The sequence below is a fragment of the Microbacterium sp. NPDC064942 genome, from assembly GCF_049545525.1.
Lineage (GTDB): Bacteria > Actinomycetota > Actinomycetes > Actinomycetales > Microbacteriaceae > Microbacterium > Microbacterium gawkjiense.
Genome location: NZ_JBMWDR010000001.1, coordinates 1 through 893,661, shown reverse-complemented (window position 1 = coordinate 893,661; position 893,661 = coordinate 1). Strand labels below are relative to the sequence as shown.

The window sequence follows — 893,661 nt, the reverse complement described above, 5'->3', positions numbered from 1 at the left end:
ACGAGAAGCCTCCGTGTGTTCGAGCTGCAGAACTAGACAGCTCCAACTCGACACCGGAGGCTTCTCCTACGTCAACAACGATCCGGGTCAGTACAGCTAGAGCGCAGGCTTCAGCCGCCCCCTCGTGCTGCCTCGCCGATTGCTAGTCGTCGAGGACGTGTCGTGGGCCGTCGGTTCCGATGACGAGGGCTCCGGCGCAGTGCGCCGAGACGCACTCGCGCCAACGCCGCGGCGAGCTCGCGTGCAGATCGGCCCGCCAGCGCGGCCGAGCAGGATCAGTTCATCGGCCACGATCCGATGCCGTCACCGCATCCGCTCCGGCTGGCGGTGCGGATGCTGCGCGGTGTCCGCGGCGCGCCAGCGCGATCGTCCAGGCGACGCCGGCGAGGAGCAGTAGCCCGCCGGCGGCATTCCACGCGACGTCATACGGCAGCAGCTCCCCCGCCTCGGCTCGCGCGGCGCGCGGCATGCAATGGGGGACGGCATCGACATGCGCCCAGGGTTGCACGGGTACGGATCCTGGCTATCGGCGGACGCTCAGATCCCCATGGCGCCCGAGGCATTCTGCGCTCGTCCGGACGTCCTTAACACTCCCGGCTCCGACACCACGTCCAAGACGCTCCACCGCGAATCGGAGAGCGATGGCGCGGCATGCGCCGGTACGACGCGGTCTCTTTGAAGCGACTCGATCGCCGGTCCGGGCCGCGGCGTCCTGCCGCTCCGGTGACGGCTCCCTCCGCCGGGGAGCTCAGCGCACTTGGCTTACCGCCACGCCGCCGGGCCGCCGGCGGGACGCATGACGTCCGGCTTCTCGGTACCAGCGCGCGCAGAAGAGCGCCACGATCGCGGCCTCGATCAGCTGCCCGCGTAGTACGTGAGCTGCGCGCCGGCTGCACGTCACCGACGGCATACAGGTCGGGAGGAGTGGCGAAGAGCGTCTTGGCGAGGATGCTGTGCGACGCCATCGTGGCGAGGGGTGCGACTGCGGTGATGAGGTGAGGCGCTCGATGCGGTGTCGAGTCGAGGCCGATGGCCGCGGTCGTCAGGAGGTAGCCCGCGAGGAGCAGGTGGGCGTGGACCGCCACGTGCACCAGCGAACCGGACTGCATCCAGCCGACCAGGGGTGTCGAATAGATCTGCCACAGTCCGCCGGCATTGAGACACGCTGCGGTGACGGCTCGCGTGTCGCCTCTCGCCTGGATGGACAGACGCGGGTCGGCGGGCGCCGCCCTCGCTCATCCACTCTTGTTCTCGAATACTCCTGGGGGTATAGTTGGATGCATCAGCGGGGACCGCGGATCGTGCCGGCACAAGCCTTCGGCCGACTCCCGCCCGCCCCGAGTCGCTTGGAGCAAGTCATGAGCTACGGCATCACCACGACAGTCGCCCTCCCCTTCGACGAAACGGTCACCGCGATCCGCGCGGCGCTCGCCACGCAGGGATTCGGCGTGCTGACCGAGATCGACATGGCGGCGACGCTCAAGGCGAAGCTCGATGTCGACATGCCCCCGCAGGTGATCCTGGGCGCATGCAATCCTCCGCTCGCGCTCCGCGCGCTCCAGGCGGAGGAGTCCATCGGACTGCTACTCCCCTGCAACGTCACGGTGCGCGACGCCGGCGACGGTACGTCGGTCGTCGAGGCGCTCGACCCGAAGGTCATGGTCGGCGTCACCGGGACGGAGGCGCTGCGAGCGGTCGCAGACGAAGCGGCGGACCGCCTGGGCGCAGCGCTGGCCGAAGTCGGCAGCGGCAACGAGTGACGGCGCGACTGCGCCTTAAGCACGAGAACGGGGAGGTCGAAGCATGTTGATGGGCAACTGGAGCGGCATGGGCAACTGGGGCGGCATGGGCCCCGGAATGGGGTGGGTGTTCCTGCTCTTGATGATCGCGGGCATCGCGGCGCTCGTCGTCCTGACGGTGCGGCTCGCGACCGGCGGTCTGAACCGCGGAGGCCACCGGCCACCGGAGCCGCGAGGCGGATCGGCGCGCGCCATTCTCGACGAGCGCTACGCGCGTGGCGAGATCGACCACGCTGAGTACGACGAGCGAGTCGCACGCCTGCGCGACGCTCCTTGATGGAGCCGATCACCCGCCGCCAGGCTCTGCTGCTGGGCGCCTGCGGCGCCGCGGGCGTGGTAGTCGGTGGGCTCGGGCTCAGCAGCACGGGTCTGCCCTGGACCTCGCCCGATGCAACGCCCTCCGGGCCGCTGGCCGAGCCGAGCTCGCTGCGAAGCCGCGGGGGCGTGCTCCGCACCGAGCTGGTCGCCGCGGAGCACGAGAACGAGATAGCCGGCCGCAGGGCGCTCGTGCTCGGCTACAACGGCAGCGTCCCGGCCTCGACGTGGCGCGTGCGCCCGGGCGACCGCATCGAGGTCCGCCTCGAGAACCGTCTTCGCGAGCCGACCAATCTCCACACGCATGGGCTCCACGTCTCCCCGACAGGGAACGGAGACAATCCCCTCATCAGCCTCGCACCCGGCGAGGTGTTCGATTACCGCTTCGACCTTCCTCCCGACCACCCCAGCGGCGTGTTCTGGTATCACCCCCACCACCACGGCAACGTCGCCGATCAGATCTTCGGCGGCCTCTTCGGTGCCATCGTGGTCGAAGGCGACGCGCTCCCGGTCGCCCGCGAGCGGGTGCTCGTGATCTCGGACATCTCGTTCGCCGGCGGAGCCGTCGCTGCCGCTTCGGAGGCAGATCGCATGATGGGCCGGGAGGGCGACTTCCTGATGGTCAACGGTCAACTGCTGCCCGAGATCGTCGCGCGGCCGCGGGAGCGGGAGCGCTGGCGGATCGTCAATGCCTGCACGGCGCGCTACCTCCGACTCGCGCTGCCTGGTCAGCGGCTGGAGCTCCTGGGCATCGACTCCGGGCACGAACCGCGGCCCCGCGCCGTCGATGAGGTCCTGCTGGCTCCCGGCAACAGGGCGGATCTCCTGGTGACGATGCAGGCCGGAAGTGCCCAGCTGCGCACACTCGGCTACGACCGGGGCGCCGCCATGATGGGCGGGATGATGGCCGGCGGGGGCAGCTCCTCCGGCCCGGCGCTGCTCGCCTTCGTCGAAGTTCGCGGGCCCGACGCCGCGGTGCTGCCCGCCGTGCCCCCGCGCGCGCCCGACGCCGACCTGCGCTCCCGCACTCCCGACGCGCTGCGCGAGATCTCCTTCACCATGACCATGGGGATGGGCATGCCGCAGCAGGGCGGGATGATGGCCCTGGGTTTCGACGGGCGCGCATTCGACGCGGGGCGCATCGATCTGCGCGTCGGCGCGGAGACCGTGGAGGAGTGGACGATCCGCAACCCCACGCCGATGGATCATCCGTTCCACCTGCACGTCTGGCCGATGCAGCTGATCCAGGTGAACGGATCGGCGATCGACGGCACCCAGTGGCGGGACGTCGTGAACGTCCCGGCTCAGGGCTCGGTCGTGGTGCGCATCGACTTCGCACGGTTCACGGGCCTCACGGTCTACCACTGCCACATCCTCGATCACGAGGACCTAGGGATGATGGGAACGGTCAAGGCTGCATGAGCGGCGGCCAGCTGCTGGACACCGAGGTTCGCTACCTCACCGAAGACGACGAGTCGATCGATAGCCGGAGCGTTCGACCAGTTCAAGTCCGGTGGGCGACGGACCTATTTCCGTCCCCACTCTCCAATCAGTCACTTGCGTGGGCTCCCTCATCAGCGCCTGCCCAGCACGCTTACAGGGCACCGAGGCCAGCTCTCGAGCGTGCAGCCCTTCGCGGGGTACCCTCAGCGCATGCCATGCCCATGACCCCCCGCCGAACTGGCTGCACAACTCGGCCACGATGACGACGGGCGCGCAATCCGCGCCTTCTTCGTTACCCGACGACGGACGCGGGCACTTCAGCATACATCCCCTGCAAGCTGACGCCCGAGCAGGCCGAACGGGTGCGCGAGCGCTACGTCGCAAGGGCTGTCTGCTGTCGATGCCGCGCGGTGAGATAGAGCCGGTGCGCGGTGATGACGACCGCGAGCCAGCCCACTCCCAACATCCATGCGACGAGCACGTCGGTGAACCAGTGGTGGCCGAGGTAGATGCGGCTGATGCCGATGCTGACGGCGAACACCACGGCCACGGCGATGGTCGCGACCTGGACGACACGGCTCGACTGCCGCAGGAGCAGCATGTAGGCGATCGCGCCCGCAATCGCTGTGGCGTTGAGCGTGTGCCCACTTGGGAACGAGGGCGAATGCTCGAACGGTGGCACGGCGTCGTTGAACCCCGGCCGCACCCGCGCGACGAGTCCCTTGCCGACGACCGTCATCAGCAGCGATCCCACGCCCGCGGCCCCGATGATCAGAACCGGCGCCCAGTTGCGGCGACGCAGCGTCAGCACGACGATGGCGAGCACGGCGATGATCGGCATCACGATCACGCCGCCGATGTTCGTGTACCACGTCACCGCCGTATCGAGCCACGGCGACCTAACCGTCACGAACGCCGGACGGTCCAAGCCTGCGACGCCGTCGGATTCTGTCACCGCGTCGTAGACCCAGGCCGCCGCGAGCGTCGCGAGCGCTGCGACCACCGCGCCGACCGCCAGGATGAGGACGAGAGCCGCGTGAGGCCCGAGCAGCTCGCTCAGGCGGTGGACCATCAAAGCGCCGACCCGGCCGGCGCGCGACGGCCAACGGGTCAGATCCTTCGTGCCCAGGTGGCGCTCGACCTCGACTTCCGCGTCGGGACCCGTCTGCTTCGGGTCCTCGCGATCCCGCTGCATCGATGCTCCTGTCCGCCGGCCTGGAGCGATCCTGGCACGGCGTTCCCGATCGAGCACGCCTGCGGCGCTCGCACCTGAGAGCGCTCTCAGGTGGTCTCAGAGTCGCCACAGTGCCGGACCGGGAGTCTCATCACATCGACTCGATCACCGGGTCGGCCCGGACCGGCAAGGGTTCGGAAACCGAACAGGAGCACACCATGAAGAACCTCAAGAAGAAGGCAGCCGTGACCGGCATCATCGCCACGACGCTCGCCTTCGGTGGAGCCGGCCTCGCCATGGCGGCGAACCCCGACAGCACGCAGCCGTCGTCCTCGGCGACCGACGAGCAGGAACCGTCGTACACGGGCACCGTGCAGGCGCCGCAGGACGCGACCTCCCCCGACGGCACCGACACGGAGCTGTCCGAGGCCGACGAGGCCGCGAGCCTGCAGAGCCTCGCCACGGTCACGCCCGAGGAGGCGACGGCAGCAGCGCTCGCAGCGGTGCCCGGCACCGCCGGCGACGCGACGCTCGAGGACGAGAACGGCTACGTCGTCTACGAGGTCCAGGTGACCGCGGCCGACGGCTCCGTGATCGAGGTCAAGGTCGACGCCGGCGACGCGAGCGTGCTCGCGCAGGAGGCTGACGAGCCCGAGTGCACCGACGAGGCCACCGAGAACGGCACCGAGCAGCAGGACGAGACGGGCGAGAACGGCGCCGAAGACCCCAACACCTGACCCCCGACCACCGCCGGCGGAGCAACGCGCTCCGCCGGCGCTGTCGCACGCTCAGCGTCAGTCCGATGAATCAGGAGAATCACACGTGCCCGACGTCTTCCTCGCAGGCCTGCTCGACCCGGTCTCGCTCCTCACCGGAGCAGGGCCGTGGGTGCTGCTCGCCCTCGCCGCCATCATCTTCGTCGAGACGGGACTGCTGTTCCCCTTCCTGCCGGGCGACAGCCTGCTGTTCGCCGCCGGACTGCTGAGCCCGCAGCTCGGCCTTCCCATCCCGCTCGTGCTGGTCGTCGCGGCGGCCGCAGCCATTGCCGGCGATCAGATCGGCTACCTGCTGGGTCGGCGCTACGGTCGGCGGCTGTTCTCGCCTGACGCGAGGATCCTCAAGTCCTCATATCTCGAGCAGGCGGACGCGTTCTTCCTCAAGCACGGCGCGAGAGCGCTCGTGCTGGCTCGCTTCGTGCCGATCGCGCGCACCTTCGTTCCACCGGTCGTGGGAATGTCCCGCCTGCCGTACCGCACCTTCGTCCTCTGGAACGTGCTCGGGGCGGTCGCGTGGGTCGCGATCGCCGTGCTCGCCGGGCGGTGGCTCGGCGGCGTGGCGCGGGTCGCGCACAACGTCGACGCCATCGCCCTTGCGGTCGTCGCGATCTCTGTCGTCCCGCTGGTGATCGAGGTGGTGCGCGCTCGCCGAGCGGCACGCCTGCGCGACGCGGACTGAACGACCACGGGAGTGGAGCGCGGCAGTCACAATGGAACGCATGCGGGTGCTGCTTGTGGAGGACGAACGACGGCTGGCCGAGGCGGTCCGACACGGGCTGATCGCCGAGGCGTTCAGCGTCGACTGGGCCGACAACGGCATCGACGGACTGTGGAAGGCCAAGGAGCAGCAGTACGACGTCGTGGTGCTGGACATCATGCTGCCGGGCCTCAACGGCTACAAGGTGTGCGAGGGCATGCGCGCAGCCGGCATCTGGACGCCCGTGCTGATGCTGACGGCGAAGGACGGAGAATACGACCAGGCGGATGCCTTCGACCTGGGTGCCGACGACTACCTGATCAAGCCGTGCTCGTTCATCGTGCTCGTCGCGAGGCTGCGAGCGCTCGTGCGCCGCGGCGCGCCGGAGCGGCCGGTCGCGCTCAGCGTGGGCGACCTTTCGCTGGATCCGGTGCGCCACCGCGTCGAGCGCGGCGGGACGGAGATCGCGCTCACGCCGCGGGAGTTCGGGCTGCTCGAGTTCTTGATGCGGCACCCCGGCGAGGTCGCCACGAAGACGCAGATCGTGGAGGCGGTCTGGGACGCGGCCTACGAGGGCGACCACAACGTGGTGGAGGTCTACATCGGCTACCTGAGGAAGAAGATTGACCAGCCGTTCGGACGCACATCGATCAGGACGGTGCGCGGTGTCGGCTATCGACTCATAGCTCGGGACTGACCTCTCGAGTCCGGGTCCGTCCGCGTCGTCACGCCCGGCGTCACGCCTCGCGCTGCCGCGGCAGCGTGACGCGCAGCGCAGCTCCGGTGCCGCTGTCGACGACCTCGACCTTGTCGCCGTGAGCGAGCACGATCTCCTTGACGATCGCGAGGCCGAGTCCGGTGCCGCCCTCGTCGCGGGCCCTGCTCTCGTCCAGCCGCACGAAGCGGTCGAACACGCGCTCCCGGTCGGCGGCGGGGATGCCCGGCCCGTCGTCGCGCACTTCGATGACGGCAATGCCGGCCTCGGCTCGCACACTCAGCGCCACCACCTCGCGCGCGTGCCGCACGGCATTGTCGACGAGGTTCCGGACGGCCTGGGCCAGCTGAGGCGACGACCCAGAGACGCGCACCGCCTCGATCCTCGCCTCGACCGTCAAGGCGGTGGTGGAGCGGATGCGGTCGCGCTCGGCCGCGAGCAGATCGTCGAGGTCGACGTCATGCTGCTCTCGGGCGAGCCCCCGCTCGTCAGCTCGGGCGAGCAGCAGCAGCCCGTTCACGAGCCGCTCCATCCGTGTCGCCTCCTCGACGAAAGCCTCCGCGGCGGTCCCAGAGAGCGCCCCGTCGGGATGGGCGACGACCGTCTCCCCCATCGCCTTGATCGTGGCGATCGGGCTGCGCAGCTCGTGGCTGGCGTCGGCGACGAACCGCCGCTGCGAGAGCTGAGCCGCCTCCAGCCGCCCCAGCATCCCATTCATCGTCACGGCCAGCCGGCCGATCTCGTCCTGCGCCGCGGGGACGGGCACGCGCTCGGTCAACTGCCGTCCGCCGATCGCGGCCACCTTCGCACGGATGGCCTCCACCGGCTGCAGCGAGCGACCAACGAGCCAGTACGTCGAGACAGCGACGACGAGCACAAGGATGGGGTAGCCGATCGCCAGCAGCGGCAGCACTGCGGCCGTGCTCTCGTCCACCGACTCGAGCGACTGCGCGACGAGGACGGTGTACGTCCCGGTCGGCGTCCCGATGGCGGCGCGCGCGACTCGGTACGCCTCTTCCTCCTCCACCGGCAGCGTCGCATCGTCCCAGACGATCCCGTCGGCGGGGTCGAGGGGCTGGCCGAGCGCAGGCTCACCTTCCAGGTCGGCCGACTGGCTCGCCACGTCGCCGTCGGCGGTGAGGATCTGCACGACCGTGCCCTGGCGCGACGCGCTCTGCGCGGTCGACCCTAGCGACCGCGCCAGCGCGTCGGCGCTCGTTCCAGCCGGGATCGCCTCGAGCTCGACGAAGACCTCCTCGACGCGGTCCTGCACCGACGCCTCGACACTCGCGCTCAACGAGCGCCGCAGCAGCAGTACGAGCGCCGCCGAACCCAGCGCGAGCGCGACGGCGACGATGATGGTGGCGGCCAGCGCTGCTCGGGCTCGAACCCCGATGACGCCGCGCAGCGGCTCCGGCGCGCGAGACGAGCTCGTGCTGGTGCCGTGATTCATCGCTCCGCCCTTGCCATGGCCGAACGATATCCCAGCCGATTCAGCGGTGTGCTCGCGCCTGAGAGCGCTCTCAGGTGGCCAGGTCGGCCCGGATCGGCAGCGGTCCGCCGTGCCGCTCAGCCAATGGACGCGGGCACCTCGTAGTCGGTTGCGGCTAGGTCCAGCTCATCCGGTCCCGAATCGGCGTCGACGATCGAGACGGCGCTCGGACGTCAGACTGCTGAACCTGGGCGATGCTCATAGCCACGTCCTTCGCCTCCGGTGCGCTGAAACGGGCGCGCCAGACCTGCGCATCCACGGCGAGGCGCACCACCGCTCCATCGCGTTCGGCGAGCGGCTCAACAGCTCCGAGGCGAGCCAGGATGCGGCCCATCACCGGATCGTTGGGTTCGACGAGCATAGACCGCGCCATTCGCGCCGTTCGTTCGTCGGTCGCCAGTTCACTCAAGCTCGGCATCGTCGGTTCCTCTCGGCGTTCGTCACCGACGACGTGCGCCGACAGCCCTGGGGGATCAGCGGCGCGGAGGTGCGTTATGAACCGTCGCTGGCGTCGTCCATGATGAGCCCAGCCTCGACCAGCGCCGCTCGCACGGCCGTGCGGTGGACACCCATCCGGCGACCGATCGCCCGCATCGAGACTCCCGCTCGCGCAAGGCGCACGGCCTCCGCTTTCTCATCAATGCCGAGCCCGGGCCGACGGCTCGGTACGTTGCGACGACGGAGGTGGGAGAACACCGTGGCACGATGGATTCCGTACCGCTCCGCGAGGTGCTTGACGCCCATCCCGGCCAGGTAGTCGCCCACGAGAGCGTCCACCTCAGCAGCGGTCAGAAAAGTTTGAGCCGTCTCGACAGTCCTTACGACTGGCCCCCGATCGTCCCTCGGAGCGCTACTCAGGGGACGCCGCGAGACCTCGTACACACCACGATTCATGCGGTTGACTAGGGTCTTCGTCTTCGGGGAGGAGTTGCCGAACGTGCTACCCAGGCACCCCATGCTTTCCCCTCATGAGGCGCGATCGTGATCGAGATGGATGCCGAGGCCTTCGAGGACCTCGTGGCGTCCGAACTCGACGCCCTGCCCGATGAGATGGTCGCCGGTCTCGACAACGTCGTCTTCGTCGTCGAGGACCGCCCCGAGGACGGATCCCTCGATCTGCTCGGACTGTACGACGGCCTCGCCCTGACCGAGCGCGACCGGTACGGAATGGGAGATCTCCCCGACCGCATCATCGTCTACCGCGAGCCGCACCTGGATGCGTGCGACGACCTCGATCAACTCCGCGACGAGGTGCACACGACGCTCGTGCACGAGATCGCCCACTTCTACGGGATCGACGACACACGACTGCACGAACTGGGATGGGCGTGACATGAGCATCGCGAGTCCCGACCTCGACGAACAGGTCGACCTGCAGGCATCCACCTCGGGTCCCTGGCAGACGGTCGTCTGGAACGACCCGGTGAACCTCATGAGCTACGTCGTCCACGTCTTCCGCGAGTACTTCGGGTACTCCCGTGAGAAGGCGCACAGGTTGATGCTGGCGGTCCACCACGACGGGCACGCCGTCGTGGCCGAAGGGTCGCGGGAGCAGATGGAACTCCACGCGCAGGCGATGCACGACTACGGACTCTGGGCGACCGTGCGCGAGGCGGGATCGTGACCGGCCGGCGGGTGAGCCTCGAGCTCACGCTGCTCGAGGCGGCGCACCTGTCGGACCTCCTCGCGCAGTTCGAAGAGGTCGTGGCCGAGCGGGACGCTCGCGATCCCGCCGTCCGCCGGCTCGTCCCCGATGCCTACCGCGACGACGCCGACGCGGCCGCGGAGTTCCGCCGCCTCACGCAGGACGACATCCTGGAGCGACGGCTGACGGATGCCGGGGTGGTGCGCGCGTCGCTGCGCCGGGACGGACGCGACCTGGCCCCTGCGGAGCTCGACCGCACCCAGGCCGAGGACGCGCTGGTCGTCGAGCTGACGCCGGAGGTCGCCGGCGCCTGGCTGCGGACCCTCGCCGCGCTGCGGCTCGTGCTCGCGGAGCGGCTCGGCGTCACCGGCGAAGACCACGACGGCGACGGGGATCCCCGCTTCGGGGTGTACGAGTGGGTCGGGTACCGACTCGACGTGCTCGTCCGCGCCCTCGACGATTGACGGAGGATCAGGGCAGGGCGACGACGATCCGCGCGAGCTCCGCCGGTCGGTTCTCGCGCAGGTGCGCATCCTCCTGCGTCGCCCACCGCTCCCAGTGCGGGCGATAGGCATCGCCGTCGCGGGCGAGGGCGCGCGCCTTGCGCGCGGCATCCGGTGCCTCCAGCCAGACCGTGACGTCCGCGAGAACGGCGGATGCCGCGGTGAGGACGCCGGCTCCTTCGACGATGACCACCGGGGCGGGCTCGACCGTCGCGTGACGTCCCGACGGTCTGTCGCGGGACCAGTCCCAGAGCGGCCACCGGGCGGGCTCACCGCGCCGGAGCGGCGTCAGGACCCGCTCGTGCACGATGTCGGTCGCCGCCCGCAGTCCGTCCCACCCCGGGTAGACGTCGTCGAGCCGCACGACGGCCGCATCCGGGAACCGCCCGGCCAGCGTGTCGGCGAAGGTCGATTTGCCGGCACCCGAGCGTCCGTCGATCAGGACGACGACCGGGACGCCGGACGCCGCGGTCACCGCGTCGGCGACCCGCTCGATCCCCGCCGCTGCCGCAGTGGTGAGGGAGGGATCAGCGGGTGAGGGCACGGATGACGCGGCTGAGCGCCCGTCCGGCGACCCACACGAAAGGGATCCCGACCGCGAGGAGCGAGACGAGGTTCGGCTCGAACCGCAGGTCGTCGCCCTTGCGGATGTAGGCGCCGACCGGGATCGCGGCACCTCCGCCACCGCCGCCGCCGCCGTTGGGGTCCTCCCCCGCGCCGAAGCCCGACCAGGTGAGGGCGACGGGGATGAGCCGGATGCCGTCGACGTCCTGCTGCTCGCCGTAGACGCTCGTGACACCGAGGGACGCGAATTGCTTGCCGAGTTCGAGAGGGAGGTTGGCCATGACGACCACGCTAGCCGGTCGCATCACCACGCACAGGGGCTTGCGCGTGACGCGTCCTCACTCCTGCACCGGTCGCGGGTTGGTCGGCAGCGCATTGACGTCGCGTCTGGGGCCGAGTGTGCTCGCCCTCGTCACGGCGCCGCGCCCGAAGCGCGAGCGCGCGTCGTCGAGTGCGGCGTCGACGCGGCGCCACTCGGCATCGTCGTCCCACAGTGCGAGGCCGCCCACGCCGTCGGCGGTCAGCTTCTCGCCGCGCACGCCGATGAGGCGCACGGGTTGCACGAGATCGATCTTCGAGAAGAGGTCGAGGGCGACGTCGCCGATCCGTTGGCCGACGTTGGTGGGCTCGGGGACGCTCACCGACCGCGACAGCGTCGTGAAGTCGGAGAACCGCACCTTCACCGCGATCGTGCGGGCCTCCCACCCGCCCGCGCGGAGGCGGCTCGCGACCCGGTCCGACAACCGCCGGAACTCGCTCCGCAGCGTCGCGACGTCGGACACGTCCTCGAGGAAGGTCTCCTCGTGACCCACGCTCTTCTCGGTGTGCTCGGTCTGGACGGACCGCGGATCGATCCCGCGGGCCAGCTGCGACACCCGGGCCCCCATCGCCGGTCCCAGCGCCCGGTCGAGGACGCCCCGGGGCGTGTTCAGGATGTCCGACACCATCCGGATGCCGCGGGCCTCGAGCGCCTCGGCAGCTTTCGGTCCCACGCCCCACAGCGCGCCCACAGGGCGCGCCGCGAGGAACGCCTGAGTCTCCGGCTCACTGACGATGAGGAGCCCGTCGGGTTTCGAGACGGTCGAGGCGATCTTGGCGACGTGCTTCGTGGCGGCGACGCCGATGCTGCACGTCAGTCCCGTCTCGTCGAGCACGCGACGTCGGACCATGCGGGCGATCTCGCCGGGACTCCCCCACAGCCGGCGCGCGCCGCTCACATCGAGGAACGCCTCGTCGATCGAGAGCGGCTCCACGAGCGGGGTGACGTCGCGGAAGATCGCCATGACCTTCTTCGACAGCTCCGAGTAGCGCTCGAACCGCGGCACGACGACGATCGCCTGCGGGCACAGCTGCAGGGCGCGCCCGACCGACATGGCGGAGCGCACGCCGAAGCGCCGGGCCTCGTACGAGGCGCTCGAGACGACGCCGCGCCCCTCCATGCCGCCGACGATGAGCGGCTTGCCTGCCAGGGACGGGTCGTAGAGGACCTCGACCGACGCGTAGAACGCGTCCATGTCGACGTGGAGGATGCGGGTGCCGGTGTCGTCGGCGCCGTCGGGCGAGACGATCCGCCCCGTCCCGTCACCGCGTCCCATACGTCCATTGTCGACGATGCCGCCGACACCGGTACGGATCCGGGGCCGACGGCATCGTCACGGCGTCACTGGCCGGCGCGCTCCAGGATGAGCTCGCGGACACGGGCGGCATCCGCCTGGCCCTTCATCGCCTTCATGACCGCACCGATGACGGCGCCGGCCGCCTGGACCTTGCCGTCCTGGATCTTCGCCAGCACGTCGGGCTGGGCGGCGAGGGCCTCGTCGATCGCGGCGATGAGCGCCCCGTCGTCCGAGACCACGGCGAGACCGCGGGCGTCGACGACCTCCTGGGGCGTGCCCTCCCCCGCGATGACGCCTTCCAGGACCTGGCGGGCCAGCTTGTCGGTGAGGGTGCCGGCATCCACCAGCTTCTGCAGCTGCGCCACCGACTCCGGCGACATGAGGGCGGCGGGCTCGGTGCCCTGCGCGTTCGCGATGCGGGTGATCTCGCCCGTCCACCACTTGCGGGCGGATGCCGGTGACGCGCCGGCGGCGATCGTCGCCTCGACCTCGGCGAGCAGCCCGCCGTTCGCGACGTCCTGGAACTCGAGGTCAGTGAACCCCCACTCCGCCTTCAGCCGGCGCCGGTACACCGCCGGAGCCTCGGGGAGCGCCGCGCGGAGCTCTTCGATCAGCTCTGCGGACGGCTCGACGGGGAGAAGGTCGGGCTCGGGGAAGTAGCGGTAGTCGTCGGCATCCGACTTGGGACGACCCGGCGAGGTGCGCCCGGTGTCCTCGTGCCAGTGCCGCGTCTCCTGCGTGATGGTGCCGCCGGCGGCGAGGATCGCGGCCTGCCGCTGGATCTCGTAGCGCACGGCGCGCTCGACCGAGCGCATCGAGTTGACGTTCTTCGTCTCGGTGCGGGTGCCGAGCTTCTCCTGTCCGCGCGGGCGCAGCGAGACGTTCGCGTCGCAGCGGAGGTTGCCGCGCTCCATGCGGGCCTCGGAGATGCCGAGCGAGCGCACGATGTCGCGAATCGCGGCGACGTAGGCCTTGGCGACCTCGGGTGCGCGGTGCTCCGTGCCGAAGATCGGCTTGGTGACGATCTCGACGAGGGGCACGCCGGCGCGGTTGTAGTCGACGAGCGAGTACTCGGCGCCCTGGATGCGACCGGTCGCGCCGCCCATGTGGGTGAGCTTGCCGGCATCCTCCTCCATGTGCGCGCGCTCGATCGGCACGACGACCACATCGCCGCCCTCGAGCTCGATCTCGACGCTGCCCTCGAAGGCGATGGGCTCGTCGTACTGCGAGATCTGGTAGTTCTTGCCGAGGTCCGGGTAGAAGTAGTTCTTCCGCGCGAACCGGGACGACGGCGCGATCGAGCAGCCGAGGGCGAGGCCCAGGCTGATCGAGTACCGCACGCCGGTCTCGTTCACGACCGGCAGCGACCCCGGCAGACCCATGTCGACGGGCGCGACGAGCGTGTTGGGTGCCGCATCGTGGTTCGCCTCGTTCGCGGGGTTGCCGGCGGGCGAGAACATCTTGGTCTCGGTGTTGAGCTCGACGTGGACCTCGAATCCGAGGACGGGCTCGAACAGCTCGAGCGCGGTGTCGAAGTCCATCAGCGCGTCCTTGGCCATCAGCGGGCTCCTCCGAGGATCGGGGCGCGGTCCAGGATCGGACCGCCCCAGCTGTCGACGAGCAGCGCCTCGAGCGCCGCCCCCACGCGGTACAGTCGCGCGTCCTCGCGGGCGGGAGCGACGAACTGGATGCCGACGGGCAACCCGTCCTCTTCCGCGAGGCCCGAGGGGATCGAGATGCCGGGGACGCCGGCGAGGTTGACCGGGATGGTCGTGACGTCGTTGAGGTACATCTGCAGCGGGTCGTGAAGCTGCTCGCCCAGGCGGAACGCGGTCGTCGGCGCGGACGGCGTCGCGATGACGTCGACCTGCGCGAACGCCTCGTCGAAGTCGCGCTGGATGAGGGTGCGGACCTTCTGCGCGCTGCCGTAGTAGGCGTCGTAGTAGCCCGCCGAGAGCGCGTAGGTGCCGAGGATGACGCGGCGCTTGACCTCGTCGCCGAAGCCGGCGTCGCGCGTGGCGGCCATGACGTCCTCGACGGTGCCGCCGGGCACGTTCACCCGCATCCCGAAACGGACCGAGTCGAACTTCGCCAGGTTGCTGGACGCCTCCGCCGGGAGGATCAGGTAGTACGCGGCGACGCCGTACTCGAAGTGCGGTGCGCTGATCTCGACGATCTCGGCGCCGGCGGCCTCCATCGCGGCGAGGGACGCGCGGAAGGATGCCGACACGCCGGACTGGAAGCCGGAGTCGTCGAGCTCGCGGATGATGCCGACCTTCAGACCCTTGAGGACCTCGCCGGTCGCGCCCTCGCGGGCGGCGGCGGCGAACGACGGCCAGGCGTCGGTCAGCGACGTCGCGTCGTGCCGGTCGTGCCCGCCGATGACGTCGTGCAGGAGCGCCGAGTCGAGGACGGTGCGCGAGACGGGACCGACCTGGTCGAGGCTCGAGGCGAGGGCGATCGCGCCGTAGCGGCTCACACCGCCGTATGTGGGCTTCATACCGACGGTGCCGGTGACGTGCGCGGGCTGGCGGATCGAGCCGCCCGTGTCGGAACCGAGCGCGAGCGGTGCTTCGAAGGCGGCGACCGCAGCGGCCGAACCGCCGCCGGAGCCGCCGGGGATCCGATCGAGGTCCCACGGGTTGCGGGTCGGGCCGTACGCCGAGTGCTCGGTCGACGAGCCCATCGCGAACTCGTCCATGTTGGTCTTGCCGAGCGGGACGAGGCCCGCCGCCCGGGACCGTGCGACGACGGTCGCGTCGTAGGGCGACATGTAGCCCTCGAGGATCTTCGAACCGCTCGTGGAGGGCATGTCGGTCGTCACGAGGACGTCCTTGATCGCCAGGGGCACGCCGGCCAGTTCGCCGAGCTCCTCGCCGGCAGCGCGGCGGCGGTCGATGTCGGCCGCGACCTCGACCGCGTGGTCGGAGACGTGGAGGAAGGCGTGCACGTCGCCGTCGACGGCGGCGATGCGGTCGAGGTGGGCCTGGATGGCCTCGACGCTCGAGAGCTCGCCGGAACGCAGCTTCGCGGAGAGGTCGGCGGCGGTCAGCTTCAGGATGTCGCTCACTGCTCCTCCCCCAGGATCGCGGTCACGCGGAACCGGCCGTCGGCGGCATCCGGTGCGTTCTGGAGCACTTCGTCGACGGTCAGCATGTCGCCGGGGACATCGGGACGGAAGACGTTGCGCAGCGGGATCGGGTGGCTCGTCGCGGCGACCTCGGGGGTGGCGACTTCGGACACCTTGGCGATGTTGTCGACGATCGCGTCGAGCTGGCCGGTGAGCCGCTCCACCTCCTCGTCGCTCAGCTGGATCCGGGCGAGCACGCCGAGATGGCGCACGAGATCGGGGGTGATTTCAGACACCCCGACAGTCTAGTTCGGCCCGGTCGCCCTCCCGAGCCCGCGCCGACCCGCGCCCTAGGCTGGGGGCGTGACCGATTCGCCCTCCGCCGATCGCCCGTGGCTCTCCTCGTACGGTGACGGCGTCCCCCTCGACCTGCCGCCCATCGACGGGTCGTTGATGGATCTGCTCGATGAGTCCGCCCGCGACTACCCGGACGCGCCCGCCCTCCAGTTCTTCGGCCGCGAGACGACCTACGCGGCCCTGCACGACGCCGTGGACCGGGCGGCCGCGGGGCTGCGCGATCTCGGGGTGAACAAGGGCGACCGGGTCGCGATCGTCCTCCCCAACTGCCCGCAGCACATCATCGCGTTCTATGCCGTCCTGCGACTGGGTGCGGTCGTCGTCGAGCACAACCCGCTCTACACCCTGCGGGAGCTGCGGGCGCAGTTCCAGGACCACGGCGCGCGGCACGCCATCGTGTGGGACAAGGTCGCGCCGACCGTGCAGGATTTCCCCGCGGACCTCCGCGTCGAGGCGCTCATCGCCGTCGACGTCACGCGGGCGCTGCCCCTGCACACGCGCCTCGCGCTGCGGCTGCCCGTGAAGAAGGCGCGGGAATCGCGTGCCGCGTTGACCTCGCCGGCGCGCGGTGCGCTGTCGTGGGACGACCTCGTGAGGACGCCCGCCCTGGCGGCATCCCACCCCGGTCCGCAGACCGACGACCTCGCGGTCCTGCAGTACACCTCGGGGACGACGGGGACGCCGAAGGGGGCGATGCTGACGCACCGCAACCTGCTCGCCAACGCCCGGCAAAGCCAAGCGTTCATCCCGGCCGTGCAGCGCGGGGACGGATGCGTCTTCTACGCCGTCCTGCCGATGTTCCACGCCTACGGGCTCACCCTCTGCCTCACCTTCGCCATGTCGATGGGGGCGCGTCTCGTGCTCTTCCCCAAGTTCGACGCCGACATGGTGATCGATGCGATCAAGAAGCACCCGCCCACCGTCCTCCCGCTCGTCCCTCCCATCGCCGAGCGGCTGCTCGCGCGGGCACGCGAACGCGGCGCGTCGATCCGCGGCATCCGGATCGGTGTCTCGGGGGCGATGGCCCTTTCCCCTGCCCTCGTCGAGCCGTTCGAGGAGGCCACCGGCGGTTACCTCATCGAGGGTTACGGCCTGAGCGAGTGCTCCCCCGTCCTCATGGTCAACCCGCCCGCCGACAACCGGAAGGCGGGCACCATCGGCATCCCGATCCCAGGAACGGACGCGCGGGTCGTCGACCCCGACAACCCGTCGCGTGTCCTCGGCGACGGCGAGCCGGGCGAACTCGTGGTGCGGGGACCGCAGGTGTTCTCGGGGTACTACGGTAAGCCGGAGGAGACCGAGAAGGTGCTCGTCGACGGCTGGTTCCGCACCGGCGATATCGTCGAGCGCGACGCCGACGGCTTCTTCCGCGTGGTCGACCGCCTCAAGGAGCTGATCGTCACCGGCGGCTTCAACGTGTCGCCCTCCGAGGTCGAGGCCACGCTCCGACAGCACCCGCAGGTGGCGGATGCCGCCGTCGTCGGTCTCCCCGACGCGCACAGCGGCGAGCAGGTCGTCGCCGTCGTGATCCCCGCCCCGGGGATGAGCGAAGTCGACGTCGAGGACGTCCGCGCGTTCGCCCGCACCCGGCTGACGCCCTACAAGGTGCCGAAGCGGATCGAGACGGTCGACGAGCTGCCGCGCTCGCTCATCGGCAAGGTCCTGCGCCGACAGGTGCGCGACGCGCTCCTCGCGAAGGACGCCTGAGCGTCACTCCGCGGCGGGAGCGTCGCCGAGCGCGGCCGGACCCTCGGTGACGAGGACGTGGAACTGCGCGGCGTCGATGATCCGGATGCCGAGGGCCTCGGCCTTCGCGAGCTTCGATCCCGCACCGGGCCCGGCGGCGACGAAGTCCGTCTTCTTCGAGACGCTCGACGCCGCTTTGCCGCCCGCCTGCATGATGGCCTCCTGCGCGCCCTCGCGGGTGTACCCCTCGAGCGAGCCCGTCGCGACGACGGTGATGCCCTCGAGCACTCCTCCGGCCGCGGCCGCAGCGCCGGGTCCCGGGTGCCCGGGCGTGGCCAGCCGCGCGCCCGCGGCGGTCCAGCGGTCGACGATCTCGACGTGCCAGTCGACGGCGAACCAGTCGATGAGCGCGTCGGCGATGATCCCGCCGACACCGTCGACCGCAGCGAGCTCGTCGCGCGAGGCGGCCCGGATCGCGTCGAGCGACCCGAAGTACTGCGCCAGGGCGCGGGCGGCGACGGGTCCGACGTGGCGGATGTTCAACGCGACGAGGAAGCGCCACAGATCCTTCGTCTTGGCCTTCTCGAGCTCGTCGATGAGGGTGAGGGCCTGCGCCGACGGCTGCGGACCCGTGAGGCCCTCCTTCTTCTCCGCCGCGGTGGGGTTGCGGCGGAACGGCGCGCGGCGGACGATCTCGCCGGTGCTCTCGTCGACCCGGGGTTCGCCGGTCTCGGCGTCGCGAACGATGACCTCGATGGGCACGAGCCGCTCCAGGGTCAGCTCGAACAGCCCCGCCTCGGTCTCGAGCGCCGGCTGCTGCGGATCGATCGGCTGGGTCAGCGCGGCTGCAGTGACCTCGCCGAGCGCCTCGATGTCGAGCGCGCCGCGCGAGCCGATGTGCTCGACGCGCCCGCGGACCTGCGCGGGGCAGCCGCGCGTGTTGGGGCAGCGGAGGTCGATGTCGCCCTCTTTGGCCGGCGCGAGGGTCGACCCGCACTCCGGGCATGCCGTCGGCATGACGAAGGCGCGCTCCGTCCCGTCGCGGAGTTCGGCGACCGGGCCCAGCACCTCGGGGATGACGTCCCCGGCCTTGCGGAGCACCACCATGTCGCCGATCAGGACGCCCTTCGCCTTGACGACGTCCTGATTGTGCAGGGTCGCCTGGCGCACGACGCTGCCCGCGACGAGCGCCGGTGCCATCTGCGCGTACGGGGTGGCGCGGCCGGTGCGCCCGACCGACACGATGATGTCGAGGAGCCGCGTCTGCACCTCTTCGGGCGGGTACTTGTACGCGATCGCCCAGCGCGGGGCACGGCTGGTCGCGCCGAGCTCGTCGTGCAGGGACAGCTCGTCGACTTTCACGACGATGCCGTCGAGTTCGTGCGCGACCGAGTGGCGCTTCTCGCCGTACTCGGCCACGAAGGCGAGGACGCCGTCGACGTCGTCGAACGTCTGCGGATACGGGCTGACCGGCAGGCCCCATTCAGCGAGCAGACCGTACACCTCGCTCTGAGCGGACACGGGCGGGTCGGGCCACGCGCCGATGCCGTGGACGTACATGCGGAGGGACGAGAGACGGGCCTCGCCGGCTTCGAGTTCGAGCCCCGACTTCTTGTCGAGCTGCTGGCGCAGACCTCCGCTCGCGGCGTTGCGCGGATTGGCGAACGCCGGAAAGCGTCGCGCCGCGCTCTTCTGCGCCTTCTCCTCGTCGTAGCGGGGACGGGAGGCGGCGTCGGCGACGACGCGGTCGCGCAGACGCGCCTGCAGCGCGTTGAGGTCCTCGAACGCCGCCACCGGGATGAAGACCTCCCCCCGCACCTCGACGAGCGCGGGTTGCCCCTCCCCCGACAGCCGCTCCGGGATGCCGGCCACGCGCACCGCGTTCACCGTGACGTCCTCCCCGACGCGGCCGTCGCCGCGGGTCGCCGCCGAGGTCAGCACGCCGTTCTCGTAGCGCAGCGAGATGGCGAGCCCGTCGATCTTGAGCTCCGTCAGCCATCGCACCTTGCGCCCCGCTGCGGCCTCGGCCTTCGTGCACCACTCCCGCAGTTCGTCCGGCGAGAAGACGTTGTCGAGGCTCAGCATCCGCTCGGCGTGCTCGACGGGAGCGAACATCGACGACTCCGCCGCGCCGACGGTCTGCGTCGGCGAATCCTGCCCCTGCAGCTCGGGGTGCGCGCGCTCGATGGCTTCGAGCCGCTGCATCCACCCGTCGTAGGTGGCGTCGTCGACCAGACCGACGTCGCCCCCGTAGTAGGCCTCGCGCGCGCCGAGGATCTTCTCCGTGAGCCGCGCGGCCTCTGCGCGGGCCTCATCGAGGGTCAGTTCGGGGAGTTCTGCGTCAGCCACATCGACAGTGTAGGGAGGGCCGGCGACACCACCGGGACCGTTCCGCGGTCCGGCACGATGCGGTAGACGAAGGTCCCGGAGTAGCGGAACACCTCGCCGAGCAGCGGCATCCGCAGTCGGACGTCGACGCGCTGCCGGCCGTTCCCGTCCTCCGTCTCCCGCACCTCCACCCCCGCGATGCGCGTCGCAGCACCGGAGGCAGCGAGCGGATGCCGGGTCCCACGGCGCGTTCGTACACGGATGCCGCGTGTTCCCGGCCCTCGGAGGTCATGGTCGGAATCTACCGGCGACGTGACCGGGTAGCGTCGAGGCATGTCCCGTCCTCGTGCCGTCGTCGCCGGTGCCGGCGGATTCATCGGCGAGGCTCTCGTCGCAGCCCTCACGGACGACGGATATGACGTCGTCACCGTCGGACGCACCGCCGCCGTCCGCTGGGACGACCCCGCCGCGCTCGCGGCCGCCATCGACGGCTCCGACCTCCTCGTGAACCTCGCCGGGAAGTCCGTCGACTGTCGCTACACCGATCGCAACCGCGACGAGATCCTGCGGTCGCGGGTGGAGACGACGCGCGCCCTGCACGCTGCGGTGGCCGCGGCATCCGCTCCGCCCCGGCTCTGGCTCAATGCGTCCACCGCGACGATCTACCGCCACGCGATGGACCGCCCGAACACCGAACCGGGCGGCGAGCTCGGACAGGGCTTCTCGGTCGACGTCGCGCGGTCGTGGGAGCGTGCGTTCTTCGCGGGAGAACTGCCGCGCACGCGCCGCGTCGCCCTGCGTCTGGCGATCGTCGTCGGCGACGGTCCCGCCTCCCGGATGCTGCTCACCCTCGCACATACCGGACTCGGCGGGCCGCAGCACGACGGCCGGGTCCCGCCGCACCGTCGCTACCGGGGCATCGGCGACGAGCCGACGGGCGACCGGCCGCCCTGGCACCGCACCCGGGGGCGCCAGCGCTTCAGCTGGGTGCACATCGAGGACGCGCTCCGCGCCGTCCGCTTCCTCATTGAGCAGGACGACATCTCCGGCCCCGTCAACATCGCGGTGCCCGAGGCATCCGACAACCGCACCCTCATGCGCACCCTCCGCGGCGTCGTCGGGATGCCGGTGGGCCTGCCGTCGCGGCGCTGGATGCTCGAGATCGCCATGTGGGTGCTGCGGACCGAGCCCGAGCTGATCCTCAAGAGCAGATGGGTCTTCCCCGAGCGGCTCGTCGACGCCGGATTCCGGTTCGCGCACACCGACCTCCGCGCGGCGTTCGCCGAGGTCGAACGGGGCCGCCGGGTCAGGCGTTCTGGGGAACGGCGGAGACGGTCCGCGCAATCGTGAACTGCCCGATCACCCGGGTCCCGTCGTACAGCACCGCCGTCTGACCGGGCGCGACGCCGTCGAAAGGGGTCTCGGGGACGACCGTGATCGACCCGTCTCGCACGCTCGCCCGAGCGGGGACCGGATCGGCGTGCGCGCGGATCTGCACGTCGCAGGCGAACACGCCGTCGGCAGGAGCACGTCCGGCCCAGCTGTGCCGCTCCCCGGAGATCTCCGCCGTCGCGAGAGCCTCCTTCGGCCCGACGACGACCGTGTTCGAGACGGGACGCACTTCGAGGACGAACCGCGGTTTGCCGTCCGCGGCGGGGACGCCGAGCTGCAGCCCCCGGCGCTGACCGACCGTGAACGCGTGCGCTCCCTCGTGCCGCCCGACGACCGATCCCTCGCGGTCCACGACGTCACCCTGCTCGGCGCCCACCTTCTCGGCGAGCCACCCGCGGGTGTCGCCGTCGGGGATGAAGCAGATGTCGTGGCTGTCCGGCTTCTGCGCGACCGTCAGACCGCGCTCGGCGGCCTCGGCGCGGACGACGGCCTTCGACGGCGTCGTCCCGAGCGGGAAGTAGGTGTGGGCGAGCTGGTCCGCGCTGAGCACCCCGAGGACATAGGACTGGTCCTTCGCCTCATCCGACGCGCGATGCAGCTCGCGCCCCTCCGGACCGTCGACGAGGGTCGCGTAGTGGCCGGTGCAGACGGCGTCGAAACCGAGTTCGAGGGCCCGTTCGAGCAGGGCCGCGAACTTGATCTTCTCGTTGCACCGCATGCACGGGTTCGGTGTGCGCCCCGCCCGGTACTCGCTGATGAAGTCGTCGATGACGTCGTCGCGGAAGCGCTCGGAGAAGTCCCACACGTAGAACGGGATGCCGAGCAGGTCGGCCGCGCGCCGGGCGTCGAGTGCATCCTCGATCGTGCAGCAGCCCCGGCTGCCGGTGCGGAGGGTGCCTCCGGCGCGCGAGAGCGCGAGGTGGACGCCGACGACGTCGTGACCCGCGTCCACCGCGCGCGCCGCGGCGACGGCCGAATCGACCCCACCGCTCATGGCTGCCAGCACGCGCATCGTCCCAGTCTACGAGCGCGACCCCGCACGGGCGCTGGACGCCGCCGCGCGGCGGTGCGCCTCGGGGAGGGCGGCGAGGAACGCGTCGACGTCGGCCGCCGTGGTCGTGCGCCCGAGCGTGACCCGAAGGACCGAACGGGCCTCGCGATCGTTGCGACCGAGGGCGAGGACGACGTGGCTCGGCTCGGCGACACCCGCTTGGCATGCCGATCCGGTCGACACGCGCACGCCCGCGGAGTCGAGGAGGAAGAGGAGGGTCTCCCCCAGTGCGTCGGGGAAGAGGAGGTGCAGGTGACCGGGCAGTCGCCGATCCGGTGCGCCGAGCAGTACGACCTCCGGGGCGATGTCGTGCACACCGATCAGGAGCCGGTCGGACAGCGCGCGCAGGCGTTCCGCCTCGGCGGCGCGCTCCGCCGCCGTCAGCTCGAGGGCCACGGCCAGGGCGGCGGCACCGGCGACATCCGGTGTGCCCGAGCGGAGGCCACGCTGCTGCCCGCCGCCGTGAAGGACCGCGCCCATGCGGGCGTGACGCGACACGACGAGCGCCCCCGTCCCGACCGGCGCCCCCACCTTGTGGCCTGCGACGCTCAGCGCGACGAGTCCGCCGCGACCGGCTCCCGGTCCCCGCAGCGCGGCGAAGTCGAGCGACAGATGGGCGATGGCCCCGACGGCGTCGAGGTGGAGGGGCACGTCTGCCGCCGCCGCCGATGCGGCCAGGGCGGCGACATCCGACATGCTCCCGACCTCGTTGTTGGCCACGAGCGCCGTCGCCAGGGCGGCGCCCGGGAGTGCCGCATCGAAGGCCGCGACATCGATCGCCGCGCTCTCGTCGAGCGGCACGGGTCGTACCTCCGCCCCCTGGGCGGAAGCGAGCCACGACACCGTGTCGAGGGTCGCGTGGTGCTCGCCGTCGGGCAGGACGACCGCCGACCGGTCCGGGTCGCGCGCCCACCACGTCCCCTGGAGGGCGAGGTTCACCGACTCCGTGCCCCCAGAGGTCAGCACCACTTCGATGGGGTCGCACCCCAGCACCGCTGCGATCCGCTCACGGGCGTCCTCGAGCAGCCTCCGCGCCGCCTGGCCGGCGCCGTGCACGGACGACGCGTTCCCGGTGACCTCCGACGCGGCGAGCCACGCATCACGCGCCTCCGGCCGCAGCGGAGTGGATGCCGCGTGGTCGAGATAGACCGCCATGACCCTCCGCCCGCCGCTGACCTTCATCGCCTGCTCACTACTGTAGGACGCATGACCTTCGCTCCGGCCGGCCCGACGACCGCGGCGCCCGACACCCCCGTCCCGGGGATGCTGTCGGACGTCTACGACCGGCTCGGGGTACGCCTGCACGACGGGGGCGGGACGCTGCGGGTGTGGTCGGAGCACGCCACCGACGTCGAGCTCGTGGTCTTCGACGACGACGACCCGGACTGGATCGTCGACACCGTCCCGCTGGCCCCCGTGGGCGGCGGCGTGTGGGAGGCGACGACGCCCGCGCTGCGGGTCGGCGTCACCTACAGCGTGCGGGTCGACGGACCGCACGGCCCCGGGATGACCTTCAACCCGGCGACGCTGCTGATCGATCCCTACGCGCGGGGGTTGTCGGCCCCCGGCATCCACTCCTGGCGCTCCGTCGTCGTCGACGACTGCTTCGACTGGGGCGGCATCGCGAGGCCGGCGACGCCGCTCGACCGCACCGTCGTCTACGAAGCGCACGTCAAAGGCCTCACCAAGCGGCATCCCGGTGTGCCGGCGGCGTTGCACGGCACCTACGCCGGGATGGCGCATCCGGCCATGATCGAGCACTACCGGAGCCTCGGGGTGACCGCGATCGAGCTGCTCCCGGTCCACGCCTTCGCGAGTGAGCCCCGTCTCCTGCAGCTGGGGTTGACCAACTACTGGGGCTACAACTCCGTCGGCTTCTTCGCGCCGCACGCCCCGTATGCGACCGCCGCCGCCCAGGCCGAAGGCGCCACCGCGGTGCTCCGCGAGGTGAAGGGGATGGTGAAGCTGCTGCACGCGGCCGGCATCGAGGTGATCCTCGACGTCGTCTTCAACCACACCTCCGAGCAGGGACTCGGCGAGCCCCGGTCGAGCTTCCGCGGGATCGACAACCGGTCGTACTACCGGCAGGCCGACGACGGCACCTACATCGACGTGACGGGATGCGGGAACTCCCTGAACACGTCGACGGATGCCGCGTCCCGCCTCGTCCTCGATTCGCTGCGCTACTGGGCGAACGAGGTGCAGATCGACGGGTTCCGCTTCGACCTCGCCCCCGTCCTGGGACGCGATGCCTCCCACGCCTTCACCCCGGAGCACCCGCTCCTGCAGGCGATCGTCGAGGACCCCGCGCTGGCGGGCGTCAAGATGATCGCCGAACCCTGGGACGTCGGCATCGGCGGCTGGCAGACGGGGGCGTTCGGCGCCGGCTGGAGCGAATGGAACGACCGCTACCGCGATCGGGTCCGCAACTTCTGGCTGAGCGACATCGACTACTCCCGCCGCGCCGATGTCACGCCGGTGGGGATCGGCGGATTCGCGACCCGGCTCGCCGGATCGGCCAACACCTTCAGCGCCGAGCGCGGACCGCTCGCGAGCGTCAACTTCGTCACCGCGCACGACGGGTTCACCCTCCACGACCTCGTCTCCTACGACTCCAAGCGCAACGAGGCCAACGGCGAGCACGGGCGGGACGGGGCGGACACGAACCGCTCCTTCAACCACGGATTCGAGGGGCCGACCGACGATCCGGCCGTTCTCGCCGCCCGCCGGCGCGCGATGCGCAACCTGCTGGGCACGCTCCTGCTCTCGGCGGGCGTTCCGATGATCACCGCGGGCGACGAGATCGGGCGCACGCAGCACGGCAACAACAACGCGTACTGCCACGACTCCGCGCTGACCTGGTACGACTGGGGCCGCGAACCCTGGCAGGACGACCTGCGCGCCCACGTCGAGCTGCTCACCCGCATCCGCCGGGAGAACCCGGCCCTGCGACCCATCCGGTTCGCCCATGCCGACAAGGCCGTTCCGGGCGCGTCCGTCATCGACTGGTACGACGAGCAGGGGAACACGATGTCGGTCGAGCAGTGGACGGATCCCTCGCACCGCACGCTGCAGTACGACGCCTGCTCCACACCCGAGAGCGAAGCGCCCAACCGCACGCTCCTGGTGGTCCACGGCCGCGAGAGCGACGTCGAGATCACCCTTCCGGCGCTGGAGGGTGTGACGCGCTTCGCCCCCCTGTGGTCGAGCGTCGACGAGCGTCCGCGATCGGATGCCGCCCCGCTCTCCCCCGGCGATGCGTTCACCGCGACCGGTCCGTCAATGTACCTGTTCCGGGCCGAGTGATCCAGGCCGTTTCGAGCCTTCCTCGGCACCGGTAGGTTCGGAACGTGGCCACACAGATCTCCCCCGTTTCCGTCCGCAGCTCCGCTGAGATCCCGGTCCGGCCGGTGAAGGCGACCAGAAAGGATGCCGGCATCCGCAACGGCCGCATCCCGATCGCCTCCCATCGTCCCAGCGTCCCGGGCGGCCGGTTCGCGCCGACCGCGTTCGTCGGCGAGGCGGTGCCGTTCACGGTCGCCGCCTTCCGCGAGGGACACGACCGCATCGGCGTGCACCTGCGGCTGACGGCGCCCTCGGGCGCGGTCACGCTCCACCGGCTCCGGCCCCTCGACGACGGCTTCGACAATTGGCGCGTCGTCGTGGCACCGCTCGAGCAGGGCACCTGGAAGTTCCGTTTCGAGACGTTCGCCGACGACTACGCGACCTGGCGTCATGCAGCCGAGCTGAAGATCGCCGCGGGTGTCGACCCGATCCTCATGCGGGAGATGGGCGCGCGGCTGTTCGAGCGCGCCGCCGCGGAGAAGACCCGTCCCGTCGAGGAGCGCACCGCCCTCACCTCCGCGGCGCGCGCCCTCCGCGATGACGCCGTGGACGACGAGGCGGCCCTCATCGTGGTGCGCGACCCGGGGCTCGCCCGGGCGTTCGCCGACCGCCCCGCCCTCTCGCTCCACACCCTCCACGAGGAGAACACGCTCCACGTCGAGCGCGAGCGAGCCGGCGTGGGCGCCTGGTACGAGTTCTTCCCGCGCTCCGAGGGGGCGGTCCGCCTGCCCGACGGCACCGTCCGCAGCGGCACCTTCCGGACGGCGGCCGAACGCCTCCCCGCCGTCGCCGCGATGGGCTTCGACGTGGTCTACCTCCCGCCCATCCACCCGATCGGCGCGGTGAACCGCAAGGGCCCCAACAACACCCTGGACGCCGGTCCCGGGGACCCGGGATCGCCGTGGGCCATCGGCTCGGCGGACGGCGGACACGATGCGGTCCACCCCGACCTCGGGACGCTCGAGGACTTCCGCGCGTTCGTGGACACCGCGAACGCCCACGGCCTGGAGATCGCCCTCGACCTCGCCCTCCAGGCCGCTCCCGACCACCCTTGGGTGACCGAGCACCCGGAGTGGTTCACGACGCTGCCGGACGGTTCGATCGCGTTCGCCGAGAACCCGCCGAAGAAGTACCAGGACATCTACCCGGTCAACTTCGACAACGACCCGGTCGGCATCCGCGCCGAGGTGCTGCGCATCGTCCAGCACTGGATCCGACAGGGGGTGAAGATCTTCCGCGTCGACAACCCCCACACCAAGCCGCTGCAGTTCTGGGAGTGGCTGATCCGCACCGTCAACGCCGAGCACCCCGACGTCGTCTTCCTGGCCGAGGCGTTCACCCGTCCCATGCCGATGCGGGCGCTCGCACAGAGCGGTTTCCAGCAGAGCTACTCGTACTTCACGTGGCGCAACACCAAGACCGAGCTGGAGGAGTTCTTCGCCTCGATCTCGGACGAGACGGCGGATTTCATGCGCCCGAACCTCTTCGTCAACACCCCCGACATCCTCACCGAGTACCTGCAGTTCGGCGGTCGCCCCGCCTATCGGATCCGCGCCGCTCTCGCGGCCACCGCGGGGGCCAGCTACGGCGTCTACGCGGGATACGAGCTCTACGAGAACGTCGCCCGCCCGGGGTCCGAGGAGAACATCGACAACGAGAAGTACGAGTACAAGTTCCGCGACTGGGCGGGCGCCGAGGCCGCGGGCGACTCCCTCGCCCCGTACCTGCGGCGGCTGAACGAGATCCGCCGGGCGCATCCCGCGCTCCGGCAGCTGCGCGGTCTGCACCTGCAGGGGACGGACGACGACGCGATCCTCGCCTACGTGAAGCACCTGCCCGCGGCGGTGGCCGAGCGCGGCGAATCCGACACGATCATCGTCGTCGTGAACGTCGACCCGCACTCGGCGCGCGAGACGACGGTGCACGTCGATTCGCAGATCTGGGGACTCCCCCGCGGCCACGACTACGAGGTCGAGGACCTCCTCACTGGCGCGCGCTGGACGTGGAACGAGCACAACTACGTCCGACTCGACGCTTTCGCCGAACCCGTCCACATCCTCCACGTGAAGGCACACTCATGACCCGTCCCGATGATTCGATCCTGGATGCCGTCGGTGCCGGCGCCTACCACGCCCCCCACGACGTGCTGGGCCCGCACCCCGAGGGCGACGAATGGGTGATCCGGGCGCGGCGCCCCTTCGCGCAGACCGTGACCGCCGTGTTGGCCGACGGCTCCCGCGTCGAACTCGAGCACATCCGTCAAGGGGTCTGGGAGGGCGTCGCGGAGACGCAGCCGACCGCCTACGATCTCGTCGCGACGTACGAGGGCGCTCCCGACTACCGCGTGGACGACCCGTACCGGCATCTGCCGTCGCTCGGCGAGATGGACCTGCACCTCATCCGCGAGGGGCGCCACGAGCAGCTGTGGACCGTCCTCGGGGCCCACGTCCGCCACTACGGCCCCGTCAGCGGCGTCTCCTTCGCGGTGTGGGCGCCCAACGCCCGGGCCGTCCGCGTCGTCGGCGATCTGAACGGGTGGGACGGCACCCAGCATGCCATGCGCTCGCTCGGATCGAGTGGCGTCTGGGAACTGTTCGTCCCGGGTATCGGCGCGGGCTCGGCCTACAAGTTCGAGATCCTCACCGCCGCGGGCCACTGGGTGATGAAGGCCGACCCGATGGCCCGGGCCGCCGAGGTCCCGCCCGCGACGGCATCCGTCGTCACGGAGAGCGAGCACACCTGGTCGGACGACGAGTGGATCGCCGCACGGTCGTCCGGCTCCGTGCACGACAAGCCGATGTCCACCTACGAACTCCATCTCGGCTCGTGGCGGCCCGGTCTCAGCTACCGCGACGCCGCCGACGAGCTCGTGGACTACGTGGGGGCGCAGGGCTTCACCCACGTCGAGTTCCTCCCGCTCGCCGAGCACCCCTTCGGGGGCTCCTGGGGCTATCAGGTGACGGGCTACTACGCCCCGACGAGCCGCTTCGGCAGCCCCGACAACCTCCGCTATCTCATCGACCGGCTGCACCAGGCGGGCATCGGCGTCATCATGGACTGGGTGCCCGGGCACTTCCCGAAGGACGAGTTCGCGCTCGCGCGCTTCGACGGAGCCCCGCTCTACGAGCACCCGGATCCCCGGCGCGGCGAGCACCGCGACTGGGGCACGTACATCTTCGACTACGGGCGCAACGAGGTGCGTAACTTCCTCGTCGCGAACGCGCTTTACTGGTTCGAGGAGTTCCACGTCGACGGCCTGCGTGTCGACGCCGTCGCCTCGATGCTCTACCTGGACTACTCCCGCGAGGAAGGGCAGTGGGAGCCGAACATCCACGGCGGCCGCGAGAACCTCGAGGCGATCCGCTTCCTGCAGGAGGTCAACGCCACCGCCTACAAGCGCTACCCGGGCATCGCGATGATCGCGGAGGAGTCGACGAGCTTCCCCGGTGTGACGGCTCCGACCAGCCAGGGCGGTCTCGGCTTCGGCTTCAAGTGGAACATGGGCTGGATGAACGACTCGCTCGTGTACATCGGCCGCGATCCGCTCTACCGCTCGCACCACGAGGGCGAGCTCTCGTTCTCGTTCGTCTACGCGTTCAGCGAGAACTTCGTGCTCCCCATCAGCCACGACGAGGTCGTGCACGGCAAGGGGTCGCTGTTCACCCGGATGCCGGGCGACCACTGGCAGCAGCTCGCCAACATGCGAGCCTTCCTGGCGTACATGTGGGGGCACCCGGGCAAGCAGCTCCTGTTCATGGGGCAGGAGTTCGGGCAGATGTCCGAATGGTCCGAGGGGCGCGGCCTGGACTGGTGGATGCTGGATCAGCCGGCGCACCAGCAGTTGCAGCACTTCGTCGGCGCCCTCAACCGCACCTACCGGGACGAAGCGCCGCTGTGGTCGCGCGACACCGACGGGTCCGCTTTCTCCCGCGTCTGGCCGCACACCCCCGACGGCAACATCCTCGGGTTCGCCCGCCGCGACCACGACGGCGGCACGGTGGTCGTGCTGTGCAATTTCGCCGGCTCCCCCCGCCACGACGTGCGGATCACCCTGCCCGAGGCCGGGGCGTGGGCCGAGATCCTCAACAGCGACGCGCAGGAGTTCGGCGGGTCCGGGGTCGGCAACTTCGGCGGCGTGACGACGGATGCCGACGGCACCGCGACCGTCGTCCTGCCGCCGCTCGGCGTCCTCTGGCTCCGTCACAAGGCGTGAGAGAAAGGGGGTCCGGGCTGATGCCCGGACCCCCTTTCCTCTGTCAGAAGAGCAGACTCGCGAGTCGTCCCCGCGCTCGGATGACCCGAGGGTCTGCGTCGCCCACGACGCCGAAGAGTTCGAGCAGACGTGCCCGCACGGGCGCGCGCTCGTCCGTCGGCACAGCGGCGAACAGATCCAGCAATCGCGCGAACGCGTCGTCGACGTGCCCGCCGGCGAGATCGAGATCGGCGACGGCGAACTGCGCCTCGACGTCGTGCGGAGCGGCAGCGGCCGCGGCGCGCGCGGCGGCGAGGTCCAGGTTCTGCACACGGCCGAGCAGATGCACCTGCGCGAGGCCGGCTTTCGCGTCCTCGTCGCGGGGGTTCTCGGCGAGAGCCTGCTCGTACGCTGCCGCGGCGGCCTGGTAGTCACCGGACTCGATGGCGTCGAACGCCTCCTGATGGAGCGGCGGCAAGGCGGCCGGGCGGTCCTCGGCATCCGTCTCAGCGCCTTCGACGGGCACCGTCCCGGTCACCCCGTGCTGCGCGGCGAGCTGCAGCAGTTGCGTGAAGACCTCGCGCACCTGCGCCTCGGGCACGGCCCCCGTGAAGAGCTGGACGGGCTGACCGGCGACGAGGGCGACCACGAGCGGGATCGACTGCGCACGGAAGCTCTGCGCGAGCTGCGGGTTCGCGTCGACGTCCACCTTCGCGAGCACGAGCCTGCCGCCGAGCTCGGTCACAAGCTTCTCGAGCACGGGGCTCAGCTGCTTGCAGGGGCCGCACCAGTCGGCCCAGAGGTCGACGACGACGGGGACGGTCCGCGACAGCTCGAGGACCTGACCGAAGTCGGCATCCGTCACGTCGAAGACGAGGCGGGATGCCGGGGCTCCGCCGCCGGAGGGCGCGGCGGCCTCGGGCTGTCCCGCGGGCCGGTTGCGAAGGGACGAGAGATCGACGGCGCCGCGGAGGACGGCGCCGGGTGCGGGGGTGCTCACTCTTTTTCAACCACCTTGGCGTCGAGGACGTTGGAACGGGAGGCCAGCAGCTGGATCTTGTCGTTCGAACCCTGCGCGGGCACGAAGAAGTACAGCTGATCGGTGTAACGGGTCTGGAAGCCGGTGCTCGACTGCGAGACGCCCGAGAGCGCCTTCACCACGACGTTCTCGCCGAGTTTGATCACGGCGTCGTCATCGGTCGGGACGGCGGTCTCGTTCTCCGTGACGGTCACGGCCACGATCGCACCGCTGTCGAGTGTGACGAGGGAGAGCGGCTCGGAATCGCCGGGCTCGGCCAGGAACGAGACCCGGCCGGTCTCCTCACCGGTCTCGTTGAACTTCTTGAGGACGGCAGCGCGGTTCTCGGCGACGAGTGAGCGGAACGTGTCGGTCTTCTCGTCGAACAGGGCGGCGAACTCGCTCTTGTCGCCCTTGTCGAGGACGTCCGCGTACGCGGCGGCCAGGTTCTCGGGCGGCATGAGGAGGAACGGTGAGTTGGGCTCGACGGCCACCGCGCCGACGTACTCCGCGGCGAGGTTCATCGTGGCATCGGCGCGGAGACTCGAGATGTAGGCGACCTTGTACTCGGCCCACGGGTCGCTCTGCGTCGCCGTCATGACGGTGGCGACGCCGTCCGCGTCCTCGACCACCGCCATGAACATCCGCGGCCAGTCGTTCTTCGCCTGCGGCAGCAGGGCGGTCATCGTGCCGGCCGGGATGGCGGGCAGCGGGTCGGCATCGGGGAGCTCGGTGCGGAGTCGGTAGTTCGTCTCACGCTCGGTGAGGGCGGGCCCCGTGAGCCGCAGTGCCGCGGCCTTCGGGTCCTTCGCCTCATCGGCTGCGGTGACCTGCTCGGAGATCCGGCCGAGGATGCGCTCGGCCTGCGTCTTCGTCACGGCGGGCGCTCCCTGACCCTCGGGCACGATGACGGATGCCGAGGGCGATGGCGTCGCCTCGGGCTGCAGGTCGGGCCAGGCGTCGGGCGAGCAGCCGGTGAGCGCGATCCCGCCGACGAGGAGGGCGGAGAGCGCGACGAACGGGCGCCGTCCGCGGCCGAGTCGCTTCCGCGCGGGAGCCGCCGTGATGACGCCCTTCTCCGCCTGCTCGACCGAGAGGTCGATGGGTTGCGTCGCAGTGGTCGGCAGACCCTTGCGACGCGGGCCCCGGGACCGCCGGACGTGACGCAGAGCGAGGATGTACAGGACGAGGCCCACGACGGCCATCAGGATGCCGCCGGCCAGCAGCGGTCCCGCCCACGGCGTGGTCGCGCCGGTCGGCCAGGTGACGCTCAGCTCGGAGGGGGCCGCCGCGGTGCCGTCCGAGGCGACCAGGACGCTCATGTCCGCGGGGAGGCGGAGGGTGGTGGCGAGAGATCCGTCCTGCTCGAACTCGTCCAGCCAGAGGTCGGACCCGGCGGGCGCCGCGGTCGGCGCATCGCCCTCGACGGGGGCCGACGCGGCGACGGTCTCGGAGACGGGCAGGTCCTCGGCGCCGAGGGTCACGTGGACGTACTCGGTGGGAGCCAGCCACGCCGCGATGTCCTGCGTCCGACCGTAGGCGGCGAAGACCGGGCCGTCGCCGGCGATGCGGAGGGTCTGCGCGCCCGGGTGGCTGGCGAGGACCGCACCGTCGATGAGGACGTAGGGGGCGTCGGCATCCGTCGTGAGGGTCGCCGTCTCGGTCGCCGGTGCCTCGAGGATCGTGCGCTGGGCCACTCCGGCGCCGATCATCAGCGTGGCAAGGACGAAGGCGATGATCGCCCACACGAATCTCACGAACTGCCGCCCTCCTCCAGCCGGCATCCGGGGTGCACGGCCGATCATTCGACATTCCAGCCTAGCGAACGGTGCTGGCAAACGCGTGGGAGGGCGTCGCTCCCGCGTCCGGGCGCATCGGCGAACTAGGGTGAGGGAAGACCTGGGAGAGGGCACCGTGAAGATCCAGCATCCGTTCCGCACCGCGCTGATCGCCACCCTCGGCGTGGGCGTCGGCATCCTCATCCTCACCGGGGTGCAGACCCTGTCGACCGTCCTGCTCTACATCGGGACGGCCCTCTTCCTCGCCCTGGGACTCGACCCCGTCGTGTCGTTCTTCGAACGCCGCGGACTCCCCCGCTGGGGCGCGCTGCTGGCGACCTTCGCGGGCCTCCTCGCCATCGCGACGGCGCTCGTGCTCATCGTGGTCCCGGTCCTCGTCGACCAGATCGCCAAGCTCGTCCAGCAGATCCAGACACTGGTGGAGAGCGCGGTCGATCAGGAGTGGAACCCGGTCACGGTCGCGCGGGACTGGCTCTCGCACACGTTCCCCCTGCTGCAGGTCGACATGGTGTTGGGCTACGTCAACGATTGGTGGAACGGGCTCGACTTCGCCGACATCGGAGCGGCCCTCGGCACCGGCCTGCTCTCCTTCGGTGCGGGGATCGTCGCGACGACGACGGGGACCATCATCGTCCTCATCCTGACGATCTACTTCACCGCCTCGATGCGCTCCCTCAAGCGCTCCGTCTACCAACTGGCACCGGCGTCGAAGCGCGAGCGCTTCGTCGGCCTCTCCGAGCAGATCACGGCATCCGTCGGCTACTACGTCATGGGGCAGGTCGTCCTCGGCGCGATCAACGGCATCCTGAGCGCCATCTTCCTCACCATCATCAATGCGCCGTTCCCCGCAGTCCTGGCCGTGATCGCCTTCTTCTTCTCGTTGATCCCGCTGGTGGGGACCCTGACCGGATCCGCCATCATCGTGCTCGCCTGCCTGGGGCTCGCGTCGCCGTTGACCGCGCTGGTCGCCCTCGTCTGGTATCTCGTCTACATGCAGGTCGAGGCGTACTTCCTCTCCCCCAGGATCATGAGTCGGGCCGTCTCGGTACCCGGTGCCGTCGTCGTGATCGCCGCCCTCGCGGGTGGATCGCTCCTCGGCCTGCTGGGTGCGCTCATCGCCATCCCCGTGGCGGCGAGCGTTCTGATCATCTACCGCCAGGTGCTGATCCCCCGCCAGAACGAACTCTGATCAGGCGATCCGCCAGCACGCCGTGTGCCAGTGCCGCCTCGCGGCCAGGTCCGCGGCATCCCCGAGCACACCGTCGGCACGCCAGACGACGACGTGCGCCGTCCCGGCCGCCACGGTCCGTCCGCATCCCGGGCACACGTAGTCCTTCTGCGCCTGGACGGCGGACACCGGCTGCACCGTCCACTCGACACCGCGGCGCTGCTCCGTGCGCTTCCAGCCCGCAAGCAGACGGTCGAACGACGCGTCCGGACCGCTGGGCTTGCGCCGATTCGACCGGGGCACGGCTCAGTACCAGCCCGAGCGCTGCGACTTCCCCCAGGCGCCGCACGGGGTGCCGTAGCGACCCTGGATGTATTTCAAGCCCCACGTGATCTGGGTCGCAGGGTTCGTCTCCCAGTCGGATCCGACCGAGGACATCTTGCGGCCCGGCAGGGCCTGCGGGATGCCGTAGGCACCGCTCGAGGCGTTGTAGGCGTTCACCCGCCAGCCGGATTCCTTCTTCCAGAGCGCGACGAGGCAGGCGAACTCCGAGTCCCCCCAGCCGCGCGCGGTCACCATGTCGTACGCGATGGCCTGCGCACTGCCGGGATTCGGCGAGACGAACGGCGGCTGCCAGGAGGAGGACGACCGCGTCGACGAGGACGACCCGGCCGGGGGCGGCGGAGGCGGCGTCGGGGTGGGCTTCACGTAGACGGTGTACTCACTCGCCCGCTCGAGCTCGACGGTCGGAGCGTCACCGGCCTGGTAGCGCTGCGCGTCCTCGACCGCCGACGCGTAGAGCGAGAGCGGGTCGAGTTGCGTCGCTTCGGCCGGATCGGGGAACGAGACGAGCGGAACGAGCGTCGCGGCGACGAATCCCGCGGTGGCGACCACAGAGAAGACAGCCAGCACACCCCGGCGACGTGACCAGCGCGACGGGGGAGCCGCACGCCCGGACCGCCGGACGGTCTGCGTCGCGACGCCGGCGCGCGATGGGAGGATCTCGTTGCCGGAAGTCACAGTCTCCCGATCATATCGGCGACGCACGGCACCCGCCACGCATCAACCGACGGACTGCATGACGTCGACGACGGCGTCGAGGACGGCGTCGACCTGCGCCTCGTCGTAACCGCGGAGCTGCATGCGGAAGGCGACCGAACGGACCTGTTCGATCGTCAGCCCCTCCCCGGATTCGAGGTAGCGCGCGATCCGACCCGCGACGAGATCCACCTCGTCGACCCGGTACCCGAAACGGAGCGGGGAAACCCGACGGAAGCGGTGTCGCGGCTTCCGAGAGAGGCGGTCGAGGATCTCCTGCGCCAGCGCACGGGACGCCCCCACCCAGGCGCGGGCGCCCCGCTGATTCATCGCCGTCACGCGCTCCCGCTGCGCGAAGGCATCCTCGATGCGGGCGAGGGCCGCGTCGACCGCGTCGATCGCATACCCCTCGCTCACCAGCGGGAACGCGGCGGCGCGGACGTCGGCGGAGGTGAGGTCGGTGTCGTCGGCCTCGAAAGCGACGCGCGCGGAGGCGAGGAACTCGTCGACCGCGCGGGGGGAGTAGCCCTTGCGACGCCCCGAGGTCTTCGGGAAGGCGGCGGGAGAGGTGAGCTCGGTCATGACAGTCCGCTCAGGGGGCTCAGGAGGATGTACAGGGCGAGACCCGGGACGAGCGACGGCAGGATCGAGTCGAGGCGATCGAGCACTCCGCCGTGACCGGGCAGGAAGGAGCTCATGTCCTTGATGCCGAGGTCCCGCTTGATGAGCGATTCGCCGAGATCGCCGACCGTCGCCGACACGAGGATCGCGACCCCGAGGACCGCACCCGCCCACAGCGGCAGCTGCAGCATCAGCACGGCGAGCAGTCCGCCGGCGACCAGACTCGCGACGACGGCACCCGCGAAGCCCTCCCACGTCTTGTTGGGGCTGATCCGCGGGGCCATGGGATGCCGCCCGAAAGCGACCCCGCTCGCATAGGCCCCCGTGTCGACCGAGACCGCGATGACGAGGACGGCCAGTAACCACAGCTCACCGTGCTCCTGGCGCAGGATCACGAGCGCCAGGCTCCCGTGGAAGACGACGTACAGCTGGACGAGGGCGCCCGCGAGGACGTCGGTGACGACGTCACCGTAGCGACGACCGTCGCCGGCTGCCATCTGCGCGATGAGGCGCCACACGATCACGAGGACGACGGCGGCGAACAGGACGAACCACTGCGTGAGGTAGCCGACGAAGGCGGCCCCCAGCACCAGCGCACCGGCGGTCAGCTGCGCGGGGACGTCGATCCGCCGGCCCGATGCCTGCAAGGCCCGCGAGAACTCGAACGCCCCGAGGAAGCACAGCGGCACCGCGAACGCGATGAACGCCCACTTCCAGAAGAGGAGCGATCCCAGCACGATCGCGCCGATGCCGAGGCCGATGAGGGTCGCCATGATCAGGTTGCGACCCGATCGCGCGTTGATGCGCTCGTTGGCCTCTTCGAACTCGACCCGGGCGCGCTCGATCTGACTCTCGAACTCGCTGCGCGCCGCGCGGACGTGCGACTGGAACGAGGACGGGTCGCCCGTCGCCTGACCGGCCCGCTTCAGCTCGGATCTGCTCGGCGGCGTCTCCGGTCCGACCGCGCTCCCCGGTGCGTCTTCGGACATGGCGCTCTCAGACCTCGAGGAGTTCTGCCTCTTTGCGCTTCAACGCCTCGTCGATGAGCTCGACGTGCGTCTTGGTCACCGCGTCGAGCTCCTTCTCGGCCCGAGCGAGGTCGTCGTCGCTCACCTCGCCCTTCAGGGCGTCGAGCTCGTCCTTGGACTTGCGGCGGATGCCGCGCACGTGGACCTTCGCGTCCTCCGCCTTGCTCTTGACGAGCTTGACGTACTCCTTGCGGCGGTCCGCGGTGAGCTCGGGCATCGTCACGCGGACGATGTTGCCGTCGTTCGTCGGGTTCGCCCCGAGGTTCGGCATGTCGCGGATCGCCTGCTCGATCGCCTTCAGCGCGGACTTGTCGTACGGCGTGATCACGAGGGTGCGCGCCTCGGGGGCGTTGAGCGACGCGAGCTGCGCGAGCGGCGTCGGCGTGCCGTAGTACTCGACCTGGACTTTCTGGAAGAGCTGGGGGTTCGCCCGTCCGGTGCGGACGGTCGCGAAGTCCTCCTTGGCGGCCTCCACGGCGCGGTCCATGCGGGTCTTCGTGTCGGCCAGGATGTCGGCGATCACGGTCTCTCCATTCGTCGGTACGTCCGGTTAAGTCTAGTCGGCAGCGTCCCCTGCCTCAGACGCTGACGAGGGTGCCGATCGATTCGCCGAGGAGGGCGCGGGTCACGTTGCCGCCGGGCTCCATGCCGAACACGCGCATGTCCATGCCGTTGTCCATGCAAAGGCTGAACGCGGTCGAGTCGACGACCTTCAGCCCGCGCTGCAGTGCGTCACGGTAGGTGATCGTGTCGAGCTTCTCGGCCGAGGCATCCGTTCTCGGGTCAGCCGTGTAGACGCCGTCCACGCCGTTCTTCGCCACGAGCACCTCGACGGCACCGATCTCGAGCGCACGCTGCGCCGCAACGGTGTCGGTGGAGAAGTACGGCAGGCCGGCACCGGCGCCGAAGATGACGACGCGCCCCTTCTCGAGGTGACGCTCCGCCCGCCGCGGGATGTAGGGCTCCGCGACCTGGGTCATCGAGATGGCGGACTGGACACGGGTCGCCGCACCCGCCTGTTCGAGGAAGTCCTGAAGGGCGAGCGCGTTCATGACCGTGCCGAGCATGCCCATATAGTCGGCACGCCCTCGGTCCATCCCGCGCTGGCTGAGTTCGGCGCCGCGGAAGAAGTTGCCGCCGCCGACGACGACGGCGACCTCGACCCGGTCGACCGCTGCGGCGATCTCCTGTGCGATCTGGCTGACGACATCGGGGTTGACCCCCAGCTGTCCTGCGCCGAACGCTTCGCCGGACAGTTTCAGAAGGACGCGACGGCGTCCGGTGTTCTCGTCGATCACGCGGGGATCCTCTCGTCTAGGGGGAGACTATCGAACGGCATGGAAAAGGGGTTCGCATCATCCGATGCGAACCCCTTTCTCATGTGCCTACGCGCCGACCTTGAAGCGGGCGAAGCCGGTGACCGTGATCCCGGCGTCGGCCGCGACCTTCGCGACGGACAGCTTGTTGTCCTTGGCGTAGTCCTGGTCGAGCAGGGCGACCTGCTTGAAGAACGCGTTGACGCGGCCCTCGACGATCTTCGGGAGCGCAGCCTCGGGCTTGCCCTCGTTGCGGGAGATCTCGGTGACGATCTCGCGCTCCTTCTCGACATCCGCCTCGGGCACCTCGTCGCGCGACAGGTACGTCGGGTTCGCGAACGAGATGTGCTGCGCGATCGAGCGAGCCGTCTCGGCGTCATCACCCGAGTAGGCGACGACGACGCCGACCTGCGGGGGCAGGTCCTTGCTGGTCTTGTGCAGGTACACCTGGAAGGCGTCCCCGGACAGCGTGCGCACGCGACGCAGCTCGACCTTCTCGCCGATGATGGCGGCCTCGTCCGAGATGAGGTCGGCGACGGTCTTGCCGCCGGCGTCGGCCGCGAGGGCTTCCTCGGCGGAGTCGGCACCGGCCGCGGCAGCGGCGTCGAGGACCTTCTCCGACAGCGCGATGAAGCGCTCGTTCTTCGCGACGAAGTCGGTCTCGGTGTTCAGCTCGATGAGCGTGACCTTGCCGTCCTGCTCCTTCGCGGCGACGAGTCCCTCGCTCGTGGAGCGGTCGGCACGCTTCGCGTTGCCCTTCGCGCCCTTGAGACGCAGGATCTCGACAGCCTTCTCGAGGTCGCCGTCGGCCTCCTCGAGCGCCTTCTTCGTGTCGACCATTCCCGTGCCGAGCTGCTCGCGCAGCGCCTTGATGTCGGCGATGGTGAAGTTTGCCATGGGTGGCGGCTCCTCAGTAGTTGGGTGGGTGTTTCCAGGCGCCTGTGCCCCGCGGATGGCTGGGCACAGGCGGGATGATCACTCGGCGGACTTCGCCTCGGCGGTCTCGTCGGCGGCGGGAGCCTCAGCGGCCTCCTCCGCGGCGGGGGCCTCGGCGGCGGGCGCCTCGGCGGCGGGGGCCTCGGTCTGCTCGGTCGGAGCGGACTCGAGCAGCTCGCGCTCCCAGTCGGCCAGCGGCTCGGCCTCGGCCGACTCGTCGGTCGGGTTGTGGCGCTGGATGAGACCCTCGGCAGCGGCGTCGGCGATGATGCGCGTCAGCAGGCTGACCGAGCGGATCGCGTCGTCGTTGCCCGGGATCGGGAACTGGAACTCGTCGGGGTCGGCGTTCGTGTCGAGGATGCCGATCACGGGGATGCCGAGCTTCTTGGCCTCGTCGATGGCGAGGTGCTCGCGCTTGGCGTCGACGACCCAGATCGCCGACGGGGTCTTCTGCAGGTTGCGGATACCACCGAGCGACTTGTGGAGCTTGTCGAGCTCGCGCTTCTTGAGGAGGAGCTCCTTCTTGGTGAAGCCGCTCTCGGCCGGGTTCTCGAAGTCGAGCTCCTCGAGCTCCTTCATGCGCGCGAGGCGCTTGGAGACCGTCGAAAAGTTGGTGAGGAGGCCACCGAGCCACCGCTGGTTGACGAAGGGCTGGCCGACACGCGTGGCCTGCTCGGCGATGATCTCCTGCGCCTGCTTCTTGGTGCCGACGAAGAGGATCGTGCCGCCGTGGGCGACCGTCTCGCGCACGTACTCGTACGCCTTGTCGATGTACCCGAGCGACTGCTGCAGGTCGATGATGTGGATGCCGCTGCGCTCCGTGAGGATGAAGCGCTTGACCTTCGGGTTCCACCGACGGGTCTGGTGTCCGAAGTGAACGCCGCTGTCGAGCAGCTGGCGGATGGTGACGACGGCCATGGCCGTTCTCCTGTTCGTTGTGGTTGATCGCGCCGGACGATGGTCGCGGCGAGCCTGGTGCCCGGCACGCACCCGCTCCCGGAGGAGACCGTTGGGTGGGATGCCGCGATGTCGATCGACGGTGTCGGATCGAGCCGCTGTGGGCACGCGTAGTCACCCCGACGGACGGGGTGCCCCACCAGCATAGCAAGAACGAGACCTCCTCCCCCGCCGCCGCCCGCCGCGATCCATCCCCCGTCGCCGAGCGGGACGCCCGTGCCGGCCACGTCGCGGAGCACCATCGGGTCATGCCCTCGATCCGCCGCGTGACCCTGGCTCTGGTGGCTGCCGCCACCCTCGTCCTGCTGACACCTCTGCGCGTCGACGCGGTCCCCGACGGCGCGCCGGACTGGCGACTGCCGGCGGAGGGTGCGAGCGTGGTCGCCCCGTTCGAAGCCCCCGCCCACGACTACGGCGCGGGCCATCGGGGAATCGACATCGGACCCGTGGCGGGTCCCGTCGTCGCACCGGCGGCGGGGGTGGTCGCCTTCGCGGGAACGGTCGTCGACCGCGGTGTCGTCACGATCGACCACGGCGGCGGGTGGGTCACGAGCGTCGAGCCGATCGCGCCCTCCGTCGCCGTGGGCGTCATGGTGGAGGCCGGTGCTCCGATCGGCACCGCCTCCACGGGAGGCCACGCGCCCGCGGGGACGCTCCACGTCGGCGTCCGGCTGGACGGGGAGTACGTCAACCCGCTTCTCCTGCTCGGGCGGGTGCCGAGAGCGATCCTGTTGCCGTGTTGCTGACCTGGACGTCCGGGTGTCTCAGGCCCGGGGGTGGGCCAGTCGATACGCGGCGGTGAGCCGTTCGGTCGAGACGTGCGTGTAGATCTGGGTCGTGCCGAGACTCGCGTGTCCGAGCATCTCCTGCACGGCTCGGAGGTCCGCGCCCCCGTCGAGCAGGTGCGTCGCCGCCGAATGCCGCAGGGCGTGGGGACCGACGGCATCCGCGCCGATCACGGGGCCGAGCGTGCGACGGACGACCTCGTAGGCCGTGCGGACACCGAGACGGCCGCCGCGGGCTCCGAGGAACAAGGCGGTGACCCCGGGGTCGGTCAGAAGAGCGGGTCGCCCGCGGACCAACCACGCATCGACGGCTCGGGCGGCTGGAGCGCCGTAGGGGACCACTCGCTCCCTTCCGCCTTTGCCGAGGACGCGGACGGTCGCCGCTGCGCGGTCGAGCGACCCGAGGTCGAGCCAGCAGGCCTCCGACACGCGGAGGGCGGCGCCGTAGAGGAGCTCCAGCAGTGCCGCATCCCGCAGCGCGACGGGGTCTCCTGTCCCGTCGGCGCCGACGCGCTGCGCTTCCAGCACGGTGTCGAGCTCCGCCGCGGCGGCGACGGTCGGTAGCGTGCGACCGCGCTTGGGCGTCACGAGGCGCAGCGTTGGGTCGTCTTCCCGCATCCGCTCGGCGGACAGCCACCCGAAGAACCCGCGCAACGAGGCGGTGCGCCGCGCGAGGCTCGCGCGGGAGATGCCGCGCTGCGTGGCGGACCAGAGCCACTCGCGCAGGTCCTCGACGTCGAGGCCGGCGACCGACGGATCGTCCGCGAAGGCCGCGAGGTCGGCGAGGTCGGCCCGGTAGGCGCGGACCGTGGCCGGCGACAGCCGTCGAACCCTGGTCAGGTGCTCCGTGTAGAGCTCGACCGCCTCCGACATCCGCATGCTCCCAGGATGCCTCGCCTTCCGCCCTTCCGGCGCGAGGCGTGCGGGGAAAGCCCCTGCCCGACGGATGGTCACCGCGCCGCCGGGGCGCGGCGCCACCCCTCCGGTCCGCGCTGCGCGCGGCCGTCGAGCTCGAGCAGCGCCAGCAGGCCCCTGGCCTCGCCGGCGGCGAATCCGGCGCGACGGGCGACGTCGTCCGGGGTCCGCGGGCTGCGGGCGCTCAGGGCGTCCAGGATCCTCGTCGCATCATCGACCCGTTCGGAGGACGCGTCGACCGTGGGGCTGTCGAGTCCCAGGAGCTCGCGGGCCTCGTCGGCGGAGGTCACGCACCGCGCGTCGTACTCGCGGAGCAGTCGATGGCACCCCGCCGATGCGGCGCTCGTCACGGGTCCCGGGACGGCGCCCAGGGGTCTCCCGAGCGCGGCGGCATGCCCCGCGGTGTTGAGCGAGCCGCTGCGCCATCCCGCTTCGACGACGACCGTCGCTCCCGCCAACGCCGCGATCAGCCTGTTCCGCTGGAGGAAGCGCCATTTCGTCGGCGCGGTCCCACAGGGCACCTCGGCGACCACGACACCCGGACCCGCCGCGATCCGCGCGAGGAGGTCCGCATGGCCCGACGGATAGGCGCGGTCGACACCGCCGGCGAGGACGGCCACCGTCACGCCGCCGGCTGCGAGCGAGGCACGGTGGGCCATGCCGTCGATGCCGTAGGCCCCGCCGGAGACGACGCAGACGCCCGCGCGCACCAGATGCGTGGCGAACTCCCCCGTCACGTGCTCGCCGTACCCGGTGGCGGCCCGCGCACCGACGAGGGCCAGAGCCGGACGCGCACCGCTCAACGCGGTGGTGTCACCGCGTGCCCACAGGGCGCGCGGTGCGTGGACGCCGAGATCGTCGACCGCCCGCGGCCACCCGTGACCGCCGGGGACCAGGAGCTGGGCGCCCACCCGGCGTGCGCGATCGAACGCATCCTCGGCGGAGTCCCGCCGCGCATGCCACCGCCGTCTTCCCGCCTCGAGCTCCGCCGAGGTCGGCCCGCCGCTCCCCCACGCGACGTGGAGCGCAGCGACCGCGCCGAGTTCCGCGATGAGGGATCCCGCGACGCCGTCACCGGGTTCCGTCAGGCACGACCAGACGGCGCAGGCGTGATGGTGGGCGACGGCATCCTCGTCGGCGAGGACGTCTTCCGCCACGAGACCGGCCAATCGCTCGCGCTGCCGAGCGGGGCTCACGGTCAGCACGACGACGCCCCGCGCTTCAGGAACAGGGCTCCGCCGATGTCGGCCGCGTCCGGGCGCTCTCTGCCGGCGAGGTCCGCCAGGGTCCACGCGACGCGCAGCACGCGGTCGTACCCGCGCAGCGTCAGCGATCCCCGGTGCAGGGCGTCGTCGAGCGGCCTGGTGGTCTCGGGCGCGGGGCGCAGAGGTCCCGATCTCAGCCACGTGCCGTCGACCTCGCCGTTGGTCGTCCACGGTGTGCCGGTGAGCCGTCGTCGTGCGCGGTCGCGCGCCGCCCGGACGCGCTCGCGGGCGGCGGCGCTCGTGACACCGGCGCCCACCGCCTGCGTCGCCGACACCCGCTGGAGACCGAGCTCGATGTCGATGCGGTCGATCAACGGACCGGAGAGCCTGCCGAGGTAGCGGCGGATGGCCAGCGACGGGCACGAGCAGACGCCCCCGGGGATCCCGTAGTTGCCGCACGGGCAGGGGTTCGTCGCGACCACCAGCTGGAAGCGAGCCGGGAGCACGGCGCGGAACCCCACTCGGTGTATCTCGATGCGACCGGACTCGAGCGGCTGCCGGAGGGCGTCGAGCGCGAGGCCGCTGAACTCCCCGGCCTCGTCGAGGAAGAGCACTCCGCCGCTCGCCCTCGCGATCGCCCCCGGCTGGAGGATGCGGCTGCCGCCCCCGACGAGCGCGACGGCGGATGCGGTGTGGTGCGGCGCCTCGAAGGGCGGTCGCCGTCGGAGGGTGGTGACGGGCAGACCTGCGAGCGATCGGATCGATGCGACCTGCAACGCCGTCTCGTCATCCAGGTCCGGGAGGAGCCCGGGCAGCCTGCGGGCGAGCATCGTCTTGCCCGCCCCGGGCGGACCGCTCATGAGGACGTGGTGTCCGCCCGCCGCGGCGACGATGAGCGACTCGACCGCATCGCTCTGCCCGATGACGTCCGCGAGATCTGGGACCGACTCCTCCTCCGCCGGCGCGCTCTCGGGGGCCGACACGGGTTCGGCGACGACATCGGGGACGTCGAGGCCGTGAGCGCGGGCGACATCACGCAGGCTGACCGCGCCGCGGACCTCGATCCCGTCGACCAACTCCGCCTCGGAGAGGTTCGCGTGCGGCACGATGACGCGACGGAACCCTGCGCGAGCGGCCGCCAGGACCGCGGGCAGCACACCGGAGACCGGGCGCAGACGACCGTCGAGCCCGAGCTCCCCCAGGTGGACGGTCTCGGCCAGCGACTGCCGGTCGAGTGGGGCCTCCGTCGCCACCGCGGCGATCGCGACGGCGACGTCCAGCGCGGATCCGCGCTTCGGGAGGTTCGCGGGCGACAGATTGACCGTCACGTGTCGCCGCGGGAGCGGGAGGTCGCTGTTCGCGCACGCGTTGTGCACGCGCTGCTGCGCCTCCCCGATCGCCTTGTCTGCCAATCCGATGATGGAGAAGCCCGGCACCTGGTTCGACAGATCGGCCTCCACCTCGACGATGTCGCCGACCAGCCCGGTGAGGACGACCGACCATGTGCGCCCCAGGCTCATCGCAGGTCCTCGAGGTGCTCCACCACGGCCGACTCCGGGTCGGGTCCCGTGATGCCGATGACATCGAGTCGCAGTCGGCGTCCCCGAGCCGCCTCGGGGTGTGCCACGATCCACGCGGCGGCCAGCCGCCACAGGCGATCCCGCTTGCGGACGTCGACGGCGGCGAACGGATGCCCGAACCACTCCCCCCGGCGGGTCTTCACCTCGACGACCACGAGATCGGCCCCGTGCGCCGCGACGATGTCGATCTCCCCGCCGTGGGTACGCCAGTTCCGGTCGAGGATCCGATAGCCGCCGGCACGCAGATGCCGCTCGGCGCGCTCCTCACCGGCCCGTCCGAGGTCGTCTTTCGCTGCCATGCGACCAGCGTGGTCCGCGCGTCCCGACGAACGGGGTCGTCGACCAACCCCGGTGGACGAACGCGGAGGGACGACTCCTGGGGAGGAGGCTCAGCCGTCGAGCGAGAGCTCCTCCGGCAGCTGGAAGTCGCGCCGCTGGAGTTCCTCGACGTTCACGTCCTTGAAGGTGAGCACCCGCACGGACTTCACGAACCGGTCGGCGCGGTAGATGTCCCACACCCACACGTCGTTCATCGAGATCTCGAAGTAGAAGTCGTGCTCGGTGTCGCGGCGGACGACGTTGACCTCGTTGGCGAGGTAGAACCGGCGCTCGGTCTCGATCACGTACTGGAACTGACCGACGACGTCGCGGTACTCCTTGTACAGGGCCAGCTCGAGTTCGCGGTCGTAGTCCTCGAAGACTTCGTCATCCATGGTGACTCCATCCTAGGCGGGCGGCGAACGGCCCCGGACCTAGAACAGGGTCGGGGCGGCCGCGATCGACCACGACGCACGGTGGTGTCCGGAAAGACCGTGCTCCTCGATGGCCGCGCGGTGTTCCGCGCTCGCGTACCCCTTGTTGCGGGTCCATCCGTAGACCGGCGCCTCGGCGTCCAGCTCGCTCATGTGCTCGTCCCGCGCCACCTTCGCGATGACGGATGCCGCCGACGCCGACGCGCAGTCACGGTCGGCCTTGATGATGGGCAGGACGCCGCGACCCACCGGCGCGACCGGGGTGATGTAGTCGTGGTTCCCGTCGAGGACCACCAGGGCATCGCCGATGTCGACACCCTGCACGCGGAGCTCCTCGATGGCGCGCGCGGCGGCAAGGCCCAGGGCCCGGATGATCCCGACCTCGTCCACTTCCGCCGCCGACGCCCACCCCACTGCGTGGGCGGGCACCCAGGCCCGGACGCGTTCCGCCATCCCCGCTCGGCGCGGTTCGACGATGAGCTTCGAGTCCCGCAGTCCCTCCGGCACGCGACGCCGGCTGAACGCGGCATCCGCGGCGACCGCGCCGACCGCGACGGGCCCCGCCAGCGCGCCCCGGCCGACCTCGTCGCACGCGATCACGAGGGGATGCTCCCGGAGAAGTCGACGCTCGAGCGACAGCGTCGGCGCGACCACGGCCATCACGGCGCCGGCACCCCGCGGAACACGTCGTGGTGCGAATCGATGAGACCGAACCGGTCGAACGGCCACGTGATGAGGAACGCCCGCCCGACGATGTTGTCCATCGGAACGAACCCCTGCCCCGGCTGCTCCTGCTGGTACCGCGAGTCCTGCGAGTTGTCGCGGTTGTCGCCGAGCACCCAGATCGAGCCCTCCGGCACCGTGACGTCGTAGTCGAACTCGTCGGGAGCCGACTGGGACGGACCGAGGTCCAGGTAGGGCGTCTCGTCGATGGGCACGTCGTTGACGGTGACCTGCCCGAGCGCGTTGCAGCACACCACGTGATCGCCGGGCAGACCGATGATGCGTTTGATGAGGTGGTCGTCGCTGTCGGACGCCGTGAGCCCGACGAGGGATCCCAGCCAGTCCAGCGCCGCCGTCAACGGAGGCTGCGCCGGCTCGTACGTCGTCGGGAGCCACCCGCCGGGGTCCCGGAAGACGACGACGTCGCCGCGTTCGTACCCGGTGAACCGCGGCGTCAACTCGTCGACGAGGATGCGGTCGCCCTTCAGCAGCGTGCGCTCCATCGAGCCGGACGGGATGTAGAACGACCGCACCAGGAAGGTCTTGACGAGGAAGGACACGAGGACGGCCACCAGGAGGATCACCAGGACGTCCCGGATGAACGGCCACGGTCCGCGTCGGGGACGGGAATCGGAGTCGCTGCCGAGCGTCGGGGACGGGGAATCGGTGGTCATGCTGTCCTTCACCGGTGCCGGGGTTCGGCGACCATCCACCAGCGTCGCACATCATGTGCACGCCGAGCACCGAAACACCCGGGAACGACGGATGCCCCGGGACTCGGTCCCGGGGCATCCAGTGGAGAACGCGATCAGTTGTCGCGCTTCTCCTTGATCTTGGCCTTCTTGCCACGCAGCTCGCGCAGGTAGTAGAGCTTCGCGCGACGCACGTCACCGCGGGTGACGACCTCGATGTGGTCGATCACCGGGCTGTGCACCGGGAAGGTGCGCTCGACGCCCACCTGGAAGCTGATCTTGCGGACCGTGAAGGTCTCACGGACGCCGTCACCGGAGCGGCCGATGACGACACCCTGGAACACCTGGATGCGCGAACGGTTGCCTTCGGTGATGTTGACGTGCACCTTCACGGTGTCGCCGGCGTTGAAGACGGGGATGTCGGAGCGCAGCGAGGCTGCGTCGACGGAGTCGAGGATCTGCATGATCGTCACTTCCTGCGACCGCCTCAGGTCGACCGCGAGAGTAAGAGAGAAAAGGATGTGGCGCCCGTCGGAGCCGACTCGGCTCCGAACTCCCCCGAGGCAGAGAACTGTCAGGGCACAAAGGGTCATTCTGCCATGGATGCCGACGGCCGCCAAACCGCGGCGCGCGGCCTCACACGAGCGGGTCGCGCTTCTCCTCGACGACGACCACGCTCTCGGGCGTCCGAGCGGGCGCGGTGTACCTGCGCAGGATGACGGAGGGCCGTGTCTCCTGGAACAGCTGTCGCAGCGACAGCCAGAACACGGCGAGGAAGACGACGGTCGCCGCGATGAGGAGAGGCCAGAACCACGCCTCCGAGAAGAAGCCCACGGCGATGGTCAGGACGTGCCAGAGACCGACGCCGCCGACGTCCCACCAGGAGACCGCGCGCGTGTGCCGGACCGTGCCGCGGGAACGGATCAGGAGCGTCAGGACGAGCTGGCCGATGAGGACGGAGGGGATCGCGACGACCAGCACCCAGGCGAGCGCCCAGCCACCGGCATCCGACACGATCCATCCGATGATCAGCCACAGGGGCAGGATGACCGCGCTCGGCAGGAGCCAGAAGAAGAATCCACGACGCAGGGGCATCCTCCGATGCTACGCCGCCGGGCAGCCGCAGCGACCGCCGTCAGCTGATCACTCGCTGAGCAGGTCCGGGCGCCGAAGGCGGGTCCGCTCCACCCGCTGATCGCGCCGCCACTGCGCGACCCGCTCGTGGTGTCCGCTGAGCAGCACGTCGGGAACGTCGTATCCGCGCCACGATGCCGGCTTCGTGTAGGAGGGGTACTCGAGGAGGCCGTCCTCGTGCGACTCCTCGACGAGGCTCGCCGGGTTGCCGACGACGCCCGGGACGAGGCGTCCGACGGCCTCGATCATGGCCATCGCCGCGACCTCCCCGCCGTTCAGGACGTAGTCCCCCAGGCTCACGAGCCGCACGCGGCCGATGGTCGCGGCGTAGGCGAAGACGCGCTCGTCGATGCCTTCGTACCGCCCGCACCCGAAGACGATGTGCGATTCGGTGCTCCACTCGCGCGCCACGGACTGGGTGAAGCGCTCCCCCGCCGGCGACGGGAAGACGAAGAGCGGTCCGGATGCGGCATCCGTCACCGTCTCGTGGGAGCGGGCGACGATCGCGTCGAGGGCCTGCGCCCACGGCTCGGGCTTCATGACCATCCCGGCGCCGCCGCCGTAGGGCGTGTCGTCGACGGTGCGATGCCGGTCGGTCGTGTGGTCGCGGAGGTCGTGGACGCGGATGTCGAGCAGTCCCGCGCCCCGAGCGCGCCCCAGCAGCGACACTTCGAGGACGTCGAAGAAGGCGGGGAAGATCGTGACGACGTCGATGCGCACGTCAGGACCCGGCGTCGGCCTCGTCGCCGGCCTCCGGACGAGGCTCGTCGTCACCGGGGAGGTCTTCGAACAACCCGGCGGGCGGAGTGACGACGAGACGACCGGCGCTCATGTCGACTTCGGGAACGATGGCCTTGACGAAGGGGACGAGCACCTCGCGGTCGTCCGCGGCCAGCTGGACACCCAGCAGATCCTGCGCCGGGAAGTGGTCGACCCGCGTCACGCGTCCGACGACCTCACCGTCGCGCACGACGTCGAGCCCCACCAGCTGGTGGTCGTACCAGGCGTCGTCCTCGACGACCGGCGCAGCGGCATCCTGGTCGATCCACAGGATGGCGCGGACGATGGATTCCGCGGCGGTGCGGTCGTCGATCCCGTCCAGGAAGACGACCGGATGCGAGTTCATCCACTTGAACTCGCGGACCGTCACCGTCTTTCCGTGCCAGGGCGAGGACTCCGGCACTTGCAAGGTGAACTCCGCACCCGGGACGAACCGTCCGTCGGGGTCGTCGGTGTAGAGCTCGAGTTTGAGGGCGCCCTTCAGACCGTGCGCCTTGACGAGGCGCCCGACGCGGAGCTGCGTGCGAGCCGACTTCGCCGACACGTCAGTCGTCCGCGACGTCGACGCGGACGCGCGTACCGTCGGCCAGAGCGGAGATGAGGGTACGCAGGGCTTTCGCCGTGCGTCCGCCGCGCCCGATCACACGACCCCGGTCGTCGGGGTGCACACGCACCTCCAGCACCTCGCCGCGGGGCGACGAGCTGGAGGCGATGGTGACGTCGTCCGGGTGATCGACGATCCCCTTGACGATGTGTTCGAGCGCGGCGGCCAGCAAGGTCTTACTCGGACTCGGTCGCGTCGTCGGCGGCCTCGGCGTCGGCGGCGGGCGCCTCGGCCTTCTTCTCCGCCTTCGGCTTGATGACCGACTTCTTGGACGAGTCGAGCTCGAACGGCGCCTTGGGCTCCGCCGTCTTCACGGTGGAGACGGCGTCCTTGTCGCCCTTGAACTTGCCCCAGTCGCCCGTGAGCTTGAGGATGGCGGCGACCTGCTCGGTCGGCTGCGCACCGACGGAGAGCCAGTACTGCGCGCGCTCCGAGTCGACCTCGATGAACGAGGGCTGCTCGGTCGGGTGGTACTTGCCGATCTCCTCGATCACGCGGCCGTCGCGCTTGGTGCGCGAGTCGGCGACGACGATGCGGTAGTACGGCGCACGGATCTTGCCCATGCGCTTCAGACGGATCTTGACAGCCACAATTCTCCTGAATGGTGTTGCGAGTGATGATGAACGTCGCCTGGAGCGTGGGGTGCACACCCGGCGGGAGCTCTGCGGTGGACCTCCGAGCCGGATAGAGGGTCGGGCAAGGCGGTCCAACCGTCCATTCTGCCAGATGCGGAGGGATGCCGCGAACCGCCGGACGCGCGTGACACACTGGCCCCATGACGGTGACCTTCGCCACATCCGCTCGTTCGACCGTCGGGATCGAGTGGGAGATCATGCTGGCCGACCGGACCACGGGCGATCTGGTCCCGGAGGCGCCCGCGATCCTCGACCAGATCGAGGAGCAGACCCGTCACGAGCGTCACACCGTCACCGGTGAACTGCTCACCAACACGATCGAGGTCACCAGCGGCGTAGGCGACACGGTGGCCGCAGCCGTCGACGACATCGCCGATGCGATCGCCCTGGTCCGCACCGTCACCGATCCCCGCGACATCGAGCTCCTGTGCGCGGGCAGCCACCCCTTCGCCCGGTGGTACGACCAGCAGGTGACCGACAAGACCCGGTACCACAAGCTCATCGAGCGCACCCAGTGGTGGGGGCGCAACATGATGATCTGGGGCATCCACGTGCACATCGGGGTCGAAGACGTCGCGAAGGTCTTCCCGATGATCAACGCGCTCTCCGCCTACCTCCCCCACCTGCAGGCCCTGTCCGCTTCCAGCCCGTTCTGGGCAGGCGACCGCACGGGCTACGCATCCAACCGCGCCCTCGTCTTCCAGCAGCTCCCGACCGCGGGGCTGCCCTGGCCTCTCGAGTCCTGGGCGGAGTATGAGGCCTACCTCGCGGACATGGAGCGGACCGGCGTCATGGCGGATTCCACCGAGGTCCGTTGGGACATCCGACCGGCGCCGCGATGGGGCACGATCGAGATCCGCGCCTGCGACGGGATGTCGACGCTCCCCGAGCTCGCCGCCGTCGCCGCCCTCGTCCAGGTGCTGGCCGAGCACTTCTCGCGCATGCTCGACGAGGGTCGCCCGCTCCCCACCATCCAGCCGTGGTTCGTCCGCGAGAACAAGTGGCGTGCGGCGCGCTACGGGCTGGATGCCGACGTCATCGTCGACCGCGCCGGCCGGCAGCGTCCCGTCGCCGACCACCTGCGCGAGGTGACCGAGGCCCTCGCCCCCCTCGCCGCGGAGCTCCACTGCGCGAAGGAGTTCGCCGGGGTCACGCAGATCCTCGATCAGGGAGCCAGCTACGCGCGTCAGACCCGCGTGGCCGATGCCGCCGACGGGGATCTGCGCGAGGTGGTCCACCACCTCATCCGCGAGTTCCGGGGCGGCCCCACGCTGCGCGAGGTCGTCTCGGTCGGCTGAGCTCTCAGCCCTTGCCGAAGAGCTTCTGGATCTCGGCCAGGTCCGCCTCGCTCGGCTGCGGCGCGCCGCCGAGGCCGAAGCCCGAGCCCGACGGGGCGGTGTTCGCCGCCGCGAGGCCCGCGTTCTCGGCCGCGCGCTTGGCCGGGTTACCCGACCGCGACCCGCCGCTGCTCTTCTGCTTCTTGCCACGCTTGCTCGAGGCGCCCGGCTTGCCGCCGATCGCACCCATCCCGGGCATGGAGGGCACGCCGCCCCGAGCCACGGTCTTCATCATCTTCGCGGCCTGATCGAAGCGCTGCACGAGTTGATTCACGTCCGTGACGGTCATCCCCGAGCCGCGCGCGATCCGGAGCCGCCGGGATCCGTTCAAGACCTTGGGGTTCCGGCGCTCGGCGGGGGTCATGGACCGGATGATCGCCTCGGTGCGATCGATCTCGCGCTCGTCGAAGCTCTCGATCTGCTGCTTCATCTGGCCCATGCCGGGCAGCATCCCCAGCATCTTCTTCATCGAGCCCATCTTGCGGACCTGCTGCAGCTGCTCGAGGAAGTCCTCGAGGGTGAACTGCTCGGTCGCGAGCTTCTGCGCGACGCGCTGCGCTTCCTCCTCGTCGAACGCCTGCTGCGCCTGCTCGATGAGGGTGAGGATGTCACCGAGGTCGAGGATGCGGCTCGCCATCCGGTCGGGGTGGAAAGCCTCCAGGTCGTCGAGGCCTTCACCGGTCGACGCGAAGATGATGGGGCGGCCGGTGACCGACGCCACCGACAGCGCCGCACCGCCGCGGGCGTCGCCGTCGAGCTTCGACAGCACGACGCCGGTGAAGTCGACGCCGTCCTGGAACGCCTTCGCCGTGTTCACGGCGTCTTGTCCGATCATCGCGTCGATGACGAAGAGCACCTCGTCGGGATCGGTCGCCTTGCGGATGTTCGCGGCCTGCTTCATCAGCTCCGCGTCCACGCCCAGGCGTCCCGCGGTGTCGATGATGACGGTGTCGTACTGCTGGCGGCGCGCGTACTCGACGCCGTCACGGGCGACCTTCACCGGGTCGCCGACCCCGTTGCCGGGCTCGGGCGCGTAGATGGCGGCACCTGCGCGCTCGGCCACCACGGTGAGCTGGTTGACGGCGTTCGGACGCTGCAGGTCGCAGGCGACGAGGAGCGGAGTGTGACCGTCCTTCTCGAGCTGCTTCGCCAGCTTCCCGGCGAACGTCGTCTTACCGGAGCCCTGCAGGCCGGCGAGCATGATGACGGTGGGGGGCTGCTTCGCGAACTGCAGTCGCCGCTGCTGGCCGCCCAGGATGGCGACGAGCTCCTCGTTCACGATCTGGACGACCTGCTGCGCCGGATTGAGGGCGCGGTTCACCTCGTCACCGAGGGCGCGCTCGCGCACCTTGCCGGTGAAGTCCTTGACGACCTGGAGCGCCACGTCGGCGTCGAGGAGCGCGCGACGGATCTCGCGCACGGTCCCGTCGATGTCGGCGGGCGAGAGCTTGCCCTTCGTGCGGAGGTTGCGGAAGGTCTCGGTGAGACGATCGGAGAGCGTGCCGAAGGTAGCCATGATGGCTCGAGTTTAGTCGAGACCCGCCGACGCGCCGGCGAGGGACGCAAGCGTGGCCGCGGCCACCGCCAGAGCGCGGGCGAGCTCGTCAGGCAGGGACGATCTGCCGGCGCCCGAGCGGGCCCATCCGTCGATGGCGATCATGACGGCTGCAGCGTGGGCGGCCCCCGCGATCTCGGCGGCGACGGGTGGTGCCCCGAGCGCGGACCAGGATGCCGAAAGAGCCCGGGCGATCCGCGCCTGACGGACGGCGGCTCCCCGCTCGATCTCGTCCTGGACACCCATCGCCTCGGCGTGGACGAGCGCGAGGGCGAGGCTATCCGGCGCGAAGCCGTCGCAGAGCTCGATGAGCCCGGCGACGGGTTCGGACAGCGGCACCCGTGCGTGCAACCGGTCGATCCGACGATCGAGCGAGGACCACAGGATCGCTTCCTTCGACTCGAAGTAGTTGAAGAAGCTGGATCTGCTCACGCCCGCGCGGACGGAGATGTCGGTGACGGATGTCGCGTCGTACCCGCGCTCGAGGAAGAGCTCGCACGCCGCCTCGGAGAGCACCTCCCGAGAGGATGCGCGTGGTCGGCCGGTCGTCATGCGAGGAGCCTATCGTCGCGTATTGTTGCACGCAGTCCAAAAACAGGAGATGGCCTCGTGATCGAGATCCGCACCGTCGGGATGGCCCCCGACCTCGTCCCGTATCGGCAGGGCTGGGACCTCCAGCGCACCCTGCACGCCGACATCGTCGCGGGCACCCGCCCCGACACGCTGCTCCTCCTCGAACACGAAGCCGTCTACACGGCGGGCGCGCGTACGGCACGGCACGAGCGGCCGGTCGACGGAACGCCCGTCGTAGACGTCGACCGCGGCGGCAAGATCACCTGGCACGGTCCCGGACAACTCGTGGGCTACCCGCTCGTCCGACTTCCGGAACCCGTCGACGTCGTCGCGCACGTCCGCCGGCTGGAGGACCTGCTCATCGAGGTCATCCGGACCGTCGGTGTCACGGGTGAGCGCGTCGACGGACGCAGTGGCGTCTGGGTCGAACGAGCGGGGTCGCTCGAGAAGGTGGCGGCGATCGGGGTCCGGGTGCAGCGCGGAGTCACGATGCACGGCTTCGCGCTGAACTGCGACAACTCCCTCGAACCGTTCCGCAGCATCATCCCCTGCGGGATCGCGGATGCCGGGGTGACGACCCTCAGCCAGGTCACCGGTCGCGACATCTCCCCCGTCGACGTCCTCCCCGTCGTCGTCGCGGCGTTCACGCGTGAGCACGGAGCGGAGGTCGCCGCATGAGCGCGAACACCGCACCCGAAGGCCGCCGGATGCTCCGGCTGGAGGTCCGCAACGCCGAGACCCCGATCGAGCGCAAGCCGGAATGGATCCGCACGAAGGCGAAGATGGGTCCCGAGTACCGGGAGCTCCAGGGACTCGTGAAGGACGAGGGACTCCACACCGTCTGTCAGGAGGCCGGCTGTCCCAACATCTTCGAGTGCTGGGAGGACCGGGAGGCCACGTTCCTCATCGGCGGCTCGCAGTGCACGAGGCGATGCGACTTCTGCCAGATCGACACGGGCAAACCGGCCGACTACGACACCGACGAGCCACGCCGTGTCGCCGAGAGCGTCACCCGCATGCGCCTGCGGTATGCGACCGTGACATGCGTTGCGCGCGACGACCTGCCCGACGGGGGCGCGTGGCTCAATGCGGAGACCGTCCGCCGCATCCACGCCGACAACCCCGGTACGGGTGTGGAGCTCCTCGCCACGGACTTCAACGGTGACCCTGAGCTCCTGGACGTCGTGTTCGCGTCGCGCCCCGAGGTCTTCGCGCACAACGTCGAGACCGTGCCCCGCATCTTCAAGCGGATCCGACCGGCGTTCCGGTACGAGAGGTCGCTGGGCGTCCTCACCCGCGCGCGGGACGCAGGACTCATCACGAAGTCGAATCTGATCCTCGGGATGGGCGAGGAACGCGACGAGGTGGAGGACGCACTGCGCGACCTGCATGCCGCCGGTACCGACATCATCACCCTCACGCAGTACCTCCGCCCCACGCCGCGTCACCTTCCCGTGGCGCGGTGGGTCACGCCGCAGGAGTTCGTCGAACTGCGCGAGCTCGCCGAGTCCATCGGGTTCCTCGGGGTCCTGGCCGGACCGCTCGTGCGCTCGTCGTACCGCGCCGGGCGGCTCTGGGCGCGCTCGATGCGGTCGAAGGGTCGCGAGATCCCGGCGGCGCTGGCGCACCTCGCCGACGAGGCCGACGCCGAGGGATTCGCCCAGGCGGTCTGACGCCTCCTCCCCAGGTCGGGGGAGGCCGCATCCCTCCCCCACCTGGCACGGACGGGATCGCGCGCGGCGCGACGCTTCCTACCTTCGGGACGCCGGATGCACCGGCCTCATCGAAGGAGACACATGCGTACTTCACTTCCGCTCGCGACCGCTCTCGGCGCGGCCATGGCGCTCGCCGCCCTGCTCCCCCACACGGCCTCCGCGCCGACCACGCACGATGTACCCGAGCCCGCGCCTGACACCGTGGTGTCCGTGACCGGTGACGCCGCGAACGGGTTCGAGATCGGGTACGACGACGGATCCGCCGAGTACCCCCCGACCGACTCCGAAGCACTCGCCGAGTGCAGTGAATACGACACCCGCGTCGAGCGGGTGCGATGCCGCACCGAGGTGAAGACCTGGTACCGGGACCTCGCTACCCTGCGAGACGCGATCGACTGGGCGCACGCGTCGCGCGGCTGACCGCCCGGTGACGCAGACCGTCAGTCGGCGCTGGTCACCGACTGGACGGCGCCCGAGACGTCGAGGTTGACCAGGAGGACGTCGTCGGTCGAGTCAGGGTCGAGCGCGTACTCCAGCACCGCGAAAGGGTCCTTGCCCCCGTGTTCGTCGGCGAGGATCGTCATGCTCATCAGCTGCAGGGAGCGGATGACATCCATGTGGGTGTCACCCGAGACGTCGACGAGCAGGTCCTCGATGTCCTCGCCGAGCATCTCCTGCTGCTGGAGGATGAACTCCGTGACCTCGCTCGTGCGATCGTCCAGCTCGGAGACCATCGCGTTCCGGGCACGCAGATCGATGGTCTCCAACGCCGCGATCATGGCAGCCGCGACGTCGAGGGCGTCGATCGAGACGTCGTCCTGGTCGGGCGCGGTGAGGTCGACGGTCACCCGCTGATCACCGAAGTCCACGACCTCCGACCAGAAGATCGACCCGTCGGGTCCGGACTCGAGAAGTCCGAAGTAGTCGTGCTCGATCGCCATGCATCAATGAAACCAGCCTTGACGGTCGCGCGCGACCGCCTGGGTCAATCGACGAGGGCGGATGCGAAGACGTGGGGCGTGAAACCGGTCAGATCGCCGATCCCCTCACCCTGACCGAGGAGCTTGACCGGGATGCCGGTGCGCTCCTGGACCGCGAGCACGAACCCGCCGCGGGCCGAGCCGTCGAGCTTCGTCAGGACGAGCCCCGTCACTCCGGCGTGCTCGAGGAACGCCTCGGCCTGCATGACCCCGTTCTGGCCGGTGGTGGCATCGAGCACGAGGAGGACCTCACTGATGGGCGCCTGCTTCTCGATGACCCGGCGGATCTTGGTCAACTCGTCCATGAGGCCGCCCTTGGTGTGCAGGCGGCCGGCCGTGTCCACGAGGACGATCTCGGTCCCGGTGCGGATCGCGTGCTCGATCGTCTGGAAGGCGACGGATGCCGGGTCCTGCCCCTCGTGCTTCGGGCGGACGATCGCTGCTCCCCCGCGCTCGGCCCACGTCGCGAGCTGATCCACCGCGGCCGCGCGGAAAGTATCGGCCGCGCCCACCACCACCGTCCGTCCGAAGCGCTTGAGGTAGCTCGCGAACTTCCCGATCGTCGTCGTCTTGCCGACCCCGTTGACCCCGACCACGAGCACCACCGCGGGGCGCTCCGTCAGCCGGAGGGTCGTGTCGAACTTCGCGAAGTGCTCCTCGAGCGTCTCGCGCAGCATCCGTTGCAGGTCCTTGGGATCCGTCGTGCGATACCGCTCGACCTTCTCGCGAAGCTCGTCGACGATGCGTTCGGTGATATCGGGCCCGAAGTCGGCGGTGAGCAGCGCGGTCTCGAGGTCCTCCCACGTGTTCTCATCGATCGTCGGCTTGACGAACATGCCGCGCAGCGCGCGACCGAGGGACCAGGAGCTCTCCGCCATGCACCCAGGCTAGTTGACCGCGTCAGCCCTTCTCGCAGGCGATGCCGTCCTTGTCGCGGTCCATCTTCTTGTTGGCGTTGTAGAGCGCCGTCGAGACGTAGGGCTTGACGGTGAACGGCTTCTTCTTGCCGCTGACCGTGTTGTGGGTCACCCCCGCCCGGGCGACACCGCCCTTGTAGGTCTTGTTGAGCGCCGTGCAGTTCTTGAAGGTCTTGATCGGCGGCTTGGCGGCCGGCACGATCACCCGCACCTGTGACGCCGCGGCCGTCGGCGCGGCCGCGGCCGCAGTCACCGTCACCGGCGCTGCGACGAGCGCCGCCGCCAGCATCGTCGCCACCGCACTCCGCCGCAGCGTTCCCGCGCGCACCGACATCCTCATCCCCACCCCTTGTCTCGTGTCGGCGACGACGACACCGTCCCCGCTGCGCACACGCTAGCGCACACCCGCTGCGCTCAGACGCCCGCCCGCTCGCGCACGCGCTGTCCCACGACGGCGGACACGCCGTCCTGACGCATCGACACGCCGTACAGGGCGTCCGCGATCTCCATCGTCCGCTTCTGATGCGTGATGACGATCAGCTGACTCGATTCGCGCAGCTGCTCGAACACGCCGAGCAGACGACCGAGATTCGCATCGTCGAGGGCGGCCTCGACCTCGTCGAGGATGTAGAAGGGACTCGGCCGCGCCTTGAAGATCGCCGTCAGGAGCGCGACCGCCGCGAGGGACCTCTCCCCACCCGAAAGGAGCGACAGCCGCTCGATCTTCTTGCCCACGGGTCGGACGGCGACGTCGATCCCGGTCGTGAGCGGGTCGTCGGGGTCGGTGAGCGAGATGGAGCCCGTGCCCCCGGGGAAGAGGATCGGGAACACCTCCCCGAAGGCGACCTTGGTGTCCTCGAAGGCCGCGAGGAAGATCGTCTGCATCCGCTCGTCGAGCTCCTCGATGATCGTCAGCAGATCCGTCCGGGTGCGGACGAGGTCGTCCAGCTGCTCGGTCAGGAATGCGTGACGCTGCTCGAGCGCGGCGAACTCCTCCAGGGCAAGAGGATTCACGCGACCCAACTGCGCCAGCTTGCGCTCCGCATCCTGCAATCTGCGCATCTGCGCCGAGCGGTCGAACGGCGACGCCTCGCCCTCCTCCGCTCCCGGGACGGGGGCGTCGGGACCATATTCCGCGAGGAGAATATCCTCGGAGAGGCCGAGCTCGGACTGCACCCGGTCGAGGAGGCTCTGCACATGCAGCCGCTTCTCGTGCATCTGCAGCTCGAGGCCGTGCACCGACTCGGTGAGGCGATTCAGCCTCTCGCGAGCCGCCGCATCCTCCTTCCGGAGCTCGGCCAACTCGGCCGTCAGCGCCGTCCGCGTCTGCTCCGCGCGTTCCAGCTCGACCCGCGCCTGCGCCGTCGACCGGTCGATCGAGTCGAGGACGGGCGGCAGCGCACCGACGACCTCGGATGCGATCGCCCGCTGCGCGCGTCGGATCACGGCTCGACGGGCGGCCGCTTCGGCGGCTGCGCGCTCCTTCTCGCGTTGACGTTCGAGTTGCATCACGCGGCTCTCGGCGGCACGCACCCGTTCCCGGAGCGTTTCGACGTCGAGGCGTGTGTCCATCTCGCGCGCCCGAGCCGACTCGAGCGCATCGAGCAGACCGTCCCGGGCGGACGCATCCAGGATCGGACGCGGCATCTCCTCGGCGGCGCTGAAGGCCTCCGTCGCGGCCCGTGCCGCGTTCTCGGCATCCCGGGCCGCCGACTCGGCCTGAGCGAGGCCGGCGCGTAGCCGGTCGCACTCGGCCACCGCGGATTCCAGACGCACGGTCGCACGGTTGAGCTGTTCCGCGTGGGCCGCGAGAGCGGAGTCGTGCTCGCGCAGCGCGGCGAGGGCGTCACGGGTACGCTGGCGCGCCGCATCCCAGGCAGCCTGCGCGTCGGTCAGCGCTTCACGCAGGGTATCCGCGACCACCGTCACCTCGTCGAGACGGACACGGGCCGCGTCGCGCTCGGCGGCGAGCTCGAGACGCGAGCGCGACTGCCCGGAACCGGCACGGACCGTGCTCGGCGTCACGGTCTCGCCCGCGCGCGTCACCACCACGACCCTGTCCCCCGCGTCGGCGGCCGACATCGCGGCGGCGTGGGCTGCATCCAGATCCTCCGCGATCGCGACACCCGCGAGGACGGCGCGGAGGCCCGCCGGCGCCTCGACGACATCGACCGCCCACGTCGCCCCCGCTCCGAGGGGCGTCCTGCGAGGAGCCGCAGGACCGTCGGCCAAGGCGACGTCGATCGAACCCAGATCGTGCTCGCGCACCGTCGCGATGACCGCGCGTGCGGCCTCGAAGTCGTCGACGAGGACCCCCTCGGCGAGGGCGCCGAGTGCCGCGGCGATCGCCGCTTCATAGCCGGCCGAGACGCGGATCGCATCGCTGACGATGCCACGGATGCCGTCGCCACCCCGATCGACGACCGCCGCCGCAGCGTTGCGGATGTCGAGGGCGCGGCCGAGAGCCGCCGTCTCCGCCAGCAGCGACTCGCGCTCCCGCTCCGCCGCGTGCAACCGGTCGCGTATCGACCCCACCTCGGATTCGGCATCGGATGCCTCGCGCTGCGCGCGCTCGTACGCGGCCGAGTACTCCCCCGCGGCGTCCGCAGGACCCTCGGTCGCCGGCTCGATCGCCGCCAGCGCGCCTTCCGCGTCGGCGCGACGCTCCTCGGCTGCATCGAGGGCGCGCTGCTGCCTCTCCACCGCCAGCCGAAGCGCCTCCGCCTTCGACCCGGCTGCCTCGGCTCGTCCTCTCAGTGAGGCGAGCCGCATGTCGTGCTCGGAGACCAGCGCACTCTGCGCGGCGATGTCGGTGTCGAGCGCATCGAGCTCGGCGCGCGCCCGGATGACGTCGCGCGCGGCGGCGGCGGCGGCATCCTGCGCGGCACCGAGACCCGACGCGATCCCATCGATCTCCTGACGTGCGTCGTCGATGACGGCCTGGGTGACGGTGGTCCCGGTGTCCGGCTGGTCACCGTCGTCGTCGAGCAGCGACAGTCGCTGGCCGGCGAGCGAGTACAGCCCGCGCAGTCGCTCCTGGACACGGCCGAGTTCGAACGTGACGGCGCGCGCCCGATCGACCGCCTCGGCGCGCTGATCGTTCTCGAGCTCGTCGATGCGGCGACGCAAGCCGTCAGCGCGGTCCTGCAGGACCAGCCGCTCGGCGTGACGCTCGTGCTCGGCTCGGGCGTGATCCGCCAGCTCCGCTCGGAGGCGCGACATCTCATCGGCGTAGAGGCGCGCCTTCGCGTCGCGCACGACCGCAGCGATCGTGGCCGCCTCGCGCGCGACCTCGGCCTGCTTGCCGAGCGGCTTCAACTGACGCCGCAGCTCGCCGGCCAGGTCGCTCAGCCGCGTAAGGTTCGCCTCCATCGCCTCGAGCTTGCGGAGCGTCTTCTCCTTGCGGCGACGGTGCTTGAGGATGCCGGCGGCCTCCTCGATGAAGCCGCGCCGATCCTCGGGACTCGCCTGCAGGACGGTGTCGAGTCGCCCCTGACCCACGATGACGTGCATCTCGCGCCCGAGCCCCGAATCGCTCAGCAACTCCTGGACGTCGAGGAGCCGACAGGTCTCGCCGTTGATGGCGTACTCGCTCGACCCGTTGCGGAACAGGGTCCGGCTGATCGTGACCTCGCTGTACTCGATCGGCAGCGCGCCGTCGGCGTTGTCGATCGTCAGCTGCACCTCCGCGCGGCCGAGGGGACCCCGCGTCGCGGTGCCGGCGAAGATGACGTCCTCCATCTTGCCGCCGCGGAGGGTCTTCGCCCCCTGCTCGCCCATCACCCAGGCGAGGGCGTCGACAACGTTCGACTTGCCTGATCCGTTGGGACCGACGATGCACGTGACGCCGGGCTCGAGCGCGAAGGTCGTCGGCTGCGCGAAGGATTTGAACCCCTTGAGCGTCACGCTCTTCAGGTGCATGCGGGTCCTCCGGGGTCGTCGTCCCGTCCACGCTAGCGGACGAATCCCGTTTCCCCCTTGACGCCGCGCGCGGGCCGGGTCTAGTGTCAGTGCTCGCGTCAGAAGTCTGAGAAAGGAGGTCCCCTGACATGATCATCGAAATGACACCCACCGGAATCGCGTCCACCGCGTTCCCGTGCGCGCTGGGGACCGTCTCCTTCGGCGCCGCGGTGGCAGACCGCATCCGTTCCGGCCACTGACAGCCGTCACGGATCCCGTCCTCGGACGGTGAACTCTCCCACGCCCTGAGGGCGGACTCCGTCCGTCCCCTCCCGGATGCCGGGCCTCTGTGCCCGTGCGTCCCCGTGTCCTCTCGTGCTGCGGCACGATCCTCCGCCGCGCTCCGCGGCATCCATCCCTTCCGAAATGAGATCACTCATGTCCACCCTCACCGCGCCGCAGCGCACCTCGGCGGTCCTCGCCGCGCTGCAGCATCCCACCTCGACGGGCACCTCCGCCCGTCAGACGTTCCTCGACCGGATCGCCCTGCGACTGGCCGTCGCGCTGCTCCTGTGGAGCACGCGCCCCGGCCCGGATCGCGCGGCCGTCCATGCCCGCCGTGCCCAGCGTCTCGCTCGCGAGGCGCGGGAAGCCGAGTGGGAACGCCGTCGTGCGCTCCTCGCTCCGCGTCGATGACACCCCGGGGGCCGCGACCCGCTCGCGGCCCCCGCACCTCTCAGAGAAGAGTCCCTCATGACAACGTCAGTCCCCTTCGAACTGCGCCCCCTCGTCGTACCGGCCAGCGTCGATGCCTCGGATGCCGCCGATTTCGTCGCCATGGTCGACGTCCGGAACGAGATCTACCGCGAGATCAGCGACAACGACGATGAAGCCGTGACACCGGCCCAACTGCTCCCCCACTTCCAACCCGACCCGGACAACGACAAGCGCAGCTGGATCGTTCTGGTCGAGGACCAGGTGGTGGGGCGCGTCATCGTCGACCTCCCCGCTGAGGAGGGGTCGCAGGTCGCCTACTGGACCGTCGAACGCCTCGAGCGGGTCCAGGGCAGGGGCATCGGCGGTGCGCTTCACGCCGTCGTCGAGGGCACCGCCCGTGACGCGGGACGCACCGTCCTGCAGGCATGGGCCGAGCATCCCGAGCCCGACGCCGGTGCGACCTCGGAACGGCTCGCCGCGCCGACGGGCTCCGGGGAGATCCCGCTGGACCGTCCTGCGCGCTACTTCCGACGCCACGGGTACACGCTCGAACAGGTCGACCGGAAGAGCGTGCTCGAGATCGAACCCGCACTGCCGAGCGTGCGAGACCTCCTCGCCGATGCCCGATCGCATGCCGACGGTTACCGCGTGGAGCAGTGGATGCTTCCGACTCCCGAGGCCTACCGCGAGAGCTTCGCCTGGGCGAAGTCGCGGATGTCGACGGACGCCCCGGCGGCGGGGCTCGAGATCGACGAGGAGACCTGGGACGTCGAGCGCCTCGCGCGCCACGACGCCCGCTTCCTCGACGGCGGACAGACGGTGCTCGTCACGGTGGCCGTCCATGAGGCGACCGGCACGGTCGTCGCGTTCAACGAGCTCTGCTCCGGCGTCGACCCGACCGCGGCGACGCAGCAGATGGACACCCTTGTGCTCCGTGAGCATCGGGGGCATCGCCTCGGGCAGCTGGTGAAGTGCGCGGGCATCCTCCGGTGGCGGGAGGTCATGCCCCGGTCCTCCCGCATCGTCACCTGGAACGCCGAGGAGAACCGTCCGATGCTCAGCATCAACGAGACGATCGGCTTCGAGCCGGCGGCGTACATCGGCGCCTGGAAGAAGGTCCTCGACTGATCAGCGTCGCTGACACCGCGGGCAGTAGTGACTCGATCGGTTAGTGAAGCTCACCCGCACGATCGGCGTGCCGCAGCGCGGGCAGGGCTGACCCGTCCGCCCGTAGGCGTTCAGGGAATGGGCGAAGTACCCCGCCTGTCCGTTGACGTTCACGTACTGCGCGTCGAAGCTCGTCCCGCCCTCGGCGAGGGCCCGGTCCAGCACGGCCCGGACCTCGCCGAGCAGGCGGGTGACGGCGCGCGTCGGGAGCTCGTTCGCGGGGCGTTCCGGATGCAGCCGCGCGGCCCACAGCGCCTCGTCGGCGTAGATGTTCCCGATTCCGCTGGCGACGGTCTGATCGAGCAGTGCACGCTTCACTGCGGAGCGCGTCCGCCCGAGCGCGGTCCGGAACGCGCGATCGTCGAACGTGGGGTCCAGCGGATCCCGTGCGATGTGCGCCACCTGCGTAGGGACGAGCGGGATGTCGCTCCCCCGTCCTGCCGCGGCCCCGTCGAGGGTGCGCTCGAGCCGATCGATCGCCAGGGAGCCGAAGGTCCGCTGGTCCACGAAGACCATCGCGATCTCACCGTGGGTCGGATGCCGCACATCGAAGCGGATCCGCTCGTGGCGGAGTGTCGGTGTGCCGGGCTCGCGCAGCAGCATCTGCCCGCTCATCCCGAGGTGACCGACGATCGCCTCGGCCGGTTCCGCACCGGCATCCGCCAGCGGCATCCAGAGGAACTTGCCGCGGCGGACCACGGCGTCCACGCGCCGACCCGTCAGCCGCGCTTCGAAGTCGGGTGCGTCGCCCGGGTGACGGGTGAGGGACCGGGCGTCCAGAACGGTGACGGCGTCGAGGCGAGCGCCGGACAGAGCGGGGACGAGACCGGCGCGCACGACCTCGACTTCGGGCAGTTCGGGCACGGGGACTCAGGCCCGCGCGGAGAGTTCGCGCCAGACCGAGAGCGCTGCCGCCATCTCGGCCTGCTTCTTACTCGAACCGCCGCCGGTCCGCGCGACCTCGCCCACGGCCACCGTCGCCGTGAACACCCGGTGGTGATCGGGCCCCGCCGCCTCGACGCTGTACGTCGGTGCCGCGTAGCCCAGGCGCGCGGCGAGTTCCTGCAGGCTGGTCTTCGGGTCCATCGCGGCGCCGTACCGCTCGGGGTCAGCCATCAACGGGGACACCAGGCGCAGGACGAGGGCGGTCGCCGCTTCGATACCGGCGGACAGGTAGGCGGCCCCGATGAGCGCCTCGGTGGTGTCGGCGAGGATCGAATCCTTGTCGCGCCCGCCGGTCTGGTCCTCGCCCCGGCCGAGCCGCAGGTGGGCACCGAGGCCCATGCCGCGGGCGACCTCCGCGAGAGCGACGGTCGAGACGACGCTCGCCCGCCGCTTGGCGAGGGATCCCTCATCCAGGTCGGGGTGCGTCCGATAGAGGTGGACGGTGACGGCCATGCCGAGGATCGAGTCGCCGAGGAACTCGAGACGCTCGTTGTGCGCGATACCGCCGTGCTCGTACGCGTACGAACGATGGGTCAACGCAAGCGACACAAGCTCGGGGTCGATCTCGACCCCGAGCTTGTGTGTGAGCACCGAGTGATCGGTGGCGGCGTCCGTCACGACGCGACGATCAGATGTCGGCGACCTTGCGGCCCTTGTACTCGAGGAACAGCTCCGTGCCCTGCGAGTCGGTGACGACCTTCGCCTGGTGGGGACGGCTGTAGACGACCTTGCCGTTCTCGATGGTCTTGACGAGCGTGGGGGCCTCGGCCTTCCACTGCGCGCGGCGCGAACGGGTGTTGGAGCGGGAGACCTTCCGCTTCGGGGGGTTACCTGCCATGGTCAGCTCTTCTCTGTGTCGTCGGCGTCGGGGCGCGTGGCCTCGTCGTCGTGGTCTGGGGTTCGGGCCGACAAGGCGGCCAGCGCATTCCAGCGCGGGTCGATCTGAGTCTCCGGGACCGGTGCTCCGGTCAGCCTCTCGCCCGTGGACGGATCTAGTCCGGGGCAATCCGGCTGACACACCGGCTGGAACGGAAGCGACAGGACGATCGCATCCCTGACAGGAGTTTCAAGATCCACGTGGTCGTCTTGAACCTCGAAGTCAGTCGCTTCATCGCCAGAATACCCGAAGAGCTCCTGAAACTCGACTTCGAGGGGGTGTGTCAGGTCCACGAGGCAACGGCTGCACTGGCCGTCGTAGGTCGTGGCGATCTCGGCGGTGACCAAGATGCCCTCGTGCACCGACTCGAGACGGACGTCGACCTCGACCTCTTCCCCGGCGCGGACGAAGGCGAGGCCCTCTCCCCATTTCTCCGGAGCGGGGACCCGCAGTTCGAACTCGCGCATCTCACCGGGAGCCCGGACGATGTCGCGGACGGGGAGGACGAACGGACCGCTCACACGCTTTCTGACCACGGTCGTCCATCGTACGCGTGCGCGGACGCCGGCGGGCCGGATCAGGCGGGGTGGGCTCCCGTGTCGAGGAATCGCGCGACCGGAGCCGGGACGAACGGGGACACGTCACCGCCGAGCGAGGCCACCTGGCGCACGAGCGAGCTCGAGACGAGCGCGTGCGCGGGATCGGGCAGCAGGAACACGGTCTCCACGTGGGCGAGGTGGCGGTTCACGATCGCCATGGGCGTCTCGTAGGCGACATCCACCTGCGAACGGATCCCCTTCACGAGCACCCCCGCGTCCACGTCCGTCGCGTAATCGACGAGCAGCCCGACGCTCCATGCCGCCACGACGACATCACCCTCGATGTCGCTCTCGGCGATGGACTGCTCGAGCAGCGTCAGTCGCTGCGCGATCGGGAGCATCGCCTCTTTCCCCGGGTTGTGGACCACGAGGACGTGCAGCTGGTCGTAGAGGGCGGCCGCGCGTCGGATCACATCGAGGTGGCCGAGCGTCGGCGGGTCGAAGGAGCCGGGCACGACGGCGATCCGGTTGTTCATACCGACGAGCCTAACGATGCGACACGACGTGGAGCGGGTCAGTTCTTCGCGAGGGCGGCGCGCTCGCGGTGACTCACGCGCCCGGAGATGGCCGCAGCGAGGCCCGGGTGGCGATCCAAGGCCGGGTCCTCCGCGAGAAGACGCTCGGCCTCGGCGCGGGCGGTGGCGATCAGATCGGCATCCGCCACGACGCGCAGCAGTCGCAGCGACGAGCGGACGCCCGACTGCGCATCGCCCAGCACGTCCCCCTCGCCCCGCAGGTCGAGGTCGACCTCGGCGAGTTCGAAGCCGTCCGTCGTCGCCGCGACCGCCTCCACACGCGCGCGAGCCGGAGTGTAGGGATCGGCCTCGGTGACGAGGATGCAGAGCCCGGGGACCGCACCGCGGCCGACGCGACCGCGGAGCTGGTGCAGCTGGGACACCCCGAAGCGGTCGGCTTCGAGGATGACCATGGTGGACGCGTTGGGGACGTCGACGCCGACCTCGACCACGGTGGTCGCGACGAGCACGTCGATGTCGCCGCGGGCGAACGCCTGCATCACGGCATCCTTCTCATCGGCGGGCATCTTGCCGTGCAGGATCTGGACGCGGATGTCGCGGTAGTCCGGGTGGCTCTCGAGGAGCGCCGCCGCCTGCAGGACGCCCCAGCGGGTGCGGCCGGGCTCGGCCTCCTCGACGGGTTCGTCCTCGTCGGTCTCGGTCGACGCGTCGATCGCCGGACACACGACGAAGGCCTGCCGTCCGAGCCGCACCTCCTCGGCCACGCGCTCCCAGACGCGCGCGAACCAGCCCGGCTTCTCCCCCACTGGCGCGACGAAGGTCGAGATGCCCGCCCGGCCGCCCGGCATCGTCCGGATCGTCGAGACGTCGAGGTCGCCGAACACCGTCATCGCGACGGTGCGAGGGATGGGCGTCGCCGTGAGCACGAGGACATGCGGGGAACTCCCCTTCGCGCGGAGGGTCTCGCGCTGATCGACGCCGAACCGGTGCTGCTCGTCGACGACGACGAGACCCAGGTCGGCGAACGTCGTCGACTCGCTGAGGAGCGCGTGCGTCCCGACGACGATGCGCGCCTGGCCCGACGCGACCCGCAGGGCGGCGCGACGGCGTTCCGCGGCGGGTTGCTGACCCGTGAGGAGGGTCGGCATCAGTTCCGGCGCGAGAGCGGGTCCGAGCATGCGGGCCATCGAGCGGACGTGCTGCGCCGCGAGCACCTCGGTGGGGGCGATGAGCGCGGACTGGCCGCCCGACTGGGCGACCTGGAGCATGGCGCGGAGCGCGACGAGCGTCTTGCCGGAGCCGACCTCCCCCTGCACGAGCCGGTTCATCGGCCACTCGCCGACGAGGTCCGCCGCGATGCGGTCGCCCACTGTGTGCTGATCGGGGGTGCGCTCGAAGGGCAGCGCGGCGTCGAAACGCTCGAGGAGGTCGCCCGCGGGGCGCGCGGTCGCCGACATCATGCGCACGAACTGCCGCTGCTGCAGGAGCGCCGCCTGCAGGACGAACGCCTCGTGCATCCGCAGGGTCTCGCGCGCCGGACCGATCTGGTCGAAGGACTCCGGTGCGTGCATGCGCACGAGCGCCGTCCGCGCATCGAGCAGGCCCTGCGCGGCGCGGAAGGCATCGGGGAGCGGTTCGGGCACCTCGCCGAGCCCGGTCAGCACCTGGTCGACGCAGCGTTTGACCTGCCAGCTGGAGAACGTGCTCGTGGCCGGGTAGATCGGGATGGGGACGTTGTGCCACGCCTCGGCGCTCAGCCGGGCCGTGCCCTCGTCGTCGAAGAGCTCGTAGTCGGGATGCGTCAGCTGCTTCTGCCCCCGGTACTCCCCCACCTTGCCCGAGAAGATCCCCTGGCGCCCGGCACGCAGGTCCTTCACCCGCCACGACTGCCCGAAGAACGTCAGGGACATCGTGCCGTTGCCGTCGCCGATCAGGACCTCGACGATCTCGCCGCGACGACCGCGCATCTGCCGTGTCGTCGCCGAGAGCACCTCGGCGACGATCGTCACCAGCTCGCCGACCGGGAGTTGGGCGATCGGTGTCAACTGGCCGCGGCTCGCGAAGCGTCGCGGGTAGTGCGCCATCAGGTCGCCCACCGTGGTCATCTGGAACGCTCGACGCAGCCCCTTCGCCAGCGTGTCGCCGACCGCCTCGGCGAGCGGTGTGGCGAGCGAGTACGACGGCATGCCTCGAGTCTAGGAGCGGGCGCGGACGCCGCTATCGTGGCGGGGTGACGAGGATCATCGCGGGAGACGCCGGCTCACTACCCTTGGTCGTGCCGAGCGCCGGTACGCGGCCGACGAGCGAGCGCGTGCGCGAGTCGCTCTTCGGCGCCCTCGACGCCGGCGACCTGCTCGCGGGGGCAGCCGTGCTCGACCTCTACGCGGGGTCGGGAGCGCTGGGTCTCGAGGCGGTGAGCCGCGGGGCCGCGTCGGCCGACCTCGTCGAGCGCGCGCCGCGCGCGGCATCCGTCATCGACCGCAACGTCCGCGCCGTGGGTCCCAGCCTCCCGGGGCGCCGGCTGACCGTGCACCGGTCCGCCGCCGACGCGTTCCTGCGGGCCGGCGGACCCGCGTTCGACCTCGTGTTCGTCGACCCGCCCTACGACATGACGGATGCCGAGGTCTCGGCGACGCTCGGGCTGCTCGTGCCGCGGCTCACCCCCGCCGCGACGGTCGTCGTCGAACGCGCGACGCGCTCCGGCGAACCGCTCCTGCCCGACGGTCTCGTCGTCGACCGCAGCAAGAAGTACGGCGACACGTCGCTGTGGTGGCTCGCTCGCTCGGGTCAGCCGAGCGCCGCATCCCAGTCCGAATAGGGATCCCACCCGCCGCGGCCGTCCGGCGCGACGCCCCCGATCAGGACGGGCACCTCCCGCCGCTGCGCGACACGACCGATCACGGTGAAGCCGGCAGGCGCGGTGCCGGCCGGGAAGCACGCGAGCAGCGCGTGGTCCTCGCCGCCGGAGAGCGCGTCGTCATCGAGGTCCGCCTCGATGAGGAGCGTCACCTCGGAGGCGTCCGCCAGTCGGGTCGCGTCGAGGACGAGGCCGTCCGAGACGTCCATGAGTGCGGTCGCGCCGGCTCGCGCGGCAGCGAGCCCCAGCCGCACCGGCGGCTGCGGCCGGAGCTGAGCCGAGAGGTCCCGCCGCTCCTGCTCGGTGAGGACAGCGAGGTCGACGGCGACCGGGCGTCCCTCGTCGTCGCGGAAGCGGGTGAACAGCAGGCGGAGGCCGCGGGCCGCCGCGCCGAGGCCGCCCGCGACGGCGACGTCGTCACCCGGCCGCGCTCCGGAGCGGAGCACGGGCGAGACGCCGTCCAGGACGCCCAGGGCGGTGACGGCGACGGTGAGGGTGTCGGACACGGTCAGGTCCCCGCCCTCGACGGCGCACCCGGGTGCCAGCTCGTCGAGCGCGTCGCGGAACCCTGTCGCGAGGTCGTCGACGAAGGCGGCGGGGAGGGAGTCCGGCAGGGCCAGGGCGACGAGCAGAGCCGTGGGACGCGCGCCCATCGCGGCGACGTCGGCCAGGTTGACGGCGGCGGCCTTGTACCCGAGGTCCCGCGGCGACGTCCACGCCAATCGGAAGTCGGGACCGTGGACGAGGGTGTCGGTCGTCGCCACGACGCGGCCGCCCGGGACGGCCAGGACCGCGGCGTCGTCACCGGGGCCCACCTCGGCGCGCGAAAGCGGTCCGAGGACGCGCAGGATGCGGCGCAGCAGCTCCGCCTCGGAGACGTCGCGCACACGGAGCTCACCCATGGCTCCACGGTAGTCTGGAGCGATGCCCCGGACCCGCTCGACCGTCGCGCTCGCCCTCCTCGTCGCCGGTGTCGCGGCACTGTCGGGGTGCTCGTCGACTGTGGCGCTCGAGGCCGCCCCCGGAGCCGACGACCCGCGCTGCGCGGAGGTCATGGTGCGGCTGCCCGACGACCTGGGCGACCAGCCGCGGCGCTGGACCGACGCGCAGTCGACCGCCGCCTGGGGCGACCCCACGACCGTGCAGCTCGCGTGCGGGGTCCCGCCCCTCGGTCCGTCGGAGCTTCCCTGCGTGACGGTCGACGGTGTCGACTGGGTCGTCGACGACTCGCGGGCACCGCTGTACCGCATCACGACCTACGGCCGCGAACCGGCGATCCAGCTCATCATCGACTACGACGAGGTCAGCTCGAGCGGTCCGGTGAGCGCCGTCAGCCGCCTCATCACGAAGCGGTTCGAGACCACGGGACAGTGCGTCGCGGCATCCGACGTCGTCCCGTGAGCTGGATCAGCGCGCCAGTTCGATCAGCTCGGTGATGAGCTCGGGATAGCTCAGCCCGCTCTCGATCCAGCACGTCGGGAACATCGAAATCGGCGTGAACCCCGGCATCGTGTTCACCTCGTTCACGAAGAACTCGGTGCCGGTGTAGAAGAAGTCGACCCGCGACAGCCCCTGCCCTCCGACCGCCTCGAACGCACGGGCGGCGATCCGCTGCATCTCGCGGAGTTCGCCGTCGTGGAGCTCCGCGGGGCAGACGAGGTCGATGCCGGGGGCGCCGAGGTACTTCGCCTCGAAGTCGTAGAAGTCCCGACCGCTGACGACGATCTCGCCGGCGACGCTGACTCGCGGGTCGCCGCCGTCGCGCCCCTGCAGCACGCCGCACTCGATCTCGCGGCCGGTGACGGCCTGCTCGACGAGCACGCTCGAGTCCTCCGCGAAGGCGGTCTCGAGCGCGGCATCCAGTTCGTCCCAGTCGGAGACCTTGGACACCCCGACACTCGATCCCGCACGCGCGGGCTTGACGAACACCGGCAGTCCGAGGCCGCGGATGCGGCGACGCCAGAGGTCGCCGTCGCGCTCGAGGCCCGCCCGCGTCACCGTGACCCACGGGACGACGGGCACCCCGGCCGCCTGAAGGATGCTCTTGGTGGTGTGCTTGTCCATGCCGATGGCGGACATCAGCAGGCCCGCACCGACGTACGGCAGGTCGAGGAGCTCGAGGAACCCCTGCACCGTGCCGTCCTCGCCGAAGCGGCCGTGCAGGATCGGGAAGACGACGTCGATATCCCCCAGGGACTCGACGGTCCCGTCGGGGCGACGGACCGAGAGCTCCCGCTCGACGGTCGACTCCGGCCACACGATGCGGGTGCCGTTGTCGACGACCTCCGGCAGCCGATCGGCGTTCAGCGCGAATTTGTCGGGATCGTCGTCCTCGAGGACGTACGCGCCCTCGCGGGTGACCCCGACCGGGATGACCCGGTAGCGCTCGCGATCAATCGCGCGGAGGACGCCCCCCGCTGTGGCGGAACTGATCGAGTGCTCGCTGGAACGCCCGCCGAAGAGCAGAACCACTGCCGCCTGAACCATTCTGAGTCCTCTCCTCGGTGGGCTCGTCGTCATCCGTCGTGAGATGCGGTGCGATGTCGCGCGGATTCATCGTGCCGTCGAGGACCATCTTGACCTGCTCGACGATCGGCATGTGGACGCCGGCCTCGCGGGCCAACTGCAGCACCGGTGCCACCGACGCGAGCCCCTCGGCCGTCTGGTCCATCTGCTTGACGACCTCGGTGAAGCTGTACCCCTGGCCGAGCAGCCGGCCCGCCGTGTTGTTGCGGCTCAGCGGGGACTGGCACGTCGCGATGAGGTCACCGAGACCGGCGAGGCCCTGCAGGGTCTCGGGCTGCGCGCCCTGCGCGACGGCGAAATCGGTCATCTCGACGAGACCGCGCGTGATGATCGACGCCTTGGTGTTCTCGCCGTAGCCGACCCCGTCGACGATGCCGATGGCGACGGCGATGAGGTTCTTCAGCACCCCGCCGAACTCGGTCCCGATGACGTCGGTGTTCACGAAGGTGCGGAAGTAGCGGTTGCGCGAGATGCGGGCGACGGCTTCGGCGGTCTCCTGGCTCGACGACGAGATGACTGCTGCCGTCGGCTGTTCGCGTGCGATCTCGAGGGCGAGGTTGGGTCCGGATGCCACGGCGATACGCGCCGGGTCGCAGTGGAGCTCCTGCTCGAGGACCTGACTCATCCGGAGCCCGGTCTTCTTCTCCACGCCTTTCATCAGCGACACGATCGGTGCGTCGTTCGTCGCGAGCAGAGGGCGGACGCCCTTCAGGTTCTGCCGGAGCGCCTGGCTCGAGATCGCGATGTAGACCTGCGTCGCACCGTCGAGCGCCTCGGCGAGGTGGTGGGTGGCCGACAGCCCGCGCGGCAGGTTGATTCCGGGCAGGTACTGCGAGTTGCGCTTGCCCTCGCGGATCTCGTGGGCGAGTTCGGCGCGGCGGGCCCACATGACGACGTCCGCGCCGCCGTCGGCGAGCACCTTGCCGAAGGTCGTCCCCCAGCTTCCGGAACCGAGCACGGCGACGCGGGGCGCCGCTGCCTCGCGGCGCGACGCTTCCCTAGGAGTCAAGGCGACCCGTCTCCTTCTGACCGTGCTGGGCCGGGTTCCACCGCTCGGCGGGAGGCTGGACGCCGCGCAGGCGTCCCAGCAGGATCGAGATGTCGCGCATGACGGCATCCGTCGCCGCGGTGAGCGTCGCCAGCGTGGTGTCGGTGAAGGCGGACAGGTCGACGGGCGGGCCCAGCAGGACGCGGACGCGGCGACGCGGCGGCCACAGGCGCAGACGGCCGTACCGCGGCAGGATCTCCTGCACGCCCCACGTCGCCACGGGGATGACCGGCAGCGGTTCGGGCGCGGACAGCGCGAGCCGGACGGCGCCGGTCTTGCCGCGCATCGGCCACATGTCGGGGTCGCGCGTGAGCGACCCCTCCGGGTAGACGATGACGCCGCGCTGCGCCGCCACCAGGGCGTTCGACTGCGCGAGGGTCTGCTTCGCCGCGGCGGAGGTGGATGCCCGGGCCACCGGCACCATCCCCATCGCCCGCAGCAGCCAGCCGAGAACGGGAACGTGGAACAGGCTCTCCTTGGCCATGAAGCGCGGGGCACGGCCGAGCCGCCATGTCGCGACGGCGAGGATCACCGGATCGAACTCGCTGTAGTGGTTGGGCGCGAGGATGTAGGAGCCCTCGCGGGGAAGGTGTTCGCCGCCCTCGATCTCGATCTTCGCGAACCAGCCGGTCGCGGGTACGACGATCATCGCCGCCGGCCAGAAGACGCTCGGGCGGGTCTTCTCCGGGGAGGCGCGGCGACGAGGAGCCACCGCGCTCACTCCGTGACGTCGAAGTCGGCGCCGAGATCGGTCAGCTTCTCGAGGAACTTCTCGTAGCCGCGACGGATGATCCCGATGTTGCGCACGGTCGACTCGCCCTCGGCCGCCAGGGCGGCGATGACGTAGGAGTACCCGCCGCGGAGGTCGGGCACGACGACGTCGGCGCCGTGCAGCGGGGTCGGGCCGTTGATGACGGCCGCCTGCTCGAGCGCCCGACGCGGCACGCGGCGGTCGGAGCTCGCGATGCCGTCGGGGTGCACCACGATGTCGGCGCCCATCTGGACGAGGGCACGCGTGAAGCCGAGACGGTTCTCGTACACCGTCTCGTGGACGACGGACTCGCCCTCGGCCTGCGTGAGCGCCACGATCAGGGGCTGCTGCCAGTCGGTCATGAAGCCGGGGTGCACGTCGGTCTCGACCATGACGGGCTTCAGCGGGCCGCCGCGACGGAAGCGGATGCCGTCCTCGGCGATGTCGAAGTCGCCGCCCACCTTGCGGAAGACGTTGAGGAACGTCAGCATCTCCTGCTGCTTGGCTCCGCCGACGAAGATGTCGCCGTCGGTCGCGAGGGCGGCCGCCGCCCAGGACGCCGCCTCGTTCCGGTCGAAGATGCTGCGGTGGTCGTACCCGCGCAGCGACTCGACGCCCTCGATGAAGATGACCCGGTTGGGCTCGTAGGAGATGATCGCGCCCATCTTCTGGAGGACTGCGATCAGGTCCATGATCTCGGGCTCGATGGCGGCGTTGCGCAGCTCCGTCGTGCCCTTGGCGCGAACCGCGGTCAGGAGCACCTGCTCGGTCGCGCCGACGCTCGGGTAGGGCAGCTCGATGTTCGCGCCGTGCAGGCCGTCGGGAGCCGACAGGCGGATGCCGCTGGGCAGCTTGTCGACGATGGCACCGAACGAGCGGAGGGCGTCGAGGTGGAAGTCGATCGGACGGTCGCCGATGCGGCATCCGCCCAGGTCGGGGATGAAGGCCTGGCCGAGGAGGTGCAGCAGCGGACCGCAGAACAGGATCGGGATGCGGGAGGCCCCCGCGTGCGCGTCGATCTCCTCCATGTGCGCCGAGACGGCACCGCTCGGGTCGAGTCGGAGGACGCCGTCCTCCAGGTCCTCGACGCGGACGCCGTGGACCTCGAGGAGTGAGCGGACGACGTGGACGTCGCTGATGTCCGGCACGTCACGGAGGATGCTCGCCGTCTCCCCCAGGAGGGCGGCGACCATCGCCTTCGTGGCGAGGTTCTTCGCCCCCTTCACCTCGACGCGGCCGCGCAGCGGGCGACCACCGCGGATCCGGAGCGTCTGACCGGTGCTGCCGCCGCTGGCGGGAGTCGACGCGGAGTCGCTGAGAAGTGTGTTCATCGGTGGGACCTCATTACTGGTGTCGAGGAAGCGTGGTCGGCCCCGTTGTGCGGGGCGCGGGCCGATCAGCGGACGGGGAGCGTCCGCGGCCGCCACGCCTCGCGGCGCGCCTCGAACTGCGCGATCTTGTCTTCGCTGCGCAGGGTGAGCCCGATGTCGTCGAGCCCTTCGAGAAGCCGCCACCTAGTGTAATCGTCGATGTCGAACGGGGCCTGGACGTCGCCGACCTGTACCGTGCGTGTCTCGAGGTCGACGGTCACCTCGCGCCCCGGCTCCGCCTCGAGGGCCGCCCAGATCGCCTCGAGCACGTCCTCGGTGACCACACCCGTGACGAGTCCCTGCTTCCCGGCGTTGCCGCGGAAGATGTCGGCGAACTTGGTGCTCAACACCACACGGAAGCCGTAGTCGCGGAGGGCCCACACAGCGTGCTCACGGCTCGACCCGGTGCCGAAGTCGGGTCCGGCGACGAGGACGGAGCCGTTCCGGTACGCGTCCTGATTGAGGACGAATGAGGGGTCCTGCCGCCAGTTGGCGAACAGCGCGTCGTCGAAGCCGGTCTTGGTGACGCGCTTCAGGTAGACGGCCGGGATGATCTGATCGGTGTCGACCGCGGATCGCTTCAGCGGGACGCCGACACCGGTGTGGCGGGTGAACTTCTCCATGTCAGGCCTCCGTCAGTGCGAGTGCGTCGAGATCGCTCGGGCTCGCGAGGCGGCCGAGCACGGCGGTCGCAGCGGCGACCTGGGGCGAGACGAGGTGCGTGCGACCGCCCTTGCCCTGGCGTCCCTCGAAGTTGCGGTTGCTCGTCGAGGCGCACCGCTCCCCCGGGGCGAGCTGGTCGGGGTTCATCCCGAGGCACATCGAACATCCGGCGAAACGCCACTCGGCACCGAAGTCGGTGAAGACCTTGTCGAGCCCCTCCGCCTCGGCCTCCAGCCGGACGCGCGCCGAGCCGGGCACGACCATGACGCGGACCCCGTCCGCCTTGGTCCGGCCTCGGACGATCGACGCGAACTGGCGGAGATCCTCGATGCGGCTGTTCGTGCACGAGCCCATGAAGACGGCATCCACCGGCACGTCCTTCAGCGGGGTCCCGGGGGTCAGGTCCATGTACTCGAGGGCGCGCTCCGCGGCGGCGCGCTCGTTCGGATCGGTCATCTCGGCCGGATCGGGGACCACACCGCTCAGGGTCACGCCCTGACCCGGGTTGGTGCCCCAGGTGACGAACGGCTCGAGCTCGTCGGCGTCGAGGAAGACCTCCGCGTCGTACACGGCTCCCTCGTCGGACGGCAGGGTCCGCCAGTAGGCGACCGCCTCGTCCCAGTCCGCGCCCTGCGGTGCGTGCGGCTTGTCCTTGACGTAGGCGAACGTCGTCTCGTCGGGCGCGATCATCCCCGCGCGGGCGCCGGCCTCGATGGACATATTGCACATCGTCATCCGGCCCTCCATCGAGAGCGAACGGATGGCGGAGCCGCGGAACTCGAGGACATACCCCTGCCCGCCGTTGGCCCCGATCTTGGCGATGATCGCCAGGATGATGTCCTTCGCGCTGACCCCCGGCTTGAGGGTGCCCTCGACGGTGATGGCCATCGTCTTGAAGGGCTTCAGCGGCAGGGTCTGGGTCGCCAGGACGTGCTCGACCTCGCTCGTCCCGATGCCGAACGCCATGGCGCCGAACGCACCGTGCGTCGAGGTGTGCGAGTCGCCGCACACGACGGTGATGCCCGGCATCGTCAGTCCCAGCTGCGGGCCGACGACGTGGACGATCCCCTGCTCCTTGTCGCCCAAGGAGTGCAGCCGCACCCCGAACTCCTCGGCGTTGCGGCGCAGGGTCTCGATCTGGGTGCGGCTCGTGAGATCGGCGATCGGCTTGTCGATCTCGAGCGTCGGGGTGTTGTGGTCCTCGGTCGCGATCGTGAGGTCGAGGCGGCGCACCGGGCGACCTTCGGCGCGGAGACCGTCGAAGGCCTGCGGGCTGGTCACCTCGTGGACGAGGTGGAGGTCGATGTAGATGAGGTCGGGACTGCCGTCCTCACCCTTCACGACGAGGTGGTCGTCCCACACCTTCTCGGCGAGGGTCCGCGGACGGTCGGGAATCGTGCTCATGGTGTCTCCTGATGTCGGATGGCGCCCGCGACAGCCTCCGCGACGAGAGAGGGCTCAGAGCGAGGTCTCGTCGCGGCCGATAAGGAGTCGAGCGGTCCGCACCGCGCCAGACTACCACCGGCCCGGACGGGGCGAGACGAGCCGGCGGCGTAACACCGCGTCTCACGATCGGGGGCTCCGCGGCGCCCCGTGGCACGCTGTGTGCCCTGAGGGACAGGAGACGACGATGACGGAGCGGACCACCGGAGGGTTCACGACGCGACAGGTCCACGTGGGGACGGATGCCGCGACGGCGACCCCGCGCGCCCTGCCGATCCACCTCACGGCAGGCTTCACCTTCGACTCGTTCGACGACGCCGCCGCCCACTTCGGTGCCGGCGACGGGTACGGGTACACCCGCACCGGCAACCCCACCGTCGACGCCGTCGAGCGCAAGCTCGCGTCGCTCGAGGGCGGTGCCGAGGCGGTCCTCCTCGCGTCGGGACAGGCCGCCCTCGCCGTCGCGTTGCTCGGGCTCGTCAGCGCCGGCTCGCACATCGTCAGCTCGACGCACATCTACGAGGGCACCCGCGGCCTGCTCGTCGACAACCTGGCCCGACTCGGGATCGAGACGACCTTCGTCGACGACATCCACGACCCGGATGCCTGGCGCCGCGCGATCCGCCCGGAGACGCGCGTGCTCCTCGGCGAGTCGATCGCCAACGCCCGCAACGACGTCCTGGACATCGCGGCGGTCGCCGCGATCGGCGACGCCGCCGGCATCCCCCTCATCGTCGACAACACGTTCGCGACGCCGTATCTGCTGCGTCCCCTCGAACACGGCGCCGCGATCGTCGTCCACTCGGCGAGCAAGTTCCTCGCCGGGCAGGGCGCCGTGCTCGGGGGCGTGATCGTCGACGACGGACGGTTCGACGCATCCCGTTCCGGCCGCCTCTTCCCGCACCTCGTCGAGAGCGGCGCGGGCACGCCGAGCGTCTGGGAGCGCTACGGCGGGCGCGCGCGCATCGCCCACCTGCGGGAGAGCGTCGCACCGCGGTACGGGCCGACGCCCTCCCCCTTGACCGCATTCCTCATCGGTCAGGGCATCGAGACGCTCAGCCTCCGCGTGCAGCGCCAATCGGAGAACGCGCTCGCCGTCGCCGGGTGGCTGGCCGACCGCCCCGAGGTGGCGTCGGTCGACTACGCCGGGCTCGCCTCGCACCCCACCCACGACCTCGCGCGGACCTCCCTCCGCGGCGGGTACGGCTCGGTCTTCACCGTCACGCTCCGCGGCGGGCTACCGGCTGCGCGGGCGTTCGTCGAAGCGGTCTCGGTGATCACCCACATGACGCACCTCGGCGACGTCCGCTCGCTCGTGCTGCATCCGGCGACGACCAGCCACGCCCGGCGCTCCCCCGCCGAGCGCGCGGCCCTGGGCGTCCACCCCGGCACGCTGCGGCTGTCCATCGGCATCGAGGACCTCGACGACCTGCTGGCCGATCTGGACCAGGCGCTCGCGGCGGCGGCATCCGCCGTCCGGGACGATGCGGCGGTGCTCGCATGAGCCGCCCGCAGCACTTCGGGTGGTTCCTCGCGCGCGGCTTCGGCCCGCACGGATGGGGCCACCCGTACCTCGATTGGGGGTACGACTGGACCTCCCCCGCGCTGTACCAGGACGCCGTCCGGACCCTCGAGCAGGCGGGGTTCGATCTGCTCATCATCGAGGACGCGCCGTCGCTGGGTTCGGCCGAGACGATCGACCTGCGGGTGCGCCAGGCCTTCGGCGGTCCGAAGCTCGACCCCCTGCTGCTGGCGCCGTACCTCTTCGCCGCCACCGAGCGCATCGGCATCGTCCCGACGGTGAACCCCGCCGCGACCCTGCCCTACACCGCCGCCCGGCAGTTCGCGACGCTGCAGCACCTCAGTGGGCACCGCCTCGGACTCAACGTCGTCACCGACACCGGCAGCGCCCGCCACTTCTCGACCTCTCCGCAGCTCGGTCACGACGCCGCGTACGACCGCGCCGAGGAGTGGATGTCGGCGATACGGGCGCTCTGGCGGAGCTGGCCCGACGGAGCGCTCATCGCCGATCCCGCCGCCGGTCGGTACGCGGACGGGACTCGGCTCGAACCCACGATCCACCGCGGTGAGTACTACGCGTTCGACGGCCCCCTCAACGCGATCCCCTTCACCGACGGGGAACCCGTCATCGCCTCTCCGGGCGGCTCACCGCGGGGCCTCGGCTTCGCCGGGGCGAACTCCGACGTGCAGCTCGCTCTCGCGCCGATGACCGAGGACTCCGTCCGCAGCTATCGCAGCCGCATCCACGACGCCGCGGTGGCGGCGGGTCGGCTGGCCGAGGACATCACGATCCTCTTCGCCATCCAGCCGGTCGTGGTCTCCTCCGCCGAGGAGGCGGACCGGATCGTCGCCGCCTCGCTCGAACCGGACGATGCGACGCTCCGACGGATCGCGGAACGGCAGTCGAGCGACCTCGAGACGGACCTGACGGCCCTGGACCTCGACCGGCCGCTAGATCGGGGGATCTTCGGGGATCACGTCTCGCACGGCAGCATCCGCCGACTCGTGGGCGACCACGACGACGACGCACCCCTGCGACGGATCCTCGCGGCGCACGCACGCCTCGGCCGTCTGAGCGACGGCTCCGGCTGGGTCGGGACCGCCGACGAGCTCGCCGACCGCATCGAGGAGTACGGCGCGTGGGGCAACGACGGCGTGCTGCTCTGGGGCGACCTGCACCCTGTGACCGTGCACCGCACGCTCGACGAGCTCGTCCCGATACTGCGACGCCGCGGCATCCTGCGCCGGGAGTACGAACCGACCCTCCGGGCGAACCTGCGACCGTTCTGAGGCGCCCCTCAGTCCTCCCGCGACGGGCGGGGGTCGACGGTCGAAGGCGTGCCCTGCTCGGCGGCGACGTCCTCGGCGTGGCCGACGGGCGTCGGTCCCGTCGCCGGAAGGGGCTCGCGCAACCCCTCCCGACGCGCGGCGACGAGACTGGCGACGGTCGCGACGACCATCGAGGCCACGATCACCCCGAGCGACACCCAGGTGGAGATCTCCGGCGCCCACTCGATGTGCTCGCCGCCGTTGATGAACGGCAGCTCGTTCTCGTGCATCGCGTGCAGGACGAGCTTGACGCCGATGAAGGCGAGGATGAACGCGATGCCGAAGTGCAGGTACTTCAGCCGGTCGAGCAGACCGCCGAGCAGGAAGTAGAGCTGCCGCAGGCCCATCAGGGCGAAGATGTTCGCGGTGAAGACGATGAAGGCGCTCTGCGTGATGCCGAAGATCGCGGGGATCGAGTCGATCGCGAAGAGCAGGTCGGTCATGCCGAGGGCGGCGAACACGATGATCATCGGCGTGAAGACCTTCTTGCCGTCGATGACGGTACGCACCTTCGCGCCGTCGTACTCCTCGCTGATCGACATGCGACGGCGGAGCAGGCGGACGACGAAGCTCTCCTTCTTCTCCTCGTCCTCGTCGTCCTCACTCGAGAAGGCCTGCTTCCAGGCCGTGTAGATGAGGAAGAGCCCGAAGAGGTAGAAGACCCAGCTGAACTGCTCGATGATCGCGGCACCGAGGAGGATGAAGATGCCGCGCAGGATCAGCGCGATGATGATGCCCACCATCAGCACCTTCTGCTGCGCCGCTCGCGGCACGGAGAACTGGCTCATGATGAGGACGAACACGAACAGGTTGTCGATCGACAGGCTGTACTCCGTCAGCCAGCCGGCGACGAACTGACCGGCGTAGTCGACGTCCGTCACGACCAGCATGATCAGCGCGAACACGAGCGCGAGGGCCACGTAGAAGACGACCCAGAGCGTCGACTCCTTCGTCGAGGGGACGTGCGGACGCTTGATGATCAGCAGCAGGTCGGCGACGAGGATGAGAGTCAGCACGACCAGCGAGCCGACCTCGAACCAGAGGGGGAGCTCCATGAGGGCCTTTCATGCGGGGGCGTCCCCCAGAGTACCTTTTGAGGTGCCTGAGACGATCCCCCGCGACGCGACACTCCCCCATCGACAGAACGAACGAGGATGCCATGGCCGACCCGCTCGCGAGGCGTGACGCGGACCTGGTGGCCGCCGCCGCGGGTGGCGATCAGCAGGCCTTCCGCGAGCTGTACCGCGCCTACGCGAGGCCGGTGTACTGGCTCGCCCATGGCCTCCTCGGGAACACGGCCGATGCGGAGGATGTCATGCAGGAGACCTTCCTGGTCGCGTGGCGGCGACTGCCGACGCTCGATCTCGTCAGCGAATCGCTGCTGCCGTGGCTCGTCACGATCTGCCGGTTCCAGAGCGCGAACCGGATGCGGCGGCAGCGCCGCGACCGGCTGCACACCGCCGGGGCGGTCGAGGAGACGCTCCCGGCCACGGTCGACGTCGAGGATCAGGTGATCGGCGGGGACCTGGCCGAGCGTGTGATGGCGGAGCTCGGGACCCTCTCCCCCCTCGACCAGCAGATCTTCCGGTTGTGCGCGACGGAAGGCTACGCGTACGCCGCCGCCGCCGCGGAGCTCGGGATCTCGCACGCGGTCGTCCGCAACCGCCTCTCGCGGGTGCGCACGAAGCTGCGCGCCGTCGTCGGAGCGGAGGGATCATGACCGGGCCCGACCTCGAGCTCCCCGAACTCACATCCGAGCGGCAGGACGACATCGAGGCCGCGCTGTTCGCCGACATCCGCGCCGAGGTCTCGCGCTCGACGGAGCAGTCGCAGCGCCGGCGGCGACGTGCCTGGGGGTACACGGGCGCCGCGGCCGCGGTCATCGTGGTCGCCGGGTTCGTCGGACCCGCTCTGAGCGGCACGGGGGCGAGCAGCAGCGCGGGCGGATCCGTGGGGCTGTACGACGAGGGTGCCGGCGGCGCCGTCGCACCCGAAGCGAACGGGGACCTCGGGGGCGACGGGGCGGTGGCGCGGAGGAGAACGGGTCGACCGCCGCCACCGGGCGCGAGGTCGTCGCGACCAGTTCGACCGTCCTCGAAGCAGGAGACCCGGCCGCCGCCGCCAGGGAGATCGGTGACCGCGCCGACGCGGCCGGCGGGTACGTCGAGTCGATGAACGTCTCGGCTGCGCCGTCCGCGGAGTCGTCGGGCGACGTCGCGACCTCCTCTGCGGACGGCACCTGGATCACCGTGCGCGTGCCGGCGGACACGCTGGGCGACTTCCTCGCCGATCTCGACGACGTGGGCGAGGTCCGGTCCTCGGAGATCTCGCGAGAGGACGTCACCGCCCAGTCGACCGACCTCCGCGCACGGATCTCGGCGCTGCAGACCTCCGTCGACCGCCTGGAGTCGCTGATCTCGGATGCCGCCACCACGGCCGACCTGCTGACCGCCGAAGAGGCGCTCTCGCAGCGACAGGCGGAGCTCGACTCGCTCCGGGCGCAGTCCGACGCGCTGGCCGACGACGTCGCCCTCTCGAGCGCCACGATCACCGTCACCGAGCCGGGTGAGGTCGTCGCCGCCGACCCGCAGGGTTTCGGCGATGGTTTCACGACCGGATGGAACGCGCTCGTCGCGACCGTGAACGGGATCGTCCTCGGTCTGGGATTCCTGCTCCCCTGGCTCGTCGTCGCCGGCATCGTCCTCGCCGTCGTCCAGGTGGTGCGCCGGGCACGACGCCGAGCACGGGTGCGGAGCGGATCGCCGGAGGCCTGAAACCCCGCGACGCGCCGAAACGACGACACCCCCGACCTGGTGGTCGGGGGTGTCGTCTGTCTGGTGACCCCAGCGGGATTCGAACCCGCGTTACCGCCGTGAGAGGGCCTTTTCAGCGTTTTTCGTGGGTGTCGCGAGGCTTGAAAACCGTGAATTTATGCGGTTTATGGATGGTACCTACCGGTACATGCTGTTTTCGAGTGTGGGCAAATTGTGGGCAAATGGGCAAATTAGCGCCCGCTGCCGGAAGCTTTTATGCCGCCTTTGTGGCGGCTGTGACGACGGTCCAAAAGTGGCGCCAGCCGAGACGCTCCCGGTGACAGTGTTGGGTAGGTTTTGGACCTATCGACCAATGGATGGAGTAGTCGGCGCGCCGTGCCCTGTGAACGGTCCAATGCCTTCGAACGGATCGACCGCCGGCGCGCGTCGGGGCTCTTGAAGCCGGACTTCTGGCGCGACTCCATCGGTTCGCGCACGGTCCATCAACCGTGTAGCGGTGCTTTGGCTTGTGTGGAGTGTATCGGCGACGAGTTTGAGCGGCGGGAAACTGATCGCGCCTGCGACACGATAGATTGCGACGGCGTCAATGAGCGCTGCTTCGGGAGTCCGGCCGGTGCGTCCGCGTTGGTGGGCGAGAAATTGGTGAACGGGTATCGGCGTATCCGTTCCCTCGTCGACGGTGACGACTTCCATCGCGGATCTCGTAAGGATCCAGTGCGTACGGATCTCCCGGAGGTTCTGACTGGTGATATCGATGCCACCACTCCCCCGCTCCAGCGACACGAAGACGACTGCGCTGCGCCCGAGCGCTGAATCCCATTCCGCGCGGACGGTGATAGCTCCGGGTACGTCGTCTTCGTCCGTGACGCGGGCGCACCACGAACTGGGGAGGCTCACCCCGCTGCCCAGGTCGATCCTCTTTTTGCTGACGTCAAAGGTCTCGATGTCTGTCACAGGCTCCACTATTCCATGGCTTGACGGAAAGGCGAAGAGGAGCGTCGCTCTTGGTTCACATTTGTGGTACCTTGCGTCGGAGGAGAGTGTCGATCTTCACTCAGAAAGGAATGCTGCCATGCAGAAGTCGCCAGATTGTCTGGCTCTCACGATGAAGGATGCCGCTGATCTTGTTGGCGTCGACTACCGCACGATCAGGCTCGGCGTCGAGCGGGGAACGATTCCCAGTGTGCAACTTGGGCCGCGGCGGATGATTCCCCGTGCCGCTCTCCTGCGCCTCTTTGGCGTGGAGGTCTGACGCTCCACGTTCGTTGTGTTGCTGGTCATATTTACCTTGAATTCACCTCGCTCTTCACCTTCGCTCCGATAATGGCCGATCTAGCGGTCGACGAGGGCGTAGTGCCCGAAGGGAGCGGTTGGTAAGCGCAGCACGACGCGCAGCGGCGAGCGGAGTCTGCAAATAGCGACCGCAGGGAATGGAGCACTCCTCGACCGCTACCCTCTCGGCGCCGGAGGGCGGGCACGCGTAGAGCAATCACGCACCCATCTCCGAGGTCACAGCCACGACATCCCGTGTCCGCCAGACACCGGCGCCCCGTAGCCCTGCGGCGCCATCGCGCGCACTCTTGCGGCCCGGCGCAGCTCGGAATCTGCGGCGCGCATCGAGTCGTCGATCGTGAGTTCGGTCGTTCCTCGGAGCATCGTCGCGGCCACACCGACGCGCGCGGCGGCATCAGTTTTGGCCACACAGATGGCCTCATTGTGGTGGCGTCCTCGAGTAAGCCCGACATAGAGTCCCGCTGCATCAACGTTTGGGCCGACGATGGCGGCGTCCATGGTGTCCCCCTGCACACCGTGGACAGTGGTCGCGTAAGCGAGCTGCACGTACTCGAGCGCATAGTCGCGGCTTACGCGGCTCCGCACGCCGCTATCGGTCGGTGACAACAGGCCAATGGAATCGGGACCGATGCGGTCGACGATCCACTGCGCGCGATTGTGGACGCCGGTGTTTCGGTCGTTGCGGCGTGTTTGCACGAGGTCGCCGAGGAGGATGCGCTGTTCACCTATTCCCATCGCGAGCGATGTCGCGTCCAGTTCACCGATGTCGATGCGGCGTTGCTGGATCTCAGTATTGACGGCATCGACTTCGCTGTTGGTTCCGCACACCAGCGCGACGCGCCGTCCGTGTCCACGCCAGTGGAAGTAGCCGTCGACGAGCGCCGCTCGAGCCTGCTCGAGGTTATCGACGCGGCGCACGTGGCCGGTGGTGATGAGTTCGTCGGCGATCTTCAACGCGTGATCGCGGTCGCGAGGGTTGCGAAGTTGAAGGGTGAGCGCGGCGTATTCGGGATCGTGGAAGCGACGTACGGTGTCCAGTTCCACCGCGGCGGTCGCGTGCCGGATCGCCGATGCCATCGCGCCGGCATGGCCGACGGGCAGAGCCTGGTTCGTGTCGCCGACCATCGCCAAACTGGCGCCCTTTTCCAGGACAAGTTCGGTGAGAGAATCCGCGGTCTGCAGATCAACCATTCCCGCTTCATCGACGACGATGCGGTCTCTCGCCGACAGCGGGAACCTTGCGGGACCGGCGTACGTGACCCCGGTTACGGAATCGACCTCACCTACACCGAGCCGGCACCATTGGGTCGAGCCTGCGGCGCCGCGATACCAGCGGTAACCGTGATCTGCCAGGAGCGCATGCACGCTGGAAGCTTCAGCGCCGGTCTCGCGTGCTGCCACCGACGCGGCCTTGCTGGTGGGCGCGACCACCAGCATCCGCCGCCGTTGCGCAGTCAGCGAGACGAAGGCCGCCCGCAGCATCGTCGTCTTCCCCGCGCCGGCCGGGCCCGTCACCGCGACCAGACCGTGCGTACCAGCGATCGCGCATGCCGCAGCGAGCTGTGACTGGTCGAGACGATCGAATTCGTCGACCGATGCTGCGGCTCGACGCATCTCATTGGGGAGCTGTGATCGACCAGGCGCAGACAACGCGTCAAAGCGTCCCGCGAGGCGGATCTTGAGTCGCATCGTGTCGGTCGCCATGAAAGCCTTCACGTGGCCGGGCACGCCTTCTGCATCTGTGAGCTTCACCGCATGACCGCGAGCCAAGAGCGCGATTTCTTCGATGAGTTCCTCGAGGACCGCACGATCCGCGACGATCCCAGTCCTGGACACTGCACGAATGGCACCGGCGCGCAGATCGAACAGACTGAAACGGCCACCCGATGAGGTCGAGCGTTCGTCGGCGTCTGCCAGCGCGCGAGCAGCGAGCAGATCGATGTCGAGCTCAGCAATCGCGACGTCGGGGACATTGTGCGCCACTCGCGGGGTAGTGATGTTGACGTCAACTGCGGCGAGTTCGTCACGGACGGAGGCTTCCCATGTCTGTTCGTCCAAGTGTGCCGGCTTGTTCGGGCGCGACACAGCCCACGCGCGTCGATCGATCTGCGCGAGCACCGCCACCGATGGCTGGGACCCGAGGTGTGCGGCACTCCATTGCGCGATCAGCCTCACGCGGTTGGCTTCGATCTGCGCCGATCTGCGTGAGAGCGGCTGCACGGCGGACGCGAGTTCCGCGATCTCGCCCTCGGCGCCGATCGTGTATCCATGGCGTGCGAGCGCGGCGATCCAGTCTGGGTCAGTGCGAGCTGCGAGCTCACCTTCCGCGTTGACGACGGTGTGAAATCTCATGGCGACGCGTGAGTCCACGTTGGTCCACTTGCCGTCTTCGCCTTGAACCTTCACGTTCAACCAGAGATGACGGTGGGCGTGCGGGTCGAGCGCCCGGGAGCGCCGGTGCTGCAACTCGACGACCTCGAGCCGCGCGATTGACTCGCGAACGAGCCCGCCGTGTCCCCGACGAGCATTCAGTTCGCGTTGCCAAAGGATAAGGATGCGGTCGCGAAGCCGGTCTTGGAGCGCTTCGAATGCGATCGCGAGCTCGGGGTGCAGTAGTGCCGCGATGCTGTACGACTTGGGATGGTTGAGCGTGCCGTCAAGCAGGAGATCGGCGTCTGGTCGGAGTAGGGACGTGCCCCTTTCCTCCCCTGTCGCTGGATCGTGCCCGGTGAGCCATACCCTCAGGCCGCCAGCAGACAGGCCGTCCGATCGGACGGCGCCGTCTTGGACGACGTACCTTGTCACCGTCGAATCGGCGGACTCGCTATAGATCGCCAGCGCATCCGAGCCAGTCGAATGCTGCAGGTGCGCGTCGCAAGTTCCCTCGAGTGCGTAAGCGATCGCATGTCGAACCCCACGGGAATCGACACCCCGCTTCCAACGCTCCAAACCGCCGCGCATGGCGCTCAGGCTACGCCCGTTTATGTCTAAATGGAAGGCGCTTACACATTGGTGCCTGCGTGCATTACCACTGGTGTTCTTACTGTGCGTAGTCGTCCTGCATTTGGGACTGTTTCAGTAACGGTGTTTCCGGCGGTTTTCATTTAGTAGGTCTCTGCGGCCGGCCAGCGGTCGGCGAAGGTGATGGCGAATGCGTTGAGAGCGGGCTTCCAGCGCATTGTCCATCGGGTGCGGCCACGCCCTGTGGGGTCGAGGCTACGGGTGACAAGATACAGGCCCCGTTCAGGCGGCGTTGCCGCTTGCGCACGATCTGCGGCTCGAACGACCCGTCCCGGTCCCGAGGAACATCGATGGTGACCTGCCCGGTCGCTTCGGTCAGCACCGTCTTGGGCCTCGTGCCATTGCGCACGTTTCCGCCGTCGCGGTCGGGCCGGCACGGTTCTTCTCGTGCCCGAGGTGTTCGGTGAGCTCCTCGTTCAGCGCGGTCTCGAGCACGTTCTTCGTGAACAGCTTCAACAGCCCATCCGGCCCGGTCAGGGCCAGGCACTGCTCCTTGGCAAGCCGGACCAGCTCCGCCGCCGCAGCAGCCTCCGCGGATCGGTCATCGTTCTGGTGCTTCTTCGGACTCACAACGTCCAGTGTCGTGCTCATCACGGCACCTTTCCCGCCACGCATCACGCGCGGCGCGTCAGGCCGGAAACACCGCTAAATCCACAGTCCCAGCGAGGCACCGCGCGAGCTTCGCCTGCGCCAGAACGTGTCGCGAAACCCTACGGATAGGGGGTGTCTCTCCCGCAGATCACGGCCGCGCTGACAACTCGAGCGAGAAAGCCCTAGGTCAGCGACTTCGCGATCTGACGACTGTCGTGAGATTCGACAGGCAGCTACTTCCTGCAGGCGAAGAATCCGGCCTCGCTCTAGGAGTGGTCTCGAACGGTACTAGGGCTCGACCCCGATGAGCACGGTGTCAGTGGGAGCAGCAGGGCGGGCCCACGGTGTTTGTCCCATTCGAAGGGGCCACAGACTACTTCGATCGGGGCCGACCAACAGGTCGTGTTGAACCTCCGCATGCGCACTCTCGTCGCGATGCTCGAGCAAGTAGGGCGCCGAGGAGTAGATGTCGAAGGCGATTCGCATCAGGTGGATGGGGTCGGGGTCTTCGGGTGGGTTTCGGACCCGGAGGGAGATCGGATCGAACTTTTGGGAGAGTTCTAGCGAGCTCACCCCTGTGGTCGAGTGCTCGGGTGTCCGCCGTCGGGAGTCATGGCTGACCAGGTCGAGAGCTACCTCAGGGCCGTGCGGATTCTTGGAACACAGCTACACATCTATCCCTGCACGAGGCGAATCCTGCGGGGTTCCATCAGTGCATCCTTCGGTTGTCGTTCTTGTCGTTCTTATCGCGCCGAGTGACGACGATCGCCTGTCCAGCGAAGATCACTGTGGCAACTGCCGCCGCCACAACAACGGTCATCAAGTCGGCCTGGGCCTTGAGCACCGTGAACGGCACGAGCACGGCGAAATCAAGCACGATCGTCAGGGCAGGGAGCCACCAGTTCGCCTCGATCTTCTCACGGAGATGCCGGATGACGCCCCATTGCACAGCGATATCCATCGTGAGGTAGAGGAAGACACCCATCGACGCGATCTGGCTGAGATCGAGCAGCGCGGTGGCGGTGATCGCGAGGCCCGCGGTGATCAGCATGGGCTGGTGGGGCACCTTCTTCGGCAGCGACGGAGCTTGTTTCATCTCCTGGAGCATCCCGTACAGACGCGACACGGAGAATAGGCTCGCGAGGAGCCCGGACAACGTCGCGACGACCGCGATGGCGACGGTCAGCCCTATTCCCCATGCCCCGAACAGTGGCTTGGCTGCTTCGGCGAGGGCGTAGTTTCGGGCGTCGACGGCGCCTTTCGCGCCGATGCTCGCTTCGACCGACAGGGTGATCAGCAGATAGAGCACCGCGCAGATGGCGATGGAGATGACGATGGAGCGGGCGATGTTCTTCTTCGCGTTCTGGATGTCATCGCCCTGATTGGTGATCGTCGTGAATCCCTTGTAAGCGAGGACGCAGAGCGCGACGCCGGCGAGTATCCCGAACGGCTGCACCGGATCGCCGGAGGCCTTGGAAAGGAGCCCGTCACCGGACGCGGCGGCGGCGATCAGGCCACCGATAGCGAGGACGGCGATTCCGACGATCTTTATGATCGCGGTTGTCATCGCCGACTTTTCGACCAAGGAGTTGCCGACGAGGTTGACGATCGCGGCGGCGGCGATGGCCACTACTCCGAGGACCGGAACGAGAATGGCCGAGTCTTGCAGGCCGAACGGGCGCAGAATGTAGGTCCCGAAGGTGCGGGCAAGCAGGCTCTCTGCGACCACCATCGAGACGTACATGAAGAGGGTGAAGGAACCTGCGACGATGCCAGGACTGTAGGCATCCTTGAGCAGCATGGCGATGCCGCCCGCCGAAGGGTTGACGCTCGAGTATCGCGTGTAGGAGTACGAGCTGACTCCCGCCACGACGGCGCCCGCGAGGAAGGCCAGTGGGAACCAGTCCCCCGCGAACCCTGCGACCTGTCCGACGAGCGCGAAGATGCCAGCGCCGATCATGACGCCGGTGCCCAGCGATATCGACCCGACGAGGGATATCTTCTGATCTGCGTCTGTCACAACCACCGACTCCGTTCGACAGAGCTTCTCAAGAAGAGCTCTCACTTATACCTTAGGGGGGTATTGAGTGGGACGGGGCGCCGGGAGTGTATTCGGTACTTTTTGGGCCGGCGCAATACCCGGGGGAAGTATGCTCGCGAGTGAGGTTCCGATGCCCTATTCCATGACACGAATGAACCGACGCGCGACGGCGTCGTCTCTTCTGGTGCCCACTGTGCTCTTGGCGTTGCTGGTTATTGTCGGGATCCTCGGAATGCACACCGTGTCGACCGCTCCCATGGCCTCCGCTACCGCGTCCACTGTGGAGATCGCGTCGATGGACGCGCATGCGTTGGCGACCACCTCTCATCCCGCTCCGGATTCAGGCTGCGCTGATTGTGGCGCTGGCGGCGGCCACAGCGCCATGATGCTGGCATGCGTGCTGGGCTTGCTTGTGGTCGTGTTGCTGGCCGCGAAGTCGACTCCGGGACTCCTCCGTGCACGCGGACCGAGCCTCGCTCCCGCCTTCGTCTTGCCGCGAGTGTTCGTCTCGCTGCGTCCGCCCTCTTTGATTGAGTTGTCGATCAGTCGTACGTGAGTGCTCTTTCCCGGCCGCCCGGTCGGAAAGACTCTGCCCCCTGGTGGGCACCACGTACTGCTTCAACGACACATATAAGAGGACTTTCCACAATGAACAGAATTCGAATGACTGCGCTGACGGCCGCTCCACTGGCTCTCGCGCTTGTGCTGGCCGGCTGCGCCGGCGGTGCCGACAACTCGATGCCGGGGATGGATGGTGGCACCATGCCGCCATCGTCGTCTGCCACGGCACAGGATGGCTTCAACGCTGCGGACTCGATGTTCGCGATGATGATGATCCCGCATCACGAGCAAGCCGTGGAGATGAGCGACATGATTCTCGCGAAAGACGGCATCGACGACAGCGTTCAGGATCTGGCGCGGCAGATCAAAGCAGCGCAGGGCCCAGAGATCGAGTTGATGCAGTCTTGGCTGGACGGCTCGGGAATGTCCGCGTCGGACGGCATGGACGGTATGGGCGACGGGATGATGTCCGGCGACGACATGGCGACGCTCGAGGCCGCAAGCGGCGCGGAAGCGTCGCGCCTTTACCTTGAGCAGATGATCGTCCATCACGAGGGCGCTCTTGAGATGGCACAGGCCGAGTTGCAGAACGGCAGCAGCCCGGATGCACTCGAACTCGCACAAACGATCGTCGACGCGCAGACGAGCGAGATCGCTCTCATGCAAGAACTGCTCACCTCTCTTTGATGTCGCATGCGGGGGCGCTGTGGATCTACGGCGCCCCCGCCCCGCCGACCTCGCTACTTCTTGAAAGGGCTTTACATGCGTTTCTCACTACGTGTGACGACCGGAGTCATCGCGCTCGCACTTCTCACCCTCACCGGATGCTCGGCCGCCAAAACAGCTTCCGCTCCCACCGACTCTGCCGAGGCTGCCACCGCGATATCTCACGTGCATGCGATCGTCGCCGATCCGGCCGGTGAAGGATTCCTTCTTGGAACCCATGAGGGCATCTACGCCGTTGACGCGACCGGTGCCCTCGGCGGGCGTGTCGGGAGCGCTGATTTCGACGCAATGGGCCTCACCGCCACCGACGGCACCCTGCTCGCCTCAGGCCACCCTGGCGCGAACACACCCGCCGAGTGGGGAGCCCCGCACCTGGGGATCATCCGCAGCAAGGATGGTGCCGCCTCGTGGGAGCCTGTCACGTTCACGGGACAGAAGGACTTCCACGCCATGACCTCTGGTCCAGGCGGCACGGTCTTCGCGCTCGCCACCGACAGTCCGGAGTTGCTCTCCAGCACCGATAACGGCGACTCGTGGTCGTCGACGGGAGCGACCACTGACGCCGTCGCGTTCGCCGTGGATTGGGAGGGGCGCGTGATCGCCGCGACACCCGAAGGCACCCAGCTCAGCACCGACGGCGGGGCCTCGTTCAGCCCATGGGCAGACGCTCCTGCCGTGTACCGCGTCGCGGCGTCCCCCGATCACGAACTGGTCGTGGGAGTCGACACCGACAACACGATCTGGGTGACCTCGGCGGCGGGTGCGTGGACCGAAGCGGGCGCCGTCCAGGGCTCCGCGCAGGCCGTCGCGATCACGAACACCGGCGATATCGTCCTCGTTGACGAGCGCGGCCTCAGCTACCTGCCCGCATCGAACTGACCTCGAACTGGTGCTCGGGAATGCCCCGCGCACCAGTTCGGTTGTATGGTGGGAGTACCCCCTAGGGGTACCCCCGTCAAATGAAAGGTGCGAACAATGGAAACGACAGAGTTTCAGGTAACCGGCATGACGTGCGGGCATTGCGAGAAGTCGGTGCGCGACGAAGTATCGAAGGTGGCCGGTGTCACAGACATCGACGTCAACGTAGGAACCGGCAAGCTCGTCGTGTCCTCTTCGCAGCCCGTCGAGGTCTCCGCCGTGATCGCTGCTGTCGATGAGGCAGGGTACGAAGCGGTCGCAGCCTAATGGCCACGGGGGCGGACGAGCGCAATTCGTCCACGAGGAGCGTCCGGTGAGCACCGATGCCGCAGACGACACCCGCATCGAGCTGGAGATCGGCGGGATGACCTGTGCATCCTGCGCGATGCGCATCGAGAAGAAGCTCAACAAGCTCGACGGCGTCACCGCGACGGTGAACTATGCCACCGAGAAGGCGCAGCTCACTGCCCCCGCGACCCTTGACCCCGCGGTCCTGATCGCCGAGGTCGAGAACACCGGCTACACCGCCGTCCTCCCCACGCCGGCAACTCCCGAGGAGGATCGCAGCGACGACGCGGAGCTTCGCAGCCTCCGTCGCCGGCTGATCGTCTCGGCGACGCTTTCGGTTCCCGTCATCCTGATGGCGATGATCCCGGCCCTGCAGTTTCCGTACTGGCAATGGGTCTCGCTCGTCCTGGCTGCACCCGTTGTGATCTGGGGTGCGTGGCCCTTCCACCGTGCCGCGTGGCTGAATCTGCGTCACGGCGCCGCGACGATGGACACCCTGATCAGCATCGGCACGTCCGCCGCGTTCTTGTGGTCGCTGTATGCGCTGTTCTTCGGGACCGCCGGTCACATCGGCATGACCCACGAATTCACGTTCACTGTCACCCCCAGTGACGGGGCGGGGAACATCTACTTCGAGGTCGCCGCGGGAGTCACCACGTTCGTGCTCGCGGGCCGCTACTTCGAAAAACGGGCCAAGAAGCAGGCCGGCGCCGCCCTCCGCGCTCTCCTGGAAATGGGCGCCAAGGACGTTGCCGTCCTCCATGCCGGCGTCGAAACCCGCATCCCCGTCGCGGAACTGCGGGTCGGCGACGAGTTCGTCGTGCGCCCCGGCGAGAAGATCGCCACCGACGGGATCATCACCACCGGCGCATCGGCGGTTGATCAGTCCATGCTCACCGGCGAATCAATACCGGTGGAAGTCGCCGAAGGTGACTCGGTTACCGGCGCGACCGTCAACGCCGGCGGACGCCTCGTCGTCCGCGCCACCCGGATCGGGTCCGACACGCAGCTCGCGCAGATGGCGCAACTCGTCGAAGACGCCCAGTCCGGGAAAGCCGACGTGCAGCGTCTCGCCGACCGCATCTCCGGGATCTTCGTCCCCATCGTCCTTGTCATCGCGGTCCCCACCCTCGCGACCTGGTTGGCCCTCGGATTCGGTGCCAACGCCGCGTTCACCGCCGCTGTTGCGGTGCTCATCATCGCGTGCCCCTGCGCACTCGGCCTCGCCACACCGACCGCCCTTTTGGTGGGGACCGGGCGGGGCGCTCAGTTGGGCATCATCATCAAGGGCCCCGAGATCCTCGAATCCACCCGCCGCGTCGACACGATTGTCCTGGACAAGACCGGCACGGTCACCACGGGACGGATGGCACTGCTCGACGTCATCACCGCTCCCGGCGAGTCCCGCGATGAGGTCCTGCGTCTTGCCGGCGCGGTGGAGGATGCCTCCGAACACCCCATCGCCCAGGCCATCGCGAAAGCCGCCACCCAGAACACCGGTGTACTGCCCGACGTCGAGTCGTTCCAGAACGTCCCCGGCAAGGGCGTCACCGGCGTCACCGACGGACGCGCCCTGCTCGTGGGACGCACCGCCCTGCTCGAAGAATGGTCCGTTCACCCGGACGCCGACCTCGTCGCCGCGAAAGACGCGGCCGAAGCTCACGGGCAGACCGCGGTACTCGTCGCGTGGGACGGTAAAGCTCGCGGAGTCCTGGTCGTCGCCGACCAGATCAAACCCACCAGCGTCGAGGCAATCACACAGTTCAAGGCCCTGGGCCTCACCCCGATCCTCCTCACCGGCGACAACCCGACAGCCGCCGCGCACATCGCGGGCCAGGTCGGCATCGATCAGGTCATCGCCGAAGTCCTCCCCTCCGAAAAGGTCGACGTGATCACACGCCTGCAGGGCGAAGGCAAAGTCGTCGCGATGGTCGGCGACGGCGTCAACGATGCCGCGGCCCTCGCGCAGGCCGACCTCGGCATGGCCATGGGCACCGGCAGCGACGTCGCAATCGAAGCATCCGACATCACCCTCGTCCGCGGCGACCTCCGTTCCGCCGCCGACGCCATCCGCCTCTCCCGCCGCACCCTGGGCACCATCAGAGGCAACCTGTTCTGGGCCTTCGCGTACAACGCTGCCGCGATCCCCCTCGCCGCATTCGGGCTCCTCAACCCCATGATCGCCGGCGCCGCAATGGCCTTCTCCAGCGTCTTCGTCGTCGGCAACAGCCTTCGCCTGCGCCGCTTCCGCTCCCACGCGACCGCGTCCCCCGCGTCGCAACCCGCCCCCACTCCCGCGCTGCAAAACGCGTAACGAAAGAAGCCGACCATGCCGCACAGCACCACGGAAGACGCGAGCGCAGAAGAACCACACGCGCACCACGGCTACATCACCGACAAGGCCAAGTACCTCAGTCGGATGAAGCGCATCGAAGGGCAAGCTCGCGGAATCTCCCGCATGGTCGAAGAAGAGAAGTACTGCATCGACATCCTCACGCAGGTCAGCGCACTCACCAACGCTCTGCAAGCGGTCGCGCTCGGACTCGTGGACGACCACCTCAAACACTGCGTGCTCGACGCCGCTCGGGCCGGCGGCGACGAAGCCGACGCGAAGATCAAAGAAGCCACCGACGCCATCGCCCGGCTCGTCCGCTCGTGATGGCGCCCAACCGGACGCAACTAATCGTCCGCTTGATGCGACGCTTCGCTACTGCTTAGGCGATGAGGCTATTGATCGCGATCGCCATCCATGCGACGGCGCCCGTGGTCGGCGGCGTAGGCCGCGAGAAGGTCAGCCGTTACGGGGGAAGTATGCGGGAATCGATCTCTGAGGACTGTCGCGCGCGTCGAGGTCATTCGGGCGGTGAAGAACCGTGAATGGGCCGCGGCCATCACTAACACCGGCAGCAACACTCTCGGGCCATCCTCGAGCGTGATCCTAAATGGCGGGAAGATCACTGAGCCTGACGGCCGACCCCGTCACCAAAATAGGGCTACTACAAACTGTGTAGTTCAGCCCGCTGTAGACGTGCAAACCCTTGAAGAACATGTTCACGATCGTGAAGTTGAACATGACGGCTGAGAAGCCGATGATCGACAGCCATGCCGACCGGGTGCCGCGCCATCCGCGTGTCGCGCGGGCGTGGATGTATCCGGCGTAGAGGACCCAGATCACGAAGGTCCAGACTTCCTTCGTGTCGAAGCCCCAGTAGCGGCACCCACGATCGGCTCATCTCTCGCGGAAATCGACTTCGCGGGCAACCCACGGTCCTGCCACGAGCATCTTCGGCGGCGACCATAGCGTCGTCGCACACCCGCGGGTCAGTGGCGGTCGATCCTTCCGCTAACTAGAGGGACGGCGCAGAGCACGGGACGGCGAACTATACGGTGTTTCAGGCCTGACGCGCCGCGCGTGAGCGTGGCGGGGAAGGTGCCGTGATGACTACGACACTGGAAGTTGTGGGTTCGAAGAAACACCATGATGATGACCGATCCGCGGAGGCTGCTGCGGCTGCCGAGCTGGTCCGTCTAGCCAAAGAGCAGTGCCTTGCTCTGACGGGCCCGGACGGCCTGTTGAAGCAGTTCACGAAGAACGTGCTCGAGACCGCGCTGAGCGAGGAGCTCACCGAGCACCTCGGGCACGAGAAGAACCGTCACGGTCCTGACCGTGAGAGCGGGAACGTGCGCCACCGGACGAGACCGAAGACGGCGCTCACCGAAGCGACCGGCCAGGTCACGATTGGGCGGCCCGCAGCTGCCGCGACGAGCACCTCCGGCTCGGTTCAACTTTTGTCACGAATATGTCGTTTTCGATATGGTCCAGCGTGCTCGGTAATTCGTCGGGCCCATCGAGTTGGCGAGAGAAGGCCGGCCGGGCCCGTGCAGGGAATGTCCGGCTCTTGCTGACTCGGCCGGCCCGGTAGTGGCGTGCACGTACCGGGTAGTGCTCAGATCAGCTTGGCAACGGTGAGCAGTACGGCAGAATCTTCCACCGCCTTGAGAGTGTGATTGGCCGCGGGGACGATGAGAAGGTCACCGATCCAGCCCGACCAGGACATGTTCTCGCTTTCGAGCAAGACCCGTCCGGACAGGACATAGATGGTTGCCTCGCCCGGGCTGGAGTGCTCGCTGAGTTCCCTGCCTGACTGTAGAGCGATCACGGTCTGTCGGAGGACGTGTTCGTGGCCGCCGTACACGGTTGTCGCGCTCCGGCCGCTGGACGCGACGTGAGCAAGCTCGAACTGCTGTCGCACGAGCGCTGTGAGCGACGTTTTTTGCACGATTTGCTCCCTCAATTGTGGTGCGTGTTACCGCACTGCGAGTGGACGCACGACATATCGTCCGATCGGCCTTGGCACGACAGCCGCTGACTAGCTCTCGGGCCTTGACCCTTGATCGTGGACACGGTGTCGCTTCGGTTATGCTGCTTCCGCGAGGGTAGCGGATGTGGTCGCTTCGTAGGCGTTGGGTGAGATGTTGCCGATCGCGGAGTGGCGTCGGCGAGTGTTGTAGCGGTTGGCCCACCGGAACACGGCCCGGTAGGCGGTGGCCTGATCTGGGAACGCAGGGCGCCCGGCGAGGAGCTCGCGTTTCAGCGCGGCGTTGAAGCTCTCCGCCAATGAGTTGTCGGCACTGGTCCCGATAGCCCCCATGGACTGGGTGACCTTCAGGTCGTTGCAGAGCTTCACGTAGGCCTTCGAGGTGTAGACCGAGCCGTGGATGCTCTCCTAAGAGTCAAGCGGCAATTTTGCGTGGTTTGGTGTTCGGGGTGATGTGCTGGATGCCGGGGTTGAGGAGGAAGTAGACCTCGCGGGCGAGGTAGCGCTTCAAGCAGCGGATGATCTCCATTTTGGAATGTCCTTCGGCGGTCTTCTTCGCGACGTAAGCCTTCGTTCTGGGGTCGAGCCTGAGGCGGCTGATCACGGCGAGATGGAGGGCGCGGTTGGCTTGCCTGTCACCGCCGCGGTTGAGACGGTGGCGCTGGGTCATCCCTGATGAGGCGGGCAGGGGTGAGACGCCGCAGAGCATCGCGAACGCGGCTTCTGAGCGCAGCCGGTCCGGGTTGTCGCCAGCGGTGACCAGCAGCTGGCCGGCGACCTCGATGCCGATCCCGACCCGTTCCAGCAGTTGCGGTGCGAGTGCTTGCACGATCGGGTTGATGAGGTCGTCGAGGTCGGAGATCTCGTCCGTGAGTTCGAGATAGCGGCGACCGAACGATTTGAGCGCGACCCGGTAGGCGATGACCGGGTCGGTCGCGTTGGAGACATCGGGTCGCCAGGCGGCGAGATGACGAATCAGCTGCATGCGGGTCAGATTGCGAACCTGGTCACGGACTTCGTCCGGAGCCGCGACGATCGACATCCTCTGCAACTGCAACGTGTTCCGTCGTTCGCGGACGGCTTGGGCGCGTGCGACCCGCAGGATTCTGAGGGCCTCGACCGCGCCGTCCTTGGACTTCGGGATCGTCGTGCGTCGCTCGTGTAGCGCGGCGCGGGCAGCGTTGATCGCGTCGAGATCGTCGTCCTTGCCCTTCCGGCGACGATCCGAACGATCAGGTCGATCGACTTCGAGGACCACGACATCGTGCTTGGCGAGGTGCCGTGTGAGACCGGCGCCGTAGGACCCGGTGCCCTCGATCCCGATCCGAATCAGATCGCCGTGGCTGCGCACCCATGCCAGCAACGCCCGGTAGCCCGCGCGTGTTGTGGAGAAACTATGCGTTCCAAGGACCGTGCCAGCTGGATCGATGACCGCAGCGACGTGGATCTCCTTGTGGGTGTCGACGCCGGCGAACACTGGTGTTCGTGGTTGAGGTCGCCGGGTGGTGTCGGGGATGATGGTCATGTCGTGCTCCGATCTGTTCGCATGGGCGGGGAACGGCATCGCGCACCACCAGACCGGCGGACAAGACAGTGATGAGCACCTGTTGGCGCAGGCTCTCCTTAGGTCACTCCGGCGGCGAGGCGTGACGCCTCACCGGGTGTTCTCAGGAGACCGACAGATCCGAGGAAAGACAGCAAATGTCGATCGGAGTGAGAGTCAGGAACCCCTGAGAACACCCGGCACCAACATCCTCGCGCGTCCATCGCTGTGAGGGTCAGGACCCCCGAGAACACCAGCACGAACAGTCTCACTGTCCGAGTGCAGCGTTGTTCCGGTAGGGGTTCGCAGGGCGACGGCGTTGCGCAGCGCGGCGACGGCGAGCTCGGCGGTCATCCTGGAGTCGATGGAGTAGCCGACGATCCGGTTGGAGTGCACGTCTTTGATCGCGCACAGATACAGCTTGCCTTCCTCGGTCCAGTGCTCGGTGATATCCGTGAGCCACAGCTCGTTCAGCTTCGATGCGGTGAAGTCGCGCCGCACGAGATCGTCATGCACGGGCGGACCTGCTTTCCGGTTCAGGCCACGTTTCTTGGAGAACACGCTCCACAACCGCTGCTGCGAACACAGCCGCCACACGCGCCGCTCCGACGCCGACAACCCGGACTGACCTTCGATCTCGTCCGAGATGAACCGATAGCCGAACGCTGGATCGTCCCGGTGAAGGTCGACCGCAGCGTTCGTCAGATGCGCGTTATCCCAGTCGCGTTGCGACACGGGGCTTGCCCGCCACGCGAAGAACGCCTGCTTCGAGAAGCCCAACACCCGGCAGGTCACCGCGATCGGAATCCGATCAGCAGCCAGTTCACGGACCAGCGGGAACATCATTTTGGGAGCGACGCCTGCGACAGATACGCGGCGGCACGACGCAGAATCTCAACTTCCTGTTCGAGTAACCGGATCCGCTTCTTCGCCTCACGCAACTCGGCCGTCTCGGCCTGAGTGACACCGGGCTTCACACCGTCTTCGACATCAGCGAGTTTCAGCCACCGCTGCAGGCAGGACTCTGAGATCCCGAAGTCTTTCGCTATCCGCGCGATCGGGGTTTCGCCCCGCCGCGCGACCGCGACCACATCGCGGCGGAACTCAAGGGGGAATGCTTTCGGCACGTTGACCATCTTTCCGCGAGAACCGAAATCCTCACAGATCAGGAGTCAACCAAACCGACAGCAGTCCCCATGAAGTCAACGGCATGATGGGAGTCATCTCCGTCGGCTGAATCGATCGATCCACACTGCCAACGCATCCGGCGGCACATCTGACCGCAACGACTATCGCCGTTTGCATCGTTCAGGCGGAGCCAAATAGTCGCTCCAAGTCGGTCCGTGCGTGCATCCCCTACTGCAAGTACAACGTCACCTGCGGCGGGTCGATACCGAAGTCGATTGAACACGGTGGGTGGGTGTGGTAGGCGGACCCTATGGTGAGCTGTTGTATTTGACGGGGTCATGACCATGGTCGATCGCATATGCCGCAAGCAAGTCGGACATCGTGGGAGTAGTGCGTGGGAACCGACCCTGGAGGACCCCGGCGAACTCCTCCAGCGCCCCGGTCAATAGGCGTGCCGCGATGCGCATGTCAGGCTGCGATGACTCCTTCGCAACTCCGGCGAGGTCCGCGGCGTAGGGCAGCATCGCCGCCAGCGACGAGTTGGGGTCGGTGTCGCGAAAATAGTAGGTTTCGGAGTATTCGCTGAGGTCGACCCTGGCCTGGATGATGGCGGTCGCCAGCTGCTCCAACAGAACTGGCAGAATCACGGAATCAGCATCCTGGTTTCCCCCGACAACCTCTGCGCGCCGCATTGTTGACAGCGTGATCGCCAGCACTCTGCGCCTAGCCAACGCTGGATAGATCTGCAGTACCCATGACACAGCGACCGTCAGGAGTCCAAATCCGAAAAGGGCCTCAAGAGGGACGGCCATGCGCAGCCATCCCGGCGCAGGCACGACGTCCCCGAAACCGAGTGTCGAGATCGTGATCATCGAGATGTACAAAGCGTCCAGCGGAGCGTTCGCGCTATCCGTGGCGGAGCCAGGACCATAGATGAAGCCTTCGGGAACCGAAGGCAGGTAGAGCAGCGCCCAACCGACTACCGCGAGCGTGCCCCACGTGACAATGACGGTCGACAACCCCAGGGGTCCGCTGAGCTGGCCCAGCCGTCCGCGTCCCTGGCGGTACTGTGACATTCGCCAGATAGTGCGCAGCACCAGTCGACTGAGACTACCCTGCCCTTCCGGGTGGCCCAGAGTGTGGAACATGTCGCGGAGTACCAGTAAGACGATCACTGCTCCCGCGGCGCGCACCAGCCATTCCATTCGTCCTCCGATTTCACCGCCAACTACCGATCTGCGTTTCACTACGACATCAAACCGGCGGAACCCGGGAGATTCCTACGACTACAGCCTAAGCTCGGGCATGACCGCGCTACCTTCGCCGATCCGGAAGTGAGATGCGAAGCATGTCCCCCTACATCAGCGTCTTCATGGTGATCGGCCTCGGTCTCGCCGCGGTCGGATTGGTGTACATGGTGGGTCGGTTTGCGGCGGTTTCCCGGGAGGTCGTGGAGGTCCTCCCGTTCCAGTCCGGCTGGGAACCACGCGAACATGCGCTGTCCCGGTATCACGCACGCTGGTACCCGATTGCGCTGGTGTTCCTCGCTTTTGATGTCGAGATGCTGTTCATGTATCCGTGGGCGGTTATCGTGGCCGAACGCGGTGCCGAAGCCATCATCGAGATGTTCGTGTTTCTCGCGCTGTTGGTCGCGGGCGTTGTGTGGGCGTGGCGTGAAGGGGCCTTCCGATGGGTCTGACCGGGTGGGTGGCCAATGCCGCGGTGAAGCGCGTTCACGTCATGATCGTCGAGGCCCCCGGCTCGGGTCTTTTGCGGATGAGGGTTGAGGCTGCGGTCACGGCTCGCGGCTGGGCACTGGCGTGTGCGCCCGCAGACAGTGACGCGCTGCTGGTCTGCGGACGACCGGAGGCGGCGCTGAGCGCGTTGATTGATTCGGTGTGGCAGCAGGTTCCCGCCCCTCGTGCGCGCGCCATTGTGACTAATGTTGCAGACCTGTCGTCGACGTTGGATGCCGTTGTTGAGGACCTCCGCGACACCACAACCCAGCGCATGCGGGCTCGAAGTGAGCAGGCGAGCAAGCCGCCCGTCGTCGCCGAGATGTCAATGGACCACTCCGGACACGACATGGACATGCCCCACGACACAGACCACTCCGGACACGAAATGGGCCAGTCCGGACACGACATGGACATGCCCGGTCACGACACGGACCACTCCGGACACGAAATGGGCCACTCCGGACACGACATGGAAATGCCCCACGACACGGGCCACTCCGGACACGAAATGGGCCAGTCCGGGCACGACATGGACATGTCCGGTCACGACATGGACCACTCCGGACACGAAATGGGCCAGTCCGGACACGACATGGACCACTCGGGTCACGGAATGGATATGTCTGGCCCCGGCGGTATCCCCCTTGCTGGCGGATCGGAGGACCGTGATGGGTTGGAGATGGATGCCACCCACCTCACCCTGGGTCCGATTCTGTCGGATTGGCCCGCCGCGCTCGTTGTGCACTGCACGTTGCATGGTGATCTGGTCACCGATGTGGAGATCGAGTGGGGTGACGCCAACGAATTGCCTGCGGGATCTGTTCGGGAGGATGCCGCCCGCTTGTGCGATGCAGCATCGCGAGTTCTGGCCGTGGTCGGCTGGGATCCGATGGCCGCGCAGGCGCGGCGTGTCCGCAACGACCTCATTGGTGATGTACCGCTCGAGAAAGTGCGACCCCGATTGGTCCGTCTTACCCGCCGCGCAGAGCGGTCACGGACGCTGGCGTGGAGCGCGAAGGGTATCGCGGCGGACGAATCCATCGATCCGCGTGGCACACTCGTTGGTTGGCTGCGCACCTGCTCCGCGTTGCTTGACCCTGAAGCGGCTCCCCCAAGCCGTCTGGCGCTCGGGTCCGCCGCGGACAGTGCGACCAGCGAGGTGATCCGCAGCGCGGTCGTCGGGCACGAACTCTCGGCCGTCCGCCTGATTGTGGCATCCCTCGGGCTGGAACATGCGTTCTCACGGGAGCGGGTGCCGCGTGGGTGAGGTGGCGACGGGTTTCGTCGCCGTGCTACTCGTCGCGGGCGGTCTCGTCGTGGTCGCCTGGGCAGCGGCGGCCGCGAACGCGATGCTTGATGCTCGATCTGTCGGCTCACCGGTCGCAACCGCAGCCGCCGCACCCCTTCGAGAGGTGAGCCGCCTGCTCCGCCAGCAACGCCGCACTCTTGCGGGGGCAGATTCGTTGCTGTGGCGTATCGCCGGCGCAGGTCTGGTCATCGCGGGCATGCTGAAGATGCTGGTGATCCCTTTCGGATCCTTCGTCCTGGCCGACCTGCCCGTGGGTCTGGTGTGGTTCAATGCCGTCGACGTGTTGTTGTGGGCGCTGTGGTGGTTGCTCGGGTGGGGAGCCAACAGTTCCTGGTCGCTGGTGGGTGGATACCGTTTCCTTGCACTTGCCCTCTCGTACGAGCTTCCGCTGATGTTCGCGCTGACCGCGCCGGCCATCGCGGCGGGGAGCCTTCGCATGCTCGATGTGCAGGACGCGCAGGGCAACCTGTGGTTTGTCGTCTGGATGCCGGTGGCATTCCTGATTTTCGTCGCATCCGTGGTGGCGTTCTCGTCGTGGGGTCCTTTCCATACCGCGATGAGCGGCGATATCGCCTCTGGCGTGATTGCCGAGCTGAGCGGCGTCGACCGGCTGCTCGTTCTCGTGGGTCGGTACGCCGTCCTCGTCGCGGGTGCCGCGTTCGCGGTGCCGCTGTTCCTCGGTGGCGGAAGCGGTCCGTGGCTGCCACCGTCGATGTGGGTGCTCATCAAGACGCTGGTCGTGCTGGCGGGGATGTTGACGGTGCGACGACTCTTCCCGATGATTCGACCTGACCGTCTCGCGGGGCTCGCGTGGGTCATCATTTTGCCGTTGACGATCGTTCAGGTCGCCGTCGTCGCCGTGATCGTGGGCGTCAACGGGGGTGCCCTGTGATCGCGGCTGCGCTGTTCTGGTTGTTCGCTGTGGTTGCTGTCGCGAGCGGCATCGCCGTCTTCGTGGTCAACTCGATGGCGCGGGCTACCTACGCCCTTGCGGTGTCGTTCGTGTGTGTCGGCGCGATCCTCGTTGTCTTGAACTTGGACTATATCGGGGTGATCACCATCTTGATGATGTTGATGGAGATGGCGATCATGGCCGTTTTCATGGTGATGTTCATGGGAATGAACCCGGCGTTGATGCCGATGGATATGACTCACAGCAAACGCCGTTCGATGATCATCGCGGCGGTCGTGTTCGTGCTGCTGGCGGTGGCAGCGTTTGTCATCCCTTGGCCCGCACGTGCCGGTGAACCTGCCGCGGACCTCGTCAGGTCACTGGGTGATGCGATCATGGGCTCGAAAATGCTGGTGATGCTCGTCATCAGCCCCGTTCTGTTCGCCACGATTGTCGCGGCACTGGTGCTGGCCAATCCGCACGGCCGTTCCGACCCAGCTGGTGAGGATCGTGACGACGAAGAGGGCGACGGTACGCCGATGCCGCCCGACTCGTCGATGGCAGGGGGGCACCACAATTGACCCTCCCGCTCGTGCTCGTCGTCGCGGCGGCACTTTTTGCCGTCGGGCTGTATGGCGCCCTCTCGCAGCAGGTTGTCGTCATGGTGATGATGGGCATCGAACTGATGATCAACGGTGTACTCCTCGCGGCAGGTGCGCTGTGGTGGTTCCTCGCGCCCACGCCCGACGGCCAGACCCTGATGATCGTTATCCTCGCGGCGATGACGGTGGAGATGGCGATGGGATTCGCGGCGGCCACGATCGTGCACCGCTCCCGAGGGTCCGACATGATCGATTCGGCAACGGACCTGAACGGATGAGTCTCCTGCTGATCATCCTGATCGCCTTGCCGGCGGTTGCCGGCACCGCCCTCCTCCTCGGCGGGCGCCGCTTCGACAGGGTCGCTCCGGTCACATCGATAGCGGTCGCCACGGTGACCCTGGGGGCCGCGATCGCTGCGGCCCTTACCCGGCCGCGGTGGGAGGCGGCCTTTATCGGGCCAGGCGGTGCAACCCTGGTCGTCGACGGGCTTTCCGCCGTCCTCCTGCCGATGATCACCGCCGTCGCGCTCCTCGTCTTGGTCTTCGCTGTTGCCGAGCGGACCCAGCCCGAGGCCCGTTTCCATGGTCTGATGTTGGTGTTCATCGCTGCCGTGCTCATCACGGTGACGTCGACGTCGCTGGTGTCGTTGCTGGCCGCGTGGGAGATCATGGGCGCCACCTCGTACGCTCTCATCGGCTTTTACTGGCAGAACGCCCGCACCATTCCCGCGGGTTTCGTCGCATTCACCGTGACACGGACGGCCGACCTCGGCCTGTATCTGGCTGCGGGTGTGGCCATCGTCGCGGGCGTGGACTGGCAACTCGACGATCTGAGTAGCGCCTCGGCGCCCTGGCTGTCGATCATCGCGGCGGGAGTTCTGATCGCCGGCCTGGGAAAGGCCGCGCAACTCCCCTTCAGCTTCTGGTTGTCCCGCGCCATGGAAGGGCCCAGCCCCGTGAGCGCCTTGCTGCACTCCGCCGCGATGGTTGCCATGGGCGGATACCTGCTGCTTCGACTGAGTCCACTCTTGCTCGCGTCCGGCTGGGCGGGATGGGCGGCCGCATGGATCGGTGCGGCCACGACCATCGTTTTGGGTGTAATCGCCATCGGCCAGTCCGACCTCAAACAGCTCCTCGCCGCATCCACCGCCGCGCAACTGGGATTTGTGACCCTCGCCGCCGGCATCGGGGCGACAGCGGGGGGAACTGCGCAGCTGATCGCACACGCGGCCACCAAGGCGCTGCTGTTCCTCATCGCGGGCGCGTGGCTGGCAGCAACGGGCACCAAACAGTTGCACGCGTTGCGTGGCGTCGGCCGGCGGTGGCCTCTCGTCGGAGTGACGTTCCTGATCGGAGCACTCTCGCTCGCCGGCATCCCACCGCTCTCGCTCTGGCTCACCAAAGACTCTGTTCTCGCGGCCGCGCTCGAAGCGAGCCCCGCTCTGTACGCGGCTGGCCTGGTGGGGGCGGTACTGGCGGCGGCATATTCGGCGAAAATCATCGGAGTGGCGTGGGCGGCCCCTGCGCAGGACGCGGCGCGTGAGGCGGAGTGGGATGCCGAGCAGCAGGGAACACGGCACATTCCTGCCGGCGCGAACGGCCCGCTCGCTGTCCTGGCGGTCGGGGCGGCTGTTCTGGGAATCCTCGCTGCTCCCGGTGTGGATGCTCCGTTCCGCGAAACCATCGGCGCAGCAGGGCAGCCTCAGAGCAGCATCGCCGAGCTGGCGGCATCAGCGATCCTTGCCCTCATCGTCGTTCTTGTCGTGCTGCGGTATCGGCTTCCGCCGGTTCCTGGCTCGGCGACGTGGTTCGGTCTGGAGCGCGCCGCCATCACCATCGTCGGCCGCCCGCTGGAGGTCTTCGCCGCCGCTCTGGCTCGTTTCGATGTCCTCCTCGACGCGCTGATTGATCGGTCACCTGGCGCCCTGCAGGCCGTGGCCGGTCGTGTCGGTCACAGTGATGACAGACTCGACGACGCAATCGATGCCGCGCCGCGTACCCTCGATCGGACGGCGACCGCCACGCGGTCGCTCGACGGCGAGGTCGACGGTGCGGTGGGTCGCGTCGTGACGTTCACCCGCTCTGCCGGTAGGTTTGCCCGACGTTCCCAGTCGGGTCGCATCGCCGACTACTACGCCGCCGGCGCCGTCGTCGCCGTCGCCCTCGTCGTGCTCCTGATTGTTGTGAGGTAGCCCCGTGCTCAGCATTGTCATCTTCTTGCCGGTCGCCGTCGGCATTCTCCTCGCGGTGCTCAGAAGAATCACCCCGGCCGCAGCGCGCTGGGTGTGGCTGACCACGACACTCGTCGATCTGGCCCTGATCGTCGTCATCACGGTGGCCGGGCCCACGAGCGGCAATGGCCTTGTCGCGGAGGAGCAGCTGGCATGGATGCCGGGCGTCGGCACGAGCTATCACATCGGCGTCGACGGGTTCTCGCTCCCGCTGCTCCTGCTGACCGGGGTGATTTTCGTCGCGAGCGCCGTGTGGTCCCTCCGGACTGAGGATCGACCGCGCGCACAGGCCGCGCTGTTTTTGTTCCTGCAGACCACGTGCCTCGGGCTCTTCGCCGCCCAAGACCTCATCTTGTTCTTCCTCTGGTTCGATCTGTCGATCGTGGGGATGTACTTCGTCATCGCCGGATGGGGTCATGGCAACGCCCGCCGATCCGCACTGAAGTTCTTCCTGTACACGTTCCTGGGATCGCTGGCCTTGCTGCTGGGGTTCATCGGGCTCTACCTGAACTCCTCCCCTCACACGTTCGACATGATCGAGCTGTCCCAGGCGGGAGCTTTCACGGGCAACGCGGTGACCGGTGGCCTCATTCTCACCGCGATCGTGGTCGGCTTGGCGATCAAGACCCCGACGTTCCCGTTCCACTCCTGGCTACCCCCTGCCCACACCGATGCCCCGAGCATCGGGTCCGTCGTGCTCGCCGCCGTGATGTTGAAGATGGGCACGTACGGTTTCGTGCGCATCGCGATGCCGATGCTTCCGGATGCCTGGAGAGCTGGCGCGTGGGTGATCGTCGCGGTGGGAATCGTGTCGGTGCTCTACGGCGCGCTCGTCGCACTGGCGCAGACGGACGTAAAGCGGATGATCGCGTTCACCTCGATCAACCACATGGGCTACGTGATCCTCGCCGTCGGTGCCGCCGGTATCGTGTCCCAGGACAGCGAGCAGGCGCAGCACCTTGCAATCACCGGCGCCGTGATTCAGATGGTGTCGCACGGTCTGATCACCGGCGCACTGTTTCTGCTCGCGGGAGTGTTCTGGGATCGCACCGGCAGCTACGATCTCCGCCGTTACGGGGGACTCGCCTCGCCCGCCCCGCGGTTCGCGGGCTTCTTCGCCATCGCCGCGTTCGCCTCCCTCGGCCTTCCCGGCTTCAGCGGATTCATCGCAGAGTTCCAGATCTTCACGGGCAGTATCGGCACGACGCTGTGGGCGGCGCTGGCACTACCGGGCATTCTGGTCGTGGCCGTGCTGTTCTTGCGCGCCTTCCAGCGAGTCTTCACCGGCCCCACCACCGGCCTATCGCCCGGATTCGATGACCTCCGGCGCCATGAGATCGTCCCACTCGTTGTGCTTCTGGGGTTGTCCGTGATCATCGGCATCTTCCCCGGCCCACTGATCGAACTCATCGCCCCCGCGGCCGACCAGTTGATCGGCGTGCTCGGCCCGTGACATCGATGTCTATGAACTATTCCGCGCTGATCCCCGAAGCGGTGCTCCTCGCCGCCGCGGTGATCGCGTTGCTCGGCGGCAGCTTCCTGCCACGCCGAGGCCAGGTCATCATCCGTTGGTTCACGCTCGGGGCGCTCGTCGTCAGTGCGGGCGTCGCCGCGGGAGCTGCCGGGCAGGCGGGGGGTGCGATCTTCGAGGGGACCTACGCCATCGACGCCCCGACAATGCTCGTGCGCGTTCTCGCTCCCCTGTGCACGGTGGTCGTGGTCCTGATTGGACGGCGCGACTTCCGCGGCTCCCCCAGGGAAAGCGAAACGTACACGCTCCTCCTCCTGGCCACCCTCGGCACCGTCGTGATGGGCGGAGCGACAGACCTGCTCGTGCTGATTGCGGCGTTCCTTCTCACGAGTATCCCGCTGTACGCGCTCATCGGGATCAGACGTACTGCCCATGCCGCCGAAGCGACTCTGAAGACGTATCTGATGGGGGCGCTGTTCGGTGTCCTTCTGCTCGCGGGAGTGGCACTTTTGACCAGCCTCGCCGGCACGAGTAGCTACGCGACCATGAACACCGCCCTCGCGGCAGCCCCGACCGCTGCGGTCGTCTTGGGTGTCGTTGCGACCATCATCGGACTCCTCTTCAAGGCAGGAGGGGTGCCGGGGCATTTCTGGGTGCCCGACGCCACCGAAGCCGCAGGCACCGCTGTCGGCGCGTTCTTGACAACAGTCCCCAAGATCGGCGCGCTCGTTGCCATCGCCCGTGTGGTGACCGTGATGCCGTCGAGCATCGACGTTCCGCTCCTCATCGGAGTGCTCGCGGCACTGAGCATGACCGTGGGGAATCTTGCCGCGCTGGCACAGCGCAACGTGCGCCGCCTGATGGGCTGGTCCACCGTGAGTCAGGTCGGATATCTGCTGATGCCGATCGCGGTCATCGGCGCCGCCCCCACTGCTCCGGCGAGTCTGCTCGCCTACCTGGTGCTGTACAGCATCTCGAACCTGACCGTCTTCGCCGCCTTCTCTACGCTGCCCGAACGCGAGCGTATCGACGACTTCGCCGGTGCCGCACGCCGGCATCCGTGGCTGACCGCAACGCTCGTGATCGGCGCGCTCAGCCTGGTGGGAACACCGCCCACCGCCGTCTTCTTCGGCAAACTCGCCGTGTTCACATCCACGTGGGATGGCGGACTCGTCTGGCTCGTCGTCGTCGCGGCGATCAACACGGTGGTCAGCCTCTTCTACTACCTTCGCCTGTTCACCAGCCCATTCCGCGCCGCGCCCGAGGAGATGCCAGGATCGGCCGTACCGGCGGCCCCCAGCAGCGTGCAAGCGACCGCGCTGGTACTCGCGGTCGCCGTGCTCGTGTCAGGTTTCGTCGCGGTGGCGATCGCTCCGAGCTTGATCTGAACTCCGGCGCGGGGAGGGAACGCACCCTTTGCCGGCCGACTGGGCTGTGTGGTCCGCCCAGCTGGTGGAGAAGAAAGTCCATTCGAACTGGACTCGGTCTCGCACATCGAACTGCGCATGGCCCAGCTCGCCAAACGCAGCCGCACGCCTTGGAGCCGGTGGGAAAGGTCGCGGATCCGGTCTACACTCCCCCATCATGGGCAGTGTCACGCCGTACGAATCAGCGCACGGGCGCCGCTACCGCGTGCGTTACCGGAAGCCCGACCACTCGCAGACAGACAAGCGCGGATTTCGCACCAAGCGCGAAGCCGAACTCTTCTTGGCGTCCGTCGAGATAGACAAAGCGCGGGGCGGGTACATTGATCCGGGTCGCGCGCGCGTCACGATCGCACAGTGGATGGACATCTGGCTGGCATCGCGCTCCGATATTCGTGCGACTACGCATGCGCGCATTGAGTCGATCATCAGCAAGCACGTCAAGCCGCAGCTCGGGCACGTCGCACTCGGAGATCTGACCCGCCTCGGAGTTCAACAGTGGGCGTCCAAGCTCCCCGGCGAGCCCGCCACCGTGCGGAAGATCGTTCTCGTCCTCTCAGGCGCCCTCACGCTCGCCGTGGAAGACGGACGAATTTCGTACAACCCCGCCGCATCGCTCAGGCTCGCCCGAACGGTTCAAAAACGCAAACGATACCTGAGCCACACGCAGGTGGGACAGCTCGCCCACGCGGTTGGTGAGCAGCCTCATGGTGCGGACCTGGGATACGACATCCTCGTGCTCGTCCTCGCCTATTGCGGCCTTCGCTGGGGTGAGCTGTCCGGGCTCCGCGTGAAGGATGTCGATCTCGAGCGTGGACGTCTCAATGTCGCGGTGACCGTCGTCATGGTCAAGGGCTACCAGCGGGAGGAAGCGCCGAAAGACTACGAGCACCGCTCCATTCCGGTGCCCGCGTTCCTCGTCCCCCACCTCGCGCGGCAAATCGCGGGCCGCAAACCATCGGACCCAGTCTTCTACGGCCAGCGCACGGGCACCTGGCTGCGCAACGCGGTCTTCCGCATCGGTTGGTTCGACGACGCCGCCACAAGTATCGACCTCGACCGCCTTACGCCTCACGAACTGCGCCACACCGCGGCGTCCCTCGCCATCTCCGCGGGTGCAAACGTCAAAGCGGTCCAGCGGATGCTCGGACACGCGAAAGCGAGCGTGACGCTCGACGTGTATGCCGACCTGTTCGAAGAAGACCTCGACGCGGTCGCGGTCTCGCTCAACAGCGCCGCGCTTCACACCGCAGTTGGCGAGTTGTACGGCGCAACAGCGAGCGAAAAGTAGGCGTCGACGCCACCAACGGCGCAGGGCGATCCGCGCGTGAAAGAACCTCTCTCCGACACCTCATCGCGCGTCGGACCGCAGTCAAAAATGTGCTCGAATCAGCGATCGGGGACAGCTTTCGACGATCTCCGTCAAAGATCGACTCTGGGAACCGTGGGCAAATTGTGGGCAAACCCGAAAAAAGCTCTAAAACCCCTGAGTGTGAAATGACGAAAACCCCCGGTCTGACCGGGGGTTTTCTGTTGGTGACCCCAGCGGGATTCGAACCCGCGTTACCGCCGTGAGAGGGCGGCGTACTAGGCCGCTATACGATGGGGCCGTACTTTTCCGTTCCCTCCCTGCGGAGGCAACCGTTCAATTATGCATGACGTTCACAGCGGTGCAAAATCGGGCCGCCCTTGCCACAGCCCGCCCTGCTGAGTTGACTGGGACGATGCGCGTCACGAAGCACGAACATGCCTGCCTCCGCCTCGACAGCGAGGGCAAGACCCTCCTCATCGACCCCGGTTCCTTCACCCTGCCCCTCGACGATCTGAACGGTCTGGTCGGCGTGATCCTCACGCACGAGCACCCGGACCACTGGACCCCCGCCCAGCTCGACGCCGTCCTCTCCCAGGCGCCGGGTGTGCCGATCTTCGGGCCTGCGGGTGTCGTGGCCGCGGCATCCGACTACGACGTCACCGCGGTGGAAGTCGGCGACGAACTCGAGCTGGGTCCCTTCCGACTCCGCTTCTTCGGCGGCACCCACAGCGTGATCCACGAGTCGATCCCCGTCATCGACAACCTCGGCGTCCTCGTGAACGACGACTTCTACTACCCGGGCGACTCCTACGCCGTCCCCGAGGGCGTCGAAGTCGGTCTGCTCGCGGCGCCCATCGGCGCACCGTGGCTCAAGATCGGCGAGGCGATGGACTACGTGCTCGCCGTGAAGCCGCGCCGCGCCTTCGGCACGCACGACATGACGCTTTCCCGCGCGGGTCTCGCGATGCACCGTGACCGGCTGAAGTGGGCGACCGAGCAGAACGGCGGCGAGTTCGTCACCCTCGATCCGGGAGAATCGACCGACCTCTGACATCGCACGCACGAACGACGGATGCCGCGGGGCTTGCGCTCCGCGGCATCCGTCGTTCGTGGGGGTCGAGCCTCACTCGGCGTCGTGATCCGTCTCGATGAAGGCGACGAGCTTGTCGAGAGCCTCCTCGGCGCCCTCGCCCTCGGCCTTGAGCGTGACGACCGTGCCCTGCGTCGCACCGAGACCCATGAGGGTCAGGATGCTGCCGGCGTTCTGGTCGGGGCCACCGGGAACGGCGATCGTGACGGGCACGCCCGTCTCCTTGACCGCCTGCACGAAGAGCTTTGCGGGGCGGGCGTGCAGTCCGGAGCTGCTCGCGACGGTTGCGGTCCGTTCGGCCATGGTGGATCTTCCTCCTTGAGTCGGTGTATCGAGACTATGCCGTGGCGGCGACGGCGGGCACATCCGCCTCGATCGGGCGGCGGCGGACGAAGCGCTTCAGGACCACGACGGCGACGGCGCTGACGACGGTGCCCGCCGCGATCGCGACCAGCCACAGCCAGAAGTTGTCGATCGCGAAGAAGACGAACACGCCGCCGTGCGGAGCGCGGGAGGTGACCGCAAAGGCCATCGACAGCGCGCCGGTCACGGCACCGCCGAGCATCATGGCCGGGATGACACGGAACACGTCGGCGGCCGCGAAGGGGATCGCCCCCTCGGAGATGAAGGCGGCGCCGAGCAGCCAGGCGGCCTTGCCGTTCTCACGCTCGGGCGCCGTGAACAGCTTGCGGCCGAGGACGGTCGAGGCGAGCGCCATCGCGAGCGGCGGGACCATCCCCGCCGCCATGACGGCGGCCATGATCTGCAGGTAGCGCTCGTCGCCGGCGATGCCCTGTGCCAGGTTCGCGGTGGCGAAGCCGTAGGCGACCTTGTTGACGGGACCACCGAGGTCGAAGCACATCATGAGACCGAGGATGACGCCCAGCAGGATCACGCCGGCGCCGGTGAGGCTTCCCAGCCAGCCGTTCAGCGCCACGCTGAGCGCGGCGATCGGGCCGCCGAACACCATCAGCAGAAGACCCGACGCGAAGATCGAAGCGAGCAGCGGGATGATGACGACGGGCATCAGACCGCGCAGCCAGCGCGGCACGTCGAGACGGTTCAGCCACCACGCCGCGAGACCGGCGAGCAGACCGCCGACGATCGCGCCGATGAAGCCGGCACCCATGAAGGTGGCGACGGCACCGGCGACGAAGCCGGGCGCGATGCCGGGGCGATCGGCGATGCCGTAGGCGATGTAACCGGCCAGGGCAGGGACGAGGAACCCGAACGAGAGGCCACCGATCTGGAAGGCGACCGCACCGAGGTAGTACCCGAGCCCCTCGGGCGGGAGGTTCCACAGCGTGAAGTTCTGGAGGGCGTAGACGGCGTTGTTGACGTCGGCTCCCTCGTGCGGCGAGGCGATCTGGTAGCCCGCGAGAGCGAAGCCGAGCGCGATCAGCAGACCGCCGCCGGCGACGAACGGGATCATGTAGCTGACACCCGTCAGCAGCGCCCGGCGGATCGCGCCGCCGAGCGAGGTGGGTGCGGCTTCGCGGGTCGCGTTCGCGCCGGACGCGGCCGGAACGCGCGCGGCGTTCGGGTTCTTCGCGGCGGCGACGGCCTCGCGAATCATCTGGGCGGGCTGCTCGATCCCGCGCTTGACCCCGGCCCGGACGACCGGCTTGCCGGCGAAGCGCGCCTGCTCGCGGACGTCGACGTCGACGGCGAAGATGACGGCGTCGGCCTCGTCGATGATGCGCTGGTCGATGGCCTTGTAGCCACTCGATCCCTGCGGCTCGACGGTGAGGTCGACGCCGTCCATCTGCCCCGTCGCCGTCAGCGCGTCGGCGGCCATGAAGGTATGGGCGATGCCGGTGGCGCACGCCGTGACCGCGACGATGCGCGCGGGGCGGCCGTCGATCAGGAGCGCGTCGTCGGCGGGGGCCGCGGCGGCCGGTGCCGCGGCGCGCGCCTCGGCGCGCGAGGCGGGGGCCTCGGCGGCGGGCGCGTCCGAGATGGCGTCGCGGACGATGGCGACGACCTCGTCGGCCGTCGATGCGGCGCGCAGGCCCGCCGTGAAGTCGTCGCGCATGAGGCTGCGGGCGAGCTTGGAGAGCACGGCGAGGTGCTCCTCGGCGGCGGTGTCGGGAGCGGCGATGAGGAAGACGAGGTCGGCGCCGCCGTCCTCGGCACCGAAGTCGACGCCGGGGTTCAGCCGCGCGAAGGCCAGCGAGGCCTGCATGACGGCGGCGCTCTTCGCGTGCGGGATGGCGATGCCGCCGGGCAGGCCGGTCTCGTCCTTCTCCTCGCGCGCCCAGGCGTCGTCGGCCAGGCGGGCGCCGTCGGTGGCCCTCCCCTGCGCCGCGACGCGCTGGGCGAGGGCGTCGATGACGGCGCGCTTGTCGGCGCCGAGCGGCTCGTCGATACTGACGAGTTCCGCGGTGATGATCTCAGTCACGGTGACCTCCAGTGGTCGGGTTGTCCTGCGAGAGGAGTCGCACCGGCACCGCGCCGGTCGACAGGTCGTGGGGGGTGGGAGGTTGGGTGCCCGGAAGCGACGCAGCCGCGGATCCGTAGCGGATGCCGGAGCGCAGGCGCTCCTCCGGTGCGGCACCGGTCGTCTCGGCGAGCAGGTAGCCGGCGAGCGAGCTGTCGCCGGCCCCCACCGTGCTGCGCACGCGCGTCGGGGGCGGTGTGCCGTGCCACGCGCCGTCGGCGGTGACGAGGACGGCTCCGTCGCCCCCGAGCGTCACGAGGGCGGCGGCGACGGATGCCGGGACCAGCCCGCGCGCGATCTGCGCGACGGCGTCGGGGAGCTCGAGCTCCGCGTCGAGGCCGCGACCAGTGAGTTCGGCGAGTTCCTCGTCGTTGGGCTTGATCAGGTCGGGGCGCCCGGCGGCGACGACGGCGGCCAGGGCCGGCCCCGAGGTGTCGACCGCGATGCGCGGAGCGGAGGGTCCCCAGGCCGCACGGACCGCCTCGATCACGCTCACGTAGTAGTCCACAGGCAGGCCCGGCGCGAGCGATCCGGCGAGCACCAGCCACGACGCGCCCCCCGACGCGGCGACGACCGCGGCGGTCAGGGCCGCGGCATCCTCTTCCGTGAACGCGGCCCCCGGCAGGTTCAGCTTCGTCGTGGTCCCGGAGTGGTCGGCGATCGTGATGTTCGCGCGGGTGGCGCCGTCGTGGGCGACGGTCCGCGTCGGGATGCCGGTCGCCGCCAGGGCGCCCGCGAACGGATCGCGGGGATCGAGCGGCAGGACGGCGAGAGTGGGACGGGATGCCGCGGCGACCACCCGCGCGACGTTGATCCCCTTGCCGCCCGCATCCTCGCGAACGCCGAGCGCGCTCTGCACCTCGCCCACCTGCAGGGGCGCGGCGAGGGAGATCGTGCGATCGAGGGACGGGTTGGTGGTGAGGGTGACGATCATCCGACCTGCACCTCCACATCGGCGTCGCGGAGTGCGGCGGCGAGGGCTCCCGCCGGCGCCGTGTCGGTCAGGAGGACGTCGACGTCCGTCAGCGACGCGAACGAGACGAGGAGCTCCGCGTCGAATTTGTCGCCGTCGGCGACGACCACGATGCGGCGGGCCGACGCGACGATGGCGCGCTTGACGGCCGCCTCGTCGGGATCCGGCGTGCTGAGGCCGAATGCCGCGGAGACGCCGTTCGTGCCGATGAAGGCGATGTCGGGCCGGAGTCGGCCGATCGCCTCCACCGTCTGCGCTCCGACGGCGGCTGCGGTGAGCCCGCGCACCCGCCCGCCGATGGCCGTCAGTCCCACGGCGGGGGCGCCGGCGAGGATGTGGGCGACCGACATGGAGTGCGTGACGACCTCGAGGTCGCCGGCGGGGTGCGGTCCGGTTGCGAGAAGCTGGGCGATGGCCCCGGTCGTCGTGCCGGCGTCGAGGTAGAGGGCGCCGTCGAGCTCGGCGCCGAGCAGGTCGACGGCGGCACGGGCGATGGTCTGCTTCGCGCCGCTGCGCTGTCCCGCCCGCTCGGCGACCGAGACCTCGGCGGTGCTCGCGCGAGCCCGGTGGACGGCGCCGCCGTGGACGCGGCGGACGAGGCCGACACGCTCGAGGGCGGCGAGATCGCGACGGACCGTCTCGGTGGTGACCCCGAAGCGATCCGCGAGGTCGAGAACGGCGACGCGCCCGTCCGTGGCGATCAGCTGCTCGATCTGCCGCTGGCGCTCCGTTGCGTACATGTGGTCCTCCTCGAACAAGACCACACGGTACAACACAAAACCACACGAAACAAGAACCGCTCATGCGACGACGCCCCCGGGCCGAGGACCGGGGGCGTCGTCAGGGAGAGGCGGGTCAGGCCTCGCTCATCGCGAGGACCTCGCGCTGACCGCGAGCCGCGAGAGCAGCGGCACGGGCGGCGATGCGCCGCTCCTGCTCGGCCTGCGCGGCGTCGATGGTCTCCTGGTCGAGCGGAACGCTCTCGACCTTGTTCACGCCGTTGTACTTCTCCATGTAGGCGTCGAGCTCGGGGCCGGACTCCCACGACGTGATGAGGCAGTACCGCGGGGCGTCGCCGGGGTGGTAGGCGGCGTGCCACAGACGCTGCGTGTCGATGACGAGCTGCGCGCCGGCGGGCAGGGCGATGCGGGTTTCGCCGCTCGGGTCGGTGCGGTTGTCACGCAGGACGAAGAAGCTGTCCTTGTCGTCGGTGAGGTTGAAGAAGCTGCGGACGACCCAGCCGGTGCCGTCGGGGTTCAGCCGGTTGTTGTCGTCCTGGTGCAGGTTGTAGAGCGCGTCGGCGTAGGTGTTCGGCTGCAGCTCGATGATGCGGCAGCGTCCGACGTTCGAGCCCGGCTCGAGCGCGCGCTCGGTGAGCGTGGGCGCCTTCTCGGTCTGCGAGGGGATCCAGACACCGTCCTTGTCGGTGCGCGGCGGCTGGTGGTTCCAGAAGCCGTTGCACTCGATCTCACCCTTGGCCGAGGCGAGCGGTGCGAAGCGAGTGTCCCCCGACGACTTCCAGTCGACGTACTCGACGTCGAGCCATTCCTTCGGATCGATGTGCTTGCCGTACATGTCGAGGACGGCGTAGCCGGTCTCCTCGAGCAGAGCACTCTTGATGTAACCCATGCGGATCAACCTTTCTGTCGGGCGAGCGAAGTTTTTACAGGCCCGACTTAGGCCAGCCTACCTAGGCGTTCTGGGAGCGTCAGTAGACTCGACCGGGAAATTCGAGGAGCGATTCGAGGAACATGAGCAGCGCCACGAACGTCGATGCGACCGCCGTCAACACGATCGATTGGCTCTCCGCCTCGGACACCACGATCGTCGTGCCGGTCTATCAGCGGCAGTATCGCTGGGACATCGGCGGGTGCGAGCAGCTTCTCGGCGACATCCGCGCCGCAGCCGCAGGTGAAGACGGTCACACGCACTTCATCGGCTCCATCCTCTCGACCGCCAGCACGTCGGCGGAGGACGACGCCCACCTCGTCCTCATCGACGGGCAGCAGCGCGTCACGACGCTGATGCTGCTGGTCGCGGCGCTCCACCACACCCTCCGCGACGACGATCCGGGCCTCGCCGCCGAACTCGAGGCGGTGCTGGTGCGTCACGGCGAGCCGGCGCGGACGAAGCTGCGTCCCCACCGCGCCTGGGCGGACGTCTTCGAGAGCGTCGTGCTCGACCGCCGCTCCCCCGCCGACACCGACCGCGTGTCGCGCTTCGATGACAACTACGCGTTCTTCCGGAGCCAGATCCGGCCGGACGAGGCCGCCGACATCTGGCGTGGCCTGCGCAAGCTGGAGCACGTGTCGATCACCCTCGGCGGGCAGGCGAACGCGCAGCAGATCTTCGAGAGCCTCAACTCGACGGGCGAACCGCTGCGCGACCACGAGCTGATCCACAACTACGTGCTGATGGGCCTCTCGCACGCCGAGCAGAGCGAGATCGAGAACGAGTACTGGCTCGCGATCGAGGCGAACACGGGCGAGCAGATCGGTGCCTTCTGGCGGGACTACCTCGTCATGTTGACGGGGCGCGAGGTGCTCGTCGAGGGCGAGCGCGGTGTCTACGACGCGTTCCGCCACGAGTTCCCGCGCTTGGATAGGACGGCGCTGCGTGCCCGCGCGCAAGAGTGGCGTGAGCTGTCGGAGATCTACCGGCTCCTGCTCGAACCGGGCTCGGCGACGGATGCGGGCATCGCACGCCATTTCGCCGCGATCAACACGCTGGGCCGCGGCATGTATCCCCTCGCGATGCGGCTGTACCGGGACCACCTGCACGGTGAGCTCTCGGCATCCGATCTGTCGCTCGCCCTGACGCATGTGGAGTCCCTGCTGCTGCGCCGGACCGTCGTCGGCCTGTCCGTCGACCGGCTCGTCGCGCGCTTCTGCCGCGCGGCGGATGAGGGGATGGAGGCGCTCGTGCTCGCCATCGCCCGCATCACGCCGTCGGACGAGCGGACCCGGGTGGGTCTGCGCTACGGCGAACTCCCCCACGCGGGTTTCGTCCTCGCGCGCCTGGCGGGGGTGGACGACGACGCCGACGTCGTCCTCGAGCACGTCCTCCCCGCGGCGCCCTCCGACGAGTGGACCGGCGACGGCGTCCGGCGCTGGGCCGACCTCAGCGACGACGAGCAGAACGCGCACCGCGCCCTGGTGAACACGCTCGGCAACCTGACGCTCCTCGAGGAGGACGCCGCCGATCGGGTGTTCGACGCCTCCTTCCCCGCGAAGCGGAGTGCCTACGCGTCGAGCGGCCTCGAGTTCACGCGTCGGATCGCGGATGCCGAGACCTGGACGACGGCTCGGATCGCCGAACGCACCGAGCAGCTGACCGCGCGCTTCATGGACGCGTGGCGCCGCCCCGCCGTGGTGGGGATCGACGACGACAACCTCACGCCGATCCTCGACGCCAAGAAGCGGCGCGGCTGGCCCCGCGGCTGGCAGCGCGAGTTCGACTACGTCGAGTACCGCGGCGAGCACTGGGACGTGCGGGACGTCCGCTACCTGTTCAACCGCGTGTTCGCGAGGCTCTGGGCCGACTCGCGGCACAGTGTCGTCGAGTACAGCGCCCGCCAGGGCGGACCCGTCTACCCGGCGATGGCGTGGAACGGCCAGTGGGACACCCTCGACGAGGGGCGGTACCTCTACCTCGGTTGGGATTCGAAGTACATGCTGACCGCCGTGCAGGGCGTGCTCGAAGAGGCCGGGTGGGCCTCGGAGGTCTTCGTCAAATACTCCTACATCGGCGACGCGATGCGCTGAGCAGGGTCAGTCCCCGTCGGCGCCGTCCGGCTCGGGTGCGGGATCGACGGGGATCTCGATCCACGTCGCCGTGGCGGGCGACACGGAGAGCAGGTCCGGAGACCAGTCCGAGACCGCGGGCCCGTCTCCCAGCCGCTCCACGGGGTTTCGTGGCTCCATCGGTTCGGCGGGGAGCCCTGCCCATTCCGACGGTTCTTCGGGTCGCTGCGTGAAGAGTCCCATGCGACCATTGTGCGCCTGTTGCGCTGATCCGCGCACCGGTTCCAGCAAAGCAAAACCCCCGCCGGAGCGGGGGTTTTCTCCTTGCTGGGGTACCTGGACTCGAACCAAGAACAACTGAACCAGAATCAGCCGTGTTGCCAATTACACCATACCCCACCGGGTTTCAACCGGAGTCGTACCGAGGATCAAGCTTAGCCCACGGTACGGCCCCGGCCAAACCGGACGCGCATCCCGAGCGCGTCGCGTCTCAGCTGCGCTCGGCGCGCAGGCGCTCGAGGCGGTCGAGCGTGACGGACTTGCCCAGCAGCTCCATCGACTCGAACAGCGGCGGCGAGACGCGCCGGCCGCTCAGCGCGATGCGCGCGGGTCCGTAGGCGACGCGGGGCTTCAGGCCCAACCCGTCGATGAGGGATGCCGCCAGTGCCGCCTGGATCGCCTCGGCGGTGAAGGCGTCCTCCGGCACCGCCTGCAGCGCGTCGATCGACGCGGCGAGCACCTCGGCGGTGTTCGCGGGCAGTCCCTTCACCGCGTCCTCGTCGTACGCGTCCACGTCGCGGAAGAGGAATCCGAGCAGCCCCGGAGCGTCGCCGAGCATCTGCATCCGCTCCTGGACGAGCGGGGCAGCCTTCGCGAGCAGCTCGCGCTGCGCGTCGGTGGGAGGCGTGCTGACGACGCCGGCGCCGACCAGGTACGGGACCAGGCGCGACGCGAAGTCGGCGGGCTCCAGCATCCGGATGTGGTCACCGTTGATCGACTCGGCCTTCTTCTGGTCGAAGCGGGCGGGGTTGGGGTTCACGTTCACGATGTCGAACGCCTCGATGAGCTCCTGGCGCGAGAAGACGTCGCGGTCCGGCGCGATCGACCAGCCGAGGAGGGCGAGGTAGTTCAGGAGCCCCTCGTGGATGAAACCCTTCTCGCGCTGCAAGAAGAGGTCGGCCTTCGGGTCGCGCTTGGAGAGCTTCTTCGTGCCCTCCTCGCCCAGCACGAGCGGCATGTGCGCGAAGCGGGGCACGAAGGTCGTCACCCCCGCGTCGATGAGCGCGCTGTAGAGGGCGAGCTGACGGGCGGTGGAGGGCATGAGGTCCTCGCCGCGGAGCACATGGGTGATCCCCATCAGGGCGTCGTCGACGGGGTTGGTGAACGTGTACAGCGGCACGCCGCCGGCGCGCACGACGACGAAGTCGGGGAACGATCCGGCCGGAAAGGTGACCTCGCCGCGGATGAGGTCGACGTAAGTGACGTCCTCGTCCGGCACGCGCAGTCGCCAGGCGGGCTCGCGGCCCTCCGCGCGGAACGCGGCCTTCTGCTCGTCCGTCAGCGTGCGGTCGAAGTTGTCGTAGCCGAGCTGCTTCGCGCGGCCGTTCGCCTCGTTGCGGGCGTCGATCTCCTCGGCCGTCGAGTACGACTCGTACACGGCGCCGGTCGCGATCAGCTCGTCGAGTACCTCGCGGTAGACGTCGTGGCGCTGCGACTGCCGGTACGGCTCGTGTGGGCCGCCCTTCTCGACGCCCTCGTCCCAGTCGATCTCGAGCCAGGTCAGGGCGTCGACGAGCTGGCGATAGCTCTCCTCGCTGTCGCGAGCGGCATCCGTGTCCTCGACGCGGAAGATCATCCTGCCGCCGGTGTGCCGCGCGTACGCCCAGTTGAACAGCGCGGTGCGGACCATCCCGACGTGCGGGAGCCCCGTCGGCGAGGGGCAGAACCGGACGCGGACGTCGGAGCCGGAGGCGGTCGTGGTGAGGGGGTGCGGTGCAGTGGACATCGCCGTCAAGTCTACGACCGGCGACGCTCCCGCCCCGCGCCCTCAGCGCCGGGCGTAAGGCGAGAGGACGGTGATCGCGACGACCACCGCGAGGGCGACGAGGGCGAGCCCGCCGTAGCCGATGAGGCTCAGGATGCCGCCCGCGAGCACCGATCCGATCGCCGCCGACAGCGTCATCGCCGTGTCGCTGCGCCCCTGCCTGCGGGGACGCAGTTCGGTCGGCGTCGCCTCGGTCAGCAGCGCCGCGCCGCCCACGGTCGCCGCGCTCCACCCGAGACCGAGCAGCAGCAGGGCGATCAGGACTGCGGTGGGCGAGTTCGGGGCGACCGCCGCCGTCACGAGGGACGCGGCGAGGATGCCCTGCCCCAGGAGGATCGTCTGCAGACGCCCCCACCGGTCGGCCAGGATGCCGAAGACCGGCGACAGCCCGTACATCCCGAACACATGGAGCGCGATCGTGACGCCGACGATCGTCGTCACGTTGCGGGGGTCGAGGTGGGAGAGGTGCACCGGGGTCATCGCCATGACGGAGGCCATCGTCACGTGCGAGCCCGCCACCGCGAACACGGCGTAGCGGGCGACGACGGGACGGTCCGGCTCGTCGATCTGCGGGTCCCGGGGATCGCGCGACCGCGCGACCTGCTGCGCGACCTTCAGCGGGTCGGGGCGCAGCGCCACCAGGTAGAGCGCCAGGGCGAGGGTCTGCGCGACGATCGAGAACGCGTACGAACCCGTGAGGGGCGGCATCCCGAGCCATCCGCCGACGGCCTCCCCCGGCGTGAGCATGAGCGGACCGACCACGCCCCCGACCGTCGTCGCCCACACGACCGTGCCGAGGTCGCGCCCCCGCCGCCCCTGCCCCGAGAGGTCGGTCGCCGCGAACCGGGACTGCAGATTGCCGGCGTTGCCGGCGCCGATGAGGATCACGCCGACCAGGAGCAGGGGGAAGGCGCGGAGCGCCGCGGCCGTGATGACGACCGCGATCCCCACGAGGGCGAGCAGGTTGCCGAGGGTCAGCGCCCGGCGCCGCCCCTGCGCCGCCGCGAGCCGGGCGAGCGGGATCGCGCAGAGCGCGGCGCCGAGGGTGACGGATGCCGTCGCGAACCCCGACAGCGACTCCTGGCCCGACAGGTCGGCAGCCAGGAGCGCCCCCAGCGACACCGTCGCGCCGAACGCGACACCGCCGAGGACCTGGCCCGCCGCGAGGACGGTGACGGTGCGCCGCTGGATGCGCGCGACATCCGTCGTTGTGAGGGAGAGCAGTCCTTCGTCAGGCATTCCGCGCCGTGTTGCGCAGGATGCCGAGGCCCGAGATCTCCACTTCGAGGACGTCGCCGGCGTGGAACTCGCCGATCCCGGCCGGCGTACCGGTCAGGATGACGTCGCCGGGCAGCAGCGTGAACGCCGCCGAGGCGTAGGCGATGATCTCCGGTACCGAGTGGACCATGTCGGAGATCGGACCGTCCTGACGGACCTCGCCGTTCACGCGCGACACGATGCGCGCTCCACCGTCGAGGTCGAACTCGGTCTCGATGATCGGTCCGAGCGGGCAGAACGTGTCGAATCCCTTGGCGCGGGACCACTGGCCGTCCGAGCGCTGCAGGTCGCGCGCCGTGATGTCGTTGCCGATCGTGTACCCGAACACGTAGTCGAGCGCCTTGTCGGCGGGGACGTTCTTCGCGACCCGCCCGATGACGACGGCGAGCTCGCCCTCGTAATCGGTGCGCTGCGACTGCGGCGGCCGCACGATCGCGTCGTCGGGGCCGATCACAGACGTGTTGGGCTTGAGGAACAGCAGCGGTTCGGTGGGCGCTTCCCCACCCATCTCGGCGGCGTGATCACGGTAGTTCTTGCCGACGCAGACGATCTTCGAGCGCGGAATCGAGGGCGCGAGGAGCGTGATCTCGGCGAGCGGGATCCGCTCACCCGTCGTCTCGAACCCGGTGAACATCGGGTCGCCGGCGAGCTCGACGACCTCCTTCTCGTCGATGATCCCGTAGCGGATGGCCTCGTTGCGGCTGTAACGGACGATGCGCACGGATCAGCCGTCCAGCCGGGTGAGCCAGCCGTGGACGTCCTCGACACGCCCGTACTGGATGTCGGTGAGGTGCTGGCGCAGCTCGAGGGCGAGCGTGCCTGTGGGCTGCGCGTCCTCGAAGCCGGAGGCCTTGAGCGCGCCGATGGGGGTCACCACGGCGGCGGTGCCGCACGCGAACACCTCGACGATCTCTCCCGAGGCGACACCCTCGCGCCACTCGGCGAGGGAGACGGCACGTCGCTCGACGCGGTGCCCGCGGTCCTCGGCGAGTCGGAGGATCGAGTCGCGCGTGATGCCGGCGAGGATCGATTCCGACTCGGGGGTCACGAGGGTGCCGTCCTTCATGACGAAGACGACGTTCATGCCGCCGAGCTCCTCGACGTTGCCGTCCTCGTCGAGGAAGACCACCTGGTCGCAGCCCTTCTCGTACGCCTCGGCCTGCGGCAGGAGGCTCGCGGCGTAGTTGCCGCCCGTCTTGGCCGCGCCGGTGCCGCCCTTGCCTGCGCGGGCATAGTCCTCGCTCAGCCAGATCTTCACGGGGGTCACGCCGCCCTTGAAGTAGGCACCCGCGGGGCTCGCGATCAGGTAGTAGGCGACCTTCTCGGCCGGGCGCACACCGAGGAACGCCTCCTTCGCGAACATGAACGGCCGCAGGTAGAGGCTCTGGTCGGCGCCCGAGGGCACCCAGTCGCCGTCGACGGCGATGAGTTCGCGCAGCGACTGCAGGAAGTACTCGACGGGGAGCTCGGGGAGCGCCATGCGGCGCGCGGAGCGCTGCAGGCGCCGCGCGTTCTCCTCGGGCCGGAACGTGTGGATCGAGCCGTCCGCGTGACGGTACGCCTTGATGCCCTCGAAGATCTCCTGGCCGTAGTGCAGCACGGCGGCGGCGGGCGAGAGGGAGATCGGGCCGTACGGCGAGACGCGGGGACGGTGCCAGCCGCCCTTGGACGACCAGCAGATGTCGACCATGTGGTCGGTGAAGTTCGTGCCGAAGCCGGGGTTCGCGAGGATTTCCTCGCGGGCGGACGGCGAAGCGGCAGCCAGGTTCTTCGTCACCGAGAAGGTGAGGGGGGCTGCGGTCGAGTCGGTGAGGGTCATGTCAGTCCTGTTCCTCGCGCGGCGTCTGCGCGGCGCGCATCAACTCAGATTACGCCCGGAGGCGTGCGGTGATGGCGTCGCCGACCTGCGCGGTCGTGCGGGCGGAGCCGTCCCTGCTCTCGATGTCCTCGCGGGCCGCGCGGGTGACGCGCTCGGCCTCGCCCTGCAGTCCGAGGTGGTCGAGCAGCAGGGCGACGGAGAGGATCGCAGCGGTGGGATCGGCGATCTGCTGTCCGGCGATGTCGGGCGCGGAACCGTGCACGGGCTCGAACATCGACGGGAACGCGCCGTCGGGGTTGATGTTCCCCGAAGCGGCGAGGCCGATGCCTCCGGTGACGGCGCCGGCCAAGTCGGTCAGGATGTCGCCGAAGAGGTTGTCGGTGACGATCACGTCGAAGCGGCCCGGGTTCGTGACCAGGAAGATCGTCGCCGCGTCGACGTGCAGGTAGTCTACGGCCACGTCCGGGTGCTCCGCGGCCACCTCGTCGACGATCCGCTTCCACATGCCGCCGGCGTGGACGAGCACGTTGGTCTTGTGCACGAGGGTCAGCTTCCGACGGCGCTTCTGCGCCTGCGCGAAGGCGAACCGGACGACCCGCTCGACCCCGAACGCCGTGTTCACGGAGGTCTCGTTCGCGATCTCGTGCGGCGTGCCGGTGCGGATCGAGCCGCCGTTGCCCACGTAGGGGCCTTCGGTGCCCTCGCGCACCACGACGAAGTCGATCTCCCCCGGCTCCGCGAGTGGACCCGAGGCGCCCGGGTACAGGACCGACGGGCGGAGGTTGACGTAGTGGTCCAGCGCGAAACGCAGCTTGAGCAGCAGGCCCCGCTCGATGTTCGCGTCCTTCAGACGGGGGTCCCCCGGCATCCCGCCCACGGCACCGAGGAGGATGGCGTCGTGCGCGGCGATCGCGGCGAGGTCCTCGTCGGTCAGGGTGTCACCCGTCTCGAGGTAGCGGGCGGCGCCCAGGGAGAACCGGGTCTTCTCGAACGTCACCTCGGCTCCCTCGGTCACGGCGTCGAGCACCTTCTCGGCCTCTGCGACGACCTCCGGACCGATGCCGTCTCCGGGGATGACGGCCAGCTTCACGACGCGCGACATCGCTCTCCTCGTTCTCGGGGGACCCGCGCGGTCAGTCCTCGACGCGCGGGGTGCGGGTTCCCTTCAGCGTAGTGGCCGCGATGACGGCCGCGCAGACGACCAGAACGGCTCCGATGATCGAGGTGACGCCCACGCCCGCATCGAAGGCGGATGCCGCGGCCTCGACGACGCGGTCGCCCAGCGCGCCCGGGAGTCCGTCCGCGACGGTGACCGCCCCGCCGAGGGTCTCGCGCGCCGCCGCGGCCGCGCCCGCCGGCACACCGTCCGGGAGGACGAGTCCGGCACGGTAGAGGGCGGTGAGGATGCCGCCGAGCACCGCGGTCCCGAGCACGGCACCGAGCTCGTACGCAGTCTCGGACACGGCGCTCGCCGCTCCGGCCTTCGCGGGCGGCGCGGTGGCGAGGATGAGTTCGTTGGACACCGTCTCGGCCGCACCGATGCCGATGCCGAGCAGCGCGAAGGCGCCGATGAGGATGCCGAGGGCCGCGGCATCCGTCGACACCGCGATCACGACGTACGCCGCGACCGACAGGGCGAGGGCGACGGGGACGACCACCCGGGGCGACACCCGGCGGGAGACCGGCACGACGGCGAGACCCGACACGATCATGAGCGCGAGCCCGGGCACGAGGGCGAGGCCCGCCTGCAGCGGGCTCAACCCGACGATCAGCTGCAGATGCTGGGTCACGAAGTAGAGGAAGCCGACGAGGGCGACGACGCTCAGCAGGTTCACGAGGAGCGCGCCGGTGAACGCGCCGCGACGGAACAGGCGCATGTCGAGCATCGGGCTCGCGGAGCGCAGCTGACGGCGCACGAAGACCCACCCGAAGGCCAGCCCGACGAGCACGAGCACCAGCGGGAGCGGCCCCGGACCGTGGACGGCGACCTCCTTGATCGCGTAGACGACCGGCACCATCGTCGCCATGCTGAGGACGATGCTGACGGGGTCGATGCGACCGGGGTGCGGGTCGCGACTCTCGGGCACGAGGAGGGGCGCGAGCACCAGCAGCGGGATGAGGACCGGCACGGCGAGCAGGAACACCGAACCCCACGCGAAGTGCTCGAGGAGCACACCGCCCACGATCGGCCCCAGCGCGGATCCGGCCGAGAACATCGACGCCCACACGGCGATCGCGAGGCGCCGCTGGTCGCGGTCGGTGAAGATGCTCCGCAGCAGCGACATCGTCGACGGCATGAGCATCGCGCCGAACAGGCCCATCGTCGCGCGCGCCGCGATGAGGAGCTCGGACGAGGGGGCGAAAGCGGCCAGCGCCGAGACGGCGGCGAATCCGGTCGCACCGACCATCAGCATGCGGCGGCGGCCGAACCTGTCGCCCAGCGATCCCATCGTCACGAGGAGGCCGGCGAGCACGAGCGGGTAGACGTCGATGATCCACAGCTGCTGCGCGCTCGTCGGGGTCAGGTCGCGCGCGATCTCGGGCAGCGCGAAGCTCAGCACCGTGTTGTCGACCGACACCAGGAGCACGGGCAGCATGAGCACGGCCAGCGCCGCCCACCCGCGCCAGCCCTGCCGCGCGCCCGCCGCGTCGGCCGTTCGGATCTCTTCCGTCAACGTCATCATTAGTACACCGTCCAGCCGGTATAGTAACAGAGTCAGGCGCTCACCCGCGAGAGGATCGGAGCATGGGCAGACCACCGAAAGCCAAGGAGAGCGTCCTCGACGCGTTCGAGGCGGCGCTCATCGACGGCGGCGCCCGGGGGGCGACGATGGATGCCGTCGCCGCCGCCGCCGGGGTCTCCAAGGGCGGCCTGCTCTACCACTACGCGTCGAAGGACGCGCTCGAAGCCGCGCTGCTGGAACGGATGCGGCGCCTCGTCGAGATCGACGTGGAGGACATGCTCCGGGCTCCCGAAGGCGTCGTCGCGGCCTTCGTGCGGACGTCGGTGCACACCGGGTCACCGTTGGATCGAGCCATCATCGCCGCTTCCCGCCTGGCGCAGACGGGCCACGCCGAGGCCTCCGACGCCCTGCGTCGGGTGCGGGAGCTCTGGGAGGAGGCGCTCCGCCCCCACACCCGAGACGAGACCGCGCTGCAGCTCGTGCTGCTCGTCAGCGACGGCCTGTACTTCAACAGCGCGCTCGCGACGGGCGCGCTCCCCGGCCCTCTCCCCCGCGGCGCCGAGCTCGACGCGCTGATCGCCCTCGTCGAGCGCGCCGCGCGCTAGCCGCATCCGCTCCCCCGTCGCAAACCGCCGCCGCGCACGGCGCGTCGTGACAGGGGAAGAGCGGATGCCGAGACGGGTCAGACCTCGCTGAGCTCGATCTGCCGGAACAGGTCGGCGGCGACGGCGTCGCGCAGCTCGTCGAGCATCGCCTCGGGGATCGGCGAGTCGACCGTCAGCACGGACAGCGCTCGGCCGCTGGCGTCCGGTCGCGCGACCTGCAGGCCGGCGATGTTGATGCCCGCCTCGCCCAGCTTCTGGCCGTAGATCGCGACGATGCCCGGGCGGTCGGCGTAGCGCATGACGACGTGGTACCGGCTGATCGGCACCTCGACCTCGTAGCCGTTGATGCCGACGACCTTGGGCACCATCCGCGTGCCGGCGAGGGTGCCTTCGACCGTGAGGACGGTGCCGTCGGACAGTGTGCCGCGCAGGATCGTGATGTTGCGGTACAGCGGGCTCTCGGATTCCACGATGAGGCGGGTCTCGAGGCCGCGCTGCTCCGCGAAGAGCGGCGCGTTCACGTACGAGACGTTCTCGCTCACGATGTTGGTGAAGATGCCCTTGAGCGCGGCCAGGCGGTAGACGCTCACGTCGTAGTCGGCCAGTTCGCCGCGCACCTCGATGTCGAGGCTCGTCAGTGCGCTCGGTGCGAGCCCGGTGAAGATCTGGCCGAGCTGCTCGACGAGCGCGATGCCGGGGCGCACGAAGGGGTCGATGACGCCACCGGCGACGTTCACGGCGTCGGGCACCAGGTCGCCCTCGAGGGCGAGCTTGACGGACTTGGCGACCGAGACGCCGGCCTTCTCCTGAGCCTCCTCCGTCGAGGCCCCGAGGTGCGGTGTCACGACGACGTTCGGGAGCGACAGCAGCGGGAAGGCCGTGCCGTCCTGGGCGGGCGGCTCGCTCGTGAAGACGTCGAGTCCGGCGCCGGCGATCTGGCCCGTCGTCAGCGCGGTGTACAGGGCCTCCTCGTCGATGAGGCCGCCGCGGGCGACGTTCACGACATAGGCCGAGTCCTTCATGATCTCGAACTGCGCGGCCCCGATCATGCCCGTCGTCTCAGGGGTCTTGGGCATGTGAATCGTGACGAAGTCGCTCGTCCGCAGCAGCTCGTCGAGGCTGACGAGCTGCACACCCAGCTGCTGGGCACGCGTCGGCGTGACGTAGGGGTCGTAAGCGACCACGGAGACCCCGAAGGCCTGCACGCGGGCCGCGATGAGTGCGCCGATCCGCCCGAGGCCGATGATGCCGACCGTCTTCTCGTACAGCTCGGTGCCCGTGAACGACGAGCGCTTCCAGGCGCCGGCGGCGAGGGAGGAGTGCGCCGCCGGGATGTGACGCGCGAGGCTCAGGATGTGGCCGACGGTGAGCTCGGCGGCGGAGATGATGTTCGACGTCGGGGCGTTGACGACCATCACGCCGGCGCTGGTGGCCGCCTTGATGTCGACGTTGTCGAGGCCGACACCGGCGCGCGCGATGACCTTCAGCGACGGCGCGGCGGCGATCGCCTCGGCATCCATCTTCGTGGCCGAGCGGATGAGGACCGCGTCGGCGTCCGCGAGCGCCGGGAGGAGCGCCGCACGGTCGGCTCCGTCGACGGATCGGACCTCGAAGTCGGGGCCGAGGGCCTCGATCGTGGCGGGAGAGAGTTCTTCGGCGATGAGGACGACAGGCTTGGGCACGGCAGACCTTCGGGTACGCGGGGGTGGATCGCCACGGAGCCGACCGAGAGGTGACCGACGACGGTACGCGGCACGCCCAGCCTAGCGAAGACCCACCACCGCCCCCGACCGTGTGACACCCGTCACGATCCGACGAGCGAGTTCCCGTTCGTGATCGCGTAGGTGAGGATGTTCAGCCAGAACACGGCGACGAGACCGAGCCCCACGAGGAGGACGACCGCGAGGTGGAGCACCGGGCGTCGCCGCGCGAGGACGACTCCGGCGACGAACACGATGATCGGGAAGACGACGGAGAACAGCAGGATCGCCCATCCGCCGCCGTTCAGGCCCTCGACGCCCGTGGCCTGCGCGAGCAGGAAGGCGACGGCCGTCCAGACCGCGTACGCGTAGAACAGGCCGAAGACACCAGCGATGGCGGCGGGCAGCCAGGACGGACCGCGGCGCACCGCCTGGTTCGAGGTCGTCACGATCAGACTCCGATCACGAAGGGCCACGGCAGGAGCAGGAACACGCCGACGACCAGCCACGCGAACCTCACCCACGCGGCCGACGCGCGGGTGAGCAGCATGACGCCGCCGAACCAGAGGGCAGGGGCCGCGACCGCGACCCACAGCGCCGGCACGACGGCCGCCGGCTCCAGCCAGAACGACGTCGCCGCCGCCAGCCGCGAGCTCCCGAGCAGCCACCCCACGGTGTAGAGCAGGTAGATGCCGCCGAGGAGCCCCAGGGACACGAGGGCGACGTTGCCGAGGGGTGCCAGCTCCGCATCCTCGTCGGCCGTCGTCACCGCCTCCGGCGCAGGGGCGACGTCGTCGTCGGGGGTGGTCTCACTCCCCTTCCCGACGGCACGCCACCCGTCGGGGAGCGCAGCGCCGGTGCGCTCGGGACGCGCCGGACGCGTCGGACGCGTCGGCGAATCGTCGCCCTCCCAGCGGAAGGCGTCCTCTTCGTCGTGAGGGTCGGAAGCCACGCTCCGAGTCTACCGACGCCGAAGGCCCGACCCCTTGTAAGGGTCGGGCCTCCGTGGCTCACGAAAAGCCGGTCCCGGCGGATGCGCCGAGGGCGGGATGCCGAAGGTCAGCGCGCGGCGGAGCCTTCGGTGTAGTCGGCGTCCTGCTGCTTCCACGCGAACAGGGCGCGCAGGTCCTTGCCGACCGCCTCGATCGGGTGGGCCGCGGCCTTGGCGCGGAGCTCCTGGAACTCGACGGCGCCGTTGTCCTGGTCGTCGATGAAACGCTTCGCGAACGCGCCGGACTGGATGTCGGCGAGGACGGCGGCCATGTTCTCCTTGACGCGCGGGTCGATGACGCGCGGACCCGAGACGTAGTCGCCGTACTCGGCCGTGTCGGAGACCGACCAGCGCTGCTTGGCGATGCCGCCCTCCCACATGAGGTCGACGATGAGCTTCAGCTCGTGGAGCACCTCGAAGTAGGCGATCTCGGGCTGGTAGCCCGCCTCGGACAGCGTCTCGAAGCCGTACTGCACGAGCTGCGACACACCGCCGCAGAGGACGGCCTGCTCACCGAACAGGTCGGTTTCGGTCTCCTCGGTGAAGGTGGTCTTGATGACCCCGGCGCGGGTGCCGCCGATCGCCTTCGCGTACGACAGGGCGACGTCCCAGGCCTGGCCGGAGGCGTCCTTCTCGACGGCGATGATGTCGGGGATGCCGCGCCCCGCGACGAACTCGCGGCGCACCGTGTGGCCGGGGGCCTTCGGGGCGACGAGGATGACGTCGACGTCGTCGGGGACCTCGATGTAGCCGAAGCGCACGTTGAAGCCGTGGGCGAAGGCGAGGGTCTTGCCGGCGGCGAGGTGCGGCTTGATCTCGTCATTGAAGATCCCGCGCTGGTGCTGGTCGGGCGCGAGGATCATGATGAGGTCGGCCCACTCGGCGGCGTCCGCCACGGACTTGACCTCGAAGCCGTCCTCCGACGCCTTCGGCGCGGACTTCGAGCCCTCCTTGAGGGCGATGACGACCTCGACGCCGGAGTCGCGGAGGTTCTGGGCGTGGGCGTGGCCCTGCGAGCCGTACCCGACGATGGCGACCTTCTTGCCCTGGATGAGCGAGATGTCGGCGTCGGCGTCGTAGAGGATCTCAGCCATGTTCGTGTGTGTCTCCTTGTAGATGTCGGTAGAGAAGTTGTGGGGTCAGCCGCGCAGGACGCGCTCGGTGATGCTCTTACCGCCGCGGCCGATGGCGACCATGCCGGACTGGGCGAGCTCCTTGATGCCGAACGGCTCGAGGGCCTTGAGGAAGGCGTCGACCTTGCCGCGGTCGCCCGTCACCTCGACGACGAGCGCGTCGGTGGCGTAGTCGACGACCGAGGCGCGGAACAGGTTGACGACCTCGATCACGTTCGAGCGCGTCTGGTTGTCGGCGCGGACCTTCACGAGCATGTGCTCGCGCTGGACGGAGGTCGCGTAGTCGAGCTCGACGATCTTGATGACGTTGACGAGCTTGTTCAGCTGCTTCGTCACCTGCTCGAGCGGCAGCTCCTCGACGTCGACGACGACCGTGATGCGCGAGAGTCCCGGCACCTCGGTCACCCCCACGGCGAGGGAGTCGATGTTGAAGCCGCGGCGCGCGAAGAGGCCGGCGACGCGGGTGAGGAGACCGGGCTTGTCCTCGACGAGGAGGCTCAGGACGTGCTTGCTCATCGTCACTCCCCCTGCTCGAAGGCCGGCGCGTGCTCGCGTGCGTACTGGATGTAGCTGTTGCTGACGCCCTGGGGCACCATCGGCCACACCATCGCGTCGGCGCTCACGACGAAGTCGATCACGACCGGGCGGTCGTTGGTGTCGAGGGCGGTGCGAATCGCGGCATCCACGTCCTCCTCCTTCTCGACACGGATTGCGAGGCAGCCGTACGCCTCGGCGAGCTTGACGAAGTCCGGGATGCGGATGGTGTCGTGACCCGTGTTGAGGTCGGTGTTCGAGTGACGGCCGTCGTAGAAGAGCGTCTGCCACTGCCGCACCATGCCGAGCGAGGAGTTGTTGATGATCGCGACCTTGATCGGGATGTCGTTGATCGCGCAGGTGGCGAGTTCCTGATTGGTCATCTGGAAGCAGCCATCGCCGTCGATCGCCCACACCGTGCGGTCGGGCTGGGCGACCTTCGCGCCCATGGCCGCGGGCACGGCGTAGCCCATCGTGCCGGCACCGCCGGAGTTGAGCCACGCGTTCGGGCGCTCGTAACCGATGTACTGCGCGGCCCACATCTGGTGCTGGCCGACGCCGGCGGCGAACACGCCTTCGGGGCCGGTGAGCTCGCCGATGCGCTGGATGACGTGCTGCGGCGAGAGCAGGCCGTCGCTCGTCGGTGCGGCGCCCAGGGGGAACTCGGTGCGGAGGCCGTCGAGGTAGGACCACCACTCCGAGACGTCGGGCTTCGCGACACCGGCGAAGGCCGCGTCGAGATCGACGAGCACGTCCTTCAGGTCACCCACGATGGGGACGTCGGCGGAGCGGATCTTCGAGATCTCGGCAGGGTCGATGTCGACGTGGACAACCTTCGCGTGCGGGGCGAACAGGGCCGCCTTGCCGGTCACGCGGTCGTCGAATCGGGCACCGAGGGCGACGATCAGGTCGGACTCCTGCAGCGCGAGCACAGCGGGCACCGTGCCGTGCATGCCGGGCATGCCCAACTGCTGCGGGTGCGAGTCGGGGAACGCGCCGCGGGCCATGAGCGTCGTGACCACGGGGGCGCCGGTCGCCTCGGCGAAACGACGGAGCTCGCCGGCGGCTCCCGCGCGGACGACGCCGCCGCCCACGTAGAGGACGGGCTTCTTGGCCTCGGAGATCAGCTGCGCCGCGGCCTGGATCTGCTTGCCGTGCGCCTTGGTGACGGGCCGGTAGCCGGGCAGGTCGATCTTCGGGGGCCACACGAACGGCGCCTTGGCCTGCTGCGCATCCTTCGTGATGTCCACGAGCACGGGGCCCGGGCGACCCGTCGAGGCGATCTCGAAGGCCGCGGCGATGGCGCCCGGGATCTCGGCGGGGTCCTTCACGAGGAACGAGTGCTTGGTGATCGGCATCGTGATGCCCACGATGTCCGCCTCCTGGAAGGCATCCGTTCCCATCAGGGTCGAGTACACCTGGCCCGTGATGCAGACGATGGGCATCGAGTCCATGTACGCGTCGGCGATAGCCGTCACGAGGTTGGTGGCGCCGGGGCCGGAGGTCGCGATGGCGACGCCGACGCGACCGGATGCCGCGGCGTACCCCTCGGCGGCGTGACCGGCGCCCTGCTCGTGGCGCACGAGGATGTGGCGCAGGTCGGTCGAGTCCATCAGCGGGTCGTAGACCTCGATGATGGCGCCGCCCGGGAGCCCGAAGACGTCGGTGACGCCCAGGAGCTCGAGCGAGCGGACGACGGCCTGCGCTCCGGTGAGCACGGGCGTGGACGGGCCTCCGGCCGGGGGCCGAGGCACAGCGGCGACGGTGTCAGAAGACATGAGTGATACCTCTGCGGTGATGGATGACGGAGTGTGTGGGGCCTAGCCCGTCGTCGCGCCCTCCGCGGCGGAGCGCACGAGCTTCGAATACTTGGCCAGCACGCCACGGGTATAGCGCGGGGGAAGGGGCTCCCAGCCGTCGCGGCGGGAGTTCAGCTCAGCCTCATCGACGAGTAGGTCGAGAGAGCGAGCCGCGATATCGACCCGTATCAGATCACCATCGCGCACGAAGGCGATGGGACCTGCGTCCACCGCTTCGGGTGCTATGTGGCCGATGCACAGGCCGGTTGTGCCGCCTGAGAATCGTCCGTCCGTCAAGAGTAGTACATCTTTTCCGAGGCCTGCGCCCTTGATGGCGGCCGTCACGGCGAGCATCTCGCGCATGCCGGGGCCGCCCTTCGGGCCCTCGTAACGGATGACGACGACGTCGCCGGCGGCGATGCGACCCTCCTCGAGCGCGTCCATCGCGGCGCGCTCGCGCTCGAAGACGCGTGCGGGGCCTTCGAACACGGCGGCGTCGAAGCCGGCCGTCTTCACGACGGCGCCCTCGGGCGCCATGGAGCCGTGCAGGATCGTGATGCCGCCGGTCGCGTGGATCGGGTCGTCGAAGGTGTGGATGACGGTGCCGTCGATCGGGTCCGGGTCGAGCTCGCGGAGGTTCTCGGCGAGCGTCTTGCCGGTCACGGTGAGCGCGTCGCCGTGGAGGAGCCCCTCGTCGAGCATCGCCTTCATGATGACGGGGATGCCGCCGTGCCGATCGACGTCGTTCATGACGTACTTCCCGAACGGCTTCATGTCGGCCACGTGCGGCACCTTGTCGCCGATGCGGTTGAAGTCGTGCAGCGTGAGGTCGACGTCGGCCTCGCGGGCGATGGCCAGCAGGTGGAGGACGACGTTCGTCGAGCCGCCGAGCGCCATCGCGAGGGCGATCGCGTTCTCGAAGGACTCCTTGGTGAGGATGTCGCGGGTCGTGATCCCCTGGCGCAGGAGGTTGACGACGGCCTCACCGGAGCGGTGCGCGAAGTAGTCGCGGCGACGGTCCGCGGAGGGAGGAGCGGCCGAACCGGGCAGGCTGAGGCCCAGCGCCTCGGCGACGGAGGCCATCGTGTTGGCGGTGTACATGCCGCCGCACGCACCCTCGCCCGGGGCGATCGCGCACTCGATGCGCTTGAGGTCGGCCTCGCTCATCTTGCCGGCCAGGCACGCGCCGACCGCCTCGAAGGAGTCGATGATCGTGACGTCCTTCTCGGTGCCGTCGCTGAGCTTCACCCAGCCGGGGGCGATCGACCCGGCGTAGAGGAAGACGCTCGAGAGGTCGAGCCGGGCGGACGCCATGAGCATGCCGGGGATCGACTTGTCGCAGCCGGCGAGCAGGACCGACCCGTCGAGACGCTCGGCCATCATGACCGTCTCGACGGAGTCGGCGATGACCTCGCGGCTCACGAGGGAGAAGTGCATCCCTTCGTGACCCATCGAGATGCCGTCCGAGACCGAGATCGTGCCGAACTGAAGCGGGTAGCCGCCGCCGGCGTGCACACCCTCCTTGGCCCCCTGCGCCAGCCGATCGAGGCTGAGGTTGCAGGGCGTGATCTCGTTCCAGCTGGATGCGATGCCGATCTGGGGCTTGTCCCAGTCCTCGTCGCCCATGCCCACGGCGCGGAGCATGCCGCGTGACGTGGTGGCTTCGATGCCGTCGGTCACCGCGCGGCTGCGGGGCTTGATGTCGATCGTCTCGTCGGGTGAAGGCATTCTCGAAGTCTATTGCCGAGCGGCGACCCGCTCGCGTGCGAGAGTCGACAGCAAACCGGCCAGTTCTTCGATGTCGCGCACACGCACGGATGCCGCAGTCTCCCCCGCGCCGACGCGGATCCCGAGGTCCTGCGGCTCGAGCGACCGGAGGGCGTCCTCATCCGTCACGTCGTCTCCGGCGAACACGACCGCCGTGGCCCCGACGACCTCGCGCAGGTGGGCGACGGCCGCATCCTTCCCCGCATCGGTGAAGGCGTACTCGACGATGTCGTGGCCCTGGCGCCGGCGCCAGTGCGGCGCGGCGTCCGCCATCATCGCGTCGACGCCCGAGCGCAGCGCGGCGGCCTCGTCGGCGTCGGCGACGGTGCGCAGGTGCACCCCGAACCCGAACGCCTTCGGCTCGATCCAGGCGCCGGAGACGCCGCTTGCGAGACGCTCCGCGTCAGCGCGCAGGCGATCGCGCAGCGCGATGTCCGCGGCGTCGACGTCGCCCTCGGACGGCGAACCGGGAATCCAGTACTCGGCCCCGTGCGAGCCGGCGAGCAGGATCGGCGAGTCGTCCTCGTGCTCGGAGATCACCCGGAGGTCGGCGAGCGTCCGGCCCGAGACGAACGCGACGAACGTGTCGGGCGTCGTCAGGAGGGCGTCGACGGCCCCGCGCGCGGCAGGGGTCATCCGCGCCGTCATCGGTTCGTCGACCAGCGGGGACACGGTGCCGTCGAAGTCGAGCGCGACGAGTAGGCGCTCGGCCGCGGCGACCGCGGTGACACCGGTCACGCCCGCTCCTCGCGCGACTGGCCGAGGTCCGCCAGGAAGCGCTGCGACCACTTCGCGACGTCGTTCTCCCGCACCCGACGCCGCAGCGCCCGCATCCGCCGCTCGCGCTCGCGCTCGGGCATCTCGATCGCCTGCATGATCGCGTCCTTCAAGCCGGAGATGTCGTGCGGGTTGACCTTGATGGCCTGGGTCAGCTCGTCGGCGGCCCCGGTGAACTCGCTCAGCACGAGGGCTCCGCCGCCGTCGACGCGGCTGGCGACGTACTCCTTCGCGACGAGGTTCATGCCGTCGCGCAGGGCCGTCACGAGCATGACGTCCGCCGCGAGGAAGAGGGCGACCATCTCCTCGCGCGGATAGGAGTTGTGGAGGTACTGGATGGCGGTATAGCCGAGTTCGTCGGCGTCGCCGTTGATGCGACCGACGGTGAGCTCGATCTCGTCGCGCAGCTCCATGTAGGTCTGCACGCGTTCGCGGCTGGGGCTCGCGACCTGCACGAGGGTCACGTCGTGCACGGAGAGCCGGCCGTCGGCGAGCAGTTCGCCGTAGGCCTTCAGGCGGTGGCGGATGCCCTTCGTGTAGTCGAGCCGGTCGACCCCGAGGAGGATGGCCTTCGGATTGCCCAGGCTCGAGCGGATCTCGGCGGCGCGCGCCTGGATGTCCGGCCGATTCGCGAGCTCCTCGTACTCGGCGGCGTCGATCGAGATGGGATAGGCCCGGGCCACGGCCTTGCGCACTCCCCCGTCGGCGGTGGGCACCGAGATCGCACCGGCCTTGGTGTCGAACCCCAGCTGCCGACGCACGGCACGGGCGAAGTTGCCGGCATCCGCCACCCGCTGGAACCCGATGACGTCGGCGCCGAGGAGGCCCTCGAGGACCTGCCGGCGCCACGGCAGCTGGGCGTACAGGCCGTATGCGGGGAACGGAATGTGGTGGAAGTACCCGATCGTGAGATCGGGTCGGAGTTCACGGAGCATCTTCGGGACGAGCTGCAACTGATAGTCGTGGACCCATACCGTCGCGCCGTCGGCGGCATGCGCGGAAGCGGCCTCCGCGAACCTGCGGTTCACCTTGACGTAGGCGTCCCACCATGCGCGGTGGTAGGTCGGGGCTGCGATCACGTCGTGGTACAGCGGCCAGATGGTGTCGTTCGAGAAGCCCTCGTAGTACAACTGCACATCGTCCGCGGTGAGGGTGACGGGCACGAGCTGGAGCCCGTCGAACTCGAACGGATCGAGCTCCACGCCGGGCTGTCCCGGCCACCCGATCCAGGCACCGTTGTTGCGGCGCATCACCGGATCGACCGCGGTGACCAGTCCGCCCGGGGACCGCCGCCACGGCTCGTTCTCGTCATCCGTCCGATCGACCGGAAGGCGGTTGGACACGACGACGAAGTCTGAAGCCACGGTCACGGAGTTCCTCTCGACGGATGACCTCAGGCTAACAACCGCCGCGACGGGGACTCACCCCACTACCGTGGGTGGTATGCGCAAATACCTCTTCGGCACCGGACTCCTGTCGGCCCTCACCGGAGGCGTCACCCTGCTGCGCTCCGCGCGCAGCGAGGAGAAGTTCACCTGGCGCACCGCTCTGGCGTGGCTCAGCTGGGGTATCACGATGGCCCTCGCGGTCGGCTCGGTCGTCGACACGCGACGCGCTTCGCGCGGCAAGCTCATTCCGCTCGACTCGCCGCGCGCCGACGACAAGAAGAAGCTCTTGAAGAAGCGCGTGTCGCGTCGGCGCTGACGCCGAGGACGCTCACGGCGCGAGCCTCTACCGCGTGAGGATCAGCGCCTCGCCCTGACCGCCGCCGCCGCACAGCGCCACACCGGCCGCCCCGCTCCCGCGGCGGGCCAGCTCGTGCACGGCGTGCACGACCAACCGCGCGCCGGACGCGCCGATCGGGTGTCCGATCGCGATCCCGCCGCCGTGGACGTTGACGACCGCATCATCGACGCCGAGCTCGCGTCGGGCCTGGGCGACGACGGCGCCGAAGGCCTCGTTGATCTCGATGAGGTCGAGGTCGGCGGCGGCCATGCCCTGCCGCCCCAGCGCCTGCGCCAGTGCCCGCGCGGGTTGCGAGTGGAGCGAGTTGTCGGGGCCGGCGACCTGACCGGCCGAGCCGATCACCGCGAGGACGGTCCACCCCTCGGCATCGGCCCGGGAGCGGGTCGTCACCACGACCGCCGCGGCACCGTCGGAGATCGGCGACGCGTTGCCGGCCGTGATGTCGCCGTCGGGCGAGAACGCGGGGCGCAGGCGCGCGAGGGTCTCGACGGTCGTCTCGGGGCGGATGCCCTCGTCCCGCGTGAGCCGGAGCGGATCGCCCTTGCGCTGCGGCACCTCGATCTCGACGATCTCCGCGTCGAAGACACCCGCCTCCGCCGCAGCGGCCGCCCGCTGATGCGACAGCGCGGCGACGTGGTCCTGGTCCGCGCGGGAGAGTCCGAGCCCGGGGTTGCGGCGCTCCGTCGACAACCCCATCGACACGCCGTCGTAAGCGTCGGTGAGCCCGTCGACGGCCATGTGGTCGAGGACCTCGACGGAGCCGTACGTCCAGCCGTCGCGAGACCCCATCAGCAGGTGAGGGGCGCGCGTCATCGATTCCATCCCGCCGGCGACGACCACCGCGGCATCGCCCACGGCGATCATCCGCTTCGCGTCGATGATCGCCGTCAGGCCCGACAGACACACCTTGTTGACCGACGTGGCGGGGACGTCCCAGCCGAGCCCGGCGCCGACCGCGGCCTGACGTGCGGGATTCTGCCCCGAACCGGCGGCGAGCACCTGCCCCAGGATGACCGCGTCGACGGATGCCGGGGCGACGCCGCCGCGCTCGAGGGCGCCGCGGATCGCGAGGGCGCCCAGTTGCGGTGCGGTGAACGGGGCGAGCTGCCCCTTCAACCGGCCCTGCGGGGTCCGCGCCGCCGCCACGATCACGATGTCTTCGGTCATGCTCCCACCTTCACATCCTGCGCGACCACGAGCTCGGGCTCGGTCGCATCCTTCACGTCCTGCACGGTGACCCCCGGAGCGGTCTCGACCAGCACCAGCCCCTCGGACGTCACGTCGATGACGGCGAGATCGGTGATGATCCGGTCGACGACCCCGCGACCGGTGAGCGGCAGCGAGCAATCCGTCACGATCTTCGGCGACCCGTCACGGGCCGTGTGCTCCATGAGCACGATCACCTTCGCGGCGCCGTGGACGAGGTCCATCGCACCGCCCGGGCCCTTCACCATCTTCCCCGGGATCATCCAGTTCGCGAGGTCGCCCCGGGCCGACACCTGCATCGCGCCGAGGATCGCGGCGTCGATCTTGCCGCCGCGGATCATCCCGAAGCTGAGCGCGGAGTCGAAGAACGCCGCCCCCGGAAGGGTGGTCACCGTCTCCTTACCGGCATTGATGAGGTCGGGGTCCACCTGGTGCTCCCTCGGGTACGGGCCGACGCCGAGGATGCCGTTCTCCGACTGGAGCACGACGGTCACGCCGTCCGGGATGTGGTTGGGGACCAGCGTCGGGAGCCCGATGCCCAGATTCACGTAGGCGCCGTCCGGCAGCTCGGCCGCCGCTCGCGCCGCCATCTGCGTCCGTGTCAACGCCATCTCACTCCCCCTCCGTCGCGACGGTGCGTCGCTCGATGCGCTTCTCGATCCCCGTGCCCACCTCGACGATGCGGTGCACATAGACGCCGGGCAGGTGCACCGCATCCGGGTCCAGTTCGCCGGGTTCGACGAGCTCCTCGACCTGCGCGATGCAGATGCGGCCGGCCATGGCGGCGAGCGGGTTGAAGTTGCGGGCCGCCTTGTTGAAGACGAGGTTGCCGTGCCGGTCGCCGCGCAGCGCGTGGACGAGGGAGAAGTCCGTCGCGATGGCCTCCTCGAGGACGAACTCCCGGGCTTCACCGCGGACGTCGAAGCGGCGGACGTCCTTCGGCGGGGATGCCACGGCCACGCCGCCGGCGCCGTCGTACCGACGCGGCAGACCACCCTCCGCGACCTGCGTGCCGACACCCGTCTGCGTGTAGAAGGCGGCGATGCCGGCCCCGCCGGCGCGCAGCTTCTCGGCGAGGGTGCCCTGCGGCGTGAGCTCGAGCTCCAACTCGCCGGAGAGGAACTGGCGCTCGAACTCCTTGTTCTCGCCCACGTACGACGAGGTCATCTTGCGGATGCGGCGCGCTCGCAGCAGAACACCGAGACCCCAGTCGTCCACCCCGCAGTTGTTGGAGACGACGGAGAGGTCCGTCGTCCCCTGTGCGAGCAGGGCGTCGATGAGGGCGATCGGGTTTCCGGAGAGGCCGAAGCCGCCGACGGCGATGCTCGCGCCGTCGGGGATGTCGGCGACGGCGTCGGCCGCCGAGGGGACCGTCTTGTCGATCACGGTGCACTCCTTCGTGTCGTTGCTCCCAGCATCGACGTCGGAGGCCCCGGACCGCGAGCGGTCGGTTGCGATGTGGGACGCTCAGCGCCTAGGGTCCACGATGTGGAACACCCCTCGTCGACCGTCCCGGGAGCGCAGGCCATCGCGCGGGCGGCGCGCCTGCTCCGGCTCGTCAGCGCCGCCGGCGCGGAGGGCCGCGGTGTGCGCGAACTCGCCCACGAGGCATCCCTCTCCCGGTCGACGGCGCACCGCCTGTTGACCGCCCTGCGCGCCGAGGGCATGGTCGATCAGGACGAGCGCACGGCACGATGGCTGGCCGGACCGGAACTCTTCCTCATGGGCGCGGCCGCCGCGCCCCGCTACGACATCACGCACGTCGCCGGCGACATCGTCCGATCGCTCGCGGTGAAGACCGAGGAGAGTGCGTTCCTGTCCGTCCGGCGCGGTGATGAGACCGTCTGCCTCATGCGCGAGGAGGGGTCGTTCCCGATCCGGTCGTTCGTGCTCAGCGAAGGAGTCCGCTTCCCGTTGGGCGTCGCGTCCGCGGGGCTCGCGATCCTCTCGTTCCTGCCGCAGCCCGAGGTCGACGCCTACCTCGGCCGCCATACCGACCTCGCCGCGCGGTGGGGTGATGTCCACGATGCGGATCCCCTGCGCGCACGCATCGGGGAGACTCGGGACCGCGGTTACGCGGTGAATCCGGGGCTCATCGTCCCGGGATCATGGGGGCTCGGGGCAGCCGTGTTCGATCAGGAGGGGCGGCCCGCCTGGGCCCTCAGCCTCACCGGCGTCGAGTTCCGCTTCGGCCCGGACCGCCTCCCCGAGTTGGGGCGTCTGCTGCTCGCGCACGCGCACCAATTGACGACCCGCATCCAGTCCGTCCGCCGTCGATGACGACGGCGGCGGTCACAACCCCGCGGTCTCGAGCCAGCGCAGCCACACCTCGCTGACGGTCGGGTACGCGGGGACGGCGTGCCAGAGGCGGTGCAGCGGGACCTCGCCGACGATGGCGATCGTCGCGGCATGGAGCAGCTCGGCGACATCGGGTCCCACGAACGTCGCCCCGACCAGCACGCCGCGCTCCGCGTCGATGACGGCCCGCGAGCGCCCCTCGTACCGGTCGGAGTGGGTGCTCGCCCCCGCCACCCAGGACAGGTCGTAGTCGACGACCTTCACGTCGATGCCGGCGTCACGAGCGGATGCCTCGGTGTGTCCGACGGCGGCGACTTCGGGCTCGGTGAACACGACCTGAGGAACGGCGCTGTGGTCGGCGGTGGCCGCCAGCGCGCTCCAGGCCGACGTGTCCACGTCGTTCGACGCGGCGCGACGCGCGATGACGTCGCCGGCGACACGGGCCTGGTACTTGCCCTGGTGGGTCAGCAGGGCCCGGTGATTGACATCGCCCACGGCGTACAGCCAGTCGTTGCCGGGGACGCGCATAGTGTCGTCTACCCGGATCCACGATCCCGCCTCGAGTCCGACGTGTTCGAGGCCGAGGTCTTCGGTGCGGGGCACACGACCCGTCGCCACCAGGATCTCCTCCGCCCGGACGACGGAGCCGTCATCCAGAGTGACACTCACCCCGTCGGAGGAACGGGCGACGTGCTCGACACCGTGCCCGGTGAGGACGGTCGCGCCCGCGCCCTTCAGGGCGGCGCCCACGGCCTCGCCCGCGAAGTCCTCGAGTCCGCCGAGGAGGGTGGACCGGGCGATCACGGTCACGTCCGAGCCGAGCGCGGTGAAGGCCGTCGCCATCTCGAGCCCGACGACGCCGCCGCCCAGGATGATCAGCGAGGACGGCACGGTGCGGACCCCCGTCGCCTCGCGACTGGTCCAGGGTGCGGCATCCTGCAATCCGGGGATGTCCGGGATCAGCGCGGCGGAGCCGGTGCAGACGGCGACCGCGTGGCGCGCGCGCAGGGTGGTGACCGCGCCGTCCGCCGCGGTGACGGTCACTTCCTTCTCACCGGCGAGGCGCCCGTGGCCGCGCACCAGGTCGATCCCCGCTCCCTGCAGCCACTCGACCTGCGACGTGTCCTGGTAGTCGTGCACGATGCGGTCCCGGCGCGCAAGCACGGCGGCGACGTCGACCCCGCCGGTCACCGCCTCCGCAGCGCCCGCGACGTCGCGGGCCGCGCGCAGCGCAGCCGGGGCCCGCAGCAGCGCCTTCGAGGGCATACAGGCCCAGTAGGAGCACTCGCCTCCGACGAGTTCGCTCTCGACGATCGCGGCGGTGAGACCACCTCGTATCGCGCGGTCGGCGACGTTCTCGCCGACGGGTCCTGCTCCGATGACGATGAGGTCGTATTCGCGTGGGCTCATGCCCTCACGCTAGTGACACCAGGCCCGCCCGGGGCCGGAACGGGCGCTCCGTCTGCCATACCCGCCATGTGACGTCAATGGTCGCGGAGGACTGCCGGGATGTCGGGGGTGTGTGGTTGGCTGAAACACCGGCCGAAAGGACCCCTCCATGGCGATCGAGTTCCGATCCGTCACCAAACGCTTCGGCGACGGACCCGCCGCGGTCGACGACGTCACCCTCGAGATGCCGGCCCGCAAGACGACGGTCCTGGTGGGGTCGTCGGGGTGCGGCAAGACGACGCTCCTGCGCATGATCAACCGCCTCATCGAACCGACGTCGGGCGACATCACGATCGACGGCGAGTCGATCCACGCCAAGGACGCCGTCCAGCTGCGGCGGAGCATCGGGTACGTCCTCCAGAACGCCGGCCTGCTCCCCCACTACACGGTGGCGGACAACATCGCGACGGTGCCCGTCCTCACCGGACAGACGAAGGCGGCCGCACGGCGTCGCGCGCTCGAGCTGATGGAGGTCGTCGGCCTCGACGCCGCCTTCGCCGACAGGTATCCCGCGCAGCTCTCCGGTGGTCAGCAGCAGCGCGTCGGCGTCGCGCGCGCCCTTGCAGCGGACCCCAACATCCTCCTCATGGACGAGCCCTTCGGCGCCGTCGACCCCATCGTCCGCAAAGAACTACAGGCCGAGGTCATCCGGCTGCAGCGAGAACTCGACAAGACCATCGTCTTCGTCACGCACGACATCGACGAGGCCTTCCTCCTGGGCGACCAGGTCGTGATCCTGCAGAAGGGCGCACACATCGCCCAGCGCGGCACGCCCTCGGAGATCATCGAATCCCCGGCCGACGACTTCGTCGCGACCTTCATCGGCACCGACCGCGGAGCGCGCGCGTTCCGCGCCAAGGAGACCCCTCGCGGCACCGTCCTCGTGGATGGGGCGGGACGCACGCAGGGAGTGCTCGTGTCGGATGCGGCAGAGGATCCGAGGTGACCTCCCCATGAACTGGGTCCTCGACAACCTGGACCTGATCGGTCGCCTGACCGTCGCCCACCTCCGACAGAGCACGATCGCGATCCTCGTCGGGTTCGCCGTCGCGGTGCCGATCGGTTGGGCGGCGTTCCGCTACACGCGGCTGCGCGGCACGGTGCTGGGTGCGGTCGGCATCCTCTACACGATCCCGTCGTTCGGCCTGTTCGCGCTCATCAGCGCGATCAGCGGCATCCCTCTGCTGTCCGAGACCAACCTCGTCGTCGCGCTGACCATCTACGCGGTCGCAATCATGACCCGGTCGGTCACGGACGGACTCGCGTCGGTCGAATCCAGCGTCCGCAACGCCGCGATCGCAGTCGGCTTCGGTCCGTGGCGGCGCTTTTGGACGGTCGACTTCCCGCTGGCGGGCCCCGTCATGCTGGCGGGCCTGAGGGTGACGGCCGTCTCGACGATCTCGCTCGCCACCGTCGGCGCTCTGATCGGCGTGCAGAACCTCGGGTACCTGTTCACGAACGGATCGCAGCGGAGGATCCTCCCCGAGGTCTTCGCGGGCGTGCTCGCCGTGGTGATCATCGCCCTCGTCATCGACGCGCTCCTCCTGCTGGCCGGACGCGCGCTGATGCCGTGGACCCGGCGAACCTCGCCCCCGCGGTCGCGGGCACGGATGCGGGAGGTCGCCGCATGAACGTCTTCCTCGACGCCTTCGCCTGGATCTTCTCGCCGGATCGCACGACGGGATACCTCCCCCTCGGCGAGGCGATCCTCCAGCACCTCGGCTTCACCTTCGGCTCGGTCGCCCTCGCTGCGCTCGTCGCCGTACCCGCCGGATGGGCCATCGGGCACACCGGTCGCGGACGCGAGATCGCCGTCTTCCTCTCCGGCGCCGCCCGGTCGCTGCCCTCCCTCGGCCTCGTCGTCCTGCTCTACCTCCTCATCGGCGTGAACTTCAAGGAGCAGGCCGCCGTCGTCTCCTTCGTCCTCCTCGCCATCCCCTCGATCCTCGCGGGGGCCTACGCGGGGATCGAGGCGATCGAGCGCACGACGATCGAGGCGGGGCGCGCCGTCGGGATGACGCCGATGCAGGTCCTGTGGAAGATCGAGATCCCCCTCGGACTGCCGCTGCTGATCGGCGGCATCCGCTCCGCTGTGCTGCAGGTCGTCGCGACGGTCACCATCGCGGCCTACGTCGGCCTCGGCGGACTCGGCTTCGCCCTGATCCAGGGCATCCAGACCCGGAATCCGGCGCAGATCCTCGGGGCGTCGATCGTCGTCGTGGTCCTCGCCCTCGTGCTGGACGGCGTGTTCGCGCTGGTCCAGCGCGTCCTCGTCCCCCGCGGCGTCGCCGTCCAGCGATCCGCGCCGCGCCGCCTGCGGCCTCGCCCGTCCCCCCAACCCGCCTGACTCACAGCAGCACGACCCCTATCCCACCCGGAGGCACCCATGTCCATCACCCGCACACGCATCCTGCCCGCCCTCGGCCTCGCCGCCGTCGCCGCCCTCGCACTCTCGGCCTGCGGGTCGAGCGAGTCCCTGCAAGGCGGCGGATCGGGCGGCAACGGCGGCAACGGCGGAGGCGAGGAGTCGTCGACGATCGTGATCGGTTCGCAGCAGTACTACTCGAACGAGATCATCGCCGAGATCTACGCCCAGGCTCTCGAAGCCGCCGACTTCACCGTCGAGCGCAACTTCTCCATCGGCCAGCGCGACGCCTACATGCCCTCGCTCGAGGACGGATCGATCAACCTCTTCCCGGAGTACACCGGCAACCTGCTGCAGTACTTCGACAAGGACGCCACGGCTACGACGCCCGACGATGTCTACGCCGCGCTGCAGGACGCCCTCCCGGACGGTCTGACCGCGCTCGACTACTCGCCGGCGACCGACCAGGACTCGTACAACGTGACCGCGGCCTTCGCCTCCGAGAACGACCTCACCGAGATCGGCGACCTCGCCGGCATCGACGGGCTGAAGCTCGGCGGCGCGCCTGAGCTGGAACAGCGTCCCTACGGCCCCACCGGGCTCAAGGACGTCTACGGCGTGGATGTCGCTTTCGAGGCGACCGCCGACACCACCGTCGACGAGCTCGTCGCCGGCAACATCCAGGTCGCCAACGTGTTCAGCGCCGACCCGCGCATCAAGACCGATGACCTCGTGACCCTCGAAGACCCGAAAGGCCTCTTCCTCGCGTCCAACGTCGTGCCGATCGCGAGCTCGGACATCTCGGACGAGATCGCCGACGTGATCAACGAGGTCAGCGCCGCGATGTCGCCCGAGGAGCTCGTCGCGATGAACGTCGAGTCCTCCGTCGACCAGCGGAACACCGAGGACATCGCGAAGGACTGGATCGCCGACAACCTGAGCTGATCCGTGCGCACCGAGGGCCCGCGGGCCGCCGCATCCGTCTCCGTCGTCATCCCTGTGAAGGACGACGCGGACGAGCTGCGACGCTGTCTGCGGGCCCTCGCTCTGCAGACGAAGCGGCCCGATCAGATCATCGTCGTGGACAACATGTCCTCCGATGAGTCCGCAGAGGTCGCCCGCTCGGCGGGCGCCGACGTGATCCACTGCGACCGGCCCGGCATACCGGCTGCGGCAGCCGCCGGCTACGACGCGGCGTCGGCCGACCTCATCCTCCGACTGGACGCGGACTGCGTTCCGGCGGGGTCGTGGGTCGCTGCCATGAGCAGCGCGGCCGACGCGCACCCCGAGGCCTCCGTGTTCGCCGGGGGCGCGCGGTTCGTGGACGGACCCCGCCCGCTGCGGACGCCGCTGGCGAGCGTCTACCTCGGCGCGTACGCGATCGTCCTGCTCCCCGTCCTCGGCCACGTCCCGCTGTTCGGCTCCAACCTCGGTCTGCGGCGCGACGCCTGGCGGCGCGTCAGCAGCAGCGTCCACCGGGACGATCCCGAGGTGCACGACGACCTCGACCTGTCGTTCCACCTCGGCGAGCACCACCGCATCCGCCTCGTCCCCGGCGCCGCGATGGGGATCTCGATGCGGCCCTTCACCTCCGCATCCGCGTTCCGTCGGCGGGTGCGCCGCGGCGTCCGCACCGTCGTGATCCACTGGCCCGCGAGCTTCCCGCCGGTCCGCTGGGCGCGTCTCGCGATGCGACGCGCGGGCTCCGCGGTCGCTCGGCGGGTGACCCGGTGAACCGCCTCCTCGGCGCCGTGGAGGCTCCGCTCCTCCACATGATGACGCTGAACGTGCGTCGTCCGATGCCCTCTCTGCTCTCTTCGCCGTCGGATCGCTGGGCACGCCGCCGCCCCGCCCTCGTGTCGATGCTCCGGCGGGAGAGCCCCAGCATCATGTGCACCCAGGAGGTCCTCCCCGGTCCCGCGGCGGAGATCGCCGCCGCCCTCGGACCGTCGTTCGCGCGGATCGGCGTGGGGCGTCGACGAGGCGGGCGCGGGGAGGGCTGTCCCGTGTTCTTCGATCGAGACCGGCTCGAACCGCTCCACCACCGCCAACGCGCCCTGTCGGACACACCCGACGTCCTCGGCACCCGGTCCTGGGGCAACCTCGTGCCCCGCATCGTCACGGTCGGCGTCTTCCGCGACCGCACCACCGGTGCACGCTTCGCCGTCGTCAACACGCACCTCGACCCCTTCTCCGCGCGGTCCCGGATGCGCGGGGTGGAGGCCATCCGCACCGAGGTGCGCGGCACCGGGCTCCCGACCCTCGTCTTCGGCGACATGAACAGCGGCGCCGAGTCCGATGCACTCCGCGCCCTGCGCGCCGGCGATCTGCTGACGGACACGTGGACGGTCGCCGCGGCGAGGGTGACCCCCGCCTGGGGCACGTACGCGGGCTACCGCGCACCCGTCCGCGACGGCAAGCGGATCGACGTGATCCTCGCAACGTCGGACATCGAGGTCGAACGGGTCGGGATAGACGCGCGAACCGAGGACGGGATCGCGCCGAGCGACCACCTGGCCGTCCATGCCGCTGTCGAGGTGCCGCGATGAGGGAGGACTTCCTGCGCCCGCCGGCGTCGCCGGCGGAATGGGCGGCTGACGGCATCCGTCTCCTCGGCCTGATCAGCGTCCTGGCCGCCTTCGTCTGGTGGACTCCGACGGATGCCGGGATCCTCGCACTCGCACTGCCCGCCCTCCTCGTCCCGCGCCTGCTCGGTGTGCTTCCGTGGTTCGACGTCCTCTACGGAGTGACCGTCAGCGTCGCCGCGTGGAGCAACGTCCTCGACCTGTACCGGTCGATCGCGTGGTGGGATCTCGTCGTGCACTTCGTGGCGACGGGCATCATCGCGTCGATCGGGTACGTCGCCCTGCAGCGATCCGGCGTCCTCCCAGACCGGCCCCGGCGGCGCACCGCGATCGTCCTCCTGCCGACTGTCGGGCTCGCCATCAGTGCGATCTGGGAGATGGTCGAGTGGCTCGGGAAGACGTTCGTGGACTCCGAGATCTTCGTCACCTACCCGGACACCATCGGGGACATGGCCGTGGGAGGGGCGGGCGCCCTCCTGATGGGGCTCGTCCTCGCACGGATCCGCATCGACCGAGCCGCGAGTCACGCGGCGGACAGGAAGGACGCATCATGGCAGCGTTGAAGAAGGGCGACCGGGTCAGCTGGAACACCTCCCAGGGTCGCACCCACGGCACGATCGTCGAGCGGAAGACGAAGGACTTCACCTTCGACGGGCAGGACTTCACCGCGTCCAGCGACGAGCCCGCCTACATCGTGGAGTCCGAGAAGACCGGGGCGAAGGCCGCGCACAAGGGCTCCGCGCTGTCGAAGCTCTCCTCCTGAGGCGGAGCCGGCGGGGAATTCTCCCCATGGACCGGCCCTCGGGCGATTCCTATCCTCGGACCAGGAGGTGGCGCGATGGGCATGATGTTGCCGAACGACCTCGTGTGGGTCATGGAGAAGCTCGGCTTCGAATGGCCGGACATCGACGAAGACGAGGTGCGCAGGGTCACCCCTCCTTCTACAACCAACCCGGTCAGGTCTTCACCCGCGTCCCCAGCGCGGAGATGCCCCCGATCTCGTGAGCCGAAGGAGAGTCATGTCCACTGATCCGACGACGGAACTCATCCGTGCGATCGTCACGAACATGCAGGGCGCGCGCGACGACTGGAAGTCGCTGGCGATGGTGATCAGCCTCGGCGGGGGGCGACTGAGCGAGACGTCGGGCTACGCCTACTCCCCGGACGGAACCGTCTCGGCGGTAGCCTCACGCCCCTCGCAGATCAAGCCCGCCGTCGACGCCTACCTCGCCGACCGCTACCCCGAGGGCGCTGAGCTGCCCGCGAAGTTCCTGGTGCAGTTCGACCGCGACGCCAAGGCGTACGAGATCACCTTCGAGGACGCCGACCCGATGCGATGGAAGGTGACGCCCGACAACGTCGAGGCGATACGGCAGGAGCTCAAGCCGAACCTCGGCTGACTCCCGGCCCGTCCGCGCACCGCGGCGCGGCGCGGCATCCTCCCTCCTCGACCGCGGAGAATCGACCCATGCCCATCGTCGACAACGCCGTGTACGTGGACGGCCGCCGGATCCAGGATCCGGTGAACCTCAGCGAGACCTTCGAGCACATGCGCGACCACCACGGCATGGCGTGGATCGGTCTCTACCGCCCGACCGAGGAGGAAGTCGCCGCCGTCGCCACGGAGTTCTCCCTGCACCCGCTCGCCGTCGAGGACGCCCTCGCCGGGCATCAGCGCGCCAAGCTCGAGCGGTACGGCGACGTGCTGTTCACGGTGCTGCGACCGGCGCGGTACGACGACACGACGGATTCGGTGGACTTCGGGGAGCTGCATGTCTTCGTCGGTCCCGAGTTCGTGGTGACGATCCGGCACGCGGACTCGCCGGACCTCACGCAGGTACGGACGAGGATGGAGCACCAGCCGGAACTGCTGCGCATGGGTCCGGAGGCGGTCCTGTACGCCATCCTCGATCAGGTGGTGGACGAGTACTCCCCGGTGCTCGCCGGGGTCGAGAACGACATCGACGAGATCGAGGAGACGCTGTTCAGCGGATCGGATGCCGGGCTGTCGCAGCGCATCTACACGCTGGCGCGCGAGGTGATCGCCCTGCACAAGTCGACGCTCCCGCTCGACGACATGCTGCAGCGGCTGCTGCAGGGGTCCGAGAAGTACAAGGTCGACATCGAGTTGCAGCGCTCGCTGCGGGACGTCCTGGACCACGTCATCCGCCTCAACGAGCGCATCGTGGCGTTCCGTTCGATCCTCGACAACGCCCTGACCGTCCATTCCACGCTCGTCACCCAGCGGCAGACCGACACCTCGCTCGAACAGAACGAGCAGGTCAAGAAGATCTCGGGGTGGGCGGCGATCCTGTTCGGGCCGACTCTGGTCGGCACGGTCTACGGGATGAACTTCGATCACATGCCCGAGTTGCACTGGACCTTCGGGTACCCGATGGCCCTCGGCTTGATGGTCGCGAGCTCGGTCGTGCTCTATGCGGTCTTCAAGCGCAAGAAGTGGCTCTGACCGGGACATCCGACACTGCAGAAGCAGAAGGCCCCGGTCACTGGCGAGAGTGACCGGGGCCGTCCGTGCACCCCCTGGGACTCGAACCCAGAACCCACTGATTAAGAGTCAGTTGCTCTGCCGATTGAGCTAGAGGTGCGTGATTCGAAGAACTCGAACCGAGGGTCAACACTAGCATCACGATCGGCTGCTCCGCCAATCGAGACGCCCTCGGCACTCATGAGGGCGCCAGGCGCAGCACGTATCCTGGAGCCGTGACGCCTCTGCCCTCCGCGACGGACTGGACCGCCCCCTTCGAGGGCGACCTGACGGATGATCTCGCTCTCGCCCTGCGCCTCGCGGATGCCGCGGACCGCGTCGCGATGGAGCGTTTCGACGCGCCGGACCTCGACGTCCGCACGAAGGCCGACGCGACGCACGTCACCGAGGCGGACCTCGCGACCGAGCGTGCCATCCGCGACCTGCTCGCGGCGGAGCGACCCGCCGACGGTGTCTTCGGGGAGGAGTTCGGCACGAGCGGCCACGGATCGCGGCAGTGGATCATCGACCCGATCGACGGCACGGCGAACTACCTGAAGGGCATCCCGATGTGGGCAACCCTGATCTCGCTCGTCGTAGACGGCGTGCCGCGGGTCGGCGTGGTCAGCCAGCCGGCCATTTCGCGTCGCTGGTGGGGCGCCACGGGCGCCGGTGCGTGGACCCGCACCGCCGACGGCGCGACCCGCCGCATCCGCACCTCCGACGTCGCGTCGCTCTCCGACGCGAGCATCAGCTTCCAGAGCATCGCGCAGTGGGATGCCGAGGGTCGCGCGGACGACCTGCTGCGCCTCTCGCGCGCCGTGTGGCGCGACCGCGGCTACGGCGACGCCTGGCCCTACATGCTGCTCGCCGAGGGCCGTCTGGAGTTCGTCGCCGAGTTCGGGGTCCGCGAGTACGACATCGCCGCGCACGTGCCGATCATCCTCGAGGCCGGCGGCCGCTTCACCGACATCCACGGGGCCGAACGGCTCGATGCACTGTCGTCGCTCGCGACCAACGGCATCCTCCACGACGAGTTCCTCGGGATGCTCGGCGCGTGAGGTCCGCGCGACACGGGACGCGCCTCGCCGCCGCGGTGGCGGCGAGCGGCCTCACGGTGCTCCTCGCCACGGCGTGCAGTCCCACGCCGGGACAGGTCGCAGGGACGGCGGCGGCTCCCGCCCCGGGCGCCTCCGCACCCGCGGCATCCGCCCCACCGACCATCGATCCGGCAGACGTGACGTGCGAGAACATGCTCTCGCCCGAGACCGTGGACGCGTTCACGGCGACGGGATGGACGGTCCGCGAGGATCCGTTCGTGATCCTGGACCTCGAGCTCCCCGAGGGCACTGCGTGCACCTGGGGCGACTTCAGCTCCCCCACCAACGACGACCTCGTCCTCTTCGGGTGGTCCCCGATCTCCCAGGCCGATGCCGACGCGACCGAGGCGGCGCTCGAGGCGGAGGGATGGCTGCGCGAGGACGACGACGCCGGCGTGATCATCACCGAGGACCCGGATGCGGCGCTCCGCGTGGACGAGCAGGGGTACGGCGTCACCTACCTCTTCGGCGACGGCTGGGTGAAGGTCTCGGACACCCGGCAGGGCCTGGATCTCATCGAGCTCGGCTGACGCACGACGAAGCCCCCGGCATCCGTACGGACACCGGGGGCTTCACTCCGTGACAACGGTTCGTGGAGATGGGGGGAATCGAACCCCCGTCCATCGCTGAGAGACGGCGTCTTCTCCGGGCGCAGTCTGTAAAAGGCGTTCTGCTCGGCTCCGACCTTCAGTACAGACACATAAGTCGACGAGCCCAGCCTGAAGAAAGTCCCGCGTGACGCTCAGGCGACGTCACGCAGCGAGATCCCTTAGATGACGCCAGGGACCGCGAGGGGATCACTCACGGACTGACGGACTCGGGCTCGCTGCTTACGCAGCGAGGGCGAAGTCGGACTGCTTCTTTTCGGCAGTTATTGGTTCGCAGAGATCGTTAACGAGATAACCCTGCATCCTCGGCCCGCTTCCCGCAGAGTCACAGGCGATGTCGAAACCGATCATCCCCGGGACGCCTGACGGCGTGTGGACCGTTGTCACACTGTGGAGTTCTTCTGTCTCGGATGCCGGAGCGTCCGAGCATCCCAGACTACCACCCGGACGGCCGGCTCAGTCCAAGAGGAAGTAGTCGCGCGCGAGCGGCGCGACCTCCAGCGCCTGCGCCTCCGCCTCGCCGACCCATCGGAGTTCGGCGATCTCCGCCGCGGCGCGCGGCTCCTGGCGACCGAGCGGAACGTCGAACACGTCCGCGACCACCGTGTGCCCGGCCTCATTCGCTGCCGCCGCCCGGAAGACACCCCGGGATCGGAGGTCGTCGACGGCGACGTCGACGCCGAGTTCCTCGCGCAGCTCCCGGACGAGCGTCTCGGCCGGGCCCTCCCCCGTCTCGGGCTTGCCGCCGGGCTGCATGAAGGCCGTCGTGCCCGTCTTGCGGACCAGCAGGAGCCGTCCGGAGGCGTCGCGGATGACGGCGGCCGAGACCCGGATCGAGCGGTCGGAGGCGTCGTCGGAGGCGGTCACGCCTGAACGCTAACAGGCTCGGCATCCGACTCGACGTACAATCTCGTGTGCTTCCCGACACTCTCTCGTCCGACACGGCGATCGATCCCGCCGATCTCGCCACCACTCTCCGGGTGCTCGCGGCCCTCCCCTCTCTCCCCCGGACGCACCCCGACTTCATTGCTGTCCGGCAAGCGAGCGCAGCGATGTTCAAGGCGGCGAAGAAGGAACGGCGCCGCGAGATCCGTGAGGCCGTCGCGACCGCCGACCGCGAGGTCGTCCACGCGACGGCGACGGGAGCGCCGGACCGCATCGACGACGAGACGCGCGGCATCCCCATCGCCACCCGCACCGCCGCCCCCATCGCGGGCGCCCTCAAGAAGGCGCGCGGCTGCTACATCTGCAAGCAGCCGTACACGATCGTCGACGCCTTCTATCACCAGCTCTGCCCCGACTGCGCGGCCCTCAGCCACGAGAAGCGGGATGCCCGGACCGACCTCACCGGCCGACGGGCGCTCCTCACGGGTGGGCGCGCGAAGATCGGCATGTACATCGCGCTGCGCCTGCTGCGCGACGGCGCCCACACCACCATCACGACGCGGTTCCCGCGGGATGCCGTGCGTCGGTTCCGCGCGCTGCCGGACTCGGCCGAGTGGATCGACCGGTTGAAGATCGTCGGCATCGATCTGCGCGACCCGGCGCAGGTGATCGCCCTCGCCGACGACGTCGCCGCTGCGGGCCCGCTCGACGTGCTCATCAACAACGCGACGCAGACGGTTCGCCGCTCCCCCGGCGCCTACCAACCGCTCGTCGACGCCGAACTCGCACCGCTCCCCGACGGCCCGCTGCCCGAACTCGTCACCTTCGGGCACACCAACGACCGGCACCCCGAGGCCCTCGAGCGGTCGGTGAGCGCGCACCCGATCCTCGCCGCGGCGGCCGATCGCGCCGACGTGCTCACGCGGGAGGCGATGGCCGCCGGGTCGACGTCGCTCGACCGTCTCGCCGCAGGGACGGCGATCGACGCCGGCGGTCTGATCCCCGACCTCGATCACACGAACTCCTGGGTGCAGCGCGTCGAGGAGGTGGATCCGCTCGAGATGCTCGAGGTACAGCTCGCGAACACGACGGCACCGTTCCTCCTCGTGTCCAAGCTCCGGCCCTCGCTCGCCGCGAGCCCCGCCCGGCGGACCTACATCGTCAACGTCAGCGCGATGGAGGGTGTCTTCGAACGCGGGTACAAGGGCCCCGGGCATCCGCACACGAACATGGCGAAAGCCGCGGTCAACATGCTGACCCGGACGAGCGCCCGCGAGATGTTCGAGAGCGACGGCATCCTCATGACGAGCGTCGACACCGGATGGATCACGGACGAGCGGCCGCACCCCACGAAGGTGCGCCTCGCGGAGGAGGGGTTCCACGCCCCGCTGGACCTCGTCGACGGCGCCGCTCGCGTCTACGACCCCATCGTGCGTGGCGAAGCCGGCGAGGACCTCTTCGGCGTCTTCCTCAAGGATTACGCGCCGGGCCGCTGGTGATCGCGTTCCCCGCTCCCGGGACCCGCGTGGTGGTGCGCTATCTCCTGCCCGACGGGCGGGCGACGGACGCCCTCGGCGAGCTCGTGTCGGTCGAACCCGACGTGATCGTCGTCGACGGCAAGCGCGGGCTCGAACGCATCGGCCGCACGGCGGTCATCGCCGCGAAGGCGGTTCCGCCGCCCCCGGAACCGCGGCCACGGCGGCCAACGGCCTGAGGGTCACTCCCCCAGACGGTTGCGGCTGCGCATGGCGCGCTCGGCCTCGCGCTTGTCTTCGCGTTCGCGGATCGTCTGACGCTTCTCGTACTCGCGCTTACCCTTCGCGACGGCGATCTCGACCTTCGCCCGCCCGTCCGAGAAGTACAGCTTGAGCGGGATGAGCGTGTAGCCGCCGGCGGCGACCGCGTGGGAGAGCTTGACGATCTCGTCCTTGTGCAGGAGCAGCTTGCGCGTGCGCTTGGCGGCGTGGTTCGTCCAGTGACCCTGTGAGTACTCCGGGATGTGCACGGCGTCGAGCCAGGCCTGGCCGCCGTCGATGAACGCGTAGCCGTCGCTCAGGTTCGCGCGCCCCTGGCGCAGCGACTTCACCTCGGTGCCGGTCAGCACGAGACCGGCCTCGTAGGTCTTCTCGATGGCGTACTCGTGGCGCGCGCGACGGTTGGTCGCGATGACCTGTTCCCCGCGTTCCCTGGGCATGATGACTCCTCGACGCGGCCGCGCTCCGCGCGCGACCGGCCTGCCAGTCTAACGGAGGCGTACGCTCAGGTGCGCAGCCATCGGCGGATGGCGAAGCTGGCCGACAGCGCCGCCAGCACGAGACCGAGAACCACGATCAGCGGGATGACCAGCAGCGCATCCCGTCCGTCGATCCACGTCGTCACGAAGTCGATCTCGTCGACGAGGAACCCGTGCACGCCGTACTGCACGCCGAGCCAGACGGCGACGCTGGCGAGTGCCGAGCCGATGAAGGCGGCGAAGACGCCCTCGAGGACGAACGGCGTCTGGATGAACCGGTTGGATGCCCCGACGAGACGCATGATGCCGAGTTCCTTGCGCCGCGCGTAGGCCGAGAGCCGGATGGTGGTGGCGATAAGGAGCACGGCCGCCACGAGCATGAGCCCGGCGATCCCCACCGCGAAGTAGGTCGCGATCGTGAGCGCCGAGAACAGCGGCTGCAGATACTCCATCTGGTCGGTCACCCCCTCGACGCCCTGCGTTCCCGAGAACGCCTCGTCGATGACATCCGTCTGCGTGGGATCCACGAGGTTGACCCAGTACGTCTCGTTCAACTGGGCCGGGGTGATGAAGTCCTTGTAGTCCTCGCCCATGAGGTCGAGGACGTTCTGGTAGGCCTCCTCGCGTGTCTCGAACCGGACGCTGCGGACGATGCCCTCGAGAGCCGGGCTCTCGAGCTTCTCCTTGACCGCGGCGAGCTGTTCGTCCGTCGCCTCGCCGTCGCTGCAGGTGGTCTCCGTCGACCCGTCGCGGCACATGAAGATCGCGACCTGGGCGCGCTCGGCCCAGTACCCCTGCATCTTGGCGATCTGCATCTGCATGAGCAGGGCGGCGCCCACGAACGTGAGCGACACGAAGGTGACGAGGATGACGGAGATCACCATCGACGCGTTGCGACGAAGACCCGTGAGGGCCTCGCCGAGGACCAGACGAACTCTCATGCGGTGGGCCCCACTTCGTCGTCGTCGCGGTGCCCGAGACCCAGACGGTCCGCTGCCCCGAGCCCGTCGATGTCGCCGAGGTCGATGTCGGCGGGGGCGATCGGGATGCCTCTGGTGCCCGTGTCCGGCTCGGACGCCGCTGCCCGGGCCGCGGCATCCGTCTGCACCTCGGTCACCGGGGGCGGGTCCTGCACGACGGGGACGGCGGGCAGCACCGTCTCGGGCTGCGGGGCGGGAGGCTCGATCGGGTCCGGGAGGGGCTCGACCGCCCCCGTGTCGCCGGTCGCGATCTGCTTCTGCAGTTCGAGGACGGCCGTGAGCGCCGCCGTGGCCGCCGCGCCCTTGACCGTCTCGGGCGTGAGGACGGGCAAGCCCGATGTGTCGCCGTAGCCGCCGTGGCGCTCGTCGCGCACGACCACGCCACCGCGCAGCTCGATGACGCGGCGCTGCATCTGGTCGACGAAGCCCGCCTCGTGGGTCGCCATCACGACGGTCGTACCGCCGGCGTTGATGCGGGCCAGCAACTGCATGATGTCGATGGAGGTTCCCGGGTCGAGGTTTCCGGTCGGCTCGTCGGCGAGCAGGATCTGCGGCCGATTGACGATGGCGCGCGCGATCGCGACACGCTGCTGCTCACCGCCTGAGAGCTCGTGCGGCAGGCGCTTCTCCTTGCCCGCCAGGCCCACCAGCGCGAGGGCTTCGGGGACGGACTGCTGGATGAACGCGCGGCTCGACCCGATGACCTGCAGCGAGAACGCGACGTTCTGGAAGACGGTCTTGTTCGGCAGCAGACGGAAGTCCTGGAAGACCGACCCGATGTGACGACGGAAGTAGGGGACCTTCCGCGTGCTCAGACCGCGCACATCGCGTCCGAGGACGACGACGCGACCGTCGGAGGCGGTGTCCTCGCGGAGGATGAGGCGTAGGCACGACGACTTCCCCGAGCCCGACGCGCCGACGAGGAACACGAACTCCCCGCGCTGGACGTCGAACTCGACGTCGCTGAGGGCGGGTTTGTTGGTGCCGCGGTACTTCTTGGAGACCTTTTCGAAGCGGATCATGGCCAGACGAGCCTAAGCGGCGGGGCCGCCGCTTCCGTCAGCGACACTCCCGCGCGCTCAGGGGGCTGACAGGGTTCCCCGGACGATCGAGTCGCCCGAGTGACCCGGATCCCCGTCGACGTCCTCCTGCGAGATGTCGACCACGGTGAACCGCGACAGGTCGACGTCGTCGGGGATGTCGAAGGAGCCCGAGCTGCCGTCGAGCACGCCGAGGCTGATCAGGTCGCTGGCGTCCGACGTGAGCAGCCACACCTCGCGGTAGCCGTCGTCGGGGACGGATGCCGTCAGGTCGACCACGACGCGGTCGTGACCGTCGACGCGCTCGAGCATCGCCTCGCCCTGGGCGCCCGCCCAGGTCGGGAAGCCGTCGAGCCGGGCCTCGGAGATGATCTCGGGACGCGGGGCGATGCCCCCGGCCATCCAGACGCCTGCCACGATCGCCACGACGGCGACGGCCGCTCCCGCCATCACGAAGAACACCGGGCGACGACTGACCCGCCGGCGACGTGCCACGTGCCGGGCCCCGGTCGACGGCGCCTCGGAGGGACGGGATGCCGGTTCGTCGGGCGTCGACTCCGGTGCGGTCGACGGCTCCGACGGCAGAGCGAGTTCGCTGCGGATGGACTCCCAGACGCGGTCGGGGGGCCTCAGGAGCTCCTCGCCGGTGCGGGTCGCCCGGCCTGCGGCGACCGCGCGCGCGAACGAGGCGACTTCGGCCGTGCAGTCCGCGCAGGAATCGAGGTGGTGCTGCTCGTCGGCGGACGGCTGCTCCCCCATCGCCAGGAGGGCGGCGACCTCGGGGTCAAGATGTGACATGGTGCGCCTCCGATCGGGTTCGCAGTCGGGTGAGACTTCGTCGGATGTGGCTTTTGACGGTGCCGAGCGGCATCCCCAGTCTGTCGGAGATCTGCTGGTGGGTCAGATCCTCGTAGAACGCCAGCGCCAGGACGGCACGGGCGTCGGGCTCGAGCTGGGCGACCTCGTCGGCCACGAGCATCGCGTCGGAGACGTCGTGTTCGGCGACCTGATCGGGGACGACCGCCTTCAACGCCTCCTCGAGACGTGCCGCGCGGGCACGGGCCTCGTGGGCGTCGGCGATGCGGCGACGCGCGATCGTGATGAGCCACGCGCCGAGAGGCGCCCCGTCCACGCGGTACGACGATCGGGAGGTCCATGCCGAGACGAACGTGCGCTGTGTGACGTCCTCCGCCTCGGTCGTGTCGCCGAGCGAGCGGACGGCGAGGGTGTACACGATGCGCGACCACCGGTCGTACATCGCCTTCACCGCGGTCTCGTCACCCGCCGCGAAACGCTCACCGAGGTGGGTGTCGTCGTCGACGGCCTGCTCCTTCCGTGCGGCGAGCCGAGGCGGGGCCGAGATGGTCACGACTGCGCCTTCGCAATGAGCACCACGTTATCGCTGTAGGTGCGGGTCTGCTGATCGAAATCACCACCGCAGGTGATGACCGCGAGGGTCCGCGGACCCTCACGGGTGAACAGGTCGTCCACGGGGAGCTCCGCGCGGGGGATGTACGTGACCGACTCGGTGACGTAGGTGGTGACCGTGCCGTCGGCATCCGTCACCGTCACCTCGTCGCCCTGCTTCGCTTCACGCAGTCTGGCGAGCGGTCCCACACCGTACTCCCGGTCGTCCACGTGGGCGGCGATCACGGTCGTGCCTTCGGCGTCGGCGGGGGCCTTGCCGAAGCGGTACCACCCCGCGATCGACGGACGTTCCGGGATCTCCATCTCGCCGGTGTCCTGCACCCCGACCGCCTCCACCGGCATGTCGACGTCCAACGACGAGATGGCGAGCCGCTCCGGTGCCGGAGCGCGCACGACGGCCTGCGGAGTGGCCGGAGCGACCGGGACGGAGACCTGCGGCGTGGGAGCCGCCGGTCGAGGGGAGACCGTCCCGGTCGCGCCCGAACCCTCAGCGGCGCGCAGCCGAGGTACGGGCGACGAGCACACCACCGGCGACGAGACCGGCGATGAGAGCGGCACCACCGGCGATCAGCCAGCCGTTCGGGCCGTTCTCGGCGACGAGGCCCGCCGAACCCGTGTTCACACCGTCGGGGCCGGAGTGCAGACCGTCGATGGTCTGCGTGGCCAGGGCGAGGTTGCCGTCCTCGGCCGAGCCCCAGGCGTAGGCGATCGTCAGGACGCCCTCCTGGACCTCGACGTCGGCCGGGCCGATGACCGGGTCGGTCGTGCCCTCGAGCGCGACGGCCGCGCTCACCGTGCCGGCGGGCAGGTCGAGCGACTCCTCGTTGGGGTTGGTGAGGCCGGTGATGACCGCTTCGCCGCCGGCGAGCACGTCGACCGCCGGAGCGGCGGCCACGTGGCGCACCGTCAGACGACCCTCACCGGCAGCGGTCTCGGAGGTGTCGTTCGTGAACAGGTTCGCAGTGGGGGTGCCCTCGGCGTCGAGGTGCGCGACCGCGGTGTAGTTCATGCCGGCCTCGAGGGTGAGGTCGATGGGGCCGAGGACCGGATCGGAGTCGTCGGTGGCGTCCGCGGCGGTCAGCGCGACCGAGTAGGTTCCGCCGGGAAGCTCGAGCGGACCGCCGAGGTCACCCGGCTGGAAGTCGTCGATCGTCAGGTCGCCGTTGACGTACACGTCGACGGGGGTGTCCGGGATCGCGTGGAGCACCGCGAGGTCGGCCGTGTCCGACGTGGCAGCGGATGCGGGGGCGAATGCAGCGAATGCCACGGCGCCACCGAGGGCGACGCCCGCAGAGAGTGTCTTGCGCATGGGAACTCCTTCTGATTCGGCGCGAGGTGTTCGCGCTTTGACAGGGGTATTCCCGCGGTCCACCGACTGTGGATGCAGGTGGATGAAGAAATCTCGAAGAGATTCCTCCGCGTCGACTCAGTCGTCGTCGTCCTTGCGCTTGCGCCAGCGGATGCCGGCCGCGATGAAGCCGTCGAGGTCGCCGTCGAACACGACCGCGGGGTTGCCCACCTCGTGTCCCGTGCGCAGGTCCTTCACGAGTTGCTGACCGTAGAGGAAGTACGAGCGCATCTGGTCGCCCCAGCTCGCGGTGATGGTGCCGGCGAGCTCCTTCTTCTTCGCCGCCTCCTCCTCCTTCTGCAGCAGCATGAGTCGGGTCTGCAGGACGCGCATCGCGGCCGCGCGGTTCTGGATCTGGCTCTTCTCGTTCTGCATCGAGACGACGATGCCCGTCGGGATGTGGGTCAGTCGCACGGCCGAGTCGGTTGTGTTGACCGACTGTCCGCCGGGCCCCGACGAGCGGAACACGTCGACGCGGATGTCGCCCTCGGGGATGTCGACCTCCTGGGCCTCCTCCATGACGGGGATCACCTCGACGGCGGCGAAGCTCGTCTGGCGCTTGTCGGCCGAGCCGAAGGGGCTGATCCGCGCGAGGCGGTGGGTGCCCGCCTCGACCGAGAGCGTGCCATACGCGTACGGCGCATCCACTTCGAAGGTGGCGGACTTGATCCCGGCGCCCTCGGCGTAGGAGGTGTCCATCACCTTGACGGGGTACTTGTGGCGTTCGGCCCAGCGCAGGTACATGCGCATGAGCATCTCGGCGAAGTCGGTGGCATCGTCGCCGCCGGCGCCGGAGCGGATCGTGACGACCGCCCCGCGGTCGTCGTACTCGCCGTCGAGGAGCGTCTGCACCTCGAGCTGGCTGATGACCTTCTCGAGGTCGGCGATCTCCCGGCGGGCCTCCTCGGCGGAGTCCTCGTCGTCCATCTCCTGCGCGAGCTCGACGAGCACCTCGAGGTCGTCGAGCCGCTGCTCCACCTCGGTGACGCGCTTGAGCTCGGACTGGCGGTGGCTGAGGGCGCTGGTGACCTTCTGTGCTTTCTCGACGTCGTCCCAGAGGTCGGGGGCGCCCGCCTCTTCGGACAGACGGGCGATCTCGGCGGAGAGAGCGTCGACGTCGACGACCGCCTTGATCTCACCGAAGGTGGAACGGAGGGCCTGGATGTCCGCAGACGGATCGAATTCAAGCATGACACTCCAGAGTAACGTGGATGGGGATGACCGACCGCCCCGACTCCCCCGCTGCTCGAGATGTGCTCTGGCGATTCGGCCCCATGGTCTATGCACCGACCGTCCTGTTCGCCATCGGCGAGGGTGCGGTCCTCCCCCTCATCCCGAGTCTCGCCGGCTCCCTCGGCGCCGACGTCGCCCTCTCGGCGCTGATCGCGTCGATGCTCGTCGTGGGCCAGCTCATCGGGAACCTCCCCGCCGGCTGGGCCGTCGCGCGCGTCGGCGAACGGGCCACGATGATCGCCGCGGGAGCCCTCGCCCTCGTGGTCTCCCTGACGGCAGCGCTCCTGCCGTCGCTGCCCGTGTTCGCCGGCGCCGTCTTCCTCATCGGGTTCTGCGCCGCGGCGTTCGGTTTGGCGCGGCACTCCTTCATGACGACGCGTGTGCCGGTGCTGTTCCGCGCCCGCGCCCTCTCGCTGCTCGGCGGCACGTTCCGGCTCGGCATGTTCACCGGCCCGTTCATCGCCGCCGCGCTCATCGGATTGTTCGGCGACGAGCGGGCGACCATCTGGTTCTTCGCCGTCTGCCTCGCGGCCCTCATCGTCCTCGTCACGGTCGGTCCCGATCCGGAGAAGCAGTTCGTCGCGCAGCCCGTGCACAGCCACGACGCCGAGGACTCGGGCGAGCCGGTGACGGGATCGATCCCGGTAGCCGAGCGCATCGGCGTGTTCCGGACGATGTGGCTGCACCGGCGGGTGCTCTCGCGCGTGGGACTCGCAGCGGCGTGCCTGTCGGCCGTGCGGTCGGCCCGTCAGGTGGTGCTGCCGCTGTGGGGTGTGTCGATCGGCCTCGACGCGCAGACGATCGCCCTCGTCGTCGGCATCTCCGGGGCGCTCGACTTCGCCCTCTTCTATGCGAGCGGCCAGGTCATGGACCGCTTCGGACGCCTCTGGGCCGCGCTGCCGGCGATGATCCTGATGGGCAGCGGCTTCCTCGCCCTCTCCGTGACCCACGACGGAGCGTCCGCCGAGATGTGGTTCGCGATGTTCGCCGCCGTCCTCGGCGTCGGGAACGGGTTGTCCAGCGGCATCCTCCTCACCATCGGTGCGGACCTCGCTCCCAAGGACGATCCCGCTACCTTCCTCGGGTCCTGGCGGACGCTGACGGATGCCGGTGGTGCCACGACCCCGCTGATCGTGACGGGCATCACCGCGATCTCGTCCCTGTCGTTCGCCGCCGGGGCGGTCGGTCTGATCGGCTTGCTGGGTGCCGTCGCCTTCGTGCGCTGGTTGCCCCGTTTCCTGCCGCACGTGGACCGCCGCCCATGACCAGCGACACGACGGCGATCGCGATGCGTCGGGGCGACCTCACGGTCCGCGCGAGCCTCACCTGGCGCCGGGAGGGGTGGCGCTACGCCGTCTCACTGTCGTCCGACGCCGTCGAGACGATCGAAGAGGTCGCCGATGACGCCTTCGAGGCGCTGTGCCGGGTTCGCGATCACCTCGAGCCGCGGGGCTGGCGCATCGGCGTCGTCGGTGCGCAGGCCGACGTGTGGCCGAGCGGGATGGCGCGAGACCAGGGCGGCGGGCTGCGCGCCTACCGGGTGGGTGAGGACCGCGTCGGCGACCTCGTCGACGTGTTCGCACCCGCCGATCCCGACACGGTCACGACCGTTGCGGCCCAGCGCGCCGAGACGGATCGGCGATTCGAGCTCATCCGCAGGGCTGCAGAAGGCTGATCGCCGCGCCGGCTCCCTCGGGCGATCACGGCTCCGGCTCCGCGACGAGGTTCCCCTCGTCGTCGATCCGCTGCACGACCCGCAGATCGCCGGGTGCGTGGTCGCCGCGTTCCTCGATCGCGTAGCTGCGATCACGAGGGGTGTACCGCACCGCGAATCGCGGGTCGGCCACCACCGTGCTCATCATCCGGCACGAGTGCGGGTCGGTGGCATCGGTCCCCGGAACCATGACGTCATCCTCGTCCATCGGTTCAGTCCAGCGAGGTGCGGCTCGTCGCGGTCGCATCGAGCACCACCCCCGCGGGGACGAAGATCGACGAGATCGGTGGATGCCACGTCGTCGACACCGTCACGCGCGCCGACACCCCGTCAGGGGTGGATGCCGAGACGAGCGCGACCTCGCCGTCCGCCGCGACCAGCGCCTCCGCCTGCTCCCGCACGCCGGCATCCGTCAGCTCCGCCCGCGGCTGATCCCCGTGCACCTCGAGCGTGAACCCGTCGGCGCCTGCGAGAGCCGCGGCATCCGCCGCCGCCTGCGTCCGCTTCTGCGCGAGGTACAGACTCGTCGCGTCGACGCAGACGAAGACGAGCACCAGCGCCAGGAGCGCGTAGCCGATCGTCAGGATCAGGATGCTGCCGTCCTCGTCGCGGGCTCTCATCCGTCCCTCCAGTAGCGCGAGACCTTCTGCACGGACGACGACTCGACGCCCACGCGGGTCGCCTCGTCGAGCCCGAGGACCGGCGGCACGAGCGGCAGCGGCACGGAGGCCGCGACCGTCACCCGGACGGTCTCGCCTGCGCCCGGGCACTCCGCCGGCCGGCCGACGCAGGAAACGTCCACGGCGAGCGTGTCCGCATCGATCTCGTACTCACGCACGAGAGAGTCGAGGACCGCCGCTGCCCGGGCGTCGGCATCCTGCACGCTCTCCGCTGACGCGACGGCGCGTGCGACATGCCGAGAGGCCGCCTCGACGCCCAGCGCGTGCGACTGGATGATCCCGAGGGTGACGATGAGGTAGACGATCGGGACGAGGAGGATGACACCGCCCACGATGAACTCGAGTGCGGCCGACCCGCGCTCGTCGCCGAGGAGGCGATCAGTCGAAGGTCTCCGCCGGGGCATGAACGGTCACCTCCCACCCGTGCGGCACGCCGAGGAGGCCGATGAGGGGCAGCCGTGTCGTCACGGTCACCGCGACGGTGTCGTACCCGAGCGCGGTCGATTCCGAAGCGGTGACACTCTCGACGAAACCGTCGCCCACGGCGCGCTCCACGACATCCCGGGCGCGCTGCGCCCCCGCCGCGGTCTCCACATCGGCGAGGGCCGCGTGGTACGCCCCCTCGACCGCCGCGTCGTGGACGACGTTGCGGACGTACACGGCGAGCCCCAGTTGCAGGACACCGAGGGTGAGCACGGTCAGCAGCACGCCGACGAGCACGAACTCGACCGGAGTCGAGCCGCGTTCATCGGAGAGCAGCCGGCGCACGTCGACGTCCTCAGAAGCTCGAGACCTGGTCGATCGCCTGCTCGAAGAGCTGGGCGAGCGCGGGACCTGCCAGGGCCCAGATGACGACGACGAGTCCGGCGGTCATGAGGGTGATCAACACCCAGCCGGGCACGTCGCCCCGCTCGTCGTCGCGGACGTCCCCGAGCACGGCACCCCAGGCGGTGCGCAAACGGGACAGAGTGGAACGGATCATGATGTTCTCCTTTCGGTCAGGTATCAGCCGACCCCGAGCCGCAGCATGACGATGCCGGGGAAGACGGCGAAGAGGACGCTCATGGGCAGCAGCAGGAAGACGATCGGGAAGAGCATCGCGATCTCCTTCTTGCCGGCGCGTTCGATGAGCGAGCGTTTGGCGTCCTCGCGGGCGTCGCCGGCCTGCGCCTGCAGGACCCCCGCCAACGGCGCACCGCGGTCGATGGCCGCGACGAGGTGCTCGAGCGCGCGCGACAGTGCCGGCACGTCGAGCCGCCGGCCGAGGTCCACGAGGGCGTCCGACAGGTTCGACCCGGTTCCGCTGTCGAGGACGGCGCGGCGGATCTCCGCCGTCAACTCCCCCGAGCCGATCTCCCCGACGCGGCGGAGGGCGTCGCGCAGGCCCTCGCCCGCGGCGAGGCAGAGCGAGAGGAACTCGAGGAGCGTCGGCAGCTCCTCCTCGACGCGCGCCCGCCGTCGGCGCCCCGCCGACGTCAGCCGCAGATCCAGCACGGCCGCCGCGGCCGCCCCGGCCACCGGAGGAAGCAGCACGGCTCCCGGACTCATCCGGCCGACGAGGGCCAGGAGGACCAGGACGGCCCCTCCCGCCAGTGCACCCACCACGATCCAGGTGAGTTGCCGCGCACGGAACCCCGCCGCATCCTGCGTCCAGCCGGCCTGCCGCAGCCGCTGCTCGAGACGGGCGGCTCCTCCGAACGCGGCCATGAACCGATCGCGCCGCGTGCGCCAGTCCGTCCCGGCGGACTCGAGGGGGGTGAGACCGCGCGGGTCGGCGATGTCCCGAAGATAGGGCGCGATGCGCCGCGACAGCGTGGGCGCCGCCAGCCGTGGGACCCGGGTCGCGACGAGCACGACGCCGGCCGCGAAGGCGCCGCCGAGCACGATCGCGAGCGCGAGCTCCGTCAGGGCGTTCATGCGAACCACCGCCGAGGCTCGGGGAGACGTCCGATGCCGACCATGAGACGGAACGCGACCACCGAGACGGCGGCGCCGAGCAGGATCACCGCGACGCCCTCGGGGCTGCTGTAGGCCGTCGCTCCTTCGGGGCGCAGGGCGAGCAGGCCGAGGATGATCCACGGCGCGACGACGCCGAGTACCGCGGCCCCGCGGATCCAGGACTGACGCGCTTCGATCTCGGCACGCAGCGCCGCGTCCGCCCGCACCGAGCCGGACAGCGCGCGGAGGACGCTCGTGAGCTCCGTCCCGCCGACCTGACGGGCCATTCGGAGCGCCTCGATGATGCGGTCGGCGACCGGATCGGCCAGCCGGGCCTTGAGGCGCAGCGCGCTCGAATCGAAGTGCCCGGACGCCGACACGTCCGACGCGAAGGCCGCGAACGCGGGACGCAGCGGCGGCGGTCCGACCTCGCCGAGCGCGGAGACCGCGTCGGGAAGCGACATCCCGGACCGTACCGAGGCGACCAGGAGGTCGCACACGTCCGGCCACAGCTGACGGCGGCTCTTCTGACGCCGGCGGGCGCGACCCCGCAGCCACCCGGCGGGCGCGAAGAATCCCGCCACAGCTGCGACGGCCGCGAACGCGGGCAGGGCGGTGACGAGCCAGACGATCGCCCCCGAGAGCGCCGCCGCGGCACAGGAGACCGCCGCGAGGTGCCCGGGCGTCGCATGGCCGAATCCGGCGCTCTGCAGGAGACGAGCGGATGCCGCATCGCGCCGCACGGGCGCCGGCTCCCCCGCGCGCGGCGGCCAGAGCCACGGCGACAGGGCGAGCAGAATGCCCGCCGCGAGGGTGATGCCGAGGAGGACGGTCATGCCGGAGCACCCCCGAAGAGCGTGCGGGTCTCGACCACGCCGTCGACGACACGGCCGGTCGGCGCGACGATCTGCACGACGGCGCGGCGACCGTCGGCATCCCGCCGGCAGTGGACGACCAGACCGACCGAGGCGGCGATCGCGGGCAGGAGGAAGTCACGGTCGATGTTCCGCCCGGCCAGCAACGGGAGCGAGCCGAGCTTGCGGAGCGCGTCGGGCGCCGAGTTGGCGTGGATCGTGGCGGCGCCCGGGACGCCCGTGTTCAGGGCGAGCAGCAGGTCGAGGGCCTCCGCATCGCGGACCTCGCCGACGACGAGGCGGTCCGGTCGCATGCGGAGCGCTTCCTTCACGAGCCGGCGCAGCGACACCTCGCCGGTCCCTTCGAGGCTGGGCTGACGGCCCTGCAGCGCGACGAGGTCAGGGGCCTGCGCGTTCAACTCGAACGTCTCCTCCACCGTCACGATGCGGTGGTGCGCCGGTGCGGCGGCGATGAGGGCGCCGAGCAGCGTGGTCTTGCCGGCGTGCGTCGCGCCCGAGACGACGACGCTCGTACCCTCGCGCATCGCGGTGCGGAGGATCGCCGTCGCCTCGGGGGCGACGGACCCGGCGGTGACGAGGTCGTCCAGGGTACGGAAGCGGGTGAGGAACTTCCGGATGTTCACCGCCCAGTGCCGGCGCGTGATGTCGGGGATGACGACGTGCAGGCGCGACCCGTCCGGCAGCGACGCGTCGACGAACGGTTGGCTGAGGTCGACGCGGCGGCCGGTGGCGTGCAGCATCCGCTCGACCAGGTCGCGCACGGCCGCGTCGGTCAGGACGATCGGTGCGCGTTCGCTGCGCCCCTCGCGGGCGACGTAGACGCGGTCGGGCGCGTTGATCCAGATCTCCTCGACTTCCGGGTCGTCGAGGAGCGCCTGCAGGGGGCCGTACCCCGCCACGGTCGACAGGATGTCGCGGACGGACCCCGCTTCGTCCTCGATGACCTCCACGCCTCGCGCGAGGGCGAAGTCGTTGTGGCGACGCACCTCGGCGCGAGCGATGAACGCTGCGCGGTCGGGGTCTCGCGACGGGTCGACCTGCTCGCTGCGCAGCCGCTCGCGCACCCGCTCGGCGACCGCGGCGAGCCCGCGGGTCGACGTCGGGGCGGACGCGATGCTCATGGCCAGGGATCCTCGCAACCCGACCCCGCCCGGCGCGGGAGTTATCCACACGCCACCGGCTCCAGGTGGACTGCGGACGTCCTGTCGGCGGAAGGCGAGAATCGAAGGATGGACGAAACGCGACGTGTCGAACTGCCCGTGCTGTACTTCGGGACCCCGGTCGCGTTGATCACCACGGTGAATCCCGACGGGTCCTCGAACATCAGCCCGATCTCCTCCGCCTGGGCGCTGGGCGACCGCTACATGCTGGGGCTCGGCGCCGACGGCCAGGCGGTCGCCAACCTCCGACGCGTCGGCGAACTCGTGATCAACCTGCCGTCATCCGACCTCGTCGGCGCGGTCGAGGCGATCGCGCCGACGACGGGGCGGAACCCGGTGCCCGAGGCCAAGAGACCCGCCTACCGCCACGAGCCCGACAAGTGGACCCTCGGGGGTCTCACCCCCCTCCCGTCGGACGCGGTGACGGCGGCACGTGTGGCCGAGTGCCCGGTGCAGATCGAGGCTCGTGTGGCGCAGATCGTCGGCGTCGACGGTGGCGACGCCGTCGCCGTGGAGGCGCAGGTCCTGCAGGTCCACGCGCACGAAGGGATCCTGCGGGCGGGGCAGGACCGCGTGGACACCGACGCGTGGCGACCGCTGTACTACGGGTTCCGCCACTACTTCGCGCAGGGGCCGCACGTCGGCGCCAACTTCCGGGCGCCGCTCCTGGACGATCCCGCGCATACCTGACCAGGTCGGCATCGCCGCGCGATCCTCGGGATATCCCTCTCAGTCGTCTCCCACCGCGCGCCCTAGACTGAACGCACCAGCGGGAGTGGTGAAATCGGCAGACACGCAGGATTTAGGTTCCTGTGCCTTCGGGCGTGGGGGTTCAAGTCCCCCCTTCCGCACGAGGCACCCGCGTGCCTCACACCTTGCGCCCGTCCGTCGGCGGGCCCACCGCCGCGAATCGAAGGACCTCCGTGCACCCCTTCGCACTGCTTCCCTGGCTCGATCCCGAGACCATCATCAACGCGGCCGGCCCGTGGGCCCTCGTCGTGGTCTGCTTCATCGTCTTCGCCGAGACCGGCCTGCTCGTCGGCTTCCTGCTGCCGGGTGACACCCTGCTGATCATGGCGGGCCTGCTGTCGAACCCGGTCACCCACGCCCCGAACGGCGTCTTCGGGATCAACGTCTGGGTGGTCGGCCTGCTGATCGGTCTCGCGGCGTTCCTCGGCGGTGAGGTCGGATACCTGATCGGTCGCAAGGGCGGACCCGCCGTGTTCGAACGCAAGGAGTCCGGCCTCTTCAGTCGCAGCAACGTCGAGCGGACGAATGCGTTCTTCGAGCGCTACGGCGGCGTGACGGTCATCCTCGCCCGTTTCGTGCCGATCGTGCGCACCTTCGCCCCGGTCGCCGCCGGCGTCGGCAAGATGGCATGGCACAAGTACTCGCTCTACAACCTGATCGGCGCCGTGATCTGGGGCTTCGGTCTGACGGTCGTCGGTTACCTCGTGAGCCTCATCCCGGGCGTCGGCGAGTTCGTCGCCGAGTACATCGACGTCATCCTGCTGGTGGCGGTGGCCGGCACCATCATCTTCATTGTGTGGCACTACTTCGCCGAGAAGCGCAAGGTCAAGCGCGAGATGGCCGCCGGACCCGACGGCGTCACCGACCAGGCCGAGGCGCAGCAGCTCGTCCTCGAGCCCGAGGCGTTCGACGAGCGCCCCGACGGGGAGAGCCGCCGCTCCTGATCAGGAGGCCTTCTTCTTCGCGGGCTTCTTCTTCGCCGCCGCCGGCTTCGTGTCGGCGGCGGCGTCTTTCTTCCCAGCGTCCGTCTTCCCGCTGCCAGCGCGCGCGGCGCGGCTCTTCTCGACGCTCGCCCGCAGCGCCTCCATCAGGTCGATGACCTCTCCGCCGGAGGCATCCGTCTTCTCGCCGAAGGTCTCGGCGGTGTCGAACGCGTCGCCCTTCTCGAGCTTCGCCTCGATGAGGGTCCGCAGCTCCTGCTGGTACTCGTCGGTGAACTCGGTCGGGTCGAAGTCGCTCGAGAAGCTGTCGACGAGGGATGCCGAGAGCTCCAGCTCCTTGCTCGAGATCTTCACCGACTCGTCGAGCACTGGGAACGACGCCTCACGCACCTCGTCCGCCCACAGGAGCGTCTGCAGCACGAGCACGTCGCCGCGCACGCGGAGCGCCGCCAGCCGCGTCTTCTGCCGCAGCGCGAACCGGACGATGGCGGTGCGGTCGGTCTGCTCCAGCGTCTGCCGCAGCAGGACGTAGGCCTTGGGGCTCTTCGAGTCGGGCTCGAGGTAGTACGCCTTGTCGAGCGTCAGCAGGTCGATCTGCTCGGTCGGCACGAACTCGACGACTTCGATCTCGCGGCTGCGCTCGCTCGGCAGGGCCGCGAAATCGTCGGAGGTCAGGACGACGGTGCGCTCGCCGTCGTCGTACGCCTTGTCGATCTCGGCATACGGGACGACCTCGCCGTCGATCTCGCAGATGCGCTGATACCGGATGCGGCCGCCGTCCGCCGCGTGCACCTGATGCAGGGACACGTCGTGGTCCTCGGTCGCGGAGTACACCTTGACGGGCACGTTCACCAGGCCGAAGGTGAGGGCGCCTTTCCAGATCGCTCGCATCACACCAGTAGACACCCGTCACAGCACGTTGCGACAGGGCTTGCGCACTACTCTGGGCCCATGCCAGCCCCACCCCAGGAGGTCGTCGTCGACGGGCGCCGCCTGCGGCTGACGAATCTCGACAAGGTCATGTACCCGGAGACGGGGACGACCAAGGGCGAGGTCATCGACTACCTCACCCGCATCGCGCCGGCGATGCTGCCGCACCTCGCCGATCGGCCGGTCACCCGCATCCGCTGGCCCGACGGCACCGGCGAGGGCTCGTTCTTCGCGAAGCACCTCGAAGCGGGGGCGCCGCCCTGGGTCGCGCGGCGGCCCATCGAGCATTCGACCGGCGCGAAGGACTACCCGCTCGTCGACGGGATCCCGACTCTCGTCTACCTCGCGCAGGTCGCCTCGATCGAACTGCACGTCCCGCAATGGCGCTTCGACGCCACCGGGGGACGACGGAACCCCGACCGACTTGTCCTCGACCTCGATCCGGGCCCGGGAGCGGGGCTCGCCGAGTGCGCGGAGGTCGCGCGCTGGGCGCGCGCGATCCTGATCGACCTCGGGATGGACCCGGTGCCCGTCACGAGCGGCAGCAAGGGCATCCACCTGTACGCCCCCCTCGACGGATCCCGCACGAGCGACGAGATCAGCGCCTTCGCGAAAGAACTCGCCCGCCTGCTCGAAGCCGACCACCCCGACCTCGTCGTCAGTCAGATGTCAAAGGCCGCCCGTCCCGGCAAGGTGTTCCTCGACTGGAGCCAGAACAACGGCAAGAAGACGACGATCGCACCGTACTCGCTGCGGGGCCGCGACCGGCCGACCGTCGCCGCGCCGCGCAGCTGGGACGAGCTCGACGACCCCGATCTGCGCCACCTGCTCTTCGACGAGGTCCTCGAGCGGCTGGGCGAGGTCGGCGACCTGTTCGCCGCGCTGGCGCCGACGGATGCCGGGCCGCTCACCTCGTACATCGCGAAGCGCTCCGCGGCGAAGACGCCCGAGCCCGTGCCGGACTCCCCCGCCGGCGCACCGTCCGCCGGCTCCGCGCGCTTCGTCATCCAGGAGCACCACGCCCGGCGCCTGCACTACGATCTGCGTCTCGAACGCGACGGCGTGCTCGTCAGCTGGGCGGTGCCGCGCGGCATCCCGGACTCCCCCTCGACGAACCACCTCGCGGTCATGACCGAGCCGCACCCGATGGAGTACCTGGGCTTCGCGGGCGAGATCCCGGCGGGCGAGTACGGTGCCGGGTCGATGTCGATCTGGGACAGCGGCACCTTCGCGCTGGAGAAGTGGCGCGACGACGAGGTGATCTTCACCGCGACCGGTCGCGAGGGCGGTCCGCTCGGTTCGGTGCGGCTCGCCCTCATCCGCACGAGCGGCGACGGCGAGAAGTCGCAGTGGCTGCTGCACCGGATGAAGACGGATGCCGCGCCCCCCGCATCCGCTCCTCCGACATCCGCGTCGCCGCCCTCCGCCGGCACGCCCCTCCCGACGCCGTCGCCGATGCTCGCGACGACCTCCACCCCTCCCCTGGCGCGCCGCGCGGCGGAGCGATGGGGAGCCTGGGTCGAGTTCAAGTGGGACGGCGTACGTGCCCTCGGAATCTGGAACGGACAGACGTTGCGGCTGCGGGCCCGTAGCGGCACCGACATCACGGCGCGCTACCCCGAGGTGACCGCGGCGGCGGCGTTCGGTCCCGCCTCCTGCGTGGTGGACGGCGAGATCGTCGCTTCCGACGAACGCGGTCGACCGAGCTTCTCCCTGCTGCAGCACCGGATGCACCTGACGAAGACGCCCGAGATCGAACGCGAGGCGCGGCGGATCCCGGTGCAGTACCTGCTATTCGACGTCCTCGAAATCGACGGGAGGGATGCCGGGCCGCTGCCCCTCGCGCAGCGGAGGGAGCTCCTCGAACGGCTCGCCGCCGATGCGCACGAGCCGATCGTCCTCCCCCCGATCGCGGACGACGTCGCCGACGCCCTCGCCACGGCGCGCGCGATGGATCTGGAGGGTGTCGTCGTCAAGGACCCGTCGTCGGTCTACCGACGCGGCCAGCGCAGCGACCAGTGGCTCAAGGTCAAGCTCACCCTGATGCAGGAGGTGGTGATCGGCGGCATCCGTCCGGGCAAGGGCGGTCGCTCAGGGGGGATCGGGTCGCTCCTGATGGGGATCCCGACGCCCGACGGGCTGCACTACGTCGGTCGGGTCGGCTCCGGCTTCGGCGACGCGACCCTCGCACGATTGGATGCCGCGCTCACCCCGCTGCGCACCGACGAGAATCCGTTCGTCGACGTCGGCCGGGAAGAGGCATCCGATGCGCTCTGGGTGCGCCCTGAGCTCGTCGGCGAGGTCGAGTACGCCGAGGCGACGCCGAACGGGACCCTCCGCCACGCCCGCTGGCGCGGTCTGCGACCCGACAAGACCCCGGACCAGGTCCGGATGGAGGACTGACCGGCGTCAGGCGTGGGCGTCGTGTTCGACGTGACCGGCGGGTTCGAGCTGGAACGTGGAGTGAGCCACGTCGAAATGTCGGGACAGGCAGGACTGCAGCTGCGACAGGAGTGCGCCGGCGCGATCGTCGGCGAAGTGATCGGGTGCGACGACGACGTGGGCCGTGAACACCGGCGCGCCCCGGGTGAGCTGCCACACATGGACGTCGTGGACGTCGACGACGCCCTCGGTGCCGAGGATGTGATCCCGGATGTCGGCGACCTTCGTCCCCGCCGGCGCGCGCTCCCCGAGCACGGCGAACACCTCGCGCAGCAGGGCGACGGCGCGGGGCACGATGAGGGCGGCGATGAGGAGGGAGGCCACGGCGTCCGCCGGCATCCATCCCGTCAGCCAGATGACCCCGGCGGCGAGGATGACGACGACGGAACCGATGAGGTCGCCCAGCACCTCGAGGTAGGCACCGCGCACGTTGATGCTCGTGCGTTGAGCGGCGCTCAGGACGTAGAGCGAGACGCCGTTCGCGACGAGGCCGATGACCGCGACCACGAGCATCGGCAGCCCCTGCACCTCGGCGTCGGCGGGGTCGACGAGTCGGGAGATCGCCTCGACGGCGATCCATCCGCCCAGCACGACCAGGATGACGGCGTTGAGCAGCGCGCCGAACACCTCGGCCCGCTGGTAGCCGTAGGTCTGGCGTTCGTCGGCGGGACGCGCCGCCACCGACGCCGCGATGAGGGCGATCACGAGACCCGAGCTGTCGGTGAACATGTGCCCGGCGTCCGCGAGGAGCGCGAGCGATCCCGTGAGGATCGCGCCGACGAGCTGGATGACGAGCACGGTCGCGGTGATGCCCAGCGAGACAGCGAGCAAGCGGCGGGGATGTCCGCCGCGGATGCCGGTGGGCGCGTGATCGTGCATACCTCGCGGGTAGGGCGGGGCGGCCGCCCTCCCGCCCGGTTCGGCCTACTCGGGAATGAGTCCGATTCTCAGGCTCAGCCGTGTGCGCGGGCGTGGGTCAGAGCGCGGCGAGGAGCGGCGCCAGCGCCTCGAATGCACGGGCACGATGCGACGTCGCGTTCTTCTCCGCGGCCGACAGCTGCGCGGCCGTCCGCCCCTCCGCGTCGTCGGGCAGGAACACCGGGTCGTACCCGAACCCGTTCCCACCCGCGGGAGCCGTCGCCAGCCGGCCCGGCCAGATCCCCGTCACCACGTGCTCCTCGCCGCCCGGGACGACGAGCGCGACCGTCGACACGAACTGCGCCGTCCGATGCGGGTCGGTGATGTCGGAGAGTTGATCGAGCAGCAGCTCGTAGTTCGCGACGCCGTCCTTGCGGTGCCCGGCCCAGTAGGCGGAGAACACACCGGGCGAGCCGCCGAGCACGTCGACGCTGATCCCGGAGTCGTCGGCCATCGCGGGGAGCCCCGTGTGGACGGCCGCCGCGCGCGCCTTGATCAGCGCGTTCTCGGCGAACGTCACGCCGTCCTCGACGGGCTCGGGTCCGTCGTAGCCGACGACCTCGAGGTCGGGCCGCGTCGCGGCGACGATCGCACCGAACTCCTCGACCTTGTGCGCGTTGTGCGTCGCCAGGACGATACGGCTCACGCGCGCTCCTGCGCGAGGGCGGCGAGCTGGATGTCGCGGAGGTCGCCGCATCCGTTCACACCGAGGTCGAGCAGCGCGTCGAGCTCCCGCTTGTCGAAGGGCGCCCCCTCGGCGGTACCCTGCACCTCGACGAACAACCCGCGACCGGTGACGACGACGTTCATGTCGGTCTCGGCGCGCACGTCCTCGACGTAGGCGAGGTCGAGCATGGGCTCACCGTCGATGATCCCGACCGAGACCGCCGCCACCGAGTCCAGGAGCGCCTTCGCGTTCTTCCCGACGAACCCCTTGGCCCGGCCCCACTCGATCGCGTCCGCGAGTGCGACGTAGGCGCCCGTGATCGCCGCCGTGCGGGTGCCGCCGTCAGCCTGGAGCACGTCGCAGTCGATGACGATCGTGTTCTCGCCGAGCGCCTTCGTGTCGACGACCGCGCGGAGCGCGCGACCGATCAGCCGGGAGATCTCGTGGGTGCGGCCGCCGACCTTGCCCTTGATGGACTCGCGGTCGTTGCGGGAGTTGGTCGCGCGCGGCAGCATCGCGTACTCGGCGGTGACCCACCCCTTGCCCTTGCCGGTCAGCCAGCGCGGGACGCCGTTGGTGAAGGATGCGGTGCACAGCACCTTCGTTCCCCCGAAGGAGATGAGGGCCGACCCCTCGGCGTGGGCGCTCCAGCCGCGTTCGATGGTGACGGGGCGCAGCTGGTCGACGGCGCGGCCGTCGGCACGGGTGGTCTCGGTCATGAGGTCTCCTTCGGTAGGTCGATGGCACCGGTCTGGACGAGGCGGACACTGCTCACACCGCGTCCCATCAGCCGGTCGGCGAGGCGGAGGAAGTCCTCGGCGGAATCCCCCGTCGCCTCGTAGACATGCGTTGGTTCCGCGTCCGGTCCAGCCAGCAGATCGCGCGACACGAGCTGACGATAGACGTCCTTCGCGGTCTCGGTGTCGCTCGAGACGAGCGACACGTCCGGGCCCATCACGTAGCTGATGGCGCCCTCGAGGAACGGGTAGTGGGTGCAGCCGAGCACGAGGGTGTCGATCCCCGCGTGACGCAACGGCGCGAGGTACTCCTCGGCGACGCGCAGGACGTCGGGCGTGTCCGTGACCCCCGCCTCCACGAAGTCGACGAAGCGCGGACAAGCCTGGGCGAAGACGCTCAGGCGCTCGTTGACGCCGAGCATGTCCTGGTACACGCCCGAGCCGATGGTGCCCGCGGTGCCGATGACGCCGATCCGCCCGTTGCGCGTGGTCGAGATGGCGGTGCGCACGGCGGGGCCGATGACCTCGACGACGGGCACGTCGTACCGCTCCCGAGCGTCGCGCAGGAGTGCCGCCGACGCGGTGTTGCACGCGATCACGAGCATCTTCACGCCCTCGTCGACGAGGGCGTCGAGCACCTCGAGGCCGTAGCGCCGCACGTCGGCGATCGGTTTCGGTCCGTACGGGGAGTGCGCCGTGTCGCCGATGTAGAGCACCGACTCCCGCGGCAGCAGCTGCGAGACAGCGCGGGCGACGGTGAGGCCGCCCACTCCGGAGTCGAAGATCCCGATCGGTGCGTCCGTCACGATCGTCCAGCCTAGTCTCGCGCGGGGGTCCACTCGCGCGTGGCTAGAGTGACGGCATGGGCATGTCCACGGCGCTGCTGACCGACCGCTACGAGCTCACGATGCTGGATGCCGCGCTGCGCGATGGCACCGCCGACCGCCGCTGCGTGTTCGAGCTCTTCGGCCGCCGCCTCCCGGGCGGACGCCGCTTCGGCGTGGTCGCGGGAACCGGGCGACTGCTCGCCGAACTCGCCGACTTCCGGTTCGAGGAGGCGGAGCTCGCCTTCCTCCGCGACAACCGCATCGTGAGCGCCGAGACCGTCCGCTTCCTCGAGGACTACCGCTTCCGCGGGACGATCAGCGGGTACCGCGAGGGAGAGCTCTACTTCCCCGGCTCGCCGATCCTCACGGTCGAGGGCTCGTTCGCCGAGGCCGTGATCCTCGAGACCCTCGCGCTCAGCATCCTCAACCACGATTCGGCCGTCGCCACCGCTGCGGCGCGTATGAGCATCGCTGCCGGCGACCGCCCGCTCGCCGAGATGGGGTCACGCCGTGCGGCGGAGCGCTCCGCCGTCGCCGCGGCGCGAGCCGCCTACATCGCAGGCTTCTCAGCGACGAGCAACCTCGAGGCCGGTCGCACCTGGGGCATCCCGACCATGGGGACGGCCGCACATGCGTGGACACTGCTCCACGACACCGAGGAGGACGCCTTCCGCAGCCAGATCGACGCGCTCGGCACCGATACGACGCTCCTCGTCGACACCTATGACATCCGCCAGGGCGTCGAGACGGCGATCCGCGTGGCGGGCACGGGCCTCGGAGGCGTGCGCCTCGACTCGGGAGACCTCCCGACCGTCGCCGCGTCGGTGCGCGCGCAGCTCGACGAACTCGGCGCCACGGGTACCCGCATCACCGTGACGAGCGACCTCGACGAGTTCGCGATCGCGGCACTGGCGGCATCCCCCGTCGACGCCTACGGGGTCGGGACCTCGGTCGTGACGGGATCGGGTACCCCGACCGCGGGCATGGTCTACAAGCTCGTCGCACGGCAGGGCACCGACGGCGGATGGGTCTCCGTCGCGAAGGCCTCGACGTCGAAGGCGTCCGTCGGCGGACGCAAGGCCGCGTTCCGCACCCGCGTCGACGGGGTCGCGACGGGCGAGGTGGTCGCCGTGGCCGCCGGGTTCGACGAGCTCGACACGCCCGCCGCCCACCCCGACGCCCGTCCGCTGCAGGTCGCTCTGGTCCAGCACGGCGAAGCGGATGCCGCGCACCTCGGACCCGAGGGGGTCGCCGCCGCACGGGAGCATCACCTGCGCGTGCGGGAGGAGCTGCCCGTCACCGCCCTCGCTCTCAGCCGCGCCGATCCGGCGCTACCGACGGTCTACGAGGTCAGCGAGGCGTAGATCTCCTTGCAGGTGGGGCACACCGGGAACTTCTCGGGGTCGCGCCCCGGCGTCCACTTCTTGCCGCAGAGCGCGCGGACGGGCTTGCCGGTGATCGCCGATTCGAGGATCTTGTCCTTCTTGACGTAGTGCGAGAACCGCTCATGGTCACCCGGCTCGATGGACTCCTCGCGGATGAGCTCCTCGAGCTCACGGTCGAGTGTGGCGAGGCCGCCCTGATCCGGGCTGTCGATCGGCGTGCTCATTCCCCCGAGTGTACTGCCGGCGGGACCCTCGTGGACGGGGGTCAGTGCGTTTCGGCGAACTCCATGAGGCGGCTCGTGCGGCGCTCGAAGACCGCCCCGCCGACGGCGATCCCGACCCCCATCACGGTCACCCCCACACCCATGCCGGCCCAGAAGGACGTCCATGCGGCGCCCTCGTCGCCGCCGAGCGCGAGCCAGCCCGCCCACAGCGCGGGGACGGAGAGGATGATCGCCCCGAACAGGACCGCCGCCTGAGCGACCGACCCGCCCGTGCGCTGCGGCTGCTCGAACGGTCCTTCTCCGGGACGCGAGACCGCGTAGGGCGCGGCCGCAGACGCCACAGAGCTGAGGCCGAGACCCGTCGCGAAGAGCGAGACGCAGACTCCGACGAGGGCCGGGAGCACCACCCACCGCCCGTGGACCCAGATCGAGAGGGTGATGGCGAGCGCCAGGAGCGGCACCCCGAGGAGCAGGACGGGGACGAGGCGCCCCACCCGGTCGGCGACGCCGCGGACACCGGCGGAGATGTGCAGCCAGATCCCGGTCGAGTCGTACGCGAGGTCGTTGTGCACGAGCCAGCCGAGGAACAGCGCGAGGATCGGCGGCGGGATCAGCGCGACGGTCGACAACGGCACGCCCACCACCAGGAGCGGCAGAACGATGAGGACGGAGGCGATGGGGACGACCACGATGTTGGCGAGGTGCCGAGGGTCGCCCGACCAGTACACGATGCTGCGCGCGGCGATCGCGCCGCCGGGGGTGCCGGGCATGACGGCGAACCAGCCGAGTCCGCGACGCTCGCGCACCGGTACCTCGCGCTCCGTCGCGCTCATCATGATCTGGACGAGCAGCCGCCACGCACCCGCCAGCGCGAGCACGGTCACGAAGGCCACGAGGACCGAGACGACGAGGTCGCCGCCGGTGCGCAGCGGGATGGCGACGGCTGCCCCGAGAGGCGTCGCGCCCAGCACCTGCGCCGCCTCAGCGAGCTGCGAGGGCAGACCCCCGGACCACTCGAGCGAGAAGGCGAACACGGCCACGGGGATGACGACGATCGCGGCCGCTGTGACCATCAGGCCCGTGAGCTGCGGCGACCTGCGCTCGCGGAGGGCGAGGACGGAGACGGCCATCGCGCACCGCGCGGCGAGGACGTTGGTGGCGACGAACAGCACCGCGGCGAGGACGGCGAGGGCGGGTGACGCCCCGTGACCGATCCACGCCACGGACATCGCGACCGCAACCGCGATCGTGACCAGTCCCGGCAGTCCGAAGGGGGATGCCGCCACCACCGACCACGCGACGATCCGAGGCTCGACGCCCGTCACGACGAACCGCCGGGGGTCGAGAGGATCGTCGGCGCCCGTGAAGAGCGGTACGAGGAGGAAGCCGCCGACGATGAGCGATCCGCCCACGACGACGAGCGTCGCCGCATCCGCATCCGGAACGCGGTCGAGCCGGACGAGCGCGACGCACACCGCCGCCACGGCGACCGCGAGGATCCCGAAGGCGGCCAGGCGGCGGACGAGCACGCCGGGGCGGGCGTTCAGCGAACCCGCGAGCAGCGCGAGCCTCAGTCGGAGTACGTGTGCAACCACTCGAGGCCTTCCACGTCGCTGAGTCCGCCGGACAGCTGGACGAAGCGCTCCGCGAGGGTGTGATCGCCGCGGACCTCGTCGACGGATCCATGGGCCAGCACCTGGCCGGCGACGATCACGGCGACGCCGTCGCAGACGCGCTCGACGAGCTCCATGCCATGGCTCGAGAGGATGACGGTGCCACCGCGCGCCACGTATGCCGTGAGGATCTCGAGAATCACCTCGCTCGAGACGGGGTCGACCGCCTCGAAGGGTTCGTCCAGCACGAGCAGGCGGGGAGCATGGATCATCGCGCCCGCGAGCATGATCTTCTTCGTCATGCCCGCCGAGTAGTCCGACACCGGCCGCACGAGCGCCGCGGTCAGGTCGAAGGCGCGGGCAAGGTCTTCCGTCCGCTCGGCGACGACGGCCGGGCGGAGCCCGCGCAGGACGCCGTAGTAGTGCAGCAACTGCCGCCCGGTGAGGCGGTCGAACGTGCGCAGCCGGTCGGGCAGGACCCCCATCAGCGCCTTCGCCGCGCGGGGATCCCGCTGCAGGTCGACCCCGCCGACGACGATCGTCCCGGCATCGGGCCGCAGCAAACCGGCGATCATCGACAGCGTCGTCGTCTTTCCCGCACCGTTGGGCCCGACCAGCCCGTAGAAGGTGCCGGCGGGGATCTCGAGGTCGACGGCGTCGACGGCCCGCGTCCGACCGAACGACTTCGAGACCTTCTCCAGTCGCAGTGCCGGGGCGGGATCGGATGCGTCGAGGCCCGCCTCGGCGCCGTCGAGGTCGAGGACGGCCGTCGCCGTCTCGAGCGCGCCGGCGTCGGTCGCCGTGTCGTCGTCCGTCGCGGTCTCGTCAGCCGGGACCGGCTCGGTCTCCGGCGCGGGCTCGACTTCGGGTTCAACCTCGGGCTCCATCACGGGCTCGGTTTCGAGCTCGAGGACGGTCTCGGGCTCGGCTTCCACGTCGGGCTCGGATTCGATCTCGGGTTCGGTCTCGGGCTCGGTTTCGACGCCGGCCGCGAGTTCGGTCTCGGGCTCGGTTTCGACGCCGGCCTCGGGTTCGACTTCGGGTTCAGGCTCGGATGCGGCGACGGGCTCGGTCTCGGCTGGAGACTCGTATTCGACCTCGGGCTGAGCCTCGAGCTCGGGTTCGGCCGCGGGCAGCACCTCCTGCTCCGACACCGGCTCCGACGTCGTGTCGTCCTGCTCGGCGGGTGCCTCACCCGGGTCGCGAGAGGCCTCCTCGAACCGCGCAGCGGCGACGGCGGCCGGCACCTCGGGCTTGGGCGGCAGGGCCTGCGCGACCTCGTCGACGGGCACGGGCGGAGGCGGCGGAACCGGGTTGTCGGCGCCGGACACGGGAGCCTTCTTGCGGGGCGGTCGTGTCTTGGGAGGCGTCACCCCTCAAACCTAGCAAGCCCGACCGGTGCGACTTCCGGCGCACGCCACAGGGGGTCGCACTATCACGAATGCACAACGTCGGGCCAGGATACGGGCCCTTTTCAGGTGACACCGATAGCATCGAGGGCGGCACGAAGATGTGTCTTTCCGATGTACGGACAGTGACCACATCGTCAGGAGCACCCCGTGACCAAGATCGTCATCCTCGCAGCCGGCATGGGCTCGCGCCTCGGCCGCAGCCTGCCCAAGCCGCTGACCGCGCTGAGCGACGGCCGCAGCATCATGGGGCAGCAGCACGACAACATCCGCGCGGCATTCGGGCCCAAGGCCCACATCACCACGGTGGTCGGCTACCGTGCCGAGACCATCGTCGAGGCCTTCCCCGACGTCGACTACGTCTACAACGACCGCTACGACCAGACCAACACGTCCAAGAGCCTGCTGCGTGCCCTCAAGGCGACGGGCAAGTCGGGTGTCCTCTGGATGAACGGCGACGTCGTGTTCGATCCGCGTGTGCTCGGCCGGGCCCTGGCGCTCATCGAGGCGGACCAGTCCTTCGTGACGGTGAACACCTCGAAGGTCAGCGACGAAGAGGTCAAGTACACCGTCGACGCGGACGGCAACATCGCCGAGCTGTCGAAGACCGTCGTCGGCGGCCTCGGCGAAGCGGTCGGGATCAACTACATCTCGCGCGCCGACAAGCCGGCGCTCATCGCTCAGCTGGGCCACGTCGACAACCAGGACTACTTCGAGCGGGGTCTCGAGCTCGCGATCGCCGAGAACGGCCTGAAGCTGCGGCCCCTCGACATCTCCGACCTGTACGCCGTCGAGGTCGACTTCGCGGAAGACCTCGATCGGGCGAACCTCTACGTCTGAGGCAGCGGACGATGCGTCCCGGCGCATCGTGAGATCCACCATGAGTGACGTCCCCCGCATCCACTCCCTTCCGGACGGGGCGCCCTGGGCGGGCGGGCTCCCCCCGGAGGGTTCTCCCGAGCACCCGTGGATGATCCGACTGCTCGACCGCGTGCTCGCGGTGCAGCGGCCAGCCGTCCTCGCGCACCTGCGGACGATCCGCGCGCGGCATCCCGAAGCGACCCCGGCCGAGATGGGCCGGATCCTCGAGCGTCGTTACCTCGCCACCGTCACGACCGGCGGTGCCGCCGTCGGCGCCACCGCCGTCGTGCCCGGCATCGGCACGGGCGTGACGCTCGCGCTCAGCGGTGCCGAGACCGTCGGATTCCTCGAGGCGACAGCCCTGTTCGCACAGTCCCTGGCGGAGGTGCACGGCATCCGCGTCAACGATCCCGACCGAGCCCGTGCACTCGTGCTGACCCTCATGGTGGGTCGCGAGGGTGTCGACTTGGTGAGCCAATTCGCCCGCCAGGTGAGCGGCACCGGCCCGGCCCGCGATGCGTACTGGGGCCAGATGATCACGACGTCGCTGCCGCGAGCGATGGTCGGTCCCCTCATCGACCGCCTCAAGGGCGCCTTCCTCCGTCGATTCGCCGCCCAGGGCAGCGCGTCCCTCCTCGGGCGGGCACTCCCCTTCGGCATCGGTGCGGTCATCGGCGGCGGCGGCAACCACATCCTCGGCCGACGGGTCATCGTCGGAGCCCGGCGCGCCTTCGGTCCGCCGCCGCTCGAGTTCCCGGCGGAGCTCACGGCCGTCGCTCCGCGTCGGCTGCCGCGATCCCGCAGGGAGCGACACGGCGACGACCCCGCCCTCAGCGGGTAGCGTGGCCGCGTGCTCCCCACCCTCGTGGCCCTTCTTATCGCCAACGCCCTGTTCAACGTGCTCGTGTGGCCGACGTTCTTCCGTCGCGTCTCTCGCGACACACGGGCGCGGGACGCGCAGGGCCGACCGACCCGGTTCCTCGTCGTGCACGCCGTCCTCATCGGCGTCGCCCTGCTGCTCGCGGCGGCATCCCTCGTCGTCGGCGTCCTGGCCGCCACCGGCGTCGGCAGCTGACCGTCGCGGGGCTGCACACCCGGCCCGGCGCGCGCAAGTGGTGTGGAGGTGGCGCGCGGACTGACTAGCGTTGTCGAGTGGTCACGACTCCCTCGCAGCAGCCGTCCGGCCGGATCCAGAGCCTGGACGGACTTCGCGGAGTGGCCGCCCTCGTCGTGCTCCTGCACCACTGGCTGCTGATCGCGGAGCCGCTGCTGGAGGGAACCGTCAGCTGGGCGGTCATCTCCCAGTCCCCCGTCAAACTCCTCACGGCCGGCAACGAAGCGGTCCTCGTCTTCTTCGTGCTCTCGGGACTCGTGGTGGTCCTGCCGGTCTTCAAGGAGAACTTCTCCTGGATGGGTTTCCTCTCGGCCCGCGTCGTCCGCCTCTACGGACCCGTCATCGCCTCGCTGGCCCTGAGCGCGATCCTGATCCTCCTAGTCCCCCGTGACCCGTCGCGTATGCCGCCGGGGTCCTGGATGGCGGAGACGCACGCGGACAGCGTGTCGGCGGGATCGTTCCTGGCGCAGGCATCGCTCGTTCCGCGTCAGTATCCCCTCAACAACCCGTTGTGGTCGCTCCACTGGGAACTGCTCTACTCGATCGTCCTGCCGCTGGCGACGGCTCTGGCTCTGCTCGTGCGGCGGCACGCGCTCGCGGCGGTCATCGTCTGCTGCGCCCTGAGCGTCGTCGGGCGCCTCTTCGAGCAGAGCGAACTGCTCTACTTCCCCATCTTCGTGATCGGGACGATCATGGCTGCGCGGATGCCGGACCTGCTCGCCTGGGTGGAACGCCCCCGCCCGCGCTGGTTCATGCCGCTGTTCACCCTGGTGAGCGCCCTCATGCTCATCGGCAGCTGGCTGGCGCGCCCGATCTTCCCCAGCGGCACCGACCTCAATCACCTGCTGTGGGCGTTCGCCGCACCGGGTGCTGCCGGCACCGTGCTGGTCGCGCTCGCGTGGCGGCCGGCGATCCGGCTCTTCGAGACACGCCCGATCCAGTGGCTCGGCAAGATCTCCTTCAGCCTCTACCTCGTCCACGTGCCGGTGCTCGCCACCCTCGCCTTCGCGTTCGGATCCGAGGCCTGGGGGCTCGTCGGTCTTCTCGGCATCCCCCTCAGCCTCCTGGTCGCCTGGGGGTTCTACGAAGCGGTCGAAGCTAGAATGCACAAGGCGGCGCGACGCGTTCACCGAGCAGTTGCGGCGCGAGCGCGTCGCCGGGCCGGAGAAGTCGCGCCCTGACCTGCCGTCGACGAGAGCACAGCACCCCTCATGCGTTCGCCCCTTCCGCCCGCCGTCACCCGTGCCATCCGCTCCGCCCTCACCCGCGCCAAGCGCGTGCCGACCTCCGAACTCATCGCCTGGTCCCGGTCGCGGCCGATCCGGCATCGGACGGTCCTCTACGAGTCCTTCGCGGGCAACGGTGCGCTCTGCAATCCCGAGGCGATCTTCCGGGCACTCCTCGCCGATCCCGAGTTCGCCGACCTGACGCACATCTGGGCGATCAGTGACGCGGATGCCGCAGCCGCCCTCCGCGCGGAGTTCGCCGGCGACCGGCGAGTCGAGATCGTTTCCCGGGGCAGCGGCGCCTATTGGCGTGCGGTGTCGACCGCGGGGTACCTCATCAACAACGCGACCTTCCCGACGGCATTCAGCAAGCGGGTGGGACAGGTCTACCTGAACACCTGGCACGGCACTCCGCTGAAGATGATGGGCTTCGACATGCCGGGCGGCGCACGGGAGTCCGCCAACACCCTGCGGAACCTGCTGAACGCCGACTACATCCTCGCGGCGAACCCCTTCATGGCCGAGACCATGTACGAGGACGCCTATCAGCTGCGCAACGTCTACCGGGGCGCGATCATCGAAGAGGGCTACCCCCGCATCGACCGTCAGCGGATGCCCGAGGCGGAACGCGTCGCCCGGATCGCCGACCTGGGGAGCCGTCTGGGCATCGAGCTCACAGGCCGGCGCATCGTCCTGTTCGCACCGACGTGGCGAGGCAGTTCGTTCCAGGCGCCGGACGCCGACCTCGCCCATCTCGCCGACCAGGCGGCGGGCCTGCAGCGACACCTCGGCGACGACGTCGTCGTCCTCCTCAAGACCCACCAGGTGGTCCACCGCGCGGCCAGCGGCATCCCGGCACTGCGCCGCCTGCTCGTTCCCAACACGACGCCGACCAACGTGCTCCTCGGTCTCGCGGACGCCCTCGTGACCGATTACTCGTCGATCTTCTTCGACTACCTCGCGACCGATCGGCCGATCGGCTTCCTCGTGCCCGACGGCGACGCCTACGGCGCCGAGCGCGGCACCTACATGCCGCTCGACGAGCTGCCCGGTCCGGTGCACACCGACCCCGAGGCGCTCGGGCGCGACCTGGCCGCGCTCCTGGCCCCCGGTGCTCCAGCGCACCCGCGGTACGCGGACTGGGCCCGCCGCTTCGTACCCCACGAGGACGGCGGAGCCACGTCCAGGGTCATCGACGTCGTGTTCCGGGGCCGCACCGCCGAGCGCCGGGTCCGCCCCGTGCGCCGCGACGAGCGTCCGCGCCTGCTGTTCTACCTCGGCGGCATGCGTCTGAACGGCATCACGACCGCAGCCGTCAACCTGCTGAACTCGCTCGACACCGAGAAGTACGACGTGACGGCGCTCATGGCGTTCCCGCGCGGCGCGACGACCACGCACAACCAGTCGCGGCTCGACCCGGGCATCCGGCAGGTCTTCCGCGTCGGCGGCATGAACGGGCTGAAGGCCCGTCAGATCATGCGGCGCGTCGCCGACGTCAGCACCGACCCGCTGCGAGCCCACCGGCGACTCGGCCACCGCACGCTCTGGCGCGACGAGTGGACGCGCATCTTCGGGTCCGCCACGTTCGACTGGGTCGCCGACTTCAGCGGATACAGTCCGTTCTGGGCCCACCTGATGCTCCACTCGCCGCGCGCCGTCCGCGCCATCTGGCTGCACAACGAGATGGCCGCCGATCGCGACCGCACGGTCAACGGCAAGCAGCCGTTCCGCCGCTCCCTCGGCCGCGTGTTCGCCATGTACCGGGCCTACGACCAGCTCGTCTCGGTGTCGCCCGCCCTCACCGACCTCAACCGGGCCGAGCTGGCGGAGTACGCCCCCGGCGACCGGTTCGTCACCCTGCGGAACCTGCCCGACATCGTGCCCGCGGCCGCGCTCGACGAGCGCGACGAGGAAGGCGAGGAGCCGGAGGAGGATGCCGCGCTCGGCGAGACGCTCGACGCCGCCCTCGCCGTGCCGGGGAACCGCAGGTTCGTCACGGTCGGACGGCTCTCGACCGAGAAGAACCACGCGCGCCTGATCCGCGCCTTCGCCCTCCTGTCCGCGACCGAACCCGACACCCAGCTGCTCATCGTCGGCGGAGGGCCCCTCCGTCGCGACCTGGAGCAGCAGGTCCGCGACGCGGGACTCACCGGACGCGTCATCCTGACGGGGCCGCTGCGGGACCCGGCATCCGTCATGCGGCGGTGCGACTGCTTCGTCCTCTCGAGCGACTACGAGGGCCAGCCCATGGTCCTCATCGAGGCAGCGCAGCTGGGCCTCCCGATCGTCTCGACCGCCTTCGGATCCGCCCGCGGTGCGCTCCCCGGCGACGACATGCACATCGTCGACCGCGAGGACACCGCCCTCGCCGCGGGGATGGCGGACTTCCTCGCCGGGCGCGTGGCACCGGCATCCCTCGACGTCGCGGCCTACACCGCCGAGGTGCTCGCCCAGTTCGACGCTCTCATCCCCCGTACCCCCGGCCCGTCGTGACCGTCGACGCCCCTGTGCCGGCGCCCGGATCGGGAGTCACGTTCGTCATGCCCGTGCTGAACGAACGGGACTACCTCGAGCGCGCGGTGCAGACGGTTCTCCAGCAGGACGTCGACGGACCCGCGGAGCTGATCCTGGCGCTCGGCCCCTCGAGCGACGGCACGACGGAGCTCGCCGGGCGACTGGCCGCGGCGGATCCCCGCATCCGTCTCGTGGAGAACCCGCAGGCCGACATCCCGGTGGCCCTCAACCTCGCGATCCGCGCCGCGCGGCATCCCACGATCGTACGGGTCGACGCGCACTCCGAACTCGCCCCGGGGTACACGCGGCGCGCGCTCGCCACCCTCGAGCGCGCTCGCGCCGCGAACGTCGGTGGCGTGATGCGCGCCGACGGGCGCACCCCGTTCCAACGCGCGGTGGCGATCGCCTACAACTCCCCCGCCGGCCTCGGCGGCGGGGCGTATCACGTCGGGGCGCCGGAGGGCCCGGCCGAATCGGCCTACCTCGGCGTCATGCGACGTGAGGTGCTCGAGGAAGTCGGACTGTTCGACGAGTCGATTCGCCGCGGCGAGGACTGGGAACTCAACCTCCGCATCCGTCGGGCCGGCTACCGCGTCTGGTTCGACCCCCAGCTGGCCGTGACGTATTGGCCGCGCGAGAGCTGGGCGCGCCTGGCGCGGCAGTTCGTCGCAACGGGGACCTGGCGCGGTGAGCTCGTCCGCCGGTTCGGGCGGCTCAACTCGCTCCGTTTCTTCGCACCGCCCGCGTTGGTCGCCGCCGTCGTGGCGAGCATCGTGATCGCGGTGCTGCAGGTCACCGGCCTGGTGAGCGGTGTCGCCTCGGCGGTCCTGTCGCTCGTCCACCTGCCGATCGCGCTCTACATCCTCGGCGTCCTCGGCTTCAGCGTCGTCGCCGGGCGGTCGTTGCGGGAACGCGCCTGGCTGGCCGCGGTCCTGCCCACCATGCACCTCTCCTGGGGAGCGGGCTTCCTCGCCGGCCTCGTGCGGGGGGCGAAGGACACGATCGACACGTCGCGGTTGGATCGCAACACTCCCCTGCCGTGACGACAGCCGCCACGGCAGCGGCGAGGCGTCAGTCGCGCGAGATCATGCCCTGGTCGAGGAGGCGCGCGACGACACGCTCGGCGGCGCGGCCGTCGTCGCGCGCGTTGAACCGTGCGCTCCAGGAGGCGTAGCGCTCCGCGAACCGCTGGGGAACGTCCGGATCGTTCAGTCCCGCCGTCAGCTCGTCCTGGGTGGCCGCGAGCGGCCCCGGTGCCCGTTCGGCCAGGTCGAAGTAGAACCCGCGGAGCCTGCCGCGGTAGTGCTCCAGGTCGGGCACGAAGAAGTGGACCGGTTTGCCGGTGGCGGTGAAGTCGAACATGACGGAGGAGTAGTCCGTGACGAGCGCATCGGCCGCCAGGAGGAGCGCCGAGATGTCGGGGTACCCGGTGACGTCGACGACGCGCGGCCCCGTCGCATCCGCGCCGGGGAGGAGGGTCCGCGAGTGGCCTCGCACGAGGACCGTGGCCCCGGCATCCTGCGCGAGCTTCTGCAGGTCGAGGAAGTCGACCATCTGCTCGCGGTCGTCACGCCACGTCGGCGCGTAGAGGAGGACGCGCTCGTCCGGCCCGACGCCCAATCCGCGGCGGACGGCGTCGCGATCCCCGGTGAGCAGCACGTCGTTGCGGGGATAGCCCTCCACCCACACGGGCCGCCGACCGAAGGCGTAGGCGGTGCGGAGGATGCGGGCCGCGTACGGGTTCTGCGCGAGCAGCACGTCCCACCGCCGGCTCTCGCGGACGACGGCGAGAGCACGACGCGGGTCGAACCCGGGCCGGTCGAGGGCGAGCCGTTTCAGCGGTGTGCCGTGCCAGGTCTGCAGGACGCGTTGGCCGGGACGCCGGACGAACCGACGGCGCAGCCAGTCGTTGACGACGAGCAGGCGCGCCGCACCGCGCGCGCGCCACCACTCCGGGGACCCCTCGACCACGGCGACGGCGCCGGGCGGCGCCTCGACCGACCGGTCGACGACGCTCCAGTAGCGGACGACGGTCGGGGCGATCCGCGCGATCTCGGCGTCGATCGCCCGCGGGTTGCAGCTGGCGTTGCGGCCGTAGAAGCTCTCGAAGAAGACCGCGTTCTCGAGGTCGTCCGATCGGTCGGCGTAGGCCCGCTCGAGCGCAGCCTGCCCGGCGGGCGCGGCGTCGGCCTCGGTCAGCGGCGGGCCGACGATCACCTGCCCGTCCCGGACCTCGACGGCGAGAGTCTCCGCCACCGTGCGCGCCAGCGGAGCGATCTCCGCCGAGCCCGGCGCGGGACCGTCGAGCTCGAGGCGGTAGGTGCCGCTGGGCAGCGCGAGCTCGGGCCTTCCCCACCGCGACACCCGCAGCGGGAGGACGGCGCGCCAGCCGGCGTCCGTCGCCGAGATCGACGCCGCGGAGACGGCTCGAGGCCCCGCGGCACGGAGCCCGGCAGGAGCGGGGCCGCGACCCTCGAACTGCAGCGCGTCCCCGGCCACCAGCGACACCCGGATCATCCTCGACCCCTTCCCCGGCGCGTGGTCGACAGTCCGCGGCGGATGGCGGCGTGGACGCGCTCGGCGTTGCGGCCGTCGCGGTAGGCGTGGACCTGGGCGCTCAGCGCCTCGGCACGCGCGACACGGCGCTCGCGCTCGCAGTCGTCGCCCAGCACCGCCGTGACCTGCGCCATGACACCCGTCCAGTCGACGGCGACGTCCTCGCCCGCGACGTCCCGGTAGCGACCGTAGAACCCGCGCTCGGCGGCGTAGCGGGCCTCGTCCGGTGCGAAGAACACCACCGGTACCGGCACGAGCGCCGTGTCGTAGACAAGCGACGAGTAATCCGTGATGAGGACGTCGAGGGCCGGGAGGGCCGGGGTCACGTCCGGCAGCAGGTCGGAGCCGAGCAGACGGATGCGGTCGCCCGCCGCCCCGGCGCGGTACTCCCCCGCCCCCAGCGGATGCGATCGCACGAGCAGCACGGCGTCGACGCGCTCGAGCGCGGTCGAGATCGTCTGCCACTCGCTCGAGGTCGGCACGGCCGGATCCGGCTCGCCGTCGCGCCACGTCGGCGCGTAGAGCACGACTCGGGCGCCGCCGAGCGGCCCCACGAGCGCCTCGACGTCCGTCCGGGCCTCGGCGGCGGAGCGCCCGCTCGAGAGCACGTCGACACGGGGCTCGCCCGTGACGAGCACCCGGTCGTGACCGAGCCCGAACGCCGACTCCAGCCGACCGCGGACGAGGTGCGAGGCCGCGGGGAGCAGACGGATGCGTCGCTGGGTCCGCCGATAGGCGATCCGCAGAATGCGGGCGAGCCCCGGAATCGGCAGGGGGGCGCGCGCCGTGACCTTGGAGTCGAGACCGAGTCGCTTCAACGGGATGCCGTGCCAGAGCTGCACGAGGTAGGACCCGGACGTGGCGTAACGGTTCACGTCGCCGGCGCCGTGCGTGACGACCACGACACGAGCGCGCGCCGTGAGCCAGAAGCCCCGCAGCCCGCGTTTGGGGGCCGACGGGATGCCCGCTCGGCGCGCGGCATCCGCGTCGGCATCCGACCCGGTGAGCCACACCGCACGTTCGCCCGCAGCGGCCGCGACGTGCCACAGCGCGAGGGCGCCCTCGCCGATCCCGACGGCGGAGCCGAAGACCCACAGGTCCCGGGAGCGCGGGATGACACGGGTGAGGACGAGCCCGAGGACGTGGAGCGGAAGCCTCATCACCTGGGCGGCATTGCCCGACGCGAACGAGAAAGACCCCACCCCGCGAGCCTATCGCGGGGTGGGGTCGTGACTCGGACGGGCTACTCGGTCAGCTCGCCGAGGGTGACATCGGCGCTCTGCGTCTTGCCGTCGCGGACGTAGACGAGACTGGCCTTCGCGCCCGCCGCCAGCGCGCGGACCTGGGCGGTCAGATCGGTCGCGTCGCGGACCGGGACGCCGTTGAACTCGGTGACGACGTCGCCCGCCTTCAGACCTGCCTGTGCCGCGGCACCACCCGAGGTGACGTCGCTGATGAGGGCCCCCGCGACGGTGCTGTTCTCGGCGTCCGCGGCGTTGCCGACCATCGCGCCGAGCAGACCGTGGCTGGCGGAGCCGTCCGCGATGATCTCGTCCGTGACCCGCTTGACGATGTTCGACGGGATGGAGAACCCGACGCCGATCGATCCCGCCTCGCTCGAGGAGGACGAGCCGCCGCCCGCCGTCGCGATCGCGACGTTGATGCCGATCAGGTCGCCGGTGTCGTCGACGAGCGCACCGCCGGAGTTGCCGGGATTGATGGCCGCGTCGGTCTGGATGACGGCGATCGAGATCGTGCCCGAGGATCCGGAGCCGCGCTCCTGACCCTGGCCGAAGTCGAACTGGAACGGCGACTCGCCGTTCTGGCCCTGGTCCTGCTGCTGCTCACCGGAGTCGGGGACGGCCGAGGACGCGATCTGGATCGAGCGGTTCAGCGCGCTGACGATACCGGTGGTGACGGTGTTCGACAGACCCAGCGGAGCGCCCACGGCGACGGTCGTGTCACCGACGTTGAGCTTGCTCGAGTCGGCGAAGGTGATCGGGGTCAGCCCGCTCGCCCCCGTCAGCTTGATCACGGCGAGGTCGTAGATCGGGTCGGTCCCGACGATCTTCGCGTCGTACACACGGCCGTCCGACGTGGTGACCCGGAGGGCGGCGTCGGAGCTCGCCCCGTCGAGGGTGACCACGTGCGTGTTGGTGACGATGTAGCCGTCGGAGCTGAGGATCACGCCCGATCCGGTGCCGCCACCGTCCGACGACGTCGCACTGATCGTCACGACGCTCGGCAGGGTCTTGGCCGCGATCCCCGTCGTCTGGTTCACGTTGTCGGGATCGTTGACCGTGACGGTCGTCGATCCGCGCGAGACCGAGGTGCTGCTGTTCGCAGCGAACATGTCGTTGCCGATCGCGGCACCGCCGAGACCCGACACCGCGCCGACGATGGCGGCGGCGACGAGGACGGCGACGATCTTGCCGGAGCCGACCTTGGCCTCTGCCGCACGGGGCGCGTGAGCGTCGGACTGGGGTGCGGTCGGCTGACCGGAGAAGCTCGTTCCCGGTGCGTGCTGTCCGCTCGCCTGCGAGCCGTGCGAGAACCAACCGCCGCCCGCCTGCGGGGCGCCGGATGCCTGCGGGCCGGCGGCCGACGGACCGGCGGCGCCCGAGTCGGGCAGCGGCGGACGCGGCGGCACGGGGGCGCCGGCCGTGTTCGGGTCGGGGATGTTCGAATCGCTCATGGGACTGCTCCTTCTTCGAGGCGACTTCAGAGTGCTCCCGGAGTCTGTGGACCAGCTATGCCGACCCTCCGATCAGCCTATGGGAGTGGATGACGCCCCGGGTCGCGCCCGCGGACGCCGCCCGGCGCCGGGCGATACGCTGGGCCGGTGCTGCACATCCCCGGTGCCTGGCAACGCGCAGCCCGCGGCGCCGGCCTCCTCGCCCCCGACGGGACGCTCGCGGCGACGATCTTCGCGGAGATCACCGCCGCCGCCGTCCGCCACGACGCGATCAACCTCGGCCAGGGCTTCCCCGACGAGGACGGTCCCGCCGAGGTGCTCGCCGCCGCCGTCGACGCGATCCGTTCCGGCGTCAACCAGTACCCGCCGGGACGGGGGATGCCGGTGCTCCGAGAGGCCGTCGCGGATCACCAGCACCGCTTCTACGGCATCGACCTCGACCCCGACCGGCAGATCCTCGTCACGGCGGGAGCGACCGAGGCGCTGACGGCGACCCTCCTGGCCCTGCTGGAGGGACCGGACGATGAAGTGGTCGTCTTCGAGCCGTACTACGACTCCTACGCCGCTGCGATCGCCCTCGCGGGCGCCCGGCTCGTCCCCGTGCCGCTGCGCTGGCCCGACCTCGAACCCGACCTCGCCGATCTGCGCGCGGCGGTCGGCGACCGGACCCGGATCATCCTCGTCAACGACCCGCACAACCCGACCGGAACGGTGTTCTCCGCCGATGTGCGCGCCGAGATCGTGCGCCTGGCCGCACACCACGACGCCCTGATCGTCACCGACGAGGTCTACGAGCACCTCGTGATCCACGGGACGCACACGCCGATCGCGACGCTTCCCGGCGCCGCCGAACGGACCCTCACGATCTCCTCGGGCGGCAAGAGCTTCCGCACGACCGGATGGAAGGTGGGGTGGGTGAGCGGCCCGGCCGACCTCGTCGACGCCGTCCTCGCAGTCAAGCAGTATCTGACCTATGTGAACGGCGCCCCGTTCCAACCCGCGATCGCCGTCGGCCTCGGGCTGCCGGACGCCTACTTCGACGACCTCGCCGCGACGCAGCGGGAGCGGCGGGACCTGCTCGGCGAGGGCCTGATCGCCGCCGGCTTCGACGTGTCGACACCGGCCGGGTCGTACTTCACCGTCGCCGACGTCGGTCCGCTGCTGGATGCCGGAGAGGATGCGGCCGGGTTCTGCCGCACGCTGCCCGAACGGGTGGGGGTTGCCGCCATCCCCCTCACCGCCTTCGTGTCCGAGGACCACCGGGCGGACTACGCGAGTCTCGTGAGATTCGCGGCGTGCAAGCGGACGGACGTCATCGCCGAGGCGGCGCGGCGCCTCGCGGCATCCGCTCGGTGAGACCCGTCCGGGACCTCACTCCCGCGGCACGACGCGGTAGCGGCGCAGCGCCAGCGCCGGATTGACTCGCCGGACCCGGTCGACCACCGCGGCGTCGACGGCGGCCACCGCGACATCGGTGGCGGTGCCGATCGAGGCCACCGGGACGCCCAGCGGATCGATCACGACGGAGTGCCCGACGCCCAGCGGCGGCGGGTGATCGGCGCCGGCCACGTAGAGCGTGTTCTCGATCGCTCGCGCCTGCAGGAGCGTCCGCCAGTGATCCTCCTTGAGCGGGCCCCGCACCCACTCGGCGGCCACGAGCACGACGTGTGCGCCGGTGTCGGCCAGGATCCGGGCGACTTCGGGGAAGCGGAGGTCGTAGCAGGTCATGAGGGCGAAGCGGAGGCCGTTCACCTCGAACGTCTCGGGCGTCTCGATCCCGCCCGGCTCCACCCAGTCCGATTCGCGCTGCCCGAACGCGTCATACAGGTGGAGCTTCCGGTAGCGCGCGACGACACCGCCGGCGTCGACGGCGACGACGGTGTTGCGCACGCGATCGCTGCTCGCGGCCCGTTCGACGAGGCCCGCGACGATGTGGACGCCGTGGCGGGCGGCGAGATCCGTGAGCGCCGTCACGAAGGGGCCGTCGAGGTCCTGCGCGTGCGCGGCGAGCGAGGCGTCGAACGGGTCGACGAAGTAGCTCGAGTACTCGGGGAAGAGGACGATCCGCGCCCCGCGCGAGGCGGCGCGCGCGACGAGGTCGGAGATCGTGTCGAGGTTGGCCGCGTCATCGGCGGCCGGCGCGAACTGCGCGACCGCGAGGCCGAGCGGGGTGACGGTCATGGAGTGCCTTCCGAGCGACGGCGCGTAACGAGCGGGACGATGAGCCAGAGGGCCGCGATCACGACGGCCAGGCCGACTCCCGCCACCCAGGATGCCGCACCGCCCACGACGACGTCGAACACGAACGCGACGACGCCGACCAGCAGGGCCGACACCAACACGAGCGCGCCGATCATGCAGAGATGACCGAACCGGACGATGGCGGGCTTGGCGCGACGGGCGAACAGGATGCGGTGCACCGAGACCGGGGCGAGGGCCACGACGGCGCTCAGCGCCGAGAGGACCACGAGCACGAGGTACCCGAGCCGCTGCGAGGACTCCAGGTCGCCGAAGGAGGGTTGGAACGCGAGGGCGAGGAGGAAGCCGGTGAGGATCTGCGTGCCCGTCTGCAGCACACGCAACTCCTGCAGCACCTCGTTCCAGTTGCGGTCGGCCCGTTCGTCGCGGGTCTCGTCCCGCCCGTCGGGCTGTGCGTCGGCGGAGGCATCGGTGTCACGGCGGACCATGCGTCCCATCCTGCCGACAACCGGCCGCATCCTCGGACCGATTCGCGTGTCCGCGAAACCCGTGCTAGTGTTTTCTCTTGTGCCGCGGGGTGGAGCAGCTCGGTAGCTCGCTGGGCTCATAACCCAGAGGTCGCAGGTTCAAATCCTGTCCCCGCAACAAGAAGAAGAAGGCGTTCCCTCTCCGGAGGGGGCGCCTTCTTCGCGTTCGGCCCACGGATCGAGCCGTCAGTCGGGCAGCATCGCCCGCTCCATGTCGGCGAGGAACCGCACGATCGTGCGCAGTTCGTCGTCGGAGTACGGTTCGGTCGCCTCCCGCATCCGCCGCAGCCGTTCCCCGAAGTGCTTCCGGAAGGTCGCACGCGCCTCGTCGGTGAGCGCGACGATCCGCGACCGTCGGTCGTGCGGGTGGGGCTTGCGGACCAGGTAGCCGTCGGCCGTCAGTCGGTCGAGCAGTTTCGTCGTCGATGCGGTCGAGATCGCGAGGTGCGTCGCGAGATCGTGGGGCTTCACGACCTCGCCGTGCTGCTCGCGGATGATGAGCATGCGGAGGGCCGCGAGGTCGGTCGTGTTCATGTCCATGTCACCGCGCATCGAGGCGTACATTCGGTCCAAGGCGTCCGAGAAGGCCCGCACCGCCTCGAGGGCGCCGAGCACAACGACGTCGCGCTCGTTGGCCGGAATCCATGGTTCCGCCACCATTGGACACCTTTCCGGTCGGTCTGTACCATGTCGATTGATCGCTAGATAATCTAGCAAACTACGGAGGAATCGTGTCGGACATCGAATACGTCGTTCTGCTGGACGACGACGGACGCGACATCGGCACGGCTCCGAAAGCTAGCGTGCACGGGACCGACACCGCACTCCACCTCGCCTTCTCGTGCCACGTCTACAACGATCGCGGGCAGCTGCTCGTCACTCGACGCGCGCTCAGCAAGGCCGCCTGGCCGGGCGTCTGGACGAACTCCTTCTGCGGGCACCCCGCCCCCGCCGAACCCGTGCTCGACGCCGTCCACCGTCGGGCGGCGTTCGAGGTCGGCCTCACCCTCCGCGACGTCTCCCTCGCCCTCCCGCTCTTCCGGTACCGGGCCACGGACGCCTCGGGCATCGTCGAGCACGAGATCTGCCCCGTCTACGTCGCCTACACGGACGACGAGCCGCGACTGAACCCCGATGAGGTCGCCGAGGCCCGCTGGGTCGACCCCGCCGACCTGGATGCCTCGCTCACGACGACGCCGTGGGCCTTCAGCCCGTGGCTCGTGCTGCAGGCGCAGCAGCTCGAGCTGTTCGCCCCGCACGAGCAACGGAGGGCCTCGTGATCGGCCTGCCCCCCGCCGCCTGGCGGGAGATCGACGATGCGCTCGAGGTGGCGCTCGAGCGGCTCCGGGTGCGCTCGGCGGCGCTCGGCGAGGCATCGGCGGCTCTCGGGGACGCCACCGCGGCCTCTGCGACGGGGGGCAAGCGCCTCCGGCCCGCGCTCGTCGTCGCCGCCTTCGAGGCGTTCGGCGGTGATGCCGGCCGCTCCCCCGGCCTGTGGCGCGTCGCGGCCGCCTTCGAACTGCTCCACGCCGCCTTCGTCGTCCACGACGACCTGATCGACGGCGACGTCGAGCGGCGCGGCATCCCGAACGTCGTCGGCCGCTTCCGCGAACGCGCGCGCGTGCGGGGCGGGGACGAGGACGAATCGCGACTGCTCGGGTCGGCGGCGGCGGTGCTCGCGGGAGACCTGCTCCTGTTCGAAGCGACCCGGCTGATCGCGACGGCACCGGTCACGTCGCCCCAGCGTGCGGCCCTCTTCGTCCTGCTCGACGACGCGGTCCTCGTCTCTGCGGCCGGGGAGCTCGCCGACGTCGAACAGTCCATCGGCGCGGACCTGCCGCCGACGGACACGCTCCTGCGCACCGCGCGCGACAAGACGGCCTTCTACTCGTTCCAGGCGCCGCTGGCCGCCGGCGCCCTGCTCGCCGGCGCGAACGACGACCAGCGCGCGGCGCTCGAGGCTGCCGGGTCCGCCATCGGCGTGGCGTTCCAGTTGGCCGACGACCTGATCGGCACCTTCGGCACCCGTGCCGAGGCCGGGCGCGAACCCGGGGCGGACCTGCGCGCCTCGAAACGGACCCCCCTCATCGCGATGGCGGCCGAGACCGAGGCCTGGCCCCAGATCGCCTCGGCCCTGGCGATGGCCCCCACGGGCCCGATCGCGATCGAACACGCCCAGCGCGAGCTGACGGCGAGCGGCGCCCGTGAGCGCACCGTCGAGATGATCGCGCAGACGCTGCGCTCCGCGCGGACCCTCGCCGCCGACGCCGCGCTCCCCCGCGACGCCGTCGTCCTCCTCGCCGCACTCGCTGCCGCCGTGGAGGACCGCATCCCCCGATGACCGACACGCTCTACGACGAGACTGCGGTCGCCGCCGCGGCATCCGTCATCCGCGCCTACTCCACGTCGTTCGGCCTCGCGACGAGCCTGCTCGGGCCGCGCGTCCGGCCGCATGTGCGGAACGTCTACGCCCTTGTCCGCGTCGCCGACGAGATCGTCGACGGCGCAGCCTCCGCCGCGGGAGTCCCGCTCGGCGAGCAGCGCGACGTGCTCGACGCACTCGAAACCGAGACCTACGCCGCGATCGAGCGCGGCTTCAGTGCGAACCTCATCGTCCACGCGTTCGCGCGGACGGCGCGGCAGTGCGGCATCGCGCGGCACCACATCGAACCCTTCTTCGCGTCGATGCGCACCGACCTCGAGCGCGCCGAGCACGACGAGGCGTCGCACGACGACTACGTCTACGGCTCGGCGGAGGTCGTCGGGCTCATGTGCCTGCAGGTGTTCGTGAACGCCGGCGAAGGAGTCCCCCGCGACCCCGATGCCGTCCTGGTCACGGGGGCGCGTCGGCTCGGCGTGGCGTTCCAGGACATCAACTTCCTCCGCGACCACGCCGACGACGCCGGGCGGCTGGGACGGGACTACCTCGGTGTCGGCGACGGCGCGACGCGCCGCCGCGAGGTGCTCGCCCGCATCGACGGGGACCTGGATGCCGCGGCCGCGACCATCCCGCTCCTCCCCGCCGACTGCCGGGTCGCCGTCGCCACCGCGCACGGCCTCTTCGCCGAACTCACCGAACGGCTGCGCCGCACCGAGGACCTCAGCGTCCGGGTCCGCGTGCCCACGCCGGTCAAGGCGGCGATCGCCGCCCGCGCGGCCGTCGCGCACCGTCGACCCCTCACGCCTCGCACGACACGACAGAACCGGAGAACCCCCGAATGAGCCGGCGTATCGCGATCATCGGTGGCGGCATCACAGGCCTGGCGACCGCGGCGCTGCTCGCCGACCGCGGTGACCGGGTGACCGTCTTCGAGGCGTTGGACGACGTCGGCGGGCGTGCCGGGAGCTGGGAGAAAGACGGTTTCCGGTTCGACACCGGCCCGAGCTGGTACCTCATGCCCGAGGTGTTCGACCACTTCTTCGCCCTCCTGGGCACGAGCGCCCGGGAACAACTGGACCTGGTGCGCCTCGAACCGGCCTACCGCGTCTACCACGAGGGCGAGCGGGAGCCCTTCGACGTCGTGTCGGGGCGGGATGCCGCCGTCGCGGCCTTCGAGGCGCGCGAACCCGGCGCCGGCGCCGAACTGGCGACGTACCTGGACTCGGCGGGCGAGATCTACGACCTCGCCGTCTCACGGTTCCTGTACGACCCGTACGTGTCCCTCAAGGGCCTCGCCCACCCCGACGTCCTCCGCAAGCTCGGCACCCTTCTGCCGCTGCTCCTGCGCCCCCTCTCGACCCACGTCGAGAAGAAGTTCTCCGACCCCGTGCTGCAGCAGGTGCTGGGTTACCCGGCCGTCTTCCTCGGCGGATCGCCCTACGACGCGCCGAGCCTGTACCACCTCATGAGCCACCTCGATCTCGACGACGGCGTGCTCTATCCGCGCGGGGGCCTCGTGCAGGTGATCCGGGCGATCGCGCGCCTGGCCGAAGGCCGAGGCGCCGAGATCCGCACCGGCACCCCGGTCGAACGGATCCTCACCGAGGGGGGCCGGGCCACCGGCATCCGCCTGGCCGACGGCACCGTCGTCGCGGCCGACCACGTCATCTCGACGGCGGACATGCACCACACCGAGACGGTCCTCCTCGAGCCGGAGCTGCGCTCGCGCAGCGACGCATGGTGGGACAAGCGCACGCCGTCGTTCGGCGCGCTGCTCATCCTCCTCGGCGTCGAGGGCGAACTCCCCCAGCTCGAGCACCACACCCTCCTGTTCACGAAGGACTGGAAGGCGAACTTCGACGCGATCTTCGGCGAGGGAGCCGCAGACGGCATCCCGGACCCCGCGTCGCTCTACGTCTGCCGCCCCAGCGCGACGGACGACGACGTCGCGCCGGCCGGGCACGAGAACCTCTTCGTCCTCGTCCCCATGCCCGCCGCTCCCGAGCTCGGCCGCGGCGGCGTGGACGGCGCCGGCGACCCCCGGATCGAGGCGGCCGCCGACGCCGTCATCGCGCAGATCGCCGACTGGACGGGCGTCCCCGACCTCGCCGACCGCGTCCGGGTGCGTCGCACGATCACGCCCGGCGACTTCGCCGCGGACTTCGGCTCGTTCCGGGGCGGGGCGCTCGGACTCGCGCACACGCTCCGACAGTCGGCGATGTTCCGACCGGGCCTGCGCTCGAAGGTCGACGGACTGCTCTACGCCGGCCAGACCGTGCTCCCCGGCGTCGGCCTGCCCATGTGCCTCATCTCGGCGGAGCTCGTCGTCAAACTGCTCGACGGCGACACCTCCACCGGGCAGCTGCCCACCCCGGCGCACGCGAAGGGCTGAGCGCGGTGGCGGGACTGTACCTCCTCGCCCTGATCGTCTCGGCGCTCGGGGTGCTCGCCGTCGACCTCCGGCATCGCCTCGCCCTCGGTGCCGCCCCCCGGCGGACGCTTCTGCTCATCGCGTGCGGCACGGTCTTCCTGCTCGTCTGGGACATCGCCGGCATTGCGAGCGGCGTCTTCGTCCGCGGCGACAGCCCGCTGCTGCTCGGCGTGGACCTCGCCCCGCACCTCCCCCTCGAGGAACCGGTCTTCCTCGCCTTCCTGTGCCACCTGACGCTCGTCGTGCACGCGATCGCCCTGCGTGTCGCCGCGCGGCGACGTGCCGGGCGGGAGGCGGCGTGACGTATCCGCTCCTCGTCGTCCCGTTCGCGCTCGTCACCGTCGTCGTGACCCTCGTCTCCGCGCGGCGTCCGGGTGCTGCGGCGCGCCTGAAGGCCTCCCTCTGGACCGCGCTCGTCCTCATCGCCTTCACCGCGGTATTCGACAACCTGATGATCGCGGCCGACCTGTTCACCTATCCCGAGCAGCACATCAGCGGCATCCGCATCGGCCTCGCACCGATCGAAGACTTCGCCTACCCGATCTGCGCGGCGTTCCTGCTGCCCGCGATCGGTGCACTCCTTCCCGCGCCCCGCCGTCGTTCCCAGAGGGATGCCGCATGAGCCCGGCGCTGTTCGTCCGTCAGCTGTTCGTCTCCTCACGACCGGTGAGCTGGATCAACACGGCGTACCCGTTCGCCGCGGCGTACCTGCTCAGCGCACGCGAGATCGACCTCGTGCTGGTGATCGGGACGATCTTCTTCCTGATCCCGTACAACGTCGCGATGTACGGCATCAACGACGTGTTCGACTACGAGTCCGACCTCCGCAACCCCCGCAAGGGCGGCGCGCACGGAGCCATCCTCGACAAGCGGCTGCACCCCGCCGTCCTCTGGGCGTCCGTGCTGCTCTGCGCCCCGTTCGTCATCGCCCTCGTGATCGCGGGGACCCCGGCATCCTGGCTCGTCCTCGGCCTGAGCCTGCTCGCGGTCGTCTTCTACAGCGCGCCGCCGCTCCGGCTGAAGGAGCGGCCGTTCGCCGACTCGATCACCAGCAGCATCCACTTCTTCTCGCCCGCGGTGTACGCGCTCGTCCTCACCGGCGCGATGTGGACGCCGCAGCTCGTCCTCGTGATCGTCGCGTTCGCCCTCTGGGGCGTGGCGTCGCACGCGTTCGGCGCCGTGCAGGACGTCGTCGCCGACCGCGAGGCGGCGATCTCCTCGATCGCGACTGCGCGCGGCGCCGCGTGGACCGTGCGGTTCTCGCTCGTCGCCTACGCGGCCGCCGGCGCGCTCATGCTCGCCACGGAATGGCCGGGACCGCTGGCCGCGATCGTCGCCATCCCGTATCTCGTCACGGTCTGGCCGTACCGCTCGATCCGCGACGCGGATGCCGCAGCCGCCACCCGCGGCTGGGACCGCTTCCTGTGGCTGAACCAGATCGCCGGGTTCCTCGTCACGCTGCTGCTGATCTGGTGGTGGCTGCTCGTCCGCTGAGCCGCCACCACCCGATCGGTCGGGGTCACTCCCCGTCGAGCTGGATGAGCCGGTCGATGATGTTGGTGAGCCGCTCATCCTGCTCGCCGTAGGCGGCCCAGTCGCCCTTCTGCATCGCATCATCGCGGGCGAGCATGACCTCGCGCGCCTCCTGCAGCAGGCGAGCGGTCTCGTCGCCGACACCGACCGGCGGCGTGGAGGTGCCGTCCGTCGGCTCCGGCGACGGGGTTGCGCCGGGTGTCGCCGACGGCGTCGGGGTCGTCCCGTCGTCGCCCGCGGTCGCGCCGGAGTCGCCGCCGAAGAGCCTGTCGAGTGCCTGCTGGAGGGTGTCCTCGAACGCGACCTGCTTGCCGAAGGAGACGAGGATCTTCCGCAGCTGCGGCAACTGCGTTCCGCTGGAGGCCTGCACGAAGACCGGCTGCACGTACAGCAGGCCGCCGCCGACGGGCAGGGTCAGCAGGTTGCCGTTCAGGACGTCCGACTGGCCCTGCTGCAGCAGGTTGACCTCACGAGCGACGCTCGCGTTCGAGCGGAACTCGTTCTGCACCTGTCCGGGACCGGGAACGGACACGTCCGCCCCGATCTCGAGCATGCGGAGCGTGCCGTAGTCCTCGCCCTTCTTGCCGGCCTCGGAGCCCGCGTTGGAGTCCACCGCGAGGTAACCGAGCAGCACGTTCCGCTCGTCCTCACCGACCGAGGCGGGGATGAACGAGGTGAACATCGAGAACGAGGGCTTGTCCTGCCCCGGCATCTGCATCGTCAGGTAGTACGGCGGCTGCAGGTTCGCCGGCGTCACCGGGTCCTGCGGCGTGCGCCACGCGTTGTCGCGACGGATGAAGGACTGCGCGTCGTCGACGTGGTATGTCCCGAGCATGGCGCGCTGCACCTTGAACAGGTCCGTCGGGTAGCGCACGTGGCTCATGAGGTCGCCGGACATCTCGCTCACCGGCTTCAGCGTCGACGGGTAGATGTTCTGCCACGCCTTCAGCAGCGGGTCCTGGTCGTCCCACGCGTACAGCGTCACCGAACCGTCGTAGGCGTCGACGGTCGCCTTCACCGAGTTGCGGATGTAGTTGACGTCGTCGAGCGCGACGCGCGGCTGCGTGTTGGTCGTGTCCGAGATCGCATCCCGCAGGCTCACGATCGAGGAGTACGGGTAGTTGTTGCTGAGGGTGTAGCCGTCGATGATCCACACGACACGACCGTCGACGACGCTCGGGTAGGGGTCGCTGTCGAGCTCGAGGTACGGCGCCACCTTCTGCACGCGATCGCGCGGGTTGCGGTCGTAGAGGATCTGCGACTTCTCGTTGATGCCGTCGGAGAAGAGGATGTCGGTCGACTGGAACTTCAGCGCGTACAGCAACCGGTTGAAGGGGTTGCCGATGTTCGGGCCGCCGTCGCCCGCGAACGTCGTACGGGTCTGGTCGGCGCCGTCCTCACCGCGGGGGTAGTCCAGCTCGACGGGGTCGCTGCCCTCGGGGGCTCCGACGATCGAGTACGGCGGCGACGACTCGCCGAAGTAGATGCGCGGTTCGTACTCCTCGTTCTGCGTGAGGTCGCCCGCGGTCGGGATGCCGCGCTCGAGGAAGACGGGGTTGCCGTCGTCCGTGCGCTCGTTGCCCTTGGCCGCGACGACACCGTAACCGTGCGTGTAGACGAGGGTGTTGTTGTACCAGGACTGCGCGGTGCCCAGCTGGTCGAGGTTGAGCTCGCGCACCGAGACGACGGCATCCTGCGTCTTGCCGTCGATCTCGTACCGGTCGACGTCGAGCGGGTTCTGGAACTGGTAGTACGAGCGGTACTGCTCGAGCTGGCGCACCGTCGGACCGATGATGGCGGGGTCCATGATACGGATCGACGCCGTGGTGTCGGCGTCCGCGCGGAGCTGCCCCTGTTCGGCGGTCGTGACCGCCTCGTACGGGGTCTTCTCGAGCCCATTGATGCCGTAGGCGAACTTCGTCGCCTCGAGGTTCCGCTCCACGTAGGGCGCTTCGTAGGTCTCGAGGTTCGGCGCCACCTGGAACTGGCTCACCGCCCACGGGTAGGCGACGCCCACCACGAGCGAGGAGACGATCAGGAGCGCGGTGCCGATGAGCGGGAAGCGCCAGCGGCCGATGATCGCGGTGACGATGAACAGCGCCGCGACAATGGCGGCGGCGACGGAGAGGATCGCAAGTCCCGGGATGACCGCGTTGACGTCGACGTAGCTCGCGCCGGTGAAGCGCTCGCCCTGCGTCGTGAGGGTCTTGTACTGGTCGAGCCACAGGCTCACGGCCTGCACGGCGAGGTAGAGCGCCGCGACGATGGCCAGCTGGATGCGGGCGGCCTTCGAGATGCGCAGCTCGCGCTGGCCGACGCGCACCGATCCGTAGAGGTAGGAGACGACGACGGTGACGAGCAGGCAGATGAGCAGGACGGCCGAGGCGAACCCGAGGACGACGCTGTAGAACGGCATCTGGAACAGGTAGAACCCGGTGTCCAGACCGAACTGCGGGTCCTTCTGGCCGGTGGAGACGCCGTTCGCCCAGAGCCAGACCGTCTCCCACTGCGCGGAGGCCGCGAACCCGGCGAAGAAGCCGAAGAAGACCGGGATGCCCCACATCGCCAGGCGTCGCAGCGGTTCGACGACCTCCTGGTAGTGGTCGAGCTGCGAGCTGAGTCGCGCGTAGACCGGACGGAGCCGGTAGGCGAGCTGGATGGCCGCGAACACCGGCAGCGCCATCGCGGCGAAGCCGACGAGGAACATGACCACGCGGGCGGTCCACTGCGTCACCAGGACGCCGTCGAAACCGAGTTGCCGGTACCACTGCCAGTCGGTGTACAGGCCCGCGAACGCGAAGAACGCGATCACCAGGACGACGAGCACGCCGACGGTGATGGCGATCGTGCGACGAACAGGATTCGGAGGGGTGGACGTGGCAGGCCCGGCAGGTGTCGAGGTCACCCTTTCATCCTAGGCGGGGGTCATCGGGCGCACGGCCGGGGCGCGGTGCGCTCTGGGCGGAATCGCAGGGGCGGGATGCCGCGCTCAGCCGACCGTGCACACGGGCAGGTCGTCGACGCCCTCCCCCGTGCGGATGGCGTCGAGGGCGGCGAGCGAGTCGTCCAGGGTCGCGACCGGGATGACGCGCAGGTCACCCGGGATCTGCCCGACGACCTCGTCGCAGTTGCGCTGCGGGGCGAGGAAGTAGTCCGCACCGGCATCCAGCGCTCCGTAGAGCTTCTGACGGATGCCGCCGATCGGACCGATCGTGCCGGCCGAGTCGATCGTGCCGGTGCCGGCGACCTGCTCGCCGCCGTTGAGCTCGCCGGGGGTCAGGGTGTCGATGATGCCGAGGGCGAACATCTGACCGGCGCTCGGACCGCCGATGCGGTCGAGCTGGATCGTCACGTCGATCGGGAAGTCGAAGTCGCGAGCCGTCGTGATCCCGATGATCCAGACCGGGCCGTCCGCCGTCTCGCTGCGCACCGGGGTGACCGAGACCGTGCGCTCGGCGTCCCCTCGTCGGATGACGAGCTCGACCGGGTCGCCGCCGCCGTCGTTGATGACGGAGCGGAGCTGCGCCGTGTCGCCGATCGGAGTCCCGTCGGCGCTCACGATCTCGTCGCCGACCTCGAGGATCCCGCTCGAGGGTGAGTCCTCCGTGAGGGCGCCGACGCCGACGTGCGAGCGGACCTCATAGCCGAGCTGCGTGAGCGCCGCCGCCGTCGCCTCCTTCTGCGAGTCGACCATCAGGGCGGCGTTCTCCTCGTTGCGCTGCTCGGTGGTCGTCCCGGCGGGGAACACCTGGTCGATCGGCAGGACCGCCTGGGACGGGTCGAACCACACCATCGCCAGCTCGAACCACGACGGGGTGCGTTCGCGGTTCCCGGCGATCTGCACGGTGGTGAGGTCGAGGGCACCGGCCGTCGGATAGGTCTCCGCGCCGCGGACGGAGATGAGCGGGACCTCCTCACCGTCGGTGTTCTCGGCCGAACCGAGGGTGTTGACGACGGGTCCCTGGCGCTGGATGACGAACCCGGTCGGGAGGAAGCTCAGCACCAGGAGCGCCACCAACGCGATCACGAGCGCCCAGACGCCCACGGAGAAGCGACGTGACCCGCTGGAGCGCCGCGGGTCGGTGGAGCGCGACGGGGTGGCGGTGGCGTCCTCGAAAAGCGACACGCGGGTCCTTCCTCCGGCGCTCGTTCGCGGCCGGCGTACACGGGATGTCTCCCGCTCGGACCGGGCGGAGAAAACCTGCCATTAGCGTAGAACGAGACGTCTCCCCCCTGCTGAAAGGCGCCTGACATGACCGATGACGCGGACCGGACCGGCGACGATCTGCCCGGCGACGACGACCTCGCCGAGATGCTCCGCCGGATGCTGGGCGGTCAGGGCGGGATCGACCCCGACCAGCTGCGGCAGCTGTCGGGGATGGGGATCGACCCGGCCATGATGCAGAGCATCATGCGCCAGTTGCAGGCGGCGATGGCGGGAGCCGACGGCGACGACGGCGTGGACTGGTCGGCGGCGAAGACGCAGGCACTCCACATCGCCAACCGCGACGGACTCGGGATCACGGCGGGGGCGCGCACCGAATTCGACCAGGCCTTCGCGCTGGCCTCGCTCTGGCTCAGCGAGGCGACGACGATCGGCGAGCTGGCCCAGACGCCCCGCCCGATCACCCGCGGGCAGTGGGTCGAGGCGACGCTCCCCGTGTGGCAGGAACTCGCCGAGCCGGTGGCGACCTCGATCAGCGACGCCCTCATGGCGGCGCTCGAGTCGCAGACCCCGGAGGAGATGCGTCCGGCCATCGAGGGCGCCGGCCGCCTGATGCGCCGCGTCGGCGGGGCGCTGTTCGCCGGCCAGCTGGGCGCGGTGATCGGCAAGCTCTCGCTTGAGGTGGTCAGCGGCGGCGATGTCGGCATCCCGCTCATGCCCACCGGCGAGGCCGCGATCCTGCCACAGAACTTCGCCGACTTCGGACGCGACCTCGAGATCGAGGAGGACCAGCTCGCCCTCGTCCTCGCCACCCGCGAGCTCGCCCACGCACGCCTGTTCCGTCACGCGAAGTGGCTGCGCCTGCACGTCATCTCGCAGGTGACCGACTTCGCGCGCGGCGTCCACGTCGACACCGACGCGCTCGAGGACCTCGCGTCACGGTTCGACCCGTCCTCCCCCGACGAGCTGAAGGCCGCGATCGAGAGCGGCGCCCTGCTGCCGCAGCGCTCCGAGGCGCAGGTCGCGGCCCTGACCCGGCTCGAGAACCTGCTCGCGACCATCGAAGGCTGGGTCGACGTCGTCACGGCGGACGCGACCACCCGCGTGCCCTCCGCCGACCGCATCGCCGAGGCGGTCCGCCGTCGCCGGGCCGTCGGAGGTCCTGCCGAGCAGGCGATGGCGTCGCTCGTCGGCCTCGAGCTCCGTCCGCGACGACTCCGGGAGGCCGCGGCCATGTGGCGCGCCGTGACGGATGCCGTCGGCTCCGCTGCTCGCGACGGTCTCTGGGACTACCCCGACCTGATGCCCACGGCCGAGGACATCGACGAACCGGCGGGACTCATCGCGCGACTGCAGGCGCGTCAGCGGGGCGAGGAGCCCGAGCGCGACGCGTTCGACGACGCGCTCGAGGCGCTGCTCGACGAAGAGGCCGGCGGACAGGACGACCCGACCACGGGCGACGCCGCGGGCGGGGACGACGGTCCCACCGGGCCGCGCCCCGTCTGACCCGCGCCTCCTCCACAGCCCCCGCCCGCGCCCTCGGCACGACGGGTCTGTGGAGGGCACACCCGACGGTGACGGCATCCCGGCCAGAATCGCGGCATGCTGCGTCTCGCCCCCTCCCACCCGCCGCTGTGGCGCACCCCCACCAGCGTGCAACTCGGCATCGACGACGAGCGCCCGCTCACGGGCCTGCAGCCCTGGCAGGAACGTCTGCTCGACGCGCTGGTCGACGGCATCCCGGACGGTCGCCTCGTGCCGCTCGCGCGGGAACTGGGCGCGGGTCCGGATGAGGCGAACGCCTTCCTCAGCCGCATCCAGGACGCTCTGGTCGCCGACGCCGCGCCGGTCCCGCCGATCCGCATCGAGCTGCCCGCCGACCTCGGCCACGACGACGAGACGACCCTCGTGGCGGGCCTCGCGGCCGCGGGTCTGGAGATCGACGCGTGCGAGCGGTGGGCCCTGCCGCCCGGGCCGGGCCCGGTCGTGGTCGTCGCCGCTCAGCTGATGGATCCGCACCGCGCGGCGCGCCTCACGGCGGAGGACACCCCGCATCTGCCGATCGAACTCGCCGGCGACCGCGTTGTCGTCGGCCCGCTCGTCGTGCCGGGCCGGACGGCCTGTATCGCGTGCCTCCACGCCGACCGGTGCGACCGCGACGCGGGCTGGCCGCTCGTCGCGGCTCAGCTGCTCGCGCGCCCGTCCGTCGCGACCGAGCCGCTCCTGCTCGTCGAGGCGGCGGCGCTGGCCGCCCGATTGCTGCGCACGGGCGACGCGGGACGGTCGGTCGTCCTCACCGCGGCGGACGGACAGCGCGAGACCCGCGCGCACCGCCCTCACGCAGCGTGCCTCTGCCGATCTCCTGAAGGAATCTGGAGCGCTGACGCTCCCGGTTCCCCGACCGTCGAGCCCACGAGAGCGACAGCGTACGCGCGGCCCGCGTGACACCCACGTAGGTCAGACGACGCTCCTCGTCGATCTGCTCGAAACTCGTCGCGTACGAGATCGGGAGCAACCCCTCGCTGAGGCCCATGAGGTGCACGTGCGGCCACTCGAGACCCTTCGCGGCGTGCAGCGTCGCGAGGGTCACCGTCCGCATCGTCGGCTCGTGCTGCGCCTTGGCGCGTGCCGTCAGCTCGTCGGTGAACGCGCGGAGCGTCGTGCCCTCGGGCGCCTCCTCGGCGAGGCGGAGCACGGCGGCGCGCGCCTCCCAGGCGTCGCGCAACGCCCCGCCCGCCGGCGGCGCCTCGTCGGTCAGCCCCAGCGACCGGAGGACGTCGCGGACGGTCGCGAGGAACGATCCCGACAGCGGCGCCACGGAGGCGCCGCGCAGGGCGAGGAGGGCCTGGCGCACCTCGGGCAGGTCCCAGAACCGCTTGCCGCCGAGGACGGTGGCGGGGATGCCGCGGGCCGAGAGCGCGGCCAGCAGCGGCGCCGATTGCGCGTTCAGCCGGTACAGGACGGCCACGTCGTGCGGGTCGACTCCGGAGGCGAGCTGCGCGGCGATCCGCGCGGCGATACCCTCCGCCTCCGCGGCGTCGTCGTCGTACGCGGTGACCTCGGGGGCGGGCCCGGCGGGCGCGGGGGTCGAGAGCTGCAGTGCCCCGGGGCGCCCGCGCATCAGCTCGTTGGCGACCGCGAGGACCGCGGCATCCGATCGGTAGTTGCGCTCCAGGCGCACGACCGTCACGTCGTCGTCCCGGGTGGCGAAGTCCAGGAGGTAGCGGGGGTCGGCGCCGGCGAAGGAGTAGATCGTCTGGCTCGCGTCGCCGACGACGCAGAGGTCGCGGCGATCGCCGAGCCACAGCTCCAGCAGCCGGTTCTGCACCGGGGACACGTCCTGGAACTCGTCGACCGTGAAGTGCCGGTACTGCTCGTGGACGGCGGCGGCGACCCGCGGCTCCGACTCGATCATGCCCGCGCACGCGAGCAGCACGTCCTCGAAGTCGAGCTGACGCCGCTCGTCCTTCAGCTTCTCGTAGGCGCGCTGCAGGGCGATGAGGGGGTCCAGGGCCAGACCCGGGATGCCGCCGGGGCGGTCGACCGCGTACTGCTCGATCGAGCGCATTGTGACCTTGCGCCATTCGATCTGCGACGCGACGTCGCGGAGGGTGGAGGCATCCAGCCGCAGACCGATCCCGTCGGCGGCATGCGAGAGCAGTCGCACCTTGCTGTCGACGATCGCGGGAGCGGTGTCGCGCGCCACCTGCGGCCAGAAGAAGTTGAGCTGCGCGAGCGCGGCGGCGTGGAAGGTGCGCGCGGCCACACCCTCGACGCCGAGGGCGCGCAGCCGGCCACGGAGTTCACCGGCGGCCTTCGTCGTGAAGGTCACGGCCATGACGCGTTGCGGCGAGTACGCGCCGGTGTCGACGCCGTGGGCGATCCGGTGGGTGATGACCCGCGTCTTGCCGGTCCCCGCGCCGGCGAGCACGCAGACGTGCCCGCGCAGCGTCGACGCCGCTTCGCGTTGCCGCTCGTCCAGGTCCGCGAGGGGGTCGACGCTCACTCCCCCACCCACCGCAGGATGAGGCTGCGCGCGATGGACGCACGGCCGGGCAGGCGGATCTCCCCTCGACCGGCGAGGGCGTCACGGATCTCATCGCGGGTGAACCAGCGGACGTCGAGGATCTCCTCGCCGTCGGCGCGGGCCTCCGCATCCGCGACGGCGTGGGCGGTGAAGCCGAGCATGAGCGAGCGCGGGTAGGGCCACGCCTGCGACCCGCGGTACACGATCCGATCGAGACGGACGCCGGCCTCCTCCGCGACCTCACGCTCGACGGTCGTCTCCAGCGATTCGCCGGCCTCGACGAACCCGGCGAACGTCGAATAGGTGGGGATGTCGCCCCAGGCCGCGTTCCGGCCGAGCAGCAGACGCTCGCCGTCGGCGCTCGCGACGGCCACGATCACGGCGGGATCCGTCCGCGGGAAGTGCTGCCGGCCGCACTGCAGGCAGCGTCGGGACCAGCCGGCCTGCTCGACGCGCGTCTCTCCGCCGCACGCGGGGCAGAACGGCGCGTCGATCAACCACCGGCCGATGCTCAGTCCCTGCACGAAGCGTCCGGCCTCGTCGGCGTCGAGGTCGCCGCCCACCGCGCGGAGCCCCGCCCACTCGACGCCCGGGATCACGGGCTCGTCCGCGGATGCCGGGAGCGCTGCGACGACGGCGGGGCGGCGCGCGTCGTCGCGGCCGAGGAAGGCCCATGCGGCTCCGTCCGGGACGGCGTCGGGGGCGACCCACTGCAGCGTCACCGGGCTCCCGACGGGGGCGCGGTCCCCGTGCAGCAGCAAAACGCGGGTGTCGGCATCGGTACGGATGCGGTCGAGCAGACCGTCGTCGAGTCGCTCCTGCGCCGCACGGTCGATGACCGCGCGCGCCAGGGGCGGCGGGACGTCCTTCGTCGTCATCGAGGACCTCTCTTGCGGGCGTGGCGCCGGTGCGCGGGGGCGTGCCCCGCCTACCCTGGGGGGCATGGCACGCTCTCCTCTCACTCTAGCCGCGGCTGCCACGGCGGCTCTCTCGCAGGCGACGGGTGTGCGCACGGCCATCACGGGCGCCGCGGCCCTCACCGAGGGAGCGGGCCGGCGTTTCGACAGCGCCGTCGTCCACCTCGACGACGGCTCTCGCCTCGTGGTGCGTGTCCCCGAGAGCGACGAGGCCGAAGCCGAGGCCGTCCGAGAGACGACGGCGCTGGCCGCCCTCACGGCGGGGGTCCGCGCCATGCTGCCCTTCCGGGCTCCCGAGCACGTCGGACAGGCGCGCCTCGGCACCCGCACGGCCCGCGTACAGACCTACCTGCCGGGCTACCGGGTCGATGCCGCGCACGTTCCGCCGGGTCGCGGGGTGGCGACCGCCCTCGCGGCGGCGATCGCCGGCATCCACGACCTGCCGACCTCGATCGTGCAGGGCGCGGGGCTCCCCGCCCGCACCGCGGCGCAGGTCCGCACCGACACCGAGCGCCTGCTCGACCGCGCCGAGGCGACGGGCCGTCTGCCGTTCGGCCTGCTCCGCCGCTGGAGCCGCGCCGTCGCCCTCGACGCGCTCTGGAACGTCGAGCCCACCGTCACCCTGGGCGGCGTCGACCCGTCCGCCTTCACCCTGACCGACGTCGACGGGGTGCCGACGGTCTCGGGGCTGCTGACGTGGGGCGGCCTGAGCATCGGGGACCCGGCCGAGGACCTGCGCTGGATCGCGAGCGCTCCCGACGCGGCATCCGACGTCGTCGTCGCCTACAGCGCCGCCGCCGGCCGCTCCCCCGACACCATGCTCGCCGAGCGGGCCCGCCTGCACGCCGAGCTCGAGTTCGCGAAGTGGCTCGTCCACGGACACGATTCCGCCTCCGAGACGGTGACCGCGGATGCCGTGGCGCTGCTCGAGTCGCTGGACGAGAGCGTCCGCGACGAACCGCCGATCGGCAGCGGGACGATCAGCGTCGACGACGCCATCGCCGCGCTCGGGCGCGTCCCCGCCGGCGCGGCCGAGGCCGTCGACACCTCGATGCATACCGACGCCTACGACCCCGGTCTCATCGACGGCCTCCTCGACGAGGACGCCGAGGCCGCGCCGGCAGCGTCGGACACCGTCGACCAGGAGACCGAGCCGATCGAGTTCAGCGACTGGCCGGGAACCGACGACGCACCCGCCGCCGAGGAGAGCGATCCCGACGACGCCGCGAAGAACGCGCTGCGCCGGTGGACGGGCACGGCCTGACCCCTCCCCGGACCGCCCACCGGTTCAGCCGCGCAGGATGAGTCCGTCGGCGACGTAGAACAGCGCGACGTCGATCCGCTCCATCGGAACGCCGTGTTTCGCGTGGTACGCCCGCCGGTAGAGCTCGAGCTGCAGCATCCGCTCCGTGCGCTCCGCCGCGGTGCGGGGCGGGCGCCCGGTCTTCCAGTCCACGATCTCGATCCGGTCGCCCCGGCGGTAGACGGCGTCGAGCTTGCAGATGACGACGTGCGGCCGGCCGTCGCCGAGCGGATCCGGTTCGACGAAGTCGATCTCGGTCTCGACCTCGATCGGCTGCAGGTCCCCCCACTCCGAGGCGAGGAACGCCTCGCGCAGCCGGTCGAGCGCCTCGGCGTCCGCCGGCGACGCCGAGGTCGCGTCCTCGTCGTCGTCCCAGAGGACGTCGTCGGCCGACCGCGCGCGGCCCACCAGTCCGGAACGCTGCTCGACCCACGCGTGGAAGAGCGTGCCCAGCCGCGTCTGACGGTAGGGTCGCTCGGGCAGCGGCCGAGCCGCCGCGATCGCGGCCGCGCCGTAGTCCGCCACGAAGTCCTTGAACCGGGATGCCGGGATGCGCGTCGGTGCGTGCGGCGACCGCCCCGCGGCCCGCGCGGCCCGCTCGGCCAGCAGGAGCTCGAGGTCGCGCGTGGGCCTCGCCGGGGCGGTCGCCATCGCGTGCCGCACCCGCGCCGCCGCATCCCGCACCCGCGCCGACCGCGCCCCGAGCGGGTCGATCGGCCACTCGAGGGTCGCCCGCGCCCCCTCGTACGGATTCTCCGTCGTCTCCGACTCGGGCAGGGGCACCTCGAGTTCGTCCGCGATCTCACGGACGAACCGGCTCACGACGCGCGGCTTCTTCGTCCCCGCCCAGGGGGACGCCGAGATGAGCAGGTGCTCGCGCGCCCGGGTCACCGCGACGTACGCGAGCCGCCGTTCCTCGGAGAGGTGTCGCTCGCGGATGCCGTCCTTGAACGCCGCGTGCTCCCGCTTGAGATCTTGCTGCGTCGGCGCGTCGTGCGCCGACCACAGGAACGCGGGCAGCCACTCGCGGTCGCCGCGGAAGGAGTACGGCAGGACGCCGAAGCCGAGCCATCCCTGCGCATCCCGGAGTGCGGCGGGCAGCTCGTCCTCGACGGCACGGACGACGGCGACGGCATCCCATTCCAAGCCCTTGGATCCGTGGATCGTCAAGAGCTGAACGACATCGTCCTCGGGCGGCTCCGTCCGGGGCGCGAACTCGTCGATGCGCTCGGCCCGGTCGAGCCAGGCGAGCAGGCTGGGCAGCGAGCCGCGCTCGTCGGTCTGCAAGAACCCGTGCAGCTCGTCGACGAACGCGCGGAGCTGATCGGAGGCCGTACGCGCGGGTCCGCGCGACTCGTTCGCCGCGAGCTCGATGTCCAGGCGGAGCTCGTTCTCGATGAGTCGCACGAGCTCGGGGATCGGAAGCCCCGCGGCCCGGCGCAGACCCGCGAAGACGGCTCCGGCGTCGCGCAGCCGCTCCCGGGCGGCGGGGGTGAACCCGGCCAGCCACCCGTGGTCGGGCTTCTGCCGCGCGACGAAATCGAGCGCCGCGACGAGCGAACCGCCCTCGTCGCCGGCAGAGGCGCGGATGATCTCGGCGAGCTCGGTCGGCAGCGGCTGCAGGGCGGTGTCATGCCGCACCAGCCGCGCCGCGACCTGCGCGAGTTCGCGGAGGTCCGCGAGCCCCACGGACCACCGCGGGCCGGCGAGCAGCCGGATGAGCGCGGAGCCGGACCGCGGATCGCTGATGACCCGCAGCGCGGAGACGACGTCGACGACCTCCGGGGTCGAGAGCAGTCCGCCGAGCCCCAGGATGCGGTGAGGGATGCCGCGACGCCCGAGCGCGTCCGCGAAGCGCAGCATGTGCTTCTTGCTGCGCAGCAGGACCGCGCCCGTCGTCGCCCGTCCGGCGCGGTGACGCTCGCTCCGGACGTCCGCGAACCACGCCGCGACGGCATCCGCCTCGGCGTCGAGGTCGTCCTCCACCACGATGTCGACCCGCCCCGCCGGCGCCCCCGGACGGGGCCGGAGGGAACCCACCTCGACGGGCGCGTCCAGCGGAGCGAGCACCGCACCCGCGGCGCGCAGGACGTCGACGCCGTTGCGCCAACTGGTGAGGAGCGCGTAGCTGCGACCGGCGGCATCCGGGTCGAAAGAACGGGCGAAGTCGCCCAGGTTCCCCGCACTCGCCCCGCGCCAGCCGTAGATCGACTGGTGCGGGTCGCCGACGGCCATGACGGCGGTGCCCCGGAAGAGGGTCGCGAGCAGGTCGGTCTGCACGACCGACGTGTCCTGATACTCGTCCAGCAGGACGACCCGGTACCGCTCGCGCAGCTCCGCGGCCACCGCCGGATGCGACCGGACCACCTGGAGCGCCCCGGCGACCTGATCGGAGAAGTCGATGAGCCCGCGGCGGCGCTTCTCGGCCTCGTACGTCCGCGCGAGGGCGACGAGCACGGACAGGCCCGACACCTTCTCGGCCACCGTCCGCACCTCGGCGTAGACGGAGGTCCCGGCGCGCTGGCTGGGACGCTCGAGGACGTCCTGGAAGGCCGTCGAGAACGCGTCGAGGTCGTCCAGCTCGACGAGGTTGTCGACGCTGTCGCGGGCGATCCGCAGCGCCGCGTCGATGATGGTCGACGGACGCTCGGCGCGATCGGGCAGACGGGGGTCGTCGGAGGAGAGCACGACCTGCCGCATGAGCAGCCACGCCGCCGACTCGCTCATCACGACCGCCTCGGCATCACGACCGATGCGGACGGCGTTCTCGCGGACGATGGCGTCGGCGAAGCTGTTGTACGTCGACACCGCCGGCCGCTCGAGCAGGGCGTCCGCGCCGTCACCGCCGGGCGACTCGGGTGCGAGGGCGTCGAGCGCCGCACGCCGAGCGGACTCGGGAGCACCGGACCGCTCGAGCTCGCCGAACACCGCGAGCCGCCCCTCGGCGTGGAGCCGACCGAGGTGCGGGAGCAGGCCGCGCCGCTCGAACTCCCCGAGGCGACGCAGCCGCGAACCGATCCGTTCCGCGAGTTCGCCGGCGGCCTTGCGCGTGAAGGTGAGCCCCAGCACCTCGTCCCGGCGCACGAGACCGTTCGCGACGAGCCAGACGACACGACCGGCCATCGTCTCGGTCTTGCCGCTGCCGGCGCCCGCGACCACGAGCGCCGGGGCCAGCGGCGCGGAGATGACGGCCGACTGCTCCGCCGTCGGCGGGAACTGCCCGAGGGCCGCCGCAACGGCCTCGGGACTCAGGAGTGCGGGGGTCACGCCGAGCTCACCGGTCCGATCGTGTGGATGCGGCAGAGTCCGCGGGTGTGGTCGTCACGGCAGTGCTCCTCGAACGGGGCGACGAACGATGTGCCGCGCATGATACGCACCGCCTCGTCGACGCGTCCCAGGAACGCGGCCCGCGTCTCGTCGTCGAAAGGCTCCTGCCTCGGCTCGGCGTACGGGCCGTGACGGGTGCCCTTCAGGACGAGGAGTTTCGCACCCCCGGGCTCCGCTCCCGCCGCCGCGGGGATCGCACCGCGCTCGAACGCCAGCTGGTAGGCCGCGAGCTGCGGGTTCTCGAGGGCGGCGCGCTCACCCGTCGCCTCGCTGCGCCCCGTCTTCAGGTCGACGATCACGACGCGTCCGTCCCGGGTGCGTTCGACGCGGTCGATGTACCCCGAGAGGATCGCCGGGTGCGCGGCATCCGGCACCGGGAGCTCGACCTCGAAGTGCGGTTCGGCGCCGACGAGCGTCGTGCCCGCCCGCTCGGTGTCGCGCAGGTACGCGGCGAGCCGGGTCACGAGGTCCCGCGCGCGACGGCGCTCCGCCTCATCGATCCAGGGCGCCTCGAACTCCAGCTGAGACCAGCCGTCCTCGACGTACGACCACAGCGCCTCCTCGTCCGCCGTCGCGACGTGCTCGAGCGCGCCGTGCAGCAGCGTCCCGAGCCCGGCGACGGCCGTGCCGGGATCCCCGCCGAGGTCGCCGATCGCCCAGTCGAGCTGGCACTGCTCGAGGGCATGGATGCGGGAGGGCGACACGCGCAGCGGCGCGACGTCGAGATCCCGCAGCGGCGCGGTGCTGGTGGGTTCCGCGAGGCCGTACCACTGCGCCGGATGCGCGCCCGGCACACCCGCCGCGGCGAGGAGCGCGAGCTGGCCCGCGGCATCCTCCCGGTCGGACTCCGACGACCGCGGGTCGGTGAGCCGGCGGCGGTGCGCGGCGACGAGTCCCCGCAGCGTGAGGGGGTGCTCCGCCGAGCGCGGCGCCGGAGAGGCGGGCGGGAGGAGGTCGAACAGGACGCTCGGACCGGTGTCGTCGTCGTCGACGGCGGTGACGATCAACCGGGAGCGGGCGCGCGATACGGCGCGGGCGAAGAGCCGCAGCTCGTCGTGCAGCACCGCGCGACGTCGGTCGGCGGTGTCGAGGTCGGTGTCCTCCTCGGCCAACCGCGCCGTCTCGAGGAGGCTCCCTCGCAGCCGTAGGTTCGGCCAGACGCCGTCCTGCACGCCGGCGACGACGACGGTGTCGAACTCGAGGCCGAGCGCCGCGGCAGGCGTCGAGATCTGCACGCCGCTGGCGACGGTGCCGGTGCGGAGGCGATCCTCCGCGACCTCGGAGTGCAGCAGCGCGCGCAGGTGGTCGATCGGCGCGGTCCCGTCCTCCCGCTCGCCGTGCCGCTTGGCCGCTTCGAAGAGCGCCACGACGGCGTCGAGGTCGCGACGGGCCTGGTCGGCCAGCGGTCCCTGGCCGTCGGCCAGCGTGCGCAGCTGCCGCTCCAGCCCGCGCTGCTCCCACACGGTCCACAGCAGCTCGTGCGCCGTCGCGCCGGCCCGGATCTGCTCGGCGACCTCGGCCAGCGTGCGCGACAGTCGTGCGGCGCGCCGGGCCTCCGGGGTGTCCACCACGTCGAATTCCACGGGATGACGCACCCCCGACGCGAGCAGCTCGCGCGCGGACCGCTCGCCGCCGCGGCGCAGCTCCGCGTGCCGCAGCGCCGCCCGGAGCCGGCGGAGTTCGACGGGGTCGAGACCGCCGCCGACGAGCACGTCGAGCACCTCGTCGTCGCTGCGTGACTCCGCGGAGACGGCCGCGAGGTCGACCGCCCGAAGGAGATCCCGGACGATGGGCGTCTCGGCGAGGGCGCGCGCAGGCCCCACCGCCGCGGTCGGGACGTCGCGCGCCGACAGCTCCGCCTCGAGCGCCGTCACCTGTCGGGAGTCGTGCGCGATGACCGCCAGCTGCTCCCAGGGGACGCCGTCGTGGACATGCCTTTCGCGCAGCAGGCGTGCGATGAGGTCGACCTCCTCCGCTTCGGAGCGGAGTGCGAAGGCGCGCAGGCTCTCGTCGGGTTCGACCCCGACGGGCGGATGCCGGTGGGCGACCAGTCCCGCGGCGCCGATGCGCGAGGTGACCTGGGCGACGAGGTCCCGCTGGGCGGGCGTGCCGCGGTGGATGCGGTCCAGGACGTGCGTCCGCGTCGCGAGACGGGCGAAGTTCTCGGGGCGCGCGCCGCGGAAGGATCCCGAACCCACGTCGGGGTCTCCGAAGGCGAGCACGGCGATCCCCCGCCGTCGGCACGCCTCGAGCAGTTCCACGCCGCCGAGGGTCAGCTCCTGCGCGTCGTCCACGAGGATCGCCCGCAGTCCCGCCACCGCGCCGAGCGCCGGCGAGCCGGCGGGGGCGTTGCGGAGGAGACCCACCGCCTCGCGCACGAGCCCCGCCGCGTCGCGGTGGGCGCCGCGCATGCGCGCGCGGACCGAGCGGTACTCCCGCGCGAACGAGGCGAGCGACGCCCAGACCGGACGGTCCGTCGCCGCCGCGCGCGCGGCGAGTTCCTCGGGCTCGATGCCGAGCGTCGTCATCTCGGCGAGGAAGGCACGGATCTCGGCCCGGAGCCCCGGAGTGCCGCGGATGTCGGCGGGCAGCCATTCCGGCCAGCGCGACGGGCCGTCGGCCTCGTCCTCGGCGTCGCCCGCCAGCAGATCGCCGATGATCCGGTCCTCGTCGGGCCCGGTGAGCAGCTGCGGCGGTTCGTCGCCCGCGTGGACGGCGTGCGACCGGACCACCTGGTAGGCGAAGGCGGGGACGGATCGCGCGAGCGGACCGCTCGTGGCGACGCGCACGCCGACCGCGAGCCGGTCGCGCAACGCGGTCGCGGCCGTCCGTGTCGGGGTGAGCACGACGACCTCGTCGGGACGCATCCCGTCGTCGATGAGTGCGACGACGCGGGAGACGAGCGTCGCCGTCTTGCCCGATCCCGGCGCACCGATCACGACACCGGATGCCGCCGGTTCGAGACCCACGACGGCCTGCTGCGCCGTGTCGAGGGCGAACGGCAGGTCGGGCATGGGCTCCACGCTAACCGGAGCGACGGACACCCGCCCCGCAGCGCCCCGCGTGGCGCCGACGGGCCGTTCGCCGACAGCGAGCGGCCCGCGCGTCCGGGCCGGGAGCCGGTGTCGTAGGCTCGAGACGCGCCCGGAGACCCGGGCCGGGAAAGGCAGGCATCACCGTGGAGATCCGCATCGGCATCGCGAACTCGCGCGAGCTCGGCTTCGACTCGAACGAGACGGCCGACGCCGTGAAGCAGACCGTCACCGCCGCTCTCGACAGCGGCGCGACCTACGTGACCCTCACCGATTCCAAGGGCGCCACCTACGTCATCCCCACGGCCGGCATCGCGTTCGTCGAGGTCGGGACCGACCAGTCGCGTCGCGTGGGCTTCGTCGCCTGACATGCTCGTCGTCCTGGCGCTGGTCTTCGGGGCGATCGCGGGGACGGCCGTCCACTTCGCCCTGCCGCAGCGCGCGCTCCGCGGCGTCGCGATCGGGCCGCTGCTCGGCGCCGCCCTCGGCACCGCGACGTGGACCGCACTCACGTGGGCGGGTCTCGGGCCGGATGCGGCGTGGATCTGGCTCGCCAGCATCCTCGTGCCGATCCTGCTCACCGCGGCGGTCCTCGTGCTCCTCACCCGCACGCGGGCGGCGCGGGACGCCCGGACCCGTCACGAGCTCGGCATCGCCTGATCCCGGCGCACACCCGCCGCCCTCCGCGGCTCGCCGCCGGTCTCAGGCGTCGAGGCCGATGCTCGTCATCCGGCGCGAGTGGGCCCCCAGCAGCTGGGTGAACACCGGCTCAACCTGCTTCTCGTCGTCGACGTCGAGCGCTCCCGGGCGCTCGGTCGTGCTCGACCGCAGCGCGCCGCGCGCGACCAGGAGGGTGTCGCCGACGAGGCGCCTCCCCCACAGGCTCAGCAGGGAGCGCAGTTCGTCGTCGTCCGAGATCGCGTCGGTGATGATGCCCACGAGCGGGGCGCGGTCGGCATCCGCTCGGAGGATCGCGGCCGCACGGCGTCCGGTCTCGCCGTAGCTGCCGGACAGGGACAGATAGAAGTCGTCGAGCAGGCCCGCCGTCAGGTGGACCGACAGCATCGTCTCGAGGGGCCGCGCGCCGTGGGTGGCCCGGCGGAAGGCGTCGAGGGGCTCGCGGAACGGCAGCATCAGCTCGAGCGGGTCGTCGCCGCGGTCCCGGATGAGGGCGACGAGTGCCTGGTGCTTGAACAGCGCGGCGCCGGCCCCGCGGGAGAGCGACTCCTTGTGCCCGAGCTCGGGGCTGCGCTCGATGAGCGAGCTGAGGGTCTCGACGTAGCCGAGCTGCAGGTAGGCCGCCTGACCGAGATAGGTGGCGAGGTCGGGAGCGAGCTGCTCGAAATCGACGCGCCGGACGTCGCTCGCCTCGTCGCGCGAACGCAGCCGCAGGGTGCGCCCGGGGGGCCGCCGTCGCTGCCAGAACCACCTCACCACGGCACCAGCCTACGGGGCGCGGCGGCCCCCTCCGGTAGGGTGGTGGGGTCCCGGCGTCGGATCGGGACCCCGCGCCTGGGGCTGAGTGAAGGGCGTGGACCCCTCATCACGGCGGCATCTCACCGCCAGACAGGCACGGAAAGCATGACCACGTTCGCAGAGCTCGGCGTCGACCAGGACATCGTCGACACCCTCGCCGCCAAGGGCATCGTCGACACGTTCCCCATCCAGGAGCAGACGATCCCGCTCGGCCTCCCCGGCCAGGACATCATCGGCCAGGCCAAGACCGGCACCGGCAAGACCTTCGGCTTCGGCATCCCCGTCGTCCAGCGACTCGGCCTGAACCCCGAGCCCGGCGTCAAGGCTCTCATCGTCGTCCCGACGCGCGAGCTGGCCGTCCAGGTCTACGAGGACATGGACATGCTGACCTCCGGCCGCGCCACCAGCGTCGTCGCCATTTACGGCGGCAAGGCCTACGAGGGTCAGATCGATCAGCTCAAGGCCGGCGCGCAGATCGTCGTCGGCACCCCCGGTCGCCTCATCGACCTCAACAACCAGCGACTCCTCGACCTCTCGAACGCGACCGAGGTCGTCCTCGACGAGGCCGACAAGATGCTCGACCTCGGCTTCCTCCCCGACATCGAGAAGATCTTCCAGAAGGTCGCGCCCGTCCGCCACACCATGCTCTACTCGGCGACGATGCCCGGGCCGATCGTCGCCCTCGCGCGCCGGTTCATGTCGAACCCGATCCACATCCGCGCGAGCGACCCCGACGAGGGCCTCACGCAGGCCAACATCAAGCACCTCGTGTACCGCGCGCACTCGCTCGACAAGGACGAGGTCATCGCCCGCATCCTGCAGGCCGAGGGCCGCGGCAAGACCGTCATCTTCACGCGCACCAAGCGCGCTGCGCAGCGCCTCGTCGACGAACTGAACGACCGCGGCTTCAGCGCCGGGGCGGTCCACGGCGACATGAGCCAGGAGGCGCGCGAGCGCTCGATGGCCGCGTTCAAGGCCGGCAAGCGGGACGTCCTCATCGCCACCGACGTCGCCGCCCGCGGCATCGACGTCGACGACGTCACCCACGTCATCAACCACACGATCCCCGACGACGAGCAGACCTACCTGCACCGCGCCGGCCGCACCGGCCGCGCCGGCAAGACCGGCATCGCGGTGACCTTCGTCGACTGGGACGACCTGCACAAGTGGGCCCTCATCAACCGCGCGCTCGACTTCGGCCAGCCCGAGCCGCTCGAGACGTACTCGTCGAGCCCGCACCTGTTCGAGGACCTCGACATCCCGGCCGGCACGAAGGGCCGCATCACCGCGGCGCCCAAGGCGGCCCCCGCACGGTCGAGCGCCGCTCCCACCCGCGCGGCGGACGCCGCCGCCGACGCGTCCGGCGAAGCGGGCACCCGTCGTCGCCGCCGCCGGCGTTCCGGCAGCGGCGAGGCGAAGGTCGGCTCCACCTTCACCGAAGGGGCGGATGCCGCGGCATCCGACTCGTCCTCGGCGTCCGCCGACAGCGCGGACCGCGCAGTCGACGGTGCCGGCACGCACGACGGCGCCGGCAAGGAGCACCACGACGGCAAGCCCGCACCGGCGCGCCGGCGGCGCCGCCGTCGGGGCGGATCGGGCGCAGGCGCGCCCGTCGCGGGGGCCTGATTCCGCTCGTCGCGCTACGGCGTGACGAGCGAGCTGCCCGACCCGAGGGCGACGATCCTCGCGATCGCGTCCTCGGACGTCGTGTTCTCCCCCGGCACGTTCGGCTTCCCCCGGCCGTGGTAGTCGCTCGAGCCGGTCGCGATGAGGTCGTGCGCGGCGACGAGGCGCCGGAGTTCCCCGAGCGCGGGTTCGACGTTCTCGCGATGGCCGAGCTCGAAGCCCGCGAGGCCCGCGTCGAGCATGTCCCGAACGAGCCGGTCGGGCAGGAGGCCGGCGCGGCCCGCCGGGTGCGCGATCACCGGCACTCCCCCGGCGCCGGCGACGGCCGCCACCGCCGCAACCGGGTCGGGCGCGTACAGGGCGACGTAGTAGTCGCTCCGAGGGGACAGGATGCCGCTGAACGCCTCGCCGCGGTCGCGGACGTGGCCGCGGGCCACCAGGGCGTCGGCGATGTGGGGCCTGCCCACCGTCGCCCCCTCGGCGGTCTGCGCCTCGATGTCCTCCCACGTGAGGTCGTAGTCGCGGCCGATCCGTTCGGCCATCGTGCGCGCACGGGAGAGCCGGGAACGCCGGATGCGGTCGGTCAGGGCGCGCAGGCCCGCGTCGTCCGGGTCGATGAGGTAGGCCAGGACGTGCACGCTCCGCCATTCGTGCCGCGCCGAGAGCTCCATGCCCGGCAGGAACGACATGCCGAGCGACACGGCCGCGTCGGCGGCCTCCGCCCATCCCGATGTCGTGTCGTGGTCCGTCAGCGCGGCGGTGCGGATCCCGTGGCGGTGCGCCGCGGCCATGACCGCCGCGGGCGGCTCGGTGCCGTCGGAGTGATCCGAGTGCAGGTGCAGGTCGCCGGGTCCGAACGGGCCGGACGGAGCGGAGGACCCTGCGGACATGGACACGAGCGTACCGCGCGCAGAAACTCCCCAGCCTCCCCGCCTAATCTCGTGGTGTGCTGCGACTGACGGGGATCCTCTTCACGATCGCCACCGCCATCGTCGCCGCCGTCCTGACCTGGCCGCAGTTCTTCCGCCTCGAGCAGACCTTCCCGATCGCACAGCTCGTGTCGCTGCGCCCGGTGCTCGCCGTCGGCTTCGCGGTTCTCGCGCTCGTCGGCCTGCTGATCTGCCTCGGGCGCCGCACCCGCGGATTCGGCGCCGGACTCGCGATGATCGGCCTCCTCGCGAGCGGGGCGAACGTCGGCATCCTCGTCGTCCGCGGCGTCGGGACGACGGGCCTGCCCGAGAAGACGGCGGACAGCATCCGCGTCATGACGTGGAACACCGCGGGTCCCGCCACCGACGTCGATGCGATCGTCACGACCGCCATCGCGATGGACGTCGACATCGTCGCACTCCCCGAGACGAACGACGACACCGGCGAGGCGATCGCGATCGCGATGCGCGAGCGCGGCAACCCCATGTGGGTGCACGAGGAGAACTACCAGGGGTGGGACGCGACCTACACGACCCTGCTCATCTCCCCCGACCTCGGCGACTACGCCGTCGTCGAGTCCGACGCATCCGGCACCACCAACACCTCGGTCGTCCCCAGCGTCGTCGCGATGCCCGTCGACGGCGACGGTCCGATCGTCGTCGCCGTCCACGCCGTCGCCCCTCGCCAGGGCGACATGGACCACTGGCGCAGCGACCTGCGCTGGCTCGCCGACCAGTGCGCCAGCGACGACGTCATCATGGCCGGCGACTTCAACGCGACGGTCGACCACATGAGCCGGCTCGGGACCGACGGCGGCACGATGGGCCGCTGCCGCGACGCGGCGACGGCGACGGGCAACGGCGCCGTGGGGACGTGGGACACCGCGTGGCCGGCGCTGGTCGGCGCGCCGATCGACCACGTGATGACGACGGATGCCTGGCGGCCGACCGGGTCGGTGGTCGTCACCTCGCTCGACGGTTCGGGCGGCGATCACCGTCCGGTCATCGTGCAGGTGGAGCGGGCGGGCTGACGTCCCGCGCGGTCGGTGGGAGACTGGGAGGATGACCACCGACGATCGCGACACCATCGCACCGGAGACCACCGAGACCGCGGCCGCAGCGACCACCAATCGCAAGCAGCCCTTTCCCGCCGGCTTCCTCGACTCCATCTCGACGGGCTGGGCCGAGCGTCCCGCGTCGCTGCCCGAGCAGCGCGCCGAGGCACCGTACGCCGCAGCGCGCCGCGCCGCGGTCTCCGCCGCGTTCCCGGGCTCGCGCCTGGTCGTCCCCGCAGGCTCGTACAAGCAGCGCTCGAACGACACCGACTACCCCTTCCGCGCGCACTCCGCGTTCTCGCACCTGACGGGGTGGGGCGCCGACGCCGTCCCCGACTCGGTGCTCGTGTTCGAACCGACCGGGGACGGCCACGACGTCACGCTGTACCTGCGCGAGCGCGCCGATCGGACGACGACCGAGTTCTACTCCGACGCCGCGATCGGCGAGTTCTGGATCGGCCCGCGCCCCGCGCTCGACGCGGTCGCGGCGGACCTCGGCATCCCCACAGCGCACATCGATGCCTTCCAGAGCACGGCGGAGGACCGCACGGTCGAGGTCGACGACGAGCTCACCCGGTTCGTGTCCGAGCTGCGCCTCGTGAAGGACCCCTACGAGATCGCCCAGATGCGCCTCGCGGTCGAGGCGACCGGCCGGGGGTTCGACGACATCGTCGCCGAGCTCCCCCGCATCATCGACACGCCCCGCGGCGAGCGTGCCATCGAGGGCGTCTTCCACCTCCGCGCGCGCACCGACGGCAACGGCGAGGGGTACGACACGATCGCCGCTTCGGGTCCGCACGCCTGCTACCTGCACTGGACCCGCAACGACGGCGCGGTCGTCCCCGGCGACCTCGTGCTGATCGACGCGGGCGTCGAGGTCGACAGCCTCTACACGGCCGATATCACCCGCACCCTCCCGGTCTCGGGGACGTTCTCCGCCGTGCAGCGGCGGATCTACGACGCGGTCCTCGAGGCGGCGGATGCGGCCTTCGCCGCGGCACGCCCCGGGGTGAAGTTCCGCGCCGTCCACGAGGCGGCGATGGCCGTCATCGCCGCTCGCACGGCCGAGTGGGGCCTGCTCCCCGTGACCGCCGAGGAGGCGCTCCACGCCGACAAGGGCGGGCAGCACCGCCGGTACATGGTGCATGGCACGAGCCACCACCTGGGCATCGATGTGCACGACTGCGCGCAGGCGCGGCGGGAGATGTACTACGACGGCGAACTCGAGCCCGGCATGGTCTTCACGATCGAGCCCGGGCTCTACTTCCAGATCGACGACCTCACGGTCCCCGAGGAGTACCGGGGCATCGGGGTGCGGATCGAGGACGACATCCTCATGACCGAGAACGGCCCGGTGAACCTGTCAGCGGACATCCCGCGCACCGCGGACGAGATCGAAGCGTGGATCGCCCGCGCCCGCTCCTGAGGACGCCTCGATGTCCGCCGTCGGGTACACCCCGCCGCCCTCGTTCACGACCCGTCCGCAGCTGACGGGGACGTTCGGCATGGCCGCGTCGACGCACGCCACGGCGACGGCGACGACCATGGCGGTGCTCGAGCGGGGCGGGAACGCGTTCGACGCCGCGTGCGCGGGCGGGTTCGTGCTGCACATCGTGGAGCCGCACCTGAACGGTCCCGGCGGCGACCTCGTCGGTCTCTTCCAACCGGCGGATGCCGCGACCCCCACGGTCCTCATGGGCCAGGGCGCGGCGCCCGCCGGCGCGACGATCGCGCACTTCCGCGCCGAGGGCCTCGACCTCGTGCCGGGCGCGGGCGGACTCGCCGCGGCCGTGCCCGCCGCCGTCGACGCGTGGCTGCTGCTGCTCCGGGACCACGGCACGTGGCCGCTGGCCGACGTCCTGTCGTTCGCGATCGGGTACGCCGAGGACGGCCATCCGCTTCTCCCCGCGGTATCGGCGACCATCGGTCGGGTCGCCGACCTGTTCCGGGAGCACTGGCCGGCCTCCGCCGACCTGTGGATGCCCGGCGGCGCCCCCGCCGCCGCCGGCGCCCTGCATCGCAACCCGGCGTACGCCGCGGTCCTCCGACGCCTCGTCGAGGCGGGCTCGGGCGACGACCGGATTGCGGCGATCGACGCGGCACGCACCGAATGGCGCCGGATCCTCGGCGACGCGTGCGACGAGCTCGCCCGCCCGCACCGGCACTCCAGCGGCACCGACCACGCCGCGGTGCTCACCCGCGCGGACCTCGTCGACCCGCCGGCGGGGTGCGAGGAGCCCCTCTCCATCCCGTTCCGCGGTCGCACGGTGTTCAAGGCGGGGGCGTGGACGCAGGGCCCCGCACTCCTCGAGGCGCTCCGGATCCTCGACCCGCTCCCCGACGACCGCCTCGATCCCGCGACCACGGCGGGCGCGCACACCGTCGTCGAGACGCTCAAGCTCGTCCTCGCCGACCGCGACGCCCACCTCGGCGACGGAGCGGATGCCGCGGCCCTCCTCGCGGACGACGTCGTCGCCGCGCGGCGGGCCGACCTCGGTGATCGGGCCTCGTCGCAGTGGCGCCCCGCGCGCCTGGCGGCTCGGGACCCGTGGTGCCCGCCGCTCCGACGCGACGGCGCCGCCGCCGCGGGCACGGGCGAACCGACCGTCGCCCGTTCGGGAGCGACCCGCGGGGACACCTGCCACATCGACGTCGCGGACCGCTGGGGCAACGTCGTCGCCGTCACGCCGTCGGGCGGGTGGCTGCAGTCGTCCCCCGTCATCCCCTCGCTCGGCTTCTGCCTCGGGACACGCCTGCAGATGACGTGGCTCGACGAGGACTCGCCCGCGGCGCTCCGGCCCGGCACGCGGCCGCGCACGACGCTGTCGCCGACCCTCGTGCACGACGGCGACACCCGCATCGCGATGGGGACGCCCGGCGGTGACCAGCAGGACCAGTGGCAGCTGCCGATGCTCCTGCGCATGTTCGTCGGCGGGTACACCGCGCAGCAGGCGATCGACGCCCCCACCCTCCACTCGACGGGCATGGTCGACTCGTTCTGGCCGCGCACGTGGGATCCGACGGGAGTCGTCGCGGAGGACCGTCTCGGCGACGAGGTCCTCGGCGGCCTCGCCGACCGGGGCCATCGGGTCACGCGCGCGGGCGACTGGTCGCTCGGACGGCTCTCGGCCGTCGGGGTCGACCGGGCCACCGGCATCCTGTGGGCGGCGGCGAACCCCCGCGGTGTGCAGGGTTACGCCGCGGGGCGCTGAACCCGCTCGCGCAGCCACGGGAGCGCGGCAGACGCGGTCGCCGCACCCACCTCGTCCGCCGGCAGAGCGCGGCCGGCGACCTCGAACGAGTGCCGGGCACCCTCGAACCAGAGGATGTCCGCCTCCCGGCATGAGGCGACCGCAGCCTCCAGGTCGGCGAGCGGCTGCAGGAACGGGTCCTTCGTCCCCGACAGGAACAGCTGGGGCGCGGCGACGGCCGGCAGGTGCGCCGTGCGGGCGTTCTCGGGCTTCCCCGGCGGGTGCAGCGGATAGCCGAGGTACACGAGCGCGTCGGGGGCGATCCGACCCTCCGCCGCGGCCATCGACGCCATCCGCCCACCGTAGGACTTGCCCGCCGCCACGAACGGGATGCCGGGGGTCAGGCGACGGCAGAACTCCTCGACGGCGGCCCACGTCTCGATCGCGTGCGCGGCGGGCCCCGGCATCCGTCGTCCCGCCTGACGGTACGGGAAGTCGAACCGCATCGTCGTGAACCCGGCGGCGGACCACGCGCCTGCCGCGCCGGCGAGGAAAGGGTGATCGTGCCCCGCGCCCGCGCCGTGGGCGAGCGCGACGATCGCCGTAGGCTCGGGGGCGGCGTCGATCACCACGGCCACTTCGACCCCGCCCGCGGGCAGGGTGACCGGGATCATCGCGGCGCGTCGGGAGCGGGAGGCTGCGCCGGTGCGCCGCCCTGCTGCGGCGTCGTCTGCGGCGGCGTCACGGGCGGGACGGGCGCCGGGTCGACGCGCTCGCCGTACCGGGGCGGCTCGGCCGGGTCCACGTGTTCGCCCGGCGCGGGTGCCGGGTCGGGGTCGACGCGCTCCCCCGCCCCGGGGACGGGAGCGGCCGGGTCGACACGCTCGCCGTAGCGCGGGGGCGCCGTCATGTCGGTCGGCGGTACCGGCGGGGCGGTCGGGGCCGCCGCGGCGCCGAGCAGTTCTTTGGCGCGGCCGAAGCTGCGAGGCAGCACCGTCACGTCGTAGTGGTCGGCGATGACCTGGGTCACCGAGGTGAAGTCGCGACGACGGCGCAGGATCGAGTAGCTGATGATGCTCATGAGCATGCCGAGCGCGATGCCGACGAGCATCACACCGACGAACAGCTGCAGCGCGACGCCGGGGCTGCCGAGCACGAAGATCGCGGCGAACAGCAGGCCGAGCAGGACGCCGTTGATCGCGCCGGACCGCGCCGCGGTCGCGTATCCCAACCGACCGGTGACGCGCTCGACCGAGCGCAGCCCGCGTCCGACGATGGCGATGTCCTGCGCCGGGACGTCCGCGCCGATGAGGGTCGACACCGACTTCTGCGCCGCCTCGTACGACGAGTACTCCGCGACCGTCGCACCGTGTTCCTTCGGGGCCCCACCCATCATGCTCATGGCCTCAGTCTCCCACGCGAGCCTTTGCGTGGGCGCAGGGAGCGCGAGGGATCCGCCGACTACGCTGGTCGGGTGAGTACGCAACGGGTCTTCGTCGCGCGCCTGACCGGGTGCGCCGTCTTCGACCCCGCGGGCGACCGGCTGGGGAAGGTCCGCGATGTGGTCGTGATCTACCGCAAGGACGACCCCCCGAGAGTGGTCGGGCTCGTGGTCGAGATCCCCGGCCGACGCAACGTGTTCCTGTCCATCGGACGGGTCACCTCGATCGCCAGCGGCCAGGTCATCACGACCGGCCTCATCAACGTCCGCCGCTTCGAGCAGCGCGGCGGCGAGGTGCGTGTCATGACGGAGCTCATCGGCCGCAACGTGCACCTCACCGACGGGTCGGGCTCCGCCGTGATCGAGGATGTCGCCATCGAGCGCGACCGCCTGGGCGACTGGCAGGTGGGGCAGTTGTTCCTGCGCCGCCCCAAGACCAGCGCGTCGCCGTTCGCCAAGGGGCCGACGACCTTCGCGCAGTGGAACGACGTGCGCGACGAGCAGGTCGCGGGACAGACGCAGTCCGCCGAGCTCCTGGTCGCCTCGTACTCCGAGCTCAAGCCCGCCGACCTCGCCAACACGCTCCTCGACCTCCCCGAGGAGCGCCTGCTCGAGGTGGCGGAGGAGCTCCCCGACGACCGTCTCGCCGACGCCCTCGAGGAGATGCCCGAGGACGAGCAGGTGCACATCCTCGAAGCCCTCGGCGACGAGCGCGCCGCCGACATCCTCGACGCGATGGAACCGGACGATGCGGCCGACGTGCTGGGTCAGCTGTCGGATGCCCGCGCCGGACAACTGCTGGACCTCATGGAGCCCGAGGAGGCCGAGGACGTCCGCGCCCTCCTCGAGCACGGCCCCGACACCGCGGGCGGTCTCATGACCAGCGAGCCGATCGTGCTGTCCGCCGACGCGACCGTCGCCGAGGCGCTCGCCCTCATCCGCCGGCACGAGCTGCACCCCGCCCTCGCGGCCGCCGTCTTCGTGACCCTGCCGCCTTACGAGACCCCGACGGGGCGTCTGCTGGGTGTCGTGCACTTCCAGCGGATGCTGCGCTACCCGCCGCACGAGCGGCTGGGCGCCATCATCGACGACACCGTCGAGCCCGTCACCGTCTCGGCCAGCGCCGCCGAGGTCGCCCGTCTCCTCGCGAGCTACAACCTCGTCTCGCTGCCCGTCGTCGATCAGGCCCGCCACCTCGTCGGCACGGTCACGGTCGACGACGTGATCGACTACCTGCTGCCCGACGACTGGCGATCGCAGGACGCGCCGCGACAGGGTCCGGAGGTGCGGCGATGATGGCACGCGCGCCGAAGTCCGGGTTCGAGGCGCCCCGCGGGCGGCGCACGAGCGTGCTCAGCCGCACCCCGCAGCCCTCCCGCGACCGCTTCGGTCGGTTCACGGAGTGGATCGCCCGGGCGATGGGGACCCCCGCGTTCCTGCTCATCCTGACGCTCTTCTGCGTCGCCTGGATCGTTTGGAACACCGCCGCGCCCGAGGGCCTGCGCTTCGACGATGCGGCGCTCGGGTTCACCGCCCTGACGCTCATGCTGTCGCTCCAGGCCTCGTACGCCGCTCCCCTCATCCTCCTCGCGCAGAACCGCCAGGACGACCGGGACCGCGTGCAGATCGAGCAGGACCGACAGCGGGCCGAGCGGAACCTCGCCGACACCGAGTACCTCGCCCGCGAGGTCGTGGCCCTCCGGATGGCGCTCACCGACATGCAGGACGAGATGATCAGCCGCGATGTGCTCCGCCAGGAGCTCAAGGCGCTCATCGAGCGTCTCGACGAGCGCGACCGGCCGGGCGACGACGCCCGCTCCTCGTGAGCACTCCCGCGACGGCCGACGACGTCCGCCGGGCCGTGTCCGCCGTCGTCGACCCGGAGCTGCGGCGCCCGATCGGCGAGCTCGACATGGTCCGGGAGATCGCCCTCGACGAGGGGACCGCGCACGTCGGCATCGCCCTGACGATCGTCGGATGCCCCGCCGCGGACCGCATCGAGCGGGACGTGCGGGATGCCGCGGCATCCGTCCCGGGCGTCGTCGACGTCCGCGTCGACGTGGGCGTCATGACGGCGGCGGAGCGCTCGGCCCTCGTCGAGCGGATCCGCGGCGCGCGTCGCATGCCGTTCACCGCCGACGCGCTGACCCGTGTCATCGCTGTCACGAGCGGCAAGGGCGGTGTGGGCAAGTCCACCCTCACGGCGAACCTCGCCGTCGCCCTGGCGACGCGAGGGTTGGCCGTCGGGCTGATCGACGCGGACGTGCACGGCTTCTCGATCCCGGGGCTCCTCGGCCTCGTCGGCGAGGACGGCCGCCCGCCGCAGCCGACCCGCCTCGACGACCTCATGCTGCCGCCGGTCGCCCACGGCGTGAAGACGATCTCGATCGGGATGTTCCTCCCGGAGGGCTCCTCCCCCGCCGTCGCCTGGCGCGGGCCGATGTTGCACCGCACGGTGCAGCAGTTCCTCACCGACGTGCACTTCGGCGACCTCGACGTGCTCCTCATCGACATGCCCCCGGGGACCGGGGACGTCGCGATCTCGGTGGGTCAGCTCCTTCCGCACGCCGAGGTCCTCGTGGTGACGACGCCGCAGGCGGCCGCGGCCGACGTCGCCGTCCGCAGCGGCGTCGTGGCCCGTCAGACGGGCCAGCGCATCGTCGGCGTCATCGAGAACATGGCGGCGTTCGCCCTACCCGACGGCACCCTCGTCGACGTGTTCGGCGCCGGCGGCGGGGCGGCGGTCGCCGCCGAACTCTCGACCGACGACGCCGCGGTGCCGCTCCTCGGCTCGATCCCGCTGAGCCCTGCCCTCCGCCGCGGCGGCGATGAGGGCGAACCGGTCGTCCTCGCCGATCCCGGTGATCCCGCGGCGCGTGCGATCTCGGCGGTCGCCGACGCCCTCGTCTCGACGCGCTCCTCGCTCGCCGGTCGCGCCCTCCCCGTCTCCCCCGCCTGAGGAGAGACGGATGCCGCCGGTCAGGTGGCTTCGGAGTCGAACGGGACGACGCCCGCATCGACCGCATCGACCGCCGTCGTGACCTCGGGTGCCGGAGGCGCCGCGACCGCGGTCATCGCCGCCGCCCCGGCGGCGACGGGCTTCACGGGCGCGTCGTCGATGAGCGCCTCGCGGATGATGCGCCGGGGGTCGTACTGCCGCGGATCGAGCTTGCGCCACTCGATCTCGTCGAAGTCGTCCCCCATCTCCTCCTTGACGCGTGTCCGCGCGCCGTCCAGCCAGTCGCGGACGCGGCGCGTCAGACGTGCGAGGGAGGCCGCGTAACCGGGCAGGCGCTCGGGCCCCAGCAGGAGTGCGGCGATGAGCGCGATGAGGAGGATCTTCTCCAGATCGAGCCCGTTCGACATGCTTCCCAGGTTACCCGTGCGCCTGAGGGTTGCGGCATGCGGGCCCGCCTAGGCTGGGCGGAGGAGGTTCACCACATGGGAGATCACGAGGCGGTCCGCAGGTTCGCTGCCGAGGCGACGGTCGAACCCGATGCCATCGCCCGGGCGCGAGCGCACGCCCTCGAGATCGGCGCGAATCCGATCAGTCCCGAGGTGGGCGCGCAGTGCGCGGTGATCGCCGCGGCGAGCCGCGCGCTGAACATCGTCGAGATCGGCACCGGCGGCGGCGTCTCGGGGCTGTGGCTGCTGCACGGGTCCCCCCGCGCGACACTCACGACGATCGACAAGGAGCCCGAGCACCTCGCCGTGGCGCGGAAGGCGTTCACCGACGCCCGCGTCCCCGCCGCCCGCGCGCGCTTCATCACGGGCCGCGCCGCCGAGGTCCTGCCGCGGATGAACGAGGCCTCCTACGACATCGTCCTCATCGACGCGGACCCGGACGGCGTCATCGAGTACGTCGAGCACGGCCTCCGGCTCGCCCGGGCGGGCGGAACGGTGCTCGTCCCGCGGGTCCTGGCCGGCGGCGCCGTCGCCGACCCGGTCCGTCGCGGCCCCCTCGAGACGGCGTATCGCTCGCTGATCCAGGAGACCCAGGCCTCCCCGGCGGTCCTCGGGGCCCTCTCGATCGCCGGCGAGGGACTCCTGCAGCTGACGACCGTCGCCGACGCGGGCTGACCCCGGCGCACGCCGGATACGCCGAAAGGCCGGTCCCCACGGGGACCGGCCTTTCGCATCGAGTCGGGGTCAGGCGGCACCGACGACCCCGCTGAGAACACTGTGGAGTTCCTTCGCCTCGTCGTCGTTCACCGAGACGACCAGTCGACCGCCCCCCTCGAGTGGAACACGCACGATGATGAGGCGGCCTTCCTTGACGGCCTCCATAGGTCCGTCTCCGGTGCGCGGCTTCATGGCTGCCATTGTGGGGCTCCCTTTCGTCTTCGGCCTTCCCCATTAGTCTACCCAATGGGCTGATCGCCTTCGGCGCGCGCGCCTCTCAGCGGACGCTTATCGTCACGGAATCCGGTAGAACGTGTCGCCGAGCGCGAGCATCTCGTGGATCCACAGCCACTGCCCGCCGAGGCACAGCACCAGCATCCCGATCCGCCACCATCGTGAGGGCGGGACCGCCACGGCGGCGGCCACGGGCGTGAGGGGCAGCAGCAGCCGGAACACGCTCGACTGCGGGAAGAACACCGCGAGCAGGTAGACGAGGTAACTCGCGCCCCACAGCCGGATCTCGGGCCCGAGACGGCGCACCTGGGGTGCCCGCACGAGGAGCGCGGCGGCCCCCACGACCAGGACGGCGAGGGCGATCGGTCCGAGCATCGGCGGCAGCCCCCAGATGCCGAACCAGAGCGAGGATGCCTGCACGAAACCGGCGAAGGGGACGAACTGCTCCTCGGAGCCGACCCAGCTGCGCCGCCAGGCGAGCTCGGTCTCGAGGTACGCGGAGGGATCCCCCGTCGCGACACCGGCGATGACCTGCCAGGCGAATCCCACGATCGTCGCGAGGGCGCCCAGGGCGATGATGTGGACGATGTGCGGGGTCGGCAGCGGATCGACGCGCCGCCGGATCCACCGATGGATCCCATAGAGGCCCAGCAGCAGGGCGAACGCGAGCACCCCCGGCCGGGTGAAGCCCATCAGGACGACGAGCGGATAGATCCAGCCGAACCGCCGGCGCTGGAGCGCCCACAGCGCGAGGAACAACCAGACCAGCAGGAGCGACTCGGCGTACCCCATCTGGAACAGGGCGGCGAGCGGACCGTTGGCGAAGAGCACCACCGCCCAGAGCGACGCCGTCTCGCCGAGGCGTCCGCGCAGCAGCACGAAGAGCACCACGGATGCCGCGTACCCCGCCACGAGCGCCAGCACCACCGCTCCCGCCGGGTAGCCGCCGAGGACGGCGCCCAGCGTCCGGGCGAGCACGGGGAACAGCGGCATGAACGCCCACGCGTTCTCGGTCACCTGCCCGGTGCCGTTCACCGGGAGCTCGGACGGGTAGCCGCGATCGGCGATCACCCAGTACCACTGGGCGTCCCATCCCATCGCGAGCGACGGGATGGTGGCGTCCGCGCCGAAGCGCGAGGTGGGTCCGGAGAGGCTCGCCGCGGCCCAGAAGAACAGGGTCGTGACGAGGCGTGCCGAGAGGTAGACGGCGGCGACGGTGCCGGCGACGGAGGCTGCGGACCTCAGTCGCCGCTCAGCCATGCCCGCAGGCCCCGCTCGACGTCCTCGATCTGCGCGATCGGCACGCGCTCGTCGTCGTGATGGGCCAGGTGCGGATCGCCCGGGCCGTAGTTGACCGCGGGAACGCCCATCGCCGAGAACCGCGCGACGTCGGTCCAGCCGTACTTCGGCTTCGGCACCGCGCCGACGGCCGCGACGAACTCCCGCGCGAGCGGCGCGTCGAGCCCTGGCCGGGCCCCCTCGGACAGGTCCACGATCTCGACCTCGAATCCCGCCAGGACGTCGCGCACGTGCGCCTCGGCGGCGGCGGCATCCCGGCTCGGAGCGAAGCGGAAGTTGACGTCGACCTCGCAGGCGTCGGGGATGACGTTGCCGGCGATGCCGCCGCGGATCGCGACGGCGTTGAGGCCCTCACGGTAGAGCAGTCCGTCGACCTCGATCTCGCGTGGCCGGTACTCCGCGAGCCGGGCGAGGATCGGAGCGGCCTTGTGGATCGCGTTCTCGCCGACCCACGCACGGGCGCTGTGCGCGCGCACGCCGGAGGTGCGCACGACCGCGCGGAGGGTGCCGTTGCAGCCGCCCTCCACCTGCCCGTCGGAGGGTTCGCCGAGGATCGCGAAGTCGGCCGCGAAGAGGTCAGGACGGGATGCCGCGAGCCGGTTCAACCCGTTGAGGTCGGCGGCGACCTCCTCGTGGTCGTACCACATCCAGGTGATGTCGACACGGGGATCGGTGAGCTCGGCGGCCAGTTTCAGCTGGACGGCGACACCGGCCTTCATGTCGACGGTGCCGCGGCCCCAGAGGTACGGCTCGCCGTCGACCTCGATGTCGCGGGTCGGGACGTTACCGTTGATGGGGACCGTGTCGATGTGCCCGGCGATCGCGACACGCTGCGCGCGCCCGAGGCGGGTCCGCGCGACGATCGTGTCGCCGGCGCGGTGGACCTCGAGGTGCGGCAGCTCCGAGACGGCCTCGAAGATCGCGTCCGCGAGGACGGTCTCGTCGTCCGACACGCTCGGGATGTCGCAGATGGTCCGTGTCAGGTCGACAGCGGTGGAGCGGAGGTCGAGCCGGGGCATGACGTCGAGTCTAACGACGGCCCGATAGCCTGGAATCATGAGTGACGCACGGTGGGTCTGGGGCATCGGTCTGGCGACGACGAGCGAGGACGGTACCGTCCTCGACACCTGGTACCCCGCACCGGCTGTCGGCCGGGCACCCGCCGAGGTGGACACGACCGACCTCGCCGCCCACGCCGGCGACGACGAGCGGCGCGCCGTCACCGTCGGTGTCGTCGTCGTCGAGATCGACCTCGACGCGCCTCCCGCGGGCACCTCCGACGCCTACCTCCGCCTGCACGCGCTCTCGCACCGCCTCGTCGCCCCGAACGAGCTCGACCTCACCGGCATCTTCGGGCACCTGCCGAACGTCGCGTGGACGAACGCCGGACCGATGCACCCGCAGGATCTCACCCGTCTGCGCCCGACGCTGCAGCGCGCCGGCATCCAGGTCGCCGGGATCGACAAGTTCCCGCGGCTCACCGACTACGTCGTCCCCTCGGGCGTGCGCATCGCCGACGCCTCGCGCGTCCGGCTCGGGGCGCACCTCGCGCCGGGGACCACGGTGATGCACGAGGGGTTCGTCAACTTCAACGCCGGGACGCTCGGTGCCTCGATGGTCGAGGGACGCATCTCGCAGGGTGTCGTGGTCGGCGACGGCAGCGACATCGGCGGCGGCGCGTCGATCATGGGCACGCTCTCGGGCGGCGGCAGCCACCGGGTCTCGATCGGTCGCCGCACCCTGCTGGGCGCGAACGCCGGCATCGGAATCTCCCTCGGCGACGACTGCATCGTCGAAGCGGGTCTCTACCTGACCGGCGGGACCAAGGTCGTCCTCGTGGGCGAGACGCCGCGGGCCGACGGCACTGTCCCGACGGCGAAGGCCGCCGAACTGTCGGGGCGGAGCGGCATCCTCTTCCGGCGCAACTCGCTCACGGGCGCCGTCGAGGCCGTGCGCCGCGAGGGCGTCGGGGTCACCCTCAACGCCGACCTGCACGCCTGAGGGGTCAGCCCTTCAGGACGGCGGCCCGCGCCTCGCGGTGCTCCTCCTCGCTGATGATGCCGCGCGCCCGGAGACCGTCGAGTTCGATCAGGCGCTGCTCGATGGTCGGCACGGCAGGGGTCGGCGCGGCAGGCGGTGTCGCGACCGCCGGCTCGGATGCCGCGGGCGCGAGCGCGTCGCTGCGCAGCACCTTGGCGGCGATCTGCGCATCCACGGTCAGCGGGTCGATCCCCGCGTCGCTCAGGATGCGGTACTTCCGCGCGCGGATGACGAGCCCGAAGACCGCCCCGACGATGCCGAGCACCAGGACCAGGCCGAAGACGGCCGAGAACCCCGACGCCATCCCGTCCATGCCGGTGGGATCCATGAACCCGCCGTCGTCCATGCCCGGCGGCACGCCGATCACCCCGTCATCGATGTACCCGCTGTCGTCGACGAAACCCGAATCGTCGAAGGTCAGTCCTACCCCCGGCATCCACCCCATGGGCACACCCTAGCGGGGTGCGGGGTGTGCGTCAGCGGGAAACCGGGTAGTCCCGCTCCGTCGCTCCCGTGTAGAGCTGCTGCGGGCGACCGATCTTGGTCTGCGGGTCGTTCTGCATCTCGCGCCAGTGCGCGAGCCAGCCGGGAAGCCGACCGATCGCGAACAGGGGCGTGAACATCCGTGTCGGGAAGCCCATCGCCTTGTAGATGACGCCGGTGTAGAAGTCGACGTTCGGGTAGAGGCGACGCTCCTTGAAGTAGTCGTCGTTGAGCGCGATCTCCTCGAGCTCGTTGGCGAGGGCGAGGAGCGGGTCCTCGACGCCGAGTTCGCGGAGGACCTCGTCGGCGGATTCCTTGACGAGCTTCGCGCGCGGGTCGTAATTCTTGTAGACGCGGTGCCCGAAGCCCATGAGCTTGACGCCGTCTTCCTTGTTCTTCACCCGCTCGACGAAGCGCTGCACGCTCTCGCCCGAGTCACGGATGCGCGCGAGCATGTCGAGGACGGCCTCGTTCGCGCCGCCGTGGAGCGGCCCGTAGAGCGCGTTGATGCCGGCCGAGATCGACGAGAACTGGTTGGCCCCGGTCGACCCGACGAGCCGCACGGTCGAGGTCGACGCGTTCTGCTCGTGGTCCTCGTGCAGGATGAGCAGCCGCTCGAGCGCCCGCGACATGACCGGGTTGATCTCGTAGGGCTCGGCGTTGTTGCCGAAGTTCAGCTTGAGGAAGTTGTCGACGAAGCTCAGCGAGTTGTCGGGGTAGAGGAACGCGTGCCCGATGCTCTTCTTGTGCGCGTACGCCGCGATCACGGGGAGCTTCGCGAGCATGCGGATCGTGTTGAGCTCGACGTGCTCCGGGTTGTGCGGGTCGCTCTGGCCCTCGTAGTAGGTCGAGAGCGCGGCCGTTGCGGCCGAGAGGACCGACATCGGGTGCGCGGTATGCGGCAGAGCTGAGAAGAAGTGCTTGAGGTCCTCGTGCAGGAGCGTGTGGCGCCGGATCTTCTCGTCCCAGCCGGCCAGCTCGTCCGCCGTGGGAAGCTCGCCGTAGATGAGGAGCCAGGCGACCTCGAGGTAGGTGCTGTGCTGTGCGAGCTGCTCGATCGGGTATCCGCGGTACCGCAGGATGCCCTGGTCACCGTCGATGTACGTGATCGCGGACTTCGTCGAGGCGGTGTTCACGAAGCCGTAGTCGAGCGAGGTGTGCCCGGTCTGCTTCGTGAACGTCGAGAAGTCGACGCTCGGTACCCCTTCGCTTCCGGCGACGAGCGGGAGCTCCGCGGTTGTGTCACCGATGGTCACGGTGGCCTTCTGAGGGGTGTCCGCGTTGGTCACGAAGCCTCCTTGCGGTCGTCGGGAGCGGTCTCTACAGCCTAACGGGGAGATGGCACCTCTCCTGACGCGCCCAACGGATCGCGGCATCCGTGAGAGGAAACCTACGAAACGCTACGATCCCGCGGATGCCGTCAGTCGCCGCGCCGCGGCGGCGATGCGCTCGTCGGTCGCGGTGAGCGAGAAGCGCACGTGCTGCGGGTGATGCGCGCCGTAGAAGTGGCCGGGACCGGCCAGGATGCCGAGCTCGGCGAGCCGGCCGAGCGACGTCCAGGCGTCTTCCCCCGCCGTCGCCCAGAGGTACAGGCCGCCCTCGCTGTGGTCGATCCGGAACCCGGCCGCCTCGACGGCGGGCTTCAGCACGTCGCGCCGCGCACGGTACAGCGCGCGCTGGTGCTCGACGTGCGCGTCGTCCTCGAGGGCGGCGACCATCGCGTCCTGCACGGGACCCGGGACCATGAGCCCGAGGTGCTTGCGCGCCGTCACGAGCCCCGCCACCAGATCCGTGTCGCCCGCCAGGAACGCGGCGCGGTACCCGGCGAGGTTGGACTGCTTGCTGAGCGAGTAGACCGACAGGAGCGCGGTGAGGTCGCCCTCGGTGACGCGCGGATCGAGGACGCTCGGCACCGCGGCATCCGCCCACGGTCCGTCCCAGCCCAGCTCGGCGTAGCACTCGTCCGAGGCCAGGACGGCACCCAGCTCGCGCGCGCGACGCACGGCGCGGCGGAGCTCGTCGACGCCCAGCACGCGGCCGTCGGGGTTGCCGGGAGAGTTGAGCCACACCAGGCGGGTCGTCTCGGGCCATTCGCCCGGATCGTCCGAGGCGAGCGCGGTCGCGCCGACGAGGCGGGCACCGACCTCGTACGACGGGTAGGCGGCGCGGGGGTGCACGACGGTGTCGCCGGGGCCGAGCCCGAGGAGCAGCGGCAGGAGCGCGACGAGCTCCTTCGAGCCGACCGTGGGGATCACGTGCGCGGGAGTCAGGCCGGGGACGCCGCGGCGCCGCGCGTACCAGGCGGCGATCGCTTCGCGCAGCGCCGGGGTGCCGACGGTCTGCGGGTAGGCGTGCGCATCGGTCGCACGCCGCAGGGCGTCCGCCACGACGCCGGGCGTCGGGTCGACCGGAGAGCCGATGGAGAGGTCGACGATGCCGTCAGGATGCTGCCGTGCGCGCGCGGCGTACGGTGCGACGGCGTCCCACGGGTAGTCGGCGAGATCGCGGACGCTCATGGACGGTCAGTGCGCCTGCGGCGGAAGACCCGCGATGACGGGGTGGTCCTTCGCGATCACACCGACCTTCGCGGCACCTCCGGGCGAGCCGATGTCCTGGAAGAACTCGACGTTGGCGGTGTAGTAGTCCTGCCACTCGGCGGGGAGGTCGTCCTCGTAGTAGATCGCCTCGACCGGGCAGACCGGCTCGCACGCACCGCAGTCGACGCACTCGTCGGGGTGGATGTAGAGCGACCGTTCGCCCTCGTAGATGCAGTCGACGGGGCACTCGTCGATGCAGGCACGGTCTTTGACATCCACGCACGGGAGAGCGATCACATACGTCACACGACGAGTCTAGTTCGTGGAACGGAGCCGGGATGCCGACGGCCACGCCACGACCAGCGCGGCCACGAGCGGCACCAGGAAAGTCCAGATCAGGCCGGGTGTGATCGCCGCGTCCTCGGGCGGGGCGGGCACGACGACCGAGCCGCCGGGTCCCTCGTTGGCGAACAGCAGGGTCGCGACCATCGCACCGAGGCCGCAGGCCAGAGCCGACGCGCGCTCCCCCGTGAGGATGCGGACGGCGACCAGCAGGGCGATGAAACCGAGCGAGGCGACCAGCAGGCCGACGGGGACCACACCCCACACCGCCGCCTGACCGATGGTGCCGGCCACGCCGTAGACGACGCCGATGACGGCGGCGAGGATCCACGTGGCGACGCGGGCGAGCAGGGCGTTCACCACCACAGTCTAGGCGCGCACCCTGGGACGATCACGCCGCCCAGCCCCACAGGCGCAGGAGCGCCGCCGTGGCGGCGGCCGCGACCACGACCACGAGGAACGGCACACGGATCACGAGCAGGCCCGCGGCCACGAGGACGGCGGGCAGCCGCGCATCGACGACCACCGCCTGGCCTGCACCGAGGGTCTGCACGACGACGAGAGCGGCGAGCAGGGCGACGGTGAGCAGATCGATCGTCCGCGACGGACGCGGCGCGTCGAACCACGCCGGCGGCACGAGATACCCCACGGTCTTCAGCGCGACGCAGACGATCGAGGCGAGCAGGATGGCGTGCCACAGGGTCAAGACGCGGCCTCCGTGGTGGTCTCGCGGGCGCCGAGCCAGTTCGTCCAGCCGACGACGAGTGCGACGACCGCGGCGACGAGGACGGGAAGCCCCGGCATGAGCAGCGGGGTCGACATCGCCGCGACGACGGCCGCCGCCGCCCCCACCGCGATCGCCTGACGCCGGCGCAGACGCGGCCAGAGCAGTGCGAGGAACGCAGCCGCGGCCGCGGCATCCAATCCGTAGGTCCGGACGTCGCCGAGGACGTCTCCCAGCACCGCTCCCGCGAGTGTCGTGAGGTTCCAGCCGAGGTAGATGCCGATGCCGGTCACCCAGAAGCCGATGCGGCGGGCACCGGCATCCGTCTGCGCCAGCGCGACCGCCGTCGATTCGTCGATGCTGAAATGGGATGCCGCGGCACGCCGCCAGAAGCCCGTACCCACGACCGGCGACATGCGCAGTCCGTAGGCGACGTTGCGCATGCCGAGCAGCCCCGCCGACGCGATCGCCGCGCCCGGGAGGCCTCCCCCGCCGATCACACCGACGAAGGCGAACTGCGATCCACCGGTGAACATGAACAGGCTGAGGACGCAGGTCTGCCACACGTCCAGACCCGAGGCGACCGCGAGGGCGCCGAAAGACACCCCATAGGCGCTGGTCGCGAGGACCACCCCGAGGGAGTCGCGCCACGCCCGTCGGGTGGGCTGCTCCTCCCCCGTCACCGCGTCAGGAACCGGCGTCCTGGCGCTTCAGGCGCGAGGCGGCGCGGCCGCGCTCGGTCGCGTCGAGCACGACCTTGCGGATGCGCACCTTCTCGGGCGTGACCTCGACGCATTCGTCATCGCGGGCGAACTCGAGGCTCTCCTCGAGGGTGAGCACGCGCGGCGGCGTCATCGACTCGAAGGAGTCCGAGGTCGACGAACGCATGTTCGTGAGCTTCTTCTCCTTCGTGATGTTGACGTCCATGTCGTCGGCGCGCGAGTTCTCGCCGATGACCATGCCCTCGTAGACCTCCTCGGTGGGCTGCACGAAGAACGACATGCGCTCCTGGAGAGCGATCATCGCGAACGGCGTGACGACGCCGGCGCGGTCGGCGACGATCGAGCCGTTCTGACGGGTCGAGATCGCGCCCGCCCACTCGTCGTAGCCGTGCGAGATCGCGTTCGCGATACCCGTGCCGCGCGTGATGGTCAGGAACTCGCTGCGGAAGCCGATGAGACCGCGCGAGGGGACGATGAACTCCATGCGCACCCAGCCGGTGCCGTGGTTGGTCATCGTCTCCATACGGCCCTTGCGGCCGGCCATCAGCTGGGTGATGGCACCGAGGTGCTCCTCGGGCGCGTCGATCGTGAGGTGCTCGAACGGTTCGGTGAGCTTGCCGTTCTCGTCGCGCCGGGTGACCACCTGCGGCTTGCCGACGGTGAGCTCGAAGCCCTCGCGGCGCATGTTCTCGACGAGGATCGCCAGCGCGAGCTCACCACGGCCCTGGACCTCCCACGCGTCGGGCTGGCCGATGTCGACGACCTTCAGCGACACGTTGCCGATGAGCTCGCGGTCGAGGCGGTCCTTCACCATGCGGGCGGTGAGCTTGTGCCCCTTGACCTTGCCCATGAGCGGCGAGGTGTTGGTGCCGATCGTCATCGAGATGGCGGGGTCGTCGACCGTGATGGCCGGGAGGGGACGGATGTCCTCGGGGTCGGCGATGGTCTCACCGATCGTGATGTTCTCGAAGCCCGCGATCGCGACGATGTCGCCGGGGCCGGCGGACTCGGCGGGGTAGCGCTCGAGCGCACGGGTCATGAGCAGCTCGGTGATGCGGGCGTTGCTCGTCGTGCCGTCCGCGCGCACCCAGGCGACGGTCTGCCCCTTCTTGAGCGTGCCGTTGAAGACGCGCAGGAGGGCGAGACGGCCGAGGAACGGCGAGGAGTCGAGGTTCGTGACCCACGCCTGCAGCGGAGCCTCGTCGTCGTACGACGGAGCGGGGACGTGCTCGAGGATCGCCTCGAACAGCGGCTCGAGGTCGTCGTTGTCGGGCAGCGAGCCGTTGTCGGGGCGCGTGCGCGAGGCGGCGCCGGCGCGGCCCGAGGCGTAGACGACGGGGACGTCGAGCAGCGCGTCGACGTCGAGGTCGGGCACGTCGTCCTGCAGGTCGGAGGCGAGACCCAGCAGCAGGTCGTGCGCCTCCTCCTCCACCTCCGCGATGCGGGCGTCGGGGCGGTCGGTCTTGTTGACCAGGAGGATGACGGGGAGCTTGGCCTCGAGCGCCTTGCGCAGGACGAACCGGGTCTGCGGGAGCGGGCCCTCGGAGGCATCCACCAGCAGGACGACGCCGTCCACCATCGACAGGCCGCGCTCGACCTCGCCGCCGAAGTCGGCGTGACCGGGGGTGTCGATGACGTTGATCGTGATCGGCTGCTCGGTGTGGATGCCGTTGTACGTGATCGCCGTGTTCTTGGCGAGGATCGTGATCCCCTTCTCGCGCTCGAGGTCGTTCGAGTCCATCGCGCGTTCTTCGACGTGCGCGTGCTCGCCGAACGAGCCGGTCTGGCGGAGCATGGCGTCGACGAGGGTCGTCTTGCCGTGGTCGACGTGCGCGACGATCGCGACGTTACGGAGGTCAGGACGGAGGGCGTGCGCCATGAAGGGAGTTCCTTGCAGAGAGGGATGATGCCGGGATGCCGGCAGTCCACTTTACCGCAGCCCGCGACACGCCGACGGGGCGAGGACCTTTCGGTCCCCGCCCCGCCGGTGATCAGGTGATGCAGGTGAGTGATGCTCAGATCACTCGGTGTAGCCGACCATCGTCCAGTCGGTGCTCTTGAACGTGGCGGTGCCGTAGTTCGCGAGACCCTGGTCGGTGGCTTCCACCTCGGGGTACGGGTAGATCGGAACGCTCGGCAGGAAGTCGGCGATCACTTCGTTGATCTGCTTGGCGATCTCGAGACGCTTGGTCTCGTCGAGCTCCGCGTTGGCCTGCTCCCACAGGTCGGCGAGACGGTCGTCCGTCACACGGGCATAGTTCTGCGGCGAGTCGGCCGGCGTGTAGATGGTTTCCGCCGACGAGATCGGGAACAGCGTGCCCTGCCAACCGAACGTCACGGCCTGGAAGTCCCCGGCCTCGATGTTCGTGAAGTAGTTCTCGCTGGGGACCTCGTTGAGGGTGACCTTGACGCCGATCTTGGCCAGGGCGTCCTGGACGCCCAGCGCGCGGTTGATGTTCGACTGCGTGCCCGCGGGGACCGTGATGGCGAACTCGAGCGGCTTGCCGTCCTTCGTCCAGGAGTCGCCCTCCTTGGTCCAACCGGCGTCCTCGAGGGTCTGCTCGGCCTTAGCGGGGTCGCTGCCGATCTTCTCGCCGAAGACGTCGCTGTAGCCGGCCTGGCCGGGCATGAAGATCCAGTCGCCGAGCGTGGTCGCCGGGGCGCCCAGGGGCTCGTTGGCGACGCGGGCGATCAGCTCGCGGTCCATCGCCATACCGATGGCCTTGCGGACGTTGACGTCGTCGAACGGCGCCGCGGTCGCGTTGAAGGTCAGGTGCGACCAGGTGACACCGCCGGAGCGGCCGACGACGGATCCTGCCTTGGCACTGGCGGTCTCCAGGGCGTCGGGCGTCTGGATCTCGATCGCGTCGATCTCGTCGTTGGAGTAGGCCTGCGGCAGGGTCTCCTGCGCGATGACCTTGAAGGTGATGCTGTCGAGCTTCGGCTTGTTGGCACCCCACCAGTTCGGGTTGGGAACCAGCTTGAAGATCTTGGCGCTGTTGTCGATCGAGTCGACGACGTACGGGCCCGCGGAGGGGACGGCCTCGGACGCGAAGCCGCTGTTGAAGGCCTCCTTGTCCTTGGCGATGTCCGCCGGGAGCACCGGGGTCAGGAACAGGCTCGGCCAGTCGGCGTAGGCACCCTTGAAGGTGACCGTGTACTCGAAGTCGCTGACGACCTCGGCCTTATCGATCGCGTCGAACACCGACGACGGGACCGTCTCGTAGCCGTCGGCGGCGCCGCCGGCGGCGGCGTACGTGGCGACGTAGTCCTCGGCGGTGATCGGCTTCCCGTCGGGCCACACGGCGTTCTCGTTGAGCTTGACGGTGACGACCTGCGGGTCCTCGCTCGTCAGCTCGATGGAGGTGGCGTAGTCAGGGTTCGCCGTCCAGCTGCCGTCGTCCGCGATGGTCCACATCGCCGACAGGGTGGGCTCGAGCAGCTTCTGGACGTCGACGTTGGCCGCGAGTGCGTGGTTCGGGTTCCAGCTGCCCTCGTCCGTCGGGCTGCTCGTGACGGAGAGGTTGAGCGTGCCACCGTCGGTGAGGTCGCCGTAGTCCACCGTCTCGTAGCCGACCAGGGGGAGCGATTCGGGCGACGCCGAGGAGGACGGCGACGGCGACGACGTGGTCCCGCCAGCACAGGCGGTGAGCATGAGAGCTCCCGCGCTGAGCACAGCAAGACCCGCAAGTGCTGTCTTACGGATCATGTGCATCTACTTTCTTCTTGGGTCCGCCGGAAAAGACGGAGTTCAGGGGTCAGGTGACGACGAGGACGTTCTTCTCGACGTGGTGGCAGGCCACCTCGACGCGGCCGCGCCGCGCCAGATCGGGGTACTCGCCGAGGCAGAGCCGCTGGTCCTCCTCGGGCAGAAGACGGAACAGCGGGCAGCGGGTGCGGAAGCGGCATCCCTGGATCTCCACGGCCGGGCTCGGCAGGTCGCCGTCGAGCAGCACGCGTTCCCGGGTGCGCTCGATGTGCGGGTCCGGGATCGGCGCCGCCGACATGAGGGCCTGGGTGTACGGATGCCGCGGGTTGCTGAAGACCTCGGCGATCGGTCCGGACTCGACGATCCGGCCGAGGTACATGACCGAGACGTCGTCGGCCAGCTGGCGGACGACCGCGAGGTCGTGGGCGACGAACACCATCGACAGGCCCAACCGGTCGCGAAGGTCCTGCAGGAGGTTGATCACACCGGCCTGGATCGACACGTCGAGGGCCGAGACCGGTTCGTCGAGGACGAGCACCTTCGGGTTCGTCGCCAGGGCGCGGGCGATGCCGATGCGCTGACGCTGACCGCCGGAGAACTCGTGCGGGTAGCGGTCCGCCATCGCGGGGTCGAGGCCTACGAGCTCGAGGAGTTCGACGACGCGCTCGTCGCGCTGGGCCTTGGGGACGTCGTGCACGAGCAGCGGCTCGGCGATGACCTCTCCGATCGGCAGGCGCGGGTCGACGGCGGCCGCCGGGTCCTGGAACACGATCTGGATGTCGCGGCGCAGCTCCCGACGTCCCTTGCGGGTCAGCGAGGCGACGTCCTTGCCGTCGAAGGTGATCCGCCCGCCCTGCGGGGCGGTGAGCTCCATCATCTCGAGGATGGTGGTGGTCTTGCCGCACCCCGACTCGCCCACGAGGGCGAGCACGCGCCCCTCGCGGAGGTCGAAGGAGACACCGTCCACGGCCTTGACGTCACCCACGCGACGGCGGAACACGCCGCCGCGGTAGAGCGGGAAGTGCCGCTTGAGGTCGCGCACCTCGACGATGGGAGCCTCCGTCGTCTCGGCGACGACCTCGGCCGGCAGCGGCTCGGGCCGCGGGAAGATGTCGGAGCGCCGGAGGACACCCTCGGCGAGTTCGTCCGAGCGATGGCACGCGGCGAGCTGCCCGACGGCCTTCCCGGCGGGGACGAGCTCGGGCTCGACCTCGTGGCACACCGCGATCGCGGCGGGGCAGCGTGCGGCGAAGGGGCAGCCCTTCGGGAGCGAGGCGAGAGATGGCGGGCGACCCTCGAGCGGGACGAGGCGTTCGGTGCCTGCGGTGCGGATGTTGGGCACCGATCGGAGCAGACCCACCGTGTACGGCATGACGGGCTCGCGGAAGATCGTCTCGACGCTGCCGTACTCGACCATCTTCCCGGCGTACATGACGCCGACGTTGTCGGCGTGACCGGCCACGACACCGAGGTCGTGAGTGATGAGCGAGACGGCGGCACCCGTGATCCGCTTCGCCTCCTCGAGCACTTCGAGGATCTGCGCCTGGATCGTCACGTCGAGCGCGGTCGTCGGCTCGTCGGCGATGATGAGGCGCGGGTTGTTGGCGATCGCGATGGCGATCATCGCGCGCTGCCGCATCCCACCCGAGTACTCGTGCGGGAACGCCTTGGCGCGGCGCGGGGCGTCGGGGATGCCGACGATCTTGAGGAGCTCGACGGCGCGCGCGGCGGCGGCCTGCTTGCTGAGCGCCGATTCGTGCAGTCGCAGCGCTTCGGCGATCTGATCGCCGACGGTGTAGACGGGGGTCAGCGCCGACAGCGGGTCCTGGAAGATGATCGCCAGTTCGCGGCCGCGGATGCGGGAGAGCCGCCGGTCGTCGAGCGACAGCAGGTTCTGCCCCTGGAAGAGGATCTCGCCCTCGATCTGAGCCGTGTCGGGCAGGAGGCCCATCACCGCGAGCGAGGAGACCGACTTGCCCGAGCCGGACTCGCCCACGATCCCGAGGAACTCGCCCTCGTGGATCGAGTAGCTGACGTCGCGGACGGCGCGCACGGGTGACCCGTCGCGCTGCGGGAACGTGACGGAGAGGTTCTTGACCTCGAGGATCGGGCGGCCGCGTTCGCGGGCGCTCGTGTCGATCGAGTGCAGCAGTTCGTCAACCACGGTTGGCTCCGGAAGTGGGGTCGATGGCGTCGCGCAGAGCGTCGCCGACGAGGCTCAGGCTCAGGAGCAGGACGACGAGGGTCGCCGCGGGGAAGACGAACAGCCAGGGTCGGGTGGCCGCAGCGGTGTTTCCGGCGGCGATGAGGGTTCCGAGCGAGACTTCGGGCGCCTGCACGCCGAAGCCGAAGAAGCTGAGGCTCGTCTCGGCCAGGATCATGGCGCCGACACCCAGCGTGGCGTCGATGATGAGGAGGGAGGCGACGTTCGGGACGACGTGGCGGGTGACGACCGACCACGTGCCGAAGCCCATGTATCGCGCGGCCTTCACGAACTCGCGCTCACGCAGCGAGCGCGTCTGCGAACGGATCACCTGCGCCATGATCATCCAGCCGAACAGGGCCAGGAAGAAGGTCATGACGATCCAGCCGGACTCCCGGAAGAACGGGAAGAGCAGCACGAGGATGAAGAAGGCGGGCAGCACGAGCAACAGGTCGATGAACCACGCGATGACCTTGTCGCTCCATCCGCCGACGTACCCGGCGATCGCTCCCACGAAGCCCGCGATGAGCGTGGCCAGCGGACCCGCGACGAAACCGACGATCAGGGAGATGCGCAGGCCGGCCATCGTCTGGGCGAACAGATCGTAGCCGAGCGTATCCGTACCGAACGGGTGCGCGGCGCTCGGCGCCTGGTTGAGGGAGAAGTAATCGCGCGTGGTGTGCGAGATCGGCCAGACGAGCGGACCGACGACCGCCCACAGGACGATCGCGACGAGGACGATCGTGCCGATCCAGAACTGCTTCGACGAGCGCAGGCGCTGCCAGATCAAGCGCGAACGCGTGAGCGGCTTGCGGGTCTTCTGATCCGCGGAGACCGAGAGCTCGGCGACCTCGGCGGACTGTTCGAGAGGGATGACCATGATTACCTCCGCACGCGCGGGTCGAGGGCGGCGTACAAGACTTCTGAGAGGGTCGACGAGCAGAGGATCAGGACCGCGACGAACATCGTCGATCCCGCCACCGCGTTGATGTCGTCCTGCTGCACGGCTTGGATCGTGAGTTCGCCCATCCCGTGCCAGCCGAACATGATCTCGAGCATCGTCGCCCCGGCGACCAGGGTGCCGAAGCTGTAGGCGAAGAACGTGGACATGGGGATGAGCGCGACGCGCACACCGTGACGCACGAGCGCGGACCCGCGGGTGCGACCCTTCGAACGTGCGGTGCGGATGTAGTCCGCGCCGAGGACGTCGAGCATCGCGCTGCGCTGGTACCGGCTGTACGAGGCTGCGGCGCCCAGGATCAGCACGAGGGTCGGCAGCAGCAGGTGCGAGAGGCGGTCCCCCAGCTGAGGCCAGAACTCGTTCGGGATGCCCGGCGAGTACTGACCGGTGAACCGGATGATCTGGGACCCCGCCGCCTGGTTGAAGTAGGTGGCGAGGATCATGAGGAGGATCGCCATGACGACGGTGGGGGTCGCGAACAGCAGGTAGGACGCCGCCGTGACGATGCGGTCGCTCGTGCGGTACTGGCGCACGGCGCCCCAGACGCCGAGGATCACGCCCAGGATGGCGCCGATGATCGAGCCCACCAGCAGCAGCTGCAGGCTCACCCCGGCGCGGACGAAGATCTCCTCGACGACCGGCTGATTGCCCGTCGTGAGGCCGAGCGAACCCTGGGTGAAGAGATTGCCGAGCCACCGGAAGAGGCGGAGCAGGAGCGGGTCCTCGGGGTTCACACCCCAGCGGTCCAGGATGCCGTCGATCGTCGACTGCGGAACCGGAGGGTTCCGCTGCAGGAACCGTCGCTCAGGGACGAGTCCGATGCTCGCGAGCACGTACGCCAGCGACGTGGCGACGAGGGTGAGGATCGCGTAGTTCAGGATTCTCCTGATCAAGTACAGCGTCACGCGTCTCGGGTGTCCTCTCCGGCCGTTCCGGCGTCGAGGACGCCTTGCCTAACGGGGCTTCGCTGCCCCGCCCGCACAACGCTAACAAACATGCCCACAGATCCATCGAAACGGTGAACAGTTCGTTTCACGATCTTTACTTCACGGATGCACAAGTGTCACAGAGGCGATCGTGAGGGCCGCGAGGGCGACTCCCACGAGGAGCGCGGGGACGTCCCAGCGCGAGGTCGCGACACGCTCGGAGGGCGTCGCCGCCTCACGCAGCGCTTCCATGACCAGCGCCGCATCCGCCGACGGCTCGGGCGTCCGCGTCATCCGTCGACGCGGGGGGAACGGTCCGCCCCAGCAGTCGATGCGCCGGCCGCCGACGAGGACGACACGCAGCTGTGCGGACTGCACGACCTCCTCGACCGAGGACCACGGCAGATCGTGGATCCGGAGCGCGTTGATCACCACGGCACCCTCGCGATCGGCCCTCACCTGCGACCGCCAGAAGAGCAGCCACGCCCCCCAGCCGATCAGCAGGAGCGGGGCGGTCCACTTCGCCAGGAAGAGCCAGCTCCCCCGCACCGCCGCATCCCCCAGGAAGAAGGCGAGCATCGCGACGACCACCCAGAAGGACAAGAGGGTCGAGGAGGCACGGAACACCCGAGGGCGGAGGAAGCGAGCATCGCGCCCGCCTCCCCCGCCCTCGGTGTGGTTCGTCACGCACGCCCCCCGAGCGGGATATCCGCACCGGGGATCGCGTCGAGAAGACGACGGGTGTACTCCTGCGTCGGCGAGGCGAAGATCTCGTCCACCGTGCCCTGCTCGACGACACGGCCCTGCTCCATGACGCACACGAGGTCCGCCGCGACCCGGACGACGGCGAGGTCGTGGGTGATGAACAGGTAGGTCAGGTCAAGCTCGGACTGCAGCTCCGCCAGCAGGCGCAGGATCTGGTCCTGCACGAGCACGTCGAGCGCCGACACCGCCTCGTCGAGGACGACGATCGACGGCTTGAGGGCGAGGGCTCGCGCGATCGCGATGCGCTGACGCTGACCGCCCGAGAGCTCGTTCGGGTAGCGCCACGCGACCTCGCGCGGAAGCGACACCTGCTCGAGCAGCTCGAACACGCGGTCGCGTCGGGACTTCTCGTCACCCACGCCGTGTACGCGAAGCGGCTCGGCGATCAGCGCACCGATGCTGCGGAGCGGGTCGAGCGACCCGTACGGGTCCTGGAAGACCGGCTGCATGCGACTGCGGAGGGCGAAGACCTCCTTGCGGTTCATGCCCGAGGTGTCCGCACCGTCGACGATCACGGCGCCGCTCGTCGGCTGCTCGAGCTGGAGCACCATCTTCGCCACGGTCGACTTGCCCGACCCCGACTCCCCCACGAGGGCGAGCGTCTTACCCCGCGGGATCTGGAAGGAGACACCGTCCACCGCACGGAACGGCTCGCTGCGGAAGCCCCCCGAGCGGATCTTGTACTCCTTGACGAGATCGCGCACCTCCACGACGGGCTTCGCGTCGACGACCTCGCCGAGGTGCTCCACGCCGCGCCGCTCGGCCACGGCCTGGATGCGCTGCGACGCGAGGCTCGGGGCAGCGGCCACCAACCGCTGGGTGTAGGGGTGCTGGGGGTTCTCGAGGATGACCCGGCTCGGGCCCGCCTCGACGATCTCACCCTGGTTCATCACGACGATCCGGTCGGCGCGCTCCGCCGCGAGTCCGAGGTCGTGCGTGATGAAGAGGACGGAGGTGCCCTTCTCACGGGTGAGCGAGGCGAGGTGATCGAGGATGACCCGCTGCACCGTCACGTCGAGCGCGCTGGTGGGCTCGTCGGCGATCAGGAGCTTCGGGTCGGCGGCGAGACCGATGCCGATGAGGGCGCGCTGCCGCATCCCACCCGAGAACTGATGCGGGAACTGGTGCATGCGCCGTTCCGCATCGGCGAGCCCGGCCTGCTTGAGCACCTCGATCGCGCGCTGACGCGCCTGCCTGCGGCTGGAGGCGAGACCGTTGGCGCGCACGGCCTCCTCGACCTGGAAGCCGATCGACCAGACCGGGTTGAGGTTCGACATCGGGTCCTGCGGGACGTAGCCGATGTCGCGACCACGGATCGCCTCCATGTCGCGACGGCTCGCCTTCGTCAGGTCGACCCCGTCGAGCAGGATCGATCCGCTCGTCACCTTGCCGGTGCCCGGAAGCAGGTCGATGACGGCAGCGGCCGTCGTCGACTTACCCGAACCGGACTCGCCCACGATGGCGACGGTCTCTCCCGGGAAGACGTCGAGGTCGACCCCGTGGAGGACCTCGCGCTCCTTCTTGCCGTTCGAGAAGGCGACCTTCAGGTCGCGGATCTGGAGAAGGGGTTGCGACACGGCGCTCTCCTTGTGGCTGCCGCGCAGCGAAGCGCGGCTGGACGGGTTCTCGGTGGCGCTCATCGCTGGGCCCTGGACTTCGGGTCGACCGCATCGCGCAGGAGCTCGCCGAGCGTGATGAACGCCAGGACCGAGACCGTCAGCGCGAGCGACGGCCAGAACAGCGCCAGCGGCGCGGTGCGGATCGAGGACTGCGCCTGGCTGATGTCGGCGCCCCACGACACACCGCCGAGACCGACACCCAGGAACGACAGCGTCGCCTCGGCGACGATCGCGGTGCCGAGGCCCAGGGTCGTCACGACGATGACGGGCGCCATCGAGTTCGGGATGACGTGCGTGAGCAGGGTGCGGAAACGCGAAAGCCCGATCGAAAGGGAGGCCATCACGTAATCGGACTGCTTCACCCGCAGCACCTCGGCACGCGCGATACGCGCCGTGCTCGCCCACGAGAACCCGCCGATCGCGAGTGCGAGGACGAAGACGTTCTTGTGCTCGGCGAGCACCGACATCACCACGACCGCCGCGACGATGTAGGGGATCGTGAAGAAGATGTCGCCGACGCGCGAGAGGAGTGAGTCGAGGAATCCGCCGTAGAAGCCCGCGAGGGCGCCCATGATGAGGCCGATGACAGTGGAGATGACCGTCGCCAGGATACCGACCGACATCGAGATACTCGTGCCGTGCACGACGCGCGACCAGATGTCGCAGCCCAGGAGGTTGAAGCCGAGCGGATGCCCCGGCTCGGGGCCGGCGTTGCTCTTGCCCAGCACGCATGCACCGCCGGACGGGCCGACGGACGTGAACAGGGTCGGGGCGACCGCCATGACGACGATGATGAGGCAGAACACCACCGAGATCCAGAACGTCGGACGGCGACGGAGGTCACGCCAGGCATCCAGCCAGAGGTTGCTCTTCTTCTCGCTCAGGCGGAGCTGGTCGACCACGACCGTCTCGGTGCGGGCGGGCGCCACGTAGTGGGTGGTGTTACTTGACATAGCGGATCCTCGGGTCGAGCAGGCCGTACAGGAGATCGACGACCAGGTTCACCAGCACGTAGATGACGACGAAGATCGTGACGAAGGACACGACCGTTGGGGTCTCGTGGCGGATGATCGCGTTGAACAGGGTGTTCCCGACGCCGGGCACGTTGAAGATGCCCTCGGTCACGGTGGCTCCCACCATGAGGACGCCGAACTGCGTTGCCGTGTCGGTCACCATCGGGATCATCGAGTTGCGCAGGACGTGCACCGGGATGACACGGCGACGCGACAGGCCCTTCGAGTAGGCGGTCCGCACCCAGTCCTGGCCGAGCGACTCGATCATCGAGGCGCGCGTGAGGCGCATGCTCGAGGCGTAGATGCTGAGGCCGAGGACGATCGCCGGCAACCAGAGGTCGCCCCAGTCGTTCTGTCCGCCGACGGTCGGCTTGAACCAGCCGAGCTGCACGCCGAGGAAGTACTGGGCGAGGAAGCAGAGCACGAAGATCGGGATGGCGATGAAGATCAGCGCCGTCACGAGGGCGCCGTTGTCGAAGATCGAGCCCTTCCACACCGCCGACAGGGCGCCGATGATGAGCGCGAGCACGAACGCGATCGCGACGGACATGATCGCCAGGCGCATCGTGATCGGGACGGTGCGGGCGAGGACGTCGTTCACGCTCTGCCCGGAGAACGTCGTCCCGAAGTCGAAGCGCAGGATACCGCCGAGATAGTTCGCGTACTGGACGATGAACGGCTCATTGAGCTTGTACTGGTCGCGGATCGCCTCGATGACGGCCTGCGGCGGCTGCTTGTCGCCGAAGAGTGCGGCGACGGGGTCGCCGGGGAGTCCGAAGACCATGTAATAGATCAACAGGGTCGCGCCGATGAAGACCGGAATGACCTGAAGGATCCGTCGGAGGATGTAATAGGCCACCCTCGGCCCCCTTCCAGGGAAAAGACGTATCAGTGCTGACGCACGAAGAAGGGCCCCGCTGCGCGGTGCCCCTGTTCACCCAATCCTCAGCCCGTCGGCTGTGAGAACGGTGAGATGGTCGGGTCACGCCGCGAGGCGGTGACGGGTGACCGTCACCGCCTCGCGTGAGGTGATGCTGTGTGCGGGTTACTTGGTGATCTCGTAGTAGAGCGGCACCGAGTTCCAGCCGAACTCGACGTTCTCGACGCCGTCGGCCCAGCCGCCGTTCACGTTCGAGTACCAGAGCGGGATGGCCGGAAGGTCCTCGAACAGGACCGACTGCGCCTCGAGGAGCGTGGCGTTGCGCGCCGCCTCATCCGTCTCGCTGATGCCCTTGGCGATCAGGTCGTCGAACTTCGCGTCCGAGTACTTGCCGTCGTTCGAGCCGGCACCGGTCGCGTAGAGCGGGCCGAGGAAGTTGTACAGACCGGGGTAGTCGGCCTGCCAGCCGGAGCGGAACGCGTCGACCTTCTCGTTGTCGCGGGCGTCGAGGTAGGTGGCGAAGTCCGGGAAGGGCTGGCCCACGGCGGTGATGCCGAGCGTGCCCGAGATCGAGTTCGCGACCGCGTCGACCCACGTCTGGTGGCCGCCGTCGGCGTTGTACGAGATCGTGAAGTCCTCGCCGTTGTAGGGCTTGATCGCGTTCGCCTGGTCCCACAGCTCCTTGGCGAGCTCGGGGTCGTACTCGAGGACCTCGTTACCGGGGACCGAGTCGCTCCAGCCGTCGATGACGGGCGAGGTGAAGTCCTTCGCAGGCGTGCGGGTGTCCTTGAAGATGACCTTCGTGATCTCTTCGCGGTTGATCGCGTGCGAGATCGCGGCGCGGCGGAGCTTGCCCTCTTCGTCCGTCTGGAAGCCGTCGAGCCACTCCGGGATCGTCAGCGACTGGAAGATGGCGGCGGGCTGGTTGACCGCGCGACCGTCGAGGTCGGACTCGTAGGTCTCGAGCGCGCTCTCGGGGATCGCGTCGAGCACATCGAGGTTGCCGGCCTGCAGGTCCTGGTAGGCACCCTCCTGGTTCGCGTAGAAGACGATGTCGAGGCCACCGTTCTTCGCCTTGCGGGGACCGTCGTAGTCCTCGTTCGGGACCAGGTCGATGCGGACGTCGTGCTGCCACGCGCCCTCCTTGGCCAGCTTGTAGGGGCCGTTGCCGATCGGGTTCTCACCGAAGGCCTTCATGTCGTCGAACGCGACGGACGGGAGCGGCGCGAAGGCCGAGTAGCCCAGGCGCTGCGCGAAGTCGGCGGCCGGCTTGTTCAGCGTGATGGTGAAGGTGTGGTCGTCGACCTTCTTGAGACCCGACAGCTCCGAGTCCTCGTCGTAGCTGAAGCCCTCGATGTCCTCGAAGAAGTACGACGAGTTCTGCTTGTTGGAAGCCAGCGCACCGTAGTTCCACGCCTTGATGAAGCTGTCGGCAGTGACCTCTTCACCGTTCGTGAACGTCAGGCCCTTGCGGATCTTGACGGTGAGCTGCGTGGGCGAGTCCGTGGTGATCGACTCGGCGGCGTCATTGACGACCGAACCATCAGCCGCGTAGGAGATGAGGCCCGCGAAGATCGAGTCGATGACCTTGCCACCACCGGTCTCATTGGTGTTGGTGGGGATGAGCGGGTTCTGGGGCTCGGAGCCGTTGGTCGTGATGACCGCATCCGTCGAACCGCCGGTGCCCTCGTTCCCGTTGCCGCTGCCGCCGGTGTTGCTGGCGCAGCCGGCGAGAACCAGGCTGGTGGCGCCGAGCAGGGCGAGGCCCGCGACGCCGATCTTGTTGCGCTTCAAAGTGTCCTCCATGAGACCTAATGAAAGCCCGGGTCGAGGCTTCGCGACCCAGGCGTGATGAGAAGCACACTAAGCAGCTTGAGCGCAATGCGACAAATCTCTCACAGGACCGTTACACAGCCTTTACTTGAGGAGCCGTCGATGAAGCAGTCTGATCGGTGGGCCCATCGGCATCCCACTCATACGAAGTCGTGCCATTCTGACCGGATGGCAGCGTTCACGGACCTCCCCACGGATTCCTCCCCGCGGCGGCGGGCACGCCTGTGGTGGGAGATCGCCATCGTCCTCTCGCTCTCGCTGGGGCGCTCCGCGGTGTACTCCGTGCTCTCGCTGATCGAGGCGCTGACCCGTGCACCCCTGAGTGACCAGCAGACCTCGCTCAACCCGGGCGCCGCGCCGTCGGAGGTGTGGGATGTCATCTCGCAGTTCCTGTCGGCGCTGTTCGGTTTCGCCCCGGTCGCGCTCGCGATCTATCTGCTCTGGGAGCCCGCCCGGTCGGGCTTCGCGAAGATCGGCCTGACGTTCGAGAGGTTCGGCCGGGGCCTTGGCGGCGGCGTGCTGCTCGTGCTCGTGATCGGCGTCCCGGGCCTCGTGCTCTACGCCGTCGGGCGCGAACTCGGGATCACCGTGCAGGTGGATGCCTCGCCGCTGGACTCGTCCTGGTGGACCGTGCCGCTGCTGCTGCTCGCCGCCCTGCGGGCTGGGCTGCTCGAGGAGGTCATCATGGTCGGCTACCTGTTCGACCGCCTGCGCCTGCTCGGCTGGAACACCTGGACGATCATCCTGTCCACCGCGGTGCTGCGCGGCTCGTACCACGCATATCAGGGGTTTGGTCCCCTGATCGGCAACATGGCCATGGGCGTCGTGTTCGGCTGGGTGTACTCCCGCTGGGGCCGCGTCATGCCGCTCGTCGTCGCGCACGTGCTCATCGACATCATCGCCTTCGTCGGGTACCCGCTCGCCGCCGCGTGGTGGCCCGGGGTGTTCGGCCCGCCCGGCGGCTGACGCGCGGCATCGCGGGCCTGGGTCTTCTTCCCGCGAGACTGCACGGGCGGGCCGAGACGGCGGAGTGGCGCCGCTGTCTCGCGCGTCGGGTGCAGTCTCGGGGGGGATCGGTGAGGCGGGGCGGTTCCTCCACCGCGGGCGCGGCGGGCGGGGTGTCCACGGGGTGGAGCGCAAGCGGGGCGGTGCCGGGGGCGGGTCTGGAGCATCGGGGGTATGCCCGCGATCGCCCGCCCCCTGCCCTTCGTCCGTCCCGCGCCCGTCGCCTGCCCCGTGCCGCTCCTGCGGGCGCGGGACGTTCCGCACGCCGCGCGCGTCGCGGCTCGCGGTGAGCTCGTGTCCGTCGTGCGCGGGGTGTACGCGCCGACGGGGTTGTGGCGGAGGCTCGCTCCGTGGGACAGGTACCTCGCGCGCATCCACGCGACACTCCTCACGCACCCGGGGCTGGTGCTGAGCCACGAGTCGGCCGCGGCGATCTGGGGGATGCCGGTGCTCGGCGACCCCGGCGTGGTCCACGCTCTCGGCGACCCGACCCGCACCTCGCGCCTGCACGCCGGCCTCCGGATGCACACGACGACGGGAGCGCGGGACGTCGTCGACCTGGGCGGGTTCGCCGCGGTCGCACCCGCGGACTGCGCCGTCGACCTCGCGCGGGCTCGGCACGTGGTGGTGGGGCTCATCGCGGCGGACGCCGCGCTGCGGCTGGACCCGGCGGCATCCGTCGAGTCGCTCGTCGAACAGAACGAGCATCGACCGAGTTCGCGGGGGCGCCGCATCGCCCGGTGGCCCCTGCATCGTGCCCGGGCGGAGGCGGAGTCGACGCTCGAGTCCGCGAGCCGGGCGATCGTCGAGCTGCTCGGCTACGAGGAACCCGAGCTGCAGACCGAGTGGAGCGGGCAGGGCGCGACCGACCGCACCGACTTCTGGTGGCCGGGAGCGGGAGTCGCCGGCGAGGCGGACGGCGACCTCACGTACGACGGCCGATTCGGCGACCCCGGATCGTTGTTGCGCGCGCGCCGCGAGCGGGACCACCGCCTTCGGTCAAGAGGCATCCGATCGGTCGTGCACTGGGGATGGTCCGATGTCGCCGACCCCGATGCGCTGGACGGCATCCTGCGCGGCGCGGGCGTCCCGCGCGTCGCGCTTCCCGACCCGTACCGCCTCGCGACCGCCCGGACCGCCCTCGGCTCTCGCTACCCCGCCGCGAGACTGCACTCGCGCGCCGAGACCGGGGTCTGAACCCGCTGTCTCGACGGCCGTGTGCAGTCTCGCGGAAATGGGGCGCGGGGGTCAGGCGAAGGCCTCGATCGGCGGGCACGCGCAGACGAGGTTGCGGTCGCCGTAGGCGTTGTCGATGCGGCGGACGGGCGGCCAATACTTCGTGCGCACGACGCCGGGCACGGGGTACACGGCGGTCTCGCGCGGGTACGGGTGCGCCCACTCGCTGGTGATGACGGATGCCGCGGAGTGCGGCGCGTTCACCAGCGGGTTGTCGTTCGCCGGCCACTCCCCCGCGGCCACCGCATCCGCTTCGGCCCGGATCGCGATCATGGCCTCGACGAACCGGTCGAGCTCGGCGAGGTCCTCGGACTCGGTCGGCTCGACCATGAGCGTCCCCGCCACCGGGAACGACATCGTCGGCGCGTGGAAGCCGTAGTCGATGAGCCGCTTCGCGACGTCGTCGACCGTGATGCCGGTGGCCTCCTTGAGCGGGCGCAGGTCGAGGATGCACTCGTGCGCGACGAGTCCGCCCTCCCCCGCGTACAGCACCGGGTAGTGCCCCTCCAGCCGCCGCGCGACGTAGTTCGCCGCCAGCACCGCCGCGGCGGTCGCCTGCCGGAGCCCCTCGGCGCCCATCATGCGGACGTACGCCCACGAGATCGGCAGGATGGATGCCGAGCCGTAGGGCGCGGCCGACACGGGACCGCCGTCGAAGACGTGCCCGCCGGCGTGCTCGGCGCGCTGCGCCATCGGGTGCGAGGGCAGGAAGGGCGCGAGGTGCGCCTTCGCCGCCACCGGACCGACGCCGGGCCCGCCGCCGCCGTGCGGGATGGCGAACGTCTTGTGCAGGTTCAGGTGCGAGACGTCGCCGCCGAGGTCGCCGAACCGGGCGAACCCGAGCAGCGCGTTGAGGTTCGCGCCGTCGACATACACCTGACCGCCGGCGTCGTGCACCGCGCCGGTGATGTCCATGACGTCGTGCTCGTACACGCCGTGCGTCGACGGATACGTGATCATGAGCGCCGCGAGGCTGTCTGCGTGCGCCTCGACCTTGGCACGAAGATCCGACAAGTCGACGTTGCCGGCCTCGTCGCACGCGATGACGACGACCCGCATCCCGGCCAGGACGGCGGATGCCGCATTGGTGCCATGCGCGGACGACGGGATGAGGCAGACGTCGCGGTGCACGTCGCCGCGGGAGTGGTGGTAGCCGCGGATCGCGAGCAGGCCCGCGAGTTCGCCCTGCGAGCCGGCGTTCGGCTGCAGCGAGACCGCGTCGTACCCGGTGACCTCCGCCAGCCACGCCTCGAGCTGCTCGATCATGACGAGGTAGCCGGCGACGTCGTCCGCCGGGGCGAACGGGTGCACCCGCGCGAACTCGGGCCATGACACGGCCGCCATCTCGGTCGCCGCGTTGAGCTTCATCGTGCACGAGCCGAGCGGGATCATGCCCCGGTCGAGCGCGTAGTCGCGGTCGGCGAGCTGCTTGAGGTAGCGCATCATGGCGGTCTCGGAGCGGTGCGTCGTGAACACCGGATGCGTCAGGTAGTCGTCCGTGCGGCGGAGCGCCTCGGGCAGGTGGGCGTTCCGGTCGCGCAGCGGCACGAACACCTTCGACGAGTCGACGCCGAAGACGGATGCCACGGCCTGCAGGTCGGCGACGGTCGTCGTCTCGTCGACGGAGACCCCGACCGAATCGCTGTCGCGGAACCAGAGCTGGTAGCCCCGGCGCCGCGCGTCGGCGATGACGTCTTCGGCGCGCCCGGGCGTGCGGACCACGAGGGTGTCGAAGAAAGCGTCGTGGAGCACGTCGGCGCCGGCCTGGACGAGCCAGTCGCGCAGCAACGACGCCTTGGCGGTCGTCTCCTCGGCGATCCGCTTCAGGCCGTCGGGGCCGTGGTACACGGCGTACATCGACGCCATGACGGCCAGCAGCACCTGCGCGGTGCAGATGTTGGAGGTCGCCTTCTCGCGGCGGATGTGCTGCTCGCGGGTCTGCAGCGAGAGTCGGTACGCCGGCGCGCCCGACGCATCCATCGACACGCCGACGAGACGGCCGGGCAACTGACGCTCGAGCCCCGCGCGCACCGCCATGTAGCCGGCGTGCGGGCCGCCGAAGCCCATCGGCACGCCGAAGCGCTGCGTCGTGCCGACGGCGACGTCGGCGCCCATCGAGCCGGGCGAACGCAGCAGCGTCAGGGCGAGCAGGTCGGCCGCGACGACGACGAGCCCCTTGTGCGCCTGCACGGCGGCGATGACCTCGGACGGGTCCCAGACTCGCCCGGTCGCGCCCGGGTACTGGACGAACGCACCGAAGGCCTCGGGGACCTCCGCGAAATCGGTCTCGACGATCTCGACGCCGACGGCGGCCGCGCGGTGGTGCAGCAGCGCCTTGGTCTGCGGCAGGGCGTCCGCGTCGACGAGGAACACGTTCGATGCGGACTTCGAGGCCCGGCGGGCCACCAGCATCCCCTCGACGACCGCGGTCGACTCGTCGAGCATCGACGCGTTCGCCGTCGCGAGCCCGGTGAGGTCGGTCACCATCGTCTGGAAGTTGATGAGCGCCTCGAGCCGGCCCTGCGAGATCTCGGGCTGGTAGGGGGTGTACGCCGTGTACCAGGACGGGTTCTCCAGGACGTTCCGCTGGATGACGGACGGCGTCAGCGTGTCGTAGTAGCCGAGGCCGATCATCGCTCGCGCCGAGCGGTTCTGCGACGCGAGGTCGCGGAGCTCGGCGAGGGCCTCGGCCTCGGTCGCGGCGGGCGGGATGATGCTCTCGCGCTCGGCGACCTGGATCGCGTCGGGGACGGCGGTGCCCATGAGATCGTCGACGGACGGACGCCCGAGGACGCGGAGCATCTCGGCCTGCGCGGCCGAGTCGGTGCCGATGTGGCGATCGCGGAAGACCGAGCTCACGCCTCGCCGCCCGTCAGCGCGACGTAGGCGTCGCGGTCGAGGAGGTCGCCCGTGGGCGCGCCGTCCACGCGGATCTTGACGAGCCACGCGTCGAACGCGCCGGCGTTGACCGAGGACGGGTCGTCCACGACGGCGTCGTTGATCTCGACGACCTCGCCGGTCAGCGGGGCGTAGAGCTCGCCGACCGACTTCGTCGACTCGATCTCGCCGCAGGTCTCGCCCGCGGTGACGGTCGTGCCGACGGCGGGCAGCTCGACGAAGACGACGTCACCGAGCTTCTCGGCGGCGTAGTCGGTGATTCCGACGGTCGCGACGTCGCCGTCGAAGGCGATCCACTCGTGCTCGGCGGTGTAGGACAGGGCGGTCAGGTCGGTCATTTCTGTCTCCGGTAGAAGGGCAGGGCGGTGACGGTCGCGGGGATGCGGGTCCCCCGGACGTCGATGGTCAGGGCGGTGCCCTCAGCGGATGCCGAGGGGTGGACGAGCGCCATCGCGACGGGATGGCCGAGGGTCGGGCTGAGCGCTCCCGAGGTGATCTCGCCGACGGTGTCGTCGCCCGCGAGCACGGCGTAGCCGGCGCGGCCGGCGCGGCGGCCGTCGGCGACGAGCCCGACGAGGACGGGCGCCTCGCCGAGGTCGCGGGCGGCGAGGCCGTCCCTGCCGACGAAGTCCTCCTTGTCGGCGGCGACGACGCGGCCGAGCCCCGCCTGTGCCGGCACGATGTCGCGCGAGAGCTCGTGGCCGTAGAGCGGCATCCCCGCTTCGAGGCGCAGCGTGTCGCGCGCGGCGAGCCCGGCGGGGACGAGCCCCGCGTCGCGGCCTGCGTCGGTGACGGCCTGCCACAGGCCCTCGGCGACCTCGTTCGGCACCATGAGCTCGAAGCCGTCCTCACCGGTGTACCCGGTGCGCGCGACGAAGAGGCTGCGGCCCTGGAACGAGCCCCGCGCCCACGAGTAGTAGGTCATGTCCGCGAGCGCCGGTTCGACGCCCTCGACGCCCGCGGTCGACTCGAGGATGCCGCGGGCCGCCGGGCCCTGCACGGCGATGAGCGACATCCGGTCGGTGATGTCGTCGATGCGCGTGTCGCCCGCCGCGACGGCGGCGAACGCGGCCGCGACCTCGGCGCGGTTGCCGGCGTTGGAGATGACGAGGAACTCGTCGTCGGCGATGCGGTACACGATGACGTCGTCGACGATGCCGCCGTCGACCGCGAGGACGAGGGAGTACTTCGCCTTGCCGACCTTCATCGTCGACAGGCGGCCGGCCAGCGCGCGGTCGAGGAACGCCGCGGCATCCGGTCCATCGATGCGGAACTCGGCCATGTGCGAGATGTCGAAGATCCCCGCTGCACGGCGCACCGCGTGGTGCTCGGCGAGGTCCGACGTGTAGCGGACGGGCATGAGCCAGCCGCCGAAGTCGGTGAAGGACGCGCCGAGCCGCTCGTGCAGCTCGTGCAGCGGCGAACGCCGCGGCTCGGTCGTGGTGTCGGTCATGCCGTCTCCGCTCAACATTCCACGACGCTGACCGCGAGGCCGCCGAGCGCCGTCTCCTTGTACTTGCTGCTCATGTCGCGCCCCGTCTCGCGCATGGTCACGATGACCTCGTCGAGGGACACGCGATGGGTGCCGTCGCCCCACAGCGCCATCTTGGCCGCGTTGATCGCCTTGGCCGCCGCGATCGCGTTGCGTTCGATGCACGGGATCTGGACGAGACCGCCGATCGGGTCGCACGTGAGGCCGAGGTTGTGCTCCATCGCGATCTCGGCGGCGTTCTCGACCTGGCGCGGCGAGCCGCCGAGAACCTCGGCGAGACCCGCCGCCGCCATCGACGACGCCGAGCCGACCTCGCCCTGGCAGCCGACCTCGGCGCCCGAGATGGACGCGCGCGCCTTGTAGAGGACGCCGATCGCGGCGGCCGTCAACAGGAACGGCACGACCACCTCTTCGCGGGGGCGCGCCGGCGCGGCGTAGTGGGTCGCGTAGTGGAGCACGGCGGGGATGATGCCGGCCGCGCCGTTCGTGGGAGCCGTGACGATCCGTCCGCCGGACGCGTTCTCCTCGTTGACGGCGAGGGCCACGAAGTTCACCCACTCCTGCCAGAGCGCGGGATCGTCGCCGGTCGGGTCGTCGCGCCGCAGGCGCGCGTGCCAGGCCGGAGCCCGTCGCGGCACGCGCAGGCCGCCCGGCAGCATCCCCTCGCGCGCCGCCCCGGAGGCGACGCTGTCGACCATCACGTCGGCGAGGTGGAGGATGCCGGAGACGATGTCGTCGTCGGTGCGGGAGACCCGCTCGTTGCGCCGCTGGACCTCGGCCATCGAGAGGCCCTCGCGCTCGCAGTGGGCCAGGAGCTCCGCGGCAGTCTCGAACGGTAGGGGCACGGGCGCCGCATCCGCCGTGCCGGCAACCTCACCCTCGCGGACGATGAACCCGCCGCCGGTCGAGTAGTAGACGGCCTCGTCGAGGAGGACGTCGTCCGCGTCCCACGCCTGCAGCCGCAGTCCGTTCGTGTGCGCGGGCAGGATCGTCAGCGGGTGCAGGACGATGTCGTCCTCGCACAGCGGCACGTCGCCCGTGCCGCCCAGCCGGACGCGACGCGCCTCGGCGATCGCGGCGGTGCGCTCCTCGACCTCGGCCGGGAGGACCTCCTCCGGCTGCAGCCCCTCGAGTCCCAGCAGCACGGCGGTCAGCGTGCCGTGGCCACGACCCGTCGCCGCGAGGGAGCCGTACAGGTCGACCCGCACCCGCGCGGCACGGTCCGCGTCGATGCGCGAGACGAAATCGGCGGCCGCGCGCATCGGACCCACCGTGTGCGAGCTCGACGGCCCGATGCCCACGGTGAACAGGTCGAAGACGCCGATGCTCAGGGACATCGTGTCGACCCGGCGGAGGGGTGAGGTGAGGGGAACAACGGAACTCCTGACGGCGCAGCGGGATGCGGGTGAGTTCCTCCCCCTCTGTCATCGGCCTGAGAGATTTCGCGGGCGATGCCCGCTTGCCCCGTCGGCGGGCACCGGAAGGGTGCCGCTTTTCAGAGTGACCATGTCGGCTCGGTACGGGGGCCTGAGAGATTCCGGGGAGGGATTGCTCCTTCGGCAGCCACGAGGGCTTCTCCCGAGCAGACGCGATGGTCCGGTGTGCGGTTGTGAGCGCGAGCCTATCACCGGGGCCCGCGGCGCCGATACGGCCCGGTCAGTCCGTCGTGCAGGCGCCGGAGGAGACCGTCGCGTCGCCCGGCGAGACCTGGAGCGCGGGGCGCAGTTCGGCGGTCGTCATGGCGTACCCGCGGCTCGCGTCGTCCTGGCCGCGGGCGAAGACCACACCCGCCACTTCGCCGTCCTCGGTGAGGAGGGGACCCCCCGAGTTGCCCGGACGCACGTTCGCCTCGAGGGCGTAGATCTCGCGCGGCTGCGAGCTGTCCTCGTAGATGTCGGAGACGACGGCGCTGCCGACCGAGAGGACGTAGGCGGCACTGCTCGTGAAGGGACCGCCCAGCGGGTAGCCCTGGACCGCGACGGGGGTCCCCGCCGCGACCGGGTCGACGATCCCGAGCGGTGCCGCGTCGAGGCCGTCGACGCTGATGACGGCGAGGTCGTCGATGGGGTCGAAGTAGACGATGCGGCCCTCCTCGGCATCCCGTCCCGGCAGTTCGACCAGCGGCTCGTCGACACCGGCGACGACGTGGGCGTTCGTGACGACGAGATCGGGCGCGGCGACGAACCCCGACCCGGTGAGCGACGCACCGCACGCGTAGGCGTTGCCGCTGATGCGGGCGACGGATGCCGCGGCCCGCTCGAGCGCGGGATCGTCGAGCGAGACGGGGGGCGCCGTCGGCTCCACCTCGGGCGCCAGGAGCTCCCCGACGCGCGGGATGCCCTCGTCGACGATGAAGCCGCGGAACTCGGCGAGCGCGGAATCCACCGCCGGCGGGGTGAGGGCGTCGAGGGCGCCCAGGACGCGGGACGAAGCGACGGCGGGGGCGACCACCGGCATCCCGGAGCCGACGATCGCGCCGCTCGTGAGCAGCAGCACGACGGCGGCCGCGGCGGTGTTCACGACGCCGCCGAGGATGCGGTCGAGCGGGGCGAGCCGCGCGCGGTCGACGCCGCGGCGGAGGCGTCTGCCGACGGCCGTCCCGAGCGCGGCGAGGAGGGCCACGATGCCGAGGGCGATGATCGCCAGCACGAGGCTGCGGTACTCCCAGCCCGTGAAGGCGGGCGCGATGACGGGGGTGAGCCACACGGCGACGACGGCGCCGAGAACGATGCCGACGAGCGTGCCGGCGGTAGCCACGAGACCGCGCAGGAGTCCGCCGAACAGCGCGGCGATGAGCACGAGCACGACGATGATGTCGACGACGAGCACGGCGGGCCTCCCTTGACGAGTCCGCCCGGGAGAGCCGGCGGTTCCTCCCGATCAGCGTAGGCCGCCGCTGCTGGGAAATCGGTTCGTGTTGCGGTTCTGGTCATACCGACTCTAAGATCGACCTCGGCAGTTAAGGTCACCATGACAAGAACAACCTCCCCTCCCTCGATCGGCGTCGCCGTCTCGACCGTCATCTTCCGGTTGCGGCGCGAGGCCGACGACGCGCGCATCGAGCTCCCCCTCGTACGCCGCACCCGCGATCCCCACGAGGGTCAGTGGGCGCTCCCGGGCGGCTGGGTCGATCCCACGGAGAACCTCGAGGCCACCGCGTCGCGCACCCTCGCCGAGACGACGGGTCTCGCGCCCAGCTACCTCGAGCAGCTCTACGCGTTCGGCGACGTCGGCCGCTCCCCCGGGCGCGTCGTGTCGATCGTCTACTGGGCGCTCGTGCGCGAGGACATCGCCCGGGCGACCGAGCAGCACAACGTGGCGTGGTTCGACGCGACCGCCCTTCCGGCGCTCGCGTTCGACCACAACCACATCGTCGACTACGCCCTCTGGCGCCTGCGCAACAAGGTGGGCTACAGCCGCATCGCGCACGGCTTCCTGCCCGACCGGTTCACCCTCGCCGAACTCCGCGAGGTGTACGAGGCGATCCTCGGTCGCCGGCTCGACCCCGCCAACTTCCGGCGGCAGGTCGAGGGGTCGGGCACCCTCATCCCCACCGACGACTTCCGCACGGGCAGCCACCGGCCCGCGCGGCTGTACCGCTACAACCAGGACGTCGAGCTGGCCGATCGCGGCCCGCTCCCGCAGTGAAGGACCCGAACCGACATGAGCGCCACCCCCGTCACCCTCCAGCCCCGCCCCGTGGACCCCAGCCCCGTGGACCCCAGCGTCGACCACGAGATCCAGGCGATCGTCGCCGGTGAGCTGACGACCGAGACCTGCACCACCGACCTCGCCGCAGGCCCCTGGACCTTCGACACCCGCCCCGGGTACGGGCCGGGCTCGTCCATGGGCGACGTCATCCCGACCGGGGCTCCTCGCCAGGGCGAGCTCCCCGCCGAGTACCGCGAGGCCGGTGAGGAGGAGCTCGCCGCACGGATCGTCGCCGCCAAGGCGACGCTCGGCGACCGCGTCGTGGTGCTCGGGCACTTCTACCAGCGCGAAGAGGTCGTCACCCACGCGGACTACGTCGGCGACTCCTTCCAGCTGGCCAACGCGGCGCTCGAGCACCCCGAGGCGGAGGCGATCGTCTTCTGCGGCGTCCACTTCATGGCCGAGACCGCCGACCTCCTCTCCCGTCCCGAGCAGTCCGTCATCCTCCCGAACCTGGCCGCGGGCTGCTCGATGGCCGACATGGCCGACATCGACCAGGTCGAGGAGTGCTGGGAGCAGCTCGCCGACGTCTACGGCGACATGGACACCCCGGATGCCGAGGGGCTGCTCCCCGTCATCCCGGTGACCTACATGAACTCCTCCGCGGCGATCAAGGGCTTCGTCGGTCGTCACGGCGGCATCGTCTGCACGTCCTCGAACGCCCGCACGGTGCTGGAGTGGGCGTTCGGCCGCGGCCGGCGGGTCCTCTTCTTCCCCGACCAGCATCTGGGGCGCAACACCGCGAAGGCGATGGGGGTCCCGCTCGAGCGGATGCCGATGTGGAATCCGCGCAAGCCCCTCGGCGGCTCGACCGAGGCCGATCTCGAGGATGCCCGGGTCATCCTCTGGCACGGGTTCTGCTCGGTGCACCGCCGTTTCACCGTCGACCAGATCGCCCAGGCGCGCGCGGAGCACCCCGGCGTCCGCGTGATCGTCCACCCCGAGTGCCCGATGGACGTCGTCGACGCCGCCGACGAGGCGGGGTCCACGGACTACATCCGCAAGGCCATCGCCGCCGCGACCGAACCGACGACGTTCGCGATCGGCACGGAGATCAACCTCGTCCAGCGCCTCGCGGCCCAGTTCCCGCAGCACGAGATCTTCTGCCTCGACCCCGTCGTCTGCCCGTGCTCGACGATGTACCGCATCCACCCGGGATACCTCGCGTGGGTGCTCGAGGGCCTCGTGGCCGGCGAGGTGCGCAACCGCATCCAGGTCCCGTCGGACGTCGCGGTTCCTGCGCGGGTCGCGCTCGAGCGGATGCTGGCGGCCAAGCCGTGACCACGGTCGTCGTCGTCGGATCGGGGATCGCGGGCCTCACCGCGGCCCTGCACGCCGAGGCCGCCGGCTCCCGGGTCACCCTCGTGACGAAGGCGGCACTGACCGAGGCGAACACCCGGTACGCGCAGGGCGGCATCGCCGGTGCGCTCTCCCCCGCCGACCGCACCGCCGACCACGCGCGGGACACCCTCGTCGCGGGAGCCGGCCTCGCCGACCCGAGCGCGGTCGCCGTCCTGGTCGAGGAGGGTCCCGACCGCATCCGCGAACTGATCGCCGCCGGTGTCGACTTCGATCGCGACGAGTCGGGAACCCTGCGGGGCGGGCTCGAGGGCGCGCACTCCTTCCCCCGCATCCTGCACGCGGGCGGCGACGCGACCGGCGCCGAGATCGAGCGCGTTCTGGTCGCCCGGGTGCGTGCGAGCCGGGTGAGCGTCCGCGAGCACGCGTTCGTGACGGAGCTCGTGCGCAAGGACGGTCGGGTGGCAGGGGTGGAGCTCCACGGCGGCGAGCGGATCGAGGCGGATGCCGTGATCCTCGCCACGGGCGGAGCGGGCGAGCTCTTCGCACATTCCACGAACCCGACCGTCGCGACGGGGGACGGCATCGCGCTGGCGGCGCGCGCCGGCGCCGCGGTGCGCGACCTGGAGTTCGTGCAGTTCCACCCGACCGTGCTCGCCGTCGGCGAGGCGTTCCTCGTCTCGGAGGCCGTCCGCGGCGAGGGCGCCGTCCTCCGCGACGAGGCCGGCCGGCGCTTCGCCCTCGAGGCGCACCCCGACGGCGAACTCGGTCCGCGCGACGTCGTCACGCGGGCGATCGCCGCCGCGATGGCGCGTCAGGGCGGCCGGCCCGTCCTCCTCGACGCGACCGGCCTCCACAGCAGCGACCCCGACCGCCGCGCGGTGTTCCTCGCGGCGCGCTTCCCGACGATCGACGCCGCGGTCCGCGCGCGCGGCCTCGATTGGGCCCGCGAGCCGATCCCCGTCACCCCGGCGGCGCACTACCTCATGGGCGGGGTCGTGACCGATCTCGACGGCCGCACCGACGTCCCGGGTCTCTACGCGGTCGGCGAGGTCGCCCGCACCGGCGTGCACGGCGCCAACCGGCTCGCCTCGAACTCGCTGCTCGAGGGCGCCGTGTTCGGCGCTCGCGCCGGGGCTGCGGCGGCGACCGACGCGGGGCGCCCCTGGCCCGTGCCCACGGGAGCGCCGGCATCGCCCGTCGTCGAGCCGGCGACCGCCGGCATCCCGCATCCGCCGTTCTCGCGGCGTGCGCTGCAGGAACTGATGTGGGCGGATGCCGGGGTGTCCCGCGACGGCACGGGGCTGACGCGCGCGGCCCGCACGCTCGCCGCGTGGCGGGCGGCGGCGCCGGCACCGGCCACGGTCCGCGCTCACGAGGACGCGAACCTTCTGCAGGTCGCGCAGCTCGTCGTCGCCGCGGCGACCGCACGCACCGGATCCGTCGGGTCCCACCTGCGCACCGACGATCCCGCCGCCCTCGCCGCACCGACCGCCCGCACCGACCTGGAAGGCGCTGCCTGATGCTCTCCCCCGCCGTCATCGAGACGACCGTCCGCGCCGCCCTCGCCGAGGATGCGCCGTGGGGCGACCTCACGAGCGAGGCGCTCATCCCGGCCTCCGCCACCGCGACGGCGGAGCTCGTCGCGCGGGAGTCCGGCGTGTTCAGCGGCGGCGAGGTCTTCGCAGCGGCCTTCGCCCTGACCGATGCGCGCGTGGCCGTCGACGTGCGCGCCGCCGACGGGACCCGGTTCGCCCTCGGCGACGTCCTCGCGGTCGTCACCGGGCCCGCCCGCGCGGTGCTCACCGCGGAGCGCATCGGCCTGAACTTCGCCCAGCGGATGTCGGGGGTCGCCACCCTCACGGCGCGTTACGTCGACGCGGTCGCCGGCACCGGTGTGCGCATCGCCGACACGCGCAAGACGACCCCGGGCCTGCGGGCGTTCGAACGCCACGCGGTCCGCAGCGGCGGCGGCGCGAACCACCGGTACTCGCTGTCGGATGCCGTCATGGCCAAGGACAACCACCTCGCCGTCCTGGTGCGCTCCGGGATGTCGGTGACCGACGCCCTCCGCGACGCGAAGACGCGACTCCCCCACACGACGCACCTCGAGGTGGAGGTCGACCGCCTCGCCCAGATCGAGGCCGTGCTCGCCGCCGGGATCGGCACGATCATGCTCGACAACTTCTCGCTCGCCGACCTGCGGACCGGTGTCGCCCAGGTCGCCGGACGCGCGACGGTCGAGGCGTCGGGCGGCGTGTCGCTCGACACGGTCCGCGCGATCGCGGAGACCGGCGTGGACGTCATCTCCGTCGGCGCCCTCACCCATTCGGCGCGCGCGCTCGACCTGGGGCTCGACGTCCGCATCGACGAGGCCTGACGTGCTCTACCTCGACCACGCCGCCTCCGGCCCGGTGCGCGCCGAGGTGCGCGAGGCGATGCTGCCCTTCCTGGGCGACCGGTTCGGCAACCCGTCGAGCCACCACACCGTCGGGGAGGATGCCGCGGGTGCGCTGGAGGACGCGCGGCGGCGGGTGGCCGCGGTGCTCGGCATGCGTCCGGGGGACGTGGTCTTCACGTCCGGGGCGACGGAGGCGAACAACCTCGCGATCAAGGGGGTCGCCGTCGCCGCCCTCCTGCGACACGGACGGCCCGGCCACGTCGTCACCACCGCGATCGAGCACGAGTCCGTCCTCGCCTCGGTCGACCACCTCGAACGCGTCCACGGGGTGCGGGTGACCCGCCTGCCGGTGGACCAGCACGGCGTGCTGGACCCCGCGGTCCTCGCCGGCGCGCTGCAGGACGACACGGTCCTCGTGTCGGTCGGGTACGCCAACAACGAGATCGGCACGGTGCAGGATGCCGCAGCCCTCGCCGCCGTCGCGGCGGGCAGCCGCATCCCCCTCCACCTCGACGCGGTGCAGGCGGCGGGATGGCTCCCGCTGTCGGGGACCGGCGCCGACGCCCTGTCGCTCGCGGGACACAAGATCGGTGCGCCGCAGGGGATCGGCGTCCTCGCCATCCGGGGCCGCGTCCCCCTGGAGCCCGTCCTCCACGGCGGCGGTCAGGAACGCGATCGGCGCAGCGGCACGCAGAACGTCGCCGGCGCGGTCGGGTTCGCCCTCGCGCTCGAACTCGCCGAACGGGAGCGCGGCGCCGCGTCCGCCCGGGTCGGCGCCCTCCGGGACGCCTTCGTCACCCGCGTGCAAGCGCTCGTCCCCGAAGCGGTCCCCACGGGGCATCCGACCCGTCGCCTTCCCGGCACCGCGAGCTTCACGTTCGCGGGGGTGAGCGGCGAAGCCGTGCTCCTCGAACTCGAACGCCGCGGGGTGGTCTCCTCGAGCGGCTCGGCCTGCGCGGCGGGCAGCGACGAACCGTCGCACGTCCTCGTCGCCCTCGGGATCGCCCCCGAGGTCGCGCAGACGTCCGTGCGGTTCAGTTTCGGCCACCACGCCGCGGGCGACCCGACCCGGATCGCCGACGCGGTCGCGGCCTCCGTCGCGGCGGTACGATCGCGGTGATGAGCTCCCCGACCGTCACCGTCATCGTGCCCGGCCGCGATGTCGGCGCTTTCGTGGACGAAGCCCTCGCCTCCCTCCGCGCCCAGACCCGCAGCGACTTCCGCGCGATCCTCGTCGACGACGCCTCGCGGGACCGGACAGCCGAGGCCTTCGCCGCCACCGCGGCGGCGGACCCTCGCTTCCGCCTGGTGCGCCACGAGGTGGCCCGCGGCCTCGGCGCATCGCGCAACGAGGCGCTCGAGCTCGTCGACACCCCGCTCGTCGGCTTCTTCGACGCCGACGACGTGATGACCCCTCGCGCGCTCGAGATCCTCGTGGGGAGCCTCGAGGCCTCCGGCAGCGAGGTCGCCGTCGGCGCGTACGTCCGACTGCGAGCGGATGCCGCGGGTCACTACGCCCCCGGGGTCGTGCAGCCGTGGGTCGCCGCCTCGACCTCCCCCGCCCGGCGCGGCACGAGCCTGGCGGAACACCCCGACGTCTCGGGCAACATCGTCGCGTGGTCGAAGGTGAGCCGCCTGGACCTGTGGCGCCGCGAGGGCCTGCGGTTCACGGAGGACAAGGCCTACGAGGACCAGGTCGTCGCCCAGCAGCTCTACACCGCGGCCCGCGGCATCGACGTGATCCCCGACGTCGTCGTCCACTGGCGCGAGCGCGCCGACGGCACCTCGATCACGCAGCGCCGTCACGCGGTCCCCGTCCTGCAGGACTACCTCGACGGCATGAGCGGCGGCCTCGCGGTCCTCGATGCCGCCGGGCGCACCGCCGCCGCGCGTTCGCGGGTGCGCCTCATCCTCGGAATGGACGTCCCCGCCCTCGTGCGGGTCGCCGAACACCACCCCGATGACGCCTACCGGAAGCTCCTCGGCGCGTTCACCCGTGGACTCACCGAGCGCGCCGAGCGCGACGGCATCCCTCTCGACGAGGACTCCGCCGCGCTCCGGGCCGCCGCCCTCGCCTGGTGACGCGCGGGCGCGGTGCGGATCAGACCGCGCCCTCGATGCGCCCCGCCGCGATCTGCTGGGCGGCGAGCTCCGCGTAGAGACCGCCCAGAGCGAGGAGCTCGGCGTGCGTGCCGGACTCGACGATGCGCCCGCCGCTCACGACGTGGATGACGTCCGCGGCGACGACCGTCGAGAGCCGGTGCGCGATCGACAGGGTGGTGCGCCCCCGCGCCGCCTCGTCGATCGCCTCCTGCACGACGCGTTCCGAGACCGTGTCGAGCGCCGAGGTCGCCTCGTCGAGGAGCAGCACGGGCGGGTCTTTGAGCAGCACGCGCGCGATGGCGATCCGCTGCTTCTCCCCGCCCGAGAGCCGGTACCCGCGCTCGCCCACGATCGTGTCGTACCCGTCTTCGAAACCCGCGATGACGTGATGGATGTTGGCGGCGACGCACGCGGCCTCGATCTCGGCATCCGTCGCCTCCGGCCGGGCGTAGCGCAGGTTGTCGCGGATCGAGGCGTGGAAGAGGTATGTCTCCTGCGACACGATCCCGATCCGGTCGATGATCGAGGCGTGCGCGAGGGTGCGGACGTCGGCACCGGCGAACAGCACCGTGCCCGCCGCCGGTTCGTACAGGCGCGGGGCGAGGTAGAGGATCGTCGTCTTGCCGGCCCCCGACGGTCCGACGAACGCGACGTGCTGGCCCGGCTCGGCGACGAAGGACACGCCGTCGAGCGTCGCGGGGCTCTGCGGACCGGCATCCGGGTACCGGAAGGACACGTCGCGGAACTCGATCCGTCCGAGCGGACCCGGCGCCGCCGTCACGTCGATCGCGTCGGGGCGGTCGGTGATCGCGGGGCGCAGATCGAGGTACTCGAAGATGCGGGCGAACAGGGCGCGCGAGGTCTGGACGTCCAGCGCCACGCGCATGAGGCCCATGAGCGGCATCAGCAGGCGCGCCTGCACCGTCGTGAAGGCCACGACCGCACCGGCCGTGATCGCGGGGCCGTCGCCCGAGATGAACAGGCCCGCGACGAGGTAGATGACGGCGGGCACGGAGGACATGATGATCTGCACGACGGCGAAGAAGCCCTGACCGCTCATCGCCTGCCGCACCTGCAGGCCGATCTGCGTGCGGTTCTCGGCGGCGTACCGCTCGGACTCGGCGCGCTGGCGGTTGAACGACTTCGACAGCAGGATGCCGGAGACGCTCAGGGTCTCCTGCGTGATCGCGCTGAGCTCGGAGAGGGACTCCTGCGTCTGCCCCGCGATGCGCGCCCGCACCTGGCCCACCCGGCGCTGGACGAACACGAGGATCGGCATCATCACGACGGCGATGAGGGTCAACCGCCAGTCGATCAGCACCATCGCGACGAGCGCCGAGATCACCGTGACGGTGTTGCCGAGGATGCTCGTCACCGTGTTGGTGAGCACGCCCGAGACGCCGCCGACGTCGTTCTGCAGACGGGACTGGATGACGCCCGTCTTCGTGCGGGTGAAGAAGCCGAGGTCCATGGCCTGCAGGTGCTCGAACATCCGCACCCGCAGGTCCCCCGTGACGCGGTTGCCGACCGTCGAGGTGAGCCAGGTCTGCGCGATGCCGAGGCCCGCACCGAGCACGAACAGGGCGATCATCGAGAGGACGAGGACACCGAGCAAGCCGAGCCGCGGCGACGAACCGTCGACGGGGAAGAGCGCGTCGTCGAAGATCCGCTGCACGAGAAGGGGCGGGATGACGCCCACCGCCGCACCCGCGACGACGAGGACGGCCGTCACCGCGAGCCGGCGGCGGTACGGCCGGAACAGCGCGGCGACGCGGCGTCCGAGGTCGGGGACCTCGGGGGCCGACGCGTTGCGGCGGCGCTGGGCCTCCTCGTCGACCGCGCGGAACCCGCCCCGCCCGCCTCCGGGTCCGCCCATGCTCATGCCGTCACCATAACCCCGGGTCGGGGTCGCGGCGCCGGCGCGGGAATGCCCGACTCACAGCATCCGTTAAGCTGAACGGCTCGCCCGGGCCCGGCACCTCCGCCGCATCCCGCCCACTCGAAGGATCCCCGTGCCCCTTTCGGACACCGCTTCCACTCCCGTCGTCCCGACCGATTCGCGACCCGCCAGAACGGGTCCGGTCATCGCGCTGCTCGTCGTCGCCGCATTCGTCGTGATTCTGAACGAGACGACCATGTCGGTCGCACTGACCGACATCGTCGCGGACCTGGGCATCACCGTCGCCTCGGGTCAGTGGCTGACCACTGGCTTCCTGCTGACGATGGCTGTCGTCATCCCGTTGACCGGCTTCCTGCTCGAGCGCTTCCCGCTGCGCTCCGTCTTCTTCGCCGCGATGAGCCTGTTCGCCGCCGGCACGCTCATCGCCGCCCTCGCCCCCGGCTTCGGCTTCCTCCTCGTGGGCCGCATCGTGCAGGCCAGCGGCACCGCGATCATGCTGCCGCTCCTGTTCACGACGGTCCTCAACATCGTTCCCCCGTCGCACCGCGGACGGATGATGGGCCTCATCTCCGTCGTCATCGCGGTCGCGCCGGCGATCGGCCCGACCGTCTCCGGCGTGATCCTGTCGACGCTGACCTGGCACGCGATCTTCTGGGTCATGCTGCCGATCGCCCTCATCGCCCTGGCGCTCGGAGCGGTGTGGGTCAAGAACGTCACCACGACGCGACCCGATGCGCGCTTCGATCTGCTCTCGGTCCCCCTGTCGGCCTTCGGCTTCGGCGGGCTGATCTACGGCTTCAGCGCGATCGGCGAATCGGCATCCGGTCACACCCCTGTGCCCGTCTGGATCCCGCTCGCCGTCGGCGCCGCATCCCTCGTCCTCTTCGTCCTGCTCCAGCTGCACCTGCAGAAGACCGACAGCGCCCTCCTCGATCTCCGGACGTTCCGGACGCCGGCCTTCTCGCTCGCGATCGTGCTCGTCGTCATCGTCTTCATGGCGCTGTTCGGGTCGATCATCCTGCTCCCCATCTACCTCCAGCAGGTCCTCGGCCTGGACGTGCTCGGGGTGGGGCTCGTGCTGCTCCCCGGCGGCATCCTCATGGGCGCGATGGCGCCGTTCGTCGGCAACGCGTTCGACCGCTTCGGACCGACCCCCCTCGTGATCCCGGGGATGCTGCTGGCCGCCGCGGCCCTGTGGGGCATGACGTTCTTCGGTCCGGACACCGGCGTCGCCTTCGTCATCGCGGTGCACCTCACGCTGAGCCTGGGGCTGGGACTCACGTTCACCCCGCTCATGACGTCCGCGCTCGGCTCGCTCCCCCGCCGGTTCTACCCGTACGGTTCGGCGACGGTCGGCACGCTGCAGCAGGTCGCCGGCGCCGCCGGCACCGCCGTGTTCGTCGCGATCATGACCGTGGTCACGGCCGGCGCCATCGCCGACGGCAGCGACGAGGTCATCGCCAAGGCCGACGGCATCCACGCGGCGTTCCTCGTGGGTGCGATCGTCGCCACGGCGGCGGTCGCCCTCGCCCTGTTCGTCCGGAAGCCCGCGGAGGGCGACGTCGATCTCCCGGCCGCGGCGCACTGATCCCCGCCGCGCCTTGACGCCGCCGGGGCGGGAGCCGTCAGTCGATGCTGCAGCTGCCGCCGCCGCAGCACGCGGCGCCCTGATCGAGGATCTGGAGCGACGGCTTCTCGTCGGCGGCATCGGTCGTCGTGGGGACGGGCTGCAGGTTCGGGGTCGGCAGGTTCGACATCGCCATGTCGATCAGCCTACGCCGCATAAACGCGGGCGGGGCCGCGGTCAAGGGCCCGCCACCGGCGCGGGCCGCGGCGTAACGTGCGGGCCATGAGCAGCACCGACGGAACCCTCAGCGGAAAGCGTGTCGCGTTCGTCGCGACCGACGGATTCGAAGACAGCGAACTGACCTCGCCCTGGCAGGCGGTGACGGATGCCGGCGCCACCGCCGTGCTCGTCTCCCCCGACGCCGGGAGCATCACCGGTAAGAACGGGCACGAGCAGCGGGTCGATGTGACGACCGAGGAGGCGGAGGCCGCGGACTTCGACGCCCTCGTCCTCCCGGGCGGTGTCGTGAACGCGGACGACCTGCGCCTGGACGCGGCCGCCGTCCGCCTCGCGCGCGACTTCTTCGCGCAGCACAAGCCGGTCGGCGCGATCTGCCACGCCGCCTGGCTGCTGGTGGAGGCCGACGTCCTGGGCGGGCGCACCCTGACGAGCTACCCGAGCCTGCGCACCGACCTCGTCAACGCCGGGGCGACGTGGCAGGACGAGGAGGTGGTCGTCGACGCCGGCCTCGTGTCGAGCCGCACCCCCGACGACCTGCCGGCGTTCGACGCCAAGCTCGTCGAGGAGATCGCCGAAGGACGTCACGCGGCGCAGACCGTCTGACCCACCGGATGCCGCACCCCCGCAGGCGCGCGGGGTGCGGCATCCGTCGTCTCAGCTCTCGTCCGACCGGGTCCGGCGACGGGAGAGGACGATGCCGACGACGACGGCGATCACGGCGACCGCGATCACCGAGCCCACGACGACGGGAAGCAGCGCACCGTCGTCGCCCGGGAGGGCCTCACCGGCGACGTCGTCGGAGGTGATGGGGGCGCCGCCGCCGACCATGAACGGGATGGTCCCGCTGATGGGGTGCCCGTCGCTGGAGACGACACGCCACTCGACGACGTAGCCGGCGGCCGGCAGCTCCCCGTCGAGCGCCATCGTGAGGGTGTTGGTGTCGATGGTCGGATCGCCCTCCGCCCAGTCGCGCCCCGCCGCGTCGAAGACCGCGACCGTCGCCCCCTCGGTCATGATGGCGGCCGAGTACGTGAGGGTGATCTCCGCGGGCGCCTCGGCCAGATCGGCGCCGGCGGCCGGGGAGCTCCCGACGAGCTCGTCGTGCGCTGCGGCGGGGTTCGCGACGGTCAGGACCGCCGCCAGAGCGCCCACGATGCCGGCGAGAGCGGCGCGGACGGAGGCGGGGAGGGACGAGAGGACGCGCATGCCTCGATTCTCCCGCGTCCGGCCGTGCGGGAGGTCTGTGCGACCGGCGCTAGCGACCGGCCCCGTCCGGCGCAAGGCGGGCACGACGCGACGGGCTGCGGGGTAGCGTTCACGGACGACACGACGAGAGGACCGGCGATGACCGACGACACCGCAGGAGTCGACAAGCCCGAGGACCGTGGCGCGCCGAGTGCCGAGTACGGCGTCCGGGTGAGCGAGCACGACGGGGTGACGCGCATCGACATCGCCGACGACGCGGTCGCCCGCCCCGGGCCCGGACCGGGTCAACCCGAGGCCGACGAGGACTGACCCGCGCGCGTCAGAGCCCGAGGAGCTCGTGGGGCGTCGTCCCATAGCTCCGCAGGTGGTCACGGGTGAGCCCCGTCTCGGTGAACCCCCAGCGTGAGGCGACCTCGGCGACGGTCACCGTCCCGTCGAGGGGGGCGCGCAGAATGTCGGCGTGCGCGGCATCCAGCCGGACCGCCGCCAGGTGCTCTGCGGGGGTGCGTCCCGGAACGGAGTGGGTGCGGAACGCGCGGTCCAGCGCCGCCGAGCCGACACCCGCCGCAGCGGCGGCGTCGTCGATCGTGATCGGCAGCGAGGCGTGGTCCTCGAGGAAGGCCACCGCCATCCGGTAGGCGGCCTGCTGCTGCGCGATCGTCTCGCGCCGGACGCGGGCATCCTCGACGGCGGCGAACGTTTCGAGGGTGGTGACCGCGAGCGAGCGGAAGACGGACGCGCGGACGAGGTCGTTGCCGAGGAGGGACTCGGTGTCGAACGCCAGCGCTGCGGCGGAGCGCCACGCCCGGGAGAGAGCCGGAGTGGACGGGGCGGTACCGCCGAATCGCAGCGTCAGGGTGTCGTCGTTGTACACGGTCCGCGCAACGTCCGTCAGGACCTCGACGGGGAGCGCGACGACACGGACCCGGGCGTCCTGGAGCCGGCAATCCAGTGTCCCCGGCTGGAACAGCACGGGAGCCTCAGCGGTGCCCCGGACGCCGTCGACCTCCCATTCGTAGCGGTCGTCGCTCTGCACGACGATGACGGCCTCGAGCTCGCAGGACGCGCTGTAGCCGCCCTCCACGTGCAGCCGGCGGAGACCGAACCGCTCGTCGCCGGTGCTCGATTCCTCGAAGACGAGGTCGTCGGCGTCGAGCTGGACCTTGCCGTAGCTACGCCGGATGTAGGCCTCGGCCTCGCCGAGATCCGCGGAGCGGAAGTGCTCCTCGAGCACGGTCATGGGGTCTCCTCACACCGGTGCACGGGTCTCATCCTATGATCCCCTCGCATTCTCCGGGCCGGCGGGATCGATGTGCGCAAAACGGATATCCGTGCGCATAATGGATACACCGCCGCAGAAGGAGCACCGTGGGAAAGTTCATCTACAACGAACGCATCCGTGTCGATTTCGAGGACCGGGTGCTCGCCCACCTGCAGGTGGTCATCACAACCAAACTGCGCCGAGGCGAGTCGTTCACGTTCATGTGGCGCAACGACCAGAGCCTCGGCGACGGCCGACAGGTCGTCTGGCTCCACCCGGGCGCCGACCTGACCTTCCAATACTTCGGAAGCCGGCAGCCGAGCCTCAACCCCGCCTGGCTCGACGCGCTCAGCTACGTTGCGAATTCCCCCTCCGGCCTCTACCTCGTGCCCGAGCCGCAGGGAAGCGCCGCGGCCGGGGTAGGGTCATCGGAGCGGATCGGGTGATCCGGCGCCAGCTCGTCAGGAGAATCCGGCATGGGCGTTGAGGTCGATCCGAAGGTCCGCGACGAGACCATCGTCGCGAGCGACGCCGCAGGAGTGCAGAGCGCCGTCGCGCAGCTGAGTACCCGGATCGCCGTCCGCGACATCGGCTCCCCCCTCGCCCTCCGGCAGCGGATCGTCGGTGACGACCGCCTCCTGCTGACCTCGTTCGGCATCGACACCCACCTGCACGTCGAGTCCGCGATCACCGGCGCGGTCGCGATCGCCCGGCGCCGGGAGGGCGACCTCCGCACCGTCACCAACGGCGAGGAGGTCGACGCGGGCCGGCCGTTCCTGCTGCGGCCCGGGCGAGCCGAGTCGTGGTCGCGCGAGGTGACGGCCGACATCCTCAGCGTGGATCTGCCCGCCCTCGGCGCCTTCACCGGTCGCGACGAGTCCGCACTGCACTTCGGTGCGACCCACGCCCTCTCCCCCGAACTGCAACGGCACTGGGACCTCACGATCGACCACGTCACCCGTGTCTTCGACGATCCCGAGCTGCTGCACAACCCCCTCATCCGTCAGGCCGCCGTCGATGCGGTCTTCGCCGCGACGCAGCACGCGTTCGACATCCGATCGGTCGCGGACCGGCCCGACACCCGCGCCGGAACGGATGCCGTGGGTCGGGCGACCGCGTTCATCGACGCGCACCTGGCCGACCCCCTCAGCGTCGGCGACATCGCGCGGGCCGCGCGCCTCAGCGTGCGAGGGCTGCAGAACGCCTTCGCGCGCGTGCTCGACACCACACCGGCCGCGTACGTGCGCGGCGCACGCCTCGCCGCCGTCCGGGCGGAACTGGTCGCCGCCGAACCGCCGCAGACGACGGTCGCCGACGTCGCCCGGCGCTGGGGCTTCGCCCACCTGCCGCGCTTCGCGCAGCACTACCGCGCGGAGTTCGGCGAGCAGCCCAGCGAGACGCTGCGGCGCTCCCGCTGATCAGTCCCAGCCGAGGTAATCCTCGATCTGGAAGGCCGTCTCCCCCGGGTGGGTCATGGGGAAGAGATGGCCGGCACCGGGCAGCCGCACGACGCTCGTGCGGTCGGCCGCGGTCGCCTGCAGATCGTCGCCGTTCGCCGGCGGTGTGATCGCGTCGTCGGCGCCCTGGATGATGAGGATCGGAAGAGATGCCGCGAGGGTCGCCCAGTCCGCGACCGGGGTGGAGGCGAGGGCTCCGCTCTGCAGGTCCTCGACCTCGAGGTCGCGCGAGCGGGCGAACACGTCCCAGGCCAGCGCGGTGTCGATCCCGGGGCCGACGAGGGTGCGGACGGCATCCGCGTCGGGGGCCTCGACCGACGTGGCGAAGGCGGTCTGGAGGGCGCGGGCGGCGTCGTCCTCGAGCGGACGCGTCGACTCGACACCGAGGAGCAGGACTCCGCTGACCCGGCCGGGGTGGTCGAGGGCGACCGTCCGCGCGACCGCGCCGCCGAACGCGTGACCGCCGATCCACGCCGCGGCGATCCCGAGGTGGTCGAGGACGTCGATGACGTCCTGCGCCAGGTCGTGCATCGACACCGCAGCGGGGCCGGGGCGCCGCGAACCGATACGGACGATCCGGAACCCCTCCTCCTCGAGGATGCTCGCGAGCCCGCCGAGGTAGGCCACGTCGAGGCCCTGAGCGGGGATCAGGACGAGGGCGGGACCCTCCCCCTCGTCGATGAACGGGATGGCACGAGCCTCGGCGTCGAACACCTGGCGCTGGATCTGTGACATGGGAGAGGTCCTTCAGTTGTTGAAGCGGAACTCGACGACGTCGCCGTCCTGCATGACGTAGTCCTTGCCCTCGAGGCGCGCCTTGCCCTTGGCCCGCGCCTCCTGGACCGAGCCGGTCGCGACGAGATCCTCGAACGAGATGACTTCGGCCTTGATGAAGCCCTTCTCGAAGTCGGTGTGGATGACGCCGGCGGCCTGCGGCGCCTTCCATCCCTTGCCGATCGTCCAGGCGCGGGCCTCCTTGGGGCCGGCCGTCAGGTAGGTCTGCAGCCCGAGGGTGTCGAACCCGACCCGGGCGAGCTGGTCCAGGCCCGACTCGTCCTGCCCGGTCGAGGCGAGCAGTTCCGCAGCATCCTCCGGGTCGAGCTCGGCGAGCTCGGACTCGATCTTCGCGTCGAGGAAGACGGCCTGGGCGGGCGCGACCAGCGCGGCGAGTTCCGCCTTGCGGGCGGCATCCGTGAGGACGGCCTCGTCGACGTTGAAGACGAAGATGAACGGCTTGGCGCTGAGCAGGCCGAGTTCGCGGATGGGCGAGAGATCGATCCCGGATGCCGAGAGGAGCTCGCCGCGCTGCAGCGCCTCCTGCGCGGCCTTCGCCGTCTCGAGGACCGAGGGGTCGAGCTTCTTGCCGCGCACCTCCTTCTCGTAGCGCACGATCGCCTTCTCGAGGGTCTCGAGGTCGGCGAGCTGGAGCTCGGCGTTGATCGTCTCCATGTCGTTCTTCGGGTTCACGGCCCCGTCGACGTGGACGACGTCGTCGTCGGCGAACCCGCGGACGACCTGGGCGATCGCGTCGGCCTCGCGGATGTTGGCGAGGAACTTGTTGCCGAGGCCCTCGCCCTCGCTCGCACCGCGCACGATGCCGGCGATGTCGACGAACGACACCGTCGCGGGCAGGATGCGCTCGGACGAGAAGATCTCCGCGAGGGTGTCGAGCCGGGGGTCCGGCAGGTTCACCACGCCGACGTTCGGCTCGATCGTCGCGAACGGGTAGTTCGCCGCGAGCACGTCGTTCTTGGTGAGGGCGTTGAAGAGGGTGGACTTGCCGACGTTGGGCAGTCCGACGATTCCGATGGTGAGAGCCACGGGCATCCACTCTACGCGGCGGGCGCGCGGCGCCGCGCCCGCCGGTCCCGGTTCCCGGCGGCGCGCCTCCGCCGGGGCGGGCCTCCCGGCGGCGAAGGTGAGGGCATGCCCTTGGACTTCACCGCGATCGACTTCGAGACGGCGAATCCCTCCAACGCCTCGGCGTGCGCCGTGGGAGTGGCCCGGGTCCGGGGCGGTCGCGTTGTCGCCTCGGAGGGCTGGCTGATCCGCCCCCGGCCGGCCACGACCGCTTCTTCGAGGTCAACGTCGGCATCCACGGGATCCGCGAGTCCGATGTCGTGACGGCCCCCACCTGGACGGAGCAGCTGCCGCGCCTGCTCGATTTCGTGGGCGACGACATCCTCGTCGCCCACAACGCCGGCTTCGACATGCGGGTCCTCCGCACCGCATGCGAGGTCACCGGTCAGGTCGCACCGGAGGCCCGCTACCTCTGCAGCCTGCACGTCGCGCGCAAGACGTACGACCTCCCGTCGTACCGGCTCCCCTTCGTCGCCGCGGCCGCCGGCCACCTCGACTTCGCCCACCACGACACCACCGCCGACGCGCTCGCGTGCGCGCAGATCGTCATCGATGCGGCCGCCCGCGCCGGGGCGGGCGACCTCGTCGAGCTCGCGATGCTCCTGGGCGTCCGCATCCCGCAGATCCCCTCCGCCGTGCCCGCCACCGCCGCCTGAGACCCCTCGCCCGCGCGGCGCCGACGGATGTCGGGGGCGTGGGGCACCATGACGGACATGGATGCCGTCTTCTCCGTCGTACTCGCCGTGCTCTGCCTCCTCGCCGGGGCCGTCGCCGCGGGCGCGGTCGTCTCGGCCCGTGAGGCCGGGCGGCGGGGCGCACTCCAGGCGCAGGCCTCGGCGGCCGAGGCGGCTCGCGATGCCCTGCAGGTCCAGCTCGACCAGCAGCGTTCGCTCCACCGCGACGTGACGGCCCGCATTCACGCCGAGCAGGCCGCGCGCGACGAGCGGGAACGCCGCGAGCAGACGGTGCTGCGCGCGCTCGCCCCCGTGCAGGAGACCCTCGCCGCGATGCAGCAGAAGGTCGATCACCTCGAGCGCGACCGGCAGGAGCAGTTCGGGTCGCTGGCCGAGCAGCTGCGCCGCGCCCAGGAGTCCGACGAGGCGCTGCGGGCCACGACCGAGTCGCTCGCCGGCGCTCTGCGCTCCAACGGCGCGCGCGGTGTGTGGGGCGAGACGCACCTGCGCCGGATCGTCGAGTCCGCGGGTCTCACGCGCTACGTCGACTTCGACACGCAGACTTCGATCTCCACGGATGCCGGGGCCGGACGCCCCGACATGATCGTCCGGCTCCCCGGCGACAAGGCGTTGGCGGTCGACGCCAAGGCGCCGTTCGACGCCTACCTCGAGGCCAGCGCCATCCCCGTGACCGCCGTCGGCGAGGAGGCCGCACGGCGCAGCAGACTGCTCGCCCGGCACGTCGCCGCCGTGCGCGGCCACATCGACGCGCTGGCCAAGAAGAAGTACTGGGCCGGGATGCCGTCGAGCCCCGAGTTCGTCGTCTGCTTCATCCCGAGCGAGTCCCTGCTCGCCGCCGCCCTGGAGGAGGATCCGGCCCTCCTCGAGTACGCGTTCGGTCGGCGGGTCGCCCTCGCCTCCCCCGTGAACCTGTGGACGGTCCTCAAGACCGTCGCCTACACGTGGACGCAGCAGGACGTGTCCACCGAGGCGCGCCGGCTGTTCGATCTCGGCAACGAGCTGTACCACCGGCTCGGCTCGCTCGCCGGTCACGCCGACGACCTCCGGCGCGCGATCGAGCGCACCGTCGACAGCTACAACCGGTTCGCCGGGTCCCTCGAGACCCGCGTCCTGGTGAGCGCCCGACGGTTCCCGGGGATCGACGACACGCAGCTCGAGGAGCTGCCGTCGCCGACCACGATCGAGTCGACGACCCGCCGACTCACGGCTCCCGAACTGCTCGAGGATCGAGAGCAGGCGGCCGATCTCGGCGAGCTGCGCGGACGCCTCGCGAGCGACTGAGCGCTCAGGAGGGGAAGAAGGTCATGAGACCTACGACGCCGATGGACACGGCGAGGAACGCGCCGATGAGCCACCACGCGTTCACTTCGTGCCCGGGAGGCATGCGACGGCGCAGGAGGACGTCGGGACGGCGCGCCGGGTCGTCGGCCACGGCGATCGGTGCTGTCACGGGACGCACACCACCGGTCGCCTGACCCACGATCGGGATCTGGCCCGTCGGCGTGACGGGAAGGTGACCCGTGAGCGAGAGCTGGCCCGTGCGCGGGTCACTGGATGCGGTCGACATGTGAACTCCTGGGGGCGGTGGCGAGTGCCGGGGACAGCTGACACCATCGACCATTGTGCCAGAGGGGTCGTGCCGGGTCCTGGGTTGACGCTCAGCGCGCGTGTCCGCTACGAGGTCTCGGCGACCGACCGGATCACAGCCACTTCGAGGTGAGGTGCTCCGAGGAGATCCGCCGAAGCGTGCCCGAGGCCCCCCGCAGGACCACGCTCTCGGTGTAGACGAAGTCGCCCACCCGACGCACCCCCGCGACCAGTTCGCCGTTGGTGACACCGGTCGCGACGAAGAGGGTGTTGTTCCCGCGGACGAGGTCGTCCGCTTCGTACACGTGGTCGTCGAGCCGGAGACCCGCATCGATGCCCCGCTGCTTCTCGTCGTCGTCGCGCGCCCACAGCCGTCCCTGGATGTGACCCCCGAGCGCCTTGATCGCGCACGCCGTCACGATGCCTTCCGGGCTGCCGCCGATGCCGACGCACATGTCGGTGCGGGCGTTGTGCCGCGCGGCGTTGATGCCGCCGGCGACGTCGCCGTCGCTCATCAGTCGCGTGCCGGCGCCGGCCTCGCGGATCTCCTCGATGAGCTTCGCGTGGCGCGGCCGGTTCAAGACCGAGACGACGAGTTCGTCGACGGGCTTGTCGAGCGCCTTCGCGAGGCGGCGGATGTTCTCGGCGATCGGCAGACGGATGTCGACCACCCCGACGCCGGCGGGGCCGGTCACGATCTTGTCCATGTAGAAGACCGTCGAGGCGTCGAGCATCGCTCCGCGATCGGCCACGGCGATGACCGACAGGGCGTTGTTGCGCCCCTCTGCGGTGAGCGTTGTGCCGTCGATGGGGTCGACGGCGATGTCGCACTGCGGTCCGCGCCCGGTGCCGACACGCTCGCCGTTGAAGAGCATGGGGGCGTTGTCCTTCTCGCCCTCGCCGATGACGATGACGCCGTCGAAGTTCACCGTCGTGAGGAAGGCGCGCATGGCGTCGACGGCCGCGCCGTCCGCGAGCTCCTTCTTGCCGCGCCCGATGAACGGGACGGAGCGGATCGCGGCAGCCTCGGTCGCGCGGACCAGCTCCAGCGCGAGGTTGCGGTCGGGATGCAGCGGACTCATGTCGGCAGTCAGGCTCACCATGGGCTCAGCCTAGGCCCGGCCTCCCCCGTGCCCCGCGGATTCCGTAGTGACGGCCACGAAGGAATGCCGAATCTTTCCACCGGTGAAGAGAGCGGCCCCGCGCGATGCGCAGGCCGATCCCGAACCGGAGCGGATGCCGACCCTTCGATAGAGTTGGCCTGAATCCACACCCCTTCCCGAGGAGCTCACATGCCCGTCGCCACCCCTGACCAGTACGCCGACATGCTGGATCGCGCGAAGGCAGGCGGATTCGCCTACCCCGCGATCAACGTCTCGAGCTCGCAGACCATCAACGCGGTCCTCCAGGGCCTGACCGAGGCCGGCTCCGACGGCATCCTCCAGGTCACCACCGGCGGCGCCGACTACTTCGCCGGCCACACGGTCAAGGGCCGCGCCACCGGCGCCCTGGCCTTCGCCAAGTACGTCACCGAGGTCGCGAAGAACTACCCGATCACCGTCGCCCTCCACACCGACCACTGCCCGAAGGACGCCCTCCCCGGCTTCGTCCTCCCCCTCATCGAGGCCTCCGAGGCCGAGGTCAAGGCCGGTCGCAACCCGATCTTCCAGTCGCACATGTGGGACGGATCGGCCGTGCCGCTGGACGAGAACATCCAGATCGCGCAGGACCTTCTCCCGCGCATGAAGAACATCAACGCCATCCTCGAGATCGAGGTCGGTGTCGTCGGGGGCGAGGAGGACGGTGTCGCGCACGAGGGCTCGAACGACGCCCTGTACACGACCGTCGCCGACGTGACGAAGGCCGTCGAGGCGCTCGGCCTCGGCGAGAACGGCCGCTACATCTCGGCGCTGACCTTCGGCAACGTCCACGGCGTGTACAAGCCGGGCGGCGTGAAGCTCCGCCCCGAACTCCTGGGCGAGATCCAGGAGGGCATCGCCGCGCACTTCGGCACCGGCCCGAAGCCGCTCGACCTCGTCTTCCACGGCGGCAGCGGCTCGTCCGACGAGGAGATCGCCCTCGCGGTGAGCAACGGCGTCGTGAAGATGAACATCGACACCGACACCCAGTACGCCTTCACGCGCTCGGTCGCCGGTTACATGCTGTCGAACTACGAGGGCGTCCTGAAGCTCGACGGCGAGGTCGGCAACAAGAAGCTGTACGACCCGCGCGCCTGGGGCAAGGTCGCCGAGTCCGCGATGGCCGAGCGTGTCGTCGCCGCGACGCAGCAGCTCGGCTCGGCCGGCAAGTCGCTCGGCGTCTGAGCAGAGCGGCCCCCACGACGAAACCCCGGTCCGCACGGACCGGGGTTTCGTGTCGCCGGGCTCAGTACCGGGCGGTGCCCAGGACGTCACGCGGGTACAGGGCGTAGCGCACCCCGTCGACGGTGAAGGCGGTGTGCAGGTGGGGACCGGTCGAACACCCCGTGGAACCGACGGACCCGATCCGCTGTCCGGCGGCGACGGTCTGACCCGTCTTCACCGAGAAGGCGCTGAGGTGGGCGTACACCTGCTCGAGCCGCATCCCGTCGACCGTCGAGGTCACGACGACCTCTTTCTGCTTCGTGGTGTTGGGCGCCCAGGAGGGGCAGCCGGTCCGGATCCACACCTCGCGCACCGAGACGGTCCCGCCCCGCATCGCGTAGACGGGCGTCCCGGTGGGCGCGGCGATGTCGTCGCCGCTGTGGCCCGAGTAGGTCGTGAAGGTGCCCGAGGGGCGCAGCGGGTATGCCCACCCGTAGCGGCCGGGCACCGACGGCCCGGCTGCTGTCGCGTCGAGCTGGGCGGACATCGCCGCGCTCGTCCAGAGGTCGTCGCCGTCGCCGTCGACGAGCCGGAGCACCCCGTCGTTGCCGAGGATCGCGGCCCTCGCCTCGAGCCCGGCGGTCTGGGAGGACCACACCGAGACGCCGCGCTCGTCGAGCAGGAGCAGCTCCCCGTCGCCCGAGAAGAGGAGGCTGGCGTCGAAGGTGCCGGTCGTCCGCGCAGTCCTCACGAGGGCGTAGTCGCGCGTGAGCGCCACATTGCCGTCGCCGCGCAGCCCGAACGTGTAGCGACCGTCGGGTGAGGTGAGCATCACGCCTGGACGGAGGGTCGTCCCGGGGGTCATCACGGACCCGAGCGAGAGGGCCACGGTTTTGCCCGCCGAGGTCGTCGTGACGCTCCGATGATTCTTCTTGACGGCGGTCACGGAGACGCTGACCGAGCGGCCGGCGGCCCACGTCGGGACCTCCCAGCTCGTCCCGGTAGCGCCCTCGATCGCTCCGCCGTCGACCCGCCACTGCACCTTCAGCTGCTCGGGCGCCGGTCGCCACGAACCCGGGCTCACGGTGAGCGTCTTACCCGCCGCGGCCGTCCCGGTGATGGTCGGCTTCGGTGTCGACGTGAAGGGGGCGAGCACGCCGATCCCGGCGGAGGTGCGAACGGCCGGGGTGTAGCCCGCCTTCGTGCCGGTGACGCGCACCGCGACGGTGGTACCGGCATCCGCTCCGACCAGACGGTACGTGCGCGCCGTCGCTCCCGCGATCGGGGCGCCGCCGCGGAGCCACTGGTACGCGAGTGCGGTCCCCGCGGGAGCCCAGGTGCCGGGGGCCGCCGTCAGCGTGGCGCCGACGGTGCCCGCGCCCGAGATCGTGACGGCGGACGGCGGCGTCAGAAGGCGCGCCACGACCACCCCCGCGCTCGTGCGCACGAGGGACGTATACCCGGTCTTGGCGACGGTCACGCGGACCGACAGGGTCGCGCCGGCATCGGCGGTCGCGGGGGTGTACGTCGCCCCCGTGGCGCCGGGAAGCACGGCTCCCCCGCGCATCCACTGGTAGGCGACGGTGACGGGAGCGGGGCCGAACCCGACGACGGTCGCCGTGAGCTTCGCCCCGACGGCGGGGGTTCCGGTGACGGCCACCGTGCCCGCGGTCAGGGCCGCGGCGGTCGGCGCGGGGGTCGCGGCGACGGGGGTCGCTGCGGGAGTGGATGCCGCCGTGGCGGGCCCGCCGGCCAGAAGCAGACCGATCGTCGCGGCCAGAGCGACGGCGGTGGAGGCGATCCTCCGGGGTGTGCCGGTCACGATTCCCCTCCCGAGATGACGCACGCGAGGGAACACCCGCAGCAGCCGTAAAAGTACCAGGTACTAGGAACCGAGCGCGAGGCCCCGCACGAGGCCCGGGTCGCCGAAGATCGGGATCACGAGGCAGACGCTCACGATCACGAACGTGACGATGGCGCCGACGAGCGGGATCCACCAGCTCACGCGGCCCTTCGCGAGCGACCACCACGACAACCCCGCGGTGAGCACCCAGCCCACCGCGAAGACGGTCGCGCCGACCCCGCCCCACAGGGCACCCTGCGCCGTGTTGGTGAACTCGCCGTCGACGCCGGCGACCTCCATCCAGGTCTTCGCGAACGACGTGAAGTCGACGAGTTGGGGGATCGCACCGATGACGGTCACGAGGCCGTAGGCCAGGAGGGCCACGGTGATGATGCGGTCCGCCATCCGCGTCGGACGGGCCGCCACGGTCGTCGCCGGCGCGGTGGGCGGATGCGGCGGGTCGACGGGTGCCGCCGGTTCCGGCTCCGGCTGCCGGATCGCGGCGCGCTGCTGCTCGGGCGTCGCGTACTCCCCGTACTGCGGTCGCGGTCGGGGGTCGTCGCTCACGGGCGGGTCCGTCCCCCGAGGGCACGGTCATCGGTGCGGCCGGAGCGGTCCTGACGGAGTTCCTTCGGCAGCGAGAACATGAGGTCCTCCTCCGCCGTCTTCACCTCGGCGACATCCCGGTACCCCGCGCCGGCGAGGTCCTCGAGGACCTCGGTCACGAGCACCTCCGGGACCGACGCGCCCGAGGTGACACCGACGGTCTCGACGCCGTCGAGCCACTCCTGCTTGATCTCGTGGGCGTAGTCGACGCGGTACGCCGCCTTCGCCCCGTACTCGAGGGCGACCTCGACGAGCCGGACGCTGTTGGACGAGTTGGCCGAGCCCACGACGATGACGAGGTCGGCATCCTTCGCGACCTTCTTGATCGCGACCTGACGGTTCTGCGTCGCGTAGCAGATGTCGTCGGAGGGCGGGTCCTGGAGGTTGGGGAACCGCTCGCGGAGGCGGCGGACGGTGTCCATCGTCTCGTCGACCGACAGCGTCGTCTGCGAGAGCCACACGACCTTGTCGGGGTCCTTGACCTCGACGGTGTCGGCCTCCTCGGGCGAGTTCACGACGGTGACGTGATCGGGCGCCTCACCGGCGGTCCCCTCGACCTCTTCGTGACCGTCGTGCCCGATGAGGAGGATCTCGAAGTCGTCGCGTGCGAACCGCACGGCCTCGCGGTGCACCTTGGTGACGAGCGGGCAGGTCGCGTCGATGGCCTGCAGTCCGCGGTCGGCGGCGGCGTTCACGACCGCGGGCGAGACGCCGTGCGCGCTGAAGACGACGTGCGCGCCCTCGGGCACCTCGTCGACCTCGTCGACGAAGATCGCGCCCATCGACTCGAGCTCGGTCACGACGTGGATGTTGTGGACGATCTGCTTGCGCACGTAGACGGGCGCGCCGTAGCGCTCGAGCGCCTTCTCCACCGCGATGACGGCGCGGTCCACGCCCGCGCAGTAGCCGCGCGGAGCGGCGAGGAGGACGCGCTTGGAGCCCTGGACGGGGATGTCGACGAGCCGCCCGCGGGCTCCCGGGATTCGGGGCATCGGCAGCGAAACGGCAGGTGAGGTCACCCCTCGATTGTACGAAGCCCCGGCTGGGTGGGGGACGTGTGCAGCAAGATGGGTGTCCGTGACGACTTTCCAGACCGAGCCGGGCGCCGTCCCGCCGCCGGACGCCGTGCACCCGCGGGACTCCTCCCCCGACACGCCGACCTCGGTCTCCCGACTGAACGAGACCATCCGCGACTTCGTCCAGAAGTGGGGGTCGGTCTGGGTCGAGGGCGAGATCACGGCCTGGAACCTGCGGGGCGGTCACGTCTTCGGACGCCTGAAGGATGCCGCCGGCGACGGCATGCTCTCGTTCCGGATGTGGTCCTCGACGCTGCAGCGCACCCCCGACGACCTGAAGATCGGCGACCGCGTGATCGCCTGCGTCAAGGCGGACTACTTCACGAAGACCGGAGATTTCACCTTCACGGTCTCGTCGATGCGCCACACGGGTCTCGGCGACCAGCTCGAGCGGCTCGAACGCCTCCGCGCCACGCTCCGGGCCGAGGGACTGTTCGATCCCGCACGCAAGAAGCCCCTCCCCTTCCTCCCCCACGTGATCGGACTGATCACGGGCGAGCGCAGCGACGCCGAGAAGGACGTGCACCGCAACGCCGAGCTGCGCTGGCCGCACGTCGTCTTCCGCACCGTGTACGCCGCCGTCCAGGGCGACCGCTGCGTCCCCGAGACCCTCGCCGCCCTCCGCACCCTCGACGCCGATCCCGAGGTCGACGTCATCATCATCGCCCGCGGCGGCGGCGACCCGCAGTCGCTGCTGGGGTTCAGCGATGAGCGCCTGGTCCGCGCGGTGGCCGCAGCATCCACCCCCGTCGTCTCGGCGATCGGACATGAGAACGACCATCCGCTCCTCGACGAGGTCGCCGACCTGCGTGCGTCGACCCCGACCGACGCGGCCAAGCGCGTCGTGCCCGACGTGTCCGAGCAGCGCGCGCTCGTCCAGCAGCTCCGCAGCCGCGCCCGCACGCGGCTGACCCAGCGCGTCTCGCACGACATCGCGGCGCTCGCTCAGCTGCGCTCGCGTCCCGTGCTGCGCGACCCGGAGTCGATGCTCACCGGTCGAGCCCAGGAGGTCGTGGCGCTGTCGTCGCGCGGGCGTGACGTCATGCGACGGCGATGGGATGCCGCGGCCCGCACGACGGCGGAGCTGCGGGCGTCGCTGCGCGCCCTCTCCCCCGGTGCGACCCTCGACCGCGGGTACGCGATCGCGCACCTGCCGGGCGGCGCCATCGTCCGCGACGCCGCGCAGGCCCCCGTCGGCACGGACGTCGTCGTCACCGTCGGTCGCGGCTCCTTCGCGGCGCGCTCGTCCGGCGAGGTGCCGGAGGCCGGGGCGGAAGGCCCGTCACCCGCGAACTAGGATGGAGGCCATGACGACCGACGCCGGGGATGTGTCGACCCTCTCCTTCGAGCAGGCCCGCGACGAACTCGTGCAGGTGGTCGCACAGCTGGAGCAAGGCTCCCCCACCCTCGAGGAGTCGCTCGCCCTCTGGACCCGCGGCGAGGCCCTCGCCGCGCGCTGCGAGGAATGGCTGCTCGGCGCGAAGCGACGCCTCGACGAGGCGCGTCCCGACGGCGGAACGGCGCCCTGATGGCCCGGCCCCGCATCGTCGCCGAGCTCGGCCGACCCGAGACGCCGGAGGAGACCGCCGCGCGCAAAGCCGCGGCCTCCGAGCGCTACCGCTCGAGCAAGACCTTCCGCAACCTCATCGCCGCGCTCATCGTGTGCGTCGGCATCATGGCCGTCGTCTACCTCGGGGTCCCCCGCGGCACCCCCGCCGACATCCCCGAGGCCGACGTCCCCGTCGCCGCCGCAGAGGCGGAGCGGACCGCCGGGCACGGTGTGATCGTCCCCAGCGCGCCCGACGAGTGGCGCGTGAACTCCGCGAAGGTCGAGGGCGGCGAATGGCGCGTCGTCTACGCGCCGTCGACCGGCTACGTCGAGGTGACGCAGGCCTTCGCCCCGCCGGAGGGCTGGGTCTCGCGGGAGCTGGGCGGCTACGCCCCGACCGGGACGACCACGATCGACGGCATCGAGTGGGACGTCTACGACCTCCCCAGCGCCGTCGACACCATCGACTACGCCCTCGCCACCACGGCGGGCACCGACACCGTCGTCATCGGCCTGGCCGCCTCCACGGACCGCGGCGCCGCCGAGACCGTCGCCGCGAGCCTGGGCGACCAGATCCGCACCCTGAGAGAGGAGCTCCGTTGAGCACGACGACCCCCGCAGACGTCTGGACGGCCATGCTGGAGGGCAACCGGAGATTCGTCGCCGGTGAGCCGCGGCATCCCCGGCAGGACGCCGAACGCCGTCACGAACTCGCACACGCGCAGCGTCCGACCGCTGCCCTGTTCGGCTGCTCCGACTCGCGACTGGCCGCCGAGATCATCTTCGACGAGGGCCTCGGCGACCTGTTCGTCATCCGCAACGCCGGCCAGGTCGTCTCCGACTCGGTCGTCGGCAGCCTCGAGTACGCCGTCGCCGTGCTGAACGTCCCGCTCATCGTCGTCCTCGGCCACGACGAGTGCGGCGCCGTGCGCGCGGCCATCGACTCGACCGCGGTGGATGCGCCCGCCCTGCCCGCGAACATCTGGCGACAGGTGGCCCCCATCGTCCCGGCCGTCCGACGCGTGCTCACCGCCCACGAGGGCGCCACGGCGCAGACGATGGATGCCGAAGAGGTCGGCCGCGAGCACCTCCGCGACACCGTCGCCGGCATCCTGCGCTCGTCCGAGCTCATCAGCGAGGCCGTCGCGGAGGGTCGCGTCGCGATCGTCGGCGCCAACTACCGCCTCGCCGACGGCACGGCGATCCCCGACGTCGTCGTGGGCGACGTCGCCTGAGCTCCCCACCCTGCACGACAGTCACTGAAACGAGGACGTGAACGACCATGACTGAGCCGACCGAGTACCGCATCGAGCACGACACGATGGGCGAGGTGCGTGTTCCGAAGGACGCGCTCTACGCGGCGCAGACCCAGCGCGCGGTGGAGAACTTCCCGATCTCGGGCTCCGGCCTCGAGTCGACGCAGATCGCGGCCCTGGCGCGCATCAAGAAGGCGGCCGCGCTTGCCAACAAGGAGCTCGGCACCCTCGATGGCGCCATCGCCGACGCGATCGCCTGGGCGGCGGACGAGGTCGTCACCGGCGCGTACGACGAGCACTTCCCGGTGGACACCTACCAGACCGGCTCGGGCACCTCCTCGAACATGAACATGAACGAGGTGCTCGCGACCCTCGCGACCCGCAAGCTCGGCGCGCCCGTTCACCCCAACGACCACGTCAACGCCTCGCAGTCGTCGAACGACGTGTTCCCCACGTCGGTCCACATCGCCGTCACGCAGGCGCTGATCGACGACCTCATCCCCGCCCTCGACCACCTGGCCGTGGCGCTCGAGGAGAAGGCCGAGACGTGGAAGAGCGTCGTCAAGAGCGGCCGCACCCACCTGATGGACGCCACCCCGGTCACGCTCGGCCAGGAGTTCGGCGGGTACGCGCGTCAGATGCGTCTCGGCATCGAGCGCGTGCAGTCGGTCCTCCCCCGCGTCGGCGAGGTCCCGCTCGGCGGCACCGCCGTCGGCACCGGCATCAACACGCCCCTCGGGTTCCCGCAGAAGGTCATCGCGTTACTCGCGGCCGAGACCGAACTGCCGATCACCGAGGCGAAGGACCACTTCGAGGCGCAGGCCAACCGCGACGGGCTCGTCGAGGCCTCGGGTGCCCTGCGCACCATCGCCGTCTCGCTGACGAAGATCAACAACGACATCCGCTGGATGGGATCGGGGCCGAACACCGGTCTCGGCGAGCTCCACATCCCCGACCTGCAGCCGGGCTCGTCGATCATGCCGGGCAAGGTCAACCCGGTCGTCCCGGAGGCGACCCTCATGGTCGCCGCCCGCGTCATCGGCAACGATGCGACGGTCGCCTGGGCCGGGGCATCCGGGTCCTTCGAACTGAACGTCGCGATCCCCGTCATGGGCACGGCCCTGCTCGAGTCGATCCGACTGCTCTCCAACGCGATGCGGGTCCTCGCCGACAAGACCGTGTCGGGTCTCGTGGCGAACGAGGAGCGCGCAGCGGTCTACGCCGGCATGTCGCCGTCGATCGTGACCCCGCTCAACAAGCTCATCGGCTACGAGGCCGCCGCGAAGATCGCGAAGCACTCGGTCGCCAAGGGGATCACGGTGCGCGACGCGGTGATCGAGCTCGGGTACGTCGAACGGGGCGAGCTCACCGAGCAGCAGCTCGACGAGAAGCTCGACCTCCTCTCGATGACCCACCCTGGTTGATAATCGGAGCGTGAACAGCGCCGCCGCACCACCGCGACGGGGCACGCCGGGACTCGGGATCCTTCTCGCGGTCGCCGCGGCGGGCCTCGTCGGCGCGGGTGCGGCGGCGTTCGTCGTCGTCCTGCTCACCGCCCCGCAGGCAGCCGGCTGGACCGCGCTCGTGTGGGGCGCGACCGCCGTCCCCGCCCTCGCGGGCGTGGGCGTTGTGGGCTGGGCCGTGCTCGAACGTCGGGGCGCGGCATCCCTTGCCTCGGGTGACACGGTCGAGGGTGCGTTCGAGAATCAGCGACGCCTGCTGGACGACGTGCGTCACGAGCTGAAGACGCCCATCACTATCGTGCGCGGTCACCTCGAGATGATGGATGCCGCCGACCCCGACGACGTCGAGGCGATCCGCTCCCTCGGGATGGCGGAGCTGGACCGCATGACACGCCTCATCGGCGACATCGACGTGCTGGCCGCGGTCGAGGGCGGGCAGGTGTCGACGGGGGACGTGGACCTGGCCGCCCTCACGCAGCGGGTCTTCGAGATGGTCGGGGTCATCGGCGATCACGCGTGGCGCGTCGAGCAGAGCGCGGACGGGGTCATCCGCGCCGACGGCGACCGCCTGCTGCAGGCATGGCTGCAGCTGGCCGACAACGCGACCAAGTACTCCCCCGCCGGCACCGCGATCGAGATCGGCAGCGCCGTTCACGCCGGCGGCGCGCAGCTCTGGGTGCGCGATCACGGCCCCGGCATCCCCCCGGCCGTCCGTCACCGCATCTTCCGCCGCTTCGACCGCGGCACCGGCAAGCGCCACGTCGGCGGTTCCGGACTGGGACTCGCGATCGTCGATGCGATCGCGAAGGCGCACGGCGGGCACTGCGCCGTGGCGGACACCCCCGGCGGCGGTGCTACGTTCACCCTGGAGATCCCGACCGGCACCCGGGGCGCCCTGCCGTCCCCGATCCGCGCCGGCGACGTCCTCCTGCAGCGAGAGGCCACTGAATGACCCGCATCCTGATCGTCGACGACGAACCGCACATCGTCTCGCTCGTCTCGCGCGCCGTGCACGCCGAGGGCTACGAGGCCGTGGGAGCCGACGACGGCCCCGAAGCCCTCGAGATCGCGCTGGCGGGCGAGGTCGACCTCATCGTCCTCGACGTCGGGCTGCCGACGATGGACGGTTTCGACGTCCTCCGCGAGCTGCGCGGCTCGGGCGACACGACACCGGTGATCATGCTGACGGCCCGCAGCGGCACGAGCGACACGATCGAGGGGTTGGATGCCGGGGCCAGCGACTACGTCCCCAAGCCGTTCGCGGTCGCCGAGCTCATGGCGCGGGTCCGCTCGCGCCTGCGCGACAGCGCCGCGAGCGCGCCGACCACCCTCACGCGCGGCGGGGTGACGCTCGACATCCTCGGCCGTCGCGCCACCGTCGACGGACGCGACGTCGAGCTGTCGTCCCGCGAGTTCGCCCTCGCCGAGCAGTTCCTGCGCAACCCCGGCGACGTCCTCACGCGCGAGGTGCTGCTGAGCCGTGTCTGGGGTCTCGACTTCGACCCGGGTTCGAACGTCGTCGACGTCTACGTGCGCTACCTCCGTGCGAAGCTCGGCGCCGACCACATCGTGACGGTCCGCGGCGAGGGCTACCGCTGGGAGTGAGCGACGGATACGGCGACGCCCCCGGCCGATCGGTCGGGGGCGTCGGCGGTACGGACGGGGTCAACTCAGCTCGCCGGCCTCCAACAGGTCGGTGACGAGTGCGGCGATCGCCGAGCGCTCCGACCGCACAAGGGTCACGTGGCCGAACAGGTCGTGGCCCTTCAGCGTCTCGATGACCGACGCGATGCCGTCGTGGCGGCCGACCCGCAGGTTGTCGCGCTGCCCCACGTCGTGGGTGAGGACGACGCGCGAGTTCTGGCCGATGCGGCTGAGGACCGTCAGCAGGACGTTGCGCTCGAGCGACTGGGCCTCGTCGACGATGACGAACGCATCGTGGAGCGACCGACCGCGGATGTGCGTGAGCGGCATGACCTCGAGCATCCCCCGCGCCACGACCTCCTCGAGGACGTTGCCGGTGACGACGGACCCGAGGGTGTCGAAGACCGCCTGCCCCCACGGGTTCATCTTCTCCTGCTGGTCGCCGGGCAGGTAACCGAGCTCCTGACCGCCCACCGCGAACAGCGGTCGGAAGACGATGATCTTCTTCTGCTGCTGCTTCTCGAGCACCGACTCCAGTCCCGCGCACAGGGCGAGCGCCGACTTGCCGGTGCCGGCTCGGCCGCCCAGCGAGACGATGCCGACCTCCGGGTCGAGCAGGAGGTCGATGGCGATGCGCTGCTCGGCGGAACGCCCGTGCAGGCCGAAGACGTCGCGATCCCCCCGGACGAGGCGGTAGGAGCCGTCGCCGGTGACCCGGCCGAGGGCGGAGCCGCGCTCGGAATGGATGACGAGACCGGTGTTGACGGGGAGCCCGCGCACGTCCTCGCTGACACCCACCTCGCTGTCGTAGAGGTCGCTGACCTCGTCGCCCGACAGGTCGATCGAGGCGATACCGGTCCATCCCGAGTCGACGGCCTGTTCGGCCAGGTACTCCTCGGCGTGCAGGCCGAGCGAGGCGGCCTTCACCCGCATCGGGAGGTCCTTCGAGACGACCGTGACCGCCTGACCCTCCTGGCTCAGGTGCATCGCGACGGAGAGGATGCGGGTGTCGTTGTCGCCCAGCCGCATCCCCGCGGGGAGGACGGTGGGGTCGGTGTTCGTGAGCTCCACGCGGAGCGTCCCGCCGGCGCCGACCGGCACGGGGAAGTCGAGTCGGCCGTGTTCGACCCGCAACTCGTCGAGGTGGCGGAGAGCCTGGCGGGCGAAGTAGCCGATCTCGGGATCGTGACGCTTGCGCTCGAGCTCCGTGACGACGACGACCGGCAGCACGACGGAATGCTCGGCGAAGCGGAACAGCGCGCGCGGATCGCTCAGCAGGACGGAGGTGTCCAGCACGTACGTGCGGAGATCCTGGTCCTGGGCCGCGTCCGCGGTCCCGTCCTGGTGCTGCTGCTTCTCAGGTGCTCGTGTGGCCACAACCCACTCCCGCCCCGGGTGGAACCCACCCGGCAGTCACGAGTCGACCTGGGGTCACGAGTCGTGAGAGGCCGACTCGAACAGGCGCTTTGCCCGTTGGGATGAACGTAGGCGCCCCGAGCGACACGGCGGCGCCGCGACACGCCGCCGGATGTGTCGGATGCGTGAACTCTCCGTGTCAGCCGAGCAGCGGCAGCACGGCGGCGGGCGGGGAGACGATCGGACCCGACTGGGAGGCGGCGAGAGCGCCCTCGAGGAGGTCGAAGGCGGCGTCGGAGGTGCCGGCGTGCGGGGAGACCCGGATGAGCCCGTCCCGCACGGTCGCGATGACACCCGCGTTGGCGAGTTCGGCGGCGATGACCCCCGCGCGCCCCGGCTCGGGGGCCCACGCCACGATCCCGGCGTGCCGGTCGCGATCGGTGAGGACCGGGATGCCGTGCGCGTCCGCGATCGCCATGACCCGTCGCGCGTTCTCGGCGACGAGCCCCGCGACGGCCGGGATGCCGGCATCCGTCATCTCGCGCAGGGCGGCGCTCAGGCGACCCGCCGCCTGCGGGTCCGGACGCGAGACGGCGTAGGCGGCGGCGCCCGCCCTGGGCGGACCCACCTCGAGGTCGCCGAATTCCGCGTCGGTTCCGGCGACACCCGCGAGCACCGGGGCGATGCGTTCCCGGGCGCGGTCCGAGAAGCGCGCGAAGCCCGTCCCGCGGCCGGCGCGGACCCACTTGTACCCGTGCGCTGCGACGACGTCGGCGGCCGCCCAGTCGACGTCGACGACGCCGAACCCCTGGATCGCGTCGACGATGAGCAGTCGGTCGCCCACGACCTCCCTGAGAGCGGGCAGGTCGGCGAGGTACCCGGTCCGGTAGTCGACGAGGCTGACGGCCACCGCCGTGACCTCGTCGGTGAGCGCCTCGCGCACGGCGTCGGGGGTCACGCACGCGATCGCGGGATCGAGCTCGCGGACCGTGAGGGCGCCCCGGATGTCGGCGGCGCGGCGGGCCGCGACGGGGATCGACGGGTACTCGTTCGGCGAGAGGACGACCGTCCCCGACAGGCCGAACAGCGCATGGAACAGGGCGTCCGTCGTGGACGGCGCGAGGGTGACCTCATCGACGTCCGCCGCGAGCACCTCGGCCACGAGCGCGCGGGCCTCATCGACGTGGCCGGCGACGAGGTCGATGCCGGAGGGACGGCCGGTGGCCGAAGCCTCCTCGTCGGCACGCGCGTCCTGCCGGACCGCGGTCGACAGGGGCCCGAAGGAGGCCCAGTTGAGGTAGCCGGGTTCGACGTCGAAACCGGACAGGTAGGACTCGAGATCGCTCACCGACCGATTTTCCCACGGATGCCGGGGGGGGCGCCTCAGCTGCCGAAGCGCCGATCGCGGTCGCCGAAGTCGCGGATCGCGCGCAGGAAGTCGACCTCGCGGAGGTCGGGCCCCAGGGCTTCGACGAAGTAGAACTCGCTGTGCGCCGACTGCCAGAGCAGGAAGTCGCTGAGCCGCTGCTCGCCGGAGGTCCGGATGACGAGATCGGGATCGGGCTGCCCGCCGGTGTAGAGGTGCTCGCCGATCTGTTCGGGTGTCAGGCTCTCGGCGAGCTCCTCGAGGGAGCCGCCCTTCTCCTGATGCTTCGAGATGATGCTGCGGACGGCATCCACGATCTCGCCGCGCCCGCCGTACCCGACGGCGAGGTTGACGTGCAGGCCGGTGTTCTCGCGGGTGCGATCCTCCGCCGTCCGGAGACCGTCCGCCAGTACGGGCGGCAGCACCTCGGCGCGTCCGACGTGCTTGACCCGCCAGCCCGGCTCGTGCGAGAGCGTCTCGGCGAGGTCCGCGATGATCTCGATCAGATCGGTGAGCTCCTGCGAATCCCGTTTGACGAGGTTGTCGGTGGAGAGCAGGTACAGCGACACGACCTGGATGCCGAGCTCGTCGCACCAGCGGAGGAACTCGTGCATCTTGGCGGCGCCCGCGCGATGGCCGTGCGAGACGGTGGTGTACCCGAGCTGACGCGCCCACCGACGGTTGCCGTCGATCATCATCGCGACGTGATGCGGCACGGTGCCCGCGTCGATCTCCCGACGCAGCCTCGAGCTGTACAGGCGGTACAGCAGACCCCGTCCTTGAGTCGAGGAGGCGCGGGTCACACGGCTACGCTACTCCGGCCCGCCGATCGCGGTGAGCAGGGGCGCGTATTCAGCCTCGCGCATGGCGGCGAGCGTAGGCTCGTCGCGTGACCCGACACGATGCCGACGGCGGCGCCGAGATGCCTCAGCTCCCCCTCCTCGAAGCCGGTGCGGTCGATGCCCGGGTGGAGGTCCGACCGACCTGGCGCGGCTGGATCCACGCCGGAACCTTCCCCGTCGCGATCGCCGCGGGCGTGGTCCTGATCGCGCTCGCACAGGGGGCTCCGGCGAAGTGGGCGGCGGCCGTGTTCATGGTCACGTCGCTTCTGCTGTTCGGCAATTCGGCGCTGTACCACCGGTTCGACTGGGGGCCGCGGACCAAAGTCGTCCTCAAGCGCATCGACCACGCGAACATCCTGCTGCTGATCGCGGGCACGTACACGCCGATCGCGACGCTCGCCCTCGCCCCCGGGCAGGGCACGCTGCTGCTCGTCCTGGTGTGGTCGGGTGCCCTTCTCGGCATCCTCTTCCGGGTGTTCTGGATCCACGCGCCCCGCTGGCTCTACGTCGCCCTCTACCTGCTGCTCGGCTGGGCCGCCGTCATGTACCTCGGCGACCTGCTGCGGGCGAGCGTGGCGATGATGGTGCTCGTGATCGTCGGTGGCCTGCTCTACACCGGCGGCGCGGTCGTGTACGCGATGAAGCGCCCGAACCCGTGGCCGGGGCACTTCGGGTTCCACGAGATCTTCCACGTCTGCACGGTGCTCGCGTTCCTGTGCCACTGGAGCGCGTGCCTGTTGATCTCGCTGGAGCCCCTCAGCCCTTCGCTGGGTCTTCCGGGCTGACGTCGCCCGGCGCGGCGCCGGGGGCGTCCCCGGGGCCCTCGCCGCGTGCGGCCGCTTCCTCCGCGTCGAGCATCTCGTTGACGTCGGAGCGGTACTGCGCGCGACGGATGCGGCGGAGCATGTCGATCGCGAGGAGCACGATGACCACGGCCACGATCGCGATCGCGATGAACCCGGCGACACCGGGGGTCACCGCCTCCGGCGGGGGCGTCGTCGGGGTGGGACTCGGCGAGACGGCGAGCCATCGCAGATCCGGCATGTGACCTCATTCCTCAGCCAGAGCGAATAGCCTGGAATCCCAGCCTAGAACGGATGCCGCATGACCCTGACCGACGTCGACCGAAAGCTGGCCGATCGGTACGGCCGCACGCGTTCCGCGGCGTCGCGTCGGTGGACCTGGGTGGTCATCGGGGTCATCGCTGTCGCCGCGACGGGGCTGCTGGGGTGGACGACCGTCTCGAACGCCGTCAACTCCGTCGACGCCGACACGACGGGCTTCACCCTCGTCGACGACCGCACCGTCGAGGTCCGTGTGCAGGTGACCGTGAATCCCGGCACGGCGGTCGCCTGCTCGCTGGAGGCGCAGGACGCCGAGCACGGGATCGTCGGCTTCTCAGTCGTGGAGGTCCCGGCATCCGAGGATCACTCCCGTATCATCACGGAGCGGATCCCGACCACCGCGCGCCCCACCACGGGTTTTGTCCGCTCCTGCTGGATCATCTAAGCTGAAGGTTCTCGCGCCCCGGTGACTTGCCGGGGCGTTTGGCTTACCCATCGACCGCACCGGGAGATCACGTGTCCGAGACGTTCCTGACCCAGGAGGCCTACGACCGCCTCGCCGCCGAGCTCGAGGAGCTCTCGACGACGGGCCGCGAGGAGATCGCCAAGCGCATCGAGGCCGCCCGCGAAGAGGGCGACCTCAAGGAGAACGGCGGCTACCACGCGGCCAAGGACGAGCAGGGCAAGCAGGAGGCCCGCATCCGGACCCTCCAGCAGCTGCTGAAGGACGCCAAGGTCGGCGTCGCCCCCGAGTCCGACGGCACCGTGCAGTCGGGCACCGTCGTCACCGCGATCGTCGCTGGCGGCGAAGAGGTGTTCCTGCTCGGCAACCGCGAGATCGGCGCGAACAGCGAGCTCGACGTCTACAGCGAGGCCTCCCCCCTGGGCGAGGCCATCATGGGCCTGCGCGAAGGCGAGAAGACGAGCTACACCGCTCCCAACGGGCGCGAGATCACGGTCGAGGTCGTCAAGGTCGAGACCTACTCGGGTCAGTGACGCGGGCAGGTCGATGACCCGGGTGCGCCGGCACGCTCAGTTGGGGACGACCGTCGGGGCGTAGCCGGCGTCCTGCAGGATCGCGAGGACCTGCGCGCGGTGCTCCTCGCCGCGCGTCTCGACGCTCAGCTGCAGGATGACCTCGCTGATCTGCAGTCCCTGTCCGTGGCGGGTGTGCAGGACCTCGATGACGTTCGCCCCGACCACCGACAGCAGCTCCGACACCCGCGCCAGCTGACCGGGACGGTCGGGCAGCGGGATCTGCAGCGTCATGTAGCGTCCGGATGCCGCGAGCCCGTGCGCGACGACGCGCTGCAGCAGCAGCGGGTCGATGTTGCCGCCCGAGAGGATCGCCGCGGTGGGACCCGACGCGGTCACCTTGCCGGTGAGGATCGCGGCGACGCCCACGGCGCCGGCGGGCTCGACGACCTGCTTCGCGCGTTCGATGAGCACGAGGATCGCCCGCGCGATGTCGTCGTCGCTGACGGTGACGACCTCGTCGATGAGGTCGCGGATGATGTCGAACGGGATCGCGCCGGGCCGCTTGACCGCGATGCCGTCGGCGATGGTCGGCGAGGTGCGCTCCGCGTCGATCGGGTGACCGGCGATGAGCGAGCCGGGGTAGCCCGCGGAGTTCTCGGCCTGCACGCCGATGATGCGGATCGTGCGGCCCTCCGCCGCGGCGCGGGCCTTCGCGGCGGCGGCGACTCCCGCCGCCAGTCCCCCGCCGCCGATGCCGACGACGATGGTCTCCAGGCCCGGGATCTCGTCCATGAGCTCGAGCCCGAGGGTGCCCTGGCCGATGATGATGTCGTGGTTGTCGTAGGGCGGGATGAAGACCGCACCGGTACGCTCGGCGAACTCCTGCGCGAGGCGCAGCGGGGTCTCGACCGTCGCGCCCTCGAGGATGACGTCGGCGCCGTACCCCCGCGTGGCGAGGAGCTTCGGGACGGGCACGCCGAGCGGCATGAAGATCGTCGCGGGGATGCCGAGGGTCTGCGCACCGAGTGCGACACCCTGCGCGTGGTTCCCCGCTGAGGCCGCGACGACGCCGCGCGAGCGCTCCTCCGCCGTCAGGCGCGACAGCCGGTAGGTCGCCCCGCGGATCTTGAACGACCCGGTGCGCTGCAGGTTCTCGAGCTTGAGGTGCACGGGCGCGCCCAGCACGCCCGAGAGGAACTCCGAGTCCTCGACGGGCGTCCGCGAGACGACGCCGGCGAGTTCGGTCGCGGCGGTCTCGAACTCGGCCAGGGTCGGGGCGGCGATCTTCGCCTGATCGGTCACGCGGTCATCCTCCTGCGTCGCGGCACGGTACTCCAGATGAGGTCGTCGGGACCGGGGTCCACCGGTTGCTCCCACCCGCGCCGCGAGAGGTAGAGCCAGACGACGTTGACGAAGGCGGCCAGCGGCACGGCGAACACCGCGCCGGCGATCCCCGCGACCATCGCCCCGCCGGCGACGGCGAGCACGACCGCGAGCGGGTGCACCTTGACCGCCGAGCCCATGAGCAGCGGCTGCAGGACGTGGCCTTCCAGCTGCTGCACGCCGAGGACGATGACGAGCATCCACAGGGCGATCCAGGGTCCGTTGTACACGAGCGCGAGGAACACGGCGAGTGCCCCGGTCAGGACGGCGCCGACGAACGGCACGAAGGCGCCCAGGAAGACGAGTACGCCGATGGGGGCCGCGAGCGGCACGCCGAGCAGCGCCGCACCGAGCCCGATGCCGATGGCGTCGATCGTCGCGACCAGAAGCTGGGTCCGCGCGTAGGTGATGACCGTGCGCCATCCCGCCCGGCCGGCCCCGTCGACCGCGGCGCGGGCGCGCGTCGGGAACAGCCGTACCGTCCACCGCCAGATCCCGCCGCCGTCCGCGAGGGTGCAGATGAGGATGAAGAGCGTCAGCAGGATGCCGGTGGCGACGTGGCCGAGGGTAGAGCCGATGGCGAGGGCCCCCGACCACAGCAGCTGGGCCTGCTCCTGAAGGATGCCGAAGGCCTGCCGCACGGCGTCGTCGATCTGCCCGCCCGTCAGATGCAGCGGGCCCTCGATGAGGTAGTCGCGGAACTGCGCGATGCCCTGGATGGTGCGGTCGCGGACGGATGCGGCATCCCGCGTGATCTGCCAGATGGCGACCCAGAGGAGCCCGACCACGACGGCGATCGTCACCAGCAGGGTCAGGATGAGGGCCAGCCAGCGCGGCAACCGCCGCTGCAGCAGCCACGAGAACAACGGCCACACGAGGGCTGTGATGAGGATCGCCGCCAGCAGCGGGATGATGAGCAGGCGCAGCTGGATGACGATCCACACGAGCACCGCGATCGCCGCGGCGAGGACGAGGAAACGCCAGGCGTAGGCGGTCGCGATCTTGAGACCCCGCGGAACCGTCTGGGACACCTCGGTGGAGACGGTGCGCGCGCGGAGCGCGTCGAAGAACCCGTTCCGGTGCTTGTCGTCGGTGCCGCTCACTGGGCCATCCTAGGACGTGCGCCCCGGGCGACGCGGCGCGTCAGAACTGGATCCGCGGCGGCTCGGCGATCGCCGCACCGTCGACAACTTCGAAGAACTCCCGCTCGCCGAATCCGAGCCGTCGGGCGAAGAGGTTGTTCGGGAAGACCTTGATCTTCGTGTTCAGCTCGCGGACGCCGCCGTTGTAGAACCGTCGGGACGCCTGGATCTTGTCCTCGGTGTCGACCACGGCCTGCTGCAGCTGCAGGAAGTTCTGGCTCGCTTGGAGCTGCGGGTAGGCCTCGGCGACGGCGAACAGCGACTTCAGCGCCTGCTGCATGTGGCCTTCGGCGACGCCCGCATCGGCGGGGGTGGTCGCGGTCAGGGTCTCGGCACGTGCCTGAGTGACGTTCTCGAAGACCGCCTTCTCGTGCGCCGCGTAGCCCTTGACGGTCTCGATCAGGTTGGGCAGGAGGTCCGCGCGGCGCTTGAGCTGCACCGTGATGTCGCTCCACGCCTCATCGACCCGCACGTTCAGGGCGACGAGCGAGTTGTAGGTGGCCCAGAGGTAGACGCCGACGATGACGAGGAGGGCGACGACGACGAGGACCGGGATGAGGATTTCCATGAGTCTCCGATCGATAGCCTGATCATCCTAACGAGGCCGACCCGGTGGATGCGGGCGCCCGGCCGTACTTCCCAGGCGTTGCACACGGGGTGCGACTTGTAGTGTCGGTGGGGTGACGGGTCTGCGCACGCATCGGTACCTCCGACTCGCCCTCGTCGGCATCGTCGTGGCCCTGGCGGCATCCGTCCTCATCGAACTGGCGCAGAGCGGCTGGCGGCCCCTCCCGTCCATCAGCGACTACTACTACTCCCCCGCGGGCGGCGTCTTCGTCGGCGCGCTGACCGCCGCCGGCGTCGCCCTGCTGGTCCTCTCTGGCCGCGACACGGAGTCCATGCTCCTCGACATCGCCGCCGTGTTCGCTCCGCTGATCGCCATCGTCCCCACCGGCTACCGCGGTGAGCCGTCCGTCCCGTCGGAGGTCCTGCCCACCGTCCGGAACGGGGTCGGCGTGTACCTGACGATGGTGACGATCCTCGTCGCCCTGGGCATCGTCCTGGCGGCACGCGGGGACCTGGCCTGGCGACGGGTGGCGATCGTCGGGGGCACCGCGTCCGCGGTCGTCATCGCTCTCGCGACCCTCGCATTCGCCCCGGGCCCTGCGGCTGTGTTCCCGTTTCCCGGTGGGATCAACCTTCACCTGGTCGCGACGGTCTGCTTCTTCGCGATGTTCGCGGCGATCCCCTGGGTGACGTCCTTCGGCGAGGATCCCCCTGCGGCGGGGTATCGCCGCGTCTACCTCGCGGTGTCCGTCGTCATCGCGGCGGCCCTCGTCACGACGGTCGGCGCGGCGATCGCGAACCCGGACACGATGGGCGTGCTGATCGGCGAAGCGGTCGCCCTGGGCGCGTTCGCCGTGTACTGGACGGCGCAGACCATCGAACGATGGCGGGATGCGGACCCGCCCAGCATCCTGCCGCGCTGACCGGATGGCCGTGCCCCCGCTGGGACTCGAACCCAGACTGAAGCGATTTTGAGTCTTCACGTTCCTCGACCGCGCCGTTTCGCAGAATTGACATTTGACGGGTTGTTTTTGCCCCGTAATGATCCCCGAAATGACCATTTGCCCCGCTGTCAAATCGCTGTCAGAAGCCGCTTTCGTAGCCTTTTGAGGCCACACCGCTGTCACACCACTGTCACGCTGGGTCCGGTCCACGGGCCGATCGTAGCTTGAGGCCGACGCACTCGCGGGCTAGGGAGGTAGGCAGGCGGGCGCTCCCATCGTCCACCACATGCGCGGCGCGACGAAGAGACTCGCGGTCTGGCTCAGCCGGCACGCCGGGCTGAGCGGCTCGCTCGCCGGGCAGGCGTTAGCTTGCGGAGACAGCCGGGGTTCGGCGGGCGGCAGACGCGAACGCTATCGCGCCGCTGACTGCGATCGCCAATCCGGTGGCGATGCCGTAGCCAGTTGCATCGTCGAAGTTCCCGGCGGCGATCGACGAGCTGGTTGCATCGAGAATCGGCGCGGCGATCGCAACGACCGTGACGAGCAGGCCAGTAAGCACCGCACCAGTAGACATCGCCCCGACGAACGCCGCAGCAAGTGTTAGCAGCGGCATGATGAGAAGGCTTCCGAAAGCGAACGTGGTCGGCAGCACCCCGACGTCAGCCAGCAGGGCCACGCTGGCGCCAGCCAGCCCGATAGCCATGACCGAAATCGTCCAGGTCGTTCGTTTCATGGCGTCAGACTAGCCAGCTACCACGAGCGGGGATAGAGGGAGCGAAGGATCGCCCTCGGCCGAAAGAATCTTTATCTCGACCCGCGATTCCGCCGCTGATACGTTTGCCCCAAAATCGAGGGGATTGAGATGGGGAATCGCAGAATGGGCGGGCGGCTGCTGCTCTCGGGAACATCGATTGCGGTCGTACTTCTGATGTTCGGAGCGGGAGGCGCCGCGGTGGCGGCGGAGAGTGCCGCGCCGGCGTCGGCGCTGGCGGAGGTCTCACCGCCGCCCCGGGATGAGCCTCTGAGCCCACGCGCCATTGCGTACCTTGACGGTGACATCGTGGCGCGTGGCGCACCCTGCGACGCGGGGATCATCTGCGGCACCATCAAGAACAGCGGCGTGACCTCGTTCTACGCCTACACAAACTACATCTCCTCCGTCGAGGTCTCGACGACGGCGAAGAAGCAGCTCGTGACCCCAGGAAACAGGGCACAGGGCGCTGGCCCGTCGCAGGACTGGGATGCGTACTGGGTCCCCGCTGGATACTGCGGCACGCTCTGGGGCGGGGTGTATTGGGATGCGAAGTCGACAATGAATCGAGTGGGTCAAACCAGCGGCCGCTACGACAAGGTCGACGATTGGGGCGGCCAAGTCAAGCTGGCGAAGGGGTACTGCCCGAGCTGATGTGACCTCACCAGCGCGGGTGCGACACCCTCACGGCATCTTCAACCGGTCCGGGGAGTGCGCTGTCCAGGCGAAGGTTCGCCTGGACAGCGTCGTGAAGACCGGTGACACGTCCGTGCTCCCCCTCGATGTCGTGAGTCTCCCCGACCTCGATCGATTCTTCGCCTCCAGCGTTGAGCCGTCCAAGCACCTCCTGTCGGTGGTTCCGCTCATGCGTGCCGCGATCGCTGGAAAGGCGCTGAGGCATAGCTTCAGCGCTCTCCCGGGACCGCGACAACGTCGGGACCATCCACCTCCACGACGGTGTTGAAGACGCCCCAACGGCGCAACCCGGTGTGCCGCTCGATCCCGGTGTACGCCAGTGAGGCTTCCTCGGCGCGTCGGAAGCTCAGAATTACATCGTTCATATGTGTCTCGTTGAAAACACCAGCGGATCGCAGCATCGCGAAGTCCGCGACCGACAGCCCCGTGACGGTACTGAATAGGTCCGGTTCGATCTTCGTGATGACGTCCTCGAGGGTGTGCTCACGAGCGTCCGTCAAGTACATGAAGGCTGGAATGCGAGTGGCGAACTTGAGCAGCTTCTCCTTCACCTGAACCCGCAAGGACTTGCGTTCCTTTTCGGCCTGGTCGAGCTCCCGCCGCTCGTCATCGGGGAGAGACCCGCCGTTCTCCTTCGCTTTGCCTTTGAGCTCTTTGACCTTTTCGGCCTGATTGATGATCGTCTCGATCACGTTCGACGGCAGACTCCGGAAGCCCTCGATCCGCATGATCGCGGCGAGAAGATCCTCCGATGCTTGGATTCGCTTCAACGTTGAGAGGTCCAGATTTACGAGCATGGCGCTCTGGAACATCTGTGCGAGCAGGCTAGCCGAAGTGCCGATCATGGCAATGTCGATCACAGCGCCGGCGTCCAACTGCTTCATATGCCCGTTCTTGTAGGCGAGCACGGGCAGGTAGTTGAGCAGCTCAGTCACTGCGTGGTCCTGGTTGGGCACGTCTGGGCTGAGTCGGGTTCCGTATGTCGTCACCTGACGAAGCGCGCGTGTGGGCGCAAAGTCGAAGACGTAACACATCGGCTTGAGGATCGCCTGCGCTGCCGGGTCATCGCCGTCGGGGTTGTTGAGGACCCACCCCGACTGCACTCGAAACGCCGCCTGGAAATATGTTTCGGGCGACCGCAGGTTGCGGAGCATCAAGATAGATGACCACTGCGGTACCGTCACGCCCGTGGTGAGCTTGCCGCACGTCAACGTGATGGTCTGCGTGTCCTGGCCGCCACCGATCGCCTCTTGAACTGGACGAAGCGCCTCAAGGCCGATACCTGCTTCCTCGCCGGCAACGCGCAAGATCTTGTACTTGTTCCAGGCTGAGGTGTTGGCCTCGTTCTCGAGCATGTTCGCCATCGCGTGCACAGACGCGACGTCCGGCATGAACCACACCGAGTGGCGCAGGTACTTCAGCAGTCTCGCGTCCGAGTATGGGAAGGGCGGGCGTGTACCGATCTTCAGGAGGTCTACATTCAACGGAAGGTAGTCGCCTCGGATGATGTCTAGCCACTTCTGTACATCGGCCGGGTGCCTGAACACCGCATCCGCTCCCCGACCGTCCGCCGCGAAGAAGCTGTTGAGATCGAGGCGAGAAGCGTCCGTGTGCGTTCCTCACGGGTGGCCGCCACGAACGGGTTCGTGCCGCACGCCTTGGGCGTCGCGCCAATCCTGCGCGCGGCGGCCTTCCAATAAGGCCCGTGCTTCGCTGCCGGCCCGGCGAGGACGTGCGCGATTTCGTGCAACAACGTGTCGCGGACGTGGACCTCGTCGGCGTGCTCAACGTAGTGGCGCGAGACGCTGATGCGAAGGTTCTTCCAGGAGCAGAGGCCCATGCGGGTCGTCGCCCGGTCGAACGCGAACGTCCAGTCCGAGATGCCGTGCTCGTCCATCAGGGTGCGGGCAAGGGTCTCGACTTCGTGCAGTTCCATGGAGTGGCTATGCGCAGCGTGGTCATGTCCATTGCCCGTCCGATCGGTACGCCGCCAGCTTCAGTCGCACCGCAGAGTGCATTTGGGCAACCGGGCGGCGCGACCGCTACCATCCCAAATGTGCGCAAATCGACCATCATCGTGACGTCGGTGACGGTTGCGTTGATGACGGCGATGATCGCCCCCATCTTCATTGAGCGCGCTATCTCCGACGCTGAGTACAAGGCTTCGGTTAGTGACGACGACGGAGACACGAGCGTGGAGGCGTTCTCGGAGCCGCACCGTATCGGCACGGCTCCCGGCACCATGACGACGACCTGCTCGACACCAAGCGAGGGGTACAGCGGGCCCTTCGAGCGCGCTCGCTTGTCCGCGACCGAGGATGAGGTCCAGGTACGGTTCGAGTTCGGTGACGGGTCGCTATTCGCGACAGGTGTGCCCAACTCGGTCAGCTACCCCGGCCCGGAACGCATGCTCGTTGTCATCGGCGATGTATACACCTACGTGATCATCAGCCTCAGTGACGACGGTTCGACTATTGAGTACTCCATACAAGACAGGCCAACGGGCGGAGAACGCCTCCCCGGCACCCTCCGGTTTGACGACGGCGATCTTGTTGTGACGTTGCCGCGCCCAGCGGACCTCGAAGGTCCCGCGGTCCGCTGGCATGTCGAGGCGCAAGGGCTCGAGTGTCCGCAGGCCGAGGACCTCGACGAGCGATACCTCGTCACGGACGTCTTCGCCCGCGACTGACCCGGCGGCCAAGTTCGCGGGTCAGATGCGTCTTCTCAGTCTTCGATCATCATCTGATCGATCAGAGTATCCGCGCGGGTTCCGACATCCCGGCGGCGCACCGATGAGTCCGCGCAGTGGTCGGACCGTAAGCGCTGGCGCGTCAGCAGAGGAGGTCGCTGAGGAGCTCTGTCGCGTCCTCATTCACCATTGCGGGCGCGTCAGCGTAGTGCTTGAGGTTCCCGGTCCCGGTGTGCCCGAGCATGGAGCCCGCTGCCTCCGCTCCCATTCGCTCACGGATGTATGTCGCCGCGGTCCGGCGCAGCACGTGAAAGGTGAATTCTTCAGCGGGGAATCCGATGCTCTCGAACAGGTCAGGGTGCGCGGCGGCGAACGTGCGCAATGTCCGTCCGACGTTCACAACCGGCACCGGGCTGCCTGAGCGAGACGCGACCAGAAGGCCAGCGGGGTTCGGCTTCATGGTGGCCCGACGCGCATCGAGAAGGGCCTTGAGGGCAGCTGTCATCCGCACCTCGCGTCGGCGCTTCGTCTTCGTCCAGTCCTGCCGGAAGGCCGGTCCCTTCGGCGGCTGCACGATGGTCCCGGAGAGGATGACGCGGTCCTCGCGCACGTCGCTTTCCCGGACCGCGAGCGCCTCGCCGCAGCGGCTTGCAGTCAGCAGTCCGAGGCGCAGCAGGAAGAGCAGGCGCTCCTTGTCGACTCGGAAGCTTGGCTGTCCCTGTCCCCACGCCTCAAGAGCGCTCCAGACCTCTGCGAACTGAGAGGTGCTCAGCGCATGCACGTCGCGCTTCGTGGGGAGGTCGCGGGTCGAGATGGCACCTGCCGCGGGGTTTGTCGGCACCGCTTCGTGAACCGCTGCGGTGTGCATGACTGCATGCAGCGCTCCGTAACTCTCCCACGCGGCCGCATTGCCGTGCTCGACCTTCACGCGGAAAACCTCGCGGCGGACCCATCCCAGGGTGACCTTGCGCAGCTGCATCTCACCGACGCCGCCGCTCCGCCGGGTGACCTTGCCGTCGCTCCCGCGTTCGCCGCGACCGAGCGTCAAGTTCAGGGCGCGGTTGCGATAGACCTGCATCGACTGCTCACTGACCGACGCCTCGCGCTCTGAGAGCCAGACTGCCGTCGCGTCGGCGATGGTCGAGCGCTTCGAGAGGGTGCGACCTGAACCCTGCGTGGTCGCGTCCCACACCCGCTTGACGGCTTTGCGTGCCTCCTTCTCGGTGAAACCCGTACCGTAAACCGTCTGCTTGAGGCCACCCAGGTCGCGCCCGTTGGCCTGAGCGGTCCAGCTCCCGCCGCGCTGACGGGTCGTAATCGTGCCGAGCTCGCCGGCCGGGATTCGGTTGCTCATCGGACGTCCTCGCGCGTGCGCATCCAGGCGACGATGTCCTGTTCGCGATACCGCACGCCCTTGGTGGAGCTCAGGCGGATGAACCTCGGGCCGGTGCCTCGAGCTCGCCACCCTTCGAGTGTTCGCTCGCTGACATCGAGGTGGGCGGCAGTAGTCCGGGCGTCCATCAGGACGCTCATGTTTGACGTGGTCATGAGCGCCCTATGCGCGAGCTCGCGAAAGGCGACGATCGAGGGCGATTTCGGACTCATCTGAGGCCCGTTCGCGATCGTGAAGTGGCTGTCACGGCTGGCCCCGAAACACCACACTGCTGTCACACCGCTGTCAAAGGGTGGATTCGGCGGCTCTCCGTGTGCCGGTCGAGAGTCCGAGATCCGCGGAAATACGCGGCTGGAGCGGGTGTCGAACGTGCCCCCGCTGGGACTCGAACCCAGACTGAAGCGATTTTAAGTCGCCTGCCTCTGCCATTGGGCTACGGGGGCCTCCCGTCAGCGTATCCCCGACACGACGCGACCCCCGCCGGCCGAGGCCGGAACGGGGGTCGCGGGAACGCTGTCGGTCAGCTCGCGGCGACCTTGCCGGTCTTCTCCGCGGCGACCGTCTTCGGGTCGATCGCGGGGGTCTCGGGGGCGGCCGGACGCGGACGCGCAGCGAACTCCTCGAAGACGTACCGGGGGTTCTGCAGCGTTTCCATCGAGACGTTGTCGCGGCCGAGCCAGAAGTTCTGCCACCAGTCGCCGACGACACGGAACTTGCGCTCGAAGGTCGGCATGGCGAGACCGTGGTACCCGCGGTGCGCGATCCAGGCGAAGAAGCCCTTGATGGCGATCTTGCCGGACTGGAAGACACCGTTGTAGAGACCCAGGCCCGCGACGGCGCCGAGGTTCTTGTGGAAGTACTCCTTCGGCTCCTCGCCGCGCAGGACGGCCACGATGTTCTTGGCGAGCAGCTTGCCCTGACGGACCGCGTGCTGGGCGTTGGGGACGCAGAACCCGCCGACACCGCCGCCGGAGAGGTCCGGGACGGCGGAGACATCACCGGCGGCCCAGGCGCCCTCGACGACCTCCTCGGGCGTGCCCACCCGCAGGTCGGCGCGCGTGCGCAGACGGCCCCGCTCCTCGACGGGCAGGTCGCTGCCGCGGACGACGGTGGGGTTCGCCATGACACCGGCGGTCCAGATGATCACATCGGTCGGGATGACCTGGCCCGTCGAGAGCTCGACGTTGCCGTCGACGGCGCCCTTGACCTGGGTGTCGAGGTGGACGTTGGCACCGCGCTTGGCGAGGTCCTTGAGGACCCACTCGCTCGTCTTGAGCGACACCTCGGGCATGATGCGCCCCATCGCCTCGATGAGGTGGAAGTGCGTCTCCTCGAACGAGATGGTCGGGTAGTCCTTCAGCAGCGCGCTCGCGAAGGCGCGCGTCTCGGCGCACACCTCGATGCCCGCGAAGCCGCCACCGACGACGACCACGGTGAGCAGACGGTCGCGCTCGGGCCCGGGAGGCAGGTTCGCGGCCCGGTCGAAGTTCGTGAGGATGCGGTCGCGGATCGCGACGGCCTCTTCGATCGTCTTCAGGCCGATCGCGTTCTCGGCGATGCCGGGGATCGGGAAGGTGCGCGAGACGGCGCCCGCGGTCACGACGATCTGGTCGTACTGCTCCTGCCACGGCTCGCCGACCTCGGGCGTGATCGTCGCCGTCTTGCTGGCGTGGTCGATGCCGGTGACCTTGGCGATGACGATGCGCGTGCGCTTCAGGTGGCGACGCAGACCGACCACGACGTGACGGGCCTCGATGCCGCCCGCCGCGACCTCGGGGAGGAACGGCTGGTACGTCATGTACGGAAGCGGGTCGACGATCGTGACCTCGGCCTCGCCCTTGCGGAGGTGCTTCTCGAGCTTCCACGCGGTGTAGAAACCGGCGTAGCCGCCTCCGACGACCAGGATCTTGGGCACAGTGGTAGTCACAGTCGGAAGAACTCCTTGATTCAACGGCTCGGCGGTCGCGGGGTGCGCGCCGATCGGATGCGCCGGGCAGCAGCGGTGACCCCGAGCACGATCAGTATAGTCCCCAGGCTGACCACGATCAGCGGCACCGTCCCGTAGCGCAGCGAATCGCTGCTGGGCAGGAGCGGCGATGCGGCCGAACTCGGCGGCTCGGCCTCGGGCAGCGGTGCCACCGTGTAGGGGGTCGGGGTCGGGCTCGTCTGCGGGGTCGATTCGGCCCGGCGGTAGAGCCGGATCCACTCGCGGAGGTCGCCCATCGGGTTCGCCGAGACCTTCGCGACCGGAGCGGAGACCGCCTTGGCGGCGTTGATGAGGCCGTACCCGTACAGCGGGTCGGGCACCTTCTTCGCGCGCTCGCTCGGCGTCGCGGTGGCGATGATCCGCTTGATCACGTTCGCGGCATCCAGGTCGGGGTGCGCGGACCGCACCAGGGCGGCGACTCCGGCGACGATGGGGGCCGCGCCGCTCGTGCCGTCCCAGATGACGAGGTCGCCGTTCGCGGAGACACCCAGCAGCTCCTCGCTCGGCGCGGAGATGCCGATGACGATGCCCTGCGTGGAGGCCGTCCGACTCGCGCGTCCCTCCCGGTCCACCCCGCCCACCGTCAGGACGCCCGGGATCGTCGCGGGGGCGCCGACCTCCTCGGTGCCGCTCTCGCGGTTGCCGGCGGCGACGACGACCACGACGTCGTGGTCGAATGCGTAGAGGAAGGCGTCGTCCCACGACCGGTCCCAATCGAGGGTGTTCGTCGTGAACGAGAGGTTGATGACGTCCGCGCCGTGATCGACCGCCCACCGGATCGCCTCGGCGACCTGATCGACGAACGGGACGCTCGCTGAGCTGCCGAAGCCGATCGAGAGCGACAGCAGGTCGGCCTCCGGGGCCACCCCGATCATGCCCTTGTCGGCCGCCGTCCCCCGGCCTGCGGCGAGGGAGGCGACCCAACTGCCGTGGTTGCGGTCGCTGTCTCCCACGGGCGTGCGGCCGTCGGCCTTCCCCACCCCCGAGAAGTCGGCTCCTCCGACGACGGCGCCGTCGAGTTCCTTCGGCCCTTTGCCGATGCCCGTGTCGATGACGGCGATCGTCGTCCCGGCGCCCTTGGTCGTCTTCCAGGCGTCGGAGATCCCGTACTCCTTCAGCCAGTACTCCATGTTCCGCACCGGATCGACCGGCGGGGGCGTCGGCGACGGGGCGGGCGCGGCCGCCGTGAGCACCGCCGTGACGGCGACGACGGCGGCGGCGAGAAGGGCGCGGACTCCCCTCATCCGGTCACCCTCGGCGTCGCGCAGGTGCACCGCTGCGGCGACCACGACCCGCGCGCGAGGGCGATGTCGCCGATGGGGTTCACTCCGGGACCGGCGGCGAGGGAGTGCGCGGCGAGGGCGTGCAGGCACTTCACGCGGGTCGGCATCCCGCCCGCGGACACGCCGGCGATCTCGGGGACGGCACCGTGCACCTCGCGGTCGGCGAGATAGGCGTCGTGGGCGCGGGCGTAGGACGCCGCGAGGTCCTCGTCGGCGGCGAGGTCGTCGTTCAGTTCCCGCATCACCTGGGTCGCCTCGAGGGCCGACATGGCGGCCGTCGCCCCCGGATGGGTCAGGTAGTAGAACGTCGGGAACGGGGTACCGTCGGGCAGCCGCGGTTCGGTGGCCACCACCGTCGGATTGCCGCAGACGCACCGCGCCGCGATGCCGATCACGCCGCGCATGGGGCGCCCCAGCTGCTCACGCATGGTGTCGTGATCGGCGGCAGACGCGGGCGAGAGTGTCGGATAAGGCACCGGTCAAGGGTACCGGGCGACGCGCGTGAGAGCTGGGCGTCAGCCCGGGGCGACGGTCCCTGCGAGTCCCGCCTCGGTCACGGAGCGCAGGAACTGCGTCATCCAGTCGCGCTGCGTCTCCTGGACGTCGTCGCTGACGGGGCGCTGCGCGGGCTCGATCAGGTCGGTGGGGAGGTCGTCCGCGACGAGGTACACGACCTCGCCGGGCCGCCGGTAGTACAGCCGCTCGCGGGCCTGGGCGACGATGTAGGCCTCGTCGCGCCAGCGTTCGCGCTCGCTCGTCAGCTGGGTGATCTCGTCCTTCGTCGCCTGGACGTCGTGGGTGAGCGCCGCGATCTGCTGCCGCTGGTCGACGTAGGTGCCGATCGTCGGAACGAGGACGAACGCCGCGAGCACGACGAGCCCGAGCATGATCCCCATGAACCCCGACATCCGGATGCCGCCGACCCAGTCGCGGACGTCGACGCGTCGACCCGATCGGGGCGTGCGATCCTGGCCGCGCGGGGTCCGGGACGCACGGGAAGGGGGAGCCGATGGTCGGTCCACGGCTCCCCCTTCTCGTCGGTGTCTGTGCGGTGCGCGTCAGGCGGTGAAACGCGGGAACGCGGCGGCGCCGATGAACTCCGCAGCCTCGCCCAGGTCTTCCTCGATGCGCAGAAGCTGATTGTACTTCGCGACGCGCTCGCTCCGAGCGGGCGCGCCCGACTTGATCTGACCCGAGTTGACGGCGACGGCGAGGTCGGCGATCGTCGTGTCCTCGGTCTCACCCGAGCGGTGCGAGAGCATCGTGGTGTAGCCGGCGCGGTGCGCGACGTCGATCGCGTCGAGCGTCTCGCTGAGCGTGCCGATCTGGTTCACCTTGACCAGGAGCGAGTTCGCCGCTCCGCGCTTGATGCCGTCGGCCAGGCGCTGCGGGTTGGTGACGAAGAGGTCGTCGCCGACGAGCTGCACCTTCTTGCCCAGGCGCTCGGTGAGGGCGGTCCAGTTCTCCCAGTCGTCCTCGGCGAGGGCGTCCTCGATCGTCACGATGGGGAACGAGTCGACCAGGTCGGCGTAGTAGTCGGTGAGCTGCTCGGCGGTCCAGTCCTTGTTCTCGAGGCGGTAGACGCCGTCGTTGAAGAACTCGGTCGCGGCCACGTCGAGGCCCAGGGCGATCTGCGAACCGGGGGTGAAGCCGGCCTTCTCGATCGCCTTGACGAGGAAGTCGAGGCCCTCGCGGTTGCTGGGGAGGTCGGGGGCGAACCCGCCCTCGTCACCCAGGCCCGTCGCGTAGCCGGCGGCCTGCAGCTCCTTCTTCAGGACCTGGTAGACCTCGGCGCCCCAGCGCAGCGACTCGGAGAAGCTCTCGGCGCCGATCGGGGCGAGGAAGAACTCCTGCATGTCGATGCCGTTGTCGGCGTGCTCGCCGCCGTTGATGACGTTGAACAGCGGAACGGGCAGGACGCGCGCGTTCGGTCCGCCGAGGTAGCGGTACAGCGGGAGGTCGGCGCTGTCGGCGGCGGCCTTCGCGACGGCCAGCGAGACGCCGAGGATGGCGTTCGCACCGGTGCGCGACTTGTTCTCGGTGCCGTCGGTCTGGATCAGGACCTCGTCGATGAGGCGCTGCTCGCTGGCCTCGAGGCCCTCGATGGCGGGGCCGAGCTCGTCGATGACGGCGTTCACGGCCTTGAGGACGCCCTTGCCGCCGTACCGGCTCTTGTCGCCGTCACGGAGCTCGTACGCCTCGAAGGCGCCGGTGGATGCGCCGGAGGGGACGGCTGCGCGCTGGACGATGCCGTCGTCGAGCAGGACCTCCACCTCGACGGTCGGGTTGCCGCGCGAGTCCAGGATCTCGCGTGCGCCTACTGCCTCGATCAATGCCACGGGGGTTTCTCCTTGCTTGTGGAGGATGGAACGGGAGCGTCGTCGGTCCGCCCCCGAGTCTAGTGAGGCGCGGGATGCCGCACAGGACCCGCCGTCACACGACGAGCGCGATCGCGATGCCGTCCCACCCCTTGCGGTCGAGGGTCTGCAGCGCGGTGGCCTCGAACCGGGGGTCGTCGCGGAGCATCGCGAGACCGGCGCGGACGCCGTCGACCTGGGCCCCGGCATCCGTTTCCACCACATGCCCGGAGCGGACGACGTTGTCGACGACGACCACCGTGCCGGGGCGGCCGAGGCGCGCTGCCCAGTCGAGGTAGACGGTGTTCGACTCCTTGTCGGCGTCGATGAAGACGAGGTCGAACGGCTCGCCGCCCTCCAGGGCCGGCAGGACGTCCGCCCCGCGCCCCTCGCGCACCTCCACCCGCTCGGCGACCCCGGCGCGCTCGAGGTTGCGTCTGGCCACCGCGGCGTTGTGAGGCTCGGCCTCGATCGAGACGACGCGCCCCTCGGCGGGGAGCGCGCGGGCGAGCCAGATGGTCGAGTAGGCGCCGAGGGTCCCGATCTCGAGCACGCGCCGCGCCCCCGTCATGCGCGCGAGGAGGTGCAGCAGCTTTCCCGACAGCGGCGCGACCTCGATCTCGGGGAGCCCCTCCTCGGCGAGCGAGGCGATCGAGGCGGTGAGCGCGTCGTCGTGGGCGACGAGGGTCGAGGTCAGGTAGTCGTCGACATCGTTCCAGCGAGCGGGGACCGGATCGTACGGGTGTGGATGCGCCATGCCGCCACTCAATCGCCCCGGCGCGCCGGCGTCAACGCGGCGTAGGCGCTCAGCAGGCCCGCCGCGGTCGCGGCGTCGTCGACGGTGACCGTGAGGGTGCGGCCGTCGCGGCGGCGCACCAGGAGCCCCTCGCCCGCGCGCAGCACGACGCCTTGACGCCCGCCGCCGGGCCAGCGGATGCCCCACCCGCCGAACTCCCCGAACGGCGAGACCTGGACGACCTCCGCCGAGACGATGTCCTGCGTCGGGACGTGCACACGCGGCCATCCCGCCGCGGAGACGGCGGTCAGGCCGTCCGGGTCGACGCGCACGTGGAAGCGCAGGGTCGTGGCGACGACGACGAACAGCACGACGACGACCAGACCGGAGATGATCGCCGTGACGAGGTCGCCGAAGAAGACGACGGGCAGGACGGCGAGGCATCCGATCGCGAACGCGATCCACAGGGCCACGGCTCCCCCGCGCGCGAGGGTGATCCCCTGCATCCAGACGACCCGCTCCCCCGCGCGGACCGGCACCTCGACGGCCGGCATCGTCGGGGTCGGATGCCACGGGACGCGGGGTTGCACGGCCCACCCGATCGAGCCCGCCGCAGCGGCGGCGAGGAGCACGCCCGGCAGGAGCAGCACGGGAAGGGCGGCGTCCGCATCCGTCCGTCCGACCTGGATGCCGAGGGTCGCGACGCCGAGGCCACCGATCAGCACGGCGAGTCCGAACGCGACGGCTCCCAGGAGGCGGTAGGCGAAGCCGTGGTCGCCGCGGCGCAGCCCGCCCACGCTGGCTCCGAAGAGGGTCGCGGGGAGCCCGAGGCCGAGGATCGCGGTGACGAGCGGGACGGTCCAGGCGGGCGCGAAGCCGTCGGGCTGCCCCGTCCACCCCCAGTGGGTCGCGACGACCGCGGGCGCCGCCGGGAGGAGCAGCACCTGCGCGACGACCGCGACGAGGATCACGACGGCGGGGAGCACCAGGGCGACGAGGGTGAATCGGCGGCGGACGACGGTCAGGGTGTCAGTGGTCACGAGCAGCCTCCTTGACGAGAGCGGACAGGGTGTCGGGCGAGACGCCCAGGGCACGGGATTTGTCGACCAGGGCCGCGATCTCGGCTCGCAGGCCCGCGAGGGCGGCCCCGGCCGGGGTGACCACGGCGCCGCGGCCGCGGCGGAGGTCGATGAGGCCTTCGTCGCGGAGGTCCTGATAGGCGTGCAGCACCGTGTGGAGGTTCACCCGCAGAGCCTCGGCGACTTCGCGTGCGGCGGGGAGTCGCTCCCCTGCCCCGAGACGGCCGCCGGTGATCTCGGCGCGGAGCCCGGCCGCGATCTGCGCGAACAGCGGAACGGTGCTCTGTGGGTCGACCCGGATCAACATACGGTAATTATAGCGCAACTATAACTAGTTGAGTGTTCGACCCACTCCGGTACGCTCGCGCCGTGTCCTCCCCTGTTCTGGCGCGCCGCCTCGGTCTGGGCGACGCCGTCGTCATCGGTCTCGGCTCGATGATCGGCGCCGGCGTCTTCGCCGCCTTCCCGCCCGCGGCGGCCGTCGCCGGCCCCGGGCTGCTCGTCGGACTGGCGCTGGCCGCCGTCATCGCGTTCGGCAACGCGACCTCGACCGCGCAGCTCGCGGCCGTCCATCCGACCTCCGGCGGCGTGTACGCCTACGGGCGCGCGGAACTGGGGCCGTGGTGGGGCTTCCTCGCCGGCTGGGGCTTCGTCATCGGGAAGACGGCCAGTTGCGCCGCGATGGCGCTGACCTTCGCGGCCTACGTCGCGCCCGCGGGGTGGGAACGACCCGTCGCCGCCGGCGCCGCCCTCGCGCTCGGCACCGTGAACCTCTTCGGGATCACGCGGACGGCGCAGCTGACACGCGTGCTCGTCACGGTCGTCCTGATCGTGCTGACCGTCGTCGCCGTGGCGGGCTTCACGGCACCGAGCGCGCCCGGTCCCCTCTGGGGTGACGGGATCGCCGGGTCCGGCCCCCTCGGCATCCTGCAGGCGGCGGGCCTGCTGTTCTTCGCGTTCGCCGGCTACGCCCGCATCGCCACCCTCGGCGAGGAGGTGCGCGACCCCGCCCGCACGATCCCCCGGGCGGTCGTGCTCGCTTTCTGCGGCGCCCTCGTCGTGTACGCGGTCATCGGTGTCGTCGCCCTCCGCACCCTCGGACCCGACGGGCTCGCCGCGTCCACCGCGCCGCTCGTGGCCACCGTCGAGGCCGCAGGGTGGGATGCCGCGGCTCCGGTCGTCCGGATCGGTGCCGCCGCGGCATCCCTCGGCGCCCTGCTCGCCCTCATCGCCGGCGTCGGACGGACCACCTTCGCGATGGCGCGGGAGGGAGACCTTCCTCGGATCCTCGCCGCCGTGGACGCGCGTCACCGGGTGCCGCGGACCGCCGAGGTCGCGGTCGTCCTGATCGTCGTCGCCGTCATCGCGCTCGGCGACATCCGGGGCGCGATCGGCTTCTCGTCGTTCGGCGTGCTGCTCTACTACGCGGTCGCCAACCTCGCTGCGTTCCGCCAGCGGGGCACCGCCCGCCGGTACCCGCGATTCCTGCAGCTCGTCGGCGGCGTCGGGTGCGTCGTCCTCGTCGTCACCCTGCCGTGGCCGTCGGTGCCGATCGGGGTCGGGGTGCTGCTGGCGGGATGCGTCTACCGGTTGCTGCGTCTGCGCCGCCGCGCGTGATCGCGTCGCGCACGACGGGCAGGAGCGCCTCGGCCGTTCGCCGGTAGCCCAGCGCGCTCGGGTGGAACCGATCGAGGCTGAACATGCCGTCGGGGTCGATCCGGAAGAACGGACCGACCGCGCGACGCAGCGACACCACGCCGGCGCCCTCGGCGCGCGCCCGGTCGGCCTGGGCCGTGGCGAGCTGCTGCGACGCACGGGAGCCGATGCTGCGCAGCGGCTGCGGCACGGCGCGGAGGGCGCCCAGGTCGGGGCACGTGCCGACCACGACGGCGGTACCGACGGCGCGCAGTCGGCGGATCGCCTCCGCGAGGTGGGCCGCCGCCACGGCGACCGGCACCCGGTGCGTCACGTCGTTGCCGCCGACGATGATGACGGCGGCATCCGCACGGTAGTCCGCCGGGAGCGCGTCGATCTGGCCGGCGAGGTCGGCCGATTCCGCACCGACGACCGCCCCCGTCCGCAGCCGCACGGGCCGGTCGAGCTCCCCCGCGAGACCCTTCGCGAGGCGTCCCCCGAGCGTCTCCTTGCGGTGCTGAGCCCCGAGACCCGCCGCGATCGAGTCGCCGAGCAGCAGCAGCTCGAGCGGCGTGCCCCCGAGTCCGGCCCGCCAGACCCGGTCGGCGGTCGGGGCGGCGTCACCGAGCGGCTTGCCGATCCGCCGCCGCGCGATCGCCGCCTGTCGCGCGAGCGCGACCCGGGTGCCGAGGACGACGGCGCCGACGACCACGAGCGCGGCGGCAACGGCGACGGGGAACGGAGTCCGAGCTGAACGTGGCACCACCGCATCCCACACCGCCCCGGTGAACGACGGGCGACGTCGCGGTGACGTGCGCGATCAGGTGCTGGCGGGCGAACGGAGGGAGTCCACCGCGGCGGCGATCCGCTTCTCGCGCGTCTCCGACTTCTTCGCGTCGACGACGGAACGAGCGACCTCCTTGCGGCGCGACGGCGCGAGCGCATCGAACGCGGCGCGCACCTGCGGTTCCGCGTCGAGGGCGGCCGCGAGGTCGTCCGGAACGTCGACTTCCCGCTCGTCGGTGTCGAGATCGATGGTCGCCTCGACCGCGTCCCCGATCTCGACCCCCAGCTCGGCGCGCGCCGCCTTCGACATACCGATCAGGTTGCGCCCGCCCATCACACCGAGACGCAGGCGCGCGGTGCGCCCCGCGATCGTCACCCGGACCGCGGCCCGCTTGCCGCCGCCGAGGGCCTCGACCTGTTCGTCTGTCAACTCGATCGCGGTGGCGGGGCCGTTCTTCGGCAGCACGGTGCGGACGGTGAGCGTCATGCGCGGAACGCTAGCAGCGCCGCGCAGCGCTGTCAGCCGAGCGGACGCAGCTCGATCGACGCGGACGGGGCGCCTGCGGACACGGTGCCGAAGGACGTGTACCCGTCGGCGGCGGACCGCTCCAACAGCCCCTTGAGGTTCTTCGTCCGCTGCTCGAGGCGCACACGCGCGCCCTGCGCGATGAAGAACGCCTTGTGGCCGGCGAGCTCGGCGAGGGGGACGTCGCGGTCGGCGATGAGGACGACGGCAGCGGCTGCGGCATCCTCCCCCGCTCCGACGAGGTCCACGATCCGCTCGAACCCGATGGAGAAGCCCACCGCCGGCACGTCCTGGCCGAGGAAGCGGCCGATCATGCCGTCGTACCGGCCACCGCCGCCGAGCGAGTAGGAGACCGAGGGATGCGCGAGCTCGTAGATCGTGCCGGTGTAGTAGCCCATGCCGCGCACGAGGAACGGGTCGAAGTGCAGGGGCACGTCGGTGGTCCCCCGCGCGGCGGCGACCGCGTCGCCGATGCCGACCAGGTGGCCCACGATCTCGTCCGAGACATCCTCGGGGAGCGCCTTGCGGATCTGCGCCTCGCCGAAGGGCAGGTACTCGCGCGTCTGCGGACGGTTCAGGAACGCCTCGAACGCGGTGACGGCGTCTTCGTCGGCGCCGCGGTCCCGCAGCTCGGCGACCACCCCGGCCGGCCCCACCTTGTCGAGCTTGTCGATCGTGATGAGGACGCCGGCGCGGTCCGCCTCGGCGAACCCGAAGGCGGCGAGCATCGCGTCGAGGGCGCGGCGGTCGTTGATGCGGATCGTGCCGCCCTCGAGACCGAGCGCCTCGAGGACGTCGAGGCTCGCCGTCAGCAGCTCGACCTCGGCCCGGGCCGTCGCGTCGCCGATGATGTCGATGTCGCACTGCACGAACTGGCGGTACCGCCCCTTCTGGGGCCGCTCCGCGCGCCACACCGGCGCGATCTGGATCGCGCGGAATACGGAGGGCAGCTGTGCACGGTTGGTCGCGTAGAACCGCGCCAGCGGCACGGTGAGGTCGTAGCGCAGACCCAGGTCGGACAGGGCCGACGGGTCGTCGGCGGCCGCGCGGATGGCCTCGGCGTCGAGCCCGCGACGCAGGACGTTGAAGGCGAGCTTCTCGTTGTCGCCGCCGATCCCCGCATGGAGCCGCTCGTAGTCCTCGACGACGGGGGTCTCGATCTCGTCGAACCCGTGCGCCCGGTAGCGGTCGCGGATGACGGCGAGCACCCGCTCACGGCGGGCTTTGTCGGCGGGGAGGAAGTCGCGCATGCCGCGCGGCGGATTCACGGAGGGCACGGTCCTAGTCTCTCAGACCGCGCTCCCGCGGCCGCGCCCGCGAGCCCCGGGGCGACTCAGCGGGACTCGGCCGCGCGGACGTCCTCGGCGAGCGCGCGCAGACGCTGCCGCAGGGCGCGCTCGGCATCCCAGCCGGCCTCCATCGCCTGCGCGACCAGCGCCAGCAGCGCCTCGCCCAGCTCCGCCTCGTCGGCGGGCGACGGCGTCGGTGGCGGCGGTGGCGGTGTCACCCCGACCTGGGTGGCCTTCCCGAGCATCTTCTGCGCGAGGGCGAGCGAGGGCATGTGCATCGACACCCCGTCGAGGACGCTCGTGCGCGTGCGCTTCTCGGCCGCCTTCGCCGCGTTCCAGTGGATCAGCACCTCGTCGGGTGTCGTCGCGACGGCGTCGCCGAACACGTGCGGGTGGCGACGGATCATCTTCTCGGCGAGTGCCGCGGCGACGTCGTCGATGTCGAACGGATCCGTCTCGTCGCGCGAGGCGATCTCGGCGTGGAAGAGCACCTGCCACAGCAGGTCGCCGAGCTCCTCCTTGAGATCGGCGCGGGTGCCCGCTTCGACCGCGTCGACGAGCTCGGCGGCCTCCTCCTGCAGGTAGGGCACGAGGTCGGCGTGATCGATCCGCTGGGTCCAGACGCACCGGTCCCGCACGGCGCGCATCGTCTCCGCTGCCTCCCGCAGGTGGTCGCGGCGGGGTTCGCGGGGCTCGTCCGTCATGACGGACACGATACGAGGGATGCCGCGGGCCGGGGTGATCGCCAGCGGCGATGGCCCGGCGGACCGCCGCGCGTAGGGTGGGACGGTGACCCCCGCTCCCACCGCCTCGGGTCCCACCGCACCCGCGCAGGCGACCCACGTCTCCCTCCTGACACTCAGCACCTTCGTCGTCGGCTCCATGATCGGCGCGGGGGTGTTCTCCCTCCCGGCGACCTTCGCCGAGTCGACCGGAGTCGCGGGCACGCTGATCGCCTGGGCGATCGCCGGCGGCGGCATGTTCATGCTCGCGCTCGTCTTCCAACGGCTCGCGGTCCGCAGGCCCGACCTCGACGCGGGCATCTTCAGCTACGCGAAGGAGGGGTTCGGCAACTACGTCGGCTACTTCGCCGCGTTCGGCTACTGGGCGAGCGCCTGCGTGGGCAACGTCTTCTACTGGGTCTTCATCACCGGCACCCTGGGCGCCGTCTTCCCCGCGCTCGGCGAGGGCAACACGCCGCTCGCGGTGGCGATCTCCTCCGCCGGCATCTGGCTCTTCTACGTCCTCATCCGTCGGGGCGTCCGCGAGGCTGCGGCGCTCAACCGGATCGTCACGATCGCGAAGACGGTACCCATCGTCGTGTTCGTCGTGCTCTGCCTCACGGTCTTCGATCCCGCCGTGTTCGCCGCGAACTGGTCGGGCGACCCGGGCACCGGTCTCGGCGAGCAGATCCGGACGACGATGCTCGTGACGGTGTTCGTCTTCATCGGGATCGAGGGGGCGACCGTCAACTCGCGCCACGCGCGACGCCGATCGGATGTCGGACGCGCCACCGTGCTCGGCTTCCTGAGCGTGCTCGCCGTCTTCGCCTCGGTCACGGTGGTCTCGTACGGTGTCATCCCGCGTGCGGAGATCGCGGGGCTCCGCCAGCCGTCGATGGGCGGCGTGCTCGAGGCCGCCGTGGGCGGCTGGGGCGCCGCGTTCGTCGGGGTCGCGCTCGTCGTCGCGGTGCTCGGCGCCTACCTCGCCTGGACCCTCATGGCCGCCGAGGTGCTGCTGTCGGCGGCGCGCGCCGGCGACCTGCCCCGGTTCCTGCAGCGCACCAACGCCAAGGACACCCCCACCGGCGCCCTCACCCTCTCGTCCCTGCTCGCGCAGGCGATGCTCGTGGTCGTCCTGTTCGCGCAGAACGCCTTCGACGCGGCGCTCGAGCTCACGAGCGCGCTGGCTCTCATCCCGTTCTTCCTCTCCGCCGCGTTCGCGCTCAAGCTCGCCGTGCAGGACGGTCGCCGGGGTCGTCTCGGCGATGGGATTGTCGCGGTGCTCGCGACGCTCTACACGCTGTACCTGCTGTGGGCGGCGGGGGCGACCTATCTGCTGCTGTGCCTGGTCATCATCGTCCCCGGCACGATCCTGTTCGTCATCGGTCGTCGCCAGCAGCGGGCGCGGGTGTTCACACCCCTTGAGGCGGTCTTGTTCGCCCTGGCGACGATCGGCGCCGTGGTCGCCGTCGTGCTCATCGCGCAGGGCGTCATCGCCGTGTGAGGGTAGCGGGCACCGGCATCCACCGTCACGCGGAAAATGTCGCTCGCAATCCTCGCTAACGTGAAACGGTGCACGAACCGACCCCCACCGAAGCCATCGACCTCGTCGGACGTTACGAAGCCGAGCAGGAGATCCCCGAGCGGATGCGCGCCGATGTGCGCACGCTCGGCGCGCTGCTCGGGCGCGTGCTGCGCGAGAGCGGTTCGCCCGGCCTGTTCGAGGACGTCGAGCGACTGCGCGTCGCGACGATCCAGGCATACACCGACCCGACCCCCGAGGCGTTCGCGCGCGCGGCATCCATCGCGGACGCGTTCACTCTGGAGCGCGCCGAGGAGGTCGCCCGCGCCTTCACCTGCTACTTCCACCTCGTGAACCTCGCCGAGGAGCACCAGCGCGTGCGAGTCCTCCGCGAGCGGAGCGGTCGCGGCGACACCCGGGACGCAGGCGACTCGATCGTCTCGGCGTACCGGCGGCTGTCCGAGGAGATCGGGCAGGAGGGCGCCCTCGAACGACTGCAGGGCCTGCGTTTCCACCCCGTCTTCACGGCGCACCCGACCGAGGCGCGGCGCCGTGCGGTGTCGAACAGCATCCGTCGCCTCGCCGATCTGCTGCGCGAACGGGATGCCGCCGAGGCCGACAGCCCCGACCGCCGCCGTGCCGAGCGTCGCATGCTCGAAGAGGTCGACACCCTCTGGCGCACCGCGCCGCTGCGCGCCGAGAAGCCGTCGCCGACCGACGAGGTGCGCGCCGTCATGGCGATCTTCGACGAGACGCTGTACACGTCGATCCCGCACGTCTACCGCCGCATCGACGACGTCCTGCAGGGGGAGGATGCCGGGGCCCGCCCGCCCCTCGTGCGCCCCTTCATGCGCATCGGCTCCTGGGTCGGCGGCGACCGCGACGGCAACCCGTTCGTGACCGCCAAGACGACCCGCAAGGCCGCCGCGATCGCGAGCGAGCACGTCCTGCTGGGACTCGAGCACACCGCGAACCGGGTGGGCCGCACGCTGACTCTCGACGCCGGGTCCACCCCGCCCACGCCGGAGCTGCTCGCACTGTGGCAGCGGCTGAAGGATGCCGACGAGGAGGCGGCGGCCGAGATCGCGAAGCGCTCCCCCAACGAGCCCTACCGCCGCATCATGCTGCTGCTCGCCCGCAAGATCGCCGCGACGCGCACCCGCAACGCGGACCTCGCCTACCGCGATCCCGAACACCTGCTCGCCGACCTGCGGGTCCTGCAGGATTCCCTCGTCGCGGCGCGCGCTCCCCGTCAGGCCTACGGACACCTGCAGCACCTCCTCTGGCAGGTCGAGACCTTCGGGTTCCACCTCACCGAGCTCGAGGTGCGCCAGCACTCGGCCGTGCACGCCAAGGTGCTCGCCGAGCTCGAAGCGGGCGGTGCGCGCTCGGAGCTGACCGAGGAGGTGCTCGAGGTCTTCCGCACCATCGCGTTCCTGCAGGACCGGTACGGGCCGCGGGCCGCGGGCCGCTACATCGTCTCGTTCACGCAGTCCGCCGACGACCTCGCCGCCGTCCACACCCTCGCCCGGCACGCCGTGGGTCCCGACGGCACTCCCCCGGTGCTCGACGTCATCCCGCTGTTCGAGACGTTCGCGGACCTGCAGGCCGCCCCCGGGATCCTCGCCGAGATCGTCGACCACCCGGCGTTCGCGTCCCGGCTCGAGGCGACCGGTCGCAGGCTCGAGGTCATGCTCGGCTACTCCGATTCGTCGAAGGACGTCGGCCCCGTCGCCGCCAACCTCGCCCTGTACGAGGCGCAGGCGGAGATCTCGGCGTGGGCGGTCGAGCAGCGCATCGAATTGACCCTGTTCCACGGCCGCGGCGGCGCCCTCGGGCGCGGCGGCGGACCGGCGAACTCCGCGATCCTCGCGCAGCCGCCCCACTCCGTCGACGGCCGCTTCAAGCTCACCGAGCAGGGCGAGGTCATCTTCGCCCGCTACGGCGACCCCGCGATCGCGATGCGCCACATCGACCAGGTCGCCGCCGCGACCCTCCTCGCCTCGGCCCCCTCGATCGAGGACCGCAACCGGTCCGCGGCCGAGCGCTACGCCTCGGTCGCGGCGACGATGGACGCGGCCTCGCGCGAGCGGTTCTTCTCCCTCGTGAAGGCGCCCGGCTTCGCGCCGTGGTTCGCCCAGGTGACCCCCATGGAGGAGATCGGGCTGCTCGCGCTCGGCTCGCGTCCGGCGCGCCGCGGCCTGTCGGTGGAGTCCCTCGCCGACCTGCGGGCGATCCCGTGGGTGTTCGCGTGGACGCAGGCCCGCATCAACCTCGCCGGCTGGTTCGGTCTCGGGACGGCGCTGGACGCCGTCGGCGACGAGGCCACGCTGCGGGGCGCGTACGAGGAGTGGCCGCTGTTCCGGACCCTCATCGACAACGTCGCCATGAGCCTCGCCAAGACCGACGACCGCATCGCCCGTCACTATCTCGAGCTCGGCGACCGCGACGACCTCGCCGCCCTCGTCCGCGACGAGATGACCCTCACCCGCGACTGGGTCGTGCGCCTCACCGGCGGCACCGAGCTGCTGTCCAACCGTCCCGTGCTGGGGCGCGCGGTGAAGATGCGCAGCCCGTACGTCGACGCGCTCTCGCTCCTGCAGCTGCGCGCGCTGCGCGGACTCCGCGAGACGCAGGCGGGCGGCCAGGTCGACCCCGACCTGCAGCGGCTGCTGCTGCTGTCGGTCTCGGGCGTCGCCGCGGGACTGCAGAACACGGGGTGAGCCCCGGCATCCCTCGACACGGCGCGTCCCGCCCCTGACGGTCCACTGTCGCGGGCGGGACGCGCCGTCTCAGGCGTCCGCGGTCTCGGCGACCGGGAGCGGGAAGATCTGATCGAGCAGCTGCGCCGTCCAGGCGATGAGGTCGGCGTCGGCGAGCGGCTCACCCCCGGCGGTCGGCAACGGGACGACCATCGCCTCGCCGCCCGAGACGACCTTGGCCTTGGGGTGCAGGCGCTGCAGGCGCACGCGGATGGAGTCCGGGATGTGCGCCGGCGCGATGCGGAGGTTCGGTCCCATCGCGACGACGTCCGACAGGCCCGACTGCGCGGCGCGGCGACGCAGCCGCGCGATCGAGATGAGGCCCTCGACCTCGGCGGGCGGGGCGCCGTAGCGGTCGGTGAGCTCCTCGAGCACGAGGTCGATGGCGTCCTTCGCCGCGGTGACGGATGCCGCGGCCGACAGCTTCTGGTACGCCTCGAGGCGCAGCCGCTCGCTGTCGATGTACGACTCGGGGATGCGCGCCTGCACGGGGAGCTCGAGCCGGAGCTCGGTCGGCCCCTCGGTGTCCTCGCCGCGGAAGGTCGCGACCGCCTCGCCGATCATCCGCAGGTACAGGTCGAAGCCGACGCCGGCGATGTGACCCGCCTGCTCGGCGCCGAGGAGGTTGCCCGCGCCGCGGATCTCGAGGTCCTTGAGGGCGACCTGCATGCCCGAGCCGAGGTCGTTGTTGACGGCGATCGTCTCGAGGCGGTCGGCGGCGGTCTCGCTCAGCGGCTTGTTCTCGTCGTACAGGAAATAGGCGTACGCGCGCTCCCGGCCACGACCGACGCGGCCGCGCAACTGGTGCAGCTGTGACAGGCCGTACTTGTCGGCGCGGTCGATGATCATCGTGTTCGCGTTCGCGATGTCGAGACCGGTCTCGATGATCGTCGTCGAGACGAGCACGTCGGCGCGACGCTCCCAGAAGTCGTCGACGACCTGCTCGAGGGCGTGCTCGCCCATTTGACCGTGCGCGACGGCGATGCGCGCCTCGGGAACCAGCTCGGCGAGTTGCGCGGCGACCCGCTGGATCGAGGACACGCGGTTGTGGACGAAGAACACCTGTCCCTCGCGCAGCAGCTCGCGTCGGATGGCGGCGGCGATCTGCTTGTCGCTGCGGGGTCCCACGTAGGTGAGGATCGGATGCCGCTCCTCGGGCGGCGTCGCCAGCGTCGACATCTCGCGGATGCCGGTGACCGCCATCTCGAGCGTGCGCGGGATGGGCGTCGCGCTCATGGCGAGGATGTCGACGTTGGTCTTGAGCTTCTTCAGGGCGTCCTTGTGCTCGACGCCGAACCGCTGCTCCTCGTCGATGATCATGAGGCCGAGGTCCTTGAAGACGACCTTCTCGGTGAGGATGCGGTGGGTGCCGATGACCATGTCGATCGTGCCGTCGGCGAGCCCGGCGAGGGTGTCCTTCGCCTCCTTCGCCGTCTGGAAGCGCGAGAGCGGACGGACCTTGACGGGGAAGCCGGCGAAGCGCTCGGTGAACGTCTCGAGGTGCTGCTTGGCGAGGAGGGTCGTCGGCACGAGCATCGCGACCTGCTTGCCCTCCTGGATGGCCTTGAAGGCGGCACGGACGGCGACCTCGGTCTTGCCGAAGCCGACGTCGCCCGAGAGCAGGCGGTCCATCGGGATCGGCTTCTCCATGTCGGCTTTGATCTCGTCGATCGTCTGCAGCTGGTCCGGCGTCTCGGCGAACGGGAAGGCCTCTTCGAGCTCGCGCTGCCACGGGGTGTCGGGACCGAACGCGTACCCCTTCGACGCCATCCGGGCCGAGTACAGCTTCACGAGCTCGACGGCGATGTCGCGGACGGCACGGCGCGCCTTGCCCTTGGCGGCGGCCCAATCCGACCCGCCCATCTTCGAGAGCTGCGGCGCCTCGCCGCCGACGTACCGCGACAGCAGGTCGAGCTGGTCGGTCGGGACGAAGAGCTTGTCGCCCGGGTGTCCGCGCTTGGACGGCGCGTACTCGAGCACGAGGTACTCGCGCTTGCTCTTGACCGCGTTGCGACCGCCCGAGGACACCTCCCGCTGCACGAGCTCGACGAACCGGCCGATGCCGTGGGTCGAGTGGACGACGTGATCGCCGGGCTTCAGCTGAAGCGGGTCGACGACGTTGCGTCGACGAGACGCGAGCTTCTTGACGACGCGCGAGTCGGCGCCGATCGTGCGTCCGTAGAAGTCGCTCTCGGTGAAGACGGCGAGCTTGGCGTCGGCGAAGAGGAATCCTGCTTCGAGGGTCGCGACGGTCGCGACCGCGATCCCCGCATCGGGGACGTCGGTCACCGCGTCGACGGCGCGCGCGGCGAGTCCGCGTTCGGCGAGGACGTCGCGCGAGCGGTCGACGAGGCCGGTTCCGGATGCCGCGACCACGACGCGCCAGCCCGCGCTCAGCAGGTTGCCGATGTGCTCCGTCGCGCCGTCGATGTTGCCCTGGAACGAGGGGACGGCAGAGGCGGGGATCCGAACCGCCGCATCCGCACGCTCGACGAGGCCCTCGGCGGCAGCATCCGACGCCCCCGAATCGAAGGTGCTGAGCGTCCACCACACGCCCTGACGGGAGGCGGAGGCCTCGCGCAACTCGGGGAGGGTGAGGAAGTCGCCCGCGCCGAGGTCGACGGGGCTCTCGGCGCCGGCGGTCGCCGCGCTCCACGCGGCTTCGAGGAACTCGCGGTTCGTCTCGGCGAGCGTCATGGCGCGGGTGACGGCGCGCTCGGGGTCGACGACGGCCACCGCCGCGCCTTCGGGCAGGTAGTCCACGAGCGGAAGGACGGCGTCGGCGACGGCGGGCAGCAGCGACTCCATGCCCTCGACCGGGATGCCCTGGCTCATCTTCTCGAGCATGGTGCCGAGTCCCGGCATCCGATCCCGCAGTGCGGCGGCCCGCTCGCGGACGGCGTCGGTGAGGAGGAGCTCCCGGCTCGGGAGCAGGGTCACCTCGCGCACCTCGCCGGGCAGGGAGCGCTGATCGGCGACGGAGAAGGCGCGGATCTGATCGATCTCGTCGCCGAAGAAGTCCGCCCGGTAGGGGTGGTCGGCGACGGGCGGGAACACATCGAGGATGCCGCCGCGGACGGCGAACTCGCCTCGTCGCGAGACCATGTCGACCCGGTGGTAGGCGAGGTCGACGAGTCGGTGGACGATGTCGTCGAGCTCCTGCCCGCGGGATCCGAGCTCGAGCCGGACGACACCGGCATCCGTCAATCCCGCCGCGATCGGCTGCAGCGCGCCACGGACGGACGCAGTGACCACGAGGGGGGTGCGACCGCCCCAGTCGGCCGCATCGCGGAGGACGCTCAGCCGCCGGCCGACGGTCTCGGCGCTGGGGCTGAGACGCTCGTGCGGCAGGGTCTCCCATGCCGGGAGGTGCCGGACGACGGCGTCGGGCAGGAGGCACTGCAGGGCCGCGCCGATGCTCTCGGCGCGGCGCCCGGTAGGGGCGACGAGCAGCAGGACGGGAGGCCGTCCCGACGCGGCGCGTCGCTCGAGGAGTCCGGCGAGCAGCGGAGCGTCGAGGCCCGTCACGGCCGAGAAGTCGACGTCCGATCCGGCGCCGTCGAGGGCCTCCCGGAAGCTGTCAGCCTGTTCGAGGGCGCGCACGATCCCGGGAATTGTCACCGGGGAAGTCTACGCGGCGCGTCGGACACCGGGGTCGGCGAGGCGGGCGAGGTGCGTCATGGGATCGAACATGGGTTCCCCTTCGGTCGGGGCGAGAGGATTTTTAGTTCGAAAATACTACTTGCTTACCATCTGAACCAACCCTAGAATAGAACAAATGTTCCCCTTCGAAGACGACTTCGCAGCCACGCTGATGGCGATCGTCGATGACGTCGCGAGTGTGGCACGCGAGGTGGCGTCCGCGCAGATCGCGGAGTTGCGGATACTGGCCGCCGCGGGCCGGTTGGCCGAAGCGCAGACCGCGCAACGCAACGCTCGTGTGCAGGTGCACGACATGGCGTTGCGGTCGATCGCGGCGGAGGTCGGCGGAGTAATGCGAGTCACCGACCGGACCGTGCAGCGGCGGATCGGCGAGGCGCGGACGTTGATCGAAGGCTTCCCGGCGACTGTCGAGGCATGGGAGCAGGGACGGATCGTCCGCGGGCATGCGATCGCGATCGTCGAAACCGGAACGAGCCTGCCGGCGGAAATGTGGACCGAGTTCGAACAGGTCGCGATCAGCCGATGCGAGCGAGACACCCCGAACCGGGTGCGAGGCGAGCTCGAGATCCTCGCCCACCGGATGCACCCCCGCTCGTTCGCGGAACGGCACGAGCAGGCCGCCGCCGGGCGGTGCGTGCGGATCGTGCCGGGGCGAGACGGGATGAGCGACGTCGTCGCAACCGTCCCGACGGTGATCGCCGAAGGGATCCACGACCGGCTCACGCAGCAGGCGCGAGCGATCGTCGACACCCGCGACGAACGCGTCGCTGCGCGCGGGTGTGCGGGTGTCGCGTTCGGGGAAGCCGCCAGCGACGGCGACACTGACGGCGATCGCGACGATGACGCCGCCGCGATCATCGCCACCGACCAGCGGTCCACCGACCAGGTCCGCGCTGACGTGTTCGCGGACTTGCTCCTGGCGGGAGCACCCGCCCTCGATGACACCCGCGACACCACCGCCGGGCCGCTGGGCGCGATCCGCGCACGTGTGCAGGTACTCGTGCCCGCCGCCACCCTTACCGGAGAAGACGATGGGCCATGCGACCTCGCCGGGCGCTCCCCCATCGACCCCGCGACGGCGCGCACATTCGCCGGCGGCACCGGGATGTGGGAGCGCCTGTTCCACGACCCGACCACCGGGGTCACCGTGTCGACCGATTCGTACCGAGTCCCGTCGGGGATGCGCAGGTTCCTGCAAGCCCGGGATCAGCACTGCCGGTTCCCCGGATGCCGCGTCGCAGCCATCCGCTGCGAAGTCGATCACACCCACGACCACGCGCTCGGCGGACGAACCGAACTGTCGAACCTCGCCCACCTGTGCCAGAGGCATCACTCCATGAAGCAGTTCACCGCCTGGAGGGTCCGACAACTCAAGGGTGGCGTCCTCGAATGGACCTCACCCCTCGGCAGGACCTACCGCGAAGACGCCCCCACCCCGGCCGTCGCCTTCACCCCTGCCGCGCCACCACCCCACCCGCCCGCGGGACCCGCACCCTTTTGAGGTTCGCGCCGCGGCGAGCCGCCATCAGCGACGTCCCCGGGATTGCATCGCCGGTCGCGCTCACGGAACCTCAACGTCGATCGCGCGAGCTTCGCTCGCACGCTTGAGCCGCGCCAGGTGATACCGCCACCCCGCCTCGTGTTCCGACGGCAGCGAGTGCGGGGTCCCCACGCGCGAGAATCCCGATTCGGTCAGTCTCACCGACGTCGAATCACCATGACCGACGAGTTCGATCACGACGTCGAGAGAGCCTTCCCACCCACTTTCGGTCCAGCAGAAGCCGAGAAGGTGCGGTTGCGCACACTGCGTGATAGTTCCCTCCGCAGTGGCCTGACGCCCGTCCTCGACCCACGTTTCCACGAGCGGCGAACCGACAACCGCGTCGCAGCGCATTTCAGGCCACCATGCGCTCCGACCGACGGTGAGGCATCGCCAGACATCCTCCACAGACGCACGGATGTCCGTCGCCGCCGTCACCGAATCGCGAACCACGTGAACACACGTGACCGTCAGGCGCGCGGAGCGTGGTGACGCTGCTGCGCGGCGAGCAGCCCCTCCTCGACGAGCTGCTCCACGGCATCCGCCGCATCCGCGATCGCGATCGGGAGGTTCGGGCGTTCCGCGGCCCCGAACGGATCGAGCACCCAATCGGCGGGGTCCTGACGCCCCGGCGGACGCCCGATGCCGACCCGCACCCGCGGGAACTCCGGCGTGCCGAGCGCCTTCGCGACGTCACGGACGCCGTTGTGCCCGCCGTGACCGCCGCCGACCTTCAGTTTGAGGGAGTCGAAGGGGATGTCCAGCTCGTCGTGCACGATCACGACCCGCTCCGCCGGCACGCCGTAGAAAGCCGCGAGCGCCGACACCGGACCACCCGATACGTTCATGAACGAGTTGGGCTTGGCGAGCACCAGCTTCGGCCCCCCGGGCCGCAGCCACGTCTCGGCGACCCGCGCGTTCGCCTTGTGCGAGCGCAGCGTCTCGGAACGCCGCCGCGCGAGCTCGTCGATCACCATCTGCCCGACGTTGTGTCGCGTCGCCTCATAGCGCGGTCCCGGGTTCCCGAGCCCCACGATCAACCAGGTGTCGGCCATGACCGTCCCTTCCGACGACGAAGCCCGTCGCAGCAACAGCGGCGACGGGCTTCGAACGTGTTCGTCTTACTCGGCGGATTCCTCGGCGGCAGGCGCCTCGTCGCCCTCGACCTCGGCGCCCTCCGCCTCGTCCTCGACGGGAGCCGGCGGCAGCGCGACACCGACGACGAGCGTGTCGGCCTCGGTCACCAGCGTGGCACCGCGGGGCAGCGTCAGCTCACCGGCGGTGATGTGGGTGCCGTCCTCGAGGCCCTCGACCGAGACCTCGATGTTCTGCGGGATGTGGGTGGCCTCGACCTCGAGCGTGACGGTCGTGTTCTCGAGCGTCGCGATCGTGCCGGGGAACGGCTCGCCGACGACGGAGACGGGAACGTCGACCTGAATCTTCTCGCCCTTCTTCACGACGAGGAGGTCGATGTGCTCGATGATCTGGTGCACGGGGTCCTTCTGGACATCCTTGACCAGCGTGAGCTGCTGCTTGCCGGCGATCTCGAGCTCGAGCAGCGCGTTGGCGCGACGGATGAGCAGCGAGACCTGGTGGCCCGGAAGCGCGACGTGCACGGGGTCCGTGCCGTGGCCGTAGATGACAGCGGGGATCTTGCCGGACGCGCGCAGACGGCGGGCGAAGCCCTTACCGAACTGCTCGCGCAGCTCGGCGACGACCTTGGTGTCGGTCTCAGTCGACATGAGTGTTCTCCTTGCGGGCCATCACGGCCCAGTCAATCGGGGCCGGTACGGCCTCGTCTGTACCCGGGCCGATGCGGCCCAGACGTGGTCTGTGGTTCGACTCGAACGCATGCGCGTGAGGAAAGCCGCGAAGCCTGCTTCACCGCGTCGATCACGGATGCGCCGCATCCCTCGCCGAAGTTCGAGTCGAGTCTATCAGCGCGCCGGATACGATGGAATCCAGCCCCTCACCCCCGAGACACGGAGGACCCATGGACTACGGATGGATGTCGCACGCACTGCTCTGGTTCGTCGGAGCTCTGAGCGCGGCCACCGCCGTCTGCGTCGTCGGCGCCTTCTTCTCGATGGGTCGCAGCTACAAGGACTGACCGCGTCACATGCGATCGCCCCTCTCGGTCCAGCGGATACAGTGACCGGAGGGGACCGCCGGTCACCGGCACCCACCCCATTCCGCTCACACCTCACGTAGACCTGGAGCCCCGTATGTCGTCGACCCCCTCTCCCACCGGCCCCTCGACGGATCAGGATCAGGCTCCGCACGAGGCGACGCAGCAGCACGAGGGGGCTCCGCAGCCCGAAGAGGTCGACCGTCCCACCCACCCCGAGTCGGCGTCGACCGGCTCTGCGCAGGGTCCGGCGAACATCGGTGTCGTCGGTCTCGCGGTGATGGGCTCGAACCTGGCCCGCAACCTCGCGTCGCGTGAGGGCAACACGGTCGCGGTGTTCAACCGGTCGCGGTCGAAGACCGACGAGCTGCTCGAGGCGCACCCCGAGGCCGAGTTCGTGCCCGCGTTCACCTACGAGGAGTTCGCCGCGTCGCTGCAGAAGCCGCGCACCGCGATCATCATGGTCAAGGCTGGCAAGCCGACGGATGCCGTCATCGACGAGCTCATGCGCGTGTTCGAGCCCGGTGACATCATCATCGACGGCGGCAACAGCCTGTTCACCGACACGATCCGCCGCGAGAAGGCCGTCTCCGAGGCGGGCTACAACTTCGTCGGCATGGGTGTCTCCGGCGGCGAGGAGGGCGCCCTCAACGGTCCGTCCCTCATGCCCGGCGGCCCCGACGAGGCGTGGGTCACCCTCGGCCCCATCCTGAAGTCCATCGCCGCGGTCGCCGAGGGCGAGCCGTGCGTCACCCACATTGGCCACGACGGCGCCGGACACTTCGTCAAGATGGTGCACAACGGCATCGAGTACGCCGACATGCAGCTCATCGCCGAGGCGTACGACCTCATCCGCCGCGGCACCGGCAAGACACCCGCCGAGATCGCCGACATCTTCGCCGAGTGGAACACCGGCGAGCTCGAGTCCTACCTGATCGAGATCACCGCCGAGGTGCTCCGCCAGACGGATGCCGCCACCGGCAAGCCCCTCGTCGACGTCATCCTCGACCAGGCCGGCGCCAAGGGCACCGGAGCCTGGACCGTGCAGACCGCCCTCGACCTCGGCGTCCCCGTCTCCGGCATCGCCGAAGCCACCTTCGCCCGCTCGCTCTCCAGCCACCGCGAGCAGCGCGACGTGGCCGGCGGCCTGCCCGGCCCCTCCCCCGAGGACTTCACCGTCACCGACGCCGACGCGTTCATCGAGCAGGTGCGCCTGGCCCTCTACGCCTCGAAGATCGTCGCGTACAGCCAGGGCTTCGACGAGATCCGCGCCGGTGCCGCCCAGTACGGCTGGAACATCGACCTCGGCGCCGTCAGCAAGATCTGGCGCGGCGGCTGCATCATCCGCGCCCAGTTCCTCAACCGCATCGCCGACGCCTACGACGCCGAAGCGGACCTCCCCGTCCTCCTCACCGCCCCGTACTTCGTCGAAGCCCTCGGCCGCACGCAGGACGCCTGGCGCGAGGTCGTCCGCATCTCGGCATCCGCCGGCATCCCCGCCCCCGCCTTCAGCTCCTCCCTCGCCTACTACGACGGCCTGCGCGCCGACCGCCTGCCCGCCGCACTCATCCAGGGACAGCGCGACTTCTTCGGCGCCCACACCTACAAGCGCATCGACAAGGACGGCACCTTCCACACCCTCTGGTCCGGCGACCGCAGCGAAGTCGAAGCCGAGGACACCCACTGAGCCGCAGCGACACCGCGCTGCGTGTCCACCGGGCCGCCGCGCGCATCGTCCTCGCCGTCCTGACCGCCCTCTACGCATGGCTGGTCGGCTGGATGACGCTGCGTGCGGCGCCGTACGGTTCCGACATCGCGTCGGGACTGAACCGGCTGCTGGAGTGGTTCGCCGAGCGTCCCTCGACGGCCTGGATCACGTTCGACCGCGTCGAGTTCGGCGCGAACGTCGCGATGTTCGTCCCCCTCGGGGTGATCGCGGTGCTGTGGTTCGGCGTGCGCGGCTGGTGGCTGGCGCCCATCCTGGGGGCGCTCGCCAGTGCGGCGATCGAGACCCTGCAGGCGCTCCTGCTCGACTCCCGCGTCGCCGACGTCCGTGACGTGATCGCCAACACGCTGGGCGCCGTCATCGGGATGTGCCTCATGCTGCTGCTCGCCTTCCTGCTGTCGCCGCCGCATCCCCGGCGGCAGCAGGAATACCGAGCATGACCGAAGCCGGGGCATAGCGCGGTCATAGGAAGGTCATGAGAATGGAGTCATGACCATGCCTGCCCCTGTACTCCAGCGCCCCGACGGCTCCCCCCTGCGCGTCCTCGTCGTCGACGACGAGCAGATGCTGACCGACCTGCTCTCGATGGCCCTACGGATGGAGGGCTGGGAAGTGCGCACCGCGGGTTCCGGCTTCGACGCCCTCACCGCCGCGCGGGAGTTCGCCCCCGACGCGATGGTGCTCGACATCATGATGCCCGACCTCGACGGGATGTCGGTTCTGCAGCGTCTGCGCCAGGGCGGCGACGACGTGCCGGTGCTCTTCCTCACCGCGAAGGACTCCGTCAGCGACCGTGTCGCCGGGCTCACCGCCGGTGGTGACGACTATGTCACGAAGCCGTTCAGCCTCGAGGAGGTCGTCGCGCGGCTGCGGGGGCTGATGCGCCGTGCTGGGGCATCCGCCGGCGCCGCCGACCCGATCCTGCGCGTCGGCGACCTCACCCTCAACGAGGACTCGCACGAGGTCTTCCGCGGCGACGACGAGATCGAGCTCACCGCGACCGAGTTCGAGCTGCTGCGCTACCTCATGCGCAACCAGCGCCGCGTGCTCTCGAAGGCGCAGATCCTCGACCGCGTCTGGAACTACGACTTCGGCGGCCGCTCGAGCGTCGTCGAGCTCTACATCTCCTACCTGCGCAAGAAGATCGACGCCGGCAAGGGTCCGCTCATCCACACGGTCCGCGGCGTCGGCTACATGATCAAAGCGAGCCAGTGAGCACGACGTCCCGTCGTCGCCGTCGGCACCGCTGGAGCCTGCAGGCGCGGCTGATCACGGCGGTCGTGTCGTTCGTCTCGGTCATCCTCATCACCGTCGGACTCGGCACCGGTACGGTGCTCGAGTCGATCCTGCGTGAGAACCTCGACGCGAAGGTCACCGGGGTGCAGGACTCGATCGCACTCGACTACACCCACCGCGCCGACCAGATCCTCGAAGCGAGCCCCCGCCCGGAGCGGGGCACCCTGCTCGTCGTGAACAACCTCGCAGGCCCCACCGCCGCGTACGTCGATGCGGAGGGCGGCGTCCGGACCCTCGACACCCGCGACATCCAGATCAGCGCCCCGGACGGCAACGACTGGGCCGACGCCACGGTCGCGGGTCTCGGGGACTACCGGCTGCGGATCGGCCCGTACTCCAGCATCTTCGGGCTGCCGACCTCGGAGGTCACGAGCGTCAGCGCCCGCATCGTCACCACCGTCGCCCTCCTCACCACCGGCGGCCTGCTCGTGCTCGCCGCGGTCATCGCGCTCCTGATCCGCAGCGCCCTCACACCCCTGCGCTCCGTCGCATCGACCGCCTCTCGGGTCGCGGCGCAGCCCCTGGCGGAGGGTGCCGTCACGATCACCGAGCGCGTTCCCGACGAGGACACCGATACCCACACCGAAGTCGGTCAGGTGGGGCACGCCCTGAACACCCTGCTCGACCACGTGGAGACCTCCCTCGCCGCGCGCCAGCGCAACGAGGAGCGCATGCGCGCGTTCGTCGCGGACGCGAGCCACGAACTGCGCACTCCCCTCGCCTCGATCCGGGGGTATTCCGAGCTCTCGCTGCGCGGCATCCGTCACGCCGAAGCGAGCGGGAACACGGCCGCCGGTGTCGTCGCCGACACCACCCGGGAGTCGCTGGAACGCATCCAGGCGCAGTCGCTGCGCATGACGGCCCTCGTCGAGGATCTGCTGCTGCTCGCTCGCCTCGACGAGGGCACCGAGCTCGTCTACAGCGCCGTCGATCTCACCCGCCTCGCTGTGGAAGCCGTCTCGGACGCGCGGGTGGCCGGTACCGACCACGAGTGGGTGCTGGAGGTGCCCGACGAGCCCGTCATCGTCGCTGGCGACGCCGGACGGCTGCACCAGGTGGCGGCGAACCTGCTCGCCAACGCGCGGGTCCACACCCCCGCCGGCACCCGCGTGACGACGACCGTGGCGTCGGAGGACGGCGACGCGGTCCTGCGCATCCACGACGACGGGCCCGGCATCGACCCCACCGTCGTCGGCGACCTGTTCGAGCGGTTCTCGCGCGCCGACTCGTCCCGCGCGCGCCAGACCGGCGGCACGGGGCTCGGGCTCTCGATCGTCAAGGCGATCGTCGAGGGCCACGGCGGCCGTATCGCCGTGGCCTCCGATCCCGGCTCGACGACCTTCGAGGTGCGGATGCCCGCCCGCCCCGACTCCCCCGCTCAGTAACCGCTGAACGCGTCCGTCGTGATCGACTTGGCCCGCTCGAGGGCCGGGGTGAGGGTCGCGATCAGCGCCGGCGGGCCCGACACGTAGGCGTGACGGCGGTCGATGTCGGGAACCAGGCGCAACAGCCCGTCGGCGTCGAGACGCGAACCGCCCGCCCACGTCCAGCCCGCCGGGAGGTCCGCGGGTTCGTCGCGCGTGACGACGATGACCGGGATGCCGGCGGCCTCGAGGTCGTCCCGGAACGCGAGTTCGTCGCTGGCCGAGGCGACGTAGACGAACACGACATCGCGTCGCTCCTGCGTGAGGCGCAGGTGACGCAGCTGGGACACGAACGGCGTCACGCCGATGCCCGCCGCCACCATCAGCACGGGCGCGTCGGCGCGGCGCGGCAGGACGAAGTCGCCCCAGATCCCCGTGATCGCGAGCTCGTCGCCGGGTTCGACCGTGGCGAGCGCCTTCTTGTAGCTGGACTGCGATCCTTCGCGCATCGCGATCTTCACGAGCGGCAGCTCGGCCGGGGACGAGAGGATGCTGAACTCGCGCCGGGTCCCTCGGGAGTCGGGGTGCGCGTGGGGAACCTCGAGCTCGAGGTACTGCCCCGGGGCGAAGCGGACCGGGCGCTCGGCGCGGAAGCTGTACTCGCGCACGCTCGGTGTGAGCGGGGTGCGTTCGACGATCGTCAGCCGCACGGCCGTACGCATCGCGAAGACGAAGGCGACGAGGTTCCCGACGAGGAGAGCGCGCTCCTGGCCGAGGGTGATCTCGCCGAGGGAGATCGGCCACCCGGCGAGCACACCGACGACGGCCGTCACGACGAACTGCTGCCAGCGGCGCGGCGGCAAGGTGAGCGGCTCCGAGAGCATGAACGCGCCGAGGAACAGGAACGGCGATGACAGGACGATCGCCGAGAACGTCATCCCCGGGTCGAGGGCGAACCCCGCCGACTGGGCCTGCACGATCGTGCGCACCAGCGCGACCGCGACCGCGACGACGAGGAACAGGCCGATGACCCGCACCTTCTCGGTGCGCACGAGCACGACCAGCCCGAGGAGCAGCACCGGCAGGGCGAGCAGCGGGTTGCCCACCCACCACGCCGCCGACCCGAGATCGGGCGCCCAGATGCTGATGATCGTGAGGGCCATCGCGCCGACCGCGGCCGGGTTGAAGATGTGCCGGCCCTGCCAGGCGAGCACGTACTTGGATGCCGAGGCGAGAGCGCCTGCGACGGCGACGCCGACGAGCGGCAGCGGCTCGAGGGTGGGGCGCAGGACGAACACGAGGATCAGCGCCGTGATGAGGGCGGATTCGATCCGCCACGGTCGGCGGACGATGCGCTGGGCGACGGCGTCGACGAGGGCGATCGAGACGGCCAGCACGGCGAGCGTGACGACGAACTCCAGCGGGGCCACCGACACCCCGCCCGCGAGGGACACCGCCAGGGTGATCACGGCCAGCGCCGAGAGCGCGAAGAGCACGAGGCGGTACATGGACAACCTGCCGAGGACGCCGAACACGCGACTCCAGGCGGCACTGAGGGATGAGATCACGAGAACAACTCCGCTTCGCATCGGGGGGACCATTCGACGGAGCCGTCGGTGCGCATGCGCACCCATTCTGCGCCCCAGTCAGCCGCCAGGGCCGGACCGCCGTCGAAGAACAGCGCGGTGGCGACGGCGTCGGCTGTCATCGCGTCGGCGGCGACCGCCCACGTCGCCGCATACCGCCGCACCGGTGCGCCGGTGCGGGCGTCGAGCACGTGGTGGAGGCCGGCGCCCCAGGCACGTCGATTGACTGCGGACGCGCACAGCGCGGCATCCGTCACCGACCACACCCCGATGGCTCGGGTGGTGTCGTAGGGGTGCTCGAGGGCGACCCGCTGCGTGAGACCGGAGACGGCGAGGTCGCCGCCGGCGTCGATGACGATGCCCCCGCTCACCCGCGTGAGGAGTGCGCCGTGCACCAGATCGACGAGGCGCCCCTTGCCGAGCGCGCCGACGTCGAGCATCGCCGGCGGGGTGATGCGGAGGGTGCCGGCCTCGTGCCGGACGATCCCCCGCCAGTCTGTGGGAGCCGGGGCCGCGCCAGAGTCGACGAGGGAGATCGTGGCGTCATAGCCGCGCCGGGCGAGAGCGTCACCGACGAGCGGGTTCACCGCGCCGCCGGTGGCCGCATCGAGCTCCGCGTACGCGTCGAGCATCATGGCGGTGTCGGCAGGCGCCGTCGTCGTCTCGCCGCAGGCGAGCGCGGTCACCGTCGAATCCGACCGGAACCGCGACCACTCCCGGTCGAACGTCTCGATGATCCCGGTCACGGCCGCCCGGGTGTCGACGGCGAGCGGGTCATCGGTGTCGATCGTCCACCGGGTCCCGATGGCGTCGAACCGCCAGCGGGCGCCGCTCATCCCGCGGCTTCGGTGCGGATCTCCTGAACGGCGGCGTTGAAGCCGCCGCTGGTGAGAGAGGAGCCGGCGACACGGTCGACCTCGATGTCGTCGAGGCTCCTGCCGACGACCTCGTCCGCGATGCCGCCGATGAACAGCCCCTGATACTGCTGGCTCTCCCGCGCCTGCGGGTCTCCGGTGACCTCGACCTCGGTCACGACACCGTCCGCGAGGGTCAGGGTGACGCTGATCGTCTCCACCGACTCGGGGGTCTGGTACGAGCCGTCGGCGGTGTAGGTGCCGTCGGCGTAGTCGGCTCCGGGGGCGACGGGCTCGGCGGCCGCGTCCGGGCTCGCCGTCTCAGCGCCGCACCCGGCGAGGAGGACGAGACCGGCGACGGATGCCGCGGCGGCACCGACGCGGACGGGACGGGAGAGGGCGGGGCGGCTCATCGAAGGCTCCTCGGAGGTGGGGGCGAACGCACTCACGCTAACGGTCACGGCCGAGCGCAGGCTCTGCGCCGTCTATGCGGCAGCCGCGACGGGGCGGCGGACACCGAGCTTCAGCAGCTCGACGACCAGGAACACGACGACACCCGCCGCCAATGCGACACCCACCTGCAGCAGGCTGAGCGGGCGCGAGTCGAACAGTCCGTTCAGCAGCGGCAGGTAGGTGTAGGCGAGCTGGAGCACGAGCAGCGCCGCCGCCGACCAACCGACCACCGGGTTGCCGCGGAGAACGGCCGGCGTGAGGCTCGACCGGGAGAGGAACCGGCAGTTCAGGAGGAACCCGAGCTGCCCGAACGCGAGCACCGTGACCGCCATCGTGCGCGCGACCGGCAGCTCGGCCCCGGCAGCCAGCGCCCAGCCGAACACGGCGAGGGTCACCCCGCCGATGACGAGCGAGACGGCGAGGACGAACCCGAGTTCGCGTCGGGAGATGATCGACCCGCCCGAGGGGCGCGGCGGGCGCGTCATGATGCCGCGCTCGGCCGGCTCGTAGGCGAGGGCGAGCGAGAGGGTGACGCCGGTGACCATGTTCACCCAGAGCACCTGGACCGGCGACAGCGGCAGCGTGAAGCCGAACAGCACGGCCGCGAGCACGACGAGCGACTGAGCGCCGTTGGTGGGCAGCAGGAAGACGACCGACTTGCGGAGGTTGTCGTAGATCCGGCGACCCTCGCGCACGGCGCTGCGGATCGTGGCGAAGTTGTCGTCGGCGAGGACGATCTCCGCGGCTTCCTTCGTCGCCTCGGTGCCCTTGATGCCCATCGCGATCCCGACGTCGGCGCGGGTGAGCGCGGGCGCGTCGTTGACACCGTCGCCGGTCATCGCGACGACCTCGCCGTGCGACTGGAGGGCGCGGACGATGCGGATCTTGTGCTCGGGGCTCGTTCGGGCGTACACGTCGACGTCGCGGACGACCTCGGCGAGCTGCGCCTGGCTGAGCTCCTCCAGCTCGGGACCGGTGAGCACGCGGGAGCGCTCGTCGCTGACGAGCCCCATCTCGCGGCCGATCGCGACGGCGGTGCCGGCGTGATCGCCGGTGATCATCTTCACCCGGATGCCGGCGGCGTGACAGTCCGCGATGGCGTCGATCGCCTCGGGGCGGGGCGGATCGACGATGCCCCACAGCCCGAGGAACTCGAGGTCGACGAGGTCGCCGGCCTCGACGTGCGCGGCACGCGTGGCCTTGCGGGCCGCGGCGAGCACGCGGAGACCCTGCGCGCTGAGCGCGTCGACCTCACTCTCCCAGCGGACGCGGTCGAGCGGCTCGGAGCCGTCGGCGCCACGCTGCGTGAGCGCGCGTGCGAGGAGACGGTCGGGGGCACCCTTCACGAGGATCGCGCGGGCACCGTCATCGGACTCGTTGAGCGTCGCCATGAACTTGTGCGCGGAGTCGAACGGCACGACATCGCGGCGGGTGGTGCCGGCACTCGACGCGCCGCCCTTCATCGCGACGACCTTCAGGGCGCCCTCCGTCGGCTCGCCGACAAGGCTCCAGCGGTCGCCGTCCTTGACGAGGTGCGCGTCGTTGCAGAGCGTCGCCACGGCGAGCAGGGCGGCGAGGTCGCTGCTGGAGGCCTCGTCGCCGTCGGCGTCGACGATGCGCCCGTCGGGGTCGTAGCCGAGCCCGGTCGCCTCGTAATGCCCGATCGGGGTGACGAGCGTGCGCACGGTCATCTCGTTCTTCGTCAAGGTGCCGGTCTTGTCGGAGCAGATCGTGGACACCGAGCCCAGCGTCTCGACGGCGGGGAGCTTCCGGGTGATCGCGTGGCGACGCGCCATCTGCTGCACGCCGATGGCGAGAGTGATCGTGACGAGGGCCGGGAGCCCCTCGGGAATGGCCGCGACGGCGAACCCGATGGCCGCGGAGATGAGGTCGTCGAACGGCAGATCGTGCACGTAGCGGCCGATCAGCAGCATGACCGCGGCCATCCCGAGGATGACCAGGGTCAGCACCTTGCCGAATTTGCCGAGCTGCATCGACAGTGGGGTCTGCAGCGACCCGGCATCTTGCACCAACTCCTGGATGCGGCCGATTTCGGTCGCACCTCCCGTGTCGGTGACGATGCCGCGCCCTTGGCCGGCCGAGACGATGGTGCCCGAATAGGCCATCGACCGGCGATCGCCGATGCCGACGTGCGCCTCGACGGGTTCGGTCTGCTTCGACGAGGGCACCGACTCCCCCGTGAGGGCGGCCTCGTCGATGCGCAGCTGCACCGCCTGAGTCAAGCGCAGGTCGGCCGGCACCCGGTCGCCGGGCGCGAGGCGGACACTGTCGCCGGGGACCAGCTCGGCGGCGGGGATCGTGATCCAGGCGCCGTCGCGGCGGACCGTCGCCTCGCGCGACAGCATCCCGCGGATACCGGCGAGGGCCTTCTCTGCACGTCCCTCCTGCACGAAGCCGATCACCGCGTTGATGACGGCGACGGCGACGATCACCCAGAACTCAAGCCAATCCCCCATGACCGCCTTGATGGCGGCCGAGGCCAGCAGGATGTAGATCAGGATGTCGTTGAAGTGCGACAGGAAACGGCGCCAGGCGGGCGTCCGCGCAGCTTCGGGAAGCTCGTTGCGCCCGTGCTCGCCGAGCCGGGCGGCGGCGTCGTCGGAGGTCAGTCCGCCGGCGTCCGTGCGCAGCAGCGCTTCGACGTCGTCGATCGGGAGGGAGAACGGGGCGCCGATGCCCGCGCCGGAGTCGGAGTGCGACAAGGCCATCGAATGTCCGATCAGGAGGCGCCGTCGAACATGCTGGTCACCGAGCCGTCCTCGAAGACCTCCTTGATCGCCCGCGCGAGGAGCGGGGCGATGGGGAGGATCGTGAGCCCGGGGAAGCGCTTCTCGGGAGGCAGCGGCACCGTGTCGGTGACGACGACCTCGTCGATGGACGCGTCCTGCAGCCGCTCGGCGGCCGGGTCACTGAAAATCGCGTGCGTGGCGGCGACGATCACGCGCTCGGCCCCGCTGGCCTTCAGCGCCTGGGCGGCCTTCACGATCGTGCCGCCGGTGTCGATCATGTCGTCGACGAGGAGGCACACGCGCCCCTCAACCTGGCCGACGATCTCGTTGACGGTCACCTGGTTCGCCACGTTCGGGTCGCGCCGCTTGTGGATGATCGCGAGCGGGGCGCCAAGGCTGTCCGACCAGGTGTCGGCAACGCGGACGCGGCCGGTATCGGGGGACACGACCGTGAGCTTCGCGCGGTCCTCGGGCGACAGGGTGTTCTCGAAGTGCTCGAGCAGGACCGGCTTGGCGAACAGGTGGTCGACGGGGCCGTCGAAGAAGCCCTGGATCTGCGCCGCGTGCAGGTCGACGCTCATCACGCGGTCTGCGCCGGCGGTCTTGAACAGGTCGGCGACGAGGCGGGCGCTGATCGGCTCGCGGCCGCGGCCCTTCTTGTCCTGCCGCGAGTACGGGAAGTACGGCGCGACCACGGTGATCCGCTTCGCGGATGCGCGCTTGGCGGCATCCAGCATGATGAGGGTCTCCATGAGCCACTCGTTCACCGGCGGGCCGAACGACTGCACGAGGAAGAAGTCGCATCCGCGGATCGAGACCTCGAAGCGGGTCAGGATCTCGCCGGAGGCGAAGGTGCGGTGCTCGGTGGGGACGAGCTGCGTGCCGAGCGCCCCGGCCACCTCGGCAGAGAGATCCTCGTGCGAACGACCCGACGCGACGACGAGACGCTTCTTGGTCTTCGCGACCAGGCCGGGCGCGATGCCGCGCTCGGCGTCCAGGTCAACCGTCTGCTGCTTCTTGCGACCCATCGTCCGCCTTCTGTGCGGACCGGGCCCGGGCGGCGGCTTCCGCAGCTCCGGTTCCCGGTCGGTTGGTCTCGACCCAGCCCTCGATGTTGCGCTGGGGGGTGACGTTCAGGGCGAGAGCGCCGGCGGGCACATCCTTGCGGATCACCGCTCCGGCACCTGTCTTGGCGCCATCTCCGATCCTAACTGGCGCGACGAAGACGTTGTGCGAGCCGGAGTGCACCTCGTCGCCGATCTCGGTGCGGTGCTTGGTGATGTCGTCGTAGTTCGCGGTGATCGCGCCGGCACCGAGGTTCACGTTCCGGCCGATCGTGGTGTCGCCGATGTACGAGAGGTGAGGCACCTTGCTGCCCGCGCCGATCGTCGAGTTCTTCGTCTCGACGAACGTGCCGATCTTGCCGCGCTCCCCCAGCTCGGTGCCGGGCCGGACGTAGGCGAAGGGTCCCACGGTCGCGTCTGCGCCGATGACGGCGAGGGTCGCGTCGGTGCGGGTGACGGTCGCGCCGCGCCCGACCTCGCAGTCGACGAGGCTCGTGTCGGGGCCGACGGTCGCGCCCTCGGCGATGCTCGTCGCGCGCAGGATGTGGGTGTTGGGGAGGACGGTCACGTCGGGCGCGAGGGTCGCCGTGACGTCGATCCACGTCGTGGCGGGATCGAGGACGGTGACCCCCGCGAGCTGCCAGCGACGGACGGTCCGCGCGTTCAGCAGTCGGCCCACCTCGGACAGCTGCACGCGGTCGTTGACGCCGTACGTGACGGTCGGGTCCTTCGCGACGGATGCCGCGACCCGCCGCCCCGCGCGGCGCAGCAGCGCGACGGTGTCGGTGAGGTACTTCTCGTTCTGCGCGTTCACCGTCCCCACCTGCGGCAGGTGCTCGCGGAGCGCGGCGGCGGCGAAGACGTACATCCCCGCGTTGACCTCGCTGACGGCCGCTTCATCGGGCGAGGCATCCTTCTGCTCGACGATGCGCGCCACGCTGCCGTCGCTCTCGCGGATGATGCGGCCGTACCCGGTGGGGTCGTCGACGACGGCGGTCATGAGGGTCGCGTCGGCCTGCGCGGTGCGGTGCTCGGACACGAAGGCGCCGAGGGTGTCGGCGTCGGCGAGGGGGCAGTCTCCGCTCAGCACCAGGACGTCGCCCTCGAAGCCGACGAGGGCGTCGAGGGCGATCTCGACGGCGCGGCCGGTGCCGGGGATCTCGTCCTGGTCGACCACGACGACCTCGGGAGCGACACCGAGGACGGCCGCCGCGACCTGGTCGCGCTCGTGACGGACGACCACGACGACGTGCGCCGGGGCGAGGTCGCGCGCGGTGTCGAGCACGTGCCCGACGAGCGGACGGCCGCTGATGCGGTGCAGCACCTTCGGGAGTGAGGACTTCATCCGCGTCCCCTGCCCGGCGGCGAGGATGACGACGGCGAGGCGGGGGTCGAGCGCGTTCTCGGTCATGCTCCGCCGCCAGGACTCGAACCTAGACCTCACAGCTCCAAAGGCTGTCGTGCTGCCATTACACCACGGCGGACCGCGGCGCTCCGGGGTCCGGTGGCCGCCCGACAAGTCTGCCATGCGCGCGCGGGCGGCCGCCTCGGACACGGGCGCCGCAGGCGCTCTGCGATGATGGGGGGATGGCTCCCGAACACGACGAGGTCGACCGGATCGTGAGCGCCTGGATCGCGCAGCGACCCGATCTGGACTTCTCGCCGCTCGAGGTGCTCTCGCGGGTAGATCGGTTGTCGCGACACCTCGACCGCGCGCGTCGCGAGGCCTTCCAGCGCAGCGACCTGGAACCGTGGGAGTGGGACGTGCTCTCGGCCCTCCGCCGCGCGGGCGAGCCGTACACCCTCAGCCCCAAGCAGCTGCTGCAGCAGACGCTCGTCTCGAGCGGCACGATGACCAACCGCATCGACCGGCTCGTCGACCGTCGCCTCGTCGTGCGCGCGGCCGACCCCGGCGACGGCCGCGGTGTCTTAGTGACCCTCACCGAGGAAGGGCGGAATCGGGTGGATGCCGCGATCACCCGCCTCGTCGACGCCGAGGCCGAGCTCCTCGGCCAGCTCTCGCGCGCCGACCGGGACCGGCTCGCCGCGCTCCTGCGCAAGCTGAGCCTCGGATTCGACGTCTGATCCGCGATGGCGATGCGCGCGCCCCTTCCCGTCCGTGACGGGGTCGGTCCCACGCGTCTGCGCGTGCCGCGGACCGGGCCCTGGGCGACCATCGCGGACTACGTGACGGGCCGGTTCGCGCACATCGACCCCGAGATCCTCCTCAGCCGCTTCGACAGGGGCGACGTGGTCGCCTTCGACGGCACGCGGCTCACGCGGGAGACCCCGCTCGGGACCGAGGACTTCATCTGGTACTACCGGGAGCCGCCCGACGAGCCCGACATCCCGTACGAGGTGACGGTGCGCCACCTCGACGACGATCTGCTCGTCGTGGACAAGCCGCACTTCCTCCCGACGACGCCCGGCGGCGGCTTCCTGCGCAATTCGGCGCTCGTCCGACTGCGACAGCAGTTCGACAACCCGGATCTCACGCCCATCCACCGCCTCGACCGTGCCACCGCCGGTCTCGTCATGTTCTCCGTGCGCCCCGCGACCCGCGGCGCCTACCAGACCCTGTTCGCCGACCGGGCCGTCGACAAGGTCTACGAGGCCGTCACCGCCGTCCCCGCCAGCGGAATGCCGGAGCTCCCCCTCGTCATCCGTTCGCACCTCACGAGCTCCCGCGGGAGCCTGCGGGCGATCGTGCACGAGGACCGTGAGCCGAACGCCGAGACGCGCGTCGAGGCGATTCGGGTCATCGCCGACCGGGCGCACCTGCGGCTGCATCCCCGGACCGGGCGCATGCATCAGCTCCGGTCGCACCTCGCCGGGATCGGTCTCGGCATCCTCGGCGACCGGTTCTACCCCGACCTGCTCGCCGAGGCGCCCGACGACCCCGACCGCCCGCTGCAGCTGCTGGCACGCGAACTGCGCTTCGTCGACCCACTGTCGGGCCGTCCGCGCGAGTTCACGACCGGGCTCCGCCTGCGCGAGGCGCCGCCCGCCTGATCAGCCGAGCTGCTCGCTCAGCTCGAACCAGCGCTCCTCGGCCTCGGCGACCTCGGCCTCCATCGCGGTGATGCGCTGCATCTTCTCGCCGAGCCCGACGTAGTCGGCCTGGTCGTGATCGGCCAGAGCCGTGCGCGCCGACGCGATCTGATCGCTCAGTTTCGCGATGCGGCGCTCGAGGCTCGTGGCCTCCTTCTCGGCCATGCGTCGCTCGGCTCCGCTGAGAGCGGATGCCGGTGGTGCCGCGGCATCCGCCTGTCGTCCCGCGGTGGGCGCCGCGCCCGTCGCCTGCGGCTGAGCGGCCCGCAGGCGCAGGTACTCGTCGATCCCGCCGGGCAGGTGCCGGAGCGTGCCACCCATGACGGCGTACTGCTGATCGGTGACGCGCTCCGTGAAGTAGCGGTCGTGCGAGACGACGATGAGGGTGCCGGCCCACGAGTCGAGGAGGTCTTCGATGGCGGCGAGCATGTCGGTGTCGAGGTCGTTCGTCGGCTCGTCGAGGATGAGGACGTTCGGCTGGTCGAGGAGAATCAGGAGGAGCTGGAGTCGGCGCTTCTGACCACCCGACAGGTCTTTGACCGGCGTGGAGAGCTGAGCCGACGAGAAGCCCATGCGCTCGAGCAGCTGACCCGGCGTGAGCTCCTGCGCCTTCGACCCGGCCCCGAACGTGTACGTCGTCCGCAGGCGAGAGACGACGACGCGGACGGGCTCGTCGAGGTGCGGGTCGAGCTCGTCCATCCGCTGCGTGAGGGTGGCGACCTTGACCGTCTTGCCGTGCGTGACGCGTCCGGCGGTCGGCTGGACGGCACCGGAGACGAGGCCCAGGAGCGTCGACTTGCCGGCCCCGTTGACGCCCAGGATGCCGGTGCGCTCCCCCGGCGCGATGCGCCACTCGACGTCGCGCAGGATCTCGCGGCCGTCGTAGCTGACCCCCGCGTCGAGCAGGTCCACGACGTCCTTGCCGAGCCGTGCGACGGCCAGCGATTGCAGCGAGACACGATCGCGGATCTCGGGGACGTCGGCGATGAGCTCGTTGGCGGCGTCGATGCGGAACTTCGGTTTGCTCGTGCGCGCGGGGGCACCCCGGCGCAGCCAGGCGAGCTCCTTGCGGGCGAGGTTCTGCCGGCGCGCCTCGATCGAGGCGGCCTGCCGGTCGCGCTCGACGCGCTGCAGGATGTAGGCCGCGTAGCCGCCGTCGAAGGGCTCGACGATGCGGTCGTGCACCTCCCACGTCTTCGTGCAGACCTCGTCGAGGAACCACCGGTCGTGGGTGACGACCATGAGCGCCCCCGAGGCCGCCGACCACCGTCGCTTCAGGTGCTCGGCGAGCCAGGCGATGCCCTCGACGTCGAGATGGTTCGTGGGTTCGTCGAGCGCCAGGACGTCCCAGTCACCGGTGAGCAACTGCGCGAGGGCGACACGACGGCGCTGACCGCCCGAGAGCGTGCCGATGGCGGCATCCCAGTCGAGGTCCGAGAGGAGACCCGCGATGACGTCGCGCACGCGCGGGTCGCCGGCCCACTCGTGCTCGGGTCCGTCGCCGACCACCGCACGACCCACGGTGAGGTCGTCGGGCAGCACGTCGGTCTGCTCGAGCACACCGATCGTCACCCCGCCGCGCACCGTCACGCGGCCGGAGTCCGGCTCGCGCCGCCCCGCCAGCATCGCCATGAGACTCGATTTGCCGTCGCCGTTGCGGCCGACGATGCCGATGCGGTCGCCCTCGTCGACACCGAGCGAGACGCCGTCGAAGACGACCTTGGTCGGGTACTCCAGGTGCAGGGCCTCGGCCCCGAGAAGATGTGCCATCGCCTCCAGGCTACGCGGCGCGCGGTGGGTGCTTGCTCAGTACCAGAAGCTCAGTCGCGGCGTGGTGGTCGAGGCGAACACGCGGGCGAGGCGGTGCGGATCGTCGGTCTCGATGCGTCCCGCGCGCGCGAGCGTCACGGGCGAGACGCCGCCGAGCAGGATCGCCGACAGCTCTGCGACCCCCAGCGTCGCCCGCGGGATGCCGAGGGGCGCCTCGTCGACCACGTCGACGCCCGGCTCCGCCCCCGCCGACAGGACGAACGTGCCGTCGGCGATTCCGAGCGGATCGGTGACCTCGAGCGCCACCACGTCGTCGACGTCGTACCCGCGGGCCGCGAGCACCGTCGGGACGTCGAGGATGCGCAGGTAGTGGTGGTCCGCGATCGTGATGCGGGCGGCGCGCTGGTCGGCGATCATCCACCAGAGCGGCTCGTCGAGCGAGAGCTCGCTCGCCCGGACGGTGCCGATGAGATCGAGCGAGAGGAGGAAGCGCCAGAGCCCGGCGTAGGCGGCATCGGTCACCGCCAGGAGCTGGTGCACCGTGGCGTTCGAGGCGGACCAGTCGTCGTCGTTCTCGCTGACCGAGTACAGCGCGACACCCTCGACCTCGCCCTCCGGCGAGCGGTACTGCACGGCGCGGAGTCGCTCCGCCTTCTCGGCGTCGGGCCGCGTGCCGTACGTGCGGTCCCAGTGCCCGCCCGGCATCGCGATCTCGCCGGGCGAGGCGAACCGCGTGCGCTCGTGCAGCGCGGCGGCGGCATCCCTCGCCTGCTCGCGCGTGACGTAGTCGAACCGGCCCGGTGCGACGGGACCGATCCACCCGGCGCGGCGCGTCCGGATCTCCCACGAGGTCGCCGCCGCGGCGGGGGCGAACCCGAACCGGCCGTAGATGCCGGACTCGCTCACCGTCAGGCCCGCGATCGGCGCGCCCTGCGCCACGGCGGTGCGCAGCTCCCCCGCCATGACCCGCGAGAGCAGACGCCGGCGGCGGTGCGTGGGCGCGACGGTGACGGCGCTGATCGCGCACATCGGGATGGCGGCACCGCCTGGCAGGGTGAGCTCGGCGATCCACGACGCGAACGTCGTGACCGGCTCGTCGGGCTGGACGGCGCCGGGGTCGTACACACCGATCTTGCGACGGTAGCGGCTGCGCGCGAACGCCTCGCCGCGCTGCAGGTCGTTGCGTTCGCCGTCGAGGAAGCCGCGGGCCACGGCATCCGTCCACCTGTCCGACGCGGCACGGTCGTCGTCGCCGACGCGGTCGATGCGGAGGCCGTCGGCCTCGATCGCCGCGCGGAGGGTCTCGTCGAGCGGAGCGGAGTGGAAGGCGTCGCCGAGGGAGGTCATGCGTCCCAGGCTACGGGGAGCCGCCGACGCGCGTCAGAGGATCCGCGTGCCGGCGACGGGTCCCGTGACCGCGTGGGAGGTGTGCCCCTGCTCGGCCAGACGGGCCGCGATCCCGTCCGCGTGCGCCTCGTCGGCCGCGAGGAACGCGACCGTCGGGCCCGATCCCGACACGAGTCCGCCCAGGGCCCCGGCGGCCAGGCCCGCGTCGAGCACGTCGGCGAGAGCCGGACGCAGGTGGACGGCGGCCCACTGGAGGTCGTTGCGGATCGCGGCGGCCAGGGCCGCGGCATCCCCCGACCGCAGGGCGCGCAGCACCGCGGGATCGACCTCCGGCATGAGGCGTCCCGGGCGGATGTCAGCCGTCTCACGCAGCCGGTCGAGGGTGCCGTAGACCTCGGGTGTCGAGAGCCCGTCGCCGTCGGTGACGAGCACCCATGCGAAGCGGCCGCGGCCGAGCGCCGGGGCGAGCTCGTCGCCGCGCCCGGTGCCGACGGCGGTGCCGCCCAGCAGCGCGAAAGGCACGTCCGCGCCGAGTCGCGCGCCGAGCGCGTGGAGCTCAGCGGTCGACAGGCCGGCGTCGATCAGCTCGTTGACGGCGACGAGGGCGGCGGCGGCATCCGCCGACCCTCCGCCCATGCCGCCCGCCACCGGGACGCCCTTGTGGATCTGCAGACGGATGCCGCCCTCCCAGCCGACCGCCTCGGTCACGGCGCGCGCCGCGCGGAGCGCGAGGTTGCGCTCGTCGAGCGGGACACCCGACACGTCGACGTCGCCGGTCACGGTGAGGTGGAAGCCCTCGTCATGCGAGGCCCAGAGGTCCTCGAACAGCGACACCGCCTGGTAGACCGATGCGACCTCGTGGTAGCCGTCGTCACCGACGGCCCCCACGTCGAAGAAGAGGTTGAGCTTGCCCGGCGCGCGCACGTGCACGCGCCGGGCCGGGTCGATGCTCAGGCTCACGCGTTCGCCGAGTCGGCCCACAGGTCGACGTCGATCGCACCCGAGAGCGCGTCGATACGAGCGAGCTCGTCGTCGTCGAACGGGGCGCCCTCGGTCGCGGCGAGGTTCTGATCCAGCTGCTCGGGCCGCGAGGCTCCGATGAGCGCCGACGTCACGACATCGTCGCGGAGGATCCACTGGATCGCCATCTGTGCGAGCGTCTGGCCGCGCTGCTGAGCGATGTCGTTGAGCCCGCGCAGGGTGTCGAGCGCCTTCTGGTTGAGCTGCCCGTCGGGCAGCGAGAATCGGCTCTGCGCCCGGTCGGCCGTGCCGTCGCCGAGGTACTTGTCGGTCAGCAGGCCCTGCGCGAGCGGCGTGAACGCGATCGCGCCCATACCGGCGGCGCGCAGCGAGTCGGTCAGACCGTCCTCGACCCAACGGTTCAGGATCGAGTAGGAGGGCTGGTGGATGACCAGCGGCGTCCCGAGGTCCTTCGCGACGGCCACCGCCTCCTCGGTGCGCTCGGCGCTGTACGACGAGATCCCGACGTAGAGCGCCTTGCCCTGCCGGACGAGGGTGTCGAGGGCACCGATCGTCTCCTCGAGGGGAGTCACCGGGTCGGCGCGGTGCGAGTAGAAGATGTCGACGTAGTCGACGCCCATCCGCTTCAGCGACTGCTCGGCGCTCGCGATGAGGTACTTCCGCGAGCCGTTGTTGCCGTAGGGGCCCGGCCACATGTCGTATCCCGCCTTCGACGAGATGAGGATCTCGTCACGGTAGGGCGCGAAGTCCTCGCGCATCATGCGCCCGAAATTCGTCTCGGCGGACCCGAACGGCGGGCCGTAGTTGTTCGCCAGGTCGAAGTGGGTGACGCCCCGATCGAAGGCGTGGCGAAGCAGAGTACGCTGGTTGTCGAAGGGGATGTTGTCCCCGAAGTTCCACCACAGTCCCAGCGAGATCGCCGGCAGATACAGGCCGCTCGAGCCGACCTGGCGGAACGCCCCCGCATCGTAGCGGGAGGATGCCGCCTGATAGGGGCGGTGGGTGTCGCCGTTGCGCGACGAAGGGAAGCGGTCCGCGTAGTCGGTCATCCCCCCAGGCTATCGACGATGGGCACCCGAAACGTCGGTGAAACGACGGAGACTTAGTCTTGCCCGACCGGAGACGCACACAAAGGGAGAACATATGGCGCGACTGACTGCACTGCCGACCGAGGGTGGTTCCTGGACCGCTCTCCTCGAGCGCGAGGACATCGTCCTCATCGGAGGCATGCTGCACCTGCGCCATGACGACACCACCCCCGAGCAGGCCCGCATCGACGACCTGCTGCTGATCGCCGACACGCTGGCGGATGCCGGCATCCCGCACCTCCTCATCCGTCACTCGGGCTCCGTGCCGGGCCTCGTCGTCGACCTCGCCCACCGGGCTCGCGCCCTCGCCGCGCTCTCGGACCGTGCCGTCACCGAGCCGCTCTACGCGAAGGCGAAGGGCGGCACGCCGGTGCCGTTCGGCGAGCTCCGACTGCGCGCCTCGGGTCCCGCCTCGGTGCGGGTGTTCCGACCGCGCGTCGCCGGCGAGTTGCGCTACGGCGCCGGCTACGGCGTGCGCGTCGAGTTCTGGCGCTTCGGCGAGGAGCTCGTCGAAGCGCCCCACGCGAACGACCTCACGCGTCGCGTGTTCGCCGCCGAGGACGTCGAACCGGCCACGGTGGAGCGCTACGGGCGCACGTGGCAGACCCTGGACGGGATGTTCGACCCGCACCCGGGCGATGTCACGCATGAGATCGACATGGTGTTCTCCTGGGTCGACGGGTCGTCGTCGGAGTTCCAGCGTCAGCGCGCCGCGCAGCTCTCGGAGTACGTCGTCGGCGACGGCGACGACGGTCCCGCCCGCTACCGCCACGTCGACGAGCTGCGTTACGCACTGCGGAGCGTCCACATGTACGCGCCGTGGGTGCGTCGCATCTTCATCGCGACCGACTCCCCCGCCCCGGCGTGGCTGCTCGACCACCCCAAGGTGACGATCGTCCGCAGCGAGGAGTTCTTCGAGGACCCCGCCGTGCTCCCGACGCACAACTCGCACGCCGTCGAGGCGCAGCTGCATCGCATCGAGGGCCTGTCGGAGCACTTCCTCTACTCCAACGACGACATGTTCTTCGGGCGGCCGCTCTCCCCGGAGCTCTTCTTCTCCCCCGCCGGCGTCTCGTCGTTCGTCGAGTGCGACGTCCGCATCGGCACGGGCCCGCGCCGCGTCGCCCGCAGCGGGCACGACAACGCGCTGCGCCTGAACCGCGAACTGCTGCAGGAGCGCTTCGGCCGCACGATCGTCCGCGACCTCGAGCACTGCGCAGCGCCCCTGCGCCGCTCTGTGATGTTCGAGCTCGAGCGGGAGTTCCCCGAGGAGATCCGGCGGACGGCGGCATCCCGCTTCCGTTCCGCGACCGACGTCTCGGTGACCAACTGCCTGTACCACTACTACGCGCAGTTCACCGGCCGGGCGATCGCCTCGACGGCACCGCGGGTGCGGTACTTCCAAACCACGCAGGCGGCGTCGCTGCGGCGCATGGAGAAGCTCGCCGAGCGCGGCGACGTCGACATGTTCTGCCTCAACGACGGCGGCGACCACGAGGTGCCCGAGCCCGTCCGGGTGCGGGCCGTGACGGGGCTTCTCGAGCGCCTCTTCCCGATCCGTGCGCCGTGGGAGGACCCGGCCGTCAGTGCAGCGCCGGCACGCCCGGTCGAGCTGCACGCGTGACCGACCCGCTGACACCGGCTTCCCGCAGACGACGCTGAGCCTCGTCCGGGTCGATGTACTCGAGCGGCGCGGAGGCGTCGATCGGGACCACCGAGTGGACGACGGTGTCGTCGTAGACGTGCACCATGTTGTACGCCTGGGCGCCGTCCTGCGGCCGCGTGCCGCCGACCGGGACCGTGAGGTCCTGCGCGTAGCACGTCGATGAGGCGACCGAGACGGGGATGCCGGCGAAGGTCGCAAACGTCGAGTAGTGCAGGTGGCCGGCGATGATCGCGCGCACGTCCGTGCCGCGCACGACCTCGGCGAGCCGGCGCTGGTCGCGCAGCTCGACGCTCGCCGCGAGCGGCAGCACGCTCGGGACGGGCGGGTGGTGCATCGCCAGGACGGTGCCGAGCGGCGCCGGGGTGGCGAGGACGTTCCGCAGCCAGCGCAGCTGGGCGGCGGAGAGCTCGCCGTGGTGGTGGCCGGGCACGCTCGTGTCGAGCGTCACGATGCGGAGGCCGTCGAGCTCGTCGACGCGGTCGTAGGGCGCCGTCGGGTCGGTGGGGGTGTCGTCGAGCAGTCGGGAACGGAACGCGCCCCGGTCGTCGTGGTTGCCCATGACCCAGAGCAGGCGGGCGCCCAAGCGCTCGGCGAAGGGCTCGACGAGGGCGCGGATCGCGTCGTACGCGGCGGCCTCGCCGAGGTCGACGAGGTCGCCGGTGAAGACGACGGCGTCGGGGGCGATGCCGCTGGACTCGATGGCCCGGAGGGCGGCGGTGAGCGAGGCCTCGCCGTCGACGCTGTCGAAAAGGCGGGGGCCGGGACCGCGCAGGTGCGTGTCACTGAGGTGGAGCAGGATCCGTTCGGCGGCCGGATGCTCGGCGCGGCGCATGGTCACTTCTTCCGTCGGTGCGGAGGCTCGGGTACCCCCGCCTTGCTCCGAAATGTTACCGGCATGTTTCGGGAACGCGCGGTGAACGACGCGCGAAGACCTCGCGACCGGATGCCGCCGGCTCAGGCGCGGGCGATGCGGACGAAGTCCTCGATCGTGAGTTCCTCGCCGCGCGCGGTGGGTGCCACGCCGGCGCGCTCGAGCACGTCGCTGGCCGCCGCGGAGGAACCGCCGAGGACGCCGGAGAGGGCCTGGCGGAGCATCTTGCGACGCTGCTGGAACGCGGCGTCGACGATGGCGAAGGTGCGGAGTCGCTCCTCCTCGGTGCCGCGGGCATCGGAGTCGCGCTCGAATCCGACGAGGACGCTGTCGACGTTGGGGACGGGCCAGAACACCTGACGCGAGACGGTGCCGGCGAGACGCCAGGTGCCGTACCAGGCGGCCTTGACGCTCGGGGCGCCGTAGACCTTCGAGCCCGACGGCGCCGCGAGGCGTTCGCCGACCTCGGCCTGCACCATGACGACGCCGCGCTGAATGGTCGGGAAGTGCTCCATGAAGTGCAGGAGCACGGGAACGCTCACGTTGTACGGCAGGTTCGCGACCAGGACGTCGGGGTCGCCGGGGAGCTCGCTCACGCGCAGGGCGTCCTCGGCGACGACGGTGAGCGCACCGTCGGGCACGCCGTGCGCCGCCGCGGTGGCGGGCAGACGCTCGGCGAGGCGGTGGTCGATCTCGACGGCGGTCACCGGCGCGCCGGTCTCGAGGATCGCGAGGGTCAGCGACCCGAGGCCCGGCCCGACCTCGACGACGCGGTCGGCGGAGGTGACCCGCGCGGCGGTGACGATCTTGCGCACCGTGTTCGCATCGACGACGAAGTTCTGCCCGAGCTTCTTCGTCGGGGTGACGTCGAGGTCGGCGGCGAGGGCGCGGATCTCGGCGGCTCCGAGGAGGGTGACGGGCATGGGTTCCAGCCTACCGGCGCCCCGTCCCGCCCCTCAGCCGGCCGCGGCCCGAGCGGCGGCCGGCAGCGCCTCGACGATCCGGCCGATCGCGGCGTCGTCGTGCGCGGCCGTGACGAACCACGCCTCGAACGCCGACGGCGGCAGCGAGACACCGCCCTCGAGCATCGCGTGGAAGAAGCGACCGTAGGCGTCGGCATCCTGCGACGTCGCCGTCGCGTAGTCGGGCACGCCGTTCACGACGGACTCGCCGAAGAAGATGCTGAAGAGGGTGCCCGCCCACTGCACGACGTGGGGCACCCCGGCATCCGTCAGAGCAGCGGATGCCGCGTCCGCGACGGTGTGCGCGACGGCGTCGAGCGTGCGGTACACGGCGTCGTCGGCGTGCGAGAGGGTCGCGAGTCCCGCGGCGACGGCGACCGGGTTCCCCGACAGCGTGCCGGCCTGGTAGACGGGACCGGTCGGCGCGAGGAGGTCCATGATGTCGGCCCGCCCGGCGACGGCGGCGACGGGGAGCCCGCCGCCGATGACCTTGCCGAACGCGATGAGGTCGGGGACGACGTGCTCCCCCGCCGCATCCAGTACACCGGCGTAGCCCGAGCGCGATGACCGGAACCCGGTGAGCACCTCGTCGCTAATGAGGAGCGCACCGTTCCGGTGGGCGATCTCGGAGAGGAACGCCGTGAACCCGGATGCCGGGGGCACGACGCCCATGTTGGCGCCGGCGGCCTCGGTGATGATCGCGGCGATCCGGCCCTCGTGGGCGCGGAACACCTCCTCGACGGCGGCGCGGTCGTTGTAGCCGATGACGAGGGTCTGCGCCGCGATCGGAGCGGGAACACCCGCCGACCCTGGCAGCGCGAGGGTCGCGAGTCCGGATCCCGCCTGCGCGAGCAGGCCGTCGGAGTGCCCGTGGTAGTGGCCGGCGAACTTGATCAGCAGGTCGCGGCCGGTCGCGGCTCGTGCGAGACGGATCGCCGTCATGGTCGCCTCGGTGCCGGTCGAGACGAGGCGGATCCGCTCGGCGGCGGGGACGCGCGAGCGGATCTCCTCGGCGAGCTCTGTCTCGGCGGCCGTCGGCGCTCCGAACGAGAGCCCGCGCCGGGCGGCCTGCACCACCGCGTCGATCACGGCGGGGTGCGAGTGACCCAGGAGGGCGGGCCCCCAGCTGGCGACGAGGTCGACGTAGTCGCGGCCGTCGGCATCCGTCACGTAGGCGCCCTGCGCCGACACCATGAACCGCGGCGTCCCGCCGACCGACCCGTAGGCGCGGACCGGTGAGTCGACACCGCCGGGGATCACTCCGCGCGCGCGGTCGAACAGCTCCTGGTTGCGGCTCATGCGAGTTCCTTCCCGGCGCGCAGCCAGTGCGCGACCTCGACGGCCCAGTAGGTGAGGATGACGTCGGCGCCGGCGCGGCGGATGCCGACGAGGCTCTCACCGATGGCGCGCTCGCGGTCGATGAGACCGGCAGCGGACGCGTGCTCGATCATCGCGTACTCCCCCGACACCTGGTACGCCCAGACCGGGACGTTCGAGCGGTCGGAGACCCGGGCGAGCACGTCGAGGTACGGCATGGCGGGCTTGACCATGACGACGTCGGCACCCTCGGCGATGTCGACGAGCGCCTCCTCGACACCTTCGCGCGCGTTCGCGGGGTCCATCTGGTAGGTCCGGCGGTCGCCCTGGAGGGTCGACTCGACGGCGTCGCGGAAGGGACCGTAGAACGCCGAGGCGTACTTCGCGGAGTAGGCGAGGATCGCGACGTGCGCGAAGCCCGCGGCATCCAATCCCGCGCGGACCGCGGCGACCTGGCCGTCCATCATCCCCGACAGTCCCAGCACGTCGGCGCCGGCGCGGGCCTGCGCGACACCCATCTCGGCGTAGACCTCGAGGGTCGCGTCGTTGTCGACCGAGCCGTCCGCGGCCAGCAACCCGCAGTGCCCGTGATCGGTGAACTCGTCGAGGCAGAGGTCGGCCTGCACCGTGAGGCGTCCGGCGGCCGCGCGCGCGGCGACCGCGATCGCGCGGTTGAGGATCCCGTCCTGATCGGTGGCGCCGCTGCCGACCGCGTCGCGGACGGCGGGGACACCGAAGAGCATGATCCCGCCGAGGCCTGCGGCCGCCGCCTCGTCGACGACGTCGGCGATCGCGTCGAGCGGATGCTGCGACACCCCCGGCATGCTCGCGATCGGCTGCGCCTCGGTGATGCCCTCCTTGACGAAGACCGGCAGCACGAGCTGCGAGGGCACGAGGTGGTGCTCGGCGGCGATACGGCGCAGCGCCGGCGTGCCGCGCAGACGGCGCAGGCGACGGGTGGGGAACGAGGTCATGAGGACTCCTTGACGGGGAGGTGGGCATCGAGCTCGGCGATCAGCGCGTCGATGCTCTGGGTCTGTGCGGTGTGCCCGACCGTGAATCCGAGGACCGCCGCGTCGCGCGACGTCCCCGGTCCGATCGAGGCGACGAGGGTGGATGCCGGGAGCCGCCCGACCTGGCGGCGCAGCTCCCTGCCGACGCTCAGCGAGGTGAGCAGCACGACGTCGATGCCGCCGGAGCGGAGCGCGTCCGCGACCTGCGGTTCGAGGTCGACGCCGACGGTCCGGTAGGCGATGCAGACGTCGACGGCGAAGCCGCGCACCTCGAGCTCGTCGCTGACGACGGCCTGAGCGAGGTCGCTGCGCACGACGAGCGAACGCCCGGTCGCGGCGGGATCCCGGTCGGCGCACCACTGGGCGGCGAGGGCCGCGGCCGAGGACGCCCCGGCGGGGACGAAGTCCACCTCCCACCCGGCCTCGGTCAGGGCGCGCGCGGTGGCCCTGCCGACGGCGGCGATCCGGGTGGTGTCGGGGATCCGCACCCCGTGCTGCCGCAGCTGCTCGACGCTCGCCGCGCTGGTGACGAACAGCCAGGCGTACGCCCCGGCCGACAGCGCGGCGAAGGCGCGGTCGCGTGCGGCGGTGTCGCGTGGGGCGGCGGAGGAGATGAGCGGTGCGACGACGGCGTCCGCGCCACGGGCGTGCAGGTCGGCCGCGACGCGGTCACCCCAGGCCCCGCCCCGGGGGACGAGGACCCGGGTACCGCGGAGTCCTCCCGCGGTCATCGGGAGGTCCCCGCGAGGTCGGCGAGGTCGGCGGCACCGCCCTCGAGGAGCTCGGCGACGACGTCCGCCGCGGCCGCGTCGACGTCGACGTGCGGATCGAGGCGGCGCGAGGCGGCGACCGACCGCGAACCGTCCTCGGCGTAGACGTGCGCGACGAGCGTCACGACGTCGCCGTGATGCTCCGCGTCGATCGCGACGGGGGCGGCGCACCCCGCCTCGAGGCGGCGCAGAACGGCGCGCTCGAGGTGGGCGGCCAGGGCGGTGTCGGCGTGCTCGATGCGGCCGACGGCGTCCGCCACGACGGTGTCGCCGTCGCGGATCTCGACGGCGAGCGCCCCCTGGGCGGCCGAGGTCGGCCAGTCGAGCACCTCGGTGATGGCGCTGTCGCGGCCGATGCGACGGAGCCCCGCCTCGGCGAGGACGATCGCGTCGTACTGCCCGTCGGCGACCTTGCGGAGCCGGCTGTCGACGTTGCCGCGGATGCCCTCGACCACGAGGTCGGGGCGGCGCGCCCGCACCTGGGCGACACGACGCGGCGACCCGGTGCCGACGCGCGCGCCGGCCGGGAGCTCATCGAGGGCGAGGCCGTCGCGCGAGTGGAGGATGTCGCGCTGGGATGCCCGCACGGGGACGGCGCCCACGACGATGCCGGGGTACGGCGTGGTCGGCAGGTCCTTCATCGAGTGCACGAGGAAGTCGCACTCGTCCCGCAGGAGCGCGTCCCGCAGCGCCGTCGCGAACACGCCGGTGCCGCCCATCTGGGCGAGCGGCCCGGTGAGGACGTCGCCCTCACTGGTGATGGGCACGAGTTCGACGTCCCGCCCGGATGCCGCGGCCACCGCATCCGCCACATGCTGCGACTGGGTCGTCGCCAGCAGGCTCGCGCGGGTGCCGAGGCGCAGGGGGGCGCTCACGGTGCCACACCCGACAGCGCGGGCTGGAAGCCGAGTCGCTTGTTCTCGCAGCATCCCGGACGGCACACGTCGTACCAGGGACCGAGGTCGGTGACGGCGGGGCGCTCCGCGGCGGGGGTGCCCTTCAGGCGCTCCTCGACGAGGTCGACGAGACCCGCGACGTAGTCGGGGTGGGTGCTGGGGGTCGCGGTGCGGACCGCGACGAGTCCGAGCTCTTCCGCCGTCTCCATCGCCTCGGTGTCGAGGTCCCACATGACCTCCATGTGGTCGCTCACGAACCCGAGCGGCACGATGAGCACGGCCTTGCGGCCACGGCCCGGCAGCTCCTGCATCGCGTCGTTGATGTCGGGCTCGAGCCACGGCACCTGCGGCGGACCGGACCGGCTCTGGAAGACGAGCTGCCACGCGCCCGGGAACCCGAGCCGCGAGATGATCTCCTCGCCGACCGCGAGGTGCTGCGCGACGTACGCGCCGCCGGGGCCGAAGCCGCGCTCGGGCGGGCCGGAGCGGTCGGCGTCGGAGGTGGGGATGGAGTGCGTCGAGAACAGGATCTCCACCTCGTTCTCGAGGTCGGTGATCCCGCGCTCGGCGAGTTCGGCGATGCCCGCACGGATGCCGTCGACGAAGGGCGCGACGAACCCGGGATGATCGAAGAACTGGCGCACCTTGTCGATCTGGATGTCGGTCTGGTGTCCGGTGGCCTCGACGGCGTCCGCGAGGTCCTCGCGGTACTGCCGGCACGACGAGTACGAGCTGTACGCGCTCGTCGCGATCGCCAGGAGCTTCCGCCGGCCGTCCGCGACGGCCGCGTCGATCGCGTCGGTGACGTACGGCATCCAGTTGCGGTTGCCCCAGTAGACCGGCAGGTCGAGTCCCCGTGCGGAGAGCTCGGCGTCGAGGGCGGCCTTCAGCTCGCGGTTGTGCTCGTTGATGGGCGACACCCCGCCGAAGTGGCGGTAGTGGTGCGCGACCTCCTCGAGGCGTTCGTCGGGGATGCCGCGACCCGCCGTGACGTTCCGCAGGAACGGGATCACGTCGTCCTGGCCTTCGGGACCGCCGAAACCGAGGAGGAGGATGCCGTCGTAGGCGACGGGGACGGTGGCGTGGGGCTCACCGGCGCACGTGCCCTCGGTCGCGTTCGGGATGACGCAGCCGTCGGCGACGACCACTCCCGATGCGCGGGGCGGCTTGGGACGGAACTCCGCGCCCGGGGACCCGATGTTCTGCGCGCTCATGAGAGCACCTCCGCCAGTTCGTCGATCTCCACGCGCCGCCCGGTGTAGAACGGCACCTCCTCGCGTACGTGACGCCGTGCGTCGGTCGCCCGCAGCTCGCGCATCATGTCGACGAGGCTGATCGGGTCGTCGCTCTCGAGCGGCAGCAGCCATTCGTAGTCGCTCAGGCCGAACGTCGACACGGTGTTCGCCACGACGTCGCGGAAGGCGGCGCCCTTGCGGCCGTGCTCGGCGAGCATGCGCGAGCGCTCGTCCTCGGGCAGCAGGTACCACTCGTAGCTGCGGACGAACGGGTACACGCAGAGCCAGCCGCGGGGGTGCTCGCCGCGCAGGTAGCCGGGGACGTGCCGCTTGTTGAACTCCGCCTCGCGGTGCACGCCCATCGCGCTCCACACGTTCGTGAAGGCCGCGAGCACGGGGGTGCGGCGGAGCTCGCGGAGGGCTTTCTGGACGGCGGCCGGGTCCTCGCCGTGCAGCCACACCATGAGGTCGGCCTCGGCCCGCATCCCGGTGACGTCGTAGAACCCGCGGAGGGTCACCTCGGCGGCGGGCAACGCGTCGACGACCGCTCGCAGCGTGTCGATGTCCGCCGTGGAGGCGGCGGCGCGCGGACGGGGGCCGGCGAGGATCGCGAAGAGCGTGTAGCCGAGGCCGGGGGCTGACACATCGTCAGCGGACATGACGTACTCCTTCGGAGGGGGTGGGGTGGGACAGCAGTTCCGCCGCGAGGGCGCGAGCGTGAGGGATGACCGAGGCGAGGCCGGTGCCGGCGGCGACCGCCCCGATCAGACGGATGCCGCGCGAATCGGCGGCGGTGCGGACGGCGGCCTGCACCTCCGGCGTCACGACCGCATCCGACCAGGAGACCGGCACGACCTCCCGCACGTCAGCGGGGTTGACAGCGACGCCCGTGAGGGTGCGGACGGCCGCCGCGACCTCGGCGGGGGTGTCGAGCCCGCCGGCGCCGGCATCCCGAGCGGACAGCCGGACGACGTGGACGCCCGCGGGTACGGCGGCCGCGGCCCACTCCCACTTCGCGTCGACGTGGGTGAGGGCCTTCGCGGCCGAGGGCACGTCGGGCGCGGCGATGACACCGGACCCGACCGGGTGACGATCGAGCGCAGCCGCCGCGACGGCGGCGACGACCAGGCGGACGGGAGCGGCCTCGGGCGCCGTGACGCCGAGCAGGCCCGCGGCGGACACGGGGCCGGTCGCGAGGACCACCTCGCCCGCCGTCAGCGTCTCGCCGTCGAGGACGACCTCGGCGCCCTCCGACGTCGGCCGGATCCCGTGGACGGGCGCACCGGTGCGGATGACGGCGCCCGCGCGGAGGGCCGCGATCTCGAGCTCGGCGGCGAGGCGCCAGAGGCCGCCTTCGACGCCGCGCACAGCGGAGCCCGTCCGGGCCTGCGGCGCGAGGGTGTCGACGGCGGCGGTCAGCGACCCGAGCTCGCGGAATCGCTGCCAGAGGGCCGGGTTCAGCGCCGAGAGGGTGACCGCTCCCGCGCTCTGCGAGTAGACGCTCGCGCAGAGGGGTTCGACCAGACGGGCGGTGACGGCCGGTCCGAACCGGGCCGTCGCGAGCTCGGCCAGCGTCGGCTCGGTCCCCTCGAACATCCGCGGGTCGAGCGGGTGGTCGCGCTCCTGCGCCGCACGACGGGCACCGGCGCGACCGAGGACGCGGGTGACATCTGCCGCCGTGGCGTCCGCCGGCATCCCGATCACCGCCCGTCGGGGCAACGGTGCGCGTCCGACGCGCCCCATCCCCCGGCGGAACGCGACGTGCGCCCCGGCGGGCCGGGGCGGGGCGAACTGCACGGCCAGTCGGGCGTCGGCCGCAAGGTCGGCGACGCCGGTCGTGCGGGTCGCGAAGGACTCCGCGCCGAGGTCGAGCTCGACTCCCGCGACGACCCCGCGGCGCAGCATCCCGCCGACGGCGTCGCCGGCTTCGAGCACGACGACGTCGCGGCCGGCGCGGGCGAGCTCCCACGCCGTGGTCAGCGCGGCGACACCGCCGCCGACGATGACGACGTCGTGACGGCGGGGGGCTTCGGTCACGGCGCCCGCCAGTCGTGGACCGTCCGGACCACCGCCGAGATGGCGGCGGGGTCGGCCTCCATCGGCACGCCGTGCCCGAGGTTGAACACGTGTGCGCGCGCGGCGAGACCGGCCTCGAGCACGCGGTGCACACCCGCCGTCCGCACCGGCTCGGGCGCGAACAGCAGTGCGGGGTCGAGGTTGCCCTGGATCGTCAGGTCGCGGCCGATGCGGCGCCGCGCCTCGTCGAGCGGGACCCGGTAGTCGACGCCGAGCGCATCGATGTCGGGGGTCGCCATGTCGGCGAGGATCTCGCCCGTACCGACCCCGAAGTGCACGAGCGGCAGCCGGTCGACGCCCTCGGGCAGCGGCAGCGCCCGGGCGTGCGAGAGCGCGGCGACGGATGCCGGGAGCACCGACGCGCGGTAGTCGTCGGGGTTCAGCCCGCCCGCCCACGAGTCGAACAACTGCCCCGCGCTCGCGCCCGCCTCGATCTGGAGGGCGAGGAAGCGGCCGGTGACCTCGGCGAGCCACATCGTCAGGTCGTGCCACGCGGCCGGGTCCTCGTGGATGAGGCGTCGGGCGGCGAGGTGGTCCTTCGACGGGCCGCCCTCGACGAGGTAGGCCGCCAGGGTGAACGGCGCGCCGGCGAACCCGATGAGCGGCAGCGGCTCGCCGCGCTCCTCGGACAGGTCGGCGAGCATCGCGGTCGTGCGGCCCACGGCATCGGCGATGACCTCCCCGCGCTCGGTGACGAGGGCGGGGTCGATCGCGACGGTGCGCGCGATGTCGGCGGGCGTCCGCAGCGGCTGGGAGAAGACCGGACCGCGACCGGCGACGATCTCGACGTCGACGCCGATGAGGGCGAGCGGCACGATGATGTCGCTGAAGAAGATCGCCGCGTCCACGCCGTGACGGCGCACCGGCTGCATCGTGATCTCGCTCGCGAGCGCCGGGTCGAGGCACGCGTCGATCATCGATCCCTGCGACCGGAGCGCGCGGTACTCGGGGAGGGATCGCCCCGCCTGCCGCATGAACCAGACGGGGGTCGTCTGCGGACGATCGCCCAGCAGCGCCCGGACGAGACGGGACTCGCGGGTGCGCGCGGCGATGAGGGGGTGGCTGAGGCCGGGAATGATGGACTCCTCGAATCGGTTAATCGATATACTAATCCTGATCCAAGGGGGTTCTCCGCACCGTGCTCGTCTGCCTGACCGCGCATCAGCGCTCCACGCCGTTCGATTCCCTCGAGCGGCTCTCGACGGTCGGAGACGACCTCGCCGAGCGCCTGTCCGCGGTCCACGAGTCGGTCCGCGGGGCGGTCGTGCTCGCGACCTGCAACCGGTTCGAGGCGTACTTCGACCTCGCCGAGGAACCCGACCTCGCCTCGCCCGTCCCCGCGATGGATGCCGCGATGGAGGCGATCGCCGGCGCCGCCGACATGGACTACCGGTCCCTCCGCGAGAACGTCGACTTCGCCCACGGCAACCAGGTCGCCCACCACCTCTTCACGGTCGCGTCGGGACTCGACTCCGTCGCCGTCGGCGAGGACGAGATCGCCGGGCAGGTGCGACGCGCCCTCGAGGCCGCGCGCGGCCGCGGCCTGACGACCGCGCCGCTCGAGCACCTCTTCCAGCGCGCCACCGAGACCTCCCGCGCCGTCAAGAACACGACGCGGCTCGGTGAGTCCGGGCGTTCGCTCGTCCGTCTCGCTGTCGACCTCGTGAGCCCCCGCGTCGACTGGGCGACCGCCCGCGTCCTCCTCGTGGGCACGGGACGCTACGCCGCGGCGGCCCTCGCCGCCCTGCGAGCGGTCGGGGCCACCGACATCCGCGTGCACTCGCGGTCGGGGCGCCAGAAGTTCGCCAATCGCGAGCACCTCGTCCACGTCGGCGTCGACGATTACGCCGCCGAGGCCGCAGCCGCCGACATCGTCGTCACCTGCACGGCGACGACCGACACCTTCGCCCTCGACGCCTTCTCTCACGCGACCGCCCGCGCCGGGAGCACCCGCGCGCAGGTGATCATCGACCTGGGCCTGCCCCGCAACGTCGACCCCGAGGTGGCGCTGCTGCCCAGCGTCGAACTCCTCGACCTCGAGACCATCCGACTGCACGCCCCCGTCGACGAGGCCGAGACCGTCGGCCAGGCGCGCGAGATCGTCCAGGCCGCCGCCAAGCGGCACGCCGCCGCCCGGCGCGTGCACGAGGTGTCCCCCTCGGTCGTCGACCTCCGCCGGTTCGTGCACGGCGTGCTGGACGAGGAACTCACCCGCGCACGACGGCGCGGCGACTCGGCCGAGGTCGAGACGGCGCTCCGCCACTTCTCGGGCGTGCTGCTGCACCAGCTCATCGCACGCGGCCACACGCTCGCCTCCTCGGGCGCCGGTCCCGAGTGGGCCGAGGCGGTCCGCACCGTGCTGCCCGGGTCGCGCGAGGGCGCCTCACCGGACGAGGGCGAGCAGCCGTGAGCGCGAGCGTCACGCTGAAGGACATCGCGCGCGCCGCAGGCGTGTCGACGGCGGCCATCAGCCAGGCGCTCAACGATCGCGGCAGCATGCGACCCGAGACGCGGGAACGCATCAAGGCCATCGCCGCCGAACTCGGTTACGTCCCCAACCGCCACGCCGCGGCGCTGCGCAGCGGCCGGACGATGACGGTCGGGTTCGTCATGGGCGACGACCCCGACGACGACCGGCGCGGCGAGCTCCAGCGCGCGCGCAAGCTGACCTCGCTCGTCCGGGCCTCCGCGGCCCACGGTTTCACCGTGACCGTCCTCCCCGACTCGACCCCCGACCTCATCGCCGGCACGACGCTCGACGCGCTCTATGTGCCCGATGCGCGCGGCAACCGGGAACTCCTGCTCGCGGCCATCGCACGCGGCATCCCGATCGTCGCGGACGACCAGTTCGTCGACGGATCGCGCGGACTCAGCATCCGCACGGGGTACGACGCGGCCGTCCGGGCGGGACTCGACGACCTCGAACGCGCCGGCGCCCGCCGCATCGCCTTCCTCACCGAGGACGGCGGCGCCCCCCGCGACGAGATCGGACGCGCCGCGTACGAGATCTGGAGTTCGGTCCGCGGCCGCGAGCCGCTGGTGCGCGCCGTCGACGCCTCGCGGCGCACGCTGCCGCGCCTCATCACCGACGTCCTCGCCGACGGTGCGGACGCGATCTTCGCCGGAGCCGAGGACGGGCCCGACGTCTACCTGCAGCTCGAGGAGATGCGCCTCGTCATCCCCCGCGACGTCCAACTCGTCGCGCTCTGCACCACCGACTGCGCCGTCAACCGCCGCCTCGGCGTGACGCACGTCTGCATCCGTCCCGACCTCGCCGCCCAGGCGATGTTCGACACGCTCCCCGGCGCTCTGCTCGACGACGGCCCCCGGGTGGTCGATCTGCCGTGGGAACTCGTGCCGGGATCGACGACCCGTCCGCCGATGGCCGTCGCGCTGCCTCAGTCGGTGAAGGCGCCGTAGACCTCGAGCGTGTTCTGCGCGAGCTGTGCGCACAGTTCCTCGAGGGGCATACCGAGCTCGGCGGCCAGGAACCGCACCGTCACCGGCACGAGGTACGGGGCGTTGGGGCGACCGCGGTGCGGTGTCGGGGTGAGGAAGGGCGCATCCGTCTCGACGAGGATCCGCTCGCGCGGGGTCACGGCGAGGGCGTCCCGCAGGTTCTGCGCGTTCTTGAACGTGACGTTCCCGGCGAAGCTCAGCCAGTAGCCGCGGTCGGCGCAGTACCGGGCCATGTCGGCATCGCCCGAGAAGCAGTGGAAGACGGTGCGCTCCGGCGCGCCGACCCGCTCGAGGGTCTCGAGGACGGCCTCGTGCGCGTCGCGATCGTGGATCTGCATCGCGATCCCGTGCCGCTTCGCGATGTCGATGTGCGCCTCGAAGCTCGCGACCTGGGCGGGGATCCCGTCCTCGTCGGTCCGGAAGAAGTCCAGACCCGTCTCGCCGACCGCCCGCACGCGCGGCTGCGCGGCGAGCTCGTCGATGACGGCGATCGCCTCGTCCAGCCGCCCGGCGGCCGCGTACGCCGGCGCCTCGTTCGGGTGGATCGCGACGGCGGCCAGCACCGCGGGGTGGGATGCCGCGGCCCACGCCGACCAGCGCGAGGACTCGATGTCGCCCCCCGCCTGCACGACGCCCACGACGCCGACCTCCGCAGCGCGGGCGAGCTGCTCGTCCAGGCCGCGCGGCTCGTCGCCGTCCTCGATCTCGAGGTGCGCGTGGTTGTCGTAGACGGCGACCGGGAGGGGCTCCGGCGCATCCGGCCATCGAACGTCGCGCGCGGACTGCTCGCGCTGGCGGACGTAGGTGCTCGGGTCGTCCGTCATGCGCTCTGCTCGACGCGCGGGAACAGCGGCGCGAGCGAGCCGACGCGGGTACCCGCCGGCAGCTGCCCCCACGTGCCCGCCTCGCGCAGCGGCTGCGCCGTCAGCTCGCCCGGAGCGCCGAGCGCGCCCCAGAGGGTCGCCGTCGACTGCGGCATGACCGGCGAGAGCAGCACGGCGAGCGCGCGCAGTCCCTCGGCGGCCGTGTAGAGCACCGTCGAGAGCCGCTCCCGGTTCGCGTCGTCCTTCGCGAGCGCCCAGGGCTCGTTCTCGGTGATGTAGCCGTTGAGCTCGTCGACGATCGTCCAGATGGCCGAGATCGCCTCGTCGGGGCGGAACGCGGTCATCGCGGCATCGGCGGCGGTCGCGGCATCCGCCACCGTCCGCTGCACCCGGAGGTCCAGCTCGGTCGGCTCACCCGGAGTGGGCACGACACCGTCGAAGTAGCGCCCGATCATCGCGATCGTGCGCGAGGCGAGGTTGCCGAAACCGTTGGCGAGCTCGGCCTGGTAGCGCGCCGACAGGTCCTCCCACGAGAACGAGCCGTCCTGTCCGAACGCGATCGCGGAGAGGAAGTAGAACCGGTAGGCATCGGAACCGAAGACATCGGTGATCTCGGTCGGCGCGATGCCGGTGAGCTTCGACTTCGACATCTTCTCGCCGCCGACGAGAAGCCAGCCGTGGGCGAAGATCCCCTTCGGCACCTCGAGACCGGCGGCCATCAGCATGGCGGGCCAGATGACGGCGTGGAAACGGAGGATGTCCTTGCCGACCACGTGGTAGGCCGGCCACCGCCGCTCGAATTCCGTCGGGTCGTCGCCGTAGCCGACGGCCGTCGCGTAGTTCAAGAGCGCGTCGACCCATACGTAGATGACGTGCGACTCGTCCCACGGCACCCGGATGCCCCAGTCGAACGCGGACCGCGAGATGGAGAGGTCCTTCAGCCCCGACCGCACGAACGAGACGACCTCGTTGCGGGCGGAATCGGGACGCACGAAGTCGGGCTGGCTCCGGTACAGCTCGAGCAGCCGGTCCTGGAACTCGCTGAGCTTGAAGAAGTAGTTCTTCTCCTGCAGCAGCTCCAACGGCTTCGAGTGGATGGCGCACACCTTGAGGCCCTCGAAGGGACCCGTGCCGTCGACGATCTCGGCCTCGGGCTTGAACTCCTCGCAGCCGACGCAGTACAGCGCCTCGTACTCCCCCGCGTAGATGTAGCCGCGGTCGTACAGGGCCTGCACGAACTGCTGGACCCGCTCCTCGTGGCGCGGCTGCGTCGTGCGGATGAAGTCGTCGTTGGCGACGTCGAGGGTCCGCAGCAGCGGGAACCAGCTCTCGGTGACGAGCTTGTCCACCCACTCCTGCGGCGTCACGCCGTTGGCCGCGGCGGCGCGGAGCATCTTCTGACCGTGCTCGTCGGTGCCGGTGAGCATCCAGGTGTCGTCTCCCGCCTGGCGGTGCCAGCGCGCGAGCGCGTCGACGGCGACCGTCGTGTACCCGTGGCCGATGTGCGGCAGATCGCTCGGGTAGTAGATCGGCGTCGTGATGTAGAAGGACTGACCGGTGCTCACTCGACGATTCTAGGCGGCACCCCCGGGGCGCTCCTGCTCTGTGACGAGCACCGGCGCCCTCGCGCAGCCGCGCCGTCAGGCGCTCTCGCGCACGACGAGGGTCGTCGGCAGGACGGGGGGCTCCCGCGGCACCCCGGCGACGATGTCGAGCACCATGTCCACCATCGTCGAGCTGATCTGCGCCCAGGGCTGACGGATCGTCGTCAGCGGCGGCTGGTGCGTGGCGGCGAGGCCGGAGTCATCGAAGCCGGCGACGGCGACGTCCTCGGGCACCCGCCGGCCGGCACGCCGCAGCGCGGCGATCGCACCGACGGCCATGATGTCACTGGCCGCGAACACCGCGTCGACGTCGGGGGCCCGCTCCAGCAGCCGGGTCATGGCGGCATCCCCGCTCGCGCTTTCGTAGCTGCCGTGCTCGACGAGCTGCGGATCGAACCGCGGGCCGAGCTCCGCCTGGAACCCCTCGAGACGGAACTTGCCGCCCGGGGTGTCGGCGGGTCCGGCGATGAGCGCGATGCGGCGGTGCCCCTGGTCCATGAGATACCGGGTCATCATGCGCGCCGATCCCACCTCGTCGACGGCGACGTTCGGCACCGACGCCGCAGCACCGGTGGGGATGCCGGTGCACACCGTCGCGACGCCCGCCGACACCAGCGACGCGAGGAGGGCGTCGGAGGCGTGGGAGGAGACGAGCAGCACGCCGTCGACGTGGCCGGCCCGGACGTAGCGCTCCACGCCGGCCTGCTTGTCGGCACTGTCGGCGATGAGGAGCACCAGCGTCATAGACCGCTCGGCCAGCGCCTCGGTGGCACCGCGCAGCAGCAGCGAGAAGATCGGGTCGGAGAACAGCAGGTGCTGCGGTTCGGTGAGGAGGAACGCGATCGAGCCGGAGCGGCCGGTCGCAAGGCTCCGGGCGGCATGGTTGGCCGTGTACCCCGTCGTACGGATGGCCTCCTCCACCGCGGCGCGCGCTTCCGGCGACACCCAGTGGCCGCCGTTGATCACGCGCGAGACCGTGCCGTGGGACACGCCGGCGACCGCCGCGACGTCGCGGATCGTCGGTTTTCGGGAGCTCTCGGTGGATGCCACGAGAGCAGACTCTACATCGTTCCGGCGCTGTGATAACGTGATCGAACCGCGTACCCTGTGACCGGTCACAGTTGCATAACGAAACGCCTTGCGAGACGGCGTCGGAAGTAAGAATGGCCCCGCCGGCGACTCGCGCGGCCACAGCGCGTGGGCGCAGCGGGACACCTGTTCCCCTGGCCCCGTCACAAGAGAGAGGCACACCAATGAAGGTGAAGAAGAAGGGCGCCGTCGCCGTCGGAATGCTCGTCGCGACGAGCATCCTCGCGCTTGCCGGCTGCGCCGGCGGCACGACCGCAGAGCCGACCAGCAGCGACGACGCGGCCAGCGCCGGCGCGCTGACCGTCTGGGTCGACGCCGACCGCGCCCGCGCGCTCGAAGACGTCGCGAAGACGTTCGAGCAGGAGAAGGGCGTCAAGGTCAACCTGGTCGTCAAGGACTACGGCAAGATCCGCGACGAGTTCACGGCGCAGGTCCCCACCGGCAAGGGCCCCGACATCACGATCGGCGGCCACGACTGGATCGGCGCGTTCGTCAAGGACGGCATCGTCGCCCCGGTCGAGCTCGGCGACAAGACCGCCGACTTCGAGAAGGTCGCCATCCAGGCCGTGACCTACGACGGCAAGACCTACGGGCTGCCCTACGCGATCGAGAACATCGCGATCCTGCGCAACACCGCCCTCGCCGACTCCACGCCCGGCACCTACGACGAGATGATCGCCAAGGGCCAGGCGGCCGGCACCGAGTACCCGTTCGTCGTGGGCCTCGACCCGCAGGCCTCGGACCCGTACCACCTGTACCCGTTCCAGACGTCGTTCGGCAACTCGGTCTTCGCGCAGAACGCCGACGGCTCGTACGACGCGAGCCAGCTGACCATCGGCGACGAGGCGGGCCAGGCGTTCGCCGCGTGGCTGACCGCGCAGGGCGACACCGGCACGAAGGTGCTGAACCTCAACCTGTCCGGCGACCTCGCCAAGGAGGCGTTCAACGCCGGCAAGTCGCCCTACTTCCTGTCCGGCCCGTGGAACGTCGCGGACGCGCAGAAGGCGGGCATCGACGTGGCCGTTGACGCCATCCCCACCACCGGTGACTCCGCGGCGCAGCCGTTCGCCGGTGTGCAGACGTTCTTCCTGAGCGCGAAGAGCAACAACGCCCTCATCGCGAACGAGTTCCTCGTGAACTACATCGCGACCGCCGATGTGCAGACCGCGCTGTTCGAGGCCGGTGGACGCCCGCCGGCACTGACGGAGTCGTTCGAGGCCGCGCAGTCCGACCCGCTCATCGCGGGCTTCGCGCAGGTCGGCGCCAACGCCGTCCCGATGCCGAGCGTCCCGCAGATGGGCTCGGTATGGGACGACTGGGGCAAGACCGAGGCCGCCCTCCTCAAGGGCTCCTCCGACCCGGCCGGTGACTGGGTCAAGATGGCCGACTCCATCAAGAGCAAGCTCGGCTGAGCCTCACCATTCCGGGGCGGCGTCTGGACCAGGCGCCGCCCCGACTCTACGCTCCCCTTAAGGCCACGACTGGAGTCGACGATGACGGGATCCACACTCACCGATCCACCCCCCACCCGCGCACCCGAAGACCGCGCCGCCGCCCGCCGCCGCAAGCGCGCCGAGGCCTGGGCCGAAGCTGCCGGGGCCGGCTGGAAGGTCTGGCTCGTCAAGATCGTCTGCCTCGGCATCATCGACGCGATGGCCCTCTACGCCATCTTCGTGCTGCTGGGCGAGGGCAACCTCCTCGTCGCCGCGATCATCGCCCTCGGCGTCATCGCGATCAACGTGGTCTATCTCGTGCCGGGCATGCTGCCGGCCAAGTACCTGACGCCGGGGCTCGTGTTCCTGTTCGTCTTCCAGATCTTCGTGGTGCTCTACTGCATCTACATCGCCTTCACCAACTACGGCTCGGGGCACATCTCCACGAAGGACGACGCCGTCAACGCGCTGCTGATCCAGAACCAGCAGCGCGTCGAGGACTCCGCGGCCTACCCCGTGTCGATCCTCGAGCAGAACGGCCAGTTCTTCCTGCTCGCGACGACCCCCGACGGCGACGCCGAGATCGGCGGCACAGAGCGTCCGCTCGAGCCGGCGCCCGACGCAGAGTTCTCCGGCGACCGCGCGGTGTCCGTGCCCGGATACACGACTCTCGACTTCAGCCAGATCGTCGCGAACCAGGCCGTGATCACCGCGATCGCCGTCCCCTTCTCCGACGACCCCAACGACGGCACCCTGCAGACCCGCGACGGCTCGACGGCATACCAGTTCGTCTCGACGCTGGAGTGGGACCCGGATGCCGACACGATGACGAACACCGACACCGGCGTCGTCTACCACGACAACGGCAACGGCTCGTTCGAATCCGACGACGGTCAGACCCTCGCCACGGGCTGGCAGGTGTGGGTCGGCATGGACAACTTCGTCCGCGCCTTCACGACCGACTCGATCCGCGGGCCGTTCTTCGCCGTGCTGGTGTGGACGTTCGTGTTCGCGATTCTGTCGGTCGCCACGACCTTCGCGCTCGGCCTGTTCCTCGCGATCGTCTTCAACGATCCGCGGATGAAGAGCAAGAAGTACTACCGCGTGATCATGATCCTCCCCTACGCGTTCCCGGCGTTCCTGTCGGCGCTCGTGTGGCAGGGCATGTTCAATCAGGACTTCGGCTTCATCAACCAGACGCTGCTGGGCGGAGCATCCATCCCCTGGCTGCAGGATCCGTTCCTGGCGAAGGTCTCGATCCTCATCGTCAACCTGTGGCTGGGCTTCCCGTACATGTTCCTCGTCACGACGGGCGCCATCCAGGCGATCCCCGAGGACATCCAGGAGGCCGGCCGCGTTGACGGCGCGGGCGTGTGGCAGATCTTCCGCCACATCAAGTTCCCGCTGCTGCTGGTGTCGGTGGCGCCGCTGCTGATCTCGTCGTTCGCGTTCAACTTCAACAACTTCAACCTGATCTACATGCTCACCGGCGGGGGCCCGCGGTTCGCGGATGCCTCCATCAACGTCGGCGCGAGCGACATCCTCATCTCGATGGTCTACAAGGTGGCCTTCGTCGGCGCGGATCGCGACTACGGCCTGGCGAGCGCCTTCTCGATCATCATCTTCGTGCTGGTGGCGGCGATCTCGTACCTCAGCTTCCGTCAGACCAAGGTTCTCGAGGAGCTGAACTGACATGACCACCATTCCTGAGACCCTGACCGTCCCCGGCGCTGTTCCCGGCGTCGGCAGCAGCGGCGGCGCCGGCAGCGCCGGCGACCCCGGGGCGAAGGAGCCGCGGCGCCCCTTCGGCCGCTGGTTCCGCGAGACCGGCTGGCGCCACATCATCGGCATCGTCATGCTCGTGTTCGCGGGGTTCCCCCTCGTCTACGTGCTGTCGGCCTCTCTCAACCCCGGCGGCACGCTGCTGACGGCCAACAACCTGTTCGCGAACGTCGATCTGGGCGCCTACATCGCCCTGTTCCAGGACCCGCTGCGCCCGTACGGCAACTGGTTCGTGAACACGATCTTCATCGGCCTCACGACCTCGTTCTTCACCGTCGTGCTGTGCGCCCTGGCGGCGTACGCGTTCTCACGCCTGCGCTTCACGGGGCGCCGGTTCGGCCTGCTGACGCTGCTGCTGGTGCAGATGTTCCCGCAGCTGCTCGCCGTCGTCGCGATCTTCCTGCTGATGAGCGCGATCGGCGACATCTTCCCGGCGCTCGGCCTGAACTCGCAGCTCGGCCTGATCATGGTGTATCTGGGCGGTGCGCTGGGCGTGAACACGTTCCTCATGTACGGGTTCTTCAACACCGTCCCGGCATCCATCGACGAGGCGGCCAAGATCGACGGCGCCGGCCACGCGCGTATCTTCTTCACGATCATCCTGCGGCTGGTCGCGCCGGTGCTCGCCGTCATCGGTCTGCTGAGCTTCATCGGCACGACCAACGACTTCCTGATCGCGTCGATCATCCTCGTCGACCCGGACAAGCAGACCCTCGCGGTCGGCCTGTACCAGTTCGTCTCGCAGGAGACGGCGCGCAACTGGAGCGTCTTCGCGGCCGGTGCCGTGCTCGCGGCGATCCTGCCGATGGCGCTGTTCCTGTCGCTGCAGCGGTTCATCGTGGGCGGCCTGACGGCCGGTTCGGTGAAGTAGTCGGATGCCGGGGCGCCGCGCCGCCGCGGCGGCGATGATCGCCGTGCTCGCGGCATCCGCCCTCGCCGCGTGCACGGCGCCCGTCGCCGTCGACCGCGAGAAGCCCGCGGATGCCGGCGTGCAGCTCTTCCAGCGGCCGTGGACGTCGATCGCCGAGGAGTGCGAGTCGACGATCGGACCGGCCGGGTTCGCGTGGGTGCTGACCTCTCCCCCGCAGGAGCACATCGAGGGCGCGCAGTGGTGGACGAGCTACCAGCCGGTCTCGTACCGGGTGGACTCGAAGCTCGGCACCGAGGCGGAATTCGCCGACATGGTGTCGCGGTGCGCCGCCGTGGGTGTCGCAGTGATCGCGGATGCCGTCGTCAACCACATGGCGGGCATCGACGCCGGCACGGGCGTCGCCGGGACGGCGTTCACCCACTATGACTACCCGGGCCTGTACGACGAGGGCGACTTCCACCACTGCGGCCTGACCGCGGATGACGACATCGCCGACTACAGCTCGCGCGAGCAGGTGCAGACGTGCGAGCTGTCGAACCTCGCCGACCTCGACACCGGGTCGGCTACCGTGCGCGAGACGATCGCCCGCTCCCTCCGGCATCTGCGGGACCTCGGTGTGGCCGGTTTCCGCATCGACGCCGCCAAGCACATGGCCGCCGGCGACGTGCAGGCGATCGTCGACCTGCTGCCGGAGGACACCGTCATCATGAGCGAGGTCATCCGCGGTTCGGGGTCGGAGCCCGTGCAGCCCGAGGAGTACACCGGCGCCGGGAAGGTGTTCGAGTTCCAGTACGCGCGGGACCTCGGGCCCGGGCTGAAGGCGGGCGTCATCACCGACCCCGCGCTCGGTGTCGGGCCGGCCTCCGCGCGGCCGCTGCACGTGCCCAGCGCGGATGCCGTCGTGTTCGTCGACAACCACGACACCGAGCGTGGCGAGGCCTCCGTCACCTACCGTGACGGCGGCCTCTATCTCATCGCGAACGCGCTCATGCTCGCCGACGATTACGGCACGCCGGTGGTCTACTCGGGCTACGCCTTCAGCGACCGTGACGCGGGCGCCCCGCAGGACGCCGACGGCCGGGTCATCGGCTGGGACTGCGCCGGCGTCACCGGCCCGAAGGTGCAGTACGCCGATGGCGAGGGCGTCTGCACCGAAGCGTGGACCGCGATCGCGGGGCTGCTGGAGCTGCGCCGGGTCGCGGCCGACGCGCCCCGGCTGCCCGGTGTCGGCGACGGCGACGTCTACGGCTTCGAACGCGACGGGCGCGCGCTGCTGCTGGTGAACCCCTCCGAGGCGGATGCCGCGGCCACCGTCCCGGTCGGACTGCCCGACGGCCGGTACTGCGACGTGATCTCCGGCGGCGCGGGCGGTGGGATCTCGGCCGGCGCGTGCGGCGGCACGACCGTCGCGGTGAGCGGCGGAACGGTCACCGCAGACGTCCCCGCGGAGGGCGCGATCGCTCTCCACATCGGTGCGCGTCTGTAATAGGATCGAGGCACAACTCAAGGGCTCTGTCATGGCTCCCGCTGTGCAACCACGTCGCATCCGTGCCGACGTCGGTGTCGGCGTCTCCTGGAGGTCATCATGACAACCCCTGCCCTGCGTCCCCACCACGACGGCTCCCCGCTGTACGTGTCGCATCCCGCGCCGGTCCTCGGCGACGAGGTCGATGTCCGCATCCGCATTCCCGACGGGTACGGTCCGGTCATCCGCGTGCTCGTGCGCTCCAATCCCGATCACGAGCCGGCGTGGGTCGACGCGGTCCGTGACGGCGCCGCCGACGGCTGGGAATGGTGGACCGCCCGCATCACCGTCGCCAACCCCCGGCACGGCTACCGATTCCACCTGGTCCACGCCGACGGCCGCGTCGAAGTGCTGAACCAGGGCGGCCTCAGCGACATCGATGCCCTCGACGGGCAGGACTTCGCCCTCGTCGCGGGCAACCCGCCGCCGTCGTGGCTCGCCGACGCCATCATGTACCAGATCTTCCCCGACCGCTTCGCCCGGTCGGCGGCGGCCGACGAGCGCCCCGCGCCGGCGTGGGCGCTCCCCGCCGCATGGGACGAACCGCTCGACCCGGTGCACCCCGGGCGCGGGCGGCAGTTCTATGGCGGCGACCTCGACGGCGTCGTCGAGAAGCTCGACCATCTCGTCGACCTGGGTGTCACCGTGCTGTACCACACGCCGGTCTTCCCGGCGGAGTCCAACCACCGCTACGACGCGTCGAGCTTCGACCGGATCGATCCCGTCCTCGGCGGCGACGACGCGTACCGCCGGATGATCGAGGCGGCGCACGCCCGCGGCATCCGCGTCATCGGCGATCTCACGACGAATCACTCGGGCATCGCCCACGAGTGGTTCCGCACCGCCCACGGCAATCCGGATGCGCCGGAGAGCGCGTTCTACTACTTCTCCGACGACGACAACACGACGTACGAGACGTGGCTCGATGCGCCGACACTGCCGAAGTTCAACTGGAACTCCGACGAACTGCGCCGCCGTTTCATCGACGGGCCCGACTCGGTCGTCGCACGGTGGCTGAAGCCGCCGTACTCGATCGACGGCTGGCGCATCGACGTCGCGAACATGACCGGGAGGCTCGGCGCGGAGGACCTCAACGCCGAGGTGCGTCAGGCGCTGCGGCGGACGATGATCGATGTCGCTCCCGACACGCTGCTCGTGGCGGAGTCGACCAACGACGCCGCGACCGACCTGCAGGGCGACGCCTGGCACGGCGGCATGACCTACCCGGCGTTCACGCGCGGGGTGTGGGCGTGGCTGGGCGAGGCGCGCCGCATTCCGCACTACGGCTGGGACGGCGAGGAGACGGACGACATGTGGTTCTTCGGCATCCCCACCGGGATGCCGCGGTACACCGCCCGGCAGTTCGTCGCACAGCTGCAGCGGTTCACGAGCCAGATCCCGTGGCGCGTGCAGCTGGGAACGATGTCGGCACTCGACACGCACGACACGGCGCGGTTCGCGACGTACGCCGCGGACGGCGCCGTGCCGGTCGCTCTGGGTCTGTCGGTGAGCCTGCCGGGACTGCCCGTCGTCTACGCCGGGGACGAGTTCGGCCTGGACGCCGTGGACGGCGAGATGAGTCGCGCGCCGATGCCGTGGGACCGTGCCGCCGAGCCCGCGCACGCCGCGCGCATCGCGCTATACCGCGACATGCTGCGGCTGCGCCGTGAGCATCCGGTGCTGGCGACGGGGGGCCTGCGGTGGCTGTACGTCGACGACGCGGCGGCGGTGTTCGTCCGCGAGAGCGCCGAGGAGAGCGTGCTGGTGCTCGCCTCGCGCGGCGCGGCCGACGCCACGATCCCGGCGGTGCTGCTGCCGGGCGCCGAGGCGGCGACGGCGCTGTACGGCGATGCGACGGTGACCGTGACGGATGCCGGCGACGTGCGCGTCCGGGCCGCGGACACCGCGTTCGCGGCCTGGGCGCTGCCTGGTGTGACGGCGCCGCCGTCGCGCGCGGCGGAGGCGGAGGCGACCCCGGAGGCCTTCGCCCAGCTCGGCGGGCCCGCCCGGTAACCGCTCAGCGCGCGGCGAGCACCGCCTGGTACAGGTCGCGCGCGCTCAGCCCCGTCGCTGCGGCGACCTCGGCGGCGGCATCCTTCAAGCGGATGCCGTCGCCGACGAGCTGCTGCACCTGGGCGAGTGCGTCGTCCTCGCTGACCGCGCGGACGCTCGCCCCCTCCACGACGACGACGATCTCGCCGCGGACGCCGGCGGCGGCCCACTCCGCCAGCTCGCCGAGCGGGCCTCGCACGACCTCCTCGTGCAGCTTCGTCAGCTCGCGGCAGACGGCGGCGCGACGGTCCGCACCGAACGCCTCCGCCATCGCGGCGAGTGTCTCGGCCAGGCGCGACGGCGCCTCGAAGAAGACCATCGTGCGGGCCTCGGAGGCGAGCGCGCCGAAAACCGTCCGCCGCTCCCCCGGCTTGCGCGGGGCGAACCCCTCGAACGTGAACCGGTCGGTCGGCAGCCCCGCGAGGGCGAGCGCCGTGATGACCGCGCTGGGACCGGGGAGGGCCGTCACGTCGACGCCCTGCTCGACCGCCGCGGCCACGACCGCGTACCCGGGGTCGCTGACCGTCGGCATGCCAGCGTCGCTGAGCAGCAGGACGTCCTCGTCGGCGGCGAGCGCGACGAGTTCCGCGGCGCGCTGCTTCTCGTTGTGGTCGTGCAAGGCCACCAGGCGGGGGCGGTTGGCGATCCCGAGCGCCTGCAGCAGGCGCTGCGTCGTCCGGGTGTCCTCGGCGGCGACGATGGTCGCCTCCTCGAGGGCGGTGCGCAGCCGCCCCGTCGCGTCGCCCAGGTTGCCGATGGGGGTCGCGGCGAGGATCAGCACCGCCCCAGCATAGGCTGGTCGCCGTGAGCTCGACCGCGGAACCGCTCCTGCCCGCGGTCCCCGCGCGGCAGCCGTTCGGCGCCCGTCTCGACGACGCCCGGTGGCGACTCGCGGCCGACGCGATGCTCCGCCGCCGACTCGCGTGGCTCGCCCCGCTGGCGGTCACCCTGCTCGCCGGCATCCTGCGCTTCTGGAACCTCGCCCACCCGCACGCGATCGTCTTCGACGAGACGTATTACGTGAAGGATGCCTGGAGTCAGTGGAACCTCGGGTACGCGGCCACCTGGCCAGACGGCGCCGACGCCCGGTTCACGGACGGCGAGACGGACATCTTCCTCGATGCGCCGAGCTTCGTCGTCCATCCCCCCCTCGGCAAATTCCTCATCGGGGCGGGGATGGCCCTGTTCGGCCCGACCTCGTCGTTCGGGTGGCGGTTCGCCGTCGCCGTGGCCGGCACCCTCGCCGTCCTCGTCCTCTACCTCATCGCCTGGCAGCTGACCCGCTCGGTCCTCTTCAGCTCGGTCGCCGGCGGCCTGATGGCGATCGACGGGCTCGCGATCGTGATGAGCCGGGTGGCGATCCTCGACATGCTGCTCACCCTCTTCGTGCTGCTCTCGGTCTGGTTCGTGCTGATCGATCGCCGACGTCACCTCGACCGGCTCGCCGAGGCGATGCGACGACGGGATGCCGCGGGCCGCGCGCCGTGGTGGGGCCCCGTGCGGTGGGGGCGGCCGTGGCTGTTCGCCGCGGGGATCGCCGGCGGCGCGGCGTGCGGCGTCAAGTGGTCGGGCGCGTGGGTGCTGGCGGCGCTCGGACTCTACGTCGTCGTGAGCGACGCGCTCGCGCGGCGACGGCTCGGCATCCACTTCTGGCCGGCGGATGCCGTGCGCCAGGGAGCCGCGGCCTTCGTGATCCTCGTGCCGGTGGCGGTCCTCGTGTACCTCGCCTCGTGGACCACGTGGCTCACGACCGACGGCGGCTACGAGCGGCACGCCGTCGACGCGAACCCGGCCCGTGGGTTCTGGTCGTGGGTGCCGCTGCCGCTGCAGAACCTCTGGCACTACCACCGGACGATCTACACGGCGACGGCGGAGATCACCTCGTCGCACCCCTACGCGAGTCCGGCGTGGCAGTGGCCCCTGCTGCTGCGGCCGACGTCGATGTACGCGAACAGCACCGCCGACGGCGTCGCCGGGTGCGCAAGTGCACGCGGCTGCATCGAGATCCTCTACTCGATGCCGAACCCGCTGCTGTGGTGGCTCGGGGTGCTCGCCGCGCTGTGGCTCGCCGTGCACGGCGTCCGCACGCGCGACTGGCGCGCGGGGATCGTCCTCGTCGGCATCGCCGCGACCTACGTGCCGTGGCTGTTCTACCCGAACCGGACGATCTTCCAGTTCTACACGGTGCTGATCCTCCCCTTCCTGGTCCTCGCGCTCACCTTCGCGCTGCGGGAGATCGCCGGGTCGCCGCACGCCGACCCCGACCGGCGGGCGGTCGGGCGCCGCACGGTGCTCGTCATCCTCGGCGTCATCGTCGCGGTCTCGGCGTTCTGGTACCCGCTGTGGTCCGCGATGCGCATCCCGTACGAGTTCTACTGGGTGCACAACTGGTTGCCGGGATGGGTCTGAGCACCACCCGTCAGTAGGCTGGGGGCGTGTTCCGCTACCCCACCCCGACGCTCGCCGCCGAAGCGGGGTACGCCATCGCGGGCGACCGCTTCGCGATCCTCCTCGGTTCCGGTGTCGCCGAGGGTGTCATCGCCCGGCTGTGGAACGCCGCCGCCGCCGACACCGCCGTCCTCGAGGACGTACTGAGCGTGCTCGTCGCGGGCGGCATCCACGACCTGCCCGACTTCGCCGTCGCGGAGTTCCCCGACGACGGCGCGGATGCGGTCCGCGTCGCCGTGCGCGGTGCCGCGATCGTCGAGACCTCCGACCGCACGCGCGTCTCGGGCGCGGATGCGCGCACGTGGATCGAGACGGCGCTGGCGGGGGCCGTCGGCATCCGTCTGGCGCTCGGATCCGGACGCACCGGCGGTGACCTGCTGCCCCTGGGTCTCGGCGTCACGCGCGCCGACGAGCTGTCGTGGGGACGCCCCTTCCCCGCCGGGCGCGAGCCCGACGCCGACGTGACCCCGGCCGCCGCGGGCGAGGCGCCCCGCGGGACGGCGGCGCCCGTGACGGTCGCGATCCCGACCGTCGCCCCCGCCGCGCCCGCCCCCTCCGCCGCACCCGCGCGCGGCGAGGAGATCGACGTCCTGCAGACGATCTCGGTCGACCGCAGCCTGTTCGCGCGTCCGTTCGACGACGACGAGGAGCTGGAGCTCCCCGACTTCCTCCGCGAGGACGAGCGGCCGGCCGCCGTCGCCGACGCGCCCGACGACCGGACGCTGTTCGGGTCGCGACGCGGATCCGCTGCGACCGCGTACGCGCTGCGACTGCCGGGAGGGCGCAGCGTGCCGCTCGACCGTCCCGTCGTGCTCGGCCGCAGCCCGCGACCCGCACGCCACCCGGGGGCCCGGATCGAACCGGTACCCTCGCCGCGCAAGGAGATCTCGGGGACGCACCTCGAAGCGGTCCTGGACGGCGACACGCTCGTGGTGCGCGACCTGGACTCGACGAACGGCACGATCGTCCGGCCGCCGACGGGCGCTGCGGCGCTCCTGCGCGGCGGGGCAGCGTCGCGGGTGCCCCTCGGGACCGAACTCGACCTGGGTGACGGCGTGACGGCCGTGTTCGACACCGCCGGACCACTGACGGCGGGATGACGCACGGCGTGTCCAGCAGGCTCCCCTCCACCCCGCCCGGACTGTCGGGCTTCACCTACGTGCGGCCGCTCGGCGCGGGCGGCTTCGCGGACGTGTTCCTGTTCGAGCAGAACCTGCCCCGCCGTCCCGTCGCCGTGAAGGTGCTGCTGGAGGACGTCGTCGACGAGAACGTGCTGCGCATGTTCAACGCCGAGGCCGACGTCATGGCCCGCCTGAGCGCGCACCCCTCGATCCTCACGATCCACGAGGCCTCCGTCTCGGCCGACGGCCGTCCCTACCTCGTCATGGAGTACTGCCCCACGTCGCTGACGCACCGGTACCGCCGCGAGGAGATCCCGGTCGCGGAGGTGCTGCAGCTCGGCGTGAAGATCGGGTCCGCCCTCGAGACCGCCCACCGGGCGGGCCTGCTGCACCGCGACATCAAACCCTCCAACATCCTCGTGACGGCGTTCGGGTCCCCCGTGCTCTCCGACTTCGGCATCGCGGCCGCCGTCGAGGGCAGGCCCGACACCGAGGAGGTCTTCGCGATGTCCGTGCCGTGGTCGGCGCCCGAGGTCGTCGACGAGCGGGTCTCCGGCTCCATCGCCGCCGAGGTGTGGAGTCTCGGGGCGACGGTCTACTCGCTCCTGGCCGGCCGCAGCCCGTTCGAGCGTCCCGGCCGCGGGCAGAACACCCGGGAGCAGTTGAAGGCCCGCATCCGCAAGGCGGTCTACACGCCGGTGGGCCGCGCCGACATGCCGCCCGAGCTCGACGCCGTGCTCGCGCGCGCCCTCAGCCGCGACCCCGCCGCCCGCCACCCCTCAGCGGCGGCCTTCGCGCACGACCTGCAGATGATCCAGCACCGGATGGGGCTCCCGCACACCCCGCTCGAGGTCGCGGTCGACGAGTGGGCGTCCGCGGGCGCCCACGTGGATTTCGCCGACGACCGCCCCCGCGGTCCCGTGCGGCCGACCGTCGCCCACGCGTCCGCGCGTCCCCAGCGCCGACGCACCGCCTCGCCGCGACGCCCGGACGAGGGCACGGTGCTCGCGGGCGCCGAACCGGCCCCGCGGATGCGCCGCGGAACCGTCGTCGCCCTGGCGATCGGCGGGATCGTGCTGGCCGGCGCCGGCGCCGGCGCGACCTTCCTCCTGCTCGGCGGGGCCGGCTGAATGTCCTCACCCCAGCCCGACCGGCCTCGCGTGCGCCGATCGACGTGGATCGGCGCCGGTGCGGTCGCCGCGATCGTCGCGGTGGTCGGCACGCTCGCCGCCGTGTGGCCCGGCTACGACGCCCAGCAGACGCCGGTCGAGGACCCGACGGTCTGGGCTCTCCAGACCGGCGCCGGCAGCGGCTACGCACGGGTGAACCTCGACCTCGCCGAGGTCGACACCGTCAAACAGGTCGTCAACGGCACCCAGGTCGCGCAGACCGCCGACCGGTTGTTCGTCTTCAGCGAGGGCGGCTCAGCGTTCTCCGACGTCGATCTCGCCCAGCCCGCCGACCTGACCGGTGAGGACGAGGACGCCTCCTCGCCGACACCCGCCGGCACGGTCGAGATCGTCTCCGCGGGCGACGCCCTCGTCTACCGCACGGAGGGCGGCGGCGTGTTCGGGGCGACGCTGTCGGGAGGCGGCGCCGCCTCGCCGATCGACCCGTACGCCGAGGTGGAAAGAGAGCCCGGCGAGCAGGCGCCGCGCTTCGCGGCATCCGCCGTCGCGGTCGACGCCGACGGTGTCGTCTACGCCTACTCGGCGGCCGAGAGCGTGGTCGTGCGCGCCGAGGCGGCGACCGGTCGCATCCTGGGGCAGGACCCGACCCCGATCTCGCCCGTCGACGCACAGGTGAGCGCCGTCGACGGCCGCTGGGTGCTGTACGACGTCGCGACCGGCGAGGTCGCCGTGCAGGACCGCGACGACCTCGCCGACACGACGCCCGTGAGCGGCGCGGTGCTGCAGCGCGCCACGACCTCGGGGGACGCCGTCGTCATCGCCGACCCCGGCGGCGTCACGCGGATCCCCCTCGGCGCGGGCGATCCCGAGCGCGTGCTGGACTCCCCCGGCCTCGGCACACCGGCCGTCCCCGTGGCCTCGGACGGCGTCGTGCACGCCGCGTGGCTCGGAGACGGCGCCGCCGGCGGCACGCTGTGGTCGAGCAGCCGTCCGGCCGAGACGACGCCGCTCGACTACGCCGGCGCCGACATCGGCGACGGGGTCGACCCGGTCTTCATCGGCAACGGCTCGCGCCTGGCCCTGAACGATCGCGGCTCGGGGTGGGTGTGGCGTCTTCCCGACGGCGCGCTCATCCCGTCGTCGCAGCAGTGGCGGGTCGAGGACACCAGCGAGGCCGCGCCGCAGAACGACGATCCCGTCGAGCGGGTGCTCGACCCGAAACCTCCCGTCGCCGTCGACGACGCGTTCGGGGTGCGCGCCGGCTCGGTCGCCCTGCTCCCCGTTCTGCTGAACGATCACGACCCCAACGAGGACGTCCTCAGCATCGACGTCGGCGGCATCGAGGGGGTCGACGCGGCGTTCGGCTCCGTCGCCGTCACCGGCGCCGAGCAGCAGCTGGCGTTCCGCGTCGCGCCCGACGCGACCGGGACCACGAGCTTCCGCTACCGCGTCACCGACGGCACGTCCGCCGGGGGTCGGCTCTCCGAGTACGCGACCGTCACCCTGCGGATCGTCGCGGAGGAGGACAACGCGGCGCCGGTCTGGTGCGGGGTGGAAGGATGCCTCGCCACCTGGCCCGCCCCGTCCGTGGCTCCCGGCGGCACGGTGTCGGCCGACCTGCTGCGCGGCTGGGTCGACCCCGACGGCGACCCCGTCTACCTCGCCGGGATCGAGGGCGCTCCCTCGGTCGGGACGGCCACGACCTCGCCCGAGGGCGAGTTCACCTACCAGCATCCCGATCCGAGTGCGACGGAGGCCGCCAGCATCCCGGTGTCGGTCGTCGTCTCGGACGCGCGCGGCGCGACGACGACGCAGACCGTCACGGTCCGCGTGACCCCGGCACCCGAGCTGCGCGCGGAGTCGTTCGCGGCGACGGGTGTCGTGGGCGAGCCGCTCGACATCGACCTCTCCCCCCACGTGAGCGGCGCCTCGGGCGCGCTGACGATCGGCTCGCTCGTCGCCCTCGACACCGCGCGCACGACCGTGACCCCGAACGCGTCGGCGTTGCGGATGACCTTCGACGCCCGCGAGGCGGGGTCCTACGTCGTCCAGTACTCCGTCCGCGACGGCGCGGGCGAAGCCTCCGCCCTGGCTCGCATCACGGTCCGCGACCCCGACGACACCGTCGTGACGACGCCCCCGTTGACGGCGTTCGTCCGCCCGGGCGAGGACACCACGATCGACGTCGCGTCGGCGGCATCCAATCCCGCCGGCGTCGTCCTGCTGCTCGAGGACATCCGCCCCGACAGCGACCCGACCGCCGCGCTCAGCGTCGACCTCGTCGGCCAGAGCCTGCTGCGGGTGAGCGGCACGACCGACGACGGCGGCCCGGGCCGCCTCGGCGTCGTGCGCTACGGGCTCACCGACGGCCGCGACGGCGGCGCTCCGCTGGCCGAGGGCGAGGTCACCGTCATCCTGCTGCCGGCGGGATCCGCCGAACCGCCCATCGCCGTCGACGACACGGTGACGGTGCGTGGCGGCACGCAGATCGACATCCCGGTGCTGGAGAACGACCGCGCCCCCGCCGGCGCGCTCATCGCGATCGATCCGTCGTCGATCGTGAACGAGACCGGCGGCGGCCTCGCCTTCGCCTCGGGACGGATGCTGCGCTACCTGGCGCCCCGCGAGGCGGGCACCTACGCGCTGACCTACACGATCTACCGCCTCGGCTTCCCCGAGGTGGTCGACACCGCACGGGTCACGGTGACGGTCACCGGCGGAGACGACAACCGCGACCCCGTTCCCCGCACCCTCGAGGAAAGGGTCGTCGCGGGCCAAACGGTCGCGATCGCGTTCGACCGATACGGGGTCGACCCCGACGGCGACGACGTCGCGCTCGACGCCATCACGACCCAGCCCACCGAAGGCTCGGCGACGATCTCGGCCGACGGCCGCTCGATCGTCTACACGAGCCGCGACGGCGCCGCGGGGCAGGTGCGGTTCCAGTACCGGGTGAGGGATGCCCGGGGTCGCACGGGTACCGGCGAGGTGCGCATCGGGGTCATCGCCCAGCAGAGCGACCCGAGCCCCGTCACGTTCAGCGACTACGTCCAGGTGCAGGCCGGAGCCGACAGCACCGTCGTCATCCGCCCGGCCGACAACGACGTGGACCCGTTCGGGAGCACGCTCGACCTGACCGGCGTCACGCCGAACGCGCCCGAGGACAGTCCCGAGTACGCCGCGCTTTCCGAGCGCATCGCGGTCGCCGACGACGGCGCCGTGACCGTCGTGGCCGGGACGGCCCTCGGAACCTTCTCGTACTCGTACGAGGTGTCCAACGCCGACGGCGACACCGCGATCGGGCTGCTCGTGGTGAAGGTCGTCCGCGACCCCGTCCCCGATCATCCCGTGATCTCCGACACCGTCCTCTCCATCGAGGACCGCGACGGTTTCACCCGTGGCGTCGACGTCCTGAGCGGCCGGGTCGCCTGGAATGCGGGAGACCCGTCGGGACTGTCGCTGCGGCTGTGGGGCGAGCAGCGGGACCTCCGCGTGTCGGGCTGGCGGATCTCGGGGCCGCTCCCCGAGCGCACCCGGCTGATCCCCTTCACCGTCGCAGGGACCGCGTACGACGGCACAGAGGTCACGACGTACGGCTTCCTGCGGGTGCCCGGGACGGACGACATCCGGGTGGCCCTGCGCGCGGACGTCGACCCGCTGCGCGTGCGCGAGGGCGAGAGCGTCGATACGGACGTCGCCGACTTCGTGGCGCTGCCGGACGACGCCGTCCTCGTCGTGGACGCCGACGGCACGAAGGCCGGCGGGGCGCGCGCGGACGCCTCCTGCCGCGTCGTGTCGGGCACCGTCGTGCGGTACACGGCCGGGCGCGGCGCACCCTGGCGGGATTCCTGCATCGTCGCGGCCCGCGTGGCCGGCCAGGACCAGCCGACGTATCTCACGCTCCCCGTCGAGGTCGAGGCGGAGATCCCGCAGCCGTCGCTGCGCAGCGCCTCGCTCGCCGTCCGTCCCGGCCAGACCCAGACGTACGACCTCACCCGGATGGTGCGGTGGGCGGGCGTCGCCGACGAGGACGCCCTCGTCTTCGACGTCGCCTACGGCGGGGACCAGTTCGAGGTGGCCGCCGACGGCGCCGTCGTCTCGGTGACGGCCCTCGACGAGGCGCGTCCCGGCCGCGAGGAGCAGGTGCGCGTCTCGCTCCCGAGCCACCCCGACGCGAGCCCCGCGAGCCTCGTGCTCACCGTCGGCCCGTCCCCCTCGGCGCTCCCGCGCGGCGGGTCGGCGGTGCAGGCCTGCTCGCAGTCCGACGGGCGCTCCTCGTGCACGATCGAGGTGATCGGCGCCGACGGCGAGGTGAACCCGCTCCCGGGCACGCCCCTGCGCGTGGTCGCGGCGTCGAGCGCCGGCAACTGCGACGGGGTGAGCTTCGCGCCCGCGGGCGACCGCGCGGTGCGGGCGAGCTGGCGATCGGAAGCCGAGGGGGCGGCGCGCTGCGCCGGGACCTTCGTCGTCGAGGACGCCCAGGGCCGCCAGTCCAGCGGCGAGCGCAACGGGTCGGTCGTGCTCGACCTGCGGGGACTGCCCGCCGACCCCACCCGACTGGAATGGACCGCCTACACGGCGGATTCGGTGACCCTGCGGGTGACCTCGGATGCCGCCTCCTACCCGGCCGTCGAGGGGTACCGGATCACGACGGGCGGCCGCGACGTCGCCTCGTGCCCGGCCTCGGGCAGGTGCGAGCCCATCGCCGCGCCCGTGGGCGAGCAGCGGGTCTACGAGGTCCGGGCGGTCAACGCCGTGGGCACCTCCCGCGGGACGGTCCGCACCGAGGCGTGGTCGTACCGCCCCCCGGCGCGGCCGACCGGAGCGAGCTTCGACCCCGTGCCGAACGGCCGCGACGGCGGACGCGCGACCGTCACGATCACGGGACTCGACGACACGACCGGGAGCGTGCGACTGCAGGGCGGCGTCGCCGGCAGCGCCACCCAGCCGGTGCGGGACGGCACGGCGGTCTTCACGGGCTACCGGATCGGCTCGAACGAGGCGCAGACCCTGACGGCGACCCCGCTCACGGAGTTCGAACTGCCCCGCGTCGCCGGCGGGTCGAGCGAGGGGCGCTCCCTCGACCTGCGCGCCCACGGCGTCGGAGCCCCGACCGTGACGCTCACCCAGACGACGACCTCCGACTCCATGACCGTCACGGCGCAGGTCACCGCCGAGGGCGACGGCACCGAGCCGCTGTTCGGGTTCAGCGACGAGTCGGCCGCGGCCTGCACCCCCGACAGCCGCGAGTCCCGCCGGACCTTCCCGGCGGAGCCCTTCCGCTCCAAGACGGTCTACGCCTGCGTCACGAGCACCTATCAGGGCCGCGACGGCTTCGGGGTGACCACGGGCGAGATCACCGCCCGACCGACGGGAAACGTCAGCGCACCGGGTGAGCTCACCTACACCGTGTCGCCCACCCCGACCGGCGACCAGGGATCGGGGTTCACGTATGCGGCGAGCGCCCACAGCGATCCGGGCGCGCCGCCGTTCGAGGACGCGCGCCTGCGGTACCTCCGCAACGGGCAGGTGGTCGACGCGTTCGCCCCGCGTCTGAACGAGCCCGGCGACCGGTGGACCGCGCAGTGGTGCGACACCTTCGTCGGCATCGAGGTCGAGTGCTCCGACTCGACCCCCATCGTGCCCGCCCGCGGCAGCGCCGACTGGCCCGTGTTCGTCGCCACGAGCGACCTGCCGTCGTGCCGGTCCGACGAGGACACCCCGGACTGGTTCCCGAGCGGCATCGGCGGAGACGTGGCATCCGTCCGCAAGGATGTCACCGAGGGAGAACTCGGACCGCTGCGGGTCGAGTACACGATCCGGTGGACCGGCGCCCTGCGCGAACTCGACCAGCTGACGGTGGGCGTCGACTGCGAGCAGATCCCGCCGCCCGCCGAACCTCCCCCCACGGACCCGGATCCCACCGACCCCACCGAGACCACGCCGCCGGGCACGGAGGGACCATGACCTCCCCCGCCACGCGACCCGAGAGGACCGAGATGACGATCACCCAGGAGCAGAGCGCCTGGTTCGCCGACACCTTCACGAAGCTCGTCGACAACGTCGAGCAGGTCGTGCTCGGCAAGCGCCACGTCATCGAGCTCGCCTTCACGGCGATGATCTCCGAGGGGCACCTGCTGCTCGAGGACTACCCGGGGACAGGCAAGACCTCGCTCGCCCGCGCGATGGGGCGCTCGGTGCAGGGCACGAGCTCCCGCATCCAGTTCACCCCCGACCTCCTCCCCGGCGACGTCACGGGGATCACCGTCTACGACCAGCGCCGCGGCGAGTTCGAGTTCCACCAGGGACCGATCTTCGCGAACGTCGTGCTGGCGGACGAAATCAACCGCGCGTCGCCCAAGACACAGTCGGCGCTGCTCGAGGTGATGGAAGAGGGCCACGTCACCGTCGACGGCGTCACGCGCGGCGTCGGCGTCCCCTTCCTCGTCGTCGCCACCCAGAACCCTGTCGAGCAGGCCGGCACCTACCGGCTGCCCGAAGCGCAGCTCGACCGCTTCCTCATGAAGACCACGCTCGGTTACCCCGACCGCGCCGCGACCATCCGGATCCTCGACGAGTCCGGCGACGGCCCGCGCGAGGTCGGCCCCGTCATCACGCCGCAGGGCGTCGTCAGCATGGCCGACATCGCCCGCGGCGGCTACCTCAACCCCCTCGTCCTGGACTACATCGCGCGCATCGTCGAGGCCACCCGGCTCGCCCGCGAGGTGCGCCTGGGCGTGAGCGTGCGCGGCGCCCTCGCCCTCACGAAGGCGGCCCGCACGTGGGCGCTCGCGCACCGCCGGACCTACGTGACCCCGGACGACGTCAAGGCGCTCGCCGTCCCGGTGCTCGCGCACCGGTTGATCCTCGACCCCGAGGCGGAGTTCGACGGCGTCACCGCCGAGGCGGTCGTCGGCCAGGTGCTCCTGGACGTCGTGCCGCCCTCGCAGCAGGAGCGCGCCGACGACCGCGGTCAGCGAGAGAACGTGTGAGTTCGTCCACCGAGTCGCGACTGACCCGGACGTCGGCGGCGACCGGGTACACCCGCACGGGCTTCGAGGCCGGACGGGGCACCACCGTGCTCGCCGTCCGGAGCCTGCACGGGTGGCGCCGACTGCTCCGCGCGGCCGCCCGTGTGGGGCGCTCCGTCGCTGACACCGTCTCGCCCGCGGGCTGGGTCGTCGTCGCCGTGGCGGTGATCGGACTCGCCGCCGGCCTCGCCTTCGGGCTGCTCGAGTTCGCCGTCGCGGGCGGGGCGGCGGCGCTCCTGCTGCTCCTGTCGGTGCCGTTCCTGTTCGGCGCGCGCGCCTACGAGGTGACCCTGCGCCTCGCCCACGACCGCGTCGTGGCGGGCACACCCGTCGAAGGGCGGCTCGTCGTGGCGAACGTGGGCCGCCGGACAGCCCTGCCCGGTCGCGTCGACCTCCCCGTCGGCGACGGGCTCGTCGACGTCCACGTCCCCCTGCTGCGACCCCGGCACGAGATCGCCGAGACCGTCGTCATCCCGACGCGCCGACGGGGCATCGTGACGGTCGGCCCCGCGCGCACGGTCCGCGGGGACCCCCTCGGCATCCTCACCCGCGAAGCGACGTGGCAGGAGACGCACACGCTCTACGTGCACCCGGTGACGACGGCGCTGCGCAGCTCCGCGACCGGGCTCATCCGCGACCTGGAGGGAAGCCCCTCGCGGACGATCGTCGACGCCGACTTCTCCTTCCACGCGCTCCGCCCCTACGTCCCGGGCGACTCTCCCCGCCAGGTGCACTGGAAGTCGACCGCCAAGACGGGCGCCATGATGGTGCGCCAGTACGAGGAGACCCGCCGCTCCCGCATGATCCTCGTGGTCGGGCGCGGCGGCGACGAGTTCGCCGACGACGACGAGTTCGAGCTCGCGGTCAGCGCCGCGGCATCCATCGGCGTCCGCGGGATCCGCGACGGCCGCGACGTCGCCGTCGTCACCGGTGCCGAGATCCCCGAGTTCGCGCGCGGCCGGATGCGGACCTTCCGAACGCTCACGACGATCTCGACCCGGACCCTGCTCGACGACTTCGCCGGGCTCGACCGCGGCGTGAACCCGAGTCCGCTGCGCGAGGTCGCCACGCTCGCCTCGACGCGCCACGGCGACGCGTCGATCGCCTTCCTCGTCTGCGGATCGCCCCTCACCCCGACGCAGCTGCAGAGCGCCGCGCTCGCCTTCGGCCGCGAGGTGGCCGTCGTCGCCCTCGTGTGCGCGCCGACGGCCGAGCCCGGCATCCGGCGGCTCGGCAGCATGACCGTCATCTCCATCGGGCTGCTCGACGACCTGCGTCAGCTGCTCGCGAAGGGCGCGCAGTCGTGACCGCCCCCGTCGAGGTCGTCCCGCCGCGCCGGGCCCGACGGCGCCGGAACCCGTCGCGTGCGGGCTTCTTCGTCGGCCAGGCGCTCGTCCTCGATCTCGTCCTCGCCGTCGGGGCCGTCGCAACCTGGCCGATCTACCGCGGCACCGCCCTCGTCGTCGCCCTGGCCATCGGCATCGCCGCCGGTCACCTCGTGGCCGCCCTCGGCACCCGCTGGCGCTGGTCGGGCTGGTGGGTCGCCCTCGCCGCCCTCGACGCGTACATCGCGCTCGGGGTGCCGGTGGCCGCGGCGGTGTCGCTCGCCTCGCCCGACGCCGCCGTGGACGCCCTCATCGACGTCGCGACCGCCCCCGTCACGGGGTGGAAGGACCTGCTGACCCTCGAACTCCCGCTCGGGTCGTATCAGGCGACACTCGCCCCGGCCCTCTTCCTCTTCCTCGGCTGCACGGTAGCCGCGCTGTCGATCGCGTGGCGCAGTCGTCGGCGGTGGATGCCGGCGGTCGCCCTCGCGCTCCTGCCCACCGTCTTCGGGGTCGCCTTCGGCGCGCGCTCGCTCGCCTCGCCCGTGCGGGTCGGCCCGGTCGCGGTGCAGCCCGAGACCCTGCTCGGTGTCGCCGCGATCGTCACGGCGCTCGTCGCGGTGGTGTGGCGGTCCGGTCACGACCGACGCCGGGCCCTCGCCACGGCGGCCGCCGCCTCCGGGGTGGCGCGCGGCCCGGGCGGCCGCCGGCGCGGGCTCGCGGCGCGCGTCGGGACCGCGACGGGCATGGTCGTCGTGGCCGCGGCGGTCGCCGCACTGTGGGGGCCGTGGGCACTCGCGGACCAGCCGCGCGAGGTGGCGCGGAGCGTCGTCGACCCGGTGCTCGAGCTCGAACGCGCCCCGAGCCCGCTCGCCGCGTACCGCGCCTCGTTCGGCGATGACCGCTTCGACGAACCCCTCTTCACCGTCTCCCCCGCCGCCGGCGCCGAGCGGGTACGGCTCGCGACGCTCCCCTTCTACGACGGCCGGACGGTGCGCGCGGTCGACCCGCAGGCGGGCCTCACCGACCCGGCGACGGCGTTCACCCGCGTCCCGTCCCGGCTCGACCCGGCCGGCACCGGCGAGATCGCCGTGACGGTGCGCATCGACGCCGGCACGGGGATCTGGGTGCCGACCGTCGGCGACCTGCGCGCCGTGTCGTTCGACGGTCCCCGCGCGGCGGAGCTCGCGGACGGCTTCTTCCACAACGCCGCCACGGGTGCCGCGATCGAGATCGCAGGGAACGGTTTGCAGACCGGGGACGCCTACCGGCTCGCCGCATCCCCCTCCGAGGCGGCGGGACCGGTGGCATCTCTCACCCCGTCCCGCAGCGGGCCGTCCCTGCCGGCGGAGGTCGTCCCGGCCTCGCTGACGGAGTGGATGGAGAGCCAGGATGCCGGTACGGGCGGCGCGGCCCTCGAGACGCTCGTGGACCGCCTCCGCAGCCGCGGCTACTTGAGCCACGCGCTGCAGCTGCCGGGAGGCTCCGTCCCCGCCTGGATGCGGGAGCTCGGCGGGGCCGGCTTCCAGCCCTCCCGCGCCGGGCATTCGGCCGACCGCATCGGGACGCTGTTCACGCAGCTGCTCGAGCGCGAGGCGCAGGCGCCCGGCGGCACCGACGCCGACCTCGTGGCCGCCGTGGGCGACGACGAGCAGTTCGCGGTCGCGGCGATGCTCATCGCCGACCAGCTCGGGTTCGACGCCCGGGTCGTCGTGGGGACGCGGCTCGCTTCGGACGAGGACCTGCCCGTGTGCGACGAGGGACGGTGCCGGGGCGGCGATCTCGCCGCGTGGATCGAGGTGTCGGATGCCGCGGGAGGCTGGCTCCCCGTCGACGTGACCCCCCAGCACGAGAGCTTCCCGTCTCCCGATCTCGAGCAGCGGCGCGATCCCGAGAACCCGACCGAGGTGAGCCGGGAGGACGCCGAGCCGGTGCTCCCCGCCGACGCGTCGCCCTCCGACGGCGATCAGAGCGCCCCCGAGGCCGCTCCGCAGGAGCGAGACCTGTCGGCGCTGTGGGCCGCGGTGCGCGTGGGCGGCGTCTCGCTGCTCGCGGTGATCGTCCTCGTCGGCCCGCTCGTCACGATCCTCGCCGTCAAGGCGCTGCGGCGGCGCGGCCGCCGGCGCGGCGACGTCGCCGCGCGCTTCACCGGCGGCTGGGACGAGTACGTCGACACGGCGGTCGACCACGGGTACCCGGCCCCCGCCCATCTGACGCGCCAGGAGCTCGCGCGCCTGTTCGCCGGCGACGCGGAGGAGTCGGCGGGCACCCGCCTGGCGACGTGGGCCGACCGGTCGGTCTTCGACGTGGTGCCGCCGACGGCGGCCGAGAACGAGGAGTTCTGGCGGATCGTCGCGGCCGAACGCGCGCGCTTCGCGGCGGAGAAGGGCTTCTGGGCGCGGCTGCGCGCGCGCCTGTCGCTGCGTTCCTTGCTCCCGCGCGGACGGGCCGCGCGCCGATAGGGTGTGCGGTGCGGGATCGACGGAATCGATGACGGAGGGCCAGGACGGATGCAGAGCATGACCACGGAGATCCCTCTCGCGACGACGGCTGCCGAGGCGGCCGGAGCCGCCGCCGGTCTCGCCGTCGCGTCGCTGCTGGTGGCGTTCGTCCAGCTCGTCCTCGCCGCCGGTGTCTACGTGTGGACCGCCCTCGCGCTGAGCGCCGTCTTCCGGAAGGTCGACCGACCCGCCGCGCGCGCCTGGATCCCGGTGCTGAACCTCTGGACCCTGTTCGAGGTGGCCGGGATGAAGGGATGGTGGGCGGCGGTCCTCGTCGGCGGGGGCCTGCTCACCACGATCCTCGCCTCGGTCCTCAACGCGGTGTTCGTCGCCTCGGCGCAGAACGCCGCGTTCGGCGGCTCGGGCGGCGACGCCGCCGGGGCTCTCCTCGGCGCGACGGTGGTGCCCCTCGTCCTCGTGCTCCTCTTCGCGGCGGGAGCGATCATCCTCCTCGTCCGAATGATGGGCCCCCTGAACCGCGGGTTCGAGCGGGGCGGCGGGTTCGTCGTGCTGGGCGTCCTCCTGTTCCCCGTCTGGGCCTCGGTCATCGGGTGGGGCACGGCGCAGTGGCACGGCCTGCCACGTACCGGACTGCCGCCGACGCCGTTCGCGGGCGACGCGCAGCCGGCGACGGCCGCGGCATCCGTCCCGTCGGACACGACCGCGTTCGCGCCGCCCTCGACGACCCCGTTCCCCGCCGCCGCACCGGTCACGCCGTGGTCGCCGCCGCCGCTCGCGCCGGCCCCCTCCGCGGCTCCCGCCGCCACGCCGGCGGCGCCGCTGCCACCCGCCCCGGCGGCGACCGAGGTCGAGGAGCACACCGTGCTGGCGGCGCACCGACGCCCGAGCGCCTCGCTGCGGCTGCCGAACGGGCAGACGGTCCCGCTCACCGCCGATCTCGTCGTCCTCGGGCGCAATCCGACGCCCCCGGCGCAGGCGCCCGGTGCCCAGCCCGTCCCCGTCGACGACGCCACCCGCACGGTCTCGAAGACGCACGCGCTGCTGCGCCGCGGCGAGGATGGCTGGAGCATCACCGACCTGTCCTCGACCAACGGCGTGATCGTCGGCGACGGCGACGCCGAGATCGCGGTGGGCACGCCGGTCCCCGTCTCGGGGCGGTTCCTCCTCGGCGACGCGGAGCTGTTCCTCGACGTGGGAGCCCGATGACCTCCCCCCGCCCGCTGCACGTCGAGGTCATCAGCGGATCGCTCACCGACACCGGACTGCGGCGTCGGGTGAACGAGGACGCGCACCTCGCGAGCTTCCCCGTGTTCATCGTCGCCGACGGCATGGGCGGTCACGAGGCGGGTGACCGCGCCGCGGCCGCCGTCGTCGACGCCTTCCGGGGGTTCGTCGGCCGCGGCGACGTCGCGCCCGAGGAGGTCGCCGAGGCCGTCCACGCCGCCCACCGCGCCGTCGGCGCGATCGCCCGCGGCACCACCCGCGGCGCCGGGTCCACGCTCACCGGCGTCGTGGCCGTGCAGCAGGGCGGGGAGCCCCGGTGGCTCGTCGTCAACATCGGCGACTCCCGCGTGTACCGCCTGCTCTCCGAGCGCCTGGAGCAGGTGACCGTCGACCACTCCATCGCGCAGGAGATGGTGGATGCCGGGCGCCTGACCCGCGACGAGATGTCGACATTCGAGGGGCGCAACGTGATCACGCGCGCTGTCGGCGGCGAGCGCAGCCCCGCCGACTTCTGGCTGCTGCCGGTGGTCACCGGGGAGCGCATCCTCATCTGCTCCGACGGCCTCTCGGGCGAGATCACCGACGAGGCGATCCGGGCGGGCCTGCTGAGCGGCGCGTCCCCGGCGCAGACGACGGGGTCGCTCATCGCCCAGGCGCTCGCCCACGGCGGCCGCGACAACGTGACGGCGATCGTCGTCGACGTGGTGGGGGGCGGCATCCACCCCCGCCTCGAGGACACGACCGGCGGCCTCGTCACGAGCGAACCCGCGACCGGCACGATCGAGGTCGAGACGGTGCCGTCGCGGCGGAGACGCCATGACTGACCCGTTCGAGGACGAGACGCGCCTCGCGCCCCGCACGCGCCGCGAGCTGCGGGCCGAGCGCGACGACGACACCCGGCTCGTCGCACGTCGGGCCGAGACGGGTCCGGTCGCGGCACCGGAGGACACCGACGAGACGCTCCTCGCCGAGCGGCGCACCGACGAGGGCACCCGGGCGACGGCCCGACGCGTCGGGCCCACGACGACGGCGGGGACGTCCATCGCGCACGGCCGCGCCGACACGCCGCGGACCGCCTCGGCCCCGGGCACGCTCGTGTCGCAGCCGGTCTACGCGCCTCGGCGCGGCGAGCCCGCCGCACGCGTCGTGCGGACCCCGGTCGCGCCCCCGGTCTCCCCGGCGCCCGCACCGGCGCGCCGGTCGCGCGCAGGGCTGCTGCTGCTCGTCGGCCTCGTCGGCACGGCGGTCGTCGCCGGCGCCGTCTGGGGCATCGTCGTGCTCGTTCAAGGGGGAATGTGATGACGGAGGACATCGAGACGACGGCCGAGACGGAGGCCGCCGAGCTCGGGATCGAGTTCTGCGGGGAGTGGTTCCACCCGACGCCGGGTGAGACCTTCTCCATCGGTCGCGACGCGGACCTCGTCATCGACACGAACCCGTACCTGCACCGCCGGCTGCTGGAGATCGAGTCGTCGCAGGGCATGTGGTGGCTCACCAACACGGGCCGGTCCATCTCGGTCGCGCTCGCCACGGCCGACGGCGCCTACCAGGCGATGCTCGGTCCGGGAACGCGCGTGCCGCTCGTGTTCCCCGAGCTCGTCGTCATGTTCACGGCGGGCGCCTACACGTACGAGTTCACGATCCGCAACGGCGCCGCCCGCTTCACGGGACGCACGTCCCCGCTCGAGGGCGACAGCACCGACGGTGGCACGACGATCAGCGCGGTCCCGCTGACGGCCAGCCAGCGACTACTGCTCATCGCCCTGTGCGAGCCGATCCTGCGCGGCGGGATGATGGGATCGAGTCAGATCCCCACCTCGGCGAAGGCCGCCGAGCGCCTGGGCTGGCCGCTCACGACGTTCAACCGCAAGCTCGACAACGTGTGCGACAAGTTCGACCGCGAGGGGGTGCAGGGCCTGCGCGGCGGCGCCGGCAAGCTCGCCACGAACCGGCGCGCGCGCCTCGTCGAGCACGCCGTCCTCTCGCGCCTGGTCACGGCGGCCGACCTGCCGCTGCTGGACGCCCCGCAGACCGCCGACCGCTGAGCCGGGTCCGGCAGGCGGCGGGCGACCGCCGGCATCCGCCCGCGCGATAGCATCGAAGGCTGTGTCCGCACCCGCCCCCGTCCTCTCGTATCCCCCGGAGCTGCCCGTCAGCGCCGCGCGGGAGGAGATCACGCGCGCCATCGCGGAGAACCAGGTCGTCATCGTCGCCGGTGCCACCGGGTCGGGCAAGACGACGCAGCTGCCGAAGATGTGCCTCGAGCTCGGGCGCACGCGCATCGCCCACACGCAGCCCCGCCGCATCGCCGCCCGCTCGATCGCCGAACGCCTCGCCCACGAGGTGCAGGTGCCGCTTGGTGGGGCGATCGGCTACAAGGTCCGCTTCACGGACGAGGTGACCGACGCCACGCAGGTCACGCTCATGACCGACGGCATCCTGCTGGGCGAGATCCACCGCGACCGTCTGCTGCGCCGCTACGACACGATCATCGTCGACGAGGCGCACGAGCGTTCGCTCAATGTCGACTTCCTGCTGGGGTACCTCGCCCGCATCCTGCCCGAGCGTCCCGACCTGAAGGTGATCATCACCTCGGCGACGATCGACCCCGAGAGCTTCGCGGCGCACTTCGCCGCGACCGCACCGGACGGCGAGCGCGTGCCCGCCCCGATCATCGAGGTCTCGGGCCGCACCTACCCCGTCGAGATCCGTTACCGCCCGCACGACACCGCGTCCGAGGACGACGTCGACGGGCTGCTCGCGGCGCTCCGCGAGCTCGACCGCGAGCCCGACGGCGACGTGCTCGTCTTCCTCCCCGGCGAGGCCGAGATCCGCGACGCGATGGATGCCGTCCGCGGCCTCTACGCGAAGGACGCGCGTCCGACGGAGGTGCTGCCCCTGTTCGGCCGGCTCAGCTCCGCCGAGCAGCACCGCGTGTTCGAGCCGTCTTCGGTCGCCGGGGTGCGGCGGCGGATCATCCTCGCCACGAACGTCGCCGAGACGAGCCTCACGGTCCCCGGTATCCGCTACGTCGTCGACGCCGGCACGGCGCGCATCTCGCGCTACAGCGTGCGGTCGAAGATCCAGCGCCTGCCGATCGAGGCGATCTCGCAGGCCTCCGCGCAGCAGCGCTCGGGGCGCGCCGGCCGCACGTCGGCGGGCATCGCGATCCGCCTCTACGGCGAGGACGACTTCACCGCGCGGCCGGAGTTCACCGAGCCCGAGATCCTGCGCACCTCGCTCGCATCGGTGATCCTGCAGATGCTCTCGCTCGGGTTCGGCGACGTCACGGAGTTCCCGTTCCTCACGAAGCCCGACAGCCGCGGCGTGAAGGCCGCGGTCGAACTGCTCACCGAGCTCCGCGCCGTGACGGGGCGCACGGGCGCGATGCGACTGACGGGCCTCGGCCGGCGGATCGCCCGCCTGCCGATCGACCCCCGGTTCGCGCGGATGCTGCTGGAGGCCGAGAAGCTCGGCGTCTCGCGCGACGTCCTCGCGATCGTCGCGGGTCTGTCGATCCAGGACGTCCGCGAACGCCCCGAGGAGCGCCGGGAGGAGGCCGACCGGCTGCACGCCCGGTTCGTCGACCCGACGAGCGACTTCCTCACCCTGCTGAACCTCTGGAACCATCTCCGCGAGCAGCAGCGCGAGCTGGGTTCGAGCGCGTTCCGGCGCCTGTGCCGCAGCGAGCACCTCAACTACGTGCGGGTGCGGGAGTGGTTCGACGTGCACCGCCAGCTGAGCACGCTGTCGCGCTCGGGCGCCCCGAAGGACGCGCCCCGCCGCACCGCCGGCGCCGCCGACTCCGATGCGCTGCACCGCGCGATCCTCTCGGGGCTCCTGTCGCACATCGGCATCCTCGACACGCGCTCGGTCACGACCGATCCCGCCAAGAAGAACGCCCGCAAGCCCCTCCCGCAGTACCGGGGTGCCCGCGGCGCCTCGTTCGCGATCTTCCCCGGTTCGGGCCTGCGCAAAGCCTCACCCGACGCCGTCATGGCCGCCGAGCTCGTCGAGACCTCGCGCCTGTTCGGCCGGACCGTCGCAGCGATCGACCCCGCGTGGGCCGAGGACCTCGCCGGCGACCTCGCGCACCGCAGTCTCAGCGACCCGCACTGGTCGAAGGATGCCGGTGCCGCCGTCGCGGCCGAGAAGGTGACGCTCTTCGGGGTCGAGATCATCCCGCGCCGGCGCGTGCAGCTCGCCCGCCGCGACCGCGACCTGGCGCGCGAACTGTTCCTGCGCCACGCGCTCGTCGAGGGCGAGTGGAACAGCCAGCACCTCGACAAGCGGCTCACCGCGTTCGAGCGCCGCAACGGCGAGCTCCGCCGCCAGCTCGAGCGCATCGAGGAGCGGGAGCGTCGCCGCGACATCCTCGTCGGCGACGAGGCCGTGTACGCCTTCTACGACGCGCGCGTGCCGCACGACGTGTTCGACGTCCGCTCGTTCGAGGCGTGGTGGCGCGAGACGCAGCCGCGCACCCCGAAGCTGCTCGACATGACCGAGGCCGACCTCCTCGGCGAGTCCGCCCGCACCGACGAGCGCGAGTTCCCGGCGCGCTGGCGTCAGGGCGACCAGGTGCTGTCGGTCGCCTACCGGTTCGAGCCGGGCGCTGCCGATGACGGCGTCAGCATCGTCGTGCCGCTGGCCCTCCTCGCCCAGCTGCGCCCCGACGGTTTCGACTGGCAGGTACCCGGGATGCGGGACGAGCTCGTCACGGCGCTCATCAAGGCGCTCCCGAAGGCGATCCGGCGCCACGTCGTCCCGGCCGCGGACTGGGCGGCGACCCTCGGCGACGAGCTGCGCGGCTCGGGGCCGGAGGACACCGACGGACTCCCGACATCCACCCTGCGCGCGGCGCTCGCCGCACGCATCCAGCGCGTCGCGCACCAGCCGGTGACCGAGCGCGACTTCGACCTCGAGCGCGTGCCCGCCCACCTGACCGTCTCGTTCCGCGCCGTCGACCAGCGCGGGCGCACGGTGGGGTCGTCCCGCGATCTGCGCGAGCTGCAGGACCGCCTCGCCGGTCGCGCCCGCGAGTCGGTCGCCCGGTCGCTCAGCCCGAAGAGAGGGCCGCAGCCCTCGGCATCCCCCGCCGCGGCCGTCGCGGCCGCGAGCGCACCGATCGAACGCACGGGCATCACGACGTGGGACGTCGGCGACCTGCCGGCCGTCGTCGACACGAAGGTCGCCGGCGGTGTCGTCCGCGGCTACCCCGCCCTCGTCGATACGAAGGACGCCGTGTCGCTGCGGATCGAGGCGACCGCCGAGCGCGCGGCCGACCTCACCCGCGCGGGCGCGCGGCGCCTGCTGCTGCTCGCCGTCCCCTCCCCCACGGCCTATGTCATGGACCACCTGACCGCCCCCGAGAAGCTGGCCCTCGCGGCGTCGCCGTACCCCTCGGCGAAGGCGCTGATCGAGGACGCCCGGGTCGCCGTGGCCGACGCCGTCATGGGCGACGCCGTCCTCCGCACCGAGGCCGCGTTCACGGCCGCCCGCGACGCGTTCTCGAGCCGCGTCGTCGACGAGCTGTTCCAGACCGTGTCGCTCGCCGCCCGCATCCTCACCCTGCAGCGCGATGTCGAACGTGCCATCAAGAACCAGAACTCGATGACGCTGCTCGCCGCCCTCGGCGACGTGAAGGGTCAGCTCGCGGCGCTCCTGCACCCGGGCTTCCTCTCCCGCACCGGCACTGCCCGCCTCGCGCACCTGCCGCGTTACCTGCAGGGAGCGAAGGACCGCGTCGACGCCCTCTCCGACAACCCCGGCCGCGACCGCCAGCGGATGACCGAGTACGAGCGCGCCGCAGCCCTGTTCGCGGATGCCGGGGGCACCCTCCCGCTCCCCGCCGGCGCTCCCGCGCACCTGGTGCACGCGCGGTGGCTCCTCGAGGAGTTCCGCGTGAGCCTGTTCGCGCAGCGCCTCGGCACCGCCGAGCCGGTGTCGCTGCAGCGGATCTCGAAGGCGCTCGCGGAGCGCGGCTGAACTCAGCCGGCCCGCAGCAGGTCGCGGTAGAACTCGATCCCCCGCAGCCACGACCCCACGCGGATGCGCTCGTTGTGCGAGTGCAGGGCCTCCCGCTCGCCGCGCGTCAGGTGGAACGGCGTGAACCGGTACACGTGATCGCTGATCGCGGTGAACCACCGGCTGTCGCTGGCGCCGAGCTGGATGTAGGGCGTCGGGACGACGTCCTCCCCGAGCGCCGACGCGGTGGCGGCGACGAGGCGGTCCCATGCGGGCCCCGTCCACGGCGACACCGGCGAGGGCTCCGAGGCCGACGCGACCTCGACCTCGACGTGGCGGTCGGCGATGACACGACGGATGCGGGCGGCCGCCGACGCAGCCGTGTCGCCGGGCAGCAGCCTGACGTTCACGCTCGCCCGGGCGGAGGTGGCGAGGACGTTCGCCCCCGCGGCGCCGGCGAGCTCGGTCACCACCGCCGTCGTCCGCACGAGGGCGTTCAGCTCGGGACCGAGCCGCGGGAAGACCTTCGCGAGCAGCCGTCCCGTCACGCCGATGCTCGCGAAGACGGGCCGCAGCGGGCCGGTCGTGTGCGGGGCGACGGTCTCGAACATCGCGCGCACGGGCGGCACGAGACGCGTCGGAAACGGCCGGCGATGCAGCCGCAGCACCGCCCGCGCGAGCCGCGCGGTCGCGGGGTCGCGCGGCGGGGTCGAGGCGTGCCCGCCGAGCTCCCGCGCGGTGAGGTGCACGGTCATGACGCCGCGCTCGGCGACGCCGATCACGGCGGTGGGCACGTGCACCCCGGGGATCGCGCCCTCGACGACCGCGCCGCCCTCGTCGAGCACGAGCGAGGGCCGCACGCCGCGCTGCCGCAGGACCTCGACGATGGCCTGGGCGCCGTCGCCGGCGACCTCCTCGTTGTGGCCGAAGGCGAGGTAGACGTCCCGCTGCGGCGTGAACCCCTCGGTGACGAGGGCGTCGACGGCTTCGAGGATCGCGACGAGAGCACCCTTGTCGTCGACCGCGCCGCGCGCGTGGATCTCGGCGTCGTCGCCCGCCCCGACCGTCTCGGCGCCGAACGGGTCGCGGTCCCACTCGTCCGCGACGACCGGCACGACGTCGATGTGCGCCATGAGGACGAGGGGAGCCGCGGCATCCGCTCCGCGCCAGCGGTAGAGCAGCGAGTATCCGCCGACGACCTCGCGCTCGAGCGCGCCGTGGAGCGCGGGGTAGAGCCGCTCGACGGCGTCCCGGAAGCGGACGAACGGTGCACCGTCGGCATCCGGTTCCCCCGGCGGCATCGACACCGTCGGGATCCGCAGCAGCTCGCGGAACCGGTCGAGGGCGGCGGCGTCGGGACGGGTCACGATCCGACTCTAGATCCGGTGCGCACGCTGCGCCGATAGGCTCGGGCGATGACCTCTCTTCGCTGGGGAATCCTGGCCACCGGCGGCATCGCGCACGCCTTCACCTCGGACCTGAAGACGGCGGGGCGCACCGTCACCGCCGTCGGCTCGCGCCGGCTCGACTCCGCGCAGGCGTTCGCGGAGCAGTACGGGATCCCCCACGCCCACGGATCGTACGAGGATCTCGTCGCCGACCCCGAGGTGGACATCGTCTACATCGCGACCCCGCACAGCCACCACCTCGCGGGCGCCGCGCTCGCCCTCGAGCACGGCAAGCACGTCCTCATCGAGAAGCCCCTCACGCTCGACGCCGACCAGGCCGTCGCGATCCGCGACCTCGCCGCCGATCACGGTCTGCTCGCGATGGAGGCGATGTGGACCCGCTACCTCCCCCACATGGTGCGCCTGCGCGAGATCCTCGCCGACGGCGTGATCGGCGAGGTCCGCCTCGTGAGCGCCGACCACACCCAGAACATCACCGACGACCCGAGCCACCGTCTCAACGACCTCGCGCTCGGCGGGGGCGCGCTGCTCGACCTCGGCATCTACCCGGTTTCGTTCGCCTGGGACGTCCTCGGCGCACCGGCAGAGATCCGCGCCACGGCGCAGCTGGCCGCGACCGGGGCCGACACCGACGTCGCGATCGCGATGGTGCACGCGAACGGCGGCGTGTCCTCGCTCCTCACCTCCTCGCGCGCGGCGGGCGCCAACGCCGCCCAGGTCGTCGGGACGAAGGGGCGCATCGAGATCGACGGCGTTTTCTACGCGCCGACCACGTTCCGCGTGTTCGGGGCGGACGGGGCGCTCGTCGAGGAGTTCCGCACCGAGATCGACGGCCGCGGCATGCAGTTCCAGGCCCTCCACGCCGAGCAGCTCGTCGCGCAGGGGCGCACCGACGGCGACATCCTCCCGATCGACGAGAGCGTCGCGATCATGGGCACGCTCGACGAGATCCGCCGGCAGATCGGCGTCGTCTACCCGCGCGGCTGACGCCGCGGCTCAGGCCGGGTCGCCGAGCTCACGACGACGCCGGGCGAGTTCCGCGCGCAGCCGCTCCTCCTCGATCTCGCGCTCGAGGTCGGCGAGCTGCTGCTCGGTCGAGCGGGACTCGTGCGCGCGCACCGGCGGCGGGGCGGGTTCGCTCGCCCAGGGGGCGAACTGCGGCGGACGGCTGACCTCGCGCCGCGGGTACTCGCGCCCGATCGCGAACCACAGCACCGTCCCGAGGAACGGCAGCAGAATGACGACGAAGAGCCAGACCGTCTTGGGCATGTGCTTCACGAGGCTCTGATCGCGCGTGATGATGTCGACCAGCGCGAAGATCATCCCGGCCAGTACGACGAGCGAGACCAGATAGGGCATGCGCCCGAGCCTATGAGTCAGCGGTGAACGACCGCATCCCCTCCTCCGCGTCGGGAAGAGGGGATGCGGTGGGCCGGTGAGCGTACCGGTTCAGCCGGTGGTCAGGGCACCGATGAGGCCGCTCACGACCATGTAGAGACCCACGGCGCCGCCGCAGATCCACATCGTGATCCGCGCGGTCGTCGGACCGGGTCGGTCGAGGTCGCCCGTGGGCAGATTCTTCGCCATCTCAGTGGCCTGCCCGACGCTTGTTGTAGACGTCGAAGGCGACGGCGAACAGCAGCACGAGACCCTTCACGGCCTGCTGCCAGTCGATGCCGATGCCCATGATCGACATGCCGTTGTTCAGGACACCGATGATGAGACCACCGATGATCGCGCCGCCGATCGTGCCGACACCGCCCTGCACCGCCGCGCCGCCGATGAAGGCCGCCGAGATCGCCTCGAGCTCGAAGCCCTCACCCGCCTTGGGACCGGCGAGGTTGAGGCGCGCGGTGAAGATGAGGCCCGCCAGTGCGGCGAGGACACCCATGTTCACGAAGAGCCAGAAGTCCACCCGACGCGTCTTGATGCCCGACAGCTCCGCCGCGTGGCGGTTGCCGCCGATGGCGTAGATGTGACGGCCGAAGACCGTGCGGTTCATCACGATGCCGTAGACGAGCACGAGGACGGCGAGCACGATCAGGGTGACCGGGATGCCCTTGTACGAGGCCAGCGCGAGGGTGAACCAGCCGATGACGACCGCGACGAGCGCGAGCTTGGCGATGAACCAGATGAGCGGATCGACGTCCTGGTCGTACTTCTGGCGGCCGAGGCGCGTGCGGACCTGCTGCACCGCGAGGGCGACGATGGCGACCCCACCGATGACGAGGGTGAACAGGTCGGGGTCGGACTCGCCGAACAGCCCCGCGAGGAAGCCGTTGCCGAGCGCGCGGTACTCCGTCGGGAACGAGCCGATGTTCTGATTGCCGAGCACCACGAGCGCGAGGCCGCGGAAGATCAGCATGCCCGCGAGGGTCACGATGAAGGCGGGGATGCCGACGTACGCGACCCAGAAGCCCTGCCAGGCGCCGACGAGGGCACCGATCAGGAGCGACAAGATGATCGCGACGCCCCAGGGCAGTCCCATGTCGACCGCCAGCACACCCGACACGGCGCCGATGAAGGCCGCGACGGACCCGACGGACAGGTCGATGTGGCCGGCGATGATGATCATCACCATTCCGATCGCCAGCACGAGGATGTACCCGTTCTGGACGACCAGGTTCGACAGGTTCTGCGGACGCAGCAGGATGCCGTCGGTGAGGATCGCGAACAGGACGACGACCGCGATCAGGGCGATGAAGATGCCGTTGCGGCCGAGGTCGGACAGGACCGTCGCCAGCCAGTGGGTGACGCGGTTGTCGGACGGATGGATGCCGCCGCCGGCGGCGGTCTCCGTGGAAGTGGTGTTGGACATGTGTGTCTCCTGCCCCGTCAGCGGGGCTTCTCCATGGTCATGAGTTTGAGGACGTGTTCGGGGGTGGCCTCGCTGATCGGCACCTCACCGGTGATCCGACCCTCCGACAGCGCGTACACGCGGTCGGAGATGCCGAGGAGTTCGGGGAGCTCCGACGAGATGACGATGACGCCCTTCCCGGCGGCGGCGAGCTTGTTGATGATCGTGTAGATCTCGTACTTCGCTCCGACGTCGATGCCGCGGGTGGGCTCGTCGAGGATGAGCACCTCGGGATCGGAGTAGATCCACTTCGACAGGACGACCTTCTGCTGGTTGCCGCCCGAGAGCTTCCCGGTCTTGGCGAGCACGGTCGGCGCCTTGATGTTCATGCTCTTGCGGTACTGGTTGGCGACGGCGAACTCCTCGTTGTCGTCGACCAGCCCCGCCTTCTCGAGCTTCTTCAGCGACGCCATCGAGACGTTCCGCTTGATGTCGTCGATGAGGTTCAGTCCGTAGGTCTTGCGGTCCTCGGTGGCGTACGCGAGGCCGTTGGCGATGGCCTCCGACACCGTGCGGGTGCGGATCTCCTGGCCGCGCATGAAGACCTTGCCCGAGATGCGGGTGCCGTAGCTGTGGCCGAACAGGCTCATCGCGAACTCGGTGCGGCCGGCGCCCATGAGGCCGGCGATCCCGACGATCTCGCCCGCACGGACCGTGATCGACACGTCGTCGACGACGACACGGGTCGGGTCCTGCGGGTGGTGCGCGGTCCAGTTCTCGACACGCAGCAGCTCGTCGCCGATCTGCGGTTCGTGGTCGGGGTAGCGGTGCTCGAGGTCGCGACCCACCATGTCCTTGATGATGCGGTCCTCGGTGACGTCGGACTTCGCGATCGTCTCGATCGTCTTGCCGTCGCGGATGACCGTGACGGCGTCGGCGACCTTCTTGATCTCGTTCAGCTTGTGGCTGATGATGATCGACGTGATCCCCTCCTCGCGGAGGCTGAGGATCAGATCGAGCAGGTGATCGGAGTCCTCGTCGTTCAGCGCGGCGGTCGGCTCGTCGAGGATGAGGAGCTTGACCTCCTTCGAGAGCGCCTTGGCGATCTCGACGAGCTGCTGCTTGCCGACACCGAGCTGGTTGACCTTGGTGGTGGGGTTCTCGCGCAGTCCGACGCGCTTGAGGAGCTCCGCCGCCTCGAAGTTGGTCTTGTTCCAGTCGATGAGGCCGCCGGCGCCCGTGCGCTCGTTGTTGAGGAAGATGTTCTCGGCGATCGAGAGGTAGGGGCTGAGGGCGAGCTCCTGGTGGATGATGACGATGCCGCGCGCTTCGCTGTCGCGCAGGCTCTTGAACTCGACGACGTCGCCGGCGTAGTGGATCTCGCCGTCGTAGGTGCCGTGCGGGTAGACACCCGACAGCACCTTCATGAGCGTCGACTTGCCGGCGCCGTTCTCGCCGCAGATGGCGTGGATCTCGCCGCGCTGGACGGCGAAGTTGACGTTCGACAGCGCCTTCACGCCAGGGAACGTCTTGGTGATGCCGCGCATCTCGAGGATGGTCTCGGTCACGATCTCCGACTTCCGTGAGGGATGGATGGGGGTGCGTCGGCGGCGAGGCGAACCTCGCCGCCGACGCGGATGGTCAGTGGCGGACCCGGGTCAGAGACCCAGCTCCTCCGCCGTCCAGTAGCCCGTGTCGACGAGCGCCGACTGGACGTTGTCCTTGACGACCGGGACCGGGGCCAGCAGGTACGACGGGACGACCTTGACGTCGTTGTCGTACGTGGTGGTGTCGTTGGTCTCGGGCTCTTCGTCGTTGAGCACGGCGACGGCCATGTCCGCGGCGACCTTGGCCAGCTCGCGGGTGTCCTTGAAGATCGTCGCGTACTGCTCGCCGCTCAGGATGGCCTTGACCGAGTCGACCTCGGCGTCCTGACCGGAGATGATCGGCCACTCCTCACCGACGGAGTAGCCGGCGTCGGCGAGAGCCGAGATGATGCCGCGCGAGATGCCGTCGTAGGGCGACAGGACGGCGTCGACCTGCGTGCCGTCGCTGTAGTTGGCCGTGAGGATGTCCTCCATGCGGCTCTGCGCGGTCTCGCCGTCCCAGCGGAGCGTCGCTGCCTGCTCGATGCTCGTCTGGCCCGACTTGACGACGAGCGTGCCGTCCTCGATGTAGGGCTTCAGCACGTCCATCGCGCCGTTGAAGAAGAAGAACGCGTTGTTGTCGTCCAGCGAGCCGGCGAACAGCTCGATGTTGAACGGCCCCTTGGGCGCGTCGTCCAGCTTGTTGCCCTCGAGGTCGGTCAGGCCGAGACCGTTGAGGACGGTCCACGCCTGCTGGTTGCCGACGAGCTCGTTGTCGAACGTCGCGTAGTAGTCGACGTTCTCGGTGCCCTTGATGAGGCGGTCGTAGGCGATGACGGGGATGTCGGCATCCGCCGCGTTCTGCAGGGCCTCGGTCAGCGTCGTGCCGTCGATCGAGGCGACGATCAGCGCCTCGGCGCCCTTGGTGATCATGTTCTCGATCTGCGAGACCTGGGTGGGGATGTCGTCCTCGGCGTACTGCAGGTCGACCTTGTAGCCCTGGTCCTCCAGTGCCTTCTTGACGGCGTCGCCGTCCTGGATCCAGCGCTCGGAGCTCTTGGTCGGCATCGCGACGCCGATCAGGCCGCCGTCCCCGCCGCCCTCGTTGCCGCCGCCGCTGGTGCCACCGCCGTTGCCGCCGGCGCATGCCGTGAGTGCGAGGGCGCCGGCTGCGAGGCCGACGAAGATGATCCTCTTGAGTTTCACTGTGATTCCTTTCCCGTTGACTTCGGTGTCGTGGTGTTCGGTTGGTGCATGACCCCTGCCGGGGTCCTGTGGGTGGTGGCCGCGCCCGGTATCGGGCTACCGGCGGCCGTCGGTGATCGGTTCCCGCAGGTCGCGAGCGCGGCCGGAGAGGTCCGCGATCGTCTCGGGCGAGAGGGGCTCGGTGTGTCCGCCGACCGCGGCGAGCGCAGCGGTGCGGGCGACGCCTTCGAGCACCTGCGCGACACGGGCCGCCTCGCGGGCGGAGCCGGCCGCGCAGAAGGCGCCGAGACCTGCGACGAGGACGACGGAGGCGCCGTCGCCGCGGAGCGCCTCGACGAGCGCCGCCGGGTCGACGCGGGGCCCGGCGAGGACAGGCACCGTGCCGCCGAACTCGCGGGCGGACTGGGCGGTGACGCAGGGGATCTCCTGCCCGCGTGCCGCCCAGGCGGCCGCGTGGCCGGTCTCGAGGTGGACGAGGGCCATCGTGTCCGGGAGCTCGCGGAGCACCGTCGCGTAGAGCGCGACGTCGGCGGGGCGCGCGCCGCCCTCGCCGGGCGTCCCGGCCACGGGGATGCCGGCGAGGGTGAGGACCATCATCCGCTCGGGCGCGAGGTCGTCGTCCGCGTCCGCGGGTCGGGTGACGAAGAAATCCGCGTCGGGGACGCGCTCGCACAGCGTGGCCGAGACCAGGCCACGGCGGGACAGGTCGACCAGGAGGGATGCCACTCGCTCGCGGATGCGGGCGACGGCCACCTCGGTCTTCACCCCGCTCACGTAGCGCTCGTCCTTCGACGCCATTGCCGACTCCCTTGTCCTGCGCGGTCCGATTCACTCGGCCGGGTGACGGCCATGTGACCGTTCACATCGGAGACTATGCACCCAAGGCCGCGGTGATGTCAAACACGACGCGCCGAAGGGGTCAGAGTCGGGCGACCGCCGCCGTCGACGACCGGACGACGAGCTCCGGCGTGAGCATGGGAAGCGCTGCGGACCCCGCCTCGTCGAGCAGGATCTCGACGCACCGGCGGCCGAGTTCGGCGAAGTCCTGACGCACCGTCGTGAGCGGCGGCCAGAAGTGGCCCGCCTCGGGGATGTCGTCGAACCCGACGATGCTGATGTCGCGCGGACAGTCCAGGCCCTCGTCGCGCACGGCGTGCAGGAGCCCCAGCGCCATCTGGTCGTTGGAGGAGAAGATCGCCGTGAAGTCGCGGTATCGCAGCAACTCGCGCCCGGCGTAATAGCCGAAGTCGGCGGTCCAGTCCCCCAGGATCGGCGCGGTCGTGGCGATGTCCCACGCGCTGATCTCCTCGAGGAAGCCCGTCATGCGGGCCTCCGCCTCCATCCAGTCCTGCGGCCCCGCGAGGTGGTAGATCGAGCGATGGCCCAGTTCGATCAGGTGGCGTGTGGCCAATCGGGCGCCCGCGACCTGGTCGACGGCGACGGAGTGGCCCGCGTCGGGATCGGTGGACTGCAGCGTCACGAACGGCACGTCGACGGCGTGGGCGGCGATGGCCCGGATGACGCGCACCTGGGGCGCGATCACGACGAGGCCCTCGACGGACTGGGCCATGAGGTGCGAGATGCCGTCGGGGATGGACTGGGGGTCGCCGGGGTCGATGTTCGCCGTCGACACCCAGTAGCCCCGCGCCTGCGCGGCCGCTTCGATCGCGGCGATGGAGGAGGCCGGGCCGTACTGCGTCGCCGACGCCGCGAGCACGCCGATGGTCCGCGATCGGCTCGTCACCAGCGCACGGGCCGCGCGGTTCGGGCTGTACGAGAGGTCCCGCATCGCCGCCAGAACCCGGTCCCGCGTCTCCGGCCGGATGCTGGGGTGGTCGTTCAGGACGCGGGACACCGTCTGGTGCGAGACCTCCGCGAGGCGCGCGACATCGCGGATACTCGGTCTCCGGCCGGCGGCATCGTCGCTCATCGGGCCCCTCGCTGGATGTTCACGGTCACATCGATTCGACGCCATTATGCACGTCCCGACCTCCAGGGCACCCTACTCCCCTGTCGTGACGGGGCCTCGCGTGTGACAAGGCGGCCTGTCACATCGCACCCGCCGCCGCCTAAGCTGACCGCATGTCCGACCTCTCGCGCCACCTGCCCCTCAGCAACCGGGAGCGCACGGACGAGTCCGCGGTGACGGGCGACTGGAGAGTGGCGCTCGCCGACGTCGTCGTGCTCGCAGCGGGCCTCGCGCGATCTCAGGACGACGCCGACCGTTTCCTCGCCGAGGCCGCTCTGGGATCCTCCGCGGGGACACCGCTCCCCGAGGTGGCGGCGGAGATCCGCGGCGGCCGGCGCCGCCGCATCCGCTCCCTCGTCGACGCGACACGCGCCCTGCTCGTCCTCGCGGGCGATCGCCCGATCACGCTCCCGCCCACCCTGAGCGGGGCCGTCGCGCTGTATGCCGTCACACGCATGCCCTTCGAGCGGCGCGCCGCCGTCGCCGGGTCGACTCTCTCCGCGGACGACGCCGGGTGGGCGCTCGGGCGCGGTCCGGTGCGGACGGCGTCGGCCCGCGACATCCTCGACTTCGTCCTCGGCCTCAGCGACACGGTTCCCGGAACACCTCGCGGCCCCAAGCTGTAAGACTGGGGGGATGCCGGATTCCTCCACTCCTCGCGTCGCGGTCTACCTCGATTTCGACAACATCGTCATGAGTTGGTACGACCGGGTGCACGGTCGCAACAGCTACTCGCGGGACCGGCAGCGGATCGCCGCGGACCCCGACGAGAAAGAGATCGCCGACCGTCTCGCGGCGGCGATGATCGACGTCGGCGCGATCATGGACTACGCCGCCTCGTTCGGCACCCTCGTGCTCACCCGCGCCTACGCGGACTGGTCGTCGCCGGTGAACTCGCTCTACCGGCAGCAGCTCGTCGCCCGGGCGGTCGACCTCGTGCAGCTGTTTCCGGCGGCGGCGTACGCGAAGAACGGTGCCGACATCCGCCTCGCCGTCGACACCGTCGAGGACCTCTTCCGCCTCGAGGACCTCACCCACGTCGTCATCGTCGCCGGCGACAGCGACTACGTGCCGCTCGCGCAGCGGTGCAAGCGCCTCGGCCGCTATGTCGTCGCCGTCGGGGTCGCCGGCTCCACGGCCAAGTCGCTCGCCGCCGCGTGCGACCAGTTCGACGCGTACGACGCGCTCCCGGGTGTGACCCTCGCCCACCCCGAACCCGCACCCGAGGCCGCTCCCAGCGCGGGTCGGCGCCGACGCAAGACGGTCGACCCCGTCGAACAGCTCCTCTCCCGCGCACTGCGGCTCGAGCACGAGCGCACCGACGAGGAGTGGGTCCACCTCTCGGCCGTCAAGAACCTGCTCAAGCGCATGGACCCCTCCTTCAGCGAGAAGGCGCTCGGCCACCGCTCCTTCTCGGACTTCGTCAAGGACCACCCGAAGGTCGCCGAGCTCGACGAGACCACCAACATCGTCCGCGTCCGCCTCATCGACGCCGCCTGACCCGCCCGGGGCCGGTCGCGCGCCTCGCGCGGTAGGGTGTCCCCGTGGCTCGCCGGTCAACACCGCCCGGCTCGCAGTCCTCGCTGCGAGAAGCGAATCGTGCACGTCTGCTCGATTCGCTCAAGCGGCATGGGCGCCTGACGCAGATCGAGCTCGCGGGCGCGACCGGCCTCTCCCCCGCGACGGTGTCGAACATCGTCAAGGAGCTCACCGCGACGGGCGTCCTCCACACGTCCTTCACCTCGCGGAGCGGGCGGCGGGCGACCCTCGTCTCGCTCGCCCGCCAAGTCGGCCTCGTCGCCGGTGCGCACTTCTCCACCCGCAAGCTGCACGTCGCGATCGCGGATGCCACGCGGTCGGTCGTCGCGGAGACCTCGCTGCCGCTGGCTCCCGACCACCGGCACGACGCCGAGCTCGACCGGCTGAGCCTGCTCCTGGGCGACATGGTCGAAGGGCTCGGCGGCTCCCTCTCCGACCTCTTGGCCGTGGGCCTGGCGCTCCCGGCACCCGTCGATCCGCGCACCTCCGTCATCTCGACTCCGGGGCTGCTCCCGGGGTGGGACGGCGTCGACATCGCCCGCAGCCTGTCGGCCCGCATCGGCCGGCCCGTGCACGTCGACAGCGAGGCCAATCTCGGCGCGCTCGCCGAGGCGCGGGAGGGCGCTGCCCGCGGCGCCTCCTCCTCGGTCTACATCACCGTCGGGCACGCCATCAGCGCGGGACTGCTCGTCGACGGCGACCTCTTCCGCGGGGTGAGCGGCCGCACCGGCCAGATCGGCCACATGACGATCGACGAGAACGGTGCCCGCTGCCGCTGCGGCAACCGGGGCTGCCTCGAGACCGTGGCGGCCGGCCCGGCGCTGCTCGCGGGCTTCAGCGAAGCCGACGGCATCCATCGCCTCCGCGACCTCGTGACGGCGGCGGGCGACGGCGTCGCGGCGGCGCAGCGGACGATCGCGGATGCCGGGCGTCACATCGGCATCGCCGCGGCGAGCCTGTGCAACCTCATCGACCCCGAACGCATCGTCGTGGGCGGCGAGCTCGCGCGGGCAGGAGAGATCCTCCTCGCACCGCTGCGCCATTCGCTCGAGCGTTCCATCCTCGGCGGCGGAGTGCCCGAGATCGTGGCCTCCGACTTCGCGGAGTGGGCCGAGACCCGCGGGGCCATCGCGCTCGCGCTCGATCACGTCGCCGTCGACGCCGAACTGGTCGCGTTCCCCGCATGAGACGGCTCCTCGCCGCCCTCGTCGTCGTGGGTGCCACGGCCGCCGCACTCTCGGGATGCGCGCTCCCCGACACCGCGTCCGGCCGCACCACGATCGCCCTGCTCCTCCCCGACAAGAAGACCGCCCGCTACGAGACGTTCGACCGACCGGTGTTCGAGGAGCGCATCGCCGAATCGGGCGACGCGCAGGTGCTGTACACGAACGCGGATCAGGATGCCGCGCGGCAGCAGCAGCAGGCGGAGTCCGCGCTCGCGGCCGGTGCCGCCGTCCTCGTCCTCGACCCGGTCGACGGTCGCGCGGCGGCGTCGATCCTCGCGGCGGCGACCGCCGAGGGCGTGCCGGTCGTCTCTTACGACCGGATGATCGTCGGCGGCGGGAAGCCGGCGTACTACGTCTCCTTCGACAACGAGCGCGTCGGCGAGTTGCAGGCCGACGCCCTCGTGGCGGGCCTCGAGCGCGAGGGTCGCACGGACGGCGGCATCCTCATGGTCCACGGCTCACCGACCGACAGCAACGCCGCGCAGTTCCGCGCGGGCGCGCGCCGGGTCATCGCCGACGCGGGGCTCCGGATCCTCGCCGAGTACGACACTCCCGACTGGAGTCCCGACAAGGCGCAGGCCTGGGTGGCGGGGCAGATCGCCCAGTACGGCGACGAGATCGTCGCCGTGTACGCCGCCAACGACGGCACCGCGAGCGGCGCGATCGCGGCCCTCCGCGCCGCCGACGTCTCGCCCGTCCCGCTGGTGACCGGTCAGGACGCCGAGCTCACGGCGCTCCAGCGCATCGTCTCGGGCGACCAGTTCATGACCGTCTACAAAGCCCTGCGGACCCAGGCGACGATCGCCGCCGACGTCGCCCTGCAGCTCGCGAGCGGTGAGCGCCCGGCGGGCGACACGACCGTCGACGGCATCCCCGCGACCCTCCTCACCCCGGTCGCCGTCACCGTCGACGACATCGCCGACACCGTCGTCGCCGACGGGTTCTGGACCGTGCAGGACATCTGCACCCCCGCCTATGCCGAGGCCTGCGCTGCGGCGGGGCTGGAATGAGAGCACCCGCGTGAGCGTCTCCTCCCGTCGCACCGGCGACCACGTCCTCACGATGCGCGGCATCGACAAGCGCTTCGGCGCCGTGCGTGCGCTCAGCGGGGTGGACTTCCGCGTCCGCGAGGGCGAGGTGGTCGCCCTCGTCGGCGACAACGGCGCCGGCAAGTCGACGCTCGTGAAGGTCCTCGCCGGTGTGCACCCCGCCGATGCGGGCACGATCGAGCTCGACGGCGACGTCGTGCAGCTCTCCACCCCCGCCGACGCGCAGGACCTCGGGATCGCGACGGTGTTCCAGGACCTCGCCCTCTGCGAGAACCTCGACGTCGTCGCGAACCTGTGGCTCGGTCGTGAGCTCCTCGAACGCGGTCGCCTCGACGAGGTCGGCATGGAGGAGCGGACCTGGATGCTGCTGCGCGAGCTCGCCGCGAAGATCCCCTCCGTGCGGGTACCCGTCTCCACCCTGTCGGGGGGCCAACGGCAGACGGTCGCGATCGCGCGGTCGCTCATCGGCGAGCCGCGCATCGTCATCCTCGACGAACCGACCGCCGCCCTGGGTGTCGCCCAGACCGCGGAGGTGCTGAACCTGATCGAGCGCCTGCGCGACCGTGGTCACGGCGTGGTGCTCATCAGCCACAACCTGACCGACGTGCTCGCCGTCGCCGACCGCATCGTCGTGCTGCGCCTCGGGCGCAACAACGGCGAGTTCGACGCCGAGGAGGCCACGAGCGAGGTCCTCATCGCCGCGATCACGGGCGCCCTCGACGTCGCGAGGCCGGCGCCGCTCCCCGACGAGCCCCGCGCCCCCGTGATCCCGCTGTCCGGGGCGCGGCGCCGGACGGACGGCGACCGGTGAACCGCGACGCGGGGGTGATCGCCCTGACGCTCGCCCGGGTGCGGTCCGGCGACGTGGGGCGGATGCCGGTGGTCCTCGCCCTCGTCGTCATCGCGGTCGTGTTTCAGACGCTGAACCCGGTCTTCCTCACGAGCCGGCATCTCAGCGATCTGCTGATGCAGTGCGCGGCGATCGGCACGATCTCGCTGGGCATCGTGCTCGTGCTCCTCATCGGCGAGATCGACCTGTCGGTGGGTTCGATGTCGGGTGTGGCCGCCGCTATCCTCGCCGTGGGCGCGGTCCAACTGCAGTGGCCCCTCCCCCTCGCGATCGGTGCGGCGATCGCCGCGGGGTGCGTCGTGGGGGTCTGCTACGGGGTGCTCCGTACGAAGCTCGGCTTGCCGAGCTTCGTCGTCACGCTCGCGGGCCTGCTCGGTCTCCTCGGCGTCCAGCTCTGGGTGCTGGGCGACGCGGGGTCCATCAACCTTCCGTTCGATTCGTGGATCGTGCAGTTCGCCCAGCAGATGTACCTGCCGCACTGGCTGGCGTACCTCCTCGCCGTGGGGACCGCGCTCGCCTACACGGCGACCCTGCTGCGCCGCGCACGGCGCCGCGCCGCGGCGGAGCTCGAGAGCGAGCGGACGCTCACGATCGTCGTGCGCGGAGCGCTGCTGCTGATCGGTCTCGTCGGCGCGTCCTGGTATCTGGGACTCTCGCGCGGCGTCGGCGTCATGTTCGTGGTGTTCGTCGTCTTGGTCGTGGCCGCCCACCTCGCCCTCACCCGCACCCGGTGGGGGCGGTCGGTCTTCGCCGTGGGCGGATCGATCGAGGCCGCCCGACGCGCCGGCATCCGCGTCGACCGCGTCGTCGTCTCGGTGTTCGTGCTGTGCTCGGCCCTCGCCGCGACCGGCGGGGTGCTCGCGGCCGCGCGGCTCGCCGCCGCGAACCAGAGCACCGGAGCGGCCGACACGAACCTCAACGCGATCGCCGCCGCCATCATCGGCGGCGCGTCGCTCTTCGGCGGCCGCGGCTCGGCCTTCGCCGCGCTGCTCGGCGTCGTCGTCATCCAGGCGATCTCGGCGGGGCTGACGCTGGTGAACCTGAGCTCTGCCGTGCAGTTCATGGTCACCGGGGCGGTGCTGGTCTTCGCGGTCGCCCTCGACGCGGTGACACGTCGCTCGCGGCTCGGATCGGGCGCCGGATAGCGCGTCGCACGCACGGCACGGGGCGCGGTCGGTCCGCCGCCCATCGGGTCGTCGGCGGTGACGAAAGCGTTATGTTCACATCTTGACTTCATTTCGTGAACGCATCAAGATCATCGTCAAGCGCGATGCCGCGCTCGTTTGATTTCACTGTCGAAAGGCGAACGATGAAGAAGTCCCTGTCCGTCGCAGCAGTCCTGGGGGCCGCTGCACTCCTGCTCGCCGGCTGTTCGTCCGCGAGCACCCCGGCACCCGCGGGCTCGAGCGGCGGTGCCGAACCGGCCGAAGCCGGCCGTGCGTGCGTCATCCTCCCCGACGCGGCGTCCTCGCCCCGCTGGGAGAACTTCGACCGCAAGTACCTGGATGAGGGCCTCAAGGCCGCCGGCTTCGACGTCGACATCCAGAACGCGCAGGGCGACACCTCGAAGTACGCGACCATCGGCGACCAGCAGCTCACCCAGGGCTGCGGCGTGATGTTGCTCGTCGACTACAACGGCGCCGCCGTGGGTGTCGCCACGAAGGCGAAGTCCCAGGGCATCCCCGTCATCGCCTACGACCGCCCGTTCCAGGGCGCCGACTACTACGTGTCGTTCGACAACGTCGAGGTCGGCCGACTCGAGGGCCAGACCGTCCTGGACGGCCTGAAGGCGGCCGGCAAGGACCCGAAGACGGCCGCCGTCTACTACATGGGCGGCGACCCCACCGACGGCAACGCGGCGATGTTCAAGAAGGGCGCCGTCGAGGTCATGGAAGCAGCCGGCATCAAGCCGGTCGCGGAGCCCCCGGGAGTCTGGGACGGCGCGAAGACGCAGACCAACTTCGAGCAGGCGCTCACCGCCAACGGCGGCAAGGTCGACGGCGTCTGGGCCGCCAACGACACCAACGCGGACGGCGTCATCAAGGTGCTCCAGGACCGCGACCTCACGGGTGTCGCCGTCTCGGGTCAGGACGCGAACGTCGAGGGCCTGCGCAACATCCTCACCGGGTGGCAGACCGCCACGGTCTACAAGCCGGTCAAGGATGAGGCCGAGGCCGCGATCAAGGTCGCGACCGACCTCCTCCAGGGATCGACGCCGAGCGCCGACCAGAAGCTCGAGGACGGCACGCCGTACATCGCAGTGACGCCGCAGCTCGTCGGGCCCGACAAGGTCAAGGACGTCGTCGCCGCCGGTGACGCCTCGGCCTCGGACGTCTGCTCCGGCGAGATCGCCGGCGTCAGCCTCGCCGACAAGTGCGCCGAGTTCGGCGTCGAGTGATCTGACGAGGGTGGGGATGCCGCGACCCGCGGCATCCCCACCCTCCCTGTCTGCGCGACACCCCGACCTCTCAGGAGAACCCGCATGAGCGAACCCATCATCGAACTCCGGCGCGTGACGAAGTCCTTCGGCCCGGTCAGCGTCCTCAAGGGCGTCGACCTCACGGTCCGACCGGGCATGGTCACCGCCCTCGTCGGCGACAACGGCGCCGGCAAATCCACCCTCATCAAGGGCCTCGCCGGTGTGCAGCCCTACGACACCGGCGAGATCCTCGTCGACGGTCAGGAGCAGTCGCTCCGGACCCCGCGTGAAGCCGGTGCGCTGGGCATCGAGGTCGTCTACCAGGACCTCGCGCTCTGCGACAACCTCGACATCGTCCAGAACATGTTCCTCGGCCGCGAGGAGGTCATCGGCGGGACGTTCGACGAGGGCCGAATGGAGAAGGAGGCCTCCGACACCCTCCGCTCCCTCTCGGTGCGCACCGTCAAGAGCGTGCGGCAGAAGGTGTCGAGCCTGTCCGGCGGTCAGCGGCAGACCGTCGCGATCGCCCGCGCCGTGCTGAAGAAGGCGCGGGTGGTCATCCTCGACGAACCCACGGCCGCCCTCGGCGTCGCGCAGACCGAACAGGTCCTGAACCTCGTCCGCCGCCTCGCCGACCAGGGTGTCGCGGTGGTCCTCATCAGCCACAACCTGGCCGACGTCTTCGCGGTCGCCGACGACATCGCGGTCCTCTACCTCGGCCAGATGGTCGCGCAGGTCGCGACCACCGAGACCACCCGCGACGACATCGTCGGCTACATCACCGGAACCAAGGTCCCCCCGGGCGTGCAGCTCGTCGGGACGTCCACGATCCCCGTCGGAGGCGACGCATGAGCACCAGCACCCGGACCGCGGCGGCACCCGACCCCGTCGTGAGCGACCTCATCGGCAGCGGCGTCGAAGGCGGCGTCGGCGACCAGGTACGCGCCTGGCTGCAGCGGGTGCGCGGCGGCGAGATGGGCGCGCTCCCCGCCGTCGGCGGCCTCGTCCTCCTCGTCATCCTCTTCAGCATCCTCAGCCGGTTCTTCTTCACCCCGGTGAACTTCGCGAACCTCATGAGCCAGGCGGCATCCCTCGTCGTCCTCGGCATGGCGCTCGTGTTCGTGCTGCTGCTCGGCGAGATCGACCTGTCGGCCGGTGTCACCGGCGGCGTGGGCATCGCGTCCTTCGTCGTCCTCAACGTCAAACTCGACATCCCCTGGCCGATCGCGCTGGGGCTCGGCCTGCTCATCGGCCTGGCCACGGGAGCCCTGATCGGCTTCCTGGTGGCGAGGATCGGCATCCCGTCCTTCGTCGTCACGCTCGGCCTGTTCCTCGGGTATCAGGGCCTCGCCCTCCTCATCATCGGTGCGGGCGGTCTCTACCCGATCGAGGCTCCCGAGCTGCTGGCCCTGCAGAACGGCCGGCTCCCGGTCTGGGGCGGCTGGGTCATGCTCGGCGTCATGGTGCTCGTCTCGGGCGGACTGTCGTTCTGGGACCGGCGCCGCCGGACCCGGGCGGGCGTCCCCAACCGGCCGATCGCGCTCGTGTGGGCCAAGCTCGCGGTGCTCCTGATCCTCGGCGGAGCCGCGGTGTTCGTCCTGAACCTCAACCGGTCGCAGTCGATCATCCCCATCGAGGGGGTGCCGATCATCGTGCCGGTCGTCCTCACGATCCTGTTCATCGGCACGTTCGTGCTCGACCGCACCACGTTCGGACGGTACGTCTACGCGATCGGCGGCAACGCCGAGGCCGCGCGTCGCGCCGGCATCAAGGTCCGCTGGGTGAAGTGGTGGTGCTTCGTGATCGCCTCGGGCCTATCGGTCGTCTCGCTGCTGTTCAACCAGACGCGTGTCGGCTCGGTCGACGGCGCGGTCGGACGCGACATCGTCCTCTCGGGTGTCGCGGCGGCCGTCGTCGGCGGTGTGAGCCTGTTCGGTGGCCGCGGACGGCTGATCCACGCGGCGATCGGCGCGCTCGTCATCGCGATCATCATCAACGGGCTCGGCCTGCTGCAGATGGATGCCGGCTTCAACCTGCTGGTCACGGGCGGCGTCCTGATCCTCGCCGCCACCGTCGATGCGCTGTCGCGTCTGCGGACCGGAGGCGTCCGCACCTGACGCCTCCCCCGTACGAAGGAGGCCCCCGTCCGCGCGGACGGGGGCCTCTCTCGTCTCAGTGGCGCGCGGACCCCTCACCCCGCGTCGACCACAGCGCCCAGGCGACGAGGACGGGCTGGAACAGCAGCCGTGCCCAGCGCGCCTTGTCGCTGTCGAGGCGGAACCCGTCGCGCTTCCCCAGGGCCTGACCGATGTTGCCGGGGAAGATCGCGACGAAGAACGCCGCGAGGATCGCCCCGACGCGGCGCCGCTCCTTCGGGAGCGCGACGAGAGCCGCGCCCAGCATCATCTCGACGGCACCCGAGGCGACGACGACGCCGTCCTTGTCGATCGGCAGCACCTCGGTGACGAGGTCCGGCACCTGCGCCTGGAACTCCTTCCGAGCCCAGAACAGGTGGCTGAGGCCGGCGAACACCATGGCGCCGGCGAGTACCCAGCGTGCGAGAGTCTTCATCGTTTGAGTATCCCCCGGGTGAGGGATGCCGCGGCCCGGCGATACGCTCGACGGGTGACCTCCGCCGCGCCGTTCCCGTTCGCGCGCCTGTCCCGTCTCCCGGATCTCGAGGCCCCGGGGCTCGTCGCCGCCGACGCCGCCGACCGGCTGATCCTCGACGAGTCCGCCGACGCGCGCGCCGCCGCGGCCGCCGGGGAGATCGCGGTCATCGGCGACGCCTACGGCGCCCTGGCCCTCGGTGCGGCATGGGACGGGGGCACCGGCATCCGCGTCCACCAGGACGCCCTCGTGGGCGAACGCGCACTCGCCCGCAACGCCGCGGCGCTGGGCCTCGCCGGGCGGGTTTCGTCGCGCCCGTTGAGCGCGGAGCTCGTCTCGGGGGCGCGGGTCGTGCTGCTGCGCCTGCCGCGGTCCCTCGATGCGCTGGACGACATCGCCGCGCTCATCGCCGCCCACGCCCACCCGGACGTCGTCGTCTGGGCGGGCGGACGCCTGAAGCACATGAGCCTCGCGATGAACGAGGTCCTCGCCCGGTCCTTCGACCGGCTCGACGTGACGCCGGCGCGCCAGAAGTCGCGCGTGCTGGTCGCCCGCGGGCCGCACGACGGCCACGACCCCGTGCCGGCGGACGGCGGCGCCGACGGCCTCGCCCTCCGCGCGTTCGGCGGCGCGTTCGCGGGCGCGCGGCTCGACATCGGCACGCGGCTGCTGCTTGCGCACCTGCCGCAGGACCCGGCCGGCGGCAGCGCCTCCGACCCGCTCATCGACTTCGCGTGCGGCACGGGCGCCGTCGCCGCTCATTTCGCCCTCGCTCACCCCGGGCGGCACGTCTACGCGTCTGATCAGTCCGCCGCCGCGGTCGCCTCGGCGCGCGCGACGGCCGCGGCGAACGGCGTGGACGACCGCGTCGAGGTGGCGCGCGACGACCTGCTGCAGGCACGGGCGGATGCCTCGGCATCCTTCATCGCGCTGAACCCGCCCTTCCACAGCGGGGCCGCCGTGACCGACCGCCTCGCACCGCGGATGTTCGCCGACGCGGCGCGCGTCCTGCGGCCCGGCGGCGAGCTCTGGTGCGTCTGGAACTCCGGACTGCGCTACCGCAGCGCGCTCGAGCGGATCGTCGGTCCCACGCGGCAGGCGGCGCGCGACGCGAAGTTCACCGTGACGGTCTCGACGCGGCGCTGACCCACGGGATCACCGTCCGCCCGGCGGGCCGACGATGAGCAGCACGACGTAGAGCGCGACGACGGCGACGACGATCAGCGCCACGAGGACGCCGGCGTGGCGCAAGAACCACCGCAGCAGCCGGTCGATCGGCCGCCGGTCACGCGGATCGGCGGTCGCCTCGAGCCGCCAGTGCCCGTCGAGGCGCCCCGTTCGGCGCAGCCACATCTCCATCGGCAGGGTGGCGTAGGGGACGATCGCCGATCCCACCGCGAGCAGCGCCACGCCGAGGTGCCACCGATTGTTGAGGGCGACCAGGATGGCCGTCGCCCCGTAGGAGAGGAAGACGAACCCGTGGATGCCGCCGCCGATCGTGACGGCGACGGCCGGACCGCCGACCGCGCGGATGATGAGGCCGGCGATCAGCAGGGTCCAGGAGAACAGCTCGGCGATGGCGAGCACGCGATACAGGGAGGCAGGGGTGCGGAACACGCCTTCAGCCTAGCTGAAGGATCCCGCACCACCTGTGCGCGCGCTGTGACGGCTCGGCACGGTGACCACTCAGCGGCGCGTCGACCAGAGCGCCCACGCGACCAGGAGCGGCTGCAGGAACAGGCGAGCGAACCTCTTGGCGTCGGAGTCCAGCCCCGGCACGTCGCGTCCGGTGCGCCAATGGTGCACGTTGCCGGGGAAGACCGCGACGAACAGAGCGGCGACCGCGACGCCCACGCGCCGGCGCTCGCGCGGGAGCACGAGGAGCGCAACGCCGAGCAGCGACTCGACGACACCCGACACGACGACGATGGTGTCCTTGTCGGTGCGCAGCAGCCGAGTCGCCCAGTCCGGCACCGCGATGCGGAACCCGCGGCGGAGGACGGTGAGGTGACCGACGCCGGCGGCGACGAGGAGAGCGGCCAGCGCCGAGCGCGCCGCCGTGCGGAGCGGGTCCCGCGGTGCCGCGCGCGTCATTCGACGACGCCGGCGCGGATGCCGTCGAGCGACTCCGCGACCCTCGGATGCGCCTGTGCCAGCGCGCGGTCGAGGGCGGCGAGGCGTTCCTGCGCGTCCTGCAGGACCTTCGCGCCGCGGGGCGTCACGCTCAGGTCGCTGGCCGCGCCGGCCTGGGCTGTCGCGTCCGCCACGAGGCCGTCGTCGACGAGGGCGTGCACGGCGGCGTGCGCGGACTGGACGGTGATGCGGGAGCGGCGTGCGAGCTCCGAGAAGGAGATGCCGGGCTCGGCGCCGATGTGCCCGAGCAGACCGAACTTGCGGGTCGAGATGCCGAGGTCGCGCAGCTCCGCGGCGAGCTGCGCCTCCCACGAGGCGGAGACGGCGAGCAACGCGATCACCGGGCTGAAACGCGGAGCGTCCTCGGTCGGGGTATCTGCCACGCGAGCAGTCTATGAGTCAAGGGAGCGGCCGTCCGTGATTGGCGTGGCCGGGAGCGGTCCCGGCTGCCAATACAATCAGCGCTATGATGCGCGCGAACGCCCATCCCACCGCAGCCCTGGCCGCTGCGGCGATGGCGTTCGCCCTGGTGACTCCGGCAGCCCCGGTGGCGCAGGCATCCGCCGCGGCGCCGACCCCGGATCACCACCGGACGCATCTCAGCGTCTCGGCGACCCTGGCCGAGCTGGCCTCCCTCGATCGCGCCGGCGTGAGGGCGCTGCTGGACCGCACGCCCGGGCTCATCGCGACGCTGCTCACGCAGACCTCCGCTGCCGACGCCGCGATCTGGTGGGCCGAAATGGATGCCGCGCGCCGCGACGACCTCATCCGCACGGTGCCCGTGCTCGTCGGCTCGCTCGACGGCATCGACGCCGCCGACCGTGTCCGCGCCAACCGGTACGCGGCGCGGGCGCGCCTCGCGCGAGTCGACGAGCGGTTGCAGCAGGTGAGTCGCCGGGGCGCGGAGGGCGACGCGGCGCTGCTGGGCGACCTGCTGCTCGAGCGCCGGTACCTCACGAAGGTCGTTGCCGGGCAGGTGCGCCTCTACCTCTACTCCCCCGAGCGCGGCGCGATGATCGAGATGGCGGGCGATCCGTCGACCGCTGCCGGCATCCTGCTCGTCGTCCCGGGGACGAACGCGTCGGTGCGCAGCTTCATGGTGGACGACCCGGTCACCTCGTTCGCCGACTGGCAGGTCGCCAACGCCGACCCGGGCGCCCCCGTCGTGGCCTTCACGGTGCTCGCCGCCCCCATGCCGCAGATCTCCCTGAATCTCGCGTCGGGCCCGCAGAACAACACGATCGCCACGGCCGCGGGTGCGGACTACGCTCGCATCGTGAAGGGAATCGAGGTCGCTCTCCCCGGGCTCCCGACGCTCAGCTACGAGCACAGCGCCGGGTCGCAGGTCGGCAGTTCGGCCGAGATGCACGGTGCCCGTTTCGACGTGCGGTTCCTCGCCGGCGGCGTGGGGGCCACCGACGGCTACCGCCCGGTCTTCGGAACGACCTACTACGCGGCGCAGGCCGCGGAGGACGTCAACCGGTACTACGCGGGCTTCCAGGTGGGCGACATCGGCTACGGCGTCGGCCCTGAGGAGATCCCCGGGGTCATCGTGCTGGACCCCGGGTACACCGAGGAGCAGGCGACGGGCTCGGTCGGCGCGATGCTCATGCAGGGACTCGATCTGCACAACCGACTGTTCAGCGGCGACGGTCAGAGGAACGGAACCGTCCTCAAGGACGTGCGCCTGCTCCTGGCCTCGCTGGCCCGCGGAAGCAGCGGCTGATGCGCGCCCGGTCCGGCGCAGCGACGGTGCTGCTCGTGACCTTCCTCACCGGTCTCACCGCCTGCTCCGCGGGAGCGGGGCCGTCGTACGCGGACGTGCGCGCCCAGGCCGAGGACGCGGTCGCCGAGATCGTCGCCGTCCTCCCCGACGGCGCCGAGTTCGTCCCCGACGGCGGGGCGAGCGCGCAGTCGTGCGATTCGGAGGTCAGCCCGGGCGGCCCGTCGACGGGCGAGTTCGCGACGATCCACGGCGCCGTCGCGCTGCCGGAGGGGACGGATGCCGCCGCGACCGTCACGGAGCTCCCCGTCGCCCTCGGCGACGGCTGGGCGCTCGAACCGGCCGGCGTCGACCTCGACATCGCGACCGTGCGGCTCAGTCGGGCCGAGACGAACGTGTCGGTCGACGTCACGGAGTCGACGGTGCAGGGGCGCCCCGGACTCGACCTGCTCGCCGTGTCGGAGTGCGGCAGCGAGGGCTGACGCCGCTCAGGCGGGCGGCGGCGCCGTGGACCGCCCCGGTCCGCTCGCGGTCCCCTCGTGTACCGCTTGACGCGGCGGTGCGCAACCCCGGTACGACTTGCTCGACCCGCTCGCACAGTGGCGCTCCCAGGACAGGAGTCCTCGAGCAAGGGAGCAACTATGTCAGTCGGATATGGACCCACGGGTACCGGTGGCGCCGACGCCGGGTCGGGGAAGACCGAGACCGTGAAGGATGAGGCATCCGCCGTCACCGGCACCGCGACCGACGCGGCGAAGGATGTCGCACACACCGCCAAGGATGAGGCGGCGTCCGTGGCGGGCGAGGCGAAGTCGCAACTGAAGGACCTCTACGCGCAGAGCCGCACCGAGTTCTCGGACCAGGCGGCGCAGCAGCAGGAGCGAGTCGCGAGCGGGCTGAAGGCCGCAGGCGAGGAGCTCGGATCGATGGCCCGCAACGCGGAAGGCGGCGGCATCGCCACCGACCTCGTGCAGCAGGTCTCCGACCGCCTCACCGGCGCGGCTGCGTGGTTGGGTGACCGTGACCCCGCCGCCCTCCTCGACGAGGTGAAGCGGTTCGCGCGGCGCCGTCCCCTCGTCTTCATCGCCGGCGCGGCCGTCGTGGGGATCGTCGCCGGGCGACTCGTCCGGGCGATGGCGTCCCACGACGACAGCGGCCCGTCGACCTCGCGCACGGCGCTTGCACCCGCCCCGGCAGCGGCGGCGGTCCCGGCATCCGCGCCCGCCACACCCGTCGACGGACGGGACCCGGCCTACATCGACCCGATCGCGGCCGACACGACCGGTGAACTGCCGCCGTCGGACACGCCGCTCTACGACGAGTCAGCCGGCTTCCGCGGCGGCGCAGACGAGAGGGTCACGGATGAGCGACGCGACACCTTCTGAGCGCAAGGCCGCGTCGACCTCGCTCGGCGACCTGCTCGGCGAGGTGACACGCGATCTGTCGACGCTGATGCGGCAGGAGATCGCGCTCGCGAAGGCGGAGCTGAAGCAGTCGGCCACGACCTCCGCCAAGGGCGCCGGGCTTCTCGGCGGTGCCGGGTACGCGGCATCCATGGTCGTCCTCTTCCTGTCCCTCGCCTTGTGGGCCGCCCTCGCGACCCTCGTCGGGTGGGGCTGGTCGGGCGTGATCGTGGCGGTCCTGTGGGCGATCATCGCGGCGATCCTGTACGTGGTCGGCCGCAAGCAACTGAAAGAGGTGCAGGGCGCTCCGCAGACCGTCGAGACCCTGCAGGAGATCCCAGAGACATTCAAGAGAAACGAGGAGAACCGATGAGCGATTCACCTGACGCGATCCGCGCCGACATCGAGCGCACCCGCGCCGAACTCGGAACCGACGTCGACGCACTGGCTGACAAGGTCAACCCGTCGAAGATCGTCGACCGCCAGACGAGCAAGATCAAGGGCGCGGTCGGCTCCGTCCGCGACCGGATCATGGGCGCCGCCGACGACGCCGGCTCGTCCGCGCACAACCTCGCCGGGTCCGCGCACGGCGTCGCCCACGACGTGAAGGCCAAGGCGGAGGGCAATCCGCTCGCCGTCGGCCTGATCGCCTTCGGCGCGGGGCTGCTCGCCGCATCCCTCATCCCCGCCTCGGCGAAGGAGAAGGAGCTCGCCGAGACGGCCAAGGAGCAGGCGCAGCCGCTCGTCGACGAGCTCGGGGAGGTGGCGAAGGATGCCGCCAGCCACCTGAAGGAGCCGGCTCAGGATGCCGCGACCGCCGTCAAGGAGCGTGCCCAGGAGGCCGTGCAGACGGTGAAGGACGAGGGTTCCGACGCCGCCGGGACCGTGACCGACCGCGCCCAGGAGGCGCGGAGCAACATCAGCGAGCACTGAGAGGAGACATCATGAGCGATCCCATCGCGGACAAGCCGAGTCAAGCCGAGGGCGACATCGGCGACGACGACATCACGAAGGACGAGCAGGAGTCCGACGAACAGGACGACTGACTGCACGGGCCACCGCGCAGCGAACGACGAAGGCCCCCGGCATCCGCTCCTGCGAGCAGTGCCGGGGGCCTTCGTCAATGACTCAGAAGTCCCAGTCGTCGTCCTCGGTCGCGACGGCCTTGCCGATGACGTACGACGATCCCGACCCACTGAAGAAGTCGTGGTTCTCGTCGGCGTTCGGCGAAAGGGCCGACAGGATCGCCGGGTTCACGTTGGTGACCGTGGCGGGGAACATCGCCTCGTAGCCGAGGTTCATGAGCGCCTTGTTGGCGTTGTAGTGCAGGAATTTCTTGACGTCCTCGGTCTGGCCGATGCCGTCGTAGAGGTCCTGCGTGTACTGCACCTCGTTGTCGTAGAGCTCGTAGAGCAGCGAGAACGTGTAGTCCTTGAGCTCGTCGCGCTCGGCCTGGCCGAGGGTCTCGAGTCCGCGCTGGAACTTGTAGCCGATGTAGTAGCCGTGCACGGCCTCGTCGCGGATGATGAGGCGGATGATGTCGGCCGTGTTCGTCAGCTTCGCCTTCGACGACCAGTACAGCGGCAGGTAGAACCCCGAGTAGAAGAGGAAGGACTCGAGCAGGGTCGAGGCGACCTTGCGCTTGAGCGGCTCGTCGCCACGGTAGTAGTCCATGACGATGCGGGCCTTCTTCTGAAGGTTCTCGTTCTCGACGGACCAGCGGAACGCGTCGTCGATCTCGGGCGTCGAGGCGAGCGTCGAGAAGATCGACGAGTAGCTCTTCGCGTGCACCGACTCCATGAACGCGATGTTCGTGTAGACGGCCTCCTCGTGCGGGGTGATCGCGTCGGGGATCAGCGAGACGGCGCCGACGGTGCCCTGGATCGTGTCGAGCAGCGTCAGGCCGGTGAACACGCGCATCGTGGTCTGCTGCTCCTCGGGGGTGAGCGTCGCCCACGACTGGATGTCGTTGGACAGCGGCACCTTCTCGGGCAGCCAGAAGTTGTTCACGAGGCGGTTCCACACCTCGAGGTCCTTGTCGTCCTGGATGCGGTTCCAGTTGATCGCCTGGACCGAGCCGAGGAGCTTCAGGGGTTCGGGGGTCATGTCTTCTTCCTCTATCGAATCTCGGCCGGTCAGAGCATGCAGGAGACGCACTCGGTCATGTCGGTGCCTTCGAGCGCCATCTGACGGAGACGGATGTAGTAGATCGTCTTGATGCCCTTGCGCCAGGCGTAGATCTGCGCCTTGTTGATGTCGCGCGTGGTGGCGGTGTCCTTGAAGAACAGCGTCAGCGACAGGCCTTGGTCGACGTGCTGGGTGGCGGCGGCGTAGGTGTCGATGACCTTCTCGTAGCCGATCTCGTACGCGTCCTCGTAGTACTCGAGGTTGTCGTTCGTCATGAACGGCGCCGGGTAGTAGACGCGGCCGATCTTGCCTTCCTTGCGGATCTCGATCTTCGACGCGATCGGGTGGATCGAGCTCGTCGAGTTGTTGATGTACGAGATCGAGCCCGTCGGCGGGACGGCCTGCAGGTTCTGGTTGTAGATGCCGTGCTTCTGGATGGATGCCTTCAGCTCGAGCCAGTCCTGCTGGGTCGGGATGTGGATGCCCTCGAAGAGCTCCTCGACCCGGGCCGTCGCCGGCTTCCACTCCTGCTCGGTGTACTTGTCGAAGAACTCGCCCGAGGCGTACTTCGAGTCCCAGAAGCCGTCGAAGACCTGACCGCGCTCGATGGCGATCTTGTTCGAGGCCTGCAGCGCGTGGAACAGCACCGTGTAGAAGTAGATGTTCGTGAAGTCGACACCCTCCTCCGAGCCGTAGTGGACGTGCTCGCGGGCGAGGTAGCCGTGCAGGTTCATCTGGCCGAGGCCGATGGCGTGCGACTTGTCGTTGCCGTCCTCGATGGAGCGGACCGAGCGGATGTGGCTCTGGTCGCTGACCGCGCTGAGGGCACGGATGCTGGTCTCCACCGTTCCGGCGAGGTCGCGGCCGTCCATCGCGAGGGCGATGTTCATCGAGCCGAGGTTGCAGGAGATGTCCTTGCCGATCTGGTCGTACGAGAGGTCCTCGTTGAACGTCGTCGGCGTGTTGACCTGCAGGATCTCCGAGCAGAGGTTGGACATGTTGATCCGACCCTTGATCGGGTTGGCCTTGTTCACCGTGTCCTCGAACATGATGTACGGGTAGCCCGACTCGAACTGGATCTCGGCGAGGGTCTGGAAGAACTCGCGCGCCTTGATCTTGGTCTTCTTGATGCGCGCATCGTCGACCATCTCGCGGTACTTCTCGGTGACCGAGATGTCGCCGAAGGGCACGCCGTACACCCGCTCGACGTCGTACGGCGAGAAGAGGTACATGTCCTCGTCGTTCTTCGCGAGCTCGAACGTGATGTCGGGGACGACGACACCCAGCGACAGCGTCTTGATGCGGATCTTCTCGTCCGCGTTCTCGCGCTTGGTGTCGAGGAACTTCATGATGTCGGGGTGGTGGGCCGAGAGGTACACGGCACCGGCGCCCTGACGCGCACCCAGCTGGTTGGCGTAGCTGAAGCTGTCTTCGAGAAGCTTCATGACGGGGATGATGCCCGACGACTGGTTCTCGATCTGCTTGATCGGGGCGCCCGCCTCGCGGATGTTCGAGAGGAGCAGGGCCACGCCGCCGCCGCGCTTGGACAGCTGCAGCGCGGAGTTGATGCCGCGGGCGATCGACTCCATGTTGTCCTCGATGCGCAGGAGGAAGCAGGAGACGAGTTCGCCGCGCTGCGCCTTGCCGGCGTTGAGGAAGGTGGGGGTGGCGGGCTGGAAGCGGCCCGACAGGATCTCGTCGACGAGCTTCGTGGCGAGGTCCTGGTCACCGGCGGCGAGGGCGAGAGCGGTCATCACGACGCGGTCCTCGAAGCGCTCGAGGTAGCGCTTGCCGTCGAAGGTCTTGAGCGTGTAGCTCGTGTAGTACTTGAACGCGCCGAGGAACGTGTCGAAACGGAACTTCTGCGCGTAGGCGTGGTCGTTGAGCCACTGGATGAACTCGAACGGGTACGCGTCGATGACGGCGCCCTCGTAGTACTCCTTCTCGACCAGGTAGTCGAGCTTCTCCTTCAGCGAGTGGAAGAAGACGGTGTTCTGGTTCACGTGCTGCAGGAAGTACTCCCGCGCCGCGCGCTTGTCGGCGTCGAACTGGATCTTCCCGTCCTCGCCGTAGAGGTTCAGCATCGCGTTCAGGGCGTGGTAGTCCATGCCCTCGAAGCGCGCCTCCGTCTTGAAGGCCATATCGGTCACTGCAGCTTCCACCAGTCTTCCAATCCGCCGCTCACGCGGTCGACGTCCTCGGGCGTGCCGAATACTTCCAGCCGGTACAAGTGCGGCACCTGACACTTGCGGCTGATGATGTCCCCGGCGAGGCAGAACGACTCGCCGAAATTGCTGTTACCTGCGGAGATGACTCCGCGGAGCAGGCTCCGATTGCCCTCGTCGTTGAGGAAGCGGATGACCTGCTTGGGAACCGCGCCCTTCTCTTCTCCTCGACCCTGGCCGCCCCCGTACGTGGGGGTGACCAGGACGTAAGGCTCCTCGACGTGGAGCACGGGTTCGGAGGAGTGGAGCGGGATGCGGCGTGCCGGCATCCCGAGCTTCTCGATGAAACGTGCGGTGTTACCCGACACGCTCGAGAAGTAGACGAGCAGCGGCACGTTCGTCACGACGGCCGCGCTCATCGCTCAGACCAGGCGCGAGGCGAGCTCGTCGATCTTGTCGGGACGGAAGCCCGACCAGTGGTCCTCGTCGGTCACGACGACGGGGGCCTGCAGGTAGCCGAGCGACTTGACGTGCTCGAGCGCCGCCGGGTCCTCGGAGAGGTCGAGGACCTCGTAGTCGATGCCCTTGGAGTCCAGCGCGCGGTACGTCGCGTTGCACTGCACGCAGGACGGCTTCGTGTACACAGTGATCGCCATTCGTCGAACCTCTCTCGTCCTCCGGAACCCGTCGCGCGGGGTCCATCTCGTGTGAAATCTGGGGGTGAATCCATTGGCCGGAAGGCTGGGAGCCCGCCGGGAGCTCAATACTACATATGGGTACGGACACCGGGAAGCACCACAAGGGGTAGTAGTTACATCCGTGTAGTTTTTCCGCCGTCCTCCACAGGTACAACACAAGTTCTCCACCGTTTCATCCCCAATCCGGCAGGTCCGGAAGGGGGTCGAAAAGGCCAGGATTCCGGCCGAAACCCTCCCGGGTTCGGACGGTTGTCCACAGGTCGCACGCTAGAGCGGGCCACCGACATCCGATTCCGGGACCGGTCGGCGTGTCGGGCGTGTCGCGGCGTGTCGCACCGGCCCCGCACCCCCGTCGGACGTCGTCGGCGGTCGGTACGATGAAGGGGTGGCGGGATACTCGGAACTCCTGCGCGTCCCGGGTGTCGCGCGCATCATCGCGGCACAGTTGACGGCACGGTTCCCGAGCGGGATGACGAGCCTCGCCGTCCTCCTCCACGTCGAGCAGTCGACCGGGTCGTACGGCGCCGCCGGCATCGTCCTCGCCGCTCTGTCGATCGGCCAGGCGATCTCCGGCCCGGTGACCAGCCGGTGGATGGGTGTCTGGGGGATGCGGCGCGTCCTCACCCTCACCGCCGTCGTCTGCGCCGCCGCCGTGTTCGCCCTCGCCCTCAATCCGTTCGGGATGCCGGGGTTCATCGTGTTCGGCTTCATCGCCGGCATCGCCAACCCGCCCGTGCAGCCGGCCGTCCGCACGATCTACCCGAAGATCGTCACCTCGCGGCAGCTGACGCCCCTCTTCTCGCTGGATGCGAGCCTGCAGGAGATCATCTGGATCTTCGCGCCCGTCGTCATCACCCTCGTCGCGACCCAGGTCGGCAGCGTCCCCGCGCTCCTGCTGATCGTCGTCATCCTCATCGGTGGGTGCGCCTGGTTCATCGCCTCGCCCGAGGTGGGGCGCGTCCGCATCCCCCGCAGCCGCCGCGGCTTCGGTCGCGTCCTCGGCAAGCCCGTCGTGCTGCTCTCGACCGTGACCGGCTTCCTCCTCGTGGGGGCGTGCGCTGCGGTCGAGGCGGGCGTTGTCGCGACCTTCGGGCACGAGGGCATCGAGGCGGGTCTCGTGCTCGCCGTCTTCGCCGTCGGCAGCCTCGCGGGCGGCCTCGGGTTCGGGCACATCCCGATCGGCCGCTGGGCGATGGCCCGCCGCCTCACGATCGTGGCCGTCGGGGTCACTTTCGTCATCATCAGCCTGAACGCCTGGTGGATGGGCGCCTCGCTCTTCGTCGCGGGCCTCGGCATCGCCCCGGCCCTCGCCGTCATGTTCGCCATCACGAGCGCGAGCGTCCGCTTCAGCGAGACCGCCGAGGCCTACGGCTGGATCGGCACCGGCCAGCTCATCGGCGCCGCGGCCGGCTCGGCCGTCGCGGGGTTCCTCATCGACGGCATGGGGGCGGTCGGCGCCTTCTTCGCCGCGTCGGCGTTCGCCGTCGCGGGCGCGCTCGTGGCGGCGGTCTTCGTGCGCGGGTTCCCCGACCTCCGCGGCCGCGACGCGAGCCCGATCCCCGACACCGAGCCGGTCCCCCTCATCACCTGAGCGCGGTCAGCGGATCCGCCCGAGCAGGAACAGCAGGGCCCGACCGTAGGCGTCGGCGGGTTCGGGATGCCGGAAGCGGTGGGGCGCGGCATCCACGTCGATCTCGACCTCGTGCGTGTCGGGAAGGCGACGGAGCGCGCGGAACGTGCCGCGGAGCATCTCGCGCAACTGGGCCTCGGACGGCAACCACAGCGCATCCTCGAGCGCGACCGAGTCCAGCGCCCACTCGGTCGTGCCGTTGAAGGCGAGCAGGTCGCCGGTCGGATAGCTGCGCGCCTCGACCGTCATCTCGCTGACCGTGTAGACGTCGGCCTCGAACTCGGGCTCGTCGAGCTGGAACCGGTCTCCGGAGCGGGGACGCCAGATCAGGCCGCTCGCGCGCAGCTCGCGTGCCAGGTCGGTGGAGATCATCCCCCCATCCTGGCCCGGCGCCGCGGTGCGGGGCCCGTCCTAGGCTGAGAGCATGCCGTCACCCGTCACCCTCCCCCGCCTCGGTTGGGGCGACCCGCGCGCGCCGCGGCACGCCCTCCTCGTCCACGGTCTGGGCTCGAACGGCGCGCTCATGTGGCGCTACGCCGTCGCCCTCGCCGACGCCGGCTGGCACGTCGAGGCCGTCGACCTGCGCGGGCACGGCACCGCCCCGCGCGCGCTCGACTACTCGATCGCGGCGTACGCGACCGACCTCGTCCACACCCGTCCCACCGACGACGGGACGTGGGACCTCGTCCTCGGCCACTCCCTCGGCGGCGCCGCCGCGACCGTCGCTGCGGCCGACGCGCCGACGTGGACCCGCCATCTCGTGCTCGTCGACCCCGCCATCCACCTCTCCGACGAGGACCGTGAGAGCGTCCGCGCGAGCCAGGAGCAGGCGTTCGCCGACACCTCGATCGCCGCCGTCCGCGCCGCCCACCCCGGGTGGCTCGAGGTGGACGTCGAGCTGAAGGCGATCGCCGCCGCGCAGGCGAGCCGCTCGGCGGTCGAGGCGACGGGCACGCAGAACACCCCGTGGGATGTGCGGGAGGCGGCATCCCGTCTCACCGTGCCGACCCACGTCATCGCCGGCGATCCCGCGGTGTACTCCATCTTCACGGGGGCGCTCGCGGACGAGGTGCAGCAGAACCCGCTCGTGTCGATGGCCGTCGTGCCGGGCACGGGGCACTCGCCCCACCGCGATGCTCCGGATGCCGCCGCGCGGGCCCTGCTCGACGCGGTCGCCGCCTGGGGGCTGGGCGCATGAGCTTCGATCCGACTGCCCACCTGCCCGACGATCTGCTCGCGCGCATCCGCTCGCGCGCGGCCGCCGTCGACGCCGAGAACGTGTTCCCCGAGGAGGACCTCGCCGACCTCCGGGCGGCGGGTTACCTCGCGATCCTCGTGCCGACGGAGCTCGGCGGTGCGGGACTCGGCCTGCGTGAGGCATCCGTCCTGCAGCAGCGGCTCGCAGGCGCGGCCCCCGCCACGGCGCTCGCGATCAACATGCACCTCGTGTGGACCGGTGTCGCGAAGGTGATGTCCGACCGGGGCGACGACGCCCTGCGCTTCCTGCAGGAGGGCGCGGCCCGCGGCGAGGTCTTCGCCTTCGGCATCAGCGAGGCGGGCAACGACCTTGTGCTGTTCGGAAGCGACACGGATGCCGCGCCCCGGCCCGACGGCTCGTACGCCTTCACGGGCACCAAGATCTTCACGTCGCTCGCGCCGGTGTGGACGCACCTCGGGCTCCACGGCCTGGACGCGTCCGACCCCGACGACCCGCGGCTCGTGTTCGGCTTCGTCCCGCGCAGCGACGCCGTCGTCACGCGCGACGACTGGGACACGCTCGGGATGCGGGGCACCCAGTCGCGCACGACCGAGCTGCACGGTGCGGTCGCCCCCGCCGACCGCATCGTCCGGAAGCTGCCCGTCGGTCCGAGTCCCGACCCGCTCGTCGTCGGCATCTTCAGCGCTTTCGAGATCCTGCTGGCCTCGGTCTACACCGGCATCGCGCGGCGTGCCCTCGACCTCGCGGTCGAGACCGCGCGCGCCCGGACCTCGAAGAAGACGGGCCGTGCCTACAGCCAGGACCCCGACATCCGGTGGCGGGTCGCCGACATGGCCCTCGCCTACGACGCCCTGCCCGTGCAGGTCGAGACCCTCGCCGCCGACGTCGACGGCCTCGTCGACCACGGCGCGATGTGGTTCCCGAAGCTGTCGGCGATCAAGCACCGCGCGGCGGTGACGGCGAAGCAGGTCGTCGACGAGGCGATGCTCGTCGCGGGCGGCTCGTCGTTCTTCACCCGCAACGAACTGAGCCGGCTCTACCGCGACGTGCTGGCCGGTCTGTTCCACCCGTCCGACCCCGAGTCGGTGCACGGCGCGCTCGCGAACGCGTGGCTGGGTCCGCTCGAGCCGTGAGTCGCCCCGGCGCGTGAGGGGCGCCGTGGCAGGATGGCCGAATGGCCCGCATCCCGTACGGCTCGCTGAGCACCGCTGATCAGCAGCGGTATCGCGGGCTCCGCACCATGAAGGCGGTCGCGCTCGGCGCCCTGCTGTTCATGGCGATCGTCTTCGTCATCGCGTTCATCCTCGAGAAGGACCTCTCGGGCTGGGGGTACGTGCGCGCGGCGGCCGAGGGCGGCATGGTCGGCGCGCTCGCGGACTGGTTCGCGGTGACGGCGCTGTTCCGGCATCCGCTCGGCATCCCGATCCCGCACACGGCGATCATCCCGCGCCGGAAGGACGAGATCGGTCGCACGCTCGGCGAGTTCGTCGAGACCAACTTCCTCGAGGGCGGCGTCGTCCGCCAGAAGCTCGAGTCCACGCACATCGCGCGGACCGCGGGCACCTGGCTGCAGGACCCGGCCCACGCGAAGACTGTCGCGGCCGAGGCGTCGACGATGGCCAGCGGCATCCTCACGGCGCTGAGCGACGACGAGGTGCAGGACCTCATCAGCGACCTCGCTCACGAGCACCTGCTGAGCCCGTCGTGGGGTCCGTCGCTCGGGACGTGGCTCTCGCGGGTGGTGGACGCCGACGCCCACCGCGGCGCGGTCGACCTGGGCGTCGACAGCATCGCCCGCTGGCTCGACGCGAACCGCGAGGCGTTCGACGGCCTCGTCTCGCGCCGTCTGCCATCCTGGGTGCCGTCGGTGGCGATGCGGCTCGTGGACGACACCGTCTACCACGAGGCGACGAAGTTCGTCGCGGCCGTGCAGCGCGACCCTGAGCACCCGGCGCGCAAGGCGCTCGACCAGTACCTCGAGCGTCTCGCCGACAACCTGCAGCACGACCCCGAGACCATCGGCCGGCTCGAGGGCGCGAAGAGCGCCGTCTTCGACAGCCCGCGGGTGCGCGCCCTCGCCGCCGACGCATGGAACACCGCGAAGGCCGGCCTGCTGCGCTCCCTCGCCGACGAGGACAGCCCGCTCCGCCGTCGCGTGACCGCCGCACTCGGCGACCTCGGCGCCCGGCTCGCGACCGACACGGCCCTGCAGGAACGCGTCGACAAGCGCATCGCGGATGCCGCCGTCTTCCTCGTCGACCGCTACCGCCACGACATCGCCTCGATCATCACCGACACCGTGGAGCGGTGGGACGCCGACGAAACGAGTCAGAAGATCGAGCTGCAGGTCGGCCGCGACCTGCAGTACATCCGCCTCAACGGCACGATCGTGGGCGCCCTCGCCGGTCTCGTGATCTTCACCGTCGCCCACCTGCTGCTCCCCTGACCATGGCGCTCTCCGCAGACCCGCTCTGGCCGCGCGCCGGGGACTGGCCGGCCCCGGACGGGCGGGTGGATGCCGCGATCCTCGGCCTGCCCGCCTTCCGAACGTCGCTCTCGCCCACCGGGGCGCACGCGACACCCGCCGCCGTGCGCGAGGCGCTGCGCCGATTCAGCCCGACCCTGCTCGGGCCTCCCCCCGTCGACCTGAACGCGGCGCTCCGGATCGCGGACGCCGGTGACGTCGCCGACCCCGACGGCCCCGAGGGCGAGGCGCGCGTGCGCGAGCGCGTCCGCGGGCTGCGCGCGGCATCCGGTCTCGTGATCGCCCTCGGCGGCGACAACTCCGTCACCTACGCGACCGCACAGGGAGCGGGGGTGTCGGGCCTCATCACCCTCGACGCGCACTTCGATCTGCGCGACGGGGTGTCGAACGGCTCCCCCGTGCGCCGCCTCGTCGAGGACGGTCTCGACCCGCGGCGCATCGTGCAGATCGGCATCGCGGACTTCGCCAACTCAGTCGCCTACGCCGAGCGCGCCGCCGACCTCGGCATCACGGTCATCACCCTCGACGAGGTGCGCCGCCGCGGCGCCGAGGACGTCATGATCCAGGCACTGTCGATCGCGGGCACCGCCGGTGACGTGCACCTCGACATCGACGTGGACGTCTGCGACCGCTCCGTCGCGCCGGGATGCCCGGCATCCGTCCCCGGCGGACTCGAGGCGTGGGAGCTGCGCGCCCTCGTCCGCGCGGCGGCCGGGGATCGTCGCGTCGTCAGCGCCGACGTCGTCGAAGTCGACGCGACGGCGGATGCCGCAGACGGCCGCACCGTCAGACTCGCGGCGCTCTGCGTCCTGGAACTGCTCGCCGGAAGGGCCCTCGCATGATCACCCTCATCCTCGTCCGTCACGCCAAGAGTGACTGGGGCACCGGACTCGACGACCACGAACGTCCGCTGAACGACCGCGGGCGGCGGGATGCCCCGGTCATGGCGCGACGGCTCGCCGCGACCGGCGTGCGACCGGCCCGCATCCTGTCGTCGACCGCCGTGCGCGCGCGGACGACGGCGCAGACGTTCGCAGACGCCCTCGGCGTTTCGGTCGAGACCGATGAGGGCCTGTACGGCGCCCCGGGCTCGCGGCTGCTCGCGACCGCCGCCGCGTGCGGCGTCACCGACGTCATGGTCGTCGCGCACGACCCGGGGATGACGGTGCTCGCCGAGCAGCTGTCGGACGGCGGGATCGGCGCGATGCCGACGTGCGCCGTCGCGACCTTCGTCTGGGACACCGACGATTGGGACGTCGCGACCGCCGTCCCGGCGGCGCGCTGGAATCTCGACACCCCGCGGGACGTCAGCGGGGACTGATCACCTCGCCGCCGCGGTACACGCGGTGGACGAGCGGCACCCCCGGCCGGTAGGCCAGGTGCCGCCGACTCGGTGCGTCGAGGACGACGAGGTCCGCGCGCGCACCCACGCCGAGGTGGCCGACGTCGCTGCGGCGCAGCGCCCGCGCTCCCCCGGCGGTCGCCGCCCACACTGCTTCGCCGACGGTCATCCCCATCTCGCGCACGGCGAGAGCGATCATGAGCGGCATCGAGCTCGTGAACGACGAGCCCGGGTTGCAGTCGCTCGCGAGCGCCACTGTGACACCGGCGTCGAGGAGCCGTCGCGCGTCGGGGTACGGCTGCCGCGTCGAGAACTCGACGCCCGGGAGGAGCGTCGCGACCGTGTCCGACGCAGCGAGGGCCGCGATGTCGGCATCCGTCAGATGGGTGCAGTGGTCGACGGATGCCGCGCCCAGCCGCACCGCGAGCTGCACCCCCGGCCCCTCGCCGAGCTGATTGCCGTGCACGCGGACGCCGAGCCCGGACGCCGCACCGGCGCGGAGGATGCGCTCGCTTTCGGCCTCGGTGAACGCACCCCGCTCGCAGAACACGTCCACCCACCGCGCGTGCGGGCGGACCGCGGCCAGCATGGCGTCACACACGAGGTCGACGTACGCCTCGCGGGCGGCTCCCTCGGGGACGACATGCGCCCCGAGGTACGTGACCTCGTCGGTGACCTCGGCGGCCAGCCGGGCGAGACGTTCCTCGCCGTCGAGAGTGAGGGCGTACCCGGTCTTGACCTCGAACGTCGTCGTCCCCTGCGCGTGCAGCTCAGCCACGAGCGCGGCGAGACGTGCCCGCAGCTCGTCGTCCGTCGCCTCCCGGGTGGCGGCGACGGTGCGGCGGATGCCGCCCGCGGCATACGGGACGCCCGTCATCCGCGCCTCGAACTCGTCGGCTCGGTCGCCGGCGAACACGAGGTGCGTGTGACTGTCCACGAAACCCGGGATCACCGCACGCCCGCCGAGGTCGACGCGCGTGACCCCTGACCGCGAGACAGCATGCGCAGCACGAGACGTCGACGACGGACCGCTGTCTCGGGTTGCCGCTGCAGTCTCGGCGTCGGAGGCGGCGCCCACCCACGCGACCCGGCCGCCGGCAACGAGGAGGGCGGCGTCGGCGATGGTCGCGGTCGGGGCCGCGGCATCCGCGTTCGTCGTCAGCTCGGCGATGCCGGTGAAGAGGGTGGCCATCACGCGTCCAGCATGGGGACGGTCAGGCCGCGCTCGCGGGCGACCTCCTTCGCACGGTCGTACCCGGCGTCGACGTGGCGCATGACGCCCGTGCCGGGGTCGTTGACCAGGACCCGCGCGAGCTTCTCGGCGGCGAGGGCGGAACCGTCGGCGACGGTGACCTGCCCGGCGTGGATCGAACGCCCGATGCCGACACCGCCGCCGTGGTGGATCGACACCCACGCCGCCCCCGACGCCGTGTTCAGCAGCGCGTTCAGGAGCGGCCAGTCGGCGATCGCGTCCGAGCCGTCGGCCATCGCCTCGGTCTCGCGGTACGGGCTCGCGACCGACCCCGCGTCGAGGTGGTCTCGGCCGATCACGATCGGACCCGACAGCTCACCCGAGGCGACCATCTCGTTGAATTTCAGGCCCGTGAGGTGGCGCTCCTTGTAGCCCAGCCAGCAGATGCGCGCGGGCAGGCCCTCGAAATGCACCTTCTCACCGGCCTTCTCGAGCCAGCGGTGCAGCGCGGTGTCGTCGGGGAAGAGCTCCGCGACGGCGCGGTCGGTCTTCGCGATGTCCTCCGGGTCGCCCGACAGCGCGACCCACCGGAACGGTCCCTTCCCCTCCGCGAACAGCGGCCGGATGTAGGCGGGGACGAACCCGGGGAACGCGAACGCGCGGTCGTAGCCGCCGAGCTCGGCTTCGCGGCGGATCGAGTTGCCGTAGTCGAAGACCGCGGCCCTGGCATCCTGGAACCCGACCATCGCCTCCACGTGCCGCGCCATCGACGCCCGCGACCGCTCGGTGAACCCCTCGGGATCGGCGGAGGCCTGCGCCTTCCACTCCTCGAACGCGACGCCCGACGGCAGGTAGGCGAGCGGGTCGTGCGCGCTCGTCTGGTCCGTCACGATGTCGACCGGGATGCCGCGGCGCAGCAGCTCCGGGAACACGTCCGCCGCGTTCCCCACGACGCCGATCGAGCGCGCCGCGCCCGTCGCCTTCGCCGTGAGCGCCCGCTCGACGGCCGCATCGAGATCGGCGGTGTGCTCGTCGAGGTAGCCGTGCTCCACGCGGCGGCGCAGGCGCGACTCGTCGACGTCGACGACGAGCACCGCTCCCCCGTTCATCGTGACGGCGAGCGGCTGCGCGCCCCCCATGCCACCGGCGCCGCCCGTCAGGGTGAGGGTCCCCGCGAGCGAGTCGCGGCCGAGCGAACGCGCGACGGCGGCGAACGTCTCGTACGTGCCCTGCAGGATGCCCTGCGTGCCGATGTAGATCCACGACCCCGCCGTCATCTGGCCGTACATCGTCAGGCCCAGGTGCTCGAGCCGGCGGAACTCGGGCCACGTCGCCCAATCGCCGACGAGGTTCGAGTTGGCGATGAGCACCCGCGGCGCCCACTCGTGCGTGCGGAACACGCCGACCGGCTTGCCGGACTGCACGAGCAGCGTCTCGTCGGGCTCCAGCTCGTCGAGCGTGCGGACGATCGCGTCGTACGCCTCCCACGTGCGGGCCGCCTTGCCCGTGCCGCCGTAGACGACGAGGTCCTCCGGGTGCTCGGCGACCTCGGGGTCGAGGTTGTTCATCAGCATCCGCTTGGCCGCCTCGGCGCCCCAGCTCTTCGCGGTGCGTTCGGCGCCTCGCGCCGCGCGGACGGTGCGGGTCGTGGTCGTGTCGGTCATGCCTGTTCTCCTTCGAACGGTGCGGCACTCGAGCGGAGATCTGCGCTCGAGCGGACGGTTTCGGGGTCGTTCGTCCGCGCGACGGCGGATGTCCGCTCGGCGGCTGGTCCGAACGCGGTGCGGGCGACCTCGCCCGACACCACGAGCCGCGTCACGGCCTCGATGTCCGGGGAGACGAAGCGGTCGGGCCCCGGTCCCTCGACGACCGTGCGGACGAGGTCGCGCACGGCGCCGGTGACCGGCGCGGGCTGCAATGGAGCGCGCAGGTCGAGGGCGCGGCATCCCGTCACCACCTCGATCGCGAGGACGCGCGCGAGCCCGTCGATCGCGCGACGCAGCTTGCGGGCGGCGGCCCAGCCCATCGACACGTGGTCCTCCTGCATCGCCGACGACGGGATCGAGTCGACGGATGCCGGCACGGCGAGACGCTTGAGCTCCGAGACGATCCCCGCCGCGGCGTACTGCGCGATCATGAGGCCGCTGTCGACGCCCACCTCGTCGGCGAGGAACGGCGGCAGCCCGTTGCTGCGCGTGCGGTCGAGCGCCCGGTCTGTGCGGCGTTCGGAGATCGAGGAGACGTCGGCCACGGCGATCGCGAGGAAGTCGAGGACGTACGCGACCGGCGCACCGTGGAAGTTGCCGTTCGACTCGACCCGGCCATCGGGGGTCACGACGGGGTTGTCGACGGCCGACGCCAGCTCGCGCTCCGCGACCGTGCGGGCGTGATCGAGGGTGTCGCGGGCGGCGCCGTGCACCTGCGGCGAGCAGCGCAGCGAGTAGGCGTCCTGCACGCGGGTGCAGACGGCCGGGTCGCGGTGGCTCGCGACGATCGGCGAGTCGGCGAGTGCGTGCCGTAGGTGCGCGGCCGAGACCGCCTGCCCCGACTGCGGGCGGAGCGCCATGAGGTCGGCCGCGAAGACGGCATCCGTCCCCAACTGGCTCTCGACCGAGAGAGCGGCGGCGAGGTCGGCGGTCGCGAGCAGGGTGTCGAGGTCGGCGAGGGCGAGCGCCAGCATCCCGAGCATGCCGTCGGTGCCGTTGATGAGGGCGAGACCCTCCTTCTCCTCGAGCACGAGGGGACGGATGCCGCTGGTCGCCAGTGCCTCGGCGGCATCCGTCCGCGTGCCGTCCGCCGTGCGGACCGGTCCCTCGCCGAGCGCGGCGAGCGCGATGTGCGAAAGCGGGGCGAGGTCGCCCGAGCAGCCGAGCGAGCCGTACTCGTGCACGATCGGGGTGATCCCGGCGTTGAGCATCGCCGCGTACGTCTCGACGACGACCGGGCGGACGCCGGTGCGACCGGTCGCGAGGGTCTGCAGGCGCAGCAGCTGAAGCGCGCGGACGACCTCGCGCTCGACCTCGGGTCCCGTTCCCGCCGCATGCGAGCGGATGAGGCTCGCCTGCAGCTGGCGGCGCCGGTCGGGGGCGATGAACGTCGTCGCGAGCGCGCCGAAGCCGGTCGAGATGCCGTAGTGCGGCTGCGGGTCGTCCGCGAGGCGCTCGATGAGGGCGCGGGTCTCGGCCGTGCGGGCGAGCGCGGCGTCGGAGACCTCGACGCGCGCGTCGTGCCGGGCGACGGCGACGACCTCGGCGGGTGTGAGCGGGGCGTCGCCGAGGGTGACGGTGGTGAGGACGGGCATGATCCGATTCCATCGGTTGCGCCGACTCCAAAGGCGGCGCGCGTGGCATCCTGTGTCTGTGATCTCAGACAAGCCGCGGGCGCCGATCTCAGACAAGCCGCGGGCGCCGATCCCAGACAAGCCGCGGGCGCCGATCCCAGACAAGCCGCAGGTCCCCGCCGCGGATCAGACGCTCCGCATCCTGAGCTTCCTGGCGCACCAGCGCGGGCCGGTGGCGGCGCAGACGATCGCGAGCCATCTCGGCATCCCGCGGTCGAGCATCTACCACCTGCTCGCGGCGATGACCGCGCACGGGTTCGTCGTGCACCTCGAGGGCGACCGGCGCTGGGGACTCGGCACCGCCGCGTTCGAGCTCGCCGGCGGGTACGCGCGACAGGAGCCCCTCGCCCGCCTCGGCCGACCGATCGTCGCGCAGCTCGCCGACCGCGCCGGCGAGAGTGCGCACCTCGCCGTCATGACGGGCCGCGACGTCCTTTACATCGTCGAGGAGCGCGCACCGCGACGGCCCGCGCTCATCACCGATGTGGGCGTCCGCCTCCCCGCGCACCTCACCGCGACCGGGCGCGCCATGCTCGCCGCGCTCCCCCGCGAGCAGGTCCGCGCATTGTTCCCCGACGCGGCATCCCTCTCCCCCCAGCGCACGGGTCGTGGACCCGGCCGCCCTGCCGAACTGCGCGAACTGCTGCGGCACACCCGCGCCGCCGGGCACGCGAGCGAGGACGGCGAGGTGACGCTCGGCTTCCGCTCGGTCGGCGTCGCCGTCCGGGACCACGCCGAGTGGCCCGCCGCTGCGATCGCCGTGACCTGGCCCGACGACGCCGCCGCCGACCCCGAGCACCTCGCGACCCTCACCGCCGAGGCGGCCGCCGAGCTCTCCCGCCGCATCGGGCACCGCTGACCGCGCCGGGACCGCGGACGGACGCCCTTCGCTGCCGCAGGCGTCCGGCAGTAGCCCCGTGGCCCCGCCGCTACCGCGCCGCCGGGCAACAACCGCGGAGATCCGCGCGGTCACGGCAGGATCGGGCCGGTTCCGGCCCGCAAACCACGAGAACTCCGCGGATGTGGCCCGGAGCCCCACGCAACCCGTCGTCCGCAGCACCGCCGGTCCGGCCCAGTCTGCCGGGTCGGAACCCTGTCTCAGCGGACGACGAGGCGCGGTTGGACCAGCACGTGCCCCTCGCCGTCCCCGGCGGCGCGGCGCTCGATGCGGCCACCGCTGCCCATCAGCAGGTCGAGGGTGCCGGCGGCGACCAGTTCGGGCAGCTGCTCGACGCTCGACAGGCCCAGGGCCTCGACGGCGGGGGCGTTGTTGAACCCGATGATGAGCACGTCCGGCCGCTGCGCCGCGACGGCGGCGACGTGCGCGCCGACGGCGAAGGTGTCGCTCGCACACACGATCGCGTCGACTGCCGTCGTCGCCAGCAACTCCGCGACCTGCTCCCGCGCCTCGGCGACCCGCTCCTCGGCCGACAGGCGCAGGTCGGGGCGGGCACCGGCATCCGTCATCGCCTCGCGCCACCCCCGCTCCCGGTCATCACCCGTCGGCGACCCCGCGGGCCAGCCGAGGAACGCGACGCGCGGCCCGACGGTGAGGGCGTGCTCGGTCGCGGCGCGCGTGCCCGAGGCGCCGTCGACGTCGACCCAGAGGTGCGCGCTGTCCTCGGGCGAGGCGACGTCCCACGGGCGGCCGAACGACACGTACGGCACGCCGCGATGTTCGAGGGTCCCGAGTTGGCGCCGCCGACCAGCCACCCCGCCGATCAACCCTCCCCCGGTCCCCGCGGACGCGTGCCGCTGAACTGGCGCGAGCTCATCCACACGTGAGGGTGACGGCCGGTCCTCAGACGACGGAGACGACCCGGCCGCCGGTGAGGCGCACGAGCTCGTCGAACGTCATCGGGAAGACCGTGTGCGGGGTGCCGCCGGCCGCCCAGATCTGCGGGTAGCGGGCGAGGTCCTCGTCGACGAGGGTCTCGAGCGGCGCGGGGTGCCCGGTGGGTGCGACGCCGCCGATGGCCTGGCCGGTCGCCTCGCGCACCTGATCGGGCGTCGCCCGGCTGATCCTCCCTCGCCCGAGGCGCGCGGCGAGGGCGGCGGTGTCGACGCGGTGGGCGCCGCTGGTCATGACGAGCAGGGGCGCACCGTCGCACTGGAACACGAGGCTGTTGGCGATCGCCCCGACCTCGACGCCGAGGGCGGCGGCGGCGAGCGCCGCGGTGGAAGCGGCGTCGGGCAGGACGACGATCTCCCCCGGGATGCCGGCGGCCCGCAGGGCGTCGTGCACGAGGCGGCTGCGCGTGCTGAGGTTGTCGGTCACGGGGTCAGCCTCTCGCCAGGATCTCGCCGTGGGGCATGAGCAGCCAGCCGTCCTCGGACGCAGCCCACTCGCGCCATCCCGCCGAGATGCGTTCGAGGTCGGCACGGTCGGCGATGTCCTGCTCGAGCGCGTGGTCGGCGTACGAGGAGTGCAGGGCGCGGTCGGCCCACGATCCGCCCCACCAGGCCCGCTGCTCGTCGGTCTCGAACAGCCAGGTCGACGCGCTCACGGCGACGTCGGCGAACCCGGCCGCGCGCGCCCACGCCTTGAGGCGTCGTCCCGCCGACGGCTCACCGCCGTTGGTGCGCCCCATCCGCAGCAGCAGGTCGAGCCAGTCGTCGAGCGCGGGGATGTGGGGGTGGATGATGATGCCCGCGTAGTCGACCTCGCGCGCGGCGACGAGCCCGTCCGGCCCCGCGACGCGACGGAACTCGCGCAGGGCGTCGACGGGACGTGCGAGGTGCTGCAGCAGCTGGTGAGTGTGCACGATGTCGAAGAATCCGTCTGCGGCGTCGAGGCGGTAGGCGTCGGCGGTCGCGAAGGTGACGTTCGTGACGCCCTCGGCCACGGCATGGGCCTGCGCCTGGGCGACGACGTCGGCCGACGCGTCGACGCCGACGACCCGGCCGGGGGCGAGGCGACGCGCCAGGTCGACGGTGATCGTGCCCGGGCCCGCGCCGACGTCGAGGAGCGAGGCGCCGGGCCGCAGGTGCGGCAGCAGGTACCCGACCGAGTTCTCCGCCGTCCGCCAGGTGTGCGCCCGCAGCACGCTCTCGTGGTGGCCGTGGGAGTACCGCTCGGTCTGCATGGTCGACAGCCTAGGCGTCGAGCGATATGCGAGGCAGAATGATGACGGATGCCGCACATCGGCGGCATCCGCACCGCAGCGCCCACAAGGCCCGCCGAGAAGGAATGCAATGACGCACACCCTGCCCCTGCCCGATCTCACCCACGAACGTGTGGAGGTGATCACGGGTCGGCGCAGCGGACTCGTCGTCACCGTCGCCCTGCACTCCTCGGCGCTCGGGCCCGCCCTCGGCGGCGCCCGCCTGTGGCGTTACCCGCACTGGTCCGATGCGATGGGCGACGCGCTGCGGCTGTCGGCCGCGATGACGCTCAAGAACGCGACTGCGGGGCTGGATGCCGGGGGCGGCAAGTCGGTCATCGCGCTGCGCGAGGGCGACACGCTCGACGCCGAGCGTCGACGCGCGGCCTTCCTCGACCTCGGCGACGCCGTCGAGTCGTTCGGCGGCCTGTACCGGACGGCGGAGGACGTGGGCTCGACGACGGAGGACATGCTCGTCGTCAGCGAGCGCACGGCGCACGTCGTGGGGCTGCCCGACTCGGTCGGGGGCTCGGGCGAGCCTGCCGGTCCCACGAGCCGCGGTGTGTACGCCGCCCTCCGTGCGACGCTCGAGCGGGTCGCGGGGTCCCCCGAGGTGGCCGGCCGCCGCATCACGATCTCGGGCCTCGGTCAGGTCGGCAGCCGGCTCGCCGTGCGTCTGTCGGGCGAGGGCGCGCTCCTCACTGTCACCGACGTGAACCCGGCGAAGATGTCGCTCGCGGCGGAGCTCGGCGCGACGTGGGTCGAGCCCGGCACCGAGCACCTCGTGCCGGCGGACGTGTTCGTCCCGGCCGGCATCGGCGGCGTCCTGGACGACGACGTCATCGACGCGCTCGCGGCGAAGGCCGTTTGCGGACCCGCGAACAACCCGCTCGCCGACCGCTCGGGCGCCGCACGCCTGGCCGACCGCGGCATCCTCTACGCTCCCGACTTCGTCGCGAATGCCGGCGGCGTCATCTACCTCGACGTCGAGGCGCGGACGCCCGGTCACCGCGACGAGATCGCGACCCGCATCGACGGTATCGGCGACACCCTGCGCCGGCTGTTCGACGACGCCGCCGCACGCGGGGTCACCCCGCTCGACGCGGCCGAGGCCTACGCGGCCGAGCGGCTGGCGGCCGGCCGGCGCGAGCCCGCGGCGGTCTGATCGTGCGCCCGGGGCCCGCTGCGGCGGGTACCGGGCCGCTCGGGCCGGGACGGCGGGCGGCGGCATCGCGACGATCGACTGGCAGTCGACCGCGTGCGGCGACCCCGCGGCCGACGTCGCGATGACCCGGCTGCTGTTCACCGAGGCCGAGCTCTTCCCCGGCGCCTCGCGTGCGCAGCTGCTCCTCTACGGCGCGGCGCGGGGGGCGATGGGACGGATGTACCTCTCGGAGTACATGTCCGTCACGGGGATGACCACGGCGCGGCTCGACCGCTGGGCAACGCTGCCGGACTGAAGACGTCAGAGACAGCGAAAGACCCCCGCGAGCGGGGGTCTTTCCGGTGGTGGACCTGAGGGGATTCGAACCCCTGACCTCTTCATTGCGAACGAAGCGCGCTACCAACTGCGCCACAGGCCCGGAAGCCTCAACATTACCACGACCGAACGGGCCGCTCGAACGCGAGGCGGGGTCTCACTGCCCCGATGCGCGGCGTGCGAGCAGCTCCCGCACGTGCGCCTCGATGCGGTCGTCGTCGGCCGGTCCGGCGAAGGCGACCTCGGCCGCACGGGTGCGACGGGCGGTGTCGATCGACGGCGGCGCGGCCTGCGCGGCACGCTCGCGCATCGCCTCTTCGACGGCCGCCTGACGCAGCGCCTCGCGCGCCTCGGACGCGTCGAGCACGGCCGCGGCGCGGGAGCCCGCCGAGGCGGTGAGCGGTCGCGGAAGGGTGCGCGGCGTCCACTCCGCGCGGTCGGAGTCGAGCGCGACGTCCTGCACGGCGCCCGGGGCACGCACGACCACGGCGGGGAGGATGCGGGATGCCGCGCGTCGCGCGACGGTGTTCATGCGTGCGAGCACGAGCAGGCTCGACGCGGCGACGACGGCTCCGACCGCGAGCAGGGTCCACCCGGCGCCGATCGCGCCGAGGTAACCCCCGACACCGGCCGCGACGACGGCGAGGACACCGACGATGGTCGCGGTCAGCCGCACGCGACGACGTGCGCGCGCACGCCGGGCCGCCGGCAGCGCTCGAGCCGCAGCGGCCTCCGCGATGGCACGCTCGCGGGCGATGGCGGCATCCGCTCGGGCTTTCTCGCGTGCCGCCTCGGCGTCGGCGACCGCACGACGACGGTCGGCCTTCGCGAGCTCGCGGTCGAGCGCGGCCTGCGCCTTCGCGGCAGCCAGTTCGGCGCGTGCGGCCTCGAGGCCGACGCTCTCCTGCTCGGCCTGCACACGACGCGCGAGGCGCTGCTGTGCGAGCGCGGTGCGCGCGTTGAGCTCGAGGCGCACCTCGCCGGGGGTCTCGCTCGTCTCGGCGAGGACACGGAGAGCCTGGTTCAGACGCACGGCGTTCCGTTCGGCAGCCTGGTACTGGTACCGGCTGTGCCACGAGGGCAGGAGGTACAACAGCCACAAGAGGACGGCAACGAGGACGATCACCCCGCCACCCATCACCTGCTCACCCATGCCGCTCACCGTATGTCGCCGGAGCGGTGGGGGCCTGCATCCGCTGGGCGTGTCTGAACTTCTGGTTGAGGGTTAACGGTCCGACGGAGGGATGGATGCCGCATCCTGCGGCGCGCGCCCCGCCAACCACCGGTTGAGGACGCCCTCCCGGACCTCTTCGCGCACGAGCGCGAACGCGTAGTGGTCGCGCCACTCGCCGTCGATGTGGATGTAGCGCCGCCGCAGCCCCTCGTAGCGGAAGCCGAGCTTCTGCACGACCCGCAGGCTCTTGGCGTTTTCGGGGCGGATGCAGATCTCCATCCGGTGCAGACGCAGGTCCTCGAAGCAGACGTCCGTCGCGAGCGCGACCGAGGTCGGCGTGATGCCCTTGCCGGCGAAGCGCTCACTCACCCAGTACCCGATCGTCGCCGACGACAGCGACCCGCGGGCGATCCCCCACACGTTCAACTGCCCGGCGATCTCGCCGTCGTACTCCATGACGAAGGGCACACCGGTGCCGTCGCGGTACTGCTGCAGCAACCGGCGCACCCCGCTGCGCATGTCGAGCGAGATCGGACCGTCGGGGCTCGTCGCCTCCCACTGCCGCAGCCACGACCGGTTCTGCACGAGCTCGGTCTGTAACGTCTTCGCGTCACGCGGTCGCACGAGCCGGATCGAGATCGGGCCGTGCGCTCGCACGACCGGCCCGTCCATGCCCATCAGTGACGCGTCGGGTTCACAGACCCGATGCGAAGTCCTTGATCCACGGCCGGAGCTCGGCGCCCAGGTCCTCACGGTCGACCGCGAGCTGGACGATCGCCTTGATGTAGTCGGCACGGTCACCCGTGTCGTAGCGGCGACCGCGGAAGACGACGCCGAGGACGCCCTCGGTCGAGGCGAGCTCCTCGAGCGCGTCGGTCAGCTGGATCTCGCCGCCCTTGCCGGGCTCGGTGCGCTCGAGCACATCGAAGACGCCGGGCGTCAGGACGTAGCGGCCGATGATGGCGTAGTTGGAGGGGGCATCCTCCTTCTTCGGCTTCTCGACGAGACCCGTGACCTTGACCACGTCCTCCTCGTCGGTCGCCTCGACGGCGGCGGCACCGTACATGTGGATCTGGTCGGGCGAGACCTCCATGAGCGCGACGACGGTCAGGCCGGTCTTCTTGTTCTGCTCGAGCATCTTCTCGAGCAGCACGTCGCGCGCGTCGATCAGGTCGTCGCCGAGCAGCACCGCGAACGTGCTGTCGCCCACGTGCGAACGGGCACGCAGCACCGCGTGACCGAGACCCTTCGGCTCGCCCTGCCGGACGAAGTGGATGTCGGCCATGTCCGACGAGTCCTGCACCCGCTTGAGCTTCTCGTGGTCGCCCTTCTTCGAGAGGTTGGACTCGAGCTCGGGGACGGAGTCGAAGTGGTTGGAGATGTTGTTCTTGTTGCGCCCCAGGATGATGAGCACATCGTCGATGCCGGCTGAGACGGCCTCCTCGACGACGTACTGGATCGCGGGCTTGTCGACGACCGGCAGCATCTCCTTCGGCATGGCTTTCGTGGCGGGCAGGAAGCGGGTGCCCAGACCCGCGGCAGGGATGACGGCTTTGATGCGCTCGGCAGACATGACCATCACCATACAGATCAGTCGTGTCCTGCATATGACGCGGCCGGGACGGCGGGCGTGTCCCTTTAGAATCGGACCATGACCGGCCCCGTGGACAGCGAGAAACGCGCGCTGCGCGCCGAGCTCCGCGAACGCCGACAGCAGCGCTCGGCCGGCGCTCTCGAGGAGGCCGCCGCCGGCATCCGGACCCAGCTCGACGCGCTCGTCGCCGAGCACGGCGTCCGATCCATGTCCTGCTTCCTCTCGACGACGACCGAGCCTGGCACGCGCGAGTTCATCGCCGCTGCGGTGGCGCGCGGCATCCGGGTCCTCCTGCCGGTGACCCGTGCCGACGGCCTGCTCGACTGGGCGGTCGCCGAGCACGAGGGCGACATCGCCGAGGGCATGTTCGGCCTGCCCGAACCCTTGGGCGAACTGCTCAGCCCCGTCGCCGTGAACGACGTCGACCTGCTCGTGATCCCCGCGGCCGCCGTCGACCGCAGCGGGATGCGGCTGGGCTGGGGGCGTGGTTACTTCGACAAGACCATCGGCTCGATGGAGAAGTGCCCGCCCGTCTACGCCGTCATCTTCGACTCCGAGCTGGTCGACGAGGTCCCGCGCGAACTGCACGACCAGCCCGTCTCGGGGGTCGTCACCCCCACCCGCACCGTCCGCCTTCCCCTTCGCTGAGTCACCCGAGGTCCCATGCCCACCTACGCCTATGCCTGCACCGCGTGCGGCCACCGTTTCGACACCGTCCAGTCGTTCTCCGACGCCGCGCTCACCGAGTGCCCCGAGTGCGGCGGTCTCGTCCGCAAGCAGTACGGCTCGATCGGCGTGACCTTCAACGGCTCGGGCTTTTACCGCACCGACTCGCGCAGCACCAGCTCCCCCGCATCCTCTGGCGAAAGCTCGGGTTCTTCGACATCATCGAAGAAATCCGAAGCGTCCGCTTCGCCCGCCCCCGCGGGTTCGTAGCCCCGGCTCCGTGCCGGCGGAGGGAGGAGGAGCCGTGATCCAGGGCTTCAAAGACTTCATCATGCGCGGCAACGTCATCGACCTGGCGGTCGCCGTGGTCATCGGCGGTGCGTTCACCGCGTTGGTCACCGCGATCGTGACCAGCATCATCAACCCGCTGATCGCGCTCTTCTACCTGCCCGACCCGAAGACGGGGTCGATCGGTCCCTCGTTCGTCGGAATCCACGGTGAACCGGTCACCTTCCCGCTCGGTGGTCTTCTCACCGCGATCATCAGCTTCTTCGCCGTCGCGCTCGTCGTCTACCTCGTGTTCGTCGTCCCAATGAACAAGTGGAAGGAGCGTCAGGCCGCCAAGGCCGGCGTCGTCGAGGAGGAGGCGAAGCTCCCCACCGAGGCCGAGCTGCTCGTCCAGATCCGCGACCTGCTCGAGAAGCAGGGCAGCGCGCCCGCACCGGCCACGCGCCGGTCGACCGAACCGCCGTCGCCGTCGATCTGACGCGTCAGTAGTGCGGCGGGACGTCGTTCCGCAGTCGTTCATCGTTCGGGCCGGATGCCGGGGGTTCCCCCGCGTCCGGCCCGTTCGGCGTCTCGGGGGCCGGGTCCGTGCCCGGCGCAGGGGTCAGCCGCGCACGACGGGACCCCGGCACCCGCTCGACGCGCTGGCGCTCAGTCGACATCGATCGGCTGGGTGGATCCGGGGGCGGACGGCGTCTCGGGCTGCACGCCGATGACCCCGGCGATGCGGAGAGCCACGGCGGCGGGATCGTTGTAGACGTCGAACGCGTGGACGCGCACGTAGTGCCAGCCGAGCCGGCGCAGCAGCTGCGGTCGCCGACGGAGCGTCTCGCGCAGGCTGTCGTGCGTGCTCTCGGGATCGATGTCGGCCACGACGGCCTTGCCCTTGTACTGCGCGACCAGCGGCAGCTGACCGCCGCGGTAGTGCACGTCGACGGAGACTCCGAGGCTCCGCAGGTGCTGGGCGAGGGTCAGGGTGAGCGGATCGGCGAGGTCCTCCAGTCGCGCGTCGCGTCCCCGCGCGGCGATCCGACCGAGGATGGCCATGAGGGTGGCGGCGCCGAAGGTCAGGCGTCCCTCGTCGAAGGCCGAGGGCCGGATCGACGAGACGATCACCATCGACCGGCGGGCGCGGGTCATGCCGACCGTCAGAAGCCGCTCGCCGTCGGCGGTGGACAGGTCGCCGAAGTCGCTGAGGACGCGGCCGTGCTTGGTCAGACCGAACCCGAGCGAGAAGATGACGCGGTCGCGGCTCTCGGCGACCGATTCCTCGAGGCCGAGGACGGCGAACGGCTCGGCGGTCTCGCGGCCGACGAAGTCGGCGACGTCCGAACGCCCCGCGAACGCGCTCGCGACCGCCGCGCGCACGCGCTCGGCGTGGCGCGCCGACGCGGTGACGACCATGAGCGACTCGGCGGGACGGTTGATCGCGTGCTCGACGACGAGCGTGACGACGCGGGCGACCTCGGCATCCGGGCTCTCCACGGCCCCCGTGTCGGGGTTCGGCGCGCCCGTGCCGCCCTCGACGTAGTCGACGCTGAGGCTGCCGCGACCGAGGTACGACCCCGCCCAGGGAAGCGAGCCGATCGCACCGCCGTAGAACGCGTCGTTGACGAGCTCGGCGAGGTCCTCTCCCCCGGCGCGGTAGCTGCGGGTCAGGGTCTCGACGGGGATCAGTTCGCTCAGTCGCTCGAAGACGCTCGTGTCGTCGAACGGCACCTCGGGCGCCTCCGGGTCGTCGCCGCGTCCCGACCAGAGCCGGAACGGTGTCGGCTTCTGCGTCACCGGGTCGCCGAAGACGACGATCTGCCGGGCGCGGCGCAGCGCGGGCGTCGCCTCGGCGAGGCACAGCGCGGCCGCGTCGGCGATGATGACGACGTCGAACTCGGGGTGATCCGGCACGTGCGGCACCTCGTAGGGCGACGCGAGCCAGACCGGCGCGAGCACGCGCATGAGGGTCGGCGCCGAGGCGACGAGCTCCGACGCCGACGCGGTGCCGCCGCGCAGCGCCGACTTCAGCGAGGCCGCCTCGCGCGGCTCGTCGACGATCGCGATGCGCCACCGCTTGGCGAGTTCCGAGGCCAGCAGGGGCCCGGACGACGAGGCGTGCGCTTCATCGACGAGACGGAAGTCGCGCTCGAGGCGGTCGAGCACCGTGGTGTTCGCGCCGAGCAGGGCGCGATCCGAGCGCAGCATGGCCTCGAGCGCGGAACGCCACCATGCGTACTCGAACTCCGCGGCCACCTCGGACTCGGGGACGTGGCGGGTCGAGAGCTCCATGAGGAGGGGCTCGAGACCGAGCTGCGCGAGTTCGCTGCGCAGCGCTGCACGCTCGACGAGGTTGTCGAAGACGTCGGATGCCGCGGCGAGGCCCGCGAGCGTCCGCAGCAGCTGCGGGATCGGCAGGCTCGCCAGCGGCTCGGTGCGACCGAGCGCGCGGTCGAGGTCGGCGAGGTCGGCGTTCGCCCGCTGCCATGCGGCCGCGACGTCGTCGAGGCCGATCGGGATCTCGGGCGTGACGCCGGCATCGACGAGCTGCTGCCACTGCGTGCGCTGATTCTGCACCCGCAGGAGCGCGTCGTGCATGTCGGTGACGTGCATGCCGGGCCGCACGTACTCCTTCGACAGGCGGCGCAGACGTCGGCGGTTGGCCGTCGTCATCTGCGCCGAGTCCCGGCGCGACGAGTGGGCGGCGATCAGGTCGGTGAGGGGGCGCTCGAACACGGTGGGGCTGAAGCGGTCGAGCGAGGCGCGGATGCCCTGCAGCAGCTGCACGTACGAGCCCATCTCGGCGATGGTCGTGAACGGCCGCATCCGCGTCTGGCCGATCAGCTCGTAGCCGCGCTCGAGGAGCGCGGGGACCTCGGCGCGGTGCAACCGGCCGGCCAGCGCGTGCGCGGCGCGGGCCTCGTCGGTCGTCGAGAACGCCACGCCGTACCAGGGCGAGTCGTCGGGTCCGATGCGGAACTCGCCGAGGCGAGCGGATGCCGCGAGTGCCTCCGCGGCCTCGACGCGGCGCGTCGCGAGGCGCTGCACCGTCGCGAGGTCGAAGCGTGTGGTGGCGCTCGGCTGCGGCTCGTGGTCGGCGATGCGCGTGAGTTCGCGCAGGGCCTCGAGCGGGGAGACACCGACCGAGGCGTGACGCTGGGTCAGCGCGGCACGGTAGTCGCGCAGCACGGTGCGCAGGCGCACGAGGGCGTCGTCCACCTCGGCGACCTTGGGCTGTTCGGCCTTCTCGTTGCGGGCGATCGCGCGGATGAGGTCGCGGTGCAGCCGGGTCGGCGACACCGCGAGGCCGGGCAGGCCGATGCCGGCCAACCGGTGGCGGACGCCGTCGAGGGTCGACCGGCGGGCGCTCACGACGAGCACCCGCTTTCCCGAGCGGACGAGCTCGCCGACGGCGTTGATGACCGTCTGCGTGCCGCCCGTTCCGGGAAGGGTGTGGACGGCCAGCGACTGCCCCGCGGTGATACGGGCGAGCACCGCCTCCTGCTCCGCATCCGCGTCGAGGATCAGGCGGTCCGAGGCGGGCGTGCGGTCGTCGGGGCCGACGGCGTCGGGCTGCGGGCGCACGAACGAGAGGCGCTCGCGATCGGCGGGGTGACCCGCGAGCGCATTGAGCACGGGGTGGTCGAGGTCGACGGCGTCCCGCTCCATGTCGGAGGCGACGTCGGCGAAGGTCGAGACCACGAGCCGCGGCTGCACCGTGAAGGTGGGGACGTGCGCCGTCAGGGCGCGCAGCCGGTCGATGACGGGCTGCGGCTGGAACACGCCGCCGTCGTAGGCGAGGGCGGCGAGCGCGTCGCCGTCGAGGTCGACGCCGAAGTGGATGCGGGCCGCGGTGACCAGTTCGCGGTTGACATGGAAGGGGCCGTGCAACCGCAGGTCGAAGTCGATGTGGTGACGGCGGATCGTCAGCGGACGCAGCAGGACGGGCGCGGTGCAGCTGACCCCGCCGATGCGCCACGACGCCATGCCGATGGCCAGGTGCACGGTGTCGAGGCCCCGCGCCGTGCGCAGTTCGACGTCCTTCGACGTGATGCGCTCGGCGGCCAGACGCGCGGTGCGGAGGGCCACCTCGTCGCGGAACATGTTCGACAGCAGGGTGGGACGACCCGTGATGAACTGCGGCAGGCTGCCCGGGTGGGCCTTGGTGATGTCGATGCCGGCGTCGCCGTCGTCGCGATAATGGAGGAGCGTCGAGGCGCCGCCCAGGTGTGCGGCCTCCTCGCGCAGTCGCTTGCGCTCGGGGACGGCCGCGTGCATGACGAGGACCTCGGGGTCGGACAGCGTCACGTCCGCCGGGGTCACCGCGGGCATCTGCTCGGCACTCTCGCCGCGCACAGCACCGCTCTCTGCTCGCCACACACGGAAAACACTAGGCGCGTCGAGCCCGGAAAGCGGGATCGACGGCCGAGTTTCGCGGATCGACCCTCACTCGGGCGCCGATTCCTCCACATCCGGGTCGGGATGCCGCTTCTCCCCCGCCCGCTCCTCCCCCGTTCTGGGCGTCTCGGCCCCGCAGCCATGATGAGGACATGACGATCGCAACCTACTCGGTGCACCCGACACCGATCGGCGAGGCCCTCCTGGTGACGACCGAGGAGGGTCTCGTCGCGCTGTCGGTGCTGGACGGCCCGGCCTACGCCGAGGTCTCCCGGCTCAGCCTGCTGCTGCACAGCGTGCCGGTGCCCGACGACGGTCCGGCGCGGGAGGCAGCCGGCGAGCTCGACGAGTACTTCGCCGGCGCACGGCGGAACTTCTCGGTGCCGCTCGACTGGCGACTCACGGCGGGCTTCACGCGGCAGGCACTCGAGGCCATCGCCGGGATCCCGTACGGCGAGACGGCGTCGTACGCCGAGATCGCCATCGCCGCGGGGTCCCCGCGGGCGCATCGCGCGGTGGGGACCGCGTGCGCCCGCACCCCCTGGTCGATCGTGCTGCCCGCTCACCGTGTGATCCGCAGCGACGGCTCCCTCGGCGAGTACGGCGGCCGGCCCGAGCACAAGCGGTTCCTCCTCGACCTCGAGGAGCGGGTCGCGGGCGCGACGGGCCGCGCATGACGGAGGCGGGCAGGGGCGTGTAGGCCGTCCCTGCCCGCCTCGTCGCGGCATCCGCTCTTAGTGGTCGACCGCCTTCTCGGCGCCGTACCCTGTCAGCGAGCGGACCTCCATCTCGGCGGCCTTCGTGGCGTCCTCGGCCTTGCGGGAGGTCACCGACCCCAGCCAGCCGAGGAGGAAGCCCACCGGGATCGAGACGATGCCCGGGTTGTTGAGCGGCCAGATCGCCGTGCCGACGTTCTTGAATACACTCGTCTCGGTGCCCCAGAACACGGGCGACAGGACGATGAGCACGATCGCGGTCGCGAGTCCCCCGTACATGCTCCACACGGCGCCGCGCGTCGTGAACTTGCGCCAGAACAGCGAGTACAGGATCGTCGGCAGGTTGGCCGAGGCGGCTACCGCGAAGGCCAGCGCGACGAGGAACGCCACGTTCTGCCCCTGCACGCCGATGCCACCCAGGATCGCGAGCACACCGATCACGATGACCGTGCGACGGGCGACCTTGACCTCGCCGTCCGGCGGCACGTTCCCCTTCTTCACGACGTTCGCGTAGATGTCGTGCGCGAAGGATGCGGCCGCGGTGATCGTGAGTCCTGCGACGACGGCGAGGATCGTGGCGAATGCGACAGCCGAGATGAAGCCGAGCAGGACCGGCCCGCCGAGCGCCGCCGCGAGCAGCGGTGCCGCCGAGTTGACGCCACCGGGTGCCGCCTTGATCGTCTCGGATCCGACGATGGCGCCGGCGCCGTAGCCGAGGACCAGCGTCAGCAGGTAGAAGAGTCCGATCAGCCAGATCGCCCAGACCACCGAGCGACGCGCCTCCTTGGCCGTCGGGACGGTGTAGAAGCGCATCAGGACGTGAGGCAGACCCGCAGTGCCGAGCACGAGCGCGATCGCGAGGGAGATGAAGTCCCACGGATTGGCCCCGTACTGCAGGCCGGGACCGAGGATCGCGTCCTGCGGATCGGTCGTCGACTTCTGCACGGCCGCCTCGAGAAGCGTGTCGAGGCTGAACCCGTTGATCGCGAGCACCCAGATCGTCATGACGATGGCGCCGCCGATGAGCAGGAACGCCTTGACGATCTGCACCCACGTCGTGCCCTTCATGCCACCGATGAGGACGTAGACGATCATCAGCACACCGACGACGGCGACGACGATCGACTGCCCGATCTGCTCGGTGATCCCCAGCAGCAGCGAGACGAGACCACCCGCACCGGCCATCTGGGCGAGCAGGTAGAAGAAGCACACCGCGAGCGTCGTGATCGCTGCGGCGAGCCGCACCGGGCGCTGCTTCAGACGGAACGACAAGACGTCGGCCATCGTGAACTTGCCCGTGTTGCGCATGAGCTCGGCGACCAGCAGCAGCGCGACGAGCCACGCGACGAGGAAGCCGATCGAGTAGAGGAACCCGTCGTAGCCGTTGATCGCGATCGCGCCGACGATGCCGAGGAAGGATGCCGCCGACAGGTAGTCGCCGGCGATGGCGAACCCGTTCTGCGGACCCGTGAAGGAGCGGCCGGCAGCGTAGTAGTCGGCGGCCGTCTTGTTGTTGCGACTGGCGCGGATGACGATGAACAGCGTCACCGCGACGAACGCACCGAAGATCGAGATGTTGAGGACGGGGTTGTTCTCGGCCGCTCCGGTGGGTGCCGCGGTGAGGAGGATCGGGCTCATCGGGCTTCCTGCCTCTCGAGGTCGGCGCGGATCTCGGAGGAGATCGGGTCGAGCCGGCGGTTCGCGAAGGCGACGTAGCCCATCGTGATGGCGAATGTGGTGACGAACTGTCCGAGGCCCAGGAGCAGGCCGATCGTGATGTGACCGAACACCTCCTGCGCCATGAAGTCCGGAGCAAAGGACGAGAGCAGGACGTAGACGAAGTACCAGATGAGGAAGAGCACGGCCAGCGGGAAGACGACGCTGCGGTGCTTCTTCTTCAGCTCGACGAACCGGGGCGATCGTTCGACCGCGACGTAGTCGATGGCACTCCCTTCCACGCCTCCGTGGGGTGACTGGGACGACATGTGGCCTCCTTGCCTCATGGGGTGAGCGACGGTGCTCGCACGGGCCGTTCCTGAGAATCGGCCGCGTGGTAGGTTCGACCGTACGAAGGCGGCAGAGGTGCCGTCACCCCCGGAAGTAGGTACGCGTGGGATCGTCGGTCGAGAGCGACGCGGACACGCGGCTCGTCTCCCGAGCCGTGTCCGATCTGGCCCGTCAGACGCGCTTCCCCGTCGTCTTCGGCGGTCTCGAACGCGGCGGCGCCGTCCACGTCACCGCGATCTCCGGCACCCACACCCGCAGCATCGAGGGACTCGTCGTCGAAGCCGGTCGCGGTCTGGGCGGTGCCGCGATGATCGAGAAGCGACCCCGCCTCGCCCTGGACTACCGCACCGCGCGCACGATCACGCACGACTACGACCGCGCCATCCTCGGTGAAGGCATCTCGACCCTGCTGGCCGTGCCCGTCGTCGTCACCGGCCGCCCGCGGGGCATCGTCTACTGCGGGTCCTGGACACCCGGCCCCGTCGGTGACCTCGTCAGCCGGCCCGCCTTCCGCGCCGCCGACATGCTCGCGACCGAGCTGCGCGTCCGCGAGGAGGTCGACCGTCGCGTCGCCGCGCTGACGCCCGCCGAACCCGCCCTGCCCGCCTCCGCGCAGGAGGATCTGCGCGAGAGCTACGCCGAGCTGCGGAGCATCGCGGCATCCGTCACCGACCCCGACCTGCGGGAGCGGATCGCGGCCGTCGAAAAGCGCCTCGCGGGGATGTCGCGACCGGCGGCGGCCGAGGCATCGCTCGACGTCGCCCTCTCGCCGCGCGAGCTCGATGTGCTCGCCTGCTGCGCGCTCGGCGCCACCAATGCCGAGATCGCCGCGTCGCTGTCGCTGCGCGAGGGGACGGTCAAGTCGTACCTGCAGGCGGCGATGGCGAAACTGGATGCCTCGACCCGCCACGCCGCCGTCGCCAAGGCGCGCCGGGTCGGACTTCTGCCGTAGCGAGCACGCGCGCCACTAGGGTGAGCGCATGGCCCGCAAAATCGTGCATCAGCTCGTCGACGACCTGGACGGCACCGTCCTCGAGGTCGGCGACGGAGAGACCGTGCTCTTCTCCCTCGACGGCACCGCCTACGAGATCGACCTCACCCACGACAACGCGAACGCCCTGCGCGACGTCCTGGCGCCGTACATCGACGCCGCGCGTCGTGTCTCGTCGCGCGGGACGACCTCACGCGCGGTCACCTCGTCGATCGGCGGCGGCCGCAAGCAGAAGCGAGCCGGGCAGCGCGATTACGCACCGATCCGCGAGTGGGCCGCGAAGAACGGCTACCAGGTCTCGGAGCGCGGTCGCGTGCCGGCTCAGGTGCTCGACGCGTACGACGCCGCGCACTGACGGTCGCCGCGCCGCGGCATCCCCGCCCGATCAGCCGAGGACGAGGCTGACGGCGATGACGAGCATGATGACGGCGATGCCGGCGTCGAGGATGCGCCACGCGCGTGCCGTGCGCAGGAGCGGCGCGAGGTAGCGCGCGCCGTAGCCGAAGAGCACGAACCAGAGGGTGCTGCCGGCGACGCCGCCGGCGAGGAAGAACCACCGCGCGTCACCGTGCGTCGCCGCCACCGACCCCAGCACGACGGTCGTCTCGACGATCGCGTGGGGGTTCAACCAGGTGACGGCGAGGATGGTCAGGAGCGTCGCGGTCCTCGTCGCCGCGCGCGGCCGTACGAGGACGGTGCCGGGGGCCGCGGCATCCGTCGTCCCCTCCGGCTCGGCGGCCTCGAGGCTGCCGCCGCCGCGCCAGGCGCGCCGCGCGCTCACAACGGCGAACCCGACGATGAACGCCGCACCGGCCCACCGCGCGATCGTCTCGAGCCACGGGTGGGCGGTGACGAGGGTCGCGACGCCGGCGACGCCGAGGGTCTGCAGGATCGCGTCGCTGACGACGCAGACGAGCACGACGATCCCCACGTGTTCGCGCCGCAGACCCTGGCGCAGCACGATCGCGTTCTGCGCGCCGATCGAGACGATGAGACCGAGGCAGAGTCCGAGGCCCGAGAGGAAGGCGGCGAGTTCGGGAGTCACAGGTCCCACGGTAGGCAGCTCGTCTTCTGCAGTACAGCGAAGGATTCTGCATCATCTGAAGCATCGCTTCACTACGCTGGTGGCGTGGACATCCCGTTCGAGCACCTGCGCACGCTGGCCGCCGCCGTCGACGCCGGCACGCTGGATCGCGCGGCCGCACGGCTCGGGATCACCCCGAGCGCGGTCAGCCAGCGCATCCGCGTCATCGAGCAGCGCGTCGGCCGGGTGGTGTTGCGGCGCACCAAGCCGGTGACCGCGACGGAGGCGGGCGAGCCGCTCGTGCGTCTCGCGCGTCAGCTCGACCTGCTCGAGCACGACGCCCGCGCCGCCCTGGGCGACGAGGCGGGCTCCGCGGTGGTGCCGCTCGCCGTCAACGCCGACTCGCTCATCACCTGGTTCCTCCCGGCACTCACCGCCGTCACCGCCGCGCACCCGGTCACGTTCGAGCTGCACCGCGAGGACCAGGAACGCACGGCGCAGCTGCTCGCGGCGGGCACGGTCATGGCGGCCGTCACCTCGCAGCGCGACGCGGTGGCCGGATGCGTCTCCTCACCTCTGGGGCGGATGCGGTACACCGCCGTCGCAACGCGGGGCTTCGCAGATCGGTGGTTCCCGCAGGGGCTCGGGCGGGCCGCGCTCGAAGCCGCACCGCGCGTCGACTTCGACCGTCACGACACGCTGCAGAGCGCGTTCGCACGCCGACACGGCGCCCGGCGGGACGCCCCCCGCCACATCATCAGCGCGTCGGCCGAGTTCGCGCAGGCGATCACGATCGGCCTGGGGTGGGGGATGCTGCTGCCCGGCCAATTCGAGGCGGGTGTCGCCGACGGCTCGCTCGTCATTCTGGCCGACGACACGGTCGAGGTCCCCCTGTTCTGGCAGCGCTGGAACCTCTCGTCCCCGCTCCTCGAGACGGTCACGACGGCCGTCCGCGAGGCCGCGGACCGCTCGCCCGCCGTCGGGTAGCGCGCGCCCCGGGCCGCGTCAATCCCCTCCGCCGCGCGGGTGCGCGGGGCGATGGTGATCACCTGGCATACGTGTCGACGGGGTGAGCGGGACGAGGTGCAGAACATGTTCGTGGATTCGGAGACGCTGCGCGCACTGCCGACGCGTCGACCGGCGGATGCCGCACCCCGAGCGTCGCGCATCCAGTGGGACCAGATCGCGGAGGACCGCTACGAGGTCCGGATCGCCGGCGAGGTCGCCGGCTACATCGACGTCGTCGGCGCCGTATACGTGGTCCTCACGGGGCCGCGGTACGACCGGGCTGAGGAGGTCGCGCAGACCCTCGTCTGGTCGACCGCCACGACCGCACTCGACCAGCACCGCGCGCGCGGCTGATCAGTCGGCCGCACGGTCGGCCGCGGACCGTGCCTTCGTCGCGGCGGTACGGGCTCGGCGGCGCTGCTCGGCGAGGTCCTCGACCTCGGCGCGTGCCCGCTCGGCCTCGTCCTCGAGACGGGCGCGCTCACGGTCGAGTTCCGCCAGGCGGTCCTCGAGCGACGACGCCCTCTCCTGCGCCGCCTGCCAGCGGTCCTCGATGCGATCGAGGTCGCGCTCGAGACTCTCGGCGTGACGTCGCGCCTCGGCCGCTGCTCGCGCGGCCTCGCGGGCCGCGCGACGCTCGGCGAGGTCGTCGGTCGGCTCGGGCCGGGCTGAGGCGACGTCGAAGGGTCCCGAGACCGCGTCGGAGAGGTCGGGCGCGTCCATTCCGGTCGCCTCGATGGGGCGTAGCAACCGGGCGCTCGCGACGGCAGCCGCGGCATCCGGATCCCGCAGCGCGGCGTCGAGGGTCTGCTCGACTGCGGTGCGGATGGTGCCGCCTACCTCGACACCGCGCTCGCCCGCACGCCGCACGGCGCGATCGACGAGGTCACGGAGGATGCTGCGACGGCGCCGGGTGAGATCGGCGAGAGCGCGAGCATCGCCGGCATCCACTGCTTCGCGGAACTCGTCGGCGAGGTCGGCGGCCGAGGTGAGCGCGTCGGCGTCATCTGAGGCGAGCAGGTTGACGACCCAGGCGGCGAGGACCGGTTTGCGGAGCTTCTTGATCGCGGCCGCGAGATCCTTGTCGGATGCCTCCGCCGCGGCTGCGGTGCGCAACGCGACGAAATCACCGGCGGGAGCCACGCTCAGCCGCGTGGCGACCTCGATCAGCCGCGTGGCGACCTCGATCAGCCGCGTGGCGTCCGTCTCACCGGTCATCTGCCCATCCTCCCCCATGTCGCCGGCGCGGATTCGGCAGGATTCCGACGCGGCACGGCAGGCGTCGGCCCGCGGCGACCTCATCGCCCGTCCTATCGTCGGAGGATGCTGGAGATGCGCCCGAACTGCGAGTCTTGTGCGCGCGATCTGCCCCCGGACGGTGAAGCGTACGTCTGCTCGTACGAGTGCACATGGTGCGCCGCGTGCCGCAATGGCTTCCCTGGACACGCCTGTCCGAACTGCGGCGGCGACCTGCAGCGGCGGCCGACACGGGTGGTCCGGCCCGCCGACGGGTGATTGACTACCGGCCATGACGTTCGCTGTGGTCTCTGGCCATTCACCCCAGCCGCGACATCGTGACGCGGTGATCGAGTCGATGCGCCGCTACAGCCGGGTCGCCCGCGAGCAGCCCGCGCTCGAGTGGGCGGGTGTGGTCGACGACGAGGGCGGTCGCCTCGTCGGGATCGTACTGTGGGAGTCCGCGGAGGCAGCGGCTGCGGCGCGTCCCGCCCTCATGGCCGAGGTGGGCGACGATCCGTTCACGACGTGGGACGAGCGTCCCACCGAAGGTTTCCGCGGGCCCGTCCGCTGATTTACAGGCCGCTCGCGACGGCGGCGGCGGCGCGCATCCAGGCGTCCTTCGTGCGCGACTGCAGGGCGTCGTAACGGATGCGGCCGGCCTTGAGCGCGTCGTCGAACGGGATGATCTCGACCGCGCGGACGTGACCCTCGAAGCCGGCGGCGATGCGCTGCGCGGCGCCGATGCCGGCACGCTCGGACTGCCCGACGATGACCACGGCGCCGTCGGCGAGGCGGCGCGAGTGCTCGTCGCGCTTGCGCAGCGCGTCGAGGAGGAGGGCGGCGGATTCGGCCGACTCGGGGGCGGCGAGGGTCGGGACGACGAGCTGATGCGCCGAATCGATCATGCGCAGCCAGCGGTCGGCCGACTCATCGTTGCCCGAGTCGAAGATGACCATGCGGTAGTAGCGCGCCGCGACCTGCGCGAGCAGGTCGAAGTCGGCGGTCGTGATGCGCTGGTCGGCCGCGAGCAGTTCGGGGTTCGAGCGCAGCACGTCGTAGCGGTCGACGGACTGGTGATGAACGAATCGTGCGATGTCGGAGACGGATGCGGTCGCCTCGAGCAGCCGCGATGCTTCGGGGAGCAGGTCGCGGATCGTCGTGTCGTAGTCGCCCTGCTCGGTGCGCCACCCCAGGGTGCCGCGGGTGTCGTTGTTGTCCCACGCGAGGACGTTGCCGCCGCCGTGGCGTGCGAACACCGCCGACAGCACCGCGGTCGTCATGGTCTTGCCGACGCCGCCCTTGCCGTTGGCGACGGCGATGGCGCGGCATCCGGCCCACTGGCGCGAGACGGCCTTCTCGCGCTCGGCGCGCGCGAGTTCCGCCTTCGACGGCTTGATCGGGATGCCGATCCGCACGAAGAACGAGCGCCAGCCCGAGACGGTGGCGGGGTGAACTCCGGGAGGCTCGATGAACGAGGGACGGGACCCGTTGGAGGCGGATGCCTCGAACGCGGTCTCGGGCGCGGGTGCGCCGTCGGTGGGGGCCGGCGCCTCGGGCGTGGCGGTCGCTGTGCTGTCCGGGTCGGCTGCGGGCTCCGGGTCGTCCGTGGGCTCCGGCTCGGCTGCGGGCTGCGGCTCGTCCGCGCGCGCGACGTCGACGGGGTCGGTTCCCGTCGCCGGAACGGCTGCGGGGATCTCGGTCACGCGGGCGGGTGCCCATTCGGCCGGCGCCGCCGCGTCGTCCTCGTCGAGGTCGTCGTCGTCCCCGCTGTCGAAGACGGGGGGCCGCTCGGCGGACTCCGGGAGAGGGTTCGACGACGGCGGGAAGAACGCCGGCACCTCGGCGACGAGCGCGGGCTCCGCGCCATCCACCTCGGGCTCAGCCTCCGCGGCGGGAGCGTCGTCCTCGTCAGCCTCGGCCTCGTGCACCGGCTCGGGGTCCGTGGTCCACCACGCCTGCTGGCGCAGCTCCGCACGGGTGACGGTGCGGTCATCCACCTCGACGTCGATCTCGCCCGAAGGTCCCACGATCAGGCGATGCTCACCGCGGTCGCCGCTCGTGCGCAGTTCGATCGCCGTGCCGGCGGCCGCGGCATCCGCTCTCACCCGGTCGACGATGAGGCGGCGCACGCCGTCGGCGTCAGGAGCGTCGAGGGTCTGTTCGGCGCCGTCGACCGTCGTGAACCGTGCCGACCCACCGGTGACGTGCGCGGAGGCGTGTGTCGGTTCACTGCCAGTGCTCATGGATTCCTCTCGGTGCGCGACGGACGCGCTCCCACGCTATCGCGCGCGACGCCGAAATCCCCGGTGGACGGGCAGAGTCGCCGCGTCAGGCCCCCCCCCGGCCAGCCGAGGTCGCGGTGGCTTTCCGGACCAGCACCGCGTTCCGCGTACGGATCAGCCGCTGCATGTACGGGCGCAGCAGGAGCGGTTCGACGAGCACCCCGAGCAGCGGCGAGCGCAGGGTGACGGTGTCGGTCATGACCGTGACGTCCCCGTCCCGCTCGAACCGGTGCTCGTGACGGAAGACCCGGAACGGTCCGCGCACCTGCTCGTCGACGAACCGACGCGGGCGCTCGAGCGCGGTGATCTGCGAGGTCATCGTCCACATCACGCCGAAGTGGCGGGCGCGCCAGGTGACGCTCTCCCCCAGCCTGATCGTCCCGCTCGTCACCCCGGCGACGGCGCGCTCGCGCGACCGCCGCATGGAGTCGAGGTGCGCGTCGATCGACAGCGAGAGGTCGAACAGCACCTCCGGCACGCACGCGACACGCGTGACCTCGGTGAAGGTGGTCGTCATCCCGTCAGGCTATCCACCGCTCACACGACGTATCGCGTGCTCGGCCGCCCGGCGGTCGCGTAGTCCATCGTGCGGCGGGCGGCGCCCTCGTCGGCGAGGTGCTCGAGGTAGCGCCTGCAGCTCACCCGCGAGAGGCCGAGCTCCGCGGCGAGGTCGGCGGCCGTCCCGCCGCCGAGGCGGCGCAGCGCGTCGTGCACGAGCTCGAGTGGGTTCCATCGCCCCCACGCCCACCGGCCGACGAAGGCGGCGATCACGACGGCGACGGTCCACGGTTCCCAGGACTCGCGCCTCCGTCACGAAAGAGGCTTCGGTGAGTTCCGTACCGGGGGTCACCTTCGCGACACCCCACGCGATGACCAGCAGTGTGATGCCGATCGTCCACACCGCCCAGCGCCTCACTGTCCCTCCTCCTCGGGCTGGGCGTCGGCGCCGGATCCGACGTCGGTCACCGGCACCGACACCCGCGCACCCACCACCGGGTCGATCCACACCTCGCCTGAGAAGACGATCTGGCCCTCTTGGAGGGTGAAGTCTCGGAGTTCGAGCTCGAGCTCATCGCCCGCAGCCAGTTCATCTGCGCCGATGATCCAGGTCACGACGAGCTCGGCCGGCAGGCCCGGCTGCAGCCATGGCTCCTTCGTCCCGTCATCGAACCGGGCCGCCGCTACGGGTACCGGGTCCGCGAGCGAGGGCGCGCGGAGCATCCCGGTCAGGGACGCGTCGTTCTCCGCCGGCACCGCGCGATCCCACGTGTTCTCGGCGGTCACGACGACGGCGAGGACCCGCTCACCCTCCTCGGCGTTCGCAGACGCGCCCGCCTCGGGGAACGAGTCGATGAGCACCGCCCGCTCCACCGTGAACGCGAGCATGTCGTTGCGGTGCTCGTCGCCCGCCTGCAGGGCGGCGATGGGGGGTGCGGCGACGGCGTCGAGCCCGCCGAACGCGGCCGCGGCGCCGAGGAACACGGCCGTGACGATGCCGGGGAGCCACGCAGTGGGGACCCGGTCGGTGACCTCGTGCAGCCACCGGGCATTCCGCGGGGAACGGATGCCCCGGGGCTCGTCTCCGGAGGCTGTCACGGCGTCATCCTAGCGACGCGGGCACCGGCATCCGTCCCTCTCATGCCGACAGCGCGAACTCCTCGGCCGGGGGCACGGTCGAACGCCGGCATTCCCCCGCCCGCGGCCCGGGTTCGTCCACACCCCGGGATCGTGTCAGAGTACGGGGGTGGAGATTTCCGTGCTCGTGGTTGACGACGACGACGACATCGCCATGCTCCTCGTCTCCAGCCTCGACCGCGCCGGAATCGTGGCCGGCCGCGCCGGCAACGGCCGGGAGGCGGTCGAACGGGTCGTCGCCGACCATCCGCGCGTCGTGCTGATGGACTGGATGATGCCCGGCACCGACGGCATCCAGGCAGCGCGTGAGATCCGGGCCGCCGGCATCCCGCAGCCCCACATCATCATGCTCACCGCGCGCGTCCACAGTTCGGACCGCGAGGAGGCGCTCCGCGCCGGGGTCGACGAGGTCGTCGCTAAACCCTTCCGTCCGCGCGAGATCGTCGCGCACGTGAAGGAACTGCTCGCCGCGGTGGCCTGACGGCGCTACGCCGTCAGCGGACATCCCCCCGCAGGGGGGACGCGCAGGTCGGCGGGTGGTGGCACTCTGAGACTCATGCTCGGAACCCTCCTGGTGCGCTACCTGCGCACCTACCGCTGGCTGGTGGTCGGGGTGCTGGTCTTCCAGTTCGCCTCCGCCATGGCCGCGCTCTACCTCCCCCGTCTCAACGCCGACATCATCGACAACGGCGTCACCCGCGGCGACATCGGCTACATCTGGTCGCACGGTGTCCTCATGCTGACGATCGCCCTCGGGCAGATCGTCGCCTCGATCATCGCCACGTTCTTCGCCGCCCGCGCCGCGATGGCCGTCGGGCGCGACATCCGCCGCGACGTCTTCCAGCGCGTCAGCGGGTTCTCCGAGCGCGAGGTCACGCAGTTCGGCGCCGGTTCGCTCATCACCCGCAACACCAACGACGTCCAGCAGGTGCAGATGCTGGCGATGATGGGCGCGACGATGCTCGTCACCGCGCCGCTGCTGGCCATCGGCGGCATCATCATGGCGCTGCAGCAGGACGTCGGACTCAGCTGGCTGATCGGCGTGTCGGTGCCGACGCTGCTGGTCGTCGGCATCCTCATCATCAGTCGTATGGTGCCGCTGTTCCGCAGCTACCAGAAGAAGCTCGACGCGGTGAACCGCATCATGCGCGAGCAGCTCACCGGCGTCCGCGTCGTCCGCGCGTTCGTGCGCGAGCGTATCGAGGAGGAGCGCTTCCGGGGCGCGAACATCGACATCATGATCGTCGGCCGCAAGGTCGGGTCGCTGTTCGTGCTGATGTTCCCGCTCGCGATGCTCATCCTGAACGTCACCGTCGTCGGGGTCATCTGGTTCGGCGGCATCGAGGTGAACGAGGGGTCGGTGCAGATCGGCACACTGTTCGCTTTCATGCAGTACATCGGTCAGATCCTGATGGGTGTGCTGATGGCGACGTTCATCACGATCATGATCCCGCGCGCCGCGGTGTCGGCCGACCGCATCGGCGAGGTCCTCGCGGTCGAGGGCGGACTGGTGAAGCCCGCCCAGCCCGTGTCGGTCTTCCCGACGCCCGGCACCGTCGAGTTCGACGACGTCACCTTCACCTACCCCGGAGCCGACGAGCCCGTGCTCTCGGGGGTGAGCTTCTCGGCCGCGCGCGGCGAGACGGTCGCGATCGTCGGATCCACCGGCGCCGGCAAGACGACGCTCGTGTCGCTCATCCCGCGGCTGTTCGACGTGACGAGCGGATCCGTCCGGGTCGCGGGCGTCGACGTGCGCGAGGCGGACCTCGACCGGCTGTGGCAGGGCATCGGCCTCGTCCCGCAGAAGGCGTTCCTGTTCACCGGCACCGTCGCCTCGAACCTGCGGTTCGGCCGTGAGGACGCCACCGACGACGAACTGTGGCACGCGCTCGAGATCGCGCAGGGTCGCGACTTCGTCGAGGAGATGGACGACCGCCTGGGCGCCCGCATCGCGCAGGGCGGCACGAACGTGTCCGGCGGGCAGCGGCAGCGCCTGTCGATCGCCCGCGCGATCGTGCACCAGCCCGACATCCTCGTCTTCGACGACTCGTTCTCGGCGCTCGACCTGTCGACCGACGCGAAACTGCGCCAGGCCCTCTGGCGAGAACTGCCGCAGGTGACCAAGATCGTCGTCGCGCAACGCGTCTCGACGATCACGGATGCCGACCGCATCGTCGTGCTCGACGGCGGCCGGATGGTGGGGGTCGGCACGCACGACGAGCTGCTGGCCACGAACGACACCTACCGCGAGATCGTCGAATCGCAGCTGGGGGTGGACGCATGAGCGCGCCCGAGAAGGAGATGACCGAGGAGGAGCGCCTCGAGGCGGAGCTCGCCGAACAGGCCCGCCTGAACAGCGGCGACTGGGACTCCGTCGCCCCCGGCAAGGCGTCGCAGTTCGGCCCGAACTTCTTCCGCATGATCGGGCTGCTCTCGCCCTACAAGTGGTGGTTCGGTCTCGTCACGCTCGCCGGCGCCGTCGGCGTCGTGCTCGCCGTGATCGCGCCGAAGGTGCTGGGCGAGGCGACCAACATCGTCTTCGAGGGGTTCCTCTCGAACTTCCTCGGGCAGAATCCGGCGCTGGCGGGGCTCTCGCAGGACGAGGCCGTCGCGGCGCTGCGCTCGCAGGGTCAGGACGATTTCGCGAACATCGTGGGCGCCATGCAGAACTACGCCCCCGGTGCCGGGGTCGACTTCGACGCACTGAAGGTCGTCATCACCTGGGTGCTCGTGATCTACGTCGTCTCCGCGGTCCTCACCTGGATGCAGGGCTACGTCATCAACGTGATCATGGTCCGCACGATGTGGCGCCTGCGCGAGCAGGTCGAGGCCAAGCTCAACCGCCTGCCGCTGTCGCACTTCGACCGCGTGCAGCGCGGTGAGCTGATCTCGCGCGTCACCAACGACATCGACAACATCACCCAGACGATGCAGCAGTCGCTCTCGGGTGCGCTGACCGCGATCCTCACGGTCGTGGGTGTGCTCGTCATGATGTTCTCGATCTCGTGGCAGCTCGCCATCGTCGCGCTCGTCGCCCTGCCGCTCATGGCGATCATCTTCGGCATCATCGGGCCGAAGTCGCAGAAGGCGTTCGGGGTGCAGTGGCGCAAGGTCGGTCGCCTCAACGCCCGCGTCGAGGAGTCGTTCTCGGGGCACTCGCTCGTGCGGGTCTTCGGTCGCGAGGCCGACGCGCAGGCGAAGTTCCAGGAGGAGAACGAAGAGCTCTTCCAGGCGGCGTTCAAGGCGCAGTTCCTGTCGGGCATGATCATGCCCGGCATGACGTTCATCGGCAGCTTGACCTACGTCGGCATCGCCGTGCTCGGCGGTCTGCAGGTCGCGAGCGGACAGCTGCGCCTCGGCGACGTGCAGGCGTTCATCCAGTACTCGCAGCAGTTCACCCAGCCGCTGTCCGAGCTCGGCGGCATGGCGGCGGTCGTGCAGTCGGGCACCGCCTCGGCCGAGCGGGTGTTCGAACTGCTCGACGCCGAGGAGCAGGAACCGGATGCCGCCGACGCCCCCGCCCGGGGCGACGGGCGCGGTGTCATCGAGTTCGAGAACGTGAAGTTCTCGTACACGCCCGAGCACCCGCTGATCACCGACCTGTCGTTCCGGGTCGAGCCCGGGCAGACGGTGGCGATCGTGGGCCCGACGGGTGCGGGCAAGACGACGCTCGTCAACCTGCTGATGCGGTTCTACGAGCTCGACGGCGGACGCATCCTGCTCGACGGTCAGGACATCGCCCAGCTCTCCCGTGACGACGTGCGCTCCCGCACCGGCATGGTGCTGCAGGATCCGTGGCTGTTCGCCGGGTCGATCCGCGAGAACATCCGGTACGGGCGCGAGTCGGCGACGGACGACGAGATCGTGGATGCCGCCGTCGCGACGCGCGTCGACCGTTTCGTGCGCTCGCTCCCCGACGGCTACGACACGATGCTCGACGAGGACGCCTCCAACGTCTCCGCCGGCGAGAAGCAGCTGATCACGATCGCCCGGGCATTCGTGGCGCAGCCGGCCGTGCTGATCCTCGACGAGGCGACCTCGTCGGTCGACACACGGACCGAGCTGCTGCTGCAGCACGCCATGGCGGCGCTCCGCGAAGGACGCACGTCGTTCGTCATCGCGCACCGGCTCTCGACGATCCGCGACGCCGACCTCATCCTGGTGATGGAGCACGGCGACATCGTCGAGAAGGGCACGCACGAGGAGCTCATCGCGGCGCAGGGCGCCTACTACCGGCTGTACCGCTCGCAGTTCGAGCAGGCGCACGACGACCTCGTCGACGCGCCGGTCGCAGAGGACGCCGCTCCGGCGGAGTGAGCCGGTCTCACCCGCGGGCGGTCCGCCGTGTCACGACGGCCGACCGCCCGTCGGGTGCGACGTGCCAAGCGACGCCGACCCCGGCGACGGTCGGATCGCCATCCGGGTCGGTGACGAGCGCCGTGTGCTCGTCGACTGCGTAGCCGACCGGGACGAGTCCCGCGGCCACGGCGGCGGTCAGCCGGGTGACCGTCCCCCACTGCGCGGCGTGGACGTCGATCGCGAAGGGCACGAGACCCAGTCCGGGGACGACGAGGAGCTCGTCCTCCTCCTCGCCGGCATCCTCACTCGCGACGGGCACCCCGTCGAGCAGCCACCCGCCGACGAGGGCCTCGGATGCCGCGATCGCCGCGCCGGCCGAGAAGCCGACGTACGGCATCCCGCCCGCCACGCGCTCCCGCACGAGGGGTGCGATGTCGGCGAACGCGTGCGCGTAGGTCGGGGTGAGGCCGCCGCCCACGACGAGCGCGTCGACGTCGTCCAGGACCTCGGGGGCGAACCGGTCACCCTCGGCGAGGCTCACCACGTCGGCACCGGCCGAGCCCGCGAGGTCCATGAGCCGACGCCACCGCGGCACCGATTCGTCGTCGTCCGCTTCGATCACGAGCAGCGCGCGCACCCGTGTCGCTCCGGCGAGCGCGTCCGCGAACAGGGGGACGAGGAGCGCGTCGTCCCGCCCGCCCCCGAGGAGGTGGACACGGGCGGGGTGGGCTGAGGTGGGCATGTCGGCGATCGTATCGGGGCGCCCGGAATACGACGGCCGTCCCGTGTCGTTCCCCCTCAGCATGAGCCTGTACGAATCCGCTGTCTTCGGTGATCTGGATCTGTCCAACCGCGTCGTCATGGCGCCGCTGACCCGCACGCGTGCGGGCGACGACGGCGTGCCTACCGACGACATGGTCGAGTACTACCGCCAGCGCGCGGGCATGGGACTCATCGTGACGGAGGGCACATGGCCGGTGCGCGAGGGGATGTCGTACCTCGGCCAGCCCGGCATCGAGACGCCCGAGCAGGTCGAAGGCTGGCGCCGCGTCACCGAGGCCGTGCACGCCGAGGGCGGCACGATCGTGATGCAGCTCATGCACGGCGGCCGTGTGTCGCATCCCGAGATCTCGGGCGTCGACCGTGTCGTCGCCCCGAGCGCGATCGCCTCACCCGGCGAGGGACGCACGCGGGACGGCAAGGTCGCGCTGCCGGTCCCCCAGGAGTTGAGCACGGCGGAGGTCGCCGAGGTCGTCGAGCAGTTCGTCCAGGCGGCGCGCAACGCGATCGCCGCGGGGCTCGACGGCGTCGAGGTCCACGGCGCGAACAGCTACCTCGTGCATCAGTTCCTCTCCCCCGAGTCGAACGTCCGCGACGACGCCTACGGCGGGTCCCCGGAAAACCGCGCACGTTTCGCCGTCGAGGTGACCCGCGCGGTCGCCGACGCGGTCGGTGCGGGGCGCACCGGCATCCGTCTCTCCCCGCAGCACCAGATCCCCGGGGTCCTCGAGACCGACGACGCCGACGCGCTCGCGACGTACACCGCGCTCGCGCAGGGCCTGGCTCCGCTCGGGCTCGCGTTCGTCGACCTGCTGCACGCCGACCCGAAGAGCACGATCGTCCAGCGGATCCGGCACGAGGCGGCCGCACCGTCGATCGTGAACTCCGGCTTCGGTACGGTCACGACGCGTGAGGAGGCCGAGGAGCTCGTGCTCGAGGGCTGGGCCGACGCCGTGGCGGTGGGCCGACCTGCGATCGCGAACCCCGACCTCGCCCTGCGGTGGGAGCAGCGCGCCGAGCTCAACGAGCCGCGGCCGGAGTTCTTCTACACGGGTGGGGCCGTCGGCTACACCGACTACCCCTCGCTCGCCGAGGTGCGCGCGGAGCGCTGACACGCCTGCGGCCGGGTCAGTCGCCCGCGACGAAGTCGTATTCCTGGAAGTCGCGCACCTCGTGCTGCCAGCGGCTCTCGACGAACGCGACGTGGTCGGGGTGCTCGTTGTACGCGTCGTAGGCGGCCTGGTCGTCGAAGAGCATCGTGAACTGCCAGCGCAGGTCGCTCTTGTCGCCGACCTGACGGTTGATGCGGAACTGCTGCACGCCGGGGATCGCCGACAGCGACCGTTGGGCGTCCGTCAGGAACGTCTTCTCCTCCGAGGAGCCCTCGGCGTGGTGCAGCGCGAACACGACGGTGTGCTGAATGGTCATGGTGACCAAGGCTAACCCCGCCCGGTCAATCGGCGGCGATCTGTCGGCGCACCTCGTCGATCGTCGCGAGCACCGAGACGACCTCGTCGTGAGGGTGCAGCGGCGATTCGACGAGCCCTTCACCGACGAACGAGGCGAAGGCCGTGGCCTGGTAGCCGAGGCCGTCGTGGACGGTGGGGAGCGCGTCGTCGTGCCACACCTCCTCGTCGGCACCGTGCAGCTGCAGCCGCAGACCGGTGGGGCCGTAGAACGGCGCGAGGACGTCGAGCCGCCCCCGTGAGCCGAACACCGTCGCCTCGACGGGGGTGACCGCACCGAAGGTGGTCGTGAGCGCGGCCTGCGCCCCGGCATCCGTTTTCAGGGCGATCGTCGCGCTGTCGTCGACACCGGTGGGAGCGAGGGTGCCGACCGAGCGGATCGTGCTCGGCGGCCCGATGACGGACGACGCGAACGCGACGATGTAGACGCCGAGGTCGAGCATGGCGCCGCCGCCGAGGGCGGGATCGAACATGCGGCTGGTGGGGTCGAACGGGACGAGCGAGCCGAAGTCGGCGCGGACGAGGTCGATCTCGCCGAGGGTGCCGGCGGCGAGCACCTGCCGGATGACGTCAGCCTGCGGCAGGTAGCGCGTCCACATCGCCTCGGCGACGAGGACGCCGGCGGCACGCCCCGCGGCCAGGATCTCGGTCGCGTCGACGGCCGAGAGGGCGATCGGCTTCTCGATGAGGACGTGCTTGCGGGCCGCGATGGCCGCCAGCGCCTGCTCACGATGGAGCGGATGCGGGGTGGCAACGTAGACCACGTCGACCTCGGGGTCGCCGACCAGGTCCGCGACCGACCGGTGCACGCGGCCGATGCCGTGGGCGTCGGCGAACGCGCGGGTCTTGTCGGCATCCCGCGCGGTGACGGCCACCGCGCGCTGCCCCGTGTGGGCGTGGAGGGCGTGCACGAACCGGTCGGCGATGCCGGTGCCGATCACGCCCCACCGCAGGGCGGGGACGGCGGCGGGGTCGATCAGGCGGGGTGCGGGGAGGAGAGGCATCCCGCCATCCTGCTGCATTGTGCGCGCGGCGCACCCTAGGCTCGCGATGTGCACGATTGGACTCTCGACGATGACGTCCCGTGTCTCGAGCGCCCCCATGAATATGCAGGACAGGATCGCGTGTCGATCATCATGTGGTCGAGCACCGGCACGCGCACGGAGCAGCTCGCTGTGCTCGAGGAATGGATAACCTTCCTCCGGACGCCACGCCCCATCGTGCAGCTGCACCTCGCGGGGTGGTCGAACGACCGCATGGTCAGGGCTCTGTCGGCCCAGACGAACGTTGTCGACCTGCGCGTCGAGCGGGGCCGCTACATGGATCTGTCCGTGATCGGGGCGTTGCGGCAGCTCGAGACGCTCTCCATCGGCTGGGCGACGTCGCTCACTGATCTTCGACCGCTGATGGCGCTCGGTCGTCTCCAGACGTTGCGAATCGAGGGGGCCGCGGGGCTCCGGGACTACGCCCCGATCGGCACCCTGACGGCCTTGCGAGATCTGCAGGTCGGTGTAGCGACGGACCGCAGGACGAGCGCCGACTCCCTCGAGTTCGTTCGCCACCTGCGTGATCTGCGCTCCTTCGCGTGGGAACCGGGGGTCGTGAGCAACGATTTCACGCCGCTCCTGTCGATGGGCGACGTGGACGAGATCGAACTGCGCGAACACCGCGGGATGTTTCCGTCGATGGCTGACCTCGAAGAATCCCTGCCAGGACTCGCGCGCACGCGCGCCGCGGCCGCAGACGCGTACGACCCTGACCCGTGGCATTTGTCGGACTTCCGGGATTTTGTGTTCGACGAGACTGCGGAGCCCGACGAGTCGCTCCGTGGTCCCATCTCGGGCATGGCGTACCGGACGTTCACTCGCACGGCGCGCACGCGATCAGAGCACTTCTGGATCCGGGTGACCTCGCCCTCCCTCGACACGAAGACGCCACCACAGGTCGAGCGTCTCATCGACCAGTGCGCGTTCGCCGGCGATGCCGCCGGCCCCCTCCTCCTCTGGGACACTCCGATCCCGCGTGCAGCCCGGGACGACATCGACGGATGGTTCGCCGGCAACGCAGACAGGTGGGCGCCGAGAGCCCGTCCGGAGACCCTCGACGTCAGGGATATGGAGCCGCTGCCGGATGAGGAGTTCTGGCCTCGTCTCGAAGTTTTCGACGGTCGCTTCGACGGTGTCACGAAGCATCGCCGTTTCGAACGTGAACTGGCCGCGCGCGGCGAGGACTTCGTCCTGCGTTGGACGCAAACTCTGGGTCTGCTTGCGGCGCGGGCGCTGCCCGCTGCGCGAGCGATCATCGCGTCGGACCGGACACTTCACGGAGAGGAACTCGCCGTCGTGGGGTCCTTGATCGGACGAGGGCGCGACAACTTCGAGACCTGTCTTGCGGACCCGGCGTCGTGGACACGACCGGCCAATCTGGACATGGCCGCCGTCGTCGTCCACCTGGGTCAGGGCATACTGCGGCACAAGAGCGAATCGATCGAGATCATCACGGCGTTCTCTTCCGAGATCCGACGCTCACAGGACGAAGATGAGATGTCGGAACTCTTCGACGAAAGCGATCGGCGGTACCCCATTCTCACCAGTGCACGCGCCGTGGTGAGAGTCGACGGTGCCGACCGTGAGCGGCTCGTCGCCTTCGACACCGCCGGGATCGAGGAGCACCTCTGGGAGGCCGCGGCCGAGTCGGCGGTTCTGTCCTTCGGTGGGTCGGTGATCGCCGGCCCTGAACTGTCGACGACGTGGATGGACTGGGACACCGGTTTCGGGCGAGCGTTCACGGTCCGACGCCGGTCATCGACCCCCGACGACGACTACATCGCGCGATACGCCGGGATCTGAGGCACGGCCTCGTCCCCGAACCCGGCGTCAGACGTCGAGCAGTCCGTCGCGGACGACCACGACCTTGCCCACGGTGCGGCCCGCCTCGACGTAGGCGAGGGCGGCGCCGGCCTGCGACAGCGGGAAGGTGCGCTCGAGGTGCGGGGTGAGACGCGCGGATGCCGCGAGCTCGACCAGCTGCGCCGTCGTCTCGGTGCGGGTGACGGCGGTGATCGGGCGGAACCGCCCGCGGGTGACGGCGGAGCGCAGGATGCGTCCGAAGGGTCCGAAGAAGGGATGCCCGTCGCCACCGACCAGGGCAGCGGTGCCGCCGGGGGCGAGCAGGTCGCGGAGGACCGCGAGGGGCGGATCGCCGGCGATGTCGACGACGGCGTCGAACCTGCCGCGGGGCAGGTCGCTGAGTTCGAGCGCGCGGTAGTCGAACGTCCGGGCGGCTCCGAGCCGGTCGAGCACGGGTCGCGCGCGCTCCCCGCACGTCGCCCACACCTCGGCGCCGCGGTCGGCGGCGAGCTGCACGAGGAAGGTGCCGACGCCGCCGCCCGCTCCCGCGATGAGGACGCGCGCGCCGGAGCCGACGCGGCAGGCGTCGAGGGTCTGCACGGCGGTGTTGCCGGCGATGGGCAGGGTCGCAGCGATCGCGGGCGCGACCGTTTCGGGCAGGAGGGTGAGTCGCTTCGCGGAGACGACGACGCGGTCGGCGAGGGTCTCGCGCCCCGACCCCACGACGGCGTCGCCGACGCCGAACTCGGTGACGCCGTCGCCGACGGCGAGGACGGTGCCGGCGACGTCCATGCCGCGGCCTCGGATGCGCGGTCCGCGGAGGCCGAGCGCGACGCGGACGAGTCCCGGCTCACCGCGCATGAGGTGGATGTCGCCGGAGTTGAGGGCGACGGCATCCGTCTGAAGCAGGACCTCGCCGGCGCGCGGTGCGGGGACCGGGACGGTCTCGGGGCGGACGGCGTCGGCGGAACCGTAGCGGCGCTGGCGCCAGACGGTCATGGTGTCGGTCATGGGTCAGTCCTCCGGGTACTGGAAGGCCGCGTCGAAGGGGACGTCGAGGACGCGGACGATCTGGAAGGCCATCTCGAGCGAGGGCGAGTACTTGCCCTGTTCGATGGCGATGAGGGTCTGGCGGGTCACGCCGACGGCGCCGGCGAGGTCGGCCTGGGTGAGCCCGCGGTCGGTGCGCAGCTCGCGGATGGCGTTCGTGACGCGTGTCGGCTTGACCATCAGACGAGCCCGCGGCGGTAGGCGACGACGCGGGCGATGCCGCCGCCGACCGACGAGAGAGCGAAGCCCGCATAGAGCGTGTTCGCGATCCAGAACGGGGCGGCGTCGATCGCGCAGAGGGCGATGCCGACGACGCCGCCGATGACGAGGAACGCGACACCGACGCGGTCGCCCATCTGCGTGATCGCACGGTCGCGTTCGTCGGCGGCGTTCTCGCCGCGGAGGGACCCGCCCTCAGCGACGACACCCCAGATGATCGTGACGACGATCGAGACGACGATGCCGCCGATGATCGTCCAGAGCATGGGTCCGAGCCATTCGACCTCCGGGAGGGGGGTGGATGCCGCCCGCCCCGCGACGACTGCGGCGTAGACCGCGATGGCGATGAGCGAGACGACGAGTCCGACCCACGCGGCGCGTTCCTCACGAGCCATGCTGCACCTCCGATGTCAGGAATGTTTGACATCAGAAGGATGACACGACGATCCGCAACGTGTCAAGAATTCTTTACTCGAGGAGCCCCATCGCGTCGAGCGCCTGCTGCAGGGCCGGGGCGATGTGCTCGGCGTAGGCGACGGTGAGGTGAGTCTGGTCGTACTTCGTCGGGATCGTTCCGGCGAAGGGCGGACAGACGTCGTCGGCGCAGGTGAACGGCAGCGACGACAGCGCGTGGTCGCCGGCGGTCGTCGCCAACGACTCCGACGCTTCCTCCATCGCGCGCCAGGCGCCGTCGACGGCGCTGTCGCACGCGCGGGGCGAGGACGTGGGCGTGTAGCACGCGGCGAGGCTCACTCCCCGGTGATGAGGTCGTCGGCGGACAGGTCCTGCCCGGTTACGGTGTGGCCGAGGGTGAAGGCGTTGGACATGACGACGAGGTCGGGCCGGTCGGTCCAACCTGTGAGGTGCACATCTGAGGGGCGTAACGTCCGAAGATGAGCACACACACGCAATCGGGACGCGGCACCGCCGACGTCCTCGGCCTCAGGTCGGTCCTCGTCGGGTCCCTTCCCGCCGGACTGATGACGCAGGCCGCACCCGAGCGGTACACCGTCGAGGCGGTGTTCGACCGGCGCCCCGAGAAGGCCGAACTCGACGAGATCGTGGGCGACGACACCGCGCGACTGTTGGCGGGCGCCGGTTACGGATCGGTCACGTTGACGGTGGCCGACCGTCGCCTCGAGATCCACGGCACGACGCTCGAACAGCTCCACGACGGCCTCGCGGTCTTCCTCGCCGATCGACTCGCGGACATCAGCACCGATCTGCGCGCGCGACAAGCCGAGGTCGAGACCCAGACGATGGACCTCGCCGCGCGGGAGAATGACCGCGCCGCTGCTGTGGCCACGCTGGCCGCCACGGTCTCGTTCGAACGGTCAGCCCGCCTCGACGACGACCTCGTCGCCGACACGCACGACTCCGCCGCCGTCCGCGGGTAGCAGCAGGACCCCCAGGGTCGCTTCACTCTGGCCGAACTCGGTCGTCAAGGTCCGCAGCAGACGGGCATCCCGCCGTCCGTCGTCGGGGTTCGCGGTGATCGCGGCGCACCGTCCGATGGGACGCTGCACCTCGAACCGCACCCCGCCGATGCGGACGTGACCGGACCAGTCGAGCTCGGCCCAGGGCGCGATCCCCGAGACGACGATGTTCGAGCGGAAGCGGCGACTGTCGACGGGCGCGGGCGTCGCCGCATCCACGTCTGCGACGGTCTCCGCGCCGTGCAGTGACACGTAGCCGCGGGCGCGATCCTGGAACCGCGCGGTGCGACCGTCTCCCACGAGGTGCAGGGGCAGCACGCCCGGGCGCTGCAGCAGCCGCGCGTCCGCGGACCGTTCGACGAACGCGGTGACGGCCGCCGAGAGTTCGTGCCGTCCCGCCTCATCGAGGCCCGCCTCCGCCAGGACCCGCCCGTCCTCACTCAGTCGCAGCAGACCGGTCTGCGCGTCGAAGACCGCGCGCACGCGCGCGATCGAGGGGAAGTCCATGAGCGACAGCCCTTTGCTCTTCGGCCACGACTCGAGGCCACCGGCATCCTCGGGCTCGGTCGCATCCGCGAAGCGGAAGGCGAGCACACGGTCACCGGCGATGCGACCGTCGTCCTGCACGCGGAGTTCGGTGCGGGGCTCGGGCGTGAACCCTTTGACGGGATAGCGGTAGAGCTCGGAGACGACGGCCACGCCTCTACCCTGCCCCACCGACGCGGATGCCGCCCGCTCAGGCCTTCTTCTTCGCGGCGCTGCGCCGGATCAATCCGAAGAGGATGGTGCCGACGAAGAGCACGATTCCGATGAGGCCCAACCAGAAGAGGCCCTCGAACACGAATCCGACGATCGACAGCACCACCCAGATGACGAGCAAGATGATGAGCACTGTCCACATAGGCCCCACCGTACGCGCGATGGAGCCCGGAAGATACGGGTCACGTCTGGCGGTAGTGGCGGACCCGCTCGTCGCGTTCGAGGAGGAACTCGTGGTCCTCGGGATAGAAGACTGCGCGTTCGATGTCCTCCCCCGCGAAAGCCGCGATGACGGCGAAGTTCTCCCACCGCGACAGGGTGGTGATCTCGGTCCGGCCGTCGCCCAGGTCCCGGGTCAACAGCCACGCACCCAGGTTCCCGGGTGTCGCGCGATACGCGTCCATGCCGGTGCGTTCGACGTACTGGACGTAACGGCCTTCGTCCTCGGTGCGGACGACGCCCGTCCACATACGGACGACGGGCTGCCCACTGGAATGCGTCACCCGCCCACCCTTGCAGAGGTGGGCGGGTGACGCGAGGGGGTCAGCTGCCGAGCGCGGAGAGTTCCGCGAACTCCTCGTCGGTCAGCTCGATGACGGCACCCTGCAGGTTGTCCTCGAGGTGCGCGACGCTCGACGTGCCCGGGATCGGCAACATGACCGGCGAACGCTTCAGCAGCCAGGCGAGCGCGATCTGCGCCGGCGTCGCGTTCTTGCGCTCGGCGATGTCGGTGAGCGGCGAGTCGGCGCCGGTGAGACCGCCGGTCGCGAGCGGGAACCACGGGATGAACCCGATGCCCTGCTCCTCCGACCAGTCCAGCAGGGCCTCGGCGTCGCGGTGCTGCAGGTTGTAGAGGTTCTGGACGGTGACGATCTCGGCGATCTCCTGCGCGGCCTTCACCTCGTCGACGGAGACTTCGGACAGGCCGATGTAGCGGATCTTGCCCTCGTCCTGCAGCGCCTTCAGCTCGCCGACCTGGTCCTCGAGCGGGACCTTCGGGTCGATGCGGTGCAGCTGGAACAGGTCGATGCGCTCGAGGCCGAGACGCCGCAGGCTCATCTCGGCACCCTGGCGCAGGAACTCGGGGCGCCCGAGCGGCGGCCACACGTTGGGGCCGGTGCGCGTGAGGCCGGACTTCGTCGCGATGACGACGTCGTCGGCGTAGGGGTGCAGTGCTTCCTTGAGGAGCTCCTCGGCGACGTACGGGCCGTAGGACTCGGCAGTGTCGAAGAAGTTGACGCCGAGCTCGACGCTGCGGCGGAGGACGCGGATGGCCTCGTCGTGATCCTTGGGCGGACCCCAGACACCGGGACCGGTGAGCTGCATCGTGCCGTAGCCGAGGCGGTTCACCTCGAGCTCCCCGCCGATGCGGAACGTGCCGGACGACTGTGCAGGCTTCGTGGTGTTCGTCATGCCGGGTTCCAGCGCATCGAGGCGCCGGAACATTCCCGCGTCAGCTCTTCGCGCCGGTGCCGGATGGCCTGGACCCCGAGGTACACGAGGTACGCGGCGCCGACGATCTTGACCGCGGTGAAGGCGACGAGGTGCTCGATCGGGATCATGAGGGAACGTTATCGCGGCCGGCATCCGGCTCCGACCTTGCCGTCTAGGCGCCGATCGGGCGAAGCCCCTCGGGCGATTCGATGAGCATCTCCAGGTCGCCGAGCGCGGGCCAGCCGCCGAGCGCTCCGAGGTCGCCGCCGGACTCGTACCAGGCGTCGCGTTGCTCGGGCGTCCAGTTGCCGCCTTCATCGACGAAGAGGCTCGCGAGCACACCGTCCGTCACCACGAGCCGCACGTCGAAGGTGACATCGCCCAGGGCGCGGAACCGACCGACGACGGGGAACGTCGCGTCCGCCGGAACCGCCCGCGGCAGGTCGACGTCGACCTGGAGTTGCGCGACCGGCCAGAATCCACCGTCGCTGTCGTCGAAGACCAGACGCTGCGCATGCGCGAGCTGGGCGCGGAGCTCCGGCGCGCCGAAGAGATCGGTGACGGCGAGCAGATGCGCGGCGAGGGCGCGGACGTCCTCCGGCAGGTCGACGGCGGCTTCGTGCACCTCGGGGGTGTCCTCGTCCTCCAGAGCGTCGAGGGTTCGGCTCGCCCACCACGAGCCGAAGGCGAGGACGGTCCCCCCGGCTGCCAGCCAACGGCGCGGATGCCGGGCGCCGGTGCGCGCGATCGCGTCCTGCACGCGGGCGTCCACCGCTTCGCCCGCATCGGCAAAGCCGAGGGCCGCACCGGCGGCGCCCGCGACGAGCGCCGCCCGCCCGACCGGCGGCACGGCGCCGCTCGGATCGCTGCTGCGGAATCCGACGCCGACGGTCCAGGCGGCGAGCCCAGCGTTCGCCAGCCGGTAGACGAGGCGCTGCCCCACCGTGAGACGGCGGGGGTCGATGAGGGTGAGGACACCGACGACGCACGACGACACGACGCCGTGGGTGATCGAGGTCGGATCGTTCAGGGCACGAAGAGCTGAGCGGATCGGCATGATCCGAGGGTAACGATCGCCGACGCCGCGGCCCGGCATCCGCTCTGATCTGCGAGCATCGAGGGATGCACTCCATCACGACGGCGCAGCTGGCCGAGGCCTCCCCCGAGAACATCATCGACGTGCGCGAACCCGACGAGTTCGCGGCCGGCCACGTGCCCGGCGCGCGCAACATCCCGCTCGCGACGGTGCCCGATCACGTCGACGAGCTGCGCGAGCTCGACGACCTGCACCTCATCTGCCAGGCTGGCGGGCGCAGCGCCCGCGCGGCGGCGTTCCTCGAGCACCATGGACTCGAGACGACGAACGTCGAAGGCGGCACGGGCTCGTGGATCGCCGAGGGGCGCCCCGTCGAGAAGTGACTCGGGGATAACACCCCGGTCCGTCCACGCTGACCCTCTAGGGTCGGACGCATGGCATCGACGGCGTCCGCATACCTGACCGGCTTCGGCCGGTACCTGCCGGGCGATCCGGTCGACAACGACGGCATCGTGAGCCGCCTCGGCGGAGACGACGCGGTGACCGCCCGCATCCGTCGTCGCGTGCTCGATGCGAACGGCATCCGGCAGCGGTACTACGCGCTCGACGAGCAGGGCGAGCCGACCGAGCTCGGTGACGTCCCAGATGAACGACAGGACGAAGGCGGCGATGCCGAACGGGGCGGCGATCAGCGTCACCGGGAGGGCGCGACGGCGCATCTCGGCCGGATCGGCCTTGCGCTTCGCCTCGAGGGCCCGGGTGTACCGGCGACGGGAGCGGACGGGGTACTCGACGTCACCCGGGTGATTCTGGAGCGCGTCCACGGCTTCGGCCACCGGCCCATCCTGGCATCGGTGGGGTGTGGTTCGCGTTAGCGTGGGAGGGCCGCGACGGAACGGGGAACGATGACGCAGCCGCAGACGACGCCCAAGAACGGGCTCGCGATCACGACGCTGATCGTCGGCATTTTCGCGTTCCTCACCGGACTCATCCCGTGGGTCGGCCTGCTTCTCGGCCTGTCGGCGTTCGCGCTGGGGGTGTTCGCGCTCACGCGCGGCCAGTCGAAGCCGCTCGCGCTGACGGGCGGGTCGCTCGGCGCGGTCGCGGCGATCACGGGGCTGATCTCGACGATCGCCCTGATGGCGTGGCTGATCGGCGCGCCCGGAGGCGCCTGACTCTTCACCGCGGACGTTCGGGGCCACTACGGTGACGACATGAGCGACACGGCAGCAGGGTGGTACGACGACGGTTCGGGCACGATGCGGTGGTGGGACGGCACGGCCTGGACCGAGCAGACCCAGCCCGCCCCTCCCCCGCAGGGTGGTCTCGGCGGCTTCATCGCGCAGGCGCAGGCCGACGCTGTCGCCGGCGGGCAGCCGCGGCAGGCGCCGGCCGGGATGAGCTACGTCGTGCTGCAGGTCGTGCTGAAGGAGAAGATGTGGGGCGCCGGGTCGAACAACCTCGTCGAGCTCGAGGCGGCGATCAACCGGCAGGCGGCGCTCGGGTATCGCCTGCACACGATCACGACGGCGTCGTCGGGCAGTACGGGCTTCGGCGGCGGTGACCGCATCCAGGCGACGATGGTGTTCGAGAAGCTGGTCTGAGCGGTCGGCTACCGGCCCAGCCGACGCAGCCGCAGGCGCGCCATGTCCTGCGCGCGGGGTCCCGACCCGAGCGCGCGCTCGGTGACGCGCAGGATGAGGCGGGTCGCCGTCTTCACCGGGAGCCACGAGCGGCGGAGGCCCAGCATCCGCCGGATGCGGGGTGGGAACGTCGCGACCGCGGCGGCGAACAGGACGCGGTAGGCGACGCCCATCATCCCGGTGAACGGCGGCTTCTTGAGGAACCGGACGACGTCGTCGACGCGTTCGTCGCGGCGCAGTTCGCCGCGGTCGAGGTAGCCGTCGATCTCGGCGCGAAGGGCGGCGTCGGTGAGGGGCGGGTCGGTGACGCGCATGAGTCGGCCGGCGGTGGCCCAGTCGGCGACGTAGGCGTCGGGGCCGCCGGGGATGGGACCGCCGTAGGCCTGATGGCTGCGCAAGAACGCGTCGGTGAAGGCGAGGTGCACCCAGCGGACGAGGTCTTCCTGCTCAGCCGTGTAGGCGCGTGTCGAACCGTCACCGGCGACGAACTCGCCCTGCACGCGGCGGTGGAATCTGCCGACGCGGGCCGTCTCGGCATCCGCTTGTGGCGTCGAGCCGTAGGTGAGGGTGACGACCCACCGGACGGTGCCGGTGAGACGGCCGATCGGGTCGTCGCGGTAGCGCGACCAGTCGTGCACGCCGGCGAGGGCGCCCGGGTGGAGGGCTTGGAGGAGCAGCGCGCGGATGCCGGCGACGAGGGTGCCCATACCGGCGTGAACCGTCCAGGCGGGGCCGTTCTCGGCGAAGTGTCCGGCGTCGTCGCCCTCGGCCAGGGCGCGGACGTACGGCGCCATTCCGGTCGGGTCGCCCGCGAGGGCGGTGAGCAGGCGGGCGCGGAGTCTATTCGGGTGCGGTGGGGCCGAGGGTGGTGCGGACGTCACCCTTCCAGCGTGCCATCGCGGTGGCGCGACCGGGCCGGATCAGGCTGCCTGGTAGCCACACAATGGGGAGGACTCCCCATCGCGAGCGGTTGACGCGTGTCCCTACGCTGACATCGCCCGACAACGACGATGGATGCCGTGCGGCGTGACTTCTGGGGGATGGACCGCCCCCGCGCGACACCATCGACGGATGCCGCTTGGCGTGAACGTGTGGGGATGGCTCACGCCGTGCGGAGCCGGTCGACGTCGACGCATTGCTCCGTGCGCGCGGTCGGGGCGGCCCTGATCAGAACGGCGCCGGTTCGTGGCTGTGCGGGGGTCGCCTGGCAGGGGTGAACGCGACGGCCGGGGTGGGGGCGTCTTCGCGGTAGATCCTGCCGAGGGGTGAGGTCCATTCGAGGACGCCACCCCCGAGTTGTCGCACCCTCCAGGCGGTGAACTGCTTCATCGAGTGGTGCCGCTGGCACAGATGGGCGAGGTTCGCCTTCTCGGTGCGCCCACCGAGGGCGTGGTCATGGGTGTGGTCGATCTCGGAGCGGATGGCGGGTACGCGGCATCCGGGGAATCGGCAGTGCTGGTCGCGGGCGCGCAGGTGGCGGCGGAGCGGAGGTGGCACCCGGTAGGTGTCGACGGCGAGCACCGTATGGGTGACCGGGTCGGTGACGAGGCGTTCCCACGAGGGGGTGTCGCCGGCGAGGCGCCGCGCGGTGGCCGCGTCGATGGGGGTGCGTCCGACGAGGTCGCACGGCACCTCGGTGCCGGACAGCGCGAGTGCGGGGATGACGACCTGCACGTGGGCGCGGATGGCTCCGAGCGGGCCGGCGGTCGTGTCGCGGGTGTCGTCGAGGGCCGGTGTGCCGGCGAGGAGCAGGTCGGCGAAGACGTCGGCTCGGACCTGGTCGATGGTTCGGCCATCGGTGTCGACGACGTCGCTGGAGCGTTCGGTGCGTGTGTCGATGATCGCGCGGGCCTGGCGGGTGAGCCGGTCGTGGATGCCTTCGGCCATCACGGTGGGCACCGTGGCGACGACGTCGCTCATGCCGTTGCGGCCGGGGACGAGGCGCACAGCGCGGTGGGCGGCGGCATCCTGGTGTCGTTCGGTGAAGGTGCGCGGGTGCATCTGCAGGGCGAGCATCTCGATCTCGGCACGTACCCGGTTGGGGGTGTCGCGCCGGCAGCGCTGGATCGCGACCGCTTCGAACGGCAGACGGATGTCGGCGGGAAGTTCGGCGCCGGCGTCGACGATGATGTCGACGTGCGCGCGGGTGATGGAGCCTGCGCGCCACGCCGCGAGCGAGGCGGCGTAGTCCTCGACGATCGTGCGGGCGCGGGTGATGCGGCGCTGCACGGCGCGGTCGGTGAGGTGCATGAGCCCACCGAGCTCCGCGGCGATCGCCCGCAGCGCCATGTCGTGCGCCTGCACGCGGGCGGGCGAATCGGCGGCTTGCTGCTCGGCGAGCTCGCCCGCGCGGGCGAGCACCTGCAGCTGCACGATCTGCGCCCGGGTGAGCAGCTTCTCGGCCATGACCGCCTCGTGCGCGATGTCGGCGAGGGGCGCGAGGCGTTCCCGCGTGCCGATCGTGCCGTGCCAGGTGGTCATACTCCCATTGTGGTGAGGGCCTCCGACATCGGTTTCGGATGCCGAGGCGACAGCGGGCGAGCGAGATCAGACCGCGCCGAGCGTCACTCCGCGAGCGCCTCGGCGAACGGCCGCGGCTCGCGACCCTTCGGCTGGGTGGGGCGCTCCCCCGGGTCCGGCAGCGGCGGTGTCGGCACGGTGACATCTGCGCCGGAGGTCAGCTCGACGGGCTCGTCGAAGTGCCGGATGGTCAGCGGCGTTCCGGCACTGACGCGGTAGGTCGTGGCATCCGGCCCGATTTCGAGATGCAGCGTGCGCCCCTGCCAGCGGATGCCGAACGCGAGACCGGTCAGCTGCTCCGGCAGCCGAGGGGCGAATCGCAATCCGTCGGCCGTGTCGCGCATGCCGCCGAAGCCGGCGACGAGCGCCGTCCAGATGCCGCCGAGCGACGCGATGTGCAGGCCGTCCTCGGCGTTGCCGTGCAGGTCGTCGAGGTCGATGGTCGCGGCTTCGGCGAGGTAGTCGGCCGCGAGCCCGAGGTGCCCGACCTCGGCGGCGACGACCGCCTGGATCGCCGCCGACAGCGAGGAGTCGCGCACGGTCAGCGCCTCGTAGTAGCGGAACGCCCGCGCCTTCTCGTCCGCCGTGAACGCGTCGGTGCAGAAGAACAGTGCGAGCACGAGGTCAGCCTGCTTCAGCACCTGCTTGCGGTAGAGCTGCACGTACGGGTAGCGCTCCTGCAGCAGCTCGTCGCCGGGGGTGTCGGTCTCGAAGTCCCACCGCTCCAGCTCGGTGAACCGCGCCGCCTGCGGGTGCACGCCGCGTTCCTCGTCGTACGGCACGTGCATCGCGCCCGCCGTGCGCACCCACCCGCCGATCTCGCCGTCGTCGACCCCAAAAGCACGGGCGAGATCCGAATGCCGACGCGCGGCATCCGCGGCGGCTTCGAGGTTCGCCCGGGCCATGAGGTTCGTGAAGACGTTGTCGTCGTAGAGGGCGGTGTACTCGTCGGGGCCGGTGACGCCGTCGATGTGGAAGCGACCGTCGGCGTCGGTGCGGCCGAGGGACTGCCAGAGGCGGGCGGTCTCGATCAGGATCTCGAGCCCGGCGTCGCGTTCGAAGTCGACGTCGCCGGTCGCGCGGATGTAGTGGACGACGGCGGCGGCGATGTCGGCGTTGATGTGGAACGCTGCGGTGCTGGCGGGCCAGTATCCCGACGACTCGCGTCCGTCGATGGTGCGCCACGCGAACGCCGCACCCTGCAGGTGCAGCTGGCGCGCGCGGTCGCGGGCGTGGTCGAGGGTGGCGTGGCGCCAGCGGAGGGCTTCTCGCGCGGCATCCGGTGCGGTCGTCGTGAGGACGGGCAGAACGTAGGCCTCGACGTCCCAGAACGTGTGGCCCGCATAGCCGGCGCCCGTCAGCCCCTTGCCGGGGACGGAGCGCTGCTCGGCGCGCGCGGCCGCCTGGAACACCGAGAACAGCGCGAACCGCACCGCCTGCTGCAGTCGGGGCTGCCCGTCGACGCGGACGTCGGCGCAGGCCCAGAAGTCGTCGAGGCCTTCGCGCTGCGCGGTGGCGAGGCCGCTCCAGCCGTCGCGCATCGCGTCGGCGACGGCGGCTTCGGCGCGGTCGCGCAGCGCGGGTGCCGAGAGCCCGGTCGCCCATGCGTGCCCGACGATCTTGACGACCTCGAGCCGTTCGCCGGCTGCGAGGCGGGCGCGGATGGTGGTGCGGGCGAGATCGTCGGATGCCGCGGTGCGGACCTCGGCGGTCGCGCCCGACACGAGGTGGTCCATGCTGACGGCAACGCCGATCCCACTGTTGCGGGTCTCGTGGACGAGGGTCGCGGCGCTGCCGAAGACGAAGCTGCCCGCGCTGCGCAGCGGGGTCTCGAGGATGTCCTGCACGCGCGGGTCGGGGTGCGGCTCGGGCAGCGGTTCATTCGCGACGAGTTCGGACTGGACGGTGATCGCGACCGGGCCGTCGATGGCTTCAACCTCGTACCGGACGGCCGCGACGGAGCGGTGGGCGAGCGAGACGAGGCGGCTCGAGCGGACGCGGACAGTGCTGCCGGCGGGCGAGGTCCAGGTGAGCGTGCGTTCCAGGGTGCCGGCTCGGAAGTCGAGGTGCTGCTCGTGGTCGTGGAGGGTGCCTTCGCGGATGTCGAGGGGTTCGTCGTCGACGGTGAGGCGGATGACCTGGCCGTTCGGCACGTTGATGACGCTCTGGCCCGATTCGGGGTAGCCGTAGCCGTCCTCGGCATAGGGCATCGGATGCTCCTCGAAGACGCCGTTGAGGTAGCTGCCGGGAACGCCGTGGGGCTCCCCTTCGTCGAGCAGCCCACGCCAGCCGATGTGCCCGTTGGAGAGAGCGAAGACGGATTCGCGATGCGACAGGCGGTCGACGTCGACGCCGCTGAGGCCGATGCTCCACGGCGCGACGTCGAAGGGCAGGGGGCGGGTCATGGAGTCACGGTAAAGCACGGTGTCTTTTCGGCTGAAAGGGTTGCGGCCGACATCCCTCGCCGTCGACCGTTCGCCGCCTCGCCCGCGCTTGTGCACCGGGTAGCGTCGTCGCGTGGCCAGCGATGACACCGATCCGTCGGAGACGCCGCTCGCAGAGTGATTGGACCGGCGAGCGTGCGGACCGAGCGCACGTCACCCAACAACCCGCCGCAACACCACCCGCTGCCCGAGCGTCCAGGTCACCGTCGTCAGCAGGTACACCCCCGCCGCGAGCGGCACGAACACGGCGACGACCGCCGTCGCGAACTGCAGTGCTCCCAGCACACCGACCGGCATCCCGTCCACCGGCTCGACCCGGAACGCCCGGCGCGTGATCTCCCCCACCGCCGCGATCGCGAGGACGAGGCATCCGATCACCAGCCAGGTCGCGAGGTCGGCGGTTCCGGTCGTGATGGCGTGCAGCAGGCTCGTGCCGAGCGGAACGCCGAGCAGCGTCTGCGACAGCAGCTCGTTGGTGTGCCCGGCGATGCTCGCGTGGATGAACACGGAGTACAGCAGACCGACGATCGGCGCCTGGATGAGGATCGGCAGGCAGCTCGCGAACGGCGACACGTTCTCGGAGCGGTAGAGCTGCATCGTCTCGCGTTGCAGGCGTTCCCGGTCGCCGCGGTACCGGGTCTGGATCTCGCGCAGCCGCGGTGCGAGCCGCATCCGCGCCTGATCGGCTTTGGCTTGCGCGATGCCGGCGGGGATCAGCGCCGCCCGCACCACGAGGGTGACGAGCACGATGGCGAGCGCGCCGGCGAACGCTCCCGTCCAGGGGGTGAGCAGCGAGGTCAGGGCGAGCAGGCCGCGCGAGGTGAGGTCGAGCAGGGTGGAGATGACAGGCAGGGTGGTGATGTCCACGGGGTTCCGTTCGTCGGAGCGATCAGGGTCGGCTGATCGGCCGCGAACGGATGCCGGGGCGCGAGGTGCCCGGACGGTTCGACGCTACGCGGCCGCAGTCACCTGACCGGGCCCGCGACGGCGGACGTGTCCCGGCGCATCGGGATCGCTCTGCGCGAGCGGTGCCGTGAGTTCGATGCGACGGGTGGGATGCGGCGCCGCTCCGCGCGTTCCCGCGTGCACGGCGGTCGCGAGGAGCGCGAGCGTGAGGACGGCGAGCGCGAGCAGCGCGACCGTGAGCGCGGAGCCGCTCAGCGACGGATCGACGGCGACGAGGAGCCCGAGGACCTCGAGGACGACGCGCAAGAGATCGTGGATCATGCCCGCCTCCCGTCGCGTCGTGTGGACCTTAGGCTAACGGAGCCTCACCCGAGCTGCACCATCTCGGCGCTGCGCTCCCACAGTTCCTGCGCGAGGCGCGGGTCGGTCGCGAGTCGGTGGGTCTTCGTGACGCGGTCGTTCTCGTAGTAGGCGCCGGGCAGCCAGTCCTCGCGCGGGGTGCCGTCGGCGAGGAACACGAGGCGCTTGCCGCCCTCGTCGGTCGTCGTCAGCAGGCGGCGCGCGAGGGGGCTGTGGTACATCCACCGCAGCGCGCCGCCCGTGTTGCCCGCGAAGTTCGTCGCGACGACCCCGGGGTGGAACGCGACCGCCGAGACGCCGTCGCTCCCCCACCGGCGCTGCAGCTCGCGGGTGAAGAGGATGTTCGCGAGCTTCGCGTTGCCGTACGCCCGCCACCCCGAGTAGCGGCGCGCGGCGTTGAGGTCGGTGACGTCGAAGCGTGAGAACAGCCGCGCCGCCGCGCTCGCGGTCTGAATGATGGATGCCTCACTCTCGACCAGCCGCTCCCGCAGCAGGTTCGTGAGCAGGAACGGCCCGAGGTGATTCACCTGGAACGTCTGCTCGAACCCGTCGCCGGTCAACTGCCGCTTGCCGAACACCCCGCCCGCGTTGTTCGCGAGCACATCGATGCGCGAGTACGCCTCGAGCAGCTCCCTCGCCAGCCGGCGCACCTGCGCCAGGTCGGAGAAGTCGGCGAGGTGGTACGGCGTGCCGAGCTCAGCCGCGACGGCCCGCGTCTTCTTCGGCGAACGGCCTACGAGGACGACACGGTGACCCCGAGCGACGAGCTGACGGGATGCCGCGGCTCCGATCCCGTCGCTGGCTCCGGTGATGACGATGGTGCGCATGGGGTGAGTGTCACACGTGGGCGATGCTGTCGCGTTGCCTTGACGACATGCGAGAAATGTGACTGAGGGTCGGATGGTCGGCGCAACGCGTGCGAGCGCAGGGCTCACCTATCGTCAGGATTCTGGCTGGACCACCCGTGGGCGCAGAACCTGACGCCGTTGTCACCGTTAGCGGTGCTGTTGACGGACGCCGACCTAATCCGAGCGGCCGAGAGGTTCCGCATCCGCGTCATCTGATCGCGGGCTCCCGGCCAGCGCCCCGATAGCATGGCGCCAGGTTAGGACTCATTTTGAAATCCTGGCCAGCGCTTTTTACGCGTTGCGGGCAGGTGTCGCTAAGTGGCTCTCGATGAAGCGCGGATCGCGCCCCACCGAATGGTGCCTGCGTGCATTGCACTTCCATCGCTCTCGAATCGTCGCGGCGTCGGTGCGCTGACGATTCCAGAGCGCGACGTGTAAGGGTGCCATTGGTCCAGGCGCTCTCGATCGGCGTTGCCGCGTAAGAAATGAGGGCGACGACCCTGGCGGGTCGCTTCCTCACGGCCGCCGGCTCAAAGCCGACGTGCCGGCGGCTCGCCAGGTGATCCCGTCGGTCGTCGCACCGGAACCGCGGGACCTAGAAGGTGATCTCGGTCGTGATGTCGATGTTGCTGATCGTATTTACGACTTTCGTGAACGACGCAGACCCATCCCCCGACTTGGGCACGCTGACTACGAGGTTCAATGCGCTCCGCAAGTTGGCGGACGACTCGCGGGTACCGCTGAGTGTCATCTTGTAGCTGGCGATTGGGTTCGTGCCCGTCCGGAGTTCGATCAAATACCGCAACTGCTGGTCGCTCATGAGGTTGCGAACGCGAAGGGACTCGAGGGCCGAATCGATGTCGGGCGCCGCGCCGTCGAAAGTCATCTCACCGTGCAGCTTCTTCGCGATCTTCTGCGTGACCTCTCGGCTGACCTGAAGATCAGCCTTCGCTGCGGGAGTCTTCGCCTTCGCTGCTACGTTCCACGATGACTCGGCGTTGTCGACCTGTGCGTCGACAAAGCTGACCTTCGTCGCACCGAGGTGTTTCGCCACGTTCGCCAGGGCGTGGTACTTCGCCAACGCGAATGCTTCTAGCGCGAGGTCAGCCGGCTCATACGTGGCCGGCGTGTACGGATTCTTCACAAGAAGCGAGCCAGGAGCCAATTGACCGGCGTCAAGGAGGAGCCGACGGATGGAAGTGACTTCTGCCACATTCACCTCGGCCTTCGCCGAGTACGGGATCACCATTGCATCGAGGTTGTCGAGAAGATCGACGGATTCGGGACTCTCCGAGATCTCACGGTAGAGCTGATTATCCACGACGAGAACCGACCGCGGCAAAGGTGTCGCTACAGGGTCGTCAGTCATCGCGTCGTCCAATTGTCGAGGGCTCGGAGGGGTGTGCTGCGGTAACGAATCGTCATCGGCGGGACCCGCCTTTCAGAGGTGGCTCCCGAGGCGTCTGATCAGCCTCTTGGCGTCCTTATCAGTCAGCAGGCTGCCAACGACGAGGTCGGCATGATTCAGCTTGACCATCCCCAGCTTGATCGGAGACGCGGAACGCACCGCATCAATCAGCTTCCCTGAGTCAGCCTCGAATTGGGGAGAGACGTCGGCGTGAGTGCCGATCAGGATTATCCGCGGTCGCAAAGACTTGTCGGCGTCCATCCACCCCTTGAATCGGGCGAGATGACCTTTCACCCGATCCAGCGTGTCGGGATCTCCGGCCGCTACGAGGTCAGCGCGAAATAGGTACCAAACGTAGTGCGCTTCGGTAAAAGCGTCCTTCCAGGACTTGTATGAGAGATCAAGGTCATTTGCGGCGATGTCACGCGGCACGTCGAACTCGACCGACCTGCCGCGCACATCCATCTCGAATCTCCCCGCCCAAGAGTGATCCAACATGGTCAGCGCTCTGTCAGGAACAGTGGCGTCCCGCAGCGTTCGCAACAATGTCGTCTTGCCAACCTTTGCCCCCCCGAGGATGGCAACGCGACGATTTTCAAGCTTCTTCGCAATCCGAGACAGCACCAGAGCGATCCCACCACCGATCACGGCAACCACCGCGACACCGACCGGCACTAGAAGCAGAGGAAGCGGCACGAGCGCTCACCTTTCTCGTTGACTCGTGGCGGATCATCGTTGATCTCGTCGAGGCGGACACTTTCGAGCGTAGTCGGATCTTCATAAGCCCCGGATGAGGCGAGCCCTGCTAAGGGTGCGCCTTCATTCCTCGAGGGAGTGGCTTGTGATGCACGACCGTCAGCAGTCGGTTGGCTCGCGTCAGAGCTGTGTAGAGCGTTCCCTGTCGACCGACGTTCTCTGGGAAGTCAGCAGGCTCCACGACCACCACTCCATCGAACTCGAGTCCGCGTGCGCGTTCCGGCGGGAGCAGCTTCAGAGTCTTCGCTTCCCCGCGCCAGGTGAAGGGGTCGCCCACGTCCGCCTTCCATCCCCGGCGAGTCAGCGCGCCGCGAACGGACGTCGGCGACATGGTGACGATCGCGACAGTACCGGCTCCGACTCGCGTCTGCAGGGTTTCCGCGGCCTTCATCGTCGTCTCAACAAGGTCATTCGGGGACATCGCTCGCTGCACCGTCGGAATCTCGCCATCCTGCTGCAGAGAGTAGAGGGTGCGCTCCCGACCTGGGAGGAGTTGGTTGGCGAAGCGAATGATCTGGGATGTGGATCGGTAGCCTCGCTGGAGGATCTGCACTGGTGCCTTTCCCCGGTCGTCTTCGATCCCGAAGATTGTCGCGACGTCGTCCCAAGACGCGAACGTGTGGTCGGTGCGCCGCTGGTTCATGTCTCCCAGGATTGTCCATCCGCCCGTGTTTCCAAGCCAGCCGAGAGTTTCCCACTCGATGGGGTGGATGTCCTGAGCTTCGTCGACGATCACGTGTCCCGGATCAGGTGTTCGGGAGGTTCGAGCGCCGATATAGGCCATGAGGCCCCGGTATGAGCTGATCCGCCGCCTCTTCAATTCGCCATAGTTACTCGGAAGCTCCCTCAGATAGGCAACCCACTCCGGCTCGAGCCCCTCGGCAGGGGGATCCTGAAGAAGCCACAGAAGCTCGGCATAGACGTCACTTGACGTCGGTTTCTCGCCCGCATCGTTGAGCTCTGCGCGAGCGCGCGCGTACGCAATATCGATGAGTCTCGCTAACTCGGGGCTGACGTCCTCCCAGACGAATGTGTTGGTCGGAGCCGCCGAGCGTGGCAGTTCCGCGAGGTCCTCGAGCAGATCCGGGAGTGCCTTCACCTCATACCGCTGGTCGTCGCCGATCAGCTTCCGGAGCGCACTCCGGACATGCTCGACGTATTCCACGGTCGGCCCAAGAAGCAAGACGTGTCCCTTAGGTGTGGAGGCCTTCGGCACGTCATCGCTCAAGAGGTAGGCGGCGCGATGGGCGGCGATAATCGTCTTGCCTGTTCCAGGGTGGCCCTGAAGCACCTGGCTCTCGGCGGCAGGCCGCGTGATCGCTTGATACTGATCGGATTGCAGAGTTGCCAGCACAGCGGACATGGCAGCGCTCTTAGGTGCCGAGAGCTGGCGGCGCAGGAGATCCGGAGTTCGAATGGCTGGCCCTGGCGCAACCGAAGCGGTCGGTTTGGGAGGTTCAGGCGCCGACTCGACGCCCTTTGGCCACGCACCGTGAGATGGTGGCGTTGAGGTTGAGCCGGACTCGCCGGTCACCGGCGACAGCGAGTCCTCCAGGGCCACGGATGCCGTCACCGGACGAGGAACGGGTGCTCGAGGCACCTGCAGCTTCCGCTTCGGGAAGAGGTCCGTCACGACGGCATCGCCAACGGCTTCGTCTTCAAAGTCGACGATGCGGCCTCCGCGATGAGCGAGCACACGAACGCCAGCCACTTCGTCGCAGAGTTCGTGATGACCATCGGGCTTCCGGTAGAACGTGCAGGCGATGGCGGCGGTCCAGTTCCATACCTGGAAGTCCTCGCCGTCATACGACGCCGTGCCGATGTAGAAGTCTCGGGCGCCATCGAGCAACTCACTCGGCGCGACAAGGGCGACGCGACCGACCAGCTCGCCTCGGGTGGCAAGGTCGACCTTCGTTGTTGACGTGAGGGTGTTCTGTGTCTGTTGATTGATTAGCGTCCGGAGTCGCTTCGCCTTGCTGGCAAGCGCGTCGTTGTACTGACTCTCGATTGCAGCCTCGTCTGCAGCCACTCCGGCGTGACGCGGATCCGTCATGCGACCACCTCCAATGCGCACACCGCCAAGTAGCGCAACGACACCGCGTTCGGCTTCTTCGCTTCCAGTTCGGCCATGAGTGTTTCGAAGCGTTCCTGCTGTCGACGTCGTTGGCCTTCGACCATCCGCAGGACCTTGTGCCCTCGGTCGCGCTCGAGCATCGTTTGCATGCGACGCTCGATGCCCTTCATACGTCGGGAGTGCTGATCACTTAGGACTGCACGTCGCGCCTCGGTGAGTGCGCCCTCCTCGATGTCTCGGCGATCCTGAACCTCGCGGTGTCGCCGCTCGAGTTCGCGCTTTGCTCGACTTGCGAGGCGAGGAAGCGCGGTGGCTTCCACAGCAGTGCCCTCGCGCAAGGTTCCCTTGGCCAGCGCAGCCAGGACCGCATCTGCTGGGCCATCGCCCTTCGACAGTCCGTTGTCGTCGACGGAGGCGCCCCATATCTCGTCACCACCCCGGCTCGCGTGTTCGGCATGCGCGAGTACGACCAGATACCGGCCCGCGGCGACCTCTTCTGTAGCGCGAATGCGGACCGAGGCGAACCGCGCGTGCCTATGCCCCGGAACCTCAGTAGCCGCCATGACGAGCGGATGGGTGGCCGAGAGCAGGTCGATCTCGCTTGTGCGGGCGAGCTCCTGATCGAGCGACAAATGGATCGAGACATGGTTCTGAAGGTCGGAGATCAACGTGCCGGTCTCGGCGCGTGTTCGTCGCCCGCGCTGCGTCAGGTCTATGACCCTGGCGGCCATCGCGGGGTTTCCCTGCACTTCGATGGTTCGGCCATCGGCGCTCCAGCTGACGGCGTCGCCTCCATCCGTCTGCGCCCAGTCGTCCAACAGGTGGGCAAGCTCGACCTGCCCGAGATATCGACCCGTGGCGATGAGCTCGTCCTCGAGCCCAGCGACCTCCACATCATTGGAAATGATCAGCCCGGCGGCGGAGTCAGCGACTTGACGGAGGCCCTGCCGTTGCGCCTCGATCGCCGTGAGGAACTGCCTCGCCTTCTCTTCCTGCTGGGCGGGCGTGAGCCGGAAGTCCATCGCCGAACGCAGTACATCCATATGCTGGCCGATGATGGGTTCGAGCTCTCCGATGGACTGCTCGAAGATTGCGATCCGTTGCAGCACTCGGAACATGATGCGCGAGTCGATCGCCTCGTCGTTGTAGAAGTTCCGGATGAGGATTTTCTCGGACTCCTGACCGATCCGGTCAATGCGCCCGATGCGCTGCTCGATCTCCATGGGGTTCCACGGCAGGTCGTAGTTGATGACGGCCGAACAGAACTCGAAGTCAAGGCCCTCGGAAGCGACGCGGTTCGCGAAGAGGAAGTCAAAGTGGCCGGCGCGGAAGTCCTTCATGATCTTCCGGCGCTGTTCGTGTTTGACGTCACCGTTCAGCACAGCGATGCGGAAGTCCGCCTTGTACGCCGCATGCAGATACTTCAGGGTGGCTTTCGACCACGTGAAGAGCAGCGCTTGGCGCCCGAGGCCGTGAAGCTCGCGCAGCACCTCACCCAGCGTTTCCAGCTTGGTGTCCGGCGTGGCGAGCACCGTGCGGGCTGCCGCGACCAGCTCCCGATGTGGTTCTACCCAGTTCGCGCCGCGTCCGTCCGATGCGTCCCCGGCCCACACCTCCGGATTCGACTTGAGGACCTCTTGAGCGGCGAGGTGGATGCTGGTGCTCGCTAGTCGGATCGGCATCTGCATCGAGAAGTAGAGCGGCGTGTTGGCGAGGTCAGCTCGTCGCGCGCACCACTTGAGGTATTCGGCGTAGAAGTCCGACTCGGCGGGATTCCAGACGATCTCGATGCCCGGCTCTGCGTCACGCATCGCCTTCTTCTCATCGACCTCCGCTCGGCGCGTGCGGGTCACGGTCGTGGAGAGAGCATTGAGCTCTCCGATGTGGCGACGAGCCTCCGCGACATCCTTGGGCGCAAGCGGTGCGCGGCGCAGGATGTCTCTGAGCTCACCAAACTCCGGTCGAAGCGTGATCGCCTTCTCGAAGACGAGGCCGCTCAGCCCGCTAAGCACCCGGTCAAAGTCGTCACTGCGCACATCCTGGCGCGTGAGCATACGACCAACCTCGTTGAGGACCGCATTGGGTTCGAGTCTTGCCTCGAGATCGTCGATCGTGTCGAAGTCGGCCGGCTCGAGCAAGCCAAGGAGATGAAGTAGGTCGGTCTCACGCAGATTGATCGGTGTTGCAGTGAGGAACACCATGTTTGACCCAATCGTCCACTCGGAAAGTTGGGTGCCGAGTTGGTAGCTCTTCGTCTCGCTGTTGCGCATCGAGTGCGCCTCGTCCACGATGACGAGGTCGAACTCCGGCGGATTATCCTGCAGCTCCTCGAGCGCGTCCCATGTGCGCAAGGTCTCCAGCGAGACCACATAAGCCTTCCGTCGGGGCACCCGCCCCTCGCGGTGCTGCTCCAAAAATCGCCTGAGTTCATCCCGGTCAAGCTGGGTGACATCGAACCCGAATCGTTCGAGCATCTCGTCGCGCCACTTATCGACGAGCACCGACGGACAGACGATCAATACCCGATCGGCTTCGTGGCGGGCTTCGAGCTCCGTCCAGATGAGCCCGGCTTCGATCGTCTTGCCGAGGCCGACCTCGTCGGCGATGAGTATCCGCGCCTGGCCCGTCTGCAGAAGCTTGAGAACCGGCTTGAACTGGTAGGGGCGAAACACGGTTCGCGTCGCCCGGAACGAGTAGATCGTGTCCGCGAAACGACCCCTGAGCTTCGTCCGGGTGAGCGTTGCTCCAAACCGCGCGGCAGATGAACGCTCGCCAAGGACCCACTCGTCGGGTTGGTCGGATGCCTCGATCGGCGCGAGCTTCTGCTCAAGCTCGGAGCGCAGACCACCGTCTCCACGTACGCGGTAGGACCACGTCCCGTGATCGAACGTACGTGCCCTGACCTCAACATCGGCGCCGCCCGGCACTGTCAGTGCGCGGTCGCCGACGTCGAACTTCGGTGCAGGCACCGCTAGTCCCGTATCCCACAGATGTTCGGCCCACTTCAGCGCCTCCGCAAGAGGATGCTCGACCGCGTCATCCCAGACGTCGAGTGCGAGCTCATCAGAAGTGCCCGTCGGGCCCGCTCCGACTTGCATGATCAATGGATCGACGACCCCGTCAAACCAGTACAGTCCGGCCGGTAGCTGCGCGTCAGGCAGCGGAGCGGTCCGAACGGAGTCGACCGCATCGTAGAGTCCGTCAATCGACTCGTCCATCACTATCGCGCGCGCAAACCTCGCGCGACCGAGCACGGCATCCAGGTCGTCAGGAATAGGGTGGTAACCGAAGCGGATCAAGTCACGGCTCCTCTCCTGCGACGTGGCTTAGCGGCCGCCCGATGCACGCCCTTCGGTTCGCGATGCCATCAGCTGAAGTCGTCGGCAAAGAGCCCACTGTGATCGCCCCCGTTCGTCTTCGGAGGCTGGCGCAGTGCCGCGGGAGGCGCCGGCAGCTCCTCCGCTGAGATCAGAGGACCGGCCACGATCTCGTCGAGCAACGCGATCCCATCGGGCAACTCCGCGAGGGTCTCCCTGATCGCCGCAACGATCTCGATGAGCTCGTCACTCCACTCTGTTGCCCATGCCGTGGGCCGGATGTGGTCGAGAGGCGAATCACTAGAGGCGGCACGGCCGGCGGGCTTCACCATGCGGTAGCCAAGCCACTTCGGGATGACCTCCATCCCACTGACGCTGAAGCGCCATACGTCAGCGGGGACACCAACTAGCGCGCCGTCGGCAACGCGCAGCGTCTGCGTGGCGGAGTCGTAGGCTAGATCGGTCTTGCCGTCCGGTAGCCGCGTCGGTTCCATGGACCACTCGATGCCAGCGGTGGAGATGGCGCCCTCACCGAATCGCTCACCAAACGTCTGCAACCAGACGAGCTGCTTGCCGTGTGCGACCATGCGCTCGAATAGCCCTGGGTCCGATGTCACTGGCACACGTGGACCGGGAGTCTCAAGCCCATCAGCGAACCGCGCCCGATAATCCGCTCCGGCGAGCACGCCGAACGCGTACGCGAACAGTCGCTCGAGCGTCACCGCGGCAGCACTCGGTTCGACCGCGCGATGGCGGGCCGTCAGGGCTGCGAGCAGCTTCGGGTCGGCGTTAGGTGTCTTCTTCGCGTCCCGGTAGAGCGGGATGATGTCCTTGCCGCCGCGACCGCTGAAGAAGTGCTTGTCAGGGACCGCGGTCGTCAGCGTCGCGGCCGGGCCATCGCCCAGGCTGGTCGTCGTCATCGTCGTGAGGAAGACCTGCTCCTTCGACAGCGATGCCCACAGGGACGGGCTCTCGGTCTTCGCAAGACGAGGGTCCTCGAATGTCCACTGCCGATCGAACGACCGCATCCCGAACCTAACGATCGGCTCGTGTGCATCACCCGCGGCCAAGTCCATCAGCTTCGCCATGCCCGCCACCTTTGTGGTAATCGTTCGCCCCGTCTTCGATGGCGAGAAAGCGGTGAGGCGCTCGTCAGGAACGCCTGTCTGGGTGAAGGCGCTCCATCTCCGCTTCAGCGTCCGCACATCTGGGGCGACCGGCCAGGTTCGGCTAATCATCGCTCCGGGCTGTTGCCAAGGGAAGAGATCGGTGAGCTTCGGGAAGCTGGCCCAGTCTGCCCCGCCGGTCACCGGGATGAACGGGCTGTGCCAGTCGTCACTTGTCAGCATCGTATGCAGGCGAGCGCGACCCGCGGCGAGCTCGGACAGGATAGAGAGCTTCTCATCGCGGCTCTTGCCGAAGAGGCTCGCGTACCGCACGGACGCTGGCCTCGAGCGGTCACCTCGACCGCGGCGTGTGAGGGTCACGATCGCTACCGGCGACTGGATGTCGAAAACATTCGCGTCCTTGCGCGCGCCGAGGCCGTCGCCGTGCAAATCGAGCACGATGATCTCGTCAGCGACCTCACGGGCGAGGCGACGCAGCCCAAGGAACCCGGCACCGTCGAGCCACGAGGATGCTGTAATCATCGACATGACCGCGGGCCCGGTGTTCTGCTCGAATACCTTCCAGATCCCCCACCGCCAGAAGTAGACGTAGAGGTTGTACAGGCTTGCGTGCGCGCTGAATATGACGTGCCTGCGGGCGTCGTCGAAGATGTCGTCGAAAAGCGAACGGAAGCCTTCAGCCTGCGTACCGCGGGTGCGCGCCGTGATAAACCCGCCGGTACCCTCGCTCTCGACGCGGTCATAGGGCGGGTTGCCGATGAGCACGTTGTGGTGCCGGTCGTATTTCACACGATCCGCGAGGCGGCCCTCATCGCCGATCGGGTCGTCAATACCTTTCAGGCCCTCGGGGCGCCGCATGCCAAGGGTGTCGCCAAGGTAGATCGGTAGCCGCGCCTTCTGGCGAGCGCCTTCAGACAGGTCGAGCGAGACCTTGAGATGGCTCACGGCATAGGAGGCGAGCGAGATCTCGACCGCGGACGCGTGCTTTAGAGCGGCGTCGGCCCCAGCCTGCCCCGCGTTGCGCTTGGCCTGCTCCAGCCACTCAACGAGGAACGTCCCGGTGCCGTTGGCAGGATCGAACATCGACACGACCGCATCATCAGGGTTCACGCCTGCCGGCATCTCGATGTCGGGGTGGCCAGCGACGTACTGCCTCCACGTCGTCGAATCGGCCACGCCAAGCGTCAGTCCGAATGACTTGAGCGCGTCGTCGACAGTCTTGACGATGTAACGGACAACGGGTTTGGGAGTGTAGAAGGCGCCCAGGTCCTTCCGCTGCTGTGGGTCGTACTGAGCGAGAAACTCCTCGTAAAAATAGACGACAGGGTCGTCTCGCTGGTTGTCTGCGCCGAAGTCAGCGAGCAGCTCATCGACGTCAGTGTTGGCAAGTTGGTCAGCCAGGTCAGCGAGCCCGAGCTCGTCAACATCGATGACCTCGTCGGTCTCGTCGCGGAAGCGCGAGTAGATCGCGTCGAGGAAGTGGTTGTCGAACTTGATGACTGACAGCGACTGTTCAGCTTTGAAGTCCTCAGGGTGGGCGATTCGCGCCGTGAGTAGTCCGTAGACCATCGTCTGCGCGTATACGTCGGCGAATCGCTCGGGTGTGATGTCCCCGATGAGCTTCTCTTGCACGTTCCGGTACAGCGAACGCATGGGGCCGTCGGCCGTCTCGACCGTGAGCAGACCATTCACCTCGTCGCGTACATCCAGCGCGACCTCGGCCATGCGACGCGAGAGAGCTTTCGCACTCTTGATGCCCTCCCGGTACCCGGAGAATCCGACCCCGGCCGACGGGTCAGTGACGACACGAGGGCCTTCGTCGCTCGTCCACCGCAGCTCGTCGAGAGCGCGACGGGCAAGCAGACTCAAGCGGGTCTCGGTGGGCTGATCGTTCCAAGTGAGAACCCGAAGAACGCGCTTTCCCTCTCTCTCCTGAAAGTTGACGACGTGGAGGACGGGTTGGCTGCCGTCGGCGTGGCAGAAGAACAGCAGGTCGCTCAACTTCCATGTCGGCAGCTTGCCGCCGCCCTTGCCGCGCTTGCTCGTCACAAGCTGCTGAACGAGACGCCGCACCGCACCGATCGGCAACTGCCCACCTTCAAACCGCAGATAGAACGCGCCGAACTTCTGCTTGGCCGTCAATGGAGGGATCTGGGAGATTCCAGTGAGCCGAGCGACATGTTCGGGATCGAGCTGGAGCTCCTCAGGTGCCCAATCGAGGAGGATGTCATCCGCCTCCAAGGCCATGTCGTAGATCGGCCAGTCGAGGCCCTCGTAGAGCAGTGAGAAGAGGCCCCCGATCGAACTCGGCGCGGCCTTGATCAGAGCGCGCAGGCGCGCATCATCGGCATTCATACGATCTCCATCCAGCACAGCGTCTGAGGCGTCGGCGCATCCATCGGGAGCTGCACATCTTTCCGGAGCTGTTTGGTCTCTGCTCGTTCAAACTCGCGCAGTGCCGCGTGCAGGGTCCCCCGGTCGGAGAACGATGCCTTCGTTGTGTCGACCCCGGCGTTGATGGCGTGGTCGATAGTGAGCGGCCCGCGTTCGACCTCATCATCGGTCTTGAGGCTCCACTCGATCCGACCGGGACTGAGACTCCACGCGGGGTCGCTGTCATCGTCGACCTTCGTAAGCGTGGGGACTCTGCGGCAGACGAAGAGACCCTTGGGCTTGCCGTCCTTCGCCACAGATATGCCATCGGGGAGCCGTTCGGTACGGACCTCCAACTCGGGGTCGGCCTTGGCGAGTTCGAGCCACTTGAGTCGCAGCTCCTCCAGCGGGGAGATGTCGCCGATGTACTCGTCCTTGAACGCCTGGAACACCTTCACGTCATCGAAGATGTCGGTGGCGTCGAGCAGCTTGCCCCCGGGGATCCCGAGTGTTTTGGAGATCATCAGTGTCTTGCCCTCGACGCGGCCGACGAGTTGCAGAAGGGTGTTGATCTCGTCGGGCGGCAGGAAGTTGCGGATCTGAATCTTGCCTCGGGTCCGTTTGGCCTTCGGCCTTTCCTTGACGAGTTCCGCCTCGATCGCGGGGTTCATACGCCGGTCAACGCGGCCGATGCGCTGCATGAGCCGTACGGGGTTCCAATGGATGTCGTAATTGACCAGAAGCGTGCCGTCTTGGAGATTCACTCCTTCGCTGAGGACGTCAGTGGAGATCAGCACACGCAGGGGTTCCTGTGTTGCACGGTCTCGCTTGCCGACCTTGTTGTAGAACGGGGCAAAGCGCTTGATCATCGCGTATCGGTCACCCTTGCGGCCACCGTCGATGCGGTCGACATCCGTCAGACCCGCCTTCAGAAGCTCCTCGTGGAGGTAACGGGCGGTGTCGGCGAACTCGGTGAACACGATCACCGGCTGTGTCCGGAACTCTTCGGTGAAAACCTCCCCGTCGAGCGTCGCCTTCTCGGAGCTCGAGGGACCCATCAACAGCGTCCGCAGCTTCGCGAACTTGTCGTCAAGGCCTGCACCGGCGAGCACGAGGTTCATGAACTTGGTCAGCTGGTCCAGGTCGTCGAATGCAGCGGCGATCATGTCGTCGAGTCGGTAGCCGCCGCCGACGAGGTTGTAGTCGAGCTCTTCGAGCTCCTCCTCGGTGAGGTCTTCCTCGTGCCATCCTTCGTCGATGGTTGACCGGTAGGTGTCGTGAATGGCCTGCAGCGTCGGCTCGTTCGCGGCGCGCCAAGTCGCTAGATCCGCCTCGCTAGTCGCGTCACCCTTGACATTCACGTCGAGCCACCTGAGCACCTTCGCCGAGAGGTCTAGGCACGAACCGGCGAAGGCGGCAAGGCTCGACTCGAACCGCTTGAGGAAGATCGTGCGGATCAGGGCGACCACCTGCCGCTGCCGGTTCTCCAGCCGTGTGTCGACGTTCGGGTCGGTCGAGAACGCCAGCGGATAGTACATCGGCAGCACAAACAGCGGATTGGCGCGACTGAAAGCGGCCTGGATCTCGTCGAACAGTGGCGAGTACAGCAGACCGAACGAGTACGGGACCGCGCGGGGAATCTGCGGGTCGGGAAAGATCACCTCGGCACCACCCGCCACCTTCGCGCTTTCGACGGCGTAGCGGCGGGAGTTCTGGTGGATGATCGACTGGAAGAGCTTGTCGTCGGCCATTATCTGGTCGATGGCCGCGTGATCGGGAACGACCTGCTTGAACGGCTTCTCGAGATTCACGATGTACTTACGGAGGCTGTTCACACCGATGCTCGCGAAGTGCGAGTCCTCATCTACGCCGGTGAACAGCTCGGCCTGGTGAACGAGGTCGAAGAAGGTGTTGTTGATCGGCGTGGCGGTCAGTAGGAACACCGTCTTGCCCCTGCAGATCTCGTGCATACGCCACCAGCGCGAGCCCCAAGGGTTCTCCTCAGTGGGAGACTTTCCGTGGTTCCGGAAGTTGTGCGCCTCATCGATGATCACCACATCGGCGCGCTTCGCCAGGTGCTCGATCTCCGCAGCCCCCGACTTCGTCGTGAGGTCGGTGTGGGCCTTGACGATAACGTTCGAGAATTGACCGCCGTATAGATCGGGAAGCCGATCCCTGATCTCAGGATTCCATACGGCATCCTGACCAGTTTTCGTGGCCATGATGAGCACGTTCTTGCGCTGCCGGACGGCGTAGTACTCGGTAAGCATGAGGCCGACGAACGTCTTGCCAAGGCCGACGCCATCGGTAAGGAACCCGCCGCCCCAGAGCTTCGATATCTCCACAAGCGAGTGAAATGCCTCGCGCTGGTAGGGCGCCAGTTGCGGATAAATCACCGACTCAGACTCCTCCCACGTCTTGTCGGTGGGATCGGCGTCCGCGGTGAGCGCGTGCAAGGCCTTCGTGTACACCTCGAAAGGGGTGAACTCGCGCACGTTGTGGTCGAGCACGGCGAGCAACTCTGAGTTGACCGGCGAGGCGGTCTGCCAGTGCTCCTCGTACCACTCTTGCAACTCAGCGACCTCGGGGCCTTGGAAGCGCACATTGAGCTCCACGTTCTGCGTGAGCCCCGGCCGGGTGAAGTTGGACGAGCCGACGAGCGCCGCCGAGCCGACGACACGGTGACGGCCGTGGGTGATGTAGGCCTTGGCGTGGAACTTCTTCGGCTTGTACACCCGGATCTCTATCTTGCCCGAGCGAATACCGTCGACCACGCCCTCGACCCCGGTGAGGAATGCATCTCCACTCTGGCGTTCGACCCTGATCGATGTGTCGAGCGCGGCGGCGATCGCGTCGGCGGTGGTACGGCTCGTCTCGCCACCGATGAGGAGGCGGATGCGGTCGACCTTCTGCCACGCGCCGTCGAGTGCGAGGAAGGCGCCGATCTCGAAGTGGCCAGTGGCGATGTCGATCGCCTGGCTCAGGTCGCACCACTCGCGCACGTATTGGAGGGCCTTCCAGTCCTCGTTGGTGTTGTCGACGATGAAGCTGTCGGGAGTTGCCACGTTTATCTCTCTCGTTTCAGCCCAGGTGGCCCGGGAACCACTCGTTGGGCGTGACCGTGGCCACGCGCGCCAATCTATCGACGTCGCCAACCACGAGGACGTCGCCATAGGTCGTCACCCGAAGCGTCGCGCCGTCTGCAAGACCTCGGGCAAACGGCTGCTTGCGACGTTCGCCCGAGTCGAGGTCGGCGATCTCCTCACCCTCGACGGTGTAGAAGTGTGGGGTGAAGAACCCGCGGGCGATGTCACCCTCCGGGTCGGGGCCGAGGTAGCCGAGTAGACGGGGTGTTGCGCCGACGAACCCGCCAACGGCCCCGTCCGTGTCGATCCACACCTCGCGACCGCGCGGTTCGACGGCGGTCCAGGCGCGCACCTTGTCGGCGAAGTCGCCGGTGACCCTTGCGCGCACGGATTCCATCGTGTCGGGGTGCACGACATCACCTGCGCGGGTCATGCGGTAGCGCAGCTCGGGGATCGTGCCAACCCAGGTGCCGCCGATGCTCGGGCGAGGCAAGTCCTCTGGCGTTTCCAGGGGCGTGTTCTCGGTGACTACAGCGACCGTTTCGCCCATGCTCGGAACCGGGTCTAAGGGGTAGCGTCCGGTACGTATGTCGTCCAGCCGCTGGATCAATGCACCGATGCGCCCCGCGATGTGCATGCCGGTGGACTGCACGAATCCGCGCACGACCTTCCCCGCTTCGAGAAGCTGGGCGGTCGTCGGATCGTCACCGAAGTGAAACCAGGTGTTCCTGGTGGCGAGGATCTTCTTCGCTGCGACCTGCTTCTGGAACTGCCCGCCGAACACACCCAGATACGGAGAGTCCTGCTCGTGAACATAGTCGCGGAGGATCACACCGGGATCCTGCGGCTCGAAGCGATGGTTCGGTCGCCAGTTCTTCGGGTCAGAGTCCTTCAGCTCGCTGATCCTCGCCGCGAACCACTGCGAACCCAGCGACTCCCGCAGCGCGAAGTGGCTCGTGACATAAAGATCCCAGCCGAACGCCCGCATCAGAGTGAAGTATGCCTTGATGAGCTCGCCGGGTGTCTCGTCCTCAGGCAGCGCAATGGAAACGTCGACCTCACTCATTCGTTTGGTCCTTCGACTGACTTTTTGCCGTACCCGGTCATGATCGGCACGACGCGCGTCAGCGCGTAAACGGCGAACAGAGCCGACGGATCGGCAAGCGGCACCTCGATTGCCGGCTCGGTCTTGAACCGCGTCGCGCTCGGAAGCAAGACACCATAGGCCCCCGTGCGCGTCGCACCGAACCCGGCGAGCAAAGCTTGCGCGTCGCCGCCAGCCCATTCACCGATCTGCGACCACTCGACCGCTGTGCCAGTGGCTCGCCCGCCCCTTCCGTAACGCAGCGCACGGATCCGCGCGACCAGTTTGTCACCGACGAGCTTCGGCGAGATCGCTCCGGCATCCTCGAGCCGCTCGTAGTCCGACGGGCCCGCGAGAAGCTCCGCGAAGCCCAGCGACACCTCGTCGCTGTCATCCCAGCGGACCAGCGAGACCTGTGCGCGAAGACCGTCACCCGCCTTCAGGTTGGCGAGCACCGCGTGGGCCGGACGCTCCTGCCTGTCGCCATGCCACTCGCTCGGCGGAACCACCTCGATCGCGTGCTCGCCATCCAGCACCTCAACGCTCACTGGCCCGATCATGAAGCTGGTCAAGCGCTCCCCCTCCTCTGGCTCGCTGCTCGGTCTGGCGCGCGAAAGTTTTCCAGGCTATGCCATTCCAAGGACACTGTCGCGCTTGAGCGATGAAACACGCGCCTTATGCCAGCTCGCGATCCCCTGAATCACTCCGCCCCCACCACTCACCGGTAACCGTATCGAAACCACGCGATATGGGTGGAGGTTTGACGGGTCCGCGTTTCCATCAGGCGATGCCGCCTGCGCCTGAGCACAGCGACGTCCTCTATGGAGGAGCACCGTCTCGGCCGCCGCGTCAAGGTGAATTGAGCCCTGCGTCCGCTGGCACTGATCGCCTACGGGTTCTGATGCGATGACTCTTTTCTGCGGCAGGATGGGCATTGCGCCCAACCAACTCCGAAAGGGACGTTTGTGCATAGGCAGATCAACGTGGTCGGTGCGGTGATCGTGCGCGACGGCGAGGTACTCTGCGCGAAGCGCGGTCCGTCGGGCAGCCTTGCCGGGCACTGGGAGTTCCCGGGCGGGAAGATTGAGCCAGGCGAGACCGCTCGAGCCGCTCTCGAGCGCGAGATCGCTGAAGAGCTCGCCTGCAGCGTGGATGTCGGTGACGAGCTGACAACAACAACGCACGACTATGACTTCGGAACCGTAACCCTCACGACTTTCTGGTGTGAGCTGATCGACGGAACGCCTCAGCTGATGGAGCACGCCGAAGTTCGGTGGTGCCCGCCAGAGGAGCTCGAAGGCCTCGACTGGGCACCAGCTGATGTCGCCGCGGTGCGAATGATCGTCGGCGGCGTCAGCGGTTGATTGCTACGGCCGGACCAGCTCGAATGAGTCTCCGTCGCGGGAGGCGAGAGTGATACCGAGGTCAGCCGTCAGTTCCTGCAGGTCCGACTCTGCACGACCAGGAAGCAAGATCATCGGGGTCACCTGGGTATCGAGCGCGCGGGCGTTGTGCGTGTAGTCCAGCACCTGACCGATCGCCATTCGGACGTACTCGCGCCCTGTAGATTTCTTCGCCTCGACCACCCACCCCTCGGCCTCCACGTACATGTCCGGCTCGATGATCGCTCCGGCGACCGGGAGTCGAAGTCGGCTGGGCGGTGTGCCCCGTTCGGTGAGCCACTGCCCGAAATCTGCCTGAAGCTGAAACTCCTGGCGCGAGACGAGGCGATCCCCTGGCGGGAGCTGAGTGGCATCGACGATGACGTTGATGTCTGAAGCATCGGGCGGGTCCCAGCGACCCACCTGCGGCTTGAGCAGCCGAAGCTGGCCCGGATTCGGAGCGAGCAACGTGGGATTGGCGTCCAGCGGCACGAGGTTGAACACGATCGCGCGCCGAAGATTGCCGTCCGCGCCGGGAATCTCGTGGAAGGAGCACAGAGGATCGCCCGTCGTGAACGCCCCCACGTAGGTTGCGTATGGCGGTTGAGCATTGAAAACGCGAATCGTGCGTCCGTCGTCCGCAGCATTCAGCAGCGCCTTGTTCCCGCGAGTGAACTCCTGATCCCCAGACTGGCCCTCGCCGGTGTACGCGAAGCTTCCGTCGGGCTGCAGACCTTCGTGAAGGTCATACCCATACCGTGACCCGCGCGCCGGGTTGGTGAAGATGAAGATGTCGGAAGTGCGGCTGGAGGAAGAGATTCCACCTTGCTGCCCTCCGCCATACTGCCGATGGAGCTGCCGGCGCCGAACGGTATCGCCAACTTCGAGAGCCCAGTCGCGCGGCGCACCGTCTCGAGCAGGAAGTCTTGACCGCACCTCCTCAGCCTGAAGATCGTCGAGCACCCATCGAGTCGTGTCCTCAGGCAGCGTTCCGTACAGCTCGCGGAGAATCTCGCGGACCCGCTTCTGGCTCACGCCGGCCTCCAGCGCGAGCAGCGCGGGAGTCGTTGGGTCCATAGCCGGCAGCGTATCGGTCATGGCGCGTCAGCTGGTCATCAAGTCGAACGATCACCCGAACGCTCGGTCCCGTCCGCTCCGACATCCAGCCAATTCAGCAATCGGGCGCGGTCGCAGTGCTCGTCGTCGAACGGCTGCTACGCGGAGCGCGACAGCGCGGAGTCTGCAACGAGTGAGCGGCGAGAACGGAGGCGCGACCGATCGCTACACTCTCGGCGTCGGAGGAGGCGCCCCTGCACCGCAACCCCAGTTGCCCACGTCTGCCGGTATCTATCCACATCTGTCATCGACCGCGTTGACGACCCCCGCCCAGCGTCCGACACTGCCCCGATACTGACTGTCGAGCCAGGCACCAGCGGAGGTCGCGATGGGCAGCATCACCCCGTACGAGACGGGCAAGGGCCGCCGCTACCGCGTGCGATATCGCAAGCCGGATCACACCGAGGCGGAGAAGCGCGCCTTCACCACGATCCGCGAGGCGAAGCTCTACCTCTCAATGGTCACTGGCGAAGTCGAAGGGCGAATACATCGATCCTTTGTCGTCTCGTGTGCCGGTCCGGATGGTTCTGACGCTTGCGCACACCGGCCTGCGCTGGGGTGAGGCGACGGGGCTGCGGGTGCGCAGCGTGAACGGGCTGCGCAAGCGCTTCGTCATCGAGGAGAACGCGGTGATGATCGGCTATGAGATCCACGTCGGCACACCGAAGACGCATGAGAAGCGCTCGGTCCCATACCCGGATCGCCTCGCTCCGACGATCGAGCAGGCCTGCGCCGGCAAGAGCGCTGGAGGGCTGCTCTTCGGCGACGGCGTCCATCACATGCGCAATTCCGGCAGCCAGGGATGGTTCGCGAACGCGGTGAAGCGTGCGCAGGCGATCGATCCGTCGATCCCGCGGCTCACGCCGCACGACCTCCGCCACACCGCTGCATCACTGGCGATCAGCTCGGGCGCCAACGTGAAGGCCTTGCAGAGGATGCTCGGCCACGCATCAGCAGCGATGACGCTCGACACCTATGCCGACCTCTTCGAGGCTGATCTGGACGCCGTCGCCGCACGCCTGAACGCCGCGATGCCGCTAGTCGCACTGCCACCGAGTCCTCAGACCCGCTACCGCCGATCCAGTGACCGTCGAGAGCAGTTTGCTCAGTTGTCCGAGGCACCGCTGGGCCGCTCGAAACGCTCGATTTCGGTGTTCTGAGCCGCCAAGCGAGGGGCCACGCAGCGCCTTGTTTTCAGCTCATAGCGTTTACAAATGCGGGCAAAAAGGGGGCAAAACGCGATCCTGAGAGGTCTGACAATAGAAGAAAGACCCGGTCAGAAGAAAAAAGTGTGGTGCCCCTGGAGGGACTCGAACCCCCAACCGTTTCCTTAGGACGGAACTGCTCTTCCATTGAGCTACAGAGGCTGGCCCGTCGAGTCTACCGATCCCCCGGCGTCGGGTAGGTTCGCGACATGACCGTCCGGCGTGCACTCCCCCTGCTCGCCGCGACCGCATTGCTGCTCAGCGGATGCGCCGGCCAGTCACCTCCGCCGCACGACCCGCCCGCTGGTCCGCAGCTGCCACCCGCCGGAGGTCAGCTCGACTACCAGCTCGGCGGCGCCTACGGCCCGCCCGATGGCGCCGAGATCGTCGTACGCGACCGGGCCGCGGCATCCGTCGATCACCTCTACTCCGTCTGTTACGTCAATGGCTTCCAGACACAGCCGGGTGAGCTCGATGTCTGGCCCGATGAGCTCCTGCTCCGCGATGACGACGGCGAGCCGGTCATCGACCCGGACTGGCCGAACGAGGTAATCCTCGACACCCGCAAGGCGGACGAGATCGCGAAGATCGTCGGGCCGTGGATCCGCGACTGCGCGTCCGAAGGGTTCGAGGCCGTCGAGTTCGACAACCTCGACACCTACACCCGGACCGACGGCGCTCTCACCCGCGACGACGCGCTCGACCTCGCGACTCTGCTCGTCGACACCGCGCACGACGTCGGACTCGCGGCCGGACAGAAGAACGCCGCCGAGGATGCCTCCCTCCTCCGCTCACGCGCCGGCTTCGACTTCGCCGTCGTCGAAGAGTGCGCGGCCTACGAGGAATGCTCCGCCTACACCGAGGTCTACGGCGATCACGTGCTCGCGATTGACTACACCGACAACCTGCCCCGGCCGTGGGACGAGGTCTGTGCCGACCCGGAGACACCGGCATCCGTCGTGCTGCGGGATCGGGATCTCGTCGCGCCAGACGATCCGGCGTACGTGTTCGAGACCTGCGGCTGAGGTCAAGGATGCCCGTAGGTCTCCACGGGCCGTGAGCACAGCGCCTGCCGCCAACGCGCTTGCCGTCGTCGCGCGAACGACCAAGGTTGGGTCATCGAAGCGCGAATACTACATATACACAACTAGGAGATGGGCTCGCCAGCAACCACGTGCGCTGTGACTCAACCGACGCCAAACGACCGCGGATAGATAGCTCGGGTCGCGGTGTGAGGGCGAGTCGGGGCTGACGTCCACTGCTAGTCGGGCGCAGGAGTCGACTGCTCACTATGCAGCGCTCGGTGGTGCACAGTAGCCTGCGCACATGAAGTCCAGCGATTTGAATTACGCACTAGTGTCCAAGCGCATCGCTCGTGTCACCGAACGGACCGGGCTGGCGGAGTCAGCCGCTTTCCTCGTGTGGTTCCTCGAGAACATCTACCGATTGGACGAAACTGATGCGCGAGACGCGGTCTGCGACCACTCGAACGACAAGGGTATCGATGGGATCTACGTTGACCACAACAACGAGGAGATTCACTTCCTTCAGGCCAAGATACGACAAAACGACAACGGCAAGGTTGGAGATGTCGGACCGAAGAACTTGATGGGTTCGGTGTCCCAGTTTGACGCCGTCGAAAAGGTGAACACGGTCCTTTCAGGTAACGCGGACAACGAATTAAAGCGCCTGATCGTCCGGATACAGTTGGCCGACATGGTCGCAGCTGGCTACCGACTCGTCGGGGTCTACGTCACAAACGAGTCTCATAACGCCGACTCTGAGGGCTACGCCAAGGTCACCCCCGACCTCATGATCTTCGATCGGGAGGAGATTGCCACACGGATGGTCGAAGTGGATCTCACCGAAGGCAAGAAGGAAGAGTTTACCTTCGACACCTCCTATGTCGATCCACTCGAAATGAAGATCGGGGCGGCGTCAGACGATCCGACCATGTTTGTGTTCCCTGCGAGGGCCTTGCAACTAGTGCATATGGACGGGATCGCAGACGGCTCGCTTTTTCGTGAGAACGTGCGTTACGGGCTTGGTAACACTAGCGTCAACAAGGCTATCCGTGGCGCGCTCGCGAATAAGTCTGGGCACGCGAATTTCATCCTTGGGCACAACGGCCTGATCATCCTGTGCTCGTCTGCGAACAGCTCCAAGACAGGCGAGCTGACGATTAGAGACTATTCCGTTGTGAACGGCGCCCAAAGTCTCACGAGCTTCTACAACGATAAGGCAAAGCTGACGGACGACCTACGTGTGCTGGTGCGGGTCATTGAGGTTCAGGACGAGGCACTCGCCCGCAGGATCACGGAGAACAGTAACAATCAGAACGCCATCAAGCCGAGAGACCTGCGATCGAATCACGCCATTCAACTCCGACTGCAAAAGGAAATGTCGGAGGCGGGCGGCGGGTACTTTTTCGAGATCAAGAGGGGCGAAAAGGCACCCGTCGGGGCAACGGTTGTTACAAATGACGAGACCGGAAGGGCGCTTTTGGCATTCGATGTGCAAGAACCCTGGTCCGCTCACCAGGTTTACAAAGTCTTCGACGAGAAGTATGCCGAGATCTTCGGACGCCCCGAAGTCACGGCGCAGCGGGCAATCTTCTTGCATCGACTAATGGGGGTCGTAACCGGGAGCTTGCCGAAACTCAAGAACCGCCCGATGGCCTCGTACACGCTCACGCGATACTTCATGCTGTATCTGCTCTCAACCATCTTGCGCGATAACGAGGCCTCCCGTCCTTACGTTTCAGATCCGTCCCTACTCACGGAACCGCAGGTGCAGGAGTTTTTGGCCAAGTGCGAAGAGATCTTGAAGACTGTAGTCGTCGACCTGAACGTCGAATCCAAGTCGGCCGAATTCGACTATAAGTCGATTCTCAAAAGCCCCAAACAAGGCGGTGAATTGGCGCAGTCGATTTTGGCAAGTTACGAAAAGGACGTTGAGCGCGAGAAGGCGGAGAGCTTCACCGGCTGGAAGCCAAAATCCGACGAATCAACACCCGACTGAGCGAGAACCTGAACATGCAGGCCACGATCGAGCCTCAGACGCCGCGAAGATCGATGTGCGCCATCGTGGGATCTCCAGATCGCACGCTTCGGTATGGTCAACCTAAAGGGTGTAGGTTTACTCCTCGTGCCCCGCGCAAACCTGTCCCCCGACGCTCTCACCCGGGCGGCGCTCGACCTCATCGACGCCGACGGACCGGGCGCGCTCTCGATGTCGGCGCTCGCCCGGAGCGTCGGCGTGCAGACCGCCAGCCTCTACGCGCACGTCCGCGACCTCGCCGCGCTCCGCAGCGCCGTCCAAGCCGCCGTCTTCACCGAGCTCGCCGACACCATCGGCGACGCCCCCACCCTCCGTGACCTCGCGGACGCGCAGCGCACCTACGCGCTCGCGCTCCCGGCGCGCTGGGCGATGATCTCGCAGCCGGTCGAGCGCGACGAGATCACCGAGCCGGCGGCATCCCGCATCTCGACGCTCGTCGTCGGATCGCTCGGCGACTACGCCCTGCCCGAAGGCGAGACCGTCCACGCGGTCCGCTTCGCGAGCGCCACCATCGCCGGCTACCTCGCCCTCGAATCCGCCACGTCGTTCGCCCACCGCGACGAGGCCACCGACACCTCCTGGAACCGCGCCCTCGACGCCCTCGACCGCGCCCTCCGCACCTGGACTCCGAAAGACGCCGCATGATCGACATCACCCTCGACACCACCACCGTCCGCGGACTCGCCGAGCTCGAACCCACCGAGCGCGGCCTGCGCCCGCACCGCCTGCCCGCCTGGGTCCGCACCCAGTACCCCGAGCCGCAACTCCTCGGCGTCGAGGCGCAGCCCGCCGGCGCACGCATCGCGATCCGCACCGCGGCATCCCGCCTCGACCTCGACCTCCACTCGACCCGCGCCACCTTGCGCCGACTCTCGCGCCCGCGCGGACGCGTCGACGTCCGCATCGACGGCGCCCTGCACGACAGCGTCGAGCTCGACGGTGGCGACACCCTCGACACCGATCCGGCCACCGGCATCCGTCAGCTCGTCGAAGGACCGGCGCAGCGCATCACCGTCGACGGACTCGACCCGCGCGACAAGCTCGTCGAGCTCTGGCTACCGCACAACGAGACGATCGAGCTGATCGCGCTGCGCGCCGACGCGCCCGCTTCGCCCGACACGACCGAGCTGCCGCGCTGGGTGCACCACGGCAGCTCGATCAGCCAGGGCTCCAACGCGACGCAGCCCAGCTCCACCTGGGTCTCGCTCGCCGCGCGCCGCGCCGGACTCGACCTGCGCAACCTCGGCGTCGGCGGCAGCGCCCAGGTCGACCCGTTCATGGCCCGCGTCATCCGCGACACCCCCGCCGACATCATCAGCGTCGCGCTCGGCATCAACGTCGTCAACGCCGACGCCATGCGGCTGCGCGCGTTCGTCCCGGCGGTCCACGGCTTCCTCGACACCATCCGCGACGGCCACCCCGACACGCCCCTGCACCTCACCACGCCGATCTGGTGCGGCATCCACGAAGACACGCCCGGCCCCGGCATCATCGAGCCCGAATCGTTCGCCACCGGCACGCTGCTCTTCGGCGCCGCGGGAACCCCCGGCGACACCGCCGGCGGACGCCTCACGCTCCGCGTCATCCGCGACGCCCTCGCCGACATCCACGCCCACCGCGACGACCCGAACCTGCACCTCGTCGACGGCCTCGCCCTCTACGGCGAAGCGGATGCCGCCACCTATCCGCTCCCCGACCGGCTCCACCCGAGCCCCGAAGCGCACCGCCTCATCGGCGAGCGCTTCGCGGCGATCGCGTTTTGAGCGTCAGCCCGGGCCCGCTGCCGAATCACCGCTCGCGTGCCGAATCACCACCCGAACGCGCACATCTCGCTGGTGACTCGGCAGCCGGATGGTGATTCGGCCGGAATGCCGGCAGCCGCGCGCCCGTGAGCGTCAGCCCTTGTAGGCGGCGAGCTGCAGCAGGTTGCCGACGGTGTCGCTGAACACCGCGGTCACGACCGGCCCGTGATCGATCGGCGCCTGCGTGAACTCGACACCCAGCCCCTGCAGCCGGTCGTACTCGGCCGCGACGAAGACCTCGTCCTAGCAATGCAGTCGCACCGGCCGATAGCGTGCGCGTGTGAGTCCTGCCGCACGACCCCACGCGTCGTTTCGTCGAGCTCTCGCGATCCTCATCGCGACCACGACCTTGCTGCTCTCGGCATGCGCACCCGCCTGGGAGCAGGCGGTTCCGGCCATCGGCTACGCGATGTGCTCCGACGACCCCGAGCTGATCACCATCACCTACGAGTCCGGGGACGGAGTCGAGTCCGCCGAGGCACGTCAGTCCGCAACCCTCGGGCGGGTCTTCCTCTCGGTCTATCTCACGGGCTCGGGCTCGTACCCGGCAATCGCCCGCCCTACGACCCTGGTCGCGCAACTCGACGGACCGCTCGACGGTCGCTCGGTGGTCACCTTCGACGACCAGCCCGTCCCCGAGGTCGACTGCTGACGCCGCCTCACCCCACCGGATAGTCGACGTACGCGAACCGCGACCCGTCCGGGGTCCAGCTGTTCACGTTGATCGTCCCCTGCCCGCCGAAGACCGTCGCGACGGTCTCGGGATGCCGCCAGTGACCGTTCCGAACGAGGCGCAGCTCGACCTCGAGATCGGCCGGATGCCCCTGCGTCCCCGGCGGGAAGCTGATGTAGACCGCATCCCGGCCCGTCGGCGACGGGTGCGGGAACCAGTTCACGCGGTCGTCGAACGTCAGCTGCTCGAGCTGCGACCGGTCGCGGTGCATCCGCGCGATCTGGGCGTGCCCGGGCGTCTCGGAGAACTGCTCGGTGTTCAGGTAGATCCACGACCCGTCGGGCGCCCACTCGCTGCCGTCGGCGACCTCGCCCGTCGTGAGCGCCTCATCATCCGCCCCGTCGATCCGGGCCGTGCGCAGGTCGGCCGACAGCACTCGCCCGTCGTCGATCGACAGCGCCGTGTACGCGATCCACGCGGCATCCGGGCTCACCCCGTGAAGGAAGTGCATGAACGGGTCGTCCGGGTCCGTGATCCGCACGCCCTGTCCCCCGGCGCGCGGCGCGCGGTAGATCTGGCCGTCGTTGGCCGACAGCAGGATGTCGGCCGTCCCCGGCACCAGCACATGGTCGTTGTTGATCGGTGGGATGCCGGTGAGCGGCACTTCGCTGAGGTCGCCGGCGTCGGCATCCGCTTCGAGCGACCACAGCTTTCCCGCGCCGTTCAGCAGCAGACCCTCCGGCGCCCAGTTCGGCGCCTCGAGCAGGATCTCGTCGGTCTCGAACACGATGCGATCCGTGCCCGTGACGACGTCGTACACGTGCACGCGGCAGCGCTGCCCGTCGAGGGCGAAGTCGCGCGGCGGAAAAACGGTGATGGCCATGCCTCACCGTATCCGGCGGTCAGCGGTCCTCGTCGAACCCCTCGTTCTCGGTGCGCATGTGCTCTATATGCGCTTTCGTGAGCTGATCCTTCGGCGTCTGCTGCACGACCGACCACTCCGGGTCGTCGGCGGAGCCCCCGAGGACGCACTCCTGGTAGTACTGCCCGAACTCATTCTCGGCGAGGATCGTCACGTACCACTGCGGGTCGATCGTCCGCTCGTACACCGTCGGATCCCCGACCTGCGTGTCGCCCGCGCCCAGCCCGTTCCGCTGCTCGGCGGCGCAGAGCTGCCCGGCCTGCGCGCCGGTCATACCCGCGGCATCCGGGTCGGTGCCGGTCGGCGGCTCGACGGGACGCGTCGCCGGCGGACCGTTCGGCGTCGGGCTCGCGCTCGGCGACGGCGATGCGGAGGGCGTGGCCGACGGGGACGGCGCAGACGCGGTCGGCGCCGGAGACGACACGGATGCCGTGGGTGTCGGCACGGGCTCGGGGGCGCACCCCGCGAGCAGCAGCACCGCGACGGCGGCGAGCGCACCGGTACACGCGCCGGCCACCGGCATCCTCATCCGCGCCATCGTTGCCTCCCCGAGAGATCGAGGCTCCAGTGTCTCACCGGAGGTCGTCGGGGGTCTGAATCTCCTCGCGCGCGTTGAACCAGCCGAGCCACCCCGTCTCGGTCTGCACAACCTCGTACGGCTCGCATGCGAACACCTCCGTCGGCAGCGGCTCGCCGAGCTCGCCGTAACGGTCATCGAACGGCAGCGCCAGACGCTCCTTCTTCTCGCAGCCCTCCGGAGCGCTGCCGCCCTCGACGGCGATGACGGAGTTGGTCTCGTTGTTCGTGGCGGTGTTCTTGATCTTCGTGGCATCCGCCGGGATCCACTCCGGCATGGCGACCCCGACCCAGCCCTTCTCAGCGGCCGCGCGGTCGTCGAACTCCTCGGAGTGCACCTTCTCGAGCACGTCCATCGGGTTGCAGGCGGCGAGAGTCAGGGCGAGGAGCGGTGCGACGAGGCCAGCAGCGGCGGCGAGACGAAGACGACGGGACGACGAGGACGCAGTGAGGTGGGACATGACTCCAGCCAAGCCGCTGGCCCGCCGCGGGGGATCGGCCCGCGTGATGATCCGCGTACGTCGAGCGGATGATCCCGCGAACCTCCGTAAACCGTGTGAGTGCCGGGGCAAGGTGTGTCAGCGGTTGCAGGACGAGCCGATTCTCGGAATCGTGGCCGGCTCACGCCCGCAATCCACGGAAGGGAGCATCATGCTCACTCTCACCGAGAACGCCAGCAGCGCCGTCAAGAACCTCGCCTCGCAGATCCCCACCGAGACCGGTGGACTCCGTATCGCCGAGGCCGCCGACCCGCAGAACGGGTACGCCCTCTCCCTCGCCCCGGCTCCCGCCGAGGGCGACACCGTCGTCGAGAGCGACGGCGCCCGCGTGTTCGTCGACCCGGCCGCCGCGGTCGCGCTCGACGACCGCATCCTCGACGCCCGCGTGCAAGAGGACGGCGCCGTCGGCTTCGCCCTCGCGCAGGCCGTCTGAGCCAGAACTTCCCGAGAGCCCCGGACCGATCGGTTCGGGGCTCTCGTGCGTCAGGGCCGGGGTCAGAACGAGGCGCCGATGCGCTTGCGGAGTCTCCGCAGATCCACGGATGCCGGGATCGTCCACTCCCCGGCGCCGCCGTCGAACTCGACGCGCACCACCTGCGCGCGCTGGTCGATGTCGTCGAGATACGAGATCCGGAGCGCCTGCGATGAGACCGCGACGCCCGTCAGCTCGAGCTCACCGAGCGTGATGGTGCGGTGATCGACGATCGCTTCCGCCAAGATCTCCTCGCCGCGCGCCATCCCGTCCGCCGCGCCGTCGATCAACCGGAAGCGACCGTGGATGAAGCGCGGTCCCCGGAGAGCCTCGCGCACTCCCACGACCGCCTCGCCGAGGAACTCGAGCACGTCAGCCAGCATCCGCCGATCCTCGCACCGATCGGCGTCAGCTCGTCACGCCATGCGGTCGACGCGCGCTTTCGCCTTCGCCGGGCGGGCGATCGCCTGCACACTCGCGACGATGCAGGCGCCGCTCGTCGCGAGGAGCACGACGGCTCCGATCAGCATCAGGACACCCAGCACGATCACGGGCATCGGGTTGGTGATGAACAGCACCCCGAGGATCGCGAAGCCCGCCGCGACGACGAGGAACACGAGGCTGATGAAGATCGCGATGAACGCGCCCGATCCCATCTGCTTCCGCTGCATCGCTGCGTTCCGTTGTGCCTGGTTCGACATGGTGGCCTCCGACCCTCGATCGTCCCCTCACGGTACGGGCGCGGGACGACGCGATCCCAGGGGTTGCAATCTCGGCGGGAACACTCTTGAGATGGTGGACGCGTGCGCCCCTCCCGTCTCTCCCGCGTCGCTCGCGGCGGAGTCGCCGCATCCCTCGCCACGTGGGCCGCACTGCTCTCGCACGTCGCCGCCGGCGGCGCGATGCCGGGCTGGCTCGGTGTCGCGGTGCCGCTCGTGCTCTCGTTCGCTTTCTGCACCGCCCTCGCGGGACGCCACCTGTCGCTCGTCCGGCTCGCCGTCGCCGTGTCCGCGAGTCAGCTGCTCTTCCACACGGGCACGATGTTCGGCCTCGCCAACCAGGTCGTCATGCTGCTGCTGGCCGTCGGCATCGCCGGCATGGTCGTGCTCGGCTACGTCATGTGGGTGAAGCGCCGCCCGACGAAGACCGCACGGGTCGGGATGCCTCCCCGTCGCGGTGTGCTCGACGGCGCCCCCTGGTGGGGCGTCACCGCCGTCGTCGTCGGTGGGGTGCTCATCGGGCTCGCGCTGCCGCTCGTCGGCTGACGCTCGCAGCCTTCGTCGTGATCGATGTCGCGGTGGACGCGGTGCGACGGCGGCGCGCGGCGACTCGCTGAGCTGCGCCGGGTTGCCCTCCCCCTCGCCGAAGCGCACCGGGCTGCCCTCCTCCTCGCCGAAGCGCACCGCGCTGCCCTCCTCGTCGCCGAGTCACCACCCCGCTGCCGAATCACCACTCGACTGTGCGCCATCGTGTGGTGATTCGGCACGCGGGTGGTGATTCGGCGGCGGAAGCCCGGACCGCCGGGGCCCTCGCGCGCACGCGCGCCTCGCGGCCGGGTCAGACGGCGAGCGCGGCGCGCGCCCGGGCCTCCCAGGCCTGGGTGGCCATCTGCACGGCGTCCCACGGCGACCCGAGCGGCGGCGTGTAGGACAGGTCGAGCTCGCTCATCGCCGCGACGCTCATCCCGTGATGCAGCGCGGTCGCGTACGTGTCGACGCGCTTGGAGATCTCGGCTCCGCGCGTCCCGACCAGCTGCGCACCGAGCAGGCGACCGTCGCGCTCGTCGCCGGTGATCCGCATGCTGATGGGCGTGGCGCCGGGGTAGTACCGCTTGTGATCGTCCGCGACGGCGGTGTGGCTGAGCGGCCGATACCCTGCGACGGACGCCTCGGCATCCCGCAGTCCCGTCCGTGCCGCGACGAGGTCGAACACCTTCACGACCTGGGTGCCGAGGCTGCCCGCGAACCTCGCGTCACCGCCGATCGCGTTCTCGCCCGCGACGCGCCCCTGTTTGTGCGAGGTGGTTCCGAGCGGAAGGTAGGTCACGCCGAGCAGCCGGTGGTGCGTCACGACCCCGTCGCCGGCCGCCCAGACGTGCGGCAGGCCGGTCCGCATCCGCTCGTCGACGACGACCGCGCCGCCCGCACCGGTCGTCGCACCCGCATTCGTCAGCAGGTCGGTGTTCGGCCGGACCCCCACGACCACGAGCACGAGGTCGGCGGCGTGGCTCACCGGCGCGCCGTGTCGCGAGCCGGTCACCGAGAGGCGCGTCCCGTCCCGGTGCACGGCCTCGATGCGCGTGTCGGTGTGCACGTCGACGCCGTGGCGCGTCAGCTCGTCGCGCACGAGGGCACCGAGTTCAGGGTCGAGCGTCGAGAGCACCTCGGGCCCGCGCTGCAGCTGGGTGACCCTCAGCCCTCGGGCGGTCAACGCCTCGGCCATCTCGAGCCCGACGTAGCCCGCGCCGACGATCATCGCCGACTCGGGCTCGTGCTCGTCGAGGTAGCGCTCGAGAGCGAACGTGTCGCCCATGGAGTGGAGCAGGTGCACCCCGTCCTCCGGCCCGAGCTCCTCGAGCCCGGCGATACCTGCCGTCGACGGCGAGGCCCCCGTTCCCACCATGAGGGCGTCGTACGGGATCGCGGACTCGGTGCCGTCGGCATCGCGCACCGTGAGCCGGCGCCCGTCGACGTCGATCGCGGTGGCGAGAGTGTCGAGCCGCAGGTTCATGCCCGTGGCCTCGAGGTCGGCGTGGGTGCGGTGCGCGAGGGACTGCCACGGCTGCACCTCCCTTGAGAAGTAGTATGGGATGCCGCAGATCGAGAAGTTCGGGTAGGCGTCGGCGACGACGACGGTCACCTCGACGGAGGGGTCGAGTTCGCGGGCGCGCAGCGCGGTGGAGATACCGGCGTCGCTTCCTCCGATGGCGACAAGGTGCATGGGATGCCTCTCAGGGGGTGGTCTCGGGTCGGGTGGGGACGACGACGTCGCCCGCGGCGTCACGGGCGGACGGGTAGAGCGCGAGCAGCAGGCCGACACCGACGGCGGCGCCGACCACCTGCGCGAGCACGAACGGAGCGACGGATGCCGGGGCGATCCCGGCGAACGTGTCGGTGAACATACGCGCCACGGTCACGGCGGGGTTGGCGAACGAGGTGGAGCTCGTGAACCAGTAGGCGGCGCCGATGTAGGCGCCGACGGCCGCCGCCATCACCGCAGGGGTCGACGTCCGCGCGAGCGCGAAGATGAGCAGCACGAGTCCGGCCGTGGCGACCACCTCCGCCACGAGATGCCCACCCGTGGCCCGCTCGTTGCCCGAGAAGGCGGGAGCGGCATCGAACATGACGCTCGCGAGGAGCGTGCCGCCGACGCCCGGTGCGCGAGCGACGCCCGACGAACCAGTCGGCGAGGCTGACGACCGGGTTGAAATGCGCACCCGACACCGGACCGAGCATGAGGATCAGGACAGCGAGAGCCAGAGCGGTCGTGAGGCTGTTCTCGAGCAGCTGCAGGCCGACGTCGTCGGGCGAGAGACGCTGCGCCGCGACACCCGACCCGACGACGACGGCGACGAGCAGAGCGGTGTCGAGGAACTCCGCGAGGAGTCGTCGCGGCAGAGCGGGACGGCGGTGCAGCGATGAGGGGGCTTCCATGACGTCCTCATCTTGACCGAGATGGATGATTCAGTCAATATTGAGTCAATGAACGCTGAGCAAGATTTGGTGCACCGGGCGGCTCGCCACGCCGCGCTGGGAGACCCGTCGCGCCTGCGCATCGTCGATCTGCTGACGCTGAGCGATCTGTCGCCGACCGAGATCGCCGTCGCGCTAGGGATGCCGTCCAACCTCGTGGCGCACCACCTGCGCGCGCTCGAGTCGGTCGGGATGGTGACGCGCTCACGCTCGGAGGGCGACCGCCGCCGCAATTACGTCCGGCTGACCGAGACGGCACTTGCCGACCTGACGCCCGGACGCACCGCTCGCGCGCGCAGAGTCGTGTTCGTGTGCACCGCGAACTCGGCCCGCTCGCAGCTCGCCGCGGCCATCTGGACGGCGCGCAGCAGCATCCCGGCGGCGTCGGGCGGCACGCATCCTGCCGAGCACATCGCTCCCGGGGCGGTGTCGGCCGCCGAGCGGCACGACCTCCCGCTGGGAGACGCTCCCCCGCAGGCCCTCGACGCCGTCCTCGGGGACTCGGACTTCGTCATCACCGTGTGCGACAACGCGCACGAAGAGCTCCAGGTCCCGGGCGACCTCCACTGGTCCATCCCCGACCCCGTGCGCATCGGGACGGACGACGCCTTCGACCACGCCTACGACGAACTCGAGCGGCGCATCGCCGAACTCGCCCCCCGGCTCGCCGCGAGCTGACCCGACCCGAAAGACACCATGAGCGACACCCGCATCCCCACCGTCCTGTTCATCTGCCAGCACAACGCCGGACGATCCCAGCTCGGCGCCGCCCTCCTCGAGACACTCGCCGACGACAGGTTCGCTGCGACCTCGGCGGGACTCTCCCCCGCCGACGAAGTGAACGACGCCGTCGCCGCCTCGCTCGCCGAAATCGGCGTCGACATCTCGGCGCGCGTGCCGCGGTCGGTCACACCCACCGACCTCGACGAGGCCGACGTCGTCGTCCTCATGAAGCCCGGCCTGACGCTGCCGGCCGATCCGCGGGGAGAAGTCCTGGAGTGGTCCTTCCCGAATCCCGAGTCGTGGGAGGTCGACGCGGTCCGCCCGCTCCGCGAGGCGGTGGCGGAGCGAATCCGGGCCGAGCTGCTGTCCCGCTAGCCCCCTCGCCGAGTCACCACTCGCGCGCCGAATCACCCCCCGAATCCGCGCATTCGGGTGGTGTCTCGGCACGCGGATGGTGATTCGGCGGATGCGCGACGCGCGCGTTGGGCGGGCGATGCGCGCGACGCGCGCGTTGGGCGGGCGACGGGCGCGACGCGCGTGTTGGGCGGGCGACCGGCGGGCACCGGGCAGGGCTCAGCGGAAGTCCCGCGACCGGTGCTGCACCCCGACCCGCAGGTCCTCGAACGCGTCGGCGACGAGGTTCGTCACGCCCTCGGGTGAGCGCTCGAGCATGCCGCGGGCGATGAGGGCGGGACTGTCGCGCAGGATGCGGCGGTACCTGTTCCACACCCCGACCGAGCAGATCACGTTCATGACGCCGTGCTCGTCCTCGAGGTTGAGGAAGGTGATGCCGGATGCCGTCGCCGGCCGCTGCCGGTGCGTCACCAGACCGGCGACCTCGATGCGCCGCCCGACCTCGTGCTCGCGCATGCCGCGTGAGGTGATCACCCCGCGCGCGTCGAGCTGCGACCGGTAGTGGGTCAGCGGATGGTCGTCGGCCGACACGCCCGTCGCCCACAGGTCCGCGGCGAGCACGTCGTAGCTCGACTGGTCGGGGAACAGCGGCGGCTGCACCGACACGAGCGATCCCTCGAGGAACTCCTGCCGGTCCTGCGCGGCATCCCCCGCCAGCCAGATGCCCTCGCGCCGCGTGATCCCGAGGCTTTCGAACGCGCCCGCCGTCGCGAGCGCCTCGAGCTGCGCCGCCGTCGCGCCGGTGCGACGCACAAGGTCACGCAGGTCCCGGTACGGACCGGATGCCTCCCGCTCCGCGACGATCTTCGTCGCCAACGGCACGCCGATGCCCGTGATCGAGGCGAGCCCCAGCCGCACCGCGAAGTTGCCGTCCCGCCGATGCGCCGCCGATTCGTCCGGCAGCGACCGGTCGAACTCCGGCACCGGCGGCTGGATGCGGTCGGTGCACGAGTCCCGGCCCGTCGGCGGGCGGCGGTGCTCGGCATCCCGCCCTTCGGCATCCCGGCCTCCGAGCGGAGATCTGCGCTCCCGAGGAGGAATCCCGCCCGAAACGTCCTCGTGACGGCCGATCTCCGCGTGACGGCCGATCTCCGCGGCACGGCCGACCTCCGCGGCAAGGCCGACCCCCGCGGCAAGGCCGGTCCCCGCGCGACGGCCGACCTCCGCTCCAGCCTCGTCCCCGTCCACCGGCTCGAGCCCCGCGTCTACCCCCGACGCGTGCAGATCCGGGCGCCGCACCTCCACCCCGTGCCGCCGCGCGTCGGCGGTGAGGGTCGCGGGCGAGTAGAAGCCCATCGGCTGCGCGCGCAGGAGTGCGGCGAGGAACGCCGCCGGATAGTGCAGCTTCAGCCACGACGACGCGTACACGAGCAGCCCGAACGACAGCGAGTGGCTCTCGGCGAACCCGAAGTTCGCGAACGCCTGGATCTTCACGTAGATGTCGTCGGCGGCCTTGCCGGTCAGGCCGTTGCGCGCCATCCCCTCGTACAGCTTCTTCTTCAGCGAGTCGATCCGCTCGATCCCGCGCTTGGATCCCATCGCACGGCGCAGCAGGTCGGCGTCCTCGCCCGACAGATCGCCGACGGCCATGCCCATCTGCATGAGCTGCTCCTGGAACACCGGGATGCCGAGCGTCCGCTCCAGCACAGGCTTCAGCTTCGGGTGCGCGTAGGTGATCGGCTCGTCGCCGAGCTTGCGCCGCACGAACGGGTGCACCGCGCCACCCTGGATCGGTCCCGGACGGATGAGCGCGATCTCGACCACGAGGTCGTAGAACTTCCGCGGCTGCAGGCGGGGCAACAGCCCCATCTGCGCGCGGGACTCGACCTGGAACACCCCGATCGAGTCGGCGCGGCACAGCATGTCGTAGACCGCCGCTTCCTCCTTCGGCATCGAATCCAACGACCACGTCTCCCCCGTCGCCGCCGCGATCATGTCGAAGCAGTACTGCAGGGCGGCGAGCATCCCGAGCCCCAGCAGGTCGAACTTCACGAGCCCCATCCACGCGGCGTCGTCTTTGTCCCACTGGATGACGGTGCGGTTCTCCATGCGCGCGTGTTCGATCGGCACGACCTCACCGACCGGACGATCCGTCAGCACCATCCCGCCCGAGTGGATGCCGAGATGCCGCGGCGCCTTCAACAGCTCCCCCGCATACTCGATCACCCGCTCCGGGATGTCATGGTCGGGCGGGGTGTCGAGCACTGCCCCCCAGCGCTCGACCTGCTTCGACCAGGCATCCTGCTGGCCGGGCGAATGCCCCAGCGCCTTCGCCATGTCGCGGACCGCGTTCTTCGGCCGGTACTGGATGACGTTCGCGACCTGCGCCGCCCGCTCGCGCCCGTACGTCTCGTAGACCCACTGGATGATCTCCTCGCGCCGATCCGAGTCGAAGTCGACGTCGATGTCGGGCTCCTCGTCGCGCAGCGCCGACAGGAACCGTTCGAACGGCAGATCGTAGAAGATCGAGTCGATCGCCGTGATGTCGAGCAGGTAGCAGACGGCACTGTTCGCGGCGGACCCCCGTCCTTGACACAGGATGCCGCGACGCCGCGCCTCTTGCACGATGCCGTGCACGATGAGGAAGTACCCCGGGAAGTCCTTCTGCTCGATGACGCCGAGTTCCTTCTCGATGCGCGCACGGTTCGCGTCGGTGGCATCCGGGTACTTGCGGGGAACCGCCTCCCATACGAGGTGCCGCAACCACGTCATCGGCGTGTGCCCCTCGGGCACCTGCATCTTCGGCAGCGCCGGCTTGGCGCGCCGCAGCGGGAACGCGAGCGCGTCGGCGAGCTCGACGGTGCGCTCGACCGCCCCCGGATACCGCCGGAACCGCCGCGCCATCTCGGCTCCCGAGCGCAGGTGCGCGCTCGCGTGCGAGGGCAGCCAGCCGTCGAGCTCGTCGAGCCCGCGGTTCGCCCGCACCGCCGCGACCGCCGCCGCGAGGTGCACTTTCTCGGGCACGGCGTAGTGCACGTTGTTCGTCGCGACGACCGGCAGCCCGCGCTCGGCGGCGAGGGCGGCGAGCACGTCGTTGTCGCGCGAGTCCGTCGGCGCCCCCTGGTCGATGAGCTCGACGTCGACCCGCTCGGGCCCGAACAGGTCGACGAGCCGATCGAGCTCGTACGCCGCGGCGGCCGGCCCGTCGGCGGCGAGCGCCTGCCGGACGGCGCCCTTGCGGCATCCGGTCAACACCTGCCAGTGCCCGCCCGCCCGGTCGGCGAGGTCGTGCAGGTCGTACACCGGACGCCCCTTCTCACCTCCCGACAGCTGCGCGTGCGTGATGGCGGCGGCGAGCCGGTGGTACCCCTCTTCGCCCCGAGCGAGCACCAGCAGGTGCGTGCCGTGCGGATCGGGCTCGCCGTTCTGCGGACCGGGCAGCCCCAGCGACAGCTCGGCACCGAACACGGTCTGCAGCTGCAGGTGCTCGGCCGCCTCGGCGAAGCGGACGATGCCGTAGAACCCGTCGTGGTCGGTGATCGCGAGGGCGTGCAGGCCGAGCCGTTCCGCCTCTTCGACGAGGTCCTCGGGTGAGGACGCCCCGTCGAGGAACGAGAACGACGAGTGCGCGTGCAGCTCGGCGTACGGCACGGCATTCCGCGGCCGCTCGATCTCGGGCGCGCGGTACTTCCCTCGCTTGTGCGACCACGCCGGACTGTCGCCGCCGTCGGTGCCCGCCGGTGCGCCCTCGGGCCGGCGCCGGTCGCTGAGGATCCGCTCCATCTCCGACCATGACACCGACGGGTTGTTGCCCCAGCCCATCAGTCGTACCTGCCCTCGGCGTGCCAGACACCCTCTTCGCACACGAGCAGCCAGGCCGTCTGCGCCTCGTCGACGATCTGGAACCGGTGCGCGCGACGGGCGCGGGCGGCATCCCACCCCCGCTCCATGACGGGCCACGGTCCCGCCCACGAGGCGATGCGACGCGGATGCCGGGGCCTGCGCGCCCCCGACGCGTCCGGCGCTCCGGGAAGGATCAACGCGACCGGTTCGGCCGTCAGCTCGCCGCGGCCGTCGACGGCGACCATGTCGTCGTCGCGGTCGATGACGGCGACCGGCACCGGCTCGGGGAACACCGTCGCCGGCAGCGGATCGGGCAGGCTCCCCGGCCACGGCCGTGCCCGCTCGGCGATGACCGCCCGGTCCCCCCACGGCACGAGCACCTGCCGCTCGGCGAGCCAGCGCCCGCCGCCGACCTGCGGGGTGACGACGCCGGTGTGCCCGAGCATCGCCTGCACGCGCGAGAGCGCCGAGTGCACACGCTCTTCGGGACCCGAGCCGAACAGCCCCTTCACGTGATGGGATGCCGCATCCACCTTCTCGGGCGCGATCCGCACCTTCGCGACGGCGCTCTTGAGCCCCCGCTCGGCGAGCTGCCAGCGCACCCGGTCGACGACGGCCGCCGCATCGAACGCGCCCGGATGCAGCCACACCCGCTCGCTGTGATCGCCGCGGTCGCCCGTCAGCGCGACCCTCAGCTCGGTGCAGACGAGGTCGACGGCGCCGAGTCCCGAGATGAACTGCTCCGCGGCGAGCCGGATGCCGAACGCGACCTGGTCGGCGATCTCGAGCGGCGGCTCGAAGCTCACCTCGCGCTCGAGCTCGGGCGGCGGCGTGCGCGGCTGCACCGGCTGCGAGTCGAGCCCCGACGCGAGCGCGTGCAGCCGCGCCCCACGGGGACCGAGCCGTTCGACGAGCCGTTGCGGCGGCAGCGCGGCGAGTTGACCGAGGGTGTGGATGCCGAGACGCGCGAACAGGCTCGCGATGCCCTCGTCCTCGAGCGCCGACACCGGCAGCGGTGACAGGAACGCGGCCGCCGCGCCCGGCGGCACGATCCGCAGCGGAGCGTCGGCGCCGGTCGCCCGCGCCGCCTGCTCCGCCGTGAACGGACCGTCGCCCACGCCCGCACGCACGTCGAGCACGCCGAGCTCGGCGAGCGCGCCGGTCAGCGCCGTCGCCGCGCCCGCCTCGCCGCCGTAGAAGCGGGCCGGACCCTTCACCCGCAGCGCGCACAGCCCCGGTTCGCGCAGCTGCACCCCCGGCGCGATCTCCTCGAGCCGGGCGATGAGCGGCGCGAACGTACGGTGGTCGCGCGCCTCGTCGGCGTCGACCACCTGCAACTGCGGACACCGCGCCTGCGCGTCGCGGCGCCGCATCCCCCGCCGCACCCCGTCGGCGCGTGCAGCGGGCGACGTCGCCGCGACCATCCCCTTCGCGAACACCCCGATCGGCTGGCCGGGCTCGGCGAGCCCCTCGCGGGCGAGCGCGACGACCGGCCAGTCCGGCACCCACACGACGAGGCTCCGGACCGGCTCGGTGCCGGTGTCGACGAGCGCAGGATCCATCAGCTCACCGCCCGCATCGGCAGGTCGACCACGGGGGCGACGGGCTGCTCGCGCACCGCGATCGCGCCGTCGGGGGCGGGTAGCAGCATCCGCGACGACCGCGGCACCGGAAAGCGCCGGCTCGTCACCGTGACGGTCAGTTCGCGCCCCTCGAGCACGCCGTACCCGTCGCCGAGCCCCGACCACCGGGCATCCGTCACGTCGATCATCGCCTCGGTCTGCGGCCACGGCCCCTGCACGAGCAGCACGACCCCCCGCTCGCGCATGCGGGCCGCGAGACGTGAGATCTCGGCATCCTTCGCTCTGCTCGGTGGGCGCACCGCGACGACCGGCAGCACGTCCGCGATCGTCGCCGTCACCGCGAGCCAGCGCGGCCCCGGCTCGGGGATCAGCACGAGGTGCGAGAGGTCGACGCCCGCCTTCTCCGCGGCCTCGGCGCCGAACCCCGGCATCCCGACGACTCCGCACCAGCTGCCGGTCTGCGACGGCTGCGCGAGCAGACCGAACAGCAGCGACATCGAACCGCCGATCGCATACGACGAACCGGGGCGCAGTCCCCCGCCCGGCAGCAGCTCGGCCAGTGCAGGATGGGTGGGAAGGGGCGGCGCATCGAGCTTGCGCCCCTGGATCGCGGCCATCTGCGCACGCAGCCGCTGCACCTCTTGGGCAGTGGCGGTGTTTCGCACGATGGATCTCACCTCGACATGGTAGAAGCTTTGTTCGAGTGACTCAAGCGGTCGAGTTCGAAGATACGCACGGCCACGGACATCGCTCCTACCGCCGCCTCACACCTCGCGGACGCTGACCTCCGGCCGCAGGTCCATCCGTCGCAGCAGTTGCGCGTTGAGCGCGACGACGACCGTGGACAGCGACATGAGGATCGCGCCGACCGACATCGGCAGCACGAACCCGACCGGTGCCAGTACGCCCGCCGCGAGCGGCACCGACAGCAGGTTGTAGCCGGCCGCCCACCACAGGATCTGCTGCATCTTGCGGTACGACCGGCGCGACAGCGCGATCACCGAGACGACACTGCGCGGATCGGATCCCGCCAGCACGACACCCGCCGAGGCGATCGCGACGTCGGTGCCGGCCCCGATCGCGATCCCGACATCCGCGCGGGCCAGCGCCGGTGCGTCGTTGACCCCGTCGCCGACCATCGCGACCGTGCGCCCCTCCGCCTGCAGGGCGGCGACCGCATCGGACTTGTCCTCGGGGCGCACCTGCGCGAACACCCGGTCGATCCCGAGCTCGTCCCCGACCGACCGCGCGACCGCCTCGGCGTCGCCGGTGATCATGACGACCTGCACGCCCAGACGATGCAGAGCATCGACGGCCTCCCGCGACTCGGGCCGCACCTCGTCCGCGAGCTTCAGTCCGCCCACGACCGCGCCGTCCCGGACGACGTGCAGGATGATCGCCCCGTCCGCGCGCCACGCCTCGGCGGCATCCACCTCGCTCGCTCCGATCTCCTCGAGCAGGCGCGGGCCGCCGACCCGGGGTATATACGGCCCAACGCGACCCGTCCACGAGTATTCCGACCGAACCGCCTACGCGGCGAGCGCCAGGTACGGCTCCCACGCGGGGTCGGTGCGCTCCGTGCCGCGCACGCGCCAGCCGGCGCCGCGCGGGGCCGATGGCGTCCACCGCAGCTCCCAGTGCATCTCCTGGGGAGTCCGGTCGCCCTTCACGTTGTTGCACCGCAGGCACGCGGCGACGAGGTTCTCCCACGAGTCCGCTCCCCCGCGCGACCGCGGCAGCACGTGGTCGATCGTCGTTGCACTCCTGCCGCAGTAGGCGCACCGGTTGCCGTCGCGCCGCAGCACCCCGCGGCGCGTGACGGGCACGCGACGCCCGGCGGGGATCCGCACGTAGCGGGTCAGCACGATGACGGCGGGGCGGTCGTACACGTCGCGGGTCCCCCAGACGGGATCCTCCTCGACGCGCTCGATGATGGTGGCCTTCTCCGTCATGACGAGCACGAGCGCTCGTTTGAAGGAGACGACGGCCAGGGGTTCGTAACCTGCGTTCAGCACCAGGGTGCGCATGGGGTGTCCTCTCGAACTGCCGTGACGGCTTCAGCGGCCTTCCGTTGTGTCGACGCGGCACGGGTCGAGAGGGGTGCGGGCACGAAAAAAGGCGCTGTCATGATGACAGCGCCTTCATCGCACGACCGACGTCGTGGCAATCGTGCACTCGATGCCGCAGCACATGCCGACCTAGCGCATTCCGGTTGCGAATGCGGGGTTGGATGTCCATGCGGCTCCCCTCGGCTCGAACGAGCGTCGGGGTCAGGGTAATACACCCAGGGATACCCGAGGGCGAACAGCAGACGAACGGATGCCGTGTGTCGTCAGCCCGCGTTGGCCTGCAGCCAGGACTCGGCGTTCGTGTATCCGCCGTTCACGCGGATCTCGAGGTGCACTTGGGTGCCGTTGGCGCGGCCGGTGTCGCCGACCTGACCGATCAGCTGCCCGGCCGAGACCTTCTCACCGACCGAGACGCGACGCGTGCCCCAGTCCATGTGCGAGTAGAGCGAGGTGACGCTCGTGCCGCCGATGTTGTGGGCGATCTTCACGTACACACCCCACCCCGGTCCGGACTCGGACGAGGCGACCACGGTGCCGTCGGCGACCGAGTAGATCGGCTCGCCGCGACCGACCATGTAGTCGGTTCCCTTGTGACCGGCGTACGGACGGCCGAAGTTGTTGAAGTTAGCGAGCGGGCGACGTACGGTGCCCGATCCCGGAGCGACGAGCGGCACCGAGGACGAGAAGCTCGACGACCGCGAGCTGGAGCTCGACGCGCTGGATGCCGCGGCGAGGCGCGCGGCGAGAGCAGCCTTGGCCGCCTCTTCCGCTGCCTTCTTCGCCTTGGCGGCCGCGATCTCCTCGGGCGTCGTGGCGGAGTAGCCGCCGCGCTCGAGCGTCTCGGGGCTGCCCTCCGAGGCGACGACGAGCGACTGCGCGTCGTCGGCGGAGATCTGCTGCAGCGTGCGCGCCTCGGCGACGTCACCGCGGTCGGCCGCCGCGAAGGCGGGGATGGCCACGGTGGCGACCATGCCGGCGACGGCGGCGACGGTCACGAAGCTGCGGACGGGGTGCGGGCGGGTGGCGGTCGAACGGGTCGCGGGCGCTTTCGCGGCGACGCGGCGGCTCAGACGACCTTTGCGGGGGGCCGTCGACGCCTCAGAAATCTCGTTCGACGGGTGGAACTCTTCAGCCAAGCTGTCCTCCGGCGCCTCCGCATCCCTGCTGGCAGGATGCTGGCTCGTCGGCACTCAGTGTCGGGCACAGATGTACGGGGCACTTCGCGAATGACGAGCCAGAGAGGCAACTCGCGGAGCGGTCCGTGGCGGGCTTCTCGCCGATGGACTCTCCGAGGCTACCCGAAGGTAACGAATATGTCACGCTCCCGCCCCCGAACCGGGGGCCGGTGACGACGGCTCAGATCTCGCGGACGTCCACGAGGAAGATGTGGGAGGCGACCTCGACGGGCAGCTCGAGGGCCTCGTCGACACCGTCCATCTCGACGAGGACGTACCCCTCGTTGAAGCGGAAGGCGCCCGTGCGTCCGGGGACGACTCCCGCGTCGCGCAGCTGCGCGAGCAGTTCGGGATCGACCTGGATCGGCTCCGCCAAACGCCGCACGCTGCCGGTGATCGGGCCACCGGCATCCGTCAGTCGGCGGACCAGACCCACGACACCGCTGTCGAATGCGTTCGCCGGGACGTCGCCCAGCTGGTCGAGTCCCGGGATCGGGTTGCCGTACGGGGACTCGGTCGGGTGATCGAGCAGCTCGATGAGGCGACGCTCGACGAGCTCGCTCATGACGTGCTCCCAGCGGCACGCCTCTTCGTGGACGTAGGCCCAGTCGAGACCGATGACGTCCGAGAGCAGCCGCTCGGCGAGGCGGTGCTTGCGCATGACGTCGACGGCCTTCTGACGCCCCGGGTCGGTGAGCTCGAGCTTGCGATCCTCCGACACGACGACGAGACCGTCGCGTTCCATGCGCCCGATCGTCTGCGACACCGTCGGACCCGAGTGCCCGAGGCGCTCCGAGATGCGTGCGCGGAGCGGCGTGATGCCCTCCTCCTCGAGTTCGAGGATGGTGCGCAGATACATCTCGGTGGTGTCGATGAGGTCGGTCATCAGTGGCCTTTTCGCGCGGGAGACAGTGCGTTCCCAGCCTATCCGGCATCCGCTCACGGGGCGTCACGCGGCCGGGGCGCCGGGGGCTCTCGCCCTAGACTTCTCGGCATGGCGACTGTGACCCTGCCCCCCGAGTTCCTGCCCGTCGACGGACGCTTCGGCTGCGGCCCGTCCAAGGTCCGAGCCGAGCAGCTCGAGGCGCTCGTCACACAGGGAGCGTCGCTGTTCGGGACGTCGCACCGCCAGGCCCCCGTGAAGGACCTCGTCGGTCGCACCCGCTCCGGTCTCGCCGAGCTCCTCCGCCTGCCCGACGGCTACGAGATCATCCTCGGCAACGGCGGCTCGACCGCGTTCTGGGATGCCGCCGCCTTCGGCCTCATCGAGAAGCGCGCGCAGAACCTCGTGTTCGGCGAGTTCGGCGGCAAGTTCGCCGCGGCCGCGGCCGCCCCGTGGCTCGAGGCGCCCGACGTCCGCAAGGCCGAGCCCGGCACGAGCGTCGCCCCCGAGGCGGTCGAAGGCGTGGATGTCTACGCCTGGCCGCACAACGAGACGTCGACCGGCGTCGCGACCGCGATCACCCGCGTGCACGGCGACGCCGGCGCCCTGACGGTCGTCGACGCGACGAGCGCCGCCGGCGGCATCGACTTCGACGTCACCGAGACCGACGTCTACTACTTCGCGCCGCAGAAGAACCTCGGCTCCGACGGCGGCCTCTGGTACGCCGCGGTGTCGCCGGCCGCCATCGAGCGGATCGAGCGGGTCGCGGCATCCGGTCGGTACATCCCGGAGTTCCTGAGCCTCAAGAACGCGCTCGACAACTCGCGTCTGCAGCAGACCCTCAACACCCCCGCCATCGCGACGCTGCAGCTGCTCGACACGCAGCTGCAGTGGATCAACGGCAACGGCGGGCTCGCCTGGGCGGGTACCCGCACCGCGGAGTCGTCGGGTGCGCTGTACGAGTGGGCGGATGCCGCCTCGTTCGCGACCCCGTTCGTCCAGAACCCCGCCGACCGCTCCCCCGTCGTCGTCACGATCGACTTCGACGACTCGGTGGATGCCGCGGCGATCGCGAAGAGCCTGCGAGCCAACGGCATCGTCGACACCGAGCCGTACCGCAAGCTCGGCCGCAACCAGTTGCGCGTCGCGACCTTCGTCTCGATCGAGCCGTCCGATGTGCGGACGCTCATCCAGGCGATCGACTACACGGTCGAGCACCTCGCCGACTGACCCGGTTGTACGACGGCGGCCCCGAGGAGCGATTCCCCGGGGCCGCCGTCGTGTGACAGTAAATGCCGCGCGTCAGTACTCGCGCAGCGACTCCCCCGACTCGTCGTCCTCGTCGTCCTCGTCGTCGTCGTCGTCCGACTCATCGTCGTCGTCGGCCGTCTGCTCGGCATCGGCGGCGGTGTCGTCGAGCTCGTCGATGTCGACGCCGTCGACGTCCCCGGCGTGCAGGATCGGCGACCCGTCGCTGTCGAAGTCGGCCGCATCGAGGTCTTCGGCGTCCTCCGCGTCGTCCTCGTCCTCATCGGAGGCGTCGTCGTCCTCGTCGTCCGCGGACTCGTCGTCCTCACCCGCCGCGGCCTGCGCCGCCTGGTACTCGGCCAGACGCTCGGCCCACGGCAGCCACTCGGGGGCGAGCAGCGCGCCGTCGCCGGGAAGCAGCTCGACCTCGAGCACGGTCGGCTCGGCGCCCTCGACGACCGCCACGCTGACGGTCCAGAACCACCCGGGATAGCCGTCCATGCGGTTGGCGAACCGCAGCGAGACGACCCCGCCGTCCTCGACGACGTAGCCGGCGGCCTCGCCGATCGTCGACTCCGGAGTCACCTCGCGCAGCGCTGCGCGCGCGAGGTCGTGCGCGTGGAACAGCCGTTCGTCGACGACGATCGGCTCGTCCGGAGCGGACTCCGGCTCTTCGACCGCCGCAGGCTCCGCCGCTTCGGGCTGCTCGGCCTCGGCGGGCTGCTCCGCCTCGGCAGGCTGCTCCGCCTCGGCGGCCTGCTCGACCTCGGCGGGCTGCTCGGTCTCGGCGGGCTGCTCAGGCATCGAGGTCATCGGCAACCTTGCGCAGGATCGCCGCGACCTTCTTGCCGTGCGACGTGCTCGGGTAGCGGCCATGACGCAGGTCGCCGCCGATGCCGTCCAGGAGCTTCACGAGGTCCTCGACGATCACGGCCATGTCGTCGACCTTCGGACGGTTGCGCTTGCTGAGGCTCACGGGCGCGTCGAGCACACGGACCGCGAGCGCCTGCAGGCCGCGGCGGCCGTCGACGACGCCGAACTCCAGGCGCGTACCGGGCTTCATCGTGGTGGTCCCGGCGGGGAGCGCCGTCGCGTGCAGGAAGACGTCCTGACCATCGTCGTCGGTGATGAAGCCGAATCCCTTCGCCTCGTCGTAGAACCTGACCTTGCCGGTGGGCATGTGTCGAAACCTCGCTGCTCGAGCCCGCGTGCGGGCATGGAAAAGTGGGACCGTCTCAGCCCCACGACCAGACTACGGCACCCCGGCGAGCCGCTACTCTGATCGGATGAGCACTCCACCCTCGGCCGGCGATCTTCCCGTCCGGCGCATCGACCGCATCCTGGCGTTCATGTCCCTCGGGCTGCTGGTGCTCTCGGTCGTCTGCTTCTTCTCGATCATCATCGCGTCCGGCCCGGGCGGCCTCGAGCAGGCCGACTTCGCGACCGGGTTCTGGCCCGTCGTGACGCTGATCGTCTACGTCGCGCCGCCGATCGCCTTCGCGCTGCTGCTGGCCCTGCTGATCATGACCTTCGTGCGACGGGGACGGGCCAACAAGGGTCGTTGACGTGACCGCATCCGACGCTCGTGCTCTCGCGACCCGCCTCGCGACACTCGATCCGGACGCCCTCGCCGCCCTCTTCGACGCCCGCCACGTCTCCCCCCGCACCTCCTGGACCGACTTCTTCGACGCCGCTGACGCCCTGCTCGATCCCGCGCAGCTGACCCGCGCACTGGCGGAGGTCTCCGACGTCGACGCCGCCGCCGTGCGCGCGGCCGCGCGAAACGGTGTGGCCGTCTCCCCCGCCGTCCGGGACGGCCTCATGGCCCGCGCGCTCGTCGACGACGCGGGACGCCCCTATGAGGCGGTCGCGGCGGCGCTCGCCTCGGCGACCCCCGTCACCGCCCCGACGGTCTTCGACGGCGGAGCGGAATCGGATGCCGCGAGTGCCGAGCGCGCCTTCGACGCCGTCGCCTCGCTCGCCGACATCCTGCACGCCGCCTCGCGCAGCCCGCTCGGACGCATCGGTTCGGGGGCGCTCAGCGCCAGCGACCGCCGCCGCCTCGTCGAAATCGGAGCCGCGCACACGTCGGAGGATGCCGACACCCTCGTCGCGATCGCGGCGCACGCGGGACTGCTGTCGGGCTCGGAGCGGACCTGGACGGTCTCCGACGCGGGGACGCGGTGGCTCGGCACGCGCACCCTCGAGCGCTGGCTCGACGTCGCCCAGCGCCTGCGCGACCGACTCCCCCGCGCGCTCCGCACGCCCGACGGCGGATGGCGCCCCGCCGCCGAGTGGCCCGGTGCCCATCCGTTCGACCCGGCGTGGCCCGATCGCGTCGGCCACCTCGCCGCCATGCTCACGCAGTGGGCCATGACCGCCCCCGACGGCACGCCGCCCACCTGGGCCGCGGGACTCGCCGCCGGAGCGGATGCCGACGCCGGCACCCTGCGCTCCCTCCTCCCCCACGAGGTCGACAAGGTCTACCTCCAGAACGACCTGACGGCGATCGCCCCCGGTCCGCTCGAGCCCCGACTCGACCAGCGCCTGCGGAGGACGGCGCGGCGCGAATCGCGCGCGCAGGCCGCGACGTACCGGTTCACGGCCGAGACGATCGGCGCCGCCTTCGCCGCCGGCGAGACCGCGGCATCCCTCACCGCCTTCCTCACCGACCTGTCGCTCACGGGCGTGCCGCAGCCGCTCGCCTACGAGATCGAGCGCGCCGCCGCGCGTTACGGCCGGCTGCGCGTCGGACCGGACTGGCAGGGGTACACGCGGGTCTCGGGCGATCCCGACCTCCTGGAGGCGATCAACGTCGACCAGGCGCTGCGTCCGCTCGGACTCGTGCTCGACGGCGACGACCTCGTCACACGCACGAGCCCCGAGACGACCTACTGGATGCTCGCGGACGCCCGCTATCCCGTGCTCGCCGTGGACGCCGACGGCGCGCCGCGCGCGCTCGGTCGGCACGAGGCGGTCGAGGACGCCGCATCCGAACCCCCGGCATCCGAGCGGTACCGCACCCTCATCGAGACGCTCCGGGCGAGTCTGTCGGACGACGCGGATGCCGCCTGGCTCGAACGCGAGCTCGACCAGGCCGTCCGCACCCGCGCGACGATCGAGATCACGGTGCGCATGCCGGACGGCTCCTCGCGCGACGTGACGCTCGAGGCGGCGGGACTCGGCGGCGGACGCCTGCGCGGCCGCGACCGCGCCGCCGACGTCGAGCGCACCCTGCCGTTGTCGAGCATCGTGAGCGTGCGCCCGGCCTGACCAGTCCCCGAAGCGTCGCACATGGTCGTTCCGGCTCCGACGCCGCGACCATCTGCGACGCCTCGCCGCACTGTGGCCGGTCGGGCCGGGGCGACCGGCGGGGCCGGTAGAATCGTCCGTTATGGCTGACGGCCCCCTCATCGTCCAGAGCGACCGCACCGTGCTGCTCGAAGTGGCGCATCCCGACGCGGAGAACGCGCGGCACGAACTCGCGATCTTCGCCGAGCTCGAACGCGCCCCCGAGCACATCCACACCTACCGCGTGACGCGGCTGGGCCTGTGGAACGCCCGCGCCGCAGGCCACGACGCCGAGGACATGCTGGCGACCCTCGAGCGGTGGGCGAAGTTCCCCGTGCCGCCGTCGGTCTCCATCGACATCCGCGAGACCGTCGGCCGCTACGGGCGCCTGGTCATCGAACGCGACGACGAGGGCACCCTCATCCTGCGCTCGACCGACAAGGCGGTGCTCGCCGAGATCGCGCGCAACCGCCGCATCCAACCGCTCCTCATCGCCCACCCGACGCCCGACACCTACGTCATCGACGCGTGGGCCCGCGGTCAGATCAAGCAGGAACTTCTGAAGATCGGCTGGCCGGCCGAGGACCACGCCGGCTTCACCCCGGGCACCCCGCACGAGATCGAGCTGCACGAGGACGGCTGGACCCTGCGCCCCTACCAGCGCAAAGCCGTCGACATCTTCAGCGAGGGCGGCTCGGGTGTCGTCGTACTCCCCTGCGGCGCGGGCAAGACGCTCGTCGGCGCCGCGGCGATGGCCGACACGAAGACGACGACCCTCATCCTCGTGACGAACACCGTCAGCGCCCGGCAGTGGCGCGACGAGCTGCTCAAGCGCACCTCGCTCACCCCCGAGGAGATCGGCGAGTACTCCGGCCAGTCCAAGGAGGTCAAGCCCGTCACGATCGCGACGTACCAGATCCTGACGGCGAAGCGGAAGGGCGAGTACGCCCACCTCGCGCTCCTCGACGCGCTCGACTGGGGTCTCATCGTGTACGACGAGGTGCACCTGCTGCCCGCCCCCGTGTTCAAGCTGACCGCCGACCTGCAGGCACGGCGGCGACTCGGCCTCACCGCGACACTGGTGCGCGAGGACGGCCGCGAGGGCGACGTGTTCAGCCTCATCGGGCCCAAGCGGTTCGACGCCCCGTGGAAGGAGATCGAGGCGCAGGGCTTCATCTCGCCCGCGGTCTGCTACGAGGTGCGCATCGACCTGCCGGCATCCGATCGCCTCGAGTACGCGGCCTCCGCCGACGACGAGCGGTACCGCCTCGCGGCGACCGCGCACGCCAAGATCGACGTCGTCCGCGACCTCGTCGCCAAGCACCAGGGCGAGCAGATCCTCGTCATCGGGCAGTACCTCGACCAGATCGACGTGCTGTCCGAGGAACTCGGCGCACCCAAGATCACCGGCTCGACGCCCGTCGACGAGCGCGAAGAGCTGTTCGACGCGTTCCGGCACGCCCGCATCCCGGTGCTCGTCGTCTCGAAGGTCGCGAACTTCTCGATCGACCTGCCGGACGCCTCCGTCGCGATCCAGGTGTCGGGTTCGTTCGGGTCGCGTCAGGAGGAGGCGCAGCGCCTCGGGCGCCTCCTGCGTCCGAAGTCGAACGGGCACAAGGCGAGCTTCTACACGCTCATCGCCCGCGACACCGTCGACCAGGACTTCGCGCAGAACCGCCAGCGGTTCCTCGCCGAGCAGGGCTACAGCTACACGATCCTCGACGCCGACGACCTCCGCGCCGCCTGAGCGACGCGGAGGTCGGCGTCAGTCCGACGACGAGGACGATCCGGATGCCCCGCCGTCGCCCGACGGTCCGGAGGTGTCCGACGACGGGCCCCCGTCCGCGGCGGTCGGCGTCGGGTCCGGGGTCGGCGAGGAGTCGGGTGCCGGCGCATACTCGCCCCATCGCGGCGCCTGGTGCGGCTCGAGCGGCGGCCCGGAGTACGGCTCGGCCGGCGGCGTCGGCTGCGGCTCGGGGACGAGGGGCGGCTGACCGTACACGGGAGGCTGCCCGTGCGCAGGCGGCTGCCCGTACACAGGCGGCTGACCATACACAGGCGGCTGGCCGTACACCGGCGGCTGGCCATACACCGGCTGCTGCCCATACATCGGCGGCTGGCCGTACACAGGCTGCTGTCCGTAGATCGGCTGCCCGTAGACCGGCGGAGCGTAGACAGGCTCGGGTGCGGGTGTCAGACGCAGCGTGCGACGACCGTCGCCGCGGCGCCACAGCCACTCCACGACCCCGACGTAGATGCCGATCATCACGAGTGACGACACCAGGCCGAGCACGGTCGTGTCGGTCGCGCTCGCGTCGCTGAGGCCGAAGACCGAGAACCCGAACGCGACGATGTTGTTGATCACGTGCAGCGCGATGGCCGCCTCGAGTCCCCCGGTCCGCCAGGTCAGCCAGCCCGCCGCGATCGCGAACGCGGCCACGCTCGTCTGGCCCAGCACGTCGTACACGTGCCCGAGGACGAACAGCGGCACGGGCAGGAGGATCGCCCAGGCAGGATGCCGCAGCCAGCGCCCGACCGTCTGCATGAGGTAGCCGCGGAAGACGTATTCCTCGGCGGTCGCCTGGAACGGGACGAACAGCAGCACGACCAGGAGCGACGCGACGAACGACGGGTTGTCCTGCGGCGCGACCAGGTCACCGCTCGAGCCCTCCTCGACGGGGATCAGGAAGGTCAGCGCCGACACCACGATGTAGACCACGACGGCGGCACCGGTGCACACCAGCATCCATCGCCACCGCAGTCGACCCGCGACCGACGAGATGTGGCCGATCCGCTTGCCCGCGACGATCCACGAGGCGAAGAGGTACGACGGCCAGAGGATGGCGAGCGAGAGGAGGATGACCGCGAGCCCCACCGGATCGGTGACGTCCATGACGGTGAGCCGTCGCAGCATCACCTCGGCACCGGCGCCGGGGTCCGCAGCGAACACGAGGATCCCGAAGACCAGCCCGATCAGGAGCGAGCCGACGAGGAAGAAGACGACACCGAGGATGCCGGTGACGATCGGCACCCACCAGCCGCGGCGCTGGCGCGCGAAGACGAGCCGGTGGAATGCGAGACCGGAACCGGTCGCGTCGGCGGGAAGGGGCTGGGGAGGTCGGGGCTGCGGAACAGTCACCGTTCCATCCTGTCCCACGCCGGGCGGGGATCGTACCCTGAGGCGACCCGACGCCGGAATGTCCAGCAAACCGATGGATTCCGGTGCCAGTATGGGCTCATGACCGCTGCGCGAATCCTCGTCGTCGACGACGAGCCGAACATCCGGGACCTGCTGGTCACGAGTCTTCGGTTCGCCGGATACCAGGTCCGCGCCGTCGCGAACGGCGCCCAGACCATCTCGGCCGTCCTCGAGGAAGAACCCGACCTCATCATCCTCGACGTCATGCTGCCCGACATGAACGGGTTCAGCGTCACCAAGCGCCTCCGCGGCGCGGGCTACACCGCCCCCATCCTCTTCCTCACCGCGAAGGATGCGACCGAGGACAAGATCGAGGGCCTCAACTCCGGCGGCGACGACTACGTCACCAAGCCCTTCAGCCTCGACGAGATCGTCGCCCGCATCCAGGCGATCCTGCGCCGCACGATGCAGGCCGACGAGGACTCGATCATCAAGGCCGGCGAGATCACGATGGACCAGGACACGCACGACGTCCAGGTCGGCGACGTCTCGATCGACCTGTCCCCCACCGAGTTCAAGCTGCTGCGCTACCTGATGCTCAACCCGAACCGGGTGCTGAGCAAGGCGCAGATCCTCGACCACGTGTGGGAGTACGACTTCAACGGCGACGCCGGCATCGTCGAGAGCTACATCTCCTACCTGCGCCGCAAGATCGACCCGCACTCCTCCGAGCCGCTCATCCAGACCAAGCGCGGTTTCGGATACATGCTGAAGGCCGACCGCACCGCCTGAACGGAGGCGCCCCCTGGGCCCGACCGAGAAGCAGGACCGCGTCACCCGGTGGTGGCGCGGCCTCAGTCTGCGCGCGAAGGTCACCGGCGTCACCGTCAGCGTCCTCGCCTTCGGGATGATCGGCGCCGGCGTCGGCACGATGATCTTCCTGCGCAACGCGCAGCTGAACGCGGTCGACCAGTCGCTCACCCAGACGGTCACGACCGACATCGCGAGCAACCTCATGAACGTCGACCTCGACGACGGCGAGGCGACCTTCACCCCGATCGCGGCGGCGCCGACCGACTTCTCCGTCGCCGTCTACAGCGGCAAGGGCGACGGGCGCCTCCTCGCCGTCGCGGGCGGTGACTCCTCGCTCTCCCCGCCGCAGTTCCCCTCGACGTTCTCCCTCGATCAGACCGTCCTCAACGGGACGGCGCCCTTCGACCTCGCCTCGGCCGACGGCACCGTCCGCTACCGCGCCAGCGTCGACACCCTGCCGATCCCCGGCTCCCGGGACTACTACACGCAGCTGGTGGCGCTGCCCCTGAACGACGTCAACCGCACCGTCGCCAACTACATCGGCATCTACACGGCGCTCGCCCTCTTCACGATCCTCTGCAGTGCGGTCCTCACCCGCGGTCTCGTCACCCTCGCCTTCCGCGGTCTCGGGCAGGTCGAATCGACCGCCATGACGATCGCGAAGGGCGACTTCAGTCAGCGCATGAGCGACATCGCTCCGGGCACCGAGGTCGGGCGCCTGAAGACCGCGATCAACGTCATGCTCGACCGCATCGATGAGGCCCTCGGCGAGCGGGACTCCACGGTCGAGCGGATGCGACGCTTCATCGGCGATGCGAGCCACGAACTGCGGACCCCGCTCGTGACCGTCCGCGGATACGCCGAGCTCTACCGGATGGGCGCCATCCAGGACCCGGAGCAGACGGCGCAGGCCATGGAACGCATCGAGAAGGAGGCGATCCGGATGGGGGCCCTCGTCGAGGACCTCCTCGCCCTCGCGCGTCTCGACGAGCAGCGCGACATCGCCGTCATCCCGGTCGACCTCCGGCCCATCGCCCGCGACGCCGCCCTCGACGCCCGCGCGGCGGCGCCCGATCGCGAAGTCACCTTCACCGGGCAGGCGCCGAGCTCGGCGATCCCCCTCGCCATGCTCACCGAGCCCGACCCGGCATCACCCAAGCGCCGCGGCGGACCGATCGCCGGCGCCGGACGACTGCTGCGCCGACGGGGCCGAGCGGATGCTCCGCGCCCCGCACTGGAGACGTCGCCGATCGTCGTGCCCGTCGTCCCCGCCACCCCGGCGCCGATCGTGCTCGGCGACGAGAACCGCATCCGGCAGGTCGTGGCGAACCTCCTCGGCAACGCGCGCCGCTACACCCCGGAAGGGTCGCCGATCGAGCTCTCCGTGGGCGCAGACCTTGAGACCGCGCGCGGCTGGATCGCGGTCGCCGATCACGGTGAGGGCATCCCGGAGCAGATCCGCGCCAAGATCTTCCAGCGCTTCTGGCGCGCGGACTCCTCGCGCACCCGCGAGACCGGCGGGTCGGGGCTCGGACTGTCGATCGTCGCGTCGATCGTGGCGACCCTGCAGGGCACGATCGAGGTGACCGACACCCCCGGCGGCGGCGCGACGTTCACGGTGTGGCTGCCGCTCGCGGTCGACCGGGCGACGGCCGGCGCCGCACTCGATCTCGCGACCCAGCCGCTGCCGCGCGCCCCGCGAGAGGATGTCTGACGCCTCCTCCCCAGGCACGCGTCCTTCGCCGGCGTCCCCAGGGCCGCGGCCTGCTCGCGGATCGCTCCTGCCCGGCTCCTAGCGTGGCGGCATCCGATCGAAAGGAACCGCGATGTCCACCTTCACCGTCGACAGTGACGCCGTCCTCGCCGCCACCAGCACGATCCGTGCGACGGGCGACCGTGTCCAGTCCGAGACCACCGCGATGCTCGGGCACCTGACCCAGCTGCAGGGGTCGTGGACAGGGAGCGCGTCGGTCGCCTTCCAGTCCGTCGTCGAGCGCTGGCGCGCAGCGCAACGCGAATTGGATGCCGCGCTCGCCGACATCAGCACGGCGCTCGGCGCGGTCGGTCAGCAGTACGCGCAGACCGAGATGGCCGCGGCCGGCATGTTCCGCTGACCGTCGGCGGACGACGAAGGGCCCCTCCCGGAGGAGGGGCCCTTCGTGAGCCGTTCAGCGGTGGATCAGAAGTCCATGCCACCGGTCGGGTCGCCTGCCGGCGCCGCGACCTTCTCGGGCTTGTCGGCGACGACGACCTCCGTGGTCAGGAACAGACCGGCGATCGACGCGGCGTTCTGCAGCGCGGAGCGCGTGACCTTGGCCGGGTCGATGATTCCCGCGGCGAACATGTCGACGTACTCGCCCGTGGCGGCGTTGAGGCCCTGACCCGCGGGGAGTTCGGCGACCTTGTTCGACACGACACCGGGCTCGAGACCGGCGTTCAGCGCGATCTGCTTCAGGGGAGCCTGGATGGCCACCTTGACGATGTTCGCGCCGGTCGCCTCGTCGCCCTCGAGCTCGAGGCTCGCGAACGCCTTCTCGCCGGCCTGGATCAGCGCGACGCCACCACCGGGGACGATGCCCTCCTCGACGGCCGCCTTCGCGTTGCGAACGGCGTCCTCGATGCGGTGCTTGCGCTCCTTGAGCTCGACCTCGGTGGCCGCACCCGCCTTGATGACGGCGACGCCGCCGGCGAGCTTGGCGAGGCGCTCCTGCAGCTTCTCGCGGTCGTAGTCGCTGTCGGTGTTCTCGATCTCGCGACGGATCTGGGTCACGCGACCCTCGATCTGCGACGCGTCACCGGCACCCTCGACGATCGTGGTCTCGTCCTTGGTGATGATGACCTTGCGCGCACGGCCGAGCAGGTCGAGGGTGGCGTTCTCGAGCTTGAGACCGACCTCCTCGGTGATGACCTGGCCACCCGTGAGGATGGCGATGTCCTGCAGCTGGGCCTTGCGACGGTCGCCGAAGCCGGGGGCCTTGACGGCAGCCGACTTGAAGATGCCGCGGATCTTGTTGAGCACGAGGGTCGCGAGAGCCTCACCCTCGACGTCCTCGGCGATGATCAGGAGCTCCTTGCCGTCCTGGATCACCTTGTCGACGACGGGCAGAAGGTCCTTGATGTTCGAGATCTTCTGGTTCGCGATCAGGATGTAGGGGTCCTCGAAGACCGCTTCCTGACGCTCGGCGTCGGTGACGAAGTAGGGGTTGATGTAGCCCTTGTCGAAGCGCATACCCTCGGTGAGCTCGAGCTCGGTGCCGAAGGTGTTGGACTCCTCGACGGTGACGACACCTTCCTTGCCCACCTTGTCGATGGCCTCGGCGATCAGGGCGCCGATCTCGGGGTCGGCAGCCGAGATGGATGCCGTCGCCGCGATCTGGTCCTTGGTCTCGATCTCCTTCGCGCCGGCGAGCAGCTCGTCGGAGAGAGCCTTGACGGCCTTCTCGATGCCCTTCTTGAGAGAGATCGGGTCGGCACCGGCCGCGACGTTGCGCAGACCCTCGCGCACGAGCGCCTGAGCGAGGACCGTGGCGGTCGTCGTACCGTCACCGGCGACGTCGTCGGTCTTCTTCGCGACCTCCTTGACGAGCTCCGCGCCGATCTTCTCGTACGGGTCGTCGAGCTCGATCTCCTTGGCGATCGACACGCCGTCGTTCGTGATCGTGGGAGCGCCCCACTTCTTCTCGAGCACGACGTTGCGGCCACGGGGGCCGAGGGTCACCTTGACGGCGTCGGCCAGGGTGTTGAGGCCGCGCTCGAGGCCTCGGCGGGCCTCCTCGTCGAAAGCGATGATCTTTGCCATAAGTGTGTCGTCCCTCCCGGACGTGAGGTTCAGTACCGTGCCCCCAGGGACTGGGAGCGGGATAGTTCTGGCACTCAGGATGAGTGAGTGCTAAATCATTCTGGCACTCGACCCTAGGGAGTGCAAGCCGCGCGACACCGGCTCGCGCTACCGTGACACACGCCGCGGCGAGCACCGCGGCAACGACCCCCTCACCGCACGGAGGAATGGATGATCACGGTCGCAGAGGTCCCCGGATGAGCCGCCCCGCCATCCGCGCAGTGTTGCGCGAGGCGACTCTCGCCGCGTTCGATGACGCCGTCGCCACGCTCGACGGCGATGCGTCCGAGTCCATCGAGAACCGCTCCGCCGCGGAACTCAACCCGCCCGAGCTGAGCGGGCTGTTCCTCGCCCGCTACGCGGGCTGACCGACCGGCGTCAGGCGACGACGCGGACGGATTCGGCCTGCGGGCCCTTCTGCCCGGTTCCGACGGTGAACTCGACGGCCTGACCCTCTTCGAGCACGCGGAACCCCGACATCTCGATGTTCGAGTAGTGGACGAAGACATCCTGTCCGTCGCCGAGCGTGATGAAGCCGAAGCCCTTCTCGGCGTTGAACCACTTGACGGTTCCCTGGGTCATGCGCATCTCCTGAAGCTGTGGGACACCCGAAATGCTAGCCACGGCCCCCTGCCGGATCCGGCGGTTCCCGGCTTTGTTGACACTCCCGAACCCAAGTGTTTACGGCGGCGAAACACGCGACGGCCGAGCCGCCGCGGACGGGTCACTCCGAGCCGAAATCGAGCCCGACGATCACCACGAGCTGCGATCGCGGATCACCGCCGGCGCTCGCCGTCTCGGGCGGCGCGACGACCTGATACGTGTCGTCGAGGGAGACCTCGGCGCCGCCGATCGCATCCGCCAGACCGCGGGCGGCAGCCTCGTCGGCGGTCGTGCCGTAATAGACGGTCGTGGTCGGGAAGTCGTCGGAGCTGGCGCTGCTCTCCTGGACGTCCGCCTCCGCCCACCCGGCGGCGATCACGTCCTGGCGGACGGCGTCACCCAGCGCGGCGTCGGGGGTCGCGTTCAGCACGAGCACCTCGTACGACGTGTCCACCTGCGGAGCGACCACCTGCGACGACGAACCGGGCGCCGAACGGGCGTTGAAGTCCAGTCGACCGGTCGCGAACAGGGTGCTGAGCACCCCCGCCGCGACGATGGCGACGGTGGCCACCACGGACCACAGCACGATGACGCCGACGCGCAGCCGCGGGGTTTCGGCGCGGTGCGCCCCGATGCGAGCCGGACGGGCCGGGAGGTCGTCGAAGCGATCCTTCACTGCGGAGCGCGCCGCGGTCTCGGACGGGTCCGCGGCGGTGGGCTGCTCTGGCTCGGGCGGGGAGGTCGGAGACGGCACCCGAGAATGCTACCGGGCGGATGCCGGGAGCACCCTGGAGCGGGTGCGCCGCTCCCGCTCCTGCGCAGTCTGCAGCCGCCGCAGACGGTGCACGAGGACCGGATCGTAGGCGACGGCATCCGCTGATTCGAGGATCCGCCCCAGCAGCTGGTAGTAGCGCGCAGGGGTCAGCGAGAGCTCGGCGCGCAGCGCCTCCTCCTTCGCCCCGGAGTGCCCGTGCCAGCGCGCCTCGAAATCGAGGACGGCGCGGTCGCGATCGGAGAGGGGCACTCCCCCACGGTACGACCGAGATCCTCCGACACCCCGGAACATCGGGGCGGTTCGTCCGGTTGAATATGTCGAGGGAAGGAAGAACACATGAGCTATCGCGTGGAGAAGACCGACGAGCAGTGGCGGGAGGAGCTGACTCCCGAGCAGTACGCCGTCCTGCGGCAGGCCGGGACGGAGCGCGCGTGGACGGGCGAACTCCTCGATGAGGACCGCGCCGGCCTGTACACCTGTGCCGCGTGCGGCGCAGAGCTGTTCCAGAGCGGCACCAAGTTCGACTCGCACTGCGGCTGGCCGAGCTTCTACGAGTCGGTCCGCCCGGAGGCCGTCGAGCTCATCGAGGACCGCAGCCACGGCATGGTGCGCACCGAGGTGCGCTGCGCGAACTGCGGCTCGCACCTGGGGCACGTGTTCCCCGACGGTTTCGGCACCCCCACGGGCGACCGCTACTGCATGAACTCGCTGTCGCTGTCGTTCACCCCGAAGAACGACTGACCTCCGGGGCACCGCCCCGCTTGCAGGCCGCGCCGACACCGTCAACCCCGGTGTCGGCGCGGCGTCGTGCGTTTAGCGTGGCTTCGGACGCGGTGAGGGACGCCGCGGTCGGAGGATGCACATGCCCGAGACCACCGACCACGCAGACGACCTGCTGGGCGGCCGTTACCGTCTCGGTGAGACGCTCGGCCGCGGCGGCATGGCCGACGTGTACCGCGGCGAGGACGCCGTCCTCGGCCGAGAGGTCGCGATCAAGGTCGTGCGCTCGGGGGCCGACGGAGTCGCCGCCGACAGCCGTGCGCGCGGCGAGGTCAGCGTGCTGGCGGCGCTCAACCACCCGTCGCTGGTGACGCTCTACGACGCGCAGCTCGACGCGGACCCGCCTTACCTCGTGATGGAGCTCGTCGAGGGACCCACCCTCACGACGCGCATCGCCCGGTCTCCGTTGACCCCGTCCGCGGCGGCGACGATGGCCGCCGAGCTCGGCGAAGCCCTCCACGTCGCACACGGCGCCGGCGTGGTGCACCGCGACGTCAAGCCATCCAACGTCCTGCTCGCACCGTCCCACCTCCCCGATCACGAGTTCCGCGCCAAGCTCGCCGATTTCGGCATCGCGTATCTCGTCGACACCGCACGGGTGACGAACCCCGGCGAGGTGATCGGCACCGCCGCCTACCTTGCTCCCGAGCAGGTACAGGGCGTCGATCCGGCACCGCCCGCCGACGTCTACGCCCTCGGCCTGGTCCTGATCGAATCCCTGACAGGGAAGCGGGCCTTCCCCGACGCGGCCGGCGTCGCCACCGCCCTCGCCCGACTCGAGGCCCCACCGGAGATCCCTGCGGAGCTCGACCCGGAATGGCGGGACCTGCTGCGCGACATGACGCGCATCGACCCGGCCGAGCGGCCCACGGCCCTCGACGTCGCGATGCGCGCACGCGCGCTCGCCGCGACCACGTCCGACGCCCGTACCGAAGCGCTTCCCGCTGCCGGCGCGGTGGCCGCCGGCAGTGCCGGCGCAGCGATGGCGGCGGGCTCTGTCGACCATGCTCCGGATGCGGCGACCGAGGCTCTCCTGCCCGCCGGGGCCGCCGCGACCGACGCCGCTCCCCCTCCATCCACGCCCGCGACGGCCCCCACCAGTGTGCTGGCGGCCGCCTCCAGCGCTTCGCCTGCCGAGGCGACGCGCACCATCGACGCGGCGCCCGCCCCGGCAGCCCCTGCCGAGGGCCAGCCGGCCGAACGCCGGCCCCGCCGACGGTCACGGCGCCGAGCGACGGTCTGGATCACCGCGGCCGCCGCGGCGGCGCTCGTCGCCGGGACCGGCGGCATCCTGGCCCTCACCGCCGGCGGCGACGAGGTGACTCCCCCCGACCCCGCTCCCGTCACCGACCCGACCCCGGACGTCAGTCCGACCGCCCCGCTCACCGAGGACGAGGCCCCCGACGAGGTCGACACCGTGAGCGTCACGGACACCACGGACGAGCAGGGAACGACGCCGACGCCCGAGGTGACCACCGAGGCGCCCGACGAGGAGGCGACACCGGACGAGGGCGCCACGGAGCCGGCGGAGGAGACGGCCCCGACCGACGGCGCCACCGACGACGAGGGCACCGTCGACGGCAGCACGGTCGACGACAGCGTCACGGACCCCGTCGAGCCGAGCCCCGCACCCGTCGACGGCGCGGTCACCGAGCCCGACCCGGCCGACAGCCCCGCTCCCGCCGAACCGTCGCCCGCCCCGACCGGCTGACCGCGTCAGCGCCGGACCGGCCAGAACGCGGCGACGAACACCGAGGCCAGTCCGATGACGACGGTGACGGCCTCGATGACGACCCCCGGTCCGGCCGGCGCAGGCCAGAGCACATCGAGAGCCAGTGACGCGAGGAGCTGCCCCGACACCGCGGCCAGCCCGAACAGGAGCACCCCCGTGCGGGCCACGAGCGCGGCCGACAGCATGATGTAGGCCACGCCGAGCGCGCCGCCGAGGTAGAGCCACGGCTCCGAGGGCAGCGGCGCCGGTGGTCCGTCGACGATCGTCACGACGACCGCCAGCACCGCCAGGATCGCCGTCCCCAGCGTGAAGTTCACGAGCGTCGCCGTCACCGGGGTCCCGACGCGCACCCGCAGCCGGCCGTTGGTCGCCTGCTGCCAGGCGAGTCCCGCTCCGACGACGACGGGGAGCACGACCGTCCAGACGGGCACGCCCGCCAGCCCGTCCCCCGAGATCAGCACCACGCCCACGGCGGCCAGGGCGAGCGCGCCGCCGACCAGTCGCGGCACCGTGACGGCGACGACCCCGCCGGGCCCGTACCCCACTCGGTCGAGGATCAGCCCGCCCACCGTCTGCCCTGCGACGATGCCGACCGTGAACAGCGACACCCCCACGATCCCGACGGCGACGGCCTGCGTGCCGACCGTCAACGCTCCCGCGGCGCCGCCCACCAGCATCCACCACGGAATGCTGCGCTCACGGATGCCGCGGCTCAGCAGGACCGCACCGCGACGCCCACCCGGGGTCAGCACCGAGACGAGCACGATCAGCAGCAGACCGCTGCCGAACGAGATGACGGCGGCCACCATGGCGTGCTCGAGACGCACGCCGAGCTGGCCGTTGATGCGCGCCTGGACGGCGGTGAGGACGCCGACCGACACCGCACCCACCAGGGCGGGCGCCAGCGAGGTCCGCGCGGACGGGCCCGTCACGCGAGCCGACTCAACCGAACAGCGCGGCGGCTTCTTCGTAGCGGTGCGCTGGCACGGTGTGAAGCGACCCGAGCGCCTCCGCGAAGGGCACCCGGACGATCTCGGTGCCCTGCATGGCGACCATCTGGCCCCATGCGCCGTCGACGACGGCGTCTGCGGCGTGCAGGCCCAGACGTGTCGCGAGGACACGGTCGAAGCCCGACGGCGAACCGCCGCGCTGGATGTGGCCGAGGACGGTCGCGCGGGTCTCGATGCCCGTGATCCGCTCGATCTCGGGGGCGAGGATCTCGCTGATGCCGCCGAGGCGGGGACGGTTGAAGGCGTCGAGCCCCTTGTCGCTGTACGCCTCGTCCATGCCGGTGAGGGTGAAGCCCTCCGAGACGACCACGAGCGGCGCACGACCGCGGTCGTGGGCCTTCTGGACCTGCTCGGCGATCTCGTCGATCGACATCGGGTGCTCGGGGATGCAGATGACGTGCGCGCCGGCCGCGATCCCGGAATGCAGGGCGATCCAGCCCACGTGACGACCCATCACTTCGGCGACCATGCAGCGCTGGTGCGAGTCACCGGTCGTCCGCAGGCGGTCCATCGCCTCGGTCGCGATGTTCACCGCCGTGTCGAAGCCGAACGAGTAGTCGGTGGCGTGGAGGTCGTTGTCGATGGTCTTCGGTACACCCAGGACGTTGATGCCGTCCTTGTGCAGCCGGTCGGCCGCAGCCAGGGTGCCCTCGCCGCCGATCGCGACGATGCCGTCGAGACGGTGGCCGTACATCGTCTTCGAGATGTTCTCGGCGCCGCCGCGCGGGCCCTCGTAGGGGTTCGTCCGGCTCGTGCCGAGGATCGTCCCGCCGACCTTGGACAGACCCTTCACCTCGTGGCGCGTGAGCGGGAAGAAGTCACCGTCGACCACGCCGCGCCACCCGTCGCGGATGCCCACGAACTCGATGTCGTACGTGGTCGTGCCCTTCAGCACGACGCCCCGGATGACGGCGTTCAGTCCTGGACAGTCGCCGCCGCTCGTGAGGATACCGATCTTCATGAGGGGTCCTTAGGTGATCTCGGGTTGGTGCTGGGGGCGACGCTGCCTCGATGACACTATCGCCGCGACGGCGTCGCCTGCCAGCCGAGCGGGCTCAGGCGGCGCCGAGCGCCTGCCGCAGCAGGTGCATGAGCGCCGACAGCTGCACGGAGTCGCTCGAGGTCGGGTCGACCGCGTCGCCGTCGAGGGCGCGCTGCGCGAGACCCTGCTTGCTGTCGATGAGCTCGGCGATCTTCGTGTCGATCGTGTGCGCCGCGATGATGCGCCACGCCGTGACCGGCTCGCCCTGACCGATGCGGTGCACGCGGTCGATCGCCTGCGTCTGCTCGGCGGCCGTCCAGCTGAGCTCGGCGAGCACGACGTTCGAGGCGGCCTGCAGGTTGAGGCCGACACCGGCAGCCGTGAGCGAGCACACCGCGATGGCGACGTCGGGGTCGCCGTTGAACGCGTCGATCGCCTGCTGGCGGACGGGCGTCGTCTGGTCGCCGCGGATCGAGACGGTGCGGAGCCCCGCCGACGCGAAGTGCGCCTCGGCGGCATCCATCACGTCGATGTGCTTGGCGAAGAAGACCACCTTGCCGACCGAGCGCTGCAGCTGCGCGGCGTAGTCGGCGGCGAGCTGCGCCTTCGCCTGACCGATGCGGCGGACCATCGTGAAGACGTTCTCGGAGCCGCTGCCGGCGGCCTTGGCCTCTTCGAGCTCGCCGTGCGCGACGAGACGCACGATGTCCTCGTCGGCCTCGCCGCGGACGACGCGGTCGCCGCGGGCTTCGATGATCCGGCGGTACTTCGCCGCCAGACGCTCACCCAGCTCCCGCTCGGCGGCGCGGATGGAGCGGCCGTACTCGTCGTCGAGCTCGACGGGGAGGTCGGCGACGAGCTTGTCGGGGAGGTCGGCGGCGACGTCCTTCTTCTTGCGCCGCACGATGCCCATCGAGATGACGGCGGAGCGGGCCTCGGGGTAGAACGCCTTGTCCGCGGGGGTGAGCCCGGTCTCGTCGAGGCGCGCCATCAGCTCGGGACCGGGCTTCTCGCCGTTGGTCCAGCCGAGGAAGCGCCAGATCGCGTCGAAGTCCTCGACGTCGTTGATGAGCGGGGTACCCGTCAGGGCGAGCAGCAGCGGATCGCGCACCTGCTCGCGGATACGCGAGGCGAGCGCGAGCACGTTGCGCGAGCGCTGCGAGGTGAGGTTCTTGATGAAGTGGGCCTCGTCGACGACCATGCCCTTCAGCCCGATCGAGCTGAGCCAGGACAGGTGGCGGTCGAGGATCTCGTAGTTGACGATGAAGACGTCCGCGAAGGCATCCATCGTCTCGCCGTCACCCTGGATGACGGTCGCGCGACGTTGCGGGGTCCACCGCTCCACCTCGCGCGCCCAGTTCATCTTCACGACGTTGGGGACGACGACCAGCAGCGGGTAGGCGTCGGCGACGGATGCCGCGAGCACCGACTGCGCCGTCTTGCCGAGACCCGGCTCGTCGGCCAGCAGGAAGCTGCGGTGCCCCGTGCGGACGGCCTCGAGGAACCGCGACTGGTGCGGCATGACGTCGAGCCCCTTGGGCGAGATGCGGTCGAACTCGGGGACGGGCGGCAAGTCCATGGACGCGGCCCCTCCCCCGGCACCGGTCTCGAACGCCTTGTACAGCGGGCCCATGAGCTCCCACCCATCGAGCCGGCGCCGCGGCGTCGACACGGGGGCGCGAAGGGCGACGTCGGGGGCGAGGAAGGGGTTGGCCTCCTTGCGGGCCTCGACCTGCGGCGGCACCACCTGACGGTCCGCGATCGCCTCGGGGACGACGGGAGCCTGAACGGGCTTCGCGTCGGTGATGATGAGCTCGTCCTCGGGCAGCTCCGCCCCGGACTCGAGCAGCCAGTCGCGGCGCATGCGACGCGCGACGGGCGACGTCGCCTGATCGACCTCGAGCAGCTGGATGAGGGAGGTGTCGCGGGCCGCGGTCTTGGCGAGGATCGTCGCGACGCCGTCGAGGCGCTTGAGCAGCTCGGCGCGCGCACCGTCGGCGATGTCGGACGCCGCCTTCACGCGGGCGCGCTCCTCGCGCACGAGGAAGGCGATCACCTGGAACTTGACGCGGTTGGTCGGTCCGAGTTTGCCGCGTTGCGCCTTCGCCTCGACCTCGCGCACCTTGCGGGCGAGGATCGGGATGAGGGGTGCTTCGTCGTCTCGGCGCGACGATGATCCCCGACGACGCCGAGCGGCGGTCTTGGGGGCGGTGGCTGCCGTGGTCGGCATGCTCCTCCTGAGCGTGACACCGGCGGATGCCGGCGAGCGTCGTACGAGACGACGGTCTTCGAGGCCGCAACGTCGGTCGCGGCGCGGATGTGGTCCCCGGGTCGTCACGGCTGCGGGTACTCGCTTCTGCGAGCTGCGGCGACGGGACGGGCCCTTCCCCCTCATTCTAGCGCGTCGCGGTCCCGGGCTCCCACCGCGACTCGGCGGTGCCGCGCGCGGTGCCGCGTACGCTGGTGTCATGCCCACCGAACGCGAACTCGCCGCCACCATCGACCACGCGATCCTCAAGCCGGAGCTCACCCGCGCCGACGTGGACGCCGAGCTCGACATCGCCGCGGAATGGGGTGTGTTCAGCGTCTGCGTGCGCCCGAGCGACATCCCCCACGCCGTGGCCCGCCTCGACGGCACCGGCGTCGCGGTCGGCACGGTCATCGGGTTCCCGCACGGCACCACCTCGACCGCCGCGAAGGTGGCCGAGACGCGACAGGCGATCGCCGACGGCGCGAGCGAGGTCGACATGGTCGTCAACATCGGCGCGCTGCGCTCGGGCTTCGACGACGTCGTGGTCGAGGACATCCGCGCGGTCGTCGCGGCGGCGGAGGGCCGCGTCACGAAGGTCATCCTCGAGACGGCCCTGCTCGACGACGAGCAGATCGAGCGCGGCAGCCGCCTCACCGAGGCCGGCGGCGCCCACTTCGTGAAGACCTCGACCGGATTCGCCGGCGGTGGGGCAACGATCCCCCACGTCCAGCTCATGCGTCGCACCGTGGGTGCAGGCGTCGAGGTGAAGGCCTCCGGCGGGGTGCGCAGCTACGCCGACGCGATCGCGATGCTCGAGGCCGGCGCGACCCGCCTCGGCACGAGCGGCAGCGCCGTCATCCTCGGCGAAGCGCGTCGCATCGACGCCGGCGACGAGGCGACCGGAGCGGTCGACTCCGGCTCGTACTGACCGGCGCGGCTCGCCCCGCGCCGCTCGGACTCAGGCGCCGGGCTGCAGCGCCGCCCGCACCTCGGCGACGTCGGCATCCATCCGCTCGATGAGGGCCTCGATGCCCTCGAAGCGGACCATGCCGCGGATGCGGGCGGTGAACTGCACCTGCACCGTGTGGCCGTAGAGGTCGAGGCCGGTCTCATCGAGGACGTACGCCTCGACCTGACGCCGGGGAACGTCGTCGAAGGTTGGGTTCGTGCCGACCGAGACGGCGGCCGGGTATCGCGTCGCGGCGCGGACGCGCCCGGCATCCGTCCCCTCGTCGATCAGCCAGCCGGCGTACACGCCGTCGGCGGGGATGAACCCCTCGGCATCCGTCGACAGGTTGGCGGTCGGGTAGCCGAGCTCGCGACCGCGCTTGAGCCCGTGGACCACCTCGGCGCGGACGGCATGGGGGCGCCCCAGCAGGCGGGCGGCGTCCTCCACCTGGCCGGCGGCGAGCATCTCGCGCACCCAGGTCGACGAGACCCGGCGTCCGCCGCCCTGGACGTCGCCCACGACGTCCACCGTGAACCCGTGGGTCTCGCCGAACGTCGTGAGGAAGGCGGGATCACCCGCTCCGCCGCGTCCGAAGCGGAAGTCGACCCCCACCATGACGCACACCGCGTGCAGGGCGTCGACGAGGATGCGCTGCGCGAACTCCTCGGGCGCGAGCGCGGCGAGTTCCTCGTCGAAGCGCAGCACGAGCACCGCGTCGACACCGGCCTCGGCGAGCAGGGCGATCTTCTGATCCACGCTCACGAGGGGTTCGGGGCAGCGGTCCGGTCGCAGCAGGGCGAGCGGGTTGCGGTCGAATGTGACGGCGACCACGCGTGCGCCGTCGTCCATCGCGGCCACGCGCGCGCGGTCGATGACGGCGCGGTGCCCCGAGTGCACGCCGTCGAACTTGCCGATCGCGACGACACTCGGGCCGAAGCCGGCGGGCACCTCGGCGGGATCGCGGAAGACGATCACGCGGCGCCCTCCGCGGCGGACCGGGCGTGCCGGTGGGTGATGAGCCACCAGAGCCCCAGAAAGGGCAGCACGAGCGGGACGAGGACGTATCCGATGCCGTACCCCGACCACACCGTGGGGTGGTCGAAGAGCTCGGGATGCGTCAGCGAGAGCGTCCCGACGACGAGTACACCCACGAGTTCGAAGACGATCGCCGCCCACGCGACGCGGTACCACCGCTCGGACGCGCTGAACACGAGCGCGAGGGTGGCGAGGATGTAGACGAGCGCGGCGAGGGCCGACAGCGAGTACGCGAGCGGTGCGTCGTCGAACTCGCGGACGATCTGCACGAACGAACGACCCGTCGCGCCGAGGGCCATGATCGCGTAGACGACCACGAGCACACGGCCGGCACCCGTCATCCGGCGCGGGGAGGCGGCCGACGGAGCGGTCGAGGTCGGCGCGGTCTCAGGCATGGCACCTCAATCCTACGACCGCCGCGGACGCGGCCCGGCCGGGGTCAGGCGACCTGCACCGTCCAGATGACGTTCATGCGCCAGATCATGATGGCGATCGCGAACGCGGCGACCCCCATGACGACCGTGCTCCAGCGACCGCGTTCGATGAGCGCCCAGGCGACCGCGGCCGGCGGGATGAGGACCGCCGAGACCAGGTAGACCCAGAACTCCAGCAGGTCCCCCGTCGGCGGGTTGCCGACGAGCGGGGCGATGATCGCGATCACGACCTGCACGATGAGCAGCAGAAGGACGAGCGCCTGCGTACCCACGGAGAGATCGCTCGGGCGACGGCCGGCGAGACCCAGCACGGTGCACAGCAGACCCGCCGCGCACGCGACGGCGATCTGGACGACGGTGAACCACGCGATCACGGCTGCTCCTCGGGCATGTTCATGAGGCTCTTGACGTCGTCGCCGCGACGGCCGACGATCCCGACGAGCGCACCGTCGGGCGCGATCGCGGCGGGTGTGTCGGTCGGCAGGCGGTCCGCCGCCCCGACCAGACGCTTGCCGTGACGGAGGTCGCGCGCCTCGTCGGCGGTGACCGCGAAGGTGCCGAGAAGGGATGCCGCGACACCCGCGGCATCCTGCAGCGGGATGTCTTCGGTCAGCTCGGTGACGGCGTCGGCAACGTCGAACGGACCGATCCGCGTGCGCCGGAGCGCTGTGAGGTGCCCGCCCACGCCGAGGTCCGCGCCGAGGTCGCGGGCGAGGGCCCGGATGTACGTGCCGCTCGAGCAGTCCACGACCACGTCGACGTCGACCACGTCGCCGTCCCGACGGATGCCGCGCACCTCGAACCGGCTGATCACGACGTCCCTCGCCTTCAGCTCGACCTGCTCTCCGGCGCGCGCGAGGTCGTATGCGCGGCGCCCGCCGACCTTGATCGCCGAGACGGTACTGGGCACCTGCGAGATCGGTCCGGACAGGGCGCGGATGCCGCGGTGGATCGCGTCGTCGGCCACACCACCGGCATCCACTCTGGCGGTCTCGACACCGTCGGCGTCGTCGGAGTCCGTCGTGACACCCAGGCGGATGGTGGCCTCGTAGGTCTTGTCGAGTCCGACGACGTAGGTGAGCAGCCGCGTGGCGTGACCGACGCCCAGGACGAGCAGCCCGGTCGCCATCGGGTCGAGGGTGCCGGCGTGGCCGATCTTGCGGGTGTTCAGGGCGCGGCGCGTCCGCGCCACGATGTCGTGGCTCGTCACGCCGCCCGGCTTGTCGACGAGGAGGATCCCACCGCTCCCCTGGCTCTGCTGCATGGCTTCCAGCCTAGGCTGGAGCGGTGCCCGACCTCGCCTCGCCGCTCATCGCGTGGTACCGCGAGAACGCCCGCGACCTGCCCTGGCGGCGCGACGGCTTCGGCGCGTGGGGCACGCTCGTCAGCGAGTTCATGCTGCAGCAGACGCCCGTGTCGCGGGTCGTCCCGCGGCTCGAGGAGTGGCTCGCGCGCTGGCCCACCCCCGCCGACCTCGCGGCCGCTCCCCCGTCCGACGCGGTGCGGCTGTGGGCGAACCTCGGCTACCCCCGCCGGGCGCTGTGGCTGCACCGCGCGGCGACGCAGATCCGGGACCGGCACGACGGCGTCGTCCCCCGCGACGTGGACGCCCTGCTCGCCCTCACCGGGATCGGCGACTACACGGCCCGCGCGGTGGCAGTGTTCGCGTACGGGGACCGGCATCCGGTCGTCGACACCAACACCCGTCGCGTCCTGGCGCGCGCCGTCGACGGCCGGTCGCAGCCCGGACCGCCCGCGAAGGCGGACCTCGCGGCGATGGCGGCGATCCTCCCCGCGGACGACGAGGACGCCGCGGTCGTGAACGCCGCCGCGATGGAGCTGGGCGCGATCGTCTGCACGGCGCGTGCGCCGCGGTGCGAGGCGTGCCCGCTCACGGCCGTCTGCGCCTGGCGGGCGGCGGGATACCCCGACACCGGCGACGACCGGCGCAAGCAGGCGCGCTACGAGGGCAGCGACCGTCAGGCCCGCGGAGCGATCCTGAAGGCGCTGCGGGACGCCGAAGGCCACCCCGTCCCTGCGGACGAGGTGGCCTCGGAGTGGCCCGATGCCGCTCAGCGCGACCGGGCCGTCGACTCGTTGATCGCCGACGGGCTGGTGGAGGTCACGGACGGTGCCCTGCACCTGCCTCGCTGACCGGACCGCTCAGTCCTCGTCGTCGCTCTCGCGCGGCTTGACGTACGGGTCCGCCTCGCCGGCGTAGGTTCCGCCGGCGGCGGTGGCCGCCACGGCCGCGTCGCGCTCACGCGCCTCGCGCAGCAGGTCCTCGATGTGGCCGGCGTTCTCGGGCAGCCCGTCGAGGATGAACTCCAGCGACGGCGTGAGGCGCGTGCCGAGCTGTCGCCCGACCTCGCTGCGCAGCATCCCCGTCGCGGCCTTCAGCGCCGCAGCCGTGCCCTCGCGGGCCTCGTCGTCGCCGTAGACCGTGTAGAAGACCGACGCGTGCTGCAGGTCGCCCGTGACGCGCACGTCGGTGATCGTGACGAATCCGAGCCGCGGGTCGCGTAGCCCCTTCTCGAGGCGCTCCGCGATGAGCACGCGGATGCGGTCCGCCAACCGTGCCTGCCGTTCCCCGGCCATAGTCCTTCTCCTCTTGTTCTCCCCCGGCCGCGATCGGCTGACGGAGGAATTGCGGAGGACTCGGATGTCCGTCCGAGGCAATCGGGGTAGGGGCCCCGCTCTTGCCGAGGACGGACATCCGAGTCCGTAGCAACACCGTGGATCAGCCGCGCGGCTTCTCCACCATTTCGGTCGTCTCGATCTCGTCGCCGACCTGGATGTCGTTGTACTTGCCGAGGCCGATACCGGCTTCGAAGTCCGTACGCACCTCGGTGACGTCGTCCTTGAAGCGGCGCAGCGACTCGATGGCCAGGCCGTCGGCGATCACGACGCCGTCGCGGATGACGCGCGCCTTGGCGTTGCGCGTGATCGTGCCCGAGCGGACGATGACACCGGCGATGTTGCCGAACTTCGACGAGCGGAACACCTCGCGGATCTCGGCGACACCCGACTGCACCTCTTCGAACTCCGGCTTGAGCATGCCCTTGAGGGACTGCTCGACGTCGTCGATCGCGTTGTAGATGACCGAGTAGAACCGGACGTCGACACCTTCACGGGCGGCGCGCTCGCGGGCCTTCGTGTCGGGACGGACGTTGAAGCCGATGACGATCGCGTTGTCGATCGTCGCCAGGTTGATGTCCGACTCGGTGATCGCACCGACACCGCGGTGGATGATGCGCAGCTGGACGCTGTCGTCGACCTCGATCTTGAGCAGCGACTCCTCGAGCGCCTCGACGGCACCGGAGACGTCACCCTTGATGATGAGGTTGAGCGACTCGACCTTGCCCTCTTCGAGAGCGCGGGTGAAGTCCTCGAGCGAGATGCGCTTGCGGGCCTTGGCCAGCTGCGCGTTGCGCTCGACCGCTTCACGCTTCTCGGCGATCTGGCGGGCCATGCGGTCCTCTTCGGTCACGATGAAGACGTCACCGGCGCGGGGCACGGAGTTCAGACCCTGCACCTGGACCGGACGCGACGGGTAGGCCTCGTCGACCGCATCGCCGTTCTCGTCGATCATGGCGCGGACGCGGCCGTACGCGGTGCCCGCGACGATCGCGTCGCCGACACGGAGCGTTCCGGACTGGATCAGCACCGTGGCGACCGAACCGCGACCCTTGTCGAGCTTCGCTTCGATCGCGACACCGCGCGCCGCCTTGTTCGGGTTGGCCGTGAGGTCCAGGCCCGCGTCGGCGGTGAGGAGGACGGCATCCAGCAGTGCCTGGATGTTCGTGCCCTGACGAGCCGACACGTCGACGAACATGACGTCGCCGCCGTACTCCTCGGCCACGAGGCCGTACTCGGTGAGCTGCTGACGGACCTTCGCCGGGTTGGCGTCGGGCTTGTCGACCTTGTTGACCGCGACCACGATCGGCACGTTCGCCGCCTGGGCGTGGTTCAGCGCCTCGACCGTCTGCGGCATGATGCCGTCGTCGGCCGCGACCACGAGGATCGCGAGGTCGGTCACCTGCGCACCGCGGGCACGCATGGCGGTGAACGCCTCGTGACCCGGGGTGTCGATGAAGGTGATCGCGCGCTCGATGCCCTCGTGCTCGGTCCAGACCTGGTACGCACCGATGTGCTGCGTGATGCCGCCGGCCTCGCCTGCGACCACGTTGGTCTGGCGGATGGCGTCGAGCAGTCGGGTCTTACCGTGGTCGACGTGGCCCATGACGGTGACCACGGGAGGACGGATCTCGAGGTCGTCCTCGTTCTCCGCCTCCAGCTCGGCCTCGAGGTCGAGACCGAAGCCCTCGAGGAGCTCTTTGTCCTCGTCCTCGGGCGAGACCATCTGGATCTTGTAGCCGAGCTCCTCGCCGAGGATCTCGAACGTCGCCTCGTCCAGCGACTCGGTGGCCGTGGCCATCTCGCCGAGGTTGAAGAGGATCGTCACCAGGGTGCCGGGCTGGACGGTGTATCCGCGCAGCGCTTCGAGCTTGTCGGCGAAGTCCGCGATGGACGCGCCGCGGCGGAGCCGGATGACCTCGCCGTTGCCCTTCTGGACGTTGACGCCGCCGACGACGGGCGCCGACCGCATCTCGAATTCCTGCCGCTTCGCCCGACGCGACTTGCGCTGCTTCGACTTGCCGCCGCCCTTACCGAAGGCACCGGCGGTACCGCCGCCGGGTCCACGACCACGACCGCCGCCGCCGCCGGGACGACCGGCGAAACCACCGGCCGGGGCGCCCGGACGCGGAGCGCCGAAGCCGCCGCCGCCGGGGCGACCGGGACCACCCGGACGCTGCTGGAACGGTGCACCCGGACGACCGCCGCCACCGGGACGACCGGCGCCGCCGGGACGCGGGGCACCCGGACGCGGGGAACCGGGACGCGGCGCCTGCGGGCGCGGGATGTTGCCGGGCGTCGGACGCTGGCCCATGCCCTGCGCCGAGGCGAAGGGGTTGTTGCCGGGGCGGGGGCCGGCGGGACGCTGACCCATGCCCTGCGAGCTGGCGAAGGGGTTGTTGCCGGGGCGCGGAGCGCCGCCGGGACGCGGGGCCTGCGACGCGGGCTTCGCGGGAGCGGGGGCGCCCGGCTTGGGCGCACCGCCCTCGGGTGCCGACGGTGCGGGCTTCTCAGCGGCCGGCTGAGCGGGGGCCGCAGGCGCGGCGGGCTCGGGGGCCGGGGCGGGCTTGGGTGCCGACGGGCGGGGACCGGGGGTCGCACCGGATGTCGGGGCCTTCGCCGCGGGCTTCGCGGGCGCGGCGGCAGGTGCCTTCACGCCTTCCGCCTCGAGGGCGGCGCGGAGCTTGCGAGCCACGGGGGGCTCGATGGTGGATGAGGGGCTCTTGACGAATTCGCCGAGCTCCTTCAGCTTCGCGAGGGCGACCTTACTGTCGACGCCGAGCTCGGAAGCGATCTCGTGCACGCGTGGTTTTGCCACAATTCTCCTGTCTGGGGCCCGCCCCGGACAGGGCGGACCGTCATTCGCGGACGGGTCTCATTTCGAGCCGTTCACTTTGTGTCCATAGCCGTTCAGCCGTTTCGCTGGAGGGATTCTCTGGTGGTCCGCGCATCCAGTCCCGCTGTGTCCAGCGGAGTGGATGCCCGTAGTGCGCGTCCGAATGCCCGCCGCTTGAGAGCGGTCGTCACGCAGGTGTCCGTGTCATGCACCCACGCGCCCCGACCCGGCAGGACGGCCTTCTCGTCGATGACGAGGGCACCGTCCCGGGCCACGATGCGGAGCAACGAGGACCGGGGGGCACGCGCGCGGCATCCCACGCACGTTCGAACAGGTTCCATCCTACCGCGTCAGGACTCGTCGAGAATGCTGTCGGGCTGGATGTCGATCTTCGCGCCGGTCAATTTCGCGGCGAGCCGGGCGTTCTGGCCTTCCTTCCCGATCGCCAGCGACAGCTGGTAGTCGGGGACGAGGGCACGCACGGCCTTCGTGGCCTGGTCGAGCACGAAGCTCGAGGTGACCTTCGCCGGCGAGAGGGCGTTCGCGACGAACTTCGGCAGGGTCTCGTCGTAGTCGACGATGTCGATCTTCTCGCCGCCGAGCTCCTCGGTGACCGCGCGCACGCGGCGGCCCAGTTCGCCGATGCAGGCGCCCTTCGCGTTGACGGCGGGGTCGTTCGCCTTGACGGCGATCTTGGTGCGGTGGCCGGCCTCACGGGCGAGCGAGACGATCTCGACGACACCCGACGCGATCTCGGGCACCTCGAGGGCGAAGAGCTTGCGGACGAGACCCGGGTGCGTCCGCGAGACGGTGATCTGCGGCCCCTTGAGGCCCTTCGAGACCGAGGTCACGTAAACGCGCAGGCGGGAGCCGTGGGCGTAGTCCTCGCCGGGGACCTGCTCCTCGGGAGGGAGGATCGCCTCGATCGTGCCGAGGTCGACGTGCACCATGCGCGGGTTCGGGCCCTGCTGGACCACGCCCGCGACGATGTCGCCCTCCTTGCCCTTGAACTCGCCGAGCACCGCGTCGTCGGCGATGTCGCGCAGACGCTGGCTGATGACCTGCTTGGCGGCGAAGGCGGCGATCCGGCCGAAGTCGTCCGGCGTGGACTCCTCCTCGCCGATGACGGCGCCCTCCTCGTCGCGCAGCGGGATGTACACGGCGACGTGACCGGTCTTGCGGTCGAGCCGGGCGCGCGCGCCCTCGGGGAGTTCACCGTCGGGGGACGTGTGCTTCGCGTAAGCGGTCAGGATGGCCTGCTCGATGATCCGGACCAGTTCCTCGAACGGGATCTCCCGCTCGCGCTCGACAGTCCTCAGCAGCCCCAGGTCGATGTCCACAGGTGCCTCCCTTTTCAGTTGCTCAACACGGCGCCGCGATCACGCCCGGCATCCCGGTGCGTCGCGGCATCCCGTCAACGTTACCCGATCGGATCGCGGGTGACCTGAGAAGATCGACGGATGACCGATGCCGTGGAGGATGTCGCACAGACCGTGCGCCGCTCGCCCGTCGCGCGCATCCTGGCCCGCGGCGGGTACGCCGCCAACGGCGTCGTGCACCTCGTCTTCGGCGTCGTCGTCATCGTCATCTCGTTCGGCGGCCGAGGTGAATCGGACCAGGCCGGGGTCTTCAAGGCCCTGTTGGACGCGCCGCTCGGGCTCGTGCTCGTCTGGATCCTCGGCCTCCTCCTGACCGGGCTCGGACTGTTCCAGGCCCTGCGCGCCTGCCTCGTGAAGGGGAAGGATGCCGCGGCGTGGGGCAGGCGCGGCTCGGCGGCCGGGCAGTCTGTCGTCTACCTCGCCCTCGGCGCCATCGCCGTCGCCATCGCGCTGGGGGCGCGCCCCGACGGCGACCGCACCGCGCAGCAGATCACGCGCGGTCTCCTGGACACCCCCGGCGGGGTCTTCGTCGTCGCTGCGGCCGGCGTCGGCCTCGTGATCGGAGCGCTCGTCTTCGCGTCGATCGGTGTCCGCCGATCCTTCGACAAGCAGGTCCGCATCCCGGACGGCGCGCTGGGCGTCGCTGTGACCGTGTCGGGGATCCTCGGCTACATCGGCAAGGGGGTGTCGGTGCTCATCGTCGGCATCCTCCTCATCGTCGCGGCGGTGAAGCAGGACTCCGCGGCCGCCGGCGGCTTCGACGCCGCCATCGAGGCCCTCCTCTCGCAGATGATCGGTCCCGTCCTCGTCTTCCTCGTGGGGCTCGGCCTCGTCGTCTACGCGATCTTCAGCTTCCTCCGCACCCGCTACGCGAAGCTCTGATCAGCCGACGGCGTGGGGCTCGGTCGGCGGCGTCGCCGGGGGCGCCGAGGGGAGCGCGTTGATCGCGCGGATGAGGCGGTGCAGCTCGCCGATACGGCGCCGGTCGAAGTCCAGGAGCAGGCGGGGCATCTCCAGCCGATCGTCGTCCTGACGCTCGCGGCGCAGGGGTGCGGTGCGCTGGATGCGGCCCCCGGTGAGCAGGTGCGAGAAACGGTCGCTGAGGTCTGCGACCTCGGCATCCGTCGGCTCCGCGCACAACCGCAGCACGAGGCGGGAACCGATCCACCGCAGCGAGTCGTAGTTGCGCCAGAACCCGGTGATCTCGGCCTCCGCCGCCGCGACCGAATCGGTCACGAGGACACGGTCGAGGTCGCCGGGCGAGATCACCCCCGACGGGATGAGATGGTCGGACGCGAACCGCTCGAGTCCCTGCCAGAACGTCCCCCCGGGTGCGTCGAGCAGCACGATCGGCGTCGGCTCGGCCTTGCCGGTCTGCTGCAGGGTGAGCAGCTCGAACAGCTCGTCGAGCGTGCCGAAACCCCCCGGGACGCAGACGAACCCGCGCGACTCCTTGACGAGCATGAGCTTGCGCGTGAAGAAGTACTTCATCGCGACGACGCGGTCCGCCTCGGCGATCACGGCGTTCGGCTTCTCCTCGAACGGCAGCCGGATCGACACCCCGAGCGAGTGCTCGGGACCCGCGCCCTCCGCCGCGGCCTGCATGATGCCGGGACCGGCGCCGGTCACGATCATCCAGCCGCGCTGCGCGAGCGCGCCGGCGATCTCGGCGGCCGCGCGATACAGCGGGTCGTTCGCCCGGGTGCGCGCCGAGCCGAAGATCGTCACCTTCGGCGTCCCGCGGTAGGGCGCGAACAGCCCGAACGCGGAGCGCATCTCCGACAGCGCCGCCGACGCGATCTTCAGGTCGAGCCGGTCGGTGTCGTCGACCCCCATCCCGAGTCCCGTCACGAGGATGCGGGCCACGAGATCGGCGTCGTCGGTCACCCCGGCGTCGGTCAGGAGGGCACGGACGGCGTCGGTGACGTCACCGTCGAGGGAAGAGGTGGGACTCGGCGACATCTCCCCAGGCTGTCACGATCCGGCATCCGTCGGGTGAACGGATGAGAACGGATGCCGCAGCTCAGGCGGTGAGCGCCGCGATCGCGTCGGCGGCGGCCAGGGTCGACCGCTCGCCCGAGCGGCGATCCCACAGCTCGACCTGGCCGTCGGCGGCGCCGCGTCCGACGATGAGGATCCACGGCACGCCGACCAGCTCGGCGTCGCCGAACTTCACGCCCGGCGAGACCTTCGGCCGGTCGTCGAGCAGCACGTCGCGGCCCGCGGCCTCGAGGTCGGCGGCGAGCTTCTCGGCGAGCTCGAACGCCACCGCGTCGCGACCGGTCGCGACGACGTGCACGTCGAACGGCGCGATCGACTCGGGCCAGATGAGGCCGCGGTCGTCGTTGTTGAGCTCCGCGAGGATCGCGAGGATGCGGGTCACGCCGATGCCGTACGAGCCCATCGTCACCGTCACGAGCTTGCCGTTCTCGTCGAGGACCTTGAGCCCCAGCGTCTCGGCGAAGAAGCGTCCCAGCTGGAAGACGTGCCCGATCTCCATGCCGCGCGCGAGCTCGACCGGCCCCGAACCGTCGGGGGCGGGGTCGCCGGCCCGGACGTCCGAGATGTCGATGACGCCGTCGGGCGTGAAGTCGCGGCCCGCGACGACGGAGTGGGCGTGCTTCTCGTGCTCGTTCGCGCCGGTGACCCAGGCGGTGCCCTCGACGACGCGGGGGTCGACGAGGTAGCGGATGCCGGTGGACGACTGCTCGCCGAGGACCGGACCGTTCGGCGACCAGGGTCCGATGTACCCCTTCACGAGGCCGGGGTGCTTCGCGAAGTCGGCCTCGGTCGCCGCTTCGACGGCGGCGGGTGCGAAGGCGACCTCCGCCCGCTTGTCGTCCACGTCGCGGTCGCCGGGCAGGCCGACGATCACGAGTTCGCGCGTGCCGTCGAGGTGCGTGAGGGCGAGGACGACGTTCTTCAGCGTGTGGGCCGCCGTCCAGGTGTCAGCGCCGTCCGTCGCGGGACCGGCGATGCCGGGCGCCGGGGCGTCGAGGTGGGCGTTGGCGTGCGCGACGAGCGTGTCGATCGTCGGGGTGTCCGGGGAGTCGAAGACGACCGGGGCGCCGTCGGGCAGCGGAAGGGCGTCGGGCACGACCGTCGTGAAGGCCTCGACGTTGGCCGCGTAGCCGCCCGCGGACCGGACGAAGGTGTCCTCGCCGACGGCGATCGGGTGCAGGAACTCCTCGCTGCGCGCACCGCCCATCAGTCCGTTGTCGGCGGCGACGATGACGTACTCCAGGCCGAGGCGCGTGAAGATCCGCTCGTACGCGTCGCGCTGCGACTGGTACGAGACGTCCTGCCCTTCGTCGGTGTAGTCGAACGAGTAGGCGTCCTTCATCGTGAACTCACGGCCGCGCAGCAGGCCCGCGCGGGGACGCGCCTCATCCCGGTACTTGTCCTGGATCTGGAAGATCGTCAGCGGCAGATCCTTGTACGAGGAGTACAGGTCCTTCACGAGGAGCGTGAACATCTCCTCGTGCGTGGGAGCGAGCAGGTAATCGGCGCCCTTGCGGTCCTGCAGGCGGAAGATCCCGTCGCCGTAGGAGGTCCAGCGTCCGGACTGCTCGTACGGCTCGCGCGGCAGCAGCGCGGGGAAGTGGACCTCGAAGGCCCCCGCGTTCGCCATCTCCTCGCGGATGATCTGCTCGAGCTTCGCCTTCACCCGCAGGCCGAGCGGCAGCCAGGTGAAGACGCCGGGGGCGGCGCGGCGGATGTAGCCGGCGCGCACCAACAGGCGGTGACTCGTGACCTCGGCGTCGGCCGGGTCTTCGCGGAGCGTGCGGAGGAAGTATGTCGAGAGACGGGTGACCACGAGGGTCAAGTCTAGGTGCGCGGGCCGGGACGCCGTGGCGGCGGGGCGCTTAGCCTGAAGGGATGCGCACCGTCCTCCTGACCGGATTCGAACCGTTCGCCGGCGACGCGGTGAACCCGTCGGAGGATGCCGTCCGCGCACTCGCCGCGCGCTGGCGCGGACCCGAGCGCCTCATCACCGAGGTGCTGCCCGTCGCCTTCGACGGTGCGACGGCACGTCTGGCCGCGCTCCTCGAGGAGCATCGACCGGATGTCGTGGTCGCCACGGGTCTGGCCGGCGGTCGTGCGGCCGTGACCCCCGAACGCGTGGCCGTGAACCTGGCCGACGCCCGCATCCCCGACAACGCGGGCCACCGCCCCCAGGACGCCCCCGTCGTCGACGGCGGACCCGCGGCGTACTTCGCGACACTCCCCGTCAAGGCGATCGGTGCGGCGCTCGGGAACCGCGGCATCCCGTCCACCGTCTCGCACACGGCCGGCACGTTCGTCTGCAACGCGGTGATGTACGCCGCCCTGCACGCCACGGACGGTGCCCCGGTGCGCGCGGGATTCGTCCACCTCCCGTGGGCGGACGGCACCGGGCCCGGCGACGCGCCGTCGCTGCCCTTCGACCGCCTCGTCGACGCGCTCGAGGTCGCGGTCCGGGTGTCGCTCGACGCCGGCGACGACGCCGGCGGGGTCGGCGGCGAGGTCAGCTGAGGGCGAGGAGCTTCTGCGCCACCGTCCGGAGATCCTCCGGGCTGACGGCTCGCTCGGGATCCCCGAACCGGCCTTCGACCAGGATCAGGTCGACACTCCCGCGGACGAGGAGCCGGACGCGGTTGTCCTCCTGAACCTCGGTGGCGTCGGCGCCGTCGACGGACGCAGCCGTGCCGCCGAGCCGGTCGCTCACCTCGTCCCACTTCTCCGCTCCACCCGGGACGATGACGACCTGCAGCTCTCGGGAGTCGGTCAACTCGGACCAGTCGCAGGCCCGCACGAGCTCCGCCGCCTCGACGGTCCGCCGGTCGAACGGGACGTCGCCCTCCATGATCGGCTCCGGGAACACCTCCTCGGCGCGCAGCACGGCGGACGGGTCGATGGCGTCGCCGAGCTCGGTGCACGACGGGGGCAGGGCCGCCGGCTCGGCGAGCGGCGCCCGGTCGGCGGCGCGCACCGCGTCGAGCGCGGCGTCGCGCAGTCGCGTCACGAGATCGGTCTGCGCCTGCGTCTGCTCCACGGTGAGGAACGACACGGCGACGGTCATCCCGTCCGCGGCACCCGTCCCGATGCATTCGACGGCATCGTAGGACGGGGCGCATTCGGCCTCCGCCGCGGCGGCCAGCGACCCGGCTCGGTCGGCGGGCAGCGCAACGATCGTGCCCGACAGCTGGGAGGAGTCGAACCCGCACACGAGCCCGCCCGCCACCTCCGCCGCCGTCGACCACAGGCCGTCGGGTTCGACCGCGTCCGCGGGGTCCGTCACCTCGCTGAGCGACGGGTCGGCGAGCAGGTCATCGCACGTCGCCGAGATGCCCTGCGCTGCGGCATCCGTCTCCTCCGGCGAGGGCGACGGTCCGGCGGACGGCGCGGACGGTGACGCCGAAGACGGGGACGGGGATGCCTCGACGGCACCCGCACATCCGGCCAGCAGCAGGACGGCGGCCGCAGCCGCCAGGCTCGTTCCGGTGATCCGACGACGTGTACCGCTCCCCCGAGTGCTCATGAGGCGACCTTAAGAGAGCGCACCCACGCGCGCGAGGATTCAGCGGCCGAAGATGTCGTCGAGTCCCGGCAGCCCCAAGCCGCCGAGGTTCTCCCCGAAGCCCGAGACCTGCTCCCCGAGGCCGGAGACCTGCTCACCCGCATCGGAGAGCGCCTCTCCCGCCATGCCGTCGAGGTCGACGCCTGCGGCGAGCGCATCGAAGTCGACACCCATGCCGACAGCCTGTGCCAGCAGGGGCCCCGCCACCGAGGTGACGACGGCGCCTGCGGCGACCGCGCCGAGGATGCCGACACCGGCGCCGATCGCCGCACCACCGGCGACGCGGGCCGCGCCACCGCCCGTCCCGGCCCGCGCCAGGAGACCCTTGAGCAGGCCCGGGCGCGTCGCCTCGCCCCGTGCCGCCGCGCGGGCGAGGTCATCCGGTGACGCCGATCGCGGGCGCTCGTGGGCGGGCAGCTCCGCGGCCATCCGCGCCTGCACGTGCGCGCGCTGCTCCGGAGTGAGACGGGCGAACGCCTCACGGTGGATCTGCTCGATCTGGTGGGGGTCCGCCGTCTGCAGCAGGTAGTCGTACCGCGCGACCGCCTGGCGATCGGCCGCCGACAGAGGGCTGTGCGAGGCGGATGCCGGCGCTCCTGCCGCCGGCGGAGTCAGACCCACCGGGGTGCCCGCCGAACGCACGTCGGGATTGTGCGCGGGCGACGGCGGAGCGCCGCGCCCGTCGCCCGTGAGCGCGTCCGCGGCGGAGCGGACCATGCCGCGCCAGTCCCCCGCTGACGAACCCTGCCGGGACGACGAGGCGGACGACGACGAGGACGAGTCGAGGGCTTTGGCGGCCAGGCCGATCAGTCGCGAGAGCTTGCTCATGCCGCTCACGGTATGCGTTGACGTTATGGGCGCCCTGGACGCAACCGAGGAACACGCTGAGGCAGCCCGGCCTACACTGACCGCGTGCCCTCCCGCCGCGCTCGCCTCGTCTCCCCCGTCCAGTCGGAACTGAGTGCCGCACTCGGCGCACTGCGCGAGCGGTTCGATCTGCCGGGCGCCTTCCCCGCCGAGGTCCAGGCCGCGGCGGAGCGGGCGGCACGCGAGGTCCCGGTGTCGGCGTCCGCGGAGCTCGCCGACCTGCGCGGCATCCCGTTCCTCACGATCGACCCCGAGGGCTCGACCGACCTCGACCAGGCCGTCCACCTCGAGCGGACTCCGGACGGCGGCGGCATCCTGCACTACGCGATCGCCGACGTGCCCGCGTTCGTGCCGATGGGCGGCGCCGTCGACGCGGAGGCGCGGCGGCGCGGCCAGACCGTCTACGCGCCCGATGGCCGCATCCCGCTGCACCCGGCCGTCCTCAGCGAGGACGCGGCCTCGTTGCTACCGGATCGCGACCGGCGCGCCTTCGTCTGGCGTTTCGAGCTGGATGCCGGTGCCCGCCCGGCCGCCGTCACGCTCGCACGCGGGGTCATCCGGTCCCGCGCGCAGTGGTCGTACGTCGACGCGCAGGCGGCGCTGGGGCGCGGCGACGCCCCCGAGACGATCCAGCACCTCGTGTGGTTCGGCGACGAGCGCGCCCGGCGCGAGAGCGAGCGCGGCGGCGCCAGCCTGAACCTGCCCGAGATCCGGGTCGTGGCGACGCCGGAGGGGTACGACCTGCAGGCCGACGAGGGCGTGCCGCTCGAGGACGCGAACGCCCAGGTGTCGCTGTTGACCGGGATGGCCGCCGCGGAGATCATGCTCGCCGGCAAGGTGGGCATACTCCGGACGATGCCTCCGGCATCCGAGGAGGACGTCGCGGCGTTCCGCGCGCAGACCGTCGGGCTCGGCGTGCCGTGGCACCCGGACGTCCCCTACGGCGACTACCTCCGCGATCTGCCGCGGACCCCGGTCGGCCGCGCGATCCGCGAGCAGGCCGCGGGCCTCTTCCGCGGAGCGGGGTACACCGTCCTCGACGGCGAGGTACCGGACCTCGCGACGCAGGCGGCCATCGCCGCGCCCTACGCGCACACGACCGCGCCGCTGCGGCGCCTCGTCGATCGCTGGTCGCTGCTCGTGTGCCACGCGCTCGCGAACGGCGAGGAGGTGCCGGCCGAGGTGCGCGGGTCGCTGACGGAGCTGCCCGAGGCGATGGAACGATCCTCGCGCGTCGCGTCGCAGGTGGACGCCGCCGCGATCGAGCACGTCGCCGCGGCGGTCCTCCGCGGTCGCGAGGGCGAGGTCTTCGACGCCGTCGTGCTCCGTCGCCGCGAGAACGGCGGGCGGGTCGCCCTGACGGTCCCGCCCCTCGAGACGACGGTCGCGGGGGTCGACGCCGAGCCCGGCGCGACGATCCGGGTGCGCCTCGTCGCCGCCGACGTCGCCTCCGGAAAGGTCGATTTCGCGCCCGCCTGAGCGCGCCGATTTGCGTCCGGCCGCCGTCGGGTGTGCAATATATTGCATGCCGGTGCCCTCGACCTCCCTTCCCCCGCGCGGGCTGCTGCGCGACGAAGTCCGCGCGAGACTGCGCGACGCGATCGTCGACGGGACCCTCGCCCCCGGCGAGCAGCTGCGCGACGTCGAGCTTGCCACGTGGCTCGGGGTCTCCCGCACCCCCGTCCGTGAAGCGCTCCTCGACCTGGCCCGCTCCGGCCTCGTCCTCGCCCTCCCGGGCCGGTCGACCGTCGTCGCTCCCGTCGACGACGACGACGTCCGGGATGCCGCGGCGGTCGTCGCCGCGATGCACCGGGTCGCGGTCGTCGAGGCGACACCCCGGTTCACCGACGACGACATCGACCGGATGCGTCAGGCGAACGACGCGTTCGTCACCGCACACGACGCGGGTGACACGTCCGCCGCCCTCGCTGCCGACCACGCGTTCCACGCCGTCGCCGTCGACCGCGCCGACAACAAGGCCGTGCGCACCGTCCTCGCCCTCTACGGACCGGTCCTCGAACGTGCCGAGCGCCTGCGCTTCGCCTCGAACGACGCGACCGCCTCCGCCGCCCGCCATGCCGAGCTCATCCGCCACTGCGCGGCGCGCGACGCGCAGGCCGCGGCAGCCGTGGCCGAAGGCCTCTGGCTCGACCTGCTCACCGACACCACCCCGGAGACCCCGTGATCCTCGACCAGTTCCCGCGCCACCCGCTGACCTTCGGCCCGAGCCCTCTGCAGCACCTGAAGCGCCTCACCCAGCACCTCGGCGGAGCCGAGATCTGGGCCAAGCGCGAAGACGTCTCGAGCGGACTCGCGTTCGGCGGCAACAAGACCCGCAAGCTCGAGTACATCGTCCCCGACGTCCTGGCCAGCGGCGCCGACACGATCGTCTCGATCGGCGGGTACCAGTCCAACCACACGCGTCAGGTGGCCGCGGTCGCCGCGCACCTGGGTCTGAAGGCTCGGCTCGTCCAGGAGAAGTGGGTCCCGTGGGACGAGCCCGTCAACGACAAGGTCGGCAACATCCTGCTCTCGCGCATGATGGGCGCGGACTCCCGCCTCGACGATGCCGGGTTCGACATCGGCATCCGTGACTCCTGGAAGCAGGCGCTGCAGGAGGTGGAGGATGCCGGTGGCACCCCCTACCCCATCCCCGCCGGAGCCTCCGAGCACCGCCTCGGCGGCCTCGGCTTCGCGAACTGGGCCTTCGAGGTGGCCGAGCAGGAGAAGCAGCTGGGCGTCTTCTTCGACACGATCATCGTCTGCACGGTGACCGGCTCGACGCACGCCGGCATGATCGCGGGCTTCGCCGCCCTCGAGGAGCTGACCGGGGTGACCCGACGGGTCATCGGCATCGACGCCTCCGCGACGCTGCAGAGGACGCGCGACCAGGTCGCCAGGATCGCACGCCACACCGCGGAACTCATCGAAGTCGGCCGCGACCTGCGCGACGACGAGATCCAGGTGCTCGAGGGGTGGGCCGGCGACCTCTACGGCATCCCGGTGGATTCCACGATGGCGGCGATGGCGCTCGGCGCGCAGCTCGAGGCGATGATCACCGACCCCGTCTACGAGGGCAAGTCGCTCGCCGGTCTCATCGACCTCGTGAAGAGCGGCGACATCCCGAAGGACTCGACCGTCCTCTATGCGCACCTGGGCGGGCAGCCGGCGATCAACGCCTACCACTCCCTCTGGAGCTGACGAAAACAGCGGATGCCGGGACCGCCCGGCATCCGCGGCGCGTCAGGAGGTGCCGACCTGCGCCGTTCCGAGGGGCGCATCCGGCCCCATCTCGTCGGCGAGGCGGTTGGCCTCCTCGATGAGGGTGGCGACGATGTCCTCTTCGGGGACGGTCTTGATGACCTCGCCCTTGACGAAGATCTGCCCCTTGCCGTTGCCCGACGCGACGCCGAGGTCGGCCTCGCGGGCCTCGCCCGGACCGTTCACGACGCAGCCCATGACCGCGACGCGGAGCGGAACCGTCATGTCCTTGAGGCCCTCGGTGACGTTGTCGGCGAGGGTGTAGACGTCGACCTGCGCGCGGCCGCACGACGGGCAGGACACGATCTCGAGCTTGCGCTCGCGGAGGTTCAGCGATTGGAGGATCTGGTGGCCGACCTTGACCTCTTCGGCGGGCGGCGCCGACAGCGAGACACGGATCGTGTCGCCGATGCCCTCGCCGAGCAGGATGCCGAACGCGGTCGCGCTCTTGATCGTGCCCTGGAAGGCGGGGCCCGCCTCGGTGACGCCGAGGTGGAGCGGCCAGTCGCCCCGTTCGGCGAGCTGACGGTAGGCCTTCACCATGACGACGGGGTCGTTGTGCTTGACCGAGATCTTGAAGTCGTGGAAGTCGTGCTCCTCGAAGAGGGATGCCTCCCACACGGCGCTCTCGACGAGGGCCTCGGGCGTCGCCTTGCCGTACTTCTCGAGCAGGCGCCGGTCGAGGGACCCGGCGTTGACGCCGATGCGCAGCGACACCCCGGCGGCCTGGGCCGCCTTGGCGATCGCGCCGACCTGGTCGTCGAACTTGCGGATGTTGCCGGGGTTCACGCGCACGGCCGCGCAGCCGGCGTCGATCGCCTGGAACACGTACTTCGGCTGGAAGTGGATGTCGGCGATCACCGGGATCTGGCTCTTCGCGGCGATGATGTGGAGGACGTCCGCGTCATCCTGCGACGGCACGGCCACACGCACGATCTCGCACCCGGAGGCGGTGAGCTCGGCGATCTGCTGCAGCGTCGCGTTGATGTTGGTGGTCGGCGTCGTCGTCATCGACTGAACGCTGACAGGGGCATCGCCACCGACGAGAACCTTGCCGACCTTGATCTGACGGCTCTTGCGACGAGGCGCGAGGACCTCCGGCACGCGGGGCATCCCGATGTTCACTGCTGGCACGGCTCCAGCCTAAGCCGCGGGGGGCGCTCGGGCACGGCACCTGACCGAGAGGATGCCGCGAGGGTCGCCTGTGGTAGGTTCGGCCCCATGTTCGCGAACCGCACGTGGTGGCGCTCCGCCTGAGGCGGACGCCACGTGCATCCCGACGACCGCCTGAGCTGACAGCCCGGCGGTCGTTTCTCGTTTACCGGCGACCGCCCCGAACGGAAGATCCCCCATGACCGGCACCGCCCCGATCATTCTCGCCGACCTCGCCGCGCGCGGCGTCCCCTTCGCCCTCCTCGCCCGCGACGGCGCCACCGTCGAGGTGCTCACCGGCGAGGTGGTCGACGTCGAGCTGCTCGCCGACATCCCCCTCACGGATGCCGCGGGCTCCGCGCGCGAGGTGCTCGCGCTCGTCCCGTTCCGTCAGGTCGTCGAGCGCGGCTTCGCGTGCCACGACGACGGCGCTCCGCTGCGCTGCCTCGTCGTCGGCGAACGGCACTCCCTGCCCCTATCGGACGCGCTCGCCCAGCTGCCGACCGAGCCCGTCGCCCTCGAGGACGCGGGCTTCGACATCGACGACGAGGCGTACGCCGACATCGTCCGCCGGGTCATCGCCGACGAGATCGGCCGCGGCGAGGGGGCGAACTTCGTCATCCGCCGCGACTACGTCGCGCAGGTCGGGGGCGACCCGCTGACGGCGGGTCTGACGTGGTTCCGCGCGCTGCTCGAGCACGAGCGCGGCGCCTACTGGACGTTCCTGGTGTCGACTCCCGACCACCTCGCCGTCGGCGCGAGCCCCGAGGCGCATGTCAGCGCCCAGGGCGGCGTCGTGACGATGAACCCCATCTCGGGGACCTTCCGCCACCCGGCGGGCGGCGCGACGGCCGAGACCCTGACCGAGTTCCTCTCCTCGACGAAGGAGACCGAGGAGCTCTTCATGGTCGTCGACGAGGAGCTCAAGATGATGTCGGCGGTCTGCAGCGACGGCGGCCGCATCACGGGCCCGCATCTCAAGGAGATGTCGCGGCTGACGCACACCGAGTACATGCTGCGCGGGACGAGCACGATGGACCCGCGCGACATCCTGCGCGAGACCATGTTCGCGCCCACCGTGACCGGCTCGCCGATGCAGAACGCCTGCACCGTCATCGCCCGCCACGAACAGAGCCCGCGCGGGTACTACTCCGGCGTCGCGGCTCTGTTCACGCCGCGCGCCGACGGCGGACACGACCTCGACGCGCCGATCCTCATCCGCACCGCGTACGTCGTCGACGGCCGGCTGCGGGTCCCTGTGGGCGCGACCCTCGTGCGCCACTCCGACCCGTACGGGGAGGTGGGCGAGACCCACGGGAAGGCGGCCGGTGTGCTGGGGGCGATCGGCGCGATCCCGCGCGACGTCGTCGCCCGCACCGTCGACGAGGACGCGCCGGCCCCGGCCCCGCGGCCGCTCGCCGAGGATCCCGCCATCGCCGAGCTCCTCTCCTCGCGCAACGCCCGCCTGGCCGCCTTCTGGCTGAACCCCCAGGGCGAGCCGGGCCGCGGTCCGCTCGCCGGGCGACGCGCCCTCGTGGTGGACGCCGAGGACCGGTTCACGACGATGCTCGCCCACCAGCTGCGCCACCTCGGCTTCGACGTGACGATCGCGCACTGGTCCGAGGCCTCCCCCGCAGCGGTCGCCGCGGCGGACCTCGTGGTCTCAGGCCCGGGTCCGGGCGACCCGCGCGACGCCGACAGCGCCCGCATCGCCCGTCTCCGCGAGATCGTGGCGGAACGGGTGGATGCCGGTGCGCCGCTGCTCGCGGTGTGCCTGAGCCACCAGGTGCTCGCCGACCGCCTCGGACTCGAGCTGGCGCCGCTCGCGAGCCCGCACCAGGGCCTGCAGAAGACCGTCGACGTCTTCGGCACCCCGGCATCCATCGGCTTCTACAACACGTTCACGGCTCGCGTCTCCCCGGGAACGACCCGCGTGGGGGCGACCGAGGTGTCGGCCGATGCACGGACCGGCGACGTCTACGCGCTGCGCGGTCCCGCGTACGCGTCGGTGCAGGGCCACCTCGAGTCGATCCTCTCGCGCGACGGTCTCACCACCCTCGAGCGGCTCGTCACGCACGCGCTCAGCCCCGTCGAGGCCTGAGCCGCCCGTCAGCCCAGCAGCTGCACGGGGTTGACGATGTCGGCGAGGATCAGGGTGCCGCCCATGATGATCAGGCCGATCACGACGATGTAGGTGATCGGGACGAGCTTCGTCGCGTCCACCGGACGCGGTGCGCGGCGCCCGGTCATCCGCGCCCAGACGCGCTTGAGTCCATCCCACAGCGCGACGACGACGTGGCCGCCGTCGAGCGGGAGCAACGGCACGAGGTTGAACACGAACAGGGCGATGTTGAGCGAACCCAGCAGCGCGAGCATGCCCGAGACGCGGTTCAGGATCGGCGTCTCGGTCGCGGCGACCTCGCCCGCGAGTCGCCCGGCGCCGACGACGGAGAGGGGGCCGTTCGGGTCGCGACCGGCGCCGGTGATCGTGTCGACGGCGGTCTGGTAGACCCGGGCGGGGAGCTGCCAGATGATCCCCACGACCTGGCCGGTCTGCGCGAGGGCTGCCTGCGGCCCGTCCCAGATGGGCTGCGGCACGAACGCGACGGTCGCCGACATCCCCACGAAGCCGACCTCGGCCGTCGTCGTGCCGCCGTTCGCCGTCGCGATCTCGCGGGTCGCGAGCACCGGGGTCACCTCGAGCGTCTGCCGCGTGCCGCCGCGCTCGACGACGACCGGGATCTGCCGGTCCGGGGACTTCTGGATGATCGCCGACGCCTCGGCGAAGGTGTCGACCGGGGTGCCGTCCACCGAGACGAGGACGTCACCGGGACGGATGCCGGCGGCCGCCGCCGGGGAGGCCGGATCGTCCGCCGCGCACGAGGTCTGCGTGCTGCCGGCCGGGAGGACGCACTCGTTGACCGACGCGACGGTGGTCGTGGCCGTCTGCACGCCGATACCGGAGAACATGATCGCGAAGAGGATGATCGCGAGCACGAGGTTCATCGCGGGGCCGCCGAGCATGATGATGACGCGCTTGTAGACCGGCAGTTGGTAGAAGGCACGCCCGGCGCCGTCGCCCTGCAGCGTCTCGTCGTTGGCGGTGCGGGCGTCCTGGATGAGCGTCTCGAACAGGCGGCGGCGGCGCGGCCGCGCGTCGACGCCCTCGCCCGTGGTCACCGCCGAGGGCGGGTACATGCCCGCCATGGAGATGTAACCGCCGAGCGGCAGGAGCTTGAAGCCGTACTCGGTCTCGCCGACACGGCGCGAGAACACGGTCGGGCCGAAGCCGATCATGTACTGGCCCACGCGGACGCCGAACGCCTTGGCGGGGGCGAGGTGTCCGACCTCGTGGAGGGCGATCGACACGGCGAGCCCGACCACCAGCACGACGACGCCGATGATGAATGCGAGTACGGTCACGAGCCGACACGCTACCCCCGGACGCTATGAAGCGGCGATGACGTCGCCGCCGTCATCGCGGCTCGTCTCGGATCTAGGCTGGGAGGGTGATCCCCCGCCCCGTCGACTCGCGGCGCGTGCGCGTCGTGCGCGCGGGCGGGGCGGCGGCGGTCGCGACCCTGACCGCGGCGGCCGCCCACACCCTCGGCGGGGGTACCGCGCCCGGCCCCTGGCTCGTCGCGACGGTGTTGCTGCTCGCGTGGCCGATCGCTCTCGTGATCGTGGGGTCCCGTCCCTCCGCCGTCCGGACAGGGCTCGCCGTCGCCGCCGCGCAGGCGCTCCTCCACTCGGACTTCACGCTCGTCGGCGACGTCCAGCCGACGGCCGCCGCCACCGGCCATCACCACGCCGCCCTCGCGCTCGGGGCGGCCGCCGGGGGCACCGTGTCGGTCGACGGCGCCATGATCGCCGGCCACGCCCTCGCCGCGGTCGTCACCGCGGCGGCGGTCTGCCACGGCGAACGGATGCTGCGCGCCGTGGCACGCGGCATCCACTCCCTCCTGCGCCTCGTCGTCGCTCCGCCGACGGGCGGATGGCGCGCGCCGGCCCTTCCGCTCACGACACCGCGGGGCCTCCGCCCGCGCCTCGCCCTGGCCGATCTCTCCCGCCGCGAACCTCCCCGCTGAGCCGGCCGCCCACGGCGGCACGTTCCTCACCTTTCCGCGCGGGCCGGCCCTCGGGCGCGCCCCGCACATCTCTTCGGGAGACATCGACTCATGACCACGCGTTCCCCGCGCCGTTCGGCGCTCACCCTCACCGGCATCGCCCTCGGCGGCGCCCTCGTCCTCGCCGCCCCCCTGGCGGCATCCGCCCACGTCCACGTCCACGCCGACGGTGCCGCCGCCGGCGCCACGTCGCGCCTGGAATTCTCGTTCAGCCACGGCTGCGACGGCTCCCCCACGACGGCCCTCGTCTTCGACGTCCCCGAGGGGGTGGCCAACGTCACCCCCGTCGTCGACGGCGTGTGGAAGATCAGCCGCGTCCTCGGCGACGACGGCACGCCGACGCAGGTGACGTACACCGCGCTCACCCCGATCGAGGACGGCCTCGCCGCTTCGGCATCCTTCGACGCGCTCTTCTCCTCGGACGTCGGCGACACCGACATCGCGTTCCCCGTGACGCAGCGGTGCGAGGTCGGCGAGACGGCCTGGACGCAGGTGGCCGAGGACGGTCAGGACCCGGAGGAGCTCGAATCCCCCGCGCCGATCGTGGCCGTCGCTGCGGCGTCGGCCGCGGGCACCTCCGAGCACGGCGACGGCCACGGCCAGGCCGGGGCTGCTCCCGAGGCGGAGGCCGCGGCGAGCGCCCCGGTCGCGACCTGGCTCGGGGGCGGCGCTCTCGTGCTCGGTGCGGCGGCGCTCGTCGTCGCTCTGCTGAACCGACGTCGGGTCTGACCCGGGCCGGCCGGAGGGCGGGTGCGATGATGGAGGGACCATGCAGAACCCCTTCGCACCTCCCCCCGTCCTCCGGCCGTCGCACCCCCGTGCCGTGCCACTGCAGGACGTCGCCGCCCACCTCGGCGCGACGGCGTCGGGCGACCTCGCGGGGGTGTCCGTCCACGGTGTGACCCTCGCGACCGCCGATCTGCGCGCGGGCGAGTTGTTCGTCGCCGTCCGCGGCGCACATCGCCACGGGGCGGAGTTCGCGCCCGACGCGATCGCGAAGGGCGCCGTCGCCGTGGTGACGGATGCCGACGGTGCCGCGCTCCTGGCGGGCGTCAGCGTCCCGGTCCTCGTCGTCGACGACCCCCGGGCGCGCCTGGGCGGACTCTCCGCACTCGTCTACGGAACGGGAGCGGATGCCGACCTCCCGCCGCTCCTGGCCGTCACCGGGACGAACGGCAAGACGAGCGTCACCCACCTCATGGAGGGGATGCTGCACGGTCTCGGCGTCACGACGGGTCTGTCGTCGACGGCGGAGCGCCACATCGCGGGCGAAGTCATCCCCTCACGGCTGACGACCCCCGAGGCATCCGAGATGCACGCCCTGATCGCACTCATGCGCGAGAAGGACGTCCAGGCGATCCTGGTCGAGGTCAGCGCGCAGGCGCTCACCCGGCACCGCGTCGACGGTCTCGTCTTCGACGTCGCCGGGTTCACGAACCTGTCGCACGATCACCTCGACGACTACGCCGACATGACCGAGTACCTCATCGCCAAGGCGGCCCTGTTCACCCCCGAGCGCGCGCGCCGCGCGGTGGTCTGCGTGGACCAGCCGGCGGGACAGGCGATCGCCGAGCGTGCCGGCATCCCGGTGACGACGGTGCTGACCGCCGCCATCGCGGAGGACCCGACCGCGGCCGCCGACTGGCGCGTCGACCTCGTCGCCGAGATGCCCGAGGGCACGACCTTCACGCTGTCGGGCCCGGCGGGCTCGGTGACCACGACGGTGCCGGTGATCGGTCCGCACATGGCGTCCAACGCGGGCCTCGCGATCATCATGCTGCTCGAGGCGGGCTGGGAGTGGGACGCGCTGACCGCCCTCATCGGCGACCGCGCCATCGACGCGCGCCTGCCCGGCCGCATCCAGCGGATCTCGGGCGCCGGCGGCCCGGCGCTGTATCTCGACTTCGGCCACTCCCCCGACGCCTTCGCGAAGACCCTCGACGCGGTCCGTCGGGTCACCCCCGGGCGGGTCGTCATGGTGTGCGGGGCCAACGGCGACCGCGACACCACCAAGCGCGCCGACATGGGCGCCGTCGCGGCGCTCGGGAGCGACGTGCTCGTCGTGACCGACCAGCATCCCCGCTCGGAGGATCCCGCAGTCATCCGGCGTGCGCTCGTCGACGGGGCGCGCGCGGCGCGACCGGACGCCGTCATCCACGAGGTCACCCCGCCCGAGGAGGCCATCGCGACGGCGGTCTCGCTGGTCGGCGAAGGCGACGCCATCCTGTGGGCGGGACCGGGCCACCAGCACTACCGCGAGATCCACGGAGTCCGCACGCCGTTCGACGCCGAGGGCGCCGCGACGGACGCCCTGCGGCGCGCGGGATGGCCGGTTCCCGCCTGACGTTCGGGAAGGGTCGGGACTCGAGGGAGCCTCAGCCGGCGGCGATGAGCCGGTCCGCGGTGGTCCGCGCCCAGCGCTCGGCGTCAGCGAGGCTCTCGCGCGTCAGCTCCGCGGGCGGCTCATGCGCGTCGACGACGCGCGAGATCGTGTCGACGATGCCCAGGAACGGCAGCGCGCCGTCGTGGAACGCCTCGACGGCCTGCTCGTTGGCGGCGTTGAACACGGCGGGATAGGTGGACCCGGCGACACCGACCTGCTTCGCGAGCGAGACGCTCGGGAAGGCCGCCGCGTCGAGCGGCTCGAACGTCCACGTCGACGCCGTCGTCCAGTCGAGCGGAGCACCCACCCCCGCGACGCGGCGCGGGTGGTCGAGGGCGAGGGAGATCGGCAGCCGCATGTCGGGCGGCGACGCCTGCGCGATCGTCGACCCGTCGACGAACTCGACCATCGAGTGCACGATCGACTGCGGGTGGACCGTCACGTCGATGCGGTCGTAGGGGACGTCGAACAGCAGGTGCGCCTCGATGACCTCGAGGCCCTTGTTCACGAGGGTGGCCGAGTTCGTCGTGACGACGCGACCCATGTCCCAGGTGGGGTGCGCGAGCGCCTCACGGGGTGTCACCTCCCGCAGCTGCTCGCGGGTCCGCCCGCGGAAGGGGCCGCCGCTGGCGGTCAGGACGAGGCGGCGTACCTCGCCCGCCTCGCCCGAGCGCAGGCACTGCGCGATCGCGGAGTGCTCCGAGTCGACCGGGACGATCTGGCCGGGGGCCGCCCGCCGCGTGACGAGCTCGCCGCCGACGATGAGCGACTCCTTGTTGGCGAGCGCGAGCGCCGCGCCCGTCTCGAGGACCGCGAGCGTCGGCCCGAGCCCGACCGATCCGGTGATCCCGTTGACGACGACGTCGGCCTCGACGCTGCGGACGAGACGTTCGGCGTCGCCGGCCCCGAGCGCCGTGGCGGCCACGCCGAACTCCTCCGCCTGACGACGAAGGCCCTCGGCATCCCGCCCCGCCGCGAGACCGACGACCTCGAAGCGGTCGCGGTTCGCGCGGATGACGTCGAGCGCCTGCGTCCCGATCGAGCCCGTCGAACCGAGGATCAGGATGCGTCGCATGCGCTCACCCTACCCGCGGGAACCGGCTCGGCCGGGCCGCCGTCACTGCGCGGGAGCCGCCGCCGGTGTCTGCGCGCCGAGGATGTCGACGACGAAGACGATCGTCTCGCCCTTCAGGTCGGCCTCGTTGACCTTGCCCTCGCCGTAGCCTTCGGCGGGCGGGATCACGACGAGGACCTGCGACCCGACGGTCTGGCCCTCGAGCGCCTTCTGGAAGCCCTGGACGTAGTTCGTCGTCGGGTAGGCGATGGGCGATCCCTTGTCCCACGTGGAGTCGAAGGTCTCACCGTTCGACCACCGGACGCCGGTGTACTGGATGAGGGCGTAGTCGCCCTTCTGCACCGTGTAGCCGTCGCCCTTCTTGATGGTCGCGACCTCGCTCTGCGTCGGGGGCTCCTCGCCCTCGGGGATCGTGATCTTCGGCGCGCCGTTCTCGGCGAGCTCGACCTTCGGGAAGCCGGCGGGGGCGGCCTGCGGCTCACCCCAGGCCGCGGTGGGCACCGTACCGAGCAGGTCGAGGACGTAGACCTCGGCCTGCGCCGTGTCACTGGCGGGGAACGCGGCGACGACGCGCTTGCCGACGTTCCCGCATCCGAAGACCTGACCGAGGACCGTGTCGGGCGAGAGCTGCGAGGGCAGGAACTGGCCGGGTTCGTAACCGATCGTGGCGAGCTCCTTCCCGTCCTCGGCGCTGTACGCGGTCATCGCGTACGACACGAACTCGCCGGCCTTGACGGCGGGGCCGTCGCCCTCGTCGAGCACCGTCACCTGCAGTTCCTTCGGCTCGAGCGGCGTCGAGAAGGTCGCGGTGGAGGGCGAGCCGACGGCGCCGTCGACCTTGACGGAGTCGGATGCCTCGCCCGACTTCGCAGCAGCGTCGCAGAGATCTGCGGCCGCCGAGCCGGTGGGCGTCGGAGCGGCGGTGTCGGAGGAGCCGCATCCGGTCAGCAGAAGCGCGGTCACGGCGACGGCGGACAGGGCGGCGAAGGGACGAAGACGCACGGAGTAGACCTCACAGAGAAACGGGGAGTGCCTCCATCCTCCCCCACCTTCTTTTGTCCGGGGTGTGAGTCGGTGTTCCGAGCGCCGCGGTGCACCGGGGCATGTCCTGGCCCGCATGGGTTTGGCAGTACCCTCTTCAGGTGACCGAAGCGCCGATTCCCCCCGAGAACTCCGCCGGGTCATCCGACGACGAACTCGCGCGTGCCGGTGGCCTCTACTACCTCGTGCGCTGGGGCTTCGGCCCGTTGGCACGGCTGATCTACCGCCCCCGCATCGAGGGCGTGGGCAACATCCCGCGGTCGGGCCCCATCATCCTCGCGAGCAATCACCTGAGCTTCATCGACTCGTTCGTGCTGCCGCTGTTCGCACCGCGGCCCGTCTACTTCCTGGCCAAGTCCAGCTACTTCGACGGGTCGGGGATCAAGGGCTGGTTCAGCAACCGGTTCTTCCGCGCCCTCGGCGCCACCCCCGTGCAGCGCGGGGCGGGCCAGGCCGCGCTCGACGCCCTCGACCAGCAGCGCCGCATCCTCGAGTCCGGCAAGGCCATCGCGCTGTACCCCGAGGGCACGCGCTCGCTCGACGGACGCCTCTACAAGGGCCGCACCGGTGTCGCCTTCCTCGCGCTGGAGACCGGCGCGAAGGTCGTGCCGGTGGGGATCGTCGGCACGAACGACGCGATGCCCGTGGGCGCGAAGTGGCCGCGCATGTCGCCGCGGGTGACGATCCGCTACGGCGAGCCGATGGATTTGTCCCATCACGGTCCGGCGTCGTCGGGCCGTGCCCGCCGCCAGGCCACCGACCACATCATGTCGGCGATCCACGCGCTCTCGGGTCAGGAGCTCGCCGGCTCGTACAACGAGGTGCCCGCGCAGAATCCGGTCGAGCGCCTCAAGCAGGTCCTGCCGCACGAACGTCGCTGACGGTCACGACGGCCTCGTGGTGCACGGGGAAGTTCACCGAGTTCGCGATGAAGCACCACTCGCGCGCCTGCCGGTGGGCGGCCTCCGCCGCGGGGACCATCGCGGCATCCGCCACCGTCACCCGCGGGTGCAGGGTGACCTCGCGGAATGAGCCGCCTCCTCTGCCGTCGAGCGTCATCGTCCCCGTCGCGTTGTCCTCGTAGGAGGTCACGACGACACCCACCGTGACGCAGGCGTGCAGGTACGACAGCAGGTGGCACTCCGAGAGGGCGGCGAGCAGCAGATCCTCGGGGTTCCAGCGCGTCGGGTCGCCGCGGAACGGCTTGTCGGCCGAGGCGAGCAGGTCGGGCTTGCCCTCGACCTGCACGGTGACGGCGCGGTCGTAGTCGCGGTACCCGCTTGTTCCGCTCCCCCGGTCGCCCGTCCAGAGGGTCTTCACGCGATAGTGGTGTTCGTCGTGCACGCGGCCAGTCTCGCACGCGCAGCCGGGGCGGGCGCGGGAGGGCCCTGGGTAGGCTGGACGGGTGCCTGAGACCTTCGCCGTGACGGATGCCGTCGAACTCGCCGTCGTCGAACGCAGCGGTTTCATCGAGTCCCGTCATGCGGGCTCGGCGATCGTGCTCGACCCCGAGGGCGGGGTCGTCTCGGCGCTGGGTGCCGTGGAGGCGCCGATCCTGCCCCGCTCGACCCTGAAGCCGATGCAGGCGCTCGCGAGCGTCTCGGCCGGGGCGACCCTCGAGGGCCCGCACCTCGCCGTCGCGACCGCCAGCCACTCCGGCACGGACCGGCACGTGGCCCTCGTCACCGACATCCTCACCGCCGCCGGTCTCGGTGAGGATGCGCTCCAGTGCCCGCCCGCGTGGCCGGGCGACCCGGCCGCGCGCGACGAGATGACCCGCGAGCTGATCGGGCCGCAGCGCGTGCGGATGAACTGCTCGGGCAAGCACGCGGCGATGCTGCTGGCCTGTCAGGCGAGCGGGTGGGACACGACGACCTACCTCGACCCGCAGCATCCGCTGCAGGTCCACACCCGTGAGGTCATCGAGCGCCTGACCGGGACGAAGATCACGGCGACGGCGACGGACGGATGCGGCGCCCCGGTGCACGCGATGAGTCTCGCCGCCCTCGCCCGGGCCTTCCACCGCATCGGCGCCTCGTCCGAGAAGTCGCCGTTCGCGCTGCACCGGAGCGCGGGCACCCTGGTCCGTGCCGTCCGGGAGAACCCGTGGGTGATCCAGGGCCCCGGTCAGCCCGACTCGATCGTGACGGAGCGCCTCGGCGTGTTCGCCAAGCACGGCGCCGAGGGCGTCATGGCCATGATCGCCCCGAACGGCACGACCGCCGTGCTGAAGATGCTCGACGGCAGCACCCGGGCGGGCGCCGTGACGGCGCTCACGCTGCTCGTCCGCGCCGGCGCCCTGCAGGCGGCGGATGTGGCGCGCACCCTCGCCGACCTGCCGCTGACGGTGACCGGCGGCGGCAGGGACGTCGGCGTCATCCGTCCCACCGTCTGATCCCGGCAGCCCGCCGCTCAGTCGCGCTCCATCAGGACGCGCCGCACCGGGCGGTCGGGCACGTGCCACCAGCCGCGACCCGCACCGGGGACGACGAACGGCGGCAGATCGCGGGACCCGACGAGAGCGCGGTACTCCGCCGCGCACGCGGCATCGATGACGAGGTCCGCGTCGGCGCGCGCGTCGGCGAGCAGCCGCCACTGGGCGAGCCAGGCGTCGGGCGGGCCGATCACGACCCCGCCGCGCGTCAGGGACGCCTGCGCGTCGACGGGTGTCACCGGGATGCCCCAGCGTTCCCACTCCGCCGTGAGCCGTCGCAGACGCGCGCCGGCGGGCGCGACGACCGCCGCGGGCCGGCGTCCGGGCTGCCAGACGGGCGGCGGATCGCTGACGACGGAGAGGTCGTGGGCGCCGGCGTCGGCGACCTGGACGAGCGTCCGCCCGAGCCGTCCGCGTCCCGGCGGCAGATCCGGCAGGTGGTCGCTCGCGTCGCCGCCGGCGGCGACGTGGTCGGCACGCGTGGCCGTCCCGAGGACGAGACGCCGCGGCACGAGCTCGAGGATCCGGCCGACGCCGCCGCCGACGCGCTGCGTCGTGAGGGCGATCCGGATGCCGCGGGTGCGCGCGCCGCGCAGGGCCTGCTCGAGCGACTCGGCAGCGACGGCGCCGTACTCCCCCGGCAGGGCGGCGAGCATGGCGTCGAGGTCGTCGACGAGCACCGTGCTACCGGCGGGCACGTGCTCGAGGGTCGTCAGTGCGTCCCACGCCCCCTCGGGATCCCCCGGCACCGGGAGCGTCTCCGTCTGCGCCGCGATCGCGCGGAGCACCCCCGTCCTCCCGCTCCGCGGGCCGCCGACCACCGCGAGCGCCGGCTCGTCCCAGACCACGGCGCGCTGGCGCTGGTGCTCGGGCTCGTCGGCGGTTCCGAGCACGACGACGCCCGCCTGCCGGACCGAGGCGAGCGGGATGCGCTCAGGAAGAGCCGGCAACCATGGACGTCGCGCGCCCTCGCCCTCGTACCTCGCCGCCGCCTCGGCGATCACCGTCGCATCGCACAGTGCCACCCGCACCGGCTGCGGCGACGTGTCGCCGGATCGTCGCACGAGCGCCGTGCCGCGGGCATCCGCTCGTCCCGAGAGCCGCGCGGCGTCGTCGACGCCCAGAACCGCACGGGAGTCGGTCGCATCGCCGACCCGCAGCGCGATGCGGAGCGGGGCGTTGGCGAGCACGGCGTCGCGGAAGACGCCGTTCGCGCGCTGCGCCGCGAGGACGAGGTGGATGCCGAGGGCCCGCCCGCGTGCGGCGAGATCACCGAACACGTCATGCAGCAGGGGGTGCGCCGCCACGAGCGCCGCGTACTCGTCGACCACGATGACGAGCCGTCCGAGCCCTTCGCCCGCTTCGTCGACGTCGCGCGCCCCGAGGGACGCGAGGGTGCGCTCCCGGAAGCGGACCTCGGCGCGAAGGCTCTCGATGGCGCGCAGCGTCGTGGCCTCGTCGAGATCGGTGAGGACACCGGTCACGTGCGGCAGAGGTGCCAGATGATCGAAGGTGCGGCCTCCCTTGAAGTCCACGAGCAGCAGTCCCACCTGCGACGGCGTGTGCGCCGCGCACAGCGAGACGACCCACGACGTGAGCAGCTCGCTCTTGCCCGCCCCGGTCATCCCGATGACCACCGCGTGCGGGCCGTCGGCCACGAGGTCGACGGGCGCCGCCGCTCCGCCCGCGCTTCCGAACGCCGCCGGCAGTGCGCCGCGCCGGGCGGGCGGAACGTGCCGCAGCGTCTCGCGCAGGGTCAGGACGTCCCCCGCGGTCTGCCCGAGCGCGCGCTCCGCCCGCTCGGCGAGGAGGCCGGCCAGGTGCGCCGCCTGCGCCGCCGAGAGCACGTCCACGGTCACGTCACGGGACCGGCCGTCGAGATCGAGCCGCGCCCGGGTCGGCCCGGTCAGCCGCAGGACCGCCCCGCACCGCGGCGGCGGCGGCGCGCCGTCGGGCACGACGACGATGGGGATGTCGACGTCGCCGCCGACGAGCCCGCCGTTTTCGAGCACCTGCAGGAGCGGCCCGACCGCGGCGGCGCGGTGGGGCGCGGCATCCGCCCATGACGGACCGGCGTCGCTCAGACGCACGCGCCCGGGCGAGAGGCACAGGAGCACCTGCAACGCGAGCGCGCGCGCGACCGCGGCGGCCAGCGCCGGCGGCCCCACCACGGCGACACCCGTCGTGAGCGGCACGAGGACGGGCACGTCGTCCACCCGCGCCGCGCGCCGGCGGAGCTCCGCCGACGCGTCGTCCCCGTCACCGCCCGTCGTCCGCAGGGTACTCACGTCCTCTCCCGAACCGACGACGAGCATGGACTCGCGCTCGGGGACGACGCGCCAGATCGATTCCGGGCGGGCGAGGAAGCGCGGGACGTCGGGATGCGTCGCCCAACGCTGGGCGCGCTCGTCGTCGTGGCGTTTCGCCACGTCGACCTCCGCCTGCGCCAGCCGGCGGCGGAGCGCCGCGGCATCCTTCTTCGCGGTCCGTTTCGAGGTGCGCGCCGCGTCGGCGACCGAGGCGATCGCGATGAGCGGGCCGAGGGCGGCGAACAGCAGAGCGTAGGCCGACCCCGTCACCATCCACAGCACGCCCGCACCGACGACCGGTACGACGACGGTCAGGAGCGGGAGGGGCGGGCGCGGTGCCGGCTCGGCCCGGCGGGGAAGCGCGAGGGGGTCATCGGGTGCGTATGTGGACACCGCTCCACTGTGCGCGGGGGGCCCGGTCCGGCGGCCGGTGCACGGACGTCCTGTGGACGATCCGCGTCAGGGGCGCACTGGTGAGGAGATCTCGACCGTGGCGGTGTCCTCGTCGGCCGGGACGTGCCGCGCGCTCACGACGATGATGGACACGTTGTCGCGGCCGCCGTTCTCCAGCGCCGCCTCGAGCATCGCGTCGACCGCGGCAGCCGGGTCCTGGTTCTGCAGGAGGAAGTGCAGGATGCCGTAGTCGGTGAGCTCTTTCGTGAGTCCGTCGCTGCACACCACGAAGCGGTCGCCGTCGACGACCTCGAGTCGCACGTAGTCGGGCACCACCCCGTCGCTCGGACCGACGGCCCGGGTGATGACGTTGCCGTAAGGGTGATTCTCGGCCTCCTCCGGGCTGAGACGGCCTGCGGCGATCAGCTCCTGGACGACGGAGTGGTCGGTCGTCACCTGCGCGAGCGCGCCGTCGCGGAGCAGGTACACCCGGGAGTCGCCGATGTTGAGGGTCACCCAGGTCGGCTCGGCGCCGGTGAGGTCGAGGTAGACACCCGTCACCGTCGTCCCGGTGCCGTCGTCGGTCGTCTCGGCGTGCGAGGCGATGTCGGCCACCGCGTGCTCGAGGGCGTCCTCGATCGCCTCCGGCGAGACCGTGCCGCGGTCGACGGCAGCCGAAAGGCGCTCCACCGTGCGCGAGCTGGCGATCTCGCCCCCGATGTGGCCGCCCATCCCGTCGGCGACGACGAAGAGCGGGAACGCCGACAGCACGGCATCCTGGTTGTTCTCGCGGCGGCGGCCCTGGTGGGTGACCTCGGCCCAGCGCACCTCGATGGGGCCTGCGCCGGAGGGGACGACGCGGGACGAGGTGACGGCTTCGGGCACGCTCCCACCCTTCTTCCTGATCGGTGCAGCGTCCTCACACTCTAGTGGACGTCCTCCCCCGTCATCCTGCGGCGCGGGGCGTTGCCCCCGACCCGTTCCCGGCACTACCTTTCGTGTGTGGCAGCGCACGCGCGCTGAACGCCGCGCGCCGCGGCGACGCCGACAGAAGGGCATACCGATGACCGACCCGAACACGCCGCCCCAGGACGGCCCCGCGTCTCCTCCTCCCGCAGGCGCGCCGCCCCCTCCGCCGGGACAGAACCCGGGCGGTTACGCTCCGCCGCCGCCTCCGCAGCCCTACACCCAGCAGCCCTACGGCCAGCCGGGCTACGGGCAGCCGGGTTACGGGCAGCCGCAGCCGGGCGCCGCTCTCACCCCCGATCAGGACAAGCAGTGGGCGATGTTCGCGCACCTCGGCGGCATCGTCGGCTTCCTGCCCGCCCTCATCATCTGGCTCGTGTTCAAGGACCGCGGTCCCCGCACGAACGTCGAGGGCAAGGAGGCGCTGAACTGGCAGATCACCTTCACGATCGCCATGATCGTCGCCTACATCGTTGCGGGCATCCTGGCCTTCATCCCGTTCCTCGGCTTCATCGGGGGGTTGCTCCCGTTCGCCGTGTGGGTCGCGAACATCATCTTCTCGATCCTCGGCGCGGTTCGGGTGAACGCCGGGGGCAGCTACCGCTACCCGGTGACCTTCCGCTTCATCTCGTAGGAGGCGGCACGACGAGCTCCAGCTCGCCGGCCGCCGATGGGCGCAGGACGATCTCTTCGTCCTGCGCCCATCGCATGAGCGCGTCGGGTCCGGGGACGTCCGGCCGTGAGGTCGCGAGGCGGCGGACGAGTTCCCCCTTGGCGTGCTTGTTGAAGTGGTTCAGGGCCCGGACGGCGCCGTCCGGTCCCTCCGACACGACCCGCACGTACGCCTGCGGGATCCCGGCGGGCACGGGCCCCAGGGTGACGTACGCCTCCGAACGCAGGTCGAGGACGAACGAAGGTGAGGATGCCGCGATCGCGGCACCGACGGCATCCGCCCACACTGCCCGCATCGGCGGGAGTCCGGGGACGCGGATGCCGGCTCCCAGACGGTACGCCGGGATCGGATCCAGCGCCCCGACCACGCCGAACGGGGCGGAGTGGATCGCGACGTGGCCCGCCAGCCAGGCACGCGACGCGTCGACGAGTGTCGCGGCGCCGAGGGCGTCGAAGAGGACCCCGGTGTAGCGGTCGACGGCGGGCATCGTCGGGTAGCCGCGGAGCGCGGCGTTGACGGCGACCTCGCCGCGTTGCCGGGCGGAGAGCTTGAGCACGCGGGCCGCGGCCTCCTCGTCGTCGCTGAGCGCGACGAGCGCGTCGATCACCTGCTCGCGCTGCGTCGAGAGCGTCGGATAGGCGAGCGCGTCCGGACGCCAGCGCGGGCCGTCGCCGCCGGGGCGCTTGGTCTCGGACGGGGGCAGCAGGATGAGCACGGCGGCACCTCCGGGGAAAAGCGCAGCGCCGCCCGGCGAACCGGACGGCGCTGCGCGGAAAGGGTGTCAGGACTGCAGGGCTGCGTTCCCGGCCACGATGGTGAGCTCGTCGTTCTCCATCGAGAGGAAGCCGTCCTCCGCCGTCGCGACGATCTTCTCGCCGTTCGACTGCGTGATCCGGACTTCACCCTCCGCGAGGATGGCGAGGACGGGCTCGTGACCGGACATGAAGCCGATCTCGCCCTCGACCGTCTTGGCCACGACGAGGCTCGCCTCGCCGTGCCAGACCTCCGCCTCAGCGGAGACGAGGGTGACGGTCAGCGCCATGTCAGCCGTTCTCCTTCTGGATCTGCGCCCACTTCTCCTCGACGTCGGAGATGCCACCGACGTTGAAGAAGGCCTGCTCGGCCACGTGGTCGAAGTCGCCCTTGACGATCGCGTCGAACGACTCGATGGTCTCCTTGATCGGGACCGTGGAGCCCTCGACACCGGTGAACTTCTTCGCCATGTAGGTGTTCTGCGAGAGGAACTGCTGGATGCGGCGTGCACGAGACACGACGATCTTGTCCTCTTCGGAGAGCTCGTCGACACCGAGGATCGCGATGATCTCCTGCAGTTCCTTGTTCTTCTGCAGGATCTGCTTCACGGCGGTGGCGACGCGGTAGTGGTCCTCACCGATGTACCGCGGGTCCAGGATGCGGCTGGTCGAGGTCAGCGGGTCGATCGCCGGGTACAGACCCTTCGAGGCGATCTCACGCGAGAGCTCGGTCGTCGCGTCGAGGTGCGCGAAGGTCGTCGCCGGAGCCGGGTCGGTGTAGTCGTCGGCGGGGACGTAGATCGCCTGCAGCGAGGTGATCGAGTGACCGCGGGTCGAGGTGATTCGCTCCTGGAGGACACCCATCTCGTCGGCGAGGTTCGGCTGGTAACCCACGGCGGAGGGCATGCGGCCCAGCAGCGTGGAGACCTCGGAACCGGCCTGCGTGAAGCGGAAGATGTTGTCGATGAACAGGAGCACGTCCTGCTTCTGCACGTCGCGGAAGTACTCCGCCATCGTCAGCGCCGACAGGGCGACGCGCAGACGCGTCCCCGGCGGCTCGTCCATCTGGCCGAAGACGAGGGCGGTCTTGTCGAAGACGCCCGCCTCCTCCATCTCACCGATGAGGTCGTTGCCCTCACGGGTGCGCTCACCGACACCGGCGAACACCGACACACCACCGTGGTCCTGCGCGACGCGCTGGATCATCTCCTGGATGAGGACGGTCTTGCCGACGCCGGCACCGCCGAAGAGACCGATCTTTCCACCCTGGACGTACGGGGTGAGCAGGTCGATGCTCTTGATGCCGGTCTCGAACATCTCGGTCTTGGACTCGAGCTGGTCGAAGTTCGGTGCCGAGCGGTGGATGCCCCAGCGCTCGGTGACCTCGATGGTCTCGCCAGGAGCGGCGTTGAGGACGTCGCCCGTGACGTTGAAGACCTTGCCCTTGGTGACGTCGCCGACGGGGACCGTGATGGGGCCACCGGTGTCGCGCACCTCCTGGCCGCGGACCATGCCGTCGGTGGGCTTCAGCGAGATGGCACGGACGAGGTCGTCGCCGAGGTGCTGCGCGACCTCGAGCGTGATCTCGGTCGACTCGCCGTCGATCGTGATGGTGGTCTTGAGGGCGTTGTAGACCTCGGGGATCGAGTCGTGCGGGAACTCGATGTCGACGACCGGGCCGGTGACGCGCGCGACGCGACCGACGACGGGGGTCTCCGTCTTCTCAGCGGTGAGGCTCATGGCTTCTCTTCTTTCGTGTGGTCTATTTGCCCGACGCCAGCGCGTCGGCGCCGCCGACGATCTCGGCGATCTGCTGCGTGATCTCCGCCTGACGCGCGTTGTTGCGCAGGCGGGTGTAATCGGTGATGAGCTTGTCGGCGTTGTCGCTGGCGGACTTCATCGCCTTCTGCGTGGCGGCCTGCTTGGCGGCGGACGACTGCAGGAGCGCGTTGAACACGCGGCTCTGCACGTACACCGGCAGCAGCGCGTCGAGCACCGTCTCGGCATCCGGTTCGAACTCGTAGAGCGGGTAGACCTGGCTGGAAGCCTCGTCCTCCGCCTCGACGACCTCGAGCGGGAGCAGGCGGACGGTCTCAGGCGTCTGCGTCATCATGCTGACGAACCGGTTGTAGACGAGGTTGATCTCGTCCACGCCGCCGTCCGCGCCGCCCTTCTCGTACGCCTCGATCAGCGCGGCCGCGATCTCCTCCGCCGTCGAGAAGGCGGGGGTGTCGGTGTCACCGATCCACTCCCCCGCCGTCGCGATGCGACGGAACTGGAAGAACCCGACGGGCTTGCGACCGATGAGGTAGAACACCGGCTCGCGACCCTCGCTGCGCAGCAGCTCACCGAGCTGCAGCGCCTCGCGGATCACCTGCGAGTTGAACGCGCCGGCGAGACCGCGGTCCGAGCCGAAGACGACGACGGCGGAGCGCCGGATGTCCTCGCGTTCGGTGGTCAGCGGGTGCTGCACGTTCGAGTGCGTCGCCACGGCGGAGACGGCACGCGTCACGGCTCGCGCGAAGGGGTTGGACGCGCGGACGCGTGCCATCGCCTTCTGGATGCGCGAAGCCGCGATGAGTTCCATCGCCTTCGTGATCTTCTTGGTCGTCTGAGCAGAAGAGATCTTCTGCTTGTAGACCCTGAGTTGTGCGCCCATTGGTTATGAGTCTCCCGTCGGCGTCAGCCGCGGCGGCCCTTGACGATCTTCTCCTGGTTCACGTCGTCGGCGTCCGCAGCGGCGACCTCTTCGTGACCCGGCGCGCCGAGTGCCTGACCCCTGCCGCCCTGGAACTCGAGGACGAAGGCGTCGACCGCCTTGTCGAGCTCCGCGACGGTGTCGTCACCGAGGACGTTCGTCTCGCGCAGCGTGTCGAGGATCGACGTGTTCCGCTTGAGGTGATCGAGCAGCTCACGCTCGAAGCGGAGCACGTCCTCCACCTCGATCGTGTCGAGCTTGCCGTTGGTGCCGGCCCAGATCGAGACGACCTGCTCCTCGACGGGGTACGGCGAGTACTGCGGCTGCTTGAGCAGCTCGGTCAGGCGTGCACCGCGGGCGAGCTGACGACGCGATGCGGCGTCGAGGTCGGAGGCGAACATCGCGAACGCCTCGAGCGAGCGGTACTGGGCGAGCTCGAGCTTGAGCGTTCCCGAGACCTTCTTGATCGACTTGACCTGAGCGTCACCGCCGACGCGCGAGACCGAGATACCCACGTCGACCGCGGGACGCTGGTTGGCGTTGAACAGGTCGGACTGCAGGAAGATCTGGCCGTCGGTGATCGAGATCACGTTGGTCGGGATGTACGCCGAGACGTCGTTGGCCTTCGTCTCGATGATCGGGAGACCCGTCATCGAGCCGGCGCCCAGCTCGTCGGAGAGCTTGGCGCAACGCTCGAGCAGACGCGAGTGCAGGTAGAAGACGTCGCCCGGGTAGGCCTCACGGCCCGGCGGACGGCGCAGCAGCAGCGACACGGCGCGGTAGGCCTCGGCCTGCTTCGACAGGTCGTCGAAGATGATGAGGACGTGCTTGCCCTCGTACATCCAGTGCTGTCCGATGGCCGAGCCGGTGTAGGGAGCGAGGTACTTGAAGCCGGCGGGGTCGGATGCCGGGGCCGCGACGATCGTCGTGTACTCCATGGCACCGGCGTCCTCGAGCGCGCCCTTCACCGAGGCGATGGTCGAGCCCTTCTGGCCGATCGCGACGTAGATGCAGCGGACCTGCTTGCTGACGTCACCCGACTCCCAGTTGGCCTTCTGGTTGATGATCGTGTCGATCGCGATCGCGGTCTTGCCGGTCTGGCGGTCGCCGATGATCAGCTGACGCTGGCCGCGGCCGACGGGGATCATGGCGTCGATGGCCTTGATGCCGGTCTGCATGGGCTCGTGGACCGACTTGCGCTGCATGACGCCCGGAGCCTGGAGCTCGAGCGCACGGCGGCCGGTCGTGGCGATCTCGCCGAGGCCGTCGATCGGGTTGCCGAGCGGGTCGACGACGCGGCCGAGGTAGCCCTCGCCGACACCGACCGAGAGGACCTCGCCGGTGCGGGTGACCTTCTGGCCGGCCTCGATGCCGGCGAAGTCGCCGAGGACGACGACGCCGATCTCGTGCTCGTCGAGGTTCTGCGCGAGACCCTCGACGCCGTTGCCGAAGCGGACGAGCTCGTTCGCCATCACGCCGGGCAGGCCCTCGACGTGGGCGATGCCGTCCGCGGCGTCGACGACGGTGCCGACCTCGGTCGCCGCAGCCCCGGTGGGCTCGTAGGCGGCGACGAAGTCTTTCAGCGCGTCACGGATGACGTCGGGGCTGATGGACAGTTCTGCCATGGTCTTCCTTCTTAGTGAGGTCTTGTGGCGGGCACCTGGCCTGCCGGGTCCGCTCCTCGGTGGAGCGGGAAGAGTCAGCCCGCCAGACGCTGGCGGAGCTCGCCCAGTCGGGACGAGACGGTGGCGTCGATCACGTCGTCGCCGATCTCGATGCGCACGCCGCCGACGACCTCGGGGTCGATGACGACGTTGAGCGAGACCTCGGTGCCGTAGCGCGCAGCGAGGGTCTGCTGCAGACGCTCGGTCTGCGCCTGCGTGAGTTCGGAGGCCGCGAACACTGTCGCCACCACCCGCCCGCGCTGGTCGGCGACGACGCGCAGCGCCCAGCCGAGCATGGAGCGGAAGCGCCGCTCCCGTGGGAGCTGCGCCAGCGAGGCGACGATGATCACCGTCGGCTCGGCGGCACGACCGGCGAGCAGCGTCTCGATGAGGGCGCCCTTGGCGGATGCCTCACCGAGACGGCTGCCGAGCGCGAGTTCGAGCTCGGGGTTGGCAGCGATCGTCCGGGCCACCGAGAACAGCTCGGCCTCGATGTCGGCCTGCGGTGCGGCGATGGCGGCGGCGCGGATGCCCGCCTCCTCGATGCCGGTCAGCAGATCGGCGGCCGAAGACCACCGCTCGCGGACAGCCGCGTCGAGGACGGCGACCGTGGCCGGCGCGAACGTGCCGAACACGCTCGCGACGACCTTCCGGCGTCCCTCCACGGGCGCCGACGCGTCGGAGAGCGCGCCGCTCAGCTGCGACGAGCCGGCCAGGACGCGGACCGCGGCGAAGAGCTCGCGGGCGACGTCGAGGTCGACGCCCGGCGCGGCCTGCAGGGCCGACGTCGTCGCCGCAAGGGCCTGAGTGGTCGCGCTGCCCATTACTTCGCCGCCTTCTCGGATGCCTCGAGGTCGGCGAGGAAGCGGTCGACCACGGCCTGGGCCTTGGCGTCGTCCGACAGGGTCTCACCGATCACGCCGCCGGCGAGGTCGAGGGCGAGGGTGCCCACCTCGCTGCGGAGCGAGACGAGCGCGCTCTGGCGCTCGGCCTCGATCTGGAAGTGAGCAGCGGCGGTCAGACGCGCAGCCTCGGCGGCGGCGGTGTCCTTGGCCTCGGTGACGATCTTCTTGCCGTCCTCACGAGCGGCGTCACGGATCTCACCGGCTTCCTTGCGAGCCTCGGCCAGCTGGGCCGTGTACTCCTCGAGGGCGGCTTCCGCCTTGCGCTGCGCCTCGTCGGCCTTCGCGATGTTGCCTTCGATGGCGGCAGCGCGCTGGTCGAGCAGAACCTGCATCTTCGGCAGGGCGACCCGCCAGAAGACGAACAGGATCACGACGAAGCAGACGCCCGACCAGATGATGTCGTACGCGGCGGGGAAAAGCGGGTTGTGCGCCTCGCCCTCTTCTGCGGCGTACGCGACAAGAGCATTCAGCATCCTGTCTCCTTAGGAATCTGTTCGGGGATCAGACGAAGATGAAGTAGGTCGCGATGCCGATGAAGGCGAGCGCCTCGGTGAAGGCGATACCGATGAACATCAGGACCTGCAGGCGGCCGGCCAGCTCGGGCTGACGGGCCACGCCCTCGATCGTCTTGCCGACGACGATACCCACGCCGATGGCGGGACCGATGGCGGCGAGGCCGTAGCCCATCGTCGCGACGTTGCCCTCGAGGGCGGCGAGAACCGTAGTTGCGTCCACGGAGGTGTTTCCTTTCGGTTGGATGGTTCGGCGTGCGCCGGACCGCTTAGTGCTCTTCTGCCACCGCGAGCTGGATGTAGACCGCGGTGAGGATGGCGAAGACGTAGGCCTGGAGGAAGGCGACGAAGATCTCGAACAGCGTGAAGGCGAACCCGAACGCGAGCGTGCCCGCAGCGAGCGCCGAGAACCAGCCGCCGACCTCGACGAGGAAGAACTGGGTGGCCGCGAAGAACAGGACCAGCATGAGGTGGCCGACGATCATGTTCATCAGGAGACGCAGCGTCAGCGTGACGGGCCGGATGATGAAGGTCGAGAGGAACTCGAGCGGGATGATGATGATGTACAGCGGCCACGGCACGCCGGAGGGCATCAGGGCGTTCTTGAAGAACGCGCCCGGGTTGTGCTTGATGCCGGCGTAGATGAAGGTCACGTACGCGACGATCGCCAGCAGGAGTGGGACCGCGACGATCGAAGAACCGGCGATGTTCAGGAACGGGATGACGCCCGTGATGTTCATGAACAGCACCATGAAGAAGATCGTGGTGAGGATCGGGAGGAACCGGCGCCCGTCCTTCTTACCCAGGATGTCCTCGGCGATGTTGACGCGGACGAAGTCCAGGCCCATCTCGACGATGCTCTGGAACCGGCCGGGGACGACGGTCATCCGACGCGTCCCGAGCCAGAAGATCAGGACGATGGCGATCGTCGCGAGGAACTGGATGAGGTGGATCCGGTTGACCTCGAGGAAACCGATCTGGAAGAGCGTCTCGGGGAAGAAGTCGTCGATCGAGGGCCCGTGGAACACGGGGGCGTCTTCGGCGGCAGTAGCGATCAGGGTCGCAGCTTGAGTAAACAGCGCTGGCTCCAGCTTCGGGGCGTCGATCAAAGGATCGGGCGACGATGGTCGGTGAGCTGACTCCGCAGACGTTCCCGTCGGGATCAGGCGGGCTCGAGAACAGCCTATCAGTCCTGGGGCGCCGCCGAGTCCCCGGGCCGGCGTTCCCCGGCCTCCACCTCCGCGGCGGTGGGCAGTGTCGTGTCGCTGACGGCGGAGGTCCGCATCCGGAGCATGACGACGACGTCGACGACGAGCGAGGCGACGATGCTGACGACGAGGGAGACGAGGAAGACCAGCGGGGTCAGCCACGGCTGATCGCGCAGGACGAAGAGCACGACGAGGAAGACCACGAACTTGAGGATCCATCCGCCCATGACGGAACCGAAGAAGATCGGCACGAACAGCGGATCGCCGTAGAAACGGTTGGCGATGAGGATCGACACGATCGTGAAGCCCAGGAAGACCGCCGCCATCAGGACGGCGACGAGGGCGCTCCACAGGCCCGACATCCCGGCGACGAGCAGTCCGACCGCTCCCCCCGCGACGAGAAGGACCGCGGTCACGATTCCGGACCACACGAGGGCGGTGCGCAGCATGGAGGTGGAGGACAGGGAGCTCACGAGAGGGCCTTCTGTTCGGGCGCGACCGATCGGGCGCGGCGCGCGGGGGGCAGTGTGACGAGGACGCAGGCGATGCAGCCGATGACGAGGAACGCGACGCCGGGCCAGTACCGGCCGGGCCAGCCCTTCGTCGTGCCGATGTACATCAGCAGGACCGACAGCGAGACGACGGCGGTCCACGCGTAGAACACGAAGACGGCGTTGCGGTCGGTGTGGCCCATGTCGAGCATCCGGTGGTGGAGGTGCTTGCGGTCGGGCGAGAACGGCGACTTGCCCTGCGCCATCCGCCGGACGACGGCGAGACCGAAGTCGACGAGCGGCAACAGCACGATGACGACGGGGAGGATGACGGGGATGAAGGCACCGAGCAGCTGAGAGCGGCCGAAGAGGTCGTTGTCGCTCAGGAGGTTCGGCGGCAGGTTGCCGGTGACGACGATCGCCGACGACGCCATCATGAGCCCGAGGAGGAGGGCACCGGCATCCCCCATGAACATGCGGGCCGGATTCCAGTTGAACGGCAGGAAGCCCGCGCACATCCCGAGCAGCACGATCGCGATGAACACCCCGGTGTTGCTCTGCTCGCTGTTGTCGAAGTCGCGCACGAGCATCGCCGAGTAGGCGAAGAACACCGCGTTCGCGATGAGGCACACCCCCGCGACGAGCCCGTCGAGTCCGTCGATGAAGTTGACGGCGTTCATGACGATCACGATGAGGAGGATCGACAGGCTGATGCTGACCCAGCTCGACACGACGACCTGCTGGCCGAAGGGCAGGTAAAAGATCTGGATGCCGCCGGGCGAGACGACGATCCACGCGGCGACGAACTGGGCGCCGAGCTTGATCATCCAGTCGAGGTCCCAAAGGTCGTCGGCGACGCCGACCACGACCATGAGGGCGGCGGCCCCCAGCAGGGACCACACCATCGACGGCTCCTGCCACACGATCGCGAAGGCGGGGAGCTGGGAGGACAGCACGAAGAAGCCGAGCATGCCGATGAACATCGCCACGCCCCCGAGCCGGGGCGTGGGGGTCTTGTGGACGTCCCGCTCGCGGATCGCCGGGTGCAGCCCGAACTTCATCGCCACACGCCAGACCGCCCACGAGAAGACGAAGGTGAGGGCGCCGGTGATGACGAACGCGAGCAGGTAGTCCCTCACGCGTCGTCGGATTCGTCGGGCGAGACCGGATCCGGCTCGAGCAGGTCGCCAAGCACCTCGCGCAGGGCGGCGCGGGAGACGGCACCGTCGCGCAGCACCGTCACGGGCCGCGGATCGCGGCCGACGAGTCCCGTCGCATCGATGATGGTGGAGGCGACCCCGGTGTCGACGAGCCCGCCGTCGAGGTAGACGGAGATGCTGTCGCGGAGCATTTCGATCGCCGAGTCGATCTCGAGCGCCGCGGGCTTGCCCGTCAGGTTCGCGCTCGAGACGGCGAGTGGACCGGTCTCCTGCAGCAGTTCGAGGGCGAAGGCGTCGTCCGGCATCCGCACCGCGACGGTGCCGCGGGTCTCGCCGAGGTCCCAGCGCAGCGAGGGCTGGGCGGGCAGGACGATGGTGAGACCCCCCGGCCAGAACCGCTCCACGAGGCGATCGACGGGCTCGGGCACCTCGGCCACGAGCGCACGCATGGTGTCGGGTCCCGAGACGAGCACCGGCGGGGGTGACTGCCGTCCGCGGCCCTTGGCCGCCAGCAGGCGCGCGACGGCGGAGGCGTTGAACGCGTCGGCGGCCACGCCGTAGACGGTGTCGGTCGGCATCACGATGAGTTCGCCGCGGCCGATGGCCTGGCGGGCCTGGCGGAGAGCGGGGAGCAGCTGGTCGGCGTCGCGGCAGTCGAGGACGGGAGACATATCCGCAGCATTCTACGAGGACCGGGCTCGGGACCGCCTGCACGCGGGCGGCCCCGGTTCAGGGACGCAGCGCCGTCGTCGCGCGGTCGCGCGTCGTGAGGTCCCGGTGCGTGGCCGCGCCGCGCCACCCGTCGGCGGTCAGCAGATCGCGGATGCCGGGGCCCTGCCACTCGCCGTGCTCGATCACCAGCGTGCCGCCAGGATGCAGCAGCCGCAGCGCGACCCCGGAGAGCACGCGCACGACGTCGAGCCCGTCGGGACCGCCGTACAGCGCCGCCGGCGGATCCCAGAAGCGCACCTCGGGGTCGCGCGGGATCGCGTCGTCGGGGACGTACGGCGGGTTCGACACCACGACCGAGACGGTGCCGTCGAGCTCGGGGAACGCGTCGGCGAGGTCGATGAACGCGAGACGGGCATGCGGGGCGTGGAGGGCGAAGTTCTCCTTCGCCCAGAGGAAGGCGTCGACAGAGTTCTCGGCCGCGTGCACCTGCGCGTGCGGCACCTCGGTCGCGAGCGACAGGGCGAGCGCGCCGCTCCCCGTGCCGAGGTCGACGGCGACCGGCTCGGGACCGGGCGCGGCGCGCAGCGCGTCGATCGCGAGCTGCGCGACCATCTCGGTCTCGGGACGCGGGACGAACACCCCCGGCCCCACCCGGAGCTCCAGGTGGCGGAACGGCGCCGTCCCGGTGAGGTGCTGCAGCGGTTCGCGCGCGGCGCGGCGCTCGACGAGCTCGGCGAAGCGCGTGGCGGCGGCCTCCGGCATCCGATCACCGCGCATCATGGCGGCGGCGAGCTCCCCCCGGCCGATGCCCAGGACGTGCGCGGCGAGGAGTTCGGCGTCGACATCGGCGGACGGCACGCCGGACGCGGCGAGGCGCTCGGCGGCGCGGCGCACGAGGGGGGCGAGGTCGCTGCCCGTGGGCGCGTCGGAAGTCCGTGAAGTCGACATGGGAAGCCTCAGGATACCGCTCACGGCATCGTCACACAGGGCCGCCCGGGTCGCCGGGACCGTAGGCTGGGGGCGCATCGCGGACACCTGAGCCGCACCCTTTCATCCGACCCGCACGGAAGGCATCCCATGACCGGCATCCACTCCGACATCACGAGCGCATTCGGCAACACCCCCCTCGTCCGACTGAACCGCGTGTCCGAGGGGCTGCCGGGGACCATCCTCGCCAAGCTCGAGTTCTACAACCCCGCCTCGTCGGTCAAGGACCGCCTGGGCATCGCGATCGTCGATGCTGCGGAGGCCTCCGGTGAGCTGAAGCCCGGCGGCACGATCGTCGAGGGCACGAGCGGCAACACCGGCATCGCGCTGGCGATGGTGGGCGCGGCCCGCGGCTACAAGGTCATCCTGACGATGCCGTCCTCGATGTCGATCGAGCGTCGGATGCTGCTGCGCGCCTACGGTGCCGAGCTCGTCCTGACCGACCCGTCGCTCGGCATGAAGGGCGCCGTCGGCGAGGCCGAGCGCATCGCCGCCGAGACCCCCGGCGCCGTGCTCGCGAAGCAGTTCGCCAACCAGGCCAACGTCGAGATCCACCGCAAGACCACCGCCGAGGAGATCCTGCGCGACACCGACGGCGCCGTCGACTACTTCGTCGCCGGCATCGGCACCGGCGGGACGATCACCGGCGTCGGCCAGGTGCTGAAGGAGCGCGTGCCCGCCGCGAAGGTGGTCGCGGTCGAGCCGAAGGACTCCCCCCTGCTGACCGAGGGCAAGCCCGGACCCCACAAGATCCAGGGCATCGGCCCGAACTTCATCCCGCCGATCCTCGACCAGGGCGTCATCGACGAAGTCCAGGACGTCACGTTCGACGACGCGATCGCGACCGCCAAGAACGTCGCAACGACCGAAGGCATCCTCGTGGGCATCTCGTCCGGCGCCGCCATCTGGGCGGCGCTCCAGGTCGCCGCACGTCCCGAGGCCGAGGGCAAGAACATCGTCGTGATCATCCCCTCCTTCGGCGAGCGGTACCTCTCGACGGCGCTCTTCGAGGAGTTCCGCGACTGATCCCGGTCGTCTCCGAAAGGTCCGTCGTGCCCGGCATCGCCCGCTCCCTGCGCCGCAGCCTCGTCGCCGTCCTCCGCGCCGTCCGCGAGGACATCGCGGCGGCGAAGCTGCGCGACCCGGCCGCACGCGGCGGGCTCGAGATCGCGCTGCTGTACCCGGGCCTCCACGCCGTGTGGAGCCACCGGGTATCGCACGCGCTGTGGCGGCGGGGCCGGCGTTTCCCCGCGCGGGCGCTCTCGCAGGTCACCCGCTGGCTCACCGGCATCGAGATCCACCCCGGCGCCCGCATCGGGCGACGCTTCTTCATCGACCACGGCATGGGTGTCGTGATCGGCGAGACGGCGGAGGTCGGCGACGACGTCATGCTCTACCACGGGGTGACGCTGGGCGGCCGGACGCGGGACGGCGGCAAGCGGCATCCGACCCTCGAAGACGGCGTCGCCGTCGGCGCGGGAGCGAAGATCCTCGGACCGATCGTCATCGGCGCGCACTCGGTCATCGGCGCGAACGCCGTGGTCACGAAGGACGCGCCGTCCGACTCCGTGCTCGTCGGGGTGCCGGCGCGGGCCCGACGGCGGGCGGTCGGCGAGGACACCCGGGCGATCCTGACGGCGCCCGAGTACCACATCTGAGCGGTCAGGCCTCCGAGCCGACGGCGGCCAGCCGCGCTTCCTCATCGGCCGCGATCGCGGACTCGATGAGCGGTCCGAGCGCGCCGTCCATCACCTGGTCGAGGTTGTACGCCTTGTACCCGGTGCGGTGGTCGGCGATGCGGTTCTCGGGGAAGTTGTACGTGCGGATGCGCTCCGACCGGTCCATTCCGCGGATCTGGGACCTGCGGGCGTCGGAGGCCGCGGCATCCCGCTCCTCCTGCTGCTTGGCGAGCAGGCGCGCGCGGAGCACACGCATGCCAGCTTCGCGGTTCTGCAGCTGGCTCTTCTCGTTCTGCATCGACACGACGATCCCCGTGGGCAGGTGGGTGATGCGGACGGCGGAATCGGTCGTGTTGACCGACTGACCTCCCGGACCCGACGAGCGGAAGACGTCGATCTTGAGGTCGTTCGCGTCGATCTGCACCTCTTCGGGCTCGTCGACCTCGGGGAAGACCAGCACTCCGGTCGTGGAGGTGTGGATGCGGCCCTGCGACTCGGTCGCGGGCACGCGCTGCACACGGTGGACGCCGCCCTCGTACTTCAGGTGCGCCCACACGCCCTGGGCAGGATCGCTCGAGGAGCCCTTGATGGCGACCTGGACGTCTTTGTAGCCGCCCAGATCGGACTCGTTGCGCTCGAGCAGTTCGGTCTTCCACCCCTGCGAGGCGGCGTACTGCAGGTACATGCGCAGCAGGTCGGCGGCGAACAGCGCCGACTCGGCGCCGCCCTCTCCCGCCTTGATCTCGAGGATCACGTCGCGGGCGTCGTCGGGGTCGCGCGGGATGAGCAGGCGACGGAGCTTCTCCTGCGCCTCGGCGAGCCGCTGCTCGAGGGCGGGGACCTCGTCGGCGAAGGCGGCGTCCTCCTTCGCGAGTTCCCGCGCAGCCGCAAGGTCCTCCTCCGCGGCCCGCCAGGCGTCGTGCGCCGCGACGATGCGCGAGAGTTCCGCGTACCGCCGGTTGACGCGCTTGGCGCGCGCCGCATCGGCGTGCACCGCGGGGTCGGAGAGTTCCTCCTGCACCGCGCGGTGCTCGTCGATCAGCGTCTGGACGGACTCGAACACGACGCGAGGGTCAGCGGATGCTGTTCTCGTGCCCGTGGCCGTGGCCGCCCGCGGCGGGCGCCGGGATCGACTTCTGCATCTGCACGAGGAACTCGACGTTCGACGTCGTCTCCTTGAGCTTGCCGAGGACGACCTCGAGGGCCTGCTGGGGGTCGAGACCCGCGAGGGCCCGGCGCAGCTTCCACGTGATCTTGACCTCGTCGGCCGAGAGCAGCATCTCCTCGCGACGGGTGCTGGACGCGTTCACGTCGACGGCGGGGAAGATGCGCTTGTCGGCGAGCTGGCGCGACAGGCGCAGCTCGCTGTTGCCGGTGCCCTTGAACTCCTCGAAGATGACGTCGTCCATCTTCGAACCGGTCTCGACGAGGGCCGTCGCGAGGATCGTGAGCGATCCGCCGTTCTCGATGTTGCGGGCAGCGCCGAAGAAGCGCTTGGGCGGGTAGAGAGCGGATGCGTCGACACCGCCGGTGAGCACGCGGCCCGAGGTCGGCGCCGAGATGTTGTAGGCGCGACCGAGGCGGGTGATCGAGTCGAGCAGGACGACGACGTCGCGGCCCAGCTCGACGAGGCGCTTGGCGCGCTCAATGGCGAGCTCGGCGACCGTCGTGTGGTCCTCGGCGGGTCGGTCGAACGTCGAGGCGATGACCTCGCCCTTGACCGTCCGCTGCATGTCGGTGACCTCTTCGGGGCGCTCGTCGACGAGCACGACCATGAGGTGGACCTCGGGGTTGTTCGTCGCGATCGCGTTCGCGATCTGCTGCAGGACGATCGTCTTGCCGGCCTTGGGCGGCGCGACGATCAGGCCGCGCTGACCCTTGCCGATCGGGGCGACGAGGTCGATGATGCGCTGCGTCAGCTTCTCGGGGGCCGTCTCGAGGCGCAGGCGCTCCTGCGGGTAGAGCGGCGTGAGCTTGCCGAACTCGACACGCGTCGCGGCGTCCTCGACCGAGAGGCCGTTGACGGCGTCGACCTTGACGAGCGCGTTGTACTTCTGACGGCTCGACTGCTCGCCCTCGCGCGGCTGCTTGATGGCGCCGACGACGGCGTCGCCCTTGCGGAGGTTGTACTTCTTGACCTGGCCGAGCGAGACGTAGACGTCGCTCTGGCCGGGGAGGTAGCCGGTCGTGCGGACGAACGCGTAGTTGTCGAGGACGTCGAGGATGCCGGCGATCGGGATGAGGACGTCGTCCTCGCCGATCTCGGTGTCGAACTCGTCGTTCGTGGACTGACCGCGACGCTTGTTGCGCTGGCGACCGCGGCCCTGACCCTGCTCGTCGTCGGAGGCCTGCTCGACGGCGGGCTTGTCGGCGGGCGCGTTCTGGCCGTTGCCGTTCTGCGCGCTGCCGTTCTGCGCGTTGCCGTTCTGGCCGTTGCCGTTCTGGGCGTTCTCGCCCTTGTTGCGGTTGCGGCTGCGGCTGCGCGAACGGCTGCGGCTGCGGCCGTTGCCCTCGCCGGCGTTCTCGCTGTCATCGGCGGATGCCGTCGGGGCCGCGGCATCGGCGGTCGGCGCCTCGGTGGTCGCGGCCTGCTCGGTGGTCTCGGGGGCGGCGTCGGCCGCGGGTGCCTCGACGGCGGACGCGGCATCGGCGGCCGGAGTCTCGGCGGCGTCGGCGGCCGGAGCCTCGGCAGTGGGGGCCTCGACGGCGGGGGCTTCCGCAGCGTCGGCGGCGACGGCGGCATCGGCGGCCGGCACATCGGTGCTCTTCGCGCGACGCGGAGCGCGCTTGCGCGGCGCCTTCGCCGGCTTCTCGGCGGGCTTCTCCTCGGCCGGGGTCTCGTCGACCGGCTGCGCAGCGGCGACCTCGTCGTCGGCGACGGGGGCGGGGTCCGCGGTGGGGGCCTCTTCGACGGGCGCCTCGGCGGCGGGCGCCTCGTCCGCGGGGGTCTCCTCGACGGGCGTCTCTTCGGTCGCGGGCGCGGCCGACTCGGCGGTGGCGTCGGCGGTGGTCTCGTCGGCGACGGTGCCGCCGGTGGCGACGTCGTCGCCGGTCTGGATCTCGGAGATGGACTCCACGAGTTCTCCCTTTCAGATGTGGAAAGTCATAACCGCAGGTGGTTCCGTCCACGACAGATCCGGTTCCTCAGCGGGGTGTTCGCGCAGGCACAGAAGTTGCGCAGGCCCGTCAGGAGGGGGTGTGCGGTGGTTCGCAGATTGCGATGGAGGGCAGATTCACGTGATTACGTGGCATCCTCCGTATGGTCCTTCACTGTACCACCCCGGACATCGACGGCCAGCAGCAGGGGTTTCCATGGCGTGTCCGTGGACCGCGCCGCGAACTCGACCGCCTCGAGGCGGCGTCCGGGGCCGTCAGCCAGGACGAGCACGCTGGGGCCGGCGCCCGAGACGACGGCGGCGAAACCGGCGCCCCGGAGCGACTGCACCAGCGCGTCGGTCGCGGGCATCGCCTGCGCCCGGTACGACTGGTGCAGCTTGTCCTCGGTCGCCGCCATCAGCAGCTCGGGGCTCTGCGTGAGCGCCGCGATCAGCAGCGCGGACCGCGAGACGTTGAAGACGGCGTCCTCGCGGGTGACGTGGAGCGGAGCGAGTCCCCGCGCGACCGACGTCGACATCGTGAACTCGGGGACGAACACGAGAGGCGAGACACCGCGGTGGACCGCGAGCTTCTTGTGCTGCGGACCGTCCTGGTCCATCCACGCGATCGTCAGACCGCCGAACAGCGCCGGGGCGACGTTGTCGGGGTGCCCTTCGAGTTCGGTGGCGAGGCGCAGCAGGGTCTCGGGCCCGAGGGTGACGTCCCCCTCGAGCAGTCCCTGCGCCGCGAGGAGGCCCGCGACCACGGCGGCCCCCGACGATCCCATGCCCCGGCCGTGCGGGATCACGTTGTGCGCGCGCAGTCGGATGCCGGGCATCGGCCTGCCGACGGCCTCGAACGCGTACGCCATCGATTTCACGACGAGGTGCGAGGCGTCCGTCGGCACGTCCGCGGAACCCTCGCCGGTGACCTCGATCTCGAGCCCCGGCGCGTCGAGCGCCGTCACGACGAGCTCGTCGTGGACGCTCAGGGCGAGGCCCAGCGTGTCGAAGCCCGGGCCCAGGTTGGCGCTCGTGGCCGGCACGCGGACGGCGACGCTGCGCCCGGCGAGCGTCATCCCGCCACGCGCGTGAGGTCGAGCGCGGACGCGACCTCGCTGGTCGCGGCATCCACGACGAGCGGCTCGACCTGCGAGCCGTCGGCGTTGCGCAGCGCCCACTGCGGGTCCTTCAGGCCGTGGCCGGTGACAGTCAGCACGACCTTGGCGCCGTTCGGGATGACGCCGGCCTCGGCACGATCGAGCAGACCCGCGACGCTGATCGCGGAGGCCGGCTCGACGAATACGCCGACGGTCCCGGCGAGCAGCTTCTGCGCCGCGAGGATGCGCTCGTCGTCGATCGCGCCGAACCACCCGTCGGTCGCCGCGCGGGCCTCGAGAGCGAGGTCCCACGACGCGGGGTTGCCGATGCGGATGGCCGAGGCGATCGTCTCGGGATTCTTGACGACCTCGCCGCGCACGAGCGGTGCGGAGCCCTCGGCCTGGAAGCCGAACATGCGGGGCACCCGCGTCGCGACGCCGCGCTCGGCCTCCTCGCGGTACCCGCGCGAGTAGGCGGTGTAGTTGCCGGCGTTGCCGACCGGGATGAAGTGGAAGTCGGGGGCGTCGCCGAGCTGGCTGACGACCTCGTAGGCGGCGGTCTTCTGTCCCTCGATGCGGTCGGGGTTGACCGAGTTGACGAGGTGCACCTTGTAGCCGACGGCGAGCTCGCGCGCGATCTCGAGGCAGTCGTCGAAGTTGCCGCGGATCTGGATGAGCTTGCCATTGTGGGCGACGGCCTGGCTGAGCTTGCCCATCGCGATCTTGCCCTCGGGGACGAGGACGGCCGCCGTGATGCCGGCGTGCGCCGCGTAGGCGGCAGCGGATGCCGAGGTGTTGCCCGTCGAGGCGCAGATGACGGCCTCGGCCCCGTGCTCGACGGCGCGGGACAGGGCGACCGTCATGCCGCGGTCCTTGAAGGAGCCCGTCGGGTTCATGCCCTCGAACTTGATGTAGACATCGGCACCCGTGATGCGCGACAGCGATGCCGCCGGGATGAGCGGGGTGCCGCCCTCGCCGAGCGTCACGACGGTCGAGGCGTCGGTGACGCCCAGTCGGTCGGCGTACTCGCGGAGGACTCCGCGCCAGACGTGTGCCATGTCAGTCTCCTTCTACCCGCAGGACCGAGACCACCCGACGCACCGCGCTGGTGGCAGCGAGGCGCTCGACGGTGTCGGCCAGGTCCTGCTCCCGGGCCGTGTGGGTTCCGATGACGAGGTGCGCGACGGCATCCCCGCCGTCCCGGACGACGGCGTCGCCCGAGGTGGTCTGTTCGACGGTCGCGATGGACACGTCCCCGTCGCTGAGGATCCCCGCGACGGTGGCCAGGACGCCCGGTCGGTCGTCGACCTCGAGCGTGATCTGGCAGCTGGTGCGGATGCGGCCGATCGGCACGATCGCAAGTCCGGCCCGCGTCGACTCGCCGACACCCGGCCCCCCGGCGACGTGACGACGCGCGGCCGAGACGACGTCGCCGAGCACGGCCGACGCGGTCTGCACTCCCCCGGCGCCGGCGCCGTAGAACATGAGGTCGCCGGCGGCCTCGGCCTCGACGAACACGGCGTTGTTGGCGCCGTGGACGGACGCCAGCGGGTGCTCGCGCGGGACCAGCGCCGGGTAGACGCGCACCGAGATGGCCTCGCCCGTGGGCGCAGCGTCGGGCTGGTCGACGAGACGCTCGCAGACGGCGAGCAGCTTCACGACGTAGCCCGCCTTGCGGGCGGCCTCGATGACACCGGCATCCACCGCCGTGATGCCCTCGCGGTGCACGGCCTCGAGCGGGACGGTCGTGTGGAAGGCGAGGCTCGCGAGGATGGCGGCCTTCTGCGCCGCGTCGTACCCCTCGACATCCGCCGTCGGGTCGGCCTCGGCGTACCCGAGCCGCTGCGCCTCGGCGAGCACCTCGTCGAAGCCGAGGCCCTCGCGGTCCATGCGGTCGAGGATGTAGTTCGTCGTCCCGTTGACGATGCCCATGATGCGGCGGACGCGGTCGCCGGCGAGCGAGTCGCGCAGCGGACGGATGATCGGGATGGCGCCGGCGACGGCGGCCTCGTAGGCGACGGTCGCACCGACCTGGTCGGCGGCGTCGAAGATCTCACTGCCGTGGGTGGCCAGCAGCGCCTTGTTGGCGGTGACGACGTCGGCGCCGGAGGACAGGGCGTGGAGGATCCGGGTGCGCGCCGGCTCGAGACCGCCGGTGACCTCGATCACGATGTCGGCGCCGGCGATGAGGGTGTCGGCGTCGGTCGTGAACAGATCGCGCGGCAGGTCGGCCTCGCGCGGCGCATCCACGTCGCGGACGGCGATCCCGACGAGGTCGAGCGGCGCACCGGCCCGGTCGGCGAGCTCGTCGGCGTGGGTCAGCAGCAGGCGGGCGACCTGGGATCCGACGGCGCCGGCTCCCAGCAGCGCGACGCGCAGGCGGCGGGGTTCGATCATGCGGACTCCTCGGTGGTGCGGGATGCGGCCGGTGCGACGCCGAGGTCGCGCGCCAGCAGGTCGTTCTCGTCCTCTCCGCGGACGATCAGCCGGGCGGCACCGCCGCCGACGGCGACCACGGGAGGGCGCGTCAGGTAGTTGTAGTTGCTCGCGAGCGAGAAGCAGTACGCGCCGGTCGCCGCGACGGCCAGCAGGTCGCCCGGGGCCACGTCGCCCGGAAGGTACTCCGCGCCGACGACGATGTCGCCCGCCTCGCAGTGCCGACCGACGACGCGCGCGAGCGCGGCGTCCGCGTCGCTGCGACGGCTCGCGATGCGGGCGCTGTAGTCGGCGCCGTACAGCGCCGTCCGCGCGTTGTCGCTCATGCCGCCGTCGACGCTCACGTACAGCCGCTCGAGGTCGTCCGAGACGCGGACGGGCTTCACCGTGCCGACCGAGTACAGGGTCACGCCGGCGCGGCCGACGATCGCGCGTCCCGGCTCGAACGCGAGTTCGGGAAGAGGGATGCCGCGGCTCGCGCACTCGCGGGCGACCGCCGCGACGATCCCCTCGGCGAGCTCCGCGATGGGGGTCGGGTCGTCCTTCGACGTGTAGGCGATGCCGAAGCCGCCGCCGAGGTTCAGCATCGGGACCTCGCCGCCCTCGCGCAGCCGCGCGTGGACCTCGACGACGCGGGCGGCGGACTCGGCGAACCCGGCCGTGCCGAAGATCTGCGAGCCGATGTGGCAGTGCAGCCCCGCGAAGCGCAGCGAAGGCAGCTCGCGGATGCGGGCGACCGCCGCCTCGGCATCCGTCAGGGCGAAGCCGAACTTCTGATCCTCGTGGGCGGTCGCCAGGAAGTCGTGCGTCTCGGCGTGGACGCCGCTGTTGACGCGGACGAGAACGGTCTGCACGACGCCTTGGGAGGCGGCCTCGGCCGCGATCCGCTCGATCTCGACGAGCGAGTCGATGACGATCGAGCCGACGCCCGCGCGCACGGCGCGGGCGAGCTCGGGCAGGAGCTTGTTGTTGCCATGGAGCCCGAGACGGCTCGGGTCCGCGCCCGCGGCCAGGGCCACCGCCAGCTCGCCGCCGCTGGCGACATCGACGCCGAGGCCCTCCGCGGTCACCCAGCGCACGACGTCGGTCGTGAGGAATGCCTTGCCCGCGTAGTAGACCCGCGCCGTGCCGCCGTGGCGGGCCGCGGCATCCCGGAACGCCGTCAGCACCTCGCGGGCGCGGGCGCGGACGAGGTCCTCGTCGAGGACGTAGAGCGGCGTGCCGAACCGCTCGGCCAGCTCGGTCGCCGGCACGCCACCGAGGACGAGCGCGCCGGTGTCGTCGCGCGTCGCGCCGGCGGGCCAGACGGCCTCGACGAGCGCATTCGCATCATCCGGCTTCGAGAGCCACTCGGGCACGGCGGGACGGTCGGAGGCGGTGGACACGCAGGGGCACCAATCGGGTGGGAACGGGATCGTCGGGCGGTGTGGCCACGCCCCGACGGTGCCCACAGTCTAGGGCACCCCGGCCGCCGCCCCCGGCCCCGTGACGCTACGAGGCGTCGGAGCAGGAACCGGGCTGCTGCGCGGTCTCGTCGCGCAGAATCGCGCTGTCGATGTCGAAGGTCGCGACGACCCCGCGCTCCTCGACGGCGACGCCCGTCAGGGTGAGCGCCCGCGGCAGGTACTGCGCGAGGCACACCGGCCAGCTCTGCGCGAAGGACCCGACGAGCGGCCCGACCTGCTCGCGGAGCGCGTCGGCGCTCACGTCGACGTCGCCGAGCCGGAAGGTCGTCGGCGAGAGGACGAGGTCGCCGTCCTCCGCGGCCGCGGACAGGCGCACACCCAGTGGAATGGCGGCCCCGAACAGGTTCAGTTCCGTATCGAGGGCGACCTCGGGGGGCGCGAGGCGGAAGGCGTCCACCGGGAACCCGTCCACCCGCGACAGGATCGTCCGGACCTGGTCCTGGTCCAGCACGACGACGGCGCGGGCGCTGCTCCAGTCGCCGCCCCGGACCGGGGCATCCTCGATGTCGACCCGGACGTCGCCCGAGATCCCCTCGACGTCGACGTCGTCAGCGGACACGCTCATCTGAGCGATGCTGCCGACGGCGAGCTGGGGCAGGACGAGCCCGGGGATCTCGACGTCGATCGCCTGGTCCGCGGGCAGGCCGAGGTTCTCGATCAGCCGCGAGCGGACGACCTGCGGCACGATCGCCCGCGCCGCGAACTCCGCCGCGACCACCAGGGCGGCGAGCACCGCGACGACGACGATCACCACGACCCAGCCGCGGCGACGTCGGCGGGGCGCCGTGACGGTCGTCATGTCACATCCGCTCGGGCGCGCTCACGCCGAGCAGGTCGAGACCGTTGCGCAGCACCTGGCCGGTGGCGTCGTTGAGCCACAGGCGCGTGCGGTGCAGGTCGGTGACCTCCTCGTCGCCGAGGGGCGTCACACGGCAGGAGTCGTACCAGCGGTGGTAGAGGCTCGCGAGCTCCTCGAGGTAGCGCGCGATGCGGTGCGGCTCACGCAGCTCGGCCGCGAAGGCGACCAGGCGCGGGAACTCCTGCAGGGCGCCGAGGAGAGCGGACTCGGTCTCGTGCGTGAGCAGCTCGGGGGCGAACGCGTCGCGCGAGACGCCGGAGTCCGCGGCGTTCCGGGCGACGTTGTGCGTGCGCGCGTGGGCGTACTGCACGTAGAACACCGGGTTGTCGTTCGTGCGCTTCTGCAGGATCTCGGGATCGAGCGTCAGCGGCGAATCGGCCGGGTAGCGCGCGAGCGAGTACCGCAGCGCGTCCGTGCCGAGCCACTCGCGCAGGTCGTCGAGCTCGATGATGTTGCCCGCGCGCTTGGACAGGCGCGCGCCGTTGACCGACACGAGCTGCCCGATGAGCACCTCGATGTCCTTCTCCGGGTCGTCGCCGGCAGCCCCTGCGAGCGCCTTGAGGCGGTGCACGTACCCGTGGTGGTCGGCGCCGAGCAGGTAGATCTTGTGCGCGAAGCCGCGGTCGCCTTTGTTCAGGTAGTAGGCGGCGTCGGCGGCGAAGTAGGTGTACTCGCCGTTGGACCGACGGATGACGCGGTCCTTGTCGTCGCCGAAATCGGTCGTGCGCACCCAGACCGCACCCTCGGCGTCGAACACGTGGCCCTGCGCGCGGAGGCGGTCGACGGCCTCGTCGACGAGGCTCGGGCCGCCGTCCGGCTTCTTCGCGTGGAGCGTGCGCTCGCTGAAGAAGACGTCGAAGTGCACGTTGAACTTCTCGAGGGATGCCTGGAGCTCCGCGAGCTGCAGCTCGTAGGCCTTGTCGCGGGCCACAGCAACGCGCTCGGCCTCGGGCAGGTCGCCCAGACCCGGCTCGGCGGCGGCGACCCGGGTCGCGAGGTCGTCGATGTACGCGCCGGCGTACCCGTCCTCGGGCGTCGGCTTGCCCTCGATGCGGGCGAGGACCGAGCGGCCGAAGCGATCCATCTGCGCGCCGGCGTCGTTGATGTAGAACTCGCGCACGAGGGTCGCGCCGCTGGCCAGCAGCAGACGCGCGATCGCGTCGCCGAGCGCCGCCCACCGCGTGTGGCCGATGTGCATGGGACCGGTCGGGTTCGCGCTGACGAACTCGAGGTTGATCGTGTTGCCCTCCTGCGTGCGCCCGTGTCCGAAGCTCGCACCGGCGTCGACGATCATCTTCGCGAGCGCGCCGGCGGCGGCGGCATCCAGTCGGATGTTGATGAACCCGGGACCGGCGACCTCGACCGAGGCGATCCCGTCGACGGCGGCGAGCGCGTCGGCGACCTCGGCCGCGAACTCGCGCGGGTTCGCCCCGACCTGCTTCGACAGCTTCAGGGCGGCGTTGGAGGCCCAGTCGCCGTGATCGCGGTTCTTCGGCCGCTCGACCGGGAAGTCGGCGACGGTGAGCGCCTCACCGGCGCCGGGTCGTCGCGCCTCGACGAGCGGGAGGACGACGGCGAGGAGGGCGGCGGAGAGGGCGTCGGGAGTCATAACCCGACAAGTCTACGGTCGGGAGACCCTCACGCCGACGGCAGGACGACCCAGACGCGGGCTCCCCCGAGCGGCGAATCGTCGATCCCGAGGCGGCCGCCGTGGGACTCGACGATGCGACGGCACGTCGCGAGGCCGATGCCGAAGCCGGGGGCCTCGGCGTTCGATCCGCGCTCGAGCGGCTCGAGCACGAGCTCCCGCTCGGCGACCGGGACGCCCGGGCCGTTGTCGTCGACGACGATGCGCACGCCGGACGCGACCGTTCCGACCGAGACGACGACCCGCGGGAGGCGACCGCCGGTCCCGGCGAACTTGACCGCGTTCCCGACGAGGTTCTGCACGAGGACGCTTGCCAGGGTCGGGTCGGCCTGGACGGGGACGGATGCCTCGACCGTCACCTCGGCGCCGTTGTCCTCGCCCGCGCTGCGGAGGTCCTCCATCGTCGAGGCGACGAGCGGTTCGACGTCGACCGCGGTGCGACGGATGGGCGATCCGCCGACGCGCGCGTAGTCCAGCAGCCGCGCGATCATCCCCGACATCCTGTCGGCGACCGATTCGGCGCGGGCGAGCGCGCGCGACGCCGCAGGGAGACCGGCGACCTCGGGGACGTCCGCGGCGAGCTCGATGTAGCCGGTGAGCGCGGTCAGCGGATTGCGGAGGTCGTGCGCGACCTGCGCCGCGAAGTTCTCGAGCTGCTCGTTCGACTCGCCGAGCTCCCGCGAGATGCGGCGCAGTTCGAGCACGTCGACGATCTGGCGCGCGATGAGGGCGAGCGCCGCACTCTCGTCCTCGGGGAGCTCACGCGGCACCTCGTCGAAGATGCAGATGGTGCCGATGGGCACCCCCGTCGGGGTGATGAGCGGGCTCGAGGCATAGAACTTGACGTTGGCGACCTCCCCGGTCACGAACGGATTGCCCGCGAATCGCTCGTCGAGGCTCGCGTCGGTGACGACGGTGTGACCCGGCTTGCGGAACACGACCGCGCACATCGAGTCCTCGCGGCTGCAGACAGCCGGCTCGATACCGACCGCCGCGATCTGATGCTGGAACCGATCGTCGATGAGGTTGATGACCGCGGTGGGGACGCCGCACACGGTGGCGGCCAGCTGCACCAGGCCCTGGAGGTCCGCTTCCGGGGCCTCGCCCAGCACGCGGTAGTCCTCGATGATCGCTCGCCGAATGGCGTCATCTGCGGTCTTCACCCGCACCTCCCCGATGTCCTACGCATCACCCTAATCACCCGATCGAGACCAGCGCTGCCCGATCGTCCCGCTGCGGATCGGATGCCGCGGCGGCGACCGCCTCGTCGGCGTCGACGCGCGCGTCCACGACGAGCCGTCGCAGCGCCAGGTTCGCACCGTAATAGCTGAGGAAGGCGCAGTCCGCGGCATCCCGCCCCGTCGCGATGCGCACCAGCCCGCGACGGTTCGACAGCCGGGTCGCGTCGACGACGAGCCAGCGCCCGTCGATCCACGCCTCGGCGACCGCGTGGAAGTCCATCGGGACGAGACCCGGTGCGTAGCACGCGACGTAGCGGGCGGGGACGTCCATCGCCCGCAGGAGCGCGATGACGAGGTGCGCGTAATCGCGGCAGACGCCTTGCCCCGTGGCGAGCGTCGTGAGGGCCGAGTCGGTGCCGAGCGACAGACCTGGCGAATAGGTCACGGTCTCGGCGACGAAGGACTCGACGGCGGCGAGGAGGTCGGTGCCGCGGAGCCCCCCGAACTGGCGGCGCGCCTGCGCGAAGACGGAGTCCGACGGGGCGTAGCGGCTCGGCCGGAGGTAGACGGCGGTGTCGAGGTCGGAGGCCGGGGCCACGGCGAGCGGCCCGTCGACGCGTGCGTCGTACCGCACCTGCACGGGGCCCGCCCCCAGGCGGAGGCGGTGCAGCCGCGTGCCCACGGCATCCGTCACCGTCACGGCGGGCAGATCCTCGCCGTTCCGCAGGATGCGGAGGGACTCGTGGGCGAGCGGAGTGCCGGCGGCCACGGCGACGGAGAGGATGAGGTCGAGCTCGCCCTCGAGGTCGAGGTCGAGTTCCGCCGTGACGACACGCTGCACCGAGCAATCCTCCCACGGTGAAGATCGTGCTCGGCGAGTTCGGGGATCATCGCTTACCCTCGTCGCATGACCTCTGAACGACGCGCTCGGGGGTGGGGACTGGGGATCATCGCCGTCGGAGTCGCCGCCATCGTCGCGCTCGCCGCGTGGCAGCCGTGGCGCAGCATCTCCGCCGTCGACGCCGCATCCTCATCGGACGGCGTCTCCGCCGTCGAGCCGCTCTCGCTCCCGGCCGACCCCGACGTGCTCGTCTTCGGCGACTCCTGGACCTACGGCGCGGCAGCGACCGTCCCCACGGACGGCTACGCGTACCGCCTCGGGCGGCTCACCGGATGGGACGTGACCGTCGACGGCGTGCGCGGCTCGGGCTACATGAAGCCCGGGTGGGACGGTCCCGACTTCCGCACGCGGGCGAAGTGGCTCGACCCGGCCGCCGACTACGACCTGATCATCATCCAGGGCTCCATCAACGACCGTCAGCAGGGAGAGCGCGGCTACCGCGAGGCCGTCGACGCCACCTGGGACGTCTTCGCCCGGCTGTACCCGCACGCGCAGATCGTGATCTTCGGGCCGACCCCGCACCAGTTCCCGATCGACGAGGGCACCGCCCGCATCGACCGCGACCTCCAGGAGGCGGCCGCCGACCGGCACTGGTGGTACATCTCGCCGCTCCAGGAGCAGTGGGTCACCCCCGCCAACTACCTCGACGTGATCGACGTCGGCGCCGGCAAGCGGCATCCCTCGGACCGGGGTCACGCGTACCTCGCCGAGCGGCTTCAGCAGGCGCTCGTCGACCGCAGCGCGAGCACCGACGCCGTCGCCCCGGCCGAGGACGAGTCGGCGCCCGTCCGGCCCTGACCTCTCACGGCCGGATGGCCTCGGCGATCGGCACGTCGCCGGTGTTGAACGAGACGGTCCGTCCGATCGTGGCCGGTTCCGCCAGCACCGCCGCGATCACGGCGGCGACGTCCGCACGCGGGACCGAGGTCCCCTCGTCGGAGCGGGCGTCGATCCTCCCCGTCGGCTCGTCCAGGGTCAGCGCCGACGGCGCGAGGATCGTCCAGTCGAGGTCGGCGCCCCGCAGGTGTTCGTCCGCCGCCGCCTTCGCCTCGGCGTACGCGTAGAAGCCGTCCGACGGGTCGACCCCGTGATCCGGCCCGGCGCCGAAGTAGGACACCATGACGTAGCGGCGCGCCTCAGCGGCGACGGCCGCGTCGATCGATCGGATCGCGGCATCCCGATCCACCGCGTAGGTGCGCTCGGGCGAGCCGCCACCGGCGCCGGCGGACCAGACGACCGCGTCGCTGTCGGCCAGCAGATCGGTGAGGGCGTCGAGATCGGATGCCGCGACGTCGGCGACGACCGGGCGGGCGCCCGTGCGGGCGACGTCCTGCTCGTGCTCCGGGTGGCGGATGACGGACGTGACGTCGTGTCCGGCCTCGACCAGGAGCGGCGCAAGCAGCAGCGCGACCTTCCCGTGTCCCCCGATGATCGTGATGCGTGCCATGTGGGCTCCCTTCCTACCGCCTCGACGCTACGGTGGACAGCCCCGGAGGCGCGTCCCCTTGCGCTTGTACGCTCGACGTGGAAGGGGCCGGTGGGCTCCCGATGCATCGACGAGGGGGAACACGGACGTGAGCGAGACGACGCCTCCCGGGTGGTATCCGGCTCCGCACGCCGGCAACGAACTCCGCTACTGGGACGGCGCGGCGTGGCACGCCGCTCCCCCGTTCCTCCCCGCCGACGCCGCCGCCGTTCCTCCGGCGCAGGGTCCCGTGCCGGCGTACGGCCCGGTGCCGCCGCACGCGCCCTACGGAGCGCCGCCGGCACCACACGGAGCGCCGCCGGCGGGGTACGCACCGTACGGCGGCCCCGTCCTGGCGCCGAGCGCGCCGCAGGGGTGGGCGGTCGCGGCACTCGTGCTCGGCATCGCGGCCTTCCTGTCGGCGTGGATCCCGTTCCTCGGACTCCTCATCGCCCTGACCGGCGCCGTCATCGGCGTGATCGCCCTCGTCCGCCGGCAGCGCAAGGCGCTCGCGGTGACGGGCACGGTCCTCTCCGGCCTCGGACTGGCGTGGGCGCTCATCGTGTCGATCTCGATCGGCTCCCTGATCTGGGCGCCGAGCCCGACCTACAGCGATCCCGATGCGGGCGCGGCACCGGCACCCGAGGCATCCCCCTCGGACCGCGACTTCGAGCCCTACGCCCCCGAGACCGGTCCCGGGTCCCTGGAGGACCCGCTCCCCCTGCCGTACGTGGCGGGTTCGTCGTCGCGCGACGAGTACCGTGCCGACGTCCGGCTCGTCGACGAGGACGCCACCGCCGAGATCCTGGGGTGGAATGCCTACAACGAGAGGGACATCACCGGCATGCGGTACGTCCTCGTCGAGATGACGGTGACGGGACTCGATCCCGAGGGCATCGAGGCGTCGTACGCGTCGTACGACCTGTCGGTCGCGACCCCGGACGGGATGAGCTACCCGAGCGCGTACGTCGTGCCGCCTGACGACACGACGCTGCTGGTCGACCAGGGCACGATCGCCGAGGGCGAGACGGTCGAGGGGCTTGTCGCCTACCTCGTCCCGGAGGATGCGACCGACCTGCTGCTGTCGGACTACGCGAACTTCTACGCGTTCTGACCCGGCAGGGGGATGACACGGCCCGCATCCCACGGCTCCTCCCAGCCGAGCCGGGTGAACAGGCCCGCCAGGATCATGGCGGTGAACCCCCATACGAGACGGTCGCCGCGGGGTGTCGGGATGAGGAACGCGGGCCCTCGGAACTCGCCCCGGTCGCTCCGCACAACGGTGACGCCCCGGTGGGCGGGGTCGAGCAGATCGGCGACGGGAGCGCGGAACACGTCCGCCGACTCGGCCTCGTCCACGACGCGCACGGGTGACGGGCGGCGCCACCACGCGACCACGGGTGTCACGAGGTGGCGGGAGAACTCGAGCGGGATCGGCTCGAGCGTGCCGAGGACGTCGACCCCGTCGACCTCGAGCCCCGTCTCCTCCCACGCCTCGCGGAGGGATGCCGCGACGGCATCCGCATCCCCCGGATCGACGCGTCCGCCGGGGAACGCGACCTGTCCCGGGTGGGCGCGCAGCGTCTCGGCGCGGGAGAGCAGCAGCACGTCGAGATCGCGGGAGACGGCGCTCTCAGCCGCCTCGCGCTCGGCCGGCACGTCGTCGAGGACGCCGAACAGGATGAGCACCGCCGCCGGCCGGGCACCCGGCACCTCCGGCATCGAACGCAGCACCTCGAAACCCGGCTGGGCGGCGCCGCTCGCGACGGATTCGACGAGGCCGACGAGCTGCTCCCGCGCGGTCGGGGCGGGAGCGGAGGAGGTCATCGCTTCAGGCTAGGCGACGGCGTGGACGTGCGCGCGGGAGCGGCCGCACCGGTGATAGTCTCGATCGGTACGCCTCCGTAGCTCAGGGGATAGAGCGTTGGTTTCCGGTACCAGAAGTCGGGGGTTCGAATCCCTCCGGGGGCACACGGAAGCGAAGGGGACTCGGCATCGCGCCGGGTCCCCTTCGTCGTTCCACGGGACCTCAGTCCTCGCGCGCGTCCTGGTCCTCGTCCGGGTGGGCGGGATGGCCGAATGGCGGCACACCGCCCGGTACCGCGCCGTCGTGGGTGGGGAGCTCCACATCCGGCCCCTCGTACGCGTTGTCATCGATGCTGCGGTCGTCGCCGGTCATGTCGCCCTCCGTCGGTCGGTGTCCTCTGTGGACGTGACGCTAACGCGACGCTCGCGCGGATGCCCGGGGTTGACAGCGCGGCGCGTCAATCCGAGACGAGCTTGAGCCCGACGATGCACGCGACGAGGCCGAGGATGAGCAGGATCTTCACCACGGAGACCGACTCGGCGCCCGTCACCATCGCCCAGACCACGGTGAGGGATGCCCCGATGCCGACCCACACGGCGTACCCCGTCCCGGTGGGGATCTCGCGCAGCGCGAAGGCGAGACCGCCCATGCTGGCGACGAGCGCGACACCGAAGGTGACCGTCGGCCACAGCTTCGTGAAGCCTTCGGAGCGCCCGAGCGCGGTGGCCCACACGGCTTCGAGCATCCCGGCGACGATGAGAACGATCCACGACAACATCACTGACCTCCTGGCCAGTCTTGTCGCTCACCGGGTACTGAACCCTCGTCCGGGGGCCTGGTCGGGGCCCGCCGCCGAGTCTATCGAGGCTGCCTGCAGACCCGGTGCAGAGGCGATGGCGCCGCGCCACGTCGTGATGGCCCTGGCGGTGTCGCCGTCGACGTACGAGCTCAGCCACGCGTCGAGATCGAGCCGGCGGTACATGTCGCGGAAGGCGGACTCCGGCGTATGCCCGAAGCGGTCGAGGACGCTCAGACGCTCAGCGACGTCGAACGAACGGCTGTGGAGCTCCGCCATGGCCACGGCGTTGGCGAACGACGAGAGGTAGTCGCGGGTCGCGGCATCCTCGGTCACACCGGCGGCCTTCAGCAGGACCGCAGCCAGCAGGCCGGTCCGATCCCAGCCTGCGCCATAGTGGGAAAAGGATGCCGCCCGTAGGGGCTCGCGCGATCTCCTCGAGGGCACCCGCGAGCCGATGCGGCAGCTCCCCGACATGGTCCAGGTAGTACAACGGAGTTCCCCACTGCCCGTCCTTGTCCCATATAGCGTGTTCGTAAGGAATCCCGCTGACGGTTCCCTATATGGGACGACGAGGAAGGTCAGATGATCGTTGGCTACGCGCGGGTGTCCACTATCGCCCAGGACGTCGAGACGCAGCGCCTCGCCCTGCTCGAGCTAGGTGTTGCCCCCGACCGGATCTACACCGACGAGGGGTTTACGGGTAAGAACCTCGAGCGTTCGGGGCTGCGTGAAGCGATGGCCGCGGTGCGAGAGGGGGATACTCTCGTCGTCCCACGGCTGGACCGGTTCGCGCGGAACGCGGAAGAGACGCTCCGGCAGGTTCGTGAGCTCACCGAACGGGGCGTGATTTTTCAGATGGGGCGCACCACGTACGACCCTCGCGACCCGTGGTCGAAGCTGTTTCTCACTTTCCTCGCCGGCATGGCCGAGGCTGAGGGCGGATGGATCAGTCTTCGGACCCAGGAGGCGATGGCGCGCCCCGCGGTCCGGGCGAAGTTGAAAGGCCGGCAGCCGAGCTTGTCGCCCGAGAAGGATGCGGCGATCGCCAGGCACCTCGCGGACAACGAGATGACTCCGGCAGAGATCGCCACGCTATTCAACACGTCGCGCAGCAGCGTCTACCGCGCGGCCGGCAGGCACCAGAAGCGGATGGAGGCGCGTCATGGCTGAGTGGGGTTCGACAAGTTGGATCATCAATCTCGTTGCGTTCGTGGTCCTGCTCTTCGTGTTCGTGTGGGGGGTTCGAGGATTTAGTCGGCGCAGCCTGCCCACCTCGCTCGAAGGTGTGAAGCTGGAAGTGATGGCGCCCGTCCTGGTGGACGACCGCGTGGTCGACGCGGACTGGGAGATTCCATTCGTCGCGTCGAACCCGACGCGGAGGCCGCGTTGTGTTCCGATTCTCTCGGCGGCCGCGCAGGTCAAGACTGAGCGTGCCCGCTACCGTGCCGTCGTCGAGGTTGACGACAACTGGGAGTGGGAGGGTCGCCGTCTGGAGCTCAACCCAGAGGCCACGGCAGTCGGACGTGTTCGGCTGACCCTCCCGGGTGGTCAGACGCCGCGCAAGCTGGCGCTCTCCCAGATCCGTCCGAAACAGTACGTGCTGCACGGTCGACTCAAAGCGCCTTACACCTGACGCCTCGGTAGCTCATCGAGCACCGGGCAGTCAGGCGCGGTCGGGGGAGAGTACCGCCGACGCCCACACCCACGTCCGGTACTCCTTGTCGTCGACGCGAAACCGCACCGCGCAGGCATCGTCTGTCCACCGGCACACTTCGACGTCCACGAGCACCGGCGTCGAGCCGAACCGCAGCCAGGCACGTCCCGGCCTCGGTCGAGGATCGATGGTGACCGGTTGGGTGTCGAGGCGTAGTTCCTCGGCCGTCAGCGTCTGCAGCGGTCCCGCTTCGGCGATCGTTCGCGACAAGATCCGACGATCCATTTTGCCTGTCGACCGCAGCGGTGTCGACGGCGCTCGAAAACTGGACAGTAGCGGCGCTTGAAAAGTGAACACTCGACGATTGGAGAGTGATGTCCGACCGTTTCGTTGACGCTGTCGGTGACGTGACGACTGCTGGCTATCAGGTTCTTCCGCTCGATGGAGTCCCGAAGCGAGGGCCTCGGTTCGCGGGCTACAACCTGCTGGTGCCCGACGACAAGGACGCGGATGCGCACGTGCGTGGGTACCCGTTCCGACGCGGTTACAGCTCAAAGCTCGATGTGTCCGCCGAGGTTCGAGAATCCTTGAAGCGTCACGGCGCAACCGAACTCATCATGCGGGACGCCGTGAAAGAGATTCGCGAGCTCTTGGACAGCGACTGACGCCCGACACGAACCAGCGCTCCCGCGGCTTCCTCAGCGACGCCCGGTGTCCGCCGGGTTTGAGAACGCGTTCTATGCTTCACCCAGCGACCGCAATCTGCTGGTCCGAAGCGAATCGTTCGGGGTTCGGTAAGGACGAGCGCGCTTCATTCACCGAATTTCAGGGGGCGTAATTGAGACAGCAATAAGCGTCACAATTTCATTGTCTGGACTTCTCGCAACCCGTCATCGTGTGACGTGCACCACACGCTGCCAGTGAAGTTTGAGCCGTACTTCGTACGGCGTGGGTTTAAGGGTGGTGACGCTATTCACCACCCGAAATACCTGATCTGGTGGGAGCGCTCTGACCACAGGAGCAAGGCCCACGCAGTGAACAAGTCCTGGGAGACATGGATCGATCGCAACGACACTGCAAGCAAGGCTTCGATTCTCAACAAACGTACGGCTGTGCTGAGGCAGTATCCGCCGCGATGCTGACGTCACGGAGGAAGGAGTTGGAAGCCATCGGCTACGAGGGGCGAACCGTACTCGTTGGTAGGTCCAGCTCGAAGTACGCGTGGGCGGATCTGGGGTGGCGAGGATGGACCGAGGAGACCTGCAACGTCCTCCCGGACGGCCGCAACCTCGAGGAGACGCTGAATCAAGGTGTGGATCTGTCATCCCTGCCGCCGGTTTGGATGGCCCTCAATAAGGGCGGAGCGCTCGGCGACTTGCTCTGGAACGGTGGCATGATGTTCTGTTTCGTGTCCGACCGTTTCGTTGACGCTGTCGGTGACGTGACGACTGCTGGCTATCAGGTTCTTCCGCTCGATGGAGTCCCGAAGCGAGGGCCTCGGTTCGCGGGCTACAACCTGCTGGTGCCCGACGACAAGGACGCGGATGCGCACGTGCGTGGGTACCCGTTCCGACGCGGTTACAGCTCAAAGCTCGATGTGTCCGCCGAGGTTCGAGAATCCTTGAAGCGTCACGGCGCAACCGAACTCATCATGCGGGACGCCGTGAAAGAGATTCGCGAGCTCTTGGACAGCGACTGACGCCCGACACGGACCAGCGCTCCCGCGCTTGATGGACCCGGTCCTCCCTGAGGACCGGGTCCATTCCCGCACATCGGCGGGTCGCGGACCGTCCCGTGATCGCCACCTCGTGTTCACCCGCGAGTCACCGAGCGGACAAGCCCTCGGGGGGAACGATCACACCGTCGAGGCTGGGCGACGGGTATGCCGTTCCGATCCGTTCGGGACCGATCCAGGCATCGGATGAGCCCGCGACGATCTACTCATTCGCGGTGTCGACGAGGCCGGCGCCGTAGTCGAGATTGGGTGGCGTTCACGCGGGCGCCACCGTGTGATTCCGACCGCCGTGTGACCGCCGCCGCGCTCTTCTTCCGGCCTCGCCATCCGGGGCCGGGGTGGGACCGGCCCGGGGGCGTTTGGACGCCCCCTAGATCTGACCTTCCGACTCCGACGTAACGCTCGTCGCATTCGTCCGCGAGAGCCGATGGAGAAGCCGAGGCGTCGTCCCCTGAGCATCCATCGACCGCGACGGACGGTCGCACTCGCAGGGCAGCGAGCCCGCGCCTTCCTTCTCGATCGAGCCGGCCAGAGGCCACTCTCTCGAGGCCCGACTCAACACCGTTCATCACCCCGAGATTCGCAGAAGTGCCGTTCGTTCCCGTCGAGATCGACGTGCCGGACGGCGATGTCGCGGGGGACGGACGCCGTTCGTTCACTCGGGCGGCGGAGGTCGACGATAGTTCCCAAGCCATGCGCTCGGAGGCGATCCCACCCGGCGTCGGTCACACGGTCGAGCGTCTCAGCCCGGATGAAGACCCCGGCCGGCGTGCGGGAACCGTCGATCCGTTCGAGCCCACCGAGGTCTCTTGCGTTGGCCAACCCATCGATCCCCAGAGGCGTCTGCATGCCCCGATCCTTCCACGCCGGGGGGGGTGACACCGTGCCGGAAGTGATGTCGGAACCCCCCTCTAGTCTGGGGCTATGTCCAGTTCAGCCGATCGTCGCGATGAGGTCCCGGAAGGGATTCCGACGACCCTGGACTGGGTGGTGATGTGCGCGGATATGGCCACCGTGCATGCCGCGCAACGGTACGCGTGCATCGTCGAGTTGTGGGATGACGCGATCGCCGACGCGCGCCGTCGGGAGGAACCGGTCGCGTTCGTGGAACGGGCGGTGCGGCTCGAGGTCGCAGCCGCGTTGCGGATCACCGAGCACGCCGCGGGACGGTTGATGGGTGTCGGGCACGCGCTGATGCGTCGGTACCCGCAGGTGTGGGAGGCGATGAGCCGTGCGGACATCACCGACACCCACGCGACGATCATCGTCGACGGTTTGGATCAGCTCGACGACGTGACGGCGGGGCTGGTTGCGGAGGTTCTGTCGCTCGCGGAGGAGTTGCCGACGGGTCCGTTCCGGCGGGCGATGAAACGCATCGTCGACCGCGAGCAGGAAGCGACCCTCGCTGAGCAGCACGCCGCCGCGGTCGCGCACCGGTACGTGCGGGTGGATGCGGGGGTGGATGGGATGGCGTGGCTGAGCGCGCACCTCCCGGCGGTGGAAGCGCACGCGATCGCCGGACGGCTCACCGCGATCGCGAAAACCCTCCACTCCGCCGACGACGAGCGCACCCTGGATCAGAAACGCGCCGACGTGTTCGGAGACCTCCTCCTCGACGGCGAAACCGACGCGTTGCCCGATACCGCGCGCGGCATCCGGCCGACCGTCGCGGTCACCGTCCCCGCCCTCACCCTCCTCACCGGCGACGGCCCTGCCGCACAGGTCGACGGCGTCGGCCCGATCCCCCTCGACAGCGCCCGCGAGCTCTGCGGAGCAGCATCCGGGTGGATGCGGGTGCTCACCCATCCCGAGACGGGAGTCGTCCTCTCCGTCGGACGCGAGCAGTACCGGCCCCCGGCCGACCTGCGACGGCTGGTCACCTGGCGGGCCGCCCGGTGCATGGCACCGGGCTGCGGGATCCCCGCCGACGGGTGCGACCTCGACCACACCATCGACTGGCACCACGGCGGGACCACCGCCGCCGACAACCTCGCCCCGCTGTGCCGCGGGCATCACACCCTCAAACACCACTCCGACTGGCAGGTCAGAGCCAAACCCGGCGGCGCACTCGAATGGACCTCACCCGCCGGCCGGGTCTACCTCGTGAGGCCCGAGCGCCGCATCCCCACCTTCGCCACCGACCCACCCGGACCACCACCGTTCTAACGGCCGACATCATCCCCGAGGATGACCCCGGCCACCCTTGCGAAGGACGCGCCGGCGAGCGCCGGTTCGTAGCGTCGGAGTATGGCTACCGCGACCCTCTCCACACGCTCGCATTCCGTCGCCCGCGCGGGTGGCGCGGCCTCTGCGGCCGTGCTGTCGGTGCTCGGCACGATCGTCGCCATCGGCATCGCGGCGATCGGTCTGCTCGTGGTCCCCGTCGCCCTCCTGGTGACCTTCGGTGCGTCCCTGCTCGCCCTGTTCTGACACCAGGCGTGGCGGGGCGCGGCATCCGCATCGGCTCAGCGATGCCCGCACACGGAACTGCCGTCGCACGAAGACGGACATCCACGTGCGACGGCAGGCCTTGCGTCGGGCGGACTCAGCCGCCCGACGGGTTCTCGATGGGGGTTCCGTCCTCGTCCGTCGTGACGGGCGGGTTCTCGTCGGGCGATCCGCCGGACGCGGTGTCGGCGTCAGCGCTCTCGTCGGGGACACCCTGCGTGTTGTGCTCGTCCGAGCCGTTCGTGTCGCTCATCGCAGTCCTTCCGGTCGTTGTCGGTCACGTGTCGGCGACGCTACGCAGCCGCCCTCGTCCCGCTCAGGGCCTTGACAGACCCGATGCGCCGGGCACGCTCAGAGGTCGACGGTCGCGTTGCGCCCCTCGTACGGCTCACCCGTGATCTTCGACTTGACGAGGCTGACCACCGAGGCGACGACCCCTCCCGGGCTGCTCCAGTACTCCCCCGACACCGCATCGATCTTCAGCATCGTGACGTTCGGGTCCTCGGGGCCGTCGGGGAACCACGCCTCGACCGCGGGCGACCAGTACTCACGCAATCGCGCGAGGTCGTCGACCACCTCGGCGTTGCCCGCGATCGACACCCACGCGTCGTTCGTGCTCAGCGCGACGCCGACCTGAGGACGGGCGGCGACATGCGCGACGACGGACGAGTCACGACCGACGATGAACCACAGGTCGCCGTCGAACTCGCGATCCTGCACCGTCAACGGCCGCGCCGTGTGGGCACCCTCCTCGTTCATCGTGGTGACCATCGCGAAGCGGAACTTCGGCAGCAGGTCGATCAGTGTCGCGTGCGGATCCTTCTCATCGGCCATGAGGCCCTCCTTCGTCTTTCCGCCAGGCTCGCACCGGGGCGCGACGCGATTGCAGGGCTTGACACCCTCGATCGGATGCGCGACCCGAGGTACCGCCGCCGCCCGACCCGTGCCAGGCTCGGGCCATGACGCCGCGATCGTTCCGCACCCTCCTCGCGATCCTCGGGACCGTGGCCGTCACGGCGTACGCCGCCGTGTTCGTCCTCCAGATCGCCGTCTGGAACCCGTTGGCAGCCGCACCCGGACTCACCCTCGACGAGATCCGCGAGACGGCGGCAGCCCGCGGCGAGACCGTGTTCACCCCCGTCCCCTGGGTGTTCGCCGCGGTCGGTGTCGGCCTCGCGCTCCTCGTCCTGGTCCCGGCCCTCATCGTCCGTCACGCCTCGACCCGCGCCGTGGCCGCCTCCTACCTCGCGATCATCGTCGGCGGCGCGCCCGCGTACGTCATGGCCTCGTTCGGGCCCGGGATGTCGCTCGCCGACACGTTCATGATCGGCGGCGGCGATCACGCCCCCGGCGGCGCCGTGCTGATGGCGGCGAGCGCCGTCGCGGCGATGGCCCTGGTCGTCTGGGGTGTCGCGCACGCGACGTCGGCGCGCGCGACGGCATCCGCTTCTCCCGCCTGACGGCCCGGGTCAGGGCGCCGGAACGAGGAAGACCGCGTCGAGCAGTCCCGGGTTGTGGGCGTGGACGAGCACACCGAACACCACCGCATCGAACAGCAGGTGCACCGTCACGACGTAGGCGAGCGACTTCGTCCGCAGGAAGATGACGGCCTGCAGCAGCGCGAACGGGATCGTCAGCACGGGACCCCATGCGCGGTATCCCAGCTCCCACAGGAATGAGACGAACACGATCGCCTGCAGCACGTTCGCCGCCGCATCCGCGAAGTGACGGCGCAGCAGGGCGAAGCACGTGCAGATGAAGAACAGCTCGTCCCAGATGCCGACCGCGCCGACACCGACGAACAGGCGCGCGATGAGGTCGGGGGTGTCCACGACGGGCCAGTTCTCGTAGACGCCCGACGTGATGAAGTAGAACGGCAGGATCAGCCAGCCGAGCACGAGCACCGCGATCAGCCAGGCCCACTGCCAGAGCGTCCACCGCCCCCCGCCGCGCCAGGGGAACCGGATCGCATGGTCCCGGTAGACGAACCGCGACACGAGGTAGGGCACGAGGACCGCGCCGCCCAGCGCCAGGGTGAAGCGCACCATCGCCGCGTCGTCGAGCTCGGCCTTCAACGGGATGACGCTGACGATCAGCATCCCGATCGCGATGAGCGAGAGGTCGCGCGTGAGCGACGGGGTCCGGGCGACGCCCACCTGCGTGGACGACTCGAGGGTCGACCCCACCGAGACGACCTCACCACCACCACCCCCGCGATCGAGCAGCGCAGCGGTTCCGAGCCCCGCGGCGAGCAGAATCCACCCGAGCCAGGGCGTCAGCAGCACGAAGAACGCCGGCGCCGCCAGGCAGACGAGCAGCGCCGGCACGAGGCGCACACCGACGAGCGGACGTGCTCCTGCGTGGGCGCGCACCATCACGGCGTCCGCGGCCGGCGGCGGTACGTCAGGTCGCGGATGTCGCGCCCCTTGGCGATGCCCTTGCGCTCGAACGCGGTCATGATGCGCCCCTCGAACCGCGCCGCCCACTCCCCGTCGAAGGTCGCCTCGAACTCGTCGGCGCCGGCGAGGACCTCGCGCATCTGCAGCGCGTAGTCCTCCCAGTCGGTCGCGAGCCGCAGCACCCCGCCGTCCCGCAGCGCGCGGGCGGCGAGCGCGGGGAATCCGTCGGCGATGAGCCGGCGCTTGTTGTGCTTGGTCTTGTGCCACGGGTCGGGGAAGAAGATCCACACCTCGTCGACGGATGCCTCGGGCAGCAGGTGCTCGAGGACTTCGGGCGCGTTCGCCTCGACGAGCCGCAGGTTCCGCACGCCCTCACGGTCGGCGTCGAGCATCGTGCGGGCGAGCCCGGCGCGGAACACCTCGACGGCGATGAAGTCGGTGGCGGGGTCGGCCGCCGCGGCGTGCACGATCGCGTGCCCCTGCCCGGAGCCGATCTCGACGACGAGCCGGGCCGCGCGGCCGAACTCGGCGGCGGGGTCGATCGTGGAACCGGGGCGGATGCTGGTGGCCGCGGCATCCCGCTCGACCTCGAGCAGGTACGTGCCCGAGAGCTCGTCCCACGCGCGCTCCTGTGCATCGCTCATGCGGCCGCTGCGGCGCACGAACGACACCGGCTTGTCACGGAAGCGCGGCGCGGCCTCGGGCGCATCGGGGTCGGGCATGCGACCAGGGTATCCCGCGGTGTCCCGCGCCCCCGCGGGCCGGCCCTTGCGTCGCCCGCTCATGCGGTCACGAAGTCGATGAGTTCCTCGACGCGGCCGAGGAGGGCGGGGTCGAGGTCGCGGTAGGTCGTGACGGACCCGAGGATGCGCTGCCAGTTGTGGGCGATGTCGGTCTGGTCCTCGGCCGGCCAGCCGAGGGCGCGGCTGACGCCCTTCTTCCACTCGATCCCCCGCGGCACCTCCGGCCAGGCGGCGATGCCGACCGCGCGCGGCAGCACGCACTGCCAGACGTCGATGTGGGGATGTCCGACGATCTTCAGGAACGGTCCGTGCGGACCCCGCAGGATCTGCTCGGCGATGCGCGTCTCCTTCGACCCCGGGACGAGGTGGTCGACGAGCACGCCGTAGCGACGCTCCGCACTCGGCGGCTCGGCACGGAGCAGATCCTCCAGCAGGTCGACTCCCTGCAGGTACTCGACCACGACCCCCTCGATGCGGAGGTCGTCGCCCCAGACCTTCTCGACGAGTTCGGCGTCGTGGCGACCCTCGACGAGGATGCGCGAGGCCCGGGCGACGCGCGCCCGCGCCTGCGGGTCTGCGAAGGACCCGGATGCCGTGCGGGTCCGTCCCCCGGGGGCTGCGGCGCGGGGCGGGACGAGGTGAACGGGCCGACCGTCGACGAGGAACCCGCCGCCGATCGGGAACAGCCGCACACGGCCGTGCCGGTCCTCGAGCTCGACGTGGCCCGCCGTCACGCCGGTCACGGCACCCACGAAGTCGTCCAGCGCGACCTCGACGACGAGACCCCGCTCGGCGGGGACCGTCGCCACCGTGGGCCGCCCCTTGTCGCGCCATCCCGCGGCGAGCACGTCGCTTCCATACCGGTCGTCCATCGGCACCTCCGAACCGGGAAGCCTAGAGGAGGAACACAGAGCGAACGCACAGGCGCTCCGGTCGGATGCCGGTACCGAGGCATACGGGTCGCGGCATAGACTCGCGACAGGCGGTTCCGACCGCACTCGAGCGACTCCCGGAGGTCTGGACGATGCGATCCCGCCTGACGCCCGTCGTGGCGGTGTCGCTCGCGGTCCTCTTCGGCGCCGCCGTCGCCGCACCGGCCGCCGCGACCGAGCCGGTCACCCTCGACGAGACCCGTGTGCTCGACGCATCCGACGTCCTCACGGACGCGCAGGAAGCCCGCCTCGACGCCCGTCTCGCGCAGCTGCAGGACGACACCGGCCTCGGCCTGTGGGTCGTCTACGTCGACAACTTCACCGATCCGTCGAGCGCCGAGGACTGGGCGGACGCGACCGCCGAACGCAACAACCTCGGTCCGAACCAGTACCTCCTCGCGGTCGCGACCGAGGGGCGCGCGTACTACCTCTCCGCCGACTCGAGCGGCCCGATCTCCCCGGACGCCGTCGCACGCATCGAGCAGGAACGCGTGCTCCCCGCCCTGAGCGACCGCGACTGGGCGGGCGCCGGCACCGCCGCGGCCGACGGGCTCCAGGAGGCCCGGTCCGGGGGCGGTGGCGGCGGACTCGGCTGGGTCTTGGTGATCGTCGTGGCTGCGCTGGCGGCCCTCGTCGTGTGGGCGCTCGTGCGGCGTCGACGCCGCGGGGCGGGTGCGGCATCCGGCAAGGCCCAGGTCCCGCTGGAGGAGCTCGAGCGACAGGCCGCCGCCGCCCTGGTCCGCACCGACGACGCCATCTCGACGAGCACGCAGGAGCTCGGCTTCGCGAAGGCGGAGTTCGGGGATGCCGCGACGGGCGAGTTCGAGCAGGCGATCGCCGCGGCGCGCGCCTCGCTGCAGCAGGCGTTCGCCCTGCAGCAGAAGATGGATGACGAGACGCCCGACTCCCCCGAGCAGCGCCGCGCCTGGTACGAGGAGATCCTCGAGCGCTCGCGCGCCGCCGAAGCGGCCCTGGCCGAGAAGGCGGGCGCGTTCGAAGCCCTGCGGGACCTCTCCGCGAACGCCCCCGAGGCGCTCGCCCGCGTGCAGCAGCGCCGCGCCGAGGTCGGCGCGCGGGCCGCGGAATCGGACGCCCGCCTGACGCAGCTCCGCGCCGCCTACCGCGCGGAGGCGCTGAGCGCCGTCGCCGACAACCCCGAGCAGGCGCGCGATCGGCTGACCTTCGCCGACGCACGGCTCGCCGAGGCGCAGCGCGAGGTCGCGGCGGGCGACGGCGCTGCGGCGGCCGTCGGCATCCGTGCGGCCGAGCAGGCCGTCGCGCAGGCGGCCCAGCTGCAGGACGCGATCACGAAGCTCGCCGCCGACGTCGAGGCCGCGGAACGCGACGGCGCCGCCCTCGTCACCGAGCTCGAAGCGGATCTCGCGGCCGCGGCGGCGACACCCGATCCCGACGCCCGCCTCGCCCCCGTCATCGCCGCCACCCGGCAGAACCTCGACGCGGCGCGCGAGGATCTCACGGGCGCTCACCGCGACCCGCTCGCGGCCCTCACCCTGCTCGAGCGCGCGAACACCGCGATCGACGGCGCGCTCGGCCAGGTCCGCGAGGCGCAGCAGCGCGCCGACCGCGCTCGCAGCGTGCTCTCGCAGACCCTGCTGCAGGCGAGGGCGCAGATCTCCGCCGCGGAGGACTTCATCACCGCCCGTCGCGGCGCCGTGGGAGCGACCGCGCGCACCCGGCTCGCCGAGGCCGGAGCCACGCTGGTGCAGGCCACGCAGGCGCAGGACGGCGACCCGGAACGGGCGCTCGCCCTGGCGCAGCGCGCCGCGAGCCTGGCGGAGGAGGCGACACGGCGCGCGCAGAGCGACGTGGGGTCGTTCGCCGGCGGCGGAAACGCTGGCGGCGGAGGCGACTTCGGCGGCATGCTGGGCGGCATCATCATGGGATCCCTCCTCAGCGGCGGCGGGTCCCGTCGCTCCTCCGGCGGGTTCGGCGGGTTCGGCGGCGGCTCCTCCCGGCGCAGCGGCGGATCCATCGGACGCTCCAGCGGCGGCTCCCGATCCCGCAGAGGAGGCGGTCGCTTCTGATCTTCCGACGCCGCAGGGCCACGACCTCCCCACCGACCTCGACCTCACGACCTCCCGCTAGGAAAGGAAACACGATGGCAAAGCAGTCCATCTTCGGCCGCATCTCGACTCTGGTGAAGGCGAACATCAACGCCCTCCTCGACTCCGCCGAGGACCCGCAGAAGATGCTCGACCAGCTCGTCCGCGACTACACGAACAACATCGCCGACGCCGAGACGGCCATCGCCGAGACCATCGGCAACCTGCGTCTGCTCGAGCGCGACCACGATGAGGACGTCAAGGCCGCCGCCGAGTGGGGCAACAAGGCCATCGCCGCCAGCCGCAAGGCCGACGAGCTGCGCGCCGCCGGGAACACGACGGATGCCGACAAGTTCGACAACCTCGCCAAGATCGCCCTGCAGCGCCAGATCAGCGAGGAGAACGAGGCCCGCGCCATCGCCCCCTCGATCGCCGCGCAGACCGAGGTCGTCGAGAAGCTCAAGGACGGCCTCAACGGCATGAAGCAGAAGCTCGACCAGCTGCGCTCGAAGCGCTCCGAGCTGCTGGCGCGCGCCAAGACCGCCGAGGCGCAGAACAAGGTGCACGACGCCGTCAAGTCGATCGACGTGCTCGACCCGACGAGCGAGCTCGGCCGCTTCGAGGACAAGGTCCGTCGCCAGGAGGCCCTCGCCGCCGGCAAGGCCGAGATCGCGGCGTCGTCGATCGACGCGCAGTTCAACCAGCTCGAGGACATCGGCGAGCTGACCGAGGTCGAGGCGCGCCTGGCCGCGCTCAAGACCGGCGGCAACGCCGGCGCGATCGAGCAGTAAACCCATCCGCACGGACGGCGCCGGGCCCTCGGGTCCGGCGCCGTCCTGCTCCCCGGAGGTGTCCATGACCCGTTTCGTCGTCGCCCCGCAGTGGCAGGGCTCGCCGTCCGCCCGCGCGATGCGCCTCATCGACGGCGCCGAGGCGATCGCCGACGACCTCCCCCGGTCCGCGCTCACGCGGATCGAGGTCCCCGCCGAAGCAGGTGAGGCGCTCGGCACCGGCATCCGTCGGTTCAGCACCCTCACCCGCGTGCGCGATGCGATCGCCGAAGCGCTCGACGGCGCCGACGAGCCCGCCGTCGTCGTGGGCGGCGACTGCGCCGTCGCGGTGCCCGGGATCGCGGCCGCGGCCGCGCGGCATCCTTCCCTCGCCGTCGTCTGGTTCGACGCGCACGGCGACCTGCACACCCCCGCGTCCTCGCCCTCGGGCGCCCTCGCCGGCATGGCCCTGCGCGCCGCGATCGCGCCGGGCCCGTTCACGAACGCGCCTCCCGCCGCCGCCTCGCGCACCGTCCTCGTCGGGGCGCGCGCGCTGGACGACGGCGAGGCCGACGTGCTCGACTCCTCGCCGGTCACGATGCTCACCGCCGACGCCCTCGCCGACCCCGCGGCCCTCGCGGACGCCGTCGCCGCGACCGGCGCCGACGCGGTGTACGTCCACGTCGACCTCGACGTCCTCGACCCGGCCACGATCACGGGCGTGCTCGAACCGGTGCCGTTCGGCGCCCAGCCCGCCCAGGTCGTCGCCGCGATCGGACGACTGCGAGAGCGGATGCCGCTGGTCGGCGCCTCCGTCGCGGGTTTCGCCCCGGCGAGCCGGGACGCCGCGGTCGAGGACCTCGGCACGATCCTCCGCCTGCTGGGCGCCCTCGCGTGAGTCCGCTCCCTCCGCCCGGATGGGAGCAGCGCGCGGAGCGTGCCCTCGACCGCGGGCGACGGTGGGACCGGTGGATCCCCGGCATCCTGCTCGAGTCCCCCCTCAGCCGCCTCGGATACCTGGCCGGCACCGCCTTCGGATTCGTGTGGGGATCGCTCTGGTCGACGGGGCGGGTCGAACGCCGCAGCGGACTCTGGGTGTTCCGCGGCATGCCCGAGGCGACGTTCGGACGCGGCGGCGTCTGCGTCGGCGGCTGCTTCCTCACGGGCACGGGCCCCATCGACGACCGGCTGCTCGCCCACGAGGCGGTGCACCGGGAGCAGTGGCGGCGCTACGGCATGCTCATGCCGCTGCTGTACCTGTTCGCCGGCCGCGACCCCCTCACCAACCGGTTCGAGATCGAGGCGGGGCTGGAGGACGGCCGCTACGTGCCGCGCCGCAGAGGGGCGTCACGCGATGAGGATGCGGCGGAGCTCGGCGATCTCGTCGTCGCGCAGTCCGTACGCCCGCAGGTAGTCGACCGGACCGCCGTAGCGCAGCCGCAGGTCCTCGAAGACGGCGCGCATCGCCTCTGCCGGCGAGCGCGTCGCGAGGTCCTCGAGGTGTCGCGCGTGCGGGTAGCGGGCGCGGAGGAAGCGCAGGACGGCGTCGTTGCGGGCCACCGGCAGCAGGTGCTCGGTGCGCGCGTAGTCGGCGACGACGGCGTCCTCGTCGACCCCCGCGGCGGCGAGGACGAGGGCGACCGACAGCCCGGTGCGGTCCTTGCCGACCGTGCAGTGGACGAGCACCGGCTGCGCCGCCAGCACGGCGCGCACCACCTCGACCAGCCGGGACGCGGAACCGTCGACGAGCGCCCGGTACAGGTCGTCGAGCGAGAGGTCGTCGTCGAAGAACGAGGCGGCCGACCCGGCGAACATCGGCAGGCACACGGTCTCGACGCCGAGGCCGTCGATGCGGGACGGTTCGTCGCGCCGCTCCTGCTCGTCGCGGAGGTCGACGATGCGACGGACGCCGAACGCCGCGAGCCGCTCGCGGCCCTCCGAGGTCAGCCGCGCCAGGTGCCCCGACCGGAACAGGACGCCGTCCCTCGTGCGGCCGCCGTCCGCGGGCAGCCCGCCGACGTCGCGGACGTTGAAGACGCCGGGGACGTCGTGGACCGTCACGGTGTCGGCGGCGCCGGGCGCTCGGGCACGGGGTAGCGTCCCGCGATCGCGATGCGGTTGAAGGCGTTGATCGAGACGAGCAGCCAGCTGAGCGCGACGTACTCCTCCTCGGAGAGGATGCCGCCGACCCGGTCGTAGACCTCGTCGGGGACGCCCTCCTCGTGGATGAAGACGTAGGCTTCCGTGAGCTCGAGCGCCGCGCGCTCCCGCTCGGTGAAGACGCCCGATTCGCGCCAGACGGCGATCTGCGCGACGACGTCCATCGTGAGCCCCGCCTTGGCGGCGCGGTCGGCGTGCACGCGCACGCAGTAGGCGCATCCGTTCAGCTGCGAGGAATGGATGAGGGCGATCTCCCGCAGGCGGGCGTCGATCCCCGCCTCGGCGGCGAGGTCGCCGACGGTCTTGGCGAACGCCTCGAGGGCGTCGTAGGCCGGCCGGCTCGCGCGGGCCAGGTGCACGCGGTGGGGATCGCTCATGCCGTCCACCGTAGCCGCGTCCCCGCCACCGGGGATCGGCGACAATGAGGAACGTGAGCGACGACGCGTTCGACGAGTTCTCCTACCTCCCCGCGCAGGGCGACGCCCTCGGGGTCCCCGTCCCGCCGGTGCGCCGCCTGACGCACCGGCTGCCGGACGGACGGACGGTGAGCGCCCTGCGGTTCGGCGACCCGGGCCTCGCGCCCGAGGTCACGTTCCTCCATGGCGCCGGACTGAACGCCCACACGTGGGACACGACGGTCCTCGCCGCCGGTCTCCCGACGCTCGTCCTGGACCTGCCGGGGCACGGCGACTCGTCGTGGCGCAGCGACGCGCAGTACACCGGTGTCACCCTCGCCGCCGACATCGCGCCCGCCGTCACCGCCTGGACCGACGGCCGCCCGCAGACCCTCGTGGGGCACTCGCTCGGCGGGCTCACCGCCGCGGCCCTCGCGGCGCGGCATCCCGAGTTCGTCGCGGCCCTCGTCCTCGTCGACATCTCCCCCGGCATCGACCCGAACGGCGCCGCCGCCTCGATCCGCGCCTTCTTCGCCGGTCCCACCGACTGGGCGAGCCGCGACGAGCTCGTCGACCGCGCGCTCTCGTTCGGTCTCGGCGGCTCGCGCGAGGCGGCCACGCGAGGGGTGTCGCTGAGCTCCCGCATCCGCCCCGACGGCCGCGTCGAGTGGAAGCACCACTACGCGCACCTCGCGAACCGGCTCGCGGCGGACCCGGGGGCCGCCGCAGGGGTCGACGCCGCGCAGCGGGCGGATGCCGGTGTCCTCTCCGCCGCGGGATGGCAACACCTCGCCGCGGTCACCGCCCCCGTCACCCTCGTCACCGGCACGCGGGGCTTCCTCACCGAGGCGGACCGGCGCGAGTTCCGGGAGCGGATGCCGACCGCCCGCCACATCGAGCTGGAGTCGGGGCACAACGTGCAGGAGGAGCGCCCCGTCGAGCTCGCCGCGGCCGTGCGCGCGGCACATGACGGCCGGTGACCGAACTGCGCGCGCGGGACTCTAGGCTGTAACGCGCACCCGAGCACTCCGATGGCGCGGCCGCAGTGACGACCCCCATCGTGCCGAAAGGATCCCCCACGCACATGCTTCGCCGCACCGCCCTGGCCGCCGCCGCGCTCGTCGCTGCCGGCGCCCTGCTCCTGTCCGGCTGCACCGGCTCCCAGCCCGGTCCCTCCGCCTCGGCAGGCACCCCCGACCCCGACGCATCCGTCAACGTGCGTCTCGTGCTCGAGCCGGGCAACCTCGACATCCGCGAGACGGCCGGTTCGGCCCTCGACCAGATCCTCGTCGACAACGTCTACCAGGGCCTCGTCGCCCGCACCCCCGACCAGGAGATCGTCCCGGCGCTCGCGAGCGACTACGAGGTCTCCGACGACAAGCTGACCTACACCTTCACGGTGCGCGAAGGCGTCACCTTCCACGACGGTCAGCCGCTCACTCCCCAGGACGTCGTGTGGTCGCTGACGCAGGTGCGCGACACCCCGACCTTCCGCGACTCCGCGCGGCTCGCGAACGTCGCGGACATCGCCGCCGAGGGGCAGAACGTGACGCTCACGCTGAAGGCGCCCGACTCGACGCTCCTGTGGAGCCTCACCGGTCGCGCCGGGCTCGTCCTGAAGGAGGGCGACACGATCGACCGCAAGACCGCGGCGAACGGCACCGGCCCCTTCCGTCTCACCGAATGGCGCGAGGGCGACAGCATCGTCTTCGAGCGCTTCGCCGACTACTGGGGCACCCCGGCCGCCGCGGCCGAGGTCGTCTTCTCCTATGTGGGCGACAACCAGGCCGCCCTCAGCGGCGCGCTGGCCGGCGAGTTCGACGTGCTCACCGGGTTCGACGCGAACCTGAAGGACCAGATCGAGGCGAACGGCGACTTCTCGCTCGAGATCGGCGAGTCCACGGACAAGGGCACGCTCGCGTTCAACCAGACCTCCGGTCCGCTCGCCGACGACCGCGTGCGCCAGGCGATCCGCCAGGCGGTCGACAAGGCGTCGATCGTCGAGGCGCTCGGCGCCGGCACGACGATGTACGGCCCGATCCCGTCGCTCGACCCGGGCTACGAGGACCTCGCCGACGTCGCCCCGTTCGACCCGGAGGCCGCGCGCGCCCTGCTCGCCGAGGCGGGCGCCGAGGACCTCACCCTCACGCTCACGATCCCCTCGGCGTACGGCACCACGGTCCCGCAGATCCTCGTCTCCAACCTGCGCGACGTGGGGATCACCCTCCAGGTGAACCCCGTCGAGTTCCCGGCGTGGATCAATGACGTGTACGTCAACAAGGACTACGAGCTGAGCTTCGTGCTGCACACCGAGGCGCGCGACTTCGAGAACTGGGCGAACCCCGACTACTACTTCACCTACGACAACCCCGAGGTACAGGCGCTGTACGCGCAGTCGGTCGCCGCGACGGACGACGCCGCCGCCGCTGACCTCCTGAAGCAGGCCGCGCGCATCGTGTCCGAGGACGACGCCGCCGACTGGCTCTACAACGGTGCGTCCGTCGTCGCGGTCGGCTCGAACGTGAGCGGGATGCCGACGATCAACGTCAACGAGCGACTGAACGTCGCAGAACTGGCCAAGAGCGAGGGGTGATCCGTTACGCGCTGACGCGACTGGCCCTGCTGGTGCTGGGCCTGTTCGTCGCCAGTGCGCTGATCTTCACGACCCTGCGCATCCTCCCCGGTGACGTCGCGCAGCTGATCGCGGGCGTCAACTCCACCCCCGAGCAGATCGCGGGGATCCGCGAGCGCCTGGGACTCGACCGGCCCCTGCCCGTGCAGTACGGCGACTGGATCGCGGGCATCCTCACGGGCGACCTGGGACGTTCGCAACTGACCGGCACACCGGTGGCCTCGGAGCTGCTGCAGAAGGCGGAGGTCACGGTGCCCCTCGGCATCCTCTCCTTCGTCATCGCCCTGCTCGTCGCCGTCCCGTTCGGCGTGCACGCCGCGGTCCGGCGCCGCCGACCGGACGGCGTCCTCGTCTCGGTCGGCGCGCAGGCCCTCGCCGCCGTCCCGGTCGTGTGGGCGGGGATGATGCTCGTCGTCGTCTTCGCCGTGTCGCTCGGCTGGCTGCCCGCCCAGGGCTTCCCGCGGGCCGGGTGGTCCGACCCCGGCGCGGCCGTCCGCGCCCTGCTCCTGCCGGCCCTCACGATCGGCGTCGTCGAGGGCGCGGTCCTGCTCCGGTTCGTGCGCTCGGCGACCCTGCAGGCGATGGGGCAGGACTTCGTGCGGACGGCAGCCGCGAAGGGACTCACCCGTACGCAGGCGCTCCTGCGGCACGGCCTGCCGAGCGTCGGCCTGTCGGTCGTCACCGTGCTGGGCGTCCAGGTCGCCGGCATCATGGTCGGCGCCGTCGTGATCGAGCAGCTCTTCAGCCTCCCCGGCATCGGCCGCATGCTCGTGGAAGACACCGGCAACCGGGACCTCGTGAAGGTGCAAGGCGAGCTGCTCGTGCTCACCGGGCTCGTCCTCGTCATCGGTTTCGCGGTCGACCTCGTTCACCGCCTCCTCGATCCGCGTCAGCGAGAGGCCGAGTGATGCGGCGGTTCACGTGGGCGCAGCGGCTCTGGGGGTCGGGCACGGGACGGTTCGGCGTCGTCGTCGTTCTCGTCATCCTCGTCGTCGCCGCCGTCTCGCTGGTCTGGACGCCGTTCGATCCGCAGCGCGTCGACATCGCGAACCGGTGGTCCGGACCGGATGCCGCGCACCTGCTCGGCACCGACGGTTCGGGCCGCGACATCCTCAGCCTGCTGATGGCCGGCGCGCGCACGACGGTCCTCGTCGCCGTCGGCGCCGGCGTCATCGCGACCGTCATCGGGCTCGTGCTCGCGGCTCTCGGGGCGCTCACCCCGCGGCCCGTCCGCGAGGCCGTCACGGTGCTCGTCGACGTCCTCATCGCCTTCCCCGTGCTGCTCATCGCGATGATGATCTCGGCCGTGTGGGGCGGCTCGCTCCTCGTGGTCGTCGTCTCGGTCGGCATCGGGTTCGGGGTCAACATCGCCCGGGTGACCCGACCCGAACTCCGCCGGGTGCTGCACAGCGACTTCGTGCTCGCCGGCCGCGCCTCGGGCATGACCCCCTGGCAGAACCTGTGGCGCCACCTGCTGCCCAACGTCGCGCCGGTGTTCATCGTGCAGCTGTCCTGGGGCATGGCCGTCGCCGTCCTCGCCGAGGCGGGACTGTCCTACCTCGGGTTCGGCGCCCCCGTGACGGAGCCGTCGTGGGGGCTGCTGCTGGCCGACCTGCAGCGGTTCATCAGCGTCCATCCCCTCTCGGTGGTGTGGCCGGGGCTCGCGATCACCCTGACTGTGCTCGGTTTCAACATCCTCGGCGACGCCCTGCGCGACGCCACCGACCCCACGCTGTCGCGCCGTGTCGGCCCGGTCGGCGCGGAACCCCCCGCGGCGGTGACGGCATGACGCTCTCGGTGGCGGGACTCACGATCGACGTCGGCGGTCGCCGCGTCGTCGACGGCATCGACCTCGAGGTGGGCGACGGCGACCGCGTCGGCCTCATCGGCGAGTCGGGGTCGGGCAAGTCCCTCACGGCGCTTGCGATCCTCGGACTCCTCCCCGACGGCGCGGAGGTCAGCGGCAGCATCCGCTGGGACGGGCGGGAGCTCGTCGGGATGCGGGACCGCGACCTCGCGCAGCTGCGCGGGGACGAGATCGGCATGGTGTTCCAGGAGCCCCAGACGGCGCTCAACCCGATCCGCACGGTGGGGCGACAGATCGCCGAGTCGATCCGCATCCACCATCGGGGCGTCTCCCGCGCCGACGCGTGGGCGCGGGCGGTCGAGGAGGCGCGCCGGGTGCGCCTGCCCGACCCGGAGTCGATAGTCCGCCGCTACCCGCACCAGCTCTCGGGCGGGCAGCGTCAGCGCGTCGCGATCGCCATGGCCCTCGCCTGCCGGCCGCGTCTGCTCATCGCCGACGAGCCCACGACGGCGCTCGACGTGACGATCCAGGCCGAGATCCTCGACCTGCTGCACCAGCTCGTCGACGAGGACGGGATGTCGCTCGTGTTCATCACGCACGACCTCGCGGTGCTCTCGCAGATCGCGACGGACGCCGTCGTCCTCGACACCGGACGCGTCGTCGAGCAGGGACCGCTGCGCACGCTGCTGCACTCCCCCGCCTCCCCCGTCACGCAGGCCCTGCTGCGGGACGCGACGGCGACCCTGTGGCGACCGAGGGGGGACGCATGAGCGAACTGATCCGTGCGCGCGGACTCACGCGGCGGTACCGGATGCCGCGGGCCGGCGCCTTCGCACCGAAACGGTGGACGACGGCGCTCGACGACGTGGACGTCGACGTCCGCGCCCACAGCGCCCTCGGCATCATCGGCGAGTCCGGCTCGGGCAAGTCCACGCTGGTGCGCCTGCTGCTCGGCCTCGACACGGCGACCGCCGGCACCGTCGAGTTCGACGGGCGTCCCGTCGACGGGAGCGCACCCGCTCGCGCCCTGCACTGGCTGCGACGCCGGACCGGCATCGTCTTCCAGGACCCGTACGGGTCGCTCGACCCGCGGATGAGCGTCGGACGCATCGTCGGCGAGCCGCTGTCGGCGCTCGAGATCCCGGGCGACCACCGCGCACGCGTGCGGGAGGTGCTGGACGACGTCGGCCTGCCCGCCGACACCGCGGAGCGGTTCCCCCACGAGTTCTCGGGTGGGCAGCGCCAGCGCATCGCCCTCGCCCGCGCCCTCGTGCACCGTCCCGACGTCCTCGTCGGCGACGAGCCGCTGTCGGCGCTCGACGTGACCGTCCGGGCGCAGATCCTCGACCTCATCCGGGGCCTGCGGCAGCGGGACGGCCTGACCCTGGTGATGGTCTCGCACGACATCGGCGTGGTGCAGAACCTCTGCGACGACGTCGTCGTCATGACCGAGGGCCGTGTCGTCGAGGAGGGCCCGACCGAGAAGGTCCTGCTCGATCCGCAGGTCGCCTACACCCGTCGCCTGCTCGCGTCGATCCCCGTCATCGACCCGCGCGAGCGCTGAGAGACGGCCCGGGTGTCGGCGCCGGGCACTAGCGTGGCGGCATGCACGCCATCGTCCCGCCGTACCTGCTCGCCCGTCTCGCGGCCGCTCCGGCCGAACGATTCCCGCACGCCGTCGCCGCCGCACGCGCGACCCTCGCCGTCCCGCGGGCGTACGCGCCGATGCGCGCGCACCTCGACCTGTCGGTCGACGGCGACGCCCTCGTCGTCTCGGCGGCGCCCGACCCCGACCGGCTGATCTCCGACGCGCGAAACCGCGAGGAGCTGCCGGGCGCCCCCGCCCGCGCCGAGGGCGCCGCCCCCACCGGCGACGCGGCCGTCGACGAGGCGTACGACGGGCTCGGCGCGACCTTCAGCTTCTTCTGGGACGCCTTCGAGCGGGTCGGTCTCGACGGCCGCAGCGGCGCTCTCGCCGCCACCGTGCACTACGGCCGGGCCTACGACAACGCGTTCTGGGACGGCGAGCGCATGGTGTTCGGCGACGGCGACGGCGAGGTGTTCGCCGGGTTCACCCGTTCCCTCAGCGTCATCGCGCACGAGCTGGGGCACGGCGTCATCGAGAGCGCCGGCGGCCTCGACTACTCGGGGCAGTCCGGCGCGCTCAACGAATCGATCGCCGACGTCTTCGGCGCGCTCACCGACCAGCATCACCGCGGTCAGACGGCGGATGCCGCGACCTGGCTCGTCGGCGCCGAGATCTTCACCGACGCCGTCGCCGGATCGGCGCTGCGCTCGCTCGCCGCCCCGGGCACCGCCTACGACGACGACGTGCTCGGCAAGGACCCGCAGCCTTCGCACATGCGCGACTTCGTCGAGACCTCGGGCGACAACGGCGGCGTGCACATCAACTCCGGCATCCCGAACAAGGCCTTCCACCTCGTCGCCACGGCGCTCGGCGGCTACGCCTGGGAGCGCGCGGGACGCATCTGGTACCTCACCCTCACCGCGGGTTCCCTCAGCCCCACCGCCACCTTCGCGCAGTTCGCGACGGCGACCGCGGACACCGCGGCGCGGGAGTACGGTGAGGACTCGGAGGAGGCCGTCGCCGTCCGCACCGCGTGGGCGAGCGTCGGAGTCGTGGAGGATGCCCGAACCCGCTGACCCGATGACGATCGTCGTGGTGCGCACCGGCGGCTTCGCGGGGCTGCGCCGGGCGTGGCGCGTCGAGGTCGCTCCCGAGGAGACGGACGGGTGGATGCCGCTCATCGACGCGTGCCCGTGGGAGGAGCCACCCGCATCCGCTCCCGGCGCCGACCGGTTCTCGTGGGAGGTCGCCGTGGCCGGAGGCTCGTGCGACCGCCGTGCGTCGCTCGGCGACGGCGACGCCGCCGGGCCCTGGCGCGACCTGATCGACCGGGTGCAGGCCGACGGCGCGACGGTGCCGGCGCCCTGACTCAGCGCGCGCGGATGCGCGACAGGATCGATTCCTTCTTCTTCGGCTTCAGGTGCTTCTGCAGGTAGATCGTGCCGAGCGATCGCCCGAACTTGTACCCGACGCGGCCCATCCGGCCCACCTCGACGAAACCGAGCCGCTCGTGCAGGGCGAGCGAGCCCTCGGCCCCCTTGTCGCTGATGACGGCGACCATCTCGCGGATGCCCTTCTCCTCGCACGCGGCGATGAGGGCCTGCAGCAGCGCCGTGCCGAGTCCCTTGCCGGTGGCAGCCTGACCCAGGTAGATCGAGTTCTCGACCGTGTAGCGGAAGCCGCTCTTGCCCGTCCACGGCGAGACCAGGCCGTAGCCGAGGATCTGCCCGGTCGGCGAGACGGCGACGAGGAACGGCAGCCCGAGCTTCGTCAGGTGGTCGAACTTCTCCACCCACTGCGCGTGCGTCCAGCGCTTCTCGTCGAAGGTCACGACCGAGTTGGTGACGTAGTAGTTGTAGATCTCACGGACGTCCGGCATGTCGGTGCGCACGGCGGGGCGCAGCTCGAAGGAGAACTCGCGCTCGGGCTCGGGCCGGCGGCGGAGGTGACGGGGCAGGCGACGACGATCGCGCTCGTACTCGTCCTCCAGCATGCCGCCAGCATACGGCTCACCGCCGGCCCGTCCCGTCAGTCGGGCAGTCGCCAGTCGACGGGGGCCGCCCCCTGCGCCTCGAGCAGCGCGTTCACCCGGGAGAACGGCCGCGACCCGAAGAAGCCGCGCCGCGCCGAGAGGGGGGACGGATGCGCCGACTCGACGCGCGGGGTGTCGCCGAGCATGGGGATGAGGCCTGCGGCATCCCTCCCCCACAGCACCGCGACGAGCGGACCGGACCGCGCGACGAGGGTGCGGATCGCGTGCTCGGTGACGCGTTCCCACCCCCAGCCGCGGTGGGAGCCCGCCTCGCCGGGCGCGACGGTGAGGACGCGGTTGAGGAGCAGGACGCCCTGCTCGGTCCACGCCGACAGGTCGCCGTGCGACGCCGGCGGGATGCCGAGATCGGCCGAGAGCTCGGCGTAGATGTTGGCGAGGCTGCGCGGCAGCGGGCGCACATGGCGCTCGACGGCGAACGAGAGGCCGATCGGATGCCCCGGGGTGGGGTACGGGTCCTGACCGACGATGAGCACCCGCACCCGCGACAGCGGCTGCGCGAAGGCGCGCAGGACGTGGCGTCCCTCGGGCAGGTAGCCGCGCTCGTCGGCGCGCAGGCGGTCGCCGAGAGCCGCGATCTCGGATGCCACGGGCCCGAGCGCCTGCGCCCATTCCGGGTCGAGCAGACCGTCGGCGGCCAGGTCGTCGAGCGAGCGGGCGGTCATGCGCCGGCGGGGAGCCCCTGGTCCTCCTGGACCACGGTTCCCCGGAACGACCAGGGGAAGTCGATCCAGAGGTCGGTCTCGCGCCACGAGTAGTCGGGCATCGCGATCGACCCGGGCTTCGTGTAGATGCACACCGAGCGGACGTCGGCGCCGGCCTCCCGCAGCATCTTCACGGCGAGCGCGAGGGTGCGGCCGCTGTCGGCGACGTCGTCGACGAGGAGCACGCGCTTGCCGGGGAGGGCGCCGAGGTCGAGGTCGGGCGGCAGGAGCGCGGGGGCGTCGAGCACCGTGCCGATGCCGGTGTAGAACTCGACGTTCAACGCACCGCAGCTCTTCACCCCCAAGCCGTAGGCGATCGCTCCGGCGGGCAGCAGTCCCCCGCGGGCGATGGCGACGACGATGTCGGGAGCGAACCCGTCGGCGATGATGGATCGCGCGAGGTCGCGGGTCGCCCCGCCGAAATCGTCCCAGGTCAACGTCTCGCGTTCGGCGGCCACCGGCATCCCTTCGTCCATGCGGTCCCAGACTACGGCCTGCGGGGAGGGCGCCTTCGCGGTCGCGGGCTCCTCCGGCGCTAGGCTCGCGCTCGTGACCGGCTCCGCGCGCTCCTCGGCCCTGCATTCCTCCGCGCTGCGTTCCTCGGCCGCGGGGATCACCGCCGGGCTCATCGGGTGGTTCATCCTCGTCGAGATCGTCAGCGGCATCCTGCAGGGGTTCTACGTGCCCCTGTTCAGCGACATCGTGATCCAGCTCGGGATCCGCGACGCCGACGTCAACTGGTTCGAGGCGGGGCAGCTGCTGCTCAGCGCCCTCGTCGTGCCGATCCTCGCGAAGCTCGGCGACATGTTCGGCCACAAGCGCATCCTGCTCGTCGCGGCGATCCTCACCGCGCTCGCCTCGTGGGGTCTCGTCTTCGCCGACTCGTTCTGGACGTTCCTCCTGTTCTGGTCGCTGCAGGGCTTCTACGTCGTGTGGCTCCCGCTCGAGATCGCGCTGATCTTCGAACGCGGGCGGCAGCAGAACCGCGGCGTCTCGATGACTCGGCGCGCCGCCGGCCTGCTGGTCGTGGGGCTCGAAGCCGGCGCCATCATGGGCGCCCTCGCGGCGGGTCGCATCTACGCGGCGACGGACGATCTCGGCCTCACCCTCATGGTGCCCGCCGTCGCGGTCTCGCTCATCGCGGTCGTCATCTGGGTCTTCGTACCCGAGTCGACGCCGAGCGGCGAGCGCCGCCTCGACACGTGGGGCGTCGTCCTGCTCGCGTGGGGTCTGCTACTGGTCACCGGCGCACTGGCATGGATGCGGCTCATCGGTGAGCTCGCACTCGGCCCGGTCGCGTGGGCGGGGGTCGTGGGGCTGTTCGTGGTCGGCGTCGGCGTGCTGGTCTGGTTCGTCCTTCACGAGCGGGGCCACGCCTCGCCGGTGATCGACGTGCGGGTCCTCGCCCGACCCGACATGTGGCCGGTGCAGGCGACCGCTTTCCTCATCGGCATCAGCCTGCTCGGTGCGCAGGGCCCGCTGTCCACTTACGCCGGGACGGACTCCTCGCTCGGCTACGGACTCGGATTGGATGCGACCGAGCGCTCGTACGTGATCGGGCTGTACCTCGTGTCGCTGATCGTCGGCGCGGTGCTGTTCGCCGTCACCTCGCGACGGGTCAGCCCGCGCCTCGCGCTCATCGCCGCCGCCGCCCTGGTGGGCATCGGGTACGCGCTCTTCCTGCCGTTCCACCTCGAGGTGTGGCAGGTGCTGCTGAATCTGTCGATCGCGGGCATCGGCTGCGGCGCGCTCGTGGGCGCCCTGCCCGCCGCCGCGGCGGCGGCCGCCCCGCTCGGCAAGACCGGTGAGGCCTCCGGCCTGACCAACACGACGAAGACGATCGGCGGCGCGTTCTCGTCCGCCGTGTTCGGCGTGGTCCTCGCCGCCGGCGCCGGCAGCGTCGTCGGTCAGACGGCGAGCTCGCTCGGCGGCTACCTCACGGTGTGGGCGATCTGCGCGGCCGGCGGATTCCTCGCCGCCGTGCTGCTGGTGTTCGTGCCGAAGGTGGCGTTCGCCGACGCCCCGCCCGCGGGCTGAGCGCGGTCAGTCCTTGTCGCTGCGGGGGCGGAGGCGCCCCCGCGCCAGCAGGTGCTGCGCCGACTGGGCGACCGGTCGCATCGTGACGAGGTCGAGGTTCACGTGTCCCGGCGCCTCGAGCGCGTACCCGATGACGTCGGCGACGTCGGCCGCCGTCAGCGGCTCGTCGACGCCGTCGTAGACCTTCTCGGCCGCGGCCCGGTCGCCGCCGAGGCGGTTGAGTGAGAACTCCTCGGTCTGCACCATCCCGGGGGCGATCTCGACGACGCGGATCGGCTCGCCGTTCAGCTCGAGCCGCAGCGCGTGCACCAGCATCGACTCGCCCGCCTTCGCCGCGTTGTACCCCGCACCGCCCGGGTAGGCGGTCTGGGCCGCGGTCGAGGTGACGTAGACCGTGTCGGCGTGACCGTCGGCCGCGGCGGCGCGCCGCAGGAGCGGCAGGAGGGCTGCCGTCAGCAGCTGCGCCGACAGGACGTTGGCCTCGAACATCCAGCGCCAGTCGGCGGCGTCGCCGTCCTCGACGCGCTGCGTCCCGCGGGCGCCTCCCGCGACGTGGACGAGCGCGTGCACCGGACCGGTGTCAGCGAGGTGCGCGGCGAGCGCCGCGACGTCCGCCTCGCTCGTGAGGTCGGCGGCGTACGAGCGCGACCCGATCTCGGCGTCGAGGGCCTCCAGCCGCGCTGCGCGCCGAGCCACTCCCACGACGTCCCAGCCCCTCGCGCGGAGGTCGCGCACGACCGCCTCACCGATCCCCGAGCTCGCGCCGGTCACCACTGCACGTCGATTCGCCATGGGGTCCACGCTAGCCACTCGCGACCCGCCCCCGGCACGCCGTCACGTTACGCCGCGTGTCCGTTCCGTTGTCCTCGCCGGATGCGGCTCGTAACGTCGGTGTCGAGCCCGCGGCATCCGTCCGCAGGCCCTCACATCCATCGTCCACTCACGCAGGGAGCCCGTCATGTCCGCACCCGAGAACTGGCGCTTCGAGACCAAGCAGATCCACACCGGCGCCGCTCCGGACCCGGTCACCAAGGCCCGCGCCACGCCGATCTACCAGACGACGTCATACGTCTTCGACAACGCCGACCACGCCGCGAACCTGTTCGCCCTGGCGGAGTTCGGCAACATCTATACCCGCATCCAGAACCCGACGCAGGACGTCCTCGAGCAGCGTCTCGCGGGCCTCGAGGGCGGTACCGGTGCCCTCCTCGTCTCTTCCGGCCAGGCGGCCTCCACCTTCGCCATCCTCAACATCGCACAGGCGGGCGACCACATCGTCTCGTCGAGCTCGATCTACGGCGGCACCTACAACCTCTTCAAGTACACGCTCGCCAAGCTCGGCATCGAGACGACGTTCGTCGAGAACCAGGACGACGCCGAGGAGTGGCGTCGCGCGGTCCGCCCGAACACGAAGCTGTTCTTCGCCGAGACGATCGGCAACCCGCAGATCAACGTGCTCGACATCCGCACCGTCGCCGACGTCGCCCACGAGGTGGGCGTGCCGCTCATCGTCGACAACACGATCGCGACGCCCTACCTCATCCGTCCGTTCGAGCACGGCGCCGACATCGTCGTGCACTCGGTCACGAAGTTCCTCGGCGGCCACGGCACCACGATCGGCGGCGTCATCGTCGACGGCGGCTCGTTCCCCTGGTCGGAGCACTCCGAGCGCTTCCCCGGCCTGACCACGCCCGACGAGTCGTACCACGGCGCCGTCTACACCGCAGCGGTCGGCGACGCCCTCGCCTACATCATCAAGGCGCGCGTGCAGCTGCTGCGCGACCTCGGCTCGGCCATCTCGCCGCAGAGCGCGTGGAACCTCATCCAGGGCGTCGAGACGCTGTCGCTGCGCATCGAGCGCCACGTGCAGAACGCGCAGGAGATCGCGGAGTGGCTCGAGAACCACCCCGACGTCGCCTCGGTGAACTACTCGGGTCTGCCCACCTCGCCCTGGTACGCCGCGGCGAACCGCTACGCCCCCAAGGGCGTCGGCGCGGTGCTGTCGTTCGAGCTGAAGGGCGGCGTCGCCGCAGGTCGCGAGTTCGTCAACGCGCTCACCCTGTTCAGCCACCTCGCGAACATCGGCGACGTGCGCTCGCTCGTCATCCACCCGGCATCCACGACGCACTCGCAGCTGACCCCGGAGCAGCAGCTCACCTCGGGCGTCACGCCCGGCCTCGTCCGCCTCTCGGTCGGCCTCGAGAACATCGACGACCTGAAGGCCGACCTCGACCAGGCCCTCGCCGCCGCGCGCCGCCTCTCGGAGGCCGCCCGCGCCTGACCTCCCCTCCTCAGGAGACCGACACCCCGCCCGGGTCACCGCGGCGGGGTGTCGCGCGTCCGGCCCGATACGCTCGAGGGAAGACGATGAAACGCTACGGACCTCTTCACGCTGTGCCTGACGGGCTCGCGATCGGCGATCCCGGTCGGCGTCACCTCGTCCTCGGCGTGGACACCATCAGTCACCGAGATGGACCCGCCGTGACGCAGCAGGTCGACTGGACCGAGATCCGGGGTGCCACCCTGGACCTGAGGACCACACGGTTCCCGTTCCCCGGCGCGTTCTCGGGCCTGTGGAGTTCCGTCCTGGTCATGATCACGCAGACCGACCCGGACCTCGACCTGGCGCCCGGCACCGCCGTGCTCACGACGGACCACCGGTCTCTGCGCCTGGATCTGGACCGGCACCACCCCGGCGGTTACTGGCATCCCATCGTGTCGAGGACCCAGCTGCTCATGGACCGTCTGGTCGAGGATGCCGCGTCCCGCCCGCTGCTGCGTCAGTCGAACGCTGTGCTGGACTCGATCGTCTCCTCGGTCCGCCGCGCGCGGGTCGCCTAGCGATCCGCGCGACGGAGCAGTGCTCGCCGCTTGCGGTGGAGCCGCCACCAGCTGAACGAGCTCCGCGCCTGGATACGGCCGAGCTCCACCAGACTCGGGAGCCCTCGAGAGGCCAACTCGCGCGAGATCGCATCGGAGTCGTCCGTGCCCCCGTGCGCCTCGATGACGGCATGCGCCTGCGTCACGCGTTCGCTGGACAGCGGGTGCGCCGCGATCTGAGAATCGACCTTCGCGATCCTCCGTGCCAGCTCCTCAGGTTGCACGGCGATCACTTGCCCAGTGCGCAGGCGAGCGCGGCCGCGCCGAGGCCACCCCAGATCGTGCCGGTGGCGAAGGCCTGCGTGATCTGCGGCCCTTTGAGCCCGAGGCCCACGAGGCACTTGAACACCCACGGAGCGATCCAGATCGGATCCGCCACCACCGGGTAGGCGACCCCCGCCGCGCGGTGATCGACGACCTGGATGAGCGTGGAGCCCTCGATCTCGTAGTGCGTCGCGACAGGGTCGCCGTCCGCGTCGAGTGCCCAGGCATCCGCGACCACGGCGAGGACAGTGCCGTCAGCGGCGACGACCGCGGCGCCGTCCTCGGTCGATCGCAACGACTCGCCGACGCCGAGGTCGACGTCGTACTCGAGATGCTCCGGCGCGTCGGCGGAAGTGATCGTCGTCAGCATCTGCACACCCGCGTCACCGACGATCACAGAATTGGTCAGGGACTCACCCGGGTAGGTCACCGCCCCACCCTGGAGGAGGACGGCATCGCCCGCCGCGTCCGCCTCGGGGAGATCGATCGTCAAGGGCGACCGCCCGGGAGAGTGTATAGACACCCCGTCCGTCAACCGCGACGGGACACCGATGGTGCCCTGGCTGGTCTGCACCGTCCCGGTCCCGGCTCCATCGGATGCAGCAAGGAGCAGTGACTCATCCAGATTCGCCAGTGATTGCGCAGCGACGGCGATCGAGGCCGCGTCGACCTCGTCGTCCGCCGATGCGATGGAGGGGAATGCCACGATGGTCGACGCCAGGAGCGCTGTAACCATCGTGAGGGAGGCGGTGCGGCGCCAGGAACGTGTCATCAGGGTCTCTTCCGGTGGAGCGATCAGGTCACAGAATGGTGATCTCCCCGACGCTAACGACGGGTCCGAAGGTCCCGCGCCCGCCTTTCGGCGGAAACTTTCGAAGGTTTCCGTGCCCCCCGTAACACTGCGCTGACCCTCCCCATCGGCCGGGAGAATGGTCGTATGGACTGGCAGACCTCGGAAGACACGGTGCCCTCGGCTCCGGTGACCGAGGCAGACGCCCGGTCGCTCCTCGGGCGCCCACCGGCGACCGGCGCCTGGCGCGACGGCGACCCGATCGGGGAGCGCAGGTTCGCGCGGTTCGGCGCGTTCGCGACCGAGGGCGGCGCAAGCCTGCCCGGCATCCGACTCGCCTACGAGACCTGGGGCGAGCTGTCCCCCGCCCGCGATAACGCCGTGCTGATTCTGCACGCCCTCACGGGCGACAGCCACGTGCGCGGCGACGCCGTCCCCGGTCACGCGACCGACGGCTGGTGGGGAGATGTCGTGGGCCCCGGAAGGGCCATCGACACCGACCGCTGGTTCGTCGTCGCACCGAACATCCTGGGGGGATGCCAGGGGTCGACCGGCCCCGCGAGCATCGCCCCCGACGGCTACGAGTGGGCGTCGCGGTTCCCCTTCCTCACGATCCGCGACCAGGTCGCCGCGCAGGTCATGCTCGCCGACGCCCTCGGCATCGACGTGTGGGCGGGCGTGGTCGGCGGCTCGATGGGCGGCATGCACGCGCTCGAGTGGGCGGTCACGCATCCCGAGCGGGTCGAGCGGCTCGGCGTGCTGTGCTCCCCGCCGACGACGACCGCCGACCAGGTCGCGCTCAACTCCGTGCAGCTCGCGGCGATCCAGATGGACCCGCGGTTCGCCGGGGGCCACTACTACGATGCACCCGACGGCGACGGTCCGCATCGCGGCCTGTCGCTCGCGCGCCGCATGGCCCTGCTGAATTACCGCACGCCCACCGAACTGAACCAGCGGTTCCAGCGGTCGTGGCAGTCCGACAAGAGTCCCTTCGGCGCGGGCGGCCGGTACGCCGTGGAGAGCTACCTCGACTTCCACGGCAACCGCTTCACGCGCCGCTTCGACGCGAACTCGTACGTGACCCTCGTCGAGGCGATGAACTCGCACGACGTCGGGCGCGATCGCGGCGGCGTCGAGGACGCCCTGGCACGCGTCACGGCGCGCACGCTCGTGCTGGGCATCGACAGCGACCGGCTGTTCCCCGTGGAAGGCCAGCACCGCATCAGCCGCGGCATCCGCACCGCCATCGACGACGACACCGTCGTGCTGCACAGCGACTTCGGCCACGACGGGTTCCTCATCGAGACCGAACCCGTCGGTCGTCACCTGCGCCGTCTGCTCGAGAGCTGACGCTCAGCGGGGCGACAGATCCGGGGCGATCCGCGTCCCGAAGGTGTGCCGCAGCGCCGACCGCGCCGCGTGCCAGCCCGCGAGCCCGTGCACCCCAGGCCCCGGACTCGTCGACGCGGAGCAGAGGTAGACGCCCTCGAGAGGCGTCCGCCACGGCTCGGGCGAGACGACGGGTCGCTTCAGCAACTGCCAGAGCGCCGGGGCGCCCGCGGCGATGTCGCCGCCGGGATAGTTGGGGTTCTCCGCCTCGACCTCGACGGCGTTCCGCGAGTTGACGGCGAGGATCAGGTCGCGGAAGCCGGGGGCGAAGCGCTCGATCTGCCGGATGACGGCCTCGGCCCGGTCGGCCGTGCTCCCCGCGGGGACGTGCGTGTACGTCCACAGGGTGTGGCCGCCCGCCGGCGCGCGCGACGCGTCGAACGACGAGGGCTGCGCGACGAGCACGTAGGGCGCGTCGGGAAGGCCGCCGTGCGCGATGAGGGTCTCGGATGCCGCGACCTCGGCGCGCGTGCCCCCGACGTGCACCGTGCCGGCCGCCGCGACCTCGGGATTCGCCCACGGCACCGGTCCCGACAGGGCGAAGTCGACCTTCGCGACCGCCCCGCCGTACCGGAACCGTTCGAGCGCACCGCGGTACCCCGCGGGCACGGCGTCGCCGGCCATCCGCAGGAACGCGCGCGGGATGACGTCGAGCAACACGGCGCGCGCCCGCGGCAGTTCGGCGAGCGAGGTGACCTCGTGGTCGGTCACGATCTCGCCGCCGTGGGCGTGCAGGTCGTCGGCCATCGCGTCGACGATCGCCTGGCTGCCGCCAACCGGGATCGGCCAGCCGCGGGCGTGGGCGTAGGTCGTCAGGGCGAGGCCGGCCCCCGCGCCGGCGAGGCTCGGCAGCGGCAGGATCGTGTGCGCGGCGACCCCCGTGAGCAGCGCCGGCGCGGCATCCTCTCGGAACCGGGCGTTCCACAGCGGACTCCCCTGCTCCAGCGTGCGGGCTCCGAACCAGCCCGCCGCGAGCGGATGCCGCGGCACTCGCAGCAGCGGATGCCCGGTGAAGTCGGCGACCTCCGACGCACGCTCGACGAGCGGGCGCAGGAGCCGCGCGTAGGCGTCGCCGTCGCGGCCCAGGCCGTCGGCGGTGCGGTCGAGGTCACGGTAGGCGACGCCCGCGCGACCGCCGTCGAGCGGATGCGCGAACGACGCCTCCGGGACGACGAACGCGACGCGACGGCCGAGGCCGAACTCGCGGAAGAAGCGGCTCTCGAACGCGAGCGGGTGCACGGCGGAGCAGACGTCGTGGTGGTACCCGGGGAGGGTCATCTCGGCCGTCCGGGCTCCGCCGCCGATCGTCGCGCCCTTTTCGTAGACGCGGACGGCCAAGCCCGCACGGGCGAGGGTGACGGCCGCGGCGAGGCCGTTGGGGCCCGCCCCCACGACGACGACGTCGAGGTCGCTCATTCGGCGACGCCCTCGTCCTCGGCGGTCGTCTCGTCGGTCGGCCGCGCGGCGCGCCCCTCGGCGAGATACGCGAGCCGGTGCAGGGTCTCGTGGTTGCGCAGCTGCAGGACGACATCGAGGAGCGGCTGCGGCACGAGGCTGCCCGGCCCCGCGACCGCCTCCTCCTGCATCCGCACGATGCACCCATCCCGGTGCGGCTTGACCTGGATGTCGACCTGGGCCTCGCCCATCGGCCATCCCCTCGCCCGCAGCAGGATGTGCCGGGGCGGGTCGTAGACGAGCACCTCAGTCGCGTCGTCGATGAGCACCGGCCAGACGCCGAACGAGTGGTGCAGCCGGGAGCCCACCTGCGGCCACGTGTCGGCGACCTCCCGCATGCGGGACGCGCCGACCACCCAGGTGGGGAACAGCCACCCGTCCTGGAGGACGGCGAAGACGTCGTCCGGCGTGCAGGCGAACCGGCGCGAGTTACGGGACATGGCTCGACGCTAGCGAGTCGCGGGCTCGGTCGTAGACGGGGTTGCGCCGCCCGCTGCGGCGTGTCAGACCCGGGCGGGTGTGCGGGCCTGCCGCCGCTCGAGGGTGATGCTGAGCGCGGCGATGCCGAGCCCGGCGATCGCGAGGAGGAAGCCGACCCACACGGGCGCCGCGAAGCCGAACCCCGCGGCGATGACGGCACCGCCCAGGGCCGCTCCCATGGCGTTGCCGGTGTTGAGCGCGGAGTGGTTGAGCGCGGCGGCAATCGACTGGTTGTCGCCGGCGACGTCCATGAGGCGGGTCTGGATGGTGGGACTCACCGCCGACGCGGCGAAGGCGACCGCGAAGACGAAGATCACGACCGTCACGATCCACCCCGAGGTCAGGGCGAGCAGCAGCAGCGACAGCGCCAGCAGGCCGAGCAGCCCGAACATCGCGCGGATCAGGTCGACGTCGGCGAGGTGCCCGCCGACCAGGTTGCCCACCGTCATCCCGATCCCGAGGATCACGAGCGTGATCGGGACGACCCACGCGGGCGACCCCGCGGCCTCGGTCACGAGCGGCGACACGTACGTGTAGACGGCGAAGAAGCCGCCGAAGCCGATGGCGCCGATCCCGAGCGCGAACCAGACCTGTCCGATGCGGAACACCCCGAGCTCGGCGCGGAGGGTGCGCGAGGGCTCCCCCGCCCGGCGCGGCACCGTCACGGCGATCGCGGCGGTCGCAGCGGCGAAGATGGCGACGACGAGCACGAACGCCCACCGCCAGCCCAGGTTCTGCCCGAGGAAGGTGCCGAGCGGCACGCCGACGACGTTCGCGACCGTCAGACCGGTCAGCACGAAGGCGACCCCCTTGGCCCGGTTCCCCGGACCCATGACGTCGGCGGCCACGAGCGCGCCGATACCGAAGTACGCGCCGTGGGGCAGTCCCGCCAGGAGGCGCGATGCCGCGACGAGCTCGAACGTCGGCAGCACGAGGGTCAGCGCGTTGAACAGCGTCAGCGCCGCCGCGAGCAGGATCATGACGCGGTGACGCGGGTACTTGGCGACGGATGCCGCGATCGTCGGCGCTCCGATGACCACCCCGAGCGCGTAGAGCGTGATGAGCCACCCCGCCTGCGCGATCGCGTCCTCCTGCGAGCTCGCCCACGCGGCGGGCAGCAGCTCGCGCGCGATCTCGGGGAGCAGCCCCATCACGACGAACTCGGTCATGCCGATGCCGAAGCTGCCGACGGCGAGCGCGAGGAGGGCGCGGCGGGGACGCGTGGGGGCGGAGATCACTCCGAGATCGTAGTCCCGCTCCCCTGCTCGCCACGAATCGATTCGATCGCCGTCTCCAACCGAGCGATCTTGCCGTCGATCTCGCCGGTGTACCCCGGGCGGATGTCGGCCTTCAGCACGAGCGAGACACGGGAACCGAAGGGCTGCACGGCGTCGACGGCGCCCTTGACGACGGCCATCACCTCGTCCCACTCCCCCTCGATCTCGGTGAACATGCTGGTGGTGCGGTGGGGCAGCCCCGACGCGCGGACGACCGTGACGGCCGCGGCGACCGCGTCGTGGACGGAACCGTCCGGGTTGCCGTCACCGGAGGGGGCGACGGAGAAGGCGACGAGCATGGGAGGACCTCCGGGATCAGGGGGCGACGCGGACGGGAGCGGACACGGATGCGGGAAGGCGGACGAGGCGCGCGACCATCCACACCAGGAGGCCCACCAGCACGAGGTTGCGGAGCGTGAGGACCGCGACGGGCAGGACCGCCGGTGTGATGATGCCGCCGTAGAGGACGGGATACACGAGCTGGGTGAGCGCGGCGGCCGTGAGCACGAGGGCGGCGGGAGCCACCCATCGGCGCCGGTCGATCACGAGGCCCAGGACGGTGGGGGCGAACAGCCAGGTGTGGAACTGCGGCGACCCGACCTTGTTCGCGACGATGAGCACGAGCACGAGGGCGAGCGCGAGGACGGGGAACAGGCGCACGAACGGCACTCCGCGACGCAGCTGCCAGGTCCCGAGCAGGAGGACGCCGGCGGCCGCGAGGGCGAGCAGTGGCGTCATCGCGGCGATGACGAGGTCGACCTGCGGGCCGGTGACCTGGAAGGTGAGCAGGCCCTGGTCGTAGTACACCGCCGACCCGTCGGCGCCCAGCAGCGCACCCCAGACGTACGGCGCGCTCACGGGCGCCTCGACCTGCAGTCCGCGCCCGGTCTGCCCGGTGACGAATCCCAGCGCGTGGTCCGCTCCGCCGGCGGCGACGACGACACCCAGCACCGCGACGCTCACGAGCGCTGCGGCGGCGATCACCCTCGCGCGGCGGCGCACCGCGACGACGGCCGCCGCGAGGAGGGCGGCGGGCCACACCTTGATCCAGGTCGCGGCCGCGAGGAGCGCGGCGGCGAGCGCGGGCCGGCGCAACAGCCACAGGCATCCGAGGATCGCCAGCGGTACCGAGACCGCATCGATCCGATACAGGCCGACGGGGCCGAGGCAGACGATCGCCGCGAGCCAGAAGACGGCGGCGACGACGCGCCCGCGGGAGCGTCCGCGGCCGACGAGCACACCGAAGGCGACCGCGTCGACCAGCGTCACGAGCACGGCCCAGCCGACCGTGTAGTCGCCCACGAGGCCGGCGGGCAGATGGGCGAGCAGCATGGGCAGCAGCGCGAGCTGGGGATAGACCCAGTCCTGCGTCACGCCCACGACGCCGCCGCCCGAGAACACCGCGCGCGACCACGGCTCGTACACGCGGTACACGTCGCCCATGGGCTCGTTCGGCAGGACGAACCCCAGCAGGCCGACACCCGCGTGGACGAGGACGAACACGGTCCACAGCAGCACGCGGTTCGTCACGCGCCCAGCCTACGGGCGCCGCCGACCGACGCGTGTCAGCCGGCCAGCACCTCGGCGACCGTCAATGGCAGGTGCTCCGCGACGTCGAGCGCCGCGATCGGTCCGCCGCGGTGGGCGGCGACGGCGAGCGCCGCCGCGTGGCCGTGCAGCCAGACAGCGGATGCCGCGGCCCGCTGCAGCGCGCCCAGGTCGCCCGGCGCTCCGCCCCGCCCGACGACGCCCGCGATCACGGCGCCGACCGTCCCGGCGAGGACGTCGCCGGTGCCGGCAGTCGCAAGCCACGAGGTGGGAGCCGTGATCCCGATCGCCTCTTCGCCGGGCGCGGCGACCACCGTCGTCGCGCCCTTGCGCACCACCACACCGCCGAGGACGGCCGCCGTCTCGGACGCATCGTCCACGTCCGGGTCGAGCCCCAGCATCCGCCGCAGCCGCTCGTGCTCGCGGCCGTGCGGTGTCGCCACGACCGGCGCAGCCGCCGCCGGGGCGAGATCCAGGGCGCCGGCGTCGACCACGACGGGGACCTCCCCCGAGAGGATGCCGCCGAGCGCGGCGCGCTCGCGCGCGGAGCGGTGCGCGGCATCCGTCCCCGACCCGACCACCCACGCCTGCACGCGACCGTCCGCGGTCACCGTCTCCGGGCGCCGGGCGAGTACGAGGTCCGCCGCGCGCTGCGGTCCGAGATAGCGCACCATGCCGACGCCCGTCCGCCAGGCGGCTTCGACGCCGAGCACCGCCGCACCGGGGAAGGCCGTCGATCCGGTCCGCAGGCCGACCACACCGCGGGAATACTTGTCGTCGTCCGCCGTTGGCCCGAAGACGACCTCGGCCGTGTCCGCCCTCGTCCATCCCCGCGCCGCCATGGCGCCCACCCTACTGCGACGGAGTCCGCCCATGACCCTGCTGTTCCGCCCCCTCGAACTGGCCGGCGCCACCGCGCGCAACCGCCTGTGGGTCTCGCCGATGTGCCAGTACTCGGCGGTGGACGGCGTGCCGAACGACTGGCACCACGTGCACCTCGCCCAGTTCGCGACCGGCGGTGCGGGCGTGGTCATCGCCGAGGCATCCGCCGTCACCCCCGAGGGGCGGATCACCCCGCACGACGCCGGGCTCTGGAACGACGCGCAGCGGGATGCCTGGGCTCCGATCGTCGCCGCGATCCACGCCCGCGGCGCCCTCGCCGGAGTGCAGCTCGCGCACGCGGGCCGCAAGGCCTCGACCCACCGGCCGTGGGACGACGCCCGCGGCTCCGTCGCCCCCGCGGAGGGCGGCTGGACGACGATGGCCCCCTCGGCGATCGCGTTCGACGGCTACGCGCCACCGGTCGCGATGACCGACGGCGACATCGACGCCCTCGTCGACGCCTTCGCGCAGGCCGCCCGCCGCGCCGACGAGGCCGGGTTCGATCTCCTCGAAGTCCACGCCGCCCACGGCTACCTGCTGCACCAGTTCCTCTCGCCGCTGTCGAACGAGCGCACCGACGCCTACGGCGGATCGCTCGAGAACCGTGCGCGCCTCCTGCTGCGCGTCGTCACCGCCGTCCGCGAGGCCGCGCCGAGCCGGGTGATCGCCGTCCGGTTCTCGGCCACCGACTGGGCCGACGGCGGCTGGGGCGTCGACGAGACCGTGACCGTCGCCGCCTGGGCCGGCGAGCGCGGCGCGAGCGTCATCGACATCTCCACCGGCGGGCTCGTCGCCCACCAGCGCATCACGACCGGCCGCGGCTACCAGGTGCCGTTCGCCGCCACGGTGCGCGAGCGCACCGGACTCCTCGTCACGGCGGTGGGCGAGATCCTCGACGGCGCGCAGGCCGAGACGATCCTGCAGGACGGGCTCGCCGACGCCGTCATGGTCGGTCGCGGCTGGCTCCGCGACCCCCACTTCGCCCTGCGCGCCGCCGACGAGCTCGGCGACGCGGAGGCTGCGGCGCTGTGGCCGCCGCAGTACCTCCGCGCCCGGCGGCGCTGAGTCGCCCGCGACGCGTCGCCGGCGACCTCAGAGGCGCCGCGTCGCGTCGTGCACCTCGCCGACGAGCTCCTCGATGATGTCCTCGAGGAACAGCACCGCCGTCGTCTCCCCCGCCGAATCGCGCACCTGCGCGAGGTGACGACTCGAACGCCGCATGAGCGCGAGCGCGTCCTCGAGGTCGGTGGCCTCGCCGATGGGGATCATGTGGTGGATGCGCTTCGGCTTGATCGGCGCGTCCACCGTCGCCTCGGCATCCGGTCCCTCCGCCGCGCGCAGCACGTCCTTGAGGTGGACGTAACCGAGCGGCATCCCCTCGTCGTCGACGATCACGTAGCGCGAGAACCCGTGACGGGCCACGGCCCGCTCGATCTCGTCGGGCGTCGTGTGCTCGGGCAGGGTGACGAGCTCCGAGAGCGGGACCGCGACATCCTTCGCCTTCTTGTCGGTGAACTCGACCGCCATGGCGACGGCGCCCGACGCGTCGTCGAGCACACCCTCGATGCGCGACTGGTTCACGATCGTGGCGACCTCGTCGAGGGTGAAGGTCGAGGCGGCCTCGTCCTTCGGCTCGACGCGGAACAGGCGGACGACGTGGTTCGCGATCCAGTTGAGCGCGACGATGATCGGGTGGAAGACCCGCGAGACGAACACGAGCGGCGGGGCGAGCAGCAGGACGGCGCGGTCCGGCAGCGAGAACGCGAGGTTCTTCGGCACCATCTCGCCGAACACGACGTGCAGGTACGACACGAGCAGCAGCGCGATGACGAACCCGGTGACGTCGACGACCGCGTACGGCAGCCCGATCGCCTCCAGCGGCACGGCCAGCAGGTGGTGGATCGCCGGCTCCGAGACGTTCAGGATCAGCAGCGAGCAGATCGTGATGCCGAGCTGGCACGTGGCGAGCATGAGCGTGGCGTGCTCCATCGCCCACAGCGCGGTCTTCGCCGAGCGGGACCCCTTCTCGGCGAGGGGCTCGATCTGCGAGCGTCGCGCCGAGATGACGGCGAACTCCGCGCCGACGAAGAAGGCGTTGGCCACGAGGAGGACGACCAGCCAGGCGATTCCGGCCCAGTCGCTCATCGGCGCTCACCCCCTTCGGTCTCGGCGCCGACCGGCACGGGAGCGGGCACGAATTTGACGCGGTCGACGCGGCGACCGTCCATCCGCTGCACGGTGATGGTCCCGTCCTCGAGGGTGATCTGATCGCCGACCGCCGGGATGCGCTCGAGCGTGGCCATGATGAAGCCGCCGACGGTGTCGTACACGTCGCCCTCGGGGACGCGGATGCCGGTGCGGTCGAGCACCTCGTCGGGACGCAGGTCGCCGGGGAAGATGATCGACCCCTTCGCCCGCACGACGCCCGCGCGGCTGCGGTCGTGCTCGTCGAGCACCTCGCCCACGATCTCCTCGACGAGATCCTCGAGCGTCACGACACCCGCCGTGCCGCCGTACTCGTCGACGACGATCGCCATCTGGTACCCGCGGGAGCGCAGCTCGGACATGAGGCCGTCGAGGTGGACCGCCTCGGGGACGCGCAGGGGCTCCTGCGCGATCGCGGCGGCGGGGACGTCGGCGCGACGCTCGCGCGGCACCGACACGGCCTGCTTGAGGTGGACGATGCCGATGATGTCGTCCATCGACTCGCCGTAGACGGGGAACCGGCTGTGGCCGGTGCGGCGCGCGAGCTGCACGATCTCCTCGACGCTGTCGTCGGCGGCGACGGCGTGGACGCTCGGCCGGGGCGTCATGACGTCGGCGGTCGTGAGCCGCGAGAAGGTCAGGGTGCGATCGAGCAGCGACGCGGTGTCCTCCTCGAGGACGCCGGCGCTCGCGGAGCGCCGCACGAGGCTCGACAGCTCCTCGGCGGTGCGGGCACCCGACAGCTCCTCCTTGGGCTCGACGCCCATGGCACGCAGCACCGCGTTGGCGCTGCCGTTGAGGAGGAGGATCGCGGGGCGGAAGACCGTCGTGAAGACCGTTTGGAACCCGATCACGAGCTTCGCAGTCTGCCGCGGGACGGCGAGCGCGAAGTTCTTCGGGACGAGCTCGCCGATGATCATCGAGAAGACGGTCGCGACCGTGATCGCCACGACGGTCGCGATGGGACGGGATGCCGCCTCCGGCACGCCCCAGAGGGCGAAGACCGGGTTCAGCAGGTTCGACAGCGCCGGTTCCATCGTGTAACCGGTCAGGAGCGTCGTCAGCGTGATGCCGAGCTGCGCGCTCGACAGGTGCGTCGAGGTGATCCGCAGCGCGTTGATCGTCAGCGACAGACGGGTCTCGCCGGCGGCGCGGCGCGCCTCGAGGTCGGCGCGGTCGAGGTTCACGAGGGCGAACTCGCTCGCGACGAACAGACCGGTTCCCACGGTCAGGAGCAGCCCCACGCCCAACATGACGTAGTCCATCACACGTCACCCCCGATCATCGGGGAGCAGGGTCGGTGGGGCGAGGGTCTACTGGGAGGGTCGTCCATTGTGCGGACGATTCTACGGCACGCCCGCCCCCGCCCGGGGGCGGCGGCTCACCAGCTGACGGGCAGGGCCTTGCCCTCCTCGTATCCGGCCGCCGACTGGAAACCGACCGTCGCCCGCTCGTGGAAGTCGGCGACCGTCGCGGCTCCGGCGTACGTGAACGACGAACGCACACCCGAGGTGATCATGTCGAGCAGGTCCTCGACGCTCGGGCGCAGCGGGTCGAGGTAGATGCGCGACGACGAGATGCCTTCGGCGAACAGCTCCTTCCGGGCGCGCTCGAACGGGTCGAGGCGACCGAAGCGCCCCTGTACCGCTTTGGTCGACGCCATGCCCCACGACTCCTTGAAGACCCGCCCGTCGGCGTCGACCCGCAGTTCGCCGGGCGACTCGATCGTGCCGGCGAACCACGAGCCGATCATGACGGATGCCGCGCCCGCCGCGAGGGCCAGGGCGACGTCCCGGGGGTAGCGGACACCCCCGTCCGCCCAGACGTGGGCACCGGCGGCGGTCGCCGCTTCGGCGGTCTCGAGCACGGCGGAGAACTGCGGACGGCCGACGGCCGTCATCATGCGGGTCGTGCACATGGCGCCCGGGCCGACGCCGACCTTCAGGATCGTGGCGCCCGCCTCGACGAGGTCGCGGACCCCCTCGGCGGTGACCACGTTGCCGGCGACGATGGGCAGGTCGAGCCCCTCGGCGTGGACGGCGCGGAGCGCCCGGATCATGCTCTCCTGGTGACCGTGCGCGGTGTCGACGACGAGCGCGTCGACACCGGCGGCCGCAAGGGCGCGCGCCTTCGCCGCGACGTCGCCGTTGATCCCGACGGCTGCGGCGACGATGAGGCGTCCGTCCGCGTCGACCGCCGGACGGTACAGCGAGGAGCGCAGGGCCGTCCGCTGCGACAGCGTGCCCACGAGGTGGCCGTGCTGCAGGACCGTGACGATGTCGGCATCCGCCGCGACCAGGAGGTCGAAGGCCGCCCGCGCAGTGTCCACGTCGTCGGCGTCGATGGATGCCGCCCGCCCCCGCACGAGGTCGCCGAGCCGCGCGTCCGGCAGGGCCGTCCCGAGCCGCTCGGCGGGAACGATGCCGAGGATGTCGTCGACGTGCACCCACGGTGCGCCCGCACTGTGCGCCGACGTCGCGACGACGATCCCGTGCCCCGCGGCCGGAGGCAGGAGTGCGGCGGCCTCCGACACGAGCGCCTCCGGCGGCAGGACGAGCGGGGTGTCCCAGCGCACCGGCTGATCCTTGACCCACCGGATCGCCGCGTCGACCTCTTGCAACGGCATGTCCTGGGGCAGCACCGCGAGCCCGCCGCGACGGGCCAGGGTCGCCGCCAGGCGCGGTCCCGTGACGGAGTTCATGTTGGAGGCGACGAGCGGAATCGTCGCACTCGTCCCGTCGCCGGGTGAGAGGTCGACGTCGAGGCGACTCGTCACGTCCGACCGTCGCGGGACGAGGAACACGTCGGAGTAGGTCAGGTCGCCTGCGGGCCGCTCACCGGAGTAGTGCATACTCCCACGCTAGGCGACCGTCGAGCCCCCGCGCCGGACGGCGTGAGCGGGTCGGGCGGACGCGAACCTGGGATACCCTTGATCTCTGTGCGCGAGGCCGCGCGGGCACCGCACATTTCGAACGTCGACGACGAAAGCAGGCGGAACCGTGTCCAGTCAGGCGACCGGCGTGGGAACTACGAGCGACGGGGAGTTCGGAGCCAACGAATGGCTCGTCGCGGAACTGTACGAGCAGTACAGCCGCGACAAGAACTCGGTGGACAAGGAGTGGTGGCCGATCCTCGAGGCCTACACCCCCGACGGAGCCTCCGGCGCACCCGCGACGGCATCTGCACCGGCGGCATCCGCACCGGCCGGATCCGCCGCACCGGCTTCCGCTCCGGCGGCCCCCGCAGCGGAGAACCGTCCCGCCGCGGTCGGCGCCCCGCCCGTCGCCCGGACGACCGCGCGTCCGGCCGCTCCGCAGCCGATTCCCGCCGAGGCTCCCAAGGCCGCACCCGCCGCCGACAAGGCCGTCCTCGAGGACACCGTCACGCCGCTGCGCGGACTGCCGAAGACCCTCGCGGCCAACATGGACGAGTCCCTCACCGTCCCGACCGCGACGAGCGTGCGGACGATCCCGGCGAAGCTGATGATCGACAACCGCATCGTCATCAACAACCACATGTCCCGCACGCGCGGCGGGAAGGTGAGCTTCACCCACATCATCGGGTGGGCGCTCATCCAGGCCCTGAAGGCCTTCCCGACCCAGAACGTGTACTACGCCGAGGTCGACGGCAAGCCGTCCGTCGTCGCGCCCGCCCACATCAACCTCGGCATCGCGATCGACCTGCCGAAGCCCGACGGCACGCGCGCCCTCATGGTGCCGAGCATCAAGCAGGCCGAGACGCTGACGTTCGGCGAGTACCTCACCGCTTATGAGGACCTCGTCCAGCGCGCCCGCAAGAACAAGCTCACCGCGGCGGACTTCCAGGGGACGACGGTCTCGCTGACCAACCCCGGCGGCATCGGCACGGTCCACTCCGTCCCGCGCCTCATGAAGGGCCAGGGCTGCATCATCGGCGCCGGCGCCCTCGACTACCCGGCCGAGTTCCAGGGCGCGAGCGAGAAGACGCTCGGCGAGCTCGGCATCGGCAAGACCATCACGCTCACGAGCACCTACGACCACCGCGTCATCCAGGGTGCCGGCTCGGGCGAGTTCCTGAAGATCGTGCACCAGCTGCTGATCGGCCAGGAGGGGTTCTACGACGACATCTTCGCGGCCCTCCGCATCCCCTACTCCCCCATCCGCTGGTCGAGCGACATCAAGGTCGACGTCGCCGAGCGCGTCGACAAGACGGCTCGCGTACAGGAGCTCATCAACTCCTACCGCGTCCGCGGCCACATGATGGCCGACATCGACCCGCTCGAGTACGTGCAGCGCACGCACCCCGACCTCGAGATCGAGAACCACGGCCTGACCTTCTGGGACCTCGACCGCGAGTTCGTCACGAACGGCTTCGGCGGCAAGCGCACGATGAAGCTGCGCGACATCCTGGGCATCCTGCGCGACTCGTACTGCCGCACCATCGGCGTCGAGTACATGCACATCCAGGACCCGACGCAGCGCAAGTGGTTCCAGGACAACCTCGAGGTCAAGTACCAGAAGCCCGGCCACGACGAGCAGCTGCGCGTCCTCGGCAAGCTCAACGAGGCCGAGGCGTTCGAGACCTTCCTGCAGACGAAATTCGTCGGCCAGAAGCGGTTCAGCCTCGAGGGCGGCGAGTCGCTCGTGCCCCTGCTCGACCAGATCCTGCAGGGCGCGGCGGCCGAGGGCCTCGACGGCGCCGCCATCGCCATGGCCCACCGCGGTCGCCTCAACGTCCTCACGAACGTCGCCGGCAAGACCTACAGCCAGATCTTCCGCGAGTTCGAGGGCTCCGTCGCCGTCGGCTCGAAGAGCGGTTCGGGCGACGTCAAGTACCACCTCGGCACCCAGGGCACCTTCGTCGCCGACGGCGGCGAGGAGCTCCCCGTCTACCTCGCGGCGAACCCCTCGCACCTCGAGACGGTCGACGGCGTCCTCGAGGGCATCGTCCGCGCCAAGCAGGACCGCCTCCCCATCGGCTCGTTCTCGTGGCTGCCGATCCTCGTCCACGGCGACGCGGCCTTCGCCGGCCAGGGCGTCGTGATGGAGACCCTGCAGATGTCGCGTCTGCGCGGCTACCGCACGGGCGGCACGGTGCACGTCGTCGTCAACAACCAGGTCGGCTTCACGACGCTCCCCCTCGACGCCCGCACGTCGATCTACGCGACCGACGTCGCCAAGACGATCCAGGCGCCGATCTTCCACGTGAACGGCGACGACCCCGAGGCCGTCGTCCACGTCGCCGAGCTCGCCTTCCGCTACCGGCAGGAGTTCAACCGGGATGTCGTGATCGACCTCGTCTGCTACCGGCGCCGCGGTCACAACGAGGGCGACGACCCCTCGATGACGCAGCCGCTCATGACGAACCTGATCGAGGCCAAGCGCTCGGTGCGCAAGCTCTACACCGAGGCGCTCGTCGGTCGCGGCGACATCACCGAGGAGGAGTACGAGAAGGCCAAGCAGGACTTCCAGAACCGCCTCGAGATCGCCTTCGCCGAGACGCACGCCGCCCAGACCGGTACCTCGCCGGTCGTCGCGGCGGACGCACCGGCCGACACGGCCGTCGGCGAGCCCGAGACCACCGGGGTCGCCCGCGACGTCATCGAGCGCATCGGGGACGCGTTCGTCAACAAGCCCGAGGGCTTCACGGTCCACACCAAGCTGCAGCAGCTGCTCGAGAAGCGGCACGACATGAGCCGCAACGGCAGGATCGACTGGGGCTTCGGCGAGCTGCTCGCGTTCGGTTCGCTGCTGGTCGAGGGCTCGAACGTCCGCCTCGCCGGTCAGGACGTCCGACGCGGCACGTTCGTGACGCGCCACGCCGTCATGCACGACCGTGCGAACGGTCAGGAGTGGCTGCCGCTGGCGAACCTGGGCGACAACCAGGGCCGTTTCTACGTGTACGACTCGCTCCTGAGCGAGTACGCCGCGATGGCGTTCGAGTACGGCTACTCGGTCGAGCGGGCCGACACCCTCACGCTGTGGGAGGCCCAGTTCGGCGACTTCGCCAACGGCGCCCAGTCGGTGATCGACGAGTTCATCTCCTCCGCCGAGCAGAAGTGGGGCCAGCAGTCCGGCGTCGTGCTCCTGCTCCCCCACGGCTACGAGGGCCAGGGACCCGACCACTCGTCGGCGCGCATCGAGCGCTACCTGCAGATGTGCGCGCAGGACAACATGACCGTCGCACGTCCGTCGACGCCGGCGTCGTACTTCCACCTGCTGCGCCGTCAGGCGTACGCCCGCCCGCGCCGGCCGCTCGTCGTCTTCACGCCGAAGGCGATGCTGCGCCTGCGCAACGCCACGAGCCCCGTCGAGGACTTCCTCGACGGCCGGTTCGAGCCGGTGATCGACGACAGCCGCTCCCTCGACCGCGAGGCGGTGACCCGGGTGCTGCTGCACGCCGGCAAGATCCACTGGGACCTCGCCGCCGAGCTCGAGAAGAACCCGAACGAGAAGGTCGCGCTCGTCCGCCTGGAGCAGTACTACCCGGCCCCCATCGATCAGCTCAACGCGGTGCTCGACAGCTACCCGAACGCCGAGCTGTTCTGGGTCCAGGAAGAGCCCGAGAACCAGGGCGCCTGGCCGTTCATGGCGCTCGAGGTCGTCAAGCACCTCCACGGCCGCACGATCAAGCGGATCTCGCGTTCCTCAGCCGCCTCCACGGCGACCGGCTCGCCGAAGGTCCACGCCCGCGAGCACGCCGCGATCATGGAGAAGGCGCTCACCTTCTGAGCGCCTTCACGAAAGAAGAGGCCCCGCTTCGGCGGGGCCACTTCTTTCGTGGGAAGAAGGGGTGGCGTCCGGTCAGTGGTGCGTCGCCTGCTCCGCGCGCAGCCGCGCGAGCACCTGATCGCGCAGGTCCTCCGGCGCCGCCTCCTTGCACGCGCGCGCGACCACCGCGGTCAGGGTGGTGGCGACCAGGGCTTCGTCGCGGCACGCGGCGCAGTTCTCCAGGTGCTCGGTGATGTCCGAGTGGCGCGTGTGGCAGATCTCGTTGCGCAGGTACTCCTCGAGGTCCTGCCGGGCTTTGTCGCAACCGCAGTCGGTCATTTCGCACTCCTCGTGGCGGGCACATCGATGCCGCGCTCTTTCGCATATTCGGACAGCAGGTCGCGGAGCTGACGTCTGCCACGGTGCAGACGGCTCATGACCGTGCCGATGGGGGTTTTCATGATGTCCGCGATCTCCTGATACGCGAATCCTTCGACATCCGCGAGGTACACGGCCAGTCGGAAGTCCTCCGGGAGCGACTGCAACGCGTCCTTCACGACGGATGCCGGCATGTGGTCGATCGCCTCGGCCTCGGCCGATCGCGCCGACGACGCCGTGGTCGACTCGGCCCCGCCGAGCTGCCAGTCCTCCAGGTCGTCGATCGTGCCCTGGTAGGGCTCGCGCTGCTTCTTCCGGTACGTGTTGATGTACGTGTTCGTGAGGATGCGGTACAGCCACGCCTTGAGGTTGGTGCCCTGCGTGAACGACGCCCACGCGGCGAACGCCTTCACGAAGGTCTCCTGGACGAGATCCGACGCGTCGGCCGGGTTGCGGGTCATCCGCATGGCCGCAGCGTAGAGCTGGTCCATGAAGGGGAGCGCCTGCTCCTCGAACTGGGTACGCGGGTCGTCGACCGCCTGATCGTTCATCGCAGGCCAGTCTACGTCGGCCCCTTCGGCGAGCACGGGCGCATCAGCTGTCGCGATCATCGCGCTCCTCTCCCCTGGCATGCACGGTGTCGACAGAGGGGTCAACGGACGAAGGGCGGGGCCTATTCCCAGGTTCGCGGATGCCGCGGCTCAGGGCTCGGGAACGGGTGAACGGATTCCGTGTCATCAGTAGGCTGGGAGCGATGAGCGACGCCCCTTCCTCCCCCGCCACCGCCGACGAGATCCCCGGCGGGTCGTGGCCGGCGCCCACGCCGGGCGAGCCGGTCCACGCGCACGTGACGGTGCCCGGGTCGAAGTCGCTCACCAACCGCGAACTCGTCCTCTCCGCCATCGCCGACGGACCGAGCCTGCTGACCGGCGCGCTCCACTCGGACGACTCCGCGCGCATGATCGACGCCCTCCGTCGCCTCGGCGTGAGGATCGAGCCGGTCGCCGGCGACTCCCCCTTCGGTCCGGACCTCGAGGTCACCCCGCCGTCCCGCTTCACCGGCGGCACCACGATCGACTGCGGTCAGGCCGGCACCGTCATGCGATTCGTCTCCCCGATCGCCGGCCTCGCCGTGGGCGACGTGCACGTGACCGCCCACCCCACCGCTCTGCACCGCCCGATGGGGGCGATGATCCACGCGCTGCGTGACATCGGGGCGGACATCGACGACGCCGGCAGCTGGTCGCTCCCCTTCGACGTGCGCGGCCACGGGCACCTCCGCGGCGGCGAGGTCACGATCGACGCGAGCCAGTCCAGTCAGTTCGTCTCCGGACTGCTCCTGGCCGCGGCGCGCTTCGACGTCGGCCTGCGTCTCATCCACGACGGCGAGCGCCTGCCGAGCCTCCCCCACATCGAGATGACGGTCGAGGCACTCGCCCGCCGCGGGGTGCATGTCGAGCACCCCACACCGAACGAGTGGCTCGTGCCCGCGGGGCCGGTGCGCGGCAAGGAGATCGCGATCGAACCCGACCTCTCCAACGCCGCTCCGTTCCTCGCCGCCGCCGTCCTCACCGGCGGGTCGGTGACGGTCCCCGGCTGGCCCGCGCACTCGACCCAGCCGGGCGCGCTGCTGGCCGACATCCTGCCCGTCATGGGAGCGCACGTCTCCCGCCGAGCCGGAGCACTCACCGTCACCGCGGGCGACCGCATCGCCGGCCTCGACCTCGACCTGTCGGCGGCGAGCGAGCTCACCCCGACGCTGTTCGCGCTCGCCGCGTTCGCCGACGCCCCCACGACCTTCCACGGCATCGGTCACATCCGGGGCCACGAGACGGATCGGATCGCGGCCCTCGTGGAGAACCTCCGCGCGCTCGGCGGCGAGGCGGAGGAGCGGGAGGACGGCATCCACATCGTCCCGAGGCCCCTGCACGGCGGGGTGTGGCGCGCCCACCACGACCACCGCATGGCGACGGCGGGCGCGGTCATCGGCCTGCGGGCGCCCGGGGTGGTCGTCGACGACATCGGAACGACGGCCAAGACGATGCCCGAGTTCCCCCAGCTGTGGGCGGGCATGCTCGCGTGAGCTGGCTCGACGACGACGGCGACGACGACGACCTCGACTACGACGAGGCCGACATCCGCGTCCGGCCGAATCCCAAGGCCAACCGCCCCCGCACCAAGCGCCGCCCCGCGCACGCGGATGCGCAGACCGCCCGCGTGCTCGGCGTGGACCGCGGCCGCTACACGGTCCTGATCGACGAGGACGGCCCGGACGAGCGCCAGATCCTCGCGACACGCGCCCGCGAACTCCGCAAGCAGCCGATCGTCAACGGCGACCGCGCCCGCGTCGTCGGCGACACCTCCGGCGACGACGGCACCCTCGCGCGCATCGTCGGCATCGAGGAGCGCACCTCGCTGCTGCGCCGCAGCGCGGACGACACCGACCAGGTCGAGCGCATCATCGTCGCCAACGCCGATCAGCTGCTCATCGTCGTGGCCGCCGCCGACCCCGAACCCCGGCCGCGCCTCGTCGACCGCTACCTCATCGCGGCGCTGGATGCCGGCATGCACCCGCTGCTCGTCGTCACCAAGACCGATCTCGCCGATCCGGCATCCTTCCTCGCGCACTTCGAGGGCCTCGACGACCTGGAGGTGTTCACCAGCGGGACCGGCGCGATGCCGGTCGCCGAGATCGGCGAACGCCTCGCCGGGCACGCCACCGTGTTCGTCGGCCATTCCGGTGTCGGCAAGTCGACCCTCGTCAACGCCCTCGTCCCCGACGCCGCGCGCGCGACCGGACACGTCAACGAGGTGACCGGGCGCGGCCGCCACACGTCGAGCTCGGCCGTCTCGCTCCGCTACGCCGGCGACCAGGGTCGCGGCTGGGTGATCGACACCCCCGGCGTCCGGTCGTTCGGCCTGGGCCACGTGGACCCCGCCAACATCCTCCGCGCCTACACCGATCTCGCCGCCGTCGCCGAGGAGTGCCCGCGGGGGTGCACGCACCTGCCCGACGCCCCCGACTGCGCGATCGGCGAGGCCGTGGCGGAGGGTCGGCTGGGCGAGCGCGGTCCTGCGCGACTGGACTCGTTGCAGCGACTCCTCGCCACCTTCGCGACCTGAGCGGCCGACTAAAATGAGGGGATGCCGCGCCTGAACCCCGGATCCCCCGCCCCCGACTTCACCCTCGTCGACCAGGACGGTGGGACCGTCTCGCTGAGCGACTTCCGCGGCGGGCGCCTCATCGCCTTCTTCTACCCCGCCGCCATGACGCCGGGCTGCACGACCGAGGCCTGCGATTTCCGCGACAGCGTCGCGCCGCTGCAGGCGGCCGGGTACACCGTGGTGGGGATCTCCCGCGACGAGCCGGCGAAGCTGCGCGAATTCCGTGAGCGCGACGCCCTCCCCTATGCCCTCCTGAGCGATCCCGACCACAGCGTCCACGAGGCCTACGGCGCGTGGGGCGAGAAGATGAACTACGGCAAGGTCGTCGAGGGCGTCATCCGCTCGACCTTCGTCATCGACGAGGACGGCACGGTCGCGCACGCGCTCTACAACGTGAAGGCCACCGGCCACGTCGCGCGGATCCGGAGCCTGCTCGAAGTCTGATCAGACCTCGTCGGCCTCGCTCCGCGATCGCGCGCCGGCCGCCCGAGCGGTCGCGATCAGGAGGACGAGCCCCACGACGGCGGGGACCGCGATCGTCGCGGCGAGGCGCGTGTCGGCTCCCTCCCCCGTGAGGGTCCCGAGCGCGACGGACAGGACGAGCAACTGCACGACGACGCCGCCGGAGCGTCCCCACGACCCGCCGCGCCACACGGCGACGGCGAAGCCTGCGACGGCGACCGCGCCGATCACCGTCAGGGCGAGGAGCGCCAGCGAGCTCGGCACGCTCTCGCTGTCGCCGCGGACCAGCGCGACCAGCTCCCACGCGGCGAGGGCCAGGACGCCGATCGCCTCGAGGGCGAGCCAACCGGCCGCGATCCGCTCGACGCGGGTGGTACGCACGTTCACCGCTCCTCCTGGGCGCCCGGGGCACGGCGAGGCGCCGAAATAGTCCGTTAACCCGTGATTCACATAACCCTTGATTCCCATGCCCGGGCATGGGAATATTGACGGGCAAGTGTGCTCCCACAGCGGCGTGGGGCGAGCATCAGCTCGCACACCACTCAGGTTAGTCGACGTCGCCCGGCGTCGCATCCCGACTTCCGATCCCCCACAAGGAGCACCGCTATGGATTGGCGCGACAAAGCCGCCTGCCTGACCGTCGACCCCGAACTGTTCTTCCCCGTGGGGAACACCGGGCCCGCCGTCGACCAGATCGAGAAGGCGAAGTCCGTCTGCGCCCGGTGCACCGTCACCGAACTCTGCCTGCAGTACGCCCTCGAAACCGGCCAGGACTCGGGTGTCTGGGGCGGTCTCTCCGAAGACGAGCGCCGCGCCCTCAAGCGCCGCGCCGCCCGCGCCCGCCGCGCGTCCTGACACCGCCGCGCGCGGGCCTCAGGCCCGCGCGCGCTCGATGTACCGCATCGGGATCTCGATCGTCACCTCGGTCCCGCTGCCCATGAGGGTGTGCCAGTCGATCGTCCCGCTCAGCTCACCCTGGATGAGCGTCCTCACGATCTGCGTGCCGAGACCCCGACCGACCTGACCCTCGGGCAGGCCGACACCGGTGTCGCGGACGCGGACCGCGAGCCGGTCCTCGTCGCGCTCGGCGATGATCTCGACCTCGCCCTCCTTGTCGGCCAGACCGTGTTCGACGGCGTTCGTCACGAGCTCGGTGAGCGCGAGGGCGAGGGGCGTCGCGTACTCGCTCGGCAGCGTCCCGAACGTGCCGGTCTTGACCGTGCGCGCGCGCGTGTTGGGCGCCGCCGCGACCTCGGCGACGAGTTTGAGGACGCGCTCGAACACGTCGTCGAAGTCCACGCTCTGCGTGAGCCCCTCCGACAGGGTGTCGTGGACGACAGCGATCGCGCTCACCCGGCGCATGGCCTGCGTCAGGGCGTCCCGACCCTCGTCGGAATGGGTTCGCCGCGCCTGGATGCGCAGGAGCGACGCGACGGTCTGCAGGTTGTTCTTGACGCGATGGTGGATCTCGCGGATCGTCGCATCCTTCGTGATGAGCTCCTGCTCCTGGTGGCGGATCTCGCTCACGTCGCGGCACAGGACGATGGCACCGATGCGGGTGCCGTTCTCGCGCAGGGGGATCGTCCGGAGCGACACGGTGACGCCGCGCGCCTCGACGTCCGCGCGCCACGGCGCACGGCCGGCCATCACGATCGGCAGCGACTCGTCGAACTGGCGCGACGCCGGCATGATCTTCGTCGCCACTTCCATGAGCGATTCGCCTTCGAGTTCGTCATCGAAGCCGAGCCGGTTGAAGGCCGACAGGGCGTTTGGGCTCGCGAACGTCGTGATGCCGTCGACGTCGAGACGGATGAGGCCGTCCGAGGCGCGGGGGGCGCCCCGGCGCGGCGAGGTCGGCGCCGTGAGGTCGGGGAAGTCCGCCGATGCGATCATCCCGAACAGGTCGTCCGCGCAGTCGTTGAAGGTGATCTGCTGACGCGACGGGGTGCGGGTCTCACCGAGGTTGGTGTGCCGGGTCAGCACGCCGATCACCCGGCTCTCGCGTCCCTCCGCCGCGCGCTCGCGCACGATCGGCACGGCCCGCACGCGGGTCGGGGTCTCCTCGAACCAGTCCGGCGAGGACGAATCCACGACGCGCACCTGCGTGAACGCGTCCGTGACCTGCGTGCGCCATTGCGGTCGCACGGCATCGCCGACGATATCGCGGTAGAACAGGGTCGCGGCGCCGCTCGGCCGGGTGTGGGCGACGGCGATGAACGAGTCGTCCGACGTCGGCACCCAGATGACGATGTCCGCAAAGGCCAGGTCGGCGAGGAGCTGACCGTCACCGGCGAGGCGGTGGAGCCACTCCACATCCTCCGCGGTGGATCGGCCTTGGGCGTAGACGAGGTCGCTGAGGGTGGACACGCCTCCACCCTAGATCCTCCTCCCGGGGGCTTCCCGCGCTCTACGCGCTCCGGGCCAGGCGGCGCAGCGAGTGCCGGGTCGCGGCCTCCGCAGCACGCCGCGGGGCGAGCGATTCGGCCACGAGGCGTCGCACCGCGGTCGGCACCGCCGAGCGCGGTGCGACGTGGGCGATCGGGCGCGCGGCGAGGAGCGCGGCATCCGTCCCCCGGGCATCCCACGGGACGAAGGACACGTCCGTCACGCCCGTGTAGCGCTCGAGTGTGCGCCGCACCTGTCCGCGGGCGTCGACACCGAGGGCGCCGGCGCGGATCTTGTTGACCACCACCCGCACGGGGGCGGTGCCCGCCGCCGCGCGGAGCTCGGGCCAGTTCCGCACGAAACGGGACACCCCGACGGGATCGGCGGCGACGACGGCGAGGACGACGTCGGCCGCTTCGACGGCCGCGAGCGTCGCGGCGTTCCGGCGGGGACCGTCGACGAGGTCGCTCACGATCTCCTCGTCGCGTTCGAGGGATGCCGCGGTGTCGACGACGGTGTCATCCACCCATCCGCGACACGCCTCGAGGGCGGCGAGCACGCGGGCATGGGAGAGCTCGGGCCACCGTCCCGGCCGATTGAGGCCGGTGAGCACGTTCACGTCGGCAAGCGTCGACGCGATGCGGCTGAGCTCGGCCACCGTGAGTGTGCCGCGTTCGGCCTGCCGGCATGCGGCGGCGAACCCGGGGCCCTCGTCGGCGAGGCCGGTCGCGAGGGCGAGCGAGGGCGCGTGGGAGTCCGCGTCGACGAGCGCGACGCGGTGGTCGGCACTCGAAAGTGCACAGGCGATCTCGATGGCGAGGGTCGTCCGCCCGGGCGCCCCCTGTGCGCCCCACACGGTGATCACGCGGCCGCGGGTGGGCTCGACGGGAAGGGACGACGGAGGGCTCGCGAGGAGCTCGGCCGCCGGTGCGTCCGGATCGTGGGCCGCGAGCCCGAGCGATGCGGCGAGGCGCCGATCCGAGGTTCGAGCGCACAGCGGCACGATGCGCACCGACAGACGGTCGCAGGCGGCGACGAGCTCGGCGGTCAGGGTCGCCGCCCGCCCCTCGACGATCAGGAGGTCCGCCCGGGCCAGTTCGGCGAGGAGCTCCGCCGCCTCGGGCGCGGCCATCGCATCGAGCGCGGCGGCAGCGGCGGCGGATGCCGCCACCACCGCGCGCACGTCGGCGTCCTCGTGGCGCAGTCGCGCGGCGAGGGTGTCCGCGCGGGGACCGTCCGCCGCGACGACGACCCTCACCGGGACTCCCCCGCCAACGGCACGACCGACAGGAGGGAGTCGTCGGACACCGCGGCGAGCGTCGCGGCGACATCGGCGCGCGGGATGACGATCTCGAGCGACACGTCCTCGCCCGAGACGACGGCGTCGTCCTTCGTCACCGTGACCACCGTCGCCGAGGGCACGAGGATCCGCGGCTCGCCGACCTCGCCGCCCTCCTCGGCCGGTGCCGCCCAGACCTCCACGACCGAACCCGAGGTGACGGCGTCGGACACGTCTCCGGCCGTCCGGATCACCACGCTCGTCGTGGTCGCGGCATCCGCCTCGTCCACGGCCGCGTGCGGGACGAGTTCGCCCGCCAGGATCGTGCGGGTCGCGATGACGCCGGGCTCGAGGGAGGCGGGCGAGACGTACGTGTCACCCGCGGACCCCAGGGCGACGTCGACCACCCGCAGGTCGTCCGCCGTCACGGTCTGACCGGGGACGATCGTGCGGGCGGCGGCGAACACCGGCGCGGTTTGACGCGCAGAGGCGACGACGAGCCAGACGCCCGCGACGGACGCGATGATCAGCGCGATACCGAGGAGGAATCGCGCGTCGGCCCAGAATGCACGCGGCGCGGGCCGGACGGTGTCGGGAGTGGTCATGACGCCATGGTGACCGAGCCCGCGGCGGTGCCACCGCGATTATCCACAAGCCGGCGATGCAACCGATGCGACCGGTACGCGGGCCCATAATGGCCTCATGCCCGATGCGTCCCCCCTGCGTATGCTCACGCCCGCCCAGGTCGCGGAGATGCTGCAACTGGAGGTCGACGAGGTCGTGGCTCTCATCCTCGACGGACGTCTGCGGGGGGCTCGGCTCGGCTCCCCGCTCGCGTGGCGCATCGAGGCGGACAGCGTCGAGGACTACCTGGACGAACAGGCGGAGGACGCGCGACTCCACGCGCTCTGGCGCGAGTCCAACGCCGCGAGCTTCCCCGAGCTCTGGGGGCGCGGCCGCCGCGGCGGCGAATGATCACGGCCTGATCGCGCCGCGCTCACGCGAGCGAGGCCGGCGCTTCCAGCCGCACGGCCGTGACCGCCGACAGCGGCACGATGCGGTATCCGCTCACGAGGTCGGCGCGACGGGGTGAACCGCGGTCGTGCAGGGCGAGATCGAGATGATCGGATGCCGCACGGTCGATCGTGCCGCAGTACTCCCGCCCGTCGACGGCGTACAGCGTCACGGGGACACGCCGCCGCGCGAGGTCGCGCAGGAGGAAGCCGAGCGTCATCCGCTCGCGGAGCCGCCCGGGCTCACTCCCCCGGGCGCTGCGAAGCAGGTCGGCGTGCGTCGACCCCACCGCGACGAGGGCGGCCAGGGGGACGATCAGGGCACCCCGCGCGCCGCCGTCGTCCACAGCGAGCCAATCCGGTCCGACCGCGACGGGTACGCCGGTCACGGCGGCGCCGCCCACGAGATCCAGGGTGATCGCGTCCTCGACGGCACCCCCCAGGGCATGCAACCGCTGGAACAGCGACAGCCGGGCCAGTCGCAGCCGCTCGGCTTCGGTGTCGAGCGCCGCGCGCTCGGCCTCCCATTCGGAGTCCAATTGGTCTTCGAGATCCTCGAAGAATCGATCCCAGCGCACGATCGCGAATGTAGAGGACCACCCGCCGGCACCGCGGGGTTTGTCCACAGGTTGGAGCATTCTCATCCACCCTCTCGTCGCCCTGTGCTGTACTCGTGGCGTTCATCGACCCGCAGACACCTGTCGCCCGAGAGGAACCGACATGGCCCTCACCGCCACCGAAGACAGCCGGATACCGCGTTCGGGGAGCGCCCTCGAGGTCGCCGAGTACTTCGCACCGCAGCGCACCTCCACGGCCGATCTGCCCGACCCGCTCCCCCTCGTGAAGAACCTCACGATCGGCGTCCTCGAGGTGCTGGCCGGCGTGCGCGACGTCGATCAGCTGGCACGCTGGCTCGGCGAGGACGCGTACCGGGCGCTCGTCACCCGAGCGAACCTGTCGGCCCGCGCGCGGAGCGCACGCGGCGTCGCCGCCGTCCGGCCGGCGCACCGCATCCTGAGCGATCGCACCTGCGAACCCGCCGACGGCGTGCTCGAGGCGGTCGTGGTGGTCGGCGGTCCGATCCGGACGCGTGCCGTCGCGATGCGCCTCGAGGGCTGGGACGGGCGCTGGCGCGCGACCTCCCTCGCCCTGCTCTGACCTCGCGGCCCCTTACTGCTTGTACGACGCAAGGAAGTTGCCGAGGCGCTCGATCGCCTCGGTGAGCACCCGCGCCTCGGGCAGCGTGACGATGCGGAAGTGATCCGGCGTCGGCCAGTTGAACCCGGTCCCCTGCACGAGCAGCACGTGCTCGGCGACGAGGAAGTCATAGACGAACTTGGCGTCGTCGTGGATGTCATGAACCTCGGGGTCGAGCCGGGGGAAGGCGTACAGGGCGCCCTCGGGCTTGACGCAGGTGACGCCGGGGATGGCGGTGAGGCCGGCCCAGGCGGCATCCCGCTGCTCATGGAGCCGACCTGTCGGTGCGATGAGCGCATCGATGGATTGGACACCAGACAACGCCGCCTGGACGGCGAACTGCGCGGGGACGTTGGGGCACAGACGTGTCGAGGCGAGCAGCTGGATGCCCTCGAGGAAGCCCGCAGCGTGCTTCTTCGGTCCCGTGATGACCATCCACCCCGAGCGGTACCCGGCGACGCGGTAAGTCTTCGACAGTCCGTTGTAGGTCAGGCAGAGCAGGTCCGGCGCGAGGGTCGCGAGCGGGATGTGCCGAGCGCCGTCGAAGAGGATGCGATCGTAGATCTCGTCGGAGAGCAAGAGGAGCTGATGCTCGCGGGCGATCTCCACGATCCCCTGCAGCACCTCGCGGGTGTAGACGGCGCCGGTCGGGTTGTTCGGGTTGATCACGACGATCGCCTTGGTGCGCGGCGTCACCTTGGCCCGGATGTCCTCGAGGTCGGGCTGCCAGCCGTTCTCGCTGTCGGCGAGGTAGTGCACCGGGGTGCCGCCGGCGAGGCTCGTCATGGCGGTCCACAGCGGGTAGTCCGGTGCGGGGATGAGGACCTCGTCGCCCTCGTCGAGCAGCGCCTGCATCGTCATCGTGATGAGCTCGGACACACCGTTGCCGAGGTAGACGTCATCGGGGTCGAACTTCGGGAAGCCCGGCTCCTCCTCGTACCGCGAGACGATCGCCCGCCGCGCGGACATGATGCCGCGGGAGTCGGAGTAGCCGTGCGCCTGCGGGACCGCCTCGATCATGTCGCGGACGATCTGGAACGGCGCCTCGAATCCGAAGATCGCGGGGTTGCCGGTGTTGAGCTTGAGGATCGTGTGACCCTCGTCCTGCAGCCGGTCGGCCTCGACCAGGGCGGCTCCGCGGATCTCGTACAGGACGTCCTTGAGTTTGGATGACTGGTCGAAGGTGCGCGGGCTCATCGGTTCAGGATATCGGGGACCCGACGGGGCCAATGGCGGTCCGGTGGCCCGGCCGACACCGTCGGACCGACATCACTTCTTCTTACCGGACGCCCGTCGCTGCGCGCGGTTGCCAGCCTCGGCCGGTGCCTGCACCTGCTGCCCGAAGGAGCCGCGAGGGGCGTCGGCGGGGGCCTCCTGCTCGGCCTCACGCTGGCGTGCCTTGCTGGTCGCCGCCTGCTGGACCTGGCCGCGCTCGTTGCGCACCTCGACCTCGCCCGCGTCGTTCGGGGCGGTGTACTGCAGCTTCTGCGCGTCGATCTCGGGCGCGGCGAGGCCCTTCGCCTCGATGTCGCCCCCCTCGGTCTGACGGACCTCGACCTCGAGGTTGAAGAGGAAGCCGACCGACTCCTCCTTGATCTGGGCCATCATCGACTGGAACATCTGGTACCCCTCGCGCTGGTACTCGATGAGCGGGTCGCGCTGCGCCATGGCGCGCAGGCCGATGCCGTCCTTGAGGTAGTCCATCTCGTAGAGGTGGTCGCGCCAGCGACGGTCGAGGACCTGCAGCACGACGCGACGCTCGAGCTCGCGCATGGCGGGCGCTCCGAGCTTCTCCTCGCGGTTGCGGTAGGCGATCTTGGCGTCCGAGAGCAGCTCGCGCTTGAGCAGTTCGGGGGTCACCTTGCCCTTGCTGCCGCTCTCGGCGACGACCTCGTCGATCGTGACGCCGACCGGGTAGAGGGTGCCGAGCTCGGCCCACATCGCATCGAAGTCCCAGCTCTCGTTGTGGCCGGAACCGGTGTGCTCGTCGATGATCGCGGCGATGGTGTCCTCGAGGAAATGCTCGATGCGCTCCGAGAGGTCGTCGCCCTCGAGCATGTGCCGGCGGTCGGCGTAGATCGCCTCGCGCTGCCGGTTGAGGACGTCGTCGTACTTGAGGACGTTCTTGCGGATCTCGGCGTTGCGCGCCTCCACCTGCGCCTGAGCGCTCTTGATCGCGCGCGAGACCATCGAGGACTCGATGGCCACGTCGTCGGGGAAGTTCGTGCGGGCCAGGATCGCCTCGGCCGCACCCGACTGGAACAGTCGCATGAGGTCGTCCGTGAGCGACAGGTAGAACCGGCTCTCGCCGGGGTCGCCCTGACGGCCCGAGCGACCGCGGAGCTGGTTGTCGATACGGCGTGACTCGTGTCGTTCGGTGCCGAGGACGTAGAGTCCCCCCGCCTCGACGACGCGGTCGGCCTCCTCCTGCACCTTCTCCTTGACGGCGGCGTAGACCTCTTCCCACGCGGCCTCGTACTCGTCCGGCGTCTCGACGGGGTCGAGGCCCTTGGCCTTCATCTCCGAGACGGCGAGGAATTCGGCGTTGCCGCCGAGCATGATGTCGGTGCCTCGACCGGCCATGTTCGTGGCGACCGTCACGGCGCCGTAGCGACCGGCGCGGGCGACGATCTCGGCCTCGCGCGCGTGGTTCTTCGCGTTGAGGACCTCGTGCTTGATGCCCTTCTTCGCCAGCAGGCGGGAGAGGTACTCGCTCTTCTCGACGCTCACGGTTCCGACGAGGACCGGCTGACCGGAGGCGTGACGCTCGGCGATGTCCTCCACGACCTGCGCGAATTTCGCCTGCTCGTTCTTGTAGACGAGGTCGGACTGGTCCTTGCGGATCATCGGCTTGTTCGTCGGGATCGGGACGACACCGAGCTTGTAGGTCGACATGAACTCCGCCGCCTCGGTCTCGGCGGTACCGGTCATGCCGGAGAGCTTCTCGTAGAGGCGGAAGTAGTTCTGCAGGGTCACGGTGGCGAGGGTCTGGTTCTCGGCCTTCACCGCGACACCCTCCTTCGCCTCGATCGCCTGGTGGATGCCCTCGTTGTAGCGACGCCCCACGAGGATGCGGCCGGTGTGCTCATCGACGATCATCACCTCGCCGTTCATCACGACGTAGTCGGTGTCACGCTTGAACAGGGCGAGCGCCTTGATCGAGTTGTTGAGGAAGGAGATGAGCGGGGTGTTCGCCGACTCGTAGAGGTTGTCGATGCCGAGGTAGTCCTCGACCTTCTCGATACCGGGCTCGAGCACACCGATCGTGCGCTTCTTCTCGTCGACCTCGAAGTCGACACCGGCCTCGAGGGTGCGGGCGATCTTCGCGAACTCGGTGAACCAGCGGTTCGCCTCACCGGAGGACGGGCCCGAGATGATGAGCGGCGTCCGCGCCTCGTCGATGAGGATCGAGTCCACCTCGTCGACGATGCAGTAGAAGTGACCCCGCTGCACGAGGTCCTCACGGCGCCACGCCATGTTGTCGCGCAGGTAGTCGAAGCCGAACTCGTTGTTGGTGCCGTAGGTGATGTCGGCTTCGTACTGCTGCCGGCGCACCTCGGGGTTCTGACCCGAGACGACGGTGCCGGTGGTCATCCCGAGCGCGCGGTAGACGCGACCCATGAGCTCGGACTGGTACGAGGCGAGGAAGTCGTTGACCGTGATGACGTGGACGCCCTTGCCCGCGATCGCGTTGAGGTACGCCGGGAGGGCGGCGGTCAGGGTCTTGCCCTCACCGGTCTTCATCTCGGCGATGTTGCCGAGATGGAGGGCGGCCCCACCCATCACCTGCACGTCGTAGGGGCGCTGGCCGAGGGTGCGGCTCGCGGCTTCGCGGACGGCGGCGAAGGCCTCGGGCATGAGCTTGTCGAGACTCTCGCCCGCCTCGTAGCGGGCGCGGAGTTCGGCGGTCTCGCCGCGCAGCTCCTCGTCGGTGAGGTGCGCATAGTCCTCTTCGAGGGCCGACACGGCCTTCACGACCTGCTGCAGCCTGCGCAGGACGCGGCCTTCACCGGCACGAAGCAGTTTCTCGAGGGGGTTCGCCACGGAGGATCTCCATCTGTCGATTCGCCACCCCGACGTGCGATGTCGGGATGCCGGTGCGCGGGACGCGCAGACATACACCGCCATGTTATCCGCCTGTGACCTACGAGGTTGCTGGGGGCATCCGGCCTCTCCCCCGCGCGTCGACCGGCGGCATCCGTCGGCCCGTAAGATCGGCCCATGGCCGGTTTCTGGGGAAGACGCAAGCGCGAGGACGCGGAGATCGAGGCACAGGACGCCGAGCTCAGCCGCAAGGCGGGGGCGGCGCTCGTCTCAGCCGACGAGCGCATCCGCGTGACGGACGACGAGCTGTCCTACGCCGAGATCGAGCTAGGGCGCGAGGCGACCGCTCCGCTGCGCGAGGCGCTCGCGGCGGTGCGCCACCACCTCGGCGAGGCGTTCCAGCTGCACCAGCTGAACCACGACGAGATCCCCGACACCCCCGAGGAGCTGCGCACGCGCAACGCGCGCATCGTCCAGCTGTGCGAATGGGCCGAGGACCTGCTCGACGACCGCACCGAGTCCCTCGCCGAGGCGATCGCCCGTGCCCGGCGCGCGCCCGAGATCATCGCCGGCATCCGCGCGGACGTGACGCGCCTGCGGGAGCGCCTCCCCGCACTGAACGCGAGCCTCGAGCGACTGTCCACGCGGTACTCGGATGCCGCGATGCGCACCGTGCTGGGCAATGCGGCCGAAGCGGCCCAGCTGCTGGATTTCGCCGAGCACAGCGCCGAGGTCTCGGAGCGCCGCCGCGACAGCGGTCAGCGCGAGCAGGCGAACCTCGCCCTCGAGACCGCGATCGAGGCCTCGCGGCGGGCGGGGACGCTCGTCGAGGCCGTCGACACGTTCGAGATCGAGGCGCTACGGGCGGAGTCGACCCTGGCGGCCATCGTCGACGATTCGCGCGACGACCTGATCGTCGCGCAGCCGATGCTGGGCACCCCGGCCGTCGCGGCCGCCGCCGCCGAGCTCGAGGCCGCGCTCGCCTCGCTCACCCCCGCGGGCAGCAAGCCCGACCCCTTCGCCGAACTGACCCGTCTGCGCGCCGCCAACGCCGCGCTCGACGCGGCCGTCGCCAAGGCGCGGGAACGCGCCGAGCGTCCGGTGCCGTCCGAGGAGCACGTGCGCCACGCGATCGACGACGCCGACCGCCAGATCGGGGTCGCGCGCAGTGTGATTTCGGGCCACCGCGGGTGGATCGGCGCCGACGCCCGCACCCGGCTCGCCGAGGCCGAGCGCATCCGCGGCGACCTGCTGCGCTTCTCGGGCCCGATCGGCGAGGACGACCGCGAGGAGGCGATGGGTCTCGCCCGTCGCGCCGCGCACCTGGCGGGCGAGGCGCTGCAGCTGGCGCAGCGCGACATCGACTCGTCCCGGCCGAACGACTGGGGGAACGGCGGATACGGCGGTCGAGGGATGGGCGGTGGGATGGGCGGCGGCAGCCTGGCCGGCGGCCTGCTCGGCGGACTCGTCATCGGCGGTCTGCTGGACGGCATGTTCGACTGATGGCCGCCCTCGACGACGCGCTCGCCCTGTCGCAGACCTGGGGCGTCCCCCACGCCTCCGCCGTCGTCGTGACGGCGGACGGCACTGCGGCGGCGTCCGCCGGGGACCAGGACCGCGTCTACCGACTCGCCTCGGTCACCAAGCTCCTCAGCGCCTATGCCACCCTCGTCGCGGTCGAGGAGGGCGCCCTCTCCCTCGACCAGCCCGCGGGCCCGCCCGGGGCGACGGTCGCCCATCTGCTCGCCCACACGGCCGGGTACGACTTCTCGACGTCGACGCTCCGCGCGGAGCCCGGGGAGCGGCGCCTCTACTCGAACACCGGATTCGAGGTGCTCGCGGACCTGCTCGAATCGGAGACCGGCATCGGCTTCGATGCGTACGCGCACGAGGCGGTCTTCGCCCCGCTCGGGATGACGTCCACCACGATCGGCGGTTCCGCCGCGGCGGGCGGGGCGTCCTCGTGCACCGATCTGGCCCGGTTCGCGGCGGAGCTGCAGCGGCCGAGGTTGCTGGCCCCCGCGACGCTCGCCGCAGCGACCGGTGTGGCCTTCCCGGGTCTGCGAGGCGTCCTCCCCGGCTTCGGTCTGCAGCGCGAGAACGACTGGGGCCTGGGTCTGGAGATCCGCGGCACGAAGAGCCCGCACTGGACCGGGGCGCACAACTCCCCCGAGACCTTCGGCCACTTCGGCCAGTCCGGCACCTTCCTCTGGGTCGACCCGCGGGCGGGCGGAGCCCTCGTCGCCCTCACCGACCGGCCTTTCGGCGAATGGGCGGCCGAGGCTTGGCCACCCTTCAGCGACGCGGTCCTCGGAGCCCTCGCGGCACGCTGAGTCGCACGCCGGACACGGAAGAGGGCGGATGCCGTGCGGCATCCGCCCTCCTCGTCACCGCTCGTCGGTCAGGAGACGAGCTCCGCGGGTGCGGCGGTGGTCGTGAGCGAGATCACGCCGTAGTCCCAGCCCTTGCGGCGGTAGACGACGCTCGGCTGGTCGGTGCGGGCGTCGATGAAGAGGAAGAAGTCGTGACCGACGAGTTCCATCCGGTCCACGGCGTCCTCGACGGTCATCCACTCGGGGTCGAACCGCTTGGTGCGGATGACCACGGGGGTGTAGTCCTCCTCGTCCTCGGCGCCGGTCATGATGGGCACCTCGCCGGTCGCGACGGCGCGGATGACGTCGACGGACGCGGGCTGCACGTCGATGCCCTGCAACGTGCCGGTGCCCTTCTCGAGCTTGGCGCCGCGCGGGTGGTTGCGCGCGTCGACGCGCTTCTCCTTCGCGCGGCGGATCTGTTCGGCGAGCTTGGTGATCGCGAGATCGAGGGCGGCAAACTTGTCGCCGTCCACCGCCTCGGCGCGGACGACGGGTCCCTTGCCGGTGAGGGTGACCTCGACGGTCTCGTCCTCGCGGCCCCCGTTGTGGTAGGTGCGATGCGTCACCTTGATGTCGAGCCGTTGGGCTCGAGGGGCAAGGTGCTCGATGCGGGCGGACTTCTCCTCGACGACTGTGCGGAAACGATCGCTGACGCTCACGCCCACACCGACGATGTTGATCTCCATCCCTGACCTCCTTGTTCCGGTCCACCCGGTCAAGGGCGGACCTCGGTTCGCCTTGTGTCCCCCCACCGTAGTGCCGGTCACCGCTCGTGTCACGACCCGATCACGATGAATCCCCTGAGCCCGCCCGCCGGGGCGTGGCCGCGACCGTGACGGCGCCGACCACCGGGATCCCGGCCGCACGGAGGGCACGCGCCGCCTCCTCGAGGGTCGCTCCCGTGGTCACGACGTCGTCGACGAGGACGACGCGCAGATCCCCCAGGAGGCGATGCGCCCGAGGACGGACGGCGAGCGCGCCGGCGAGGTTCGCGGCGCGCTGCTCCTTCGCGAGAGAACGCTGATCGGCGGTGCGCCGCGCGACACGCAGGAGCCGGTGCGGCCGCCATCCCGCGCGCCGACAGAGCAGCTCGACGGGCGCGTACCCGCGGCGGCGGAGCGACGCCGGGCTCGCCGGCACCGGGACGGGGACGGCGTCGACGTCGAGGGGCCACGCCGCCGCCAGCGCAGCGGCCAGCGCCCGGGCCTGCGAGGTGCGCCCGTCCTCCTTGAACGAACGGATGACGCGGGCCGGCACCCCCTCGAAGACGAGACCGCTCCGGACCTCGAGACCGCTCGGCAGGCGGCGGACGATCGGCGTCGGGCTCAGCAGGCGCCGGCACGCGCCGCAGAGGTCGCGATCCGCCTCGTCGCATCCGGCGCAGGCGACCGGGAAGACGACGGCGAGCGCGTCGGCGACGGCGCGGCGCACGGCGACGCCGGGAGCGGCGGGAGTCGGCATCCGCTCAGCCTGCCGCTCCGGCACGCCCGCCCACCCGCGGGCGGCGCAGAACGAGGAGGGTCTCCCCACCGCGGCGGGTGGGGAGGAGGACTCACCCGGGGAGACCCTGCTGGACGGCGAGGGCCGACACGTCGGAGGCGATCACCTGCCAGGAGCCGCGCTGCACGTAGAGGCTGCCGTCGGACGTCAGCAGCCGCGCGCTGCCGCTCTGGTTCCCGGCGGCGATCGCGACGACGTCGTCGGGCGCGCGCACCTCCGTGCCCTGCCCGCCGATCGTCTGCTCACGGACGACGCGCTGATCGCCGTCGACGAAGACGAGGGCGATCGTCGCGCCGTCGACCCACGCGAGGTCGACACCGCGACCGGCGAGGTTCGCCACGAGCAGCGGCTGGCCGAGCGACACCGGCGCCCCGTTCTCGTCCCGGACGATGCCGGCCACCCAGACGGCCGACCCGCCTCCGCTGCGCACGAGCGCGGCGATCCGGGCACCGTCGCGGGAGACCCGCATCGCGCTCACCTCGCTTGCGCCCACCCAGCCGGACGGGATGGTCTGCGCGGTACCGTCGGGACCGTACGCGACGACCTCCTCCGGCTGGTCCCGAGGCACCGTCCAGATGTAGCCTTCGGTGTCGATCGACGGCTTCGTCATGCCCGAGCGGGTGTCGAGCTCGGTGTACTCGCCGTTCGCGGGCACGCGGAGGATCGCGCCGGAGCCCGTCCGGACCGCCGCCGTCCGGCGTGCGGCATCCGTTTCGACGGCCCGGGCGTCGAGACTCTGCAAGGCCTCCCCGAAGCCGTCGACCTCGTCGAGGTCGTTGCCCGAAAGGAACCCGAACCTGCCGTCCTGGAGGACGAGCGGGCGCGCGTCGACCGCGGTCGAGCGGGTCGGGACGGCGGTCACGTCCAACGGTTCGTCCCCGACGAGCAGCTGCACGTCGAGGATGCCGGCGCCCGCCAGGCTCGCGCCGAGCTGGGTCTTCATGCGCGCGATCGTCTCGCGGCCGAGGTCGCGGATCGCCGGGTCGAACGAGATGCGCGCGACCCCCGCCTCGACGGGCACCGACGGCTGCGCGAGACCCACCTCGCCCGTGAACGCGGTGCGCACGGACTCGGCCAGCCACGGGCTCGGCGTGCCCGACACGAGCGCGGCGGTGATCCGCGTGGCCGGGTTGGTCGACGGGAACCAGCGGACGTCGGGGATCACCGTGTCCCACCCCCGGTCGAAGTAGGCGAGATCGTAGCTCTGGAAGACCGAGGCGAAGCGGTTGGCGTCGAGGACGATGCCGTCGGGTGCCTGGGAGATGCGCCACTGCCCGTCCTCCTGGGCGAGGGAGAAGGCGAACGGGATGCGGCCCTGCTCGGCCGGCTCGTACGATCCGGTGGCGTCGACGTTGGCGACCGGGTCGACCGTGAAGACGATCTCGTTCTCGGCGGGCGAGGAGATCGAGCTCTCCCCCGGACGATAGACGGTGACGTTCGCCTGCGGCTGCCACTGCTGACGGAACGGGGTCGTGAGGAACTCCTGCGCGACCTCCCAGTTGCCGCGGGGGCCGGAACCGGCCGCGACGAACCCCTCGACGATCTGCTGGGGCGTGGCATCCTTCACCGGACCGTCCGGGACGAACGCGAAATCGGGCGGACCCTCGACCTCGTCGATCGCCTTGCCGACGTGGACGGGACCCCCGAGGGGCAGCCCGGCGCAGGCCGAGAGGACGAGGGCGACGACCACCAGGACGGCGGCACCGAGCGGACGACGGACGGTCACGGGTTCTCCTCCCGGGGCGGCAGGGAGATGGGCTGGGTGAGGCCGAGGTCGCCGAGGGCGGCGTCGTCCCGGGGATCGAGTTCGATGGGCGACGGGCCCGAGAGGTGCTCTCCCGCCTGCCGCGGCAGGGTGAGGACGAAATGGCTGCCGCCGCCCAGCTCGGACCAGACCTCGAGCGTGCCGCCGTGCAGTCGCGCGTCGCCGAGGGCGATCGAGAGTCCGAGACCCGTCCCGCCGATCGTGCGTCGACGCGACGGGTCGGCGCGCCAGAACCGGTCGAAGACCCGCTCGGCGTCGGCCTCGCTCATCCCGAGACCGTAGTCGCGGACGCCGAGGGCCACGGCGCGCTGGTCGCTGTCGACGGTCACGACGATCGGCCGGCCCTCGCCGTGCTCGATCGCGTTGCCGAGGAGGTTCCGGACGATACGGCGGATGCGGCGCGGGTCCATGTCGACGGGCGAGTAGCCTCCGGGGGCGACCAGTCGCACGTCGCTGCCGTGCTGCTCGGCGAGCTGCGCCATCGACTCGATGACGTCCTCCGCCAGGTGTGCGAGGCTCGTCGGTTCGAGTTCGAGCTGCACCGAGCCGGCGTCGTAGCGGCTGATCTCCAGGAGGTCGGCGAGGAGCACCTCGAACCGCTGCACCTGCGCGTGCAGGAGCTCTGCGGCACGCGCGGTCGACGCGTCGAACTCGTCGCGCTGATCGTTGATCATGTCGGCCGCGAGTCGGATGGTCGTCAGGGGCGTCCGCAGTTCGTGCGAGACGTCCGACACGAACCGCTGCTGGACGAGCGAGAGCTCGGCGAGCTCCTTGATCTGCCCCTCGATGCTGTCGGCCATCGCGTTGAACGACCGGCCCAGGGTCGCGAACTCGTCCTCGCCGCGCACCGGCAGCCGGACGCCCAGGTCCCCCGCCGCGAGCTTCGCGCTCGTCTCGGCGGCCTGGGCGATCGGGACGGTCACCGAACGCAGCACGAAGAGCGAGATCCCGCCGATGAGGACGAGCAGGGCGACACCGACGACCCACAGCGTCACCTGGACGAATTGCAGGGTCTGCGCCTCGGACCCGAGGTCGTAGGCGAAGTACACCTCGTAGGCCCCCGCTTCGGGCAGCACCAGTTGCTGACCGACGACGATCCCGGGCGTCTCGCCCCCGTCGGCCTCGGGCAGCCCGATCGACTGCCACCACTGCTGGTCCCCCGTGAGGCGGACGCTCTCGCGCAGCTCGGGAGAGATCATCGACTCCTCGAGACCGCCCGCCTCGAAGTTCTGCGGCGCGATCGCCGACGGCTCGTCGTCGATGCGGAAGACCGCGAGCATCGTCGTCCCGGCCTGCCGCGACAGGATCTCGCGCCGGACCTCGTCCATCAGCACCTGAAGGGCGACCTCGTCGCTGTCGACGACCGCCGCGTCGAACGTGCTCTGCGCCGCCTGCGTCGCGCGCTGCGCGGCATCCTGCACCTGTTCGGCGCGCGACTCGTAGAGGTCGGTGAGGATCGCGAGCGACATCCAGACGAGCGCGACGAGGATCGTCAGCGCCGTGAGGGTGAGGGTCACCGACAGGGTGCGGAAGCGCAGCGAGCGACGCCAGGCGTACTGCACGCGGCGCTGCCAGGACCGCCAGTCGCGCCACGGCGGGACGACGGTGTGCGTGCCGGTGCGGGCGGTCACCGACACGGCGGGGGGCTCCCGGTGGTCACACCGCGGCGCCGGCGCGATAGCCCACGCCGCGCACCGTGGTCACGATCTGCGGGTTGTCGGGGTCGCGCTCGACCTTCGCCCGCAGGCGCTGGACGTGCACGTTCACGAGGCGCGTGTCGGCCTTGTAGTGATAACCCCAGACCTGCTCGAGCAGCATCTCGCGGGTGAAGACCTGCTGCGGCTTGGACGCGAGCGCGACGAGGAGCTCGAACTCGAGCGGCGTGAGGGCGATCGGGGAATCCCCGCGGCGCACCTCGTGGGCCGCGACGTCGACGGTGAGGTCCCCGATGCGCAGACTCTCGGAGCGCGCCTCGGCCGTGGGGCGCAGCCGGGTCTTGATCCGCGCGACGAGCTCCTTCGGGTTGAAGGGCTTGACGATGTAGTCGTCGGCGCCGGATTCGAGCCCGCGAACGACGTCGGCGGTGTCGGTGCGGGCCGTCAGCATGATGATCGGGACGCCGGACTCGGCGCGCACCCGCGTGCACACCTCGATCCCGTCCATCCCCGGCAGCATGAGGTCGAGCAGGATCAGATCCGGACGCTCGTCCCGCCACGCGTCGACCGCGGTGCCGCCGTCGGCGCAGAAGGCGACGTCGAAGCCTTCGGTGCGCAGCACGATGCCGATCATCTCTGCGAGAGCGGTGTCGTCGTCGACAACCAGGATGCGCGATGTCATAGGGCCGATGTCGTCCTTCGGGGTCAGCGGATGCCGGTGCTCCGCCCACGGGTGAGTCCACAGTAACCGAACCGTGACCTGCCCGGCGGGACGACGCACGGCCCGCCCCGGAGGGACGGGCCGTGCGGGTGACCGGCGGGGGTCAGGCGTGGAGGTCGAACCGGTCGAGCTCGGTGACCTTCGTCCACGCGGCGACGAAGTCGCGGACGAACTTCTCCGCGGCGTCGTCCGAGGCGTAGACCTCGGCGAGCGCGCGCAGTTCGGAGTTCGCGCTGAAGACGAGGTCGACGCGGGTGCCGACACCGATCTCGGAACCGTCCGCCGCCGTTCCGCGGAACGCATGCGATCCGGGGTCGAGCGGCTTCCACGTGGCACCGAGGTCGAGCAGGTTCACGAACACATCGTTCGTGAGGACGCCGGGCCGGTCGGTGAACACGCCGTGGGACGAGCCGTCCCAGTTCGCCCCCAGGGCTCGGAGGCCGCCGACGAGGACGGTCGTCTCGGGCGCGCTCAGGGTCAGCAGGTTCGCCTTGTCGATGAGGTGGTGCTCGGCGGGCAGGAACGCGTTCGGTCCGTAGTAGTTGCGGAACCCGTCGGCCGCCGGCTCGAGGTAGCCGAACGAGTGCTCGTCGGTCTGCTCCTGCGACGCGTCGGTGCGACCGGGGTGGAACGGCACGGTGACCTCGACCCCGGCATCCTTCGCGGCCTTCTCGACGCCGGCGTTACCCGCCAGCACGATGAGGTCGGCGAGCGAGACCTTCGTGCCGTCCGTCCGCTCGGCGTCGAAGGCGGCCTTGACGCCCTCGAGGGCGGCGAGGACCGTCTGCAGCTGGGCGGGGTTGTTGACCTCCCAGTCCTTCTGCGGAGCGAGACGGATGCGGGCGCCGTTCACGCCGCCGCGCTTGTCGCTGCCGCGGAAGGTGGATGCGGCGGCCCACGTCGTCGAGACGAGCTGCGACACCGTCAGGCCGGTCGCGAGGATGCGCTGCTTCAGGTCGGCGGCGGCGGCCTCGTCGATCAGCGGGTGGTCCACCGCGGGCACGGGGTCCTGCCAGATGAGCTCCTCCTGCGGCACCTCGGGTCCGAGGTAGCGAACCACGGGGCCCATGTCGCGGTGGGTCAGCTTGAACCAGGCGCGGGCGAACGCGTCGCCGAACGCGACCGGGTCGTCCTTGAAGCGGCGCGAGACCGCGTCGTACGCCGGGTCGGTGCGCAGCGCCAGGTCGCTCGTGAGCATGCGGGGCTCGCGGCGGCCGTCGGAGTGCGCGAGCGGGACCATGTCGGCGCCGGCACCGTTCTTCGGCCGCCACTGGTGCCCCCCGCCGGGGCTGCGCATGAGCTCCCACTCGTAGGCGTAGAGGATGTGGAAGAACTCGTTGTCCCACCGGGTCGGGTGGTAGGTCCACGTGACCTCGAGGCCCGACGTGATGGTGTCGTCGCCTTTCCCGGTGCCGTGGTTGTTCTTCCAGCCGAGGCCCTGCTGCTCGATGCCGGCGGCCTCGGGGTTCGCCTCGACGTTCGTGTCGGGCGCGGCGCCGTGGGTCTTGCCGAACGTGTGACCACCGGCGATGAGCGCGACGGTCTCCTCGTCGTCCATCCCCATCCGCCCGAAGGTCTCACGGATGTCGCGGGCCGACTTCAGCGGGTCGGGCTCGCCGTTCGGGCCCTCGGGGTTGACGTAGATGAGACCCATCTGGACCGCCGCGAGCGGCTTCTCGAGGTTGCGGTCGCCGCTGTAACGCTCGTCGGCGAGCCACGTCGTCTCGGGTCCCCAGTACACGTCGTCGTCCGGCTCCCACACGTCGGGGCGGCCGCCGCCGAAGCCGAACGTCTCGAAGCCCATGGTCTCGAGCGCGACGTTGCCGGCGAGGATCATGAGGTCGCCCCACGACAGCGACTGGCCGTACTTCTTCTTGACGGGCCAGAGGAGTCGGCGGGCCTTGTCGAGGTTGACGTTGTCGGGCCAGCTGTTCAGCGGCGCGAAACGCTGCTGGCCGGTGCCGCCGCCGCCGCGACCGTCGGTCGCACGGTAGGTGCCGGCGGAGTGCCACGCCATGCGGATCATGAGCGGTCCGTAGTTGCCGAAGTCGGCGGGCCACCAGTCCTGCGAGGTGGTGAGGACCTCGGCGATGTCCGCCTTCACGGCGGCCAGGTCGAGGCTCTCGAACGCGGCCTTGTAGTCGAAGTCCTCGCCGACGGGGTTGCCGACGGCGGGGTTCTTCTTGAGGATGCGGAGGTTCAGCTGGTTCGGCCACCAGACCTGGTTCGCAGACCCCACGGTCGGGTGCGGCTGTGCGCCGTGGTTCTCGCGGTCCGCACCGGGCGCGCCGTGGAAGACGGGGCATCCGTCGGCCTCGTTGGAACGCGGACGGTCCTCGCCGTCGGCGCGCTCGTCGACCGGCGTGTCGATGGGGGTGACGGCCTGGTCGACGTCGGTGGCCTCGGCGCCGAGGGGCTCGGCCTGGGGGTCACGGTCGCTCATGGTGATCCTTCCGTTCGGGGTGTGGGAGAGGGGATGGTCAGGCGGCGGTCTCGGCGGCGCAGTCGGCGCAGAGACCCCAGTAGGTGACTTCGGCGGACGCGATGCGGAACCCGCGGTCGTCGGAGGGATGCAGGCACGGAGCGGCGCCGACGGCGCAGTCCACATCCTCCACACGCCCGCACGACGTGCAGACGAGGTGGTGGTGGTTGTCGTCGACCCGGAGTTCGAAGAGCATCGGCTGCCCGGCCGGCTCGATGCGGCGGACGAGGGCCGCATCCGCGAAGTCGTGCAACGCGTTGTAGACCGACTGCCGGCTCGCTTTGGGAAGCTCGTCCGCCACGGCGGCGTAGAGCGCCTCCGCGCTGGCGTGCGGGTGGGCGGCGAGCGCGGCGAAGACGGCACGACGCGACTCCGTCACCCGCAGACCGGCGTCGCGGAGCGCGATGTCGGGGTTCGGGGCGGGATCGGTCATGCCCTCAGTCTAGTTCTTTTTTGATCAGATCAAAAGAGAGTCGAGCCGGGCGTGTCGCGTGGTCAGTAGCGGTAGTGATCGAGCTTGTAGGGTCCGTCGACGGGCACTCCGATGTAGGCGGCCTGCTCGTCGGTGAGCTGCGTCAGCTGCACGCCCAGGGCCGGCAGGTGCAGCCGCGCCACCTTCTCGTCGAGCGCCTTCGGCAGGACGTAGACCCCCGTCGGGTACTCGTCGAGCTTCGTGTACAGCTCGATCTGGGCGAGCACCTGGTTGGTGAACGACGCGCTCATGACGAAGGACGGGTGTCCGGTCGCGTTGCCGAGGTTCAGCAGACGCCCCTCGGACAGGACCAGGATGCTGCGCCCGGTCGGCAGCCGGTACTCGTGCACCTGCGGCTTGATCTCGATCTTCTCGACACCGGGCAGCGACTCGAGCGCGGCCATGTCGATCTCGTCGTCGAAGTGACCGACGTTGCCGACGATGGCGAGGTGCTTGAGGGAGAGCAGGTGGTCGACGGTCACGACACGGGTGTTGCCCGTCCCCGTGATGACGATGTCGACCTGGTCGGCGACGTCCTCGAGCCGGGCGACCTGGTAGCCGTCCATGGCGGCCTGCAGGGCGCAGATCGGGTCGACCTCGCTCACGATGACGCGCGCGCCCTGGCCGCGCAGCGCCTCGGCGGCCCCCTTGCCGACGTCGCCGTACCCGACGACGAACGCGACCTTGCCGCCGATCAGGACGTCGGTGGCCCGGTTGATGCCGTCGGGGAGCGAGTGACGGATGCCGTACTTGTTGTCGAACTTCGACTTCGTGACAGAGTCGTTGACGTTGATGCCGGGGAACAGGAGCTTGCCCGCGGCGTGGAGCTCGTAGAGGCGGTGCACGCCGGTCGTGGTCTCCTCCGTCACCCCGAGGAGACCGGCCGCGATGCGCGTGAAGCGCTGCGGGTCGCGCGCGAGCGAGCGCCGGAGCGTCTCGAGCACGATGCGGTACTCGGCGGAGTCGGTGGGGCCCGCCTCGGGCACGGCGCCCGTGGCTTCGAACTCGGCGCCCTTGTGGACGAGGAGCGTCGCGTCACCCCCGTCGTCGAGGATGAGGTTGGGGCCGTCGAAGCCCTCCTCCGACCAGTCGAAGATGCGGTCGGCGAGCTCCCAGTACTGGTCCAGCGTCTCGCCCTTGAAGGCGAACACCGGCACCCCCGCGGGCTCGGCGACGGTGCCGGAGGGTCCCACGACGACGGCGGCGGCGGCCTCGTCCTGCGTCGAGAAGATGTTGCAGCTGGCCCAGCGGACCCGGGCGCCGAGGGCGACGAGGGTCTCGATGAGCACCGCGGTCTGGACGGTCATGTGCAGCGAACCGGCGATGCGCGCGCCGGCGAGGGGCTGCGAGGGACCGTACTCCTCACGCAGCGCCATGAGACCCGGCATCTCGTTCTCGGCGAGGCGGATCTGGTGACGGCCGGCATCGGCGAGCGAGAGGTCGGCGACGACGTGTTCGATGGTCTTCACGGGAGTGGGCACGCGCCCATTCTCCCACGCGGGCTCAGACGCGGAGGGTCTCGTGACGCACGACGACCCAGCCCTTGGGCACCGACATCCGAGTGGTGTGGATGGCGCACAGGTCGTGCGCGTGCGGGTCGTTCCCGGCGCCGAGCGGACCGAGGACGGCCATCTGGTCGCCGTAGTCGTAGGTCAGGGTCGTCACGGCCTCGCGGGCGCAGCCCACCTTGGAGCAGAGTCTGTCGAGCATCGCGTCCACGCTATCCGGCGCCTCCCCCGCCACCGGGATGCCGCGCCGGGTTCAGCGGACGCCACGCGCCGTCAGGGCGTCGCCCAGGTCGTCCGCGTGGCGGAGCGCCAGGACGAGGAACGGGACGACGAACACCCGGATGCCGCGGGCGCCGCGCGCGTGCTGCGCGCTGCGCACCTCGCGCGCGAGACGGGCCAGGGTGGGCACCGTGCCGAGCGTGACGACGAGCAGGAGGGCCGTGCGGGCGGCATCCACCCCCACGCGGTGCAGCGGTCGCAGCGCCCGCTCGACGACGTCGAGGAGGACCGCGACCGGCGTCGTCAGCGACAGCAGGCCCGCGAGGGCGACCGCGGCGACGATGCGGACCGTGCCGACGGCGGCGGCCTCGACACCCAGGAAGAGGCACGGGATGCCGAAAGTCACGAGGACGAGCCAGCGGAGCGCCCAGATCTGCCGCCCGAGCTCCCGCACCCCGACGCCCGGCACCGCGTAGCACGCGACGCACAGCACGGACGCCGCCACCGCGGCCGGCCAGGCGGGAGGCAGCAGCGAGACGGCGAGGACGAGGATGAGCAGGAGCACGGTCTTGCGTCCGGCGGGCATCCGGTGCCACGGACCGTCGCCGGAGCGGTACAGCGTCAGCACCGCCACCTCGCGGTGTGCGCGGCGACCACGTCCGGCGCCTCCCCCACCTGGGCGATGCGTCCGTCGTCGACCCGCACCGCGACGTCGCATCGCGCGGCGAGCTCGAGGTCGTGCGTCACGACGACGAGTCGGTGGCCGGTGTCGGCGAGCAGGTGACCCGCGACGAGGTGGGCGTTGCGACCGTCGAGGAACGCGGTCGGCTCGTCCGCCACGACGAGATCCGGCGTCCGCACGAACGCGCCGCACAGGGCGAGGAGCTGCTTCTGCCCGCCTGACAGCTCGTACGCGGGCCGGTCCGCGAGCGGGGTGAGCCCGAAACGCTCCAGCGCGGCGGCGACGCGGGCGTCGCGCTCCGCCCGCGGCAGGCGGTCCGCACGCAACGAGAAGGCGACGTCCTCGGCCACCGTCGGCATGATGATCTGGGCGTCGGGATTGCTGAAGACGACCGCCACGCGACGTCGGAGGGCCGCGGCATCCCTCGCCGCGTCGAGCCCCAGCACCTCGACGCGGCCCCTCGTCGGACGGACGAGCCCGCCGATCAGCCGCGCGAGGGTCGACTTGCCGGACCCGTTGTCGCCGACGATCGCGACGGTCCGCGCATCCACGGCGAGGTCGATCCCCCGCAGGACGTCGGTGTCGGCCAGCCGCACCGACACGTCGGCGAGGCGGAGCGCGCTCGTCACCGGACCGGCGCCGCCTCACGCGGGGCGGCCGCGCGCGACGCCCACGTCCGTCGGAACGCGCGCGGATAGCCGCGCACGAGCGCGGCGACGACGACCGTCGCGACGACGGCCTTCGCGAGGTCGCCCGGGACGAACGCGAGGTTCGCGAGGAGGGCCTGGTCCACTCCGATGCGCATGACGAGGCTCTGGATCGGGATGCCGCACGCGTAGACCACGACCACCCCACCGATCACGACGCCCGCGAAGGTCCGCCACCACACCGGCCGCCGGCCGCCCAGGTGCACGATGAGGCCGATCACGACGACACCGACGAGCCAGCCGACCAGGTATCCCGCGGTGGGGCCGACGAAGACACCTGCTCCCCCGCGGCCGCCCGCGAGCAGCGGCAGGCCGACGGCGACGAGCACGAGCAGCGTGCCGACCGAGACGGCGCCCACGAGCGGTCCCAGGACGGCGCCGGCGAGCATGACGCCGAGGGTCTGCGCCGTGATCGGCACCCCGCCGAAGACGGAGAACGACCCCGGCAGCCCCAGGATCGCGATGACACCGGCGAAGACGGCGGCGCGGGCCAGGTCGGTCGTGTCGAGCCGCGGGGTGCGGGCGGGGTGGTCGTGGGTCATGTCATCCTCCTGAACAGCGTTCACGTGAACACCGTTCAGGTAGGGTAGCGGCATGTCTCCGCGCGATCCAAACCCCCGCGGCGCCCGGCGGTCGAAAGACGACGTCGTCGACGCGGCCCTCGTCCTGCTCGACCGTGTCGGCCTGCCCGACCTGTCTATGCGCCGCCTCGGCGAGGAGCTCGGGGTGCAGCCCAGCGCGCTCTACTGGCACGTCGCGAGCAAGCAGGAGCTGCTGGCTCAAGTGAGCGCCCGCATCCTCGCCCCGGTCGCGCTCCGCGACGGCGACCCCGATGATCTCGAGCGGGCCGCGGTGACGCTCGGGCGCCGCCTGCACGACCGCCTGCTCGCGCACCGCGACGGCGCGGAGGTCGTCTCGAGCTCGCTCGCCCTCGGACTGGTCGCCTCCCCGGTGCACGACGGGCTCCGCACGTTCGACGACTCCCCCGCTGCGGACGTCGTCGCCGACGCGGTCACCCACTACGTCGTGGGCGTCACCTTCCACGAGCAGCAGCGGCGAGCGGCGGATGCCTGGGGCACCGCGGCATCCGTTGTCGCCCTCTCACCGGAGTCGGCCGCCGCACCGGCACCGGACGCCTTCGAGGCCGCGCTCGCGCTGATCGCCCGCGGCATCGCCCCCTGGCGCGCGGACATCGGGCGAGCGCCCGACGCGGCGGCACCGGGCGCCTAGGATGGCGTCATGCGCTGCAAGGGGGATTCGTGAGGCGTCGCGCCCGCCCGACCGCACGCCCCGACCGCCACGGCCGGCACGGACGCCTCGACCGCAGCCCGGTCGTCCGGCCGCCGCTGCCGGCCATCGAGACGCGCGCCGATAAGTTCGACCTGACCGTCGCGACGGCCGTCGAGTTCCTGCGCAGCGCCTGGCCCGAACTGCGTGAGGTCCGCTTCGACATCGGATGGATGCCGGACGCCGCCGACGTCGACGGCATCCCGCGCTGGGTGGTGCAGTCCGAGCAGAAGCGGATCGTGCTGTTCCGCCTGCCCATCGAGCGCCTCGCGCGGCTGCACCGCAACGACGAGCTGCACCGGCGCATGATGATCGAGAGCTGCGTGTTCCGCGCGGCCGCGGAGTACCTCGACCGCGATCCCTGGGACCTCGGTCCCGACCGCTTCCGGTTCTGAACCGCGATCCCGTCAGCGCGGCCGGACCACGACCGGTGCGGCCGCCGCGTCGGCCGGCACGACCGCGTAGCCCGCGATCGCGTCGGAGGCGGTGAAGGTCACGCTCGCCCGCAGCGTCCCGCCCGCCGGATCCAGGCGGTAGAGCTCCCCGGCGGCGAGGTCGACGGACACCGACCCGCCGGCGGGCACGCGGACCTCGCGCGGCTCGCCCGCCCCGGCGCCGTCCGCGAGCACCGCGGCGACCTCCTGCGGGCCCGGGTTCACGAGCGCGAGCTGCGGACGGGGGCCGTCCGAGACCGCGACCAGTGTGGGGACGCGGACGTCGTCGGCGGTGCCGTACCACGCGAAGTCCGACCCGGCATCCGCTCCCGTGGAGGTGTGCGCGGCGGCGACGACGGGAGCACCCGCCTGCACCTCGACGCGGTAGCGCCCCTCGGGGAGCGTCTCGAGGTCGACCTCGATCGGCACCCCCGCGGTGAGCGCGAGGTCGGTGAACGACGCCGCCGTCATCGACCCGCCCACGGGGGTGACGGTGACGGATGCCGTCGTGTCGTCGGACGGCGCCAGCAGACGGATCGTCGTGTCGGTGGGTTCGTCGCCGCCGCCCACCGCCGAGAACGCCGGGATCGTCTGCTGCATGCGCGGCAGTCCGGTGGCGCCGCCCTGATCGACGCCGACGGGGACGAGCGTCCGGGTGAGCGTCGACTGGAGGGCGGCCTGCACCGGCGCCTGGCTCGCGGAGACGAGGACGACGGGGCGCGCCTCGTTCAGGGCGAGCGCCGCGAGGGGGACGATCCGCTGCTCCCCCGCGGGGACGAGGATGTTCGTGCCGGCCTCCGGGGCGGTGCGCCCCTCGGCGCCGAACACCGTGAGATCGACGCGCGACGCGACGTCGCCGGGGTTGGCGATCACCACCAGGTCGGCGGCGCCGGTGAGACCGCTGCCGGCGGCGAGCCAGGTCTCCATGGCGGGCGGGGCGCACGTCGACGCGGCGAAGCCGGCGAGGTCGTCAGCTGCGACCCGGGCGGACTGCGCGGCGGCCAGGTCCGCGCGGACGCGGTCGACGGGCTCGGCGGAGAACGACGGGATCGGGTCGGCGCCCTCGATCGCCGAGGCGATCTCGCCGGGGACCGGTTCGGGCGACCCGGCGGCCGTGCCCGACACGATCCTCGCGCCCGCGGCGACCTGCAGGGCGCCCGGGTCCTCGACGTCACGCCCGACCGCGACGAGCGGACCGTCGCAGGAGAGGACGGAGGTCGCGGGCTCGGGTCGTGTCGTGATCGACAGCGTCGAGCGCTCGACGCCCTGCCACGGCGTCGTGATGACGAGGAACGCGCCGGCCACGACGGCGAGGCTCACGATCGCCCCGACCCCGCGGCGGACGGTCCGCGCCGCGGTCACAGCCGGACCCCTTCGCCGATGATGCGCGGATGCCGGCGCCCGGCGCGCAGGCTGGCGCGGGTCGGGACGGCGAGCAGGAGCGCGACCACGATGACACCGAGCTGCAGGAGGGCGACGCGGATCGAATGCGGACCTGAGGCGTCGTCCACGGTGCGCTCGGAGATCGTCCCGTCGACGCTCCACAGCGCCCCGCGCGCCGTCTCGCCGACGCTGACGAGGTCGGCTCGCTGATTGAGCAGGTTCTGCGCGCCGAGGCGGGCCGCGCGCGCGACGTCGCTCTCCCCCGGCGCCTCCTCGAGGAGCACGTACGCGATGCCGTGCCGGGCGAGGTCCGCCACGACGTCACCCGTCGCGGTGGAGACCAGGTCGGCGGTCACGTGGGCGAGCTCGCGGTCACCGGCGGTGAGCGCGGGGCGCGTGGACTGGACGGTCGTCTGACCGCCGAGGGTCTCGCTCGCTCCCCAGACGACGGCGGCCGAGTAGGCGGCATCCGCCTGGACCGTGAGGACCAGCGTCGCCGTCTGCTCGCCGTCCCGCTCCCCTTCGCTGCCCGCCGTCTGCACGTAGGCGGGGAGCGTGCTGGCGGGCCCGTCCGTAAGGGCCGCGTCGCCGCGGATCACCGCGGTCAGGGCCGGGACGGCGCCGATGGCGAGGAACGCGATGACGAGGGATGCCGCCACCGGCACGAGCGCGTCGACGCGGCGGAACCCGTCGAGCCCGGCGACGGCGGCGAGAAGCAGGCCCGCCCACGCGAGCGAGAGCGCGCTCCCCGGCCAGATCGCGACCGGTCCGGAGCTGCCTGCCGTCAGCGCGATGCCGGAGGCCAGGACCGCGGTCGCGACGCCGAGGCCCGCCGCCACGAGCGCGAGCGAGGCGGGGAGGAGCCGGCCGAGGGCCGGGCCCAGCAGCGCCAGCACGAGCACGGGTGCGGTGAAGGCCGCGACCCACCATGCCCGGCCGTCCTCGCCGAGGAACTGCAGCCAGCCGGCGCCGTCGGTCGACGGGTAGCCGAAGGCGAAGAGGATCTTCGGCAGCAGTCCGTCGGGGTTGCCGGCGACGGCCAGCGGGCGCCCGGGGTCGGCGAACACGGCCAACGGGTCGCCCCTCGTCAGGTGGTACCAGACGAGGGGGAGGAAGACGGCGATAGAGGGGATCACGAGCCAGATGATGCGGCCCGCCCCGCGGCCCCGCCGCGCGACGATCGCGAGGATGAGGGCGACGAGCCACAGCGCACCGAGCCCGGGGGCGAGCGACGGCGCGCACGCGACGACGATGACGAGGAGGATCGAGGCGAGACCCGCGCTGCTCCAGGAACGACGCGCCGCGGTCGCCGTGTAGACGAGCCACGGCAGCGCGAGATGGAGGATGACGGCCGCCGGCCGCCCCTCGACGAGCGCGACGAGGAAGGTCGGGGCGACCGCCCAGGCGAACGCGACCGTGCAGCGCAGCACCGAGCGCTCGGTCACGCGGGTGGCCGCGAACCAGCCGCCGAGGGCGGCCAGAGGCAGCGCGAGCAGCCACAGGATCACGAGAGCGCGCGACGGCGCGAGCGGCGAGAGCGAGCCGATGAGCGCGACGACCGCCGCGAACGGATCGGCGGGCCCGACGGTGTCCCATCCGAGCGCACGCGGCCCGTAGGCGGCGTCGGTCCAGAGCGCGACGACGCCGCTGCGCAGCGGCGCGAGTCCGCCGCCGCCGAGGACCGGCCACGCCAGCAGGGCACTGAAGGAGAGGAGCGACGTGGCCAGGGCGCCCAGCACGACCCACGCCCCGCCGCCGCTGAAGAACCGGAGCTCCTCGCGCGGCGCGGTGGCGGCATCCGCTTCGTCTTCGAGGCGTTCGCGCAGGTCCCGTCGACCGATGCGCAGCTGCGCGAGGGACAGCCACGACGTCGTGCGGGTCCGGCGGATCGTGCGGCGCGCCCGGATGACGGACGCGAGTCCGACCAGGACCGAGACGGATGCCGCCCACTCCGGACCGATCCTGCCCGGGTTCTTCGCGACGAGATGACCGAGGGTGCGCCACAGGGCCAGTGGCAGGAGTGACAGCCAGTGCAGAGGGACGACCGGGGCGGGGGCGTAGACGAGCCGGCGGTGCAGTTGCGCTTTGCGCACCGCGTAGAGCCGCCGGCCGCGCGCACCCGCGGAGCGCCCCGTGGGGGTACCGGCGACACCGTCTCCTGCGACGGCGACGATCGCGGTCGGTGCGAGAGCGACGCGCCCGCCGGCCAATCGGGCGCGGATGCCGAGGTCGAGACCTTCGTCCGCGCCGGCGAGCCCCGGGTCGACGCCCCCCAGCGCCTGCCACACCTGGGCACGGACGAGGACGCCGCGGATGTCGGAGCCGAGGACGTCCTCGCCGGCGTCGTGCTGGCCCTGGTCGAGTTCGCCGTCGGCGAGTCCGACGGTGCGCCCCGTCCGCGTCAGGGTGACGCCGAGCGAGACGATGCGGGTCGGATCGTCCCAGGAGACGAGCTTGGGCGCCGCGAGGGCGACGGACGGCGCGGTCTCGAGAGCACCGGCCAGCCGGGCGAGGGCATCGGGGGCGGGGGCGGTGTCCTGCGCGAGCAGCCACACCGCGTCGCCCGAGATGCGACGGCCGGCTAGACGCAGGGCCTCCGCGAAGCCGGTGTTCCGGCCCGCGACGATCACCGCCTCCGCACCGGACTCGGAGGCGAGGCGGGTGAGGGTCTCGTCGGGTCCGCAGAGGACCACGGTGAGCACGTCGGCTCGCCGCGTCTGGGCGGCGAGCGCGCGCAGCGTGCGGCTCAGATGGAGATCCGTGGGGCCTCGTCCGTGGGGGCGGACGACGAGGATCGCGTGTACTCGGGGGGGCATGACCAGGTCAGCCTAGGTCGCGACCCGCCCGACTCGGGGAGGACGGACGGGGTGGCGCGGATCGTGTCAGGACGCGCGACGCTTGAGCTTGCGGCGCTCGCGCTCGCTCAGTCCGCCCCAGATGCCGAAGCGCTCGTCGTTCTGGAGCGCGTACTCGAGGCATTCGCCGCGGACGTCGCACGACGTGCAGATCCGCTTGGCGTCACGCGTCGAGCCGCCCTTCTCGGGGAAGAACGCCTCGGGGTCGGTCTGTGCGCAGAGCGCATCGGCCTGCCACGCGAGCGCGGTGTCCTCGTCGGTCTCGACACGCCGGCGGACACCGGGCACCCCGAGGTTCACCGGGTCGACGAACCAATTCTCGGGAACGCCGGAACGGTAACCCGTCATCTTGCTCTCCCACCTGTAGACACTCGCCGCGGTGCGGCCGATGCCTAATTACACCCGTGTGATTCGCTCCGGTCAAGTCGCAAATCGTAAACCCTCAACCGGTGATTGAATCTTCTTGACGCTCCCGGCGTGTCGCCGCGTCAGGCGGGTCGGCCGGGCTGAGCGAGGTAGGCGACCCCGTCGCCGGACAGGGCGATCGACGTTTCGTCCTGGGCGTACGCCGCCGTCCCCGGCGTGAGCGTCACCTCGCGCTCCGCAGTCCCGACGGTGACCTCCCCCGACACGACCAGGACGATCGCGGGACCGCTGAGCGGCGCCTGCACCGGCGCGCCGGCGAGGACGTGACGCGTGAGCAGGAAGTCGGGGACGCCGACGTCGAACACCTCGCCCTCACCCTCCGGCACGGGTGTCAGCAGCGGCGCTGGTCCCGGTTCGGTGTCGACGATCCGCAGGAGCTCCGGGACATCGATGTGCTTCGGGGTGAGACCGCCCCGCAGGACATTGTCGCTCGCGGCCATCAACTCGACGCCGAGACCGTCCTGGTAGGCGTGCAGCACACCCGCCGGAGCGAAGACGGCCTCCCCCCGGCGCAGGACGACGAGATTCATGAGGAGGGCCACGACGATGCCCGCGTCCCCGGGGAAGTCGCGGACGATCGCGCGGAGGACGTCGAGCTCCTGCGCGAAGCCGGGCACGGCCGCATCCGTCACAGCATCCGACACGTCGCGGACGACGTCCTCGGCGCGTCCGGTGAGCACCTCCTCGATCACCCCGCGCAGGGCGGCGGACGCGTCGGTCGCCGTCAGGGCGGAGCGCAGACGGTCGACCCCGGCGGCATCGCCCAGTCCGTCGAGGAGCCGGAGGGTGTCCGCGACGGGGCGGAGACCGACGAGCGCGCGGAACGGATCGCTCAGCGCCACGATGACCTCGGGCTTGTGGTTGTCGTCGCGGTAGATGCGGTCGCCGGCGTCGCGCGGGACCCCGGCGGCCTCCTCGGCGGCGAAGCCCGCCTTCGCCTGCGCGAGGTCGGGGTGGGCCTGGATCGACAGCGACGACGAGGCGGCGAGGATCTTCAGGAGGAAGGGCAGCGGCGGCTCTCCGGCCGCCGCGCGCGCCTCGGGCAGGGACCGCCCGTCCCCCAGGCGGGCGGGGCTGCCGGGGTGGTCGCCGAACCACACCTCGGCCTCGGGGCCGCCGGTCGGCACCCTCCCCTGCAGGTCGGCGATCGCGGACGGGGATCCCCAGGCGTAGTCGCGGGGCTCGTTCGAGAGGGTCTCCAGCACGCGATCAGCCTAGGGCGTGCGGAGGAACGACCAGGCCCGCGCGATACCCTTCTGTCACCATGGCCGTCCATTCCTCGCACCCGGTCTCGGCGCCGCCGGCCGCCCCGCCGCGCGAGCGGACGAGCCACATCCTCCTGCGGGGTTGGTGCATCCTCCTGCTCGTCATCACCCTGTCAGGCACGGCCCTCCCCCTCGCCTTCGGTATAGAGGTCGCCGCGGGCATCGGGAGCGTGAGCTTCCTCGTCTCGGTCGTGCTGTGGGTGACGATCCGCCCGCGCGTGCAGTGGCGCCGGCTGCCCTGGTACGCGCTCGCCTACCTCGCCTTCGCCGTCCTCTCCCTCTTCTGGTCGCACTGGCCGGACGCGACCCTCGCCACCGTCGCCCTCCTCATCGTGACGACGGTCGGCGCCCTGTTCGTGGGCGCCGTGCTCACCTGGCGCGAGGTCGTGCGCGCCCTGGCATCCGCTCTGAAATGGATGCTGGCGCTATCGATCCTCTTCGAGCTCTGGGTCAGCCTCGTCTGGAACGGCCCGATCCTGCCGCACTTCGTCCGCCCCGACGGGCCCGTCGACGATCCGATCGTGCTGTGGTCTCGCGACAACCTGCTCGACGGCGGGCGGATCCAGGGCGTCTTCGGCAACGCCAACGCGCTCGCCTACGTCGCGCTCCTCGCCATCGTCGTCTTCGCCATCCGGATCGCCTCCCGCGCGCCTCGGCGCCCGGTCCTCGTGCTGTGGATCCTCCTCGCGGTGTACCTCTTCGTCCGGGCGGGGTCCGCGACCGCGACTGTGTCGGCCGTCACCGTCGTCGTGGTGCTCATCACCGTGCTGGTGATGCGCACGACGACCCGGGCCGGCGAGCGCACCCGCTACTACCTCGTCTACGCGATCGTCGCCGTGGGCGGGCTGCTCGCGGTCTGGGCGCTGCGAGACCGCGTCTTCTCGGCGCTCGGGCGTTCGAGCGACCTCACCGGCCGCGAGTCGATCTGGGAGAAGGTCCTCGAGCGGGCGGTCGAGCACCCCGTGATCGGCTGGGGCTTCTCCACGCCCTGGATCCCGACCGAGCCGGCCTTCGACCGCTGGATCGTGGACCACGGTCAGACCGTCATGCAGGCGCACAACATGTGGGTGGACGTCTTCCTGCAGCTCGGCGCCGTCGGTGTCGTCCTCATCACCGCCGCGTACGTCGCGTTCGTCTGGCGGTCGTGGTTCTTCGCCGTCGACCGCCCCCGGTGGGACCTCGTGGCGGACCGGCCGTACACCGCGGTGACGCTGCTCCCGACCCTTACGGGCGCGATCCTCCTCGTGCAGGGCCTCGCCGAGTCGACGCCGCTGCTGAACTGGGGATGGTTCCTGCTCATCCTCTTCGCGTTCAAGATCAAGCAGGCGCCGCTGGTCGGCCGCGGACCGTCCGAGGAGCGCCTCATCGGCGAACAGGGCGACAGGCCGACCGAGCGATGAGGACCGTGCGCGCGCTCCCCCGGCTCATCGCCGCGCTGCAGACCCCCGACGTCGCCGCCGCCTACACCCTCGTCACCGTCGGCGCCCTCTTCTCCACCCATGCGCTGCGCCAACTCATGGGCAACGCGGGGTATGGCGCCGTCCTCAGCGGTCTCTGCCTGATCGGCGCGGGGATGATGATCGCCCGCCGCGCGGAGCTCCGCCTCATCCACCTCATCCCGACCACGCTCCTGATGCTCCTGCTCTGGCTCATCATCACGGCGGGGTGGTCCGCGTCGCCCTCGGCGACCCTGACGGGGTGGCTGCAACTGGGCGCCCCGACCTTCCTCGCCGTCGTCGTGGCCCAGTTCCGCGACACGCTCCAGACGGTGCGCGCCACCGGCGACGTCCTGCGCGTGCTCCTCGGCGTCTCCCTGGGACTCGAGATCCTGAGCGGCATCCTGCTCGACCTGCCCATCGCCTTCCTCGGCATCGCCGGCAACCTCGCCGACGGAGGTCCCGTCCAGGGCATCTTCGGCACGCGCACCGTCCTCGGGGTGGTCACGATCATCGCCCTCGTGACCTTCCTCGTCGAATGGCGCACGCGATCGGTGAGTGCGGGCGTCGCGATCGGGTCCGTCTCGCTCGCGGCCGTCCTGGCGGTGTTCACCGCCTCCCACATCGTCCTGGGGATGGTCCTCGTCTCGGGCGCCGCGACGGGCGCGCTGGCCGTCCTGCGTCGCGTCCCCCTCCAGGTCCGCCCGGTCCTGCAAGGGGTCCTGGCCGGCGTGGTCGTCGTGGGGCTGGTGCTCGTCTACATCTTCCGCCGACCGCTGGTGTACTGGCTCAACGCGGAACCCGACTTCTTCACCCGCTCCCGCCTGTGGAACGTGATCCTCGACATGTCGGCGCTGCGTCCGGTCCAGGGATGGGGGTGGGTCGGCACCTGGCCCGACCACCTCTCCCCCTTCACGTACATCCGCCTCGTCACCGGCCGCTCGCATGCCTCGGCCCTCAACGTCTGGATGGACGTCCTACTGCAGGCGGGCGCCGTGGGGGTCGTGCTCCTCATCGCCTTCGTCGGCTTCGCCCTCGCCCGCGCGTGGGCGACGGCGAGTGAGCGGCGTTCGACCGTCTACGTATGGCCGGCCCTCGTCATCATCGTGCTCCTCACCGACTCCGTCGTGACGAGCTCCCCCCTCGGCGGCTTCGGGTGGTTCCTCCTCGTGCTGTGCGCCACGCAGGCGTCCCTCGTGCGCGGCTGGCGGCGCGAGCGCCCCCTGCCCCCGGATGCGTCGGAGCGTCCCGACACGTTCGGGCTCGGAGCACCGGCTTAGAATCGAGCGACACCCGCCACGATCCAGGAGGTTCCACCGTGCGATCACTTCGCCGGCGTCTGCGAGGGAACGCCTTCCTGCAGAGGTGGCGGTTCGGTCTGTGGATCGCCCTCTACGCGCTCGCCTCGCGGATCGCGCGCGTCCAGCAGGGACGCACCCTCTTCCTCTCGGACTCCCGTCGGGGATTCTCGGGCAACATCGCCTTCCTCCGCGACGAGATCCGACGTCAGCGACCGGACGCGAAGGTCGTCGGCATCTTCAAGGGGAGCCTCGCCGAGCGGCGCCCCCTCCGCGACTCGCTGCGGCTGCCCTGGGAGCTCGCCCGCGCGCAGACCATCGTCCTCGACGACTACTACCCGATGATCTACCCGCTGCAGCTGCGTCCCGAGACGCGTCTGCTGCAGGTCTGGCACGCCGCCGGTGCCTACAAGAAGGTCGGCTGGAGCCGTGCGGGCCTGCCCGGCGGCCCCCTCCCCGGGTCCGTCGCGCACCGCAACTACACGGATGCCACGGTGAGCTCGGAGGCGATCCGCCCCGATTACGCGGAGGCGTTCGACATGGACGTCGCGCGGGTCCACGCGCTGGGCGTGCCGCGCACCGACGTCTTCTTCGACTCGGACCTGATCGCGCGCAGCGCCACCGAGGTCCGCACCCGCCTCGGCATCCGACCCGAGCAGCGCATCGCCGTGTTCGCGCCGACCTTCCGGGGCAACGGCCAGCTGAGCGCGCACTACGACGTGGACTGGGTGCCATGGCTCCGGCTCGTCGAGGAGTTGGGCGAGGAATGGGTGGTCCTCGTCAAGCTGCACCCGTTCGTCGCGCGCGCCACCGCCGGGATCCCGTCGCACGAGCGGATCCTCGACGTCTCCGCCGAACGCGAGCTCAACGATCTGCTCATGGCAGCCGACGTCCTCATCACGGACTACTCCTCGGCGATCTTCGAGTTCTCCTTGCTCGGCCGCCCGATGGTCTTCTTCTGCCCCGACGTCGAGGTCTACGCCGCGGAGCGCTCGTTCTACCACCCGTTCGAGGACTACCTCGCCGGTCCCCTCGTGACCGACGGCGCCGACCTCGCCGGCGCCATCCGGGACGCGCGCGCCGGCGCGGACCTCGCCGCGTTCCGGGAGCGGTTCATGTCGGCGTGCGACGGCCGATCCACCGAGCGCATCGTGCGCGAGATGATCCTCACCCCCCGTGCGGCGCACGACCGCCCCGCGATGCTCGACGCTCCCCCCGTCGCGCCGACCCGCATCGACGGCCCGGTCGGCCGGCACGTCTTCGCGGCCCGCGTCGCGCAGACGGTGCTCGGGGTCTGCTACGCGCCGCTCAAGCTGCTGCCCACCCGACGCAAGGTGGTGATGATCAGCCGGGAGCACCCCGAGGAGACCGACGACTTCATCGACCTGCGCACCGCGATCGCCGCCATGGACCCGTCCGTCTCGGTCGTGTCGCTCGTGCGGATGGTTCCGCCCGGCCTCCTCCGCAAGATCGGCTACGCCGGGCACCTGCTGGTGCAGATGTACCACGTCGCCACCGCGCGCGTCCTGGTCGTCGACACCTACTCGATGGTCGCCAGCATGCTGCGGCACAAGAACGAGCTGAGCGTCATCCAGATCTGGCACGCTCTCGGAGCCTTCAAGAAGTTCGGTCTCAGCATCCTCGGCACCGGCGAAGGACGCGATGCGCGCCTCGCGCAGGCCATGCGGATGCATGCGGGGTACGACCTCGTGCTGGCCAGCGGCGAGGCGTGCCGCGCGCCGTACGCCGAGGCGTTCGGCACCGACGAGAGCCGGATCGTGGTGGCTCCCCTGCCCCGCGTGGACCGCCTGCGCGACGAGGAGCTCACCCGTCGCACGCGCGAGCGCATCTACCGCCGGCATCCGCATTTGCGGGACGCGCGTGTGGCCGTGTTCGCCCCGACGTTCCGGATCGAGGACACCGCCATGTCCGCCCCCGACGACGTCGTCGCCGCCCTCGCGGCGATCGGGGTCCACGTGGTCGTGAAGCTCCACCCCCTGATGACGCTCCGCGGGAGCGCCGTCGACACTGCCGAGGGCTTCTCGACGCAGGAGATGCTGACCGTCGCCGACGTCTTCATCACCGACTACTCCTCGACGCTGTTCGAGGCGGCCGTGCGCGGCATCCCCACCTACTTCCTCGCCCCGGACCTCGACGAGTACCTGGCGACCCGCGACTTCTACCTCGACTACCGGCGCGACCTGCCCGGCCCCGTATGCACCACCGTCGGGGAGCTCGCTGCCGCCGTCGAGGCCGAGACCGCGACGACGACGGATGCCGCGGCGTTCGCCGCACGCTGGGTCGCCGAGACGGGCGCCGCCACCGGGCACCCGTGCACGGAACGGATCGCGCGACTCGTGCTCGACCGCGTGGCCGGCAGGGGGCCCGCAGAGCCCCTCGCATAGGATGGTGCGGGCGTGCCAGCGCACGCCCGCACCGACTCACGAGGAGCCCTCGCCGTGACCACAGCCCGTACCGTCGCCGTCGTCCTCGCGGGTGGCATCGGAGTCCGGGTGGGTCTCGGCATCCCCAAGCAGCTCATCAAGATCGCGGGCAAGGCGATCGTCGAGCACACGCTCGAGGCGCTCGAGGCCAGCCCCCGCATCGACGAGATCATCATCATGATGAACGCGGCCGCGATCGGCGAGCTCGACCACCTGCTCGACACCGGCCGGTTCACGAAGCTCAGCCGCATCCTCCCCGGCGGCGAGACCCGCAACGACACGACCCAGCTGGCCATCGCCGCGCTCGAGGGCGACGACACGAAGGTCCTCTTCCACGACGCGGTCCGTCCCTTCATCGACGACCGCATCATCGAGGACTGCGTGCGCGCCCTCGACACCTACGAGGCCGTCGACACCGCCATCCCCTCGGCGGACACGATCATCCAGGTCGACGCGGATCGGCTGATCACCGGCATCCCGGACCGTTCTCTGCTCCGTCGCGGACAGACGCCGCAGGCCTTCCGCCTCGGCACGATCCGCAAGGCGTACGAGATCGCCGCGACCGATCCGCACTTCCGCGCGACCGACGACTGCGGCGTCGTCTTCACCTACCTGCCCGACGTCCCCATCTACGTCGTCGACGGCACCGCCGAGAACATGAAGGTGACCGAGCCCATCGACGTCCACATCGCCGACAAGCTCTTCCAGCTGCAGTCCGCGAGCCTGTCGCTCGAGAGCATGACGACGGTCCCCGACCTGTCGGGGAAGTCCGTCGTCGTGTTCGGCGGCAGCTACGGGATCGGTGAGAGCATCGTCCAGCAGGCGACGGATGCCGGGGCCACGGTCCACGAGTTCAGCCGGTCGTCGACGGGTACCGACATCCGCTCCGCCAAGGCCGTGCGCGCCGCCCTCGCCGAGGCGCACTCCCGGAGCGGTCGGATCGACGTCGTCATCGTGACCGCGGGCGTGCTGCGCATCGCTCCGCTGGTGGAGAGCCGCAAGCGGGACCTGAAGGACACGATCCAGGTGAACCTGATCGCGCCGGCTGTCGTGGCTCGCGAGTCGCACCCCTACCTCGCCGAGACGGCGGGGCAGGTCGTGCTGTTCACCTCGAGCTCGTACACCCGTGGACGGGCCGGCTACAGCGCCTACTCGGCGACCAAGGCGGGTGTCGTGAACCTCACGCAGGCCCTCGCCGAGGAGTGGGAGGCGTCCCGGGTGCGCATCAACTGCATCAACCCGCAGCGCACCCGTACCCCGATGCGGACGCAGGCTTTCGGCGAGGAGCCGGTCGACAGCCTGCTCGACCCGGCCGACGTCGCGCGCGTCACGTTGAACGTGGCGGCATCCGACCTGACGGGTCAGATCGTCACGGTCAACGTCGCCGCGATGCGCAACGCCGGGGGCTGAGCCCGGGCCTCAGCCGCCGATCTGGTTGCGCTCGATGACGTCGAAGAACGCGCGGCAGACGTAGTAGTCCTCGGCCGTCGTGATCTTGATGTTCGAACGCGGACCGTCGACGCGGTACAGGGTGTGCCCGTACCGGCGCAGCAGGCTGCAGGTGTCGATCGAGTCGTTCTCGCCGTCGGCGACGGCCTGGTCGTAGACGCCGAGGACGGTGTCGAGACGGCCGCTCTGCGGCGCCTGCGCGACGTACAGGTGGTCGCGCGGGATGACCTCGTCGACGGCGCCCGCGGCCGAGGAGATGATCGTCTCGTTGAACTTCGTGCTGGTGATGGCGGGCCCCTGCGAGCGGACGGTCTCGATGTTCGCCGAGATCACGTCCGCATTGATGAGGGGACGCACCCCGTCGTGCAGGAGGACGACGGTGTCACCGGGAGCCTCGTTGGCGACGGCCCGCAGCGCGCGGTGGCGGGACTCCTGACCGGTCGCGCCGCCGTCGACGATCCAGTTCACCTTGGTCAACTCGTACCGGGCGACCAGACGCGCGAAACGATCGCGCCACTCCGGCAGGATCGACACGGCGATGCGGTCGATCTCGGGGTGGTCCTGGAAGTGCTGCAGCGTGTGGACGATCAGCGGCGTGCCGTGGATCTCGAGGAACTGCTTCGGCAGGGTCGCCGACGTCATCCGGGATCCGATCCCGCCGGCGAAAATGATGGCGATGTTCACGCGATCTCCTCTTCTGGGACGTCCTTCTCACTGGACTCTGTGGTGTTCGCGTCGGAACGCTCGGTCGGCACCGGGCTCTCGGTGATCTTCTCGGTGTCGGGGTTGCCCAGGATCAGCCAGTCGATGACGCGGTCGGCGGCCCCGGTGTCGACGCGGTCGAAGTTGAGGCGACGGAACTCCGCGACCTTCTCCTGCTCGAACTCGCCGGTGCGGAGCGCGTCGATGACGTCGTCGAAGGTGTCGGCGACGCGGCCCGGAGCGGTCTCGTCGTAATCGCGGTGGAAACCTCGCGTCGCGGCGTAGTTCACCTTGTCGGGCGCGAAGAACAGCATCGGGCGATCGAGCAGCGAGAACTCGTAGATGATCGACGAGTAGTCGGTGATGAGCACATCCGTCGCGTGCAGCAGGTTGAGCCCGTCCGGGTAGTGCGTGAAGTCGAAGAAGCGATCCTGGTACTGCTCGGGGATCTCGATCGGGTTCTTCACGAAGTGGTGCATCCGGAACAGGACGACGGTGTCATCGCCGCACACCTCGTAGAGGGCGTCGAAGTCGATCTGGCTGTAGTCGTAGAACGCCGTGTAGATCGACCGTCCGCGGAACGTCGGCGCGAACAGCACGACCTTCTTCCCGGCGATCTGCGGATACTCGGTGGCGAACGTCGTAAGGAACCGGTCGCGCAGGGTGGTGTCGAGGAACCAGTCGACGCGCGGCAGGCCCGTCGAGATGACGGCGGCCTCCTCGATGCCGAACGCTTCCGCGTAGACGTGACGCAGGTGCTCGGAGCCCGTGATCGCGAAGGTGTACTGCCGGTGCGGATGCCAGAGCTTCGGCGACCCCAGGTTGCCGAAGCGGCTGTATCCGACCGACTTGAATCCGCTGCCGGCATGCCACAGCTGGATGACCTTGGTCCGCGGGTCCATCCGCAGACTCTTGAGGATGCCGAAGTAGTCGTCGAGAAGCACGATCTCGCTCGTCGCGAGCAGGTAGATGATCCGGAGCGTCGTGCCCCAGCCGCCCGAGCGCGGCAGGCGGAAGGAGTACTTCATGTCGAAGCGGTCCTGCAGACCGCGCTCGACGATCCGCTCCTGGACGCGACGGAGGTTGCCCTCGATGCGCAGACGCTGATCGGACGCGAAGAGGATGCGGCCGGGCTTCACCCCGACCGTGCGGGTGATCAGCTGGTAGATGAGTCCCGCGTACCGCTGCTTGGCGGGGGCGCCGAGGAAGAACGCTTTGAGGCGCTTCATCGGACGGAACTTCTTCGGCTTCGGTCGGGAGCGGAAGAGGTGGTAGCTCCGCATGAGGAAGTCGAGCCGTTCCAGGTCGACCGCGTTCTCGGCGATGCCGAACGAGACGGTCGTGACGGCGCGGTTGCCGTCGTACAGGAAGACGCGGGACCCCTCGTCGAGTTCGAGCAGCGAACGTCCGTCGAAACGCGCCGGCGCGACCCGTTCCCCGTGCGCGAACATCACGATGCGCCAGGTGCCGTTGGGGATCGCCTGACGGTCCCGGAACGTCGGGACGTCGACATGCAGTTCGAACGAGCCGGGTCCGACCGCGGTGAAAGGCACCGGGATGCGCCGCTTGCCGTCGATGAGTCGGAAGTCGACGGCGGGCGGGGGCACCTCGCCCCGCTCAGGGGGCAGCGGCGTCCAGTCCCCCACCTGGACGACCGACAGGCGGATCGTGAGCTTCGCCCTCTCCCAGCTGAGCTCGTCGACGGTGACGTCGAACGGCGGCAGAGGCCGGATGATCTCCGCCTCGCTCACCGGGACGACGGATGCCGGAGGCACAGCGGCATCCGTCACGACCCGGACCCCGTTTCGCGCTCCTCGTGCCACGCCAGCGTGCGGTCGAGCCCCCGCTGCAGACCGACGTGCGGGGCCCACCCGAGGCCCCGGAGCCGCGCGTCGTCGAGTCCCTGACCCTTGACGGCGTTGTAGCGGCTGAGGTCGACGCCCTCCGCGAACCGCACGCTGAGCCCCTTCTCGGGTCGCGCCTGCGTGAACGCCTCGGCGAGCTCCCGGATGCTGATGAACCCGTCGCGATCGGAGATGTTGTACGCGGTGTCCTCCCCCAGGAGGATCGCCGCGAACATTCCGGACACGGCATCCGCGAGGTAGGTGTACGTGCGCCGGGCGCTGCCGTCGCTGTTGAGGGTGATGTCGCGTCCGGCCAGGACGTCGGACGCGAAATCCGCCTGCACACGGCCGTCGTCGAGCGCCATGACGGGTCCGTAGATGTGACCGAAACGGCCGATCGTGATCGGGACACCGTGCTGTGCGTGGTAGCTCACCGCGATCGTCTCGGCCGCACGCTTGCCTTCGATGTAGGACGCCCGGGGCGTCAGGATGTCGACCGCGCCGTAATCGGACTCGCCGACGAGGGATCCGTCGTCGGCGCGCTGGCCGTAGACCTCCGCCGACGACATGAGGACGAAACGGGCGCCTCCCGAGGCGACGCAGAGGTCGAGCAGTCCGAAAGCGCCGTTGACGTTCGCGCGGATGGAGTCGACGGGATTCGCTGCGTGCAACGCGGGGCGTGCGGGAGAGGCGCCGTGGATCACCAGGTCCACCGTGCGGTCGAGCTCGATCCTTTCGCGGACGTCCCCCTTCACCAGGACGACGTCGCCCCGCTCGGCGACGGGGCCGAGCAGGCGCCGCGCCTTGTCGAGGTCCCGGACGAGAGCGAGGACCGTGATGCCGGCATCCCGCACCTCGTTGAGGCCCAACAGCGTGTAGAGCGCGTACGAGGGGATCATCCCGGCGGCGCCCGTCACGAGCACCGTGCTCCCGTCGAGCTTCTCCCACGGCAGCGGCTGCCCGATGATCTCGGCGATGTCACCGTCGACGGTGGCGCTCCCGGTCACGCGGGGAACGGGGGCCGTCGAGGTCGATCCGTCGCCGCGGGGTGTGTGTTCAGGCATTTTGCCGATTCTACGGCACCGGTTCGCGATCGCCCTGAGCGCCGGGCCGTCTCAACGGAGCCCGAGTTTGCGCAGCACCTTGCCGACCTTGCGGCGGAGGGTCGGCGCCGCGGGCTTCGCCGTGGGACGCGCGCTCTGCGCCGTACGCGCCGTGCGCGCCATGTCGACACCGCCGGGCCGCCGCCGGAAGGACCACGATGTGGCGCCTCCGGGAGCACGGTCTCCGATGCGGAGCTCACGAACGTCGGGGTGCGGTCCGGGGATGCGGAGGAGAGCGTGCCCGTCCTTCACCGTCAGCGTCGCCGCCGTCGCTCGCGGTCCGGCGGCGCCGGCCTTCCACTCGCCCACGGATGCGTCGACGGACCCCGAGCCGTCGTGTCGGCCATCGAGGCTGATCACGAGATCGCCACCCTCCAGAGAAGCAGCCGTCGGGCTGAGCCGCCGAACGGCTTCCTGTTGGCCGTCCGGGATGAGAGTGGCGGCTCCGCCGTCGTTCGGGTAGACGAGGTGAAGGTGGCCGTCGGCGACCGAGACGGACGCGGGGATCGCGGACTTGACGGCGCGTGCAGTCGTCGCGCTGCCGAACCTCGTATGCAGGCGGATGTCCCAGTGGGATCCGCTATCGAGAGGACGACCGAACGCGGCGCGGCGCGGATCGATCGAGAACCTCATCCGGCCGGCAATCCCGACCGTGCCGTCGGGGCGATCCTCGACGCTCACCTCCGAGGTCGTCTCAAGGGCCCAGGCCACCCGCGACTGTCGCGAGTGACCGAATGCCGTGAGCTCGATCGCGTCGATCTCCCGGGTCACGTCGATCGCGTCGCTGGAGACCGCATCGAGGACCTCCTGGGGAAGATCCTTGACGATCCGGCTGCCCATGCGCCGCAGAGCGGGGCGACGGCCCGAGGAATCGGCCCACTCGACGACCCCCTCGACGTGGAGGACGCCATCGCGCCACTGCACCGCGTCGGCACTCCCCCATCCGGGCACAGCGGCATCCAGCGCGCACACCGTCTCGATTAGATCCTGACGACCCGCATGGAGCAGCTCAGCGCGCAACCGACGCGATACGGCGAGCCGACTGTCCAGACGCCGGTAGCCGTAATCGGCCTGCAGGGCAGCCGCGTGCTCGAAGATGAACTTCTTGTTGCGCTCGGATCGCTCGGTGAACTTGAGGTCGAAAGCGCCGACCACGCGCGAGTTGTACTGATGCAACTCGAGCTGTTCGCGCTGCATCCGGTTCTCTTCGCCGGGCAGCGTCTCGACGGTGGCGGAGCAGACGCGACGCAGCCACTCCCAGTAGTCGTCGTTGGACTTCAGGAACGTGGTGGACCCGCTGCCCTCGGTCGTCACCCAGTGGTAGTACGGGACGCTGGCGAGCGAGGACACCACCTTCGCGTCCCGGGCGACCTGGAGGTTGAAGAAGATGTCCTCCCACAGCACCCGCCTCCCCTCGGGGAAACGGATTCCGTGCTGGTCGAGGAACGCCTTCCGGTAGAGCTTGTGGGGATTCATCGGGAGGAGCGGGTGCACGTCCTCGCGCCCCTTCGCCTGGGGGCGATCCACGTCGTAACTTCCGAGCGCCCACCCGGGATCGGTGGTTCGCGACTCCTTGCCGCTGACGACGTCTGCGCGATGGGCTGCGGCGAACTCGTACGCCGCTCGGAGCGCATCCGGGTAGAGCTCGTCGTCGTGGTCCATGAAAGCGACGTACTCGCCCCGAGCGAGGTCGATGCCCACATTCCGGGGCTTCGACGGCCATCCGGAATTTTCGATCGCCTCGACCCGCACGTTGCGGTGCGTGGACTGGAGTCCGCGGAGCCGCTCCAGGGTGTCGTCGGGCGACCCGTCGTCGACGAAGATCACCTCGAACTCGGATGCCGGCAGGGTCTGCCGGTCCAGCGAGCCGATGAGCCGGGCGAGCCCCTCGGGAGGTGTCTTGTAGGTGGGCACGACGACCGAGACCTTGATCACCAGGCCATGTTACGGGCGCGGTCCCACGGCTCGCAGGATTTCGGCGTCGGGCGCACGACACCGCTTGTGGAACGATGGGTGTCATGAAGGGCATCATTCTCGCGGGGGGTTCGGGGACGCGGTTGCACCCGATCACGCTCGGTGTGTCGAAGCAGTTGATCCCGGTGTACGACAAGCCGATGATCTACTACCCGTTGTCGACGTTGATGCTCGCCGGCATCCGCGACATCCTCATCATCACGACTCCGCATGATGCGGAGCACTTCGCGCGGTTGCTGGGGGACGGGTCGCAGTTCGGGGTGTCGTTGTCGTTCGCGCAGCAGCCCTCACCCGATGGTCTCGCGCAGGCGTTCACGATCGGGGCGGACCACATCGGCGGCGACAAGGTCGCCCTGGTCCTGGGTGACAACCTGCTGTACGGGCCGGGGCTGGGGTCGCAGCTGGCACGGTTCCGGGATGTCGACGGGGGCGCGGTGTTCGCGTACTACGTCGGCGAGCCCGAGGCGTACGGCGTGGTGGAGTTCGGCGCCGACGGTCGTGCGATCTCCCTGGAGGAGAAGCCGGCGCAGCCCAAGAGCAACTACGCGGTGCCGGGTCTGTACTTCTACGACAACGACGTCGTCCAGATCGCCCGCGACCTGAAGCCGTCCCCGCGTGGGGAGTACGAGATCACGGACGTGAACAAGGCGTACCTGGCGGCGGGCAAGCTCCAGGTGCAGGTCCTCCCCCGTGGGACGGCGTGGCTGGACACGGGCACGTTCGATCAGATGCTGGATGCCGGTGAGTACGTCCGCACCATCGAACGCCGCACCGGATTGAAGATCGGGGTGCCCGAGGAGGTCGCGTGGCGGCAGGGGTTCCTCACCGACGATCAGCTCCGCGAACGGGCCGAGAAGCTCGTCAAATCCGGGTACGGCACGTACCTCCTCGACATCCTGAACAGGGGCCTGTGACCATGGCACACCTTCTCGTGACCGGCGGCGCCGGTTTCATCGGATCGAACTTCGTCCACCACGTGATCGACCACACCGACCACACCGTGACGGTGCTCGACAAGCTCACCTACGCCGGCAACGAGGCATCCCTCGCCGGTCTCCCCGAGGACCGGGTAGACCTGGTCGTCGGGGACATCGCCGATGCGGAACTGGTCGACACCCTGTTCCAGAAGGCGGATGCCGTCGTCCACTACGCGGCGGAGTCCCACAACGACAACTCGCTGCACGACCCGCGTCCGTTCCTGGACACGAACATCATCGGCACGTACACGCTGCTCGAGGCGGCACGCCGCCACGACACCCGGCTGCACCACATCTCCACCGACGAGGTGTACGGCGACCTGGAACTCGACGACCCCGCCCGGTTCACCGAGCACACCCCCTACAACCCGTCCTCGCCGTACTCGTCGACCAAGGCCGGCAGCGACCTGCTCGTGCGCGCCTGGGTCCGCTCGTTCGGGGTGCGCGCCACGATCAGCAACTGCTCCAACAACTACGGCCCGTACCAGCACGTGGAGAAGTTCATCCCCCGCCAGATCACCAACGTGATCCGCGGCATCCGTCCCAAGCTGTACGGCAAGGGCGAGAACGTCCGCGATTGGATCCACGCCGACGACCACTCCTCGGCCGTCCTCACCATCCTCGACAAGGGCGAGATCGGCGAGACCTACCTCATCGGCGCCGACGGGGAGAAGGACAACAAGACCGTCGTCGAACTCATCCTCGAGCTCATGGGCCAGTCCCCTGACGCCTACGACCACGTCACCGATCGCGCCGGGCACGACCTGCGCTACGCGATCGACTCCACCAAACTCCGCACCGAACTCGGCTGGACCCCGAGCTACCAGGACTTCGAAGCCGGCCTCGCCGCCACCATCGACTGGTACCGCCGCAACGAAGCCTGGTGGGCCCCCGCCAAGGACGGCGTCGAAGCCTTCTACGCCTCGAAGGGCCAGTGAGAGTGACGGATTTCGGTAAGGCGCTGTCTGCCACCGAGACCGGGATCCCCGGTCTCGTCGTCTGGGACCTCCCCGTCCACGGGGACAGCCGCGGCTGGTTCAAGGAGAACTGGCAGCGGGAGAAGATGACCGCGGCGGGGCTCGCGGACTTCGGTCCCGTGCAGAACAACATCTCGTTCAACGACGCGGTCGGGACGACGCGCGGCATCCACGCGGAACCCTGGGACAAGTGGGTCTCGGTCGCGACGGGCCGGATCTTCGGTGCGTGGGTGGACCTGCGCGAAGGCCCGACGTTCGGCACGGTCTTCACGGCCGAGCTCGACCCGTCGCGCGCGATCTTCGTGCCGCGCGGTGTCGGAAACTCCTACCAGACGCTCGAGCCCGACACCGCCTACACGTACCTCGTCAACGACCACTGGTCCCCCGACGCGTCGTACTCCTTCCTGAACCTGGCCGATGAGACGGCGGCGATCGACTGGCCGATCCCGCTGGCCGACGTCGAGATCTCGGCGAAGGACCTGGCCCACCCGCGGTTGGCCGACGTCGTGCCGATCCCGCCGAAGAAGACCCTGGTGGTGGGGGCGAACGGACAGCTCGGACGCGCCCTGCGCGCCGCCTACGGCAAGGACGAGAGCGTCGAGTTCGCCGGCCGGCAGGAGCTCGACCTCACCGGCGATCTGCACGCCGCTCGCCGGTGGCGCGACTACGGCACGATCGTGAACGCCGCGGCCTACACGGCCGTCGATGCCGCCGAGACCGACCGCGCCGGCGCGTGGGCGGGGAACGTCACCGCGGTCGCCCAGCTGGCGCGGATCGCGGCCGAGAACGGCATCACCCTCGTCCACGTCTCGAGCGACTACGTCTTCGACGGCAGGGCCACGACGCCGTACACCGAGGACGAGCCGGTCGCTCCCCTCGGTGTCTACGGGCAGACGAAGGCCGCCGCCGACGCGATCGTCGCGACCGTCCCGCGCCACTACATCGTCCGCACGTCCTGGGTGATCGGCGAGGGCAAGAACTTCGTCGGCACGATGGCCTCCCTGGCCGAGCGCGGCATCGCCCCCTCGGTCGTCGACGATCAGATCGGTCGGCTCACGTTCACAGACGACATCGCCGGCGGCATCCGTCACCTGCTCACCAGCGCCGCGCCCTACGGGACCTACAACCTCACCGGCGGGGGCGCTCCGGCGTCATGGGCGGACATCGCCGCCGAGGTCTACGAGCTCACCGGCCACGACCGCACGGCGGTCTCGGGAGTCAGCACCGAGCAGTACTTCGCGAACGCGACCGGCCCCGTCGCGCCGCGCCCGCGGTGGTCGGTCCTCGACCTCGGCAAGATCGAGGCGACGGGGTACTCCCCGCGCGACTGGCGGGAGTCGCTGCGCGACCACCTCGGCTGAGCGCGCGGGGCGAGCGGAACGCTCAGCCCTTCTCGAGCACCTCGAGGGCATCGTCGATCGGTCCGTCGAAGACGACCTTGCCCTTGCGGATGACGACGCCCCGCGAGCACAGGCTCTTCACGATGTTCTTGCTGTGACTGACGATCATCATCGTCACACCCTTGTCCGCGAGCTCGCGCAGCTTTGCGTCGCACTTCGCGCGGAAGGGGGCGTCACCCACCGAGAGGACCTCGTCGACGAGCAGCACGTCGAGTTCGACGTGGATCGCGACGCTGAACGCGAGACGCATGAACATGCCCGAGGAGTAGTGCTTGACCTCCTGGTCGATGAAGTCGCCGATGCCGCTGAACTCGACGATCTCGTCGTAACGGGCTTTCGTCTCCTTCTCGGTCATCCCGAGGATGGCCGCGTTGAGGAAGACGTTCTCGCGGCCGGTGAGGTCGGGGTGGAAGCCGGCACCGACCTCGATGAGACCGGCGACACGACCGCGCGTGAAGACACGGCCTTCGTCGGGCTCGAGGACGCCGGAGACGAGCTTGAGCGTCGTCGACTTGCCCGAACCGTTCAGACCCATGATGGCGACGGACTCGCCCTCGGCGATCTGGAACGAGATGTCATCGAGCGCCTGGAACTGGCGCGAGCGCGTGGACTGCCGCTTGATGACGCTGATGAAGGCGTCCTTCAGGGAGCGCGCGGACCGCTTGTTGAACCACTTCGAGACGTGCTCGACGATGATGCGGGGCTGGGCTTCGGTGGCGGTACGGGACATCACAGATCCTGGGCGAAGGTGCGCTCGGCGCGGCGGAAGACGAGCTGGCCGATGACCAGGGTGACGAGGATGACGCCGACGGATGCCGCGACGTGCCACCCGAACTCCGGCGGCCAGCCGAGGTTGGCGGGCGCGGGCGAGGCCTCGTTCACCACGGGCAGCGCGCCCCAGAACGCGTGGTGGAACATCTCGACGGCCACCGCGAGGGGGTTCGAGATCCAGACGTGGAACAGCCACCGGAAACCTTCGGTGCGCTCGTAGACCATCGCCCAGGTGTAGAGGACGGGGACCGACCACGTCGCGATCGTCCGGATGATGTCGACGGTGTTGCTCGCGTCGCGGAACCGCACGTTGAGGGCGGCGAAGAAGAGGCCCAGGCCCGTCACGAAGAGGAGGACCAGCAGCATCCCGAGGAGGACCAACCCGACCGAGGCGAAGCTCGGCAACCACCCGAACAGCAGGCTCACGATGATGAGGACGGCGAGCTGCGGGAGGAAGTGGGTGAAGGCACCGATGATGGCGGCGAGGGGGAACAGCTCACGCGGCAGGTAGATCTTGCGGACGAGGGCGCGGTTGCTGACGATCGACTGCGTCGCCGCCCCCAGCGTCTCGTTGAACAGGTTGACGAGGACCAGACCGCTGAACAGGTACAGCGGGAAGGCCGGGACGTTCCGGTGGAGCCCGAGGATCTCTCCGACGACGAGGAAGTAGACGAGGAACTGAATGGTCGGACGGACGTAGGACCAGAACCAGCCGAGCACGGAGTTGCGGTATCGCAGGGCGGTGCTCTTGCCGATCAGCAGCCGGAGAAGGTAGCGGTACTCGAAGACGTCGAGGATGCCGCGTCCACGTCCAGGCGTGTCGAAGGCGCTGTAATCGATCTGTGTCACGGGTTTCCTTGCGAAGGCGGGTGCCGTTCAGGCCGTCGATCATCCTATCCGACGGTTCCTGAACGACCTCCGGCGGGGTCGTGTCGCGTCAGCGCAGGAAGTCGCTGCTCACCCAGCCGGTCTTGCCCTGGAACGACGTCTTCCGCCAGATCCCCGAGGATGCGGTGGTGGTGACCTTGGTCCCCTTCGGGATCACGACGAGGATCTTGCCCGACGTCGACGGAGTCTGCCGCAGGTTGAGCGCCGACGTAGTCGTCTTCACGCTGGTCGCGGGCGCAGCCGTCAGCTTCTTGAGCTCGGAGTCCCGCATCCACCCCTTCGTCGATCCGGCCGTGACCGCGCGCCAGATCCCGAAGGTGTCGTGCACGGTGACCTTCGTGCCCGCCTTCAGGGTCGAGAGGACCTTGCCCGAGGCGGATGCCGTCGCCCGCAGCGGCGTCGAGGCGATGACCTGTCGGTCCTGACCGCCGACGGCACCGGGGTTCTTCGTCGACAGCTTCGACGTGAACACCCATCCGGTCATCCCGTCGACCGTGATCTGCGTCCGGTCCCCCGAGACCGAGAGCGCCTTCACCGTCGTGCCCTTGCGGAGCGTCGCCTGAATCGCCTTCGACGACACCGACGGCGTCATGTTCGTCGTCGTCGCCAGATACATCGTCTTCGCCGCCGGAGGCGCCAAGACCGCCTTCAGCTCGGAGTCCCGCATCCAGCCCCTCGTCGACCCCGCCGTGACGGCGCGCCAGATCCCGAACGTGTCGTGCACGGTGACCTTCGCGCCGGCCTTCAGGGTCGAGAGGACCTTGCCCGAAGCGGATGCCGTCGCGCGCAGCGGCGTGGACGCGATGACCTGCCGGTCCTGGCCGGAGATCGCACCGGGGTTCTTCGTCGACAGCTTCGACGTGAACACCCATCCGGTCATCCCGTCGACCGTGATCTGCGTCCGGTCCCCCGAGACCGAGAGCGCCTTCACCGTCGTGCCCTTGCGGAGCGTCGCCTGAATCGTCGCCGACGACACCGACGGCGTCATGTTCGTCGTCGTCGCCAGATACATCGTCTTCGCCGTCGGAGGCGCCGAGACCGCCTTCAGCTCGGAGTCCCGCATCCAGCCCTTCGTCGACCCCGCGGTGACCGCGCGCCAGATCCCGTAACCGTCGTGGATCGTGACCTTCGTGCCGGCCTTCAGCGTCGTGAGCACCTTGCCCGACGCCGACGCCGTCGCCCGCAGCGGAGTCGATGCGATGCTCTGGCGATCCTGGCCCGCGACGGTGCCGGGGTTCTTCGCGACGAGCTTCGATGTGGTGACCCACCCGGTGATCCCGTCGACCGTGATCTGCGTGCGATTCCCGGACACAGTCGACGCGGTGACGGCCGTCCCCTTGCGCAGCGTCGCCATGATCGTGGTCGAGGTGGCCGACGACGCGACGTTGTCGGGCGCCGACAGATACATCGTCTTCGCGATCACCTGCAGCTCGGCGTCGCGCATCCAGCCCTTCGTCGAACCCGCCGTCACCGCGCGCCAAGCGCCGAAGGTGTCGTGCACCGTGACCTTCGTGCCCGCCTTCAGCGTCGAGAGCACCTTTCCCGAGGCGGATGCCGTCGCCCGCAGCGGTGTCGAGGCGATGACCTGCCGGTCCTGACCGCCGACGGCACCGGGGTTCTTCGTCGACAGCTTCGACGAGAACACCCACCCCGTCATGCCGCCCACGGTGATCTGGGTCCGGTCACCGGACACCGAGAGCGCCTTCACCGTCGTGCCCTTGCGCAGCGTCGCCTGGATCGTCGACGACGAGACCGACGGCGTCATGTTCGTCGTCGTCGCGAGGTACATCGTCTTGGCCGGCGGCTTCTCCTCGACCGTCATGTAGTCGCTGTGCGACCAGTACGTCGAACCCGCCACCTGGATGCGCCACCACGCGCCGTAGATCCCGGTGCGCTCGTACTTCTGCCCGGCCGTGATCCAGCGGAAGCCGGTCGCGCAGTCGAGCGAGGGAGCCTTGCGGGCTCGCAGGTTCTCCGAGACGACGGTGATCGTCCCACCGGCCTTCGTGACGCTCGACTCCGCGGGCACGGCGCACGGGTTGCCGGCCGGCGTGCCGCTCGCGATCGAGAGCGCCGACTTCGCGATCCACATCGACGTCGAGCCGACCGTCGCCCGCGCCCACGACCCATACGTGCCGGTTACCGTCACCTTCGCGGACTTCGCCACGCTGCTCGAGCCCGCCGCACACAGCGTGCTGGGAGCCTTGCGCGCCGTCGTGGCGGCCGTGACGGTCGCCACGGAAGACGCCGGGACGATGTCAGCGGTCTTCGGCGCCGTGCACGCGTCCACCCGGGCGGCCGCCCCGGATCCCCAGCGGTTCACCTCGGGGGCGAACCACTGGACGTAGTAGTTGTAGAAGTTCCGGTTGCCGTAGCTCGAGCACGAGTCGCCCGTCGCGTAGCCGGCTGCGAGGGCCGCCATATTCGGACGGTACGGCGTGTAGATGTACAGGTTGGCGGTCGCCTGGTTCTTGATGAGGACCTTCGACGTCCCGCAGGCGCTGTTGGGGTGCCACTTGACCGTGGCCACCTGGCCCTTGCGGTACCCGTACTTCGTGGGGTTGTTCGCGTACACCTGCTGCTGCCGCGCGCCGAGATAGACCTGGTTGAAGAACCCCGCGGATGCCGCGCTGCACGGCGCCGTGTCGGGGCAGTTCATGCCCATCGCCGCCCGATAGCTCCACTCGCTCGGCTTCGTGGAGGTGACCAGGCCCTGCTCCTTCTGGAGCATGACGAGGATGACCTTGGGGCTGAGGCCGCAGGCCTTCCCGACGGTCACGATGATCTCGGCGGCGCGCACCTTGGTCTTCTTGGGGATGGCCGCGCAATAGGCATCCTTCGCCTTCGCGGGGATGTCGGCGGTGAAGTTCCGCAGGCAGGTCGGTCCGCTCGTGGCCTTGCAGGACGGCACCCGCGCTTCGAGGAAGGTCTGCGCCTGAGCCGCAGTCATCGAGCCGCCGTTGAAGTACTCGGCGTCGCTGATGATGAACCCGCCGTCCTCGATGGTGGACGGGAGGCGGGGGTCCGCCGCGGTCGCCGTCGACGCGGGCGCGACGGCCATCAGGACACTCAACGACAGCACGGTCGCCAACAGGATCGCGAGGCTCCGCAGGGGTCGACGGGGCACGGAAACTGAGAGGCGCATGTGAACAGTGTTACTGAAGTCACGTCCTGTTACCAGTCGGGGCTGGATATCTGTTGTGCGACACGCCGACGCCCGGCGTTCGGACGACCTCAGAGCTCGGCGTGGAGCTGCCAGACGCGCTCCGCCGCGCCCGCCCAACTGAACGCCCGCCCACGATCGGCGGACAGGACGGCGAGTCGTTCCACCGCGGAGGTCGACGCCAGCGTCGCGGCGAGCTCGTCCCCCAGCGATTCGGCGTCGCCCGGCGCGAAGGTCGCTCCGTCCAGCAGGAGTTCGCGGTGGGTCGCGCTGTCGGCGGCCACGATGGGCACCCCCAGCCGGAGCGCATCCAGCGTCCGCCAGGGGAAGGCGGTGCCGTCCGAGGGCGCGAGGAGGGCCACGGCACCGGCGAGGACCGCGGCGCGATCGGGCGCCTCGAGGTGACCGCGCACGTGCACCCGTCGCTCGGGCAGGCCCGCCGCGGCGGCGAGCTCGGCGATCGCGGGTTCCTGACCGTCGGGCGCGTCGATCACGACGACGGCCGTGTCCCGTCCGGAGGTCGCGACGGCCTCGAAACCGGTGCGCAGGCGGTCGGATGCCGCCGACGACCCCGACAGCAAGACGTACCCTTCGGGTAGGCCGAGGTCGCGCCGACGCCCGATCTCGTCACTGGGGACGCGGAGGGCGCTCTCGGGAGCCCCGGCGATCACCCGGATCCGGTCCCCGAGGGGCGCCAGCTCGGCGACCCGGTGGGCGAGCTCGTGCGTCGGCACCACGACGGCGTCGGCGTGCCGGACGGCCCGGCGCAGCATGGCGCGGGCCCAGGCGGCATCCGCTCGCGACACCTCGTCGGGGTGGTCCCACGGACGGACGTCCCACAGGGTCACGACCGTCTGGTCGTGGTCGTGGACGCGGTCATGGCGCACGAGCGGCGCCGCGAGCGTCGCCGAGTGGATGAGACCGTCGCCGGCGCCCGCGCGGAGGCCGCGCCGCCACAGGGCCGCGGCGGCGGAGGAGCCGACCGGGAGGCGATCGGCGGCCGCCACGCCCTGCGCGGCCAGGGTGTCGTCCCCCGCGTCGCCGGGGACGATCGCGCGCACCTCGCACCCGCTGGGCGCCGTCGTGACGAGCGCGGCGGCCAGCTCCCGGGCGGCAGTCGCGAGGTCGGGCCCGGTGCCGGGAGCGGACGGGTCGAACACGACCCGCAGTGTGGTCGTCATCGGAACTCCCCCTGTGCGCTCACGGCGCGGTCGTCGGTGTCGGCGTCGGCGGGTGCAGGAGCGCCTGGACCTCGCCGCGGATCTTCGCCCAGTCCTCGGCGGTGGGGTCCTCCGGATCGATGCCGACCCCCTTCGGCGTCAGCTCGAGGTCCTGGACCTTCTGGTCCTTCGCCTTCACGCCGAGATCGACGAGGAAGGGGAGCAGGGACTCCGGGATGTCGGTCTGCACGAGGTTCTTGCCCGCCGCCACGACCTCGCTGAAGCGGGTCGCGACCGTCGACGGGGTCGCCTGGGCGAGGATCGCGGTCTGGAGCTCCCGCTGGCGCCGCATCCGGTCCCAGTCGCTGGTCGTGTACCGCGATCGCGCGTACCACTGCGCGGTCTCGCCGTCCATGACCTGGGTGCCCTTCTCGATCCATCCGGTCGCCCATTCCTCGGCGGGCTGACCCTCGAAGCGCGGGCCGGGGCCTTCGGGGAGGCGTTCCTTGACCGTGATCTTCACGCCGCCGAGCGCGTCGACGAGGTCGGCGAACCCGTGCATGTCGATGAAGACGTGGTACGGGATCTCGATGCCGAGGATCCCCTCCGCGGCGTCCTTCGTCGCTTCGACGGCCGGTGTCGAGTTCTGCGCGGCGGCATCGGGGTAGAGGCCCGCCCCGCGATCCTCGCGGCACACCTCGACGGCGTTCATCAGCTGGTTGATGCCCGACGACCACCCGCACGTCGACGAGGTGTGGCCCTCGAACCCGTCGGGGTACAGGTCGCGCATCGGTCCGTCCGAGAAGGGAACGTGACGGAGGTCGCGCGGGATGCCGAAGATCGTCACCGCGCCGGAGTCCGCGTTCACCGACACCACCGAGATGCTGTCGAAGCGCATGGAGTCGCGTCCCTGCCCGCTGTCGGCGCCGAGCAGGAGGAAGTTGTAGTAGCCGTCCGACGGGGGCACGCTCGGGCCGGAGGCGAAGATCGACAGCCCGGAGCGCAGCGGCGCGACGACCGACTGGGCCGTGTATGCGGCCGCCGAGGCGGGAACGAGCGCGAGGACCAGCGCGACGATCGACACGGCGGCGCGGGTGCGTCCGGGCACGCGCCGCAGCCGAGCGAGCCGGAGCGTGTCGATCGTCAGGACGACCCACAGCGCGGCGTACGCCCAGAGCAGCACCTGCGCGAGGGTCAGCGTCCACCACGATGCGACGAGGGTCGTCAGCATCGAGCGCCACATCAGCGCCAGGAGCACCGTCGTGAAGAGGAACACCCACATCACGATCGTCGAGATGAGGCCGACGCGGCCCAGACGTCGACCACCCGCGAGGATCTGCGCGGACCCGGGAAGGAGGAAGTTGGATGCCACGAGCCACCACGCGCGCCGCGACATCATGCCGGGGGCCGAGGCATCGGGGTTGCGGAGCGGACGCTCTTCGACGAGAGCACGGCCGGGCGACGAGGTCGCCCGCGGCGGGCTCAGGACGCTCACCGGAGCTCCCCCACCGGGCGGCGGCTCACAGGGAGTCCTTCAGGCGGCGGTTCTTCTCCTCGACCTGCACTTCGAGGTCGGCGGCGTAGGCGGCGACGCGGTCGGCGACCTCGGGATCGGCCGAGCCGAGCAGGCGCACGGCGAGCAGGCCCGCGTTCTTCGCCCCGTTGATCGAGACCGTCGCGACGGGGATGCCGGCGGGCATCTGCACGATGCTCAGCAGGGAGTCGAGGCCGTCGAGGGTGGACAGCTGCACCGGAACGCCGATGACCGGGAGCGTCGTGACCGAGGCGAGCATGCCCGGCAGGTGCGCCGCGCCGCCGGCACCGGCGATGATCGCGCGCAGGCCCCGCCCACGCGCCTCGCGGCCGTAGCGCAGCAGCTTGTCGGGCGTGCGGTGGGCGGACACCACCTCGACCTCGTGAGGGATGCCGAAGTCGGTCAGCGCCTGCGACGCGTCGGACATCACACGCCAGTCCGAATCGGATCCCATCACGACGCCGATGAGCGGAGCGGTCGATGAGTGCAGGGGGCTGTTCACCCGATCAAGGCTAGGCGCGCGAGCCTGGAGAACTCCGGAACGGCACGGGTCAATCGAGGAAGAACGCCGCCGCCGCGCGCGCTTCGTAGACGACCGTGTCGAGGTCGTCCCCGGCCACGTTGACGTGCCCGACTTTGCGCCCGGGGCGGGGGTCCTTCCCGTACGTGTGGACCTTCGCCGAGGGGTGCGCGGCGAGCGCGTCGGGGAGCCGCTCACCGAGGGTCCCCTCGGCCGGGCCGCCGAGGATGTTGACCATGACGGCGTGCGGTGCGCGCATCGCGGTGTCGCCCAGCGGCAGGTCGAGGACGGCGCGCAGGTGCTGCTCGAACTGGCTCGTGATGGAGCCGTCCTGGGTCCAGTGCCCGCTGTTGTGCGGACGCATGGCGAGCTCGTTCACGAGGAGCCGCTCGTCGCCGGTCTGGAACAGTTCGACGGCGAGCATGCCCGTCACCCCCAGGCCCGTCGCGATCGCCTCGCCGATCTCGGCGGCGACGTCCGCGAGGCGGCCGGCGGAGTGCGGTGCCGGCGCGATCGCCTCGGCGCACACGCCGCCCTGCTGCACCGTCTCGACGACCGGGTAGACGAGGAGTTCGCCCGAGGGACGGCGGGCGACCTGCTGGGCGAGCTCACGGGTGAAGGGGACGAGTTCCTCGGCGAGCAGCGCCGCTCCGTCCGCCAGGCGGTCGAGCCAGTCGGCGGCCTCGGCGGAGGAGGAGACGACGCGCACACCCTTGCCGTCGTATCCGCCGCGCGGCGTCTTCACAACGGCGCGGCCGCCGTGGTCGGCGATGAAGGCGTCGAGGGCCGCGGCATCCGTCACGGCAGCCCAGTCGGGCTGCGGCAGACCGAGCTCGGCGAGCTTCGTGCGCATGTCGATCTTGTCCTGCGCGTAGGCGAGCGCGTCGGGACCGGGGTGTACGGCGACACCGGCGTCCACGAGGCCGCGCAGCACGTCCTGCGGGACGTGCTCGTGGTCGAAGGTGATGACATCGACGTCCTTCGCGAACGCGAGGACGGTGTCGAGGTCGCGGTAGTCGCCGACCGCGGTCGCCGCGAGAGCGGCGGACATCCCGGGCTCCTCCGCGAGGACCCGGACGCCGAGTCCCAGTTCCACAGCGGGCGCGATCATCATCCGCGCGAGCTGACCGCCTCCGACGATTCCGACCTGCAGTGCCATGCGTCTCCTCCCGACCCCGACATTCTCGCGCATCCGGGCGGGCGCCCGCAGACGCTCAGTCGTCCGTCGCGATGACCGGGACGCTGTGCGAGTCGCGGTGGGCGAGGATCTGGCTGACTTCGACCTGGTCCGACAGCGTCTCGTGCACGAGACGGACCGAGGGGACATCGACGAGCCGCACCGGTTCGTCGACCCCGTTGGCGAGGATCAGGGTGCCGCTCCCCCACAGCCGCTGCACCGGACCCCGCCGTTCGGAAATGGTGTAGCCGCGGGCGTGCGGGATGTCGACGCGGCGACGCTGGACGAGACCCGTCCGCTCGATGACGCGCCGCGTGGTCACGGTGTAGGTGTGCGACAACCACCGCAAATAGGGCACGGCTGCGAGCAGCAGCACCACGAGCCCGGCGGCGGCCCACAGCATCCAGTCCTCCCACGGCGACGGGAGGTTGCCGCTGACGTAGCCCGTCGTCCCCGCCACGGCGATGAGCACGATCGCAGGCCACAGCAGTCGGCGTCCGTGCCGGCGGAAGCGCGCGATCACGAGCTCGGGTGCGGCGGCACCCGGAGCGGGCGTCCGCGGACGACCCGGATACGCGGTCGGCTGGCTCACGGGACCATCATGGCGCGACGACGGATGCCGGGTGCGCCGACGCGCCCACCGTCACCGGACGTGCACGACGTCGCCGGCGGACACGACGTGCGCGACGCCCGCGGCCTCGACCACCAGTCGCCCCTCATCGTCGATGCCGGTCGCCCTGCCGATGAGGGAGGAACCGTCGGGAAGGGAGACGGAGACGTCGCTGCCGACAGTCGTGCACGCGTCGCGGACCGCCTTCGTCGCAAGGCCCGCGGCGGTGCCGCCCACGGCGAGGTCGGCGATCCCGTCGCGGAGTCTCGTGAGGTAGTCCGCGAGCAGCTGATCCTCGTCGGCGGTGCGGCCGAGTGCCGCGAACGAGGTGGCGGTCGGCACCGGCAGTTCCGCGGCGGTCATCCGGGTGTTGACGCCCGCTCCCACCACGACGGCGTGCGGATCGCCGGGCATGACCTCGGCGAGGATGCCGCAGATCTTGAGGCCCCCGACGAGGACGTCGTTCGGCCACTTGAGTCCGACCTCGCGGTCCTCCAGCTGCGCCCGGACGGCCGCGGTCATCGCCGCGCCCGCGATGAGGGGGATCCACCCCCGCTGCGCGACGGGGACCGCCTCGACCCGCAGCAGGACCGACACCGCGAGCGCGGAATCCGGCGGCGTGACCCACGTGCGGTCGAGGCGACCGCGGCCGGCCGTCTGGTCGCGGGTCACCACGGCGGAGAGGTGCGGATGACCGTCGGGGTCGTCGAAGGCGTCCTTCAGGAGCTTCTTGTTGGTCGAGTCGACGCTCGGGGCGACGTGGAGGCGGGGGCTGACCGCGGCGGCGCGGGGATAACCGTTCTCGGGGATCGACATGCCGCCCACCCTAGACGCGGCCGCGTCGAGCGCCGGGCGGCTTGACAGCCGACATCCTGAGGGATCCCACAGCGGATCCGCGCGGCGATTGTCGCCGGTATCCAACGCCGCCGGGACCGCGCTCGCTAGGGTGGAACGCGTGACCGATCAGCCCGACCTCTTCACGACCGCCGGCAAGATCGCCGACCTCCGTGCCCGCTATGAAGAAGCCGTCGTCTCCGCCGAGGAGACCGCCCGCGCCAAGCAGGGCGCGAAGGGGAAGCTCACCGCCCGCCAGCGGATCGAACTGCTCGTCGACCCGGGCTCCTTCGTCGAACTCGACGAGTACGTCCGGCACCGGACGACCGCCTTCGGCATGGACCGCTCCCGCCCCTACGGCGATTCGGTCGTCACGGGGACCGGCACGATCCACGGCCGCACGGTCGCGGTGTACTCGCAGGACTTCACGACCTTCGGCGGATCGCTCGGCGAGGTGGCCGGCGAGAAGATCATCAAGGTCATGGAGTTGGCGCTGCGCAGCGGCATCCCGATCATCGGCATCCTCGACTCCGGCGGCGCGCGCATCCAGGAGGGTGTGGTCGCGCTCGGCAAGTACGGCGAGATCTTCCGCCTGAACACCGCGGCCTCGGGCGTCATCCCGCAGATCTCGCTGATCATGGGACCCGCCGCCGGCGGCGCGGTCTACTCCCCCGCCCTCACCGACTTCGTGATCATGGTCGACAAGACGAGCCAGATGTTCGTCACCGGCCCCGATGTCATCAAGACCGTCACCGGCGAGGACGTCGGCATGGAGGAGCTCGGCGGCGCGCACACCCACAACACCCGGTCGGGTGTCGCGCACTACCTCGCCGAGGACGAGGACGACGCGATCGACTACGCGCGCACCCTCATCAGCTTCCTGCCCGACAACAACATGTCGGATGCCCCGGGGTACGAGTCCGGCTTCGAGTTCGAAACGACCGACTCCGATCGCGTCCTCAACACGGTCATCCCGGACTCCCCCAACCAGCCCTACGACATCCACCAGGTCATCTCGCACATCGTCGACGCGGGCGACTTCCTCGAGGTCCAGCCGCTGTTCGCACCGAACATCGTCATCGGCTTCGGTCGCATCGAGGGGCGGACGGTCGGCATCATCGCGAACCAGCCGTCGCAGATGGCGGGAACGCTCAACATCGACGCGGGCGAGAAGGCGAGCAGGTTCGTCCGGTTCTGCGACGCGTTCTCGATCCCGATCCTCACCCTCGTCGACGTCCCCGGCTACCTCCCCGGCACCGACCAGGAGTGGACCGGCGTCATCCGTCGCGGCGCGAAGCTGCTCTACGCCTATGCGGAGGCGACCGTCCCGCTCGTCACCGTGATCCTCCGCAAGGCCTACGGCGGCGCGTACATCGTGATGGGCTCCAAGCAGCTCGGCGCCGACATCAACCTCGCGTGGCCGACCGCCGAGATCGCCGTCATGGGCGGTCAGGGTGCGGTCAACATCCTGTACCGCGGCGAGATCAAGCGCGCCGAGGAAGCCGGCGAGGACGTCGCCGCTGTGCGCACCCGCCTCGCCAACGAGTACACGTACAACGTCGCCTCCCCCTTCCTCGCCGCCGAACGCGGTGAGCTCGACGGGATCATCGAGCCGGCGCAGACCCGCGTCGCCGTCGCGAAGGCGCTGCGCGCCCTCCGCGGCAAGCGGGCGAGCCAGCCGGCCAAGAAGCACGGGAACATTCCGCTGTGAGCGAGTCGGACGACGCACGCCCGGATGCGACGCACCTCCAGGTGCGGCGCGGTTCGGCGACTCCCGAGGAGATCGCCGCGGTGATCGCCGTCGTCAGCGAGTCGCTGGCCCAGGAGGCGAGCACCGCGGTCGCGGACGAGCCGACCGTGTCGGCGTGGCGGATCTCGGCCCGCGGCGTCGGGAACGATCTGCGTCGCGACGTGCCGTGGGGCCGGTGGGCGGGCTGACGCCCGATTTGTCCCCCAAAGTACCTACAGACACGCTTTTCGCGATCAGAGAGACTAATAGCGCTGGAACGCTTCTGCGTTCTGTCGATTCGTATCCCTCAGAGCGCGGATCGACATGTGCGGGTCGGTTTTCGGGTAACCACTCGCATGGCGAGGGGCGGGCGGCTTCGCCGCCCCTCGCCTCTTCTTTTCGGCGCGTCCTCTCGGCGCGGTGCCGTCAGGACGCCGGGCGATCTACCACCGGGCGCGGATGGGCGATCTCGTGCCAGAGGTCGACGACCTCGTCGCCGTCCGGGTCGTCGCGTCGGCGGGACCGGCCCACGACCGTGACCGCGACGCGAGGGTGCGGCGACGTGCGGATGTAGATCCGCTCCGACGAGGCGCCGCGGAGGGCGTCGGCGAGCTCGGCCCGGATGCGATCGAGCGCGGCCGGGCCGGCGGCATCCAATCCCCCCTCATCGAGGACGGTGACGGTGCTGCCGCGCAGCCGCGCCTCCTGCAGCCGCGCACGCACGGCCTCGTCGAGCAGGCGCGGCCCGCGCAGCTCGTCACGCAGGGATCCCTCCGCCAGCCGCGCCCGCTCGCGCTCGTCGGGCTCGAGGTCGCCGTCGGACTCGATCGTGCGGATGAGGATGGGGCCGGCGACCGCGAGTGCCTGCTGCACGCGGACGCGACGCTCCCGGCGACGGCCCTCCTGGCTCGCGAGCCACTCGAAGGAGCGGCGCTGGATGCCGGTGAGTTCCGCCGTGTCGACGGCCGCCCGGTCGACCAGACGCGTCAGGAGCTGCGCGGCGACGACCCAGACGGCGGCGCCGACGAGTCCGAGGGCGAGGGAATCGAGGATGCCGATCCAGAACGACGACGACACCCCGAGCAGGACCACACCGATCCACGCCACGAGCGGTCGGCGACGGACGACGACGATCGTCAGGAGCGCCCCGATGCCGCCGAGGCTCCACGTGGCGAAGGTCGCGCGACGGAGATCCTCGCCGACCGCCGCCCAGGTCGCAAACGGCACGACGACCGCCGTGCCGAGAACCAGCAGGCACAGCCACAGCGGCAGCGAGGCACCGCGCGGAAGGCCGTCCGCGTCCGCCGCGACCGGAGCCGTCGCCGTCGGAGCCGACCGCGGCGTGAAGCCCCAGAACACGCAGAGCCAGGTCGTGACGAGGTACAGCGACAGGGCGGCGATGAACAGCGCCGGCTGCGCCACCGGCGCGGTCCACACGAGTCCGCCGACGGCGAGGTAGGCGGTGAAGACGACCGCGACGATCGAGAGTCCCGTCTGGACGCGCACGTTCATCGCGGGTACTCCCAGCGCAGTTCGGCCACGGTGCCCCGGCGCGAGCTGCGCACGAGCGCCTGCCCGCCCACCGCCGCGGTGCGGGCGACGATCGAGCCGCTGATGCCCAGGCGGTCCTCGGGGACGGCTTGGACGTCGAAGCCCGTGCCCGCGTCGACGACCCGGACGATGACCCGACGGTCGTCGGCGCTCACGTCGACGTGCAGTCCGACCGCGTCGGCGTGTTCGACGGCGTTGACGATCGCCTGATCGGCAGCGAGGACGAGGGCGCGTGCGACCCGTCCCGGAAGCCGCGGAGCCCGCGGATCGACGGTGACGCGCAGGTCGAGGTCGAGATCGTGTTCCGCGGCCGCCCGGCGCAACCCGTCGACGATGAACGCCGGGTCGACCGGCTCGTCCGGGCCCTCCTCGGCTTCCCGGTCGGCGTTGGCGAGGCGGGTGAGCGCGTCACGTGCCATGCCCACGGCGAGATCGCGCTCGCGCGGCGTCGAGGCGCGCTCGGCAGCGATGAGCGCGGCGAGCACGCTGTCGTGCATGAGGGCGGCGACCGAGATCCGCTCCTGCTCCACCGCGTCGGCGGCGGCCGCCGCCGCGTACGAACGGACCGCCTCCTCGCGGGTGCGATCGAGGCGCTCGGCGAGCAGGCGCAGCATCCACCCGATCATGATCATGACGACGGCGAGGATGATCGCGTAGACCACCTGACGCGAGACGAGGATGACGCTCGCGCCGTCCACACCGATCTGGATCAGTCGGACGACCCCGTAGAGGACCGGGACGAGGCCGCACCACACGTACTGCAACCGCAGCGGGAAGACGAGGGCGGTCGCCACCGTCGCGACGTTGAGGAGGTACCAGATCCAGGGCTCCGCCGCCGCGCCGCCCTCTCGCCCCGCGGTCGCGAGCGGCCAGACGACCAGGACGAGCGGGAACACGATCGCGAAGACGGCGGCGGGCGCCCGGTAGAAGCGTCCGGCGACGCCGGCGGCGATCATGAGCGCCAGCGGGCCGAAGGTGACGACGCTGAGCACGAGGTTCCACATCGGCGTCTCCTGCGTGGAACCGATCGCGTGGAACAGGGACTGGAAGCCCAGGATGGCGCATCCCACCGAGACGACGAGCGCGAGGATGCGCTCGACCCTCTCGCGGGAGAAGAAGGTCGAGTCGGGCGGGATCGTCAGCGTTCCCGCCGGTGCGACCTCAGCTGCCACCGGGTTCCTCCGCGACCAGGCCGTCCTCCATCGCGCGCCGCAGCAGGTCCACCTTCGTGGGGGCGGGCCGACCGACCTCCACGTACTTCACGCGGACGCGGGTGATGTTCTCCTTCGCCGTCGAGTAGGCCACCCCGAGTCGCTCGGCGACCGTTTTGAGGGGCAGGCCGGCGGCGTACAGACGCAGCACGTCGCGCTCGCGCGAGGAGAGCTGCGCGTCGGCGAAGGCCCGGTCGCCGTCGACGGCGGACGCCCACTCGACGTTGTCGAGCGCATGACCGCGGGCGACCGTGTCGATCGCCGCGATGACGTCGTCGATGCGCGACGCCTTGCTCACCACGCCCGCAGCCCCCGCGACCAGCGCCTCGCGGACGGCGGCCGGGCGATCGGCCACGCTGTGGATGATGACCGGCGAGCCGTCGTGGACGAGGCGGGTCACGTTCTCGGTCACGGTGGCCCCGTCCCCGAGCATGAGGTCGAGGACGACGACGTCCGCGGGGTTCTCCTGCGTGAGCGTCCGCCGATCGAGGTAGGCGGCCACGCTCTCGCCCGAGAAGACGACGCGCAGGTGGTCCGTGCGGCTGCACGCGGCCTCGAGGCCGAGACGCACGGATTCGTGGTCGTCGATCAAGGCGACGCGGATCATGCGCTCACCCTAGCCGTCACCGCGTCAACACGGTGATCGCCTCGACGTGGTGCGAGTGCGGGAAGACGTCGAAGGCCCGCACCGCGGGAGTCGTGTATCCGTGCGCGGCGAAGGTGCCGAGGTCGCGGGCGAGGGCGACGGGGTCGCACGCGACGTAGACGATGCGCGCCGGTGAGAGGTCGACGAGCTGCTCGACGACGTCGCGTCCGGCGCCGGCGCGGGGCGGGTCGAGGACCACGGTGCCGCGCGCGAGCCGGGCGCGCTGCGCGGGGGTGGCCGTCTGGACGAGGTTTCCGAGCCACCGGTCGACCCGGCCGGTCTCCGCGCGGGCTCCGATCCACGCGGCGAGGTTCTCCCCCGCGTGCTCGGTCGCGCGGGCGTCGGACTCCACCGAGGTGATCCGGGTGGCGGGACCGCCGACATCGGCGACGGATGCGGCGAGCAGCCCGACCCCGCCGTAGAGATCGAGGTGCCATCCGTCGGGGTCGACGGCATCCGCGACGGCGTCGGCGACCGCGTCGTGCAGGGTGCCGGCGGCGAGGCGGTGGACCTGCCAGAAGCCGCCCGCATCGACGCGGAACTCCCGGTCGCCGACGGTCTCGACCACGACCTCCCGGGCCGCGGGGTCGACCGGAGCCGGGCGCCGGGAACGGCCGGGCTCGGCACGCGGGATCACGCGCACGCGTCCGTCGGCGGGCTGCACGAGGTCGAGGCGGCCGGCGGACCCGCCGCGCCGACGGCTCGCCGCGCGGGCGATGCCCGCGGTCGCGAGCGGCAGGTCGTCGACGGGGATGACGCGGTGGCTCCGGGCCGCGAACGGGCCGATGCGCCCTTCGTCGTCGACGTGCAGGCTGACCCGGGTACGCCATCCCGTGCCGTCGGGGGATTCCTCGACGAGACGGTCGCCGCGCATCTGCGGGAGGGGCGGCTCGATCGTGACGGGAGCGGTGGACCCGGCGAAGCGGGACAGCGCGTCGCGGAGGACGTCGGCCTTCAGTTCGCGCTGATGGGCGAGGGCGATGTGACCGAAGTCCGCACCGCCGGGCCGGGCGTCGGGAGGCATGCTGACATCGGCGGGCGCCCACACATGCGGACGGCGGTGGGGCGAGGCATCCAACACCTCCACCGTGTCGCCCCGCCAGAACGACGCCTTGCGCGTGTCGGTGAGGGCGACGCGCACCCGCTCGCCGGGGATCGCGTCCGAGACGAACACGACACGGTTCTCGTGCCGGGCGACGAACACACCGCCGTGCGCGACGGCGGTGATCTCGAGGTCGAGGAGGTCTCCCGGTTGCATGCTCCGATGCTGTCACACCGGGTCGCCGCGGACCGTCATCCACTCCCGCCCGCGCGGCTACCGTGGTCGGTATGCGCGTGTGCCTCGCCTCCACCTCCCCCGCCCGTCTGATGCTGCTGCGCCAGGTCGGCATCGAGCCGACCACCCGCTCACCGCGGGTCGACGAGGAGGCCGTGATCGCGGCGGTCGAGGCGGCGCAGGCCCGCACGCTGCCGTCGGAGGAACACGTGCTCCTCCTCGCCCGACGCAAGGCGGCCGACGTCGCGGCGACCGTCGCCGCGGAAGGTTTCGAGGGCCTCGTCGTCGGCGGCGACTCGATGTTCGAACTCGACGGCGAGATCCTCGGCAAGCCCTACACACCCGAGGCGGCGCGCGCCCGGTGGCAGTCCATGCGGGGCCGCACCGGCGTGCTTCACTCGGGGCACAGCGTGTTCCTCGTCCGCCCGGGCGCTGACCCCGTCGAGGCCCATGCGGTGGCCGCCGCGTCCGTGACCTTCGCGGCGGATGTGACGGATGCCGAGATCGACGCGTACGTGGCGACCGGTGAGCCCCTGCTGGTGGCGGGCGCCTTCACCGTCGACAGCCTCGGCGGCGCGTTCATCGAGCGGGTCGAAGGCGATCCGTCGACCGTGGTCGGGATGTCGTTGTCGACCCTGCGCCGACTGGTCCGCGAGCTCGGGGTCGAGTGGACGACGCTGTGGAACTCCGCGGGTGGCGGCGGCGCGGCATCCGCTTAGTGGGATCCGCGACACGAAACCCCGATGATCTTGTGCGAGTGATCCAAAGGAGCGGCCTCACTCGTGGGTAGGCTCGAAGCCATGCCTGAGAGCGTGACCACCGGAATCTCGAAAGTGCTGATCGCCAACCGAGGCGAGATCGCGGTGCGCATCATCCGCGCCGCACGCGATTCGGGGAAGTCGTCGGTGGCGGTCTACGCCGACCAGGACCGCGATGCGATGCACGCGCGGCTGGCTGATGAGGCGTACGGCCTCGGCGGCTCGACGAGCGCCGACACCTACCTCTCCATCGAGAAGATCCTCTCGGTCGCGCGCCGCTCGGGCGCCGACGCCGTCCACCCGGGCTACGGCTTCCTCGCCGAGAACGCCGACTTCGCCCGCGCCGTGATCGGCGCGGGGCTCGTCTGGATCGGCCCCTCCCCCGAGGCCATCGAGGCGCTCGGAGACAAGGTCACCGCCCGCCACGTCGCCGAGAAGGTCGGCGCCCCGCTCGCCCCGGGCACGCCGGGGCCGGTCGAGGGCGCCGACGAGGTCGTCGCCTTCGCGCGCGAGTTCGGCCTGCCCATCGCGATCAAGGCCGCGTACGGCGGCGGCGGACGCGGCCTCAAGGTCGCGCGCGAGTTCGACGAGGTCGAGGAGCTCTTCGAATCGGCGACCCGCGAGGCGATCGCGGCGTTCGGCCGCGGCGAGTGCTTCGTCGAGAAGTACCTCGACAAGCCGCGCCACGTCGAGACGCAGTGCCTCGCGGATGCCGCGGGCAACGTCGTCGTGGTCTCGACCCGCGACTGCTCGCTGCAGCGCCGGCACCAGAAGCTCGTCGAAGAGGCTCCCGCACCGTTCCTCACCGCCGAGCAGAACGAGATCCTGTACGCCGCGTCGAAGGCCATCCTCACGGAGGTCGGCTACGTCGGGGCCGGCACGTGCGAGTTCCTCATCGGCGCCGACGGGACGATCTCGTTCCTCGAAGTGAACACCCGTCTGCAGGTCGAGCACCCGGTCTCGGAGGAGGTCACCGGCATCGACCTCGTCCGCGAGCAGTTCCGCATCGCCGAGGGCGGCACGCTCGACTACGCCGACCCCGAGCCGGTCGGCCACTCGTTCGAGTTCCGCATCAACGGCGAGGACCCGGGCCGCGGCTTCCTGCCCGCCCCCGGCGACATCCACGTGTTCAAGACCTTCGGCGGACCGGGGGTGCGCCTGGACTCCGGCGTCACCGCCGGCGACAGCGTCTCGGGCGCCTTCGACTCGCTCCTGGGCAAGCTCATCGTCACGGGACGCACGCGCGAAGAAGCCCTCGAGCGGTCGCGCCGCGCCCTCGACGAGTTCGAGGTGGCCGGGATGCCGACGGTGCTGCCCTTCCACCGGAAGGTCGTCCGCGACCCCGCCTTCACGGCCGAGGACGGCACGTTCGGCGTCTTCACCCGCTGGATCGAGACCGAGTTCCACAACGATATCCCCGCATGGGACGGCGAGGCGGGTCCCGCCGCCGAGCCCGAGGGCCGCCACACCGTCGTCGTGGAGGTGTCGGGCAAGCGCCTCGAGGTGAGCCTGCCGGACCGCCTGACCCACGCACCCGCCGCCGTCGGTCGCCCCCTCGCCGTGCCCCCGTCGCGTCGTTCGCACGCCGCGAGTGCCGTCTCGGGCGCGAGCGGCGACGCCGTCGCGTCGCCCATGCAGGCCACCGTCGTCAAGATCGCCGTCGAGGAGGGGCAGCAGGTCGTCAAGGGCGACCTCGTCGTCGTCCTCGAGGCGATGAAGATGGAGCAGCCCATCCAGGCGCACAAGGACGGCGTGGTCGGCGCGATCAACGCGCAGGCCGGCACGACCGTGTCGGCAGGGCATCAGCTGCTCACGATCTCCTGATCCTGTCGGGCGAAGCGGAGCGCCCCTAGGGTGTGGGCATGAGGACTCTGCGTGCGCCGGTGACGACGTGACCGCCGACGTCACGGTGAACGTGATGACCGCGGACGGCGGGCAGATGACGATCACGAATCAGATCGTCTGCGACACCGAGCCGCGCCGTATCCCGTTCGATGGCTCGTCGGCGCGGGCCGTGTCGGCGTCGGGGACCGCGCCAGTGCCCACCTACCTGTATGTGACCGCGATCGCCGTCGGCTGAGGCGCGCGGATCAGCTGTAGGTGTCTTCGTCCCGGGCGACCTGGTGCATCGCGCGGGTCGCGTCGGTGATGCTGCCCGCGAGCGACGGGAACACCGCGAACACGCGGGAGAGCTGGTCGACCGTGAGGCGCCGCTCGACGGCGATGGCGATCGGGTAGATCAGCTCGGAGGCGCGCGGGGCGACGATGACGCCGCCGATGACGGTGCCCGACCCCTCGCGGGCGATGATCTTCACGAACCCGTCCTTGACGCCCATCATCTTCGCGCGCGCGTTGGCGGCCAGCGGGAGCTTGTGGACCGTGCCGTTGACCGCGCCGGACTCGATGTCGCGCTCCTGGCGTCCGACGGTGGCGATCTCGGGCGCCGTGAAGATGTTCGCCGTGACGCGGTGCTTCTCGAGCGGGATGACGGTGTCGCCGAGCGCGTGGAAGACGGCCATGCGTCCCTGCATGGCGGCAACTGAGGCGAGCGGGAGGAACGTCGTGCAGTCGCCCGCGGCGTAGATGTTCGGCACCGACGTGCGCGCGACGCGGTTGACCTGGATGTGACCCGAGCCGGTGAGCTGGACCCCGGCATCCTCCAGTCCGATACCGGCGGTGTTCGGGATGGATCCGACGGCCATGAGGCAGTGGCTGCCCTCGACGGTGCGACCGTCGGACAGCGTTGCGACCACGCCGTCCTTCGTGCGCTCCACCTTCTCGGCGCGGGACTTCGACAGCACCTCCATGCCGCCGCGGGTGAAGACCTTCTCGATGACGGCCGCCGCATCGGAGTCCTCACCGGGGAGGACCTGGTCGCGGCTCGAGATCAGCGTCACCTTCGATCCGAGGTTCATGTAGGCGCCGGCGAACTCCGCGCCGGTGACGCCGGATCCCACGACGATCAGGTGCTCGGGCAGCGACGACATGTTGTAGAGCTGCGTCCAGGTCAGGATGCGCTCCCCGTCGGGCTTCGCGCTGTCGAGCTCGCGCGGCGAGGCGCCCACCGAGACCACGAGCGTGTCGGCTTCGATCCGGTCGAAGTCGGTGCCGCCGGGGCCGGTCGAGACGACGACGGCGTGCGTCCCGTCGAGGCGGCCGTGGCCGGAGATGATGCGGACCCCGGCATCCACCAGCTGCGCGCGCTGATCGTCGGACTGCTGGCGCGCCAGGGACAGGAGCCGCTTGTTGACCGCCCCGAGGTTGATGGCGATCTCGGGCTTGAGCGGCTTGCCGCTGTCGCCCCGGGCGAACAGCTGCACCCCGAGATCGGAGGCGCCGCGGATGGCGACGGCGGCGTCGGCGGTGGCGATGAGGGTCTTGGAGGGGACGACATCCGTGATGACCGCGGATCCCCCGATGCCCGCGCGCTCGACGAGCGTCACCTCGGCGCCCAGCTGGGCCGCTGCGAGAGCCGCCTCGTATCCGCCGGGGCCGCCGCCGATGATCGCGACGCTCTGGGTGGTCTCGAAGCTCACAGACATGCGCACCATTCTTCCAGCCCGCGGGGTCCCCGTGCGCCGCGACGCGATGCGCGGCGTGTGGCCGAGCCGTCCCCGGGTTCCTAGAGTGGGAGCATGCACGAGGAGACCCACCCGCTCGACGACCCCACCGCCGACCCGTTCGAGGTCGCACGGACCGCCGCCGACGACATCGCCCGCCTCACCGGCGTCGACCACCACGACGTCGCCCTGACGCTCGGGAGCGGCTGGGGCAAGGCCGCCGAGCTGATCGGTGAGACCACGGCGACCCTGGCCGCGACCGATGTCACCGGGTTCAGCAAGCCCGCCCTCGAAGGGCACGTCGGATCGATCCGCAGCATCCTCACCCCGGACGGCAAGCGCGTGCTCGTGATCGGCGCGCGCACGCACTACTACGAGGGGCACGGCGTGCGTCGTGTCGTGCACAGTGTGCGCACGGCCGCCGCGACCGGCGCGAAGACGATGGTCCTCACCAACGGCGCGGGCGGCATCAAGACGTCGTGGACGCCGGGGCAGCCCGTGCTCATCAGCGACCACATCAACCTGACGGCCGACTCCCCCCTCGAGGGCGCGACCTTCATCGACCTCACCGACCTCTACTCGCGGCGCTTGCGCGACCTCGCCCGCACCGTCGACCCGTCGCTCGACGAAGGCGTGTACTGCCAGTTCCGCGGACCGCACTACGAGACGCCCGCCGAGGTGCAGATGGCGAAGGCGATCGGCGGGCACATCGTCGGCATGTCGACGGCCCTCGAGGCGATCGCCGCGCGCCAGGCGGGCATGGAGATCCTGGGCTTCTCGCTCATCACGAACCTCGCCGCCGGCATCCAGACCACCCCGCTGAGCCACCAGGAGGTCATCGAGGCGGGCCGCGAGGCCGAGCCGGTCATCTCCGACCTGCTCGCCCGCGTGATCGGCGTCCTGTGAGCGAGGGCGTCCTCGACGTCGCCCGCGGGTGGCTCGCGCAGGACCCCGACCCGCAGACGAGCGATGAGCTGCGGGCGCTGATCGAGCGGGCCGAGGCCGGTGACGCGGCGGCGCTCGACGACCTGCACGACCGGTTCGACACGCGGCTGGCCTTCGGGACTGCGGGGCTGCGCGGGGCCCTGGGCGCCGGGTCGAACCGCATGAACCGCGTCCTGGTCGGACAGGCGGCCGCCGGGTTCGCCGCGTACCTGCACGAGCGCGCGACCGACGAGATACCGTCGGTCGTCGTCGGCTACGACGGTCGTCGCAACTCCGACGTGTTCGCCCGTGACAGCGCGGAGATCTTCGCCGGCGCGGGCCTGCGCGCCATCCTCCTCCCCCGCCTGCTGCCGACCCCGGTGCTCGCGTTCGCCGTCCGGCACCTGGGCGCCTCCGCCGGGGTCATGGTGACGGCATCCCACAACCCGCCGGACGACAACGGCTACAAGGTGTACCTCGGCGGTGCCGATGACGGCGCACAGATCGTCTCACCGGCGGATGCCGAGATCGCGGCGCATATCGACGAGGTCGCCGCCCGGGCGGACCTCGACGCGATCCCCCGCTCGGCGGACTACGAGACCGCCGGCGAGGACGTCGTGGACGCCTACGTGCGCGCCACGGCGCTCGTCGCCCCCGCCCCGGCCGGTGCGGCCGGCTTGAACTGGGTCTACACCGCGATGCACGGCGTGGGCCATGAGACCCTCTCGCGCATCCTCGAGACCGCGGGGTACCCGGCGCCGACGGTGGTCGACGCCCAGATCGAGCCCGACGGTCGGTTCCCGACGGTCGCCTTCCCCAACCCGGAAGAGCCCGGCGCGATGGACCTCTCGTTCGAGGCCGCCCGCGCCGCCGGCGCGGAGCTGATCCTCGCCAATGATCCCGACGCCGACCGGCTCGCCGTCGCGATCCCGGATGCCGCAGCCCCCGGCGGCTGGCGCCGGCTCACCGGCAACGAGGTCGGGCTGCTCCTCGGCTGGCGCGCCGCACGCACCGCGACGGCGGGCACCCTCGCGTGCTCGATCGTCTCGTCGCCCGGCCTTCAGGCGATCGCCGAGCACTACGGACTCGACTTCGCCGCCACGCTGACCGGCTTCAAGTGGATCTCGCGCGCCCCCGGCCTCGTCTACGGGTTCGAGGAGGCGCTCGGCTACCTCGTGAACCCCGACACCGTGCGCGACAAGGACGGCATCTCGGCCGCCGTCGCCGTGCTGGGCCTCGTCGCCGAGGCGCGCGAGGAGGGCCGGACGCTCGGCGACCTGCTCGACGAGTCGGCCGCGACCTTCGGGCACTTCGCGAGCGGGCAGGTGTCCCTCCGCGTCGACGATGTGTCGGTGATCGGGCGCATCATGAGCGCGCTGCGCGCGGCGCCCCCGGCATCCGTCGGTACGGTCGCCGTCGAGCGCATCGAGGACCTGCTCACCGCTCCCGAGAGCTCGCCGCGCGGCGACGTGCTGCGGGTGTGGCTGACCGACGGATCGCGGGTCATCGTGCGCCCGAGCGGGACCGAACCGAAGCTCAAGGCCTACCTCGACGTCCGCGGCGACTCGGCGGAGGATGCGGCGGCCCGGCTGGCGGCGGTGGACGCCGGCGTCCGGGATATCCTCGCCGCGGCGCAGGCGTGATGGCGGCGCAGACGTGACGGCGACTCCGCTCACGGAGCCGGTCGTCCTGAGCCGCGGTCGCGTGCACCTGGTCCCGCTCGATGCCGCGCACGCCGACGACCTCGCGGCGGCCCGCGAGGGCCTCGAGTACGCCTGGTACACCGCCATCCCGGCATCCGTCCCCGATGAGATCAGCTGGCGTCGTGCCGAGCACGCGGCCGGGCGGATGAACCCGTTCGCGGTCCTCGTCGACGGCACCCCGAGCGGGATGACGACCTTCTGCGGCATAGACCAGGTCAACCGGCGGGTCGAGATCGGCTACACGTGGTTGTCGCCGAGCGTGCAGCGGACAGACGTCAACACGACCGCGAAGCTGCTGCTGCTCGGGCACGCGTTCGAGGCGTGCGAGGCGATCGCGGTGGAGTTCCGCACGTCGTGGCACAACCGGCAGTCGCAGGCCGCGATCGAACGGCTCGGCGCGCGCCGAGACGGCGTCCTGCGCAACCACCGCATCAGCCCCGACGGCACGCTGCGCGATACCGTCGTGTACTCGATCCTCCCCCACGAGTGGCCCGGGGTGAAGATGGGGCTCGAGGCGCGCCTGGCGCGCTGATCAGCCGTCGACGACGGCGACGAGCTCGTCGAGGAACGCGGCGAACGTCGTGCCGCGGCGCAGGATCCGCTGTACGCTGTCGCGTTCGCTGAACACCTCGACGAGCTGCTCGAACACCGTCTGGAAGGCCTCGCGGTCGGACTCCGAGAACGCGACCATCGTCACGACCTGCACCCGTCCGTCGCCCCAACGGATCGACGGGTCGGCCAGGCCCACGGCGATCGCGGTGCGGGTCGCGGTCATCCCGATGGCGTGCGGGACGGCGAGCGCATCGGTGAAAGCCGTCGAGGAGATGCGCTCCCGCTCGAGCGTGCGGGTGACGTAGTCCTCGGTGATGACGCCCTGGGCCGCCAGCAGTCCGCCGAGCCCGCGGATCACGGTCTCCTCGTCCGCATCGGCGGGCAGGCGGGGCACGAAGGCCTCGGCGGAGAAGTACCGCTCGAGCTCCGCGCGCAGGCCCGCCAAGCGTCGCGCGCGGCGGGCGCGGGCCGCCGCGCCCTGGACGCGCTCGACGTCGGGTTCGGTGAGGAAGGGCTGGACCCGGACGATGCGGTCGGACGGCGCGGGCGGATCGATCGTCGTGAGGACGAGTTCCGTGTCGAGCCCCGCCCAGTCGGGGTCGACGCGCGTCTCGACGGCGACGACCTCGATCTCGCGACCGAGCGCCCGGTCGATGCTCGCTCGCAGCAGCTCGTGCATCTCGTAGTACCCCGGGCACACGAGCGTCGCCGTCAGCAGACGAGCCGACTGGCGGGACCGCTCGAGCCGGCCGCCGACGTGCATCGCGATGTAGGCGATCTCGTCCTCGTACAGAGGTGCGCCGACGACGTCGCGCAGCTGCTCGGCGATGAAGACGGCGACCTCGAAGATCATCGGGTAGCTGGACTTGAGCGAACGGGTGAGCGCGTTGCGCGACCAGGCCTGGTCCTGCGCGCGCTGACGCAGGTTCTGGACGTGGAGGGCGAGGCGCAGGATGAAGTCGTCGTGATCGATGTCGACGAGGAACTCGGATGCCGCCTGCGCGACGATCCCGCGCACGGCGGTCTCGACGTCCGCATCGAGCCGGCCCCGGATGACGGTGTCGGGTTCGGCCGCGCCCGGCGCCACGACGCGGGTCTGCACGAGCGCGGCGAGGTGGTCGCGGTCACCGTCGCCCAGGCGGACGCCGAGGTGCGCGACGGCGAGGCGATCGAGCAGGTCGGCGATCCGCGCACGCGCGGGCGCGTCGTCGACCGGAGGGCCGTCGAGTCCGCGTCCGCGCCCCACCCGGTCGGCGGCGATCGCGATGTGCATCATGACGTCGCCGATGCCGAACTCGTTGACGAGGTATCCCAGGTCGCCGAGGCCCGCGACCAGGTCGTCCTTGAACGCCCCGAGCGCCGACGTCTCGGCGGTGCTCTCGCCGAGGGCGCGCCGCAGGGCGCGCAGGTCGAAGGCGCCCTGCTCCATCTCGTCGTGCGCCAGTCGGCTGAGCAGGCGCCGCTGGGCCATCTCCGTCCCCACCAACCGCACGCGCTCAGCGGAGCGCTCGAGGGTCAGCTGCGTGCCGCTCAGCAGCGCGCGCACGCGTCCGAGATCGGCTTCGAGGGTGGCGTCGCTCACATGGAAGCGCTGCGCCGCGGCGTACACGTCGATGCCGTCCGGCGCATCGAGGATGTCGCGGACGAGCCGGTGCAACCGGTCGCGAGGAGTCTCCTCGGATGCCGGCTGCAGCGCCCCCGCCGCTCCGGCACCCGCGCGGTAGCCGGACGGACCTGACTCGACGGCGTCGCCGCCGGGCACCCGCGCGTTGAGGGCGGCCACGTACGAACGGATGCTGCGGGGCGTCACCCCGACGAGGTCGGCGAGCTCGCCGGCGGTACGCCACCCGGCATCCCTCGCCAGGAGCGCCATGACGCGATCCTGCCTCGTCCGACTCACGGGTCCAGTCAACCATCCGCCGGACCACCGGGGTTTCCTCCCCCGCGGAAGAAGGCCTGGTTGTCGCTTCCTGGGAGTCGGATGAGAATTGCGGGGAGACAAGGAGGCGGATCGATGAAGATCCTCGTCGTCTGCGGCGCCGGCGCGTCGAGCACGTTCGTCGCCCAGCGTCTGCGGCAGGCCGCACAGCGCGAAGGCAGGGAACTGCTCGTCCACGCGGGTGTCCCCGGCATGGTCGCCACGGGGACGGATGCCGGCGACGTGGTGCTCGTGGGTCCGCATCTTGCCTCCGCCCTCCCCGACATCGAGCGGGATGCCGCCACCCGACAGGCGCGTGTCGTTCTGCTCCCGGAGGACGTCTTCGACGATCGTGACGGAACCCGCACGCTCGCCCTCGTCACCACCGCGACCGCCGCCGACCGCATTGAAAGGACCCCGCGATGAGCGCACCGGCCAGCCGGACGGTGAGGATCGGTTCCTCCCACGGCCTGCACGCCCGCCCCGCGAAGCTCTTCGCGCAGGCGGCGAAGGATGCCGGCATCCCGGTCACCATCTCGAAGGGGGCCGGCGGCGCGGTCAACGCGGCGAGCATCCTGAGCGTCATCTCGCTCGGCGCGGAGAGCGGCGATTACGTCACGCTCACCGCGGACGGGCCGGGCGCGGAGGACGTCCTCGACACCCTGACCGAACTTCTGACCACCGACCACGACGCCTGAGGGACACATGACTGAGCTTCGAGGAGTAGGAATCGGCCTGGGCGTGAGCCACGGCCCCGTCGCACGGATGGCCGAGCCGCTGCCCGCGCCGAAGGATGAGAAGAGCACGCTCAGCGCCGAGGAGGAGAAGGCCCGCGTCGCCGCGGCGATCGAGGCGGTCGCCCGCGAGCTCGAGCAGCGCGGCGCCACCGCCGGCGGAGCCGCGCAGGAGGTGCTCGAGGCGCAGGCCATGATGGCCGAGGACCCCGCCCTCGAGGACGAGGTCGCCACCCGTCTCGCCGCCGGTGCGACCGGCGAGTTCGCCGTCTTCGACGCGTTCGCCTCGTTCCGTGACTCCCTCGCCGCCATGGGCGGCTACCTCGGCGAGCGCGCCGCGGACCTCGACGATGTCGCGCAGCGGGTCATCGCCCACCTGCGCGGGGTGCCGGCACCGGGCGTGCCCGACCCCGGGCATCCGTTCGTCCTCGTCGCGAAGGACCTCGCCCCGGCCGACACCGCCCTGCTGGACCTCGACAAGGTGCTCGCCCTCGTCACGACCGAAGGCGGCCCGACCTCGCACACGGCGATCCTCGCGCGCGAGAAGTCGATCGTCGCCGTCGTGGGCGTGCACAGCGCCTCGGGTCTGACCGAGGGCGAGACGGTCATCGTGGACGCCGCCGCCGGCATCGTCACGACCCAGCCCACGGACGACGAGATCGCGCAGGCCGAGCGCCGCGAGGCCGACCGCGCCGCCGCCGCGGACGCGCCGATCACGCCCGGCGCACTGGCGGACGGCACGACGGTGCCGCTGCTCGCGAACCTCGGCAAGCCCGCCGACGCCGCCAAGGCCGTCGAGCTGGGCGCAGAGGGTGTCGGGCTCTTCCGCACCGAATTCCTCTTCCTCAGCTCGTCGCAGGCTCCCACCGTCGAGGAGCAGACGACGGCGTACACCGAGCTGCTGCAGGCGTTCCCCGGCAAGAAGGTCGTCGTCCGCGCCCTGGATGCCGGCGCCGACAAGCCGCTCGCGTTCCTCAACGACGCGCACGAGGAGAACCCGGCCCTCGGTCTCCGCGGGCTCCGCGCACTGCGCGCGAGCGAGGACATCCTGCGCGAGCAGCTGACCGCCCTTGCGAACGCGGATGCCGCCACCGACGCCGACCTGTGGGTCATGGCCCCCATGGTGTCGACCGTCGAGGAGACGGAGTACTTCGTCACCCTCGCGAAGGAGTACGGCATCAAGACGGCCGGTGTCATGGTCGAGGTCCCGTCGTCGGCCCTCCTCGCCGACCGGGTGCTCGCCCACGCCGACTTCGCCTCGATCGGCACCAACGACCTCACCCAGTACACGCTCGCGGCCGACCGCCTGCTCGGTTCGGTCGCCTCGTTCCAGGACCCGTGGCATCCCGCCGTCCTGCAGCTCGTCAAGGCGACGGGCGACGGCGGACGCGTCACCGGCAAACCGATCGGCATCTGCGGTGAGGCCGCGGCCGACCCGCTCCTCGCAGTCGTCCTCGTCGGCCTCGGCGCCACCACCCTGTCCATGGCCCCGACGGCGCTCGCGGATGTGCGCGCCACCCTTCTGCACCACAGCCTCGACGATGCGAAGCGCATCGCCGACGCAGCCCTCGCCGCATCCGATGCGGCATCCGCCCGAGCCGCGGCCCAGGAAGCCGCAGCACAGCACACCGCCGCATGACCCGCGGCACACCAAAGGAGAACCAGCACATGTCAACGGCGACAACAGCCACCCGCGCACCGAGCCGCGCACGCGTCGGCGTGCAGCGATTCGGGACGTTCCTGTCCGGCATGATCATGCCGAACATCGCAGCGTTCATCGCATGGGGTTTCATCACCATGCTCTTCATCCCCGACGGCTTCTTCGGCGCCCGCAGCCCGTTCGGCTGGCACTGGTTCCCCGTCGCCGAGATCCTCGGCGGCGGCGGAGATGTGGCCCAGATCGGGTGGCAGGGTGCCCGCACTGCGCTCACCGAAGGTGACGCCGGGACCTACACCGGGTACATCGGCCTCGTCGGCGCGATGGTGACGTACCTCCTGCCGCTGCTCATCGCGAACACGGCAGGTCGCATGGTCTACGACGCCCGCGGTGGGGTCGTGGCGACGATCGCCGTCATGGGTGTCATCGTCGGCACCGACATCCCGATGTTCCTCGGCGCGATGATCATGGGTCCGCTGGCGGCCTGGATCACCAAGCAGATGGACAAGCTATGGGACGGCAAGATCAAGCCCGGCTTCGAGATGCTCGTCAACAACTTCTCCGCCGGCATCCTCGGCATGATCCTCGCGATCATCGGGTTCTTCGCGTTCGGCCCGATCATGCTCGGCGTCAGCGCGTTCCTCGGCGGCATCGTCGACTGGCTCGTCTCGCTCAGCCTGCTCCCGCTGCTGTCGATCTTCGTCGAGCCCGCGAAGGTGCTCTTCCTCAACAACGCCATCAACCACGGCGTGTTCACCCCGCTGGCCCTGCAGCAGGTGGAGGACACCGGCAAGTCGATCCTGTTCCTCATCGAGGCCAACCCCGGCCCCGGCCTGGGCCTGCTGATGGCCTTCACCTTCTTCGGTGTCGGTCAGGCCAAGGCCTCCGCCCCCGGTGCGGCGATCATCCAGTTCCTCGGCGGCATCCACGAGATCTACTTCCCGTACGCCCTGAGCAAGCCGGCTACGATCCTCGCCCTCATCGCGGGTGGTGCGAGCGGCGTGACCGTCAACATGCTCTTCAACGGCGGACTCCAGTTCCCGGCCGCTCCCGGCAGCATCATCGCGGTCACCGCGGCCGCGGTCGGCGCGGGTGTGCCGAACCTAATCGTCGTGTACCTCTCGGTGATCGTCGCGGCCGTCGTGACGTTCCTCATCACCGCGGTCATCCTGCGGGCGTCCCGCAAGCGGGACCTCGCCGCCGAGGGCGACACGTTCGGCGCCGCGATCGCGCAGACCGAGGCCAACAAGGGGAAGTCCTCGTCGGCGATGGACGCGCTGCGCGGCTCCGGCACGGCGGCGGCTGCGGCATCCGCTCCGGCCGGCACGGCCGTCGCCGACCGCGAGATCTCGAACATCGTGTTCGCGTGCGACGCCGGCATGGGGTCGTCCGCGATGGGTGCGAGCGTCCTGCGCAACAAGTTCAAGAAGGCGGGCGTCGAGGGCGTCACGGTCACCAACAAGGCGATCGCCAACCTCGACCCGTCCGCCGACCTGGTCATCACCCAGGCTCAGTTGACCGATCGTGCCCGCGGGGTCACCCCCGGCTCCGTGCACGTCTCGGTCGACAACTTCATGAACTCGCCGAAGTACGACGAGGTCGTGGAGATGGTGCGCCGCCAGCGCGGCGACGCCTGATGCACAGTGCTGCGGGGTCGGGAACAATGGTCCCGACCCCGCAGCGCTGTTTTCCCACACACACAGTCCCCAGAAGGAGAAAGTCATGGCTCGCGAAGTCCTCACCCTCGGCCAGATCCGCATCCACTCCGGCTCCGTCAGCCAGGAACAGGCCATGAAGGAGGCCGCCGACATCCTCGAGGCCGCCGGCGCCGTCACGAGCGCCTACTTCGACGCCATGCAGCAGCGCGAGGTCGCCGTCTCGACCTACATGGGCAACGAACTCGCCATCCCCCACGGAACGAACGAGACCAAGGAGGCGATCCTCGACTCCGCGCTGTCCTTCGTCCGCTACGACGGCGGCGTCGACTGGGGCGGCGAACACGTGTCGTTCGTCGTCGGCATCGCCGGCAAGGGCGACGAGCACCTCGAGATCCTGTCGCAGATCGCCCTCCTGTTCTCCGAGGACGAGGAGGTCGCGAAGCTCAAGGCCGCGCAGACGCCCGAGGAGCTGTACCAGCTGCTCGCGACGGTGAACAACGCATGAAAGCCGTCCACTTCGGCGCCGGCAACATCGGCCGCGGCTTCGTCGGACTGCTCCTGCACGAGGGCGGGTACGACCTCGTCTTCTCCGACGTCGCCCCCACCCTCGTCGAGACGATCAACGCGGCATCCGCCTACACCGTTCACGAGGTCGGACCGGGCGGCGGCGACAAGACGGTCACCGGTTTCCGCGCCCTCGACAGCCGGGCCGACCCCGACGCGGTCGCCGACGAGATCGCGACGGCCGACGTCGTGACGACGGCGGTCGGGCCCAACATCCTGCCCTTCGTCGCGCCGCACATCCTCGAAGGGCTCGCCCGTCGAGCGGCGGACGCGAAGCCCCTCCAGGTCATGGCGTGCGAGAACGCGATCGGCGCGACCGACACCCTCCGCGGCGAGATCGAGAAGCTCGCCGGTGATGCCTGGGGCGACCTCTCCACACGCGCCGTGTTCGCGAACACCGCGGTCGACCGCATCGTCCCGGGCCAGCCCGAGGGCGCCGGCGTCGACGTCACCGTCGAGCCGTTCTTCGAGTGGGCGATCGAGCGCGGTCCCTTCGGCGACGACCTGCCGAACATCCCCGGCGCGCACTTCGTCGACGACCTCGCTCCCTACATCGAGCGCAAGCTCTTCACGGTCAACACCGGCCACGCTGCGACCGCCTACTTCGGGTACGTCGCCGGGATCACGCGCATCTCGGACGCCCTCGCCGACCCCGGCATCCGCACCGAGGTCGAGCGGGCCCTCGAGGAGACGTCCGCCTTCCTGTCGGCCACCCACGGCCTCGATGCCGGCGAGCTCGCCGACTACCGCGCGACCATTCTCGACCGGTTCTCGAACGAGGCGCTCCCCGACACCGTCCAGCGCGTCGGCCGGCAGCCGCTGCGCAAGCTCTCGCGCCACGAACGTTTCATCGGACCGGCAGCTGCTGCCGCCGAGCGCGGACTCCCGGTGGACGGTCTCGTCGCCGCGATCGCCGCCGCTCTGCGCTTCGAGGACGCCGCAGATCCGCAAGCGGTCGAGTTGCAGGAGCGCATCCGGACCGAGGATGCCGCGGCCTTCACCACCTCCGTCACGGGCCTCGACGCGGAGCATCCGCTCTTCGCGCGCGTGCTCGAGCAGGTCGCGCAGCGGCAGACCGAGCTCGGCGTCTACCGCGCGTGAGCGCGGCGAAGCGGCCCCGGTCGCGCGCACGGCGCGTCATCACGATCGTCGCGCTGTCGCTGGCGGGGCTGCTCGTCGCCGGCGTCGTGGGCATCGTGGTCTGGAGCCAGGTCGGGGTGATGGATGCCGAGGCCGGCCCGCTCGCCTCGGTCCGCGAGGACGACCGGATCGTCGTCGCCGACACCGGCGGGAACGTCGTGATGTCGCCGGCGTCCGGCGAGAGCACGGTCGGTCTCGTCTTCATCCCGGGAGCCAAGGTCCAGGCCGAGGCCTACGAGGCGAAGCTGTCGGGTCTCGTCGCCGAAGACGGGATGACGGTCGTCATCACCCGTCCCTGGCTGAACCTCGCGTTCTTCGACCCGCGTCCGCTGTCGGACTTCACGTCCGCCGCACCGGATGTGGAGGCCTGGCTCGTGGGCGGCCACTCGCTGGGCGGCGTGCGCGCGTGCCAGCTCGCACCGGATGCCGACGGGCTCGTCCTCTTCGGCTCCTACTGCGCGAACGACCTGTCGGATACCGGCTTGCCGGTACTGAGCACCTCGGGCGCGGAGGACGGCCTGTCGACGCCCGAGAAGATCCAGGACGCCCGCGGGATGCTGCCCGCCGACGCCGCGTTCGTGGAGATCGCGGGAGCCGCGCACGCCTCCTTCGGGGACTACGGCCCCCAGGCCGGTGACGGCACCCCCACGATCGACGACGCCGACATGACGGCCGAGATCACGGCATCCGTCGCGGAGCTCCTCCCCCGCCTCTGAGCGCCGCCGAGGTCCCACTCCGGCCGGGTAGCCGCACGCCCGGCGACAGCCGCGGAACCGGACCTCACCGGACCTCCGGCCACAGCCGCGGAAAGACTCTCGTCTCCACTTCCGACTGCCGCCTCACTCCGACGTTCCGCGAGCTCCAACCGCGGAGAAATCTCCTTCGGCCCCGTCGATCGCGGACCTGAGCGGCCGCCCGGCGACAAGACTCCTCGGATGGCGCAACACGGCCGATACCGCGCGCGGCGCAGGCAGCCCGGTCCGGGCCCAGAACTCCGCGCACAGGGTCGACGCCGGCTCCTCCCCGGACGCGGGATCGAGGTGCTGCTCCCCAGGTCGGTCCCGCCGCGGCAAGCGTCTCCGCCGGAACCGCCACCGTGGTGCGCATGTCTGCTCACACGCTCCCCGCTCACGCCCTTTCTCGGCGGGAGCTCCGCGACGCCGGGATGCGACGACGCGATATCGACGTCGCCGTGGCCGCCGGGCGACTCGTGCGCGTGCGTCGGGACCGTTACCTCCCGGGGAACGCGCATCCCGACCTGATTCGCGCTGCTCGATCGGGTGACCGCCTGGACTGCGTATCGCTGCTGCGGACGCTCGGCGTGTACGTCCTCTCGGATACGCGATTGCACGTCCAGGTGACGCCGCACCGCAGCAGCCTCGCGCCGGCTGAGCCCGATGTCGTCCGACACTGGCGGCCCGCATCGCTGCCGACAAGCGCGACGGCCGTCGACATCGTCAGCGCGGTCGTGGCTGCCGTCCGGTGCCAGGAACCTCGAGCCGCCGTCGCGACCCTCGACAGCGCCTGGCACCTGGGTCTCATCGACGAGACCGCCATCGCGGAGGCCTTCCGCCGGCTACCCCAGAGGCATCGTAGCCTCAGATCCCTCATGGACCCATCGGCAGAGTCCGGACCGGAGACCCTGATGCGACTGATCCTCCGCTCGCTGGGTTGCCGATTCGAGACGCAGGTCAGGATCCCGACCGTCGGGCGGGTCGACTTCGTCGTGGAGGGATGGCTGATCATCGAATGCGACAGCCGCGCCCACCACGAGGGGTGGGAGGCGCAGAAGCGCGACCGCAGACGGGACCTCGCGGCCGCCGCGCTCGGCTACGCCACGGTGCGCCCGCTCGCGGAGGACATCCAGTACCACCGTGATCGCGTCCGAACGTCGATCAGTTATGCCCTCGCCCGGCACTGACCGCGGAGAATCGGAGGGTGTGTCCCCGCTCCGGACCGAATTGCGGGCCAGGACCCGGAGAACTCCGCGGACAGTGCCGGCGCGCCGGTGCAGCAGCCGTCAGGCCGAGAAGCCCTCGCCGATGAGCTCGATGAGCTCCTCGCGCTCCTCGATCGTGAGGAAGGCGGCCGCGGCCGCGTTCAGCTGGAACGCCTCGAGGTCCTCGAGCGTGTACTCGAACGCGTCGGCGAGCAGCGAGAGTTCGCGCGTGAGCGACGTGCGGCTCATCGTACGGTTGTCGACATTCACCGTGACGGCGAACCCGAGCTGGTAGAGCAGGTCGAAGGGGTGGTCCTCGAGCTGCGTCCCCCACGCGGCGATCGCGCCGGTCTGCAGGTTCGACGACGGCGAGAGCTCCAGCGGGATCTCACGGTCGCGCACCCAGCGGGCGAGGTCGCCGAAGCGCACCTGCACCTCCTCGCCCTTCTGCTCGACGACGTCGAGGTCCTCGGCGATGCGCACGCCGTGTCCGAGGCGCAGAGCGCGTCCGTCGATGAGGGCCGAGCGGATCGAGTCCAGGCCTGCTGCCTCACCCGCGTGGACCGTGGCCGGGAAGAAGGCGGATGCCAGGTAGTCGAACGCCGGGCGCAGGTTCGACGGCGGGAACCCGGCCTCGGGACCGGCGATGTCGAACCCGACCGCGCCGCGCCCGCGGTGGCGGACGGCGAGCTCGGCGATCTCGAGCGACCGGTCGGTGTGGCGCATCGCGCTGATGAGCTGGCCGACCCGGATGTCGCGGCCCGACGCCTCGACGGCGTCCTCACCCTCTTCGATGCCCTCCTGCACGGCCTCCACGACCTCGTCGAGGCTCAGACCGCCCTGCAGGTGCTGCTCGGGAGCCCAGCGGACCTCGCCGTAGATCACGCCGTCGGCGGCGAGATCCTCGACGAACTCCTTCGCGACACGGCGCAGGCCGTCGCGGGTCTGCATCACGGCGATCGTGAGATCGAAGGTCTTCAGGTACTCGACGAGCGAGCCGCTGTCGGACTGGTCCTCGAACCAGTCGGCGAGGTCGTCGGCGGCCGCCTCGGGGACCTCGACGCCGACCTCGTCGGCGATCTCGATGATCGTCTGCGGGCGCAGCGCGCCGTCGAGGTGGTCGTGCAGCGAGACCTTGGGGAGCGAGCGGATCGAGACGCCCTCGAGCTTCGCGTCGCCGTGCTGGTCGATGGCCATGGGTGCAGTCCTGTCGTGAGGGGGTCAGGCGGTGATGCGCTCGAGGACGAGCGGAGTGGATGCCGGTGCCTCGGCACCGATCTCCCAGGCGCCCTCGAGCGCCTCGGTGGCCCGCGCGAAGCGGTTCTCATCGTCGGCCAGCAGGGTGAACAGCGGCTGTCCGGCCGTCACGGTGTCGCCCGGCTTCACGTGCAGGTCGATGCCGGCGGCGTGGATGACGGGGTCCTGCGCACGTGCCCGGCCCGCGCCCAGGCGCCACGCGGCGATCCCGAACGGCAGGGCCTCGAGGCGCGTGATCACGCCGGACTCGGTCGCGGTGACGGTGTGCGTCTCGCGCGCGGTCGGGAGCGCGGCATCCGGGTCGCCGTCCTGCGCTTGGATCATGCGGCGCCAGGAATCCATGGCGCGGCCGTCCTTCAGGGCGGCCTCGACGTCGGCATCGGGCTGACCGGCAAGGGCGAGCATCTCGCGGGCGAGGGCCACGGTGAGTTCGACGATGTCGGCGGGGCCGCCGCCGGCGAGCACCTCGACCGATTCGCGGACCTCGTTCGCGTTGCCGATGGCGAGGCCGAGCGGCGTGTTCATGTCGGTCAGGAGTGCCGTCGTGGCGACACCCGAGTCGGTGCCGAGCGCGACCATCGTGCGGGCGAGCTCGCGCGCCTTGTCGACGTCCTGCATGAACGCGCCGGAGCCGAACTTCACGTCCAGGACGAGCGAGTCGGTGCCTTCGGCGATCTTCTTGGACATGATGCTCGAGGCGATGAGCGGGATCGCCTCGACGGTTCCGGTGACGTCGCGCAGCGCGTACAGGCGCTTGTCGGCGGGGGCGAGCCCCGATCCGGCCGCGCAGATGACGGCGCCGACGCCCTGCATCTGCGCGATCATCTCGTCGTTGCTGAGGGCTGCTCGCCAGCCGGGGATGGCCTCGAGCTTGTCGAGCGTACCGCCGGTGTGGCCGAGGCCGCGGCCCGAGAGCTGCGGCACCGCGACACCGAACGAGGCGACGAGGGGGGCCAGCGGCAGGGTGATCTTGTCGCCGACACCGCCGGTGGAGTGCTTGTCGACGGTCGGCTTGCCGAGACCGGCGAAGCTCATCCGCTCACCGGAGGCGATCATCGCGTCGGTCATGACGCGGATCTCGTCGCGGCTCATGCCGTTCAGCAGCACCGACATGGCGAAGGCCGCCATCTGCGAGTCCGCGACGTATTCGCGCGTGTAGGCGTCGATCATCCAGCGCAGGGCGTCCTCGGGGACCGCTCCCCCGTCGCGCTTGATGCGGATGACGTCGACGGCGTCGAACGCCTCGACCCCGCTCATCGGGCGGCCTCCAGATCGCGCGGACCGAAGGCGTCGGGGAGGACCTCGTCGATCGTGCGGATTCCCGACACGGTCTCGAGCAGCATCCCGGGGATCGCGAACTCGTTGAGCAGCTGCCGGCACCGCCCGCACGGCATGATCGTCTCGCCGTCGTTGTTGACGCAGACGAACGCCACGAGCTCGCCGCCGCCGGTCATGTGCAGGTTCCCGACCAGGCCGCACTCGGCGCACAGGCCGACGCCGTACGACGCGTTCTCGACGTTGCAGCCGGTCACGATCCGTCCGTCGCTCACGAGCGCCGCAGCGCCCACGCGGTAACGGGAGTACGGCGCGTACGCCTTCTCCATGGCCTCGACGGCTGCCGAACGCAGCTCGTCCCAATCGATGTCGGTCACGACTTCTTCCTCTGTAGTTGAGCGGATGCCGCGGGTCGCGGCATCCCGGTCAGCCCTTGATGTAGGGCTTGCCCGACGCGGCGGGTGCCCGCGACTTGCCGACGACACCGGCCACGACGAAGATCGTCACGACGTAGGGCACCATCAGCATGAACTCGCTGGGCACGGGCGCGCCGATCACGCTGAGCGTGTTCTGCAGGTTCGACGCGAAGCCGAACAGCAGCGCGGCGAGGGTGGCGCGGATGGGGTTCCACTGGCCGAAGATGACGGCGGCGAGGGCGATGAAGCCGGCGCCGGCGGTCATCTCCTTGTTGAACGCGATGCCGTTGCCGATCGTGAAGACCGTGCCGCCGAGGCCCGCGATCGCACCGGCGAGCAGCACGTTCCAGAACCGGGTCGCGTTGACCTTGATGCCGACCGTGTCGGCGGCCTGCGGGTGCTCGCCGACGGCACGCAGTCGCAGTCCCCACCGGGTGCGGAACATCCCGAAGAACACCGCCGCGACGACGATGTACATGACGTACACGATGATCGTCTGGCGGAACAGCACCGGCCCGAGGACGGGGATGTCGCTCAACAGCGGGATCGGGATGCGGTCGAATCGCGGCGGCTGGTTCAGCGTCGCCGCGTTGGGCTGGAGCACCTGCGAGAAGAGGAAGCTCGTGAGGCCCGTGACGAGGACGTTGAGCACGACACCGACGATGACCTGGTCGACGAGGTAGCGGATCGCGAACACGGCGAGGATCGCCGCCACGAGCACACCGGCGACCATCGCCGCCACGAGACCCAGCAGGGGCTGACCGGTGACGGTGCTGACCACGGCTGCCGTGAAGGCGCCGGCGAGCAGCTGACCCTCGATCGCGATGTTGACGACGCCCACCCGCTCGCCGATGACGCCGCCGAGCGCGCCGTAGATGAGCGGCACGGCGAGGGTGAGGGAGCCCGCCAGCAGACCCACGACGGGGATCGCGGCGCCGGCAGCGGCCCAGGTCAGGAACCCCACGACCACGAGGAGGACGTACGTGACTGTGACCCACAGCGGCGAGCGTCCCGAACTGCGGACGAGGTACGCCGACCCGGCGGTGAGCAGGACCAGCAGCACCAGGATGCCGGTGGTCGTCGCGCCGACCGGGACCACCAGATCGGCCAGCTTGATCACGTCGGTCTGGGTCGACAGGCGGAAGGTGCTCTCGCCGCCGCGGGCGGCGACGAGCACGAGCAGCGCGTAGAGGACTGTGAACACCGCGAGGGCGATCGGAGCCTTCCAGCTGCGGATGATTGTGGTCTCGGGCAGCACGTCGGCCGTCGAGGTCTGAACCACGGGGGCGCTCACGCGGCCACCTCCTGCGACTTGTCGGACTGCGCCTTGAGCTCCTTGCGGCGCGCCTTCTCGACGCGGCGCCGGTCGCGCTCGGGCGAGGGCAGGCCGAAGATCGTGCGGACGAGCGGCGGCGCCGCGATGAAGAGGACGATGAGCGCCTGGACGACGGTCACGATCTCGATCGGGACCTGCTCGGCCGCCTGCATCGAGAATCCGCCCGCCTTGAAGGCGCCGAAGAGGATGCCGGCGGCGAACGTGCCCCACGGGGTCGACCGTCCGAGCAGGGCGACGGTGATGGCGTCGAAGCCGATGCCCGCGTCGATGTCGGACGAGAAGCCCGTCGTCACGGTGCCGAGCACCTGGTTCACGCCGGCGAGGCCCACGAGACCACCGGCCAGGAGCATGCCGTAGACGTACATGCGCGGCACGCTGATGCCCGCGACGCGCGCGGCGGCGGGGTTCTCGCCCACGGCCCGGAATTGGAAGCCGAGGCTCGAGCGGTTGAGGATCCACCAGACGACGACCGTGGCGATGATGACGAGGACGAAGCCGAGGTGCAGATTGAACTGCGGCCCGAGGAGGTCCGGCAGGATCGCCGTCTCCTTCATCGCGGGCGTCTTCGGGTTGCTGGAGCCCGGTGCCTGCAGCAGACCAGGCGTGCGCAGCATCCACGACACGAGGTAGAACGCGACGTAGTTGAGCATGATCGTGACGATCACCTCGTGCGCACCGGTGCGGGCCTTGAGGAACCCCGCGATGCCCGCCCAGAGCGAGCCCGCCATGATGCCGGCCAGCAGCGCCACCAGCATGTGGATGACGGGCGGCAGATCCAGGCCGAACGCGACCCACCCGGCGGCGGCCGACGCCATCAGCATCTGACCGCGACCACCGATGTTGAACATGCCGATCCGGAACGCGAGCGCGACGCCGAGGCCGGCCGCGATGAGCGGCGTGGCGAAGGTGAGCGTCTCGGTGAGCGGACGGATCGCGCGGGCGAAGGTCGGCGCACCGAAGTTGAAGATCGAGCCCTGGAAGAGGGCGCCGTATGCTCCCGACACCGCCTGCCAGATGGCGACGAACGTGTCACCCGGGCGGGCGAAGAAGTAGCCGGATGCCGCCTGGACGCCGTCGTCGGTCGCCGCGATCATGATGCCGCCGGCGATGAGGGCGAGGACGACGGCCAGGACCGAGATGATCGCGCTGCCCTGCGTGATCTGCAGGAGCATCGTGTGCCACTTGGACGGCTGGGGCGCGTCGGTGCGCGCGGGTTCGGTGGCGACGCTCACGCCGCGACCCCCTCTCCGGGGGCGCTCTCGCCCGCCATCATGAGGCCGAGGACCTCACGTTCTGTGTCTCCCGGGACGATCCCGACGATGCGTCCGCGGTACATGACCATGATGCGGTCGGCGAGGGCGGTGACCTCATCGAGCTCGGTCGAGACGACGATGACCGGCACCCCGGCATCCCGCGTGTCGACGATCCGCTTGTGGATGAACTCGATCGACCCGACGTCGACGCCGCGGGTGGGCTGGGCGGCGACGAAGAGCGACAGGTCGCGGCTGAGCTCGCGGGCGAGGACGACCTTCTGCTGGTTGCCGCCCGAGAGACGGCCGACCGGGGTGTGGATGCCGGGGGCCCGCACGTCGAACTCGGCGAACTTCTCCTGCGCGAACGCCTCGAGCACGCCGCGCTGAACGGCGCCGCCGCGGACGAACGGCTCGCCGTCGGCCCGGTCGAGCATGAGGTTCTCGGCGATCGTGAACGCACCCACGAGGCCGTCCTCGGTGCGGTCCTCGGGGACGAAACCGACACCCTCGTCGAGGATGCGGCGGACGCTGCGTCCCACGAGCTCCGTGCCGTTGAGGGAGATCGAACCGCGCGTCTGCGGCTGGAGGCCGAGGAGCGCCTCGGTGAGCTCGGTCTGACCGTTGCCCTGCACGCCCGCGATGGCGAGGACCTCACCACCGCGGACGGTGAAGCTGACGTCGCTGACGACGACATGGCCGAACGGGTCGACGACCGTGAGGTTCTCGACGACGAGGGCGGCGTCGTTGAGCTTCGGCGCCTCCTTCTGCACGGTCAGCTCGACGGCACGGCCGACCATCAACGAGGCGAGCTCGGCGTTGGACGCGGTCGGCGAGGCCTCGCCGACGACCTTGCCCAGGCGGATGACGGTGATGCGGTCCGCGACCTCGCGGACCTCGCGGAGCTTGTGGGTGATGAAGACGATCGAGGTCCCGGCATCCTTCAACTGACGCATGATCGCGATGAGCTCATCGGTCTCCTGCGGCGTGAGGACGGCGGTCGGCTCGTCGAAGACGAGGACGCGCGCGTCGCGGGACAGCGCCTTGATGATCTCGACACGCTGCTGCACGCCGACGGGCAGGTCTTCGACGAGGGCGTCGGGATCGACGTCGAACCCGAATCGTGCGGAGATCTCGCGGACCTTCTCGCGCGCAGCGGCCAGGTCGAGGAATCCACCGGCTTTGGTGGACTCGTGGCCGAGCATGACGTTCTCGGCGACGGTGAAGACGGGGATGAGCATGAAGTGCTGGTGCACCATGCCGATGCCGGCGTGCATCGCATCGCCGGGGCCGGTGAAGTTCTGCACCTGGTCGTCGAGGAGGATCGCCCCCTCGTCCGCCTGGTACAGGCCGTAGAGGACGTTCATCAGCGTCGACTTGCCGGCGCCGTTCTCACCGAGGAGACAGTGGATCTCACCGGGCTGGACGACGAGGTCGATGTGGTCGTTGGCGACGAGTGATCCGAACCGCTTGGTGATGCCGCGGAGCTCGAGCTTCATAGAGCCGATCCTAAGAGAGGGGCGCGCAGAGCGCACCGGACGCAAAGAACGTGGGGGGCCGGAACTCCGGCCCCCCACGTCCGAAGGGGATTACTGGGCGAGGTAGGAGTCGACCGTGATCGACCCGTCCACGATGCCCGCCTTGATTGTGTCGAGCTCACCCTGCAGGTCGGGCGAGACCTTCGACTCGAAGTCGTGGAACGGCGCGAGGCCGACACCGTCGTTCTCGAGCGTTCCGATGAACGGGGCGGCGTCGAACTCGCCCTTGCCCGCGGCGGTGACGGCGTCCTCGACACCGACGTCGATCAGCTTGCGGATCGAGGTCAGCAGCAGCTCGGCGACGCTCGGGTCGGTCTCGTAGACGTCCGCGTCGACACCGATGAGGGCGATGTCGCGGCCGGAGTCACGGATGACGGATGCCGCGGACTGGTAGATCGGGCCGCCGACGGGCAGCAGCACGTCCACGCCCTGGTCGACGAGACCCTGGGCGGCGTTGATGGCGTCCTGGTTGGCGGTGAAGCCACCGGTGAAGACACCGTCCTTGCCGTCCCAGCCGAGAACCTCGACGTTCTCGCCCTTCTGCTCGTTCCAGTACTCGACGCCCTGACGGAAACCGTCCATGAAGACCGTGACGGTCGGGTAGGGCTGGCCGCCGAAGGTGCCGACCTTGTCGGCCTCCGAGTACGACGCGGCGGCGTAACCGGCGAGGAACGCGGCCTGCGAGGTGTCGAACAGCAGCGGCTTGATGTTCGGGGCGTCGGTCTTGCCGTCGAAGTCGTTGTCCACCGGGTCGTCGATCGAGACGTACTCGATGTCGGGGTTGGCCTTCGCGGACTCACCCGCGGCGGATGCCAGGGCGAAGCCGACCGTGATGATCATGGTGCAGTTCTGGTCGACCAGGTTCTGCAGGTTGGGGGCGAAGTCGGTCTCGCTGTCGGACTGGACCGTGATCGGCTCGACGCCGAGCGCCTCGGAGGCCTTCTGCAGGCCCTCGAAACCGAGCTGGTTGAACGACTTGTCGTCGAAGCCGCCGAAGTCGGACACCATGCAGGGCAGGAAGCCGTCGACGGCTCCGCCGGGCTCAGCGCCGGCGCTGCCGGAGGGGGTGGCTTCGGGTGCGGTCCCACATCCGGCGAGGGCGACGAGAAGGCCCGCTGCGGCGGAGATGCCGACGAGCTTCTTGGGGGTCGAGAGAGTCAATGCAGCCTCCACATTGAAGGCGCCGCGGACTTCGCGGCGGCTCAACTGAAGTTACCTACTGTGACGCCGAGGACGCAGCGTGATCAGGCCGTACGCCGGAATGGTTACAAAGCCGCAATCATCCCGTCACGGGAGCGGCATCCTGCACAATTGCGAATCCCGGATGACGCCGATCAGAGCACGTCGCCGCGCCCGGTGACCTTCAGGGCGTCGACGACGCTCTTGACGCGCTGGGCGTGCTCGGCGGTGGTGACGAGCAGCGCGTCGTCGGTGTCGACGACGACGATGTCCTTCACGCCGATGATGCTGATGACGCGGCTCGTCTGCGACACCACGATGCCGCTGGCCCGGTCCGACAGCACGCGTGCGTTCTGACCGAGGATGGCCAGGTCGGTGCGGCCGCCGGAGTTGAGCTTCGCGAGACTCGCGAAGTCGCCGACGTCGTCCCAGTCGAAGTGGCCCGGCACGACGGCGAGCCGGCCCTTCTCGGCGGCGGGCTCGGCGACGACGTAGTCGATGGCGATCTTCTCGAGCGTGGGCCAGATCCGGTCGACGGCGGGCCCGCGTCGGTCGCGGTCGTCCCAGGCCTCCGCCAGCTCGATGAGCCCGGCGTGCAGGGCGGGGTTGTTGGCCTCGATCTCGGCGAGCAGCACGTCGGCCCGCGAGATGAACATGCCCGCGTTCCAGAGGTAGGAGCGGTCGGCGACGTAGGTCTTGGCGGTCTCGAGGTCGGGCTTCTCGACGAAACGCTCGACCAGCGAGGCATCCCGGGCGCCGTCGACGATCAACTCGCCGCCCCTCTTGATGTAGCCGAAGCCCACGGCGGGCTCGGAGGGCTGGATGCCGATCGTGCAGATGTACCCCTCGCGGGCGACCTCGACGGCGTCGCGCACCGCGAACTCGAAGACGCGCGATCCGCGGATGACGTGGTCGGCCGCGAAGGAGCCGATGACGACGTCGGGATGCCGGCGGTGCAGGATCGCCGCTGCGAGACCGATCGCCGCGGCCGAGTCCCGCGGCTCGGACTCGAGGATGACGTTCTTGTCGGGGATGCCCGGCAGTTGCGCCTCGACCGCGGCACGGTGGGCGCGCCCGGTGACGACGGCGATCCGGTCGGGGCCGGCGAGCGGCTCGAGCCGGTTCCAGGTGTCGCGCAGCAACGAATGCCCCGAGCCGGTGAGGTCGTGGAGGAACTTCGGCGCATCCGCCCGTGAGAGCGGCCACAGCCGCGAACCGACGCCTCCGGCGGGGATCACGGCGTAGAAGTCCTCGATGTGTTCGACCATGCTCCGAACCCTACCGGCCGCTCGTGACGCCCCCGTTCCGGACGCATGACGACGACGGTCGGCCGAGGCCGCGGCCGTGACCAAGATGTTCTAAGGCTCCCCTTCCTCGCCCGGCACCTTCAGGGCCGCTTAGGATGGACGCTGCGCCCGCTTGCGACGATGGGCGACATTCCCTCGGGATGCCGTGACCTCGCCGCGCAGCGACCCATCTCACCCAAGGGAGGACGACCGTGTCTGCACCAGCACGCGTCACGCCGTCGGTAGCTGAGACCACGTCCAAGACCCCGCGCGGCACGCTGTACCGCGGCAACGAGGGCATGTGGTCGTGGGTGCTGCACCGCATCACCGGCATCGCCATCTTCTTCTTCCTGCTCGTGCATGTGCTCGACACGGCCCTCATCCGGGTCTCCCCCGACGCATACAACGCAGTCATCGGCACGTACAAGAACCCGATCATGGGTCTCGGCGAGGTCGCGCTGGTCGCCGCCATCGTGTACCACGCGTTCAACGGGCTCCGCATCATCGCGGTCGACCTGTGGCCGTGGGCCACGCGCCACCAGCGTCAACTGTGGTGGGGCGTCCTCGCCGTCTGGGCCGTCGCGCTCGTCGGGTTCTCCGCCCGCCACCTTCCGAACGTCTTCTCGCACATGGGAGGCGAGCGCTGATGACCGCCGACACCCTCGTCGCACCCCGCACCCCGCAGGGCAAGGCCGCCGTCCGCAAGAAGGGACCGAACCTCGAGAAGTGGGGCTGGGTCTTCATGCGCGTCTCGGGCGTGCTGCTGATCGTGCTCATCTTCGGCCACCTCTTCGTCAACCTGATGGTCGGCGACGGCATCTCGGCGCTCGACTTCGCCTTCGTGGCGGGCAAGTTCGCGAACCCGTTCTGGCAGATCTGGGACGTGCTGATGCTGTGGCTCGCGTTCATCCACGGCACCAATGGCATGCGGACGATCGTCAACGACTACGTCACCAACGCGAAGGTGCGGAAGGTGCTCGTCACCAGCCTGTGGGTCGTCGCCGGATTCATGATCCTGCTGGGCACCCTCGTCGTCTTCACCTTCGACCCCTGCATCCCCAACCTCGACGGCAGCGTTCTGGCCGAGGTCTGCAAGGCGCAGGGCTGAGCCGGTACGACCGGCCCGCATACGGATAGAACAGAGGCAATCGTCACGTGAGCACTCAGACCGCGGACTCCGTCGTCAAGGACGGCGTCCACTACCACCAGTTCGATGTCGTCATCGTCGGCGCCGGCGGCGCGGGCATGCGCGCCGCCATCGAGGCGGGTCCCGGGGCCAAGACCGCCGTCATCACGAAGCTTTACCCCACGCGCAGCCACACCGGCGCGGCGCAGGGTGGCATGGCTGCGGCGCTGGCGAACGTCGAAGAGGACTCGTGGGAGTGGCACACCTTCGACACCGTCAAGGGCGGCGATTACCTCGTCGACCAGGACGCGGCCGAGATCCTCGCGAAGGAGGCCATCGACGCGGTCATCGACCTCGAGAACATGGGCCTGCCCTTCAACCGCACGCCCGACGGCAAGATCGACCAGCGCCGGTTCGGCGGCCACACCGCCGAGCACGGCAAGAACCCGGTCCGCCGCGCCTGCTACGCCGCCGACCGCACCGGCCACATGATCCTGCAGACGCTGTTCCAGAACTGCGTCAAGCTCGGCATCAACTTCTTCAACGAGTTCTACGCGCTCGACCTGATCACGGTGAAGGATGCCGTGGGTCGCACCGGCATCGCGGGTGTCGTCGCCTACGAGCTCGCCACCGGCGACCTGCACGTCTTCCACGCGAAGGCCGTCATCTTCGCCACCGGCGGCTTCGGCAAGATCTTCAAGACCACCTCGAACGCGCACACCCTGACCGGTGACGGCGTCGGCATCGTGTGGCGCAAGGGTCTGCCGCTCGAGGACATCGAGTTCTTCCAGTTCCACCCGACAGGTCTGGCGGGCCTCGGCATCCTCCTGACCGAAGGTGCGCGCGGCGAGGGCGCGATCCTCCGCAACGCCTCGGGTGAGCGCTTCATGGAGCGCTACGCCCCCACCATCAAGGACCTCGCCCCCCGCGACATCGTCGCCCGGTGCATGGTCAAGGAGGTCCTCGAGGGCCGCGGCGCCGGCCCGAACAAGGACTACGTCTACCTGGACTGCACGCACCTCGGCGCAGAGGTCCTCGAGACCAAGCTCCCCGACATCACCGAGTTCGCCCGCACCTACCTGGGTGTCGACCCGGTCGTCGAGCCGGTGCCGGTCATGCCGACCGCGCACTACGCGATGGGCGGCATCCCGACCAACACCAAGGGTGAGGTCCTCGCCGACAACGACACCGTCGTCCCCGGCCTCTACGCCGCCGGCGAGTGCGCGTGCGTGTCCGTGCACGGTGCGAACCGCCTCGGCACGAACTCGCTGCTCGACATCAACGTCTTCGGCAAGCGCTCGGGTCAGAACGCGGTCGAGTACGTGAAGACGGCCGAGTTCATGCCCCTCCCCGAGGACCCCGCGAAGGAGGTCCGCGAGATGATCGAGGGCCTGCGGAACAACACCGGCACCGAGCGCATCTCCACCCTCCGCAAGAAGCTGCAGGAGGAGATGGACGCCAACGCCCAGGTGTTCCGCACCGAGGAGACGCTCACCAACGTCATGGGCACGATCAACGACCTGCGCGAGCGGTACAAGAACGTCCACGTCGACGACAAGGGCAAGCGGTACAACACCGACCTGCTCGAGGCCGTCGAGCTGGGCTTCCTGCTCGACATCGCCGAGATCGTCGCCTACGCCGCCCGCAACCGGCGTGAGAGCCGTGGCGGTCACATGCGCGAGGACTACCCCGACCGCGACGACGAGAAGTACATGCAGCACACGATGGCCTACCTCACGGGCGACCCGCACTCCGCGAACCCCGAGGACCACATCCGCCTGGACTGGAAGCCGGTCGTGTTCACCAAGAACGAGCAGGGCGAGTACAACTACCCGCCGATGGAGAGGAAGTACTGATGACCATCGTCGATTCCGACGCTCCGACCGGCACGAAGGAGTCCACCGACTCCGGCATCCAGTCGTACCTGGTCACCTTCATCATCCGGCGCTTCGACCCCGAAGTGGATGCGGAGCCCCGCTGGGTCGACTACGACGTCGAGATGTACCCGACCGACCGCGTGCTCGACGCGCTGCACCGCATCAAGTGGGACGTCGACGGGACGCTCAGCTTCCGTCGCTCGTGCGCGCACGGCATCTGCGGCTCGGACGCCATGCGCATCAACGGCCGCAACCGCCTCGCCTGCAAGACGCTGATCAAGGACCTCGACATCTCGAAGCCGATCTACGTCGAGGCGATCAAGGGCCTGCCGCTCGAGAAGGACCTCATCGTCGACATGGACCCGTTCTTCGAGTCCTTCCGCGACGTGCAGCCCTTCCTGCAGGCGAACACCGCGCCCGAGCCGGGCAAGGAGCGCATCCAGTCCATCAAGGACCGCGCCGTTTACGACGACACCACCAAGTGCATCCTCTGCGCCGCGTGCACCTCGTCGTGCCCCGTGTTCTGGACCGACGGTCAGTACTTCGGCCCCGCCGCGATCGTCAACGCGCACCGCTTCATCTTCGACTCGCGCGACGACGCCGGCGACGTGCGCCTCGACATCCTCAACGACAAGGAGGGCGTGTGGCGCTGCCGCACGACCTTCAACTGCACCGAGGCCTGCCCCCGCGGCATCGAGATCACGAAGGCCATCGCCGAGGTCAAGCGGGCGGTCCTGCGCGGCTGAACCGGCCGATACCCTCGAGGCGTGACCTCGGACGACACGACGCCTCCCCTGCGCGAGCGGTGGGAGGCGTCTCGTCTGCGGGAACGCCTCGACCAGCCGATCGAGCGCGCGACGCAGATCACCCGCCGGACGGTCGCCTCGTTCCCGGTGCGGGTGTGGCGGCACTTCCTGCGTCGGAACGGGTTCCTGCTGGCGGCATCCATCAGCTACCAGTCCCTGTTCGCGCTGTTCGCGACGCTGTACTCGGCGTTCGCCGTGGTCGGCCTGTGGCTCGGCGGGTCGCAGGCGGCGATCGACGGCCTCATCCGGGTCGTCAACTCCTACATCCCGGGCTTCATCGGTGAGGCGGGGCCCGTGGATCCCGACGACGTGGCGTCGATCGCCCGCGACAGCGGCAGCCTGCTCGCCGTCACCGGAACGATCGCCCTCGGTGTCGCCGTGTGGACCGCCATCGGGTTCGTCACCTTCACCCGACGGGCCGTCCGCAACATCTTCGGGCTGCCGTTCGACACCCGCAGCTTCGTGCTGCTGAAACTCGGCGACCTCGTCGCGGCGATCCTGTTCGGCGCCGCGCTCGTCCTCGGCGCCGGCCTGGGGCTGGTCGCCGGCGGTGTCCTGACGCAGGCGTTGCGGTGGCTGGAGGTCGACGTGCCCTCATCGGCCGCCGAACTCGCCAGCCGGATCGGGTCGGTCGTCGTCAGCGTCGCGCTCAACTCCGCCGCTCTGACGCTGCTGATCCGCTTCCTCACCGGGACCTCGCTGCCGTGGCGCTCCATCATCCCCGGGGCGACCGCCGGCGGCGCGACGCTCGCGCTCCTGCAGCTGGGCTTCGGTTTCCTCGCCGCCTACTCCCCCACCAACCCCCTGCTCGCCACCTTCTCCGTCGTCGTCGGTCTGCTGCTGTGGCTGCGTCTGGCCGGGATCGTGATGCTCGTCGCGGCATCCTGGATCGGGGTCGCGGCTCGGGATGCCGACATCCCCCTCGCGCCCCCGACCGCCGAGCAGCAGCGCGCCGCCGAGCGCGAGGCGCTACGGGTGGTCGCCGAGGCGGGCGTGCGCGAGGCCCGGTCGGCGCTCGCCCGCGCGAGGTGGTGGGAGCGCCCGGGCGCGCGCCGGGACCTCCGTCGCGCCGAGGACCTGCTCGCGCAGACCCGCGGCACGACCGGTGTCGGCGGCCCCGCTTAGGCTGAAAGGCGTGCCTCGAACCGTCCGCATCGCCTCCGTCAACGTCAACGGCATCCGCGCCGCCGCCCGGAAGGGCATGCACGGCTGGCTCGAAACGGCGGGGGTCGACATCCTCACGCTGCAGGAGGTGCGGGCCGAGGCATCCGATCTCACCGCCGCCCTGCCCGGCTGGCACGTCGTGAACGACGAAGCCCTCGCGAAGGGGCGTGCCGGCGTCGCCATCGCCGCCCGCGAGCCGCTGGACGTCTGGCGCATCGAGCTGGGCGACGACACGCTCGACTCGAAGGGGCGCTGGGTCGAGGCGGACGTCGAGGTCGAGGGCGAGACCCTCACCGTCGTCAGCGCTTACGTCTTCACGGGCGAGGCGGGTACCGAGAAGCAGGACGCCAAGTACGCGTTCCTCGACGCGACGGAAGAGCGGATGCCGCACCTCGGCGACCTCGCCCTCATCACCGGCGACCTCAACGTCGGCCACCGTGAGCTCGACATCCGCAACTGGAAGGGCAACGTCAAGAAGGCCGGATTCCTGCCCCGCGAGCGGGCGTACTTCGACCGGTTCACCGCACCCGCGGGCGAGACCGTCACCACCGTGGACGGCGAGAGCGGTCGCGGCCTCGGCTGGGTCGACGTCGGGCGCTCGTTCGCCGGAGAGATCGACGGGCCGTACACGTGGTGGTCCAACCGCGGCAAGGCGTTCGACAACGACACCGGCTGGCGCATCGACTACCACCTCGCGACCGCCGAACTCGCGACCCGCGCGACCGATTACCACGTCGTCCGGGCGCCCTCCTGGGACACGCGCTGGAGCGACCACGCGCCCGTCGTGGCCGACTACACGCTCGGCGGCTGAAGCCGGCGGCGAGGGGCGCGGCATCCGTTCGCGCCTAGGATCGTAGGGTGAGCAAACCCCGCCTGTACTCCGGAATGCAGCCCTCCGCCGACTCCCTCCAGATCGGCAACTACATCGGGGCGCTCATGCAGTGGCGGGACCTGCAGGAGTCCTACGACGCGTTCTTCTCCGTGGTCGACCTGCACGCCCTCACCCAGCCGAACGACCCCGCCGAGCTGCGGGAGAAGACCCGGCGGACCGCGGCGCAGTACATCGCCGCGGGCATCGAGCCGTCGAAGTCGACGCTGTACGTGCAGTCGCATGTGCGCGCGCACGCCGAGCTCGCCTGGGTGCTGTCGACCGTGACCGGCTTCGGCGAGGCGAACCGGATGACCCAGTTCAAGGACAAGTCGGCTCGCTACGGCACCGACGCCACGAACGTCGGTCTGTTCACCTATCCGATCCTCATGGCCGCCGACATCCTGCTGTACCAGACCGACATCGTGCCCGTCGGCGACGACCAGAAGCAGCACGTCGAACTGACCCGCACGCTGGCGGAGCGCTTCAACGGCCGCTACGGCGAGGCGTTCCGCGTGCCGATGCCGGTGATCCAGAAGGACACCGCCCGCATCTACGACCTGCAGAACCCGACGTCCAAGATGTCGAAGTCCGCCGAATCGGATGCCGGTGTGCTCTGGCTCCTGGACGACCCGTCGAAGTCGGCGAAGAAGGTCATGCGCGCCGTCACGGACTCGGAGGGTGTCGTCCGGTACGACCGCGAGGCCAAGCCCGGGGTGTCGAACCTGCTCGTGATCTACGCCGCCCTGACGGGGCGGCAGATCCCCTCGATCGAGGACGAGTACGCCGGCCGCGGCTACGGCGACTTCAAGAAGGGCCTCGCCGAGGTCGTGGTGTCGGAGTTCGGTCCCGTGCGCGAGCGGGCGCTCGAACTGCTCGACGACCCGGCCGAGCTCGACCGGGTGCTCGCCGCCAACGCGGCGCGCGCCGACGAGGTCGCCGACCGCACCCTCAACGACGTGTACGACAAGCTCGGACTGCTGCGACGTGTCTGAGGAACCGAGGCTCAGCCCCGCGCCCGAGCTCGTCGCCGCGATCGACGCGGCGGCCGGCCCGTCCATGGCTGCGCCCGACGACCGCGCCGCGCAGGAACGCCTGTGGCGGGCGGTGTTCGCGCTCGAGAAGTGGATCTTCATCGCCCGCGGCACCGACCAGGAGCCCACGCCGTTCGCCGCCTCGACCGAGCAGGGTCCGGCGATCTTCGGCTTCTCGACGCCGGAGCGTGCACAGGCCGCTGCGGCGGGCTTCGGCATCCCGCCCGAGGAGACCGGCAGGCTGCTGGCCGTGCCGTTGCCGGATGCCGCCGGATGGGTCGCCTCCTACGCCGAGGCCGGCGTCGCCTCGATGGTGTTCGACGCCCCCGCGATCGGCGCCATGGCCCCGCTGGCGAACCTGGCCGCGATGGCGGTCTGGATCCAGCAGCACCCCGAGGGCTGACGCCGCACGAGCGCGGAGTGCACGACGGTTCGCGTACCGGATGCAGGTTCAGACGCGCATTCAGGACGTTTCCGACCGCATCACCGACGCTGAACCTGCGTTCGGCACAGCGTCAGCGTCGCCGCGCGCGCAGCAATCCCCTCACCGCTGCAACCACCCGGTCGGGATTCCACATGATGTCGGCCGCCATCGGCCGGAGCGTCGTGTAGCCGAGTGCAGCGAGCGCCAGGTCGCGGCCTCGGTCGACCCGGTGGGCGAGCGGACCGGAATGGTGCGCATCACTGTCGCACTCGACGACAAGCCATCCGTCGACAAGTAGATCGACCCTCCCCACGCCGTCGATCCTCACCTGCAACTCCACCCTCACGCCGAGGCGACGCAAGATGAGGCGCATCAACGACTCCGGCCCGGACTCGGCTCGGCCGTCGAGCAGATTCCGGATGACGCGGTACTTGCGAGGCACGGCGGCGAAGACGAGATCGAGCTCAGACGGAGCGACCAGGCCCCGGTGCAGGGCACTGTCGAGGGTCGCCACAGCCGCCGCGGGTGGCTGGCAGACGATCGCGTGGGCGAGGAGGTCCCATGGGTGAGAAATGCCGGCGCCGGAAGGTCGCTGCCCGATCGGTGGCGACCAGTGCCGGAAGGCTCCCTCCTGCGGTATCCGGAGGCGAGCCGCGTGCGGCGGGACGTGCACATGCAGATCCTCCGACGCGAGGGTGAAGATCCCCAAGAGCCGGAGCGCGCTCACGCAGGTCAGTCGACCGCCGACGCGCGCGGCGCGGATGACATCGACCGGCGCGTCCGAGGCGACGTACCGGCCGCGACGGACCGCCAGGATCATGCCATCCGCCGCAGCCCGCGCGATCGACCGTTTCGACATCCCTGCCGAACGGAGTTCGTGCGCGGTCTGTGACCGCACGGCGAGGAGGGTTTCTGCTTCGGCGGCGAAGGCACGCCGATCGTGCGACGAGGTCATGCGACGACGCTCCCCGACACCGCCCAGTGCGCAGCCTGCTTCGGCGGGGAATGTGGTCGGTCGTTCCGAAGACGACCTCGGGGAGGAGTCTCCGTGCCGAATGCAGGAGGAGAAGGCGAATGCGTCGACGAGCGCCGTCCACGGCGCATCTGCACCTGCATCCGGAACGGAAGACGGCACGTGCGTGGATAGGGTCGGAGGATGGAACCGGTGACCCTGCGGACGGAGCGTCTCGAACTGTCGGTGCCGACCGACGCCGACGTCGATGCGATCACCGCCGCGGCGCAGGACCCGGAGGTGCCGCGGTGGACGACGCTCCCTGCGCCGTACGAGCGTCGCGACGCCGAGGAGTTCATCGCCAAGGCGGCCGCCTGGTGGGACGAGGAGAGCGAGCTCACCTGGGGCATCCGCCTCGAGGGCCGCTGGATCGGCATGATCGGGCTGCACCGGTTCGAGAAGCAGGGGTCCGCCGAGATCGGGTTCTGGATGGATGCCTCGGCCCGCGGCCACGGCTACCTCACCGAGGCGGCGACCGCCGTGATCGACGCGGGGTTCGCCGAACCGCTCCGGCTCGCGCGCATCCAGTGGCGCGCGATCGTCGGCAACGTCCCGTCGGCGCGCGTCGCTCAGAAGCTCGGCTTCCGGTACGAGGGCCTCCTCCGGCAGGATCTGAACGACCCCCGCGGACGCCACGACGGCTGGATCGCAGGGCTCCTGCCGACCGACGACCGCATACCGGTGCCCTGGCCGGTGATCTGACAACCCCCTCACCGCCGTCGGACCGGGGTGGCAGGATGACCGCATGCCTGAGATGCCCGAGGTGCAGGGACTGGTCGACTTCCTCCGCGAGCGCGCGACGGGACTGACCGTCACGAAGGTGTCGGTCGCGAACATCGCCGCGCTGAAGACGTACGACCCTCCGATCGACGCGATGACGGGCGCGACGGTGACGGGTGCGCAGCGGCACGGCAAGTTCGTCGACGTCGAGACGGATGCCGGTGCCCACCTCATCTTCCATCTCGCCAAGGCGGGCTGGTTGCGGTGGTACGACCAACTGCCGGCGACGGTCATCCGGCCGGGTAAGACCCCGATCGCGCTGCGGGTGGGTTTCGACGACGGCTCCGGGTTCGACCTGACGGAGGCCGGCACCAAGAAGTCGCTCGCGTACTACGCGGCGCGCTCCCCCGCCGACATTCCGGGGATCGCACGCCTCGGTGCCGATCCGCTCGACGACGGATTCACCCGCGACACGCTCGCGCAGCTCCTCGCCGGACGCCGGACGCAGATCAAGGGCGTCCTGCGCGACCAGTCGATCATCGCCGGCATCGGCAACGCCTACTCCGACGAGATCCTCCACGCCGCAAAGATGTCTCCCTATGCCCTGGCGGCAACGCTGACGGATGCCGAGATCGATCGGCTCTACGCGGCGATGCAGCAGACGCTCGCCGAGGCGGTGGCCGCGGCATCCGGCAAACCGCCCGCCGACCTCAAGGACGCCAAACGGCGCGGGATGGCCGTCCACGGCCGCCGCGGCGAGGCGTGCCCGGTGTGCGGCGACGAGGTGCGGTCGGTCTTCTTCGCCGACAACAGCCTCGAGTACTGCCCGACGTGCCAGACGGGCGGCAAGATCCTCGCCGACCGCCGGCTGTCGCGGCTGCTGAAGTAGCTCAGACGGTCCCGGCGAGCACGCGCGCGTCGTCGTCGACCCATCCCATGGACTTCTCGACGGCCTTGGCCCACAGGCGGCAGCGGCGGTCCCGCTCGTCGGGATCCATCTGCGGCTCGAACCGGCGGTCCTCCTGCCAGTAGCCGCGCAGGGCGTCCTTCCCCGACCAGACGCCGACGGCCAGTCCCGCGGCGTACGCGGCGCCGAGGGCCGTGGTCTCGACGACCTTCGGGCGGACGACGGGGATGCCCAGGACGTCGGCCTGGAACTGCATGAGCAGGTCGTTGCGCGTCATCCCGCCGTCGACGCGCAGCTCCTCGAGCTCGCGGCCGGTGTCGGAGACGACGGCCGCGATGACGTCGCGCGTCTGGAACGCGGTGGCCTCGAGAGCGGCCCGCGCGATGTGGGCCTTCGTGACGTAGCGGGTGAGGCCGACGAGCGCGCCACGGGCGTCGGGGCGCCAGTACGGCGCGAACAGGCCCGAGAAGGCGGGCACGAAGTAGGCGCCGCCGTTGTCCTCGACGGTGCGGGCGAGCCGCTCGACCTCGGTGGACTCGGAGATGATCCCGAGGTTGTCGCGCAGCCACTGCACGAGCGAGCCGGTGACGGCGATCGAGCCCTCGAGCGCGTAGTGCGGCGGCTCGTCCCCGAGGCGGTAGGCGACCGTGGTGATGAGGCCGGCATCCGAGCGCACCAGCTCGGTGCCGGTGCCCACGAGCAGGAAGTTGCCGGTGCCGTAGGTGTTCTTGGACTGCCCGGCGTCGAAGGCGGCCTGACCGAAGGTCGCCGCCTGCTGGTCGCCGAGGATGCCGGCGATGCGGATGCCGCGCGCGACGCGCGGCTGCACGACCTCGCCGTAGACCTCGGACGACGAGCGGATCTCGGGCAGCATCTCGCGGGGGATGTCCCACACCTGCAGCATCTCGTCCGACCAGTCGAGGGTGGCCAGGTCCATGAGCAGGGTGCGGCTCGCATTGGTGACGTCGGTGATGTGGATGCCGCCGTCGCTGCCGCCCGTGAGGTTCCAGACGACCCAGGTGTCGGGCGTCCCGAAGAGCAGGTCGCCGCGGCGTGCCGCCTCGCGCGCCCCGTCGACGTGGTCGAGGATCCACGCGATCTTCGACGCCGAGAAGTACGACGCGAGCGGGAGCCCGGTCACCTCGGCGAAGGCGTCGACCCCGCGCGCCTCGATGAGGCGGTCGATCGCGGGCTGCGTGCGGGTGTCCTGCCAGACGAGGGCGTTGTGGATCGGTCGGCCGGTGCGACGGTCCCAGACGATCGCCGTCTCGCGCTGATTGGTGACGCCGATCGCGGCGACGTCGGCGGCGGACAGGCCCACCTGCCCGAGCGCGTTGGCGAGCACCCATTCGGTGTTCGTCCAGATCTCGACCGGGTCGTGCTCGACCCTGCCGGCGCGGGGGAAGATCTGCTCGTGCTCTCGTTGCGCGGTCGCGACGAGGGTGCCCTCCCCGTCGAACACGATCGCTCGTGTCGAGGTCGTTCCCTGGTCGATGGCGATCACGTGATCGGTCACGTCTCGTCTCCTCTTCGAGTGCTCATCGCCGGTGCGGCGACGGGGATGCCGGCGTCAGACGGCGACGGGATCGGCGGCGTGCACCGCGGCGAGCGCCCGATCGATCTCGGTGCGGCGCGTCGCGGCATCCCAGCCCATCACATCCGCGACGGCGTCGGCCACCTCTTCGACGACCTCGGGGGTCGCCTCGCCGCGGAACGCGATGTTGGTGCGGCGCAGCAGGATGTCCTCGAGGTGCACGATCGATTCGGTGCGCGCGATGTGGCGGAACTCGCCCGAGCTGAAGCGGGGCAGCGAGCTGAGGGGTGCGTCCTGGGCGTCCTGCCGGAGCGAGGCTGCCACGGCGAGGGCATGCGTGCCGTAGCGGTGCAGCAGACGGGTGCCGCGCTCGGCACCGAAGTCCGACAGGTGGTGGTGCACCCAGGCGTCGCGCTCGGCGTCGGTGCGGGGGAAGCCGACGGCGCCGCCGATGGGGAGCCCCTTCGTCGAGCGGACCCGCGTGCGTCCGATCCGGGACATCAGTTCGTCGGCCAGGCGTGCGGCGACGGCGCGGAAGGTCGTCCACTTGCCGCCGACGAGGCTGAGCACCGGCACGCCGTCGGAACCCGGCAGCGTCGCCTCCTCGATGCGGTAGTCGCGCGAGACGAAACCTGCGGCCATGTCGCCGTGACCGGGGAGCGGGCGGACGCCCGAGTAACGGAACACGATCTGGGACCGGTCGACGGGGATCGACGGGAAGACGTGGCCGATGAGGTCGAGGAAGTAGTCGACCTCCTCCTCCGTGCAGACGGCGGGCTCGGACATGTCGTGCTCGAGGTCGGTCGTGCCGACGAGGACCCGACCGTTGAGCGGGTAGATGAGCACGATGCGACCGTCGGAGTGCTCGAAGAAGATCTCCCGACCACCGGTCGCCTGCATCAGTTCGGGGTGGTCGAGCACGATGTGCGAGCCCTTGGTGCCGCCCATGTACCGGGTCGCGTCGCCGAGGGCCTCGTTGGCGAGGTCGGTCCACGGGCCGGCCGCGTTGAGGACGACGGATGCCGCGAACGGGAACTCCTCGCCGGTGACCTCGTCGCGGAGGACGACCTTGCCGCCGTCCACTCCGACCGCGGAGGTGTAGTTGGCGGCGCGGGCGCGGCTGCCGCCGAGCGCGACGCCGTCACGGACGAGGTCGAGGCCGAGGCGCTCGGGCTCGCGGAGGGAGGCATCCCAGTAGGTCGCCGTGTACTTCACGTCGGCGTTCAGGTCGGGGAGCTCCCGCAGCGAGCGGCGCCGACCGCGGAAGGTGTGCCGCGGGACGCGGCCGCCGCCGCGCGAGAACGAGTCGTAGATGATGAGGCCGACCTTGATCAGGAGGGCGCCGCGCTCGGTGGAGGCGGTCTTGCGGTGGAGCACCATGCGCAGCGGCGCGGAGAGCAGACCCGAGAACGTCGAGAAGATCGGCACGGTGGTCCGCAGCGGACGCACGTAGTGGGCCGCCGTCGTCAGGAGGTCGTTGCGCTCGGTGACCGCTTCGTGGACCAGGCGGAGCTCGCCGTTCTCGAGGTAACGGATGCCGCCGTGGATCATGTGGCTCGAGGCCGCCGACGCACCGGAGAGGAAGTCGCTGCGCTCGACGAGAGCCACGTCGACGCCCTGCAGCGCCAGGTCGCGGAAGGTCGCGACGCCGTTGATGCCGCCGCCGATGATGAGCACGTCCGCCTGCGGCCGCTCGCGCAGCGCCGTCGTCGCCTGTCGGGTCTCGGTATCCACGTCACACTCCCACTTCTGCCGGGCTCTCGCCCCGCTTGCCTCAGACCGCTTCCGAAGAAGCCGATGGGACCATGATGACAGCGGTGGACGGGATTGCAGTCCGGTTGCACATACGTGCACACTGTCATCCGTGGACGAGACCCTGGACCCCGACGACATCCGACGCGCGCTCACCGCGGCGCACCTCTACTACGTCCAGGACCGCACGATGGAGGCCATCGCCCGGGAGCTCGGCACCTCGCGGTCGACCGTCTCGCGTCTGCTGTCGCGCGCCCGCGCGACGGGCATCGTCGACATCCGCATCCGCTCCCCCTTCGCCGCTCCGCAGCTGCTGGAGCAGGAGCTCGCCGATCGTTACGGCATCACCGCTCACGTCGTCCCGGTCCCCGACGACGCGAGCGAGGTGGAGCGACTGGAGCGGGTCGCGACCGCCGCGGCGCACCTGCTCGGCGATCTCATCGAAGCGGATGCGACGGTCGGCGTCGCGTGGGGATCCACCACCGCCGCGGTCAGCCGCCGCCTCGTCCCCAAGGCCGTGCACGGCACGACCTTCGTGCAGCTGAACGGCTCCGGGAACACCCGCACCACGGGCCTGCTGTATGCGAGCGACATCCTGAGCCGCTTCGCCGTCGCCTACGGCGGCAGCGCGCAGCAGTTCCCGGTGCCCGCGTTCTTCGACGATCCGCGCACGAAGCAGGCCATGTGGCGCGAGCGGAGCACCACCCGCATCCTGGCCATGCAGGCGGCGATGGACCTCGTCGTCTTCAGCGTGGGGGCGGCGGATTCGCGCGTCCCCAGCCACGTGTACTCCGGCGGCTACCTCGAACCCGAGGAGCTCGCGGCGCTCGACCGCGAGGGCGTGGTGGGCGACGTCGCCACGGTCTTCTACCGCCTCGACGGGTCGACCCGCGGGATCGAGTTGAACGACCGGGCGACCGGGCCCCGCTTCGAGGTGCTGCGTCGCGTGCCGAGCCGGGTGTGCATCGTGTCGGGCGTCGACAAACGCGACAGCCTCCGGGGTGCGCTCGCGGCGCGGCTGGTCACCGAGCTCGTCGTCGACGAGGCCACCGCCCGCGCTTTGACCGGATGAGCGTCCGCGTCAAGAGATGACGGGGAATGAATCCGCGTCATCCCGGTTGACTACACTTCGAGAGCAAGAAACGTGCTCCGGGGTCGGTGGGAATCCGAACCGGCGGTGACAGTCCGCGAGCGGGACCCGAGGTCCTGCTGATCCGGTGGAAATCCGGAACCGACGGTGATGCGACGCGAGTCGCTAGTCCGGATGGGAGGCAGCACGGGCGCCCGCAGCGACCCTGCAGGACCGCCTGACGCGCCCGCGCCCCGGAGCACCCCATCGTGAGGATCCGGATGAGTGCCACCGACGCGGAGCGCGCCGCGCTCCGCCACGCTTTCGCGCTCGCTCAGCGTGGACCGCGGGGGGTCAACCCGCAGGTCGGCGCGGTCATCCTCTCCCCCGCGGGCGAGGTGCTCGCCGAGGGCTGGCATCACGGCGCGGGGACGCCGCACGCCGAGATCGACGCCCTCTCGACGCTCGGACCGGATGCCGCGCGCGGCGCGACGGCCGTCGTGACCCTCGAGCCGTGCAACCACACCGGGCGCACCGGCCCCTGCGCGGTCGCGCTCATCGAGGCCGGCGTCGCCCGGGTCGTGTACGCCGTCGACGACCCGGGCGAGGTGTCCTCCGGGGGCGCCGCGCGGCTCCGGGACGCCGGCGTCGAGGTCGAGGGCGGCGTGCTGCGCGACGAGGGCGAGACGCTCATCGCGTCGTGGCTGACCGTGCAGCGCCTCGGAAGGCCCCACGTGACCCTGAAGTGGGCGCAGTCGCTCGACGGGCGGGCCGCGGCATCCGACGGCACCAGCCAGTGGATCACGGGACCCGAGGCCCGCGCCGACGTGCACCGCCGACGCTCGCTGGCGGACGCGATCGTGGTGGGGACGGGAACCGTCCTCGCGGACGATCCCGCACTGACGGCACGGCGCGAGGACGGCGGACTCTACGAGGACCAGCCCCGACCCGTCGTGGTCGGCGTCCGCGCCGTGCCGCAGCAGGCGCGACTGCGCACGCACCCGCGGCCGTTCATGCAGGACGAGGGCGAGGACCTGCGGGACCTGCTGGACCGCCTCCGCGAGCTCGGCGCCCAGCGTGTGTTCATCGAGGGCGGCCCGACACTGGCGGCATCCTTCCTGCGCCAGGGGATCGTCGACGAGCTCCTCGTCTACGTCGCACCGACGCTGATCGGCGGCGACCGCCTCGCGGTCGGCGACATCGGCGTCGCGACCATCTCCCAGCAGCGACGCCTCGACATCACAGGCGTCGACCGACTCGGCGACGACATCCTCGTCACCCTCACCCCCCAGGAGGCCTGATGTTCACCGGCATCATCGAAGAACAGGGCGTCATCACGGCGATCGAGCCCTCCGGCGAGGGCGTGCGACTCACCGTGCGCGCGCCCCTCGCCGTCTCGGACGCGCAGCGCGGCGACTCGATCTCGATCAGCGGCGTCTGCCTGACGGTCACCGACCAGACCTCCGAGGGGTTCACGGCCGACGTCATGAAGCAGACGCTCGACATGTCGACGCTCGGCACCCTCGGGGTCGACTCCCGAGTGAACGTCGAGCGTGCCCTCGCCGCGCACACGCGCCTCGGCGGGCACATCGTGCAAGGACACGTCGACGGCACGGGCGAGGTCCTCGAGGTCCGCCCCGGTGAGCAGTGGCGCGTCATCCGCGTCTCACTGCCGGCCGACCTCGCCCCGCTCGTCGTCGACAAGGGGTCCATCACGGTCCAGGGCGTCTCGCTCACCGTCTCGGACGTGTCCGAGCCCGACGCCGCGTCGCACTGGTTCGAGATCTCCCTCATCCCCGAGACGCTCGAGGTGACCACCCTCGGCACGCTCGCCCCCGGCGACCGCGTCAACCTCGAAACCGACATCCTGGCGCGGCACGTGCAGCGCCTGCTCCGATTCGCCTCACCCGACGGCATCCCGTCCGCAGAAGAAGGAGGCTCCCGATGAGCCTTTCGTCCATCCCCGACGCCCTGGCAGCCCTCAAGGAAGGCCGACCGATCCTGGTCGCCGACGACGAGAGCCGCGAGAACGAGGGCGACATCATCCTGTCCGCCGAGCTCGCCTCGCCGGAGTGGCTCGCGTGGACCATCCGCTGGTCCAGCGGGTTCCTGTGCGCCCCGATGCCGGCCGACTGGGCCGACCGCCTCGACCTGCCTCCCATGGTCGAGCAGAACCAGGATGCCCGGAGCACGGCGTACACGGTGAGCGTCGACGCCGCGGAGGGCGTCACGACCGGCATCAGCGCCTCGGACCGCGCCCGCACGGCCAACGTGCTCGCCGACCCGGACTCGGTGCCGTCCTCGCTCATCCGCCCGGGGCACGTGCTCCCCTTGCGCGCCGTCGACGGCGGCGTGCGCGAGCGCGCCGGCCACACCGAGGCCGCCGTCGAGCTCATGCAGCTCGCGGGCCTGCAGCCGGTCGCCGTGATCGGCGAGGTCGTCGCCGACGACGGCAGCATGATGCGGATGCCGGGACTCCTCGAGATGGGCGAGCGCGAAGGCATCCCCGTCATCACGATCGAGCAGCTCATCGCGCACGTCAGCGCAGCCGACGGCGACGGCACCGCCGCCCACACCGACCACACCGCCAAGCGCCGCGTGAGCCTGCGCGCCGAGGCGACGGTCCCCACCTCGCACGGCCAGTTCCGCTTCCTCGCCTACAAGGACCGGATCACCGGCACCGACCACATCGCCGTCGTCTCGGGCGACCTCACCGAGGAGGCACCGCTCGTGCGCGTGCACTCCGAGTGCCTCACGGGTGAGGCGTTCGGCTCGCTCAAGTGCGAGTGCGGACCGCAGCTCGAGGCGGCGCTCGACGCGATCGAGCAGGACGGCGGCGTCGTCATCTACATGCGCGGCCACGAGGGCCGCGGCATCGGCCTCATCAACAAGCTGCGCGCGTACAGCCTGCAGGAGCGGGGCCTCGACACCGTCGATGCGAACCTCGCGCTCGGCCTGCCGGCCGACGCCCGCGACTACGCGGCGGCCGCCGGCATCCTGTCCGACCTCGGCGTGAAGCAGATCCGTCTGCTGACCAACAACACCGACAAGGTCGCGCAGCTGCGTGCCCTCGGTCTCACCATCGTCGACCAGGTGCCCCTGCTGGTCGGGGTCGGCGCGAACAACCATCAGTACCTGGCGACGAAGGCCGACCGCATGGGCCACATCATCGACGCCGACGAACTGCGCGAGGCCCTCGCGCACAGTGAGGAGCACACCGCATGAGCGGACACGGAGCACCCCGGGCCGAAGCGGTCGACGCGAGCGGCCTGTCCGTCGTCGTGATCGCCGGGCAGTGGCACGACACGATCACCGACGGCCTGATCGCGGGCGCGAAGCGCATCCTCGACGCCTCGGGCGCCACGTGGCGCCTCGTGCGCGTACCGGGCTCGTTCGAGCTGCCCGTCGCCGCCAAGGCCGCGCTCGACGCCGGCGCCGACGCGGCCGTCGCGCTGGGCGTCATCATCCGCGGCGGGACCCCGCACTTCGACTTCGTCTCGTCGGCCGCGACGGACGGACTCACCCGCGTCGCTCTCGACACCGGCAAGCCCGTCGGCTTCGGCGTGCTGACGCTGGACGATGAGCAGCAGGGCCTCGACCGCGCAGGCCTCGCAGGCTCGAAGGAGGACAAGGGCGCAGAAGCAGCGGATGCCGCCATCCGCACCGCGCTCGTCCTGCGGGACCTCCGCGGCTGACGCGCGACGCGTCACGCCTTCTCGATGCTGCGGGGGTTTCGACCTTCAGGTAGCCTGAGGGCATGGAGATCCTGCGCAGCATCGTCGTCCTCGTCCACCTCGTCGGTTTCGCGACGCTCTTCGGGGCGTGGGTGGTCGAACTCGTCGGACAGCGCCGAGTGACGCGCATCATGCACTGGGGCCTCGGCATCGCACTCGTCGCGGGCCTCGCGCTCTCGGCGCCGTGGGGTCTCGACCACGACATGAACTACGCCAAGATCGGCATCAAGCTCGTCGTCCTCGTCCTCATCGGCGGCCTCCTCGGTGCCGGCGCAGGACGCCTGCGGAAGTCGGGGTCGGTGCCCGCCGGGATCTTCTGGCCCATCGGCATCCTCACCCTCCTCAACGCCGGGCTCGCGGTCATCTGGTGACGACCCCCGCTCGCGGGGACATGCGGGAGTAGGCTTGAGGTTTGGCGCCGGCGACTCCGTCGGCGCCTCGGTGATCCCAGAGCTGTGACGCCCTCGCATCACCCCTGCGAGGACGTCCGCCGCCGACGCGTCCCATGAGGACCCACCGCTTCGTTCCGAAGGTCCCCCGCATGTCATCCGCAGCACCCGCGGCATCCACCGCACCCGCCAATCCCCGCTCCCGCGTCATCACGGCGAGCCTCATCGGCACCACGATCGAGTTCTACGACTTCTACGTCTACGCGACCGCCGCCGTCCTCGTCTTCCCCATCCTGTTCTTCCCCGCCGGCAACGACACCACGAACCTGCTGCTCTCGTTCAGCATCTTCGGCGCCGCCATGGTCGCCCGCCCCGTCGGCGCCGTCGTCTTCGGCCACTTCGGCGACAAGTTCGGACGCAAGGCGACCCTCGTCGGGTCGCTGCTCACGATGGGTGTCGCCACCTTCCTCATCGGCCTCCTGCCGACGTTCGACCAGGTCGGCGTGCTCGCCCCGATCCTGCTGCTCGTCCTCCGCCTCGCGCAGGGCTTCGCCCTCGGCGGCGAGTGGTCGGGTGCCGCACTCGTCGCGACCGAGAACGCCCCGAAGGGCAAGCGCGCCTGGTACGGCACGTTCCCGCAGCTCGGCGCGCCGATCGGCTTCATCATCGCCAACACGGTGTTCCTGGTGATCTACTTCCTGCTGCCGCACCCCGACGGCCCCGCGCAGCGCAGCGAGGAGTTCCTCGCCTGGGGCTGGCGCGTGCCGTTCCTGTTCTCGGCGGTCATGGTGATCGTCGGCCTGTACGTGCGTCTCAAGCTCGTCGAGTCCGAGACGTTCGCCAAGGCCGAGAAGACGGGCGCGATCCGCAAGTTCCCCCTCGGCGAGGTCGTCCGTCGCCACTGGAAGCAGCTGATCCTCGGCACGTTCATCATGCTCGCCACGTACGTGCTCTTCTATCTGATGACGAGCTTCACCCTCGCCTACGGCACGAAGGCTACGACCGAGGGAGCCGCCGCCGCGGCAGAGGCTGCGGGCGCGGCGTTCGACGCGGCCACTTATGTGCCGGGCCTCGGGTTCGGGTACACCGACTTCGTCATCATGCAGATCGTCGGTGTCGTCTTCTTCGGCGTCTTCACGCTGCTCTCGGGCCCCGTCGCCGACACGATCGGCCGTCGCCGCCTGCTGCTGTGGATCACGGGGGCGATCGCCGTCTTCGGTCTGCTCTTCAACGTCTTCCTCCTGCCCCAGCTCGACCCCAAGTTCAGCGGCGCCCTCGTGCAGGCCTTCCTGATCTTCGGGTTCATGCTCATGGGTGCGACGTTCGGTCCGATGGGCGCCCTGCTCCCCGAGCTGTTCCCGACGAACGTCCGCTACACCGGGTCGGCGATCTCGTACAACGTGTCGTCGATCCTCGGCGCCGCGCTCGCCCCGATCGTCGCGACCGCCCTCTGGGCCGCCGCCGGCGGATCGCCGTGGCTCGTCGGCGTCTACCTGTCGGGCTCAGCCGTCCTCACCTTCATCGCCCTGTGGCTGTCGAAGGAGACGAAGGACGTCGAGTACGAGACCAACATCGGACACGTCGACCTCGGCGCACGCTGACACGACCCTGACGAGCGGATGCCGCGCCCCACCCCACCGGGAGGGTCGCGGCATCCGTCTGTCAAGAGCTCCCCTCCGTCCGGGCGCAGGACTATCGTCGGCCCCACAGGCACGTGAGGAGTGGACGATGGCCATCAAGAAGGTCACACAGGCATCGGTCGTCGAGTACGACGAGACCGGCGGACCCGAGGTGCTCCACCTCGTCACCCGCCCGCTTCCGGAGCCCGGCGCGGGCGAGGTGACCGTCGAGGTCATGACGATGGGCCTCAACCACATCGACGGCTTCGTCCGCTCGGGCGCCGAGCAAGAATGGGACGACCCGTTCCCCCGCCGATCCGGCAGCTGCTTCGCCGGCACCGTGATCGCCGTCGGCCCCGACACGGCGGGCTTCCCCGTCGGCAGCGACGTCGTCGGTCACGTCCGCTCGGGAGCGCAGGCCAGCCACCTCACGGTGTCGACCGACCGGCTCGTGCGCAAGCCCAAGAACGTCACGTTCGAGACCGCGGGCGGTCTCTACCTCGCCGGCACGACGGCCCTCGACATCCTCGACGAACTCAAGGTCGGCGCCGGCGACACGGTGGTCGTCTCAGCCGCGGCGGGCGGTGTCGGCAGCGTCGAGGCGCAGATCGCCATGCACCGCGGTGCTCGCGTGATCGGGACGTGCGGCGACCGCAACTTCGACTACCTGCGTCAGCTCGGTGTGAAGCCGGTGCGCTACGGCGAGGGGATCGTCGACCGGATCCGCGCCCTCGCCCCCGACGGGGTCAGCGCGTACATCGACAACTTCGGGCAGGACGGACACGAGATCGCCGAAGCCCTCGGCGTCCCCGCGAGCAAGTTCCGCTCGAGCGCCGACCGTCGCGATCGCGAGGTCGCCCTGCTGTCGGACGACCCCGCGGCCGTCGCCCACGGCACCGACCAGCTGCGCAAGGTCGTCGAGCTCGCCGAGAAGCGGGCGGTCAACGTCCTCGTGTCGGGCTTCTACCCGCTCGCCGACGTCGCCGAAGCATACGACGACCTGCAGAAGCTGCACTCGCGCGGCAAGGTCGTGCTCGCGACGCATCCGGTCAACCCCCGCCGCATCCGCAAGGCGCGCGAGGTCATGGAATCGGGACGCTGACCCTCAGTCGAGGAACAGCGCGCGCAGGCGCTTCGTCGTGAAGACGAGTCCGACCGCGATCATCACGACGTAGTACAGGACGTGCCACAGCATGCCCGCCGACAGGATGCCGGTGGTCAGCCCGCGGATCAGTTCGACGCCGTGCCAGAGCGGCAGCGCCATGACGATCGACTGCACCCACTCGGGGTACACGGTGATCGGGTAGAAGGTCGCCGAGAACAAGAACATGGGCAGCAGGACGAAGTTGATCCAGTCCATGTGCTGGAACGTCTTCATGTAGCTCGTGACGGCCATGCCGAGACTGGCGAAGCCGAACGCGATGAGCAGCACCGCCGGGATCGCGAGGATCGCCGTCCACGCCAGGTTCAGCCCGAGGATCTGCATGACGATCATGAACCCGGTCGCGTAGAGCAGACCGCGCAGGAGCGCGTAAAGGATCTCGCCGAGCGCCACGTCGAGCGGACCGAGCGAGGTCGCCAGCATTCCCTCGTAGAGCTTGCCGTAGTTGAGCTTGAAGAAGACGTTCCAGGTGGAGTCGTAGATCGCGCCGTTCATCGCCGAGACGGCGAGGAGGGCGGGAGCGATGAACGCGGCGTAGCTCACCGGGATGCCCTGCGATGTCTCGACGTCGCCGATGAGCGCCCCGAGCCCCAGCCCCATCGACGCGAGGTAGAAGACCGGCTCGAAGAACCCGGAGAGGACGACGGCCCAACTCGACGACCGGGCGGCGAGGAAGCCGCGCTGCACGACCGCGCCGGGGTTGCCCGCCCACAGCGCCCGCACTCCCCCGCGACGCGCGGTGGCCTCGATGGTCGCGGCGCTCACTTCGCGAGCCTCTCGACGAAGACCTTGCGGCCCCACAGGTAGCCGACGCCCGCGAGCACGACGAGGTACGCGAGGTGGACGGCGATCAGCACCGGCGGCACGGCGGCACCGTACGTCGCCAGTCGGCCGAGCTCGGCGCCGTGCCAGAGCGGCGAGACCCAGCCGATCCACTGCAGCCAGACCGGCAGGGTCTCGAGCGGGTAGAAGGTGCCCGAGAACAGGAACATCGGCATGAAGACGAACCGTTGGACGAGCGCGAACTGCCCCTTGTCGTCTTCGATCGACCCCGCGTACGCCATGAGCGGGATGCCGAAGGCGAGGCCCGCGAGCAGACCCGCCGGGATCGCGAGCCAGCCGGTCTCGGGATGCGGCACGGTCGTCCATCCGATGCCGAGGGCACCCAGGAGCCAGATGAAGAGGTAGTACGCCGCGACCGCGAAAGTCATGCGGGCGGCGGCGCCGATGACGACGCCGTTCGCGATCTGCGGGCTCGACAGGGCGGACGCGTTGAACCCGAAGAAGTAGCGCCGCCACTTGAACCCGGCCATGACGGGGTAGGTCATCTCCTCGGAGGCGACCGAGATCGCCGCCGTGACGAGGAGAGCAGGGGCGACGAACACGAGGTAGTCCACCTGCACGCCGCGGTCGTCGATGGGCGCCTGGATGAGGGCGGCGAGACCCGCCGCGAGGCCCAGGAGATACAGCACCGGCTGTCCGAGGGCGCCGACGACGATCGTCCAGCCGTACGCGCGCATCGCGCGGACCATGTGCTCGGTCACGTACCAGCTGCCGTGCCGGCGCGGCTTGCGGCCCCACTCCAGGGCCTCGGCGCGCAACTCGTCGAGCGTCGGCTGCACCGACGGGGTCGTCTCACTCATTCGATCAGCGACCGTCCGGTGAGACGGAGGAAGACGTCCTCGAGACTCGAGCGGCGCACGAGACTCGTGAGGGGCTGCAGGCCCGCGGCCGTGACGCGCTCGAGCGCGGCCTCGCCGTCGTGCGCGTACACGAGGATGCGGTCGGGCAGCACCTCGATGCGATCGCCGACCCCCTGCAGCTGCGCCGCGACCTGCTCGTTGCGGTCGGACCCGAAGCGCACCTCGAGGACTTCGCGGCTGGAGTGCTCGCGGATGAGGGAGGCCGGGCTCCCCTCGGCCATGATGCGCCCCTTGTCGACGACGACGAGCCGGTCGCAGAGCTGCTCGGCCTCGTCCATGTAGTGCGTCGTGAGGACGAGGGTCGTCCCGCGCTCCTTGAGGCGGAACAGGCGGTCCCACAGGACGTGCCGCGCCTGCGGGTCGAGGCCGGTCGTCGGCTCGTCGAGGAGCAGGATGCGGGGGTCGTTGATGAGTCCGCGGGCGATCGTGAGGCGACGCTTCATGCCACCGGAGAGCTGGTCGACCTTACTCTTGGCCTTGTCCTCGAGCTGCGCGAAGGCGAGCAGCTCGTCGGCCTTCTCTCCGCACACCTTGCCGGGCAGCCCGAAGTACCGGCCGTAGATGTACAGGTTCTCGCGGGCGTTCAGCTCACCATCGAGGTTGTCCTGCTGCGGAACCACCCCGAGCCGGGAACGGATCTCGGGACCGTAGCGGTCGGGGTCGAGCCCGAGGATCGAGAGATCGCCGCTCGTGCGGGTAGAGACGGCGCCGATCATCTTCATCGTCGTCGACTTTCCCGCGCCGTTCGGGCCGAGGAGACCGAACGACTCGCCCAGCGCGACCTCGAACGACAGGCCGTCGACGGCGACGAAGTCGGGCTTACCCTTGGTCTTGTAGGCCTTCACGAGGCTCTCGGCGCGGATCACGGCTTCTGGCACCGCACCACCCTACCGACGGCATCGGACATCCCCTCAGCCGCGAGGGGGAAGATAGAGGGATGTCCACGCCCCGCCGCGGTCTGCGTCGCCCCTCGAAGGACGACGGCCCCCGCGCCAGCCTCCGCCAGCTCCTCCCGTTCCTGCTCGAGCACAAGGGCGTCCTCGTCGTCGTCGCCGTCCTGAGCGTCCTCGAGGCGGTCGCCACCCTCGTGCAGCCGCTCCTCGTCGGCGACGTCATCGGGCGCGTGCAGGCCGGCCAGGCCCTTGGCATCCTCGTCTGGGTCCTCGTGGGCCTCGTGGTCGTCTCGTCCCTCATCGGCGGGTTCCAGCACTACCTCCTGCAGCGCACCGGCACCGCGGTCGTCTACTCGAGCCGGCGGCGTCTGATCGCGAAGCTCCTGCACCTACCGGTGCAGGAGTACGACGCGCGGCGCACCGGCGACCTCGTCTCGCGCGTGGGCACCGACACGACTCTGCTCTACGCCGTCCTCACGCAAGGCTTCGCGGACTCGATCGGCAACGCGCTCATCTTCGTCGGCGCGATCGTCGCGATGCTCGTGATCGACCCGGTGCTGCTGCTGCTCATCGTGGTCGTGATCGGCGCCTCGGCCGCCGTCGTCGGCGTCCTGAGCGGACGCATCCGGCGGGCGACGTCCGTGCAGCAGGAGAAGGTCGGCGCACTCGCCTCGGGTGTGGAACGCGCGATCGGCTCGATCCGCACGATCCGGGCATCCGGCGCCGAATCCCGCGAGCAGGCGGCCATCTCGGCCACCGCGAGCGAGGCGTACGACGCCGGCGTGTCGGTCGCGAAGGCGTCGGCGGTCGTCGTCCCCGTGGCGGGCATCGCGCTGCAGGTGTCGCTCCTCGTCGTCCTCGGCGTGGGTGGTTTCCGCGTCGCGTCGGGAGCGATCGAGATCGCCCAGCTGGTCGTGTTCGTGATGTTCCTCTTCTTCCTCGTCCAGCCCCTCGCCTCGTTCTTCGGGGCCATCACGTCGGTGAACCAGGCCCTCGGCGCGCTCGGCCGCATCCAGGAGGTCCTCGACCTGCCGGACGAGACGGCAGAGGATGCCGCGATCGCCGCATCCGCCGTCGCCCCCTCCCCCGACGGCGCGGCCGCCATCGAGTTCCGCGACGTGCACTTCTCCTACCCCGACGCGGTCGTCCGCGCCCGCCGGAGCGCGCAGGACGAGGCGCTGAAGACCCTCGCGGACGCGCGCGCCCCCCTGCCCGAGGACGCCGAGCCGGAGCCCGAGGCCACGCTGCTGCGGGGCGTCTCGTTCCGGGTCCCGCGCGGCTCCCGCGTGGCCCTCGTCGGCCCGTCCGGCGCCGGGAAGTCGACGACCCTCGCCCTCATCGAGCGGTTCTACGACCCGACGGCCGGCGCCGTGCTCATCGACGGCGTCGACGCCCGCGCGCTCGACCGGCTCTCGCTGCGCGCCCGCCTCGGCTACGTCGAGCAGGACGCCCCGACCCTCGCCGGCACGATCGCCGACAACCTGCGGCTCGCGTCACCCGACGCGTCCGATGCGGACTGCGAACGGGTCCTCGCCGCCGTCAACCTGACGGACGTGCTGGAGCGCTCACCGCTCCGCCTGCAGGCACCCGTCGGCGAGGCGGGCGTCATGCTGTCGGGCGGCGAGCGCCAGCGCCTCGCGATCGCGCGGGCGCTGCTGGCCGCTCCTCCGATCCTGCTGCTCGACGAGTCGACGTCGTCGCTCGATGGGCTCAACGAGCAACGGATGCGGGAGGCGATCGACGCCGTCGCGGCCGGCCGCACGCTCGTCGTGATCGCCCACCGGCTCTCGACCGTCGTCGACAGCGACCTCATCGTGGTCCTCGACCACGGCCGCGTCGTCGGCCAGGGGACGCACGACGAACTCATCCGCGACGTGCCGCTCTACCGCGACCTCGCCGCCCGCCAGCTGCTCGTCTGACCCGAACGCACCGCGACCCGACGCGAACGGCGGCTCCCGGCATCCAGGAACAGCCGATCGCGTCGGGTCGACGGCCGAAACGTCGTAGATGGTCGCCTCCCGAGCGGGAGAGCGACATCTGCGACGTCTCGGCGACCGCGGCGCGTCAGGCGCGCTGGGTGCGGTGCAGGCGGTAGCGGAGGGCGGCGAGCTCGGCGTACAGGGCCGCGGGGACCTTACCGCCGAAGGTGCGGTAGAACTCCTCGGTGAGGTCGGCTTCGGCGAGCCAGGATGCCGGGTCCACCGCGAACAGCTCGTCGAGATCCGCCTGCGGCACCTCGATACCCGCAAGGTTGAGGTCTTCGGTGCGCGGCAGGCGTCCGACGGGGCTGTCGACGGCGCCGACGGACCCGTCGATCCGGCGGATGATCCAGTCGATGACGCGCGCGTTGTCGCCGAAGCCCGGCCACAGGAAGCGTCCGTCGGATCCCTTGCGGAACCAGTTGACCTGGAAGATTCGCGGAGCGCGGTCGAAGCGCAGCTGCTGCCCGACCTTCAGCCAGTGGGCGAAGTAGTCGGCCATGTTGTAGCCGCAGAACGGCAGCATGGCGAACGGGTCGCGGCGCAGCTCGCCGACGAGTCCCTCGGCGGCCGCGGTGCGCTCGGACGAGATGTTCGAGCCCATGAACACGCCGTGGGTCCAGTCGGTCGCCTCGACCACGAGCGGCACGTTGGTCGCGCGGCGGCCGCCGAAGAGGATCGCGTCGAGCGGCACCCCCTCGGGGGCATCCCAGTCCTCGGCGATCTGGGGGCACTGGTCCGCGCTGACCGTGAAGCGCGAATTCGGGTGGGCCGCAGGACGACCGGATGCCGGGGTCCAGGGCTTGCCCTCCCAGTCCGTGAGCTCGGCGGGTGCCTCGTCGGTGAGACCCTCCCACCAGACGTCGCCGTCGGGGCGCAGCGCGACGTTCGTGAAGATCGTGTTGCCCCAGAGCGTGTCGACCGCCGTCACGTTGGTCGACTCACCGGTGCCGGGCGCGACGCCGAAGAAGCCGGCCTCGGGGTTGATCGCCCAGAGGCGTCCGTCCTCGCCCGGGCGCAGCCAGGCGATGTCGTCGCCGAGGGTCTCGACGCGCCAGCCCGGGATCGTCGGGCGGAGCATGGCGAGGTTCGTCTTCCCGCAGGCCGAGGGGAACGCGGCGGCGACGTGGTAGGACTTGCCGGCCGGGTCGATGACGCGGATGAGCAGCATGTGCTCGGCGAGCCAGCCCTCGTCCCGGCCGATGACCGACGCGATGCGCAGCGCGAAGCACTTCTTCGCGAGGATCGCGTTGCCGCCGTAGCCCGAGCCGAAGGACCACACCTCGAGCGTCTCGGGGAAGTGCACGATGTACTTCTCGTCGTTGCAGGGCCAGGCGGCGTCCTGCTCGCCGGGCGCGAGCGGAGCGCCGACGGAGTGCACCGTCTTCACCCAGGGCTTGCCGTCGGCGATCTGCTCCAGCACCGACGCGCCGACGCGCGTCATGATCCCGATCGAGGTGACCGCGTAGGCGCTGTCGGTGACCTGCACGCCGATGTGCGAGAGCGGCCCGCCGACGGCTCCCATCGAGAACGGGACGACGTACATCGTGCGACCGCGCATGCTGCCCTCGAACAGGGGCGTGATGGTGGCGCGGATCTCGTCGGGCGCGATCCAGTTGTTCGTGGGCCCGGCATCCTCTTCACGCTCCGACGCGATGAAGGTGCGCGCCTCGGTGCGGGCGACGTCGCTCGGGTGCGAGCGGGCGAGGTACGAACCGGGCCGCCACTCGGGGTTGAGCTTGATGAGCTTGCCCTCGTCGACCTGCTGGCGCAGGAGCGCCTCGTTCTCGGCGGCGGAGCCGTCGACCCAGTGGATGCGGGCGGGCTTCGTGAGGGCGGCGATCTCGTCGACCCAGGCGTGCAGGGCCGCCATGCCCTCACCCGTGACGGTGGGGCGGATGCCGGTGGGCGCCGCCGCGGCTGTGTGCGCAGCCGGCGTGGGCGCGGTGGGGGTGGGGCGGGTGAACAGGTCTGCGATGGCCATTCGGCGCTCCTCGGTCGGGGTGGTCGTGGTTCCACTGTGACGGGTGGATCGCGGGGCTTTCCGGGAATGGAGACGTAAAGAATCCGAAATCTTTCGCTAAGCTCAAGATCATGGCGACGCCCCTCCAGCTCTCGACCCTCGGCCACCGCATCCGTCATCAGCGCCAGGCCCACGGGTACACGCTCGACGAGCTCGGGGCGATCGTCGGCATCGCCGGCAGCCAGCTCAGCCTGATCGAGAACGGCAAGCGCGAGCCGAAACTGTCGGTCCTGCAGGCGATCGCGACCGCGACCGGGACCGATGTGACCGACCTGCTCTCGAACGAGCCGCCGAACCGGCGGGCCGCGCTCGAGCTCGAGCTCGAGCGCGCGCAGCAGAGTCCGGTCTTCCGCCGCCTGGGCGTGGCTCCGGTCAAGGTCACCAAGACGATGACGGACGAGACGATCGAGGGGATCCTCGCGCTCCACCGCGAACTCGAGCGCCGGGAGCGCGAGTCGATCGCGACCCCGGAGGAGGCACGTCGCGCCAACACGGAACTGCGACTGCGGATGCGAGAGCAGAACAACTATTTGCCCGACATCGAGAAGCTCGCGGAGAAGAAGCTGAAGGCAGCCGGCCACACGACCGGTGCGCTCACCCACCGCACCGTCAGCATCATGGCGGAACAGCTGGGCTTCGAGCTGATCTACGCGAACGACCTCCCTCACTCCGCTCGCTCGGTCACCGACCTGGAGAACGGCCGGATCTATCTGCCCCCGGCATCCATCCCCGGCGGACACGGCCTGCGCTCGATGGCCCTGCAGGCGATGGCGCACCGCCTGCTCGGGCACACCCCACCCACGGACTACGCCGACTTCCTGCAGCAGCGCCTCGAGATCAACTACTACGCCGCGTGCTGCCTCATGCCCGAGACGGCATCCGTCGCGTTCCTGTCGCAGGCGAAGAAGGACCGGAACCTGGCCGTCGAGGATTTCCGCGACGCGTTCGGCGTCACGCACGAGGCGGCCGGGATGCGGCTGACCAACCTCCTGACGCAGCACCTCGACATCGCGCTGCACTTCCTGCGCGTCGACGGGGCGGGTGCCATCAACCGCGTCTACGAGAACGACGGTCTCCCGCTGCCCATGGACGTCACCGGCTCGGTCGAGGGTCAGGTCGTCTGTCGCAAGTTCGCGGCGCGGTCGGCGTTCGCCGAGCAGAACCGCACGACCGAGCACTACCAGTACACCGACACCCCCGGCGGCACCTTCTGGTGCTCGAGTCAGACCGGCACGACCGCCGAGGGCGAGTTCTCGATCACCGTCGGCGTTCCCTTCGACGACGCCCGCTGGTTCCGGGGGCGCGAGACGCAGAAGCGCGCCACGTCGACCTGCCCCGACGAGGCCTGCTGCCGGCGGCCGGACGCCGACCTCACCGAACGCTGGCAGGGCAAGGCGTGGCCGAGCGCCCGCGTGCACATGCAGATGTTCTCGCCGCTGCCGCGCGGGATGTTCCCCGGAGTCGACGACGGCGAGGTGTACGCGTTCCTCGACCGACACGCGTGAGCGTCGTGTTGATCGCCGCCGCGGGACGGGTGTAGCGCGAGTGAGGTTCGCCTGAAGTCCTGCGCCTGCAGGGCGCCCAGATGCTCGGCGACCTCCACGACGCTCGCCGCAGGCGAGGCGAGCAGGTGCGAGCGGAGCCGGTGCGCGCGGACCGTCGCGGCATCCGTCATCTCGGCATACGCCCGCTCAGGCCGACGTCGCGTACGGCTCGAGCGCGTCGATCACGCTCGAGGCGAAGTCGGCGCTCGCGCCCCAGTCGAAGCGGAACAGCGCCCCCTCGCCTCCGCCGGATCCGCGGAAGACGGCCTTCGTCGGGCCGGCGAGGTTCTCGATCACGACCGTGAGGGACGCGCGACTGCTCGTGCGCATGTAGTACTTCTCGAAGATCAGCAGCGCCATCTGGTGACCGGACTCCGTCGCCGTGGCGTGCTGCCCCACGCACTCGACCGTCATGCCCGACGACTGCACGTGGTCGAGGACGATGCGTGCCGCGTCGAAGGGGGTCAGGCTGATCTCCATCGTCTGCAGCATGACCGCAGTGTGGCACGCGGGCGTGATTCCCGCACGCGTCATGGCTACACTGAATGCCGTCCAGGGGCGCGACCGACCCTGGTGCTCGGAAAAGGGGCACGCAGCCACCCGCGACGCCGCGGGAAGCGAGACACATACGGCATCCGTCGTCATCGTCTCCAGGAGCATCCATGCCCACCGTCGCCGCCCACGTCGCCTCCGCCCTCGCCGCCCACATCGACCATGTCTTCGGCGTGATGGGCAACGGCAACGCCCTCGTCCTCGACGCCCTCGAGCGTCGCGACGACGTCACCTTCACCGCCGTCCGCCACGAGGCGGGCGGGGTCGTCGCCGCCGACGCGCACCATCGGGCCGGGGGCGGGCTCGCCGCCGCGACCGCCACCTACGGCGCCGGGTTCACGAACACGCTCACCCCGCTCGCCGAGGCGGCGCAGGCGCGTGTGCCGCTCGTGCTCGTGGTCGGCGACGAACCGACCTCGGGTCCGCGGCCGTGGGACGTCGACCAGCTCTCGCTCGCGTCGGCCGTCGGCGTCCGGACCTACACCGTCGGACGGACGGATGCCGCGGCCACGACGGTCATCGCCATCGAGCACGCCCTGTCGTTCCGCATCCCCGTCGTCCTCGCGATCCCCTACGACGTCGGCGGCCGCGAGGCGGGCGAGATCCCCGCGACACCCGATCCGGTGCTGCCCGCCCCGCTCGCACCCACCGGGCCCCACGCCGAGGCGACCGTCGCGGTGATCGCGCGTCTGCTCGCCACGGCGGAGCGCCCCCTGCTGCTCGCCGGTCGGGGCGCGTGGACCGCGGGGGCCGGCGACGAGCTCGGACGTCTCGCCGACGCGGCCGGGGCGCTGACGGCATCCACCGCCCTCGGCCGGGGAATCTTCCCGCGCGCGGAGTTCGACCTGGGGGTCACGGGCGGCTTCGGGGCCGAGCGGGCCATGGCGACAGTCCGCGAGGCCGACGTCGTCGTCGTTTTCGGCGCCTCGCTCAACCAGTTCACGATGCGCTTCGGCGAACTGTTCGCCCCCGACGCGACGGTCGTTCAGGTCGACGTCGCACCCGCGGCGACGCATCCGCAGGTCGGCCGGTACCTGCGGGCGGATGCCGCGCTCGCCGCGCGGGCGATCGTCGACGAGCTCGAGCGTCTCGGCGGCGGCGCGTCGCGCTGGCGGGACGGCGTCGACGTCGCCGCACTGCGCGCGCGGGAGCACGGCGACGGCATCGCCCCTGATGGCCGGCTCGATCCCCGCAGCGCGGCGGCGGCCATCGCGGAGCTGCTGCCCGAGGACCGCGTCGTCGTCTCGGACGGGGGCCACTTCATCGGCTGGGCCAACATGTTCTGGCCGGTCGCCTCACCCGACCGCATGATGATGGTCGGCACCGCCTACCAGTCGATCGGGCTCGGCTTCCCGTCGGTCCCCGGTGCGGCGACGGCGCGGCCCGAGTCGACGATCGTCCTCACGACCGGCGACGGCGGCGGGCTCATGGCGATCGCCGACCTCGAATCCGCCGTTCGGGTCGCCCGCGGCCGAGGCCTCGCGGTCGTCTGGAACGACGGCGCGTACGGCGCCGAGGTGCACTTGTACGGGGTGATGGGACTCGCGCGCGGTCCGATGGAGATCCCCGAGGTCGACTTCGCCGGCCTCGCCCGCGCCGTCGGTGCCGAGGGCGTCGTCGTGCGGACCCTCGACGACCTCGACGCGCTCGCACGCTGGCGGGAGCTGCCGGCGGACGAGCGCCCGTTCCTGCTGCTGGACCTGCGCGTGTCCGGCGCCGTCCGCGCGCCGTACCAGGAGGAGATCCTGCAGGTGAACCTGCGGCGCTGAGGCGCGAACCGTCAGGTGCGGGAGTCGGGGCGGCCCTCGAGGCCGGCCCGCCGACCGACCGCGAGCCAGGCGACGGGGCCGAGGACCGGGACGAACAGCACCACGAGGACCCAGGCGAGCGCCTGCACCGACGTGAAGCCTCGCCCTGCGCGCGCGAGCGACACGAGCGCGACGACGGCGAGCGCGACCACGATCACCGCGACGAGCGACCAGACCACGTCGTAGACGGACGGGAGCAGCGGGTTGACGATCACGTCCCCGAACCTACGCGGTCCGCTCACCGCGCGGCATCCCACCACTGCAGCGCGCGGAGCGCGAGGAAGGTGAGCCAGCGCGAGGGCTGCCCCTCGGGAGCGTCGACGTCGAACCAGCGGCGCCCTTCGAGGACGCGACCCTGGTGCCACGACCCGTCGGGCTGCTGCGCGGCCCGCACCAGGTCGAGGGCGGCGAGTGCGCTGTAACGGTGCCGGTTCGGGTAGACGAACTGCGTCACGAAGGGTCCGACGAGGTCGCCGGTCGACAGCCGGTACAGCAAGCGGCGCTCGAGCAGGTACTCCTGACCGCGTCGGCGACTGTCGTGCAGGGCGGTGTCGCCCGTGAACTCCTCGTAAGCGAGCATGCCCCGCAGGGCGTTGAGGGTCGAGTGGAACGAGCTGCGGACGGAATCACCCTCCTCGGCCTCACAGTTCCACCCGCCGTCGGCGAGCTGATGCTCGGGGAACCACTGCGCGAGCCGCGAGACGTCTGCGGCGAGCCAGGCCCCGGTCCCGAGCGTGAAGGCGTTGATGCAGACGTCGACCTCGCCGCCCCAGTAGGGCAGGTCGTCGTACTCCCACCGACTGTGGCGGTCGAGCTTGTCAGCGGTGTCCCCGAGGGCGGATGCCGGGACTCCCCACTCGCGCAGATCCTTCAGCGTCCAGGTCGTCGCCGTCCACGGCTGCCCCGGCATCTCCGCTTCAGGGCTGCCGAAGAACCCGGCCGGGAAGTACGCGCCGCCCTCCCACTGTCCGTCCTGACCCTGCTGCGCGAGCAGGGCCGCGCCGTACCCCTCCGTCGCGACGCGAGCGCGCGTCGCCTGCCACACCTCGGCGGGCTCCCCCGCGAGGTCGCGCTCGACCTGCCATCGCAGCGACGGGTCGGAGTCGCGCAGCCAGTGCAGGATCCGGGGATCGACGCTCATGCGCTCATCCTCCCGCGCGCCACCGACACCGGCCAGGGGTCAACGCCCAGGGCTCCCGCGGCGGTCAGCTCTCGGCGAGCATCTCGCCGTAGCCGTCCTCGAACGTCGGGTAGGCGAGCGGGCCGACGACCGAGCGCAGCAGCGCACCGTCGAGCACCGTGCCGTGCCGATCACCCGGTGCGCCGCGCGGCGGCACCGGCACCCCGAGGCGTCCGGCGAGGAACGTCACGACCTCGCCGAGCGTGGCGGGGCGCTCGTCCGTGCCGTGCAGCACCCGCGGCGGGGCGTCCGCGGAGAGCAGGGCGAGGATCGTCCGCACGACGTCGGTCTCGTGGATGCGGTTGGTCCGACGCTCGTGGTCGACCGGCACGCCGCCCTGCACCTGGCGGATGAGGCGGTCGCGCCCGGGCCCGTAGATCCCCGCCGGCCGCAGGATGACCGCGTCGAGCAGGTCGACGGCGCGCACCTCTCCGTCGACGAGCTGCTGCGCGCGCGGACCCGCCGGGCGCGGCTCGTCGGCCTCGGTCAGAGGGCGGTCGTCGCCGTACCCCTCGAAGACGCGCGTCGACGAGACCCACACCGTCCGCCCCGGCGCCACGGGAAGCGCCGCCGCCAGATGGCTCGCCGCCGCGGCGAGGAAGTCGTCGTCCCCGGGCGGCAGTGTCACGACGACGGCGTCGACGGCCGGCAGCGGGCGTTCCAGCGGACGCGAGAGGTCGGCCGCGATGTGGTGATCGTCGGGCTCGGGTGCCGCCGACCGCCGCAGTGTCCAGACCTCGCCGCCCGCGTCGCGCAGCGCGGCCGCGACACGCGAGCCGATCCGACCGGACCCGACGATGAGAGTGCGAGAAGGAGTCACCCCGTCATCCTCTCAAGCGCTTACCGGCCCGCGGCGATGACGGGCGTGTAACAAAGCGACGCTCCGGGGCCCGCGGCATCCCTCCCCGCGCGAGAATGAGGGTCGGCACCCGCCCGATCGCGCGGCGTCGCCACCCGAACCCCCTCGACCGAGCCTGCTCGGCGCCTCCGGAGGCCCTCATGTCCCGTCGTCCCGCCCTGCGCACCGCACTCGCGGCATCCGCTGCCGCCCTCGCCCTGCTCCTCGGAGGCTGCGCGTCGAGCGCCGCGCCGAGCGCCTCGTCCTCATCGGATGCAGGCCCCTCCCCCGACGACTACGTCACCCCCGGCAAGCTCACGATCGCGACCGGCGAGACCGCGTACGAGCCGTACGTCATCGACGACGACCCGGAGTCCGGCGAGGGCTTCGAAGCCGCCGTCGCCTACGCCGTCGCCGACAAGCTCGGCTTCGCGAAGGACGACGTCGAGTGGGTGCGGACGAGCTTCGACGCGGCGATCGCTCCGGGACCGAAGAGCTTCGACTTCAACGTCCAGCAGTACACGATCACCGACGAGCGCAAGCAGGGCGTCGATTTCTCGTCGCCCTACTACTCCGCCAGCCAGTCGCTGATCGCCCTCAAGGGCGGAAAGGCAGACGGCGTCACCGACCTCGCGGGGCTCAAGGACATCACGATCGGCGCGATGGCGAACTCCACGAGCGCCCTCACCCTCGACGCGCTCGACCTCGGACTGGAGCCGAAGCTCTACAACTCGAACGAGGACGCCACCGCCGCCCTGAGTGCGGGCCAGGTCGACGCCGTCGTCCTCGACACCCCGACCGCCTACGTCGCGGTGAACTTCTACATCGAGAACTCGTTCTTCGTCGGCGAGCTGCCGAAGTCGGGCATCGAGGACCAGTGGGGCCTCCTCCTCGCGAAGGACTCGCCGCTGACCCCCGCCGTCAGCGCCGCCGTCGACGAGCTCCGCGAGGACGGCACCCTCGCCGACCTCGAGGAGAGATGGCTCTCGGGTCTGACCGAGGGCGTCACCGAGCTCCAGTGAGGGCGCGCTAGCGTCGATCCGTGACCACCCGCATCCCGAGCGAGCTCGAGCTCGACCGTCGCGCCTACCGGCGCGGCCGCGAACGGCGATCCGTGCTGATCGCCATCGCGTCGACCCTCGTCTTCGCCGTCGTCGTCTGGGCGACGGTGATCAACACCGAGGGCTGGTCGAAGGTCCAGCAGAGCTTCTTCGACCCCGCCGTCGCGCTGCAGGCGCTGCCGAAGGTATGGGACGGGTTCCTCGTCAACCTCACCGTCCTCGGCATCTCGATCTTCACGGTCGGCGGCGTCGCGCTGGTGATCGCGTTGCTGCGGACGCTCCGCGGTCCGGTGTTCTTCCCGGTCAGGATGCTGGCGGCCGGCTACACCGACCTGTTCCGCGGCCTGCCGTTCATCATCGTCCTCTACTTGGTCGGGTTCGGTCTGCCGACGATCGTCGGCGAACGGATCGACGAGCTGTTCCTCGGCGTGCTCGCGGTGACCCTCACCTACTCGTCGTACGTCGCCGAGGTGATCCGCGCGGGCATCGAGTCGGTCCACCCGTCGCAGCGCCTCGCCGCCCGCGCGCTCGGTCTCGGCCACGTGCAGACGCTCCGCCGCGTCGTGCTGCCGCAGGCCCTGCGCAAGATGACCCCGGCGCTCATGAACGACTTCATCTCGATGCAGAAGGACGTGGGACTCATCTCGATCATCGCGGGGATCGACGCGATCGCCGGGGCGCGATCGGTGACCGCGACGACGTACAACTTCACGCCGTACGTCGTCGCCGGCATCCTATTCATCCTGCTCGCGATCCCCACGATCCGCCTCGCGGACTGGTACACGGCGCGGCTGCGCGAGCGCGAGCAGACGGGATCGGTGCTGTGAGCGCGGTCCTGCGAGCCACCGGCATCCACAAGTCCTTCGGCGACCGCGAGGTGCTGAAGGGCGTCGACGTGTCGCTCGCCGCGCACGAGGTCGTCGCCCTCATCGGCGCGAGCGGCTCGGGCAAGTCGACGCTGCTGCGCTGCCTCGGACTGCTCGAACCCATCGACGACGGGCAGATCTTCCTCGGCGACGAGGACATCTCCGACCCCCGCGTGGACGGCAACCGCGTGCGGGCACGGCTCGGCGCAGTGTTCCAGAGTTTCAACCTCTTCCCGCACCTGTCCGTGCTCGACAACGTGACGCTCGCCTCGCGCGTCGTGCACCGGGTGCCGCGGCGCGAGGCCGAGACCCGCGCTCGCGAGCTGCTCGCCCGCGTCGGCCTCGCCGACAAGGCGAAGGACCACCCCGACCGGCTGTCGGGAGGTCAGCAGCAGCGTGTCGCCATCGCCCGCGCGATCGCCACCGACCCCGACGTGCTGCTGCTCGACGAGATCACGTCCGCGCTCGACCCCGAGCTCGTCGGCGAGGTCCTGGAGCTCGTTCGCGATCTGGCCTCCGAGGGCGCGACGATCCTCATGGCGACGCACGAGATGGCGTTCGCGCGCGATGTCGCCGACCACGTCGTCTTCCTCGACGCGGGCACGATCGTGGAGCAGGGCCCGCCGTCGGAGGTGCTGCGGCATCCCCGCGAGGAGCGCACCCGCGCCTTCCTCGCCCGCTTCACCGGCTGAGGCCCCGCGCGGGTCACTCCCCTGTCACGACACGCCGCGCACCCCCGCAGTTTGCGACAGGCGAGCGGCGTCGGGCACCACCCCCAGGGCTCCCCTGTCACAACACGCCGCGCGCCTCCGCAGACTGCGGCTTCCGAAGACGAGAACGAGGGATGCCGGGCGACACCCGGCATCCCTCGTTCACGACATGTGCGTCAGGCGCGCAGGCCCGCCGCGCGCTCGGCGACCTCGACGACGTTCGTCATGAGGAGCGCGACGGTCATGGGGCCGACGCCGCCGGGGTTCGGCGAGAGCCAGCCGGCGACCTCCGCGACGTCCGGGTGCACGTCGCCGTAGACGCGGCTCTTGCCGGTCTCGGGGTCGTCCTCGCGGGTGACGCCGACGTCGAGCACCGCCGCGCCGGGCTTCACGTGCTCGGCGGTGACGATGTGCTTCACACCGGCTGCGGCCACGATGACGTCGGCCTCGCTCAGGTGCGCGCCGAGGTCGGTCGTGCCGGTGTGGGTGAGCGTCACGGTCGCGTTGTACTCGCGGCGCGTGAGCAGCAGACCGATCGACCGGCCGATCGTGACACCGCGGCCGACGACGACGACGTGCTTGCCCGCCAGGTCGTAACCGTTGCGCACCAGCAGCTCGATGACGCCCCGCGGCGTGCACGGCAGCGGCGAGGTGATCGGGGTGTTGACGTTGAGTATCAGGCGGCCGAGGTTCGTCGGGTGGAGGCCGTCGGCATCCTTCTCCGGGTCGATGCGCTCGAGGATCCGGTCGGTGTCGAGGTGCTTCGGCAGCGGCAGTTGCACGATGTAGCCGTGGCATGCCGGGTCGGCGTTGAGCTCGTCGATCAGCGCCTCGACCTGCTCCTGCGTCGCGTCGGCGGGGAGCTCCCGCTGGATCGAGTTCATCCCGATCGCTTCGGACTGCCGGTGCTTCATCCCCACGTAGAGCTGGGATGCCGGGTCCGCCCCCACGAGCACGGTGGCGATGCCGGGCGTCACACCGTGCTCCTTGAGCACGGCCACTCGCTCCGCCAGCTCGGTCTTGATCGCGGCCGAGGCCGCCTTGCCGTCGAGGACCCGTGCGGTCATCGTGTCTCCTGTCGTCGCCCCTCGACCGCGAGACTGCACCGGGAGCTCGAGACTGCGGTCCGCGACCACTGTCTCGAGGCGTGCGTGCAGTCTCGCGGGCGGAGGAGGGGCCGGATGCCGGGGGTCACTGCTGGAGGCCGGGGTACAGCGGGAACGCGTCGGCGAGCGTCGCGACGCGCGCGCGGAGCGCCTCGAGGTCGGCGCCGGGCTGCAGAGCCAGGGCGATGACGTCGGCGACTTCGGTGAACTCGGCGTCGCCGAAACCGCGGGTCGCGAGCGCCGGCGTGCCGATGCGGAGCCCCGACGTGACCATCGGCGGGCGCGGGTCGTTCGGGACCGCGTTGCGGTTGACGGTGATCCGGATCTCGTGGAGGAGGTCCTCGGCCTGCTTGCCGTCGATCGCCGCGTCGCGGAGGTCCACGAGGACGAGGTGCACGTCGGTGCCGCCGGAGCGGACCGAGATGCCGGCATCCTTCACGTCCTGCTGCGAGAGCCGGTCGGCGAGGATCGCGGCGCCCGAGACGGTGCGCTGCTGGCGTTCCTTGAAGGCGTCGGACGCCGCGAGCTTGAACGCGGTCGCCTTGGCGGCGATGACGTGCATGAGCGGCCCGCCCTGCTGGCCCGGGAAGACGGCCGAGTTGATCTTCTTCGCGATGTCGGCGTCGTTCGTGAGGATGAAGCCCGACCGGGGGCCGCCGATCGTCTTGTGCACGGTCGACGAGACGACGTGCGCGTGCGGCACGGGCGAGGGGTGCAGGCCCGCCGCGACGAGACCGGCGAAGTGCGCCATGTCGACCCAGAGGAGTGCCCCGACCTCGTCGGCGATCGCGCGGAACGCGGCGAAGTCGAGCTGACGCGGGTAGGCGGACCAGCCGGCGATGATGACCTTCGGCTTGTGCTCGAGGGCGAGACGCCGCACCTCGTCCATGTCGACGAGCGAGGTCTCGGCGTCGACGCCGTACGCGACGATGTTGTAGAGACGGCCCGAGAAGTTGATCTTCATGCCGTGGGTCAGGTGGCCGCCGTGGTCGAGCGAGAGGCCGAGCAGCGTGTCGCCGGGGCGGGCGATCGCATGCAGCACGGCGGCGTTGGCCGAGGCGCCCGAGTGCGGCTGGACGTTGGCGAACTCGGCGCCGAACAGCGCCTTGGCGCGCTCGATGGCGAGCTCCTCGGCGACGTCGACGACCTCGCAGCCGCCGTAGTAGCGGCGACCGGGGTAGCCCTCGGCGTACTTGTTGGTGAGGACGGAGCCCTGCGACTGCAGCACCGAGACGGGAACGAAGTTCTCGGAGGCGATCATCTCGAGGAACCCGCGCTGGCGGTCGAGCTCGCGCTCGAGCACATCGGCGATCTCAGGATCGACCTCGGAGAGGGGGGCGTTGAACAGCGAATCGGTCATGACGATCTCCTGACGACGGCTTTCGGGATGAGGAATCTCGCATCGGCCCAGGCGCGCGGTCGAATGCCGTGTCAATCGCTCCCCGGTGGTAGCCCACCTCAACGCCAGTCGCGACACTGCGAGCATAACGGATGCCGCCGCTGCTAGGCTGGCCCGATCGGTTTTGTTAGGACACCTTACAGAACGGTGGTGGCGGTGCTCCCCCTCCCCCTCGTGCCCCTTCCCGCAGACGTCGCCGTCGCGGACGGCGCCCCATTCGCGCTGACGGGGGCGGCGGTGACGGGCGATCCGGATGCCGCCGCGCACCTGCGTGCGCTCGTCCGGACCCGCACGGGACTCGACCTCGGCACGGGCGACGGCATCGCACTGGCGGTCGACGGGTCGGGCCCGGCGGAGTCGTACCGACTCGAGGCGTCGACCACCGGCATCCGGATCACCGGAGCGGATGCCGCGGGCCTCTTCTACGGCGTGCAGACCCTCGTCCAGCTGGTCGGACGCGACGGCGGCGCGTGGGTCGTCCCCGCCGTGCGGATCGTCGACGGCCCGCGGTTCGCGTACCGGGGCGTCATGCTCGACGTCGCACGGCACTTCCACGACCTCGACACCGTGCGGGCGTACATCGACCGTGCGGCATCCCTCAAGCTCAACGTCCTGCACCTGCACCTGTCGGACGATCAGGGCTGGCGGCTCGAGCTGCGCTCGCACCCCGAGCTCACCGCGGAGGCGTCGGCCACCGCCGTCGGCGGCGCCCCCGGCGGGTACTACACGCAGGACGACTACCGCGCGATCGTCGCGTATGCAGCATCCCGGCACATGACGGTCGTGCCCGAGTTCGACATGCCCGGCCACACGCACGCCGTCGGGCTCGCGTACCCCGAACTCGCAGAGGCCCCGGCCGTCGAGGTCATCACCGAGGGGTCGACGCCGGTCGCCGGCGCGCCCTACACCGGGATCGGCGTCGGGTTCTCGTCGCTGCGCATCGGCGAGGAGGCGACGGATGCCTTCGTGCGCGACGTGTTCGCCGAGCTCGCCGAGCTCACCCCCGGCCCGTGGCTGCACTTCGGCGGCGACGAGTCGCTCGGCACGACGCCCGAGGACTTCGCCCAGTTCGTCGCCTCCGCCAGCGCCGCGATCACGGCGCTCGGCAAGACCCCGGTCGCCTGGCACGAGGCCGGCGCCGCGGCGGGTCTCGCGCCCGGCACGGTCGGCCAGTTCTGGGGCTTCGTCTCGCCGACGGATGCCGCGGCCCGCCACGCGCGCGCGTTCGCCGAGCGGGGCGGCCGGCTCATCCTGTCGCCCGCCGACGCGGTCTACCTCGACATGAAGCCCATCGCAGACTCCCCGCTGGGGCTCACCTGGGCGAACGGTCCGACGAGCCTCGCCCGTGCGTACGACTGGGAGCCGACCCGTGTCGTGGACGGTGTCGACGAGGCGGCGATCCTCGGCGTCGAGGCGCCCCTGTGGACCGAGACCGTCGCGACCCTCGAGGACATCGACGCCCTCGCGTTCCCCCGCATCGCGGCCGCGGCGGAGATCGCCTGGTCGCCCGCGTCGGGCGCGGAGCGCTCGTGGGCGTCCTTCCGCAGCCGGGTCGGCGGTCTCGGACCGCTGTGGACGACCCTCGGCATCCGCTTCCCCGCTCTGGAGGAGGTCCCGTGGACGACCTGAGCCGCATCGTCCACTCGGTCCGACTCGTCGACGGCGGCACCGAGACCCCGGACGCGTGGATCCACGTCGTGGCCGGCCGCGTCGCGGCATCCGGCACAGGTGACGCCTGGCGCGAGCTCGACGCGGACGAGGTCGTCGACGCGCGGGAGGTCGCCGGCGACGCGGCTCTGCTCACACCCGGCTTCATCGACCTGCACGGCCACGGCGGCGGCGGCCGGGCGCACGAGGAAGGGCGCGACGCGATCCTCGCGGCCCGCGCGCTGCACCTCGCCCACGGCACGACCCGCGCGGTCATCTCGCTCGTCGCCGGCTCGCCGGCGGATCTGCAGACCCGCCTCGGTGTCATCGCGGATCTGGCGGAGACGGATGCCTCGGTCCTCGGCGCGCACCTCGAGGGACCGTTCCTCGACCCGGGTCACCACGGCGCGCACGACCCCGCACTTCTCGTTCACCCGACACCCGACGCGATCGAGGCGCTGATCGCCGCCGCGCGCGGCTCGCTCGTGCAGGTGACCCTCGCCCCCGAGCTGCCCGGCGGACGCGACGCGATCGCACGCCTCACCGCCGCGGGCGTGGTCGTTGCGGTGGGTCACACCTCCGCCGACGCCGACCTCGCCCGCGACGCGTTCGAGGCGGGCGCCACGCTGCTCACGCATGCGTTCAACGCGATGCCCGGCCTGCACCATCGCGCCCCCGGGCCGGTGGGCGCGGCGACCGGCGACCCGCGCGTGACGATCGAGGTCATCGCCGACGGCGTGCACGTGCACCCCGACGTCATCCGCATCCTCTTCGCCGCCGCCCCCGCCCGCATCGCGCTCGTGACCGACGCGATGGCCGCCGCCGGGGCGACCGACGGGACCTACCGCCTCGGGTCGCTCTCCGTCACGGTGCAGGCGGGCGTCGCGCGGCTCCCGGACGGCACGATCGCGGGGTCGACGCTCACGCAGGACGCCGCTCTCCGCACCGCCGTCGCGGCGGGGGTCGCGCTGCCGGACGCGGTCACGGCCCTGACCTCGACGCCCGCGCGCACGATCGGCCGGCCGGAGCTCGGCTCGCTCGCCGTCGGCGCCGTCGCCGACGCGGTGCTGCTCGACGCCGATCTGCAGGTGCGGCGGGTGTTCGCCGGCACGGTCTGACGCGGCATCCGCTCGGCGCGTTCGGTACGCAGTCCGCAGGGTTCGCGCCGTCGTCTCGGATCAGTCGCCCATGGGCCGTTTCGGCCGTGAGCGAACCGCCGGGACTGAATTCCGTACCGCGGCCCGCCTCAGACCCCGGTCACCGCGGTCGCGCCCGCCAGGAGCGCCGCGCCCCGCGCGCCAACCGGCGCGTTCCGGGGCGTCGACACCACGCGATCCGCCAGCTCCAGCGAACCCAGGAAGGCAAACCCGGATGCCGCAGTAGCCAGGGCCGTGCGCACCGGATCACGCAACCGCTCACCGAGGTGCGACACCCCGCCACCCAGCACCACGACATCCACGTCGGCGGTCAGGACGAGCAGCTGCACGGCCGAGGCGACCCCGCGCACGACGTCCGCGCGCAGGCCCGCGGCGAGCGGGTCGCCCACCTCCGCCGCGTCGAACACGTCGGCCACCGGCAGGGCGGCGGGCCGCGCCCAGCGGGCGGCCACGGCCGCACCGCCGGCGAGCGCCTCGATGCACCCGCGCTGCCCGCACGAGCAGGCGGGCCCGGCGGGGTCGACGCTGACGTGGCCGATCTCGCCCGCAGCGCCGCGCGCGCCGCGCCATGGCATCCCGTCCCGGACGATGCCCGCGGCGATGCCGGTTCCGAGATTCAGGTAGGCGATCGACCCGGCACCGGGTAGGAGGGACGCCGCACCGACGGCGGCCGCGCGGACGTCGTTCTCGACGACGGGGCGGAGCCCGGTCCGGGCGCCCACCACCTCGGCGAGGTCGAGCACGTCGATGCCGAGGTTGAGCGCGTGGCGCACGACACCGTCCGGCGACACCTGACCCGGCACCCCGATCCCCAGCGCGTCCGGGCGCGCGCCCCCGGCCACGCCCGTGACGACGGCGACGATCCCGTCGACCACGGCCTCCGGGCCCCAGCCGGTCGCCCGCCGCTCCTCGGCGATGACGCGTCCGGCGTCGTCGAGCGCGACGGCGAGGGTCTTCGTGCCTCCGACATCCAGTCCGATGCGCACGTCAGCCCTTCACGGCGCCGGACACGAGTCCACCCGACATCCGTCCCTGCACGATCAGGAAGAAGACGACGACGGGGATCGAGATGAGGGTGGATGCCGCCATCACCGCCCCCCAGTTGGTGGCCTCGGTCGCGGACTGGAACGACAGCAACCACGGCGGCAGGGTCAGGTTCTGACCGCGCAGCAGCAGGAGCGCCATCGTGAACTCGTTCCACGACTGGATGAAGGCGAACACCCCCGTCGCGACGAGGCCCGGGGCGAGCAGCGGGAAGGTCACCTTCCAGAACGCCTGCGAGCGGGTGCAGCCGTCGATCATCGCGGCCTCCTCGAGGTCCACCGGGACGCCCGCGACGAAGCCGCGGAGGGTCCAGATCGTGAAGGGGACGACGGCGGCGACGTAGACGATGCCGAGCCCGACGAGCGTGTTCATGAGACGCCAGTCGTCGATCATCCCGTAGATCGTGAACATCATCGCCTCGCCCGGGATCATCTGGACGATCAGCACCGCGACGATGAAGGACCGGCGCCCGCGGAAGCGGATGCGGGCGACCGCGATCGAGGCGAGGAAGGCGACCAGCAACGTGACGACCAGCACACCGACGGTCACGAGCCCCGAGCTGAGGAGTCCGTGCACGAAATCGGTCTGCCCGGGCGCCGCGGGCCGCGTCCACGCGGTCTCGTAGTTGCGGAGCGTGAAGTCCAGCGGCAGGAAGCTCGGGGTGCGGCTGATGATCGACTCGCCGCTCGTGAACGACATGTTCAGCATCCAGTACACGGGGAAGACCGAGCAGGCGAACACGACGAGGGCGGCGACGTTGAGCAGGATGCGGCCGAGCGGCGAGCGCCGCTGCCGCCGCGCCGCGAGCGACCCGGTGACGGGCGTCTTCGCGTGGCCGACGGGTCCGGCGACCTCGTCGACGCCGACGGTCGAGAGCTGGGCGGCGGGGGTGATCTGGGTGCTCACAGCTCCTCCTCCTTGAGAGTCGTGCGGACGTAGCCCCACGAGAGGGCGAGCAGGAGGATGACGGTGAGCACGCCGATCGCGCTCGTCACCCCGAACTCCCCCACGCCTTGCCGGAAGATGTAGGTGCCGAGCACGTTCGTCTCCGAGACGAGACCGCCGCGCTGCTGGAGTGTGTAGACCTGCGTGAAGATGCGGAGGTTCCAGATGACCTGGAGCACCACAACGACGGTGACGACGTTGCGGAGGTAGGGGTAGACGACCAGGCGGAAGCGCAGCAGCCCGGTCGCGCCGTCGAGCGACGCCGCTTCGAGCACCTCGCCCGGCACCTGACCGAGCGCCGCGTAGAGCGTAAAGGCCGCGAACGGGACGCCCTGCCAGACGACGATGATCGTCAGCACGACGAAGAACGACCACGGGTCGAGCAGCCAGGAGTGGTTCGTGAAGTCGCTCGTCCCGGTGACGGTGTTGAACAACCAGTTCACGAGCCCGTACTCGGCGTCGAAGATCCACCCCCACACCGTCGTGGCCGCCAGCGGCGGCATCGCCCACGCCAGGAGCAGCCCGACCGACACGAGCAGCCGCCAGCCGCGCGTGAGGCGCGTCATGAGCACCGCGACGAGGGCACCGAGCCCGACGATGAACACGGTCATGACGAGCATGAGCCCGAGGCTGCGCACGAGCACCGCCGGGAAGTCCGACGCGGTGAACACCTCGAGGTAGTTGGCGAACCCGACGACGTCGGGCAGGGTTCCCTGCACCTTGTTGCGGATCGAGTAGTCCGTGAACGACTGGACCACCATGAGGACGGCCGGGTAGCCCACCATCACCGCGAGGATCACGAGGGAGGGACCGAGCAGGGTCAGTGCCGCCGCCCCGTCCTTGCGACGACGGGCACGTTCGCGCGCGGCGCCGGCGAAGCGGTCGCGGGGTGCCCGCGCGGGAGCGGGCCGGGTCAGGGTGACGGTCATCGGCATCCTCCGGAAAAGGGTGCAGGGGGCGTCGCCGCCCCCTGCACCGGGGGTCACGAGTTGAGGATCGACTCGATCTGGCCGTCGAGCTCGGTCGCGATCTGCGTGACGTCGCCGCCCTGGGCGATCTTCACGAGCGCGTCCTTGATGACGCCCGCGGATTCGACCTCGGCCCACTTCGGGCTGGCCGGGACGGCCTTGGAGGATGCCGCGGCCTTCGCTGCCTCGGCGGTGATGGCGTCGTCGGGCAGGTACTGCGCGAACGAGGTGCGCGCGGGGATGAGGCCGTTCTCGGCGAGGATCTTCTGGTAGCCCTCGGAGAGGATGATCTCGAGCGCCGCCTGGGCCTTCTCCTGCGCGTCGGACTTCGCCGCGATGGCGACGTTCGAGCCGCCGGCGAAGACGGGGGCGACCTCGCCCGCGCTCATGCCCGGCAGGGCGAAGGCGGCGAGGTCCTTGCCGGCGCCGTCGGGGCAGCCCGGCGCTTCGGCGTCCGCCGGCGCGAGGATCGACCACTTCACCCATGCGGGCGCGGAGAGGAACCCGATCTCGTCGGCGCAGAAGGGCACCTGCGGGTCGGCCTCGTCGGCGTCGGCGGGAGCGATGGTCGCGTTCTCGTAGACGTCCTGCAGCATGGTCAGGCCGGCGACGCCACCTTCGCTCGAGAAGCCGCCGACCCAGGTGTCGCCGTCGAGAGTGGCGATCTCGCCGCCGTTCGCCCAGATGTAGGGCAGGGCGTTGTACCAGTCCTTGCCCGGAGCGTAGATGCCGGACTTCGTGGCGGTGGTGGCCGCGATCCCGTCCTTCACGTAGTCCTCGAGGGTGGTGGGGATCTCGCCCGAGAAGGTCGACGGCGAGTAGAACACGACGCGCGACCCGGCGTAGTAGGGCGCCGCGTAGAGCGTGCCGTCCTCCGATCCGAGGTCGACGAAGCTCTGCAGCATGTCGTCGCCGCCGAGGTCGTCCTGGGTGCCGGAGAGGTCGGCGAACAGGCCCTGCGCGATGAAGCCGGGCGCCTGGGTGTTGCCGACCTCGACGATGTCGGGTGCATCGTTGGACGACAGCGCGGCGACGTACCCTTCGGCGGTGTCGGCCCAGGTCTTCTCCTCGATCGTGAGGGTCCACCCGTCGTTCTGCTCCTCGAAGGTCTTCTCGAGGTAGTCGCGCGCGTCCTGGGGGGTGTCGGTGCCGACGAGCCAGACGGTCAGGTCGCCGGTCTCGGCGCTTCCTCCCGCGGGGGTCGAGGCGCCGGCGCAGCCGGACAGGACGAGGGCCGACGCGCCGAGGAGCGACAGTGCTCCGAGGGTCTTCTTCATAGCGGTTCCTTCACTGTGTGGGATGCGGCGACCCGGGCGGATCGTCGCGGGAGATGCGGGTGATGCGGGTGATGCGGGGGTCAGGACACGCCGAGACGGCCGGACAGGACCATGACGGCCGCACCGCGCAGGACGATGTGCTCGCTGTGGGTCGACATGCGCACCTGGAGCCCGTCGTGGAACGTGGCGAGGGTCCGGGTGCGTACCGTCTCGGCGGCAGCCTCGGCGAGGGTGCCGCCGAGCAGGTCGGCGGGGCCGGAGAGGGCGATCTCCGACAGATCGAGGGCGCCGACGATCGGCGCGAGGGCGATGCCGAGGCGCTCGCCGGCGTCGCGGAGCACCCCCTGCGGGTCGTCCGCGGCGGCGAGCCGCTCGGTGAGGGCGGGGACCGCGAGCCAGGCCTCGAGGCATCCGATCTTGCCGCAGGCGCACGCGGGGCCGCCGTCGGTCCCGACCGTCACGTGGCCGATCTCGCCCGCGGCGAAGCGGGCGCCGGCAAGCGGCTCGCCGCCGGTGAGGAGCCCCGCACCGACACCGCGGCCGACCCGGACGAGGATGACGTCGTCGCCCGCTCCCCCGAACGTGTGCTCGGCGAGGACGGCCGCGTTCGCGTCGTTGGCGACGAGGACGGGGAGACCGAGCTCGGCCTCCAGCTGCCCGGCGAGATCGACGTCCGTCCACCCGAATCCGGGCGCCGCGAGCACGACGCCGCGGTCGTCGACGACACCGGGCGTGCCGACGCCGAGGCCGAGCACCGGCGCGTGCGCGTCGGCGATGACGTCGCGCGCGAGGCGGACGATCGCGGCGAAGACGTCGCTGCGATCGGCGGGTACGTCGACGGCGTGCCGGGCGACGATCTCGCCGTCGAGGGTGAGCACGGCGCCCGCGAACTGCTCGCTGCCCGACAGGTCGAGCCCGGCGATGCGGTGGCCGTCGCGGTCGATGTCGACGAGGATCGCCGGTTTTCCGGGACCGGATGCCTCGCGCACCCCCTGCTCGATCACGTAGCCGTCGTCGATGAGGCCGGCGACGAGGTCCGAGATCGTGACGCGGGTGAGGCCGGTCTCGCGGGCGAGGTCGGCGCGGCTCATGGCGCCCTGCGTGAAGAGCGCCTGGAGCACGAGCGCGCGGTTGTGGGCGCGGGCGTGCTCGGGCAGGATCTTGCCGGCGGTGCGGCGGCTGCGGGTCGCGGGGGCGGGTCGCGTCGGGGTCGACATGTTTGTTAGTAGACCTTACGAATAGGGCTGCCACAAGATGCCCGACCCTGTTTGCGAGCAGTCTTAACAAACTCGTTACACTTCCCCGCCCGCGTAGGATCGAACCATGTCCGAGCTCCCCCACGTCCGGCCCGAACGACCCGCGGAGCCCGCCCCCGCCGCGACCGCCCCGGCACGTCTCTCCGGACTCGACCTCCTCAGCTTCCTGTGCGCGATGTTCGCCGTCGTGTCGCTCGCCATCTGGGGTTTCACGGCGTGGGATGCTCCGTGGAACGTCGTCCTCGGCATCGCCACCCCGCTCGCCACCCTCATCGTCTGGGGCCTGTTCGCCTCACCGCGCGCCGTGGTCCGGGTCCACCCGTTCGTGCGCGGGCTCGTCGAACTGCTCATCTACCTGTCGGCGACGATCGCGTGGTGGAGCGCCGGTCAGGCCTGGATCGGCCTGGGCTTCGCGCTCGTCGCCGTCGTCGTCGGCGTCCTGGCGGGTCGTCGACGGCTGTCGTGACCGACGTCGTCGACCGCCTCCGCGACGCGCTCGGCGAGCGCGTCGACATGAGCGAGGCCGCCCTCGAAGACGCCCGCGCCGACAAGTCGGGACACCGCGCGTCGGGACGACCGCTCGCGCTCGTGCGGGCGGCATCCGTCGCGGACGTGCAGACCACGATGCGGATCGCATCCGCCACGGGCACGCCGGTCGTCACCCGCGGCGCCGGCACGGGCCTCGCCGGCGGCGCGAACACCGGCTCGGGCGAGATCGCCCTGTCGCTGCGCGGCATGGACCGCATCCTCGAGGTGCGGCCCGACGACCTCCTCGCCGTCGTCGAACCCGGCATCCTCAATGCGGATCTCGGCCGCGCCCTCGCTCCCCACGGCCTGTGGTGGGCGCCCGACCCCGCCAGTCGCGAGATCTCCACGGTCGGCGGGAACATCGCCACGGGGGCGGGCGGACTGCTCTGCGCGAAGTACGGCGTCGTCCGCGACGCGGTGCTCGCGCTCGACGTGGTCCTCGCCGACGGGCGCCTCATCTCGACCGGCCACCGCAGCGTGAAGGGTGTGACCGGCTACGACCTGACCGCGCTGATGATCGGCTCGGAGGGCACGCTCGGGGTCGTCGTGGGTGCGACGCTCAAGCTCCGACGGCTCGTGCCGGGGCAGTCCCGCACCCTGACCGCGCAGTTCGCCGATGTGCGCGCCGCCGCCGCGGGTGCTGCCGCCGTGACCGCCGCCGGGGTGCAGCCCGCGATCATGGAGCTGATGGATGCCGTGAGCCTGGCGGCCGCGCACGCGCTGCTCGGGCTGCCGAGCCCCACACCGGGTGCGACGCAGCTCACGGTCCAGACCGACGGCGTCGCCGCCGCCGCGGATCAGGCGGAGATCACCGAGATCCTCACCGCCGCGGGCGGCGCGGTGCGCCTGGCCACCGACGACGCCGAAGCGGCGCAGCTGTGGGCGGTGCGCCGGGCGATGCACCCCGCGATGGAGAGCCTCGGGACGGCGCTCATCGAAGACGTGTCGGTGCCGCGCAGCGCCCTTCCGGCGATGTTCGACGAGATCGCGCGCATCGAGGCGGAGTTCGGCCTCACGATCCCGACCGTCTGCCACGCCGGCGACGGCAATCTGCACCCCAACTTCATCTTCGACGGCGACGAGGTCCCCGAGCGCGTCTGGCAGGCCGCCGACGCGCTCTTCCGCGCCGCGCTCGCCCTCGGGGGCACCCTCACCGGGGAGCACGGGATCGGCGTCCTCAAGAGCCGGTGGCTCGCCGACGAGATCGGCGACGATCAGTGGGCGTTGCAGCGCGGCATCAAGGCCGTGTTCGATCCGGCCGGCATCCTCAATCCGGGCAAGGTGTTCGCCGCTCAGCCGTGACGCGCGGTCGCGCCGGCCGCCGCGGTCGTCTCGCGCGGCGCGGCGGGACTCGTCGTCACCGCCAGCACCATGGAGACGATGCCGACGACACCCGGGATGGTCGCGGGCAGCACCCCGACGGGTCCGCCCGCCCCCGGTCCACCGTTCCCTCAGGGCGATCGTGGCAGTCTCGAACGGTCCCGTCCTCGAGGAGGTCCGCTGTGCCCGCAACCCGCTCCGTCCGCACGACCGGTGCGCTGGTCGTGGCCGGCCTCGTCGCGCTGGGCGGCACCGCGTGCACGTCGTCGTCGCATCCCGAGGCGGACGGCCAGAGCGTCGCCGCCGCGTGCGCGACCCTCGCCGACTCGGTCGAGCAGGCGATGACGGCGTTCACCGAGGCGGATGCCGCCGACCCGGCCGCCGCGGCGCAGGCGACCGCCGAGGTGCGCGACGACCTCGCCGCCGCGGTGACGTCGATCGGCAACGCACGCGTCGAGGCCGTCGCGGCCGATCTGCGGGCGGGGTTCGACGTCCTCGCCGAGGCGACTGCCGCGGCCTCGAAGGGCGACATCGCCGGCGCGACGGGTCTCGCCGACGCCACCGATCGCATCCGCACCGGCCTCGCCGAGTATCACGATCTGTGCAGCGGATGATCGGTGATCCGCCCTCGTCACGTACCATTTCCTGAAGCGACATTCGCCCGACGACGAGACCCCGGATCCCCGTGGCGTCCGGAACGCCGGGCCGCAGCTCGGGGGAGACCGATGTCGGAGATCATCACACGCCAGGACACCGGCGACACGCCCGCCTCGGGCGAGCACCTCGACGTGCGCTGGGCTCCCGCCGAGCCCGCGCCGCGCCCCCGTCGCCTCTGGCTGAAGATCGGTCTGCCCGCCGCCGCGGTCGTGGCGGCCGCGACGGTCTGCTCCCTCGTACTGATCGCTCCCGGCACGACCGCCGCCGGCGTCCCCGTCGGCGGGCAGACGGTGGGCATGGCCGCCGACTCCATCTCGTCCCGGCTCTCCTCGATCCAGGTCTCCCTGGGCGACGGCGGCCCGACGGTGTCCGCCGCCGACCTCGGCGCGACCGTCGACGCATCCGCCCTCGCCGACGAGGCCTTCGCGGGCAGCCCCCTCTGGAACGTCTCGGCATGGTTCGCCGAGTACGGCACGCCGACGGTCACCCTGAACGCCGAGCGCGCCGCGACGACGCTGCGCGCCGCGCTCCCCGAGGCGTACGTGGATCCCACTCCCGCCGCGGTGTCCTTCCAGGACGGCGCCTACGTCAGCACGCCCGCCGTCGACGGCACGGGCATCTCGCTCGCCGCCGTCAGCGACGCCCTCGGATCCGCTCTCGCGTCGGGCGCCTCCACGGCGACGGTCGACGCGACTCCCGAAGCCGTCCCCGCCACCGTGACGACCGCCGCCGCCGAGTCCGCCGTCGAGCGCCTCAACGGCATGATCGCCGAGGCCGGTTTCTACGCGGGCGACGACCGTGCGGTTCCCGTCTCCGCCGCGGAGCTCGCCTCGTGGCTGACCGTCGAGACCGACGCCTCCGGCGCCTTCACGATCACCGCCGACGCCGCCGCGATCCAGCTCGCCGTCGACAAGCTCCCCGAGGTCGTCAACCAGGACCCGGTCACGGCCCAGGTGCTCGCGAACGAGGCCGGTGAGGTCCTGACCACAATCGTCGAAGGCCAGGACGGGCGCGTGCTGGGCGACACGTCCGGCGTCGCGCGTGATTTCGCCGACCAGCTCGCGACGGGCGATGCGTCGTATGCGCTGCCGGTCGACGTCACGCCGCGGGAGACCGTGAGCACGGTGCGTCTGGCCGAGGTCGACCTGGGCGAGCAGCGCCTGTACCTGAAGGAGAACGGCAAGGTCGTCGACACCTGGCTCATCTCGAGCGGTCGCGACGGCGCGGTGACCTTCACGGGCCACTACTCCATCGGCTGGCGCACGCCCCTGCAGGACATGACCGGCACCTCCCGCGACACCGGGACGAAGTACACGCAGCCCGACGTGCCGTGGGTGATGTACTTCAACGGCAACCAGGCCTTCCATGGCGCCTACTGGCACAACAACTTCGGCAACCAGATGAGCGCCGGCTGCGTGAACATGCCGCCCGCCCTCGCGAAGAAGCTCTACGACTGGATGCCCGACGGCGGCGACGTCTGGATCCACTCCTGAGCGTCATCTGACGACCCGCATCCGTCGTCCCCGTGCGACGGGCTGCGATCACGGTTAGCCTGTGCTCATGGCTGACCTCCGCGTGGAAGAACTGTCGGCGTCGACGATCGTCGCCGTGAACACCCTCTCGCTCAAGCCGGGCCAGGAACGCTTCATCGCGCCCGAGAGCTACGCGATCGCCGCAACGGTGGTCGACCCCGCCACTTCGTGGCAGCGTGTGATCCTCGACGGTGACGAGGTGGTCGGCTTCGTGAGCGCCGGCTTCGACGCCGACGCCCCGCACGAGCACTTCCGCTCGGTGCTGTGGCGGATCAACGTGGATGCCGACGACCAGGGTCGCGGCGTCGGGCGCTACGCCGTCGAGCAGCTCATGAACGAGGCCCGCGCGCGCGGGTTCGATCACGTGAACGTCATCTACGAGGCCGGAGAGGGCGGGCCCGACGCGTTCTTCCGCCGCGTCGGCTTCACCCCCGTCGACGAGACCGAGTACGGCGAGGTCGTCGCGCAGATCCGGCTCTGACGCTCCCCCGAACGCACGGATGCCCCGGCCCGCACTCGCGGCCGGGGCATCCGTTTGTGCGGATCAGAGTCCGTCGATGATGCCGTTCAGCGTCGCGGAGGGCCGCATGACCTTCTCCACCAGCGCCGGGTCGGGACGGTAGTAGCCGCCGATCTCGGCGGGCGAGCCCTGCACGGCGACCAGCTCGGCGACGATGGTCTCCTCGCCGGCGGTCAGCGCCTCGGCGACCGGGGCGAACGCCGCGGCGAGCTCGGCGTCGACGGTCTGACGCGCCAGCTCCTGCGCCCAGTAGGTCGCGAGGTAGTAGTGGCTGCCGCGGTTGTCGATCGTGCCGAGGGCACGGCCCGGCGACTTGTCCTCTTCGAGGAAGGTCCCGGTCGCGGCGTCGAGCGTGTCGGCGAGGACCTTCGCGTGCGGGTTGCCGGTGTAGTCGGCGAGGTGCTCGAAGGATGCCGCCAGCGCGAAGAACTCGCCGAGCGAGTCCCACCGCAGGTAGTTCTCCGCGACGAGCTGCTGCACGTGCTTGGGGGCGGAGCCGCCCGCGCCGGTCTCGAACAGTCCGCCGCCGGCCAGCAGCGGGACGATCGAGAGCATCTTGGCGCTCGTGCCGACCTCGAGGATCGGGAAGAGGTCGGTGAGGTAGTCGCGCAGGACGTTGCCGGTGACCGAGATGGTGTCCTTGCCGCGGCGGATGCGCTCGAGCGAGTAGCGGGTCGCGTCGGCGGGGGCGAGGATCTCGATCGTGAGACCGTCGGTGTCGTGCTCGGCGAGGTAGGTCTTCACCTTCGCGATGAGGTTCGCGTCGTGGGCGCGGTTCTCGTCGAGCCAGAAGACGGCGGGCGCACCCGTCGCACGCGCACGGGTGACGGCGAGCTTCACCCAGTCGCGGATGGCGACGTCCTTGGTCTGCGTCGCGCGCCAGATGTCACCGGGCTGGACGGCGTGGGAGAGGAGGACCTCGCCCGCCGCGTTGATGACCTCGACGGTGCCGACCGCGGCGATCTCGAACGTCTTGTCGTGCGAGCCGTACTCTTCGGCGGCCTGCGCCATGAGGCCGACGTTCGGCACGGAGCCGATCGTGGCCGGGTCGAGCGGACCGTTGGCGATGACGTCGTCGATCGTCGCCTGGTAGACGCCGGCGTACGAGGAGTCGGGGATGACGGCGATGGTGTCGTCCTCGCCGCCGTCGGCGCCCCACAGCTTGCCGCCGTTGCGGATGAGCGCCGGCATCGAGGCATCCACGATCACGTCGGAGGGGACGTGCAGGTTCGTGATGCCCTTGTCGGAGTTGACGTACGACAGGCGCGGGCCGTCGGCGATGGCCGCCTCGAATGCCGCGCGGATCTCGTCGCCGCCCTCGACGCCACCGAGACCGGCGAGGATCGCGCCGAGGCCGTCGTTCGGGGTGAGTCCGGCAGCCGCGAGCGTGTCACCGAAGCGCGAGAAGACGTCGGCGAAGAACGCGCGCACGACGTGGCCGAAGATGATCGGGTCGCTGACCTTCATCATCGTGGCCTTCAGGTGCACGGAGTACAGCACGTCGTCGGCCGCCGCCTGGGCGATCGTGTCGGCGAGGAAGGCGTCGAGGGCCTTCGCCGAGAGGAACGTCGCGTCGACGACCTCACCGGGCAGGACCTTCAGACCCGACTTCAGCTCGGTGACGGAGCCGTCCTCCCCCGTGAAACGGATCGTGAGGACGTCGTCGTTCTCGATGACCGTCGAGATCTCGTTGGACTTGAAGTCGTCGTGACCGAGCGTCGCGACGCGCGTCTTCGACCCCTCCGCGAACGCCTTGTTGCGGTGCGGGTGCTTGCGCGCGTAGTTCTTGACCGACAGCGGCGCGCGGCGGTCGCTGTTGCCCTCGCGCAGGACCGGGTTCACCGCGGAGCCCTTGATGCGGTCGTAGCGGGCGCGGACGTCCTTCTCGGCGACATCCTTGGGCTCGTCCGGGTAGTCCGGGATGTCGTAGCCCTGGGACTGGAGCTCCGCGATGGCCGCCTTCAACTGCGGGATGGATGCCGAGATGTTCGGCAGCTTGATGATGTTGGCCTCGGGGAGCGTCGCGAGACCGCCGAGCTCGGCGAGCGCGTCGCCGACCTGCTGCTCGGGGGTGAGGTTCTGGGGGAAGGCGGCGAGGATGCGGCCCGCGAGCGAGATGTCGCGCGTCTCGATGCCGACGCCCGCCTTTCCGGCGAACGCTTCGACGATCGGCAGGAAGGACGCCGTCGCCAGCGCGGGAGCCTCGTCGGTGTAGGTGTAGATGATGGTGGAATCGGGCACGTGTCGTCTCCAAGAAAAGGGCGTCGCGGATCGGTCTCAGCGTATCGCACCGCCCCCGTTTCTCTCGATGTCGAGATATCTCGGCGGGCGCGGAAGACACCTGCGTGCGCGGCCGGATGACCGCTAGGGTGAGCGCGTGCCGCGCTTCGATCTGCCTCTGTCCGACCTCCGCGACTACCGTCCCGAGGTCCGCGTCCCCGCGGACTTCGACGCCTTCTGGGCGACCACGATCGCGGGTGCTCGCGAGGCGGGCGGGGCGCCCGTCGTTACGCCCGTGACGACGCCGCTGCGCGGCATCGAGGCGTTCGACGTCACGTTCCCCGGGTTCGCGGGCGACCCGGTCAAGGGCTGGCTGCTCCTGCCCGCGCACCGTGACGGGGCGCTGCCCGCCGTCGTCGAGTTCAACGGCTACGGCGGCGGACGCGGGCTCCCCGTCGAGCGGCTCGGGTGGGCGGCATCCGGGTACGCGCACTTCTTCATGGACACGCGCGGCCAGGGCAGCGCGTGGGGGGCGGGCGGCGCGACGCCCGATCCGCACGGCTCGGGCCCCGCCTTCCCCGGCTTCATGACGCGGGGCATCGACGACCCCGAGACCTACTACTACCGGCGCGTGTTCACCGACGCCGTGCGGGCGATCGACGCGGTGCACACCCTTCCCGAGGTGGATGCCGCCCGCGTCGCCGTGACCGGGGGCAGCCAGGGCGGCGGCATCGCGATCGCCGCGGCCGCGCTGAGCGACGGGCTCGTCGCCGCCATGCCCGACGTGCCGTTCCTCTGCCACTTCGAGCGCGCCGTGGGCATGACCGGGCGCGACCCGTACGAGGAGGTCGCGCGGTACCTCGCCGTCCACCGCGGTGCCGAGGAGCGGGTCTTCGAGACCCTGGCGTACTTCGACGGGGTGAGCTTCGCCGCCCGGGCGGATGCGGCATCCCTCTTCTCCGTCGCGCTCCTCGATCCGATCTGCCCGCCGTCGACGGTGTTCGCCGCGTTCAACGCATGGGCGGGGGCGGACAAGGAGATCGAGGTGTTCCCCTTCAACGAGCACGAGGGCGGTCAGGCGCACCAGTGGCTGCGGCAGGCCGAGTTCCTCGCGGCGCGGATCTGATCAGTCGTCCGCGGGCGGGCGCTCGCCCGTTCCTCGCTCGATGATCCACGTGGGCAGCGTGATCTGGCGCACGAAGCCAGAGGGGTCCCCGATCCGCTCCATCGCGAGCGTCGCCGCGCGTCTGCCGAGTTCGAGCGGGTCGTAGGAGATCACCGAGACACCGAGGACGTCGGCCGTGTCGAAGTCGTCGAAGCCGATCAGTGCCGTCTGCTCGTCGCCGCGCGCTCGCAGGGCGCGGAGTGCGCCGACCGTCACCCGGTTGTTCCCGGCGATGATCGCGGTGGGGGCCGCATCCTCCCGCCAGAGACGCTGGACGAGATCGAGCGGCGGGATCGTGAGGTCGTCGCCCAGCATCTCCCATCGGGCCGAGTCGACGCCGATCTCCGACATCGCCTGCCGGTAGCCCGCGAGCCGCTCGGACTGCGTCCAGACGGACGCCGGGTTGCAGACGTAGGCGATGCGACGGTGACCGCGCGCCGTCAGCCGCCGGGTCGCCTCGAGGACGGCGACGCGGTTGTCGAGGACGATCGAGTCGGCCGCGAGGTTGCGCGCCGGGCGGTCGATCGCGATCACCGGGGTTCCCAGTTGGCGTTCGCCCTCGAGGTAGGACTGGTCCTCGCCGACCGGGATGAGCAGGAGCGCTCCGACCCGCTGCGCCAGCAACGCGTCGGCCACGCGGCCCTCCCCTTCCTCGGTGTCGTCCGTGGTGGCGACGACGAGGCTGAACCCGTGGGCGGAGAGCTCCTTCTCGATGCCCGCGGCGACCTTGTAGTAGAACGGGTTGCTCAGCTCGCCGATGATGAAGCCGACCGTACGGCTCCCGCCTCGACGGAGCCCCTGCGCGAGGCTGTTGGGCCGGAACCGCAGCCGTTTCGCCGAGGCGAGCACGCGTTCGACCGTCTGGGGGGCGACGAGCTCGCGTTGGGCGAACACGCGCGAGACCGTCTTCGAACTGACGCCGGCCAGACGTGCGACATCGTCCAGCGTGGCCCGTTGCTGCACCGTCATCGTGCCTCCTCCGCGCCAGACTACCAGTCCGACCGAAATGACGACGATAGACATTTCTGCGACATCAACCCGCGAATGGGTCGTCATGCGGGTTGATAAATACCGGATCAGAGCCAAATCGACATCGCATTCCCGTAGCAGGACAGCTTCAGACAGCGCTGACATTCATGTCTTGTGAGCCGTAGCTCCGAGAGCTAACGTGAGCCGCGTCGGCGCCGTTGCCGACCCGCACCCGAGTGGTTTCGAAGACGAACCTGACAGGAGACGCACACATGGCACGTACACGGATCGGCGTCGCGATCGCGACGTTCACCGTCGCCGGCATCGCCCTCGCCGGCTGCGCCGGCGGCGGAGCGCAATCCGCTGGCGACAACACGATCGACGGCGAGGTGGCCGGCGACATCAAGGTCGTCACCTGGCGCACCGACCTGGTCGAGGACGGCACCTTCGACAAATACGCCAAGGAGTTCCAGAAGACCTACCCCGACGTGAACGTGACCTTCGAAGGGATCACGGACTACGCCGGGGAGATGCTCACCCGCATGTCGACCACCAACTACGGCGACGTCATCGGCATCCCGGCGATCAAACCCGACCAGTACGAGCAGTTCCTCGAACCGCTCGGCGACACGTCCTCGTTCGAGGACACCTACCGCTTCCTCCCGGCCGCCAGCTACGACGGCACGCAGTACGGCATCGCCTTCGGCGGCAACGCCAACGGCATCGTCTACAACAAGAAGGTCTTCGAGGAGGCCGGCATCACCGAGCTGCCCACCGACGAGGCGAGCTGGCTCGAGACCCTCCAGAAGGTGAAGGACGGGACCGATGCGATCCCGATGTACACCAACTACAAGGACGGCTGGCCGCTGACGCAGGCGTTCGGCAACCTCGGCGCGATCACGCACGACCCGGACGCGCCCATCACGATGGCCGAGGACCCGGCGCCCTGGACCGAGGGCACCGACGCCTACGCGGTCGACTCGTTCCTGTACGACACCGTCGCCGCCGGCCTCACCGAGGAGGACCCGCTGACCACCAACTGGGAGCAGTCCAAGGTCGACCTCGGCACGGGCAAGATCGCCACGATGCCGCTCGGCTCGTGGGCCATCTCGCAGATGCAGGCAGCCGCCGAGGCGAACGGCGGCTCCGCCGACGACATCGGCTACATGGCCTTCCCCGTCAACGTCGACGGAACGCAGTACGCCGTCATCGGCGGCGACTACAACCTCGCCGTGAGCAAGCACTCCAAGGCGAAGGCCGCCGCGTGGGCGTGGATCCAGTGGGTCGCGGCCGACTCGGGCTACACCGAGGCGCAGGGCATGATCTCGCCCGTGCTCGACAAGCCGCTCCCCGAGAACCTCGCCGGGTTCGAGGACTCCGGCGTGGAGCTCATGGAGATCAACCCCGCCCCCGCCGGCAAGGAGGGCCTCATCAACGCCGTCGCCGACGACTCGCAGATCGACCTCTACGGGCCCCTCTACCGCCAGAAGCTCATCGACATCGCCCGCGGCGCCGCCGACGGCGACAAGGAGAGCTACTTCGCCGAACTCAACGAGCGCTGGGGCGCATCGGTCGAGAAGCTCGGCTGAGAGAGGCATCCACGATGGCGATCGCAACTCCCGGCTCCGCTCCCGCGGACGCCCCTGCGGTCCTGTCCGCACCCGCCCGGGTGCGCCGGCTTCGCGGCTCGCGCCGCGGGACCGGCGCACCCGGCGCCGGGTCGCGCGGGGCGGGACGCGGGATCGTCCAGCGGCTGACGCCCTGGCTCTTCCTCTCGGGGGCCGTCGGCCTCCTGCTGCTGTTCACGTACTGGCCCGCGCTGAACCTCTTCTACTACTCCGTCACCGACTGGGACGGCATCGACCTCGAGAAGAACCTCGTCGGGCTCGACAACTACGTCCAGGTCTTCACCGACCCACGCATCTTCAGCGTCTTCTGGGTGAGTCTGTACTACTTCGCGGCGTCGTTCCTGCAGATGGGGATCGCCCTCTACTTCGCGACGATCCTCAGCTTCTCGACGCGGTTCTCGAACCTCTTCCGCGGCATCCTGTTCTTCCCGTACCTGATCAACGGCGTCGCCATCGGGTTCGTCTTCCTCTACCTCTTCCAGCCCGGCGGCACCCTCGACACCGTCCTCGGCTGGTTCGGCCTCGCCGACCCGCCGCAGTGGCTCGGCGACCCGGACGTCGTCAACTGGTCGCTGGCGGGCACCTCGGTCTGGCGCTACACCGGCCTCAACTTCGTTCTGTTCCTCGGCGCGATCCAGTCGATCCCGCGCGAGCTGTACGAAGCCGCGGAGCTCGACGGTGCCAACAAGTGGCAGCAGTTCTGGTCGATCATCGCCCCCGGCATCCGTCGCATCATCGGCCTGTCATTCATCCTCGCCATCGCCGGCAGCCTGTCGGTGTTCGAGGTGCCCTTCATCATGACCGGCGGCGCCAACGGATCCGCGACGTTCGTCATCCAGACCCTGCAGACCGCGTTCTCGTTCCGGCAGGTGGGCCTGGCCTCGGCGATGGCCGTCGTCCTGCTGGTGATCGTCCTGGTCGTCACGGTGATCCAACGACGCGTGTTCCCCGACGAGAAGGTGGACCTGACGTGACCGCGACCCTGATGCCGCCCACGAAGCCGACGGCGCTCCCCCGGCGCCGGTCCGCGCGGACGCCGCTGCAGCGCCTCGGCAGCCTGAGCGCGACGGCGGCGAAGTACACGAGCCTCGTGATCGCGGCGATCGTGACGCTGCTGCCGCTGTCGGTGCTGCTGTTCGCGGCGATGAAGAGCTCGAGCGAGTATGCGAGCACGGGCCCCTTCGACCCGCCCTCGAACTGGTTCAACGTCGACAACTTCGTGACCGCGTTCACGAGCGGCAAGATGCTCGAGGGCTTCGTCAACACGACGATCGTGCTCGCCGTGTCGCTCGTCGGCACGATCGCGCTCGGCACAATGGCCGCCTACGCCCTCGACCGCTTCCAGTTCCGCGGCAAGAAGGTCGTCATGGGACTCTTCCTGCTCGCGACCCTCATCCCGGGGGTCACGAGCCAGGTCGCGACCTTCCAGCTCGTCAACGGACTCGGGCTCTACGACACGAAGGCCGCGCTCATCCTGCTGTTCATGGGCACGGACATCATCGCGATCTACCTGTTCATCCAGTTCATGCAGTCCATCCCGATCTCGCTCGACGAAGCCGCCATGATCGACGGGGCGAACCGATGGACCATCTACTGGCGTGTGGTGCTGCCGTTGCTGCGTCCCGCGATCGCGACGGTCGTCATCATCAAGGGCATCGCCGTGTACAACGAGTTCTACGCCCCCTTCCTCTACCTGCCCTCCGAGGGCATGATCTCCACGTCCCTCTTCCGATTCAAAGGGCCCTTCGGCGCGCAGTGGGAGGTGATCGCCGCCGGGACGCTCGTCGTGATCATCCCGACGCTCATCGCCTTCCTGCTCCTGCAGCGTTGGATCTATCAGGGCCTCACCTCAGGAGCCGTCAAGTGACCCACCTCTCCCGCCGCCCCCTCCACGACGGGTGGACCGTCCGCGCCGCCGCAGGGCCCGTCCCCGACGCCCTCGCAGGTGTCGACGTCGACGCGGTCGTGCCCGGCAGCATCCACGTCGACCTGCTCGCCGAGGAGCGCATCCCCGACCCGTTCCACGGGGACAACGAGTCGCTGCTGGCCTGGATCGGTCTCGTGGACTGGACTTACCGCACCACGTTCGCCTGGACCCCCGACGGCAGCGAACGCCACGACCTCGTCTTCGACGGCCTCGACACGGTCGCGACGATCCGCCTGAACGGCCGCGCCGTCGGCGATGTCGCCAACCAGCACCGGTCGTACCGCTACGACGTCGCCGCGCACCTGCAGGACGGCGACAACGAGCTCGAGGTCGCCTTCCGCGCGCCCGTGCCCTACGCGAATCAGGCCAGCCTCGACCTCGGTGCCCGCCCGCGCCCCTACCCGCTGCCCTATGAGGCGATCCGCAAGTCCGCCTGCAGCTTCGGCTGGGACTGGGGCATCGCCACCTACACGAGCGGCATCTGGAAGCCGGTGCACCTCGAGTCGTGGTCCACCGCGCGCCTGTCGCGGACGCGCGTCGTCGCGACACCGGTGGGCGACGGCGGACGGGTCACCGTCGACGTCGACGTCGAGCGGACGGATGCCGCCGGCTCGAACCTGGAGGTGCACGCGATCGTCCGCGGTCCCGGCCTGGACGGCGAGGCGACCGCGAGCGCCGCGGTCGTCGACGAGACGGGCCGCGTCGAGGTGAACCTCTCGGCCGTCCGACGCTGGTGGCCGGTCGGTCACGGCGAGCAGCCGCTCTACACGGTCGAGGTCGTCCTCCACGCGGCGGGTCGGACGCTGGACGCGACCACCCGACGGGTCGGGTTCCGTACGGTCCACTGGGACACCGAACCGGATGCCGCGGGCACCCCCTACACGCTCGTCGTCAACGACCGGCCGATCTTCGTGAAAGGCGTCAACTGGATCCCCGACGACGCACTCCCCGTGCGCATCGATCGGGACCGCTACGAGCGCCGACTGCGCCAGGCGATCGACGCGAACGTGAACCTCATCCGCGTGTGGGGCGGCGGCCTCTACGAGTCCGACGACTTCTACGACCTCGCCGACGAACTCGGACTGCTCGTCTGGCAGGACTTCCTGTTCGCCTGCGCCGCCTATCCCGAGGAGGAGCCCCTGCGCTCCGAGATCGAGGCCGAGGCGCGCGAGAACGTCGTGCGTCTGGCGTCGCACGCCTCGCTCGCCCAACTCGTCGGAAACAACGAGAACCTGTGGGGCTTCGAGGACTGGGGCTGGAAGCTGAGCCTCGACGGCAAGAGCTGGGGCGCGACGTACTACTACGAGCTGTTCCCGGCGATCATCGCCGAACTCGCCCCTCACGTGCCGTACGCCCCCGGCAGCCCGTTCAGTCCGGAGACGGGATGGGATGCCGCATCCGGCCGTCAGACCGGACCGCACCCCAACGACGAGAAGCACGGCAGCATGCACCTGTGGGAGCAGTGGAACCGCCGCGACTGGTCGACCTACCGCGAGCACACGCCGCGCTTCGTGGCCGAGTTCGGCTGGCAGGCACCGCCGGCGTGGACGACGCTCGTCGACTCGGTCGACGACAGTCCGCTCACCCCGGAATCGCCGGGCATGATCGTGCACCAGAAGGCGATGGAGGGGAACACGAAGCTCACGAACGGGCTGCTCCCCCACTTCCGGATGCCGGCGGACATGGAGACGTGGCACTGGGCCATGCAGCTGAACCAGGCCCTCGCCGTCGGCGCCGCGCTCGACCACTTCCGCTCGTGGGCGCCGCACACGATGGGCGCCGTCGTGTGGCAGCTCAACGACTGCTGGCCGGTCACCTCGTGGGCGGCGATCGACGGAGCCGAGCGGGTCAAGCCGCTGTTCCACGCGCTGAAGAACGCCTTCGCCCCGCGCGTCGTGACGGTGCAGCCGCGGGACGGCCGGCTCGTCGCCGTCCTCGGCAACGACACCGATGAGACGTGGACCGTTCCGCTGCGCACCCGACGCGTCTCGTTCGGTGGCGACGTGCTCGCCGACGGCGCGGTGGACGTCACCGTCGAGGCCCGGGGGACGCTCGCCGTGACGATCGACACCGACCTGACTACGCCGACGGATGCCGCCGCCGAAGCGCTCGTCGTCGACGCCGACTCCGCGCGCGGGGTCTGGTACTTCGCCGAGCCGCGCGACTCGACGCTCGGCGACCCTGGCCTGGCTGTGGCGACGCGCCCGGTCGAGGGCGGCACGGAGGTGAGCATCACGGCGGAGCGGTTCGCCCGCGACGTCTCGCTGCTCGCCGACAAGGTGCACACCTCCGCGCAGCCGGCCGACGGCCTGCTCACGCTGCTCCCCGGCGAGACCGGGCGCATCGTCGTGCACCACGACGCCGGCATCGCACTCGATGCCGCCGCCCTCGCCGATCCGCGCGTGCTCCGCTCCGCCAACCAGCTGGTGACCGGATGACCGCCCTCGAGGGGCCCGTCTGCGGCATGACGTGGGGATGGACGGGCGTCCGCGGAACGTGGTCGACCCCCGCCGCAGCGGCATCCCTCGACGCGATGGCCGACCACGGCGTCACCTGGACGGCGCTGGCGTACGCCGCCGAGCAGGCGACCGCGTTCTCGACCGACATCCCGTTCCGCGACGAGCCGACGGTGACCGAGGACGAGATCGCGCACGCGATCCGCGCCGCGCACGAGCGTGGGATGAAGGTGTGCCTGAAGCCGGTCGTCAACGTCGCCGACGGGACCTGGCGCGCCTTCATCGGCTTCTTCGACTGGGACGTCCCCGGCGAACCGAGCTGGACCGAGTGGTTCGCGTCCTACCGGGCGTTCATCCTCGACGCCGCCCGCATCGCGCAGGCCGAGGGCTGCGCGATGCTCTGCGTCGGCTGCGAGATGGTGCGCGCCGACGGGCAGGAGGCCCACTGGCGCGAGCTCATCCGAGCGGTGCGGGAGGTGTACTCCGGACTGATCACGTACAACTGCGACAAGTATCAGGAGGACCGGATCGGCTGGTGGGACGCGGTCGACGTCATCTCGTCCAGCGGCTACTACCCGATCGACGCGTGGCAGGAGAACCTCGACCGGATCGAGGCGGTGGTCGCGGCATCCGGCACGCCCTTCGTGTTCCTCGAGGCGGGCTGCCCGTCGCGGGAGAACTCCCCGATGAGGCCGAACGACTGGGCTCTCGAGGGCGCTCCGTCGGGCCAGGCGCAGCTCGACTACTACCGCGCGATGTTCGACGCGTGCGGCGAGCGGGAGTGGGTGTCGGGCTTCTTCCTCTGGGACTGGCCGGCGGAGCTCTACGCGCCCGACGCGGCGGAGGACAACGACGACTACTGTCCATACGGGAAGCCGGCGGGTGAGTTCCTGCGCTCGCACTATCGTGCGCTGACGACGGCTGCCACAGGAGGAGGACGATGAGCGCGCGCCGCGTGCTGGCCATCGACGCCGGCCAGAGCGACATCAAGGTGCGGGTCGACGACGGCTCCCGTCGGGAGGACCTCGCGTTCCGCGGCATCCACACCGGCGGACCGCTCCTGCCCCAGCTGGCGCGCGTCGTCCACGAGACCCTCCAGCGCACGGGCACCGAACCCGACGTCGTCGCGGCGGGGATCTCGGGACTCACCGACCGAGACGCGGATGCCGACGCGCTGCTCTCGCTCGTCCACGCCGACGGCGTGCGGGCCACGATGCTCGCGCACGACTCGACGACGTCGTTCCTCGGTGCGCTCGGCGACCGGCACGGCGCCGTCGTCGCGGCCGGAACGGGAGTGGTCACCCTGGCCGTCGGCGCGACCGACACGGCCCGTGTCGACGGGTGGGGCTGGATCATGGGCGACGCCGGAAGCGGCTACTGGATCGGTCGAGAGGCGCTCGACGCCGTCATGCGCGCATACGACGGCCGCGGACCGGCGACGCTGCTGACCGACGACGCCCTCGCCCGGTGGCCCGACCTCTCGCAGGCGTACATGGCCCTGCAGGCCGATCACGATCGCGTGCGGGTGGTCGCGTCGCTCGCGCGGAACGTCGCGCGGGCGGCGGATGCGGGCGACGCCGTCGCGCGGGAGATCTCGCACCGTGCCGCGCAGCAGCTCGCGTGGTCCGCTCGGACCGCCGTCCGCCGCGTGCGCACCGACGAGCCGGTGTTCGACGTCTGCGCGATCGGCGGGGTGTTCGCCTCGCGGACGCTGCACGACGCCTTCGAGGCCGCGCTCGGCGAGGGCGCGGGGCTGCGGCTCGTCGCCCCGCAGGGCGTCGGGATCGACGGCGCCCTCGCCCTGGCCGAGATCACGACGGTCCACCCCCTGGGTGCGGCCGTCCACCGCGCCGGCGCGATCTGACCCGCGGCCGGCGTCCGGCGTGCCGAGTGCAGGTTCAGAAGACTCCGACCGCAGGCTGCGCGCGGTGACGGCCGCCTGAACCTGCATCCGGCACGAACGGCAGACCACGAACGACGGATGCCGGGGCCCCGACTTCGGGCCCCGGCATCCGTCAGGGGCTCAGCGCCGGCTCAGACGAGCGATTCGCGCCAGGCGCGGTGCAGCTGCGCGAACTTGCCGGTGCCGGCGATGAGGGCGTCGGGGGTGTCGTCCTCGATGATCCGGCCGTGCTCCATGACGAGCACGCGGTCGGCGATCGCGACCGTCGACAGACGGTGCGCGATGATGATCGCCGTGCGGTCGGCGAGCAGGGTGCCCAGGGCCTCCTGGATCTGGCGTTCGCTCGGGATGTCGAGCGACGCCGTGGCCTCGTCGAGGATCAGCACCGCGGGGTCGGCAAGGAACGCGCGCGCGAACGAGATCAGCTGACGCTGACCGGCCGAGACGCGGCCACCGCGCTTGTTCACGTCGGTGTCGTACCCGTCGGGCAGCTTCTCGATGAAGGCGTCCGCACCGACCGCGCGGGCCGCCGCACGGATCTCGTCCATCGTCGCGTCGGGCTTGCCGAGGGCGATGTTGTCGGCGACCGTCCCGCTGAACAGGTATGCCTCCTGCGTGACCATGACGATCGCGCGGCGCAGGTCCTTCGGGTGCAGCTCCCGCAGGTCGACGCCGTCGAGGGTCACGGCCCCCTTCGTCGGGTCGTAGAACCGCGCGACGAGCTTGGCGAGCGTCGACTTGCCGGCGCCCGTCGTGCCGACGAGGGCGATCGTCTGCCCGGCCGGGATGTCGAGCTGGAAGTGCGGCAGGATCGTCTTCGACTCGGAGTACCCGAACGTCACGTCCTCGAAGCGCAGGTGGCCGGTCGCCTGGCGCAGGTCGACCGGCTTCGTGGGGTCGGGGACCGTCGGGTCCTCCTCGAGCACACCCGACACCTTCTCGAGCGCGGCCGTGGCGGACTGGTACGAGTTCAGGAAGAACGCGACCTCCTGCATGGGGGCGAAGAAGTTGCGCACGTAGAGCACCGCCGACAGCAGGAAGCCGAGCTCCAGCGCGCCGCTGACGACGCGAAGACCACCCCACAGCACGACGGCGGCCAGGGCGAACGAGGCGAGCGCCATCATGGCGGGCTCGAACGTGCCGAACAGGCGAATCGAGCGCATGTTGATGTCGCGATAGTCGCTCGCGAGCCCACCGAACTCGCCGTCGTTGGCCGGCTCCTTCCGGAAGGCCTTGACGGCGCGGATGCCGGTCATCGTCTCGACGAACTTGACGATCACCTTCGCACTGACGACGCGAGACTCCCGGTAGACGACCTGCGAGCGCAGGTAGAACCAGCGCATGAGGAAGAACAGCGGGATGCCCATGAAGGCGAGCACGAGGCCGGACTGCCAGTCGAGCAGGATCAGCGCGACGAGCGTGAACCCGCCGTACAGCAGGCCCGAGACCAGCTCGTTGAGTCCGCCGTCGAGCAGCTCGCGGATCGTGTCGAGGTCGCTCGTCTGACGCGAGATGATGCGGCCGGACGTGTACGACTCGTGGAACTCGAGGCTGAGCTTCTGCGTGTGCAGGAAGATCCGCTTGCGGAGGTCGAGCATCACGGCCTGCGTCAGCCGGGCCACCACGACGGCGTACCAGCCGATGAGGGCCGCACCGCCGATCGCAGTGACCAGGAACACCGCGACGACGGCGATCGTCGGCATCCAGTCGGCTTCCTTCTGGACGGCCGACAGCGCGTTCGCGATGCCCCAGCCGACGAGGGCGGGGCCGGCGACGCGGAGGATCGTCGAGATGACCAGCACGATGCCCGCGAGGACGAGCTGCATCTTCAGCGGCGTGACGAGCGACCCGAGCAGTCGCAGCGAGCGTCGCCGGATCTGCCGGCTCTCCTCGCGGGTGTAATCGGAGCGGTCTTCGCCGCTGGTGCCCGTGACGGTGCTCACAGGGACACCTCCCTCTTCTGCTGACGTTCCTGCTCGTCCTCGAGGCTCGAGATGACGTGCCGGTAGTGCTCGCTGGTGCGCAGGAGCTCGGAGTGCGTGCCGACGGCGGTGATGCGCCCCTCTTCGAGGAGGGCGACGCGGTCGGCGAGCGTGACGGTGGACGGCCGGTGGGCGACCACGAGGGCCGTCGTCTCGGCGAGCACCACGCGGAGGGCGTCCTCGACGAGCGCCTCGGTGTCGACGTCGAGAGCCGACAGCGGGTCGTCGAGGACGAGGACGGCCGGGCGGGCGGCGACGGCGCGGGCCAGTGCGAGACGCTGACGCTGACCGCCCGAGAGGCTCAGCCCCTCTTCGCCGATGACGGTGTCGACGCCGTCGGGCAGGTCGTCGACGAACGCCGCCTGCGCGACCTGCAGGGCTTCGCGCAGGACGCGCTCGCCCTCGGGGCTGTGCGGGTCGAGGTCCTCACGACCGAGGAGGACGTTCTCGCGCACGGTCTGCGAGAACAGCGTGGCGTCCTCGAAGGCCATGCCCACGTGACGGCGCAGCTCGGTCAGCGCCAGGTCACGGACGTCGACGCCGTCGAGCAGCACGCGGCCTCCGGTGACGTCGTAGAGGCGTCCGGGCAGAGTCGTGAGCGTCGTCTTGCCCGAGCCGGTGAGACCGACGAGCGCCATGGTCTCGCCCGGCCGCAGTGACAGGTCGATGCCGTCGAGCAGGTCTCGCTCGGTGGCCGCGGCATCCTGATACCGGAACCGCGCCCCCTCGAAGACCAGCTCGCCGCGGGGTTCGGCGATCGAGACGGGGTTCTCGGGGTCGACGATCGTGTTCTGCTCGTCGAAGACCTCGAAGATGCGGTCCGTCGCGGTGCGCGCGTCGACGAGGAACGAGAACAGGAACCCGATGGACTCGACGGGCCACCGCAGAATGGTCGCCATCGCGAAGAAGGCGATGAGCGCCGCGGTGTCGATCTGCTCCACCGACACGAGGTAGATGCCCGCGCCCAGGCACAGCGCGAACGCGATGTCGGGGAGCAGCACCAGCCAGAACCAGATCCAGCCGACGGCCTTGGCCTTGCTGATCTCGGTCTCGCGGAGCGTCTCCGCCTGACGCGTGAACTTGCGCAGGGCGTGGCTGCCGCGGCCGAAGGCCTTGAGGACACGGATGCCGTGGACCGACTCCTCGACGGCGGTCGCCAGGTCGCCGGCCTGGTCCTGGCTCTGCCGCGAGAGCATGCCGTAGCGGTTCTCGAAGACGTAGCCGGCGATCCACAGCGGTGCAGAGACGACGACGAAGATCGTGCCCAGCAGCCAGTGCCAGCTGAACAGGATGACGGAGCCGACGACGATCGTGATCATGTTCACGACCAGCAGCACGACACCGAAGGCCATCCATCGACGGATGAGGCCGATGTCCTGCATCATGCGGCTCAGCAGTTGGCCGGACTGCCAACGGTCGTGGAAAGCGACCGGCAGCCGCTGCAGGCGCGCGTAGAAGTCGGTGCGCAGCTCGTACTCGACGGCGGTGGCCGGGGCGAGCACGAACCAGCGGCGCGCCCACACCATGAGCGCCTCGAGCAGGCCGAGCAGCAGCACGGCGCCGGCGCCGAGGGCGATCAGCCACGGGTCGCCCGAGGCGATGGGGCCGTTCGTGCCGACGATCTGTTCGAGGACGAGGGGGATGGTGAGACCCAGCAGACTCGCGATGAGCGCGCTGAGGGCGCCGAGCCCCAGGCGCGGGAGCACGGGCTTCGCGAAGGGGATCAGGCGGGCGAGGGAACGGGCGGTGGACAGACGGGGATGCGTCGAGGAGGTCATGATCCTGCACAGGTGAGGAGCGGATGCCGAAGCGGCGAGGAGCGCACGGGGGCGCGGACGATCGGGGTCTCGGGGACCCGTCGAGGGAGAACGATGAAAGGCGCGGGAAGCTTCCGCGCGAGGTCAGACCTCGGTCGTCATCCCCGACGGACGGGGCGTCCGGCGACGAGGAAGGCGGCGGACTTCGTGTAGACGATCTCCGTGGACATGGCTTCCTCCTTGATGGGGCCGGACGAGGCGCCCGCATCGTGCGGGAGCCCTCCAGGATATCCCTGAGGATTCGCTGTAAGCAAGCGCTTACTCAGTTGGATTGATCATTTCCCCGATTCGCGCTGCAGCAGGCTCTGCTTCACGTGCAGCCCCCAGGCGAACCCGCCGAGCGCCCCCCCGGTGCGGAGGACCCGGTGGCACGGGACGAACAGCGCCGGCGCGTTGCGCGCGCAGATGGATGCCGCGGCCCGGACCGCGTTCGGCGATCCGAGGTGGGCCGCGAACTCGCGGTACGTGAGCGGCCCCCCGGCCGGGATGCGACGCAGGGCCGCCCACCCCGCGGCCTGCAGGGCGGTGCCGTACTGCATCACGGGCACGTCGTCGATCGCGGTGAGGTCGCCGTCGTAGTACGCGAGCGTCCGCGCCGCCGCCCGCGTCCGCCCCGGCGCGACGTGCGGCGGCACGCGGTCTGCGCGGAGGCGCCCGAGGATGCGCTCGGGGTCGTCCGTCCACCCGGACGACAGCACCCGGCCCTCGTCCTCGAGGATCGTGAACGGGCCGTCGGGGGTGTCGATGGTCTGCAGGATCGCGGTCATGAGGCGGCCTTCCGGGAAGAGGGATCGAGGTCCACGGCACGCCAGGCCTGCGTGACGGGCGCGGCGTACCAGAGGTGCGCCATGAGGTAGCTGCGCCAGGGCGCGACCCGCGCCGACCAGGCTGTCAGGCCTTTCGCGTCCGACGGGATGCCGGCGGCCGCCGCTCCTGCGCGGGCCGCAACGTCTCCGGGCAGCAGGACGTCGGGGTCGCCGAGGACCCTCATGCGCACGTAGTCGGCGGTCCACGGCCCGATCCCCGGGAGGGCGAGCAGGGCGGCGCGCTGTTCGTGGGTGTCGTCGCCGGGTCCGAGCCGGAGTGAGCCGTCGGCGAGGGCCGTCGCCGCGTGGACGATGGCGCGGATGCGCGCGCCCGGTCCCCGGAGCACCTCGGCACCGTGCTCGGCGACGGCTCGCGGTGTCGGGAACAGGACGGCGGGTCCGTGCGGGATCTCGACGGGCTCGCCGAGGGCGGCGGCGAGGCGGCCCATCACCGTCCGCGCCGACGCGACGCTGATCTGCTGGCCGATCATCGCGCGGATGAGCATCTCGTCCGCGTCGATCGCTGCGGGCAGACGCACGCCGGGCACCCGCGCGACGAGGGGCCGCAGCTCGGGGTGCGCGGCGAGCGCCGCGTCGACGGCGGCGGGGTCGGCGTCGAGGTCGAACAGGCGACGGACGCGGGACAAGAGCGGGGCGAGGTCGCGCAACGAGGCGAGGTCGGCGCGCAGCCGCATCCGTCCCGCGGCATCCTGCCGCACCTCGAACCACGCCGGTCCGCCGTCCAGCCGGATCGTGCGCGCGAACGACGCCGTCTCACCCACCTCGACACCCGGGATCGCATGGGCGCGCATCCACCCGAACAGGCCGACGGAGTCGAAGGGCTCGCGCACGGGCAGGACGAGGTCGATGCGGCCGGCGGCCGTGGTCCCGCCCCGCCGACTCGCGCGCAGCTCGGTCGGCGACAGCGCGAAGACCTCGGTCATGGTGTCGTTGAACTGACGGATGCTGCCGAAGCCCGCCGCGAACGCGACGTCGGCCATCGGCAGCTCGGTGTCGACGAGCAGGGTCCGGGCCGTGTGCGCCCGGTGGGCCCGCGCGAGGGCGAGCGGGCCCGCCCCGAGCTCGGCGGCGAGCAGACGCGTGAGGTGGCGTTCCGAGTAGCCGAGACGCCGTGCGAGCCCCGACACCCCTTCCCGGTCGATGACGCCGTCGGCGATCAGGCGCATCGCGCGACCGGCGACGTCGCCGCGGAGGTTCCACTGCGGCGAGCCCGGGGTCGCCTCGGGAAGGCAGCGTTTGCACGCACGGAAACCGGCCTCGTGCGCGGCGGCGCTCGTCGGGTAGAAGGTGACGTTCACGGCTTTCGGCGTGCGGGCCGGGCAGCTCGGTCGGCAGTAGATGCCGGTCGAGTGGACGGCGGTGACGAACTGTCCGTCGAACCGCGCGTCCCGCGCGTCGATCGCGCGGTACCGCTCGTCGAAGGTCATCGGCACGATCGTCATGGCTCCAGCCTGACACGCGCCACCGACGCCGACTCGCGGAAATCGGACACGACAGCGGATGCCGCGGTTCAGCCGGTGGGCGTCCACCCCGCGACGTCGGAGAGCAGCGGAGCGTCGTCACCGTCCCGCACCGTGACCCCGGTGACGTCGGGGGCGACGATCGTCACGCGCGGTACGGCGGCGAGCGGCCGTGCGACGGCGGCCTGCACGATCGTCGACTCGATCCGGGCGAGCAGATCCCGCGCGGCGTAGACGTCGACGGTCTGCTGGAGCGTCGAGATCAGCTCGTCCCGCGCGGGGTCGGCCTGGCCGACGAGGCTCGACGATCCGTCGGTGCCCCACTGCTGGGCGATGGCCCGAGGGGTCTGCGGCACGCGGACGCGCCGGATGACGGCATCCCACCCGGGCGCCTTCACGGCGGCGTCGAGGTCGTCCGTGGCGCAGTCGACGACGTCCCATCCCGCCTCGGCGGCCGCCGTCTTCAGAGCGCCGAACGCCCCCTCGGCGAAGCCGTTGCGGGCGTCGTAGAGGACGCACACGCGCGCGTCGTCGCGGACACCCGCCGCCGTCCGGTCCAGGGCGGCGTCGTCGGCCGGCGTGCCGAGCGCCTCGGCGAATCCGGAATCCTCCGTGACGACGTCGAAGGCGCGGGACCCCGGCGCCGTGACCATCGACGTGGTCTTCGGGTACACCTGCGCCCACTCGCCCGCACCGGCGGCGACCATCTCGTCGGCGGGGACGACACGCAGGAAGGCCGCGCGCGCGGCGCGCTCCGTGAAGATCCCGTCGGGGCTGAGGAGCAGCGTCCAGATGGTGCCGTCGTGCGTCGTCTGCACGACGAAGTCCCGTCGCTCGCGTTGACGGACGGCTTCCCGGTCGTCGGGGGTCGGGCTCAGGGAGACGATGTCGAGCGACTCCCCCACCGCCGCGACGGGATCGTCGCCGCGCGGGACGAGCTCGATGTCGGCGAACTTGGGCGCGGCCGCACCGGTGTAGGACGGGTTGGGCGCCAGCGTGACGCTCGCGCCCTCGTCCTCGATGTCTGCGACGACGTAGGGGCCGCTGGAGAGCCCGAGATCGGCGTCGACGGTGTCGCCCGAGACGGTGAAGTCGATGTTCCAGACCTCCGCGATCGCGGCGAGGGCACCGGCATCCCGCTCGAGGACGGCCCGGATGACCGCCTGCTTCGCCTCCATCGGGTCGTCGAGGTCGAAGGCACGCATGCCGACCGTGTGCGCCGGGGCGTCCGCCGACACCGCGGTCTGCCACGCGATGGTCGGGGCTGCGAACGTGACGTCGATCGACCGCGCGAACTCGTCGATCCTCGGACGGGGCGCCGCCAGCGCGGCATCCGACGGGCCGTCCTCGGACAGCAGACCCACGGATGCCGCCCATCCGAGGACGAGGTCGGCGGCGTCGAGCGGGATGCCGTCAGACCACGACGGCTCCGCCAGGTCGTAGCGGACCGTGAACGGGTCTTCTTGGAGGATGCGGACCGTGCCGAACGACTCGTCCGGGACGACCTCACCGTCCACGACGCGACCGAAGGACGATCGGGTCACCGCCGCGATGTCGCGGTTGCCCGGCGTCGGATCGACCCGGGCGTTCAGGGATGTCACCGGACCAGCCCAGCCGACGGTGACCGTGCTGTCGGGGACGACGGACGGCGGGAGCGCCGGCGCGCACGCGCTCAACGCCAGGACGGCGACCGCGACAGCAGCGACCGCGGTGCGGCGGGAGGCTCGCATCCGCTGATCAGATGCGGTCGGTGTCGTCGCCGAGCTCCTCGGCCATCTGCCGGTACGGCTCGCTCTCTTCGCTTTCGAGCCAGCTCTTCGCGTACTCGAGCAGCACGGCGGGCGAGTCCTCCGCCTCGGCTGCGCTGGCGAACGGGCCCAGGCAGTCCTCCGACGGGCGCTCGTCGTCGCGCACCACGGACTGGGTCGAGAGGTTGTACCAGTAGGTCTGCGAGGTGGTCATCGTCGCGACACTCCGTTCGTCATCCTGATCCTAATCATCGTGAACGCAGGCGACGGGCCGCGATGCGGATCATGAGATCGCATCGCGGCCCGTGATCGTGTCGAGGGATCAACCGCCGGCGAGCTCGGCGTCCGTGTCGCGGATGCGGTCCGCCATGCGGTCGAGCGCCTGCGCCATGTCGTTGACGGCCTCGGCGGCGTCGTCGAGCGACGTCGTGAGCTCCGAATACGCGGTCGAGAATGCCTCGGACGCGTTCTCGGTCTTGAAGCCGTCCTGCACCAGGTCGTCGATGATGCCCTGGAGCTCCTTCAGCGTGTCGGTGACGGTCTGACGACCATCGCGCAGGCGCTGCGCCGCGCTCTCCATCTCGCTGTATGTTGCACCAAAATCGTGAGCCATGAACCCGCCTCCCAGCGTGTCGTCGTGGTGCGGAGAACCGTTTTCCTCCCCCGCGTGAACGATGCTAGCGAAGAGGTCTCCCCCGCCCCATGGGGAGAAGTCCCCTCTTGACAATCCTCCGTCGGGCCGGTCGCTCGCCGAGGCGAAGGGCTGGTCGACAGCGCAATTCCGAGCGTGCGCTCAGTGCCCGATGGGGCCTTGTAGGTCGACCATCATCTGGATCCCGGAGAGGGTCGGGCGTTTCTGAAGTGTGTCGACCGTGCCCGGGCCGCCCAGGGATGGCAAGGGAACGAAGATGAACGACTCGTCGAAGTCCGGTGCGCCCTGCGTCGCAACCGCTTCGGGGAAGACGCCCCAGTTGAACTCCGCGGCCAAATGGTCCACGCCCACCGCCTCGGTGAGAAGAAGGAATGAATCCACGTCCCCCAGGCCGACGCCTCTGTTCTCGCGGAAGATGAGACCCACAAGTCCACCCAGACTGGGTTCCCAGGTGATGAGATCTCCCAGCCCAGTGACCATGACGGGGATCGCCACACCGTCACCCTGGGTCTTGCCGATTCGGTCGCCGAGTTCAGCCTCGTAAACCGCGGGATTGATGACGCGGATGAAACCTTGCCCGAACGTGCCGTAGCCGTACTGCTCCCAGACCTCGACCAGCTCCGCGGGAACCCGATCGCGATAGGCAGCCACGACTTCGGGTTCGACAGGTGCATGCTCGACGAAGTCAGCGAACTCGATCATGCCCACAACCTATCGACGATGACGATGGTGGTTTCGTCTCCGACTCGAGCCAGCGGACAGTCTTGACCCCAGGCGCGGCCGACTTCAGTGACCGACGGGACCCTGCAGATCGACCATTACTTGAATGGCCGAGATGGTGGGGCGCTTCTGCAGGGTGTCAACCGTGCCAGGTCCGCCCAACGACGGCAGCGGGACGAAGATGAACGACTCGTCGAACGTCACGGCCCCTTGACGGGCAACTGCCTCCGGGTAGGGGTCCCACGCGAATTCTTCTTCCAGGTGCTCCGCCCCGTCGAGGCGAGTCAGGCCGAGGAAGGTCTTGGGCGAACCCAGACCCACCGTCTCGAACTTCCGGAAGATGATCGCAACGAGTGAATCGACGCTCGGCTCCCAGGTGATGAGATCGCCCAGGGCGGTCACCATGACGGGGATCGCGATACCGTCGCCCTGGGTTTTCCCGATCCGATCGCCGAGCTCAGCCTCGAACACTGAAGGGTTGATCACGCGGATGAACCCCTCACCGAACGTGCCGTAGCCGTATTGCTCCCAGATCTCGACGATCTCCGCGGGAACTCGGTCGCGATACGCGGCTATGACTTCCTGCGAGACCGGCGACTGCGCGACGAAATCCTCGATCTGGACCATGGTTTCCAACCTAGAACCGGCAGTGGCCGATCAGTGACCGATAGGCCCTTGGAGATCGACCATGACCTGGACGGCGGAGATCGTCGGCCGCTTCTGCAACGTATCGACCGTGCCCGACCCACCCAACGACGGCAGCGGAACGAAGATGAACGACTCATCGAAGTCCGGCGCGCCCTGGGCCGCGACCGCTTGTGGGAATACACCCCAGTCCAGAACACGCGCAAGGTGACGTGCGCCGCCTGCACGCGTCAAGGTCAGGAAGCTGGACACCTTGCCCAAACCCGCGCCTCGCTTGCTACGGAACATCAGCGCGATCAGGCCGCCGAGGCTCGGTTCCCAGGTGATCAGGTCACCGAGGCCGGTGACCATGACGGGGATCGCGATCCCGTCACCCTGCGTCTTACCGATGCGGTCGCCGAGCTCCGCCTCGTACACGCCGGGGTTGATGACGCGGATAAAGCCTTCCCCGAAAGTGCCGTAACCGTACTCCTCCCAGATCTCGACGATCTCCGCGGGAACCCGGTCACGGTACGCAGCGACCACCTCCGGCTCCACCGGAGCATGCGGGACGAAATCTGCGATCTGAACCATGGTCTCCAACCTAGGGACAAACCCAGGTGCGGCCGATCAGTGACCGATGGGCCCCTGCAGGTCGACCATGACCTGAATAGCCGACAGCGTCTGACGCTTCTGCAGGGTGTCGACCGTGCCAGGTCCGCCCAAGGAAGGGAGGGGAACAAAGATGAACGACTCGTCGAATGCGGGCGCCCCCTGCTGCTGGACCGCCTCGGGGAAGACATCCCACCCGAGCTTCTCCGACAAGTAATCCGAGCCGTCCAGCTTCAACAGACCGAGGAAAGTAGCGGCTTTGCCCATGCCCGTACCGCGGTTGCTCCTGAACATGAGTACGACGAGCCCGTTGAGACTCGGCTCCCACGTGATGAGATCTCCCAGCCCGGTCACCATGACGGGGATCGCGATTCCGTCACCCTGTGTCTTACCGATGCGGTCGCCGAGCTCCGCCTCGTACACGCCGGGGTTGATGACGCGGATGAAGCCTTCCCCGAAAGTGCCGTAACCGTACTCCTCCCAGATCTCGACGATCTCCGCGGGAACCCGGTCACGGTACGCAGCGACCACCTCCGGCTCCACCGGAGCATGCGGGACGAAATCTGCGATCTCTACCATTCGATCAACCTATCTGAACACGACGTTCATGTAGACGTCGTCAAGGTTGACACCTGGATTTTTCTGGACGAACTGGACGACCGCAGCATCAATGTCGCCCACCCGGGTGCGCCACTGCGAGCCGAGCGACGAATTGATCCTCGAGTCACCTACTCCTGAAATGTCGGTGACATCACCACCTGCGATGCCGTCGAGCCGGTGTGTCGCAGCCTGCGTGCGCATCCATTGCGATGCGGCGCTCTCTGCATCCGCCTTAGACATCCCTCCGGCTCTCAGCTCGAGGATCTTGTCGTCGAGGGCGGCAACGCGCGCATACTCCTGCGCCCGGAGCGAATCGGGCGTGCGGCCGTTCTGCACGTACTCCGTACGGTTGCGGAGCCAGTCGGACAGCGGCATCTGCTGCAGGGCATCCATCTGCTCGTTGTACTGACGGTCGTACTCGACCGGGTCGTGCTTCTTGTTCCGCTTGAACGGACGCAAGGTGACATCGAACGTGTCGATGTCTTCGACGCCGTCGCGGTTGCGTCGCTGCTTGCCGCGCAAGCCTCGCACCATCTCGCCGAGCTGCCGACCGTGGACCGGGATGTCGTCCAGCGCCCGCAGCATCGGCTTGATGAGTTCGTCTCCGACTCGAGCCATGTGTCAGTCCCCCGTGATGTTCAGTCCGGCGAGGTCGGCCATGAGCCGGTCCATCAACGATTCGATGTCGGCAGCGCGCAGATCGAGCTCCTCCTCGGACTGCTCGAGCGCCTGCAGGTCGGCGTAGAACTCATCAGGGTTGCCGGCCACGGCCTCGACGACGGGAGCGTTCAGCGCGGCCATGACGACGGCGGGCAATTCATCGGCGAGCGGCTCGATGACCGTCGGCAGGATCTGGTTCAGCGCCTGCTCGATCGCGACATCGACCGCGGCGTTCAGAAGCTTCTTCTTGATGATGAGCATCGGGCCGGCACCGGCCGCCGTGATCGGGTTGGTGAGCATGCCCACCAACGCGATCATCGTCGTCGTGACGTCGGCGATGACCTTGACCTTGAGCCCCAGCACGACGCCGGCAGCGATGTCCATCCCGGGCGGGACGGGCCCCAGCAGGTCGACGAGCTTCTGCAGATTCTGCGACCGGTTGGTGTTCCAAGCCGAGACGAACGCGGGTCCCGCCTGGCCTCGCATCGCCGCGGCCAGGTCGCCGTTCACCTTCCGGTCGATGGCCTGCAGGGAGTCCTCGAGGTCGTCCCGGAAGTGCGAAACGATCTGCGCACCGCGTCGCAGTTCGTCCTCGTCGACGTCGGGCCATTCGAATCCGAGCTTCTCCATCACCCAGATCAGTTCGTTCGGCAGCATCATGCCCACAGCGCATCACCTCCCCAGCGAGAGTAGGCAAGATCGGCCGTGAGGTACATGGGGAGAAGTCCCCGGCTCATCGGGGGTCAGGCACCGAGCGTCGTACCCGCGGCATCCGCCGTCACCGCTTCGCGGGCGGCCGCCCGTGTCGTCGGGGGCGCGACCGTCGGCTGCGGCGGGGGTGCCACATCGGCGACGAGCGGCATCTGCACGGTGACCGAGCGACCCGCCTGCACGAAGATGCCTCGACCGACGGGGAAGTCCGACCGCTTGACCCGACCGAACGGCGTCTTGAAGATCGCCTCGCCGTCGTAGGTGTCCGGCTTGAGGACGATGCCCTGACGGCCCGCCTTCCACTCCCCCAGCACACCGATGCTGCCGCTCGCCCGCGAGATCTCGGCGTCGCCGATCAGCATGTGCTCACTGTCGTTCATCGCCTGCAGCAGGGTGCGCATCGGGCGGTCGGCGGGGCCGTCCGACAGGTGCGGCATGTCCTCGATCACGATGAGGATGCGGCCTTCCGACACATCCCGCGTGATGAGCTCGGCCAGCTCGGTGGCCAGCTCCTTCTCGTCGTCGGGACGGGTGGCGCTCTTCACCCACGGACGGAAGTCCTTGAGCTCGGCGCGCCGGCTGCCGAAGTGGTAGAGCTGGACGCCCGGGTCGAAGCGTTCCATCGCGATGACGAGCGACTTGAGAGCGTTGGTGCGACCGGATGCCGGCGGCCCCGAGATCACGAACGAACCGATCGGCTCGAAACCGTGCGCCGAGAGGGTGTCGTCGGCGACGCCGAACACCGGCATCCCGTCGACCCGGGCCGGCATGTCCGTGGCCGGCACCGCCGTCGGAAGGGCACCGATCTCGGGGAGATCGCGCACGCCCTCCGCGCGCAGCTTGTCGCCGAGGACCCCGAGCGCCTTCGTCTGCTCGACGGCGTTGGAGGTCCCGCCGAGGACGGCGATCTGCGCCTCGTGACCGTCGATGACGGCGCGGCCGGGGACGGACTGCTCGTCGAGCACGTCGCGCGGAGTGCCGAGCAGCATGTACTGCGACGGGTCGCCCATCCGCAGGACGACCTTGCGCGAGATGTTCGAGGCGACGGCGCTCGGGACCGCGTTGCCGCGGTCGGCCGTGAGGACCGTGTGCACCCCGAGCGTGCGACCCTCGCCGAGGATACGCATGAAGGTGCGGTAGAACGGGCCGCGACCGGGCGCCACCTCCCAGTCCTTCTTGAACTCGGGGAAGTTGTCGATCAGCAGGATGATGCGCGGGAGGTTCGGGTCCGCGATCTCGCGATACTCCTGCAGCGTCGCGGCGCTGGCCGCCGAGAATGCCGACGCGCGGCGGTCCATCTCGCCGTCGAGGGTGCGCAGCAGGCGCTGGATGCGCTCGACGTCCGAGCCGTCGACGACCGACCCGACGTGCGGGAGGGCCGACAGCGCGCCGAGCGCGCCGGTCGCGAAGTCGAGGCAGTAGACGTTGACCCGGCCGCGGTCCGGTCGCATGCCCGCCGCCGTGCCGATCGTCTTGAGGACAGTCGACTTGCCCGACCCGGACGTGCCGTACACGACGAGCGATCCGTCGCGATCGGGAACGAAGAACGCCGGCTCCTGCTGCTGCTTCTCGGGCACGTCCATGAGGGCGATGGGGATGCGCGTGTCGCCCTCGTTCGCAAGGTTCGCGAGGTCGACCAGCGCCGACAGGTCGTCGAGCCAGGGACGGCGGGGGCGCGGCAGACCCGCGACCTCGCACGCGGTCACGAGGTTCGACACGATGCGCCTCTGGTCGTTCGGCCCGAGGTCCTCCTCGTGCGAGTCCGACTCGGCGGGGCGGTCGGGCTCCCACTCGGCGGCCGCACCGAAACGCAGCTCGGCGACGCGCACCTCGGCGACCGCGGTGTCCTCCAGACTCGTCCAGCCGCCGGTGTAGGCGGACTGGAACGGCACGAGGCGGCCGGGGCCGGTCTTGGCGATCGCGCGCCCGGGGACCGACGCGGGGAAGCTCGCCGCGACATCGTCGTCCACCACGTCGCGCGAGTCCGCCTCATCCGCCATGCGGAGGGCGATGCGCAGGTTCGTGTTCGCGCGGAGGTTGTCCTCGATGACGCCGGCGGGGCGCTGGGTCGCCATTATGAGGTGGATGCCGAGGGAGCGGCCGCGCTGGGCGATGTCGACGACGCCATCCACGAACTCGGGCATCTCCGAGGCCAGGGCGGCGAACTCGTCGATCACGAGCACGAGCGACGGCGGGCACTCCGGGTCCTGGCGCTTCTCGAGTTCGAGGAGGTCCTTGGCCTTCTTGCGGTTCAGCAGGTGCTCGCGGTGCTGCAGCTCTGCGCGCAGGCTCGTCAGCGCCCGGCGGACGAGGTGCGGGTTGAGGTCGGTGACGAGGCCGACGCAGTGCGGCAGGTCGACGCAGTCGGCGAAGGCCGAGCCGCCCTTGTAGTCGACGAAGAGGAAGGTCACGCGGTCGGGGCTGTGCGCGGCGGCCATGCCGAGCACCCACGCCTGCAGGAACTCGGACTTGCCCGAACCGGTCGTGCCACCCACGAGCGCGTGCGGTCCCTGCGTCCGCAGGTCCAGCGCCATCGCGTCGCTCGGCCCCTGCCCGATGATCGCGCGGAGCGTTCCGGCCTTCTTCAGACGGGGCCGCGGCGTCGGCGTGCGGTCCACGATCGTGTTGTTCTGCTGCCAGCGCTCGATCGCCGCGTGCGGGTTCTCGGCGATCGCGGGGTCGATGAGCTGCAGGAAGTTGACCGAGTTGGGGATGTCGGACGCGTCGTGCACGACCGTGCTGGCATCCACCACCGGCGACAGGCGTCGCGCGAACATCTCCATGTAGGCGTTCGAGACCCCCTCGACGGCGACGTGCTCGAAGGCCTCGCCGTTGCGGACGAGACCGACCCGCGCATCGGCGAGGTCGTTCCGCAGCTCGATGAAGCTGCGGCAGACCGCGGGCAGCGACTCGACCGTCTCGGAGATGAACACGGCGTGGACACCGTGATCGGCGCCCCGCTCGAGGACGTCGGTGAGGCGCCCGCGGTCGACCGGCGCATCGCCGGTGACGAAGACGACCACCGAGATCGGGGGCGTGCGGACGCGGTCCTCGGCGGCACGAGCGACATCCGTACCGTAGAGGAGGGGATTCCAATCGTCCTTGAACGGGCCACGGGGCTCGCCCTCGCGGCCACCGCCGGAGGCGCGACGGACGTACTCCTCGAGCGAGTTGAGCAGGCCCGCGGCACTCGGCGCGGAGTCGGCCAGCGGCGCCGAGCGGAACGGGCTGCGCTCGGCGGTCGTGTGCGGAAGCCACTTGAGCCACTCGAGCTCCGGCGTCCATGAGGAGTCCGAGAAGGCGACGGTCACGACGTCGTTGGGCGCGTGCAGGCCGAATACCTGCACGGCCACGCCGCGCATCGCATCGGCCACGAGCGCGCGCGGACCGGCGATGCCGATCGAACCGGAGGTGGGGAACGTCTCGAAGACGGGGACGTCGTCGACCATCTCGTAGCGCAGCCGCAACCGATCGACGCGGTCGATGTACTCGGGCAGCCCGTCGGGCGTCTCGGCGTCGTCGATCCCGTTGCGCGCGGGAAGCGAACAGGTCCCGAGTCGCAGGGCGAGGAAGTTCCAGTGCTCGGGACGTCGGGTCCACAGCAGCGGTCCGAGCCGCATCGCCTCCTCGAAGACGTCGGCGACCGCCGGCGCCTCGGCGTTGCGAGCCGCCTCCTCCTCGGGCTTGCCGCGGAAGAAGTCCTCCTCCAGTTGCTCGAACTGCCGCTCGAAGAGCAGTCGCTCGTGGTCCTCGCTCTTGCGGCTCTGGACCGACTGATTGATGAGGTTGCCGAACGCCATGAGCGGTGTCATGACGATCAGCAGGAGCGAGCGGGGGTTGCCGTTGAGCGCGAACAGCGCGGCACCCATGAGGATCGGTGCGACCATGATCGGCCAGGGGAAGATCTTGCCGATCTTCTCGGTGGGCAGGCGCGGCGGCTTGAAGCGCGTGCCCGGGTAGCGGACCTCGACGCGCGGACTGCGGTTGAACAGCAGCCCGCCGCCACGCTCGATGATCGGGTCGTCGGCGGCGGCACCGTCCCACGCGTTCGTGAGGTAGACGACGAGCGTCGTCGCGCCGATGACGAAGGGCCGACCGTCCTCGACGCGCACACGCTGCACTTCGACGCCGTCGACCAGGACGCCGTTGGCGGAGTTCAGGTCGACGACCTCGGCGTGCGCACCGACCTCGAGTCGCGCGTGGCGCTTCGAGACCATGGGGTCGGTGAGCACGACGTCGTTGCTCGGGTCGCGCCCGATGGTCACGTGACCTGCCGACAGGGCGAACTCCTGTCCGGCGAGCGGCCCGGCGGTGGCCCTCAGGATGCCCACGGTCTCGCCGCGTCCGGCGCGGATGTATCCGGCGCCGTAGTTGACGATGGATGCCGCGAACCCCGACCCGAGGGGCGCTTCGCCGATCGGCAGGTCGTGGGGCAGTTCGACGGCGCGGGACGCGGTCGGCGGCGCGACCGACAGGGTGAGGACGTCGTCCTCGGCGAAAGTGGTCGACCGGGCGGGATCGGATGCTGCGATGTACCGCGCGACGTCGCCGACGGTCGCCGTGGAGTCGGCTGTCACGACGATGTCGACGGGGTCGTCGTCGTGCCGGTGCAGGGTGAGCTTCAGCCGCATTGCTCTTCTCCGATGGGGTGGGGACGCGTCGGGCGGACGGGTGCGGGCGGGACGATCACAGTGCGACGACCTCGGCGAGGCGGTCTCCGAGGCGGATGGTGTCGCCTACGGCCGCGGCGAGTGCCACCCCGGCGACGGCCGCTGTCTCGACGCCCGCACGGACGACCGCGCTGCCGTTGGTGGACCCGCGATCGACGACCTCGAGCCCGTGGGCGGTGGGCGTCAGAATCGCGTGGGTCTTCGAGAGGGAACGGCTCTCGTCGAGCAGGCGGTGCGGCTCGGCACCCGGTGCACTCGCCGGGTCGGGATCGCGACCGATCAGGAGCGGCCCGGTGACGGCGACCGTCTCCCCCGTGTCGAAGCGCAGACCCCACCGGGGCGACGGCGCGGGCACGACCTGGGGTGCGGGCTCGGCTGTGGGCGCGGGCGCGGCTTCGCGGGCCGGTGCCGGCACGAGCTCGGGTGCGGATGCGGGCGCGGCTTCACGGGCCGGTGCCGGCGTCGGGGCGGGCGCGGCGCGGGGCGTCGCGAGGCCGGGGGCGGCGTCGATGACCCCCGGAGCGGCCGACGCCGCGGCATCCTCCGTCGCCGCAGGGCGGCCGTCGGATCCGCGATTCACGCCGAGGACCCCCGCGCTGATGCGGTTGCCGGGACGGTAGTCCGGACGCGCGCCGGGACGGGTGGGGGTGGCGAGCGACGGGCGCTCCGGGCGTTCGGGGACAGGCTCCGCCTTGACGGTCTTCCGGGCGATCCGCATCCGCTTCTCGTCATACGGGTTCAAGCCGCGGCGGATGTCGACCAACCACATCCGCGCGGCACGGTCGTGCAGCCCGCGGCCCCGCTCCTGCGGGTCGAAGGTGGGTGAAGCGAGGATGACCGCGGTGCCGATGACCGGGATGACGCCGGCGAGGCCGACGATGAGCGCACGGAGCAGGACGGCTCCGGCGCCGGGCTTCTCGAGCGTGCGGACGTTGATGCTCCGCAGCCCGGTGAACCCCTTGCCGATCGTCAGCCCGCGCCGCGCCTGCAGGACCCACTGCACGATGAGGAAGGCGAGTGAGAGCGCCACGGTGATACTCGCCATCACGGCGGCCAGCACGAAGCCGGGGTGGTTGACGAGTCCATAGGGCGAGATCGCCCCGGTCGCGAGCTTCAGGAGCAGCGGGACGGCCCCGAGCCACAGCGGCAGCTGCAGGAAGGCCCAGATGAGGATGTCGAGGAGGAAGGCGAGGGATCGACGACCGAACGGTGCACGGACGAGGCCCAGGGCGGCCGCGTACGCGGGGTCGGGCCGACCCATCGCGTCGACGCCGTCCGGCCGGTCCTCCGGCTGATCGATCTCCCAGATCATGCCGTCGGTGCTGCGGGCTGATCGCCGGGCACGAAGTAGCGCGCGGGTGAGAGCCCGGTGCGCACGACCGCGTCACCGGCGGCGTCGAGGAACTGGGTCAGCGTCGCGACGCTGAGGGTCCCCGACGGGTCGGCGATGATGACGTTGTCGACCACCGGCAGGAGCGTCGCGGTGCCCTGCGGCCACGTCGCGAACGTCGTCGTCACTCCCGACTCCAGCACCCGGATCTTCGCGGGCGCGATGTGCACGTCGGGGCGCTGGAGTGCGACGGTCTGCACGTCGTACGCGCGCACCGAGAACAACCGCAGCACGCGCTCGAACCGCATCGCCAGCTCCGGCACTCGCTCCCGCCACGGGAACGGCGCCCACCCCTGGTCGGCCCGCACCATCGGGTGCGCGCTCACCAGGGGCCGGTCCGCATCGAACAGCTCCTCCGCGACGTCCAGCGTCCGCGCGATGGCGGCCTGATCCTCCGCACCCACGATGACCACTCGATCACGGGCGTACGGGAACACCACCGGGTCGCCGGAGAGCTCGAGCCCCGCCACCCGCGACGGCTCGAGCAGCACCGCAGCGGCGAGCGCCTCGTCCTCGATGACCACCGCCCTCTCCACCGCGGAGGGGAGTTCACCGACGAGCGAGACCGCAGCGCGCAGGGCGTCCCGGAACCCGGCATCCGCCCCTTCCGTCTCCCCCTGAGTGACGGCGGAGCCCCGATCACGGTGATCGAGCCCGACGAAGACCTCACCGCCGACGTACTCGACCCGCGGGTGCGCGGGTCCCGGAGCCGTCTGCGCGAGCACTCCCAGCTCGCTCGCACCATAGATACGCACGGTCACATCCGTCGCGATCGCACTCATCGGTTCAGCCCTCTCATCAGCGTTCTCACAGACTAAGTCCTCGGTCATCGGCGCTGAGCGCGTCAACGTCTCCCCACGACCACCGAAGGTCGGGGACGTCCTGGCTCGGGCCGGGCGACCGGTGGAACACCCACCCGTCGGGAACGAGGTGCAGGGCGAGGGATAGCGTCGCCTCCGGGGACCCGTCCCCGGCTCGCACGAGCGCCACGCCGACCCCGTCCGGATAGATCCAATACCGGACCCGAGTGGCACCGACAGCGCGCAGCGCCGCCGAGTAATCGCTGATCGCGTCGTCGCGCTCGGCGTCGACGTCCAGCAGCGACCAGTTGCCCGCGCGATACAGGCACGCTGCGCTCAACGAATGCCAGAGTTCCTCGGCGTCCGCAGGTGTTCCCGCGGAATGCCACTCCGCCAGCGGCACGATCCGCGCGTCCCCACGGACCAACACGGGCACAGCCCCCTCGATCAGACCGTCATCCGTCGCCTCGACCGCTGCGGCCGGCGCTGCGTACGCGCTCACCAGCGCGCGCCTCGCCTCCTCGGGGAGGATCGTCGATTGCCGGGTCGCGGCTGTCATCGGTCGCCCCCACGACCGTCCGTCGCCGGCGACCACGTCAGGTCCACGGGCGGGATCCTGCGCGTCGGCCGGGTCGTCGACAGCCATCCGAGAGGAACGATGTGGACGGCACTGGCCGACGCGGGCGCCGGGAGCGGTTCGCCGTGCACGACGAGGACGATCGCCCGGTCGTCGGAGCCCCACCAGTCGGCGCGGCGGACCCCGTGTCGCTGCAACGCCCGCACATAGGCGTTGGGTGGCGCACCGTCGCCCGGCTCCACGGCCAGGGCGACGCCGTGACGGTACTCGCAGGCGCTGCGGATGCCCCGCCACAGTTCGCTGGCGCGCTCGCGCACGGCCGCGCGAATCTCGTCGCTCGTCGCGGGCTCCCACGAGAGGGGCACGATCGACACGTCGCCGCGGCGGAGGAGCGGCGTCCCCGGGATCAGCTCGGCGTCCGGCTCGTCGACGCGGGCTCCGACGAGCCGCGCTTCGATCTCGTCCACGATGCGGCCGGCTCTGACGAGGGCGCCCTCGCCGTCCTCCGAGCGGACGTCGGCCGCGTCGATCACATGGCCCGTGAGCCAGGGCTCTCCCGAGACGGTCGCGTCGGGCTGCGTCATGAGTTCAGGTCCAACCTCTGCGCCGTGCCCGGCCACAAGCCCGGGTTGTAGTCGCCGTCGAGGTTGCGCCCCACGCCCGTCGCCGAGGAGGGGATGTCGATGACCGCTTCAGGGATGCCGGTGGGCAGATACCCGCCGGGGATCCAGTGCTCGTTCGCGCCCGCCTCGTTGCCGGACGGCATCCGGAGGTTCGTCAATTCGGAGGGGTCGAAATGGCGGACTTCGAGGGGCAGCGGATCGCCGTTGTCGTCGAAGAACCAGCTGCGCTCCATGCCGAGCTGATCGGCGATGATGTTCACGTCGCCGTCGGCGTTGCGGATGATCTCGTCGAGCTCGGACGTCGGGAAGACGAAGGTCGAGCCGTCCCATTGCCCGGGGCCGTACGTGTGCAGCGTGTCGGAGAAGTAGATCCTGCTGGCGCCGTCGTCGAAACGCGCCAGGTGCTGGGAGATGTAGTCGGCGTCGAGGTACTCGCCGGGGTCGGGCGCGTCGCCCTTCCAGCTCACGACGGCGTCCGGCGTCCAGTGCGTGTCGGTGCGCCACGCACCGCTCACGTTGTCGAGCGCAGTGACCTGCGAGCGGTTCAGGTCCTGGCGCTGACTGTGCTTACGGAACATGTCCGCGAGTTGACGCACGTGGACGGGAACGCCGTCCAGCGAGTTCTTCAACGGTCTGATGACCTCACCGATGCCCATGATGCCCCTCCCCGGTCAGGGTAGCCACGACGATCGCCGGCCACCCAGGTCTTGCTTTCAGGCCGTCCATGGCTCAATGTCCGCCCTCGACCATTGCAGGTCGGCGGGCGCACGTCCGGACGTCGTCGCACCGCGCCCCGACACCCAGCGCGCCGGCACGAGGTGCACCGCGAGCGCCAGATCGCCCGCCTCCGGATCTCCGGAGCGGACGAGGACGACGCCGGTCTCGTTCAGGACCCACCATCGCGCGTCCCGAACGCCGACTGCGCGCAGCGCCGTCGCGTAGGCGGCCACCGGTCCGTCGCCGCGTCCGTCGAGCGGCAGATCGATCGGTCGCCCGGCGGCGTACTCGAAGGCTCCGGCAAGCCCCGCTGCACGATCGTCGACGCGTCGACGCTCCTCCGCGGCATCCCGCCCGGATGCGCGCGGCGCGGTGCCCTGCAGCATCACCGGCACGATCCTGGCCGCGTCCCGCTCGATCACCGGCACCGCCGAGGGCACCGGCTCGAAACGGGTGAGCGCTGTGACCGCGTCGAGGACGGTGGTATCGGATGCCGGCAGAATCCAGCCGCCTTGCTCGGAGGCGGAACCACCGGCGGCGATCTCCGCACGCGCGTACGCCTCGGCCGCGTCGATCGCATCCAGGTCGAACCGGGCGAACTCGGGCGGAGCGGATGCCGCGGTGACCGGCCCCCAGTCACCGAAGGCCGGGACGTCGAGCCACCGCAGTTCCTGCGGCGCGCTGATCTCGATGACGAGGTCCTCATCGATCGGAGAGGAGCGCTCGATGTGGACGACGCCGTCCGCGTACCAGCGGTGCTCGACTCGCAGCAGCTGGGAGTACGGTACGCGCCGCCCCGGATCGCCCTCGGGATAGAACAGATCGACCGCACTCCGACGCAGCAGGCGTCCGTCGGTCTCCTCCCACCCGACCCGGCGGATCGGCGTCTTCGTCGGTGCGTAGAACGTGACCGAGAACCGGTGGCGGCGTACAGACACATCGAGGAACCACGTCGGCGGGGTCGACGCCGCGACCACGCTCAGTCCCTTGCCGTCCTCGTACCGGCGGCGGGCATCGTCGTCGGTCAGATACGGGTTCTCGCCGAGGGCCTCGAGCCGGTGGATCTCGAATCGCTCCGGGTATCGGACCGCGCCCGCGTCGCCGAGGGTCACAGTCGGAAGGGCGTGTACGAGCCCCACGTCCCGCCGGCCGACGGGTCACCGCGACCGGCATCGGGATGCGTGTTCAGCACGGCCTCGGGGATCCCTTCGGGCAGATAGCCGCCGGGGATCCACGCCTCGTTCGCGCCGGCTTCGTTACCCCGCGGCATCCTGAGGTTCCCGTTGACGATCTCCTCGTAGCTGAAGTCGGCCCGCGTGATGTCGACGGCGTTGCCGTTGGCATCGACGAAGAAGTTCTCCCCCAAGCCGAGCATGACGCCGAGCTTCTTCGGGTCACCGTCGGCCTGCTGGATGATGTTGTCGATCTCGGAGGTCGGAAACACGAACGTCGTGCCCTGATTGCCGGGCCCGTAACGGTCCAGGCTCTCGCTGCGGTAGAACCGAGTCGCGCCACCTTCGAACCGCTGCAGGTGCTGCTGGATGTAGTCGGCGTCGAGGTATTCCGCCGGGTAGGGCCGATTCGGCTTCCCCGATCCGACGATGCGGTCCGGCGTGTGCCAGGAGTCCTTCTTCCAGCCGTCGCGGAGGGGCTGGGGCACGTCTGTCGCGTCGAGGTCCGTCACCCGGTTCGTGCTCTGATTCTGCTTCTGCCCGTGCTTGCGGAACATCTGCGCGAGTTGACGGACGTGGACAGGCATCCCCTCGAGCGAATTCATCATGGGTCGAACGACCTCGCTACCGATCCTCATGACTCACCTCACTCCCTTTCATCGCCAGTTGTACGTGTAGGCCCAGGCCAGCGCATCCAGGGCGCCCGACGAGAGTTCCGGATGCCGCGCCACCATCTGCGCCCGCGCTCGGCGACCCGCCGTGGGGAGGTCGTCGCGGGTCCAATCGGGAGCGATGGCGAGACACTCGGTCACTGCCGCCTGGGCGCGATCCTCGAGGGGCGAGACCCCGCCCGGGGTCTCCTGCGCGCGAGAGCGAGGGTGCGATGACGTCCCCCAGCCCAGCAGAGCGACGATGGCGGCGCTCAGATCGTCGTCGGTGACCACGGCGTCCCGCACGGTCAATCGCCCCCGATGTTCAGGCCGGCGAGGTCGGACATGAGCCTCTCCGTGAGGGTTTCGACGTCGGCGGCGTGCTGTTCCATCTCGCCCTGCGCCTGCTCGAGAGCCTGCAGGTCGGCGTAGAACTCGTCGGGGTCGCCCGCGACAGCCTCGACGATGGGCGAGTCGAGGGCGGCCATGATGACACCGGGCAGCTCGTTCGCGAGCGGTTCGATGACCATGGGGAGGACCTGGTTCAGCACCTGCTCGACAGCCATGTCGACGGCAGCGTTGAGCAGCTTCTTCTTGATGATGAGCATCGGGCCGGCCCCGGCGGCGGTGATCGGGTTCGTCAGCATCGCGACGAGCGCGATCATCGTCGAGGTGACGTCGGCGATGACCTTGATCTTGAGCGCGGTGACGGCACCGGCGGCGATGTCCACCCCGGTCGGCACGGGCCCGAGGATGTCGAGCAGCTTCTGCAGGTTCTGGGCGCGGTTCGCGTTCCAGGCCCCGACGTACGCCGGGCCCGCCTGGCCGCGCAGCGCCACGGCGAGCTCGGTGTTGACCTTGCGGTCCATCGCCTGCAGCTTGCCCTCGAGTTCCGTGCGGAACACCTCGATGATCTGGCCGCCGCGGCGGAGTTCGTCCTCATCGATGTCAGGCCAGTCGAAGCCGAGCTTCTCCATCACCCAGATGAGCTCGTTCGGCAGCATCATTCCCATGGCGGAACCTCCCGCGACGACATTAGGCGAACGACGGGACCGATTTCGATGGGGAGAACTCCCCCGGCTCCGACCCGCTAGTGTCCGCCGCCACCTGTTCAGTGGAAGAAGTGACGCTCCCCGGTGAAGTACATCGTGACCCCGCCGGCCTGAGCGGCATCGATGACCTCCTGGTCGCGCACGGACCCGCCCGGCTGGATGATCGTCGTGATCCCGGCATCCAGCAGCACCTGCGGTCCGTCGGCGAACGGGAAGAACGCATCGGATGCCGCGACCGATCCGGCTGCGCGGTCCCCCGCCCGCTCGACGGCGAGGCGGCACGAGTCGACGCGGTTGACCTGCCCCATGCCGATGCCGACCGTGGCGGAGTTCTTCGCCAGCACGATCGCGTTGGACTTCACGGCGCGGCAGCTCTTCCACGCGAACGACAGGTTCTCGAGCTGGTCGTCAGCGGGACGTTCGCCCGACACGAGCTGCCATGAGTCGACGAGCGACTCGATCTCGTTCGAGAACCGGTCGGCGTCCTGCAGGAGGAGGCCACCCGAGACCAGACGCACGTCCATGGGCTCCTGGCGCCAGTCGGCGGGCAGCTGCAGGACACGCAGGTTCTTCTTCAGCTTGAAGACCTCGAGCGCCTCGGGCTCGAAGTCGGGGGCGACGATGACCTCGGTGAAGATGTCGCGCAGGTTCTCCGCCATCTTGAGCGTCACGGTGCGGTTGGCGGCGATGACGCCGCCGAACGCCGACACGGGGTCGCACTCGTGCGCGCGCAGGTGCGCCGACGCGATCGGGTCGAGCGCCTGCGGCGCGCCGATCGCGATGCCGCACGGGTTCGCGTGCTTGATGATGGCGACGGCCGGCTTGATCAGGTCGAACGCGGCGCGGAGCGCGGCATCGGCGTCGACGTAGTTGTTGTACGACATCTCCTTGCCCTGCAGCTGCGTCGCCTGCGCGATGCCGTGCCCGCCGACGCGGGTGTAGATCGCCGCACGCTGGTGCGAGTTCTCGCCGTAACGCAGCGTCGCGAGACGCTCGGCCTTGATCGTGAGGTGCTGCGGCAGGTCGCCTTCGCCCTCGAGGGTCTCCTCCGCGAACCAGGTCGCGACGGCGCGGTCGTAGGCGGCGGTGTGCGCGAAGGCGCGGGCGGCGAGCTCCCGCCGCTGCGCGAGGGTCGTCCCGCCCTGCCCGAGCGCGTCGATGATCGCCGGGTAGGACTCCGGCGAGACCGCGATCGCGACGTTGGCGAAGTTCTTGGCCGATGCGCGCACCATGGCCGGTCCGCCGATGTCGATCTGCTCGACGACCGCGTCGCCCTCCGCCCCGGAGGCGACGGTCTCGACGAACGGGTACAGGTTCACGACGACGAGCTCGAAGGGAAGGATGCCGAGTTCGCCCAGCTGGGTCTCGTGGTCCTCCAGCCGCAGGTCGGCGAGGAGGCCTGCGTGCACGCTCGGGTGCAGCGTCTTCACGCGTCCGCCGAGCGACTCGGGGAAGCCGGTGATCTCGGACACGTCCTTCACGGCGATGCCGTTCTCGCGCAGCAGCGCGGCGGATCCGCCGGTCGAGACGATCTCGACGTCGGCGGCGGCGAGCGCCTGCGCGAGCTCGAGGAGCCCTGTTTTGTCGCTCACCGACACGAGCGCCCGGCGCACCGGCACGACGTCGCGGTCGCGGTAGAGGGAGGGATCGATCTGCGGTCCGGCCATGCGGGAACTCCTCGGGTCGGGGGCGTTCGGGTGCGGTTCAGGAAGTGAGGTCGAGCTCGCCCGTCGCGATGCGACGCACGACGTCGATGAGCAGCCGGCGCTCGACCGGCTTGATGCGCTCGTGAAGGGTGTGCTCGGTGTCGTCGGGGAGCACCGGCACGCGCTCCTGCGCCAGGATCGGCCCGGTGTCGACGCCGTCGTCGACGACGATGACGCTCGCGCCGGTCTCGGTGACACCGGCGGCGAGCGCATCCCGCACACCGTGAGCGCCCGGGAACTCTGGCAGATAGGCCGGGTGCGTGTTGATCAGGCGCGGCGCCCACGCCGCCACGACGGCGGCGGGCAGCAGGCGCATGAGCCCGCTCAGGACGACGAGGTCGGGCTCCCAGACGTCCAGGTGCGCCAGGAGCTCCTCGCCCCAGGCCTCACGACTGTCGAACTCCTGGAACGGGACCATGAAGGTCGGGATGCCGTACGCCTCCGCGTGGGCGAAGCCGTCGGCCTGCCGGTCCGCCCCCACCACGATGATGCGCGCGGGGAAGTCGGGGTCGCTCGCGGCGTCGAGAAGGGCACGCAGATTGGATCCCGTGCCCGAGATGAGGACGGCGACCGTGAGCACCGGCTCAGTCTAGCGGGGTGGTGGGGAACTCATCGGGCGAGACCGCGGCGGCCGGCGCCGGACGGGACTCGGCGGTCGGGGTCGTCGCCGGCGTCTCGCGCACAAGGGGCTGCTCGGCGTCCTCACCGCGCGGTGAGAGGAGGACGACGGCGGCACCGACGGCCACCTCGGCGGCCGCCACGAGGGCGACGAGCCAGGGCTCGGGCCCGACGTGGATGAGGCGGCCCGGGCCGAGCGACCCCTGCGCCGCCCACGCGAGGACGGCGACCACGGCCCCGGTGCCGAGGACGAGGATGGCGAGGGCGACCAGGCGCGGGCGGAGCGGCTCGGCATCCGCCCCCGGTCCCACCAGCAGGGCGCTGCGCGTCGCGGCGCCGGCCAGCGCGCCGAAGCCGACCACCACGAGTCCGAGCAGCAGCAGCCACCCCGACGTCGAGTCGGGGATGACGCCGAAGACAGGGATGCCGGGGACGACACCCAGGCTCGTCCCCGCCGGGGCGACGGCCGTCCCGGTGCCGACGGCGAAGCCGGGGCCGACCGCGAAGCCGGCGAACCACATCACCAGGGTGGGCAGGTAGAGGATGCTGCCGAGGGCAAGCACGACGACGCCGAGGAGATCGGCCTGCGCGGCCTGCGTCAATGCGATGACCTCGCCGCCGCGGGCGAAGAACAGGATGGCGAGGACGACGGCACCGACCGCCACGATCCCGGCGACGCAGATCGCGACGCCGCGGGCACCGGCATCCACTGCTTCCTGCACGTCGTCGGGGAGCCGCTCGGAGAGCACATCGATGATGCCGTCGTCGCCGTCGTTCCAGGCGCGGATGACGGCGCTGACGAGGGCGGGAACGGCGAACACGAGCGTCGGGCCGGCGACGGCGGGCAGCAGGTCGACCGCGGCGATCGAGGCGCGACCGGACAGGGCGATGAGGGTGGACACGACGGCGACCGCGACGGTGCCGCCGGCCACGCCCGTCACCCACGCGCCCGCCCGCGCCGCGCGTGCGCCGGAGCGCCACGCCGAGATCGCGGTGAACGCCGCGAGGGCGGTGGGGGCGAGCGACAGGGTGAACTGCGCACCGCCCGACGGCAGACCGCCCGAGACGACGAGCTCGGCGGGCAGGGAGACGGCGACCGGCGCGAAGTGGCCGAGCTGCCAGATCGTCGCGGCCGCGGGCCACAACGCCGCCCAGTCCGCGTCGCCGCCGATCCCGAAGATCCAGACGAGGGTCACGGGCGCGAGCACGACACCGACACCGACCGCGACGGCCAGGAGGGCGTCGACGGCGGCGAGGAGGGAGACGAGCAGGCGATTCACAACAGACCGACCCTACCCGCGCGCAGGCCTCCCGCCGGGCTCCCGCTCCGGCGCGGACCGACGCATCAGACGCGCAGGACCTTTTCGAGCGCCTTGCCCCGGGCGAGTTCGTCGACGAGCTTGTCGAGGTAGCGGATGCGGCGCATCAACGGGTCCTCGATCTCCTCGACGCGCACCCCGCAGACGACCCCGGTGATCCGCGTCACGGCGGGATTCAGCTCGGCGGCGGCGAAGAACTGCTCGAACGTGGCCTCACTCTCGATCTGCCGGGCGAGGGCGGCGTCGTCGAAGCCGGTGAGCCACTCCACGACCGCATCGAGCTCGGCCTTGGTACGCCCCTTGCGCTCCACCTTCGCGAGGTAGAGCGGGTAGACCGCGGCGAACGGCGTGCCGAAGATGCGGTGCATGCGGTGAGGATACGCCCGCCCCGCGAGGCCCGCCAGGACGCACTACCCTCGGAGGGTGAACAGCACCACATCCCGCTCGTCCCGCGGGGCCGCAGCCCCGGCATCCGCGTCGTTCCTCGACCGCTACTTCGAGATCAGCCACCGCGGCTCCACCGTCGGCACCGAGATCCGCGGCGGCGTCGTCACGTTCGTGACGATGGCCTACATCGTCATCCTGAACCCGGCCATCCTGTCGACGCCCGACGTCGAGGGCCTCACCCTCGCGCCGGCGGCCGTCGCCACGGCGACCGCCCTGACCGCCGGCGTCATGACGATCCTGTTCGGCCTCGTCACGCGCCTGCCGTTCGCCTTCGCGGCGGGTCTCGGCATCAACGCCTTCGTCGCGTTCTCTGTCGTCGGACAGGTCTCGTGGGGCGAGGCGATGGCGCTCGTCGTCATCAACGGTCTCATCATCGTGCTGCTCGCCGCGACCGGCCTGCGCAAGCTGATCTTCGACGCCGTGCCCGTGCAGCTGAAGCTCGCCATCACGGTCGGCATCGGCCTGTTCATCGCCTTCATCGGGTTCGTCAACGCCGGATTCGTGAACCCCGCCGAGGGCACCCCGCTGGAGCTCGGCGTCGGCGGCTCGATCACCTCGCCCGCCACGCTCCTGTTCATCGCGACGCTGCTCATCGGCGGCATCCTCATGGCCCTGCGGGTGAAGGGCGCGATCCTCATCGCCCTCGTCGCGGGGACAATCCTCGCCGCGATCGTGAACATCTTCACGCCGATCGCCGACTTCGGGCTCTCGAACGGCATCTTCGCGGCCCCGAACCTCAGCCTCGTGGGCGCCGTCGACTTCGGGTTCGACCTCGGACGGGTGGGTGTGCTCGCGCTCGTCATGTTCGTGTTCACCCTCGTCTTCACGAACTTCTTCGACGCCATGGGCACGATGACCGGCCTCGCGCGCGAGGCGGGACTCGCGGACGAGCGCGGCAACTTCCCGCGCATCAAGTCGGCGCTCATCGTCGAGGGTGTCGGCGCCGTCGTCGGCGGTGGCACCTCGTCGTCCTCCGCGACCGTCTTCGTCGAGTCCGGCTCGGGCATCGGCGAGGGAGCCCGCACCGGTCTCGCCAACGTCGTCACCGGCGTGCTGTTCCTGCTCGCGATGTTCATCACGCCCGTGACGGGCCTCGTGCCCGGCTTCGTCGCCGCGGCCGCGCTCGTTCTCGTCGGCGCGCTCATGCTCACGCAGATCAAGAACATCGACCTGTCGGACTTCAACGTCCTGCTGCCCGTGTTCCTGACCGCCACGGTCATGCCGCTCACCTACTCGATCGCCAACGGCATCGGCGCCGGCTTCATCAGCTGGGTCGTGCTCAACACGTTCTCGGGCAAGGCGAAGCAGGTCCACTGGCTGCTCTGGATCGTCGCGGCCGGCTTCGTCCTGTACTTCGCCCGCGGCCCCATCGAAGCCGCCTTCGGGGTCTGACCGCCCCCACGTCGAGGTCGTTCACGGGCGTTCCGGGAACGACGAGGGGGCGGATGCCGCAGCATCCGCCCCCTCGTTCGTGTGGCTTAGAGCGCCTCGATGATGGCGCGCATCAGGTCGGCGGTCTCGGACGGGGTCTTCCCGACCTTGACGCCGGCGGCCTCGAGGGCCTCCTTCTTGGCCTGCGCGGTGCCCGCCGAGCCCGAGACGATGGCGCCGGCGTGGCCCATGGTCTTGCCCTCGGGAGCGGTGAAGCCGGCGACGTAACCCACGACGGGCTTCGTCACGTGCGCCTTGATGTAGTCGGCCGCGCGCTCCTCGGCGTCGCCGCCGATCTCGCCGATCATGACGATGGCCTTGGTCTCGGGGTCGGCCTCGAACGCCTCGAGGGCGTCGATGTGCGTCGTGCCGATGACCGGGTCGCCGCCGATGCCGATGGCCGTCGAGAAGCCGAGGTCACGGAGCTCGAACATCATCTGGTAGGTCAGGGTCCCCGACTTCGACACGAGGCCGATGGGGCCCTTGCCGGTGATGTTCGCGGGCGTGATGCCGACGAGCGCCTCGCCGGGCGTGATGATGCCGGGGCAGTTCGGACCGATGATGCGGGTCTTGTTGCCCTTGCTCTTCGCGTAGGCCCACGCCTCGGCGGTGTCGCCGACGGGCACACCCTCGGTGATGACGACGAGCAGCGGGATCTCGGCGTCGATCGCCTCGATCATGGCGTCCTTCGTGAAGGCGGGCGGCACGAACGCGATGGAGACGTCGGCGCCGGTCTTCTCGATGGCCTCGGCGACCGAGCCGAAGACGGGGAGGTCGACCTCGCCCTCGTGCGGCTTCTCGTGAGTGACGGTCGTGCCGGCCTTGCGGGCGTTGACGCCGCCGACGACGTTCGTCCCGGCCTTCAGCATGAGGGCGGTGTGCTTGGTGCCCTCACCGCCGGTGATGCCCTGGACGATGACCTTGGAGTCCTTGTTGAGGTAGATAGACATGTCTGTTGTCCCTGTGTCTCGGTAGTCTCGGCGCGTCTCAGGCGTTCGCCAGCTCGGCGGCCTTGTCGGCGCCCTCGTCCATACCCGAGGCGAGCGTGACGAGCGGGTGGTTGGCCTCTGCGAGGATCGCGCGACCCTCCTCGACCTGGTTGCCGTCAAGGCGGACGACGAGCGGCTTGGTGGCCGCGTCGCCCAGGATCTCGAGGGCCTTCACGATGCCCTCGGCGACGGCGACGCATGACGTGATGCCGCCGAAGACGTTGACGAAGACGCTCTTGACCTGCTCGTCGCCGAGGATGACGTCGAGACCCGAGGCCATGACCTGCGCGTTCGCGCCGCCGCCGATGTCGAGGAAGTTGGCGGGCTTGACGCCGCCGTGGTTCTCGCCGGCGTAGGCGACGACGTCGAGGGTCGACATGACCAGGCCCGCGCCGTTGCCGATGATGCCGACCTGACCGTCGAGCTTGACGTAGTTGAGGCCGGATGCCTTCGCCTTCGCCTCGAGCGGGTCGGCGGCGCCCTTGTCCTCGAGCTCTTCGTGCTCGGGGTGGCGCACCTCGCTGGCGTTGTCGTCGAGCGACACCTTGCCGTCGAGGGCGACGATGTCGCCGGCGCCGGTGCGGACGAGCGGGTTGACCTCGACGAGCGTCGCGCCCTCGCCCTTGTAGACGTCGTAGAGCTTCACGAACACGTCCGAGACCTTCTCGACGAGGTCCTCGGGGAAGTTCGCGGCCTTCGCGATCTCGACGGCCTTGGCCTTGTCGATGCCCTGCAGCGGGTCGACCTCGATGCGCGCGAGCGCCTCGGGACGCTCGACGGCGAGCTCCTCGATCTCCATGCCGCCCTCGACCGAGCAGAGGCTCAGGTAGGAGCGGTTCGAGCGGTCGAGCAGCACCGAGAAGTAGAACTCCTCGGCGATGTCGGCGCCCTGGGCGACCATCACGCGCTGGACGACGTGGCCCTTGATGTCGAGGCCGAGGATGGCCTCGGCTGCCGCGTAGGCCTCGTCGGGGGTCTTGGCGACCTTGACGCCGCCGGCCTTGCCTCGACCTCCGGTCTTGACCTGAGCCTTGACGACGACGACACCGCCGATCTTCTCGGCAGCCGCCTTCGCCTCCTCAGGGGTGTCGGCGATGATGCCGGCGAGCACCGGCACCTCGTACTTCTCGAACAGGTCTCGTGCCTGGTACTCGTAAAGGTCCACTGCAATCCTTCGCTGGGCGACGGTGGGGGTGACGGGCGCGGAATTATCTCGATGTCGAGAGATCGCCCGGTCGAAAAGCCTACTACCCGCGCCTGAGTGCCCCGCGCGGGAGCACCCTCGTTCGGCGGGGGTGCGTTCAGCGCTCGAGTGCGGCGCGCCAGACCCGCCGGTGCTGCTCGACGTAGGCCGTCACGTTCCGCCAGTGCGCACCGTGCCCGTCCACGAACATCGACGACCACGGCTCGGCGCCGGCCTCGTGCGATGTCCGGAGGAGGTCGTGCATCGCGGCGGTCCGCTGCGCCATCGCCTCGGGCAGTTCGCGGCGGAGCCGAGCCTCGGCGCCGTAGCCCTCGACGAAGGCGGCGAGTCCGCGCGCCGCCTCCGCGGCGACGACCGAGGTGTCGTTGAGCGTGAACGCCTGCGCGGCATAGGCGAGGTCCCACAGCCGTGTACTGGGGGCGGTCGCATCCCAGTCGATGAAGACCCACCGGTCTTCGCCGACGACGAGGTTCCACGGGGCGAGGTCGTTGTGGCACATGAGCTCGGCGCCGGGCGCCGGGATCGCGGTCTCCCAGACGGCGTCGGCGGGTACCGCGTACGCGGCGCTCGCGTCGTGGATGGCCCGCACCATCGCGCCCACGCGCCGCAGCTCGCCCGCCGACATCAGCCCGCGCCCGATCGCGAGCTCACCGGGGACGTACTCCAGGATCTGCCGCCCGGCATCGTCCCGCCCGCGCTGTTCGGGCGCGTCGACACCCGCCGCTCGCAGCGCCTGCACGTAGGCGATGACGCTCGGCGTCGACGCCGTCCACGGCTTGCGCACCGTGTCGCCGATGCGGACGACGGCCCCGCTCGCGTTGCCGCCCGACAGGGGCTCTTCGTGCGGCATCCGTCAGATCCAGCCGCGTTCGCGCGCCGTGATCGCCGCCTGCTGGCGGGTCGCGAGGCCGAGCTTGCCGAGGATCGACGACACGTGGTTGCGGACGGTGCCGGCGGAGAGGTGGAGGGATGCCGCGATGTCGGCGATCGTCTCGCCGCGGGCGCCGGCGCGCAGCACGTCGAGCTCGCGGTCGGTCAGCGGGGAGCGTTCGTCGCTGAGGGCGTCGGCGGCGATCTCGGGGTCGACGTACCGGCGACCTGCAGCGACCTCGCGGATGACGGCGGCGACGTCGCCTGCGGGCCGGGACTTCGGCACGAAGCCGTCGACCCCCGCGCCGAGCGCACGGCGCAGCACCCCCGGACGCGCGTGGCGGGTGACGACGACGCACCGAGCCGGGATGCGCTGACGGATGCGGGCGGCCGCCTCGACGCCGTCGATGCCGGGCATCTCGAGATCGAGCAGGCAGACGTCGGGGCGCAGCTCGAGCGCGCGAGCGACGGCGCTCTCGCCGTCGGCGCACTCCGCGACGACCTCGAGGTCGTCCTCGAGACCGAGCAGGGCGGCGAGCGCCGTGCGGATCATGTCCTCGTCGTCGGCGATGAGCACGCGGATCATGCGGGGCCTCCGTCGGCGGGGACGGTCACGATGAGCTCGAATCGGTCGTCCTCACGGCGGGTGACGGCGTCGCCCCCGGCGACGCCGACCCGGTGGGCAATGCCCTCGAGCCCGGCGCCCGCGCCGATGGTCGAGCCGGGCCCGGGATCGTTCGCGGCGGTCAGCCGCCAGTACTGTCCCGCGCGCTCGAGACCGAGCCGCGCCCACCGGCCGCCGCCGTGCTTGAGTACGTTGGTCGTGCACTCGCGGACGACCGGCCCCAGCAGGTCGGCGGGAGCGGATGCCGCATCCGCGGCGACGTCGAGGGTGACCTCCAGACCGGCCGCACGCAGCAGGTCCGCCGCGTTGGCGAGCTCGTCGGGCAGCGGCACCCCGCGGAAGCGGCCGGCGAGCGACCGGGTGCCCTCGCGCGCCTCGTCGACGGACGCGCGCGCGAGCGCGATCCGGTGCGCGGCGGCATCCGGGTCGCGTCCGATCATGCGCTCGGCGAGTTCGAGCTGCAGCGCGATCACCTGCAGGTGGTGCCCCTGCAGGTCGTGCAGTTCGCCCGCCAGACGCAGGCGTTCCTGCACCGCGGCCAGCCGCGCCTCGGTCCGGCGCGCGCGGTCGAGTTCGAGGACGACGTCCCACGACCAGAGCGAGAGCGCCTGCATCGCGGGCAGGCTGAGCGCGAAGAACGCGGGCAGGAAGGCGTCGCTGCCCCCCGACGCCCGACTGAGTTCGACGACCCACAGGATGGCGAGGGCGACTTCGAGCAGCACGACACCGCGCCAGCGGATGCCGGGGGCCCACCTGACAAGGCAGAGGACGGTGCCGACGAGCGCCGCCCCCAGCAGCGCCGAGGCCGACACGAGGCCGACGCCGACTGATGCGAGCACGCCGGCGACGACGGGCAGCGACAGGAAACGCCGACCGCCGGACGGACGGTCGGTGTCATCGAGGTCGCCGTCGCGGCGGTAGCGGGCGAGCAGCACGATCGTCGTCACGACGACGACGGTCGACAAGCCGAGGAACCCCACGAGCGTGACGGGGTCGCGCCAGCCGCCGCGCGCGACGAGGACGATGACACCCCACACCAGCAGCGCACCGATGAGGAAGGTCACCATCGAGGACGCGATGTACCACCCGGTCGCGGTGACCCCGCGGGCGAGGGAGACGGCGGTGCGCGTCGGGGTCGGGTCGGGGCTGGTCACACGGCCACAGTACGACCATGACGAATGTCACCCCTCGGGTCATCGCATCTCCCGGCGCGAGGTGACGCCGCAGCACTGCCGCCGCCACCGCATCCTCGGTGGGATGGGAACACGGCGATACGAGATCCGGTCGCCGCATCCGAGAGGACATCATGTCGAACCCCGTCTCCGACCTCGTCGCCGGTTTCCAGGACCTCGTCGCGCAGGTGCCCGACCTCGTGCAGCCGCTCATCGTGGCCCTGGCGGGCGCCGTCCCCTTCATCGAGGGCGAGGGTGCGGCCGCGATCGGCATCATCGGCGGCATCCACCCCGTCGTCGCCGCGCTCGCCGGCGCCGCGGGCAACTTCCTCTGCGTCGCCATCGTCGTGCTCGCCACCGCCCGCGTGCGCACCGCCGTCACCACCCGTGCCGGAGCGGCCGAGAAGCCCGTGTCGGCGCGCTCCGAGAAGTTCCAGAAGGCGTACCACCGCTACGGCACACCCGGGGTGAGCCTGCTCGGCCCGCTCATCCTGCCCACCCAGTTCACCGCGGCCGCCCTCAAGGGCACCGGTGTGCCGACGCGCACCGTGCTCTTCTGGCAGGGCCTCGCGATCGTGCTGTGGACCACCCTCATCACCCTCATCATCACCGGGGTGATTGCCGCGGCCGGCTGAGTCAGTCCACGCGTCGGAGGCCTCGCGATGCGGGGCCTTCGATGCGTTCCCCGGATGCCGCGAACCGCGACGCGTGCAGCGGACAGTCCCACGTGCACTCGAGGTCGTTCCACTCGAGGACTCCGCCGAGGTGCGGGCACACGGCGCTCACCGCGCGGGTCTCGCCCCCGGTCGTCGAGATCCCGACGGGACGGCCGCCGCGCTGCGCGACCACGCCCTCCCCCTCGGCCGGCTGCGGCACCGGGACCGCCTCGGCCTCGGCGGCGGCCCATCCCTTCGCCGCCGCGAGCCCGACCTTCGCGTTCTCGACCGCGCCCTGTGCGATGTCGGCGGGCATCGTCAGACGCGTGCCGATCTGCGTCATCCACCGCGGCCGGTCACGCCAGCTCTCGCCACGCAGCTCGCTGACGATGCGCAGCGCCGCCGCGGGCGCGTTCGTCAGCCCCCACTTGGCATAGCCGGTCGCGAAACGGACGCGGCCGAGCGAGCGCGGCATCGCGCCGATGAACGGGATGCGGTTGTGCGAGACGTAGTCCTGCGCCGACCACCGGTGGGTCTCTTCCCCCACCGGCAGCGTCTGCTGCGCCCACTGCGACAGCTCATCGAGCATCGCGCGCTCCGACGCGGTGCGTCCGACGGGGTGGCCGGCTCCGCCGACCACGATCTGCGCGACGTCGGAGGGTCCGTCGCCCGGGAGGATCGTGCGCACCGAACGGGTCGGCTCGTCGGCGGAGAGGTACATGCCGTCGGGCAGCGGAGCGGTGAGGGTGAAGGAGACGCAGGCCGACCGCATCCCGCTCACCTTCGCCCAGTAGAGCCCGCGGTCGAGGATCGGGATGCCGGTGGCCACCACGACCTGCGAGGCGAGGAGCGGCCCCAGGTCGGTCTCCACCCGCGGCTCGGGGAAGACCTTCACCCCGCGCACGTGGACGCCGAGATGGAGGGTCCCGCCCGCGGCGACGAACGCGTCGGCGAGCGCCGCGAGCAGCTGCATCGGATCGACGGCGCGCTGGTCGTCGAGCGCGACCGCGGCCACCATCGGCACGGCCGCCTCGCGGAGCTCGGCGTCGTCGACGAGGCGCACCGCGAGGCCCGCCTCGCGCGCGGCGTCGTACTCCTTCACGACCGAGCGCCGGCCCTCGTCGCCCTGGGCGTAGGTGTAGGCGGTGCGTGAGGTGAGCGGCACGCCGAGACGGTCGGCGGTGTCCGTCATCCACGCGAAGCCGTCGCGGTTCGCCTCGACGTAGGCCCGGACGAGGGATGCCGGGTGCCCCGATCGCAGCGACGAGAGCGTCGTCCCCTGCAGCAGCGACACCTTGCCGGTGTTCGATCCCGACGCGAGTTCGCCGACGCCGCCGCGCTCGACGAGGGCGACGTCGACGCCGGACCGCGCGAGCTCGTACGCGGTCGCGAGTCCCGTGAGTCCCGCACCGACGACGACCACCTCGTGGCGACTGCCGGGGGTGAAGGGGATGCCGGGAGACTCGGAGAGGTGCTGCTTCCACAGGGAGGACATGGGCCGAGTCAACGGTGTCGCGTCGCAGACGGCACAGGCCTTGACAGACGGCCGCCGGACTAGGCTTCCCTCCATGGCCGACGACCTCCGTCCCACGGGCAGCACAGTGGTGGCCGCCGCGCTCGCGCTGTTCGCCGAGCACGGCTACGAGCAGACCTCGGTCGAGCAGATCGCGCAGTCGGCGGGCGTCTCGCGATCGACCTTCTTCCGGCAGTTCGGCGGCAAGGACGACGTCGTCTTCGCCGACCACGAGGTCCTGCTCGAGATGCTCCGCACGTATCTCGCCGAGCCCCACGAGAACCCGTGGGCGGCCGTGTGCGAGGCGTCGGTGCAAGTGTACCGCCACTTCGCCGCCGACCCCGAGGTCGCCCGGCGCCGCTACGCCGTCGTCCGTCAGGTACCGTCGCTCCGCGACCGCGAGATCGTCACGGTCTTCCGTTACGAGCGCCTGTTCGACGACTACCTGCGACGCTCGGTCCCCGGGCTCGACCCCGTCGACGCCGTGGCCTTCGCCGCGGCGGTGACCGCCGTGCACAACCATGTGCTGCGTCGACTGCTGCGCGGATCGAAGCGGGTCCCCGCCGCCGTCCTCGAGTCCGCCTACGACGAGCTGCTCCGCCGCTTCGGTGTGCACCCCGACCCCGAGCCGCCGGCGGCGGACGACATCGTCGTCGCGACGTTCCCCCGACGGATGCCGCCCGCCGAGGTCGCACGTCGGCTCGGCTCCCTCCGGTGACACGGAGAGCCTGATACGCCGTTCCACCCTCGGTGGAACTGGATGCCAACCCGGCGTATCCTGGCGCGATGACCACTCCCCTGCCCGGCGGCGCCTCGGGCCGTTACGACGTGCTCGGCCCCCTCGACACCGACTACTACGCCGTCTTCGCCGACATCCCGGCCGCCGACCGGGACGTGTGGCAGCGGACGCGGGCCTTCGTCGACGAGGTCGGCGACCGGATGCGCGACGCGTGGGACACCGCCGAGTACCCGCTCGACATCGCCCGGCGCTTCGGCGAGCTCGACCTGCTGAACGACGGGATCGACCACCCGCGGCTCACCCGGTTCTCGCCCCTCGCCGCGGGGCTCGTCAACATGGAGATCTCGCGCGGCGACGGGTCGCTCGGCACCGTCCTCGCCGTCCAGGGCGGGCTGGCGCTGCGCACCCTCGCCCTCTTCGGCAGCGACGAGCAGCAGGAGCGGTGGCTGACTCCCATCGCCCGCTTCGAGGTGCCCGCCGCCTTCGCCCTGACCGAACCCGACCACGGCTCCGACTCGGTGTCGCTCGAGACCGTCGCCCGCCGCGACGGCGACGAGTGGGTCATCCGCGGCGCGAAGAAGTGGATCGGCAACGGCGCCTCGGGCGGCATCACCTTCGTGTGGGCGCGGGTCGACGCCGAGGGCGACGAGCACCACGGTGATGTGCGCTGCTTCCTCGTGGAGCAGGACCGGCCCGGCTACACCGGCACCGTCATCGCGGGCAAGGCGTCGCTGCGCGGCATCCATCAGGCTCACATCGCGTTCGACGACGTGCGCGTGCCCGCGGACGCCGTCCTCCCCGGCACGAAGACGTTCAAGGATGCCTCGACCGTGCTGTACGCGACGCGGTCCGGCGTGGCGTGGTCGGCGCTCGGCCACGCGACCGCCTGCTACGAGACCGCGCTGCAGTACGCGCAGCAGCGGGTGCAGTTCGGCAAGCCCCTCGCGCGGTTCCAGATGGTGCAGGAGCGTCTCGCGCACATGCTCGAGGACCTCACCGCGATACAGCTCTACTGCCGGCGCCTCGCCGACCTCGAAACCGCCGGCGGGCTGCGCCCCACGCAGGCGTCGCTCGCGAAGTTCCACAACACGCGTGCCGCACGGCGGGTCGCCGCGACGGCACGCGACCTGCTGGGCGGCAACGGCATCCTGCTCGAGAACGGGGTCATGCAGCACATGGCCGACATCGAGGCGATCCACACGTACGAGGGCACCGAGTCGGTGCAGGCACTGCTGCTCGGTCGCGACATCACCGGCGTGAGCGCGTTCGCCTGACCCGTCGCCGCAACCCCGTTCCAGCACGGGGGCCGGGCGGGCAGGATGGGCCGCATGTACGAGATCCCCGCGCCGATGCTCGCGAAGTCCGTCCCCGGCATCCCCGATCCGGGCAAGACGGCCGGCGGCCTGCTCTACGAACCGAAATGGGACGGCTTCCGCGCCCTCGTCGGCTGGGACGGGTCCGAGGTCGAGATCGGGTCGCGCGGCTCGAAGCCGCTCACCCGCTACTTCCCCGAGCTCGTCGACGCGATCTCCCGTCTCGTGCCCGAGCCGTGCCTGCTCGACGGCGAGATCGTCGTCGCCGACGGTGAGCCGGGCGCGCAGCGGCTGCAGTGGGAGCAGCTGTCGCAGCGCATCCACCCCGCCGCCTCGCGGGTCGCGATGCTGAGCGAGACCACCCCGGCCATGTTCGTCGCGTTCGACCTGCTCGCCCGCGGCGACCGTGACCTGCGCGACGAGCCGTTCGCCGAGCGGCGGATGCAGCTCGAAGACCTGCTGGGCGGTGTGCCGCATCCGATCCACCTCACCCGGACGACCACCGACGCGTCGCTCGCCGAACGCTGGCTCGCCGAGTTCGAGGGCGCGGGTCTCGACGGCGTCGTCGCAAAACCGCTCGCCCTCCCCTACGCGCCGGGCAAACGCACGATGTTCAAGATCAAGCACGCCCGCACGGCCGACGTCGTCGCGGTGGGCTACCGCATCCACAAGAGCGGCTCCGGCGTCGGATCGCTCCTCGTCGGCCTCTACGACGACGACGGGCACCTGCACCAGGTGGGCGGCGTCGCGGCCTGGAGCAACGCGCGCCGACTCGAGCTCATCGATGAACTCGCGCCGCTCGTCGTGCGCGACGAGGACGGCGACGCGGTCACCGGCCAGTCCGACCGGTCGCGCTTCGCGGCATCCAAGGACACCTCCTTCGTGCGGCTGCGCCCCGAACGGGTGCTCGAAGTGGCCTACGACCAGCTCGAGGGCGACCGCTTCCGACACACCGTGCAGTTCCAGCGCTGGCGACCCGATCGCGACGCCCGGTCGTGCACGTTCGATCAGCTCGAGACCGTCTCGGCGTACGACCTGGCCGACGTGCTCGACTGAGTCAAGGGTCCGCACCGACGGAGGCGGGTCGATAGGGTCTCGGCATGGGCCTGTTCTTCTCCTCATCCCGCACGGTGCGACCCGACGAGAACAGGCCGCTGCTGGTGACGTCCGCCGGCAAGCCGGGCAGCATGTGGTCCGACGGCTTCGGCACGCTCGCGACCCGCTCGCTGCAGGTGATCATCGTCGGCGTGATCGCGACCGCGCTCATCCTGGGGATGCTGCAGCTCACCGTCGTCGTCATCCCGGTGCTCCTCGCCCTCATCGTCGCCTCGGCGGCGGCGCCTCTCATGGCCTGGCTGCGTCGCCGCGGCATCCCGTCCGTCTTCGCGACGATCCTCACGCTGCTCGCGTTCGTCGTCGTGCTCGGTGGGATCGGCTGGCTGGTCGTCAATGCCGTCCGCGATCAGTTCGACGATCTGTCGAAGAAGGCGCAGGACGGATTCCAGAGCGTGCTCGCCTGGGCCGAGTCGCTGCCGTTCGACATCGACCAGAAACAGATCGACGAGTGGGTCGGCAACGCCACCGACTTCCTCACGAGCGCCCAGTTCGGGTCGGGCGCGCTCGCCGGAGTGAGCGCGGTCGCCAACTTCCTGACCGGGCTCGTCCTCATGATCGTGACACTGTTCTTCTTCTTGAAGGACGGGCCGAAGCTCTGGGAGTTCCTGATCCGCCCCTTCCGCGGGTCGGACTACGACCGTGCGGTGCGGGTCGGGCACAAGACGGTGCAGACCTTCGGCGCCTACCTCCGCGGCACGGCCTCGGTCGCCGCCGTCGACGCGATCGGCATCACGATCGGTCTGCTCATCCTGCAGATCCCGCTCGCAATCCCGCTGGGCGTCCTCGTCTTCCTGCTCGCGTTCATCCCCATCGTCGGAGCCACGGTCGCCGGCATCCTCGCCGCTCTCGTCGCCCTCGTGACGCACGGCTGGGTGATCGCGCTCATCGTGGTCGGCATCGTCGTCCTGGTCAACCAGCTCGAAGGTAATTTCCTGCAGCCGGTGCTCATGGGACGGTCGATGAAGCTGCACGCCTTCGCGGTGCTCATCGCCCTGACGATCGGCACCGTGCTCGGCGGCATCGTCGGCGCGATCCTCGCCGTGCCGCTCACGGCGGCCGTGTGGGGCATCATCCAGGTGTGGGACGGGCCGAACACGCCCGCCCGGTGGGCACGACGCAAACAACCCCTCGAGGAGAAGGCCGACACGGTCACGGCCGGCACGCCGCGGACCGCCGACTGAGCGTCAGTCCTTCTTCGCGCGCGACGGCTGCACCCGCGGCGGCTCGCCCGGCATCTTGGGGAACTCCGGCGGGAACGGCAGCTCGCCCAGGCCCGCCTCGAGATCGCGCTGCCACCACTCGAGCAGCGTGTCGATGCGTCCGGGCGAGTCCTGCAATCGTTCCCAGGGGTCCCCGGCGTCCGCCAGCCGCTCGGGCACGGTCCGCACGGTGAACGCGGTCGGGTCGACGCCGTCGGCGAGCTCGTCCCAGGTGATCGGGGTCGCGACCGTCGCGCCCGGCAGCGCGCGCGGACTGTAGGCGCCGGCCATCGTGCGGTCGCGGTTGGCCTGGTTGAAGTCGACGAAGATGCGCTCGCCGCGCTCCTCCTTCCACCAGTTCGTCGTGACCCGGTCCGGCATCCGCCGTTCCAGCTCGCGACCCGCGGCGATCACGGCGTGGCGGACGTCGAGGAACTCGTGCGTCGGCTCGATGGGACAGAAGACGTGGATGCCGCGATTGCCGCTCGTCTTCAGCCAGGGCTCGAGCCCGGCCTCGCGCAGCACCTCGCGCAGCACGGGTGCGACGGCGGCGGCATCCGCGAAGTCCGTCCCGAGTTGCGGATCGAGGTCGATCCGCAGTTCGACCGGGTTGTCGGTGTCGGACGCGAGGGAGGCCCACGGGTGGAAGACGACGGTGTTCATCTGCACGGCCCAGACCGCCGCGGCGATCTCGCCGAGCACCACCTGCGGGTGCCGGCGTCCGCTGTTGTAGGTGCACATCACCTGATCGACGTAGTCCGGAGTCCCCTTCGGCGGGTTCTTCGAGAAGAAGCTGTCGCCGTCGACCGTGTCGGGGAACCGTTCGAGCGACACCGGGCGGTGCCCGTTCGCGCGCAGGAACGGGACTTCGACGGCGAGGAGGTACTCGGCGAGTTCGTGCTTCGTGATCCCCGCCTCGGGGAAGACGACCCGGTTGGGGCTCGAGAGCGAGAGCTCCCTGCCTCCGGGCAACTGCAGGGTGATCCGCTCCGACGCCATGCGCCCCACCCTAGGGGCGGACTCCGGGGTGGGGACAGGGGCTTGCTCAGGCCTTGTCGTCGTCGGTGTCGGCAGCGGCGTCGACGGCTTCCGCCGCGTCGGCGATCGTGATGAGCGCATCCAGCTCGGCGCGCTCGATGCGGATCCACGGGCCGGCGGGGTCGATGAGGAATCCGTCGAGCCCCGATTCGCTCTTGAGCGCGGCGCCCAGCTGGGCGGCCGTGAGCGGCATGGGCTGGTCCTCGCGACGCAGGGTCAGCACCTCGAGCGGGTGCGAGAAGACCTGCAGGTAGCGGCCGCCCTCGGCCGAGCGGGCCTCCGCGACGCCCATCCCCTGACCGTCGGCTCGCGGGCCTGCCGCGATCCAGGCGCCGCGCGCGACGAGCGCGTCGACGACGGCGCGGGCGGTCTCGTCGGTACGCGGGCCGGCGAGGAGGTTCTTGATCGTGAACTCGGGGTCGGCCTGGTCGAGGCTGCGCTGGATGAGGCCCGTCGGCAGGACGATGCGGCGGCCGGGGCCGGCGTGGTCGAAGACGATGCCGTCGTACCCGGCGTCGATGACGTTGCGGAGGACACGCTGCGACGGCTGGGCCAGGATCGACGTGCTCTGCGCCTCGTCGCCGAGCCCCGCCTGCAGCGCGGCCGCTCCCGTGTAGGCGAGCAGGAACTTCTTGTCGTTCACGATCGAGATCGCGAGACGCAGCGGCTCACCGGCAGCGGCCTGAGCGCGAGCGTCGCCGAGGATGCGCAGGTACAGGGTGCCCTGCAGCGCCTGGCGCATGACGGCGAGGATCGCGGCGTTGTCGACCTCTTCGGGGACTTCCTGCAGCACCGTGCTGAGCAGGGTGTTGTCGGGCATCCCGGGACGGCTCTCGCTCGGGGCGGGCGCGGTCTCGGGCGTCTTCGGCAGACGCTCCGGCTCGGGGGCCGGGCGCGGGACGGGCTTGCCGTAGGTCGAGACCGAGATCGGCACGTGGGGCACCGGCTCGGCATCCGCGTCATCGGCCTGTTCGGCCGCGACGGCGGCGTTGACGTCCTGCTGCACCTCGTCGACGTCGGCCTGCGCGTCGACGGGGACCTCGCCCTTCGGGTCGGAGTCCTTCTTCGGGCGGCGGGAGAACAGGGCCATTGCTTCAGGGTACGCGGGATGCGGGTGGCCGGACGTTCCTCACAGCTTGGTGATGGGCGCGACCTTGATCAGCAGCTTCTTCGGACCCGCGGTGTCGAAGCGCACGTGCGCGACGCGCTTCGCGCCTTCGCCGGTGACCATGTCGACCTTGCCCTCGCCGAAATCGTCGTGACGGATGCGGTCGCCCGCCGCCAGCTCCATGTCGCCGTTGTCGCGGATCTTCGCCGGGATGCGATTGGCGAACTTCGCGAGCGCGTCGGACTTCTCACGGGGCGGCAGCGGCACGAGGTCGTCGCCGTAGCGGTTGGAGCCGCCGAAGCGGGATCCGCCCGACCGCCCGTTGAGCGCCCGTGACTGCGTCCCGCCGCGCGAGTTCACGTCGCCCGGCGATTGCCGCCAGTCGATGAGCTCGTGCGGGATCTCCTGCAGGAAGCGGCTCGGCATCGCCGCAGACACCTCGCCGAACTGCGCGCGGGTCATCGCCAACGAGAGGTGCAGACGCTTGCGGGCGCGGGTGAGGGCGACGTAGAACAAACGCCGCTCCTCCTGCGGTCCGCCGGGCTCCCCCGCCGAGATGCGGTGCGGGATGAGGTCCTCCTCGACACCGGTGACGAACACGGCGTCGAACTCGAGGCCCTTCGCGGTGTGCATCGTCATGAGCGAGACCGAACCACTGGCGTCGTCGAGGTCGTCGGCATCCGACACCAGCGTCACCTCGGTGAGGAAGTCGAGCAGCGTGCCGTCGGGGTTGTTGCGGGCGAACTCGCGCGTGACCGCGACAAGCTCGTCGAGGTTCTCGACGCGGGCCTCGTCCTGCGGGTCCTTCGACATGCGCAGGGCGTCGTAGTAGCCGGACTTGTTCAGCAGGACGTGGAGCCCCTCGGTCACCGACGTCGACGGCGCGATCTCGCCCGAGCTCGGCAGCATGATTTCGGATGCCTCGGCGAGAACCGCGTCGAGGTCGGCGATCGCCTTCTGCACCTTCGCGCCGACGCCGAGTGCGGAGGAGTTCGCGAGCGCGTCGCGGAAAGTGATCCCCTCGGATGCCGCGTACCGCGCGATCGCCGTCTCGGTGACGTCGCCGATGCCTCGGCGGGGTTTGTTGAGGATGCGGCGCACCGCCATCTCGTCGGCGGGGTTCGCGACCGAGACGAGGTAGGCCAGCGCGTCCTTGATCTCGGCGCGCTCGTAGAACTTCGTGCCGCCCATGATCTTGTACGGGACGGCCGAGCGGATGAAGATCTCCTCGAGCGCACGGGACTGCGAGTTGGTGCGGTAGAACACCGCCATCTGCGCGTAATCGACGCTTTTGCGGTGCAGCGCTTCGATCTCGTCGGCCACGAACTGCGCCTCGTCGTGCTGCGAATAGCCGGTGAAGCCGATGATCGGGTCGCCGTCGCCGACGTCGGTCCACAGCTTCTTGTCCTTGCGGTCGAAGTTGTGGCCGATGACGGCGTTGGCGGCCGACAGGATGTTCTGCGTCGAGCGGTAGTTCTGCTCGAGGAGCACGACCTTCGCGCCGGGGAAGTCGCGCTCGAACTCGCTGATGTTGCGGATGTCCGCTCCGCGGAAGGCGTAGATCGACTGGTCCGAGTCGCCGACGACGGTGAGCGACGCTCCCTCGACCTCAGGCGCCTCATCGGGCTCGAAGATCATCATGCCGCCGCTGGAGAAGGCGTCACCGGCCTTGCCGACGACGGGCCGGGTCAGTTCGTGGATGAGCGCGTACTGGGCGTGGTTCGTGTCCTGGTACTCGTCGACGAGGATGTGCCGGAACCTCTTGCGGTAGACGTCGGCGACGTGCGGGAACGCGCGGAACAGGTAGACGGTCTGCGCGATCAGGTCGTCGAAGTCGAACGCGTTCGCCTTCTGCAGCGAGCGCTGGTAGTCGGCGAAGATGTCGACGAAGACGCGCTCGGCGGGGTCGCTCATGTTCGCCTGTCGCGCGTAGGACTCGGCATCCGCCAACTCGTTCTTGAGCTTGGAGATGCGCCCCTGGACGGCCGCGGGGGTGAAGCCGAACGAGTCGCCCTCGTGCTCCTTCACGAGTCGCTTGATGAGGGCGCGGGAGTCGCCCGAGTCGTAGATCGTGAAGCTCTTCGTGAAGCCGAACTGGTCGGCCTCGCGACGCAGGATGCGTACGCACGCGGAGTGGAACGTCGAGATCCACATGCCTTGGGCGCTCTCACCGACGAGCTGCCGCACGCGCTCGCGCATCTCGCCCGCGGCCTTGTTCGTGAAGGTGATGGCGAGGATCTGGCTGGGGTAGGCCTCGCGCGTGCGCAGCAGCGACGCGATGCGCCGCGTCAGGACGCTCGTCTTGCCCGAGCCGGCGCCGGCGATGATCAGCAGCGCGGGGCCCCGGTGGATGACGGCCTCGCGCTGCGGCGGGTTGAGCCCTGCCAGCAGGTCCTCGTCGGGTCGGGAATCGCCGGCGGGGCGGGACGCTCCGGCGCCGACGATCACGGGCTTGATGGAGTCGCTCATGTCCCCACGAGTCTACGTTCGCCCCCCGACATCGATCCGCGGCTCACGCCGACGGGCGTCGCTCCCTGCGCAGGACCCAGACGTTGCCATCGTCGGTCTCGTGACGCAGTTCGTCCAGGGCGGCGAGCGCGAGCGCCAGGCCCCGCCCCGATTCGGCGTCCGCGCCGGGCATGGTCACCTGATCGAGCCGGATCAGTGCGGGATCGGCGTCGTCGGACATGACGGCGACCAGTTCGGTGTCGTCGGCTGACAGCCGGATCGACACGGTCGGACGCTCGTCACCCGCGGCATGTTCGACGACGTTCGTCGCGACCTCGCTCACGGCGAGGGCGAACAGCAGCCGATCCTCGTCCGTGACACCGGGGACGTCCCGCCAGATCTGATCCAGGGCGTCGTGGACCGCATCGACCAGCGCCAGCTCGGCCGGGCCGGTGACCTCTCGGACGACCGGATCACTGCCCATCGAACGCGGCTTCCGCCTTCGGGTATGCCCGAAGGACCCGGTCGAGGTTCGTCAGTGTCAGGACGCGGGCCACGGCTTCGGGGACGTCCGCGATCCGGAGGTCGCCGTCGGCGAGCCGAGCCGCCTTCAGGCCACCGATCAGGGCCCCGATGCCGGAGGAGTCGATGAACTCCGTGCGGGAGAGGTCGACGACGACCCGCGCCGAGCGGGCCGCGATCGCGTCGTCGACGGCGGCCCGGAAGCGGGCCACACCGGGCGCGGTGAGTCGTCCCTCGACCGCGACGACGGCGTACCCGTCGGCGGGTGTCACGGTGATGTCCACGGAGGCTCCTTCTGTTCGATGGATGCGGTGGGTTCCGCCGCAGCGATGGGCGGCTGGAACCCCTGATACCGAGCGGCTTGGATGAGCACGCTGAGGACGACGAGGTCGTATCCGACCCAGACGGTGTTGACGAGGGTGCCGGTACCGTCGGCGGTGCCCGCGATGACGCGGCCGATCCCCACGATGGTCGCGATGGCGAGCAGGACCATCGCCGTCAGTTGCGGCCAGATCTCGCGCCAGGGCGGTCCGCCGGCCGCACGACCGTCCTTGCGCGTCACGACGAAATCGAGGGACTTCCCGAGCACCACATTCGCGAACGCCGTGACGCACGCGGCGATCCACACGGGGAACAACGCGAGCGAGTACTGCTGACCGCGCCACGTCTTGATCCCCTTGGCGACGACCACGAAGAGGATCTGGTTGACGATGAAGTACGGCAGGAACCGGGCGAAGAAGTCGACGGACCACGCGGTCACCGGCAGGACGCCGAGGAGCAGATAGATGATCGGGGCCGCGAGGTAGATGACCGCGGCGAACCCGCTGAGGTAGCTCCACATCGTGCCGAAATACATGAGCCGCTGCCCGACCGAGAGACCCTTCTTGCGCAGCGGGTTGTCGCGCAGCAGGACCTGCATGGTGCCCTGCGCCCACCGCAGCCGCTGCTTCAGCATCGTGCGCAGGTCTTCAGGGGCGAGACCGTGGGCGAGGATCTCGTGGTGGTAGACGCTCTTCCAGCCGAGCGCGTGCAGCTGCATCGCCGTGGCCATGTCCTCGGTCACCGAGATGGTCGCGAGGGGTTGGATGGGCTGCGCCTCGCCGGGGCGGTCGACGCGCACGGCTTCGACGAGGGCGTCGACGGCCGCGATCGTGGCAAGGGGCGACATCTCCCGCACCGACAGCGACTCGAGGGCGCTCTCGTCCACGACGAACGCGTCGAGCTCGGCGTCGCGCTGAACCGCGAGCGCCGCGAGTTCGGCGACGTCCGCGCGGATGGCCGCCATGTCGGCGTCGACGAGGCGCCGCGATGCTGCCTGCACCTCCGCGTGGACGGCTGCGGTCACCTCCGCGATCGGACCGCCGAGGGCCAGCTCCGCCCGGGCCCGCTGCACCGCCTCGCCGAGCCGCCGGACCTCAGCGGTGATCTCCGGCGTCAGGGAGCGATCGGATGCCGCGCGTCGCAGCATCCGCTGGGACGCCTTCAGCGCAGTGACGACCGAGTCCTCGAGGTCGCGCACGTACCCGACGATGCCGAGCTGCATGAGCGCGTCGCGACGGAGGATCGCGTTGGACCCGCAGAAGAAGGCTGCGTTCCAGCCGTCCTTGCCCTGCTGGATCGGACCGTAGAACAGCGGCGCCTGACTCCCGAGGGGGTCCGCCTCGGCGACGTTGACGAACCACTGCGGCGTCTGCACGAGCGCGACCTGCGGGTCGTCGGCGAAGTAGCCGAGCGTGTTCTCGAGGATGAGTGGGTCGGGCACCTGGTCGGCATCCAGGATCAACAGGAACTCGCCGTCGGTCTGCAGGAGGGCGTTGTTGAGGTTGCCGGCTTTGGCGTGGCGCGGTTTGTCCGCCCAGTCGGCCGACCGGGTGAGATAGCCGATGCCGGCCTCGCGGGCTGCCTGCGCCAGATCGTCTCGCGCGCCGTCGTCGAGGATCCAGGTGTGGTGCGGGTAGGTGATGCGCTTCGCTGCGAGGGCTGTCGCCATCACCATCTCGATCGGCTCGTTATACGTCGTGATGAAGACGTCGACCGTCCCCTGCGGGGGCGACGTGGGACGCGGACGCTCCTTCGCCCGCCACATCGTCGCCGCGAACAGGATCGTGTCGACGAGGCTGTACGTCTCCGCGACCACCAGCGGCACGGCGATCCACCAGGCGTCCCAGTTGACCGACGCGAGCCATCGCCAGAGCACGTAGTTGAGCCCCAGGAGCACCGACAGCAGTGCCAGCACGCGGATAGCGAGGAAACGCCCGCTCATGCGTCCCGCCGGACGACCATGAGGGTGACGTCGTCGGGGGCCTTCCGCTCGCGTGCGAGCGCGATGCCCTCGGCGACCGCACCCGCCGGACCCCACTGGCGGAGTGCGCGCAGCACCTGACCGAAGGGGTCGTCGACGTCGAGGATGTCGAGGACGCCGTCGCTGCAGCACAGCAGGGCGTCGCCCGGCTCCAACCGCAGGCGCGCGGACGTGCGGGCATCCTCGATCCCCATCCCGAGCGGCAGACCGGTCGAACGCACGGGATGCCACGTGTCATCGGCCCGGACCACGAACGAGAGGGAGTGCCCGGCGTCGACGAGCTCGACGTCGCCCGTCGCGCCATCGACGTCGGCGACGACGGCGGTGACGAACATGTGCAGATCGGCGAGGTCGTCCGAGACCTGGCGATCGAGGTCTTCGACGGCGGCGATCAACGGACGATCACGGGCGGTGCGCAGCGAGGCGCGCACACCTGCGGCGATGAGTCCGGCGCCGATCCCCTTGCCCATCACATCGGCGAGGGTCAGCCGCAGCCGTCCCTCGTGCAGGTACCAGTCGTAGAGATCGCCCATGACGGAGCCGGAGGCGATCGCGTCGCCGGCGAGAGTGAAGCCGGCCACCTCGGGCGCGCGCTTCGGCAGGAGCGCGCGCTGCACTTCGCCGGCACGGTCGAATTCGTGCTCCCGCGCGATCTCCGACTGCACCCAGAGCGCCATCTCGCGCAGGAGCTCGCGCTGGGGTTCCGTGAGCGTCCGGGGTTTCGTGTCCAGGATGCAGAGGGTGCCGATGTGTTCGCCGCCCGGCGCCTCGAGGGGCTGGCCCGCATAGAAGCGCAGGTGCGGATCGCCGACGACGAAGGGATTGCTCCGGAACTGCCCGTCGGATGCCGCGTCCTCGACGACGAGCATCGATCCCCGCTCGACCGTCGCGCCGCAGAAGGAGCCCTCGCGCGGGGCCTCGCGTTCCCCGTCGAACCCCTGCTCGGAGAGTCGCCACTGCCGGTCGTCGTCCAGCAGCGTGACGCTCACCATCGGCACGTCGAAGATCTCGCGGGCGAGCCGTGTGACGCGGTCGACACGCTCGTCCGTCGGGTGATCGAGGATGTCGAGCTGCTCGAGCGCGCGCTGCCTCGCCGCTTCGCGCGCCGCCGCATCCACGTCCACCGTCGTCATCCCCCCACTCTCATATGAGTCTCCTGTGCGTCGCAACCTGGGTCAGGGCAGGGCGTCCGAGACCCGTCTCGAGATGTCGGTCATCCGTCCCAGCGTCGCCGCCAGCCAGAGCCCCGGTTGGTCGTGCGTGTCGGTGGCCTGGTCGGGGGCGGGCAGCGATGCGCCGTAGGCGTCGATGTCGCGCCACGCGGCATCCGTCCGCGCCCCCGTCTCGGCGTCTCCCGGCGGCGTCGCGAGCAGGTCCGCGACGGACCTCATCGCCGTGGCGAGCGCCTGCGGATCGCCGTGCCGCTCGTCGAGCCGTTCGTGCTGCGCCAGGACGTCGAGCAGGTCGCGGGCGAGATACGTCGCGCGCTCGAGACCCCACCACCGCTGGGCGTTCTCGTCGTGCACACCGCCGACACCGCGGGCGCGGATGTTGGCGCGCTCGGACCGGGACGCCTCGTCGACGTCGGCGGACACCGCGATCGACAGTTCGGCGAGCGCGTCGCCGTCCTCGCGCAGCACCCCGGCGTCGGGCCGGCCCTGGGCCACGGAGTCCGCCGCACGGTCGAGCGCGGTGGCGACGGCGGCGCGCAGCTCGGACAACCGGTCGCGCGCCGACTGCAGGTACAGCGGCGGCACGAGCACGTAGTTCGCGACCACCCCCACGAGCACCCCGAAGGCCATCGTGGCGAGGTACGAGGACGAGAAGCCGTCGGGATCGTTCTTGCTGAGCAGGAGGACGAAGAGCCCGGCCAGAGCCACCCAGTCCCGGCCGACACCGAGGGCACGGATGCCGCCGACCGCCACGCCGACCAGCACCACCGCACCGACGGCGACGATCCCCGGAGCGCCCGAGGCGACGATCGCGAGGCCTCCGAACCCGACCGCGATGCCGCAGGCCAGACCGACGAGCGACTGGACGCCCGCGCGGGCGGAGTCCGCCACGGTCGGGTACATGCTGACGAGCACACCGAGGGGGGCGTAGTAGGAGTAGTCCGCGTCGGCGAACGGGACAAGGGGCGCGAAGAACCACGCCACCGCAGCCGCGACGGCGGTCTTGAGCGCGAGGATCAGTCGTCGCGGCGTGAACACGTCACCTCCGGCTCGCCGCACGCCGAGCGCGACCTGCGCCGCGGTGCGTCGAGGAAGCGAGGGGGCCATGCCGGAACCGTAGCCGCTCACACGCCACCCCCGCGGCCCCCTTGCGTCCACGGCGGCGGCGTCGTAGCCGTCCGCGATCAGCGCGTGAGTGCGCGCGGCAGTCCGGGCGAGACAGCGGCGACGCCCGTCGCCCCCCGTCGCGCGCTCAAGGTCCGCCGACGCCGAGTCGGCGGGGCGTGGACGTCCGAAGGGGTGGGGAGGCGAAGCATCCCCCAGGCGAACAGCGCGGCGAGGGTGGCCGGCACGATGGGGCCCGCCGCCGCGGCAACCGATCCCGACATGAGGACGGCGGTCACGACCAGGAGCGGTACGAGCACGATCTCGTCGCGGAGGAGCGCGACCGCCGTGATCGCCCCCGGTCGGGAACGTCGCTTCGGGGTCACCCAGAAGGTCGCGCGTCGACCGAGGGCCGTCCGGATCACGGCGGCGAGGACCACGAACGTCGTGGACGCGTACAGCAGGCCGGCGGTCAGCGCGAAGGCGACACCGGCGGCCGGGCGCTGGGACCGGGCCCGGCGGACGGCTTCGGGGAGGAGCGGAGCCGCTGCCGCGACGGCGGAGACGATCATGCCCCAGACCGGCGGCGGCGCGCCGAGGCCCGCCAGCGCCGCCCCGGTGATGAGCGTCGCAGCCCCCGCGAGCGCCGTCACGGGGACGAGCGCTGTCTCGAGCGCCAGATCGAGCCCCTCGCGCAGCCGCATTCCACACAGCCGCCCGGGATGCCGCAGGAACTCCACCGCTCCCTCTGCGGTCTTGCGCAACTGCACCCGGAACGCCGCGTAGTCGATCGGGTAGTCCTCGGAGAAGCCGACGTCGGCGTCGACGATCCGCCAGCCCCGGCGACGCAGCCGGACGGTCATGGCGAGGTCCTCCGCGACGGCCTCGGGGAAGCCGCCGACGTCCTCAACGGCGGCAGCCCGGACGAGCGCGCCGCGCCCGAGGAACGCCGTCACTCCGTGCGCACCCCGGCCACGTCGGGTGACGCCGAGGTGGGTCGCGAGGAGAGGACCGAAGTAGCGCGCGAAGCGACTGCGGCCGGGGGATGCCGCCGGTGCAGCCTGGGCCACCGCGACCCCCGGGTCGGCCAGGACCGCGCTGCACACCCGCGCCACGCCGCTGCCCAGGACGACGTCGCTGTCGCAGATCAGATACGCGTCATACCGTCCACGCAGCCGGGCGATCCCGGCGTTGAGGTTGCCGGCCTTGAAACCGGTCCGCTCCGGGCGCCGGATGGCGGTCCATCCGTGCGCGGCCGCGAGGGCATCGACCCGCGCCATGACTTCCGGCTCGCGCGAGTCATCGAGGAGCACGACGTCGACCGGCAGGTCCTGTCGCGAGCTGCGGACCACCGCCGCCGCATCCAGATCGTCGCAGACGCAGACGAGCAGGGCGATGCGATCGGGCCGCGCGCCGGGGGCGGGATGCGGGACACGCTGCGGAGACGACGCCCGCAGCCACAGCGCGACGGCCCGCCCGCCGGAGATCCACGTGAGCGCGCTCGCCGCGGCGAACGCGATCGCGAGAGGCGAGTTCTGCGCGGCCGCCCACATCACCAGCGGCACGGCGAGGGCGACCCACACGGCACCGACGACCAGGGTCGAAGCGCGCGCCGTCCAGCCGCTCACAGGAGGCGCCGTTCGGATGCCCACACGGTCAACTCGTGTCGCGACGACAGTTGCAGCTTCCGCAGCACCGACGAGACGTGGGTCTCCACGGTCTTGACCGAGATGTAGAGCTCCTGCGCGACCTCCTTGTAGGAGTAGCCGCGCGCGATCAGCCGCATCACCTCCTGCTCGCGCCCCGAGAGCCGATCCAGTTCGTCGTCGACGGCGGCCGTTTCGCCCGCCGCCGCACCGAAGGCGTCGAGCACGAAACCCGCGAGGCGCGGGGAGAACACCGCATCCCCGTCGGCGACCGCGCGCACCGCCCGGCTGACGTCGGCACCGGACGACCCCTTGGTGATGTACCCGCGGGCGCCGGCTCGGATCACGCGCACGACATCGGCCGCGGCATCCGACACGCTCAGCGCGAGGAAGCGCGCCGGAGTGCCGGCCGATCCGAGGATGACGGCCTCGCCGCCCAAGGAGGCCGCGGCGCCGTCCCCTCCCGGCAGGTGCACGTCCAGCAGGACGACGTCGGGGCGCTCCGCGGCGATGACCGCCACAGCGCTCTCGACGTCGGCGGCCTCGCCGACGACGTGCACCGACGCGTCGAGATCGGCCCGGAGACCGGAGCGGAAGATGGAGTGGTCATCGACGATGACCACTCGCAGCGGTGCGACGCCCGACTCAGTCACGCCGTGCCCCTGACGTCGGCATGCTGAGTCTGACCTCGGTGCCGGTCACCTCGGGGACCGATCGGATGACGGCGGAGCCGCCGACCCGCCGCATCCGTCCGATGATCGACTCGCGGACCCCCCAGCGGTCCGCCGGCACCGCTGCCGGGTCGAACCCGTCACCGCGGTCCCGGATGAACACGTCGACGGCGGATGCCGCGCCCTCGATGTACACCGAGACGTCACCGCCCGCATGACGCGCCGCGTTAAGCATGGCCTCGCGCGCCGCGGCCGCGAGTTCGCCACTGGCTCGCTCGGCGGAGCTGCCCGTCGAGACGACGTCGATGCGCACGGGGAAGTCGAGCTCGAGCGCCCCGGCGTAGTCGCGCAGGTCGGTGGGCAGATCGCTGTCGGCCGGCGAGTCGCCGTCGTACAGCCAGGCGCGCAACTCCCGCTCCTGTGCGCGGGCGATGCGGGACACCTCGCTCGAGGCCTCGGATCGATTCTGGATGAGCGCCAGAGTCTGCAGGACCGAGTCGTGCAGGTGGGCCGCCATCGCCGCACGCTGCTCGTCGCGCACCCGCCCGATCCTGTCGTCGACGAGGCGCCGCCAGGCCTGGAGCAGAGCGGATGCAGCGATAGCCACCGCACCCGCGACGGGAACGACGAGGTCACCGAGCACCGCACGCCCGCCCCGCTGCTCCGCCGTCGGGACGACGATCATCACGACGACGGCGAGCGCGAGGGCAGAGAGAGTGCGGACGATCGCCGCGTGACGGGGGCCGCGGGCGGGGTCGTCCCGATCAACGGCGCCCGCCCAGACACCGGCGGAGGTCGCGAGGACGGTGACCGTCCAGACCCAGGGCAGCGTCGACCAGAACCTGAAGCTGTACCCCGTCAGCTCCCCCGTCCGAAACCAGACCCAGAGCGATCGCCCGTCCGCCGCGGAGAGCAGGAGGCCCGCGAGCGCAGCGCCCGCCCCCGTCAGCAACACCCAGGCGACGGGAACGCGGCGTGTGGGCGTCGTGTCGCCGGCGCGCATCGGCATCAGCGCCCAGCACCAGGCGTAGAAGAGCAACCCGACGCCGCACAGGCCGGCCAGGACGAACAGGACCCGCACCCGCAGGGCGGAGACCCCGAGATGGTCCGCGAGTCCCGCCGCGACCCCGGACACCGCCATCACCCGCGGGCGGGCGAGCGGGATGCGGTGGGGCCGCCGCGCGGGGCGGGCCGGGCGCACCGGGCGCACCGCGGCATCCGACACGGTCGAGGGGGAGGACATGTCCACATCACACCATCTCCCACCCGGGACGACCATCGCCCGGAAGGATGATCAGGGACGGATCAGGGTGACCCCCGATTCCGACGGATGCCGCACCCCGGCACGATCGGAGCATGGAATCCCAGCCCACGCTCGCTCCGCCTGCCGACCCGCCGCCCCCTCGACCGAGCCGCGGCGATCGCTTCTTCGGCTGGACCTCGTCTCTGGGGGTCGTGCGCGCCGACGGCTGGTTCGGCGGCGTCGCTGCCGGAGTGGCCGCACGCTGGGGCGTCGACCCGCTCATCGTGCGGGGCATCCTCGTCGTCCTGGGTGTGATCGGGATTCCCATCGCCCTCCTCTACGGTGCAGCGTGGGCCGTCCTGCCCGACGCGGACGGCCGGATCCCGGCGCAGGAGGCCCGTGACGGCCGGTTCCACGCTGGGCAGGTCGGTGCCGCGATCTTCGTCGCCGCATCCTTCGTGCCGTCGCCGATCGGGCTCCTCCTGGGGCTCCCGGCATCCTCGGTCTTCGGCGGGGTGGCTTCGGATGGCTTAGCCGCCGTCACGGTCATCGTCGCATCCGCCGCGATCCTGTTCGCCGTGATCGTGGCGCTCCTCCCCCGCCGACGCGTCGGTGCGACGCCGCCCGCGACGCAGCCTGACGCGAGCGACCCCGTCGACGAGCCCGTCCGTCCGGAGGAGCCTGCGGCACCCGGCCGGGAGGCGGACGACGACGAACTCGCCCGGTGGCGCGAGCAGCACGCCGAATGGAAGGCGCAGGACCAGGCATGGCGACGGGAGCAGCAGGATGCCGCTCGCGCCGCCCGTGACCAGCTGCGGCGCGAACGTCAGGAGCGCACCGCGGCCTTCGCCGCGGAAGCCGCCGCACGCCGGCGGGAGCGTCAGACGGTCGCGCCTCGTGCGCCGCACGCTTTCGTGGCACTCGCGATCGGTGCGGCCCTGATCACCGGCACGATCGTCGCCCTGACCGCGCAGGCGGCGGATCCGATCGCGTCGGGCCTGTTCGTCGCGGCCCTCGTCCTCGCGGGGGCGATGACGGTCGCCGGGATCCTGCGCCGTCGGAGCGGGTTCCTCGCCTTCGTCACGACCCTGACCCTCGTGGGCGGCCTGGCGGCGACGGGCTTCACCATCGCGCGCGTACTCCACCTGGGGAGTTGGGGGATCTCCAACGTCGAAGGACCCTTCTCGTCCGAGGCCGACCCCTTCGTGCAGCCCTGGGGTGACCTCTCGATCTCGCTCCAGGACACCGGTGAGGAAGGGATCATGCGGGTGGAGAAGCGATCCGGAGCAACCAGCGTCTACATCAACAACCGCGTGAGGGTCGACGTGACGATCGTCACGGAGACCGCCGCCGTGGGGGTGTCGACGCCCTCCGAGGGATGGGTCGATGTCGGCGAATTCGAGGACGTGGCCCGGACGACGACATCGGACGGCCGGACACGGTACTCGTTCGCCCTGGGCGGCGAGTCAGCGCGCACCATCGAAACACTCGTGATCGAGCAGGACTCCGGGTACATCGACCTCAACCCGGAAGCAGACATCGCCCCGGAAGGACCGTCCTCATGACCGACGCGCACAGCGACATCGACGCCGGCCCCGACACCGCGGCATCCCCTGTTCCCGGTCCTCGCATCCGCTGGGCGGCCGTCGTGTGGGGCATCGCCTTCGCGGCGATCGCCGCCGCCGGGTACGCCGTCGCCGGGTCCGCCGCCGCGACGGACACGCTCACCGACACCCTCGCGACCGCCGAGCCGAGCGGCGCGATAGCGGTGCTGCTTCTCATCGTCGGCGCCCTGGTCACGGTCGGGGCGATCGCAGGACTGCTGCGCGGCGCGCAACGTTCGCTCGGACGCCGCGCCATGCACTGATCGAGCCCGGAGTCAAGCCGCCAGACCCGAATCCGTAGAGGTCATACCGTCGGGATGTCGCGCCGCAGGCGACGTACCGACGGGCCCGCCGCAGCCCGGAACACCCGCAGGAGTGGCCGTGACCGAACCGCCCGCCGAACCGATCACCTCGGGGATGCTCGATGGGCGCTACGTCCTCGGGCGCTGCGTCGGTCAGGGCGGCATGGCGCGGGTGTACCGCGCTGAAGACGTCGTCCTGGGTCGCACCGTTGCGATCAAGATCATGCGCACCGAGGCGGAGCATCCCGCGATCCCGCCGCGTGCGCGCACCGAGATGTCCCTGCTCGCGTCCCTGAACCACCCGTCCCTCGTCACGCTCTTCGACGCGAAGGTCGTCCCGGGCCAGCCCGAGTACCTCGTGATGGAGTTCGTCGAGGGCACGTCGCTTGCCGTCGCGCTGCAGGACGGCCCCCTGGATGCCTCCGAGACCGCCGGCATCGCCGCGGAACTCGCGTCGGGTCTCGACACGGTCCACCGTGCGGGCATCGTCCACCGCGACGTCAAGCCGTCGAACGTGCTGCTCGCCGCCTCGACGACGCCGGGGCGCAGGTTCTGGCCGAAGCTCGCCGACTTCGGTGTCGCCTACCTCGCCGACAGCACACGGCATACGAGCCCCGGCACGGTCATCGGAACGGCCGCCTACCTCGCCCCCGAGCAGGTCCGCGGCGAACCCGCCGGTCCCCCCGCCGACGTCTACGCTCTCGGTCTGCTGCTGCTCGAGACGATCACGGGCGACCGGGCCTTCCCCGAGGCATCCGGGATCGGTCGTGTCATGGCTCGCCTCGTCGAGACCCCCGAGATCCCGGTGTGGCTCGGCCCTGAGTGGTCGGAGCTGATCGCGTCGATGATCGCGCGCGAGCCCGCCGACAGGCCGACCGCGGCGCAGGTGGCCTGCCGCGCCCGCTCACTCCCGCGCGACGTCGTCCGCCCGGCGCGGCCCGCCACCGTCACCCTCGACGAGGACACGCAGGCGTTCGACGCTATGGCTGCGGCACCCGCGGTCGTCGGCGCGGCGTCCGCGCCGACCGCCCTGCAGGATCACGTCCCCCGCACCCGCCGCGCCTCGCGACCGGCACGTCGCACGCGGCGGATGCGCGTCTGGCTCCTCACCGGGGCGGCTACCGTGATCGTCGCCGCCTACATCCTCGTCGGCGCTCTCTGGGCCGGCGGCGCGCCGGGTGAGGCGCCCGCGCCCGAGCAGACGCTGACCGAGCCGACGACACCGGCCCCCGCCGAGCTCGTCGCGGACGACGACAGCGACTCCGCCGTCGTCACCGTCGATCAGCCCGACGACCAGGCGTCGACGACGGATACTCCGCCCCAGTCGGTCGCGCCCACGCAGCCCGCATCGGGCGTCGCTCCCGCGAACACTCAAGACGCCGGTGACGAACCGAGCCAGCGGGCGCAGGACAAGGCGAACGAGAAGGCGAAGGAGCGCGCCGCGGACAACGCCGCCGTCCACGGGAAGACCCCGAACGTCGGCAAGGGTCAGGAGAACGCGAAGGACAAGGACAAGAACGACAAGAACGACGACGCACACGGCAAGGGCGCGAAGGGATGAACCGCGTCACACGGGGACACCGGACGTCATCCCGGGTCATGACCCGGCCGGAGGTCGGAGCCTCGGGTTAGCGTGAGGTCATCGCGACGGTCCGGGTGGTCCCGGGCACCGGGTCATACCGGATGTGCAGCGGGTTCGACTCCCGCCGTCGCGTCGGAGGTCTGATCGATCGAAGCGCGAGGTCGACCGACCTGGGCCGTAATGCGGGGCCATGTCGAAGTAGGTGCTGCCGGCGGCACGCGCGGCGTGGACCGCAGAGGTCGATTCGTCGTCCGTCGTCGCGCGATTGAGGTTCCCCAGCTGCGCGGCCCCGAATCCGACCTCGGTGACGGGCACGTTGCCCGGATCGAGCGTCACGAAACAGCCGGCGCCCGGAGATGCTCAGGACGCGGCGTACCGCTCGCCCACCGGTACCTCCCGGGCGAGCACATTGCCCGGCTGTGCGAGCGGGCACGCCCAGGCCGGGTCATACGCGCACGACGGGTTGTAGGCGAAATTCAGGTCGAGCACGATCGTGCCGGCCGCGGCATCCGTCCCGAGGTCCGCACCCTTGATCGTGTCGATCAGATAGCGTCCGCCGCCGTACGTCCCCCCGGCGACGCCGGCGAGGCCGTCGCGGAGCGGGATGAAGACCCCGCCGCCGTAGGTCGTCAACCGCCAGACGTCGAGACTGCCGACCTCCGGCAGGTCGACGACCGCGATGCGCTCGAACGGGACGACGCCGTCGGTGCCGGTCGGGAACTCGAATCCGCCGGGCTCCGCCTCGCGCAGCGGGACCTCGAAGCGCCAGGCCGGGTCGTACGGCGCGACGGGCAGCCCCGCGAAGCCGTCGCGGTCCTCGGGGAGGAGGGGGCTGGCGGGATGCCGCGCGAACAGGTCGTCGCGCTCCGCACGCCACCGGTCGTGCGCACGTCGCGGATCGCTGGCCGCCCGCACCTCCGCGTACAGGGCGAAGACGCGACGACGCCAGTCGGCGACCTCGAGGGCGGTACGTGCCGGAGCGCTGATCATGGCTTCAGGCTATGCGGCCGGCACTGTCTCCGGGCCGGATCCCGGCGTAACCTCGCCGGGAGGAGAATCATGCCCGCACCACGCGCCGCCCTCGCCGCAGCGATCCTGCTGTCGGCGCTCACCCTGGCCGCCTGCGCGACGGAAGGAACCTCGATGCCCTCCCCCGGCGACACGAGCGACACCAGCCCCTCCGCACGACCGCCGTTCCGGACGGCGAGCCCCGCCCCGCTCGGCCCGACCGGGTCGCCGGCCGACCTCCCGCAGGCGAAGTGGGAGGCGATCGTCGCCGATCTCGCCGCGCGCGGAGTGGCCGGCGGGCCCGCCCTCGTGTCGGCGGAGCGGGTCGAGTTCTCGGACGGCTCGCTCGGGTGCCCCTCCCCCGGCATGTCCTACACGCAGGCGATCGTCGACGGTTATCGCGTCGTCGTGCGGGCCGACGGCCGCACGTTCGACTACCGCTTCGGGTCGGGCGACGAGCCCCGCCTCTGCGAGCGCTGACGACGGATGCCGAAAGGGGCGGCGCGTCCGCTGACGCACCGCCCCTCTCGTGAATCCGGCCTTACTTCACCGGGACGAGCAGCGCCTCGTCGGCGCCCGACTCGTTGTCGACGACGACCACCATCGCGCCGAGCGGCTTCTGCGCAGCGTAGGCGGAGGCGTCCGTGCGGACGGTCACCGAGGCCCGGCCGCCCTTCGGCACGACCTCGTACTGCCCGTTGGTGATCGCGGGATCGCCCGGGTTGTACGTCGCCGTCCCCGCGAACGCGTCGCTGCCATCGGTCGTGAGGCTGAACGACTGCACGGTGTAGTCGAACGGCCCGGTGATCTTCAGGTCGGCGAGGTTCACCGGCAGCAGGATCGTGCTGCTGTCGGTCGGCGCCTGCGCGAGGAACCCGCTCGCGGTGAGCGCGCCCGTCTTCACGTTCTGCACGAACACCTCGGCGACACCGTCGACCGAACCGCTGCGCACGGCCCCGGAGTCGTACGAGAACACGACCCAGTCGGGCGTGCCGTCGCGGTTCGTGTCGATGACGACGTCGAACTCGTTGCTCGCGGCGTTCGACCACCGCGAGTGCGTGTTCACGGCGAAGACGGCCAGCTGGTCACCGCTCGCGGTCGCGAACGACTGCACACCCGCGGCGCGCAGGTCATAACCCGTGTCGGAGATCGCCTTCGGGGCATCCTTCTTGTCCGTCAGACCCCAGGTGTAGACGTCCGCTGCCGCATCCAGCGCACCCTTGCGGTTGCGCAGGTCGAGGACGTGGTCGGCGTCGGCCACCCGGCCGCGCGAGCTGAGCGAGCCCTTCACCGTCACGTCGCTGTTCGACCGCGGGACGAGCAGGTAGGGCACGCGCAGGGTCGACCCCGGCGCGGTGAACACGACATCGCCCGAGATCTCGGCGAACGAGAACTGGTCGTCCGCGCTCAGCGAGCCCGGCACCGAGGACGCCGGAGCGGACACCGTCACCCGGACGCTCTCCGTGCGACCCGGCTTCACCGTCACCTTCTTGGTGCTCGTCGTGACCTTCGCCTTCACCGACTGGGGCGAGGCCTGGGTCGAGACGGTGAAGGTCACGCTCTTCTTGCCGTCGTTGCGGACGGTGACCTTCTTCGTCCCGCCGAGCGTCGAGCTCGACTCGTCGAAGCCGAAGCTCAACGCCGCCTCGCGCACACGACCGCTGTCCGTGCGGAAGCTGTCGCCCGTGGCGGTCACCGTCGTCCGCACCGCCTGCGCGGTGTCGACGAGGCCGACGCCGCCGCGGGTCGGGTTGATCCGCGCGACGCCGTCGGGGTCGGCGGTCGAGACGATCGCCGCCGAGATGCGCTCGGTGTCCCACGTCGGGTGGGCCTGCACCGTCAGCGCGGCGACGCCGGCGACGTGCGGGGCGGCCATCGAGGTGCCCGAGAGCACCGATGCGTCGCCACCCGTGCCGACGGCGACCGACGAGATCGAGACGCCTGGCGCCGCGACGTCGGGGCTGATCGAGCTGTCGCCGCTGCGCGGACCGGACGAGCTGAACGAGGCGTAATCGCGGAACGCGGGGTTCGCGATCTGCGCCGCTTGGACGGTCACGACCGCCCCCGAGGTGAAAGCCGCGCCGTCGGACGAGCGGACGCCGAAGAACGGGATCGTGACCTCGAACGGTGTGCCGTCGTCAGGGTTCTCCGTGATGACGCCCTCGTACGGGGGCAGGTCGTTCGTGGAGTTCACCATGACGACCGCCTCGGCTCCGGCCTGCTGCCCGAAGATCGGCTTGGCCGCGCGGGCGCACGTGCCGCGGTCGACGACGGCGATCTGGCCGCCGCCCTGCGTGATCCCGGCACGGGTGTAGTCGGATGCCGCGCACCCGAGCGCCTCGTTGGCGGCGGTCGCGGGGTCGTCGGTCAGTCGCACGACCGTCAGCTGCCCGACGTCGTCGAGGGCGGCCCCGTTCGCGTTGATCGCCTGGACCTTCTTGCCGCCGACCGTGAGGGTGGCGCCGGGGAAGGATGCCGTGCTGTCGACGGCCGACACCGCGATCACGCCGTCACCGCTGCCCGGTGAACCGGTGAGGTACGGGCTCGGTCCGGAGTTGCCGGCCGACGCCACGACGACCACGCCCGCCCCGACCGCGTTGGCGGCGGCGACGGCGCTCGGGTCGTCGCCGCGGCCGAAGGACGAGCCGAGCGACATGTTGATGACGTCCATGCCGTTGTCGACGGCCCAGTCGATGGCCTGGATGGTGACGTCGGTCGAGCCGTCGCAGCCGAACACGCGGACGGCGTACAGGTCGGCCTCGGGCGCGACACCCGGTCCGACCCGGAAGTCGACGGACGGCGTCGTCTCGTCGTACGGACCGGTGTAGGTCTTGCCGTCGGTGGTGACGCCCGATCCGCCGGTCGTGCCGGCGACGTGGGAGCCGTGGCCCTCGCAGTCGAGGGGGTTGTTGTCGGGCTTCGGGATCAGGGCGTCGCCGGTGCCGCCGGCGTCGTAGTCGTCACCGACGAGGTCGATGCCGCCCTTGACGCGCGGGGCGCTCGGCCCGAAGAGCCTCGGGTCGGCGGGCGCATCCGAGGCGGCCGCGGCCTTCTCGTAGGCCTCGACCGTGCCCGGGCCGCCGAAGCCGGCGTGGGTGTAGTCGATGCCGGTGTCGATGATCGCGACCTTGACGTCCTCACCGGTGTACCCGGTGCTCTGCCAGACCGAGGGGACACCGAGGAACGGCACGGAGACGGCGTTGTCGAGTTCGTGCGTCACGACGGGGTGGACCGCGACGACACCGGGGAGCGCGGCGACGTCGTCGATCTCGGCGGCGGGCACGGTGGCCTGGATGCCGTTGTAGGCGGACTGCATCTGCGCGCGGATCTTGCCGCCGCGCTGGGTGATGTCGCCGCGGATGGCGTCCTGCGCGGCCTTCAGGTCCTTCTTCACGTCGGTCCGCTCGGTCTTGCTCAGCGAGCGGCCTTCCTCGGCCTCGACGACGGCGACGGGCTCGCCCTCCATCTCGATGACGACCGACACCTGCCGATCGGGGTCGATCGCGGCCGCCGAGATGTCGCTGTCGAGGGCGCCAGTCGACGTGCTGCGGTCGAACCGCGCGGTGGGATCGTCGTCCGGCGTCGCGGCGAGGGCCGCGGTGGTGGGCAGTGAGAGCGCGAGGACGCCCGCAACCGCCAGGATGCGTCGGTGCAAAAGGGGACCGCCTTTCCTTCTGGGAAGAGCGCTCGGCTGGCTTGGGCGGGATCCGATCGGATGCCGCGGCCGAGGCTGATAGGAGGCTATGCATCCCCTGACCGTTCCCCAAGAGGAAGATGCACAGATGAGAGGATCCTCACCCGGCGGGCGTCACGCGATGCGGGTCCCCGGCGGAAGACGACGCGCCGGCGTGCGGGTTCGCACACCCGCCCACCACAGCAGGAGGCCCGCCGCGATCACCTGCACGCCGAGGCCGACGAACCAACTGGGCACCGTCGACGCGATGATCTCCTCCGGTGTCGGGCCGCTGTCCTGCACGACGCAGTCGCTGTACGAGCTGACCGGCTCGGGGGCGATCTGCGACTGCCGGACGGAGTACTTCGTCCACCCGAACAGGTCGTCGGGGTTGCCGTAGCGATCGAAGGTTGACGGCGTCGCGTCAGCGAGGATCACGAAGGGGTTCGCCGCCAGGATCCACCAGAAGTAGTCGAACCGCGGCACCTCGTAGGTGGTGCTCTCCCAGTCGCCGCAGACCCACTGCTCCGGATCGTTCGGGCAGCTCGAGGAGCCGTCCGCGCACACGGGCGCGCCGGTCTCGTCGTACTGCGCCGACTGATACCGGTCCACGCGCTCGGTGCGCACGCTCGACCCGAGCAGGCCGAACGCGATGACCGTCCCGACGGTGAGGGCCGCCACGACGAGGTAGGTCGTCGCGACGGAGAACAGCGGACGGGCGAGGATGCCGCTGAACGCCGTCCCGAGCGCCGCGACGACACCCGCTTCGACGACCAGCACGACGGCCGAGACCACGACGGCGAGCGGGTTGATGCCCCCGCCGAAGGTGGCGATGACGAGGAACGGCACGGCGACCACGGCGAACGCGAGCCCCGTCAGCCACGCGGCGAGGAACTTGCCGAGCACGATCTCGCGGGTCGTCGCCTGGGTGACCTGCAACGGGGCGAGGGTCGCGGCATCCCGGTCGCCGTTGATGGAGTTGCCGCTGAGGGTCGGCGAGACGAGCACGACCAGCAGCAGCGTGACGAAGACGACGACCGAGTAGACGCCGGGACCGGAGTCCTCCTGACCCGAGAAGGAGAGGAACGCGAGCGCGGTCGTCCCCACGAGGACGAGCGCGAAGACACCGAGCAGCACGTACCAGGACACCGTGCGGATGCGCTGGGTCAGGTCGAGGCGGGCGATGGTCCACAGTCGCGAGAGGTTCATCGCGCACCTCCTTCGAGGTCGAGGAAGGTGTGTTCCAGGATGCCGCTGGCCGCGGAGAACTCCGCGACCGGCAGACCGGCCGCGACGAGCGCGGCGAGTCCCTGCGCCGCGGCCGCGTCGCCGGCGAAGCTCACGAGCAGGTCGCGTCGGTCGACGGGGAGGGTCGCGACGTCGAGCCCGAGGGCCCGGGCCACCGGGAGGGCGGCGGTCGCGGCATCCCGATCCGCGAGGCGGATCCGCCACGTCCGTGCCCGACCGGCCGCCTCGGCGACGCGCTCGGAGCTCACGGTCTCGCCCTGCGTCATGAAGACGGCGTCGTCGACGACCTCCTCGAGCTCGGAGAGGATGTGGCTGGAGACCAGCACCGTGCGTCCCTCCGCCGCGAGCGAGCGCAGCAGCAGGCGCAGGTCGATGCGCGCCTGCGGGTCGAGACCCGAGGCGGGCTCGTCGAGCAGGAGCACCCGCGGGTCGTGGACGAGGGCGCGCGCGAGGCCGAGGCGCTGCTTCTGGCCGCGGGAGAGCACCCGGGCCGGAGCATCCCCGAGGGACTCGAGGCCGACGGTGGTGAGGAGTTCCGCGGCTCGTGCCGCGGCGGCCGTCCGGTCGAGGCCGGAGAGCCGGCCGGTGACGGCGATCGTCTCGCGGGCCGAGAGCGAGGGCCACGCGCCCAGGCTGTCCGGCATCCACCCGAGCTTCGCGCGCGCCGCCGCGGGGTCGGTTACGGGATCGATCCCGGCGATCCGGATGGTGCCGGCGTCGGGGGCCAGGAGCGAAGCGAGCATCAGCAGCAGCGTCGTCTTGCCCGCGCCGTTCGGGCCCACGAGGCCCATGACCGCGCCCTCGGGCGCCTGGAAGGTGACGTCGCGGACGGCATGGACGTTCCCGAAGGATCGTCGCACCCCCTGGGCGACGATGCCGGCATCAGTCATACCGCTCACCCTAGGGGGCGGAGGTGTCCTCCTGGGGAACACGCGGACGCACACGCAGATTGAGCAGGCCGAAGGTCAGCAGCAGCGCGACCGCGACGACGGGTGCCCACAGGGCCACCGCGGCCCCGGCGGACTCGGCCAGCGCGCCGACCACCATGCTCGCGAAGGCCTGTCCGACGACGACCGCCGAACCGAGCACGGCCATGACCGTCGCCTCGCGTCCGCGCGGCGAACGAGCGGCGGCAAGCGCGTAGATCGTCGCGAGCGTCGGGCCGATGCCGCAGCCGGCGAGCGCGAGAGCCCACCCCATCGAGATCGCTCCCGTCGCCCCGGCGGCGAGAACCGCACCGATCAGCAGGACGGCGGTGAAGCCGAGCCAGCGCCACGGCAGAGCGAAGCGTCGCGGCAGCAGGCCCACCCCGAGCGCGAGGATCGCTGAGCCGATGCCCATGATCCCGTAGAGGATGCCGGTCTGCTCGGGGAACCCGCGCTCGTCCGCGAAGGCGGTGAGCGAGGTCAGCATCGCTCCGAAGAACAGGCCGGTCGCGAAGGTGCCGGCGGCGGCGACGAGGATGCCGGGGCGCAGCAGGGCCCGCGCCGGCTCACGCGCCGCACCCTGGTCGGCGTGGCCCGCGGTGCGAGCGGTCGGGTGCAGCGCGAACGCGGTGACGAAGACGACGGTGAGGGCGGCGGCGGCGAGAACCGGGGCGGCGGGGCTCGCCGCGATCGCGACGACGCCGACGAGGACCGGCCCGAAGACGAAGACGATCTCATCGACGGCCGACTCGTACCCCATCGTCGATTCCTGCAGCCGTCCGCGGGCGCTGCGGTCGAGGCCCATCCGGCCGATCGCGCCGACCAGCCGGGCGCGGGACATCGGCGAGACCTGCGGAGCGGTCGCTCCGGCGAGCACCGAGACGGCCAGGAGCACACCGTCCGGGGTGTCGCCGTAGGCGACGGCGACGAGGGTCACCAGGACGGCGCTCTGGACGAGCGTCGCGAGCAGCAGCACCGGTCGCTGACCCCAGCGGTCGGCGGCCGCGCCGATGAGGGGGCCGGTCGCGATGGTGCCGAGGCCGACCATCGCCGAGGTGAGCCCGCCGACGGCGAGCGATCCGCGAGCGTCGACGACCATCGTGAGGACGCCGACGACGATCATCGCGTACGGCAGTCGCGCAATCAGAGCGATGGCGAAGTATCCGACACCCACGGATGCGGCGAGCGTCCGGGGCGGACCGTCGCGCTCGGGGGCGCGCACCGGTGTCGAGTCGGTGAGGGGCATGTGTCATGACCTCCGTGAAGCTGAGGCGTCGTGCCGCCTTGACTCTCCACGGATCAGGTAGTTACACGGGGTGCCGGCGCACCGGCATCCATTCTACCGCGCGTCACCTGAGCGTCCCGGGTGGGCGAAGAAGGCGACGCCGAGGTCGGGGTGGTCGACGAAGACGCCGTCGACGCCGGTCTCCGCGATCCGGCGCCACTCCCCCTCCCAATCGCCGAACGCCGCGTCGTCGCCGGGGCCGCGGAAGAGCGGGTCGAGGAACGCGTTCTCCGGTCGGCACGTCCACACGTAGACCTCGAGCCCGCGACGATGCGCGTTCGCCACGACGGACGGATGCTCGAGCACGATCCGCTTGTCGAGACTGATCCCGTCCACCTCCCCCGCGAGCAGGTCGAGCCCCTCCGGGGTGAGCTGGTCGGCGTAGGTGAGTGCGTCGTCGCCGTCCGCCGCCCGGAGGTCCCACGCGGACCCCTCCGCCTCGAGCAGGTAGATGTAGCGGGCACGGATGCCGCGACCCCGCAGCTCCTGCAGGATCCGCTGCTCGAACGATTCGATCACCAGCGGCCGCTCCCCGACATCCCATCCGGCGCTGCGCAGTTCGTCGGCGAGCAGCCCCGCGACGTCGTACCCGATCGATCCGAAGTACGTCGCGTGCTTCACCTCCAGCACGACGCCGGCTTCCGCCGGGGCGGCAGCCACGAGGTCGAGGAGCTCGCGCAGCCGCAGGATCGGCTGACCGCGGTCGCTCGCCGCGCTCCCCGGCCGAAGGTGCGGCAGCCGTTCCCGGCACCGCAGCGTGGCCAGCTCGTCCCACGTGAAGTCCTCGGTGAACCATCCGGTCAGGTCCGCGCCGTCGACGACCTTCGTCGTCCGGCGGGACGCGAACTCGGGATGGTCGGCCACGTCGGTCGTCGACCCGATCTCGTTCTCGTGCCGGACCACGGCGATGCGGTCCGCGGTGAAGACGACGTCCGGTTCGACGGCGTCCACCCCGGAGGCGAGAGCGAGGTCATAGGAGGTGCGCGAATGCTCGGGCAGGTACCCCGGCGCGCCGCGGTGACCGATGACGAGCGGGCGGTTCACGGACATGCGGTCAGGGTACCCAGCTCGGGTGACGCGACCCGCCGCAGGAGCGCGGCCGGAGGGGCCTCATAGTCCTCTCACAGCGGGGGCCCGCACCCGCGGAAACACGGTCCGATACGCTGGATCGACAGCACAGCGCTGTGAGTCGACTTTTGGAGTGAGACACACAATGGCAGCGTCCGGCAATTTCGCCTTCAACAATCCGGTGTTCCAGGAGGATCAGCGCCGTCCCGGCCTGACTCCCCCTGCCGCCCCGACGAACTACTCGGCCGCCTCGCACCAGGCCGCCGACCTCGCCGCGAGCGCTCAGCTCGAGGGCATGTACGCGGCCCCCACCGCATCCTCCGCCGACACCGGCCGGATGACGGTCGAGGACACCGTCGTCAAGACGGCGGGCCTGTTCGGCATCCTGCTCGTGACCGCACTCGTGGGCTGGTTCTGGACCCTCGGCGGGTCGCTCATGCCTACGCAGGTGGAGCCGGCCGACCTGACGATCATGCCCTGGATCATCGGCGCGCTCGTGGGCTTCGTCCTCGCGCTCGTCATCAGCTTCACGTCCCGCAAGAAGGTCCGCCCGGCTCTGGTCTGGGCGTACGCGGCGGCTGAGGGTCTGTTCGTCGGTGGAATCTCGGCGTACTTCGAGTTCATCTGGCCGGGCGTCGTCCTGCAGGCGACCATCGCGACCCTCGTGGTGGTCGGCGTGACCCTCGCCCTCTTCGCGAGCGGCAAGGTCCGTGTCAGCAAGAAGGCCAACAAGATCTTCATGATCGCGATGGTCAGCTACCTGGTGTTCGGCCTCGTCAACCTGGTCCTCATGTGGACGGGCGTCACCCAGGGCACCTTCGGCCTCTACAGCCAGGAGGTCTTCGGCATCCCGCTCGGCCTCATCATCGGCCTGCTGGTCGTCCTCATGGCGTCGTACTCGCTCGTCCAGGACTTCGACCTCGTGCAGCAGGGTGCCCGCAACGGCGCTCCCCGCGAGTTCGGCTGGATCGGCGCCTTCGGCATCATGGTCACGGTCGTCTGGCTCTACGTCGAGATCCTCCGCATCATCGCCATCCTGCGGGGCAACGACTGACCCCCGCCTCACACGACGAAGGCCGTCCGGGAAACCGGGCGGCCTTCGTCGTTGCGGGCGATCCGCGTGCTCAGGACGGGAGCCGCAGGACGGCGACCGTGCCGCGCGGGGCGTGCGACTCGAGCGTCACGGTCGCCCCGTAGGCCTCGGCGAGCGACGCGGCGTTGGAGAGCCCGATGCCGGTGCCGGGGATGGCGGCATCGTGTGCGTACGGAGCGCGGTAGAACCGGTCGAAGGCGTGCGTGCGCTCCTGCTCGGTCATCCCGACACCCTGGTCCGCGACGGTGACGACGATCTCGCGTCCCTCCTCGTAGGCCGAGACCACGACGTCGCCGCCTCCCACGGGGGTGAACTCGACGGCGTTGCGGAGGAGCTCCTCCAGGATCGACGCGAGATCGCGGACGGCGATGCGGGCGGCCCGGTCGGGCATCGCGCCCATCTGGATGTGGATACGGCGGTCCCGCGCGCGGGCCGCGACCTCCGAGATCGCGTGTTTGACGACGGGACCGACGTGGGAGGCTCCCGAGCGCGCCTCGACGTCGCGTGTCGACTGTCCGGCCGCGATGAGGCGCTCGACGAGCCGCAGCAGGCGCTCCGCTGACCGCTCGACTGCTTCCCACCGTTCGGTCTCGGCCGACTCGTTCATGAGGGCGATGTCGGTGTGCCCGAGGATCACCGTGAGGGGCGTGCGGAATTCGTGACCCACGGTGCTGAGGAACCGATCGCGGACTTCGACGGCACCGACGAGCTCGGTGACGTCCTGACCGACGATCACGATCCCGACCTCCTCGCCGCCGGCGACGACGGGACGCACGATGACCTGCAGCACGCGCCGCGGGTCGCCGCCGAACTCCACCGTCCGCGGCGCGGCGAAGTCTCCCGAGCGCACGCGCTCGACGAAGTCGGCCGAGGTGGCTTCGGCGGGCATCGAGGTGTCGGCGCGCCAGATGACCGAGAGGAATCCGTCCCGGTCGATCTCGTCGATCCCGGATCGTCCGCTGATCTCGGCAGCGACGGCGTTGAGCAGGATCGGGCGTCCATCCGGTCCGAAGACGGCGACGGCGTTGTCGGTCGCGTCGAGCGTGGCGCGCAGCATGGCGGTGTCGCGGCCCGACAGCCGCAGCGCGTGATCGAGTTCGTCCGACACGGCCTCGGTGTGCGCCCGCATGCGCCTGAGGTCCCGGGCGATGAGGGCGACGGTCCCCGCGATGAGCCCCGCGATGATGGGCAGGGCAACGACCGAAACGACGTCGGCGGCGTCGCGGAATCCGCCGGTCCGGATGACCTGGATGAGCGGTCCGAGAGCGGTCAGCAGCACCCCGGCGACGACGGTGGCGGGCGGGAAGGCGAAGGCGAGCCAGCCCAGCGGGAAGAGCATCAGCAGGCCCGCCGCGGGCAGGACCTCCACACCGGCGTCCCGCAGGGGAACGCACGCGAGGATCTGCACGAGCGGGATGGCCGCCAGCCACTCCGTGTGCGTGGTCGGCTGGATGAGCCAGACGGCGGTCATGGCCGCCGTGCTCAGAACGATGACACCGAAGCCGGCGAGCAGCAGCGGGGTGATGCGGGCGCTGTCGATCGTCCCGAGGATCAGCACGACGATGAGGGCCGAGATGGCCAGGACGAACTGCGCGTACGGCTGTGTACGCGGACGCTCGATCAACGCCTCACCCCCTCCTCAGACGGCGGTGCAGAACGGGGCAGGAGCCCGCGCTCACTCTGACCGGGCCGGACACGCCGTGTCAAGGGCTGGCGACGCGGCTCGTCACGGGGGCTCCCCCCGCGACTCACTCCCATTCGATGGTCCCCGGGGGCTTAGACGTGACGTCGAGCACCACCCGGTTGACCTCGCGCACCTCGTTCGTGATGCGGTTGCTGATCTTCGAGAGCACGTCGTACGGCAGCCGGGTCCAGTCCGCCGTCATGGCGTCCTCGCTCGAGACGGGGCGAAGGACGATCGGATGCCCGTAGGTTCGCCCGTCCCCCTGCACACCCACCGAGCGGACGTCGGCCAGCAGCACGACGGGGCACTGCCAGATCTCGCCGTCCAGTCCCGCCTTCGTCAGCTCGGCACGGGCGATGGCGTCGGCGTCACGCAGGATCTCGAGGCGGTCAGCGGTGACCTCACCCACGATCCGGATGCCGAGGCCGGGCCCCGGAAAGGGCTGGCGTCCGACGATGGCCTCCGGCAGACCCAGCTCTCGACCGATCGCGCGGACCTCGTCCTTGAACAGGGTGCGCAACGGCTCGACGAGCTCGAACTGCAGGTCCTCGGGGAGCCCGCCGACGTTGTGGTGGCTCTTGATGTTGGCCGTACCGGCACCGCCGCCGGACTCGACCACATCCGGGTACAGGGTGCCCTGCACGAGGAACCGGATCGGGTCGCCCTCCGCAGCGGCCTCGGCGATGAGGTCCGACTGGACCTTCTCGAAAGCGCGGATGAACTCGCGGCCGATGATCTTGCGCTTCTGTTCGGGATCGCTCACGCCGGCGAGGGCGTCGAGGAAGGTCTCCCGCGCGTCGACGGTGATCAGGCGTACACCGGTCGAGGCGACGTAGTCGTTCTCGACCTGCTCGCGCTCGCCCTTGCGGAGCAGACCGTGGTCGATGAAGACGGCGGTGAGCTGGTCGCCGACAGCCTTGTGCACGAGGGCGGTGGACACCGCCGAGTCGACGCCTCCCGACAACGCCGAGATGACCCGGCCCGTCCCGACCTGCGCGCGGATCTTCTCGACCTGCTCGGCGATGACGTTGTCGCTGTTCCAGTCGGCGGGCAGTCCCGCCGCCTTGTGCAGGAAGTTCTCCAGCACGCGCTGGCCGTGGTCGGAGTGCTTGACCTCGGGATGCCACTGCACGCCGTAGAGCTTGCGGGCGTCGTTCGCGAAGGCGGCGACGGGGGTGGCCGCGGTCCGCGCGAGGACCTCGAAGCCGTCGGGAGCGGCGCTGACCTGGTCGCCGTGGCTCATCCACACGTTCTGGTCCACGGGCTGTCCGTCGAGCAGCACGTTGTCGGTGACGATCGTCGCATCCGTCGCCCCGTACTCGCGGAGGCCGGTGTTCGCGACCTCGCCGCCGAGGGTCTTCGCCATCACCTGGAAGCCGTAGCAGATGCCGAGCGTCGGGACACCGAGGTCGAAGACACCGGCATCCAGCTGCGGCGCTCCCTCCTCGTAGACCGACGAGGGACCGCCCGAGAGGATGATCCCGACAGGGTTCTTCTCGGCGATCTCCGCAGCCGTCGCGGTGTGCGGCACCAGTTCGCTGTACACGCCGGCCTCGCGGACGCGACGGGCGATCAGCTGCGCGTACTGGGCGCCGAAGTCGACGACCAGCACGGGTCGCTGGGAGGTTTCGGTCTGCTCTGTCACCGGGTCTCCGTGGGGGTTTCGAGGGGGACGGATGCGGCGGCCTCCCGTTCGGCCAGGTACTCCCTGACCTCGCGGGCGACCTTCGCCTCCATGAAGAAGGACAGGAGGGGCACGATGCCGCCGAGCGCGAGCACGATGAAACGTGGGAAGCGCCACCGCATGAGGCTCCACACCCGGAAGCACGCGAAGAGGTAGACGACGTAGAACCACCCGTGCACGACGAGGATCGCGAGCGAGATGTTGACGCCGTCTCCGGTGGAGACGATGTCGCACGTGTTCGTCATCGGCGCGAACAGCGAGTACCACTGGCAGTCGGGGCCGGGGATCGCCGTCGCGAACCACAGCAGCCCACCGGAGCCGCCGGCGAAGAGCTCGACGTGGAGCGGCGTGTACTTCAGGATCATCTCGGCGACCAGCAGAAGCAGGCCGACACCGGTGATGATCGATGCGATCTGGTAGAACCGCAGGGCGCCGCGGATCGCCGGGAACGTGGCGAGTTTGGGCTGGACGGGCATGGCTTCCAGTCTACGGGCGCGGCAGGGGCTGCTCGGCCCCGTCGTCGTCGTCGGCGTCGTCGGAGAGCGCTTCGACTTCCTTCTCCCACGCGTCGCGCGCCAGTCGGTACCACATGTAGAAGGCGAAGCCCGCGAACACCACCCACTCGATGGCGTAGAAGATGTTGAGCCAGTTCACCGACGACAGCTCGGTCGGGGCCGGCGCATGGATCTGCTGCAGCGCGCCGAAGGCCTCCGCGGAGACGAGGTAGGGACGGTAGACGTCGAGCCCCTCGATGTCGCTCCACTGCGAGAGCAGCGCGGCCGGAGACATCGAGGTGATCTCGAGAGGGTCGGCGTCCCGCGGCGGCTCCTTCGCGCCCTCGTCGGAGATGAGCCGTCCCGTCAGCGTGACGTCCTGCGGCGGCGCGTCGCTCAGAGCGGATGCCGCGGCATCCGCGTTCTCCCGGTCAGGCGTGAACCCGACCGCCACTGCGAGCGAGGTCGGACCGTCCACCCCGGCGGTCGTCGGGTCGACGCGGAATTGTCCCGCCACCCAGTATCCGGGCGTGCCGTCGTCGTAGCGGGAGGTGACGACGCGGAAGTCGCCGGCCACGAAGGCACCCGTCACCTCGACCCGTTGGCCCACGAGCGGCTCCGGCAGGTAAGCGCCGGGAGCCACAACGTCACCCAGCGGACGCACCTGCTCGGTCATGCCCGCGGGCGGCGGATCGGTGTCGATGGCGTTCCCCAGCTGCCACTGCCCGAGCCACGCGAAGATCCCGGCCACGAGCAGGGCGAGGCCCAGCATCCCGATCCAGAACGGACGGGTCATGACCTCCCGCAGCGTCGGCGGGAAGACGTCGGGAAGATCGTCGACGGCGGGGGTTCCGGTCATCAGTGGGACGACGCGTACGGCGCGACGACGACCTCGACGCGCTGGAACTCCTTGAGATCCGAGTAGCCGGTCGTCGCCATCGACTTCCGCAGCGCACCGATGAGGTTCGCCGTGCCGTCGGCGACGGGGGCCGGGCCGTAGAGGATCTCTTCCAACGGCGAGACCTGACCGACCTCGACGCGGGTGCCGCGCGGCAGCTTGGCGTGGTGCGCCTCGGGTCCCCAGTGGAAGCCGCGGCCAGGGGCGTCGGTCGCGCGCGCGAGCGCGACGCCGAGCATGACGGCGTCGGCGCCCATGGCGAGCGCCTTCACGATGTCTCCCGACGTGCCGACACCGCCGTCGGCGATCACGTGCACGTAGCGCCCGCCCGACTCGTCGAGGTAGTCGCGGCGCGCGCCGGCGACGTCGGCGACCGCGGTGGCCATCGGCGCGTGCAGGCCGAGGGTGGCGCGAGTGGTGGATGCCGCTCCCCCGCCGAACCCGACGAGGACGCCGGCGGCGCCGGTCCGCATGAGGTGGAGCGCGGCCGTATAGGTCGCCGCACCGCCCACGATGACGGGGACGTCGAGGTCGTAGATGAACTTCTTGAGGTTGAGCGGCTCGTCGACACTGGACACGTGCTCGGCCGAGACCGTGGTGCCGCGGATGACGAACAGGTCGACGCCGGCGGCGACGACGGTCTCGTACAGATCCTGCGTGCGCTGCGGGGTGAGCGCGCCAGCCACCGTCACGCCGGCGGCGCGGATCTCGGCGAGGCGGTCGCGGACCAGCTCGGGCTTGATCGGCGCGGAATAGAGCTCCTGCATCCGACGGGTCGCGCCGTCCGCGGGGAGCGCGGCGATCTCGGCGAGCAGCGGCTCCGGGTCGTCGTACCGGGTCCACAGCCCCTCGAGGTCGAGCACACCGAGGCCGCCGAGCTGACCGAGCATGATCGCCGTGCGCGGGCTCATCACCGAGTCCATCGGCGCGCCGAGGACCGGGATGCCGAAGCTGTAGGCATCGATCGACCAGGCGGTCGAGACGTCCTCGGGGTTGCGCGTGCGCCGCGAGGGCACGACGGCGATGTCGTCGAAGGCGTACGCGCGACGCGCGCGCTTGGCTCGGCCGAGCTCGATTTCCATGGTCACCGTCCCAGCCTACCGTCGGGGCCCGACGCGCGCCCCGCCTGCTCAGCGGGCGCGGCGTCGCTCTCCTCTGCGACGGACCCCTCGCCGGCTGAGCGCTCGCGGCCGGCATCCTGTCCGTGTGCCGGTAGGCCTCGCGCCGCTCGGCAACGCGGCGGGGCGTTGTGTCGCGACCTGGACGGGTCCGACGGCTCGGCGGGGCGCGATCGTGTCGTGCGTTGGCGGACTACGGGAGCTTGGACGCGAGGACGTCGGCCGCCAGGATCTCGGGTGCTGCGCCGAGGAGGTGCTGGTTGGCCATCAGGGCTGCGACGATGGCGCCGTTGGCGTGGGCGTCGCGAGCGGCCTCGTCGGGGAATGCATCGAAGATCCAGAAGGTGTCAGCGTGGGTCCTGACCGCGAACCAGACAATCGTTCCTACTTCTTCGTTGGCGAGTGCGACAGCGCCGGCGAGCAGATCGGCGACCGCGTCGTGCTGTCCATCCGCCGCGACGATCTTGGCGACGAAGGCATACGGAAGTGATGCGGGTGTGGACATGAGGGACTCTCCTTGCAGTCGGGGTTCTTCGTGGGACGAGTTCAGCGTATGACGAGCAAGGGCCGGTAGGGAGTGGCGTATACGGCAGGATTGCTATTGTTTACGTCATGCGTATCGGACTGATCGCGATCGACGGCGGCTTCGGTTCGGCTATCGCGTCGATCATCGACATCGTGCGGGTGGCCGACGGAGCTCGCGGCGATGTCGACCCGCGGATCGACCCGATCGAACTCGCCATCCTCGGACCGAAACGGCGAGTGACCACGACGGCATCGATGACCCTGTCGGTGGACCAACCGCTGTCGGAGTCCGGAGAGTTCGACGTGGTCGTCGTCCCTGCGCTTGGAACCCTTACGGCCGCCGCTACCAACGACGTCCTGCAGAGCCGAGATGCTCGTTCGGTCATCGCCTCGCTCGGGCGCCTCGACGAGGCGACCACCCGGATCGCCGCGGCGTGCACCGGCGTGTTCGCCGTCGCCGAGACCGGACGGATGCATCATCGGCGGGCGACGACCAGCTGGTTCCTGGGGCCGGAGTTCCTGAAGCGCTATCCGACCGTTGCCCTCGATCTCGACACCATGGTCGTGGCCGACGGGAACCTCGTCACCGCCGGCGCCGCCTTCGCTCACATCGACCTCGCGCTCTCACTCGTGCGTTCGATCAGCCCCGACCTGGCCCGACATGTCGCCAAGCTCCTCATCATCGACGAGCGCCCGTCGCAGGCGGCCTTCGTCGCCTACGATCATCTCCGGCACGAGGACCCGATCGTCGTCGAGTTCGAACGCTTCGTGCGCGCCCGCCTGGACGAACCGTTCAACGTCGCCTTCGTCGCGCAGTCGCTCGGCACAAGCCGGCGCACCCTCGAACGACGAGTCCGTGCGGCGCTCAACCTCACTCCGCTCGGCTTCGTCCAACGGCTTCGCACCGAACGAGCTCGGCACCTCTCAGCAACCACGGACCTCACCTCCGCCGAGATCGCGCTACGGGTCGGCTACGCGAACGCCGAGACTCTGCGCTCCCTCCTGCGCAGGGAGCGACGCCGTTCCTGACCTATCGCCATGCCTGAGAACCACCTCTCAGCACGTCGCGTCGACCCTCCTGCGTCGCCCCTGGACGACCCACTCGACATGCCCGCAGCACAGGCCATGCGACGTGCCCCGGCTTCCCGGACGGTCGGGTTGGGTGGCTTGCGTTCTCATCGAGAGGATCGGCAGACCCGATCAGGGTGGATTGGGAAGGGCCGCCGTCGTGCAGGTGTCCCACACGGTCTCGTATTCGTACCCGCCGGAATCCGCGTCATCGGCGATCGCCTCGGCGTGGCGCATCTGCCCATCGAGATCGTCGGACTCGCTAAGCGCGTTCTCGGCGTCCTCGAACTCTCGCGCGGCGCGGATCCGAGCGGGAGCCACGGTGATGAGGCGGTCGTGGACGGTCTGGCCGGGAGCCCCGTGCCCGATGTCTGATCCATCACACCCAGCGAACCGTCGATCGTGACGGCGCCGCCGTGCGCGCGGTCCTTCCGCCCCGAGAGCGGAGCCGACCAGCTCATCGGAGAACGCAGGTTCTCGCGAATATGCCCGGAAACCACGAAAGCCCCGACCAGCATTGGTCGGGGCTTTCGATCGAGAGAAGTCCGGCGGTGTCCTACTCTCCCACAGGGTCCCCCCTGCAGTACCATCGGCGCTGTGAGGCTTAGCTTCCGGGTTCGGAATGTGACCGGGC

At 70.7% G+C, this 893,661-nt stretch carries 852 protein-coding genes, 10 tRNA genes, 1 rRNA gene, 1 other RNA gene, 11 pseudogenes and 5 riboswitches; of the genes and pseudogenes, 352 read left to right on the top strand and 523 right to left on the bottom strand.

Annotation, left to right across the window (positions count from 1 at the left end; translation table 11 throughout):
* Positions 1-280 precede the first annotated feature (280 nt).
* A complete protein-coding gene (locus ACPEH2_RS04375; RefSeq protein ID WP_033107197.1) occupies positions 281-469 on the bottom strand; it encodes a hypothetical protein in 189 nt (62 codons plus the stop codon).
* Positions 470-584: 115 nt separating this feature from the next.
* Entirely contained in the window at positions 585-1,202 is a 618-nt protein-coding gene (locus tag ACPEH2_RS04370) for a cytochrome c oxidase assembly protein (protein WP_359917869.1), read from the bottom strand.
* Positions 1,203-1,358: 156 nt separating this feature from the next.
* On the opposite strand from ACPEH2_RS04370, the gene ACPEH2_RS04365 reads away from it, so the two are divergent.
* The 3 genes from ACPEH2_RS04365 to ACPEH2_RS04355 are packed head-to-tail and all read left to right on the top strand — an operon-like array spanning position 1,359 to position 3,536.
* Positions 1,359-1,760 carry a DUF302 domain-containing protein gene (locus ACPEH2_RS04365; RefSeq protein WP_359917840.1) on the top strand — a complete coding sequence of 134 codons (402 nt, stop codon included), beginning with the start codon at positions 1,359-1,361 and terminating at the stop codon, positions 1,758-1,760.
* Positions 1,761-1,803: 43 nt separating this feature from the next.
* On the top strand, positions 1,804-2,076 hold the full coding sequence (locus ACPEH2_RS04360; protein ID WP_359917838.1) for an SHOCT domain-containing protein: 273 nt from the start codon (positions 1,804-1,806) through the stop codon (positions 2,074-2,076).
* Complete coding sequence (locus ACPEH2_RS04355) at positions 2,076-3,536, top strand: multicopper oxidase family protein (RefSeq protein WP_016465078.1); 1,461 nt, start codon at positions 2,076-2,078, stop codon at positions 3,534-3,536. The genes ACPEH2_RS04360 and ACPEH2_RS04355 overlap by 1 nt, the downstream gene beginning before the upstream one ends.
* Positions 3,537-3,930: 394 nt before the next feature.
* On the opposite strand, the gene ACPEH2_RS04350 is transcribed toward ACPEH2_RS04355, so the two are convergent.
* Positions 3,931-4,752 (bottom strand): phosphatase PAP2 family protein, encoded by an 822-nt coding sequence (locus tag ACPEH2_RS04350; RefSeq protein ID WP_016465077.1) that lies wholly within the window; start codon positions 4,750-4,752, stop codon positions 3,931-3,933.
* A gap of 197 nt (positions 4,753-4,949) precedes the next feature.
* On the opposite strand from ACPEH2_RS04350, the gene ACPEH2_RS04345 reads away from it, so the two are divergent.
* From ACPEH2_RS04345 to ACPEH2_RS04335, 3 genes are all read left to right on the top strand, one after another.
* Entirely contained in the window at positions 4,950-5,468 is a 519-nt protein-coding gene (locus ACPEH2_RS04345) for a PepSY domain-containing protein (protein WP_016465076.1), read from the top strand.
* A gap of 85 nt (positions 5,469-5,553) precedes the next feature.
* Positions 5,554-6,186 (top strand): VTT domain-containing protein, encoded by a 633-nt coding sequence (locus ACPEH2_RS04340; RefSeq protein WP_359917836.1) that lies wholly within the window; start codon positions 5,554-5,556, stop codon positions 6,184-6,186.
* Positions 6,187-6,226: 40 nt separating this feature from the next.
* Entirely contained in the window at positions 6,227-6,901 is a 675-nt protein-coding gene (locus ACPEH2_RS04335; RefSeq protein WP_033107200.1) for a response regulator transcription factor, read from the top strand.
* 40 nt (positions 6,902-6,941) lie between these two features.
* On the opposite strand, the gene ACPEH2_RS04330 is transcribed toward ACPEH2_RS04335, so the two are convergent.
* From ACPEH2_RS04330 to ACPEH2_RS04320, 3 genes are all read right to left on the bottom strand, one after another.
* A complete protein-coding gene (locus tag ACPEH2_RS04330; RefSeq protein ID WP_359917834.1) occupies positions 6,942-8,372 on the bottom strand; it encodes a sensor histidine kinase in 1,431 nt (476 codons plus the stop codon).
* 154 nt (positions 8,373-8,526) lie between these two features.
* Positions 8,527-8,829 (bottom strand): hypothetical protein, encoded by a 303-nt coding sequence (locus ACPEH2_RS04325; protein ID WP_228545768.1) that lies wholly within the window; start codon positions 8,827-8,829, stop codon positions 8,527-8,529.
* Between the two features lie 74 nt (positions 8,830-8,903).
* Complete coding sequence (locus ACPEH2_RS04320) at positions 8,904-9,188, bottom strand: helix-turn-helix domain-containing protein (protein ID WP_177243847.1); 285 nt, start codon at positions 9,186-9,188, stop codon at positions 8,904-8,906.
* A 213-nt stretch (positions 9,189-9,401) separates the two neighbouring features.
* On the opposite strand from ACPEH2_RS04320, the gene ACPEH2_RS04315 reads away from it, so the two are divergent.
* Genes ACPEH2_RS04315 through ACPEH2_RS04305 form a run of 3 tightly spaced genes read left to right on the top strand, consistent with a single transcriptional unit; the run spans position 9,402 to position 10,520 of the window.
* Positions 9,402-9,743, top strand: a complete 342-nt coding sequence (locus ACPEH2_RS04315; RefSeq protein ID WP_064002475.1) for a metallopeptidase family protein — start codon at positions 9,402-9,404, stop codon at positions 9,741-9,743.
* A 1-nt stretch (position 9,744) separates the two neighbouring features.
* On the top strand, positions 9,745-10,035 hold the full coding sequence (gene clpS / locus ACPEH2_RS04310) for an ATP-dependent Clp protease adapter ClpS (protein WP_064001993.1): 291 nt from the start codon (positions 9,745-9,747) through the stop codon (positions 10,033-10,035).
* Entirely contained in the window at positions 10,032-10,520 is a 489-nt protein-coding gene (locus ACPEH2_RS04305) for a DUF2017 family protein (protein WP_359917831.1), read from the top strand. The genes clpS and ACPEH2_RS04305 overlap by 4 nt, the downstream gene beginning before the upstream one ends.
* A 7-nt stretch (positions 10,521-10,527) precedes the next feature.
* On the opposite strand, the gene ACPEH2_RS04300 is transcribed toward ACPEH2_RS04305, so the two are convergent.
* From ACPEH2_RS04300 to gatC, 6 genes are all read right to left on the bottom strand, one after another.
* Positions 10,528-11,103, bottom strand: coding sequence for a hypothetical protein (locus tag ACPEH2_RS04300; RefSeq protein WP_359917829.1), 576 nt, complete (start codon positions 11,101-11,103; stop codon positions 10,528-10,530).
* Entirely contained in the window at positions 11,087-11,404 is a 318-nt protein-coding gene (locus ACPEH2_RS04295; protein WP_064002474.1) for a hypothetical protein, read from the bottom strand. Before ACPEH2_RS04295 ends, ACPEH2_RS04300 begins: the two co-directional genes overlap by 17 nt.
* 57 nt (positions 11,405-11,461) lie before the next feature.
* Positions 11,462-12,718, bottom strand: a complete 1,257-nt coding sequence (gene dinB, locus ACPEH2_RS04290) for a DNA polymerase IV (protein ID WP_253034418.1) — start codon at positions 12,716-12,718, stop codon at positions 11,462-11,464.
* A gap of 65 nt (positions 12,719-12,783) precedes the next feature.
* Positions 12,784-14,298, bottom strand: coding sequence for an Asp-tRNA(Asn)/Glu-tRNA(Gln) amidotransferase subunit GatB (gene gatB / locus ACPEH2_RS04285; RefSeq protein WP_423718296.1), 1,515 nt, complete (start codon positions 14,296-14,298; stop codon positions 12,784-12,786).
* Positions 14,298-15,809, bottom strand: a complete 1,512-nt coding sequence (gene gatA / locus ACPEH2_RS04280) for an Asp-tRNA(Asn)/Glu-tRNA(Gln) amidotransferase subunit GatA (protein ID WP_359917825.1) — start codon at positions 15,807-15,809, stop codon at positions 14,298-14,300. Before gatA ends, gatB begins: the two co-directional genes overlap by 1 nt.
* Positions 15,806-16,105, bottom strand: a complete 300-nt coding sequence (gatC, locus tag ACPEH2_RS04275; RefSeq protein ID WP_251580976.1) for an Asp-tRNA(Asn)/Glu-tRNA(Gln) amidotransferase subunit GatC — start codon at positions 16,103-16,105, stop codon at positions 15,806-15,808. The genes gatA and gatC overlap by 4 nt, the downstream gene beginning before the upstream one ends.
* A 67-nt stretch (positions 16,106-16,172) precedes the next feature.
* Here gatC and ACPEH2_RS04270 point away from each other — a divergent pair, with 67 nt between their 5' ends.
* Positions 16,173-17,873 carry a long-chain-fatty-acid--CoA ligase gene (locus tag ACPEH2_RS04270; RefSeq protein WP_359917823.1) on the top strand — a complete coding sequence of 567 codons (1,701 nt, stop codon included), beginning with the start codon at positions 16,173-16,175 and terminating at the stop codon, positions 17,871-17,873.
* A gap of 3 nt (positions 17,874-17,876) precedes the next feature.
* Here ACPEH2_RS04270 and ligA read toward each other — a convergent pair whose 3' ends face one another.
* Positions 17,877-20,201, bottom strand: a complete 2,325-nt coding sequence (gene ligA / locus ACPEH2_RS04265; RefSeq protein ID WP_359917821.1) for an NAD-dependent DNA ligase LigA — start codon at positions 20,199-20,201, stop codon at positions 17,877-17,879.
* Positions 20,174-20,365, bottom strand: a complete 192-nt coding sequence (locus ACPEH2_RS04260; RefSeq protein ID WP_359917820.1) for a DUF4166 domain-containing protein — start codon at positions 20,363-20,365, stop codon at positions 20,174-20,176. The genes ligA and ACPEH2_RS04260 overlap by 28 nt, the downstream gene beginning before the upstream one ends.
* A 148-nt stretch (positions 20,366-20,513) precedes the next feature.
* On the opposite strand from ACPEH2_RS04260, the gene ACPEH2_RS04255 reads away from it, so the two are divergent.
* The gene (locus ACPEH2_RS04255) at positions 20,514-21,530 is read left to right on the top strand and encodes an epimerase (protein WP_423718294.1); all 1,017 of its coding nucleotides are present in this window, start codon (positions 20,514-20,516) and stop codon (positions 21,528-21,530) included.
* On the opposite strand, the gene mnmA is transcribed toward ACPEH2_RS04255, so the two are convergent.
* Together mnmA and ACPEH2_RS04245 are read right to left on the bottom strand one after the other, a co-directional pair.
* Positions 21,487-22,584, bottom strand: coding sequence for a tRNA 2-thiouridine(34) synthase MnmA (gene mnmA, locus ACPEH2_RS04250; RefSeq protein WP_359917817.1), 1,098 nt, complete (start codon positions 22,582-22,584; stop codon positions 21,487-21,489). The two genes, ACPEH2_RS04255 and mnmA, sit on opposite strands and share 44 nt — an antisense overlap.
* A 9-nt stretch (positions 22,585-22,593) precedes the next feature.
* Entirely contained in the window at positions 22,594-23,778 is a 1,185-nt protein-coding gene (locus tag ACPEH2_RS04245) for a cysteine desulfurase family protein (protein ID WP_359917815.1), read from the bottom strand.
* A 51-nt stretch (positions 23,779-23,829) separates the two neighbouring features.
* Between ACPEH2_RS04245 and glgX the strand changes: the two genes are divergently transcribed.
* From glgX to glgB, 3 genes are read left to right on the top strand one after another with little or no spacing between them, the layout of a single operon-like run.
* Positions 23,830-25,929 carry a glycogen debranching protein GlgX gene (glgX, locus tag ACPEH2_RS04240; protein ID WP_359917813.1) on the top strand — a complete coding sequence of 700 codons (2,100 nt, stop codon included), beginning with the start codon at positions 23,830-23,832 and terminating at the stop codon, positions 25,927-25,929.
* Between the two features lie 44 nt (positions 25,930-25,973).
* Positions 25,974-28,049 carry an alpha-1,4-glucan--maltose-1-phosphate maltosyltransferase gene (locus ACPEH2_RS04235; protein WP_359917811.1) on the top strand — a complete coding sequence of 692 codons (2,076 nt, stop codon included), beginning with the start codon at positions 25,974-25,976 and terminating at the stop codon, positions 28,047-28,049.
* Positions 28,046-30,181 carry a 1,4-alpha-glucan branching protein GlgB gene (glgB, locus tag ACPEH2_RS04230; RefSeq protein WP_359917809.1) on the top strand — a complete coding sequence of 712 codons (2,136 nt, stop codon included), beginning with the start codon at positions 28,046-28,048 and terminating at the stop codon, positions 30,179-30,181. The genes ACPEH2_RS04235 and glgB overlap by 4 nt, the downstream gene beginning before the upstream one ends.
* Before the next feature lie 43 nt (positions 30,182-30,224).
* Here glgB and ACPEH2_RS04225 read toward each other — a convergent pair whose 3' ends face one another.
* Positions 30,225-31,160, bottom strand: coding sequence for a tetratricopeptide repeat protein (locus ACPEH2_RS04225; protein ID WP_359917807.1), 936 nt, complete (start codon positions 31,158-31,160; stop codon positions 30,225-30,227).
* Positions 31,157-32,935: a glycosyl transferase gene (locus tag ACPEH2_RS04220; RefSeq protein ID WP_359917805.1), complete on the bottom strand. Its 1,779-nt coding sequence runs from the start codon at positions 32,933-32,935 to the stop codon at positions 31,157-31,159. Before ACPEH2_RS04220 ends, ACPEH2_RS04225 begins: the two co-directional genes overlap by 4 nt.
* 157 nt (positions 32,936-33,092) lie before the next feature.
* Here ACPEH2_RS04220 and ACPEH2_RS04215 point away from each other — a divergent pair, with 157 nt between their 5' ends.
* Complete coding sequence (locus ACPEH2_RS04215; RefSeq protein WP_359917803.1) at positions 33,093-34,166, top strand: AI-2E family transporter; 1,074 nt, start codon at positions 33,093-33,095, stop codon at positions 34,164-34,166.
* On the opposite strand, the gene ACPEH2_RS04210 is transcribed toward ACPEH2_RS04215, so the two are convergent.
* The 8 genes from ACPEH2_RS04210 to rpsB all read right to left on the bottom strand — a co-directional run bounded on the left by ACPEH2_RS04210 (position 34,167) and on the right by rpsB (position 40,002).
* Complete coding sequence (locus tag ACPEH2_RS04210) at positions 34,167-34,448, bottom strand: hypothetical protein (RefSeq protein ID WP_217532004.1); 282 nt, start codon at positions 34,446-34,448, stop codon at positions 34,167-34,169.
* Between the two features lie 3 nt (positions 34,449-34,451).
* Positions 34,452-35,165 carry a lytic transglycosylase domain-containing protein gene (locus tag ACPEH2_RS04205; protein WP_217532005.1) on the bottom strand — a complete coding sequence of 238 codons (714 nt, stop codon included), beginning with the start codon at positions 35,163-35,165 and terminating at the stop codon, positions 34,452-34,454.
* A 42-nt stretch (positions 35,166-35,207) separates the two neighbouring features.
* A complete protein-coding gene (locus ACPEH2_RS04200) occupies positions 35,208-35,765 on the bottom strand; it encodes a DivIVA domain-containing protein (protein WP_217532007.1) in 558 nt (185 codons plus the stop codon).
* The gene (locus ACPEH2_RS04195) at positions 35,762-36,793 is read right to left on the bottom strand and encodes a phosphatidate cytidylyltransferase (RefSeq protein ID WP_359917802.1); all 1,032 of its coding nucleotides are present in this window, start codon (positions 36,791-36,793) and stop codon (positions 35,762-35,764) included. Before ACPEH2_RS04195 ends, ACPEH2_RS04200 begins: the two co-directional genes overlap by 4 nt.
* 7 nt (positions 36,794-36,800) lie before the next feature.
* Positions 36,801-37,355, bottom strand: coding sequence for a ribosome recycling factor (gene frr / locus ACPEH2_RS04190; RefSeq protein ID WP_217532011.1), 555 nt, complete (start codon positions 37,353-37,355; stop codon positions 36,801-36,803).
* A 55-nt stretch (positions 37,356-37,410) separates the two neighbouring features.
* Positions 37,411-38,130, bottom strand: a complete 720-nt coding sequence (gene pyrH, locus ACPEH2_RS04185; RefSeq protein ID WP_064001971.1) for a UMP kinase — start codon at positions 38,128-38,130, stop codon at positions 37,411-37,413.
* An 87-nt stretch (positions 38,131-38,217) separates the two neighbouring features.
* Positions 38,218-39,045, bottom strand: coding sequence for a translation elongation factor Ts (tsf, locus tag ACPEH2_RS04180; RefSeq protein WP_064001970.1), 828 nt, complete (start codon positions 39,043-39,045; stop codon positions 38,218-38,220).
* Between the two features lie 78 nt (positions 39,046-39,123).
* Positions 39,124-40,002 carry a 30S ribosomal protein S2 gene (gene rpsB, locus ACPEH2_RS04175; protein WP_359917801.1) on the bottom strand — a complete coding sequence of 293 codons (879 nt, stop codon included), beginning with the start codon at positions 40,000-40,002 and terminating at the stop codon, positions 39,124-39,126.
* Positions 40,003-40,289: 287 nt separating this feature from the next.
* On the opposite strand from rpsB, the gene ACPEH2_RS04170 reads away from it, so the two are divergent.
* A complete protein-coding gene (locus tag ACPEH2_RS04170; protein WP_366213106.1) occupies positions 40,290-40,787 on the top strand; it encodes a peptidoglycan DD-metalloendopeptidase family protein in 498 nt (165 codons plus the stop codon).
* 18 nt (positions 40,788-40,805) lie between these two features.
* Here ACPEH2_RS04170 and ACPEH2_RS04165 read toward each other — a convergent pair whose 3' ends face one another.
* The 13 genes from ACPEH2_RS04165 to rpsP all read right to left on the bottom strand — a co-directional run bounded on the left by ACPEH2_RS04165 (position 40,806) and on the right by rpsP (position 49,801).
* On the bottom strand, positions 40,806-41,705 hold the full coding sequence (locus ACPEH2_RS04165) for a tyrosine recombinase XerC (RefSeq protein WP_359917797.1): 900 nt from the start codon (positions 41,703-41,705) through the stop codon (positions 40,806-40,808).
* Between the two features lie 71 nt (positions 41,706-41,776).
* Positions 41,777-42,937, bottom strand: coding sequence for a DNA-processing protein DprA (gene dprA, locus ACPEH2_RS04160; RefSeq protein ID WP_359917867.1), 1,161 nt, complete (start codon positions 42,935-42,937; stop codon positions 41,777-41,779).
* A 2-nt stretch (positions 42,938-42,939) separates the two neighbouring features.
* Entirely contained in the window at positions 42,940-44,466 is a 1,527-nt protein-coding gene (locus tag ACPEH2_RS04155; RefSeq protein WP_359917796.1) for a YifB family Mg chelatase-like AAA ATPase, read from the bottom strand.
* A complete protein-coding gene (locus ACPEH2_RS04150) occupies positions 44,463-44,825 on the bottom strand; it encodes a YraN family protein (protein ID WP_359917794.1) in 363 nt (120 codons plus the stop codon). The genes ACPEH2_RS04155 and ACPEH2_RS04150 overlap by 4 nt, the downstream gene beginning before the upstream one ends.
* A gap of 90 nt (positions 44,826-44,915) precedes the next feature.
* Positions 44,916-45,239: a DUF2469 family protein gene (locus ACPEH2_RS04145; protein WP_036309185.1), complete on the bottom strand. Its 324-nt coding sequence runs from the start codon at positions 45,237-45,239 to the stop codon at positions 44,916-44,918.
* A 39-nt stretch (positions 45,240-45,278) separates the two neighbouring features.
* Positions 45,279-45,938, bottom strand: coding sequence for a ribonuclease HII (locus tag ACPEH2_RS04140; RefSeq protein WP_217532019.1), 660 nt, complete (start codon positions 45,936-45,938; stop codon positions 45,279-45,281).
* Positions 45,938-46,675, bottom strand: a complete 738-nt coding sequence (gene lepB / locus ACPEH2_RS04135) for a signal peptidase I (RefSeq protein WP_311283810.1) — start codon at positions 46,673-46,675, stop codon at positions 45,938-45,940. The genes ACPEH2_RS04140 and lepB overlap by 1 nt, the downstream gene beginning before the upstream one ends.
* A 134-nt stretch (positions 46,676-46,809) precedes the next feature.
* Entirely contained in the window at positions 46,810-47,157 is a 348-nt protein-coding gene (gene rplS, locus ACPEH2_RS04130) for a 50S ribosomal protein L19 (RefSeq protein ID WP_064002469.1), read from the bottom strand.
* Between the two features lie 172 nt (positions 47,158-47,329).
* Positions 47,330-47,788 (bottom strand): hypothetical protein, encoded by a 459-nt coding sequence (locus ACPEH2_RS04125; protein WP_064001963.1) that lies wholly within the window; start codon positions 47,786-47,788, stop codon positions 47,330-47,332.
* Between the two features lie 48 nt (positions 47,789-47,836).
* Positions 47,837-48,547: a tRNA (guanosine(37)-N1)-methyltransferase TrmD gene (trmD, locus tag ACPEH2_RS04120; RefSeq protein ID WP_359917791.1), complete on the bottom strand. Its 711-nt coding sequence runs from the start codon at positions 48,545-48,547 to the stop codon at positions 47,837-47,839.
* A gap of 1 nt (position 48,548) precedes the next feature.
* Positions 48,549-49,151, bottom strand: a complete 603-nt coding sequence (rimM, locus tag ACPEH2_RS04115; RefSeq protein ID WP_217532025.1) for a ribosome maturation factor RimM — start codon at positions 49,149-49,151, stop codon at positions 48,549-48,551.
* Between the two features lies 1 nt (position 49,152).
* The gene (locus tag ACPEH2_RS04110; RefSeq protein WP_253035186.1) at positions 49,153-49,383 is read right to left on the bottom strand and encodes an RNA-binding protein; all 231 of its coding nucleotides are present in this window, start codon (positions 49,381-49,383) and stop codon (positions 49,153-49,155) included.
* Between the two features lie 4 nt (positions 49,384-49,387).
* On the bottom strand, positions 49,388-49,801 hold the full coding sequence (rpsP, locus tag ACPEH2_RS04105; RefSeq protein WP_064001959.1) for a 30S ribosomal protein S16: 414 nt from the start codon (positions 49,799-49,801) through the stop codon (positions 49,388-49,390).
* A gap of 185 nt (positions 49,802-49,986) precedes the next feature.
* Here rpsP and ACPEH2_RS04100 point away from each other — a divergent pair, with 185 nt between their 5' ends.
* Positions 49,987-51,144 carry a glutamate--cysteine ligase gene (locus tag ACPEH2_RS04100; RefSeq protein ID WP_359917788.1) on the top strand — a complete coding sequence of 386 codons (1,158 nt, stop codon included), beginning with the start codon at positions 49,987-49,989 and terminating at the stop codon, positions 51,142-51,144.
* A gap of 4 nt (positions 51,145-51,148) precedes the next feature.
* Here ACPEH2_RS04100 and ffh read toward each other — a convergent pair whose 3' ends face one another.
* Together ffh and ACPEH2_RS04090 are read right to left on the bottom strand one after the other, a co-directional pair.
* Positions 51,149-52,699: a signal recognition particle protein gene (gene ffh, locus ACPEH2_RS04095; RefSeq protein WP_064001957.1), complete on the bottom strand. Its 1,551-nt coding sequence runs from the start codon at positions 52,697-52,699 to the stop codon at positions 51,149-51,151.
* A 12-nt stretch (positions 52,700-52,711) separates the two neighbouring features.
* The gene (locus ACPEH2_RS04090; RefSeq protein WP_359917786.1) at positions 52,712-53,290 is read right to left on the bottom strand and encodes a TetR/AcrR family transcriptional regulator; all 579 of its coding nucleotides are present in this window, start codon (positions 53,288-53,290) and stop codon (positions 52,712-52,714) included.
* Positions 53,291-53,347: 57 nt separating this feature from the next.
* Here ACPEH2_RS04090 and lipB point away from each other — a divergent pair, with 57 nt between their 5' ends.
* The 3 genes from lipB to ACPEH2_RS04075 all read left to right on the top strand — a co-directional run bounded on the left by lipB (position 53,348) and on the right by ACPEH2_RS04075 (position 55,446).
* Complete coding sequence (gene lipB, locus ACPEH2_RS04085) at positions 53,348-53,989, top strand: lipoyl(octanoyl) transferase LipB (RefSeq protein WP_359917784.1); 642 nt, start codon at positions 53,348-53,350, stop codon at positions 53,987-53,989.
* Complete coding sequence (lipA, locus tag ACPEH2_RS04080) at positions 53,986-54,984, top strand: lipoyl synthase (protein ID WP_217532036.1); 999 nt, start codon at positions 53,986-53,988, stop codon at positions 54,982-54,984. Before lipB ends, lipA begins: the two co-directional genes overlap by 4 nt.
* A gap of 123 nt (positions 54,985-55,107) precedes the next feature.
* Positions 55,108-55,446, top strand: coding sequence for a hypothetical protein (locus ACPEH2_RS04075; RefSeq protein ID WP_359917782.1), 339 nt, complete (start codon positions 55,108-55,110; stop codon positions 55,444-55,446).
* 20 nt (positions 55,447-55,466) lie between these two features.
* Here ACPEH2_RS04075 and ACPEH2_RS04070 read toward each other — a convergent pair whose 3' ends face one another.
* The 4 genes from ACPEH2_RS04070 to smc form a co-directional block, all read right to left on the bottom strand.
* The gene (locus ACPEH2_RS04070) at positions 55,467-55,967 is read right to left on the bottom strand and encodes a DUF2004 domain-containing protein (RefSeq protein ID WP_064001952.1); all 501 of its coding nucleotides are present in this window, start codon (positions 55,965-55,967) and stop codon (positions 55,467-55,469) included.
* Between the two features lie 44 nt (positions 55,968-56,011).
* On the bottom strand, positions 56,012-56,884 hold the full coding sequence (ftsY, locus tag ACPEH2_RS04065) for a signal recognition particle-docking protein FtsY (RefSeq protein ID WP_359917779.1): 873 nt from the start codon (positions 56,882-56,884) through the stop codon (positions 56,012-56,014).
* 22 nt (positions 56,885-56,906) lie between these two features.
* A complete protein-coding gene (locus ACPEH2_RS04060) occupies positions 56,907-57,263 on the bottom strand; it encodes an excalibur calcium-binding domain-containing protein (RefSeq protein ID WP_359917777.1) in 357 nt (118 codons plus the stop codon).
* Positions 57,264-57,337: 74 nt separating this feature from the next.
* On the bottom strand, positions 57,338-60,844 hold the full coding sequence (gene smc, locus ACPEH2_RS04055; protein ID WP_359917774.1) for a chromosome segregation protein SMC: 3,507 nt from the start codon (positions 60,842-60,844) through the stop codon (positions 57,338-57,340).
* A gap of 417 nt (positions 60,845-61,261) precedes the next feature.
* Between smc and ACPEH2_RS04050 the strand changes: the two genes are divergently transcribed.
* Positions 61,262-61,519, top strand: coding sequence for a hypothetical protein (locus tag ACPEH2_RS04050; RefSeq protein WP_217532044.1), 258 nt, complete (start codon positions 61,262-61,264; stop codon positions 61,517-61,519).
* Between the two features lie 57 nt (positions 61,520-61,576).
* A complete protein-coding gene (locus ACPEH2_RS04045; RefSeq protein WP_359917771.1) occupies positions 61,577-62,668 on the top strand; it encodes a GNAT family N-acetyltransferase in 1,092 nt (363 codons plus the stop codon).
* On the opposite strand, the gene mutM is transcribed toward ACPEH2_RS04045, so the two are convergent.
* The 6 genes from mutM to ACPEH2_RS04015 are packed head-to-tail and all read right to left on the bottom strand — an operon-like array spanning position 62,669 to position 67,790.
* Positions 62,669-63,571 carry a bifunctional DNA-formamidopyrimidine glycosylase/DNA-(apurinic or apyrimidinic site) lyase gene (gene mutM, locus ACPEH2_RS04040; protein WP_359917769.1) on the bottom strand — a complete coding sequence of 301 codons (903 nt, stop codon included), beginning with the start codon at positions 63,569-63,571 and terminating at the stop codon, positions 62,669-62,671. It abuts the gene before it with no gap.
* Between the two features lie 6 nt (positions 63,572-63,577).
* On the bottom strand, positions 63,578-64,270 hold the full coding sequence (gene rnc, locus ACPEH2_RS04035; RefSeq protein ID WP_311862286.1) for a ribonuclease III: 693 nt from the start codon (positions 64,268-64,270) through the stop codon (positions 63,578-63,580).
* A 10-nt stretch (positions 64,271-64,280) separates the two neighbouring features.
* On the bottom strand, positions 64,281-64,490 hold the full coding sequence (gene rpmF / locus ACPEH2_RS04030) for a 50S ribosomal protein L32 (protein ID WP_018188062.1): 210 nt from the start codon (positions 64,488-64,490) through the stop codon (positions 64,281-64,283).
* Between the two features lie 2 nt (positions 64,491-64,492).
* Positions 64,493-65,050 carry a YceD family protein gene (locus ACPEH2_RS04025; RefSeq protein WP_311863247.1) on the bottom strand — a complete coding sequence of 186 codons (558 nt, stop codon included), beginning with the start codon at positions 65,048-65,050 and terminating at the stop codon, positions 64,493-64,495.
* A gap of 56 nt (positions 65,051-65,106) precedes the next feature.
* Positions 65,107-65,604 (bottom strand): pantetheine-phosphate adenylyltransferase, encoded by a 498-nt coding sequence (coaD, locus tag ACPEH2_RS04020; RefSeq protein ID WP_217532052.1) that lies wholly within the window; start codon positions 65,602-65,604, stop codon positions 65,107-65,109.
* A 38-nt stretch (positions 65,605-65,642) separates the two neighbouring features.
* Positions 65,643-67,790: an ATP-dependent DNA helicase RecG gene (locus tag ACPEH2_RS04015; protein WP_359917764.1), complete on the bottom strand. Its 2,148-nt coding sequence runs from the start codon at positions 67,788-67,790 to the stop codon at positions 65,643-65,645.
* Between the two features lie 44 nt (positions 67,791-67,834).
* Here ACPEH2_RS04015 and rsmD point away from each other — a divergent pair, with 44 nt between their 5' ends.
* On the top strand, positions 67,835-68,422 hold the full coding sequence (rsmD, locus tag ACPEH2_RS04010; RefSeq protein ID WP_217532056.1) for a 16S rRNA (guanine(966)-N(2))-methyltransferase RsmD: 588 nt from the start codon (positions 67,835-67,837) through the stop codon (positions 68,420-68,422).
* On the opposite strand, the gene thiL is transcribed toward rsmD, so the two are convergent.
* Complete coding sequence (thiL, locus tag ACPEH2_RS04005) at positions 68,392-69,363, bottom strand: thiamine-phosphate kinase (protein ID WP_217532058.1); 972 nt, start codon at positions 69,361-69,363, stop codon at positions 68,392-68,394. The two genes, rsmD and thiL, sit on opposite strands and share 31 nt — an antisense overlap.
* 22 nt (positions 69,364-69,385) lie before the next feature.
* On the opposite strand from thiL, the gene ACPEH2_RS04000 reads away from it, so the two are divergent.
* Positions 69,386-69,862, top strand: coding sequence for a DUF3515 family protein (locus tag ACPEH2_RS04000; protein WP_359917759.1), 477 nt, complete (start codon positions 69,386-69,388; stop codon positions 69,860-69,862).
* A gap of 6 nt (positions 69,863-69,868) precedes the next feature.
* Here ACPEH2_RS04000 and ACPEH2_RS03995 read toward each other — a convergent pair whose 3' ends face one another.
* The 6 genes from ACPEH2_RS03995 to leuC form a co-directional block, all read right to left on the bottom strand.
* Positions 69,869-70,948: a D-alanine--D-alanine ligase family protein gene (locus tag ACPEH2_RS03995; protein ID WP_311283826.1), complete on the bottom strand. Its 1,080-nt coding sequence runs from the start codon at positions 70,946-70,948 to the stop codon at positions 69,869-69,871.
* Entirely contained in the window at positions 70,854-71,996 is a 1,143-nt protein-coding gene (locus ACPEH2_RS03990; RefSeq protein ID WP_311283827.1) for an NAD(P)H-dependent glycerol-3-phosphate dehydrogenase, read from the bottom strand. The genes ACPEH2_RS03995 and ACPEH2_RS03990 overlap by 95 nt, the downstream gene beginning before the upstream one ends.
* Positions 71,986-72,756: a lysophospholipid acyltransferase family protein gene (locus ACPEH2_RS03985; RefSeq protein WP_359917754.1), complete on the bottom strand. Its 771-nt coding sequence runs from the start codon at positions 72,754-72,756 to the stop codon at positions 71,986-71,988. Before ACPEH2_RS03985 ends, ACPEH2_RS03990 begins: the two co-directional genes overlap by 11 nt.
* The gene (gene murA, locus ACPEH2_RS03980) at positions 72,753-74,117 is read right to left on the bottom strand and encodes a UDP-N-acetylglucosamine 1-carboxyvinyltransferase (RefSeq protein WP_359917751.1); all 1,365 of its coding nucleotides are present in this window, start codon (positions 74,115-74,117) and stop codon (positions 72,753-72,755) included. Before murA ends, ACPEH2_RS03985 begins: the two co-directional genes overlap by 4 nt.
* Positions 74,118-74,182: 65 nt before the next feature.
* Positions 74,183-74,779, bottom strand: coding sequence for a 3-isopropylmalate dehydratase small subunit (gene leuD, locus ACPEH2_RS03975; protein ID WP_359917748.1), 597 nt, complete (start codon positions 74,777-74,779; stop codon positions 74,183-74,185).
* Between the two features lies 1 nt (position 74,780).
* Complete coding sequence (leuC, locus tag ACPEH2_RS03970; protein ID WP_359917745.1) at positions 74,781-76,223, bottom strand: 3-isopropylmalate dehydratase large subunit; 1,443 nt, start codon at positions 76,221-76,223, stop codon at positions 74,781-74,783.
* 226 nt (positions 76,224-76,449) lie between these two features.
* Between leuC and ACPEH2_RS03965 the strand changes: the two genes are divergently transcribed.
* Both ACPEH2_RS03965 and ACPEH2_RS03960 read left to right on the top strand, forming a co-directional pair.
* Positions 76,450-77,766, top strand: a complete 1,317-nt coding sequence (locus ACPEH2_RS03965) for an O-acetylhomoserine aminocarboxypropyltransferase/cysteine synthase family protein (RefSeq protein ID WP_359917742.1) — start codon at positions 76,450-76,452, stop codon at positions 77,764-77,766.
* Positions 77,763-79,073 (top strand): LLM class flavin-dependent oxidoreductase, encoded by a 1,311-nt coding sequence (locus tag ACPEH2_RS03960; RefSeq protein ID WP_359917739.1) that lies wholly within the window; start codon positions 77,763-77,765, stop codon positions 79,071-79,073. The genes ACPEH2_RS03965 and ACPEH2_RS03960 overlap by 4 nt, the downstream gene beginning before the upstream one ends.
* A gap of 8 nt (positions 79,074-79,081) precedes the next feature.
* Here ACPEH2_RS03960 and ACPEH2_RS03955 read toward each other — a convergent pair whose 3' ends face one another.
* Positions 79,082-80,167, bottom strand: coding sequence for a TerC family protein (locus tag ACPEH2_RS03955; protein WP_311283833.1), 1,086 nt, complete (start codon positions 80,165-80,167; stop codon positions 79,082-79,084).
* 104 nt (positions 80,168-80,271) lie between these two features.
* Between ACPEH2_RS03955 and ACPEH2_RS03950 the strand changes: the two genes are divergently transcribed.
* Together ACPEH2_RS03950 and ACPEH2_RS03945 are read left to right on the top strand one after the other, a co-directional pair.
* Positions 80,272-80,832 (top strand): RNA polymerase sigma factor, encoded by a 561-nt coding sequence (locus ACPEH2_RS03950; RefSeq protein ID WP_253035161.1) that lies wholly within the window; start codon positions 80,272-80,274, stop codon positions 80,830-80,832.
* 31 nt (positions 80,833-80,863) lie between these two features.
* The gene (locus ACPEH2_RS03945) at positions 80,864-81,886 is read left to right on the top strand and encodes a DUF4349 domain-containing protein (RefSeq protein ID WP_423718308.1); all 1,023 of its coding nucleotides are present in this window, start codon (positions 80,864-80,866) and stop codon (positions 81,884-81,886) included.
* A gap of 342 nt (positions 81,887-82,228) precedes the next feature.
* Here the strand turns inward: ACPEH2_RS03945 and ACPEH2_RS03940 are convergent, their stop codons facing one another.
* Entirely contained in the window at positions 82,229-82,840 is a 612-nt protein-coding gene (locus tag ACPEH2_RS03940; RefSeq protein WP_359917730.1) for a hypothetical protein, read from the bottom strand.
* Positions 82,841-82,958: 118 nt separating this feature from the next.
* Here ACPEH2_RS03940 and ACPEH2_RS03935 point away from each other — a divergent pair, with 118 nt between their 5' ends.
* Positions 82,959-83,138: a helix-turn-helix domain-containing protein gene (locus ACPEH2_RS03935; RefSeq protein WP_359917727.1), complete on the top strand. Its 180-nt coding sequence runs from the start codon at positions 82,959-82,961 to the stop codon at positions 83,136-83,138.
* Between the two features lie 257 nt (positions 83,139-83,395).
* On the opposite strand, the gene ACPEH2_RS03930 is transcribed toward ACPEH2_RS03935, so the two are convergent.
* The 4 genes and pseudogenes from ACPEH2_RS03930 to ACPEH2_RS03915 form a co-directional block, all read right to left on the bottom strand.
* Positions 83,396-86,140: an AAA family ATPase gene (locus ACPEH2_RS03930; RefSeq protein WP_359917725.1), complete on the bottom strand. Its 2,745-nt coding sequence runs from the start codon at positions 86,138-86,140 to the stop codon at positions 83,396-83,398.
* Between the two features lie 143 nt (positions 86,141-86,283).
* Positions 86,284-86,460: pseudogene (locus ACPEH2_RS03925) on the bottom strand (IS256 family transposase); the annotation flags it as partial.
* Positions 86,418-86,791: pseudogene (locus tag ACPEH2_RS03920) on the bottom strand (transposase); the annotation flags it as partial. The pseudogenes ACPEH2_RS03920 and ACPEH2_RS03925, both read right to left, overlap by 43 nt.
* Before the next feature lie 709 nt (positions 86,792-87,500).
* Positions 87,501-88,811 (bottom strand): APC family permease, encoded by a 1,311-nt coding sequence (locus ACPEH2_RS03915; protein ID WP_359917722.1) that lies wholly within the window; start codon positions 88,809-88,811, stop codon positions 87,501-87,503.
* A gap of 151 nt (positions 88,812-88,962) precedes the next feature.
* Here ACPEH2_RS03915 and ACPEH2_RS03910 point away from each other — a divergent pair, with 151 nt between their 5' ends.
* The 6 genes from ACPEH2_RS03910 (at position 88,963) to ACPEH2_RS03885 (ending at position 93,984) form a co-directional block, all read left to right on the top strand.
* Positions 88,963-89,388, top strand: coding sequence for a DUF6153 family protein (locus tag ACPEH2_RS03910; RefSeq protein ID WP_359917720.1), 426 nt, complete (start codon positions 88,963-88,965; stop codon positions 89,386-89,388).
* Between the two features lie 107 nt (positions 89,389-89,495).
* On the top strand, positions 89,496-90,080 hold the full coding sequence (locus tag ACPEH2_RS03905) for a DUF305 domain-containing protein (RefSeq protein WP_359917717.1): 585 nt from the start codon (positions 89,496-89,498) through the stop codon (positions 90,078-90,080).
* Positions 90,081-90,173: 93 nt separating this feature from the next.
* Positions 90,174-90,998 carry a F510_1955 family glycosylhydrolase gene (locus ACPEH2_RS03900; protein WP_359917714.1) on the top strand — a complete coding sequence of 275 codons (825 nt, stop codon included), beginning with the start codon at positions 90,174-90,176 and terminating at the stop codon, positions 90,996-90,998.
* A gap of 96 nt (positions 90,999-91,094) precedes the next feature.
* Positions 91,095-91,304, top strand: a complete 210-nt coding sequence (locus tag ACPEH2_RS03895; protein ID WP_359917712.1) for a heavy-metal-associated domain-containing protein — start codon at positions 91,095-91,097, stop codon at positions 91,302-91,304.
* Between the two features lie 46 nt (positions 91,305-91,350).
* Entirely contained in the window at positions 91,351-93,639 is a 2,289-nt protein-coding gene (locus ACPEH2_RS03890) for a heavy metal translocating P-type ATPase (RefSeq protein WP_423718285.1), read from the top strand.
* Positions 93,640-93,654: 15 nt separating this feature from the next.
* Positions 93,655-93,984, top strand: coding sequence for a metal-sensitive transcriptional regulator (locus tag ACPEH2_RS03885; protein ID WP_359917706.1), 330 nt, complete (start codon positions 93,655-93,657; stop codon positions 93,982-93,984).
* A gap of 354 nt (positions 93,985-94,338) precedes the next feature.
* On the opposite strand, the pseudogene ccsA reads toward ACPEH2_RS03885, so the two are convergent.
* Positions 94,339-94,539: pseudogene (ccsA, locus tag ACPEH2_RS03880) on the bottom strand (cytochrome c biogenesis protein CcsA); the annotation flags it as partial.
* A gap of 224 nt (positions 94,540-94,763) precedes the next feature.
* Between ccsA and ACPEH2_RS03875 the strand changes: the two are divergent.
* A pseudogene (locus ACPEH2_RS03875) lies at positions 94,764-95,075 on the top strand (transposase); the annotation flags it as partial.
* A 197-nt stretch (positions 95,076-95,272) separates the two neighbouring features.
* On the opposite strand, the gene ACPEH2_RS03870 reads toward ACPEH2_RS03875, so the two are convergent.
* The 5 genes and pseudogenes from ACPEH2_RS03870 to ACPEH2_RS03850 form a co-directional block, all read right to left on the bottom strand.
* Entirely contained in the window at positions 95,273-95,605 is a 333-nt protein-coding gene (locus ACPEH2_RS03870) for a cupin domain-containing protein (RefSeq protein WP_366213133.1), read from the bottom strand.
* Positions 95,606-95,743: 138 nt separating this feature from the next.
* Positions 95,744-96,049, bottom strand: a pseudogene (locus tag ACPEH2_RS03865) (transposase); the annotation flags it as partial.
* A gap of 10 nt (positions 96,050-96,059) precedes the next feature.
* Positions 96,060-97,169, bottom strand: a complete 1,110-nt coding sequence (locus tag ACPEH2_RS03860) for an IS110 family transposase (protein ID WP_359917700.1) — start codon at positions 97,167-97,169, stop codon at positions 96,060-96,062.
* A gap of 291 nt (positions 97,170-97,460) precedes the next feature.
* Positions 97,461-98,314: pseudogene (locus tag ACPEH2_RS03855) on the bottom strand (IS3 family transposase); the annotation flags it as partial.
* 309 nt (positions 98,315-98,623) lie between these two features.
* Complete coding sequence (locus ACPEH2_RS03850) at positions 98,624-99,520, bottom strand: potassium channel family protein (RefSeq protein WP_359917697.1); 897 nt, start codon at positions 99,518-99,520, stop codon at positions 98,624-98,626.
* A 143-nt stretch (positions 99,521-99,663) separates the two neighbouring features.
* Between ACPEH2_RS03850 and ACPEH2_RS03845 the strand changes: the two genes are divergently transcribed.
* The 9 genes from ACPEH2_RS03845 to ACPEH2_RS03805 all read left to right on the top strand — a co-directional run bounded on the left by ACPEH2_RS03845 (position 99,664) and on the right by ACPEH2_RS03805 (position 109,273).
* Positions 99,664-100,014, top strand: a complete 351-nt coding sequence (locus ACPEH2_RS03845; protein WP_359917694.1) for an NADH-quinone oxidoreductase subunit A — start codon at positions 99,664-99,666, stop codon at positions 100,012-100,014.
* On the top strand, positions 100,005-101,321 hold the full coding sequence (locus tag ACPEH2_RS03840) for a hypothetical protein (RefSeq protein WP_359917691.1): 1,317 nt from the start codon (positions 100,005-100,007) through the stop codon (positions 101,319-101,321). Before ACPEH2_RS03845 ends, ACPEH2_RS03840 begins: the two co-directional genes overlap by 10 nt.
* Positions 101,314-102,255 (top strand): complex I subunit 1 family protein, encoded by a 942-nt coding sequence (locus ACPEH2_RS03835; RefSeq protein WP_359917688.1) that lies wholly within the window; start codon positions 101,314-101,316, stop codon positions 102,253-102,255. The genes ACPEH2_RS03840 and ACPEH2_RS03835 overlap by 8 nt, the downstream gene beginning before the upstream one ends.
* Positions 102,252-102,836 carry an NADH-quinone oxidoreductase subunit J gene (locus tag ACPEH2_RS03830; RefSeq protein ID WP_359917685.1) on the top strand — a complete coding sequence of 195 codons (585 nt, stop codon included), beginning with the start codon at positions 102,252-102,254 and terminating at the stop codon, positions 102,834-102,836. The genes ACPEH2_RS03835 and ACPEH2_RS03830 overlap by 4 nt, the downstream gene beginning before the upstream one ends.
* A gap of 11 nt (positions 102,837-102,847) precedes the next feature.
* Complete coding sequence (locus ACPEH2_RS03825; protein WP_235272480.1) at positions 102,848-103,135, top strand: NADH-quinone oxidoreductase subunit NuoK; 288 nt, start codon at positions 102,848-102,850, stop codon at positions 103,133-103,135.
* Positions 103,132-105,048 (top strand): NADH-quinone oxidoreductase subunit L, encoded by a 1,917-nt coding sequence (locus ACPEH2_RS03820; RefSeq protein WP_359917681.1) that lies wholly within the window; start codon positions 103,132-103,134, stop codon positions 105,046-105,048. The genes ACPEH2_RS03825 and ACPEH2_RS03820 overlap by 4 nt, the downstream gene beginning before the upstream one ends.
* Positions 105,049-105,052: 4 nt before the next feature.
* Complete coding sequence (locus ACPEH2_RS03815; RefSeq protein ID WP_359917678.1) at positions 105,053-106,540, top strand: complex I subunit 4 family protein; 1,488 nt, start codon at positions 105,053-105,055, stop codon at positions 106,538-106,540.
* A gap of 11 nt (positions 106,541-106,551) precedes the next feature.
* Entirely contained in the window at positions 106,552-107,946 is a 1,395-nt protein-coding gene (locus ACPEH2_RS03810) for an NADH-quinone oxidoreductase subunit N (protein WP_359917676.1), read from the top strand.
* A gap of 196 nt (positions 107,947-108,142) precedes the next feature.
* Positions 108,143-109,273: a tyrosine-type recombinase/integrase gene (locus tag ACPEH2_RS03805; protein WP_359917673.1), complete on the top strand. Its 1,131-nt coding sequence runs from the start codon at positions 108,143-108,145 to the stop codon at positions 109,271-109,273.
* Positions 109,274-109,516: 243 nt separating this feature from the next.
* Here ACPEH2_RS03805 and ACPEH2_RS03800 read toward each other — a convergent pair.
* Positions 109,517-109,592, bottom strand: a tRNA-Glu gene (locus tag ACPEH2_RS03800).
* A gap of 114 nt (positions 109,593-109,706) precedes the next feature.
* On the opposite strand from ACPEH2_RS03800, the gene ACPEH2_RS03795 reads away from it, so the two are divergent.
* Entirely contained in the window at positions 109,707-110,345 is a 639-nt protein-coding gene (locus ACPEH2_RS03795) for an MBL fold metallo-hydrolase (RefSeq protein WP_359917670.1), read from the top strand.
* 72 nt (positions 110,346-110,417) lie between these two features.
* On the opposite strand, the gene ACPEH2_RS03790 is transcribed toward ACPEH2_RS03795, so the two are convergent.
* The 5 genes from ACPEH2_RS03790 to ACPEH2_RS03770 all read right to left on the bottom strand — a co-directional run bounded on the left by ACPEH2_RS03790 (position 110,418) and on the right by ACPEH2_RS03770 (position 115,426).
* Positions 110,418-110,687, bottom strand: coding sequence for an HPr family phosphocarrier protein (locus tag ACPEH2_RS03790; protein WP_064001929.1), 270 nt, complete (start codon positions 110,685-110,687; stop codon positions 110,418-110,420).
* A 34-nt stretch (positions 110,688-110,721) separates the two neighbouring features.
* A complete protein-coding gene (locus ACPEH2_RS03785; protein WP_359917667.1) occupies positions 110,722-112,785 on the bottom strand; it encodes a PTS fructose transporter subunit IIABC in 2,064 nt (687 codons plus the stop codon).
* Positions 112,778-113,758 (bottom strand): 1-phosphofructokinase family hexose kinase, encoded by a 981-nt coding sequence (locus tag ACPEH2_RS03780; protein ID WP_359917664.1) that lies wholly within the window; start codon positions 113,756-113,758, stop codon positions 112,778-112,780. Before ACPEH2_RS03780 ends, ACPEH2_RS03785 begins: the two co-directional genes overlap by 8 nt.
* Positions 113,755-114,537: a DeoR/GlpR family DNA-binding transcription regulator gene (locus tag ACPEH2_RS03775; RefSeq protein WP_359917662.1), complete on the bottom strand. Its 783-nt coding sequence runs from the start codon at positions 114,535-114,537 to the stop codon at positions 113,755-113,757. Before ACPEH2_RS03775 ends, ACPEH2_RS03780 begins: the two co-directional genes overlap by 4 nt.
* Positions 114,538-114,652: 115 nt before the next feature.
* The gene (locus ACPEH2_RS03770; RefSeq protein ID WP_064001925.1) at positions 114,653-115,426 is read right to left on the bottom strand and encodes a hypothetical protein; all 774 of its coding nucleotides are present in this window, start codon (positions 115,424-115,426) and stop codon (positions 114,653-114,655) included.
* A 122-nt stretch (positions 115,427-115,548) separates the two neighbouring features.
* Between ACPEH2_RS03770 and ACPEH2_RS03765 the strand changes: the two genes are divergently transcribed.
* The gene (locus ACPEH2_RS03765; RefSeq protein ID WP_359917659.1) at positions 115,549-117,561 is read left to right on the top strand and encodes a DUF262 domain-containing protein; all 2,013 of its coding nucleotides are present in this window, start codon (positions 115,549-115,551) and stop codon (positions 117,559-117,561) included.
* Positions 117,562-117,567: 6 nt separating this feature from the next.
* On the opposite strand, the gene ACPEH2_RS03760 is transcribed toward ACPEH2_RS03765, so the two are convergent.
* From ACPEH2_RS03760 to ACPEH2_RS03725, 8 genes are all read right to left on the bottom strand, one after another.
* The gene (locus ACPEH2_RS03760) at positions 117,568-117,783 is read right to left on the bottom strand and encodes a hypothetical protein (RefSeq protein WP_217530051.1); all 216 of its coding nucleotides are present in this window, start codon (positions 117,781-117,783) and stop codon (positions 117,568-117,570) included.
* 84 nt (positions 117,784-117,867) lie between these two features.
* Positions 117,868-117,939: transfer RNA gene (locus ACPEH2_RS03755), tRNA-Gln, on the bottom strand.
* A 91-nt stretch (positions 117,940-118,030) separates the two neighbouring features.
* A complete protein-coding gene (gltX, locus tag ACPEH2_RS03750) occupies positions 118,031-119,545 on the bottom strand; it encodes a glutamate--tRNA ligase (protein WP_359917656.1) in 1,515 nt (504 codons plus the stop codon).
* A 42-nt stretch (positions 119,546-119,587) separates the two neighbouring features.
* Positions 119,588-120,823: an MFS transporter gene (locus ACPEH2_RS03745; protein ID WP_359917653.1), complete on the bottom strand. Its 1,236-nt coding sequence runs from the start codon at positions 120,821-120,823 to the stop codon at positions 119,588-119,590.
* Positions 120,816-121,583: a fumarylacetoacetate hydrolase family protein gene (locus ACPEH2_RS03740; RefSeq protein WP_064001919.1), complete on the bottom strand. Its 768-nt coding sequence runs from the start codon at positions 121,581-121,583 to the stop codon at positions 120,816-120,818. Before ACPEH2_RS03740 ends, ACPEH2_RS03745 begins: the two co-directional genes overlap by 8 nt.
* 3 nt (positions 121,584-121,586) lie before the next feature.
* Complete coding sequence (locus ACPEH2_RS03735) at positions 121,587-122,681, bottom strand: branched-chain amino acid aminotransferase (protein WP_217530058.1); 1,095 nt, start codon at positions 122,679-122,681, stop codon at positions 121,587-121,589.
* Positions 122,682-122,730: 49 nt separating this feature from the next.
* Complete coding sequence (locus ACPEH2_RS03730) at positions 122,731-123,783, bottom strand: 3-isopropylmalate dehydrogenase (protein WP_217530068.1); 1,053 nt, start codon at positions 123,781-123,783, stop codon at positions 122,731-122,733.
* Between the two features lie 31 nt (positions 123,784-123,814).
* Positions 123,815-125,362: an MFS transporter gene (locus tag ACPEH2_RS03725; protein WP_359917865.1), complete on the bottom strand. Its 1,548-nt coding sequence runs from the start codon at positions 125,360-125,362 to the stop codon at positions 123,815-123,817.
* Between the two features lie 65 nt (positions 125,363-125,427).
* Here ACPEH2_RS03725 and ACPEH2_RS03720 point away from each other — a divergent pair, with 65 nt between their 5' ends.
* Entirely contained in the window at positions 125,428-125,970 is a 543-nt protein-coding gene (locus ACPEH2_RS03720; RefSeq protein WP_359917649.1) for a TetR/AcrR family transcriptional regulator, read from the top strand.
* 77 nt (positions 125,971-126,047) lie between these two features.
* Here ACPEH2_RS03720 and serA read toward each other — a convergent pair whose 3' ends face one another.
* From serA to ACPEH2_RS03675, 9 genes are all read right to left on the bottom strand, one after another.
* Complete coding sequence (gene serA, locus ACPEH2_RS03715) at positions 126,048-127,652, bottom strand: phosphoglycerate dehydrogenase (protein ID WP_359917646.1); 1,605 nt, start codon at positions 127,650-127,652, stop codon at positions 126,048-126,050.
* 122 nt (positions 127,653-127,774) lie between these two features.
* A complete protein-coding gene (locus tag ACPEH2_RS03710; RefSeq protein WP_359917644.1) occupies positions 127,775-128,119 on the bottom strand; it encodes a hypothetical protein in 345 nt (114 codons plus the stop codon).
* Positions 128,120-128,121: 2 nt separating this feature from the next.
* Positions 128,122-128,622, bottom strand: coding sequence for a DNA polymerase III subunit gamma/tau (locus tag ACPEH2_RS03705; RefSeq protein WP_359917641.1), 501 nt, complete (start codon positions 128,620-128,622; stop codon positions 128,122-128,124).
* 107 nt (positions 128,623-128,729) lie between these two features.
* Positions 128,730-129,755, bottom strand: a complete 1,026-nt coding sequence (gene ilvC, locus ACPEH2_RS03700) for a ketol-acid reductoisomerase (RefSeq protein ID WP_359917638.1) — start codon at positions 129,753-129,755, stop codon at positions 128,730-128,732.
* 45 nt (positions 129,756-129,800) lie between these two features.
* Positions 129,801-130,310 carry an acetolactate synthase small subunit gene (gene ilvN / locus ACPEH2_RS03695; protein WP_217530089.1) on the bottom strand — a complete coding sequence of 170 codons (510 nt, stop codon included), beginning with the start codon at positions 130,308-130,310 and terminating at the stop codon, positions 129,801-129,803.
* Positions 130,311-130,312: 2 nt separating this feature from the next.
* The gene (locus ACPEH2_RS03690; RefSeq protein ID WP_359917635.1) at positions 130,313-132,106 is read right to left on the bottom strand and encodes an acetolactate synthase large subunit; all 1,794 of its coding nucleotides are present in this window, start codon (positions 132,104-132,106) and stop codon (positions 130,313-130,315) included.
* Between the two features lie 42 nt (positions 132,107-132,148).
* Positions 132,149-133,855, bottom strand: a complete 1,707-nt coding sequence (ilvD, locus tag ACPEH2_RS03685; RefSeq protein ID WP_253034235.1) for a dihydroxy-acid dehydratase — start codon at positions 133,853-133,855, stop codon at positions 132,149-132,151.
* A gap of 9 nt (positions 133,856-133,864) precedes the next feature.
* The gene (otsB, locus tag ACPEH2_RS03680; protein ID WP_359917632.1) at positions 133,865-134,632 is read right to left on the bottom strand and encodes a trehalose-phosphatase; all 768 of its coding nucleotides are present in this window, start codon (positions 134,630-134,632) and stop codon (positions 133,865-133,867) included.
* Positions 134,629-136,041 (bottom strand): alpha,alpha-trehalose-phosphate synthase (UDP-forming), encoded by a 1,413-nt coding sequence (locus ACPEH2_RS03675; RefSeq protein WP_064001907.1) that lies wholly within the window; start codon positions 136,039-136,041, stop codon positions 134,629-134,631. The genes otsB and ACPEH2_RS03675 overlap by 4 nt, the downstream gene beginning before the upstream one ends.
* 73 nt (positions 136,042-136,114) lie before the next feature.
* Between ACPEH2_RS03675 and ACPEH2_RS03670 the strand changes: the two genes are divergently transcribed.
* The gene (locus tag ACPEH2_RS03670; RefSeq protein WP_064001906.1) at positions 136,115-136,375 is read left to right on the top strand and encodes a hypothetical protein; all 261 of its coding nucleotides are present in this window, start codon (positions 136,115-136,117) and stop codon (positions 136,373-136,375) included.
* A gap of 27 nt (positions 136,376-136,402) precedes the next feature.
* On the opposite strand, the gene ACPEH2_RS03665 is transcribed toward ACPEH2_RS03670, so the two are convergent.
* The 3 genes from ACPEH2_RS03665 to ACPEH2_RS03655 are packed head-to-tail and all read right to left on the bottom strand — an operon-like array spanning position 136,403 to position 139,009.
* Complete coding sequence (locus ACPEH2_RS03665) at positions 136,403-137,584, bottom strand: acetyl-CoA C-acetyltransferase (protein WP_359917627.1); 1,182 nt, start codon at positions 137,582-137,584, stop codon at positions 136,403-136,405.
* Positions 137,581-138,234: a CoA transferase subunit B gene (locus ACPEH2_RS03660; protein ID WP_359917624.1), complete on the bottom strand. Its 654-nt coding sequence runs from the start codon at positions 138,232-138,234 to the stop codon at positions 137,581-137,583. The genes ACPEH2_RS03665 and ACPEH2_RS03660 overlap by 4 nt, the downstream gene beginning before the upstream one ends.
* A gap of 1 nt (position 138,235) precedes the next feature.
* Complete coding sequence (locus ACPEH2_RS03655; protein WP_064001903.1) at positions 138,236-139,009, bottom strand: CoA transferase subunit A; 774 nt, start codon at positions 139,007-139,009, stop codon at positions 138,236-138,238.
* A 102-nt stretch (positions 139,010-139,111) separates the two neighbouring features.
* On the opposite strand from ACPEH2_RS03655, the gene ACPEH2_RS03650 reads away from it, so the two are divergent.
* Positions 139,112-139,903: an IclR family transcriptional regulator gene (locus ACPEH2_RS03650; RefSeq protein WP_359917621.1), complete on the top strand. Its 792-nt coding sequence runs from the start codon at positions 139,112-139,114 to the stop codon at positions 139,901-139,903.
* A gap of 12 nt (positions 139,904-139,915) precedes the next feature.
* On the opposite strand, the gene ACPEH2_RS03645 is transcribed toward ACPEH2_RS03650, so the two are convergent.
* A complete protein-coding gene (locus ACPEH2_RS03645; protein ID WP_359917618.1) occupies positions 139,916-141,331 on the bottom strand; it encodes a dihydrolipoyl dehydrogenase family protein in 1,416 nt (471 codons plus the stop codon).
* A gap of 148 nt (positions 141,332-141,479) precedes the next feature.
* Between ACPEH2_RS03645 and ACPEH2_RS03640 the strand changes: the two genes are divergently transcribed.
* The 10 genes from ACPEH2_RS03640 (at position 141,480) to corA (ending at position 148,787) form a co-directional block, all read left to right on the top strand.
* Positions 141,480-142,316 (top strand): ABC transporter ATP-binding protein, encoded by an 837-nt coding sequence (locus ACPEH2_RS03640; RefSeq protein WP_359917615.1) that lies wholly within the window; start codon positions 141,480-141,482, stop codon positions 142,314-142,316.
* A 7-nt stretch (positions 142,317-142,323) separates the two neighbouring features.
* Positions 142,324-143,001 carry an ABC transporter permease gene (locus ACPEH2_RS03635; RefSeq protein ID WP_217530112.1) on the top strand — a complete coding sequence of 226 codons (678 nt, stop codon included), beginning with the start codon at positions 142,324-142,326 and terminating at the stop codon, positions 142,999-143,001.
* Positions 142,998-143,717 (top strand): ABC transporter permease, encoded by a 720-nt coding sequence (locus tag ACPEH2_RS03630; RefSeq protein WP_359917863.1) that lies wholly within the window; start codon positions 142,998-143,000, stop codon positions 143,715-143,717. The genes ACPEH2_RS03635 and ACPEH2_RS03630 overlap by 4 nt, the downstream gene beginning before the upstream one ends.
* 39 nt (positions 143,718-143,756) lie before the next feature.
* Entirely contained in the window at positions 143,757-144,680 is a 924-nt protein-coding gene (locus ACPEH2_RS03625) for an ABC transporter substrate-binding protein (RefSeq protein WP_359917612.1), read from the top strand.
* 3 nt (positions 144,681-144,683) lie between these two features.
* Entirely contained in the window at positions 144,684-145,469 is a 786-nt protein-coding gene (locus ACPEH2_RS03620) for a glycosyltransferase family A protein (protein ID WP_253034225.1), read from the top strand.
* Positions 145,466-146,284, top strand: a complete 819-nt coding sequence (locus tag ACPEH2_RS03615) for an endonuclease/exonuclease/phosphatase family protein (protein ID WP_359917609.1) — start codon at positions 145,466-145,468, stop codon at positions 146,282-146,284. Before ACPEH2_RS03620 ends, ACPEH2_RS03615 begins: the two co-directional genes overlap by 4 nt.
* Positions 146,281-146,883, top strand: a complete 603-nt coding sequence (locus ACPEH2_RS03610; protein WP_217530119.1) for a hypothetical protein — start codon at positions 146,281-146,283, stop codon at positions 146,881-146,883. Before ACPEH2_RS03615 ends, ACPEH2_RS03610 begins: the two co-directional genes overlap by 4 nt.
* Entirely contained in the window at positions 146,871-147,083 is a 213-nt protein-coding gene (locus ACPEH2_RS03605) for a DUF2945 domain-containing protein (RefSeq protein WP_064001895.1), read from the top strand. Before ACPEH2_RS03610 ends, ACPEH2_RS03605 begins: the two co-directional genes overlap by 13 nt.
* A 256-nt stretch (positions 147,084-147,339) precedes the next feature.
* Positions 147,340-147,720, top strand: a complete 381-nt coding sequence (locus ACPEH2_RS03600) for a hypothetical protein (RefSeq protein WP_359917607.1) — start codon at positions 147,340-147,342, stop codon at positions 147,718-147,720.
* Between the two features lie 68 nt (positions 147,721-147,788).
* Positions 147,789-148,787, top strand: coding sequence for a magnesium/cobalt transporter CorA (gene corA, locus ACPEH2_RS03595; protein ID WP_359917604.1), 999 nt, complete (start codon positions 147,789-147,791; stop codon positions 148,785-148,787).
* A gap of 66 nt (positions 148,788-148,853) precedes the next feature.
* Here corA and ACPEH2_RS03590 read toward each other — a convergent pair.
* A tRNA-Lys gene (locus ACPEH2_RS03590) sits at positions 148,854-148,926 on the bottom strand.
* A 115-nt stretch (positions 148,927-149,041) separates the two neighbouring features.
* Between ACPEH2_RS03590 and ACPEH2_RS03585 the strand changes: the two genes are divergently transcribed.
* Both ACPEH2_RS03585 and ACPEH2_RS03580 read left to right on the top strand, forming a co-directional pair.
* On the top strand, positions 149,042-149,866 hold the full coding sequence (locus ACPEH2_RS03585; RefSeq protein ID WP_423718277.1) for an inositol monophosphatase family protein: 825 nt from the start codon (positions 149,042-149,044) through the stop codon (positions 149,864-149,866).
* Positions 149,863-150,435 (top strand): hypothetical protein, encoded by a 573-nt coding sequence (locus ACPEH2_RS03580; RefSeq protein WP_253034220.1) that lies wholly within the window; start codon positions 149,863-149,865, stop codon positions 150,433-150,435. The genes ACPEH2_RS03585 and ACPEH2_RS03580 overlap by 4 nt, the downstream gene beginning before the upstream one ends.
* Positions 150,436-150,495: 60 nt before the next feature.
* Here the strand turns inward: ACPEH2_RS03580 and ssrA are convergent.
* Together ssrA and ACPEH2_RS03570 are read right to left on the bottom strand one after the other, a co-directional pair.
* Positions 150,496-150,868, bottom strand: a transfer-messenger RNA (tmRNA) gene (ssrA, locus tag ACPEH2_RS03575).
* Between the two features lie 101 nt (positions 150,869-150,969).
* Complete coding sequence (locus tag ACPEH2_RS03570; protein WP_253034219.1) at positions 150,970-151,380, bottom strand: NUDIX hydrolase; 411 nt, start codon at positions 151,378-151,380, stop codon at positions 150,970-150,972.
* Between the two features lie 47 nt (positions 151,381-151,427).
* Here ACPEH2_RS03570 and ACPEH2_RS03565 point away from each other — a divergent pair, with 47 nt between their 5' ends.
* Positions 151,428-152,897 carry an SDR family NAD(P)-dependent oxidoreductase gene (locus ACPEH2_RS03565; protein WP_423718276.1) on the top strand — a complete coding sequence of 490 codons (1,470 nt, stop codon included), beginning with the start codon at positions 151,428-151,430 and terminating at the stop codon, positions 152,895-152,897.
* Entirely contained in the window at positions 152,894-153,112 is a 219-nt protein-coding gene (locus ACPEH2_RS03560; RefSeq protein WP_359917598.1) for a hypothetical protein, read from the top strand. The genes ACPEH2_RS03565 and ACPEH2_RS03560 overlap by 4 nt, the downstream gene beginning before the upstream one ends.
* A 3-nt stretch (positions 153,113-153,115) precedes the next feature.
* On the opposite strand, the gene smpB is transcribed toward ACPEH2_RS03560, so the two are convergent.
* The 8 genes from smpB to prfB form a co-directional block, all read right to left on the bottom strand.
* Positions 153,116-153,592: an SsrA-binding protein SmpB gene (gene smpB, locus ACPEH2_RS03555; protein ID WP_064001887.1), complete on the bottom strand. Its 477-nt coding sequence runs from the start codon at positions 153,590-153,592 to the stop codon at positions 153,116-153,118.
* Positions 153,593-153,657: 65 nt separating this feature from the next.
* Positions 153,658-154,572 carry a permease-like cell division protein FtsX gene (gene ftsX, locus ACPEH2_RS03550; RefSeq protein WP_217530131.1) on the bottom strand — a complete coding sequence of 305 codons (915 nt, stop codon included), beginning with the start codon at positions 154,570-154,572 and terminating at the stop codon, positions 153,658-153,660.
* The gene (gene ftsE / locus ACPEH2_RS03545; RefSeq protein ID WP_217530133.1) at positions 154,569-155,633 is read right to left on the bottom strand and encodes a cell division ATP-binding protein FtsE; all 1,065 of its coding nucleotides are present in this window, start codon (positions 155,631-155,633) and stop codon (positions 154,569-154,571) included. The genes ftsX and ftsE overlap by 4 nt, the downstream gene beginning before the upstream one ends.
* A 57-nt stretch (positions 155,634-155,690) precedes the next feature.
* Entirely contained in the window at positions 155,691-156,449 is a 759-nt protein-coding gene (locus ACPEH2_RS03540; protein ID WP_217530135.1) for an anti-sigma factor, read from the bottom strand.
* On the bottom strand, positions 156,436-157,020 hold the full coding sequence (locus ACPEH2_RS03535; protein WP_217530137.1) for an RNA polymerase sigma factor: 585 nt from the start codon (positions 157,018-157,020) through the stop codon (positions 156,436-156,438). The genes ACPEH2_RS03540 and ACPEH2_RS03535 overlap by 14 nt, the downstream gene beginning before the upstream one ends.
* On the bottom strand, positions 157,017-157,472 hold the full coding sequence (locus ACPEH2_RS03530) for a class F sortase (RefSeq protein WP_359917593.1): 456 nt from the start codon (positions 157,470-157,472) through the stop codon (positions 157,017-157,019). The genes ACPEH2_RS03535 and ACPEH2_RS03530 overlap by 4 nt, the downstream gene beginning before the upstream one ends.
* 94 nt (positions 157,473-157,566) lie before the next feature.
* Positions 157,567-158,388 (bottom strand): DUF4397 domain-containing protein, encoded by an 822-nt coding sequence (locus ACPEH2_RS03525; protein ID WP_423718272.1) that lies wholly within the window; start codon positions 158,386-158,388, stop codon positions 157,567-157,569.
* Between the two features lie 117 nt (positions 158,389-158,505).
* Entirely contained in the window at positions 158,506-159,618 is a 1,113-nt protein-coding gene (gene prfB, locus ACPEH2_RS03520; RefSeq protein WP_064001880.1) for a peptide chain release factor 2, read from the bottom strand.
* A gap of 26 nt (positions 159,619-159,644) precedes the next feature.
* Between prfB and ACPEH2_RS03515 the strand changes: the two genes are divergently transcribed.
* Together ACPEH2_RS03515 and ACPEH2_RS03510 are read left to right on the top strand one after the other, a co-directional pair.
* Positions 159,645-160,925: an MFS transporter gene (locus ACPEH2_RS03515; RefSeq protein WP_359917590.1), complete on the top strand. Its 1,281-nt coding sequence runs from the start codon at positions 159,645-159,647 to the stop codon at positions 160,923-160,925.
* On the top strand, positions 160,922-161,335 hold the full coding sequence (locus tag ACPEH2_RS03510; protein ID WP_359917587.1) for a hypothetical protein: 414 nt from the start codon (positions 160,922-160,924) through the stop codon (positions 161,333-161,335). Before ACPEH2_RS03515 ends, ACPEH2_RS03510 begins: the two co-directional genes overlap by 4 nt.
* A gap of 25 nt (positions 161,336-161,360) precedes the next feature.
* Here the strand turns inward: ACPEH2_RS03510 and ACPEH2_RS03505 are convergent, their stop codons facing one another.
* The 8 genes from ACPEH2_RS03505 to ACPEH2_RS03470 are packed head-to-tail and all read right to left on the bottom strand — an operon-like array spanning position 161,361 to position 165,988.
* Positions 161,361-161,564 (bottom strand): hypothetical protein, encoded by a 204-nt coding sequence (locus tag ACPEH2_RS03505; protein WP_217530147.1) that lies wholly within the window; start codon positions 161,562-161,564, stop codon positions 161,361-161,363.
* A gap of 22 nt (positions 161,565-161,586) precedes the next feature.
* The gene (locus ACPEH2_RS03500) at positions 161,587-161,994 is read right to left on the bottom strand and encodes a pilus assembly protein TadG-related protein (protein ID WP_217530149.1); all 408 of its coding nucleotides are present in this window, start codon (positions 161,992-161,994) and stop codon (positions 161,587-161,589) included.
* On the bottom strand, positions 161,991-162,458 hold the full coding sequence (locus tag ACPEH2_RS03495; RefSeq protein ID WP_359917582.1) for a TadE/TadG family type IV pilus assembly protein: 468 nt from the start codon (positions 162,456-162,458) through the stop codon (positions 161,991-161,993). The genes ACPEH2_RS03500 and ACPEH2_RS03495 overlap by 4 nt, the downstream gene beginning before the upstream one ends.
* Complete coding sequence (locus ACPEH2_RS03490; protein WP_217530153.1) at positions 162,433-162,822, bottom strand: TadE/TadG family type IV pilus assembly protein; 390 nt, start codon at positions 162,820-162,822, stop codon at positions 162,433-162,435. Before ACPEH2_RS03490 ends, ACPEH2_RS03495 begins: the two co-directional genes overlap by 26 nt.
* 10 nt (positions 162,823-162,832) lie before the next feature.
* Positions 162,833-163,036: a hypothetical protein gene (locus ACPEH2_RS03485; protein WP_217530155.1), complete on the bottom strand. Its 204-nt coding sequence runs from the start codon at positions 163,034-163,036 to the stop codon at positions 162,833-162,835.
* A gap of 23 nt (positions 163,037-163,059) precedes the next feature.
* On the bottom strand, positions 163,060-163,971 hold the full coding sequence (locus ACPEH2_RS03480; protein WP_253034204.1) for a type II secretion system F family protein: 912 nt from the start codon (positions 163,969-163,971) through the stop codon (positions 163,060-163,062).
* Positions 163,968-164,828 (bottom strand): type II secretion system F family protein, encoded by an 861-nt coding sequence (locus ACPEH2_RS03475; protein WP_217530159.1) that lies wholly within the window; start codon positions 164,826-164,828, stop codon positions 163,968-163,970. The genes ACPEH2_RS03480 and ACPEH2_RS03475 overlap by 4 nt, the downstream gene beginning before the upstream one ends.
* Positions 164,825-165,988: a CpaF family protein gene (locus ACPEH2_RS03470; RefSeq protein WP_359917556.1), complete on the bottom strand. Its 1,164-nt coding sequence runs from the start codon at positions 165,986-165,988 to the stop codon at positions 164,825-164,827. The genes ACPEH2_RS03475 and ACPEH2_RS03470 overlap by 4 nt, the downstream gene beginning before the upstream one ends.
* A 108-nt stretch (positions 165,989-166,096) precedes the next feature.
* On the opposite strand from ACPEH2_RS03470, the gene ACPEH2_RS03465 reads away from it, so the two are divergent.
* The 3 genes from ACPEH2_RS03465 to ACPEH2_RS03455 all read left to right on the top strand — a co-directional run bounded on the left by ACPEH2_RS03465 (position 166,097) and on the right by ACPEH2_RS03455 (position 167,721).
* Complete coding sequence (locus ACPEH2_RS03465; RefSeq protein ID WP_359917553.1) at positions 166,097-166,717, top strand: flavin reductase family protein; 621 nt, start codon at positions 166,097-166,099, stop codon at positions 166,715-166,717.
* Positions 166,718-166,796: 79 nt separating this feature from the next.
* Positions 166,797-166,878: transfer RNA gene (locus ACPEH2_RS03460), tRNA-Leu, on the top strand.
* A gap of 72 nt (positions 166,879-166,950) precedes the next feature.
* On the top strand, positions 166,951-167,721 hold the full coding sequence (locus ACPEH2_RS03455; protein ID WP_217530546.1) for a DedA family protein: 771 nt from the start codon (positions 166,951-166,953) through the stop codon (positions 167,719-167,721).
* Here the strand turns inward: ACPEH2_RS03455 and ACPEH2_RS03450 are convergent, their stop codons facing one another.
* On the bottom strand, positions 167,722-168,609 hold the full coding sequence (locus ACPEH2_RS03450; protein WP_359917550.1) for a Ku protein: 888 nt from the start codon (positions 168,607-168,609) through the stop codon (positions 167,722-167,724). It abuts the gene before it with no gap.
* A gap of 60 nt (positions 168,610-168,669) precedes the next feature.
* Here ACPEH2_RS03450 and ACPEH2_RS03445 point away from each other — a divergent pair, with 60 nt between their 5' ends.
* Positions 168,670-171,051: an ATP-dependent DNA ligase gene (locus ACPEH2_RS03445; protein ID WP_359917547.1), complete on the top strand. Its 2,382-nt coding sequence runs from the start codon at positions 168,670-168,672 to the stop codon at positions 171,049-171,051.
* 6 nt (positions 171,052-171,057) lie between these two features.
* Here the strand turns inward: ACPEH2_RS03445 and ACPEH2_RS03440 are convergent, their stop codons facing one another.
* The 4 genes from ACPEH2_RS03440 to murI form a co-directional block, all read right to left on the bottom strand.
* Positions 171,058-171,969, bottom strand: coding sequence for a cation diffusion facilitator family transporter (locus ACPEH2_RS03440; RefSeq protein WP_359917544.1), 912 nt, complete (start codon positions 171,967-171,969; stop codon positions 171,058-171,060).
* Positions 171,970-172,066: 97 nt separating this feature from the next.
* The gene (gene rdgB, locus ACPEH2_RS03435; protein WP_217530173.1) at positions 172,067-172,705 is read right to left on the bottom strand and encodes an RdgB/HAM1 family non-canonical purine NTP pyrophosphatase; all 639 of its coding nucleotides are present in this window, start codon (positions 172,703-172,705) and stop codon (positions 172,067-172,069) included.
* The gene (rph, locus tag ACPEH2_RS03430; RefSeq protein ID WP_064001858.1) at positions 172,651-173,394 is read right to left on the bottom strand and encodes a ribonuclease PH; all 744 of its coding nucleotides are present in this window, start codon (positions 173,392-173,394) and stop codon (positions 172,651-172,653) included. Before rph ends, rdgB begins: the two co-directional genes overlap by 55 nt.
* Positions 173,391-174,218 carry a glutamate racemase gene (gene murI, locus ACPEH2_RS03425; RefSeq protein WP_064001857.1) on the bottom strand — a complete coding sequence of 276 codons (828 nt, stop codon included), beginning with the start codon at positions 174,216-174,218 and terminating at the stop codon, positions 173,391-173,393. Before murI ends, rph begins: the two co-directional genes overlap by 4 nt.
* A 56-nt stretch (positions 174,219-174,274) precedes the next feature.
* Between murI and ACPEH2_RS03420 the strand changes: the two genes are divergently transcribed.
* The gene (locus tag ACPEH2_RS03420) at positions 174,275-175,603 is read left to right on the top strand and encodes a nicotinate phosphoribosyltransferase (protein WP_359917539.1); all 1,329 of its coding nucleotides are present in this window, start codon (positions 174,275-174,277) and stop codon (positions 175,601-175,603) included.
* Here the strand turns inward: ACPEH2_RS03420 and ACPEH2_RS03415 are convergent.
* The 3 genes from ACPEH2_RS03415 to ACPEH2_RS03405 are packed head-to-tail and all read right to left on the bottom strand — an operon-like array spanning position 175,582 to position 178,834.
* A complete protein-coding gene (locus tag ACPEH2_RS03415; protein WP_064001855.1) occupies positions 175,582-175,848 on the bottom strand; it encodes a DUF3039 domain-containing protein in 267 nt (88 codons plus the stop codon). The genes ACPEH2_RS03420 and ACPEH2_RS03415 overlap by 22 nt on opposite strands.
* A 41-nt stretch (positions 175,849-175,889) precedes the next feature.
* Positions 175,890-177,443 (bottom strand): hypothetical protein, encoded by a 1,554-nt coding sequence (locus tag ACPEH2_RS03410; protein ID WP_359917537.1) that lies wholly within the window; start codon positions 177,441-177,443, stop codon positions 175,890-175,892.
* Entirely contained in the window at positions 177,419-178,834 is a 1,416-nt protein-coding gene (locus tag ACPEH2_RS03405) for an ATP-binding cassette domain-containing protein (protein ID WP_359917535.1), read from the bottom strand. Before ACPEH2_RS03405 ends, ACPEH2_RS03410 begins: the two co-directional genes overlap by 25 nt.
* A 186-nt stretch (positions 178,835-179,020) precedes the next feature.
* Here ACPEH2_RS03405 and ACPEH2_RS03400 point away from each other — a divergent pair, with 186 nt between their 5' ends.
* The 6 genes from ACPEH2_RS03400 (at position 179,021) to ACPEH2_RS03375 (ending at position 185,628) form a co-directional block, all read left to right on the top strand.
* On the top strand, positions 179,021-179,710 hold the full coding sequence (locus tag ACPEH2_RS03400) for an NTP transferase domain-containing protein (RefSeq protein ID WP_082886078.1): 690 nt from the start codon (positions 179,021-179,023) through the stop codon (positions 179,708-179,710).
* 40 nt (positions 179,711-179,750) lie between these two features.
* Positions 179,751-180,572 carry a hypothetical protein gene (locus ACPEH2_RS03395; RefSeq protein ID WP_311283924.1) on the top strand — a complete coding sequence of 274 codons (822 nt, stop codon included), beginning with the start codon at positions 179,751-179,753 and terminating at the stop codon, positions 180,570-180,572.
* Positions 180,573-180,581: 9 nt separating this feature from the next.
* Entirely contained in the window at positions 180,582-180,806 is a 225-nt protein-coding gene (locus tag ACPEH2_RS03390) for an SCO4848 family membrane protein (RefSeq protein ID WP_253034191.1), read from the top strand.
* 77 nt (positions 180,807-180,883) lie between these two features.
* Positions 180,884-182,026: an acyltransferase family protein gene (locus tag ACPEH2_RS03385; protein ID WP_359917530.1), complete on the top strand. Its 1,143-nt coding sequence runs from the start codon at positions 180,884-180,886 to the stop codon at positions 182,024-182,026.
* Between the two features lie 30 nt (positions 182,027-182,056).
* The gene (locus ACPEH2_RS03380) at positions 182,057-184,564 is read left to right on the top strand and encodes a CDP-glycerol glycerophosphotransferase family protein (RefSeq protein WP_423718268.1); all 2,508 of its coding nucleotides are present in this window, start codon (positions 182,057-182,059) and stop codon (positions 184,562-184,564) included.
* Positions 184,561-185,628, top strand: a complete 1,068-nt coding sequence (locus ACPEH2_RS03375) for a glycosyltransferase family 2 protein (RefSeq protein WP_363377997.1) — start codon at positions 184,561-184,563, stop codon at positions 185,626-185,628. The genes ACPEH2_RS03380 and ACPEH2_RS03375 overlap by 4 nt, the downstream gene beginning before the upstream one ends.
* 28 nt (positions 185,629-185,656) lie before the next feature.
* Here ACPEH2_RS03375 and ACPEH2_RS03370 read toward each other — a convergent pair whose 3' ends face one another.
* Genes ACPEH2_RS03370 through ACPEH2_RS03360 form a run of 3 tightly spaced genes read right to left on the bottom strand, consistent with a single transcriptional unit; the run spans position 185,657 to position 189,836 of the window.
* Positions 185,657-187,102, bottom strand: coding sequence for a CDP-glycerol glycerophosphotransferase family protein (locus ACPEH2_RS03370; protein WP_423718266.1), 1,446 nt, complete (start codon positions 187,100-187,102; stop codon positions 185,657-185,659).
* The gene (locus tag ACPEH2_RS03365) at positions 187,099-188,343 is read right to left on the bottom strand and encodes a CDP-glycerol glycerophosphotransferase family protein (protein ID WP_423718264.1); all 1,245 of its coding nucleotides are present in this window, start codon (positions 188,341-188,343) and stop codon (positions 187,099-187,101) included. Before ACPEH2_RS03365 ends, ACPEH2_RS03370 begins: the two co-directional genes overlap by 4 nt.
* Positions 188,344-188,384: 41 nt before the next feature.
* Entirely contained in the window at positions 188,385-189,836 is a 1,452-nt protein-coding gene (locus ACPEH2_RS03360) for a S1C family serine protease (RefSeq protein WP_423718262.1), read from the bottom strand.
* Between the two features lie 147 nt (positions 189,837-189,983).
* Here ACPEH2_RS03360 and ACPEH2_RS03355 point away from each other — a divergent pair, with 147 nt between their 5' ends.
* Positions 189,984-191,192 (top strand): aminotransferase class I/II-fold pyridoxal phosphate-dependent enzyme, encoded by a 1,209-nt coding sequence (locus ACPEH2_RS03355; RefSeq protein WP_423718261.1) that lies wholly within the window; start codon positions 189,984-189,986, stop codon positions 191,190-191,192.
* A gap of 15 nt (positions 191,193-191,207) precedes the next feature.
* On the opposite strand, the gene ACPEH2_RS03350 is transcribed toward ACPEH2_RS03355, so the two are convergent.
* A complete protein-coding gene (locus ACPEH2_RS03350) occupies positions 191,208-192,017 on the bottom strand; it encodes a carbon-nitrogen hydrolase family protein (RefSeq protein WP_423718259.1) in 810 nt (269 codons plus the stop codon).
* Complete coding sequence (locus ACPEH2_RS03345; RefSeq protein ID WP_253034182.1) at positions 192,014-192,523, bottom strand: DUF6328 family protein; 510 nt, start codon at positions 192,521-192,523, stop codon at positions 192,014-192,016. Before ACPEH2_RS03345 ends, ACPEH2_RS03350 begins: the two co-directional genes overlap by 4 nt.
* 83 nt (positions 192,524-192,606) lie before the next feature.
* Here ACPEH2_RS03345 and ACPEH2_RS03340 point away from each other — a divergent pair.
* Positions 192,607-192,680 (top strand) — tRNA-Met (locus tag ACPEH2_RS03340).
* 68 nt (positions 192,681-192,748) lie between these two features.
* Here the strand turns inward: ACPEH2_RS03340 and ACPEH2_RS03335 are convergent.
* Positions 192,749-193,222, bottom strand: a complete 474-nt coding sequence (locus tag ACPEH2_RS03335) for a MarR family winged helix-turn-helix transcriptional regulator (protein WP_423718258.1) — start codon at positions 193,220-193,222, stop codon at positions 192,749-192,751.
* Positions 193,223-193,293: 71 nt separating this feature from the next.
* On the opposite strand from ACPEH2_RS03335, the gene idi reads away from it, so the two are divergent.
* Genes idi through ACPEH2_RS03300 form a run of 7 tightly spaced genes read left to right on the top strand, consistent with a single transcriptional unit; the run spans position 193,294 to position 198,867 of the window.
* Positions 193,294-193,842, top strand: coding sequence for an isopentenyl-diphosphate Delta-isomerase (gene idi / locus ACPEH2_RS03330; protein ID WP_064001841.1), 549 nt, complete (start codon positions 193,294-193,296; stop codon positions 193,840-193,842).
* A complete protein-coding gene (locus ACPEH2_RS03325) occupies positions 193,839-194,903 on the top strand; it encodes a polyprenyl synthetase family protein (protein WP_217530205.1) in 1,065 nt (354 codons plus the stop codon). Before idi ends, ACPEH2_RS03325 begins: the two co-directional genes overlap by 4 nt.
* A complete protein-coding gene (locus ACPEH2_RS03320; RefSeq protein WP_423718256.1) occupies positions 194,900-195,784 on the top strand; it encodes a phytoene/squalene synthase family protein in 885 nt (294 codons plus the stop codon). The genes ACPEH2_RS03325 and ACPEH2_RS03320 overlap by 4 nt, the downstream gene beginning before the upstream one ends.
* Entirely contained in the window at positions 195,781-197,334 is a 1,554-nt protein-coding gene (gene crtI, locus ACPEH2_RS03315; RefSeq protein WP_253034179.1) for a phytoene desaturase family protein, read from the top strand. Before ACPEH2_RS03320 ends, crtI begins: the two co-directional genes overlap by 4 nt.
* 5 nt (positions 197,335-197,339) lie before the next feature.
* On the top strand, positions 197,340-197,675 hold the full coding sequence (locus tag ACPEH2_RS03310; RefSeq protein ID WP_423718255.1) for a lycopene cyclase domain-containing protein: 336 nt from the start codon (positions 197,340-197,342) through the stop codon (positions 197,673-197,675).
* Positions 197,672-197,995, top strand: coding sequence for a lycopene cyclase domain-containing protein (locus ACPEH2_RS03305; protein ID WP_423718254.1), 324 nt, complete (start codon positions 197,672-197,674; stop codon positions 197,993-197,995). Before ACPEH2_RS03310 ends, ACPEH2_RS03305 begins: the two co-directional genes overlap by 4 nt.
* Entirely contained in the window at positions 197,992-198,867 is an 876-nt protein-coding gene (locus ACPEH2_RS03300) for a prenyltransferase (RefSeq protein ID WP_253034176.1), read from the top strand. Before ACPEH2_RS03305 ends, ACPEH2_RS03300 begins: the two co-directional genes overlap by 4 nt.
* A gap of 25 nt (positions 198,868-198,892) precedes the next feature.
* Here the strand turns inward: ACPEH2_RS03300 and ACPEH2_RS03295 are convergent, their stop codons facing one another.
* Complete coding sequence (locus ACPEH2_RS03295; protein ID WP_217530215.1) at positions 198,893-201,811, bottom strand: UPF0182 family protein; 2,919 nt, start codon at positions 201,809-201,811, stop codon at positions 198,893-198,895.
* An 84-nt stretch (positions 201,812-201,895) separates the two neighbouring features.
* On the bottom strand, positions 201,896-203,032 hold the full coding sequence (locus ACPEH2_RS03290; RefSeq protein ID WP_423718253.1) for a YlbL family protein: 1,137 nt from the start codon (positions 203,030-203,032) through the stop codon (positions 201,896-201,898).
* Positions 203,033-203,158: 126 nt separating this feature from the next.
* Between ACPEH2_RS03290 and ACPEH2_RS03285 the strand changes: the two genes are divergently transcribed.
* Entirely contained in the window at positions 203,159-204,577 is a 1,419-nt protein-coding gene (locus ACPEH2_RS03285) for a zinc-dependent metalloprotease (protein WP_253034173.1), read from the top strand.
* A 787-nt stretch (positions 204,578-205,364) separates the two neighbouring features.
* Here ACPEH2_RS03285 and ACPEH2_RS03280 read toward each other — a convergent pair.
* Complete coding sequence (locus tag ACPEH2_RS03280; RefSeq protein WP_064001830.1) at positions 205,365-207,077, bottom strand: ATP-dependent helicase; 1,713 nt, start codon at positions 207,075-207,077, stop codon at positions 205,365-205,367.
* The gene (gene nudC / locus ACPEH2_RS03275; RefSeq protein WP_423718252.1) at positions 207,074-207,976 is read right to left on the bottom strand and encodes an NAD(+) diphosphatase; all 903 of its coding nucleotides are present in this window, start codon (positions 207,974-207,976) and stop codon (positions 207,074-207,076) included. The genes ACPEH2_RS03280 and nudC overlap by 4 nt, the downstream gene beginning before the upstream one ends.
* Positions 207,977-208,040: 64 nt before the next feature.
* Between nudC and ACPEH2_RS03270 the strand changes: the two genes are divergently transcribed.
* Complete coding sequence (locus tag ACPEH2_RS03270) at positions 208,041-209,279, top strand: phosphotransferase (protein WP_423718251.1); 1,239 nt, start codon at positions 208,041-208,043, stop codon at positions 209,277-209,279.
* A 24-nt stretch (positions 209,280-209,303) separates the two neighbouring features.
* Here ACPEH2_RS03270 and ACPEH2_RS03265 read toward each other — a convergent pair whose 3' ends face one another.
* Together ACPEH2_RS03265 and ACPEH2_RS03260 are read right to left on the bottom strand one after the other, a co-directional pair.
* Entirely contained in the window at positions 209,304-212,585 is a 3,282-nt protein-coding gene (locus tag ACPEH2_RS03265) for a UvrD-helicase domain-containing protein (RefSeq protein WP_423718250.1), read from the bottom strand.
* Positions 212,582-215,659 (bottom strand): ATP-dependent helicase, encoded by a 3,078-nt coding sequence (locus tag ACPEH2_RS03260; protein WP_423718249.1) that lies wholly within the window; start codon positions 215,657-215,659, stop codon positions 212,582-212,584. Before ACPEH2_RS03260 ends, ACPEH2_RS03265 begins: the two co-directional genes overlap by 4 nt.
* A gap of 164 nt (positions 215,660-215,823) precedes the next feature.
* Between ACPEH2_RS03260 and ACPEH2_RS03255 the strand changes: the two genes are divergently transcribed.
* Both ACPEH2_RS03255 and ACPEH2_RS03250 read left to right on the top strand, forming a co-directional pair.
* On the top strand, positions 215,824-216,045 hold the full coding sequence (locus ACPEH2_RS03255) for a DUF3107 domain-containing protein (RefSeq protein ID WP_064001825.1): 222 nt from the start codon (positions 215,824-215,826) through the stop codon (positions 216,043-216,045).
* Between the two features lies 1 nt (position 216,046).
* The gene (locus ACPEH2_RS03250; protein WP_359917470.1) at positions 216,047-216,337 is read left to right on the top strand and encodes a hypothetical protein; all 291 of its coding nucleotides are present in this window, start codon (positions 216,047-216,049) and stop codon (positions 216,335-216,337) included.
* A 42-nt stretch (positions 216,338-216,379) separates the two neighbouring features.
* On the opposite strand, the gene ACPEH2_RS03245 is transcribed toward ACPEH2_RS03250, so the two are convergent.
* Positions 216,380-217,114 (bottom strand): ferritin-like fold-containing protein, encoded by a 735-nt coding sequence (locus ACPEH2_RS03245; protein ID WP_423718248.1) that lies wholly within the window; start codon positions 217,112-217,114, stop codon positions 216,380-216,382.
* 144 nt (positions 217,115-217,258) lie between these two features.
* On the opposite strand from ACPEH2_RS03245, the gene ACPEH2_RS03240 reads away from it, so the two are divergent.
* Positions 217,259-218,779, top strand: a complete 1,521-nt coding sequence (locus tag ACPEH2_RS03240) for a DEAD/DEAH box helicase (RefSeq protein ID WP_423718247.1) — start codon at positions 217,259-217,261, stop codon at positions 218,777-218,779.
* Positions 218,780-218,793: 14 nt separating this feature from the next.
* Here ACPEH2_RS03240 and ACPEH2_RS03235 read toward each other — a convergent pair whose 3' ends face one another.
* Positions 218,794-219,669 (bottom strand): PHP domain-containing protein, encoded by an 876-nt coding sequence (locus tag ACPEH2_RS03235; protein WP_217530225.1) that lies wholly within the window; start codon positions 219,667-219,669, stop codon positions 218,794-218,796.
* 56 nt (positions 219,670-219,725) lie between these two features.
* On the opposite strand from ACPEH2_RS03235, the gene ACPEH2_RS03230 reads away from it, so the two are divergent.
* The 3 genes from ACPEH2_RS03230 to ACPEH2_RS03220 are packed head-to-tail and all read left to right on the top strand — an operon-like array spanning position 219,726 to position 223,975.
* Positions 219,726-220,739, top strand: a complete 1,014-nt coding sequence (locus ACPEH2_RS03230; protein WP_253036184.1) for an endonuclease/exonuclease/phosphatase family protein — start codon at positions 219,726-219,728, stop codon at positions 220,737-220,739.
* 31 nt (positions 220,740-220,770) lie between these two features.
* Positions 220,771-222,189, top strand: coding sequence for an aminopeptidase P family protein (locus ACPEH2_RS03225; protein WP_423718246.1), 1,419 nt, complete (start codon positions 220,771-220,773; stop codon positions 222,187-222,189).
* 10 nt (positions 222,190-222,199) lie between these two features.
* Positions 222,200-223,975, top strand: coding sequence for a gamma-glutamyltransferase family protein (locus ACPEH2_RS03220; RefSeq protein ID WP_423718245.1), 1,776 nt, complete (start codon positions 222,200-222,202; stop codon positions 223,973-223,975).
* On the opposite strand, the gene ACPEH2_RS03215 is transcribed toward ACPEH2_RS03220, so the two are convergent.
* Both ACPEH2_RS03215 and ACPEH2_RS03210 read right to left on the bottom strand, forming a co-directional pair.
* A complete protein-coding gene (locus tag ACPEH2_RS03215; protein ID WP_423718244.1) occupies positions 223,957-224,628 on the bottom strand; it encodes an alpha/beta family hydrolase in 672 nt (223 codons plus the stop codon). The genes ACPEH2_RS03220 and ACPEH2_RS03215 overlap by 19 nt on opposite strands.
* Entirely contained in the window at positions 224,625-225,356 is a 732-nt protein-coding gene (locus tag ACPEH2_RS03210; protein WP_423718243.1) for a general stress protein, read from the bottom strand. The genes ACPEH2_RS03215 and ACPEH2_RS03210 overlap by 4 nt, the downstream gene beginning before the upstream one ends.
* A 72-nt stretch (positions 225,357-225,428) precedes the next feature.
* Between ACPEH2_RS03210 and ACPEH2_RS03205 the strand changes: the two genes are divergently transcribed.
* The 3 genes from ACPEH2_RS03205 to ACPEH2_RS03195 are packed head-to-tail and all read left to right on the top strand — an operon-like array spanning position 225,429 to position 228,354.
* A complete protein-coding gene (locus tag ACPEH2_RS03205) occupies positions 225,429-226,691 on the top strand; it encodes a magnesium transporter MgtE N-terminal domain-containing protein (RefSeq protein ID WP_217530245.1) in 1,263 nt (420 codons plus the stop codon).
* Complete coding sequence (locus tag ACPEH2_RS03200) at positions 226,691-227,221, top strand: DUF1003 domain-containing protein (protein ID WP_217530247.1); 531 nt, start codon at positions 226,691-226,693, stop codon at positions 227,219-227,221. The genes ACPEH2_RS03205 and ACPEH2_RS03200 overlap by 1 nt, the downstream gene beginning before the upstream one ends.
* Positions 227,218-228,354, top strand: a complete 1,137-nt coding sequence (locus ACPEH2_RS03195; protein WP_423718241.1) for an Mrp/NBP35 family ATP-binding protein — start codon at positions 227,218-227,220, stop codon at positions 228,352-228,354. Before ACPEH2_RS03200 ends, ACPEH2_RS03195 begins: the two co-directional genes overlap by 4 nt.
* Before the next feature lie 20 nt (positions 228,355-228,374).
* Here ACPEH2_RS03195 and ACPEH2_RS03190 read toward each other — a convergent pair whose 3' ends face one another.
* Positions 228,375-228,761, bottom strand: a complete 387-nt coding sequence (locus ACPEH2_RS03190) for a hypothetical protein (protein ID WP_064001812.1) — start codon at positions 228,759-228,761, stop codon at positions 228,375-228,377.
* A gap of 75 nt (positions 228,762-228,836) precedes the next feature.
* Here ACPEH2_RS03190 and ACPEH2_RS03185 point away from each other — a divergent pair, with 75 nt between their 5' ends.
* A complete protein-coding gene (locus tag ACPEH2_RS03185) occupies positions 228,837-229,475 on the top strand; it encodes an O-methyltransferase (protein WP_253033956.1) in 639 nt (212 codons plus the stop codon).
* Between the two features lie 69 nt (positions 229,476-229,544).
* Here the strand turns inward: ACPEH2_RS03185 and ACPEH2_RS03180 are convergent, their stop codons facing one another.
* From ACPEH2_RS03180 to dapE, 3 genes are all read right to left on the bottom strand, one after another.
* Positions 229,545-229,718, bottom strand: a complete 174-nt coding sequence (locus ACPEH2_RS03180; RefSeq protein WP_064506455.1) for a DUF3117 domain-containing protein — start codon at positions 229,716-229,718, stop codon at positions 229,545-229,547.
* Between the two features lie 93 nt (positions 229,719-229,811).
* Positions 229,812-231,011 carry a hypothetical protein gene (locus ACPEH2_RS03175; protein WP_423718239.1) on the bottom strand — a complete coding sequence of 400 codons (1,200 nt, stop codon included), beginning with the start codon at positions 231,009-231,011 and terminating at the stop codon, positions 229,812-229,814.
* The gene (gene dapE / locus ACPEH2_RS03170) at positions 230,993-232,069 is read right to left on the bottom strand and encodes a succinyl-diaminopimelate desuccinylase (RefSeq protein ID WP_423718238.1); all 1,077 of its coding nucleotides are present in this window, start codon (positions 232,067-232,069) and stop codon (positions 230,993-230,995) included. The genes ACPEH2_RS03175 and dapE overlap by 19 nt, the downstream gene beginning before the upstream one ends.
* A 37-nt stretch (positions 232,070-232,106) precedes the next feature.
* Between dapE and dapD the strand changes: the two genes are divergently transcribed.
* Positions 232,107-233,051 carry a 2,3,4,5-tetrahydropyridine-2,6-dicarboxylate N-succinyltransferase gene (gene dapD, locus ACPEH2_RS03165; RefSeq protein ID WP_366213223.1) on the top strand — a complete coding sequence of 315 codons (945 nt, stop codon included), beginning with the start codon at positions 232,107-232,109 and terminating at the stop codon, positions 233,049-233,051.
* 4 nt (positions 233,052-233,055) lie between these two features.
* On the opposite strand, the gene ACPEH2_RS03160 is transcribed toward dapD, so the two are convergent.
* The 17 genes from ACPEH2_RS03160 to ACPEH2_RS03080 form a co-directional block, all read right to left on the bottom strand.
* Positions 233,056-233,535, bottom strand: coding sequence for an SHOCT domain-containing protein (locus tag ACPEH2_RS03160; RefSeq protein ID WP_423718237.1), 480 nt, complete (start codon positions 233,533-233,535; stop codon positions 233,056-233,058).
* A gap of 31 nt (positions 233,536-233,566) precedes the next feature.
* Entirely contained in the window at positions 233,567-234,862 is a 1,296-nt protein-coding gene (locus ACPEH2_RS03155; RefSeq protein WP_064001808.1) for a citrate synthase, read from the bottom strand.
* A gap of 111 nt (positions 234,863-234,973) precedes the next feature.
* On the bottom strand, positions 234,974-236,089 hold the full coding sequence (dapC, locus tag ACPEH2_RS03150; protein ID WP_253033961.1) for a succinyldiaminopimelate transaminase: 1,116 nt from the start codon (positions 236,087-236,089) through the stop codon (positions 234,974-234,976).
* Between the two features lie 6 nt (positions 236,090-236,095).
* Positions 236,096-236,416, bottom strand: coding sequence for a ferredoxin (gene fdxA / locus ACPEH2_RS03145; protein ID WP_217530257.1), 321 nt, complete (start codon positions 236,414-236,416; stop codon positions 236,096-236,098).
* 9 nt (positions 236,417-236,425) lie between these two features.
* Positions 236,426-236,812, bottom strand: a complete 387-nt coding sequence (locus ACPEH2_RS03140) for a DUF6113 family protein (RefSeq protein ID WP_217530258.1) — start codon at positions 236,810-236,812, stop codon at positions 236,426-236,428.
* A 31-nt stretch (positions 236,813-236,843) separates the two neighbouring features.
* Positions 236,844-237,158 carry an AzlD domain-containing protein gene (locus ACPEH2_RS03135; protein WP_363378066.1) on the bottom strand — a complete coding sequence of 105 codons (315 nt, stop codon included), beginning with the start codon at positions 237,156-237,158 and terminating at the stop codon, positions 236,844-236,846.
* Positions 237,155-237,859: an AzlC family ABC transporter permease gene (locus tag ACPEH2_RS03130; protein ID WP_423718234.1), complete on the bottom strand. Its 705-nt coding sequence runs from the start codon at positions 237,857-237,859 to the stop codon at positions 237,155-237,157. The genes ACPEH2_RS03135 and ACPEH2_RS03130 overlap by 4 nt, the downstream gene beginning before the upstream one ends.
* Positions 237,860-237,863: 4 nt before the next feature.
* A complete protein-coding gene (gene typA / locus ACPEH2_RS03125; RefSeq protein WP_253033964.1) occupies positions 237,864-239,777 on the bottom strand; it encodes a translational GTPase TypA in 1,914 nt (637 codons plus the stop codon).
* A gap of 141 nt (positions 239,778-239,918) precedes the next feature.
* Positions 239,919-241,607: an ABC transporter family substrate-binding protein gene (locus tag ACPEH2_RS03120; RefSeq protein WP_217530287.1), complete on the bottom strand. Its 1,689-nt coding sequence runs from the start codon at positions 241,605-241,607 to the stop codon at positions 239,919-239,921.
* Between the two features lie 49 nt (positions 241,608-241,656).
* Positions 241,657-243,771: a dipeptide ABC transporter ATP-binding protein gene (locus ACPEH2_RS03115; protein ID WP_423718233.1), complete on the bottom strand. Its 2,115-nt coding sequence runs from the start codon at positions 243,769-243,771 to the stop codon at positions 241,657-241,659.
* Positions 243,764-244,690 (bottom strand): ABC transporter permease, encoded by a 927-nt coding sequence (locus tag ACPEH2_RS03110; protein ID WP_064001801.1) that lies wholly within the window; start codon positions 244,688-244,690, stop codon positions 243,764-243,766. The genes ACPEH2_RS03115 and ACPEH2_RS03110 overlap by 8 nt, the downstream gene beginning before the upstream one ends.
* A 2-nt stretch (positions 244,691-244,692) precedes the next feature.
* Positions 244,693-245,676: an ABC transporter permease gene (locus ACPEH2_RS03105; protein WP_064001800.1), complete on the bottom strand. Its 984-nt coding sequence runs from the start codon at positions 245,674-245,676 to the stop codon at positions 244,693-244,695.
* 141 nt (positions 245,677-245,817) lie between these two features.
* Positions 245,818-246,384 (bottom strand): hypothetical protein, encoded by a 567-nt coding sequence (locus tag ACPEH2_RS03100; RefSeq protein ID WP_064001799.1) that lies wholly within the window; start codon positions 246,382-246,384, stop codon positions 245,818-245,820.
* Positions 246,381-248,102 carry an ABC transporter ATP-binding protein gene (locus ACPEH2_RS03095; RefSeq protein WP_217530290.1) on the bottom strand — a complete coding sequence of 574 codons (1,722 nt, stop codon included), beginning with the start codon at positions 248,100-248,102 and terminating at the stop codon, positions 246,381-246,383. The genes ACPEH2_RS03100 and ACPEH2_RS03095 overlap by 4 nt, the downstream gene beginning before the upstream one ends.
* Entirely contained in the window at positions 248,099-249,034 is a 936-nt protein-coding gene (locus ACPEH2_RS03090; protein ID WP_217530292.1) for an ABC transporter permease, read from the bottom strand. The genes ACPEH2_RS03095 and ACPEH2_RS03090 overlap by 4 nt, the downstream gene beginning before the upstream one ends.
* Complete coding sequence (locus ACPEH2_RS03085; protein ID WP_064001796.1) at positions 249,024-249,953, bottom strand: ABC transporter permease; 930 nt, start codon at positions 249,951-249,953, stop codon at positions 249,024-249,026. The genes ACPEH2_RS03090 and ACPEH2_RS03085 overlap by 11 nt, the downstream gene beginning before the upstream one ends.
* A gap of 186 nt (positions 249,954-250,139) precedes the next feature.
* Positions 250,140-251,780 carry a peptide ABC transporter substrate-binding protein gene (locus tag ACPEH2_RS03080; RefSeq protein ID WP_254631949.1) on the bottom strand — a complete coding sequence of 547 codons (1,641 nt, stop codon included), beginning with the start codon at positions 251,778-251,780 and terminating at the stop codon, positions 250,140-250,142.
* A 195-nt stretch (positions 251,781-251,975) separates the two neighbouring features.
* Between ACPEH2_RS03080 and ACPEH2_RS03075 the strand changes: the two genes are divergently transcribed.
* Complete coding sequence (locus tag ACPEH2_RS03075; RefSeq protein ID WP_366213229.1) at positions 251,976-252,773, top strand: CPBP family intramembrane glutamic endopeptidase; 798 nt, start codon at positions 251,976-251,978, stop codon at positions 252,771-252,773.
* 213 nt (positions 252,774-252,986) lie between these two features.
* Entirely contained in the window at positions 252,987-254,009 is a 1,023-nt protein-coding gene (locus ACPEH2_RS03070; protein WP_423718232.1) for a hypothetical protein, read from the top strand.
* A 51-nt stretch (positions 254,010-254,060) separates the two neighbouring features.
* On the opposite strand, the gene gcvP is transcribed toward ACPEH2_RS03070, so the two are convergent.
* From gcvP to ACPEH2_RS03045, 5 genes are all read right to left on the bottom strand, one after another.
* On the bottom strand, positions 254,061-256,850 hold the full coding sequence (gene gcvP / locus ACPEH2_RS03065) for an aminomethyl-transferring glycine dehydrogenase (protein ID WP_423718307.1): 2,790 nt from the start codon (positions 256,848-256,850) through the stop codon (positions 254,061-254,063).
* A gap of 53 nt (positions 256,851-256,903) precedes the next feature.
* The gene (gene gcvH, locus ACPEH2_RS03060) at positions 256,904-257,284 is read right to left on the bottom strand and encodes a glycine cleavage system protein GcvH (RefSeq protein ID WP_064001792.1); all 381 of its coding nucleotides are present in this window, start codon (positions 257,282-257,284) and stop codon (positions 256,904-256,906) included.
* Positions 257,281-258,399, bottom strand: coding sequence for a glycine cleavage system aminomethyltransferase GcvT (gcvT, locus tag ACPEH2_RS03055; RefSeq protein ID WP_423718231.1), 1,119 nt, complete (start codon positions 258,397-258,399; stop codon positions 257,281-257,283). Before gcvT ends, gcvH begins: the two co-directional genes overlap by 4 nt.
* An 11-nt stretch (positions 258,400-258,410) precedes the next feature.
* Positions 258,411-259,775 (bottom strand): L-serine ammonia-lyase, encoded by a 1,365-nt coding sequence (locus ACPEH2_RS03050; RefSeq protein ID WP_423718230.1) that lies wholly within the window; start codon positions 259,773-259,775, stop codon positions 258,411-258,413.
* 74 nt (positions 259,776-259,849) lie between these two features.
* Positions 259,850-259,942, bottom strand: a riboswitch (glycine riboswitch).
* Position 259,943: 1 nt separating this feature from the next.
* A riboswitch (glycine riboswitch) is annotated at positions 259,944-260,029 on the bottom strand.
* 65 nt (positions 260,030-260,094) lie between these two features.
* On the bottom strand, positions 260,095-261,267 hold the full coding sequence (locus ACPEH2_RS03045; RefSeq protein WP_423718229.1) for a MarP family serine protease: 1,173 nt from the start codon (positions 261,265-261,267) through the stop codon (positions 260,095-260,097).
* 141 nt (positions 261,268-261,408) lie between these two features.
* Between ACPEH2_RS03045 and ACPEH2_RS03040 the strand changes: the two genes are divergently transcribed.
* The 6 genes from ACPEH2_RS03040 to ACPEH2_RS03015 are packed head-to-tail and all read left to right on the top strand — an operon-like array spanning position 261,409 to position 267,931.
* A complete protein-coding gene (locus ACPEH2_RS03040; protein ID WP_423718227.1) occupies positions 261,409-262,086 on the top strand; it encodes an NUDIX hydrolase in 678 nt (225 codons plus the stop codon).
* A gap of 15 nt (positions 262,087-262,101) precedes the next feature.
* The gene (gene nadA / locus ACPEH2_RS03035) at positions 262,102-263,430 is read left to right on the top strand and encodes a quinolinate synthase NadA (protein ID WP_423718226.1); all 1,329 of its coding nucleotides are present in this window, start codon (positions 262,102-262,104) and stop codon (positions 263,428-263,430) included.
* Positions 263,427-264,971, top strand: coding sequence for an L-aspartate oxidase (gene nadB, locus ACPEH2_RS03030; RefSeq protein ID WP_423718225.1), 1,545 nt, complete (start codon positions 263,427-263,429; stop codon positions 264,969-264,971). The genes nadA and nadB overlap by 4 nt, the downstream gene beginning before the upstream one ends.
* Positions 264,971-265,828, top strand: coding sequence for a carboxylating nicotinate-nucleotide diphosphorylase (nadC, locus tag ACPEH2_RS03025; protein ID WP_423718224.1), 858 nt, complete (start codon positions 264,971-264,973; stop codon positions 265,826-265,828). Before nadB ends, nadC begins: the two co-directional genes overlap by 1 nt.
* Before the next feature lies 1 nt (position 265,829).
* Entirely contained in the window at positions 265,830-266,969 is a 1,140-nt protein-coding gene (locus ACPEH2_RS03020; protein WP_423718223.1) for a cysteine desulfurase family protein, read from the top strand.
* Entirely contained in the window at positions 266,969-267,931 is a 963-nt protein-coding gene (locus ACPEH2_RS03015) for a glycosyltransferase family 2 protein (protein ID WP_423718222.1), read from the top strand. Before ACPEH2_RS03020 ends, ACPEH2_RS03015 begins: the two co-directional genes overlap by 1 nt.
* 19 nt (positions 267,932-267,950) lie before the next feature.
* Here ACPEH2_RS03015 and ACPEH2_RS03010 read toward each other — a convergent pair whose 3' ends face one another.
* Positions 267,951-269,828, bottom strand: a complete 1,878-nt coding sequence (locus tag ACPEH2_RS03010; protein WP_423718306.1) for an ABC transporter ATP-binding protein — start codon at positions 269,826-269,828, stop codon at positions 267,951-267,953.
* Positions 269,829-269,964: 136 nt separating this feature from the next.
* Between ACPEH2_RS03010 and ACPEH2_RS03005 the strand changes: the two genes are divergently transcribed.
* Positions 269,965-271,440, top strand: coding sequence for an MDR family MFS transporter (locus ACPEH2_RS03005; protein ID WP_423718221.1), 1,476 nt, complete (start codon positions 269,965-269,967; stop codon positions 271,438-271,440).
* A 37-nt stretch (positions 271,441-271,477) separates the two neighbouring features.
* Here ACPEH2_RS03005 and ACPEH2_RS03000 read toward each other — a convergent pair whose 3' ends face one another.
* Positions 271,478-271,615 carry a hypothetical protein gene (locus tag ACPEH2_RS03000; RefSeq protein ID WP_217530317.1) on the bottom strand — a complete coding sequence of 46 codons (138 nt, stop codon included), beginning with the start codon at positions 271,613-271,615 and terminating at the stop codon, positions 271,478-271,480.
* A gap of 86 nt (positions 271,616-271,701) precedes the next feature.
* On the opposite strand from ACPEH2_RS03000, the gene ACPEH2_RS02995 reads away from it, so the two are divergent.
* Positions 271,702-272,262: a type 1 glutamine amidotransferase domain-containing protein gene (locus ACPEH2_RS02995; protein WP_359917377.1), complete on the top strand. Its 561-nt coding sequence runs from the start codon at positions 271,702-271,704 to the stop codon at positions 272,260-272,262.
* Positions 272,263-272,313: 51 nt separating this feature from the next.
* Here ACPEH2_RS02995 and ACPEH2_RS02990 read toward each other — a convergent pair whose 3' ends face one another.
* The gene (locus tag ACPEH2_RS02990; RefSeq protein WP_359917374.1) at positions 272,314-272,865 is read right to left on the bottom strand and encodes a copper resistance CopC family protein; all 552 of its coding nucleotides are present in this window, start codon (positions 272,863-272,865) and stop codon (positions 272,314-272,316) included.
* Positions 272,866-273,003: 138 nt separating this feature from the next.
* Between ACPEH2_RS02990 and ACPEH2_RS02985 the strand changes: the two genes are divergently transcribed.
* A complete protein-coding gene (locus ACPEH2_RS02985; RefSeq protein ID WP_363378102.1) occupies positions 273,004-273,174 on the top strand; it encodes a hypothetical protein in 171 nt (56 codons plus the stop codon).
* 10 nt (positions 273,175-273,184) lie between these two features.
* Here the strand turns inward: ACPEH2_RS02985 and ACPEH2_RS02980 are convergent, their stop codons facing one another.
* On the bottom strand, positions 273,185-274,105 hold the full coding sequence (locus tag ACPEH2_RS02980; protein WP_359917369.1) for a helix-turn-helix domain-containing protein: 921 nt from the start codon (positions 274,103-274,105) through the stop codon (positions 273,185-273,187).
* Between the two features lie 128 nt (positions 274,106-274,233).
* On the opposite strand from ACPEH2_RS02980, the gene ACPEH2_RS02975 reads away from it, so the two are divergent.
* Together ACPEH2_RS02975 and ACPEH2_RS02970 are read left to right on the top strand one after the other, a co-directional pair.
* A complete protein-coding gene (locus tag ACPEH2_RS02975) occupies positions 274,234-274,572 on the top strand; it encodes an ATP-dependent DNA ligase (protein WP_253033991.1) in 339 nt (112 codons plus the stop codon).
* A 30-nt stretch (positions 274,573-274,602) separates the two neighbouring features.
* Positions 274,603-275,544 carry a helix-turn-helix domain-containing protein gene (locus ACPEH2_RS02970; RefSeq protein ID WP_359917366.1) on the top strand — a complete coding sequence of 314 codons (942 nt, stop codon included), beginning with the start codon at positions 274,603-274,605 and terminating at the stop codon, positions 275,542-275,544.
* Here the strand turns inward: ACPEH2_RS02970 and ACPEH2_RS02965 are convergent, their stop codons facing one another.
* Both ACPEH2_RS02965 and ychF read right to left on the bottom strand, forming a co-directional pair.
* Entirely contained in the window at positions 275,545-276,318 is a 774-nt protein-coding gene (locus tag ACPEH2_RS02965; protein WP_217530328.1) for an alpha/beta fold hydrolase, read from the bottom strand.
* A 12-nt stretch (positions 276,319-276,330) separates the two neighbouring features.
* A complete protein-coding gene (gene ychF, locus ACPEH2_RS02960) occupies positions 276,331-277,404 on the bottom strand; it encodes a redox-regulated ATPase YchF (protein ID WP_064001774.1) in 1,074 nt (357 codons plus the stop codon).
* A gap of 105 nt (positions 277,405-277,509) precedes the next feature.
* On the opposite strand from ychF, the pseudogene ACPEH2_RS02955 reads away from it, so the two are divergent.
* Both ACPEH2_RS02955 and ACPEH2_RS02950 read left to right on the top strand, forming a co-directional pair.
* Positions 277,510-278,099, top strand: a pseudogene (locus ACPEH2_RS02955) (3'-5' exonuclease).
* 57 nt (positions 278,100-278,156) lie between these two features.
* Complete coding sequence (locus ACPEH2_RS02950) at positions 278,157-279,419, top strand: DNA recombination protein RmuC (protein ID WP_423718220.1); 1,263 nt, start codon at positions 278,157-278,159, stop codon at positions 279,417-279,419.
* A gap of 4 nt (positions 279,420-279,423) precedes the next feature.
* Here the strand turns inward: ACPEH2_RS02950 and ACPEH2_RS02945 are convergent, their stop codons facing one another.
* Both ACPEH2_RS02945 and glpX read right to left on the bottom strand, forming a co-directional pair.
* Positions 279,424-279,705, bottom strand: coding sequence for a hypothetical protein (locus ACPEH2_RS02945; protein WP_253033996.1), 282 nt, complete (start codon positions 279,703-279,705; stop codon positions 279,424-279,426).
* 133 nt (positions 279,706-279,838) lie between these two features.
* Positions 279,839-280,828, bottom strand: coding sequence for a class II fructose-bisphosphatase (glpX, locus tag ACPEH2_RS02940; protein ID WP_217530336.1), 990 nt, complete (start codon positions 280,826-280,828; stop codon positions 279,839-279,841).
* Positions 280,829-281,017: 189 nt separating this feature from the next.
* On the opposite strand from glpX, the gene fbaA reads away from it, so the two are divergent.
* Complete coding sequence (gene fbaA, locus ACPEH2_RS02935) at positions 281,018-282,049, top strand: class II fructose-bisphosphate aldolase (protein WP_217530338.1); 1,032 nt, start codon at positions 281,018-281,020, stop codon at positions 282,047-282,049.
* Positions 282,050-282,110: 61 nt separating this feature from the next.
* Here fbaA and ACPEH2_RS02930 read toward each other — a convergent pair whose 3' ends face one another.
* The 3 genes from ACPEH2_RS02930 to ACPEH2_RS02920 all read right to left on the bottom strand — a co-directional run bounded on the left by ACPEH2_RS02930 (position 282,111) and on the right by ACPEH2_RS02920 (position 285,469).
* Positions 282,111-283,850 carry a peptidoglycan DD-metalloendopeptidase family protein gene (locus ACPEH2_RS02930; protein ID WP_359917357.1) on the bottom strand — a complete coding sequence of 580 codons (1,740 nt, stop codon included), beginning with the start codon at positions 283,848-283,850 and terminating at the stop codon, positions 282,111-282,113.
* Positions 283,851-283,913: 63 nt separating this feature from the next.
* Positions 283,914-284,438, bottom strand: coding sequence for a DUF6264 family protein (locus tag ACPEH2_RS02925; RefSeq protein WP_217530340.1), 525 nt, complete (start codon positions 284,436-284,438; stop codon positions 283,914-283,916).
* A complete protein-coding gene (locus ACPEH2_RS02920) occupies positions 284,435-285,469 on the bottom strand; it encodes a 4-hydroxy-3-methylbut-2-enyl diphosphate reductase (protein WP_359917861.1) in 1,035 nt (344 codons plus the stop codon). Before ACPEH2_RS02920 ends, ACPEH2_RS02925 begins: the two co-directional genes overlap by 4 nt.
* Before the next feature lie 85 nt (positions 285,470-285,554).
* On the opposite strand from ACPEH2_RS02920, the gene xseA reads away from it, so the two are divergent.
* From xseA to ACPEH2_RS02885, 7 genes are read left to right on the top strand one after another with little or no spacing between them, the layout of a single operon-like run.
* A complete protein-coding gene (xseA, locus tag ACPEH2_RS02915; RefSeq protein ID WP_217530342.1) occupies positions 285,555-286,850 on the top strand; it encodes an exodeoxyribonuclease VII large subunit in 1,296 nt (431 codons plus the stop codon).
* A 10-nt stretch (positions 286,851-286,860) separates the two neighbouring features.
* Positions 286,861-287,082 (top strand): exodeoxyribonuclease VII small subunit, encoded by a 222-nt coding sequence (locus tag ACPEH2_RS02910; protein WP_064001765.1) that lies wholly within the window; start codon positions 286,861-286,863, stop codon positions 287,080-287,082.
* A complete protein-coding gene (locus ACPEH2_RS02905; protein WP_217530344.1) occupies positions 287,082-287,705 on the top strand; it encodes a DUF4245 domain-containing protein in 624 nt (207 codons plus the stop codon). The genes ACPEH2_RS02910 and ACPEH2_RS02905 overlap by 1 nt, the downstream gene beginning before the upstream one ends.
* Positions 287,706-287,737: 32 nt before the next feature.
* A complete protein-coding gene (locus tag ACPEH2_RS02900; RefSeq protein WP_359917859.1) occupies positions 287,738-288,337 on the top strand; it encodes a carbonic anhydrase in 600 nt (199 codons plus the stop codon).
* Between the two features lie 47 nt (positions 288,338-288,384).
* On the top strand, positions 288,385-289,782 hold the full coding sequence (locus tag ACPEH2_RS02895; protein ID WP_423718218.1) for a class II fumarate hydratase: 1,398 nt from the start codon (positions 288,385-288,387) through the stop codon (positions 289,780-289,782).
* Between the two features lie 10 nt (positions 289,783-289,792).
* Positions 289,793-290,773, top strand: a complete 981-nt coding sequence (locus tag ACPEH2_RS02890; protein ID WP_217530348.1) for a sensor histidine kinase — start codon at positions 289,793-289,795, stop codon at positions 290,771-290,773.
* The gene (locus ACPEH2_RS02885; protein WP_217530350.1) at positions 290,770-291,426 is read left to right on the top strand and encodes a response regulator transcription factor; all 657 of its coding nucleotides are present in this window, start codon (positions 290,770-290,772) and stop codon (positions 291,424-291,426) included. Before ACPEH2_RS02890 ends, ACPEH2_RS02885 begins: the two co-directional genes overlap by 4 nt.
* Before the next feature lie 60 nt (positions 291,427-291,486).
* On the opposite strand, the gene ACPEH2_RS02880 is transcribed toward ACPEH2_RS02885, so the two are convergent.
* The 3 genes from ACPEH2_RS02880 to ACPEH2_RS02870 all read right to left on the bottom strand — a co-directional run bounded on the left by ACPEH2_RS02880 (position 291,487) and on the right by ACPEH2_RS02870 (position 294,990).
* On the bottom strand, positions 291,487-292,842 hold the full coding sequence (locus ACPEH2_RS02880; protein ID WP_253034002.1) for a PhoH family protein: 1,356 nt from the start codon (positions 292,840-292,842) through the stop codon (positions 291,487-291,489).
* Between the two features lie 178 nt (positions 292,843-293,020).
* A complete protein-coding gene (locus tag ACPEH2_RS02875) occupies positions 293,021-294,169 on the bottom strand; it encodes an aminotransferase class V-fold PLP-dependent enzyme (RefSeq protein WP_423718217.1) in 1,149 nt (382 codons plus the stop codon).
* 35 nt (positions 294,170-294,204) lie between these two features.
* Positions 294,205-294,990: an isoprenyl transferase gene (locus ACPEH2_RS02870; protein ID WP_253034004.1), complete on the bottom strand. Its 786-nt coding sequence runs from the start codon at positions 294,988-294,990 to the stop codon at positions 294,205-294,207.
* Between the two features lie 119 nt (positions 294,991-295,109).
* Between ACPEH2_RS02870 and trhA the strand changes: the two genes are divergently transcribed.
* A complete protein-coding gene (gene trhA, locus ACPEH2_RS02865) occupies positions 295,110-295,814 on the top strand; it encodes a PAQR family membrane homeostasis protein TrhA (RefSeq protein ID WP_253034047.1) in 705 nt (234 codons plus the stop codon).
* On the opposite strand, the gene ACPEH2_RS02860 is transcribed toward trhA, so the two are convergent.
* The gene (locus tag ACPEH2_RS02860; protein ID WP_423718216.1) at positions 295,786-296,073 is read right to left on the bottom strand and encodes a hypothetical protein; all 288 of its coding nucleotides are present in this window, start codon (positions 296,071-296,073) and stop codon (positions 295,786-295,788) included. The genes trhA and ACPEH2_RS02860 overlap by 29 nt on opposite strands.
* A gap of 60 nt (positions 296,074-296,133) precedes the next feature.
* Between ACPEH2_RS02860 and ACPEH2_RS02855 the strand changes: the two genes are divergently transcribed.
* Both ACPEH2_RS02855 and greA read left to right on the top strand, forming a co-directional pair.
* Complete coding sequence (locus ACPEH2_RS02855; protein WP_253034005.1) at positions 296,134-296,538, top strand: DUF4307 domain-containing protein; 405 nt, start codon at positions 296,134-296,136, stop codon at positions 296,536-296,538.
* A gap of 71 nt (positions 296,539-296,609) precedes the next feature.
* Positions 296,610-297,089: a transcription elongation factor GreA gene (greA, locus tag ACPEH2_RS02850; protein WP_064001754.1), complete on the top strand. Its 480-nt coding sequence runs from the start codon at positions 296,610-296,612 to the stop codon at positions 297,087-297,089.
* 36 nt (positions 297,090-297,125) lie between these two features.
* Here greA and ilvA read toward each other — a convergent pair whose 3' ends face one another.
* Genes ilvA through ACPEH2_RS02835 form a run of 3 tightly spaced genes read right to left on the bottom strand, consistent with a single transcriptional unit; the run spans position 297,126 to position 300,164 of the window.
* Positions 297,126-298,373 (bottom strand): threonine ammonia-lyase, encoded by a 1,248-nt coding sequence (ilvA, locus tag ACPEH2_RS02845; RefSeq protein ID WP_217530360.1) that lies wholly within the window; start codon positions 298,371-298,373, stop codon positions 297,126-297,128.
* Positions 298,370-299,557 carry an AI-2E family transporter gene (locus ACPEH2_RS02840; RefSeq protein WP_359917341.1) on the bottom strand — a complete coding sequence of 396 codons (1,188 nt, stop codon included), beginning with the start codon at positions 299,555-299,557 and terminating at the stop codon, positions 298,370-298,372. The genes ilvA and ACPEH2_RS02840 overlap by 4 nt, the downstream gene beginning before the upstream one ends.
* A 40-nt stretch (positions 299,558-299,597) precedes the next feature.
* On the bottom strand, positions 299,598-300,164 hold the full coding sequence (locus ACPEH2_RS02835) for a LemA family protein (protein WP_064001751.1): 567 nt from the start codon (positions 300,162-300,164) through the stop codon (positions 299,598-299,600).
* A 112-nt stretch (positions 300,165-300,276) separates the two neighbouring features.
* On the opposite strand from ACPEH2_RS02835, the gene ACPEH2_RS02830 reads away from it, so the two are divergent.
* A complete protein-coding gene (locus ACPEH2_RS02830) occupies positions 300,277-301,086 on the top strand; it encodes a hypothetical protein (RefSeq protein ID WP_217530371.1) in 810 nt (269 codons plus the stop codon).
* A gap of 385 nt (positions 301,087-301,471) precedes the next feature.
* On the opposite strand, the gene ACPEH2_RS02825 is transcribed toward ACPEH2_RS02830, so the two are convergent.
* Positions 301,472-301,840, bottom strand: a complete 369-nt coding sequence (locus ACPEH2_RS02825) for a hypothetical protein (protein ID WP_359917336.1) — start codon at positions 301,838-301,840, stop codon at positions 301,472-301,474.
* A gap of 144 nt (positions 301,841-301,984) precedes the next feature.
* Between ACPEH2_RS02825 and ACPEH2_RS02820 the strand changes: the two genes are divergently transcribed.
* On the top strand, positions 301,985-302,512 hold the full coding sequence (locus tag ACPEH2_RS02820; protein ID WP_423718215.1) for a hypothetical protein: 528 nt from the start codon (positions 301,985-301,987) through the stop codon (positions 302,510-302,512).
* 251 nt (positions 302,513-302,763) lie between these two features.
* On the opposite strand, the gene ACPEH2_RS02815 is transcribed toward ACPEH2_RS02820, so the two are convergent.
* Together ACPEH2_RS02815 and ACPEH2_RS02810 are read right to left on the bottom strand one after the other, a co-directional pair.
* Positions 302,764-303,945 (bottom strand): hypothetical protein, encoded by a 1,182-nt coding sequence (locus ACPEH2_RS02815; protein ID WP_423718214.1) that lies wholly within the window; start codon positions 303,943-303,945, stop codon positions 302,764-302,766.
* 119 nt (positions 303,946-304,064) lie between these two features.
* Positions 304,065-304,490 (bottom strand): SprT-like domain-containing protein, encoded by a 426-nt coding sequence (locus tag ACPEH2_RS02810; protein WP_359917327.1) that lies wholly within the window; start codon positions 304,488-304,490, stop codon positions 304,065-304,067.
* Between the two features lie 120 nt (positions 304,491-304,610).
* Between ACPEH2_RS02810 and ACPEH2_RS02805 the strand changes: the two genes are divergently transcribed.
* Positions 304,611-305,243 (top strand): hypothetical protein, encoded by a 633-nt coding sequence (locus ACPEH2_RS02805; protein ID WP_359917324.1) that lies wholly within the window; start codon positions 304,611-304,613, stop codon positions 305,241-305,243.
* A 142-nt stretch (positions 305,244-305,385) separates the two neighbouring features.
* Here ACPEH2_RS02805 and ACPEH2_RS02800 read toward each other — a convergent pair whose 3' ends face one another.
* The 11 genes from ACPEH2_RS02800 to ACPEH2_RS02750 all read right to left on the bottom strand — a co-directional run bounded on the left by ACPEH2_RS02800 (position 305,386) and on the right by ACPEH2_RS02750 (position 314,385).
* Positions 305,386-306,597 (bottom strand): site-specific integrase, encoded by a 1,212-nt coding sequence (locus ACPEH2_RS02800; protein WP_359917321.1) that lies wholly within the window; start codon positions 306,595-306,597, stop codon positions 305,386-305,388.
* Positions 306,594-306,791 (bottom strand): helix-turn-helix transcriptional regulator, encoded by a 198-nt coding sequence (locus ACPEH2_RS02795; RefSeq protein WP_359917319.1) that lies wholly within the window; start codon positions 306,789-306,791, stop codon positions 306,594-306,596. Before ACPEH2_RS02795 ends, ACPEH2_RS02800 begins: the two co-directional genes overlap by 4 nt.
* Positions 306,792-307,006: 215 nt before the next feature.
* Positions 307,007-307,079 (bottom strand) — tRNA-Leu (locus ACPEH2_RS02790).
* Positions 307,080-307,156: 77 nt separating this feature from the next.
* Positions 307,157-308,551: an NAD(P)/FAD-dependent oxidoreductase gene (locus ACPEH2_RS02785; protein ID WP_423718213.1), complete on the bottom strand. Its 1,395-nt coding sequence runs from the start codon at positions 308,549-308,551 to the stop codon at positions 307,157-307,159.
* A 32-nt stretch (positions 308,552-308,583) separates the two neighbouring features.
* Positions 308,584-309,867, bottom strand: a complete 1,284-nt coding sequence (locus ACPEH2_RS02780) for a S8 family serine peptidase (RefSeq protein WP_217530571.1) — start codon at positions 309,865-309,867, stop codon at positions 308,584-308,586.
* Positions 309,864-310,334 carry a DUF501 domain-containing protein gene (locus ACPEH2_RS02775; protein ID WP_064001748.1) on the bottom strand — a complete coding sequence of 157 codons (471 nt, stop codon included), beginning with the start codon at positions 310,332-310,334 and terminating at the stop codon, positions 309,864-309,866. Before ACPEH2_RS02775 ends, ACPEH2_RS02780 begins: the two co-directional genes overlap by 4 nt.
* Before the next feature lie 87 nt (positions 310,335-310,421).
* Positions 310,422-310,928, bottom strand: coding sequence for a septum formation initiator family protein (locus ACPEH2_RS02770; RefSeq protein WP_359917313.1), 507 nt, complete (start codon positions 310,926-310,928; stop codon positions 310,422-310,424).
* Positions 310,929-310,964: 36 nt separating this feature from the next.
* Entirely contained in the window at positions 310,965-312,245 is a 1,281-nt protein-coding gene (eno, locus tag ACPEH2_RS02765; RefSeq protein ID WP_217530374.1) for a phosphopyruvate hydratase, read from the bottom strand.
* Between the two features lie 94 nt (positions 312,246-312,339).
* Positions 312,340-313,020, bottom strand: a complete 681-nt coding sequence (locus ACPEH2_RS02760; RefSeq protein WP_217530376.1) for an O-methyltransferase — start codon at positions 313,018-313,020, stop codon at positions 312,340-312,342.
* An 8-nt stretch (positions 313,021-313,028) separates the two neighbouring features.
* On the bottom strand, positions 313,029-314,039 hold the full coding sequence (locus tag ACPEH2_RS02755; RefSeq protein ID WP_423718212.1) for a DUF1648 domain-containing protein: 1,011 nt from the start codon (positions 314,037-314,039) through the stop codon (positions 313,029-313,031).
* Positions 314,029-314,385 carry a GntR family transcriptional regulator gene (locus ACPEH2_RS02750; RefSeq protein ID WP_217530380.1) on the bottom strand — a complete coding sequence of 119 codons (357 nt, stop codon included), beginning with the start codon at positions 314,383-314,385 and terminating at the stop codon, positions 314,029-314,031. Before ACPEH2_RS02750 ends, ACPEH2_RS02755 begins: the two co-directional genes overlap by 11 nt.
* Positions 314,386-314,447: 62 nt before the next feature.
* Here ACPEH2_RS02750 and ACPEH2_RS02745 point away from each other — a divergent pair, with 62 nt between their 5' ends.
* Complete coding sequence (locus ACPEH2_RS02745) at positions 314,448-315,695, top strand: APC family permease (RefSeq protein ID WP_423718211.1); 1,248 nt, start codon at positions 314,448-314,450, stop codon at positions 315,693-315,695.
* Here ACPEH2_RS02745 and ACPEH2_RS02740 read toward each other — a convergent pair.
* The 4 genes from ACPEH2_RS02740 to ACPEH2_RS02725 all read right to left on the bottom strand — a co-directional run bounded on the left by ACPEH2_RS02740 (position 315,604) and on the right by ACPEH2_RS02725 (position 319,018).
* Positions 315,604-316,476 carry an SGNH/GDSL hydrolase family protein gene (locus ACPEH2_RS02740; RefSeq protein WP_423718209.1) on the bottom strand — a complete coding sequence of 291 codons (873 nt, stop codon included), beginning with the start codon at positions 316,474-316,476 and terminating at the stop codon, positions 315,604-315,606. The genes ACPEH2_RS02745 and ACPEH2_RS02740 overlap by 92 nt on opposite strands.
* A 57-nt stretch (positions 316,477-316,533) precedes the next feature.
* A complete protein-coding gene (locus ACPEH2_RS02735) occupies positions 316,534-316,986 on the bottom strand; it encodes a YdeI/OmpD-associated family protein (protein WP_217530386.1) in 453 nt (150 codons plus the stop codon).
* A gap of 32 nt (positions 316,987-317,018) precedes the next feature.
* Positions 317,019-318,275: a histidine--tRNA ligase gene (locus ACPEH2_RS02730; protein WP_423718305.1), complete on the bottom strand. Its 1,257-nt coding sequence runs from the start codon at positions 318,273-318,275 to the stop codon at positions 317,019-317,021.
* A gap of 83 nt (positions 318,276-318,358) precedes the next feature.
* On the bottom strand, positions 318,359-319,018 hold the full coding sequence (locus ACPEH2_RS02725; protein WP_423718208.1) for a MazG family protein: 660 nt from the start codon (positions 319,016-319,018) through the stop codon (positions 318,359-318,361).
* A gap of 85 nt (positions 319,019-319,103) precedes the next feature.
* Between ACPEH2_RS02725 and ACPEH2_RS02720 the strand changes: the two genes are divergently transcribed.
* Both ACPEH2_RS02720 and ACPEH2_RS02715 read left to right on the top strand, forming a co-directional pair.
* The gene (locus ACPEH2_RS02720; RefSeq protein WP_423718207.1) at positions 319,104-320,540 is read left to right on the top strand and encodes a basic amino acid/polyamine antiporter; all 1,437 of its coding nucleotides are present in this window, start codon (positions 319,104-319,106) and stop codon (positions 320,538-320,540) included.
* A gap of 68 nt (positions 320,541-320,608) precedes the next feature.
* Positions 320,609-323,281 (top strand): phosphoenolpyruvate carboxylase, encoded by a 2,673-nt coding sequence (locus ACPEH2_RS02715; RefSeq protein ID WP_423718206.1) that lies wholly within the window; start codon positions 320,609-320,611, stop codon positions 323,279-323,281.
* 69 nt (positions 323,282-323,350) lie between these two features.
* Here ACPEH2_RS02715 and mfd read toward each other — a convergent pair whose 3' ends face one another.
* Entirely contained in the window at positions 323,351-326,941 is a 3,591-nt protein-coding gene (mfd, locus tag ACPEH2_RS02710) for a transcription-repair coupling factor (protein WP_359917288.1), read from the bottom strand.
* 157 nt (positions 326,942-327,098) lie between these two features.
* Here mfd and ACPEH2_RS02705 point away from each other — a divergent pair, with 157 nt between their 5' ends.
* Positions 327,099-328,484 (top strand): HNH endonuclease signature motif containing protein, encoded by a 1,386-nt coding sequence (locus ACPEH2_RS02705; protein WP_359917285.1) that lies wholly within the window; start codon positions 327,099-327,101, stop codon positions 328,482-328,484.
* A gap of 60 nt (positions 328,485-328,544) precedes the next feature.
* Here the strand turns inward: ACPEH2_RS02705 and ACPEH2_RS02700 are convergent, their stop codons facing one another.
* The 3 genes from ACPEH2_RS02700 to ACPEH2_RS02690 form a co-directional block, all read right to left on the bottom strand.
* Positions 328,545-328,976, bottom strand: coding sequence for an SRPBCC family protein (locus ACPEH2_RS02700; protein ID WP_359917282.1), 432 nt, complete (start codon positions 328,974-328,976; stop codon positions 328,545-328,547).
* Between the two features lie 17 nt (positions 328,977-328,993).
* Entirely contained in the window at positions 328,994-329,578 is a 585-nt protein-coding gene (gene pth / locus ACPEH2_RS02695) for an aminoacyl-tRNA hydrolase (RefSeq protein WP_253034022.1), read from the bottom strand.
* Positions 329,579-329,644: 66 nt separating this feature from the next.
* A complete protein-coding gene (locus ACPEH2_RS02690) occupies positions 329,645-330,265 on the bottom strand; it encodes a 50S ribosomal protein L25/general stress protein Ctc (protein WP_359917277.1) in 621 nt (206 codons plus the stop codon).
* Between the two features lie 483 nt (positions 330,266-330,748).
* On the opposite strand from ACPEH2_RS02690, the gene gndA reads away from it, so the two are divergent.
* From gndA to ACPEH2_RS02670, 4 genes are read left to right on the top strand one after another with little or no spacing between them, the layout of a single operon-like run.
* The gene (gndA, locus tag ACPEH2_RS02685; RefSeq protein ID WP_359917275.1) at positions 330,749-332,338 is read left to right on the top strand and encodes an NADP-dependent phosphogluconate dehydrogenase; all 1,590 of its coding nucleotides are present in this window, start codon (positions 330,749-330,751) and stop codon (positions 332,336-332,338) included.
* Positions 332,293-332,817 carry a VanZ family protein gene (locus ACPEH2_RS02680; RefSeq protein ID WP_359917851.1) on the top strand — a complete coding sequence of 175 codons (525 nt, stop codon included), beginning with the start codon at positions 332,293-332,295 and terminating at the stop codon, positions 332,815-332,817. Before gndA ends, ACPEH2_RS02680 begins: the two co-directional genes overlap by 46 nt.
* Before the next feature lie 49 nt (positions 332,818-332,866).
* Positions 332,867-333,592: a response regulator transcription factor gene (locus ACPEH2_RS02675; protein ID WP_359917272.1), complete on the top strand. Its 726-nt coding sequence runs from the start codon at positions 332,867-332,869 to the stop codon at positions 333,590-333,592.
* Complete coding sequence (locus ACPEH2_RS02670; RefSeq protein ID WP_423718204.1) at positions 333,589-335,058, top strand: sensor histidine kinase; 1,470 nt, start codon at positions 333,589-333,591, stop codon at positions 335,056-335,058. The genes ACPEH2_RS02675 and ACPEH2_RS02670 overlap by 4 nt, the downstream gene beginning before the upstream one ends.
* Here ACPEH2_RS02670 and ACPEH2_RS02665 read toward each other — a convergent pair.
* From ACPEH2_RS02665 to ACPEH2_RS02635, 7 genes are all read right to left on the bottom strand, one after another.
* Positions 335,052-336,605 carry an FAD-dependent oxidoreductase gene (locus ACPEH2_RS02665; protein WP_359917269.1) on the bottom strand — a complete coding sequence of 518 codons (1,554 nt, stop codon included), beginning with the start codon at positions 336,603-336,605 and terminating at the stop codon, positions 335,052-335,054. The two genes, ACPEH2_RS02670 and ACPEH2_RS02665, sit on opposite strands and share 7 nt — an antisense overlap.
* A complete protein-coding gene (locus tag ACPEH2_RS02660) occupies positions 336,602-337,459 on the bottom strand; it encodes an FAD:protein FMN transferase (protein WP_359917267.1) in 858 nt (285 codons plus the stop codon). The genes ACPEH2_RS02665 and ACPEH2_RS02660 overlap by 4 nt, the downstream gene beginning before the upstream one ends.
* Positions 337,456-337,890, bottom strand: coding sequence for an FMN-binding protein (locus ACPEH2_RS02655; protein WP_359917264.1), 435 nt, complete (start codon positions 337,888-337,890; stop codon positions 337,456-337,458). The genes ACPEH2_RS02660 and ACPEH2_RS02655 overlap by 4 nt, the downstream gene beginning before the upstream one ends.
* Positions 337,891-337,962: 72 nt before the next feature.
* Positions 337,963-340,659: an HAD-IC family P-type ATPase gene (locus tag ACPEH2_RS02650; RefSeq protein ID WP_423718203.1), complete on the bottom strand. Its 2,697-nt coding sequence runs from the start codon at positions 340,657-340,659 to the stop codon at positions 337,963-337,965.
* 11 nt (positions 340,660-340,670) lie between these two features.
* Positions 340,671-341,708 carry a ribose-phosphate diphosphokinase gene (locus tag ACPEH2_RS02645; protein WP_359917259.1) on the bottom strand — a complete coding sequence of 346 codons (1,038 nt, stop codon included), beginning with the start codon at positions 341,706-341,708 and terminating at the stop codon, positions 340,671-340,673.
* Positions 341,680-343,155, bottom strand: coding sequence for a bifunctional UDP-N-acetylglucosamine diphosphorylase/glucosamine-1-phosphate N-acetyltransferase GlmU (gene glmU, locus ACPEH2_RS02640; protein WP_359917256.1), 1,476 nt, complete (start codon positions 343,153-343,155; stop codon positions 341,680-341,682). Before glmU ends, ACPEH2_RS02645 begins: the two co-directional genes overlap by 29 nt.
* Position 343,156: 1 nt before the next feature.
* Positions 343,157-343,228, bottom strand: a tRNA-Gln gene (locus ACPEH2_RS02635).
* Between the two features lie 103 nt (positions 343,229-343,331).
* Between ACPEH2_RS02635 and ACPEH2_RS02630 the strand changes: the two genes are divergently transcribed.
* Positions 343,332-343,829 (top strand): MarR family winged helix-turn-helix transcriptional regulator, encoded by a 498-nt coding sequence (locus ACPEH2_RS02630; RefSeq protein WP_064001725.1) that lies wholly within the window; start codon positions 343,332-343,334, stop codon positions 343,827-343,829.
* A gap of 12 nt (positions 343,830-343,841) precedes the next feature.
* A complete protein-coding gene (locus ACPEH2_RS02625) occupies positions 343,842-344,756 on the top strand; it encodes a pseudouridine synthase (RefSeq protein ID WP_359917849.1) in 915 nt (304 codons plus the stop codon).
* Here the strand turns inward: ACPEH2_RS02625 and ACPEH2_RS02620 are convergent, their stop codons facing one another.
* From ACPEH2_RS02620 to mgrA, 4 genes are read right to left on the bottom strand one after another with little or no spacing between them, the layout of a single operon-like run.
* Entirely contained in the window at positions 344,757-346,565 is a 1,809-nt protein-coding gene (locus ACPEH2_RS02620) for an ABC-F family ATP-binding cassette domain-containing protein (protein WP_359917254.1), read from the bottom strand.
* 36 nt (positions 346,566-346,601) lie between these two features.
* Positions 346,602-347,912 (bottom strand): GNAT family N-acetyltransferase, encoded by a 1,311-nt coding sequence (locus ACPEH2_RS02615; protein WP_359917251.1) that lies wholly within the window; start codon positions 347,910-347,912, stop codon positions 346,602-346,604.
* A 33-nt stretch (positions 347,913-347,945) separates the two neighbouring features.
* Positions 347,946-348,872: a 4-(cytidine 5'-diphospho)-2-C-methyl-D-erythritol kinase gene (locus tag ACPEH2_RS02610; RefSeq protein WP_359917249.1), complete on the bottom strand. Its 927-nt coding sequence runs from the start codon at positions 348,870-348,872 to the stop codon at positions 347,946-347,948.
* Positions 348,869-349,942 carry an L-glyceraldehyde 3-phosphate reductase gene (gene mgrA, locus ACPEH2_RS02605; RefSeq protein ID WP_359917246.1) on the bottom strand — a complete coding sequence of 358 codons (1,074 nt, stop codon included), beginning with the start codon at positions 349,940-349,942 and terminating at the stop codon, positions 348,869-348,871. The genes ACPEH2_RS02610 and mgrA overlap by 4 nt, the downstream gene beginning before the upstream one ends.
* A gap of 94 nt (positions 349,943-350,036) precedes the next feature.
* On the opposite strand from mgrA, the gene ACPEH2_RS02600 reads away from it, so the two are divergent.
* The gene (locus ACPEH2_RS02600; RefSeq protein WP_359917243.1) at positions 350,037-351,605 is read left to right on the top strand and encodes a stealth conserved region 3 domain-containing protein; all 1,569 of its coding nucleotides are present in this window, start codon (positions 350,037-350,039) and stop codon (positions 351,603-351,605) included.
* On the opposite strand, the gene ACPEH2_RS02595 is transcribed toward ACPEH2_RS02600, so the two are convergent.
* The 10 genes from ACPEH2_RS02595 to hemE all read right to left on the bottom strand — a co-directional run bounded on the left by ACPEH2_RS02595 (position 351,565) and on the right by hemE (position 361,866).
* Complete coding sequence (locus ACPEH2_RS02595; protein WP_359917240.1) at positions 351,565-352,479, bottom strand: phosphodiesterase; 915 nt, start codon at positions 352,477-352,479, stop codon at positions 351,565-351,567. The two genes, ACPEH2_RS02600 and ACPEH2_RS02595, sit on opposite strands and share 41 nt — an antisense overlap.
* A 122-nt stretch (positions 352,480-352,601) precedes the next feature.
* Positions 352,602-353,441: a 16S rRNA (adenine(1518)-N(6)/adenine(1519)-N(6))-dimethyltransferase RsmA gene (gene rsmA / locus ACPEH2_RS02590; RefSeq protein WP_359917238.1), complete on the bottom strand. Its 840-nt coding sequence runs from the start codon at positions 353,439-353,441 to the stop codon at positions 352,602-352,604.
* A 33-nt stretch (positions 353,442-353,474) separates the two neighbouring features.
* Positions 353,475-354,779, bottom strand: coding sequence for a glutamate-1-semialdehyde 2,1-aminomutase (hemL, locus tag ACPEH2_RS02585; RefSeq protein WP_359917235.1), 1,305 nt, complete (start codon positions 354,777-354,779; stop codon positions 353,475-353,477).
* The gene (gene hemB, locus ACPEH2_RS02580) at positions 354,776-355,771 is read right to left on the bottom strand and encodes a porphobilinogen synthase (RefSeq protein ID WP_423718202.1); all 996 of its coding nucleotides are present in this window, start codon (positions 355,769-355,771) and stop codon (positions 354,776-354,778) included. The genes hemL and hemB overlap by 4 nt, the downstream gene beginning before the upstream one ends.
* Positions 355,768-356,541: a uroporphyrinogen-III synthase gene (locus tag ACPEH2_RS02575; protein WP_423718201.1), complete on the bottom strand. Its 774-nt coding sequence runs from the start codon at positions 356,539-356,541 to the stop codon at positions 355,768-355,770. Before ACPEH2_RS02575 ends, hemB begins: the two co-directional genes overlap by 4 nt.
* Complete coding sequence (gene hemC / locus ACPEH2_RS02570; protein WP_359917227.1) at positions 356,538-357,455, bottom strand: hydroxymethylbilane synthase; 918 nt, start codon at positions 357,453-357,455, stop codon at positions 356,538-356,540. Before hemC ends, ACPEH2_RS02575 begins: the two co-directional genes overlap by 4 nt.
* On the bottom strand, positions 357,452-358,690 hold the full coding sequence (locus tag ACPEH2_RS02565; protein ID WP_423718200.1) for a ferrochelatase: 1,239 nt from the start codon (positions 358,688-358,690) through the stop codon (positions 357,452-357,454). The genes hemC and ACPEH2_RS02565 overlap by 4 nt, the downstream gene beginning before the upstream one ends.
* Entirely contained in the window at positions 358,687-359,370 is a 684-nt protein-coding gene (hemQ, locus tag ACPEH2_RS02560; RefSeq protein ID WP_423718199.1) for a hydrogen peroxide-dependent heme synthase, read from the bottom strand. The genes ACPEH2_RS02565 and hemQ overlap by 4 nt, the downstream gene beginning before the upstream one ends.
* Positions 359,360-360,748 carry a protoporphyrinogen/coproporphyrinogen oxidase gene (locus tag ACPEH2_RS02555; RefSeq protein ID WP_423718198.1) on the bottom strand — a complete coding sequence of 463 codons (1,389 nt, stop codon included), beginning with the start codon at positions 360,746-360,748 and terminating at the stop codon, positions 359,360-359,362. Before ACPEH2_RS02555 ends, hemQ begins: the two co-directional genes overlap by 11 nt.
* Positions 360,745-361,866: a uroporphyrinogen decarboxylase gene (gene hemE / locus ACPEH2_RS02550; protein ID WP_423718304.1), complete on the bottom strand. Its 1,122-nt coding sequence runs from the start codon at positions 361,864-361,866 to the stop codon at positions 360,745-360,747. Before hemE ends, ACPEH2_RS02555 begins: the two co-directional genes overlap by 4 nt.
* A gap of 59 nt (positions 361,867-361,925) precedes the next feature.
* Here hemE and ACPEH2_RS02545 point away from each other — a divergent pair, with 59 nt between their 5' ends.
* Positions 361,926-363,197 carry a glutamyl-tRNA reductase gene (locus ACPEH2_RS02545; RefSeq protein ID WP_363378193.1) on the top strand — a complete coding sequence of 424 codons (1,272 nt, stop codon included), beginning with the start codon at positions 361,926-361,928 and terminating at the stop codon, positions 363,195-363,197.
* Complete coding sequence (locus ACPEH2_RS02540; protein WP_423718196.1) at positions 363,194-364,207, top strand: LacI family DNA-binding transcriptional regulator; 1,014 nt, start codon at positions 363,194-363,196, stop codon at positions 364,205-364,207. Before ACPEH2_RS02545 ends, ACPEH2_RS02540 begins: the two co-directional genes overlap by 4 nt.
* On the opposite strand, the gene ACPEH2_RS02535 is transcribed toward ACPEH2_RS02540, so the two are convergent.
* From ACPEH2_RS02535 to ACPEH2_RS02525, 3 genes are all read right to left on the bottom strand, one after another.
* Complete coding sequence (locus tag ACPEH2_RS02535; RefSeq protein WP_423718195.1) at positions 364,186-365,070, bottom strand: TatD family hydrolase; 885 nt, start codon at positions 365,068-365,070, stop codon at positions 364,186-364,188. The two genes, ACPEH2_RS02540 and ACPEH2_RS02535, sit on opposite strands and share 22 nt — an antisense overlap.
* A complete protein-coding gene (gene metG, locus ACPEH2_RS02530) occupies positions 365,067-366,635 on the bottom strand; it encodes a methionine--tRNA ligase (protein WP_423718193.1) in 1,569 nt (522 codons plus the stop codon). Before metG ends, ACPEH2_RS02535 begins: the two co-directional genes overlap by 4 nt.
* Positions 366,636-366,710: 75 nt before the next feature.
* Positions 366,711-367,724, bottom strand: a complete 1,014-nt coding sequence (locus ACPEH2_RS02525; protein ID WP_311284038.1) for a LacI family DNA-binding transcriptional regulator — start codon at positions 367,722-367,724, stop codon at positions 366,711-366,713.
* A gap of 203 nt (positions 367,725-367,927) precedes the next feature.
* Between ACPEH2_RS02525 and ACPEH2_RS02520 the strand changes: the two genes are divergently transcribed.
* The 5 genes from ACPEH2_RS02520 to ACPEH2_RS02500 all read left to right on the top strand — a co-directional run bounded on the left by ACPEH2_RS02520 (position 367,928) and on the right by ACPEH2_RS02500 (position 375,387).
* A complete protein-coding gene (locus tag ACPEH2_RS02520; RefSeq protein WP_359917205.1) occupies positions 367,928-369,175 on the top strand; it encodes a sugar ABC transporter substrate-binding protein in 1,248 nt (415 codons plus the stop codon).
* Positions 369,176-369,256: 81 nt separating this feature from the next.
* A complete protein-coding gene (locus tag ACPEH2_RS02515) occupies positions 369,257-370,888 on the top strand; it encodes an ABC transporter permease subunit (protein WP_311284040.1) in 1,632 nt (543 codons plus the stop codon).
* 1 nt (position 370,889) lies between these two features.
* Positions 370,890-371,849: a sugar ABC transporter permease gene (locus ACPEH2_RS02510; RefSeq protein WP_311284041.1), complete on the top strand. Its 960-nt coding sequence runs from the start codon at positions 370,890-370,892 to the stop codon at positions 371,847-371,849.
* Between the two features lie 4 nt (positions 371,850-371,853).
* Positions 371,854-373,335 (top strand): alpha-amylase, encoded by a 1,482-nt coding sequence (locus ACPEH2_RS02505; protein ID WP_359917200.1) that lies wholly within the window; start codon positions 371,854-371,856, stop codon positions 373,333-373,335.
* 99 nt (positions 373,336-373,434) lie between these two features.
* Positions 373,435-375,387 carry a glycoside hydrolase family 13 protein gene (locus ACPEH2_RS02500; protein WP_423718191.1) on the top strand — a complete coding sequence of 651 codons (1,953 nt, stop codon included), beginning with the start codon at positions 373,435-373,437 and terminating at the stop codon, positions 375,385-375,387.
* Between the two features lie 4 nt (positions 375,388-375,391).
* Here ACPEH2_RS02500 and rsmI read toward each other — a convergent pair whose 3' ends face one another.
* Positions 375,392-376,207, bottom strand: a complete 816-nt coding sequence (gene rsmI, locus ACPEH2_RS02495) for a 16S rRNA (cytidine(1402)-2'-O)-methyltransferase (RefSeq protein ID WP_423718190.1) — start codon at positions 376,205-376,207, stop codon at positions 375,392-375,394.
* 23 nt (positions 376,208-376,230) lie between these two features.
* Here rsmI and ACPEH2_RS02490 point away from each other — a divergent pair, with 23 nt between their 5' ends.
* The 12 genes from ACPEH2_RS02490 to hrpA all read left to right on the top strand — a co-directional run bounded on the left by ACPEH2_RS02490 (position 376,231) and on the right by hrpA (position 398,152).
* Positions 376,231-377,835, top strand: a complete 1,605-nt coding sequence (locus ACPEH2_RS02490; RefSeq protein ID WP_423718189.1) for a dolichyl-phosphate-mannose--protein mannosyltransferase — start codon at positions 376,231-376,233, stop codon at positions 377,833-377,835.
* A gap of 26 nt (positions 377,836-377,861) precedes the next feature.
* Entirely contained in the window at positions 377,862-378,974 is a 1,113-nt protein-coding gene (locus tag ACPEH2_RS02485; protein ID WP_423718188.1) for an FHA domain-containing protein, read from the top strand.
* On the top strand, positions 378,971-380,125 hold the full coding sequence (locus tag ACPEH2_RS02480; protein WP_423718187.1) for a serine/threonine-protein kinase: 1,155 nt from the start codon (positions 378,971-378,973) through the stop codon (positions 380,123-380,125). Before ACPEH2_RS02485 ends, ACPEH2_RS02480 begins: the two co-directional genes overlap by 4 nt.
* Positions 380,126-386,092 carry an Ig-like domain-containing protein gene (locus ACPEH2_RS02475; RefSeq protein WP_423718186.1) on the top strand — a complete coding sequence of 1,989 codons (5,967 nt, stop codon included), beginning with the start codon at positions 380,126-380,128 and terminating at the stop codon, positions 386,090-386,092.
* 32 nt (positions 386,093-386,124) lie between these two features.
* On the top strand, positions 386,125-387,117 hold the full coding sequence (locus ACPEH2_RS02470) for an AAA family ATPase (RefSeq protein ID WP_423718185.1): 993 nt from the start codon (positions 386,125-386,127) through the stop codon (positions 387,115-387,117).
* Positions 387,114-388,463, top strand: a complete 1,350-nt coding sequence (locus ACPEH2_RS02465; protein ID WP_423718184.1) for a DUF58 domain-containing protein — start codon at positions 387,114-387,116, stop codon at positions 388,461-388,463. Before ACPEH2_RS02470 ends, ACPEH2_RS02465 begins: the two co-directional genes overlap by 4 nt.
* Positions 388,460-390,943, top strand: coding sequence for a transglutaminase domain-containing protein (locus tag ACPEH2_RS02460; RefSeq protein ID WP_423718183.1), 2,484 nt, complete (start codon positions 388,460-388,462; stop codon positions 390,941-390,943). The genes ACPEH2_RS02465 and ACPEH2_RS02460 overlap by 4 nt, the downstream gene beginning before the upstream one ends.
* Positions 390,944-391,000: 57 nt before the next feature.
* Complete coding sequence (locus ACPEH2_RS02455; RefSeq protein ID WP_423718182.1) at positions 391,001-392,149, top strand: FHA domain-containing protein; 1,149 nt, start codon at positions 391,001-391,003, stop codon at positions 392,147-392,149.
* Positions 392,146-392,991 carry a PP2C family protein-serine/threonine phosphatase gene (locus ACPEH2_RS02450; RefSeq protein ID WP_423718181.1) on the top strand — a complete coding sequence of 282 codons (846 nt, stop codon included), beginning with the start codon at positions 392,146-392,148 and terminating at the stop codon, positions 392,989-392,991. Before ACPEH2_RS02455 ends, ACPEH2_RS02450 begins: the two co-directional genes overlap by 4 nt.
* Positions 392,984-393,466, top strand: coding sequence for a hypothetical protein (locus ACPEH2_RS02445; protein ID WP_366213311.1), 483 nt, complete (start codon positions 392,984-392,986; stop codon positions 393,464-393,466). The genes ACPEH2_RS02450 and ACPEH2_RS02445 overlap by 8 nt, the downstream gene beginning before the upstream one ends.
* A complete protein-coding gene (locus ACPEH2_RS02440) occupies positions 393,466-394,212 on the top strand; it encodes a hypothetical protein (RefSeq protein WP_423718180.1) in 747 nt (248 codons plus the stop codon). The genes ACPEH2_RS02445 and ACPEH2_RS02440 overlap by 1 nt, the downstream gene beginning before the upstream one ends.
* 61 nt (positions 394,213-394,273) lie before the next feature.
* On the top strand, positions 394,274-398,152 hold the full coding sequence (gene hrpA, locus ACPEH2_RS02435) for an ATP-dependent RNA helicase HrpA (protein WP_423718179.1): 3,879 nt from the start codon (positions 394,274-394,276) through the stop codon (positions 398,150-398,152).
* A 2-nt stretch (positions 398,153-398,154) separates the two neighbouring features.
* Here hrpA and ACPEH2_RS02430 read toward each other — a convergent pair whose 3' ends face one another.
* Positions 398,155-399,498 (bottom strand): M20/M25/M40 family metallo-hydrolase, encoded by a 1,344-nt coding sequence (locus ACPEH2_RS02430; protein ID WP_423718178.1) that lies wholly within the window; start codon positions 399,496-399,498, stop codon positions 398,155-398,157.
* A gap of 48 nt (positions 399,499-399,546) precedes the next feature.
* On the opposite strand from ACPEH2_RS02430, the gene ACPEH2_RS02425 reads away from it, so the two are divergent.
* Positions 399,547-400,527 carry a Gfo/Idh/MocA family protein gene (locus tag ACPEH2_RS02425; protein WP_366213314.1) on the top strand — a complete coding sequence of 327 codons (981 nt, stop codon included), beginning with the start codon at positions 399,547-399,549 and terminating at the stop codon, positions 400,525-400,527.
* A gap of 9 nt (positions 400,528-400,536) precedes the next feature.
* Here the strand turns inward: ACPEH2_RS02425 and ACPEH2_RS02420 are convergent, their stop codons facing one another.
* From ACPEH2_RS02420 to ACPEH2_RS02390, 7 genes are all read right to left on the bottom strand, one after another.
* Positions 400,537-400,899 (bottom strand): PLD nuclease N-terminal domain-containing protein, encoded by a 363-nt coding sequence (locus tag ACPEH2_RS02420; RefSeq protein WP_217530491.1) that lies wholly within the window; start codon positions 400,897-400,899, stop codon positions 400,537-400,539.
* A gap of 90 nt (positions 400,900-400,989) precedes the next feature.
* Positions 400,990-401,127, bottom strand: a complete 138-nt coding sequence (locus tag ACPEH2_RS02415) for a hypothetical protein (RefSeq protein ID WP_311862569.1) — start codon at positions 401,125-401,127, stop codon at positions 400,990-400,992.
* A gap of 1 nt (position 401,128) precedes the next feature.
* Entirely contained in the window at positions 401,129-402,358 is a 1,230-nt protein-coding gene (gene mmsB, locus ACPEH2_RS02410) for a multiple monosaccharide ABC transporter permease (RefSeq protein WP_423718177.1), read from the bottom strand.
* Between the two features lie 17 nt (positions 402,359-402,375).
* Positions 402,376-403,905, bottom strand: coding sequence for a multiple monosaccharide ABC transporter ATP-binding protein (gene mmsA, locus ACPEH2_RS02405; RefSeq protein ID WP_423718176.1), 1,530 nt, complete (start codon positions 403,903-403,905; stop codon positions 402,376-402,378).
* Positions 403,906-403,995: 90 nt separating this feature from the next.
* Positions 403,996-405,129: a multiple monosaccharide ABC transporter substrate-binding protein gene (gene chvE, locus ACPEH2_RS02400; RefSeq protein ID WP_064001686.1), complete on the bottom strand. Its 1,134-nt coding sequence runs from the start codon at positions 405,127-405,129 to the stop codon at positions 403,996-403,998.
* Between the two features lie 96 nt (positions 405,130-405,225).
* Positions 405,226-405,927 (bottom strand): class II aldolase/adducin family protein, encoded by a 702-nt coding sequence (locus ACPEH2_RS02395; RefSeq protein WP_423718175.1) that lies wholly within the window; start codon positions 405,925-405,927, stop codon positions 405,226-405,228.
* 121 nt (positions 405,928-406,048) lie between these two features.
* On the bottom strand, positions 406,049-407,059 hold the full coding sequence (locus tag ACPEH2_RS02390) for a LacI family DNA-binding transcriptional regulator (RefSeq protein WP_217530499.1): 1,011 nt from the start codon (positions 407,057-407,059) through the stop codon (positions 406,049-406,051).
* 152 nt (positions 407,060-407,211) lie between these two features.
* Between ACPEH2_RS02390 and ACPEH2_RS02385 the strand changes: the two genes are divergently transcribed.
* The 9 genes from ACPEH2_RS02385 to ACPEH2_RS02345 all read left to right on the top strand — a co-directional run bounded on the left by ACPEH2_RS02385 (position 407,212) and on the right by ACPEH2_RS02345 (position 416,298).
* Entirely contained in the window at positions 407,212-407,724 is a 513-nt protein-coding gene (locus tag ACPEH2_RS02385) for a hypothetical protein (protein ID WP_423718173.1), read from the top strand.
* A gap of 10 nt (positions 407,725-407,734) precedes the next feature.
* Positions 407,735-408,598 carry an NYN domain-containing protein gene (locus tag ACPEH2_RS02380; RefSeq protein ID WP_423718171.1) on the top strand — a complete coding sequence of 288 codons (864 nt, stop codon included), beginning with the start codon at positions 407,735-407,737 and terminating at the stop codon, positions 408,596-408,598.
* 44 nt (positions 408,599-408,642) lie between these two features.
* Positions 408,643-409,824, top strand: coding sequence for an ROK family transcriptional regulator (locus tag ACPEH2_RS02375; protein WP_217530505.1), 1,182 nt, complete (start codon positions 408,643-408,645; stop codon positions 409,822-409,824).
* Positions 409,821-410,873 carry a substrate-binding domain-containing protein gene (locus ACPEH2_RS02370; protein WP_359917144.1) on the top strand — a complete coding sequence of 351 codons (1,053 nt, stop codon included), beginning with the start codon at positions 409,821-409,823 and terminating at the stop codon, positions 410,871-410,873. Before ACPEH2_RS02375 ends, ACPEH2_RS02370 begins: the two co-directional genes overlap by 4 nt.
* A gap of 10 nt (positions 410,874-410,883) precedes the next feature.
* Positions 410,884-411,723 carry an ATP-binding cassette domain-containing protein gene (locus tag ACPEH2_RS02365; protein WP_253035891.1) on the top strand — a complete coding sequence of 280 codons (840 nt, stop codon included), beginning with the start codon at positions 410,884-410,886 and terminating at the stop codon, positions 411,721-411,723.
* Complete coding sequence (locus tag ACPEH2_RS02360; RefSeq protein WP_217530511.1) at positions 411,720-412,907, top strand: ABC transporter permease subunit; 1,188 nt, start codon at positions 411,720-411,722, stop codon at positions 412,905-412,907. Before ACPEH2_RS02365 ends, ACPEH2_RS02360 begins: the two co-directional genes overlap by 4 nt.
* A gap of 164 nt (positions 412,908-413,071) precedes the next feature.
* On the top strand, positions 413,072-414,160 hold the full coding sequence (locus ACPEH2_RS02355; protein WP_423718169.1) for a sugar ABC transporter substrate-binding protein: 1,089 nt from the start codon (positions 413,072-413,074) through the stop codon (positions 414,158-414,160).
* 84 nt (positions 414,161-414,244) lie between these two features.
* A complete protein-coding gene (locus tag ACPEH2_RS02350; RefSeq protein WP_217530515.1) occupies positions 414,245-415,033 on the top strand; it encodes an ATP-binding cassette domain-containing protein in 789 nt (262 codons plus the stop codon).
* Positions 415,030-416,298: a sugar ABC transporter permease gene (locus ACPEH2_RS02345; RefSeq protein ID WP_423718168.1), complete on the top strand. Its 1,269-nt coding sequence runs from the start codon at positions 415,030-415,032 to the stop codon at positions 416,296-416,298. Before ACPEH2_RS02350 ends, ACPEH2_RS02345 begins: the two co-directional genes overlap by 4 nt.
* A gap of 55 nt (positions 416,299-416,353) precedes the next feature.
* Here the strand turns inward: ACPEH2_RS02345 and ACPEH2_RS02340 are convergent, their stop codons facing one another.
* Complete coding sequence (locus ACPEH2_RS02340; RefSeq protein WP_423718167.1) at positions 416,354-416,752, bottom strand: DoxX family protein; 399 nt, start codon at positions 416,750-416,752, stop codon at positions 416,354-416,356.
* 54 nt (positions 416,753-416,806) lie between these two features.
* On the opposite strand from ACPEH2_RS02340, the gene ACPEH2_RS02335 reads away from it, so the two are divergent.
* The gene (locus ACPEH2_RS02335) at positions 416,807-417,937 is read left to right on the top strand and encodes a class I SAM-dependent methyltransferase (protein WP_423718166.1); all 1,131 of its coding nucleotides are present in this window, start codon (positions 416,807-416,809) and stop codon (positions 417,935-417,937) included.
* Positions 417,938-417,946: 9 nt separating this feature from the next.
* Here ACPEH2_RS02335 and ACPEH2_RS02330 read toward each other — a convergent pair whose 3' ends face one another.
* The 3 genes from ACPEH2_RS02330 to ACPEH2_RS02320 all read right to left on the bottom strand — a co-directional run bounded on the left by ACPEH2_RS02330 (position 417,947) and on the right by ACPEH2_RS02320 (position 419,307).
* Positions 417,947-418,408, bottom strand: coding sequence for a DUF3817 domain-containing protein (locus ACPEH2_RS02330; RefSeq protein WP_217530523.1), 462 nt, complete (start codon positions 418,406-418,408; stop codon positions 417,947-417,949).
* 69 nt (positions 418,409-418,477) lie between these two features.
* Positions 418,478-418,885, bottom strand: a complete 408-nt coding sequence (locus tag ACPEH2_RS02325; RefSeq protein WP_423718165.1) for a DoxX family protein — start codon at positions 418,883-418,885, stop codon at positions 418,478-418,480.
* Entirely contained in the window at positions 418,882-419,307 is a 426-nt protein-coding gene (locus ACPEH2_RS02320; protein WP_082886071.1) for a MarR family winged helix-turn-helix transcriptional regulator, read from the bottom strand. The genes ACPEH2_RS02325 and ACPEH2_RS02320 overlap by 4 nt, the downstream gene beginning before the upstream one ends.
* An 83-nt stretch (positions 419,308-419,390) precedes the next feature.
* Here ACPEH2_RS02320 and ACPEH2_RS02315 point away from each other — a divergent pair, with 83 nt between their 5' ends.
* The 5 genes from ACPEH2_RS02315 to ACPEH2_RS02295 all read left to right on the top strand — a co-directional run bounded on the left by ACPEH2_RS02315 (position 419,391) and on the right by ACPEH2_RS02295 (position 422,983).
* The gene (locus tag ACPEH2_RS02315) at positions 419,391-420,650 is read left to right on the top strand and encodes a hypothetical protein (protein ID WP_423718164.1); all 1,260 of its coding nucleotides are present in this window, start codon (positions 419,391-419,393) and stop codon (positions 420,648-420,650) included.
* Positions 420,650-421,129: a hypothetical protein gene (locus tag ACPEH2_RS02310; protein WP_366213326.1), complete on the top strand. Its 480-nt coding sequence runs from the start codon at positions 420,650-420,652 to the stop codon at positions 421,127-421,129. The genes ACPEH2_RS02315 and ACPEH2_RS02310 overlap by 1 nt, the downstream gene beginning before the upstream one ends.
* 159 nt (positions 421,130-421,288) lie before the next feature.
* Positions 421,289-422,032, top strand: coding sequence for a hypothetical protein (locus tag ACPEH2_RS02305; RefSeq protein ID WP_366213332.1), 744 nt, complete (start codon positions 421,289-421,291; stop codon positions 422,030-422,032).
* Entirely contained in the window at positions 422,010-422,423 is a 414-nt protein-coding gene (locus ACPEH2_RS02300) for a phage holin family protein (protein WP_217530533.1), read from the top strand. The genes ACPEH2_RS02305 and ACPEH2_RS02300 overlap by 23 nt, the downstream gene beginning before the upstream one ends.
* Positions 422,420-422,983: a DUF3618 domain-containing protein gene (locus ACPEH2_RS02295; RefSeq protein ID WP_423718163.1), complete on the top strand. Its 564-nt coding sequence runs from the start codon at positions 422,420-422,422 to the stop codon at positions 422,981-422,983. Before ACPEH2_RS02300 ends, ACPEH2_RS02295 begins: the two co-directional genes overlap by 4 nt.
* Positions 422,984-423,178: 195 nt before the next feature.
* Here the strand turns inward: ACPEH2_RS02295 and nrdF are convergent, their stop codons facing one another.
* The 4 genes from nrdF to nrdH are packed head-to-tail and all read right to left on the bottom strand — an operon-like array spanning position 423,179 to position 426,998.
* Positions 423,179-424,156 (bottom strand): class 1b ribonucleoside-diphosphate reductase subunit beta, encoded by a 978-nt coding sequence (nrdF, locus tag ACPEH2_RS02290; RefSeq protein ID WP_064001665.1) that lies wholly within the window; start codon positions 424,154-424,156, stop codon positions 423,179-423,181.
* Between the two features lie 29 nt (positions 424,157-424,185).
* Positions 424,186-426,318, bottom strand: coding sequence for a class 1b ribonucleoside-diphosphate reductase subunit alpha (nrdE, locus tag ACPEH2_RS02285; RefSeq protein ID WP_217532303.1), 2,133 nt, complete (start codon positions 426,316-426,318; stop codon positions 424,186-424,188).
* A gap of 5 nt (positions 426,319-426,323) precedes the next feature.
* Positions 426,324-426,761, bottom strand: a complete 438-nt coding sequence (nrdI, locus tag ACPEH2_RS02280) for a class Ib ribonucleoside-diphosphate reductase assembly flavoprotein NrdI (protein WP_423718162.1) — start codon at positions 426,759-426,761, stop codon at positions 426,324-426,326.
* A gap of 3 nt (positions 426,762-426,764) precedes the next feature.
* Positions 426,765-426,998, bottom strand: coding sequence for a glutaredoxin-like protein NrdH (gene nrdH / locus ACPEH2_RS02275; protein ID WP_018188439.1), 234 nt, complete (start codon positions 426,996-426,998; stop codon positions 426,765-426,767).
* Positions 426,999-427,425: 427 nt separating this feature from the next.
* On the opposite strand from nrdH, the gene ACPEH2_RS02270 reads away from it, so the two are divergent.
* Entirely contained in the window at positions 427,426-428,631 is a 1,206-nt protein-coding gene (locus tag ACPEH2_RS02270) for an MFS transporter (RefSeq protein ID WP_423718161.1), read from the top strand.
* Positions 428,632-428,637: 6 nt separating this feature from the next.
* Here ACPEH2_RS02270 and ACPEH2_RS02265 read toward each other — a convergent pair whose 3' ends face one another.
* A complete protein-coding gene (locus ACPEH2_RS02265) occupies positions 428,638-429,042 on the bottom strand; it encodes a pilus assembly protein CpaE (protein ID WP_423718160.1) in 405 nt (134 codons plus the stop codon).
* Between the two features lie 52 nt (positions 429,043-429,094).
* Here ACPEH2_RS02265 and ACPEH2_RS02260 point away from each other — a divergent pair, with 52 nt between their 5' ends.
* The 5 genes from ACPEH2_RS02260 to ACPEH2_RS02240 are packed head-to-tail and all read left to right on the top strand — an operon-like array spanning position 429,095 to position 433,695.
* Positions 429,095-429,868 (top strand): alpha/beta fold hydrolase, encoded by a 774-nt coding sequence (locus ACPEH2_RS02260; RefSeq protein WP_423718159.1) that lies wholly within the window; start codon positions 429,095-429,097, stop codon positions 429,866-429,868.
* A complete protein-coding gene (locus ACPEH2_RS02255) occupies positions 429,865-431,022 on the top strand; it encodes an acyl-CoA dehydrogenase family protein (RefSeq protein ID WP_423718158.1) in 1,158 nt (385 codons plus the stop codon). Before ACPEH2_RS02260 ends, ACPEH2_RS02255 begins: the two co-directional genes overlap by 4 nt.
* A gap of 41 nt (positions 431,023-431,063) precedes the next feature.
* Complete coding sequence (locus ACPEH2_RS02250) at positions 431,064-432,335, top strand: DUF445 domain-containing protein (protein WP_423718156.1); 1,272 nt, start codon at positions 431,064-431,066, stop codon at positions 432,333-432,335.
* Positions 432,336-432,337: 2 nt separating this feature from the next.
* Positions 432,338-433,216 carry an agmatinase family protein gene (locus ACPEH2_RS02245; RefSeq protein WP_423718155.1) on the top strand — a complete coding sequence of 293 codons (879 nt, stop codon included), beginning with the start codon at positions 432,338-432,340 and terminating at the stop codon, positions 433,214-433,216.
* Entirely contained in the window at positions 433,213-433,695 is a 483-nt protein-coding gene (locus tag ACPEH2_RS02240; protein ID WP_423718154.1) for a SixA phosphatase family protein, read from the top strand. The genes ACPEH2_RS02245 and ACPEH2_RS02240 overlap by 4 nt, the downstream gene beginning before the upstream one ends.
* Here the strand turns inward: ACPEH2_RS02240 and hutI are convergent.
* Genes hutI through hutH form a run of 3 tightly spaced genes read right to left on the bottom strand, consistent with a single transcriptional unit; the run spans position 433,682 to position 438,209 of the window.
* Positions 433,682-434,908: an imidazolonepropionase gene (gene hutI / locus ACPEH2_RS02235; protein WP_423718303.1), complete on the bottom strand. Its 1,227-nt coding sequence runs from the start codon at positions 434,906-434,908 to the stop codon at positions 433,682-433,684. The two genes, ACPEH2_RS02240 and hutI, sit on opposite strands and share 14 nt — an antisense overlap.
* Entirely contained in the window at positions 434,908-436,572 is a 1,665-nt protein-coding gene (hutU, locus tag ACPEH2_RS02230; protein WP_423718152.1) for a urocanate hydratase, read from the bottom strand. Before hutU ends, hutI begins: the two co-directional genes overlap by 1 nt.
* Positions 436,569-438,209, bottom strand: coding sequence for a histidine ammonia-lyase (hutH, locus tag ACPEH2_RS02225; protein ID WP_423718151.1), 1,641 nt, complete (start codon positions 438,207-438,209; stop codon positions 436,569-436,571). The genes hutU and hutH overlap by 4 nt, the downstream gene beginning before the upstream one ends.
* A 58-nt stretch (positions 438,210-438,267) precedes the next feature.
* On the opposite strand from hutH, the gene ACPEH2_RS02220 reads away from it, so the two are divergent.
* Entirely contained in the window at positions 438,268-439,107 is an 840-nt protein-coding gene (locus tag ACPEH2_RS02220; protein ID WP_423718150.1) for an IclR family transcriptional regulator, read from the top strand.
* A gap of 239 nt (positions 439,108-439,346) precedes the next feature.
* On the opposite strand, the gene ACPEH2_RS02215 is transcribed toward ACPEH2_RS02220, so the two are convergent.
* The 3 genes from ACPEH2_RS02215 to ACPEH2_RS02205 form a co-directional block, all read right to left on the bottom strand.
* Positions 439,347-439,916 (bottom strand): substrate-binding domain-containing protein, encoded by a 570-nt coding sequence (locus ACPEH2_RS02215; protein WP_423718149.1) that lies wholly within the window; start codon positions 439,914-439,916, stop codon positions 439,347-439,349.
* Positions 439,917-440,049: 133 nt separating this feature from the next.
* On the bottom strand, positions 440,050-440,526 hold the full coding sequence (locus ACPEH2_RS02210; protein ID WP_423718148.1) for a YbaK/EbsC family protein: 477 nt from the start codon (positions 440,524-440,526) through the stop codon (positions 440,050-440,052).
* Positions 440,527-440,530: 4 nt separating this feature from the next.
* Positions 440,531-441,334 carry a methyltransferase domain-containing protein gene (locus ACPEH2_RS02205; protein ID WP_423718147.1) on the bottom strand — a complete coding sequence of 268 codons (804 nt, stop codon included), beginning with the start codon at positions 441,332-441,334 and terminating at the stop codon, positions 440,531-440,533.
* Between the two features lie 109 nt (positions 441,335-441,443).
* On the opposite strand from ACPEH2_RS02205, the gene ACPEH2_RS02200 reads away from it, so the two are divergent.
* Positions 441,444-442,517, top strand: a complete 1,074-nt coding sequence (locus ACPEH2_RS02200; RefSeq protein WP_217532276.1) for a Glu/Leu/Phe/Val dehydrogenase family protein — start codon at positions 441,444-441,446, stop codon at positions 442,515-442,517.
* Positions 442,518-442,638: 121 nt separating this feature from the next.
* A complete protein-coding gene (locus tag ACPEH2_RS02195) occupies positions 442,639-442,812 on the top strand; it encodes a hypothetical protein (RefSeq protein WP_423718146.1) in 174 nt (57 codons plus the stop codon).
* Between the two features lie 47 nt (positions 442,813-442,859).
* On the opposite strand, the gene ACPEH2_RS02190 is transcribed toward ACPEH2_RS02195, so the two are convergent.
* The 4 genes from ACPEH2_RS02190 to galU form a co-directional block, all read right to left on the bottom strand.
* Positions 442,860-442,935, bottom strand: a tRNA-Ala gene (locus ACPEH2_RS02190).
* Positions 442,936-442,989: 54 nt separating this feature from the next.
* Positions 442,990-443,985 (bottom strand): large exoprotein, encoded by a 996-nt coding sequence (locus ACPEH2_RS02185; RefSeq protein WP_423718145.1) that lies wholly within the window; start codon positions 443,983-443,985, stop codon positions 442,990-442,992.
* Between the two features lie 72 nt (positions 443,986-444,057).
* On the bottom strand, positions 444,058-444,678 hold the full coding sequence (locus tag ACPEH2_RS02180; RefSeq protein WP_082886120.1) for a GNAT family N-acetyltransferase: 621 nt from the start codon (positions 444,676-444,678) through the stop codon (positions 444,058-444,060).
* Between the two features lie 22 nt (positions 444,679-444,700).
* The gene (gene galU / locus ACPEH2_RS02175) at positions 444,701-445,579 is read right to left on the bottom strand and encodes a UTP--glucose-1-phosphate uridylyltransferase GalU (protein WP_253034081.1); all 879 of its coding nucleotides are present in this window, start codon (positions 445,577-445,579) and stop codon (positions 444,701-444,703) included.
* Between the two features lie 78 nt (positions 445,580-445,657).
* On the opposite strand from galU, the gene ACPEH2_RS02170 reads away from it, so the two are divergent.
* The 3 genes from ACPEH2_RS02170 to mscL are packed head-to-tail and all read left to right on the top strand — an operon-like array spanning position 445,658 to position 447,032.
* Positions 445,658-446,248, top strand: a complete 591-nt coding sequence (locus tag ACPEH2_RS02170) for a 5-formyltetrahydrofolate cyclo-ligase (RefSeq protein ID WP_423718143.1) — start codon at positions 445,658-445,660, stop codon at positions 446,246-446,248.
* A 15-nt stretch (positions 446,249-446,263) separates the two neighbouring features.
* A complete protein-coding gene (locus tag ACPEH2_RS02165; RefSeq protein ID WP_253034083.1) occupies positions 446,264-446,536 on the top strand; it encodes an FmdB family zinc ribbon protein in 273 nt (90 codons plus the stop codon).
* 34 nt (positions 446,537-446,570) lie between these two features.
* Positions 446,571-447,032 (top strand): large conductance mechanosensitive channel protein MscL, encoded by a 462-nt coding sequence (gene mscL / locus ACPEH2_RS02160; protein WP_311284089.1) that lies wholly within the window; start codon positions 446,571-446,573, stop codon positions 447,030-447,032.
* Positions 447,033-447,036: 4 nt separating this feature from the next.
* Here mscL and ACPEH2_RS02155 read toward each other — a convergent pair whose 3' ends face one another.
* Together ACPEH2_RS02155 and ACPEH2_RS02150 are read right to left on the bottom strand one after the other, a co-directional pair.
* Complete coding sequence (locus ACPEH2_RS02155) at positions 447,037-447,213, bottom strand: hypothetical protein (RefSeq protein WP_217532260.1); 177 nt, start codon at positions 447,211-447,213, stop codon at positions 447,037-447,039.
* Positions 447,203-450,895 carry a DEAD/DEAH box helicase gene (locus tag ACPEH2_RS02150; RefSeq protein WP_423718142.1) on the bottom strand — a complete coding sequence of 1,231 codons (3,693 nt, stop codon included), beginning with the start codon at positions 450,893-450,895 and terminating at the stop codon, positions 447,203-447,205. Before ACPEH2_RS02150 ends, ACPEH2_RS02155 begins: the two co-directional genes overlap by 11 nt.
* Before the next feature lie 194 nt (positions 450,896-451,089).
* Here ACPEH2_RS02150 and ACPEH2_RS02145 point away from each other — a divergent pair, with 194 nt between their 5' ends.
* A complete protein-coding gene (locus ACPEH2_RS02145) occupies positions 451,090-451,614 on the top strand; it encodes a methylated-DNA--[protein]-cysteine S-methyltransferase (RefSeq protein ID WP_423718141.1) in 525 nt (174 codons plus the stop codon).
* A gap of 57 nt (positions 451,615-451,671) precedes the next feature.
* Here ACPEH2_RS02145 and ACPEH2_RS02140 read toward each other — a convergent pair whose 3' ends face one another.
* Together ACPEH2_RS02140 and ACPEH2_RS02135 are read right to left on the bottom strand one after the other, a co-directional pair.
* Positions 451,672-453,291, bottom strand: coding sequence for a solute symporter family protein (locus ACPEH2_RS02140; protein WP_423718139.1), 1,620 nt, complete (start codon positions 453,289-453,291; stop codon positions 451,672-451,674).
* Positions 453,288-453,638, bottom strand: coding sequence for a DUF485 domain-containing protein (locus ACPEH2_RS02135; protein WP_423718138.1), 351 nt, complete (start codon positions 453,636-453,638; stop codon positions 453,288-453,290). Before ACPEH2_RS02135 ends, ACPEH2_RS02140 begins: the two co-directional genes overlap by 4 nt.
* A gap of 125 nt (positions 453,639-453,763) precedes the next feature.
* Here ACPEH2_RS02135 and ACPEH2_RS02130 point away from each other — a divergent pair, with 125 nt between their 5' ends.
* Positions 453,764-454,612, top strand: coding sequence for a response regulator transcription factor (locus ACPEH2_RS02130; RefSeq protein ID WP_423718137.1), 849 nt, complete (start codon positions 453,764-453,766; stop codon positions 454,610-454,612).
* A 28-nt stretch (positions 454,613-454,640) separates the two neighbouring features.
* Positions 454,641-455,006: a histone-like nucleoid-structuring protein Lsr2 gene (locus ACPEH2_RS02125; RefSeq protein WP_423718136.1), complete on the top strand. Its 366-nt coding sequence runs from the start codon at positions 454,641-454,643 to the stop codon at positions 455,004-455,006.
* A gap of 30 nt (positions 455,007-455,036) precedes the next feature.
* Here the strand turns inward: ACPEH2_RS02125 and ACPEH2_RS02120 are convergent, their stop codons facing one another.
* Positions 455,037-455,696: a LysE/ArgO family amino acid transporter gene (locus ACPEH2_RS02120; RefSeq protein WP_423718135.1), complete on the bottom strand. Its 660-nt coding sequence runs from the start codon at positions 455,694-455,696 to the stop codon at positions 455,037-455,039.
* A gap of 84 nt (positions 455,697-455,780) precedes the next feature.
* Here ACPEH2_RS02120 and ACPEH2_RS02115 point away from each other — a divergent pair, with 84 nt between their 5' ends.
* Positions 455,781-456,662 carry a LysR family transcriptional regulator ArgP gene (locus tag ACPEH2_RS02115; RefSeq protein ID WP_217532239.1) on the top strand — a complete coding sequence of 294 codons (882 nt, stop codon included), beginning with the start codon at positions 455,781-455,783 and terminating at the stop codon, positions 456,660-456,662.
* A 105-nt stretch (positions 456,663-456,767) separates the two neighbouring features.
* Positions 456,768-457,037, top strand: a complete 270-nt coding sequence (locus ACPEH2_RS02110; protein WP_423718134.1) for a hypothetical protein — start codon at positions 456,768-456,770, stop codon at positions 457,035-457,037.
* Here ACPEH2_RS02110 and ACPEH2_RS02105 read toward each other — a convergent pair whose 3' ends face one another.
* Positions 457,038-457,901, bottom strand: a complete 864-nt coding sequence (locus ACPEH2_RS02105; protein ID WP_423718133.1) for a cell division protein ZapB — start codon at positions 457,899-457,901, stop codon at positions 457,038-457,040.
* 105 nt (positions 457,902-458,006) lie between these two features.
* On the opposite strand from ACPEH2_RS02105, the gene ACPEH2_RS02100 reads away from it, so the two are divergent.
* Together ACPEH2_RS02100 and ACPEH2_RS02095 are read left to right on the top strand one after the other, a co-directional pair.
* Positions 458,007-458,198 carry a DUF1272 domain-containing protein gene (locus ACPEH2_RS02100; RefSeq protein WP_423718132.1) on the top strand — a complete coding sequence of 64 codons (192 nt, stop codon included), beginning with the start codon at positions 458,007-458,009 and terminating at the stop codon, positions 458,196-458,198.
* A gap of 67 nt (positions 458,199-458,265) precedes the next feature.
* On the top strand, positions 458,266-458,493 hold the full coding sequence (locus ACPEH2_RS02095) for a hypothetical protein (protein WP_423718131.1): 228 nt from the start codon (positions 458,266-458,268) through the stop codon (positions 458,491-458,493).
* A gap of 1 nt (position 458,494) precedes the next feature.
* Here the strand turns inward: ACPEH2_RS02095 and ACPEH2_RS02090 are convergent, their stop codons facing one another.
* From ACPEH2_RS02090 to ACPEH2_RS02075, 4 genes are all read right to left on the bottom strand, one after another.
* Positions 458,495-460,165, bottom strand: coding sequence for an AAA family ATPase (locus tag ACPEH2_RS02090; RefSeq protein WP_423718130.1), 1,671 nt, complete (start codon positions 460,163-460,165; stop codon positions 458,495-458,497).
* Between the two features lie 85 nt (positions 460,166-460,250).
* Positions 460,251-460,721, bottom strand: coding sequence for an SRPBCC family protein (locus ACPEH2_RS02085; RefSeq protein WP_363491675.1), 471 nt, complete (start codon positions 460,719-460,721; stop codon positions 460,251-460,253).
* Between the two features lie 20 nt (positions 460,722-460,741).
* Positions 460,742-460,975, bottom strand: coding sequence for a helix-turn-helix domain-containing protein (locus ACPEH2_RS02080; RefSeq protein WP_359917029.1), 234 nt, complete (start codon positions 460,973-460,975; stop codon positions 460,742-460,744).
* Positions 460,976-461,116: 141 nt separating this feature from the next.
* Positions 461,117-461,800, bottom strand: a complete 684-nt coding sequence (locus tag ACPEH2_RS02075) for a hypothetical protein (protein ID WP_423718129.1) — start codon at positions 461,798-461,800, stop codon at positions 461,117-461,119.
* A 148-nt stretch (positions 461,801-461,948) separates the two neighbouring features.
* Here ACPEH2_RS02075 and ACPEH2_RS02070 point away from each other — a divergent pair, with 148 nt between their 5' ends.
* From ACPEH2_RS02070 to ACPEH2_RS02060, 3 genes are all read left to right on the top strand, one after another.
* On the top strand, positions 461,949-462,320 hold the full coding sequence (locus tag ACPEH2_RS02070; RefSeq protein WP_253034101.1) for a response regulator transcription factor: 372 nt from the start codon (positions 461,949-461,951) through the stop codon (positions 462,318-462,320).
* Between the two features lie 75 nt (positions 462,321-462,395).
* Positions 462,396-464,123: an ABC transporter ATP-binding protein gene (locus tag ACPEH2_RS02065; RefSeq protein ID WP_423718127.1), complete on the top strand. Its 1,728-nt coding sequence runs from the start codon at positions 462,396-462,398 to the stop codon at positions 464,121-464,123.
* Positions 464,120-466,156 carry an ABC transporter ATP-binding protein gene (locus ACPEH2_RS02060; RefSeq protein ID WP_423718126.1) on the top strand — a complete coding sequence of 679 codons (2,037 nt, stop codon included), beginning with the start codon at positions 464,120-464,122 and terminating at the stop codon, positions 466,154-466,156. The genes ACPEH2_RS02065 and ACPEH2_RS02060 overlap by 4 nt, the downstream gene beginning before the upstream one ends.
* A gap of 7 nt (positions 466,157-466,163) precedes the next feature.
* Here ACPEH2_RS02060 and ACPEH2_RS02055 read toward each other — a convergent pair whose 3' ends face one another.
* On the bottom strand, positions 466,164-466,880 hold the full coding sequence (locus ACPEH2_RS02055; RefSeq protein WP_423718125.1) for a Type 1 glutamine amidotransferase-like domain-containing protein: 717 nt from the start codon (positions 466,878-466,880) through the stop codon (positions 466,164-466,166).
* Between the two features lie 61 nt (positions 466,881-466,941).
* On the opposite strand from ACPEH2_RS02055, the gene ACPEH2_RS02050 reads away from it, so the two are divergent.
* Positions 466,942-468,030 (top strand): alkene reductase, encoded by a 1,089-nt coding sequence (locus ACPEH2_RS02050; protein ID WP_363491671.1) that lies wholly within the window; start codon positions 466,942-466,944, stop codon positions 468,028-468,030.
* Between the two features lie 16 nt (positions 468,031-468,046).
* On the opposite strand, the gene ACPEH2_RS02045 is transcribed toward ACPEH2_RS02050, so the two are convergent.
* Both ACPEH2_RS02045 and ACPEH2_RS02040 read right to left on the bottom strand, forming a co-directional pair.
* The gene (locus tag ACPEH2_RS02045) at positions 468,047-468,346 is read right to left on the bottom strand and encodes a Dabb family protein (RefSeq protein WP_359917015.1); all 300 of its coding nucleotides are present in this window, start codon (positions 468,344-468,346) and stop codon (positions 468,047-468,049) included.
* Positions 468,347-468,371: 25 nt separating this feature from the next.
* Positions 468,372-469,388 carry a Gfo/Idh/MocA family protein gene (locus ACPEH2_RS02040; RefSeq protein ID WP_363378466.1) on the bottom strand — a complete coding sequence of 339 codons (1,017 nt, stop codon included), beginning with the start codon at positions 469,386-469,388 and terminating at the stop codon, positions 468,372-468,374.
* A 120-nt stretch (positions 469,389-469,508) separates the two neighbouring features.
* Here ACPEH2_RS02040 and ACPEH2_RS02035 point away from each other — a divergent pair, with 120 nt between their 5' ends.
* Positions 469,509-471,233 carry a hypothetical protein gene (locus ACPEH2_RS02035; protein ID WP_423718124.1) on the top strand — a complete coding sequence of 575 codons (1,725 nt, stop codon included), beginning with the start codon at positions 469,509-469,511 and terminating at the stop codon, positions 471,231-471,233.
* A 27-nt stretch (positions 471,234-471,260) separates the two neighbouring features.
* On the opposite strand, the gene ACPEH2_RS02030 is transcribed toward ACPEH2_RS02035, so the two are convergent.
* From ACPEH2_RS02030 to ACPEH2_RS02015, 4 genes are all read right to left on the bottom strand, one after another.
* Entirely contained in the window at positions 471,261-472,244 is a 984-nt protein-coding gene (locus ACPEH2_RS02030; RefSeq protein ID WP_423718123.1) for an NAD(P)-dependent alcohol dehydrogenase, read from the bottom strand.
* A 3-nt stretch (positions 472,245-472,247) separates the two neighbouring features.
* The gene (locus ACPEH2_RS02025) at positions 472,248-472,463 is read right to left on the bottom strand and encodes a helix-turn-helix transcriptional regulator (protein WP_184216259.1); all 216 of its coding nucleotides are present in this window, start codon (positions 472,461-472,463) and stop codon (positions 472,248-472,250) included.
* Entirely contained in the window at positions 472,463-472,897 is a 435-nt protein-coding gene (locus ACPEH2_RS02020; protein ID WP_423718122.1) for a hypothetical protein, read from the bottom strand. Before ACPEH2_RS02020 ends, ACPEH2_RS02025 begins: the two co-directional genes overlap by 1 nt.
* A 73-nt stretch (positions 472,898-472,970) precedes the next feature.
* Positions 472,971-473,255 (bottom strand): hypothetical protein, encoded by a 285-nt coding sequence (locus tag ACPEH2_RS02015; RefSeq protein WP_254632365.1) that lies wholly within the window; start codon positions 473,253-473,255, stop codon positions 472,971-472,973.
* A 140-nt stretch (positions 473,256-473,395) separates the two neighbouring features.
* On the opposite strand from ACPEH2_RS02015, the gene ACPEH2_RS02010 reads away from it, so the two are divergent.
* Positions 473,396-473,899, top strand: coding sequence for a hypothetical protein (locus tag ACPEH2_RS02010; protein WP_423718121.1), 504 nt, complete (start codon positions 473,396-473,398; stop codon positions 473,897-473,899).
* Here ACPEH2_RS02010 and ACPEH2_RS02005 read toward each other — a convergent pair.
* Genes ACPEH2_RS02005 through ACPEH2_RS01980 form a run of 6 tightly spaced genes read right to left on the bottom strand, consistent with a single transcriptional unit; the run spans position 473,837 to position 477,188 of the window.
* Positions 473,837-474,637: an MOSC domain-containing protein gene (locus ACPEH2_RS02005; RefSeq protein WP_423718120.1), complete on the bottom strand. Its 801-nt coding sequence runs from the start codon at positions 474,635-474,637 to the stop codon at positions 473,837-473,839. The genes ACPEH2_RS02010 and ACPEH2_RS02005 overlap by 63 nt on opposite strands.
* A 37-nt stretch (positions 474,638-474,674) precedes the next feature.
* On the bottom strand, positions 474,675-474,839 hold the full coding sequence (locus ACPEH2_RS02000; RefSeq protein WP_217532526.1) for a hypothetical protein: 165 nt from the start codon (positions 474,837-474,839) through the stop codon (positions 474,675-474,677).
* 40 nt (positions 474,840-474,879) lie between these two features.
* Positions 474,880-475,200 carry a hypothetical protein gene (locus ACPEH2_RS01995; protein ID WP_423718119.1) on the bottom strand — a complete coding sequence of 107 codons (321 nt, stop codon included), beginning with the start codon at positions 475,198-475,200 and terminating at the stop codon, positions 474,880-474,882.
* Between the two features lie 40 nt (positions 475,201-475,240).
* Positions 475,241-476,110 carry an aldo/keto reductase gene (locus ACPEH2_RS01990; protein WP_217532528.1) on the bottom strand — a complete coding sequence of 290 codons (870 nt, stop codon included), beginning with the start codon at positions 476,108-476,110 and terminating at the stop codon, positions 475,241-475,243.
* Positions 476,107-476,259: a hypothetical protein gene (locus ACPEH2_RS01985; RefSeq protein ID WP_423718118.1), complete on the bottom strand. Its 153-nt coding sequence runs from the start codon at positions 476,257-476,259 to the stop codon at positions 476,107-476,109. Before ACPEH2_RS01985 ends, ACPEH2_RS01990 begins: the two co-directional genes overlap by 4 nt.
* Positions 476,260-476,303: 44 nt before the next feature.
* Positions 476,304-477,188 (bottom strand): hypothetical protein, encoded by an 885-nt coding sequence (locus ACPEH2_RS01980; RefSeq protein WP_423718117.1) that lies wholly within the window; start codon positions 477,186-477,188, stop codon positions 476,304-476,306.
* 65 nt (positions 477,189-477,253) lie between these two features.
* Here ACPEH2_RS01980 and ACPEH2_RS01975 point away from each other — a divergent pair, with 65 nt between their 5' ends.
* The 4 genes from ACPEH2_RS01975 to ACPEH2_RS01960 are packed head-to-tail and all read left to right on the top strand — an operon-like array spanning position 477,254 to position 478,771.
* The gene (locus tag ACPEH2_RS01975) at positions 477,254-477,550 is read left to right on the top strand and encodes a rhodanese-like domain-containing protein (RefSeq protein ID WP_423718116.1); all 297 of its coding nucleotides are present in this window, start codon (positions 477,254-477,256) and stop codon (positions 477,548-477,550) included.
* Positions 477,551-477,601: 51 nt separating this feature from the next.
* On the top strand, positions 477,602-478,042 hold the full coding sequence (locus ACPEH2_RS01970) for a hypothetical protein (RefSeq protein WP_423718115.1): 441 nt from the start codon (positions 477,602-477,604) through the stop codon (positions 478,040-478,042).
* Positions 478,043-478,072: 30 nt separating this feature from the next.
* The gene (locus tag ACPEH2_RS01965) at positions 478,073-478,342 is read left to right on the top strand and encodes a hypothetical protein (RefSeq protein WP_423718114.1); all 270 of its coding nucleotides are present in this window, start codon (positions 478,073-478,075) and stop codon (positions 478,340-478,342) included.
* 39 nt (positions 478,343-478,381) lie between these two features.
* Positions 478,382-478,771 carry a DUF2510 domain-containing protein gene (locus ACPEH2_RS01960; RefSeq protein WP_366213391.1) on the top strand — a complete coding sequence of 130 codons (390 nt, stop codon included), beginning with the start codon at positions 478,382-478,384 and terminating at the stop codon, positions 478,769-478,771.
* 8 nt (positions 478,772-478,779) lie between these two features.
* Here the strand turns inward: ACPEH2_RS01960 and ACPEH2_RS01955 are convergent, their stop codons facing one another.
* From ACPEH2_RS01955 to ACPEH2_RS01890, 14 genes are all read right to left on the bottom strand, one after another.
* Positions 478,780-479,604, bottom strand: coding sequence for an oxygenase MpaB family protein (locus ACPEH2_RS01955; RefSeq protein WP_423718302.1), 825 nt, complete (start codon positions 479,602-479,604; stop codon positions 478,780-478,782).
* Positions 479,605-479,977: 373 nt separating this feature from the next.
* The gene (locus tag ACPEH2_RS01950; RefSeq protein WP_423718113.1) at positions 479,978-481,291 is read right to left on the bottom strand and encodes a DUF222 domain-containing protein; all 1,314 of its coding nucleotides are present in this window, start codon (positions 481,289-481,291) and stop codon (positions 479,978-479,980) included.
* An 83-nt stretch (positions 481,292-481,374) separates the two neighbouring features.
* Entirely contained in the window at positions 481,375-483,735 is a 2,361-nt protein-coding gene (locus ACPEH2_RS01945; protein ID WP_423718112.1) for a glycoside hydrolase family 65 protein, read from the bottom strand.
* Between the two features lie 192 nt (positions 483,736-483,927).
* Positions 483,928-484,641 carry a YidC/Oxa1 family membrane protein insertase gene (locus ACPEH2_RS01940; RefSeq protein ID WP_423718111.1) on the bottom strand — a complete coding sequence of 238 codons (714 nt, stop codon included), beginning with the start codon at positions 484,639-484,641 and terminating at the stop codon, positions 483,928-483,930.
* A gap of 84 nt (positions 484,642-484,725) precedes the next feature.
* A complete protein-coding gene (locus tag ACPEH2_RS01935) occupies positions 484,726-485,001 on the bottom strand; it encodes a DUF6412 domain-containing protein (protein WP_423718110.1) in 276 nt (91 codons plus the stop codon).
* 44 nt (positions 485,002-485,045) lie between these two features.
* Entirely contained in the window at positions 485,046-485,867 is an 822-nt protein-coding gene (locus tag ACPEH2_RS01930) for an SDR family NAD(P)-dependent oxidoreductase (protein WP_423718108.1), read from the bottom strand.
* Between the two features lie 616 nt (positions 485,868-486,483).
* The gene (locus ACPEH2_RS01925) at positions 486,484-487,257 is read right to left on the bottom strand and encodes a hypothetical protein (RefSeq protein ID WP_423718106.1); all 774 of its coding nucleotides are present in this window, start codon (positions 487,255-487,257) and stop codon (positions 486,484-486,486) included.
* 72 nt (positions 487,258-487,329) lie between these two features.
* Positions 487,330-487,992 (bottom strand): GTPase domain-containing protein, encoded by a 663-nt coding sequence (locus tag ACPEH2_RS01920; protein WP_423718105.1) that lies wholly within the window; start codon positions 487,990-487,992, stop codon positions 487,330-487,332.
* Positions 487,993-488,101: 109 nt separating this feature from the next.
* Positions 488,102-490,105 carry a hypothetical protein gene (locus ACPEH2_RS01915; protein WP_423718103.1) on the bottom strand — a complete coding sequence of 668 codons (2,004 nt, stop codon included), beginning with the start codon at positions 490,103-490,105 and terminating at the stop codon, positions 488,102-488,104.
* On the bottom strand, positions 490,102-493,425 hold the full coding sequence (locus ACPEH2_RS01910) for a helicase-related protein (protein ID WP_423718102.1): 3,324 nt from the start codon (positions 493,423-493,425) through the stop codon (positions 490,102-490,104). The genes ACPEH2_RS01915 and ACPEH2_RS01910 overlap by 4 nt, the downstream gene beginning before the upstream one ends.
* Positions 493,426-493,493: 68 nt before the next feature.
* Positions 493,494-496,925, bottom strand: coding sequence for a type ISP restriction/modification enzyme (locus ACPEH2_RS01905; protein ID WP_423718101.1), 3,432 nt, complete (start codon positions 496,923-496,925; stop codon positions 493,494-493,496).
* Positions 496,922-500,008: a helicase-related protein gene (locus ACPEH2_RS01900; protein WP_423718099.1), complete on the bottom strand. Its 3,087-nt coding sequence runs from the start codon at positions 500,006-500,008 to the stop codon at positions 496,922-496,924. The genes ACPEH2_RS01905 and ACPEH2_RS01900 overlap by 4 nt, the downstream gene beginning before the upstream one ends.
* Before the next feature lie 16 nt (positions 500,009-500,024).
* Positions 500,025-501,095 (bottom strand): hypothetical protein, encoded by a 1,071-nt coding sequence (locus tag ACPEH2_RS01895; RefSeq protein ID WP_423718097.1) that lies wholly within the window; start codon positions 501,093-501,095, stop codon positions 500,025-500,027.
* The gene (locus ACPEH2_RS01890) at positions 501,092-501,685 is read right to left on the bottom strand and encodes a hypothetical protein (protein ID WP_217532382.1); all 594 of its coding nucleotides are present in this window, start codon (positions 501,683-501,685) and stop codon (positions 501,092-501,094) included. The genes ACPEH2_RS01895 and ACPEH2_RS01890 overlap by 4 nt, the downstream gene beginning before the upstream one ends.
* Positions 501,686-502,096: 411 nt before the next feature.
* Here ACPEH2_RS01890 and ACPEH2_RS01885 point away from each other — a divergent pair, with 411 nt between their 5' ends.
* Positions 502,097-502,477 carry a (deoxy)nucleoside triphosphate pyrophosphohydrolase gene (locus tag ACPEH2_RS01885; RefSeq protein WP_423718096.1) on the top strand — a complete coding sequence of 127 codons (381 nt, stop codon included), beginning with the start codon at positions 502,097-502,099 and terminating at the stop codon, positions 502,475-502,477.
* A gap of 3 nt (positions 502,478-502,480) precedes the next feature.
* Here ACPEH2_RS01885 and ACPEH2_RS01880 read toward each other — a convergent pair whose 3' ends face one another.
* Entirely contained in the window at positions 502,481-503,593 is a 1,113-nt protein-coding gene (locus ACPEH2_RS01880) for a hypothetical protein (RefSeq protein WP_423718095.1), read from the bottom strand.
* 346 nt (positions 503,594-503,939) lie between these two features.
* On the opposite strand from ACPEH2_RS01880, the gene ACPEH2_RS01875 reads away from it, so the two are divergent.
* Together ACPEH2_RS01875 and ACPEH2_RS01870 are read left to right on the top strand one after the other, a co-directional pair.
* On the top strand, positions 503,940-504,173 hold the full coding sequence (locus ACPEH2_RS01875; protein WP_423718094.1) for a hypothetical protein: 234 nt from the start codon (positions 503,940-503,942) through the stop codon (positions 504,171-504,173).
* On the top strand, positions 504,133-504,771 hold the full coding sequence (locus tag ACPEH2_RS01870) for a site-specific integrase (RefSeq protein ID WP_423718093.1): 639 nt from the start codon (positions 504,133-504,135) through the stop codon (positions 504,769-504,771). Before ACPEH2_RS01875 ends, ACPEH2_RS01870 begins: the two co-directional genes overlap by 41 nt.
* A gap of 132 nt (positions 504,772-504,903) precedes the next feature.
* Here ACPEH2_RS01870 and ACPEH2_RS01865 read toward each other — a convergent pair.
* Positions 504,904-504,978: transfer RNA gene (locus ACPEH2_RS01865), tRNA-Arg, on the bottom strand.
* A gap of 47 nt (positions 504,979-505,025) precedes the next feature.
* Here ACPEH2_RS01865 and ACPEH2_RS01860 point away from each other — a divergent pair.
* The 5 genes from ACPEH2_RS01860 (at position 505,026) to ACPEH2_RS01840 (ending at position 510,330) form a co-directional block, all read left to right on the top strand.
* Positions 505,026-505,841: an endo alpha-1,4 polygalactosaminidase gene (locus tag ACPEH2_RS01860; protein WP_423718092.1), complete on the top strand. Its 816-nt coding sequence runs from the start codon at positions 505,026-505,028 to the stop codon at positions 505,839-505,841.
* A gap of 301 nt (positions 505,842-506,142) precedes the next feature.
* Positions 506,143-507,837, top strand: a complete 1,695-nt coding sequence (locus ACPEH2_RS01855) for an AIPR family protein (RefSeq protein WP_423718091.1) — start codon at positions 506,143-506,145, stop codon at positions 507,835-507,837.
* 126 nt (positions 507,838-507,963) lie between these two features.
* Complete coding sequence (locus tag ACPEH2_RS01850) at positions 507,964-508,521, top strand: TetR/AcrR family transcriptional regulator (RefSeq protein ID WP_423718090.1); 558 nt, start codon at positions 507,964-507,966, stop codon at positions 508,519-508,521.
* The gene (locus ACPEH2_RS01845) at positions 508,518-509,639 is read left to right on the top strand and encodes a GDSL-type esterase/lipase family protein (protein WP_423718089.1); all 1,122 of its coding nucleotides are present in this window, start codon (positions 508,518-508,520) and stop codon (positions 509,637-509,639) included. The genes ACPEH2_RS01850 and ACPEH2_RS01845 overlap by 4 nt, the downstream gene beginning before the upstream one ends.
* Before the next feature lie 319 nt (positions 509,640-509,958).
* Positions 509,959-510,330: a hypothetical protein gene (locus ACPEH2_RS01840; protein ID WP_423718088.1), complete on the top strand. Its 372-nt coding sequence runs from the start codon at positions 509,959-509,961 to the stop codon at positions 510,328-510,330.
* A 7-nt stretch (positions 510,331-510,337) separates the two neighbouring features.
* Here ACPEH2_RS01840 and ACPEH2_RS01835 read toward each other — a convergent pair whose 3' ends face one another.
* Genes ACPEH2_RS01835 through ACPEH2_RS01825 form a run of 3 tightly spaced genes read right to left on the bottom strand, consistent with a single transcriptional unit; the run spans position 510,338 to position 512,310 of the window.
* Positions 510,338-511,234 (bottom strand): TolB family protein, encoded by an 897-nt coding sequence (locus ACPEH2_RS01835; RefSeq protein ID WP_423718087.1) that lies wholly within the window; start codon positions 511,232-511,234, stop codon positions 510,338-510,340.
* Between the two features lie 19 nt (positions 511,235-511,253).
* Entirely contained in the window at positions 511,254-511,790 is a 537-nt protein-coding gene (locus ACPEH2_RS01830) for a hypothetical protein (RefSeq protein ID WP_423718086.1), read from the bottom strand.
* Positions 511,791-511,845: 55 nt separating this feature from the next.
* The gene (locus tag ACPEH2_RS01825; RefSeq protein WP_217532346.1) at positions 511,846-512,310 is read right to left on the bottom strand and encodes a hypothetical protein; all 465 of its coding nucleotides are present in this window, start codon (positions 512,308-512,310) and stop codon (positions 511,846-511,848) included.
* Positions 512,311-512,500: 190 nt separating this feature from the next.
* On the opposite strand from ACPEH2_RS01825, the gene ACPEH2_RS01820 reads away from it, so the two are divergent.
* A complete protein-coding gene (locus ACPEH2_RS01820; RefSeq protein ID WP_217532342.1) occupies positions 512,501-512,782 on the top strand; it encodes a HesB/IscA family protein in 282 nt (93 codons plus the stop codon).
* A gap of 62 nt (positions 512,783-512,844) precedes the next feature.
* Here ACPEH2_RS01820 and ACPEH2_RS01815 read toward each other — a convergent pair whose 3' ends face one another.
* Both ACPEH2_RS01815 and ACPEH2_RS01810 read right to left on the bottom strand, forming a co-directional pair.
* Positions 512,845-513,204 carry a hypothetical protein gene (locus ACPEH2_RS01815; protein ID WP_217532341.1) on the bottom strand — a complete coding sequence of 120 codons (360 nt, stop codon included), beginning with the start codon at positions 513,202-513,204 and terminating at the stop codon, positions 512,845-512,847.
* 33 nt (positions 513,205-513,237) lie between these two features.
* A complete protein-coding gene (locus ACPEH2_RS01810; protein ID WP_064001545.1) occupies positions 513,238-513,522 on the bottom strand; it encodes a hypothetical protein in 285 nt (94 codons plus the stop codon).
* 102 nt (positions 513,523-513,624) lie between these two features.
* Between ACPEH2_RS01810 and ACPEH2_RS01805 the strand changes: the two genes are divergently transcribed.
* Positions 513,625-514,086: a PepSY domain-containing protein gene (locus tag ACPEH2_RS01805; RefSeq protein WP_423718085.1), complete on the top strand. Its 462-nt coding sequence runs from the start codon at positions 513,625-513,627 to the stop codon at positions 514,084-514,086.
* 292 nt (positions 514,087-514,378) lie between these two features.
* On the opposite strand, the gene ACPEH2_RS01800 is transcribed toward ACPEH2_RS01805, so the two are convergent.
* Entirely contained in the window at positions 514,379-515,761 is a 1,383-nt protein-coding gene (locus ACPEH2_RS01800; RefSeq protein WP_217532337.1) for an FAD-dependent oxidoreductase, read from the bottom strand.
* Between the two features lie 10 nt (positions 515,762-515,771).
* Positions 515,772-516,474, bottom strand: a pseudogene (locus ACPEH2_RS01795) (aquaporin).
* A gap of 48 nt (positions 516,475-516,522) precedes the next feature.
* Here ACPEH2_RS01795 and ACPEH2_RS01790 point away from each other — a divergent pair.
* Together ACPEH2_RS01790 and ACPEH2_RS01785 are read left to right on the top strand one after the other, a co-directional pair.
* A complete protein-coding gene (locus ACPEH2_RS01790; protein ID WP_311284180.1) occupies positions 516,523-517,191 on the top strand; it encodes a helix-turn-helix domain-containing protein in 669 nt (222 codons plus the stop codon).
* 18 nt (positions 517,192-517,209) lie between these two features.
* Positions 517,210-517,611, top strand: a complete 402-nt coding sequence (locus ACPEH2_RS01785; protein ID WP_423718084.1) for a low molecular weight phosphatase family protein — start codon at positions 517,210-517,212, stop codon at positions 517,609-517,611.
* Between the two features lie 198 nt (positions 517,612-517,809).
* On the opposite strand, the gene ACPEH2_RS01780 is transcribed toward ACPEH2_RS01785, so the two are convergent.
* The 7 genes and pseudogenes from ACPEH2_RS01780 to ACPEH2_RS01750 form a co-directional block, all read right to left on the bottom strand.
* Entirely contained in the window at positions 517,810-521,412 is a 3,603-nt protein-coding gene (locus tag ACPEH2_RS01780) for an error-prone DNA polymerase (protein ID WP_423718083.1), read from the bottom strand.
* A complete protein-coding gene (locus ACPEH2_RS01775; RefSeq protein WP_423718082.1) occupies positions 521,412-522,995 on the bottom strand; it encodes a DNA polymerase Y family protein in 1,584 nt (527 codons plus the stop codon). The genes ACPEH2_RS01780 and ACPEH2_RS01775 overlap by 1 nt, the downstream gene beginning before the upstream one ends.
* A complete protein-coding gene (locus ACPEH2_RS01770) occupies positions 522,995-523,681 on the bottom strand; it encodes a hypothetical protein (RefSeq protein ID WP_311284457.1) in 687 nt (228 codons plus the stop codon). The genes ACPEH2_RS01775 and ACPEH2_RS01770 overlap by 1 nt, the downstream gene beginning before the upstream one ends.
* 99 nt (positions 523,682-523,780) lie before the next feature.
* Positions 523,781-524,494, bottom strand: a pseudogene (locus ACPEH2_RS01765) (HAD-IC family P-type ATPase); the annotation flags it as partial.
* Positions 524,495-524,545: 51 nt separating this feature from the next.
* On the bottom strand, positions 524,546-525,043 hold the full coding sequence (locus ACPEH2_RS01760) for an HNH endonuclease (protein ID WP_359917908.1): 498 nt from the start codon (positions 525,041-525,043) through the stop codon (positions 524,546-524,548).
* A gap of 305 nt (positions 525,044-525,348) precedes the next feature.
* Complete coding sequence (locus tag ACPEH2_RS01755; protein WP_359917910.1) at positions 525,349-526,221, bottom strand: M23 family metallopeptidase; 873 nt, start codon at positions 526,219-526,221, stop codon at positions 525,349-525,351.
* 220 nt (positions 526,222-526,441) lie between these two features.
* Entirely contained in the window at positions 526,442-527,146 is a 705-nt protein-coding gene (locus ACPEH2_RS01750; RefSeq protein WP_064001538.1) for a metal-dependent transcriptional regulator, read from the bottom strand.
* Between the two features lie 108 nt (positions 527,147-527,254).
* Between ACPEH2_RS01750 and serC the strand changes: the two genes are divergently transcribed.
* The gene (gene serC, locus ACPEH2_RS01745) at positions 527,255-528,373 is read left to right on the top strand and encodes a phosphoserine transaminase (protein WP_423718081.1); all 1,119 of its coding nucleotides are present in this window, start codon (positions 527,255-527,257) and stop codon (positions 528,371-528,373) included.
* A gap of 72 nt (positions 528,374-528,445) precedes the next feature.
* Here the strand turns inward: serC and ACPEH2_RS01740 are convergent, their stop codons facing one another.
* Positions 528,446-529,204, bottom strand: a complete 759-nt coding sequence (locus tag ACPEH2_RS01740) for a DUF3027 domain-containing protein (protein ID WP_423718080.1) — start codon at positions 529,202-529,204, stop codon at positions 528,446-528,448.
* Positions 529,188-529,571, bottom strand: coding sequence for a cold-shock protein (locus ACPEH2_RS01735; RefSeq protein WP_423718079.1), 384 nt, complete (start codon positions 529,569-529,571; stop codon positions 529,188-529,190). The genes ACPEH2_RS01740 and ACPEH2_RS01735 overlap by 17 nt, the downstream gene beginning before the upstream one ends.
* A gap of 106 nt (positions 529,572-529,677) precedes the next feature.
* Between ACPEH2_RS01735 and ACPEH2_RS01730 the strand changes: the two genes are divergently transcribed.
* The 3 genes from ACPEH2_RS01730 (at position 529,678) to ACPEH2_RS01720 (ending at position 533,429) form a co-directional block, all read left to right on the top strand.
* Positions 529,678-529,956 (top strand): multidrug ABC transporter ATPase, encoded by a 279-nt coding sequence (locus ACPEH2_RS01730; protein ID WP_359917915.1) that lies wholly within the window; start codon positions 529,678-529,680, stop codon positions 529,954-529,956.
* A 1-nt stretch (position 529,957) separates the two neighbouring features.
* Entirely contained in the window at positions 529,958-531,664 is a 1,707-nt protein-coding gene (locus ACPEH2_RS01725; RefSeq protein ID WP_423718078.1) for a helicase-associated domain-containing protein, read from the top strand.
* Between the two features lie 121 nt (positions 531,665-531,785).
* Positions 531,786-533,429, top strand: coding sequence for a DNA repair helicase XPB (locus tag ACPEH2_RS01720; RefSeq protein ID WP_217531214.1), 1,644 nt, complete (start codon positions 531,786-531,788; stop codon positions 533,427-533,429).
* Positions 533,430-533,447: 18 nt separating this feature from the next.
* Here ACPEH2_RS01720 and ACPEH2_RS01715 read toward each other — a convergent pair whose 3' ends face one another.
* Positions 533,448-534,821 (bottom strand): type II CAAX prenyl endopeptidase Rce1 family protein, encoded by a 1,374-nt coding sequence (locus tag ACPEH2_RS01715; protein WP_423718077.1) that lies wholly within the window; start codon positions 534,819-534,821, stop codon positions 533,448-533,450.
* Between the two features lie 99 nt (positions 534,822-534,920).
* Here ACPEH2_RS01715 and ACPEH2_RS01710 point away from each other — a divergent pair, with 99 nt between their 5' ends.
* The 3 genes from ACPEH2_RS01710 (at position 534,921) to ACPEH2_RS01700 (ending at position 537,748) form a co-directional block, all read left to right on the top strand.
* Positions 534,921-535,613 carry a response regulator transcription factor gene (locus ACPEH2_RS01710; RefSeq protein WP_036311868.1) on the top strand — a complete coding sequence of 231 codons (693 nt, stop codon included), beginning with the start codon at positions 534,921-534,923 and terminating at the stop codon, positions 535,611-535,613.
* 115 nt (positions 535,614-535,728) lie between these two features.
* Positions 535,729-537,348, top strand: a complete 1,620-nt coding sequence (locus tag ACPEH2_RS01705; protein WP_423718076.1) for a sensor histidine kinase — start codon at positions 535,729-535,731, stop codon at positions 537,346-537,348.
* A 112-nt stretch (positions 537,349-537,460) separates the two neighbouring features.
* A complete protein-coding gene (locus ACPEH2_RS01700) occupies positions 537,461-537,748 on the top strand; it encodes a WXG100 family type VII secretion target (RefSeq protein ID WP_064001530.1) in 288 nt (95 codons plus the stop codon).
* A gap of 65 nt (positions 537,749-537,813) precedes the next feature.
* On the opposite strand, the gene groL is transcribed toward ACPEH2_RS01700, so the two are convergent.
* Positions 537,814-539,433 carry a chaperonin GroEL gene (gene groL, locus ACPEH2_RS01695; protein WP_217531211.1) on the bottom strand — a complete coding sequence of 540 codons (1,620 nt, stop codon included), beginning with the start codon at positions 539,431-539,433 and terminating at the stop codon, positions 537,814-537,816.
* A gap of 236 nt (positions 539,434-539,669) precedes the next feature.
* Between groL and ACPEH2_RS01690 the strand changes: the two genes are divergently transcribed.
* Complete coding sequence (locus ACPEH2_RS01690; RefSeq protein WP_423718075.1) at positions 539,670-539,840, top strand: hypothetical protein; 171 nt, start codon at positions 539,670-539,672, stop codon at positions 539,838-539,840.
* Between the two features lie 10 nt (positions 539,841-539,850).
* Here the strand turns inward: ACPEH2_RS01690 and ACPEH2_RS01685 are convergent, their stop codons facing one another.
* The 3 genes from ACPEH2_RS01685 to ACPEH2_RS01675 form a co-directional block, all read right to left on the bottom strand.
* Positions 539,851-540,054, bottom strand: coding sequence for a cold-shock protein (locus ACPEH2_RS01685; protein WP_064001526.1), 204 nt, complete (start codon positions 540,052-540,054; stop codon positions 539,851-539,853).
* 142 nt (positions 540,055-540,196) lie between these two features.
* Positions 540,197-540,829 carry a LytR C-terminal domain-containing protein gene (locus tag ACPEH2_RS01680; protein ID WP_217531209.1) on the bottom strand — a complete coding sequence of 211 codons (633 nt, stop codon included), beginning with the start codon at positions 540,827-540,829 and terminating at the stop codon, positions 540,197-540,199.
* Positions 540,830-540,838: 9 nt separating this feature from the next.
* Positions 540,839-541,099, bottom strand: coding sequence for a DUF3263 domain-containing protein (locus tag ACPEH2_RS01675; protein ID WP_064001524.1), 261 nt, complete (start codon positions 541,097-541,099; stop codon positions 540,839-540,841).
* Positions 541,100-541,186: 87 nt separating this feature from the next.
* Between ACPEH2_RS01675 and msrB the strand changes: the two genes are divergently transcribed.
* Both msrB and ACPEH2_RS01665 read left to right on the top strand, forming a co-directional pair.
* On the top strand, positions 541,187-541,591 hold the full coding sequence (gene msrB / locus ACPEH2_RS01670; protein ID WP_064001523.1) for a peptide-methionine (R)-S-oxide reductase MsrB: 405 nt from the start codon (positions 541,187-541,189) through the stop codon (positions 541,589-541,591).
* Between the two features lie 121 nt (positions 541,592-541,712).
* Positions 541,713-543,341 (top strand): protein kinase domain-containing protein, encoded by a 1,629-nt coding sequence (locus ACPEH2_RS01665; protein WP_423718074.1) that lies wholly within the window; start codon positions 541,713-541,715, stop codon positions 543,339-543,341.
* Positions 543,342-543,346: 5 nt separating this feature from the next.
* Here ACPEH2_RS01665 and ACPEH2_RS01660 read toward each other — a convergent pair whose 3' ends face one another.
* From ACPEH2_RS01660 to ACPEH2_RS01650, 3 genes are all read right to left on the bottom strand, one after another.
* Positions 543,347-544,294 carry a DMT family transporter gene (locus tag ACPEH2_RS01660; RefSeq protein WP_423718073.1) on the bottom strand — a complete coding sequence of 316 codons (948 nt, stop codon included), beginning with the start codon at positions 544,292-544,294 and terminating at the stop codon, positions 543,347-543,349.
* Positions 544,295-544,304: 10 nt separating this feature from the next.
* Positions 544,305-545,333, bottom strand: coding sequence for an ATP-dependent 6-phosphofructokinase (locus ACPEH2_RS01655; protein ID WP_423718072.1), 1,029 nt, complete (start codon positions 545,331-545,333; stop codon positions 544,305-544,307).
* A gap of 94 nt (positions 545,334-545,427) precedes the next feature.
* Positions 545,428-547,584, bottom strand: a complete 2,157-nt coding sequence (locus ACPEH2_RS01650) for a DEAD/DEAH box helicase (RefSeq protein ID WP_217531206.1) — start codon at positions 547,582-547,584, stop codon at positions 545,428-545,430.
* A gap of 238 nt (positions 547,585-547,822) precedes the next feature.
* Between ACPEH2_RS01650 and deoC the strand changes: the two genes are divergently transcribed.
* Positions 547,823-548,533, top strand: a complete 711-nt coding sequence (deoC, locus tag ACPEH2_RS01645) for a deoxyribose-phosphate aldolase (protein ID WP_064001518.1) — start codon at positions 547,823-547,825, stop codon at positions 548,531-548,533.
* A 30-nt stretch (positions 548,534-548,563) separates the two neighbouring features.
* On the opposite strand, the gene ACPEH2_RS01640 is transcribed toward deoC, so the two are convergent.
* From ACPEH2_RS01640 to truB, 4 genes are read right to left on the bottom strand one after another with little or no spacing between them, the layout of a single operon-like run.
* Entirely contained in the window at positions 548,564-549,529 is a 966-nt protein-coding gene (locus ACPEH2_RS01640; protein ID WP_253036077.1) for a bifunctional riboflavin kinase/FAD synthetase, read from the bottom strand.
* A complete protein-coding gene (locus ACPEH2_RS01635) occupies positions 549,526-549,984 on the bottom strand; it encodes a hypothetical protein (RefSeq protein ID WP_423718071.1) in 459 nt (152 codons plus the stop codon). The genes ACPEH2_RS01640 and ACPEH2_RS01635 overlap by 4 nt, the downstream gene beginning before the upstream one ends.
* 44 nt (positions 549,985-550,028) lie before the next feature.
* Positions 550,029-550,397, bottom strand: a complete 369-nt coding sequence (locus ACPEH2_RS01630) for a hypothetical protein (RefSeq protein WP_423718070.1) — start codon at positions 550,395-550,397, stop codon at positions 550,029-550,031.
* Positions 550,394-551,287, bottom strand: a complete 894-nt coding sequence (gene truB / locus ACPEH2_RS01625) for a tRNA pseudouridine(55) synthase TruB (protein WP_423718069.1) — start codon at positions 551,285-551,287, stop codon at positions 550,394-550,396. Before truB ends, ACPEH2_RS01630 begins: the two co-directional genes overlap by 4 nt.
* Before the next feature lie 23 nt (positions 551,288-551,310).
* Here truB and ACPEH2_RS01620 point away from each other — a divergent pair, with 23 nt between their 5' ends.
* The gene (locus ACPEH2_RS01620) at positions 551,311-552,177 is read left to right on the top strand and encodes an A/G-specific adenine glycosylase (RefSeq protein ID WP_423718068.1); all 867 of its coding nucleotides are present in this window, start codon (positions 551,311-551,313) and stop codon (positions 552,175-552,177) included.
* Between the two features lie 9 nt (positions 552,178-552,186).
* On the opposite strand, the gene rbfA is transcribed toward ACPEH2_RS01620, so the two are convergent.
* The 4 genes from rbfA to nusA form a co-directional block, all read right to left on the bottom strand.
* Positions 552,187-552,621 (bottom strand): 30S ribosome-binding factor RbfA, encoded by a 435-nt coding sequence (gene rbfA, locus ACPEH2_RS01615; RefSeq protein ID WP_253036074.1) that lies wholly within the window; start codon positions 552,619-552,621, stop codon positions 552,187-552,189.
* Between the two features lie 142 nt (positions 552,622-552,763).
* A complete protein-coding gene (infB, locus tag ACPEH2_RS01610; RefSeq protein WP_197471562.1) occupies positions 552,764-555,478 on the bottom strand; it encodes a translation initiation factor IF-2 in 2,715 nt (904 codons plus the stop codon).
* A gap of 92 nt (positions 555,479-555,570) precedes the next feature.
* A complete protein-coding gene (locus ACPEH2_RS01605; RefSeq protein ID WP_217531200.1) occupies positions 555,571-555,837 on the bottom strand; it encodes a YlxR family protein in 267 nt (88 codons plus the stop codon).
* Between the two features lie 9 nt (positions 555,838-555,846).
* Positions 555,847-556,836 carry a transcription termination factor NusA gene (gene nusA, locus ACPEH2_RS01600; protein WP_217531199.1) on the bottom strand — a complete coding sequence of 330 codons (990 nt, stop codon included), beginning with the start codon at positions 556,834-556,836 and terminating at the stop codon, positions 555,847-555,849.
* Between the two features lie 120 nt (positions 556,837-556,956).
* Between nusA and ACPEH2_RS01595 the strand changes: the two genes are divergently transcribed.
* Positions 556,957-557,757 (top strand): DUF1206 domain-containing protein, encoded by an 801-nt coding sequence (locus ACPEH2_RS01595; protein ID WP_253035990.1) that lies wholly within the window; start codon positions 556,957-556,959, stop codon positions 557,755-557,757.
* Here ACPEH2_RS01595 and ACPEH2_RS01590 read toward each other — a convergent pair whose 3' ends face one another.
* Positions 557,758-558,837: a TIGR00730 family Rossman fold protein gene (locus tag ACPEH2_RS01590; protein ID WP_423718067.1), complete on the bottom strand. Its 1,080-nt coding sequence runs from the start codon at positions 558,835-558,837 to the stop codon at positions 557,758-557,760.
* Positions 558,838-558,898: 61 nt separating this feature from the next.
* A complete protein-coding gene (locus tag ACPEH2_RS01585; protein WP_423718066.1) occupies positions 558,899-560,692 on the bottom strand; it encodes a proline--tRNA ligase in 1,794 nt (597 codons plus the stop codon).
* 62 nt (positions 560,693-560,754) lie between these two features.
* Here ACPEH2_RS01585 and pcp point away from each other — a divergent pair, with 62 nt between their 5' ends.
* On the top strand, positions 560,755-561,390 hold the full coding sequence (pcp, locus tag ACPEH2_RS01580; RefSeq protein WP_423718065.1) for a pyroglutamyl-peptidase I: 636 nt from the start codon (positions 560,755-560,757) through the stop codon (positions 561,388-561,390).
* Here the strand turns inward: pcp and ACPEH2_RS01575 are convergent.
* On the bottom strand, positions 561,383-562,396 hold the full coding sequence (locus ACPEH2_RS01575) for a hypothetical protein (RefSeq protein ID WP_423718064.1): 1,014 nt from the start codon (positions 562,394-562,396) through the stop codon (positions 561,383-561,385). The two genes, pcp and ACPEH2_RS01575, sit on opposite strands and share 8 nt — an antisense overlap.
* Before the next feature lie 39 nt (positions 562,397-562,435).
* Positions 562,436-563,263, bottom strand: a complete 828-nt coding sequence (locus ACPEH2_RS01570) for a cation-transporting ATPase (protein WP_423718063.1) — start codon at positions 563,261-563,263, stop codon at positions 562,436-562,438.
* A gap of 84 nt (positions 563,264-563,347) precedes the next feature.
* Here ACPEH2_RS01570 and ACPEH2_RS01565 point away from each other — a divergent pair, with 84 nt between their 5' ends.
* The 3 genes from ACPEH2_RS01565 to ACPEH2_RS01555 are packed head-to-tail and all read left to right on the top strand — an operon-like array spanning position 563,348 to position 566,503.
* Positions 563,348-564,781 (top strand): RNB domain-containing ribonuclease, encoded by a 1,434-nt coding sequence (locus ACPEH2_RS01565; protein ID WP_217531193.1) that lies wholly within the window; start codon positions 563,348-563,350, stop codon positions 564,779-564,781.
* A gap of 46 nt (positions 564,782-564,827) precedes the next feature.
* Positions 564,828-565,487 carry a GntR family transcriptional regulator gene (locus ACPEH2_RS01560; protein ID WP_423718062.1) on the top strand — a complete coding sequence of 220 codons (660 nt, stop codon included), beginning with the start codon at positions 564,828-564,830 and terminating at the stop codon, positions 565,485-565,487.
* Positions 565,484-566,503: a 1-aminocyclopropane-1-carboxylate deaminase gene (locus ACPEH2_RS01555; protein ID WP_423718061.1), complete on the top strand. Its 1,020-nt coding sequence runs from the start codon at positions 565,484-565,486 to the stop codon at positions 566,501-566,503. Before ACPEH2_RS01560 ends, ACPEH2_RS01555 begins: the two co-directional genes overlap by 4 nt.
* A 42-nt stretch (positions 566,504-566,545) precedes the next feature.
* On the opposite strand, the gene ispG is transcribed toward ACPEH2_RS01555, so the two are convergent.
* Complete coding sequence (gene ispG, locus ACPEH2_RS01550) at positions 566,546-567,676, bottom strand: flavodoxin-dependent (E)-4-hydroxy-3-methylbut-2-enyl-diphosphate synthase (protein WP_359918295.1); 1,131 nt, start codon at positions 567,674-567,676, stop codon at positions 566,546-566,548.
* A gap of 238 nt (positions 567,677-567,914) precedes the next feature.
* Between ispG and ACPEH2_RS01545 the strand changes: the two genes are divergently transcribed.
* The gene (locus ACPEH2_RS01545; RefSeq protein WP_359917955.1) at positions 567,915-569,816 is read left to right on the top strand and encodes a chorismate-binding protein; all 1,902 of its coding nucleotides are present in this window, start codon (positions 567,915-567,917) and stop codon (positions 569,814-569,816) included.
* A gap of 8 nt (positions 569,817-569,824) precedes the next feature.
* Here ACPEH2_RS01545 and ACPEH2_RS01540 read toward each other — a convergent pair whose 3' ends face one another.
* A complete protein-coding gene (locus ACPEH2_RS01540; RefSeq protein WP_359917957.1) occupies positions 569,825-571,138 on the bottom strand; it encodes a M50 family metallopeptidase in 1,314 nt (437 codons plus the stop codon).
* Positions 571,139-571,224: 86 nt separating this feature from the next.
* Between ACPEH2_RS01540 and ACPEH2_RS01535 the strand changes: the two genes are divergently transcribed.
* The 3 genes from ACPEH2_RS01535 to ACPEH2_RS01525 all read left to right on the top strand — a co-directional run bounded on the left by ACPEH2_RS01535 (position 571,225) and on the right by ACPEH2_RS01525 (position 574,186).
* Positions 571,225-571,803 carry a hypothetical protein gene (locus ACPEH2_RS01535; protein ID WP_423718060.1) on the top strand — a complete coding sequence of 193 codons (579 nt, stop codon included), beginning with the start codon at positions 571,225-571,227 and terminating at the stop codon, positions 571,801-571,803.
* 90 nt (positions 571,804-571,893) lie between these two features.
* Positions 571,894-572,571 carry a DUF1775 domain-containing protein gene (locus ACPEH2_RS01530; protein ID WP_359917960.1) on the top strand — a complete coding sequence of 226 codons (678 nt, stop codon included), beginning with the start codon at positions 571,894-571,896 and terminating at the stop codon, positions 572,569-572,571.
* A 40-nt stretch (positions 572,572-572,611) separates the two neighbouring features.
* Positions 572,612-574,186: a Mur ligase family protein gene (locus tag ACPEH2_RS01525; protein ID WP_359917961.1), complete on the top strand. Its 1,575-nt coding sequence runs from the start codon at positions 572,612-572,614 to the stop codon at positions 574,184-574,186.
* A gap of 31 nt (positions 574,187-574,217) precedes the next feature.
* Here ACPEH2_RS01525 and dxr read toward each other — a convergent pair whose 3' ends face one another.
* Positions 574,218-575,300 carry a 1-deoxy-D-xylulose-5-phosphate reductoisomerase gene (gene dxr / locus ACPEH2_RS01520; RefSeq protein WP_359917963.1) on the bottom strand — a complete coding sequence of 361 codons (1,083 nt, stop codon included), beginning with the start codon at positions 575,298-575,300 and terminating at the stop codon, positions 574,218-574,220.
* A gap of 42 nt (positions 575,301-575,342) precedes the next feature.
* Positions 575,343-576,302, bottom strand: coding sequence for an FKBP-type peptidyl-prolyl cis-trans isomerase (locus ACPEH2_RS01515; RefSeq protein ID WP_359917965.1), 960 nt, complete (start codon positions 576,300-576,302; stop codon positions 575,343-575,345).
* A gap of 140 nt (positions 576,303-576,442) precedes the next feature.
* On the opposite strand from ACPEH2_RS01515, the gene ACPEH2_RS01510 reads away from it, so the two are divergent.
* Positions 576,443-577,222, top strand: a complete 780-nt coding sequence (locus tag ACPEH2_RS01510) for a lysophospholipid acyltransferase family protein (protein WP_217531184.1) — start codon at positions 576,443-576,445, stop codon at positions 577,220-577,222.
* Here ACPEH2_RS01510 and ACPEH2_RS01505 read toward each other — a convergent pair.
* Positions 577,191-577,685, bottom strand: a complete 495-nt coding sequence (locus ACPEH2_RS01505) for an OsmC family protein (protein ID WP_423718059.1) — start codon at positions 577,683-577,685, stop codon at positions 577,191-577,193. The genes ACPEH2_RS01510 and ACPEH2_RS01505 overlap by 32 nt on opposite strands.
* Positions 577,686-577,746: 61 nt before the next feature.
* On the opposite strand from ACPEH2_RS01505, the gene ACPEH2_RS01500 reads away from it, so the two are divergent.
* On the top strand, positions 577,747-578,736 hold the full coding sequence (locus tag ACPEH2_RS01500; protein ID WP_423718058.1) for an asparaginase: 990 nt from the start codon (positions 577,747-577,749) through the stop codon (positions 578,734-578,736).
* 17 nt (positions 578,737-578,753) lie between these two features.
* Here ACPEH2_RS01500 and ACPEH2_RS01495 read toward each other — a convergent pair whose 3' ends face one another.
* The gene (locus ACPEH2_RS01495; protein ID WP_423718057.1) at positions 578,754-581,477 is read right to left on the bottom strand and encodes an FtsK/SpoIIIE domain-containing protein; all 2,724 of its coding nucleotides are present in this window, start codon (positions 581,475-581,477) and stop codon (positions 578,754-578,756) included.
* 66 nt (positions 581,478-581,543) lie between these two features.
* Positions 581,544-582,362: a PP2C family protein-serine/threonine phosphatase gene (locus tag ACPEH2_RS01490; protein WP_064001490.1), complete on the bottom strand. Its 819-nt coding sequence runs from the start codon at positions 582,360-582,362 to the stop codon at positions 581,544-581,546.
* Between the two features lie 178 nt (positions 582,363-582,540).
* On the opposite strand from ACPEH2_RS01490, the gene ACPEH2_RS01485 reads away from it, so the two are divergent.
* A complete protein-coding gene (locus ACPEH2_RS01485; protein ID WP_423718056.1) occupies positions 582,541-583,077 on the top strand; it encodes a DUF4870 domain-containing protein in 537 nt (178 codons plus the stop codon).
* Here the strand turns inward: ACPEH2_RS01485 and ACPEH2_RS01480 are convergent.
* The 13 genes from ACPEH2_RS01480 to prmC all read right to left on the bottom strand — a co-directional run bounded on the left by ACPEH2_RS01480 (position 583,067) and on the right by prmC (position 594,126).
* A complete protein-coding gene (locus ACPEH2_RS01480; RefSeq protein WP_423718055.1) occupies positions 583,067-583,831 on the bottom strand; it encodes a YaaA family protein in 765 nt (254 codons plus the stop codon). The two genes, ACPEH2_RS01485 and ACPEH2_RS01480, sit on opposite strands and share 11 nt — an antisense overlap.
* 66 nt (positions 583,832-583,897) lie before the next feature.
* Positions 583,898-584,158, bottom strand: coding sequence for a F0F1 ATP synthase subunit epsilon (locus ACPEH2_RS01475; RefSeq protein WP_064001487.1), 261 nt, complete (start codon positions 584,156-584,158; stop codon positions 583,898-583,900).
* Position 584,159: 1 nt separating this feature from the next.
* A complete protein-coding gene (atpD, locus tag ACPEH2_RS01470) occupies positions 584,160-585,608 on the bottom strand; it encodes a F0F1 ATP synthase subunit beta (RefSeq protein WP_217531178.1) in 1,449 nt (482 codons plus the stop codon).
* 22 nt (positions 585,609-585,630) lie between these two features.
* On the bottom strand, positions 585,631-586,527 hold the full coding sequence (locus tag ACPEH2_RS01465) for a F0F1 ATP synthase subunit gamma (RefSeq protein WP_217531177.1): 897 nt from the start codon (positions 586,525-586,527) through the stop codon (positions 585,631-585,633).
* A gap of 23 nt (positions 586,528-586,550) precedes the next feature.
* Positions 586,551-588,191 (bottom strand): F0F1 ATP synthase subunit alpha, encoded by a 1,641-nt coding sequence (gene atpA, locus ACPEH2_RS01460; RefSeq protein ID WP_359917976.1) that lies wholly within the window; start codon positions 588,189-588,191, stop codon positions 586,551-586,553.
* Positions 588,192-588,265: 74 nt separating this feature from the next.
* The gene (locus ACPEH2_RS01455; RefSeq protein ID WP_217531175.1) at positions 588,266-589,054 is read right to left on the bottom strand and encodes a F0F1 ATP synthase subunit delta; all 789 of its coding nucleotides are present in this window, start codon (positions 589,052-589,054) and stop codon (positions 588,266-588,268) included.
* Positions 589,054-589,608, bottom strand: a complete 555-nt coding sequence (locus ACPEH2_RS01450; protein WP_359917978.1) for a F0F1 ATP synthase subunit B — start codon at positions 589,606-589,608, stop codon at positions 589,054-589,056. The genes ACPEH2_RS01455 and ACPEH2_RS01450 overlap by 1 nt, the downstream gene beginning before the upstream one ends.
* Before the next feature lie 28 nt (positions 589,609-589,636).
* Positions 589,637-589,870, bottom strand: coding sequence for an ATP synthase F0 subunit C (atpE, locus tag ACPEH2_RS01445; RefSeq protein WP_064001481.1), 234 nt, complete (start codon positions 589,868-589,870; stop codon positions 589,637-589,639).
* A gap of 46 nt (positions 589,871-589,916) precedes the next feature.
* Positions 589,917-590,675 carry a F0F1 ATP synthase subunit A gene (atpB, locus tag ACPEH2_RS01440; protein ID WP_359917980.1) on the bottom strand — a complete coding sequence of 253 codons (759 nt, stop codon included), beginning with the start codon at positions 590,673-590,675 and terminating at the stop codon, positions 589,917-589,919.
* Between the two features lie 158 nt (positions 590,676-590,833).
* The gene (locus ACPEH2_RS01435; RefSeq protein ID WP_359917981.1) at positions 590,834-591,328 is read right to left on the bottom strand and encodes a hypothetical protein; all 495 of its coding nucleotides are present in this window, start codon (positions 591,326-591,328) and stop codon (positions 590,834-590,836) included.
* On the bottom strand, positions 591,325-592,485 hold the full coding sequence (locus ACPEH2_RS01430) for an MraY family glycosyltransferase (protein WP_217531173.1): 1,161 nt from the start codon (positions 592,483-592,485) through the stop codon (positions 591,325-591,327). Before ACPEH2_RS01430 ends, ACPEH2_RS01435 begins: the two co-directional genes overlap by 4 nt.
* The gene (locus ACPEH2_RS01425; RefSeq protein ID WP_217531172.1) at positions 592,482-593,177 is read right to left on the bottom strand and encodes an L-threonylcarbamoyladenylate synthase; all 696 of its coding nucleotides are present in this window, start codon (positions 593,175-593,177) and stop codon (positions 592,482-592,484) included. Before ACPEH2_RS01425 ends, ACPEH2_RS01430 begins: the two co-directional genes overlap by 4 nt.
* Before the next feature lie 58 nt (positions 593,178-593,235).
* Complete coding sequence (gene prmC / locus ACPEH2_RS01420; protein ID WP_217531171.1) at positions 593,236-594,126, bottom strand: peptide chain release factor N(5)-glutamine methyltransferase; 891 nt, start codon at positions 594,124-594,126, stop codon at positions 593,236-593,238.
* Positions 594,127-594,255: 129 nt separating this feature from the next.
* On the opposite strand from prmC, the gene cysK reads away from it, so the two are divergent.
* Positions 594,256-595,191, top strand: coding sequence for a cysteine synthase A (gene cysK / locus ACPEH2_RS01415; protein WP_359917984.1), 936 nt, complete (start codon positions 594,256-594,258; stop codon positions 595,189-595,191).
* A 26-nt stretch (positions 595,192-595,217) separates the two neighbouring features.
* Positions 595,218-595,823, top strand: coding sequence for a serine O-acetyltransferase EpsC (epsC, locus tag ACPEH2_RS01410; RefSeq protein WP_359917986.1), 606 nt, complete (start codon positions 595,218-595,220; stop codon positions 595,821-595,823).
* A gap of 4 nt (positions 595,824-595,827) precedes the next feature.
* Here epsC and prfA read toward each other — a convergent pair whose 3' ends face one another.
* The 10 genes from prfA to ACPEH2_RS01360 form a co-directional block, all read right to left on the bottom strand.
* Positions 595,828-596,907 carry a peptide chain release factor 1 gene (prfA, locus tag ACPEH2_RS01405; RefSeq protein WP_359917988.1) on the bottom strand — a complete coding sequence of 360 codons (1,080 nt, stop codon included), beginning with the start codon at positions 596,905-596,907 and terminating at the stop codon, positions 595,828-595,830.
* 10 nt (positions 596,908-596,917) lie between these two features.
* Complete coding sequence (rho, locus tag ACPEH2_RS01400) at positions 596,918-598,921, bottom strand: transcription termination factor Rho (protein ID WP_359917990.1); 2,004 nt, start codon at positions 598,919-598,921, stop codon at positions 596,918-596,920.
* 164 nt (positions 598,922-599,085) lie between these two features.
* Complete coding sequence (gene thrB, locus ACPEH2_RS01395) at positions 599,086-600,018, bottom strand: homoserine kinase (RefSeq protein ID WP_064001473.1); 933 nt, start codon at positions 600,016-600,018, stop codon at positions 599,086-599,088.
* Positions 600,015-601,097 carry a threonine synthase gene (thrC, locus tag ACPEH2_RS01390; protein ID WP_064001472.1) on the bottom strand — a complete coding sequence of 361 codons (1,083 nt, stop codon included), beginning with the start codon at positions 601,095-601,097 and terminating at the stop codon, positions 600,015-600,017. Before thrC ends, thrB begins: the two co-directional genes overlap by 4 nt.
* Before the next feature lies 1 nt (position 601,098).
* Positions 601,099-602,436, bottom strand: a complete 1,338-nt coding sequence (locus ACPEH2_RS01385; protein ID WP_359917992.1) for a homoserine dehydrogenase — start codon at positions 602,434-602,436, stop codon at positions 601,099-601,101.
* A complete protein-coding gene (lysA, locus tag ACPEH2_RS01380) occupies positions 602,433-603,860 on the bottom strand; it encodes a diaminopimelate decarboxylase (RefSeq protein WP_217531166.1) in 1,428 nt (475 codons plus the stop codon). Before lysA ends, ACPEH2_RS01385 begins: the two co-directional genes overlap by 4 nt.
* A gap of 106 nt (positions 603,861-603,966) precedes the next feature.
* The gene (locus ACPEH2_RS01375; RefSeq protein WP_359917994.1) at positions 603,967-604,740 is read right to left on the bottom strand and encodes a DUF2993 domain-containing protein; all 774 of its coding nucleotides are present in this window, start codon (positions 604,738-604,740) and stop codon (positions 603,967-603,969) included.
* A gap of 1 nt (position 604,741) precedes the next feature.
* Positions 604,742-606,409 carry an arginine--tRNA ligase gene (locus tag ACPEH2_RS01370; RefSeq protein WP_359917996.1) on the bottom strand — a complete coding sequence of 556 codons (1,668 nt, stop codon included), beginning with the start codon at positions 606,407-606,409 and terminating at the stop codon, positions 604,742-604,744.
* A 29-nt stretch (positions 606,410-606,438) separates the two neighbouring features.
* Entirely contained in the window at positions 606,439-607,611 is a 1,173-nt protein-coding gene (locus ACPEH2_RS01365; protein ID WP_359917997.1) for a sensor histidine kinase, read from the bottom strand.
* Positions 607,612-607,645: 34 nt separating this feature from the next.
* A complete protein-coding gene (locus ACPEH2_RS01360; protein ID WP_359917999.1) occupies positions 607,646-608,470 on the bottom strand; it encodes a transglutaminase-like domain-containing protein in 825 nt (274 codons plus the stop codon).
* A gap of 66 nt (positions 608,471-608,536) precedes the next feature.
* Here ACPEH2_RS01360 and ACPEH2_RS01355 point away from each other — a divergent pair, with 66 nt between their 5' ends.
* Positions 608,537-609,328, top strand: coding sequence for an SGNH/GDSL hydrolase family protein (locus ACPEH2_RS01355; protein ID WP_359918001.1), 792 nt, complete (start codon positions 608,537-608,539; stop codon positions 609,326-609,328).
* A gap of 4 nt (positions 609,329-609,332) precedes the next feature.
* Here the strand turns inward: ACPEH2_RS01355 and ACPEH2_RS01350 are convergent, their stop codons facing one another.
* A complete protein-coding gene (locus ACPEH2_RS01350) occupies positions 609,333-609,977 on the bottom strand; it encodes an NAD(P)-dependent oxidoreductase (RefSeq protein WP_359918003.1) in 645 nt (214 codons plus the stop codon).
* Positions 609,978-610,104: 127 nt separating this feature from the next.
* Here ACPEH2_RS01350 and ACPEH2_RS01345 point away from each other — a divergent pair, with 127 nt between their 5' ends.
* Positions 610,105-611,109 (top strand): DUF2510 domain-containing protein, encoded by a 1,005-nt coding sequence (locus ACPEH2_RS01345; protein ID WP_359918005.1) that lies wholly within the window; start codon positions 610,105-610,107, stop codon positions 611,107-611,109.
* Here the strand turns inward: ACPEH2_RS01345 and ACPEH2_RS01340 are convergent.
* Positions 611,097-611,822: an NUDIX hydrolase gene (locus ACPEH2_RS01340; RefSeq protein ID WP_423718054.1), complete on the bottom strand. Its 726-nt coding sequence runs from the start codon at positions 611,820-611,822 to the stop codon at positions 611,097-611,099. The genes ACPEH2_RS01345 and ACPEH2_RS01340 overlap by 13 nt on opposite strands.
* Positions 611,823-611,893: 71 nt before the next feature.
* On the opposite strand from ACPEH2_RS01340, the gene ACPEH2_RS01335 reads away from it, so the two are divergent.
* A tRNA-Arg gene (locus tag ACPEH2_RS01335) sits at positions 611,894-611,966 on the top strand.
* 58 nt (positions 611,967-612,024) lie between these two features.
* Here the strand turns inward: ACPEH2_RS01335 and ACPEH2_RS01330 are convergent.
* The 3 genes and pseudogenes from ACPEH2_RS01330 to ACPEH2_RS01320 all read right to left on the bottom strand — a co-directional run.
* Positions 612,025-612,174: a hypothetical protein gene (locus ACPEH2_RS01330; protein WP_311284247.1), complete on the bottom strand. Its 150-nt coding sequence runs from the start codon at positions 612,172-612,174 to the stop codon at positions 612,025-612,027.
* Positions 612,175-612,259: 85 nt separating this feature from the next.
* Positions 612,260-612,577 (bottom strand): DMT family transporter, encoded by a 318-nt coding sequence (locus tag ACPEH2_RS01325; RefSeq protein WP_217531235.1) that lies wholly within the window; start codon positions 612,575-612,577, stop codon positions 612,260-612,262.
* Positions 612,578-612,589: 12 nt separating this feature from the next.
* Positions 612,590-612,653: riboswitch (guanidine-III (ykkC-III) riboswitch) on the bottom strand.
* A gap of 182 nt (positions 612,654-612,835) precedes the next feature.
* Positions 612,836-613,075, bottom strand: a pseudogene (locus ACPEH2_RS01320) (tyrosine-protein phosphatase); the annotation flags it as partial.
* A 108-nt stretch (positions 613,076-613,183) separates the two neighbouring features.
* Here ACPEH2_RS01320 and ACPEH2_RS01315 point away from each other — a divergent pair.
* Both ACPEH2_RS01315 and ACPEH2_RS01310 read left to right on the top strand, forming a co-directional pair.
* Complete coding sequence (locus tag ACPEH2_RS01315; protein WP_423718053.1) at positions 613,184-613,771, top strand: recombinase family protein; 588 nt, start codon at positions 613,184-613,186, stop codon at positions 613,769-613,771.
* Complete coding sequence (locus ACPEH2_RS01310) at positions 613,764-614,234, top strand: hypothetical protein (protein WP_423718052.1); 471 nt, start codon at positions 613,764-613,766, stop codon at positions 614,232-614,234. Before ACPEH2_RS01315 ends, ACPEH2_RS01310 begins: the two co-directional genes overlap by 8 nt.
* 30 nt (positions 614,235-614,264) lie before the next feature.
* Here the strand turns inward: ACPEH2_RS01310 and ACPEH2_RS01305 are convergent, their stop codons facing one another.
* A complete protein-coding gene (locus tag ACPEH2_RS01305; RefSeq protein WP_423718051.1) occupies positions 614,265-614,525 on the bottom strand; it encodes a hypothetical protein in 261 nt (86 codons plus the stop codon).
* 104 nt (positions 614,526-614,629) lie between these two features.
* On the opposite strand from ACPEH2_RS01305, the gene ACPEH2_RS01300 reads away from it, so the two are divergent.
* A complete protein-coding gene (locus ACPEH2_RS01300; protein WP_423718050.1) occupies positions 614,630-614,920 on the top strand; it encodes a hypothetical protein in 291 nt (96 codons plus the stop codon).
* Between the two features lie 470 nt (positions 614,921-615,390).
* Complete coding sequence (locus ACPEH2_RS01295) at positions 615,391-615,954, top strand: hypothetical protein (RefSeq protein WP_423718049.1); 564 nt, start codon at positions 615,391-615,393, stop codon at positions 615,952-615,954.
* 591 nt (positions 615,955-616,545) lie between these two features.
* Here the strand turns inward: ACPEH2_RS01295 and ACPEH2_RS01290 are convergent.
* A complete protein-coding gene (locus ACPEH2_RS01290) occupies positions 616,546-616,839 on the bottom strand; it encodes a tyrosine-protein phosphatase (protein WP_423718048.1) in 294 nt (97 codons plus the stop codon).
* 156 nt (positions 616,840-616,995) lie between these two features.
* Here ACPEH2_RS01290 and ACPEH2_RS01285 point away from each other — a divergent pair, with 156 nt between their 5' ends.
* Together ACPEH2_RS01285 and ACPEH2_RS01280 are read left to right on the top strand one after the other, a co-directional pair.
* Positions 616,996-618,156, top strand: a complete 1,161-nt coding sequence (locus ACPEH2_RS01285; RefSeq protein WP_423718047.1) for a DUF222 domain-containing protein — start codon at positions 616,996-616,998, stop codon at positions 618,154-618,156.
* 81 nt (positions 618,157-618,237) lie between these two features.
* Entirely contained in the window at positions 618,238-618,420 is a 183-nt protein-coding gene (locus ACPEH2_RS01280) for a hypothetical protein (protein ID WP_311284249.1), read from the top strand.
* A gap of 115 nt (positions 618,421-618,535) precedes the next feature.
* Here the strand turns inward: ACPEH2_RS01280 and ACPEH2_RS01275 are convergent, their stop codons facing one another.
* Both ACPEH2_RS01275 and ACPEH2_RS01270 read right to left on the bottom strand, forming a co-directional pair.
* A complete protein-coding gene (locus ACPEH2_RS01275; RefSeq protein WP_311284250.1) occupies positions 618,536-618,691 on the bottom strand; it encodes a hypothetical protein in 156 nt (51 codons plus the stop codon).
* 98 nt (positions 618,692-618,789) lie between these two features.
* Entirely contained in the window at positions 618,790-619,272 is a 483-nt protein-coding gene (locus ACPEH2_RS01270; protein WP_311284251.1) for a pyridoxamine 5'-phosphate oxidase family protein, read from the bottom strand.
* A 125-nt stretch (positions 619,273-619,397) separates the two neighbouring features.
* Here ACPEH2_RS01270 and ACPEH2_RS01265 point away from each other — a divergent pair, with 125 nt between their 5' ends.
* The gene (locus ACPEH2_RS01265; RefSeq protein WP_359918014.1) at positions 619,398-619,898 is read left to right on the top strand and encodes a hypothetical protein; all 501 of its coding nucleotides are present in this window, start codon (positions 619,398-619,400) and stop codon (positions 619,896-619,898) included.
* Between the two features lie 9 nt (positions 619,899-619,907).
* On the opposite strand, the gene ACPEH2_RS01260 is transcribed toward ACPEH2_RS01265, so the two are convergent.
* Genes ACPEH2_RS01260 through ACPEH2_RS01250 form a run of 3 tightly spaced genes read right to left on the bottom strand, consistent with a single transcriptional unit; the run spans position 619,908 to position 622,452 of the window.
* Entirely contained in the window at positions 619,908-620,813 is a 906-nt protein-coding gene (locus ACPEH2_RS01260) for a CPBP family intramembrane glutamic endopeptidase (RefSeq protein ID WP_359918016.1), read from the bottom strand.
* Positions 620,813-621,559: a tRNA (guanosine(46)-N7)-methyltransferase TrmB gene (gene trmB, locus ACPEH2_RS01255; protein WP_359918018.1), complete on the bottom strand. Its 747-nt coding sequence runs from the start codon at positions 621,557-621,559 to the stop codon at positions 620,813-620,815. Before trmB ends, ACPEH2_RS01260 begins: the two co-directional genes overlap by 1 nt.
* Before the next feature lie 59 nt (positions 621,560-621,618).
* Entirely contained in the window at positions 621,619-622,452 is an 834-nt protein-coding gene (locus ACPEH2_RS01250) for a DUF3097 family protein (protein ID WP_359918020.1), read from the bottom strand.
* 152 nt (positions 622,453-622,604) lie between these two features.
* On the opposite strand from ACPEH2_RS01250, the gene ACPEH2_RS01245 reads away from it, so the two are divergent.
* From ACPEH2_RS01245 to ACPEH2_RS01230, 4 genes and pseudogenes are all read left to right on the top strand, one after another.
* The gene (locus tag ACPEH2_RS01245; protein ID WP_423718046.1) at positions 622,605-624,557 is read left to right on the top strand and encodes a TPM domain-containing protein; all 1,953 of its coding nucleotides are present in this window, start codon (positions 622,605-622,607) and stop codon (positions 624,555-624,557) included.
* A 74-nt stretch (positions 624,558-624,631) separates the two neighbouring features.
* On the top strand, positions 624,632-625,366 hold the full coding sequence (locus ACPEH2_RS01240; protein WP_217531150.1) for a PspA/IM30 family protein: 735 nt from the start codon (positions 624,632-624,634) through the stop codon (positions 625,364-625,366).
* Between the two features lie 64 nt (positions 625,367-625,430).
* Entirely contained in the window at positions 625,431-626,243 is an 813-nt protein-coding gene (locus tag ACPEH2_RS01235) for an arginase family protein (protein WP_359918024.1), read from the top strand.
* A pseudogene (locus ACPEH2_RS01230) lies at positions 626,240-626,680 on the top strand (Fe-S oxidoreductase); the annotation flags it as partial. The gene ACPEH2_RS01235 and the pseudogene ACPEH2_RS01230, both read left to right, overlap by 4 nt.
* Before the next feature lie 12 nt (positions 626,681-626,692).
* On the opposite strand, the gene ACPEH2_RS01225 reads toward ACPEH2_RS01230, so the two are convergent.
* Positions 626,693-627,406 (bottom strand): tyrosine-protein phosphatase, encoded by a 714-nt coding sequence (locus ACPEH2_RS01225; protein ID WP_359918026.1) that lies wholly within the window; start codon positions 627,404-627,406, stop codon positions 626,693-626,695.
* Positions 627,403-627,882: a carboxymuconolactone decarboxylase family protein gene (locus ACPEH2_RS01220; RefSeq protein ID WP_359918028.1), complete on the bottom strand. Its 480-nt coding sequence runs from the start codon at positions 627,880-627,882 to the stop codon at positions 627,403-627,405. The genes ACPEH2_RS01225 and ACPEH2_RS01220 overlap by 4 nt, the downstream gene beginning before the upstream one ends.
* A gap of 53 nt (positions 627,883-627,935) precedes the next feature.
* On the opposite strand from ACPEH2_RS01220, the gene ACPEH2_RS01215 reads away from it, so the two are divergent.
* From ACPEH2_RS01215 to ACPEH2_RS01180, 8 genes are all read left to right on the top strand, one after another.
* On the top strand, positions 627,936-628,880 hold the full coding sequence (locus ACPEH2_RS01215; protein ID WP_423718045.1) for an alpha/beta fold hydrolase: 945 nt from the start codon (positions 627,936-627,938) through the stop codon (positions 628,878-628,880).
* Positions 628,881-628,984: 104 nt separating this feature from the next.
* Positions 628,985-630,493: an ABC transporter substrate-binding protein gene (locus ACPEH2_RS01210; protein ID WP_359918032.1), complete on the top strand. Its 1,509-nt coding sequence runs from the start codon at positions 628,985-628,987 to the stop codon at positions 630,491-630,493.
* The gene (locus ACPEH2_RS01205; protein ID WP_217531143.1) at positions 630,490-631,440 is read left to right on the top strand and encodes an ABC transporter permease; all 951 of its coding nucleotides are present in this window, start codon (positions 630,490-630,492) and stop codon (positions 631,438-631,440) included. Before ACPEH2_RS01210 ends, ACPEH2_RS01205 begins: the two co-directional genes overlap by 4 nt.
* Positions 631,440-632,321, top strand: a complete 882-nt coding sequence (locus ACPEH2_RS01200; RefSeq protein ID WP_359918034.1) for an ABC transporter permease — start codon at positions 631,440-631,442, stop codon at positions 632,319-632,321. The genes ACPEH2_RS01205 and ACPEH2_RS01200 overlap by 1 nt, the downstream gene beginning before the upstream one ends.
* Positions 632,318-633,109 (top strand): ABC transporter ATP-binding protein, encoded by a 792-nt coding sequence (locus tag ACPEH2_RS01195; protein ID WP_359918036.1) that lies wholly within the window; start codon positions 632,318-632,320, stop codon positions 633,107-633,109. Before ACPEH2_RS01200 ends, ACPEH2_RS01195 begins: the two co-directional genes overlap by 4 nt.
* Complete coding sequence (locus tag ACPEH2_RS01190; RefSeq protein WP_359918038.1) at positions 633,106-633,903, top strand: ABC transporter ATP-binding protein; 798 nt, start codon at positions 633,106-633,108, stop codon at positions 633,901-633,903. Before ACPEH2_RS01195 ends, ACPEH2_RS01190 begins: the two co-directional genes overlap by 4 nt.
* Before the next feature lie 41 nt (positions 633,904-633,944).
* Positions 633,945-635,003: a M4 family metallopeptidase gene (locus tag ACPEH2_RS01185; protein ID WP_359918040.1), complete on the top strand. Its 1,059-nt coding sequence runs from the start codon at positions 633,945-633,947 to the stop codon at positions 635,001-635,003.
* Entirely contained in the window at positions 634,987-635,295 is a 309-nt protein-coding gene (locus tag ACPEH2_RS01180) for a protealysin inhibitor emfourin (protein ID WP_359918042.1), read from the top strand. Before ACPEH2_RS01185 ends, ACPEH2_RS01180 begins: the two co-directional genes overlap by 17 nt.
* Position 635,296: 1 nt before the next feature.
* On the opposite strand, the gene ACPEH2_RS01175 is transcribed toward ACPEH2_RS01180, so the two are convergent.
* From ACPEH2_RS01175 to ACPEH2_RS01165, 3 genes are read right to left on the bottom strand one after another with little or no spacing between them, the layout of a single operon-like run.
* Positions 635,297-635,920 (bottom strand): GNAT family N-acetyltransferase, encoded by a 624-nt coding sequence (locus ACPEH2_RS01175; RefSeq protein ID WP_359918044.1) that lies wholly within the window; start codon positions 635,918-635,920, stop codon positions 635,297-635,299.
* Positions 635,921-635,955: 35 nt separating this feature from the next.
* Positions 635,956-636,642, bottom strand: a complete 687-nt coding sequence (locus ACPEH2_RS01170; protein ID WP_359918045.1) for a uracil-DNA glycosylase — start codon at positions 636,640-636,642, stop codon at positions 635,956-635,958.
* A complete protein-coding gene (locus ACPEH2_RS01165) occupies positions 636,639-637,157 on the bottom strand; it encodes a phosphoribosyltransferase (RefSeq protein ID WP_064001441.1) in 519 nt (172 codons plus the stop codon). Before ACPEH2_RS01165 ends, ACPEH2_RS01170 begins: the two co-directional genes overlap by 4 nt.
* 115 nt (positions 637,158-637,272) lie before the next feature.
* On the opposite strand from ACPEH2_RS01165, the gene ACPEH2_RS01160 reads away from it, so the two are divergent.
* Entirely contained in the window at positions 637,273-638,718 is a 1,446-nt protein-coding gene (locus ACPEH2_RS01160; protein ID WP_359918297.1) for an MFS transporter, read from the top strand.
* 6 nt (positions 638,719-638,724) lie between these two features.
* Here the strand turns inward: ACPEH2_RS01160 and ACPEH2_RS01155 are convergent, their stop codons facing one another.
* Positions 638,725-639,510 (bottom strand): SDR family oxidoreductase, encoded by a 786-nt coding sequence (locus ACPEH2_RS01155; RefSeq protein WP_359918046.1) that lies wholly within the window; start codon positions 639,508-639,510, stop codon positions 638,725-638,727.
* 166 nt (positions 639,511-639,676) lie between these two features.
* Here ACPEH2_RS01155 and ACPEH2_RS01150 point away from each other — a divergent pair, with 166 nt between their 5' ends.
* Together ACPEH2_RS01150 and ACPEH2_RS01145 are read left to right on the top strand one after the other, a co-directional pair.
* The gene (locus ACPEH2_RS01150) at positions 639,677-640,999 is read left to right on the top strand and encodes a bifunctional o-acetylhomoserine/o-acetylserine sulfhydrylase (protein WP_359918048.1); all 1,323 of its coding nucleotides are present in this window, start codon (positions 639,677-639,679) and stop codon (positions 640,997-640,999) included.
* A 200-nt stretch (positions 641,000-641,199) separates the two neighbouring features.
* Positions 641,200-641,559 (top strand): hypothetical protein, encoded by a 360-nt coding sequence (locus ACPEH2_RS01145; RefSeq protein ID WP_359918049.1) that lies wholly within the window; start codon positions 641,200-641,202, stop codon positions 641,557-641,559.
* Between the two features lie 268 nt (positions 641,560-641,827).
* Here the strand turns inward: ACPEH2_RS01145 and ACPEH2_RS01140 are convergent, their stop codons facing one another.
* Positions 641,828-642,634, bottom strand: a complete 807-nt coding sequence (locus ACPEH2_RS01140) for a hypothetical protein (protein WP_359918051.1) — start codon at positions 642,632-642,634, stop codon at positions 641,828-641,830.
* A 165-nt stretch (positions 642,635-642,799) separates the two neighbouring features.
* Between ACPEH2_RS01140 and metX the strand changes: the two genes are divergently transcribed.
* Positions 642,800-644,002, top strand: a complete 1,203-nt coding sequence (gene metX / locus ACPEH2_RS01135) for a homoserine O-acetyltransferase MetX (protein WP_359918053.1) — start codon at positions 642,800-642,802, stop codon at positions 644,000-644,002.
* A gap of 3 nt (positions 644,003-644,005) precedes the next feature.
* Here the strand turns inward: metX and ACPEH2_RS01130 are convergent, their stop codons facing one another.
* The 6 genes from ACPEH2_RS01130 to ACPEH2_RS01105 all read right to left on the bottom strand — a co-directional run bounded on the left by ACPEH2_RS01130 (position 644,006) and on the right by ACPEH2_RS01105 (position 649,652).
* A complete protein-coding gene (locus tag ACPEH2_RS01130) occupies positions 644,006-645,457 on the bottom strand; it encodes a phytoene desaturase family protein (protein WP_359918054.1) in 1,452 nt (483 codons plus the stop codon).
* Positions 645,454-645,936 carry an SRPBCC family protein gene (locus ACPEH2_RS01125; RefSeq protein ID WP_359918056.1) on the bottom strand — a complete coding sequence of 161 codons (483 nt, stop codon included), beginning with the start codon at positions 645,934-645,936 and terminating at the stop codon, positions 645,454-645,456. Before ACPEH2_RS01125 ends, ACPEH2_RS01130 begins: the two co-directional genes overlap by 4 nt.
* Positions 645,937-645,999: 63 nt before the next feature.
* Positions 646,000-647,214, bottom strand: a complete 1,215-nt coding sequence (locus tag ACPEH2_RS01120) for an MFS transporter (protein ID WP_359918058.1) — start codon at positions 647,212-647,214, stop codon at positions 646,000-646,002.
* Positions 647,211-647,552: a thiamine-binding protein gene (locus ACPEH2_RS01115; protein ID WP_064001432.1), complete on the bottom strand. Its 342-nt coding sequence runs from the start codon at positions 647,550-647,552 to the stop codon at positions 647,211-647,213. The genes ACPEH2_RS01120 and ACPEH2_RS01115 overlap by 4 nt, the downstream gene beginning before the upstream one ends.
* Positions 647,553-647,568: 16 nt before the next feature.
* Positions 647,569-648,783: a glycosyltransferase 87 family protein gene (locus ACPEH2_RS01110; RefSeq protein WP_359918060.1), complete on the bottom strand. Its 1,215-nt coding sequence runs from the start codon at positions 648,781-648,783 to the stop codon at positions 647,569-647,571.
* Between the two features lie 35 nt (positions 648,784-648,818).
* Positions 648,819-649,652 (bottom strand): ADP-dependent NAD(P)H-hydrate dehydratase, encoded by an 834-nt coding sequence (locus tag ACPEH2_RS01105; protein WP_253035560.1) that lies wholly within the window; start codon positions 649,650-649,652, stop codon positions 648,819-648,821.
* A 22-nt stretch (positions 649,653-649,674) separates the two neighbouring features.
* On the opposite strand from ACPEH2_RS01105, the gene ACPEH2_RS01100 reads away from it, so the two are divergent.
* Entirely contained in the window at positions 649,675-650,748 is a 1,074-nt protein-coding gene (locus ACPEH2_RS01100) for an NADH:flavin oxidoreductase/NADH oxidase (protein ID WP_359918061.1), read from the top strand.
* Between the two features lie 27 nt (positions 650,749-650,775).
* Here ACPEH2_RS01100 and ACPEH2_RS01095 read toward each other — a convergent pair whose 3' ends face one another.
* The 3 genes from ACPEH2_RS01095 to ACPEH2_RS01085 all read right to left on the bottom strand — a co-directional run bounded on the left by ACPEH2_RS01095 (position 650,776) and on the right by ACPEH2_RS01085 (position 654,739).
* Positions 650,776-651,828, bottom strand: coding sequence for a hemolysin family protein (locus ACPEH2_RS01095; protein WP_253035555.1), 1,053 nt, complete (start codon positions 651,826-651,828; stop codon positions 650,776-650,778).
* Positions 651,825-653,153, bottom strand: a complete 1,329-nt coding sequence (locus ACPEH2_RS01090; protein WP_217531230.1) for a hemolysin family protein — start codon at positions 653,151-653,153, stop codon at positions 651,825-651,827. The genes ACPEH2_RS01095 and ACPEH2_RS01090 overlap by 4 nt, the downstream gene beginning before the upstream one ends.
* Positions 653,154-653,269: 116 nt before the next feature.
* A complete protein-coding gene (locus tag ACPEH2_RS01085) occupies positions 653,270-654,739 on the bottom strand; it encodes a GuaB1 family IMP dehydrogenase-related protein (protein WP_359918063.1) in 1,470 nt (489 codons plus the stop codon).
* A 148-nt stretch (positions 654,740-654,887) separates the two neighbouring features.
* Here ACPEH2_RS01085 and ACPEH2_RS01080 point away from each other — a divergent pair, with 148 nt between their 5' ends.
* Positions 654,888-658,598 (top strand): multifunctional oxoglutarate decarboxylase/oxoglutarate dehydrogenase thiamine pyrophosphate-binding subunit/dihydrolipoyllysine-residue succinyltransferase subunit, encoded by a 3,711-nt coding sequence (locus tag ACPEH2_RS01080; protein WP_359918065.1) that lies wholly within the window; start codon positions 654,888-654,890, stop codon positions 658,596-658,598.
* 72 nt (positions 658,599-658,670) lie between these two features.
* On the opposite strand, the gene ACPEH2_RS01075 is transcribed toward ACPEH2_RS01080, so the two are convergent.
* Together ACPEH2_RS01075 and ACPEH2_RS01070 are read right to left on the bottom strand one after the other, a co-directional pair.
* Positions 658,671-658,916, bottom strand: coding sequence for a hypothetical protein (locus tag ACPEH2_RS01075; RefSeq protein ID WP_064001424.1), 246 nt, complete (start codon positions 658,914-658,916; stop codon positions 658,671-658,673).
* Positions 658,913-659,566, bottom strand: coding sequence for a sigma-70 family RNA polymerase sigma factor (locus tag ACPEH2_RS01070; RefSeq protein WP_311862878.1), 654 nt, complete (start codon positions 659,564-659,566; stop codon positions 658,913-658,915). The genes ACPEH2_RS01075 and ACPEH2_RS01070 overlap by 4 nt, the downstream gene beginning before the upstream one ends.
* Positions 659,567-659,709: 143 nt before the next feature.
* Between ACPEH2_RS01070 and aroA the strand changes: the two genes are divergently transcribed.
* From aroA to bcp, 3 genes are read left to right on the top strand one after another with little or no spacing between them, the layout of a single operon-like run.
* The gene (gene aroA / locus ACPEH2_RS01065; RefSeq protein ID WP_359918067.1) at positions 659,710-661,038 is read left to right on the top strand and encodes a 3-phosphoshikimate 1-carboxyvinyltransferase; all 1,329 of its coding nucleotides are present in this window, start codon (positions 659,710-659,712) and stop codon (positions 661,036-661,038) included.
* On the top strand, positions 661,035-662,078 hold the full coding sequence (rsgA, locus tag ACPEH2_RS01060) for a ribosome small subunit-dependent GTPase A (RefSeq protein WP_359918068.1): 1,044 nt from the start codon (positions 661,035-661,037) through the stop codon (positions 662,076-662,078). The genes aroA and rsgA overlap by 4 nt, the downstream gene beginning before the upstream one ends.
* A gap of 21 nt (positions 662,079-662,099) precedes the next feature.
* Entirely contained in the window at positions 662,100-662,564 is a 465-nt protein-coding gene (gene bcp / locus ACPEH2_RS01055; RefSeq protein ID WP_311862882.1) for a thioredoxin-dependent thiol peroxidase, read from the top strand.
* Here the strand turns inward: bcp and ACPEH2_RS01050 are convergent, their stop codons facing one another.
* Positions 662,565-662,963, bottom strand: coding sequence for a histidine kinase (locus ACPEH2_RS01050; protein WP_359918070.1), 399 nt, complete (start codon positions 662,961-662,963; stop codon positions 662,565-662,567). It abuts the gene before it with no gap.
* Between the two features lie 225 nt (positions 662,964-663,188).
* On the opposite strand from ACPEH2_RS01050, the gene ACPEH2_RS01045 reads away from it, so the two are divergent.
* Complete coding sequence (locus tag ACPEH2_RS01045; protein ID WP_018188706.1) at positions 663,189-663,437, top strand: WhiB family transcriptional regulator; 249 nt, start codon at positions 663,189-663,191, stop codon at positions 663,435-663,437.
* 18 nt (positions 663,438-663,455) lie between these two features.
* Here ACPEH2_RS01045 and ACPEH2_RS01040 read toward each other — a convergent pair whose 3' ends face one another.
* From ACPEH2_RS01040 to ACPEH2_RS01030, 3 genes are read right to left on the bottom strand one after another with little or no spacing between them, the layout of a single operon-like run.
* Complete coding sequence (locus ACPEH2_RS01040) at positions 663,456-664,949, bottom strand: sensor histidine kinase (protein ID WP_359918072.1); 1,494 nt, start codon at positions 664,947-664,949, stop codon at positions 663,456-663,458.
* A 40-nt stretch (positions 664,950-664,989) separates the two neighbouring features.
* The gene (locus ACPEH2_RS01035; RefSeq protein WP_359918074.1) at positions 664,990-666,225 is read right to left on the bottom strand and encodes an AAA family ATPase; all 1,236 of its coding nucleotides are present in this window, start codon (positions 666,223-666,225) and stop codon (positions 664,990-664,992) included.
* On the bottom strand, positions 666,222-666,851 hold the full coding sequence (locus tag ACPEH2_RS01030; protein ID WP_359918076.1) for an SAF domain-containing protein: 630 nt from the start codon (positions 666,849-666,851) through the stop codon (positions 666,222-666,224). The genes ACPEH2_RS01035 and ACPEH2_RS01030 overlap by 4 nt, the downstream gene beginning before the upstream one ends.
* A gap of 121 nt (positions 666,852-666,972) precedes the next feature.
* On the opposite strand from ACPEH2_RS01030, the gene ACPEH2_RS01025 reads away from it, so the two are divergent.
* Positions 666,973-667,221 (top strand): helix-turn-helix domain-containing protein, encoded by a 249-nt coding sequence (locus ACPEH2_RS01025; RefSeq protein ID WP_064001417.1) that lies wholly within the window; start codon positions 666,973-666,975, stop codon positions 667,219-667,221.
* Positions 667,222-667,243: 22 nt separating this feature from the next.
* Here the strand turns inward: ACPEH2_RS01025 and ACPEH2_RS01020 are convergent, their stop codons facing one another.
* Positions 667,244-667,837 carry a hypothetical protein gene (locus ACPEH2_RS01020; RefSeq protein WP_359918078.1) on the bottom strand — a complete coding sequence of 198 codons (594 nt, stop codon included), beginning with the start codon at positions 667,835-667,837 and terminating at the stop codon, positions 667,244-667,246.
* Positions 667,838-667,979: 142 nt separating this feature from the next.
* On the opposite strand from ACPEH2_RS01020, the gene ACPEH2_RS01015 reads away from it, so the two are divergent.
* Complete coding sequence (locus ACPEH2_RS01015) at positions 667,980-668,417, top strand: Rv3235 family protein (protein WP_064001416.1); 438 nt, start codon at positions 667,980-667,982, stop codon at positions 668,415-668,417.
* Positions 668,418-668,429: 12 nt separating this feature from the next.
* On the opposite strand, the gene ACPEH2_RS01010 is transcribed toward ACPEH2_RS01015, so the two are convergent.
* Positions 668,430-669,653, bottom strand: coding sequence for a pyridoxal phosphate-dependent aminotransferase (locus ACPEH2_RS01010; protein ID WP_064001415.1), 1,224 nt, complete (start codon positions 669,651-669,653; stop codon positions 668,430-668,432).
* 72 nt (positions 669,654-669,725) lie between these two features.
* The gene (gene secA, locus ACPEH2_RS01005) at positions 669,726-672,500 is read right to left on the bottom strand and encodes a preprotein translocase subunit SecA (RefSeq protein ID WP_064001414.1); all 2,775 of its coding nucleotides are present in this window, start codon (positions 672,498-672,500) and stop codon (positions 669,726-669,728) included.
* A 177-nt stretch (positions 672,501-672,677) separates the two neighbouring features.
* On the opposite strand from secA, the gene ACPEH2_RS01000 reads away from it, so the two are divergent.
* Complete coding sequence (locus tag ACPEH2_RS01000; protein WP_359918080.1) at positions 672,678-674,003, top strand: hypothetical protein; 1,326 nt, start codon at positions 672,678-672,680, stop codon at positions 674,001-674,003.
* Positions 674,003-674,833, top strand: a complete 831-nt coding sequence (locus ACPEH2_RS00995) for a serine hydrolase domain-containing protein (protein WP_359918082.1) — start codon at positions 674,003-674,005, stop codon at positions 674,831-674,833. Before ACPEH2_RS01000 ends, ACPEH2_RS00995 begins: the two co-directional genes overlap by 1 nt.
* Before the next feature lie 68 nt (positions 674,834-674,901).
* Here the strand turns inward: ACPEH2_RS00995 and hpf are convergent, their stop codons facing one another.
* The 12 genes from hpf to ACPEH2_RS00935 all read right to left on the bottom strand — a co-directional run bounded on the left by hpf (position 674,902) and on the right by ACPEH2_RS00935 (position 687,128).
* A complete protein-coding gene (hpf, locus tag ACPEH2_RS00990; RefSeq protein WP_064001411.1) occupies positions 674,902-675,561 on the bottom strand; it encodes a ribosome hibernation-promoting factor, HPF/YfiA family in 660 nt (219 codons plus the stop codon).
* Between the two features lie 100 nt (positions 675,562-675,661).
* Positions 675,662-676,336, bottom strand: coding sequence for a ComF family protein (locus ACPEH2_RS00985; RefSeq protein WP_359918084.1), 675 nt, complete (start codon positions 676,334-676,336; stop codon positions 675,662-675,664).
* A 91-nt stretch (positions 676,337-676,427) separates the two neighbouring features.
* On the bottom strand, positions 676,428-678,101 hold the full coding sequence (locus ACPEH2_RS00980; protein WP_359918086.1) for an LpqB family beta-propeller domain-containing protein: 1,674 nt from the start codon (positions 678,099-678,101) through the stop codon (positions 676,428-676,430).
* Complete coding sequence (mtrB, locus tag ACPEH2_RS00975; RefSeq protein ID WP_359918088.1) at positions 678,098-679,777, bottom strand: MtrAB system histidine kinase MtrB; 1,680 nt, start codon at positions 679,775-679,777, stop codon at positions 678,098-678,100. The genes ACPEH2_RS00980 and mtrB overlap by 4 nt, the downstream gene beginning before the upstream one ends.
* Positions 679,778-679,796: 19 nt before the next feature.
* Positions 679,797-680,477 carry an MtrAB system response regulator MtrA gene (gene mtrA / locus ACPEH2_RS00970; protein ID WP_217531226.1) on the bottom strand — a complete coding sequence of 227 codons (681 nt, stop codon included), beginning with the start codon at positions 680,475-680,477 and terminating at the stop codon, positions 679,797-679,799.
* A gap of 142 nt (positions 680,478-680,619) precedes the next feature.
* A complete protein-coding gene (gene katG / locus ACPEH2_RS00965) occupies positions 680,620-682,959 on the bottom strand; it encodes a catalase/peroxidase HPI (RefSeq protein ID WP_359918090.1) in 2,340 nt (779 codons plus the stop codon).
* A 37-nt stretch (positions 682,960-682,996) separates the two neighbouring features.
* On the bottom strand, positions 682,997-683,431 hold the full coding sequence (locus ACPEH2_RS00960) for a Fur family transcriptional regulator (RefSeq protein ID WP_253035197.1): 435 nt from the start codon (positions 683,429-683,431) through the stop codon (positions 682,997-682,999).
* 62 nt (positions 683,432-683,493) lie between these two features.
* Positions 683,494-684,951: an adenosylhomocysteinase gene (gene ahcY / locus ACPEH2_RS00955; RefSeq protein WP_359918092.1), complete on the bottom strand. Its 1,458-nt coding sequence runs from the start codon at positions 684,949-684,951 to the stop codon at positions 683,494-683,496.
* Positions 684,952-684,973: 22 nt separating this feature from the next.
* Complete coding sequence (locus ACPEH2_RS00950) at positions 684,974-685,180, bottom strand: DUF3499 family protein (protein WP_064002410.1); 207 nt, start codon at positions 685,178-685,180, stop codon at positions 684,974-684,976.
* A 51-nt stretch (positions 685,181-685,231) separates the two neighbouring features.
* A complete protein-coding gene (locus ACPEH2_RS00945; RefSeq protein ID WP_423718044.1) occupies positions 685,232-685,825 on the bottom strand; it encodes an energy-coupling factor transporter transmembrane component T in 594 nt (197 codons plus the stop codon).
* Positions 685,819-686,508, bottom strand: a complete 690-nt coding sequence (locus ACPEH2_RS00940) for an energy-coupling factor ABC transporter ATP-binding protein (RefSeq protein ID WP_359918095.1) — start codon at positions 686,506-686,508, stop codon at positions 685,819-685,821. Before ACPEH2_RS00940 ends, ACPEH2_RS00945 begins: the two co-directional genes overlap by 7 nt.
* Positions 686,505-687,128, bottom strand: coding sequence for a biotin transporter BioY (locus ACPEH2_RS00935; protein ID WP_359918097.1), 624 nt, complete (start codon positions 687,126-687,128; stop codon positions 686,505-686,507). Before ACPEH2_RS00935 ends, ACPEH2_RS00940 begins: the two co-directional genes overlap by 4 nt.
* Positions 687,129-687,180: 52 nt before the next feature.
* Here ACPEH2_RS00935 and ACPEH2_RS00930 point away from each other — a divergent pair, with 52 nt between their 5' ends.
* Complete coding sequence (locus ACPEH2_RS00930; RefSeq protein ID WP_423718043.1) at positions 687,181-687,816, top strand: TetR family transcriptional regulator; 636 nt, start codon at positions 687,181-687,183, stop codon at positions 687,814-687,816.
* Between the two features lie 29 nt (positions 687,817-687,845).
* Positions 687,846-688,268 (top strand): metallopeptidase family protein, encoded by a 423-nt coding sequence (locus ACPEH2_RS00925; protein ID WP_359918101.1) that lies wholly within the window; start codon positions 687,846-687,848, stop codon positions 688,266-688,268.
* 12 nt (positions 688,269-688,280) lie between these two features.
* On the opposite strand, the gene ACPEH2_RS00920 is transcribed toward ACPEH2_RS00925, so the two are convergent.
* The 4 genes from ACPEH2_RS00920 to manA all read right to left on the bottom strand — a co-directional run bounded on the left by ACPEH2_RS00920 (position 688,281) and on the right by manA (position 694,176).
* Positions 688,281-689,669 carry a DUF5719 family protein gene (locus ACPEH2_RS00920; RefSeq protein ID WP_423718042.1) on the bottom strand — a complete coding sequence of 463 codons (1,389 nt, stop codon included), beginning with the start codon at positions 689,667-689,669 and terminating at the stop codon, positions 688,281-688,283.
* A complete protein-coding gene (locus ACPEH2_RS00915) occupies positions 689,666-692,506 on the bottom strand; it encodes a glycosyltransferase family 2 protein (RefSeq protein WP_423718041.1) in 2,841 nt (946 codons plus the stop codon). Before ACPEH2_RS00915 ends, ACPEH2_RS00920 begins: the two co-directional genes overlap by 4 nt.
* Positions 692,507-692,572: 66 nt before the next feature.
* Positions 692,573-692,893 carry a WhiB family transcriptional regulator gene (locus ACPEH2_RS00910; RefSeq protein WP_082886057.1) on the bottom strand — a complete coding sequence of 107 codons (321 nt, stop codon included), beginning with the start codon at positions 692,891-692,893 and terminating at the stop codon, positions 692,573-692,575.
* A 140-nt stretch (positions 692,894-693,033) separates the two neighbouring features.
* Positions 693,034-694,176 (bottom strand): mannose-6-phosphate isomerase, class I, encoded by a 1,143-nt coding sequence (manA, locus tag ACPEH2_RS00905; RefSeq protein ID WP_423718040.1) that lies wholly within the window; start codon positions 694,174-694,176, stop codon positions 693,034-693,036.
* Positions 694,177-694,235: 59 nt separating this feature from the next.
* On the opposite strand from manA, the gene ACPEH2_RS00900 reads away from it, so the two are divergent.
* The 4 genes from ACPEH2_RS00900 to ACPEH2_RS00885 are packed head-to-tail and all read left to right on the top strand — an operon-like array spanning position 694,236 to position 700,824.
* Positions 694,236-695,636: an O-antigen ligase family protein gene (locus tag ACPEH2_RS00900; RefSeq protein WP_423718039.1), complete on the top strand. Its 1,401-nt coding sequence runs from the start codon at positions 694,236-694,238 to the stop codon at positions 695,634-695,636.
* The gene (locus ACPEH2_RS00895; protein WP_423718038.1) at positions 695,633-696,952 is read left to right on the top strand and encodes an O-antigen ligase family protein; all 1,320 of its coding nucleotides are present in this window, start codon (positions 695,633-695,635) and stop codon (positions 696,950-696,952) included. The genes ACPEH2_RS00900 and ACPEH2_RS00895 overlap by 4 nt, the downstream gene beginning before the upstream one ends.
* Positions 696,953-696,990: 38 nt before the next feature.
* A complete protein-coding gene (locus ACPEH2_RS00890; protein WP_423718037.1) occupies positions 696,991-699,375 on the top strand; it encodes a CDP-glycerol glycerophosphotransferase family protein in 2,385 nt (794 codons plus the stop codon).
* Between the two features lie 54 nt (positions 699,376-699,429).
* A complete protein-coding gene (locus tag ACPEH2_RS00885) occupies positions 699,430-700,824 on the top strand; it encodes an SDR family NAD(P)-dependent oxidoreductase (RefSeq protein ID WP_253035209.1) in 1,395 nt (464 codons plus the stop codon).
* A gap of 9 nt (positions 700,825-700,833) precedes the next feature.
* On the opposite strand, the gene ACPEH2_RS00880 is transcribed toward ACPEH2_RS00885, so the two are convergent.
* The 4 genes from ACPEH2_RS00880 to ACPEH2_RS00865 are packed head-to-tail and all read right to left on the bottom strand — an operon-like array spanning position 700,834 to position 706,447.
* On the bottom strand, positions 700,834-701,547 hold the full coding sequence (locus ACPEH2_RS00880; RefSeq protein ID WP_253035210.1) for an IspD/TarI family cytidylyltransferase: 714 nt from the start codon (positions 701,545-701,547) through the stop codon (positions 700,834-700,836).
* The gene (locus tag ACPEH2_RS00875; protein WP_423718036.1) at positions 701,544-703,355 is read right to left on the bottom strand and encodes a CDP-glycerol glycerophosphotransferase family protein; all 1,812 of its coding nucleotides are present in this window, start codon (positions 703,353-703,355) and stop codon (positions 701,544-701,546) included. The genes ACPEH2_RS00880 and ACPEH2_RS00875 overlap by 4 nt, the downstream gene beginning before the upstream one ends.
* Positions 703,352-704,473: an NAD-dependent epimerase/dehydratase family protein gene (locus ACPEH2_RS00870; RefSeq protein ID WP_423718035.1), complete on the bottom strand. Its 1,122-nt coding sequence runs from the start codon at positions 704,471-704,473 to the stop codon at positions 703,352-703,354. Before ACPEH2_RS00870 ends, ACPEH2_RS00875 begins: the two co-directional genes overlap by 4 nt.
* A gap of 51 nt (positions 704,474-704,524) precedes the next feature.
* Entirely contained in the window at positions 704,525-706,447 is a 1,923-nt protein-coding gene (locus ACPEH2_RS00865; protein WP_423718034.1) for a glycosyltransferase, read from the bottom strand.
* An 83-nt stretch (positions 706,448-706,530) separates the two neighbouring features.
* On the opposite strand from ACPEH2_RS00865, the gene rfbA reads away from it, so the two are divergent.
* From rfbA to ACPEH2_RS00850, 3 genes are read left to right on the top strand one after another with little or no spacing between them, the layout of a single operon-like run.
* Positions 706,531-707,400: a glucose-1-phosphate thymidylyltransferase RfbA gene (gene rfbA, locus ACPEH2_RS00860; RefSeq protein ID WP_423718033.1), complete on the top strand. Its 870-nt coding sequence runs from the start codon at positions 706,531-706,533 to the stop codon at positions 707,398-707,400.
* A 2-nt stretch (positions 707,401-707,402) separates the two neighbouring features.
* A complete protein-coding gene (gene rfbB / locus ACPEH2_RS00855; protein WP_423718032.1) occupies positions 707,403-708,401 on the top strand; it encodes a dTDP-glucose 4,6-dehydratase in 999 nt (332 codons plus the stop codon).
* Positions 708,398-709,801 (top strand): sugar nucleotide-binding protein, encoded by a 1,404-nt coding sequence (locus ACPEH2_RS00850; protein ID WP_423718031.1) that lies wholly within the window; start codon positions 708,398-708,400, stop codon positions 709,799-709,801. The genes rfbB and ACPEH2_RS00850 overlap by 4 nt, the downstream gene beginning before the upstream one ends.
* Before the next feature lie 22 nt (positions 709,802-709,823).
* Here the strand turns inward: ACPEH2_RS00850 and ACPEH2_RS00845 are convergent, their stop codons facing one another.
* From ACPEH2_RS00845 to ACPEH2_RS00805, 9 genes are all read right to left on the bottom strand, one after another.
* Positions 709,824-710,570, bottom strand: coding sequence for an ABC transporter ATP-binding protein (locus ACPEH2_RS00845; RefSeq protein WP_311862938.1), 747 nt, complete (start codon positions 710,568-710,570; stop codon positions 709,824-709,826).
* Positions 710,570-711,460: an ABC transporter permease gene (locus tag ACPEH2_RS00840; RefSeq protein ID WP_423718030.1), complete on the bottom strand. Its 891-nt coding sequence runs from the start codon at positions 711,458-711,460 to the stop codon at positions 710,570-710,572. Before ACPEH2_RS00840 ends, ACPEH2_RS00845 begins: the two co-directional genes overlap by 1 nt.
* 88 nt (positions 711,461-711,548) lie before the next feature.
* Positions 711,549-714,644 (bottom strand): SH3 domain-containing protein, encoded by a 3,096-nt coding sequence (locus tag ACPEH2_RS00835; protein WP_423718029.1) that lies wholly within the window; start codon positions 714,642-714,644, stop codon positions 711,549-711,551.
* A gap of 89 nt (positions 714,645-714,733) precedes the next feature.
* A complete protein-coding gene (locus tag ACPEH2_RS00830) occupies positions 714,734-715,843 on the bottom strand; it encodes a glycosyltransferase (protein WP_423718028.1) in 1,110 nt (369 codons plus the stop codon).
* A gap of 19 nt (positions 715,844-715,862) precedes the next feature.
* Positions 715,863-717,317, bottom strand: a complete 1,455-nt coding sequence (locus tag ACPEH2_RS00825) for an LCP family protein (RefSeq protein ID WP_423718027.1) — start codon at positions 717,315-717,317, stop codon at positions 715,863-715,865.
* 25 nt (positions 717,318-717,342) lie between these two features.
* A complete protein-coding gene (purE, locus tag ACPEH2_RS00820; RefSeq protein ID WP_253036107.1) occupies positions 717,343-717,810 on the bottom strand; it encodes a 5-(carboxyamino)imidazole ribonucleotide mutase in 468 nt (155 codons plus the stop codon).
* 97 nt (positions 717,811-717,907) lie between these two features.
* The gene (locus ACPEH2_RS00815) at positions 717,908-719,035 is read right to left on the bottom strand and encodes a 5-(carboxyamino)imidazole ribonucleotide synthase (RefSeq protein WP_253036105.1); all 1,128 of its coding nucleotides are present in this window, start codon (positions 719,033-719,035) and stop codon (positions 717,908-717,910) included.
* A gap of 55 nt (positions 719,036-719,090) precedes the next feature.
* The gene (locus tag ACPEH2_RS00810; protein WP_253036104.1) at positions 719,091-719,645 is read right to left on the bottom strand and encodes a PH domain-containing protein; all 555 of its coding nucleotides are present in this window, start codon (positions 719,643-719,645) and stop codon (positions 719,091-719,093) included.
* Between the two features lie 51 nt (positions 719,646-719,696).
* Positions 719,697-720,479, bottom strand: a complete 783-nt coding sequence (locus tag ACPEH2_RS00805) for a biotin--[acetyl-CoA-carboxylase] ligase (RefSeq protein ID WP_423718026.1) — start codon at positions 720,477-720,479, stop codon at positions 719,697-719,699.
* A 139-nt stretch (positions 720,480-720,618) separates the two neighbouring features.
* On the opposite strand from ACPEH2_RS00805, the gene ACPEH2_RS00800 reads away from it, so the two are divergent.
* Complete coding sequence (locus ACPEH2_RS00800; RefSeq protein ID WP_423718025.1) at positions 720,619-722,208, top strand: acyl-CoA carboxylase subunit beta; 1,590 nt, start codon at positions 720,619-720,621, stop codon at positions 722,206-722,208.
* Complete coding sequence (locus tag ACPEH2_RS00795; RefSeq protein ID WP_253036102.1) at positions 722,205-722,435, top strand: acyl-CoA carboxylase subunit epsilon; 231 nt, start codon at positions 722,205-722,207, stop codon at positions 722,433-722,435. The genes ACPEH2_RS00800 and ACPEH2_RS00795 overlap by 4 nt, the downstream gene beginning before the upstream one ends.
* Before the next feature lie 217 nt (positions 722,436-722,652).
* Here ACPEH2_RS00795 and ACPEH2_RS00790 read toward each other — a convergent pair whose 3' ends face one another.
* Genes ACPEH2_RS00790 through ACPEH2_RS00775 form a run of 4 tightly spaced genes read right to left on the bottom strand, consistent with a single transcriptional unit; the run spans position 722,653 to position 726,892 of the window.
* Positions 722,653-723,738, bottom strand: a complete 1,086-nt coding sequence (locus ACPEH2_RS00790) for a hypothetical protein (RefSeq protein ID WP_423718024.1) — start codon at positions 723,736-723,738, stop codon at positions 722,653-722,655.
* Complete coding sequence (locus tag ACPEH2_RS00785) at positions 723,735-724,949, bottom strand: sensor histidine kinase (protein ID WP_423718023.1); 1,215 nt, start codon at positions 724,947-724,949, stop codon at positions 723,735-723,737. Before ACPEH2_RS00785 ends, ACPEH2_RS00790 begins: the two co-directional genes overlap by 4 nt.
* Positions 724,939-725,595, bottom strand: a complete 657-nt coding sequence (locus tag ACPEH2_RS00780) for a response regulator transcription factor (RefSeq protein WP_366214060.1) — start codon at positions 725,593-725,595, stop codon at positions 724,939-724,941. Before ACPEH2_RS00780 ends, ACPEH2_RS00785 begins: the two co-directional genes overlap by 11 nt.
* A gap of 16 nt (positions 725,596-725,611) precedes the next feature.
* Entirely contained in the window at positions 725,612-726,892 is a 1,281-nt protein-coding gene (locus ACPEH2_RS00775; RefSeq protein ID WP_423718022.1) for a class I SAM-dependent RNA methyltransferase, read from the bottom strand.
* A 71-nt stretch (positions 726,893-726,963) separates the two neighbouring features.
* On the opposite strand from ACPEH2_RS00775, the gene ACPEH2_RS00770 reads away from it, so the two are divergent.
* From ACPEH2_RS00770 to ACPEH2_RS00760, 3 genes are all read left to right on the top strand, one after another.
* Entirely contained in the window at positions 726,964-727,629 is a 666-nt protein-coding gene (locus tag ACPEH2_RS00770) for a Maf family protein (protein WP_423718021.1), read from the top strand.
* Positions 727,630-727,710: 81 nt separating this feature from the next.
* Positions 727,711-729,492 carry an acetyl/propionyl/methylcrotonyl-CoA carboxylase subunit alpha gene (locus tag ACPEH2_RS00765; RefSeq protein ID WP_423718020.1) on the top strand — a complete coding sequence of 594 codons (1,782 nt, stop codon included), beginning with the start codon at positions 727,711-727,713 and terminating at the stop codon, positions 729,490-729,492.
* Between the two features lie 67 nt (positions 729,493-729,559).
* Entirely contained in the window at positions 729,560-729,748 is a 189-nt protein-coding gene (locus ACPEH2_RS00760; RefSeq protein WP_423718019.1) for a hypothetical protein, read from the top strand.
* 10 nt (positions 729,749-729,758) lie between these two features.
* Here ACPEH2_RS00760 and ACPEH2_RS00755 read toward each other — a convergent pair whose 3' ends face one another.
* Complete coding sequence (locus ACPEH2_RS00755; protein ID WP_082886049.1) at positions 729,759-731,219, bottom strand: NAD(P)H-quinone dehydrogenase; 1,461 nt, start codon at positions 731,217-731,219, stop codon at positions 729,759-729,761.
* An 84-nt stretch (positions 731,220-731,303) separates the two neighbouring features.
* Here ACPEH2_RS00755 and ACPEH2_RS00750 point away from each other — a divergent pair, with 84 nt between their 5' ends.
* From ACPEH2_RS00750 to ACPEH2_RS00740, 3 genes are read left to right on the top strand one after another with little or no spacing between them, the layout of a single operon-like run.
* Positions 731,304-732,134 carry a purine-nucleoside phosphorylase gene (locus ACPEH2_RS00750; RefSeq protein WP_217531069.1) on the top strand — a complete coding sequence of 277 codons (831 nt, stop codon included), beginning with the start codon at positions 731,304-731,306 and terminating at the stop codon, positions 732,132-732,134.
* Entirely contained in the window at positions 732,131-733,795 is a 1,665-nt protein-coding gene (locus tag ACPEH2_RS00745; protein WP_217531068.1) for a phospho-sugar mutase, read from the top strand. The genes ACPEH2_RS00750 and ACPEH2_RS00745 overlap by 4 nt, the downstream gene beginning before the upstream one ends.
* A 13-nt stretch (positions 733,796-733,808) precedes the next feature.
* Positions 733,809-734,387, top strand: a complete 579-nt coding sequence (locus tag ACPEH2_RS00740) for a GNAT family N-acetyltransferase (protein ID WP_423718018.1) — start codon at positions 733,809-733,811, stop codon at positions 734,385-734,387.
* Here ACPEH2_RS00740 and ACPEH2_RS00735 read toward each other — a convergent pair whose 3' ends face one another.
* Positions 734,388-736,280 carry a BglG family transcription antiterminator gene (locus tag ACPEH2_RS00735; RefSeq protein ID WP_423718017.1) on the bottom strand — a complete coding sequence of 631 codons (1,893 nt, stop codon included), beginning with the start codon at positions 736,278-736,280 and terminating at the stop codon, positions 734,388-734,390. It abuts the gene before it with no gap.
* 141 nt (positions 736,281-736,421) lie between these two features.
* Between ACPEH2_RS00735 and ACPEH2_RS00730 the strand changes: the two genes are divergently transcribed.
* From ACPEH2_RS00730 to ACPEH2_RS00695, 8 genes are all read left to right on the top strand, one after another.
* Positions 736,422-736,751, top strand: coding sequence for a PTS sugar transporter subunit IIB (locus ACPEH2_RS00730; RefSeq protein ID WP_064001365.1), 330 nt, complete (start codon positions 736,422-736,424; stop codon positions 736,749-736,751).
* Positions 736,748-737,023, top strand: a complete 276-nt coding sequence (locus ACPEH2_RS00725) for an HPr family phosphocarrier protein (protein WP_064001364.1) — start codon at positions 736,748-736,750, stop codon at positions 737,021-737,023. The genes ACPEH2_RS00730 and ACPEH2_RS00725 overlap by 4 nt, the downstream gene beginning before the upstream one ends.
* A gap of 7 nt (positions 737,024-737,030) precedes the next feature.
* Complete coding sequence (ptsP, locus tag ACPEH2_RS00720; RefSeq protein WP_423718016.1) at positions 737,031-738,698, top strand: phosphoenolpyruvate--protein phosphotransferase; 1,668 nt, start codon at positions 737,031-737,033, stop codon at positions 738,696-738,698.
* A gap of 29 nt (positions 738,699-738,727) precedes the next feature.
* On the top strand, positions 738,728-740,353 hold the full coding sequence (locus tag ACPEH2_RS00715) for a PTS mannitol transporter subunit IICB (RefSeq protein ID WP_423718015.1): 1,626 nt from the start codon (positions 738,728-738,730) through the stop codon (positions 740,351-740,353).
* A gap of 85 nt (positions 740,354-740,438) precedes the next feature.
* Entirely contained in the window at positions 740,439-740,879 is a 441-nt protein-coding gene (locus ACPEH2_RS00710) for a PTS sugar transporter subunit IIA (RefSeq protein WP_018188772.1), read from the top strand.
* Positions 740,876-742,039, top strand: a complete 1,164-nt coding sequence (locus tag ACPEH2_RS00705; RefSeq protein ID WP_423718014.1) for a mannitol-1-phosphate 5-dehydrogenase — start codon at positions 740,876-740,878, stop codon at positions 742,037-742,039. Before ACPEH2_RS00710 ends, ACPEH2_RS00705 begins: the two co-directional genes overlap by 4 nt.
* Positions 742,036-742,794 (top strand): alpha/beta hydrolase, encoded by a 759-nt coding sequence (locus ACPEH2_RS00700; RefSeq protein ID WP_423718013.1) that lies wholly within the window; start codon positions 742,036-742,038, stop codon positions 742,792-742,794. Before ACPEH2_RS00705 ends, ACPEH2_RS00700 begins: the two co-directional genes overlap by 4 nt.
* 389 nt (positions 742,795-743,183) lie before the next feature.
* Positions 743,184-743,999, top strand: coding sequence for an endonuclease domain-containing protein (locus ACPEH2_RS00695; protein WP_423718012.1), 816 nt, complete (start codon positions 743,184-743,186; stop codon positions 743,997-743,999).
* 99 nt (positions 744,000-744,098) lie between these two features.
* Here the strand turns inward: ACPEH2_RS00695 and ACPEH2_RS00690 are convergent, their stop codons facing one another.
* The 8 genes from ACPEH2_RS00690 to ACPEH2_RS00655 all read right to left on the bottom strand — a co-directional run bounded on the left by ACPEH2_RS00690 (position 744,099) and on the right by ACPEH2_RS00655 (position 753,536).
* A complete protein-coding gene (locus ACPEH2_RS00690) occupies positions 744,099-745,214 on the bottom strand; it encodes an adenosine deaminase (RefSeq protein ID WP_064001357.1) in 1,116 nt (371 codons plus the stop codon).
* 24 nt (positions 745,215-745,238) lie between these two features.
* Positions 745,239-746,531, bottom strand: a complete 1,293-nt coding sequence (locus ACPEH2_RS00685) for a thymidine phosphorylase (RefSeq protein ID WP_359918143.1) — start codon at positions 746,529-746,531, stop codon at positions 745,239-745,241.
* The gene (locus tag ACPEH2_RS00680; RefSeq protein WP_374209375.1) at positions 746,528-747,034 is read right to left on the bottom strand and encodes a cytidine deaminase; all 507 of its coding nucleotides are present in this window, start codon (positions 747,032-747,034) and stop codon (positions 746,528-746,530) included. Before ACPEH2_RS00680 ends, ACPEH2_RS00685 begins: the two co-directional genes overlap by 4 nt.
* Positions 746,976-748,259 (bottom strand): ABC transporter permease, encoded by a 1,284-nt coding sequence (locus ACPEH2_RS00675; protein WP_423718011.1) that lies wholly within the window; start codon positions 748,257-748,259, stop codon positions 746,976-746,978. The genes ACPEH2_RS00680 and ACPEH2_RS00675 overlap by 59 nt, the downstream gene beginning before the upstream one ends.
* The gene (locus tag ACPEH2_RS00670; RefSeq protein ID WP_359918303.1) at positions 748,256-749,473 is read right to left on the bottom strand and encodes an ABC transporter permease; all 1,218 of its coding nucleotides are present in this window, start codon (positions 749,471-749,473) and stop codon (positions 748,256-748,258) included. The genes ACPEH2_RS00675 and ACPEH2_RS00670 overlap by 4 nt, the downstream gene beginning before the upstream one ends.
* 56 nt (positions 749,474-749,529) lie before the next feature.
* Positions 749,530-751,050 (bottom strand): ABC transporter ATP-binding protein, encoded by a 1,521-nt coding sequence (locus tag ACPEH2_RS00665; RefSeq protein ID WP_064001355.1) that lies wholly within the window; start codon positions 751,048-751,050, stop codon positions 749,530-749,532.
* Between the two features lie 90 nt (positions 751,051-751,140).
* Complete coding sequence (locus tag ACPEH2_RS00660) at positions 751,141-752,250, bottom strand: BMP family lipoprotein (RefSeq protein ID WP_359918305.1); 1,110 nt, start codon at positions 752,248-752,250, stop codon at positions 751,141-751,143.
* Between the two features lie 173 nt (positions 752,251-752,423).
* Entirely contained in the window at positions 752,424-753,536 is a 1,113-nt protein-coding gene (locus ACPEH2_RS00655) for a mannose-1-phosphate guanylyltransferase (RefSeq protein WP_359918144.1), read from the bottom strand.
* A gap of 230 nt (positions 753,537-753,766) precedes the next feature.
* Between ACPEH2_RS00655 and sdhC the strand changes: the two genes are divergently transcribed.
* Genes sdhC through ACPEH2_RS00615 form a run of 8 tightly spaced genes read left to right on the top strand, consistent with a single transcriptional unit; the run spans position 753,767 to position 760,832 of the window.
* Positions 753,767-754,201: a succinate dehydrogenase, cytochrome b556 subunit gene (gene sdhC, locus ACPEH2_RS00650; protein ID WP_311284339.1), complete on the top strand. Its 435-nt coding sequence runs from the start codon at positions 753,767-753,769 to the stop codon at positions 754,199-754,201.
* Positions 754,201-754,662, top strand: a complete 462-nt coding sequence (sdhD, locus tag ACPEH2_RS00645) for a succinate dehydrogenase, hydrophobic membrane anchor protein (RefSeq protein ID WP_359918145.1) — start codon at positions 754,201-754,203, stop codon at positions 754,660-754,662. Before sdhC ends, sdhD begins: the two co-directional genes overlap by 1 nt.
* Positions 754,663-754,709: 47 nt before the next feature.
* Positions 754,710-756,536, top strand: a complete 1,827-nt coding sequence (gene sdhA, locus ACPEH2_RS00640; RefSeq protein WP_064001350.1) for a succinate dehydrogenase flavoprotein subunit — start codon at positions 754,710-754,712, stop codon at positions 756,534-756,536.
* Positions 756,536-757,303, top strand: coding sequence for a succinate dehydrogenase iron-sulfur subunit (locus ACPEH2_RS00635; protein WP_217531052.1), 768 nt, complete (start codon positions 756,536-756,538; stop codon positions 757,301-757,303). The genes sdhA and ACPEH2_RS00635 overlap by 1 nt, the downstream gene beginning before the upstream one ends.
* 21 nt (positions 757,304-757,324) lie before the next feature.
* On the top strand, positions 757,325-758,488 hold the full coding sequence (locus ACPEH2_RS00630; RefSeq protein WP_359918146.1) for a YihY/virulence factor BrkB family protein: 1,164 nt from the start codon (positions 757,325-757,327) through the stop codon (positions 758,486-758,488).
* Positions 758,489-758,498: 10 nt separating this feature from the next.
* The gene (locus tag ACPEH2_RS00625) at positions 758,499-759,338 is read left to right on the top strand and encodes an exodeoxyribonuclease III (RefSeq protein ID WP_359918147.1); all 840 of its coding nucleotides are present in this window, start codon (positions 758,499-758,501) and stop codon (positions 759,336-759,338) included.
* A 47-nt stretch (positions 759,339-759,385) separates the two neighbouring features.
* Entirely contained in the window at positions 759,386-760,390 is a 1,005-nt protein-coding gene (trpS, locus tag ACPEH2_RS00620) for a tryptophan--tRNA ligase (RefSeq protein ID WP_082886045.1), read from the top strand.
* On the top strand, positions 760,383-760,832 hold the full coding sequence (locus ACPEH2_RS00615; RefSeq protein ID WP_359918148.1) for a hypothetical protein: 450 nt from the start codon (positions 760,383-760,385) through the stop codon (positions 760,830-760,832). Before trpS ends, ACPEH2_RS00615 begins: the two co-directional genes overlap by 8 nt.
* 112 nt (positions 760,833-760,944) lie before the next feature.
* On the opposite strand, the gene ACPEH2_RS00610 is transcribed toward ACPEH2_RS00615, so the two are convergent.
* Positions 760,945-761,808 (bottom strand): DUF559 domain-containing protein, encoded by an 864-nt coding sequence (locus ACPEH2_RS00610; protein ID WP_311862990.1) that lies wholly within the window; start codon positions 761,806-761,808, stop codon positions 760,945-760,947.
* 201 nt (positions 761,809-762,009) lie between these two features.
* On the opposite strand from ACPEH2_RS00610, the gene ACPEH2_RS00605 reads away from it, so the two are divergent.
* Positions 762,010-762,567 carry a GNAT family N-acetyltransferase gene (locus ACPEH2_RS00605; protein WP_423718010.1) on the top strand — a complete coding sequence of 186 codons (558 nt, stop codon included), beginning with the start codon at positions 762,010-762,012 and terminating at the stop codon, positions 762,565-762,567.
* A gap of 43 nt (positions 762,568-762,610) precedes the next feature.
* Positions 762,611-763,474, top strand: coding sequence for an Fpg/Nei family DNA glycosylase (locus ACPEH2_RS00600; protein WP_359918150.1), 864 nt, complete (start codon positions 762,611-762,613; stop codon positions 763,472-763,474).
* 1 nt (position 763,475) lies between these two features.
* On the opposite strand, the gene glpK is transcribed toward ACPEH2_RS00600, so the two are convergent.
* Both glpK and ACPEH2_RS00590 read right to left on the bottom strand, forming a co-directional pair.
* Positions 763,476-765,008 (bottom strand): glycerol kinase GlpK, encoded by a 1,533-nt coding sequence (gene glpK / locus ACPEH2_RS00595; protein WP_359918151.1) that lies wholly within the window; start codon positions 765,006-765,008, stop codon positions 763,476-763,478.
* Between the two features lie 54 nt (positions 765,009-765,062).
* Positions 765,063-766,760: a glycerol-3-phosphate dehydrogenase/oxidase gene (locus ACPEH2_RS00590; RefSeq protein ID WP_253034796.1), complete on the bottom strand. Its 1,698-nt coding sequence runs from the start codon at positions 766,758-766,760 to the stop codon at positions 765,063-765,065.
* Positions 766,761-766,890: 130 nt separating this feature from the next.
* Here ACPEH2_RS00590 and ACPEH2_RS00585 point away from each other — a divergent pair, with 130 nt between their 5' ends.
* From ACPEH2_RS00585 to ACPEH2_RS00550, 8 genes are all read left to right on the top strand, one after another.
* Positions 766,891-767,850, top strand: a complete 960-nt coding sequence (locus ACPEH2_RS00585; protein WP_253034795.1) for a sugar-binding transcriptional regulator — start codon at positions 766,891-766,893, stop codon at positions 767,848-767,850.
* A 69-nt stretch (positions 767,851-767,919) separates the two neighbouring features.
* A riboswitch (FMN riboswitch) is annotated at positions 767,920-768,059 on the top strand.
* Between the two features lie 69 nt (positions 768,060-768,128).
* Entirely contained in the window at positions 768,129-769,148 is a 1,020-nt protein-coding gene (gene ribD / locus ACPEH2_RS00580) for a bifunctional diaminohydroxyphosphoribosylaminopyrimidine deaminase/5-amino-6-(5-phosphoribosylamino)uracil reductase RibD (RefSeq protein WP_359918152.1), read from the top strand.
* Complete coding sequence (locus ACPEH2_RS00575) at positions 769,148-769,795, top strand: riboflavin synthase (protein ID WP_359918153.1); 648 nt, start codon at positions 769,148-769,150, stop codon at positions 769,793-769,795. Before ribD ends, ACPEH2_RS00575 begins: the two co-directional genes overlap by 1 nt.
* Complete coding sequence (ribA, locus tag ACPEH2_RS00570) at positions 769,792-771,072, top strand: GTP cyclohydrolase II (RefSeq protein WP_217531041.1); 1,281 nt, start codon at positions 769,792-769,794, stop codon at positions 771,070-771,072. The genes ACPEH2_RS00575 and ribA overlap by 4 nt, the downstream gene beginning before the upstream one ends.
* On the top strand, positions 771,069-771,542 hold the full coding sequence (ribH, locus tag ACPEH2_RS00565) for a 6,7-dimethyl-8-ribityllumazine synthase (RefSeq protein ID WP_253034793.1): 474 nt from the start codon (positions 771,069-771,071) through the stop codon (positions 771,540-771,542). The genes ribA and ribH overlap by 4 nt, the downstream gene beginning before the upstream one ends.
* Positions 771,543-771,604: 62 nt before the next feature.
* Positions 771,605-771,952 carry a Fe-S protein gene (locus tag ACPEH2_RS00560; protein ID WP_359918154.1) on the top strand — a complete coding sequence of 116 codons (348 nt, stop codon included), beginning with the start codon at positions 771,605-771,607 and terminating at the stop codon, positions 771,950-771,952.
* 170 nt (positions 771,953-772,122) lie between these two features.
* Complete coding sequence (locus ACPEH2_RS00555) at positions 772,123-773,571, top strand: MFS transporter (RefSeq protein ID WP_359918156.1); 1,449 nt, start codon at positions 772,123-772,125, stop codon at positions 773,569-773,571.
* A 127-nt stretch (positions 773,572-773,698) separates the two neighbouring features.
* The gene (locus tag ACPEH2_RS00550; protein ID WP_359918158.1) at positions 773,699-774,691 is read left to right on the top strand and encodes an NADP-dependent oxidoreductase; all 993 of its coding nucleotides are present in this window, start codon (positions 773,699-773,701) and stop codon (positions 774,689-774,691) included.
* 3 nt (positions 774,692-774,694) lie between these two features.
* Here the strand turns inward: ACPEH2_RS00550 and ACPEH2_RS00545 are convergent, their stop codons facing one another.
* The 3 genes from ACPEH2_RS00545 to ACPEH2_RS00535 are packed head-to-tail and all read right to left on the bottom strand — an operon-like array spanning position 774,695 to position 777,332.
* On the bottom strand, positions 774,695-775,516 hold the full coding sequence (locus ACPEH2_RS00545; protein WP_359918159.1) for an ABC transporter permease: 822 nt from the start codon (positions 775,514-775,516) through the stop codon (positions 774,695-774,697).
* Positions 775,513-776,394: an ABC transporter permease gene (locus ACPEH2_RS00540; RefSeq protein WP_359918161.1), complete on the bottom strand. Its 882-nt coding sequence runs from the start codon at positions 776,392-776,394 to the stop codon at positions 775,513-775,515. Before ACPEH2_RS00540 ends, ACPEH2_RS00545 begins: the two co-directional genes overlap by 4 nt.
* Positions 776,391-777,332 (bottom strand): ABC transporter ATP-binding protein, encoded by a 942-nt coding sequence (locus ACPEH2_RS00535; protein WP_359918162.1) that lies wholly within the window; start codon positions 777,330-777,332, stop codon positions 776,391-776,393. Before ACPEH2_RS00535 ends, ACPEH2_RS00540 begins: the two co-directional genes overlap by 4 nt.
* Before the next feature lie 59 nt (positions 777,333-777,391).
* Between ACPEH2_RS00535 and ACPEH2_RS00530 the strand changes: the two genes are divergently transcribed.
* Complete coding sequence (locus tag ACPEH2_RS00530; RefSeq protein ID WP_359918164.1) at positions 777,392-779,266, top strand: ABC transporter ATP-binding protein; 1,875 nt, start codon at positions 777,392-777,394, stop codon at positions 779,264-779,266.
* Between the two features lie 145 nt (positions 779,267-779,411).
* On the opposite strand, the gene ACPEH2_RS00525 is transcribed toward ACPEH2_RS00530, so the two are convergent.
* Positions 779,412-781,310 carry a phosphoenolpyruvate carboxykinase (GTP) gene (locus ACPEH2_RS00525; RefSeq protein ID WP_359918166.1) on the bottom strand — a complete coding sequence of 633 codons (1,899 nt, stop codon included), beginning with the start codon at positions 781,308-781,310 and terminating at the stop codon, positions 779,412-779,414.
* 110 nt (positions 781,311-781,420) lie between these two features.
* On the opposite strand from ACPEH2_RS00525, the gene ACPEH2_RS00520 reads away from it, so the two are divergent.
* Complete coding sequence (locus ACPEH2_RS00520) at positions 781,421-782,854, top strand: helix-turn-helix domain-containing protein (RefSeq protein ID WP_217531631.1); 1,434 nt, start codon at positions 781,421-781,423, stop codon at positions 782,852-782,854.
* A 186-nt stretch (positions 782,855-783,040) separates the two neighbouring features.
* Here the strand turns inward: ACPEH2_RS00520 and ACPEH2_RS00515 are convergent, their stop codons facing one another.
* Positions 783,041-783,427 carry a DUF6054 family protein gene (locus tag ACPEH2_RS00515; protein ID WP_423718009.1) on the bottom strand — a complete coding sequence of 129 codons (387 nt, stop codon included), beginning with the start codon at positions 783,425-783,427 and terminating at the stop codon, positions 783,041-783,043.
* Between the two features lie 128 nt (positions 783,428-783,555).
* Here ACPEH2_RS00515 and ACPEH2_RS00510 point away from each other — a divergent pair, with 128 nt between their 5' ends.
* The gene (locus ACPEH2_RS00510) at positions 783,556-785,214 is read left to right on the top strand and encodes a thiamine pyrophosphate-binding protein (RefSeq protein ID WP_423718008.1); all 1,659 of its coding nucleotides are present in this window, start codon (positions 783,556-783,558) and stop codon (positions 785,212-785,214) included.
* Positions 785,215-785,225: 11 nt separating this feature from the next.
* Here the strand turns inward: ACPEH2_RS00510 and ACPEH2_RS00505 are convergent, their stop codons facing one another.
* The 3 genes from ACPEH2_RS00505 to ACPEH2_RS00495 form a co-directional block, all read right to left on the bottom strand.
* Positions 785,226-785,468 carry a PLDc N-terminal domain-containing protein gene (locus tag ACPEH2_RS00505; RefSeq protein WP_423718007.1) on the bottom strand — a complete coding sequence of 81 codons (243 nt, stop codon included), beginning with the start codon at positions 785,466-785,468 and terminating at the stop codon, positions 785,226-785,228.
* Positions 785,469-785,491: 23 nt separating this feature from the next.
* Complete coding sequence (locus ACPEH2_RS00500) at positions 785,492-786,394, bottom strand: squalene cyclase (RefSeq protein ID WP_423718006.1); 903 nt, start codon at positions 786,392-786,394, stop codon at positions 785,492-785,494.
* A 64-nt stretch (positions 786,395-786,458) separates the two neighbouring features.
* The gene (locus ACPEH2_RS00495) at positions 786,459-787,253 is read right to left on the bottom strand and encodes an NAD(P)H-binding protein (protein WP_423718005.1); all 795 of its coding nucleotides are present in this window, start codon (positions 787,251-787,253) and stop codon (positions 786,459-786,461) included.
* Positions 787,254-787,432: 179 nt separating this feature from the next.
* Between ACPEH2_RS00495 and ACPEH2_RS00490 the strand changes: the two genes are divergently transcribed.
* From ACPEH2_RS00490 to ACPEH2_RS00480, 3 genes are read left to right on the top strand one after another with little or no spacing between them, the layout of a single operon-like run.
* On the top strand, positions 787,433-788,293 hold the full coding sequence (locus ACPEH2_RS00490; protein WP_423718004.1) for an ABC transporter substrate-binding protein: 861 nt from the start codon (positions 787,433-787,435) through the stop codon (positions 788,291-788,293).
* 20 nt (positions 788,294-788,313) lie between these two features.
* Positions 788,314-789,159 (top strand): amino acid ABC transporter permease, encoded by an 846-nt coding sequence (locus ACPEH2_RS00485; protein WP_359918176.1) that lies wholly within the window; start codon positions 788,314-788,316, stop codon positions 789,157-789,159.
* Positions 789,156-789,890 (top strand): amino acid ABC transporter ATP-binding protein, encoded by a 735-nt coding sequence (locus ACPEH2_RS00480; protein ID WP_359918178.1) that lies wholly within the window; start codon positions 789,156-789,158, stop codon positions 789,888-789,890. The genes ACPEH2_RS00485 and ACPEH2_RS00480 overlap by 4 nt, the downstream gene beginning before the upstream one ends.
* A 194-nt stretch (positions 789,891-790,084) precedes the next feature.
* Here ACPEH2_RS00480 and ACPEH2_RS00475 read toward each other — a convergent pair whose 3' ends face one another.
* Both ACPEH2_RS00475 and glyA read right to left on the bottom strand, forming a co-directional pair.
* Entirely contained in the window at positions 790,085-790,975 is an 891-nt protein-coding gene (locus tag ACPEH2_RS00475; protein WP_359918180.1) for a bifunctional methylenetetrahydrofolate dehydrogenase/methenyltetrahydrofolate cyclohydrolase, read from the bottom strand.
* Between the two features lie 124 nt (positions 790,976-791,099).
* On the bottom strand, positions 791,100-792,374 hold the full coding sequence (gene glyA / locus ACPEH2_RS00470; protein ID WP_423718003.1) for a serine hydroxymethyltransferase: 1,275 nt from the start codon (positions 792,372-792,374) through the stop codon (positions 791,100-791,102).
* Positions 792,375-792,412: 38 nt separating this feature from the next.
* Positions 792,413-792,496, bottom strand: a riboswitch (ZMP/ZTP riboswitch).
* A 67-nt stretch (positions 792,497-792,563) separates the two neighbouring features.
* Here glyA and ACPEH2_RS00465 point away from each other — a divergent pair.
* Together ACPEH2_RS00465 and nagA are read left to right on the top strand one after the other, a co-directional pair.
* Entirely contained in the window at positions 792,564-794,042 is a 1,479-nt protein-coding gene (locus ACPEH2_RS00465; protein ID WP_359918184.1) for a family 20 glycosylhydrolase, read from the top strand.
* A complete protein-coding gene (nagA, locus tag ACPEH2_RS00460) occupies positions 794,030-795,178 on the top strand; it encodes an N-acetylglucosamine-6-phosphate deacetylase (protein WP_359918186.1) in 1,149 nt (382 codons plus the stop codon). Before ACPEH2_RS00465 ends, nagA begins: the two co-directional genes overlap by 13 nt.
* Before the next feature lie 128 nt (positions 795,179-795,306).
* On the opposite strand, the gene ACPEH2_RS00455 is transcribed toward nagA, so the two are convergent.
* From ACPEH2_RS00455 to ACPEH2_RS00435, 5 genes are all read right to left on the bottom strand, one after another.
* Positions 795,307-796,203, bottom strand: coding sequence for an ROK family protein (locus ACPEH2_RS00455; protein ID WP_359918188.1), 897 nt, complete (start codon positions 796,201-796,203; stop codon positions 795,307-795,309).
* Position 796,204: 1 nt separating this feature from the next.
* Positions 796,205-797,167, bottom strand: a complete 963-nt coding sequence (locus tag ACPEH2_RS00450; RefSeq protein ID WP_359918190.1) for a carbohydrate ABC transporter permease — start codon at positions 797,165-797,167, stop codon at positions 796,205-796,207.
* Complete coding sequence (locus ACPEH2_RS00445; RefSeq protein ID WP_359918192.1) at positions 797,164-798,135, bottom strand: carbohydrate ABC transporter permease; 972 nt, start codon at positions 798,133-798,135, stop codon at positions 797,164-797,166. The genes ACPEH2_RS00450 and ACPEH2_RS00445 overlap by 4 nt, the downstream gene beginning before the upstream one ends.
* 53 nt (positions 798,136-798,188) lie before the next feature.
* The gene (locus tag ACPEH2_RS00440) at positions 798,189-799,451 is read right to left on the bottom strand and encodes a sugar ABC transporter substrate-binding protein (RefSeq protein ID WP_423718002.1); all 1,263 of its coding nucleotides are present in this window, start codon (positions 799,449-799,451) and stop codon (positions 798,189-798,191) included.
* Positions 799,452-799,531: 80 nt separating this feature from the next.
* Complete coding sequence (locus ACPEH2_RS00435) at positions 799,532-800,668, bottom strand: ROK family transcriptional regulator (RefSeq protein ID WP_359918196.1); 1,137 nt, start codon at positions 800,666-800,668, stop codon at positions 799,532-799,534.
* A gap of 106 nt (positions 800,669-800,774) precedes the next feature.
* Here ACPEH2_RS00435 and ACPEH2_RS00430 point away from each other — a divergent pair, with 106 nt between their 5' ends.
* On the top strand, positions 800,775-801,173 hold the full coding sequence (locus ACPEH2_RS00430; protein WP_064001298.1) for a YrdB family protein: 399 nt from the start codon (positions 800,775-800,777) through the stop codon (positions 801,171-801,173).
* A gap of 47 nt (positions 801,174-801,220) precedes the next feature.
* On the top strand, positions 801,221-802,537 hold the full coding sequence (locus tag ACPEH2_RS00425; protein WP_423718301.1) for an FAD-binding oxidoreductase: 1,317 nt from the start codon (positions 801,221-801,223) through the stop codon (positions 802,535-802,537).
* Here the strand turns inward: ACPEH2_RS00425 and ACPEH2_RS00420 are convergent.
* On the bottom strand, positions 802,528-802,650 hold the full coding sequence (locus ACPEH2_RS00420; protein WP_311284369.1) for a hypothetical protein: 123 nt from the start codon (positions 802,648-802,650) through the stop codon (positions 802,528-802,530). The two genes, ACPEH2_RS00425 and ACPEH2_RS00420, sit on opposite strands and share 10 nt — an antisense overlap.
* Positions 802,651-802,737: 87 nt before the next feature.
* Between ACPEH2_RS00420 and ACPEH2_RS00415 the strand changes: the two genes are divergently transcribed.
* From ACPEH2_RS00415 to ACPEH2_RS00405, 3 genes are all read left to right on the top strand, one after another.
* Positions 802,738-803,169 (top strand): hypothetical protein, encoded by a 432-nt coding sequence (locus ACPEH2_RS00415; protein WP_359918200.1) that lies wholly within the window; start codon positions 802,738-802,740, stop codon positions 803,167-803,169.
* Positions 803,170-803,280: 111 nt separating this feature from the next.
* A complete protein-coding gene (locus ACPEH2_RS00410; RefSeq protein ID WP_359918201.1) occupies positions 803,281-804,705 on the top strand; it encodes a L,D-transpeptidase family protein in 1,425 nt (474 codons plus the stop codon).
* 67 nt (positions 804,706-804,772) lie between these two features.
* Positions 804,773-805,225, top strand: coding sequence for a GNAT family N-acetyltransferase (locus ACPEH2_RS00405; RefSeq protein WP_217531611.1), 453 nt, complete (start codon positions 804,773-804,775; stop codon positions 805,223-805,225).
* A 63-nt stretch (positions 805,226-805,288) separates the two neighbouring features.
* Here ACPEH2_RS00405 and ACPEH2_RS00400 read toward each other — a convergent pair whose 3' ends face one another.
* Positions 805,289-807,505 (bottom strand): NADP-dependent isocitrate dehydrogenase, encoded by a 2,217-nt coding sequence (locus ACPEH2_RS00400; protein WP_359918203.1) that lies wholly within the window; start codon positions 807,503-807,505, stop codon positions 805,289-805,291.
* Between the two features lie 136 nt (positions 807,506-807,641).
* Between ACPEH2_RS00400 and ACPEH2_RS00395 the strand changes: the two genes are divergently transcribed.
* Positions 807,642-808,610: an acetylxylan esterase gene (locus ACPEH2_RS00395; protein ID WP_359918205.1), complete on the top strand. Its 969-nt coding sequence runs from the start codon at positions 807,642-807,644 to the stop codon at positions 808,608-808,610.
* Here ACPEH2_RS00395 and ACPEH2_RS00390 read toward each other — a convergent pair whose 3' ends face one another.
* Complete coding sequence (locus ACPEH2_RS00390; RefSeq protein WP_217531608.1) at positions 808,611-809,618, bottom strand: LacI family DNA-binding transcriptional regulator; 1,008 nt, start codon at positions 809,616-809,618, stop codon at positions 808,611-808,613. It abuts the gene before it with no gap.
* Positions 809,619-809,890: 272 nt separating this feature from the next.
* Here ACPEH2_RS00390 and ACPEH2_RS00385 point away from each other — a divergent pair, with 272 nt between their 5' ends.
* The 6 genes from ACPEH2_RS00385 to ACPEH2_RS00360 are packed head-to-tail and all read left to right on the top strand — an operon-like array spanning position 809,891 to position 817,493.
* Positions 809,891-811,207: an ABC transporter substrate-binding protein gene (locus ACPEH2_RS00385; RefSeq protein WP_359918207.1), complete on the top strand. Its 1,317-nt coding sequence runs from the start codon at positions 809,891-809,893 to the stop codon at positions 811,205-811,207.
* Positions 811,208-811,221: 14 nt separating this feature from the next.
* Positions 811,222-812,220: a carbohydrate ABC transporter permease gene (locus tag ACPEH2_RS00380; RefSeq protein ID WP_359918209.1), complete on the top strand. Its 999-nt coding sequence runs from the start codon at positions 811,222-811,224 to the stop codon at positions 812,218-812,220.
* Positions 812,217-813,113, top strand: a complete 897-nt coding sequence (locus ACPEH2_RS00375) for a carbohydrate ABC transporter permease (protein ID WP_217531605.1) — start codon at positions 812,217-812,219, stop codon at positions 813,111-813,113. Before ACPEH2_RS00380 ends, ACPEH2_RS00375 begins: the two co-directional genes overlap by 4 nt.
* A complete protein-coding gene (locus ACPEH2_RS00370; RefSeq protein WP_359918211.1) occupies positions 813,110-815,611 on the top strand; it encodes a glycoside hydrolase family 2 protein in 2,502 nt (833 codons plus the stop codon). Before ACPEH2_RS00375 ends, ACPEH2_RS00370 begins: the two co-directional genes overlap by 4 nt.
* Positions 815,608-816,573 (top strand): glycoside hydrolase family 113, encoded by a 966-nt coding sequence (locus tag ACPEH2_RS00365; protein ID WP_423718001.1) that lies wholly within the window; start codon positions 815,608-815,610, stop codon positions 816,571-816,573. The genes ACPEH2_RS00370 and ACPEH2_RS00365 overlap by 4 nt, the downstream gene beginning before the upstream one ends.
* Positions 816,570-817,493, top strand: a complete 924-nt coding sequence (locus ACPEH2_RS00360; RefSeq protein ID WP_217531603.1) for an N-acetylglucosamine kinase — start codon at positions 816,570-816,572, stop codon at positions 817,491-817,493. The genes ACPEH2_RS00365 and ACPEH2_RS00360 overlap by 4 nt, the downstream gene beginning before the upstream one ends.
* A 170-nt stretch (positions 817,494-817,663) precedes the next feature.
* Here ACPEH2_RS00360 and ACPEH2_RS00355 read toward each other — a convergent pair whose 3' ends face one another.
* The 27 genes from ACPEH2_RS00355 to ACPEH2_RS00225 all read right to left on the bottom strand — a co-directional run bounded on the left by ACPEH2_RS00355 (position 817,664) and on the right by ACPEH2_RS00225 (position 845,607).
* Positions 817,664-819,475, bottom strand: a complete 1,812-nt coding sequence (locus ACPEH2_RS00355; RefSeq protein ID WP_359918213.1) for an ABC transporter ATP-binding protein — start codon at positions 819,473-819,475, stop codon at positions 817,664-817,666.
* A complete protein-coding gene (locus tag ACPEH2_RS00350) occupies positions 819,472-821,292 on the bottom strand; it encodes an ABC transporter ATP-binding protein (protein ID WP_253034754.1) in 1,821 nt (606 codons plus the stop codon). The genes ACPEH2_RS00355 and ACPEH2_RS00350 overlap by 4 nt, the downstream gene beginning before the upstream one ends.
* A 314-nt stretch (positions 821,293-821,606) precedes the next feature.
* Positions 821,607-822,098 carry a methylated-DNA--[protein]-cysteine S-methyltransferase gene (locus ACPEH2_RS00345; RefSeq protein ID WP_359918215.1) on the bottom strand — a complete coding sequence of 164 codons (492 nt, stop codon included), beginning with the start codon at positions 822,096-822,098 and terminating at the stop codon, positions 821,607-821,609.
* On the bottom strand, positions 822,095-823,600 hold the full coding sequence (locus ACPEH2_RS00340; protein WP_423718000.1) for an AlkA N-terminal domain-containing protein: 1,506 nt from the start codon (positions 823,598-823,600) through the stop codon (positions 822,095-822,097). The genes ACPEH2_RS00345 and ACPEH2_RS00340 overlap by 4 nt, the downstream gene beginning before the upstream one ends.
* A gap of 68 nt (positions 823,601-823,668) precedes the next feature.
* Positions 823,669-825,348, bottom strand: a complete 1,680-nt coding sequence (locus tag ACPEH2_RS00335) for an ABC transporter substrate-binding protein (protein WP_423717999.1) — start codon at positions 825,346-825,348, stop codon at positions 823,669-823,671.
* Between the two features lie 7 nt (positions 825,349-825,355).
* A complete protein-coding gene (locus ACPEH2_RS00330) occupies positions 825,356-825,580 on the bottom strand; it encodes a hypothetical protein (RefSeq protein WP_064001283.1) in 225 nt (74 codons plus the stop codon).
* Positions 825,581-825,688: 108 nt separating this feature from the next.
* Complete coding sequence (locus ACPEH2_RS00325) at positions 825,689-825,979, bottom strand: WXG100 family type VII secretion target (RefSeq protein ID WP_232321638.1); 291 nt, start codon at positions 825,977-825,979, stop codon at positions 825,689-825,691.
* 180 nt (positions 825,980-826,159) lie between these two features.
* Complete coding sequence (locus tag ACPEH2_RS00320) at positions 826,160-826,720, bottom strand: GAD-like domain-containing protein (RefSeq protein ID WP_423717998.1); 561 nt, start codon at positions 826,718-826,720, stop codon at positions 826,160-826,162.
* A gap of 84 nt (positions 826,721-826,804) precedes the next feature.
* Positions 826,805-827,365: a GAD-like domain-containing protein gene (locus ACPEH2_RS00315; RefSeq protein WP_423717997.1), complete on the bottom strand. Its 561-nt coding sequence runs from the start codon at positions 827,363-827,365 to the stop codon at positions 826,805-826,807.
* Between the two features lie 30 nt (positions 827,366-827,395).
* Entirely contained in the window at positions 827,396-827,956 is a 561-nt protein-coding gene (locus ACPEH2_RS00310; protein ID WP_423717996.1) for a GAD-like domain-containing protein, read from the bottom strand.
* 36 nt (positions 827,957-827,992) lie between these two features.
* Complete coding sequence (locus ACPEH2_RS00305) at positions 827,993-828,553, bottom strand: GAD-like domain-containing protein (RefSeq protein WP_423717995.1); 561 nt, start codon at positions 828,551-828,553, stop codon at positions 827,993-827,995.
* A 9-nt stretch (positions 828,554-828,562) separates the two neighbouring features.
* Positions 828,563-829,192 (bottom strand): polymorphic toxin type 15 domain-containing protein, encoded by a 630-nt coding sequence (locus ACPEH2_RS00300; RefSeq protein ID WP_423717994.1) that lies wholly within the window; start codon positions 829,190-829,192, stop codon positions 828,563-828,565.
* Positions 829,193-829,195: 3 nt separating this feature from the next.
* Positions 829,196-829,894 (bottom strand): WXG100 family type VII secretion target, encoded by a 699-nt coding sequence (locus tag ACPEH2_RS00295; protein WP_423717993.1) that lies wholly within the window; start codon positions 829,892-829,894, stop codon positions 829,196-829,198.
* 83 nt (positions 829,895-829,977) lie between these two features.
* Positions 829,978-834,576, bottom strand: a complete 4,599-nt coding sequence (locus ACPEH2_RS00290; RefSeq protein ID WP_423717992.1) for an FtsK/SpoIIIE domain-containing protein — start codon at positions 834,574-834,576, stop codon at positions 829,978-829,980.
* Positions 834,577-834,631: 55 nt separating this feature from the next.
* Positions 834,632-835,927, bottom strand: coding sequence for an RDD family protein (locus ACPEH2_RS00285; protein ID WP_423717991.1), 1,296 nt, complete (start codon positions 835,925-835,927; stop codon positions 834,632-834,634).
* Positions 835,924-836,787, bottom strand: coding sequence for a hypothetical protein (locus ACPEH2_RS00280; RefSeq protein WP_423717990.1), 864 nt, complete (start codon positions 836,785-836,787; stop codon positions 835,924-835,926). The genes ACPEH2_RS00285 and ACPEH2_RS00280 overlap by 4 nt, the downstream gene beginning before the upstream one ends.
* A gap of 25 nt (positions 836,788-836,812) precedes the next feature.
* Positions 836,813-837,364, bottom strand: a complete 552-nt coding sequence (locus tag ACPEH2_RS00275) for a hypothetical protein (RefSeq protein ID WP_423717989.1) — start codon at positions 837,362-837,364, stop codon at positions 836,813-836,815.
* The gene (locus tag ACPEH2_RS00270; RefSeq protein WP_423717988.1) at positions 837,361-837,966 is read right to left on the bottom strand and encodes a hypothetical protein; all 606 of its coding nucleotides are present in this window, start codon (positions 837,964-837,966) and stop codon (positions 837,361-837,363) included. The genes ACPEH2_RS00275 and ACPEH2_RS00270 overlap by 4 nt, the downstream gene beginning before the upstream one ends.
* The gene (locus tag ACPEH2_RS00265; protein WP_423717987.1) at positions 837,963-838,583 is read right to left on the bottom strand and encodes a hypothetical protein; all 621 of its coding nucleotides are present in this window, start codon (positions 838,581-838,583) and stop codon (positions 837,963-837,965) included. Before ACPEH2_RS00265 ends, ACPEH2_RS00270 begins: the two co-directional genes overlap by 4 nt.
* A gap of 135 nt (positions 838,584-838,718) precedes the next feature.
* Entirely contained in the window at positions 838,719-839,834 is a 1,116-nt protein-coding gene (locus tag ACPEH2_RS00260; RefSeq protein ID WP_423717986.1) for a hypothetical protein, read from the bottom strand.
* On the bottom strand, positions 839,831-840,502 hold the full coding sequence (locus ACPEH2_RS00255; RefSeq protein ID WP_423717985.1) for a hypothetical protein: 672 nt from the start codon (positions 840,500-840,502) through the stop codon (positions 839,831-839,833). Before ACPEH2_RS00255 ends, ACPEH2_RS00260 begins: the two co-directional genes overlap by 4 nt.
* Positions 840,503-840,550: 48 nt before the next feature.
* Positions 840,551-840,850, bottom strand: a complete 300-nt coding sequence (locus ACPEH2_RS00250) for a hypothetical protein (protein ID WP_359918243.1) — start codon at positions 840,848-840,850, stop codon at positions 840,551-840,553.
* Positions 840,851-840,852: 2 nt separating this feature from the next.
* The gene (locus tag ACPEH2_RS00245) at positions 840,853-841,557 is read right to left on the bottom strand and encodes a hypothetical protein (protein ID WP_366213999.1); all 705 of its coding nucleotides are present in this window, start codon (positions 841,555-841,557) and stop codon (positions 840,853-840,855) included.
* 98 nt (positions 841,558-841,655) lie between these two features.
* Positions 841,656-843,263, bottom strand: coding sequence for a bifunctional phosphoribosylaminoimidazolecarboxamide formyltransferase/IMP cyclohydrolase (purH, locus tag ACPEH2_RS00240; protein WP_423717984.1), 1,608 nt, complete (start codon positions 843,261-843,263; stop codon positions 841,656-841,658).
* 37 nt (positions 843,264-843,300) lie between these two features.
* Positions 843,301-843,882, bottom strand: a complete 582-nt coding sequence (purN, locus tag ACPEH2_RS00235; RefSeq protein WP_359918244.1) for a phosphoribosylglycinamide formyltransferase — start codon at positions 843,880-843,882, stop codon at positions 843,301-843,303.
* Positions 843,883-843,886: 4 nt separating this feature from the next.
* Positions 843,887-845,200: a DUF6350 family protein gene (locus ACPEH2_RS00230; RefSeq protein ID WP_423717983.1), complete on the bottom strand. Its 1,314-nt coding sequence runs from the start codon at positions 845,198-845,200 to the stop codon at positions 843,887-843,889.
* 65 nt (positions 845,201-845,265) lie between these two features.
* Complete coding sequence (locus ACPEH2_RS00225) at positions 845,266-845,607, bottom strand: DUF2200 domain-containing protein (RefSeq protein WP_217531580.1); 342 nt, start codon at positions 845,605-845,607, stop codon at positions 845,266-845,268.
* A 55-nt stretch (positions 845,608-845,662) separates the two neighbouring features.
* Between ACPEH2_RS00225 and ACPEH2_RS00220 the strand changes: the two genes are divergently transcribed.
* Complete coding sequence (locus tag ACPEH2_RS00220; RefSeq protein ID WP_217531579.1) at positions 845,663-847,078, top strand: NCS2 family permease; 1,416 nt, start codon at positions 845,663-845,665, stop codon at positions 847,076-847,078.
* Between the two features lie 86 nt (positions 847,079-847,164).
* Here ACPEH2_RS00220 and sucD read toward each other — a convergent pair whose 3' ends face one another.
* The 5 genes from sucD to ACPEH2_RS00195 all read right to left on the bottom strand — a co-directional run bounded on the left by sucD (position 847,165) and on the right by ACPEH2_RS00195 (position 851,959).
* Positions 847,165-848,067: a succinate--CoA ligase subunit alpha gene (gene sucD, locus ACPEH2_RS00215; protein WP_064001264.1), complete on the bottom strand. Its 903-nt coding sequence runs from the start codon at positions 848,065-848,067 to the stop codon at positions 847,165-847,167.
* A gap of 37 nt (positions 848,068-848,104) precedes the next feature.
* The gene (sucC, locus tag ACPEH2_RS00210; protein ID WP_064001263.1) at positions 848,105-849,271 is read right to left on the bottom strand and encodes an ADP-forming succinate--CoA ligase subunit beta; all 1,167 of its coding nucleotides are present in this window, start codon (positions 849,269-849,271) and stop codon (positions 848,105-848,107) included.
* Between the two features lie 136 nt (positions 849,272-849,407).
* Positions 849,408-850,160 carry a phosphotransferase gene (locus ACPEH2_RS00205; protein ID WP_359918249.1) on the bottom strand — a complete coding sequence of 251 codons (753 nt, stop codon included), beginning with the start codon at positions 850,158-850,160 and terminating at the stop codon, positions 849,408-849,410.
* 3 nt (positions 850,161-850,163) lie between these two features.
* On the bottom strand, positions 850,164-850,766 hold the full coding sequence (locus tag ACPEH2_RS00200; protein ID WP_311863158.1) for a response regulator transcription factor: 603 nt from the start codon (positions 850,764-850,766) through the stop codon (positions 850,164-850,166).
* Positions 850,763-851,959 carry a sensor histidine kinase gene (locus ACPEH2_RS00195; protein ID WP_359918250.1) on the bottom strand — a complete coding sequence of 399 codons (1,197 nt, stop codon included), beginning with the start codon at positions 851,957-851,959 and terminating at the stop codon, positions 850,763-850,765. The genes ACPEH2_RS00200 and ACPEH2_RS00195 overlap by 4 nt, the downstream gene beginning before the upstream one ends.
* Positions 851,960-852,111: 152 nt before the next feature.
* Between ACPEH2_RS00195 and ACPEH2_RS00190 the strand changes: the two genes are divergently transcribed.
* Complete coding sequence (locus ACPEH2_RS00190) at positions 852,112-852,612, top strand: small multidrug efflux protein (RefSeq protein ID WP_423717982.1); 501 nt, start codon at positions 852,112-852,114, stop codon at positions 852,610-852,612.
* Position 852,613: 1 nt separating this feature from the next.
* On the opposite strand, the gene ACPEH2_RS00185 is transcribed toward ACPEH2_RS00190, so the two are convergent.
* Complete coding sequence (locus ACPEH2_RS00185; RefSeq protein WP_359918254.1) at positions 852,614-854,128, bottom strand: FAD-dependent oxidoreductase; 1,515 nt, start codon at positions 854,126-854,128, stop codon at positions 852,614-852,616.
* Between the two features lie 73 nt (positions 854,129-854,201).
* Between ACPEH2_RS00185 and ACPEH2_RS00180 the strand changes: the two genes are divergently transcribed.
* The 4 genes from ACPEH2_RS00180 to ACPEH2_RS00165 all read left to right on the top strand — a co-directional run bounded on the left by ACPEH2_RS00180 (position 854,202) and on the right by ACPEH2_RS00165 (position 858,495).
* Positions 854,202-854,864 carry a TetR/AcrR family transcriptional regulator gene (locus ACPEH2_RS00180; RefSeq protein WP_217531573.1) on the top strand — a complete coding sequence of 221 codons (663 nt, stop codon included), beginning with the start codon at positions 854,202-854,204 and terminating at the stop codon, positions 854,862-854,864.
* A 68-nt stretch (positions 854,865-854,932) separates the two neighbouring features.
* Entirely contained in the window at positions 854,933-856,159 is a 1,227-nt protein-coding gene (locus ACPEH2_RS00175; RefSeq protein WP_359918256.1) for an acyl-CoA dehydrogenase family protein, read from the top strand.
* Positions 856,160-856,213: 54 nt separating this feature from the next.
* Positions 856,214-857,254 carry an ATP-dependent DNA ligase gene (locus ACPEH2_RS00170; RefSeq protein ID WP_359918257.1) on the top strand — a complete coding sequence of 347 codons (1,041 nt, stop codon included), beginning with the start codon at positions 856,214-856,216 and terminating at the stop codon, positions 857,252-857,254.
* A gap of 44 nt (positions 857,255-857,298) precedes the next feature.
* Positions 857,299-858,495: an AI-2E family transporter gene (locus ACPEH2_RS00165; RefSeq protein WP_359918259.1), complete on the top strand. Its 1,197-nt coding sequence runs from the start codon at positions 857,299-857,301 to the stop codon at positions 858,493-858,495.
* Between the two features lie 3 nt (positions 858,496-858,498).
* On the opposite strand, the gene ligD is transcribed toward ACPEH2_RS00165, so the two are convergent.
* The 11 genes from ligD to ACPEH2_RS00110 all read right to left on the bottom strand — a co-directional run bounded on the left by ligD (position 858,499) and on the right by ACPEH2_RS00110 (position 871,767).
* A complete protein-coding gene (ligD, locus tag ACPEH2_RS00160) occupies positions 858,499-859,512 on the bottom strand; it encodes a non-homologous end-joining DNA ligase (RefSeq protein ID WP_359918260.1) in 1,014 nt (337 codons plus the stop codon).
* 46 nt (positions 859,513-859,558) lie between these two features.
* Positions 859,559-860,641 carry an SseB family protein gene (locus ACPEH2_RS00155; protein ID WP_359918262.1) on the bottom strand — a complete coding sequence of 361 codons (1,083 nt, stop codon included), beginning with the start codon at positions 860,639-860,641 and terminating at the stop codon, positions 859,559-859,561.
* Positions 860,642-860,680: 39 nt separating this feature from the next.
* A complete protein-coding gene (locus tag ACPEH2_RS00150) occupies positions 860,681-863,128 on the bottom strand; it encodes an ATP-dependent helicase (RefSeq protein WP_423717981.1) in 2,448 nt (815 codons plus the stop codon).
* Positions 863,129-863,171: 43 nt separating this feature from the next.
* Entirely contained in the window at positions 863,172-863,591 is a 420-nt protein-coding gene (locus ACPEH2_RS00145; RefSeq protein ID WP_359918265.1) for an ATP-binding protein, read from the bottom strand.
* Positions 863,581-863,913: an STAS domain-containing protein gene (locus ACPEH2_RS00140; protein WP_217531566.1), complete on the bottom strand. Its 333-nt coding sequence runs from the start codon at positions 863,911-863,913 to the stop codon at positions 863,581-863,583. Before ACPEH2_RS00140 ends, ACPEH2_RS00145 begins: the two co-directional genes overlap by 11 nt.
* Positions 863,898-865,892 (bottom strand): glycosyltransferase family 2 protein, encoded by a 1,995-nt coding sequence (locus ACPEH2_RS00135; protein ID WP_423717980.1) that lies wholly within the window; start codon positions 865,890-865,892, stop codon positions 863,898-863,900. The genes ACPEH2_RS00140 and ACPEH2_RS00135 overlap by 16 nt, the downstream gene beginning before the upstream one ends.
* Positions 865,889-867,064: a PP2C family protein-serine/threonine phosphatase gene (locus ACPEH2_RS00130; protein WP_423717979.1), complete on the bottom strand. Its 1,176-nt coding sequence runs from the start codon at positions 867,062-867,064 to the stop codon at positions 865,889-865,891. The genes ACPEH2_RS00135 and ACPEH2_RS00130 overlap by 4 nt, the downstream gene beginning before the upstream one ends.
* Before the next feature lie 42 nt (positions 867,065-867,106).
* Positions 867,107-868,210, bottom strand: a complete 1,104-nt coding sequence (locus tag ACPEH2_RS00125) for an FUSC family protein (RefSeq protein WP_217531563.1) — start codon at positions 868,208-868,210, stop codon at positions 867,107-867,109.
* Between the two features lie 77 nt (positions 868,211-868,287).
* Positions 868,288-869,835: a glycosyltransferase family 2 protein gene (locus tag ACPEH2_RS00120; protein ID WP_423717978.1), complete on the bottom strand. Its 1,548-nt coding sequence runs from the start codon at positions 869,833-869,835 to the stop codon at positions 868,288-868,290.
* Complete coding sequence (locus tag ACPEH2_RS00115; protein WP_217531562.1) at positions 869,832-870,506, bottom strand: response regulator transcription factor; 675 nt, start codon at positions 870,504-870,506, stop codon at positions 869,832-869,834. Before ACPEH2_RS00115 ends, ACPEH2_RS00120 begins: the two co-directional genes overlap by 4 nt.
* A complete protein-coding gene (locus ACPEH2_RS00110; RefSeq protein ID WP_217531561.1) occupies positions 870,499-871,767 on the bottom strand; it encodes an ATP-binding protein in 1,269 nt (422 codons plus the stop codon). The genes ACPEH2_RS00115 and ACPEH2_RS00110 overlap by 8 nt, the downstream gene beginning before the upstream one ends.
* 113 nt (positions 871,768-871,880) lie before the next feature.
* Here ACPEH2_RS00110 and ACPEH2_RS00105 point away from each other — a divergent pair, with 113 nt between their 5' ends.
* The 3 genes from ACPEH2_RS00105 to ACPEH2_RS00095 all read left to right on the top strand — a co-directional run bounded on the left by ACPEH2_RS00105 (position 871,881) and on the right by ACPEH2_RS00095 (position 875,234).
* Positions 871,881-873,332 carry a PspC domain-containing protein gene (locus ACPEH2_RS00105; protein ID WP_217531560.1) on the top strand — a complete coding sequence of 484 codons (1,452 nt, stop codon included), beginning with the start codon at positions 871,881-871,883 and terminating at the stop codon, positions 873,330-873,332.
* Positions 873,329-873,634 (top strand): hypothetical protein, encoded by a 306-nt coding sequence (locus tag ACPEH2_RS00100; protein WP_423717977.1) that lies wholly within the window; start codon positions 873,329-873,331, stop codon positions 873,632-873,634. Before ACPEH2_RS00105 ends, ACPEH2_RS00100 begins: the two co-directional genes overlap by 4 nt.
* 118 nt (positions 873,635-873,752) lie before the next feature.
* Positions 873,753-875,234, top strand: a complete 1,482-nt coding sequence (locus ACPEH2_RS00095) for a serine/threonine-protein kinase (protein WP_423717976.1) — start codon at positions 873,753-873,755, stop codon at positions 875,232-875,234.
* 78 nt (positions 875,235-875,312) lie between these two features.
* On the opposite strand, the gene ACPEH2_RS00090 is transcribed toward ACPEH2_RS00095, so the two are convergent.
* Together ACPEH2_RS00090 and ACPEH2_RS00085 are read right to left on the bottom strand one after the other, a co-directional pair.
* Complete coding sequence (locus tag ACPEH2_RS00090) at positions 875,313-875,570, bottom strand: aldo/keto reductase (protein ID WP_423718300.1); 258 nt, start codon at positions 875,568-875,570, stop codon at positions 875,313-875,315.
* A gap of 45 nt (positions 875,571-875,615) precedes the next feature.
* Complete coding sequence (locus ACPEH2_RS00085) at positions 875,616-876,245, bottom strand: DUF1684 domain-containing protein (RefSeq protein WP_423717975.1); 630 nt, start codon at positions 876,243-876,245, stop codon at positions 875,616-875,618.
* A gap of 69 nt (positions 876,246-876,314) precedes the next feature.
* Between ACPEH2_RS00085 and ACPEH2_RS00080 the strand changes: the two genes are divergently transcribed.
* Positions 876,315-876,743, top strand: a complete 429-nt coding sequence (locus tag ACPEH2_RS00080; RefSeq protein WP_423717974.1) for a hypothetical protein — start codon at positions 876,315-876,317, stop codon at positions 876,741-876,743.
* Positions 876,744-876,804: 61 nt separating this feature from the next.
* Here the strand turns inward: ACPEH2_RS00080 and ACPEH2_RS00075 are convergent, their stop codons facing one another.
* The 5 genes from ACPEH2_RS00075 to ACPEH2_RS00055 form a co-directional block, all read right to left on the bottom strand.
* The gene (locus ACPEH2_RS00075; protein WP_423717973.1) at positions 876,805-879,918 is read right to left on the bottom strand and encodes a S8 family serine peptidase; all 3,114 of its coding nucleotides are present in this window, start codon (positions 879,916-879,918) and stop codon (positions 876,805-876,807) included.
* Between the two features lie 153 nt (positions 879,919-880,071).
* Positions 880,072-881,145 carry an ABC transporter permease gene (locus ACPEH2_RS00070; RefSeq protein ID WP_217531555.1) on the bottom strand — a complete coding sequence of 358 codons (1,074 nt, stop codon included), beginning with the start codon at positions 881,143-881,145 and terminating at the stop codon, positions 880,072-880,074.
* The gene (locus ACPEH2_RS00065) at positions 881,142-882,074 is read right to left on the bottom strand and encodes an ABC transporter ATP-binding protein (RefSeq protein ID WP_423717972.1); all 933 of its coding nucleotides are present in this window, start codon (positions 882,072-882,074) and stop codon (positions 881,142-881,144) included. The genes ACPEH2_RS00070 and ACPEH2_RS00065 overlap by 4 nt, the downstream gene beginning before the upstream one ends.
* A 10-nt stretch (positions 882,075-882,084) precedes the next feature.
* Entirely contained in the window at positions 882,085-883,356 is a 1,272-nt protein-coding gene (locus ACPEH2_RS00060; RefSeq protein ID WP_423717971.1) for an MFS transporter, read from the bottom strand.
* Positions 883,357-883,449: 93 nt separating this feature from the next.
* Complete coding sequence (locus tag ACPEH2_RS00055) at positions 883,450-884,445, bottom strand: glycerophosphodiester phosphodiesterase family protein (protein ID WP_423717970.1); 996 nt, start codon at positions 884,443-884,445, stop codon at positions 883,450-883,452.
* 163 nt (positions 884,446-884,608) lie between these two features.
* Between ACPEH2_RS00055 and ACPEH2_RS00050 the strand changes: the two genes are divergently transcribed.
* Positions 884,609-885,517: a Bax inhibitor-1/YccA family protein gene (locus ACPEH2_RS00050; protein WP_217531634.1), complete on the top strand. Its 909-nt coding sequence runs from the start codon at positions 884,609-884,611 to the stop codon at positions 885,515-885,517.
* A gap of 70 nt (positions 885,518-885,587) precedes the next feature.
* Here the strand turns inward: ACPEH2_RS00050 and ACPEH2_RS00045 are convergent, their stop codons facing one another.
* The 6 genes from ACPEH2_RS00045 to ACPEH2_RS00020 form a co-directional block, all read right to left on the bottom strand.
* Positions 885,588-887,180, bottom strand: a complete 1,593-nt coding sequence (locus tag ACPEH2_RS00045) for an ATP-binding protein (protein WP_423717969.1) — start codon at positions 887,178-887,180, stop codon at positions 885,588-885,590.
* 124 nt (positions 887,181-887,304) lie between these two features.
* Complete coding sequence (guaA, locus tag ACPEH2_RS00040; protein WP_217531550.1) at positions 887,305-888,885, bottom strand: glutamine-hydrolyzing GMP synthase; 1,581 nt, start codon at positions 888,883-888,885, stop codon at positions 887,305-887,307.
* Positions 888,882-889,400, bottom strand: coding sequence for a DUF3817 domain-containing protein (locus tag ACPEH2_RS00035; RefSeq protein WP_217531549.1), 519 nt, complete (start codon positions 889,398-889,400; stop codon positions 888,882-888,884). Before ACPEH2_RS00035 ends, guaA begins: the two co-directional genes overlap by 4 nt.
* Before the next feature lie 10 nt (positions 889,401-889,410).
* Entirely contained in the window at positions 889,411-890,277 is an 867-nt protein-coding gene (locus tag ACPEH2_RS00030) for an SURF1 family protein (protein WP_423717968.1), read from the bottom strand.
* Positions 890,277-891,398 carry a GuaB3 family IMP dehydrogenase-related protein gene (locus ACPEH2_RS00025; protein ID WP_366214199.1) on the bottom strand — a complete coding sequence of 374 codons (1,122 nt, stop codon included), beginning with the start codon at positions 891,396-891,398 and terminating at the stop codon, positions 890,277-890,279. The genes ACPEH2_RS00030 and ACPEH2_RS00025 overlap by 1 nt, the downstream gene beginning before the upstream one ends.
* 229 nt (positions 891,399-891,627) lie before the next feature.
* Positions 891,628-891,939, bottom strand: coding sequence for a putative quinol monooxygenase (locus ACPEH2_RS00020; protein ID WP_033107114.1), 312 nt, complete (start codon positions 891,937-891,939; stop codon positions 891,628-891,630).
* A gap of 107 nt (positions 891,940-892,046) precedes the next feature.
* On the opposite strand from ACPEH2_RS00020, the gene ACPEH2_RS00015 reads away from it, so the two are divergent.
* A complete protein-coding gene (locus ACPEH2_RS00015; RefSeq protein ID WP_423717967.1) occupies positions 892,047-892,988 on the top strand; it encodes a GlxA family transcriptional regulator in 942 nt (313 codons plus the stop codon).
* Between the two features lie 171 nt (positions 892,989-893,159).
* Here ACPEH2_RS00015 and ACPEH2_RS00010 read toward each other — a convergent pair whose 3' ends face one another.
* Positions 893,160-893,348 carry a hypothetical protein gene (locus ACPEH2_RS00010; protein WP_423717966.1) on the bottom strand — a complete coding sequence of 63 codons (189 nt, stop codon included), beginning with the start codon at positions 893,346-893,348 and terminating at the stop codon, positions 893,160-893,162.
* A 222-nt stretch (positions 893,349-893,570) separates the two neighbouring features.
* A 5S ribosomal RNA gene (gene rrf / locus ACPEH2_RS00005) occupies positions 893,571-893,661 on the bottom strand; the annotation flags it as partial.

What these genes read in the sequence shown, in the direction of transcription:
- ACPEH2_RS04375 (WP_033107197.1), bottom strand. Translation starts at nt 469, where the DNA reads ATGCCGCGCGCCGCGCGAGCCGAGGCGGGGGAGCTGCTGCCGTATGAC.
- ACPEH2_RS04365 (WP_359917840.1), top strand. Translation starts at nt 1,359, where the DNA reads ATGAGCTACGGCATCACCACGACAGTCGCCCTCCCCTTCGACGAAACG.
- ACPEH2_RS04360 (WP_359917838.1), top strand. Translation starts at nt 1,804, where the DNA reads ATGTTGATGGGCAACTGGAGCGGCATGGGCAACTGGGGCGGCATGGGC.
- ACPEH2_RS04355 (WP_016465078.1), top strand. Translation starts at nt 2,076, where the DNA reads ATGGAGCCGATCACCCGCCGCCAGGCTCTGCTGCTGGGCGCCTGCGGC.
- ACPEH2_RS04350 (WP_016465077.1), bottom strand. Translation starts at nt 4,752, where the DNA reads ATGCAGCGGGATCGCGAGGACCCGAAGCAGACGGGTCCCGACGCGGAA.
- ACPEH2_RS04345 (WP_016465076.1), top strand. Translation starts at nt 4,950, where the DNA reads ATGAAGAACCTCAAGAAGAAGGCAGCCGTGACCGGCATCATCGCCACG.
- ACPEH2_RS04335 (WP_033107200.1), top strand. Translation starts at nt 6,227, where the DNA reads ATGCGGGTGCTGCTTGTGGAGGACGAACGACGGCTGGCCGAGGCGGTC.
- ACPEH2_RS04330 (WP_359917834.1), bottom strand. Translation starts at nt 8,372, where the DNA reads ATGAATCACGGCACCAGCACGAGCTCGTCTCGCGCGCCGGAGCCGCTG.
- ACPEH2_RS04325 (WP_228545768.1), bottom strand. Translation starts at nt 8,829, where the DNA reads ATGCCGAGCTTGAGTGAACTGGCGACCGACGAACGAACGGCGCGAATG.
- ACPEH2_RS04315 (WP_064002475.1), top strand. Translation starts at nt 9,402, where the DNA reads ATGGATGCCGAGGCCTTCGAGGACCTCGTGGCGTCCGAACTCGACGCC.
- clpS (WP_064001993.1), top strand. Translation starts at nt 9,745, where the DNA reads ATGAGCATCGCGAGTCCCGACCTCGACGAACAGGTCGACCTGCAGGCA.
- ACPEH2_RS04295 (WP_064002474.1), bottom strand. Translation starts at nt 11,404, where the DNA reads ATGGCCAACCTCCCTCTCGAACTCGGCAAGCAATTCGCGTCCCTCGGT.
- dinB (WP_253034418.1), bottom strand. Translation starts at nt 12,718, where the DNA reads ATGGGACGCGGTGACGGGACGGGGCGGATCGTCTCGCCCGACGGCGCC.
- gatB (WP_423718296.1), bottom strand. Translation starts at nt 14,298, where the DNA reads ATGGCCAAGGACGCGCTGATGGACTTCGACACCGCGCTCGAGCTGTTC.
- ACPEH2_RS04255 (WP_423718294.1), top strand. Translation starts at nt 20,514, where the DNA reads ATGTCCCGTCCTCGTGCCGTCGTCGCCGGTGCCGGCGGATTCATCGGC.
- mnmA (WP_359917817.1), bottom strand. Translation starts at nt 22,584, where the DNA reads ATGCGCGTGCTGGCAGCCATGAGCGGTGGGGTCGATTCGGCCGTCGCC.
- ACPEH2_RS04245 (WP_359917815.1), bottom strand. Translation starts at nt 23,778, where the DNA reads ATGGCGGTCTATCTCGACCACGCGGCATCCACTCCGCTGCGGCCGGAG.
- glgX (WP_359917813.1), top strand. Translation starts at nt 23,830, where the DNA reads ATGACCTTCGCTCCGGCCGGCCCGACGACCGCGGCGCCCGACACCCCC.
- glgB (WP_359917809.1), top strand. Translation starts at nt 28,046, where the DNA reads ATGACCCGTCCCGATGATTCGATCCTGGATGCCGTCGGTGCCGGCGCC.
- ACPEH2_RS04200 (WP_217532007.1), bottom strand. Translation starts at nt 35,765, where the DNA reads ATGACCGAGCTCACCTCTCCCGCCGCCTTCCCGAAGACCTCGGGGCGT.
- ACPEH2_RS04195 (WP_359917802.1), bottom strand. Translation starts at nt 36,793, where the DNA reads ATGTCCGAAGACGCACCGGGGAGCGCGGTCGGACCGGAGACGCCGCCG.
- tsf (WP_064001970.1), bottom strand. Translation starts at nt 39,045, where the DNA reads ATGGCAAACTTCACCATCGCCGACATCAAGGCGCTGCGCGAGCAGCTC.
- rpsB (WP_359917801.1), bottom strand. Translation starts at nt 40,002, where the DNA reads ATGGCCGTCGTCACCATCCGCCAGCTGCTCGACAGCGGCGTTCACTTC.
- ACPEH2_RS04170 (WP_366213106.1), top strand. Translation starts at nt 40,290, where the DNA reads ATGCCCTCGATCCGCCGCGTGACCCTGGCTCTGGTGGCTGCCGCCACC.
- ACPEH2_RS04165 (WP_359917797.1), bottom strand. Translation starts at nt 41,705, where the DNA reads ATGCGGATGTCGGAGGCGGTCGAGCTCTACACGGAGCACCTGACCAGG.
- ACPEH2_RS04155 (WP_359917796.1), bottom strand. Translation starts at nt 44,466, where the DNA reads ATGAGCCTGGGGCGCACATGGTCGGTCGTCCTCACCGGGCTGGTCGGC.
- ACPEH2_RS04150 (WP_359917794.1), bottom strand. Translation starts at nt 44,825, where the DNA reads ATGGCAGCGAAAGACGACCTCGGACGGGCCGGTGAGGAGCGCGCCGAG.
- ACPEH2_RS04145 (WP_036309185.1), bottom strand. Translation starts at nt 45,239, where the DNA reads ATGGATGACGAAGTCTTCGAGGACTACGACCGCGAACTCGAGCTGGCC.
- ACPEH2_RS04140 (WP_217532019.1), bottom strand. Translation starts at nt 45,938, where the DNA reads ATGGCCGTGGTCGCGCCGACGCTGTCGCTCGAGCGTCGACTTCTCCGG.
- lepB (WP_311283810.1), bottom strand. Translation starts at nt 46,675, where the DNA reads ATGACCACCGATTCCCCGTCCCCGACGCTCGGCAGCGACTCCGATTCC.
- rplS (WP_064002469.1), bottom strand. Translation starts at nt 47,157, where the DNA reads ATGCAGATCCTCGACTCCGTCGACGCAGCCTCGCTGCGCTCCGACATC.
- ACPEH2_RS04125 (WP_064001963.1), bottom strand. Translation starts at nt 47,788, where the DNA reads ATGCCCCTGCGTCGTGGATTCTTCTTCTGGCTCCTGCCGAGCGCGGTC.
- ACPEH2_RS04100 (WP_359917788.1), top strand. Translation starts at nt 49,987, where the DNA reads ATGACGGTGACCTTCGCCACATCCGCTCGTTCGACCGTCGGGATCGAG.
- ffh (WP_064001957.1), bottom strand. Translation starts at nt 52,699, where the DNA reads ATGGCTACCTTCGGCACGCTCTCCGATCGTCTCACCGAGACCTTCCGC.
- ACPEH2_RS04090 (WP_359917786.1), bottom strand. Translation starts at nt 53,290, where the DNA reads ATGACGACCGGCCGACCACGCGCATCCTCTCGGGAGGTGCTCTCCGAG.
- lipA (WP_217532036.1), top strand. Translation starts at nt 53,986, where the DNA reads ATGAGCGCGAACACCGCACCCGAAGGCCGCCGGATGCTCCGGCTGGAG.
- ACPEH2_RS04075 (WP_359917782.1), top strand. Translation starts at nt 55,108, where the DNA reads ATGCGTACTTCACTTCCGCTCGCGACCGCTCTCGGCGCGGCCATGGCG.
- ACPEH2_RS04070 (WP_064001952.1), bottom strand. Translation starts at nt 55,967, where the DNA reads ATGGCGATCGAGCACGACTACTTCGGACTTCTCGAGTCCGGACCCGAC.
- ftsY (WP_359917779.1), bottom strand. Translation starts at nt 56,884, where the DNA reads ATGGCGGAGAGCTCCTGGTCCCTCGGTCGCGCGCTGCGCGGCATGTTC.
- ACPEH2_RS04060 (WP_359917777.1), bottom strand. Translation starts at nt 57,263, where the DNA reads ATGAGGATGTCGGTGCGCGCGGGAACGCTGCGGCGGAGTGCGGTGGCG.
- smc (WP_359917774.1), bottom strand. Translation starts at nt 60,844, where the DNA reads ATGCACCTGAAGAGCGTGACGCTCAAGGGGTTCAAATCCTTCGCGCAG.
- ACPEH2_RS04050 (WP_217532044.1), top strand. Translation starts at nt 61,262, where the DNA reads ATGTCCACCCTCACCGCGCCGCAGCGCACCTCGGCGGTCCTCGCCGCG.
- ACPEH2_RS04045 (WP_359917771.1), top strand. Translation starts at nt 61,577, where the DNA reads ATGACAACGTCAGTCCCCTTCGAACTGCGCCCCCTCGTCGTACCGGCC.
- rpmF (WP_018188062.1), bottom strand. Translation starts at nt 64,490, where the DNA reads ATGGCAGGTAACCCCCCGAAGCGGAAGGTCTCCCGCTCCAACACCCGT.
- coaD (WP_217532052.1), bottom strand. Translation starts at nt 65,604, where the DNA reads ATGAACAACCGGATCGCCGTCGTGCCCGGCTCCTTCGACCCGCCGACG.
- ACPEH2_RS04015 (WP_359917764.1), bottom strand. Translation starts at nt 67,790, where the DNA reads ATGCCGTCGTACTCGCTCGCCACACCGCTCGCCGAGGCGGTCGGCGAC.
- thiL (WP_217532058.1), bottom strand. Translation starts at nt 69,363, where the DNA reads ATGGGTGAGCTCCGTGTGCGCGACGTCTCCGAGGCGGAGCTGCTGCGC.
- ACPEH2_RS04000 (WP_359917759.1), top strand. Translation starts at nt 69,386, where the DNA reads ATGCCCCGGACCCGCTCGACCGTCGCGCTCGCCCTCCTCGTCGCCGGT.
- ACPEH2_RS03995 (WP_311283826.1), bottom strand. Translation starts at nt 70,948, where the DNA reads ATGGTTCAGGCGGCAGTGGTTCTGCTCTTCGGCGGGCGTTCCAGCGAG.
- murA (WP_359917751.1), bottom strand. Translation starts at nt 74,117, where the DNA reads ATGAACACACTTCTCAGCGACTCCGCGTCGACTCCCGCCAGCGGCGGC.
- leuD (WP_359917748.1), bottom strand. Translation starts at nt 74,779, where the DNA reads ATGGAGAAGTTCACCCGCCACACCGGTGTCGGCGTCCCGCTGAAGCGA.
- leuC (WP_359917745.1), bottom strand. Translation starts at nt 76,223, where the DNA reads ATGAGCACGATTCCCGACCGTCCGCGGACCCTCGCCGAGAAGGTGTGG.
- ACPEH2_RS03965 (WP_359917742.1), top strand. Translation starts at nt 76,450, where the DNA reads ATGACGGAGCGGACCACCGGAGGGTTCACGACGCGACAGGTCCACGTG.
- ACPEH2_RS03960 (WP_359917739.1), top strand. Translation starts at nt 77,763, where the DNA reads ATGAGCCGCCCGCAGCACTTCGGGTGGTTCCTCGCGCGCGGCTTCGGC.
- ACPEH2_RS03955 (WP_311283833.1), bottom strand. Translation starts at nt 80,167, where the DNA reads ATGGAGCTCCCCCTCTGGTTCGAGGTCGGCTCGCTGGTCGTGCTGACT.
- ACPEH2_RS03950 (WP_253035161.1), top strand. Translation starts at nt 80,272, where the DNA reads ATGGCCGACCCGCTCGCGAGGCGTGACGCGGACCTGGTGGCCGCCGCC.
- ACPEH2_RS03935 (WP_359917727.1), top strand. Translation starts at nt 82,959, where the DNA reads ATGCAGAAGTCGCCAGATTGTCTGGCTCTCACGATGAAGGATGCCGCT.
- ACPEH2_RS03930 (WP_359917725.1), bottom strand. Translation starts at nt 86,140, where the DNA reads ATGCGCGGCGGTTTGGAGCGTTGGAAGCGGGGTGTCGATTCCCGTGGG.
- ACPEH2_RS03910 (WP_359917720.1), top strand. Translation starts at nt 88,963, where the DNA reads ATGCCCTATTCCATGACACGAATGAACCGACGCGCGACGGCGTCGTCT.
- ACPEH2_RS03905 (WP_359917717.1), top strand. Translation starts at nt 89,496, where the DNA reads ATGACTGCGCTGACGGCCGCTCCACTGGCTCTCGCGCTTGTGCTGGCC.
- ACPEH2_RS03895 (WP_359917712.1), top strand. Translation starts at nt 91,095, where the DNA reads ATGGAAACGACAGAGTTTCAGGTAACCGGCATGACGTGCGGGCATTGC.
- ACPEH2_RS03885 (WP_359917706.1), top strand. Translation starts at nt 93,655, where the DNA reads ATGCCGCACAGCACCACGGAAGACGCGAGCGCAGAAGAACCACACGCG.
- ACPEH2_RS03860 (WP_359917700.1), bottom strand. Translation starts at nt 97,169, where the DNA reads ATGACCATCATCCCCGACACCACCCGGCGACCTCAACCACGAACACCA.
- ACPEH2_RS03850 (WP_359917697.1), bottom strand. Translation starts at nt 99,520, where the DNA reads ATGGAATGGCTGGTGCGCGCCGCGGGAGCAGTGATCGTCTTACTGGTA.
- ACPEH2_RS03845 (WP_359917694.1), top strand. Translation starts at nt 99,664, where the DNA reads ATGTCCCCCTACATCAGCGTCTTCATGGTGATCGGCCTCGGTCTCGCC.
- ACPEH2_RS03840 (WP_359917691.1), top strand. Translation starts at nt 100,005, where the DNA reads ATGGGTCTGACCGGGTGGGTGGCCAATGCCGCGGTGAAGCGCGTTCAC.
- ACPEH2_RS03820 (WP_359917681.1), top strand. Translation starts at nt 103,132, where the DNA reads ATGAGTCTCCTGCTGATCATCCTGATCGCCTTGCCGGCGGTTGCCGGC.
- ACPEH2_RS03810 (WP_359917676.1), top strand. Translation starts at nt 106,552, where the DNA reads ATGAACTATTCCGCGCTGATCCCCGAAGCGGTGCTCCTCGCCGCCGCG.
- ACPEH2_RS03805 (WP_359917673.1), top strand. Translation starts at nt 108,143, where the DNA reads ATGGGCAGTGTCACGCCGTACGAATCAGCGCACGGGCGCCGCTACCGC.
- ACPEH2_RS03795 (WP_359917670.1), top strand. Translation starts at nt 109,707, where the DNA reads ATGCGCGTCACGAAGCACGAACATGCCTGCCTCCGCCTCGACAGCGAG.
- ACPEH2_RS03790 (WP_064001929.1), bottom strand. Translation starts at nt 110,687, where the DNA reads ATGGCCGAACGGACCGCAACCGTCGCGAGCAGCTCCGGACTGCACGCC.
- ACPEH2_RS03780 (WP_359917664.1), bottom strand. Translation starts at nt 113,758, where the DNA reads ATGATCGTCACCCTCACCACCAACCCGTCCCTCGATCGCACGATCTCC.
- ACPEH2_RS03775 (WP_359917662.1), bottom strand. Translation starts at nt 114,537, where the DNA reads ATGTACGCAACGGAGCGCCAGCGGCAGATCGAGCAGCTGATCGCCACG.
- ACPEH2_RS03770 (WP_064001925.1), bottom strand. Translation starts at nt 115,426, where the DNA reads ATGGGTTACATCAAGAGTGCTCTGCTCGAGGAGACCGGCTACGCCGTC.
- ACPEH2_RS03765 (WP_359917659.1), top strand. Translation starts at nt 115,549, where the DNA reads ATGAGCAGCGCCACGAACGTCGATGCGACCGCCGTCAACACGATCGAT.
- ACPEH2_RS03760 (WP_217530051.1), bottom strand. Translation starts at nt 117,783, where the DNA reads ATGGGACTCTTCACGCAGCGACCCGAAGAACCGTCGGAATGGGCAGGG.
- gltX (WP_359917656.1), bottom strand. Translation starts at nt 119,545, where the DNA reads ATGTCCACTGCACCGCACCCCCTCACCACGACCGCCTCCGGCTCCGAC.
- ACPEH2_RS03745 (WP_359917653.1), bottom strand. Translation starts at nt 120,823, where the DNA reads ATGCCTGACGAAGGACTGCTCTCCCTCACAACGACGGATGTCGCGCGC.
- ACPEH2_RS03735 (WP_217530058.1), bottom strand. Translation starts at nt 122,681, where the DNA reads ATGACCCTCACCGACTCGACCGCAGCCCCCCTCACCTTCTCGGTGACG.
- ACPEH2_RS03730 (WP_217530068.1), bottom strand. Translation starts at nt 123,783, where the DNA reads ATGTCGCGCGTCGTGAAGCTGGCCGTCATCCCCGGAGACGGCATCGGT.
- ACPEH2_RS03725 (WP_359917865.1), bottom strand. Translation starts at nt 125,362, where the DNA reads ATGACGTTGACGGAAGAGATCCGAACGGCCGACGCGGCGGGCGCGCGG.
- ACPEH2_RS03720 (WP_359917649.1), top strand. Translation starts at nt 125,428, where the DNA reads ATGGGCAGACCACCGAAAGCCAAGGAGAGCGTCCTCGACGCGTTCGAG.
- ilvC (WP_359917638.1), bottom strand. Translation starts at nt 129,755, where the DNA reads ATGGCTGAGATCCTCTACGACGCCGACGCCGACATCTCGCTCATCCAG.
- ilvN (WP_217530089.1), bottom strand. Translation starts at nt 130,310, where the DNA reads ATGAGCAAGCACGTCCTGAGCCTCCTCGTCGAGGACAAGCCCGGTCTC.
- ACPEH2_RS03690 (WP_359917635.1), bottom strand. Translation starts at nt 132,106, where the DNA reads ATGTCTTCTGACACCGTCGCCGCTGTGCCTCGGCCCCCGGCCGGAGGC.
- ilvD (WP_253034235.1), bottom strand. Translation starts at nt 133,855, where the DNA reads ATGCCTTCACCCGACGAGACGATCGACATCAAGCCCCGCAGCCGCGCG.
- ACPEH2_RS03670 (WP_064001906.1), top strand. Translation starts at nt 136,115, where the DNA reads ATGCGCAAATACCTCTTCGGCACCGGACTCCTGTCGGCCCTCACCGGA.
- ACPEH2_RS03665 (WP_359917627.1), bottom strand. Translation starts at nt 137,584, where the DNA reads ATGACCGAAGACATCGTGATCGTGGCGGCGGCGCGGACCCCGCAGGGC.
- ACPEH2_RS03660 (WP_359917624.1), bottom strand. Translation starts at nt 138,234, where the DNA reads ATGGCGTTGACACGGACGCAGATGGCGGCGCGAGCGGCGGCCGAGCTG.
- ACPEH2_RS03645 (WP_359917618.1), bottom strand. Translation starts at nt 141,331, where the DNA reads ATGAGCCCACGCGAATACGACCTCATCGTCATCGGAGCAGGACCCGTC.
- ACPEH2_RS03640 (WP_359917615.1), top strand. Translation starts at nt 141,480, where the DNA reads ATGGCGATCGAGTTCCGATCCGTCACCAAACGCTTCGGCGACGGACCC.
- ACPEH2_RS03635 (WP_217530112.1), top strand. Translation starts at nt 142,324, where the DNA reads ATGAACTGGGTCCTCGACAACCTGGACCTGATCGGTCGCCTGACCGTC.
- ACPEH2_RS03630 (WP_359917863.1), top strand. Translation starts at nt 142,998, where the DNA reads ATGAACGTCTTCCTCGACGCCTTCGCCTGGATCTTCTCGCCGGATCGC.
- ACPEH2_RS03625 (WP_359917612.1), top strand. Translation starts at nt 143,757, where the DNA reads ATGTCCATCACCCGCACACGCATCCTGCCCGCCCTCGGCCTCGCCGCC.
- ACPEH2_RS03610 (WP_217530119.1), top strand. Translation starts at nt 146,281, where the DNA reads ATGAGGGAGGACTTCCTGCGCCCGCCGGCGTCGCCGGCGGAATGGGCG.
- ACPEH2_RS03605 (WP_064001895.1), top strand. Translation starts at nt 146,871, where the DNA reads ATGGCAGCGTTGAAGAAGGGCGACCGGGTCAGCTGGAACACCTCCCAG.
- ACPEH2_RS03600 (WP_359917607.1), top strand. Translation starts at nt 147,340, where the DNA reads ATGTCCACTGATCCGACGACGGAACTCATCCGTGCGATCGTCACGAAC.
- corA (WP_359917604.1), top strand. Translation starts at nt 147,789, where the DNA reads ATGCCCATCGTCGACAACGCCGTGTACGTGGACGGCCGCCGGATCCAG.
- smpB (WP_064001887.1), bottom strand. Translation starts at nt 153,592, where the DNA reads ATGCCCAGGGAACGCGGGGAACAGGTCATCGCGACCAACCGTCGCGCG.
- ftsX (WP_217530131.1), bottom strand. Translation starts at nt 154,572, where the DNA reads ATGAGAGTTCGTCTGGTCCTCGGCGAGGCCCTCACGGGTCTTCGTCGC.
- ftsE (WP_217530133.1), bottom strand. Translation starts at nt 155,633, where the DNA reads ATGATCCGCTTCGAAAAGGTCTCCAAGAAGTACCGCGGCACCAACAAA.
- ACPEH2_RS03540 (WP_217530135.1), bottom strand. Translation starts at nt 156,449, where the DNA reads ATGTCACATCTTGACCCCGAGGTCGCCGCCCTCCTGGCGATGGGGGAG.
- ACPEH2_RS03525 (WP_423718272.1), bottom strand. Translation starts at nt 158,388, where the DNA reads ATGCGCAAGACACTCTCTGCGGGCGTCGCCCTCGGTGGCGCCGTGGCA.
- prfB (WP_064001880.1), bottom strand. Translation starts at nt 159,618, where the DNA reads ATGCTTGAATTCGATCCGTCTGCGGACATCCAGGCCCTCCGTTCCACC.
- ACPEH2_RS03515 (WP_359917590.1), top strand. Translation starts at nt 159,645, where the DNA reads ATGACCGACCGCCCCGACTCCCCCGCTGCTCGAGATGTGCTCTGGCGA.
- ACPEH2_RS03510 (WP_359917587.1), top strand. Translation starts at nt 160,922, where the DNA reads ATGACCAGCGACACGACGGCGATCGCGATGCGTCGGGGCGACCTCACG.
- ACPEH2_RS03505 (WP_217530147.1), bottom strand. Translation starts at nt 161,564, where the DNA reads ATGGTTCCGGGGACCGATGCCACCGACCCGCACTCGTGCCGGATGATG.
- ACPEH2_RS03500 (WP_217530149.1), bottom strand. Translation starts at nt 161,994, where the DNA reads ATGAGAGCCCGCGACGAGGACGGCAGCATCCTGATCCTGACGATCGGC.
- ACPEH2_RS03495 (WP_359917582.1), bottom strand. Translation starts at nt 162,458, where the DNA reads ATGCCCCGGCGGAGACCTTCGACTGATCGCCTCCTCGGCGACGAGCGC.
- ACPEH2_RS03485 (WP_217530155.1), bottom strand. Translation starts at nt 163,036, where the DNA reads ATGATCCGTTCCACTCTGTCCCGTTTGCGCACCGCCTGGGGTGCCGTG.
- ACPEH2_RS03480 (WP_253034204.1), bottom strand. Translation starts at nt 163,971, where the DNA reads ATGAACGCCCTGACGGAGCTCGCGCTCGCGATCGTGCTCGGCGGCGCC.
- ACPEH2_RS03475 (WP_217530159.1), bottom strand. Translation starts at nt 164,828, where the DNA reads ATGACCGTCCTCCTCGGCATCACCCTCGCGGCGGGCATTCTGCTCGCC.
- ACPEH2_RS03470 (WP_359917556.1), bottom strand. Translation starts at nt 165,988, where the DNA reads ATGAGCATCGCGTCCGCCCCGACGTCGACCCGCGGGCTCGCCGCGGTC.
- ACPEH2_RS03465 (WP_359917553.1), top strand. Translation starts at nt 166,097, where the DNA reads ATGGACGAAACGCGACGTGTCGAACTGCCCGTGCTGTACTTCGGGACC.
- ACPEH2_RS03450 (WP_359917550.1), bottom strand. Translation starts at nt 168,609, where the DNA reads ATGCGAGCGATCTGGAAAGGCGCCCTCACCTTCGGCCTGGTGAACGTG.
- ACPEH2_RS03445 (WP_359917547.1), top strand. Translation starts at nt 168,670, where the DNA reads ATGCCAGCCCCACCCCAGGAGGTCGTCGTCGACGGGCGCCGCCTGCGG.
- ACPEH2_RS03440 (WP_359917544.1), bottom strand. Translation starts at nt 171,969, where the DNA reads ATGCACGATCACGCGCCCACCGGCATCCGCGGCGGACATCCCCGCCGC.
- rdgB (WP_217530173.1), bottom strand. Translation starts at nt 172,705, where the DNA reads ATGCGGCGACCTCCGCGACATCCAGCTCGCCGCCCTCGCGCAGGAGCG.
- rph (WP_064001858.1), bottom strand. Translation starts at nt 173,394, where the DNA reads ATGACCGAGACCACCCGTGCCGACGGCCGCGCCGTCGACCAGCTGCGC.
- ACPEH2_RS03420 (WP_359917539.1), top strand. Translation starts at nt 174,275, where the DNA reads ATGGGCATGTCCACGGCGCTGCTGACCGACCGCTACGAGCTCACGATG.
- ACPEH2_RS03415 (WP_064001855.1), bottom strand. Translation starts at nt 175,848, where the DNA reads ATGAGCACGCCGATCGACAGCCCGGATCAGGGCGGCCTCGCCACACTC.
- ACPEH2_RS03395 (WP_311283924.1), top strand. Translation starts at nt 179,751, where the DNA reads ATGAGTGACGTCCCCCGCATCCACTCCCTTCCGGACGGGGCGCCCTGG.
- ACPEH2_RS03380 (WP_423718268.1), top strand. Translation starts at nt 182,057, where the DNA reads ATGCGTTCGCCCCTTCCGCCCGCCGTCACCCGTGCCATCCGCTCCGCC.
- ACPEH2_RS03370 (WP_423718266.1), bottom strand. Translation starts at nt 187,102, where the DNA reads ATGATCCGGGTGTCGCTGGTGGCCGGGGACGCGCTGCAGTTCGAGGGT.
- ACPEH2_RS03360 (WP_423718262.1), bottom strand. Translation starts at nt 189,836, where the DNA reads ATGAGCGATTCGAACATCCCCGACCCGAACACGGCCGGCGCCCCCGTG.
- ACPEH2_RS03350 (WP_423718259.1), bottom strand. Translation starts at nt 192,017, where the DNA reads ATGACCGTCACCCCGCTCGGCCTCGCGGTCGCGCAGTTCGCGCCGGCC.
- ACPEH2_RS03345 (WP_253034182.1), bottom strand. Translation starts at nt 192,523, where the DNA reads ATGGTCCGCCGTGACACCGATGCCTCCGCCGACGCACAGCCCGACGGG.
- ACPEH2_RS03335 (WP_423718258.1), bottom strand. Translation starts at nt 193,222, where the DNA reads ATGGTGGCGGAACCATGGATTCCGGCCAACGAGCGCGACGTCGTTGTG.
- ACPEH2_RS03320 (WP_423718256.1), top strand. Translation starts at nt 194,900, where the DNA reads ATGACCGACACGCTCTACGACGAGACTGCGGTCGCCGCCGCGGCATCC.
- crtI (WP_253034179.1), top strand. Translation starts at nt 195,781, where the DNA reads ATGAGCCGGCGTATCGCGATCATCGGTGGCGGCATCACAGGCCTGGCG.
- ACPEH2_RS03300 (WP_253034176.1), top strand. Translation starts at nt 197,992, where the DNA reads ATGAGCCCGGCGCTGTTCGTCCGTCAGCTGTTCGTCTCCTCACGACCG.
- ACPEH2_RS03285 (WP_253034173.1), top strand. Translation starts at nt 203,159, where the DNA reads ATGACCGATGACGCGGACCGGACCGGCGACGATCTGCCCGGCGACGAC.
- nudC (WP_423718252.1), bottom strand. Translation starts at nt 207,976, where the DNA reads ATGACGACGAAGGACGTCCCGCCGCCCCTGGCGCGCGCGGTCATCGAC.
- ACPEH2_RS03270 (WP_423718251.1), top strand. Translation starts at nt 208,041, where the DNA reads ATGGCACGCTCTCCTCTCACTCTAGCCGCGGCTGCCACGGCGGCTCTC.
- ACPEH2_RS03260 (WP_423718249.1), bottom strand. Translation starts at nt 215,659, where the DNA reads ATGCCCGACCTGCCGTTCGCCCTCGACACGGCGCAGCAGGCCGTCGTG.
- ACPEH2_RS03250 (WP_359917470.1), top strand. Translation starts at nt 216,047, where the DNA reads ATGCTCGTCGTCCTGGCGCTGGTCTTCGGGGCGATCGCGGGGACGGCC.
- ACPEH2_RS03240 (WP_423718247.1), top strand. Translation starts at nt 217,259, where the DNA reads ATGACCACGTTCGCAGAGCTCGGCGTCGACCAGGACATCGTCGACACC.
- ACPEH2_RS03235 (WP_217530225.1), bottom strand. Translation starts at nt 219,669, where the DNA reads ATGTCCGCAGGGTCCTCCGCTCCGTCCGGCCCGTTCGGACCCGGCGAC.
- ACPEH2_RS03225 (WP_423718246.1), top strand. Translation starts at nt 220,771, where the DNA reads ATGACCACCGACGATCGCGACACCATCGCACCGGAGACCACCGAGACC.
- ACPEH2_RS03220 (WP_423718245.1), top strand. Translation starts at nt 222,200, where the DNA reads ATGTCCGCCGTCGGGTACACCCCGCCGCCCTCGTTCACGACCCGTCCG.
- ACPEH2_RS03215 (WP_423718244.1), bottom strand. Translation starts at nt 224,628, where the DNA reads ATGATCCCGGTCACCCTGCCCGCGGGCGGGGTCGAAGTGGCCGTGGTG.
- ACPEH2_RS03210 (WP_423718243.1), bottom strand. Translation starts at nt 225,356, where the DNA reads ATGAGCATGATGGGTGGGGCCCCGAAGGAACACGGTGCGACGGTCGCG.
- ACPEH2_RS03200 (WP_217530247.1), top strand. Translation starts at nt 226,691, where the DNA reads ATGGCACGCGCGCCGAAGTCCGGGTTCGAGGCGCCCCGCGGGCGGCGC.
- ACPEH2_RS03190 (WP_064001812.1), bottom strand. Translation starts at nt 228,761, where the DNA reads ATGTCGAACGGGCTCGATCTGGAGAAGATCCTCCTCATCGCGCTCATC.
- ACPEH2_RS03185 (WP_253033956.1), top strand. Translation starts at nt 228,837, where the DNA reads ATGGGAGATCACGAGGCGGTCCGCAGGTTCGCTGCCGAGGCGACGGTC.
- ACPEH2_RS03180 (WP_064506455.1), bottom strand. Translation starts at nt 229,718, where the DNA reads ATGGCAGCCATGAAGCCGCGCACCGGAGACGGACCTATGGAGGCCGTC.
- ACPEH2_RS03175 (WP_423718239.1), bottom strand. Translation starts at nt 231,011, where the DNA reads ATGGCTGAGCGGCGACTGAGGTCCGCAGCCTCCGTCGCCGGCACCGTC.
- dapE (WP_423718238.1), bottom strand. Translation starts at nt 232,069, where the DNA reads ATGCCCCGGCTCGACCTCCGCTCCACCGCTGTCGACCTGACACGGACC.
- dapD (WP_366213223.1), top strand. Translation starts at nt 232,107, where the DNA reads ATGAGTGACGCACGGTGGGTCTGGGGCATCGGTCTGGCGACGACGAGC.
- ACPEH2_RS03160 (WP_423718237.1), bottom strand. Translation starts at nt 233,535, where the DNA reads ATGGGGTGGATGCCGGGGGTAGGACTGACCTTCGACGATTCGGGTTTC.
- dapC (WP_253033961.1), bottom strand. Translation starts at nt 236,089, where the DNA reads ATGAGCGTCCGCGATCTCGCCGACTACCCGTGGGACGCCGTCGCACCG.
- typA (WP_253033964.1), bottom strand. Translation starts at nt 239,777, where the DNA reads ATGGCGCACGCCCTCCGTCCTGACCTCCGTAACGTCGCGATCGTCGCG.
- ACPEH2_RS03120 (WP_217530287.1), bottom strand. Translation starts at nt 241,607, where the DNA reads ATGATCCGTAAGACAGCACTTGCGGGTCTTGCTGTGCTCAGCGCGGGA.
- ACPEH2_RS03110 (WP_064001801.1), bottom strand. Translation starts at nt 244,690, where the DNA reads ATGGTCATCCCTCTCGAACAGTCCGCCGAGGTCGCCGAGCTCTCGGTC.
- ACPEH2_RS03095 (WP_217530290.1), bottom strand. Translation starts at nt 248,102, where the DNA reads ATGAGCGCCACCGAGAACCCGTCCAGCCGCGCTTCGCTGCGCGGCAGC.
- ACPEH2_RS03090 (WP_217530292.1), bottom strand. Translation starts at nt 249,034, where the DNA reads ATGTCAAGTAACACCACCCACTACGTGGCGCCCGCCCGCACCGAGACG.
- ACPEH2_RS03080 (WP_254631949.1), bottom strand. Translation starts at nt 251,780, where the DNA reads ATGGAGGACACTTTGAAGCGCAACAAGATCGGCGTCGCGGGCCTCGCC.
- ACPEH2_RS03075 (WP_366213229.1), top strand. Translation starts at nt 251,976, where the DNA reads ATGGCAGCGTTCACGGACCTCCCCACGGATTCCTCCCCGCGGCGGCGG.
- ACPEH2_RS03070 (WP_423718232.1), top strand. Translation starts at nt 252,987, where the DNA reads ATGCCCGCGATCGCCCGCCCCCTGCCCTTCGTCCGTCCCGCGCCCGTC.
- gcvP (WP_423718307.1), bottom strand. Translation starts at nt 256,850, where the DNA reads ATGCTCCGCGTCCTCGGGCGTCCGTCCGTCGACGATCTCATGGGCACC.
- gcvH (WP_064001792.1), bottom strand. Translation starts at nt 257,284, where the DNA reads ATGACCGACCTGACCGCCCTGTCCTACACCGCCGAGCACGAGTGGATC.
- gcvT (WP_423718231.1), bottom strand. Translation starts at nt 258,399, where the DNA reads ATGACCGACACCACGACCGAGCCGCGGCGTTCGCCGCTGCACGAGCTG.
- ACPEH2_RS03050 (WP_423718230.1), bottom strand. Translation starts at nt 259,775, where the DNA reads ATGTCCCTGAGCATCGGCGTCTTCGACCTGTTCACCGTGGGCATCGGG.
- ACPEH2_RS03040 (WP_423718227.1), top strand. Translation starts at nt 261,409, where the DNA reads ATGACAAGAACAACCTCCCCTCCCTCGATCGGCGTCGCCGTCTCGACC.
- nadA (WP_423718226.1), top strand. Translation starts at nt 262,102, where the DNA reads ATGAGCGCCACCCCCGTCACCCTCCAGCCCCGCCCCGTGGACCCCAGC.
- nadC (WP_423718224.1), top strand. Translation starts at nt 264,971, where the DNA reads ATGCTCTCCCCCGCCGTCATCGAGACGACCGTCCGCGCCGCCCTCGCC.
- ACPEH2_RS03015 (WP_423718222.1), top strand. Translation starts at nt 266,969, where the DNA reads ATGAGCTCCCCGACCGTCACCGTCATCGTGCCCGGCCGCGATGTCGGC.
- ACPEH2_RS03010 (WP_423718306.1), bottom strand. Translation starts at nt 269,828, where the DNA reads ATGGGCGGACCCGGAGGCGGGCGGGGCGGGTTCCGCGCGGTCGACGAG.
- ACPEH2_RS03000 (WP_217530317.1), bottom strand. Translation starts at nt 271,615, where the DNA reads ATGGCGATGTCGAACCTGCCGACCCCGAACCTGCAGCCCGTCCCCACG.
- ACPEH2_RS02995 (WP_359917377.1), top strand. Translation starts at nt 271,702, where the DNA reads ATGAGCAGCACCGACGGAACCCTCAGCGGAAAGCGTGTCGCGTTCGTC.
- ACPEH2_RS02990 (WP_359917374.1), bottom strand. Translation starts at nt 272,865, where the DNA reads ATGCGCGTCCTCTCGTCCCTCCCCGCCTCCGTCCGCGCCGCTCTCGCC.
- ACPEH2_RS02985 (WP_363378102.1), top strand. Translation starts at nt 273,004, where the DNA reads ATGACCGACGACACCGCAGGAGTCGACAAGCCCGAGGACCGTGGCGCG.
- ACPEH2_RS02980 (WP_359917369.1), bottom strand. Translation starts at nt 274,105, where the DNA reads ATGACCGTGCTCGAGGAGCACTTCCGCTCCGCGGATCTCGGCGAGGCC.
- ACPEH2_RS02970 (WP_359917366.1), top strand. Translation starts at nt 274,603, where the DNA reads ATGGGCGTTGAGGTCGATCCGAAGGTCCGCGACGAGACCATCGTCGCG.
- ACPEH2_RS02965 (WP_217530328.1), bottom strand. Translation starts at nt 276,318, where the DNA reads ATGTCACAGATCCAGCGCCAGGTGTTCGACGCCGAGGCTCGTGCCATC.
- ACPEH2_RS02950 (WP_423718220.1), top strand. Translation starts at nt 278,157, where the DNA reads ATGGATGCCGTCTTCTCCGTCGTACTCGCCGTGCTCTGCCTCCTCGCC.
- ACPEH2_RS02945 (WP_253033996.1), bottom strand. Translation starts at nt 279,705, where the DNA reads ATGTCGACCGCATCCAGTGACCCGCGCACGGGCCAGCTCTCGCTCACG.
- glpX (WP_217530336.1), bottom strand. Translation starts at nt 280,828, where the DNA reads ATGGTGAGCCTGACTGCCGACATGAGTCCGCTGCATCCCGACCGCAAC.
- fbaA (WP_217530338.1), top strand. Translation starts at nt 281,018, where the DNA reads ATGCCCGTCGCCACCCCTGACCAGTACGCCGACATGCTGGATCGCGCG.
- ACPEH2_RS02920 (WP_359917861.1), bottom strand. Translation starts at nt 285,469, where the DNA reads ATGCCCCGAATCCCGGGAGCCCGCGGGCGGCTCGTCGACATCCCCGTC.
- ACPEH2_RS02910 (WP_064001765.1), top strand. Translation starts at nt 286,861, where the DNA reads ATGACGACCGACGCCGGGGATGTGTCGACCCTCTCCTTCGAGCAGGCC.
- ACPEH2_RS02905 (WP_217530344.1), top strand. Translation starts at nt 287,082, where the DNA reads ATGGCCCGGCCCCGCATCGTCGCCGAGCTCGGCCGACCCGAGACGCCG.
- ACPEH2_RS02900 (WP_359917859.1), top strand. Translation starts at nt 287,738, where the DNA reads ATGCTGGAGGGCAACCGGAGATTCGTCGCCGGTGAGCCGCGGCATCCC.
- ACPEH2_RS02895 (WP_423718218.1), top strand. Translation starts at nt 288,385, where the DNA reads ATGACTGAGCCGACCGAGTACCGCATCGAGCACGACACGATGGGCGAG.
- ACPEH2_RS02885 (WP_217530350.1), top strand. Translation starts at nt 290,770, where the DNA reads ATGACCCGCATCCTGATCGTCGACGACGAACCGCACATCGTCTCGCTC.
- trhA (WP_253034047.1), top strand. Translation starts at nt 295,110, where the DNA reads ATGCCTCAGCTCCCCCTCCTCGAAGCCGGTGCGGTCGATGCCCGGGTG.
- ACPEH2_RS02860 (WP_423718216.1), bottom strand. Translation starts at nt 296,073, where the DNA reads ATGCCGGATCTGCGATGGCTCGCCGTCTCGCCGAGTCCCACCCCGACG.
- ACPEH2_RS02855 (WP_253034005.1), top strand. Translation starts at nt 296,134, where the DNA reads ATGACCCTGACCGACGTCGACCGAAAGCTGGCCGATCGGTACGGCCGC.
- ACPEH2_RS02835 (WP_064001751.1), bottom strand. Translation starts at nt 300,164, where the DNA reads ATGGAAATCCTCATCCCGGTCCTCGTCGTCGTCGCCCTCCTCGTCATC.
- ACPEH2_RS02825 (WP_359917336.1), bottom strand. Translation starts at nt 301,840, where the DNA reads ATGAAACGAACGACCTGGACGATTTCGGTCATGGCTATCGGGCTGGCT.
- ACPEH2_RS02820 (WP_423718215.1), top strand. Translation starts at nt 301,985, where the DNA reads ATGGGCGGGCGGCTGCTGCTCTCGGGAACATCGATTGCGGTCGTACTT.
- ACPEH2_RS02815 (WP_423718214.1), bottom strand. Translation starts at nt 303,945, where the DNA reads ATGCCGGACGTCGCGTCTGTGCACGCGATGGCGAACATGCTCGAGAAC.
- ACPEH2_RS02810 (WP_359917327.1), bottom strand. Translation starts at nt 304,490, where the DNA reads ATGGAACTGCACGAAGTCGAGACCCTTGCCCGCACCCTGATGGACGAG.
- ACPEH2_RS02800 (WP_359917321.1), bottom strand. Translation starts at nt 306,597, where the DNA reads ATGAGCAACCGAATCCCGGCCGGCGAGCTCGGCACGATTACGACCCGT.
- ACPEH2_RS02795 (WP_359917319.1), bottom strand. Translation starts at nt 306,791, where the DNA reads ATGACCACGTCAAACATGAGCGTCCTGATGGACGCCCGGACTACTGCC.
- ACPEH2_RS02780 (WP_217530571.1), bottom strand. Translation starts at nt 309,867, where the DNA reads ATGAGGGGAGTCCGCGCCCTTCTCGCCGCCGCCGTCGTCGCCGTCACG.
- ACPEH2_RS02775 (WP_064001748.1), bottom strand. Translation starts at nt 310,334, where the DNA reads ATGCGTGAGCAGCTGGGGCGCCCCATGCGCGGCGTGATCGGCATCGCG.
- ACPEH2_RS02760 (WP_217530376.1), bottom strand. Translation starts at nt 313,020, where the DNA reads ATGGCGCATCCACACCCGTACGATCCGGTCCCCGCTCGCTGGAACGAT.
- ACPEH2_RS02750 (WP_217530380.1), bottom strand. Translation starts at nt 314,385, where the DNA reads ATGTTGATCCGGGTCGACCCACAGAGCACCGTTCCGCTGTTCGCGCAG.
- ACPEH2_RS02735 (WP_217530386.1), bottom strand. Translation starts at nt 316,986, where the DNA reads ATGACGCTCACCGTCCGCACCGTGCTGCCGAAGAACGGCCCCGCCACC.
- ACPEH2_RS02730 (WP_423718305.1), bottom strand. Translation starts at nt 318,275, where the DNA reads ATGCGCGACTTCCTCCCCGCCGACAAAGCCCGCCGTGAGCGGGTGCTC.
- ACPEH2_RS02725 (WP_423718208.1), bottom strand. Translation starts at nt 319,018, where the DNA reads ATGACGGACGAGCCCCGCGAACCCCGCCGCGACCACCTGCGGGAGGCA.
- ACPEH2_RS02705 (WP_359917285.1), top strand. Translation starts at nt 327,099, where the DNA reads ATGTTCCCCTTCGAAGACGACTTCGCAGCCACGCTGATGGCGATCGTC.
- pth (WP_253034022.1), bottom strand. Translation starts at nt 329,578, where the DNA reads ATGGCCGACACCTGGTTGATCGTGGGGCTCGGGAACCCGGGACCGCGC.
- ACPEH2_RS02690 (WP_359917277.1), bottom strand. Translation starts at nt 330,265, where the DNA reads ATGTCGACTGAGACCGACACCAAGGTCGTCGCCGAGCTGCGCGAGCAG.
- gndA (WP_359917275.1), top strand. Translation starts at nt 330,749, where the DNA reads ATGTCGTCGACCCCCTCTCCCACCGGCCCCTCGACGGATCAGGATCAG.
- ACPEH2_RS02675 (WP_359917272.1), top strand. Translation starts at nt 332,867, where the DNA reads ATGACCATGCCTGCCCCTGTACTCCAGCGCCCCGACGGCTCCCCCCTG.
- ACPEH2_RS02660 (WP_359917267.1), bottom strand. Translation starts at nt 337,459, where the DNA reads ATGAGCGGCGCCCGCTGGCGGTTCGACGCCATCGGGACCCGGTGGACG.
- ACPEH2_RS02655 (WP_359917264.1), bottom strand. Translation starts at nt 337,890, where the DNA reads ATGAGCCGCCCCGCCCTCTCCCGTCCCGTCCGCGTCGGTGCCGCCGCG.
- ACPEH2_RS02650 (WP_423718203.1), bottom strand. Translation starts at nt 340,659, where the DNA reads ATGGCCTTGTCGCACTCCGACTCCGGCGCGGGCATCGGCGCCCCGTTC.
- ACPEH2_RS02645 (WP_359917259.1), bottom strand. Translation starts at nt 341,708, where the DNA reads ATGGGTCGCAAGAAGCAGCAGACGGTTGACCTGGACGCCGAGCGCGGC.
- glmU (WP_359917256.1), bottom strand. Translation starts at nt 343,155, where the DNA reads ATGACCGAGAACGCGCTCGACCCCCGCCTCGCCGTCGTCATCCTCGCC.
- ACPEH2_RS02630 (WP_064001725.1), top strand. Translation starts at nt 343,332, where the DNA reads ATGGCTCCCGAACACGACGAGGTCGACCGGATCGTGAGCGCCTGGATC.
- ACPEH2_RS02625 (WP_359917849.1), top strand. Translation starts at nt 343,842, where the DNA reads ATGCGCGCGCCCCTTCCCGTCCGTGACGGGGTCGGTCCCACGCGTCTG.
- ACPEH2_RS02620 (WP_359917254.1), bottom strand. Translation starts at nt 346,565, where the DNA reads ATGGCACATCTTCTCGGGGCCGAGGCCCTGCACCTGGAGTACCCGACC.
- ACPEH2_RS02615 (WP_359917251.1), bottom strand. Translation starts at nt 347,912, where the DNA reads ATGACCTCCCTCGGCGACGCCTTCCACTCCGCTCCGCTCGACGAGACC.
- mgrA (WP_359917246.1), bottom strand. Translation starts at nt 349,942, where the DNA reads ATGACCGACTACGCGGACCGCTTCCCTTCGTCGCGCAACGGCGACACC.
- ACPEH2_RS02600 (WP_359917243.1), top strand. Translation starts at nt 350,037, where the DNA reads ATGGCGCGACTGACTGCACTGCCGACCGAGGGTGGTTCCTGGACCGCT.
- ACPEH2_RS02595 (WP_359917240.1), bottom strand. Translation starts at nt 352,479, where the DNA reads ATGCGCCGCGCCGAGCATCCGGCCGCCGAACGGATCCTGCTCCACCTC.
- rsmA (WP_359917238.1), bottom strand. Translation starts at nt 353,441, where the DNA reads ATGCCCGTCACCCTCCTCGGAGCCGCCGAGATCCGCGCCCTCGCCGCC.
- hemL (WP_359917235.1), bottom strand. Translation starts at nt 354,779, where the DNA reads ATGAGCCGCAACCAGGAGCTGTTCGACCGCGCGCGCGGAGTGATCCCC.
- hemB (WP_423718202.1), bottom strand. Translation starts at nt 355,771, where the DNA reads ATGACCTCGTTCCCCACCCGTCGCCTGCGCCGTCTGCGCGGCACGCCG.
- ACPEH2_RS02575 (WP_423718201.1), bottom strand. Translation starts at nt 356,541, where the DNA reads ATGACCGCGGGAGGACTCCGCGGTACCCGGGTCCTCGTCCCCCGGGGC.
- ACPEH2_RS02565 (WP_423718200.1), bottom strand. Translation starts at nt 358,690, where the DNA reads ATGAGCGCGCAGAACATCGGGTCCCCGGGCGCGGAGTTCCGTCCCAAG.
- hemQ (WP_423718199.1), bottom strand. Translation starts at nt 359,370, where the DNA reads ATGTCCGCTGACGATGTGTCAGCCCCCGGCCTCGGCTACACGCTCTTC.
- ACPEH2_RS02535 (WP_423718195.1), bottom strand. Translation starts at nt 365,070, where the DNA reads ATGACGGACGACCCGAGCACCTACGTCCGCCAGCGCGAGCAGTCCGCG.
- ACPEH2_RS02520 (WP_359917205.1), top strand. Translation starts at nt 367,928, where the DNA reads ATGAAGGTGAAGAAGAAGGGCGCCGTCGCCGTCGGAATGCTCGTCGCG.
- ACPEH2_RS02515 (WP_311284040.1), top strand. Translation starts at nt 369,257, where the DNA reads ATGACGGGATCCACACTCACCGATCCACCCCCCACCCGCGCACCCGAA.
- ACPEH2_RS02510 (WP_311284041.1), top strand. Translation starts at nt 370,890, where the DNA reads ATGACCACCATTCCTGAGACCCTGACCGTCCCCGGCGCTGTTCCCGGC.
- ACPEH2_RS02505 (WP_359917200.1), top strand. Translation starts at nt 371,854, where the DNA reads ATGCCGGGGCGCCGCGCCGCCGCGGCGGCGATGATCGCCGTGCTCGCG.
- ACPEH2_RS02500 (WP_423718191.1), top strand. Translation starts at nt 373,435, where the DNA reads ATGACAACCCCTGCCCTGCGTCCCCACCACGACGGCTCCCCGCTGTAC.
- ACPEH2_RS02480 (WP_423718187.1), top strand. Translation starts at nt 378,971, where the DNA reads ATGACGCACGGCGTGTCCAGCAGGCTCCCCTCCACCCCGCCCGGACTG.
- ACPEH2_RS02475 (WP_423718186.1), top strand. Translation starts at nt 380,126, where the DNA reads ATGTCCTCACCCCAGCCCGACCGGCCTCGCGTGCGCCGATCGACGTGG.
- ACPEH2_RS02470 (WP_423718185.1), top strand. Translation starts at nt 386,125, where the DNA reads ATGACGATCACCCAGGAGCAGAGCGCCTGGTTCGCCGACACCTTCACG.
- ACPEH2_RS02455 (WP_423718182.1), top strand. Translation starts at nt 391,001, where the DNA reads ATGACCACGGAGATCCCTCTCGCGACGACGGCTGCCGAGGCGGCCGGA.
- ACPEH2_RS02450 (WP_423718181.1), top strand. Translation starts at nt 392,146, where the DNA reads ATGACCTCCCCCCGCCCGCTGCACGTCGAGGTCATCAGCGGATCGCTC.
- ACPEH2_RS02445 (WP_366213311.1), top strand. Translation starts at nt 392,984, where the DNA reads ATGACTGACCCGTTCGAGGACGAGACGCGCCTCGCGCCCCGCACGCGC.
- ACPEH2_RS02440 (WP_423718180.1), top strand. Translation starts at nt 393,466, where the DNA reads ATGACGGAGGACATCGAGACGACGGCCGAGACGGAGGCCGCCGAGCTC.
- ACPEH2_RS02425 (WP_366213314.1), top strand. Translation starts at nt 399,547, where the DNA reads ATGACCTCTCTTCGCTGGGGAATCCTGGCCACCGGCGGCATCGCGCAC.
- ACPEH2_RS02420 (WP_217530491.1), bottom strand. Translation starts at nt 400,899, where the DNA reads ATGCCCTATCTGGTCTCGCTCGTCGTACTGGCCGGGATGATCTTCGCG.
- ACPEH2_RS02415 (WP_311862569.1), bottom strand. Translation starts at nt 401,127, where the DNA reads ATGGCGAAGAATCTGCCCACGGGCGACCTCGACCGACCCGGTCCGACG.
- mmsB (WP_423718177.1), bottom strand. Translation starts at nt 402,358, where the DNA reads ATGTCCAACACCACTTCCACGGAGACCGCCGCCGGCGGCGGCATCCAT.
- ACPEH2_RS02395 (WP_423718175.1), bottom strand. Translation starts at nt 405,927, where the DNA reads ATGGCGTCGAAGGACGAGCGCTACGTGAGCGGGGTGAAGACCGAGGTG.
- ACPEH2_RS02390 (WP_217530499.1), bottom strand. Translation starts at nt 407,059, where the DNA reads ATGAGCGACGATGCCGCCGGCCGGAGACCGAGTATCCGCGATGTCGCG.
- ACPEH2_RS02385 (WP_423718173.1), top strand. Translation starts at nt 407,212, where the DNA reads ATGTCCGACCTCTCGCGCCACCTGCCCCTCAGCAACCGGGAGCGCACG.
- ACPEH2_RS02380 (WP_423718171.1), top strand. Translation starts at nt 407,735, where the DNA reads ATGCCGGATTCCTCCACTCCTCGCGTCGCGGTCTACCTCGATTTCGAC.
- ACPEH2_RS02370 (WP_359917144.1), top strand. Translation starts at nt 409,821, where the DNA reads ATGAGACGGCTCCTCGCCGCCCTCGTCGTCGTGGGTGCCACGGCCGCC.
- ACPEH2_RS02355 (WP_423718169.1), top strand. Translation starts at nt 413,072, where the DNA reads ATGAAGAAGTCCCTGTCCGTCGCAGCAGTCCTGGGGGCCGCTGCACTC.
- ACPEH2_RS02350 (WP_217530515.1), top strand. Translation starts at nt 414,245, where the DNA reads ATGAGCGAACCCATCATCGAACTCCGGCGCGTGACGAAGTCCTTCGGC.
- ACPEH2_RS02345 (WP_423718168.1), top strand. Translation starts at nt 415,030, where the DNA reads ATGAGCACCAGCACCCGGACCGCGGCGGCACCCGACCCCGTCGTGAGC.
- ACPEH2_RS02340 (WP_423718167.1), bottom strand. Translation starts at nt 416,752, where the DNA reads ATGAAGACTCTCGCACGCTGGGTACTCGCCGGCGCCATGGTGTTCGCC.
- ACPEH2_RS02325 (WP_423718165.1), bottom strand. Translation starts at nt 418,885, where the DNA reads ATGACGCGCGCGGCACCGCGGGACCCGCTCCGCACGGCGGCGCGCTCG.
- ACPEH2_RS02315 (WP_423718164.1), top strand. Translation starts at nt 419,391, where the DNA reads ATGATGCGCGCGAACGCCCATCCCACCGCAGCCCTGGCCGCTGCGGCG.
- ACPEH2_RS02310 (WP_366213326.1), top strand. Translation starts at nt 420,650, where the DNA reads ATGCGCGCCCGGTCCGGCGCAGCGACGGTGCTGCTCGTGACCTTCCTC.
- ACPEH2_RS02305 (WP_366213332.1), top strand. Translation starts at nt 421,289, where the DNA reads ATGTCAGTCGGATATGGACCCACGGGTACCGGTGGCGCCGACGCCGGG.
- ACPEH2_RS02300 (WP_217530533.1), top strand. Translation starts at nt 422,010, where the DNA reads ATGAGCGACGCGACACCTTCTGAGCGCAAGGCCGCGTCGACCTCGCTC.
- ACPEH2_RS02295 (WP_423718163.1), top strand. Translation starts at nt 422,420, where the DNA reads ATGAGCGATTCACCTGACGCGATCCGCGCCGACATCGAGCGCACCCGC.
- nrdF (WP_064001665.1), bottom strand. Translation starts at nt 424,156, where the DNA reads ATGACCCCCGAACCCCTGAAGCTCCTCGGCTCGGTCCAGGCGATCAAC.
- nrdE (WP_217532303.1), bottom strand. Translation starts at nt 426,318, where the DNA reads ATGGCCTTCAAGACGGAGGCGCGCTTCGAGGGCATGGACTACCACGCC.
- nrdI (WP_423718162.1), bottom strand. Translation starts at nt 426,761, where the DNA reads ATGAGCGCGGCCGTCGTGACGAACGTGCCGCTGCTCGTCTACTTCTCG.
- nrdH (WP_018188439.1), bottom strand. Translation starts at nt 426,998, where the DNA reads ATGGCGATCACTGTGTACACGAAGCCGTCCTGCGTGCAGTGCAACGCG.
- ACPEH2_RS02265 (WP_423718160.1), bottom strand. Translation starts at nt 429,042, where the DNA reads ATGATCTCCACCGACCTGGCACGCGAGCTGCGCGCGAGCGGCCTGATC.
- ACPEH2_RS02260 (WP_423718159.1), top strand. Translation starts at nt 429,095, where the DNA reads ATGCCGTCACCCGTCACCCTCCCCCGCCTCGGTTGGGGCGACCCGCGC.
- ACPEH2_RS02255 (WP_423718158.1), top strand. Translation starts at nt 429,865, where the DNA reads ATGAGCTTCGATCCGACTGCCCACCTGCCCGACGATCTGCTCGCGCGC.
- ACPEH2_RS02250 (WP_423718156.1), top strand. Translation starts at nt 431,064, where the DNA reads ATGGCCCGCATCCCGTACGGCTCGCTGAGCACCGCTGATCAGCAGCGG.
- ACPEH2_RS02245 (WP_423718155.1), top strand. Translation starts at nt 432,338, where the DNA reads ATGGCGCTCTCCGCAGACCCGCTCTGGCCGCGCGCCGGGGACTGGCCG.
- ACPEH2_RS02240 (WP_423718154.1), top strand. Translation starts at nt 433,213, where the DNA reads ATGATCACCCTCATCCTCGTCCGTCACGCCAAGAGTGACTGGGGCACC.
- hutI (WP_423718303.1), bottom strand. Translation starts at nt 434,908, where the DNA reads ATGGCCACCCTCTTCACCGGCATCGCCGAGCTGACGACGAACGCGGAT.
- hutU (WP_423718152.1), bottom strand. Translation starts at nt 436,572, where the DNA reads ATGACCGACACGACCACGACCCGCACCGTCCGCGCGGCGCGAGGCGCC.
- hutH (WP_423718151.1), bottom strand. Translation starts at nt 438,209, where the DNA reads ATGCCCGTCCTCACCACCGTCACCCTCGGCGACGCCCCGCTCACACCC.
- ACPEH2_RS02205 (WP_423718147.1), bottom strand. Translation starts at nt 441,334, where the DNA reads ATGCAGACCGAGCGGTACTCCCACGGCCACCACGAGAGCGTGCTGCGG.
- ACPEH2_RS02200 (WP_217532276.1), top strand. Translation starts at nt 441,444, where the DNA reads ATGACGCACACCCTGCCCCTGCCCGATCTCACCCACGAACGTGTGGAG.
- ACPEH2_RS02195 (WP_423718146.1), top strand. Translation starts at nt 442,639, where the DNA reads ATGACCCGGCTGCTGTTCACCGAGGCCGAGCTCTTCCCCGGCGCCTCG.
- ACPEH2_RS02185 (WP_423718145.1), bottom strand. Translation starts at nt 443,985, where the DNA reads ATGGGTGAGCAGGTGATGGGTGGCGGGGTGATCGTCCTCGTTGCCGTC.
- ACPEH2_RS02180 (WP_082886120.1), bottom strand. Translation starts at nt 444,678, where the DNA reads ATGGACGGGCCGGTCGTGCGAGCGCACGGCCCGATCTCGATCCGGCTC.
- galU (WP_253034081.1), bottom strand. Translation starts at nt 445,579, where the DNA reads ATGTCTGCCGAGCGCATCAAAGCCGTCATCCCTGCCGCGGGTCTGGGC.
- ACPEH2_RS02170 (WP_423718143.1), top strand. Translation starts at nt 445,658, where the DNA reads ATGACCGGCCCCGTGGACAGCGAGAAACGCGCGCTGCGCGCCGAGCTC.
- ACPEH2_RS02165 (WP_253034083.1), top strand. Translation starts at nt 446,264, where the DNA reads ATGCCCACCTACGCCTATGCCTGCACCGCGTGCGGCCACCGTTTCGAC.
- ACPEH2_RS02155 (WP_217532260.1), bottom strand. Translation starts at nt 447,213, where the DNA reads ATGTCGACTGAGCGCCAGCGCGTCGAGCGGGTGCCGGGGTCCCGTCGT.
- ACPEH2_RS02145 (WP_423718141.1), top strand. Translation starts at nt 451,090, where the DNA reads ATGACGATCGCAACCTACTCGGTGCACCCGACACCGATCGGCGAGGCC.
- ACPEH2_RS02140 (WP_423718139.1), bottom strand. Translation starts at nt 453,291, where the DNA reads ATGAGCCCGATCCTCCTCACCGCGGCACCCACCGGAGCGGCCGAGAAC.
- ACPEH2_RS02135 (WP_423718138.1), bottom strand. Translation starts at nt 453,638, where the DNA reads ATGTCGTCCCAGTCACCCCACGGAGGCGTGGAAGGGAGTGCCATCGAC.
- ACPEH2_RS02125 (WP_423718136.1), top strand. Translation starts at nt 454,641, where the DNA reads ATGGCCCGCAAAATCGTGCATCAGCTCGTCGACGACCTGGACGGCACC.
- ACPEH2_RS02110 (WP_423718134.1), top strand. Translation starts at nt 456,768, where the DNA reads ATGTTCGTGGATTCGGAGACGCTGCGCGCACTGCCGACGCGTCGACCG.
- ACPEH2_RS02105 (WP_423718133.1), bottom strand. Translation starts at nt 457,901, where the DNA reads ATGACCGGTGAGACGGACGCCACGCGGCTGATCGAGGTCGCCACGCGG.
- ACPEH2_RS02100 (WP_423718132.1), top strand. Translation starts at nt 458,007, where the DNA reads ATGCTGGAGATGCGCCCGAACTGCGAGTCTTGTGCGCGCGATCTGCCC.
- ACPEH2_RS02090 (WP_423718130.1), bottom strand. Translation starts at nt 460,165, where the DNA reads ATGAGCACTGGCAGTGAACCGACACACGCCTCCGCGCACGTCACCGGT.
- ACPEH2_RS02085 (WP_363491675.1), bottom strand. Translation starts at nt 460,721, where the DNA reads ATGACGACCACCTTCACCGAGGTCACGCGTGTCGCGTGCGTGCCGGAG.
- ACPEH2_RS02065 (WP_423718127.1), top strand. Translation starts at nt 462,396, where the DNA reads ATGCTCGGAACCCTCCTGGTGCGCTACCTGCGCACCTACCGCTGGCTG.
- ACPEH2_RS02060 (WP_423718126.1), top strand. Translation starts at nt 464,120, where the DNA reads ATGAGCGCGCCCGAGAAGGAGATGACCGAGGAGGAGCGCCTCGAGGCG.
- ACPEH2_RS02055 (WP_423718125.1), bottom strand. Translation starts at nt 466,880, where the DNA reads ATGCCCACCTCAGCCCACCCCGCCCGTGTCCACCTCCTCGGGGGCGGG.
- ACPEH2_RS02050 (WP_363491671.1), top strand. Translation starts at nt 466,942, where the DNA reads ATGAGCCTGTACGAATCCGCTGTCTTCGGTGATCTGGATCTGTCCAAC.
- ACPEH2_RS02045 (WP_359917015.1), bottom strand. Translation starts at nt 468,346, where the DNA reads ATGACCATTCAGCACACCGTCGTGTTCGCGCTGCACCACGCCGAGGGC.
- ACPEH2_RS02040 (WP_363378466.1), bottom strand. Translation starts at nt 469,388, where the DNA reads ATGCCTCTCCTCCCCGCACCCCGCCTGATCGACCCCGCCGCCGTCCCC.
- ACPEH2_RS02030 (WP_423718123.1), bottom strand. Translation starts at nt 472,244, where the DNA reads ATGACCGACACCATGACCGTCTGGCGCCAGCGCCGCTACGGTTCCGCC.
- ACPEH2_RS02025 (WP_184216259.1), bottom strand. Translation starts at nt 472,463, where the DNA reads ATGGTCAAGCCGACACGCGTCACGAACGCCATCCGCGAGCTGCGCACC.
- ACPEH2_RS02020 (WP_423718122.1), bottom strand. Translation starts at nt 472,897, where the DNA reads ATGGCTCGTGAGGAACGCGCCGCGTGGGTCGGACTCGTCGTCTCGCTC.
- ACPEH2_RS02010 (WP_423718121.1), top strand. Translation starts at nt 473,396, where the DNA reads ATGAGCACACACACGCAATCGGGACGCGGCACCGCCGACGTCCTCGGC.
- ACPEH2_RS02000 (WP_217532526.1), bottom strand. Translation starts at nt 474,839, where the DNA reads ATGTGGACAGTGCTCATCATCTTGCTCGTCATCTGGGTGGTGCTGTCG.
- ACPEH2_RS01990 (WP_217532528.1), bottom strand. Translation starts at nt 476,110, where the DNA reads ATGACGAACACCACGAAGCCTGCACAGTCGTCCGGCACGTTCCGCATC.
- ACPEH2_RS01985 (WP_423718118.1), bottom strand. Translation starts at nt 476,259, where the DNA reads ATGATCCCGATCGAGCACCTCGTCGCCTTCACCGCGGTCAAGATCGTC.
- ACPEH2_RS01980 (WP_423718117.1), bottom strand. Translation starts at nt 477,188, where the DNA reads ATGCCGATCCGCTCAGCTCTTCGTGCCCTGAACGATCCGACCTCGATC.
- ACPEH2_RS01975 (WP_423718116.1), top strand. Translation starts at nt 477,254, where the DNA reads ATGCACTCCATCACGACGGCGCAGCTGGCCGAGGCCTCCCCCGAGAAC.
- ACPEH2_RS01970 (WP_423718115.1), top strand. Translation starts at nt 477,602, where the DNA reads ATGGCATCGACGGCGTCCGCATACCTGACCGGCTTCGGCCGGTACCTG.
- ACPEH2_RS01965 (WP_423718114.1), top strand. Translation starts at nt 478,073, where the DNA reads ATGACGCAGCCGCAGACGACGCCCAAGAACGGGCTCGCGATCACGACG.
- ACPEH2_RS01960 (WP_366213391.1), top strand. Translation starts at nt 478,382, where the DNA reads ATGAGCGACACGGCAGCAGGGTGGTACGACGACGGTTCGGGCACGATG.
- ACPEH2_RS01955 (WP_423718302.1), bottom strand. Translation starts at nt 479,604, where the DNA reads ATGGCGCCGTACGTCCGCGCCCTGGCCGAGGGCGACGACGCCGGACAC.
- ACPEH2_RS01950 (WP_423718113.1), bottom strand. Translation starts at nt 481,291, where the DNA reads ATGACCACCTGGCACGGCACGATCGGCACGCGGGAACGCCTCGCGCCC.
- ACPEH2_RS01945 (WP_423718112.1), bottom strand. Translation starts at nt 483,735, where the DNA reads ATGACCCGCCCCCTGCCCTTCGACGTCGCGCCGTGGAGCATCGGCCTC.
- ACPEH2_RS01935 (WP_423718110.1), bottom strand. Translation starts at nt 485,001, where the DNA reads ATGATCCACGATCTCTTGCGCGTCGTCCTCGAGGTCCTCGGGCTCCTC.
- ACPEH2_RS01930 (WP_423718108.1), bottom strand. Translation starts at nt 485,867, where the DNA reads ATGCGCACCATCGTCATCACCGGAGCCAGCGACGGGATCGGAGCCGCG.
- ACPEH2_RS01925 (WP_423718106.1), bottom strand. Translation starts at nt 487,257, where the DNA reads ATGACTGACGACCCTGTAGCGACACCTTTGCCGCGGTCGGTTCTCGTC.
- ACPEH2_RS01915 (WP_423718103.1), bottom strand. Translation starts at nt 490,105, where the DNA reads ATGACGGATCCGCGTCACGCCGGAGTGGCTGCAGACGAGGCTGCAATC.
- ACPEH2_RS01905 (WP_423718101.1), bottom strand. Translation starts at nt 496,925, where the DNA reads ATGAATGCCGATGATGCGCGCCTGCGCGCTCTGATCAAGGCCGCGCCG.
- ACPEH2_RS01895 (WP_423718097.1), bottom strand. Translation starts at nt 501,095, where the DNA reads ATGAGTGAGGTCGACGTTTCCATTGCGCTGCCTGAGGACGAGACACCC.
- ACPEH2_RS01880 (WP_423718095.1), bottom strand. Translation starts at nt 503,593, where the DNA reads ATGACCGATACGCTGCCGGCTATGGACCCAACGACTCCCGCGCTGCTC.
- ACPEH2_RS01875 (WP_423718094.1), top strand. Translation starts at nt 503,940, where the DNA reads ATGGGCAGCATCACCCCGTACGAGACGGGCAAGGGCCGCCGCTACCGC.
- ACPEH2_RS01870 (WP_423718093.1), top strand. Translation starts at nt 504,133, where the DNA reads ATGGTTCTGACGCTTGCGCACACCGGCCTGCGCTGGGGTGAGGCGACG.
- ACPEH2_RS01860 (WP_423718092.1), top strand. Translation starts at nt 505,026, where the DNA reads ATGACCGTCCGGCGTGCACTCCCCCTGCTCGCCGCGACCGCATTGCTG.
- ACPEH2_RS01855 (WP_423718091.1), top strand. Translation starts at nt 506,143, where the DNA reads ATGAAGTCCAGCGATTTGAATTACGCACTAGTGTCCAAGCGCATCGCT.
- ACPEH2_RS01845 (WP_423718089.1), top strand. Translation starts at nt 508,518, where the DNA reads ATGATCGACATCACCCTCGACACCACCACCGTCCGCGGACTCGCCGAG.
- ACPEH2_RS01835 (WP_423718087.1), bottom strand. Translation starts at nt 511,234, where the DNA reads ATGGCCATCACCGTTTTTCCGCCGCGCGACTTCGCCCTCGACGGGCAG.
- ACPEH2_RS01825 (WP_217532346.1), bottom strand. Translation starts at nt 512,310, where the DNA reads ATGTCCCACCTCACTGCGTCCTCGTCGTCCCGTCGTCTTCGTCTCGCC.
- ACPEH2_RS01820 (WP_217532342.1), top strand. Translation starts at nt 512,501, where the DNA reads ATGCTCACTCTCACCGAGAACGCCAGCAGCGCCGTCAAGAACCTCGCC.
- ACPEH2_RS01815 (WP_217532341.1), bottom strand. Translation starts at nt 513,204, where the DNA reads ATGCTGGCTGACGTGCTCGAGTTCCTCGGCGAGGCGGTCGTGGGAGTG.
- ACPEH2_RS01810 (WP_064001545.1), bottom strand. Translation starts at nt 513,522, where the DNA reads ATGTCGAACCAGGCACAACGGAACGCAGCGATGCAGCGGAAGCAGATG.
- ACPEH2_RS01800 (WP_217532337.1), bottom strand. Translation starts at nt 515,761, where the DNA reads ATGCACCTTGTCGCCATCGGAGGAAGCGACGCCGGTATCTCCACCGCG.
- ACPEH2_RS01790 (WP_311284180.1), top strand. Translation starts at nt 516,523, where the DNA reads ATGAACGCTGAGCAAGATTTGGTGCACCGGGCGGCTCGCCACGCCGCG.
- ACPEH2_RS01785 (WP_423718084.1), top strand. Translation starts at nt 517,210, where the DNA reads ATGAGCGACACCCGCATCCCCACCGTCCTGTTCATCTGCCAGCACAAC.
- ACPEH2_RS01780 (WP_423718083.1), bottom strand. Translation starts at nt 521,412, where the DNA reads ATGGGCTGGGGCAACAACCCGTCGGTGTCATGGTCGGAGATGGAGCGG.
- ACPEH2_RS01775 (WP_423718082.1), bottom strand. Translation starts at nt 522,995, where the DNA reads ATGGATCCTGCGCTCGTCGACACCGGCACCGAGCCGGTCCGGAGCCTC.
- ACPEH2_RS01760 (WP_359917908.1), bottom strand. Translation starts at nt 525,043, where the DNA reads ATGCGCACCCTGGTGCTGAACGCAGGTTACGAACCCCTGGCCGTCGTC.
- ACPEH2_RS01750 (WP_064001538.1), bottom strand. Translation starts at nt 527,146, where the DNA reads ATGACCGACCTCATCGACACCACCGAGATGTATCTGCGCACCATCCTC.
- serC (WP_423718081.1), top strand. Translation starts at nt 527,255, where the DNA reads ATGGCGACTGTGACCCTGCCCCCCGAGTTCCTGCCCGTCGACGGACGC.
- ACPEH2_RS01740 (WP_423718080.1), bottom strand. Translation starts at nt 529,204, where the DNA reads ATGACCTCGATGCCTGAGCAGCCCGCCGAGACCGAGCAGCCCGCCGAG.
- ACPEH2_RS01735 (WP_423718079.1), bottom strand. Translation starts at nt 529,571, where the DNA reads ATGCCCACCGGCAAGGTCAGGTTCTACGACGAGGCGAAGGGATTCGGC.
- ACPEH2_RS01730 (WP_359917915.1), top strand. Translation starts at nt 529,678, where the DNA reads ATGAGCACTCCACCCTCGGCCGGCGATCTTCCCGTCCGGCGCATCGAC.
- ACPEH2_RS01720 (WP_217531214.1), top strand. Translation starts at nt 531,786, where the DNA reads ATGGCTGACGGCCCCCTCATCGTCCAGAGCGACCGCACCGTGCTGCTC.
- ACPEH2_RS01710 (WP_036311868.1), top strand. Translation starts at nt 534,921, where the DNA reads ATGACCGCTGCGCGAATCCTCGTCGTCGACGACGAGCCGAACATCCGG.
- ACPEH2_RS01705 (WP_423718076.1), top strand. Translation starts at nt 535,729, where the DNA reads ATGATCGGCGCCGGCGTCGGCACGATGATCTTCCTGCGCAACGCGCAG.
- ACPEH2_RS01700 (WP_064001530.1), top strand. Translation starts at nt 537,461, where the DNA reads ATGTCCACCTTCACCGTCGACAGTGACGCCGTCCTCGCCGCCACCAGC.
- groL (WP_217531211.1), bottom strand. Translation starts at nt 539,433, where the DNA reads ATGGCAAAGATCATCGCTTTCGACGAGGAGGCCCGCCGAGGCCTCGAG.
- ACPEH2_RS01690 (WP_423718075.1), top strand. Translation starts at nt 539,670, where the DNA reads ATGAGCCGCCCCGCCATCCGCGCAGTGTTGCGCGAGGCGACTCTCGCC.
- ACPEH2_RS01685 (WP_064001526.1), bottom strand. Translation starts at nt 540,054, where the DNA reads ATGACCCAGGGAACCGTCAAGTGGTTCAACGCCGAGAAGGGCTTCGGC.
- msrB (WP_064001523.1), top strand. Translation starts at nt 541,187, where the DNA reads ATGAGCTATCGCGTGGAGAAGACCGACGAGCAGTGGCGGGAGGAGCTG.
- ACPEH2_RS01665 (WP_423718074.1), top strand. Translation starts at nt 541,713, where the DNA reads ATGCCCGAGACCACCGACCACGCAGACGACCTGCTGGGCGGCCGTTAC.
- ACPEH2_RS01655 (WP_423718072.1), bottom strand. Translation starts at nt 545,333, where the DNA reads ATGAAGATCGGTATCCTCACGAGCGGCGGCGACTGTCCAGGACTGAAC.
- ACPEH2_RS01650 (WP_217531206.1), bottom strand. Translation starts at nt 547,584, where the DNA reads ATGCCGACCACGGCAGCCACCGCCCCCAAGACCGCCGCTCGGCGTCGT.
- deoC (WP_064001518.1), top strand. Translation starts at nt 547,823, where the DNA reads ATGCCCACCGAACGCGAACTCGCCGCCACCATCGACCACGCGATCCTC.
- ACPEH2_RS01635 (WP_423718071.1), bottom strand. Translation starts at nt 549,984, where the DNA reads ATGCCTGAGACCGCGCCGACCTCGACCGCTCCGTCGGCCGCCTCCCCG.
- truB (WP_423718069.1), bottom strand. Translation starts at nt 551,287, where the DNA reads ATGCAGCAGAGCCAGGGGAGCGGTGGGATCCTCCTCGTCGACAAGCCG.
- rbfA (WP_253036074.1), bottom strand. Translation starts at nt 552,621, where the DNA reads ATGGCCGGGGAACGGCAGGCACGGTTGGCGGACCGCATCCGCGTGCTC.
- ACPEH2_RS01605 (WP_217531200.1), bottom strand. Translation starts at nt 555,837, where the DNA reads ATGGAACCTGTTCGAACGTGCGTGGGATGCCGCGCGCGTGCCCCCCGG.
- ACPEH2_RS01595 (WP_253035990.1), top strand. Translation starts at nt 556,957, where the DNA reads ATGACCGATGCCGTGGAGGATGTCGCACAGACCGTGCGCCGCTCGCCC.
- ACPEH2_RS01590 (WP_423718067.1), bottom strand. Translation starts at nt 558,837, where the DNA reads ATGTCGCCGAGTCCCACCTCTTCCCTCGACGGTGACGTCACCGACGCC.
- pcp (WP_423718065.1), top strand. Translation starts at nt 560,755, where the DNA reads ATGCGCACCGTCCTCCTGACCGGATTCGAACCGTTCGCCGGCGACGCG.
- ACPEH2_RS01575 (WP_423718064.1), bottom strand. Translation starts at nt 562,396, where the DNA reads ATGAGCACTCGGGGGAGCGGTACACGTCGTCGGATCACCGGAACGAGC.
- ACPEH2_RS01570 (WP_423718063.1), bottom strand. Translation starts at nt 563,263, where the DNA reads ATGAGCAAGCTCTCGCGACTGATCGGCCTGGCCGCCAAAGCCCTCGAC.
- ACPEH2_RS01560 (WP_423718062.1), top strand. Translation starts at nt 564,828, where the DNA reads ATGCCGGTGCCCTCGACCTCCCTTCCCCCGCGCGGGCTGCTGCGCGAC.
- ispG (WP_359918295.1), bottom strand. Translation starts at nt 567,676, where the DNA reads ATGCCCCGCGTGCCGGAGGTCCTCGCGCCTCGTCGCAAGAGCCGTCAG.
- ACPEH2_RS01545 (WP_359917955.1), top strand. Translation starts at nt 567,915, where the DNA reads ATGACCGGCACCGCCCCGATCATTCTCGCCGACCTCGCCGCGCGCGGC.
- ACPEH2_RS01530 (WP_359917960.1), top strand. Translation starts at nt 571,894, where the DNA reads ATGACCACGCGTTCCCCGCGCCGTTCGGCGCTCACCCTCACCGGCATC.
- ACPEH2_RS01525 (WP_359917961.1), top strand. Translation starts at nt 572,612, where the DNA reads ATGCAGAACCCCTTCGCACCTCCCCCCGTCCTCCGGCCGTCGCACCCC.
- dxr (WP_359917963.1), bottom strand. Translation starts at nt 575,300, where the DNA reads ATGCGACGCATCCTGATCCTCGGTTCGACGGGCTCGATCGGGACGCAG.
- ACPEH2_RS01485 (WP_423718056.1), top strand. Translation starts at nt 582,541, where the DNA reads ATGACCGACCCGAACACGCCGCCCCAGGACGGCCCCGCGTCTCCTCCT.
- ACPEH2_RS01475 (WP_064001487.1), bottom strand. Translation starts at nt 584,158, where the DNA reads ATGGCGCTGACCGTCACCCTCGTCTCCGCTGAGGCGGAGGTCTGGCAC.
- atpD (WP_217531178.1), bottom strand. Translation starts at nt 585,608, where the DNA reads ATGAGCCTCACCGCTGAGAAGACGGAGACCCCCGTCGTCGGTCGCGTC.
- ACPEH2_RS01465 (WP_217531177.1), bottom strand. Translation starts at nt 586,527, where the DNA reads ATGGGCGCACAACTCAGGGTCTACAAGCAGAAGATCTCTTCTGCTCAG.
- atpA (WP_359917976.1), bottom strand. Translation starts at nt 588,191, where the DNA reads ATGGCAGAACTGTCCATCAGCCCCGACGTCATCCGTGACGCGCTGAAA.
- ACPEH2_RS01455 (WP_217531175.1), bottom strand. Translation starts at nt 589,054, where the DNA reads ATGGGCAGCGCGACCACTCAGGCCCTTGCGGCGACGACGTCGGCCCTG.
- ACPEH2_RS01450 (WP_359917978.1), bottom strand. Translation starts at nt 589,608, where the DNA reads ATGCTGAATGCTCTTGTCGCGTACGCCGCAGAAGAGGGCGAGGCGCAC.
- ACPEH2_RS01425 (WP_217531172.1), bottom strand. Translation starts at nt 593,177, where the DNA reads ATGTCTCCCGTCCTCGACTGCCGCGACGCCGACCAGCTGCTCCCCGCT.
- prmC (WP_217531171.1), bottom strand. Translation starts at nt 594,126, where the DNA reads ATGTCGACTTCACGGACTTCCGACGCGCCCACGGGCAGCGACCTCGCC.
- cysK (WP_359917984.1), top strand. Translation starts at nt 594,256, where the DNA reads ATGACCGGCATCCACTCCGACATCACGAGCGCATTCGGCAACACCCCC.
- thrB (WP_064001473.1), bottom strand. Translation starts at nt 600,018, where the DNA reads ATGACGCTCGCCGGGCGCAGCGTCGCCGTCCGCGTGCCGGCCACGAGC.
- thrC (WP_064001472.1), bottom strand. Translation starts at nt 601,097, where the DNA reads ATGGCACACGTCTGGCGCGGAGTCCTCCGCGAGTACGCCGACCGACTG.
- ACPEH2_RS01385 (WP_359917992.1), bottom strand. Translation starts at nt 602,436, where the DNA reads ATGATCGAACCCCGCCGCCTGCGCGTCGCGCTGCTGGGAGCCGGCGCC.
- ACPEH2_RS01375 (WP_359917994.1), bottom strand. Translation starts at nt 604,740, where the DNA reads ATGACGACCGTCACGGCGCCCCGCCGACGTCGCCGCGGCTGGGTCGTG.
- ACPEH2_RS01370 (WP_359917996.1), bottom strand. Translation starts at nt 606,409, where the DNA reads ATGACTCCCGACGCCCTCTCCGCCGCCCTCCTCGCCGTCGTCCTCCCG.
- ACPEH2_RS01355 (WP_359918001.1), top strand. Translation starts at nt 608,537, where the DNA reads ATGACCTCTGAACGACGCGCTCGGGGGTGGGGACTGGGGATCATCGCC.
- ACPEH2_RS01350 (WP_359918003.1), bottom strand. Translation starts at nt 609,977, where the DNA reads ATGGCACGCATCACGATCATCGGGGGACACGGGAAGGTCGCGCTGCTG.
- ACPEH2_RS01340 (WP_423718054.1), bottom strand. Translation starts at nt 611,822, where the DNA reads ATGACCTCCTCCGCTCCCGCCCCGACCGCGCGGGAGCAGCTCGTCGGC.
- ACPEH2_RS01330 (WP_311284247.1), bottom strand. Translation starts at nt 612,174, where the DNA reads ATGACCGGCGACGACCGCAGCATCGATGACAACGCGTACGAGGGGCCG.
- ACPEH2_RS01315 (WP_423718053.1), top strand. Translation starts at nt 613,184, where the DNA reads ATGATCGTTGGCTACGCGCGGGTGTCCACTATCGCCCAGGACGTCGAG.
- ACPEH2_RS01310 (WP_423718052.1), top strand. Translation starts at nt 613,764, where the DNA reads ATGGCTGAGTGGGGTTCGACAAGTTGGATCATCAATCTCGTTGCGTTC.
- ACPEH2_RS01300 (WP_423718050.1), top strand. Translation starts at nt 614,630, where the DNA reads ATGTCCGACCGTTTCGTTGACGCTGTCGGTGACGTGACGACTGCTGGC.
- ACPEH2_RS01295 (WP_423718049.1), top strand. Translation starts at nt 615,391, where the DNA reads ATGCTGACGTCACGGAGGAAGGAGTTGGAAGCCATCGGCTACGAGGGG.
- ACPEH2_RS01290 (WP_423718048.1), bottom strand. Translation starts at nt 616,839, where the DNA reads ATGCAGACGCCTCTGGGGATCGATGGGTTGGCCAACGCAAGAGACCTC.
- ACPEH2_RS01285 (WP_423718047.1), top strand. Translation starts at nt 616,996, where the DNA reads ATGGCCACCGTGCATGCCGCGCAACGGTACGCGTGCATCGTCGAGTTG.
- ACPEH2_RS01280 (WP_311284249.1), top strand. Translation starts at nt 618,238, where the DNA reads ATGGCTACCGCGACCCTCTCCACACGCTCGCATTCCGTCGCCCGCGCG.
- ACPEH2_RS01275 (WP_311284250.1), bottom strand. Translation starts at nt 618,691, where the DNA reads ATGAGCGACACGAACGGCTCGGACGAGCACAACACGCAGGGTGTCCCC.
- ACPEH2_RS01270 (WP_311284251.1), bottom strand. Translation starts at nt 619,272, where the DNA reads ATGGCCGATGAGAAGGATCCGCACGCGACACTGATCGACCTGCTGCCG.
- ACPEH2_RS01265 (WP_359918014.1), top strand. Translation starts at nt 619,398, where the DNA reads ATGACGCCGCGATCGTTCCGCACCCTCCTCGCGATCCTCGGGACCGTG.
- ACPEH2_RS01260 (WP_359918016.1), bottom strand. Translation starts at nt 620,813, where the DNA reads ATGGTGCGCGCCCACGCAGGAGCACGTCCGCTCGTCGGTGTGCGCCTC.
- trmB (WP_359918018.1), bottom strand. Translation starts at nt 621,559, where the DNA reads ATGCCCGACCCCGATGCGCCCGAGGCCGCGCCGCGCTTCCGTGACAAG.
- ACPEH2_RS01250 (WP_359918020.1), bottom strand. Translation starts at nt 622,452, where the DNA reads ATGGACGACCGGTATGGAAGCGACGTGCTCGCCGCGGGATGGCGCGAC.
- ACPEH2_RS01245 (WP_423718046.1), top strand. Translation starts at nt 622,605, where the DNA reads ATGCGATCCCGCCTGACGCCCGTCGTGGCGGTGTCGCTCGCGGTCCTC.
- ACPEH2_RS01240 (WP_217531150.1), top strand. Translation starts at nt 624,632, where the DNA reads ATGGCAAAGCAGTCCATCTTCGGCCGCATCTCGACTCTGGTGAAGGCG.
- ACPEH2_RS01235 (WP_359918024.1), top strand. Translation starts at nt 625,431, where the DNA reads ATGACCCGTTTCGTCGTCGCCCCGCAGTGGCAGGGCTCGCCGTCCGCC.
- ACPEH2_RS01220 (WP_359918028.1), bottom strand. Translation starts at nt 627,882, where the DNA reads ATGAGCGATCCCCACCGCGTGCACCTGGCCCGCGCGAGCCGGCCGGCC.
- ACPEH2_RS01210 (WP_359918032.1), top strand. Translation starts at nt 628,985, where the DNA reads ATGCTTCGCCGCACCGCCCTGGCCGCCGCCGCGCTCGTCGCTGCCGGC.
- ACPEH2_RS01200 (WP_359918034.1), top strand. Translation starts at nt 631,440, where the DNA reads ATGCGGCGGTTCACGTGGGCGCAGCGGCTCTGGGGGTCGGGCACGGGA.
- ACPEH2_RS01195 (WP_359918036.1), top strand. Translation starts at nt 632,318, where the DNA reads ATGACGCTCTCGGTGGCGGGACTCACGATCGACGTCGGCGGTCGCCGC.
- ACPEH2_RS01190 (WP_359918038.1), top strand. Translation starts at nt 633,106, where the DNA reads ATGAGCGAACTGATCCGTGCGCGCGGACTCACGCGGCGGTACCGGATG.
- ACPEH2_RS01185 (WP_359918040.1), top strand. Translation starts at nt 633,945, where the DNA reads ATGCACGCCATCGTCCCGCCGTACCTGCTCGCCCGTCTCGCGGCCGCT.
- ACPEH2_RS01180 (WP_359918042.1), top strand. Translation starts at nt 634,987, where the DNA reads ATGCCCGAACCCGCTGACCCGATGACGATCGTCGTGGTGCGCACCGGC.
- ACPEH2_RS01175 (WP_359918044.1), bottom strand. Translation starts at nt 635,920, where the DNA reads ATGCTGGAGGACGAGTACGAGCGCGATCGTCGTCGCCTGCCCCGTCAC.
- ACPEH2_RS01170 (WP_359918045.1), bottom strand. Translation starts at nt 636,642, where the DNA reads ATGACCGCCCGCTCGCTCGACGACCTGGCCGCCGACGGTCTGCTCGAC.
- ACPEH2_RS01165 (WP_064001441.1), bottom strand. Translation starts at nt 637,157, where the DNA reads ATGGACGAAGGGATGCCGGTGGCCGCCGAACGCGAGACGTTGACCTGG.
- ACPEH2_RS01155 (WP_359918046.1), bottom strand. Translation starts at nt 639,510, where the DNA reads ATGGCGAATCGACGTGCAGTGGTGACCGGCGCGAGCTCGGGGATCGGT.
- ACPEH2_RS01150 (WP_359918048.1), top strand. Translation starts at nt 639,677, where the DNA reads ATGTCCGCACCCGAGAACTGGCGCTTCGAGACCAAGCAGATCCACACC.
- ACPEH2_RS01140 (WP_359918051.1), bottom strand. Translation starts at nt 642,634, where the DNA reads ATGACACGTTCCTGGCGCCGCACCGCCTCCCTCACGATGGTTACAGCG.
- metX (WP_359918053.1), top strand. Translation starts at nt 642,800, where the DNA reads ATGGACTGGCAGACCTCGGAAGACACGGTGCCCTCGGCTCCGGTGACC.
- ACPEH2_RS01130 (WP_359918054.1), bottom strand. Translation starts at nt 645,457, where the DNA reads ATGAGCGACCTCGACGTCGTCGTCGTGGGGGCGGGCCCCAACGGCCTC.
- ACPEH2_RS01125 (WP_359918056.1), bottom strand. Translation starts at nt 645,936, where the DNA reads ATGTCCCGTAACTCGCGCCGGTTCGCCTGCACGCCGGACGACGTCTTC.
- ACPEH2_RS01115 (WP_064001432.1), bottom strand. Translation starts at nt 647,552, where the DNA reads ATGCTCGTCGCCTTCTCCGTCGCCCCCTCCGGTGACGGCAACCCGGAC.
- ACPEH2_RS01100 (WP_359918061.1), top strand. Translation starts at nt 649,675, where the DNA reads ATGACCCTGCTGTTCCGCCCCCTCGAACTGGCCGGCGCCACCGCGCGC.
- ACPEH2_RS01095 (WP_253035555.1), bottom strand. Translation starts at nt 651,828, where the DNA reads ATGAGCGACTGGGCCGGAATCGCCTGGCTGGTCGTCCTCCTCGTGGCC.
- ACPEH2_RS01090 (WP_217531230.1), bottom strand. Translation starts at nt 653,153, where the DNA reads ATGGACTACGTCATGTTGGGCGTGGGGCTGCTCCTGACCGTGGGAACC.
- ACPEH2_RS01085 (WP_359918063.1), bottom strand. Translation starts at nt 654,739, where the DNA reads ATGCACTACTCCGGTGAGCGGCCCGCAGGCGACCTGACCTACTCCGAC.
- ACPEH2_RS01075 (WP_064001424.1), bottom strand. Translation starts at nt 658,916, where the DNA reads ATGACCGACTGCGGTTGCGACAAAGCCCGGCAGGACCTCGAGGAGTAC.
- ACPEH2_RS01070 (WP_311862878.1), bottom strand. Translation starts at nt 659,566, where the DNA reads ATGATCGCGACAGCTGATGCGCCCGTGCTCGCCGAAGGGGCCGACGTA.
- aroA (WP_359918067.1), top strand. Translation starts at nt 659,710, where the DNA reads ATGAGCGACGCCCCTTCCTCCCCCGCCACCGCCGACGAGATCCCCGGC.
- bcp (WP_311862882.1), top strand. Translation starts at nt 662,100, where the DNA reads ATGCCGCGCCTGAACCCCGGATCCCCCGCCCCCGACTTCACCCTCGTC.
- ACPEH2_RS01045 (WP_018188706.1), top strand. Translation starts at nt 663,189, where the DNA reads ATGGATTGGCGCGACAAAGCCGCCTGCCTGACCGTCGACCCCGAACTG.
- ACPEH2_RS01030 (WP_359918076.1), bottom strand. Translation starts at nt 666,851, where the DNA reads ATGACCACTCCCGACACCGTCCGGCCCGCGCCGCGTGCATTCTGGGCC.
- ACPEH2_RS01025 (WP_064001417.1), top strand. Translation starts at nt 666,973, where the DNA reads ATGCTCACGCCCGCCCAGGTCGCGGAGATGCTGCAACTGGAGGTCGAC.
- ACPEH2_RS01015 (WP_064001416.1), top strand. Translation starts at nt 667,980, where the DNA reads ATGGCCCTCACCGCCACCGAAGACAGCCGGATACCGCGTTCGGGGAGC.
- ACPEH2_RS01010 (WP_064001415.1), bottom strand. Translation starts at nt 669,653, where the DNA reads ATGAGCCCGCGCACCTTCGACCAGTCATCCAAACTCAAGGACGTCCTG.
- ACPEH2_RS01000 (WP_359918080.1), top strand. Translation starts at nt 672,678, where the DNA reads ATGGCCGGTTTCTGGGGAAGACGCAAGCGCGAGGACGCGGAGATCGAG.
- ACPEH2_RS00995 (WP_359918082.1), top strand. Translation starts at nt 674,003, where the DNA reads ATGGCCGCCCTCGACGACGCGCTCGCCCTGTCGCAGACCTGGGGCGTC.
- hpf (WP_064001411.1), bottom strand. Translation starts at nt 675,561, where the DNA reads ATGGAGATCAACATCGTCGGTGTGGGCGTGAGCGTCAGCGATCGTTTC.
- ACPEH2_RS00985 (WP_359918084.1), bottom strand. Translation starts at nt 676,336, where the DNA reads ATGCCGACTCCCGCCGCTCCCGGCGTCGCCGTGCGCCGCGCCGTCGCC.
- mtrA (WP_217531226.1), bottom strand. Translation starts at nt 680,477, where the DNA reads ATGACATCGCGCATCCTGGTTGTCGACGACGACACCGCTCTCGCAGAG.
- katG (WP_359918090.1), bottom strand. Translation starts at nt 682,959, where the DNA reads ATGAGCGACCGTGACCCCCAGGCCGAGCCCCTCGGCGCCGAGGCCACC.
- ACPEH2_RS00960 (WP_253035197.1), bottom strand. Translation starts at nt 683,431, where the DNA reads ATGACCGATCCCGCCCCGAACCCCGACATCGCGCTCCGCGACGCCGGT.
- ACPEH2_RS00950 (WP_064002410.1), bottom strand. Translation starts at nt 685,180, where the DNA reads ATGCTCGACAGACTCTGCTCCAAGGTGGGCTGCGCCCGCGAGGCCGTG.
- ACPEH2_RS00935 (WP_359918097.1), bottom strand. Translation starts at nt 687,128, where the DNA reads ATGACCCACGACCACCCCGCCCGCACCCCGCGGCTCGACACGACCGAC.
- ACPEH2_RS00930 (WP_423718043.1), top strand. Translation starts at nt 687,181, where the DNA reads ATGTCTCCGCGCGATCCAAACCCCCGCGGCGCCCGGCGGTCGAAAGAC.
- ACPEH2_RS00915 (WP_423718041.1), bottom strand. Translation starts at nt 692,506, where the DNA reads ATGCCCCCCCGAGTACACGCGATCCTCGTCGTCCGCCCCCACGGACGA.
- ACPEH2_RS00910 (WP_082886057.1), bottom strand. Translation starts at nt 692,893, where the DNA reads ATGACGGGTTACCGTTCCGGCGTTCCCGAGAATTGGTTCGTCGACCCG.
- ACPEH2_RS00900 (WP_423718039.1), top strand. Translation starts at nt 694,236, where the DNA reads ATGGCCGTCCATTCCTCGCACCCGGTCTCGGCGCCGCCGGCCGCCCCG.
- ACPEH2_RS00895 (WP_423718038.1), top strand. Translation starts at nt 695,633, where the DNA reads ATGAGGACCGTGCGCGCGCTCCCCCGGCTCATCGCCGCGCTGCAGACC.
- ACPEH2_RS00870 (WP_423718035.1), bottom strand. Translation starts at nt 704,473, where the DNA reads ATGCCTGAACACACACCCCGCGGCGACGGATCGACCTCGACGGCCCCC.
- rfbA (WP_423718033.1), top strand. Translation starts at nt 706,531, where the DNA reads ATGAAGGGCATCATTCTCGCGGGGGGTTCGGGGACGCGGTTGCACCCG.
- rfbB (WP_423718032.1), top strand. Translation starts at nt 707,403, where the DNA reads ATGGCACACCTTCTCGTGACCGGCGGCGCCGGTTTCATCGGATCGAAC.
- ACPEH2_RS00845 (WP_311862938.1), bottom strand. Translation starts at nt 710,570, where the DNA reads ATGTCCCGTACCGCCACCGAAGCCCAGCCCCGCATCATCGTCGAGCAC.
- ACPEH2_RS00835 (WP_423718029.1), bottom strand. Translation starts at nt 714,644, where the DNA reads ATGCGCCTCTCAGTTTCCGTGCCCCGTCGACCCCTGCGGAGCCTCGCG.
- ACPEH2_RS00830 (WP_423718028.1), bottom strand. Translation starts at nt 715,843, where the DNA reads ATGACGACCACACTGCGGGTCGTGTTCGACCCGTCCGCTCCCGGCACC.
- purE (WP_253036107.1), bottom strand. Translation starts at nt 717,810, where the DNA reads ATGGGATCCGATTCGGACTGGCGTGTGATGTCCGACGCGTCGCAGGCG.
- ACPEH2_RS00815 (WP_253036105.1), bottom strand. Translation starts at nt 719,035, where the DNA reads ATGGCACTGCAGGTCGGAATCGTCGGAGGCGGTCAGCTCGCGCGGATG.
- ACPEH2_RS00805 (WP_423718026.1), bottom strand. Translation starts at nt 720,479, where the DNA reads ATGTCGATCCCCGAGAACGGTTATCCCCGCGCCGCCGCGGTCAGCCCC.
- ACPEH2_RS00790 (WP_423718024.1), bottom strand. Translation starts at nt 723,738, where the DNA reads ATGAACGTGCGCGTCCAGACGGGACTCTCGATCGTCGCGGTCGTCTTC.
- ACPEH2_RS00780 (WP_366214060.1), bottom strand. Translation starts at nt 725,595, where the DNA reads ATGATCCGCGTCGCCTTGATCGACGACCACGAATCCGTGCGTCTCGGC.
- ACPEH2_RS00775 (WP_423718022.1), bottom strand. Translation starts at nt 726,892, where the DNA reads ATGCAACCGGGAGACCTCCTCGACCTCGAGATCACCGCCGTCGCGCAC.
- ACPEH2_RS00770 (WP_423718021.1), top strand. Translation starts at nt 726,964, where the DNA reads ATGCGCGTGTGCCTCGCCTCCACCTCCCCCGCCCGTCTGATGCTGCTG.
- ACPEH2_RS00765 (WP_423718020.1), top strand. Translation starts at nt 727,711, where the DNA reads ATGCCTGAGAGCGTGACCACCGGAATCTCGAAAGTGCTGATCGCCAAC.
- ACPEH2_RS00755 (WP_082886049.1), bottom strand. Translation starts at nt 731,219, where the DNA reads ATGGTGCGCATGTCTGTGAGCTTCGAGACCACCCAGAGCGTCGCGATC.
- ACPEH2_RS00750 (WP_217531069.1), top strand. Translation starts at nt 731,304, where the DNA reads ATGCACGAGGAGACCCACCCGCTCGACGACCCCACCGCCGACCCGTTC.
- ACPEH2_RS00735 (WP_423718017.1), bottom strand. Translation starts at nt 736,280, where the DNA reads ATGGCGCTCCTGGCGAGGGATGCCGGGTGGCGTACCGCCGGCGAGCTC.
- ACPEH2_RS00730 (WP_064001365.1), top strand. Translation starts at nt 736,422, where the DNA reads ATGAAGATCCTCGTCGTCTGCGGCGCCGGCGCGTCGAGCACGTTCGTC.
- ACPEH2_RS00725 (WP_064001364.1), top strand. Translation starts at nt 736,748, where the DNA reads ATGAGCGCACCGGCCAGCCGGACGGTGAGGATCGGTTCCTCCCACGGC.
- ptsP (WP_423718016.1), top strand. Translation starts at nt 737,031, where the DNA reads ATGACTGAGCTTCGAGGAGTAGGAATCGGCCTGGGCGTGAGCCACGGC.
- ACPEH2_RS00715 (WP_423718015.1), top strand. Translation starts at nt 738,728, where the DNA reads ATGTCAACGGCGACAACAGCCACCCGCGCACCGAGCCGCGCACGCGTC.
- ACPEH2_RS00710 (WP_018188772.1), top strand. Translation starts at nt 740,439, where the DNA reads ATGGCTCGCGAAGTCCTCACCCTCGGCCAGATCCGCATCCACTCCGGC.
- ACPEH2_RS00705 (WP_423718014.1), top strand. Translation starts at nt 740,876, where the DNA reads ATGAAAGCCGTCCACTTCGGCGCCGGCAACATCGGCCGCGGCTTCGTC.
- ACPEH2_RS00695 (WP_423718012.1), top strand. Translation starts at nt 743,184, where the DNA reads ATGTCTGCTCACACGCTCCCCGCTCACGCCCTTTCTCGGCGGGAGCTC.
- ACPEH2_RS00690 (WP_064001357.1), bottom strand. Translation starts at nt 745,214, where the DNA reads ATGGCCATCGACCAGCACGGCGACGCGAAGCTCGAGGGCGTCTCGATC.
- ACPEH2_RS00685 (WP_359918143.1), bottom strand. Translation starts at nt 746,531, where the DNA reads ATGAGCGGGGTCGAGGCGTTCGACGCCGTCGACGTCATCCGCATCAAG.
- ACPEH2_RS00670 (WP_359918303.1), bottom strand. Translation starts at nt 749,473, where the DNA reads ATGCTCCTGCAGATCACGCAGGGCAGCGCGATCATCTCGGTCCTGGCC.
- ACPEH2_RS00665 (WP_064001355.1), bottom strand. Translation starts at nt 751,050, where the DNA reads ATGAAGCTCGAGCTCCGCGGCATCACCAAGCGGTTCGGATCACTCGTC.
- ACPEH2_RS00655 (WP_359918144.1), bottom strand. Translation starts at nt 753,536, where the DNA reads ATGGTCGAACACATCGAGGACTTCTACGCCGTGATCCCCGCCGGAGGC.
- sdhD (WP_359918145.1), top strand. Translation starts at nt 754,201, where the DNA reads ATGACCGCCGACACCCTCGTCGCACCCCGCACCCCGCAGGGCAAGGCC.
- ACPEH2_RS00635 (WP_217531052.1), top strand. Translation starts at nt 756,536, where the DNA reads ATGACCATCGTCGATTCCGACGCTCCGACCGGCACGAAGGAGTCCACC.
- ACPEH2_RS00610 (WP_311862990.1), bottom strand. Translation starts at nt 761,808, where the DNA reads ATGACCTCGTCGCACGATCGGCGTGCCTTCGCCGCCGAAGCAGAAACC.
- ACPEH2_RS00605 (WP_423718010.1), top strand. Translation starts at nt 762,010, where the DNA reads ATGGAACCGGTGACCCTGCGGACGGAGCGTCTCGAACTGTCGGTGCCG.
- ACPEH2_RS00600 (WP_359918150.1), top strand. Translation starts at nt 762,611, where the DNA reads ATGCCTGAGATGCCCGAGGTGCAGGGACTGGTCGACTTCCTCCGCGAG.
- ribD (WP_359918152.1), top strand. Translation starts at nt 768,129, where the DNA reads ATGAGTGCCACCGACGCGGAGCGCGCCGCGCTCCGCCACGCTTTCGCG.
- ACPEH2_RS00575 (WP_359918153.1), top strand. Translation starts at nt 769,148, where the DNA reads ATGTTCACCGGCATCATCGAAGAACAGGGCGTCATCACGGCGATCGAG.
- ribA (WP_217531041.1), top strand. Translation starts at nt 769,792, where the DNA reads ATGAGCCTTTCGTCCATCCCCGACGCCCTGGCAGCCCTCAAGGAAGGC.
- ribH (WP_253034793.1), top strand. Translation starts at nt 771,069, where the DNA reads ATGAGCGGACACGGAGCACCCCGGGCCGAAGCGGTCGACGCGAGCGGC.
- ACPEH2_RS00560 (WP_359918154.1), top strand. Translation starts at nt 771,605, where the DNA reads ATGGAGATCCTGCGCAGCATCGTCGTCCTCGTCCACCTCGTCGGTTTC.
- ACPEH2_RS00555 (WP_359918156.1), top strand. Translation starts at nt 772,123, where the DNA reads ATGTCATCCGCAGCACCCGCGGCATCCACCGCACCCGCCAATCCCCGC.
- ACPEH2_RS00550 (WP_359918158.1), top strand. Translation starts at nt 773,699, where the DNA reads ATGGCCATCAAGAAGGTCACACAGGCATCGGTCGTCGAGTACGACGAG.
- ACPEH2_RS00540 (WP_359918161.1), bottom strand. Translation starts at nt 776,394, where the DNA reads ATGAGTGAGACGACCCCGTCGGTGCAGCCGACGCTCGACGAGTTGCGC.
- ACPEH2_RS00530 (WP_359918164.1), top strand. Translation starts at nt 777,392, where the DNA reads ATGTCCACGCCCCGCCGCGGTCTGCGTCGCCCCTCGAAGGACGACGGC.
- ACPEH2_RS00525 (WP_359918166.1), bottom strand. Translation starts at nt 781,310, where the DNA reads ATGGCCATCGCAGACCTGTTCACCCGCCCCACCCCCACCGCGCCCACG.
- ACPEH2_RS00520 (WP_217531631.1), top strand. Translation starts at nt 781,421, where the DNA reads ATGGCGACGCCCCTCCAGCTCTCGACCCTCGGCCACCGCATCCGTCAT.
- ACPEH2_RS00515 (WP_423718009.1), bottom strand. Translation starts at nt 783,427, where the DNA reads ATGACGCGTGCGGGAATCACGCCCGCGTGCCACACTGCGGTCATGCTG.
- ACPEH2_RS00510 (WP_423718008.1), top strand. Translation starts at nt 783,556, where the DNA reads ATGCCCACCGTCGCCGCCCACGTCGCCTCCGCCCTCGCCGCCCACATC.
- ACPEH2_RS00500 (WP_423718006.1), bottom strand. Translation starts at nt 786,394, where the DNA reads ATGAGCGTCGATCCCCGGATCCTGCACTGGCTGCGCGACTCCGACCCG.
- ACPEH2_RS00490 (WP_423718004.1), top strand. Translation starts at nt 787,433, where the DNA reads ATGTCCCGTCGTCCCGCCCTGCGCACCGCACTCGCGGCATCCGCTGCC.
- ACPEH2_RS00475 (WP_359918180.1), bottom strand. Translation starts at nt 790,975, where the DNA reads ATGACCGCACGGGTCCTCGACGGCAAGGCGGCCTCGGCCGCGATCAAG.
- glyA (WP_423718003.1), bottom strand. Translation starts at nt 792,374, where the DNA reads ATGACCGATTCGCTGTTCAACGCCCCCCTCTCCGAGGTCGATCCTGAG.
- ACPEH2_RS00445 (WP_359918192.1), bottom strand. Translation starts at nt 798,135, where the DNA reads ATGACCGTCACCCTGACCCGGCCCGCTCCCGCGCGGGCACCCCGCGAC.
- ACPEH2_RS00440 (WP_423718002.1), bottom strand. Translation starts at nt 799,451, where the DNA reads ATGAAGAAGACCCTCGGAGCACTGTCGCTCCTCGGCGCGTCGGCCCTC.
- ACPEH2_RS00435 (WP_359918196.1), bottom strand. Translation starts at nt 800,668, where the DNA reads ATGTCGACCCCGACGCGACCCGCCCCCGCGACCCGCAGCCGCCGCACC.
- ACPEH2_RS00430 (WP_064001298.1), top strand. Translation starts at nt 800,775, where the DNA reads ATGTCCGAGCTCCCCCACGTCCGGCCCGAACGACCCGCGGAGCCCGCC.
- ACPEH2_RS00425 (WP_423718301.1), top strand. Translation starts at nt 801,221, where the DNA reads ATGAGCGAGGCCGCCCTCGAAGACGCCCGCGCCGACAAGTCGGGACAC.
- ACPEH2_RS00410 (WP_359918201.1), top strand. Translation starts at nt 803,281, where the DNA reads ATGTCGGAGATCATCACACGCCAGGACACCGGCGACACGCCCGCCTCG.
- ACPEH2_RS00405 (WP_217531611.1), top strand. Translation starts at nt 804,773, where the DNA reads ATGGCTGACCTCCGCGTGGAAGAACTGTCGGCGTCGACGATCGTCGCC.
- ACPEH2_RS00390 (WP_217531608.1), bottom strand. Translation starts at nt 809,618, where the DNA reads ATGACGGTGCAGCAACGGGCCACGCTGGACGATGTCGCACGTCTGGCC.
- ACPEH2_RS00385 (WP_359918207.1), top strand. Translation starts at nt 809,891, where the DNA reads ATGGCACGTACACGGATCGGCGTCGCGATCGCGACGTTCACCGTCGCC.
- ACPEH2_RS00380 (WP_359918209.1), top strand. Translation starts at nt 811,222, where the DNA reads ATGGCGATCGCAACTCCCGGCTCCGCTCCCGCGGACGCCCCTGCGGTC.
- ACPEH2_RS00365 (WP_423718001.1), top strand. Translation starts at nt 815,608, where the DNA reads ATGACCGCCCTCGAGGGGCCCGTCTGCGGCATGACGTGGGGATGGACG.
- ACPEH2_RS00360 (WP_217531603.1), top strand. Translation starts at nt 816,570, where the DNA reads ATGAGCGCGCGCCGCGTGCTGGCCATCGACGCCGGCCAGAGCGACATC.
- ACPEH2_RS00350 (WP_253034754.1), bottom strand. Translation starts at nt 821,292, where the DNA reads ATGACCTCCTCGACGCATCCCCGTCTGTCCACCGCCCGTTCCCTCGCC.
- ACPEH2_RS00345 (WP_359918215.1), bottom strand. Translation starts at nt 822,098, where the DNA reads ATGACCGCGATCCTGCAGACCATCGACACCCCCGACGGCCCGTTCACG.
- ACPEH2_RS00340 (WP_423718000.1), bottom strand. Translation starts at nt 823,600, where the DNA reads ATGACGATCGTGCCGATGACCTTCGACGAGCGGTACCGCGCGATCGAC.
- ACPEH2_RS00335 (WP_423717999.1), bottom strand. Translation starts at nt 825,348, where the DNA reads ATGCGAGCCTCCCGCCGCACCGCGGTCGCTGCTGTCGCGGTCGCCGTC.
- ACPEH2_RS00330 (WP_064001283.1), bottom strand. Translation starts at nt 825,580, where the DNA reads ATGACCACCTCGCAGACCTACTGGTACAACCTCTCGACCCAGTCCGTG.
- ACPEH2_RS00325 (WP_232321638.1), bottom strand. Translation starts at nt 825,979, where the DNA reads ATGGCTCACGATTTTGGTGCAACATACAGCGAGATGGAGAGCGCGGCG.
- ACPEH2_RS00320 (WP_423717998.1), bottom strand. Translation starts at nt 826,720, where the DNA reads ATGATCGAGTTCGCTGACTTCGTCGAGCATGCACCTGTCGAACCCGAA.
- ACPEH2_RS00315 (WP_423717997.1), bottom strand. Translation starts at nt 827,365, where the DNA reads ATGGTCCAGATCGAGGATTTCGTCGCGCAGTCGCCGGTCTCGCAGGAA.
- ACPEH2_RS00310 (WP_423717996.1), bottom strand. Translation starts at nt 827,956, where the DNA reads ATGGTTCAGATCGCAGATTTCGTCCCGCATGCTCCGGTGGAGCCGGAG.
- ACPEH2_RS00305 (WP_423717995.1), bottom strand. Translation starts at nt 828,553, where the DNA reads ATGGTAGAGATCGCAGATTTCGTCCCGCATGCTCCGGTGGAGCCGGAG.
- ACPEH2_RS00300 (WP_423717994.1), bottom strand. Translation starts at nt 829,192, where the DNA reads ATGGCTCGAGTCGGAGACGAACTCATCAAGCCGATGCTGCGGGCGCTG.
- ACPEH2_RS00295 (WP_423717993.1), bottom strand. Translation starts at nt 829,894, where the DNA reads ATGATGCTGCCGAACGAACTGATCTGGGTGATGGAGAAGCTCGGATTC.
- ACPEH2_RS00290 (WP_423717992.1), bottom strand. Translation starts at nt 834,576, where the DNA reads ATGCGGCTGAAGCTCACCCTGCACCGGCACGACGACGACCCCGTCGAC.
- ACPEH2_RS00285 (WP_423717991.1), bottom strand. Translation starts at nt 835,927, where the DNA reads ATGATCTGGGAGATCGATCAGCCGGAGGACCGGCCGGACGGCGTCGAC.
- ACPEH2_RS00280 (WP_423717990.1), bottom strand. Translation starts at nt 836,787, where the DNA reads ATGAGTGCGATCGCGACGGATGTGACCGTGCGTATCTATGGTGCGAGC.
- ACPEH2_RS00275 (WP_423717989.1), bottom strand. Translation starts at nt 837,364, where the DNA reads ATGACAGCCGCGACCCGGCAATCGACGATCCTCCCCGAGGAGGCGAGG.
- ACPEH2_RS00270 (WP_423717988.1), bottom strand. Translation starts at nt 837,966, where the DNA reads ATGACGCAGCCCGACGCGACCGTCTCGGGAGAGCCCTGGCTCACGGGC.
- ACPEH2_RS00265 (WP_423717987.1), bottom strand. Translation starts at nt 838,583, where the DNA reads ATGTTCCGTAAGCACAGTCAGCGCCAGGACCTGAACCGCTCGCAGGTC.
- ACPEH2_RS00255 (WP_423717985.1), bottom strand. Translation starts at nt 840,502, where the DNA reads ATGATGAATTCGCTCGAGGGGATGCCTGTCCACGTCCGTCAACTCGCG.
- ACPEH2_RS00245 (WP_366213999.1), bottom strand. Translation starts at nt 841,557, where the DNA reads ATGGGAATGATGCTGCCGAACGAGCTCATCTGGGTGATGGAGAAGCTC.
- purH (WP_423717984.1), bottom strand. Translation starts at nt 843,263, where the DNA reads ATGGCCGGACCGCAGATCGATCCCTCCCTCTACCGCGACCGCGACGTC.
- ACPEH2_RS00225 (WP_217531580.1), bottom strand. Translation starts at nt 845,607, where the DNA reads ATGCACCGCATCTTCGGCACGCCGTTCGCCGCGGTCTACCCGCTCTAC.
- sucD (WP_064001264.1), bottom strand. Translation starts at nt 848,067, where the DNA reads ATGTCTATCTACCTCAACAAGGACTCCAAGGTCATCGTCCAGGGCATC.
- ACPEH2_RS00205 (WP_359918249.1), bottom strand. Translation starts at nt 850,160, where the DNA reads ATGCCGCACGAAGAGCCCCTGTCGGGCGGCAACGCGAGCGGGGCCGTC.
- ACPEH2_RS00200 (WP_311863158.1), bottom strand. Translation starts at nt 850,766, where the DNA reads ATGATCCGCGTGCTCATCGCCGACGACGAGGACATGATCCGCACGGCG.
- ACPEH2_RS00190 (WP_423717982.1), top strand. Translation starts at nt 852,112, where the DNA reads ATGTCGAACCCCGTCTCCGACCTCGTCGCCGGTTTCCAGGACCTCGTC.
- ACPEH2_RS00185 (WP_359918254.1), bottom strand. Translation starts at nt 854,128, where the DNA reads ATGTCCTCCCTGTGGAAGCAGCACCTCTCCGAGTCTCCCGGCATCCCC.
- ACPEH2_RS00180 (WP_217531573.1), top strand. Translation starts at nt 854,202, where the DNA reads ATGGCCGACGACCTCCGTCCCACGGGCAGCACAGTGGTGGCCGCCGCG.
- ACPEH2_RS00175 (WP_359918256.1), top strand. Translation starts at nt 854,933, where the DNA reads ATGACCACTCCCCTGCCCGGCGGCGCCTCGGGCCGTTACGACGTGCTC.
- ACPEH2_RS00170 (WP_359918257.1), top strand. Translation starts at nt 856,214, where the DNA reads ATGTACGAGATCCCCGCGCCGATGCTCGCGAAGTCCGTCCCCGGCATC.
- ACPEH2_RS00165 (WP_359918259.1), top strand. Translation starts at nt 857,299, where the DNA reads ATGGGCCTGTTCTTCTCCTCATCCCGCACGGTGCGACCCGACGAGAAC.
- ligD (WP_359918260.1), bottom strand. Translation starts at nt 859,512, where the DNA reads ATGGCGTCGGAGCGGATCACCCTGCAGTTGCCCGGAGGCAGGGAGCTC.
- ACPEH2_RS00155 (WP_359918262.1), bottom strand. Translation starts at nt 860,641, where the DNA reads ATGGCCCTGTTCTCCCGCCGCCCGAAGAAGGACTCCGACCCGAAGGGC.
- ACPEH2_RS00150 (WP_423717981.1), bottom strand. Translation starts at nt 863,128, where the DNA reads ATGAGCGACTCCATCAAGCCCGTGATCGTCGGCGCCGGAGCGTCCCGC.
- ACPEH2_RS00145 (WP_359918265.1), bottom strand. Translation starts at nt 863,591, where the DNA reads ATGGGCAGTGATCCGGTCGTCCGAGAGGTCACCGGCCCGGCCGAGCTG.
- ACPEH2_RS00135 (WP_423717980.1), bottom strand. Translation starts at nt 865,892, where the DNA reads ATGAGCGGGCGTTTCCTCGCTATCCGCGTGCTGGCACTGCTGTCGGTG.
- ACPEH2_RS00130 (WP_423717979.1), bottom strand. Translation starts at nt 867,064, where the DNA reads ATGACGACGGTGGACGTGGATGCGGCGGCGCGCGAAGCGGCGAGGCAG.
- ACPEH2_RS00125 (WP_217531563.1), bottom strand. Translation starts at nt 868,210, where the DNA reads ATGGCCCCCTCGCTTCCTCGACGCACCGCGGCGCAGGTCGCGCTCGGC.
- ACPEH2_RS00110 (WP_217531561.1), bottom strand. Translation starts at nt 871,767, where the DNA reads ATGTCCTCCCCCTCGACCGTGTCGGATGCCGCGGTGCGCCCGGTGCGC.
- ACPEH2_RS00105 (WP_217531560.1), top strand. Translation starts at nt 871,881, where the DNA reads ATGGAATCCCAGCCCACGCTCGCTCCGCCTGCCGACCCGCCGCCCCCT.
- ACPEH2_RS00100 (WP_423717977.1), top strand. Translation starts at nt 873,329, where the DNA reads ATGACCGACGCGCACAGCGACATCGACGCCGGCCCCGACACCGCGGCA.
- ACPEH2_RS00085 (WP_423717975.1), bottom strand. Translation starts at nt 876,245, where the DNA reads ATGATCAGCGCTCCGGCACGTACCGCCCTCGAGGTCGCCGACTGGCGT.
- ACPEH2_RS00080 (WP_423717974.1), top strand. Translation starts at nt 876,315, where the DNA reads ATGCCCGCACCACGCGCCGCCCTCGCCGCAGCGATCCTGCTGTCGGCG.
- ACPEH2_RS00070 (WP_217531555.1), bottom strand. Translation starts at nt 881,145, where the DNA reads ATGAACCTCTCGCGACTGTGGACCATCGCCCGCCTCGACCTGACCCAG.
- ACPEH2_RS00065 (WP_423717972.1), bottom strand. Translation starts at nt 882,074, where the DNA reads ATGACTGATGCCGGCATCGTCGCCCAGGGGGTGCGACGATCCTTCGGG.
- ACPEH2_RS00060 (WP_423717971.1), bottom strand. Translation starts at nt 883,356, where the DNA reads ATGCCCCTCACCGACTCGACACCGGTGCGCGCCCCCGAGCGCGACGGT.
- ACPEH2_RS00055 (WP_423717970.1), bottom strand. Translation starts at nt 884,445, where the DNA reads ATGTCCGTGAACCGCCCGCTCGTCATCGGTCACCGCGGCGCGCCGGGG.
- ACPEH2_RS00050 (WP_217531634.1), top strand. Translation starts at nt 884,609, where the DNA reads ATGGCAGCGTCCGGCAATTTCGCCTTCAACAATCCGGTGTTCCAGGAG.
- ACPEH2_RS00035 (WP_217531549.1), bottom strand. Translation starts at nt 889,400, where the DNA reads ATGCCCGTCCAGCCCAAACTCGCCACGTTCCCGGCGATCCGCGGCGCC.
- ACPEH2_RS00030 (WP_423717968.1), bottom strand. Translation starts at nt 890,277, where the DNA reads ATGACCGGAACCCCCGCCGTCGACGATCTTCCCGACGTCTTCCCGCCG.
- ACPEH2_RS00025 (WP_366214199.1), bottom strand. Translation starts at nt 891,398, where the DNA reads ATGGAAATCGAGCTCGGCCGAGCCAAGCGCGCGCGTCGCGCGTACGCC.
- ACPEH2_RS00020 (WP_033107114.1), bottom strand. Translation starts at nt 891,939, where the DNA reads ATGTCCACACCCGCATCACTTCCGTATGCCTTCGTCGCCAAGATCGTC.
- ACPEH2_RS00015 (WP_423717967.1), top strand. Translation starts at nt 892,047, where the DNA reads ATGCGTATCGGACTGATCGCGATCGACGGCGGCTTCGGTTCGGCTATC.